Raw genomic sequence first — 912,093 nt, forward strand, 5'->3', positions numbered from 1 at the left:
CGATCTCGCCGAGAAACGGCGGATTGTTTCGTCTGCTGTTCGCTACGCCCGCCGGGAGCCGCGAGGTCTATGCGCGCACCGTAGTCCTGGCGACGGGCTCGGAAGGCGGGGGAGGGCACATCGTTCCGACCCTCATCGCCAATGCCGTACCGCCAGAGCAATTTGCCCATACCAACGACACGATCGACTTCGCGCCACTGGTCGGAAAACGCATCGGCATTCTGGGCGCCGGCGCCTCCGCCTTCGACACGGCGATTGCCGCCCTCGAGGCCGGTGCCGCATCGGTCGATCTCTGCTTCCGGCGCGAAAGCCTGCCGCAGGAAAACCCGCGCCGTTGGATGGAATCGTCCGGCTTCCTCGCCAGCTTCGGCGCGTTCTCCGACGAGTTGAAGTGGCGCTACATGCACCGGCTCTACACGATCGGCCAGCCGCCGCCTTTGCCGACGTTCGAGCGCGCCATGTCCTTCCCGACCTTTCGCATGCAGGCCGGCACGCCTTGGGATACATGCCGCACGCAAGACAAGGTGATCGAAGTCCGATCCGGCGACCGCACTTTCACATTCGACTTCGTCGTGGCTGGAACCGGCATCAGCGTCGACCTCGGCTTGCGACGGGAATTGGACGAGCTGCGCCCACAACTCGCCCTGTGGCAGGATCGTTTCATGCCTCCCGCCGATCTTCGTCACGGCACGCTTTCGAGCTTTCCCTATCTCGGCCGGCACGGCGAATTCACGGAAAGAGAGCAGGGCGCAGCACCCTACCTCCAGCGGATCTGCTTTCTCGCCCGTCCCGCGACCCTCAGTCTGGGGCCGGTCGCCGCCAGCAATTCCGCGCTCAAATATGTTGGCCCGCGCGTCATTCGTCACATCGTCCAAACACTCTCGCTCGATCAGACCGAAGCCGATTGGCAGCACTTCATGTCGATCAAGCACTTCGAGCGCCCCGTCGAAACGAAGACTTTCACAAGGACTTCCAAATGACATCCGAACGGACATTACGCCCACAGCTCATCTCGGCCGAAGCCTTCGCGCCTTTCGGGGATCTCATTCCTCCCACGGCAGATGGCATCCTCTTTGGACCGCAGGATGCGCGCCTGGATATCGCAGGCGGCATACCCCGCCTCTATATCATGCGTCTGGAACCGCGTGAGTTGCGGTTCAAACGCATTACGCGCCATGCTCAGGTCACGCAATGTCTGGCCGCCCTGGGCGGACGCGAATGGCTCATCGCCGTCGCGCCGCCCATCGCATCTGCCGATCGCAGTTTGATGCCGGATCCGTCCTCCATCCAGGCCTTCAAAATCCCGGGTGATCACGCCATCAAGCTACACAAAGGCTGCTGGCACGCGGGTCCTTTTTTCGAAGGCGCGGACGTCGATTTCATCAATCTCGAACTGTCCGACACCAACGAAGTCGATCACATCAATTGCGCCTTGGACAAAGAGTTCGGCGTCACCATGCGCTTCGAGGTCTAAATGGATTTCGAATGGCACCTTTTTGTCGACTCTTTACCGAGTCTACTCTACGGCGCGCGAACGACGGTCGCGCTTGCCTCCGCCGCTGCCGTCTTCGGCCTGATCATTGGCGTGAGCCTTGCATTGCTGCATGCAACTGCATTCCCACCCCTCGTATGGCTCGTTACAGGCTGGACCACTTTGATGCGCAGCCTGCCTCTGCTCGTCACTCTGTTGTTTCTGTACTACGGGTTGCCATCGATTGGCATCCTTCTGAGCGCCGTTACGGTGGCGATCATCGCGATGTCGATCACCACCGGCGCCTTCGTCACGGAAATCATGCGTGCCGGAATCGAAAGCATCGATCGCGGGCAGATCCGCGCGGCCAAATCACTGGGCATGTCATGGGTACAATCCATGCGTCTGGTGATACTGCCGCAAGCCTTTCGCCGGGTGTTGCCGCCATTGACCAATGAGGCCATCACACTCCTTAAAAACACCGCACTGGTCTCCGTCATCGCCATTCCCGATCTGCTGCGCGCCGGCACCGACATCATGACCTGGAAGGCCAATACCTTCAGTCCTTTTGCCGGCGTCGCGCTCGTCTATCTCTGCCTGACGCTGCCGCTCGTTGCCCTCAACGCCTACCTCGAACAGGGCATCAAGAGGAGCCAGCGATGAGAACCATCTTCATAAACGCCACGCTGTTGCCGGGGCGCGACGATTGGCAGGCCCGCGAAGGGCAGGACGTTCTGATATCGGACGGAAAAATTTCGGCGATCGGACGCAATCTCTCCAGTCCCGACGGCACGCATGTCGTCGATGCCTCATCTCTTCTGCTGATGCCAGGCTTCGACAATGCCCACACGCACTCACCGGAAATGCTCGGTCGCGGTCTCGCGCCCATGGCCGAGCTGAACGAATGGCTCGGCCATGCCTATGGCGGTGGTCGGGACAGTCTGGATGATACCGACATCGCCCGGGCCATTCATCTCTGCGCCAAGGACATCGTGCGGGGCGGGGGCATTTCAGTCACCGACCATGTCCGTCAGGTTCCGCTGCGGCCGGATGCCATACGCGCCGCCGCACGGGCCTGGGCAAAAACGAAGCTGAAGGCACGAATTGCCGTCAACATTCGTGATCGCGCTACGGCCGGCGGTGGTCAGACCACCCAGGAGATTCTCACTCAAACCGAGGCCCTGCTCGACGACGATCTGCCCGTCGCCGTCATTCCAGGTCCGTCCGCGCCGCAGCGCGTGACGGATGAACTGCTGATCGAAACCGCCGCGTTTGCCAAAGCGCGCGGCCTGTCCCTGCACATGCACAACTGCGAAAGCCGCGAGGACGCCCGCACATGCCGTGAACTCTACGGCGAAAGCGCGATCGCCCATCTCGATCGTCTCGGCGTGCTCGGACCCAATGTCGAGCTGGTGCATTCGGTGCATATCGACGACGACGATATCGCGCGGCTTGCGGCCAGCGGCGCTCGGATCATTCATAGCCCGATTGCCAACCTGCGCCTGGGATCCGGCGTCGCGCCGATCGCTCGCGCGCTGAGGCAGAACGTCGACGTCCGCCTCTCGACCGATGGCGCCGGCAGCAACGACAGCCAGAGCATGCTGGAGGCGGCGAAATTCGCCTTGTTGGCGCCGCGCGCCGCCATGCCGTCCAGCGAATGGCTGACGCCTGAACAAGTGCTGCGCATGGCAACTGGCAGCGCCAAATTGGAGACGGGGGCTTCCGCCGATCTCATTGCCTTCGAACTCACCGCCTCGGCCTTCGTCAACGCACGGGACAATCTCGCCTCCAACGTCGTGCTGGCCGCCCGTGACGGCGATCTCATGCACGTCATGGCCGGCGGCGCGTTTCTCATGCGGGAAAGGAACGTACAGCTCCCATGACCGATACTATGACCGACACCCCCATCAAGATCAGGAATCTCTACAAAAGCTATGGCTCCAACGAAGTGCTGCGCGGCATCGATCTCGACGTCCAGCGTGGCGAGGTCGTCTGCGTCATCGGCCCGTCCGGCTCCGGCAAGTCGACGCTTCTCCACTGCATCAACGGCCTGGAAGCTTTCGATTCCGGCGAAGTGCTTTTCTGCTCCGAATATATCGGCTGGGGGCCTGAGAGCGGCGGCGGCCGGACGCGCGTCTCTGAACGCACGATGACGAAGCTGCGTCAGCGCATCGGCATGGTGTTCCAGCAGTTCAACCTGTTCCCGCACATGACGGTGCTCGACAACATCACCGTAGCGCCCATCCAGGTGTTGGGCGAAGCGCGCGACGGCGCGATCGAACGTGCCCGTGCGCTTTTAAGCAAGGTGGGCCTCGCGCACAAAGCCGATGCCTTTCCAAGCCAATTGTCGGGCGGCCAGCAGCAACGCGTCGCTATCGCCCGTGCGCTGGCCATGCAGCCCGAAGCCATGCTGTTCGACGAAGCCACCTCGGCCTTGGACCCAGAGCTTGTCGGCGAAGTGTTGGGCGTCATGCGCCGTCTCGCCGACGAAGGCATGACCATGGTCGTCGTGACCCATGAGATCGGCTTCGCGCGGGATGTCGCGGACCGCATCGTCTTCATGGACCAGGGCGTCGTCGTGGAGCAGGGGCCGCCCAACGACATCCTGACCATGCCCACCAATCCCAGGACACGCGAATTCCTCACGCGCAGCCTCGGTGCCTGAAACTCGAATGACATAAGGAGATGATGATGATGAAATCGATAATTGCCTATTCGCGGCGCGCGGTTCTGTTCGCCGGCTGTCTGGCCATGTTGGCCTGTGGTCCGGTGCTAGCGCAAGGCAGCGATACGCTAGCCAAGATCCGCGCCAAGGGAACGATCGTCATTGGCAATGGCGGCGCCTTCCCGCCTTTCGAATTTATGGAAAACGGCCAGCTCACCGGTTTCGATCGTGATCTTGGCGAGGAAATCGCCAAACGCCTCGGGGTCCGAGCCGAATGGATCGTGTCCGATTTCGCCGGGCTCATTCCAGGCCTGACGTCCGGCCGGACGGACGTGATCATCTCGGCCTTGACCCGCACACCCGAGCGCGAGCAGCGCATTGCCTTCTCCCGCGCCTATTACCAGACCGGCATCGCCGCCGCCTATCGCGCCGACGTCAGTGTCGCCAATCCGGACGATCTCGCTGGCAAAATCGTCGGCCTGCAAACCGGCACCGCCGGCGAGAAATTCACCCGGGATTCCTATGCCAACAAGGTCAAGGAACTGAAGACCTATCCGGAATTTCCTTTGGCCTTACGGGACCTGGAAATCGGCCGCGTCCAGGTGGTCGTCAACACGATGCCGGTGCTGCGTTACAACCTGGCGCGCAGCAATCGCGCCGGCCTCAAACTGTCGAATGTCTGGGACGCGCGCGACATCGGCATCAACACGCGTCCCGCCGATACCAATCTGATGGCCGAGATCAACAAACTGCTGGGCGACATGAGCAGTGATGGCTTCCTGAAGTCGCTTGAAAGCAAATGGTTCGGCACGAACTAGAACGATCGGCACGGGCGGCCGGTTCGGCAAAAGGAATCGGCTGCCAGATCAAACGGTACCTCAAGCAAAGGCGCTAACTCATAGAGCTTTCAGGCAAATTGAAAGGTTTCGAGGGTCACATTTATGTTCCATAATATAGATTATGCGAATCATTTAGATCCGATCCAGACAGGCTGTCCCGGATGGATTTTCGACCCTCCTTCCGCCTAGCGTTACAGCCCGCGAGTCGCCTTTGCGCTCGTCTTTGGCCGGCCCGGACACTCGCTCGATCGGAAGGAAAACGACGAATGGCGCATGACGATCGGGCGAAGATGATCCCCAGGAGAACGCCGGAATCGGCGGCCATGTCGGCGAACGTCAAGCGCGCGATGACGATCACCGCCGTGCTCAATCGCCTGACCTATAACGATGCCGATGAGGTCCGGGCCTTATTCAGCGAACTCATCGGCAAAAAGGTCGACGACAGCTTTCTCCTGATCCCGCCTTTTTACACCACCGGCGGGCCGGACATCACCATCGGCCGGAATGTCTTCGTCAATCAGAACTGCACCTTCTACGACCTCGGCGGGCTCGACATCGCCGACGATGTGATGATCGGCCCGAACGTCAGCCTGATCACGAGCGGCCATCCGGTCGAACCTTCGCAGCGCCGCGCCGGGGTCACGGCCAAACCGATCGTGATCGAGCGGAACGTCTGGATCGCGGCCGGCGCGATCATCATCGGCGGCGTCACGGTGGGCGAAAATTCGGTCGTCGCGGCCGGCTCGGTCGTCACCAAAACCGTGCCGCCGAATACCCTCGTCGGCGGCAATCCGGCACGGATCATCCGGTCGATCGCCGACTGAGCGGGCGCCTAGCGTATCACCTGCCCAGCCGCGCCGCGCGGCCCCAGAAGCAGGAGCAGAATGAAGCCGACCAAGGTCGCTGAAATGACCGAGAACATGGTCAGCGAGCCCCAGGTCTTGAGCAGAGGCACCAGAAGCAAGGGCGCCAGTGACGCTCCGATGCCCCTCGCCGCCCAGGCCCAAGACGTGGCGCGCGCTCGTTGAGCTGTCGGCACGATCTCGGCCGCGTATAAAACCAGAACCGGCACGAAGATCGCGCTGAGCAGATTGAAAGCGATGCCGGCGGAAACGAGAACGCCCGCATTGTTCTGCAGCCCAAACAGCATACCCAATGCCATCAGCAGCAAGGCACACAAAATCAGGACGGTCTTTCGTTCGACCTTGTCGACCCCGAAGCCGACCGCCAAGGCGCCCAGAACCGGCCCGAGGTTCGAGAGGCCGACGAAGAGTAATGATTTTTCGACGGTAAATCCCTTCTCCACCAGAACCACGCCCAGCAGCAGCGGAAAGCCGAGGGTCGACCAGGGCGTGAAGAAAAACAGCAGCACCAGGAAGACCAGCCGCCGCACCAGCAGGTCTTGCCCCTGTGCGGGAGGCATGGAAGCGGCTTGAGCGGTGGAAGTCTCCTGCGGCGCATCGACAGCCGCCGGATCGAGGACGCGAAGAGCCGCCCTCGCCTCGTCCATTCGGCCATTCGCCGCAAGCCAGCGTGGCGACTCCACCAGTTTCGCGAACATGTAAAGGCAGGGGATTCCAACCACGACGCCGATGATAAAGGCCCAACGCCAGGCTTCAATGCCGAGGGGTTGAAGGGGCGCCAGCCAGGAGACCGCAAAAGTCATGGCAAATGGCCCAAGAGCAGCAACGGCGACTGTCGTCATCATGGCAGGTCCCCGCGCATGCGCGGGAAGAACGTCGGCCAGATAAGTCGTCATGAGCGGCGGATAGGCACCGAGCGCCAAGCCGGAGAGCAGACGTATGACGATGAGAGATTCGATATTCGGGCTGACCGCCGCCACCCCCGAGGTGATCACGATGACGGAAAGGATCAGCAGCAAGACGCGGCGTCGGCCATATCTGTCAGCCAGCCAGCCGGAAAAAGCAGCGCCAAAAATCGCACCGATGAAAACCGACGACAGAAGCCAAGACAATTTACCCGGCTCCACCGAATAAGGCGGCGCCGCAAAGATCGTCGACATGATGGCGCCGATGGCAAACTCCGCCATATCGAAGCTGAAGCCGAAAGCACAGGCAGCGATCGTAAAATAGTGCATCGGCCGCAGTTTTGCGGCCTCAAACTCGTCCGCGCTCTCTTTCATCGTCAGATCGCCCCTGCCCCTTAGTCGCGACCGAAACATGATCCGCCGCGAAGCCCCACGAAGGGAGTATCAAGTGTCGCGATCCAGCGAAAGGGTTCGCCGGACGTGGCCTGCTTCTTGCTCGCTGGCAAGCATCTGAATCGGCTGCTCGAGGAACCGCCGCGTGACCACGATCCCCGTCATCGACATGAGCGACATCACCACTGAGGCCGGCGCGAAGCGACTGGCGGCCGAACTAGGGCAGGCTTGTCGCGAGGTCGGCTTTTTCTACCTCACCGGGCATGGGCTGACGGAAGCCGATATCGATCTATTGTTCGCGGAATCGCGCCGCTTCTTCGCCTTGCCCGAAAGCACGAAAAAGGCGATCGCCATTTCCGCTTCATCGGCCAACCGCGGCTATGTCGGCCTGCGCACCGAAGCGCTCGATCCCGACAAGAATATCGACGACAAGGAAGCCTTCAATATCGGCGTCGAAGGCATGGCCGCCGCCAATCTCTGGCCCGACCTGCCCGATTTTCGCGAGCGGATGCTGGCCTATTTCGCGCGCGTGCAGGGTCTGGGTGTCGCCTTGCACCGGCCGATCGCGCGTGATCTCGGCCTCGCTCCCCATTTCTTCGACGACAAGCTCGACCGCCCCATGGCCACCCTACGCCTGCTGCACTATCCGCCGGCCACTGCGCGCGCCAATGGCCAATATGGGGCCGGTGAGCATACGGACTACGGCAATCTGACCCTTCTCCTCACCGACGATGCCGGCGGCCTCGAAGTGCGCGATCGTGACGGCAACTGGATCGCCGCGCCCTATCTGGCCGGTGCCTTCGTCTGCAACATCGGCGACTGCCTGATGCGCTGGACCAATGACGTCTACAAATCGACGCCGCACCGGGTCACCAATCCGCGGGGCCGCGATCGCTATTCGATCGCCTTCTTCCTTGACGCCAACGACACGGCGCGCGTCTCAACCATTCCAAGCTGCGTCACCGCCGGGCGCCCTGCCCGCTATCCCGACATCACCGCCGGCGCCTATCTGCGCGAACGCCTGAGCGCGACCTACGGTTTCAAACCGGCCGAGGCGAGTTAGCGCAACCTAAAACCGGCCGATCGCACCATAGTCCGGCACGATATAAGGACGCGCATTCGCCTCGGACTGGAGAACCGTCAGATCGATGTCGAACGTCTCCCGCATCGTTGTGGGCGTGATGGCCTCGGACGGGCGTGCGCTCTGTTGTACCCGTCCATTTTTCATCATGACGATTTTATCGGCGCAGGCGGCGGCCAGATTGACGTCGTGCAGCACCGCGCAGACGGCCACGCCCTCGCGACAGAGCGCGCGGGCCGCGCTCATGATCATGATCTGATGTTTAAGATCGAGGTTCGACGTGGGCTCGTCCAGCAACAGCGCCTGGTCGATCCCCTCTTGCCGGCAGGCGATGATTTGACAGACCGCCCGGGCGAATTGCACGCGCTGCTGTTCGCCGCCCGACAGGGTTTGATAGTTTCGGTCGATCAGATGACGCACATCGGCGAGGTCGATCGCCCGTTCGACGGCCGTCGCGGTTTGCGGCGCCAATTGATTAGCCGCATGCAGACCGAAACCGATGACCTCCAAAACGCTATACGGAAACATCAGGTGCGAGGCCTGCGTCATCACCGAACGCCGGCGCGCCAATTCGATCGGCGCGATCGTGTCGATCGAGGTGCCCGACAGGCGGGCGACACCGAACGTCGGTTTATATTCCCCCGTCAACATCCGCAGCAGCGTGGTTTTTCCGGCCCCATTGGGGCCGAGAACGACGACCAGTTCGCCCCTGTCGATCGACAGCGAGACATTCTCGACGATCGTCTTGCCGCGTACCGAGTAGCAGAGCCGTTCTGCCTCGATGATCATGGTCAGATCGCTCTTTCGCGGCGCAGAAGCAGCCAGAGGAAGAAGGGCGCGCCCACCAAAGCGGTGAGAATGCCGATGGGTAGATCCGCCGGTGCGACGATCGTCCGCGCGCAGGCATCGGCTGCGACCAGCAGACTGGCGCCGAGCAGTGCCGAAATCGGCAACAGGCTGCGATAGTCGGGACCGATCGCCAGGCGCACGAGATGCGGCACGACAATGCCGACGAAGCTGATCACCCCCGCGGCAGCGACACCGACCCCTGTCGTGAGCCCAATCAGGATGATCGACGCCACTTTGATCAGTTGAACGCGGTGGCCGATGTGAAAGGCGGCGGCCTCGCCTAAAGCCAGTGCGTTCAAGCCGTTGGCGAGAAATTTCGAGGCGCCGAGCAGAACGATGATGACCGGGACGGCGATCGACACTTTCCACCAGTTGGCGCCACCGAGACTGCCCATGGTCCAGAACGTGATGTCGCGGAGCTGTCGGTCGTCGCTGATGTAGATGAGCAGGCCGATGCCCGATGCGGCAAGGGCCGAAACCGCGATGCCTGCCAGCAACATGGTCGTCGTCGACGTCTGCCCGTCGCGGGTCGATATGACATAGAGCGCGGCGGCAACCAGAAGGCTGCCGAGAAAGGCCGCGAACGGCAGAACGAAGCCCTGCATCACCATGGGTGAAAGCGGCAGCAGACGGTCGCCCAGGACGATCGTCGCGGCGGCGGCAAAAGCCGCGCCGCTGGAAACGCCGACGATGGCGGGATCGGCGAGCGGATTGCGGAAGAGCCCCTGCATGATGGCCCCGGCCACTGACAAACCGCCGCCCAGCAGGAGCCCCAACAGCACGCGCGGCAGACGAATGTTCATCAGCACGAGCCAATCGCGCGCCATGGATGCGTCGGTTTCGCCCGTCATCCAAGAGACCGCGAGCGTCAGCAGTCTGCCGACTGGGATGGCGACCGGCCCCGTTGCCAGCGCCACGACAACCGAGAGAACCAGAAGCACCGCCGCAAGCCCCCGCCATACGTGACGCGGCGGGCGCGGCGCTGGTGGAGGGGAGCGATTTCAGTCACGGCGGCATAAGCCGTCATTTCGCAACCGTCCCGTCCCCATAGATCTGTCGCATCAAATCCTTTGCCGCATCGGGCGCGCTCGGACCAAATCCCAAGAGATAGACCGCGTCCATGTGAACGATGGCCTTGGTCGTAGCGGCCGGCGTGGTGGCGAAAGCCGGCAGCGCGAAGACATCTTTCACCACGTCTTCGCCGGGCCGATGCGCCCAGATGATGACGTCGGGCGCAGCAGCGACGATGGCTTCGTCGCTCATCGGCTTGTAGCCGTCCATGCCGCCGCCGGCGTTCACCGCGCCGGCAAGATGGATCATCGCATCGGCGGCGGTCTTCTGGCCAGCCACCATCGCCCGCCCGCTCTGCATGCCCAAAACCAGAAGAACGCGTTTGCGATTGGCAATTTTCGCGACGCTCGCCGTCAGGCTTTCGAAACGCTGGGCGACATCGGCATGCAGGCGCTGCGCGGCGCTCTCCCGCTCGATCAATTGTCCGATGGCATCGATCCTGTGAAGCAACGACTCGGCGCTCGCCACATCATCCAGATTGACGATCTTGATACCGGCCCGGCGCAGATTCTCCAGAACCTCCGGCGGCCCCGCCCCCGCCGAGGTCAGCACCATATCCGGACGAAGCGCCATCAAACCTTCGGCCGAGAGTGCCCTGAGATAGCCGACATTGGCTTTGGTCGCGAGCGCTTGCGGCGGCAGCAGGCTGGTGGAATCGACACCCACCACCGCGTCAGCGGCTTCGAGCGCGTAGATGATCTCCGTGTTCGAACTGCCGAGTGAAACCAATCGCGTTGGCCGCTCGGCGTAAGCGAGCACACTGGCGTTCAGAAATACGAGGGCGGCGAGCGCGCCTTTGATTGCACTGAGCTTCATAAGTCCTGTCCGCAAAATCCCCGTCGCTACCCTCTCCGTTCCTTTAGGAAATCCACGCCAAGAATACCAGCGAGCTTTCTCAGTTTAGAATTATTGAAATCAAATATACGGCTTATTATAATTCGTATAAATTCAATGTTTTCAGGATTTATTGACTCAAAATACTTGTTCTGATCTTGAGGCCCAAGGCTGACATTTCGCGAGCAATGCGCTGCTCGCCGTTTCCGGCAAGGGGCTAGAGGTATGAAGAGAGAGACGGGAAGATGGCTTGTGGCCGTGGCGACCTGTCTGTCCGCGACATCGGTCGCGGCACAATCGCAAAACACTGGAGCACCGCTCACCGAACTCGATGAGATCACCGTCTCGGCGGAACGCGGTCCAACCAAGATCTATGATACGCCGGCCACCGTGTCGGTTCGCGAACGCACCGAATTGGATCAGAAGAACATTCAGTCGCCGCGCGATCTCGTGCGCGACGAACCGGGCATTTCCGTCGGTAATCAGCCGTCACGGACTGGCTCGACGAACTACGTCATTCGCGGCATTGGCGAGAACCGTGTCCGCCTGCAGGTCGACGGCATCAAGGTTCCCGATTATCCAAGCTCCAACTATGGCGCTGGCACCTATACGCGCGACTTCGTCGATTTCGACACGCTCAAACAGGTGGAAATCATCCGCGGTCCCGCGTCCGCTCTCTATGGAAGCGACGCCATCGGCGGCGTCGTCTCCTATGTGACCAAAGACCCGGCCGATTATCTGTTGTTCAGCCCGCGCAACTGGTTCGTCAGCGGCAAGGTGGCTTATGATTCCACCGACCGTTCGTTCGCTCAAACCGTGACCGGCGCCGGCAAGGTTGGCCAGCTCGAAACCTTGCTGATCTACACCCATCGCAACGGTCACGAAGTCACGCCGAACACCTATCGCAAGGCCAATCCGCAGAATTACACGGCCCATAGCGTGCTCGGAAAGATGGTCTATGACGCGGGCGAATGGGGACGGTTCCGTCTGACGGCCGAACTGACCCATAAGACGCTCGACACCAATCTTCTCACCGAACTCAGCTCGGCGGTCTTGGGCTCACGCGGCGAAGATCGCACCATCCGTCCACGTATCAGCTTTGATTGGTCTCTGCCCGTCACCTGGGGCATCGCCGATTCGATCAAGACCATGGTCTATTACACCGAGGTCGATCGGCAGGAGCTGACGCGCCAGGGCCGCGTCACCGGCGCGCCCTCGACGATCCCCAACCGCTACCGCTTCTCGGACTTCGACTTCAAACAGAAGATCTACGGCGCCGAAGTGCAACTGGAGGCGCAACGCAACTGGGGCGACTGGAACCACAAGTTCATCTACGGCGCCTCCATCGACTATACGACGACCGCCCGCCCGCGCGACCGCACGGAAACCAACCTCTTGACCGGTGCGACGACACGCTTCGTCGGCCTCGAAACGTTTCCGAACAAGAATTTTCCCGACACAGAAACCTTGCAGATGGCAGCCTATCTTCAGGACACCATCTCATGGGGCCGCTGGCGCTTCATTCCCGCTTTGCGCGCCGACTATTTGAAGCTGACGCCGAAACCCGATCAGGCTTTCGCCAATTCCAACCTGGCCAACTTCCAGGTCGACAGGCTCAATACCGTCGCGATCTCACCAAAATTTGGCATCACCTACGATCTGACGGACCAGTATCGGCTCTATGGCCAGTATGCGCGAGGCTTCCGCGCACCGCCCTATGACAATGCGAATTTCGCCTATTCGAATCCGGCCTTCGGCTACCAAATCCTGCCGAACTTCTCGCTGAAGCCCGAAACCAGCGACGGGTTCGAGGCTGGTCTGCGGGGCCGCTTCGACAATGGATCGAGCTTCCAGGTCAACGCCTTCTACAACGTCTATCAGAACTTCATCGAATCCGTCCTGCTCGGCATCTCCCCTGGCGGCTTGCAGCAGTTCCAGTATCGGAACCTGCCGCGCGTCACCATCTGGGGCTTTGAAGGCAAGGGCACGCTGAAGGTCTCGACCGATTGGTCGCTGTTCGCCAATGTGGCGTTCCAGCAAGGCCGCGATACGTCGACCGGCATGCCGATCGACTCCGTAGATCCGATCACGGGTCTTGTCGGCGTCCGCTATGAGCCTTCGACGCTCTGGGGCGCCGAGGTTCGCCAGCGCTTCGCCGGCGCCAAGAACCGGGTGAGCGCAGCCGCGATCTACAAGCCGCAGGGTTGGACGACCACTGACTTCACGTTATTCTACAACCCGACGCCGAATATTTCGTTCAACTTCAACGTCTACAATATCTTCAACCAGAGATATTTCGTGGCGCAGGACGTCCGTGGATTGTTGGCGACCAACCCCATCCTCGAACTCTACCGCGCGCCGGGCCGCACATTCGCTCTCAATGCGACTGTTCGCTGGTAATACAAATAAGGGAGAAAAACATGTTCGTTGCCATGAACAGATTCCGCGTCATTCCGGAGCGCGCGAACGATTTTGAAGCGACCTGGCTGAAGCGGGAATCCTATCTCCATGAGATGGAAGGTTTCATGACCTTTCAGCTCCTGCGTGGCGCTGAGAAGCCGGACCACGTTCTGTTCTCGTCCTATACGCTTTGGCGGACCCGGCAGCATTTCGACGCCTGGGTGCAATCGGCTCAGTTTGCGGCCTCCCACAAGCGGGCGGGCAACAGCCAGCCGACGATCATCGGCCATCCGGAATTCGAAGGCTTCGATGTCATCCAGCAACTGGAAGCCCACGCGAAGCAACCCGAGAGCGTGCGATGACCGCCACGCTCTCTTTATCGATCGCTGAAGAGCAGGCACGACGTGTCAAAGATGCCATCGCGGCCCGACCGGATGGCGTTCTCGAGAGCGTTGCGGAGTCCTGCGGCGTCACCATGCGAACCGTTCTGGAAGCTTTACCGAAGGAACAGGTTGCTTTCGCGCCGGGCGAGGGTTTCGAGGACGTGTGGTCGCATCTCAGCGCATTCGGCCCGATCGTATTCATCGTCCATTCCGCTGACGGCGTCTTCGAGACGAAAGGCACCCTGCCCCCCGGCAGCAGCGGACGCGGCTATTTCAACGTTCACGGCCAGTCGCCCATCAGCGGACATATTCGCGCCGACCGTTGCAAAGCCATTGCCTTCGTCGACCGGCTTTTCTTCGGGCGACGTTCGCTCTCGGTCCAGTTTCTGAACCTCGATGGCCATGTGATGTTCAAAGTCTTCATGGGCCGGGATGAGAGCCGCGAACTCTTGGCCGACCAGATTCAAAAATTCGAAGAGCTGCGCGGCCGCTTCATCATGTGAAGTCGCGCGCTTCGGCTGTGAAGGCGAACACCGCGTTGCTCCTATGCGCGGTGCCGCCGCCATCGCCGAAATCCGGCCCCGGATATTCCGCCAACAGACGCAGCCGCGTCTGCGGCAGAAAGGCCCGCCAGGGATCGCCGATCAGCACGTCGATACCAGCGCCCAGACATCGATCGAGAAAGGCCGTGACACGCCGCGCCAGGTCGCGCTCGTAGAACAGATCGCCGACGAGAACGGTCTCGACGTCAGGCGGAGCGCCAGCCGTCAGATCGCCTAAAACTGTCGCAACGTGTACGCCGTTGATAGCGGCGTTCAACTGCGTCATCGCCACGGCATAGGTATCCGTGTCGGCACAGGTTACTGTCCGCGCGCCTGCCTTGGCGGCCGCGATGCCGACCAAGCCGGATCCGGCCCCCAGATCCAACAAGGAGCGACCGGAGACGATCTCGGAATGATCGAGAACGTAGCGCGCGAGAGCCAGGCCCCCGCCCCAGTGGTGCGCCCAATAGGGCGTGCCAAACTTCCGGTCCATCTCGGCCAAACGCCACAAGCCGCTCTTCGGCCCAGCCTTGTGCAGGCTGATCTCCGGCACGGTTGGCACCGGCATCACCGGAAAATGCGCCTGAATGAAGTCCAGCGCCTGGGGCGGCGGATCAGCGTCGATGGTGGTGCTCCGAGGTCTAGCGTCACGGAGCTTATACGCTCAGGATTCGGCGAAAACATCCTCCCGCTTACGACGCATCCGGGGCGACAGCACGACGATCAGCAGGACGAGCGCCACGGCGAGCACGCAGGCGGAAATCGGCTGGGTGACGAATATGCTCAAATTGCCCCGCGAAATTTGCATCGAGCGGCGGAAGTTTTCTTCCAGCATCGGCCCCAGAACGAAGCCCAGCAGCAGCGGCGCCATTTCGCATTTCAGGCGTGCCAGGAAATAGCCGGCCACCCCGAGCCCGGCGGCGACGAAAATCTGGAAGGTCTGGTTGTCGATGCTGAAAATACCGATGACGCAGAAGACCAGAATGGCCGGATAGAGATAGCGATAGGGAATCGAGATCAGCTTCACCCACAGCCCGACCATCGGCAGGTTGAGCACGATCAGCATGAAATTGCCGATCCACATCGAAGTGACGAGCGCCCAGAACAATTGCGTGTTCTGGGTCAGGATCTGCGGCCCCGGCGCGATATTGTGGATCATCATGGCGCCCATCATCAGCGCCATCACGCCATTGGCCGGGATGCCCAGGGTCAGCATTGGAATGAACGAGGTCTGCGCGGCGGCATTGTTGGCCGCCTCAGGGCCGGCCACGCCCTCGATGGCGCCCTGCCCAAACTCCTGCGGCCGCTTGGACGCGCGCTTCTCCACCGAATAGGCGGAGAAGGAGGCCAGCGTTGCCCCGCCGCCCGGCATCAGACCCAGGAGCGATCCCAACAGCGTGCCACGAACCGCCGCCGGCGCCGAACGTTTCACGTCCTGCCGGGTCGGCCAAAGGCTCGTTACCTCATAAAGCTTGGGGCTTCCCGTGGTCTTGTCGCGAACATGGGCGATGATTTCAGCGAAAGCGAAAATGCCCATGGAGATGGCGACGAAATCGATACCGGAACTCAATTCCAATGCACCGAAGGTGAAACGCGCCACGCCGGAATTCACGTCGACACCGATACACCCGAGCAACAGACCGATCAGCACCATGGCGATGGCGCGCAGGATCGGCCCATGCGCCAGGATGACGGCGGCGATCAGCCCCAAGATCATCAGCGAGAAATATTCGGGCGAGCGGAACGACAGAGCGAGCGACGCCAGTATGGGCGAAAAACCGGCGATGACCGCTGTCGAAATGGTGCCCGCAAAAAGCGAGGCCAGCGCCGCCACGGCCAGTGCGACACCCGCCCGGCCCTGCTGTGCCATCTTATGGCCGTCGATGGCGGTCACCACCGCCGAGGCTTCGCCCGGCAGATTGATCAGGATGGCGGTCGTTGATCCGCCATACTGGGCGCCATAATAAATACCGGCGAGCATGATGAGCGCGGTGATCGGATCGAGCGCATAGGTCATCGGCAGCAGCATGGCGATCGTCGCCATCGGCCCAAGACCGGGCAATACGCCGATCGCCGTGCCCAGCAGAACGCCGACGAAGCAATAGAACAGATTGCCGAGGCTGAGGGAGACGCCGAAACCGAGTTCGAGATTGGCAAGCAGGTCCATGTCTCACCACCACACGAGCGGAATTTGCATGTTCAGCCCCCAGACGAACACGCCATAGGCGAGCGCCGTCAGCACCACCGTCGTGACCAGCAAGGGCAGCCATTTGACGCTGGGCGAGGCGAAAGCGGAGATGATGACCAGTGCTGGGATGGCGACCAGGAGCCCTGCCTGGAGCAGGAGCAGAGCCGATACCACGACGGCCAAAGTGATCACGACCAAAGCCCGAACCGATACCGGCTCGGCGATCACGTCGTCGGAGCGCAGCGATCCAGCCAGACTGATCAATCCGACGACGATCAGCATGACGCCGAGACACAGCGGAAAGAACCCCGGTCCCATGCGGGCCAGCGTTCCGATCGGATATTGCGACGCGCCGACGACGGCGATGATGCCGACGGCCATGAAGACCAATCCCGATTGACCGTCAGTGGTGCGCAAAGCCCGCGCTAGAATATTTGACATGATCGGCTCGCTCCCCGGCAGCCCTGCCCGGTTGCGAGCAGCTTTTGATGATTTTGGGGCGACGAAGGCGGATCAATCCGCCTTGATGTTCGCCTCGCGCACGACTCGCGCCCAAAGAGCGACCTCGTTGGCATAGGCTTCCGAGAACCTGGCGCGGTCCAATTTGCTCGGCCGGGCACTGCGCTCACGGATGTAACGCTGCATCTCTTCCGATTGCACGGCGTTGATGAAAGCCTTTTCGAGAAGCGCCGCCACGTCAGCCGGCACCTTCTTTGGGCGGAACACGGCGAACCAACTGGTGATGTCGAAGTCGGGCATGCCCAATTCGCTGACGGTTGGAATATCCGGGAAACCTTCGACGCGTGTATCGCCGGTGACGGCCAGTCCCTTCACGCCGCCGGAGGTGATGTGCTGGGAAAGATTGGCGAGGTCGAGGACGATGAAGTCGCTCTCGCCGCTGATCACCGCCGTCGCGGCGGGCGCCGCGCCCTGATAGGAGATCACCTGGAAATCGATGCCGGTTTTCAAGCCGAACAGCGCCACAGCGAGCTGGGAAGACGTGCCGGACGAAGCCGCGTTGAGCTTGCCCGGGTTTTTCTTGGCGTAGGCGACGAGGTCTTGCAGGCTGTTCAACCCGAGCTTCGGGTTGACGCCGACGGTGAAGGGCATGCTCATGATCTGCCCGACTGGTTCGAGATCGGCCAAGGGATCATAGGGCGCCTTGCGCAAGCTCGGATTCATGACGAGGCCCTGCGCGTCGATGAGCAGCGTATAACCGTCGGGCGTGGCTTTCGCGACGCTCTCTGCCGCGATCATGCCAAAGCCGCCCGGCTTGTTTTCGACCACGACCGGCTTGCCCAATTGCGAGGCCAGGGATTTGGCGATCATGCGTCCGGAAATATCGACCACGCCGCCGGCGGCGAACGGCACCACCAGCTTGATCGGGCGATCCGGAAAATTCTGCGCCTGGGCCGACAGCGGCAGACAGAGGGCGGCGGATAGGATGGCGGCACAGACGGCGTGAATGAACTTCATTGGGGGCTCCTCCCTGTAAGGCGCCCCGGTCTGCTAGCTCACCAAACTGATAAAATCAATAACCCATATCTTTAGCTTATACGAATTCCAACCGCAAAAATCCGCTATTTTTCAAGATATTCGGCCCTCGCAATGACTTAGCACCTTCACGGCAAGTCCGATTCGACGGCGACGCCCTTAGGTCAGATCAATGACAGGGGAATGATGGTCGGACGGCAATTGGCCTCTAAGTTAGGTAACAAACGGACCTCAGGACCACGGCTCCATGTTTGGCTGTGTCGATCCCAACATTCATCAACGATACGAATTGTGCCGCACACGCAGGCTTCTATCAGACAGCCTTGCATCTTTCGTCGGAGAGATTCCCCGGAATGCGAATATTTTGTGTCGCGGAACTGCGTAGAGCAAAATAATTATTGTGGACAGATGGCGGAATCCAAAGGGGCCTGCTACACTCATGTTTCGTAGGCGCGGCAGGTCCGGTTTTGACAACACATTTTCGCGGTCACTTCGTTGACCCGCATGATGCAGAACCAGCGGTTCGAAACACCCGTTTCGACCGAGCGTCGGCTCGCGCGCTTACGAAATTACAGGCTGGCGGCCTGTTTGGCGGAGACTGACGAGAACACGATGAGCAAAGGTAAGGATTTTAGACCCAGGCGGCGGGGCTTTGACGATGACGGACCGATGGATTTTCCGCCGATGCGTCAGCCGAGATCACAGTTCGGCGGCGGCTCGCCGTTCCCGCCCCCGGACTTCGGTGGCGTAGCTCCCCCGACAGTCGACGCCACTGTGAAATGGTTCAAGGGCGACAAGGGCTTTGGTTTCGTCGAGCTCGGCAACGGGTCCGGCGATGCGTTTCTGCATATCGGCCAGCTCCAACAGGCCGGTTATGAGACCGTGCCTCCGGGCGCCAAGCTGAAAGTAACGACCGCGCAAGGCGCCAAGGGCATGCAAGTGACCCGCGTACTTGAGGTCGATCTGTCCACCGCGGATACGTCCCCGCGTCCGGCCCGTTCGTTCGACGGTCCGCGTGGCGGTGGCGGAGACCGTGGCGGCGGTGGTGGTGGCTTCGGCGGCCAACGCCGCGGTCCCGATCCGTCGACGGCAGTGGAACTCGGCGGCAAGGTCAAGTGGTTCGACATGACCAAGGGCTTCGGCTTCGTCGCCAGTGATGACGGCGGCAAGGATGTGTTCGTTCACATCTCGACCCTGCGTCCGGCCGGCATCACCCAGTTGGTCGAAGGCCAGGCGGTGACCATGCGTGTGGTCGAAACGCCGAAGGGCCGTGAAGCTGTGTCGATCGGTCTCGCCTGATCACTTGAGGCTTCGATTAAATTCAACGCGCCGCACTTGCCCTGCGGCGCGTTTTGCTTTGAGAAGAGCGCACGGTCAAAGCACAAGTGCCTCGCATGAAACCCTCGCGTGACATCGCCGATCTCCTTGCCATCATGGCGCAGCTCCGCAATCCCGATGGCGGCTGCCCTTGGGATCTGGAACAAGACTTCGCCTCGATCGCGCCCTACACGATCGAGGAAGCCTATGAAGTCGCCGACGCGATCGAACGCGGCGACCTCGCAGATCTGAAGGACGAACTCGGCGACTTGCTGCTGCAGGTGGTGTTCCACGCCCGCATGGCCGAAGAACGCGGCGCCTTCGACTTTCCCGCCGTGGTCGAAGCCATCACCGCCAAAATGATCCGCCGCCATCCGCATGTCTTCGGCGCCGCGCGCGACCTGCCGCCCGACGAAGTCAAGAAACTTTGGTCGGAGATCAAGGCCGAGGAAAAAGCTCTGCGGGCGCGCGAACGCGCCGCCGCCGGTCTTGCGTCGGAGGTTAAACCGGCCAGCGTTCTCGACGGCGTACCGACACCCCTGCCCGCGCTGACCCGCGCGCTCAAATTACAACAGAAGGCCGGTGCCGTCGGCTTCGATTGGAACGACGCGCGCCAGGTGCTCGCCAAGATCCGCGAGGAATGCGACGAGATCGACGCCGAGCTAGATGGTGGCGACGCCTCTGCGATTGCGGCTGAGATCGGCGATCTTCTGTTCGCCGTCGTCAATCTGGCCCACCACGCCGATGCCGACCCGGAAGCGTCGCTGCGGACGACCAACGCCAAATTCGCCCGCCGCTTCGCTTTCATCGAAGCCGCCTTGCACGATCAAGGGCGCAAGCCCACCGATGCCACGCTCGAAGAAATGGACGCGCTCTGGAATGCCGCCAAGGCCGCCGAGCGGGCGGGTTCGTGAGCCGTAGTATCAAGTCCACCGATCAAACCGGCCGCTTTTGGTTCGGCCTCTACATCGCCACCATGATCGCGATCGGAATTCTCTTCGGCCTTCTCTGGTACATGTCCCCCTTCGCGCTCGGGTTCGCGCAATGGCCCGCTGACCCGCTGAAAAAACGTTGGGCCATGCTGCTGTACCAGGCGTCCTTTTACGCCGGCATTCCGATGCTTCTGCTCGCGCCCCTTGTGGCAATGGGGCTGAATGCCAAGGGCTTTCGCCGAACCGCCATCGTTCTTCCGCTGGCATCGCTCCTCGTCTTTTCCGCTTCCGCAATGCTCGTTCTGAGTTTGCTCAATCCCGCCTGAGCGAAGGCTCCAGGCCGCTCCATAAACGTACTCGTTGACTAGTTCGTTCGAACGAACTAGTAGTCAGGCATGAGCAAGACGCCCCAAAAGCCGAAACAGCCTCTCCCCGCCCCAACGAACGATCGACTGTTGGAGACGGCCGTTGATCTTTTCGGTCGGAAGGGCCTCGAAGGGGTCAGCACCCGCGCCTTGGCCGCAGTTGCGGGCACCGCCATGTCGTCGATCACCTATCACTATGGCGGCAAGGAAGGGCTCTATCTCGCCACCGCCCGGCACATTGCCGAAAAGATCGAGAGCGGTCTGGGTCCGGCCCTCGCTCTCCTTCCCTCGATCGACAAGATCAAGCCCGAAGAAGCCCTCCCCCATATCCTCACCGTGGTCGACGGCATGCTCGGCCTGATGCTCAACCCACAGAGCGCGGCCTGGGCGCGCTTCATCGTGCGCGAGCAGATGGAGCCGACCGAAGCCTTTCAAATTCTCTATCGGCACATCTTCGATCGGGTCGCTGGCCGTGTGATCGCGCTTGTCGAGCACTACGGCAATGGCCGCTGGAGCCGGGAAGACGCGCGTCTCAAGGTGGTCAGCATTCTCGGTCAGATCGTTGTCTTCCGCGTCGCGCGCGCCACCGCGCTGCGCTTCATGGAATGGGACGACATTGATCCTGTTCACGCTGCGAAAATCCGCCGCGCGGTTCATGCCCACTGCCGGGCAATCCTCTCCTGCAACATCGCGGACCTGCCATGAGGACCTTGCCATGAGAACACGGCTCATCATCCTCGTGCTGCTCGCGGCGCTGGCCATCGCCGCCTATGTCACCCACGGGTTCGGCTTCCTGGCGCCGCAGGCAGGCGGTCCTCTTACCCTTTACGGCAATGTCGATATCCGCTCCGTCGATCTCGGCTTCCGCGTGCCCGGCCGCATCGCCGCCATGCCGGTGGAGGAAGGCGCGCATGTGGAAGCGGGAACCGTTCTGGCGCAACTCGATCCCAAGCCGCTGACCGATGCGCTGAATGCCGCGCAAGCGCAGGTCGATGTCGCCGGTGCCGAACGCGACAAGCGCCGCGCCGGTAATCGGCCGCAGGACATCGCCCAGGCGGAAGCGAGCGTCGCCGAACGACGTGCTTCGCTGGTGCAGACCCGCCAGGATTTCGAACGCCGCTCGCAGCTCTTCAAGACAGGCACGGTCAGCCAGGCGCAATACGATCTCTCGGAAGCGCAATTCAAAGCCGACCAAGCCCGCCTAGCCGCCGCCGAACAGTCGCTGTCGCTGATGCGCGCTGGTTTCCGGAAGGAAGATGTCGCTTCGGCAGAGGCGCAATATGCCGCCGCCGTCGCACAGCGCGACAAGGCGCAGACCGATCTCGCCGATACGACACTCAAGGCTCCGTCCTCAGGCACGATCCTGACGCGGGCGCGCGAACCGGGCGCCATCGTTCAGATGGGCGAATCCGTTTTCACCCTCACCATCGATCGGCCATTGCGCGTGCGCGCCTATGTGTCGGAACCCGATCTCGGCCGCATCTCACCCGGCATGGAGGCGCGGGTGAAAAGCGATAGCAATCCGAAGCTCTATCGCGGCACCATCGGCTTCATCTCGCCGACGGCGGAGTTCACACCGAAATCGGTGCAGACCGAAAGCCTGCGCACCGACCTTGTCTACCGCCTGCGCATCATCATCACCGATCCCGACGATGCCCTGCGCCAGGGCCAACCCGTCACCGTCACCATTCCGGATGCGCGGCCGGCAGGTCGGTAAGATGGAGGCCCATGACATGGACGGCCCGGTCGCCACCGCACATGAAGTCACCAAACGCTTCGCCAAGGACGGCCCTCCTGCCCTCGACACTGTTTCCATCGACATCGTCGCCGGGCGCATGACCGGGCTCGTCGGCCCCGATGGCGCCGGCAAGACGACGTTGATCCGATTACTCGCCGGCCTGCTCGACCCCGATGGCGGTACGGTCGAAGTGCAGAACCTGCCGGCCGTCGATGCCGACCATGCCGCCATCGGCTATATGCCGCAGCGCTTCGGCCTCTACGAGGATTTGAGCGTCATCGAAAACCTCTCGCTCTATGCCAATCTCAGAGGATTGCCGGCGAGCGAAAGAGACGCGCGCTTTCGCGAACTGCTCGCCTTCACCGATCTCGAGCGGTTCCGCGCGCGGCTTGCCGGCAAGCTCTCGGGCGGCATGAAACAGAAGCTCGGTCTCGCCTGCGCCATGGTGAAAGCGCCGAAACTGCTTTTGCTTGACGAGCCCGGCGTCGGTGTCGATCCGGTCTCGCGGCGCGAACTTTGGGCCATGGTGCGCAATCTCGCCGGCGAAGGCATCGGCGTGCTCTGGTCGACCGCCTATCTCGACGAAGCCGAAAAATGCGACACGGTGTTTCTGCTCAACGAAGGAAAACTGCTCTATGCGGGCGAGCCGGCGCGCCTCACCGGCCGCATCGAAGGGCGCGTCTATGGCGTCTTCGCGGGTGCTGATGGACGTCGCAAGCTGCTGGAGCGCGCGCTCAACGACAAGGACGTCACCGACGGCACGATCCAGGGCGCATCCCTGCGGCTGGTGATGAAGCCCGATGTCGGCGCGCCTACGCCTACAGCCATCGGCGCTGCCGCTGATTGCCGGATCGAAACGACGACGCCGCGTTTTGAAGATGCCTTCGTCGACATTTTAGGCGGCGGACCGCCGGGCACCAGCGCACTGGCCCAGGCCTATCGCAGTATTCCCGAAACGCAGGAACCGGCGATCGTCGCCGAGCGCCTGACCAAGCAATTCGGCGCCTTCACCGCCGCCAGCAACATCAGCTTTTCGGTGCCGCGCGGCCAGATCTTCGGTTTGCTCGGCCCCAACGGCGCCGGCAAGTCGACCACGTTCAAAATGCTCTGCGGTCTGCTGACGCCAACCTCCGGCGGCGGCCAAGTGGCAGGCCATGATCTGCGCAAGGCACGCGCCGAGGCGCGTCAATCGCTGGGCTATATGGCGCAGAAATTCTCGCTCTACGGCGACCTCAGCGTTCAGCAGAACCTCAATTTCTTTTCCGGCGTCTATGGCCTCACTGGCACACGGCAGCGCGAGGCGATCGAACGGGTCGTCGAGATTTTTCATCTCAAGGACTATCTCTCGGTCAACAGCGGCACCATGCCGTTGGGTTTCAAACAGCGCTTGGCGCTGGCCTGCGCCGTCATGCATCAGCCGCCGGTCCTTTTTCTCGACGAGCCGACATCGGGCGTCGACCCGATCGTGCGGCGCGAATTCTGGACCCATATCAACGGCCTCGTCGAACATGGTGTCACCGTCCTCGTCACCACCCATTTCATGGACGAGGCGGAATATTGCGACCGCATCGCCTTGATCTATCGCGGCGAGGAAATCGCCATCGGCACGCCCGACGACCTCAAGACGCAGGCGACGGAAAAGGCCGGGCTTGACGATCCGACCCTGGAAGACGCGTTCATCACCTTGATCGAAGAATCCGACAAGCAACGGGAGGCCGCCTGATGAGCGCCTTCAACCGGCAACGCTTCATCGCGCTCCTCGTCAAGGAAACGCTGCAGATCGTACGCGATCCCTCGACCTTTCTCATCGCCTTCGTGTTGCCGATGATCCTGCTGTTTCTTTTCGGCTACGGCGTCTCGCTCGATACCACGCGGATCAAGATCGGTCTTGCCTTGCAGGATACCGGCGCCCAGGCCCGCAGCCTCGCCACCGCTTATGAACGTTCCACCTGGTTCGATGTTACAGGCAGTCGCGATGTCACCTCGCTGAAGGCCGATCTTGTCGCCGGCAACATTCGCGGCATCATCGTCATTCCGCCCGACTTTGGCCGCCGCCTCGACAGTCGCGGCGATCCAGCCTCGATCCAGGTCATCACCGACGGCTCGATGCCGAATACCGCGGGCTTCGTCGCCGCTTATGCCGAGGGCATCCGCGCCAGTTGGGCAGCGGGCCTTGCGGACGAACGCGGCGTGCAGCCGCTCCCGCCGATCAGCCTCGCCCAGCGCTTCTGGTTCAACCCGGAATTAACCAGCCGCTATTTCCTGGTGCCGGGCTCGATCGCCATCGTCATGACGATGATCGGCACGCTGCTGACCGCCCTGGTCGTCGCGCGCGAATGGGAACGCGGCACGATGGAGGCACTCCTGGCGACTCCCATCGGCATGGCCGAGTTTCTGGCCACCAAGGTCATTCCCTATTTCATTCTCGGTCTGTGCTCGATGACCATCTGCACGCTGATCGCGATCTTCATTTTCGGCGTACCGTTTCTCGGCTCTGCTCTGGCCTTGCTCGCCATCGCCTCAGCCTTTCTGGTGCCGGCACTCGGCCAAGGGCTGCTCATTTCCGCCGTCACCAAGAACCAGTTCGTCGCCAGTCAGGTCGCGCTTCTCTCGGCCTTCCTGCCGGCCATGCTGCTGTCGGGTTTCCTGTTCGAAATCTCGTCTATGCCGCGCATCATCCAGTTCATCACCTATGTCGTGCCGGCGCGCTATGTCATTCCGCCCTTGCAGACGGTGTTCGCGGTCGGCGATCTCTGGGGGCTGTTCCTGCGCAATATCGCGGTCCTGCTCGGCTTCGGGGCTTTCTTCTTCCTGCTCGCCATCCGCGCGACCCGCCGGAGGATTGCCTGATGTGGGGCCGCATTTATGCGCTCATCGTCAAGGAAATGTGGGCGATCCTGCGCGATCCCAGAGCCCGCGTCATTCTGGTGGTGCCACCGCTCGTGCAATTATTTGTTCTCGGCTTCGCCACCACGCTGGAAGTCAAGAACATCGACGTTGGCGTCTACAATCGCGACAGCGGTGCATGGAGTACGGAATTCGTACAGCGGCTCTCTGGCAGCCCCAACATTCGCGGCCTCGTCTGGATCCGCTCGCCGAAAGAATTGCGGAGCGCCATCGACAATCAGCGCGTCATCGTCGCCGTCTCGATCGATCAACGGTTCAGCGCCGATATCGAAGCCGGCCGTCCTGTGACCATTCAAGCCATTTTCGACGGCCGTCGCTCCAATGCCGCGCAGATCGTCTCCGGTTATATCGAGCGCATCGCCGGCGAAATGGGCGCTTCGCTGGCGCCAGCCACCGCCAGCCGACGTTCACAGTCCGTCCTCACCAACTGGTTCAATCCGAACCTCGACTATCTATGGTTCACCATGCCGGCGCTGATCGTCATCATCAGCACCGTCTCCGGTCTTGGCATCACGGCGCTATCTGTGGCGCGCGAGCGGGAACTCGGCACGTTCGACCAGCTCATGGTTTCGCCGTTGCGTGTCCATGAAATCCTGATCGGCAAAATGGTGCCGCCATTCCTCGTCGGCCTGTTCAACGCCTCGCTTTATCTGATCCTGATCCCCTTTGCCTTCGGCGTGCCGCTGACAGGCTCGATCACTTTGTTCTATCTGGCGCTCACCTTTTATCTGCTGGCACTTGTCGGCGTCGGCATGTTGGTCTCGTCTTTGGCGCAGACGCAGCAGCAGGCTTTTCTCGGCGTATTCCTGGTGACGGTGCCGGCGACTTTGCTGTCGGGCTATGCCAGCCCGGTCGACAACATGCCGGGCTGGTTGCAGATCTTGGCACAGGCCAATCCGCCGAAACATTTTCTCATCGTCAGTGAAGGCGTTTTTCTCAAAGCCATGCCGGCATTGGATGTCCTGTCCAATACCTGGCCATTGGTCATCATCGCCTCGGTGACTTTAACCGCTTCGGCCATTCTGTTCCGGGCGCGGATGGAGTGAATTATTCGGCGGCCGGTCGACGACGGCTTTGCTTGGCCGTTTGGGCCACCCGGCGCGCCTGCGGCAAGCGACGCTCCAATCGCTCGATCATGTCAGGCGCCACGCGCAATCTGAAATGCACGCCGCCGTCCTCGTCCGTATCGCGCGACAGCACTTGCATATTGTCGTAGAGCCAGCCGAGCTGATCTTGTTCCTGCGGCCCAAGGCGCAATTCGAAGGTGACATGATCGCGCGACAACCGCGCCTCGATGCCACTCAAGAGATCCTCGACCCCTTCCCCGGTTAGAGCCGAGACCACGAAGGGCCGCTCCTCCACGGGGCGACGCGAGACGCTGGTGCGCAGAGCCTCCGCCTGCGAGGGATCGAGCAGATCGATCTTGTTCCAGACCTCTACGAAATGGCCGTCGTTGGGATCGATACCCAGGTCGCGCAACACCTGTTCCACGTCGCCGCTCTGCGCCTCGGTGTCTTCGTGAGAAAGGTCGCGCACATGCAACACCAGATCGGCTTCCACCACTTCTTCGAGCGTGGCGCGGAAGGCGGTGACGAGCTGCGTCGGCAGATCGGAAATGAAACCGACCGTGTCGGACAGCATGATCTTCTCGCCATGCGGCAAGGCAACAGCCCGCAAGGTCGGATCGAGCGTCGCAAACAGCATGTCCTTGGCGAGCACTTCGGCCCGCGTCAGGCGATTGAACAGGGTCGATTTGCCGGCATTGGTATAGCCGACGAGCGCCACCACCGGATAAGGCACGGCCTGACGCTTGGCGCGATGCAGGCCGCGCGTCTTCTTCACGCCTTCGAGATCGCGTTCGATCTTGAGGATGCGTTCCTGGATGAGCCGACGGTCGGCCTCGATCTGGGTTTCGCCGGGACCGCCGAGGAAGCCGAAGCCGCCGCGCTGACGTTCCAAGTGGGTCCAGGACCGCACCAGGCGAGAGCGTTGATAGGCGAGATGCGCCAACTCGACCTGCAACGCGCCTTCGCGCGTGCGGGCCCGGCGGCCAAAGATTTCCAGGATCAGACCCGTCCGGTCGATGACCTTGGCGTGCAGTTCCTTTTCGAGGTTGCGCTGCTGCACCGGCGACAAGGCGCAGTCGACGATGACGATCTCGACATCCTGGTCTTTGACCAGCGCCGCGAATTCCTCGACCTTGCCAACACCGATATAAGTGGCCGGACGCAGCTTCGACAGCATGGCGATTTCGGCCGCGACCACATCAAGGTCGATGGCGCGCGCAAGACCGGCCGCCTCGTCCAAACGCGCCGCCGGCGACCGCCCGGAAGGCGGCCGCACGCCAGTCGCTGGATCGAAGGCGACTTTTCGCTCGGTCAGGTAAGGGCCGATCACCAGGGCGCGGGTTGGCGCGTCGGGATCTCGGTGCTTGGTCTCGACGTTCGTATTGGACCCGAACGTGACCCTTTGTAACTCCGATTGAACTCGCTTCAGGACTAACCGCCCCCTTCCTCGCCCTGCTCGAACATCTGGATCGGTGCGCCGGGCATGATGGTCGAAATCGCATGCTTGTAGACCAGCTGCGAATGGCCATCGCGGCGCAGCAGCAGGCAGAAATTATCGAACCAACTGACGACCCCTTGAAGTTTCACACCGTTGACCAGGAAAATCGTCAACGGCACTTTGTTCTTGCGGACATAGTTTAGGAACGTGTCTTGCAGGTTTTGTGCGCGTTCTCCCGCCATTGTATATCCTTCGCTCCTGCTCTCTCATGATATGTCGCCCCACGATCAACCGCTGAATCGTGTCGACGCCATTCCCCGTCTGTTCGAGTTAAGGCCCAGCCTGTTTCACAACGCAAGTTCTCTTTGGACGGAATTCCCGCCGAAAAAGCTCCACCAAAAGCATTGTCCGCGGCTGTGCCCGACGATTGTTTCTGGATGCAATCTAGTTATTTCAGCCACTTGGTATACAGCTTAACCATCATTCGATTGCCAATGATTTCAATTTACGGTGTAGCGCCGAGCGTTCCATCCCTATGAACTCTGCTGTGCGTGAAATGTTGCCGCCGAACCGGTTGATCTGGGCCACCAGATATTCGCGTTCGAACACTTCACGTGCATCGCGCAGCGGCAGGCCCATCAGCTTCTCACCACCCGCCCCGTTCGGGGTCGAGGGCACCAGGGCGCCGATCTCGGCCGGCAGCATATCGGCGGTGATTTCGTCCTCCGGCCGGCCGGTGGCCAGGATCATCAGCCGCTCCACATTGTTGCGGAGCTGCCGGATATTCCCCGGCCAGTCGTGGGACTGGAGAATGGCCATGGCATCGGCGCCGATCCGCCGGCGCGGCATGCCGGTGGTGATGGCCAATTGCTCGAGAAAATACTCGACCAGTTCGCCGATGTCTTCGCGCCGTTCGCTGAGCGAGGGCACCCGCAGCGGCACCACCGCCAGCCGGTGGAACAGATCCTCGCGGAACGAGCCCTGGGCGATGGCAAGGCTCAGATCGCGGCTCGTCGAGGACACGATGCGCACATCCACATGGACGCGGGTGGAACCGCCGACGCGCTGAAAATTCTGATCGATCAGCACACGCAGGATCTTGCCCTGCGTCTCGCGCGGCATGTCGCCGATCTCGTCGATATAGAGCGTGCCGCCATGCGCCTCTTCCAAGGCGCCGATCTTGCGGCTGCGGCCATCGCCACCCTCGATGCCGAACAATTCCGTCTCCATGGAGTCCGGCATGATATTGGCGGCATTGATGGCGACGAACGGCCCCGACGAACGATTGGAGGCTTCGTGGATGACGCGGGCCGCCAGTTCCTTACCGGTGCCTGGCGCGCCGGTGACGAGAATACGAGAATTGGCGGCGGCGACCCGCTCGATCTGCTGACGCAGTTGGTTCATCACCGACGACTTGCCGACGACCCGATTGGTGGCGCCGGCGCGGGCGCGCAAATCCGTCAACTCGCGCTTCAGACGCGAATTCTCCAGCGCGCGATCGGCGATCAGCACCAGCCGATCGGCTTTGAACGGCTTCTCGATGAAATCGTAAGCGCCGAGCTTGATCGCCGACACCGCGGTCTCGATATTGCCGTGGCCGGAAATCATCACCACCGGCAAACTCGGGTGCTGCTCCTTGATCACCTGCAGCAACTGCAGGCCATCCAGGCGCGATCCCTGCATCCAGATATCCAGAAAAATAAGCTGCGGCCGGCGCGCCTCGATCGCCTCGAGCGCCTCGTCGGAATTACGAGCTGAGCGCGTGCCATGTCCTTCGTCTTCCAGGATGCCGGACACACCGTCACGGATGTCGGCCTCGTCATCGACGATCAAAATGTCAGCGGGCATAATCGTTCCGTCCGTTTTGAAAATGCTGTGTCATGGTGCGGCCTGAGTCTTTTCACGCGTCGCGCCTGAATCTTCTGATTTCGCCGCAGCCTCCCCTTCACGGAAATACAGGCGCACCCAGGCGCCCTGGCCATCGAGTGCATCGAGCAATTCGATGCCGCCGCCATGGTCTTCCATGATTTTGCCGACGATCGGCAGGCCAAGGCCGGTGCCTTCGGCGCGCGTCGTCATGTAGGGCTCCAGCAGCCGCTGGCGATTTTCTCGCGGGAAGCCCTTGCCGTTGTCGATCACGTCGATGGAGATGACATCGTCGGCATCGCGCGTCAGACGGACGAGAATGCGCGGCTTCTCCGGTTTGTTCTCTTCCATCGCGGCGATACCTTCGGTGGCATTCTTGACGATATTGGTGAGCGCTTGCGACAGCAGCCGGCGATCGAAATGGACGCTCAAGGGCTGAGCTGGCAGTTCCTCGACCAGATCCACATCGGGATTGCCGACGCGCATCAGGAACAGAACCTGGCGTACGCATTCGCCCAAATCGTCCACTTGTAAACGTGCCTTCGGCATGCGGGCGAAGGATGAAAACTCGTCGACCATACGTTTGATATCGTCGACCTGGCGGACGATCGTCGCCGTGCATTGATCGAACACGGCGCGGTCCTCGACGATCACCTTGCCGTATTTGCGTTGCAGACGTTCCGCCGAAAGCTGAATGGGCGTCAGCGGATTCTTGATCTCGTGAGCGATGCGGCGTGCCACGTCAGCCCAGGCGGAGGTGCGCTGCGCCGTGACCAGATCGGTAATGTCGTCGAGCGTGATGACGTGATTGCCGCCGCCTTCCTGCTTCTGTTCGGACGTCACCCGCACGTTGATCGTACGCTCACGACCGCGCCGGCTGATCGCGATCTGGCCTTGATAATTGCGCAGCGGACTGTTCAGCGCCGCATTCACCAGATCGGCCAGCTCGGGGACGACCTGAGCGATCGGTTGGCCGACCATCTCAGCGGGATCGCCCTCATGACCATCGCCGATGAAGCGCATGGCATAGGAGTTCAGCACCAGGATGTTGCCGGCTGCATCGACACCGATGACGCCTGCGGGAACGCCCGATAGCACCGCCTCCGTGAAGACGCGCCGTTCGTCATTCAGCTTGCTGGCCGCGATGAGGCTGTTCTGCTGCAAGCGCAGTTCGGACGTCATCTTATTGAAGGTCTCGCCCAAATGGCCGAGGTCGCCGTCGCGCGAATTGACCGGCACCTGGACATAGAGATTGCCTTCCGACACCTGGTCGGTGGCGGTGATCAGCCGGCGGATCGGCATCACCAGCCGGTTGGCGAAAGACAGGCCGAGCCATGTGGCGGATAGCAGAGTGATCAACGCCACCGTGACGAACATGGCGGCGAAAGCGATCTGAATGTTGCGGCGATGGCCGTCGTAGGCGTTGTAGAGCGTGTTCAGATTGTTCGCCTGCGCCGGGAATTCATTGGCCAGCGGATCGATGCCACGCGCCACGTAGATAAAGCTGTCGGGAAAGCTCTCCATCTTGCGCAGCGCCACGAAGGTCTTGCCTTCGTCGAGGATCAGACAGAGCGGCTCGTCTTTGGCCGCGTCGTCGAAATCGGTCGGCTCGGGCGTCACGACGCGGGAATCCGGCGCGGTGCCATATTCAGTGACGGTGCCGTCCCGGCGCATCATCACCGCCGTCGAGAACCCCAGCGTGCGGGCGCGCGCCGAGAAGAAATCGTGAAACAGCGCCTTGTTGCTCTGGTAGAGCGGATTGACCCGGTCGAGATCGCTCGCCGTCAAGCTAGCTTCCTGAAGCAGCGAACGGCACTGCGCCTCGCGGAACACCCGCGCCACTTCCGAGGTGTTCTGAATGAAGCCGCGCACGTCCTGCAGGAAGGCCGGATTAAGCGTCCGGTCCAAGGTTACCGAGCCGACGAAGGCGATCAAAATCGCCGGGAAGGCGGCGATGCAGGAGAACAGCGCCACCATACGGATGTGGACGCCGGAACCAGCAGCTTGAGCGCGCCGGGCGGCGATCAACCGCCAGAATTCGGCCAACAGCAGCAGAATGAGGATGAAAACCAGCGCCGCATTGGTCAAAAGCAGCGTGACGACCACCTCGCTGGTCGGCGAAATCGGTGTGTAATCGGCGAAAATCAGCAGCGTCGCCAGGGCGCAGATCAGCGCCAGCGAAACCGCCACGGCACCAAGCCGGCTCACGATCCGTCGATCGTGGCGCTCAGGGCCGATCACCTGTTCTGTTTCCCGCTGCACCGTCATTAATCAGCAAAATCTCAAAGGCAAGAATCCACCAGCGGGGAGCCGGCGGCGAAGAATCACAGCCTTCCAACGAGCGGATCAAATCGCGCTCGTTGCAATAATGCAACGGTGTTGCTGGATTGCGACAAAATCAGGGCTGCGGGGCGACCAAATCGGGCCGCCCACGCATTTCCACTGATTGTTGCTTTACTACCGCGAAGCCCGCAGCAGTCGGATATCGAGATCGCGGATTTTCTTGCGCAAAGTATTGCGATTGAGGCCGAGAAGATCGGCGGCCTTGATCTGGTTGCCGCGGGTGGCGGCGAGCGCCGCGGTGAGCAGCGGCACCTCGATTTCACGCAGAATCCGATGGTAGAGCCCGGCCGGCGGCAGGCTGTCGCCATGCTGCTTGAACAGATCGGCCAGATAATGTTCGGCGGCGATAGAGAGACGCTGACCGCGTTCCGGTTCCCGATCAGGCGCGGAAGCCGGCGTGGGCGCGGCCGAATTGGCCGGCGCGCCCCGTTCCATCGGCACGGCGTCGACGGCGAGTTCCGCCTCAACCAACTGCTCGCCGATCACCTCCTGCGGATAAAGCGCGGTGAGACGGCGGATCAGATTTTCCAGTTCGCGGATATTGCCCGGCCAGCGATGGCGCTTCAGCCGTTCGATGGCCGCATTATCAACCGACTTCAGTGGCAGCCCCTGCGCCGCGGCAAGCTTGAAGAAGTGGCGCACCAGATCGGGAATGTCCTCGGACCGCTCGCGCAACGGCGGCAGGCGCAGCGGCACCACGTTCAGGCGGAAGAACAGATCCTCGCGGAACAAGCCCTGCTGAATGAGCACGCGCAGGTCTTTGTTGGTGGCCGCGACGATGCGGACATTGGTCTTGATCGGCGTGCGTCCGCCCACTGTCGTATATTCGCCCTGCTGCAAGACACGCAGCAGGCGCGTCTGCGCTTCCATCGGCATGTCGCCGATTTCGTCGAGAAACAGCGTGCCGCCTTCGGCCTGTTCGAAACGCCCGACAGACCGAGCATTAGCGCCAGTGAACGCCCCGCGCTCGTGACCGAACAATTCGCTTTCGATCAGGTCACGAGGGATCGCCGCCATATTGATGGCGACGAACGGTCCGTTGCGACGTTTGCCATAGTCGTGCAGCGCGCGCGCGACGAGTTCCTTGCCGGTGCCGGACTCGCCATTGATCATCACTGTCAGGTCGGTCTGCATCAGACGGGCCAGGGTGCGATAGATTTCCTGCATGGCGGGCGAGCGGCCCACCAGCGGCATGCCTTCCATCTCTTCCGGCGCATCGCGCGTCGGCTTCGCCTTCGGCTCGTTCATCGCCCGTCCGACGATGGCGACGAGATCCTTGAGATCAAAAGGCTTGGGCAGATAGTCGTAAGCGCCGCGCTCGGAGGCGCGGATCGCGGTCATAAAAGTATTCTGCGCGCTCATCACGATGATCGGCAGCTCGGGGCGCATCTTCTTGATACGCGGCAGGAGATCGAAAGCGTTCTCGTCAGGCATCACCACGTCGGTGATGACGAGATCGCCCTCGCCCGCCTGCACCCAGCGCCATAACGTCGACGCGTTACCCGTTACCCGCACCTCATATCCGGCGCGTGAAAGGGCCTGGCTCAACACCGTCCGGATGGCGGTGTCGTCGTCTGCTACAAGGATATTCCCGGTCGCCATGAAGGCCTTGTCCTCATAAGTCCGGGCCCCGCAACTAAGGCTCGGATTGTCGCCCGTCCTGCTGCACGTACACTGGCATCAGGACTCTGAAGGTCGTCCGGCGCGGCTGCGGATCGCATTCGACGATCCCGCCGTGATCCCGAACGATTTTCGCTACCAGTGCAAGACCGAGGCCAGTTCCCGAGGCCTTGTTGGTCACGAAGGGATCGAACAGGTGTTCGGAAATTTCCGGAGCGATTCCAGGGCCATTGTCCCGAACGCAGAATTCCAGCGGCAGCGCCACGCTCGTCCCCGCGCCCTGGCCGCGGATGCGCACTCCCGGTCGGTAAGCCGACATCAGCTCGATCTCACCATCGATAGCGTGTTCGCCAATCGCTTCGGCGGCATTCTTCACCAGATTCAGGAAAACCTGGATCAATTGATCGCGATTGGCGAAAACCGGCGGCAACGAGGGGTCGAATGTCTCGACAAAGCGGATGTGACGGGCAAAACCGGCCTGCGCCACCTGTTTCACATGGTCGAAGACCATATGAATATTGACCGCTTCCCGCTCGATCGGCCGGCCGTCTGAAAACGCTTCCATCCGGTCCACGAGCTTCACGATCCGGTCGGTTTCGTCGCAGATCAGCCGAGTCAACGCCCGATCCTGGTCCTCCAGATCGACTTCGAGGAGCTGCGCCGCACCACGAATGCCTGAAAGGGGGTTTTTGATCTCGTGGGCAAGCATGGCGCCCAGCGCCGTGATCGATCGGGCGGCGCCGCGATGGGTCATCTGACGGTCCATCTTGTCGGCGATTGTCCGTTCTTGCAGCATAATGACTATTTTTTCATCATCGTCGCTCAGCGGACCGGCGTGAATATCGACAATCCGCTCATTCCCGAGGCGCGGGTTCCCGATCTCGACCCGATATTCGTTCACCACTGAACCGCGCCGCCGCACGTCGTCAATGAGAGCCAGGACTGGCGAGCGCGGTGGCAGCAGATCGGCAATCTTGCTGCGCAGAAGGTGCGACGCGCCCAGCTCGAAGAACTGTTCCGCCGCATTATTGAGGTCGAGCACCTCCCCGGCCCGGTTGATGCACAGCACCGGGTAAGGCAAGGCGTTCAGGATCAGTTCGGAGAAGGCCCCGGCCCGCCCCGATCCCCTCTCGGCCATCATATTATCGTCCATCGCTCATCCGTAGGGTGGTCATTCACGCGGCCGCGGCGACGAGAGGCGTCTCGAACGCGCGCGACAAAAGCTGTTCCGCCTCGGCGGCATTGTCGGTGGTCACCAGTTGCAGCCGCAGCGCTTCGGGCGCGCCGGCATGCTGGGCATAGGCCGAGAGATGTTTGCGGGCATGACGCAGACCGGTCGTCGGCCCCATGGTCGCCAGCAAAGTCTGCAAATGTTCCACAGCCGCGGCGGCTTTCGCCTCGGCCGAGATCGCCGGCGATTCCCGGCCAGCGAGGCCAGCAGCGATTTCGCCGACCAGCCACGGACGGCCGACCGCACTGCGACCAACCATGATCGCATCGGCACCGGAGGCAGCAAGCATCGCGCGCGCATCGGCCAGATTCTCGCAATCGCCATTGGCGACGAGCGGCAGCGAGATGGCTTCCCGCACCCGTGCGATGGCCGACCAATCGGCGCGGCCCTTATAGAACTGCTGCCGGGTGCGGCCGTGCACCGTGATCAGTTTCACCCCTGCGGCTTCGGCACGGCGGGCGAGTTCCGGCGCGTTCAGGCTGTCGGCGTCCCAGCCCAGGCGCATCTTCAAAGTGACGGGAATGGTGACGGCCCCGACCGTCGCCTCGACCAAAGCGAGGGCGAGATCGAGATCGCGCATCAAAGCCGAACCGGCATAGCCACCGGTCACCCGCTTGGCCGGGCAGCCCATATTGATGTCGACGGCCTCAGCCCCCGAGGCCTCGGCCAGCCGCGCCGCCTCTCCCATCCAATAGGGCTGGCATCCGGCGATCTGAACGATATGGGGTTTGACCCCCTCACCCTCGGCGCGCAGCCGACTCTCCTCATCGCCCCGCACATAGTCATCGGAGGCGACCATTTCGGAGACGACAGCGCTGGCGCCGAAGCGCATGGCGACGCGCCGCATCCCCACATCCGTGACACCGGACATAGGCGCGAGCAGCGCGCGGCCGCCGAGAAGCAGGCTTCCGACGTGAAAGGAGGAATTGCACAAATTCTGTGCATCGAGGTTCATGCCCACATTATAACCAAGTCAGCCGCCCTGACCAAGCGACAATCTGCATTGACGACAGCGGTTAAACACCGCAGATCGACAATCCGAGGTGACGTGATGGTGGCGACAAAAGCGGCAGTGGTTCTGGTGGCGGCGGGGCGCGGTACGCGCGCCGGCTTCGATCTGCCTAAACAATACCTGCCGCTCGCCGGCCTGCCCGTCGCCACCCGCACCCTGAATGCGGTGGCCGACACCTTGCCGGACGCCGAAATCTACCCGGTCATCCACCCCGACGATGCGGCTCTTTTCGACGCCGCCGCGCGGCTGTCACATGCCAAACACCTGCATGCCCCTGTTACCGGCGGCGCCACGCGCCAGCAAAGCGTCCTAGCCGGGCTTAAAGCGATAAATGAAGAAAATATAGATAAAATAACTGTTTTTATTCATGATATAGCGAGACCGTTCTTAAGTAAAAGATTAATATCCTCATCTATCACTTCAATTGAAAAAAGCGGTGCTACAATACCAGCTTTGACCATTGCCGACGCGCTCCGCGGTGTCGATGCCGATGATCAAATCACGGCTTCCATCGACCGGGCGACCGTACGGGCGGTCCAGACCCCGCAGGTGTTCGACCTAAAGCTTATCCGTGCCGCTCACCTCAAAGCGGAAGCCACCGGCATCACAGACCTCGCCGACGACGCCGCCGTGGCGCTCTGGGCCGGCCACCAAGTCTCGACCTTTCCCGGCGATCCCGCCAACATCAAGCTCACCACCAAAGAGGATTTCATCCTGGCCGAAGCTCGCCTGCTCGCTGCCCTGCCCGACATCCGCACCGGCATTGGTTTTGACGTTCATGCCTTTGGCCCCGGTGACCACGTCACCCTCGGCGGCCTCGCCCTCCCGCACAGCCAGGGGCTGACCGGCCATTCCGATGCCGATGTGCTGCTGCATGCCCTGACCGACGCTCTGCTCGGCGCCCTGGCCGACGGCGACATCGGCTCGCATTTTCCGCCGTCCGATCCGCAATGGCGCGGCGCCGCCTCGCGCATATTCCTCGAACATGCGGTCGGCCTGGTACGCCAGCGCGGCGGCATGATCGCCCATCTCGACGCGACCGTTATCTGCGAAGCGCCAAAGATCGGTCCGCATCGCGACGCCCTGCGCCGTTCCATCGCCGAGATCTGCAGCCTGGAAATCGACCGCGTCTCGGTGAAGGCGACCACCACCGAGCAATTGGGCTTCACCGGCCGCCGCGAAGGCATCGCCGCTCAGGCCTCGGCCACCATTCGGCTACCCTGATACCGAGACGGCATCGGCAGAGAAAAACTGATATCTTCCTAGCGCGATCCGCCTTGATACCCTGCCGTCATTGATCAAGGGAGGATCGAGCGTGGCAATCAGCGCCTTCGAAATCACGACGAAGACCGGAACCAAGCTCGCCGGACGTCGGGCGCGGTCGACAAAACCCGCAGCGACGTCACGGCCGGTTATCATAGCCATTCACGGCGGCACCTATACAAGCGCTTATTTCGACGTTCCGAACTATTCCCTCCTCGATCAAGCGCTCGCCAAGGGATTCGACATCATCGCCGTCGATCGACCAGGCTACGGCCATTCGACACCGCTCAATGACGCACCCGATCTCATCCATAAGAACGCCGAATATCTCAATTCCTGCGTTCCCGAGTTGTTGAACGATCTTGGCCGACCGAACGCGCCCGCATTTCTCATCGGGCATTCCATTGGCGGAACGATCACTGTGACGATGGCAGCGCTCCAACCGTCTTGGACATTGACCGGAATTGCTATTTCAGGTGTCGGCCTCAAAACACCGCCGGATCACGCGGAAAACTATGCGCATCTTCCGCAGCAGTACTTCGTCGAACTACCCACACCGATGAAGGATCAGGTGATGTTCGGCCCAGCAGGCACTTTCGCCGACGATATGCCGATAGCCAGTTACATCGCCAATACAACGGTACCTCGCTCCGAACTGACCGATATCACCGGCGGGTGGCAGCTACGTCTGCCGTTTCTGGCTCCCAAGGTCCGCGTGCCAGTCCACTATCGGCAAGGCGAGCACGAAAAGCTCTGGCTGCTGGATCAGGCCATGATCGACGGTTTCGCCGCCCTGTTCACAGCGGCCGGCCGTGTCGACGCGGCGATCACCACTGATGCCGGACATTGCATCGACTACCACCTCTGCGGCGCCAATTTTCAGCGCGAACAGCTCGATTTCGCGACCGGATAGGCCCAATAATTTCCATCATTGGCAGGCTCTGCTAAAGCTTTTCAACGCGTGATAAGGAGCCAGCATGTCGGAACAGCCGTTTTCACAAAAGCGCATGGAGCGCGCAGCGGCCCTGCTCGACACCTTGCGCGCGCTCAAATTGCAGGTGGTCACGGCTGAATCCTGCACCGGCGGCCTGATCGCAGGTCTGCTCACGGAAATCCCCGGTTCCTCCGACGTGGTCGAACGCGGCTTCGTCACTTATTCCAACGCCGGCAAGAGCGAGATGATCGGCGTATCAGCTGATCTGATCGCGAAACACGGCGCGGTCAGCAAGCCCGTCGCCATCGCCATGGCGGAAGGCGCTCTCGCCCATTCGAAGGCCGACATTTCCGTTGCCGTCACCGGCGTCGCCGGTCCTGGCGGCGGCACCGTCGAAAAGCCGGTCGGCCTCGTCCATTTCGCCACCGCTCGACGCAATGGCGAAACCTTTCATTCCGAGCAACACTTCGGCGAACTGAGCCGCAGAGCCATCCGCCTCGCCGCCGTCGACTTCGCTTTCAGTTTGCTCGAACGGCAGGCGGGAACCGTCACCGCGCCGCGCTGACACTTATGGATCGCGCCACGCACTCCGCTTACGACGACGATGCTGCGTCCTTTGCGCAGGATTGGCATGATCAGCCGCCACCGGCCGATCTGCATGCGATCGTCCAAAACTATTTTCTCAAGGGAACGACCGCCGATATCGGCTGCGGCTCCGGTCGCGACACGGCCTGGCTCACCGCCAATGGCTTTCCAGCTCACGGCTTCGATGCGTCGGAAGGTTTGTTAGCGGAAGCGCGGCATCGCTATCCGCAACTCACCTTCAGCCATGCCGAACTGCCAGACCTGGCGGAGATCGCCCCAGCCAGTTTCGACAACGTGCTGTGCGAAACCGTGATCATGCATCTCGATCGCACTGAAATCGCACCGTCCGTCCGGCGTTTGCTCGATATTTTGCGCCCTGGCGGCATTCTTTATCTGAGTTGGCGCGTTACGCCGGCGGCCGACGTGCGCGACCCGCATGGCCGGCTCTACGCTGCTTTCGATGCCGCTCTGGTGCGCGAAGCGCTCTCGGGCACGGCTTTCTTGCTAGATGAAGAAGTGGTCAGCGCCTCGTCCGGCAAGACCATCCACCGGCTGGTTGCAAAAAAGCCCGGCTGATAAGCCGGGCTTCAAATGACTAGGCGTGTTTGATTAGGCGCGCTCGAAAACCACCGTCTCGGGCTTTTCGGTGCCGATCACCGACCAGACGTTGCACGGCCCCGCGCTGTTGTTGCGGAACCAGTGGCGCCGGCCCGCCGGATTGAGGACGAGATCGCGCGGCCCGAGTTCCACCTCGGTCTTCACGCCATTCTCTTCCCACCCGACCGTCAGGCTGCCGTCGACCACGAGGAACGCGTCCTCCACGTCACGCTCGTAGGGCTTTACGCCAACGCCGACCGGAATGCCGAGCATTTCCTTGCGGCAGGTATCGGACTGAACGCCACCCGGCCCGACATAAACCTTGCGGGTGAAGCCCGCCGGATCCCACTGCGTCGGCTGCTCGCTGTAGCGGATGACATATTGCGCCATCTGCTTCTGCAACGGATGCGAACCGGCCACATCGAACGGCAGGGTCTTGCCCGGCGCGGCGCCGAAGCTGCGCGCCAGTTCCGGCGCCGTGTTCTTCGGGTGATAGAGGTAGCGCGGAGGCAGTGGTTTGCCGACGTCGACGCTGATCGACATCAGCACCGGCTCGACGCCGTCGTTGCGGAAACCATGGCCGACATCGCGCGCGTTGAGGATCATGTCCTTCGGGCCGAGGCGAACTTCGACCACTTCGCCATCGCGTTCCCAGCCGACGGTCAGCACACCGTCGAGGATCAGGAAGCTCTCTTCGATTTCGTGGGCATGGCAGGCGGCATATTTGCCGACCGGCTTATAGATGAGGCTGACAGTGAAATGTTCGGGCTTCAGGGTCGAGGTATCGCCGACCTTCGGTGAGCCGCCGGCGCCGATGTAGCGCATCTGCGCCCGCAGCAGATCGGGAAAGCCGCTATTGCTGGGAAAGGCATCCCAGTCGAACACTTTGGCGACATGCCGGCCGACATTGCGCCGTAGCTCGGCTTCCAGCGAGGTGGGGTTCGGGACCATGATGTTCATTGGTGTCTCCGCTGATGCTGAATGACCTCTACCCAAAAATCGTTTTATATGCGATATAGCGTTTTATGGGCAAACACCCCGATGATACGGCCGATCTCACCCGGCTGCTGAGCGAACAAACCGACCGCTATATCGTGCCAGGCCTGGTGCGCGGCCTGGCCGTTCTGCTGGCTTTTTCGCCGGAACGGCCGCGCCTGACCCAGCGTGAACTGGCCGATGCAGTCGGCGTCACCCGTTCGGCCGTGTTCCGCATCGCTTATACCCTGACCGAACTCGGCTTTCTCAACCATCAGCCCGAAACGCGCAGCTACACACTTGGCCCTTCGGTGCTGCGGCTCGGCTACGGCTATCTGGCCTCGCGCGATCTCGTCCAGGTGGCACTGCCACATCTCGAAGTGCTGCGCGATCGCACGGGCTGGTCGGCCCATCTCGGCGTGCTCGAGGGCAAGGACGTCGTCTATCTGTTGCGTGTGCCGACCCGGCAAGGACTTGCGAGCATCGTGCATGTCGGTAGCCGCCTTCCAGCCTATGCCACCACCATGGGCCGCATCTTACTCGCACATCTGAGCGAAGACGAGGTCATCGCGCTTTATCGCGATACGCCGCTCAACGCGGCGGGCCCACGAACCATTTCGGATCTGCCAGCGCTGCTCGAGCAGCTACGACAAGATCGCGCGCGCGGTTATGTCGTCCATATCGGCGGTTTTCAGGCCGGTGTCGCCAGCGCCGCCGCGGCCCTGCGCGATGTCAGCGGCAATGTCGTCGCCTCGATCAATGTTTCGGCCGCCTCGACGCTGACCGATCAAAGCGAGATCGACGACAAGATCGTGCCGCAACTGCTCTCGGCCGCCGAACTTCTATCCCAGGCACTAGGCTACGCGGCGCCACCCGCCGGCTAAAGCCCACGATGGCTTTTCTGCACCTGCGCCCAAAACGCTTCCGCCACATCGGCCATACGAGCGCGCGGCCGAAAGAGCGCGATCTTAACCGGCACAGACCATTGATCGGCACCAGCTAGGATCAGCCGGCCAGTTTCGCCCAATTCGTTACGCGCCAGGCTTTGCGGAATCCACGCCACACCTTTGCCGTCGACGGCCAGCGCCTTCAGCACCATGGCGAGATGCGAAGTAAAACCCGTTGTCAGATGCAATAGATCAGTGTGCTGAAACAGATTGGACGCCAGGATGCGCCCCATGCCCGATGTCTCTTCAAAGGCGAGATGCGGAACCGGCGCGTCGCGCGAACCCGGCAGTTGATAAAGCGGCAGCCTCGCATCGCTCCTAGCGCTAACCGGAACAAGTTGATCGGTCGCCAGCTCGACATGCAGGAAATGGGACGGATCGAGACCGATCATGCTGTCAGGATGGTAATGGCAGAGCAGGAACTGCGCCCGCCCCTCGACCATCAGCCTCTCGCACTCTTTCATATTGTCGGACAGCAAGCGCATCGGCATGGCCAGCGCATCGCTACCGATCTGCCGCACCCACTCGGGAAAGAAGATGAAGGAAAGCGCGTGGGTCGCCGCGAAGGTCAAAGTGGCGGTACTGGCGCGCAGATGTTCGAGCTCGCTTTTCGCCCGCTCCAGCCGACGGGTTACGTCCTTCGCCGCCTCCAGCATGATCGCACCGGCAGGCGTGAAACTGAGCCGATGGGTCGTGCGATCGACCAAGTCCATCCCGCACCAGGCTTCCAGCGCCTTGATGCGCCGGCCGAATGCCGGTTGCGTCACGTTCCGCCGCTCTGCCGCCCGCGAAAAGTTCAGCGTCTCCGCCAGGGCCTGGAGGTCGGCGAGCCAGGTACTGTCCAGGCTGGTAGTGTTCATTGAGCAGGACCGAAGTGAGCTTCTAGGCTATTATACAGCCATATAGAATAATCACCTATGCCAAAACGGCACTAAAATAGCCCGGACCGGCATTGGACTTGGCGGCCCACTTCCCCCAAAGCTGGCTCATCGCCAAATCAGGCAAACGGGAGATGAGAATGCGCATCGTTGATGTGTGCGAAGTGACGAAGCCGATCGCCTCGCCCATTCGCAATGCCTATATCGACTTCAGTAAAATGACCGCGAGCTTGGTGGCGGTGGTCACCGACGTCGTCCGCGATGGTCGCCGTGTCGTCGGTTATGGCTTCAACTCCAACGGCCGCTATGGCCAGGGCGGCCTCATCCGCGAACGCTTCAGGGATCGCATCCTGCAAGCCGCGCCCGAAAGCCTGTTGAACGATGCCGGGACCAATCTCGATCCGTTCAAGATCTGGGCGACCCTAATGACCAATGAAAAGCCGGGCGGCCACGGCGAACGCTCCGTCGCCGTCGGCACGCTCGACATGGCGGTCTGGGACGCGGTCGCCAAGATCGAAGGCAAACCGCTGTTCCGGCTGCTCGCCGACATGAAGGGTAAAGACGCCAATCCCAAAGTCTTCGTCTATGCCGCCGGCGGTTACTACTATCCGGGCAAGGACAACAGCGCCCTTCAGGCCGAAATGCGTAGCTATGTCGATCGCGGCTACACCGTCGTCAAAATGAAGATCGGCGGCGCGTCTATTAACGAGGATCGGGCACGGATCGAAGCGGTCTTGAAAGAGATTGGTTCGCAAGCGCAGCTCGCCGTCGATGCCAACGGCCGTTTCGATCTGGAGACCGGCATCGCCTATGCCAAGATGCTGCGCGACTATCCACTGTTCTGGTACGAAGAGATCGGCGATCCGCTCGACTATGCGCTGCAAGCCGCCATCTCGGAATTTTACGACGCACCGATGGCGACCGGCGAAAACCTATTCTCCCATCAGGATGCGCGCAACCTGCTCCGCTATGGCGGCATGCGCGCCGATCGCGACTATCTGCAATTCGATTGCGCCCTCTCCTATGGCTTGGTCGAATATCTGCGGACGCTCGACGTGCTGCGCCAGCTCGGCTGGTCGCCATCGCGCTGCATTCCCCATGGCGGTCATCAGATGTCGCTCAACATCGCCGCCGGCCTCGGCCTCGGCGGCAATGAAAGCTATCCCGACCTGTTCCAGCCCTATGGCGGTTTCCCCGACGGCGTGAAGGTCGAAGACGGCCACATCACGATGCCGGATTTGCCGGGCATCGGTTTCGAAGGCAAATCCGATCTGATCAAGGTCATGCGCGAGCTGGCAGAGTGACGATCAAAGCGGCTTGATGCCGGCAGCCTCAGTAGCGCGTTTCCATTTCTGGATTTCAACGCGCTGCTTCTCGCGCGCCTCCCTGGACCCGCCCTTCAGCGGCGTGCCGGCATTGGGTTCGAGAAACGCCCGCGTCTCATCCTGCGCCATGATCTTGCCGAACCAGCCTTCGAGCTTATCGACGATCTCGCGCGGCGTATCTTTCGGCGCCCAGGCTGCCCACCATGAAGTGAATTCAAAATCCTTCACCCCGGCTTCCGCCATGGTGGGAACATTCGGAAAGGTTGGATGGCGTGTCACCGCCGTGACCGCCAGCGGCTTCAATTTTCCGGCCTTCACCTGCCCCGACCCAAACGTGCCGTCGATGATCATGAAATCGATACCGCCGTTGGCGAGATCGCCCATCGCATCCACGGCGGTACGATAGGCCACCGGAACGGCTTTGATGCCTGTCAGCGACATATAATATTCGGTGCCGATATGTGCCGTTTGGTTCGTATAGCCGTATTTGTTCTTGTCCTGCTGGCCGAGCAGATGTTTGGTCAGTTGTTCGACCGTATTGAATGGTGAGTTTGGCGCCACCACCAGAAAGAAAGTCGTCTGCGACAGCAGGGCCAGGGGTACAAAATCCTTTTCCACGTCGAAGGAGAGATCCTTGAACATGAACGGATTGCCCGCCATGTTCGAATTCGCCGAATAGACGATCGTATAACCGTCGGGCTTGGCATTGGCGGCCAGCGAGAGCGCGATATTGCTCGTTGCCCCAGGCCTGTTCTCGATCAGTACGGGGCGCCCACACAAATCAGACAGCTTCTTGCTGTAGAAGCGTGCCAGGATATCGGCACCGCTGCCAGCCGCGAAGCCGACCAAGGCCTTGATCGGTTGTGTCGGATAATCGCTTTCGGCACGAACTCCCTCAAAGCCGGTCGTTGCGTAAGCGATCGGCGCTGCGCCGAGCAGTCCTAGAACATGCCGTCGATCCATATTGTCCTCCCACTTGGCCGCTTATTGCGGCTCGATCCCGGCGGCTTTGACCGCCTTGGCCCAATCTTCAATCTCCGTACGCAAACGCTGACTCAAAACCGTGTCGTCCTGAAAACGCACATTGCTGCCGGTGATCGCATGATGCTGACGTGCCGCGTCGGACGTGTAGATCTCCCGCAACCAGCCTTGCAGTTTCTTGACGATGTCGTCGGGCGTACCGCGCGGCGCATAGACCGCCCAGAATGGCGCGAAGACAAAATCCTTCACGCCCGCCTCCGCCATGGTCGGGACTTGCGGCAGGCTCACCGAACGCTCCGCCGTCGTCACCGCCAGAGCCTTGATCTTGTTGTTGCGCACCACACCGGCGGCGAAACCGCCGTCCAGCACCATGAACTCCAGCGTGCCGCTCGCCACATCGGCCACCGCATCCGCGGCAGTGCGATAGGATACCGGCTCGGCGCTCGCGCCAACCTGCGCGAGATAATAAGCGGCCGCCAGTTGACCCGTCTGATTGGTGTAGCCGTGGCGGTTGCGTGTCTTGCTCTTGAGCCGCTCGGTCAATGCCGAAACGCTCTGCAACGGCGAATCCGGCGCGACGGTGATGACGAAGGCGGCGTCGAAGAGAACGGCTATGGGCGCAAACTCTTTTTCCGTGTCGATCTTGAGGTCGCCATAGAGAAAACGGCTGCCCGCCATGGCGGAACTCGCCGCCAGCAACAACGTATAGCCATCTGGCTTGGCCTTCGCGGCAAGGCCGATGGCGATATTGCTGCCGGCTCCCGGCCTGTTCTCGATGATGACCGGCTGCCCCGCGCGCTTCTGCAATTCAGACGAGACGAAACGCGCGCCGATGTCAGCGCCGCTGCCGGCGGCAAAGCCGAGCAGAATATGGATGGGTCGAGAAGGATAATTCTGTTGTGCGAACGCCTGTTCCGGGAACTGCACGCACAACACAATAAAGGCCATCAACAAGCCAAATACGGCCCCTCCCGTGCGGACCATCATCTTCCTCCCCCGCGTCGGCGCTGCTGTCGGCGCCATTGCGCTTAAGCTGCCGCTTCTTGGACGCGTAGGCAAGATAGCAATCGCGACCCGCACGATTATTTCGTCGCGAGGATAAGGGACCCTGTCTTATATTCTGGCGCGATCAGGCCAAAGCGGTCGCATCGACCTTGTTAATTGCCCTCCACCGCAATGCGCTGTTCCGCGACGATGCGGCGCCAGCGCGCAGTCTCCGCGACCATTTCTTTGCCGAGTGCGTCGGAGGCCAGATACGCGGTTGCCGTGCCTTGGGCCGTCGCGGCCGTCGCCATTTCCGGCTGATCCAGCACTGTCTTGATCGCGGCAGTGAGTTTGCCCACCACGTCAGCCGGTGTACCAGGAGGCGCGAGCACAAACAGACGCGGCGCCACATTGAAGCCCGGCAAGGCATCCGCGAGAGGCGCGACGCTTTCCGCCCCTTCGACGCGCCCCGGATTCATGAGTGCGAGCGCGCGCAACTCACCCGCGTTGGCCTGGGCAACCGCGGACGTCACGCTGACGACACCCAGCGGCACTTGCCCACTGGCTACGTCGGTGACGATCTGCGCTGCGCCACGATAGGGCACATGCACGACGACGGCGCCCGTCGCCGCCTTGAGAACTTCGAAGCCGAGATGCTGCACCGTGCCCACGCCCGAAGACGCATAGGAGTAACGGCCCGGGTTGGCCTTCAGGTGCTGCACGAGTTCAGCCGGCGTCTTGGCCGGAAAGGTGTTGCCGGCGATGATCACCAGCGGCGAGACGAAGACACCCGCCACGGGACTGAAACTCGTCAGCGGATCAAGCGCCGTCTTGGGTTGCAATATTTTGGCGATCAACATGGCGCTTTCGCCCATCATCAACGTGTAGCCATCGGGCGGTGCCTTGGCCACGGCATCTGCCGCGATCTGGCCTGAAGCACCCACCCGGTTCTCGACCACGATCTGCTGCCCCAGCACCGTGGAGAGTCGGGCGGCCAGCAGCCGCGCCGCCAGGTCCACGCCCCCGCCGGCCGAATAGCCGACCAGCAAGCGCAGCGGACGGTTCGGATAATCGCTTTGAGTCTGGCCGATCGCTGGCACAGCCAGAGTGGCACCTGCAGCGAATGCAAAAGCAAGCAACGCGCGGCGGTGCATCACGTTCAGGATTGAAGCAGAGGTTTTCATGCTTTGCCCTTTCCGCGCGATAATGGCCGACGCGCGATGTCCTTCACACGGTCGACATTCGGTTCGAAGCCAAGGCCCGGTCTTTCGGGCAAGGTCAGCCAGCCGTCCTCGGGCTCCGGCAGGCCGTCGTAGATCTGGCGCAGCAGCGCAACGGCGACATAGTGGTATTCGACGAGACCGCCATTCGCGACGCCGGCATGCAGATGCATGTTATGGAAAGGCCAGGCGCCGCCATTGTCGATCGGCACATTGAACGCCTGGGCCATGCCGGCGATCTTCAGACATTGCGAATAGCCGCCCGTAATAGCGACATTGGGTTGCAGAACGTCCGCCGCCTGCTGCACGAGCAGATCGCGAAAGCGGAAAGCCAGACCTTCATTCTGGCCACAGGCCAGCGGGATGCGCGTGCGGCGACGCAGTTCGGCCATCTGGCGCACGTCGTTTTGCGTCAGCGGCTCCTCAAAGAAGGTGATCCCATAGGGTTCGATCCGCTGCGCGAGTTCGGTCGCGTGGAACAGATCGAGGCCGCAATTGGCATCAACATAGAGATTGACGTCCGCGCCCACGGCTTCGCGCACGGCGGCAACGCGACGCTCGTCCTCGGCGATGACCTTATCGATCGGCCGTGGCTCGTCACGCCGCGCCAGCGCATGATCTCCGACCGTCATCTTCAGACGCCGAAAACCTTGCGACACAAACAGCTTCGCCGCCTCGGCAAGCTGGTCGCGATCGAAGAAGCCAAAGCCGAATGTGGCGTAGACCGGCACGCGCGAGCGCGCCCCACCCAGCAGGCGCCATAGCGGCAGGCCAAGCGCTTTGGCCTTGAGGTCCCACAGCGCGATATCGAGCGCTGCGATCGCATGGCTCGCATAGCCCGTCTGGCCGCGCGGTGAGAGCAGCCAATAAAGCTTGTTCCACAGCCGCTCGGAGGCCAGCGGATCCTCGCCAATCAGGGCCGGACCGGCGACTTCACGCACGGCCGTGGCGATGACCTCTTCCTCGGTGATAGCGGTCATGCCGTGACCAATGAGACCGGTGTCGGTCTCGATCTCGGTCAGGCACAGCGAAAGCGAGGTTTCCTTGTGTAAGCCAAGCAAATCGATGACGACAGGCACGTTGAGCGGCGTGGCGCCGACACGAACAATCTTCAAAGCGTTTCCCCTCTCCAGACGCCGCGAGTGTGGTGCGCCGTCCGGCGGGGAACAATTCGTTTCTGACAGGCCCCAGGTTTCGCGGGAGACGAAGGCTCAACGCCTCACGTTATCGCCGCGCGCAGGTGTTGCAGCAGAGCGCTCGCGGCGACCGACAGTCCGTTGAGCCATCGCACACCCAGCACGTGTTGGCGCGAAGCCCAAGGCGCATCGAGCGTGAGACAGCGCAGCTTGGCCGATGCGGACTCTTGCAGAACGACAGCGCGCGGCACTACGCCGATCCCCACCCCTTCCTCGACCATCCGGCAAACCATGTCGAAACTGCCGACCTGCATACGCACCTGCAGCGGGCGTTGCGCCTCCTGCGCGGCGGCCTGCAACGCGCGATGAACGGCCGTTCCTTCGCGCACGATCACATGTTCGCAGTCCAGAACCTCCGCCAAGCCGACACGACGCCGGCGCGCCAGCGGATGGCCTGCCGCGACCACCACGGAGAGTTCGTCGCGCGCGAAGGGAAGGCAGTCGAGGTCCGGCGCCGGCGTGCTGGCTTCGAACACGCCGATGTCGGCCAGACCGCCCTGCACGGCTTTCACCACCTCGGCGCTCGATCGCTCCTGCAAATCGACGCGCAGCATCGGATGCGTACGTAAAAACGAACCGATCGGCACGGGCAGGAACTGGGCGATGGCCGAGGCATTGGCGCTGACCCGCACGACGCCGGCGACGCCACGCTGAAAATCGTCGAGCTCGGCGCCGAGCTTATCCATGGCCGAGAGCACGGTGCGCGCATGCACCAGCAGCGCATGCCCCGCTGGTGTCAGCACGACACCACGCGCGTGACGCACGAACAACGGCAGGCGAGTGCGTTCCTCCAGATCGGCAATACGTTTGCTGGCCGCGGCGAGCGCCAGATGGCAGCGCTTGGCGCCCTCGCTGATACTGCCCAGATCGGCCACGGCAACGAACAGACGCAGCGATTTCAGATCGACCGCCATTCAGCACGGCCTTCCGTCGCCATCGCAGAGCATCGCATTCCCTCCCCCATCCAGCGCTAAGTCGGCGTAGGATTGCTGGAGCTTAAGCTGCCGATTCTAGCGGGAAGAGGCAAGACAATAGGTTTAGGTGGGCGCCGTTATTTTCGTTTCGATAATAAGGTTTCTTGTCATCGCATTTCAACAAAATGCGATGACTTTTCTGCCGATCCGGAGATATCCAATTTCCCGATACCCATCGGCCGGCACCCGACCAGATTGGCCCTATGGCTCGGACAAAGCAGCCGCCTCGGCCGCGCAATGGGGTGCTGGACCGGATCGCTTCGCCAGCGCCGCCTTCACTTCCGCCTTCGCCGCTTTGAGATCAGCCAGGAAAGCCGCATTGGTCTGCAACCGCGAAACGGTCGCCGCGCCCATGATGCGCCCCGCGTCGACATCGCTTTGCCAATGAGCATCGCAGATCACACGGCTCTGGCCGAAAGCGATACCGCGCTGGAACAGTTCATTCGCGCGCGCCGGATTGATCTGGGCGAAGACAAGAGCCCATCCCCAGCCCGCGGCCGTATGGCCGGACGGATAGGAACCGTCTCCCCGCAGGATCGCCTCCTGATCCGCCCTGCATGTCGCTTCGTTGTGAACGACGAAAGGGCGAACGCGATTGTACTTGTTCTTCACGCCATAGGTCGACAGGCCGAAATCCGATAGCATTTTCTGCATCATCGCATAGAGCCGAGGGGTCTGCTTTTCGTCGATATTGATACCCATCGCGCACGAGAAATTATCGGCCGCCTGCGGAAAGGCAAGATCGGCATCGGTGGTGGCGAGCTTCCAGCGGGCGGTGCCGCGCAGCGGGATCGTCGTTGTGCGTGCCTCCTCGTCCCGGGCCAGCGCGGCAGAGCCTGCCTCGGGCGGAGCGCCCAACAGGAGTAAGCTGTTTGGAAGATCGGATTGCTTCAGATAGCCCGGCGCGATCTTGAAATGCGGATCGGTCACATTCGGCTGGGCCCCACCCGATTGCGCGAAGACCTGTCCACAGATCGCGAGCAGCGCAAACACGGAAACACCTGCGGTCCGAGCTGCATTCGTAATCATAGACATCCCCATTCCTTTCAACATCGCTGAAGCCATAAATGGCCTGGTCAGAACCGATACGTCGCAGCAACGGCCGGGCCGTGCTGAGTGACGTCGTAAGAGAAACCGCGACGACGAAAGTCGACATGAAGCGCCCGGTAGCCAGCCTTTAATGTCAAATGGTCGTTCCAGGCGTAGTTGACGCTGCCCAAAGCCTGCCAGGTCAGGCGCGAACCAACGCCGAAGCCGCCGGCATCGCCCGCCAGCGTCAAGCTCCATGGGCCGCTGAGCTTGATGCCAAGTCGGGCACCGACGATGGGATCGACCCAGGTCTGGGATACGCGATGATCGATGCGAAGATTTGCGAGCCCGGGCAGAATCTGGAGCCTGTTGTTCAGATTCCAGAACCGAACGCCGCTACCCGCATCCAAGGAAATGACTGCATTCTCGTAAACGCGATAAAAGGCGGAACCGTGGATGGTCGTGCTTTGCGAGCGCACCTTCAAAGAAGAAAAGAAGGGGCCGGGCAGACTACCGCCAGACGTCACCTGCGAGAACTGACCGTCCACCAGAAAGCTCCACCGGTCGACCCGCATCTCGGCGGAGCCCATTATCGCGCCGTTGAGCTCCTTGAGCACGTCGCGAAAGCGCAAGCTGATGTCGGCGGCGGGAAGCGGCGGAAAGGTCGCGCTCTTCCCGTCGATGGCAGTCGCCCAGATATAACTCGTGATGGAAAAGCTGGGGCCTGATATGACGACAGGCGCGCGCGGCGAGCCGGGCCGTGGGAGATCGGATGCCCAAGCGGGCGTGTGCAATGCTGCCGCCATCAATCCGATTGCGAAATAGCGCACTGTTTCTCCTTGAATCACACTGCGGTCCCACAGCCGCCAGCATGTTCCGCTCCGCTTTCGAGCGAGACGGAACGCAACTGGCTTCTCCCTAGAACAATCGCTTGAGGTTCAGTTTGCGGGATTGGCCTCGGGAAACTTCCACTTGCCGCTGACAATGGATTGCTCAGGGCGATAAAGCCGCGCGGTGTAATTCCAGCCCTCGACGATCGGCAAGCAGTTCGGAATTTTGCCGTCACAACCGCCGAATTGGAGTGTCACCGAGCCGTCCGCATTCTTCTTCGCGGTCAGGTTGTTGATCGAATAGGCGTCGTAGGCGTTTTTCTCGAAGAAGCCCTTTGCGTTGTAGACGCTGACCGACCAGAACGCCTTCACCGGCACATTCGTCGGCAGGGTGAGGGTGTGAACTGTACGGCCGTCGTTCTTCGCGGGCGTGAAGCTCAGGTAGGTAGCGTCCTTCTCCGGAATTCCGCCCCATCCGGAGGCCGTGCCCATGAGGTGCTGGATCGGATCGACTTGACCACGCGCACCAAAAGCGCCACGAAAAGACGTCTGATGTTTTGCCAATGCGAGCAGCGCATTGCGGATATCCGTGAGACTGCCTTCGTCCCAGTTTGGAAGCTCGAGCTTCCCTGTCTCCTTCTGGCTGACCTTGATGGCATCCTGAAGCCTGTGGACCTCCTCGATATCCTTCGGATCGTTCGGATTAACCAACGTCCGGACAGCTACGAAGACATACCTGGTGCCAGCCGATTTCTGCGTCAATGTTACCGGCTTGGTCCCGTAGGCGACGACCGGTAGATAGTGGTCCTGGTCGACGACCATCATCGACATATAGCGCTTGCCGGTGTCCGGCATCGTGAGCGTGACCGGGCTGGCGGCAAGATCAAACACGGCAAACGAGTAAAGCGTATCTCGGTTCATACGGATGACCGTTTGCTTATCGATCGCCGTTGGCTCCCGGGAGTGCTGAAACTTACCCAGTCCGCCTACCGTCTTTGCATTCGCCGCAAAGTAATTGTCAGTCTCGGCGCGGACGAAATTATCAACGGTGACCCGCGTTTTACCGCTCGGCGCCTGGGCAAATGCTCCCCCGGCCAGAGCAACGGAAGCAAATGCGAGACTGATCCCAACCAAGCGGAACATAAACCGACCTCTTCATTCAAGGACGCCGTGAGACGAACTTTGTCTGGATCATTTCGTGCATAGGCAGAGCGTCCGTCTTGCCATTTCGCGCCAAGCACGGCTTGCCGGTAGCGAATCCTTGAAACTTCCGGGTAGAAAGCGTCAGCACATGATCGCGGCGGGATCCAATGGCCAGCATTCCTTTGACGCGCGCCCAGTTTCTTCTGCCTTTCGTCGGAATTCTTGACGATATCGGTGCGCCGACGGAGGCGCTTCTGGAAAAGTGCCGGCTCCCCTCGGCTCTCCAGGACAAGAGCAATCTTTACATTCCTCTCCTGCCGGCCCTCCATTTCGTGGAAACCACGCAGAGGACCCAGGGTATTGAAGATTTCGGCTTTCTCGCCAGCCAGCGGTTGCATTACGCCCATATGCGAGAAAAGACGCGGCTTCTCATCGCTCACTCCCCGACCCTGCTTGTTGCATTGCGACATGCCTGCCACTGGGCATCGCGGGAAGATACGATCCTAAGCATGTGGATCGAATACGATTATGACCACGTGCGGATTTGCAGCAGGCTCGCCAGGACGCACGGGGTCCTGCACCTGGAACATGCGCAATGGATTCAGAACATCTTCTCAATATACATCGTTCGGCAATTCGCGGGGCTCCACTGGATGCCGACGGCGATTGCTTTTGAAGGTCGTTACCGACCGAGTCTGACGACACAGTATGCGTGGCCCAATGTGCGGTTCCTGTCAGACCAGCACTCCGCCTGGATCAGTCTGCCGATCTCCCTCCTCGCCCTCTCCAACCGTTCGACCGAATTAAGCCCTCCGCCGCCCGATGACGACGATGGCGCTTCTGGCTATGGCATCGTCGAACTCCTTAAACTGATGTTGCCGTCCTATCTGGACGCAGGAATTCCAGGTCTTGCGGACGTCGCGGAGATGGCGGGTGTCAGCGCTCGAACTTTCCAACGCAAGCTCGCGCATGTGGGTCTCACATATTCAGATGTCCTCGATACCGTCAGATACGAAAGTGCGAGCAAGCTTTTGCGTGACACGGATTGCAAGATTATCGAGGTTGCCTTCTCTGCCGGCTATACGGATCCAGCGCACTTCAGTCGTGCCTTCCGCCGCATTTCTGGCGTTACACCAAGCCGGTTTCGCGAGCAGTCACGGCTGCGAAAATCCGGGGGATTTTAGGTAGCGGGCGCGGAACGGCGCGAGGCGACACCATAGACAAGGTCGGCGCGCCGCTCGAAGGCTTCAGCGAAGCGGCGAAAAGCCGTGTCGAACAGACCGCCCATCACGATGCCGAGCATGCGGCTGCGAAATTCATAGTCGATGGAGAAATCGACGTCGGACGTGCTGCCGTCGGCGCCCACATCGCGAAAAGTCCAGACGTTTTCCAGGCGGCTGAACGGCCCGTCGATATATTCGACCAGAACCCGCTGGCCCGGCCGGTCGAGCGTCACCTTGCTGGTGAAGGATTCGCGGATCGCCTTGTAACCGACCGACATTTCCGCGACGAGCACGTCGTTGCCCTTGGCGTCGGTCTGCCGGCGCCTGATGCGCAGCCCCGTGCACATGGGCACGAACAGCGGATATTTCTCCACATCGGCGACAAGGGCGAACATATCGGCAGCGGAATGGCGAACGCGCCGCGTGGTCTGGAATTGAGGCATGGCTTACCGACGTGCCGACTCACAATCTGGCGTCGCGCGATGAGGCGACGCCAGCCTATACCACGGATGGCCGAATCATGCCGGCGCCATCACGCCGCGGCAGTGGCCCGGGCCGGGCGGACGATCACGCGCGAACCAACAGGAACGCGGTTGTAGAGATCGATGATGTCCTGGTTGAGGAAACGGATGCAACCCGATGAAACCATGGTGCCAATGCTGTAGGGCTCCGTGGTGCCATGGAGGCGATAGAAGGTGTCGCTGCCGTTGCGATAGAGATAGAGCGCGCGGGCGCCGAGCGGATTGTCCTCGCCACCCTGCATGCCGGCGGCCACCGGACCATAGCGTTCCGGCTCGCGAGCGACCATTTTGGCGGTCGGCGTCCAGTGCGGCCATTCGGCCTTGCGGCCGATCGTGGCAACGCCGTTGAAATTGAAAGCCTCTGTCTTGCCGACGCCGACGCCGTAGCGAATGGCCTTGCCACCGCCGAGCACCAGATAGGCGTAGCGCGCGTTCGGATCGACGATCACCGTTCCGGCAGGCTCTGGCGTCGGAAAATTGACTTCGCGGCGCAGGAAACGTTCGTCGATCTGCGTCAGATCCACCGCATCCACCGGATGCTTTTCGTCCGGCATGTCGTCGTACATGGCACGATAATGTGGATCGATGGTCGGACCAGGTTGAGCGACGATCATCTCTCTCTGAGAGGCACAGCCGGCAACCGCCAGCGGCGCGCCAATCACAAAAGCCCGTCTATCAATCCGCATTTCAATAGCCTCACTCAATATCAAATGAACCGGCGGAAGCGCCTGCCTCACCGCGCAGTGCAAAGTTGGTCCCCCGGCCCACTCAATCACGCAACGCAACAACTGCGCCTATATGCGCAAGCGCCGGTTCGCAGTCAAATCAACCGTCTGTCAGACGATTATGCCGAAAGTCATCAAAAGCGCGCTGAATTTCCTCGGCTGTGGTCATCACAAATGGGCCATACGCGACCACCGGCTCGTCGATCGGTGGGCCGGCGAACAGCAGTAATCGGAGGGAACTCGACGCTGTTATGGTCATGTTAGCGACCGCCTCGGGCGCGTCGGACGAGGGTTCGAACCAGACCATATCCGGCGCCATGACCTTGATTTCATTGCGTCCTGCCAAGCCCTCGCCGTCGACGACATAAAGGAACCCGCGCCAGGAAGCCGGCACTTCAGCACGATAGATCGCCCCACGATCGAGCTGGATATCGAGGAAGATCAGCGGCCAGTCGCTGCCATGCTGATGCTCCGCCTCGCCGGCCCGACCGGCGAAAACCTTGACCTCGACACCAGGCTCACGATGCACAGGCACACCACTAAAAGGTTGGTCAGTGTAGCGCGCGGGCAACATCTTGAGACGGGACGGCAGGTTGAGCCAGAGCTGGAGTGTGTGGACCGGATTCGCTCCCCAGGGCTTCTCGCTGTGCAGGACACCGCGCCCGGCCGTCATCCATTGCACGTCGCCGGCCTGGAGCACGCCCTCCCCGCCCGTATGGTCACGGTGATGCAAGGCTCCTTCAAGCACCAGCGTAACCGTCTGCATGCCGCGATGCGGATGGGTGTCGAAACCGCCAGGCGCCTGGAACCAATCTTCCGAGAAGCGCAGAAACGGCGAGATGGAAGCGAAATCCGCCGTCGAAATCAGCACGCGCTTGGCATCGACCTGCCCGTTACCGCCATGAACGGGCGCACGCTCGACGCGATCGATGGCAATCTCCATGTTTCCTCCCGCCAAATGATCCAATCATCGTCAGATCTGTCGCATTCGCCGATTACGTCCTTAATGTCACCTGTATCTTCGGCTTCTCATAGAAACCGCAAGGCGCGTGACTATTGTTTCATTTTGTCAGGGAGAGTTCGGATGCCCACGAAAGTAACGGTGATGATGGACGGCGATACCCTGGCCTCCACCGTGGGCGTGGTGAATCAGGATGCCGATCTCTTGCGCCTCATCTCCGAAGCGATCGACGAAGCCCGAAAGGCCATTCCCGAGGAACTCCACGATTTCGTCATCGCCGTCGAACGGGCGTAAAATATTCATCGTGGATCGACCAGTGCCCGGCATCCGTCGGATCGGACTGCGCTACCCGGCGGTTGACCTTTTTAAAAACCAGGCTGAGCCCCTGGCACGGTTGGAAAATTTTCGCTCACGCACTCGAAATGGGGAGTCCGTTAGAATAAGAGCGACTTCATGCTGCGCCCTTGTTATGGCTGGACCGACAAATAAGGAGGTAACGTGCTCAATTCCATGGCGTGTAAATATGGGGATTTCGCTCAAGCTTGGTATCGCGACCAGGAAGACAAACTGAAGATTCGCGAAATCTTCCATGACCATTCCGCCGCGCAAGTTGAATTCATTAATCGCAAGTTTTGGGAATGGTGCGTCATCGCTCAGGCATTGGAGGAGCGCGGTAAACTAAGGCCTGGCATGCGCGGCCTTGGTTTTGCGGTCGGCACCGAGCCGCTAACATCTTATTTTGCCAGTCGTGGATGTGACGTGCTGGCAACGGATTTGGCGGCAGAAGCTTCTGTCAGCGGCTGGCTCGACACGAACCAGCATGCAGCTTCGAAAAACGCCTTGTTCTACCCGCCCCTGGTTGCACAGGACGCGTTCGACGCACGTGTCGTTTTCCAACCGGCCGATATGCGAACGCTGAAAGGAATTTCCGGTCAATTCGATTTTCTATGGAGTTCTTGCGCCTTCGAACATTTGGGATCGCTACAACACGGCATCGATTTCGTTCTCAACTCGACACGCTATCTGCGTTCGGGGGGTATTGCGGTCCACACAACCGAAATGAACGTCAACTCCGACACCGACACATTAACGACGGGACCAAGCGTCATCTATCGACGCAAAGACTTCGTTGAACTGGCGCAAGCTCTAAAGGCGCGTGGCTTGCGGCTGTCCCGCCTCGATTTCGATACTGGGAACCATCCCTTCGATCTGGCCTGTGACACCGAACCCTACATGCAGCCAGGCGTGCGACACTTAAAGCTCGACATCGGCGGCTACGCCAGCACGTCGTTTCTTCTGATCATTGAGAAACCTCGCGCGGTCGACAGATTGCGGGGATTTTTGGGCCTGGACCGAGCACGGACATGATGTCGAGGGCGACGAAAATCTGAGGGGCTAACAAAGCCCAGCCATTGGCGCGAACTAAAGAGCTTCAGGCCCGTCCAACCTCCCATCCGTTTCCTCGAAGAAATGCCGTCATTCGAGACCAGATAGCACGCGCTTGCGTCCCTGCCCGCCCCAGTGTCATTCTCACGTCATGGCCGCGCTAGACGGCCAGACGCTCCGGAGGAAACGCCATGTTCGCCCGCATCGCAGCCGCCTGCCTGTCCACCGCTGTCCTCCTTGCCTCGGCCGCGCCCGCGGCCGCCGCCTATCCCGATCGGCCGGTGCGCATAATGCTCGGCTTCGCGGCCGGCGGTGGCGCCGACATCATGGCGCGCTGGTATGCGGAGAAGCTCGGCCAGCTTTCCGGCGGCACGTTTCTGGTCGAGAACCGGGTCGGCGCCTCGGGCAATCTGTCGCTTGACGCCGCCGGACACGCCAAGCCGGACGGACTGACGCTGCTGTTCTCCGCCACCGTCGGCACGGCCGGCAATGCCGCTTTGTTCCGCAAAATGCCGATCGACGTCGAAAAGGACATCGTGCCCATCGTCGGTTTCGCCGAAACGCCCTTCGTCATGGTCGTTGCGCCCGATGCCGGCATCAACACGGTCGCCGACCTCACCGCCTTCATCAAGGCGAAAGGCGCCCGCGCCACCTATGGCGCGGCGACCGGCAGCGGCGTGGCCTCATCGGCGCTGTATCTCAACGCCATCGGCGCCGAGGCCACCTATGTCGGCTACAAAGCGACCGCCAATGCGGTGCAGGACGTGACCGGCCGGCAGATCGACTTCGCCTTCGCCGATGTCGTCTACGCCACCGGCCAGGCACGGCAGGGCCGCATCAAAATGCTCGCCATTTCCTCAAACGAACGGTCGCCCACCCTGCCCGATGTGCCAACGTTGAAGGAAACCACCGGCGCGAAGACCGGCGACATCGTCGCCGTCTGGGGCGTCTGGGCGCCCACCGGCACGCCGCCCGATATCCTGCGCCAGCTTGAGCGCTGGACTCTGGACATCACCAACATGCCCGACACGCAGAAGTTTCTCGGCGATCAGGGTGCCACGCCACTTCCGCTGAATACGGCGGATTACAAGGCGAGCTTCGAACGGGCACTCGGCGCGTGGAAGGAAGCGGTGCGGATTGGGAAGATCGAGATTCAGTGATCTGCGGCAGTAGCTGCGACTACAAGCCATCTATGTAGAGAGTTGTTGTGGATGCTTCCGACCCGCTTGTCCTACCTTGCGTGTTTGATTTCCTTTGATTTAATTCAAGCAATCGATCGACGCCTTACATCGATAGGACATAATGCTTCCCACAATAGCCACAATACTTTCGAGCGGTGTAGTTGCAGCTCTAGTGAGTTATATCCTTTCCCTGAACAAGGAGCACTTCGCTTTCAGGCAGAAAAAGGCTGAAGAATTATATCTCGCAGCAGATCGATACATAAAAGATATTTATTCTATCTATCTTTATTACTACCCATACATGAAAGGTGAACGAACCTATGATCAAGTCGTAAAAGATATTGCCGAATTAAAATCGGCACCTAATACATCTCACCCTACGCTTCAGATGCTGACGAAATTTTATTTTCCTGAGATCCTGCCAGCTCTCCAAAAACTAGACGAGGAACGAACGAGGATGAACTTGCTAGTCCATCCGCGGTCGGGGAAAGACTATGACGCCTTTCACAGCGCGATGAAGGCTCTTGGAGAGGCGAGCGACGAGTTGCTACAGGCAATCATTCTCCAAGGTCAACAATTTGCCGGTCTACCGAATCCTCGCGTCCTCTTCGATGCGTGGTTTCGCAAAGGCATAAAATCCAAAACCTGACGTCATCAGAAATCATCCGATATTCACGCAAAATAACTTCACACGCATCACCTACCACCTCTGAGACATCTTCACATTCGCCACCAGAAAATCCAGAAACGCCCGCACGCGCGCCGGCAGGTGTTTGCCTTGGCCAACATAGACGGCATGCACCGCCTCCTCATCGCCGGGGTTAAAATCTTCCAGTAGAGGCACGAGCCTGCCGGCTGCGATATCGGGCGCGGAGTGCCAGCACGACAGGCGGCCGATGCCGGCGCCAGCCAAAAGCATCAGCCGCATCTGTTCGCCGTCGCTGACCAGCGATCCTTCCGGCACGACATTGACGATCTTGCCCTTGCCGTCGCGGAACGGCCAGCCTTCGCTGGTGCGGCGGAAGCAGAAGCCGAGCAGATGATGTTTGGCGAGATCGGCCGGCGTCTTCGGAATGCCATGCGCTTCCACATAGGCGGGCGACGCCACCATCACCATACGGCTCTGGCCCAGGCGACGGGCGATGAGGCCCGGCGAGGTGAGCTGGCCGGCGCGGATGGCGAGATCGGCGCGCTCCTCCATCAGGTCGACCACTTTGTCAGTGAGCGTCAGCTCGACGATGATCTCGGGATTGGCGTCAAGGAAGCGCGGGATCAGCGGAATAAGGTGATGCTGGCCGAACGGCACCAGGCAATTGATGCGCAGTCGGCCGCGCGGCGTGGCGCCAAGCGAGGCCTCGCGCTCGGCCGCTGAAATGTCGGCGAGGATGCGCAGGCCGCTTTCGTAGAAAGCCGACCCCTCCGGCGTCACCTGCAATTTGCGGGTCGAGCGGCGGATCAGGCGGGCGCCGAGCCGGTCTTCCAGCCGGGCGATCAGCTTGCTCACCGCCGAGGGTGTCATGCGCAGGCTGCGCGCCGCCGCCGAAAAGCTTTCCGCCTCGACGACACGGACAAAAACTTCGATTTCGCCGGAGCGGTTGATATCGGATCGGGCCATTGTGAATTCAATTCACAAAAACTGTGCCGAAATCAAGACTGGTTCACAGGCACCCTGCCCCTATTTGTGAAGCTCAACCCGCTTCAGATTCGGGAAAAATCATGCCTGTCGCTCTTTATGCCCTCACCGCCGGTGCCTTTGGCATCGGCGTCACCGAATTCGTCATCATGGGCCTGCTGCTCGACGTCAGCGCCGACCTCCATGTCTCGATTTCCGCCGCCGGCCTTCTCATCTCCGGCTATGCGCTCGGCGTCGTGATCGGCGCGCCGATCCTCGGCGCCATCACCGGCCGGATGACCCACAAGTCCCTGCTCATGGCTCTGATGGTGGTCTTCACCATTGGCAACATCGCCTGTGCCCTGGCGCCCGGCTATTGGAGCCTGATGGCGGCACGTGTTCTCACCGCCTTCGCCCACGCCTCCTTCTTCGGCATCGGCTCGGTCGTCGCCACCGGTCTCGTCCCGCAAGATCGCAAGGCCTCGGCCATCGCCATCATGTTCACCGGCCTGACCGTCGCCAATATTCTGGGCGTGCCCTTCGGCACCTGGCTCGGCCAGCATTTCGGCTGGCGCTCGACCTTCTGGGCCGTCTCCCTCGTCGGCGTCATCGCCTGGGCGGTGATCGCGCTCTTCGTGCCGCAGGATGAGAAGAAGCCGGCTGGCGAAGAAGAAGGTTCGGAAAATCTGCTTGCTGTGCTCGGCCGCGTGCCGGTTCTACTCGGCCTGTTGACCACCGTGCTGTCGTGGATCGGCGTCTTTGCGGCATTCACCTATATCGCGCCGATCCTCACCCGCATCACCGGCTTTTCCGATGCGGCGGTGTCGCCGATCCTTTTGGTCTTCGGCGGCGGCCTGATCGTCGGCAATCTGCTGGGCGGCCGCTTGGCTGACAAGCGTCTGGTGCCGGCACTGCTCGGCAGCCTGCTCGCCTTGTCGGTCGTGCTGATCGCCATGAGCTTCACCCTGCACAATCAGGTGCTGACGGTGATCGCCATCGGCCTGCTCGGCGCCGCCGGTTTCGCCACCGTGCCGCCGCTGCAAACCTGGGTGCTGGAAAAGGCCGAAGGCGCAGGCCAGAGCCTGGCCTCGGGCTTCAACATCGCCGCCTTCAATCTCGGCAATGCCATCGGCGCGTGGCTCGGCGGCTTTGTCATCGATCGCGGTCCGGGCCTTGGCTCAGTGACTTTGGTCGCGGGTTTCGTGCCGCTGCTGGCGCTCGCCGTCGCGCTTTTCTCCTTGCGGCTGGAACGCCGCAAGACCTATCGCGAAGCTGCGGTCGTTTGCCCCGGTGAATGAGAAGGCGACATGATCGCAAGCAGCGCATCAAGCGCCGCCTTGAGGCCCCGATTGAGGCGCTTGTCGCGACGAACCACTACCGCCAATTGTCGATGAAGACGCGGCGAAAGCGGTCGGATCACCAGATCCGACCGCTTTTCCTTGGGCACCGCCATCTCAGGCAGAATGGCGCAGCCAAGGCCTGCGCCAACCATCGCCTTGATGGCTTCGACGCTGCCAAGCGACATCACCGGATTTAATGTCACGCCACTTTTGGCGAACCAGCGATCGACGATCAGCCGCGTATTACCGCCGGGCTCGAACAACAGCAGTGGCAAGGTCGCCATCGCCACCGCCGTCACTTTCTCCGGCAAAGCCGTGCCGCGCGGCGCGATGGCGACGAACGCATCGTCCATCACCGGCGTGATCTCCAGCATGCGGCCGGACGCCGGCAGGGTCACCAAAGCAATGTCGAGCAGATTGTCCTCGACCGCTTTAACGATCTCAGCCGTATTGCCGGTGGCGACGGTGATCTCGAGCCCCGGATGTTTCTGCCGCAGCGCGCCGAGCAGCGGCGGCAGCAGAAAGATGCAGGCCGTGGCACCGGTGCCGAGGCGCACCCGCCCCAAACTGCCGCTGGCATGACGCGCCACCGCCTCAACGGCCGAGGAAACGGCGACCTCGATCTGGCCGGCATGTGCCAGCAGTTCGGCGCCCGCCGCCGTCGGCCGCGCCTTGCGCCCGACGCGCTCGACCAGCGCTGTTCCCAATCGCTGTTCCAACTGCCGGATTTGCAGGCTCACCGCCGGCTGACTGAGCCCGAGCCGCTCGGCCGCAGCCGAAAAACTGCCCTGTTCGATCACCGTGACAAAGGTCGAAAGCGTCGTGAGATTGAGGGTCTTCATCCAAAGATTTTCTCATGATCCGTATAATCATCCAAAGCTTCTTTTATGCTTCGCCATCGGTCATGATCCCGCGCTAAAGAGTTCCGCCAGCGAGCGGAATCGTATGTTTGAGATCGATAGGCCATGGAAAACGACGACTTGACTGAAAATACCCCCAAAACCCGCCCGCTCGTCCGCGATGCCCAGGAAGCGGACATGAGCGCAGTACAAGCGATTTACGCCCACCATGTCCTGCATGGCCTCGCCACGTTCGAGGAAGTGCCGCCGACCGTCGCGGAGATGCTGGCCCGCCGCGCCGCCGTCCTGGATTCGGGCCTGCCCTATCTTGTCGCCGAACGCGACGGCCAAGTGGTCGGCTATTGCTATGGCGCTACCTACCGGCCCCGCCCCGCCTACCGCTATGCGGTCGAGGATTCGATCTATATCGCCCACGGCCTCGACGGACGCGGCATCGGCACGGCGCTGCTCGGCGAACTTATCGCCCGCTGCGAGCGCGGCCCCTGGCGGCAGATGCTGGCGGTCATCGGCAATAGCGGCAATGTCGGCTCCATCGCTCTGCATCGCCGGTTCGGTTTTGAGCATACGGGTACATCCGTCTCGGTCGGCTTCAAGCTCGGCCAATGGGTCGATACGGTGCTGATGCAGCGTGCGCTCGGTGAAGGCGACCGCACCAAGCCGGAATAGGCGGCGATGATCGCGCGCAAGACGGTCCTCTGCCTGGCGATCTCTCAACTCGTCGCCTGGGGCATCTCCTATTATCTCATCGGCGTCTTCGGCGGTCTGATCGCCGCCGATTTCGGCTGGAGCAGCGAGATCGTCTATGGCGGCTTCGCCGCCGCGCTCTTGGTGATGGGCCTGACCTCGCCGCTGATCGGCCGGCTCATCGATCGCAATGGCGGCCGGCCAGTGATGATCGTCGGCGCTCTCCTAAATGCCATCGGCTGCATCGGGCTGGCGCTGAGTGGCGGGCTAATCAGCTATTACGCCGCCTGGATCTGCCTCGGCATCGCCATGCGGCTGACGCTCTATGATGCGGCTTTCGCGGCTCTGGCACGGATCGGCGGCGCTGAAGCGCGGCGGCCGATTTCACAGATCACCCTGCTCGGCGGTCTCGCCTCCACTGTGCTCTGGCCGGTCGGCCACGCGCTTGCCGAACAGTTCGGCTGGCGTGGCGCAGTCGTCGCCTATGCAGGCTTCGCTTTGCTGACCATCCCGCTCTATCTGACGATCCCAACCGCCAGTGCCAAGCCGACCGACGTCATCAAGACTGTTTCGCTCGCACCGCCGCTGGCGAAAAACCCGCGCGATGTCATGATTCTTGGCGCGCTCTACGCCGTCATTGCAAGCATGGCCAATTTTCTTAATGCCGGCATGTCGGCGCATATGGTCGGCGTCCTCACGGGCGTGGGGCTGACCGCCGCGACCGCCGTCTGGGTCTCCGCTCTGCGCGGCGTCGGCCAATCCCTGTCGCGCTTCTGCGAAGTCTTGTTCGGTGGTCGGATCGATCCACTCAAACTCAATCTGCTGGCAACGCTGGTGCTGCCGATCGCTTTCGCCGCCGGATTATTTTCCGGCACATCTCTTACCGCCGCCATCGTCTTCGCGTCTCTCTATGGCGCCGGCAACGGGCTCCTCACCATCACACGCGGCACCATGCCTCTCGTGCTGTTCGATCCGCGCAGCTACGGCACGCTGGTTGGCCGCCTGATCGCCCCAAGCTTCATCTTCTCGGCTGCCGCACCGGTCGTCTATGCCTTCGTCATCGAACGTTTCGGCAACAGCGGCGCGCTCTATCTGTCGCAAGCCGCCGCCGCCATCGCCTTGCTGGCAGGTGTGCTCCTGCTCACCTTGTGTCGGTCGAGACGGCCCGTCTAATGCACCCAGAAAAGACTTGGCGCATTGCCGGCGAGCCGTTCGATTTCGGCCACGTCGTCTTGGCTCAACTGCCCATTGACCGCATCGGCATTCTGCAGCACCTGCTCCGGCGTTGAAGCGCCCGCGATGACGCTCGGCACCGCGCGGCGCGACAGCAGCCAACGGAAAGCCAATTGCAGCATGGTGATGCCGCGCGCCGTGCAGAATTCATCGAGCCGCTCGACGATTTCATAGTTGCGGTCGCGCAGAAAAATATCGGCGAGCATTTCGCTCTTGGTCAAACGGCCTTCTGGCAACGGCAGGTTGCGGCGATATTTGCCGGAGAGGAAACCGCTGGCGAGCGGGAAGAACGGCAACAAGCCAAGTCCATGATGTTCGAGCGCCGGCAGCAGCTCCGCCTCAACGTCACGCGCCAGCAGGCTGTATTGGTTCTGGCTCGAAATGAAGCGTTCGGCATTGAGCTTGTCGGAGGCATGCAGGGCATCGACAAGCTGCCAGGTCGGCATGTTGGACATACCGATGTAGCGCACCTTGCCTTGGCGAACGAGATCGTCGAGCCCGCGCAGGGTTTCCTCGATCGGCGTCACATGGTCGGGGAAATGCAATTGATAGAGATCGATCCACTCGGTGCCGAGGCGTTTCAAGCTCGCTTCGACGGCCGAGATCATATAACGGCGCGAGCCATTGGAATGATGGCTGCTGCGATCGAGAGGCAGACCGAATTTCGTGGCAATGACCGTATCGGCCCGGCGCGCCCCGAGCGCACGACCCAGAATCTCCTCAGAGGCGCCCGAACGATTCATCGGATAGACATCGGCCGTATCGAAGAAATTGACGCCCGCATCGAGCGCCGCATGAATGACCTTGCGCGAAGCCTCCTCATCGAGACGGCCGCCGAAATTGTTGCAGCCGACGCCCAGCGTTGAAACACGCAGGCCCGATCGGCCAACCGTCCGAAACTCCATGGTCTTCTTCCTCTCCCTCGACGTGCTCGATGGCACTTGCCCGCGTGCATAACCTTTACCATCCGACGCGGTCAACGCTTCGGCAAGGAAGCGTAGCTAGACATGAGCAGAGCCTTATCTTACTCTTTGCGACATCGGAGGAAATACGTCACATGAAGCATCGCGTCGAAAAGCTCGCCTGTGTGGCGATGGCTCTCGGTTTGTCTGCCTGTGCGACAGTCGAAAACCTGACACCGACGGCGGCCCGCGCGCCGGCCTCGGGTTCCTACGAAACGCTGCCCGCCGACAGACTAATCGGCAAATGGGGCATGGCCTCCTATCGCGAAGAAAAGGATCGTGCACGCACGGAGCGCATCGCGCGCCAGTGCCGCCAACCCTATGTCATCGCCAAAGGACCGACCGATGGCGTGATGATGCATGTCGCCGACGACTCGCAACAATATGAACTCGCGCTGAAACGCGCGCGCGATGGCAAGACCTATCTCGGCTTCGCCACGCCACCGGGCGACCCGCAGGATCGCGAGATCGTCTCCATGACCGATAAGGAGATGATCATGCGTTTCGTCGATCCGGATGCCAATACGCGTTACGGAACCTTCATCTATGTGCGGTGCTGAGAGAGCTACGATGACCACGCAAGACACGATTTCGACGCGCAGATCGATGCGTCCCTGGCTGGCAGCCGCGATGGTCGCCACCGTGACTTTGCTCGCGCCCTCGTTCGCGCAGGCACAGGCGGCATCTGCCGCCGCCCAGCGCGAGACCATGAACGTCGGCGACGAACCGGGCCGCATCTCCACCGAGGAAACCATCATCCGTGATGGCCCCTATGCACGCCAGCTCGTCTTCTTCCGCTCCAACGAACCACCCGGCACGCTGGTGATCCACACGTCCGAGCGCTTCATCTATTACGTCCTCGGCAACAACCGCGCCTTGCGCTACGGCATCGGTGTCGGCCGCGAAGGCTTTCAATGGTCGGGCCTCGTCAAGGTCAGTCGCAAGGCGGAATGGCCCGACTGGACGCCGCCACCCGAAATGATCACGCGCCAGCCCTATCTGCCGCGCTTCATGGCTGGCGGCCCCGGCAATCCGATGGGCGCGCGCGCCATGTATCTCGGCTCGACCGTCTATCGCATTCACGGCACCAACCAGCCCGAGACCATTGGTCAATCGATTTCGTCTGGCTGTTTCCGTCTCGCCAATGGCGACGTGATCGATCTTTTCTCTCGCACCAATGTCGGTGCGAAAGTCATCATCCGCCATTCCGCGCAGCTCTAATCCGATCGCAAGGACAATCCATGCTCGATCCAATTCGCACTACAGGTCTGGCGCTGGGGCTCACTCTCGCCACGGTCACCCTGCCCGTTCATGCCGGAACCCTCGACGACGTCAAACAGCGCGGCACGCTCTCGTGCGGAGTCAGCACCGGCCTCGGCGGCTTTTCCGAGCGCGACGACAAGGGGCAATGGAGCGGCTTCGACGTCGACTTCTGTCGTGCCATCGCCGCTGCTATTTTTAACGATCCCTCGAAAGTGAGCTACGTACCGCTCAATGCCGCCGATCGTTTCGAAGCCCTGCGCGCTAAACGCATCGACGTGCTGTCACGCAACTCATCGTGGACCTTTGAACGCGAGGCGAGCCTCGGCCTGCTCTTTGCCGGCATCACATATCACGACGGCCAGGGCTTCCTTGTGGCGCGTAAGCCGCAAGTGATCTCGGCCCTCGAACTCAACGACACCTCGGTGTGCGTACAGGATGGCACGACCACCCGCGCCAATCTCGGCGATTTCTTCAAGGCCAATTCCATGACCTATCGCGAAGTGCTCGTCGCTTCGCCGGGCGATGCGATCAAGGCGCTTGAGAAAGGCGAATGCGACGTGTTCACCGCCGACCAGTCGGCGCTCTACGGCGAGCGCCTGAAACTGTCGCAACCCGGCAGCGCCATCGTGCTGCCCGACGTCGTCTCGAAAGAGCCGCTCGGCCCCGCGGTGCGTGGCGACGACGTCGCCTGGTTCAACCTGATCAAATGGACGAATTTCGCCCTCATCAATGCCGAGGATCTCGGCATCGGCACGGCTACGCTCGACGAAGCTTTGAAATCGAGCAAACCGGACGTGCGCCGCTTCACCGGTGCCGAAGGTGGCTTCGGCGCGCAATTGAAGCTCGAGCCTGATTGGGCAGTGCGCGCGGTGCGCGCCGTCGGCAATTACGGCGAGATGTTCGAACGCAATGTCGGCGCAGCGTCCAAACTCGGCATTCCCCGCGGTTTGAACCAGTTGTGGTCGAACGGCGGCATTCTCTACGCGCCGCCGCTGCGTTAGGGCACACAAACGTTACAAATAACTGCCAAGCTATCCACACCCATCGCCGCGATCGTTCAAATTGTAACGATCGCGGCGATCTTTCTTTAGCGTTATTGATTTCAAATCTTCCGAATTGATTGTTCAACGATAAACCGCTCAAGGGCGCGACAGTTTAACGCCAATGACCATTCATCTTGACCACGATTTGCCCCACCTCGCCTCGCGACACCAAGATCTCCTCGGCCAACTAGCCAACGATCCCAGCCACTATATCGAGGAAATCCCGCATCCCACGCAACCGCGCCTGGTTCTCAAAAGCGCCGCCGACGCCGTCGTCGACGAGACGCCAATGAGTCTCGACGCCTTGCAAGCGCTGATCGACCTCATGACCATCGGTGCGCTCGAACGCTGCTATTTCCCCGGCGAGGACCGGCGCGTCGCTTATCGTCTGGCCGGCCGCAAAGCGGCGGCACAGCGCTTGCCGGAGGAACAGCGGCGGATCGCGTGAAGCGCTCGGATGGAACGCGACATCAGATTGTAGAAAACCAAATCTACGCCTCTCGCCGTTGACCTTTGCTCTCGCCCGGTGTTCGTTCGCCGGCAGACCAACAGTGAAGAGGTTGCGCCATGTATGTCGCCATGAACCGTTTCCAAGTCCGCCCCGAGGCGGCGACGGCCTTCGAACAGATGTGGCTGAAGCGCGAAACGCGGCTGCCGGAAGTTCCAGGCTTCCTGTCGTTCCACATGCTGCGCGGGCCACAGCGTGAGGATCACATCCTGTTCTCCTCCTACACGCTGTGGGCTTCACGCGACGCCTTCGAGGCCTGGACGAAATCACCGCAATTCGCTTCCGCCCATAAAGCGGCGGCGAGCAAGACGGGCAGCGATCAGAAGTCCGAGCAGCAGCCCATGACGATTGGCCCGTCGCAGTTCGAAGGGTTCGAAGTGCTGCAGGTGATCGACGGCAAGTCCGTGTCTTCGGGACAGGCTGCGTAAACCCGACGAAACATAGGCGGCAACAAGCCGCCTATTCGTTATCCGCTTATCGATTGAAGCGGATCGGCACGGCCAGCGAAATCGTCCGGCCGCCAATGTTTTCGGGTGGTTGCGGCACCGGGCTCGCCCGCCGCATCATCGCCACCGCCTCGCCGTCCAGCGCCGCATCGCCAGAGCTGCGCACCAGGCTCGACGATAGTACGCGCCCCGACCGATCGATGGTGAAAGCGACGGAGGCAGAGCCGGCGCTATTCGCGCCCGCCGGGAAGCGCTTGTAACGATTAAGATGCGCAATCAGGCTGCCGCGCCAGGAGGCCATCGAGGCTCCCGAAACGGGCGCCGACGCCGCCACCGGCGCCGCGGCACCGGTTTGAGCTGAAAGACGCGAGGCGGCGGCAGCGCGCGGCGGTGCGACACGCTCCGGCTTATGCGTATCCACCTTGGCATGCCGCACTTCGCGCTTCGGTTCCTTCGGCTTCACCTCGCGCACCGGCTTCGGCACGACCTTCGGCATCGGCTTAGGCTCGATCTTGGGCTCGATTTTCGGCTTGGGCGTTTCCATCACCACGTCGCTGTCTTCGACCTTTGGCAAGGGCGCGACCACGGCTTGTTCCGGAGCCGCTTGTTCGGGCACCTGCGGCTCCGCCACTTCAGGTTGAGACGTTTCTTCGGGCGGCGTCGGTTCCGTCTTCACCATGTCTGGCGACGGCGGAATATCGACGTCCGCCAGCTCAGGATCGACCGCCAAAGCGGCGAGTTCGATGACCATGCCTTGCGCCGGTTCGGCGGCTTCCGCCGGCGCCGGCCGCCAGCTAACGGCAAGCCAGACCACCGCTCCGTGCGCCAACGTCACCAGCAATCCGGCTGTCGCCCAGCGCAGGCGCAAGCCCCAGATGTTCTGCCCATCTGCGGGCTGTCCAAAAACGTAGCTGTCCATGGCGATCTCATTCGACGGGCGGCAAGCGAATTCACGCGAAGGCCGGCATCGATCCGTCTATAGCCAAGTATTTCCTTGGCGCAACAAATGTATTTTTTAAATATTATAAGTTTTATCCGTCACAATTGCTTCGACACACTGCGCCGATCCAAGCAGGTACGAGCTACAGGTCTGAAGGACGAAGGTCAGTAAAACCCGTGATTCTACGGAGTGTTTTGACGCCATTTGCGGGAAGACGCCGAGAATAGCCATATCCGGTCTCCACAGCCCCAAAATGCCACGCCGCTTCAGGGAAGCCACTGACTCTTTTCAGGAATATGGCCAAGCTATCTCTGTAAGAATTACAATCTATATATATTCAAAATATATAGTATATGCTTCCGCTATATTCTGCTTGATCCGAACTATATTGTTAATCTAAGGCGCCACACCAAAGAATGGGGGCGCTTTTATGAATTCTAAATGGAATATTCCGGTCATTATACTGACCGCGGCATCCGCTTTCACAACTAGCGCGGCTGCCCAACAATCCACAAACACGACGCCTGAATCGGCTATCGACCTCGACCAGATCACGGTGACGGCGACCCGCAGTCCGCAGCAGGTCCTCGACGTTCCGGCCACCGTGAGCGTCATCACCCGCCAGGAAATCGAAGACCACGGCATCCGCGACATGCAGGATCTCGTGCGTTATCAGCCGGGCGTCAGCGTCAATCGGCAGACGTCGGGCACCGATCCTTTCGGCAATTTCGGCGGCTTCACCATCCGCGGCGTCGGTGGCAACCGGGTGCAGATGCGGGTGGATGGCGTGCGCGTCATCGAGCGCATCACCGACGGCACGCGCGACTTCGTCGGTATGCCCTTCATGAAGAGCGTCGAAATCCTGCGCGGTCCGGGCACCGTGCTGTGGGGCGCCGACGCCTTGGGCGGCATCGTCGCCTACCGCACGCTCGACCCGTCCGACCTGTTGCGCGACCCGGCCAAATCCTACGGCGGTAAGCTCGACACGGCCTTTGACAGTTTCGACCGTTCCTTCGTCAAGACTGCCATCGCGGCGGTACGCATCAATCCCTCGCTCGAAGCCCTCTTCGGCATCAGCCACCGCAGCAACAACGAGGCGCGGCTGAGCCAGGCCCGGGCCGACGGCGGCATCTACGGTTGCCCGGTTCCTTCGCTACGCTACCTGCCCTGCAATCAGCTCAACCCGGTCTCGCAATCGACCCTGAACGGCTTCGCCAAACTGGTCTACCGGCCAACGACCGATCACGAGTTCAAGCTCTCGGGCGAATGGTACGATCGCGATGGCACGGTCAATCAGATCTATGATTACAACGTCGTCAGTCTTGGCATTCGCAACGGGCCTTACCTGCGCAATCAGGTATTGACGCGCAAAACCATATCGCTCGAACACGAATGGAATGTCGGCGCACCTTATCTGGACAGCATCCGCTGGCAGATCTCGCATTCGGAGCAACAGCGCAAGTTCATCAGCGATCGTATCCAACAACTCGCCAACAATCAGCTCCGCTACACCCACGGCTATCTGAGCTATCTGGAAAAATTCACGCAGCTCGACATCCAGGCCAAATCAACTTTCGTACTGGGGCCAAGCCGCCACAAGCTGACCTACGGTTTCCAGGGCGATCTCATGCAGGCCGACTACAATCGGCGTGACGATATCCGCAATCTCACCACCAATGTGCTGACGACCACCATCGCCGGTGGCTTCAATTTCGCCAACTCAACCACCAAGCGTTACGACTTCTTCCTGCAGGACGAGATCGAGCTGTTCGGCGACCGCTGGACGGTGACACCGGGCATTCGTTACGCCAACTACGAGATCAATCCGAAGCCGGGTCCGGGCTATATCTACATTCCCGGTAAGCTGCCGCGCGATCTCGCTGCGCACCGCTTCGTGCCGCAGCTCAGCACCATATTCAAGCTGAACGATACTTACTCGGTCTACGCACGCTATTCCGAAGGCTTCAAAATGCCGACGGCGCAGCAGCTCTTCACCTCCCTGCCCGCCGGCAATCAGGTCGTGATCCCCAATCCGGATCTGCGTCCCGAACAGGCGCAATCCTATGAAGCGGGTATCCGCGGCAAGTTCGCCCAGGGCTGGTTCTCGATCGGCGTCTTCCACACCCGCTACAAGGACTTCATCCAGGAACTCTATCAGGTCAACGCCAGCGACATCACCTCGCGCAATCTGTCGTCGGTGACGATTTCCGGCGTCGAAGCGTCCGCTGAATGGCGCTTCCACGAGCGCTGGCTGGCCAATCTCTCGGTCAGCTATCAATATGGCAACCAACGCGCGACGCCCGGCGCGGCGCAGACGCCTTATACGGACATCAGCCCGCTGACCGCTGTTACCGGTCTCAAATATCAGATGCCCGAACATGGTCTCGAAGCCGAATTCGTCGCGACTTTCGCTTCGGCCGTGACGCGTGCTGCCACATCGACCACGTTCAAGCCGCCGGGTTACAGCGTGTTCGACGCCTATCTCAACTGGAAGCCATTGCCGAATGTGACTTTGCGCGCCGGCATCCAAAACATGTTCGACCGGCGTTATTTCTCGAACGTCTTCCGCTACGACATCGCACCATCAGCCAGTGTGCGTGCCGTCAATCCGCTTGAACTGCAGACCGCACCGGGCCGTACGTTCAAGATCGGCGCGACGATCGATTTTTAAGAAGCCGTACATGCGAACGGTGCCGGCCTCGCGCCTGGCACCGTTCCGCCGTTCAGGAGTAGCCTTATGTTAGATCAAACCGCCGACCGCGAAATCCTCGATGTTGCGGTAGAAACCATTCTCGCCCTTTTGCCCCAGATGGGACGCATCATGCTCGGCACACAGGCCGGCGGCGCCACCCACGAGAGAATAGGCGAAGTTGCATCCATCACCATCGACAATGGAACGGCGCGACTGTCGGGACCATGCCACGACAGCCAGATCGATCTCGCTCGGATCGCGGCGGTCATCGCCGATCGCTCCGGACGGATGCGTGAACGCATTTTGCCGAAACTCGAAATGCAGGACCGCGACGGCGTCACTTTATTCAGCCTGCATGCACTCGACGGCCCCGAGCCTTTCGACAAAGCATTAGCGCCCTTCGGTCCCGGCCGCCCCGTCGCCCCACCCGAGAAAAAAACCTCATCTCCAGCGCAGGACGTGTCGGCCGACGATTTGGCAATCGTCACCTTCCAGGCGGCGCGCGAAAGCGGTGAGCCCATCACCATCGAAATGCACCGCCCGGGCCTCATCCAGGCTTGGACCGGCGAAGTGCCCGAACCGAAGCCGGCCATGGGCTTCATCAACGTCATGACCAAGGATTTTCACCTGCACCTGATGGTCGGCGCGGTCGCGCGCTGGCGCAAACTCAGCGACGGGAAGGACATTGAGCTACATGCTGAAACGGCCGATGGGGCGCTGACCGGCCTGGTGCTGCGCGGCACACCGCAGGCCTTCGTCCATCTGACGGAAACGATCCATCATGGTTGAAGCGATACCTGCATCGATCCCGCACCATCGCGCCCGCTGGATCGACCCGCAAACCCGCCGTGAAATCGCCCAAAGCGAGCTGATGGCGCGCATGGCCGCGCAACAGGTCATTTTGCTCGGCGAAACCCACGACATCGCCGAAATCCACCGCTGGCAATTGCAGGTCTTGACCTGCCTGCATCTGCTGCGTCCACGCATGGTCGTCGGTTTCGAAATGTTTCCGCGCCGCGTGCAGCCCGTCCTCGATGCCTGGGTGGCGCAGGAGCTGACGACAGATGAATTCATCGAACGTAGCGAATGGGCAAAGGTGTGGGGTTTCGATCCGGCCATCTATCTGCCGCTGTTCTATTTCTGCCGGCAGCAGAACGTGCCGATGCGAGCGCTGAACTGCACACGCTCGCTGGTAACCCGCGTCGGCCAGCTCGGCTGGGACGCCATTCCCGTCGAGGAACGCGACAGCGTCACCCCTTCGGCCCCGGCGACACAAGCCTATCGCGACTACCTGCTGAGATTGATGGCTGGCGTCACGGCCCGCGATGCCTCCTTCGCCGCGCCGGAACGGTTCGATCGTTTCGTGCGGGCGCAACAGGTCTGGGACCGCTCCTTCGCCTGTGCCATCGCCGATTGCCTGGAAGGGCAGCCAGACGATCCCCTTGTCGTCGGCATCATCGGACGCGGCCATCTCGAATATGGCCATGGCACGCCCTATCAGTTGCGCGATCTCGGCATCAACCGGATCGGCATTCTGCTGCCGACCGACAACGACAGCCATGATGTGAACGCCCTCTCCGGCCTTGCCGACGGCCTCTTCCGGCTCGCCTATCCGGAACCGCCGGCCGACCGGCGGCCTGTCGCGCCGAGGGCCAGCGCATGAGCACCCTCGCCAGCCAGTTCATCCGCCTCACCCGCCTTTGCATCGCCGGCGAAGGCGGCCCGATCGGCCTGTTCTACGTCTTCATCCTGTTCGCGCTCGGTCTTGGCGGTATCTGGATCACGGTGCAGATCATCGGCTGGACCGCCGTCTTCTACAACGCCTTGCAAAAGCTCGATGTCGACACCGCGATCTGGCAGATCGGCGTGTTCTTCTGCCTGATCGGCGCCAGCGCCGCCATGTTCTTGACGGCCACTTATCTGCGTAAAATGCTGATCATCCGCTGGCGGCGGACATTGACCGAGGCCGTGCTCGACCGCTGGCTCACCGGCAAGGCCTATTGGCATCTGCGCGACCGCAAGGATGGCGGCATCGACAATCCCGATCAGCGCATCGCCGAAGATTGCCGCATCTATGTCGACAAGCTCACCGGCGAAGCCGTCGAACTGATGGTCAATATCGTCGCGATCGTCTGGTATGTCAGCATCGTCTGGGGCCTCTCGACCTTTCCGCTTTCCATTACGCTGTTCGGGCTGAGCATTGAAATCCCGCGTTACATGGTCTGGGCCGCCCCGATCTATGTGGTGATCGCCAGTACGGCCACTCATCTACTCGGCGCACCGCTCAAGAACATCAATTTCGAGCAACAGCGCCGCGAAGGCGATTTCCGTTTCGCGCTGTCGCGCTTTCGCGAGCATGTCGAGGCGGTGGCGCTCGCCAATGGCGAGGAGGCCGAGCGCCGCCTGTTGCGCGATCGCTTCCGCGCCGTGCTCGACAATTGGCGCCTGCTGGCCCGGCGCGATTTGATCCTCGGCTGTTTCACCCGGCCCTACATGCAGACGGTGCTGCGCATTCCGCTGTTCCTGGCACTGCCGGCCTTTCTCGCCGGCAAGATCACGTTCGGCGGCTTGATGCAGATCAGCTCCGCCTTTTCCAATGTCGTCACCACGCTTTCGTGGTTCATCTTCTCCTATCGCGACCTGGCGGAACTGGCGGCAGCCGCCAATCGCCTCGCCTTCTTCCTCGATGCCGCGGAAAACGCCGGGCGGCAGATCGCGCAGCCGCAGATCGCCACGGCCTCGGACAGTCGCTTGACGATCGATGATGTGCGTCTCTCGACACCGTCAGGCAAAATGCTGCCGCCATTCGAACGTCTCGACCTGCAAGCCGGCACATCCTATTGGCTGTCGGGTCCATCCGGTCGCGGCAAAAGCACGTTGACCAAGGCGATCGCCGGCCTGTGGCCGCATGCACAAGGCCGCATCGACAAACCGGAAGCCGACATCGCTTTCATGCCGCAGCAAGCCTATCTGCCGCTTGGCAGCCTGCATGCCGCTCTGGCCTATCCGCTCGATCCGCATGAAATCACCGAAGAGCGTTTCCTCGAAGCCCTGAAACTGGTCGGGCTCGAGCGCCTGAGCGGTCTGGAAGGCACGGCCTGGGAGGAGACACGGCGCGGCCTGTCCGGCGGCGAACGTCAACGGCTAGCGCTTGCCCGATTGATTCTGCAACAACCGGATTGGGCTTTCCTCGACGAAGCTACCAGCGCGCTCGATCAAGAGAGCGAAACCACGCTGTTGCAGAACCTGCGAACGACGCTTCCGCACACAACATTCGTCTTCATCGCCCATCGCCCGCCACAAGGCGCCGGACGGTTCGAGAAGATCGACCTCTAAGACAACTCGTTCACATTCAGCACGATACACCTCGCCACATCGCATCGTCTTTCGATCGATGCGATGTGCATTCAAAAACTGCAAAATATTGCAGCTTAAGCGCGTCTTTTCCCGCTTGATCCCGAACCCTATTCGGATCACCCTGCTCACAAATATACTGACGCACAATTACGGTGCGCGGTGATGGGATGATCCGAACCAAGGGAGGCTTACATGGCCAATGCTCGGGGCAGTTCGCGTCGTGTCTTCTTGAAAACTGTCGTTGCTGCCGGAGCGACCGGAACGGTGGCCGGCGCGCAAGTCGCCAATGCTGCGGCACCGGCCGAACATCTCGACCTCCCTCCCCCTAAGCCCAGCGCCCTGCCGCCGAATGCCCAGGTCGCCGCCGCCGAAGTGGGACAGGTGCCGAACGCACCGGAAGAAAGCCGCAAGCCCGGCTCCGATTTCATGGTCGATGTCATGAAGTCCCTCAACTTCGACTACCTACTGACCAATCCGGCCTCGAGCGTTCGCAGTTTTCATGAGTCGCTGATCAACTATGGCGGCAACAAGATGCCGGAGATGCTGACTTGCATGCACGAAGAGTCGGCGATCGGCATGGCGCACGGCTATTTCAAGATCACCGGCAAGCCGATCCCCGTTTTGGTGCACGGGACGGTCGGATTGCAGCATGCAACCATGGGGATTTTCAACGCCTGGTGCGATCGCGTTCCCATCATCGTCATCGGCGGCAATCATCTCGATGCCGCGACGCGGCCGCCCGGCGTGCCGACATTCCATGCCGCACAAGACCCCAATGCGATCATCCGCGATTTCACCAAATGGGATGACCAGCCGGTTTCGCTGAACCACTTCGCGCAATCGATGGTGCGGGCTTATCGCATCGCGATGACGCCGCCCTACGAACCGGTGGCGATCTCCCTCGATGCGGGTTTACAGGAAGTCCCTTATCCGAAGGGCGAAAAACTCCAGATTCCAAAATACGTCGCCAGCGCACCACCGCAGGCCGATGCGGCGGCGCTGCGCGAAGCGGCCAAACTGCTCGCCGAGGCGGAAAATCCGGTGATCATCGCCGACCGCGCGGCACGTACGCTCGCCGGTATGCGCCTTGTCACCGAACTCGCAGAAACCTTGCAGGCGCCGGTGATCGATCAACTCGGCCGGCTCAATATCGCGACCAATCACTATCTCAATCAATCCGCCCGCGGTCGCGCGCTGATCGCGCAAGCCGACGTCATACTTGGTCTGGAACTGTCGGATTTCTGGGGCACGGTGAACGGCTACATCGACAACGAGGACAATCACGGCCACGGTTTGCAGGAGCGTGGAACCAAGCCATCAGCTAAGCTGATCTCGATTTCCGCGACGGAACTGTTGAGCAAGTCCAACTTCCAGGATTTCCAGCGCTTCCAGCCGGTCGATATCGGCATGGCCGGGGATGCCGAGGCTTCGCTTCCCTTGCTCATCGAATATATCAAATCGGCTCTGCCGGCGGGCAAGAAGGATGCGCTCAGCCAGCGCGCCGAACGCATGAAGAAGGCCTGGGCGGAAAACCGCGCCCGTTCCATTGCCGCGGCCGGCATCGCCTGGGACGCCCAGCCGATCAGCACGGCGCGGCTCTGCGCCGAAATCTGGAATCAGATCAAAGGCGAAGACTGGTCCATGGTCAGCCGCGATTCCTTCCATAGCTCCTGGCCGACACGGCTCTGGCCTTTCGACAAGTATTATCAATTCATCGGCGCTTCGGGCGGATACGGCGTCGGCTACGGCGCACCGGCCGCCGTTGGCGCGGCGCTTGCCAACCGGGCCTTCGGCCGTTTCTCGCTCAACATCCAGTCGGACGGCGATCTGATGTATGCGCCCGGCGTGTTGTGGACCGCCGCGCATCACAAGATCCCGCTCTTGAACGTGATGCACAACAACCGTGGCTATCACCAGGAGGTGATGCACGTGCAACGCATGTCGAACCGGCATGATCGCGTCGCCAATCTCGGCGGCGGCTCGGTGCCCGTCGGCACCGGCATCGAAAATCCCAACATCGACTACGCCCGGCTGGCATCTTCACTGGGCATGTGGTCAGCCGGGCCGATCACCGATCCAAAAGATCTGGCGCCGGCGCTCAAGCGGGCCGTCGAAGTCGTCAAAAGTGGCGAGCCGGCGCTCGTCGATGTCGTGTGCCAGCCGAGGTAAGCTGATGACCAGAAGCTTTTTGCAATTCGCGTCCCTCAGCTTTGCCGTCCTCGTCGGCTCGTCTTTGCAAGCCACTGCGGCTGATGACACCGGCCATGCGCAGTTTCTGAAATATGGCTGCTGGCAATGTCACGGAACCGAGGGCCAAGGCACTTCGGCCGGCCCGAAACTCGCTCCGGAGCCGCTGCCTTACGAAGCTTTCTCGGCTTTCGTCAGAAGCAGTTCGCGGCAGATGCCGCCGTTCCGTGAGCAGGTTCTCCCTGACCAGGATTTGCAGGCGATCCACGCCTACCTGTCGTCGCGGCCGCCGGCCGTCGACGTGAAGAAATTCATCGACCCTTAGAAAAAAGGGCCGCCACTCATCCGAGCGGCGGCCCTTTCATTTTAGGCCGAAATGGCACCGAAGCGGCCACTCTGGAAGTCGGTGATCGCCTGCACGATCTCGTCCTTGGTGTTCATCACGAACGGGCCGTGCATGACCACCGGCTCGTCGATCGGCTCACCGGCCAGAACCAGCAGACGAACGTTGCCATTGGCTTCGATCGTCACTTCGCTGCCCTTCTGATCGAGCAGGACGAATTCAGCCTCGCGCGCAATGGCCTCGCCGTTCACTTCGACCGTGCCTTCCAGCACGACCACAGCGGCGGTGTGACCCTCCGGCACTGGCAGACGCGCCGTCGCGCCCGGCTTCAACGCCACATCCCACACCTCAATCGGCGTGAAAGTGTGTGCGGGGCCGCGCTTACCTTCGAACTCGCCAGCGATTACCCGCAATGTGCCTGCCCCTTCGGACAGATCGACGGCGGGAATATCGGCGTCGAGCAGGCTCTGATAACCGGGCTCGGCATTCTTGTCCTTCTTCGGCAGATTGACCCAGAGCTGCACCATCTGCAGCGTGCCGCCCTTGGCGGTGAACGCCCTGGAATGGAATTCCTCATGCAGGATGCCGCCGGCGGCTGTCATCCACTGCACGTCACCCGGTCCGATCACGCCGCCACGGCCCGTCGAGTCCCGATGCTCGACCTCGCCCTTGTAGACGATGGTCACGGTCTCGAAGCCGCGATGCGGATGGGTGCCGACACCACGCGGCGTCTTGGCCGGCGTGAAGTCGGCCGGGCCGGCATAGTCGAGCAGCAGAAACGGGCTGATATGCTGGCCGTGGCTGCCATGGGAAAACAGCGAGCGGACGGGAAAGCCGTCACCGACCCAATGCGGCCGCGGGCTGCTGTAAGTTCCGAGAACTTTTTTCATCTCACACTCCTTGTCGCGACGCCCATAGCGTTTCTGTGTTTGATGGAGCCATCAAACGCCAAGAAGACGCGTCAAAATAAGGACGCCGACGTTGGCAAAGAGATAAATCCGCACCAAAAATCCTGTAGAGGGCGATTTTGCGCTAGACTGTCCTAAGGATAGGACAATTCATGAAAGATCTAAACGACTTCAGGCTCTTCGTCGATGTAGTTGAGCAAAAAGGCTTTTCCGCTGCCGCGCGAAAGCTCGGCATGCCCCGTTCGCGGCTCAGCCGACGCATCGGCCTGCTCGAGGAAAGCCTGGGCGTCCGCCTGATCCAGCGTTCGACCCGGCAATTCGCCGTTACTGACGTCGGTCACGAATTCTATCGCCACTGCCTGGCCATGGTGGTGGAAGCGGAAGCGGCGACCGAAGCCGTCCAACGCATGCATGGCGAACCGCGCGGTCTCGTGCGGGTGAGCTGCCCGGCGTCGATGATCTACTTTCAGGTCGGCGCGATGATCGCCCGCTTCATGGCCGCCTGCCCGCATGTCGAAATCATGCTGGACAGCACCAATCGTCGGGTCGATGTCATCAGCGAAGGCTTCGATCTTGCCATCCGCGTGCGCTTTCCGCCGCTCGACGACAGCGATCTGGTCATCCGCAAACTCGCCGACAGCACCCAAAGGCTGGTGGCGAGCCCGGTCCTCGTCAAAGACCTCTCACACCAGCTCGTCCCAGCCGACCTCACCACCCTGCCGAGCCTCGCCTGGGGGCCGGCGAACAGCGAGCACGAATGGTGCCTCGACGGCCCCGATGGCGCGACGGCGAAAATCCCGCACCGGCCGCGGCTTTTGACCGAGGACATGGTGGCGCTGCGCGAAGCAGCTCTCGCCGGCATCGGCGTCTGCCAATTTCCGACCCTGGTGGTGCATGACGATCTCAAAGCTGGTCGCCTGGTCGACATTCTGCCGGGCTGGGCGCCGCGCACAGGCATCATCCATGCTGCTTTTCCATCCCGACGCGGCCTTCTGCCTTCGGTGCGCGCGCTGATGGATTTTCTTGCCGCCGAATATGCCGAACTCAGCCGTATCGAAGCGCGGGACAGCCGGGGATCTTAAATGGCGCGGCAATTGCAGCCAAAGTACACGATCCAGTGTACGGTCATGTACAAGGTCAAAAACCCGTCGCCGCATCCATGCTATGCGGCCGCACCCGTATTGGAACATATCTCGTGACTGCCCCAGCAACGACCCCCGTCAAAACCGGCCTGCCCAAAACCTCCTTCGCCGCCATGCGGCACCCCGCCTACCGCCTGCAATTCGTCTCCTATGTCGTCGCCATGATGGCCGACAATATAGAGCACGTGATCAGCTACTGGTTCATCTATCAAAAATTCCATTCGCCGGCGCTTGGCGGCTTCGCCATCCTGTCCCATTGGCTGCCTTTCCTCTTATTCTCCGTCTCCGTCGGCGGCCTCGCCGATCGCATGGACCGGCGCCGCATCATCCAGTGCGGCATGCTGTTGTTCATCATCGCCTCGGCCGGCTGGGCCTTCTTCTTCGTCACCGATACTTTGACGATGTGGAGCGCCATGCTGATCCTGATCATCCATGGCTGCGCTGGCGTGCTGTGGCAGACGCCGAACCAGCTCCTGCTCTATGACATGGTCGGCCCCAACGACCTGCAATCGGCGGTGCGCCTGAATGCCATGGCGCGCTATCTCGGCGTCTTGGTCGGCCCAGCCGTCGGCGGACTGATCATGTACACGCTGGGGCCCATCAAGGGCATCATGCTGAACACCTTGTTCTACCTGCCGATGCTGTTGTGGCTGTTCTGGGCGCCGGGCAAGGCGGCGCAGCCGCTGGCCCGCGCCGTGCGCGGCTTCGGCGACATCATCCAGACCATGCGCGACATCAGGCCGAACACGATACTGACTTCAATGACGTTGCTGGCGGGCCTCACCTCCTTCCTGGTCGGCAATGCCTACAGCGCGCAGATGCCCGGCTTCGCCCAAGATCTCGGCCATGGCGATCCCGGCATTTCCTACAGCCTGTTGTTGGCGGCCGACGCCGCCGGCGCGGTGCTGGCCGGCATTCTGCTGGAAGGCTGGAACGTCATCCGTTCCACCGCCAAGGCCGCGATGATCCTGGCGGGAGTATGGGCGTGTGCGTTGCTGGGCTTTGCCAGCTCCGGCAGCTTCGCACTGGCGATTGTGCTACTGATGATCGCCGGCTTCTGCGAACTGTCGTTCAACACCATCGCACAGGCCTTGGTGCAGTTGAACGCGCCGCCCGAGAGCCGCGGTCGGGTCGTCGGCCTCTACAACATGGCTGGGCTCGGCATGCGCGCCTTCAGTGGCCTATCGGTGGGCCTGCTCGGCGCCTGGATCGGCATCCACTGGTCGCTCGGCCTCTCCGCCTTCGGCGTTCTTTTCCTACTTCTCATCGTCTATCACTTCACCGTCGGCAAGGCGCCGGCGAAGAGCCAAGCGTGAAAGACCCGTGAAGGAGACAAGGATTTGAACACCGGTGCCCTCGTTCTGTTCTCCGGTGGACAGGACTCCGCCACCTGCCTCGCCTGGGCGCTCGATCGCTTCGACCGAGTCGAAACCATCGGTTTCGACTACGGCCAGCGCCATCGCATCGAACTCGATTGCCGCGACAGCATTCGCAAAGGCCTGGCCGCACTCAATCCGCGCTGGGCGCAGCGGCTTGGCGACGACCACACGATTGACCTTGCCGTGCTCGGGCAGATCTCCGATACGGCGCTAACGCGCGATGTCGGCATTGAAATGACCGAAGCGGGTCTGCCCAACACCTTCGTACCGGGCCGCAATCTGGTGTTTCTCACCTTCGCCACCACATTGGCCTATCGGCGCGGCCTCAAACATGTCGTCGGCGGCATGTGCGAAACCGACTACAGCGGCTACCCCGACTGCCGCGACGATACAATCAAGGCGCTTCAGGTGGCCCTCAATCTCGGCATGGACAAGCGCTTCGTGCTAGAAACGCCACTGATGTGGATCGACAAGGCCGAGACTTGGCGCCTGGCGGAACGGCTCGGCGGCCAGGCGCTGGTCGATCTCATTCTCGAGGAAAGCCACACCTGCTATCTCGGCGAACGCGGCACGCGCCACCCCTGGGGTTTCGGTTGCGGCACCTGCCCAGCCTGCGAACTGCGGGCCGACGGCTATCGTCGCTACAAGGCGAGTTAGAGCAAATCACGTTTCGCTATAAACGTCAGACTGCTCCGACGCTGTCCTCTGGAGCATCCGGCGCGAAGGGCCGAAAGCGCAGCACGAACTCCGTGCCGCGCGGCGAGCGGCGATGCACCTCGATCTCGCCGCCATGCGCCGCCATGATCCGCTGCACGATGGCAAGACCGAGGCCAACGCTGTTGGTGCCGCGCCGCCGGTCCCGTCGCCAGAACCGCTGGAAGAGCAACTGCTTGTCGTCATCGCTGATGCCCGCACCTTCGTCGGTGATGCGCAGCGCCCCAGCCTGATCGACGATGACCTCGATTTCGCTGCCCTCCGGCGAATATTTCGCGGCATTCTCGACGAGATTGCGCAGGGCCCGCGCGATCATCTCCACGTTGCCATTCACCGGCACCGGCCCATCCACCCCCGAGACGGACACCGACCGCCCTTCGCCGAAAATCAACGGCGCGAGAAAAGACACCACATCGACCGCGACCGCATGCAAATCAGCCTGCTCTTCAGGACCGACGACGAAAATCTCCGATTCCGCCATTTCGAGGAGCTGATTAACCGTGTGCGACATGCGCTCAACGTCGCTGCGCAATTGCCGCGACACTTCGCGATCCGCCATCGTGTCGATGCGGGTACGCAGGATCGCCAAAGGCGTGCGCAATTCATGCGCCGCATCCGCCGCGAACTCATGCTGCTGCCTGTAGCCCGCCTCCAGACGTTCAAGCGCATTGTTGATCGCCAGAACCAGCGGCCGAATTTCGCCGGGCAGTTCGGCGCTCGGCAGGCGCACGCCCGGCTGCGACGGTCGGATGGCTTCCGCCTCTTCAGAAGCGCGGATGACCGGCCGGAAAACGGTACGCACGATGGCGATGTCGAGGCCCAGCAAAAGCAGCAACAGCGGCAGCGTCACCCAGGCAACGCGTTGCAGAAACCGGCCCAGAATATCGTCGATGATGACGTCGCGGTGAGACAGGTCTTCGCCCACCTCGACCCAGAACGGCTCGCCGTCGATCGTCTCGGGAATACGCGCGCCTTGAACCGTCAGGCCGCTATCGCGGCGCTCAAGATATTGCGTTTCATCGGTCAGCACGCCATCGGGAAAGACGGCGGATTTGTCGGCCAGCGAGGAGAACAGCACTTTCCCCTGCGCATTGAGAATAGCGTAGCGATAGCGTCCGTAAGCTTCGGAATAAATGTCCTGGATGCCCTCGGGCAGATCCAGATGCCAGGCCCCATTGTCATCGCGCGTCAGATATTTGCCGATCTGGTTGACCTGGCTGGTGATGAACTGACGCTGGATCTCGTTGGTTTCCGACGCCAGCAGGAAGTACAGCGCCACCGGCATGAAGATCGAGACACTGCCGACCACCAGAATGTGCAGCCAGACGATACGCGCGACAATCGAATTGCGGCCTATACGGCGTATCACGCGTTGGCCTCAGAGATCAGATAACCCACCCCGCGCACCGTATGCACCTTCACCGTGGCGCCGTGGTCGACGAGCTGCTTACGCAGCCGGTAGATATAGACCTCGACCGCATTAGGCGAGCCATCGCCCGACAGGCCAAAGAGCTGGTCCTCGAAAACCTGTTTCGGCACCACCCGGCCCTTGCGCCGGAGCAGCAATTCGAGCACGGAGATTTCGCGCGCATTGAGAGTAATCGGCTCCTGATCGACGAAAGCCTGGCGATTGGGCACGTCGAGCTTGAGATTGGCGATGGACAGCATCGTATCGGCCAATTGCCGCGGCCGCCGCTGCAGCGCTTCGATGCGGGCCAGCAATTCCTCGAAGGCGAAAGGCTTGGCGAGATAATCGTCTGCCCCCGCTCGCAACCCCTCGACCCGATCGGAAACACCGGAGCGGGCCGTGAGGATCAACACCGGCACCGCGTCATTGGCCTGGCGCAACTCACGCAGCAAGGTCAGGCCGTCGGCATCCGGCAGGCCCAGATCGAGGACCAGCAGCGAATATTGGCCCAGACGAAGCGCATGGCGGCCATCGGCGGCGCTGGCCATATGATCGGCCAGATAGCCCGACGATCGCAGACCGGACATGATCAACGCGGCAAGTTCGGAATTGTCCTCCACCAGCAAAATGCGCAAACCGGCCACGTCGTCCGTTCTCCCGTGAGTCTCGCGGCCAGTCTATGCCAGAGGCGCTACGGTTCCAATGAGGGTAAAAGACCTGTTCGGGTCACGAGATGTCAGGGCTTGGCCAACTCTTGATTTTTCTCGATAGGCCGCAAGCGGCCGACATCGCCGATGCGGATATAAAGTTCGAGCAAGGGCGGCACCATTTTCTGTGTCGCCGCGGCGACCTCCGACTGGTAGGCCGCCACCTCGGCATCGCTCTCGATTTTCTTCCCCGCATTAGCAAAGATCACCTGGATCATGCCATTCAGAGCCGCGTTCAATTCAGAAGCCGCCTTGGGTCCCGCCTCAGTATTGAACATCGGCAGAAGCGAAAGGTTTTGGGCACTGATCCGTGCCGTCAGCTCCTGCAGTTTGAAAACATCCGTACGAATGTCCTCTCCGGCCGCGAGCCTTTGCGTCACGACGGCATAGAGGCCCTGGAACTCCTCCATTTTCGTCCGCAGGTCGCCATAGTTCCTGATGACGAAATCGGATTTGATTTTCTGTTCTTCAAACTGGGCGTTCACCCGGGGCGCCAGAAAATAGGTGCCACCCGCGCCCAGCAGCAGCACGAAGAGGGAAAACCACATCGGCGTGCGGTCGCCGATCAGGAAAGTCTTGACCGCCTCGCGGCGGCGCCCTTTCGTCGAACCGCCCTCCGTCGCTTCGCTCACCCCTGTCTCCCAACCAGACTTTAGCTCTTTTGAGCGAAGGAGAAACCATCGGTCCCGACCCAGCCGTGTTCCGAGATGTCGAAGATGACGCCGTCGGGATCCTTGAACTTGCGTTCGAAGTTGCCTTTCTGCTCTTCGCCGAAATCGAAGAAGAACGTGCCGCCGGCTGCTTCGATGCGCTGTTGCGCGTCGACGAGATCATCGACCTGGAAGCCGAAATGGTGCGGGCCGGCGAAGCTCTTGGCGTCTTTCAGGCCGGAGCCGCGCTCGCCGTTGAAGCTCAACAGCGCCAGATTGACCACACCGTCGCTCAGATAAATGCCCGAACCGATCTCGTTGCTCTCGCGGCCGACTTCCTTGAGTTCGAAAACCTGCGAATAGAAGCGTGCCGACGCTTCCAGATCCTTCACGCTGATCGCGAAATGCCTCAGTCGCGCCATTGGCCGTCTCCTTCGTTATGCCCGCGAACGTCACCTACGCTTTAGCACGTCGGGCCATCAACTGCCGCTCGGCAATAAATAATCATAAAAATCGATCATTATGATAAAAACAATCCGTTAGACAGATTGATTAGATCGGCGCATCAAGGCGGCGGAGATCGATATGACCCTTGAACAATTGCGGATTTTCGTCGCCGTCGCGGAGCGGGAACATATGACCAAGGCGGCCCAGGCCCTCAACGTCACCCAATCCGCGGCCAGCGCGGCGATCGCCGCCCTGGAGGCCCAGCATGGCATCGCCCTCTTCCACCGGGTCGGCCGCCGCATCGAACTGACCGAGCCCGGACGGCTGTTTCTGGAGGAAGCCCGCGCCGTTCTCGGCCGCGCCGCCAGCGCCGAACTGGCCCTGGCTGAATTCGGCGGCCTCAAGCGCGGTACCCTCAAACTCGTCGCCAGCCAGACCATCGCCGGCTACTGGCTGCCCCGCCATCTCGCCGCCTTCCGCCAGCGCTATCCCGACGTGGCAGTCGATCTCGACATCGCCAATACCGGGGGCGCCGCCGAGCGCGTCCGCGACGGCGCGGCGGAACTGGGCTTCGTCGAAGGACCGATCGACGAACCGGCGCTCGTCAGTTGGGAGGTGGCGCAGGATCAGATGACCCTGGTCGCGGCGCCCGGCACGACCGCACGCACGATCGACAAAGCCTGGCTGCAACAGGCGCGCTGGATCATGCGCGAACAGGGCTCCGGCACGCGATCGAGCTTCGAGGACGTCTTGCGGGCGCGCGGCATCGACCCAGCCCAGCTCGACATCGCGCTGACCCTGCCCTCCAACGAAGCCGTGCGCACCGCCGTCGAAGCTGGCGCCGGCATCGCCGCTTTGTCCTCGCTCGTCGTTTTGCGGGCCGTGCGCGCCGGCATGCTGACGGAACTGAAATTCGATCTGCCGCGCCGGCCCTTCTTCGGCCTGCGCCACAAGGAACGCTACAGCAGCCGCGCTGCCCAGGCCCTGCTCGACCTTATCAAGGAGAACGACTGATGGCGCCCCAGAGCCGAACGCAAACGCCCGCGCGGATCATCCGCGTGCTGAACGGCCTGAGCCCTTTGGCCGCTCTCGATCATCCACGCGAAGTCATCCGCCAGTTCACGCCCAATTGGTTCGCCGCCACCATGGGCACCGGCATACTGGCCTTGGCACTGCCGCAAGTGCCGCGCATCGGCCCGTCGCTGCAAGGCCTTGGCGAAGCCCTGTGGCTCGTCAACATCGTGCTGTTCCTGTTGTTCAGCGCGCTTTACGGCGCCCGCTGGCTGTTGTTCGGCCATGAGGCCAAACGCATCTTCGGGCACAATTCGGTATCGATGTTCATCGGCACGATTCCGATGGGCCTTGCCACCATCGTCAACGGCTTTCTCACCTTCGGCATTCCTCGGTTCGGCACGGTCGCTATCGGTATTGCCGAAGTTTTATGGTGGCTCGATTGCGTCTTGTCGATCCTCTGTGGCGTGCTGATCCCCTATCTGATGTTCACGCGCCAGGAGCATCGCATCGATCAGATGACCGCGATCTGGCTGCTGCCCGTGGTGGCGGCGGAAGTCGCCGCCGTCAGCGGTGGCCTGTTGGCGCCGCACCTGACTGACCCGACGGCGCAATATGCGACGCTCGTCACCAGCTATGTGTTGTGGGCCTATTCGGTGCCCGCCGCCTTCGCCATCCTCGCCATTCTGATGCTGCGCATGGCGCTCCATAAACTGCCACATGAGAGTATGGCCGCTTCGAGCTGGCTGGCGCTTGGCCCCATCGGCACCGGCGCTCTTGGCCTCCTCGTCCTGGGCAGTGATGCGCCCGCGATCTTCGCCGCCCATGACATGGCAGGCGCCGGCGAGGTCGCCCAAGGCATCGGCACCGTCGCGGGCCTCGCCTTGTGGGGCTTCGGCCTGTGGTGGCTTTTCCTCGCCGCCTTGATCACACGCCGCTATCTGCGCTCCGGGATTCCGTTCAATCTCGGCTGGTGGGGCTACACCTTCCCGATCGGCGTCTATGCCGTCGCAACCTTCAAGCTGGGCACGACGTTGAATCTCTCTTTCTTCGGCATCGTGGGCAGTTTGCTCACGCTCGTCCTGGCCATCATGTGGGCTGTGGTCGCAACGCGCACGATTGCCGGCGCCTGGCGCGGCCATCTGTTCGTCTCGCCCTGCATCGCCGATCTGTGCCGGCCAACTCACAATCTGCGGCCTGCGCCTTAAGTCTAATCGGCAAAGCCATGTCAGCACGGCGGGCCAGCCCCTCGCCCCTGGTCTGGCCCTGCGGGCAAAACTGTCGTTAATTAGGTGCCGGACCACAAGAGGCGGTACTGCCGATAACGACGGTTGTTGCCATGAACACTCTATTGCAGCGCACGCTCGAGCGCGTGATACGAAACGGAAATCTCCTGATCACCGACCCTGAGGGCAAGGTGAACACATTCGGTGACGGCAACGGGCCGCCGGCGCATATCGTCATTCACACCAGCCATGCGGAATGGGCGATCACGCGCGATCCTATGCTGGCCTTCCCCGAATCCTACATGAGCGGCGAGGTCGATTTCCTCGAAGGCGATGTGCTGCGGCTCTTGTCGGTCGTGTATAAAAACGTAGGTTTGAGCGTCCACGGCAACGTGCTGACGCGCATCATCGAAGGCACGCGCAACCTTTTCAAACGCCTGCAGCAGCTCAACACGGCGAACCGGGCGAAGGAAAACGTCCACCGGCACTACGATCTCTCCGGCGAGCTCTACAAACTCTTCCTCGATGAGGACATGCAATATTCCTGCGCCTATTTCGAACGTCCCGACATGACGTTAGAAGAAGCGCAGCTCGCCAAAAAGCGCCATCTCGCCGCCAAACTGCTGATCAAGCCTGGCCAGCGCGTGCTCGACATCGGTTCGGGCTGGGGCGGGCTCGGCCTCTATCTGGCACGCCAGTGCGAAGCCGACGTGCTCGGCATCACTTTGTCGACGGAACAGCACGGCGTGGCGGAGGAGCGCGCCCGCGCGGCTGGCCTCGACAAGCGCGTGCGCTTCGAACTGACCGACTATCGCGACCTGACTGAGCCCTTCGACCGGATCGTCTCGGTCGGCATGTTCGAACATGTCGGCGTCAATCACTTCCGCACCTTCTTCGAGCAGTCGGCGAAGCTGCTCAAGAAGGACGGCATCATGGTGCTGCATTCGATCGGCCGCAACGGACCGCCGATCGCCACCGGCGCCTTCATCCGCAAATATATCTTCCCAGGCGGCTATATCCCCTCGCTGTCGGAGGTCCTGCCGGTGATCGAAAGCGCCGGATTGATGGTCAACGACATCGAAATCCTGCGCTTCCATTATGCCGACACACTGAAAGCCTGGCAGGAGCGCTTCCAGGCGCATCGCGATCGCGCCAAGGAAATCTACGACGAACGCTTCTGCCGCATGTGGGAATTCTATCTGGCCGCATCGGAAGCCGCCTTCCGCTGGCAGGAGCTGATGGTCTTCCAGATTCAGCTCACCCATCGCAACGACGTGGTGCCGCTGACCCGCGGCTACATCGACCAGTTCGCGCCCAGCCGATCAGCGGTACCGTCACGCGCCCCCGCCGCGGTCAACAGCCCGTGACAGAGGATCACCGCGCCGCCAGCCTTTGATCAGCCCATAGATCGCCGCTTGCTGTTCGAGCCTACCATGTTGGCCGACGATCCCGGCGCTCTCGAACTGTCGCTGCGGACACATCTGTTCGGCCGGACGGTCGTCATCGCGTCGCGGCATGGACAGCAGCAATATCGACGCGACCGCCGCCATGTGCTCGGCGGAATGGATCAGTATTTCATTCGCCTGATGCTGACCGGCGAGCATAACGGCGTCTGCGGAGAACGCACGACGCCGACCGCCGCTGGCGATATCATCGTCTTCGATCTCAGCCGTACGTTCAACGGCGAGGTCGGAAATGGCTCCATATTATCATTGATGTTGCCACGAGCCGCCGTCGACAAAGTGACTGGCGGACGCGACCTGCATGGCCTCGTTTTCAAGAAGAGCGAGCCGACGACGCGATTCTTGACTGAGTTCATGATCAGTTTCGCGACGCTTTCAACAACCTCCGATGGACAGGACCTGCAAGCCATCGAGGACGCCGCCATAGACCTCATCGGCGCATGCCTGGCTCGCCAGGCGCCGCTGCCACAAGATCCGGCTCTGGCCCATGTGTTGCGCCACCGCCTGCTTCATTTTATCGACACCCACCTCGCCGATCCCGCCCTTGGACCGGCTCTACTTATGCAGCGTTTCCAGGTCTCGCGCGCTCACCTCTATCGGATGTTCGAGGCTGAGGGCGGCGTCGCGACGATCATCCGTGAAAAGCGGCTCGATGCAGCGTTTCATGCTTTGGCTTCGTCCGACGGGAAAAACCATTCGGTGACACAGATCGCCCATGACTTCGGCTTTTCCAGCTCCACGCAATTCCACCGCGCCTTCCGGACGCGCTTTTCCTTAACCCCTAATCAAGCGCGCGGTGAACTTTCAACGGCGCCTAATCAACGCTTCAAACCGCTCAATGGGCTTTTTGACAAATATGTGCGTCAACTCAATTTTGGCGCTTCCCGCCCACATCTGACGAGCGAGCCTTAGGCTTGCATCACACAGAAAAATAAGAACAATCGCGCTTAAACGTTCCTCAACGGCTCCTCTGATTATGTGCGTGTTCATTCTTAAGGGGGCTATTCATGTGCGATCAGTGTTCCTCGCCAAACCCGAGCAATAGATTAAGGTTCTCTCGTCGCCATCTGCTGGGGGCCAGCGCGGCGCTCGCCACAGCTTCCACGGCACCATTTCAGGCGGCATTGGCGCAGCCGGCGACACCACAGAATGCCATTTCTCCCGATGACGCCCTGAAGCGCATCATGGACGGCAATGCGCGCTACACCACCAATACATCCGCCAATCAGGACTATTCCGTCGGCCGCGCCGCCCGTGCCGCGGCGCAACATCCGATCGCCGCGATCCTGAGCTGCGCCGACTCGCGCGTCGCGCCAGAACTTGCTTTCGATCAAGCGCCCGGCGATCTCTTCGTCGTTCGCCTCGCCGGCAATTTCGTCAATGACGACGGTCTGGCCAGTCTCGAATATGCGGTGAAGATTCTCAACGTGCCCTTGATCATGGTGCTCGGCCATTCCAACTGCGGCGCGGTTGATGCCGCCATCAAAGTCCTCAACGACGGCGCCACCCTGCCCGGCCATTTGCAGCAGTTGGTGCGCGACATCAAACCGGCGGTCGCTGCAGCGCAGAAAGATAAACCAACCAATCTGCTCGCAGCGTCCATCACCCAAAATATTCGCAATGGCGTTCGCCGGCTTGAGACAGCCAAGCCTATCCTTGCCGACTTCGTGCAGGCGAAGAAGATAAAAGTGGTTGGCGCACAGTATGATCTGGCAACGGGAAAGATCGCTCTCGTCTGACCTGACATCGCCAACAGCTAGACGAAAGCCGCCCTTTAATTTGGGCGGCTTTTCTATTTTCGCACCGCAAACACGCCAAGCCCCCTCTTGACGAGATCCAGAATGACGGCGCATGATCCAAATAATAAAACGTCGTTTTGAATAATGAAACAACTGAGCGCCACGAGGGAACCGCATGGGCAAGGCGGAGAGCGTCAACACCGAGCCAGGGACGAGCACGCTCGATCTCGCGCTGCGGATTGTCGAACATCTCGCCTATCAAAGCGGACCGACGCCGCTTGGCGCCATCGCCGCAGCCTTCGACGCATCCAAATCGACCGTCTATCGTCACCTGCAAACGCTGCTGCGCCACGGCTTCGTGCGCCACGACCCGGCCACCGGTAGCTACGACATCGGCGTCAAGATGATGGTGCTGGGCGAGGCCTCGCGCAGCCGTTTCGACATCGTCACGACAGCACGGCCCGAACTGCTCGCCTTGCGCGATGCGACCGGCCAGGCCGTGACGATATGCACGCTGATCGATGACGAGGTCGTCGTTCTAGAACTGATGCAAGGGCGCACCGTCATCGAATTCGCCACCCGTCCCGGCACGCGCATGGCCCTGCACGCCAGCGCTCACGGCAAGGTGTGGCTCGCCTTCGGTCCCGACCGTCTGCTCGCTGACATAACGAGCGCCCCGCTGCAATCCTGGACGCCGGACACGATCACCGATCCCAAGAAACTCGCCCGCGACGTCAAAGAAGCCCGCGCGCGCGGTTGGGCGACGGCTCCCGACGAGGTGATCAGCGGCGTCAACACCTTGGCGGCACCGGTGCGCAACCATCACGGCACGCTCGTCGCCTCCATCGCTATCGTCGGCGCCAAACAATTCATTCCGGCGACACCCGAGCCCGCCCAGATCACCGCGACGCTCGAGACCGCCGCCCGCATTTCTGGAACATTAGGTTGGAGATCGTAACGCCATGACCTATTCGCTCGCTGTCGATATCGGCGGAACCTTCACGGACATCGTTTTACGCAACGATGCCGGCGCGCTGACGGTCGACAAGACGCTCACCACCCATCACGACCTGCTGGAGGGCTTCTTTCACGGCGTCCATTCCGTGCTCTCGAAGGCCGCCATCGACGCCAATAATGTCGACGGTGTCGTCGTCCACGCCACCACGGTCGTCACCAATGCTTTAATCGAGCGCAAAGGCCAGCCGACCGCCATGGTGACGACGGAAGGTTTTCGTGACGTGCTCTTCATCCGCAACGAGCACCGCTACGAAATGTACGATCCGCAGATCGAGTTTCCCGAACCCTTGGTGCCGCAGGAACTCACCTTTTCCATCGCCGAGCGCACCCTGGCCGACGGGCAGATCCTGGCGAAGCCGGCGGAAAAGGACATCGCCAGCCTCGTCAGCCAGTTGAAAGCCAGCGGCGCCAAGGCCGTCGCCATCTGTTTCCTCAACAGCTTCGCCAATCCGGAAAACGAGCGGCAAGTGGCCGCAGCCCTACGCCAGGCCCTGCCCGATCTCTTCATCTGCACGTCGTCGGACGTCGCGCCACAGATCCGCGAATATCCGCGCGCCTCCACCACCACGGTCAACGCCTATACGATGCCGATCTCGCAGCCCTATCTGAAGCGGCTGAGCGAACGGCTTGAAACTGAGGGCTTCGCCAATACGCCACTAATCATGCTGTCGTCCGGCGGTGTGGTCGGCGCCGAAACCGCCGGCCGCAATCCGGTGCGGATGATCGAGAGCGGACCGGCCGCCGGTGCGCTCGCCGCCTGCCATTATGCCGAACTGCTCAAGATCGACCGGCTGATGTCCTTCGACATGGGCGGCACCACCGCCAAGGCCTGCCTCATCGAAAACCGCGTGCCCCTCGTCACCGGTCTGTTCGAGGTCGACCGGCGCTACCGCTTCAAGGATGGCAGCGGCCTGCCGGTGACGGTGCCCTCGATCGATATGATCGAGATCGGTGCCGGTGGCGGCTCGATCGCCCATGTCGATGATCTGGGTCTCTTGAAAGTCGGCCCGGAAAGTGCCGGCTCCATGCCAGGGCCGGCCTGCTATGGCCGTGGCGGCACCAATCCCACCGTCACCGACGCTGATCTGATGCTCGGCCTGATCGATGCGGATAACTTCCTGGGCGGCGACATGAAGCTCGACAGCCCGGCCATGCGGAAAGCCTTCGATCGCCTGGCTGGCGAATTGAAACTATCACCTGTCGAGGCGGCGCGCGGCATCTATCGTGTCGTCACCGAAGCCATGGCTTCCGCCGCCCGCGCCCATGCCACCGATCGCGGCATCGACTATCGCGGCCTGCCGCTCTTCGCCTTCGGCGGCGCCGGCCCGCTGCATGCCTGCGGCGTCGCTGCGCTCTTGCAAAGCGCCTCGGTGATCGTGCCGCCGCAATCGAGCGTGCTGTCGGCCTTCGGCACCCTGGTGACGCCGGTGCGTCTCGATCTGGTGCGCAGCGATCTCGGCCGCCTCAACGATCTCGATTGGAAGCGTGTCAACCATATCCTCGGCGAATTGACGAAGGAAGCGACCGAGGCGCTGGCAGAAGCCGGCTGCACGCCGCAGGACGTGCGCTTCGAATTCGGCGCCGACATGCGCTACGTCGGCCAGCAGCATGAGGTGCCCGTCACTTTCGAGGCCGACCCGCGCAGCAACCACGATATTTCCGGCATCGCCAACCGCTTTGAGACCGCCTATCGCACGCTTTACGGCGTCACCCCCTCCCATGTCGGCATCGAGATCGTCACCTGGCGCGTGACCGCGCGGGGACCACTCGTTCCCTTCAAAGCTCCAGCCAACGCGGCCGGCAAAGCGGCTGCGCCAAAACGGCATCGCACGGTGCATGCCTGGGAAGACAATCAGCAGGTCGCCGTTTATGCCCGCGCCGATCTCGCCGTCGGCCAGAAGATCGAAGGCCCCGCCATCATCGAAGAACGCGAGACAACGACAGCGCTGCCGCCGGGCTGGAGCGCCGTCATCGATAGCTACGGCTGCATCGTCGCCACAAAAGGATAACGTCATGGATCCCGTCGAACTCGAAATCCTGTGGTCTAATCTCATCGGCATCGTCACCGAACGGTCGAAAGCCCTGCAACGCATCGCCTTCAGCCCGATCGTGCGCGAAGCGGGCGACCTCGCTTGCGCTCTGTTCGATCGGCGCGGCCGCATGGTGGCGCAGGCCAATACCGGCACGCCAGGCCACATCAATTCGCTCGCCTTCGCCGGCGCTCATCTGGTCAAATTGTTCGACGGCAAATGCGAGCCGGGCGACGTCTTGATCACCAACGATCCCTGGCTCTCGGCCGGCCATTTCTTCGACATCACTTTGCTGACGCCGATCTACGACGGCGACAAGATTCTCGCTTATATCGGCTCGACCATCCATCACACCGACATCGGCGGTTATGGCATCGGCGCCGGCGCGCGTGATGTGCACGAGGAAGGCCTGTGGATTCCGCCGCTGAAATTCTATGAGCGCGGCGTCCCTAATGCGGTGCTGCATGCCATGATCGGCCGTAATGTCCGCACGCCCGATGCCGTGTTCGGCGATCTCGCGGCCCAAGTGTCCAGCGGCCATGCCGCCGCCGATCATCTGATCGCGCTGTGCCGTCGCCACGGCCTCGAGGATATCGAAACCCTGTCGGACGAGATCATCGCCCGTTCCGAGGAAGCGACGCGGGCAGCCATCCGCAAGCTCAAGCCCGGCGTCTATCACGGCGAAAGCCAGTTCGATGTGCCGGGCGGTGAGATCATCACGCTGAAAACCGCCCTCACCGTCGATACCGACAAAGGCAGCATCACCGTCGATTTCGACGGCTCCTCGATGCAGACTTCGACCGGTATCAACGTGGTGCTGAACTACACCCACGCGTATTCGACGTTCGCCATCCGCAGTTGCCTGAACCCGGAACTGCCCAACAATACCGGCAGCCTGGCGCCCATCGAGATCAAGGCGCCCGAAGGTTCGATCGTGAACTGCCGCTATCCGGCGCCAGTCAATGCCCGCCACGTTGTCGGCATGTATGTGCCGATGCCGATCCTCAAAGCGCTCTATCAGGTGATGCCCGAGCGCGTGTTGGCGGAAGGCTCCGGCGCGGTGTGGACCATGCAGATCCAGGGCAAGAAGGCCGACGGCAACGCCTTCACCTCGTCCATGTTCAATTATTCCGGCGGCATGGGTGCACGCGCCACCAAGCCTGGCCCCAGCGCCACCTGCTATCCCACGGGCGTTGCTGCCGTGCCGATCGAAATCCTCGAAGCGGCCATGCCGATCGTCTTCGACCGCAAGGAATTGCGCCGCGGTTCGGGTGGTCAGGGCCGCACGGCGGGCGGCGACGGCCAGATCATCCAGTTCCATATGCTCACCCAAGACCCCTGGCTGCTCAACGCCGTGCCAAGCCGTCTCGGCCACGGTCCCGATGGTATCGGTGGCGGCACGGCCGGCCAGAAAGGCGTGTTTCAAGTCAATGGCCGCGATGTCAGCGAACCACGTAAGCTGACCATGCAGCCGAATGATGTGGTGCTTTTGGAAACGCCCGGAGGGGGCGGATTCGGATCGTCCAACTATTAATCGACGCGTAAACAGGAGAGGGAGAAAGAATATGCAAGGGAGACACTACGCGGCTTTTGCTGCCGCCGGCTTTGCTGCCGTCCTCACCGCCTCTGGCGCCACCGCGCAGGAAACCTATAAGATCGGCATTTCCGCCGGCCTCACCGGCTATGCCGCGACCGTCGATCGCGCCTGGCGCGATGGTGTCGAGCTGGCCGCTGCCGCTATCAATGCGAAGGGCGGCGTGATGGGCCGCAAGCTGGAAGTGATCGTCGAGGACAATCGCTCCGAACCGCAGGAAGCGGTGACGGTCTATCGCAAGATGCTGACCTCCGACAGAGTCAACATCTTCATCTCGGGCTGCGTCTCGGCCGGCAATTTCGCCGCCGCCGGCCTCGTCGTGCGTGCGCAAGTGCCGATGGTGCTCTGCTCCATCCTGCCGCAGCAGCCCGACCAGGTGAAATGGGCGTTCTCAACCCTGCCGCCGGCCGGGTTCGAAATCACCAAGCGCTACGAATATCTCAAGAACAAGACCAACATCCGCAAGGTCGGCGTGCTGCACGACCCCACCCCCTATGCCAATCTGCAGAAGGGCGTGGCGGAGAAAGCGGCGGCCGAATATGGCATCGAGGTCGTCGGCGTCGAACAATACAAGCAGGACGATGCGGACCTTTCGGTGCAGATCGCCAAGATGCAGGCGGCGGGCGCCGGCGCGATCCTGAAGATCGGCCTCGGCGGTACCACGCTGACGGCGGCCAAGAACATCAAGCAGCTCGGCTCCAACCTGTTGCTGCTGACCAGCCTCGAGGACATTGCCGTCTTCAAGCCGGTGGCCGATGTGCTCGGCGACAAGTTCTTCTTCGTCGCCTCGCCGTCGCAGGTCTTCGACGCCCTGCCCGATGGCGCACTGAAAACCGAGATCGGCCGCTTCCTCAAGCCCTGGCACGCCAAGTTCACGGACCGCGATCCGAACTGGGCCTCGCGCGGCTGGGACGGCGTGATGCTGACGGTCGCCGCCATCGAGAAGGCGAAATCCTTCGATGGTCCGGCGGTGCGTGACGCGCTCGAACAATTGACCGGCTTCCAGGGCACGACGGGCGTCTACAATATGAGCGCCACCGTGCATCAGGGCCTCACGGTCAATCCGTTCTTCATCGCCACCATTGCCAACGGTCAGCCCAAGGTCGTGGAATGACAGCCGCCCCCGCGCGGATACTGGAGACGCAGGCGCTGACCGCACGCTATGGTCATGTGCAGGCGCTCTCCGCCGCCGACATCCATGTCTGTGCCGGAGAGCTTGTCGCCGTGCTCGGCCCCAACGGGGCCGGCAAGTCGACCTTGCTGCGCGCCATTCTTGGTCTTGCCTCGACGACGGGCACGGCCAGTTTCCATGGCACGCCCCTGCCCCGGCAAGATCCGGTGGCGGTCAGTTCGCGCGGCGTGGTGCTGGTGCCCGAAGGGCGCGGCATTTTCGGGCCGATGACCGTCTCCGAAAATCTTCAGCTCGGTGCCTATCGCTTGCGTAGCGACAAGGCCGAATATGAGCGCCGGCTCACGCGCGTGCTGGCGCTGTTTCCGCGTCTTGGCGAGCGTCTGTCGCAAACCGCAGGCTCCATGTCCGGCGGCGAACAGCAGATGCTGGCCATCGGCCGCGCCTTAATGAGCGACCCGAAAATCCTTCTGCTCGACGAACCCTCGCTCGGCCTGGCGCCGCGTGTCATCGCCGAGATCATGGAAAAGCTGGCGCTTCTACGCGATGAAGGCCTGCCGATCCTGCTCGTCGAGCAGAAAGCACCGGCGGCGTTGAAGCTGGCGCAGCGCGCCTATGTGCTCGTCCTCGGCCGCATCGTGGCCTGTCTCGATCCCCGTGACCTGAGCTCGCATGATGACCTTGCCAAATACTACTTCCACTGAGCGCGCCGGCCTGCTGCCGCGCGCTCGGCCTTTGCAGCTCCTGCCCTGGGCGGTGTCAGCCGCCATCGTCGGCTATGCCTTCGTCGTCGGCGGCTATATCGCGACGGTGATCGCCTTCGCCCTCGTCTATGTGGTTTTCGTCACCGGGCTGAACCTGTTCATGGGCTTCGCCAATCAGGTGTCCTTCGGCCAGAACGCCTTCGCCGGGCTCGGCGGTTATGCCTCGGCCATTTTGACGACCACCTACAACTGGCCCGTGTTGCCGGCGATGATCGCCGGCATCCTGCTGGCCGTCGTGATCGCACTCATCATCGGCTATCCGACTTTGCGCCTGAAAGGCCACTATCTCGCCATGGCGACATTGGCCATCGGCCTCATCACCTATGAAATCGCCGTCGAATGGCAGTCGATGACGCAAGGCTATCTCGGCATCTCCGGCATTCCGCCTTTGGGCATCGGCTCCTATGAGATCATTTCCGACCGTGGCCAGCTTGCCATCCTATCCATCGTCGCGCTGCTGGCCGTCTTCATCGCCGCGCGCATCAAATCATCGCGCATGGGCCGCGCCTTTCTGGCGCTGGGCGCTTCGGAGAATGCGGCGCTGGCGCTCGGCATCAACGTGTCGCGCACCAAGTTGATCGCCTTTCTCACCGCCGCCGCTTTCGCCGCGCTGGCCGGTGCGCTGTTCGTCCATGTGGTCGGCTATGTCAGCCCGGAAGTCTTCGGCCTGCACATGGTCATCCTCGGCTTCACCATGCTTTATGTCGGCGGCATCGGCAGCATTGCCGGTCCCTTGATCGGCGCGCTGCTGATCAGCCTGCTGCCGGAAGTGCTGCGCGGCTTCAAGGACTATCAGGACCTGTTCTATGGCGCGGCACTGATCCTGCTGTTGATCTACGCGCCACGCGGCCTCGCGGCTTTCTTCGAACGCCGCGAACGAACCGGGAGCGCGTCATGACCACGCGCCTGTCGATCGACAATCTGACCAAGCGCTTCGGCGGCCTCGTGGCCGTGGGCGAGGTCAGTTTCGATGTTCCCGTTGACGGTGTAACGGCGGTCATCGGCCCGAACGGCGCCGGCAAGACGACCCTGTTCAGCCTCATCTCCGGTTTCCTGCCGCCCACCGAAGGCACGATCCGTTTCGAGGGTGACGATATCGTCGGCCTGACGCCGGACAAGCTCGCCGCGCGCGGCCTCGTCCGGACGTTTCAGCTCGTACAGCTCTTTCCCGAAATGAGTGTGCTCGACAATGTGAAGGTCGGCCAGCATCTGCATACGACAAGCGGCCTGCTTGCCGCCGTACTGCGGCCCCGCGCGACACGCGAGGAAGAAAAGCAAATCGAAACCAAAGCGCGCGAACTACTCGATCTGGCCCGGTTGACACCTCTCGCCGACCAACCCGCCAAAATTCTGTCCTACGGCCAGCAGCGTCTACTCGAACTGGTGCGCGCCTTGGCAGCCCAGCCGCGCCTGATCCTGCTGGACGAACCGGCGGCCGGGCTCGACGCCAACGAATCCAAGCATCTCGCCGCGATGATCCGCCAGATCGCCGCCAGCGGCGTCACCGTTCTCCTCATCGAACACGACATGTCGCTCGTCATGTCGGTAGCCGATCGGGTGATCGTGCTCGATTTCGGCCGCAAGATCGCCGAAGGCACACCGGCGGAAGTGCGGGCGCATCCGGCGGTTCTCGAAGCCTATCTCGGTGGCGTGGAGATCGCCGATGTCTGACTTCACCTATTTCGCGCAAGTTCTGGTCAGCGGTCTCGGCACCGGCTGCATCTACGGCCTGATCGGCATCGGCTTCTGCGTCATCTACAACGCCAGCGGCATCGTCAATTTCGCCCAGGGCGCCTTCGTCATGCTGGGCGGCATGATCACGCAAGTGGCGCTGACCCGGTTGGGCCTACCGCTTCCCATCGCCGCCATCATCGCCATTCTTTTAGTGGCAATTTCGGGCACGGTATTGGAACGGGTCGTCGTGCGTCCCCTATGGGATCGCAACGCCACCATGTTCGTCATGATCCTGGCGACATTGGCGGCGCAGATCGTCGTCGAGCGCGCGACTTTGCTCGCCGTCGGCGACCAGCCCCGCACCCTGCCCGTTTTCACCGATCTGCCGCCGTTGAAATTCGGCGGCGTCGCGGTGAGCCTGCAACTGATCTGGATTCTCGTTACCTCCTGCCTAATCGTTGCCGGCCTCGCCGTCTTCTTTCAGAAGACCAAGACCGGGAAGGCGATGCGCGCCTGCGCCATCGACCGCGAGGCGGCGGCGCTGCAAGGCATTCCGGTCAAGCGCATGCTGGCGCTCTCTTTCGCGCTCAGCGCCGGCCTCGGCGCGCTCGCCGGCGTCTTGATCACGCCGACGCAATACACCGCCTTCAATGTCGGCGTGCCCTTCGCCATTTCCGGCTTCATCGCTGCCATTGTCGGCGGTTTCGGCAAACCGTCCGGTGCTTTTCTCGGCGGTCTGCTGCTGGGCGTCGTACAAGCCGCCGCCATCGCCGGATTCGGTTCCGGGCTCAAAAATGTCGCGGCCCTGTCGATGCTGTTGATTTTCCTGTTCCTGCGCCCCGGCGGCATCGTCGGCGCCAGCAAGTGACCAGCAAGTGATATGATCTACGAGACCTGAAGAAAGGATACGCCATGGACATCGCCAAAATCGATTGGAGCAAGACGGATTGGACGCATGTGCGCACCGGCGTCGACCGCAAGGGCTTTTCCGGCACCGGCGCCACCATCGCCATCAATCGGCTGATGCCCGGCCACGAACCGCGGCCGCATTCGCATCCGCACGAACAGATCGCCTATATCATCAGCGGCAAGATCAAATTCGTCGTCGGCGGCGAGGAACATATCCTCGGGCCCGGCAGCGTTCTCGTCGTGCCGCCGAATGTCGAACATTGGGGCGAAGTGATCGGCGACGAGCCGGTGATGAATCTCGACGTCTTCACCCCGACCCGGCCGGAATACTCCTCCTAAGCGCTACTCACCTTTCACGGTCGCGCGCAGCGGAATTTCCTTCAGGGCGAGGAAGCAGAGCGCCGCCAGCGCCGAGATGACCGCACCGGCCAGGAAGATGTCGCGGAACGCGCTTGCAGTCGCGAGTTCCACGGCGGCATCGCCCGTGGTGCCCTCGCGCAAGCCTGGCAGGCCGCTCGCCAATGCGATGGCACCGACGGCCGCCACACCGAGCGCGCTGCCCAGATTGCGCATGAAGCTCAACACGGCGGTGGCGACGCCCAAATGGCGATAATCGACAGCGTTCTGAACCGTGACGGTGCCGATCGGGAACATCGAGCCCATGCCGAAACCGGCAACGAAGAGGAGCGTTTCCGTCAGCAACAGAGAAGCCGTGGTAGATTGCAGCGCCAGCACGGTCAGGCAGACGGCGGCGAGCGCATAGCCGCCGACGGCAAGATATTTGTAGCGCGGCACATGCTGCACCATCTTGCCGATGACGGCGCTGCCGACGGTCGTCCCCATGATATAGGCGACCAGCGCCACGCCGGATGCCGCTACCGACAGGCCGAGATGCGACTGCAAATAGATCGGCACGTAAACGGCAATGGCCAGACTGCCGCCCATGCCGAAGAAACAAGCCAGGGTAGCCGCCGCGACGATGGGGTTGCGCAGCACTTCGAGCGGGATCAACGGCTCTTCCACCCGATTAAGCCAGAACACGAACAGCAGCCAGAGAATGAACGACGCGCCGAGCAGAGATAGAATGACAGGCGAAAGCCATGGATAAATGCCGCCGCCCCAGGTCAGCGCCAGCATCAAGGTCGTCGTGGCGGCGAGCGTCAGCAGGCCGCCGACGAAATCGAGACGATGGCGATGCGTCGGCACCGCCAGCTTCTTCAGCGGTCCGGCCAGAATGAACAGAGCGCCGATGCCAAGGGGAATATTGACCCAGAAGATCAGCGACCAATGCCAGCGCTCGGCGAAGAAACCGCCGAGCAGCGGTCCGGCCAGGCTGGCAATCGCCCAGGTCGCCGAAATATAGCCGGCATAAGCGGCCCGTTCGCGCGGCGGCACCGTATCGCCGATGACCGTTTGCGCCAGAACGAGCAAGCCACCACCGCCCAGCCCCTGCACGGCGCGGCCGACGATCAGAGTGAGCATGGTCGGCGATAGCGCCGAGATCACCGAACCCAGGAGAAAGATGACGACCGCGGCGGCGATCACCGGCCGCCGGCCGTAGCTGTCGGAAATCTTGCCATAGAGCGGCGCCGAAGCGGTGGCGGTCAACAGATAGGCCGTGATGATCCAGGGCAGATATTCGCTATCGCCAAGCGCGCTGCCAATGGTCGGCATGGCTGGCGTGACGATGGTCTGATCGATCGCCGCCAACAGCATGACGACGAGAACGCCGATCACGATTGCCTGTTTTTCGCTACGGCCGAGCCTCTCGTCCGGGCGAAGGTCGTTATTGTCTTGAACGTTCATAGGGTCAGCTTTGACAAGAGAAGCGGATGCATCGGCATAAGCGATGCCCTGTCCTGGATCCGCTCTATAGCGTTTTGCAGTTTGACGTAGTCAAACGTCACAAAGACGCGTCAAAAGCATGGGCAAAATCGCATTTCTTCGAAATGCGATTTGCTCGGGTCGAGAATGCTTCCTCTTGGAAGCGGCCGGGCTAACCATCCGACCAGCTCTCGTTTCGGGCCGCTCCTTCTATCCCTGGGCTTGTCACGAGGTCAATGCCAAGGCGATGCTAAAGGCCGGCGTTTAACCCGTGAAATTTGCGGATGCCATCAAAGGCCAACGCTCAAGCAGATGATAAGTGCCAAGCCGACCGAGCCAGCGCTCGTTGTGAACGAGGCAGAACTCTTTCACCACGAAACGGATCGGCTCGATCGCGCGCAGGCGAACCATCCCAGGGCCATAGGACAAGGTCATATGGGGCAAAAAAGCACCAGAAGTTTGCAACTTCAGCCCGTTTTCAGTCATGGCTAAACCAAGCTGACGTTGCAAATCAGATAGTAGCTGACCTTCAGCTCGTAGAACGAGTGGGTGCCAATTTGGGCGCCCTTCATGAAATGTCTCGATGGCTGATAGGCTCACTTCAAATGGAGGAATGGCTATCCTATTGCCGGCCCGTTGCGCGGCATAAAGGAACTTGCTCCGCACCCGTCTATAGTCGGCTATGTGTTGTAAAGAGATATGCAGCCGTTCGGTCAGCAACGGCGATCCAATCAAGCGATGCGTTTTCCGAAAAAGCCGTCCGAACTCTTCCGCTTTAACTGCTGTTTCAGCGTCAGGAAATAACGCATAGAAAATGCGGTCAGGACGACTCGGCCGGCCCGGAAAGTCCCAATAAAAATCGAACGCATCCTGCATGACGCTAACTCCACGCCGCGTGCAGGTCCCCTTAAACCCAGATTAGAACAAAACAGGAACATAACGCAAGTCGTTCCCGCTCAGCAGTGCTAAACTCCCGCCATGGCGATTCACTCTGGCTCCTGTCACTGCGGCGCGGTTCGCTTCGAGGTCGAGGCTAAAATCGATCATGTACGCGCCTGCGATTGCTCGATCTGCCGGCGGCGGGGCGCGCTGACGTTTCGCGTGCCCGAGACGGCACTGCGCCTGTTGACGCCGCGCGAGAACATGACGGTCTATCGGTGGGGAAGCGAAACGGCGGAAGACTATTTCTGCAAGACGTGCGGCATCCTGCCGTTCCGCAAACCGAGCGCACCGACTGCGGCCGAACGAGCGGCAAGCGTCGAACCATTCAAAGGCTGGGCAATCAACGTGCGCTGCCTGGACGATGTCGATCTGGAAAGCCTGCCGCGCGTCAAAATCGCAGGCAGCAAGCTCGTCCTCTGAAGACGGCGCTCAAGCCACTTTGCGCGTCAGCTTACAGTTGAACTCGCGCTCGATATAGATTTCGACGAAGCCCGGCAGCCAGCCCTGGCGCACCATATCCTTGAACGGCTCGGTATAGCGCTCGTCATATTTCTCGGTGAGAACGACGATGCGCCAGAGATTCAGCGGATCGTTATCGTCGCCGGCAGCGGCATGTTCGACATGAAAGAGAGGCTGAAAGTCGCCCGCCTTTAAAGGCTGGCCAGCCTCATCGGGAAACTGCGCGCGGCCCATGAAGAAAATTCGCTGCGTCTCGTTGTCGATCAGCACCTCTTCCAGCACCGTGCCGCGCACGTTCGGATCGATCCAGCCGACCTGTTCGGAAGAGCGGAAGAACCGTTCGGCTCCATCAGCCAATTGATGCCGGCCCCAGGATTTCCCCGTCGACACCACATAAGGAATGAAGCTTGCGGGGTCCCAGGCTTTCCGGCACTCCATGTCCCAGAGCTTGGCGCGCGACATCCGCGCTGGCGGCGTCACCGTATATTTCTCGCGCAGCTTGCTGTTGACCGCGACCGCCGGCAGCTCGAAGCGGCTGTGGCTGGGGTCATTCCACGCCGCCTCGAATTCGTCGGCAACCGCTTTGAACGAGACATCGGAGCCCATGTGCCCTCTCCTTAAGTCTATAACCGCAAAGTCTATGAGTAACTATCTTGAGATTAAGATAATTGACCTTAAGATAAAAGAGTCAAGACCGTTGGCGATCAATAATCGCTTGGTCCGACATCTCAGGGAGGCTTTCATGTTCAGATCGTGGCGCATTTTGCCCCTGGCTGTTGCCATCGTCGCTTCCGCTTACACCGTTGCAGCACGAGCGCAATCGACTATCACCACCCGCAACGACATCACCTTCGCCGAACATGATCAGGTGAAACTCGTCGGCGATCTCTATATGCCGCAAGGCGTTCAGAAAGCGCCGATCCTGATCGCCGTTCATGGCGGCGGCTGGCAGGTCGGCGACCGTAAAATCTATCAAAATCTTGGCCCTTATCTGGCAAAGAACGGTTATGCGGTCTTCGCCATCGAATACCGGCTCAACAAGCCGCAAGCGCGGAGCTATCCCGGCGCGATCTACGACACCAAGGCCGCCATTCAATATGTCCGCGCCAATGCTGCAAGCCTCGGCATCGATCCCGACCGCATCGGCCTGATCGGCGACAGCGCCGGCGGCCATCTGTCAGCTCTCGTCGCGCTAGCCGGCGAGGAGCCGCTCTACTCCACTGACTATCGCTCCGATCCGAACGCCAGCGTTTCAGCCAAGGTCAAAGCGGTCGTAGGCTTCTATGGTGTCTATGACATGCAGGCGCAGTGGCAGCATGACCTCGTCACCCGCCCGCGCGACAATATCGCCGAAAAATTTCTCGGCGCCGCGCCCTATGCCAACCGAAAAGTCTACTTCGACTCCTCGCCCATCAACTATGCCATGGTCGACAAGAACGGCGTCCGCTTCCTGCTGATCCACGGCACCGACGACGATATCGTCGATCCCGCCACCCAATCGACGGCTTTTCTCTTGGCGCTGAAACAAGCCGGCTTCTACGTCCGCACCGTGGTCGTCCCCGGGGCCGGCCATTTCTTCGTCACCGATCCCGTCGATGACACCAGTTTCGGCGGCTTCGCCGGACCGAAGATCGTCCGCTTCCTCGCCGAGATAAACTTCTAAGTGTTGGCGTCATCCCGGATCGCATGCGGCGCCGGGATGACGCGGACTTCTCACGCCGGCTGCAATTGCCGCCGCACGATCGGCGGAAAAGCCAGCCCAATCCCCACGGCTCCCAATCCGACCAGAGCGGAGCCGATGTAGAGCCACATATAGCTGGCGTAAGTATCGAAGATGAGGCCGCCAGCCACCGGACCAAACGCCATCCCGATGCTCGACAACAGAGTCGCCGCGCCAAATACCGTACCGATGATCTGCTGGCCGAAATATTCCCGCGCCAGCACCGCATAGAGCGGCATCACCCCGCCGTAGATCGTGCCGAAAACCGCGGCGAGCAGATAGAATTCGCCAAGCCGGCTGACGAACAGATAGGCGGCGATGGCGACGGCCTGAAGTGTGAGCCCGGTCAACAGCACGCGTTTGACACCCACCCGATCGGCCAGCACGCCGAACAGGACGCGTCCAAACAGACCAGCAAGCCCTTCCACACTGTAGATGCTGACAGCCGCCATCGGCGCGATGCCGCAGAGCGTCGCATAACTGATCATGTGGAAGATCGGCCCCGCATGAGCGGCACAACAGGCAAAGAACGTCAGCCCCAAGACCCAGAATTGTTGCGAACGCAGGGCGTCTTTCACCGACATGCCGGTGCTAACCGCCTGAGGCCCGCCCGAAGCCGCAACGGCTGGCGGTCGACGCACCAGAGAAGCGGCCGGAATTAAAAGCACCCAGGCCACCACGCCGATGACGAACATCGCCGTGCGCCAGTCGTAAGCCGAGATGAGCCAGCGCGCGAAGGGCGAGATCGTCATCGGTGCCACGCCCATGCCGGCCGAGACGAGCGAAACCGCCAGGCTGCGATTGGTCTCGAACCAGCCGGTGGTGGTGGCGATCATCGGCGCGAAGAAGGCACTGGCGGCGGCCCCGACCAGAATGCCGTAGATCAACTGGAACGTGGTCAGCGTTTCCGCCCGGCTCGCCAGAACCAGCGCCAGGCCGAGCAGGACCGCGCCGCTCAGCACCACGATACGCGGACCGAACCGATCGGTCATCGCACCCCAGGCGAAGCCGCCAAAGCCCATGACCAGGAAATTCAACGTCATGGCGCTCGATATGCCGGCCCGCGACCAATGGGTGTCGGTTGCAACCGGTTCAAGAAAAATGGCCAGCGAAAACATCGCGCCCAGCGCGACACAGGTCATCAGCGCGCCCGCGCCGACGATCACCCAACGATAAGAGCTCATGTCCGGCTATCCTCAGGTTCTGAAGAGACTAAACCAAGGACGCGCCAACCTAGGCCATTCCGACATGGGGCGAGAAATTATTCGCAACCATCATCGGCCGCGGGTCAGGAGGTCTCCTGATACCCGCGACCGGAAACGATCAGTGCGTCGCCTTGATATGGGCCACCATCTGATCGACCACCGTCGACCAGCCATCGTAAAAGCCCATGTCCTCATGGGTTTTGCGGCTGGCGGCGTCGCCGTGGACGGCAATCGCCGTGTAACGCGTGCCCTTGCCGTTCGGCTCAAGAAACAGACCGGCCGTGAAGAAAGGCTTAGGCGCAGGACGGAAGCCGGGCAGCAGCGTATCGGTGAAAATCAGTCGCTTCATCGGCACGATCTCCAGATAGCAGCCGAGGTTCGGAAACTCCTGCCCCTCGGGCGAACGCATCACCGAGCGAAAGCCACCGCCGACTCGTAGATCGATTTCGCATTCCGTGACCGTCCACGGTTTTGGAACGAACCAGTGCTTGATGCTTTCCGGATCCGTCCAGGCTTGCCAGACCCATTCGACGGGCACGTCGATCTCCCGTTCCAATACAAGATCCAGCGTCGGATCAGGCTTTCCCAAAGGCAGCATCATTCAGGCTTCTCCTTCTTTTTGAGTGACAAAAGGTAAGCGTCGAGGCGATTGAGCCGGCCCTCCCACATGGAGCGTTGGCGGCTGAGCCAATCTCGCGGAATGTCGAATTGTTCGGGCACGAGTGCGTAGGTTCGCACCCGACCGACCTTAGCGGAGCGGACGAGCCCTGCCCCTTCGAGCATTTTCAAATGTTCGACGAAGGATGGCAGCGCCATGTCATAGGACGCCGCCAATTCGCTGACCGATGAAGGCTTGGCGCTCAACCGTTCCACGACATCGCGTCGGGTCGGATCGGCCAGAGCGCGAAAGATGCCGTCGATCAGCGCCGGCTCAGCGGACATGCCCTGCATCATCACCTGCAATTCCCCTTCGATTGATCCGTGCCCGATCGCGACGGCGCCTCCTCTCAGGCTGGTCAGGTAGCGTGGAAAAATACTAAGGTCAATCCCTAAGTATACAGAGATGGATTGACTATGACTGATAGTCAGTCATATTTGGAACAACGAGACCCAAAGGAGTCTGCGATGAATGGACAATTGTTGGCACTGGCCGGACCGCTCAAAACCCGCGTCGCCATCAGCACCGCCATCGGCCTGCTGATCACCGCTTGCTATGTGCTGCAGGGCCTCTTCCTGGCGCAGGCGCTGGCCGCCCTCTTTACTGGCGCCGCAATGGCCGACGTCATGCGCTGGATCATCGCCTTTGCCGGCATCGTTATCCTGCGCGGCTTCCTGCTGTGGTGCGCCGAAATGGCGGCGCAGACCACGGCGCAACAAACCAAGGAACATCTGCGCGCCCGCCTGCTCGCGCATCTTGCGGCTCTTGGCCCCGGCGTCACCTTGCGCCAGCAGACCGGCGATCTGCAGGCCGTGCTCGTGGCCGGCGTCGAAGCATTGGAGAGCTATTACAGCCGCTATATGCCGGCGATCTTCATCGCCATTCTCGGCTGCGCCGGCGTATTGGCCGTCCTCGCCTGGATCGATCGGCCCTCCGCTTTGCTGCTCGGCGCCTTCGTCATCGCCTTCCCGATCGCCGACCGGCTGTGGCTGCGCTGGCGCATGCCCAAAAGCTCCGGCGTCTTTGCTGCCATGGGCGCTTTCGGCGCCTATCTACTCGACAGCCTGCAAGGCATCGTCACCCTCAAGGCGTTCGACGCCACCGCCGCGCGACGCAAGGAATTGGCGTTGCGCGCCGCCAACCTGCGCCAGGAAGCCATGAACACCCTGGCCGTGACCTTGATGCGCACCGGCCTCACCGGCTTCATCACCTTGATCGGCATGGCGTTGGTTTTGTCCTTCAACAGTTGGCGCACCGCAGCCGGCATTCTGGCACCTGTCGCCTTGTTCACGACCTTGTTCCTCATGCGCGAAGCCTTTCGGCCGCTCGACCGGCTGGAAAAGGAATTCCACACCGCCTGGGCCGCCAGCGGCGCGGCAACCTCCGTATCGGACTTCCTGGCCTTGCAGCCCAATATCGAAGAGCCGGCGACAAGCGCCGCCAAACCGATCGCGCATGACATCGCCTTCGACGATGTGAGCTTCGCTTACGACACGAACGACACCAAGGCCTTGTCGTCGGTCTCCTTCTCCATCAAGGAGAAAGAATTCGTCGCTCTGGTCGGCCCCTCGGGCGCCGGCAAATCGACGGTCATTTCGCTGCTGTTGCGGTTCTTCGATCCGACCTCCGGCCATATCCGCATCGGCGGCACCAACATCAGCGATCTCTCGCTCGAAAACCTGCGCTCGCTCGTCAGCGTCGTCTCGCAGGACACCTATTTGTTCCATGGAACGATCGAAGACAATCTGCGCATCGCCAAGCCGGACGCGACGAAGGATGAAATCCACGCCGCGGCCATCGCCGCCCATATCGATGAATTCATCTTCAACCTGCCGCAGGGCTATACCACCGAAATCGGTGAGCGCGGCGCCCATCTCTCCGGTGGCCAACGCCAGCGGCTCTCGATCGCCCGCGCCCTTCTAAAGAATGCGCCGATCCTGATCCTCGACGAAGCGACGTCCAACGTCGATCCGCGCAGCGAAAGCGCCATCCAGGATGCGCTCGATGGCCTGGTCGGACGGCGTACCACTCTGGTGATCGCCCATCGCCTATCCACCATTCGCAAGGCCGATCGCATTCTGGTGCTCGAAAACGGCCGCATCGTCGAGGAAGGCAATCACCAAAGCCTCGAACAAAGCGGCCAGATTTATTCCCGCCTGATGGCGGCGCAAGGAGAAGCAGCATGACCGACGCAACCTTGCCCTTGCCTTCCACAAGCGCGCAAAAATCCGCTGGCATTTTCGGGCTCATTCCCCTGCTGAAAAGCCGCCGCCTTGTGCTAGCCCTGACCATTCTGTCAGGCATTCTCGCGCAGGCGGGTACTTTGGCGAGCCTCGCCATCGGCGCCTGGCTCGCCGGCAAGGCCGTGACGGGTGCCGCGCCTGCAAGCCTCATCCCGGGTTTTGTCGCACTCGGTCTCGTTGCCCTCCTCGCCGCCATCGCCCGCTGGTGGCAGGCCTATATTTCGCACGACCTCGCTTTCGCTCTGATCGAGACATTGCAGGTTGGCATCTACGATGGGTTGGAGCGGGCCGCGCCCGGTTATGTTCTGGGACAGCGCACCGGTGAACTGGCTTCCGTCGCCACGGCCGACGCGGACCTGATGGAGCATTTCTATGCGCACACCGTCGCCGATTATGTCGGCGCCGTCGTGGTGCCGCTGGGCGCGCTGATCGTCATCTTCCTGCTTTCGCCGCTGGCCGCCCTGGCGCTGCTGCCCTTCCTGCCGCTCGTTGCTTCGGTGCCTTTCTGGCTCGCCCGCCGCGCCGGCGAACAGGGACGTCAGGTCATGCATGAACTCGGCGCCCTCAACGCCCAGAACGTGGAAATGATTCAAGGTCAGCGCGAACTGGCGATCTTTGGCCGCACGCGTGACATGCTTGATCGTCTCATCGGGCAGACGCGCCATCTCGCCGCCGCGCAAAAGCGCTATGGCTCACGGGCCGGTCTCGAACATGCCGCCATCGACGGTCTCGTTGCGCTGGCCGTCTTAACCGCCGCGATCGTAGGCCTGTGGCTTGTGGCGCGCGGCGCTCTCGACCGCGCCCATTTCCCGCTGCTCATCGTTCTTGCTGGTGCAGCCTTGAGTCCGATCGTCGAAGTCACGCAAACCGCCCGCAAGCTCGGCGAGCTGCGGGCGGGCGCGCAGCGCATCCTGACCATTTTTCATCAACAGCCGGCCGTGCCAGACACCGGCCGCGAAGGCCCCACGCCCGATACGACCGTGCGTTTCGAGCAGGTGCGTTTTGGCTATGGCAATAAGGAGCGCGGCGCCGTGCTGAACGGCGTCAGTTTCACCGTCCGCCCCGGCGAGTCCGTGGCTCTCGTCGGCCGTTCGGGCGCCGGCAAAAGCACATGCAGCAATCTGTTGCTGCGATTCTGGGACGTGGACGAAGGGCGTATCGCCATCGGCGATTGCGACATTCGCGACCGGCCGATCGGCGCGCTACGCAAGCTCGTCGCCTATGTGCCGCAGGACATCCATCTCTTCAACGAGACCATTGCTGACAATATTCGACTGGGGATGCCCAATGCTTCGCCCCTGGCGGTCGAACGCGCCGCTCGCCTGGCGCAAGCGCATGACTTCATCGCCGAACTGCCACAGGGCTATGACACGGTCTGCGGCGAACGTGGCGCCCGCCTCTCCGGTGGCCAGCGCCAGCGCATCGCCATCGCCCGAGCGCTTCTGCTCGATGCACCCATCCTTCTCCTGGATGAAGCCTCTTCGAGTCTCGACAGCGAGAATGAAAAGGCTCTGCAAAAGGCAATGGACGACATCCGCCGCAATCGAACGGTCATCGTCATCGCCCATCGGCTGTCGACCATCCGCAGCGCCGATCGCATTCTCGTACTGGAAAATGGCCGTATCGTCGAAGACGGACAGCATGCCGATCTCGTGCAGAAAGGTGGCGCCTATACCCGCCTGATCACATCCGTGGAAACGTTCGCATAGTGGTGATCGCAGGACATCGTTTAAACCTTTCAATTCAGGCTGATCTGCGTTAGTTTTGAATCCATCGCAAACGCCATGCGGATCAGCCTGAACAATGACCGAAATCACCGCCAAACGGCCGCGCACCAAGCCTGCGGAAATACGCCGCGAAGAGCTGATGGATGCTGCCCAGGCGCTCTTTCTCGAAAAGGGATTTTCGGCCGCCAGCGTCGATGAAATCGTCAAGGTCGCCGACGTCGCCAAGGGCACGTTCTATCTGCATTTCAAGACCAAGGATGACGTGCTTCTGGCGTTGCAGGCCCGCTTCATCGAGGATTTCCGTCAAAGCCTCGAGGATGCTCTTAAACCTTTTGCGCCTGACGATTGGGATCAGCGGTTCGACGCCTGGATCGAAGCGGCCATGCGCGGCTATTTCGATCAAGTGCCGCTGCACGATCTGGTCTTCCATGAATCCGTCCCGATTCATCATCGCATCCAGCACGACAATCCCATCATTCTGCAGCTAGCAACCTTGCTGCAGGACGGCGCGCGCAAAGGCGCCTGGGCGGTGAAGGATGGGCGGCTGACCGCGACCATGCTGTTCTACGCGCTGCACGGCGCAGTCGACGATACCGTTTCGAACAATTCCAAGATGAGCCGCAAGGCCCTTGTGGCCACCACGCTCGCCTTCTGCCGACAGGCGATCGGATTGAAACCGTCCAAGCCGCCGAAATAGCGTCGATCTATAGCACTACACAGTTAGGCGAAATCTCGCAGCTCCGTCATTGCGAGGAGCGGAGCGACGAAGCAATCCAGGGACGCGTGTGGTTGCGTCAGAAACACCTGCGGTGCACGTTCATTTGTGTTCAAGGCCCTTCACCCTGACTCTTGGATTGCTTCGCTCCGCTCGCAATGACGGATATCCCACTTTGAAGCACTTAACTCAGCGCCATCAAACTGGCATTGCCACCCGCCGCCGCCGTGTTTATCGACGTGGCCGTCTCCTCGACCAGCCAATGCAGGCAATAGGCCTTCGGGCCGGCCTGAATTTCCTCGGACGTCGCCGCCTGGACGATGGGGATCGGGCCAGGTAAAGCGGCGATTTTCGCGTTAATAGCACGCACCATGTCCGCTTCGCCCTCGATGAGCGCCGCTGCGAATGGTCCGTCGCTTCCCCATTGGCTCGACCAGGACAAACGGCTGGCAACCACCGCCGGCAAGTTCGCAAGCCTCTCTTGCAAGCCCGATTGCCTATCGATGACGGCGTCATTACCTGTCGCCAGCACGGCGCCGATCTGACACAGCAAGCCCAGCTCGGTTTGGGGAACCACCAAGACACGACCGCGTGATCGCAGACTGTAAAGATTGTTTTCGCCAACCGGCCCCTTCAACGATTGCGTGAAACCCAAAGGCGAGCGATCTACGAAATCTCCGACGATCCTTGCAGCACGGATCAATCTCATGCGTTCGAGCCATGACACGAATTGATGCAAAACCTCATTCGGCAGCGCCGTGACAAGCTTCGGCAAGACGCCGGCTTGGGAAACCAGACGATGCAGATAAAGAGGGCCGCCGGCCTTCGGCCCCGTGCCCGACAATCCTCTCCCCCCGAAGGGCTGCACCCCGACCACGGCACCGATGATGTTGCGGTTCACGTAGATATTTCCGGCCTCGACACGTTCCGACACATGAGCGACGGTATCGTCGATGCGTGTGTGCAGACCGAAAGTCAGCCCATACCCCGTCTCGTTGATCCGCCTGATCAAAGCGTCGAGGTCATCGCGATGATAGCGCACCACATGCAGCACCGGGCCGAACACCTCACGCTGCAATTCCTCGATGTCGTCGATCTCGATGACGGTCGGCGGCACATAGGTTCCGTTTTCGGTCGATGGATCGAGCCCGGCCTGACGGACTTCGTGACCACGAGCCCCCATCCGGATGATATGATTGCCGATCGTCTGCGCGGCTTCCTCAGTGATGACGGGACCGACATCGCTGGCAAGCCGCTCCGTCGTACCGACATCGAGCTCCTGCAAAGCGCCATGCAACATGTCCATCGTTTTCTCGGCCACATCGTTCTGCAAGCAGAGCACACGCAGCGCCGAACAGCGCTGCCCGGCGCTGTCGAAAGCCGATGACAGGACGTCGGCGACGACCTGTTCCGGCAGGGCCGAGGAATCGACGATCATCGCATTCTGGCCGCCGGTCTCGGCGATCAACGGAATGATACGGCCTTCTGGCGAAAGCCGGCTGGTCAATTGCGCCTGGATGAGTTTGGCGACTTCGGTGGAGCCGGTGAAGACGACACCGGCAATCTGCGGCGCCGCCACCAGGGCTGCGCCGATGGTCCCATCGCCCGGGATGAATTGCAGGCCGTCCCGGCTCACCCCCGCCTCGTGCAAAAGCCCGACACAGGCCGCGGCAATCAAAGGGGTTTCTTCGGCCGGCTTTGCCAGCACCGCGTTGCCGGCGACGAGCGCCGCCGCGATCTGGCCTGTAAAAATGGACAGCGGAAAATTCCATGGACTGATACAGACCACCGGCCCAAGCGGCTTGCTCCCAGTTTGCAAAGTCGCCTCAGCCTGCTCCGCATAATAGCGCAGGAAATCGACCGCCTCACGCACTTCCGACACCGCATTGGCCGCTGATTTTCCCGCCTCGCGCATGATCAGCGGTATCAACTCCAGGCGCCGTTGTTCCAAGAGATCGGCGCCGCGCCGAAGACATAAGGCCCGCTGCGCCAAGGGCACCGACGGCCATGTACTCTCAACCGCGGATTTCGCCGCCAGCCGCGCGTCTTCTTCCAGCGCATCGATGATCCAGCCCACGTGATCCGCCCGATTGCCAGGATTGAGGATCGGGCGCGCCGTCTCGGCGACGATATCCCGCACCAGCAAAGGACGAGCGTCCCAACGGGTCTGCCGGCTCATCTGCAAGGCATCCGAAAGCGATGCCAGGACATCTTCGTTCGCCAGATCGAGGCCATGCGAATTGCGGCGCGTCTTTCCGTAGAGATCGGGCGGCAGCGCGATAGCCGGATGCCCCTCGCCTGGCCTCTCTTCGTTTTGCACGATGGCGACCGGATCGCGGATCAAATCCTCTATCGCCACATGCTCGTCGTAGATTTGATGGACGAAAGACGAATTGGCGCCATTCTCCAGCAGGCGGCGCACGAGATAAGCCAGCAAGGTCTCATGCGTCCCCACCGGCGCATAGATGCGGCAAGGCCGGTTCAATTTGTCCGGCCCGACGATGTCCGAATAAAGCGGCTCGCCCATGCCATGCAGGCACTGGAATTCATATTTGCCGATATGAAACTCGGGCCCGGCCAGATGGAAGATCGTCGCCAATGTCTGCGCATTGTGAGTGGCGAATTGCGGAAAGACCCAATCGACCGCATCCAAAAGCTTGCGGGCGCAGGCGATATAGGAAATGTCCGTATGGGCTTTGCGGGTAAAGACCGGAAAGTCTTCAAGCCCATCCACCTGCGCGCGCTTGATCTCCGCGTCCCAATAGGCGCCCTTGACCAAGCGCACCATGAGGCGGCGATGACTGCGCCGCGCCAGATCGATGACGAAATCGACGACATAAGGGCAACGCTTGCCATAGGCCTGGACGACGAAGCCCAGGCCGTTCCAGCCGCCAAGCTCCGCATCCGTCGCAAGATTTTCAAGCAGATCGAGCGACAGCTCCAACCGGTCGGCCTCCTCGGCATCGACATTCAGACCGATGTCATAGCTTTTCGCCAGCACGGCCAGCGCCTTCACATGCGGCAACAGTTCGCGCATCACACGTCCGGCCTGCGAACGTTGATAGCGTGGATGCAACGCCGAAAGCTTGATCGAAATTCCGGGTCCCGCATAGACGCCACGATGCGCCGCCGCCTTGCCGATGGCGTGGATGGCCTGCTCGTAACTCCTGAAATAGCGCGCGGCATCGGCCGCCGTCAAAGCCGCCTCGCCCAGCATGTCATAGGAATATTGAAACCCCACGCTTTCCTGCTGACGTGCGCGATGCAGCGCGGCCGTGATGGTTTCGCCGATGACGAACTGCTCGCCCATCATCTTCATCGCCACATCGACGCCACCCCGGATGACCGGCTCACCCAAGCGATGAATCAAGCGCCGCAGCGACGCTGACAGGCCCGTGGCGTTGACCGTGGCGGTGAGCCTGCCGGTGACGAGAAGCCCCCAGGTCGCCGCATTGACGAACAACGAACGATTGTGGCCAAGATGGGCGTGCCAATCGCCGGTCGAAATCTTGTCGCGGATCAAGGCATCGCGCGTTTCGTCATCGGGAATGCGCAACAGAGCTTCCGCCAAACACATGAGGGCGACGCCCTCCTCGCTCGACAACGAATATTCCTGGATCAGCTCGCCGACGCTGAAGGCCTTCGGCTTGCCGCGCACCGCGACGACCAGCCGACGCGCTAGATCGGCGATCTCAGCCTGCGTCCCAGCATCGAAAGTGGCGCGCTGGAGAAGCGTCGCGAGGCAATCGGCTTCGGGCGCACGCGTATGCGCGGTAATCGCCTCTCGCAAGGCATTGCGCGGCGCGATCGGTGGCGCGAATGGCGGAAAAACCTGTTCGGCGGGAAGCGGCTTCTCGACTTCGGCGCTTGTCATCACGTCAACCCGCGAGGAATGGAAAAGACGATTTCGGAACCTGATCGGATATTAATTTCGCTGCGCGGGCAACATGATGGCTCTCCTGCGACATCAGTGCAGCATAGCACTTATTTGTTTCCGAATTCTCCTTTTCGCAACGCATGCGTCCAAAGCGCCGTTGACAACCGTAACGCCATGAATGAATAAGCAATCCAACACGGGGACACGCGGGGATGGCTTGACGCGCGCGGAGGCCACAAGCGGCTATCGCGGCGGCCTGGATTCCAGCCGGCTCCTAATCAACGACATGATTGAACAGACTTGGCTGAACAGATGGCACGCCGCTTTATCGATCTTTCCGTCACTCTCGAAGACAAGCCGACCTCGCCGCCCCACCATCGGCCGAAAATCCATTATGTCGATCACGATCAATCGTTCGATCTGTTCTCGAAACTTTTTGACGGGATCGGCCCGCAGGATCTGCCGGAAGGCAAGGCCTGGGCTGTCGAACAGATGGAACTGTCGACCCATGCCGGCACGCATATGGACGCGCCGTGGCACTACCACCCGACGACCGATCATGCCCTTGTTGCCGGCGGCCGTCCGGCGCCTGGCATCGACGAAGTGCCGCTTGACTGGTGTCAGCGGCCCGGCGTCAAGCTGGACTTCCGCCATTTCGACGCCGGCTATGTGGTGACATCAGCCGATATCGAGGCTGAACTCAAGCGCATCGGCTACGCCCTGCAGCCGCTCGACATCGTTCTTGCCAACACCCGCGCCGGCGCCCGCCAGGGCCTGGAAGACTATTGGGAAAGCGCCTGCGGCTTTGGCCGCGACGCGACCTTGTGGCTCACGGAACGGGGCGTGCGCGTGGTCGGCACGGATTCCTACAGCTGGGATCCGGCCTTCAAATTCGTGGTCGAACGCTATCGGCGCGACCATGATCCGGCGATCATCTGGGAAGGCCACAAGGCCGGTCGCGACATCGGCTATTTCCAGATGGAAAAACTGACCAATCTGGACCAACTGCCGCCGCACGGTTTCACCGTGAGCTGCTTCCCCATCAAAATCAAAAACGGATCGGCGGCCTGGTGCCGTGCGGTCGCCATTCTGGAAGGCTGAAGCCCGTGTCTCATAAGTTTTCGATCACCCGTCGCCGCGCCGCAGCTCTCGCCTTGTCCGGCCTCGGCACCGCCCTTTTGCCACAGTCCGTCGCGGCACAGACCTATCCGGAGCGGATGATCCGCGTGATCGTGCCCTTCCCGGCCGGCGGGATCGTCGACAACACCACCCGCGCGTTGACGGCCCGGCTCTCCACCGCCTTCAATCAGCAGTTCCTCATCGAGAACAAGGGCGGCGCTGGCGGCACCGTCGGCACGGTCGAAGTCGTCCGTGCCGCCCCCGACGGCTATACGCTCCTGACCACGTTCGACACGCATGCCGTCAGCGACCAGCTCTATAAACTCTCCTACAACCCGCATAAAGATCTGGCGCCGGTCGCCTTGATCGCGACATCGCCGCTCGCGCTGGTCGTGCACCCGTCGGTCCCCGCCAATTCGGTCGCCGAACTGGTCGCGCTGGCGAAGGCCAAGCCCGACGCTTTGAACTATGCCTCGACTGGCATCGGCAGCTCCAACCAGCTCACCACCGAACTGTTCAATACGATCGCCGGCATCAAGATCACCCACGTGCCCTATCGTGGTGGCGCACCCGCGATCGCCGATATCGTCGCCGGTCAGGTGCAGGTGATGTTCGTCAGCGTGCCGTCGGTGCTGGAACATATCCGCGCCGGCAAGCTGAAGGCGCTGGCTGTCACCACGGCGCAGCGCATTCCGGTCCTGCCCGATGTGCCGACCATTGCCACCACCTACCCGGGCTTCGAGGTGCAATCCTGGGTCGGCATGCTGGCGCCGGCCGCCACGCCGCGCCCGATCGTCGAAAAGCTCAACGCCTCCGTTCGCGCCGCGCTGAAGACGCCCGATCTAAAGTCGTGGCTCGACGCACAGTCGCTCGTGCCCGTCGACGAGCCGCCCGAGGCTTTCGGCCGCTTCCTGGAGAATGAAGGTCGCAAATGGAGCGACGTCATTCAAAAGAACAACATCCGGCTCAACTAGCCGCTCACGCGCCGGGCAACTCTATTGCCCGGCGCTCCCACGGCGCTTGGCGCTCATCGCCTGCAACATCTCCGCCATCGCGTCACGCGCCGCCAAATTGAACGCGGCGATTTCCTTCAACCGCTGTTTGATCTTCTTCGACCGGCTCATCTGCGCCCCTGCCAGCAATTGATTGGCCAGCGCTTCCAGAAGACGGCTTTGCTGGGTCAGCATTTCCTCGTAATTTTCCGAGACTTCGTAGAGGATACGCTTGCTGCCGCGTACGCGCAGACGATGCGCCAGCGTGTATTGCTCCAGGAGCCGCGCGGCGACGCTGGCGCTGCTCTTGCTGATTTCAAGATCGCGCGCGATTTCATCCAGATCAGCCGGCTGCGGACAGAGTAGCAGATAGCCATACAGACTGGCGGCGGTCTGCGGCACGCCCCACGGCACGAACAGACGAGCGATCCCGTCGATAAAACGTCGTTGATCCGGCTCTATATTTGACATATTCGGCATATATCGAATATACTAAATTATATCAGAATGTCCACTGCGCTTTCGGCTCGCGTTTGGACTTCGCCTCGCTCCAGCGGCCGATCCGAGCACAGACTAAAAGGAGCGATCCATGATCCGCTATTTCCTGCAGTTGATCGTCTGGACGGTCTTCATGGCGGCGTTGCTGTTCTGGCCCGCCGGCACATTCGCTTATCCCGGCGCCTGGGTGATGTTGGTCTTGTTCGCAGGCGGCGGTTTGGCAATGGTTCTCTGGCTGTCGAAGCGCAGCCCGCAATTGCTGCGCGAACGCATGGGTTCGCCGATCCAGCGCGGTCAGGCGACCTGGGATAAGATCTTCCTCAGTCTGTTCGTGGTCCTCTTCTTCGGCTGGCTCGCCTTCATGGCATGGGATGCGGCGCGTTCTGGCTTCTCGGCTGTCCCCATGTGGCTCCAAGCTATAGGTACGCTGCTCATCTTGCTGGAATTCGCCGGCGTTACCTGGACGTTCAATGCCAACACCTTCGCCGCGCCAGTGGTAAAGATTCAGGAAGGTCAGAAAGTCGTCGACACCGGCCCCTACGCTCTGGTGCGCCATCCGATGTACACGAGCGCGTTGCTGTTTTTCTTCGGCCTGCCGCTTCTCCTCGGCTCCTGGCACGGCTTGTGGCTTTCCGTTCTGCTCAGCCTAGCTCTCGCCTGGCGATCGGTCGGAGAGGAGGAAACCCTGCGCCGGCAATTCACCGATTACGATACATATCGTCAGCGAGTGAAATACCGGCTGGTGCCGGGCGTGTGGTAAGACTGTCAGCGTCGCATATAGGCGACGAGATTATCGAGCGTCTGCGATGTGCCCTTGTCGATGCCCATCTTCAGATACTGCTCCAGTTGCTCGGCGGAGCGACACTCAATTTCGACCACCATGTGGGTTCCGCCAGTTAGGTTCTGCAGAATGACGCGACCTAAAGCGCCCATCGCCTCGAATATCAGCCGATCGGGCGGCGCGATCTCGCGATAGGTCCCCGTGAAGGGTATCTCGGGATGGCCCTTGGTGGAAAACTTAAAGGCACCACCGGGCCGCAGGTCGATCTCGCAGACGGTCAGTGGTTGGCCAGCTGGATCCCACCACGCGGTCACCTGCTCCGGCTGGGTCCATGCTTCGAAGATTTGCTCTCGCGGCGCCTTGAAGGCACGCGTCAGCCTGATCGTATGGGTGGAGCGATCAATCTCAAGATCCATCCCTGCTTGGATTTGTGTCTGAGCTGGCATGTTACTTCTCCTGCTTTTTTCTCTTAGCGAGATGAGCCTCCAGATGGTTGAACCGCGCCTCCCACTGCGCCCGGAAAGGCTCGATCCACTCGGCGATTTCCTTCATGGCGAGGGGCGCGAGCCGGCGCGGACGCCGTTGCGCATCCCGACCGCCTTCGATCAAGCCAGCAGTCTCAAGAACCTTCAGATGTTTCGAAATCGTCGGCTGACTCAGCGCGAACGGCTCCATCAGTTCAGAAACTGTCGCCTCACCGGAAGCGAGACGTGAAAGGATGGCCCGCCGCGTCGGATCGCTCAGGGCGTAAAACGTTTGGTCGAGCCGTTCCGTCGGCCTGCTTAAAATTGCCATTTAGCTATATAGCCAAATAGCAATATAAAAGTCAAGACCGAACACCGCAATCGTAGCAAAACGCTGGAGACCGATGATCTCACGGCTTTTTCAGCGCTCTGTTTTCCCTGTGGTCTGTCTTGCAAGCCTGATGATGCCCCCTACGATGCGCGTATGAGTCCTCCTGCTTCTGCTTTGCCGGATACGCCGCCGCCGCCCAAATCCGTCCTGCGCATGGGCGCCCTCTTCAAGCTGCGCCCTTCCCCGCCCCGTTGGCCGGCGGCTTTGCGAGCCGCGCTGAGCATGGGCCTGCCGGTCGCCGCCGGCTGGCTCGCCGGCGATGTGCCGGCCGGCATGCTCGCCACGATCGGCGCCTTCACCGCGCTCTATGCCACCGACCGGCCTTATCAAAACCGCGCGGCCGTCGTGGCCTGGATCGCGGTGGCCTTCAGTCTCGTCGTCAGCCTCGGCGCCTGGGCCCAGGCCGAGCCCTGGCTCGTGGTGCCTCTGGTCGTGGTGCTCTCGGTCGCCGCCACGTTCATCTGCAATGCTTTCCGGATCGGTCCGCCCGGCGCCTATATGTTCGTGCTTGCTTGCGCTGCGGGCACCGCTTTGCCGGCGCCCCATATCGCCGTCTGGCAGATCGGCCTGCTCGTCTTGGCGGGCGGCACGCTATCGTGGATCCTGCACATGGCCGGCGCCCTGTTTTCGCCGCGCGGACCAGAAAAGGCGGCCGTCGCCAATGCCGCCAAAGCCGTCGCCCTCTTTGCCCAAGCCACCGGTACCGCCGGACAAGACAACGCCCGTCATGGCGCAGCCTTCGCGCTGCATGAGGCCTGGGCCGTGCTCGTCAGCTTGCAGCCGCCCAAGCCGCGCCCCAATGGCGCTTTGGCCCACTTGCGGGATTTGAATCGCGAACTGCATCTGCTGTTCGCCGCCTGCATCAATGCCGCCGGCCAGCCAAGAGAGAAACTCGATGCTGTCGCGAGCCGCGCCCGCGAGATCGGTACGGCCGCCAGATCCTTGCGTGCCGATCGCGAACGCACCGAGCCGCCGCAAGTGCCCCTCGGCCGCCCTGGTCTCAAGGGATTGCTGCGTGAAAATCTCAGTCCGCGGTCGCCTGCCCTACGCAGCGCCCTGCGCGTCGGCCTTGCGGTTGCGGTGGCCGGTGTAGTTGGTGCGGCCTTCAGTCTCGAACATGCTTATTGGGTGATGGCCTCTGCCGTCTTGATGCTGCATCAGGGGCTGGACTGGATCCGCACATTGCAGCGTGGCCTCGAACGCATGAGCGGCACGCTCGTCGGCCTATGCCTCGCCGCCGCCATTCTGACGCTGCACCCGACAGGCCTCTGGCTCGTGGCGACCATGATGCTGTTGCAATACATCATCGAGGTCACGGTGACGCGCAACTATGCCCTGGCCGTGGTTTTCATCACCGCGATCGCGCTTTTGATCGCCTCCGGCGGCCGACCCATGGCAGACGACAGTCACCTGCTGTGGGCGCGCGGCATCGATACGCTCGTTGGCTGTTTGATCGCGCTGATCGTCCATGCCCTTACGGCCCCCCGCAGCCCCGCCGCCTCCATTCGCCAGGAGATCGCCGAAACCCTGAAAGCCCTGCAGGACGTTCTTCAACATGTCGCCACCGGCCAGGTGACGACGCCGGCGGCGCGGCGTGCCCGTAGCACGCTCCAGCACGAAGTCTTCGTCCTGGTCACATCGACCGAGACCGAAATGGGCGGCCTGTCGCGGCAGCAGGACGCGGCGGAAGATCTATGGCCGACGGTCGTTGCCACGCAGCGCCTCGCCTATCGAACGCTTGCCGCCTGTTGGGCCATCGAACAGGCGGCCGAACAGGGCAAGGCCGAAAAGCCGCCGCTCACACAAGCCGAATTGACGGCAACGACCGCCGCCCTCGGGCAACTCAGCGCAGCGGTGCACTCCGGCCGGGGGCCGCTCACGTTCAATGAACTCCCTGATTTTCTGTCGGGTGAAATCCAAAACGTCGGCAAATCCCTCGTCGCGCAAGCGGCATGAGAACGATCTTTATCGCGCACTCGTCGTTTTCTTACGCCCTTTGCGCGGCGCCGGCGCTTTGTCTTGTTTGCCACTTTGCGCCGCGAGCCAGGCCCGCGTGTCGGCGAGGATTTCATCCGACAAGACGGGATCGTCGCTGGCACGCGCCAGGATAAGTGCACCGACCATCGTCGACCAATTGACGACGGCGGCGTTACGCTTCTGGGCCGCCGTGCGACCGGAAGCGATGCGGCTCAATCGCTCGATCTGCTGTTCGAGGGCCTGCGTCATCACGCTGCGCGCGCTGTCTTTTTGACGGATCGTGTCGGCGGCAAGCGCCGCCGTCGCGCAACCACAAGCGCGATCGTCGCGATGACCTGGCGACAGATAGCTGGCCGCATAGCCGGCAAGATCATCGGCGCGAATGGAGGAATTCGCCAGAGCCTCGGCGAGGGCTTGGGCGATGAGATCGTCCTTGGAGGTGAAATAGCCGTAGAAGCCGCCATGGGTCAGCCCAGCCGCCTGCATGATTTCGGCAACCGTCACGGCTTCAAAGCCCCGTTCCCGAAACAGCCGGCCGGCCGCGTCCAAAATCATCCGCCGGTTTTCCGCCACCTGTTCACGACTGACTTTCATTTTTCTCTCCGGCTTTCGCCCTGATCACCCCTTGACTCCAAACATGATCATTATCATGTTTAATTTATATGATGATCATCATCAATAAAGCAAGCAGGAGCTTATCCATGAGCCAGAAGCCAACCGTTCTAGTCACAGGTGCCTCGACGGGCCTGGGCGCCATTTATGCCGACCGTTTCGCCCGCCGCGGTCATGATCTCGTCCTGGTGGCTCGAGATGCCGCCCGTATGCAGGAGCTTGCCAAGCGCCTGCGCACTGAGGCCGGCGTCAAAATCGATATTCTGCAAGCCGATCTGACGAAGGATACCGATCTCGCCAAGGTCGAAACCCGCCTGCGCGACGACAAGCACATCGGCATACTCGTCAACAACGCGGGCGCCGCCGCGCACGGCAATTTCCTGCAGCAGACCGGCGATGAGCTGGCGAATCTGGTCGCTCTGAACGTGACCGCCCTCACCCGGCTCGCCAATGCAGTCGCACCGCGTTTCGCCCAGGCAGGCGAAGGCGCGATCATCAATATCACCTCGGTCGTCGCGCTCGCGCCGGAACTCGGCCTCACCGTCTATGGCGCGACCAAGGCGTTCGTATTGTTTCTCACCCAGGGTCTCCATCTCGAACTCGGCCCCAAGGGCGTTTACGTACAGGCCGTTCTGCCCGCCGCCACCCGCACCGAAATCTGGGAACGCTCCGGCCGCGATGTGAATACCCTCACCGGCGTCATGGAAGCAGATGAGCTGGTGGATGCGGCGTTGGTCGGTTTCGACCGCCGCGAACTCATCACGATCCCGCCGCTACCCAATGCCGATCAGTGGAATACCTTGGAAGCCGCCCGCCAAGCCATGCTGCCAAATCTCGCGCAAAGCCACGCCGCCGAACGCTACCGCGCCAAGGCGGCCTAAAGCGAACGGCTATCCCGCCACCGCCCGCGCAATCATCAATGCCCCTGCCCCGATGGCAAGGGCGCCGGTCGCGTGGGCGATGCGCATGCCCGCCGGCACGACGCGTTCAGCGGTAACGGCAGCTGTCACGGCCACCATTGTCCGCAGATCCATCATACCGAAGACAAGAAGAACCGTTGTCAGACCGGCGCAACTGCAACAGCAATGGCTGCCGAGCGATAAGCCCTGACGAAAAGCCGGCGCACTTCGCAGCACCTGACTACAATCGGCGAGAAAATGCACCTTCAAGACGCTGAATTGAAAGATACCTGCCAGCAGGACGGACACGCCAGCCGCAAATGGCATGAATTGCGCGAAGGCTGACAGTCGCATCGCGACCGCAACCAGTCCGGCGCCAACCATGAAGACTGTCAGTCCGAGGAAAGCCCAAACGGAAAAATACCCCAAGCACAGCAGAGCTAAATCAATGGCGTCCAGTTCTGCGTGCCACGATGTCCAAGCCAAAGACGGCAACATCATCGCCATCATCATGACGATCCACATGGCGACGAAGGACGCAGCCGCATCGAGCCACGTCTGCCCGCACATCGGTATCCACATCATCGACACAGCCCAATCGCCCGGCATGGGTATGACACCCATACCGGACATCGACGAGCACCAAACGACCATCAAAGCGACATTGGCGATAAACAGCAGCGCGAAGACAACAAGGAATATCCATCGCCACGACGGCGCGTCGCAGTCCTTGTCGTCAGGACGACGAACGAGGGCCATCGCGCCCTCAGACCGAGGCATATTCATCGTGGCGCCGCCACCATACACCCGGCTCGTTGCGCCCCTTGGGCGCACGATCAAGCCAAGAATACATGCCCCACACGCCATCAACGCCGCGCGCATAGGCGGAATAGGTGTGATAGACGACCTCGTCCTCCCGCACGAAAGCACTGAGGCCCGGCCGTTCGCGATGATAGGTCGGCACGTCGACGCCGCACATCGACGCGAACTGGGATTCGGCACCGCCGACATTACGCCAATCCCGTATCCCTTGCCGTCGATAGTTATATTCGACACCTTGCCGCTGCTGCTCCTCGGTGAAGGAGACGTCGAAATCGAAGTTGAAACTGGTGTCGGATGAGGAAGCCCAGGGAAACGTCCAGCCCATGCGCTGCTTATAGTCTTGCAGCTTGGCGAGCGGCGCCCGCGACACGGCCCAGAGCATCACGTCATGGTTGGCAAGATGCACCGCGATGCCATTGAATCCGTCGGCGATTGCCGAACAGGATGGGCAACCGGCTTTGTAATCGGGCCCGAACATAAAGTGATAGACGAGCAGTTGCGAGCGGCCCTGGAACAGATCCGCCAGCGAAGCACTGCCGGCCTCCGTCTCGAAGCGATAATCCTTGTCGAGGCGCACCCATGGCAATTCCTGCCGGCGCCGCGCGAGCTCATCGCCACGACGCGAAAACTCCTTCTCGGCTTCCAGCAAATCCACCCGCGCTTTCAGCCACTCTTGACGTGTTCCGGTTCTGCGTGTCGTCATCGCTGTCTCCTCTTGTCAGGAACCCTGCTGGCGCTTGAACCAGCATCCTGAAAGGGTGGTAGTCCCGAAGCGGCGACCGGTGGGAGTGACAAGTTTGGCGGGATTTCTGCGACAAGCGGGACTGGAACCTGAATGGACTCGCTGATCACGGCGGCGGCACGGGCTCTGGCCGCCGGCGATCCGCTTGGCGCGCTCAAACGCGTGGCGCTGCGCGAGGATGCCCCAGCTCTGGCACTGCGCGGCATCGCCATGGCGCAACTTGGCGACCTGCCCCGCGCCAAGGCGCTGGTGCGCCGGGCTGCCCGCGCCTTCGGCCAACGCGAGGCAATGGCCCGCGCCCGCTGCATCGTCGCCGAAGCGGAGATCGCGCTTGCCGCGCGCGATCTCTCCTGGCCGGTCAAGGCGCTCGATAGCGCGCACGCCACGCTTGAAGCGCATGACGATCCTATTAATGCCGCCCATGCGCGACTGCTGACCCTGCGCCGGCTGCTGCTCCTCGGCCGGCTGGACGAGGCCGAACGGGCGCTTAAAGATCTCGATCCTAAACCCTTGCAGCCGGCGCTGCGCGCCACCTATGAACTGGTCGCCGCCGGCATCGCCATGCGGCGGCTCAACACCAAAGCGGCCCGCACCGCCCTCGCCTCCGCCGAACAAGCAACGCGGCGAGCGCATATTCCGGCTTTAACGGCGGAGGTCGAAAGCGCTACGCGCCTGTTGAACGCGCCCGCTGCGCGATTGATCGCCGATGGCGAGGAACGCCCGCTCCTGCTCGACGATGTCGAAGCGCTCTTTGCCTCAAAAGCCTGTGTCGTCGATGCCTGCCGCCACGCGGTGCGCAGCGGCGACATCATCGTCTCGCTCGCCACGCGCCCGGTTCTTTTCGCACTTGTGCGCGCTCTGGCCCAAGCCTGGCCGGCGGATGTCTCGCGCGATGCACTCGTCGCCCAAGCTTTCCGCGCCAAGGAGGCCGATGAATCGCATCGCGCGCGCCTGCGTGTCGAGATCGGTCGGCTGCGGCGCCTGCTCAAACCGCTCGCCGATATCAACGCGACGGCAAGCGGTTTCAAATTACAGACACGACGTCACCTGAAGGTCGTCGTCCTGGCGCGGCCCGTCGAGGAAACCCATGCGGCCGTGCTGGCTTTCCTAGCCGATGGCGAATCCTGGTCGAGCTCCGCGCTTGCCTTGGCGCTCGGCGTCAGCCAGCGCAATGTACAGCGCGCGCTCGATGCGCTGGCCGCCACCGACAAAGTGCAATTCTTCGGGCGCGGCCGCGCCCGTCGCTGGCTCACGCCGCCTGTGCCCGGTTTCACGACAACCTTGTTACTCCCAGCCCCACTGCCAGGCGACTAAAACAGAAACCAGCGAAGGATTGGCCTTCGCCTCATCAACACAAGGGAGCTGGAGCTGATTCCGAAACGATTGGATGCAAACAGCCCAGGATCACGCATGAAAAGATCAGCCGCCGAAATCCTCCGCGAATACGGGCCTTTTCCCGGCTTCGACAAAGTGCATGGCGTATCGTTCGATGGCCGTCATGTCTGGATCGCCTTGGGCGATGCATTGAACGCACTCGATCCCGACAGTGGCAAGATGGTGCGCACGTTCGCCATTCCAGCCCATGCCGGCACCGCATTCGACGGCCGGCATCTGTATCAGATCGCCGAGAGCCACATTCAGAAGGTCGATCCGCAAACCGGCGAAGTGCTTGCCACCATCCCGGCGCCGGGCGGCGGGAACGACTCCGGCCTCACCTGGGCGGAAGGCTCGCTCTGGGTCGGCCAATATCGCGACCGCAAGATTCATGAGATCGATCCCGAGACCGGCGCCATCCGGCGCACAATCGAAACCAGCCGCTTCGTCACTGGCGTCACCTGGGTCGACAGCGAACTCTGGCACGGCACATGGGAGGGCGACGAATGCGCGCTATGCCGTATCGATCCCAAAAGTGGCAACATGATCGAGCAGATCGACCTGCCGGAAGGCATAGGCATGTCCGGCCTCGAATCCGACGGCGAGGGCCGCTTCTTCTGCGGTGGCGGCACCACCGGCAAGGTACGGGTCGTGCGTCGTCCACGTGCCGCGAAATAGCCGGGAGGTGGCCATGAACAAAAGCTATTCCGGCGGCTGCGCCTGCGGCGGGCTGCGCTATGAAACCCGCAGCGAACCGATCTTCCAGAACCACTGCCAATGCCACGATTGCCAGCAACGCAGCGGCACCGGCCATGGCTCCTATCTGACGTTTCCTGATCGCTCCGGCGTCACCATCACCGGGGAAGCTAAGACCTGGCGGATGACCGCCGACAGCGGCAACGACAAGTTCCAAGCCTTCTGTCCGACATGCGGCACGCCAGTTTATCTGACCTTCGCCGCCATGCCATTCGTGGCCATCAACGCGGCCAGCCTCGACGACGCAAGCCAGTTCAAGCCGCAGGCGGTCACCTACGCCGTCAGGGCCCAGGCCTGGGACAGGGTCGATCCCGCTTTGCAGGCTTTCGAACGCATGCCGCAAGGATGAATTGCAAAACGGCGGCGAGACAAAATCTCGCCGCCAAACTCGAGCAATCCGCCTGGGCAGTCACTGGGCAAGCTCCGGACATCCACCAGTCAGCCGACGCACCAGGATTAACGCGCATTAACCTAACGTCGTAAATACGTGACAATGCCAAAGCAGACCAAGCGCCCTCCTCACAATTAGAACAGCAATCGCAATGGGATATTAAGGGATTCCGGATCAGATGACGCAGGGGTGCGGCCAATCTCTTGATGTCAGTGTCGCCTTGCTCAGACTTTTGAGACCACCTGGCATGTCAGCCGGAACTGCTTGGCTCAACAAAACTCAATAAGCGTGATCCTCGCATGATGACTGTTCTTTCATGCATCACCGAAAGCCATAACGTCTGGCTGGTTCTCATTGCCGCCGCCATCTGCGTCGTCGGCTCCTGGGTGATGATCCGTCTGTTTCACCGCGCGGCCACCTCGAGCGGCAAGCAGAGGCTGGGTTGGCATGTCCTCACCGCCGTCTCGCTCGGCGCCACCATCTGGTGCACGCATTTCATCGCCATGCTCGGCTTCGATCCGGGCGTGCCCATCGGCTTCGATCCGGTCCTGACGATCGTCTCCTTGCTCGTCGCCATCATCGGCGGCGCCATCGGCCTCGTAGCCTCCACCAGCAACGTCGTCAGAGCCGCGCCGACTTTGGGCGGCGCCTTCATCGGCCTCGCCATCGTCGCCATGCACTATACCGGCATGATGGGCTATCGCGTTCAGGGCCTCGTTTCCTGGAACATGCCTTATCTGATCGTGTCCATCGTTCTGTCGGTCGTCTTCGCCAGCCTGGCACTGCGCGTCGCCATGAATAAGATCACGCCCAGCGGCCAGTTTCTCGCTGCCGGCATTCTGGTGGCCGCCATCGTCAGCCTGCATTTCACCGCGATGACGGCCTTTCAGGTCTATCCGCTGTTGATCGACGGCGATTATTCCAACCCCGATGCCATGCAGGCGCTGGCGCTCGCCATTGCCGGCGTCGCCATCGTCATTCTGGGCGCAGGCATCACCAGCTATTTCATCGACGACAGCCTGCGGGCTGAATCCTACGAACGCCTGCGCCAGATGGCCATGGTCGACAGCCTGACCAACCTGCCCAATCGCGTGAGTTTCAACACGAGGCTCGAACAGGAAATCGAACATATCGACAGCAGCGGCGGCAAACTGGCACTCGTCGGCATCGACCTCAACCGCTTCAAGGACATCAACGACCAGCGCGGCCACAGCACTGGCGATCAGGTGCTTAAGATTCTCGGCCAGCGGATGAACGAGCTGTTGCGCGAGGGCGAATTCGTTGCCCGGCTCGGCGGCGATGAATTCGCCGCCGTGCAGCGCATCCGCAACGACGGCACCCTCACCCATTTCCTCGCCCGGTTGCAGACGGCTCTGTTCGAGGCCATTTCCATTGACGGCTATCAAGTGGTCACCGGTGCCAGCATCGGCGTCGCGCTTTATCCCGACAATGCAGCCAATCAGGCGGCGCTGATCAACAATGCCGATCTCGCCATGTATCGCGCCAAGGCCGATCTCGGCAAAGTGATCTGCTTCTACGACCAGTCGATGGACGAAACCGCCCGCGCGCGGCGCGCCCTGGCCGACGATCTGCACAAGGCGATCAAGACCGGCCAACTCAGTCTCCACTACCAGGTGCAGACCTCGATCCCCACTGGCCAGATCCTCGGCTTCGAGGCGCTGGCCCGTTGGAAACACCCGAAGCGCGGCGACATTTCGCCGGCCGAATTCATTCCAATCGCCGAGGACAACGGTCTCATCCTGCAGATCGGCGAGTGGGTGCTGCGCACCGCCTGCACCCAGGCCGCCACCTGGGCCCAGCCTTATAAGATCGCGGTCAACATTTCGCCCGCCCAATTCACCCATGCCGATCTGCCGAAACTGGTGGCCGACGTGCTCGCCGAAACCGGCCTAGCACCCGACCGCCTCGAACTGGAGCTGACCGAGTCGACCATCTTCGCCGACAAGGAGCGCGCACTGCGCATGCTGCACCAGATCAAGGCCCTCGGCGTCGCCATGGCGCTCGACGATTTCGGCACCGGCTATTCTTCCCTCGACACGCTGCGCACCTTCACCTTCGACAAGATCAAACTCGACCGCTCCTTTGTCAGCGAAGTCGAGTCGAGCCCGCAGGCCCGGGCCATCGTCCGCGCCGTCATGGCGCTCGGCAAAAGCCTCGACATTTCGGTGCTCGCCGAAGGTATCGAAACCGACGGCCAGCTCGCGCTGCTCTCCAACGAAGGCTGCGATGAAGCACAAGGCTATCTGCTCGGCCGTCCCGCGCCCCTCGCCGATCTCGTCGCCAAGGGCCAGCTCACGCTGATCACGCCGGAAGCGTTGAAAGAGGTGGCCGCGAAGATGAAAGCGGCAGATAAAGCCGCCACGAACGTAGCGATCGGCTCGGCGGCTTGAGACGATCATCCAAACCCGGCGCGTCCTTGACGGTCAGCCTGCCAGCCGATCGATCAAGGCCAGCATGGTTCGGAAATCCGGCATGGGCGTCGACGAGTCGATGTGCGGCAGGATGCGGTCGCCGATCAGTTGATTGTCCAACTCACCGGACGTGCCGAGTGGACCACGGAAACCGTGAATGTTCCAGGCGATCTCCTGGGCCCGAGGGGTCATCAGCGCTTCGATCAAGACTTCGGCCTTCTCGTCCACGGCGATCAGCGGATGCGCGGAAAAAACGGTCGGCTGCGGGTAGAGGATGACGGGTTTCGCGGGCGCCGTCGCATCGAGCCGCCGCCAGCGTGCGGCATCCTCCAACACCCATTCGATCAACTGGTTTTCATAGCCGACCACCAAAGGCTGAGCGCCAGGACCGCCGGCGAGGTAATCTTCGAACATCTTGCCCGAAGAACTCGGTTTATAACCCATGCAGGCGAATATGGTTTCGACTTGGCTTCCGACCTTGCCAAGAGAAGTCAAAGTCGCGACTTCGCCACCCAAGAGATTGGCCGCGAGGCCGGCGAACATGAAACCGGAATTGGATCGATTGGGATTCGTCGAAAGGAGGCGCGCGCTGCCATAGAGATCGGACACGCCGATGCTCGACCAGCTTTTGTTCTGGAGAACTGCGTCGAGCAGTTTGGCGAGGTCGAGACGAAAACGGGCTGGGCCATCAGCCTGCGCAAAACCCGCCGAGACCAATCCCTTTGCGATTCTATCCCAGGAGTAGACGACAATAGGCGAATTGAGGATCACCTGGTCGCGCGCGATCTTCACGCCGCTGGAACGGGCGAGGTCCACCAGGACCGATGATGAAGGCCAGAGAAATTGCGGCTTCTGAGCCAGCAGCGCCGCCTCGCGTGCCATCTCGATACTGCCAGACGATCGAGGCCTTCGAGATCGGCAATGAACTCGATCTCCATTGCAACAATGCCAACAGCCCGACGAGCGCCGAATGGGCCAAGCATCACTGGCAATGGTTCTTGAGCCCTATGCAGGTACAGACCTTCGTCAACGGCTACGGCCCGTTCCTCGCCACGGCGGCCGCCGCTATTCGCAGCGCTTTTCCGCAGGCTCAGATCATTACCTACGGCAATTCCCTGCCCGCCGCGACGCCGCTCATCGCGGCGTTGGCGGAGGCGCGCGATGTCAATGGCAAGAGCATCGACTATACCCAATGGGTCGACGGCTATGGCACCCATCTCTATCCCGTGGCCGACACGACGTTCGACATGATCGCGGACGCCACCGGCATGCTGCGCAACGCCGCCGCGCATTTCCCGCATCTCGACAAAAAAACCTTCTGGATCACCGAATGGAATCCGTCGAGTTCGAGCTGGTGGAACGGTAAGCGCCGGTACTTTCAATATGACGCGCAGGGCCAGAGCGCCGGCGATCTCAACAAGGCCGACGCGCGCGGCCGCACGCCAGCCATGAACCGCGCCGGCGCCATCCAAGCCTTCAATCGCGACGTGGTGGCGACACTGCGCACGGCGCAGAAGCCCGTGAACATCAGCCACGTCTTCTTTTACGCCTACGACAGCGCCGGCCCGTCGCCGAAATGCAGCGGCGTAAAATATAGCTGGGCCAAGAACGGCCAAGCGCTGCAAAACCTCTGCGTCGACGGTGTGATCGATCCCACAACCGGTGCTCTCCTGGCCGATGTCGCGGCGGCGGTGGCGGGCACCGGCGCGAAATAGAACGCCAGAAGGCAGCGCCGGTCCGGCTCGATCTCCGCTCCCGAAATGCAGAGGAAATGCGCCTTGCATGGGGTTGTTCCTCAGTTTCGCCCGCCACCCCTCCCCAGCCCCTGCTGGAGAAGATCATGAGGGTGGCGATCGCCCCGCCGGCGCTTCATGCCGCAGGTTCGTCCTCGCCGAGAAAATACGAAGGAAGGGTGGCGATTTTTTGTTCTTGATTTGTTCTATTCATTTCTGAGCAGCCAGGGCCCGGCAAGCAGCCCGCCATAGCAGCAACCTGCTCCCCACCCGGCCTCACTGCATCGAGCGGCAGCTGCACCCGCTCGACGGTCGGCCCCTGCCCGGCAGCCGCCGCCGTTGCCATGACCTACCGAAATTCTTCTCATTCGTAGACTTCGACCGTCTGCATCATGCCCATCTCCTCATGGTTCATCATGTGGCAATGGACCATGAAGATGCCGGTAAAATCGACAAAGCGCGAGCGCAACACGACCTCGCCACTTTTGCGCTCGACGATCACCGTATCGCGCCATTGCGGCACGGCGAGCGGCTTGCCGTTGATCGACACCACTTCGAACGGGTTGGTGTGGATGTGAAAGACATGATCGTCATGCTCATGCGTATTGACAATCGTCCACTCCTCGACCGCACTGAGCTTGACCCGATGATCGATGCGGCGCGGATCGAACTTCTTGCCATCTATGAAGAATTCGAATTCCTGCCAATGGCCGGCGGCATCCGCCTCCGGCGCTGTGGCTGAAAAGGTCACCGTGCGACGGTTGGTGATTTCGGAAGCCTTGATGCTTTCCAACGGCTGTTTCGGCAAGGCACCCGGCAGTTTCATGGTCATCGGCGCGCCCGAGACCACCACCCGGGCGAGAGACCCCGTCGGCGAAGGATGACCCTGATCGTAAGGCATGGCCTCCAGCGCATAAGTGCCAGCGGGACCGGCCTGCACCAAAACATCGGCGCGCTGGCCCGGCGCGATCAGCAATTGCTTGAGGGGTTGCACCGCGCCCAGTTGAATGCCGTCATAAGCGATCACATGCAGGTCGTGCTTTTCCAGATCGAGCAGCATGTCGTCTTGATAGCCCGCGTTGAGAATACGCCAGCGCTGCACTTCGCCAGGCCGCATGGCAATCGTCGGCCGCCGTTGTCCGTTAATCGCCAGAAAGCGTGTCGCGGTTTCTGGAAACAGCGTCTCGAAATTCTCGATCATGCCATGCGCGTCGTGCACCACCTGGGTCATCACCAGCAGGCGTTCTTGGGCCGCCGATATCTCCGGCACATCGGCGAAATCGCCCTCGATGATGAGAGCGCCAACCATGCCACTCGACATCTGCACATCGGCGCTGCCATGGTGGTGCGGGTGATACCAATAGGTGCCCTTGGTGTGATCCTTCGGCACTTTGATTTCGATGTCGTAGCTATAGCCCGGCGCCATAGATCGCATGACATTGTCGGCGATGCCGCTCGGGCTGACATGGCCGCCATGAAAGTGGAAATTGGTGTTGTTGAACTGATGCGGCCGGCTCATGTCGGCTGGCATCGCATCGCGATTCGGCGGCAAATCGTTGATCAGCTTGATGCGCAAGGTTTCGCCGGGCTTCATGCGCAAGGTCGGCCCCGGACTGCCGCCCTCATAAGACCTCACATAAAGCCTGACGCCGCCAATGTGCCGATAGGCATAAGCAACGCGCAAGGTCGTGCTCAGCACCCCATTGACGGAGCGGCGCACCTGCGGCTCAACCAGCGGCTGATCCAAGGTGCGCACCACTGTATCCGCCACCCGGCCCAGCGCCGGCGACATGTCCATTTGCCCTCGAGTGCCATGGTCGGCGTGACCGGCGTGTTGCGCACGGGCCACGCCGGCCGTCAGCAACAGTGCACCGGCCCCGACACTGCCCTTGAGCCATTGGCGCCGTGACAGCTTATTGATGCGCGCAGCGATGGCGACGGCATCGTATTCGTTCGAATTTCCCAGCACAGCATCCCCCACACCCGATCCCTCATCCCTATACCGCGCGGGTAAATTCAGCATGAAAGCGGCGGAGAGCCGCCGCCACCGACACCGGAATTCTCGAACGTAACGTGCGCGTCAGTCGCCCGAGAAGGACAGCCCCGCGAGAAGCGGCGCGTAGGCGGCGAGCCTGCCGGAGACGAACTCCGTGAAGAGCCGCACGCGTTTCGTCTTGCGGCTCTCCCCCTGGGTGAGAAGCCAGAGCGTTCCATACATGTGCAGCTCGGTGCCCGGCACCCGCACCAATAGAGGGTCGGCGTCGCCGACGAAGCACGGCAGCGTCGTGATCCCGAGCCCTTGCCTTATGGCAACGATCTGCGCCTCGGCGTCCGTGACCCTGAACGGAACCCCCGTGGTGCGGACATCACCCGCGCTGGCCCAATCGGGAATGCCATGCATGCTGATGACGATCCACCGGATGGGATCAGGCGCGCCCGCACGCCACGCGACGAGCCGGTCGCGGGACATGTAGACACCGCCGAACAGCTCCGGTCCTTTCAGGCCGTGCAGATTGAGCGGCAGGGTTTTGCGGTCGTAGACGACGCGGATCGCCACGTCGGCCTCGCGGTTGGTCAGATTGACCAGCTCGCCCGACGACAAAATGTCCATCTCGATGTCGGGATGCAGCCGCGCGAACTCGGCGAAATCAGGCATCAGCAGATGGGTCGCGAGCGGCGGCGCCAGTGTCACCCGCAGAAGCCCGCGCACGCCCTGGTCGCGGCCGAAGACGCGCGTCTCCAGCTGGTGTGACGAGGCTTCCATCTGCTCCGCGAGTTCGAGGACCTCCTCGCCGGCGGCCGTCAGGCGGTAGCCCGAAGGCAGCTTTTCGAACATCTGCGCCCCGAGCCGTTCCTCCAGTTGGGCGATCCGTCGGAGCACGGTCGAGTGGTTCACCCCCAGGCGTTCGGCGGCAGCCCGCACCGAGCCTGCGCGCGCGACGGCAAGAAAATAGCGAACGTCGTCCCAGTCAATCATGCCAGTCGATCATGGTGCAATCCGGCACCGCATGGCGCGCCTGCCAAAGCCTGTTTCTATCACATCGAATAGCAGTACGGCGATCGTCGCAGCTCGGGCCGGATCGATTTCGCACCACCGCTGTGCGCGCTTCCACACTCCACGCCCGACACCGGCGGACCCATCTCGCAGTTCTCGGGCCGCCCCGAAGGCCGGCAAATCAATATCAACACGGATCGGAGAAACATGATGAGCACCGCCATTATCGGCTTCGGCAAGGTCGGCCAGGCCCTCGCCCACGCCTTTGCCCGCAAGAACATCGAGGTCACAGTCGCAAGTCGCCAGCCGGCCGAGGCGTTGGCGCCGCAGGCGCGGGCGATCGGCCCCACGGTCACAGCCAAACCGCTGCGGGATGCGCTTGCGGCCGACACGATTATCCTGGCGGTGCCGTTCGGCGAGCATCGCGAGATTGCGAAGGCCCTGCCGAGTTGGAAAGGCAAGACGATCATCGACGCGATGAATTCGCTGGCGCCCCTTGAGGAACAGGACGGCCTGCTGTCCTCTGCCTTCGTCGCGAAAGCGTTCACCGGCGCCAGGCTCGTGAAAGGCTTCAATCACCTAATCGCAGCCACCCTCGCGGCCGATCCGATCGTCGAGGGCGGCCACCGCGTCGTCTTTCTGTCTTCTGACGACGAGGACGCGGTCGCCCCCGTGGCGACCCTCGCCAAACAACTCGGCTTCGCCCCCATCAAGCTCGGAAAGCTCGACGAGGGTGGCGCATTGATACACGCCCGCGGCCGCATCTGGGGCCCGCTCATCTTCCAGGATGTGTTCAAGAAGGAGCCGTGATCGCCCTTCCTTAAAACACCCCCTGCGGCTGCAGGCCCAATTGCTGCGTGCCGTAAAGCGCCGACAGCGCGTCCCAGTCGAGACTGGCGTGCTGGGCGGCGACGGTGGCATCGCGCCAAAAACGCTGAACGCGGTTCTTCTCGTCGGCCGCCGAGGCGCCCGACTTGGTGAAAATGTCGCTCGCCACCTCGGCTGCGGTGCGGCCGGCAAATCCATGGTTGCGGCGGATGCGCACGCGCTGCTCGATCTCGAGCGTCCCGCCGCGCCTGACCACCTCCTGGCCCTCCGTGAGGCTGGTCACCATTAATGTACGTGCGGCGTCGAGGCGCGCGGCGCAGCGGCCGATCAGGCTCTGGGTCATCGGCTGGTCGGCGACCTTCTCGAACACGCCGGGCCGCGTCATCCGCTTGGCGTCACGCGCATTCTCTGTGAAGGCATCGAGCGCGCCTTGCGCCATGCCGACGATGGGCGCGACCAGAGCGGTCGGGCCAAAGGTCGGATAGCCGAAGCGCGCCTGCGCATTGTCGGGCACGGCAAGGCCCGGCACCTGGCCGGAGAAGACGACGCTCAGCGGCAGCACGCGGTGCTGCGGCACAAACACCGGCTCGGTGATGTGTACGGTCTTCGACCCCGTACCGCGCAGGCCGCTGACATTCCAACTCTCGTGATCGATGGTGACGTCGCCGATGGGCACGAGGCACCAGGCGATGGCCGGCGGCCCCTCCCGGTTCGGGATCAAGGCGGCCAGGATGAGCCAGGCGGCGCTGTCGACGCTGCTCGCCCAGGGCCAACTGCCCGAAACCCTGAGGCCGCCGTCAACCACTTCGACCGTCGGCGAAGGCGTGTAGGAGACGGCGAGCAGATTGTCGGCGTTGTCCCAGACCTCCTGCTGCGCTTCGAGCGGAAAGAAGGCGGTCATCCAGCCGAAGCACACCGCGAGCGTGCCGCACCAGCCGGTGCTGCCGCAGGTGCGGCCGAGCTCGAAGCCGATCTGCGCCAGCTCGGCGGGACCATATTCGTAGCCGCCGAAGCGCTTGGGCTGCATGGTACGAAATACGTTTGCGTCGCGCAGCGCCTCCATGGTCTCCGCCGGAACGCGCTTGGCTTTCTCCGTGCTCAACGCCCGCGCGTCGATCTCCGGCGCGAGCTTTCGGATGCGGGCGATGATGTCGGAAAAGTCAGGCCGCGTGGCCAGCGGCTGAACGGCGACGACGCGTGTCGCTTCCTGTTGCATGTCGGCTCCCTCCCAAAAGCGTAACGTCCGTTACGGTACGTAGTGTGCCATCTTCGAAAATTTTTACAATGGCGATTATGCGCGGGAGATTTTTCGCATCGCGGAGCGCGGGCGCGCGCGACTGCACCGGCCGCAACGACCGGGCTTGCAGCGCTGCAACGATCGATTTTTCAGGCAGATATAAGCGGTGCGACAGGCCGCGCTTTAGGCAGCGCTCAGGCGCTTTTCGCCCGCGGCGCTTTCGCTTTTGCCGACGCCGCCCGTGTTCCGGCTTCCGTTGCGCAGCCGCCGATAAAAACCGAAACGGCAAGCTCGACCGTCTGATCGATCCGCTTGGCCCGGTCCTTCTGGCTGGCGGCGGCGGTGAGCCAGCTCAGCATCTGTTCGCCGATCAGCATGTCGTGAAACAAGATGGCCAGGCGGCGCGCATCCGCATCGGCGCGGATATTACCCTTCGCCTGATGCAGCGCGATCCACTGCGCGAAGATGCGATACATCGTCTCCGGGCCGGTCTGATAGAACAGCCGGCCAACCTCCGGAAAGGCCCGCCCGATCGACGTCACCAGCCGATGAAAGGCCATGATTTGCGGCGTCAGCACGATGGCGACGAAGGAGCGGGCCAGGCGCGTCGCCTGCTCCTCCAGCGTCCCCTCGGGACGTGTATCGATGTGAATGGTGACGTCGGAACAGAGCTGGCGCACGACGGCTTCGAACAGTTGCGCCTTGTTGCCGAAATTCGAATAGATGGTTTCCTTCGAGCCGCCGACGACCGCGATGATTTCGTTGATGGACACGCTGTCATAGCCGCGCTCCAAAAACAGCTTTGCGGCGGAGCGTACGATTTTCTCGCGCTTGATCTCGGTGCGTGTGCGCGTGCCAGCACCGCGCCGAGTGCTAGGCGCCGCAGGCCGCGCCGTTGATTTCTTACGTGATTCCATAGCCCAAGCTAAGCCAGCTCATCGCTCGAGGCCAGCGCAAAACTTTTAGCTGGCCACCCAGCGGCATTTACCGTAACGTTCGTTACGGTACATAAATCCAGGGAGGCTACCCATGATCGAAGTGTCGAAACGTATCCCGGTCAACGCGCCTGGCCACCCCACCCTGACGCGCGGCGACGTCTGGCAGGGCCTTGTCCTGAAGGCCAACAATGCCCTGCCCTTCGTGCCGGCGATGACCCATTGCAAGGTGCTCACCCGTGAAGACGACAATGTCTTCGTGCGCGAGATCGAGTTTCGCGGCGAGCGCTGCCGCGAGCGCATCACCATGACGCCGCAACGGCAGGTGGAATTCGTGCGGCTCGACGGCTCGGTGCTGGGCACCATTCTCAACCTCATCGAAGAGGACGACGATGGCCTCGGCCTGCGCTTCAGCTTCAAGTTGCAGCTTGCCGGCGTTGCCGACGGCAGCGCGGAAGAAATCGCCTACGGCAAAATCGTCGAGCAGGATTATCTGAAGGCCGTCGATGCGACGCTCGCCGCGATCCGCAAAGCCAAGACCGCCCGCGACACGCTGATCAAGCGCTATTACGACGCGGTCGACGCGATGGATCTCGAAACCTTCAAGTCCCTGCACAGCCAGAGCGCGCGGATGACCTTCGCGAATTTCCCGGCCGCCGTTGGCCCCGACCAAATCGCCGGCGCCATCGGCCAGTTCTGGTCGACCATCGGCGGCCTCAAACACACCTTCCTCAACCGCTGGGACCACCCGGATGAATCCATCCTCGAAGCGGCCGTGACCTACACCCGCCAGGACGGCCAGACCCTGACGCTACCCAGCGTCGCCATCCTGAAGCCGGACGGAGATAAGGTGGGCGAACTGCGGGTGTTCATGGATGTCGCGCCGATCTATGCGGAGCAGGAGAGGCAGAGGGTGCCGGTTTGATAAGGGCTGTGCACGCTGGGCGAATGTGATCGCCCAGCTCAAAGAAGGTCTTTCCAGGGCGCTATGGCTTCGACGCTTGAGGCGGCGGCGCCGCCTGCACAGGCGCCAAACGTGGCGGGAAGCCGTCCTTGAGCCAGCTCACGGTCAAGCTGACCACGACTGCCAATGCAATTACCGCGATGACGCGATAATAGGTCTGTTCCTTTTCAGCGGCATGAATGCGGTCGCCGAGCACCTTCTCAACGTCCTTTATCTTCTTGGACAGACTCGCGAAGGATTGCAGTTCGCCAGCAACGGAGGTTACCACTTCGGGATCGATACCCCTATGGATTGCGCCGTCTTTCTTTAAGGCAGTCTCGCAGTCGAGGCTCGCATACCAGATCAGGAAAATCGCCTGTCCGCGTTTAAGGTGGATGGGCACAGGACCGGCATTGAGGACCGCGAACGTCAACTGTCCGCGATAACCAGGATCGACGTGAAAGCCAGAGACGTTGAGCAAGCCGCGGAACTTAGTCTTCGCGCGGATCGAGATGAAGGCCAAGGCATCCGCAGGGACCGAGACGACTTCCTCGGTCAGCAGAAAGGCAAGCTGGCCAGGCGGAATGGTGAAAGCCTCTCCGTCGTTGAGCTTGCGGACCGTGACTGTGGTCGGATCAACGGTCTGATCGTTCGGCGAGACATAGACTTCCGATCCAACTGATAGCGTATAGGCGGCGCAATCCACTCGGTCGTCCGCGAACGGGTCGATTAGTGTCTTGAGCCGCTCGCCCAGCGTTTCCCCGCTCCAAAACATCGCCAATGGTTTGGTCATCGCCAATTTACCCTGCCCTTTAGCCCTGAGCTACGTCATTGCTGTTCGAAACGATGTTCAATGCAATTTGTCGGTGAAAAACTAGCAATTATCCACCGATTCTACCTCGGCCCCGCAAGAATCAAGTAAACATTCCGCATCGTATGCTAAACTTTTTGCTGTTTGCGACCGCGACCGCAGAATCACAGAAAAGACAGCTGATGCGCCTAATTGCGAACGACCGAGAGAATCGGACACTCGACCTTTTCGGCCAAGCGTCGATCATGCCGAAGCTTCCTGAGCCTCGTGCTCAACGATATATCATGATAGCTGGCAAGCGAATTAAGATTACACCAGTTTTTGAAGCCTACTGGTACTTCGCAGCTGAACGCCAAAAGATTTTCTTCCGCCGATTGCGAAGATTAAACGGCCCTCATCTGACCGAAGACCCGATCCTCGCCTCCTATCGATTTACTAACAGCTACCGCGCATCAGATCGCGTGAGCCAGTATTTAATTAGCGAAGTGATATACGGGCCAGCCGCATCTAGTGATTCAGACAATTTATTTTTCCGCATTTTGCTTTTCAAGCTTTTCAATAAGATCGAAACATGGGAGGCAATTGAAAAAGCTTTCGGCACCATCAACCTTGATAGCTTTGATTTCGAGTTAGCCGGTGCCCTCCTCTCGAAACGCCAAAATTCCGGCATGCGGAACTATTCAGCCGCTTATATCATGCCGTCCTGCGCAAGCATGTTTGACGAGCAAGCCAAACATATGGGGCACTTAAAACTTCTCCAATGGATGCTAGCTCAGAATTATCCAGCCCGTCTGAAAGACTGCCGCAACATGGAAGACGCTTTTGCACTACTGCGTAGCGTCCCATCCATTGGCGCGTTTCTAGCTTATCAGTTTGTCACCGATCTAAATTATAGCCCACTGACTAATTTTTCCGAGATGGAATTCGTTATGGCTGGGCCAGGGGCTCTCGATGGCATTTCTAAGTGCTTCGATGGTCTCGACGACGTGACACCGGCTGATGTAATCAAGCACATGGCTGAACATCAAGAGCAATATCTAAATGAAATCGTTGGCACGTTTGACGATCTTTGGGGACGACCGCTTCAGCTCATCGACTGCCAGAACGTCTTTTGCGAGATTTCAAAATATTCTCGAGTGGCTTATCCTGCCATTGGTGGCCTATCGGGACGCACTCGGATTAAGCAAAAGTACCGCCTTACCGGCTCAATAAGCACGCCATTTTATCCCCCAGATTGGGGGCTCAATCAAAGAATATCGGAAGACATAGAATCTTCCTAGATTATTGGCTCAGATATATGCACTTAATACCATCTCACGGTCATGCATGCGAAAGCAGATGCATTGAAAAGTTTTAGGCGAGACTAAGCCTTGGCAGAATAACGCATGCGGATCATCTTTAGCCGCAAGGGCTTCGACACAGGATCAGGAGGTGCTCCCTCACCGATCATCAATGGCAAACCGATTTCGCTGCCTATCCCGACGAAGGGACGCTCCACCACAACTTATCGCGATCTCGGACTCGGAGATATGGTCGAACGGGTGACACGCGGGAAGATAGATGCTGACCATCTCTGCCACGAGGATCCAATGTTCTTCGACGGCTATTGCCTGTTCGGGCAGTGCGATGCCGCTCAATCGCACCTCAAACGTCAAGGTGTAGATATAGGGGATGTATTCCTCTTCTTCGGCTTGTTCGCCGATCGATATTTCCGTGATCGCCATCATCGTCTCTATGGCTACATGCGGGTAGATCAAATGATCGAAGGCGACGAACTTCACTCTGAGCACAGACTTATTAAAAAGGCACTACGACCGCACCCTCACACAATCGGCAACTGGAATACAACGAACTGCATATATGCGGGGCCAGGCAAACGCGCCCAAACTGCAGATCCGCTACTACGTCTTACAACAGAAGGTGGGCCTCTTCAGTTATGGGATGTTCCTGCATGGCTGGCCAAAACGGGATTGAGCTATCACAACCGAAAGGATCGCTGGCTCCCCGGTAATCAGCTACAGATTGTATCTCGCGGACAAGAATTCGTCACCAATATTGGCGAGAGAAGAAAACCGCGAAGATGGTTAGAAGATATTATGAAAGCGATAGAGCGATAGGACCATCACCAATACCGGCGAGCGACACTTCATCGTATGCCATAGTGAATGGCTCGTAAGGTGCAATCCAAGCGTATGTGAATCTTGGTGTTGGGTGCCGAAACTACAACGAACATCCATTAAACTTCAGTATCATAATCGATATTATTGTCCTCAGGGAAATTTCTGAATGAAATTTTTTTGCCAACCATATCTACAGCAATGATACCACCATTCGCATCTCGAAGCTTGTGGTAGCAATCATAACCCTCACGGATCGCACTCTCCCAATCCTGCTTCGGATTGCCATAGACTTCATGGCCCTTACAAAGTTCGTGAAGACGACGCAGAAATTCAAAACTGAGTGCATTAGGATATGCGTAAGGTGACCCTTGAATTGATATTCCAGCTTCCTGGAAAAAGGTCTCAAATAATTCGGCCTGAAGGTGGACCTCCAAGATGACCGCCTCTTCGAGGATTTTGGCCCTACCGCCATCTTCTATTTCATCAAGCTTTGGAGAAGACTTTCTTTTCAGCTTCATGAACGCTCGAAGGTTTGGAGACCATCCCAGAAAAACCGCAAACGACACATGCATAACATCGTGAAATCTATAGCCGTCGCCTTTATGATCATTATCTGTCAGAGGCGCACCCAGTTTTGCCTTGCAACTCCCATTTTCAACCCAAAACATTTCGGTCTGCGCTTTACCGTTATCGCGGAAATGAACTTCGAACTTATCTGGAAAACGCTCTCCGTCTATCTTACTATCATGTCTAGGACCGGGCTCATTTGCGGGGTTACGAAACTTTGCTTTTTCCTGTGTCAGCGCAATGATCTTCGAAAGCTTTAAATCATAGACACTCGCAAGCGCGGAGAGATGCCATATTATTTCTCCTAGCGCATCGACAGGATCCTTTGGGCGAACCTCATGATTGAGGGCCATCTCCATATTCGGCAAGAAATCTCGGCTAATCTGTGCTGCTAGTTGTTGGAGAACGGCTGCACAGACATTGCGGAGCTCGTCGCCTTCCGTTCGCCTAGTGATGAATGCGGTGCTCTGGTATAGATCGATCGGCTGATTGGAATGCTCAAGATAGACGCTTGCAGCCGCAAGAAATGCGTCTCGCTTTTCCGTTCCTAATTCTTCTTGAACCCGCTTATCGTTACGCGCCCGGCCGCTCAATTGCCTGTGCAGCATTTCAATGTCGGATTTAAAAATATTGGCAGCACGCGGATCATCCAGGCATTGCGCAAGCATCACCGCATACCAGATTGAATCGCCCAGCTGTTCTTTCAGTTCGCCCCTGATCAAATACCAACCAGCGTCATCCCGTTTAGGTTTGGATAAAATGTCCTTCTTCAGAGCTGAAAGAACAGAACCAATCTCAGAGACAAGCCCCAGTGTCGCGATGCGTTCGCGTTGATCGTTCGCCATGGACACGGAGACGTCGCTCTGACTGACAAATGCATAAAGATCAGACACCCTCATGATTGGTTATCCATTGAAGTAACGCGGATTGTCCCAGTCGGCAGGGTCTTCTACGATTGGCCGAGGATTATTTATATCAATGAGCTCGTGCAGCTCGGCCAATAGCTGCTCATTTTTTGGACATTTTTGCCCACGAGGATTTGGAAACAAGCTCATAAGATGAGCGGGCACTTCAGGCCCTGATTTTCCCCAGTAAGAGAAACTTTTGCCTAGCAAGACCCGGTCTACCTTCGTATCTGTATTGACATGGCCGCCGTTGCGCTGACTAGCGCCTGGCAAATAGTGCATTGAGGTTTCAAAATACCAATCGTTGTTGCCGGATTCATGCCTATAGGTACGGTCGCCGACCATACGTAGTTTGGGACCTGGGATCTGAGGCCTCTTATTAACAAATCGATCGTCGTGCCAATATTGATCAAACGTCAGCGTTTCATCGACGCGCATCCAATAGATAACGCGCGGATGATAGCGTCCCAAGCCTCGCTTTCCTGATCCGGCGATGCCGACAATAATGTCGCCTAGGTTCGCATACTTCCGAATCTGGGGCATGCAGCAAGCAAGCGTACACCAGCCAAAGAACGGATTAGGAGCAAAGCCAAGGTCATGATCCAGACGATACGTCCGAGTGACCAAGCTACGCTCCTAGCATTTAACTTGACTAGCATTCGGCCTACTAACTGGCGTGCCAGCCCCGCTTCGCGGCTCGTCGGCCTTGCCCGATATGCAGACCTTCAACTGCTCAGCAGACCAACCGCACTGAGTACCGTATTTTTTCGCAATCGGATGAAGATCTTCATAGGGAAAACTTTTACCAAACAGGACAACAACTCGTCCGCCTGCCTGTCCGCTATATCGGCCCGCTTCCTCCAATTCGAGAAGATCGGACGTTCCCGTATCGACGGGAATAATGACGGAAGCGTCGCTAATCTCGACGCATTTATCGACTTCGCCAGGTAGCAGGAATATTACCAATGAAGGGTCAATTCCCATCTCACCTAGAAGACCAAGAATTTCTTCTTTGGTTATCTTACACGCCGGATGGAGCACGACAAACACGCGCCCATTTTTGCCAACTATAACGTCATACCCCTCCGCCATAGGTATACCCTTCCATGCGAGCTTTTTAATAAAGCTTTACATAGGAATATAACCTCGATTCCAACAATAACAATAATCGCTACTTAAAATTATTGGAGTTGCCGTCGATCTTAAAGTCCCCCCCCCTCACTCCCACTCAATCGTCCCCGGCGGCTTGCTCGTCACGTCATAGACCACCCGGTTAATCCCCTTCACCTCATTAATAATCCGCGTGGCACACCGGCCCAGCACGTTCATGTCGAACGGGAAGAAATCCGCCGTCATGCCGTCGACGGATGTCACGGCGCGTAGCGCGCAGACGTGGTCATACGTCCGCCCGTCGCCCATCACGCCGACGGTGCGCACAGGCAGCAGCACGGCGAAGGCCTGCCAGATATTGTCGTAGAGGCCGCTTTTGCGGATTTCGTCGAGATAGATCGCGTCGGCCTTGCGGAGGATGTCGAGCTTCTCTCTGGTGATCGCGCCGGGGATGCGGATGGCGAGGCCGGGGCCTGGGAAGGGGTGGCGGTCGACGAAGGCTTTGGTCAGGCCAAGCTCGCGGCCGAGCGCGCGCACTTCGTCCTTGAAGAGTTCGCGCAAGGGTTCGACCAGCTTCATGTTCATGCGTTCGGGCAGGCCGCCGACATTGTGGTGGCTCTTGATCGTCACCGAGGGGCCGCCGGTGAAGGAGACGCTTTCGATCACGTCCGGATAGAGCGTGCCTTGCGCCAGAAATTGCGGCGCGCCGCGCCCGTCGGCGGCGATCTTCTTGGCTTCCGCGTCGAACACGTCGATGAACAATTTGCCGATGGTCTTGCGCTTCACTTCCGGATCGGTGACGCCGTCGAGCGCGCCAAGGAACATGGCGCTCGCGTCCACATGGACGAGCGGGATGTTGTAATGGTCGCGGAACAGGCTCACCACCTGCTCGGCCTCGCCCTGGCGCATCAGACCATGGTCGACGAAGACGCAGGTGAGCCGGTCGCCGATCGCTTCATGGATCAGCACGGCGGCGACCGAAGAGTCGACACCGCCCGAGAGACCGCAGAGCACCCGGCCCTCGCCCACTTGCGCGCGGATCGATTTCACCGCTTCGCCGCGGAAGGCGGCCATGGTCCAGTCGCTCTTCAGCCCGGCGATCTTATGGACGAAGTTGGCGATCAGTTTTGCGCCGTCGGGGGTGTGCACCACCTCCGGGTGGAACATGGTGGTGTAGATGCGGCGCTTCTCGTCGGTGGCGATGGCGAAGGGCGCGTTCTCGCTGACGGCCTTGACGGAGAAACCTTCCGGTAACCGCGTCACGCGATCGCCGTGGCTCATCCACACCGGGTAGCGGCCGCCGACATCCCACAATCCATCGAACAGCGCGCTCTTTTCCTTGATCTCGATATCGGCCCGGCCGAACTCGGCCGCGTGCCCGCCTTCCACCACACCGCCAAGCTGCACGGCGGTGGTCTGCTGGCCATAGCAGATGGAGAGGATCGGAATGCCGGCGTCGAAAACCGCCTGGGGCGCCCGGGGCGAGCCCTCGTCGGTCACCGAGCACGGCCCGCCCGAGAGGATAACCGCCTTTGGATTCAGCTCCTTGAAAGCGGCTTCGGCATTCTGGAACGGCGCCAGCTCGCAATAAACCCCGGCCTCGCGGACGCGGCGGGCGATGAGCTGCGTCACCTGCGAGCCGAAGTCGATGATCAGCACTTTGTCGTGGTTGGCGATGATGTCTGTATGGGCGGCGGTCATGAAATTTCGGGTCTCCGGCTAAGGAAATCGATTACGGCACCCCCCGAAAAGGTGCAACGGGACAAGCCTTATAAAGCCCGCCGCAGCCCTCATGGTGAACCGGTTTTAACCGGGTTTTGAACGATTTGCTTACGCCCGCCGCAACGCCCGCCCGGTAAGCCCTGTGAGCAACCGGGGTCGGATGTGCCGAACCGGCAGGGACAGGTTATGCTGAATTATCGAATCGCGCAGTTTGGGACACTCTTTTCGGATGGATCCGACTGGGGCACCGACATGACCCGCACGGAGCGACGCAAATACCGCGAGCGGATGTTCCGCGAGACGGTTTTCGCGCGCTTTGCCAGGGTTGGCGCCGATGTCGGCTATCTGCTGCGCCATATCCGCGACCTGCCCCAGACCGCCGATTTCTTCCTGCGCGCCCCCTTTCTCGGCCATACCGGCCTGCCGGCGCTGGAAGAGGTGCGCCGCCGGCCAGACGGCATCGCCGGCGTGATCGACGACGTCACCCCCATGGCCATTGCGGGGGGCTATGCGGTCGGCTTCTTTCCGCGCTGGATTTTGGGCAAGGCGACCTGGTGGTCGCCCCAGGCACGCATGGTGCGCAAGCCCGCCGCCACCAAGGCCGTGGCCGCCGCCGGCCTTGTCTTCGAACTCGACCAGAACTTTGAGCAGGTGGCCGCCGCCTGCGCCGCCGCCGCCACCCGCGCTGGCGAAGGCTTCGGCCTGAGCCCGGCGGCCCTACAAGTGTTCGCCAATCTGTTCGACCAGGGTTTCGTCCATTGCTTCGCCGTGCGCGATACAGCGGGCGATCTTGTCGCCGGCGGCTTCGGCATGGCCTCGGGCCGCGTCTTTGTCACCGAAAGCCTGTTCGAAAAACGCCAGGGCGCCATCGCCTTCGCGCTGGCTTCGCTCGATGCCCAGCTCGCGCAATGGGATTTTCAGCTGCACGATCTGCGCAGCAGCCGCGCCGCCGAATTCGGCTTCCGGCCGATGCAGCGCGAAGCCTTCCTGCTGCTCAATATCGCCTGCCAGAACGGCGGCCGCCCTGGCCGCTGGTGCCCGGCGAGCTTGAAGCCGATCACACGCGCAGCATAACAGCGATGTAGAACCCATCCGTGCCAGCACTGGCCGGCGAGAGCCTTAAGCCCGCGCCATGCGGCGAGGCATGATCCGCCAGGGCCTCGATGCCGACGCCGCGCGCCACATGCGCTGCATCGAGCGGCAGGAAGCCGTCGGAGTTTTCGAGGAAGGCCGCGATGCGCGCCTCGTTCTCCTCGCGCAGCACCGAACAGGTGACATAGACGAGCCGGCCGCCGGCTTTCACATAGCGCGCCGCCTGTTGCAGCACTTCGTCCTGCTGCTTCTGGCGCTGTTCCAGCGCGCCGGGCCGCGTGCGCCATTTGGCATCCGGGTTGCGCCGCCAGGTGCCCGTGCCCGTGCAGGGCGCATCGACGAAGACCAGATCGCAGCGCTCTTCGAGATCGGCGAGATCCATCTTGCCGGCCTTGGGCGCGCGCACCTGCACATTGCGGGCGCCTGCCCGTTCCAGCCGGTCGTAGATCGGCATCAGCCGGCGGCCGTCGCTGTCGGTGGCGAAGACCTGGCCCTTGTTCTCCATCATGGCGGCGAGCGCCAGGGATTTGCCGCCGGCCCCAGCGCACAGGTCCAGCACCTGCCAGCCGGGCTTGGCGCCGGCGATCAGGGCCGCAAGCTGCGAGGCTTCGTCCTGCACCTCCACCTGCCCTTTGGCATAGGCGGGCTCGGCCGAGAGCGCCGGGCCGCGACCGTCGGCGCCGACAGCAATGCGCAGGCCCCAGGGCGAGAGCGCGGTTGCCTGCGCGTTGAGATGCGCCAGGGTGGCGAGCGCCTTGTCGCGACTGGTCTTCAGCAGATTGGCGCGCAGATCAACCGGCGCGCGTTCCGCCAGCGCCCGCCCCTCGGCCACGGCCTGGTCGCCGAAAGCGGCTTCAAAGGCTTCCGCCAGCCATTCCGGATAATCGCCCTGCACATGATCGGGTGCGCCCGTGAGGTCATCGGCATCGAGGCGCTGGCGCTCGGCCTCGGTCAGTTCGGGCGGCGCATGGGGGCCGGCGCCGCAGAGCGCGGCGATGGCCTGCGTCTCCATCCCGCGCCCGCGTTTCAGGGCGCCGAGCATGATCGCGCGAGGTGTGTCCTCCCCCATGATCCAGGCGGCGGAGGCGCGCACGCGCAAGGCATCGTAGACCAGACTGGCGATGGCCGAGCGGTCCTTCGAACCGGCGAAACGGTGGCTAAGGCCCCAATCCTTCAGGGCTTCGGCGGCGGGGCGGCGGCGGGTTTCGATGTCCTCGAGAACTTCGATGGCGGCGGCGATGCGGGCTGCGGGTGTCATGGGCCTGTTGTGGTGATCCCGGCCCAAAAGTCCAGCTAAACCGCCAGAAGAATCTGCACGGCGAAGATGATCCACATCACCATCAGCACGACCACGCCGATGAAATAGGCCGAGAGGCGCGGCACCATGCTGTTGGAGGTGGTGTGAATGAAAGCGTGGACATAGCGCGAAATCACGAAGACCCAGGACAGGACCACGAACAGCAGGTCCGCCTTGCGCGTGAACATGGCAAAGGCCACCAGCGCCAGGAACAGCACCGGAATTTCGAACTGATTGCGGAAATCGTTCGACACCTGGGTGACCCGATCGGGCCAGGCGTTTTCCCGCAAGGAGGCGTCCTTGCCCACCTCGCCGGCCTTCACGGCCTGCCCGCGCCGCCGGCCCAGTTCGATCAAGATGATCAGCACCAGCAGGACATAGGCGAAGACGGGAAGCAGAATGGCCTGGACCGACATGAGCGCACCTTTGCCGCAGCGAGCCATCGCCCTGTGTCATGGGGCGATAGCACCTATGATCGTTACTACGTCGCGTCTCCTTCAACGGATCACGACACGTAACGTTGCATCGCTCGCCGTGGATGCCCGCTCACGCTTCGCGTGTCGGGCATGCCACGAGAGTGGCTAGCCGCCACCCATCGGATAGTTCGGGCTTTCGCGCACGATCGACACGTCATGCACGTGGCTTTCGCGCAGGCCGGCGCTGGAGATGCGCACGAAGCGCGCGCGCTTCTGGAATTCGGTGATGCTGGGCGCGCCGACATAGCCCATGGCCGCACGCAAACCACCGGCAAGCTGATGCACGACGGCGCCGACCGGCCCCTTGTAAGGCACCTGGCCCTCAATGCCTTCCGGCACCAGTTTCAGCGTGTCCTTGATGTCCTGCTGGAAGTAGCGGTCGGCCGAGCCGCGCGCCATGGCACCCACCGAGCCCATGCCGCGATAGGATTTGAACGAGCGGCCCTGATAGAGAAACACTTCGCCGGGGCTCTCGTCGGTGCCCGCCAGCAGCGAACCGATCATCACGCATTCGGCGCCGGCGGCGATTGCCTTGGCGAGATCGCCGGAGAATTTGATGCCGCCGTCGCCGATGACCGGAATGTCCTTCTTACGCGCTTCCTCGGCGGATTCGAGAATGGCGGTGAGCTGCGGCACGCCGACACCGGCGACGATCCGCGTCGTGCAGATTGAGCCCGGACCGATGCCGACCTTGATCGCATCGGCACCCGCGTCAATCAGAGCCTTGGTGCCTTCCGCCGTCGCCACATTGCCGGCGATAATGGCGACCTTGTTGGAGACGCGCTTGATGCGCGTCACCTGGTCCAGCACGTTCTGCGAATGGCCGTGGGCGGTGTCGACGACGACGCAATCGACGCCGGCATCGATGAGCAGCATGGCGCGCTCATAGCCCTTGTCGCCAATGGTGGAGGCGGCGGCGACGCGCAGACGCCCCTGCTCGTCCTTGCAGGCGTTAGGATGCAGGGTCGCCTTCTCGATGTCCTTGACGGTCATCAGGCCGACGCAGCGCCCTTCGTCATCGACGACGACAAGCTTTTCGATGCGGTGTTGATGCAGCAGGCGGCGCGCTTCGTCCTGCGTCACGCCTTCGCGCACCGTGACGACCTTCTTGGTCATCAGTTCGGACACCGGCTGCGCCGGATCGGCGGCGAAGCGCACATCGCGATGGGTGAGAATGCCCACAAGCTTCGACGGCTTGCCGGGATTGCCGCGCTCGACCACCGGAATGCCGGAGATCGCATTCATCTTCATCAGTTCCAGCGCATCGGCCAGCGGTTGGTCCGGATAGACGGTGATCGGGTTGATGACCGTGCCGCTCTCATAGCGCTTCACGCGCCGCACTTCCTCGGCCTGCGCTTCCGGGTCGAGATTGCGGTGGATGACGCCGATGCCGCCGGCCTGGGCCATGGCGATGGCGAGACGCGCCTCCGTCACCGTATCCATGGCGGAGGAGATGATCGGCAGGTTGAGGCTGATGGAGCGCGTCAGCCGGGTGCGCAGATCGACGCCCGAAGGCATCACTTCCGAATGGCCGGGCTTCAGCAGAACGTCGTCGAACGTCAGCGCGGTTTCGAAGGTCGGACGTTCAATGGTGGCCATCTGCCAAACTCCTGGAATATGTTTCGGATACGAAACGGGTACGAGGCCGCCGGGCGACTCGTTTCCGCTTGATCATGGGGAACAGGGTTGGCAGCGGCTCATAGCATGCATGCGACGATGCGCAACTAAATATCGCGTGCGATCGTTTCAAGACCACAACAACATGGCTATGGGCCGGACCTGCAAACCCACGGCAACCTGTGCTATAATCATAAATAATCATTATAATTCATTTAGTTATGTCAATTTCTCGATCCAAGGGGAGAGGCCGAAATGAACAAGGTGGTGTGGGGCGCCCTGGGCCTCGGGGTGCTGGCAGCCCTGGGCGGCGGCGCCTGGCTGCTCTCCCTGCCGCCCGCGCCAGCCGCAACCGTTCCTGCGCCGATCGCCCAGGCGGAAACCGCCGCCATGATCGCCGCCCTGAAACCGAAGCGCCCTCGCCCGCTCATCGCCATCGTCGGCGTCAATGAGGGCACGGAGGTCACCGACTATCTGATGCCCTATGGCATTCTGAAGCGCGCCGACATCGCCGATGTGGTGGCGCTCGCCACCAAGCCCGGCCCGATGACGCTTTATCCGACGCTGAAGATCGAACCAGAGGCGACGATAGCCGATTTCGACGCGCGCCATTCCGGCGGCGCGGACTACGTCATCGTTCCCGCCATGGTTCGCGACGACGATCCCGGCATCATGGCATGGCTGAAAAGCCAGGCAGACAAAGGCGCTATTATCGTCAGCGTCTGTGCCGGCGCCAAGGTCGTCGCCAGCGCAGGCCTGCTCGATGGCAAGCGCGCGACGACGCACTGGTACTATCTGAAAGAACTGCGCGGCAAACATCCAAGCATCACTTACGTGGCCAACCGGCGAATGGTGATCGACAACGGCGTTGCAACGACAACCGGCATCACCGCCTCCATGCCGATGATGCTGACATTGATCGAAGCCATCGCCGGCCGCGCCAAGGCTGAGAGTGTCGCGCAAGGTCTCGGCCTCGCCGATTGGGATGCGCGCCACGACAGCGCAGCCTTCACGTTCACCCGCCCCTTCGCACTCACCGCGATCAGCAACACGCTCGCTTTCTGGAACCGTGAAGAGTTGGGGTTGGAGCTCACGGAGGGTATGGACGAAGTTTCGCTCGCGCTGGTCACCGATGCCTGGTCGCGGACCTATCACTCGCAGGCTTACACCTATGCGGCTTCGCCGGAAGCGCGCGAGAGCCGCAACGGACTGCGCATTCTGCCCGATCGGATCACGACGCGCTGGCCAGCGGAGCGACAACTGACCACCTTCACTGACGTGCCGCCCGCGCTGGCTTTGGATCAGAACCTGGCCGGCATAGCGAGCCGCTACGACAAGCCCACCGCCGATTTCGTCGCCATGCAGCTTGAATACCCGCAGCCGAAAAGTAGAAATTGACAAGCGCTAGCAATTTTAGCGACCTCTATTATCCAAAAAAGATGCTGAACAAATCTTTCCTTTCCCCGATGGCTTCTCCGCCTCAGCCTTAGATTTTTGCAAGCCTTTTCAGGCTATCCTGTCTAGCGAGGAGCCAACTATGTCCCGCTGGGCGAAACTTTGTTTCTTTCTGACCGCCGCCTTCTATCTGGTCGCGTTGTCCCTATCGGTGCTGCTTCCAATAATGGTCCAGATTCCCGTTTTAAGGGAAACGGTCAAGATGTTGGGGTCTCTCTTCTTCTATGTTCAAATATTCGCATTCATTTCCCCGACCATCTTCTGGAACCTTGCCTTCGTAATCGTTGCAGTAGACGTGCTAACGGGAAGATCTGCCAAACGCCTGATGATCCTGCCCGTGCTCTGGTTTGGTGGATATGCGGCTGCCGTGTTGCTCAGCGAACGGGAAGCTGATCGCTTTAATCACGCATTGACGGCACAAAGAGAAAACAACCGAGTGGCCTTCGATCCTGCGACGCAGGATGTATTGGTGGAAGCGAACGAGCCCGGTCCGGGGCGCAGAGCTGGTGGGCAACTGTCAGCGCGCTACACAATGGTTCAAACTCTTGGACTGACAACAGCCTATGAGCTTACAAAACAGGCTCCCGAGGAGATTAAAAAAATCGAGCTTCAGCCAACGAAATGTTCTGGCTCAGGGTCTATGCCGGTCGATCCTGGCTTCCGCGAAGGCCGGCGTTTCAGCAGCGCGCATAACATGTGCATTACGGAGACGCTCGAACGGCCATTGAAGCCAGTCCTTCGGATCGTCGGTGGAAAAAGGGATGACCGCGAGGGCCTGACAACCGTTACGACCCGTGACTTCCAGATTGTAATGCCCAATGGAGAAATCAAGAAAATCCGGACCGGAGGCGCGTATCCACTGTCATGGCGGCCTCAATTGGCGTTTAATTGCCGGTTCGGAGCTATACATTGCCCAATACATTTTGAGTTCAGAACTAGGCCCGAGGTTTTCAATCCCAACAACGTTCCCAACGTTATTGGCCACGCCCTTGGCCTCGAAAACATTTCATTGCGTGATCGATACCCCCAAGGTCAGTGGCAATAAATAGCCGCGTCCCCGCTGCAACTCGAATATGCGTGGCAACCAACGCAGAGCACATCGATCAGCAAAAGTACGCAGTAATCCCTACGGCGACAGAGATGACGCATTGCGCCGCAGGCCGCGTTCTTTTCCATTCGCAGCAGATATGATAGCTTGATCGCATCATGTTGCCGCGCGCCGAGACATAATCCGAAATCTCATGCCGGACGAAGGCGATAGTACCAGCGAAAGTTCTGGCCGACCTACGCGGGCTTTGCATTGGCAGAGCCTGTTCGATCATGTGCGCCCTCTCCATCGCCTTCAATACGCTTCTCGTCTGAAAGCGTTCATCCCCTTCCCTTATCCTGCAACAGGACCCAATCCATGGAATTCCTCGCAGATCCAAACATCTGGATCGGCCTTCTCACGCTCGTTGTCCTGGAAGTCGTCCTTGGCATAGACAATCTCGTTTTCATCGCGATCCTGGCGGACAAGCTGCCGCCGCATCAGCGCAACAAGGCCCGCGTGATCGGCCTGGCGCTGGCGCTCGTCATGCGGATCGCGCTGCTGTTTTCGATTTCATGGATCGTGACGCTGACGCGGCCGCTTTTTTCGGTCGCCGGCTTCTCTTTCTCCGGCCGCGATCTCATCCTGATCTTCGGCGGCATCTTTCTGTTGGCGAAAGGAACGATCGAACTGCACGAGCGCCTCGAAGGCGCGCATAAGCAGAAGACAGGACGTGTCGTTCACGCCCTCTTCTGGCAGGTGATCGTTCAAATCGTCATTCTAGACGCCGTGTTTTCGCTCGACAGCGTCATCACGGCCGTCGGCATGGTCGATCAGCTCTGGGTGATGGTCACCGCCGTCTGCGTGGCCATGGTCGTCATGATGGCCGCCTCGCGTCCGCTGATGGCTTTCGTGGCGAAACATCCGACCGTCGTCATTCTCTGTCTCGGCTTCCTGCTGATGATCGGCTTCAGCCTGGTGGTCGAAGGCTTCGGTTTCCATATTCCCAAGGGCTATCTCTACGCCGCCATCGGCTTCTCGGTTCTAATCGAGGCGGCCAATCAATTGGGACGCCGCAACCGCGAGCGAACCATCACGACGGGCGATTTGCGCGACCGGATGTCGGAAGCGGTTCTGCGCATGCTGGGCGGCCGTTCGGGCGAAGGCTCGCTGGGCGAAACCGTCGATGTCATCGCCGAACACGCCGCCCAGGGCGCGATCTTCAAGCCCGAAGAACAGGAGATGATCCGCGGCGTGCTCGACTTGAGCGAACGTCCCGTCAGCTCGATCATGTCGCCGCGCAACGAAATCGAATGGCTCGATCTCAATAAAAGCCCGGACGAATTGCACGCCGCCATCCGCAAGCTGACCCACAGCAAAGTCGTCATCGCCCGTGACGATGTCGACGAATTCATGGGCGTCGCGATCACCCGCGAATTGCTCGACGCATTGATCGCCGGACAGACGATCGACTGGACCCGGTTCACGCGCCAGCCGACGATCGTCCACGAGACGACCGACGTCCTGAAAATCATCGAACAACTGCGCCGCTCGCCGGTCCAGACGGCGATGGTCGTCGACGAACACGGATCGCTGGTCGGCATAGCGACACCGACGGACATCCTCGAGGCCATCGCCGGCGAGTTCCCCGATATCGACGAGGAAGCGGCATCGCTGGAACGATTGGAGGATGGGTCGTGGCTGGTCGACGGCTTTATCGACGTGCGCCAATTGAGCGGTGCCATCGGCCGCGACCTCGTCGACGACGCCAACCGCTATTCGACGCTGGGCGGTTATATCCTGACGCAACTCGGTCATCTGCCGACCGTCGGTCAAGTCCTTGATGCGGCCGGATTGCGGTTCGAAATTCTGTCGCTCGACAAACGCAGCATCGGCAGGGTTCGGATCACCGAAGCCGAACCCCCTCCGCCTTAAAACCGGCCCGTATGACGGCACAGATGACGACGTGACCGGAAGGCGATATCAATGGATCGCCGCGCCGTCGGCGAACAATAAACGGGAGGAAAAATGGCTCACAACCCGGGCTTTGACACGCTTTCGGCCACCCGGGAGGGAGCGCCCGCCTCGGCCGGCCACCCGTCGACCAAGCGCTGGACTGAACAGCGCTGGCTTCTCGATAACATCATCCAGGCCAACGGCATCGATTGGGATCAGCCGCGCTCGATTTATCTCTCGGCGCCGTGCGGCCCGGAGGCCAATGCAGATTTCGCCGCCGCGCGCCTGCGCATCCGCAAATATGCCGACGCGGCGCCCGCCTTCGAGGCTTTGGCCAAGCGGCGACAGGCCCGCGCCGAAGCGGCGGAGGCCGCAGGCGAACTCGTCACCGCGCGTGACAATTATTTCATCGCCGCTATCCATTGGGGCGCGGCGCAATGGCCGATCGACGCGGCCGACGCCACCAACCTGCGCTACAATGCCTCGAAACGCGCCTGCTATCGCAAATATGCCGATCTCGCCGATCATCAGGTCGAGGAGGTCTGGATTCCCCTGGGCGACAAGAAACTGCCGGCTTGGCTGCATCTGCCCTATGGCTATGCGGGGGGACCCGTGCCGGCCATCATCTCCGTGCCCGGCATGGACAGTTTCAAGGAATGCGGCGTTTCCCTTTACGGCGACCGCTGGCTCAATCGCGGCATCGCCGTTCTCGCCATCGACGGTCCCGGCCAATATGAAAGCCCCCTGCTCGGCATCTATGTGACGCCGGAAGCCTGGGCCGCCACAGGCACCGCCTGCGTCGATTGGCTGACCATGCGACCCGAGATCGACGGCAACAAGATCGGCCTGTCCGGCACCAGTTTCGGCACGTTCTTTTCGACGCTCGCCGGTGCCAACGAACCGCGCATCAAGGCCATCGCGCTCAATGCGCCCTGTCTCGAACCCGGCTGCCACACGATCTTCGAGGAGGCATCGCCGACCTTCAAAATGCGCTTCATGTTCATGGCAAACTATACTGACGAAGCCGCCTTCGATCGCTTCGCGCAAAGCCTCACGTGGCGCGGCCATGCCGAAAAGATCGAGGCGCCCCTGCTCTGCCTCACCGGCGAATCCGACGAACTGAGCCCGCTGCATTTCGCTGAAGAAATGATGAGCCAGGTGCGCGGCCCGCGCCAGCTCGTCATCTATCAGGATTCCCGCCACGCCATCGGCACGGTGCCATCGGCAACATTGGGGCCGTTCGCAACGACCCTGGTCGCCGACTGGATGCAGGCCCGCCTGACCGGCAAGCCCATGACCACGAGCGAACGCTGGTATGTCGATGCGACAGGCAAAATCGACCGGACATATTTGACGTAAACCTGCAACCCAATGAAGGGCAGAAAACTTTAATGAAGCCGACCAAACAATTGCGAACTTTGATCGATGCGCCTGACATTTGCGCGATGCCGGGTGTCTACGATGCTCTGTCGGCGCGCATCGCCGAACAGGCCGGGCATCGCGCCGCTTTTCTCGGTGGTTTCGCCGCCACCGGCGCGACTTTGGCCGAACCTGACTCCTCGCAATTGTCCCTGACCGAAATGGCCGATCACACCGCACGCATCTGCGATGCGGTGTCGATCCCCATTCTCGCCGATGCGGATACTGGCTTCGGCAATGTCACCAATGTGCGCCGCACGGTCAAACAGTTCGAACGCGCCGGCGCCGGTGGTATTTTGATCGAAGATCAGGTGTTTCCGAAGCGCTGCGGCCATACGCCGGGCAAGGCGATCATCTCGGTCGAAGACATGGTCGCCAAAGTGAAAGCCGCCGTCGATGCCCGCGAAGACGGCGATTTCATCATTCTCGCCCGCACCGATGCCATCGCGGTCGAAGGCATCGAGGCGGCGATCGAACGCGCCAATCTGTTCCGCGAGGCCGGCGCCGATCTGCTTTTCATCGAAGCGCCGCGCACCCTGGCACAGATGCGCCGCATCTGCGGCGAGGTCGAAGGCAAGCATCTCGCCAATATGGTCGATTTCGGCATGACCCCGGAACTCACCGCGCGCGAATTGCAGGACATCGGTTTCAGCGCTGCCATCTGGCCGGTCTCGGCGCTGCTGGCCGTCACCCGCACCCTGCAGGATTTCATGCGGGCATTGGCGACCGAAGGCAGCAGCAAAAGCCAGCAGGATCGCATGGTGACGTTCGATGCCTTCACAAGTCTGGTCGGTCTGCCTGACCTGCGCACCCGCGAACAAGCCGATCTCGATGCGGCGGCAAGCTTGATAGGTGCCCATAAAAAGCACTGAACCAACATAAGGGAGGACAAGATGAAAAATTATCAGGACGGCGGCGAGGCCATTGTCGAGGCCTTTCGCAATCTCGGTGTCGATTACATCATGTCTTCCCCCGGCTCCGAATGGAGCCCGGTCTGGGAGGCCATGTCGCGCCAGACGGTCGAAAAGAACGCCGGGCCGAAATTCATCGACTGCTGGCACGAAACCGTCGCCATCGACATGGCGCTCGGCTACACCGCCGTCACCGGCCGCATGCAGGCGGTATTGATCCACGCCGGCGTCGGCCTGATGCATGGGTCGATGGCCATGCTCTCAGCCACCAAGGCGGAAATGCCGATGGTGGTGATGTCGGGTGAATCCTTCACCTTCGGCGCCGATCCAGAGGTCGAAGTGGAACCGCAATGGTATGGCGGCGTCAGCGAAGGCGGCACGCAGCGCTATGTCGCGCCGCTGGTCAAATGGTCGACCCAGATCACCAGCCACGCCACCGTCTACCACACGATCACCCGCGCCGGCGAAATGGCGCAGCGCGTGCCGCAAGGCCCGGTCTATCTCAATTGCGCCCTCGAAGCGATGTTGCACGAGTGGAAGAAGCCAGACGATCTCAAACCCGTGCCGCCGGCGCCAAAGACGCAGCCGCTGGCGCAGGACGTGAAGGAGGTCGCCGATCTCATCGCCAAGGCGAAAAACCCCGTCATCGTCACCGAGACATCAGGCCGCGATCCCAACGCCTTTCGCGCGCTTGTCGACCTCGCCACACATCTCGCCATTCCGGTGATCTCGGGCCGTGGCAGCACCTACACCAATTTCCCCAAATCCAATCCGATGTGGATGGGCTATGGCACGCTCGGCCTGCTCGACGACGCCGATCTCATTCTCGTCGTTGCCGGCAAGGCGCCCTGGTATCCGCCGACCAAGCGTCCTGGCAGAGGCCGTATCGTCGCCATCAGCGACAATCCGCTGAAAGCCCACCTCGCTTATCAAGTGCTCTTCGCCGATCAATATCTCGAAGGCGATACGGCGCTGGCGCTGCGTGCTTTGGTCGAGGCGACGAAATCTCTTTCAGGCGCCGCTGTCGACGAACGCCGCAAACGCTGGACCGGCGAACACGAGAAACTGCTCGCGGCGCTGAAGACGGCGGAGGACAAGTCGCTTGCCGCCGGCGCGCTCGATGCCGTCGCCGTCGCGGCCGTGGCCAATAGCGCCCTGCCCGACGACACGATCATCTGCGATGAAACCATCACGCATATGCCGCTGATGCGCTCGCATCTCAATTTCAACCGGCCGCAGAGCTTCTTCCGTGTCACCGGCGGCGCCTTGGGCCAGGGCATCGGCGCGGCGCTCGGCGTCAAGCTCGCCTCCCCCGACCGGCCGGTGGTGCTCTTCGTCGGCGACGGCTCGTTCCTCTACAATCCCGTCATCCAGGCGCTCGGCGCCTCCAAGACCTACGGCCTGCCTGTTATCATCGTCGTCTGCAACAACGCCAAATACGAAGCCATGCGCAAGGGCCATGTGATCTACTACGAAGGCGGCGCGGCAGCCTCGACCACCCATCACCACGGCGTCCATATCGCAGGCCCCGAATATCACGAACTGGGCCACCATTACGGCTTCTTTGGCGCCAAAGTCTCGACGCCCGATGAGCTGAAGAAAGGCTTCGCCGATGCGCTCGCCGCAACGAAGAAAGGCCAGACGGCCATTCTGAACGTGGTGATGACAAAGTAGGCCGAGCGCTGCCTATCTACACATAAAAAGACGATCGGGAGGATTTCATGATCAATGTGCGCCGCCTCGGCCACGCCACTTTGACGACGCCCAATCTCAATCGGGCGATCGAATATTATAACGAAGTGATCGGTCTCAATGTGGTGGCCCGCGACAGAAAGAGTGCGATCCTGGCCACCAAAGTGGGCCTCGAAGCCATTGCCCTCGTCGAGGGCGATCAGGCGGAACTGGCGCGCCTCTCCTTCCAGGTCGCGCCCGGCACCGATCTCAACGACTGTATCAAGGCCCTCGCCAAACATGGCGTGAAGGCTGAGCGGCGCAGCGAAATTTCGCCCGGCGTGAAGGAGGCCATCACCTTCAAGGACAACAAGGGCACCGCCATCGATGTCTACGCCGAATATGAATTCGCCAAGGACATGGAAAAGCCCATCGGCATCATGCCCCTCAAACTCGGCCACGTCGCCTATCGCTGCGAAGACATCAAGCCGGTGATGCAGTTTTATATGGATGTGCTCGGCTTCCGGCTGTCGGACATTCGCGGCGATTTCTTTTGTTTCCTGCGCTGTAATTCCGATCACCACGCCGTCAACTTCGTCAACGATCCGAAGGCGCAACTGCATCACATCGCCTTCGAGGTCAAAGACTGGCCGGAAATCCACCGCGCCTGCGACTATCTCGCCAAGAACAATTTGCTGCTCGTCTGGGGTCCGGGGCGCCACATCATCGGCCACAACATCGCCGCATACCATCGCAACCACGATGGCGTGCGCGTCGAACTCTATACGGAAATGGATCAGATGAAGGACGAGGCGCTCGGCTATTTCGATCCACGCCCATGGCATCAGGAGACGCCGCTGCGGCCGAAACAGCATGGCCCCGAGACCTTGCGCAACTATTGGGGTTTTGGCTCGGGCTCGACCGCCAACATGCCGGGCTATCCGTAGTTTGTATCATCAGTTTGGCCAGCGGGAGGGACGCATGGCGAAATTGCTTGTGTTGAGCACCGCACTGTTTGCGAGCTTTCTCACCACCGCAAGCCACGCGGAGGAACCAAGCTTCGCGGGAAAGACCATATCGATCTACGCCTCCGGCGGCGGATATGCGCTCTACGCGCGCGCTCTCGCAATTCATATCGGCAAACGCCTGCCGGGAACGCCAACCATCATCATCCGGGAGCTGCCGGGCGCCGGCACGCTCATGTCAGCGAATTACATTGCCGAAGCAGCGCGCAAGGACGGCACCGAGATTGGCGCGGTCGGCGGATCGGTCGCCACCGTGCAACTCTACAAAGTGCCGAACGTGCGCTTCGATCCACGCCGCCTGATCTGGCTCGCCAGCCTGGCCAGCGAAGCGGGCGTGGTGGCCGTCACCGCGAAGTCCGGCGTCTCCTCCATTCGGGATGCCTTTACCCACAAAATCCTGGTCGGCGGCGGCGGGCCGACATCGGGCAATATCGTCTTCCCCTCGATCTTGAACGGCCTGCTCGGCACCAAGTTCGACATCGTACGCGGTTACAAATCCTCCGAGGACATCGCTCTGGCGATGGAGCGCGGCGAGGTCGAAGGCGTCGCCAGTTGGAATTGGTCGAGCATCAAGGCGGCGCGTCTCGATTGGGTCAAAAGCGGGCAGATCAAGATCCTGCTGCAACTGGCGCTGACGGGCCATCCCGACCTTGAAGGCATTCCGCTCGTCACCGATCTGGCCAAGACCGACGAACAGCGCGCCGCGATCCAATTGGTGTTCTCGTCGCAGGACATCGCCCGGCCCTATATCGCACCGCCCGGCACCCCGCCGCAGATCGTCGATCTGTGGCGTCGGGCTTTCCAGGAGACCATGACCGATCCGGCTTTCCAGGCGGACCTGGGCAAGATGAATCTCGATTCCGCCGGGGCGAAAAGCGGCGGCGAGGTGGAGGCGCTGATCGAGCGGTTATACGCCACCTCGCCGGACGTGTTGAGCAAGGTCAACCGCTGGATGGACTTGAAATAGGACGTCGGCGTCACCGGCGTCCGGGTGAAAATCGCCAAATTTCACACTCACATACCCATGATTTGCAAAAGCCGTCCCCATCCACAAAAGACCGGTAAATTCGCTAAAATCTTAATGAATTGAGCAAGGTACGATTTACCTGAATCGGTAAACCTGCCCCTCAATCGCAGTTGCGTCGTTCTCGCGATTCGGACTATCCACCCCGCGAAAAGTGGCAGTAATGATAACGAAATCAATGGTTGCGCTTGTCGTCGAAGACGATTCAAGCTTCCGCGAAGTCATGGCTTTCATGCTCCGGCGAATGGGCTTCAAGCGCGTTTCCCTGGCCTCCGATGTGGAAATGGCCTGGGATATTTTAACCAAGTCCCGGGTCGACATCGTCATCTCGGACTGGAACATGGAGCCCGCCATGGGCATCGACCTGTTGCGCTCGGTGCGGGCCGATCGGGTGCTGGCCAAAAAACCCTTCATCATGATGACGGCCAACATGTCGCTCGACTATTGGCAGACGGCCATCACGGCGGGGGCCAGCGACTTCCTGTGCAAACCGTTCAACCTTAAACAATTGCAGGACACGGTCACGCTTGTCCTGGCGCAGGAGCGGCGCGCCAAAGCCAAACGCGAAACCACCGAGGCACCGCCACCCCGACCTCTGCAAAAACCGCATTTCTCGCCGTCCTGATACGCGGTTAACGCTTTGGACGTGGGCAGCACAGCGGTCTAATGTGCCGGCGCATTACAGTGCCGACATTGAGGATTCTCCGTTTTGGACCGCAGCCTACTCACCGCGCTTATCGTGGCCTCGGCGCTGCTCATGGAGAATCTCGACAGCACGGTCATCTCAACGTCCTTGCCGCTGATCGCCGCCGATCTGGGGACCAGCCCCCTGTCCCTGAAGCTGGCGATGACGTCCTACATGCTGTCCCTGGCGGTGTTCATTCCAGCCAGCGGCTGGGTTGCCGATCGTTTCGGCGCCCGCAACGTCTTCCGGGTCGCGCTCGTCATTTTCATCGTCGGTTCGATCCTGTCCGGGCTGTCGCAATCGCTGGAGCAATTGGTCGTATGCCGCGTCATCCAGGGGATAGGCGGCTCGATGATGACGCCTGTGGGACGGCTCATCGTGCTGCGCTCGGTGCCGCGCTCACAGATGATCGAGGCGTTCACCTGGCTGACCTTTCCCGCCATGGTCGGGCCGATGCTCGGGCCCCCGGTCGGCGGCTTCATCTCCACTTATTTCCACTGGCGCTGGATTTTCTTCATCAACGTTCCCATCGCCATCCTCGGGGCGATCCTGGTGACGAAGTACATCGCCGACGTGCGCGAGGAGAAGCCCGGCGATTTCGACTTCAAGGGCTTCATTCTCACCGGATTGGGCTTCACTGGCGTCGTCTTCGGCTTCTCGCTCGCCGGCGGCCATTTCATCTCCGCCGGTCCCAACATCCTGCTGGTGCTGGCCGGCCTCGGCTTTCTTGGCCTTTACGTCCGCCACGCCCGCACCCATCCCAATCCACTGCTCGACCTCAGCCTGTTCCAACTGGTCACGTTTCGCCGCGCCATCCTCGGCGGCACTATTTTCCGCCTCTGCATGGGCGCGGTGCCCTTCCTCCTGCCGCTGATGCTGCAACTGGGCTTTGGCCTGTCGCCGTTTCATTCCGGCCTGCTGACTTTCGTCAGCGCCATCGGCGCCCTGTTCATGAAGGTCGCCTCGGGCTGGGTGCTGCGCACCTTCGGCTTCCGCAACACGCTCATCGTCAACGGCATCGTCTGCGCCGCCACATTCGCCGTCAACGCGCTGTTCACCCCGGCGACGCCGCATGTGATCCTGCTGTCGATTTTCCTTGTCGGCGGTTTCTTCCGATCCCTGCAGTTCACCACGCTCAACGGCCTGGTTTTCTCCGACGTCGATAGCGCCCGCATGAGCAATGCCACCGGCATCAACGCCACCAGCCAGCAGATCGCCGCCTCCGGCGGGATCGCACTTGGCGCCATCTTCGTGGAAATGACCCAGTTCGCCCGCGGCGAAAGCGCCCTCACCCCGGATATTTTCGCCCCCGCCTTCCTGGGGTTGGGTGTGCTGATGCTGTTGTCGATCGTGATCTACCTGCGGCTGCCGCCCGATGCCGGCGAGGGCCTCGCCGGCCCCTCGAAACGGCACCTCCCCGCCGACCGGGATCAGCCGGCGGCGCAGGCGCCGAACCCCGCGCCAACGCCAGCATCGACCCCTGCCCCCACCCCGGCCTGAGCCGCGCCAACACCATTGCACTCGGGCCTTTTGCCGCCTAAACACCCGCATTCGCGCGCTAATCTTTGAAAGTGAGCGCCAAAGAGGTTCCCATGTCCGCCGAATTCCGCCCGAAATCCGATTTTCTCTCCGTTCTGCTGGAGCGCGGCTACGTGCACCAGTGCTCGGATTTCGCGGGCGTCGACGAAAAGGCGAAGGCAGGCGAACTCATCACCTATGTCGGCTATGACTGCACGGCCCCCTCCCTGCACATCGGCCATCTGCTGCCGACCATGATGATGCACTGGTTGCAGAAGACCGGCGCCGGCAAGCCGATCCCCTTGATGGGCGGCGGCACCACCCGCGTCGGCGACCCCTCGGGCAAGGACGAAAGCCGCAAGCTTCTGCCGATCGAGACCATCGACGCCAACAAGGCCGAGATCCGCAAGACCTTCTCCCGTTTCCTGACCTTCGGCGAGGGCAAGACCGACGCCTACATGTCCGACAATGCGGAATGGCTGACGGCGCTCAACTACATCGACTTCCTGCGCGATGTCGGTCGCCACTTCTCGGTCAACCGCATGCTGTCGATGGATTCCGTCGCCATGCGCCTCGAACGCGACCAGGAACTGTCGTTCATCGAATTCAACTACATGTGCCTGCAAGCCTATGACTTCGTCGAACTGAACCGGCGCTACGGCTGCATCCTGCAGATGGGCGGTTCGGACCAGTGGGGCAATATCGTCACCGGCATCGATCTCGGCCGCCGCATGGGCACGCCGCAGCTCTATGCGCTCACCGCGCCGCTTCTGACCACGGCGTCGGGCGCCAAAATGGGCAAGACCGCTTCTGGCGCCGTCTGGCTCAACGGCGACATGCTGAGCCCCTATGACTACTGGCAATACTGGCGCAACACCGAAGACGGCGACGTCGGCCGCTTCATGCGCCTGTTCACCGACCTGCCGCTCGACGAGATCGCGCGCCTCGAAAAACTCGGGGGCGCCGAGATCAACGAGGCCAAGAAAATCCTCGCCAACGAAGCGACCGCCTTGATGCACGGCCGCGACGCCGCCGAACAGGCAGCCGAGACGGCACGCAAGACGTTTGAAGAAGGCGTCGCCGCCGATACGCTGCCGACTGTCACGATCTCTGCGGCAGAGTTCGACGCGGGCGTTGGTGTGCTGACAGCTTTCGTGAAGGCCGGCCTCGTCGCCTCCACCGGCGAAGCGCGCCGCCAGATCAAGGCGGGCGGCCTGCGCGTCAACGACGTGGCCGTCAGCGATGAACGCGCGGTCCTGACGCGCGATCAGCTCGTCAACGGCGCCGTCAAACTGTCGCTCGGCAAGAAGAAGCACGTCCTGCTGCGGCCGGAGTAAACACGCCCGTCACTGCCCGGGCGTGATCGACATCGGCATGGACGGCTGGCGCGAACGCTGCGGCACAGCGGCTGGCGGTGCCGGCGTCTGCGATCCCTCGATGGCGCCGAAGATCTTGCGGATGAACCCGGGCGCGATTGCCGACAGCGGATTGATGTTGAGGGTCGGCGCGCTGGCCGGCCCCGACACGCGAAAGTTGACGCCGAACAGACCTTCGTTCGTGCCGCCGCCGAGCAGCGGTCCGAACAGCGGCACTTTCGAGAACAGATTGTTGACGCCATAGGCCGGCACGAACGTGCCGCTCATGTTCACGCGATTACGCGGATAGTCGATCATGCCTTCCAGCGTCATGCCGATCGAGGGACCGTTGATAATCGCTTCGCGAACGTCGATGCGCCCGTCGTTCTTGCGGAAGGTGACAGCGAGGCGGTTGAAGCCGACGGCACTCGCATCGAGCTGCGCCGCCCGTTCCTCACCGCGCTGCGGCACGCCTTCCTGCAACAGGCGGCCGAGAGCCGGTTCGTTGCGCAGAACGAAATCGCGCACCGACAGCGCCCCGGCGACATTCTCGCCAAAACCTTGCGTGACGAGCGTGAGCTGACCGCCCTCCATGCGCTTGTAGTAGTCGAAGAAGGACAGCAAGGAGCCACCGTCATTGGTCCGCACGGTCACCTGCGGCTCGCCTTCGTCGCGGCTCATGCCGACCGTCACGGGCGCGCGGCCGGAGCGGGCCGTCATCTTGAGATCGCGCAGCGTGTTGCCCTTGCGGATCAGCCGCAGATCGACATTGGCGAGCGACTGACCGTTATAGCCGGTCACCAGCCCTGCCTTGAGATCGAGATCGACGCCGCCGCTGCTGCGCCCCTGCCCTTCGTTGGCCTGCTGCAATAAGGGCCGTGCATCGAAGACATTGCCACGCGCGACGATCTTGAGACCGTCGTCACCAAGCTGAATGTCGGCGCGCATGTCATCGCCCGGCGAAAGCTTGATCTGGCTCAGGCGGGCACCCTGGAAGCTGCCGCCGCCATCGAGATCGATCTGGCCTTGCGCCGAGAACGTGCCGCCATCGAAGGCCAGTTGCTGCAGTTGAATCTTGTCCTGATCGCCCGTGAGCGTGAAGGTCGCCTTGGAGGCACGCCCCGCCGGCTTGCCGACACCGGGGATCGGCAGATTGATCGCGGTCTTCTGCAAGTCGAGTTCGACGCTGCCGCGTTGCTTGTCGCTTTGACCGAGCAAGGCGGTCAAACGCACACCCACAGGCCCCGAGAGATAGGCATCGGTGGACCATCCCTGCTTGGCCCGGGCAGCGTCGTCGAGCACGAAGGACACCGTCGCTTCCGCTGCTCCGCGATTGGCCTGGCGCATATCGATCTTCGCGGTCGTGCCGAAGAGGCGGCCTTGTCCGGAAGCCGTCATGCCCTTGCTGTCGGCCGTGACCGTCAGCGTGCCTTGATCCAGCCGCTCTTTGCCAACGAACTTATCGATAGTGAGATTGCTGACCTGTTGCCAGACGCGGATCTCAGGATCGCCGCCTGGCGCCTCGTGCCCCAGGCGCATGTCGATCACCGCCTTGCCATCGACTTGTCCCTTGATCGTGGCGGGATCGATCGGCACGCCACCGTAGGATTTCAGCGCATCGCGCGAAATGAAATCCATGACGGCATCGACGGTGCCGCTATATTGCAGGTTCACCGAGGCGGGAAAAACCCATTTGGTCTGATCGGGAATCTCGAACTTCGCCGAATTGAGTGTCAGCTTGCGGCCCTGCGCCAGATCGACCTGTCCCTGGTTCGCGGCGAACGACGTGCTCTTGCCGGTGACGCGGCCGCTTCCCACGAGGCGCGACAACGGCGGTGCGCCAGTCAGATAATCGAACACGCCGTCGGAGACGGTGAACTCGACGTTCAAGGCCTGTTCGGGCACGGGATGGCCGGCACGCAAGGCTTCCATCGCATCCGGATCGAGATTGACGCGCACCGAACCCGTATCGAGTTGGCCGCCGATTAAATGTTGCAGCAGAAAGGTGCGCGTTTCCGGCGCCGCGAACGTCGGCCACAGCCGCATGACCGTGCGCACCGGCGTCTTCTGCATGTCGGCGGAGAGCGCCAGCCGATGCTCGCCTTCCCGCCAGCCCCCCTGGGCGGTGAGCACCATCGAGAGCGCCGGCCCGGAGACATTGAACTGATCGATCGACCATGTCTGCGCGGCTGGATTGACGGTGAGCGCCAACTGGCCCCGCTCAATGACGATGTCGGTTTCCTTCGGCCGCTCGGGACCGAACTGGCCGGGCGCAATGTCGACATTGGCGCGCCAAGCGTCTTCGCCGGGCTTCGGCGGGAAGACCGTTCCGGAGAAGCCCAGTTTGGTGCCGCCAGCGAGAAAGCGCGTGCCGGTCAAGGCAAAGTTCTGTTGATCCGGCTGCCAGGCGAAGGATCCATTGATCGCGCTCACCGGGATCGGCTCATGATCGGGGTGCTGCAGCACGAAGAAGCCGCCGCCGGTCTGATATTCACCCGTCGCCTCGTAAAGCGCGCCATCCTTGCCGATGGCGAAACGCGCCTTGCCCGAAAGCGGCATGTCGAAATCGAAAGGCAGATCGCGCAGGCCCGCAGCTAAAGCGATGTCATCGAGCGAGATATCGCGCATCGCCATCTCGAGGCGCGCGGCCCCATCGACACCGTCGCCGCTGAAGCCGGCGGCCTTGATGCGCACTTCGCGCTGCCGCGGCCCGTCTTCAGCGCTGACTTGCAGATCGGCACCTTCGCTCGACTTATCAAAAGACAAGGAGAGGTTGTTGAATCGATTCTTCACGCCGGTGCGCTGATCTTCGAAGACCATGTGACCGCCAACGATGCCGGCATGTTCGAGATCGCCCAACGGCGAGGCGCCGGCCGTCGCCGCCGCGATGATATGCGCGACGACCGAAACCAGACGCGCCTGCGGCGTCGTCAGGGCCGGATCGTCCATGGTCGGCGGTTTCGCCGGCAGGACGATTTCCTTCTCGCCGGCCGACAGCGCCACCGTGCCATCGCTGAGCACGGCCAAGCGCAGATTGAGGTCATAGAGATCGAGGCGGCGCGGCCGCGCTTCGCCGCTGGCCAGTCGTAGCGGGTCGATCGACACCGTGGCGCGTGGCGCACTCACCGCCAGGCCGCCATCCGGGCCACGCAATTCCAGGCGATTGACCGAGAGGACCGGCCCGGTGTCGCTGCTCTCGATGACCGTATTGCCGAGTTCGACGGCATAGCCGGCCGGCAGCCGCGCATTCATCTCATCTTGAATGCGCCCCGCCAGCCACTCGACCTGGATCGGGCCCTGGCTCAGCCGCCAGTAGAAATAGCCGCCCGCGCCCAGAACGAGAACGACGAGCAAGGTGACCAAACCGGCACAGAACACCACGCAGCGCCGCGCCAGACTCGGCCGCGCGCAGCGCACCGGGTTCGCAGGAGCGACATCGCTGGCAGTGGCGGTGTTCGCCTGTTCAGACAATAGCTCTCGTCTCTCGGTTGCGGCTTACTGCGAAGATAAAGGAATTCGCCACGATTCGTACCCTGATCCTGCATTTGTCTGGCATGGACCTGACACGAGGGGTTCGCTAGCTTCCCGCCCATGTGCAAGCTCAGTTGAGCGAAAGGATGGCGAAATGACAGCAGCATTACAGGAGGGCGACAAAGCCCCGGCTTTCAACCTGGCCAGCGACGGTGGCGGCAAGGTCTCGCTCAAGTCCCTCGCCGGCAAGAAGGTCGTGCTCTATTTCTATCCCAAGGACGACACCAGCGGCTGCACCCGCGAGGCGATCGATTTCTCCGGCATGAAGAAGGACTTCGCCAAGGCCGACGCCGAAGTGATCGGCGTGTCCCCCGATTCGGTGAAGAGCCACGACAAGTTCAAGGCCAAGCATGATCTTGGCATTGTGCTCTTGTCCGACGAGGACAAGACCATGCTCGAAGCCTACGGCGTGTGGACGGAAAAGAGCATGTACGGCCGCAAATATATGGGCGTCGAACGTTCCACCTTTTTGATTGATAGTAAGGGCAAGATCGCCCGCATCTGGCGGAAAGTGAAAGTAGATGGTCATGCCAAGGAGGTGCTAACCGCCGCCAAGGCGCTCGGCTAAGAGCACCCGTCCGGAGGTTTGGCATGAATGCGTAGCTCTCGCTACAACATGCAGTAAACGCTTCATCTATTTGTTTTTACTTGCTTATTTTGCGTTCGAGGCGTAGGCCTCGACGCATCATGTTGCAGACAGCCCTCCTCGCTTTCAGCCTCTCCACGGACGCTTTCGCCGCCTCGGTCGCCAACGGCGCGCGCGCGCCGAAAATGTCGATCGTACGCACCACCGGCATCGCCGCGAGCTTCGGCGTGCTCGAAGCGCTGGCGCCGCTCATCGGCTATCTGCTTGGCCGCCAGTTCGCCGGCACCATCGAAAGCATCGACCACTGGATCGCCTTCGGCATTCTCGGCGTCCTGGGCCTGCGCATGATCTGGATGAGCTTCAAGCCCGAAACCCCGACCAGTGTCGCGGTGCCCCTGTCGGTCGCCGCCGTCTTCGCGACCGCGCTCGGCACCAGCGTCGACGCCACCGCCGTCGGCGTTACCTTGGCTTTGGTCGAGACCAATATCGCCTTGACCTTGCTCGCGATCGGCTTCGTCACCTTCGCCATGACCTGGATCGGCCTGCATCTCGGCCGTGAGATCGGTCGCCGCGCCGGCGCCTGGGCCGAACGCCTGGGCGGTTTCGGCCTGATCGCCATCGGCGGCAACATCCTGTTCACCCACCTGATGGCCTAAACGATCTAGGCCCCTCGCTAATCCCTTGTTTTAGGCCCGTTTCTCAAAAATTAACCCTAACAATGTCTAATCAAACTCGCTGATCGCGCTTTGTTGAGCGCCGGAGTTTGGTTGATGTCTTTGCGCGAAACGTTCCCCAAGACGGCTCCTAAGACTGCCCCGCCCAAGCCTCGTCTATCCTCCCGCTACTTCCTGACACTGGCGCGCGGGGACGACATCAAATGCGTCGCCGTGCGGCCGTGGGCTCTCTATTTCGTCGGCGGGATCGTCCCATTGGTCGCCCTTCTGACCATCGGCTCCGCCGCCTATTCCATTTTCCATGACCGCATGTTGCAGGCACTGATGACCCGTCAGGCCGAAATGCAGGCGGCTTATGAGGATCGGCTCGCCGCCATGCGCGCCCATGTCGACCGCATGGCCTCGCGGCAATTGCTCGATCAGGATTCGATCGAGAATCGCGTACATGAACTCGTCGCCCGCCAGTCGCAGCTCGAAAACCGCGCCGTGGTCGTCGCCAATCTGGCCGAAAGCGCCGGCATCGAAGCGAGCGCGACCGCCAGCCTGCCCCTGCCGTCGATCGGCCGTTCGACCAATGGCAAGAACCGACAGGCCGTGGGCGGCGGCTTCGTTCAGGCACCGGCTTTCGCGCCACTCGAAACTCGCGACGCGCCAGCCCTGCAGGCGCTTGAGCGGTCCATCGCCCCGCAGAAGCCCAGACCAGAACCCGTTGCTGACGAGATGCCGCTACGCTCCGGCAAGACCTCCGATGCCTCCGACATCCTGCGCCCGAGCGACCGTTCGGCTGTCCCCTTGGCGCTGCATCTCGCCGAAATCACCGCCAAGCTCGATCGTGTCGAGCATTTGCAAATCCGCTCCGTCGGCCAGATCGCCTCGAGCGCGCAGCGAAAGACGACGCAGTTGCGCACGGCCCTCACCTCGGCCGGCGTCTCGCTCGATCGCTTTGCCCCGCCACGGAAAATGGCCGCCAACGAAGCTCCCGCCGTCGGCGGCCCCTTCGTGCCGCTGAAGGCCGATAGCAACGGCTCGCCCTTCGAGCGCGAAGTCGCTCGCCTGCAAGATCAAGTTCTGCTCGCCGAGCGCCTGCGCCAGGCCCTGCCCTATATTCCACTGCGCAAGCCGCTGTCTTCCGTCACCGATGTCACCTCCAATTTCGGCGCCCGCAGCGATCCCTTCCTGGGCCGTGCCGCCATGCACACCGGCGTCGACCTGCGCGAACCCTATGGCTCGCCCGTGGTCGCCACCGCCGCCGGCAAAGTCACCAATGCCGCCTGGACCGGCGGCTATGGCAATATGGTCGAGATCGATCACGGCCATGGAGTGACAACCCGTTACGCCCATATGTCGACGATCCTCGTATCCGAAGGCCAGCAAATCGCGGCTGGCGCCGTCGTCGGCCGGCTCGGCTCCACCGGCCGCTCGACCGGTGCGCATCTCCATTATGAAGTGCGCATCGACGACGAACCCGTCGATCCCGTCCGTTTTCTCAAGGCCGGGGCGCAATTCTTTGCACAGCGTTGAAACAAAGCGACGTTGAGGGGTCCTGCTCTGCGGTAAACCCCGCCCTGCGATCAGCCTCATTGCTCCCTGCCTAAAAACCACGCATGGATCAGGCGAGGAGATGCCATGACTGCCCAGACCGATCCTTCGCCAGACGTTGCGGCGCCCAGCCTGTGGTGGCGCATCGTCACGAGCCCCTATCTGTACCTGGCGATCGCGGGCCTGTTCTGGAGCGGCAATCACATCGCCGGCAAAGCCGGTGCCGGCCATATTCCACCGGTGACGATGGCCAGCGGCCGCTGGCTGCTCGGCGCTCTGATCCTGTGGCCGTTCGTCGGCAAGCAGGTCATCGCTGATTGGCCGATGCTCAAGAAGAGCTGGAAGGTCGTCGTGCCGCTCTGCGTGTTTGGCGGCGGCGTATTCTCGACGCTGCAATATGTGGCGCTCAACTACACCTCGGCGCTCAACGCCTCGATCTTCAATTCCTTCGCGCCGCCGATGATCGCGGCGGCTGGCGCCGTCTTGTTCCGCGACCGTCTGGCCGCCATCAACTATGCCGGCATCGTCGTCTCTTTCATCGGCGTGATGCTCATCGTCAGCCGCGGCAGTCTTGAAGTGCTGCAATCGGTCGAGTTCAACTGGGGTGACGTCATCCTGGTGGCGAACATGGGTATCTGGGCCGCCTATTGCACGTGCCTGCGCTTGCGCCCGCCCGTGCATCCGATGACCTTCGTCTTCTGCGTCGCGCTGCTTGGCGGTCTGTCGATGGCGCCCTTCGCCATCTGGGAACATGTGCGCGGCCTGGAAATCCAGTTCACCTGGCTGACCTTCAGCGTGATGGCCTATGTCACGCTGTTCTCGGGCACCTTGGCTTACGTCTTCTGGAACCGCGGCCAGGAAGCGATCGGCGCTTCACGCGCCGCCGTCTTCTTGCACCTCATCCCCTTTTACGGCGCGGTGCTGGCGACGAGCATTCTCGGCGAACATCTGCGCTGGTTCCACATCATCGGCTGCGCTTTGATTCTCGCCGGCGTGTGGATCGCCTCGCGCGACAGCAAGGCGCGCTGAAGCGCCTCGCGCGTCATCGCACCAGTGAACATTCCGGATTGGGGGGACCAAAGGCCTGTTCGCCTGGAATGGTCGTCAGCACCTTATAATAATCCCACGGATATTTGCTTTCGGCCGGCGACTTGACCTGCACCAGCACGAGATCGTGCACCATGAGATTGTCGGCGCGCAGCTTGCCGTGGCGCGCGAAAGCGTCTTCGATCGGCGCCTCACGCATTTTCGCTGTGATCTTCAAAGCCTCATCGGAGCCCGTGGCCTGAACCGCGTTGAGATAGTGCATGGTGGCCGAATACACGCCGGCCTGCCACATGGTCGGCATCTGCTTCATCTTGGCGAAATAGCGCTTCGACCATTCCCGCGTCTTGTCGTCCATGTCCCAGTAGAACGACGTCGTCAGCAACAGCCCCTGCGCTGCCTGAAGGCCCAACGCATGAACATCCGTGATCAAAACCAAAAGGCCCGCAAGGGATTGCCCGCCCTGGAAAACGCCAAACTCGCTCGCTGCCTTAATCTCATTGATGTTGTTGGGCGGACCACCGGCAATGCCGATGATCTTTGCCTTGGACGCCTGCGCCTGCAAGATGAAGGATGAGGGATCGGAGGTCGCGAACGGCGGACGAACGGACCCTAAAACTTTGCCGCCGTTCTTGACGATCACCTCGGAAGCATCGCGCTCCAGCGAATGGCCGAAGGCATAGTCATCGGTGATGAAAAACCACGTATCGCCGCCGCGCTTGACCACTTCCTGTGCCGTGCCGACGGCGAGCGCATGCGTGTCAAACACCCATTGGATCGCATAAGGCGAACAGTATTTTCCGTGAAAATCCGCGGTGCCTGTCGCATGCGTGATGAAGAGTTTCTTCTTGTCGTTGGCGATGTTCTGCACCGCCAGTCCGACCGCCGAGACGGGCACGTCGAGGATCACATCGACTTGCTCGGTATCGTACCAACGCCGTGCAATGCCGGCGCCAATGTCGGGCTTGTTCTGTGTATCGCCGGTGATGAGAGCGATCGGCTTGCCAAGCACCTTGCCACCGAAATCGTCGATGGCCATCTGTGCCGCGGCCGCCGAGCCCGGTCCATTCGCGCTGGCCGACGGTCCCGTCATGTCGGTCAATACGCCGATCTTCACGATGTCATCGGAGACCTGCGCGGAGACTTGGGCAGCCTGCGACATCAGCGCCGCGACACAGGCCCCGCAAAACAACAGATGCTTTGAAAAGAGATGCTTTGCCAACATTCGATCCTCCCAACCGAAATGGCTCAAGAGGATTTCCGCACAATTGCGGAGCAGCGTCAACGCCGCGAATCTAAATCGCGTTCCGATAGAAGGGATGTTGAGAACGGATATGGCGCCGCGACAATCGCGACGCCATTCAACATCTTCATCGATCAGCTTATAGCGTTTTGCAGTTTGACGGAATCGGCAAACGCCACAAAGACGCGTTAAAACAAAGAGCCTAGGCAAAATTGCGTTTCTATCGAAACGCAATTTGCTCTAGTCGACGTCGGCCACTTCGTCCGGACCGCCGCCATAGACGCGCTGCGCCAAGGAGGCTTCCATGAAGTCGTCGAGGTCGCCGTCGAGCACGTCGTCGGGCGTGCCCGAGACATGGCCGGTGCGCAGGTCCTTCACCATCTGATAGGGCTGCAACACATAGCTGCGGATCTGATGGCCCCAGCCGATATCGGTCTTGGCCGATTCCTGCGCATTGGCAGCGGCTTCGCGGATTTCCAGCTCGCGCTCATAGAGGCGCGCGCGCAGCATGTTCCAAGCCGTGGCGCGGTTCTTGTGCTGCGAACGCTCCATCTGACAGGCCACGACGATACCCGTCGGAATATGCGTGATGCGCACCGCCGAGTCGGTCGTGTTGACGTGCTGACCGCCGGCGCCCGACGAACGATAGGTGTCGATGCGGCAATCGCTTTCGTTCACCTGAATGTCGATCTTGTCGTCGATGACCGGATAGACCCAGGCGGAGGCGAAACTCGTGTGCCGGCGCGCGTTGGAATCGAACGGCGAAATGCGTACGAGACGATGCACACCCGATTCCGTCTTCAGCCAGCCATGGGCATTGTGGCCCTTGATCAGCAAGGTCGCCGACTTGATGCCGGCCTCGTCGCCCGGCGTCTCTTCGATCAGCTCGACCTTGTATTTCCGCCGCTCAGCCCAGCGCGTGTACATGCGCAACAGCATGCGCGCCCAGTCGCAGCTCTCCGTACCACCAGCGCCCGAATGGATTTCGAGATAGCTGTCGTTGGCATCGGCCTCGCCTGACAGCAGGGTCTCGATCTGCCGCCGCTCGGCCTCCGCCAGCAGCGCCTTCAAGCTGACGACACCCTCTTTCTCGGTGTCGGCGTCATTCTCGGATTCGCCGAGTTCGACGAGCGTGATGGCATCTTCGAGATCGCGTTCGAACCGCGACAGCGCATTCAGGCGCTCCTCGAGTTCGGTGCGCTCGCGCATGATCTTCTGCGCCGCATCCGGATCGTTCCAGAGCGACGGGTCTTCAACCTTTGCATTCAGTTCCGCGAGGCGGCGCGTGGCTGTCTCGACGTCAAAGATGCCTCCTCAGCAGTCCCACCGACTGCTTGATCTGTTCAACGAGGGCTTCCGCCTCCGCGCGCATGAAAGTGCTCTCAATTACGAGTGAAAAACTGCGGTCGTCATATCGACGACCGCCGCAAGTGTAAACCTACGGCAAATCGCGTTTCACTAGAAACGCGACTTTGCCGCGCCGTTCGCGCTGATAGACGTGGGTCAGTAAAGGCCGCCCGTGCCCGAGCCGATCGAGCGGTCCGAAGCCGGCGAGGTCGAGGCGCGCGAGATGCCGTCGCCCGCGATATAGTCCGGCGGCGCGGTGCCCGGCTTGAAGCCTTCGAGGATCGAGCCGGCCCCCGACGAACGCAGGCCCGAGCGCGGATCGATGGAGATCAGCTTGATACCCGGCGGCACGCGGAACGGAATGTCCGGCTTGCCCTTGAGCGCCTGCGCCATGAAATCCCGGAAGATCGGCACCGCATATTGGCCGGCGGTCGCCGAATTGCCGAGCGAGCGCGGCCGGTCGTAACCCATGTAGACGCCCACCGCGAGATCCGGCGAGAAGCCGACGAACCACACGTCCTTCGCATCGTTGGTCGTACCGGTCTTGCCGGCAAAGCGGCGGCCAAGGGCCTTCAGGATTTGCGCGGTACCGCGCTGCACGACGCCTTCCATCATCGAGGTGATCTGATAGGCGGTCAGCGGATCGAGCACCTGCTCGCGCTTGTCGATCAGGCGCGGCTCAGCTTGATTGTCCCAGCCTTCGGCGTCGCAGCCCTGGCAGACACGCTGGTCGTGACGATAGATCGTGCGGCCCCAGCGATCCTGAATGCGGTCGATCAGCGATGCGCGGATGCGTTTGCCGCCGTTGGCGAACATCGAATAGGCGGTGACCATGCGCAGCACGGTGGTTTCACCGGCGCCCAGCGACATGGCGAGCACCGGCAGCATGTCGTCATAGACGCCGAACCGCTTGGCATATTCGGCGATCAGCGGCATGCCGACGTCGCGCGCCAGACGCACGGTCATCAGATTGCGCGAATGTTCGATGCCGTAGCGCAGGGTGTGCGGGCCGTAGTTGGTCGAGCCGCCGTAGTTTTCCGGCCGCCACACTTCACCATTGCCCTGATCGATTTCGATCGGCGCGTCCTGAATGATCGACGAAGGCGTATAGCCGTTGTCGAGCGCCGTCGAATAGACGAACGGCTTGAACGACGAGCCCGGTTGGCGATAGGCCTGCGACGCGCGGTTGAATTCCGACTGATCGTAAGAGAAGCCGCCCACCATGGCGAGCACACGGCCCGTGTAGGGATCCATGGCCACCATGGCACCGGAGACATCCGGAATCTGGCGCAGGCGGAACTGCCCCGGACGATCGCTCATCGGCTCGGCATAAATCACGTCGCCCGGCGACAGCGCGGCGCGCACGCTGCTGCGGCGCGTCCACTTGACGCCGTCGTTGGTGATCAAACCCGTCTCGCGGGTGCGGCTGACTTCGCCCGAAGACTCGCGCGGCGGCTGCAGACCGATGCGGGCGGAACCATCGGACACGTCGAGCACGACGGCCAGGCGCCAGGGCTTGATATCACCCAACGCCGGAATTTCTGCCAGCGCCGGACCCCAGTCGCCCGTGTTGACGCTGATGACGCGCATGGCGCCGCGATAGCCCTGGGCTTCGTCGAAGCGCACAAGACCGTCGGTCAAAGCTTTACGCGCCTGTACCTGCATCTGCGGGTCGAGCGTGGTGCGGACCGAGAGGCCGCCCTCGTAGAGTTTCTTTTCGCCGTAGCGATCGAGCAGTTCGCGCCGCACGTCTTCGGCGAAGAAGCCGGCGACATAATGATTCGGCGACAGGAAGCGCGGATTGACGTTGAGCGGCTCCTTACGCGCCTTCTCCGCATCGGCCGGTTTGACCATGCCGTCGGCGGCCATACGGTCGAGCACGTAATTGCGGCGCGCGATCGCCGCGTCGCGATTGCGGAATGGATGCAGCGTGCTGGGTGCCTTCGGCAGCGCCGCGAGATAAGCGGCTTCCGACAGCGTCAGTTCGTTGACCGACTTGCCATAGTAGTTCAGCGCCGCGGCGGCGACGCCGTAGTTACCCAGGCCGAGATAGATCTGATTGAGGTAGAGCTCGAGGATCTTGTCCTTCGAATAAGCCGCCTCGATCCGGAACGAGAGCAGCATTTCGCGGATCTTACGCTCGAACGTGCGCTCGTTGGTCAAAAGGAAGTTCTTGGCGACCTGCTGCGTGATGGTCGAGGCGCCCTGCACGCTGCGATTGCCCTGAATCAGGATGACGGCGGCGCGGACGATACCTTCAGGATCGATACCTGAGTGGCTGTAGAAATTCTTGTCTTCGGCCGCGATGAAAGCGTTCTTGACCAGCGGCGGGATCGCCTGGATCGGCAGGAACAGACGGCGCTCGCGCGAATATTCGGCCAAGATACTGCCGTCGCCCGCATGCACGCGGGTCATCACCGGGGGTTCGTAATTACGCAGTTGGGTGTAGTCCGGCAGGTCCTTCTCGTACCCCCAGATCAACATGCCAGCCGCAGCCGCGCCCAGCACGAATAGAATCGCGCCGGTGGCAAACAGAAACCCGAAAAACCTGCCAATACCGCGCATCCTGATCGTCGCTCCGCAACCGCTTTCGGAAATCAGCCGGCTTCGCCGGGCCAGCGGGACTCTATGCCTTCACCATGACCTTAACTCAAACAAGGCCTTCTCGGCCAAAGGTCATCCGCGAGACCACCCGCGGCAAGACATCCGCCGGAAGACCACTCGCGTCATTTTGTGTTCATTTGGCGGCGAGGCCGCAAAAAACCAAAGGGCAAACGCAATACAATACCGCTTATTACATCACTTATCGGCCGCTGCAACGGGCGCCGCCACAGCATTCTCGTCTCTTGCCTGTTCCGCTTGCGGAACTGCACTGGCGGTGCGCCCGCGCAACCGTGGCTCGAAAAACGAATCGATCGAGCGCGCGACGGCGCTGGCCGCCTTTTCCCGCCACTCGGGCGTACGCATCTGCGCCGCATCATGGGCGCTCGACAGATAGCCGATTTCGAGCAGAACGGAAGGCACATCCGGGGCTTTCAGCACGTGGAAGCCGGCCGAACGCATCGGATTCTTGTTGAGATTGCCCGCCTCCTTCCACACCGACATCAAGGTGCGGGCGAACAGATGGCTATAGGCCCGCGTTTCGCGCCGCGTCAGATCGAACAGAATGTCGGTGACGCCGCTGGTTTCATCGCCTTTGACGTCAAAGCCGGCAATCTGGTCGGCCAGGTTCTCCTGTTCCGCGAGCTTCGCCGCATAACGGTCTGATGCCCTTTCAGAAACCGTATAGACGGTGGCGCCGGAAACGCCCGGCGCCCGCATCGTATCGGCATGCACCGAAACCAAAAGCTGCGCTTGCGCCATCTGGGCAATGCGCACCCGCTCGCCCAGCGGCACGAAAATATCCTCGTCGCGGGTCAAAACCACCTGATAACGCTCGGTCTTGCGCAGTTGCTCGGCCAGCGTCCGCGAGAAATCGAGAACCAGGTCTTTTTCGATAGGCACCCCCGGCCGGATAGCGCCGGTGTCGATACCGCCATGTCCCGGATCGATCACCACCACCGGTTTGGCGCCGGCGGCAATCTGCTTGGCGGCATCGGTTTCCACGCGCAATGGCTGCGGCGCCGCCACATCCTGCACCGAATCGCGCGCCGCCTGGGCGAAGCTTTCCGCGTCGGTGCGTGCCAGCTCGACCACCAACCGCTGGCCGCCTTCGTCATAAGCCTCTGTTTCGGCCCGCACAATCCGCGCCGGATCGGTCAAATCGATGATCACCCGCGCCTTGCCCGCTGCCAATCGGCCAAAGCGAAACGACGAAACCAGCCCATGGCTTCCCGGTCGGCCACGACTGGTTTTGAGCTGCCCAACCGACGGGTCGATCTGAAAAGCGACCTCCGGAAGATCGAGAATCACCCGGTTTGGCCCGCTCATGACGAAGGCACGGGGCGTAACCGGCTCGGAAATATCGAAAACCAACCGTGTCAGGTCGTCCTGGCGCACGATCCGCGCCGCCGTGACAATGGGCGTTCCCACAGGCTTGACCGTGGCTGTGGAGAGGTTTCGGGGCGTTTCGCTCCCCTGCTGCCCCGCCGCCGGATAAAGACAGCCCGCGAACAGGGTCAACGCCAGGACCGCGGACCGGCTGGCCCGACGGGAACCTTCATGAAAAAATGCAGTGCTGGAACGCATTTGGCCCGGAATCCGCCAAGTGTGACCGGTATTAATCTCTTGTAAGCCATAGTCGCGCAGGGGTTAACGCCCGGTAACGAGGACGCACGCGGTTACCAAACTCTGTGGCTCTTTCGCCACAGTCGTCAGGAAACTTGTCAGACTCTCACAACCGTCATATGTATCAATTGCCTGCCGGACGCGGGCCAGCCTGACGGCGCACCCAGGAGGGGCGTCGCGGTCCAGTCGAAGTGCCTCCCGAGTTTTACGGGGTTTGCATGAGACGGTTTCAACTCCGGCGCGGCTGCCACTTGAATGGTCATGTGGCCCGCGGTCAGGCATTCCGGCCCATCCGGCGCCGGCGCACGCTGATGTGCACAGGTGAGTAGGCAATGATCCGTCACGCGAAGGGCGAGAGGCCCGGACAGCGCAGACGAAACATCCAGGCAACGACCTTTCCCCGGAGAGGCGATCCCGGTCGCGTCATTAGACGCGCCGCTCCCTCCCCCATGAATTCGCTCCGTCCCGTCACCGACCGGCCATCGCCGGCCTCGCTGCGGAACGCGATCGACCTTGTCCCGACATTAACAGCTTTTTCCATCCATCCGGCTCCGACGCCCTCGCCCCGCCTCGCGGCGGAGCGCGCATCAGCACGCGGATTTTCCGCGTCGCCGCCGTCGCGGGCCCCTCAAGACAGAGTCACAAGAGACCCCTATGGCCAACAAGATGCTTATAGATGCATCGCACCCGGAGGAGACCCGGGTTGTGGTGCTGCGTGGTAACCGCATCGAGGATTTCGATTTCGAGGCAGCCAATAAGAAACCGCTCAGAGGCAATATCTATCTCGCCAAGGTGACACGGGTCGAACCGTCCCTACAGGCGGCCTTTGTCGAATATGGCGGCAACCGCCATGGCTTCCTCGCCTTTTCGGAAATCCATCCGGACTATTATCAAATCCCCGTCGCCGATCGGCAGGCGCTCCTCGAAGAGGAAGCCCGCCAGCACAGCGAAGAGGAAGACGAAGAACCCCGCTCCAACCGCCGCAGCCGCCGCAACCGGCGTGGCCGCGATCGCTCGGAACGTCGCGCCGCCCATGGCGACGAGACCGTGTCCGGCGAACTGCAAGAGAACGAACTGCAAGACGGCGCATTGCAAGCCAATGGCGAGAACGGTGAGGCCGCTCTCGACATTCCGGCCGAACAGCCCGACGCGGACTTCCTGCCCCATCACGGCGAGGACGAGCACCAGGCTGCCGTCGTCGAAGAGCCGGCGCGCCTGATCGAAGGATCGGAAGTCAGCGCACCTGAACCGATCGAAGCCCTGCAGGCCGCCGAGAAAACGGCCGAGCCGCAGGCTGAGCAGGCTCCGGCCGCGACGGAAGCCGCCCATGATGGTACGCCCGACGGCGAGGCGGTCGAAGCCCGCCGAGGCGACGCCGACGAAAGCCAGAGCGACCAAGATCAGGTCGGTGAAGATCAAGACGGCGACCATGCCGAAGGCGCCTCCGACGACGAGGATGAGGACGACGAGGACGGCGCCGGCGAGGACGAAGAAGAAGAGCATGTCGAAATGCTCGGCGGCGATGCGCTGGAAGAAATGCCGCGCCGGGCCGCCCGCAGCCGTCGCCAGTACAAGATTCAGGAAGTCATCCGCCGCCGCCAGGTTCTGCTCGTCCAGGTCGTCAAGGAAGAGCGCGGCAACAAGGGCGCGGCCCTGACCACGTATCTGTCGCTCGCCGGCCGCTATTCGGTGCTGATGCCGAACACGGCACGCGGTGGCGGCATCTCCCGCAAGATCACCGACGGCGAAGATCGCAAGCGCCTCAAGGAAATCGCCCAAGAACTCGACGTGCCGGAAGGCATGGGCGTGATCCTGCGCACGGCTGGCGCCTCGCGCACCAAGCAGGAAGTGCGCCGCGACTTCGAATATCTGCTGCGCATGTGGGAATCGGTGCGCGAACTGACGCTCGAATCCACGGCCCCCAGCCTCGTCTACGAGGAAGGCTCGCTGATCAAGCGTTCGATCCGCGACCTCTTCAATAAAGACATAGACGACATCACCGTCTCGGGCGACGCCGGCTTCGAGGAAGCGCGCAGCTTCATGGGCATGTTGATGCCAAGCCACGTGCGCAACGTGCGCCTGTGGAACGAGCCGCAGCCCCTCTTCGCCAAATATGGCGTCGAACAGCAGCTCGATGGCATGTTCTCGACCCAGGTCACCCTGAAGTCAGGCGGCTATATCGTCATCAATTCGACCGAAGCGCTCGTCGCCATCGACGTGAACTCGGGCCGCTCCACCCGCGAGCACAATATCGAGGACACGGCGCTTCGCACCAATGTCGAAGCAGCCGACGAAGTGGCGCGGCAACTGCGTCTGCGCGACCTTGCCGGGCTCATCGTCGTCGACTTCATCGACATGGAGGAGCACCGCAACAACCGCACCGTCGAACGGCGTCTGAAGGAAGCGCTGAAGGCCGACCGTGCCCGCATCCAGGTTGGCCGCATCTCGCATTTCGGCCTGTTGGAAATGTCGCGCCAGCGCATGCGCCCTGGCGTGCTCGAAGGCTCCAGCGTCGTCTGCCCGCATTGCGCCGGCGCCGGCACGGTGCGCTCGACCTCGTCGATCGCCCTACACGTGCTGCGCGTTCTGGAAGATGCGCTGATCCGCAACGCCTCCCACAATATGACGGTGAAGACGCGCAGCGTCGTCGCCCTCTACATCCTCAACCAGAAGCGCGCCCATCTGCGCGAGCTGGAAGAGCGTTTCGGCGTCGCGATCACCGTACTCGCCGACGACACCCTGTCGGGTTCGGTCTATCACGCGCTCGAACGCGGCGAGCCGGCAACGGCCACGCCCGTGCCCGCCGCGCCACGCCAACTGGTGCGCGTCGACTCGATCTCGCCCTATGATGTCGAAGGCGAGGAGATTGAAGAAGACGAAAGCGACGAGCAGAGCGAGAGCCCGCAGGAAGCCCGTTCGGACGGCGAACAGGAAGGCGGCCGTCGCCGTCGCCGCCGCCGTCGTGGCCGCAACCGCGAATCCTCCGGCATCGATCCGTCCGCACCACAGCCTTCCGACGAAGGCCTGGCCGCCGCGGCGGGCTTCGAAGCGCCCTTCAATGGCGAAACGGAGGCCGAGGCCGCCGATGAAAACGGCGAAACCGTCAATGGCGAGGAGCGCGAGGGCCGCGAGAATCGCGAAGGACGTGGACGCCGCCGGACGCGCCGGAACAATCGCCGTGGCCCCTATGGCCTGCCGCGCAACAACGACGGCGACGAGTACGAACCGCGCCGTGCCCAGGAAGGCTCGTGGGTGAAAACCGACGATGGCCAGCCCGAGCCCGAATTCGCGCCCTATGCCGCGGGCGAGACCGAGACGCATCATCTCGAAGCCGTGCATGATGTAAGCCCGGCTTCGCTGGCCCCGACCGAGCCGGTGCACACCCATCACGAGGCGGAACAGCCGTCGGCCCCGATCGCCGTCAAGGAAGTCGCTGCCGAAGAGATTGCGCCGGAAGAAGCCAAGCCGGCGCATCGCGAAGTCGAATTGCTGCCCGAGGCCCCCGCCCCGCAACAAAAGCGCGGCGGCTGGTGGCAGCGCGCCAAGTCGACCCTGAGCGGCAGCTAGGGCAAATCGCGAAGGCGATTTCGCCCAATCGCTTCAACTATTAGAAAAGCCGGGCTCACGCCCGGCTTTGTCTTTTCATGACGTCGGCAACCAGCGCTGCAAGCGCTCAAGCGCTTCGACGATATCGTCATGCGCGCCGGCGAAGGAAAAGCGCACGGCGCTTGATCCATGCTCGCGGTCGAAATCAACGCCCGGCGTCGCCGCCACGCCCGCTTCGCTGAGCATCCGCTTGCAGAAATCAAGCGAGTCATTGGTGAAGCGGCTGACGTTGCAATAGAGATAGAAGGCGCCGTCGGCGGGATGGAAATCGCCGAGGCCGATGCGCGGCAATTCCCTGATCAGCAAGGCGCGGTTGCGGGCATAGCCGGCCTTGACGGTTTCGAGATCCTCGAGCGCGTCGAAAGCTTTCTCAGCGGCGATCTGACTCAAGGTCGGCGGCGAAATGGCGAAGCTCTGCGACAACCGTTCGACCGAACGGATCAGCCAGTCCGGCAATACCAGCCAGCCGATGCGCCAGCCGGTCATGCAATAATATTTGGAGAAAGAATTGACGATGACGGCCTGATCGGAGAAGGCGAGCGCCGTCTGCGCCGTCCTCTCGTAGGTCAGGCCGTGGTAGATTTCATCGGAAACGAAGGCGATGCCGAGCCGCTGGCAGGTGGCGCTGATCTCGGCCAACGCCGCATCGCTCATCATCGTGCCCGTCGGATTGGCCGGGCTCATCAGCAGCACGCCATCGAGCGGCCGCTGCGCATGCGCCGCCTCGATCATGGCCGCCGTCACCACGTGACGGTCCCGCGCCGTGGTTTCGAGCGTCACCACCTCGACATCGATGGCTTCCAGAATATTGCGATAGGCCGGATAGCCGGGCGCGGCAACGGCCACACGCGCGCCGGCATCGAACAGTGACAAAAACGCCAGAATGAAACCACCGGAAGAGCCCGTCGTCACCGCCACCCGCTCCATAGGCACGTGAACGCCATAGGCCTCCTGGTAATGCCGGGCGATGCGGGCGCGCAGCGACGGCAGGCCCAGCGATTGCGTATAGCCGATGCGGCCATTTTGCAGCGCCTGGATCGCCGCCTCGCGGACCATGCGGGGCGCCGGGGCCGACGGCTCGCCCGTCTCCATCCGGATGATACGCCGCCCGGCACTTTCGAGGGCTGCGGCCTCCTTGAACACTTCCATCGCCAGAAACGGCGCCACCCGGCTGCGCAACGCAGCTTCATTCCGCATCCCAGACCGCTCTTGTCCCTGCCGCCGTTCTGTCGCCATACTACCTTGCCTTAGCTAAACCGAAATACGTCCCAGAATTGCCCAAGAGCTGCCAATGACCCGCCTGCCGGACCAACCAAATCCGGACGTGCCGATGCCAAACCCATCGAAATCACCCGCGCGGCGCAGCCCTAGCGCGTATCGCGCGAGGCGCCTAGCGCTGATCGGTTGCGCCTTGATCATGGCAGGCCAGACGATCGGCCGGCCGGCACTGGCGCAAAGTTCCAGCCAGATCATCGTGCGCGACGCCGAAACCGAGCAATTGATGCGCGACTATGCCACGCCGATCTTCAAGGCGGCCGGCGTCAATGCGGGCGCGACGCGGATCATCCTGGTGCAGGACCGTGCCTTCAACGCTTTCGTCGCCAACGGCCGCAAGATTTTCATCAATCTCGGCACGATCATGGAAGCCAAGACGCCGAGCGAGCTGATCGGCGTGATTGCCCATGAGACCGGCCATATCGCCGGTGGCCATCTGGTGCGCCAGCGCCTCGAATTGGCCAATGCGCAGATCTATGCGGTGGCCGGCATGCTGCTCGGCGCCGGCGCCGTGGTCGGCACGGCGCGCAACCGCCAGGTTGGCGTCGACTCCGGCGGCGCCATGGGCGCCATTCTCGGCCCCCAGGAAATGGTGCGCCGCGCCCTGCTCTCCTATCAGCGCGGCGAGGAACAGGCGGCCGACATCGCCGCCGTCAAATATCTCAACGCCAGTGGCCAATCGCCGAAGGGCCTGCTGACGACCTTGGAGCGCTTTCAAAACGAAATGCTGTTCAAGTCACAGGCGCTCGATCCCTATCTGCTGTCGCATCCGCTGCCGGCCGAGCGCATTTCCAATTTGCAGGAACAAGCGCGCCGCAGCCCCAATTTCGACAAGCCGGAAAATCCGGCCCTGCAGGCCCGGCATGATCTGGTGCGCGCCAAGGTCATCGCCTTCGTCGGCAATACGGCCGAGACCGGCCGGCGCTATCCTTTGAGCGATACGTCGCTGGCCGCCCGCTATGCCCGCGCCGTCGCCGCCTATCGCAACGGCCGCCTGCCCGATGCGCTGGCGCAGATCGACGCTTTGATCGCGACCCAGCCAAACAATGCTTACTTTCACGAATTGAAAGGCCAGACCCTGCTCGAGGCCGGGCGCGCCGGCCAGGCGATCGAGCCGCTGCGCAGAGCCGCAGCGCTGGCGCCGCGCGGCGTGTCGATCCGCGTCATGCTCGGCCATGCCTATGTGGCGACCAACAATCCGACCTACGCCAATGATGCGATCAAGATTCTCACCCGCGTCACCCAGGAGGAAGACGACAACGCCGACGCCTTCCAATTCCTCTCCATGGCTTATGAGCGCAAGGGCGACCAGGCCAATGCCATGCTGAGCGCCGCCCAAGGCCTGTTCCTGGCCGGCAAATTCGTCGAGGCCCGCACCCAGGCCGATCGAGCCAAACGGCAGTTCAAGGAGAATTCGCCCGGCTGGCTGAAGGCCGACGACATCCTCGAATATCGCCCGCCGAAGGATTGAAGCCGCCCGAATTGCGGCAATTCACGCCAAAGTGTCTCGCCGGCGTTCGCGATTCAGCCGCTTTCGGCCTATAGCTTAAGGTCAAAGCCCTCTTTCTGGATGTGGACATGCGTTTTCTCGATTCGACCGCCGGTAAGATCGCCGCCTTCGCGGTCGTCGCCCTGCTTGCCTTCGGCGTCGGCATTCTCGCCCGCAGCCCCAGCGTCGTCACGCCGACGACTGAACGGGCGCAGGTCGAGGCCATCATCAAGGACTACCTGCTGAAAAACCCGGATGTGATGCGCCTGGCGCTCGAGGAAATGGAGCGGCACACCCAGGCGCAGGAAGAGACCCGCAAGCAGGAATCGGTCGCCAAGCTCAGCCCGCAGATTTTCCAGTCCAAGTATCAAACCGTGCTGGGCAATCCGGACGGTAAGATCCAGCTCGTGGAATTCTTCGATTACAATTGCGGCTACTGCAAACGCGCCCTCAACGATCTCTCGCAATTGATGAAGGATAACCCGGATCTACGTATTATCCTTAAAGAATTTCCGGTTCTTGGACCTGGCTCCGTCGAGGCCGCCCAGGTTGCCATGGCCCTCAAGAAACAGATCGATCCCGCCAAATATTGGGAGTTCCACCAGAAACTTCTCGGTGGCAGCCGTGGCCCGGTCGGCAAGGCGCAGGCGCTCGCCGTCGCCGAGGAGGCCGGTGCCGATCTCGACAAACTGCAAGCCGACATGGCTGGCGCGGACGTCCGGGCCGGCCTCGGCGAAGTCATGAACATCGCCGAGACCCTCGGCCTCAACGGGACGCCGTCCTATATCGTCGGCTCGGAAATCGTCGTCGGCGCCGTCGGTGCCGAAAAGCTGCAGGACAAGATCAGCAACCTGCGCAAATGCGGCAAGACCGACTGCATCTGATCGGCCCAGCGACGAGCCGAATTCCATGTCCCCGGAGCCCTGCTCCGGGGATTGTCATTTTTGAGGTTTGATCAGCGGCGCGATCAGCTCGATTTCATTGGTCATGACGCCGCCGGAATAGCGCTTCGGCAGAGCGAGCGCTTGTTCTTTTGTGTCGATGCCGGTCGAATAATCGCCGCCGTGATAGGGGCCGATCAGGAAGACCGCACTGTTCACACTGGCCATGCGATTGAGAAAGCGGTCCGGCCAGCCCCACAGCCAAGGCGCCCAGTTGGCCGGCACGAAGACAATCATGTCGGTGCAGCTCTTCGGCACGATGCCGGTCCAGCCATAGGCGAGATAAGAATAGAGACAGCTCTTCAAAGCGGCCCGCGACAGCGTTTTGGTGTCGGGCATGAGCTGCCGGAACGTGGCGATCGGCTGATCGCCGCCATAGACCATCAACGAGCTCCGCTCGCCCGGCGCCAGACCTTTCAGCACCTCGGCGAGCAATTCGCCTTCCTTCGGATCGTTACTCTTGATGTTGATCAGGAAGGCGCGACCGGGAAAAGCCGATAGCACCTCCTGCAAACTCGGCATCATGCCGACGAACTTGCCGCGAAACGGAAAAGTCTGTCCACCGTCAGCCGTATAGCCGTAGCCGATGTCGAGGCGCTTCAATTCCGCCATCGACTTCTCGCGCGTGACACCCTGACCGTCGGTGCGGCAATCGATGGTCCAATCGTGGAAGACGGCGAATTGCCCGTCGGTCGTTGGATGAACATCGAGTTCGACGATATCGGCCCCGGCAGCGAAACTCGCCTGCATGGAGGCAATCGTATTTTCCAGAAATGCATGGGTCGGCGGCAGCATGCGGCTCGCCGTACAGGTATCGCGCCCTACTCCACGTCGATCGAACTGTTGGGAAATGCCGCGATGGGCGAGCAGCACCGGATCACCGGACGGCCGCGAAGCCAAAAGCGAGCTATTATTGAGATAAAGCAGCGTTCCAACGATAACGCCTGCGATTGCCCAACGCCCAATTTTCCGCATCGACTCGTGACCACGTGACAGGGACCACGCAGATGCCCGAGCGATGCGGCAATATTAAGAGAAAGCCCTACGGCTTTTCGGCCTCGTAGCAAACGAAAGCGAGCTTGTTGCCATCAGGATCGCGGACTAAGCAGCATAGAAGGTCTCGCTATACTGCGGCCGAAATCCCGGCCCACCTTCGTCCGATCCGCCATGGCGCATCGCCAATGCATAGAGCCGATCGATAGCGGCGGCACCTGCGGCAAGAAATGCCGTCATGCCGCCGTTGCCGACTGTCGCTTCCCGGCCATCGAACGGATAGCCGACGAAGAAACGCGGGACGGACTCATCCGCAGTGTCGCCCCACGCGGCTGTCTGCTCGTCCCGCCAACACGGCTCCAAGCCCATTTCAGCGAAGACGGGGTCGTAGAAGCGCAGAGCTCTCGCCAAGTCCTTGGTGCCGACCATCGTGTAACCAATCATCGGCTTCACTCCTCAAGAGACTTGGAAATCAAGAGACTTGGAAACCCCAGCCTTACCGGGCCGCCGCCTGCTGCGGCGCGGCGGTGGCATTGTCGGCGCTGCTCGCCGGATGCCAGCCCTCGTCGTTGCGCGCCACCGTGCCGACACGCACCTGGGCCGTCACCGTCAGCTCGGTGCCGGAGTCAAAACGCACGGTATAGCGCAATCGATCCTGGCCCTCGAAGCCAGCCTTGGGCTGATAGACGATATGGCTGCCGAAGCCGGTCTGACCGTTGCACTTGGCGAAATCGCCGCGATTGCCGGAGAGGAAACGCGGTCCCTCATTGACCGTCACCGTGCCATTGCCCGGCTGCTGCACGATGGTCACCACCGGCGCCTTGGTCGAGCAGTCCGGCCGCATCGACGAATGGCTCCATACGTCCACAGCCTTCCCAGCATCGGTCGAGCGCCGCACCACGGTTTCCTTGGCCACCGCCGTACCCGCGACCAAAGCCAATCCCACAGCCAGAACGATCGTCTTCGTCACCATCGCCAACTCCCAACTTGGCGCCGCCCATGCGGCGATCCGGCGTGATGCTGCCAGAAGCGCAATCCTATTGCACGAAGAATTTTCATGTTTTGTTCTTTTTTGTTCTCTTTTGTTCTCAGGCAACCAGAATCCCAGCCCGCCTTTCGGTGCGCAAAGCCGGTCCGGATCGTGCAAACCCTTCCATCCCAAGGACAACCGGGCTATGAGGCACCCCGGCGGGCGCGCTCCCGCACCGCGTTCGCGTGGGTTGTTCCTCCGTTTCCGAGCCGTTCCCCAACCGTCCTGTCGAGCCGCCGATGCAAGCCATCCATGTCCTCAACGGACCCAACCTCAATCTGCTCGGCACGCGCGAGCCGCAGATCTATGGCTCGGAGACCTTGGCCGACATCGAGACGCGGCTTGTTGCCAAGGCCAAGGCCCTCGGCCTGACCTTGGAATGCCGCCAGTCGAACCATGAAGGTGATCTGGTCGACTGGATTCAGGAAGCCGGCCGCGCCGATGCGGGCGTCATTCTCAATGCCGGTGCGTATACCCACACCTCCGTCGCGCTGCGCGATGCCATTTCCGGCTCGGGCGCCCATGTGATCGAGGTTCATCTCTCCAACGTCCATGCCCGGGAAAGCTTCCGCCACCGCTCACTGATTTCGCCAGTGGCACGGGGCGTCATCCTTGGGTTTGGATCCCTGTCCTATGACCTGGCCGTCGATGCGCTGGTGGCGCTCGCGGCAAAGAAGAAGAGCTAAGAACGTATGACCAAGAAGCCCGAAGACGACAAACCCCGGTTCGATACCTCGCTGGTCGAGGAACTGGGCGCGATCCTGGGGCGTCTCGATCTGTCCGAGATCGAGGTCGAACATAACGACATGCGCGTGCGCGTCTCGCGCCAGCCCGCCACCGTGATCGCCGCGGCTCCGGCCGTAACCTCGGTCGTCGCGCCGCCGCCGACACTGATCGCCACGCCCGCCGCTGCGACGCCGGCTTCGGCTCCCGTCGAACATCCCGGCACCGTGAAGTCGCCGATGGTCGGCACCGCCTATCGCCGCCCCAGCCCCGATTCAAAGCCCTTCGTCGAAATCGGCAGCGTCGTGAAGGAAGGCGAGAAGATCCTGCTCGTCGAGGCCATGAAGACTTTTAACGAAATCGTCGCGCCGCGCGCCGGCACGATCACCGCGCTCTTCGTCGACGACGGCCAGCCGGTTGAATATGGCGCGCCGTTGCTCGTGATCGAATAGACAGGCGGCCCAGCCGATGTTCGATAAGATTCTCATTGCCAACCGTGGCGAAATCGCCCTGCGGATTCTGCGCGCGGCGAAGGAACTGGGTATCGCCACCGTCGCGGTTCACTCCACCGCCGATGCCGATGCCATGCACGTCAAGCTGGCCGATGAATCGGTGTGTATCGGCCCGCCGACCGCCCGCGACAGCTATCTCAACATTCCGGCCCTGCTGGCCGCCTGCGAGATCACCGGCGCCGATGCGCTGCATCCAGGCTATGGCTTCCTGTCGGAGAACGCCCGTTTCGCCGACATCTGCGCCGATCACGGCATCACCTTCATCGGCCCCAAGGCGGAACATATCCGCACCATGGGCGATAAGATCGAAGCCAAGAAGACGGCGCGCCGTCTCGGCATTCCCTGCGTGCCGGGCTCCGAAGGCGGTGTCACCGACGACGTCGAGGCGATGAAGGTCGCCAAGGAGATCGGCTTCCCCGTGCTCGTCAAAGCCGCTGCCGGCGGCGGCGGCCGCGGCATGAAGGTGGCGCGCACCGAAGACGATCTCGTCGATGCGCTGGCCACCGCACGCACCGAGGCGAAAGCCGCTTTCGGCGACGATGCGGTTTACCTGGAAAAATATCTCGAGAAGCCGCGCCACATCGAAATCCAGGTGCTCGGCGACGGCCAAGGCAATGCCATTCATCTGGGCGAACGCGATTGCTCCTTGCAGCGCCGTCACCAGAAGGTCTGGGAAGAAGGCCCCTCGCCGGCGCTCAACGTCGAGGAACGCGAAAAGATCGGCGAGATCGTCGCCAAGGCGATGCGCGAGATGGCCTATCTTGGCGTCGGCACTATCGAATTCCTCTACGAGGATGGCGAGTTCTATTTCATCGAAATGAACACGCGCATTCAGGTCGAACATCCGGTGACCGAAATGATCACCGGCATCGACCTCGTCAACGAGCAGATCAAGATCGCCGCCGGCGCGCCGCTGACGATCACGCAGGACGACGTGCGCATCTCCGGCCATGCCATCGAATGCCGCATCAATGCCGAACATCACGCGACGTTCCGCCCCTCGCCCGGCCGCATCAGCTATTTCCACCCGCCGGGTGGCCTGGGCGTGCGCGTCGATTCAGCCGTCTACCAGGGCTATTCGATCCCGCCCTATTATGACTCGCTGGTCGGCAAGCTGATCGTCCACGGCCGCAGCCGCAACGAGGCGCTGCTGCGCCTGCGCCGCGCTCTCGACGAATTCATCGTCGATGGTGTCGAGACGACGCTGCCGCTGTTCCGCACCTTGGTGCGCAACGCCGACATGCAGAACGGTGAATACGACATTCACTGGCTGGAAAAATTTCTGGCGACCGGCGGAATGGATCCATCCCGCTAAAGCAGCGTCGGGTCGCGAGCAGAAGGGTCACACCGCATGTCTCGTCCAGAACTCGACGCCGCCATACCGATCTTGCGCATCTATGACATCGCGAAAGCCAAGGAATTCTATATCGACTTCCTTGGCTTCAAGATCGATTGGGAACATCGTTTCGACGACAATGCGCCGCTCTACATGCAGGTGTCGCGCTCCGGCGTAAAACTGCACCTGAGCGAACATTACGGCGACGGCACGCCTGGCAGCGCCGTCTATATACGCGGTCATGACGTTCCAGCCTTCGCGGCGGAATTGCACGCCAAGAACGCCCGCTTCGCCCGGCCTAGCCCGACCGCCAAGGACATGAACCTCACCGATCCGTTCGGCAACGTGCTGCGCTTCGACGACGCGACGAACCGGCATTGAACACGCGCGATCAGGAATTCGCTGCATCCTCTCGACGCCAGTGCGTCGGAGACCGTCCAACCATTCTTTGAAATGCGCGCGCGAATTGGCTTCCGTTCAGATAGCCAACGCGCTTGGCGATGCTGTCGATACTGAGCGATGCGTCGCGCAGAAGCCACATGGCGCGTCTGATGCGTTGATGCGTGACATAGGCATAGGGCGCCTCACCGGTGCTCGTCTTGAAGCGCCGGCTGAATTCGGCCGTACTCAGCCCCGTGATGGAGGCCAAAGCCGGCAGGGAGATGTCATCCGACAAATGTTCGGCGATGAAATCACAAACATGATTCAATTGCCGCGACGACAGTGCACCCTCGTTGTTCTTGCGTGGCATCGAGGTGAGCCGCAACACCAGCAGTGTCAAAGCGTGTTCGATGAAGAGCGTCGACAACGCATGTGTTTCGGCTTCGGCTGCCATGGCGACCAGAAGCTGCTCAAGCAAAGGGTCTTGATAGAAACGCGAGTAGTCGATCGAACCGGCGCTGCCTTGCCGATGCAGATCGGCCATGATGGCAGCGAGCTTGTTGCTTGATATGCCCAGGCTCAGGAGGCTCATCGACGGCCAGGAACCGACGACGCGCGCATCGGGACCGGCCAGCGCGACAATGCCCGGCCGCATTTGTCCATCGAGCCGGTTGCGATCCGTGCTTCTGTAGAGATGGCCGCCGCCATCACGGCAGAGATGAATCCATGTATCGGAACGCTTCGCGAACTCGCCTTCTTTTGCCGGATAGGCCGTCACGCAGAGCAACTATTTGACAGTAGAATAGTCGATGCGCGCAGGATGTGACTGGCATGCGCAGGATATGCACGGCGCCACGTTTGACCAAATTGTCGATGGCCCGCTAGCCGTGATCAATACCTTAGCGGGAGAATTTAATGACGTTCCGAATGCAGAGCATCCTTATGCTGACAACGGCTTATGCCACGCTCGCCTTCGGCATCGACCGGGTTTCCGCACAATCGACCAATGGCGCCAGCAGTTTGCCCGCCGTCACCGTCGATGCACCGGTGCAAAGGCGGATTGCGCCGCGCGCCCCACGGCACACACAACAAGCCAACGTTTCACGGCCGCGAGCCGAACGGCGCGCAAACGCCGGTGAACGCGCCCGCCCTCGCCCTGTCGTTCAGGCCGCGACACCGGTCCCCGCCGAACTTTCGCGGAACGCGACCACCTTCGAGCAAGGCAACGGTCCCATCAACGGCTATGTCGCCGGCCGCAGCCTCGCCGGCACCAAGACCAACACGCCCTTGCTGGAAACGCCGCAAGCCATCTCCGTCGTGGGGCGCGATCAGATGCGCGACCAGAACGCTCAAACCGTGATCGAGGCTCTGCGCTATACAGCCGGTGTCTCAGTCAATTCCAATCCGAACGATACGCGCTTCGAGACGATCCGCATTCGCGGCTTCGAATCGGTCATTTATCTCGACGGCATGCTGCTGCCCTTTGGTGCCGGCCAGTTCGGGCGACCAAAGGTCGATCCGGCCATTCTGGAACGGGTTGAAGTGTTACGTGGACCATCGTCTTCGCTCTATGGCCAGATCGCGCCCGGCGGCTTGATCAACCTCGTCAGCCTGCTGCCGCCGTCCACCCCGATCCGCTCCGTCGAGGTTCAAGCCAATACCTTTGGCCGCGGCCAGGCAGCCTTCGACATCGGTGGCCCCGTCGGTCCCACCGGCGAATTTCTCTATCGTGTCACTGGATGATCCATGCTGGCGGCACGCAAATCGACCACGTCGACGATTTCCGGGGCGTGATCGCGCCGTCGATGACATCTTCGTCTAAGCGTTGGCCGCTCAAGCGCATCTTCGGCACGCCGGCGATCGTCGGCGGCGTGGTCACTTTCGGATTGCTGTCGGCGCTGCTCGGCGACGGATTTTGGGATATGCTGTCCTGGCTCGCGCTGGCGCTGCCGATCCTGCTTATCGCCTATTATGCGCTGATCAAGTCATGACGACGCGCTCCGCCCCTATTGGAATATCTCATTGAACTTCTTCTTCACGATCGGCCCCTGCTTGCGCAGGAAGGCATAGTCGACGCCGATCACCTTTATGTCCTTGATGGCGGGACTGCCAGCCGGGGGCGGCATGTCGATGCGCGCCGAATAGGCGCCCTCCTCGGGGAAGAGTTTTTGAACTTCGTCGCTGATCATGAATTCGGCCAGGAGCTTGCCGGCATTGGGATTGGGTGAGCCCTTGACCACGGAGGTTGGCGACGGGATCACATAAGTGCCATCGGTCGGATAGATCGTCTCGATCGGATGGCCGTCCCTGCGGTCTTCGGCGGCGTAGGAATCAAGCGCGCCGGCGGCGATGACGCGTTCGCCGCGCTTGATCATGTCCGAGACCTGCTGGTTGCTCTGCACGATCATAATGTCGTTCTGGCGCAGCTTCTCATAATATCCCCACCCTTTCTCCTTCGCGTTCATGCCGACCACCGTCAGCTGCAGCGACGTGAAGGAAGGATCGGTCATCACCTGCAACCCCTTATATTTGGGATCGAGCAAGGCATCCCAGGTGCGTGGCGCCATCGCCGCCGGCATCTTGTCGCTGCGCACATAGATCGTGATGATATTGAGCCGCTGAGCAATGAAATTGCCGTTGGCATCCTTCGCGCTGTCGGGGATCTTATCGAAATTGACGGGTTTGAACGGGACGAACATGCCCTGATCGCCCAGTTCGGCGGCAGCTGCCGGATCCGATGTCGTGAGGAGATCGGCGTTGATGCGCTTGGCCTGCGCCTCCTGCAGGAAACGGCGCAGGATCGCCGAGCCGCCCGAGCGGAAGATCTCCACCTTTACGCCATATTTTGCCTCGAACATTTTCGCGATCTTCTGGCCGGTCTCGACCGGCGTCGACGTGTACCAGACGACTTTGCCTTCCTTTTTGGCGGCAGCCAGGTCGGCCCTGTCCTGCGCCAGCGTGACGCTGACCGCGCCCAGCGATATCACGGTGCCCATCGCGATCGTGTAAGCCAGTCTGCGCATGCGATCCTCCCTGGTTCGTTGATATCAATTCCTTGGCAGTGGCCGGCCTTGCGAGTTCATTCACCGCGATAGAGCGGCTCCGGCTGTTCGAAGAAACTCCTCAAGATGTGATAAACCAGCTTGTAGTTTTTCTGCTGAAACGAGGCATGCGAGATACCAGGCATGACGATGAATTGCTTGTCGGCATTCGGCAGCCGCGCATAGAAAGCCATCAAATCCTCGAAGCTGGCGATGCCATCATATTCGCCCCGCATGATGATCGTCGGCACGGTAATCTTGGCCGGGTCGGTCAGCGGCAGGCGCGAGCACATGTCGACATAGGTGCCCGTCGGCATGGAATCGTCGAGCGCCAGGATCGCGTCGGCGAAGGCCTCGATCGTCGCGTGGTCGGCTGTTCCGGGATGGTCTCGCTCAAAGATCGAATGCACGAAGGCGCGGTCGATCGGTCGGCGTTTCATCGCCTGGAATTGCGGTAGCTTCTTCTTGCGCTCTTCCAGCGTCGGACTCCCCTCGCCGGTCCACACAAAAGCGTCGAGCGCCAGCCGGCGTACCCGCTCGGGATGACGCTCGGCGAAGCTCGCGGCGCGCAGCGCGCCCGAAGAAATCCCATAGATCAGGAAAGGACGGTTGCCGCGCAGTTTCATAATGTATTGGGAGGCTGCCGCCAGATCGTCGGCGCCATCAGCGATGTTGCTGGTGATATCGCGGGTCTTGGTTGAACGACCATAGCCTTCCATATCGACACACCAGGTATCGTAGCCCTGCTTGGCGAACCATTCCATCACCGAGGAATCCGGTCGGCCAGGAACATTGAGATCGAAGGTCGGTTGCGAGGCCATCGACGAACCATGCACGAACAAGATCGTGCCTTTGTCGTCGCTGGGATGGTTCAGATACTTTTCGAATAGAAAGAGATCGACATCGCCCTTCTTGGTCCAGTGCTCCTCGCTCTTGATGGCGCCTTGCACGGTTGCATGCTGATTCATCTCAGTCTCCGTCTCTGATGGTTTCATGCGGCCGAAGCGACGGCATCCGGCTCACGCGCGAACAGGCTGCACTGGCTTGGGTCGATGGTGATGCCTACATTTTGGCCGATAGAGAATTGCTGCAAGGGATGGGTCTGAACGCGCAGCGCCCGTCCGCCCGCGATGACGACAACATATTCGCAGAGATTGCCGAGGAAGGTTCGCTCGCTGACGACGCCGGCAAAGGTTTCGGGCGTGGCGCTCAATCGGATATTCTCCGGGCGGATCGCGATCTCGATCTCCATACCCAGCGCCATCTCGGGCGGCCGTGGCGCCACCAGGACCAATCCACCGTCGGCCTCGATTTGGGCCATATCGCCGCTGATCGAGCGGATGCGGCCTGGAACCAAATTCACGAGCCCCATGAAGTCGGCGACGACGCGGTTCGCCGGCGTGGTATAGACATCGAAGGGCGAGCCGAATTGCTGTAACCGCCCGGCATGCATCACGGCAATCTGGTCGGAGAGCGCCAACGCTTCGGCCTGATCATGGGTGACATAGATGAAGGTGATGCCCGTGCGCCGCTGCAATTGCTTGAGTTCGCCGCGCATCTTCTCCCGCAATTTGGCGTCGAGGTTCGAGAGAGGTTCATCCAACAATAGAATGTCGGGCTCGACCACGAGCGAGCGCGCCAGCGCGACGCGCTGCTGTTGACCACCGGAAAGCTCATTGGGGAAACGCTCCGCGAGCCCCTTCAGATTAACCAGGTCGAGCGCCCCCTCAACCTTGTCACGGACCTGTGTCGAGGAGAGCTTCCGAAGTTTCAGGCCGAAGGCGATGTTCTCGTAGACCGTCTTGTGCGGCCAGACCGCATAGTTCTGAAAGACCATGCCCATGCCGCGCCGTTCAGGCGGGACCACGCCTGATGGCGCCGAGACCAACCTGTCGCCGACATGGATGGAACCGGTATCGGGCGTGACATAGCCCGCGATCAGCCGCAGCGTCGTCGTCTTGCCGCAGCCCGAGGGACCGAGCAGCGTGATAAACTGGTTGTCCTGGATCGCCAGGTCGAGATCCTGCACAGCCGTCAGCCGCAGATGACGCCCACCATAGCTTTTGGAGAGCGATGAGATCGTGATACCGGCCATCAGGCGGTTCCTCCCTGCGTAGTGAGGTTTTTATCGGACTCTCTGCCGATGCCATCGCCCGCGATCTTGCGCGCCAGTGCGATGGCCACGACGATGATCGCCATATTGATCATGGCAAGCGCTGCGACAGGCTCGGTATAGCCGGTTTCGTAGAGGTTGTAGATCGCCACCGCCAAAGTCATCGAACTCGACGAGAACAGCAGGATCGAGGCGCTGAGTTCCTGGATGACCGGCACGAAGACGAGCAGCCAACCCGCAAAGAGACCAGGCCGCATCAGCGGCAAGGTGATCTCCTTAAGCGTATGGCCCCAGCTTGCGCCGAGGATGCGAGCGCTTTCCTCGAGCGTCGGGTCAATCTGGCGCAGCGATGTGTTGGCGGCGCGCACGCCCAGTGGAATATAGCGGCCGACATAGGCAAGCAGCAGGATCGCCAGCGTGCCGTAAAGCGCTATAGGCATCGACAGCCAAAACTGGATCAGTGCCACCGCCATGACGATCCCCGGCAAGCCGAGCGGTACCAAGGCGGCATAATCGAGGAATTTGCGGCCAGGGAGATGCGTGCGGATATCGATCCAGCCGATGATCGCGCCAAGAAAAACAGCGACGGTCGCGGCCACAGTCGCCAACCCGAGCGAATTGCGGATGGCGCGTTGCGTCACATCATAGTCGAACAGCACGAAGCGGTAATGTTCGAACGTCAGTCCCTTCCAGAAAGCCAGCCCCCAGGACTTCGAGAGCGAAACCGCGATCAAGGTCATGTAGGGCAGCACGATGGCGATGAAAAAGACCAGGAGGCAAAAACCAAAAAGCGGCCACTTGGCCCAGCCAAGATCCATCAGTTGCGGCCTCGCGCCTTTGCCGCCCAAGGTCACGAAGGAGCGCTTGGCCAGATAGGCACGTTGCAGATAGAGCGCCGCGATCGTGATGAAGACGAAGAGCAACGATAAAGCCGAAGCCAGCCCATACTGCGGCGGATAATCGAACAGCGAATAGATGCGCGTCGGCAGGGTCACGATGCGGCCAGGCAAGCCAATGATCGCCTGCGAGCCGAACAAGGCAATGGCGTTGACGAAGGCGAGGAGAACGCCCGACAGGATGGCCGGCATCACCAGCGGCGTCGTGATCAGCAGCGCGGTACGCCATTTGCTGGCCCCCAAGATTTGAGCCGCCTCCTCATAGGACGCATCGACCGACTGCAATGCGCTCGATGCAAGCAGATAAACATAAGGAAACGTGTGCAGCACCGTGACGAGGACGAGGCCCGACATCGAGAAAATGTTGAAGCCGAGCCAAGGCAGACCGAGGACGTCGCGAGAGAACGCGTTGATCAGGCCAGCGTTGGGGCCGAACAGATTGACGAAGGCGATCGCGGTCAGAAAAGGCGGCGAGAGATAGGATAGATTGGCAGTCAGGGTGATGAGCGGCTTGCCCGGTATGTTCGTACGCGCGACCGCCCAGGCCAGTGGCAGTCCGAGCAGCAGGCTGAACAATCCCGTCCAAGCGCCCAAAATCAGCGAGTTGAGCAGCGCCTGAACATAAAGCCGGCCAGAGAAAGCCTCGGTGAAATATTCGAGGGTGAAGCCGTTCTCCCCCCAGATACTCCCGATCAGCAAAAAGCAGAGCGGTAAGACCACAAGCACGAACAGGGCGACGATCGCGCCGCCCATGACGAGATATTCCAGGCTGAAGAGACGCGTGAAGCGCGATGGTGGCCGTTGCTTCGTCAGGCCGAGGGGAACTTGGCGACCGAGGTTGATACTCCCAACCGTCGCCCCCGTCACGATAGCGCCCTAGAGCAAATTGCGTTTCGATAGAAACGCAATTTTGCCTTGGGATCTTTGTTTTGACGCGTCTTTGTGGCGTTTGACGATTCCGTCAAACTGCAAAACGCTATAACACCAAAAACGCGCGAGCGACGCGGCGCTTCAATCATCGGACCTCCCCAAGCGGGTTCTATTCGTTATAAGACAGGAGACTGACGATTGGTTTCCAAGCTGTCAACCAATTACCGCGACACGCATCGCAAGATCGTCGCCGCGTCCACCATGCAAGATGTTGCACCCAGCGACTTCGCGCTCGTCTTTCTTTTCAAGATGAAGCGGCTCGCTCTGCCGTTGTCCGCTCATCCTGGAGCTAAACAACGACATGAAAACCGCCACATCGCTCGACAACGCGCGGCGCTTCGGCGACGCAACAATCGGCGCTGATCAGCCTGCAACCTTGATCATGCTATAGGCGTCGGTGACATAAGGCGTTGTCACGACATCGTGACCTTTCAACTCCGGTGTCGCTTCGATCAAGGCTCTGACATCGGCCACCACTTTGGCTTCTTCATCTTTCGGCAGCGCGGCGATGAAGCTCGTCGAGCGCACGCGGTTGACGATGACGTCTTCTGGCGCACCGGTATGACCGTAACGGAAATGCTCCGTCTGCATCGGCCCAAAACCGGCGAAGGGAAACGCTTTCCGCCAATCGCCATTGGCATAACGCGGCGTGTTGCCTTCGTAGCGATCGACGATCGCGTTGAGCTGTTTAACCCAGCCGATGGATGTGTCGCGCATGTTCCAAATCAAGCCGAGGCGGCCACCCGGCTTCAAGACGCGGCAGATCTCCGCCAAGGCGCCGGCATGCGCGAACCAATGAAACGCCTGCGCGCAGACCACAGCGTCCACAGACGCGTCGGGAAGCGGAATGGCGTCGGCAGTACCAAGGTGGCTGATAACATCGGGCCACGCCTGCGACAGCTTCTCCAGCATCTGCGGCACGGGTTCCACCGCGATCACCGAAGCACCGGTCCGCACCAGATAGCCGGTGAACTTGCCGGAGCCGGCGCCGAGGTCAACCACCATTCGCCCCGGCTGCAAGCTAAGGCTGTCGCGCAACCAGTCCGACACTTCGCCTGGATATTCCGGCCGCCCCTTCGTGTAGAAATCGGCCCCGACCGCATAGCCGCCTGCCGCTGTCTGATGGATTGAAGATGAGACGTTTGTCATGGAACTGCGCTGCTCCTCGCTGCGGCCGCTCTCTCGAAAAATCGTGCTTCGATAGGGCCGATTTGACTTAAGGCCTGCATTTTACCGCGTCTTGACGGGGCGAGATGAGCAAACATTGCAATGCAGCCCGGCAAAGGTCATGCCTGGGCAGCCGCAAAACCGGCGGGGAACGGCCGGCGACCACTTGACGATGACGAACAGCGAACCCACCCTTTGCCCGTGTGTGAGGCATCATGAGCGAAGCCGGACAGGTTTTTGAGATCACGCCGCAGCTTCTGCTGCGCGCCTATTCGGTCGGCATGTTCCCCATGGCCGAAAGCGCCGATGATCCGTCGATCTTCTGGGTCGATCCGGAGCAGCGCGGCATCTTCCCGCTCGACGGCCTCGCCATCTCACGCTCGCTCGCCAAAGTGGTGCGCTCGGATCGTTTCGACATCCAGATCGATCGCGATTTCGATGCCGTGATCGACGGCTGTTCCGGCGCCGGCATGGGCCTCTCCCGTCCAAGCACCTGGATCAACGCGCGCATCCGGAAGCTCTATCGCGATCTCTTCGATCAGGGCCACGTCCATACGGTCGAAGCCTATAACGCCGCCGGCGATCTCGTCGGCGGACTGTATGGCGTCAGCATCGGCGGGGCGTTCTTCGGCGAGAGCATGTTTCACCACGAGACCGACGCGTCGAAAGTGGCGCTGGTGCATCTGGTGGCGCGGCTCAACAAAGGCGGCTTCGAACTGCTCGACACGCAATTCGTCACGCCGCATCTGATCACGCTCGGCGCCATCGAAATTCCGCGCGCCGAATACCACGCCCGTCTCGACGAAGCGATCGGCCGTCCAGCCCAGTTCTATGGCTGGCCGAAGGGACAAGCAGTGTCAGGCTGCGAAGCCCTGGCCGTGCTCGGACGTTAGAGCAAATCACGTTTCGGTAGAAACGTGATTTTGCTTAGATACTCTTATTTGGACGCGTCTTCATGGCGCTCGACGAAGTCGAGCTGTGAAACGCTATTGAACGCTCAGCGCCGGTTGTCGAAAGGAATGTCGCCCGGCGGCACGAGGCCCGGCGGACCGCTGCGCGAGGGACGCGGCGGCGCCAGAACCTGCGGTTCCGACAAAGTCTCCTGCCCCGGCGGCAAGCTCGGGCGCACTTCACGCGTCGGCGGTGCGGTCTCGCGACGGCGCGGCCGCGGCTGGGTGCCGGGCTTGGGCGGCGGCGGTGCGATCGTCGCGCCTGGATCGTCGAGCCTGGCCGGCGTCGGATCGGGAATGACTTCCTTGCCGCCCTTACAGTCGGTCAGCCAGGCGTCGTAGACAGGATGTTCGATGCCGTGCAGACCAGGGCTCGCGGCGAACATCCAGCCGGCGAACAGTTTCTTGGTCTCCGTCGGCGTGATCATTTCTTCCGCCTCGACGAAGCCGTCGGTCAGCGGCGCTTCCGTCGCCGGGCGCGTGTAGCAGGCGCGCGGCGTGATCTGCAGGGTGCCGAACTGCACCGTCTCGTCGATCGCCACGTCGAAGGAAATGATCCGGCCGGTGATCTTATCGAGACCAGCGAAAACAGCGGTCGGATGCTTGATCCGGTCAGCCGCTGCGGGTGAAGCGGCCAAAGCCGTCAAAGCGCCGGCCAGAAGGACCGCCGCTGCATTTTCGATCTTGATGGGCCTACGTCTCATATCGCTTCCGCCGACGCTGCCTGGGGCGCCTTGTGATTCAAGCCACGATTCGCCGCAAATTGCAGCAACGGTATGGCGTTCGGCGCCAAGTATTAAGTACCAAGTCTCAGGTGCCTGGCGTCCAGGCCTTGTAATCGCCGGTGGCGGGCGGACGCACGCCCGTGCTCAAGGTCGAGCCCGGCGGACGATAGGCTTCCGGCGTGCCGGTCATATTGGGCTTATGGGGCAGCTGCCAGTCGCGCGGCTTATAGGTCTCGCGGGTCGGCGGCTCCTTCACCGTGTGATGCAGCCAGCCATACCAGCCCGGCGGTACGTTCGAGGCCTCGCTGATATGCGGATAAATGACCCAGCGCCGCTCGAAACCGAGCGCCGGATCGAGCCGGCCGCCCTTAGTCCGGAAATAGCGGTTGCCGAATTCGTCCTCGCCGACGAGTTCGCCGGTCCGCCACGTATTGAACTTGGTGTTGAGCGTCTGCCCATGCCACCAGGTAAAAAATTGCAGAAGCCACTTCATCGGCTGAATCCAAGAGAATTTGGTGCTGATTTGGCGCGGACTATGGCGATGCCCAAGCGCGATGTCCAGCGACGATATCCCGCCGCGCCGGCCCGAAAGCGGCAATCCGCTGCCAGCCTCCCGCCCCTCACAGGAATATTATCGCCAATAGGATCGCCTCGCTGCCCAAATCGGCTCCAAATTTGTCACAAATGACGCGGCACAAAGGGACCCGAGGGATTTTACCCGGCCAAGAGGCGCAGATGAAAGCCAGCGACATCAAGAAAAACGCCTATTCCATGCCTCTGACGAGCCCGGCCTTCCCCAAAGGGCCCTACCGGTTCTTCAATCGCGAATTCCTCATAATCGCCTACCGAACCGATCCGGACCGACTGCGGGCCGTCATCCCCGAGCCGCTCGAAATGGCCGACCCGATCGTCAAGTTCGAGTTCATCCGCATGCCCGATTCGACCGGCTTCGGCAGTTACACCGAATCCGGCCAGGTCATTCCGGTGCGCTTCAACGGCAAGCCGGGAAACTACACCCACGCCATGTACCTCAACGACGGGCCGCCGATCTTCGGCGGTCGCGAACTCTGGGGCTTCCCCAAGAAATACGCCCAGCCCACCCTCGCCGTGCACCGCGACACCCTGGTCGGCACCCTCGACTACGGCCCGGTGCGGATTGCCACCGGCACGATGGGCTACAAGCACACCACCGCCGACACCGACGATGTCCGCAAATCGCTGCTCGTGCCCAATTATCTCCTCAAGATCATCCCCCATGTCGATGCCACGCCGCGCATCTGCGAGCTGGTGACGTTCGATCTCGTCGATGTCGCGGTGAAAGGCGCCTGGCATGGGCCGGCGGCGCTCGAACTCTTCGCCCATGCCCTCGCGCCGGTGTCGGAACTGCCGGTGCTGGAAGTGCTGTCGGCCACCCACCTTGTCGCCGATCTCACCCTGGGCCTGGGCAAGGTCGTCCATGATTATCTGGCGTGAGGCATGATGTTGATTGAAGACGACCAGACGAACCTTAGGCCAAGGCGTCATTGCTTCTGAGCCTCCGTCAGAATCGACGGATCAATTAACCTGGCGAGTTGCGCCCGATCGCGGGGCGGACGCTTGTCCTGCGCTGCTAGCCATTTCTCCTCCTCGGCCAGCACATCCGCAAAATCGGTCGGCAAGTTGCAGGCCCAACGGTGATGGGGCCACGCGGCTTCGATCAGTTTGAAATCATAGCCGGTGTTTTTGGCAATCAGCTCCTGCGCACGTGCCGGCCTGTAGGTGGCATCGTGACAGGAGGTCAACAACGCACGGACATAGGAGACAATCTGCTTGCGCTTGACGGGATCAGCGAGCGTGGCAGCGGTCGCGTTAAGATTGTACAATTCGCGATAGGCTCCGAATTCAAATAGTTCGATCGCGTTGTCGCCAAGCGCCTGACGCGCGCGTTCGGGCTCAGGTTCCCACAGAGCCAGCGCATCGATTCCACCGTCTATCAACATATCCCCGCCCTTTTTTAGCTGTGCGGGAGCGAAGCTCACGATAGTCACGTCAGTTGCGGTGAGGTCGGCGCGGGCAAGCATCTTGTGCAGGTAGTAAGCCGCCGAAGTTGAAGCCGAGGTAGCAATCCGCTTTCCTTTGAGATCCGCCAAATTCCGGATATCCGACCACCTGCGCGCCATCATGCGGTAATTCCCTTCGGTGACCGTCAGGATGATGCGAAGGTCCGTATGTTGCACCGACTGTAGCAAGGCCTGCGTTTCAGCATTGCCGGCGACATCCGCCACTGTCCCTTTTGGGCCTGTTGCTGTGGCAGCGGTCTCGACCGCATCTGGCCAGAGACTGGCAATGCCTCCGTGTGAAACGGTCACCAATCCGGGCATCGCCTCGGCTGCGGTCAGTAAGGGCGCCATTTCCATGACCCTGAAGGAGCCGACAACCTTGAGCGGTTCATCTGCCCGGGCCGGCGCCGCGATCAATGCCGCGACCATTCCCAACCCACTGACCTTGGACCAGAATGTGCGATTTTTGCTCACGCGCCCTGCCTCCCCGCTCGATTATCCGCTGTCTTTTGACAGCTGCCTGGACTGTCCCAGCGCGGAACTTGCGAAAGCCTAATCCACTTGCGAGGACGGCAAGTTCAGCAGTGGCCACGTCATTGTAACGGCATCAGCTACCGCTTTGCCGGCGGGCCCGGACACTGCAAAATTCGAGTATTCCGCCCAATGGAATATCCGAGGACAAATGGATTGGCGCGGAATGGCAAGACTCGCCGACTGATCTCGCTACTGCAGGAAGCTAAGCAAACTGGCGCGAACTGTGCCGGCCGCAGCGGCGCATGCCTTGGTGGGGCGCACGCATCGGGCGGACTGTTTCGCCGCTGCCTTTAGGCGCGTTGAGAAAGACTGGCCCTTGTTCATCATCTTCGGAAGCTATTTTGTCCTGGTCTGGCTCATATTTTCCAAGCTCAAGCTGCTTCGGCTGACGTGGTTGAGCGGAAGCGTGGCCGCAGTGATCGGCATCTTCATCGTTGCCGTTTTCGCAGCGCTCTTGAATTCGCTTACGCCGACAGGTCCCATCGTTGTCGGATCGCGCGTGGTCGAGGTGACACCGAACGTCAGCGGCGAAGTCATCGCGGTCCCGGTCAAACCCAACATGTCCGTCAAGGCCGGCACTGTCCTTTTCCAGATTGACCCGGCTCCTTTTCAATACAAGGTCCGGCAGCTCGAGGCGGCGCTCGTCGCCGCGCAGCATCAGACCGACGTCCTTCAGGCCAACCTCGATCAGGCGAGTGCGAATGTTGCGGGGCTTGAGAAACAGGTCGCCTTCCAGCAACAGCGGCTGGCGGACATCGCGAAGCTGACGAAGAGCGGATCGGCAACAGCGTTCCGCGAGCAGGAAACGCTCCAACAGCTCGACGTCGCCACGGCGCAGTTGCAGGCCGCGAAGGCCCAGCAACAGAGCGCGCGCGCAGCGCTCGATTCCTCCATCAATGGCACCAACACGACCGTCCTTCAGACGCGCGCCCAGCTTGATGAGGTCAAATGGGAGCTTGAGCAGACGACAGTCAGGGCGCCATCGGATGGCTATGTGAGCACCATGGCTCTCGCGGTCGGGGCTCGGGCCCTGCAGGCCCGCGCGGCGATGTCCTTCATCGTCGCGTCCGATATCACGATCGTCGGCACGTTCTTACAGAATGGGTTCCGCACCATTCAGCCGGGCGCAACCGTGCGACTGTTCTTCGATGCCGAGCCCGGCCGCACCTATGAGGCGACGATTCTGGCCATTCCAAAGGGGGTCGGCCAGGGCGAAATCGCGGTTTCAGGGACGCTGGCGCGGGTCGGATCGATCGGCGGTACGGGCGCCTACCCCGCTGTCATCTCGATCCCGCCGGATGCCCATCCAGACGTGCTTCGTCTTGGAACGTCGGGCACGGCGACCGTATTCTCCGATACGGCCGGCGTCATTGGGCTGATCTCGCGCATCCTGCTCTGGGCTAAGTCCTATGCGGCTTACCTGTAAGTTTTGCCTGTAAGTTTTCGACTGGCCACCACCGGAAATAGCGACATCCACGGTCGGGCGATCGACCGTGGCTCCACATATGTCCTGATCAGCTAAATATTTTGCCCAAAACCGCAAAAACCGCGACGGGCATGGAACAACTGCCACACAGCCCTGGGCAGAAAGGAGACCCGTAACGACGGAGACGGTCATGAAAGCCAGCGACGTGAGAAAAAATGCCTATTCCATGCCCCTGACAAATCCGGCTTTCCCGAAAGGCCCCTATCGCTTTGTGAATCGCGAATACCTGATCATCACCTACCGGACCGACCCGGAAAAGCTGCGCGCCGTCATCCCCGAACCGCTGGAAATGGCCGAACCGGTGGTCAAATTCGAATTCATTCGCATGCCCGATTCCACCGGCTTCGGCGATTACACCGAGGCCGGCCAAGTGATTCCGGTCCGGTTCGAGGGCAAGGCCGGCAACTATACCCATGCCATGTACCTCAATGACGGCCCGCCGATCTTCGGCGGCCGCGAGATCTGGGGCTTCCCTAAGAAATACGCCCACCCGACGCTCGCCGTGCATCGCGACACCCTGGTCGGCACCCTCGACTATGGCCCGGTGCGGGTCGCCACCGGCACGATGGGTTTCAAACATGTGGAAGCCGATCGCGGCGCCATCGAGGATTCTCTCGCTCTGCCGAACTACTTGTTGAAGATCATCCCGCATGTGGATGGCAGCACCCGCATCTGCGAACTGGTCAGCTTCGACCTGCAGGACGTGGTGCTGAAAGGCGCCTGGAACGGCCCGGCCGCCCTCGATCTGCACGCCCACGCCTTGGCGCCGGTGGCCGATCTGCCGGTGCTCGAAGTCCTCTCGGCCACCCACATCCTCGCCGACCTCACCTTGGGCATGGGCCAGGTCGTTCATGACTATCTGGATGGCCTCCTGGTGTGGCCCGAGGGGCTGCGCCCGGCGCGCAATACAGAGGACATGGGCGCGCCGATCGATCCGTAAAATTTTTTCTTTCTCCGGACGGACGGTCTCCACAGCCCGCCTGGACCGCGCAGCGACCTTGGCCGTACGATTCTCGGCCAAGGTTTTGAATTTCCGGCAGCTCTCCGAAACCAGTCCCAAACTACCCAGGGGCCGGCTCATGACACGCCCTGTCATCAACCTGTGGTTGATGGGGACGATCAACAGGATGGTGAATCGATCGTAACCAGTATGACCGACTGATTCTCCCACAGGACCGGTATTGGCCCATTGCAGAATTTCGCGACTCGTCAGAGACTTGGGCTGCGGCCGGGACGAATCCCCGCTCTTCACAGGCGCCCCACTACATTTTGGGTTAAGCCGTCAACCCCACCACTAATCCTTGACGTTGCCACGACAGAGGCGCATTTTTCTGTTCAATGGATCGCACGACACGGACGCCTTGAAGCGCCGGAGAGCCTGATCCGTTGCGTGCAGACGGAACCGCACAGCGGACCGCCAGTTTCGGGGACCAAGTCAGACAGAACACAGGGGCCACGCGTGGCCTCAGCGGGCGTGTTTTGCCCGCGCATACCGGGGGACTAAAATGCGGATCGAACGTCGTTACACCAAAGCCCATCAGTCGCCATACGCGGAGATCGAATTCCGCAAGGCCAAGAGTGAAATCCGCAACCCGGATGGCTCGGTCGTCTTCTCGCTCGACGGTATCGACGTACCTGCCGATTGGAGCCAGGTGGCGTGCGACGTCATCGCGCAAAAATATTTCCGCAAGGCCGGGGTCCCCGCCCGCCTGAAGAAGGTTGAAGAGAACGACGTCCCCTCGTTCCTGTGGCGCTCGGTCGCCGACGAAGAAGCCCTCGCCGATCTGCCCAAGGACGCCCGCTATGGCGGTGAAATGACCTCGACCCAGGTCTTCGACCGTCTCGCCGGCACCTGGGCCTATTGGGGCTGGAAGGGCAAATATTTCGACAGTGAAGACGACGCGCAGGCGTTCTACGACGAAATGCGCTTCATGCTGGCGAGCCAGATGGCCGCGCCGAATTCGCCGCAATGGTTCAACACCGGCCTGCACTGGGCCTATGGCATCGACGGCCCGGGCCAGGGCCATCACTATGTCGACCCGTTCACCGGCAAGCTCACCAAGTCGAAGAGCGCCTACGAACATCCCCAGCCCCACGCCTGCTTCATTCAGTCCGTCGCCGACGATCTCGTCAACGAAGGCGGCATCATGGACCTGTGGGTGCGCGAAGCGCGCCTGTTCAAATATGGCTCGGGCACCGGCTCGAACTTCTCGCGCCTGCGCGGCGAAAACGAAAAGCTCTCGGGCGGCGGCAAGTCCTCCGGCCTGATGAGCTTCCTCAAGATCGGCGATCGCGCCGCCGGCGCCATCAAGTCGGGCGGCACGACGCGCCGCGCCGCCAAGATGGTCGTGGTCGATGCCGACCATCCTGATATCGAGGCCTATATCGATTGGAAGGTGAAGGAAGAGGAGAAGGTCGCTTCCCTCGTCACCGGCTCGAAGATCGTCAAGAAGCACATGACCGCGGTCATGAAGGCCTGCGTCAATTGCGAAGGCCCGGGCGACGATTGCTTCAACCCCGAAAAGAACCCGGCGTTGAAGAAGGCCGTAAAGCTCGCCCGCCGCGACGCCGTGCCCGACAGCTATATCAAGCGCGTCATCCAGTTCGCGCGTCAGGGCTATACCGACATCGCCTTCGACACCTATGACACCGATTGGGATTCGGAAGCCTATCTGACGGTTGCCGGCCAGAACTCGAACAATTCGGTCCGTGTCACCGACGAATTCCTGCGCGCGGTCGAGAAGGACGGTGACTGGAACCTGACGCGCCGCACCGACGGCAAGCTGCACAAGACCCTCAAGGCGAAAGACCTGTGGGAGAAGATCGGCTATGCCGCCTGGGCCTCCGCCGATCCGGGCATTCAATATCACACCACCATCAATGACTGGCACACCTGCCCGGCCTCGGGTCCGATCATCGCGTCGAACCCCTGCTCCGAATATATGTTCCTCGACGACACGGCCTGTAACCTCGCCTCGCTGAACCTGCTGCAGTTCCGCAATCCGGAGACCGGCGCGTTCGACGTCGGCGGCTACGAACACACCGTGCGGCTGTGGACCATCGTGCTGGAAATCGCCGTCATGATGGCGCAGTTCCCGTCCAAGGAAATCGCCCGCCTCTCCTACGACTACCGCACGCTTGGTCTGGGCTACGCCAATGTCGGCGGTCTCCTGATGTCGTCGGGCCTCGGCTATGACAGCGACGAAGGCCGCGCCATCGTCGGTGCGCTCTCGGCCATCATGACCGGCGTCTGCTACGAAACCTCGGCCGAAATGGCCAAGGAACTCGGCACCTTCCCCGGCCACAAGCCGAACGCCGACCACATGCTGCGCGTCATCCGCAACCATCGCCGCGCCGCCCATGGCGAAGCGGCTGGCTACGAAAATGTCGCCGTCGCGCCGGTGCCGCTGGACCATGCCTCGCTGATCAAGCTCGGCTCCAACTGGAGCGCGCTCTCGCACAGCGCCAAGTCGGCCTGGGACCGCGCGCTCGCCAAGGGCGAACAGCACGGCTATCGCAACGCCCAGACCACCGTCGTCGCCCCCACCGGCACGATCGGCCTGGTCATGGATTGCGACACCACCGGCATCGAGCCTGACTTCGCGCTCGTGAAATTCAAGAAGCTCGCCGGCGGCGGCTATTTCAAGATCATCAACCGCGCCGTGCCGGAAGCCCTGCGCGTGCTCGGCTACTCGCCCTCGCAGATCGCCGAGATCGAAGCCTATGCGGTGGGCCACGCCTCGCTCGCCCAGGCGCCCGCCATCAACAATGCGACGTTGAAGGCACGCGGCTTCACCGACGAAAAGCTCGACGTGCTGGCGAAGTCGCTGAAAGGCGCTTTCGACATCAAGTTCGTCTTCAACAAGTGGACCTTGGGTGCCGACTTCCTCGTAGGCGCGCTGAAAGTGCCGGCGGAAAAGCTCGACGATCCGTCGTTCGAACTGCTGGCGTTCCTCGGCTTCTCGCGCGCCGAGATCGAGGCCTGCAACACTCATGTGTGCGGCGCCATGACTTTGGAAGGCGCGCCCTTCCTGAAGACCGAGCACTACAACGTGTTCGACTGCGCCAATCCGTGCGGCCGCACCGGCAAGCGTTACCTGTCGGTGGAAAGCCACATCCGCATGATGGCGGCGGCGCAGCCCTTCATCACGGGCGCCATCTCCAAGACGATCAACATGCCGAATGACGCGACCGTGGAGGATTGCAAGGAATCCTACATGCTGTCGTGGCGCCTCGGCCTCAAGGCCAATGCGCTCTATCGCGATGGCTCGAAACTGTCGCAGCCGCTCAACTCGCAGCTCATCGCCGACGACAGCGACGACGAAGAGGATGCGGTCGAGCAGCTCGTGCAGCTGCCGAACGCGGCGCGCGCCGCGCAGGTCGCCGAGAAGATCGTCGAGCGCATCGTCGAGCGGGTCGAGCGCACCCGCGAACGCGAACGCCTGCCCGATCGCCGCAAGGGCTACACCCAGAAGGCCGTTGTCGGCGGCCACAAGGTCTATCTGCGTACCGGCGAATATGCCGACGGCCGCATCGGCGAAATCTTCATCGACATGCACAAGGAAGGCGCCGCCTTCCGCTCGCTGATGAACAACTTCGCCATCGCCATCTCGGTCGGCCTGCAATATGGCGTGCCGCTGGAGGAATATGTCGACGCCTTCACCTTCACCCGCTTCGAACCGGCGGGCTTCGTGCAGGGCAATGACGCGATCAAGAACGCCACGTCGATCCTCGACTACGTGTTCCGCGAACTCGCCATTTCCTACCTGAACCGCAACGACCTCGCCCATGTCGAACCCTCCGACATCGGCTCGACCGTCATCGGTGGCGGCGAAGACCAGGGCCGCAATCAGGCGGCGCCGCTCGTCTCCTCGGGCTTCGTGCGCGGCAAGCAGGACCGCCTGATGCTGGTGAAGACCGGCACCGGCAAGGACGACTACGCCGACCAGCCCGCCGCCCGCGCCCACAACGCGGAAGCAACGACGGCACTGCGCGACACGGCTGAAGTGATCGAAACGCTGAACTGGCAAGCGCCATCAGCAGCGAACTCCACCACGGCCGCCGCTCCCTCGGTCGCCGACCGCCGCGCCGAAGCACGCATGAAAGGCTACGTCGGAGAAGCCTGCCCCGAGTGCCAGAACTTTACGCTGGTACGGAACGGCACGTGTCTGAAGTGCGACACGTGCGGCAGCACGACGGGATGTTCGTGAGCTTTAGGCTCAGTCATTAAGAACAAAAGGGCGCGTGCAGACGCGCCCTTTTTTATTGGCCGCAGTCTCCATGCCACTCCCGACGCGCCGCAGGCCGCGAACGGAAGTCCAGAGGCAAATGGTAAAACGCCAAAAGTCGTACTCGATCCATTCGCTCCCGTATTGCACGTCTTAGCTCAAACTAGACAACGTCCGAGATGCGCAATTGTTTTCTTTCCATCGAGATTGCTAATGTAAACGGAAAGCATTGATCCGCGAGATCAAAATGGGATTCAGGTTCCGCCAGTCCGTTCGTCTTTTTCCCGGTGTTAGGGTGAATTTCAGCCTCAGCGGCATGTCGGTAAGCGCGGGCATTCCCGGCATGAGATTGAACGTCGGCACTCGACGCTCAACTCTGACAATGGGAATCCCTGGCACGGGACTGTCTTATGTCCACAGTCTTTCCAGTGGAACGAGGCATCAAGACGAAGCCACGACCGAGCCACGCTTAGAACATCAGCCAGAGGCTCCGCCCTCTACTCCTAGCCCTGCGAAAGAATCTCTTCAGGGGGAAATCCGTAGCGCTGAAATCGCCACACTCACAAGCCCAGATTTGGCAGGCCTCAAGCAACTCATCAATGAAGCTGCAAGTCAAAAAAGAATGTTGGAACCGGACTGGAACAACGCATTAAAGGAACGTCTCAAGACTTGGAAAAAGTTACGCCGACGAGAACAATTCCCATTGAGTGTCTTTGCTGGTTGGACCGTACCAAAAGCACAAACAGCGTTCGCGGTCGCAGACGAAGAAGCCCTGAAAGTCGCAAGCGCTCTCGCAGCCTCTGAAATCAAGATAAGCGTCGAATTTGACGAGCAAACCTGGGCTGCATGGGAGCGGGTCGTTACCGCTCATCGCGCGATGTCGTTATCAACGCGCACATGGGATGTCACTTCGTCCGTGGCCACAGATCAAATTAAGGAGCGGACGATCGCGTCAAATGCGATCTCTCGCACTCTTGTCGCGTTACGGCCCACGCGCGATGCCATCGTATCCACGAACCATGGCGGCTTGTGCTTTGAAAATGCGAATGGCGGTGACCTAAATCTCTTTCCCGGCTTTCTCTTGATCAGGGAGAAATCTGCGTCAGATTACGCTCTTGTCGATATGCGAGAGATCAACGTCCAAGCCATGACGATAAAATTTATAGAAAACGAGGATCTCCCTTTAGATGCCAAAATCGTTGGCAGCACATGGGCAAAAGCAAATAAGGACGGCTCGCCCGATCGTCGCTTCAAGGAAAACCATCAAATTCCGATCGTGTCTTATGGGAAAATCTACTTCACATCCTCGAGCGGCATCTTCGAGGGTTATCTGCTAAGCCGCAGCGACGCAGCCTTAGAGTTCGGCTTTGCGATGCAAGCGTTTCAGATGGCAATGCGAGGTCAAGCATCAAATCCGAAAGACGTATTTGCTGCCGACGATGAATCCAACCAGATTGATCCAGCACAGAGACTTCCACAGCTTCCAGAGGTCAGGGGAGCCTATGAAACAATCGTCATTCCGGTTGCTATGGCGGCAGGCTTTTCATTCTTTCAACCTCTTGCCCAACAGGCTGAGATGAGCTCGCCTACGAATAATGCCGCTCATCAAACGGCCGCAACAAACAGCACGAAATTCATTCCGGCACAGAAAATCGATGTGGCTAGCTCACAGCCGACATCCGAACCGCAACAGATCGTTCGCAGTTTAGCCGCCCAGACAGCATTAGAGCGCATGGTTACCGTCTCTGGAGCAAACCTGCGAAGCGGTCCCGATCGAAACGCTCCGTCTTTACGAGTTATCAAAGCCGGTACGATCTTGGTCATTCTCGACCGAAACGGATCATGGGCGAGGGTTGGAGATGGCCAGTCTGAACCTTGGGGCTGGGTTCACATGAGTTTGCTAAAGAAGCAGATGTAAGACAAAAGCGGCTTCATCAGGCCGTCTTTTTCATGTCAAGCCGGTTTTCACGAACTCCATCACCAGAACCGCCACCACGGTTTAGTAGCGGACTGACGTTTCTCGCCGCCGAGTTCTTCCGTGATGTCGCGCCAGACAAAAGTTGTCGGTCGAGATTTCCCTTCAGCAAAGTCGCGCAAGATCAGCTTAACGCTTTCATTCGAAAGCCGCTCGTTCGCCCTGATCGAAAAATGTGTGCCGTTCCCAGGAATGGTGATGTTTGTATCGGAACCCGGCCCTGGCCTGCCAGCGACCCAATGCTGAAAGCCCGTGTTCGAATGCTGCCGCCATTCGACCGTGCAAGTGCCCTTGCCGCCACCAACCTGGGCATAGTCTCCCGTCTGGTTCTGCAGAACGAGAAACCCGGGGCCACCGGATGGATTGAGCCAATCAACCGCCGCCTCGATCAAGGCCACTGACGGCGATACGAAAGCCCGTTGCCCTTCGAGGGTCAGCGTGAGGCCGGACATCGCCGTTGTATCAAGGGCATCGGCTGGCGGGAACCAGATCTCGCCGTCGTCGACGCTGGCATTGAAGAAACCGACACCATGCCTGACCGCCAAAGCGCGCACGGCAGCATAGGCGCTTTCCGCCTCCGACCAACGAAAGCCAGCGTAGATGACCGACTGACCGATGGAATAATCAGTAACGCGCGGATTGTCCTCGTCATCGGCGATTTCGTAAGCGCCAGGACCATTCATATTCGGGAAATCGCGCCGCATGTCGGCATACCATGCCGCCAATGGCGCCGTGGTCACGACAGGATCGTTATAGGCATGGCCTTCCGACCACTCGGTTTGCACCCGATACCACTCAAGAAACGCGCTTCGTTCGCGCGGCGCGACATGGGGATCGAACACCATCAAGTCATAGCTCACGGGGCGAAACTCCCAACCCGCGCATAGCGCCCCGGCGGCTGTCCCACATGGCGGCTGAAGGCGGTACTAAAGGTGCTTGCCGAGCCATAGCCGATACGCCGCGCCACTTCATCGAGCGCCATGTCCGTGCCCCGCAAAAGATCCTTGGCGACCGCCATGCGCCACGTCAGCAGATATTCCATCGGCCGCAGGCCGACGGTTCGGGTGAAGCGGTCGAAGAAAGCCGAGCGCGACATGCCGGCCTCTTCGGCAAGCTTCTCCACCGTCCAAGCCTGCTCGGGATCGCCATGCATCCGCCTGATCGCGATGGCGATCCGCGCATCGGCAAGGCCGCGCAGCAGCCCGGGCGGGGCCTTCTTGCCTTGGGTGGCGCGCAGGGCTTCGACCAGCAGCACTTCGACGAGACGGGTCAGCACGAGATTGCGGCCGGCCTGTTGCGCGGCCGCCTCCTCGCCGACGAGGCGCACCAGCACCGAGAGCCGCTGCGCGTCGCGCACATGAACGATCACCGGCAGCAACGACACCAAAAGCGCTGCATCGGGAGAGTCGAAAACGAAATAGCCACCGAGCAGACGCACGTCGGGCGGCCCGTCAGGCCGGCCATGGCGCACTTCCTCCGTCGGTGCCGGCGCGACCTTGGGGTCGATGGATCGCGGCGACACAGTGTCGAAGCTCGACATGGTGAAGGCAGGTGTCGCCGGCAGCAGCACGAAGTCGCCCGCCTCCAGGCTGATCGGCTCCTCGCCATCGACGGCCAGGCGGCAGCGCCCCTCGATCACCGCGCAAAAGCCCGGCTGATCGAACGCCGAATAGCGCACGCCCCAGCGCCCGGCGCCGCTGATCCCTTTTGAGAAGACCGCGCGGGGCCGCAGCAGTTCGATGACTTGAGACAGCGGATCGGTCATTTCAGGACTATTGCCAATTAAATTTGGACTTCTGATTGATGATAGTCCTGATCTTGAAGGTTATTTCCCCCTCGTCAACCCCAGAGAGGAGCTTTCCTATGAAGACCGTTTTGATCACCGGCTGTTCGTCCGGCTACGGCCTCGCGACCGCCCGCCACTTCCGTGCCCAGGGGTGGAAGGTGATCGCCACCATGCGCACCCCGCGGGAGGACATTCTGCCTGCCTCAGAACGCCTGCTGGTGCTGCCGCTCGACGTCACCAAGCCCGAGAGCATAGCGGCGACGCTCGAGCGCAGCGGGCCGATCGACGTGCTCGTCAACAATGCCGGCATCGGCGTGGTCGGCGCTTTCGAGGCGACGCCAATGGCCCATGTGCGCAAAGTGTTCGAGACCAACACGTTTGGCGTGATGGCGATGACCCAGGCGGTGATCCCGCAGTTTCGCGCCCGCAGATCGGGCGTGATCGTCAACGTCACCTCCAGCGTCACGCTCACGCCGATGCCGCTGGCAGCCGCCTACACGGCCAGCAAAATGGCCATCGAAGGTTTCACCGGCTCGCTCGCCCACGAGCTTCAAGCCTTCGGTGTCAGCGTCAAACTGGTGGAGCCTGGTTACGCACCGACCACCCGCTTCGCTGAGAATACCGACGTGCGCGTCGAGGACCTGATCCCCGAGGCCTATGCGGCCTTCGCGCAACCGATCTTCGCCGGATTTGCGAAGCCGGCGCTGGTGACGAAGGAAACGGACGTTGCTGAGGCCGTGTGGGAGGCCGCCAATGATGTCTCAGGACAATTGCGTTTCCCGGCCGGCGCCGACGCCGTGGCCTTGGCACGCGCCGGCTGAGAGCGGAAGCAAATTACGCAGCAAAATCAAACGAGCGGCGCCCACAAGCGCCGTTCGCTTTGCTATTGGCACTCTGGGGAATTTTTCTTTCTTTAGGCATTTAATTGATATATTATTTCCAAAGAAAGGATTTATCCATGCCTGCCCCTGACCTCTCGCCCTCCGCATCGCCAAAAGCCGGCGGCGTCATCACCCGGGCCGTCGTCCGGGCGGCGGATCAACTGGATGTCACCGCCCGTGTCCTGGCGCTCGTCATCGGTGTCAGCGAGGCGACGGTGTCGCGCATGAAACGGGGCGAGTTCGGGCTTGAACCCGGCACGAAACCCTTCGAGCTGGCCGTCCTCTTCGTGCGCCTGTTTCGTTCGCTCGATTCCATCGTCGGCGGCGACACGCAGGTGGCCGCGCGCTGGCTGGCCAATCCCAACACCGCGCTCGACGCCCGGCCGATCGACAAAGTGCAAACCATCAGCGGACTCCTCGATGTCATCGCCTATCTGGACGCGCGTCGCGCTCTCGTCTGAGTTTCGCAGCTTCGACGGTGTATGCTGGCGGCTTGTCGAGGCGCAGCACCGCGTCTCCACGCTGAAGCTGACCGATACGCTTGCCGAGCAGGCTCTGCTTGAGGATTTGATCGAAGCGACCAAGCCGGCAATCCCGCCGGAATGCCGGCACCTCGACTTCCTGTTGGCGACACCCTTCCGCTATGGCGCCCTCTATCCCCGCGGCTCGCGCTTCCGGCGCGCCGGGCGCACGCCCGGCCTTTATTATGCATCCGAAAGCGCCACGACGGCGGTTGCCGAGATGGCTTTCTACCGCCTCCTGTTCTTCGCCGAGTCGCCGGCCACGCCCTGGCCCTCCAATGCCGCCGAATACACCGCGTTTTCCGCCGGCATCTCAACGGCCCGTCTTCTCGATCTCACCAGCGCGCCGCTGTCGGCCGACGCTGCGATCTGGATCGATCCCATCGATTACGCTGGCTGTCAGGCCTTCGCCGATGCCGCGAGAACAGCCGATGCGGATGTGATCCGCTACCAGTCGGTGCGCGATCCCGCCCGAGGTTCCAATCTGGCGATCCTGACGTGCCGGACATTTTCTCAAACCGCGCCGGTCAGCCGCCAGACTTGGCGGATTCGTCTGAACACATCAGGCATCCAAGCTCTGTGCGAGTTTCCGCAACAGGCGCTGGAATTTCCGCGCGACGCCTTCGCGGCCGATCGACGGATTGCCACTCTGAATTGGGAGCGCAAACGCGCTTAAGCAAGATCACGTTTCTTCCGAAACGTGATCTTGCAAAGGCTCATGCGTGGCATTGCACCTCTGGCATCAAGCTTGTTGCGGCTGCGCCATCGATCTGCGCACCCCCAGCGCCAGCCACACGCCGAGCGTCGCCGCCAGACCGCCGATCAAGAACACGCTCGAATAACCGGAATAATCCGCCAGCACGCCCACCACCGGCCCGGTCGCACCATAGGCAAGATCCTGGAAGGCGGCGAAGCCACCGACCGCCGTGCCGCGCAGATGCGGCGGCACTTGCTTGACGACTTCCGAGCCCATCGACGGAAACACCATCGAACAGCCAAGCCCAGTCAGCAGGGCACCGACGAGCGCCAGCTCCGGCCCAGGCGCCAGCCACAGCAGATACTGGCCGCAGGCTTCCACCGCGAGCGAGACGGCGGCGACGCGGGTGCCGCCGATGCGATCGGGCAAGTGGCCCCAGAGCAAACGCATGCCGACGAAACCGACGCCGAAAAAGGTGAGGCCGAGCCCGGCATAAGGCCAGCCGTGGCTCATCACATAGAGCGCGAAGAACGCGCCGAGTGCCGCGAAGCCGACGCCTTGCAGGCCAACGGCGGCACCGGCGCGCCAGATGCGGCCGATGATCCGCCAGAAGGGTTCGCGCTGGCCCGCTTGCAGCGCCACCGCCGGCAGCCAATGGATGCCGATCAGCCCGACCAGCGGCAGAGCCGTGCACACCATCATGAGACCGGAAAAACCGATGTGGTCAAGCAAAGCCAGGCCCAGTGGGCCACCAGCCGCGAAGGCGCCATACATGCCCATGCCGACGAGCGAGAGCACCTGGCCCGAGCGCCCATGACCCATGAGACCGATGGCCCAACCGACCATGGCCACCATGGCGAAGCTTTCACCCAGGCCCAGCAGCAGCCGCCCAGCGATCAGCACCGCGTAACGACCGGCGACCGGCAGTTGCGGCAAGCCGGCGAGCAAGCAGATCAGGCCGGCGATCGCATAGAGGACGAGGCCGCGCTGCATGACGAGCTTGCCGCCGAGTTTGTCAGTGAACGCGCCGGCCTGGCCGCGCGTGACGATCGTCGAGAGAAAGGCAATGCCGACCGCGAGGCCGCCATAGGCATTGCTCAGATTGAGATCGTTGACGACGTAGAGCGACACCGCCGGCAGCGACATCGCCACCGCTAGGTAAGAGAGAAACAACGCCCCCGTCAGAACGAGAACGTGACGATAGGCAAGATCAGGATGAACAATCGCAGACATGTCTGCACACTCCAGATGGACATCGATGGAGTGCGCCGGATGCAAGCCAACGCACTGCCGAACGAGGTCGGTCAATGCGTTGGTTGACGTGAACGCTTACGGCTGCGGGGCAGCGGTGAACTTGTGAGAGGCGATCAGCCGAGCCGAGATCAACCAAGCCGCATGGACAGCTCGACATCCCCGCCAAAAGCCGTCGACATATAGCCCCTGCCGGGCGCACGCACGTGCTTGAGATAATCGGGACAATAGTCGGCATTGTCGGCGACGATGAAGGCGCCGGGCCTGAGGCGGCTTTCCACCAGGCTCAACACATCGGGATAAAGCGCCTTGGCGCCATCGAGCAGCAGGAGGTCGATCGTCGCGGGGAGATCGACACTCAGCGTTTGCAGCGCATCGCCTTCACGGATTTCGACCAGATCGATGAGGCCGCCGGCGCTGAGATTGTCGCGCGCGCGGGCGATCTTCGAGGGTTCGAACTCGCTGGTGATCAGGCGGCCACCACCGTTGTCGCGCAGCGCCGCCGCCAGATGCAGAGTCGAAATGCCAAACGACGTGCCGAATTCGACGATCGAACGCGCCCGCGCGCCACGGGCCAGCATGTAGAGCAGCGCGCCCGTCTCGCGCGACACCGGCAGCGGCAAGTCCTTCAGCCGGCCGTAAAGATCGAGATAGTCGGTTTTGCTGCGCATGAGGCGCGCCCGCTCTTCCGACGAAAGGTCGCTCACGAAGGCGCTCATCGCCGGCTGCGCTGCGTCAGCTTCGCTGAACAGCCGGTCGAGCAGCGGGGCCAGCGGCGTGGTGGTCAGGGTGGTCATAAGAAGGTCTCCGGGGCGGCCCGAACAGGGCCTTGCGTCGACGAAGAAAATACGAATAATCCTTCAGGTTTTCCATTCGCATTGCCGCGCCCGTCCCATGACCGACCGCCCAAGCACTTCTATTTCCTCGCGAAAATCACCCAAGCAGGCCCGCTCGGCCGATCTCATCTCCGCCGTTCTCGAAGCGGCTGTTCAGGTTTTGACGAGCGAAGGCGCGCAGCGTTTCACCACCACCCGCGTGGCCGAAAAGGCCGGCGTCAGCGTCGGCTCGCTCTACCAATATTTCCCCAACAAGGCGGCGATCCTCTTCCGCCTGCAAAGCGACGAATGGCGCCAGACCAGCGACCTGCTGCGCGCGATTCTCGAAGACACCGGCAAGCCGCCACCGGCGCGGCTGCGCGCCCTCGTCCATGCCTTCATCCGCTCGGAATGCGAAGAGGCCGCCATCCGCGGCGCGCTCGATGATGCCGCACCGCTCTATCGCGACGCGCCGGAAGCGCGCGAAGCCAAGGAGAGAGGCGCGCGCACGATGCAAGATTTCATGCGCGAAGCCCTGCCCCAACAGCCGGACGCCAAACGCATTCTCGTCGCCGACGTGATCACCACGACATTGAGCGCGGTGGGCAAGCAATTCTCCTCAAGCCCGCGCGCGGCTGAGGAAATCGAAACCTACGCCGAGGCGGTGGCCGATATGCTGTGTGCTTATCTCAAGGATCTCGGGTGATCACGCCTGCCTGGTCTTGCGCGGCGAGCCTATCGATAGTCTCAGTCAACATTCAACCGGACGATATTGAAAGCGACGACAGATGGACGGTGTTCGAAACTACGAGCAACTCTACGCTTCTCTCGATCAAGAAAATGACCTGTCCAAACTCGTTTTTTTGAAAATCCTGTTGCAGAGAGCGTCGCTCCTCATTGAGCACTCTGGGGACGATGACGCGAAACGTTGCATTCGAACGTACAACCTATTCTTGCAAAAGCAGCTTCTATCACCGGCAGATTTGGATGAGGCAAAAGAGAATTTTCTAAACTATGGAGATGAGGACAGTTTGCAGCCACCGCATCTGGAATATTATTATGCGATGCCGCTCCTCTTGGCTGCAGGTGACGTCTGCGCTTCTCGACACGAAAAACCTCTATGAGATTGACGTCCGCGAAGTCTCCGAACATCTGACGTCCCATGCCGCCAGCAACACGCCGTTTCGTCTGCTGTCCGAACTTCTCCATGGCCCAGCATGGCCCAAGGCTTATCGCTGAAGTTAATCGCCGCAGCCGGACCGCTATCACACTCGCCCGATCTTGTGCCTATTGACGAGAGACGCCGCCAGTTCCTCGAACAGCAGATCGAGCTGCCCCGCCAGCATATCCATGCCGCCGATATTGCGCAGCCCGCGCGCCGCAGCGCGTTGTTGCAAACGAGACGGCGACGGTTCGGCGATTACATCGGCGACGAAAGCGTCGGCATTCGCCTGCGCCAGATCGAACGGCGATAGATCGTCTTCGTTGAGGCCCAGCGCCGTCGCATTGATGAGAAGGTCATAGTCGCCAAGCGTGCCGGGCGGCCTGCGTAGGGCCATGGTGCCGGTGCGAACGGCAAGATCGATGGCTTTCTCATAAGCCGGATCGTAGATGTCGAGCGCGGCGATGCCCGCAGCCGAAAGCGCCGCCGCAATGCCTTTGCCAGCGCCGCCGGCCCCCGCCATGAAGCCGCGCCGTCCTTTTGGATCGAAGCCGGCCACGTGCATCGCGCGCACCATGCCGACGCCATCGGTCATCGCACCACGCCACTGGCCGTCGTCACCGCGCGTAACGAGATTGGCCGCGCCGGCGATTTCAGCCTGCGCGTCGAGATAAGCGCAATGTTTGATCGCTTGCGCCTTGAAGGGAACCGTGACGATCACGCCGGCCACGTCATCGCGGCCGAGCAGTGCCGAAAAGGTGGCGTCGAAATCATCCAACGGCAGTTCGACGGGAACCACTTCAAGATCGATGCCCGCCGCCGCATAGCGCGGATTGAGCAAAGCCGGCGCCTTCACCTGCACGACCGGATTGCCGACGATGGGCGCCAACATGAGGTTCTCCATTCGAGCCGCCCTCGCGGCTTCCCCTGCATGTGCGCCTTTACAGTATACCCGTCAACAACACGTCTTCATGCGCGCCAAGAATGCCGGACCGATGCGCGACACCGCGCATCGATCCGATCGGATGAATTATTTGTAGGTCATCGTGCTGACGGCGCAGACGTCGACATTCTTGTTGATGACTTCATCGCCATCCGAGAACACGGCCTTGAAGTCGAATCGGCAACCGCCGCTGCCATCGTCGATATCGACAGGCTGCGTTTCGCCGGGCTCCACTGAATCACCGCCGAGGATGTTTTCTTCCCAGCTGTTCTTGTTCACACGCGATGCATAGAACTCTTTCAGCGTCTTCTTCGTGTTGTTGATGATGTCGACATTCCGGTCAGCGGCGGCAGCCGGAAGCGAAGTCATAAAAAGGCCGGCCACAAGGCCAGCCATGAGAGCAGTACGTACGATCATAGTCTTTCCCAGCCCACTATAGTTCGAGAAGCGACACACCGATTTAAGATGTGGCGCGACTCCGCTGGTAGCAGAAGCGCTTGCACGAACAAGCGACATCCGCTCTTCGTGAACAGAAGTCGCGACGAAGCGATGAAAAAAGAAACGCCCGTCGCAAAACGACTGAAAACAGCCCGCAACTTGTCGTGCCACGTATCAACTCAATCGAAGAAAATTTATCGAGCGACGAGCGATCGTCCTATCGAAGAAGCACACGCCGAACGGAAATTGAGATGATATGTCTCGCTGTCCCGTTCGCGGCTTCCTCAGCGATACACACCGGCGATCGCCAGGAAATCTTTCGCCAGAAGACTGGCGCCGCCGATGAGCGCGCCGTCGACATTCTTCACCGCCATCAGCTCGGCGGCGTTCGCAGGCTTCACCGAACCACCATAGAGAATGCGCACGGCCTCCCCCTGCTCGCGCAGCGCCGCGATCAACCGTTCGCGAATGAAGCCATGCACCTCGGCCACATCGTGCGGCGTCGGCGTCAGGCCGCTGCCGATGGCCCAGACGGGCTCATAGGCGATGACGAGAGTGGCGGCGGTCGCACCATCAGGCAGGGAGCCGGCAAGCTGCGTGCCGACCACATCAAGCGTCTTGCCCGCTTCGCGCTCGGCCTGGGTCTCGCCGACGCAGACGATGGCGGTGAGGCCGGCCCGCAGCGCCGCTTCGGCCTTGGCCTTCACCACCGCATCGCTCTCGCCATGGTCGGCGCGACGCTCGGAATGGCCGACGATCACATGATCGGCGCCGGCATCCCGTAACATTTCGGCGGAAATGTCTCCTGTATGGGCGCCCGAGGGCGCCCAATGGCAATCCTGGCCGCCGATTCTCAAGGGAGACCCCGCCGTCTGGGCCACGGCGGCGGCCACCAGGGTTGCCGGCGGGCAGATCAGCAGCTCGGCTCCGGCTGTCTCGGAACCCGTTGCAATGGCAGCGATTTCGGCCAGGGACGCCCGCAGACCGTTCATTTTCCAGTTTCCCGCGACGAGCGGGCGGCGGCTGTGGCGCATTGACACTCCCAGTTACACGCAATTCCCCTTTATCTGCCGGGGTTAGCAGAGCCTCCAAGCTATGCAAAGCGCGCCGGGGCAGGTATGTGAACCGCTGCCCCGAAGCAAATCACCTTCGCCAGAAACGTGATTTGCCCTCGGTCTTTGTTTGGACGCGTCTTTGCGCTTTGCAAAACGCTCTGGCGCCGCGACAGGAGGCGGCGCCCGTTGGTCTGGAAGGGTGACAATGCTCGAAGGTATGCGGCGGATGACCCAGAATTGGGTCGGCAAAGCCATCATGACGTTGATGTTCGGCATTCTGATCATCAGCTTCGCCATTTGGGGCATTGCCGACATTTTCAAAGGATTCGGCCAGAACCGCGTCGCTCAGGTCGGCAGCCAGGAAATCAGCCTGGACGCCTATCGCTCCGCTTATCAGACCCAGCTCACCAATCTGCAGCGCCAGACACGCCAGTCGATCACCAGCGACCAGGCCCGCGCCGCGGGCCTCGACCGGCTCGTGCTGCAACGGCTGATCGCCGAAGCGGCGCTCGACCAGAAAGCCAAGTCGATGGGCCTGGCGCTCGCCGACAGCGACATCGCCGCCTCGATCGTCGGCGATCCGAACTTTGTCGGCCCCACCGGCAAGTTCGACCGCGCCCGTTTCAACGACGCCTTGCGTGAAGCCGGCTATCCCAACGAGCAGCGCTTCATTCAAGAGCAGGCCCGCGTCTATCTGCGCCAGCAGATCGCCGACTCCCTGACTGCCAATCTGAAACTGCCGAAGGCGATGCGCGAAGCCATCCATCGCTATCGCGCCGAAACGCGCAGCGTCGAATATTTCCGCCTGCCGGAAAAAGCCGCCGGCGAGATCAAGGCACCGACCGACGAGCAGTTGCAGAGCTTCTATGACGCGCGCAAGCTTGCCTTCCGCGCTCCCGAATATCGCTCCTTCACCGTGCTCGCGATCACGCCGTCGAGCGTCGCCGATGCGTCGAAAATCTCCGATGCCGACGCGACCGCCTATTACGACCGCATTAAGGCCGAACGCTACACCACCGCCGAGACCCGCGAAGTGCAGCAGATCGTCTTCCCCGACGAGAAGGCGGCGCAGGAAGCCAGCGACAAGATCAAGGCCGGCACGACCTTCGATGCGATCGCCCAGGAACGCAAACTGTCCGACAAGGACATTGCGCTCGGCACCCTGACGCAACGAGATTTCGTCGACGCGGCCGTCGGCAAGGCCGCCTATGCCCTGCCGGAAGGCGGCGTGAGCGAGCCGATCAAGGGCGATTTCGGCGCCGTGCTCGTGCGCGTCGTCAAGATCAACGCCCAGGCGGTGAAGCCCTTCGCCGAAGTGGCCGAGGAAGTGAAGAACCAGCTCGCCGCCACACGCGCCCGTGACGAAGTCTCGAGCCTGCGCGACAAGATCGAGGATGAACGCACCGCCGGTAAGTCGATCGGCGATGCTGCCCAGGCATTGAAGCTGAAGGCCATCACCGTCGATGCGGTTGATGCCAACGGGCGCGGCCGCGACGGCCAGCCGATCACCGACATTCCCGAGCGCGATCAGGTGCTGCGCGCCGTCTTCGCTTCCGACATCGGCATGGACAACGACGTGCTGACCACCAAGGACAATGGCTATGTCTGGTTCGAGGTGAAGGCGATCGATCCGGCGCGCGAGCGCACGCTGGCCGAAGTGCGCGAACAGGTGACCAAAAGCTGGCGCGAGGACGAAATCGTCCGCATCCTGCAGGAAAAAGCCGGTGAGATCGTCAAGCGCCTGCAAGGCGGCGCGAGCTTCGAAGCTGAGGCCAAGGAACTCGGCGTCCCCGACGAACTCGCCAATGACGTGAAGCGCACCGGCTCGGAGAAACTGTCGCCGGCCGTGGTGGCGCGCGTCTTCTCCGTCGCCAACGGCTCAATCGCCTCGGTCGCCGATGGTCTCGATCGCGTCATCTTCAAGGTCGTTGATTCCATCACGCCGCCGCTCGATGCCGACGACGACAACATCAAGGCGGTCGAGGACAGGCTGAAGCCGGCGCTCGCCGAAGACATCCTGGCGCAATATGTGACGCGACTGCAAAGCGACATGGGTGTTTCGATCAACGAAGCGGCCGTTCGCATGGCGGTTGGCGGCGGCGACAACAACTAAGCGGCACACTCATGTCGGCGATCACCTACGAGGATTTCGCGCAGGCGTTTGGCGCCGGAAAGAGCGTTTTGGTCGCGACCACGTTGATCGCCGACCTGGAAACGCCGGTCTCGGCCTTCCTGAAGCTGACGGCTGGCCGCGACGGCAATGTCTTCCTGCTCGAATCCGTCGAAGGCGGCGCCTCGCGCGGCCGCTATTCGATGATCGGCCTCGATCCCGACATCATCTGGCGGGCGCAGGGCGATGCCTGCGAGATCAATCGCCGCGCGCTTTCCGATCGCGACCACTTCGAGCCGATGCAGCAGAAGCCGCTCGACGGCCTGCGCGCGCTGATCGCGGAATCGCAGATCGATCTGCCGGGCGACCTCCCGCCGATGGCCGCCGGCGTCTTCGGCTATCTCGGCTATGACATGGTGCGGCAGATGGAGCGGCTGGCGCCGGCCAAGCCCGATCCGATCGGCGTGCCAGACGCGGTGATGATCCGCCCTACTTTGATGGTGGTGTTCGACACGGTGCGCGACGAAATCTCCATCGTCACGCCGGTGCGCCCGCAACAGGGCGTCAACGCCCGCGCCGCCTGGGAAAGCGCGCAGACCCGGCTCGACAGCGTGGTGGCGCTGCTCGAAGGCCCCCTCACCCACGCACCGCCAGCGGCCGATCCGCATCTCCTGGCGCAGCCCGCCACCTCCAACACGCCGGAAGCGCGCTATCTCGAAATGGTCGAGCGCGCCAAGGAATATATCCGCGCCGGCGACATCTTTCAGGTGGTGCTGTCGCAACGCTTCACCGGCCCGTTCGAACTGCCGGCCTTCTCGCTCTATCGCGCGTTGCGCCGCGTCAATCCGGCGCCCTTCCTCTGCTATCTCGATTTCGGCGGCTTCCAGATCGTCTGCTCGAGTCCGGAAATCCTGGTGCGCGTGCGCGACGGCAAGGTGACCATTCGCCCGATCGCCGGCACCCGCTGGCGCGGCAAGACGCCGGCTGAGGATGAGGCTCTGGCGCAGGAACTCTTGGCCGATCCGAAGGAACGCGCCGAACATCTCATGCTGCTCGATCTCGGCCGCAACGATGTCGGCCGCGTCTCGCAGATCGGCACCGTCGAAGTCACCGACCGTTTCTTCGTCGAACGCTACAGCCATGTCATGCACATCGTGTCCAATGTCGAGGGCAAGCTCGACCCGCAGCACGACATCATCACAGCGCTCTCCGCCGGCTTCCCGGCCGGCACCGTCTCCGGTGCGCCAAAGGTGCGCGCCATGGAAATCATCGACGAGCTGGAAGTCGACAAGCGCGGCATCTATGCCGGCTGCATCGGCTATTTCGGTGCATCGGGCGAGATGGACACCTGCATCGTGCTGCGCACGGCCGTCATCAAGGATGGCCAGATGCACGCGCAATCAGGCGCCGGCATCGTCTATGACTCGGTGGCGGCGAGCGAGCACCGCGAATGCATCAACAAGGCGCAGGCCTTGTTTCGCGCGGCGGAAGAAGCCGTGCGCTTCGCGACCAGTGCGCGGCGCGGGCAGTAGTCCTGATAAAATTTCATGAGAACCACGGACTGAACGCTGACAAATAATAGGGGCGAAAGCTATGGCTCAAAACCAGCAGGCAGCTCCCCGTGTATCCGCCCTAATAATGGCAGCATTCAACCAAAGCTATCATCTACACCAAGATGTGCTCAAAGCTTGGATAGACATTTCATTCTCTATAGGCGGCACGTTACCAAGATCGTCTCTAACGATGACGATTCAAAGACTTGGCCGCCTTGATACTCTTATTAGAGCGATCGAAGATGAGAGATATGAAGATCCATGGATGGCAGAGCCTCACACTTCATTAGCGGAACAGTGGATAGGTGACGCTTACGCCGTAACTCACACTATTAAGTCAAAGAAGCTCAATCTTCAGCCAGAAGGCTTTTCGGAGCTTGCCCATGATCTCCGCATACTCCGTGTTCAACTAGAGAAGCATGAAATAGCAACCGGAGCAGCAACCAAACAACCAATCGAACTTGAGATTATTGGATCAAATGAACAAGAAATTTACGACGCCTCAGATCCAGACCGAAAGCATGCAATCATAACCGCTCACGGACTAACCAAACGACATTCAATTTGTTGGCTTGTTATAGACGCCGCTTCTACAGAATCATCGCGCTGGATTGAACGACGCGAATTATCTGAGCGTTTCCTTCGTCTCTGGAAAAAAAATTAGCCGTGCGAGACAGGCGCTTCCGACAGGGCACGCTCGACAAACACCATATCGTCGACGCGCCGGCCATATTCGTCACACGCCTCGACATCGATCCGCTGCGGCGCCAGGCCTGCACCAAAAGGCAGTCGCGCATGCCACAGGTGTTCGCAAGGCTCGGCCTTAACCCAGGAATGTTTGTCGACATGCGGATCGGCGAATAAAGCTTCGACGAAGGGATCGGCACGGCGCACTTTTGTCATTTCAACCCGCGTCGCGCCGCTCACCGCCAGCATGGTTGAACGCGGGCCACCGTCGAACAGATTGGCGAAAACATCGACATAGTCGTCCATAACGGCCGCGTGTATGCGCAACCGCTCTTCGGCCGCCGGCGCATGAAACGTCGTCGCATAATCGTTCTCGCTGACCGAAAGCCGATGATAACCGGCGGGGCAGCCATCGCAGCCCATGGCGAGCGGCGTACCACGGAAATCGTTCGGCCCGCTCCACCACGAGCCCGAGACCGCCGCCAGCACGTGATGATGATGCGATGCGCCGGAAAATTGCGGCAGATAGCCATGCTCGGTCGTGTGCATATGGCCGGAAAAACTGACGGCATTGCGACCGTCGAGCAGGCGCAGCAGATCCAGTGCATCGGCTGTGTTGTCGCGAATGCTCGACGGGTTCCAGGCGGTGGCCAGCGGGATATGCATGCTGAAAACAACAAGCCGTTCGCGCGGCCAGTGCTGCAGAAGATTGCGCACGAAAGCGAGCTGCCGCGACCCGATCGCGCCACGATAACCGCCCGCCGAACCATCAGGCCGCGCGCCCTCGTATTCGACATTGTCGAGCACCACAAACAGCGCCGGGCCATAGTGAAACGCGTAATGGCTCGGCCCATATTTCTGCCGGAACGTGCGCCGCGCGCCGACTGCCGTCGTCGCGTCGTAATCGAGATCGTGATTGCCGCCAGCATTCCACCAGGTCACGCCCACCTGCCCGATGGTGCGGTTCAGACGGTCGAGCAGGCTGAGATTGTCGCCGCAGATGTCGCCGAGCGTCAGACCGAAAGCCGGCCGATGCCGTGCCGCGTCACGCACCGCGCCGTCACGGATATGATCGATGTGGCGATGGCTCTCCGGCTGGGGATCGGCAAATAGAGCGACATCGAACCGCTGCGGCTCTTCCCAGGCCCGCAGCCTGAAATCGGTGCGCCCAACTGAAGCGCTATAGGGGCGATAGTGTTGCGGCAGGCCGGTCACGGGATCGCGCGCCACCTGATAATGCGCCGGCTTGATGACGAAGAGCGTGCCGTCGTCGGCCTCGGGCAGGACATAGCGGCCGTCCGGGTCGGTGGCGACGATATCGACGCCGTTCGAGACCAAAACCCCAGCCAGACCCAGATTGCGATCGCCGTCGAGCACCCGCCCGCTGGCCCAATGGCCCGCGGCCGCCGCCACTTGAACCGTCCCCACTTGGGCCGGCGCCGCGCCAGACAGGGCCGATGCGCTGGCCAAGGCCGCGCTCGAAAGGAGGAGGTCGCGCCGCGTCGTCACGAAAAGTCCGGTCCGGTCGAACATGGCGGTGGCATGCGCCGATTCGCTGACAGCCGATTGACGGAGCGTTGACGGGCCAGCGACAGCCAGATCACAGGAGAATGACGGCTAAACCACCCTGCCCGCGCCAAAAAAGGCCAGATGGGCGTTTCAAACGGCCGGCTTGACCTTGCCCCTGCCAAAGTCGAAAAGAACGCCGGAAACAGGGGCCGACATGCCTTCCGTCACGCTGATCGACAATTACGACAGTTTCACCTGGAACCTGGTGCATTACCTGGGCTCCCTCGGCGCGTCCGTGACCGTTCATCGCAACGATCAGGTCTCCGTCGCCGCCGTCATGGCGGCCCACCCCGACGCATTAGTCCTGTCACCCGGCCCCTGCACGCCGCGCGAGGCCGGCATCTGCCTCGATCTGGTGGCGGCCGCGGCTGAAACCGTGCCGTTGCTCGGCGTCTGCCTCGGCCATCAGAGCATCGGCGAAGCCTTCGGCGGCGACGTCGTGCGCGCGCCGATCCCGATCCACGGCAAGCTGTCGCAGGTCACCCATGGCGGCACCGGCCTGTTTCGCGGCATCAACGGGCCCTTCCAGGCGACGCGCTATCATTCGCTGGTGGTGCAGGCCGATACCCTGCCCGACGTCCTCGAAGCCACCGCCTGGACCGACAATCTGATCATGGCGCTGCAACACCGCAGCCTGCCGATCCATGGTGTGCAATTTCATCCGGAGAGCATTCTCTCCGACCATGGTCATCTCATCTTGAAGAATTTTCTCGACATGGCGCACGACTGGAATGCGCGCCGCGCGGCGGGGGCCGCGACGAAACGGACAAGCGGAGCTGCGTGAATGGAGTCCTTCAAGCCGATCCTCGCCAAAGTGGCTGCGGGCGCCAGCCTGACAAGGCCGGAAGCCGAGGCTGCCTTCGACAATCTGCTGTCGGGAGAAGTCACGCCGGCGCAGATGGGCGCATTCCTGATGGCTTTGCGCGTACGTGGCGAGACCGTCGATGAATTCACCGGCGCGACGGCAGCGATGCGCAGCAAGATGCTGCGCGTGAGCGCGCCCGAGGGCGCCATCGATATCGTCGGCACCGGCGGCGACGGCTCGGGCTCCTACAATGTTTCGACGCTGGCCTCGCTCATCGTCGCCGCCTGCGGCATACCGGTCGCCAAGCACGGCAACCGTGCGCTGTCCTCGCGCTCGGGCGCCAGCGACGTGCTCGGCGCGCTCGGCGTCGCCGTCGGCCAGAAGCCGGAGCAGATCGAAGCGTCGCTCCAGAGTGTCGGCATCGGCTTCATGATGGCCCCAAGCCACCATGCCGCCACGCGCCATGTCGCGCCCGTGCGCGTTGAACTCGGCACCCGCACGATCTTCAACATTCTCGGCCCGCTCTCCAATCCAGCCTCGGTCAAGCGGCAGCTCGTCGGCGCTTTCTCCGTCGATCTGTTGCGGCCGATGGCGGAAGTGTTGCGCAATCTCGGCTCCGACAGCGCTTGGTTCGTCCATGGCTCCGACGGTCTCGACGAAATCACCACCACCGGCCCAACCCGCGTCGTGGCGCTTGCCAACGGCAAGATCGAGAGCTTCGACATCGCGCCAGAGGATGCCGGCCTGAAACGTGCCAATCCTGCCGATCTCAAGGGCGGCGATCCCGAACACAATGCCCAGGCGCTGCGTGACGTGCTTGACGGCAAGGCCTCGGCCTATCGCGATATCGCGCTGATGAATGCCGCTGCCGCCCTGATCGTTGCCGGAAAAGCCAAGGAACTCAAGGAAGGCGTCGCCATTGCCAGCAAAGCCATCGCCGATGGCAGGGCGAAGGCCACGCTTGCCAAACTGATCGAAGTGACCAATCGTCCAGTATAGTGGGAGCAGGAAGCGCGCGAATGTCCGACATTCTGCAGAAGATCGAAGCCTATAAGCGTCGCGAAATCGCCGAGGCGAAGGTCCGCATGCCGCTGCCCGCTCTGGAGCGGATCATCGAGCAGCGCTCCCCGACGCGTGGCTTCGTCCATGCGCTCGAAACCAAGATCAGCGCCGGCGATTTCGGCCTGATCGCCGAAGTGAAAAAGGCGAGCCCGTCGAAGGGGCTCATTCGCGCCGATTTCGATCCGCCGAAGCTCGCCAAGGCTTACGAGCATGGCGGCGCTGCCTGTCTCTCGGTGCTCACCGACGAACCCTCGTTCCAGGGCAAGCCTGAATTCCTCACCGCCGCGCGCGATGCGACTTTGCTACCGGCGTTGCGCAAGGATTTCCTCTACGATCCCTATCAGGTCTATGAAGCGCGCGCCTGGGGCGCCGACTGCATCTTGATCATCATGGCGGGTGTCGACGACGAAACCGCTAAGGCGCTCAACAAGGCCGCTCACGATCTGCATCTCGACGTCCTGATCGAAGTGCACAGCGAGGAAGAGCTGCGCCGTGCCCTGCCGCTGGAAACGCGCCTCATCGGCATCAACAATCGCGATCTGCACAGTTTCAAGACGACGTTGGAAGTCAGCGAGAAGCTGGCGCCCTTCGTGCCGAAGGATCGCATCATCGTCGGCGAAAGCGGCATCGGCTCGCATGAAGACTGCGTGCGCCTGAGCCAAGCCGGCATCAACGCCTTCCTCGTCGGCGAAAGCCTGATGCGCCACGCCGACGTCAGCAAGGCCACGCACGATCTGCTGCATGGCGAACTGGTGCGTCGCCCCGCATGAGCAAGCTCACCCATATCGCCGCTTCCGGCGAAGCGCATATGGTCGATGTGTCCGATAAAGACGCGACACACCGTGTCGCGGTGGCCGAAGGCCGTGTGGTGATGAAGCCGGAAACCCTGGCCCTAGTCATCGCCGGCGATGCCAAGAAAGGCGACGTGCTCGGCACCGCGCGTATCGCGGGCATCATGGCCGCCAAGCGCACCCATGAATTGATCCCGCTCTGCCACCCCCTGAACCTCACCAGCATCAAGGTCGATCTGACGACCGACGAGAGCCTGCCGGGCGTGCGCGTACGCGCCACGGCGAAGGTCAGCGGCCAGACCGGCGTTGAAATGGAAGCGCTGACCGCCGTCAGCGTCGCCTGCCTCACGGTCTATGATATGGTGAAGGCCGTCGATCGCTTCATGCGCATCGAAGGCATCGGCATGGTCGAGAAATCCGGCGGCAAATCCGGCCATTGGAAACGCGAGGCATAAAGTGGCGAAGGAACCGATGCTGTCGGTCGACGAAGCGCTGGGGCGTCTGCTGGCGAGCGCGGAACGGCCGCGCCTCAGCGAAACGGTTCCCCTCGCCCAAGCACATGGTCGCCGGCTCGCCCATCCCCTCGCCGCCCGCCGCACCCAGCCGCCCGCCAATCTCTCCGCCATGGACGGCTATGCGGTGCGCGCCGCCGACATCGCCACAATCCCCTCGAAGCTGAAACTGATCGGCACCAGCTCCGCCGGCCACGGCTTCGACGGTGCCATCGCCCCCGGCGAAACCGTGCGCATCTTCACCGGCGCGCGCGTGCCTGAAGGTGCCGACACCATCCTCATCCAGGAGGATGCGGAGGCTGACGGCGACACCGTCACCGCGAAATTCAGCGAGCCGCTCGGCCGCCATGTGCGCGGCGCCGGCCTCGACTTCAAGGAAGGCGACGTTCTGCTCGAAGCCGGCCGCCTGATGGGCCCGGCCGAACTGGCGCTCGCCGCCGCCATGAACCATGCGAGCCTTGATGTCGTGCGCAAGCCGCTCGTCGCCATTCTGGCGACTGGCGATGAATTGCTGCCGCCCGGCAGCGCGCCCGGCCCGGACCAAATCATCGCCTCCAACAATTTCGCCGTCGGCGCCTATCTGCGCCAGGCCGGCGCCGATGTGCTCGATCTCGGCATCGCCGGTGATAATTTCACCGCGCTTGAAGCCGCCATCCGCCGCGCCCGCGATGCCAAGGCCGACGTGCTCGTCACCCTGGGCGGCGCCTCCGTCGGCGATCACGATCTGGTGCAATCGGCGCTGAAGCGCGAGGGCATGGAACTCGGCTTTTGGCGCATCGCCATGCGTCCCGGCAAGCCCTTCATGCATGGCCGCATCGACGACATGCTGATCGCCGGCCTGCCCGGCAATCCCGTGTCAGCCATCGTCTGCTGCGTGCTCTTCGTGCTGCCGATGATCCGCGCGCTCTGCGGTGACAGCACGGCCGGACATGATCCCACCATCGCTGCCGTGCTCGGCGAAGACGTGCCGGCCAATGACGTGCGCCAGGACTATCTGCGCGCCCGCCTGCGCCACGACAGCGACGGCCTGCCCGTCGCCACGTCGTTCAAACGGCAAGACTCCTCCATGCTCGGCATTCTCGCAGAGGCGCAAGGCCTGATCGTCCGCCTGCCCCATGCGCCGCCGGCCAAGAAGGGCGATCCCTGCCGCGTCGTGCCATTAGATCAATATGGGTTTGGCCGCGCCAGCATCCTAGCGGGCTAAAAGCGTTACGCGGCGCGGGCCTGTACGACCTGCGTCAGCACATCCATGAAATGCTGCTGAAATGGCGTCGGCAACCATGATGCCCGGCTGGTCAGGCCGACATAGCGCGGCTCATGCGGCACCGGCAAACCATCCAATGCTTGAAGGTCGGCTGACTCGTCGGACTCGATATGCCAGCGGGACAGCACCGCGAGCCGGTCGCTCGAACGCACCATGGCGACGACCGTCGGTAGCCAATTACTATAAATCTGCGATGGCGGCGACAGTTTCCAGCGTTGCACAAGAGCGTCCAGCACTTCGCGGCGCAGGCCTTCTGTCGGAAATATGAAATCGCATTTCGACAGGTCCTTCGCCTTGATGCGCTTCAAGGGGGCGAGCGGATGGCCGCGACGACAGACGACGATGTAGGGGTCCTTCTGCAAGGGCATTTCAGCGAGATCGGCAAACGGCGGCGGCGCCCGCAAGGCGCCGAAAATGACATCGATGGAGCCATTGCGAAGCCGTACCACCAGTTCCTCATAGGAACCTTCGACGATCTCAACCGTCTGCCGAGGCGCGAAGCGTAGCGCTTCATCGAGCGCCTCGGCGAGGATCAGCCGCGGCGACAGGACGAGCGCACCGATCCGCAAGTTTCGCTGTCCTGTCGGCCCGCGCCCGATCTCTTCCAGCGCCGATCCGATTTCCTGTCCCGCCAACACCAGATGACGCGCGAACTCATGTCCGGCTTCGGTGAAGATGACACGGCCCCCGAGCGGCCGGACCAATTTGGTGGCCAGCAGTTTCTCCAATTCGCGCACGGGCCGCAGCAGGGATTGCTGCGACACGTCGAGCGAACGGCTCGCCGCCATGCTGTCCCCCTCATGCCAGAGCGCCAGGATGGCGCGATATTGCGTGCCGCTCATCTTCGACACGATGGCCTGCCTGCGCCGTGTCGACGTGCCGTCGGCGAGCAGGCTTTCGACAGCCTCACTGATTTTTTCCAGACAGCGTTCGGCACGCTTGGCGAAAATGGAACCGGTCCCGGTCAACGCCGTGCCCGTCGTTCCCCGCACCACCAGCTTGATGCCGAGATCGGCCTCGAGCTGGTTGATCAGATAGGTCATCGCCGGCTGGCTGATGCGCAAGGTCGTCGCCGCCATGACAAGCGACCCCGAACGGGCCACCTCGTGAAAGGCCCGCAGACGCCGAAGGTCCGGAATATGTTCCAAGAGATCGTCCAATTCGAAATTATGTGGCGTATTTTTTATATCGGAAATAATGCTTTTGATAAGCGTTTCAGCACATATTGGCGCAATGTCCTCTCCCATGGCCCAAGGTCGATAGCTGAAATTATAGGGCCTAATGGAGCTAGGGAGACCCATATGACGCTGCTCGCCAGCACCCTCCGGACGGCACTCGGCACGAGCCTTCTCGTCAGCCTCGCGGCCGCTTCAGCCTCGGCACAGCCGGCGAGCCAGTTCTTTCAAGGCAAGACGATCACCATCGCAGTGGGTGCCGCCGCAGGCGGCGGGCTCGACACTTATGCGCGTCTTCTGGCGCGCCATCTCACCGCGCGCATTCCCGGCGCCGCCAATGTGGTGGTCTCGAACATGCCTGGCGCCGGTGGCCAGATCGTGGCCCGTCATTTGATGTTTCGCGCGCCCAAGGACGGCACGACGATCGGCACCTTCTTTCCCAGCGTTCTCATCGATGCGCTGCTGGCACCTGGCGCCAACGCCCTCGATGCCAGCAAGTTCAGCTTCATCGGCAACGCCAAGGTCGAAGCCTCCGTCTGTATGCTGCGCAAAGATGCCAGCGTGAAGACCATCGAGGACCTGCTGACCCAGGAACTGACCATCGGCGGCACCACACGTGGCAGCCAGGTGGTGGATTTCCCCACCGTTGAGCGCAATCTTCTCGGCGTGAAATTCAAACTCATTCCCGGCTATCAAGGCACGCGCGAAGTCGGCGGCGCCATCGAGAAGAATGAGGTGCAAGGCATCTGCGGCATCGGCTGGTCGACGCTGAAGGTGCAATATCCCGGCCTGCTGACCGGCGACAGCTTCGCGCGCATCTTCGTGCAGGAAGACATGAAGGGTGATCCTGAATTGAACGCTGTCGGCGTTCCCCTCATGTCAGCCCTCGCCAAGACCGATATCCAGCGCCAGGTGCTGACCATCCTCTATGCGCAGAACGATCTGAGCCGCCCTTATGTGGCGCCCCCGGAAGTGCCCGCCGACCGGCTCGAAATTCTGCAGAAGGCGTTTCTCGATGCGCTGGCCAGCCCCGAATTGAAGGCCGACGCCGACAAGATGCGCATCGACGTTTCCGGCATGTCGGGCGCCGACATGCGCGCCTATGTCCAGCGCCTCTATGCTGCGCCCCCGGAAGTCCTCAAGGCGCTCGGCAGCGCCTTCGGCCAATAGCCCCTCAGACGTAAGAGGTTCGATATGAAATTTCGCAGCGCATTTCTGGCGACGATGCTGTGCTTGACCGGCACGGCCTCCCAAGCGGCCGATCCCATCGCTTTGCGCGACATGGGTTCCTTCCATGTCGGCGGACGGATCGCCGAACTCTCCGGCCTGCCCGTGCAGGACATCGTTCGTGTTCCCGGCGGCCCGACCTCCAAGCTCGACCCGAACGGCCGCTACCCGGTCGAGCAGATGTATGTGCAATATTTCCTGGTGCAGAACCGCAAGGGCAAATGGCCGTTGCTGATGTGGCACGGCGGCGGGCTCACCGGCGTCACCTATGAGACGACGCCCGACGGCCGCGAAGGCTGGCGCGACATGTTCATCCGCAAGGGCTGGGACGTTTATATCAGCGATGCCGTGGAGCGCGGCCGCTCCAGCTTCGCCTCCCCAGATATCTGGAAATCACAACCCGTCTTCCTCACCCAGACCGATCCGTGGGAGCGCTTCCGCATCGGCCCCGGCGCCGGCTCCTTCGATGCCGATCCGGCCAAGCGCAAACTGCTGCCCGGCAACCAGTTCCCGATCGAAGCCTTTGATGCTTTCACCAAACAGATCGTGCCGCGCTGGCTTTCGACCGACGATGCGGTTCTGGCCGGCTATGTCGCCTTGATCGACAAGGTCTGCCCCTGTGTTCTCCTCACCCACAGCCAGGGCGGCATGTTCGGCTTTAAGGCGGCGGAAGCGCGTCCCGACAAGATCAAGGGCATCGTCTCCGTTGAGGCAGCCAGTGCCGGCAATCTCGACAAGGCGCCGCTCCTGAAATCAATCCCGATCCTCGGCGTCTTCGGCGACTATATCGAGCAGGATTCGCGCTGGGTCGCCTATCGCAAAAGCGACTTCGCCTATTTCGATGCGATCAAGGCAGCCGGCGGCAGCGTCGATCTCATCGATCTCCCGAAAATCGGCATCACGGGCAATTCCCACATGATGATGATGGATAAGAACAATCGCGAGATTGCCGAACAGATATCGAAATGGCTAATCAGCAAGGAACTCGCCGATCCATGATTTGCTCGGCCCGCCCATAAATGGAATCCGCCATGACGGTTGCACAGCCCTTCGTCGACTGCCACGCGCATGTCTATACGAGATCAATGCCAGTGAGCGCCACGGCCTGGCATATCCCGCCAGCCGATGCGCCGATCGAAGACTATATCGCGACGCTTGATCGCCATGGCGTGCATTTCGCCGTGCTCGCCGCCGCCAGCATCTATGGCGACTATAACGATTATCAACTGGACGCCGTGCGCCACTACAAGCGTCTGCGCACCACGGTGATCGTTTCGCCCGATATCGATCTTTATGCCATGCGGCGGATGAAGGAGGATGGCGTCGTCGGCATCCGCCTTCAGTTCCGCAACGTCAAAACGCCGCCTGATCTGACGAGCTACGAATATCGCCGGCTGATGCGCCGCGTCGCCGATCTCGACTGGCATATTCAACTGCACGACGAAGGCGCGCGCCTGCCCGATCACATCGCCAAGATCGAGGCCTCCGGCGCCAAGCTGGTCATCGATCATTTTGGCCGCCCGACCCCTAGCCTTGGCATCAATTCGGCGGGCTTTCAGGCCGTCCTGCGGTCGCTGGAGAGCGGCAACACCTGGGTGAAGGTCTCCGCCGCCTTCCGCGTCGAGCCTCCGCAGGATTGCCCGCTGTTTGCGTCCACCCTGCTCCAACATGCCGGCCCCGAACGCCTGCTGTGGGGCAGCGATTGGCCGTTCGCCGCCTTCGAGGACAAGGTGACCTACGCCCAAACCCTCGAACGCTATGCAGCCCATTTCCCCGATGAAGCAGTCCGGCGCGCCATGGACCTGACCGCACTAAAACTCTTCTTCAATTGATCAGAGGACCCAGGTGACGCGCATCCATCGTCGAGACATCACGGTAAAGACCATGGACCAGGTCACGATCGCTGTGCGTGAAGTCCGTGGCGAGGAAACCAGAGACACCCCGATCCTGCTGATGCACGGAACCCGCGTGCCGGGGATAAGCGAATTCGATCTTCCCGTCGAAAACGGATCGGTGGCCGAGGCATTGGCGCGCGCCGGACACGACAGTTTTATTCCGGATGCCCGTGGTTTTGGCCGTTCCGATCGCCCAGCCGCCATGGCACAACCATCAAGCGCCTCACGCCCGCTGGCGCGCTGCCTTGAAATCACCCGCGACGTCGATGCCACGGTCAATGCCATGCGCGAAACTTGCGGCGTCGAGAAGGTCGCTTTGCTCGGCTGGGGCGTCGGCGCGACGCTCATCCTCATGTATGCCGCACTTTGGCCCGAAAAGGTCAGCCATCTCATTCTCTATAATCCGCTCTATGGCGGCTCGTCCGAACATGCGCGCTATCGCGGCGCGCAGCTCGCCGATCCCGCCAATCCCCGGCGTTTCCATGCGGAAAAATTCGGCGGCTACAATTTCAACACGCTCGATCACCTGCTCGAGAAATGGGACACGTCCATCCCGATCGCCAATAAGGACGACTGGCGTGACCCGGCTGTCGCCAAGGCTTTCGTGCAAGCCCTCAGCGATGGCGACCCCACGACATTAAGCCGCGATCCGCCGACGTTCCGCAGTCCCAACGGCATGCTGGAAGACAGTTTCTATATCGGCATCGGCGAAAAGCTCGTTCACGCCAATCAGGTCTTCTGCAAAGTCCTGATCATTCGCGGCGAGCTGGACTATTTTTCCCGTGTCGAGGATGTGGAGGAATTGCAGCGCGATCTTGTCAATGCGCAAGAAGTTCGCCGCTGGGAACCGAAGAACGCGACACATTATGTGCTGCTCGATCGACCGGAGCGCGGCCGCGATGCCACGCTTGCGCAGATCGTCGATTTCTTGAAACAATGAAGCGGACGGCAACATGTGCCGTCCGCCGAAATCAAAGGTTAAGCCGTCTAGTCGATGATCTCCACCACACGGCGGGTGCGCGGATCGACGAGGACGACGTGATCGTTCACGACGGTGTAGCGATAGTCCCGCACGCCATATTCAGGCGGCACATCATAATATTCGATGCCTTCGGAAGGCAGCACGACGCCATCGCGCAACTCCTCACGATAGACATAAGACGGCCGCCTTTGCGTGACCACATATTCACGGAAGCGCGGACGCTGATCGCCATTGATTAAGCCGGCGACACCACCTGCAACGCCGCCGACCACACCACCAACAACCGCGCCCACCGGGCCTGCGGCTCTATCGCCTTGACGGGCACCGCTTTCCGCGCCGCCGACAACGCCTTGCGCATTGGCAACGACAGGAAAGGCAAGCGCCACAAGGACAACTGTTGCCACTAGATGCTTCGTATTCATGGTCGTTCTCTCACGTTGCCGCAAACCATATGTCTGCGGTTGAGCGCCCCGGCATGAAACCAACGTCGCGCGTCGGGATGGGTTCCCAGCACTTTTACCCGGTTAAGTTGCAGTGGGTGGCGGCTGTTCCGGCGGTGCCGGTGGCGGTGGTTGCACGGGTGGTGATGGCGGTTCCGTATCGGGCTCGCGCCGTCCCGGCTGAATGCGATCGGGATCCGTCAGCGGTCTTTCAATAGGCGATGGAACCGGCGTCATCGGCGGAACCTCCTGCGGTGGTGGCTCAGGCGGTTGCGGTTTACCCGGTTCGTTCGATAGCCGACCATTGGTGAACATCATCTACATCTCTCATCGGTTGACCCTTATTGTTCAAACCGACCTGGATGTGATGCGTTCCATCATGAAGAGCCTCGGTGTCATTCCCGACACGCCGAAGGCGTGAGCGGGAATCCAGAGCAAACGCCTCTGTGTAAAAGGAACAGCGCGTCTTTTTAAGCTCTACCACATGCTCTGGATCCCCGCTCGCCTGCTACGCAGGCGTCGGGGATGACAGCTCAGCTGGCTTTGCGCCGTGTGGTTGCCGGCTTGCCGGACGCCTTCTTTGGCTCCGCCGTGCTTTCTGCAGCAGCCGCCTTGCCTTTGCCGCTGCCGGCGATCGGCAACAGCAACTCGCGCTGGCCGGGGGCCGCCTTGCTCCGCTTGCCGGCCTTCTTCGCCGGCGCCTTCTTGGCCGCGGGCTTCGCCGCCTCCGCTTTCGCGCTGTCCTTTTCCGACTGACCGAGGCTGCGCCGCAAGGCCTGCATCAGATCGATGACATTGTTCGGCGCCGAGGCCGGGCGATCCTTCGGGATCGGCGCGCCAGCCTGTTTCTTTTTCAGCATTTCGACGACAGCTTCTTCATACTCGTCACGAAAGTCCTTCGGGTTGAAGTCGCCCGTCTTCGACGCCACGATATGCTGCGCCAGATCGAGCATCTCCTTCTTGATCTTGATGTCGGAGATGTCGTCGAAATATTCGTCCGCATTGCGGATCTCATAGTCATAGCGCAGGGTCTCGCCCAAAATGCCCTTGCCCCACGGCTGCAACATGATGACACGTTCGCGCTTGGCGAGAACCACGCGCCCAAGCGCCACCATATCCTTGACGCGCATGGCCTCGCGGATCACCGCAAAAGCCTCCTGCCCCACTTTATCGTTGGGCACGATGTAATAGGGACTGTCGAGATAGCGCTCGTCGATCTGCGCACGCGGCACAAAGCGATCGACACCGATCATATGACTGCTTTCGATGGCGATCGCCTCAAGCTCCTCATCCTCGACCTGAAGATAGACGCCCTTGGCATATTCATAGCCCCGGCCCTTGTCCTCAGTGCCGACGGGCTTTTGCGTCACTTCATCGATGAGCTGCTGGCGCAGCCGGTTGCCGGTCTGCTTGTTGATCTGCCGGAACGCCACCCGCTCCGATGACGAGGCCGCCGTGTAGAGCGAAATCGGGCACGAAACGAGCGAGAGCTGAAGATAGCCCTTCCAATAGGGACGAGCGGGTGCAGCCACGACGAACTCCTACGCAACGCGGACACGAAGGCGACATTCAAAGGTAGATCGCCAAGCTCAGCCGATCAACCTTAAGGGAATATGACTGCCATCGGTCCCGAGGCGATCGGCGGCCGGTCCCAACGGCAAAACGGCCCGATTGGGGCCGTTTCCCGCGGAACACGGTTATCAAAACGTAGCGATAAACCCAGAACAAACCGTGAAATCTCAGCCCGCGCCGAGCCTCACCGCGACATTGTAGACGATCAGGCTCGCCACATAGGCGAGCACCAGCATGTAGAAGAAGGTGATCGCCATCCATTTCCAGCTCCCCGTTTCGCGACGGATGACCGCCAGGGTCGAGGCGCATTGCGGCGCGAAAATATACCAGGCGAGCAGCGACAGAGCGGTGGCGAGGCTCCACTGGGTCGACAGAACCTGACCGATCTGTTCGGCCGCCTCCTTGCCACCCTCGATCGCATAGACCGTGCCGAGCGCGGCGACAGCCACTTCGCGCGCCGCCATGCCGGGGATCAAAGCGACGGCGATCTGCCAGTTGAAGCCGATCGGCGCAAGCAGCGGCTCGATCGCCTTGCCGATCATTGCCGCCAGGCTGTAGTCGATCGCGGGCTCCGTGGCACCCACCGGCGGCTGCGGAAACGAAGCCAGGAACCAGATCAGCACCATCATCGCGAAGATGGTCGTGCCGGCGCGTTGCAGAAACGCTTTGGCGCGCGTGTAGACGCCGATCAAAATGCTGCGCAGGCGCGGCATCTTATAATCGGGCAGTTCCAGCATGAACGGCGCCGGCGCGTAATCGCGCAGCATGAAGAATTTGACCAGGAACGACACGCAGAGCGCGCTCGCAATCCCCGCTGCGTAGAGGCCGAACATCACCAGCCCTTGCAGATTGATCCAGCCCCAGATCATCTTCGCCGGGATGAACGCCGAGATGATCAGCGTATAGACCGGAATGCGCGCCGAGCAAGTCATCAAAGGCGCGATCAGGATCGTCGTCAGCCGATCGCGACGGTTGTCGATCACCCGCGTCGCCATGATGCCGGGAATGGCGCAGGCAAAACTCGACAGCAGCGGAATGAAGGCGCGACCGTGCAGGCCGGCGCCGCCCATGATGCGATCCATCAGAAAGGCCGCGCGTGCCATATAGCCGAAATCTTCCAAGAGCAGGATGAACAGGAAGATGATGATGATCTGCGGCAGGAAGACGATGACGCTGCCGACGCCGGAAATCACACCGTTCTGCAAAAAGCTTTGCAGCAGGCCCTGCGGCAATGTCTCCTGAATGAATTGCCCGATCGCATCGAAACTCGATGACAGCAATTCCATCAACGGCTGCGCCCAGGCGAACACCGCCTGGAACATCACGAACAGGATCAGCGCCAGGATCAACAGGCCCGCGACCGGATGCAGAACGACGGAGTCGATGCGCGCGGTCCAGGTGTCGGGTCGCGCCGGCTGGCTGATCGTCGCGGCAATGATGCGGTCGGCATCGCGTTGCAACGCGCGCAATTGCGCGACGGTCTGCGGCTGCCAGACATTGTCGCGCGCCCCTGCCCCGGCTTGCGCCAGGAGATCGTCGGTCAACCGCAGCAGATCGGCCGTGCCGCCCTTGCGGATGGCGATCGAGGTGACGACCGGCACGCCGAGCATTTCCGACAACAGCGGCACGTTCACCGACACGCCCCGGCGCGTCGCGATGTCGAACATGTTCAATACGAGCGCCAACGGCCGGCCGGCACTCTTCAATTCGAGCAGCAGCCGGATCGTCAGCCGCAGATTGGTGGAATCGGCCACGCACAGGACAAGATCAGGCAGGGACTCGCCGTTGACGCGACCAAGCACGAAATCGCGGGTGATCTCCTCGTCAGGGCTGCGGCCACGCAGCGAATAGGTGCCCGGCAGATCGACCAGCGACACCTGCTGGCCCGTGGGGGTGACGAACGAGCCCTCTTTGCGCTCCACCGTCACGCCAGGATAATTGGCGACCTTCTGCCGGCTGCCCGTCAGCGCATTGAACAAAGACGTCTTGCCGCTGTTCGGCGTGCCCACCAAGGCCAGATGCATCAACGGCGGTTCCATGGCTCATAATCCCGTCAGATCAGAAACGATGATGGCCATGGCTTCACGCCGACGAACGGCGATCGTGACATTGTCGACGCGAACGGCGATGGGATCGCGTCCGACGATCCCCTCGTGCAGAATTTCCACCTTGGCGCCTTCGACGAAACCGAGTTCGAGCAGCCGGCTTTCGAGCTCAAGGCCCGAGAGCGCTGAGCCCACGTCCGTCGTGTTCAGGTGCTGAATGACGCCGCGATAGCCACGCCGGGCCAGCCCCAACGGCATATGCCGACGCGTATCGATCTCTTCGTTCATAGTCATCATAGTGGCCGCAGCGCCGCACCATCGGCGCCGAATGCGCCGTGATAACCCCGCCCCAGCGCCTCAGCAACGCCTCGGGAAGCGCCGGCACAAATAATTGATACTAAAAACGCTTCTACATTGTATACGTTCTAATCTAGAGCTCCCTTTCGACCCGTCGTCGCTGTCAGGTCCCTGTCACCACCATTGATCTTGCTCAAATGCCGAGGATTGTGGCCGTGCGAGTGCCTCATGCAGAACCTGGAAGACCCGAGGCCTCCCATGTCATCGCCACCAACTGACCCTTCCGAGCTAAAAACTCCGATCCCGACCTTTTGGGAACAATTCCGCGAGCATCCCCTTTCCAGGGTCGGGCCTGGTCTTATTACCGGAGTGGCCGATGACGATCCGAGCGGGATCGCCACCTATTCGCAAGCCGGCGCGCAATTCGGCTTCAATATGCTTTGGACCATGCCGCTGGTATTTCCTCTTATGGCGGCCATTCAGTCCATGTGCGCACGCATCGGCCGCGTCACCGGACAGGGGCTTGCGGCCAACATCAAGACGGCCTTTCCACCGGTCGTACTGCGTATCGTGGTCGCACTCCTGTTGATTGCCAATACTCTCAATATCGCTGCGGACATTGCAGCCATGGGCGAAGTGGCGGAGCTGGTAACGCCCCTTAACCGCAACGTGGCAACGCCCTGTTTCGTCATCGGAACTCTGCTCCTGCAAATATTCATCCCCTACCACCGCTATGTCTTCTTTTTGAAATGGCTGACGCTTTCCCTGCTGGCATATGTGGCTGTTCTTTTCGCAGTCCATGTACCTTGGGGAGAAGTATGGCGAAGAACCGTCTGGCCGACATTCAATCTGAATGCCGATGCCGCGGCAATGATCGTCGGTATATTTGGCACGACGATCAGTCCCTACCTGTTCTTCTGGCAGGCTTCGGAAGAAATCGAAGACATGAAGCTGACGAATAGCCAACCCTTGCTCAATGACACGCAAAGCGCGGGCAAGGAACTTCTCCGTATCCAATGGGACACGTGGAGCGGAATGTTATATTCCGACCTGACCGCGTATTTCATCATTCTGGCGACAGCAGTCACCCTTTACGCGCAAGGCATCACCAACATCGAAACCGCTGCCCAAGCCGCCAGCGCACTCAAGCCGATCGCTGGCGACTTCGCTTTTATCGTTTTTGCCTTGGGCATCCTTGGCGTTGGATTGATTGGCGTACCTGTCCTTGCTGGGTCGGCGGCTTATGCCGTCGCGGAAGCGATGAACTGGGACTGGGGCCTGGACAAACGCGCCAGTGACGCACGTGGCTTCTATGGCGTAATCGCACTCAGCGTTCTTGCAGCCCTCGCGATTCAATATTCACCGATAAGCCCGATGAAAGCCCTTTTCTGGGCGGCAATCATCAATGGAATTGTTGCCGTCCCATTGATGATCGTAGTGATTCTTCTTGTGTCAAAGAGATCGGTCATGGGCGCCTATACGGCTGGCTATTGCACCCGCATTCTCGGCTGGATCGGCGTAGCGATCATGGGCCTATCCGCCATCAGAATGTTCCTGCCCTGACGTCACGACAGGCTTGATACAGATCAAACCCAATGCCGGCCTGGCGCGTACTCTATAGCGACTAAGTGCGAAGGAGTTACGGCGATGCGTGCGCGACAAATCATGACCCACGGTGTCATTACGGTTGGCCCCGATACGCCGATCATGGAAGCTGCCAAGCTAATGCTGGATAAGCACATTAGCGGCCTTCCGGTCGTCAAAGCTGATGGACAGCTGATCGGCATTGTTTCGGAAGGCGATTTTCTGCGTCGCGCGGAAATCGGAACGCAACGAAAGCACAGCCGTTGGCTGCAATTCTTTCTCGGCGGCGGGCGAGCAGCTTTGGATTTCGTTCACGAGCAAGGACGTAAAATCTCCGAAATTATGACGGACGATCCCTATACGATCAGCGAGGATACGGAGCTGGAAGAAATTGTTCGCCTGATGGAAAGCAAACACGTCAAGCGATTGCCCGTCGTCAGGGAAAATCAAGTCATCGGCATCGTAACACGTTCAAATCTGCTGCAAGCTGTCGCCAATTTTGCGCGAGATATGCCCGCAACGAATCCGAACGACATCGCGATCGGGAATAATATCGTCATGGCAATGGAGGGCAAGGATTGGCGACCGATAGGACTCAATTTGTCCGTGCGAAATGGTGTCGTCCATCTCTATGGCAGCATAACGGATGATCGCTGTCGACAAGCGGCCATCGTCGCAACGGAGAATGTAGCCGGCGTTCATGAGGTTCACGATCATCTCTGCTGGATCGAGCCCATGTCGGGCATGTATATGGGATCGCCGGAGGACGAGAAGCAAGTTTCGGCACCGCATGGTCTCCGCTTATAGATGGCAAAATCACTTCGCGGCGACGCCTTTGCGGTAGGTCAATGAGGCGCATCGGAAGGACGCTATAAATTATCTTTGTTCAACTGTGGAGGTCGGCCATGGATAACAAAGGTCTCCGTCAATCGGTCATCGATGAGCTCGGCTTTGAACCAAGCGTCAAAGCTGAAAATATTGCCGTGACAACAGCCAACGGAATAGTGACCCTCAGCGGACACGTTCGCTCTTATGCGGAAAAGATCGCCGCCGAGAAAGCGACTTTGCGCGTGCAAGGTGTAAAAGCCGTCGTCCAGGCGCTAGAAGTGCATTCGAATCCCAACGATTTGACGCCCGATGAACAACTGGCCGTGCGAGTCGCGAATGTCATTGCCTGGAATTCGCTCATACCCAAAACAGTTCGAGCCACGGTCCAGAAGGGATGGATTACCCTTACGGGTGATGTCGATTGGCATTATGAGCGTCAAGCAGCTGAGAATGCCGTCAATCGCATGGCAGGCGTTGTCGGTGTCACCAACGGAATTCATATCAAGCTGCATGCAAATACCAGCGACGTTAAAAAGAGCATTGTCGACGCTTTACAGCGCAGTGCAGAAATCGAAGCATCGGCCATCAAGGTCCGCGTCAATGACGACAAGGTGACGCTCGAAGGAACGGTTCACAACTATGCCGAGCGCGCTGCAGTCGAACGCGCCGCCTGGTCCGTCGCCGGTGTCCGCGCCGTCCAGGACCTGCTGATCGTTGCATAGGTAAGATTTCCAAACACGCCTAAATCACGGTTTGGACAGCCGATCGGCGGCCTTCGCGATCATCGCAGCCGCCGCTTCCGGCGTGGTTTCACTGGTATCGATCGTCACGTCCGCCTCCGGCATCGCGGCCATGCAGGAGGCGAAGTCCGCTTTGAGCTGACGGAAGAGCTCGAGCGATCGCAGCTTGCCGAATTCGGCCCGGCTTGCCGCGACGAGCCGCTGCTCCAGGGTTTCAGCCGGCGCAGTCAACGCGACAAAGACCACCTGCCCGCCAGCCGCCTTCACCCGTTCCGCAATCCGCTGTGGCAAGTCGGGTGCAACGCTCGATTCCGGATTGAAGGTGAAGATCAGTGACCGGCCTGACTGCGCGGCAGCCTCAATGGTCTCAAGCCAGAACTGCTCCCGCAGACGAACGAATTCTTCCGAGCCGAAGGGAAAGACCGCCAATACGGCATCGACGATGAGATGATTGTGAAACAGCGGCAGCCCGGTTTGCTGCGCCAGCGCCCGTGCGACCGTGAGCTTGCCGACGGCCGGCTCGCCGTAGATGAAAATCAGCCGCATGCCCCTGCTCGCTCTCTGCCTCTTGCCAAAGAGCTATAAAACAAAAAGCCCGCTGGAAAATCCAGCGGGCTGATGGCTCGGATCACATCAAGATCACGCCCGCGCTTTTCTCCAGGCATCGACGCTCAGAGGTCCAGGCCCGGCAACAACGAGATAGAGAAAGCCGAAGCAGAACAGAATGGCGGCCACGCCACCGTTTTGCGACGGAAAGAAACTGTTGGGCGCGTGGCCGATGAAATAAGCGCACGCCATCAAGCCGGACAGAATGAAGGCGGCGGGACGGCTGAGAAATCCAATCAGCAAAAAGAAACCGACCACCAGTTCGAGCACACCGGCGATCCAAGAGAGCGACCACGCTTCAGGCACGCGCGCGGCAAAAGGAAAGCCCAGAATTTTCTGCGTTCCAAAACTGAAAAGGACAAGCGCGAAAACAATACGCAAAACACTCAGCACATAAGGGCTGACAGCATTCAGATTATTCAACGTTCCATCTCCAAAATTGCGCACACCACACTTTCCCCAATGTACGAAGTTGATTTCCGTCGCAAATAAAACCCGAAACACATTGATGTGATGGAACTCGAACCCTTCTGAGATCGCGGCATGATGTCGGCTTGAATCAAGCTCTTCTCGTTGTTGATTTTATCAAATCGCAAAACGCCATGAAAAAACCCGCCGGAAAAATCCGGCGGGTCGAAAAGCTTGCAAAGAACGATCGTTCAAATCATTGCGGCTGAATGTTCGCCGCTTTGAAGATTGGTCCCCACAATTCGATGTCTGCCAAGAGCCGCGCATTGGCTTCCTTCGGCGTGTCGTGATGCGGAACCGCACCGACCGATTCAAGAAACTTCGCGGTCTCAGGCTCTTTCGCGATCTGAAGAATCCAGGCGGAAAATTTATCGACGATCGGCTGCGGCGTGCCCTTCGGGAAGTAAGCGCCCCACCACGGCGACAGATCGAAATTCTTCAAGCCGGCTTCCTGCATGGTCTGGACGCCGGGGAAGGAATCGCTGCGGTGTCCGGTGGTGACCGCGATGCACTTCAAGCGGCCGGCGCGAACCTGCGCCGCCGCAAAGGTGCCGTCCATGATCATGAAATCGAGCGTGCCATTGGTGACGTCAGGCAGCGCTTCCGGCGCGGTGCGATAGGAAACGCCCTCGGCCTTCGAATTCGTCATCGACTTATAGAGTTCGGCGCACAGGATACCCATCTGATTGGTGTAGCCATATTTGGCGCGATCGGTCGTCTTCAGGAAAGCCGTGAGATCGGCGATCGAATTGATCTTGGAGTCCGGCGCCACGACGACGACGAACACGATCTGCGCGAATGTGCCGGCCGGCACGAAATCCTGCACCGTGTCGAAGGGCAGCGATTTGAACAGATAGCGCGAACCGGCCATGTTCGAATTGGCCGAGAACAGGATCGAATAGCCATCGGGCTTCGCTTTGGCGACGAGGCCCAGCGCGATATTGCTGTTGGCGCCCGGCCGGTTCTCGACGACAATCGTCTTGCCGGTGATCTGGCCGAGCCGGTTGGTGAAATAGCGGCCGAGAATGTCGGCGCCGCTGCCGGCCGGAAAGCCGATATAGATATGCATCGGCTGCGCCGGATAATTTTCCGCCTGCGCGAAGGCCCCTGCGGGCACCGTCAGCGTCAGCGCGCCAGCACCCATCCCCTTGATGACGTCCCTACGGTCCATTTCTTTTCTCCTCTGGCACCCGATGCGGTAGCCGCCGCCCGAGCGAATGGGGTCATAAAGCAGAGGGTCGTAGCCCGCGCAAGCGTATTTTCCCCTGAAAACAAGGGTCTGATAGGATTTTGAAGGCTCCTTGACACTATTGCGGCGTCAATCCCGCCGCCGCCGCCAATTTATCCCAGCGCGCCTTGTCGGCATCGAGCTTGGAGAGCACGTATTCGGCATCGCCAATCACCGGCATGGCCACCATGTCGCCGAGAAACTTGACGGTTTCCGGCATCTTGCAGATGCGTTGCACCAATTCGCCAAGCTTGGCATTGGCCTCCTGCGGCGATCCCTTGGGCAGCCAGACCGCCCACCAGGGGCTGAAGAAGAAATCAGGGATGCCCTGCTCCTGCATGGTCGGCACGTCAGGTAGCACATTGATGCGCTGTTCCATCGTGGCACCGAGAATGCGCAGACGGCCCGCCTTAAGCTGGCCAGCGGCATAGGTGCCGTCCATGATCATGTAGTCGAGAGTGGCGCTCTCCAGATCGCCCACCGCATCGGCGGTGGTGCGATAGGAAACGGCTTCGGCCTGCACGCCCGCATAGGCCTTCAAGGCAAAGCCCGCCACCATGGCGGCCGGATTGGTGTAGCCGTAACGGTTCTGCGGCTTGGATTTCAGCAGGTCCAACAGTTCCTTGGCGCTATTGGCCTTGGACTTGGTGCCGACGACGAGCACGAACGGCGTCTCGACCAGACCGCAGACGCAATCGAGATCCTTGCGATAGTCGACCGAGAAATCCTTCAGAAGATGCCGGCCGCCAGCGATCAGAGTATTGCCGGTGAACAGGATATTGGTGCCGTCGGGCTTGGACTTGGCGGCCACATTGATGGCGATCGAGCCGACGGCGCCGGGGCGATTTTCCATCACCACCGTCTGGCCGCTGATCTCCTGCATTTTGGAGGTGAACCAGCGACAGAGAATGTCGGCGCCGCTGCCGGCGGCAAAGCCGATATAGACATGCAGCGGCTTGTCCGGCCACCCCTGAGCCAGAGCCGGCACACCGGCGGTCGAAAGCGCGGCGGCGCCCGCGCCGACAATCACGTCGCGACGATTGATCAAGCTGTCCTCCCTCCCCCTCAAGCCGAGGCTTTCCGCCATGGCTTTGAAGGCAGTAGGCCGCAAGTCTGATCACCGGGCAAGAGCAGAGCCATTTCCAGGCGGCATTGCGGATTTGCGCGCAGCGGCCTACTCAAAGGCAAATTCCATCTTGTGGTGATGATTTATGGCCAAAACGTCGAAAAAGCGCGCTTCTGAACCCCTGTCCCTCGGCCTGCTCGGCCGCCCCGCGACCATGCCCGACCATCCCGATGCCGCCATTCTGGAGCGGGTTCCCAATCCGCAGGCCGGAGAGATTTACGTGACGCGTTTCACCGCGCCGGAATTCACCTCGCTCTGCCCGGTCACCGGCCAGCCCGACTTCGCCCATCTGGTCATCGATTTCGTGCCCGGCCCCTGGCTGGTCGAGTCCAAATCGCTGAAGTTCTATCTTGGCAGTTTCCGCAATCACGGCGCCTTCCACGAGGATTGCACCGTGCGCATCGGCAAGGATATCGCGGGCCTGATCAAGCCGCGCTGGCTGCGCATCGGCGGCTATTGGTATCCGCGCGGCGGCATTCCCATTGATGTGTTCTGGCAAACCGGCAAACTGCCTCCTGGCACCTGGGCGCCCGACCAGAACGTGCCGAACTACCGAGGCCGTGGTTGAGGATCGGATAACCAAGATCGTGTTTCGATCCATTCGATTCACCAGCCCCTAACCTCGACGGCGCCATGCTCAATCAAAGCCAGGAAATGGCGGCGAGGGTGGCATGGTTCCGGTCAGTTTCGAGGGATGTTCAGGTAGTTTTCATCGCGCGCGCGGCACGCGTGGCATCGTCATCTGCTCAAGCTTCGGCTTCGAAGACATTTGCGCGCGCAAGTCGCTCGTGCTTTTGGCGCATGACCTGGCGGCACGTGGCGTCAACGTGCTGCGGTTCGATTACTTCGGCACCGGCGATGCGCTCGGCGGCCCCCTGCATCCGCAGCAGGTCGAAACCTGGATCGCCAATATCCGTGCCGCGGCCGACTGGCTGAAGGTCAACGCCCATGTCACCGACGTCTCGCTTGTCGGCCTGCGCCTCGGCGCGCTGCTGGCGGCAAAGGCCGCGCCGGCCATCGACGACCTCAGCCAATTGACGCTGATCGCACCGCCACTCAGCGGCAAAGCCTGGCTGCGTGAGGCACAAGCCTTTTCGGCGATGATCGCGCCGCCTCTCGGCGAGACCGAAGCGCGCTCCAGCGCAAACAATGAGATTGCCCTCGCCGGCTATCGCATGACCGGCGAAACCGCCGCTGGTATCAAAGCGCTCGCCTGGCCGTCGTTCGATACGCTGCCCGCCTCGGTGCTGATCCTGTCGCGCGAACAGACGCAGGAAGCCGAGGCCGTGGCTGAGCGCATCGGCGGTAAGGCGGACGTGCTACCCTTCACCGGCTATGGTGCGATGATGTGCGACGTCACCGCCAGCGAACCGCCGCTCGCCACCTTGGCTTCGCTTGCCGAACGTCTCGCGCGCGGCAACAGCTTGCGCGACCATGAGCCCACCGCCCCGCCCTGCCTGCCGCTTAACGGCCCGGACTTTGTCGAAACGCCCGTTCATATTGGCGGCGACGGACCGATCAACGGCATTTTCTGCCGGCCGGCTGGAGGCGAGAAGCGTCGCAACATCATCGTGCTGTGCAATGCCGGCGGCATTCCGCGCAGCGGCTGGGGCCGCATGCATGTCGATCTCGCCCGCAAGTTGGCGCGCTTCGGCACATCGTCGCTGCGCATCGATCTGCCGGGGCTTGCCGACAGCGCCTGGCCTGGCGGCCCGTCGACCGTCGCGACCATCTCCCAGGATCTCTCGACACGCATTTCCGCCGTCATCGACTGGCTGAAGGAACGCGGCTTTTCCGAAATCTCCATCGCCGGTGCTTGCAGCGGCGCCTATCACGCCTTCCGCACGGCGCTCGTCGACCCTCGCATCGATCGGCTGGTGCTGCTCAATCAAGTATCCTTCGCCTGGAGCGCCACCCATGCGATGAAGCTTTCGGCCTGGCAGAAGTCGAAGGCGCGCGAAATGCAGACCAAGATGTCGGCGCTCGACAGCGACGAACAGGCGGCGAGCGAAGCCGCCAAACTGATGGCGCGCCTCTTTCCTATCGCCAAGAGCCTGGCGCGCAGCACGTTGGAAGCGCTGATGTCACTGTCCGCCAAGGCCAACAGCGTGCTGGCGCAGCAGAACCCGGTCGAAGCGGCTTTCCATGCCATCGCCGGGCGCGGCACCAAAATCCTGCTCGTCTACAGCGAGAATGACGCCGGCCTCGCCGAACTCGAACGCCACATGAGCGCGTATCTCGAAGGCGACGGCATCAATGCGGCCGCTCTGCCCAGCGTCTCGAAGCATATTCTGCGCGGCGCCGACCACATGCTGACCCAGCCACAGGCGCGCGAGGAATTCAGCGATCTCGTCTGTCGTTTCGTCGACCAGCGCAGCACCGTGCGCACGGACGAGATGGAGCGGGCGTTCCGTGCCGGGCAAGCCGCCTGAACCTCACACGTTGACGACGATGACAGCCGTCTTCGGATTGTGCCGCTCGCTATAGGCGGCGAAGCGGCGCGCTTCGGTCGCATCGCGGAAGGCAAAATACAGCGTGCCCGCGTAGCCGCTTTCAAAGGCACCGCAAGCCTTGGCAAAGGATTCCGTTTCGTCCTGCCTGAACCGGCCGGCGAGATGCACCCGCCACGTTGCCTCCACCGCCTTCTGCGCCGCCATCACCGTCTCCTGACATAGCCTGAACACTAAAATGTAGCATAGGCTACATTCGGGCCAGAGTCCAGCCACCGGAACAGGCGTCATCCGCGCCTGCTCCGATGGCGGTGGAAATCTGGTTCCTATGTTCAGGCGTTGCCGGTTCCGGCGGGCTCGGTTGCGCGCACCGGAGCGTCGACCGGCTGCAATTCACGCGGCCACAATAGAATGGTGGTCTCGGTCATGCGCGCGAGGCGGCCGTCCGCCCCCAATGCGTAGAGCTGCGTCGCGCGCTGGCCAAGGCGGCTCGTCTCGAGCTGCCAATGGGTTTCACCTGGTGCGCCCGGCTCCGGACTGACGCTCAAGACCAGTTCCGCCGCGCCCAAACTAGTTTCTGCATCGAGCGCCGCGATGGTGCCTGCCCCATGCCGACCGGCCAGCAGCGGCACGACGCTGAGCGCCATATGCTCGCTTGGCGGACGTGGCGCGCCTTGCAGATGCGACTGGCTTTCGTGGCCGTCGACCGCCTTGAACGTCAGCGCATAGCCGTCGCCCACATGTTCGACATGCGCCTGTTCGACGCCGGCAAAGGTTTCAAGCTCGTAGTCGGCCGTGCGCAAGTTCAGATCGGCATCGACGACGATCTGCGAACTGCGCCGCATTGCATGCCGGCGTGGTTCGGCGCCGGCATGGCGCTCCTCGATCCGCCAGCCGCCCTCGGGTAGCCGCGTATGGCGATAGGTGACGCGGCCGAACTCCGCACCGCAGATGCGCTCGCGCCACACGCCCTCATCCGTCACGTCGCCATTGCCGGACGCTGCCGGCAAATCCGTGCCGGCGACCGGCGGTGCGCCCTGCACCAGTTCGGCCCGTTGGCGCAGCAGATCGTCGAGATTGCTCTTTTTGAGATGATAGCCATTGACGAAGACGGCTTCGATGTTGCGGGTGGCGCGCACGTCCTGCAGGGGATCGGCATTGATGAGGATCAGATCGGCGCGCTTGCCGACGCCGATCGTGCCCCATTCGCTCTCCTCATTCATGAAGCGCGCCGCCTCGCTCGTCGAACAGCGCAGAGCTTCATAGGCGGACAGGCCGGCGGAGGCGAAATTCTCGATCTCCTGATGCAGCGTGTCGCCTTGCACATTGTAAGGGTTGACGCCGTCCGTGCAGGTGAGCTGCGGCGCGCCTTCCTCATGAAAAATGCCGATGACCTTGTGGAAGGCGATGGCCCGCTCGCGCGCCAGCCGCCGCCATTCCTCCGCATTAACGCGGCCGCGATGGCCCCAACGCACGATGGTCGTCTCCCAATCGTTGATCGTCGAACGCGGCACGTAGCGTAGGCTTGGATGAGCCAAGGAGACTTCCACCGGCTGGCTGGCGCGCTGATGGAAAGCCACCGTCGGCAGGTTCCACGCCTGATGCTTCGCCAGAAAGCCACCCAAGCGACGGATTTTCTCGAAATCGAGTTTTGTGCCCGGCGCCGGATCGAACCTGTCCCAATAGGTCTGGCCCGCGAATTGATCGCCCATGTGGTCGCGCGCGATCAGATGCAATTGCTGGAAGCCGGACATGCCGGCGGCCACCGCCTCTTCCCACGACACCGCATTGGGGCAATTGCCGACGACGCGCAGGCCCCGCTCCGCCGCCGCGCGGCCGACGGCCGCCAGGCATTCCGGCGTCAACAGCGAAAATGGCATGATCTGGTGATAGCCGCGATCGGCATATTTCTTCACCAAGGCTGCCGCATCTTCCGGCCGCGTCAACGGCACGCCATGGGGCATGTCGGTGCGCCCGGTAGGGCCGATACCGTCGAAGCCCGGCGTCACCGTGATGACGCGCGGGCTCGGAAATTCGGCCCGTTCCGCCGACCATTCCATCGCAAGCTGAAACGGATTGCCACTGGTGCGCGCCGTCGTGATGCCATGGGCGAGATAGAGCGGCGCTTCGGCGGGCTCACGATAGTGGGTGTACATATCGGCAAGCCCGGGCATCAGATAGCGGCCGGCGCCATCGACGACGCTCACCTCGGGCCGCGCCGAAAGATCCATCGCCGAGGACGGCGCGATGGCAACGATGCGGCCGTTCTCGATCAGCACCGTATGATCCTCAAGCCGCCGGTTGGCATCCATCGGAATGACCGTGACATGCGCAATGGCGAGCGGCCCCGGCGACCGCGCCGGAAATTTGAACGGCATGAATTCACTACGCACGATGCGGCTCCAACACTGAAAGATGAAATCAGACAGACAAGCCAGGCGGGCCGGCCTGCCCTATGTCCACTATTCGGCCGCGTCGCGCTTAAAGCTGTTGGGGCCGTAGCGATCGGTCATCGTCTTTTCGTAGACGTCGAGCCAATCGGTGCCCTTCGGCGCCAGCACGTCGCCGGCGGCCGTAACGCGCGCCAGCGACGGATTGTCCCGCACCTCCGGCAAACGTCCGGTCTCGCGGTACTTGACAGCCGCATCGAGCAGACGGCGGCGCGTGATCATCACCATGCGATCACTGGACGCGAGATGTTCCATGGTGCGATCGACGATCGGATCCATCGCTTCCTGGATCGCCTGATCCTGCAAGGGAATGCCGCGAATGCCGGAATAGCTGCCGCCGCTGCGCTGCCATTCGCGATCGATGCCATAGTCGTTGGAACGGTTCGCGGCCGCGCGCCAGCGCCCCTGCCAGTCGCTGGTCGTCGGCAGATAGTCAAGCGGTCGCGCCAGTCCCTCTACCGGCGTACCGTCCTTATAGCGCAGCACCTCGCCCCCCGGCAGGCCACGCAGGCGATCGATATTGAAGATCATCGTATTGGTATCGTCGATCGGCACCCAGCCATTTAGCGTGACGCTATCCTTCAACTGCGATCCACCGGGATACGTGACCCAGAAGGGAAAGATGAAACAGGCGAAGCGGTGATGTTCCAGGCCGGGATCGGCGTCCCGCGAGGCGGAGTACATCGTGCCGTAAGAAGTTTCCGTGACGTTGATCTCGGGCGCTTTGTTGATGATCGTATAGCGGTTCGGATTCGTCTCCTCGATGGCATGACCGTCGATGCCGCCGACATGCAGGAAACCGAGATGCGACGTATCGACATCGCCTTCCAGCGCCTGCATCCAATTGCACTCGCGATGCGACAAGGCGATCGTGCCTTCGCGATGCTCGCCGAAGATCGCCTCGATCTCCGGGAACGGCGGCGCCTCGCGCTTGCCCATATAGACGAAGACGAGCCCGGCGCGTTCGATCACCTTATAGGCGATGGCCGGCGTGCCGGCCGGATATTTGGTCTTGTCGGTCAGATTGGGCTGATCGAGGCATTTGCCGTCGACGTCGAATTTCCAGCCGTGGTAGACGCAGCGGATACCGCCCTCCTCGTTCCGGCCGAAAAACAGCGAGGCACAGCGATGCGGGCAACGGTGATCGAACACACCGACCCGGCCATGCGTGTCGCGAAAAGCGATCAGCTTTTCGCCAAACAGCATCAGCCGCATCGGATCGCCATCGGCCTTGAGTTCGGATGACAGGCAAGCGGGCGTCCAGAATTCCCGCAGAAAATCGCCCATCACCGTGCCACGACCGACGCGGCACATCATTTCGTTCTGTTCCTGCGAGATCATGTTCAATCTCCAAATTATGTTTTGATGTTCGTGACCCGGCACCTCCAGGGCGCCGGGATTTCACCGTACGCTCAGGTGCCGGGCACGAATTCGTTCGTGTAGACCTTGGTCAGATCGATATTGCCCTTGAGATCGAAATAGTTGCGCAGGATATCGAGGGTCTTGTCCCAGTCCTCGCGCGCCATCCAGCCGAACGGCCGCCCCTTGCTCTGCGCCGTCGTCAGATAGGGTGGAAACAGTTTCAGCATTTCGAGCGAGACTTCCTTATCGACCTGCGGACGTGCCGCCACCAAAGCGTCATTCGCCTCGACCGGATTCTTCAAACCCTCTTCGAAGGATTTGGCGGTCGCGGCCATGAAGCGCTTCAGCACGTCTTTCTTGCTCGCCGCCGTATCCTGCCGCACGACGAAACCCGCGCCGAGCAAGGTGATGCCGTAATCGGCGATCATCATCGGCTCTTCGATCGGCTTCATCTTCGCCATCGCCACACCTTGGGTGAACGCCCAGCCGGTGGTGAAATCGACCTGCCCCTGCAGCAGCGCTGTCTGGGTTGCCGCCGGCGTCATTTGAATGAGCTTGATCTTGCTCATGTCGACACCGGTGGCGGCGGCGAACGCCGGGAACATTTTGAAAATGGCCGACGTCGGCGGAATGCTCATCGTCTTGCCTTCCATGTCCTTCGGCTTGACGATGCCCGAACCTTTCAGCGCGATGATCGAGTCCGGAACGCGCTGGATCAGACCACCGATGGCGACCAGCGGAATGCCTTCCGACACCGATTGCAGCATCGTCGAGTAATTGGCGATGACGATCATGTCATTGCCGGCGGCCGCCGCTTGCAGCGACGCATTGCTGCCCTTGCCGTCACCGATCTGCAACGTAATGCCCTGCTGCTCGTAGAAGCCTTTGGCCAGGCCATAGAAGAGCGGCGCATGATAGCCTTGCGGCAGAAAATCCAGACGCAGGGTCACCGTATCGGCCGCCTGCACGGCGAGCGGCGCGGCGCACCCCAAGGCCAATACGAAAGCCCCCATTACCCTGCCAGCTAGTCGACCCATCATGGCGTGTCTCCGTCTTAGATGGAATACCAATTGCATACCGTTGGCACAGTGACGTAGCAAAAGGCGTGCCGACGCTGATGAGGACGGCTCAAGAACCTCGCGAAGCCCGTTAGCGGACCGCTGGAATACCAAGTTCAAAGGGTAATGGACGTAAGGATCGAAGATGGACGCGCCAGCAATTAATAGCCGAACAAAAGCCAGCCATTCACGAACGCCCAAAATTCAGCTAGAGCGGAAAAAATTTAAGCAGACTGTTTCAGGCGAAGCAGCGTCGGGAACGGATCCGGAGAAGCGATCGATGGCTAAGGCCTTGCACTTGATGTTCGATGACGGCACGCAGGACGAGCAGGACAGCGGCAGCCGCAGCTTGAGCGAAGTCGCCTATGAGCAATTGCTCGACATGCTGCTGTCGGGCGACCTCATCGCCGGCTCCGTGCTGCAAGAACGACGCCTGGCGGAAGCGCTCAACATCTCAAGAACGCCTGTGCGCGAGGCGCTGACGCAACTTGAAGCCGAGGGCCTAGTGACGCGCGGCGCCGGCCGCCTGATGACCGTTCGACGCATCAGCGTACAGGCCTATATCGAGATTCTTCAGGTCCGTAAGTTGCTTGAAGGCGAAGCAGCGGCGGCCGCCGCCGGCCGCATTCCGAAAGCCAAGGCGGATGCCATTCGCAAGGCGATCCGCGCCCTGATCGCCAAGGGAAACCCGACCCCCAACGAACATTGGGCGGTGGACGATCTACTGCACAGCACGATCGCGGAAGCCGCCGAGAACAAGCTGATGGCCGACATCATTCGCGATCTCAGACGCCGCACGCATATCTTCAATACCAAGCGCATTCCTGGCCGCTTGAAGCCAGGCGCTCAGGAACATCTGGCCATTCTCGAAGCGGTCGTCGCGGGCGATGCCACTAAAGCGCGGACCTTGATGATGAACCACATCGACAATGCCCGCATGGCGATCCTCAATCAGCTCGTCAGTATGGGCGGAGGCGACGGCCGCAAGACGCCGCCGTCGCGTTCAGGTTATTGAAGCGGCGAGAATTTCATCGCCACGAAAAGCTCGGATTGCAGCGAGGTGATGTGATCCGAACCGCCCGGCGGCGGCCAGATGCCCTCCTTGCTGGCGGCGGTTCGCGCGGCGGTGCGTTCATCGAGCGTCTTATAGGGCCAGATGTGAACCATGCGGGTGGCGCCCGGCTCGATCGAACTCATCACCATCAGCAGCGGCGACAATTCCTTGCGCCGGGGCACCACTTTCGACCAGGCCTCGCTCGTCACGCCCAGGCCACCGGGACCAATGCCATAGGTGCGAATTTCATAGAACGGACCATAAGAACCGGCTTCGAAATCAGCCATAAAAGGCAGTTTCTGATAAGCGCCGCGCTCGAAACTGCCGAGATATTCGGCAATGCCATAAGCATTGTCGCTGCCGCTGATGCCGCGGCGATCTTCATGCATCGCTTTGACGTCTTCGTAGGCAGTTAGCACAGCAACGCGATTCAAAACGCCGAATTCGCACATAAAACAGCCAAGCAGCTTGCCGTTCGCCACCGAAGCCGGAACCGTTTCCGGCAGGCGAGCCATGACCGGCCCAAGGGTGTTCGGCCGAAGCCCCAAGATAGCGAGGTCATAGATCATAGCAGCACGCACCTTTCCTTGTTTTGAGGCAGCGCAAGCCTTTGCGCCTCTCGCGTGCTCAGCAATTTGTATACCAACGGTCGACCAATTCGCATATTTATTTCGGATGCGTTTCAGTTTTCGTCAGAATTCCGTTGGCGCGGGGCGAAGATGGCACGGGATGTGCTGAGGCTCCTTGACGCTGCCGCTGGGCAGCGCCCGTCGAAGGAGCTTGCTGGTGACGTCCTATGATCTGCTGATCCGCGGTAATGTCGTGAAGCCCGATGGCGTGCTGCCTGACTCTTGGGTGGCGGTGCGTGGCGAAACGATCGCCGCCGTCGGCAGTGGCGCCGAACCGCCGGCTGTCAGCCGCTATGACGCAGGCCAGGCCTTCGTCATGCCGGGGCTGATCGACGGCCAGACCCATGCCGGCAGCCAGTTCGGCTTTCCCGGCCTTGAACCCACCACGCGCTCGGCCGTCGCCGGCGGCATCACCACCATCGTCGACATGCCCTATGACGAACCGCGCCCGGTCGATGCGGTCGACGTGCTCGACGAGAAGGTCGGCGTGATCAACACCCGCACCTATTGCAACGTCGCCCTCTATGCCACCGTGAGCAGCACGCCCAATATCGATGACGTGCGCGCGCTGGTCGATGCCGGTGTGGCCGCCTTCAAAATCTCATCCTTCGAAAACCACCCCACCCGCTTCCCGCGCATCACCAACGAACATGCCTTCGCCTTGCTCTCGGCATTGGCCGACACGGATGTTCCCACCGGCCTGCACAACGAGGACCAGGAGATCATCAAGGCGCAGATCGCCCGCTTCGAAACGCAGGGCCGCACCCGGCCGGAGGATCACGATCCGAGCCGGCCTGAGGTCGCCGAAGTGCTCGCCACCGCTTCTTTCCTGGAACTTGGCGCCGCCACCGGCGCGCATGTCCATATCGTCCACATTTCAACGCCGCGCGGTTTCGAACTGGTGCAGCGCTATCGCGACGAAGGCTTCCGCGCCACGGCGGAAATGTGCGTTCATTATCTGCATTTCGATGCTGCCACCGATATGCCGCGCCTCGGCGGCCTGCTGAAGGTCAATCCGCCAATCCGCGGCAATGTCCGCAAGGAACTCTGGGACGAGATGTTGACAGGCGGTGTCGAATTCGTCTCCTCCGATCACAGCGCCTGGCCGCTGGCGCGCAAAAAAGCCGATTCCATCTTCAAAGTCGCCGCCGGCATTCCCGGTCTTGAAACCCTCGTGCCGGCTTTCTTCACCGGCGCCAGCGCCCATGTGGAAGATCCCGCCAGTTTCACCGCGCGCTATCTGTCGGAACGTCCGGCCCGCTTCTTCGGCTTGTGGCCACGCAAAGGCGCCATCGCGCCCGGCGCCGATGCCGACATCACCATCCTCGAACCGCAGGCATTCACCTTCGCGGCTGCGAACGCGCTCGACGGTCTGGGCTGGAGCCCGTTCGACGGCGAGACTTTCAAGGTCAAGCCGTCGGCCACGTTCGTGCGCGGACAACAGGTATGGAACGGCCAGGCGATCGTCGCCAGTCCCGGCGTCGGCCGTTACGAGAAGCGTATCGCCGCCTGATCGGCATGTGGATTGCTTAGTTTGGGAGCGACAGAGATCATCATGGCTGGAGTTCAAGTGGCGGATCACCATATCGAGCCTGCTCCGCGACGGTTTCTCGACGGCATGACGGGTGCCAGCGCCGCCACGAAAACCATCGTGCCCACGACAAGCCCCAGCGATGCCTATATCTCCATCCAGGGGCTCTCCAAGACCTTCGCCGGACGCAACGGCACGGTGCAGGCGCTCACCGACATCAATCTCGACATCGCCGATGGCGAATTCGTCTCGGTGATTGGACCAAGCGGTTGCGGCAAGAGCACCTTGCTGATGCTGCTCGCCGGCCTCGAACCCAAGACCGGCGGTTCGCTGGCGATCGGCGGCCGCCCCGTCACCACGCCCGATCCGGAACTGGGGGTCGTCTTTCAGCAGGACGTTTTGCTCGAATGGCGCAGCGCGCTGGAAAACATCGTGCTGCAAGCCGAAATCCGCGGCCTCGACAAGAAGGCGGCGACACAACGCGCCAAGGAACTGCTCGCGATGGTCGATCTCGCCCGCTTCGCCGATGCTTACCCTTATGAGTTGTCCGGCGGCATGCGCCAGCGCGTCTCCATCTGCCGCGCCTTGCTGCATGAGCCGCGTCTACTGCTGATGGACGAACCGTTCGGCGCGCTCGACGCTCTCACCCGCGATCAATTGCAGATCGATCTCCTGCGCCTGTGGTCGCGCCGCAAGATGACGGTTCTCTTCATCACCCATTCGATCTCGGAAGCGGTCTTTCTCAGCGACCGGATCGTCGTCATGTCGCCGCGTCCGGGGCGGATCGAAAAGATCATCACCGTCGATCTGCCGCGCCCGCGCCGGCTCGCCATGCGCGAGAGCGAAGCCTTTCTGAAATTCAATCATGAAGTGACCGATGTGTTCCGGTCGCTCGGCGTCCTGCGCGATGATCCCGAGGAGGCGATGTGATGGTTGATATCACGGCAGTTGAAGCAGCGACCACGGCGTCGGCTCCCCGGCGCGATGTCAAAGTGCCTTATGCTCTGATCACCCTGGCCGGCCTGCTTCTCGTTTGGGAGCTGGCTGCGCGGATATTCGGCCTCCCCGCTTATATTCTGCCATCGCCCAGCGCGATCTTCGCTCAGCTTGCCATCGACTGGCGCATGCTGGCGCCCCACACAGGTATCACCGTCTTCGAAGTCCTCGCCGGCTTCCTGCTCAGCGTCCTCATCGGCGTGCCCATCGCCATCGGCATTACCTATTCGCGCGCTTTCGACGAAGCGGTCTATCCCTTGATCGTCGGCTCGCAGACGGTGCCGAAAGTGGCGCTCGCCCCGCTGCTCCTTGCCTGGTTCGGCTATGGCATGATGCCGAAAGTGCTCATCGTCTTCCTGGTGGCCTTCTTCCCCATCGTCATCAATTCGGTGGTCGGCCTGCGCAGCGCACCGCCGCAGATGATCCATCTCGCCAAATCCATGGGCGCTTCGGCCGCCCAGGTATTCTGGCGCTTTCGCCTGCCTCAGGCGCTGCCCAGCATTTTCGCCGGCATGAAACTCGCCATCGTTCTGGCCGTCATCGGCGCCATCGTCGCCGAATTCGTCGGCGCCGACAGCGGTCTCGGCTATATCATCATGATCGCCGGCGCGAATTTTCAGATCGCGCGTCAGTTCGGCGCCATCATCGCGCTCACCATCGTCGGCATGCTGCTGTTCTGGGCGATGACCTATATCGAGCGCCGCAGCTTGCCCTGGCACATCTCGGTGCGTGCCCTGCAAAAATAAATCTCCATCGGCGTGAGTGCGGCACAGCCTTTCTCAGGCCTCGCGCTCGCACGCTCCCCTTAAGGATGAACCGCAATGACTCGTCTCAACGAACAAGCCACCGGCGTCTATGTGATCGCCGCAACCCCCTTCACCGATACCGGCGCGCTCGACTTCGACAGTATCGACCGCCTGGTGGAATTCTATCTGTCATGCGGTGTCGCCGGCATCACCATTTTGGGGATGATGGGCGAGGCCGCCAAACTCTCCTCGGAAGAAAGCGATCAGGCCTTGCGCCGCTTCCTGGCCCAGGTGAACGGCCGCGTGCCCGTCGTCGTCGGGGTCAGCAATCCCGGCACCGGTCCGCTCGTGCGGCTCGCCCATGAAGCCATGGCGCTAGGCGCCGCCGGCGTGATGATCGCGCCGCTGCCGTCGCATCAGACGGAAGAGCAGCTCCACAATTATTTTTTAGCCACGTGCAACGCTCTTGGCGCCGACGTGCCGATCGTTCTGCAGGATTATCCGGTGGCGACCACCGCCTATATGTCGGTCGCGACCATCGAGAAACTGATCGATGCCCTGCCCCAGCTCGTCATGCTGAAACATGAGGATAGCCCCGGCCATAACAAATTGAGCCGGCTGCGGCGCAATGCCGAGCAGAACCAGCATCGGCGCGTCAGCATCCTCGTCGGCAATGGCGGCCTCTATCTGCCGCAGGAACTGGCGCGCGGCGCAGACGGCGCGATGACCGGCTTTGCCTATCCAGAAATGCTGGTCGATGTCTGTGCCCTCTATGCGCAGGGCAAGAGTGAGGCTGGCGAAGATCTGTTCGACGCCTATCTGCCGTTGCTACGCCATGAGGCGCAGATCAGTCTCGGCATGGCGCTACGCAAGGAAGTGCTGCGCCGGCGCGGCGCCATCGCCAGCGCCTTTGTCCGCGCCCCTGGCCCTTCCCTTACCCGCGACGATCATGCTGAACTCGACCGGCTGATCGCCCGCCTCGAGCGGCGTACCGGCCGCCCGCAATTGCAAGCCAGTTGAGAGACCAAGCCAGTGAGACCAATAAGCGCTGAAGCCCGACTAACCGAACTCGGCATCATTCTGCCGGAGGTGCGCGCGCCGCTCGCCTCCTATGTCCAGTACAAGATCTCCGGCAACATGCTCTATCTCGCCGGCCAGGGTCCACGTGCGCCCGAGGGGCATCTGGTGGCTGGCAAGCTCGGCCAGGATATGACGATCGAGCAAGGCATCGCCGCCGCGCGGCTGTGCGGCCTCACTTTGCTCGCCACGGTGCGCCACGCACTGGGTTCGCTCGACCGCGTCGATCAGGTGGTGAAAATGCTTTGCCTGGTCAATGCGACGCCAGATTTCACGCAACATCCGACAGTCGCCAATGGCATGTCCGACCTGATGGCCGAAGTGTTCGGCGAAAGGGGCCGGCATGCCCGCTCGGCCATCGGCGTGCCATCCCTGCCGCACGGCATGGCCATCGAGATCGAAGGTATTTTCTCGATCGTCGGTTGAGCCGTTTAAGCTTTCGCCAGTTGATCGAAGGCGATCAGCCGCTTGAGCAGGCCTTCCAGCTCGCCGAGCGGCACCTGGTTCGGTCCGTCGGAAAAGGCATTGGCCGGATCGTCGTGGGTTTCGATGAAGACACCCGCGACGCCGACCGCCACCGCCGCCTTCGCCAGCACCGGCACGAACTGGCGCTCGCCACCTGAAGTCGTGCCCTGCCCGCCCGGCTGCTGCACCGAATGGGTGGCATCGAAAATCACCGGCGCGCCGGTTTGCTCGGCCATAATCGGCAGCGAGCGCATGTCGGACACCAAGGTGTTGTAGCCGAAGCTCGCGCCACGCTCGGTGACGAGCACGTTGGGATTGCCGGCGCTGGTGATCTTGGCGGCGACATTCTTCATGTCCCACGGCGCCAGGAACTGGCCTTTCTTGACGTTCACCGCCAGACCGGTCTTCGCCGCCGCCAGCAGAAGGTCGGTCTGCCGGCAGAGGAATGCCGGGATCTGCAACACGTCGACGACCGGCGCGACGATGGCGCACTGCTCGTTTTCATGGACGTCGGTGAGAATGGGAAAGCCGAAGCGCTCCTTGATCTCGGCGAAGATCGGCAGGGACTCGTGAATACCCATGCCGCGCTTGCTCGAGGACGAGGTGCGATTGGCCTTGTCGAAAGAGGATTTGTAGACGATGCCGACGCCGAGCCGGTCGGCGATGTCGCGCAAGGCCCCGGCCATGCGCAGGGCGTGGTCGCGACTCTCCAGCGCGCAAGGCCCGGCGATGAAGGACAGCGGCCGCTGGTTGCCGAAAACCACCGATTTCGCGCCTGTGCCGATCCGTACTTCGCTGTTGGCCTGCATGATCACTCCGGTTTTAACGCCGGAGACCTAAGCCGCTGGGCGGCTGACCGCAAGTCTTGCGGAAATCAGTCCCGCGCGACGAAACAGCCGGCCCGGTTTGCCCGCAGCGAGGCGCAGATGGCATCCGCCTCGTCGCGGGAGATTTCCGTCAGCCGCAGCCGGTAGACGATCCGATCACGCGGCTTGGCCGGAATGATCTCCAGCGGGCGGCCGTCCAGCTCGTAGGCAAAGCGATGCTGAAGCTTGTCAGCCAGGGCACGGGCCTCATCTTCGGTGCTGGCGGCGGCAAGTTGGATCGAAACCCCGCCGGAACGGCCAAAACGCGCACTTTCAACCACATTGGCCGGGGCGCGCTGTTCCGGAGCGGCAGCCGCCACTTGCTGCGGCGGTGCAGCCGGCGACTTCTCGACGACACTGACATAGCTCATGTTCAGGGGCGCATCCGGCGGCATCGGCACGCGCACGGCCTGTGTCCCTGGCGCGGTGGGGGGCGTCGCACTCGCAGGGCTAATGGCTTCCGCCCGCGCCACCACCTTGGCCGCTTCCGGCTTCGGAGTCGCCGGCGTGGGAGCGGCCACGGCCGCCACGCTGGGCGTAGCTGCGAGCGCCGGGGCCGGCCGGACGGTCCCGGTCGGCGTCGGATCGACAATGCGGCCGCGCGAATCGGTCATGACCGACTTCACCGCCTTCGGTTCCGGGAAATAGACATTGCTCGCCGCCTGGACCGGCCCAGGTGCCGTCATCGCCGTTGCCCCCACCGGGCCGGCGACCGTTTCCATCCGCGGCTTCGTCGCAGTCTGCTGAATCGGTGGCGTTGCTCCGGTCTGGGCGACCTGCATTTTATAAGCCTGCGTCGGCGCGGCGATGGTCGGCGGTTCGCGCACGACCTCCGGCCGGTCGGTCGAAGCCAGGAATTTGGCGCCAACCACCGCGCCGAGCGCGATCAAAAGCGCGCCCATCGAGGGATGCGCCAGAACCGATTTGCGACGTTCGGCGGCCGGTTCGGCCGCTGACGTCTCTTCGACTTTGGCTTCGACTGCGGCCGCACCGGCCGGGGCCGGCAAGGCAAGCAGTGCTGGGGCGCCGAAACGGGAGCGCAAATAACGAACTTGCTGACTGAACGGGCTCATCTCGTCTTCCAATGGCGGCCGGCAAATTCACGCGCGGGACTCGCATGCGATGAGCGTCAACGAATATGGTAAACAAAACCTCAAAATCCGACGACTGGGCCGGTTCAAGCACTACATGAAGCAAGCACCAGAACCCCGGCTCGATACATCAGAAAGAGGAATTATCCGGCTAATATAATTGACGATTTTAGGAAATAACCTGGCGCCATTGCTCCGGACCGTCGCCCGGATCGCGATAAAGCGGCGTCACCGTCCAGCCACGCGAAGAGTTAACCGGCATGATCGCCACCATGCCCGGAATAAACTTGCCCTGCCGGTCGGCGATGGTCGAACGCGAAGCCACGACACAACGCCCCTGGCCGTGATTGCGTTCGCAAGCGGCGGCGGTCTCATAGGCCGGAGCCGTATTGGCATGCTGGACGAGCCCCTGCCGCCAAAGTTCGCGACATTCGTCGAGGCCGACCGAACCAAAGGAGGCGCATTCCTCGGGGCTGGTCAGCACCTTGTTCTCGATCGACTGGGTCGAGAACAAGGTCATATAGGTCCAGCCGACCAGAAGCAGCGCCACGGCGGCACCGCCGAAAATGAACAAGCGGCTGCGATTTTGCTCCTCGAAGACCTCGGTCATGCTGGCGCCGATCCGCGCGCCACTGCTTTTGCTGACCGCGCGCGGCGCGGCAGCGCCCCCTGGCCTGCGATTGCCGAACTCTTTTGCACCCTGTGCTAGCGCCACGACCCCGGCCCTTCATGCTCCCGGACCGTTCGTCCGGCATGCTTCATTTCTAAGGGAACTAAAGTTAAAGGACCGATACCTAGGCCGAAACAATACGAACGATTTCAAGGAACAAGCCGCCGCGACAAGGACCGCGCGGAAGCGGCATTCCTATTTCGGCCCCGCCATGCTATCCGCCCGCCTGTATCTCCGGCCGGACGGTAAGCTTGACGGAAAACTTGGACTTTTCGCAGATTACGACCGGTTTCCCCGTCACGGCCCCTGTTGAAGCGAGGAAATGACAATGAGGTTTTGCATTAGCGGCAACGGCGCGATGGCGGTCGCTCACCTGAAAGCCATCAAGGCGATCGAGGGTTCGGACGTGACGGTGTTGCAGAGCCGTACCCAGGAAGGCGCCGACAAGGTTGCCGGAGAATATAATGTGCCGAACGCCCTCACCTCGTTCGAAGAGGCGGTGAACCGCAAGGACGTCGACGCCGTCATCATCACCGGCCCGACCCAGATCCATGCCGACCAGGCCGAGACCGCCATGCGCGCCGGCAAGCATGTGCTGATCGAAATCCCGATGTGCGATTCCGTCGCCGACGCCGAGCGCATCGTCCGCGTCCAGAAAGAAACCGGCGTCACCGCCATGGCCGGCCACGTCCGCCGCTTCAACCCGAGCCATCAGCTGATGCATAAGAAACTGCGCGAGGAAGGCGTCTTCCTGCAGCAGATGCAGGCCCACACCCACTTCTTCCGCCGCACTAACATGAACGCGCTCGGCCAGGCCCGCTCCTGGGTCGACCACCTGCTGTGGCACCACGCCTGCCACACCGTCGATCTGTTCTCCTACCAGACCGGCGAACAGGTCTCGGAAGCCTATGCGGTCCAGGGCCCGTACCATCCGGAACTGAAGATCGCCATGGACATGGGCATCATCATGAAGACGCCGAAGGGCTCGGTCTGCGTGCTGTCGCTCTCCTTTAACGACGAAGGCCCGATCGGCTCGCCCTACCGCTATATGTGCGACAAGGGCACCTGGGTCTCCTTCTACGACGACCTGACCGACGGCTTCGGCAAGAAGATCGATCTGGCCGGCGTCGCCCCCTCGATGAACGGTTTCGAGAACCAGGACCGCGAATTCATTGCCGCGATCCAGGAAAAGCGCACGCCGAACTGCTCGGTCGCCGAAGCCCTCGCCACCATGAAGACCCTCGGCAAGCTCGAGGATCAGCTTATCAAGATGAACGGCAAGCCCTAATCCCTTGCCGTAACGCCTGCTACTAACGTCGCCGTTATGCCCGGCTCCGCACCGGCTACAACGGCGGCATCACGATGGCTCGCGCCCGGAGGCAATCTCATTTTGGGCACGGGTCCTGCATATGGAAGCATTATGAATATTGAAGCCATCGCCATCGGCAAAAATCCGCCCCACGACGTCAATGTGGTCATCGAAGTCCCCATCGGCGGCGAACCGATCAAATATGAAATGGACAAGGACTCCGGCGCCCTCGTCGTCGATCGCTTCCTCTATACGGCCATGCGCTATCCGGGGAATTACGGCTTCATCCCGCACACCCTGTCGGAAGACGGCGACCCCTGCGACGTGATCGTTGCCAACACCCGCGCCATCGTCCCCGGCGCCGTGATGAGCTGCCGCGTCGTCGGCGTGCTGATGATGGAAGACGAGGCCGGCGGCGACGAAAAGATCATCGCCGTACCCTCCGACAAGCTGACCCAGCGTTACAAGGGCGTGAAGAACTACACCGACCTGCCGGAGATCACCCTGCAGCAGATCGAGCATTTCTTCCTGCACTACAAGGATCTCGAACCCGGCAAATGGGTGAAGACCAAAGGCTGGGGCGATGCGGACGCCGCCCGCAAGCTCATCGTCGAGGCGATCGAGCGGGCCAAGAAGGCGAAGGCCAAAAAGTAATTTTCTAAAGCCCGGTCTGTTTTCAGCAGGACCGGGCTTTATGCCGTTTCATCCTCCGCCAGACCTAGCTCCTTCTTCATCTGCTCGCGCATGATGAATTTCTGCACCTTTCCGGTGACGGTCATCGGGAAGGCTTCGACGAAGCGCAGATAGCGCGGAATCTTGTAGTGGGCGATCTGCCCCTGGCAGAAGTCGCGCACGTCCTGGTCGATCAAGGTGACGCCATCGCGCACGATGATCCAGGCGCACAACTCCTCGCCATATTTGCGATCGGGAACGCCGATCACCTGCACATCCCTGATCTTGGGATGGCGATAGAGAAATTCCTCGATCTCCCGCGGATAGATGTTCTCGCCGCCCCGGATCACCAGATCCTTGATACGCCCCACAATGTTGCAATAGCCCTCGTCGTCGATGACGGCGAGGTCGCCGCTGTGCATCCAACCATCGCTGTCGATCGCCTTGGCGGTCTGCTCGGCATCGTCCCAATAGCCCCGCATGACGAGATAGCCGCGCGCGCATAATTCGCCCGAGACGCCGCACGGCACGGTGTTGCCGTCCACATCGACGATCTTGACCTCCCCATGCGGCTGGATGCGCCCGACGGTGGAGACGCGCCGCTCCAGCGGATCGTCGACGCCGCTCTGAAAAGAGACGGGCGAGGTCTCCGTCATGCCGTAAGCGATGGTCACCTGCGGCATATGCAGCTCGCTGATGACGCGTTTCATCACCTCGATCGGGCAAGGGCTGCCCGCCATGATCCCCGTGCGCAGACTGGAGACATCGAACGTGGCGAAATCCGGGTGATCGAGCACACCGATGAACATGGTGGGAACGCCGTAAAGCGCCGTGCAGCGTTCTTGCGCCACCGTCTCCAGAACGGCACGCGGCTCAAACGCTTCCGCCGGATAGATCATGGTCGCGCCATGGGTGAGGCAACCGAGATTGCCCATCACCATGCCGAAGCAATGGTAGAGCGGCACGGGAATGCACAGGCGATCACCGGGAGCGAGACGGATCGCATCGCCGACGAAGCGGCCATTGTTGAGGATGTTGCGATGGCTCAGTGTCGCGCCCTTCGGCGCCCCCGTCGTGCCGGAGGTGAATTGAATGTTGATGGGCTCTTGCGCGCTGAGTTCGCGGCCACGGGCTTGAAGCGCCGCCAACTCGGCCTCGCTCGGCGCAACGAGCAGATCGTCGAAATTCGCCATGCCTGGCGTGTGCTCGGTGCCGAGACGAAACACCCATTTGAGGCTTGGAAACCGCGCCGCCTGCAAAGCGCCGGGCGGACAGTCCCGCAACTCCGGCGCAAGATCGCCCAACATGGCCAGATAGTCGCTCGTCTTGAAGGACGCGGCCAAGACGATGCCACGGCAGCCGACCTTGTTGATCGCATAGTCCAACTCGGCCCGGCGATAGGCTGGATTGATGTTGACCAGAATGAGCCCGGCCTTCGCCGTCGCGAACTGCGTCAACGCCCATTCGACATTGTTCTGCGACCAGATCGCCAGCCGATCGCCTTTGGCAAAGCCCAGGCGCATGAACGAACAGGCCAGCGCATCGACCTTGGCGCGTAGCTCGCCATAGGTGAGCCGGATGTTCTGATGGCGCGAGACCAGAGCTTCGCGATCGGCATGGTGGGCACAGACCTCGTCGAAATAGCGCCCAATCGTTTCCTCGATCAGTGGCCCATCGGTCGCGCCCGTCACGAAACTGAGGTTCGCCATCGCCCTCTCCGGCTCGTCGTCCTACCCTGATCGGCGATTGTTCTGCACGGATCGGTGATGGACAAGCGCCTAGATGGTTTTCCGGTTGACCGATGGCAGGAAGCCTGTGATCCTTCCCAAAATCCTGGGAGGGGACAATGAGATTTGCACGCATCGTGGCGGTCGTCGCGGCCATGGCCGCCGGCCTGACAGCACAAATGACGTCGACGCAGGCGCAAGACAACTATCCCGACAAGCCCGTGCGCATCATGCTTGGCTTCGCCGCTGGATCGGGTGCCGACATTCCCGCCCGCTTCCTGCTCGAACAGCTTCGCCAGATCACCAACGGCGCCACTTTCATCGTCGACAACCGGCCCGGCGCCTCCGGCAATATCGCCGTTGATGCCGGCGCCAAGGCCAAGCCAGACGGCTACACCCTGCTGCTCGCCTCCACCGCCACCACGGCCGGCAATGCGGCGCTCTATAAGCCCGTTCCCTTCGACGTGAAGAAGGAACTGGTACCAATAGCCGCTCTGCACGAAAACGGTTTCGCTCTGGCGATCGGCCCGGACAATCCCTCGAAAAATGTCGCCGAGTTGACCCAATATCTCAAAGCCAAAGGCAAGCGCGCCACCTATGGCTGGGCGACCACCGTCGGGCTCGCCGCCTCCGTCGCCTATACCTCCGGCGCCAGCCTCGACATGACGCCCGTCGCCTACAAGATCACGCCCGATGCGGTGCGCGATCTGTCCGCCGGCCAGCTCGATTTCGTCTTCGTCGACACGCTCTATGCCAGCGGCCAGGAGCGGCAAGGCAAGGTGAAACTGCTCGCGGTGACGACGGCCGCCGCCAATCCTGCCATGCCGAACGTGCCGACCATGGACTCGCTCGGCTACCGCACCTCCGACACGACGCCGATCTGGGCCATGTGGGCACCGACCGGCACGCCGAAGCCGATCCTCGACAAACTGGCCAACTGGTTCATGCAGGCGGCCGGCTCGAAAGCCTATGCCGACTTCCTGCTCAACAACGGCGGCGTGCCGGTGAAGGGCGATGCGGCCTTCATGACGAAGAAACTCGACGAAGCCATCGTCGCCTGGAACAAGGTGGCGGAAGTGGCGAAGATCGATATCAAGTAAAGCAACGCGGCACTCTTGGTGTCATCCCCCGACACCTGCGCAGCAGGTGATCGGGGATCCAGGAGCGTGCGATAAAACGATTTAGACAGAAGCGGTTGCCCCTGGGTACCGGATCACGCCGTTGGCGTGTCCGGTATGACACCAGGCGCTTGGCTCACGCCGCCTTCTTGTCTTCCTTCGCCATTACAAAATCATAGGTGATGGTGACGAAGGGCTCGTTCATCACCTTGCCGTCGGGCGCTTTGCCCGGCGGATGTTCCTTGTATTCGCGGATCAGCGATTCCTTGACGCCGAACACCGCATCGGAATCGATGTATTTGTCGGTCGGGTCGAAGATATGCGTCACCAGCCGGCGATGGCCTGCGGCCGTGAAGATGAAATGCAGATGCGCAGGCCGCATCGGATGACGGCCCTGCGCGCGCAGCATTTCACCAACCGGACCATCGGTCGGCACCGGATAGCAGGTCGGCTTGATCGACCAGAAGAAATAGCGGCCTTCGCTATCGGTCTTGAAGCGACCGCGACCGCCCGGCCCGCCCAGCTTTTCCATCTGCTGCACGTCATAGAAACCGTCGTCGTCGGAATGCCAAACGTCCATCTGCGCATTGGCGAGCGGCGTGCCATCCTCCGAGCGCAACGTGCCGTAGATATAGGCCGGCTCGCCCTTCATATTGCCGTGGATGTCGTCGCCCATCTTGCAGTCAGGCATCTGCGCCGTCCAGAACGGCCCCAGCACCGTCGACTGGGTGATGTCGCCATGCACCGGATGGTTGATGGAATCGACCAGGGTCGACACACCAAGCGTATCGGAGAGCAACACGAATTCCTGCCGCACGTCGTCACAGATCTGGCCCGTGCGCGTCAGGAAGTCGATGGCGAAACCCCATTCTTCCTCCGTCGGGCGCACGTCGCGCACGAAGTCGTGCAGATGCTTCACCAATGAGGTGCAAACTTCTTTCACCCGCGCATTCGGCGCATTGGCGAAGCGCTCAATCACCGCCGGCGTAATGCTGTTTTCGTCGAGCTCGCGCATACTATCCCCTCAAAGAAACGTGATCTCTTTCGTGTTCTGATTAGTCGGGCCCAATCAATCGTGGCCCCAAGACAGGGGCTTGCCGGCCAGCCATTCTTCGCCCGCTGCATAAAGCGCCTCGACGCGCTCGCCCTTCAGCCCCGGCATGTTGGTCTTCACCGGGAAACCAATCTTCGACTGGATGTAGGCGAGATGGCGATAGCCCTCGGGGAAGGAGTTGAGCAGTTTTTCGTCGAGCGGCACTTTCTCGCCGGCCCGCACCGGGTCCATGCGATCCTTCTCATAGATCGGCTGGCGCAGCACGAAGCCCCATTTGCCGTCGCGCTTCTCCAGGAAATCGTAGAAGCGGCCGACGCAGACCACGTCGACGAGAATGTCGTGCACGGTGTCGCGCTGAGAAATATGCATCTTGGTTTCGGCGATGGCGCGATTGCCACGGATCTCCGACGTATGCGCGCCCTGCGAATGCAGAATGCTCACGCCAGCAGCCCAGGCCTTCTTGTTCATGGCGATGAATTCATCGCCGGTGCCCTGCGTCCAAGTGGCGAACATCTTGCCATCCGGATGCCAGACCGTGCGGAACTTCTCCCAATAGCCGGCATCGCGCCACAGCACCCAATTGTCGACAAGCTGGCGCACGGCGATACGGTCGAGCACGTCCTGATCCATTTCCACAGCCACTCCTTTGCATTCCTCGTGTTCTAAAACGTCGTCAGAGACGCGCCGCCTTGGCGATCACGTCGGCCGATACCTTTGGATGCGTCAGCGCCACCACATGGTCATGCGGCAGGCGCTCGACGAAAGCGAATTGCGGGTCTTTGCTGGCGCGCGCGTAGAAGGGCGCGAACGACGAAGCCGGATTGGCTCCGCACCAGACATAGACGTAGTTCACCCCTTGCGGACGTTCGCGGAAGCCCTTGACGGGTTCGGTCATGGTCTTGGCCGGATGCGGTCCGATGCGCGTCGCGCACAAAGCCAACAAGGTTTCGTCGGTCACGCTCCAGCGCTGCGCCAGATCGGGCGGCGGCACGGGCTGCCCCGCCTTGTCCAAGTCGTGCGCAAGCTGGTTGTTCACAAGATCGGCGAGCGACTCCCCATCCTTCGGATCGAAGGCGTCGAAATAGACTAAAGTCCGAATGCGGTCCTTGACGCGCGTCAAAACGCCATTGGCGACCATGCCGCCATAGCTCCAGCCGACCAAGGTCACGTCGCGCAGGTCTTCCATTTCGATGTGATTGACGATGTCCACGATGTGGGTCGACAGATCGATGTCGGGAGCAAGTTGATGCCGGCGTTCGCCAAGCCCGCTCATCGTCGGCGTGGTGACGTCAAACCCTTCCGCGCGCAGCAGCCGCGCCACATCGCGCCATACCCAGCCGCCGAACCACGCGCCGTGCACCAGTACGATCGTGCCTTTGCCGTCCGTCAATCGTCCCTCCTCGATTTGCCCCATAGCGTTTTGCGGTTTGACATCGTCAAAACCGTAAAGACGCGTCAAGCGCGTCATGGCGGTCTCTCTCGTCCCTGTTGCGCGGTCAAGAGGTTGCAAGCCTTTGCATGAGAACGTCTCCGCCTTCCGCCCGTCATGGCCGCCAGCTAAGGTGGGCGGCTTCCACAGGCCCGGCCGGATGGCGATTGACGCGCGCCATCTGTTCTATAAAAAGAACAAAGCGTCCTGTTTTATGAAATCCCCGCGAGGTGCCATGACCGATACGCCTGCCCCTGGTTTCTCCACCCTCGCCGTCCATGCCGGCGCCCAGCCCGATCCGGCCACCGGCGCGCGCGCCACCCCAATTTATCAGACGACGTCGTTCGTCTTCGACGATGTCGATCACGCCGCCTCGCTGTTCGGCCTGCAGGCGTTCGGCAACATCTATACGCGCATCACCAACCCGACCAACGCGGTGTTGGAAGAGCGGGTGGCAGCGCTGGAAGGCGGCACGGCGGCACTCGCCGTCGCCTCAGGGCACGCCGCCGAATTCCTCGCCTTTCATGCGCTGATGCAACCGGGCGACGAAGTGATCGCCGCGAATAAGCTCTATGGCGGCTCGATCAACCAGTTCAACCACTCGTGGAAAAACTTCGGCTGGAACGTCAAATGGGCCGATCCCGATGATCTCGCCTCGTTCGAAGCCGCCGTCAGCCCGCGCACCAAGGCGATCTTCATCGAATCCATCGCCAATCCCGGCGGCGTCATCGTCGACATCGAAGCGATTTCCAAGATCGCCAAGCGCGCCCGCGTGCCGCTGATCGTCGACAACACGCTGGCGACCCCCTATCTGCTCCGTCCCTTCGAACACGGCGCCGACATCGTCATCCATTCGGCGACGAAATTCATGGGCGGCCACGGCAATTCCATCGCGGGCGTCATCGTCGACGGCGGCACGTTCGATTGGCTCGCCGACAAGCGCTATCCGATGATCTCGGCACCGCGTCCGGAATATAACGGCATGACTTTAGGTGAGACGTTCGGCAATTTCGCCTTCGCCATCGCCTGCCGCGTGCTCAGCCTGCGCGATCTCGGCCCCGCATTGTCGCCGTTCAATGCCTTCATGGTGCTGACCGGCATCGAGACCCTGCCACTGCGCATGCAGCGCCATTCCGACAATGCCTTGAAGGTAGCGGAATTTCTCTCCGGCCATCCGGCGGTGAAATGGGTTTCCTATCCGGGCCTGAAGGGCGACCGCTATTACAATCTGGCGCAGAAATATTGTCCGAAGGGCGCCGGCGCTGTGTTCACCTTCGGCCTCAAGGGCGGCTATGACGCGGGCATCGCGCTGGTGAAAAACCTGCAGCTCTTCTCGCATCTCGCCAATGTCGGCGACACGCGGTCGCTGGTCATCCACCCGGCCTCGACCACCCATCGCCAGTTGAGCGACGATCAGAAGGTCGCTGCCGGCGCGGGACCGGACGTGGTGCGCCTGTCGATCGGCATCGAAGACGCGGCCGACATCATCGCCGACCTTGAACAGGGCCTTGCCGCGACCTAAACTCCGGCGAAACAGCGCGGTTGCCGGTTGATCCGGCAATCGCCGACGATTTCAGGAAGACGAACCGGCGACGACAGGCGTCGTAAATCACTGTAGGTCCCGCATGTTCGTCGCCTTTCATCAGTTGCCGTTGATCGTGATGTTTTTCGTCGTCCTGGCGATTAGCATCATCATCTGCGGGCTTTTGATCGCTCTCGTTCGTTTCCTCATCCCCCGGCTCGGTTACGCGCTTGGCGAACCCCTACCGATCCGGGATTCCCTGATCAATGCCTGCGGCGGTCTCTTTGCTCTGATCGTCGCGTTTTCAGCAGCCGGCATATGGAACGATGCGCTTTCGGCGCGCAACGCCGTGCAACGCGAGGCCGACTCGATCGAGAACGCGATGGTTCTTCTGGTCAGTCTCCCCGACGATGTGCAGTCGAAGCTGAAAGGCGATTTGCAAGCCTATCTGAAGGATGTCGTCGCGATCGATTGGCCCGCCATGGCCAAAGCCATGCCGCTCGACGATGCTGTCTTCGACCAGTCGGAAAAGCATTTGCTGGACGCGATCGGCTCTCTCTCGCAACAGCACGTGTCACTGGCTCGTTTGGCGACCTACACACCGTTGCTCAACCAGCTTCTCGATATCCGCCACGCCCGCCTGGCCCGCCTCGCCGCCTCCAATGCCGGCATCACATGGGCACAATGGATCGCCATGTGGCTGATCTCGACCTCCACACTTCTCGCCATCATTGTCTGCAACAGTCACGCCTTCCGTATGCAGATCGTCGCCTCGTATATTTATGTCCTGGTCGCATCGGCTGCCTATTTCGTCATCCTGGCGCATGATCGGCCCTTCGTCGGCCGGATATCGATCCCGCCAACCGCGATGCAAAGCCTGCTTCTTCCACGATAGAACCTATAGAGGTGATGACATGGCAATCCTGATCCTCGGCCTCATCATCTTTCTCGGCGCCCATACGCTGACGACTTTGCGCGAAACCCGCGCCGGGCTGATCGCGCGCTTTGGCGAGAACGGCTACAAGGGCCTCTATTCCCTCGTCTCGGCCGTCGGCCTGATCCTCATGGTCTATGGTTTCGGCAGCTATCGCGCTGCCGGCTATATTCCCATCTGGGATCCGCCGGTCTGGACGCGGCATCTGGCGATCCCCCTCGTCTGGCTCGCCTTCATCGCCATCATCGCGACCTATGCGCCGCCGGGCAAGATCAAGGGGTGGCTGCATCACCCCATGCTCGTCGCCATCAAGATCTGGGCCTTCGCGCATCTGCTCGCCAATGGCGATCTCGGCGGCATCCTCCTGTTCGGCTCGCTGCTCGCCTGGGCGGTGTGGGATCGCATCGCCGTGAAGAAGCGTGGCGACCTCGGCGCGCCGGCCAGCGCCAGTTTCACCAAGGGCGACGCCATAGCCGTCATCGCGGGCACGATCGCCGCCGGGGCGATGGTCGCCATCCACCCTTATGTGATCGGCGTGCCGGTCGTGTGAAGCGCCCCATTCCAGCAAGCAGGAAAAATGAACGAAGCCCTCCATTTCCCTTTCAAACCTTTTCGTATGTCTCTTTGGCTTTTGCTGTTTCTGGTTCTCGCCGGCGGTTTCGCCTGGATGGCCTGGCTGTCGCTCAACCCGCATTTCTATGATCATCCGCACGGGCGCCATGCCTGGTTCGGCGAGCTGATGCACGACTTTCCGGTGTCGGTGCGCGTTGGCTTCTGGGCTCTGCTGGCCGCGGTGACGGCTTTCGGCGGCGGCATTTTTCTGCGCCGCTGGCTCAGCGGTTTGTCGCCGCTCAGCCTGTCGGCGCAGGGCATTACCGGTTTCAGCAAGGGCGTCGGCCTCAAGCAGATGACGATCCCCTGGCAGGAGATCGGCAATGTCAGCGTGATGAAGTCCAACCTCAGCATCGCCGGCACGGCCGTCGACACAGGCGGCATCCGCAAGCCAAAGCCGCCGGCAATCACCGTCAACACGTCGATGATCGGCCAGAAGCCGGACAAGCTGCTGGAACGTATCGCCGCTTATCGCAATGGCCTGCAGGGCGCCGATTGAATCAAAATCTCAACGCGAGCCGCTAAACGACTCTGGCAATTCAGGATTTCGCCACCGCCAACCGCCGCCAATGTACGGTGGCGACGATCAGCACGCACATGGCAAAACCCTGATGCGCCAACGCCCAGCCGATGGGGATACGGCCTTCAGGAAACACCAGCAGCAGAGTGGCGATGCCCAATCCCGCCTGGACGATAACCATGCCCAGCAACAGCCAGGCGCGGCCGGCGGCGAGCGTGGCGCGCAGGCTGAAGGCATGCCAGAGCGCGATGGCGAGCAGCGCATAGGCCCACATGCGATGCTGGAATTGCACGATGGTGACGTTCTCGAAGAAATTGCGCCAAGTCGGCTCGAGATCGGTGCGGAACATGAAGTTTGGCACGAAGGAACCGTCCATCAATGGCCAGCTATTGTAGGACAGACCGGCCCGCGAACCGGCCACCAGCGCGCCGAGCGCGATCTGCAATAGAACGGCGATGAGCAAGATCAAGCCACCGCGTTTGGCCCTCGCATCCCGGTCGCTCTTGCCCGACAGGCCGACGGCGATGGCAACCAGGGCCACGAGGGTGATCGAGGCGAGGATCAGATGGATCATCAGCCGTTCGGGCGCCACTTCCGTGCGGCCCGCGAGGCCGGAGGCCACCATCCACCAGCCGACAGCCCCTTGCAAACCGCCGAGCGCCAGCACCGCCGGGAGTTGCCAGCGCAGCTTGCCCTTCACCTGCCCACGCAGCCAGAACCAGAGAAGCGGCAGCGCGAAGGCGATGCCGATCAGGCGGCCGAGCAGCCGGTGCGACCATTCCCAGTAATAGATGAACTTGAAGTCGCTCAGCGCCATCGTGGGAAACATCTGAGAATATTGCGGAATCTGCTTGTATCGCTCGAATTCTGCCAGCCACGCCGCTTCCGACAACGGCGGAATGGCGCCCAGCACCGGCTTCCATTCGGTGATCGACAGGCCGGATTCCGTCAGCCGCGTCGCGCCGCCGACCAGAACCATGGCGAACACCAGCAGCGCGACGCCCCACAGCCAGACCCGCATGGCGGTCTGCCCGCCCGAAACGTCGGTTGTGGAATGAAGAGGCGAAGCGACCGTCTGCGAGGTCATGGTTGAATTCCGCGCTGGGTGCGTTTTGCCGCATGGCCTGCCTGGCCGCTGCAAAGGCGCATCAAAACAAAGACATACGAAAGAGCAAAATGCATTTCTATCGAGACGCGTTTTGCTTTAAAGCGCCCGGAGAGATAAGCCCTTGGCGCGCGGGCGTCCACGGACGTCACGTCGCACCTCAATTGGACAGCAGTGGATCATGAAACGGCGGACGCGGAAACTGATCGGCGCGGCGGTGGTTTTGGCCTTCGTGGTCGTCTATGCGCTCGTCGCCATGGCGCTGGCGCAAGCCCGCGTGTTCCAGGAAGCCCATGCGGTGCTGCGCGGCATCGGCTTCGCCTTGCTCGGCATCGGCTGGATCATCCCGATGTTCCCCTTCATCAAGTGGATGGAAGGCGGCGGCGAGTGAAAGCGCCCTGAGGCGACCCGACGACGCCTCATGCTTCTGCATGAGCTATCAGTTGATTACGGAGCCGCCGTTTCGATGACCACCGCATTATATTTTGCGGATCGGCTCCCACTTTCAAATAGCACTGTGTAGGCGGCAATCAGTACAGCGACGAATAAAACCCAAGCGGTCAAACTCATACTGAAAACTCCTTTTCCTCCCCAAAAGGCGCGGACTGTATACAGTATTTGGTTGGCAGCTCAAAGCCCTTCCGCTTGCAACTTTGGATTGCTAACGTGGCCGGCGACGAGGGCTGACGATGCACGACAATCCATTGCCGTCTTACATCCGTCGAACAGCGCAGAATGCCGCCTCCCTGAACATGCGCAAATTCAGGCGCGATCAGTGGAATGAAGCCGATTGGGCGGTGCTGATCGAAACGAAAGAAAAGCTCATTCGCTCCCATTACAGCCGCTTGGGAGAGGCCATCGATTCAGAAAATCCCTTTCAGCGCTTTCAGATGATCGACATCTTGGAGCGCAACGGGCACCTTCACGGACCGATCTCCGACATCAAAAGCAAGATCGCCATTTATCTCGAGAAGCACGGGTGATCTTGGTTTGATCAAAGGGCAGTGAGACCCTTGATCGTCAGCATCCCGCTCGGCAGCGGATGGACGTCACCTTTTGCTGACTCACCTCTTCGTCTTGCGTCACGATCTCGACCAACGTATCGCCGCGTCGCCAGACATAAAGACAATGCCCAAGACCAGTGCCTGAACAAGCCCAGGTTTCAGGCCGGCCTTTGCAGCGGCCATCATCACTCAAACAGGTCTCGGGCTTCTCGGGCGGCGCGGGCTTCCAGCCCAGCACCTGCAAGCTATCGCGCGCATCGGCATAAATCGTTCCGCTCGGAAAACTCACCGGCGGTCGGCCACCAGTCGAAGATGACAGATTGCGCCGCTCGCCAATCTTCCAGGCGCAGACGCGCGCCGTTGCATTGCTCCAGCATGCTCCTGAAGCCTGCAATTGTCCGAGATTGTAATGGGCGTGGCGCGCGCCAGCCTCGCCGTTCCAATAGCCTTGCGCGACGTTGCGCTCACTCACCTGGACCTGCGCAAACCATTCGATGTTTTGCCCCCGCTTCGCCGAGATTTGAAACGAGCCATCTGGCATGGCGGTGAAATCGCAGGCGCCATCGATGACGCGCCGCCCCTGCACCTCCAGCAAACAATCCGCCGGCCTGGCGTCGGCCGTCGAGATGAAGCCCAGCAAAAGGCTGACGAAGAGAACCAACCGCATATCCCGCTCCTCTGTCGTTCGCGTTTACTCTAGCGCCGGCTTCTGACGACAATGCATCAAATGACGCGCTTCGACGCGGCGAAAACCTAAGCCTCGAACCGCAATTTGCTGACCCGTTCGCGATTGGCGTCCTGAACCTGGCGGCCTTGTTCGAGGAAGCGGTGGATCGTCTGCAATTCCGCCACCGAATAATCGGCGAAGAACTGATCGGCCTCCCGGATATAAACGCCCCAGATCGCATCGAGGGCCTCGCGCCCCTTCTCGGTCAGTTCCATCAGCACGCCACGCCGGTCGGCGGGATCGGGCTTGCGGCGGGCATAACCGGCCCGCTCGATCCGATCGAGCGCGGTGGTCATGGCCCCGCGCGTCAGCCCGGTAAGTTTGGCGACATCGCCGGCCGCAACCGGCCCGTGCCGGACGATGATGTTGACGCATTTGAGATCGGTTCGATTGAGGCCGAGCGCCGCCGCCGCCGTATCGTCGAAGGCATCCGTCGCCTCCTGAAACAGCTCCATCGCCGTACCGATAGCCTGAATGGTTTCCGCGCGCATTTTGCTTGACACTCTAATAGTTTGATTATCTAATTATAAGATATTCAGCATACCTCGTCCACCGCACAACCGCCAGTTGCTTCTTCGGAGCCCAAAATGCCCTCTTTTCACAAAAGCTTACCCCCAAACCATGTCCTGATCGTCGGCGGCGGTATCGCCGGGCCGGCGCTGGCCCTCTTCCTCGACAAGGCCGGCATCCGCTCGACGATTTATGAGGCCCATGCCGAATTGGCCAATATTGGCGGCGCCATCTGCATCGCCCCCAACGGTATGAACGTGTTGGCTGAGATCGGGCTCGCCGATCGGGTTGCCGACGCCGGCACGCCTATCACGAGCATGGCCTTTCATACGCCGAAGGGTCGCCTGCTCGGCACCATGGCCTACGGCCAGACCGCCGGTGCCGGCCGTCCCGCTATCGCTTTATCCCGCGCGGTCTTTCACGCGATGCTGCTAGAGGCGGCCGCCGCGCGGGGCATCGCCATTCATTACGGCAAGCGTCTCGCCGCGATCGACGACGATGGCACGCGTGTGAGCGCAAAATTCGAAGATGGCAGCGCGGCGCAAGGCGACATCCTGATTGGCGCCGACGGCATCCGCTCGCGCGTGCGCCGCTGCATTCTACCTGACGCGCCGGAGCCTGCCTTCACCGGCCTCGTCGGTGCCGGCGGTTTCCTGCCCAATAGCGCCGTGCCGAATGTCGAACCCAACGGCGAACATGTGATGCATCTCGTCTATGGCACCAAAGCCTTCATCGGCTATGCCTTTGGTGATCGCGGCACCTCTGACGGCGCTTTCTGGTGGTATGCGCTTGCCCGCGACACGCCGCTCGATGCCGCAAGCCGCGCAGCGCTCATCGGTGATGCCGGCATGCAGGCGCTGCTGGCGGCGGGCAACAACTGGTCGCCCGACATTCGCGCCATGCTCGCCAAAACCACCCGCGTGATCCCGCCGCTCGATATTTTCGACATGCCCTCGCTGGCGACCTGGTCGTCGGGCCGGATCGCCTTGATCGGCGATGCCGCCCATGCGGTCAGCCCGCATTCGGGCCAAGGGGTCTCGATGGCGCTTGAAGATGCCCTCGTCATGGCGCGCGAGCTGCGCGACGCGCCAACCACTGAGATGGCCTTCGCAACCTTCCTCGAAAAGCGCCGCGAACGCACCGAAAAGGTGATCGCCTTCGGCCGCCACAGCGGCAACAGCAAACGGCATGGCCCGGTGATCAGCTTCATCCAGAGTTTACTGATGCCACTCTTCCTGCGTTTCGCGCCGAGCTTCGCCTGGGTCTATGACCATCGCGAGGAATGGGAGCGGCCCGAAGAAGCGAAGCGTGCAGCGTGATGCATAAAAAGGAAAGCCCGGTCTGACCGGGCTTTCTCATTCCTAGATCACGCTTCACTTGGTCAGCGGACACCCGCTTTCCGCCGCGCTCGGATAGGCCTGATCGCCCGGCACCGTGGCGAGCAGTTTGTAATAGTCCCACGGCCTCTTCGACTCCGCCGGCTTCTTGACCTCGAACAGATAGACGTCATGCACCATGCGACCATTGGCCAGCACCTTGCCACCGTTGAACACATCGTCATCGACGGGCATCTCCCGCAGCTTCTTCGCCACGACCTCGCTGTCCTTGCTGTTGGCCGCCTTGACTGCCTTCAGATATTGCAAGGTCGCCGAATAGGTGCCGGCTTGGATCATGCTCGGCATGCGGCCGGTGCGTTTGAAATAGCGCTCGGCGAAGGCGCGCGATCTGTCATCGCGGTCCCAGTAATAGGATTCTGTCAGCACCAGGCCCTGCGCCGCCTGGAGGCCGAGGCCATGCACTTCCGCCAGGGTCATCAGCAAGCCTGCCATTTTCTGGCCGCCGGCGACGATGCCGAATTCCGACGCCTGCTTGATCGAATTGATCGTATCAAGACCGGCATTGGCGAGACCGATGACCTTCGCCTTCGAACTTTGCGCCTGCAACAGGAAGGACGAGAAGTCGGACGAATTCAGCGGATGGCGCACCGAGCCCAGCACTTTGCCGCCCTTGGCTTTGACAATAGCCGAAGTGTCTTCTTCCAGCGAATAGCCGAAGGCATAGTCGGCTGTCAGGAAGAACCAGGTGTTGCCGCCCTGTTCGGTCAAGGCACCTCCCGTGCCCACCGCCAATGAGCGGGTGTCGAAAGACCAATGGAACCCATAGGGCGAACAGGCATCGCCACTGATGCGCGAGGTCGCCGCGCCGATGACGATGTCGATCTTCTTCATCTGCTTGGTCAAATCTTGGACAGCCAAGGCGACCGAGGACGTCGTCAATTCGGTGATCATGTCGACGCCATCGACATCATACCATTTGCGGGCGATGCTGACGGCCAGATCCGGCTTGTTCTGGTGGTCGGCGGTCACGAGGTCCACCTTCTGCCCAAGAACTGAGCCGCCGAAATCCTCGATCGCCATTCGGGCCGCTTCCACCGACCATTTGCCGCCATAATCGGCATAGACGCCGGACTGGTCGTTAAGGATGCCGATTTTGACGCCTTGCGCCCAGGCGGAACCACCCAGCAACAGGCTGCAGGCGGCGACAGCCGACAAAAGTCTTCCGGTCATAGAGCCCTCCACACGTTCTCAGAGCCGCCGACAGCCCGATGGGAACCAACGAACGATCCGACCCAAAAGCTTTGTCAGGTTCAATCAGACTATTTGCCAATTCGCAGGCCGCCAAAGACCGGCTTACCAAGGCTGGGCACGCCCTCACCCGCGTGGGTCGGGAACCCAGGACCCGGAACCTTGGAGACGCCTTGCACTGATGAGTTTCGTCATCCACACTGCCAACGGTTCACGACGAGGCAGGACAAAGCCCTAAGCGCCGATGGCGCTGGTGTAGTGGTCTCAGAGCAGGCCATTTTAAAAAAGCAGAACGAATAGCTTGCCAGATGGTGTTGCGGCCGAGAGGGAGACGAAGGGCGGCGTTAGCAGCAACCGACATCAAACGTGCTGGGGAAGGCACATGCGATGTCGCGATGACGTTGCCTCTCCGATGCCGAGCGGTGGTTGGGAGAGATGTGATTGGCAGAAGACTACATTCTTGAAACCCAAGGGCTGACCAAGGAGTTTGCCGGTTTCGTCGCGGTTCATGACGTGAACCTGCGTATCAAGCGAGGCAGCGTTCATGCCCTGATCGGCCCCAACGGCGCCGGCAAGACCACGTGTTTCAACCTGCTGACGAAGTTCCTCACTCCGACGCGCGGTCAGATTCTTTATAAGGGGCAAGACATCACGGCCATGAAACCGGCCGATGTCGCCCGGCTCGGCCTCGTGCGTTCCTTCCAGATCTCAGCCGTCTTCCCTCACCTGACCGCGCTTGAGAACGTGCGCGTGGCCTTGCAACGCCAGCACGGCGACTCGTTCGACTTCTGGCGCTCGAAGAGCGTGCTGAACCGATTCAACGATCGTGCCAAGGAATTGCTGAACGACGTCGGCTTGAGCGCCTTCGCCGAGACGCAGGCGGTCGAAATGTCATACGGCCGCAAACGCGCGTTGGAGATCGCCACCACCTTGGCGCTCGATCCCGAGATGATGCTGCTCGACGAGCCGATGGCCGGCATGGGCCATGAGGATATCGACAAGATCGCCGCCCTCATCAAGCGCATCTCCGCCAAATATACGATCGTCATGGTTGAACATAATCTCAGCGTCGTCGCCAATCTCTCCGATCGGATCACCGTTCTGGCGCGCGGCCGTGTGTTGGCGGAAGGCAATTATGCCGAACTGACCAAGGACGAACGCGTCAAGGAAGCCTATCTGGGAGCCGGCCATGCTTGAGACCGCGACGCCTGTTTCCGGTCTGGATGCGACCGATAACGCCAATCTCGTTCTGTCGGTGCGCAATCTCGAAGCCTGGTATGGCGAATCCCACGTTTTGCACGGCATCGATTTCGACGTGCGCGAGGGCGAGGTGGTGACCTTGCTCGGACGCAACGGCGCCGGCAAGACCACGACCTTGAAATCGATCATGGGGATCATCGGCAAGCGCACGGGCTCCGTCCGCTTTCGCGGCAAGGACATCGTGCGCACCGCCTCCGACAAGATCGCCCGACAAGGCATCGCCATCTGCCCGGAAGAACGCGGCATCTTCGCCAGCCTCGACGTGCGCGAAAACCTCATGCTGCCGCCGATGGTGCAGCCCGGCGGCTTGACGCTCGATCAGATTTTCGAACTGTTCCCCAATTTGAAGGAGCGGCTGAACAGCCAGGGCACGAAACTGTCCGGCGGCGAACAGCAGATGCTGGCTATCGCCCGCATCCTGCGCACCGGCGCGCGCTTCCTCATGCTGGACGAACCGACCGAAGGCCTGGCGCCCGTCATCATTCAGCAGATCGGCAACACCATCGCGCGGCTCAAGTCGCAGGGCTTCACCATCCTGCTGGTCGAACAGAATTTCCGTTGGGCCTCGACCGTTGCCGATCGCTTCTATGTCGTCGAGCACGGCAAGGTGATCGACCATTTCAGCAACGCCAAGCTGCAAGACAATATGGAGAAATTGCACGTCTATCTCGGCGTCTAAAAGACGGAGAGCGGACGCGCCTCAGGGAGTGGTTGAAGGAGTAGACCATGATCAAAGCATTTTCAGCCTTGCTTTTCACGACCGCCCTCGCCTGCGCCGGCAGCGCCGCGCTGGCTCAAGACAAGACCGTCAAGATCGGCGCGCTCAGCGACCAATCCGGCCTCTATGCCGATCTCGGCGGCCCGGGCTCGACGCTCGCCGCCCAGATGGCGGCGGAGGATTCAGGCCTGACGCAGAAAGGCTGGAAGATCGACATCATTTCTGCCGATCATCAGAACAAGCCTGACATCGGCAGCAATATCGCGCGCCAATGGTTCGACGTCGAGAAGGTCGACATCATCGTCGACGTGCCGAATTCCGGCGTCGCGCTGGCCGTCAACAATATCGTGCGCGAGAAGAACGGCGTTTACATCAATTCCGGCGCCGCAGCGTCCGATCTGACCAATTCGCAGTGCTCGCCCAATACGGTGCACTGGACCTATGACACCTATATGCTGGCGCACGGCACTGGCGGCGCGCTGGTGAAAGCCGGCGGCGATAGCTGGTTCTTCATCACCGCCGACTATGCCTTCGGCGCGGCGCTCGAACGCGACACCACCGCCGTGGTGAAAGCCGGTGGCGGCAGAGTGCTCGGCAGCGTCAAACATCCGCTGAACTCCTCGGACTTCTCGTCCTTCCTGCTGCAGGCCCAGGCCTCCAAGGCCAAGATCATCGGCCTCGCCAATGCCGGTGGCGACACCACCAATACGATCAAGCAGGCCGCTGAATTCGGCATCGTCAGCGGTGGCCAGAAACTCGCCGCGCTCCTCCTCTTCCTCAGCGACGTGCATTCGCTCGGCCTGAACGTGGCGCAAGGGCTGAACTTCACCGAATCCTTCTATTGGGACACCAACGATCAGACCCGCGCCTTCGCCAAGAAATTCCAGGAGCGCATGCGCAACAAGCAGATGCCGACCATGGTTCACGCCGGCGTCTATGCGGGCGTGCTGCATTATCTCAAGGCGCTCGAAGCCATGGGTGGTAATTCTCACGATGGCGCCAAGATCGTCGCCAAGATGAAGGAAATGCCGACCGACGATCCGCTGTTCGGCAAGGGCAAGATCGAAGCGAACGGCCGCAAGATTCACCCGGCCTATCTCTTCGAAGTGAAGAAGCCGTCGGAATCCAAGGGCCCGTGGGACTACTACAAGCTCGTCTCCACCATTCCGGCCGAGCAGGCTTTCACGCCGCTGTCGGAAAGCACCTGCGCTCTCCTGAAGAAATAAGATCGGCGGCCCGGCGGCACCCACCGCCGGGCACCATCCTCCGATCCAGAGCCTGAAAGACCGATCGCGATGCAAGCCCTTTACGCCCAACTTCTGGTGGGTCTGATCAACGGCTCCTTCTATGCGCTTTTGAGCCTGGGGCTCGCCGTCATTTTCGGCATGCTCAACATCATCAATTTCGCCCACGGCGCTCTCTATATGATGGGCGCCTTCGTCGCCTATTTCTTCCTCGAATATACTGGGCTCGGCTACTGGTGGTCACTGCTGCTGGCGCCCATCGTCATCGGCCTGTTCGGCATGGTGCTCGAACGCACCATGCTGCATCGCCTGCAAGGCCTCGATCATCTTTATGGATTGCTGCTGACCTTCGGCCTCGCGCTCATCATCCAGGGCCTGTTCCAGAATTATTTCGGTTCCTCCGGCCTGCCCTATGCCATCCCTGAGCAATTGCGCGGCGGCATCAACCTCGGCTTCATGTTCCTGCCCATCTATCGCGCCTGGGTGGTGGTCTTCTCTCTCGTCGTCTGTTTCGCCACCTGGTTCCTCATCGAGCGCACGAGGCTCGGTGCCTATCTGCGCGCGGCGACGGAAAACCCCACTCTTGTGCAAGCCTTCGGCATCAACGTTCCCCGTATGATCACTCTCACCTACGGTCTCGGCGTCGGTCTCGCGGCGCTGGCCGGCGTCCTCTCCGCGCCGATCAATCAGGTCCGCCCCTTGATGGGCGCGGATCTGATCATCGTCGTCTTCGCTGTGGTGGTAATCGGCGGCATGGGCTCGATCATGGGTTCGATCATCACCGGCTTCGCGCTCGGCGTGATCGAGGGACTGACGAAATATTTTTATCCCGAAGCCTCCAACACCGTCGTCTTCGTTCTGATGGTGCTGGTGCTACTGGTGAAGCCGACGGGACTGACGGGACGGGCCAACTGACATGACATCGATTACCGCGAGCACCAACCCGGCCAACAACACCCGCGACGAAAGCATCGTCTTCGTCGTCATGGCCGTGATCCTGGCCGTCGTCCCCTTCACCGGGCTCTATCCCTATTTCGTCATGCAGGCACTGTGCTTTTCCTTATTCGCCTGCGCCTTCAATCTGCTGATCGGCTATGGCGGTCTTTTGTCGTTCGGCCATGCCATGTTCCTGGGCACGGCCGGCTATGTCACCGCTCATGCCTTGAAGGTCTGGGGTTTCGAGCCGGCGCTGGGCATTCTCCTGGGCGTCGCCGCCTCCGCCGCACTCGCGGTGCTGACCGGCCTCATCGCCATTCGCCGACAGGGCATCTATTTCGCCATGATCACCTTGGCGCTGTCGCAGCTCCTCTATTTCATCTATCTGCAAACACCGTTCACCCATGGCGAGGACGGCATCCAGGGCGTGCCGCAGGGCCGGCTGTTCGGCTTCATCGATCTCTCCCGCCCCCTCACCCTCTATTATTTCGTTCTCATCGTTTTCCTGCTCGCCTTCCTGCTCATCTTCCGCATCATCAATTCGCCGTTCGGCGAAGTCTTGAAATCGATCCGCGAGAACGAACAGCGGGCGATCTCGCTTGGCTATCGCGCCGATCAGTACAAGCTCATGGCCTATATTCTGTCCGGCGCGCTCGCCGGCCTCGCCGGTTCCCTGAAAGTGCTGGTCGCGCAGAATGCGGGTCTAACCGATGTGCACTGGTCGATGTCCGGTGAAGTGGTTTTGATGACTTTGCTTGGCGGCCTCGGCACGATCTTCGGTCCGATCGTCGGCGCCTTCATCATCATCACCATGCAGCAATATCTCGCCCAGTTCGGCCAATGGGTGATCGTGATGCAGGGCGTGATCTTCGTGGTCTGCGTGCTCACCTTCCGCCGTGGCATCGTCGGCGAGATCGCGCACTATTTTAAGCGCTCGCTTTAAAGGGTAAGAGACGCAGCAGCGACATCATCACCGTCACGGTGATGATGAGCAAAGCCCCGCTGAAACGCCACGGCAAAGCCAGAAATTCGCTCAACAGCTCGCCCCCGACGCAGACGACCAGTTCCAACAGACAGAGCAACACCCACGGCGCCGCCCGAACCGCGTACCCAGGCGCCGCATCGGCGCGCATCGACTGGCGCATATAGGCAAAGACGAAGAGCCCGATCAGCGGCACGAGCAGGATCAGTTGGATGATCGCGAGCGCCCGCGGCGACAGCGAAAAGACGAGATAGAAGAAGGCGGCAATATAACCCGCTACGACATTGGCCAGCAAAGGCGGCCAGATCAGCGCTTGTATCGCGATCGGCGCAACCCCGTAGTCCCCCCGCGCGACAACTCTGTTCGCCAGGACGACAGCGGCGCTCGCCAGCAGGATATAAGCCAAACCGATCAACACGCCGCCCAGACCCAAAGCACCGACTTGCATCGCCGTGATCACGGTCGCGGCCAACGCGGCAAAACCGCCAAGAAAGGGCGCGATCCAAACCAACCAGAAGCCATTGCCGATGCCAGGCAGATCGATGCGATCGGCCAGCCAGACCAGCAGCAGCGTGCCGCCCACCAAGGCGGCGATCACGGCGAGCATGGTCGTATTGTCGTCCGCCTGCAAAAGCCCCGCTCCCGCCAAAGCGGAAACCACGCCATAGGCCTGCATTGTCGCAAGAACGACGACGAAAATAAGCAGCAGACGGTAGGCCATTGCAGGAGAACGGGCCTGCCACTGCGCGAAGGGCGGGATCGCCAGTTTGGCGATCTCGAAAAAGATCAGCACGCTCAGAAACGGCATCAGCCCCAAGGCCATGACCGACAGACGGCTCATGGCACCTTGCATGGGCATGGCGGCGAGCCGCTCGACATCAAGGCCCGGCAACGGGATCTTGCTGCCCAGCGCATAAACAACCAGCACACCAGCAACGACCGCCAGAGGTCGCCAGGATCGTTCCGTCCGCGCCGGTTCCATCATCTACCGCTTCCCGATTCCTCGTCGGAAGATCGTAGTCGCGGTACCGGGTGAAGGCTACAGCTAAGCTGCGTTCACTCGCCGGCCCCTGTTCCACAGGGCGAAGGGCGCGCCCGACAGCAGCACTTCAAGAAAGGCCCGGTCCTGCCAATGGCCGTTCACCGAGAGGCGCGGCAATGCGGTTAGGTGCTTAGCGTGCTCGGGGAACACCATGCCGGGCCGGGTCGTCACCGCGCTGGCGAAACCGAGTTCCTCAGCCAGCGCGAATTCACGCGGTCCCGCCGAGGTCGGATCGCCGACGGGAAATGCCAGATGGCGCGCCGGCTGGCCGATCTCGCGTTCGATGATCGCGCGGCTCTCCGCCAGTTCACGCCGCGCGAAAGCCTCATCATGCTTGGCGAGCATCGGATGGGTCAGCGTATGCACGCCGATGGTGCACAGCGGATCGCGCGCGATCTGGCGCAGGCCATCCCAATCGAGGCACAACCGCTCGACGAGTTTCACGGGCGCGACACCGGCTTGCCGCGCGAGACCGGCAATGCGATCGAGCAAATCCTGTTCGGAACCAGCGCGCAACGGCCAATAGAGCGCCCGGAAGGCCTCGGCTTTTTCCGTGTCGTTGCGGCAATCAAGCATGAACCGCGTGCCGCCGATCTCAATCTCGATCTGGTCGAGGGCGCGGATCGCCTCTTCAAGCTCCACCCACCAGAGCCTTGCCGTACGCCCGGCGAAGCCAGTCGTCACATAGAGGGTGAACGGCGCCTCGTGGCGGCGCAGGATCGGCAGGGCATATTCGAGATTGTCCTTATAGCCATCGTCGAAGGTCAGCACGGCAAAGGGCTTTTCCCCGCGCTGCCCCAGCCGTTCGACGGCCTGATCGAGGCTGACGATCTGGAAGCCCTCGCCGCGCAAAGTGTCGATCACCGTCTCCAGAAAATCCGGCGTGATCTCCAGAAGCCGGTTCGGCGCAAAACCTTGCCCCGCCCACGGCCGCACGTGATGGAACATCAGAATCACGCCCGCGCCACGGGCAAAGCGCGCCGCCCGGTGCAGCCCCGTGGCCCGGAACACCGCGAAACCGGCCGCGATGGCCTTTTCCTTGACGCTCGCGCGCATGGCAGATTCACAACCTCGGATAAGTCCGCATTGACAATTGCAAGCTATTTTAACAGTCCATCATAGACGGCAGTTACGAACAAATCGTCGCGACGCCCCTGTCGCGCAAACCATGGCCGAGAGCGTGAGCATACTTCCTCGCATCGAGATTCACGACGATCCGGCCGGCGTCCTCGACGCCTGGGCCGAACTGGAGGCGATCGCGCCGGCTTCCGTGTATCAGACACGGCGCTGGTTGCTGCCGTGGATCGAGACCGTCTGCCCGGCCGCCGGCATCCGCCCGCTCCTGATCCTCACCCGCGATCCGGGCAGCGGCGCACCGCAAATGCTGCTGCCTTTCGGCATCCAGACGGCGGGCGGCCTGCGGCTGGCCCAGTTCCTCGGCGGCCGCGACTCCAACGCCAATCTCGGCCTGTATCGGCCGGGCAGCGAGCCGCCCCGCAACATTCTCGTGGCCATTCTGATGCAGGTGGCCCAGGCCAGCGCGCTGAAGCCGGACGCCTATGTGCTGGCCAACCAGCCTCTTACTTGGGAAGGCCGTCCCAATCCTTTCGCTGCGCTCGGCCGCCAGGACAGTCCGAGCTTTTGCTATTCGACCACGCTCACCGCCGATTTCGAAGCGCTCGCCAAGGAGCGATTGTCGGCCGATACCCGTAAGAAACTGCGCTACAAGGCGCGTAAACTCGAAGAACAGGGCCCGGTCGCCTACCACAAGGCCATGACCGCCGAAGAGATCGAGGCGACGATCGACACTTATCTGGCGCAGAAGCGTGAGCGCTTCGCCCAGATGAACATCACTTCCGACATGCGCAACGATGTGGCGCTGGCTTATTTTCGCCGTTCCTGCCTGCCGCGTGACGGAGAAGCACCCGCGATCGAACTGCACACGCTGGCGATGGGCACCCGCATCATTGCCATTTATGGCGGCGGCATCCATCGCGGCCGCTTCCATGGCATGATCAATTCCTTCGACATGGATCCGATGATCGCCCGTTTCAGCCCCGGCGATCTGCTGCTGCAACGCTTGATCGAAGCCAAATGCCAGGACGGTCTGACGCGCTTCGATCTCGGCATCGGCGAAGGCCGCTACAAGAACACCTGGTGCAACGAGGCCGAGCCGCTGTTCGACACGTTGATCGGCCAAAGCGGCGCCGGCAAGGCTTTCGTGGCGATGGAAAAGACCCGCCGCCGCGCCAAGCGCCTCATCAAGCAAAGCGAATGGGCCTGGCCAATGGCGAAGCGCCTGCGCGCCAGCCTCGGCTTTCTGCGTCGAAATTAAATCAAGCCGCGTCGCTAACCACCGGCCGACGGCTCGGCCGCGGCATTTCCGGCGCCGGCGAGGTTTGCATGACGACGGCTTCGCCAGCGCCGGCTTCCACCAGCGATGAACCAAGCGCCGTTGCCACTGGTCCCATCGCGGGCGAAACCACACAGACGCAATCGGCGGCTGGCGCCAGCCCCTTGGTGATTCCATCATCCGCCACCGGCGGCATCGACAGAACGAGGAATTCATAGGTCTGCGACAGGGCGTCGATGATCGCTTCCAGGTCTTCGCCGATCAGCACGCTGCCCTCGCCCGCCTCGAGCACATGCAGGCGCGAACCGCGATCGCGATGGATCACCTCTTCGAACGAGGCGTCACCGGTCAACAGATCCGACAGCCCTTCCCGATGTTCGCGCAGTGGCGAACGGCGGAAATCGAGCAGAATCGTCCGGGCTTCATTGGCAAGTTCCCGCGCCAAGGGATAGGCCGTCTCGCGGCTGTCGAGCGCCGCATCGGTCGGCACCGTCATGACCCGCGTGGCATATTCGATTTCGGCCGTGTCGAGCAGACGGCGTGCGACGGTGGCAACCGACAGGCGCGTATCAGCAGGCACATCGCTTGGCGCGTCCGCGTCAGCCACAGGTTCCGCCAACGGCATGGGCACGGATTCGGGCACCGCGGGCATGTCGGATTCGGATTCCGGTTCGGGCTTGGCGTCCTCGATTTTGCTCCTGCGCCAGCCAGCGAGCAAAGAAGCCAAGGCCGGCAAGGCAAACAAGCTGCGAGTCGGACGCGGATCAGGCCGCGGTTCGACGCGCACGTCAGGCGTCACGGGGCGATCGGCAGGCGACGCCTCGACGACATCCATCGTGCGGCCCGGGCGCGGATCGGGATCATGCCGCGGCGACGGCGGCGCATAGGTGCCTTGCGGGCCATTCGGCACGAAGCTGTTGCCGGTGAGGAATTCGCGCATCAGGACGGCGCCGATCGACAGGACAAGACCTGCCAGCGTCGCCATCACGATGATCGGCAGCTTTTTCGGGAACGACGGCAGTTGCGGCGCCACGGCACGCGAAATCACACGCGCATCGCCGGGGGTCGAGGCCGATTCCTGGCGCGCCGTCGCTTCCTGATATTTGGTGATGTTGGATTCGAGCTGATCCTTTTGCAGCTTCACGTCGCGTTCGAGTTCGCGCAGCCGCACTTCGTCACCGCTGGCATTGCCGACAGTGCGCCGCTGCTGATCGACGGCGGCGATAAGATTGTCGACGCGCGCGCCGGCGATCTTGGCATCGTTCTCCAAGGCGCGCGCCGAGCGTTCGGCGGCCGTGCGCAGATCGGCATCGAGCGTCGCAAGCTGCGCCATCAAATCCTTGATGCGCGGATGCTGCGGTCCCAACGTGCGCGATTCCAGCGCTAGTTGCGCCCGCAGATTGATGCGCTGTTCGGAAATGCGGCGGATCAGATCATCCTTGGCGATATCCGGCATATCGGTGAGGCGGCCGCTGCGAATGGCATCGCGCAGCAGTTTCGCCTTGGCCTGCGCCTCGGCTTGGGCCGAGCGCGCCGTGGCGAGCTGACCGTTGATATCGGAGAGCGCCTGCGTCGGCAGCGTCATATTGTTGGCGCCGAGCATCAGGCCGGTCGAGGCGCGAAACGCTTCGAGCTTGGCTTCCGACTGCGCCACTTGCTTGCGCAGTTCGCCCACCAACGTGCCCAGCGATTCCGCGGCCGCCTTGGCACGCTCGCGCTTCGCTTGCGACTGCATGTCGATATAAAGATCGGCGATCGTGTTGGCGCCCTTGGCGGCGAGATCGGGATCGGGCGCCTTGAACTCGATCTGCAACACGCGCGACTTCGGCACCGGGAACACCGCCAGCGCATCGAAGTAGTTGTCGAGAATGCGATCTTCCGGATTAGCCGGCGTGCGGCTGACGCCAAGCAGCGACAATAGATTGCCGAGCAGGCTGCCGCCAGCCAGCGGATCGTAATAGGAATTGCCCCGCAGCCCCAGCGCGCGGATCGCCTCACGGCCGAGATCGCGCGACGTCACCACCTGCACCTGGCTCGCGACCGCCTCCTGGTCGGGGGCCTGGCCCGACGACTCAGTCTGCACCCGCTCCGGCCGCGTGAAATAGTTTTCCTGATTCTCGATCAGTACCTTGGCCTCGCCGGTGTAGCGCGGCTTGACGACCAGCACGAAAGCGGTAGCGAGCGCGAAGCAAAGAGCCGTCGTTCCCAAGATAACGTTGCGCTTACGCCAGACCGTCCGCCAGATACCCGGCAGATCGAGGTCCAGCGTGCGGCCGTCGTATCTTTGATCGTTAGAATCGGTCGCCTGGGAACTCATGAAACGCCCTTTCGGAAACTGGGCGGATTAGAGCGCCTTATGGTTGAGGGCTGGTTAACCCGCCAATCCCACGGCACTGAGTTGCTTAGGCTTTATTAACCATACCACCCTAAGACTTAAGCCGTGATCCCGCCGATGGCCGGAGGGAAAAGTCTCGTGTGGTTGCAGCATGATACGGCGTTCGTTCATCGCGGCCCTGGCCCTCGCGGCGATCGCGTTGCAGGGCTGTGCCAGGACCCATTATCAAAACGAGCTCCTCGAGGCGAACGCGGCGGCCCCTTACCTTCTGGCCTCCGGCGATCGTCTCCGCATCATCGTTTTCGGCCAGGATTCGCTCTCGAACTCCTATGCCGTCGACGGAGCCGGCCGCATTTCCATGCCGCTGATCGGCCCGATCGACGCCTTCGGCCATTCCACCACTCAGCTTGAACGCATCATCGAAGGCAAACTGCGTGGCGGCTATCTGCGCGAGCCGAAAGTCTCTGTCGAAGTCGAGGCTTACCGTCCCTTCTTCATCCTCGGGGAAGTGATCACCGCCGGCCAGTACCCATTCATTAACGGCATGACGGTACAAAATGCCGTCGCGGTGGCCGGAGGTTTCGGGCCACGCGCGTCGAGATCGAGCGCCGATCTGACGCGAGTCATCAACGGCGCTCCCGTCACGGGATCAGTGCCGCTGACCTATCCGGTCCTGCCGGGCGACACGATCACAGTCCGGGAGCGCTTCTTCTAGGACAGGCGCTAAAGGCATGTGTCATGTTGGAAGCGCCGCCCTCGGATGACCGTCTCAAAATAATCCACGTCTTCCGCGCTCCGCTCGGCGGCCTTTTTCGGCATGTCCTGGATCTCACCCGCGCGCAGATCGAACGCGGCCATCACGTCGGCATCATCTGCGATTCTCTGACGGGCGGAGACCGGACCGACTCGGTGCTGGCGGAACTCGCCCCTCGTCTTGACCTTGGCCTTGTTCGCCTCCCCATGCGGCGCAACCCGCATCCCACCGACATCGGCAATCTGGCACGAATCCGCAAATTGATGCGGCATTTGCAGCCGGACGTGATTCACGGCCACGGGTCCAAGGGCGGCCTTTACGCCCGCTTGCCGGGGTTCCTGCCCGGCGCCGCGCCGGCGATTCGCGCCTACACGCCCCATGGCGGCAGTTTCAATTATCGCCCCGGCAGCTATCTGCACCGAATCTATATGGCGACCGAATCGGTGTTGGCCCGGGCCACCGACATTTTTCTGTTCGAAAGCGCCTTCATCCAGAGCTGCTTCATCCGCTACGTCCATGCGCCCGGCGCCTTCACCCGGGTGATTCCCAATGGAATCAGCGAGGCGGAATACGTGCCCGTGACCGCCAATGCGGATGCCGCCGACTTTCTCTATGTCGGCGAACTGCGCTCGGCCAAGGGCATCGACACCCTGCTCGACGCTCATCTGGAGTTCGAACTGCGCACCCACCGGCGCATCCGAACGGTGCTCGTCGGTTCCGGCCCGGACAAGGAGGAGCTGCAGGCGCAGGCCTTGCGCAACGGGCTCAACGGGCGTGTCACCTTCCCCGGCCCGATGCCGGCACGCGAGGCCTTCCGTCTCGGCCACACTCTCATCGTCCCGTCCCGCGCCGAATCGCTGCCCTATATCGTGCTCGAGGCGGCCGCCGCCCGCCTGCCGATGATTTCGACCTCGGTCGGCGGCATTCCGGAAATCTTCGGCCCCTATGCCGGCCGGCTGATTCCCAGCAACGAGCCCTCCACCCTGGCCTCGGCCATGATCGATCAGGCTGGCAAATCGGACGGCGCCATCGCCCGCGAGGCGGGCCTGCTGGCCGACTACGTCGCCTCTCGATTCACCATTCATCAAATGGTCGACGCGGTGATCGAAGGCTACCGGGCCGCCTTGGCCAGAAAATTGCCCAGCATGGGAGATAATGGCCGAACCACGGCCTTGGCGTTCTAATATCGTACCGCAGAACAGTTGAACCGACCGGTCATGAACACGTTCACCGTCGACGATATGAAACGGGTTGAACAGACGCCCCCGCTGACGCCTGAACAGCAGGCGCAGCAGGAGGAGCGTCGCGTCCGCATGGCGCGGCTCGCCGAAACCCTGGCCGGCAGCGACACGCGGCCAGCCTGGTCTCCCATTGTCCTGATCGGCCTGGTACGCCTGTTCGATTTCCTGGTGATCTGCGTCGCCGGCTTTGCCGTCCACGCCGTCTATGTACAGCCGGTGCGCGGCCTCGAAAGCTATTACGTTGCCGCGATTCCCACCGTCGCCTTTTTCGCCCTGATCCTGTTTCAGGCCTTCGAACTAAACACGATCGCCGCTTTCCGCGCGCCGATCGGCCGGGGCCTGCGCCTCGCCTGCGCCTGGCTTCTGGTTTTCCTCGCCGCCCTGTCCGTCACCTTCCTGTTCAAGCTCGAAGGCGCCTTCTCGCGCGTCTGGGCGGCCGGCTTCTTCGTCCTCGGCCTCGCTTTGCTCATCGCCGGCCGCATCCTCGTCGCCGTCGGTGTGCGCTGGCTGACCCGGCGCGGCCAGCTCGACCGCCGCACCGTCATCGTCGGTGGCGGCGAAGCCGGCGCCGAACTGCTGACCGCCCTGTCCCAGCAAAGGGATACGGGCCTGCGCATTTACGGCGTCTTCGACGATCGCGCCGATGACCGCACGCCCGATGTGGTGGCCGGCTATCCCAAGCTCGGCACCGTCGACGACCTGCCCGAATTCGCCCGCCACGCCAAGGTCGATCTCGTCATCCTGTCTCTGCCGATCACCGCCGAACAACGCGTCCTGCAGATGCTGCGCAAGCTGTGGGTGCTGCCGATCGACATCCGCCTGGCCGCCCATGCCAGCAAATTGCGGCTGCGTCCCCGCTCCTATTCCTGGATCGGCGACGTGCCCGTGCTCGATGTCTTCGACCGGCCGATCGTCGATTGGGATCTGGTGCTGAAGTCGGCGTTTGACCGCATCGTCGGCGCCCTGTGCCTCCTCGTCCTGTCGCCGGTGATGCTGGCCATCGCCGTCGCCATCAAGCTCGATTCACGCGGCTCGGTGCTGTTCCGCCAGCAGCGCTATGGCTTCAACAACGAACTCATCGAAGTGTTCAAATTCCGCTCGATGTATTCCGACCAGCTCGACCCGACGATGAAGAAGATGGTGACGCGCGGAGATCCACGCGTGACCCGCGTCGGCCGCTTCATCCGCCGCACCTCGCTCGACGAACTGCCGCAACTGTTCAACGTCGTGCTCAAGGGCAATCTGTCCCTCGTCGGCCCCCGCCCCCATGCGGTGACCGCCAAGGCCGCCGACCGCGAATATGAGAAAGTGGTCGACGGCTATTTCGCCCGCCACCGTATGCGGCCGGGGATCACCGGCTGGGCGCAGGTGAACGGCCTGCGCGGCGAAACCGATACCCAGGACAAGATTCAGCGCCGCGTCGAATATGACCTGTTCTACATCGAGAACTGGTCGATCCTGTTCGACATGTACATCCTCGCGGTCACGCCCTTCGCGCTGCTGAAGGCGGAGAACGCCTATTGAGCCCGCATGCGCTTAAATTCCGGGCGTTAGCCATGATGGCCGCAATCGGTGCCAGCCTGCCGGCATGGGCCGATGCGCCGCGGGTCAAGCTGACCCTGGCCGACGACACGCAGATCATGTTCGATCCAAAGCGCGATGCCTGCGACGGCCACGACGTGCCCGACGTCAACGCCCGCGCCTTTCGCGATGCCGACAACAAAGTCGTGATGTTCGCTTTGCACGACGTCAACCGTCCGCTGCGCGGCCAGGACCTTTCCCACCTCAAGCTCGATTGCAAGGTTGCCTTCAAGGCCGCGTTCAGCGCCGATCCCGCCGCCTACGATCATCAGAGCTGGATCGCCGCCACTTGGACCGACAACGGCAAGGACATCGCCGCCGTGGTCCATCACGAATTTCATGGCGATCGTAACGGCCAATGCAACGTGCCGAAGGACAAGGCGACACTTGGCTGCTGGTTCAACACGCTGATCGGTGCGGCCTCCCATGATGGCGGCGCGACTTTCACCAAACAGACGCCCCCGGTGATCGCCTCGGCGCCCTTCCGCCAGGATGTCGAACAAGGCCGCCATCGCGGCTTCTTCAATCCCTCGAACATCATCGCCTTGAACGGCAATCATTATTTCTTCAGCAATACCACCGGCTGGGCTGGTCAGCGTTACGGCGCGTGCCTGTTTCGCAGTGCCGAGCCGCTGAAAGCCGGCTCCTGGCGCGCCTATGACGGCAAGGGTTTCACCATCCGCTACGCCGATCCTTATGGCCCGAAACAGCCCGCGCCCGCCCAATGTCAGCCCATCGCGCCCTTCCCCGTGGCGCCCGGCGCCATCGTGCGCCAACGCTCCAGCGGCGCCTGGATTGCCGTCGTGCAGGCATGGAAGGACGACAAGAGCTATCCGGTGCCCGGCTTCTATTACGCCACCTCGCGCGACCTGATCGCCTGGAGCGAGCCGCGCCTGCTGTTTGCCACCAAGACCTTGTTCGACAACGCCTGCGGCGCGGGCCGCCTCAACTCTTATCCATCGCTGCTTGACGAACAGGCGCAGACGCGCAATTTCGACGATGTCGGCGACGAAGCCTGGCTCTACTATGCCTCGATGCGCGTCGACGGCTGTTCCCATACATCCGACCGCGTGCTGGTGCGCCGCAAGGTCACGATCAAACCGGAGGCCGCGGCCCGATGAGCGACACCGCGACCTATCCGCAAAGCACCGGCGCCACGCCGCCGACCATGCGACGCAAGGTCGATCTCGAAAAAATCCTGCGTGTCGTCTTCGCACTCTTCGTCGCCGCCGGCAGCATTTCCATCATCGAACCCTCGCCGTTCGACTATCTGTCGTTCATCGTTCTTCCGCTCTGGCTGCTGCGCGGCTTCCGGCTCAATGTCGTGCTGATGCCGATGATCTTCCTGTGGGTGATCTACGACATCGCCGGCTTCGTCGCACTGATGCCCCATTGGAACGAGCCTGATCCACGGCTGTTTCAATTCCAGTCGCTCTATCTCGTCATCATGGGCATTTTCTTTGCCATGTTCTTTTCGGAGGAGACCGAAGAGAGACTGGAGCTCGGCCTGAAAGCCTTCACCTTCGGCTGTCTGGTCAGCTCCATTCTCGGCATTCTCGGCTATCTTGGCCTGTTCGGTCTCGCCGAATATACGACCATGTACGAAGGCCGCGTCAGCGGCACGTTCAAAGACCCGAACGTGTTCGGCTCCTACATGATCCTCGGCCTCGTCTATCTCGGCCATGGCATGATCACCGGCCGCATGCGCAACACATTGCTGGTCATGCTCGGCTTCGGCATCATCGCCGCCGGCGTGTTCCTGTCGTTCTCGCGCGGCTCCTGGGGCGCATCCGCCGTCGCTTTGCTGACGATGTTCGTCGCAACCTTTCTCACGGCAGAACAAGCTTCCGTCCGACGCCGCATGCTGCTATGGGCCGCTGCGGCATTCGCCATCATCTTCGTCGCCGTGATCGCCGTGCTCTCGATCGACACCGCACGTGAACTGTTTTTGCAGCGCGCCACCGTCACACAGGACTATGACGAAGGCCTCACCGGCCGCTTCGGCAATCAGCTTCGCTCTCTGCCGATGCTGCTCGATCTCCCGAACGGCTTCGGACCGCTCCGTTTCCGCTTGGAATTCTTCCTCGATCCGCACAATTCCTACATCAACGCCTTCGCCTCCTACGGCTGGATCGGCGGTTTCGCCTGGTTGATCTTGATCGCATCGACCTTCTTCATCGGCTTCCGCATGATGATCGTCAAATCACCGTATCGCAGCCTTGCCCACGTCTGCTGGCCCGCGCTCATGGTGTTGCTGCTGCAAGGCTTCCAGATCGATATCGATCACTGGCGCTGGGTCTTCCTCGGTTTCGGCATGGTGTGGGGGCTCGAAGCCGCTCGTGTCCGTTGGCAATGGCAACAGCGTCGCCCAACCGCCATCAGATCCATTCCAAATAATCCACCTCAAAAATAGCGCGGGATCTTCCCATTGTGCGGGGTCTGATCCGGCAGGTCGATGAAGGTTTCGTCGACATAGCACCAGCCCCACCCTTCCGGCGGGTCGTAGCCTTCGATGATTGGATGACCAGTGGCCTTAAAATGGCCGGTCGCGTGCTTGTTCGGCGACTGATCGCAGCAGCCGACGTGGCCGCAGGCGCGGCACACACGCAGATGCACCCACCAACTCCCGGTCTTTAAACATTCCTCGCAGCCCAGGGCGCTGGGCTTGACGGTCTTGATGCTGTCAGTGTGACGGCATTGAGCTGACATGAAACCTCCAAACAATCACAACTTTTGCATCATGGCCCGCCGCTCCCGCGCCGTCACGCCGAAGCGACGACGAAAGGCACGGCTGAAATAAGACAGATCGCCGAAGCCGACAGAATAGGCGAGTTCCGTCAACGAGCGGCGATACCCCGCCGTCAATTGCCTATCGGCCAGCAGCAGCCGCTGTTCCAGCACATAGTCGCTGAACGTCGTGCCCTCACCGCGGAATAAAGTCTGTAGCGTGCGCGGCGCCAGGCCTGCCGCCTGCGCCACGTCGTTCAAGGACAATGCGGGATCTGAAAGGCGAGCGCGGATGTGCTGACAGACGTGTTGGAAACGCGCCTGCCGCACGCTCTCACGCAAACCTTCGCCGCGTGTCGCGCCGAGCGCCAAGGCCAGCAGATCGACAAAGATTTCACTGGCCTGCGCCACCTCCGCCGGGCTCAATCGATCCGCCGTCGCGGCCAATGTCCTGGCGAAGGCGGTGAACAGAGCCCCCGCCCCGCTGTGCGACAGCGGCAAGGCCACGGCATCAACCGCGTCGGCGGCGCGCGCCAGGATCATCGCCCGTGGCACAATGAAACTGGTCAACGACATTGCCGTCGGAAAATTCAGATCGAACGGCCGCGTACTGTCGAAGAACAGGCACTCGCCGATGGCGGGCTGCTGCTGCCTGTCGCCTTGAGTCAGAACGCACGCGCCACCCATATGCAGATTGACGTGGAAATGGTCACTGTTGTCGGCGCTCACCGAAGCGCGACTGCGACGCACCACATGGGTCTGCGACGTCACGTGATTGACGAGGAGCGGACCGGCCGCGACGCTGCTGATGCGTCCTTCAAACCCATCGGGCTCGTGACATTCCGTCCGCACTTTCAGGAAGGCATCGCAGACCGCGTCGTTCCAGAAGGAGAAGCGCTCCCTGCCCCTGACATCGTCGGTCGACCAAACCCGCATGACGATCTCCCATCGGCCACGGCGGCGGGCAGCTTAGCCCGGTCGGCGCGAGGGGCAAAGGCAAGGATCCGGCGCCTGCGTCCAAAACCGGCAGCGCCTCTGTCCAAGTCGCCACGCACCGATCATGCTAGAGCCGGGAGCGGAGAGGGAGAATACCGATGACACATTTCGTTCTGATTCACGGCGCCTGGCATACAGGCGAACATTGGGCGCCGGTCGCCAAACGGCTCGAACAACTCGGCCACAAGGTCACCGCGCCAACGGTGCTGGGCCATGGCAAAGGGGTCAACAAAAACGTCACCCACGCCCAGCAGATCGACGATCTGGTCGCCCAGATCAGCAAGGCGGATCTGAAGGACTTCGCGCTGGTCGGCCATTCCTATGGCGGCACGATCATCTCGCGGCTGGCGGAAGAAATTCCTGATCGCATCCGCCGGCTAGTATTTTGGAATGCCTTCGTGCCCCTGCCCGGCAACAGCCTCGACGATGAAACCCCGCCGCATTATCGCGCGCTGTTCAAGCAGCTCTCGGACGCCTCGGCCGATCGCACGGTGACGATGCCGTTTCCGATCTGGCGCGAAGCCTTCGTCAACGATGCCGACGAAGCCCTCGCCAAATCGTCTTACGAAACGCTGTCGTCGGAACCCTATCAGCCGCTGATCGACAAACTCGATCTCAAACGCTTCTACGAAACGAAAATCCCGAAAAGCTATCTGAACTGCACCGAGGACATCGCACTCCCCCCCGGCGAATGGGGCTGGCACCCCCGCATGTCGAGCCGCCTCGGCCTCTATCGGCTGGTGCAGATGCCCGGCAGCCACGAAGTCATCTTCACCAATCCGGTCGGTCTCGCCGACAAGCTGGTCGAAGCGGGCCGCGATTAAGCCAGCGCCTGCCGATAGATCGCCTCGATGGCGTCGAGGTGCCTATCCAAGGTCAGCGGCCGCGCCCAATAGCGCTCATAAGCGGCGCGCGACATGCGCGCCGCTTCGCCCTCATCGCTCAGGCGTCGCAGCGCCTCAGCCAAAGACTGCGCATCGCCGGACTTGAACCACAGGCCGTTGACGCCATCCTCCACCGCCTCGCGGCCGGCACAGACATCCGAAACGATGACCGGCGTGCCCAGCGCCAAGGCTTCATAGACGGTGAGCGGCTGGCCTTCGTACCAGACCGAGGGAAACACCAGCGCCCGCGCCGCCCGCATATGGGCGCGCACAGCCTCCGACTTTTGCCAACCGAGGAAATTGGCCTGCGGATAGCGCGCCTTCAGTTCGTCCATCAGCGGTCCGTCACCGGCGATCACCGGCGCCACGCCGGCAAGGTCTGCGGCGGCACAGAAATGTTCGATCCCCTTCTCCCGCGACAACCGGCCGGCATAGAGAAAGCCTGTGCCCGGCTTCTCCTTGGGGCCGAGATCCTGCGCTTCGATCGGATTGTCGACCCGATGATAGACCGGATGCTTGGGCATATAGGGCCCCGACACCTCGTCTTGCAGCGCGCTGATGGTGATGACGTGGCCGATGGCCTCCTTCAGGCCGCTGTGATCGAGCACCACTTGCCGGCCGACCCGCACCAGTTTGCGGGCATAATTGCGCGAGTCGCAATTGGTGCCGATGCAGGACAGCGACAGCGGCACCCGGTGGCAGGTCACGGCTCTGGGATAGTCGTAAAAGCCGCCGTTCGGGCAGACCAGGAAGAATTCGTGCATGGTGTAGACGCACGGCAGCCCGGACCGTTTCAACGCCGCGCCGATCGAAGGCGACAACGCCTTCGGCCAAGCATGGACATGCACCACGGTTTCATGCCGGTCGAGCCCCGCCAGCGCCGCCTCCAGCCGCCGCTCGGCCGGCCGGTTCCAGATGATCTGAGTGAGGAAGCCGAGTTTTGATGGCGTCGTATCGATGTCAAACTGATCGAGGCAGATGACCGCGATGCCGGCCTGCTCCAGGCGCGGGTCGACCGGCCCGACGGCGGCGAAATAGGTCACCTTGCGGCCACGCGCCGCAAGCCCGAGCGCGCTTTCGATGGCGACTTTCGATTGGCCGCCATTGATATAGGCGTGATCGGCGAGGATGAAGATATGCATATAAGTCCAGACGAGGCGCACGGTCAGCGTAGCGCCTGTACCCTGCGCCGGAAATCTTGATTCAAGATTGAGGCCGCCGCCCCAATCGGTCTTTGCTCAATCCAGGGAAATAACAATGGCGTCATCCAGCCGCTTTTTCGTCCTGCTTGCCGGTCTGATGGGCGCCGCCGGCGTGGCTTTGGCCGCTGCCGCGACTCACACCGGCGCGCCGGAACTGCTCAATCCGGCCTCCAACATGCTGCTTTTCCACGCCGCCGCGCTACTGGCCCTGGCGTTGGGCGGCGGCTCGTCGCTCATGCTGCTGGCCGGCGGCGGCACACTTTTGCTCGGAACTGTGCTGTTTTCGGGCGATCTGGCCATGCGGGCGCTGGCTGGCGTGCGGGCTTTTCCCATGGCGGCGCCCGCCGGCGGGGTGCTGATGATCCTCGGCTGGCTGGTTACGGGGCTTTGCGGGCTTTTCCACCGTCGTTGAGCACGGCTGGCGCAAACATTGCCTTATCGTAACTCGAAGCATCCTCAACTTTATGTAATCTAGGTGCATTCGCCCCCGGCGTGATATAAAGAGCGGCGGGGGAGTGAAACTTCAGACATGGGCGAGACGGCAAACGTCCGCCGGAGGGAGACTACGTTCTATGAAAAGGCCCAGCGTCGCGACGACGCTCACCGGTGTGGCCGTCGCCGTGATCGCGTCCGCGGTCATCTGGCCGGGCGCCGCCAACACGATCTTCCCAGGGGCGGGTGATCGCGGTAATGCCGCACGCGCCTATCTGCCGTCCATTCTTGTCGGAATTTTGCCGGCCTACGCGCCAAACGCCAATGGCGGCGCCATCGGCCAGGCCCAGGCGCAAGCGCCGGCCGCCGCACCGAACGCGCCAGCCGGCTCCCCCGGCGCCCGCCCCCCCGTTCCCGTGGTCACGGGCAAGGCCTCGCGTGGCTCCTTGCCGCTGGTGATCAATTCGCTGGGCACCGCCCAACCGATGGCCACCGTGGCGCTGAAGACCCGCGTCGATGCCCAGGTCGACAAGATCGGCGTCGCCGAAGGCAGCCTCGTCCAGGCCGGCACGGTCATCGCGCAGCTCGACTCCCGTCAGGTCGAAGCACAGATCAAACAGGCCGAGGCCACCCTCGCCCGCGATGTCGCCGCCCTCGAACAGGCCAATCGCGACGTCGCCCGCTACGCCGAACTTCTGTCGAAGAACGCCGGCACCAAGATCAATCTCGACAATGCCCGGACGGCAGCGGCGACCGCCACCGCCAATATCGCCGGCGACAAGGCGCAGATCGAAAACCTGAAGGTGCAGCTCGGCTGGTACACGATTTCAGCCCCGATCACCGGACGGGTCGGCATGATCAGCGCCAAGGCCGGCAATATCGTGCGCTCCGGCGACAACACCGCCACCGGCACGCTCGCCACCATCGTCCAGACAGCGCCGATCTACGTCGCCTTCTCGCTCGCGCAATATCTGCTGCCGGACCTGCGCGATTCCATCGGCGCGACTGGCGCCGAAGTGCAGGCGACGCCGCAGGGCTCGCAGCGCACCATCAAGGGCAAGATCGCTTTCGTCGACAATATGATCGATCCCTCGACGGGCACCGTCAGCGTGCGCGCCGTTTTTGACAATGCCGACGAAGGGCTTTGGCCCGGGCAATTGTGCAATCTGCGCATCGTTCTGCGCATCGAGCAGGATGTGGTGAGCATTCCGCGCGAAGCCACCCAATCCGGCCAGGAAGGCAATTTCGTCTACGTGGTCGAGAATGGCGTGGCCCGCCTGCGCACGGTCAAAGTGGCGCGGACACAAGACGGTCGTGACATCATTTCGGAAGGCTTGAAGGGCGACGAGACCGTCGTGGTCGAGGGCGCCTTGGCGCTGGCCAATGGCGCGCGCATCGTCATCCGCAATGAGACGAGCAAAACGGACAGTTGATATCTGAGTAACGGGCGGCTGGACTAAAAGGGCTGGAAGGTCGGGTGATGAACATCTCGGAGCTATGTATTCGCCGTCCTGTGATGACGACATTGCTGATGATGTCGTTCATCGTCTTCGGCCTGTTCGGCTATTCGAAACTGCCGGTGGCCGCGCTGCCCCGGGTCGACTTCCCGACGATCAGCGTGTCCGCCACCCTGCCCGGCGCCAATCCGGAGACCATGGCTTCGTCGATCGCCGCACCGCTCGAGCGCGCTTTCGCCACCATTCCCGGCATTACGCAGATGACCTCGCGGTCGTCGAACGGCCAGACGAACATCATCATCCAGTTCGATCTCGACCGAAACATCGACGGCGCGGCCCTCGACGTGCAGTCGCAAATCTCGGGCACCTTGCGGCGCCTGCCGCCGGAATTGCCGGCGCCGCCGAGCTTCCGCAAGGTCAATCCGGCCGACGCGCCGATTCTGTTCCTCAGCCTCAAGTCGCCGGTACTGCCGCTCTCGGCCACCAACGACTACGCCGAATTCACCTTCGCCCAGCAAATCTCGCAGATCCCGGGCGTTGCCCAGGTGCTGATTTTCGGCCAGCAGAAATTCGCCGTTCGCATCGAAGCCGATCCCGATGCCGCCGCGGCGCGCGGCCTGACCTTGAACGAAATCCGCACCGCCGTCGCCGCCGCCAATTCCTCGGCGCCGGTCGGCGGCCTGCGCGGCGAGAACAAGGATGCGGTACTGAAAGCCACCGGCCAGATCGAAAAGGCGGCTGGCTATAAAGACATTGTCGTCGCCTGGCGTAACGGCTCGCCGGTGCGCCTGTCCGAAATCGCCAATGTCTATGACTCGGTCGAGAACGATCGCACGGCCGCCTGGTTCGGCAACGACCGCTCGATCCAATTGGCGATCTTCCGTCAGTCGGATGCCAACACGGTCGCCGTCGTCGACGCGATCAAGGAAAAGCTCCCGCAGATGCAGGCGCAATTGCCGCCGTCTGTCGAAGCCCGCGTGCTCTTGGACCGTTCGGAATCGATCCGTGAATCTGTCCACGACGTGCAGTTCACCCTGCTTCTCTCCGTCGCCCTGGTGGTTCTCGTCATCTTCCTGTTCCTGAAAACGATGACGGCGACGCTCATTCCGGCGCTCGCTTTGCCCGTGTCGCTGATCGGCACCTGCGCCTTCATGTATATGTTTGGCTATTCGATCGACAACATCTCGCTGCTGGCGATCACTCTGGCCGTCGGATTCGTGGTCGACGACGCCATCGTCATGCTCGAAAACATCATGCGTCATATCGAGGAGGGCATGCGTCCCTTCGAGGCGGCGCTGAAGGGCTCGCGCGAAATCGGCTTCACCATTCTGTCGATCACCTTCTCGCTCGTCGCCGTTTTCATTCCGGTTCTCCTCATGGGCGGTGTGGTCGGGCGCGTGTTCCGCGAATTCGCGGTGGTGATCTCCTGCTCCATTCTGGTTTCGGGCTTCGTGTCGTTGACACTGACGCCCATGCTCTGCGCTCGCATTCTCAAGCCGATCGACCATCACGCCAAGCCGAACGGTTTCACGCGCAGCGTCGACTGGTTCATCGACGGCATGAACTCGCTCTACCGCGTCACGCTCGACGCGGTGCTGCGCGCACGCCTGCTGATGCTCGGCATCACCTTCCTGACCATCGGCGTCAGCATCGCCATGTTCATGTGGATGCCGAAGGGCTTCTTCCCAACCGAGGATACGGGCTTCCTGTCCGGCTCGACGGAAGTCTCGCCGGACACCGCCTTTCCGCTGCAATCCAATCTCAACCAGAAAGTGGTCGACATCGTCCTGAAGGATCCGGCGGTCGAATATGTCGCCTCGAACGTTGGCTTCCTCGGCGCCGCCAACCAAGGCAGCGTCTTCGTCGCGCTGAAACCCAAGGCGGAGCGCGGCAACATTCAAGACGTCATCGCCCGCCTGCGCCGCTCCACCGCCGCCGTGCCCGGCATCAACACCGTGTTCAATCCGGTGCAGAACATGAATCTGTCCGGCGGCCGCCAGTCGCGCGGGCAATATCAATTCACCCTGCAATCCGGCGACCTCAAGGCCCTCTATGCCAAGGGTCCGGAAATGCTCGACCGCATGCGCGAGCTGTCCAGCCTGCGCGACGTGACGAGCGATTTGCAGATTCGCAATCCGGAACTCAACGTCGACATCGACCGCGAAAAGGCCGCCGCCTATGGCCTGACCGCCGACCAGATCCGCACAGCGCTGTTCAACACTTATGGCGCCCGGCAGATCTCGACCATCTTCACGCAGATCGCCGACTATCAGGTCATCCTGCTCGCCAACCGCCGCTTCCAGGACGATCCGTCAGCCCTGAGCCGCATCTATATCCGCGCCCAGCCAGGCGCCGGCGGCACGGTCGTGGCGCCGGTGGCGCCGACGACAGGCGCGGGATCGACCAGCAGCGCCGCCACGGCGGCGACACCTGCGCCGACGGCCAATATCTTCAACTTCCCGATTGTTCCGCTCGACCAGGTGGCGACGATCCGCCGCTCCGTCGGCCCGCTCACCATCAACCGTCAGTCGCTGCAACCAGCCGTGACGCTGTCGTACAATGTCGCGCCGGGCGTCGCCTTGTCGGAGGCCAACGAAGCGATCCGTCGCATCGCCAAGGAAATCGAACTGCCGGCGACGATCTCGACCAATTTCTCGGGCGCCGCCGCGCTGTTCGAAGAAGCGCAGAAGGGTCAGGTGCCGCTGATCATCGCCGCCATTCTGACGATCTACATCCTGCTCGGCGTGCTCTACGAGAGCTACATTCACCCGATCACCATTCTGTCGGGCCTGCCCTCGGCCGGCATCGGCGCCCTGCTGGCACTGCATCTGTTCGGCATGGACCTCTCGGTCATCGCCATCATCGGCGTGCTGTTGCTTGTCGGCATCGTCAAGAAGAACGCCATCATGATGGTCGACTTCGCACTCGAACGACGGCGCGATGGCATCGACGCCCTGCCCGCGATCCGCGAAGCCGCGCTGATCCGTTTCCGCCCGATCATGATGACGACGCTGGCCGCGATCTTTGGCGCCATCCCGATCGCCATTGGCGCCGGCGCCGGCGCCGAACTGCGTCAGCCGCTCGGCATCGCCATCGTCGGCGGCCTGTGCGTGTCACAATTGCTGACGCTCTACATCACGCCGGTGATCTACTACTACCTCGACAAGGTCGACAGCTACATTTCCGGCGGCGCCTCGCAACAGGTCGAGGCCGAACCAGCTCTCGAGCCGGTTCCGGTGCGCCACGCCGCCGAATAAACGCCACTGCCAAGTGAGAGATTGAGGGGCCTGCGCCAACCGCGCGGGCCCTTTTCATTTTTCACCGTCTTCGAGGGTTCCCATGCCCGCCTATCTGATTTCCGACGTGACCGCCAAGGATGCCGCCGCTTTCGAAACCTATCGGACGCGCGCCACTGCTTCGATTGCCCGCTATGGCGGACGCTATCTGGTGCGCGGCGGGCCGATTGAAGCTTTGGAAGGTCAGTGGACGCCGCGCATGATCGTCGTCGTCGAATTTCCCACTCTCGACCAGGCCAGGCTCTGGTATCGCTCGCCCGAATATGCCCAGGCGCTGGCGGTTCGCGACGAGGCTTTGAGCCGTCATCTCATTCTCGTCGACGGGATCAGCGAAAGCTGAGCGGCGGAGGCCGATGGACGCTTGCCACATTGTTCATCTTTGAGTAACCATGAAACATAGAGGCCACTGATTATTTGAGAGTTTCCCCGCGTCCCGATGGAGTGGCTGATGTCGCGCGTTGCAAATTCCTCCGCCAGCGATCAGCCGGCGCCTCGCAGCATTCCCCGACGCAACATCCCCCGTCGTACTTGGATCGCCTTCGGCGCCGCTGCCTGCCTCGTCACCGTCACCGCCGTTCTCTTCGGACCATCGCTGCGCACTTTCGCGCAAAGCGATGAGAGCACGGCCGCCTATTGGCGGGCGGAACGTGCCCGTCATGCGCCGGCGCGCGTTCAACCCGTTTATGTCACCGCCTACGCCCCGGCGCAGCCTTCCGTGCTCTCCCGCCTGCCGCGCAATTTGCGCGCCGGCCTGCCCGGTCCTTTGGACAATCTCTCCGGCTTGGCGCCCGAAACGCGGCTGCAACCGCAACGGCTGCAGCCGCAGCGTCAGCCGACGGTAGCGCGCCAGACCGCACCGACGATCGTTCCTGTCGTCCACTCGAAAACCGTGGCTATGTGCGTGCGCCTCTGTGACGGCTTTCATTTCCCGGCGAGCAATCAAGCTCTCGGACCGGCGCAACTCGAAGCCGATTGCAACAGCCTGTGCCCCAACGCGCCGACGCGCGTCTACTACAGCCGCTCGGAGAAGATCGACGATGCCGTGGCGGCCCGCACCGGCCGCACTTATCGCACCTTGCCCGTGGCCAGCCGCTATGCCTCCACCCGCGACAACACCTGCACCTGCCGAAGCGACGGCCTGCCCGGTTTGCAGACGGCCGACATCTACCGCGACCGCACCCTGCGGCGCGGCGATCCGGTGATGACCGAAGCCGGCTTCCGCATCTTCAAGGGTTCGGAGCGTTGGCCCTATCGCTCGCGCGATTTCGCCGGCCTGCACGAGGCGGGGCGCCTGCCCGTCACCTCGCGGGCCGTGGACCCGTCCGGATGATCGGCCCCCAGGCCTTCTACACCCGCTGATCCCGCCGTCAGCCTTACCTTGGCTATTCTTCCGGCCCTATATTTGCTTGGGGATGGCTTGGAAAATCCCCTTCGCCGCCATGGATTTGCTCAACTTTTCTTTTCTAAGCTGATCAGGTCATGATGGCGGCTGCCAATGGCATGTACCATTTGCTTGCACCCTCACTCGAACCATTCCTTTGCCCAACCAACCGTCCGCGATGAACCGAAGCCTGAAATGGGGACTTGGCCTGCTGCTGCTGCTTGGCGCGGCCGGGGCGTTTTTTCCCATCAGCGCCTTTGAGGCGGCGCTGCGCCGGCAAATCGCCGAACAGGTGCGCCAGGTGAGCGGGCTCGACACCGACATCAAAGGCCGGCTGTCCTTCTCCCTCCTGCCGCGCCCGCAGATCAGGGCCGAGAATGTCGCCATCGGCACGCAACCGTCCATGGCGCTGCATACGCCTTTCGTGCGCGGCAATATCCGCCTGTTGCCGCTGCTCGGCGGACGCATCGAACTCGAACGGCTGACCTTGATCGGACCGCAGCTCTCGCTGCATACGGCGACCAGCAGTCTGACACGCCCCTCCGCGCAATTGCTCGGCGAACTGTCGAAACTTGGCCCCCTCACCATCGCCGGCGGCTCGCTCGACCTGCAAATCGATGGCCGTCCGCCGGTTCAGATTTCCCAGGTCGACGGCATTCTCGATCCGCGCGGCCTGCCCGGCCCTCTCTCTTTCGCCGGCCGCTTCTTCTGGAACGATGTGAACGGCGAGGCCGAAGTCCTGCTCGCCCGCCTCTCCGATCTCTTCGATAAAGGCGCGACGCCCTTCACCGCCAAACTGCGTTCGCCCATCGCCGACGCGGCTTTCGACGGCATCCTGCAAGGTGGTTCGCGCTGGCAGTTCGACGGCCATTTCGCCGGCACCGCCGCGAAGCCGCGCACCTTGATGCAGGTATTGAGTTTCGCGCCCGCTTTGCCGGGTCCTTTGGCGACGGTCTCCGCCAACGGCACCTTGCGCATCACGCAGCAGGCGCTCGCTCTGTCGGATGCCAGCATCACGCTTGATGCCAATGTCTTCCGCGGTTCCGTCGGCGTGCGTCTTGAAGGCGAGCGTCCGCTGATTTCAGCGACACTCGCCACGCCGTCGCTGATGCTGCCCAGCACCGAGCTCATACCGACGCTACGCAATGAACGGCAGTGGAGCCGCGAGCCGCTGTCTCTGGCCGCGCTCGGCCGCACCGACATGGATCTGCGCCTCTCGGCGCAACGCGCCATCCTCGGCAAATTGACGATGACCGCCACCGGTCTCTCCGTCCTCGCCAACGACGGCAAATTGGAAGTGCTGCTGGCCGGCGCCCAGGCCTATGGCGGACGCATGAAAGGGCAGATGACGGTAACGCCGATCGGCGACGACGGCGACTTCAAGGGCACTTTGGCGCTCACCAATGTCGATGCCGGCGCCATGTTGAAAGATGTCGTCCGCCATCCGCGCCTGACCGGCATCGTCACCGGCGAGATCAATCTGCAGAGCCGGGGCGATAGTGTTGGCGAACATATGGGAAGCCTGTCGGGCCAATTGCGGCTCTCGGCCAGAAACGGCGAACTCGCCGGCCTCGATGCGGAACAGGCCTTGCGCCGGTCGGAAAAGCGGCCCCTGTCGGTGCCAGGCGAAGTGCGCGCCGGCAGCACCGGCTTCACCGCGGCCGAATTCAGCGGCACCATCAACAAAGGCACCCTGTCGCTGGAACGCGGCCAGATCACAGGCCCCGGGGCATCGATCAATGTCTCCGGCGCCATCAACGGACCTGACCAGACGCTGCGCCTCGATGTCGGCGTCTCGCCGCCGCGCCGGCCGGAAGCCATGCCGGCCAATCCGACCGCGCCGATGCAGTTGAACTTCAACGTCCAGGGTCCCTGGGAAGCGCCCGCCTTCTCCATCGACACCGACAGTCTGATCCGCAGATCGGAAGCCGCCGCCGGCCTGTTGCGCGCGGTGATCCGCCCGCCGGATCTGCCTGAGCCGCTGCCGCCGGCTTTCACTTCAAATCGCTAGAGCACTTAGCCATTTGCCAAGTCATTCGGGACGGCGAATGATGCGCACGACTCGTGTGCAGACCATTCTTCAGAAGGCTGATCAATGAGTGAGCTTGCCATGCCCGACGTCGAAGGCATCGTGAAAACGATTCAATCGGCGTTGACGCCGGTTTTCCTGCTGGCCGGCACCGCTGGATTCTTGAACGTGTTCGCATCGCGGCTGGCGCGGGTCTCGGATCGTATCAACGCGATCGTCGACGAGATGGACGGCGATGGCGTGACGCGAGACGTCCGCAATGCGCAACTGAGGGTTCTCAGGCGCAGAACCATTGCGCTGGAAATCGCCGTCATCTTCGGCGCCCTGACCGGCGTCTTCGTCTGCGCCGCCATTCTCGGCCTGTTCGTCGGCCAGATCGAACGGGCGATCAAGGAAGACTGGCTCTATTGGAATTTCGGCATGGGCCTGCTGTGTCTCTCCGTGTCGCTCTGGGCCTTCATCGTGGAGATGCTGCTGGCGACCGGCAGCATGATCCGCCAGATCGCGAGAGCGCGCAGAGATTAAGGCACACAGGGATTAATCGCGCAGGCTTTCAAACTTCGCGCTGTCGCCGAACATCACCGTCGCCAGACGCGCGGCCGCCGTATTGAAAGCCTCGGCGCGATCGGGATGGATCAGCGCCGCGACAGCCAGCGCGCCGAGAATGCGGTTCAGCGACGGCGGCTTCTCGATAATGCCATAGGGCGCACCGCGATCGACGAAGAAACGCGTGCCGGCCGGCAAGCTCGTCCGCAAGGCACTGCCCGGCTGCACCGCCGCGGCATCCGCGACGATGACCATGCGTGGCGTCAATTGCACCACATCCGCCACCGTCAGACCGATGAAAGCGCCCCGCGCCGACGGCACCACGTTGCGGCCGCCGGCCAGCTCGATCGCCTCACCGACGCTGGAACCGGCGCGCACGCCCTGCAAGCCATCGCCGCCGCGGGCATAGTAGAATGGCAGGCGCTGGTCCGCCGCAGCCGTGCCCGCGCCATCGATCAGCGCAAGCGCGCTTTGAACGGCGCCCGCCAATTCCTGCCCGCGGTCCGGTCGTCCGATCGCCTCGCCCAGTCGGCGCAGCACCAGTGGCGCTTCTCGCAACTTGCCGTCGATCAAGACATAAGGCACGCCGAGCGACGCCTGAATGCGGTCCGCCAGAGCCACGTAATTCGGATTGATGTCGCCATAGTCGACGACGAGATCGGCCTTGAGCTGCCGCAGCTTTTCGAGATCTTCGGAACTGAGATTGTGCGACGTCAGGCGCGGCACGCCAGGCAGGGCCTGAAACCGCTGTGAGAGGGCCTGTTTGACATCATCATTCCACGGCTCGACCAAGCCGACCAGCAGATCGGGCGCCAGCGCATAAAGCAGCACGTCGGCCGGCGGCCCGGCCGGCAGCAGACGGCCAACCTTATCGGGCAGGTTGACCTTGCGTCCGGCGGAATCGGTGAACTCCGCCGCATGAACTGTCGCGGCGGCGACAAGCGCCGCCACGATCGTCAGTGTTAGAGCGCGAAGACGCATCAGCATCAGTCGACCGCCACCATGACGTCAGAGGCCTTCACCACCGCGTAAGCGCTCTTGCCCTTTTCGAGCTTCAGAGCATCGACCGCTTCATTGGTGATGGAGGCCGTGACAATCGCGCCGTTGACGTCGATCTTCACATGGGACGTCGTGGCGCCTTTCGTGACTTCCACGACGGTGCCCTTGAGGACGTTACGCGCGCTGATCTTCATGACAATCTTCGCCTATTTTTTGAGTACGGTGAAACCCTGCTTTTCGAAGATCGGCTTGGCAGCGTCCGAACGCAGGAAATCCAGAAATTTGGCCGCTGCCGGATTCTTGCTCGTGGCGGTCAAGGCGAAAGGATAGATGATCGGCGCATGCGAGTCGGCTGGGAAAGTGGCGATCACTTTCACATTGGCGTCAGCCGCCGCGTCGGTCGCATAGACGATGCCGAGCGGCGCCTCGTCACGAGCGACGAAACTCATCGCCGCGCGGACGTTGTCGGACATGGCAAGACGCGGTTCGACGTCGCGCCACAGGCCGAGCTTCTCCAGCGCCGATTTGGCGTAACGCCCCACCGGCACGGTGTTGACCTCGCCGGTCGACAGGCGGCCGCTGCCAAGCGCCGTCTTGAACGCATCCGGCGTGAACGCCAGCGACTGCACCTTGCTGTTCTTCGACGCGATGACGACGAGCTTGTTCTGCAGCAGATCGAAGCGGCTTTCGGGCCTGATGCTGTTCTTGCTCGCCGCGTAGTTCATCGACTCCTGGTCGGCGGAGGCGAAAATATCGGCCGGGGCGCCCTGCTCGAGCTGGCGCGCCAGAGCCAGCGAGCCGGCATAGCTGAACTTCACGTCGACGCCGCCGGCGCCTTTGAACGTGTTGGCCGCGTCATCCAGCGCATCCTTGAGGCTGGCGGCGGCGAAAACGACCAACGGCTGTTGGGTGCTCTCTTGGGCGCGCACCGGCGCGGAAAGGGCCGTGAAGCCGATGGCAAAGGCAGTCAGAAACGTCCGGATATGCGCGCGCAAAGGCGTCCTCCTGAAAGGGAAAAGCAGGGAGAACGATCGCTTCGGGAACCCACGTTCCCGAACGCTCCCAGGGCGCGCAGCACGGGAGCGGATCGATATATTTTGCAGAATATAGCGACCGAAGGCGCCTTTCAAGCGCGTCCGACGGCCCGGCCACCACCTCGGAAAGCCCGGCTCAAGGCGAAACCGAACAGCACCAGAGCCAGCACCGTGCCAATCATCAGGGTGGAAATCGCGTTGATCTCTGGCGTCACGCCCAGCCGAACTTGGCTGTAGATCCGCATCGGCAGGGTTGTCGCCCCCGGCCCCGTGGTGAAGCTGGCGATGACGAAATCGTCGAGCGAAATCGTGAAGGCGAGCAGAAAGCCGGCAATCACCGATGGCGCGATGATCGGCAGGGTCACCTGAAAGAACGCCCCGATGGGTGACGCACCAAGATCGCGCGCCGCCTCCTCCAGACTGCGATCGAAGCCCGCCAGTTTCGCATTGACCACGATGGTGACGAAACACAGGCCGAACGTCGTATGCGCGATCAACAGAGTCCAGAAACCCCGGTCCATGTCGAGCGCCACGAACAGCAGGAGCAGCGACAGCCCCATGATCACTTCCGGCATGACCAGCGGCGCATAGATCAACGACGAAAAAACCAACCGCCCTCGGAAACGCCCGTAGCGCGACATGACGAGGGCGGCCATCGTGCCGAGAATGGTCGAAAGAACGCCGGAGAGAAAAGCCACCTTCAGGCTGAGCCAGGCGGCATCGAGCACCTGGGTATTGTCCAGAAGCGAGCCATACCAGCGCGTCGACCAGCCGCCCCAGACGGTGACGAGCTTCGAGGCGTTGAAGCTATAGATGATCACCAGCGCAATCGGCACGTAGAGGAAGGCGAAGCCGATCAGCAGGATCGCCACGTCGCGCTTGCGCCAAGAACGCGTCATCGCGCCGGTCATCGCCGCGTCTCCGATATCCGCATTTCATTGCGCTCATAAAGCAAGAGCGGCACGAGCAGCACCAGCAGCATGACGACAGCGACGGCGGAGGCCGTCGGCCAGTCGCGGTTGGCGAAAAATTCGTTCCACAAGGTCCGGCCGATCATCAGCGTGTCGGAACCACCAAGCAGATCGGGCACGACGAATTCGCCGACCGCTGGAATGAACATCAAAAGCGCACCGGCAAAAACGCCAGGCAGAGACAAAGGAAAGGTAATGCGCCAGAAAGCCGACAGGCCGGTGGCACCCAGATCGCGCCCCGCCTCGACGAGCTGCGGCTCCTGCCGGTCAATGGCATTGTAGATCGGCAGGATCAGGAACGGCATATAGGAATAGACGATGCCGATCAGCACCGCCCAATCCGTCGCATAGATCTGCAAGGGCTGATCGATCAATCGCAACGACAGCAGCAGATGATTGAGCAGGCCCTCGTCCTTGAGGATGACGATCCAGGCATAAACGCGGATGAGGAAGCTGGTCCAGAACGGTGCGATGGCGAGCACAATCAAGGCCGGCCGCCAGGAGCGCGGCGCACGCGCCATCGCCAAGGCGATGGGATAGGCAACGCACAGACCGATGAGCGTCGCCAACGCCGCCAATTTCAGCGATCCGAGATAGGAGGCGAGATAGAGATCGTCCTCGAACAGCAGGCCATAGGCTGAGAGCGACAACTGGCCGAGTTTCTCGACGAAGACGTTCCAGCTTTCGCTCCAGGCAAAGACGGGCTCATAAGGCGGACGTTGCGCCACCGCCTGCGACAGCGAGATTTTCGCGACGAACAGGAACGGCGCGGCGAAGAACAGCAACAGCCACAGGAACGGCACGGCCAGCAGCACGCGCTGCCCCAGAGCGAGCTTGCGCCGATGCGGTTTGGGCTTGCCCGCGCTCATCGCGGCAAAATCCGGATGTCGCTTTCAGCGAACGTAAGATGCACCCGCTCGCCGCGCCGAATGTCTTCCGATCCGTTACCGCTGTTGACAGCGCTAACGCGTAGAAGACCGCCATCATCCGTGCGCACGCGCCAGACTTTCACATCGCCGAGATAGACACTGTCCATCACCTGACCGGACAGAGCGACCTCGCCGCCGGCCGGTTCTCCTCGCGTCAATCGAATGCGCTCAGGCCGCACCGCCAGCGACACAGCCGTGCCCGCGGCCATCGGCTCCGGCAGGCGACAGGTGAAAGCCGGCGCCGCGCAGCGCACAACTTGGCCACGTTCTACGGTCGCCGCGAACAGATTGATCTCGCCGATGAACTGCGCCACGAACGTCGTCGCCGGTGTCTCGTAGATTTCGCGTGCGCCACCCAATTGCTCGATCTGCCCGGCCCGCATCACCGCGATGCGCTGTGCCATCGCCATGGCCTCATCCTGATCGTGGGTCACGACCATGAAGGCGATCTTCAGATCGCGCTGCAATTGCATCAGCTCGAACTGCGTTTCCTCGCGCAGCTTGCGATCGAGCGCCGCCAGCGGCTCGTCGAGCAGCAGCAGTTTCGGCCGCCGGGCAATGGCCCGCGCCAAAGCCACACGCTGACGCTGACCGCCGGAAAGCTGATCGGGCTTGCGGCCACCGAGCTTTTCGAGCTGCACGAGTTTCAAAAGATCGGCAACGCGCGTCGCGATGTCCGCCTTGCCCATGCCCGCCTGTTTCAGCCCGAAGCCGATATTGGCGGCGACGCTCATATGCGGGAACAGCGCATAAGACTGAAACATCATATTGACCGGCCGCCGATTGGGCGGCACGCCAGCCATATCGACGCCGTCGATCACGATACTACCGCTGTCGGGCGTCTCGAAGCCGGCGACCAGACGCATCAGCGTGGTCTTGCCGCACCCCGAAGGGCCGAGCAACGCGAAGAACTCACCGGCACCGATGTCGAGCGACACGTTGTCGACAGCGGTTGTTTCCCCGAAATGTTTGCTGACGCCGTCGATGCGGACGAGAGACTGCTGCATGATAATGCAGGTCAGCCTTCGTTGCGCATGGCTTCGGCGAGGCGCGCCTCAAGAACCTTGGGTTTAAGGAGGACGAGACCTCCGCGCGACTTCTCGACCAGATGTTCGTTGTCGAGGGCCGACAATTCCCGCGTTATCTGTTCGCGCCGGCAACCGATGCGGGCGGCGAGCACATGATGGAACGGCGGCGGGCTGACGATACGCTGGCCGTCATGGCCGGTGCGCGGAGCAGAGATACGCAGCAATTCAGCATAGAGCCTGTGTTTGAGGTCGAAGACCGAATATTCCGTGAGGCGCGCATTGCTTTCGCGGATGCGGCCGGTGAGCAGACGCAGCACCTTCTCACAAATCGAGCGGGAACTGAACAGCAGTTCCCGGAACACCGCCGCCGGCATAATGCACAGTTCGCTGCGCGTCAGCGCCGTCACATTGGCGGAGCGCGCGACAGTGTCGATCGCCGACATCTCGCCGAAGAACTGCCCCGCCTTCATTTCCGCCAGGATCACTTCCTTGCCCGCGGCCGTGCGGATCAGGACGCGCACATCGCCCGAGAGGATGAAATAGACGTCGGACGAACGGTCCTCGAAGTCGACGACGATCTCGTTCTGATCGTACCGCTTCCAAGTGCACCGCCGGTCGAAGGCCGTCAGATCGATGTCCGACGTGTCCTTGAAGAAAGGTATGCGCGCCAAAGTCTGCATAACGGGTCCCTGCCGCTGCTACGCGTTTTGCGGCCCGGCGAACTCGCCGAACGCTGCAAGACGCATCAAAACAAAGATCGAAGGCAAAACAGCATTTCGGGTCGAAACGCGCTCTGCTCGAGGCCCCAACACACACGTTTTCCGGCAATCTAGCACGAACCGCCAGCGGGGCTACCCTATACTGCCGCCCCGCCTGCCCTCGCGGCGTGCGGCTTAACACATGCCGGTTACGAGGCGGCGCGCGTCGCCGCCGTCAGGGTGTTGCGCATCAGCATCGCAATGGTCATTGGGCCGACGCCGCCCGGCACGGGGGTGATCGCGCCGGCGCGCGCCGCCGCGGCCGCATAGGCGACGTCACCGACCAGCCGCGTCTTCGGCTTGCCGTCCTTGGTCAGCCCTTCCCCCGGCACACGGTTAATGCCGACGTCGATGACGATGGCGCCCGGCTTGATCCATTCGCCCTTGATCATCTCCGGCCGGCCGACGGCGGCCACCAGAACGTCGGCACGCGCCACCGTCGCGGCCAGATCGCGCGTACGAGAGTGCGCGATCGTCACCGTGCAGTTCTGCGCCAGCAGCAGTTGCGCCATCGGCTTGCCGACGATGTTGGAACGGCCGACGACGACCGCGTCGAGGCCCGCCAGACCCACACCCAGCGCCTTCACCGCCTCATCGATGAGCACCATGGAACCCGCCGGCGTGCACGGCACCAGCGCCCGCGCGGCATCACCGATCGACAACAGGCCGGCGTTGACCGGATGGAACCCATCAACATCCTTGGCCGGCAGGATCAGTTCGAGCACACGGGTGGCGTTGATATGCGCCGGCAGCGGCAGTTGCACGAGAATGCCGTGAATGGCCGGATCGGCATTGAGCGCGGCGACCAGGGCCAGAAGATCGGCTTCGCTCGTGTCCGCCGGCAAGGTGTGCTGCACCGAATGGAACCCGCAGCTCTCGGCCGCCCTGCCCTTCGACTTCACATAGACCTGGCTCGCCGGATCTTCGCCAACCAGCACGACCGCCAGCCCCGGCTTCAGGCCGCGATGCGCGGTCTCGGCCGCAACCTCTTGCAGCACGCGCTGCGACACAGCCTTGCCGTCGATGATGAAGGCCGGCTTGGACGCGGCGGAAGGAGCGTTGGACGATAAAGTGTCGGACATAGCGGCGGCCTCAGCTTCAGGGCGGTGAAATCTGGACGCGCCCTCTTCGCAGAGATGGCGGCCGATGCCAAGGGTTATCGACGCCGCGCAGCGAGCCATGGATCAGATGCGCAGAACCCACATTTTGTGGGCGAATCCCACGATCTCCATAAGGTCTTGGAATGTGAGCTGATGCACGTCCAGACAGTGATCGAGCCCATCGCCACCGCGTCAATACGGCGCGCCTTCCGGAGCTGGATGCCAAGCGTAAGTGGCAGCATGGCGGCCCGCCTCGCCCGACTGCAGCAGAATCATCGACGGCTTGTCCGCGAGCTCGCCTTCGAACCCTTCCGGGTCGCCATGGCCGCTCCACGATTCGATCGACAGAAACGGCGCCCCCGGCCGCGCCCACAAGGCCCAATGGGGAAAGCCCTCGGTGGCGATCGAGAGACGCTCTCCATCGGGCGCGATGAAAGCGAGGGACGGGCTGTTGGCGTCGAGGAAACACAGCGCCTCAGTGGCGAAGAGTTCCGCCTTCAGCGGCAGATCACGGCCATGAAGCGGGATCGCGCGCCGGCGCGCGCTGAAGAGCCCGCCCGGCGCGATGACCGGCACCTCCGGCACTTCGGCCTCGGCAAAGCGGATCAGATAGCCTTGCGGATCACCGTCTGCGAAGGGCCAGCGAAAGCCCGGATGCAGCCCGCAGGCATAAGGCATGATCGCCTCGCCCGTATTGGCGATCTCCAGATCGATCCGCAGCGCCGTGCGCGACAGGCGATAGGTGATGCGCAAGCAAAAATTGAAGGGGTAATGGCCTGAAGTCCGCGCGTCATCGCGCAAGACCAGCGTCACCTCATCCGATCGCTGCGTTTCGACGGTGAAGAGCGAAGCGGCGGCGAAGCCATGAACGCCGATTGCATAGCGCTGATCGCCGACACGGATTGCTCCGTCACGCGCCCAACCAACGATGGGGAACAGCAGTGGCGCAGTCGCATTCCAGATGGCCGGATCCGGCTTCCAGATCAGATCACGCTTGCCCGCCCGCCATGTCCGCAACTCGGCACCCAGAGGCGCGATGCTGGCGCGCGCATCGGCGCTGTTGAGTTCGATCATCGTCAAGAGTTATCGCCGTCGCCCTTCCAGCGTTTGACGATACCAGCATCGAGACCGAAGAGATCGACGATCCGTCCGACACTGTGATCGATGATATCATCGACCGACTGCGGCTTGTTGTAGAAAGCCGGCATCAGCGGCGAGATGATCGCGCCCATCTCCGACAATTGCAGCATGGTGCGCAGATGGCCCGAATGCAGCGGCGTCTCGCGCACCGCCAGCACCAGCCGGCGCCGCTCCTTCAGCACCACATCGGCCGCACGGCTGATCAGCGTCGACGTGACGCCGGTGGCGATCTCGCTCATGGTGCGGATCGAACAGGGAATGATCACCATGCCCATGGTGCGAAAGGAGCCTGACGATATCGAGGCGCCGATGTCGGCGATCGGATGGGCGACGTCAGCCATGTCGCGCACGTCCTTGGCCTTGAGATCGGACTCATAGCCGAGCGTCATTTCCGCCGCCTTGGTCATCACCAGATGGGTCTCGACACCGGCCTTGCGCAGCACTTCGAGCATGCGCACGCCATAGACGATGCCCGAGGCCCCGCTGATGCCGACGATAATCCGCTGCCTGTCTCCGCTTGCCACGTTTCACTCCTTGATTGGCTCCGAAGTGCCTGCTTGCACGCTCCCCGTCAAGCTCACGTGGTCGAAAGACTGGCCAAACGATCCAAAAGCACCTGGACCGGCGCCGGCGGAAAAGAAACGCCGAGATGGGCGGCATAGGCCGCGACATGACCGGCAGCGGCGGCCGCATCACCCGCCTGCCCCCAAGCCGCCATGGGCCGCAGGGCAAACAGCGCCTTCTGCTCCAGCCGCTCCGCTTCAAGCTCGACGGCCTTGATCCGCTCGCGCAAAGCTTCCGCCTGGGCGGCATCGATGGCGGCCGGTGGCGTGCGCAGGACGCGGCGAACCGCGCGCAACGGCGCGACGGTTTCGCGCCGCCAGTCGGCCATCGCCACGTCGATCGCAGCCACGTCGGCTTGCGTCAGGCTTCGCCCTTGCGTTGCGACGAACAGAAGAAAGAGCAGCACGTTCACATCGACGCCCTGCTCGTCCTGCAAAGCAAGGCAAGCCGGCGCTACGCCGTCGAGGCGATAGAAGCGCAACGAGAACGTCCAGAAAGGTGAAGATGTCGGCGTACCGGTCACAAGCTGTGGTCCCCTGATCGATGAAGCGATAGCGATGATCGTTCAAACGGACAAGCTACTCCGGACAAGCGCACGAAATCGCCCACGCGCGAGCTGCGCATGGGCGACCAGATCAATTCACGGCAAATGGCGCGTTGTAAACGCACGGCCGATCGCGCGTCTTTAAAAGCCGCGGAGCGTCATGCGTAGCGAAAGCGCCCGTCGGTCGGCGCTATTCGTTATCTGCCGCCCGCGCCAAACCACCCTTACGTCCGGCGGCTGAAGCCAACGCAGGATCGCGCGTGAAAGCGCGGTTCTGCGGGCCAACGGAGGAGCCACCCTTACGCCCCGCCTTAACCGCCAGCTTCTTGTCTTTTGAGAAAGCGCGATTCTCAGGCTTCACCGAAAGGCCGCCCATACGAGCGATCTCTTGGCGTTTTTCCAAGCTCATGGACGCAAAGCCACGCTTGGATTTTCCAGCGGTGTTCATTGTCATTGCCCTTCCACTCGAACGAAGTCGTTTTTTTATTGTTATTGCGGCCCTGCTGAGCCGAATGCTCTGAAGCGAGTCCTTTCTTCACATTGGCCCAGCTGCGTCATCCCTGAACTGGCGGCACCGCTCCCCTATGCATTGTGCGCCAGTGGTTTCAGCGATTTCCTCAGCCGAACGTGACAAATCCTACAATAGCTAAGTCACGAGCTCAACTGTGATTTGTACGAGGGGTGATACGAGAAGCGCCAGTCCTGCAACGGTTTTGTGTACAGGTCGTACGCGAAAAGCCTGACTCAGATGGTCGGAGTTGAGACCGCGCATGGGCAGAAATGGGGCAGAAATTTCAGGCCGGGCGAAACGCCGCTCGCAAGCGCTGCATCCAGGACGGCCGCATTTGCACTCGCTGGGGTACATTGCGCCCGGTGATGAAATTGATGGCGAATGCGCGCGGTCAGATCGCCGCTTTCAGATGATCAAATGCTTCCTGAACATAGGGCGCGAGCGGCGGCCGGCAGTCTTCCTGAAGCCATTTGTCGACCGCCAGGCGCAGGGCGCCAGCCGATACCATGGCGACGACACGCAAGCGGTCGCGCACGTCCTGCGCCGGCCACAACTCGCATAGGGCTTCGAAGACGATCTGCTCCTGCCCTGGGCGATCTCCATACCGGCGACCGCGTGCAGCATCCATTTCGTGAATGAGCCGCGCGACGGCCACCGTCTGCGCCGACTGAAAACGGACGGCAATTTTCAGCAGTGCTTCGCGGACAACGTCCAGCGGCCCACCCGCCGAGGCGCTTTCCAAAATCGTTGTCTTGAGCGCGTCGCGATAGACACCGAGATGAGCGACCAGAATGTCGTCTTTGCTGGCGAAATAGTGGAAAAACGTCCGCCGCGATATTCCGGCCGCTTCCGCAATTTCATCGACCGTCGTCGCCTCGTATCCCTTAGCGAGAAACAATTTCATGCCGGCTTCGACGATGCTCTGATGCGTTTGCCGCCGATTGCGCTCGCGCAGGGTTTCAGATTTTCCAACAGCGTTCGGCATCGACCATTTCTCTCACAAATTTGCGCCCGCGCACAAAGACGGACGCCCGGCTTTTCCGCAACTATCGGCCCGCTATCGCCTCCTTCCGCGAGGGCAATCACAAAGCTGCCATAATAAAAATACATCAAGTGCAATAAATGCATTTAGTGCATTTATTTTCACTCAAGGCGCAGCCGCAGGATAGTTCGATGTCGCCACCCTCCAGCATAAACCCAATAGAACCCTTTTATATCAATCGTATAATCCAGAAAATCGGCGGCCCCTTCGGCGTTTTCACAACCCTAGCCGCGCTCAAACTTCTGTTGGCGGGTTGCGCCACCGCCCCCTTAGACGAAGCTGGAACGCTGCAATCCTATGCCGGCCTCCAACAATCGGATGGCTTTTTCACGCGCTCACGCATCAGTGTGAGCAGAGACGACGTGCTCGCCGCGAAAACCATCAAAATCATCCCGACCGTCTTTTCTGCGCCCGCGCAACGCACGCCCTTCACGGCCGCGCAGCGCAATCTCGTCACCAATGCGGTCGATCGGGCTCTCTGTGCCGGATTGAGCGAGCGCCTGCAGGTCGTCGGCCCGTCAGAACCAGCCGACCTCGTCGTCCAAGCCGTCGTCACCAATGTCGCGGCAACGGATCCGATTGCTGTCGGCGTGTCGAAGAGCGCGTCGATCGCCAAATCCGTCCTGCTTCCTGGCGTGCCCGTCCCCGTACCCCGTCTCCCGCTGGGTCTGGGCAGTTTGTCGCTGGAAGCCGAGGCCCGCGACCCGCAGGGACGTCAAAAGGCGGCGATGATTTGGGGACGCGGCGCCAATGCCCTGCTGGGTCAAGGTCGGGTCGCCTCCGAAGCGGATGCTTACAGCCTGGCAGCCTCCTTTGGCGGGGATTTCAGCACGCTGCTGGTGACCGGGAAAACGCCTTTTGGTGGCGGCCTGCCTTCGCTGCCTTCCATGGAGCGGATCGGCTTTCTTCTCGGCGGCACGCCCAAATATCCCGCCTGCGAAACCTTCGGCAGATCGGACGGGGTCGTCGGTTTCCTTGGGGCGGCGGTCGGCGTGCCGCCAAACTGGACCGACAACGGCGCCGCCGCGCCGCGCTGACATCTTTGCCGGGAATCGCCGGAAATGATCGCCGCTTGCGGCCGGCCTGGAACCGGAACGCAATTCGACGCGCAAAATGATGCTAAATAACTGATTGTAAAGTGGTCGGAGTGGCGGGATTCGAACCCACGACCCCCTGTCCCCCAGACAGGTGCGCTAACCAGGCTGCGCTACACTCCGACGGCGCCACCTATAGACAAAGGGTTGGGCGGTCGCAACAGCGAGACGGACGATCCCAACAATATGTGTTGGTCTAGCCTTCGGCCGCTTCCAGCACGCCGATACAGCCGTCGATCACGGTCAACAGCGCCCGTAGATCCTGGAGCGAGGCGCCCGGAGGGCTTGCCGGCCGGGCGAGCGCCGGGGCCGGCGCCGCCAGCTCATAGGCCATCGGCTCATCGGTTTCGTCATCGTCGAGGATGTCAGGATGCAGACGTCCGACGGGAACCGGCATGGCCTGCGGAACGTGCGCTTCCCCGCCGCCTTCCTTCTGGCCCAGCGCAATAACCGCCTTGGCGCCCTGCTCTTTCAAGATCCGCTGAACGCCCTTGATCGTATAGCCGTCGTCGTAGAGCAGCCGCTGAATGGCGGCCAGCAGGAGCACGTCATCGGGTCGATAATAGCGCCGGCCACCGCCGCGCTTCAGTGGCTTGATCTGCGGAAAGCGTGTCTCCCAGAAGCGCAGAACATGCTGCGGCAATCCGAGCGTGTCCGCTGCCTCGCTGATGGTTCGAAATGCGTCCGCCTGTTTGTCCATCGCCGAAACCCGTCGCGTCGGAAAACGAGACCGTCAGTTTAACGCGTGGAGCCGATTCGCGACAGTTTGCAACTTGGGTCGCAGCAAGCGGTATACCGCTTTATTCGTCCTCGTCGGCGACTGTCTCGCCATTGACGCGCGCCTTCAGAATGTTCGACGGCTTGAACACCATCACCTGCCGCGGCGTGATCGGCACTTCGACACCCGTCTTCGGATTGCGGCCGATGCGCTGGCCTTTCGAGCGCACGAGGAACGAACCGAAGGACGACAACTTCACATTGTTGCCGCGCACGAGTTCATCGCAAATCTCATTGATCACGAGTTCCACCAGCTCAGCCGACTCCACACGGGAAAGTCCGACACGCCGATAGACAGCCTCGGCGAGATCGGCCCGGGTAATATTAGTCGGGCTCTTTCCATTGCTGTTAGTCATCGAAACATCCAAAAAAATTTATCAAAAACAAACTACGGTCTCTAAAAGAATCGCCCCAATGTCAAGAGCGTAACTCCAAACTGAAAATGTATACAAGGACTTACCAGCGAATTATGGCGGAACCCCAAGTAAAGCCGCCGCCCATGGCCTCGATCATGACCAGGTCGCCGGGCTTGATGCGTCCATCGGTCACCCCAGCATTCAGCGCGAGCGGAATGGAAGCAGCGGACGTATTGCCGTGCAGAGAAACCGTCTTGATGATCTTCTCGCGGGCGATGCCCATCTTGTCGGCGGAAGCGTCGATGATCCGTTCATTGGCCTGATGCGGCACGAACCAGTTGAGTTGCTCGGCGGTGAGACCCGTTGCTTTGAACGCATCGTCCATCACATCCGCCACCATGCCGACCGCATGACGAAAAACTTCGCGACCCGCCATCCGCAAATGACCGACAGTGCCCGTCGATGAAGGCCCGCCGTCGACATAAAGCTTTTCGCGATGCCGGCCGTCGGAGCGCAGATGCGAGGTCAAGACGCCGCGATCTTCCGTTGTGCCGCTGCCCTGCTGACGACCGAGCACGATGGCGCCTGCGCCATCGCCGAAGAGCACGCAGGTGGTGCGATCGTTCCAATCGAGCAGACGCGAAAATGTTTCCGCACCGATGACGAGCGCGCGTTCGCTCGCACCCGTGGTCAGGAACTTGTCGGCAACGCTGACCGCATAGACGAATCCCGAACACACCGCCTGCAGATCGAATGCGGCGCCACGTGTGATGCCGAGCGCGGCTTGCACCTGCGTTGCCGTCGCCGGAAACGTGTAGTCGGGCGTTGACGTCGCCACGATGACAAGATCGATGTCATCGGCCGTGCAGCCGGCGGCCATCATCGCTTTGTGCGCGGCCTTGGTCGCCAACACCGACGTGGTCTCGCCGTCAGCCGCCATATGCCGTTCGTGAATACCGGTCCGCTGCACGATCCAATCGCTCGTCGTATCGACGATCTTCTCCAGATCAGCATTTGTCATCACGCGCTCGGGCAGGAAAGCGCCAATGCCTTCGACAACGGAACGCCAAGTCTTGTGAGAAGCTGTCTTATGAGAAGTTTCGACCATTTTATCCGACTAGAGAGTTGCGTCGTCGCTGGCGACAGACGCTTCAGTTTCAGCGGCCGCTGACCGCGTTTCGGCTGTGCGCAGATCTTGCGACAGCGAGACGAGATCGCGAATGCGGCTCATCAAATCATGACGCACGACGTCATAGGCGATTTCAACGGCGCCGCAGTAGCCCAATCCATCCGTGGAGCCATGGCTCTTGATGACCAGTCCATCGAGACCGAGGAAGACACCGCCGTTGACCCGCCGCGGATCCATCTTCTCGCGCAGCGCCGCGAAAGCGTGGCGGGCGAACAGATAACCGATTTTCGACATCAGGCTCGCGCCCATGGCCTCGCGCAGATAGCGCGCGATCTGTCGCGCCGTGCCTTCCGCCGTCTTCAACGCGATATTGCCGGTGAAGCCTTCGGTCACCACCACGTCGGTGGTGCCGGCGCCCAGATCATCGCCCTCGACGAAGCCGTGATAGCTCAGATGCGGCAGATCGACGGTGCGCAAAATGCGATTGGCCGCCTTGACCTCTTCGATGCCTTTGATTTCCTCGACACCGACATTGAGCAGACCGACGGTCGGCTTCTCGATGTCGAGCACGATGCGCGCCATCGCCGCGCCCATCACCGCGAGATCGACGAGATGCTGCGCATCGGCACCGATCGAGGCACCCAGATCGAGCACCACCGATTCGCCACGCACCGTCGGCCACAGCGCCGCCAGCGCCGGGCGATCGATCTGCGCCATCGTGTGCAGGCAGACTTTCGCCATCGCCATCAGCGCGCCGGTATTGCCCGCTGAGACGGCGACATCGGCCTCGCCGCGCTTCACCGCATCGATCGCCATCCACATGGAGGAAACGCGTCGGCCACGGCGCAACGCCTGGCTCGGCTTGTCGTCCATCCGCACGGCAACGGCCGCGTGAATCAGCTTCGTATTGGCCGCCAGTTTCGGCTGCTTGGCCAGCAGCGGCGCGATCTGCGCTTCATCGCCATAGATGAGGAATTCGGTATCGGGGCGGCGCTCATGCGCCAACGCCGCGCCTTCGACGACGACAGAGGGTCCGTGATCGCCACCCATACCGTCCAGAGAAATCCTGACCGGTTTCGCCATCCAGTAAACGCTCCCGCCCTGCACGACCAAACCGGCGGGCCAAATTCAGGCGCGGACAATAGCCGTTTGCATCGGGAAGGCAATCCCGAAGCGATCCGCGCATCGACAAGAAATCTTACGATTTTTTTCCATTCGGCCCGTTCTTGAGACCGCCAAGGACGGAAAATGGCGATTCCTCCTCGTCGTCCTCGGTGATCGCCTCGAAACTCACCCCCGGTTTGCGCGGATAGGGGTCGAGCGCCAAGGTCAGGAACTCCGCCGCCAGCGCTCCCAGGTCGATCTTGCCGTCGACGATCGCCTCCGCTTCGTCCTCGTCCATGGACATAGGCTCCGCCGCCGGCGCGGGCCGCCGCTCGTCCTTGTCGCCCTTCTCACCCTTCCTGGCCGCTTTGGCGGCGCGCATTGCCGGCCCCGTCGGCTCCTCGAAGAAGCGGGCGTCGATATCCTCGGAAATCTCGCTCTCGAACGGCTCGAGGGTGACGACGCACTGCTGCGTCAGCCGGCTCGTCAGCTCGCCGGTGATGCGGATGAACTTGCCCGCCTTCACCGCCTGAAAGGAGGCCTTGAGGCTAGCGATGTCTTCCAGCCCGTTCAGCGCGGCGAGCGCCGCCCGTTCGTCCGCATCGGCCTCGATGTCGAAACGGCGCGTGGAATCGCGCAGCAGATCGGTCACGAGCGTCGGGCGAGAAAAAGCCGGCGCGGTGTGGCTGTCCTTGGTCATGGGAGTCCCCGGAAAATGCGATCAGGACCGCATTCGGTCACGATCAGATATAGGAAATCAGATCACCGTGGCGGCATCGACCACCGGCAGCGGCGACGACCATGCCCGTTCCAGGTCGAGCCCGCTATAGCCGGCATTGAGGCGCTCGGTATAACGCGCCAGGCGCAGACAGGCGGAATCCCCTGCCCGGCCCTCGTCGCCATAGACGTTGCGGGCCAAAGCCAGGGCCAGCGCCGCTGTGTCGCCGCTCTGCAGTGCGTCCCGATAGGCCAAGGTGCGCCCGAGATAGCCCTGAGCCATGGATTTCATCCGTTTCGACATGGAGGCATCGCCAATGCCAATCTCACGCAAGGCCGTGTCGATATTATGGAACACGGCGTCCGTGAGATCCTGAGCCAGATCCGGCCCCGGCGCCGGCAAGGTCTCGATCCGCCAAACGGCGAGCCCGGTGTGCAGGACGAGCAGTTCAAAACGGCCCGCCACCGTGTCGGCCACTCCATAATCGAGGAAAAACGCCGGCTGACGCGAAGCCGCCATGATCTCGCCCTGAAGGCGTTCGATCACTGGCAGGTTGCGGGAGCGGCGGAACAAGCTGAATGCCATGGGCTTTTTCTGTCTGCACCGTAGTGTTTCGGAATTTGGCTTCACCAAATTCCGGGCGCCAAGTCGATATCAAGGTAAATGCATTTCTTGCATTTCGCGCCTCCGGGGGTTAGGCATCGCCGGTCGCTGATGCAAGAAAAATCACGCAGATGCGGCAGTTGCGCGCGCTCCGGCGGCGGATCGGCGGGCGCAGAGGGGAATGAAAAGATGAAGTTCAAGGTCGGGACAAGATCGGTAGGCCTGGCGCTGGCAGCGGCCCTCGCGGTGTCGCTTGGCGGCTGCCTCGGGTATGACGGCGACGTCTACCGCGGCTACGTGATCAACGAAAACACCATGAACCAGGTGAAGATGGGCAATTCGGCCGAACAGACCCTGGTGTTGCTCGGCACCCCCTCCACCACCTCTACCATCGGTGGCGACGCCTGGTACTACATCAGCCAGAAGGTCGAGCGGCCGGTCGCCTTCATGCAGCAGAAGGTCACCGACCAGCGCATTTTCGCGGTCTATTTCGACAAGAACAAGCGCGTCCAGCGCATCGCCAATTACGGTCTGGAAGATGGCCAGATCATCGATTTCAACAGCCGCACCACCCCGACGGCGGGCGCGGAATCGTCGTTCCTGCGTAACATGATGCAGAACCTGCTGCGCTTCAGCTAAGATCTGCAAAAGCCCGATCCAAAGCTTCAAAGGCGCGGCCAACCCGCGCCTTTTTCATTTCATGTCCCGCCGGAAGAACTCGATTCAAAATCTGATCAAATCAGCACAAGTCATTCTATAAATTATCTTTTTTATTTCCGATCGCGCCGCGACGGCGCATGAACCAAACGGTCAGCCCGGCCGCCAGGACACAAAGCCCGAGCCCATACCAGGTACCACCGGGCGTATCCTTGAATGGCAGATCGGCGGTGTTCATGCCGAAAAAGCCGGTCACCAGCACGGCTGGCGCCAGCACAGAATTGAGGATGGTCAGCACGTAGAGATGGGCATTGGCCGAACTCTGGAGCTGGTTCGACACCTCGTCCTGCAACAGCCGCGTCCGCTCCACCAGCGCATGGGATTCGTGATGCAGGGTCTCGAACCGATGGCTGACGCGGATCACCGCCGCATGGACGGCGGAACTGAGGCTCTCGGGCCTCGCCCCTTCGAGGCGGCGCAAGATCGAATGGACGCCGGCGAGCTTGCGCTCGATCCGCACCCCTTGGCGGCGCAAGAGGCCGAGCGCCCGTGCCTCCTTGGAACTGTCGTCGGCAAGGATACGGTCCTCGCATGCGTCCAGCTCGTCGGCCATCCGCGTCACCGCGCCATCGAGCCCGTCGGCGATATGGTCGGCCAGGGTTTCGAACAGAGTGACCGGCGCATCGACGCTGGCCCCGGCCTCGATCGTTCGGCGCAGGGTCTCGATCGCATGGGCGGCGTGATGGCGGCCGCTCACCAGCCAACGGTCGGACAGAAGGAAGCGCAGATGAGCGAAATCGTCCCGGACGCCGTCGAAATCCTGGGCGAGATCGGGAAAGACGCCCCAGAGCACGCCCGCCTCGTGATGCATCTGCTGATGATCGCTGGAGCGCAGCATCGCCTGCAAGGCGGCCGCCGGCACGTCCTCCAGATCAGAAAGGAATTGCCGCGCCCGCACGTCAGCGAGGTTGAGATGAACCCAGATGAAACCGCGCGCCGAGGAGGACAGTTCGACGGCTGTGCAGCCGGTCAACGCACTGGCGCGGCCGCTCTCGTCGAAACGATAGGCGAAGACAACGGCTTCGCGATCGGGAGTGGAGATCTTGTCGTGCATGGGAGAACACCAGCGCGGACGGCTGAACCGCCCGCGCCGGCTTGTCGACTAGAAGATATGCGAGAACAGGTAATACAGGCTCGCCGAGAGCAGGATCGCCACCGGCAAGGTCAGCACCCAGGCGAGGACCAGATTGCGCACGGTCGACATCTGCAACCCGGATTTATTCGCCGCCATCGTGCCCGCCACGCCTGACGACAAGACATGCGTGGTCGAAACCGGCAGGCCGTAGTTGTCGGCGGCAAAAATCGTAGCCATCGCCACCAGTTCGGCCGAAGCACCCTGCGCGTAAGTCAGATGCGTCTTGCCGATCTTTTCGCCGACGGTGACCACGATCCGCTTCCAGCCGATCATCGTGCCGAGGCCAAGCGCGATGGCGATCGCCACTTTCACCCAGGTCGGGATGAAGCGCGTCGCCGCGTCGAGCGAGTCCTTGTACTCCTTGAGGACTTTGACATCGGCGGCGTTGAGGTCGTTTTCCTTATCCTTCATCAGGAAACGGATCGCCTCGGAGGCCAGATACATGTCGTTACGCGTATTGCCGACCGCGGCCGCCGGAATCTTGTTCATCGTGCCGTGGTCGTTGATCTGCTTCGAAATGTCCTGCAGCAGCACGGCCAGCGACGGATAAGTGCCTTCGCTGATCTTGTGCTGGGAGACATAGGCGGTCACCGCCGGACGCGGATCGCCGATGATCGCATGGCCAAAGCCCTTCTCCTGCACCAGTTTCGCCGCCACTTCCGAACGGGTGTGGAAGGCCGCCAGTTCGTGTTCCGGCAATGAGCGGTTCAGCGCATAGGCCGTCGGCACCGTGCCGATGAGGATCAGCATGATCAGGCCCATGCCCTTCTGACCATCGTTCGAGCCATGGGCGAAGGACACGCCGGTGCAGGTGAAGATCAGCAAGCCGCGGATCCACCACGGCGGCGGCTGATTGCCCTTCGGCGCTTCATAAAGCGCCTCGTTCTTGATCAGCACTTTCATGGCGATCAGCAAAGCCGCGGCGAGGCAGAAGCCGACCAGCGGCGACAGCAGCAGCGCATAGCCGATCTCGGTCGCCTTCGACCAATCGACACCGGACGTGCCATCGCGTCCGCGCATCATCGCATTGGCGACGCCAACACCGATGATCGAGCCGATCAGCGTATGCGAAGACGAAGCCGGCAGGCCGAACCACCAGGTGCCAAGGTTCCAGGCGATGGCGGCGACGAGCAGCGCGAACACCATGGCGAAGCCGGCACTGCTGCCGACCTGGAGGATCAGTTCGACCGGCAGCAGCGAGACGATGCCGAAGGCCACGGCGCCTGTCGACATCAACACGCCGAGGAAGTTGAAGAAGCCCGACCACATGACCGCGAAATTGGCGGGCAGCGAATGGGTGTAGATCACCGTCGCCACCGCATTGGCGGTATCGTGGAAGCCGTTGACGAATTCGAAGCCAAGCGCGATCAGCAGCGCCACGCCGAGCAACAGGAACGGCGCCCAGGTGGTCGCCGGCACGCCCGCGTCGATGACGTCGGTGCGGATGCTCCAAGCCACATAGAAAAGACCGACCGCGATGACGCTGAACAGAATGAGCAGCGTCAGCGGATTGATCCCCGTATCGAGCGACGGCCGTTTATGTTCCGGCTGTTCCGTCGCCATGCCTCCCGGCATCGTAATATTCGTCATAGCCCGCCTCCGTGGAGTTACGGAAGCAAAACTAGACTGCCTGGAGCACAGCTTTATGAACCTGAGAGTCGCCCTGTTAATCTTTGAATAACCAAAGAAAAAGGCGGGGTCGCCCCCGCCTTTCCCGTGCGTTTCGCACCCGTTTCGTACGTTATCCGTGCGCCAGGATGGCGAGCAGCAGCAGCGCGACGATATTGGTGATCTTGATCGCCGGATTGACGGCGGGACCCGCCGTGTCCTTGTAGGGGTCGCCGACGGTATCGCCGGTGACGGAAGCCTTGTGCGCTTCGCTGCCCTTAAGATGCTTCACGCCATCTTTGTCGATGAAGCCATCCTCGAAGCTCTTCTTGGCATTGTCCCAAGCGCCACCACCCGAGGTCATCGAAATGGCGACGAAGAGGCCGTTGACGATGACGCCGAGCAACGAGGCGCCGAGGGCCGCGAAGGCATTGGCCTTGGAGCCGGAGATCCACAGCACGCCAAAGTAAGCGACGAGTGGCGCCAGCACCGGCAGCAGCGACGGAATGATCATTTCCTTGATCGCTGCCTTGGTCAGCATGTCGACGGCGCGACCATAGTCGGGACGCTGCGTACCCTGCATGATGCCGGGCATTTCCTTGAACTGCCGCCGTACTTCCTCGACGACCGAACCCGCCGCGCGGCCCACCGCCGTCATGGCGATGCCACCGAACAGATACGGGATCAGGCCGCCGAAGATCAGACCGGCGACGACATAGGGGTTGGACAGGTCGAAGGAGACCGCGCCGACATCCTTGAAGTAAGGCCTGCCCTCGCTGATGAAGGCTTGCAGATCGTTCGTATAAGCGGCGAACAGCACCAGCGCGCCAAGACCCGCCGAACCGATGGCATAGCCCTTGGTGACGGCCTTGGTGGTGTTGCCGACCGCATCGAGCGCATCGGTCGACTGACGCACTTCCTTCGGCAGGCCGGCCATTTCGGCAATGCCGCCGGCATTGTCGGTGACCGGGCCGAAGGCGTCGAGCGCCACGATCATGCCGGCGAGGCCGAGCATGGTGGTGACGGCGATCGCCGTGCCGAAGAGACCGGCAAGCTGGTAGGTGGCAATGATGCCACCGACGATGACGAGCGCCGGCAGCGCCGTCGATTCCAGCGAGACGGCGAGACCCTGGATGACGTTGGTGCCGTGACCGGTCACCGACGACTGCGCGATCGACACGACCGGACGCTTGCCCGTGCCGGTATAGTATTCGGTGATCCAGACGATGAGGCCCGTCACCACCAGGCCGACGAGGCCACAGAGGAACAGGTTCGTGCCGGTGACCGACAAAGTGCCGACCTTGCCGAGTTCGCCCCAGCCGACGAGCCAATGCGTCGCCAGCGCGAGACCGCCGATCGACAGCACGCCGGTGACGATGAGACCCTTGTAGAGCGCCCCCATGATCGAATTGTTGGCACCGAGCTTGACGAAATAGGTGCCGATGATCGAGGTGACGATACAGGTGGCGCAGATCGCCAGCGGATAGAGCAGCGCCGCGTTGAGGCCCGCCTGTTTGGCGAAGAAGATCGCCGCGAGCACCATGGTGGCGACGACGGTCACCGCATAGGTCTCGAACAAGTCGGCGGCCATGCCGGCGCAATCGCCGACGTTGTCACCGACGTTGTCGGCGATGGTCGCCGGGTTGCGCGGATCGTCTTCCGGAATGCCCGCTTCGACTTTACCGACGAGGTCGGCGCCGACGTCGGCACCCTTGGTGAAGATACCACCGCCAAGACGGGCGAAGATCGAGATGAGCGAGGCGCCAAAGCCGAGCGCCACCAGAGAATCGATGACGACACGATCAGCGACCGCATGGCCGAGCGGACCGGTCAGAATCCAGTAGTAGACGGAGACGCCGAGCAGCGCGAGGCCGGCGACGAGCATGCCGGTCACCGCGCCCGCCTTGAAGGCGACGTCGAGACCGCCGGCCAGCGACTTGGTCGCCGCCTGGGCCGTGCGCACGTTGGCACGCACCGACACGTTCATGCCGATAAAGCCGGCGGCACCCGACAGCACGGCACCGATGAGGAAGCCAATGCCGACCAGCCAGCCGAGCCAATAACCGAGGGCGAGAAAGATGACGATACCGACGATGGAGATCGACAGGTATTGGCGCTTCAGATAGGCCTGCGCGCCTTCAGCCACTGCACCAGAGATTTCCTGCATGCGCTGTGAGCCAGCATCGGCTTTCATCAACGCAGAAACGGTGACAACGCCATACACGACGGACAACAGGCCGCCGATAATAATCCATAGAATTGGACTCATTTAGCTCCGCCCTCTCCATTCACGAGGCGGACAGAAGACGCCCGCCCATTCGTGCGGCCTATCGTATTTATGTCAGCATGGTGGCCGCCAACCCCAATCGCCTATGCCAGAAAGATGCCCTAACGGCAATGATAGGCAATGGTGAAGGTGGAGAACCGCCGCTTGTTCACTGCTTTCTGGCCAAGAGGAACAGGAACCTCGCTTTGGAACCCATCCAATCTTGGGTGGGGAATCCGCCCCACCGCGGACAGCGGCGCTGCGCGATAAGAACGTTAAAATCCATTAAAATACAGATATTTACAGGAAAGGCATCGCTCCACGATTTTAGAGCGCCTGTGCATGCGCCCTGACCGTTTCGATGAAAGCCGTGGCGGCGGGCGAGAGCGACCTGTCCTTCGACGTAATCACCGACACGATGTGATGGGCTTGCGGCTGCACCAGCGGGCGCAGCTCAAGCTGAAACGATTTCGCCAGTGGCGCTGCCCAGGACGGCCAGATCGATATGCCGAGGTTCGCGGCGACCATGCCAAGAATGGTCACCATGTTGCGTACCTCGAAGCGCGGTTTCACGGCCAGTCCGGCGACCTCGAATTGACGATCCAATCTGCGGCGGGCCGCATTGTCCTGCCGAACGGCAATCAGCGGATGCCCGGCCAGATCCTTCCAGCCCACCTTTTTCTGGGCAGCCAGCGGGTGGGACGGCGCGCAAAGCAACATCAAATGCCCCTGGATGATAGGCGCCGAGATCAGCCCATCGTCCTGCGCGTCGAAAACGCCAAAGCCGCAATCGCACAGCGACTGCGCGACATGCGTTGAAATCTGGTGAGGGGGAAATTCGGTCACCGTGACGTGGATTCCCGGATAGGCATCCTGGAACCGGGCGATCGCCGGCGGCAGCAGCGCGACAGCCACCAGCGGCGAGGCGATGACGTTGATTTGCCCCCTGCGGCGCAGGTCGACCTCACGCGCCGCCTCTATGCCTTCGTCCAGCACCATCAGAAGACGTTCGGCATAGGGAAGAAACTCTCGGCCCGCCTCGGTCAGGGCGACCATGCGCGTCGTGCGCTTGAGAAGACGGGTTTGCAGCTCCGCCTCGAGTTCGCTGATGAGAACCGACAGCGACGATTGCGGCACGTTCAGCCGTTCGCTGGCGCGCGTGAAGCTCCTGAGACTGGCGATCTCCAAGAAGGCCCGAACTTGTCTAAGCGTCACGTTCACCTTCGCCTCCCATCGCGCCGAAGTTTAGAGAACCCGCCTTATGGGATTCAACCTCGCCGCACGTACAAGCCCATTTATTCGAATTCCCGATAAGTTGTTCCAGACAAAATCCTTGAGCGGCGACCGTCAGGAGACAAAGTGGGTAGGACAGTCCTGTCGATGGAAGACGCCGGAACATGCGATCATGAGAGCGCGGCTGATCTGTTCGTGTCATGGCCAATGGGCCTTGCACGCGCCTGCTGACGCGGCTGGGGTCGCACCGGCGCGCGACACAAGCGAGCGCCTGCCGGCGCGCGGCGAATATCTCATCCGCGGCGCCCATGTCTTGACGATGGATGACGCCATCGCCGACCTCCCCAAGGGCGATATCCAGATCCGCGACGGCGCCATCGTCGCCATCGGCGACAGGCTCGACGCGCCGGCCGCTGAACGGATCGACGGGAACGGCATGATCGCCCTGCCCGGCTTCGTCGATACGCACTGGCATTTGTGGAACAGCGCGCTGCGCGCCCTCGTGCGGGCCGACGACAAAGCCGACGGCTATTTTCCGGTCACGCTCCGCCTCGGACCACTCTGCACGCCGGAGGACGCGCGCCGCTCCGTCCGCTTGGGTCTCGCCGAAGCCTTGGTGTCCGGCATCACCACCGTGCATGACTGGTCGCATAATATCCGCACACCGGATCATGCCGATGCGGAAATCGGGGCCTTACGTTCGACGGGCCTGCGCGCGCATTTCTCCTATGGATGGGGACAGGACCTCCCCCTGACGGCGCCGATGAACACCGCCGATCTCGCGCGCGTGGCACGAGACTGGTCGGACGAAAATGGCCTTCTTTCCCTCGGCGCGGCGGTTCGCACACCCGTTGCCAATCCACGGGGCATCGTGCCTGTCGATATTCTGCGCGGCGAATATGACGCCATACGCGCGCTGGGCCTGCCGATCACCATGCACGCGCGACCCGGCGTGGTCTCGGTCCTCGATGACAACGGCCTGCTTGGCAAGGACGTGCAGCTCGTCCACCCGCAAGGCCTGTCGATACCGGAACGCAAACGCGTGGCCGAAACGGGCACACGCTTCTCCTGCTCGCCCGTCATCGAAATGCATTACGCCCAGGCGACGCGCGGCGAAATCCAGTTTCAGGAACTGGAAGAAGACGGCATCCAGCAAAGCCTCTCGGTCGACTCCTCGGCCGCCTCAGCCAACGCCGACTTCTTTGCCTGCATGCGTGCGCTGCTGTGGTCGCACAAGCAACGTTTCGGCACCACCAAACCGCTGACGCCAAGGCGCCTGCTGGCGCTTGCCACCATTGACGGCGCGCGCGACCTCGGCCTCGCCGACAAGATCGGTTCGCTGACACCAGGCAAGCGCGCCGATCTCATTCTCGTGCGCACGGGCGACGTCAACATGGCACCCGTCATCAATCCCTATTTCGCGCTCGTCTATTCGGCTCAACCCGCCAATATCGACACCGTCATGGTCGATGGACGCATTCTGCGCCGCAAGGGAGAATTCACAGCGCTCGATCAAGACCAGGTCGTCCGCGAAGCCACCGACAGCATCACCCAATTAAGAGCGCGCGCATCCCGCGCATAATCCCAAGGGAGGGAATGAATGATCCTGCGAAAATTATGGCTTTCCGCTTTCGTCGTTCTTGCCTCGTCGAGCCTGACGGCGGCGCAGACCTATCCGACCAAACTCGTGCGCATCATCGTGCCTTACGCGCCGGGCGGTGGCATTGATGCCTTTGCTCGCGCCATCGCCGAAGGTCTGTCGCCCAAATGGGGACAGTCGGTCATTGTCGAAAACAAGCCGGGGGCCTCGACCTTTCTTGGCACCACGCAAGTCGCCAAAGCGGCGCCCGATGGACACACGCTGCTCCTGACCAGCGAGTCGACAATCACCAGCAATCCATTTCTTTTCGCCAGCCTGCCTTATGATATAAGCCGTGAACTGACACCGATCAGCCAGCTCGTCAGCCTGCCGCAAATGGTCGTGGCGAATACGAGCGTCGCGGCGGCTTCGATCAAGGAGCTGGTGGAGCAAGCGCGCAAGGATTCAAGCAGGCTCAATTATGCATCCTATGGATCCGGCAGCCTGCCGCATTTGTTCTTCGAAGGTCTCAACAAGACGACTGGCGCCAGCATCGCTCAGGCGCCCTACAAGGGCATCATTCCCGCGGTCGCCGCGACGGCAGGCGGCGAAGTTCAATTGACGCTGGTCGGCACCGCCCTGGCACAGCCGCAGATGCAGGCCGGGCGCATCAAGCCTTTGGCGGTCGTGGGCGACAGACGCCTGCCGGAACTGCCGCAGGTGATGACATTGACGGAGGCCGGCCTTGGCGAGATCGATCCCGGCGTCTCCTGGTTCGGTCTCTTCATGACCGGCGGATCACCTGCCGGCCTGCCGGAGAAAATCGCCAAGGATGTCGCCGATCTCTTCGCCGATCCCGCCGTGCGCGACAAATATGTCACCGCGCGCGCCATGACGCCGATCTTCTCAACGCCTCAAGCCTTCAGCGAGTTGATCATCACCGACATGCAGCGGATGGAACGGCTGATCAAGCTTACCGGCGCGAAAGGCGAGCAATAGCCGTCAAGCCGCCCGCTCCCGGCGCTTGAAGGCGCCGGTGGCGATCAACAGCAGCAGTGCGGCCACGATCGGCGGGAACACCACCCAATTGACCAGCGCCCATCCGGAATGGGCCAGCATCTGGCCCGACGAGAACGAGGCGATGGCCATGAAGCCGAAGACGAGGAAGTCGTTGAACGACTGCACCTTGTTGCGCTCTTCCGGCCGATGGGTCTCGACCACCATGGCCGAAGCGCCGACGAAGCTAAAGTTCCAGCCGACCCCGAGGAAAATGAGGCCGACCCAGAAATGCGCGACGGTGATGCCGAGCAGGCCGGCAATCGCCGCGATGATGGTGAAGACGAACCCCACCGTCACCACCTGCGGCGCGCCATAACGGGCGATCAGACTGCCGGTGAAGAAGCTCGGTGCGAACATGCCCAGCACATGCCACTGAATGCCCCAGTTCGCATCCGACAGCGGCAGGCCACACATTTTCATCGCCAGGGGCGCCGAGGTCATCACCAGATTCATCAGCGCATAGGCGACCATGCCGCAAGCCGCCGCCGTGATGAATCGCGGCTGCAAGGCGATTTCCTTGAGCGGTCGCCCGGCGGCCCGTGCCACCGCGGCGGCCGGCCTTGGGATATCGATGGTGCTGAGAATGCCCATGCACAACAGAGCAACAACCGACTGACCGATGAAACTGGCCAGGAACAGATAGGGCGTCGCCCAATCCATGGTGATGTTGACGAGCTGCGGTCCAAGCACGCCTGAGAAAACACCACCTGTCATCACCCAGGAAATTGCCTTGGGGCGCAGCGACGGGCTCGCCACATCGGTCGCGGCGAAACGGAAGGAATGGGCCACAGCCTGATAAGCGCCGCCGATGAACGTGCCGAAGCAGAACAGTGCGAAGGAACCGAGATAGATGGCCAGCGCCGCGATGAGGCCGATGAGAACGCCGCATCCGGAGCCGACGAGGAAAGACGCCCGCCGGCCATAGTGCCGCGCGATCCATCCGGCCGGAATCGTCGCCAGCGCCGTGCCGATGACGAAAGTGGTTACGGGCAAGGTGGCGAAATCGGCGCGCGGCGCCAGCATCGAGCCGACGATGCCGCCCGTCGTCATCACCACGGTGGAATTGGCGCCCGCCAGAGCCTGCGCCACGGCCAGCCTCAGGATGGCGTTCTTGGCCGTACGATCGTCGATGTCGGCCGCAGCCGCCGCTGTTGTTGTCATTATGCGAGCCGGTCTTTGCAAAAAACGCGGCGACACCTTAGGACCTTGAGCAGCGGATTGCCAAGCTCACAAAGCGCTAGATCACTGATTTTGAAGAGTTTTACAGACCACAGTCGGCAATGATATGAACTACAGCAAAGACCTGTGTGAGGATTCTCAGGAGGTAGGTTCCCTTGGATATTGACGCCCGGGCCATCGCCGCGCGCTGCGGTGCCCTGCTCGACCAGATGCGGGCCGCCCGCCCCCTGGTCCAGAACATCACCAACTACGTGTCCATGGACATCGCCGCCAACGCCCTGCTGGCTGTCGGCGCCTCGCCGGCCATGGTCCATGCTCCTGAAGAATCGCCGCAATTCGTAGCGCTCGCCGGGGCACTCGTCGTCAACATCGGCACTTTGTCGGCCGACACAGCCCACGCGGCCCAGATAGCGACGACGGCGGCGCGACAGCTCGGCCGGCCCTGGCTGTTCGATCCGGTCGGCGTCGGTGCCACCGACTATCGCAACGATGTCGCTACGGAACTGATGGAGAACCGGCCAACCATTCTGCGCGGCAACGCCTCGGAGGTGATGGCGATTGCCCGGCTCGCCGGCCTGACGACGACCAGCGCCGCCCCGCGCGGCGTCGACAGCGCCAATACGACGACCGAGGCCGAACAGCTTTGTGTCGAACTCGCCCAGCGGGCCGGCTGCGTCGTCGTTGCCACCGGCGAAATCGACATTGCGACCGACGGCAAGCAGATCGTGCGGCTCGCCAACGGTTCGCCACTGATGACCCGCGTCACCGCGCTCGGCTGTTCGCTGTCGAGCGTCATGGGCGCCTTCATGGCGATCGCGCCGCCGCTCGACGCCGCCGTCGCGGCGCTTGCCGTCTATGGCGTCGCCGGCGACATGGCGGCTGAGATAGCCCAACGTCCCGGCAGCTTCCGCGTCGCCTTCCTCGATGCGCTCGATGCCATCACCGCCGCTGACATCAACGCACGCCTGCATGTGAAATTGTGAAAGTCATCTCATGAGTTTCGATCCGAAAATCTGGCGCCTCTGCCTTGTCACCGATCGCGATCTGTCGCGCGGCCGCAGCCTCGTCGATGTGGTCGGCGCGGCGGTCGCCGGCGGCGTCACCATGGTGCAATTGCGCGAGAAAAATGCCACCACCCGGCAATTCCTCGAGGAAGCGCGCGCCCTCAAAGCGCTGCTGCAGCCCCTGCACGTGCCGCTGATCATCAACGACCGTGTCGACATCGCGCTTGCCGTCGATGCGGAGGGCGTTCATGTCGGCCAGACCGACATGCCGGTGGCCTTGGTGCGCCAATTGATCGGGCCGCAGAAAATCATCGGCCTGTCGATCACCAATCGCACGCAGATCGAGCGCGAAGATGCAAAACAGGCCGACTATCTCGGTATTGGCCCGCTCTATGCGCAAACGACGAAAGCCGACGCCTCGACGCCACTCGGCGTCGAAGGGTTCGCGGCTCTACGGGCGCTGACCCCAAAACCCGTCATGGCCATCGGCGGTCTCAAGGCCGGCAATTCCGCCGATGTGCTGAAGGCCGGCGCCAACGGCCTCGCCATCGTCTCGGCCATCGTCGGCGCCGACGATCCGAAGGCCGCGGCGCAGGACGTGATGCGATTGTTTTGAGTGGAGACCGCGATGACGGATACGCCGGCTGAATTGAAGACCTTGCGCGACAGCATCGACAATCTCGATGCGGCGCTGATCCATATCCTCGCGGAACGCTTCAAATGCACGCAGCGGGTGGGCGAATTGAAGGCCCGGCTGCAATTGCCCTCATCGGATCCTAATCGCGAGAAGCTGCAAATCGAGAGATTGCGCGCCCTGGCTCAAGGCGCGCATCTCGACCCCGATTTCGCGGAGAAGTTCCTGGCATTCGTCATCAAGGAAGTCATCCGCCATCATGAATTGGCGAAGGCTCCCAATTGATCAAGCGGCCTTGTCGCTCTTCAACACACCGCGCCTGATCTGATCTTCCTCGATCGATTCAAACAGCGCGCGGAAGTTACCTTCGCCAAAGCCTTCATCACCCTTGCGCTGGATGAACTCGAAGAATATCGGTCCAATCACCGTCTTCGAGAAAATCTGCAACAGGATGCGCGTCGTGCCGCCATCGACCACGCCTTCGCCGTCGATGAGGATGCCGTGCTTCTTCATCCGATCCATCGGCTCGTCATGGCCATGCACGCGGTCGTGTGACTTTTCATAATAGGTGTCGGGCGGACCGGGCATGAACTTCAGCCCGTTATCGGCCAGCTTGTCGGTCGCGTCATAGATGCCGTCGGTGCCGACAGCGATATGCTGGATGCCCTCACCCTTATACTTCTTCAGGAACTCGACGATCTGGCTGGTCTCGTCCTTCGACTCGTTCAGCGGAATGCGGATCTTGCCGCAGGGCGATGTGATGGCGCGCGACACGAGGCCCGTGATGCGCCCGTCGATGTCGAAATAGTGGATCTGCTTGAAACCGAATTTCTCGCGATAGAAATCCCACCACGTGTCCATATTGCCACGAAAGACATTGTGCGTGAGATGATCGAGATAATAGAAGCCGACGCCGACGGGACGCGGATCGCGCGCGCCTAGCCAATCGAACTCAGCCTCATAGGCCGATCCCTCGGCGCCATATTTTTCGATGAAATAGAGCAGCGACCCGCCGATGCCGACAATGGCGGGGGCATCCAGCGCCTTGTCCTGGCCTTTGTAAGGCGTCGCGCCCTGTTTGACCGCATGATCGAAAGCGTGTTTGGCGTCGACCACGCGCCAGGCCATGGCCGAAGCGCACGGGCCGTGCTCGTCGGCAAACTTCATCGCATGCGAGCCGGGCTCGGCATTGATCACATAATTGATGTCGCCCTGGCGCCAGACCGTAATGTTCTTGGTCTTGTGCTTGGCCACGGCCGCATAGCCCATGCGGGCGAACAAGGCCTCCAGCTTCTCAGGCTCCGGATGAGCGAATTCGACGAATTCGAAACCGTCGGTTCCGGCCGGGTTCTCAACGCTGATGGCAGCGGGCGGCGCATTGTGCGGAAACGGTCCCATGAACATCCTCCTGTCGAGCAGTGACTGCATGCAAAATTACGCCGAAAAACGCGCATTGAGCTTGCATTCTGACGCCCATAATGGGAAATTAACGCATATATTGTGCGTAAAAGGCTATTTTCATGAATGAAAATGAGCACGTAGATGAATTCGACCGCAAGATCCTCGCGGCACTCCAGGCCGACTCGCGCCTCACCAACAATGACCTCGCCGAACGGGTGAACCTCTCGGCCTCGCAATGTTCACGCCGGCGCCAGCGGCTCGATGAGGATGGTTTTATCGACGGCTACCGGGCCGTCCTTAATCGCGATCGCCTCGGCTTCGGTCTCGTCAACATGATCACGGTGACCTTGGCCACCCACAATCGCGACAACGCGCGGCGCTTCGCCGAACTCGTCTCGCGGCTGCCCGAAGTGCAGGAAGCCCACGCACTCACTGGCGAGATGGACTACATCCTCAAGGTCGTCACCCGCGACCTCAAGGCGCTCTCGCAATTCGTCAACGATGTGCTGCTGCCACACGACTCCGTACAGCACGTGAAAACCGCCATTGTGCTGGCGACGCTGAAGGAGACGAACGCCCTACCGCTGTAGTATCGCCAAAGCCTTGGTGTCATCCCGGATCGCGCCGATGGCACGTCCGGGATGACACCACGGTCGAAGCGCTCAAAAATGGCTGTACGAGCCCTTCGCAAACGTGCGCGCTGCCCCTGTCGCATCGACGAACCGCGGCAAGCCATCCACCTCATCAGTCACGACACCAATGGCCGTCACCGGCACGCCCGTGCCCTTCGCCGCCTGTTCGAAAGCAACAACATTCTGCGGCGCCACCGTGCAGAGGATTTCGTAATCGTCGCCGCCCGTGACGGCGACATCGAGCAATGCGCCATCAAGCGCCACGGCCTCGCGCGCGGCTTGCGATAACGGCACGTCGGCCAAGCGCACCTCGCCGCCAGCGTTGGACACGCGCAGCATTTTCGCCAGATCGCCGGCCAGGCCATCGCTGACATCCATGGCGCCATGCGCATAGGCGCGCACCACATGCGCCAAGGCGAGACGCGGCGCCGGCAGCAGATAACGGCGCAACAGATGCGCCTGCGATGAGACACTCAATCGCCCAGCCCATCCCGCATCGCGCTCGCCCTTCAGGCGCAGGCGCAGACCGAGCGTCGAGTCGCCGATCGTGCCGCTCACATAGATGATGTCGCCGGCCTTGGCGCCGGTGCGCAAAGCCATGCGGCCGCGCGGCACGGTGCCGAGCGCCGTCACGGAAATGACGAGCGGACCGCTCGTGCGCACCGTATCGCCGCCGATGAGCGGGCAATGATAGAGCGTCGCATCTTCGCGCAGCCCTTGCACGAACGCCGTCATCCACTGCCGGTCAATATTCTCGGTCAAAGCGATCGACAGAAGAAAGCCGATGGGATCGGAGCCCTTGGCGGCCAGATCGGAAACATTCACCCTCAGCGCCTTGCGCGCGATGTCATCTGGCGCATCGTCGGCGAAGAAATGCACGCCCGCCACCAAAGCATCCTTGGTGGCCACCACCTGCATGCCCTCGGGCAAATCGATCAAGGCTGCATCGTCACGCAACCCAAGACCAGCACGGCCGGCGAGAGGCGCGAGCAAGCTCGCGATCAGATCGTCTTCCGAAAAATCGGCAGCCAATCTCCCCTCCCTGATGGGTTAAGCGCGCGTCAGAAACTCATCGGCGCGCAACTGCCGCGCCAAACGATCGAGCACGGCATTGGTCATGCCGACTTCATTGTCAGCGAGAAAGGCAGCGGCGACATCGACATATTCGGTGATGATCACGCGGGCCGGCACATCGGCGCGGCTCTTCAATTCATAGACCCCGGCGCGCAGCACGGCCCGCAGCACCGCTTCGATGCGACGCAACGGCCAGCCTTCCTGCAACACTTTGTCGGCCGCCTGGTCGATGGCACGTTGATCCTTCAGCACGCCCTGCACGATGTCGCGAAACAGATCGACATCGGCCTCTTCATACTGAACGCCTTCGATCTCGCCACCGATCCAGAAGGTCTCGAACTCGGCGAGGATTTCATTGAGCCCCTTGCCGGTGACTTCCATCTGATAGAGCGCCTGGACGGAGGCGAGCCGCGCGGCGGCGCGTTGACGACGAACGGTCATGAGCGCACCACGCTGCGTTTGAGCTGATAGAGCGAGAGCGCCGCGCGTGCCGCATCACCACCCTTGTCGCCCTGTTTTGGATCGGCGCGCACGATGGCCTGCTCCTCGTTCTCGACCGTGAGAATGCCATTGCCGATCGGCAACTGCTGCGCCACCGACAGGTCCATCAGCCCGCGCGAGCTTTCATTGGCGACGATCTCGAAATGATAGGTCTCGCCGCGAATAACGCAGCCGAGTGCCAAAGCACCGGCATAGGCGCCATCCGCCGTGGCGATGCGCACCGCCGCCGGAATTTCCAGCGAACCGGGCACGCCGATAATATCCCAGCTTGCCCCGGCCGCCTGCAACGCCGCCTTGGCGCCATTCAGCAGCATGTCGCCGATCGCGTCGTAATAACGCGCTTCGACGATGAGAAAACGGGCTCCATCGGCGCGCGGCAGCGGCTGCGACGTGGAGCGGCGGGGTTCGGCCATGGTAAACTCTTGAAATCAGGTCTTGTGCCGGCGGCACCCAGCGGCGCAGCCTAGCACGAACTTGCGAGAGAGTTTCCTTAAAGACCGGAGCCACTTGGCGCAAGCGCGGCCAGAAGCCGCTGTGGAGGCTTACGAAATATGCTCGTAGCGGCGCAGCCGATCGACGCCGGAAAAACCGTCCTCGACCAAGCGATAGTGCCGGCCGTCTTCGAGTTCTCTCCGGGCTGTTTCGCTCAACGAGGCAACACCCTCGCGGGCGAACGGTTTGGGGGCGGTCAGCAAAATGCACTCATCGGCCAGGCCCAGGCCGATCAGCCGCCCGGCCACCTGTGGCCCGCCCTCGCTGAACACCCGAGTCACGCCCCGGCCGGCCAGCACATGCAACGCCGCCGCAAGGTCAAGATGGCCGTCGTCGTCACGCGCCACGCGCACGACCGCGATTCCAGCCTGCGCCAAGGCGGCCTCGGCCGTCGCATCCGCATCGGCAGCGCAAATCACCAGCACCGGCACTTCCGCCGCTGTTGTCACCAGCCGGGAGCGCAAGGGCAGTTGCAGGTTGGAGTCGAGGACAACCCGCAATGGCTGGCGATCGTCGAGCCCGGGCAGACGCACGGTGAGCAAAGGATCGTCGGCCAAAACCGTGCCGATGCCGACCATGATCGCATCATGGGTGGCCCGCAGCATTTGCACGTAATTGTTGGCGGCGATGCCGGTGATGTGCAGGCGCCGATCATGCGGGCCGCCGGCGGCAAAACCATCGGCGGTCTCCGCCAATTTCAACGTCACCTGCGGGCGGCCTTCCGTGACACGCAGGATATGACCGAGATGGGCGCGCCGCGCTTGCGCCGCGCCGACACCGACGACCACTTCGACGCCAGCCTCGCGCATCATGCGATGCCCCTGCCCGGCGACGCGCGGATCTGGATCTTCGAGCGCCGAGACGACGCGTGCGATACCAGCCGTGATGGTGGCTTGGGCACAAGGCGGCGTGACGCCGAAATGAGCGCAGGGCTCAAGGCTGACATAAAGCGTGGCACCGCGCGCCAGCTCGCCGGCCTGCGCGAGCGCTTCGGTCTCCGCATGCGGACGCCCGCCTTTGCGCGTCGCGCCGCGCCCGACGATGACGCCGTCGCGCACCACCAGCGCACCGACCGCCGGATTGGGGGCGGTCAGACCATGCTGCCGCCGGCCCAGCGCGATGGTGGCCGCCATCAAATGTTCGTCGCGATCGGCAGCCACATCCTGCGGCTGTGCGGCCGTCAGCATGTTCACTCACCGCTCGCCACGGGCTTGAGGTTGTCGTCCGGGCCTTCTTCGTTCAACTCGTCGATGAGCGTGCCGAAGTCGCGCGCTTCGCGGAAATTGCGATAGACCGAGGCGAAGCGCACATAAGCGACGCTGTCGAGAGATTTCAGTCCCTCCATCACCAGTTCGCCGATCTTGCCGCTGTCGATCTCGGACTCGCCCGAGCTTTCAAGCTGACGCACGATGCCGTTGACCATGCGCTCGACACGCTCGGGTGCCACTGCCCGCTTGCGCAAAGCCGTCTCGAACGAACGCGCCAGCTTGTCGCGATCGAACGGCACGCGCCGGCCCGACTTCTTGAGCACGGTGAGCTCGCGCAATTGCACGCGCTCGAACGTGGTGAAGCGGCCGTTGCAATCGGGACAGACACGACGGCGACGGATGGCCGACGAGTCATCCGTCGGCCGGGAGTCCTTCACCTGCGTATCGAGCGTGCCGCAATACGGACAGCGCATCCTGTCTCCTTTTCAGCCGGCCTCAGCCGTAGATCGGGAACCGCTTCGTCAAATCGCTGACGCGACCCTTCACACCAGCCTCGACCGCGCCATTGTTGGCTTCGCCATTGGCGACGAGACCGTTCAGGATTTCGACGATCAGATCGCCGACCTGACGGAATTCCTGCGCGCCGAAGCCACGCGACGTGGCGGCCGGCGAACCCAACCGCACACCCGACGTCACGAACGGCTTTTCCGGATCGAACGGCACGCCGTTCTTGTTGCAGGTGATATGAGCCCGGCCCAGCGCCGCCTCGACGGCCTTGCCGGTGAGCTTGCGCGAACGCAGATCGAGCAGCAGCAGATGATTGTCGGTGCCGCCGGTGACGAGGTCATAGCCACCGCTCTTGATCGCATCGCCCATGGCCTTGGCATTGGTGACGACCTGCTGCGCGTAGAGCGCGAAATCAGGACGCAGCGCCTCGCCGAAGGACACGGCCTTGGCGGCGATGACATGCATCAGCGGGCCGCCCTGAAGGCCGGGGAAGATCGCTGAATTGATCTTCTTGGCGATGTCCTCATCATTGGTGAGGATCAGACCGCCGCGCGGACCGCGCAGAGTCTTGTGGGTGGTCGAGGTCACCACATGGGCGTGCGGAAACGGCGAGGGATGCGCGCCGCCGGCCACCAGACCGGCGAAATGCGCCATGTCGACCATGAAGACCGCGCCGACTTCATCGGCGATCTCGCGGAACTTGGCGAAATCCCAATGGCGCGCATAGGCCGAGCCGCCGGCGATGATCAGCTTCGGCTTGTGCTGGCGGGCGATCTTGGCCACCTCATCCATGTCGATGCGGTGCGTCTCACGATCGACGCCATAGGGCACCGGCTTGAACCAGCGGCCGGACATGTTGACCGGCGAACCGTGGGTGAGATGGCCACCGGCGGCGAGGTCGAGGCCGAGGAAGGTATCGCCCGGCTGGAGCAGCGCCAGGAAAACAGCCTGGTTGGCCTGCGAGCCGGAATTGGCCTGCACATTGGCGTAACGGCAGCCGAACAGGCGCGTAACGCGCTCGATGGCCAGGGATTCGGCAATATCGACGAACTGGCAACCGCCGTAATAGCGCCGGCCCGGATAGCCCTCCGCATATTTATTGGTCATCACCGAGCCCTGCGCCTCGAGGACGGCGCGGGAGACGATATTTTCCGAAGCGATCAGCTCGATTTCGTCGCGCTGGCGACCCAATTCAAGCTCGACGGCCCGAGCGATTTCGGGGTCGGCTTCGGCAAGCCCGGCGGAAAAGAAAGAGTTCGACCTAGCCTGACCGGCCACGGCTGCTGACGACTGGCTCATCTGATTTTTTCCTGATCCCGCGTCTGGCGCGGATTCGATCCTGGGTCCGCCCAGCCAATAGAGAAAATGGCCGTCCGCGTCCAGATATAGTGTCATTTGAACTGCACAATAGGCAGGAATGGGGACGAGAACCGCTCAGCCCACCTGCGGAGGGTTCTGCCACGGGTTGATGACGGCAACTCCTGCAGCTTCAAAGGGTCCGGTATCGCGGGTCGCCACCGCGAAGCCATGGGCCGCAGCCGTCGCAGCGATATACCCATCAGCCGCGGCAATGGCTTTCCCGGCGGTTTTAGAATGGGCACGGATCGTCGCGTAGGCTTCGGCTGCCGCCGCATCGAAGGGCAGCACACGCTGGCCCAACAATAAGATGACGCGATCCAGGGCCGCATTGAGCCCCTCCTTGCGCCGCCCAGAAGGCAGAGCCGCAACACCATAGCGGAGTTCCGCCAAACTGATTGTCGAGAGAAAAAGCGTCTCGATGGCTTGTTGGTCGAGCCACGCAAGAACAGCCGCCTCTGGCGCCGGCCGGAGCGGCTCGGACACGACATTGGTGTCGAGAATGATCATCGAGAACGGATCACTTGAACGTCACGGTGCCGGCCGGCCTTTTGTCGCGCTCAATATCAAGCTCCACCCCGCCGAACTCCCGGCCAATCGCCGCCAGTTCAGAGCCAAGCTTGACGCGCTTCGGCGGGCGCACCGCCTTTTCGATGATTTCGCGGATTTCCGCCTCCGTGCTCCGACCATTGCGCGCTGCGCGCTCCTTAAGGGCGCGATGCGTCTCTTCGGGCAAGTTCCGAATGGTCACGGCTGCCATGACAGGCCTCCTTGAATGATATCAATAATGAAAATATGATATCATTCTCCATTTTTCAATACCTGCGCCAGAACAACGGGACTGGATGACCGTTGCCCCCGGTGGCGGCCACACCTGCTAAATCCGCTGAATATTGGCCTCGGCGACAACCTTCGTCCATTTGGCGACGTCGTCGGCGACCCGGGCTTTGAAGCCTTCCGGCGTCGTCGCCATGGCCTCGCTGCCGAAGCTCTGCAGCCGTTCGACCACGGCCGGATCCGCCAGGATCGCCTTGATGTCGGCATTGAGCTTGGCCACGAGCGGCGCCGGCAGTCCTGGAGGGCCGGCCAATCCCAGCCAAGACGTGACCGAATATCCCGGCACCGCAGCTTCCGCGACAGAAGGCACATTCGGCAAAGCAAAGAAACGTCGCGGGCCCGTCACGCCAATGGCGCGCAATTTTCCGTCATTGATAAAAGGCAGCAGCGCCGTCGGCGTATCCATCTGGAAGTCGAAGCGTTCCGCCATCAGATCGGTGATCGCCTGCGGCGAGCCACGATAGGGCACGTGCTGGATTTTCGCTTTCGCCATCGAGATGAACAGTTCGAGAGCGAGATGCATGCCCGTTCCATTGCCGGCGGTGGCGCAGATCAGCTTGCCGGGGTCGGCTTGCGCCATGGCGATCACGTCAGCGATGGTCTTCGCCGGATGGTTGGGATGGGTCACCAGGATGAACGGAAAGTCCGTGAGCATGCTGATGAAGCTGAAATCCTCAGCGGTGTTATAGGGCAATTGTTTATAGATCGCCGCCGAGACCGCATGACCGCCGGGCAACACCGTCAACGTGGTGCCATCGGGCGCGGCGCGTGCCACCGCCGCCGCCGAGATCGTGCCGCCTGCGCCTGGGCGCGGTTCGACCACGATCGATTGATCGAGCTTCCGGCTCAACTGATCAGCGATAAGCCGCGCCACCAGATCGACATTCGCGCCCGCCGTAAAACCGTGCAGCATGGTGATCGGCCGGCCGCTTTGCGCCAGCGCGGGCACAGCCGCCAAAGCCGACAATCCCCCAACAACGGCACGGCGTGTGAAGTGCGTCATGATCGCCTCCCCTATGGCAATGCTTCGGTCACGTGATAGCCGCCTTCGCGCATGATCCGCGCCCCGGATTCCGTGAGTTCTTCGACCCGCCGTGCCAGCATATCGGCTGGGAAGGTGAGCTTGCCGTTCTGCTTGCGCACGATCCCGTCGATCAGAACGGTGTCGACATTCCCCGCCCCGGCAATCTCGACGATCGAATAGATCGGATCGTGGATCGGAACCATGTTGATGTCGTTGGCGCGCAGCATGACGACATCCGCCTTCTTGCCGGGCGACAGCGTGCCGATCTTGTCATCCATGCGGAAGGCTTTGGCGCCGCCAATGGTCGCCCATTCCAACGCCTCGCGCGAGCGCACCGGCATCTGCTTGAACGGCGAGTTGCCGCGCAGGGCATTGCTGCGGATCTCGCGGCCGCGCGTGAACAGCAATCCCGCCTGCATTTCGCGGAACATGTGGCCCGACGTGAACGGTTCGACGTCGATGCCGAGCGACGGCAAGCCGCCGGCCTCCCGGAACGCCGCGACTTGGGGATCGCCGATATGATGATGCAGTTCGACCAGCACGGTCGATGTCAGCGAGGCGCCGTTGTCCACGATGACCTGGATATCGTGCCTGTCGTAGCTGGTGCCGTGAACAAGATTGTGGTCGGGACCAAGCAGACCGGCTTTCGCCATGCGATGATAGCCATCCGGCACCACGCAATCCTCGCGCCGCCGGGTGTGCGAGGATGAGACGAGGCCGAACTCACGTGCCATGCGGATATCGTGTTCGACGACCTCCCACGCGCCCCAGTCCGGACCAAGGATCGCCATCGCCAGCGTGACAAGGTTGTCGTCGCTGGTGAGCCGTCCTTTGCGCAACGCTTCGATGCGCTCGCGCGGATGGGGAACATGCGTGAAAGGCACCGCGCCTTCCTTGGTCGGCGGTTTCGCCGTGCCATGGGCGAACACCGCCCGAATGCCACTGTCGATCAGGCCATCCACCGCACGCTCCGCCATGTCGAGGCTGGTGATGTTGTGACACCAGTCGACCAAGGTCGTGACGCCAGCATCGATCTGGCCAAGCGCGCCGACGAGGTTGCCGAGATAATTGTCTTCGGCCGTGTAGCGGGTGGCGAGATTGAGATGGATGGTGCGCAGATAATCAGGCGTCATCCATTCGGCGCCGATGCCGCGCAGCGCCGTCTCCCAAGTGTGCATATGCGCATTGACGAGACCCGGCATCACGATCTTGTCGGACGCATCGATGATTTCGTCCGCCGTCGCGCCGAGATTGCGACCAACGGCCTCGATGCGATTGCCCACAAGCAGCAATTCGCCGGACCGGAAGTCACCAATGTTCGGATCGAGCGTTACCAACCAACCACAACGGATCAGCACGCGCTTCATGGGCAATGTTCATCCTCCCCAACGCGGATGTTCTGCGAAGCGTGAGTGAGCACTGGCGGTGCCAGTGGCGTCAATCGGAATCTTTGCAAGAATTTGCGTCTACCGCGTGGGAACATTCCACGTCAGAGCGCACGTGAGCGAGCTCTGAAAGACCACAGCGCTGATGGATGATATCATGTTCAACATCGACTGACCGTTGAACGTGAAGCGCGACACGATTACAGCCTAAATGCACGCTGATGAAGGAAGTCTATGTCCAGTTGGCTCTCGATCCTGCTTGGTCTGATCGCCGGTTTGGTCCTTATATGCGGCGCCCTCTACTGGGCCTTTCGACCGCGAGATCACAAACCGAAATTGATCTTCCCGCCGGAATCCCTGCATCGTCAGGAGATCAGCCGCAACGACGGCGGGGCATGGCCGTCATCCCACGACTGAGCAGGCTCAAGGGCGGAGCAATAAACCTTCCATCAGCGCCTTGAACGCCGGAATGGCGCTCGCCAAGGCCGCTTGCGGATTCTCCGCATTGCCGATCCAACTTGCCGCATAGGTCGAGGCGCCGCATATCAGGCGGGCCACCGCCTCCGCATCGACATTGGCAACCACGCCCTCTGCCTTCAGGCGCTCGACACTGGCAGTGATGGTGGTGATACAGCCCATCGTTTCCGGCCACAGCGACGGATCGCCCAGCACCGCCGGACCATCGCGCAGGACGATGCGCTGAATTTCCGGGTCCAATGCCATTTCGAGATAACCGAGGTTTTCATCGAGAAAGCCTTGCCAGCGCGTGGGCGCCTTGGCCGAAATGGCATGGAGCTGCTCGTTCATTTCGCCGTCGATCTGCATGACGACGGCGGCGAACAGGCCCTTTTTGTCGCCGAAATGATGATAGAGCGCCCCGCGCGTCAGCCCCGCCTCGGCGGTGAAATCATCCATCGAGGCTTCAGCATAACCTTTTTCGGCAAACGCCTTACGAGCCGCCGCGATCAGCTTGGCGCGCGTCTCGGCGATCATTTCCTTGCGCGGTTTATGCGCCATTTCAGCTCCAGTCACAGGCCTGTCGCAAGCAGTTGACATACGCGACGTATGTTATTATCTCACTAACATACGCAACGTATGTAAACTTTCCAAGGGCTCTCGCAAGGGTTCTGGAAACCAAGGAGCAAGGGCTATGCCCAATCCCTATGCCGAAATCTTCCGCGCGCCGGGCGCCAAGGGCTTTGCCGCCGCCGGTTTCGTCGCCCGCCTGCCCATCGCCATGGAAGCCATCGGCATCGTCGCCATGCTCTCCCAGACGCACGGCGAATATTGGCTGGCGGGCGCTGTCTCGGCCACCTTCGCTTTGACCAACGCATTGATCGCGCCGCAGATTTCCCGCCTTGTCGACCGTTACGGCCAGACCCGGCTTTTGGTGCCGGCGACCCTCATTTCGGTCCTCGCCTTTACCACCCTGATGCTCGCCACGCACCTGCGCTGGCCCACCTGGACCTTGTTCGTCGCCGCGCTCTTTGCCGCCACCATGCCCAGCATGCCGGCCATGGTGCGGGCGCGCTGGACCGAGATTTTTCGCGGTCGTCCAGAGCTCAACACCGCTTTCGCTTTTGAGTCGGTGGCCGATGAACTCGTCTATATCGCCGGTGCATCGCTGTCGGTCGGCTTGAGCGTCTCGCTCTTTCCGGAAGCCGGCGTTCTCGTCTCCACCCTCTGCCTGGCCCTGGGCTCAGCCGCCTTCATTCTGCAACGTTCGACCGAACCGAAAGTGCGGCCGATCGAACATGGCGAACGGCAGTCGGCCATTCTGCTGCGGCCGGTGCAGATCATCACCTTCGCCTTGATCTTCATCGGCGCGATTTTTGCCACCGCCGAAGTGACGACGGTCGCCCTCACCAAGCAATTGGGCCAGCCGGGCGCGGCAAGCCTCGCCATCGGTGTCTACGCGGTCGGGTCCTTCCTCGTCGGCATCATCGTCGGCGCGCTGAACCTGCAAGCACCGCTGCAACGGCAATTGGCGGTCGCGGTGACCGTCATCGTCGTGACGACGCTGCCGCTACTCATCGCCGACACGGTGCCTGTGTTGGCGCTGGCGCTTTTCGTCAGCGGCGTCGCGGTCTCGCCGACCTTCATCACCTCATTCGGTCTGATCGAACGGCGCGTGCCGCCTGCCCTCCTCACCGAAGGCATCACCTGGGTGATGACCGGCATCGGCATCGGCATGGCGCTCGGCGCCTTCGTCACCGGCTGGGTGGTCGATACATTCGGTGCGCAGAACGGTTTCTGGGTGTCGGTCGCCGCCAGCCTCATCGCGCTGACGACGGTGCTGCTCGGTCAACGCGTCCTGGGCGGCAACAATGCCGAGTGCGATATGGCTTCCGCCGTTTGCGAGCCTGCCGAATAACCAGGTTGCGGCCAAGGCATTATGCCTTGGCCGTCTCCCGTCCCGGCAGCAGCACGTTCAGCATGCAGGCCACGATGATATTCGCCGCCAGCGCCAACAGCCCGATATAGACCGTCACCGGCGCGCCGCCGAGGCTCACCGCATGCAGCGGTTTCAAGCCGGCATCCCAGGCGAGATAAGTGCCCCCGAAGAAGCCGACGAACCAACCGGCAAGCAGGCTCGGCGCCCGGAACCAGTTGGAATAGAGGCCGAACACCAAAGCCGGCAGGGTCTGCAGGATCCACACGCCACCGAGCAATTGCAGATCGAGCGCGAACTGCGTCGGCAGGAACAAGATCACCAGCAGCGCCCCCACCTTGATGACCAGTGACGTTATCTTCGCCACGCTGGCTTCGCCAGCTTCGCTCACCGCCGGATTGACATAAGCCTTCCAGAAATTGCGCGTGAACAGATTGGCCGCACCTATGCTCATGACCGCCGCCGGCACCAAGGCGCCGATGGCGATGGCGGCGAAGGCGAAACCAGCGAACCAACTCGGGAACAGCGTCTTGAACAGTTCGGGCACCACATCGTTGGGGCTCGACAGTTTCAAGCCGGCGGCATGGCCCATGTAGCCGAGCAGCGCGAGCAGACCCAGCAACAGCGTATAGGCCGGCAGCAGCACCGCGTTCTTGCGAATGGTATTGCCGCTCTTCGACGCGAAAATGCCGGTCAATGTGTGCGGATACATAAAGGCCGCCAATGCCGAACCCAACGCGAGAGTGGCATAAGCGACATATTGATTGCCCTCAAGCAGCAGGTTTCCTGCCCCCTTGGCCTTGAAGGCCGCATCGGCGGCTTCGAACACATGCCCGTAACCGCCGAGCCGCGACGGGATCAGCAGCACCGCGGCGATCACCGCGATATAGATCATGATGTCCTTGACGAAAGCGATCAGAGCCGGCGCGCGCAGGCCGGCCGAATAGGTGTAGAGCGCCAACACGATGAAGGCGAGCGCCAGCGGGATTTCACCATGCAGGCCCAGCGCCTTCAAAGCCGCCGTCATGCCGACGAGCTGCAAGGCGATATAGGGCATGGTGGCAATCACGCCCGTCGCGGCGACGGCGAGCTCCAGCGCCCGCGAGCCATATTGCCCATGCACCACGTCGGCCGCGGTGATGTAATTCCTATCCCGCGCCCGCTTCCACAGAACCGGCATGACGAGAAAGACGAAGGGATAGACAATGATCGTATAGGGCAAGGCGAAGAAACCATAAGCACCCACCACATAGACGAGCGCTGGCACGGCGATCACCGTATAGGCGGTATAGAAATCACCGCCGACGAGAAACCAGGTGATCCAGGTGCCGAAGGAGCGGCCGCCCAATCCCCATTCGTCGATCCGCGCCAAGGTCTGCGGCCGGCGCCAGCGCGCCGCGACAAACCCCATGACGGTGACGAGCAGGAAGAAGAAAACGAAGACCGCGAGGGCCGTGGTATCGACTTCAGTCGTCATGGTTCATGCTCCTGTAGACGATCCACGTCAGGAGCGCCGAGAGCGGAACCCAAGCGAGCTGATACCAATAGAAGAATGGAAAGCCGAACAGCACGGGATCATGCCGATTGTAGAACGGCACCCACAGCAGACCGATATAGGGAAGTATAAGCAGCCAACGGATGGCCTTGGGCATCGGGATCCTCCCGCGCAAATGTCGGCACATCGACTCACGACGTGTCTACCGCATCGATGGGGCAATTTTGCGCCGGGTGTATTTGAACTGAAAAGGCCGCTGGCCGAAGATGAGCCATGCCCGTAGCGCATTGACCAAAGGCCCGGGACCAATGCCTTCGGAGGACAAAGCTTGTCAGGGTCACGCATAACGTGATCGGGATTTTCCCGCCGCCCGCAGTCTTGCTCCAATCCTATGTTAGCCCTTGATCTTCAGGTCATGGAGCGACCGGAGAATGATCATGTTGAGACCTGTCTCGTTTCTCCTTCTCATGCTTCTCGTGCTTTGTCCTTCGCTGGCGGAGGCCCGAGGTGGCGGGCATATGGGCGGTGGTTTTCACGGCGCCTATGGCGGCCTTCATGGCGTTTATGGTCGCCACGGCCTGCACGTCCCCGGCGAACGACGCCGTTCCGCCATCGCCATCAGCACCTGTGCCGCCATCGAGATGACGACCGCGACGGATGCCGCCGCCCTTCCCGGCCTGACCACGAAACTGACCGACAGCTTGCCCGCCTTCAACGGCCGCCTCGTCTCCCATGACACGAGCCCCAGCGCCGTGGATGGCGTACCGCCGACGACATTCTTCCTGATCGCCTTCAACACCACTCAGGAAGCCGACGGTTGGCGCGCCTCGCAACCGTTCAAAGATTTCGAAGCCGATGCGCAAAAGGCCGGGGCCCGCATCTTCACCGTCAATGCTTTGCCCATCATGCAGGAGCCAACGCAGACAAGCGCGGCCCGGCGCGAAGAGGACCGCGCCTATCAGAAACTGATCAACAGCGGCGACCATACACTTAAAAAGATTCAGGACATTTGCCGCGGCTGCTAGCCTTCACAATCCCGGCTGCATGCGCATGTCCATGAGATTGCCCGGCACCATCATGTTGGCGTTGAGGTGATACATGATCCACAGCGAGCCGGCGATGACGATACCGACGATCAGAACACCGAAAGCCAGCGCGATGACGTTATTGGTGTTGTCGGGGCCTGTCGTGATGTGCAGGAAGAACGCCAGATGCACGCCCATCTGGCCGATGGCGAGAGCCGCCAGCGCCATCGGCACGCCAGGCGTATAGAGAAAGCTCGTTCCGCTCGCGACCCAGAATGAACCCGCCGTCAGGCCGGCCGCCAGGACGAAACCGATCAGATAATTGCGGACAGCGCCCGCAACATCTCGATGGTCTCCCTCTTGATCGCCAGGCGCCGTATCCGTGTGCCAATCGGCGTGATCGTGATGGTGGCTCATGGGCTTGTTCCCAGAAGATAGACATTGGTGAAAATGCCGACCCAGATGATGTCGAGCGCGTGCCAGAACAGCGCAAAGCTCAAACCGCGCCGCATGATGTCAGGCCTGAACCCCTTGGCCCAGAACTGCGCCATCATCGTGCCGAGCCACAACAGGCCGACGGTCACATGAGCGCCGTGCAATCCGACGAGCGCGAAGAAAGACGACAGGAACGCGCTGCGGCTTGGCCCGTTTCCTTGCGCCAGCATATGCGCGAACTCGCTGAATTCCAGATAGAGAAAGCCGAGGCCGAGCAGACCTGTGATCAGATAGAAAACCTGCGTCCAAAGCATATTGCGGCCATTGCTGGCGATCGTCGCCATGCCGCAGGTGAAACTCGACACCAGCAGGAAGGCCGTTTCGAACGCCACGATCCTTAAATCGAAAAGATCCTTCGGGCCTGGCCCTCCGGCGGTCGCGTGCGACAACACAGCATAGGCGGCATAGAACCCCGAGAACATGACGAAATCGGACAGCAGGAAAATCCAGAAGCCATAGGCGCTGATGATCCGCTTTGACGCCGGCCCTCGATATTCCTCATTGACGCCGGGCCACAGGCTCAGTTGATTGGGATCGCGCTCCCTTTCGTCGGGAGGCGCGATCGGCATTATTCCGGGTTCGCGGCCCTCGACCATGGCGACGCGCGCCTGACGCCGCTCGTGATCGCTCCGCGCCACCTGCTCGGCCGGCAGTTCATACTCCGAACGGTCGCGCCAGGCGAAGACGACGAAGACGGCGAACGCGCCCAGAAGACCAGCCAGAACCATCCACCAGATGTGCCAGATCAAGGCGAAGCCGGTGACCACGGCGAAGAAGGAAGCCACGAAGCCTGTCGGGCTGTTGCGCGGCAGTTCAATCTCCGTGTAGTCGGGCAGATCGGTGAGCCGATGCTGCTCAAGCGCAACCTGCTTGATCCCCCAATAGGCCTCTTCCTCCATCACATTGGGCAGAACCGCGAAATTATAGGCCGGTGGCGGCGAGGCCGTGATCCACTCCAGCGTCCGCCCGTCCCAGGGATCGCCCGTGGTATCGCGCAAAGCGCCACGGTGCTTGATCGAGTAAACGAGCTGGCCGATCTGACAGAGAATCCCACATAGAATGAGGACGGCACCGCCCGCGGCCACGATCAGCCATGGCTGCCAGCCCGCGACATCATAACTCTGCATGCGCCGCGTCATACCTTCGAGGCCGAGGACATAAAGCGGCATGAACGCCACATAGAAGCCGATGAGCCAGAACCAGAAGGCCGCCTGCCCCCACCGTTCATCGAGCTTGAAGCCAAAGGCTTTCGGAAACCAATAGGTATAGCCGGCGAAACAGCCAAACAGCATGCCGCCGATCAAAACGTTGTGGAAATGCGCGACGAGAAACAGCGAATTATGCAAGACGAAATCGGCGGGCGGAATGGAGAGCAGCACGCCGGTCATGCCGCCGATCGTGAACGTCACCATGAAGGCGATCGTCCAGAGAAGCGGCGTGTAGAAGCGAAGCCGGCCGCCCCACATGGTGAACAGCCAGTTGAAAATCTTCACGCCGGTGGGCACGGCGATGATCATCGTGGCGACGCCGAAGAAACCGTTGACGTCAGCGCCGGCGCCCATGGTGAAAAAGTGGTGCAGCCACACCATGAAGGAGAGCACGCAGATCGCCATCGTCGCGGCGATCATCGAGCGATAGCCGAACAAAGGCTTGCCGGAGAAGGTCGAAACCACTTCGGAGAAAACGCCGAAGGCCGGCAGAATGAGGATATAGACTTCCGGATGTCCCCAGGCCCAGATGAGGTTGATATACATCATCGGATTGCCACCGGCTTCCACCGTGAAGAAGTGGAAGCCGAGATAGCGATCGAGCAAGAGCATGCCGAGCGTCGCCGTCAGAATGGGAAAGGCGGCGACGATGAGCAGGCTCGCGGCAAGCGCCGTCCAGCAAAAGATCGGCATGCGCGTCAAGGTCATGCCCGGCGCGCGCACTTTCAGAATCGTGGTGACGAAATTGATGCCGGTCAGAAGCGTTCCGACGCCTGATATTTGAATGGCCCAGAGGTAGTAATCGACGCCGACGCCCGGCGAGAATTTCAGTTCCGACAGCGGCGGATAGACGAGCCAGCCGGCCTGCGCGAACTCGCCGATCAGCAACGACATGTTGACGAGCAGCGCCGCCGACGCGGTCAACCAGAAACTGACCGAATTGAAAGTGGGAAACGCCACGTCGCGGACGCCGAGCTGCAAGGGCACGACGAAATTCATGAGCCCTATGATGAAAGGCATGGCGACCAGAAAAATCATGATCGTGCCATGGGCGGAGAATATCTGATTGAAATGATCCGCTGGCAGATAGCCTTGCGAGGCATAGGCTATGGCCTGCTGCGAGCGCATCATCAGCGCGTCGATAAACCCGCGCAGCAGCATGACCAGCGCCAGCAGGCAATACATGACGCCGATCCGCTTGTGATCGACCGACGTAATCCACTCATGCCACAGATAAGACCAATGGCCTTTGACGGTGATCCATCCCAGCACCGCCAGAATGACGACGACCACACCGAGGGATGCCAGCATCGGGATCGGCTGATCGAGCGGAATGGATGACCAACTGAGCTTACCCAGCATCACGGCTTCCTTTCCATCGATCGGGAAGCCCCATGCCCCATGCCGCTCTCGACGACGGATGAGGAACCGGCCACGATCCAGTCGAAGAGACCGGGTTCGACAGCGCTGTAGGTGCTGGGCGCAACGTTCCTGCTGGGCTTGGCCAGATCGGCGTAGGCCGCCTGATCGAGACGAGGCTCTGTCGCTTTCGTGCGGGCGATCCAGGCCGCGTAATCATCCGCCGCCAGAGCACGCGTCTCGAACCGCATGCCGGCGAAGCCCTCGCCACTGAACTGTGCCGAAAGCCCCTCATAGGTTCCCACGCGATCGGCCTGCAGATGAAGCTGCGAGGTCATGCCGGCCATCGTGTAGATCTGGCTGCCGAGCTGCGGCACGAAGAAGCTGTTCATCACACCCGAGGATGTCAGGCGGAAGTGGACGGGCTTGCCGACCGGAATGACCAGTTTGTTGACGCTAGCTATGCCATCGTCCGGATAGATGAAAAGCCATTTCCAATCGAGCGAGACCACTTCGACTTCGACCGGCTTCTCGTTCGACGACAGCGGGCGATAGGGATCGAGCGCGTGCGAGCCGAACCAGGCAATGCCGCCAAGAAAGATGACGACCAGAGCCGGGATCGCCCAGACGATCAATTCCAACGTACCGGAGAACGCCCAATAAGGCCGATATTGCGCGCGGCTGTTGGAAGCGCGGAACCACCAGGCGAAGGCCAGCGTCGCCAGGATCGTCGGCACGACGATCACCAGCATGATCGCAAGCGCATTGTAGAGGATGAGTTTTTCGGCTGCCCCGACGGGACCCTGCGGATCGAGCACGGCACTGCATCCCGCGAGGGGGAGAGCTCCTATGGCGATGCGCGCTGATCTTGCGAGCAATGGCATATCCTCAGGGAAGCAGGCCGTCAGCCTATTCAACCCGCAAGGGCTTCGCAATGAATTTACGGACGTAATAATACGATCGTCATGCGATTTTTATGAGCCCGCGAGAACGCGCGAACAAAAAGCCCCGGACCTCTCGGTCCGGGGCTTCGTCGTTTCAAATCAAAGAAAGCTTAGCGAATCGGCGGCAGCAGATCCTCGTCAGCCGCATTGGCATTGTTGATCGGGGCGCTCTGCGCCACCGCACCGCCGCCGAAACCGTCGCGGCGATAGATGTCGTCGCGGAACTGAACGAGATTCTCGTTCGCCCAGGCGGTGACATAGACCCAATAAACGTTGACCGCCGGCGTCAGGCGCACGTCGATGCGCTGGCCCGAACGGATCGCTTCGTCGATCTTGTCACGATCCCAGCCCGGATTGTCCTTGAGCAGCCAAGCGACATAGTCGCGCACGTTCTGCACGCGCACGCAGCCCGAGGAGACGAAACGATAGTCGTCGCCGAAAATGCCCTTGGCCGGCGTGTCGTGCATGTAGACGCCATGCGGATTGGCGATGTCGATGCGCACGAAGCCGAGCGAATTGATTTCGCCACCAGGATCCTGGCGGAACATGTAATTCGTGGCTTCGTTGGAGTTCCAGTTGACCTGCGCGGGCTGCAGTTCCTGGCCTTGGCGGGTGAAGATGCGGATCTTGTTCTCGGTGAGATAGTTCGGATCCTGCTGCATCTTGGGGATCAGATCCTTACGGATGATCGAGGCAGGAACCGTCCAGAACGGGTTGAAGTTAACCGACAGCGCACGCGCCTGCATGACCGGCGACTGACGATCGATCTTGCCGACACCGGCCTGGTGATGGGTGGCGATCTGACCGTTCTCGACCGTCTCGACGGCGGCGGCGGGAATGTTGAGGGTGACGAAGCGGCTGCCGAGATTGCCGGAGAAAGCACGCAAACGCACCAGATTGATCTCGAGCTGGCGAATGCGGGTCTGGATCGGCACGTTCATTTCGGTGAACGTCTGCTTGGCGACGACGCCGGTCTGGCCGATGCCATGGCGCGCCTGGAAGCGACGCACGCCGGCTTCCACATAGGAGTCGAACACCGGAGAATCGCCGGCCTGCCGGTCGAGGTCGCCGGTGATGATCAGGCGCTGGCGCAGGGCCACGACGGCCGGGCCGCGCGAACCAATCTTGAGCGTGGCATTGGACGGCACCGTCTGCCAGCCGCCGCGCGAAGCGAGCTGCTGGTACTGGGCAATGGCCTGTTCGGTGCCGGACATCGTCTGCTGCGACAGCAACGGGGTCTCGGACCGCGGCACGCGCAGGCGCGCATCGCCATCGAATTTCTGCTGCCATTCGGCCTGGCCCGTATCGAAACCGTCGGAAGCCGCGAAGGCGGAAGCCAGGGGGAGCCCCAGCGCCGCGCCTGTAAAGCCCAAATTGAAGGCGCGCCGCGAAATTGATTTCATGTTGTCACCCAAAGCCTTGCTCCAGAAACTTGAATCACCGTTATAAAAAACGCTCGCGAAAAGCGGGCGCGATTACACGGGAACTGAACCTCGTACCGGTACGTCTGCCGTGCGTTCAACACTCCGGCGACCTGCAAAACCGCCGCGAACAACGGTGATGTACCCTGATATGCTTAAAAAGGAACGAACAGTCGGGCCAAATTAGGGCGGCCGCGCCGCATATGCGGAACACAAGCTTGTGAAAGACCGTTAAAGATCAACGGTGTGATCAATGTCACACAGGAAAGGCCCAGGATAGTCAGTTTCACCTGACCTATCCAGATGTTTTTGCCAGACGTTTTTGGAAGCGCGACTTAAGCCGCTTCCGAAACCGAGCCGGCTTTGGAAGCACCCCGGCGGCGCAGCAGCAGCGACGTCTCGGCCAAGAGCTGGCCGTCGTCGAGCCGGGCGCGGGCCCGCATATGTTTGAAGAGATGATCCATGACGCCGGCGAGCCGGGCGTCACCTTGTCCCTCGGCCAAGCGGGTGGCGGCAGTCCGGACGGCTTCCGCTTCCACGGTGAAATTTTCTTCGGCCGAATTCAGACGCTGCGACAATTGCACCAGTCGGGTAATGCGGTCGTTCATATGAGCCTCCGCCTCTCCGTGACGCGTTCTGCCGGTTTTGGATATGGCTCTTGATGGCCAGCCCTGGCGATCCCTGCATTCAACGCGCAATTCAAGCGCGCGTTGCAGGCACCATCAACTAAAAAGTTGGAAATCTGATGACAGTCATCGCTCGTGTTGAACTCAAATAAGCGCGAAAAAACCATATGAAATAAGAGCTTTCGCGGCTGCCGATATCAGGCAGCCTGCGCGTGATCGCCGCGCATCTTCTCGGCGCGCAGAATGAAAGCGGCTTCGGCTAGTGCCTGCCCCTCTTCCATCTTGCCCTGGGCACAGAGCCGGCGCACCAGCACGTCCACCTTGACGGCGAGCCACACGTCGCAGCGGTCGCGCGCCAACTTTTCGGCGGCGTCGCGCGCAACACCAGCATATTTGCGGTCGTCGCCGCCGGCCTCCCAGAGCCGGTCGGCGATCCGATTGAGATCGTCACTTCGGGTCATGCAGCACTCCCTTATCTTGAGACAGAGCATGACAGGAGGGCAAAAAGATGTGCCGTTTGTCACAAAACTGCAGCAGCCAACCCCTGCCCTCACTGACCTCAACGCCGGCTAAGCGGCTGATCCGGCAGGCCGAGCGTGCGGCCGGGATAGCCGGCGGCATCGAAATAGCGGGTCGTGCCGACAACCTGCATCGCCACTTTCGTGACCTGGCCACGGGCATCCGGCGCCGAAACCTGCACGGTCGACTGCCATTTCGGCATGCCGCCATTCGGCATCGCCTCGCTGGTGACGCGACCGACGAGCTTGCCCACATCCTTGATATGAAGCCCCAGAATGCGCGCCATGGTCTTGCCGATGTCCGCATTGCTGACGGGCGCCGGATCGACGAAGGCCTTGCGGAAATCCGGCCCCAGGGCGCCGCCGATAATGGCCGTATCCGAGCGGCTGAAACTGCCGTGCATGCCCTGCCCCTGCTGCAGCACCGTATCGGCCACTTCCACGCCGCAGGTCAGCGGATCGGCGCAGCCGGTCGAGAAACTGCGGAAGTTGACGACGATCGAGGGAATCGGCGTGACGGCCGAGCCTTTTAGATCGATGGCGGAAATCGGCAAGGTGCCGGGAATGGGGCCGAGATCGTCGGAAACGAACAGGCCGCTGACGTAATCCTGCGCCGACAGAATATCGACGACCTGGCGCGCCAGATTGCGATCACCATCGGGAATGTAAACGAGATCCGAGCCGCCATTGGCCGCGACCACCACTTTCGGATGCGCCTGATCGCCACCGATCAAGGCATTGCCCTTCGAAGGATGGGCGCCTGTGGCAATCGACACATATTTGGCATCGGGGTCGAGCACCGGCATGTCGAGCCCGTGAGCGAGATCGATAGCCAGGAAGCCGATCGGCAGGAAGTCGGGGAGCACATCCTTATAGCCCTGCGTCGCGGCAAAGCTGGTCGCGCTCTCCTTCGAAATGGTCGAGAAGCCGTGGTCCGCCGTGATGATGACATCGGTCGTCTCGTCCAGACCGAGCGTCTTGAGCGTCGCCAGCAGTTCCGCCAGATCATGATCGGCATTGCGGATGGCGGCAAGCGATGTCGGGCCATTGATGCCGGGGATCAGCCGGTTGAGGCTGTCGCCCTGATTGTGCTGAGTGCCATCGGGATCGCGCGACCAGAACACCAGCATGAACGGCTTGGCCCGCACCTTGAACAGCGGCAGCACCACTTTCGTCGCCGCATTGAGGAAATAGTCCTGCTGCGTGACATTGGCCTGCAAGGTGCCAGGCTTCTGCATGTCGCCGACCTGGCCATTGTCGCCACGGCCCGGCGCTTCGAGCGCAAGACCGGCCGTCTTCAACCGCTGCTGCACCTCGGCGCTCAGCGGCACGCCGCCCGCCCGGCCGGTCATGTCGTCGATGGTGACGGTCTGTCCGCCGGACCGTTCAGTGTGATCGAAGATCAAGGCCGGGCCGAGCTTGCCGACGGTCGCCGTGCTGATGCCGGCCTGACGCGCCGCCTTCATCACGGTTTCTTGATTGAGATAATCGCCGGCAAAATGCTCATCGACATCGGCCAGCACCGGATCGCTTTCGAGGAACGGCGTCAGGCTAGTGCCCGCACCGGGCACCTGAAAGCCCGCATCGATCGTATTGCTGAAATCGCCGGTGTCGCCGAGCTTGTGACCGGTCGCCATGGCCGAGGCATTGGCGGTGGTGAATGTCGGAAACATCGAATGCGTGTTGGTGAAATGCACGCCCTGCTTCCACAGCGCGGCGATGGCCGGCGCGGTCTTCTCATTCACCATGCCGGGTCGCAGACCATCGGCGACGAAGAGCACGACATTGTGCGGACGATCGGCTGCAACGGCGGCTTGCGCAAGGGCGCACAGCGCCCCCAGAGTGAGAACTGAGCGACGCATGAGAAACTCCGTTAGGAGACAGAGTTTGTCCCCCGTAGCGGTCGTCTGTGACAGTTTTATTGCAGAGTTGACGCCAGCCGTGCGGCGATCAGCCTCTCCATTCAGTGCGCGCCAGCGGCTTTCAAGGCCCGCAGCTTCAAGCTCGTCAAAATCCGCAGGCCGTCCTGATGGCGAACCGCGCCAGTCTCGCAGGATTTGCAGATGGTGCCGACATAGAGACCGTTCACGACGGTTTCGGCGAAGAAGCCGGATTTATAATTGTGGCGCGCATCGGTCTCGACCCGATACCAATCCCGCTCGCCGATCTTGACGAGCTCCAGCGGCTTCAAAATCTCAGCATCGCGGCGCGTATTCCGCAGCACGGCGCGCAGCCGCAAATAGCGTTGGAAAGGCGATTCATAAAGCGCACGCACTTTGGCCGCATCGTCATCACCTTCGATCGGCTTGCGACGCATCAGCACCGTGCAGGTCTCCTGGGTCTTCTCACAAGCCTCGGTGGCGCAAATCAATTGCACGCGCCGCAGTCCATCGGTGCCGAGCTTACCCTGCTCGGGGCCATCGACACGCCATCCCTCCGGCAGATCAATCATCAAATCGTAAGGCAGTGACACGGTCTCGGCATGCGCCACCGGCAAGACAAGCAAGACACCAGCAATGGCACGTGCGACGACAAGGGCGAGAGTCCTCATGCCGTTTCCCCTATCTTGTTGCCGGCCGTCTCGATGTGATCTTTGACCAGCCGCTCGAAAATCGCCAGACGATCGCCATCCAACGCACGCATCGGCACGGTCAGCGGCTCGCCCAGGCGCAAGCGAAGCAGAAAATAATCATCCTTGCGTTCAAGGCCGTCGAAAGCGGCCCAACGAAAGCGATTGTGCAGGCCGTCCTGCAGCGTGTCGAGATGATCGACATAGAAACGGAATTCCGTCTCGTAGTATCGCAAGCGCTTATGCAGCTGCTTGCTGATCTGACGGGCATGCGATCGCCTCATCCAGGGATGAAGCAGGACGATCACGCCGATGATGGCCCAGAAGCCGAGAATCCATTTCCAGAAATCGGTGACGAACATTTCGGCAAAGAGCGGTACCGTATAACGAAGCGGGACGCGCTGCGGATCCAGCAGCCAGGCGAAGACAATCAGCAGAGGCGGAATCGCCGCGGCGACAAGGAATGCCATCGCGAAACCACGCCAGCGTCGCCGTCGCATTCCGGGTCGTTCCTGCTGCCACGTCAGCGTCGCGGCGCGATCGGCTTCCGTCGGCACGAAACGGATCGTCAGGTTCGGTTCGCCGGATGTCTCACTTTCAGGGGCCGGCAACGTCGTGCCTGGACCGTCCACATGGCAGAGCGATGCCCAGGCCTTCAGCTTCTCCACCTGATCCGGCGAGAGCTGCGGCTTCGGCAAAACGATCACGTCCTCAATGTCTTTGAGTTGGATGAAGACATGGCCAGCGGTTTCCGCGATGCCACCAAGACGCCGGCAAGCAGTCACGCTGGTCTGATCGGCAGTCGCCGAAACAAGACCGCCGGCCTCGAATCGATAGTGTCCCGTGAAAGGTTGATCGAGCTTCTCGTCGCGATACCAAAGCCGCAACCGACGGCGAACGATAGCAGGCTGAAGAAGATAGTAGATCGCCGCCGGCACCAGGATAAGCGGCAGCGGCAAGCCGGGGATGCCGGTCAGATCGGAAAAGAATCGTGTGGCGAAGGCTTGCAAACCGTCCTTGCCGCTTCCCTCCCAGGCTTGAAAACCCATGACGAAGAGCAGGACGATCACGATCCAAGCCAGAACCATCAGCCAGCGGCGCCGCGCGGTGGCAAAGAGATCGCGATAGAGAAAAAGCGCCGCTGCGATCCGGTCTTCGAGCGTGATCGTGGCATCGATGGCGAAAGGTTCCGGCGAAGCGGCTTCACTCGGTCGAGGAACGGCCGGTAAAATACCCATTCTGCGCTATCTTGCCTTCATCCTGCCGCACGCATGCTTTGCGCGCGGCTTCACGTCGAACCTATCAGTCCTGACATTGACGTTGCAATGTGCGTTCGAGACGACATCGCCGAGACAAAACAGTTACACCAACATTTCAAAGGCATAGACTGTGCGATTGGCTCACAGCGACAAAGTCAATTTGCCCTGTCGTGCTCGCGAGCAACAAGCCATCATACGGCGATTCTCTGACCGCTCGACGCGTGTCAGCACCATATCGCGATGATCGACATCGCCCTCGATGACACCGACTTCGCATGAGCCGCACAAACCCTCCTCGCAATCGCAGGCGACATCGACACCGGCGGCATGCAGCGCACGCAGCAAGGTTTGATCTGGCGCCACGTGCAACGTGCGGCCGGAATCGCGCAGTTCGACTTCAAAGGAAATCTCCTTCGACGGATCGAGCAGCAGGCCCGATCCGCTGAAATGTTCCACATGCAGACGGCCATCGGGCCAGCCTTCGGCCAATGTCTCGATCTCGCTGAGCAGACGTTCGGGACCGCAAGCATAGACCTGCCAGCCCGGTGCCAGAGCGTTCATGACGGCTGCAAGGTCGAGCCGGCGCCCTTGCGACTTGCAATACTGATGCAGGCGCGCGCCATGATCGCGCAGGACGCGTTCGCTCAAAGCCATCTCGTCCGGCGAACGTCCCGCATAATGAAGTTCATAAGGCTTGCCGAGCGCCTTCAAACGGTCGGCCATCGCAATGATAGGCGTGATGCCGATACCGGCCGCGATCAGCACGGCACCCTCAGCCGTTTCATCGAGACGGAAACGGTTCGACGGCCCGCGCGTGCGCAGGATCATCCCTTCCTTGACCTGATCGTGAATGAACTTCGACCCGCCGCGTCCGCTCTCCTCGCGCAAAACGGCGATCTCATAGGTTGGAGATGCCGGGTCGCCGCACAGCGAATATTGCCGGTCGAGACCATCGACGACCACATCGATATGGGAACCCGCGGTCCAGTTCGGCAGATCGCGCCCATGCGGGTCTTCCAGCACCAGCCGTATTACCTGATCCGTCTCGTGATGGATCTGTTTGACACACAAGGGCCGCGCGATCTCGCGCTTCGACGGCGCGCCGATCTTGAAATCCTGATGCCGGCCCAACAACGCTGGATCGCGACGCTCCGGATTTTCCTTCGGATCCCACGTCACCCACAAATGTTTGGGGCCCCGGAAAGACGTGTTCGGCAGAAACTCGAATGTCTGCGGCTCCATCCGCATATGCGGCAGCCGCTTGATGAACTCTTCGAGGAAGATGCGGATTTCCATGCGGGCAATATTCTTGCCCATGCATTGATGGCTGCCATAGCCGAAAGAAAGATGATCGATCGCATTGCCGCGATGCAGATCGAGACTGAAGGGATTTTCGAACTGCCGCTCGTCATGATTAGCCGAGGCCATGACGATGAGCAGCTTCGAACCCTTCGGAATATCGACGCCGCCGACTTTCGTATCCGCCGTTACCAGGCGCCGCCAGGCGACGATGGAACCGGCGCGGCGTAGGCATTCCTCCACCGCATTGGGAATGAGACCCGGATTTTCGCACAGCTCGTTCCAGGCATTGCGATCCGACAGCAACAGGCGAAAGGCATTGGTCGCGGCATAGGACGTGGTTTCATGCGCCGCGACGAGGATCGCCATCATCATCGAGCGCAGATAGGATTCCGTCACCACATCGGGATGTTTGTGGTGCTGACGGATGGAGAAATGCATCCAGCCGGTGCCAGAGGGATCGCGCATCATCTCGTCGAGAATGCGATTGGCCGCCTGCCAGAAACGGCCCACCGTATCGGCGACGCCCAATTGCTCCTCGCGCGTCGGCCGCCCCCAGGTGTTGACCGTATGCGCGACGGAAAACTGCCGCAGCTCGTCGATGCCGTCCTGCGGCACGCCGAGGAAGTGCAGCGCGACGGTCAGCGGTATTTCGCGAAAAATATCGTCGACGAGATCGGCGCGGCCCTTGTCGATGAAGCGATCCATATATTCGCGGGTCAGGCGGCGGATGTCCGCTTCCTGCTTCTTCAATTCGTCCGGCGCGAAGGATTCGATGAGCAGGCGGCGACGCTGCATATGCGCCGGCTCGTCCTCGTTCACCATCGTGCGGTCCATGGCATAGCCATATTGCGCCAGGATGGTCTGCGCCTCCGGCGGCGCCGGCGTGATCTTCTCCAGCACGATCGACGGCGAGAACAGAATGTTGTCGCGGAAAATGTCCTTCACGTCCTGATAGCGCGTCACCACCCAGTAGCCGAGCTTCGGACTGTAGAAGACCGGCTCGCTCTCCTGCGCCCAGCGCAGCGCCTCCGCCGGATCGATTTGATACGGCCCCTCGAAGGCATCGAAAGCGGCGGCGTGATGGGACACCGGACAGCCGGTCGGCGATATCTCACCGGAAAACGGACAAGAGGCCGTGGCAGTTTGCGTCATGGCGGCGTTCCCTACCCTCGTTTTGCCGGCCATTTTCCGCCGGACTGGACAGAGGTCAATTTACGATATACGTAATCAATTACGATTTTATCGGGAAGTCAACAGATGCCGCCGCATGGCGTCTGGCTCAGGGAGGGAAGACACCATGAAGTTCCAGCGCTCGTTTTCGTTTTGGCTCGGTCTGGCCGGAACGGCTTTCGCCTCCGCCGCGGGCGCCCAGGACTATCCGCGCAAGCCGATCATTCTCGTGGTGCCCTATGCCGCCGGCGGCCCCGCCGACACCGCGGCGCGCCTGTTGGCGGAACCTTTCGGCAAGGAGATCGGTGAGCGGGTTCTCATCGAGAACAAGGTTGGCGGCGGCGGCACTTTGGCCGCGACCTCGGTCAAAGGCGGAACGCCCGACGGCTACACGCTGTTGATGGCCGGCGAAGGCCCGATGTCGATCAATCCGCATATTCAAAGGAACATCCCCTACAATCCCGCGACCGATTTCGTGCCCGCCGCCATCTTCGCCGCCGGCGGTTGCAACGTCCTCGTCGTCAATCCGAAATTCTCCGCCGCCACGTTGAAGGACTTCGTCGCCCTCGCCCGCAGCAAGAGCGGCGAGATCATGTATGGTGGCTCGGGCCTCGGCACGCCGGCGGAAACCGTCGCTATCGAGTTTCAGGCGAGCGCCGGTGCCAAGATGCAGAAAGTGCCCTACAGCGGCTCGGGCCCGGCTTTTCAAGATGTGATCAGCGGCCACCTCGACGCGCTGTTCGTCTCGGCCGTCTCCGCCGTCGGCGCCATCGAAGCAGGCACCGTGCGCGCGCTCGGCGTCTCCACCGCCAAGCGTTGCGATGTCCTGCCCAATGTGCCGACCTTCCGCGAAGGCGGCGTCGATCTCGACACCGGCTATTACTGGTTCGGCATTTTCGCCCGCTCCGGCACGCCGCAGGAGATCATCGACAAGCTCAACGGCGCCATCAACCGTGCCACAGCCTCGCCGGGCTTCGCGGATAATCTGAAAGTGCATTCGCTGGCGCCGCAATCCCTTTCGGTCGCCGACAGCGCCGCCTATGTCCGCCGCGACATGGACGAATGGGCGAAGAAGATCGAACGCCTGCCCCAGATCAAGCAGTAAGACCGACCATGCCTGCCAACCGCAAGAACATCCTGTTCATCACCACCGACCAGCATCGTGTCGATCATCTCGGCTGCTATGGCAATCCGGTGATCGCCACGCCGCATATCGATGCGCTGGCGGCACGCGGACGGCGCTTCACGCGCAATTATGTCGCCTCGCCGATCTGCATGCCCAACCGCGCCACGATGATGACCGGCCGCATGCCTTCGGTGCACGGCCTGCATTGCAACGGCGTGCCGTTGGCGCTGCGCAGCAACACCTTTGGCGATCTGCTACGCGCTTCCGGCTATCGCACCGGGCTCGTCGGCAAGTCGCATCTGCAGAACATGACTGGCCTGCCGCCTGCAACCGTGACGCCGCAGACCGATCGAACGCTGACGCCACCGCCCGTCGCCCTCGGCGAAACCGAAAAGGCGATGTGGAGCGACGGCCGTTACGACGAGGAAAGCCTGAAACGCTGGCAGAGCGATCCGAAGCCGATCCCAGGCCCCTACTACGGTTTCGATCAGATCGAACTGTGCACGATGCACGGCGACATGGTGCATGGCGACTATGACGGCTGGCTGAAGCAGCGCCTGCCCAATGCAGACGTCGCGCGCGGCCCCGCCAACGCCTTACCGGACGATCGCTATACGGTGCCGCAGGCCTATCGCACGCGCGTGCCCGAAGAGTTTTACCCGACGCGCTACATCCAGGAGCGCACCATCGCCCGCATCGAAAGCCTGGCGCAGGACGATGCCCCCTTCTTCCTGCACTGCTCCTTTCCCGATCCGCATCACCCGTTCACGCCGCCTGGCCGCTATTGGGACATGTACGATCCCGCGAACGTGCCGCTGTCGCCGATCTCCGGCCATCCAGCCGATCATCCCATCATCACGCGCCTGCGCGAATTGCGGGAAGCCGGCAAGGCCAAGACCTTGGGTACCGTGCCTTTCGTCGTCGATGTCGAGGAAACCCGCCAGGCCATTGCCTTGACCTATGGCATGATCACCATGATCGACGATGCGGTCGGCGCCATCGTCGCCACCTTGGAGCGGCTTGGTCTCGCCGACACCACCACCGTCATCTTCACCAGCGACCACGGCGACTTCATGGGCGACCACGGCCTGATGCTGAAATCATCGCTGCACTACGATGGCCTGGTGCGCGTGCCATTGATCTGGTGCGATCCCGACGAAAAGAACGGGGGCGCGGCCATCGATGCGCTGACCAGCACCATCGATCTGGCGCCCTCCTTCCTCGACACGTCAGGGCTTGCGCCCTTCCACGGCATGCAAGGCCGCAGCCTGCGCCCACTGCTGCGCGATCCAAAAGCCGATTGGCGCAAAGCGGTGCTGATCGAGGAAGACGGCCACGAAGCCTTTCCCGGCATCGAGGGCCCGCTGCGCACGCGCTCCATCGTCACGCAACGCTATCGCATGAGCATTTACGACAAGCTGCCGCTCGTCGAACTCTACGATCTCCGCAACGATCCCTTGGAGCAGACCAATCTCGCCGACACGCCTGAGGGCGCACGAATCCGCGCTGATCTGTTTGAAGAGATGTCGCGCACCATGATGGAAATGTGCGACTGGAGCCCCTTCCCCACCGGCCGGGCCTGAAACTCGGCCGCTTCACACTTTGAAGCTACCAAGCCGCACAGAGAGATCGCGCGCCACGTCGAGCACGGCAAGCGCGGTTGGGCCATCGAGGCGATCGTCGAAACTGCCCGTGGGGCCAAGCGTCGTCAGCGCGCAAGCGAGATCGCCCTCGGCGTTGAACACCGGCGCGCTGAACGACTGAATGCCGATCAACCTCGCACCATCGACAAAGCCGATGCCACGCTGGCGCACGCCCTCGAACAGCCGATAGGCCGCCTGTTGCGTGGTCGCCAATGCCGGCGGCGAGCCTTCGCGCGCCCGCGCCAGTTCGGTGGTCAGCACCGGCTCCACTGCGTCCTTCGGCAGGAAAGCGCCGAACACCAGTCCCGTCGCCGATCGCAACAGCGGCAGCACCGAACCGATCCGCGCATTGACCGTCACCGGCTGGCTGGCATCGACGCGTCGCACCACCGTCGCGCCATGGGCGCCCCACACCGCAAGCAGCACCGTCTCGTCGATGCGATCGCGCAGCCGATAGAGCGCGTTGGTCGCCTCCTCCATCATGTCGAGGCGGCCGATCGCCACCAGCCCGACGCGGATCGCCTGCGGCCCCAGCGTATAACGCTCGGACCGCTGATCCTGTTCGACGAAACCGGCCCGCACGAGGCTGACGAGATAGCGATGCGCCTTGGCCGGCGCCATCTGCGCATGCGCGGATAACGCCGACAAGGTCAGGTCGCCGCCATTCTCGGCCAGAGTGACGAGCAGATTGAGGCCGACCTCGGCCGATTGCACGCTGCCTTTATCGGTTTTGGTGGTGAGCGAGGTCGCGCTCACCTGGCGCCGTGCGGCGGGTTTACCCTTGGTCGGTGTGCTCAATGTCGGGCCTGATCGCGAAAGCCATGCATGGTGAGGACACTAGCATGGCCGCTCGCAAATCGCATAACCCATTCACATGTCAGCCGGCTTTGCGCAGCGTCACCGGCGCACCCTCGACCCGGGTCAGACATTCGTCCGCCGTCATCACATGAGCGGTGGAGAAGGCGAGGATGGTGAGCGTCGCACGATGCACGTCGGCAGCCGTCATCGCGCCCTGCCCAACGTCGGGATAGTCGAACGTGCCGGTGCAGTCGGACAGGAAGACCACTTTGTAATTGTGGAACATGGCATCACGCGCCGTCGCGTGGCAGCAATTTTCCGTCGTCGTGCCGGTGACGATGACGGTCTCAATGCCCCATTCACGCAGGATGATGTCGAGATCGGTGCCGAAGAAGCCGCTGTAGCGGTGCTTCTTGATGATGTGCTCGCCCGCCGCCGGAGCCAGATCGTTGTAAATCTCCGCGCCAGTGGAGCCGTCGACCAGCGAGGAGCGGTCGGCGATCGGCCCATAAAGATCGTCGTAGAGGCCCATGTCGCTGCCATCCTTGCGATGCACATGCGCCGTATAGATGATGCGGATGCCCTTCTCGCGATAAGCCTTCAACGTCTGCGCCAGTTTCGGCACCATGTCATGGGCCTGTTTCGATTGCAGTTTGGCGCCGTCGGCGACGAAATCGTTCTGCATGTCGACGACGATGCAAACGGTCTTGGCCGGATCGAGACTATTGACCTGATAAGGCATGAAAACCTCCCGCTTTGATGCTCTTGCCTAGCACCGCGCGCCGCGAGCGCGCTTGCCTGCCACGGCCAGTTTTTGGTCTCTGCGTGCCAAAGATCGCCTCGCCCACGATGGCATCAGCTCAGTTGAAGATGCAGAAGCCCTTGTGTCGCTTGGCTCAACGCAAAGGAACGTGATCTCGGGCATGCCCTTGACAGGGACTTGCATGGGGTCGTTCCTCAGAATTCCGCTGCCCCCCTCCCCTTTGCGCCACGGCGGCCCGCGCCTCACTCACTCCGGCTTAATATAGGCAGGGAGGGCGGCGGATTTATGGAAGGCCGCGGCCTCTGTGTCATCCCGGACGCGCTGAAAGCGCGATCCGGGACCCAGGGGCGTGCGGTAGAATGCAAGCAGCGATGCGGTCACGACGCAAGGTTTCACCGTTTGCCCCTGGATCCCGGATCGCACCTGCGGTGCGTCCGGGATGACACCAAGGCTGCGAAATCACCCAAATGCGTTTGGCCGGAATCTTGCCAGAGCCCGGCATCGCGGGCTTAATGCACCCCGTTCACGCGTCGGAGAACGCCCATGTCGGCTCACATCCTGGATGTCACCGCCGTCAAACCCAGCGACGGTTTCGATCACTGGCATCAAGTGACCTGCCGCGATTTCTCGCGCACCGAATGCCGCCGCACGCCGCAGGCCTTTCGCGCGCGCATCGCCATCCGCCGCTTCGGCGCGCTGCATATCAACGACATCTGGTCGGCGACACCAGACAGCGAGCGCATCCACGTCACCCGCAGCCCGCAGGACATCAGCAAGGACCCCAGAGACTATTTCATGCTGTGGCTGTCGCTCGGCGGCGAAACGATCTTGAGCCAATGCGGCCGCGCGGCGCCGCTGCACCCCGGCGACATGGTGCTACACGACCAGTCGCAGCCGTTCGCTTTAGAATTCGGGCCGCGCGCCCGCGCCATGATGGTCTCGATCCCAAGGCCTCTGCTCACCGCGCGCCTGTCAAACGCCGAGACATTGGCGGCGCGCGCCATTCCGCGCGCGTCGAAACTCGGCGCCCTCTGCGGCAGCTTCATTCGCCATATGACGGATATCGACGATGTCGCCGACACGGTGGTGGAGCGACTGAGCCAGTCGGCCCTCGACATGTTCGCCACCACATTGGAAAGCGAACTCGTCGCCGAGGCGCCACGCGGCGACCCGCGCCTCGAACGCGCCAAAACCTACATCTGCGCCCACCTGCACGATCCCGACCTCGATCTGGAAACCATCGCCAAAGCCCAGAACATGGCGCCGCGCACCTTGAACCGCCTGTTCGCGGCGGAAGCGACGACGCCGATCCGCTGGCTCTGGCAGCAACGTCTCACCTTGAGCTATCGCGCACTCAGCGAAGGCAAGGTGCAGCAGGTAACGGACGCGGCGCTGACCTATGGCTTCAGCGATCTCTCCCACTTTAGCCGCGCGTTCAAGGCGGCGTTCGGGAAGACGCCGCATGAGGTGAAGCGGAGATAGCGGAACAACCGTCATTGCGAGCGAAGCGAAGCAATCCAGAAGTCAAAGGCTCGCCCTTCGGCATCGCAGGCATTCTCGTTCTAGCACACGCCCCTGGATTGCTTCGTCGCTACGCTTCTCGCAATGACGGTTATCCCGTCACTTCTTCCCTACCCGCTTCGCAATAAAAAATTCCTTCAACCGATCCGTCTCCACCGGCGACCAATAGTCAATATTGGCCACTTCCTTCCAGGCATCGATATAATTCTCCGCCGCATAGACATGGCCGAATCCAACAGGCGCGGTCGTCGCCACGGCGAGATCGAGCGCCAGTTGCAGGAAGGTGACGACCGGATACCAGCGCAGCTCCGGCGAGACATCGGGGCCGCGTGGCGTCTTCATCCAGTCGGGCTGGCGATAGAAGGAGGCGGGATCGAAGAAGGTGATGGGGTCGCTGGCATATTGCAGATAGACGACGCGCAACGGCCCCCAATGGGCATCCTGGATTTCCAGCGCGTTCTCCTGCGCGGTGAAGCGCACATAAGAACCGTCGCGGAATTGCGGCAGCCATTCGGGCGTGCCGGGATTGCGGCGATTGGTGATCGAACGCCAGATGCGGCTGGCGAAGGGCGGCCCGGCCAGAAGCTCGCCCTGATAGGGCTCGCCTAAAACTTCGAACAGATCGTTGGAGAGTTCGGTCGACAGCGAGCCGAGGCTCAGTCCGAACAGATAAAGGTTGGGCCTGCCGTCGCGCGGCAGGTTGCGCCAATAGCCATAGATTTCGCTGAACAGAGCGCGCGATTGTTCGGCGCCATAGCCGGGCTCGACGAGAAGCGACATCCAGCTCGCGAGATAGGAATATTGCGCGGCGACGCTGGCGATATCGCCATGGTGCAGATATTCGATCGGATCGATCGCCTGTTCGTCGACCCAGCCGGTGCCGGTGGGCGTGATGATGACAAGCGTCTTGCGATTGAAGCCCCCCGCCCGCTTCAACTCCTCCAGCGCCAGGCGCGCCCGCTCCTGCGGCGTCGCGCCGGATTCAAGCCCGACATAGACGCGCACCGGCTGTTTCGCCGGCTCCTTGGTGAAGGCATTGATATCGGCGGCGCTCGGCCCTGTTGCGATATAGGAGCGGCCCATGCGGCCGAGATCCTTCCAGCGCACCAGCGATGCGGCGCTGCCGGTCTTCGTCGGATCGGTCGGCGCCTGCATGTCGGGCGGCATTAAGGCATCGAGCCGCTGAAACGAACTGTCGAGCACGCGCAGCGCATAACGGAAGATGACGCCATTGGCGGCCGACCAGAACAAAAGAACGGCGATCGCCGTGCCCACCACATAGGACATACGTTTCGGCACGACGCGATTGAGCTGGCCGGAAATGAAATAGAGCAGAAGATTGAACAACCGCGCCAGCGCGATCACCACGATGAAGGTGAGAAGCGCGATCGCGCCGACCTCGAAGGGATGGGCCGTGTCCACCGGGTCGAGATGCATCAGCCGGCGGATCGAATTCTGCCATTCGGCCGCCTGCCACAGAAAGGCCAGGCCGATGAGGCCGCAGACGACCGAGGCGACGATTTTCGAAATATATTGGGTGCGCGCGTTAAATTCCGGCAGTTCCAGATAGCGCCAAAGCCAGCGCAGGAAAAAGCCCAGACCATAACCGGCGGCGGCGGCCACACCGGAGAGCACGCCTTGCGTGAGATAGTTGCGGGGGATCAGGGTCGGCGTGAGGGACGCCGCGAAGAACAGCGTCGCCAGCAGCAGACCGGTCATCGAAAAGGAAGACCAGAAACGAACGAGCCAATTCGGCATTCACCCCGCCCCTTCAATCATTGGCCCTGGCAGAGCCGGCGTCACTCCATCTATCGAGGATCGCAGAAAGAAACGGGTGCGTCACCGCACAAACGAAATGTAAAGCACGCCGCCAATCATCGCGCCGAACGCAGCGATGACGACGACCCCAGCCATCAGGCCAGCAAGACGCCCAGAGAGACTGTTCGGGTCGACGTGACGCTCGTCCTTTGCGATGGACTCCGCAGCCCTAACGCCGAGAAGGACGAACAATTCGCCAAGGAGATTGAAGAGAAACTCCATCACTCCCCCTTCTCGCAAAAACAGCCCCTCAAGGGGGCTGCTTTCACGGGGAACTCTTTTATTTTCTACAGACGGTAACGGATCTGATCGGTCCAGAAGCGCTCGAGGCGCACCAGGGCCTGGTTCATGCGGACGAAATCTTCCGCCTGAATGCCGCCAATCTGCTCGACTGTCAGGACATGCTTTTCATAGAGTGCGGCGACGACGTCGTGCACTTCCTTGCCCTTGTCGGTGAGGCTGATGCGCACCGAGCGGCGATCCACGCGGGAACGGGCGTGGTGCAGATAGTTCATCTCGACCAGTTTCTTGACGTTGTAGGAGACGTTGGAGCCGAGATAGTAGCCACGCGTGCGCAGTTCGCCCGCCGTCAGTTCGCTGCCGCCGATGTTATAGAGCAGCAGCGCCTGCACCGCGTTGATGTCGCTGCGGCCACGACGGTCGAATTCATCCTTGATGACATCGAGCAGGCGGCGATGCAGCCGTTCCACCAGCGTCAGGGATTCCAGATAGGCGGGGCGCACCTGCGCGGTGCGCTCGGCCCGGTTCTGGGACTGTTCAGACTTCAAAGCCGTACTCATTTTCATCACCCCGTTAACACCTTGCCCGGCCGGTCTCTGCCGGCTCGTTGGTAAGGAACATAGGTTGAGCGAATGAAGACGAGTTTAAATAACAGAATGAATCCCAGATTTACCCTTTGGGCTTCCGCGATGCTTAACTAACCGCCTGTTTTTTGAGTAAAAATTACCTAACTTCCCGAGCGTTTGAAGCGTCCCATAAGCGGTCTGGGACGGCCTCCATAACGTGCCTCGGTTTCCCGAGAAGCCAGATAAGTCAGTAGGAAATAGACAAAAATCAGGGGCGCATAGAGGGCCATCAGCAGGCCCCCGGCGTTGGGGAAATCGGGCACGAAAAGCGCTGCCAGCGCCTCCCCCAAAGCCACCACCAGCCACAGAACCCCACCCCAGGGATTAGCCAACCAGAGGCCGGCGGCCGCCACGACATCCACGACGGCCAGAACGGCGATGGTGGTATTTAAGCTTTCCGGCAGGGTTGCAGTGCCTCCGGCCGGGAAAAGTAACTTCATCCAGTTAATGAGGCCGAGAACCATCCACAGGGCGGCCAGGGCCCGCATGTAAACCACCAGCATGATGGCCCAGCGCAGCGAGGCGCGGCGGCGGCGTTCCGCCTCCGGCCCGACCTGGATGGCCTCGCGGTCGTCGAATGGGTCTGATCGGTCCGCCTGGACGATCGGCATGCGCAAACTCCGGACGCACCATATGAATCGGTGCGGAAGGGGGATTTCCGGATAGAACCGACGGTTCCCCGCGTCAACGCGTCGGTTTTGCCAACCTGGGCAACATGATATTGCCTGCGGTTAAAGCAGCGATTTCCAACTGGAAAATGGCGACCGAATGGCCGGCAACCGGCAAGGAGCATGAAATGGCGTCGAAAACAGGCCGGAAAGCCCCCGTCAGCAAAATCGGCCAGGATGCGCCCCGCCTCGATCTGACCCACCGCCCCCGCCGCCTGCGCCGCACCGACTGGACCCGCCGGTTGACCCGCGAAAATGTCGTCACGGTCGACGACCTGATCTGGCCGATTTTCATCGTCGACGGTTCCCGCCAGCGGATTCCCGTGGAATCCATGCCGCTGGTCGAACGTTACTCGGTGGACGAGGCGGTGCGCGAAGCCGAACGAGCCGCCAAACTCGGCATCCCCGCCATCGCCCTCTTTCCCAATACGGACCCGAAACTGCGCGACGAGGACGGCAGCGAGGCTTTGAACGACGACAATCTGATCTGCCGCGCCTGCCGCGCCATCAAGAAGTCGGTTCCCGAAATCGGCCTGCTCACCGACGTGGCGCTCGACCCCTACACCAGCCACGGCCAGGACGGGCTGATGCGCGGCGATGAAATCCTCAACGACGAAACCGTCGAAGTGCTCGTCGGCCAGGCGCTGACGCAGGCGCGCGCCGGCGCCGACATCATCGCCCCCTCCGACATGATGGACGGACGCGTCGGCGCCATCCGCCGAGGGCTCGACGCGGAAAATTTCCAGCATGTGCAGATCATGGCCTATGCGGCGAAATATGCCTCGGCCTTCTACGGCCCGTTCCGCGACGCGGTGGGCTCCGGCGGCCTGCTGAAGGGCGACAAGCGCACCTATCAGCTCGATCCCGCCAACTCGGACGAAGCCCTGCGCGAAGTCGAGCTCGATCTCGACGAAGGCGCCGACATGGTGATGGTGAAACCCGGCCTGCCCTATCTCGACATCATCCGCCGCGTCCACGAAACGTTCGGCGTACCGACCTACGCCTATCAAGTGTCCGGCGAATATTCGATGATCATGGCGGCGGTGGAACGCGGCTGGCTCGACCACGAAAAAGCCATGGCCGAGAGCCTCATTGCCTTCAAGCGCGCCGGCGCGAAAGGCGTGCTGACCTATTTCGCGCCGTTTATCGCCGAGAAGCTAGTGAAGGGGCTCTGATTTAGAGCCTCGTGTCATCCCGGACACGCGAAGCGTGATCCGGGATCCAGGGGCAACAGGCCTAAATCCAATTATCTCGGCGAGTCAGTCGTCGACATGTTTTTCGTCGGCGTCCGCGGGCCAGGCACGCTGATCGGCGCCCGCGAGTTGTTACGCGCTCCCGCATCGGACGTGGACATATCCTTCGGCGGGCTCATGCGGCCAGGTGCACTCATCGGCGCCCTTGAATTGGTGGCTGCCCCCGCATCGGAATTCGTCATATCCTTGCGCCCCATCGCGCGGTTGCCGCGCATGGGGGTGCGCCGCATCGACCGATGGCCGCGCATCATGTGATGTTTCTTCATCGCACGACGATGCATCATCCGCTCATGGCGCGTCATCGCCGCCGGAACGATCTCGACGTCCCCTTGCGTCGCCATCGGCGCGAAGCTGAATGGGGCCGCTGATGCAATGGACGGCAACAGCGAAGCTGAGCTTAGAAAAGCAGCCACGAACGCGAATTTGGAGATGGTCTTCATGGTGAACGCTCCCTCTGGGTCGGCCGGTGTGACCGAATCCCATTACGGTGCGCCTACCCCGGTAGATCAGCAGGGCGACCCTCACTCTATCGTGATGGCTACTTCAGCGGTTTTAGGGAACCAAAGCCGCGCTTCTTCATTTACGCCCGAAATTCCATTCCGGACGCGCGCTGCGCACCATCATCATTTCCAGAACGTTCTGCGTCGTCAGCATACCCACCGCACGGCCTTGTTCGTCGATGACGCTGATTGCCGGTGCGCCGGTCGCGTTCAGCGTGCGCAGAGCGCTGTCGAGACTGTCGCGTGGGTGAACGCTCGGCGCACCGGCGTTGATCGCCTCGCTCACCGGCGCATCCGGCGTCTTGGTCTTCAAGGCCGAGAGCAGATCGTCACGAGTCAGCACGCCGATCGGCTTGCCGAAACCATCGACCACCGGAAATTCATGCTGCGATGACGACAGCAAGGTCTCGACCGCATGGCCGAGATCGGCCTCGACCGGAATGGTGAGAAACTTCGTCTCCATCGCATCGGCAACGGAAAGACCGGACGTCGTGTTCTGCAACGTACTGCCCTGCGCCTCGGCCGCGGCGGCCATGTAAATGAAGATGGCGATGAAGACGAGCAGCGGATTGCCGAAGAGGCCGAGAAATCCCAAGAGCAACGCAAAGCCTTGACCGATGCGCGCTGAAATCTGCACGGCGCGGCGCGGGTCCATGCGCATGGCAAGGATAGCATTGAGCACGCGCCCGCCATCCATCGGAAAAGCGGGAATGAGATTGAAGATGGCGAGGAACAGATTGGCGCTGGCGAGCCGCGCGATCAGATTATGCCGCCCATCCTCGATCTGCGCTAGTTGCTGCACGTCGGTCGTCGCGCCCAAAGCGAAGATCAGCACCAAAGCGATGACCACGTTCACGGCCGGCCCGGCGATGGCCACCCAAAGCTGTTCCATCGGCTTTTCGGGCATGCGCTCAAGCTGCGCCACGCCACCAATCGGCAGCAGGGTCACATCGGGCGTCGCGATGCCGAAACGGCGCGCCATGAAGATGTGGCCGAATTCATGCGCCAGCACGCAAGCAAACAGCAGCACCATGAAAGCGACACCATTCCACGCCGCATCGGAACCGCCCGTGCGCCACGAGGCGAAGCCGATCCACAACAAGAACAGCAGGAATGTGATGTGAATGCGCACCGCCGTTCCGGCGATGCGCCCGATCATGACCGACCAACCCATGGCACGCCTCGTTGCTTACGCGGCCATTATGGCGCGCGAGAAACGCTCGAGGCAATTGGTCGGGAAGAGTTTATCCCTCACTCCGCCAAACGCCGAACGCTCTGGCGCACGCCATCGACGGTCTTTTCGAATTGATCCCAATTGACCAGCCGGCTTTCCGGGCCGCCGGAGCCCGTATGGTCGATGACCCAGGCTACACCGATGGTCAGGGCAATGCCGAAAATGAGGCCGATGAGAAAACGCATGGCAGTCTTCCTAAAAACGATCTAGGAAGCCAACGGCCTTCTTATTCATTTGGTTGCATCAGGCCCCTGGGCCAATATGTCCCAGGAAGGCATAGCCGCGATAGGGTCGTTCGAACTTCGACACACGGCCACGCGCCACGGCCTGCCGGCCAAGCTCGTCTTCCAGATCGAGGCGCGGCGTCACCGAAAAGGCGGCCAGCCATCGATAAAGCGCCGCCCGGAAGGTCTTGGGCAGACCGCTCTGATCGCCGAAGTCGGCGACGAACAGCTCCCCCTCCGGCGCCAGCACGTCGCAGCCCCGCGCCAGGGCTTCCCGCCACGGTGGGATCATCGACAAGGTATAAGACATGAAGACGCGATCGAAACTGCCGCGCCCAAACACCTGCTGCGGATCGAACAGGGCCGCGTCGGCCGGCGCCAGCATGATGCGTTTGTCGAGGCCGGCATCGCGAACGGCGCGCCGCGCATTGGTCAGCATCACCGACGAAATGTCGAAGCCGTAGAAGCGCGCGCGTGGCCAACGCCGCGCCGCGGCAATGAGATTGCGTCCAGTGCCGCAACCGATCTCCAGCACCGTTCCGCCGGGCGGCGGATCGAGCGCCGCGATCAATCTGTCGCGGCCGAGCAGATAAGGCTTGCGCGTCAGGTCGTAGATCGGCGCCTGCCAACGATAGATGCGATCCATATGTTCGGCGGCGCCGGACATCTCACGCAGCCCGCAAGGTATAGAGATGGAACGCGCCATAGATCGACGAGCGATCGCGGGCGCCCAGCACGCGGCTGCGGCTCTTTTCATAGGTCCAGCGCGACAGGAGGCGCTCGGGGATACGGCCCGGCAGCAGACGCTCGTCGGCAGCGGTGCGGAAGATGACTCGCGCGCCCGGCCGCGCCGTGCGGGTGATCTCTTCCCACAGTTCGGTGAGATCGACATCGCTCATCCAATCCTGCGCATCGAGCAGCACGTAGCAATCGGCGCTGGCGCCGGGGCTCGTGTGCAGGAAGCGCGTCATCGATTGATGGCGCACGTCGACGCGGCTCGCTCGCGTCCGCACCGTTTCGAAATGGCGCTGCTGTAGATAAGGCGGCAGGCTCGGATTGCTGCCGGTGTCATAGCGACGGCCGAAGGCCTGCCAGGCAAAGTAATTGTCGGCGATGTCGAAGTCGCAGCACAAAGTCTCGAGCCGCTTCTTCAAGACAACAGGCATGCCTTCTTCGCCGGCCAACGCACGGTATTGCGCCGGCGGAATGCCAAGGCCGTAAAGCGAAGCCGGATTGGCGACGATGCGACGCAATAGGAAGCTGTCGAACACAGGCGCATAATGTTTCTCGAAAATCTCCCGCTGCTCCTCGCGCGTGGTCGCTTTCAGGATGCGCTTGGGATCGCAGCCATGCAGGCGCGCCACCAGATGAGCGGCCCCGATGAAGGAGCCGAGCAGACCCGTACGGTAGAAGCCGCGCGAGAAGGCACCGATGCGGCGACGGCCGGACAGACCGCGCTTTTCCCAATAGCGCTGCGACGTCTCGTCGAGCTCCGATCGAATATGCTGTTCATAGAGACCAACATTGTCGCGACGATCGGCACTGCCGAAGAAGCGGTAGAATTCCTTATGGCCTGGCAGCGTGCGCACCGCCGTCAGCTTCAGCCGATTAAGCGCAATATGCGCGCCATTGAGATCGAGCGCGGTAATCTTGGCGGGCCCGGCCACGAGATAGCTCATCACATTGCAACCGCCCGAGGCGATCGTCACCACATGATCGGTGGGGCGGATCGCCAGCGCGTCCATGTCGACCACTGGATCTTCCCAGATCTGCGGATAGACCAGACCGCGAAAGGCGAATGTGAACAGCCGTTCCATCGCTCCTTCGCGCGACAACGTACCGTTGCGATGCACGGCCTGTTTGAGATTGCTCGTGGTGTGGCGGCGAACCGCGGCGGCGACGTCGGACAAGGGCTGGCTCCCGAACTGACGGAGCCTGCGCCCCGCTCATTGTGCGAGCCGGTTATGCGAGTCGCATGACGCTCACGCGTCGCCCGTGTGACAGGAGCATGTCGCGCGTCACCGGACTGAAGCGACCCACAGGGAACATTTGTTCACCCAGATCGTTATCTTCGGGGATTTTTGATCATGCGAAATTTATTTTCTTTTATTGTTCTGATCCTTACGGCAGGCGCCTCTTTTGAAGCAGCCGCACAAACCAAGCTGCTCACCCTCAAAGGCTCCTGCCAGCATCTCTCAGGCCCTGGGCTGAAAAGCGGCACATGTCACGATACGCTGATGAACACGTCCTATCCCGATGGCCGTTCAGGCCTTTATTTCGTCAGCCACGACAAGCAGATCGTCACCTTCAGCGGAATGGGAAAAAATCAGATCAAACAAGGTGAGGATGCCGTCGTGCAACCGATCGACCTGATCGTTTTCGGAAACAAGGGCAACACCCGACGGCTGCAAGCCGTAGGCTCCTGCCGTTTTACCAACCCCTATACAGGCAGAGCCACGGTGGAATGCGAAGCCACGGCGCAGACCGGTCAATATCGCGCGTCATTCATCTCCGACGGCAGCACGCCGACCGTCCTCGACCGATGAGCGGGTCCCGTCAGCGCGGCTGGGCACCCGACATGAACAAAGCCCATGCCTTTTCGAAATAAGCATCCTGATCGGCGGTCGATGCATAAGTCGATCGGCCGAGCATCGCTTCATTGGTCGGACCAACAACGACGGCATTGATCAGCTGCATGGCGATGAACGTCGGATCTCCGGCCTGCAAAATGCCGGCGGCTTGAGACGCGGCGACGATATCCACCAGACGCTGGAAGATCGGATCGCCCGCCGCCGGCGATGACGATTCCGTTTTGAGGCCGGCCTCCGTGAAGGCGATACGCCGCAAAGCGACAAGCTCCGGATCGAGATTGATCGTTAGAAACCAGCGCGCGATCCGCTCTAGCTGGGTCCTGGGCTCACCCTTTTCGGCCAAAACCACATCGTCCAATCGCTCCAGCACCTTGATCCGCAGACGCTCGACGACGGCGTCGAACAACGCCCGCTTCGACGGATAGCGACGATAGATCGTGTCCTTGCCGGCCGCACAGGCCAGGGCGACTTGTTCGACCGAGGTGGCGGCATAACCCTGGTTCGCAAACATCGCCCCGGCGGTCGCCAGAATCTGATCGGAGATTTCGCCCTCCCGGGCTTTGGTGGGGCGCCCGCCCTTACCGACGCGTTTCGGAGGGCGCTTGTTCTTAACCGCAGCTTTCATCTTCGTTCCTGATCGATGGCCCTGAGAGATGAGCCAAGACACCTACATAATTCAAATAATTCTAAATAAGAACATGAAATTACTCATTAATTAACTGGACAGTATCGTCCCGTTTCGTTTATGGGCTCTCCCCGTGGGCTATAGCGGGACGAGAGACGGCATGGCAATTCGGAAGTCGGTTCGAAAGTTGAACGCAGGACTCGCGGCGATCGCCGCCACACCTGCCCTTCTGGGCACGATCGCTGTCGCGCAGGACCGCGCGGATGGCAGTTCGATCACCCTCGACACCATCACCGTTGATGGTCAGCGCACCGACGGGCGGGACACATATCTCCGGCCAAATTCCGGTTCGGCGACAAAGACACAAACGCCCGTTCTCGAAACGCCACAATCGATCACGGTCATCACGCGCCGGCAGCTGGACGATCAAAATCCGCAAACCGTCGGCAATGCCTTGCGCTACACGGCCGGCGTTCTGTCGGAAATTGACGCCACGACGCGCTACGACAGCTTGTTCATTCGAGGCTTCGGCGGCTTCGGAACGTCGACCGATTATGTAAGCTTCCTCGACGGCCTCAAACTGCCGCGCGGGCAAGGTTTTGCGACACAGCAGATAGATCCGTTTCTTCTCGACCGCGTCGAGGTGATCAAGGGCCCCTCGGCGCTTCTCTACGGACAGATCAGCCCCGGCGGCCTGGTCAATCAGGTCAGCCGGCAGCCAAGCACCATCCCCTACAACGAATGGCGCGTCGAAGCCGGCAGCTACGGCCGCGTGCAATCGGGCGTGACGAGCCAGGGTGCGATCGATAAAGACGGACGCTGGAGCTATAGCCTCAGCGCCATCGGGCGCCTCTCGGGCACGCGCTACAACGGCGTCGACGAGCAACGCATTGGCGTCGCGCCTGCCCTGACCTGGCGGCCCACCGCCGACACAAGGCTCACGCTCTCAGGCTATTATCAGCGCGATCCGGAAGGCGGCTATTTCAACTCGCTCTATGCGCTCTCCCTCGCGCCGACCTTCGCATCACTTCTCAACCGAAAGCTGAATGTCGGCGATCCGACATTCGATCATTTCAAGCGCGAGCAATACGGCATCGGCTATAGCTTCGAACACCGCTTCAATCCTTTTGTCAGCGTTCATTCGAGCCTGCGTTATTCGGGCATCGAGACCGACATGCAGTCTCTGCAAATGTCCGGTCTGGCGATCACGCCAGCCGGACTGCTGCCGCGACATGCCGTCGGCTCCATAGAGAATGCCAGCGGCCTGTCCACTGACAATCACGCCAAGTTCGATTTCCAGACCTGGGGGATCGGACACACCGTTCTGGCCGGCATCGACTATCAGAACAGCCGCAGTTCATGGAACTACAGATACGGTGCCGCCAGTTCACTCAACCTCTTGGCTCCGGTTTACGGATTGCCGGTCGGCCCGTTCATGACATTGATCAACAATCGGCAGACCCTGTCGCAAACCGGCATTTATCTGCAAGACCAGGTGCGCTTCGGCGGCTTCCACCTGACGCTTGGCGTCCGTCACGATTGGACTGAGCAGAAGACCGACAATCACCTCACCGTCAGTTCCCAGTCGCAGTCGAGCCAGAAGACCAGTTATCGCGCCGGCCTGCTCTATCTGTTCGACAATGGCTTGGCGCCATATGCCAGCTATTCGACCTCCTTCGAACCGGTCGTCGGTGTGGATGCGAATGGAGCGGCCTTCAAGCCGAAGGATGCCGAGCAATTCGAGGTCGGTGTCAAATATCAACCTACATTCATCAACGCTCTCTTCACGCTGTCGGCCTTCGACATCCGCCAGAAAAATGTTCTGACTCCAGGCGCCGTTCCCGGTTTCAATGTACAGCAAGGCGAAATTCGATCGCGCGGCCTCGAATTCGAAGCGCGCGGCCAGGTCATCGACAACCTCGAGGTCATCGGCGCTCTGACGCTCCTCGATACCACCGTCACCCGCTCGACAAACCTCTCCATCATCGGCAATCGGCCACAAGCCGTCCCGACCTATTTCGGCTCTCTGTGGGCCAATTACAAAGTGACATCCGGCGCCTTCAACGGTCTGACGATCGGCGGCGGCATCCGCTTCGTCGGCGCCAGCTTTGCCGATGATGCCAATACGATCAAATCGGCGGCCTACACCGTTGTCGACGCCGCGCTACGCTTCGATCTCGCAGCGCTTCATCCGACACTTAAGGGCGCCGAAGCGACGTTGAATGTGACCAATCTGTTCGACAAGGATTATTACACGAGCTGTAGCTACAATTTATATTGTCAGTTCGGCTCTGGCCGGCAGATCCTCGCCGGTCTGCGCTATCGCTGGTGAGCGCCATGGCACGCCTGCGTCGTCGTCAATTCCTCGGTTTGGCAGGCGCGCTCGTCGCAGCGCCCGCCATTCTCCGCGCAGCCCCGGCCATCGTGGTGACCGACATGCTGGGACGCACCGTTACCTTGAAGGATGCGCCGCAGCGGATCGTGCTCCTCGAAGCCCGCGACGTCATCACCATGGCGGTGCTACATCCAAATCCCGCCAAACTCATCGTCGGCTGGGCCGCCGCCGATCGCTTCGACAGCAACGCGGTCCAGGCTGCCTATGTGGCCTCCGCCGGCCGAAAGATCGCCATCGTCGGAAAACAGGCCTCCGACACGATCTCGCTGGAAGGCCTGGCCGCCGTGCAGCCCGACCTGGTCGTGACAACGCCCTTCATGCAGGCCAGCGCCAACATGGCGCTCATGATCGAACGGCTCGGCCAATTCGGTATTCCCGTCCTGTTCAGCAGTTCTGCGAGCAATGATAACGGCAGCCTGCGATCGTCTCCGATCGATGAACTGCCGCTTTTGATGAGGATGTGGGGTGCCGTCCTAGACCAGCGCGAGAAAGCTGAGGCGTTTATCGCCTTCTCGTCCAGTCGCTATGAGCGCGTGGCGCAGCGGCTCGGCGTTCTCACGCCGCTCAAGACTTACTTTGAAGTCATGTCGACTTATGACGATTGCTGCTGGGCCGCTGGCACGCGCGTCTGGGGGCAGTTGTTGGCAGCCGCGGGCGGCCGCTCGCTCGATGGCATCTCCGCGCCTTGGACGGCTCAGATCTCGCTCGAGCATCTCCTGGCCGAACAGCCCGAGGTCTATATTGCCACCGGCGGCGGCTATGCCGGTGGCACGCGGCCGGCCATCGGTCCGGGTCTCGATCTTCAAAACGCGCGCAACGGCCTGGAGCGCCTGACGCGACGGGTCGGCTTTGAAACGCTGCCCGCTGTTCGCAATCGTCGCGTGCATGGCATTTGGAGCGGGCTCATCAGCACGCCGCCCCTCAATCCAGTCTTTGTCGAGGTCGCCGCAACGTGGCTGCATCCCGAACAATGCCGCGATCTCGATCCTGCGGCGACCCTCGCGGACATCAACCGCAACTTTCTCTCCACCCCCATCGCCGGCCCGCTTTGGGCAAGCATCTAAAATGGCGCATGGCAAAGCGGAGCTGACAATGACCTCGCAGCCACTGCGGGCAAACGCCAAGATCGCATTCTCCCGTGTTGACGACTTCCTCGACGACATCCTCGCCTCGATCGCCTCCCATGATATGACGGTGTCGCGTGAAGGAACGTCGTTTTCGATCTCGGCACCATTTGGCACGGCCCGGCTCGTTCCAGCCCACGACGAACTGCAATTGAGCGTCGAAGCGAATGAGCATTCGGCATTGAACCGCCTGAAACACGCTCTCGCCGGCCCCATCACCTTCATCGCCCGCAGCGAAAATCTAGACATCGTGTGGGACGGCGATCGCACGGGCCCGGTTCTTCCCAGCGATCTGCGCGTCCTTCGGGTCGCCCATATCGATGACCTCACACCGCGCACACGCCGGATCACCTTTACAGGTGAGAATCTCGAACGCTATGCCGCCGATGATCAGATTCACTGCCGTCTGCTGTTCCAGCCGCATGGCAACACGGCCCCGCAATGGCCCCTGCTCAACGACGACGGGAAAATTGTCTGGCCGAAATCCGGCCAGATTCCCACGCGCGTCTATACGATCCGTCGTATCGATGCGGCAGCGGGAGAAATCGAGATCGAATTCACGCTGCATCAGGCCGCGGGGCCGGCCACGCGCTGGGCGCAGGCCGCGCGTGTCGGTGATCAAGTCGGCATTCTAGGGCCGGCCGCCTACGGACCGAAACCGGCAAGCTGGTACGTCCTTGCCGGAGACGAAACCGGGCTGCCAGGCATTGCGCGAATCCTCGCAGGCCTGCCGCGCGCTGCGCGCGGTATCGCATTTATCGAGATCGATCACCCGGATGAGGAACAGAACCTCATCAAGCCGGAAGAGTTCATCCTGCATTGGCTGCATCGGGACGGCGCGGCCCCTGGCACCACGACGCTGCTGCGCGATGCGATCAGGACATGCGAATGGCCTGACGATCTTGCCACCGCCTTCTTTTGGGGCGGCTTCGAATATCAGACTTTCAAGGACATTCACCAATTCCTGCGCCAGGAGATAGGCCTGCCGGCTGGCCGCCGCATTCTCCATTCGCATTGGCGTCGTGGGATGAGCGAGGAAGACATCGTCGCCGTGGGTGGCGACGCCATTTCACCATGAAGGAGGCTGTCGCCTACCGCCCTGCCGTGATCGGCACGTCATGTGCTGGCTGCCGGCCAGCGGGCGGATAGGAATAGTGCCACCACTCGCGGTGATAGTTCTTGAAGCCGCGCGCCTCCATGAGCGAGCGCAACACGGCGCGGTTGGCACGCGCCGCTGCTGGCACCGCGGTGGATGCGGTCGACGACATCGGGTCTGAGAGATCATAGGACGAACCGAAGTCGAGCACCCGTCCATCAGCCGTCGCCAGGCCGAGATCGACGGCCGTGCCCGTCGAATGCGAAGAGTTTTTGGCGATATAGCCGGCGGCGAACAAGGCGCTCTTGTCGATGTTGGGATAATAGCGCGCCTTGGTCGCCTGATCGTTGGGATCGGCGGCCCAGCGCACGAAAGCATCCGTCGCCCGCTGCGGCCGATAGCAATCCCACAACACGAGCCGCAGGCCGCGCGCCCGCGCATCGGCCTCCACCCGCCCCAGCGCGTCGGCCACCGGCTTCAGCAGCCAACATTCGGCCGCACCATAGCCCGGCACCGGCCGGCCATAGAAATTGTCGCTGCCGGCATAACGCACGTCTTGCAGAATGCCCGGCACCACATCGGCAACCCGCGCGAAACCCGGCGGAAGTCCTTGGGCGGAGGCCGGCAAAACGGCGGCGGCCGACAGGGAAACCGCAATGACGGCCCGTCTGAGATGACGCTTCATCTGGCATTTTCTCCGGATCGTCCGAATCCACTCAGCCGATAACACAGCCAAGGTGATCCAAGCGCAATTGTCGCGGGCAATCGTCGCGGAAATGCGAGCCATTGAGCGGCCTGTTGGATTGACTCCTTTTAAAATATATAATCTCTATAGAAATTATATATTAATAGCGGAGCATTCGATGCCGACGACATTCACGACCGGGCTCAAGGTTCTCGTTGCCGCGTTCTCGCTGGCGGTCGCGGGCGCGGCCCAAGCCCAGATCGCACAGCCCATACGCATCATTTTCCCCTTCGCGCCCGGCGGCGGCGGTGATGGTCTCGCCCGCCTGATCGCGGAAGCCATCCGCAAGGACAGCGGCGAACAGGTCATCGTCGAAAACCGCGTCGGCGCCGATGGCCGTATCGGCGTGCGTGCCGGCATCACCGCCGCCGCCGACGGTCGAACCCTGCTGTTCAGCCCGATCGCGCCGATCGTCATCCATCCGTCCATCTATCCGGACCTGCAATACAATCCGCTCACCGATCTCAAACCGATCTCGCTCGTCGCGCGTTTCGAATATGCGCTGTCGACCGGCCCGCTGACCTCGACCAAGGAATTGCCGGATACGGTGGCCTGGCTGCGGCAACATCCCAAGAATGGCGCCTTCGGCTCACCGGGCAATGGCGGCATCCCGCAGTTTCTCGGCATCCTGTTTGGCCAACAGGCCAAACTCGACATTCGTCACGTGCCCTATCGCGGCAGCATGCCTATTCTCAACGATGTCGCCGCCGGCCAGGTCGCTTTGGGCGTGACGCCGACATCGGATGCGGTGGCGCTGCACGAAGGCAATAAAATCCGTATCGTCGCGACATCAGGCACGAAGCGCTCCACCCTCCTCCCCGATGTTCCCACCTTCAGCGAGCTTGGATACAAGCTCACGGGCGACGGCTGGTATTCGCTCTATGCGCCGCAAGGCACACCTGAAGACATCGTCCAGAAATATTCAGCGCTCGTCGCGGCGGCAGTCAAAACCCCTGAGGCGAAGAATTCCTTCGGCCGTCTCGGCTTTGATCTGGTCGGCTCGACATCGCAGGAATTGAGCGACATTCAGAAGGCGGCGTTCGAACAATGGGAAGCGCCCGCCAAACAGTTTCGCATCGAATAGAAGGCTTCGCATAAGCGCGTCATCCGCACGCGCTTATGCTTTCCTTTCGGTTAGTCCACGGCAGCGAGTTGCGGCTGCGCTTCGTCCAGCAAGCGCAGTTTTGGCGCCACGTTCTGCATGAAGGCGCGCATCGATCGCGCGCGTTTTTCCGGCGTCGCCCAGGACTTGCCCGCAACGATGAGCAAAGTGCCGAAGCCGCCGCACTGGCGATAGAAATCTTCCAACTGCCGCGTAACCTCTTCCGCCGTTCCCAGCACATACAGGCCGCTGCCGGCGAGGACGTCGATGGCACTGCGATCGTTGGGAACGTCGATATTGTAGTTGCGCTTCAACATCGCCAGGAAGCCGCGCTGCGCCTGCACGCCCACTTCATAGGCCACCGCATCGCGCAGATCCTCGATCGCCTGTTCGCGACTGTCCGCGATATAGACCAGGCGCGACACCGTGACATTCTTGCGCGACCGTGGCCGACCGGACGCCGCGGCGAAATCATTATATTTCTCGACACGTGCATGGATGAGCTGCGGCTGATCGAGAAAGGCAAACAGCAAGGTGTAATCGCGCTCGCCGGCAATTTTCAGCATGGCATCGCTATGGGTCGCGGTCGCCATCGGCGGGCCTTCGGCCGCGAGCGGCTTCGGCAAGGCGAGAATGCCTTTACCCTTCCAGAATCGGCCATCGACATCGAACGGCTGTTCGGTCTGCCAACACCGTTGGATGATCTCCAGCGATTCCAACAGACGCGCCTGCCGATCATCGAACGACAAGCCACGTTCCTCGGAAAAGCGCGGCGCCGAAAAGCCGGTGCCGAAACCAAAGATGTAACGGCCCGGGCCAAGCAGATGATCGGTCACCGCCGCCTGGATGGCGACATCGACCGGATGCTGCAAATGAATGAGCTTCACCGCCGATCCCATGCGGATGTTTCGCGTCAGTCCGGCGGCCTTGCAGATCATGAGATCGGGCACCGGAATCGTATCGACCTTGCCGATATGCGGCGGCTCGCCATGATGTTCGCTGATATAGGCGTCGCGAAAACCAAGCTCATCCGCCAACACGATCTCGCGAATGTCTTCGGCATAGCTTTCGGCCGCGGTCGAATGGGGGCGAAAGCCATTTGAGAATATTCCGAACTCCACGGCTGCAACCTTTCATGGTTTTTCTCGATGGACAGCTCTAGCCCGCCGTCATGGCGACCGAAGCGAAGCAACCCATGGGCCAAGCTCAGGGCTTTTTGAACACGCCTTCGCTGACGAAATGGCCGATCGGATGCCGCGTCGTCGGCGCTTCGCGCGCTTGCAGGTCGGGCGGCAACATCGTCTTGTCGCCCTGTTTGCCGATCGCAACGGCGATATTGATGTGATAGTCGTCCGATATGTCGAGTTTCTGCCGCGCGGCCTCGTGATCGAAGCCACCGATCGCATGAGCGACCCAGCCCAGAATGCTCGATTGCAGCGCCAGATAGGCCCAAGCCGCGCCGGCATCGAAAGCGTGATTGCGATTGGGCGACGGCACGCTTTCGCCCTGAACGATCCGCTCTTTCTTCGACAGGATGAACGCCAGCACCGAAGCCCGTTCCGCCCAGCGCGCGTTGCGCGGATAGATGACGTCGAGAAAGCGCGCGAATTCTGGTGTGTCCTGACGCGCGAAGAGAATGTGCCACGGCTGAATGTTCGTCGCCGAGGGCGCCCAGCGCGACGCTTCGAAAATCGTGTGCAGCACGTCGTCCGGAATGGCCTCGGGGGCAAAGGCACGCGGCGACCAGCGTTCGAGGAAAATGCCGCTCACCGGATGATCGGCTTGCCGACCGTTGATTGTTGGAAACATGGAGAAGTCCTGTGCAAGGCGATACAGCGGCCTCATCTCAAGCCAATGCATCGGATTTAATATATTTAAACTATAGACTTAATATATAATGTCAACGCAGCCGCGCTTAAGGCAGCATTTCGCGTCCGACCGCAATGTCCCTATACATCCATCAGAAACGCGGACCGGGGATTCCGATGATCGCGAAATTCGTGCGTTTTGCAGTCGTTGCGCTGGTCGTCGTCCTCGCCTTCCTTTACGGAGCCGTGCGCGATCATCAGGGACAGTGGCCAGCCAATCCCATCCGGCGTTTCGAAGCCGAATGGCGGACGCCCGCTGAACGGCGCGTCGAGATCGATAACTTGGGCCGGCTCGTTGTCTATCCAGGCAAGTCCGACGTCGCCTGTCCCGCCGCCGGTCCTCGCACGGCCGTGATCCTGGCGATCGGTCAATCGAATGCCTCCAACGAGGCCGGCGAACGCGGCAAGTCGCACCATGGCGCCAACATCGTTTCGTGGTTCGAAGGCAAATGTCAGATCGCGGAATCGCCCCTGCTCGGCACCAGCGGCGAGCGCGGCGAGAGCTGGACGACCTTGGCCAACAAGCTCATCGAGGCTGGCGCCTACGACAAGGTCGTCATCGTGCCCTTGGCGATCGGCGGCACCAAGGTCGAACGCTGGGCGCCCGGCGGCAATCTCTTCGCCATGCTCATGCAGCAGTTGGACAAACTGACGCCGACCTTCCAACCCACGCATATCGTCTGGGTGCAAGGTGAAGATGATCGCAGCCAAGGCACGGACACGGCCGCCTATCGCCAACGGTTTCTCGCACTGGTCGATGGCCTGCGCGGCAAGGGCCTTCGCGCACCGATTTTCGTGACGCGCGCCACGTTTTGCGAACCGGACAGTCCGTGGGTCCGCGAAAATCCGGTCGGCATCGCCTTGGATCAGATGCCCGATCCCGCCAAGGGCATTTACGCCGGAGTCGATACGGATCGCTTGATCTCAGCCGAGGACCGCATGGACGGCTGCCATTTCGGCGGACGCGGCGTGGCCACTTTCACCGATGCCATGCGGGACGTGATCGTCGCCTGGGACGGCGCCAATCGGGAGCGAAAAGGCCAGTAAACGGCAAAAATCCCTGAAATCGCCCCTCGCTCACAATAAATCACAGGCCTCGGGCACGCCGGCGCCGTTTGAACCTTGCGCGCCGCCCGGCGTTCCCCAAATGATAGGCGTAGCGTTTCAGACGCTTAGAGAGGACCAAGATGAGCTATTCCGGCCCCAACAACCCGTCCCCGGTGATCCTGGAAAACGATCTGCCGGCCGCAGCCCTTGAGGGCGTGCGGACGCGCCGGGTCATCGCCGTGTGCCTGGACCTGATCCTCGTCACCATTCTGGTCACCATCGCTTTCATGGTGCTGGGCATTCTCGGCGTCGTCACCTTTGGCCTCGCCTGGCTGCCGATCCCCTTCCTGTTTCCGCTGGTCGCTTTTTTCTACAACGGCTTGACGGTTTCCGGCTGGCGTCACGGCACCCCCGGCATGCGCTTCATGGATCTCGAAGCAAGCCTCACCGATGGGCATGCGGTGCCGTTCATCAACGCCGCCGCCCACGCGGTGCTGTTCTATCTGAGCTTCACGATCCTGACGCCCTTCTCGCTGCTGGTGTGTCTGTTCACCCGCAACAAGCGCTGCCTGCACGACATCCTGTCGGACGTGATCATCACCCGCCGGCGCGACTAGCGCGTAAAGACAAGTCGCGATTGTCCGAAACGGCGCCCGTGACAAAATCCATCACGGCGCGCACGGCCGGAGCCTTGCGCAAATCGCGATGAACCGCGAGCCAGACATCGCGCGAAAACGGCGGGACGTCTTGATCGATGCGCACGAGATCGCGCTCCCGCTCACCGAGAAAACACGGCAGCCCCGCCACACCGGCGCCCGCACGCGCGGCAATGAGATGTTCGCTGATCAGGTTCAATTCGCAGGCCACCGGCCGCCTGCCGGCAATGCCGAGCAGCCAAACCTGTTGCGGCATGTCGGCATAGCTCTCGTCGAAGGCAATGAACTGCCACTTCTCCGGCGTCGCCAGATGAACATAGGCCCGGTGCGCATAAAGGCCGAAGGCCATCGTTCCGATCTTGCGCGCGACACTGCTCGCTTCGTCAGGCCGCCTCATGCGGAGCACCACATCGGCTTCCCGACGGCTCAGCGAAATGCGCTGGCCCTCTGAGGAGAGCGACAGACGGATATCCGGATATTCGGCGCGGAAGCGCGTCAGGTGCTCCGCCAGCAAATGCGTCACCAGAACCGGCGCCGCGCTCAGCGCGACCTTATCGACCAGCGGCGCATGGGCGGCCTTCGCCAATCGGGCGATGCCATGGGCGCCGGCTTCCATCTCCATGGCGCGCTCGAATACCTGTCGGCCGACCGTGGTGAGCCGGCAGGAGCGCGGCAGGCGATCGACGAGGCGAACATCGAGTGCCGCCTCAAGAGCGGCAAGCCTCCGGCTCACGGTCGCATGATCGACTTTCAGGGCCCGGGCGGCGCCGGACAGCGTCCCGCTTTGCGCCACGGCCAGGAAATGGCGGATGTCTTCCCAATCGACCATTTGCCAATCGACCATCTGTGCGAAATCTCAAGGATCGCTCGCAAATATACCGAATTTTCGCAGGGAAGGCATGGGCCTATTTCGAGGCAAACCCAATGCTTCGTTTGGATCCGTCCCGATGTCCTCCCCTATGTCCCGTCCACTGCTCACGCTCGTTGGCGCTGCCCTCGGCTTCGTCGTCGTTGTCGTCGATGTCAGCGTCGTCAATGTCGCGCTCGACGCCTTCCAATCCGATTTCGCGACCAACATCGCCGGCCTCGAATGGGTGGTGAACGCCTATACGCTGATCTTCGCCGCTCTGTTGCTCACGGCAGGCACGCTCGGCGATCGCTTCGGCGCGCGCAAGATCTTCCTTGCCGGCTTCCTGCTATTCACGGCCGCTTCGGTCGCCTGCGGCCTCGCCCCGACGCTACCGGCACTGGTGGTGGCGCGTCTCATCCAGGGCGCCGGCGCGGCTCTCCTCATTCCCAATTCTTTGTCGCTCGTTCAGCAGGCCTATCCGGTTGAAGCTGCGCGGCACCGTGCCGTGGGCTGGTGGAGCGCGGCCGGCGGTATGGCGCTGGCGGCAGGCCCTGTCATCGGCGGTTTTCTCGTCGCCCATTTCGGCTGGCGCAGCATCTTTCTCATCAATCTGCCGATCGGCCTGATCGGCGTGGCGATCACCTTGCGCCACGCGCCGCCAAGCCCGGTCAACGCGCATCGCTCCCTCGATTGGCCCGGTCAAATCATCGCCGTCATCGCGCTGGCCGCCTTGGCCCTGGCGCTGATCGAAGCCGGTCAACTCGGCTGGACGCATCCGGCGATCCTCATCGCCCTGTCGGTCGCCATCATCGCCAGCGCCGCCTTCCTCGCGATCGAAGCCAAAACCGCCGTGCCGATGTTGCCGCTAAAACTCTTTCGGTCGCGGGCTTTCGCCATCGCCTCCATCAGCGGCGCGCTGTTGAATTTCGCTTATTACGGGCTGATCTTCGTGTTCAGCCTGTACTTCCAGGGGCAGCAGAAATTCTCGCCGCAAGAGACCGGCCTGGCCTTTCTGCCGATGACCATCGTGCTGATGGTCGCCAATATCATCAGCGGTTACCTGATCGCCCGACTGGGTGCGCGGCGCCTGATGGTGCTGGGGCAAGTGCTGGCGGCCAGCGGCTATCTGCTGCTCCTGGTGGCCGTGACGACGGGCTCTTATGCGATGCTGATCGTGCCGATGCTGATGGCGGCCGGCGGCCTCGCTCTGGTGGTGCCGACCATCACCAATGTGACGCTCTCCGCCGTCGATGCCTCGCGCGCCGGCCTGGCCTCGGGCGTCCTCAACACCGCCCGGCAAATCGGCGGCATGTTGGGGGTGGCAGTCTGCGGTTATCTGGTGCGCGATATCGCCGAGGCGGCCTTCATGCATGGCATGCTGCTCTCCCTCGCCTTGGCTGTCGTTCTTCTCTTCGCCAGCGCGCTGCTGACGCTTCTCGGCCTCGATCGCCCGGTCGCGAAACCTACGGCCGACAGGCCAGAACACCGCTGCCCGGCTTAGTCGCCAAACACGACCCGTGCCATCAAACGCCCGGGAATGAACGTGAACAAGCCGGCGATGACCAGCGCGCCGAGGAAGATCCCAGTCATCGCCCGCTGATGCGTACGCACTTTGTGTTTATGCGCCGCATAAACCGCGAGCGGCAACGTCACCAAAGTGAAGATCGACAGAAAGTGGATCGGGCTCCACGGTCCAAACAGCCGCAGCTCGTGAATCCAGAACGACGATAGCGCCACCGCCAGCATCAGCCCCACCCAGAGCCAACCGATCGTTCGATGCGGCAACGTGCCCTTCGGCGCGGCGAACTGCACCACGCCCAGCGCGAAGGCGCTCGTCGCCGCGAAAGCGTGAATCTGAATGGCAAGCGGCGCGGCCAGCAGCGGCGCAAGCGACATGGTTCTCTCCTATCCGGAGCGTCCGAACCAGATCGCGGGAACCGGCTTGCGACAGTGAAGCCGCCAGCCTGTGCGTTGACCTGATTCTGCTAATGTTAATATAATTTACATCGCCATTCAAGATCGTCGCGAGACACCGTCGGCCCGGTGTCGTCACGATCAACCGACGCTGCGCCCTATTGTCCTAATGCGGTAACAGGAGGCGCCTTACACTCAATATTGAGTATCTACGGCCAAGATGTTCTGGCTTTCGCAGGCCTTTTTGCTAACCTCATGACAATGATGCACGTCGGAGTCTTCGGAGCGTGACGAGCGAACCGCGCGACGCCCCGCAATTCTACCTCACCTCCCCTTCGCCCTGCCCTTATCTGCCCGGGCGGGAGGAACGGAAGGTGTTCACCCATCTGGTGGGCCGCAAGGCTGTGGCGCTCAACAACGCCCTGACCGAAAGCGGTTTCCGTCGCTCGCAGACAATAGCCTATCGCCCCGCTTGCGAGGACTGCCGCGCTTGTGTCTCCGTGCGCGTCCGCGTCGACGAGTTCCAGCCGACCCGCAACATGCGCCGCGTGATCGACGCCAACAGCGACCTCATCGGCGCCTCCCTGCCCGCCCGGCCAACCTCGGAACAATATTCGCTGTTCCGTGGCTATCTCGACGCGCGCCATGGCGATGGCGGCATGGCCGACATGAACGTGCTCGACTATACGATGATGATCGAGGACACCCATGTCGAAACCCGGCTGGTCGAATATCGCCGCCGTGGTCCCGACAGCTCTATCAACGGCCGCGGCACCGGCCCGCTCATCGCCGTCTGCCTGACCGACGTGCTCTCCGATGGCCTGTCGATGGTCTATTCGTTTTACGATACCGACGAGGCCGCCCGCTCGCTCGGCACGTTCATGATCCTGGACCACGTCGAGCGCACCCGCCGCCTCGGCCTGCCCCATCTCTATCTCGGCTATTGGGTCGATGGCTCGCGCAAGATGGCCTACAAGGCGCGCTTCCTGCCGCAGGAACGGCTTGGCATGGACGGCTGGGAAGTGTTCGACTGAACCTTTCGGTGCTTGCGGTGTGTCCGCGCACATCCCTCGACAATGAGACAGGCATAGGCTGACCATGGACACCCATGGAGCTGGGCCGTGGAACTCAATGTCAACGACCGCATCATCGCCAAACCCGCGCTCAACGACATCACGGCCGCGATCGACGCCGCGCCTTATCCGGCCGGCTGGTACATCAATCTTGAGGCCGATGACGGCACCTATATCGAAGCCTTCCCCGAAGACCGCGCCTTCCGCCTCCACTGCGAACGCAAGGACCAGCGCTGGCGCTCGGTCGACACGGTCGATGCGGCGCAACTGAAAGACATTCTCGGGCTCTATCTGCGCCGCGATCCGTCCTGGCATCGGGCTTGTGAATGGAAGAGCGAGGACGACGGCGGCGCGCCCGCCGCTGGCGTCAGCAGCCGGTCGGAGCCGCCCGCCTGGGCCATCGCCGTTTTCGTCGGCATCCTCGCCACCTTCTTCATCGGCTTCAATCTGTTGGATGCCATCAGCGATAGCTGGCGCGACGCCTTGCCCGGCTCGGACTATTTCTGGATCGGCCTGATCTTCGCGCCTATGGTCCTGCTTCTCATCCTGGCTCTCGCAGTCAAACTGATCGCGGTGCGCAAGGCCGCGCAATGGCCAAGCGCCATGGGCCGCGTCACCCGTTCCGCTATCAGAGCGCGCCGCAGCAAGGGCACAAGCGACACGGTTCAAGTCTACAACGAGCCTGCCATCGCTTATGAGTTCACCGCGCTGGGGCGCAAATGGACCGGCCAGCGCATCAGCCTCGGCGACGACACCGGCGGCGCCAATACCGAAGCGACGTTGCAGCGCTATCCGGTCGGTACGGTCGTCAAAGTGTTCTACAATCCTAAAGACCCGAAGGACTGCGTATTGGAGCGCGATCCACCGGCCGGCCTCGGCAAAGGCTGCCTGATCGGGCTTGCCGCGCTCGTCCTGTTCGGCATTGTCGTCTGGTATCTCGTCAGCAACGCGACGAGCCTTCTCGGGCAATATCTGCCGAAGGGCAATCCGCCCCTGACGGTCTTCGCCACCTGCTTCGGCTTGCTTCTGCTCCTGATCTCTATCACCGGCCGACGCGCCTCACGCATCGCCGCCAATTGGCCCACGGTACAAGGCCGTATCGTCGTCAGCGAAGTGAAGACCGTCAACAATGCGCCAGAGGGACATTCGCGCACCCGCTATACGCCGGCAGTCGAATATGTCTATCAAGTGAATGGACACGACTATCACGGCCGCCAGATCAACTACGGCATCACCACGTCTGGCTCACGTAAATCCGCCGAGAAGACGACTGCGCGCTATCCAATCGGCAAGGTTATCGCGGTTCATTACGATCCAGCCAATCCCACGAACGCCACCTTGGAACATTCGACCGGCTTCTACTGGTTCATGCTGGCGATCGCAGCCGCCTGTTTTCTGCTCGCTATTCATACGAGCGGGCTGCTCGGGTAGATGTGGGTAACGCGGAAGAGCCCGCAATCTTGCCGTTTTTATAACCAAGATCGGCGCCTTCCGCTCGCCATCCCGAGACTGAAATGACTCAAATGACGAACCGCCGCCGAGCCTTCATGCTCGGTCTGACTGGACTTGGCACCGCGATCGCCACGCGCGCCATGGCCGGAGACGCCAGCTCGAAGCCGATCGCAGCCGACGAGCCGCGCTTCATCGTACCGCCTCTGGCGCCGATCAAGCTCAGTGCCGATCGCATCACGCGCATCACCGTCTGCATGCGTCCGTTCCGCGCCGCCGGTCCACGGCTCGAAGTCGAGACCGTCGGCCATAAGCGCGTCGTGCATAACTATGGCCATGGTGGCAGCGGCTGGTCGCTCTCCTGGGGATCGAGCACGATCGCCGCCCGCTATGCGCTGGAAGGCGGCAAGCGCGACATCGCCGTCATCGGTTGCGGTGCCCTGGGCCTGACATCGGCGCTGTTGCTGCGGCGTGCCGGCGCGAAAGTCATCATCTATGCCAAGGAGCGCCCACAGCAAGCGCGATCCTTCCGCGCCACCGGCACATGGTCGCCGGACTCGCGGATCGCCGATGCCGACAAAGTGGCGTCGAGCTTCCCTGCTTTATGGGAGGACATGGCGCGCACCTCCTATGCCACCTACCAGACTCTGCTGGGCCTGCCGGGCGAACCTGTCGCCTGGACGGATCGCTATGCGCTCTCCGACGATGCGCCGAAACCGCGCGCCATTGGCGCCATTCATTTCGCCGAATATGAGAAGAAACAGCTCGCCGATATCACGCCACCGTTTCGTCTGCTGACACCTGGGACTCATCCTTTCCCGGTGAACTATGTCAGGCATGGCACCAGCATGCAGTTCAACGTCACCGAACTGTCGCGCCTGCTGCTCGAAGATTTTCTGCGCGAAGGCGGCCAGATCGAAACCATGACGTTCAACACACCGGCCGATCTTGCACGCCTGAAGCAATCCGTCATCGTCAACTGCACCGGCTATGGTGCGCGGGCCTTATGGAAAGACGAGAGCATCATTCCGGTACGCGGCCAGATCGCCTGGCTGCCGGCGCAACCGGAGGCGCGTTACGGCGTTTACTACAAGAACGTCGTGGCGCTCCCGCGCCCCGATGGCATCGTCGTGCAACAGGCCGGCGAGAACGACATGTGGGGCTATGGCATCGACAACGAGACGGCCGACCATGCTGAATCCGAAGCGGCGATCGCCACATTCGCCGGCATTTTCGATCGCAAGGCCAGTCCACGGCCTTAAAGCGAAATCCTTAGCCTCATCCCGCTCGACGTCGTATAGTCATTGCGCTGGACAGCCAGCGCTCGATCGCGCTTACGCCAACTGGGGAGAATGAGCATGAAAGATCATGTCTATAAAGTTCTCGAACTTGTTGGGTCCTCGGAAGATTCAATCGAGGAAGCGATCGAGAACGCCATCGCGCGCGCCGGCAAAACCATTCGCAACATGCGCTGGTTCGAAGTGACCAATACGCGCGGCTATATCGATAACGACAAGGTCGCGCATTATCAGGTGACGCTGCGTGTCGGCTTCACGCTCGAAGAATGACGATCCGCCACAAGGCCCTTCCAGCGTCGCCTGACGATCGCAGTTGCCAGGCGACGCATGTCGTCAAATCCATTTCGGACAACAGAATTTCCGCACCTAGCATAACGATTTGTCTTTAAGGCACAGCCATTTCCATGACCGAACCGATCACCTCATCTCCGTCCCAGGCGCAAAGCCGCAGCGTTACGTTCCAACTTGACCCGGAAGACTATGTCACCGCCAACCAGTTGCATGTGCGCAAACAATATCGAAGGCCACTTTTTGTTGTCTTCTCCGCCTGCGTCATTCTTGCCTATCTCGTCTTTTTCGTCATGACGCGGCATCGCCCACCCCCTGAACTGATCGGCATCATTGTTCATGGCGCGTTCTGGGTTGGTGTTGCCAGCTTGTTTGTCGCTTATTTCTTCACCATGCCGCGGCAAACGCGCAAAGTCTTTCACGAGCAGAAAGGCTTTCAATACCCGCTCACCCTGAGCTGGTCCGAAGACGGCATCGAGGTGCAGAACCAGCAGGGACGCGCCACCCTGCCCTGGGGCGATCTCTTCCGATGGGCCGAGGATCGACAGATGATCCTCTTCTATCACTCGTCGCGCATCTTCCACATGCTGCCGCGCCGCGTGCTCAACGAAGCGCAAGTCGACGATCTGCATCGCTGCATCAAGACACCGAAGATCAAGTGAGAGGTGGCGACGAGCCTGGCGCGACGCTCACCATCACGATCAGGGCTCCTGCTGATGGTTAACGCCATTTCCTTCGGATTTCAGCATCTTACACGGCGATACAAGCTCTGGAACATGTGAACATCTTGTCGGAGGCCGGTTTCTCCTCGGCTGGAAATCGTCCATAACGCCTCGGTCATGCCTGCTTTTCGCTCGACACACGATCTGGAACAGTCGCTTTGGGCCGCCGGTCTCGGCGCCGAAAGCCGCGACATCGCCGCGACGGTCCGTCCCTCGATCCTGTTCGTGCGCCAGCAGCAACCCGACGATCCTCTGCCTGTCGGTCAGAGCAAGATCGGCGGCAACCCCGATCTGCCCAAGGATTTCGTCTGGCCGGAACGCGCGGCTTTTCCTGACGCAGCGAAACGCGCCGAAGCACTCCACCAGCGCGGCGCCACCATCCGTGACGGGCTCGAGCAATTACAGCGCGATCATCCTGACACGCACATTCCGCCCGAACATCTCGACGGCGTGGTGGCCCGCCACAAAGGCATGGCCGCTTATATGTATGTGCCGATGCCGCTTGCTTTCGTTGCGCAGATCAATCTGTCGACGCTCGTCCACGAAGCCGGCTTCCCGCCGGATTTTCCCGACACCGGCCTTATCAGCATTTTCAACGATATCACCGGCGATCAGCTCTCCGTTCACTGGCATCCTGATGTCGCCACTCTGGAACGCCGCGAGTGGCCGCATCGGCTCATCGACTATTCCGATCGCTTCGGCCAGGGCGCCGAACGCAAGGACGGCAGCTGGCAATGGGAGCGCCTGACCCAGGCCGAAGTGCTCTTTCCCTTCTCGGCGCTGACCGTGCCGCACCATTGGAAATATGCCTTCGCGCGCGGCAGCGCCAAATGGAACAAGATCTGGGATTGGTTTCAGGACGGCGCTTATAAATTCGCCTTTCATCCGGGCGCCGATCTCGTCGACGGCGACGATACCGTCACCGCCAATTTCGGCGATCGCCTCGGTGGCTGGCCCTCCGACATTCAAGGCAACGCGGAAGAGGAAATCGACGGCAGCGAAATCGCCTGGCCCGGCCTCACACCGTGGCGCCATCTCTTTTCCTGGGGCGCCGAGTTCTACAGCGGCACGCGGATGATGCCCCACGACATGACCGGCGACGGCAACACGTTTCTGCTCATGCACGAAGACGATCTTGCAGCAAGGCGCTTCGATCGCGTGAAGAGTACGTATCAGCAGACGTAAAAAGAAAAAGGCCGCTGTACACTACAGCGGCCTTGCACTTACCCAAACTTGTTCGTCTTCGGGAAGCCCTTGGGCGGCAGGCGGCCGGCTTCGGCGCGGGCACCGATCCATTCCTTCAGCTCGCCGCGCTCGACGGTGAAGGTGCGGCCGGCGCTGTCCTTCCAGGTCAGGCCCTCAGACAGTTTGAACACCTTCGCATCGGCGATGCCACCGTCCTTGTAGCGTTGCAGGCGCACGCCCTTGCCGCGCGCCATCTCAGGCACTTCGTCGAGCTTGAAGATGAGCATCTTGCGGTTTTCGCCGATGGTGGCGACATGATCGCCCACCGCTTCGACGATGACGACGGCCTTTTCGCCCGCGTCGACATTGAGCAGCGACTTGCCTTTGCGCGTATTGCCGATCATCTCATCCTGTGGCGCGACGAAGCCGCGACCATCGGAAGAAGCCACCAGCATTTTGGTGCCGGCCGTATAGGGGAAGAGCGCCGTCACATCGGCGCCTTCCTCGATATCGACCATCAGGCGCACCGGTTCGCCGAAGCCGCGGCCACCTGGCAGTTTCGATGCATCGAGCGTGAACACTTTGCCGTTGGTGGCGAGCAGCAGGATTTTCTGCGTCGTCTCGGTGAAGAAAGCGGTCTTTAGGTAATCGTCGCCCTTGAAGGCGAGCGACGACAGATCGGCCTGATGGCCGCGCAGGGTGCGCACCCAGCCCTTTTCGGAGAGTACGACGGTGACCGGCTCGCGTTCGATCAGCGCCTCGGTCAGATCGATATCGGCGGTGGCCGGCGGCGTCTCGAAGGTCGTGCGGCGCTTGCCGAGCTTCGCATCGGCCGCGAACTTCTTCTTCATCTCGCGGATCTGCCAGGTGACGGCCTTCCACTGCTTGGCCTCATCCGCCAGCAGCTCTTCGATGCCACCCTTCTCCGCTGTCAGCTCCTCATGCTCTTTCTTGAGCTGCATCTCTTCCAAGCGGCGCAGAGAACGCAGCCGCGTGTCGAGAATATAGTTGGCCTGCACATCCGAGAGTTCGAAGCGCGTCTTCAGCGCTTCCTTCGGCTCGTCTTCCTCACGGATGATGCGGATCACCTCATCGAGATTGAGGTAGACGATGATCATACCGGCCAAGACTTCCAACCGGTGATCGATCTGGCCAAGGCGATAGCGCGAGCGGCGCACCAGCACGGTGCGGCGGTGATCGAGCCATTGCTTCAACGCTTCCGACAGCGACACCACTTTCGGGATCACGCCGTCGACCAGCACGTTCATGTTGAGCGGGAAACGGCTCTCAAGCTCCGTCAGCCGGAACAACGTCTCCATCATCACCGCCGGATCGACCGTGCGCGAACGCGGCTCGATGACGATGCGCACGTCCTCGGCCGATTCATCGCGAATGTCGGCGACCAGAGGCAGCTTCTTGTCGTTGATCAGTTCGGCCAGCTTTTCGATGAGCCGGCTCTTCTGCACCATATAGGGAATTTCGGTGACGACGATATTCCAGGTGCCGCGCGCGCCCTCTTCCTTGCTCCAGCGTGAGCGGATGCGGAACGAGCCGCGGCCGCTGCGATAGGCTTCCTGGATCTGTTCCGGCGTGTCGACAATGATGCCGCCCGTCGGAAAGTCCGGCCCCTGCACGAAGGCGCTCAACTGATCCGAATTGGCCTTCGGATGGTTCACCAGATAGAGGGCGGCATCGCACAATTCGCCGATGTTGTGCGGCGGGATCGATGTGGCCATGCCGACCGCGATGCCCTGCGCGCCGTTGGCGAGCAGGTTAGGGAAAGCCGCCGGCAGAACGATCGGCTCTTTCTGATCGCCCGAATAATTCTCGCGGAAGTCGATGGCGTCTTCGTCGATGCCTTCGAGCAGCATGCGCGCCACTTCGGTCATGCGCGCTTCGGTGTAACGATAGGCGGCGGGGCTGTCGCCGTCGACGTTGCCGAAATTGCCCTGCCCCTCGATCAACGGATAGCGCGAGGAGAAATCCTGGGCGAGACGCACGAGCGCATCGTAGATCGCCTGGTCGCCGTGCGGATGGAACGAGCCCATCACGTCGCCGACGATCTTCGCGCATTTCTTGAAGGCGGTGCCGGGATCGAGCTTGAGAATCTGCATGCCGTAGAGAATGCGGCGATGCACCGGCTTCAGCCCGTCGCGTGCATCCGGCAGCGCGCGCCCCATGATGGTGGAGAGCGCATAGGCGAGGTAGCGCTCCTCGAGCGCATCCTTCAGCGAAACAATATCCGCGCCGGAACCACCCGACGCGCTTGGCGGCGTCACATTTTTACTCATGGCCGCACGGGTAAAGGAAGGGCCGAGTCGGGGCAATGAGGATCGCTCATGTTACCCATGAGAATCGCTTATTTCTGCCCTGCGCCGGCCCTTCCCCATCAGTAGCCGACGGTGAACCGCTGGCGAGAATGTCTTGGCGATTCAAGCTCATCGGCCAAGGCGATGGCATAATCCTCGAAGGAAATGCTGCTGCCCTTGTCGTTGGTGAGCAAGGCGTTCTTGCCGAGGCGGAACTTGCCGGTCCGCTCGCCCGGAACGAACATCGCCGACGGCGACAGGAAGGTCCAATCCAGCTCTTTTTCCCCGTAAAGCAGGTCGAGGAAAACGTTGCCGCCCGAGGCTTCGGCCTTATAAATCGCTGGAAATTCAGGCGTATCGATGAGTTTCACACCAGGCGCCACTTCCAGGCTGCCGGCGCCGCCGACCACCAGATAGCGCTTCACACCCGAGGCCCGCACGGCTTCGATCAGCTTGCGCGGATCGCTGGCGGTGAAGTGGACCGATGAGATCACCGCGTCATGGCCGGCCAGCAGCTTGGCGAGGCCCGCCTGATCATAGACATCGCCCTTCACGGCGGTGACGCCGGGCAGCGCCGGCACCGCCTCGGGCTTGCGGACAATGGCCGTAACCTGATGACCGCGTTGGGAAAGTTCGGAGAGAATGCGCGAGCCGGCATTGCCGGTAGCGCCAATGAGAGCGATTTTCATCGGAGGGATCCTTTGATAGTTTCCAATGGATACCAGATGCGCTATGGATATCTTACTGTAAAGAAGGCACCGCTATGCGCTCAAGTCACCTGTCCGAAACCACATCCGGCAGCGTCCTGCCCCCCAATCCCTATTCGGCCCTTTGTCCGACCCGGATGGTCCTCGACCGGATCGCCGACAAATGGGCGGTGCTGATCCTCGGCCTTCTCGACGGCGGGCCGCAACGCTTTAATCAACTCCGCCGCGAGATCGGCGGCCTGTCGCAGAAAATGGCCTCGCACACGTTGAAGAGCCTGGAACGCGACGGGCTCGTCACCCGCACCGCCATCGCCACCGTTCCCGTCACGGTCGAATATGCGATCACGCCGCTCGGCCGCACCCTGGCGCAGGCCGTCGACAGCTTGCGTCTGTGGGCAGAGAACAATTTCGATGCCGTGCTCACCGCCCAGCAAAGTTACGACCAACGATCGAACGAACTCGGCGCCTGACTCATCGCTGGAAAAGCTGATTCGACTGGCCTTTCGAAATGTTGAGCTCTCCGATTGCCATTGACGGGGAGAGCCCCCAGATTATCGGCCATCCATCCCCTGAGCGGAGCCGATCATGGCCGATACAGCCGAATACACACCCCCGAAAGTCTGGACCTGGAACAAGGGCAACGGCGGGCAATTCGCCAATATCAACCGACCCATCGCCGGGCCAACGCACCAGAAAGAACTGCCGATCGGCAAACATCCCCTCCAGCTCTATTCGCTCGGCACGCCCAATGGCGTGAAGGTGACGATCATGCTGGAGGAGCTGCTGGCCGCCGGCCACAAGGGCGCCGAATATGACGCCTGGCTGATCAAAATCGGCGAAGGCGATCAGTTCGGCAGCGGCTTCGTCGACATCAATCCGAATTCGAAAATCCCAGCGCTGGTCGATCGCAGCGGCAAGACGCCGATCCGTGTGTTCGAGTCCGGCGCGATCCTCGTTCATCTCGCCGAGAAATTCGGCGCCTTCCTGCCGACGGAGCAGCCGGCACGTGCCGAGACTCTCTCCTGGCTCTTCTGGCAGATGGGCGCGACGCCTTTCGTCGGCGGCGGCCTCGGCCATTTCTACGCCTATGCACCGATCAAAATCGAATATGCCATCGACCGTTATGCGATGGAGACCAAACGCCAGCTCGACGTGCTCGACCGTCAACTGGCTGAAACCGAATATGTCGCCGGCAGCGAATACACCATCGCCGATATGGCGATCTGGCCCTGGTACGGCGGCCTGGCGAAGGGCTGGAACTATGGCGCCGGCGAATTCCTCGCCGTGCAAGACTACAAGAACCTGCAACGCTGGGCCGACCAGATCTATTCACGCCCCGCCGTGAAGCGCGGCCGCATGGTCAATCGCACCAGCGGCGACCCGGAAACGCAATTGCACGAACGCCACGACGCCAGCGACTTCGACACCAAGACGCAGGACAAATTGGCGAAGGCGTAACGCTTCAACATTGCAGATGACACGAAGGGGCGGTGGCGCAATCCACCGCCCCTTCTCGTTTGATCAGGTCAACCGCGTCCCGCCGCTCACCTCGATGATCTCGGCGGTAACATAGCGAGCCGCTTTCGAGACGAGAAACAACACCGGCCCGGCGATATCCTCGGGCTCACCGATGCGGCCGAGCGGAATACGGCCGATCAGATGCGGATATTTCGCCTTCGGATCGCTGTCATGGAACGGACTGTCGACCAGGCCCGGCGCCACGCCGTTGACGCGAATGCCATCGGCCGCCAGCTCCTTGGCGAGCGCCCGCGTCAACACGTCGACACCACCCTTGGCCGTCGCATAGGCGCCGCCACCCGGAACGCCGCCCGAGCGCGTGACGCAGGAGGTGACATTGACGATGGAGGCGTCTGGCTGCGCTTTCAGCAGCGGCAGCATCGCCTGCGTCGTCAGAAACATCGACTTCAGATTCTTGTCGATCACATGATCCCAGGCGCTTTCCTCCATCGTTGCGAACATGGCCTTGCGCGGCGAACCGCCGGCGCAGTTCACGAGGATCGAAAGACCGCCCATCTGCGTGCCGATCGTGTCCGCAAGGCTCGCGACCTTCGCCGCATCGGTCAGATCGCCATCGACTGCGATCGCCCGACGTCCCATGGCCTTGATCTCCTCGACGAGCGCGCCACTCGCCTGAGCCTGATCGAACCCATGCACGACGATATCGGCACCGGCTTGAGCCAGAAGACGCGCGATGGCGCTGCCGATGCCGGAGGCACTTCCGGTGACAAGCGCGGTCTGCCCGGTCAGATCAAAAAGGTCCACAGCCATGCGATCTCCATTTCAAGGTTGCAAATGTTCGACGAACCAGTCGAGCGCCGCACCGGCGGCCTGCGGTAGCGCCGCGCCATAAGGCTCGAAATGACCGCCGGGAACCAGCACGAGTTTCTTCGGTTCGCGCGCCGTCTCGAAAGCCGACAGAGCCAGATCGGTCGGCGTGACGAAATCCTCGCGCGCGACGATCATCAATAGAGGCCGCGGACTGATGAACGAGACATAGGCGCCGGGCTCGTAAGCGCGCGAATATTCCACGGAACGCAAAGTCGCCTGATTGACCCAACCGCCACCGGCACCCGCCTCCACATACCATTGCACCGCATCGGGCGCCGAATAGATCGCACCCACATCATGGGGCGTAGCGGCAACGAGCGGACGCACCTCCGGCGCGCCACCCTTGAGCCGCCCCAGACGATCGGCGTTGATATCCGCATTGAGTTTCGCCAAAGCATCCGCCGTGCCAAAGCGCCGCTTGCCGACCGCATGGCCGCTGATGGTCGGAACCTGCGCGACGACGCATTTCACCCGCGCATCTGTCGCGCCGACAACGAGCACATGGCCGCCGCTATAGCTCGTGCCCCAGATGCCGATACGGCCGGCATCGACACCGGGCTGATCCGACAGCCAGGTGATGGCATTGCGATAATCCTCGATCTGCGTCGCCGGATCGATTTCCTGACGGGGCTCTCCGCCGCTTTCGCCCAGACAGCGATAATCGAAGACAACGACCGCGAAGCCCGCCGCTGCGAAGCGCGTGGCGAAGCTGTCGAGACGCATGGTCTTCGTCGCCCCAAACCCATGCGCCATGACGATGCCCGGCGCCGGCCCCGAGCCTGTTTTCGCCGGTTCGTAGAACCAGGCACTGATCCGATCTCCCTCGGACTGAAAAGTCACGTCTCGCCGCATGATCCGTTCCGCCATTTTCGCCCCAGCTTATATATGTAATATTTGACATATGAAAGAATGTTCGTTAAGTACGCTCATCTGCGCCAGGGACCTCAGCAAGACAAGCACCCGGCATCCGAGGGGAGAACAATGGCCCAAAGAGAACGGCTTCCCGATCATTCCATCACCGGCGACGGCGATATCACGGTCTATCTCCTGCATGGCGGCTATGGCTCCAAGGACTACTGGCGCTACGAAATCGCCGAACTGGTCCGCGCCGGCTATCGCGTCGTGGCGTGGGATGCGCCAGGCTATGGCCTCAGCCCGCTGCCCGACCTGCCGGCCGGCGACTACAGCATCGATTATCTGGCCCGCAGCTTCGGCCTGCTGCTGAAGGCAACTGCGGGGCGCACCAACATCCTGTTCGGTCACAGCCTCGGCGGCATCATCGCGCCGCGCGCGGCTCTGCTCTTTCCCGATCTTGTGCACGGCGTGATCGTCTCCGCCACCGTCGGCTCGTTCGCGACGCGCAGCGCCGAGGACCAGAAGGATTATGTCGCCAAGCGGCTGGCACCCCTCGACCAGGGCAAGACGCTGGCGGAATCCGCCATGCCGCTCATCAAATCGATGTTCGGTCCAGGCGCCAGCGGCCCGATGGTCGATCTCGTCGCCGAAGTCGCAGGCTCCACCAAGGCCGACACGTTCCGCGCCTCGATCCTCGCCATCATGGCCTACGACGGCCGCGAAACCCTTAAGCAATTGCGTGTGCCCACCCTGCTCGTCGCGGGCGAATGCGACAGTGTCGGCCGGCCGGAGGGCATGAAAGCCGCCGCCGCTTTGGTGCCCGACGCTGAATTCGCCGTCATTCCTGGCGCCGGCCATTACGGCTGGGCCGAGAACCAGCCCGAATTCAATCGCGTGCTGTTCGACTTCATTCAACGCCGCGTCGCCAGAGCCAAGGAAAACGCCCATGCTTGAAATCGTCAATCAGATCAAGCTCACCATCGCCGGCGACAACGATCATCCCTTTCTCAACGGGCCATTCACGCCCAACGACAAGGAATATACGGCCAGCACGCCTGACCTGAAGGTGATCGGCGAGATCCCGCGCGATCTCAATGGCATCTATGTGCGCAACACCCACAATCAGGTGCATGAATCGATCGGCATGTATCACCCCTATGACGGGGACGGCATGCTGCATGCCATGCATTTCGAGGACGGCAAGGCGACCTATCGCAATCGCTTCGTGCGCACCACCGGCTTCCTCGCCGAACAGGGCGCCGGCAAATCGCTCTGGCCCGGCATTCTCGCGCCGCAGCTTTACGAGCGCCGCGGCTGGGGCTCCATGGGCGCCATGAAGGACAATGCCGGCACGGACGTGATCTGCCACGCCGGCAAGCTCATCGCTTCCATGTCGCAAGGCAGCGAGCCCTGGCGCCTCGATCCCGTGACCTTGGAGACTTTGGGCGCCGATCCGTCCTGGGCGCGCAAGGTCGTGCATGGCCTTGCCTCCCACTACAAGGTGGACTGGGAAACCGGGGAGATGATGTTCTTCAACTACCCGGAAGTCGCGCCGTTCATGAATTACGGCGTCATCGACCGGGACAACCAACTCGTCCACTACGTGCCGATCGAACTGCCCGGACCGCGCTGGCCGCACGATCTCGGCATCACCAAGAACTATACCGTGCTGCACGATCTGCCCTTCTTCTTCGACCATGAACTGTTGAAGAAGGGTCAGCGCAAACTGGCCTTCCACCGCGATATTCCGGCCCGCTTCGGCGTCATCCCGCGTCGTGGCGACAATGCGCAGGTGCGTTGGTTCGAGGCAAAACCCTGTTTCATCCTGCATCTGACCAATTGCTATGAAGATGGCGACGAAGTGGTCATGGACGGCTGCATCCAGAACAATCCGCATAAGCCGCGTGTCGGCGAAGGCGGCAGCAAACAGGAACAATATGAGCGCATCCGCGCCCATCTCGACAAGCACAACAACCCGACCCTGATGTATCGCTGGCGCTTCAATCTGCGCACCGGCCAGACGACCGAGCACCAGATCGACGACGAGATCACCGAGTTCCCGGTGTGCAGCAACGACTATGTCGGCCGGCCCTATCGGTTCAGCTACAACGTGCTGTATCAGCCCGGCGAATGGCTGTTCCGCGGCCTCAAGCGCTACGATCTCGTCCGCGACACCACGGAGCGGATGGAATTCGGCGAGGGACGCTATGGCAGCGAACCACAGATCGCCCGCCGCCTCAACGCCAAGAGCGAGGATGACGGCTATCTGCTGACTTATATCACCGACATGAAGGCCAATCAGTCGGAGTGTCTCATTCTCGATGCGGCCAATATCGCCGCCGAGCCGATCGCTCGCATCATCCTGCCCCACCGCATTTCCGCCGGCACCCACGCCTGCTGGGTGGAGGGTGATCGCATCACCACCGAAAGCCGCTCCACCACGATCTGATCGGCACGCATGCGGGAGGAAGGCCATGAGCGCGGATTTGGCAGCCGGCGGCGAAGACACACGATTGCAGCATGATCTCAGTCGCGAGCAGGTCCGCGTCATGGGTCTGGCGACCCTAGGCGGGATGCTCGAATATTATGAATTCGTCGTCTTCATCTATCTGACGCCGATCCTGAGCCGACTTTTCTTCCCCGCCGACATGCCGCCGTGGATGGCACAACTTCAGGTTCTGGCGATCTTCTCGGTCGGCTATTTCGTCCGTCCGATCGGCGGCATCATCCTGGCGGTGCTCGGCGATCTCTTCGGCCGCAAACGATTGTTTGCCGTCAGCCTCATTCTGATGGCCGTGCCGACCTTCCTCATTGGCGTCCTGCCGACCTATGCGCAGGTTGGTATCCTCGCCCCGCTTCTGCTGCTCTTTTGCCGGTTGTTTCAAGGCATCGCCATCGGCGGCGAGATTCCCGGCGCTCTGGTGTTCATGTCGGAACATCTGCATGAGCGCCGGCTCGGCATCGCCTGCGGCCTGATGGGCTCGGGTCTGGCCATCGGCGGCATTCTCGCCTCCGGCTTCGTCGCTTTGATCATCGCTTTGCCCATGCAGGATCAGCTTTCCTACGGCTGGCGCCTGCCCTTCATCCTAGGTGGCATCTTCGGCCTGATCTCGGCTTATCTACGGCGCTATGTACGCGAGACGCCGGTGTTCGAGGAAATGCGCCGGCATAAGGAAAAAGCCAGCACGATGCCGCTGAGGGATCTGCTACGCTTTTATCCCAGAGAAACCCTCGGCTGTTTTGTCGTCGCGACGGTGCCTGCTGCCATCGTCGCCGGCGGCCTGCTCTATCCGGTCACCTATCTGCAGACATTCATGCATATCGACCGGCATGTCATCCATGACGCCGCACCCTGGGCGTCCGCTGGTCTCGCCATCGGCACATTCGTCTGCGGCCTTTTGGTCGATCGGTTTGGCGCCGTGCGCACGATCATGAGTGTCGCCGCAGCCGCCATTGTCGCCGTCTATGCCTTCTACCTGAACGTCTCGAATTCCTTGGCGACAACCTCTACCTACTTTTTCTTCTTCGGCCTGCTGATCGGCTTTCAGACCATGCTTTACGTGGTGATGATCCGCAGCTTCCCGGCGCCCGTTCGCTATACCGGCATCGCCGTCGGTTACAATCTGGCGGCGGCCCTCGTCGGTGGCCTTTCACCCGTCATCCTCGGTGCATTGGCGCCGATCGTGCCGATCACCCCGGCCCATTATGTGGCTTTCTTTGCGCTGGTCGCCATTGTCGCGACACCGATCATCTGGCGCTGGCGTTACCCGCTGGCGACATAACAATCCGGGAGGCGATGCGATGAACAAGACCAATCTCCCGGCCTGGGCCCATAAGAGCGCGATGCGCCGCCGCAAGGCCGAACATCCCCATGCCGATCTCGATCCGAGGAAGACGGCTCTGGTCGTCATCGATCTGCAGAACGCCTTCATGGTGAAGGAACACGCGGTCTCGCTGATCCCCACGGCGCTCTCGATTGTCGATAATGTCAATCGCCTGGCAACGGCGGTGCGTACCGGCGGCGGAAAGGTGTACTGGATTCAGAATACGTTCACGCCAGAGACCGTCGAATCCTGGTCGAACTGGTTCGCCATGAACCTGCCCGAAGCCACCGCTCTGTCGCTCGAAACGCAAAAGCCTGGATCGCCGGGCCATGCGCTCTATGCCGGACTCGATGTTCGCCCGGAAGACGATTGCGTGGAAAAGACACGCTTCAGCGCCTTTATCGACGGCGCCTCCAATCTGCCGGCGCGGCTGCGTGCCGGCGGCTACAACACGGTGATCATCGTTGGCACGGTCACCAATGTCTGTTGTGAATCCTCGGCCCGCGATGCCGCCATGCTGAATTTCAAGACCGTCATGGTGAGCGATGCCAATGCCACCTATGACGATGACGCCCATAACGCAGCGCTCGGCACGTTCTACGCTCTGTTTGGCGATGTTGCCTCCACAGACGAGGTGATCGCCTGGATCGAGAAAAACGCTGCTATGGCGAAGAAAACGCCTGCCAAAACAAACGCAGAGGTATGAGGGGAGGAAAAACAAGACCGCCGTTTAAGGCGGCTTACACAACGACTGGGAGGGATTTGTCATGATGCCACGCCGCCTATTGCCATTGATTGGTGCCGCCATCGTCGCGGCACTGCCTGCCGCCGCCATGGCAGACGAAACCTGGCCAACCAAAACGCTGACCGTCATCGTACCGTATCCGCCCGGCGGATTGACCGACGTGGTCACCCGCCCTATGGCGACCAAGCTCAGCAAGATTCTCGGCAAGCCGGTTATCGTCGTCAATCAGCCAGGAGCCGGCGGCAAGGTTGGCCTGCAAGCCATGCTGAAAGCGCCGCACGATGGCCACACCATCGGTACGGTCGTTCCGGCCACCATGGTCTCGCTACCCTTGACCGACAAGAGCTACGGCATCGATCCGCTGAAGGACTTCACGCCGCTGACCATAGCTGTCGACACGTTCATGCTGCTGATGGCCAATGCCGAAGCCGGAAAGACGCTCAAAGATTTTACCGCCAATGCCCGCGCCAATCCGGGCAAGTTCAACTACGGCACGCTCGGCGCCGGCACGTCCTATCATTTCTACAGCGTCATTCTCGGCAAGGAGCTTGGGATCGATACGGTACATGTCGTCTATAAAGGCGACAGCAATGCCTTGAACGATCTCGCCGGCGGCCAGATTCAATTTCTGCTGACCAGCGCGGCGGCTGGTCGCGCCTATCTCACCTCGGGCAAGACCGTACCGCTCGGCGTCACCGGCAGCGAGCGCAGCGCCTCCCTGCCCGACATTCCGACCTTGCGCGAACAAGGCGTCGATCTCGTCACCGAAGGCTGGGTCGGCTATGTCGTGCCCTCAGGCGTGCCGGCGCCCATCGCCCGTAAACTTGAAGCGGCGATGCGCGAAGCGATTCACGATCCCGATGTCAGCAAGGTCTACACCAACATCGGCTATACGGTACGCGGCACCACCGGCGCAGAATTTCGCAGCACTGTGGAGGCCAATCTCAAACGCTTCGACAAGCTCATCAAGGACGGCGACATCCAGCTCGCCGAATAAACATCAACACACGTCTGAGGATCCGCCTGTGTCCAAACCATCCCTCGTCCTTCTGCCCGGTCTCAACAACACGCGTGCTGTCTTCGCGGACATGGGGCGGCTGCTCGCCGACGATGCCGATGTAGTCGCCATGGAATATCCGCCGCTCGACACGCTCGACGCCATCGCCACCGATGTGTTGGCCCAATGCCCGGAACGTTTCAGCCTCTGCGCCTTCTCTTTCGGCGGCTATGTCGCCGCCGCCATGCTCGAACAAGTGCCGGAACGGATCGAACGGCTCGCCTTCATCGGCTCAGGCCCCGGCGCCGACAAGCCCGAACGGCGCGGCGCCCGCGAGGCCGCCATCGCACGGGCGCAAGCTGGCGACTATGAAGCCATGGTGAAAGCCAATGCCAATTCGGCCTTTCACGCCGACAGTCTGGCGAATGCCGATCTGATGACGCGGCGTGATGCGATGGTGAAGGATTATGGCGCAGAGCGGTATGTCGCCCACAGCCGCGCCGCCCTCGATCGGCCGGCGCGCTATCATCTCCTCGCCAACCTGCAACGCGAAATGCTAGTAATGGCCGGCGAAAGCGACACGCTGGTGCCGCTTCCTGATATGCAGCGCACGGCCTCCGCCGCGCCAAACGCCCGCGTTGTCGTCATCCCCGGCGCCGGCCATCTGCTGCCGATGGAAAAGCCGGCGGCGGCCGCAGCCGAACTGCGCCGCTGGCTGGCGTTTTAATCAGCCAGCGAGATAGCAGACCGCGTTCGGATTGATACGTGGCCACACCTGCGTGCCCGGCACAAACCGACTTGCGCCAGACCCCGTATTCGTGTCGCGCACCATGAGAGTTTCGCCCGACGCCAGAGCGATCGTATAGCTCGATGCCAAGCCGTGATAAATCATATCGGTCACCACCGCTGGCGCGAGCGTATCGTCGGGCATGGCGCCAAGCTCGATCCGATCGGGCCGCAGTGCCAGCTTGACGCGCTGACCTTCCGCATAATCAGCCGAAGGCCCAGCAAAGACGAGCCCGGCGACGGCAAGCTGCGTGCTTTCCGTGCCCGACTTCAAGACTTTCGCCTCGAGGAAATTGGAAATGCCCATGAAATCGGCGACGAAACGCGTGCGTGGCGCTTCGAAAATCTCGCCCGCGCGACCAAGCTGCTCGACCCGGCCGCCGTTCATCACCGCGATCCAATCGCTGAGCATCAGTGCCTCTTCCTGATCATGGGTCACGAACAAAGTGGTGATCTTCAATTCGCGGGTGATCCGATGCAATTCCCGCTGCATGGTTTCGCGCAATTTGCGGTCGAGCGCCGCGAAAGGCTCGTCAAGAATGAGCACGCTCGGCTCGATCACCAAGGCCCGCGCCAGAGCGACGCGCTGCTGCTGTCCACCCGACATCTGGCGCGGATAACGATTGGCGAGATGCGACAGATGGACGAGTTCCAAAGCCTTGGCGACCCGCTGCTTCTTCTCCTCGCCCGTAACGCCGCGCATCTTTAAGCCGAAACCGACATTGTCGGCCGCCGTCATATGCGGGAACAAAGCGAGGCTTTGGAAAACCATGCCGATCCGCCGCTGCGCCGCCGACAGCGGCGTTACATCCTGACCGTCGAACAACACCTGGCCGCCATCGGGCGCTGCGTCAACCCGGCCAAAATCCGCAGTGTCGTGCTCTTGCCGCAACCGCTTGGCCCCAACAATGTCAGGAATTCACCGGCGCCAACGGCAACCGACACATCGTCGACCGCCACGGCACCTTCATAGCGCTTGGCGATATTCTGAAGTTGAATGGCGACCATCAGGAGGCTCCAAGGACACGCCGCAGGCCGAACAGCCGTTCGAGCACCACGGTCAGCAGAAGAGTGGCAAGGATCAGCATCGACGACAAAGCCGTCACGGAGGGATCGACGCTATATTCGATGTGCGACATGATCGCGATCGGCAGGGTCGTCGTATCGACATCGATGAGAAACAGCGACACCGCAGCCTCGTCGAACGAGAGGATAAAACCGAAGATGGCGCCGGCCATGATCCCTTGCGCGATCGACGGCAGAGTGACATGCACCAGAGTCTGCCAGCGCGAGGCGCCAAACAATGCCGCCGCCTCCTCCAGGGATGGGTCGAGCCGCACCAAGGCGGCGAGTGTGGTCCGCGTCGAATAAGGCAGGATCACCAACACATGGCCGAACAGCAGTCGCTGCCAGGCGGTGCCAAAATCAATCGCCGAAAAGGCGACCAGCAAGGCGATGCCGATGACGATGCCCGGCACCAGCAGCGGCGCCAACAGCAAGGCTTGCAAGGCATTGCGGCCGGGAAAACGGCCACGGTGAATGCCAAAGGCAGCAGCCGCACCGAGCGGCGTGGCGATCAACGTCGCCAGGGCCGCGATGGTGAGGCTGGTGCGCAAGCCTGCCATGAAGCTCGGTTCGCTCAGCGCCTTCCAATACCAGATGAGCGAAAAATCCTTTGGCGGAAAGCTCTCCACCGCATCGGAGCCGAAAGAGGTGAGGACGACCATCAGCAACGGTGCGACGAGAAAGAGATAGAGAAGCACCACCAGCACTTTGAAGCCAATCGCGCCGAAATCGGTCTTCATGCGCCCTCCCCCCAGCGACGGCTGAGCCGAGCCACCGCCGTCAACATGAACAGAATGGTCAACAGCGAGGTGGCGAGCAGGATTGCCACCAGAACGGCGCCGAAGTGCCAATTGAAGTTCATGACGAACTGCTGATAGACGACGGTCGCCAAGACATAGGAATTGGCCGCGCCCATCATCGCCGGTGTGACATAAGAGGACATGGCCAGACTGAAGACGATGGTCGCGCCCGCCACGACACCGGGCATGGCGAGCGGCAGGATGATCTCGCGCACCGTGGTCGCGCCGCTGGCGCCCAGCGTCTTGGCCGCTTCCGCCAGGAGCGGATCGATCCGATCGAGCGAAGCCATGATGGTCAGGACCACATAGGGAATGAAGACATGGACCAGGCCAATGATGACGGCCGTATCCGTGTACATGATCTGCATCGGCGCGATGCCGACGGCTTCCAGCGCCCGATTGAACAAACCCTTGTTGCCCAGAATGATGATCCAGCCGAAGGTACGCGCCACGATGCTGACCAAGAGCGGCGCCAATACCACCACGGTCAACAAGCCGCGCCATTTCGGCGACGTCTGCCAGAGCGAGACGGCGAGAATGAAACCGAGCGCGCTGGCGATCACGGTCGTCGCCGCCGCCACCCACAAGGTGCGCCCGAGAATGCTCCAATAATAGCCGTCACCGACGAGCTTGAGATAATTGGCGAAGGTTACCTGCGGCACGAGTTCGATCACGCCAAGCTGCGCCGGATTGAAGCTCAGAAGCAGCAGATAGCCGACCGGAAGAACCAGACCGAAGAACACGATCGCCGCCGCCGGAATGGAAATCGTCAGACCCGATTTGGGAAACAGATCGACGATCTGAGCGAACAATCCTCGCAGCGTCATCGGCGCACCACGATTAAGGGAAATATCGCTCACGCGGCCGTCTCCATCCGCTTGTCGGACGACCAGACGTCGAGGATCCGCTGCGCCGGAACGACCATGCCGAAACAGCCGGCAATCTCGGCCAGCGCGTTCTCGTGTCGCGCCCGAGCGCTATCGCGTGTGCCGACGCCATCCTGCGCCACCACCACATAAAAATCGCGCATGGAGGCATCGCGGGCTGTCGATTCGACACAGACATTGGTGGCGAAACCGACGAGAACGACGGTGCGGATGCCGCGCCGGCGCAACATGACCTCGAGCCCCGTATCGACGAAGGCACTGTAGCGGTGCTTGCGCAGCACGATCTCGCCAGGCTGCACATCCACGTCTGTGAACTGCTCGCCCCAACTGCCCGGTAGACAAACCTCTACCTCGTCGTCGGGCAAAAGCGCCCCGTTGACGCCGAATTCAGATGCCGAGGCCGTCCACACCACTTCGCTCGGTTTTGCGCCGGGATAGCGATAGGGATGGCCCGGCGCGCGAAACATCGGCCCATATTCGGCTTGAATGTGAACGATCATAGAGCCCGCCGCGCGCGCACCCGCCAACAGCATCTTAATATTCAGCAGAGCGGCATCGACGATGGAAAAGGTTTCAGCCTCGTCGCGCTTCAGACGGCAGAAATCATTCTGCACATCGATCAACACAAAAGCCGTGTGAGCTGGATCCACCCGCTCCCGCAGGGTCGGCAGCAGCGTGGCGGCTTTGATATGTTTCTGCCAACTGCGCTCCCGCGACGGATCGGCGGCAAGCTGTTCGGCCAACGCATCGACCGTGCAGCACGACGGTGCTCGATCAGCAAACAGGAGGCGCGCAAGCTTCTCCGCCTCGCCGATCTCCGCTTTCGGCAGGAGCAAGACCGGCTCATAGCCGCGCACCAGCGCCTCACCGGCCTCGAGCATCATCGGACCGAACGATTTTCCGACCAATAGCACCGTGGCGATCGCATTGCTCCGCAACAGCAAGTCGAGTTCGCTGCCGTGAAAGGCATGATCCGAATGCAGAGTGAAAATGCGCTCATTCATCGTCTCGCCGCCACGAGCCGTGCCCGCCGGCTGCGCGACAAGGCACAGCAATTCGGCCGTGCGGGCCAGCGCCAAGGCCGCTTCGGCCTCCGGCCCCGTGCGATCGAGGACGACGAGCGCCGCAGTCCTCAAGGATATCGCCTTCACGCGACGACCTCGCGGTTCCATCTTTCACTCAATTCCGGCATGCGCGGTGCCAGCGCCTTCCAGTCGAACACGACGAGCCGATCGAGCGGTGGCACGCGCTCCTTCGCCTTGCCGATCAGTTCGGCGCCTTTGATCACCGGACCGGCGATCAGTTTGCTGCAGAAATTGACCTGCTGCTCTTTCGCCAGCGCGAAATTGATGAACTCCATCGCCGCCGCTTTATTGGCGGCGTTCTTGGCCACATGGTAGGAGACCATACCGACCATCGAGCCCTCCTCCAAGACGAGGAAGTCGACCGGCCGTCCCGCATCCTGCAGCGCATAGGGCGTGGTATTAGTCGACATCGCCACGGCAACCACTTCGCCCGCTTCCAGAAGCTGCGCGTGTTCGTTGCCGCCACCGATGAATTTCTTGATGTTGGGGCGCAGCCGCTTCAGCGCCTGAAAACCCGGCTCCAGATTCTTTTCATCGCCGCCATGCAGTTTGGAAGCCATCACCAATAGCTCCCAGGCGCCCGCCTGCGTGATCGCCGGCACCGCCAGTTTCTGCTCGAAAGCCGGATCCCAAAGGTCCTTCCAGGACTTCAGCGGCTTCGGCAACAGATCCATGCGCGCCGAAATGCCATAGGCGACATAGTCGAGCCCGACGGCCGTGCCGTCATACTGGTCGATCCAGACGCGCTCCACATTGGCGAGATTGGGAATGTCCTTTTCGCTCAGCGACACGCTGAGATCCTGCATCACTGCCTGAATGCTTTGCGGATAGGGCAGCATCAGAACATCGATGTCAGGCCGCCGGCGCGTCACGATGCCATTGGTCAGCCATTCAGCCGGCGCACCCATCTTCAGTTTCACTGTCGTGCCGGTGGCTTTCTGAAACGGATCGAGGATCGTCTCTTTATAAGCCGTGCCCCAGACACCGCCAAAGCTCGTCGTCGCCATTTCCTTGGCTTGCGCGAAGACCGGATGCGTCACCGCCATCGTGATGGCACCGCTTCCCGCCAGAAAATGACGTCGTGACAGACGAGGGCTCGGAAAGCGTTTGGTGATCATGGCTCCTGCTCCGCATTTTTAGCTCTACTGAATTTGGAGCAAGGAGCGTGCCAATCATTTTTATGCGGATATCGAGGAAACCTCCGATTTCTAAACACTACCTGCTTAAATGTTCGGCAGATTTTTTAATTCGTAGTGAAAAATTGAGCGACGTTTTATCGTCTCATCCGTTCTGATAAACCGACTTATCCCAATCATCGCGACCAAGATTGAACCACAGCGCCTTCGCCGGCGCCGTGCCGAAATTCCAAATCCTGTGCAGTCGCGTCGATTGCAACGAGATCAAATCGCCAGTCCTCAGCACATGATGAACGCCGTCGATGATCACGGTCAGCACCCCTTCCAGAACGAAACCGTATTCGTGACCGGAGTGACGAAGACCATTGGGAGAATTGCCGACGCCTGGAGGATATTCGTTGACCGTCACGTCGACGCGGCGAAGCTGATCTTCCCGCAGAACCCAGCGCCGTACCCTGTCGGGCGTTTCGACAACAGGCTGTTCGGAAAGGCGACTGACGGGCTCATCATCGTCTGAAGAGCGCCCGGCGATCAGATCCGTCAGCGAGATGCCGAAGCCATGTGCCATAGCGGCAAGCGACGTCAAGGACGGAGAAACCAGGCCCCGCTCCACCAGGCTGAGCATGGCGGGGCTCAGACCGACGGTCTGTGCCAGATGCTGCAAGGTCATGTTGCGCTGCTGACGCAACTGGCGAATGCGCCGGCCGACATCGATCAGTGTTTTGGCCGCATCGTCGGACGCAGCCGCCTGCAAGGGTTCGGCGGTATTTGATTGATTCTTTGACACGTGAAGGTCCTTCCCTGTCACCGCGCATCTGGCAAGGAGCATGCCAGCGCCGAGGGAACAGACACGTCAGTCCTTCATCCGCTCCCGCAACATCACGATCACCGAGCGGCACCAGTTGGCTTCGTGGCGATTGCTTTCGAGGCGGCGCAGCACCAGAAGGTAGCGGGAAAAATGCCAGTTCGACATGTCCTGGATTTCTTGCGGGAATTTGGCGCGCAACTCCGCGGCTGAGCGCTCGAAACTCTCGACCAGCTTGTCGAAATAGAGGAGCCGGCGCTCGAACATGGCGACAACCTCGGTCGGCTTCTTCATCCACGACGAATAGATCATGGTGAGGAAATCGTCGCGCTGAGTCGGTGGCTCGGGCTCGGTGCCGACCCAGCTCAGCAAGCTCGCCTTGCCGGTTTCCGTCACCGAATAGACGCGCTTGTTCGGCCGGCCCTTCTGATCGACGTCGACGGAGGTGACGAACCCCTCCTCCTCCAGCTCGGCCAAGGTCGGATAGACTTGGCTGGTCTTGGCCGGCCGGAAACTGTGCAGCTCCTTGACGATGTCATACCCCGAGCGCGGCTCGCGCAGCAGCACGCCCAGGATTTGATAGGACAGGTTGCTGAGCCGCGACGGCGACGCCCCGTCGCGATCGGCCGCCCGACGTTTCTTCGTTGCCACCAATTGTGCCTCGCTCGGTGAACGGTGCTGTTGCGAATCCTCTGCTACCATATCGCAGCAACCGAAAGGCAATGAATACGCCATCACTTGAGACCCTTAGATCTCGGTGTGCGCAAACGCCTCCCTCCAAGCTTGAACATGATTATACGGGCGAGCGTCGTTCTCCGATGAGGAGAGCGGGTGTCGCCTGATTATTCCAAGTTCTTTATTGACATATCTATCGCTCCTCCTATTATCCAAGCAAATATTTGGAAAATAGAGACTGGCGATGATCCGGCGATTGATAGTGGTGATGGCCCTCCTTCTTGTGGCCTTTGTCGGGCTTTTTCTCTGGAAACAGACCAGGGAATCCCTGGCTGCCAGCGCCTCGGCAACCGCCACGCCTGCACCGATGCCGGTTGCAACCGCGGTCGTCGAAGCCGATCCAGAACCGGTGCGCCTGCCCTCTGTCGGCAGCCTGGAAGCCGTGCGTCAGGTCACGCTTGCGCCCGAGGTCTCCGGCCGCGTCGTCCGCATTGCCTTCACGCCAGGCGCGAGCGTGCGCGAGGGCGATCCGCTTGTGCAATTGTTCGATGCGCCCGAACGCGCCGATCTCGTCAGCCTGCAAGCCAAGGCGAAATTCGCGCAATCGCAGCTCGGACGTTCGGAAAGCCTGGTGCCCACTGGCGCGCAGACCCGCGTCACCCTCGATCAGCGCAAGTCCGAATTCGAACAGGCCTCCGCCGACATCCAGCGTACCCAGGCTTTGATCGCCCAGAAAACCGTGCGCGCGCCCTTCTCCGGCGAACTCGGCCTGCGGCGCATCAATGTCGGCCAATATCTCAATGCTGGCGATCCCATCGCCACTTTGACCGATCTGTCGGAAATCCACGTCAACTTCGCTCTGCCGCAACAGACACTTGGCAAATTGCGCCTGGGACAGACCGTCGAGGTGAAAACCGACGTCTTCCCGGACAAGATTTTTACCGCACGGGTCACTGCCATCGAACCGCAGATCGGCAACGACACACGCAACGTCACTTTGCAGGCGACTTTGGCCAATCCCGATCGCCTGCTGCGCCCCGGCATGTATGTGCAGACCGAACTTGTGCTCTCGTCGGAACCGCAGCTCCCCACCGTTCCCGATACAGCCGTTCTCGCCTCTGCGGCCGGACCAAGCGTCGTACTGGTGCGCGACATCCAGGGCAATGTCGGAACCGCCGAACACCGGCAGGTTCAAACAGGTCGTCAAGTCGGCGAGCGTATCGCCATCGTGGAAGGACTTGCCGCAGGTGATGTGGTGATCACGTCGGGCCAGTTGCGCATCATGCCCGGCGCGAAGGTGCTGGTGCGCAACCAGAAGACCGTCCGGGCAACGTCGCGCGGCGGGAGCCTGCAATGAGTGAGCCAAGCCACGCGAACCAAAACGCCCGCTTCACCGATATTTTCGTGCGCCGTCCGGTGCTGTCGCTCGTCGTCAGCCTGCTCATCCTGCTGATCGGCGCCCGCGCGCTCTTCTCCCTGCCCGTGCGCCAATATCCGGTGCTTGAGAGCGCGACGATCAGCGTCGAAACCCTCTATCCCGGCGCCTCGCAAGATCTCATGCAAGGTTTCGTGACGACGCCGATCGCGCAGTCGATCGCGACCGCCGACGGTATCGAGTATCTCACGTCCGTCTCCTCGCAAGGCCGCAGCGTGGTGAAGGCGCGCCTGCGCCTCAACGCCAATGCCGATCGCGCCATGACCGAGGTGATGGCGAAGGTGCAGCAGGTCCGCTACAAGCTGCCGGCCGAGAGCTATGATCCGGTCATCACCAAACTGACCGACGAGCCGACGGCGGTGATCTATCTGGCTTTCGCCAGCGATCGTCTCTCGATCCCCGAAATCACCGATTACGTGGTGCGCGTGGCGCAGCCTTTGGTGACGACCGTGCCCGGCGTCGCCTCCGCCGACATACTCGGCGGGCAGAACCTCGCCATGCGCGTCTGGCTCGATCCGACGCGCCTGGCCGCCCATGGCCTCTCCGCCGCCGACGTGGCAACCGCCATTCGCGCCAACAATGTGCAGGCCGCACCCGGTCAGGTGAAGGGCTCGCTCACAATAGCCAATATCGCCGCTGATACCGATCTGGTCAGAGTCGACGCCTTCCGCGCCATGGTGGTGAAGGCCGGCAGCGAAGGGCGCGGGCTGGTGCGGCTGGGCGATGTCGCGACCATCGACATCGGCGGCCAGAATTATGAGTCGAGCGCCATGATGAACGGCCGCCGCGCCGTCTATATCGCCGTCAACGCCACGCCATCGGGCAATCCGATTGATATCGTGCGCGGCGTCACCGATCTCATTCCGGCGATGGAGCGCAGCAAGCCGGGCGATCTCGAAATCGCCAATAATTTCGATGTCGCCCGCTTCGTCACGGAATCGATCGACGAAGTGCGCAAGACGCTGATCGAGGCAATTGCCATCGTCGTGGTGGTGATCTTCCTGTTTCTCGGCTCGCTGCGTGCCGTGATCATCCCCGTCATCGTCATACCCTTGGCCTTGGTCGGCTCGGCGGCGCTGATGCTGGCGGCTGGCTTTTCCCTCAATCTCCTCACTCTACTTGCCATGGTGCTGGCCATCGGCCTCGTGGTCGATGATGCCATCGTCGTCGTCGAGAACATCCATCGCCATATCGAGGAAGGCGCGCCGCCGGCACGCGCCGCCTTGATGGGCGCGCGCGAAATCGCCGCCCCTGTCATCACCATGACCATCACCCTTGTCGCGGTCTATGCACCGATCGGCCTCATGGGCGGTCTCACCGGCGCGCTGTTCCGCGAATTCGCTTTCACTCTCGCGGGCTCGGTGATCGTGTCGGGTATCGTGGCCCTCACCTTGTCACCGATGATGGGTTCCCTGCTCCTCAGTCCCAATGTGTCGGAAGGCCGTTTCGCCAAGGCCATCGAACATGTCTTCGCCCGCGTCACCAGCGCCTATGAAGGCGCGCTTGGCGCCACCCTTGCCTCATCGCCCGCCGTGCTGCTCTTCGCCGCCGGGGTCATGCTCGGCCTCGTCTTTCTGTTCTCCGGCGCCAAGCGCGAACTAGCGCCGCCGGAAGATCAGGGCTCGATCATGGCCGTGGTCAAAGGCCCGCAATATGCCAATCTCGATTACACCGAACGTTACGCGCCGCAGATCGAACAGGTGTTTCGCACTTTGCCGGAAGCGGAGATGAGCTTCATCATCAACGGCACCGATGGCCCCAATGCCGGTTTCGCCGGCGTCAATCTGGTCGACTGGGCCAAGCGCAAGCGCGATGTCGCCACCTTGCAGGGGCTCGTCCAGGCCGGCGTCAATGCGATCGAAGGCGAAAGCATTTTCACCTTCCTGCTGCCGCCCTTGCCGGCTTCAAGCTCCGGCCTGCCGGTGCAGATGGCGCTGCGCGCGCCCGCCGACTTCACCGACATCTACAAGACGATGGAAACTCTGAAGGCCAATGCGATGAAGAGCGGCCTGTTCGCCGTCGTCGACAGCAACCTCACATTCGACAGCCGCTCCGTGCAAATCCGCATCGATCGCGGCAAAGCCAATACGCTTGGCGTAACGATGAAGGACATCGCCGACACATTGGCGGTCCTCGTCGGCGAAAATTACGTCAACCGCTTCAATCTCAGCGGCCGCTCCTACGACGTCATCACCCAGGTGGCGCGCGCCGACCGGCTGTCACCGGAAACTCTGGGCCGCTATTACGTCAAAACCGGTTCGGGACAATTGATCCCCCTGTCCACCGTCGTCGCCGTGACATCAGGCAGCCAGGCCAACCGGCTGAGCCAGTTCAATCAGATGAATGCGGTGACCTTTTCCGCCGTGCCGCTCCCCGGCGTCACCATGGGCGATGCGGTCGCCTTCTTGCAGAAACAGCCTCTACCATCAGGCTATTCGATCGATTGGCTCGGCGAGTCCCGTCAATATGTGCTGGAAGGCGATCGTCTCACCATCACCTTCATCTTCGCGCTCGTCGTCATCTTCCTCGTGCTGGCCGCTCAGTTCGAGAGCTTGCGCGATCCTCTCGTCATTCTCGTCTCGGTGCCGCTGTCGGTCTGCGGCGCGCTCATTCCGCTCTATCTCGGATTTGCGACGCTCAATATCTATACGCAGATTGGCCTCGTCACCCTGATCGGGCTGATTTCCAAGCACGGCATTCTGATGGTCTCCTTCGCCAACGATCTGCAACGCGACGAGGGGCTCGATCGGCGCGCCGCGATCCTGCGCTCCGCCGCCGTGCGCCTGCGGCCGATCCTGATGACCACGGCCGCCATGGTCGCAGGCCTCGTGCCGCTCGTTCTCGCCAGCGGCGCCGGAGCCGCTAGCCGCTTCGCGATCGGCATCACGGTGTCGACCGGCATGCTCATCGGCACCCTCTTCACGCTCTTCGTGCTGCCCACCGTCTACGCCCTGATCGCCCTCGACCACCGCGCCGCCGCCCGGACGGAACGGGCCCGGGTTCTCGCCGCTGTGGATTAAAATTCTCAGGAAAAACACAATGAAAACAGGCCCATCAAAACCGACGCCAAACTGTTGCAGACTTGCACTAGATAGCGCTGCGGCGGGAGGTTACACGGCCTCCCCCGGCACCGTGCGATTCGACACATCGCTCCGGTCGCACGAGGGCTAGTTTCACACCACTGGATCAAAGCTGTTTGTCGCCACAGGCATGACCATGACCCGCTTCGTCACTTTCACGCTCAGCCTCGCCCTTCTCGCCAGCTTCACGCTGATCGCCTTGACGCCGCCCTCGGCGCAGCTCAAAGCGCGCGAGAACAGCGACTGCCGTCAGGTCGAAGTGCAGCTCGACGAAGGCTACGGCATTTCCGGGACGGTGGTGCAGCAGGTCTGCCCGCGCTGATCGCGCATCCCATTCCCTAAGCTGCTGAACGCAATCAGACCGACCAGCCCCGCAGCGAACGCCAACGCTTGAGTACGGTTGTGTCCTTGCCAAGCGTGTAAAAGCCGCGCACCATCCGGCCATGGACGCATCCTTGGTCGACACACTCACCGCTTGGCGTCGTCATCTGCACGCCCATCCCGGTCTTTCCCTGCATGAGGGCGAGACCGCAGGCTTTGTCGTCGAAAAACTCAAACAGCTCGGCGTGGAAGAGATTGCCGAGGGCATCGGCGGCCATGGCGTCGTTGCCACCTTGCGGCGCGACGGCAATCGATCCGTCGGCCTGCGCGCCGACATGGATGCGTTGCCGATCGAAGAGGCAACCGAGGATCTGCCGTGGCGCTCACGCAACTCTGGCGTCATGCATGCCTGCGGCCATGACGGTCACACCGTCGCCCTGCTTGGTGCGGCGGCGCTGCTAAAGAACGATCCCGACTGGTCGGGCACCGTGCATCTGGTGTTCCAGCCAGCGGAAGAAGGCGCCGGCGGCGCGAAATCCATGATTAAGGACGGATTGTTTCAACGCTTCCCGATGGAGCGCATTTTCGGCTGGCACAACTGGCCGGGCCTGCCGGCCGGTACGATTGCCGTGCATGACGGCCCGGTGATGGCGGCCGGCGCCCGTTTCGATATCCATTTCGATGGCCATGGCGGCCATGCCGCTCTGCCCCATCTCACCCGCGATCCGGTGATCGCCGCCGGCCACGCCATCGTCGCCGTGCAATCGGTGATATCGCGCAATCTCGATCCGGTGGCCGGCGGGGGCGTCGTCTCCATCACCAAGATGGAAGCCGGCACGGCGATGAACCAGGTTCCGGCCAGCGCCGTCCTGCGCGGCACGGCCCGCTGGCTGCGCCAGGAAGACGGCGACATCATCGAGAGCGCCTTGCAGCGCATCGTGCAAGGCATCGGCGCGACATTCGACGTGGCGGGGCAACTGGAGTTTCGCCGTATCATTCCGCCGACCATCAATCATGCGGCAGAAGCCGATCTCGCCGCCGCGGCCGCCGCAGCCGGCGGCGCTCTGCGCCGCGACGTGCCACCCGCCATGACGGGCGAAGATTTTTCGTGCTTTCTAAACGAAGTGCCCGGCGCGTTCGTATGGATCGGCAATGGCCCCACCGACGGCGGGCGCGAATTGCACAGCCCGCATTACGACTTCAATGACGCCATTCTGCCGCGCGCCTCCGGCTATCTCGTCGAAGTGGCAAAGCGCGCGCTGGTAGCAGGCTGATCGGCAAGATCTCGTTTCTACTCCAACGCCCCCATGCCGCGATCTTGTGGATCGCGGCACGATGATGCCATCAAAGATGCCGTTGCCGAGTGAACGTCGAAGCGTCCTCTTCAGGCTTCCTTGTATCGCGGCAAAAGCAGCGTCGAGAGAGCCAATATAACGGAAAGGGCGCACAGGACCAAAAGCCCCGGCTGATAGCTGCCGAACGTCGCCGCCGCCCAACCGATGGCAAACGGGCCGAACGATGCACCCAAAGTATGCAGAGCAAACAAGAACGCAAACAAAGTGGCAAATGCCGCTCGGGCGAAATAGCGGCTCACGAGGAAAGCGAGAAAGTCCATTTCGGCTCCGATGGCCAAGCCGATCCCGAACGCGGACAGCGCATAGGCAATGGGCGAATTCGCAAAGTACATAGATAGAAAGCCCACCGCGGTGACGCACAGGACGGCCAACATGACCCTGGGCGCGAATATGTGGTCGATCAACCCGCCAACGATGATGCGCCCTGCAACCAGAGCCACGCCAAGGATGGACTGATAGGCGGCTGCCTGCGCCACCGTCATGCCCTGCGCCTGAAGCATGGGGACAAAATTGGTGATGCTGGCAATGAGGATGGCCCCCATCATGAAGGCAAAGAAAGCCAACACCCATGTCGTTCGAACCGCCGCAGCCGATTTAATCAGATCGAAACGCGGCACGGCGTTGGCTGGCCCTCGATCGGCGGCAGCGGCGGGATTTGGCTTCAAAGCAGCCATCATCAAAGGCACGCAGAAAAACGCGATCGCGATGCCAAATATCAGAAACGTGTTCCGCCAACCTAGATTGGAAAGAAGAGCCGCCGACAATGGCGGCATCGCCGCCGCGCCCGCGCCGACGCCCATCATCGTCAGGCCCAATGCCAGGCCTCGTCTGCGATTGAACCATCCAACCACGATGGTCGCGTAGGAAGCCGGTAGCGTTCCGCTGCCGAGAACCCCCATCGCGGCGAACGCGATATAAATATCGAGAGCATTTCCGGGGATGACCGACATCAGACAAAACGAAATCGCCAGCAACATCGATGAAACGATGGTGATCGACCGTCCGCCAAATCTATCCGTCAGAACGCCCCAGATGGGGCCGGCCACCACGACCGTCAAGCTGAAGACCATGAAGATCGAGGAAATCTGGGTGGCGTTGAAGCCAAGATCTTTCGCCATAGCCGACCCAAGAACGCCATAGGAATACACGACCAAGACGCCCATGCTGAAGAACAGGCCCATGAAAGCAGCCGCGACGACGAGCCATCCGCGTCGCGAATCGACGAGATCATCCGAGAGTGATTTTGGCGGCACAACGATCGCCTGCGCTCCCTGATGGTGCGCATCGAGCTCGGCATTTGCCATTAGCGTTCCCCTTTCGCCTGGATTGTGAGCGAGCTTCGCCACGATCGTGCTGCTCGCATCGTTCTGATTTATTCGACCCGAACAGCGTCCCTTACGATGTTCGGTCCCGTCCCGGCTCGTTCCGTTTGATCGGCATATTTTTCGCCTCGAAAATCGAGCAGGCGCGCAATTCATTCGAAATGAGAATGTGCCCGTCAATCCTGGATTCGAAACTTTTTAAGGTCGGCATGAGGCGATTGATTCAGAAGCTCATTTGAATACGACGCTCACCTATGATATCATTTTGATATCACTATTGAGGACACTATGAAGCTGAATCAACTTCGAGATGTGGTGGCCATAGCCGAGTTTGGAGCGATCCGCCCGGCCGCCAGACATCTGACAATCCCTCAACCGCTCCTGAGCCGAAACCTGAGCAATCTGGAGAAGGAGCTCGGAAAAAAGATCTTCGAACGCCGATCGGAAGGCATGCAGCCGACGGTTTTTGGCAGCATCGTCATTGATGGCGCGCGAAAAATCCTCGGCGAAGTCGAACAATTGAACGATGCGATATCCGAACATCACTACAGCCAATCTGCTAGGCGCAAGAAACCCGAACTCAAGAAGCGTTCGATAGTCCCAGGCGGCAGGGATCGAGCGAGCCATATCTTCATCGACCTGGTGTTCGAGATTTTTCGATCTTACGGGCGAATCATGAAAGTTGGCGACGTTATGGGGCAGCCGATCGGCCTCACCAGTTCCCGTTGGCAGGTCATGGGTTCTCTCAAGCACAACAAGGCGAGCGTTTCGGACATCGCCCGTTATATGGGGCTCCAACGACAAAGCATTCAAAGGACCATAGATCTGCTACGTCGGGAAGGCCTGGTGGAGCTGATCGATAATCCGAAGCATCGACGTTCGAAGCTGGTCGCCCTCACACCAAGTGGTTGGAAAACCATCGGGGAAGCCGACAATATCCGCGATGATTGGATCAAGAGATCGACAGTTGGCATTTCCACATCGGAACTTGAATCCGCATACACATTTCTACGCCGCGTCAGGAAGCGGCTCGGCGATCGTCTGGAGTAACGCGGCCTCTATTGACAGCAGACTGACAAATTATTAGATTACTAATAATGAGATGATCGAGCGCCTCGATGCGCCGAACACATCCAGGGAGGTCAGCGATGATTTACTCCGATCTATACGTCAATGAATCGATCGAGAAGATCGCGGAGGATTGGGACTATCTCAACGAGCGAGTGATCAAGCGTTTCTTCGGCTTCAAAGCCGTCGGCGATAACGTCGTCGGCATTCGAACGGTGATGCCAGGCTCCGTCACCGAGCTGAACGGTTCAGCCCCACCCGTTGCGCTTGTCTCCGTTCGCAAGAACTTCGAGATCGGCCCTCAGGGTGTTGTCGAAGTCCCCCGCATACCATTTTCTCTGCATGTCACGCGGGCGGGAACACCGCACCGCACGGAACATGTGTTCGGCTATTGGCACATCAACGACAAGGATGAGATCATCATCACCTTGCCGCCCGACGACGATGAACCCGGAAAAATCATTATCGTCATGGGAATGCCAACGGGCGAGGAAACCGATCGCTTCGCTTGGTACTGCGAGAAATGCGTGACGTTGTTGTTCATGCGCGAACTCGTCAGCGGCAGAGACTTCAGAAAGTTCTGGGCAGCGGAATTGGCGGCGGTCAGGGAATACAACGCCGATCCCAAGCACCAAATGTGTCCGAGCTGCGGCCATAAAAACCAGATGGCTTATTCCGGCATGCAAGCCTCGGACAAATCCGAAGAACGCCAGGCGAGGATGGTATGGTAAACCTCGGCTACGTTCCCTCGGAAAGGCGAATCCCTGCCCCCGATATGTCCTTCGCACGCCTGTTCAAGCAGCATCGAAGCAAATGGGAGGTCCGCGGACAGTATGCGATATGGACGGGATCACGCTCGTCCGACGAAGCCAAATATCGTTTGCTGGAGCGTTTGGATCGAAATGTCGTCCGTGTCGAACAGGCGAATGGTCGACAACTCATGCACCGGATCACCGCCGGAACCGAGTTTACCATCGAGAATCTGGCGGGATATTGGCTCACTTTCGACGTGGATTCGATCTGGATCGACGTGTCGTCGGCCGCTACTCAACATTGCGTTCTCCTTGTCGGGGGATCCACTGAAGCGGAGGGCAATGCAAGCGTCGGCTGGCTCTGTCCAAAGTGCGGCGCCTCCGTCTCCTCCAAGAGATTCCAGCATATCCTGCGGGACCTCCCATCGTTCTTAAACGCTGCCGACAAGCTGGTCGAAGCTTTCAACGCTGATGCGGCTGTTAGAACCTGCGAGGAATGCGGCATCACCCATCCACCCAGCCATGGCATGACGCAGGACGAGCCCCTCGTCTCAACTCTTTGAACGGAGCTCTTCGGTGTCACACGTTGGCGAAACAACATCCGTTCTCGCTCTCCTATGCGCTGAAGCGGACATTCCAGGAGACGGAGCAATATTTTCTCGCGTCGTGAACGGGAAGAATATTGCTTTGGCGCGCAACCCGAACGCCCAAACGGGTGTCGTCGCCTTCTCAGCCCAATGTCCCCATATGCAAGCGCCATTCCGCTTCGGGCGCGTCGTCAATGGCGAGGTGATCTGCCCTTGGCACTTCTTCAGATTCGACACCGAAACCGGAAGCACGGTTCAGTGCGAAAGCATCATGAAGCTCGATACCTACCCCGTGCGGATCGCCGACGGGAACGTCTACGTCGAAGTTCGAAAGCAGGAGCAGTAAATGTCGGTTACCAGTCTAGGCCCGCGTCTCGATTTCAAAATTGTAGCCGATTGGGGAAATGCAAATTTTCACACCATCGCCGGCTGGATTCTAGCACATCTGCGTTGGCAATCGGCTCCGCAATCAGAGTTCTGGATCAAGACCGGTACCGGCTACGGCGACAATCTTGAAGCCTTGACTTCGAAGGAGGTTGACTTGGCGATCACGACCCCCTTCGACGTGGCGCCCGAGTGGGCCATGGCGGGGAGCCACTTCTTTCAAGGCAAGCCGGCGCCTTTTCTGCGTAGCCTCGGTTATCTGCCTCAAAACGACCGATTGGTCTTTGCCATTCGCGAGGACACGGGCATCACTTCGTTCAAGGATCTCCGCGAGAAGAAATTCCCGCTCAGGCTCGCCACGACCACGCGCACGCCCGACAATCTGATGACCTGGATCGCCGAACGCGTCTTGGAATTGCATGGCATCAAGATCGAAGAATGGGGCGGCGAGTGGCTTGGGCACGACTATCCGAGGATTTGTATTCCGCAGGTCATCGACGGCAAGGCCAACGCGGTGATGAATGAAGCGATCGTCGTTCCGCAATGGCGCGAACTCGTTGCTAAAATTCCCATGCGCTTCCTGGCGTTCGAGGAAGACGTTCTCCAAACCTTGGAGAACGACTATGGACTGAGACGGGCCACGCTTTCAGCCGGCACCCTTCGCGCTCCCATGGATATTCCGTGTATCGATTTCTCGAACTGGGCGATTTTGGTGCGCGACGATATGGACGAAGATCTCGCCTATCGCATTACCGGCATTATGGTGGAGCAAAGAGCGGAGCTGGAAGGCCGCTACAAGCACCTGCCGTCTGAAATTGCGCCCATGACCTATCCCATCGATCCCTATACGATGTGGAAGGGCGTCGGCGCCCCGCTGCATCCAGGCGCGCAACGCTACTATCGGGAACATGGCTATATGGCATAGCCATTTGAGTTGACGTCTCGTCGTGCCGCCTCTGGCGGCACGATCAATATTTCCAACGTTCAAGTCCGATCCCCCGCCTGCCGGAACGTCAGATTGTAACGCACCGCACCGGTCATCGGATGATCGCCGTCGCGCAAGGTGTCGACGCCATGAAAGGTCATGCGCGCCGGCCCGCCCCAGACCACCACGTCGCCGTGAACGAGGCGGAGACGCCGTGGCTTGTCGGCGCGGGCGAGACCGCCCCATAGAAAGGTCGCTGGCAGACCAAGCGACGCGGACACGATCGGGGCCTCGAGCCGACGCTCGTTGCGATCCTGGTGCAAGGTGAGCCGTGCGCCTGGCACGTAGCGATTGACAAGGCAGGCATCGGGCGTGAAATCGGCGAAGCCCGCCCGTGCTGCCGCCCGTTGCGCCAGATCGAGAAAAGACGGCGGCATCGCCGGCCACGGCTGGCCTGACTCGGGATCAAGGCGGTCATAGCGATAGCCGCTGCGATCGCTGACCCAGCCGAGCGCACCGCAATTGGTCATCGCCACGGACATCGTCCAGCCACCGGGCGTGACCAGATGCCGGAACGGCGCCGCCCGGGCAATCGCCGCGACATCCTGCAACAGACTCTCCGCCTCGGCACGGGCAAAGCCTGCGAGCAGCATGGCGCCGGGATCGAGGGCAATATCCTCTGGCGCCGTCTCGAATAGATCGCTGGCAAAAAGATCGCTCATGATCATGTCGCATCGTGAAAGATCACGCCCAGCGTATGGCGGTGGCCCTGCCGCAGCTTGCTGACACCATGGCGCAAGGCGACACGATAGTCGCCGCGTGTGCCTTTGTGCGGGCGGCTGTTGACCGCGAAGATCGCCGCATCGCCCTTGTTCAGCGGCACCACAGCCGGCCGCGTCTGCATGCGCGGGCGCTGTTCGGTGAGGACCAACTCGCCACCCTCGAAATCGGCGCCGGGCTGGGAGAGCAGCACCACGAGCTGCAGCGGAAACACGTGCTCGCCGTAAAGATCCTGATGCAGGCAGTTATAGTCGCCCGATCCGTATTGAAGCAGCAAAGGCGTCGGCCGCTTCTGTCCCGCCTGATGGCAGCGCTCCAGAAAGGCGGCGTGATCCCCAGGAAAGCGCACCGGCATGCCCATGCGCGCATGCCATGTATTGGCGATCGGCACCAGATGCGGATAGACCGCCGTGCGCAAATCCTGGATCAATTTCGGCAAGGGATAGGCGAAATAGCGATATTCGCCTTGGCCAAATCCATGCCGTGCCATGACGACCCGGCTACGGAATGTCTCGCCGCCATGGCCATAGAGCCCGGCGATGCCGTCGCATTCCTCATCGCGCAGCAGTTTCGGCAGGACCGTCCAGCCTTGCGCATCGAGATCGGCGGCGGCCGCCGCCCAATCGACAGCGGCGACGCGCTTTTCCACCGAGCGATCAGTCACGCGACGGCCTCCCGTTCGGCCCGAAACAGCAATAGACACGATCCGTATCGGATAGATATCGATACCAATCGTTTGTATTGTGGGGAGGCGGCGAAATGTTCAGCCGAGCCCCATCATGGCCGCGAAAAGGTTGCGAAATCGTTCGTTCCTTCAAAAACATTCCTGGATCGCTTGAGTTGCGGGCCGGCCCACGGCCAGCGCCTATTCCCGCCTATCTGAGGGCTCGCCTCTCGCGAAAACCACCCGATTCCGACGAAACGAGCCGCTCGATCGCCTCTCATACGAAAGGCCTTAACGCGCTCATCACGGTTCGGCCTATAAATGTGGGAAGCCGCAGACGCAGGACGAGGACGAGACGATGACGACGGAACAAGGCGTCCTGCGCTTCTCCATCATCATGACCTTCGTCCTGGCCGGATTCGGCATTCTGTTCGGCCTTTTGTCGGGCTCGTTCTCGATCGTCTTCGACGGCCTCTATGCCCTCACCGACGCCAGCATGACCGTCCTCTCCCTGCTGGTGACCAATCTTATCGCCGCCTCGACAGCCGGCGGCCCAAAGAAGAGCAAGCTCGTCGCCAATTTCACCATGGGCTTCTGGCATCTCGAGCCGATGGTGCTGGGCCTCAACGGCACCTTGCTGATCGGCGCCTCGATTTACGCGCTAATCAATGCCGTTGGCAGCCTGATGTCAGGCGGGCGCGTGCTGAATTTCGATCTCGCCATCGTCTATGCCGTGGTCACGGTGGCCCTATCCGTCGGCATGGCCCTCTATGGCATGAAGGCGAACAAGACCATCCGCTCCGATTTTCTCGCCATGGATGCCAAGGCCTGGGTGATGTCGGCCGCCCTCACCGCCGCCCTCCTCGTCGCCTTCATCTTCGGCTATTTCATTCAGGGCACGCGCCTACAATGGATGTCGCCCTATGTCGACCCGGCGATCCTCGCCCTCGTCTGCCTAGTCGTAATCCCCATTCCCTTCGGTACGGTGCGCCGGGCATTGGCTGACATCCTGCTCGTCACCCCCGCCGAACTCAAACAGCATGTCGACGAAGTGGCCGAGGTCATCGTCGCCCGCTACGGCTTTCTCTCCTACCGCTCTTATGTCGCCCGGGTCGGGCGCGGTCGCCAGATCGAGCTTTATTTCATCGTCCCCACCGGCTGGCCGGCGAAGCGGCTGGAGGAATGGGATCGGATCCGCGATGAAATCAGTGAGGCCATCGGCGGCGATACGGCCGATCGCTGGCTCACCATCGTCTTCACCACCGATGAGGAATGGGCTGACGGCACGCCCCGCGAAGTGATTGAATAGATCAGCTTTTGCCGCCGGCAGGATCGATCATCGCAAGACCGGCCGCCGTCAGATAGCTGCGGCGCGTCAGCCTCTCAGCCCCGCCGCGCGGCTGCAGCACATCGCGGTCGAGAAAGTACCCGGTCAAGCGGAAACCATCGGCGATCTCGGCCCTGTCCGGCACGCCCTGCCACGACAGCCCCCGCAGGAAGGCCGGCAGTGGCAGCAGCCGATCCTTGTAAGGCTCGCCGGCTGCGGCACTCACCGCCCGCCCCGTCTTGGGTGAAACATAGATCAGCTCATCATTCCTCCCGGTGGCGGCGCATTGCGACAGATCGAGACGGAAACCCAGCTCCGACAGCACTTCCAGCTCGAAGCGCACCATCAGCGCCGGCCCCAGCTCCGGCTCGCCCAGATGGTCCGCCATGGTCGTGGCCATATCGTAGAGCGTTTCGTGCGGATCGCGCTCCGGTAGCAGCCGCAGCAATTCGCCCATCAGATTGATGCCGGCGAGCGCCAGCGGCGAACTCATGATCTCGGCGGCGCGCACCTTCCCCACTTCCAGGGTGAACAGACCGAGATGCTCCTCCAGCCTTGCCCGCCACGTCACCTCCGCGCTGTTGCCCTGCTGCAAGGTCGGCTGCATGCGCCGGGAGCGACCGCCCTTGACGATGCCCATGTGGCGGCCATGGGCGCGCGTCATCAGTTCGACGATGAGGCTGGTCTCGCCGTGCTTGCGCAACCCAATGATGATGCCCTCATCGCGCCATTCCATGCGCGCCTCACTGTGACGGCGCGCGACGCGCCAGAAGCACACCGGCGATCAATGTGCCGGTCATCAGCAGCCCAGAGAACAACGCCACGCCCGACCAGCCAGCACTACTCCAGAACAGGCCACCCGCCGAGCCGGCGATGCCGCCGCCGATATAGTAGAATAGCAGATAGAGCGAGGACGCCTGCGCCTTATCCTGTTCGGCCAAGGCCGGCGCATAACCGCTGCAAATCGCATGCGCGCCAAAGAATCCGAACGTCATGATGGCGAGGCCAATGACAATGCTGATCAGATAGTCCGGCGTCATCAGGATCAGCCCGACGATCATGATCAGAATCGACGCCACAAGCACCCGCCCGCGCCCGAAACGAGCCGCCAGATTGCCCATGGTCGCCGAGCCGAGGCTGCCGATCGGATAACAGGCGAAAACCAGGCCGGCGAGGCTCTGGCTGAAATTGAACGGCGGCGCTTGCAGGCGAAAGCCGACGTAATTGTAGAGCACCATGAAACCGCCGAGCAGCAGAAAGCCCTCGTAGACCAGAAGCACCATGCCGGGATTGCGAAAATGCCGGAACAGCGAAGCAGCAAGCCCGCTGAAATGCAGCCCACGCGGCACGAAATGCTGCGACGGCATCAACGCCCGCCAGAAAATCACTGCCGAGACCAGCCCCGTCGCGGCGATGAAAGCCATGGCGATACGCCAGGAACCGTAATCGGCGAGCACGGCGACGAAGAGCCGGCCCGACATGCCACCCAGAGCGCCGCCGCCGATATAGAGGCCGACGGCCGGCGCCACGGCCTGCGGCTCCATCTCTTCGCCGAGATAGGCCAGTGCCACGGCCGGCATACCGCTGAGTGCCACACCGGCCAGCGCCCGCAACCACAGGATCTGGTTCCACTGGGTCGCCACCGACAATAGCAGCGTCAAAACGGAGGCCGCGACGAGCGCACCCAGCATCAGCGGCTTGCGCCCAAAGGCTTCGGCGAAGGAACTCGCGAACACCATCGCCACGGCCAGCGTGATCGTCGTCAACGACAGAGCAAGAGAGCTTTGTGCCGGCGAGACATGAAATTCATCGACGAACAGCGGCAGGATCGGCTGCGTGCAATAGAGCAGTGCGAAGATCGAAAAGCCGCAGGAAAAAATCGCCAGCGAGGTACGCCGATATTGCGGCGTGCCCTTGGCGATGCGCCCTGCCCCGGCCGTTTCCCCCACGATTATTCCTTGGGAAATTCGAGACCCATTTCGCGATAGCGATCCGGATCGTCGAGCCAGCGCTCACGCACTTTCACGAACAGGAACAGATGCACTTTCTGTTCGGCCGCCTCGGCGATGTCCTTGCGCGCGGCGCTGCCGACCGCCTTGAGCGTGCGGCCACCTTCGCCGATGACGATTTTCTTATGCGCGTCGCGCGTCACATAGATCGTCTGCTCGATGCGCGCCGAACCATCGGGCAGATCCTTCCACTGCTCGGTCTCGACGGTGAGATTGTAGGGCAGTTCGTCGTGCAGCCGCTCGAACAGTTTCTCGCGCGTGATCTCGGCAGCGAAGACGCGCATCGGCGCTTCGGTGATCTGGTCTTCCGGGAACAGCCACGGACCGGGCTTCATCTTGCCCGCCAGTCGCGCCAGCATCGTATCGACGCCATAGCCCTTGAGCGCCGATACCATGAACGTCTCGTCGAAGGCACACAGTTCATTGACGGACTTGGCGAGGCCAAGCAGCGTCGTATTCTCCACCGTGTCGATCTTGTTGAGCACGAGGGCCTTCGGCAGCGCCACGTCTTTCAGCCTGGCGAGGATTTCACGCGCTTCGTCATCCAGCCCCTTGCGCGCATCGATCAGCAGACACACCGCATCGGCATCGATGGCGCCGCCCCAGGCACTCGTCACCATGGCGCGGTCGAGCCGGCGCTTGGGCTGAAAAATGCCGGGCGTATCGACGAAGATGATCTGCGTCTTGTCGTGCACGGCGATGGCGCGCACCTGCGCCCGCGTCGTCTGCACCTTGCGCGAGACGATCGACACTTTCGCGCCCACCAAAGTGTTGAGCAGCGTCGATTTGCCGGCATTCGGTGCCCCGATCAGGGCGACGAAGCCGCAGCGCGTTTCCGTATCAGTGGTCAATTTATACCTTGTCCTTGCGGTCGCGAACTTTTTCGCGGGTCATGAAAGCACGCGCCGCCGCCTGTTCGGCCACCCGCTTCGACGTGCCCTCGGCCTCCGCCGGCGGATAGCCTGTCACTTCGACGGCAATTGTAAAGTGCGGCGCGTGGTCGGGGCCGGAGCGGCCGGTTTCGCGGTAATGCGGCGGCTCCTTGCCGCGCGCCTGCGCCCATTCCTGCAGGACGGTTTTGGGATCGCGCAGCGGGTTTTTCGGCGCCATCATCCGCGGCGACCAGTTGCGGCGCACCAGATCGCGCGCCGCGTCATAGCCGGCGTCGAGAAACACCGCGCCGATGATGGATTCGCAGACGTCCGAGAGAATGGCCTTCTTCTGCGAACCGCCGGTCTTCACCTCGCCACCGCCCAGCCGCAGCCAGTCGCTGGCGCCCCATTGGGTGGCCACGTCGGCACAGGCTTCCCGCCGCACGAGGTCGGTGAGACGTTGCGACATCTCCCCTTCGGTCGCCTTCGGAAAAGTCTCGAACAGCATCTCGGCCACGGCGAGCCCCAAAACACGGTCGCCGAGAAATTCAAGCCGCTGATAGGACTGGGCCCGTTTCGCCGTGGTCACCGCGCTGACATGCGTCAGCGCCGCCTCCAGTAAATCGCGGTTGGTGAATTGATGTCCGATGCGCTCTTCTAACGGTCCGAATTCGGGCCGGGTTTTTCGCGCCATCCGCTCACCGCACAGGCGTGAAGATGCGATCCCAGCGGACGCTCCAGGGCCACCGCCACACTTGCCACGCGGGCTCGCCTTCATCGACCGAGAAGAAGATCACTTCGGCGCGGCCAACGAAATTCTCGAACGGCACATAGCCGACGCCACCGTCATTGGCCGGGACGCGCGAATCCGTCGAATTGTCGCGGTTGTCGCCCATCATGAAATAATTGCCCGGCGGCACCGTGTAGACATTGGTGTTGTCGTAGAAGCCGGTGTCGCCATCGCGCTCGATCACGGTGTAGCTGACGCCGTTGGGCAGGGTTTCCTTATAGGTCGGCACTTCGCTATCGCGGCCGAAGGCATCGCGGGTGCGGATCTTGGCGATCGGCATGCGCGGCACGAGCTGGCCGTTGATGAAGAGCTTGCCCTCGATCATCTGCACCCGGTCGCCCGGCAAGCCGATGACGCGCTTGATATAATCGGTTGAGCCGTCGCGCGGCAGTTTGAACACGGCGACATCGCCCCGCTTCGGCTCGGAGGCCAGTACGCGGCCGGAGAAGACATCCGGGCTGAACGGCAGCGAATGCTTGGAATAACCGTAGGAATATTTCGAGACGAACAGATAATCGCCGATGAGGAGCGTCGGGATCATCGAGCCCGACGGGATGTTGAACGGCTGGAACAGCAGCGTCCGCACCACGATGGCTATGAGAAGGGCTTCGATGACGACCTTGATGGTCTCGCCTATGCCGCCTTCGGCCTTTTTTGCCACCCGCTCCACCTTCCGGTCCGACATGCCGCTATCCGTCTGTTCGCGCCGCTGACGCGGGCTGTTGCGCCGAGCACGAGCGGACGGCCAACCATCCGTCCGTATAGTCCTGGAACCCGGGTCCGCCAAGGCTCATCCTTGGCAAAATCCCCGATATCGCCCGCGAATGCACGGCGATTTGATCCCAAAATCAGGCTCTTGTAGGGCGCGGTGGAAAGGCCCGGAAACAGTGGGAGAGCCGCCCGGGGCCCTCATCTGCGACACCCCACCCGACCGCAAACAAACTGCGGCCACCTGATTCCACGGGTGATTCTCAGGGCCGGAAGGCCTCGATCACCACGAAAGCTTGAGCATAAGGGTAATCATCGGTGATGGTCACGTGGATCAGCGCCGTCTGGCCGATGGGGGTCAGCTCCTGCAGACGCATGGCAGACTTGCCGGCCAGCACCATGGTCGGCCGCCCGCCCGGCATGTTGACCACCCCCATGTCCTTCCAGGCGATGCCCATGCGGATGCCGGTGCCCAGAGCCTTGGCACAGGCCTCCTTGGCGGCGAAGCGCTTGGCATAGGAAGCCGCCCGCTCCGCCCGCTTGTCCGAGCGGGCGCGCTCGATATCGGTGAAACAGCGGCGGGTGAACCGCTCGCCGAACCGCTCGAGGGTGTCCTCGATGCGCCTGATGTCGACGAGATCGGAACCGATGCCCAAAATCATATCTTGCTCATCTCTTGCTCTCGCCTGCGGCGCGGCCTTCCTGCATTGCCTTGCGCATCTGCGCGATGGCGGCGGGCAGACCGATGAAAATCGCCTCGCCAACGAGAAAATGGCCGATGTTGAGTTCGACGATTTCGGGCAGCGCCGAGATCGTGCGGGCGGTGTCGAAGTCGAGCCCGTGGCCGGCATGGCACTCGATGCCGAGTTCGCGCGTGAAAGCCGCCGCGGTGCGGATGCGTTCGAATTCGGCGTCGGCCCGTTCGCTCTCGCCATGGGCCAGCGCATCGCACCAGGCGCCCGTGTGCAATTCAATCACCGGCGCACCGATCGAATGCGACGCTTCCAGCGCCTCGCGCGACGGCTCGATGAACAGCGACACGCGAATGCCGGCCCGCTTCAACTCGGTGGTGACGACCTTGAGGTGATCATGACCGCCGACCACGTCGAGGCCACCTTCCGTCGTGCGTTCGCTGCGCTTCTCCGGCACCAGGCAGGAGGCATGTGGACGCGTCGCCAACGCAATCGCGACCATGTCGTCGGTCGCCGCCATTTCGAAGTTGAGCGGTTTGGAGATTCCGCGCTTCAATCGCGCCATGTCCTCGTCGCGGATATGGCGCCGGTCCTCGCGCAGATGCGCAGTGATGCCGTCGGCCCCGGCCGCGATGGCAACCAGCGCGGCGCGCACCGGATCGGGCAAGGCCCCGCCCCTTGCATTGCGCACCGTTGCCACGTGATCAATGTTCACCCCAAGGCGCACTTGCCCCATCACGCTCAATCCTCGTCTATTCCGCGGCCGCTGCGATCTCACCCGAACGCATCTGCGTTTCCAGCAATTGCCGGTAGATACCGTCCGGCCGGGCCATCAGCTCCGCATGCGTTCCATCTTCCACGATTTTGCCCTCGTCGAAAACCAGGATGCGATCCATGCGCCGGATGGTCGACAGCCGATGGGCGATCACCAAAGTGGTGCGTCCCTTCGACAGCCGGTCGATGGCCTCACGGATATAGAGTTCCGACACCGAGTCCAGGCTCGATGTCGCCTCGTCGAGAATGAGCACCGGCGTTGCCGCCAGGATGGCGCGGGCAATGGCGACCCGCTGCCGCTCGCCACCGGACAATTTGATGCCGCGTTCGCCGACCAGGGTTTCGTAGCCGTTCGGCAGTCCGCCGACGAAACGGTCGACATGGGCGAGCTTGGCCGCTTGCTCGATTTCGCCACGGCTCGCCTGCGGACGGCCATAAGCGATGTTCGTCGCCAGCGAGCGATGAAAGAGCATCGGCTCCTGCGGCACCAGGCCGATGCCGGCGCGCAGCGAGTCCTGTGTCACCTCGGCGATGTTTTGACCATCGATCAAAATGCTGCCGGCCTGTACGTCATAGAGGCGCTGCACCAGTTTGACGAAGGTCGACTTGCCCGCACCGGAATGGCCGACGAGCCCCACGCGTTGGCCGGGCTCGATAACGAGCGAGAGGTCGCGGAATAAGGTTCGCCCGGCGCCCGCATAGGCAAAGGTCACATGATCGAATTCGATCTTGCCGCGCATGATGGCCAGCGGCCGCGCATTGGGCGCATCGGCAATCTCCTGCTCCGCGTCACGGAACTCGAGCACGTCGTCCATGTCGTTGACGGCCCGTTGGATGGTGCGCACATGCTGGCCGACATCGCGCAGATAGCCGTTGAGCAGCACCTGCGTGGTGATCAGCATCGTGATGTCGCCCGGCGTCGCTTGACCGTCGATCCACAATTTCAGGCCCGTACCAAGCATGGCGATCTGCAGGAACACCAGCAGGACGGACTGAATCATACCGCTGAGGACGCCGCGATCCCAGGAGCGGATCGCCCGCCACTCCCAATTGCCGGCGACATCGGCGAAAAGCTTGTCTTCGCGCTCCTCGGCGGCAAAAGTCTTCACCGCCTGATTGGAGGTGATCGAATCCGCCAGGGCGCCGCTCATGCGCGAATCCCATTCGCGCGCCGCCACATTGGCCGGCTGCACATATTTGACCGAAATGGTGATGACGACAGCCAGGAAGATGACAATCGAACTGGCGAGGATCAACCCCAGGACCGGCCAACGCCAAGCGAAAATAGCGCTGACACCGAGAATGACGATCAGCGCCGGCAACAGACCGAAGATGACCGTGTCGGTGAACGTGTCATAGGCACTCATGCCGCGCGTGATCTTGCGCACGGTGGAGCCGGCGAAAGAATTGGCGTGCCATTCCGAGGAGAACCGTTGCACTTTGGCGAAGGCATCGCGACCAATGGCGGTGATCGAGCGGGCGCTCAACCGGTTCAATAGAAAGCCGACGATCTGCCGCGACAGCGCGAACAGCGCGCCGAGGCCAATGAAGATCATCAGCGCATGCAGCACAGGCGCTGGATTGTCCCGCGAACCGGAAACGATGGCATCGACCAGATGGCCCGACGCCTGCGGCACGCTCACGTCAACGAGGGTCGAGCCGATGCGCGCCGCCAGAATGCCGGCCAGCAGGCCGGGCCAGCGCAGCCAGTAATGGGTGACGAACGTGAGGACGCGCCGATAAGACGCGCGCGTCGGCGCAGGCGCCTCCGCTGCGTCCTCGTTCGCGCTCATCAGCCATTCACCCGCTCGACGCGCGAGACGACGGTCTGAGCTTTCAATTGCGCGATCAGCGCATTGAGATGTTTCAGGTCGTGCACTTCGATATCCAGCAGTAGGTCGCGTACATCGTCGGAATGCTTGGCGATGTCGACGGAATCGATGTTGGCGCCAGTTTCGCCAATGACTGTGGCGACATTACCGAGCGCCCCTGGCTCATTGAGGACCGAAACAAGGAGACGGACGGGGAACAGGCTGCCCGAAGCGCTCTCGACATCCCATCGCACGTCGAGCCAGCGCTCCGGCTGATCGTCGAACTGGGTCAGCGCCGGCGACTGGATCGGGTAGATGACGACCCCCTCGCCCGGCGTCAGAATGCCGACGATGCGATCGCCCGGCACCGCGCCGCCATTGGGCGCGAAACTCACCGGCAGATCGCCACGCAGACCACGGATGGGAATACCTGTCGCCGACTCGACGGCTCCTGCGGCTGGCGTTGCCCCATTGGCCGTCTTCTTCGCCTTCGCCGACTGCTTTCCGGTGCGCGCGGCCGGACGATCCAGCGCGATGTCTGGATAGACCGCTTTCACCACGTCACCGGAATACATCTCGCCACGGCCGACCGCCGCCAGCACGTCCTCGACGCTCTGACGCGCCAGGCGCGGCAGCGCTCCTTTGAGCCGGTCGTCCGAATAGGTCTTGCCGCTGCGCTCGAAAGCGCGGGTGACGATCTGGCGACCGAGGCCGGAATATTGTTCGCGCACCGCATCGCGCGTGGCGCGGCGAATGGAAGCGCGCGCCTTGCCGGTGACGACGAGGGATTCCCAGGCCGGCGGCGGCGTCTGGCCCTCCGCCGTCACGATCTGCACTTCATCGCCGTTCTGCAATTCCGACAACAACGGCGCGATGTGGCCGTTGATGCGCGCGCCCACCGCGTGATTGCCGACATCGGTATGAACAGCATAGGCGAAGTCGATCGGTGTCGCGCCGCGCGGCAGCGCGATGAGGCGCCCCTTCGGCGTGAAGCAGAAAACCTGATCGTGGAACAGTTCGAGCTTGGTATGCTCGAGAAAGTCTTCCGGCGTATCGCCCTGGTTGAGGGCATCGATGGTGCGCCGCAGCCACGCATAGGCGCGGCTCTCGCCCGACAGCCGCTCTGTGTCGACCGTATGGCCGTCCTTGTAGAGCGCGTGCGCGGCAATGCCGTTATCGGCGACCTCGTTCATTTCGCGCGTGCGCACTTGCAGCTCGACGCGCTGGCTGCCGGGGCCGACCACGGTGGTGTGGACCGAGCGATAGTCGTTCTGCTTCGGCGTCGAGATATAGTCCTTGAACCGCCCCGGCACATTCGGCCAGCGCGTATGAACGACGCCGATGACGCGATAACAATCCTCGATCGTCGGCACGACGATGCGGAAACCGAAGATATCCGACAATTGTTCGAAGCCGATCGACTTGCGCTCCATCTTGCGCCAGATCGAATACGGCGTTTTCTCGCGCCCCTTTACTTCCGCCGTGATGCCGCGATCACTCAGCGCGTCGGAGAGTTCCTTCTCAATGCGCTTGATCAATTCGCCGTTGGAGCGCCGTAGCACGTCGAGCCGCTCGTCGATCATGGCGGCCGCTTCCGGCATCAACGTGCGAAACGATAGATTCTCCAACTCGTCGCGCATCGCCTGCATACCCATGCGGCCGGCGAGCGGCGCATAGATGTCGAGCGTCTCCTGGGCAATGCGCCGACGCTTTTCCGGCGGCACATATTGCAACGTGCGCATGTTGTGCAGGCGATCGGCTAATTTCACCAACAGCACGCGAATGTCGTCAGCCACCGCCAGCAACATGCGGCGGAAATTCTCCGCCTGCTCCGCCTGTTTGGAAACCAGATCGAGCCGCTTCAGCTTGGTCAGGCCATCGACGAGCCGACCGATCTCTTCGCCGAAAATCTGATCGATCTCTTCGCGCGTAGAGGCCGTGTCTTCGATCGTATCGTGCAGAACCGCCGCGACGATGGTCGCGTCGTCCAGGCGCAGGCCCGTCAGAATGGCGGCGACTTCGAGGGGATGCGAGAAATAGGGATCGCCGGACGCGCGTTTCTGCGCACCATGCGCTTTCATCGCATAGACATATGCCCGGTTAAGCAGATCCTCGTCGGCCTGCGGATTATACTTCCGCACACGGTCGACGAGTTCGTATTGCCTCATCATTGGTATCGAGCCAGCAGTCAGACGCGCTCACAGGCGCGCCTCAACCACATATCGGGGCATTTGCCGGTGCTGGCAAGCCAAACACGGACTTGGCGCAGCGTAAGCCGATGAAAAAACGCTTATTCGGCGTCTTCTTCAGTTTCAGCCGGGGGCACCAGGCCTTCGAGACCGCGCAACAGGTCTTCTTCGGTCATGCGGTCGAACTGAACGTCGCCAGCCGCATCGCTCTGCTCACCAGCAGGCGCCAGCGCCGGCACCACTTCGGCCTCCGGCTCGTCGACCTCGACATGCTTCTGCAGCGAGTGAATCAGATCCTCTCGGAGATCGTCGGGCTGCAGCGTGCCATCGGCGATTTCACGCAGAGCGACGACCGGGTTTTTATCGCGGTCGCGATCAACGGTGATCGGCTGGCCGGACGCGATCATGCGGGCGCGATGGCTGGCGACGAGCACCAGGTCAAAGCGGTTTTCAACCTTGTCGATACAATCTTCGACGGTGACGCGGGCCATGAGAGCCTCCAAAAACGGGCGAACGAGCGCCAAAAATGCTGAGATTCCAGTTCGGGTACACGTTGGGCGCCGCGAAAGCAACCCTAAAGCGCCGAGGCGATCTTCTAAAGCTTGAGTAAATTTGACCGGCGCGATCAATTTTCGCTTGCAGTAATCATGGCGGCAATTATCTTGCCCATCGGAGTCGGTTGGAAATTTACCCGCGCGGCCAATAACATACGAATTTACGGCGTGCCGGCAAATGGTATGGGGATAAGCGGCTCGGCGAATACCTTCCAGTACGACGCAAAATATTGCCGCGAATGTCGTGTATGCAGTTAGTGAGGCCGCATATTGCACGTTGGCTGCGATTGTTTGTAGGCGAGCGGCTTTTCGCCTGACCAAAGTTTTTAAGTAACTGTAACTACTCGATAATTCCGAGAAATGCGGATATAGTACGATGGCAAACGACGAACGGATTGCACTATTCATTGATGGCGCAAATCTCTACGCGACCGCGAAAACGCTCGGCTTCGATATCGATTACAAGAAGTTGCTGAAAGAATTTCAAACGCGCGGCCGGTTGATCCGCGCGTTCTATTACACCGCGCTGGTCGAGGATCAGGAATATTCCTCGATCCGCCCGCTCATCGACTGGCTCGATTACAACGGCTTTTCGGTCGTCACCAAGCCGACGAAGGAATTCGTCGATTCCCTCGGCCGTCGTAAGGTCAAGGGCAACATGGATATCGAGCTGGCTGTCGATGCCATGGAGATGGCCGGCTTCATCGATCACATGATTCTGTTTTCCGGCGACGGTGATTTCCGTTCCCTGGTCGAAGCCGTGCAGCGCCGTGGCGTGCGTGTCTCGGTGGTTTCCACCGTGACCACCCACCCACCCATGGTGGCGGACGAGTTGCGCCGTCAGGCCGATGAGTTCATCGACCTCCTCGCTCTCGCCCAGAAGGTGGGACGCGAGCAGACCGAACGTTCGCAACGGCCGATGGGCGAACGCCGGCCGATGCCGGTCGGGCCGGCGAGTCATCCGCTGGACGACCCCGACAACTGATCGTTCGCCATGGCGAGAGCTGCGGCTGCGGCCTCAAGCACCGGCCCTGGGCGGGATTGTCCGCTCTGCCCTCGGCTGATGGAATTTCGCCTCGACGCGCGGGCGAAAGAGCCCTTGTGGCATAACGCGCCGGTGCCGAGCTTCGGCCCCGCCGATGCACGACTCTTGATCGTCGGCCTGGCGCCAGGCCTGCGCGGCGCCAATCGCACAGGCCGCCCCTTCACCGGCGACTATGCCGGCGATCTGCTTTACGCCACGCTGTGTGACTATGGCTTCGCCGAGGGCGTCTACGAACAACGTCCTGACGACAGCCTGAAGCTCATCGACTGCCGGATCACCAATGCGGTGCGATGCGTGCCGCCGCAGAACAAGCCGACACCCGCCGAGATCAACACCTGTCGGCGTTTTCTCAACACCACCATCGCTGACGATCCGCGCCTCGAGGCCATCGTCGCGCTCGGCCGCATCGCCCATGAAAGCTTGTTGCGCGCGGTGGGCGCCAAGCTCTCGGCGCATCCCTTCGGCCATGGCGCACAGCACGACTTGCGATTGGCGAACGGACGCAGCGTGCGCCTGTACGACAGCTATCATTGCTCGCGCTACAACACGAATACCGGCGTGCTGACACCAAAAATGTTTCAGCAGGTCTTCGCCGCCGTGCGTGCCGCCCTGCCCCGATAACCCTGTTTATCAGGAAGACTTGAGGAAGCGCGGCACCTTCTCCTCCAGGATCCGCACCAATGCCGGCTCCATGTAGGCGAAGTCGTCGGGGATATCCAAGCAGATGATCCGTGCCCGCTTCAGGTCGGCTTTAAAGCGACGTTGCAGTTTGCTGCGATGCGCCTTCTCCATGACGAAGATGATGTCGGCCCAGCGCACCAGTTCGGCATCCAACGGGGTTTCAGCATCGTTGTTCGTGCCGGCTGACATCACTTCGATATCTGGATAATTGGCGAACACCTGTTCGGCCGTCGGGCTGCGCAATCGGTTCTGACTGCAGACGAACAAGACGTTCTTCATTCACGATCCACGCGGCGAATATTTTCACTCGGTGAGCAGCATATACGAAAAAGCCCCGGCCAAATGCCGGGGCTCAAGATCCGCCCGATCCTAGTTGTCCCAGATCTATTGCTCAGAGGGAGCGGATTGAAATGGAGGCCAATTTCAATCTCACTGGTTAGCCCAGGTTCACGAGGTGCGGTGTGTCCGGCCGGGGTATTGCGCCCCCCGGCCGAAACTTTTGTTGATTAGAAGGTGCGCTCGACGCGAACGCGACCCGTCCAGTTGCTCGGATTGACATTGGCGAGAACGCCGAGGCCAGCCGGAACCGACAGAGGCAGGCTCTGGTTCAGACGGGCGTAGGACAGTTCGACACCGATGTCGAAGTTACGCACCGGCGACCAGATGATGTCGCCCATGACGTTCCAAGCCGTGGCATTCGACAGACCGCCGTTGGCCCAAGCCGTGTTGCGGGTGACGTTGCCCGGCATGACGCGCGCGTAAGAAGCCAACAGGTTCGAACGCAGCGACGGGGTCCAGTAGTGGGTCAAGATACCGGCGATCGACCAGGCCTTCGTCTGTTCCGAACCACCGATCGTGCAGGCCGCGTTCACGCAGAACAGCGTGACGTTGCGGTCAGAACGCAGGAAGCCGCCCAGGAAGTTACCCGTAGTGGCGGTCGAACCGGCGTTCATGCCCGGGCCGACGACATAGTCGAGAGCGCCGACGCCATAGCCAGCCCAAACCTGGATGCTGTCACCAGCAGCGATCATCGGCAGGTTGACCTTCAGGCCACCGCTAACCGCCCAGCCGGTGCTGCGCACGAGCGGACCGGCATTGCCGACAACCGCGAGGTTGGCATTGCCGAAGGTCGCGGTGTTTTCGAGCACGACACCCGACAACATCGCAGAACCCCACGACTGGTCGACGCGAACGTTACCGACGAGAGCCGGCAGGCGCTGCGCGATCGGGCCAGCGGTCGCCGCCGTGGCGGTGAACGGATTGGCGCCGAGCGTGTTGACGGCCATCGACATCGGCAGATCGCCACGGTTTTCAAGCGCGACGGTCGCCGAGAAGCCACCACCGAAGGTCGCCGTATAAGCGAGCTGACGGATGCCGCTCGGGAACGACGAGTTCCACATCGAGTGGTAGTTGAACGACGGCAGGAAGGTGAAGTTCGACGACGCCTGACCGACGGTGAAGCCGGCGAAACGGATGTAGGCCGCTTCAACGGTGGTGGAGTTGGCATTGCCGCCAGCGAAGCTGCCGCTGGTGTAGTTGCCGGTCGACAGACCGCTGCCGGCGTGGAGACGCAGGCTCATGACCGTCTGCACGGTGCCCCAAGCGGACTGGGTGCGGGCGTCCATCTGCACGATACCGCGTGCGTACCAGCCGTACTGGTCAACGCCGTTCGAAGAGATGAATGTGCCGGAATTGCCGGTCGAACGATGTCCAACCGCGTTCTTCGCCGGGGTGTACCACATATCGACACGGACGCGGCCGCCGACCTTCAAGCAGGTGTCGGTGCCCGGAATCCAATAGAAGCCTGCGCCATAAGCGTCGCAAACCCGCACGTATTCGACAGGAGCCGCCTTGCGCGAGGGCAGATCCGCCGCCTGCGCACCGGCCACGGCGAGCAGAGCCGCCGATGAACCGAGCAATAGGCTCTTGGTGAATGTCATTACTAAACCTCCAGAGTGGAATAAATGCAGGAGGCCCGGTTCACGGATGTCTCTCCTGCACACCGCGCGGGTACGGGGCCCACACAACGGTTTTGTGAAGGTTTTTTAGCGTGGGCGATTTGTTCGCATCCCGCACCAAGTTCGTCGGGAGGTGTGGTCATAAGGCCACACAAAATTGCCACGATTGTCCACAGCAGCCACCAAAATGCCGCCGTTGCACGACGAATCCTCCGCACGACGACGGATGCCAAACCATGCAAAATAATGCTGGTCTTCGACCACGTGCCGTTGCGCGGGGCGGAAATAAAGCAATATATTGCATAACTGCCAGCTAAAGCGGCACGGGGCCTGCTGCGCTCCGAGGTGAGGAAACAGGACGGACGTCGCCGTTTGACGCGCAAAATCTTCCGGGAGCTTCCCTTATGAGAGTCAATGACGGACGCAAGTTCGGTTTGTCACGCCATGTGAGCGCCACGATTCTGATCGTAACAGCGAGCGTCAGCCAAGCCGCAACACCCACCCCAGACCGATCGGCGCTCGCGCAAGCCTGTCCGAACCTGCAGAGCAAGACGGTGGAAGCCGGCCGCGTCGGCCTTCCCAGCGGCACGGCCACCATCACCGCAGCGAAGCTCATCGCCGCTGTCACGACGGCACCGGCCTTCGCCGAATATTGCCAAGTGCTCGGCACCATCGCACCGCTGACGGCAGGTGCCGATCCCATCCGGTTCCAGATCAACCTGCCGACGACCTGGAACGGCAAAGCCGTGATGATCGGCGGCGGCGGCTTCAACGGCACACTGACCGATGCGGCAGCGCCTCTGCGCGACGCGGCATCCGGCCAGCCGCAGCCCATCACCCAGGGCTTTGCCACGTTCGGTACCGATTCCGGGCATGATGCCAGCAGCTATGTGAACACCGATCCGGCGAAGTTCGCGCTCAACGATGAGATGTTTCTCAACTTCGCCCACCAGGCCTACAAGAAGGTGCGCGACGTGGCCCAAGAGGTCATGCTCGCCTACTACCTCAGCAAACCGACCAAGCAATATTTCTACGGAGGCTCGGAAGGCGGCCGCGAAGGCCTGACCATGGCGCAGCGCTATCCCGACGATTTCGATGGCATCGTTTCGGTCGTGCCAGTCATTTATTGGACCGGCCTCTTCAACGGCTTCGTCAACTACACCCTGCCGCAGTTCAACGGCGGCGCACTGAACGCCGCCAAGATCAATCTTCTCGCTCGGACGATCAACAGCGCCTGCGACGGTTTGGACGGGATCGCCGACGGCGTTGTCAGCAACTATCTCGCCTGCCCCGCCAAGATCGATCTGCAATCGCTGCGCTGTGCCGCTGGCGCCGATACGGGCGACACCTGCCTGTCGGACGCGCAGCTTACGACTTTGAAAGCCGCTTACGATCCGACGGTGATGCCCTTCGCGCTGGCCAATGGACTGACGACTTATCCTGGCCGCCTCTACGGCGGCGAGATTCAATTGGGCGGCGAAGGTGTCGCCCGATGGATCAGCAATGGCACCATGCCATCGCCGCTGCCGACCGCCAATGATGGTCGCGGTGTCATCTATGGCAGCAGCTATGTCCGCTACGTCATCGCGCGCGACGCCAATTTCGACATCCGCACCTATAATCCCTCTAAGTTCCAACAGCGCATTCAAGACGTGTCGGCGCTGATGGATTCAAGCAATCCCGATCTCTCCGCTTTCCTCAAGCGCGGCGGCAAATTGATCATCAAGGAGAATACGGGTGATTGGGCGCAGAGCCCGTTGGCCGGCATTCAATATTACCAGAACGTGGTGGCACGTATGGGACAGAGCGATGTGGACACGTTCCTGCGGCTCTACGTCTCGTCCGCTTCTTCTCACGCGGGTGGCGCGGCCAGCCTCACCACCGGAACGGAAGTGCCCACCCATCATGATCTGCTTACGACGCTCGACGCCTGGGCCAGCACCGATACGCCACCACCGGATGCTTTGATCCAAGTCCGCAACGACAAGACGACACCTTTCGCCAAGCGCGCCGCAAGACCAATGTGCCGCTATCCGTCTTATCCGCACTATGCCGGCGGTGATCCCCTGCAAGCGACAAGCTACCGCTGCGAAGTCTCCGCGCCTTAAAGCAAGGTGCTCTCCACACCGGACATGAAAAAGCCCCGGCTTGACGCCGGGGCTTTAGAGCGGCCCGTTTCCTCGTGGTCCCAGATCTCTGCTCAGAGGGAGCGGATTGAAATGGAGGTTGAACTTCAATCTCACCAACGTCCGGGTGTCACGAAGCGCGGCCATTCCGGCCGGGGTATTGCGCGCCCCGGCCGAAACTCAGTTGATTAGAACGTACGCTCGACGCGGACGCGACCCGTCCAGTTGCTCGGGCTGACGTTGGCGAGTGTGCCAAGGCCCGCCGGAACCGAGAGCGGCAGCGACTGCTTCAGCTTCGCGTAGGACAGTTCGACACCGATGTCGAAGTTACGCACCGGCGACCAGATCAACTGGCCAGCGACCTGCCACAGATCAGCCTTCGACAGGCCACCCTGCGCCCAAGCCGTGTTCTGCGTGACGCTGCCCGGAGTGATGCGCGTATACGCACCCATCAAGGTCGAACGCAGCGACGGGGTCCAGTAGTGGACGAACATCGCGACGATGTTGAGCGCCTTGGTCTGTTCCGCGCCGCCGACGGTGCAAGCCGCATTGACGCAGTACAAGGTCATATTGCGGTCGACACGCAGGAAGCCACCAAGCCAGCTACCCGTATTCAGGAAGTTGGCGTTGGCACCGATACCCGTGACGTAGTCAAGAGCGCCGACACCGTAGGCCACCGTGGCCAGGAAGTGGTCGCCTTGGGCCAGCATCGGCAGGTTGATGCGGACGTTACCGCTCACCGCCCAGCCAGTACGATTGATCGACGGGCCAGCGTTGCCGACCACCGCAAGCGGGGCGTTGCCGAACGTCGCATTGTTCTGCAACACCACGCCGGACACCATGACCGTGCCCCAAGCCTGATCGACCCGCAGGTTACCGACGAGAGCCGGCAAGCGCTGGGCCATGGGACCCGCCGTCGCCGCCGTGGCGGTGAACGGGTTGGCGCCGAGCGTATTGGCCGAGGTCGAGAGATTCAGCTCACCCCGGTTTTCCAAAGCGAGGGTTGCCGAGAAGCCACCACCGAAGGTCGCCGTATAAGCGAGCTGGCGGATGCCGTTCGGGAAACCGCCGTACATCGGCGAGTGATAGATGTAGCCCGGCATGAACACGAAGTTCGAGGCCGCCTGACCAACGGTGAAGCCAGCGAAACGGATATAGGCCGCTTCGATGGTCGCCGTATTGGCATTACCGGCCGAGAACACGCCGGTCGAATAGCCCGGCGGGCTATTGGCGAGGCCCGAAGCCGCAGCCAAGCGCAGCGAGAAGACGGTCTGCACCGTGCCCCAGGCGGATTGGGTCCGCGCGTCCATATTGACGACGCCGCGCGCGTACCAGCCGTTCTGGTCAACGCCATTCGAGCTGATGAACGTGCCGGTGCCGCCACCGGTCGAACGATGCGAAACCGCGTTCTTCGCCGGCGTGTACCACATATCGACACGGATACGGCCACCGACCTTCAAGCAGGTGTCGGTGCCCGGAATCCAATAGAAGCCTGCGCCATAAGCGTCGCAGACCCTCACATATTCGACAGGCGCAGCTTTGCGTGATGGCAAATCTGCGGCCTGCGCCCCGGCGCCGACGAGCAGCGCCGCCGAGGTGCCAAGCAGAAGGCTCTTGGTGAGCGTCATTCGGTTCTCTCCGTAAAACTTCTAAAACACTGATTTTCAAGGCCACTTGGGAAAGCGGTTGGAACCTGAGCAACCGGCGGGCCCACTTCCCCCAGACCTGAATCCTCTTTGACCCCCGCGATTCCGATCGCCATCAACATAACCGAATATTGCCCACTATTCGCCCAAAACGGCCCTTCACAAGTATTTGAACGGTCGATTATTCAAAATTGTGGCCAGAACGACACACAGAAAGCAATATATACTATATAATACTTATATTTACTTAGATTTTTAAAAATATTCAGACCAATACTTCAAATATGACAAGCTCGACTGCCAAGCTCGTAGTTCTACCAATGCCAAATTGTCGCGCTAGTCTCGAAACAACGTGATCGAGGGGGAGGACTGGCAGCGCCTGGAAGCGCGATCCCAGTACAACGGCCCTAACGGCCATGCTTGCATGAGCCGCGGCAAGAACATCAATTGAACTCTCCGGTGTAGAAAAAGGCACGAAAAAGCCCCGGCGTCGACGACGCCGGGGCCCGAGGCCTTAATCCCCATGATCCGGATCTGCTGCTCAGAGGGAGCGAATTGAAACGGAGGTTGTTTTCAATCTAGCCGCCCGGGATTCGGGGCGTGCAGGCCATTCCGGCCGGGGTATTGCGCCCCCCGGCCGAAACGTCAGTCGATTAGAAGCTGCGCTCGACGCGCATACGGCCCGACCAGTTGTTCGGGTTGACGTTGGCGAGAACGCCAAGGCCAGCCGGAACCGACAGCGGCAGGCTCTGGTTCAGACGGGCGTAGGACAGTTCGACACCGATGTCGAAGTTACGCACCGGCGACCAGATCAGGCTGCCCATGACGCCCCACACGTTGGCCTTGGACAGACCGCCCTGCGACCAAGCGGTGTTCTTGGTGACGCTGCCCGGATCGATCTGCGTATAGGTGCCGATCAAATTCGAACGCAGCGACGGGGTCCAGTAGTGGGTGAAGATACCCGTCACGTTGAACGCACGGGTCTGCTCCGAACCACCGGCCGTGCAGGCCGCATTGACGCAGAACAGCGTCATGTTGCGATCCATGCGCAGGAAGCCGCCGAGATAGTTGGCAGCGATCGCCGTGTTCGAGTTCACGCCAGCCGACGTGACGTAGTCGAGCGCGCCGACACCATAAGCAGCCCACACCTGGACGTGATCGCCAGCGGCGAGCATCGGCAGGTTGACCTTCAGGCCACCGCTGACCGCCCAGCCCGTGCGACGGACCTGCGGACCGGCGTTGCCAACGACCGCGAGAGCGGCGTTGCCGAACGTGGCAGTGTTTTCAAGCACCGCGCCCGACACCATGGCCGAACCCCAGGCCTGGTCGATACGCAGGTTGGCGACAACAGCCGGCAAACGCTGCGCGATCGGGCCAGCGGTCGCCGCCGTGGCGGTGAACGGGTTGGCGCCGAGCGTGTTGACCGCGTTCGAGTTGGTCAGCTCACCCCGGTTTTCCAGAGCGATGGTCGCCGAAAAGCCGCCACCGAAGGTCGCCGTGTAGGCGAGCTGACGGATGCCGTTCGGGAAACCCGCGTTCCAGATCGAGCCGTAGTGGTAGGCCGGCAGGAACGTGAAGTTCGAGGCGGCCTGACCGACGGTGAAGCCGGCGAAACGGATATAGGCCGCTTCGATGGCCGTCGAGTTGGCGTTACCAGCCGCGAAGACGCCGCCGGAATAGCCCGGACCCGTGGTGGCGAGGCCGGAAGTCGCGGCCAGGCGCAGGGCGAACACGGTCTGCACCGTGCCCCAAGCGGACTGGGTGCGGGCGTCCATGTTGACGATGCCGCGAGCGTACCAGCCGTACTGGTCAACCGCGTTCGACGAGATGAACGTGCCGGCGCCGCCGCCGGTCGAACGATGCGAAACCGCATTCTTCGACGGGGTGAACCACATGTCGACACGGACACGACCGCCAACCTTCAAGCAGGTGTCGGTGCCCGGGATCCAATAGAAGCCCGCGCCGTAAGCGTCGCAGACTCGCACATATTCAACAGGAGCCGCCTTGCGCGACGGGAGATCCGCCGCCTGGGCGCCGGCCACGGCGAGCAGAGCCGCCGATGATCCGAGCAGTAGGCTCTTGGTAAGCGTCATTTTATTCAGCCTCCATAAATACGAAACGCCGGCCTCTGATTCCGGCGCTACCTGCCAAGCTTTAGCTTAAAGCCTCCGCTTTGTGCAATGTTTGTGACAAAGCCTAGGCAGTGTGACCGAAAAGTGGCGAAAGCGTCGCAATTGGATGCTCTCGGGAGCCGAACATGTCGTTTCCCGAATTGTGTTGTCAGGAGGTCACAATTTTACGGCCGCGACTGCCCCACAGCGGCTCCAGCGCCAAGCGAATGATGGGTGGTAATTCTACGATCGCGATAGTCGCAGCGATTCAACCGCCCTGCTCCACCGTCATAAAACAGTCGCTCGACGGCTGAAAATCGTGGCGATCCCGTGAATCATGACGTCAATTGCCTGTGGACAAGGGCACAAAGCCCGGCGGATCAGCGCCCAGGCGCCACATTTGGGCTCACGGCGTTTTTGCCGGGCGTGAACCAGCCCTCGACGCGCACGCGGCCACCGACCTTGATACAGGTATCCGAGCCCTGAACACGCACGAAGCCCGGCCCGTAGGCATCGCAATTCATGGTTCTCTGGGCCGCGGGGGCCTTGCGCGACGGTTGCGGCCCCGCTGCTTGCGCACCGGATCCGGCGAACAGCAAACACGTCACGATGCCCAGACAACTCCTGCTCACCCGCATGCGACCCCTCTCGAACCTCATCGATTTCAAGCAGAGGAATTTGACGGCAACAAGCCTGCTGAAAATGACCCGCTTGCCCGAAAATGAAAAAGCCCCGGCGCTCAGCGCCAGGGCCGAAGTCCGCCCGGTTCTCCATAATCCCGGATCTGTTGCTCAGAGGGAGCGGATTGAAACGGAGGCCAATTTCAATCTTGCCGATTGTCCAGGTTTTACGGAGTGCGGTCGTTCCGGCCGGGGTATTGCGCCCCCCGGCCGAAACCTTATGCGATTTTAGAACGTGCGCTCGACGCGAACACGACCCGTCCAGTTGCTCGGGCTGACCTGAGCCAGCGTGCCGAGACCGACCGGAACCGAAAGCGGCAGGCTCTGGTTCAGGCGGGCGTAGGACAGTTCGACACCGATGTCGAAGTTACGCACCGGCGACCAGATCAGGCTGCCCATGATGCCCCACACGTTGGCATCCGACAGACCGCCCTGAGCCCAAGCGGTGTTCTTGGTGACATTGCCGCGCATGATGCGAGCGTACGAACCGATGAGGTGCGAACGCAGCGACGGGGTCCAGTAGTGGGTGAAGATCGCCGCGGCGCTGAACGCCTTGGTCTGCTCCGAACCACCGATCGTGCAAGCCGCGTTGACGCAGTACAGCGTCACGTTGCGGTCGGCACGCAGGAAGCCGCCCAAGTAGTTACCCGAAACCGGCGGGTTGGTGTTGATGCCGGAGTTGGTCACGTAGTCGAGCGCGCCGACGCCGTAGGCCACCCAAGCCTGGATGCTGTCGCCCTGGGCGAGCATCGGCAGGTTGATGCGCAGACCACCGCTGACCGCCCAGCCCGTGCTACGGACCTGCGGACCGGCGTTGCCAACGACCGCGAGAGCGGCGTTGCCGAACGTGGCGGTGTTTTCGAGCACCGCGCCGGACAGCATCGCGGAACCCCACGGCTGATCGATGCGGATGTTACCGACGAGGGCCGGCAGACGCTGCGCGATCGGGCCAGCGGTCGCCGCCGTGGCGGTGAACGGGTTGGCGCCGAGCGTGTTGACCGCGTTCGAGTTGGTCAGCTCACCGCGGTTTTCCAGGGCGATGGTCGCCGAGAAGCCGCCGCCGAAGGTCGCCGTGTAAGCGAGCTGACGGATGCCGTTCGGGAAGCCCGAAGTGAACATCGTGTGATACTGGAACGGCGGCAGGAACGTGAAGTTCGAAGCCGCCTGACCGACGGTGAAGCCGGCGAAACGGATGTAGGCCGCTTCGATCGACGCGTTCGAGGCGTTACCAGCCGCGAACACGTTGTTGGTGTAGCCCGGCGGCGTGTTGGCGAGGCCGGAGGCCGACATCAAGCGCAGGGTGAAAACCGTCTGTACGGTGCCCCAGGCGGACTGGGTGCGGGCGTCCATGTTGACGATGCCGCGAGCATACCAGCCGTTCTGGTCGACGCCGTTCGACGAGATGAACGTGCCGGGCGCAGCAGTGCCGGTCGAACGATGCGTAACCGCATTCTTCGCCGGAGTGTACCACATGTCGACACGGACGCGGCCACCGACCTTCAAGCAGGTGTCGGTGCCCGGAATCCAGTAGAAGCCCGCGCCGTAGGCGTCGCAGACTCGCACGTATTCGACAGGCGCGGCCTTGCGCGATGGCAGGTCCGCCGCCTGGGCCGCCGCGACGGACAGGATACCTGCCGCGCTGCTCGCCAGTAGCATCTTAAATTGTTTCACTCTTGCTCTCCTCTGAGACACGCCCCCGTCTGTGTCGGTCGGCATATTCACAGTCATGCCCCGCCCGATCCGAGAGAGATCGAGTCGCAGCCAGAGAGACTTTGACGGGATTGTGACGGGCGACTATAGGCTACACGCCCGCGCGCAGTAGTTTGTAACGGTGAAAATATATTAATTACAGATAGATAAGCATAACAATATCGAGGCTTTTTCGAACCTTGAACGCGTTCTAATTCGGGCGGAAATTGCCACAATTGATAATTGCAACAAATCAGGTCAGCCGGCCACCCGCCGGATTCAATTGCTGAGGAAAACAATCTAATATATTGTTCTATATGCTTATTTCTAAATCACGAATCTCCACAACCCGCTTCCCGCCGCGTTGCAAGCGACCCGGCGCCCAAACCCGGCAATCACACGCCGAAGAGAGCCTCCTGGGCCCCTCCTCCGGCATCGCGTTTTTTCGCTGGCCGAAACTCGTCATCACGGCACGCACGGCCGCCAACTTTCATGCAAGTATCGGTGTTGGATTCCAGTAATACCCGGTGCCATAGGCGTCACAAATAGGTACATATTGAATAGGAATGGCTTGGCGGAAGATAAATTCGCCGCCTGGCCCAGAGTGTGCATCGCAACAGGCTGCATGCTACTGACCAAAACTACCCTGAGACGTTTAATATTGCTTTGCTCTGCTTTATGGCGAGGCGAGCAATCGAGAAAAATTTTGCACGAAATGCTTCAACCCACTATAAAACCGATGCCTGTTGTCCAGGCACTTTTTCAGGAGGCTGCTCTCTTCCTGCTCATCGACCGTAAAAGAACGATCATAATTATAAATAGAACGATCAGGGACTAGGTTTGGAAACACCCAGGACACCGTGTGCGGACACGGTAACGTATTGTCTGGAAAAGATTTTACAGGATCCAACGTTCGCCACGTCGGATCGCCTGTCGGCGTTTTTGCGCTATATCGTCACTGAAACCCTGGCCGATCGCGGCAGCCGACTGAAGGGTTACAATGTCGCTCTCAGCGTATTTTCGCGCGGCGAAAAGTTCGATCCGCAAACCAATTCTGTCGTCCGAGTCGAAGCGACTCGCCTGCGCAAGCAGCTCGCTGCCTATTATGCCGGCCCCGGCGCCGATGATCCGCTCGAAATCCGGGTCAATCGCGGCAGTTACGTGCCCGAGTTCATCGAGCGGGCCGGATCGGCGTCCTCTACTGCGGTGGATACGGACGCCCCCGCCCTCGAACCCTCCGCCGTAGAACAGCCGATCGCCCCCTCGGCAAGAACGCCCTGGCTGTTGGCCGCCGCGACGCTCGTCGCCTTGTTCGTCGCGATCGCGGCCCTCGCCTATCGGGTCGGTCAGGCCTCCTATGTCGAAGAAACCCCTATCGCCATTGGGCCGATCTGGTCTCAGCCCCCATCGCTGGCCGTGGCGCAACTGGAATTGCCGCCTGAAAGCGGCATTTCGCAATTCCAGGCCAACGCTTTGGCCCGCGAAGTGGCGGCGGGGCTCGGCCGGTTTGAAATCATCCGCGTCCGCGAAGTCGATCCCGACGCGACGGCCGCGCCCGGCACGGAATATGTGCTGGCGGGCGGTGTCGGCCGCGCCGGCGGCGAACGTCACAACGTTTCGTTCCGTCTGATCCGGGCCGCTGACAACCAGATCATCTGGAGCAAAACCTACGATCATCTGCCCAGCGATTTGACCGCCGACCACCGGCTGAAGATCGTCGCCGATCTCGCCAACACGCTCGCGCGCACGCACGGCGTCATCTTCGTCGATCGCTATCGGCAGACACCCGATCTCGGCCCCAACTCGAAGGGGTTCGAATGCGTGGTCTACGGCTCGCGCTATTTCAACGCGCCGACACGACAGTCCTTCGATGATGCCACCGCCTGCCTGGAGCGCACCGTCAAGGCCGATCCGAAATCCAGTATCGGCCATGCCATGCTGGCGATCATGCTCATCGATGGCTATGTCAAAGGCTATCGAACCGAGGCCGACGAGCCGGTCACGCATGCCGCCGTCGCCGCGAACGAAGCGGTCGATCTGGCGCCGCAATCGGCCCGCGCGCATCTGGCACTTTTCCTCACGCGCTTTCATGAGCGGCGTTTCGCCGACGCCTACGAGTCGGCGCGACGCGCACTATCCCTCAATCCCTTCTCGACCGAGATCAAAGCCCGCCTCGGCAGCGCCTATGCGCTGCGCGGCGAACATGTTCTCAGCCAGAATCTGCTGAACGAAGTGCTGGCGAGCACCGAGAACGCCGCCAACTGGCTGCAGTTCTACCTGTTTCTGAATGCCTATATGGCCAACGATGACGAACTGGCCACGCGCTATGTGATGCGCACCCAGACCACCCGCACGCCGCTCGGTCTGATCGCCCGCATCATCATGGCGAACCACAACAAGAACGCGCATCTGGTCGCCAAATGGAAGTCGCATCTGACGCAACACTTCCCACGTTTCGCCAGCGATATCCCCGGAGCCTTGGCGCGGCTGGAAATGGCGAAGCCCATTCGCGAGCGCATTCTCGCCGATCTCATGGCCGCCGATGCGTTCGCACAAGCCGCGCAGCCCAACGCTCAATGAAATAGGGATAGTTTAACCGCGATCGCGCAGCAGGCGCGCTTTCTCGCGGCCCCAGTCGCGCTGCTTCTCGGTCTCGCGCTTGTCGTGCAGTTTCTTGCCGCGCCCCAGGGCGATTTCCAATTTCGCCCGACCCCGCTCGTTGAAGTAAAGCTTCAACGGCACGATGGTCATGCCTTCGCGCTCGATACCCTGAGCCAGCTTGGCGATTTCGCGTTGCTTGAGCAGCAAGGTGCGCGGCCGCTTCGGTTCGTGATTGAAACGGTTGGCCTGCAGATATTCGGGAATGTTGGCGTTGATAAGCTGCACTTCGCCGGCCTTGGTGACGCCGACATAGCTTTCGGCGATCGTCGCCTTGCCAGTGCGCAAGGATTTCACTTCGGTGCCGGTGAGAACCAAGCCCGCTTCAAGCTTTTCGCCGATCTCAAATTCATACCGCGCCTTGCGGTTTTCCGCCGCGATCTTGAACCGCGGCTCCGGCTTCTGCGCCAAAACTCAAACTCCTGAAGGCTGCACCACGAGATGCAGCCAGACCTATGCATCATACATAGGCAACGTAAGCCGTCACTGCGAGCCCTATTCGGCGGCCCGCGATGCGGCGGCAGCGATCAGGCCCGCATGGACCATGGCTTCGCGCAGTTTCGCCTTGTTGGTTTCCACCATCGGCACCAGCGGCAGGCGGACGTCCTCGGTCATACGGCCGAGCACCGACAGGCCATGCTTGGCGCCGGTGACACCGGCTTCCAGGAAGGTCGCCAGATGCAGCGGCGTCAGCCGGTCCTGAATGGCGAGCGCTTGCTTGGCATCGCCGCGATCCCAGGCTTCCTGCAATTGCGAACAGGGCTTGGGCGCGATGTTCGACACCACCGAGATGCATCCATGCGCACCGGCGGCCAGGCACGACAGCGCCGTGATGTCATCGCCGGAGAACTGGATGAAATCCGGTCCCATGGCGGCGCGCTGCATGGAAATGCGGCCGACATTGCCGGTCGCGTCCTTCACACCGGCGATGTTCTTGAGCTCGAACAGCCGCGTCATCGTCTCCACCGACAGGTCGACCACCGAGCGCGGCGGAATGTTGTAGATGATGATCGGCAGACCGATCGCATCGTTCACCGCCTTGAAGTGGCGATACATGCCTTCCTGGTTCGGCTTGTTGTAATAGGGCGTCACCACCAGCACGGCGCTGGCGCCCGCCTTCTCGGCATGGCGGGCCAGCTCCACCGCCTCGGCGGTATTGTTGGAGCCGGCACCGGCGATCACCGGCACCCGGCCCTTGGCCTCGGCGATGCAGATTTCGACGACCTTGCGGTGCTCGTCATGGGACAGGGTCGGGCTCTCGCCGGTCGTGCCCACGGGCACGAGGCCATGGATGCCCTCCGTGATCTGCCAGTCGACCAGTTTACGGAAGGCGGCCTCGTCAACCTTGCCGTCACGGAACGGCGTCACGAGAGCTGTCATCCATCCCTTGAGCGGGGCCTTGGTCATCACCGGAATTCCCTTGCTGTACGGACGGCAGGGGCCGCCGCACGGTCGCCGCATTCGCAGGCGACTCTGAAACTGAATTGATAGCCCTTTGCCTCCTTGGTGGAAAGAGGCTGCGGATTGCCCCTGGTGCCCCGATTCCGGTTGCCAGGGTATTTCGGTGCGTATTTCAGCGGCTTTTCAGCCGGCTGGACCTGCCGGGCGCGTCAGCCGGCACTGCGTGGTTAAGCATTGGTAAAGAACCGTCGGGCACGCTGGCCTGACGCGAACTGCCATCGGACGACACGATTAGGACCAACGACCTGAGTTTTTGCCCCAGGAAGCTTCGCCTTTGCGCTTGAGATTATCCCGATCCCTTTATGCCATAGCTCCGGCCGCCATCTTCGCTTTGGTGCCGACGGTGACAGGCATCGTACCGCCTCTGTCGGACGGCCAGCGCACGGGCTCGGTCGCGCCTCTCCTGCCCGCCTCTATTATTGCCAAGCTGAACACCGGCCTTCTGGATGCCGGCCAACCCGATCCGGCTATCGGCTTCGGCGCTCATCTCGATGCCCATCGGGCCTTGTCGCCCAGTTCGGCGGTCGCCGCGATCGACGCCTTGACCGCGCCTGCCCCGGGTCCCGCGGCCGCGCCGACCGTGACCGCCTATGCCCCCGAAGCGGCGAGCCCGGCGGCACCGACAACCGACATTCCTGCTGCTCCCCCGGTCGTCGTCGCCTTCCCGCCCCATCCGGAAGGTGCCGCCATCCGCAACGCCCTCGACGCTTATCGCAAAGGCGATCTGGCGGCGGGTGATCTAGCCGCGAAAAATGTCTCCGATCCACTGGTACGCCAGGCCCTCGAATGGAGTGCGCTGCGCCTGCAAGCCCGCCTCGCCGGCCCGGCGCGGTTGGCGGCCTTCGCCGATGGCAATCCGCAATGGCGCTCGCAGACCTTCCTGCGCGCCCGCACCGAGGACGCGCTTTACGGCGACAAGAACCTCGCCGCCGTGCGTCGCTATTTCGCCAGCCACGAACCGGTCTCCTCCTCCGGCCGCCTTGCCCAGGCGCGCCTGCTGCTGGCCGAGAAACACGTGAAGGAGGCGACCGCTCTCGTCTCGCGCGTCTGGCGCCAGGACGACATCGGCACTTGGACGGAGAATGCCTTGCAAAAGGAGTTCGGCCAGCTCCTCACCGAACAGGATCATCGCTTCCGCTCCGATCGGCTGTTCTACAAGGAGAAGCTCGCCGCCTCGATGCGCGTCGCGGCCCTCGTCTCGCCCGCCTATGTGAAGCTGGCCCAGGCGCGCAATGCGGTCGCCAACGAAGCCAGTGCCGACAAGCTGATGAATGCCGTGCCGCAACCCTTGCGCAGCGACGCCACCTATCAGTTCGCCCGTCTCCAACAATTCCGCCGCGCCGGCAAGCTCACGGAAGCCGCCGCCGTGCTCGACTCCATTCCCGACGATCCGAACGTCGTCGTCAGCGGAGATGATTGGTGGACCGAGCGACGCCTCTTGGCGCGCAAGCTGCTCGATGCCGGCGATGCCGAAACCGCTTTCCGTGTCGCCGCCAAACATAATGCGGAATCCGGCGAAGCGCGCATCGAAGCCGAATTCCATGCTGGCTGGATTGCGCTGCGCTTCCTCAACGATCCGACACGCGCGCTCGGCCATTTCGCCGCCGCGCTGGAAATCGCACAGACGCCGATCTCGCGCGCCAGAGCCGCCTATTGGCAGGCCCGCGCCGCCGAGAAGGGCGAGGAGCCGGAAGACGCCGGCCGGCTCTATGCCATCGCAGCCGAACAATCGAGCACCTACTATGGCCAATTGGCCCGCGCCCGCCTCGGCCTGCCCGACGCGCCGGTGCGCGTCGCCGATACGGTGGCGCAGGGCGACGCCCGAGACGAGCCGATCCGCGCCGTCGAAATGTTCCTGTCGATCGGCGAGAAGGATCTCGCCTTCCGCCTGACCATGGAATTGGCGCGCACCTTGGAAGACAAGGCGCAGATCGCCGCGCTCGCCGACGTGACGCGCCGCGGCGACGATGCGCGCGCCACCTTGATCGTCGGCAAGCTGGCCTCGCAACGCGGCGTGGCGCTTGACGACATCGCTTTCCCGACCTTCGGCGTACCAACCTTCACGCCCCTCGCCCGCTCAGCCGAACTGCCCATCGTCTATTCGATCGCCCGCCAGGAAAGCGCCTTCCAGGGCAATGCCCTGTCCCATGCCGGCGCCAAGGGATTAATGCAGATGATGACGCCGACGGCGCGGCGCACGGCGCAACGCGCCGGTGTCGATTTCGATGAGAGCCGCCTGCTCGGCGACGTCGCCTTCAACGCCCAGCTCGGCGCCGCCCATCTCGCCGACCTGATGGACGACTATAACAAGTCACTTATTCTGACCTTCGCCGCCTATAATGCCGGCGGCAAGCGCGTGCGCGAATGGATCGCCGCCTATGGCGATCCACGCAAGGACGGCGTCGATCCGATCGATTGGGTCGAGCGCATTCCGATCACCGAGACGCGCAATTACGTGCAGCGTGTCGTCGAAAACCTCGGCATGTATCGCGTGCGCTTGAACAGCGCGACGCCGATGCCCCGCCCGGTCGATACGGATCTGCGCGCCCGCGAAGCGCGGCTATAGGCGGGCGTTCTCGTCCGCGCTAACATGCAGTCCTCACGAGGCTCCTTCCCGCATGACTGAGTTGATCACCGGCGCAAGCCGCTTCTATACGGCGCGCGACGGCCTGCGCTTGCATCTGCTCGATTTCGGCCCGCGCCTGACGACGGCGATTCCTGTCGTCTGCCTGCCGGGCCTTGCCCGCACCGCTTCCGATTTCGAACGCCTCGCTATGGCGCTGGCGGACGGCGCCGCCGGCAAGCCGCGTCGCGTCGTCGCCTTGGACTATCGCGGCCGTGGCGCATCCGAGCGCGACAAGACCTGGCAGAACTATGATCTGCGCGTGGAGAATGACGACGTTCTCGACATGCTGACGGCGGCCGGCGTCGAACGCGCCATTTTCATCGGCACCTCGCGCGGCGGCCTGCACATCATGCTCACCGCTGCCATGCGCCCCACTCTGCTGCACGGCGCCGTCCTCAACGACATCGGCCCCGTAATCGAGACCAAGGGCCTGGCGCGCTTGCGCGGCTATATCGGCAAACTGCCCGAACCGCGCCATTGGAGCGATGCGGTCGACATCGCCAAAAGCCTGATGAGTGCCCAGTTCACCGATCTGTCCGATGCCGATTGGGACGCCTTCGCACGGCTCACCTTCGAGGAGAAGAACGGCCGGCTCGTGCCGCGCTACGACACAGCGCTTTTCCGCACGCTCGAAAGCATCGACCTGGAAAAGCCGCTGCCGACCGCCTGGCCGCAATTCGAGGGCCTGCGTCCCATCCCCACCCTGGTGCTGCGCGGCGCCAATTCCGACCTGCTCTCAGCCGAGACGGTCACCGAGATGCAGAAGCGCCATGGGCTCTGCCAGGCGCATGTGGTCGAAAACCAAGGCCACGCGCCGCTGCTGCTCGATGCGCCGACCATCGCCCGCGTCGCCCGATTCGTCGCCGAGGCCGATCCGGCCTGAGCGCGCAGGCATCGCGCGAGCCCGCCAATCCACGGAAACAACCTCCGTTACTCGCCCCGCGCGGCCGGCCACGCCCGGCTTTCGCCGTCAAGAATCAAGGATTTATGGAACCTCGGCCGGCCCGCGCCAGATGCCCCCAGAAAATCCGGTCGCAAGGCGCAATTTGGGACCGCAACCGTCCTCCTGCGCCTTGCAAAGGCCGGCCCCCTCGGGCATATGCTTCCCCGCCGGATCGGTCCTGCCGATCCGTCCCGCGCCAAATATTGCGCCGGAAGCCGGAGACGTGGCCGAGAGGCTGAAGGCGGCGGTTTGCTAAACCGTTATAGGGTTGTAAAGCCCTATCGAGGGTTCGAATCCCTCCGTCTCCGCCATCCTACTTCTCTTCGAGCTTCGCAGGATTGGCAGATCCCTGCACGAAGCCAAACTGCACGTTTCTCCCAGAGCAGATCCGTGCGGACGACCACTGCGGGCATTACGGATTGTCCGCTTACGTGCCGCGTCTTACGACCCCGTCGAACATCACCGTCCCGCAACCTGAGGTCAGCATGATTACCGGGCATGTCTTCATCGCCACCAGCCTGGATGGCTTCATCGCCAGGAGAGATGGGAGTATCGACTGGCTGCTCAGCCGCGATGATCCCAATGAAAACCACGGCTATCAAGATTTCATCAAGGACATCGACGGTCTTGTGATGGGGCGCGGCAGCTTCGAAGGAATAGCAGCTAGTGAACCTTGGCCTTATGACAGGCCCGTGGTGGTCCTCTCGAAAACCTTGGCTTCCTCTCCGGTGCCGAGCCATCTGACGGATCGCGTTCGCTTCGTGGACATGACTCCCAAGGCGGCGATGGAGATGCTGGCGATGGAAGGCTGGCGGCGCGTCTATGTCGATGGCGGCCAGATCGTGCAATCCTTCATTCGCGAGCGTTTGATTGCAGATATGGTGGTGACGCAGATTCCAGTCCTTATTGGCGAAGGCCGCCAGCTCTTCGGCCCCATCGATAGCGACATCCCGCTAATCCACGTGACGACAAAGGCATTCCCATCCGGGCTGGTGCAATCCGTCTATCGAATAGAAGCCTGATCTCTCTTGCGCGACCAGATGCAAATATCTTGCGCCGACATGATTTAGCGCTAACACTTGAGCGTCGATTGGGGACACGGGGGCATTCATGCGAATGATTGGCGCGTTGGTGATCTTGGTCGTTTCGGCAGCGCCTGCTCTGGCACTCACCTGTCGAACGGATAAGCTAGGGACCACGCGGTGTAGCGATAACACCACCTATCGCACCAACAAACTCGGCGTCACGCGCGACAATCGCGGTAACACCTGGAGAACCGACAAGCTGGGCACGACGCGGAGCAGCGATGGCACCACCTATCGCACCAACAAGCTCGGCGTCACACGCGACAATCGCGGCAACACCTGGCGAACCGATAAGCTGGGTACGACGCGGGGCAGCAACGGCATAACATGCCGAACGGATAAATTGCGGACAACGCGCTGCAACTGATCTGAAACAAGCTGCGGTTCGACAGAGACGCGGTTTCGCCCAGGAACTGCGTTTGCTTTTCTGATCTTAATTTCGAGCGGGAGAACTGAGGTTCACACCCGATCGCGCTTGCAGCGCGACCGGGCTTGATCTTCAAGCGCTCAATTGATCGGCTTGATGCTGGCGAAAATGCCGTCGATCGCCTTGCCGTGCTTCTCGCGCTCTTCGTCATTGCCCGAAACGGTGATCATGATCACGCGCTCGTTGCCGGCCGGCATCAGGATGAACTCGACGGTCGTCGGACCATTGGCATCGGTCGTGCGGAATTGGAAAACGGTTGAGGAAATCCCGTTGATCGGCATCTCCGCCTTGATGGGCTTCACCTGCTTGATCTCGTTTTCCTTCATCCAGGCTTCATTGTTCGCCATCATCTTGTCGATGTTGCGCGCGCTGGCAAACTCGACGGAGAAGAAGACCGCTTCATCCGACGGCCTAGCGGAATAGCCGTATTCGATTTCCTCGGTCTTCCAATTATCCGGAATGGTGAGGGTGATGGCCGGGTTCTTGTCGGGAACCGCGAAATTCTTGGCAGCGGCCGGCATGATATGGAGGAATGCGACGAATGTCGCAAACAAGATACGAATGTGCATTTGAAAGCCCCAGCGATCAGATGACAACGGTCATCTGCAGCGCATTCCGTCTACGACGCCGAATGCACTGATACAATGCCGATCGGCTATGCGTTCAGAAATGAGCATCGCGCCAAGCCTTCGCCATCGCCGGCAGCTTCACCCTTCAGCACTTCTCGCCCTATGGCACAGATAAACACCGCTTGAACATCTCTTCCACGCACGGTTATTGTCGCACAGCGAGTTAAAAACGAACCGCATCTGGGAGGAGACATGATCCGTAACGGCATCGGCCGCGTGGCCACATTCGTCATCGCCGCTTTTGCAGCCGCGATCTTCATCAACGGATCGACCCAAGCGCAGACTTTTCCCAACAGAACCGTCATCATCGTCGTGCCCTTCGCGGCTGGCGGCAGCGGCGATATTCTGGCGCGGCTGGTCGGCGCCAAGCTCGAAACGAAATGGGGTCAGCCGGTCGTGGTCGAGAACCGCGCCGGCGCCGGCGGCAATATCGGCGCGACCGCCGTCGCGCGCGCCGCGCCTGACGGTTACACTTTGTTGCTGGGCGCCAGTCCGCAATTCACGGTCAACGTCACCCTCTACAAGAACCTGCCCTACGATCCCGAAAAGGAACTGACGCCGCTGGCCATGGCCGCGGCAACGCCGTTCGTTCTGGTCGTCAATCCATCGGTGCCGGCCAAGACGGTGAAGGAATTCATCGACTATGCCAAGGCCAGCCCGCAACCGCTGAGCTATGCGACGGCCGGTTATGGCGTGCCGCATCATCTCTACATGGAATTGCTCAAGAGCATGACCGGCGTGCAGATGAATCCAGTGCCCTATCGCGGCAGCGTGCCCTCGCTCACCGATGTGGTCGCCGGCCATGTGCCGGTAATGTTCGTCGATCTCGGCCCGGGCCTCGGCCAGATGCAATCGGGCGCTGTCCGCTCGCTTGGCGTCTCGCTCGCCAAGCGGCTCGACGTGCTGCCCAACGTGCCTCCCATCAACGACACCCTGCCCGGTTTCGATGTCGCCTCCTGGCAGATGTTCGCCGCCCCTTCCGGCACGCCCCGGCCCATTCTCGACAAGATCAGCGCGGATATCCGCTCGGTCCTCGAAATGCCCGACATCGCCGAAGCCATCAGCAAGGCCGGCATGTTGCTGCTACCGCAGCGTGATATCGACGAGCTGAAAAAATTCGTGAAGACGGAGCTCACCCGCTGGGGCGACGTCGTGCGCAAGGCCGGCATCGAAGGCTCGCAATAAATCTCGAGCGCGCCCGCAAAATCTGCCTCGTCGCCACCAGTGTCCTGAGACAAGGCGGCGACGAGACGACGAGTCCGAGCCTTGGGGGTTCCATACTCGCCGTCCGTGTGGTCAGACACGGATATAAAACAAATGCGTCAATAGATCGATCGTTCCCGCCTCAGTCTCTTTTGATTGATGCGCAAAGAAGCCGCATTTCTCACGATTTCCAGCGCGTTTCGTCGGCAGCGAATTCCCGCACCGATCCATCGGCATTGTCGACGATCATCTGCAAATCGAAATAGCTAATGGTGGGCGGCGCGCCCGTTCGCTTCGCAACACCATCGCGCCATGCGGCATCATGCGCCTGTTCCGCATCTTCCTTGGTCGGCCAGATGTAGAAAGCGCCGGCCATGTCGTCATCGCCGATGATGTAATGCTTACGGATCAGCTTTGCATTGGCCTGCCATTTCGCAACAGTCGTCCGGGCATCCGCCAGCACCTGCTCTCGAGACTGACCTTTCGGATGTCGGAACCGCACGAATTCAACGATCATAACGAACCTCCTCAATGAAGTCGGCGCCAGCCTAGCAGGCCGCTCGCAACATGTCGTGTTTCGCTTCATCGTGGTGACCAATCGACATCACGCTTGGATAGATCGCATATGGTCATAAATCCTTGCGCTGGAGGGATATCTTCATTCAGCTTTGGTTAAGCTGCGCGGCGCAAATTTCTGTCTCGGGCGTGGGGCATGGACGTTAGGAGATCGATATGAATCCTAAAAGCCTGATCGCCGCGACGCTCTTCGGCGGCATTGCAACAGTTTCGGTAACGGCGGCTTCCGCCATGCCGATGAGTCCCAAACCCGAGATCGCCAGTGCGACCACGCTGGTCGACTGGCAATGCGGTCCCGGCCGGCACATCACCCCATGGGGACAATGTGCCGTGAATATGTGGGTCGCACCAGTTCCGGTGATGCGCCCTTATGGCTGGTATGCGCCACGCCCCTTCTACCGCCCGTACGGTTGGTATGGGCCGCGCTTCCATCGCTGGTGAATGGCACAGATCACGCCAAAGATCGCAGCGCCTACGCCCGATCGCGCCGAGCATTACTCGACGCGATCCATGGCCCGCTTCATGACCTCAGAGTTCCAGCCCCCACGATCTTGTTGCGTTAATCATGATCGGGCGGCTCGCATCCCGTCGACCCACTAGCCATAGCGTACCCGACCAGTTCGAGAATTCCGTGTTCAAATGAGATTGATTGACTGCTAAGCTCGGCCACCGTCCCGGGGGGCAAGGAGGACGGCACTTGCGCGTTTGAACGCCCTCGGCGAGATGGCAATGCATGACACCGCTTTAAAATTGGGTCGGCTGTTTTTCGAACACTATGCGACAGCCGGAGCCACCATCGTGGACATCGGTTCGTTTGACGTGAACGGATCTTTGCGATCGGTTGCGCCCCCGCAAACATTCTACCTGGGGATCGATTGTGAGCACGGCAAAGGCGTCGATCTGGCCGTCCCCGTGGGCACCACCTTACCCATTAGGAATGATTTCGCCGGGATCGTCGTTTCGTCCTCGCAGGCCGAGCATGACGATTTTTTCTGGGAAACTTTTCTGGACATGTGCCGTATCACAAAGCCTGAAGGGTTCATTTATTTGAACGTTCCTTCCAATGGCTCTTTTCATCGCTACCCGCAGGATTGTTGGCGGTTTTATCCAGACAGCGGAGCCGTGCTGGCCAAATGGGCTAGAAAGAACAAGCAGAATGTCTACCTGGTTGAGTCGTTCATCGCCTATCGCGAGAAAGACCAATGGAACGATTTCGTCGCCGTTTTTAAGAAAGGCGAAATAGCAGCCGACACCCCGCTCATTTCGGACAAAATCCCGCACATGAACTCTCGCACGTTCCGAGACGACAAGGTCGGCAATCTCGTCGCGACCAGCGAGGACATGAAGATCATCGCCGAACTGCGCAAACGCGTCGCTGAGTCGGACAAACGCGTTGCCGAATTGGAGAAGCAATTGCAAGCGGCACAAATGCCGAAGGTTCTCGAAGCCACGACAGAAAGCAGCAACAAGACGGACGTCGCGCAGCCAGTTGAACCGGCATCAGCAAGCTAAGCGTAAGTTACGGCAACCTCAAATTTCCGATGACAAAAGCAATCCCGCCGCCCTTTCGGGCGGCGGGATGCATCATCGTTAACCTTGCTTAGGCCGTCAGGTCGAAGCGATCGAGGTTCATGACCTTAGTCCAGGCCTTGGCGAAATCCTTCACGAATTTCTCCTGGCCATCGGAGCTCGCATAAACCTCCGCCAGCGCGCGCAACTGCGAGTGCGATCCAAAGATCAGATCGACGCGTGTGCCGGTCCACTTCACCGCATTGGTCTTGCGGTCGCGCCCTTCATAGACATTCTCTTGCTTGGACGGTTCCCACTTGGTGCTCATCTCGAGCAGATTGACGAAGAAGTCGTTCGTCAAAGTCCCGGGACGCTTGGTGAAGACACCATGGGCTGACTTGTCGGCATTGGTGCCAAGCACGCGCAGGCCACCGACCAGCGCAGTCATCTCCGGCGCCGTCAGCGTCAGAAGCTGTGCCCGGTCGACCAGCAGCTCTTCCGGCGTCAGACGCGCTTTGCCGCGCGAATAGTTACGGAAACCGTCGGCGATCGGTTCCAGCGGTGCAAAGGAATGCGTGTCCGTGTCTTCCTGGGTCGCATCCATGCGTCCCGGCGTGAACGGCACGCTGACGGAATGACCGCCATCCTTGGCCGCTTTCTCGATGGCCGCGCTGCCGCCGAGTACGATGAGGTCGGCGAGCGAGACCTTCTTCTTGCCGCCGCCCGCATTGAACGCCTTCTGAATCGCTTCGAGCTTCTGAAGCACCGTGGCGAGCTCAGCCGGCTGGTTGACCGCCCAATCCTTCTGCGGTGCCAGGCGCACGCGCGCGCCATTGGCGCCACCGCGCTTGTCCGAACCGCGGAAGGTCGAGGCCGAAGCCCAGGCCGCCGACACCAGTTGCGAAACGGTGAGGCCGCTCGCCAGGATCTTCTCCTTCAGATCGGCGATGTCCTTATCGCCGATCACTTCATGATCGAGCGCCGGGATCGGATCCTGCCAGATCAGCTTCTCCTTCGGCACGAGCGGGCCGAGGTAGCGCACGATCGGACCCATGTCGCGGTGGGTCAGCTTGAACCACGCACGCGCGAAGGCATCAGCGAACTGATCCGGATGTTCGAAGAACCGCCGCGAGATTTTCTCGTAGGCCGGATCGAACCGCAGGGACAGGTCGGTGGTCAGCATGGTTGGTGCATGCTTCTTCGCCGGGTCGAAAGCATCCGGGATCGTGCCGGCGCCAGCGCCGTTCTTCGCCGTCCATTGATGGGCGCCGGCCGGGCTCTTGGTCAACTCCCACTCGTAACCAAAGAGGTTCTCGAAGAAGTTGTTGCTCCATTTCGTCGGCGTCTTCGTCCAGATCACTTCCAGACCGCTGCCGATCGCATCGCCGGCCGCACCGCTGCCGTAGGAGTTCTTCCAGCCCAGGCCCTGCTCTTCGATTGAAGCGCCTTCCGGCTCGGGCCCGACATATTTGCCGGGATCGGCCGCGCCATGGGTTTTGCCGAACGTGTGGCCGCCAGCGATGAGCGCCACCGTCTCCTCGTCATCCATGGCCATGCGCGCGAAGGTTTCGCGAATGTCGCGGGCCGCCGCGATCGGATCGGGATTGCCGTTCGGGCCTTCCGGGTTGACGTAGATCAGACCCATCTGCACGGCGGCGAGCGGGTTCGCCAGATCGCGATCGCCGGAATAGCGCTCGTCCGCCAGCCATGTGCCTTCCGGACCCCAGTAAATATCCTGCTCCGGCTCCCACACGTCGGCGCGGCCGCCGCCGAAGCCGAAGGTTTTGAAGCCCATGGATTCCAGCGCGACATTGCCGGCCAGGATCATGAGATCGGCCCAAGAGAGTTTTTGACCGTATTTCTGCTTGATCGGCCACAGCAGGCGCCGCGCTTTGTCGAGATTGACGTTGTCGGGCCAGCTGTTGAGCGGCGCGAAACGCTGCGTGCCGGATCCGGCACCGCCGCGACCATCGCCGATACGATAGGTGCCAGCGCTGTGCCAGGCCATGCGGATAAAGAAGCCGCCATAGTGACCGAAATCCGCCGGCCACCATTCCTGCGAATCCGTCATCAGGGCATGCAGATCCTTGATGACCGCGTTCAGATCGAGCGTCTTGAATTCCTTGGCGTAGTCGAAAGACTCGCTGAGCGGGGTGGACAGGCTGGAATTCTGGTGGAGAACCTGAACATCCAATTGGTTCGGCCACCAATCCCGATTAATTCGCGCCATCACGGAATGCGCGACGGGACATTTACCTGCACTGTCTTCAGTTTTCGCGTCCATGTTTCTCTCCACCAAATGTCTTGTCTGCTTCACCGCAGAACTCAGGTCATGATCATGGCCTGAACTGCGGCGACAAGTTGATCTTCGTCTCGATTTGCAAAGCAGAAACGCCTCGTCCTGCTTCCGCGATGGGCTTGGCCTTGAGTGCCCTCCTCCGATGGCCTTCGGCGCCCTGTATAAAGATCGATTGTGTAGGCATGATCACCGGACCGATCCGATGGGCATGACCCTCTTGAACCCTCCTGGCTTCAGCACGGCATCGGCCTTGTTTAGAACCGAGCGAATGTTGCGCTGGTTTCGGCCGGCGGTCAAATCGATCAAATCGAAATTATTGATCGGAAATGTCTATGATTTTAAGTGCGCAGACACGTATCAGCGTGACTGGCTAAGAGCGTGCCGCAGGCCGATTGGTCAATGCGGTCAACGCTTTTTCCAGGGCGCATCGCCGGAAGCGGCGGCCGCGGCGAAGACACCCTGCTCATAGTCGATAAAGGCCCGTACCATCGCACGATAAGCCGCTTCCGCCACTTTCGGCGACAGGCCGTTCTGCTCGGCCAGCGACATCGCCTTGCGCACCACGGCCTCGGCCCGCTCCGGCGCCTCGACTTGCGCCGGGTTTTCCTTGAAACGGGCGGCTTCGTGGACATATCGGCCGCGCTCGGCCATCAAGCGCACAATCTCCCGATCCAGGCGATCGATATTGTCGCGCACCTCGCCCAGCGTTTTGCAGCAGGCGCCGTCGTCGACCGTCGGACTGCCCCACAAGGCCGGTTTGCTGATCGAAGGTTCTTCCGCGCCGGCCGCGCCCGCAGCCAAGACAAACATCACAACCATGATCGTCCGCATGGGCACTCCTATTTTGGCTTCTTCTCGGACTTCTTGTCCTCCGCTTCCTCGCTCTCCACGTGGCGCTGATCGGCGGGCTGACGCGTCACGGTGGGCGGATCGCTGGCCGGAAAAGATTGCTTTAACTCCTCGGTCAGCTCTTTATCTTCCTTACGCTTCTGCGACTTTTTCTTGGTGTCATCGATCATAGGAACTCCATTGTTTGCGAGATGCTGGGGATCATCGTCTCCGCATCAATCGACCTCGTCGCGCGCTTCGCCGCCGACCGTCGCCATGTAACTGGCCGTGAATGCACCGATCAGCAAAGCGACGAAAACCCAGAGCGATGCATACATTGCAAGTTTGCGGGTCGCTTCGAGGGCGGACTTGGCACGATCAGCCGTTTGCGCAAGCCGCTGCTCCGCATCGGTCTGGCTGATGCCGGTCTGCCGGGCGATCAATTGCGCGGCATAACTGCGATCGTTGTCGGTGACTTCGGAATTGTCGAGCATGCGCCCGAAAATGAGCCCGATCTCCTTGCGCGCCGCATCGGGATCTCCACTCTGCTTATCGCTCCGCAGCAAGGAATCGACAAAATACTGCGCACCGTTCGTAGCGACGGATGACGCCGTAGATGCCGTTACGGATATCGCGCTCGACAGGATGGTGGCAGCCAAACAGGCGGACACGATGGTCCCGACACACCAGACCAGCAATCCATGCGCGGTATCGCGGAAATAGGATTCATTGCGATCGACCGTCAGCCACCGCGTGCGCAAGCGCCCGGCGATATAGCCGCCGAGACCAAAAGCGAAGAGTTGCACGGCCAGGAGCCAGGCAACGGCCAGATAGCCGAGCGTTGAACCTTTGACCGAACCGCCCCAAGGCGAAACCGCCGACAGGCCAAGACCGGTCCCCAGCGTCAGAAGAACCAAAGCAAAAGCTGTCGCGGCGGCGGCACCCGCGAACACGGCCGGCCAAGATACCGCCGATGCCGATATGGTTCTTTGCGAAACGACCTCGCTCATGATGCCCTCCTTAGCGGCCAAGAAGAGCCAGCAGAATGATGATTGGAATTGGAACGCCCAACAGCCAGAGCAATATCCCGCGACCCATGATGTCCTCCACTGTTGCTGGTTGCGATTTATCGACGTGACATCGAGATGCCAGCCCCTCAGGCCGACAGCTCGATGGCGCGCCAAGCGTGTTTGCTATCAGACCAGACCTGCTCCATGACTTCGTCCGGTTCAGGCGAATGAAACAGCCGGATCATCTGATTATCGGCCCAGAGCTCGCCGCTCCCTCCAATGAGATGGAGAAGATTTTTGGCGACGGATGCCGCGTTCTCATCATTGGATGCCGAGATCATGATCCCGGGGCGATCGACGTTGCTGAACTGATCGGCCGGAAAAAATCGATAGATCGGAGGCAATTCACGCATTGCGGTGTCTCCTTGCGTTCTTTTTAATTGAGTATGCCGCCGCTGATATCGCTGACTGCATGTTGAACGATTGCATCGTCCTGCCTTGTAAACTCGGGCAAATACCGAAAGGTTCCATTCAAGATCGGCGGCAAATCCATCAACAAAAAACGCCGGCAATGGCTTGCCGGCGGGAAAATCAAACCTTCGTTTCGAACGCAATTCAGAACGCCATATTACGATTTTGGTTCCGACTATTTCGCGAATAAACTAATCGTCCGACGTCGGTCCACACCAGCCCGGCAGGTAGACCGCCTTCTGGCTCTTGGCCGCTTCCAGTGCTTTCTCGAGCGCCTTATCGAAATTATCGTTCACCAGTTTGCGCGACATCTGCCGGCGCAGAAAATCCGCCCATAGAAACTCGCTGAATGGCGTCGTGTCCTTGGCGAAGCCGCCAGCGCGCCGCAGCTCACCGGCAAGGCTGCGGAACGGATCGTCCTTGAGATCGGCGACCGACTTCGGCAAATCCTTGAACGGCCGGCGTTCGCCCTTGACGTCGTAAGGATAGGCCCAGCGCTTATTATCCATGACGCCCCAGAAAGCATCTTTTTCGACCATGGAAAGATCGCCAATGATCGTCACGAGGATATGCTTGACGCCTTCGTCATGCAGCGAAAGCGAGAGATGATGATGATCGACGATATAGTAGCGCCCATCGGGGCCCAGAACGACCGGGATCATGTGCTTACCCAGCAGTTCTTCCTGTTTCTTCTTTGACGCATGCTCGCGCCAGCGTTTGCGCTTCTCCTTCACCTCACGCATGCCGACCGTCATTTGTGTCGGCCGCAGATCCAGGATCGGGACGGGATGAATTCTCGGCTCTCTCGTATTCGCCATGATCGAGGACTCCTGATGAGGGCAAATCACATTTCGTTCGCGTGCCACAACTCGCGCGCCGAAGGTGGTTCTTCAAATCACCTTCCAGCGATCAAAATAAATCCGGTTACGATCTATTCCGTTAGATCTCACGCGTCTGCGCCAACCAGAACGACAATTGCGCCAGAAGTCCAGCCGACAGCAAGACAATGCCAACGGCCAGCGCCGGATTGCCGCCCACCCCACTCAGCGCCGCGCAAACCGCGCCGATGCTCATCTGCGTGAAGCCATAGAGGCCGGACGCAGAGCCCGCGACCGCCGGATTGATCCCGAGCGCTTCCGACAAAGCTGTTGGTCCGGCGACACCTGCGCCATAGCTCAAGAGCAGCATCGGGATCACCGTCGACATGACGCCCAAAGCACCGGCCAAGACAAAAGACAGAAAAGCGATCGCGCCGATGCAGCTCACCAGATTGCCGATCACCATCAGACGCCCTGTCGACACGCCGCCGATCAAACGGTTCACCGTCAGACTGCCAAACCAAGCCCCCAGAATATTGATCGCCAGATAGATGCCCACTTCATGCGCCGGTCGATGAAGCTGATCAACGAAGATGAAGGGAGCGGCACCGATGAACGCATAGATCGACGTGGTCGCGCAACCACCACCAAGCGTATAGCCGAGAAAGCCGCGCGATTTCACAAGCCGGCGATAGTTACGCAGCACCATGCCCACGTCATGTCCCTGCCCGCCCGTCGTTTCGGGCAGCAGCCGCCAGATCAAAAAGAGATTGACCAGGCCAAGGACACATAAGGCGGCGAAGATCGACCGCCATCCCGTCACTGCGGCAAGCAGTGAGCCGACGAGTGGCGACAGGCCTGGCCCCGCCATGACCATCAGGTTCATCAACGATAAGCGCTTGGCCGCATCACTGCCGGAAACGCTGTCGCGCACAATGGCACGCCCAAGCACCAGACCCGCACAGCCCCCGAGTGCCTGGAAAAACCGGGTCACGATCAACGCCTGCACCGTCGGCGCCAGCAGAGCCGCGAGACTGGCGATGACATAGATGACGATGCCGACGATCAGCACTGGCCGACGGCCGAAACGATCGGAGATCGGCCCATAGGTAAGCTGGCCGATCGAAAGCCCGATGATATAGGCACTCAGGGTCAATTGCATGGCGCCGGTGCTGGCCTGCAGATCCTGCCCGGCGAGCGGCAAGGCCGGCACGAAAATATGCATCGCCAGCGTGCCGCTCAAAGTGATGAGAGCGAGAAGCCAGAGCGGCGCCTGTACGACAGGCTTCTTGGCGCGCGTAACTGGCGTGTCATTTCCGGCATCAAGCGTCATTCGCGACGCCCCTTGACGTTGAAATGAAGCAATTGATCGCAGATCCGTTCCAACAAGCGTTTTGCCGCCGCCACATCGCCAGGCTCGAAACCGGCCAGCAGTTCCCGCTCCAAATCTTCGGAGAGACGGACGAGCTTGCGGGCCAGGGCACGCCCGGCACTCGTGATGATGATCGCCTTGGCCCGCCGATCCTCTTCATCCTCGCCGCGCTCGATCAGCCCCGCCGCTTCCAGCGTATTGAGCACTCGCACGACCGAAGAACTGTCGAGCGCCAGCGCTGCCGCGAGATCTTTCTGACGCATCGGCTCTTTCGACCGCGCCAGATGGATAAGCGGCATCCATGTCGCTTCCGTCAGGTCAAACGGCTGCAGTCGCAGATCAACCGCGCGCCGCCATTGCCGCGCAGCCAGACCGATCAGACTGCCGAGCCGTTTCGGCGGCTCGTCTTGCAATGACATTCCCGGTTCCCATTTAGTTTGCATGTCATGTAATTGGATGACATGCAAACTAATTCAGGGCAAGGGCTCGTCGGGGGCTAATCACGCGCGCGATGCGACAACAGGCGCAAGGCATTGGCCGTCACCAACACCGTCGCACCGGTATCGGCGAGGATCGCCATCCAGAGCGTGGTCACGCCGAATAAGGTCGTGGCCAGGAAGACCGCCTTGAGACCGAGCGCAATGGTGATGTTCTGCCAAATATTGCCCAGCGTCGCGCGAGACAGAGCGATCAGTTCGGCCACGCCGGTCACGCGGTTTTTGAGCAGCGCCGCATCGGCGGTTTCCAAGGCCACATCGGTGCCGCCGCCCATGGCGATGCCGACCGAGGAAGCCGCCAGCGCCGGCGCATCATTGATGCCGTCGCCGACCATGGCGATCGGACCTGCCTGTTTAAGCGTGCCTATTTCGGCGAGCTTGGCATCCGGCAACAGCTCGGCGCGCGCTTCAAGACCAAGCTGGCCCGCGATCGCCTGGGCCGTGCGCGCATTGTCGCCAGTCAGCACGATCGCCTTGATGCCTTGATCGGTCAGACGTTTCACACCTTCCGCGGCATCCTCACGCGGCTCGTCGCGCAGCGCGATCAATCCTTCGACGGTTTTGCCTGAGAGCAGCACCACGACCGTCTTGCCTTCGCCCTCCAGCGCGGTGATGGTCTCGGCGATTTTCGCATCCAAGCCCGTCTGTTCGGCCGCGTAGCGCGGCGAACCCACCGAAGCAAAACCACCTTTCAAGCGCGCGGTCACCGCCTTGCCGGGGGTTGCGATGCCGCCGCCAAAGGTCGCTGGCAGTTCGAGGCCGCGCGCCTGCGCGGCTTCCACGATGGCGATGCCGAGGGGATGGCTGGTGTTACGCTCAACCGCCGCCGCGCGCGCCAAAACCTCATTCTCCGCACCAACCCTGGCAACGACATCCGTCACGCGGGGGCGTCCCAGCGTCAGCGTGCCCGTCTTGTCGAAGGCCACCGCGGTCACTTTGCCCAGCGTCTCCAAAGCCGCCCCGCCCTTGATGAGCAGCCCTTGCCGGGCGGCAGCCGCCAAGCCAGACGTGATCGCGGCCGGCGTGGAAATGACGAGCGCGCACGGACACGCGATCAGCAATGTTGCCAACCCGCGATAAATCCACGTGCTCCAATCGCCGCCGAAGGCGAGCGGCGGAACGAGGACGACCAAGAGCGCGACGATCATGGCGCCGGGCGTATACCAGCGGCTGAAGCGATCGATCATCCGCGCCATCGGCGCCTTGGCTTCCTGCGCTTCCTCGACGAGGTGAATGATCCGGGCGATCGTATTGTCGGCGGCAACATGCGTGATCTCGACCCGCAATTCACCGTTGGCATTGATGCTGCCGGCGTAGACTTTCGCGCCCATCTCCTTGAGCACGGGAACGGATTCGCCCGTAACAGGCGCTTCGTCGACCTCGGACGAACCGCTGATCACCTTTCCATCCGACGGCACCCGATCGCCCGGACGGACCACAACCACGTCGCCGATAACAAGCGCGTCGACGGATATCTCCTCGATGTCGAATGCGTCGTTGCGCTGGCGCCTGGCCGTGCGCGGCACGAGATCGATCAGGGCTTCAATCCCTGCGCGCGCTCGACCGGCCGCCACGGTTTCCAGCAATTCGCCAATCGCAAACAGAAAGATGACGACAGCCGCCTCTTCCGCCTCGCCGATCGCCACCGCGCCGACCGCGGCAGCCGTCATCAGCGTTTCGATGGTGAAAGGCGAGCCGGACAAAGCCCCAGCCAGTGCACGCCGAGCAAAGGGGAGGACGCCGGCCAGCGCCGCCGCCGAATAAAGCCACCGCTCCCAGTCCGGCAGAAAACGCGCCAGGACGAAAGCCAGGACGAACAGCGCGCCCGTGATGAGGACGAGTTGCCCCTTGACATCGCCCCACCAAGGCAGTCGCTCTCGCTTGCGCGGTATTCCCGCCTCCGCTGCCGCGCCAATCGGGGTGTAGCCAAGCGCCTTGACGTTCTCCTCGATGACCCGCTGCGGCGTGCGGTCCTCGTCGAGCTGCAGGGCGAGCGTTCCTGCCGCATAGCTGACGTTGATGTCGGTGACACCCGGAAGCCGCCGCATGGCATTTTCGATTTTCAGGGCACAGGAGGCGCAATCCATGCCCTCGATGCGCAATTTATACGGACTCTCGGCGGCCATCACGTCACCTCGACGATTTCGATCTGGCTCCCTATATGCACCCTGTAGCAACTACAGGGTCAAGGCCATGAAAGGCACAAATCTGGCGATCGGCGAGTTGGGACGGCGGACGGGAACCAAGGTCGAGACCATTCGCTATTATGAGCGGATCGGCCTCCTGGCCGCGCCACAACGCACGACGAGCAATTATCGCGCTTACGGCGCCGAACATTTGAATCGGCTGAGCTTCATCCGCCGCTCGCGCGATCTCGGCTTCTCGCTCGATCAGGTGCGGGCCCTTCTCGATCTGTCCGACGATCGGCAACGCCCCTGCGAGGCGGTCGACGCGATAGCCCAAGAGCATCTTACGGAAATCGACCGCAAGATCGCCGACTTGCAGGCCCTGCGTCGAGAACTCCACAGCATCGTCAGCCAATGCCACGCCGGCACGGTCGCCGAATGCCGGATCATCGAGGCGCTGTCGCCGTAAGCTCCACGCGCCGCGTAACGCCGATCGCCGTCAGAAAAGCCTCGTCGTGGCTGACGACCAGCAGCGCGCCGTCATAGGCGCGCAGCCCCGCCTCGATCGCCTCAAGGGAGTCGATATCAAGATGATTGGTCGGCTCGTCGAGGATCAGGAGCGGCGGTGGCTTCGCTCCACCGAGAACGCAGGCCAAGCCCGCCCGCAACACCTGCCCGCCGCTGAGCGCGTCCACGCGCTGCAACGCGGCACCAGCCCTGAACATGAAGCGCGCAAGCGCGGCACGGCACGCGTTCTCGTCAGCCTGCGGATTGAGGCGGCGGAAATTGTCCCTGATCGATGCTGATGAATCCAGCAGACTGACCCGCTGATCCAGCATGGCGAAGGCGCTCATCACCTGCACGGTGCCGGCTTGCGGCGTGAGTTGCCCGGTCACCAGGGCAAGCAAGGTGCTCTTTCCGGAGCCGTTCGGCCCCGTTATGGCGACGCGCTCCGGTCCCGTGATGGCGAATGACAAGTCACGAATGACGGGATGGCCGGGCAAGTAACCAGCCGCGACCGCTTCCAGGCGCAGCACCTCCCTGCTGTTCGGCAGACCAGTCGATGGCAACACGACCGACAAAGGCTGCAACACTTCGAGACGTTCGCGCGCCCCCGCGACCGCCTCCGCGGCCTGGCTGCGGCGCGCATCGGCCAGACGCGCATCACTGCCGCCGCTATTCTCGCTACGCTCTTTCAAGCCACCCAAAACGATCCGTGGCGTCCCACCCTTCGCGCCTTTCTTGCGCCCCGCGCCATCCCGGCGCGCTTGACGCTCGACGGCGATCTGCGCCTTGCGTTCGATATCCGCCGCTCGCTTCTCCGCTTCGGCCAGATCGTGCTGCGCCGCCGCCAATTGCAGCGCCTTCTGTTCGCGGTAGAAACGCCAATTGCCGCCATAGCACATCGCGCCGAGCGAAGTTAGCTCGACGATGCAATCCATGATGTCGAGCAGTTCGCGATCATGGCTGACGACGATGGCACCTGCCCGCCAGCCGCTGAGCCATTCGTAGAGAGTCTGACGTCCCACCCGATCGAGATTGTTGGTCGGCTCATCCAGCAGCAGGAAATCGGGCTCCGTGAAAATCAAGGCGGCAAGGCCGGCACGGGTACTCTGCCCGCCCGACAGTTTGGTCAAAGGCGTCTCAGGCGACATATCGAGCCCGACGCGGGCCAGCGCCGCTTCAATGCGGGCTTCAAGCGTCCAGTCGGCTTCGGCCAGTTCGTCCACGGTCGCTTCGCCGCGTTCCGCCCGGCGCAACAGCGCAAGCGCCTGCCGCGCGCCAAATACATCGACCAGCGCTTCATCGGCATTCGTTTGAACGGTCTGACGAAACAGCCCCAGCGTACCGTTGACGGAAACGGCGCCGGACCTTGGTGCCGCCTCGCCGGCGATCACCGCGAGAAGCGTCGTCTTGCCGATGCCATTACGTCCGACGAGACCCGTGCGTTCGGATCCGAAACGTAAATCTAAGTCGGCAAGAAGGGAGCGCCCGTCAGGAGCGCACAGAGTGAGCTGGGAGAGAGAAATAGATGCAGGCATGGATATGGATGTCCCCGGTGGCAAGGCGAATGGGCTTTGCGGTCGGGTTGAAATCCATCGTTGCGAACATCCTCTGCGTTGACGGGCGCCTACCTAAGCGGTCAGCGTGGCAAGATCAAGGCTGGCCTCACGAGGCCACCCGGCTGCGCACCACCCGCTCGATGATCTCCTCTCGCGCCTGGCGCGAAGGCGCGAGCTTGCTCTTCGTCATCGCGAGGATGGCCGGCGGCGCTTCGTCGGGTGTGCCGGCCTGGAACGGCGGCGCGGGCGCATATTCCATCGCGAGCTGGATCGACTCGGCCGCTTCCCGGCCGAACAATTCCGCCACCACGACGAGGCCGAAATCGATGCCGCTGGTCACGCCACCGGCGGTGATCAACGATCCATCGCGCACGACACGGCCCTGGGTCGGGATCGCGCCGAAATGCGCCAGAAGATCATGGGCGTTCCAGTGGCTCGTCGCCTTGCGACCCACGAGCAATCCGGCCGCGCCGAGCACCAACGAGCCCGTGCACACCGAGGTCAGATAGCGCACCTCGCCGGCGCGCCGCCGCAGGAAGTCGAGAACGACGGCATCTTCCATCAAGGGATTCACGCCGCCACCGCCCGGCACGCACAGCACGTCCAATGGCGGGCAATCGTCCAATGTCGCGGTCGGAGTTAGCATCAGTCCTGTCGATGAGCGCAGCGGTGCCAAATCCTTCCAGATGAGATGCACCTCGGCGTCGCGCACGGCGGAGAAGACCTCGTAAGGCCCGGTCAGATCGAGCTGCTGCACATTGGGGAAGACAAGAATTCCGAACCGGGTCGTCATCGCAATTTCCTTTTTCGCGTCTTGACGAGCGGATCATAACCGATCAGGCTTTGGCGAGATTGCCAAAAATCCCTCGTTTCATGCCAAACACACCACGCCGTATCGCCATCCTCTCTTTTCCCGATGTCCAGCTTCTGGACATCACGGGCCCGTTGCAGGCTTTTGCCTCCGCCAATGACATCGCGGGCGCTGCCACGCGCGAGCGGCCTTACGAAACCCTGGTGTTGGCGCGAGAGCCACGCGTGCGGACCACGGCGGGGCTCGTGCTGGAAACGGCGCCCCTGCCCGCCCGCCCGGCACCTTTCGACACGCTGCTGCTGCCGGGCGGACAAGGCGTCAACACGGCTTGCACGGACATCGATCTGGTTCGATGGATCAAGGCGCGCGCCCGCACGACGCGTCGCCTCGCTTCGGTATGCAGCGGCGCCTTTCTCTTGGCCGCGACCGGCCTGCTCGACGGCCGCCGCGCCGTTACCCATTGGCGCCGCTGCCCGGAGTTCGCCCGCGCTTATCCGCAAGTGAAGCTCGATCCCAATCCGATCTTCATCCGCGACGGCAATATCTGGACCTCCGCCGGCATTACGGCCGGCATCGACCTCGCCCTGGCGCTGATCGAGGACGATCTCGGCCGCGACATGGCGCTCGCCGTCGCGCGCCAGCTCGTCGTCTTCCTCAAACGGCCGGGCGATCAGGCGCAGTTCAGCACCACCCTGGCGCTGCAGGAGAGCGACGGCCGCTTCGACCGCCTGCATGCCTGGATCGTCGAGAACCTGCGCGGCGATCTTTCCCTGCCGACCTTGGCCTCGCGAGCGCATATGAGCCCGCGCAGCTTCTCCCGCCATTACGCGAGCGCCACCGGCCGCACCCCGGCCCGCGCCATCGAGCAGATCCGCGTCGAGGCCGCTCAGCGCATGCTGGAAGAACGCGCCAGCGTCGCGCAGACGGCGAAGCGCTGCGGCTTTGGGTCAGAGGAAACCATGCGGCGCAGCTTCCTGCGCCAACTCAGCGTCAGCCCGCAGAGCTATCGCGAACGGTTCTGACATGTGACCGAGCGGCAACAGCGCCAGAATGTTGCCCGCACCCCTGGCAAATGACGGTAGCCGATTTGGCTCGATCGACGAGCTTTAGGTCGACGAACGGTTGTGTTGGGGAATCACATATGCGGTTGGGAAATCAGGGTGCTCGGAATGCCGGTGTCTTCGCCATCAGGCATTTGACGGACAGTGGCGTGCGGCGTGCCGCCCTTCTCTCGGCCGCCACAGCGGCGCTCTGGATTGCCGCTCCTTCTCAAAGCTGGGCACTCGTCTGCGGATTGAGCGCGGACGGCAGCTCTCCAACCGCCGGCTTTGCCAATGGCAGCGGAAACCTTGCAAACGCAACCGCATGCGGCGTCAATTCTGATGCATCGGTAGCCGCGGGTGGCAGCAATTCAGCCTTTGGATACAACGCAAACGCTTCGTCCGCTGCTGGCATCTCCGGCAATACGGCCGTTGGTGGGTCCGCTGACGCACGCGGCGATGGAGCCGCCAACACGGCGATCGGATATGAAGCGAGCGCCCAAGGCAGCGGCAATAGCGCGGCAGGACCTTTCGATCCACCTGATCGGGGCAACACCGCGGTCGGTGCGTCGAACATCTGAGGCCTTTGCTCCACGAATTCACGACCGGCGATATGTGGAAATCCTGCCACAGCGCCAACCGCATGATCGAGGCGCGCCCTGCCGAGTTTGTGGAGGTCGATCACTTTCTCACCGAGGATGAAATCCAACAGGACCCGATCCGCGTTCGCCTGCGCGCGTTCGGCCTGGAAAGCGGGCTTTGCGCGGTTATCCCGATGCCGGGCGGAGACGTGGTGACGTTCATCCATATGAAAGCGGCAACGAAGATCGCCTATCGGCCACCAGAGGTCGAGGCAATGAACGCCTTGCGCCCCCACCTGGGACGTGCCGCCTTGCTTGCCGGACGCCTGGGACTGGAGCAGGCACAGAATACCGTCCACGTGATGGAAAAGCTGGGCCTGCCCGCTGCCGTTCTGACGGCGCGGGGACGCGTGCTCGCCGTCAATGCTCTGCTGGAACGCCTGCCAAAACTCTTCATTCCGCGCGCCCATGGCGGCCTGTCGCTGGCCACGAGCAAAGCCGACGCCTTGCTCCAGACCGCGCTCGCCGAACTCTCCGACGAAGCCCATACGGCCGTGCGCTCGATTCCCATTCCGGCGGGCGAGGATCATCCTGCCATGGTGGTTCACCTGCTGCCGCTGCGGCGCACCGCGCGCGATATTTTTACGCGTGCCGATGTATTGATTGCCGCCACTGAAATGCGCCTGAACGGCCTTGGTCCACCGACCGAACTGCTGATGGGTCTGTTCGACCTGACGCCGGCGGAAGCCCGTCTCGCCGCGACATTGACATCAGGCAAGTCGCTCCAGACCGCCGCAAAGGAACAGGGCATCCAGTTCTCGACGTCGCGCGCCTATCTCTCGCAAATCTTCCGCAAGACAGGCACGCATCAGCAGAGCCAGCTCGTGGCCCTGTTACGTGGCGCGCAGCCTTTACGCGGCTAGGTGCTCAGCGCACGACGCTGACGCCGCTGCGTTCCAGCACTTTCTCGACGCCGGCACGCACGCGGCCCATGGTCTCGGTCGCATCGGCCATGATCTTCGCCGTGTCGATATGCTGCAGCCGGCCGCCGCGCTTCAGAATGCGCCCGTCGATGAAAACCGTGTCCACATTGGCCGGCTGCGCCGCCTGCACGATCATGCGCACGCCATCTGTGAACGGCGCCATGTTGAGATCGTCCATGCGCACCAGAACGATGTCGGCCCGCTTGCCCGGCGTGAGCGTGCCGACGCGATCCTCGATGCCGAGCGCACGGGCACCGTCGATCGTCGCCATTTCCAACACGCGCCGCGGCGAAAGCGCAAACTCGCTCTGCTTGGCGCCATTGGCGACATTTTGCATCGCCTTCATGATGGCGAACATATCGCAATTGCCTGCCAACACAGTCGTATCGACCGACAGGCAGATGTTGATGCCCTTATCCAGCATCGGCTGGATCGGCGGGAAACCGAAGCCGGTGCGCATCTCCGTATAGGGGCTCATCGAAATATGCGTGCCGGTCTTGGCCAACGGCTCAAGATCCTCGGGCAGATAATTCGTATCGTGGACGAGGATCACGTCCGGTCCAAGCAGGCCCGCCTCCGCCAAGGCCTTCACGCCCTGGCTCTGCTTCACCCGCGCCATACCCGTGCCGATATGGGTCGAGATGCGCAGGCCGAGCTGGCGCGCCGTATCCCATTCGCGTTTGCAGATTTCAGCCGAATTGCTTTCCGGCCCGCGCGAGGCAATGCCCAGCGTCAACAAGCCCGACCGATCGCTGAACCACTGTTTTTGCACGCGCGGCAGATCGGCGAGATTGATCGGCTGGTTGGTCATGCCGACACCCGCATAGCCGTAGCCGTAAAGCGCGCGGCCGCCGAAATCGACATGCGCCTGCAGTTCCGCATCGGCAAATTCGGGCCTGGGCAGATTATGCGCCCAGTTATGAACGGTGGTGATGCCGGAATGGATGGCTTCCGCCAACGATAGGCGCACGCCACGCGCATTGTCCTCGGGCGTGAACACATCGCCCACCGCGCGCGCGAACAGGAAATAGCCGGTCTTAGAATCCTCGCCCGCCATGTTACGCGCCACCGAGCCCCACATATGCCAATGGGTATCGATGAGGCCTGGCAGCGCGATCATATTGGTGGCATCGATCACCGTGGCGCCTGCGGCCTGCAAAGACGGGCCGACCGCGACGATAGCGCCATCGCGCACGTGAATGTCACCCTTCGGCAGGTCGCCGAGCTTGGCATCCATCGTCAGCACGAGGGCGTTGCGGATGAGATATTCGCCACGTGCCGGCAGCGCCGTTGTCGCAGGCGGCGATGCCGGCGCCTGTGCCAGAACGCGGCTTGGAACAGCGGCAAGAGCGGCCGAAGCCACCGCCATATGTTGCAACATGGCGCGCCGGCTGATGGCACGCCGCATCGGATCGAATGCACTCATCCTTTCCTCCCATGCTCGGGGCGCTCGTGACGGCGCCTCATTCAAGCTCTACGCAAGCGTTACGCTTGCGGCGCATCTCAGTTCCAGGGACCGAGATAGACCTCGCCGTTGAAACTATCACTTTGCGCCGCCAAAACCTCAGGCCAATTGTCGTTGTCGATCTTACGACGCTGATCCGTTGGCTTTGGCCGGCCATCCCAGCCGATCTGTTCCATGTGATGATAGATCTGGATGGCATGCCCGTCCGGATCGATGACGAAGGCACTGTAGTCGATGCCGGGGAAAAGCTCCTGTGGCAACTTCCGCACGGTGACGCCCTGCCCTTGCATGAAATCGACCGCCGCGCGCAATTGCGTGTAGTCGCCAAGCTGGAAACCGCAGGAGAACAACGACGTGTGTGCGCTCAACCCCAATTCCTCGCGCAAGGCCGCCGGATAGATCGCCAGCGAATGATGCTCCGTATTGGCGCGCAGGAAAGAGCAGCGATGGCCGTTCCAGTCGATCTCCTCGGTCAGCCGCAAGCCCATCGTCTCGCGATAGAAAGCCGTGACGGCCGCCACGTCTTCAACGAAGATACGGATCGGCCCGATCTTCGCCACCTTGAACGGCCGCCCGAGCAAGATGCCGCCGACGTCGTATGTCTCCTCCAGCGGTTCCTTGAAACGATGGCCATCCTCAACGGCGATCTTGGCCGCCAATCCCTCTTCGACCTCGGCGAATTCGGAACGGTGCGGCAAAGCCGGCACGTCATGATAATCGCGCCGGTGCATGCCCTTGGGCTTGCTGAAGCCATCCCAACCGATCTGCTCGATGCCATAATAGATTTCATTGATGTGCCCTTCCGGATCGATCGGATAGGCATGCCAGTTGGAGCCGGGATTATCGCGACCCGAGCGCGCGATGCGGATGCCCGACCCCTTCAGCCAGTTCGAACCGTCGACCACCTCACGCAAGCTGCCGACCTGCCAGGTGATCTGGTTGATCGTCATATGCGGCGGAATGTGCTTGAGCAGGATACGGCGCACGCGCCGTGGAAACAGCACGAAGGAATGATGATCGGTGCCATGGCGCATGAAATAGCCGATGCCCGAGCCATGCTTGCCTTGTTCTTCAACAGGCAGGCGGGCGCCGAAATCGATCGGGTCCGAAATCTTCAGCCCGAACATGCGCGTATAGAAATCGACGCAACGATCGATGTCGTCGACATCAAGGCCGAAATGGCCGAGACGACGGATCGCATAGGGGCGCTCGAGCAGCACGCCGCCGACCGGAAACAACTCGCTCTTGCTCTTGACATCCTCGGGCATGGATCACCTTTTCAAATCCTGGGGTACGATCGCCGCTCAGGTCTCATTCCAACTGAATGCCCTGCTCCTTGATGATCGGCGCCCATTGATCCCGGCTCGTCTTGATCAACTGCGTCATCTCGGCCGGCGTTCCCTCCAGCGGCTCGGTCTGCAGGTTCGCCGTCTTCTCCTGGAACTCCGGCGAGCGGGTCGCCTCGGAAATGAGCTTTGACAATTTGCTGACAATCTCCGGCGGCGTGCCATTCGGCGCGGAGATGGCCATCCACGTATCGGAGACAAAGCCCGGAATGGTTTCCGAAATCCTTGCCACATTGGGATAGGCAGCGACGCGGCGCGTTCCACCGACCGCGATGAGCTTCAAATTGCCCGTATCGATATTCGAGGCCGTCGGCAGCAGATTGTCGGCCAGAAGATCGACCTGTCCGCTGAGGAGATCGGTGATTGCCGGTGCGCTGCCGCGATACGGCACATGCACCAGCTCGATGCCGGCCGTTTTGGCCAACAGGGCGAACGTCAGATGCCCCACCTGGCCGATGCCTTGTGACGCATAGGTGAGCTTGCCTGGCGACTTCTTGGCATAAGCGATCAACTCGCTCAGCGTGTTCGGCTCGAACGTGCGACGCGCGACGATGACGTTGGGATAGCGCGCCAGCACCGCCACGGGTTCAAGCTTCAGCGGGTCGAAATTCAAGGTTTTGTAGATCAGATCGGCGGCGCTGTAGTTCAACTGCGGCGCACAGAGCAGCGTATAGCCGTCGGGCTTGGCGTTGGCGACGAGGGCGGCACCCAGATTGCCGCCGGCCCCCGGCCGGTTTTCGATGATGATCGCTTGACCGAGAGCCGGTCGCAATTTTTCGGCAACGAGACGCGGCAGCAGATCAGCCGTTCCGCCCGCCGCAAAGGGCACGATGATCGTGATCGGACGCTCCGGATAATCCGCCTTCGCCACACCGGAAACGAGCGCCATCACCACGGCGGCGATCTGCAATTTCAGCTTCAACGATAATCCTCCCCATAAAGCTTTTCTTGCAGGAAACATAATTTTATGCATAAATCAAGCGCCATGGACAAATCAGATATCGTCACGCGCAATAGCCCCCTCGCCTCCCAGGCTTACGAAACGCTGCGTGCGTCCATCATCGCTTGCGAGATTTCGCCCGGCGAAAAGCTCAAGATCGATGCGCTTCAGAAGGTCCATAAATTTTCGAGCAGCCCGCTGCGCGAAGCGTTGAACCGCCTCGTCGCCGAAGGGCTCGTGACATCAGATGATCGGCGCGGCTTCCGCACCGCGCCCATGACATCGGCTGATCTGAACGATCTCACGCGCTGCCGAACCATTCAGGAAGCCGCCGCCTTCGAACTGGCGATCCAACATGGCGACGATGCCTGGGAAGCCAGTGTCGTCGCGGCCTTTCATCAGTTGGAGAAGGTCGAGCGGCAGATCAATCGCGGCGAAGCACAGCGCGACGATCGATGGACGCATCTCCACAAAACCTTTCACATCGCTTTGATCTCAGCCTGCCAATCGGAACGGCTGATCAGCGCCTGCGAAAACCATTTCGATCAATCGGAGCGCTATCGCCGCCTCTCAGCCAGCGTGCGCAGCAAATCGCGCAATACGGTCGCCGAACATAAGGCGCTCGTTGACTGCGCGTTGCGGCGCGATGCCGCGAAAGCCAGGACACTGATCGTCGACCACATCGAAAAAACCGCGGCCAATGTGGCAAGATATCTGAAGGAAAAAGGGCTTTAGGCGTTTCATCGCGACCCGACACAGGCGGGCCTATAAAATTAAACTCACAAGTGTAAAATAAGCCTCGCGGCACATAAGGCCTCTCGCTACAATCGAGGAGCCAAAACTGAAATCAGGGAGGAAACCATGCGTCTTCATGGATCGCATGCGCGCCAATTTTTGATTGGCCTGTTGGTGCTTGTGCCCGTTTTTGCCTTCGCTGAAGAGTCCCCCAAAGAGCCGGCACCCGAGCGCTCGCCCGCGCGCATCGTGCAAATCCGCATGAGCGACGGCGCCATCATTTCAGCCGCGCTTTATATGCCGAAAACCCCAGGCCCCGCGCCCACCCTGCTCGCCGCTTCGCCCTATCGTTTCGACAATGATGGCTTGCCGGCGGTTTCGATCTATCCGATCCAGGAACTCGGCCCCATCGGCTATTACAACCAACACGGCTATGCCTATCTGCATATGGACGTACGCGGCACTGGCCGCTCTGGCGGCGAATATCAATATCAAAGCCGGCGCGAACAGCGCGATCTCTATGAAGTGACCGAGTGGATCGCCAAACAGCCCTGGTCGAACGGCAAGGTTGGCGGCATCGGCCAATCCTATTACGCGCGCTCGCAGTGGTTCGCGGCCACGCAGACGCCGCCGCATCTGGCCTGCATCGCCCCTTACGACGGACATATCGATACCTATCGGCAATCGGCCTATACGGGTGGCATTCCCGGCGCCTATCCGGAATATTGGTGGAGCACGGTCCGCAACTACAATCAGCGCCCGCAGGTCGGTCCAGCGAAAGAAGTGCCGTGGGACTATTCGCTGAACACGCGGCGCCATCCGACTTACGATGCCTTCTGGCACGAGCGCTCAGCGGCGGAGAATCTGCATCGGGTCAAAATCCCCGTCTATTCGATCGGCGTCTGGGGCAAGGTCGACCTGCACCTCAACGGCAATATTCTCGGCTTCCAGCGGGTCGCCGGCCCCAAGAAACTTCTGGTTCTGGGTGGCGCCGACGTGAACGAGGCCGTCGCCGAATTCGCCAGCATCAAATTCCACGAAAGATATCTGCTGCCGTTCTATGATTGGTGCCTGAAAGGCCACCAGACCGCCTATCAGAGCGAACCGACCGTTCGCTATGCCGTCGTCAACGGCAATCGCATGGACACGGCGGATGCCTGGCCGCCGAAAGCCGTGAGCTACCGCACCTATTATCTGGCGGATGGCCCGAGCGGCAGTGTGACGTCGCTGAACGACGGCCTCCTGAAATCCGATCCCGCAGACGATGCCGGCAAGACCGCCTACACCTATCCGGATCCCGGCTGGCGAAACGGTGTCGTCGGTCCAGGCCCCGATGGGCGTCCCGATCCGGCCCGCCGCGTATTGACCTTCGTGACGCAGCCGTTCGATCGCGACACGCAGGTGACGGGGCCTCTCAAACTCGTTCTCTACGCGGCCTCGACCCAGCCGGACACGCAGTTCATCGTCAAAATCTCCGATCAGTCGACGCAAGCCGATGATGAACGCGGCCGTGGCGTGCAACCGCGCAGCCGGATCGTCACCAAGGGATGGCTGCTCGCCTCCCATCGCGCGATCGATCCCAAGCAATCCCTGGAAAACGCGCCTTACTACACCCACGAGAACCCGCAGCCGATCGAGCCCGGCAAGGTCTACAAATATGAGATCGCCGTCATGCCCACCGCCTACCTCTTCAAAAAGGGCAGCCGTCTGCGCCTTGAAGTCAGCAACGGCGATTCATCGGTAACGGACGCGATCTTCACTCATCCTTACAGCGCCCGGCAAAACGGCACGGACACGTTCTTCCACAGCAAGGACTATCCGTCGCAGCTCATCGTGCCGGTTCTGGATGCGGAGCGGTCGGCGCAAGCCACACCGCAAAAGTAAGACGATTGCCGGCGGTTCAGGGAGAGCCGCCGGCCGATTGGGAGGGGACCATGATGGGCAAACTTTGCAAGGCAATCGGGATCCTCCCGGTTGCCGGCCTCGTCGTCGCGATCAGCACGATGAGCGCCAGCGCCGATATGACCAGCGACCTTTACGAGAAAGCGAAGATTGAAGGCGCCCTCACCCTTTACACCGGCGGCCCCGTCGCGCCCTATCAAGGCATCGTCGCCGAATTCGAACAGAAGTTTCCTGGCATCAAGGTCAGCGTCACCGGGGGCTTCAGCAATGTGCTGAACGAGAAGATCGAACAGCAGCTCAAGGCCGGGAAACTGGAAGCCGACATGGCCCTCTTCCAGACCGCTCAGGATTTCGTCGCCTGGAAGAGGCGCAATCTCCTGCTCAATTTCCAGGTCGAAGGCCATGAAAACATCGCCTCGGTCTTCAAGGATCCCGACGGCGCCTTCACCACGGCACGCGTCAATGCGATCGCTTATGCCTATAACAAGAATGCCGTGGCCGCCGGCGATGTTCCCAAATCGGCGCTGGATTTCCTCAAGCCGGAATTTTCGGGCAAGATCATCACCTGCTATCCGGCAGACGATGACGCGACGCTCTATGTCTTCTACACCATCGTCCAGAAATATGGCTGGTCCTATATGGATCGCTTCATGGCCAATAAACCGAGCTTCATCCAGGGCCATCTCGGCGTCATCCGAACCGTTGCCTCAGGCGAACGCCCTGTGACTTTCGATGCGACAACCTCAACCGCCGGCTCCCTGAAGCAGACGGGGGCACCCATCGAGCTTGTCATTCCACAGGAAGACCCCATCGTCGTCTTCACGCTCACGGCCGGCATTTTCAAGGATGCGCCGCATCCCAACGCCGCCAAGCTGTTTCTCAACTGGTATATGCAGCCCGAACAGCAGCGCCGTTCCGGCGTCTTCTCCGCCCGCACCGATGTGCCGCCGCCCGCCGGCTTCAAACCGCTGACATCGGCGAATGCGGCGCTCGACTACAATCAGTTCGTCTCGAACGAACCGCTGATCACTGATCTGCGTAAACGCTTCGAAGCCTATACCGGCCCTGTGGTCAATAAGGGTGGCGTGCAGTAGACGACAATCGTCCAACCAGAAACGACACCGCATCCGCGAGCCGCTCACCTTCCAGCTCGCGGTGCGGCCCCGGATAGACCACCATCCGCTTGTCCGCCGCGCCGATGGCATCGAAGAGTTCGGCCGTGCCCTGCCGATCGAAGAACTCATCATGCCATTGCTGCGTGAACCACGTCGCACATTCAATGCGCCGCGCATAAGCCGCAAGATGTTCGCTCGCCGGATAGGTCGTTCCCCACAGACCGATGGCCGCGGCCTGGATGCGGCGGTCTTCCGCCAGCAACGGAAGGCCATAGGCCGTGCCCATCGAAACGCCGATATAGCCGATCGGCAGATCGGCATGATCTGTCTCGGCGAGCAACACATCGAGCGCGGCGCTCATATCGCGCGCCATATCGAGACGGCCAAGACCGGCGCGCCAAGCTGCCCGGAAACTGGTTCGTGCCGTCTCGGGACTGAGATCGCCATCGCTGCGGCGGTCGCCATGAACCGGCCCGTCGATCGCCAACACAGAAAAGCCCTGGCTCAGAAAGGCCTGCGCGATCGCCAGAATAGCCGGCGAACATTTATGGCCGCTGCCACCATGGCAAGCCAGAATGATGCCCCGGCTCGGTTGAGCAGGCGACCAGACGACCGCCGGCACATCCACCTCCGCGCGCCGCACGGAAAGCGGTCTCGGTGACGAACTGGTCATGCGGAGCGTTTCCCTTCGATCTATGTTGGCGATCTTTGCCGGCAATCCGGCTGGAATGCTCGTTCCTATGCCAATTCCCGCACGAGCCGCCATCGTCGTCACGCTATACCGGCATGGTCGATCAGCCATGTCAGGCTTCAACCTTCCGTCATGACCGACAACCCCGCCGATCGCTTCTTGCCGATCATCCGCATGGTGCTGCGCAGCCACTTATGCCCGGCATCCTGATGCAGACGATCATGCCAGAGCATGCTGACGTCCGCTTTGGCCACTTGGAAAGGCAACGGGAAAATCTGGATCGGCAAGGTCTGGCGGCTCGTCAAAGCCAAAGGCTCGGGGATGATGGCCAGAAGATCCGATTTCGCCACCACTTCGCCAAGCAGCATCACGCTTGAGACGCGCAAAGCCACCTGCCGTGTCAAATTGGATTTCTCCAAGGCCTCATCGACCATCACTTCCAGGGTCGGATAAGGCACGGGCGGCGCCCCCCAGACCGCGTGGGACAGCGCCCCGAATTGTTTCAGCGTCAATCGTCCCTTGAGGACGGGATGTCCCTGCCGGGCGATGCAGACCAGCCTTTGCGGATAGAGCTGCGTCTGGTGCAGCTCTTGGGCCGGTTGGCGCAGAAAAGCGACCACCAAATCGAAATCTCCATCGCGCAAATATTCGGCGGTGCGACGCACGTCGCCAGGGTGAACCATGAACTGAACGCGCGGCGCGGTGTCCTTGGCGAGCCGCATCAATTCCGGCAAAATGATCCGCGCAATCCCGTCCGATGCCATGATGCGAAAGCGGCGTTCGCTGGTGAGCGGATTGAAACGCGCATCGGTGGCGCCACGCCCTTCCAGCAGATCGATCATGTCGCGAATGCGATGGGTCAGTTCCAGGGCGCGTGGCGTCGGCTCCATGCCATTCCTGGTTTTGACCAGCAGAGGATCCTTGAAGAGCTTGCGCAGCTTGGCGAGCGAACTCGACATGGTCGGCTGGCCTATGCCGATGCGCTCCGCCGCCCGCGTCACATGGCGCTCGTGAACAAGGGCTTCCAAATGGACCAGATGCTGGATTGAAATTTTGTTGATGGTCGACATGAACCGCGATGCTCACATGAAGCCAGGCCGGGCGATATCCCGCCATCATTGATATTTACCAATGATGGCATTGGCAAAAAGCTATGGCAAATCCGCATCCCCTCACCTTCTATGGGCGCCGGAGGAGTTCACGATGACAGACAAGACCCCGACGCAGGGTGCAGCCGAAAATCTGGCCGTGATGAGCCAGGCGGCCATGCTCGACCGCCTTGCCGCCTTTCCCCATTATCGTGCCGCTGCCGAGGCCCCGGCGCTGCGCCATGCAGCACAGGTGCAAAAGCTTTGGGGCGGTACGCTGCGGCCGATGATGGCGAGCCGCGAGACAAAGGGACGTTTCGCTCAAGCTGCGCTCGATTGCCCACCGACGGCCTGCACCGGCTATCTGGAAATCGCCCCGCACGGCCAGTCCCAGGGCTGGCGCAACCCAGACGCGATCGAAAACATCGTCTGCCTCGAAGGACGGCTTGAGGTGCGCCATGGCCCGTCGCTGGATGAACATGTGAGCCTCGGCGATTTCGACATGGTGTCAGTGCCACCCCATCTGCGCCATCAGCTCGTCAATGCGGGCGATACGCCTGTGCGCCTGCTGTCGATCCTCAGCATCGAACCCGGCGGAACCTATGACGCGATTTTCACACCCGACGTCCAGGCGCTTCTCAGTGCAGACGCACAGCGGGATCTTGGTCTGCGTCTCGATGATGACCCTGGCCTATCCATCGACGCGGCAACGATGGCCGCCCGCGTCACCCGCGCCAAGGAGCTGGTGCCTTATAAGGCCGCGCTCAGCAAGACGGCAGCGATCCCGCCGCAGGCCACCGAAATGCTGTCCGCCGGCTCGGTCTATCCGCTGATCGTGCCGGAAGGTCATATTGGCCGCTCACGCACGGCGCCGATCTATGGCTTTCAGGGCCTCTATATCTCCATCGCCGAATGCGCACCCGGCGATGGCGATGGCCCGCCGCCCCATGCCCATTCGGACACCCAAGAGTCCTTTCTCGTCTTGAACGGCACCTGGGACATTTTCACCGGGTTCGACAATGAATCCGTCATTCATGCGCGCCCCTTCGATATCGTCGCCATGCCCAACAAGGTGATGCGCAGTTTCGCCAACACCAGCGACGCGCCGGCCCGCCTTCTCGTCATCATCCAGGGGCCGGACCGCATGCACGATACGGTCTCCTTCTCGCGCAAGATCGGCGCGGAGGTCGAACGCCGCTTCGGCAAGGAGACGATTGCCGCTTATGAAAAAATCAGAATGACATTCGATGCCGAGGATCGACTGCAGGCATAAGCCTGCTGTCGATTTAAAAAGCCGAAGGGAGGAACGGCATGAAGATCATCAAAGGGAGCGTGCTGTGCGCGGCTCTGCTCACCATAACCATGCCGGCCGCCGAGGCGCAGACCTATCCCAGTCAGCCGATCCGGCTCATCGTGCCCGCAGCCGCGGGCGGCAGCACCGATATCGGCGCGCGCCTCATCGCGCGTTTGATGGGCCAGGAGCTGAACGGAAGCGTTTTCGTCGAAAACCGGGGCGGCGGTGGCGGCCGTGTCGGCGCCACCGATGCGGCGCGCGCGCAGCCCGACGGCTATACGTTGATCTACGCCAATTCGATCACCCACGCTTTGCTGCCAGCGGTCGCCAAATCGCTCAGCTACGATCCGATCAAGGACTTCGTGCCGATCGGTGGCATGTTCTGGTATTCGACCTTGATCGTCTGCAATCCGAAAACGCCGTTCAAGGATCTGGCCGGCCTGATCCAATATGCCAAGGAGAAGCCGGGCAAACTGACGGTCGCCACGGCCGGCCCCGGCAGCGGCAATCACTTCAGCAGCGAACTGCTCTCATCGATGGCCGGCATTTCGGTCACGCACATTCATTACAAGGGCAATTCGCCAGCAACGCTGGATGTCGTGTCGGGCTTCGTCGATTGCATCCACATCGGCGAGGCCAAACCTTTTCTTGATGCGGGCGATCTGAAAGCCATCGCGACGACCGGCCAAAAACGAGACCCGCGTTTCCCCGATGTTCCAACGGTCGAAGAAGCGGGACTTGAGGGCTACGACGTCACCTGGTGGCAAGGCGTGTTCGCGCCCGTGGGAACACCGCCCGAGATCGTCGCGAAACTCGCCAGTGCCGCGCAGAAAGCCCTGGCCGATCCCTCCGTCAAACCGACCATGTGGGATGTCGGTTTCGTGCCGCAATATGTCCCACCGGCGGATCTGATCCAGCGCATGCGCCGCGACGCCGACAAATTCCACGCCATCGCGGTCGCCGCCAAACTCGACATCAATTAAGGCGAGGCTTTCATCTGCCATCGCGAAATGGCACATTGCCGGGCGATGTCAGAGCCCGAATCCCTTCCCCGCATCATCATCGATGCGGATGCCTGCCCGGTGAAAGACGAAATCTATCGTGTTGCCGCACGGCATAAGCTGCACGTTCTGGTCGTCGCCAACAGCTATATGATGGTGCCGAAGGATCCGATGATCGAACGGATCGTCGTGCCCTCCGGCCTGGATGCCGCCGACAATTGGATCGCCGAACACGCCACCGCGCGGGATGTGGTCGTCACCGCCGATGTGCCGCTTGCCGCCCGCTGCGTTAAAGTCGGCGCCGCTGTGCTGGCACCGACTGGCCGCGAATTCACGCCCAGTTCAATCGGCATGGCCCTGGCGACCCGCAATCTGATGCAGGACATGCGCGATGCCGGCGCCGTCACCCGTGGCCCCAAGCCTTACAGCCCGCGCGATCGGTCGACGTTTCTCTCGACGCTCGACACCATCCTGGTGCGGTTGAAGAAGCACGCTGTGTCCCGAACCTAGGCCGACCTTGACGGTTGATCTCCAAGATATGGCTAAACCCGCCAAACTGCCCATTTCATAGGCATATCATCCACCAAATCCCTCAAATCACTGATGAATGATGTGGTTTTAGAGTTTAAAAACCATGAGTTCCGCAACTTTTTGCGATGCGATGATTTTTCTCCCACAGGTCATCGGTCCGATTTAAGGACTTTTAAACGGCCAGATTTATTACCGCGTTGCACAATTGATGAATTGGAAGACAGATGATTATCGAGTTCACTGATTTCATGTGGATGGCCAGCGTGGGCTGCCTGCTGTTCCTCGGCATTGCCGCCGCCGCTCTCTATGCGGTGCGCTTGCGTTTGACCTCGGACAAGGGAGACCGCCAGGATCTCTCGACCAACCGGCCCTCGCAACAATCTTCGCTCTGATCCCGCTTTCACTTTCTCAAGAAAATGCCGCAGCCCAAAGCTGCGGCATTTTCATTGGCGGATCGAGGGAGATCAGAAAGGCCAGTACGACGGGGCTTTGTGTGTCCCGTGAATGCCCGGTTCCGGCCCATGATCCGCCCAGCCCAAATGTTCGGTTTGCGCGAATGTCGGCGCGCCTTCGAGCTGTTGTCGCGTCAGACCCACCACATAGCCACCCTGCCGCGTATCGTATTTGAGGCTGTTCCAGGGCAGCGGATGATAGCGTTCGCCGATCGATAAAAAGCCACCGAACGACATCACCGCATAAGCAATCTTGCCCGACTGCTTGTCGATCATGAGGTCGTAAATCTCACCGAGCGCTTCACCATCGGTGTTGAAGACGCGCGTGCCGGTGACTTTGCCCGCCGCGATCAGCGAAGTGGTTTCGTCGAGAGCAACCATTTCATCCTCCTGCGTTGACTGTGAACGGTTCAGGCGCAGGCGCCTGTCACTCACAACGCACGAAGGTGGGGTGGAGTTGCGTGGCCGCAGCCCGCAAGCTCCGGCGGCGTTTTATTGCCGGTTCAATTTCAGGTTGTCGAGAATCTGCCGGGCCAGCGCATAGCCGGTGGTCAACGAGGTTTTCGGATTGTCCGGCGACGGCCGGCCCTCGATCCGCAGTTCGAAATCGACGCTTTTCGAACGCACGGAAATCTCATGGATATTCCGGCTGACCGTGGGATCAGCGATCAGGCGCACCCGCGTCGCGTCAAAACCCGCGCCGATCAGCGCCACGGTGGCTGCCACGTTGGCGTTTTGCGGATAGTCCCGCGCTGCGGCCGCGGCCGCCCCTTCATAAAACACGTGAGCAGCGGTCAACGCGGCAAGGTCGACCGCCTTTTCGGCCGGCGTTCCCATCCAGGCCTTGGGCGGCTTGCGCGACGTATAGACCACCTCGTCGAGGCCCGAGAGCTTAGCAGCGGCGAGCAGATCGAGCCCGCCAACGGCACCCGGACACAAATGATAGGAAGCGCCGGAGCTTTGCGCCGCGGCATCGAGCTGTCCGCGCAATTCACCATCCGCCAGAGCGCCAACCGACGTGACGATCAGGTCGGCGCCGCCTTGCAGCACTTCGGCGCCATACATTTTCAGCGCGCCGTGGCCAGCGGCTTCAGCCACCAGCAACGGTTGCAACTGCGCCAACTCCGCCGCCGAGCCGACCACATGGCGCTGACGCGCCAATTTATTGCCGAAACTCTCGAGCAGGTCGCGAGCGCGATTGGCGCCCTTCTCCCGCGCGAGGCAGATCACGGCATCCAACGGCGACGGCAGATCGTCCGCTATGGCGCCGAGCGCCTGGCGGGCGATGCTGCCATATCCGATCAGGGCAAGGCGCATCAGCGCGCACCACCCGCGGCACCCGCCGGCGGACCACCGAAGGCTTCCGCATAGGGGCCGATGGCGACCATATCGACTTCGAGCATGATCGGGCCACGCTCGGCCAAGGCCTTGTCGAAGGCCGGCTCGAAATCGTCGATCTTGCTGATGCGCACATGCGGCAGGCCCATGGCCTTGGCCAGCAAGCCAAAGTCCGGCGTATGCAGGTGGCAATAGGCGTGGCGATTGCCGTATTGCGCGTCCTGAATGTTGGCGATGACGCCATAGGCCTTGTCGTTCATCATCACGATGACGGTGTCGCAGGCATTTTCCACCACCGTGGCCAGTTCGCCAATATTGACCATCGAACCGCCATCGCCGACCAGCGACACTGTCTTCTTGCCATTGGCCGCGAAGGCCGCGCCGACAGTCATGGCAATGCCTTGGCCGATGCCGCCGCCCAGCGCATGGACGCCCAGATGCGGCGCCGCGAGACGGACGTAGCGGTTGCCAAAGGTCGAATTGCCGATCGTTACGTCGCGCACGAAGGGCAACGCCTGACCATGCACGCGGTCGCGCAGCACGTCCGCCAGCTTCTTATAGACGCCAAGGACGCGTCCCACGCCCTCTTCGCCCTTGATGCGGGCGGCGAGAACGGCCGCTTCGAAATCCTTGTCACCGCCGACCTTTGCCGGCAGACGCGCAAGCAAGCCTTCCAGCGCCAAGCGGGCATCGCCGTGGACGAAGAGATCGACCGGATAATTGCGGCCGCCCTGGCTCGCATCGGCATCAATCTGGATCAGCGGCTTGCCGAGGCGCAGCATGTTATTGCGCGTCTCGTTGCCGCGCAGGCGTGAGCCGACGACGATCATCAGGTCGCAGCGATCATAGATATCCTGCGCTTGCGGCGTCATGTTGAAGGCGCCGATATTGCGCGGATGATCCTCCGGCACGCTGGCGCGACCATTGGTGCTGGTCGCGGCGCAGAATCCGCGCTCGACCAGCGCTGTCGCCGCCGCTTCGGCGCCACGGGCACCGCCACCAAGATAGAGCATCGGCCGCTTGGCCTTCTTGATCATGTCGGCCAGCACATCGAGATGCTCGGCATCGGGTTCGACACGCACGACGACCGGCTTGCCGATGCGCGGCGGAATGATCGCCGGCATGCGCTGCACGTCGACGGGAATTTCCAGGCTCACCGGCCCGGTCGGCGCGCTCAAGGCGGCCGAGATCGCCGCATGCACCACCGGCACGACGCCATTGCCGTCCCACAGACGGAAATAAGCCTTCGACACGGCTTTCAGCATGTCGGGCTGGCGCGGCACGTCGTGAATGGCGGCGCGGTCGCGGTCCATCCAGGGTGTATCGATCTGCGTCGTGATGTGCAGCACAGGCGAACCGGCGGTCAACGCCTCGACCTGCGAACCGGCGGCATTGCCCGCCGCCGTGCCGGTGCTGGTGATGACGACGCCGACCGAACGCGAGACGCGCGCATAGGCGTCGGCCATGTTCATGGCGCCGGCTTCGCCACGCGCCGGCACGAAGGTGATGCGGCCCTGACGGAAGATCGCGTCCAGGATCGGCATGTTGTGGATGGAGATCACGCCAAACACATGCGTGACGCCAGCTTCGGCCAGCGTGCGGGCGATCAGATCACCGACCGGCTCGTCACGGGTCGTCAGGGAAGATGTCGCGGTTGCGATGTTCATCGCGTCCTCTCAGATGTAGCGGGAAATTCCGCCGGAAATTTCAAGGGAAGCACCGGTCACATAGCTGGCTGCCGGTGAGGCGAGAAAAACAATGGCGCGCGCCACTTCATCGGGCAGGCCGAGGCGTGCGAAGGGAATGTGCTTGGTCTTGGTCAATTCGACCATCCATTCGTCGCGCGTCTGCGCCTTGTTCTCGCGCGCCTGGAAACGCCGCTCCCACTGGCCTGAATCGATCAGGCCGAGCATGACGGAATTGACGCGAATGCGCGGCGCGAACTCTGTCGCCAAGGATTTGACGAGGCTCTGCACACCGGCACGCGCCGCCGACGTGCAAACCATATAGGGCTCGGGCTGGTAGGCGAGCAGCGAATTGACGGCGAGAATGGCCGCCGCAGTGCTCTTTTCCAACAGCGGCTGGAACGCCCGCACCGGATGGATCTGGCTGAAGAACTTGAGATCGAGCTCGGCGCGCCACTGCTCGTCGGTGGTCGTGGCGAAGGTCGACATACGCCCCTGCCCGGCATTGTTGATGAGAATGTCGGCACCGCCAGCCCATTTTTGCACGGCGGCAGCGAACGCCTCGACGTCTTCCTTCTTCGTCACATCGCAGCGATGCGCCATCACCTTGCCGGCGAACCGCGCTTCGAGATCGGCCGACGCCTTCGCCAGCCGTGCCTCATCGCGTCCGCAGATCGCAACCTTCGCACCCTCGTTCAAGAATAGACCAGCTGTCGCCAGGCCAATGCCCGACGTGCCGCCCGTTACCACGATAGTGCGCCCCGCAAGCCCCAAATCCATACGCTTCTCCTGACCGCTCAGGCTTCGTTACGTTGATGCTGTCTTGAAATCTGCTGGGTCCTGTCGAGCGACTCTCCCAGCATCTCGCCGCCAAAAAGCATCACGCCGTCGCGCTCTGTCGCAGGCGATATGTTCGCCTCGGCGTGCTGATTCATGACGCAATCTCCTTGCTTTCTGCCGCTCTCGCGGTCACCGCCTGCCCGTTTCAAAAGCATCGGCACAGACGCTGCCTTCGTTCCGCCAACCACCGGAATTTTATTTTGACAAAGACTACACGACGTTCTAGCTTGTTGCAAATATGAAATGATGTTTCTCTAATGAAACGCACTCTTCCACTGTCACCGAACAGGGATGCCATGGCGAACGAGGGGCCCGGTACGACGAGCGAGACGGCATCGGAAACGATGCTCATGACGGTGTTTCTCCGTCATGACCAATCCAACAATCTCGATGTCGTGCAGACGAAACTGAAAGATGCCGACTGGTGGGAACGCTTTCCGCCGGCAGGCGTGGAAGTCGTCAATTGGGTCGTCGCCATGGGCTTCGGGCAGATCGTCACGCTACGCCTGCCGCCATCAAAAATTCCGCTCGTCAATGTCGAACTCGAACGTTCGGCTTGGGGCGTTTTTACAACCGAATGCTATCCGGCTTACGATTTCGTGCCGGTACGCGAAATGATCAAAGAACGTGTGCGTAAAGGAGGCAAATGATGGATCAGTATCTGAATCCCCATCAGACCCGAGACCACGAGCCGACCGATTATGAAAATCTCCTCGGTGACGGCATCGAGAAGGCCTATGCTGCCGGCATTCATGATCTGCCGAGCATCTGCAAATCGCTGAACGACGATTGCGTCCCCTCGCCCAACGGCCAGCCGTGGACGCCTGAATTGTTCCAGCAGGAAATGAAGCGCCTCGGCGCGTAAGTAGGAGAGTGAAATGGCTGCCGTTTCCGATACCGCCGTTGAAAAGCTTCTCTCCGTCGGCCCTCGCAACCAGTGGTATGCGATCTGCCCGACGCATTTCGTCACCGAAAAGCCTTTGTCCCTGCGCCGCTGCGGCTATCGCATGGTTTTGTGGCGCGGCCTTGACGGCACGCCCTATGCGCTTGAAGACCGCTGCCCGCATCGCGGCGTGCCGCTCTCCTGCGGCATCCTGATGGGCGATCGCATCGCATGCGGCTATCACGGTGTGCAGGTGAACAAGGACGGCATCGCCGTCGTCGTCCCCGGCGCTCCCGGCAGCAAGCTCGAAGGTTCGAAGGCGACCAAGTCCTTCCCGCTGCAGGAACGCGCCGGCGTCATCTTCGCTTATGTCGGCGATGAACTGCATCTGGACCCGCCGGAACTGGTCCTGCCGGAAGAACTGACCTCGCCCGAGTTCAGCGCCTTCCTGTGCTATGCCGAGTGGAACGGCGACTATCGCTATGTCATCGACAATGTGATGGACCCGATGCACGGCACCTTCCTGCATAAGCAGTCCCATTCCATGTCGTTTGGCGAAACCCAAGCCAACTTCCGCATCCGCGACACCGAGAGCGGTTTCGTCTTCGAGAAGGAAGGCCAGCGCAACATCAACTTCGACTGGACCGAATATGGCCAGACCGGCACGATGTGGCTGCGCCTGGAAATCCCCTATCCCAAGACCGGCGGCCCGGGCGGCAATTTCCACATCATCGGTTCCTACACGCCGATTTCCGACGGCAAGGCCGTGGTCATCCACTGGCGTTGCCGCAAGGTCGACGGTTGGCAGCGCGACACCTGGCGCTTCCTCTACAAGAACCGCCTCGAGGCGCGCCACTGGCACGTGCTCGAACAGGACCGCACCATGCTCGAAGCCTGCGATCCCGATGCCAACAAGCACGAGAACCTTTATTCCCACGACATGGGTCTCGTGCGCTTGCGTCGCGTCATGAAGAACCAAGCCATCCAGCAGCTCAACGCGCTGGCTGACGCCGGCCGACAAGTCGCCTGACCTGACGCTTGAGGCGGCGCCTCAGTGCCGCCTCGCCCAGCCCGAACATCTGGAGTTGATCGTGAGCATTTCTGGCATCGACCGCGTGACGTATGGCGTTGAAGACATCGCGCTGTGCCGTCGCTTCTTCCTCGACTGGGGTCTGTCGCTCGTCCGCGATTCCGACACGGCGCTCGATTTCGAAACCCTCAACGGTTGCGAAGTGTTCGTCCGCCTGCACGACGACCCCTCGCTGCCGCCGGCGATCGAAGCCGGCCCCACCGTGCGCGAAGTGATCTGGAGCGCCGAAAACGACGCCGACATCGCGGCCAGCCGCGAAAAGATGCGCAATGCGCCGGGCTTCCGCGAAGCGGACGGCACTTTGTTCTGCACCGATCCCAACGGCCTGGCCGTCGGCGTGCGCGTCACCCGCAAGCGCGCCATCGAGGTGCATGGCGGCCAGACCAACACCTGGGACAAGGCCTCGCGTGTCAACGCGCCCAGCGCCAGCTATGACCACGCGACGCCGATCGAAGTCGGCCATGTCGTGTTCTTCACCAAGCAGCTCGACGAGACGACCAAGTTCTACGAGAACATCGGTTTCTGCCTGTCGGACCGCTATCCTGGCCGTGGCCACTTCCTGCGCACCGCACCGCGCGGCGGCCACCACGACATGTTCCTGTTGCAGACGCCGGAAGGCAAGCCCGGCCTCAACCACGTCGCCTTCGCCGTGCGCGACATCCATGAGGTCTTCGGCGGCGGCATGCATATGTCGCGTCTCGGCTGGGACACGCAGCTTGGACCGGGCAAGCACCCGATCTCCTCGGCCTTCTTCTGGTACTTCCAAAATCCGGCGGGCGCCCTCATCGAATATTACGCCGACGAGGACGTACTGACCGAAGAGTGGAAGACCCGCGACTTCGTGCCCGGCCCTGACCTCTTCGCCGAATGGGCGATCTCCGGTGGCATCGACGGCAAGACCCGCCGTCAGAAGAGCGCCGGCGCCCCCGCGCCCGACGGTAAATTCATCACCGAGAAGCGGAGCTGAAACCGATGGCGCAGATCCGCCTCGAATGCCGCAACGTTGCCAAACGCTTTGGCGCAATCACCGCCGTGCAGAACCTCAACTTCAAGATCGCCGACGGTGAAGTGGTCTCGCTGATCGGCCCATCCGGTTGCGGCAAGAGCACGCTCCTGAACATGGGCTCGGGCCTTGATCCGGCCAGCGAAGGCGAAGTGCTCGTCGACGGCGAGAAAGTGACGAAGCCGAACGAACATGTCGCCTTCATGCTGCAGAAGGATCTGCTGCTGCCCTGGCGCACCATTCGTCAGAATGTCGAATTCGGCCTGGAAATCCGCGGCGTTCCGGCTTCGGAGCGCAAGGCGATCTCGCTCGAACTGCTGCGCAAGTGCCGCCTGCCGGACTTCGCCGAAAGCTATCCGCACCAGCTCTCCGGCGGCATGCGCCAGCGCGCCGCGCTCGCCCGTACGCTCGCCGTCGATCCCGCCGTTCTCCTGATGGACGAACCGTTCTCGGCGCTCGACGCACAGACCAAAATGGTATTGCAGCAGGATCTCGGCCGCACCTTGGCCGAGACTGGCAAGACGACCTTGTTCGTCACGCATGATCTCGTCGAAGCGATCGCTTTGTCGGATCGTGTTCTGGTCATGAGCCAGCGCCCCGGCACGATCATCGAGGAAATCGTCATCGATATTCCTGGCCGGGAAAACCCGATGGAACGCCGTAAGAGCCCGAAAACGGGCCCGTATATTGCACAACTGATGAGTCTTCTGCACATCGGCGAAGAAGTTCATTGAAAACGCAAAAAAGGAGAAGGGTCATGAATTCGCGTCGCAAGCTGCTTGCACTAACATTCGCCGGCTTGGCCGGTTCCTTCGGTTTCGCTGGCATTCAGGGCGCCCAAGCGCAGGCGCCACTTCAGGACATCACCTATCTCCTGCCCGCACCGGGCTCCCTGCCGGCTTTCGGCCCGTGGATGGTCGCCAAGCAGCGCGGCTATTTCACCGCTGAAGGTCTCAACGTGAACTTCCAGGTAGCGCGCGGCGGCGTCGACGTCGCCAAGCAGGTCGGGGCCGGCAATGCGGTCGTCGGCGGCGCCATCGGCGACACGCCGATCATCGTGCGCAGCAATGGCGTGCCGGTGAAGGCGATCGCGGTGATCGGCGGCCGTGCGCTCATGCAGCTCGCCGTCAACAAGGACAAGGGCATCAACTCGGTCAAGGATCTGAAGGGCAAGACGATCACCGTTCTCGCTTATCAGGACACGACCTTCTTCGCGCTGCTCGGCATGCTCGCCACCCAGGGCATGACCAAGAACGACGTCAACGCCCAGGCCGTCGGCCCGGTCAACATCTGGAAGCTTTTCGCCGCCGGCCAGTCCGACGCGATGGCGGGCACGCCGGAATGGACCATCCAGGCGCGCAAGGAATCGCCGAAGATGAACATCGAGGCCATCCCGTCCGACACCGTGTTCAAGAGCATGGCGCAGGCCATCGTCGCCTCCGATGAAACCATCCAGAAGAATCCGGAACTGCTGCGCAAGATCGTGCGCGCCACCCTCAAGGGCATGAAGGCGCTCATGGACGATCCGGCGGCGGCGGCGGTCGATTATGCCAAGGCGGTGCCGGAGTTCACCGGCAAGGAAGCCGATCTGACCGAGATCTTCAAGGCCTACAACACCCTGGTCTATCCGGGCCAGAAGGTGCTCGGCGAAATGGACGAGTCCCGCCTGTCGGCGCTTCAGGATTTCTACCTGAAGGAAGGCATCATCGAGAAGACGACGCCGGTGAAGGAACTCTACACCAACCAGTTCTTGCAGTAACAAAAAGGCCGGTGGGGTCAAAAGATGAGTAGCGAACTCAGCAATCCTTCCACGCAGCGGATGGTGCTTGCCAGTCTTGCACTGGCGGTCATCTCTCTTGCCGCCTGGGAATGGGGCCCGCGCGCGCTGGGCATTCCGCAATTCATCATCCCACCGGCTTCACAAGTCTGGGAAGAATTCCTCAAGATGCTGACGCGTGACCGCCTGATGTATCACACGGGCATCACCGCCATGCAGGTCGTCGTCGGTTTCGTACTCGGCATGATCCTCGGCATGGCCGTCGGCTTCATCCTTGGCATGTCGCCGACGGCGGAATTCGTGCTTTCGCCTTATATTCTCGCCCTCCAGATCGCGCCGAAGGTCGCCTTCGCGCCGCTCTTCGTCATCTGGTTCGGCTACACGGTCTATCCGAAGATTTTAGTGGCCATATTGATCGTGTTCTTTCCAATCATGATCAATGTGCTCGGCGCCGTGCGCGCCATCGACCCCGACATCGTCCGCCTGGCCCGCTCGTTCAACGCCAGCAAGGTGCAGATTTTCCGCAAGATCGAATTCCCGGCCTCGCTGCCGCCGTTCTTCGCCGGCCTGCGCATCGCCGCCACGCTCGCGGTCATCGGCGTCCTCGTCGGCGAACTCGTCGGCGGCAACCAGGGTCTCGGCTATCTCTTGACCTTCGGCGAAGGCGCCGGCAACACGCCGATGGTCTTCGTCACCATCATCATGCTCACGATCATCGGCATTCTGCTCTATGGCGCGATCGTGCTGATCGAAAACCGCGTGCTGCATTGGCTGCCCGGCCGCGCCCGTCGCGCGTCGTAGGAGAGGCCTAAAATGGAGCTGACTGGACGCCGTATCGTCGTCACCGGCGCTGGACGCGGCCTCGGCCGCGCCTTCGCCGAAGCCTGTGTCGACGCTGGCGCTGAAAGCATCATCGTCGCCGACATCGATGTGAAGCTGGGCGAAGCCTGCGCCGCCGATCTGCGCCAGCGCGGCGCCGACGCCCATTTCATCGCCTATGATCAGTCGCAGCCGCAATCGATCGAGGCCTTCGGCAAGGCTTTGGCTGAGCGCTTCGACCGGATCGACGGCCTGGTCAACAACGCGGCGCTCGCCACCGGCATCGGCGGCGTGCCCTATGACGAGATCGAGATTGCCACCTTCGATCGCGTCATGGCGATCAACGTGCGCGGCGTCTGGCTGGTCATCAAGGCGCTCGCGCCCCTCTTGAAGAAATCGACGGTTGGCGGGCGCATCGTCAATGTCGCCTCCGACACCGCCATGTGGGGCGCGCCTAGGCTTCTGCATTATGTGGCGAGCAAAGGCGCCATCATTTCGATGACCCGCTCGCTGTCACGCGAACTCGGCCCCGACGGCATCTCCGTCAACGCCATCGCGCCCGGCATCGTCATCAGCGAATCCACCGAATATGTGCCGCAGGAGCGGCATGATCTCTACGTCAACAATCGCGCCATCCCGCGCCAGCAGATGCCCGAAGACGTCACCGGCCCGGTGATCTATCTGCTCGGCCCCGGCGCCGGCTTCGTCACCGGCCAGTTGGTTCCGGTGAACGGCGGCTTTGTGATGAACTGAAGTAAGAGCCATGCAGGACACGCAAGAAAAGATCGTCTGGCAGGAAAACGGCTCCGGCACGCCGCTGGTGCTGCTGCACGGCATCGGCTCCTCGGCCGCCTCCTGGGCCGCGCAGCTCGCCCATTTCGGCCAACGTTATCGCACCGTCGCCTGGAATGCGCCCGGCTATGGCGGCTCGACGCCCCTGCCCGAGGAAGCGCCTGAGGTTTCCGCTTATGCGCAAGCGCTGGCTGGCTTGCTCGACCGGTTGCAGATCGCCAAAGCCCATGTGATCGGCCATTCGCTCGGGTCGCTGATGGCTGCGCGCTTCGCCGCACAATATCCTGAGCGCATCCTCACCCTCACGCTCGCCTCCTGCGCCATCGGCCACGCCAAACTGCCGGCCGAGGAGCGCGCCCGCATGCTCAACAGCCGCATCGACGATGTGGCAGCTCTTGGCCCGCGCGGCATGGCCGAAAAGCGCGGACCGCGCCTGCTCGGCCCCCGTGCCAGCGAAGCCTCGATCCGCAAGGTCGTTGACGTGATGGCGAGCGTCGATCCGCAGGGTTATGCCCAGGCGGCGCGCGCCTTGTCGCAAGGCAATATGCTCGACGACGTCGCCGCTTTGCCCGCCACCATGCCGGTGCAGGTGGTTTACGGCACCGCCGACGTGATCACGCCGCCAGCGGCCAATGAGCGGGTCGCCGCCGCCCGTCCCGGCACGCCGATCACCGCCATCCCCGACGGCGGTCATGCCGTCTATGTGGAAATGCCGGACGCCTTCGACGCCGCCATCGATTCATTTCTGGAGGGACATGATGAACGGCCCTGACATGATGCCGGAGGGCAAATATATTGTCCCGGCGCTGACACAAGGGTTGTCCGTCCTCGGCCTGTTCTCGCGTGAACGCCCGGTTCTTGCGCCGCCCGACATCGCCCGCGAACTCAATCTGTCGCGTGCCACCGTCTTTCGTCTGCTGCACACGCTCGAAACCATGGGCTACCTGCAACGCGACATCAACGATCGGCAATATCGCCTGGGGCCGGCCGTGCTCGGGCGCGGCTTCGCCTATCTCGCCTCCCTCGATCTCGTCGAAGTGGCGCAGCCGGCCTTGCGCAAGCTGCGCGACGACACCGGCATGTCGTCCCATCTGGTGATGCGCGATCGTCGCGAGGTGGTTTATCTCGCCCGCTTCCCGGCCCATTCGGCGCTCGCCAGCAGCGTGCAGGTCGGCACGCGTTTTCCGGTTCACGGCACCATTTTGGGCCGCATGCTGATCTGCGAACTCGACGACACGGAACTGCGGGAACTCTTCCCCGAGCCGAATCTGCCGCGTTTCAGCGAACAGACGCCGAAGACGCTGCCGGCCCTGAAGAAGTTGCTCAAGGAAGATCGCGATCGCGGTTATGCGGTCAGCCAGTCGTTCTTCGAACGCGGCATCAGCGCCATCGCCGCGCCGTTGCGCGACAACAACGGCCGCATCGTCGCCGCGATCAACGTCACCGCCGTCGACACCACGGTGGCGGCGGAGGAGATGGCCGGACGCCTGAAGGATCTGGTGCTGGCCGCCGCGCGCACCATCTCAAGCCACATCTCCAGCGAGCAAGCCCTCGCCCGCACCCTGGCGAGCGCCGGCAAATAAGAGGAGCCTTGGCTCCGGCACTGGTCACATTCGCGTGACGCTCATGTCACCGTGGCCATGCTTGCAACGCGCCTCCCCCTCGTCCTAGCTTGCCTGTAACGGCGTCAGCCGACAGGGAGGATGGAATGAGGAAGGCGAGCTTTATCGCTGTCGCGACGCTTTTGGCCGCGATGACAAGTGCTCAGGTCACAACCGCGCAAGCACAAACACAAGCACCAGGTTCCATCCTCACCCTGATCGTCGGCTTCGCGGCGGGCGGCTCGGCCGATTCCATCGCGCGGGTGGTCGGCACCCGGCTGGGAGAGAAATACCAGCGCAAGGTCGTCGTCGAGAACCGTCCCGGCGCCGGCGCCAATATTGCCACGAAAGCCGTCATCGGCGCGGCACCTGACGGCGCCACTTTACTCGTCTCGACCGCGGCCCTTGCCATCAACGAGACGCTCTACCGCAACAAGGGCTTCACCGCCGACGAATTGAAGACCATCGCCATCGTCGCGACCACGCCGGAAGTCTTCGCCATCAACCCCGGCAGTTCGGCGCAATCGCTCAGCGATTTCGTCGCCCAGAACAAGGGCAAGGAAATCGCCTTCGCCACGGCGGGTATCGGCACGAGCTCGCATATCGCGGCGGAGTATTTCTTCCGTGAGCTGGCCAAGACCGACGCCAAGCACGTGCCGTTCCGTGGTGGGCCGGACGCGACCAACGCGGTGCTGGGCGGCCATGTGCCACTCGTCGTCTCGTCCTTGTCGGGCTTCGCCGCCCAGGTCGCCGGCGGCCAGTTGCGCGGCCTGGCGGTGGCCTCGCCGCAGCGCATCGCGGTGATCGACAAAGTGCCGACCTTCAACGAGAGCGGCTACAAGGACTTCACCGCCCAATCCTGGGTCGGCTTCTTCGCCCCCTCCGCAACCCAATCGGCAGAGATCGACACGCTCAACAAGCAGATCGACGACATCATCCGCGAACCGGCGATCCGCGAACGACTGGTCGCCATCGGTTTCGACCCGATGAACGCCAGCCGACAGGAAGCCGAAGACTATTTCCGGCGCGAAATTGCCCGCTGGCGCACCATGGTGCAAAGCCTCGGCCTGAGTGTCGAATAAACGCGAACGCGCTCTACGGCCAAATTAAAGGCTTTACGATCACGTCTCGCGTCACCTCTTGGCTTTATCCGGCCCATCGCCGAAGCCAAGCGGCGAGACGTGGCCATAGGTGCTGTCGTAATCGCGCTGCGCCTCTTGCGGCAGATATTTGGCTTCGAGATCGCGGACGCCGGTATAGCCGGTCATCTCGGCAAACTCGAGCGCGCCGAAGGGATGGCTGGCGATGCTCTTGCGCCAATCGGTGAGCGCCGCGACACCGCGCTTGTTGAAGTCGGCCAGCACGTGCCAGGCCGCCTGCATACCAGCGGATGCCGCCAAGGTCGGATAGAGCGCGATGCGCAGGCCCGTCATCTCCAGTTCCGCAAAGTCTGGCCCCGGCGGCGGACCGCCCCAGATCATCAGCACGGGCGCCGGCACTGCCTGGCAGACCTCCTGCAATTGCTCCAGCGACTTCGCCGAGTTGAGCCAGACAAGATCGGCCCCGCCGTCACGCGCATAAGCGACGCAGCGCTCGATCGCGTCTTGCGGGCTCGACCCTTCCGCGCCAATGGCATCGCAGCGCGCGCAGATGACGAAATCAGGATCGATGGCATCGCGCGCCGCCACGGCAGCTTTGAGTTTGCCGACCATCTCCCCCTTCGAGATCACCCGGCGGCCGGCGCTGGTGCCGGATTTCTTCGGCGCTTCCTGGTCCTCGATCGACATGCCGGCAACGCCGGCGCGGACGATCTCCTGTACGCTGAAATGCACGTTGACCGCATTGCCGAAGCCGGTATCCGCATCGAGCAGGATCGGAATATCCGAACGCGCCGCGACATGGCGGGCATGGTCGCAGATATCGCGCAGACCGATCACACCCGTATCGGGAACGCCAAGCAGAAAGGCCGACATCTGCGATCCGGCGACGAAGAAACATTCAAATCCCGCCCTGGCGGCAATCTTGGCATACATCGGGCTGAATCCGCCCGGCATCACCGTCAGCCCGTCCTTGGCCAAAAGCGCGCGAAACGCCAAGCGTTTGCGCTTTTCGGGATGGATGAATGGGTCCGTCATATCGTTTCCTCCAGCAAAAATTCGCCGGCCCACGCCTGCCAGGACACGTTCGCCATGCAGGCCTGCTTTGCCACTCAAAGGCCTTCACATCCAGGGAAAAAGATGGAAGCTTACCGCCCGGCGAGGGAGGCCACAGGGCCGCCAGGGAGGACACCTGATGATCAAGGTGCAGGATATCGTCTATGTCGTGTATCGGGCGCCCGATCTCGACAAGATGGAACAGTTTCTGACCGATTTCGGCATGTATCGCGCGAAGCGAGAGCCCGACAAGCTCTATATGCGCGGAGCCGGCGACTACCCCTACATCCACGTGACGGAAAAGGGCGAGCCGGGTTTCGCCGCCGTCGGCATGCTGGCTGGCTCGGAAGCAGAACTCGATGAAGCCGCGCGCCTGCCCGGCTCTTCCGCCATCGAGACGATCGATGCGCCGGGCGGCGGCAAGCGCGTGCGCATGCAGGGCCCGGACAACTATCGGATCGATCTGGTACATGGCATCAAACCCGTCGAACGGCTCGACATCCGCGATCCGCTGGCGATCAACTTCGGCTATGAGAAGAACCGCCTGTTCGAATTGCAGCGGCCGAAGAACGAATCCGCCAAGATCATTCGGCTCGGCCATTGCGTGCTGAAATTCACCGACGGCAGCGCTGCACGCGACTGGTTCATCAACACGCTCGGCATGCTGGTGACCGACCGGCTGCATGTGCCTGACGATCCCAAGGTGACATTAGGCACGTTCATGCGTTGCAACCGGGGCGATAAACCGGCCGACCACCACACCATCTTCGCCCTGCATGCGCCCGGCGACATCAACGTCCACCACGTCTCCTTCGAGGTGCAGGATCCCGACGCGGTTCAGATCGGCCACTATTGGCTGCAAGGCAAAGGATGGAAGCAGGAATGGGGCGTCGGCCGCCATCTCCTCGGCAGCCAGGTGTTCGACTATTGGCGCAGCCCCTGGGGCCATATTTTCGAACACTACGCCGATGGCGACTTGCTCAATGCCAGCGTACCACCAGGCGATTATCCGGCGACCGCAGAAAATCTGGCGCAATGGGGACCGGAACTATCGCCGCGCTTCTTCGAATCCGTAGTGACGTAGACTGTACCTTCGTGTCATCCCGGACACCGCAGCGTGATCCGGGATGACACCGAGGTTGCGGCAAACCCGCCGCTATTGCTTCTCGATCTTCGCCGCCTCGACGATCTTCTTCCAGTTCTCGAACTCAGCTTTGACGATCTGCGCCATGTCCTCGGGCGATTGCGAGATGCGCTGATCGGCACCGACATCGAACAGGAATTTCTTCGTCTCCGGCCGTTTGACGATCTCGTTCAGCCGGCCGTGCATCTGGTTGACGATCGGATCGGGCGTGTCCTTGGGAAACCAGGCGGCCCAGATCACCGAATAAGAGAAATCCGGCACGCCAGCCTGCTGCATGGTCTGCAGATTGGGCGCCGCCGACACCGGATTGGCGGGTGTCGAAGCCAGCAGGCGCAGCCGCCCCTGCGAGGCCTGGGCCATGGCCAATGTGATGTCGGGGAAGAAGAAATCGATCAAGCCGGCGGTCGTGTCGGCGGCGGCATCGCCGGCGCTCTTGTAGTTCACCTGCGTGGCCGTCGCGCCGATCTTTTGCAGATAGAGACTGGCGGCAACCATGGCGCTCGAAGTCTGCGCGCCGTAGCGCGCCCGGCCGTTCTTATCCTTGATGAACTTGGTCAGATCGGCGACCGAATGAACGTCGAGCTTGGGATTGACGGCCAGGGCCAGCCCCAGCTCGTTCAAGGTGGCGACCGCCTTGAGCGCAGTGTTCGGATCGTAATCGGCGCTCTTCATGAACAGCGGATTGCCGACATAGGCGGACGCGCCGGTGATCAGCAGCGTATAGCCGTCGGGCTTGGCGTCCATCGCCGCCTGATTGCCGACATGGCCATTGGCGCCGACACGGTTCTCCACGATGACCGGCTGGCCCGCCAGTTCGCTGAGCGCCCGCGCATAGTAGCGCACCATCAGATCGCCGCCGGCCCCCGCCACATAGGTGCAGATCACCTTGATCGGATGATCGGGATAAGCTGCCAGCGCCAGGCGCGGCACCAGGGTTAATGCAACGGCCGCGATCCAAATCTGCAAACATCTCACGCGCATCACCAGCCCTCCCCTCCGCTGATCCGCCCCGCCTGAGTTTAGCCCCAGACTTCTTGGGCGACCTCGCCAATGCGTTCGAGCTTGCGACGCTGATCGTCGAAACTCATATGCGCCCCATCACGGGTCGCCGCGCCCTGGAAACCGCATTGGCTGCTGATGGCGAGCCGTTCGACCGGACAATGCTGGGTGGCGCTTTCGATGCGACGCAGCAATTCATCACGGGTTTCGAGCCGAGGATTGGTGCTGCTGACGAGACCCAGCACCGCCACCTTGCCTTTGGGCAGATGCCGCAGCGGCTCGAAACCGCCCACCTTGTCGCTGTCGTATTCGAGCAGATAGCGATCGACGTGCAGCCGGTCGAACAGACGCTCGGCCAGCCAGTCATAGCCGCCCTTGCCGCGCATAAAGCCGGAACGGCTGCCCCGGCACAGATGCATCGCCAGGGTCAGGCCCGGCCGGCGCACCGCGTCATAGCAGGCGTTTTCCAGCGCGATGTCCTCCTCCAGCGCCTGATCGGCATCGAGCCCCTCCTCGGTCATGACCGTGAGGCGCGCGGGGTCGGCATAGATGGTGAACCCTTCATCGAGCTGGATATAGGCGCAGCCCTCCCCGACCAGCGCCTTCATCTCGCCGGTGACGATGCCGCCGATATCGGAGCGCAGATCGTTGGCGTCGGGATAGGCTTTATCGGTGTCGCCCCGCCGATAGCTTTGCCGGGCGATCATCGCCGGGCTCGGCATGGTGATCTTGAATGGCCCTGGCGCATGCTGACTCAGAAATGCCGCATCGACATCGGCCAGACGCTTCTTCTGCCGCACTTGGCCGGTGATCGCCTTGGTGTGCATTTGCAGGCGCGCCACGCTGCCATCCGGCCGTTTGAACTCGCGCACAGGATAGTTTTCCTCGAACCCGTCGACCGCCTCGCTGAACACGGTCTGCCAGGAATCCCGTCGCATCTCGCCGTCGGTGAAGATCGCCATGCCGGCATCTTTCTGCACCTGCAAGACGTCCAGCACGGCCTTGTCTTCCGCCGCGCGCAATGCGGCCCGATCGATCCGCCCGGCCTTGAAATCATCGCGCGCATCGAGAAGATGTGGCGGTCGCAAAAGGCTGCCGACCTGATCGCACCGATAATCCGACGCCATGCTTGCGGTCTTGACATCAGCCACCATCTCGCCGCCCTCCTTCTCGGTCGCGGGATTCAGCGCAGTGCGTTCGGTTGGCGTTGATACGGCGCTCTCCCAACAGCGGATTTGCCACCCGCTTGTCCGAGGATCGTACTCCGGCGTTTAAAGGGTGCAAGTGCTACTAGTGGCCTGCAATGCGAGACACGTCGCAGGCACGATCCGAACGGAACCGTGAAGTCGGGCGGAATAAGATATTCGCATGAAGCCGCCGTACACCTTCGGCCCTTGCATGTGGCGCCATCCTGTGCCCTGAAAGACCCATGAAGGGAAACGCAAGCAGCCGGTGGTGGCTGGTGTACAGACCCCGCGCGATTTGCCCGCTTGTCCTGTCGATCGGATCAGCGCTTGCGGTGTTCGCGGTGGCGCCCGCGCTCGGCCAAGGCGCCCGTACGACGCTGCCGGCCGAAGTTCCGCTGCCGCCACGACGCCCGCAGACACTCGATCAGCCCGTCTCGCCCAGCGAACAACCGCCCCCTTCCGCCCAGCCCGAAACGCAAACGGCCCGCCCACCGCTCAGTCGCGAAGCGCTGCGTTATTGCGCCGCCCGCTGGCAGGCGATGAAGCTCGATGGAACGGCAAGCGGGCGCCTCTGGCGCGACTTCGCCCAGGACTGCGCCGAGCAATACCGGCGCGACAAACGCTGAACGCCCGTCCGGACGGACCGCGAAAGACAGGCCTCAAACGGCCCCCTGAAAACAATTGTCCCCCGCATGTTGCCATGCGAGGGACGAGATGAAGATGAGACCTGAACGAAACGATCTGTTAATTGTCTAGACTGTTTGAAGGCAAAAACCTGGCAAACGGACCGACCAAAACATTTCGCTTATGTCTCCGAACCGCTGAAGTCTGGTCAGCGCTTCGAGCCTGACCAGCCTAAGCCGGTCCGCCCGAAAGCCCCTTACTTCTTCTTAGAAGCTTTCTTCTTGGCGGTCTTCTTCTTGGCAACCTTCTTCTTGGCGGTCGCCTTCTTCACTGCTTTCTTCGCGGCCTTCTTGGCCGGTTTACGCTTAGCTGCCTTAGCCATCTGAGGTCCCCTCTAAGTTGACAGCCGACGAGCTTCCGTCGGCATCAGGCAGACATAAGTTAGCGAGGTTAACTAGTTGTGCAAGTCATCCGTGTGCCGGAGAGCGCGTTGCGATGCCTTTCGACGCCTCGGCGACACCTCTTCCAACACATCCAAAGACACGCGCGCGGCATCGACTCGTCGATCAAGATTCAACAACGCCAACCCACCATCGGCATCGACCTTCATCCCCTCTCGGCCCGCTCTCCTTATACATGGGCACAACGCCCAAGCGACGCGCGCGAAGATCATCGATCGCCGGCATAGCTGATCGACTCAATAAGAAAACTCATTGATTCTCCTGAAAAACTGAATTGACGACGAAAAGCGTCCCACCCGCCGATCATGATCGGCGCAAGACGATGCTTCGCAATCGCATCGCCATTCATCGCATCGGGACCGGCGCATCATGCATGAGGTTAAAGGCGCCGAGTCGCGGGATGTCGGCACATGGTTTTCGGTCAACGCATAACCATGCCGAAAGGTGTCGCCGACACGTCGGCAACACCTCAAAAAAAATTTTGGGAACAGAGAAAATTTTGGCGCTTGCGATCGCCTTCGAAACCCAAAATCGCGCAACTGCCCCGAATCGGGGCAGCTTGATTCGAACGATTCAGAGTCCGAGTTTGCTCTTCAAAAGGTCGTTCACGACCTGCGGATTGGCCTTGCCGCCGCTCTGCTTCATGACCTGTCCGACGAACCATCCAAGCATCGTCGGCTTCGCCTGAACCTGCGCGACCTTGTCCGCATTGGCGGCGACGACGGCATCGATCACCGCCTCAATCGCGCCCGTATCGGTGACCTGCTTCATCCCTCGTGCTTCGACGATGGCATGCGGGTCGCCGCCTTCTTTCCAGACGATCTCGAACACATCCTTGGCGATCTTGCCGGAGATGGTGGAGGCCGCCATCAGGTCGAGGATGGCGCCAAGCTGCTCAGCCGACACCGGCGAAGCGGTGATCTCGATCCCTTCCCGGTTCAGCCGCCCGAAGAGTTCGTTGATCACCCAGTTGGCCGCCGTCTTGGCATCCCGTCCGCGCGCGACGGCTTCGAAATATTCAGCCGACTCCCGTTCGCTGGCCAGCACGTTGGCGTCATAAGCCTGCAGGCCATAGTCGCTCGTGAAGCGGGCGATCTTCGCATCCGGCAGTTCGGGCAAGTCCGCCGCCAGCGCATCGACGAATGCCTGATCGAATTCGAGCGGCAGTAGATCCGGATCGGGGAAATAACGGTAGTCGTGCGCCTCTTCCTTGGAACGCATGGAGCGCGTTTCGCCGCGTGCCGGATCGAAGAGCCGCGTCTCCTGTTCGATGCTTCCGCCGTCTTCCAGAATTTCGATCTGGCGGCGTGCTTCCACATCCACGGCCTGGCCGATGAAGCGGATCGAATTGACGTTCTTGATCTCGCAGCGCGTGCCGAACGGTTCGCCTGGACGGCGGACCGAGACGTTCACGTCGGCGCGCAGGTTGCCCTTCTCCATATCGCCATCGCAGGTGCCGATGTAGCGCAGGATGGTGCGCATCTTGGAGACATAGGCGCGCGCCTCATCGGCCGAGCGGATGTCCGGTTTTGAAACGATTTCCATCAACGCGACGCCGGAACGATTGAGATCGACCAGGCTGGCGTCAGGTGATTGGTCATGCACCGACTTGCCGGCATCCTGTTCCAGGTGCAGGCGCTCGATGCCCACACGGATCTGTTCGGTCGGCGATACATCGACGATGACTTCGCCTTCGCCGACGATGGGGCTCTTGTACTGGCTGATCTGATAGCCCTGCGGCAGATCAGGATAAAAATAATTCTTGCGATCGAAGACCGAGCGCAGGTTGATCTGCGCCTTCAAGCCGAGGCCCGTGCGCACCGCTTGCTTGACACATTCCTCGTTGATGACCGGAAGCATGCCCGGCATGGCCGCATCGACCAGAGAGACATGGGTATTGGCCTCGCCGCCGAACGCGGTGGAAGCGCCGGAGAACAGTTTGGCGCGGGAGTTCACCTGCGCATGGATCTCCATGCCGACGACGATTTCCCAATCGCCCGTGGCGCCCTTGACGAGCTTGGATGGTTTGGCTGCGGATGCGCTCATGACTGACTTCCAGAGTTCTCGATAGCATTTTCAAGCGAAGTGGATCCCGGTTCGCTTGAAGAAAATGCGTCAAAACAAAAGAACTAGGATCCGGCTCAGAACCGGATCCTAAGACCACCACGCTTCGGGCAGGCTGATCCGACCTGCCGCCCGTTCGATCGCCTCGGCCAAGGTGAACAGGGTTTGCTCCTCGAACGGCTTGCCGATCAGTTGCAGACCAAGCGGCAGGCCTTCGCGCGACAGACCGGCGGGCACAGCAATGCCCGGCAGGCCGGCCATGTTCACCGTGACCGTGAAAATGTCGTTCAGGTACATCTCGATCGGATCGGCGGAGCCCTTCTCGCCAATGCCGAAAGCAGCCGACGGCGTCGCCGGCGTCAGAATGGCATCGACGCCATCGGCGAAGACGGTTTCGAAGTCGCGCTTGATCAAAGTGCGGATCTTCTGCGCCTTGACGTAATAGGCGTCGTAATAGCCAGCCGACAGCACATAGGTGCCGATCATCACGCGCCGGCGCACTTCCTTGCCAAAGCCTTCGGCGCGCGTGTTCTCGTACATGCCGATGATGTCTTTGCCCGGCACGCGCAGACCGTACCGCACGCCATCATAGCGCGCGAGGTTCGACGAGGCTTCCGCCGGCGCGACGATGTAATAGGCCGGCAGAGCATAGCGCGTGTGCGGCAGGCTGATGTCGACGATTTCAGCGCCGGCTTCCTTCAGCCAGGCGATGCCCTGCTGCCACAGCGCCTCGATCTCTTCGGGCATGCCGTCGAGACGATATTCCTTCGGGATACCGATGCGCATGCCGCGCACGGAACCGCCGACGGCTTTCTCATAGTCAGGCACCGGCAGATCGGCGCTGGTCGAATCCTTCACGTCGTAGCCCGCCATCGACTGCAACAGGATGGCGCAGTCGCGCACCGAGCGCGCGATCGGTCCCGCCTGATCGAGCGACGAGGCGAAGGCCACCATGCCCCAGCGCGAGCACCGGCCATAGGTGGGCTTGATGCCAACCGTGCCGGTGAAGGCCGCCGGCTGGCGGATCGAGCCGCCCGTGTCCGAAGCGGTCGCGGCCAGGCACAAACGTGCCGCGACAGCGGATGCCGAACCACCCGACGAACCGCCGGGCACGAGCAGGCCCTGCTTGTCGCCGGCGAGCGCTGCCCTGCCCTGATCCACCGTCCAGTTCGGCGGCAACCATGGCGAAGCGACCGGACCATAGAAAGAGGTCTCGTTCGACGAGCCCATGGCGAACTCATCCATGTTGAGCTTGCCGAGCATCACCGCGCCGTCACGCCAGAGCTGTGCCGTGACTGTCGATTCATAGACCGGCTTGAAGCCGTCGAGGATGTGGCTGCACGCCTGCGTATGCACGCCCTTGGTGGCGTAAAGATCCTTGACGCCGATCGGCAGGCCTTCGAGCGGGCCCGCCTCGCCGCGTGCGATCTTTTCGTCCGAAGCCTTCGCCATCGCCAACGCCTGCTCCGGCGTCTCGACGATGAAAGCGTTCAAGGCGCGCGCGCCGGCGATGGCATCGAGATGCGCTTGCGTCAGTTCGGTCGCGGAGACGCTGCGCTTGGTCAGCGCATCGCGGGCCTCGGCGAGGGTGAGGTCGGTCAGCTGGCTCATTCGACCACCTTCGGCACGACAAAGAAATGCTCTTCGCTGCGCGGTGCGTTGGCGACGACCGCATCGGCGCCGGCCTGATCGGTGACCACGTCGGCGCGCATGCGCATGTGCATCGGAATGACCGACGTCATCGGTTCGACGCCCCCGACATCGACCTTGTCGAGTTCGGCAACGAAGGACAGAATGGCGTTGAGTTCGCCGGCAAGATGCGGCACCTCTTCTTCAGTGACGGCGATCCGCGCCAGATGCGCAATACGCCGCACGGTCGCGTGATCGACCGACATGAAATCCCCATATGGTTGAAAGCTGCGCGGCTATAGCATTTGCGCCACCCACCGGGCAAATTTAAGCCGAATCGGGCCGAATATGCATTTCGGGCCGGATTCCGGCGCGGGATCAGCAAGACAGGCTGGCGCGGTCGTGATAAGGGCGGCTCGATGACCGTCGAAATCGTCACGCCCGACACCCTTCTGCCACGTCTGCACGCGCGATCGCGCCTCATGGGCATCGATCTGGGCACGAAAACCATCGGCCTGGCGATTTCCGACGTGGAGCGGCGCATCGCCACGCCGCTCGAGACGATCCGACGGGTCAAATTCAGCAAGGACGCCGCGCGGCTGCTGGAGCTCGCCGCCACCTACGAGATCGCCGCCTTCATCATCGGGCTGCCGCTCAACATGGACGGCAGCGAAGGCCCGCGTGTCCAATCGACACGCGCCTTCATCCGCAGCCTCGCGGCACTCGATCAAAGACCCTTCGTCTTGCAGGACGAGCGCCTTTCGACCGCCGCCGTCACCCGCCAATTGATCGAACAGGATGTCTCGCGCGCCAAACGCGCCGAGGTCGTCGATCGCATGGCTGCGGCTTATATTCTGCAGGGCGTGCTCGACCGCCTACAGCACCTCAGCCAAGGCTGAACGACGGAACGAAAACGCCGCGGCCCATCAAGGCCGCGGCGCCAAATCTGTATGCTCGAAAGCGAAGCCGGCTTAACGCACGGTCATCGTCGTTGCCCCACCAAGCGGCGGTGCGGCACCACCGACGAAACCGCCGCCGCCACCGCCGAGACCCTGCGGCCGCACGATGCCGCTGCCGCCGAAGCCCGGATTCGGGCGAACGACGCCGCCGCCAAAACCCGGATTCGGACGAACGAAACCACCGCCGATTGGTGCAGTGACCGGACCGCCAATCGGCCGGCCGCCATAGATCGGGCCACCCGGATTGGGATAGACCGGCGGGCGATGAACGTGACGGTAGCGATAGCGCGGCCCGTAATAAGCGGCCGGCGGATAATATCCGTAGTTATAGCCATAGTCGTAGTAGCCCGGGCCGTAACCATAGCCGTAGCCACCCGGCCCATAGTAATAACCGTCGTTGTAGCGATCAGCCGCGATAGCCGCACCGATGCCAGCGGCAACTGCGCCAAAGGCGGCTGCCGGGCCGACGCCACGACGCACATAACGGCGCGCGCCCTTCTTGCGCACCACGTGCCGCTTCGCGACGTGCTTCTTTTTCGCGACATAGCGAACGTCCTGCACCATCGGCGAAGCTTCAGTAGCTGCCTTGCGCAAAGACGAATCCACCGGCAAGGCCGAAGCCTGACCGATCAGTCCAACAGCGAAGGCTGCGCCGGCCAAGACCGGCAGTACCTTCATCGGTTTGCTCGAAAACATGACGCAGTCCCCTTTATGAAGAGGTCGGCTCGTACGGCCGCCCATTTGGGCCTGAACGTATCGGCATCAACCTGAATGTAGGTTGAACGGTTCGCCAAACAAGGCGTTGCGGCACTTTTTCCGCAATCTCAGGTTGTAATCGAGGAAAAAGCTCTACGGCATCAGGGTGATGCGATTGCCACCCTGCCGGCCAATAGCGCCTTGCAGATCGAGCTCGAGGATCGCCGCCTGCACTTCCGCCACCGGACGACCCGTGGCGCGCACGAGATCGTCGATCGATACCGGCGATGGCCCGAGCAAAGCGCGCAGACGTTCGACGAAATCTTGTGGCGCGACAGTCGCGGCAAATGCAGGCGCAATCGGTCGAAGAACCGCAGCCTCGCTCGCTTCATCCGGTTGTGCGACGGCCTCGAAGAGATCGGGCTCATGATCGGATGTTAGTGTCGCGCTCTGATGTTGCGGTCCCCGCGCGATCACGGAGGCCAAAGCTTCGATCACATCGGCGCTGCGCGTGCACAGCGTCGCGCCCTGGCGCAGAAGATCGTTGGTGCCTTCAGCGCGCGGATCGAATGGCGAGCCAGGAACGGCGAACACCTCCCGCCCCTGTTCATTGGCATAACGCGCGGTGATCAACGAACCGGAGCGACGCGCCGCCTCGACAACCACCGTGCCATAAGCGAGCCCGGAAACGATACGGTTGCGCCGTGGAAAATCGCGGCCGCGCGGCACCCATCCGATCGGCATTTCCGAAATCAGCGCGCCGCACTCGCATAGCGCCTCCGCCAGCGGCACATTCTCGGAAGGATAAATCTTGTCGAGCCCGCCGGCGAGCACTGCGACGGTGCCGGTCGCCAATGACGCGCGATGCGCGCTCTCATCGATGCCGCGCGCCAGACCGGAGGCGATGACGAAACCGGCTTCGCCCAATTCCTGCGCCACCGTCGCGGCGAATTTCGCGCCATAGGCTGAGGCGTTGCGCGAACCGACGATGGCTACCATCGACCGTACCAGAACATCGAGACGCCCGCGCACCGCGATCACGGGCGGCGGCGCATCGATGGCGCGCAGCGTTAGCGGATAGTCGGCATCGTCGAGCGTCAGGAATTGCCCACCCTGCCGGCGCAACGCCTCCCATTCGCGTTCGCAATCCTCGCGCGCCGCAAGGCGAATAGCGCGGCCACCGCTTTGCTTGGCGATGAGACGCGGCAGAGCTTTGAGCGCGGCGCCAGCGCTGCCGTGATACTCCAACAGCCTTTGAAAGGTGCGCGGGCCGATATTGTCGCTGCGCGCGAGCTGCAGCCAATCCAAAAGCTGCGCGTCGGAAAGACGAAGGGGTCTTTCGCCGCGCCGATCGTTCACGGCTTGCTGCCGATCTTGGTTTCGGTGCCTTCCATCAGCCGAGAAATATTCGGCCAATGCTTGAACCACAGCAAAGCCGCCAAGGCGATGAAGAGCTCAGCCGCCGCGCCATTGCCCATCAACCACAGCGCCAACGGCGTCGCCAGGCTCGCCGCCAGCGCGGCAACCGACGAATAGCGCGTGGCGGCGGCAACGCCGAGCCAGACGACAGCGAAGACAAGCGCGCCGGGCCAGGCGAGACCAAGGGCGCAACCCAGGAAGGTCGCGACGCCCTTGCCACCCTTGAACTTGAGCCAGACTGGATAGAGATGGCCAAGAAACGCGCCGAGACCGGCAATGACAGCCTGATGTTCGCCAAGCTGCGCGCCGATCAAGACCGCGACCGTGCCCTTCAGCGCATCGAGCAGCAAAGTCGCCGCCGCGAGCCCCTTATGCCCGGTGCGCAGCACATTGGTCGCGCCGATATTGCCGGAACCGATCGAGCGCAGGTCTTCGGTGCCGGCGAGCTTCGTCAGCACCAGCCCGAACGGGATCGAACCCAGAAGATAACCGATGGCCAGCGCGATCAGGTTTTGCGGCAAGTCCGGGAAAATCATAGTTTCGTGGTCCAAAGCCAAAAAACAAAGGTGACATTAACGCGCTTCGCCAAGAGAGCAAATCGAGGGAGCAAATGGAGGGAGCAAATCGCGTCACAAGATCGTGCCGGCCACCATTGTCAGCTTGACGACCCCTTCCATGCGGGCTTCGTCAAAAGGTGTGTTTTTCGAGCGCGACTGCAGGCGCGACGGATCGACCACGTAAGGCTCATCGGGATCGAAACGGATCAGATCGGCCGGCGCGCCCTTCTGCAAACGCCCTTGCGGCAGGCCGAGGATCTCAGCCGGCCGCACCGTCATGGCGTTGATGAGGCGGCCAAGCGACACCTGCCCCGAACGCACCAGACGCAGGCCCGCCGACAGCATGGTCTCCAGACCGATGGCACCATATTCGGCTTCCGAGAACGGCACGCGTTTGGCTTCAACGTCCTGCGGGTTGTGGTCGGAGATGATCACGTCGATGAGACCGCCGGCCAGCGCCTCGACCAGCGCGACGCGTTCTTCCTCGGCGCGCAGCGGCGGCGACAGTTTCAGAAAAGTGCGATACTGGCCGATGTCGCTTTCATTGAGCGTCAGATGATTGATCGACGTGGCGCAGCTCACCGGCAGGCCAGCGGCTTTCGCCTTGGCGATGATCTCGAGCGACAAAGTCGTCGTCACCATCTGCGCATGATAATGACCGCCTTGCTGCCCCTCGCCGAAGGTCAAAGCCACAAGCCGCATGTCGCGATCGAGCATGATCGCTTCCGCCTCGCGCGGAATGCCCGGCAAGCCAAGACGGCTGGCGAATTCGCCCTCATTCATCACGCCCATGCGCGCCAATTCCGGATCCTCGGCGCGATGAATGACGATCGCGTCGAAGTCGCGCGCATAGATCATGGCGCGCCGCATCACTTGCGACGACACCACCGATGTCGGGCCATTGGAGAAGGCGACCGCGCCGGCTTCCTTGAGCAGGCCGATCTCGGCGATCTCCGTGCCGGCCAGTCCCTTGGTCAGAGCGGCGCAGGGCAGAACGCGCACCTTGGCATTGTCGCGGGCGCGCCGCATCAGATAGTCGACGCTGGCGGAGCCATCGATCGGCGGATTGGTGTTGGGCGCGGCGACAATCGTCGTCACGCCGCCGGCGGCCGCCGCGCGGCTCGCGGTGGCAATGGTCTCGCGATGGCTCGCGCCCGGCTCGCCGATGAAGGCGCACATATCGATGAGGCCCGGCGTGACGATATCGCCGGCACAATCGACAACCTGCGTGCGTTCGCCCGCATTCGCCTTCGTCACCTTGGCGCCGATGTCGACGATCAATCCATTATCGATCATCACGCCGCCCGGCGTCTCCGTGCCGGTGGCAGGATCGAGCAGGCGCGCGTTGATGAGAGCGACGGGCGAGGAGGTCATTGCATCAGCCATTGGGCAAGTTCTGCGACAGAGCTTCGAGCACGGCCATGCGCACGGCAACACCCATCTCGACCTGTTCGGTGATCAAGGAGCGCGGCCCGTCGGCAACGGCCGAGTCGATCTCGACGCCGCGGTTCATCGGCCCCGGATGCATGACCAGCGCGTCGGGCTTGGCCCATTTCAGCTTGTCCTCATCAAGACCATAGAAGCGCGCGAATTCCTTCAGCGAGGGAATGAACGCGCCTTGCATACGCTCACGTTGCAGTCTCAGCATCATGACAATGTCGGCATCGCGAATGCCCGTTTCCATCGAGCGATGCACTTCGACGCCCATGCGCTCGATGCCGGCCGGCAGCAAGGTCGAGGGACCAACGACGCGCACGCGCGCGCCCAGATGCGTGAGCAGGATGATGTTGGAGCGTGCCACCCGCGAATGGGCGACATCACCGCAGATCGCCACGGTGAGCCCTTCGATCCGGCCCTTGTTGCGCCGGATGGTCAGAGCATCAAGCAGCGCCTGTGTCGGATGTTCGTGGCTGCCGTCTCCCGCATTGATGACCGAGCATGACACCTTTTGCGACAGGAGTTGCACGGCGCCAGAGTGCTGGTGGCGCACGACGATGAGATCGGGCCGCATCGCGTTCAAGGTGGCAGCCGTATCGATCAGGGTCTCGCCCTTGTTCACCGACGATGTGGCGACCGACATATTCATAACGTCGGCACCGAGCCGCTTGCCGGCCAGTTCGAACGACGACTGTGTGCGCGTCGAAGCTTCGAAGAACAGATTGATTAACGTGCGGCCGCTGAGAACGGCGCGTTTTTTCTCGACCTGCCGGGAAACTTTGACAGCTTCCTCCGCCATGTCGAGCAAAGTTTCGATATCCGGCCGGGAAAGTCCCTCGATGCCGAGCAGGTGCCGATGGGGAAAGACGGGAGCGCGGGCGGTCATATCGGCTGGTCTATAGGCCAAGCTGCGGAATCCGCAAGACATCCTCAGCACTTGCGCACCGTCTTCGACGGGTTTTGGCGCCCAAAATCATTACCTTAGCAGGACAACATCGAAGCTACCCTGAGAAGGAATATGAAATACCATAAAAATCAATAAATTAGAGAGGCTTAAAAAGCCGCTAAACTGGCCCCAAACGGGGTGCCGGCCGCCTCGCCTATTTGACACTTGGCGGACCCTACACCATGTTCCCGGCCGATCGAATGTCTGTTCGGACCGGTTCCGGGCGTCTTTGGCCCGGTCCTCTTCGAATAGATACTTTCAATATATTTCAATGATTTAGCCTGCGAGGCGTTCCCCGCAATGAGTGCTGTCGTCATCGTCGAATCGCCGGCAAAGGCCAAGACGATCAACAAATATCTGGGCAAGGACTACGAGGTCCTGGCCTCGTTCGGTCACGTCCGCGATCTGCCGGCCAAGGATGGCTCGGTCGATCCCGAGGACGACTTTGCCATGCGCTGGGAAGTCGACAGCAAGGCGGCCAAGCGCCTGTCCGATATCGCCAAGGCGGTCAAAGAGTCCGACAAAGTCATTCTCGCGACCGACCCTGACCGCGAAGGTGAAGCCATTTCCTGGCACGTGCTGGAAGTGCTCAAGGGTAAGCATGTCCTGAAGGACAAGACGGTCGAGCGCGTCGTTTTCAACGCCATTACCAAGAACGCCATTCTCGACGCCATGCGCCATCCGCGCAAAGTCGATGAGGCGCTGGTCGATGCCTATATGGCGCGCCGCGCCCTCGACTATCTCGTCGGCTTCAACCTGTCGCCGGTGCTGTGGCGCAAGCTGCCGGGCGCCCGTTCGGCCGGCCGCGTGCAGTCGGTGGCTCTGCGTCTGGTCTGCGACCGCGAACTCGAAATCGAGAAATTCGTCAGCCGCGAATACTGGTCGATCGCCGCGCATCTGAAAACCAAGGATGGCGCGCCGTTCATCGCCCGCCTCGTCGGCGCCGACGGCAAGAAGATCCAGCGTCTCGACATCGGTTCGGGTAAGGAAGCCGAAGATTTCAAGGCGGCCCTGGAAAACGCCAAGTTCACCATCGCTTCGGTGGAGGCCAAGCCCGCCCGCCGCAATCCTTGGGCGCCCTTCACCACCTCGACCCTGCAGCAGGAAGCCTCGCGCAAGCTTGGCTTTGCGCCGGCGATCACCATGCGTCTCGCCCAGCGTCTTTATGAGGGTGTCGATCTCGGCGGCGAGACCGTCGGTCTCATTACATATATGCGTACCGACGGCGTCGATGTGGCGCCGGAGGCGATCGCCGCTGCCCGCAAGGTGATCGAAAAGGAATATGGCGCGAAATACGTGCCGGAAATTCCCCGCAAATACGCGACCAAGCAGAAGAATGCGCAGGAAGCCCACGAAGCCATCCGCCCGACCGACCTCACCCGTCTGCCGCGCCAGCTCGCCAAGGTGCTCGATAAGGATCAGCTGCGTCTCTACGAACTGATCTGGAACCGCACCATCGCCAGCCAGATGGAATCGGCGGAACTCGAGCGCACCACGGTCGAAATTCTGGCGGAAGCCGGCTCGCGCAAGATCGATCTGCGCGCCACCGGCCAGGTCGTCCGCTTCGACGGCTTCCTCACTCTCTACCAAGAGGGCAAGGACGACGAGGACGATGAGGAAGGTGGCCGCCTGCCGCCGATGACGGCGGGCGATCCGGCGACGAAAGAAAAGATCGAAGCCAGCCAGCATTTCACCGAGCCGCCGCCGCGTTTCTCCGAGGCGACCTTGGTCAAGCGCATGGAAGAGCTCGGCATCGGCCGTCCCTCGACTTATGCTTCGACTTTGGCCGTGTTGCGCGATCGCGAATATGTCCGCCTCGACAAGAAGCGTCTGATCCCCGAGGACAAGGGCCGCCTGGTCGTCGCCTTCCTCGAAAGCTTCTTCAGCCGTTACGTGGAATATGATTTCACGGCCGGTCTGGAAGAACAGCTCGATCGCATTTCCAACGCGGAGATCGATTGGAAGCAGGTTCTGCGCGATTTCTGGAAAGACTTTTCCACCGCGATTGCCGGCACGAAGGATCTGCGCACCACCGAGGTGCTCGACAATCTCAATGATCTGCTCGGGCCACACATCTTTCCGGCCAAGGCCGATGGCGGTGACCCGCGTGGGTGCCCGTCCTGTGGCAACGGCCAGCTCTCGCTGAAGCTCGGCAAGTTTGGCGCCTTCATCGGCTGCTCGAACTATCCGGAATGCCGCTACACCCGCACCTTGACGCCGCCGAACGGCGAACAGGGAGAAGGCGAGGATGCAGCGCGTCCTGGCGTCCGCGTGCTCGGCACCGATCCTGTGACCAGCGACGAGATCACCCTGCGCGACGGCCGTTTCGGCCCCTATGTGCAGCAAGGCGAAGGCGAGAAACCGAAACGTTCCTCCCTGCCCCGTGGCTTGTCGAAAGACGAGGTCACCTTGGAGAAGGCGCTTGGTCTTCTGTCGCTGCCGCGCGAAGTCGCCAAACATCCGACCAGCGGCGAGCCCATCGTCGCCGGCATCGGCCGCTTCGGGCCTTACGTGCAGCACGGCAAGATGTATGCGAGCCTGACGCGTGACGACGACGTGTTGGAGATCGGCGCCAATCGCGCCATCGACCTCATCGTCACCAAGGAGCAAGGCGGCGGCCGCGGCCGTTTCGGCAATGCCGCGCCGGCACGCAATCTCGGCGATCACCCGCAAGGTGGCGCCATCAGCGTCAAGGCCGGCCGCTATGGTCCCTATGTGAGCTGGGGCAAGGTCAACGCCACCCTGCCGAAGGATTCCGATCCCGAGAAGGTGACGCTGGAAGAAGCCGTCGCCCTCATTGCCGCCAAGCAATCGGGCCAGGGCGATGGTGACGGACGTGTGCTCGGCGAACATCCGCAGGGCGGCACGATCGTCGCGCGCAAGGGCCGCTTCGGTCCCTATGTCAGCGTCGGCAAGGTCAATGCGACGATCTCCAAATCGTCTTCGCTCGAGGACATCACCCTTGAGGAAGCGATCGAACTGATCGACGAAAAGGGTGGACCGGCGCCGAAGAAGGCCGCCAAGAAGAGCGGTGGCAAGACCGCGAAGAAGGCGCCCGCCAAGACGACGGCGAAGAAGAAAGTCGCTGTTGAGGACTCCGACGAGGCCCCCTTCGGCGACGATGAACCGGCCCCCAAGACTGCCACCAAGAAGGCCCCCGCCAAAAAGGCGGCCGCCAAGAAAGCCCCGGCTAAAAAGGCGCCAGCCAAGAAAGCGGCTTCTAAAAAATAACGCTCTGCGTTTCCACAGAATCGCGTCTGTCAAGCCTTTGACGGACGCGGTCTGTTCTTCCTAGATGCATCAGGCAAAAGCGTTTCTGCCGAAACGCGGTTTGCTCTAGGCTGCGGCCCAGCCCTGCATCAGGAAGACAGATGAAATCGATCGACGCGCGCATTGCAGAAGAACTCGGGGTCAAGGAAAGCCAGGTCACGGCGGCAGTCGGACTGCTCGATGAGGGCGCGACCGTCCCCTTCGTCGCCCGCTACCGCAAGGAAGTCACCGGCGGCCTCGACGACACGCAGTTGCGCACCTTGGACGAACGTCTGCGCTACCTGCGCGAGATGGAAGATCGTCGCAAGGCGATCCTTGAAAGCATCGACAGTCAGGGCAAGCTCGACGACCCGCTGCGTCGCCTGATCATGGAAGCCGACAGCAAGGCCCGCCTCGAAGACATTTACCTGCCCTTCAAACCCAAGCGCCGCACCAAGGCACAGATCGCCATCGAGGCCGGCCTTGCGCCCTTGGCCGACAAGCTGCTCGCCGAGCCGCAGAACACGCCGCGCGATGTCGCGGAAGCCTTCATCGACGCGACCAAGGGCATCGAGACAGTGGAAGCCGCGCTTGATGGCGCCAAGGCCATTTTGACGGAACGCTTCTCTGAAAACGCCGAACTGATCGGCGACCTCAGAGAGACCTTCTGGAACGAAGGTCAGCTCGTCTCGAAGGTGAAAGCGGGCAAGGAAACCGCCGGCGCCAAATTCGCCGACTATTTCGATCTTTCACAGAAGATGGACAAGATGCCGTCGCATCGCCTGATGGCGCTGTTCCGCGGCGAGAAGGAAGAATTTCTCGATCTCACCTTCGATCCTGAACCCGGCCGCACGGACCTCACGACACCTGGCCTCTACGAACGCAAGATCGCCGCGCGCTTCAACATCCAGCCCAGCGGCCGCCCTGGCGACAAATGGCTGAGCGACACGGTGCGCGCCGCCTGGCGCTTCCGTCTGTCGTCGAGCCTCGCCGTCGACCTGCGTCTGCGCCTGTGGCAGCAGGCCGAAGACGACGCGGTGAAAGTCTTCGCCGGCAATCTGCGCGATCTCTTGCTGGCTGCCCCCGCCGGCACCCGCGCCACCATGGGCCTTGATCCTGGCTTCCGCACCGGTGTGAAAGTCGCCGTGGTCGATGCCACGGGCAAAGTGGTCGATACGGCCAACATCTATCCGCACGAGCCGCAACGGCGCTGGGATGAAGCGATCTCTATCCTTGCGGCGCTTTGCATGCGCCACAAGGTCGATCTCGTCGCCATCGGCAACGGCACTGCTTCACGCGAAACCGAGAAGCTCGCCGTCGAAATGCTGCGCAAGTTTCCCGAGTTGAAACTGACCAAAGCCGTGGTCTCGGAAGCCGGCGCTTCGGTCTATTCGGCTTCGGCCTTTGCCTCGCAGGAACTGCCCGGCCTCGACGTCACCTTGCGCGGCGCCGTCTCCATCGCCCGCCGCTTGCAGGACCCGCTCGCCGAACTCGTCAAGATCGATCCGAAGTCGATCGGCGTCGGCCAGTATCAGCACGACATCGCCGAATTCAAACTGTCGCGTTCGCTCGATGCGGTGGTGGAAGATTGCGTGAACGCGGTCGGTGTCGACGTCAACACCGCCTCCGCGCCCCTGCTCGCTCGCGTGTCGGGGATCGGCGAAGGCTTGGCGCAGAACATCGTCATGCATCGCGATGCCAATGGCCCCTTCGCCACGCGTGCCGACATCAAGAAAGTGCCGCGCCTCGGCCCCAAGGCTTTCGAACAATCAGCCGGCTTCCTGCGCATTCTCGGTGGCGACGATCCGCTCGATGCCTCGGGCGTGCATCCGGAAGCCTATCCGGTGGTGCGCCGGATCATCGAAGCGACCAAGTCGGACATCAAGGTTCTCGTCGGCAATGCCAAGACACTGCGCGGTCTCGACCCGCGCAAGTTCACCGACGAGACCTTCGGCGTGCCGACCGTGTCCGACATTCTGAAGGAGTTGGAGAAGCCCGGTCGCGATCCGCGTCCCGCCTTCAAGACCGCGGAATTCCAGGAAGGCGTAGAAACGCTCGACGACCTCAAGCCCGGCATGGTGCTGGAAGGCGCCGTGACCAATGTCGCCGCCTTCGGCGCCTTCGTCGACATCGGCGTGCATCAGGACGGCTTGGTCCACATCTCGGCCTTGTCGAAAACCTTCGTCAAGGATCCACGCGACGTGGTGAAGCCCGGCCAGATCGTTCGCGTGAAGGTGCTGGAAGTCGACAAGCCGCGCAAGCGCATCTCGCTGACCATGCGTCTCGACGACGAACTCCCCGCTGGCGGCCCAGCGGCCAACCGCCCACAAGGCGGCCCACGTCCCGCCGCGAAAAACTTCTCATCGGGCAAGGAGAGCAGCGGTGGCGGCGCGCTGGCGGATGCGTTGCGACGCGCCGGAGCAGCACGACCGCGCTGATCCAGTCAAAGCCAACAGAACACCGGCCGCATCGCTGCGGCCGGTTTTTTTTATGTAAAAGCCTCAGCGCAGTTTGGCGTCGAGCGACCAGCGACCGGCGCCGTAAAGAACGACGAACAGCAGACCCCCGGCGATGGCCAGATTCTTCTGGAACTGCACGAACTGGCCGGCATCGCCAAAATTGCGATGGAAGAAATAGGCGGCCAGCAGCGTGAAACCGGCCAGCAGAAGGGCGACGATCCGGGTCAGAAAGCCGGTCAAAAGCAGCAGGCCGCCGCCCAGTTCGACCGCGATGACGACCGGCAGCAGATAGCCCGGAACACCGGCTTTCTGCATATAGGCCACCGTTCCCGCATAGCCCATCAGCTTGTTGTAGCCGGCCAGAATGAAGATGAAACTGATCAGGGCGCGGCCCGCCAGCGGAAAAAGATTGTCAAAAACCGAGCGCAATTTGCTCTCCATACCCCATGAAAAGATTCGCGCCTTACTATATATGGGGAAGATCGGACCGGAAAATGACCGATCTGCCCGCCCTTATGGAAACCAATAAGCATTGACGAAAAAGCCCGACAAGAAATCCCCCCTGCCGACACGCGAGGACATTATCGCGTTCATTCACCGTGAGAACGACGCGGCGACCAAGGCGGGCAAGGTCACATCGGGCAAGATCGGCAAACGCGAGATCGCCCGCGCCTTCGACATTAAGGGCTCCGACCGCATCGCGCTCAAGAAACTGCTCAAGGAACTCGAGTCCGATGGCGTGGTCGAACGGCGTCACGGCCGCATCGTCGAACATGGCCGCCTGCCCTCCGTCGTCGTGGCCGACATCATCACCCGCGACAGCGATGGCGAACTCGTCGCCACACCGGTCGAATGGGATGAAGCGGCAGGCCCGCTGCCGCGCATCGCCATTCACATGCCGCGCAAGCGCCGGCCTGGCGATCCGGTGCCGGGCGTCGGTGACCGCGCACTGATCCGCGCCGAGCGCGATCCCGATGCCGGCAAGAAGGAGCCGCCCTATCGCGGCCGGGTCATCAAATTGCTGTCGCGCTCGCGCGCACAACTCATCGGCGTCTATCGTGCGCTGCCCGGCGGTGGCGGCCGGCTCGTGCCCGTCGACAAGAAGGCACGCGGCAAGGAATGGGCGATCCCCGAAGGCGCCCAGGGCGAAGCACGTGACGGCGATCTCGTGGCCGTCGAAGCTGGACGTGAAGGCCGCTTCGGTCTGCCGCAAGCGCGTGTGCGCGAACGGCTCGGCGCCATCGACAACGAACGCGCCATCACCACCATCGCGCTGCATGCCCATGGCATCCCGCATGTCTTCCGTCCCGAGACCTTGAAAGAGGCGGAAGCCGCGCAGCCAGCGACACTGGCCGGCCGCGAGGATTGGCGCAAGCTGCCGCTCGTTACCATCGATCCTGCCGATGCCAAGGATCACGATGACGCCGTGCATGCAGTGGCCGATGATGATCCCGCCAACAGCGGCGGCTTCATCCTCACCGTCGCCATCGCCGATGTCGCCGCTTATGTGCGGCCCGGTTCATCGCTCGATCGCGAAGCCTTGGAACGCGGCAACTCGGTCTACTTCCCCGATCGTGTCGTGCCGATGCTGCCGGAGCGCATCTCCAACGATCTCTGCTCGCTGCGCCCGCATGAGGATCGCCCCGCTCTGGCGGTGCGCATGATCATCGCCAAAGATGGCCGCAAGCTGCGCCACACCTTCCATCGCGTGCTCATGCGCTCGGCCGCAAAGCTCGCCTATCCGCAAGCGCAAGCCGCCATCGACGGCACGCCCGATGACACCACCGGCCCCTTGCTCGATAAGGTTCTCAAGCCGCTTTGGGCGGCTTGGCGCGCCCTCGATGAAGCGCGCGCCAAGCGCAGCCCGCTCGATCTCAATCTGCCCGAACGCAAACTGCTGCTGACGGCCGACGGCCGCATCGACCGCGTCATTATTCCGCCGCGTCTCGAAGCGCATCGGCTGATCGAGGAATATATGATCCTCGCCAATGTCGCCGCCGCCGAGACCCTGGAAGCGCAAGGACAACAACTCGTCTATCGTACCCATGACGAACCGTCCGTCGAGAAGATGCATGGCCTGGGCGAATTCCTCGCCACCATTGGCGTCAAACTCGCCAAAGGCCAGGTGCTGCGGCCGCAGCAGTTCAACGGCATTTTGGAACGGGTGAAAGGCAGTGAGCATGAGAACGCTGTCAACGAAGTGGTGCTGCGCACGCAGGCGCAAGCCGAATACTCATCCGACAACTACGGCCACTTCGGTCTCAACCTGCGCCGCTACGCGCATTTCACCTCGCCCATCCGTCGCTATGCCGATCTGATCGTGCACCGCGCTTTGATCCGTGCCTTGAAGCTTGGACCGGATGGCCTGCCGAATATGGAACCCGACGAACTCGCCGAAATCGCCGCACGCATCTCGGCCTCCGAGCGTCGCGCCATGGCGGCCGAGCGTGAAACGACCGAACGTCTCATCGCTAGTTTCTTATCGACGCAGATCGGCGCGACGTTTGAAGGACGCATCTCCGGCGTCACGCGCGCCGGCCTGTTCGTCAAACTGCTCGACACGGGCGCCGATGGCTTCGTGCCAGCCGCCACCATCGGCACCGACTACTATCGCTATGTCGAAAACCTGCATGCGCTCGTTGGCAATCGCACGGGTGAAACCTTCAGGCTTGGCGATCACATCGAAGTGAAATTGGTTGAAGCCGCCCCCTTGGCTGGCGCCTTACGGTTTGAAATCCTCAGCAAAGGTCACGTTAGAGGTTCACGCGCGACAAAAGCGCACGCAACCCCCAGGCGCGACAAGAAGCCTCCTTCCCGAAAGAAGCCACAAGCCTCACATAAACGACGGTCCGGTCGATAACTGAAAGACAGGACCCAGGAGGCTGAGATGGGTGTTTCTTTTGACACGGCCTTGGAAGCGCCACGCGATTGGTGGTTGGCGATGAAGCGCGGCATGCGCTTGCGCTGCCCGCACTGTGGCGAAGGCAAAATGTTTCGCGCCTATCTCAAGCCCAATGATGCTTGCCCGAACTGCGGCGAGGAACTGCATCATCATCGCGCCGATGACGCGCCGCCCTATGTGACCATCGTCATCGTCGGCCATATCGTCGTCGGTCTGCTCATGGTCGTCGACCAGCGCTATCCGGAACTCTCCATGTGGGTTCACATGGCGATGTGGACGACGCTGTCGGTCGTGCTCAGTCTGATCATGCTGCCCTCCGTCAAAGGTGCCTTGATCGGTCTGCAATGGGCGCTCAAAATGCACGGATTCGGGACCGCCATGCCGGCCCGACGTCCGGGGCAGATGTGACACGTATTCTCGATAGCAATTCCGACCTCACCGCCGTTCTCAACGAAGAGATTTGGTCCCGCCTGCAGCGCCAGCCACCGACTGGCGCCAAGCCGCGGCTTGCTTCCACCCTGATGCTGCTCGATCGCAGCGGCCCCGAACCCAAGATCCTGATGGGCCGCCGCAATCCGGCCAGCAAATTCATGCCGGGGAAATTCGTCTTTCCCGGCGGACGCATCGAGCCCGGCGACCGCAAGATGAATGCCGCCGGCGCCCTGCCCCTGCCGGTCGAGGAACGGCTCGCCCGCATCGACCCGAAATCCCATTCCTTGCCCCGTGCCCTGGCGCTCGGCGCCATCCGCGAGACGTTCGAGGAAACCGGCATCGTGCTCGGCGCCGCCGACATGGGCGCCCCTGAAACCGCACCGGCGGGCGAATGGCAGAGATTTGCCGGCCACGGTTTCTATCCCCTGATCGACAACATCCATTTCATCGCCCGGGCAACGACGCCGCCGCGTCAGGCGCGCCGCTTCGACACGATTTTCCTGGCCGCCGAAACCAGCGATATCGCCACGACCATCGAAGGCGCCATCGGCCCGGATCGCGAACTGGTGGAACTCGTCTGGGTGCCGCTCTCCCAGGCCCATGATCTCGAACTGCCGCTGATCACCAGCGTCGTCCTGTGCGAGCTGGACCGACGCATCGCTGCCGGCATGGGCCACCACCTGCCCGCGCCCTGGTATCGCGTCGGCCCCAAGGGCTGGCTGCGGACCGAGCTTTAGCAAGCTATTCGTTGTTCTAGCCCGCCCGCGCCAAAGGCGCCGCCTCTTCCTCTTCGATCTTACCGCGCAGAATGCGCCGCGCCGATTGACCTGCCTTGTCGAAGGCGAAAGCGATCAGCGGCGCGCCGCTCGTATCGGACGCGATATAGCGCTGCTGCTGCTCAGCGATGGCCTTGTCCTCGTTGAAGGCCTCGACCGTCATGTTGAAATAGATTGCATCGACCTTTGGATCGTCGAGCGCCCAGTTGCGCGCCGTCGACCAGAAATAATGGGTGGTCGCATCGGTCTCCGGCGTCAGCGCGTTGAGCACGCGATGCACCGGCGTGCCGTAGGGCAGATCGGTGCCCGCCGCCCGTGCGCCCAGTGTCAGCTTGATGTAGGACGGCGCACGCCATTCGAAAATCTGCCAACGGTCGATCTTGCTGTCGAGCCCGCGCGCCGCCTTGTAGATCGGCGCCGTGTCGACATTCTTCATAAAGCGCTCGGCCCGCACCACGTCGCCATCGACGGTCACGTCGAGCGGCGTATCGGTCACCTGGCTGCCCCCCAAGGTCGTCTTGTGCACATAGACCACATGGGTGAGATCGAGCAGATTGTCGGCCAGCAATTGGTAGTTGCAGGCGACCGGCAGCATGTCGCGCACGGCCACCCAACCGGGCTTCTCGTTTTCGCTGAAATCGGGAATGAGCGCTGCATCGGCTTTGGCCGGATCACCCATCCAGATAAAAATGAAACCGTGCATCTGCTGCGCCGGAAAAGCACGCACGGCGAACGTGCTGCCGAACGACAGGCCGCCAGGCACATGGACACAGCGCCCCTGCCCGTCGAAGCGGATGCCATGATAGCCGCAGGTGATTTCGCCCTTCTCGATGAAACCCGACGACAGCGGCGCCTTGCGGTGCGGGCAGCGATCGGAAACGGCCCTCACCGCTCCGTCCTGATCGCGAAAGAAGAGAATCGGTTCGTTGCAGATGGTACGAACCAAGGGGCGTTCCGTGATTTCGTTCGCCCACCCGGCGACATACCAGCAGTTGCGCAGGAAACTCGCTGCCATCTTTGCCTCCCTCATCGATGACAATTGGTCTGTTTTACAGCATTCGCTGCCGGTTCCGGCTTTGGAACGGCAGAACACAGTCAAGCTTAAGAGCAAACTCTAAACTGATCGGGGCAGATTGGCAGAATTTATCGGCCGTTCCTTGACTTCGTACCGCCAATCCGTATTTTGCCGGCAAATTTCAATTCAGGATTTACGCCACATGGCCAAGGCCGCCTCGATCAAGATCAAGCTTCTGTCGACCGCTGACACCGGTTTCTTCTATGTCACGTCGAAGAACGCCCGTACCAAGACGGAAAAGCTCTCCTACCGGAAATACGATCCGGTGGCGAAGAAGCACGTCGAATTCAAAGAAACCAAGATCAAGTAAGATCTTCCGGTTCGAACGAAAAACGGGGCGCTTGGCGCCCCGTTTTTGTTTGCCCCGCAGACAAACCTCAATCTGAGTAGAAATTCACTGATTTTGCAATAGCTTGCTCAGAGTTTCGGATTCAGAATCCAAGCCGCCTTGCGGCCATTGTCTGAATCACCGTTTGAAGATGTTGAATCAATGTCTCAACTTGATGACAATTGGCGCACCCTCTTCCCAGGTCAAATTTATCAAGCTATTCCATACTCTTAGCTTGATGATCGGAATCAGTTTCGCAGGCCGGCCGCGCAGGTGATTCTGAACGCTTGTCATTCGGTGACAGCCTTCCGATCTTTCAGGGAAGGCACGGCGCCCCCAGCATGAGAGTATGAGATTTTGGCCTCCTCCGATCAGAAGCCTGTCGTTCCCGGCGCGGCCAGCGGCACGGTCGACGCCTTCCTCGACCAGGTGAATCGCCTGCCCGGCGCCCATGCGGGCGCCGAGCGCGGCCGACTGATCTTCGCCCTCGATGCCACCATGAGCCGCCAGCCGACCTGGGATCTCGCCCAGAGCCTGCAGGGACGGATGTTCCAGACCGCCTCCAACCTCGGCGGGCTCGACGTGCAGCTCCTCTATTTTCGCGGCTTCGCCGAATGCCGCGCCTCGCGCTTCATCGCCAATGGCGTCGGCCTCGCCGAACTGATGGCGAAAATCTCCGTTGCCGGCGGCAATACGCAGATCGCCAAAGTGCTGCGCCATGTCCGCGAAGAGACCAACCGCAAACGCGTGGCGGCGCTGATCTATGTCGGCGATGCGATGGAGGAGAATGCCGACGAACTCTGCCAGCTTGCCGGCGAACTCGGCCTCCTCGGCGTCAAGGCCTTCATGTTCCACGAAGGCAACGAGCCGACGTCCGCCGCCACCTTTCGCGAAATCGCCCGGCTCACCGGCGGCGCCTATGCGCATTTCGACGCTTCGGCGCCCCATCGTCTCGGCGAAATGCTGGCGGCAGCCGCCGCCTATGCGGCCGGCGGACGCAAGGCGCTCGAACAGATCGCCAGCCAAGGCAGCCAGAGCGCGCAAGCGCTTCTGCGACAGATGAAGTAAGCTGCCGCGATGAATCTCCCTTTTGTCTTTATCGTCCTCGCGGGCATTCTCGGCGGTCTCTGGTTGCTGCGCAGCTTCGCCAACGCCAAACCCGCCGATATCAAGAAAACCGTCAAACAGGTCGGCGGCATCGGATCCTTGGCCATCGCCGCGTTCTTGATCATGCGCGGCCGCTGGGATGTCGGTGTTGCCGTCGGCGGAGTCGGTCTGTGGCTGATGGGCTGGGCGCAGGCGCCGGACTGGGCCAAGAATATCGGCAGGTCGGGAAAGACAGCGGAACAATCGACAAGCCAGACGTCGAACGTCACGTCGGCGACGATCGCCATGCAGCTCGATCACGACACCGGCGCGATCGACGGATCGGTGATTGCCGGCCCCTATGCCGGACGACGGCTCGCCGATCTGTCACGCGGCGATGCGGAGGCGTTGTTTCGCCTCTGCCTGCAAAGCGATCCCGATGGCGCGCGTTTACTTGAAGCGTATTTCGATCGCCGGTTTCCCGGCTGGCGTGACGCAATTCACGCTGATGGCAACCGGAGCACCGGCGGGGTCCGGCCGGCTGCGATGACCGAGGATGAAGCCTACGAAGTCCTTGGGCTTCAAAAGGGAGCGAGCGCCGAAGACATTTCGCGGGCGCATCGCAACCTGATGAAGAAGCTCCACCCCGATCAGGGGGGCACCACGTCCCTTGCTGCTCGTGTCAATGAGGCCAAGGATGTTCTGGTCCGCCGTCATACACAAACTCCGTAACCCAACGTTACGCTCAAATTGGTTAAGCTAATCTCAGTTGCGCGTGGTGAAACAGGCGAAGCCTGACCGCTTCAGCGTCTTGCAAGCGGCTTCCGCGCCATCTTCGGACAATCCAGCAAAGCGTGCGCGCCACAGCGTGTCCTTGCCCCGTTGCACTTTCTCGGTGAACGGTTGCGCGGCACCGAGCACCGAGCGTCCCTGCGCCCTGGCGCGGCTCAGCAGCTCCTGCGCTTTGTTCTGATCGTCCGTTGCGCCGATCTGAATCATCAGACCCTTCGTCGCGACCGGACGAGACGCCGTTTCACGCGCCGTGGGGATCGCCGCCGGCGGTGTGAACTTGGCGACTTTGGTTTCCGCCTTCGTATCGTTCGGCTTCACCGGCGCCACGAAAGCAGCTTTCGTCCGCGCATCGGTTTCGACGCCACGAGGGCCGGCGATCCAGCGCAAGTTGGAAGGCGTTGCCGCGGATGCGACGACCTGACGCGACGACGTCGATCCATCGAGCACGGTCGGCGAGCCACCGCGAATGGTTGCCGTCGCCACCCGCTCATCGGTCTTGACGCCGGAAGAAATCACGGCCGGACGCGGCTTCTCATCGGCCGCGTAAGCGGCGGCGACGAGCGCGACCGGACGCGGCGCCGGCGCTTCGGCGCGCATCGGCGGCAAGATGGAAACCGGCGCCGACGGGGCCGCAGCCGGCTCAGGACGCGGCGGCGGCATGGCGGCAACGGCGATCACGCCGGAGTCGCGCTCGGTCGGACGCTCCGCGATCATCGGTGCGCTACGCGAGCGCGAACCGCTGTCGATATAATCCTCGACCAGACCAGCCATCACGCGGTCGCGCGCGCCGGCCGACTTGCCGCCGAGCACCACGGCGATAATGCGATGGCCATCGCGCTTGACCGACGTCAGCAGATTGAAGCCCGACGCCCGGGTGTAGCCGGTCTTGATGCCGTCGACGCCCTCGACATTGCCCAGCAGACGGTTGTGGTTCCGGATCGCCTGGCGGCCATAATAGAAAGTGTGGGTCTGGAAATAGCCGTAGTAGCGCGGGAAGCGTTCCTGGATCGCCCGGCCCAAAATGCTCAGGTCGGCGGCGGTGGTCACCTGCGCGTCATCGGGAAGACCGGAGGCATTGACGAAACGGGTCCGGCTCATGCCCAGCGACCGCGCCTTGCGGGTCATCAGATCGGAAAAGGTCTCTTCGTCGCCGCCGATCGCCTCACCGATCGCCGTGGCGATGTCATTGGCCGAACGGGTCACGACCGCCTTGATGGCATTGTCGACGGTGATCGTCTGCCCAGGGCGAAGGCCAAGCTTGGTCGGCGGCCGCGAGGCGGCATAAGCGGAAATCGGAATTTCGCTGTCCAGGCGATATTTGCCGCGCTCAAGCTGTTCGAACAGCATGTAGAGCGTCATCACCTTGGTGAGCGAGGCAGGATGCCGCAGCGCGTTTTCGTTCGTCGCATGCAGCACCCGGCCGCTATTGGCATCGACCACGATCGCCGCGTAGGGCGGCGAATAGGTCGAGACCGCGGCGGCATGCCGGCGATGCCGGGGCCTGGCTTCCGCGGTCGAAATGAGGCTGCCGGCGATTGTCACAATTCCAAGGCCGATAGCGAGATGAAGAGCGGGCTTTGTCAAAAAAACGCTACGCAATGCCATCACAATGTCCCACTACCTACCGGCGCCGCCGCTTTTGGAGGCAGCTCGCCGTGTTGCCGCCGCACAACAGAAGGCGAAGGTAATGGAATGCGGTTACGCGCCGGTTAATCACTTCCTGATGCCGGTGGCCGCATTTGAGGCGCTTTTGAATACAAAGCTTGGCATTGAGGCGGCGGCGGCGCGAAAAATTTTTGCGCTGCACCATTTTTTCGTTGACTTTTATTGTGCATTGCACATATAAGAGGCTGCACGCCAGCAAAACCCGGCCGCCCGCGAACAGCGTCGCATGACGGCCCAAATTTCATGGGGCAAACATGTTCAAGAGTGTGGAAGACTTCCAGTCGTTCGGCAAAGATCAGTTCGAAGCCGCTTCGGCCGCCAGCTCGGCGATGTCGAAGGGGTTCCAGCAGATCGCTGCTGAAGTCACCGATTATTCCAAGAAGTCGCTCGAAGCTGCCACCGCGGCTTTCGAAAAGGTCATCAGCGCAAAGTCGGTTGACGCTGCGTTCCAGGCCCAGAGCGAATATGCCAAGTCGGCTTATGAGTCTTTCGTCGCCCAGTCGACGAAGATGGGCGAACTTTACACAGCCCTCGCCAAGGACGCTTTCAAGCCGGTTGAAACCGCGGTCGCCAAAGTTCAGGCCGCCGCCAAGTAAGCGCCTGACGTAAGCGCCACTACCAAGGTAGTAGCGCAGTCGACATCGCGCCCTTGAGTGGCGAGATGAGTGCTTGAGTTGTTAATATCTGCGTCAAGGTCCGGCCATCAGCCGGACCTTTTTTCATTCTTATTCCAGTCTGCTTATCCAGCCCGGACATGACGCGGCGCAATTCGCCGCGGCGAGAAGCCCGCGAATGGGGCGGATTTGTGAACCGCAACCTTAATAGTGCGGATAACATCTCCCCCACTGGCGCAACTCCTGCATCGCTCCTACATTACTCGGGTGGAACATCGAATAACTGTTGTAGACGACCCTGAGATTGAAGGTAGACTTTCAGGGTCGAATCCCTTGGAGGGCTTCTTGCGTTTTCCGGCGAGGCAGATATCGGCAACCCGCGCTTCCGCGATCGACGGCGAAACCGTCGACCCGCACGCCGGTCGCCTGGCTTACAGCCAGGGTCGCGCCATTCCGGTTCGGGCCTCGGACGAGGCTGACAAAAGCAACGGGAACGGCGCGAACAATAACGGCACCGGCACGGCGGTCATCACCCGCACCCGTACCCAGACACGTAAACCCAGCATGTATCGCGTGCTGCTGCTCAATGACGACTACACGCCCATGGAGTTCGTCGTCACTGTGCTGCGCCGCTATTTCAACAAGAGCAATGATGAGGCAACCCGCATCATGCTGCACGTCCATCAACACGGCGTCGGCGAATGCGGCATCTATACCTACGAGGTTGCCGAAACGAAGGTCACGCAAGTGATGGATTTCGCCCGCAAGCATCAGCATCCGCTGCAATGCATTATGGAAAAGAAGTAAAGGAGCGCCAATGCCGTCGTTCTCTAGAAATCTCGAACAGACGTTGCACCGGGCGCTGGCGACGGCCAACGAACGTCGTCATGAATACGCCACGCTGGAACATCTGCTGCTCAGCCTGATCGAGGACTCCGACGCCTCAGCCGTCATGCGTGCCTGCTCGGTCGATCTCGAAGCGCTGCGCAAGAGCCTGGTCAATTACATCGATCATGAGCTCGCCAATCTCGCCACCAACGGGCGTGGCGACGAAGCCAAGCCGACAGCCGGCTTCCAGCGCGTCATTCAGCGTGCCGTCATTCACGTGCAGTCTTCCGGTCGCGAAGAAGTGACCGGCGCCAACGTGCTCGTCGCCATCTTCGCCGAGCGCGAAAGCCACGCCGCCTATTTCCTGCAGGAGCAGGACATGACGCGCTACGACGCCGTCAACTACATCAGCCATGGCATCGCCAAGCGCCCCGGTATGTCCGACACCTCCAAGGCGCCGCGCGGTGCCGACGAGGAAGAGGGCCAGCGCGAGCGCGGCGAAGCCCGCGACCAGGGCGACAGCAAGAAGAAGGAAGGCGCGCTCGAAGCCTATTGCGTCAACCTCAATAAGAAGGCCCGCGACGGCCGCATCGATCCGCTCATCGGCCGCGAAGCCGAAGTGCAGCGCACGATCCAGATTCTCTGCCGCCGGCAGAAGAACAATCCCTTGCTCGTCGGCGATCCCGGCGTCGGCAAGACGGCGATCGCCGAAGGTTTGGCGCGCAAGATCATCAAGGGCGAAGTGCCCGAAGTGCTGGCGCGCGCCACCGTCTTCGCGCTCGACATGGGCACCCTGCTCGCCGGCACGCGCTATCGCGGCGATTTCGAAGAACGCCTCAAGCAGGTGATCAAGGAAATCGAGCAGCACAAGAACGCCATCCTGTTCATCGACGAGATCCACACCGTCATCGGTGCCGGTGCCACCTCGGGCGGTGCGATGGATGCCTCGAACCTCTTGAAGCCTGCCCTGGCGCAGGGCGCGCTGCGCTGCATCGGCTCGACCACCTACAAGGAATATCGCCAGTATTTCGAGAAGGATCGCGCCTTGGTGCGTCGCTTCCAGAAGATCGACGTCAACGAACCGTCGATCCCAGATTCGATCGAAATCATGAAGGGCCTCAAGCCCTATTTCGAGGAATTCCATCGCGTCCGTTACACCAACGATGCGATCAAGACCGCCGTCGAACTGTCGGCGCGCTACATCCATGACCGCAAGCTGCCGGATAAGGCGATCGACGTGATCGACGAAACCGGCGCGAGCCAGATGCTGCTGCCGGAAAACAAGCGCAAGAAGACCATCGGCACGAAGGAGGTGGAAGCCACCATCGCGACCATGGCGCGCATCCCGGCCAAGACCGTGTCGAAGGACGATGCGGAAGTGCTGCAGCATCTGGAAGAGACGCTCAAGCGCGTCGTCTACGGCCAGGACAAGTCGATCGAAGCCTTGTCGGCGGCGATCAAGCTGGCGCGTGCCGGCCTGCGCGACGGCGAGAAGCCGATCGGCAGCTATCTGTTCTCGGGCCCCACCGGCGTCGGCAAGACCGAAGTGGCACGCCAGCTCTCTGTCGCCCTTGGCGTCGAACTCGTCCGCTTCGACATGTCCGAATATATGGAGCGCCACACGGTCAGCCGTCTGATCGGAGCCCCTCCGGGCTATGTCGGCTTCGACCAGGGTGGCTTGCTGACCGATGCGGTCGACCAGCATCCCTATTGCGTGCTGCTGCTCGATGAGATCGAAAAGGCCCATCCGGACCTGTTCAACATCCTGCTGCAGATCATGGATCACGGTAAGTTGACCGACCACCATGGCAAGCAGATCGACTTCCGCAACGTCATCTTGATCATGACGACGAATGCCGGTGCTGCCGACATGGCGCGCGCCGCCTTCGGCTTCAACAGCAGCAAGCGGGAAGGCGAGGATTTGGAAGCGATCAACCGGTTATTCGCGCCGGAGTTCCGCAACCGTCTCGACGCGATCGTGCAGTTCGGTCATCTGCCGCGCACCGTCATCGCGCAGGTGGTGGACAAGTTCATCGCCCAGCTCGAGACCCAGCTCGGCGACCGCAACGTCACGATCGAACTGTCCGACGAAGCCCGCAACTGGCTCATCGACAACGGCTACGACCAAGCGATGGGCGCCCGGCCGATGGGACGCGTCATCCAGCAGCACATCAAGACGCCGCTGGCCGATGAAGTGCTCTTCGGTCGCCTGAAGGGCGGCGGCACGGTGCAGGTCGTCGTGCAGGACGACGAGAACGGCAAGAAGAAGCTGGCCTTCATCTATCCGGAAGGCCCGGTTCTGCCCAAGCCCGACCGCGAAGTGGTCGAGGCCAGCCGCAAGAAGCGTACCCCGCGCGAGGAACCGGAAGTGCGCCGCGCCAAGCAGCGCGCCACCAACAACGACGAGCCCGACGTCACCCCGCCGGAACCGCTCAAGAGCTAGAGCTTTTCGGTTCTGATCAAAGATCAGAACCGAAAATGTTTCGCGATGTCGTCATCGCGAGCGTAGCGAAGCAATCCAGTGGCGCAGGCAGAAAATGCCTGCGCCACTTGCGTTTTCAGCCTCGCTCCGGCTTCAACGCCGACGCGTCTGTTTCTCGGGCCCGCTTGATGAAGGCGATGGTTCGATCAGTGGCCTCAGCCGACAGGCCGATATATTTCTTGGGATCGAGACGCTCCTCCAGCTTCATATCCTTGGCGACGCCCGCGAGCTGCGGCCGCGCGTTGATCTCCTCGATCAAGGTCGTACCCTTCTCCCAGGCCGCCCGCGCCGCCAGCCGCACTTCCTCATGCGCCGTATGCTTGCCGATCTTCTCGCCGAGAATGAACATCGCCTCTTCGGCCATGATCAGCCCGCGGGTACGATCGATATTACGGGCCATGTTTTCGGGGTGAACTTTCAGCACCGCGACCATGCGCGCCGCAGCCTTGGTCGAGCGTTCCATCGCGATGGAAATATCGCCCAGCGTATCGGCATTGGAAATCTGGTCCCGCTCATAGATGGTCATCATCCAGTCGAGCAGGATTTGCGCCTGCGCCGGCACCACGCGCGCCATCTGCACCACCGTGCGCGAATAGCTCGGATTGACCTTATGCGGCATGGTCGATGAGCCGACGTTTTCCGTCGGCTCTTCCAGCTCGTTGAAATCATCACCGAGCAGCAGGAACACTTCCTGCCCCATGCGCCCCAGCGAACGCGCGGTGATCGCCAGCAGCTCGCCATATTCGGCATGCATGTCACGCGCCCCCTTCCAGTCAGCGGTAAAAGGCGTGCCGGCCCCAAGCTCCTTGGCGACCTCCGCCTCGACGGCGAAGGCATCGGGCCCCAAAGCCGCATAGCTGCCGACGGCGCCGGACAACATCGCCGTATTCGACCGTTCGATCCAGCCTTTCAGGCGCTCGATATTGCGTCGGTTCTCGGACAACCAGCTCCCGACCTTTACGCCAAACGTCAAAGGCAGTGCATGGCGACCCACCGTGCGGCCGATCATCGGCGTGGCGCGATGTTCCTGCGCCAGGTTCAAGAGCCCCTCTTCCACCCGCCGCAAATCGGCGATGAACAACCGCGCCGCCTCGCGGCACTGCGCCAATTGCACGGTGTCGTAAATGTCCTGCGTCGTCGCCCCATAATGAATGTATTCGCCCGCATCGCCTTGCGTGACTTTCGCCCAAACATTGATGAGAGCGACGAGCGGATGGCCGACGCGGCGCTGCTCTTCCGCCACCCGTTGCGGCAAAACGAAATCGATGCTGGCCGTCCGCTCGATCTCATCGGCCGCGGCTTTCGGAATGATGCCACGGCGCGCCTGCACGCGCGCCAGCGCCACTTCCATCCGCATCAGCATCTGCTGGGTGTTCGCCCGGCTGAACAGCTCCGTCGTCGATTGCGCCTCAGCGGCGCCATGTCCCCCGATCACGGCCAACGCGAAGCCGAATGCGACTGTCCACGTTCGGAGCGGTGAAAAAATGCATACGGAAATCATCGGCGAACCTCCCTCTTCGTCCATTCTCTGTTGCTTGACGATGGACTGACTTTACATGACGCGACGCTTATGCACCTAACACGGTATGTCGGTACAGGAGAGCGAAACCCCAGGAACCCAAGGCCGGGCCTATTGGCTGCGCCGGGGCATCATGGTCGCCGCCCGCCTGCCGATCTTCGTCATGGCCTTCACCTTTCTCGGCATCGGCGGCCTGGCCCGCGAAGCCGGCGTTCCCCTTGGCGCGGCGCTGCTGTCCACGGTGACGATCTGGGCCGGACCGGCGCAGGTGATCTATTTCGGCGCTTTGATCAATGGCGTCGCTTTGCCCGCGATTGCTTTATCGATCTCGCTGTCATCGATCCGTCTGCTGCCGATGTGCGTGTCTTTGCTGCCCGTGCTGCGCCAGTCGGCCGGATCGCGCCTCACCTTGCTTTACGCCATGCATCAGGTGGCGGTGACGGTCTGGGCGGAATCGATTCAAGCCATTCGCCAGATTCCACCGCACGGTCGCATGCCCTGGTTCATGGGTCTGGCGCATAGCCTGGTCGTTGCCGCTCTGATCGCCACCTGGATCGGCTACACGCTCGCTGCCACCCTGCCGCATGCTTTCGCCGCCGGCCTGCTGTTCATCACGCCGATCTATTTTACCTCGACCCTGGCGCGCAATGCCCGCGAACCGATCGATTGGATCGCCTTGTCGTCTGGCTTCGTGCTGGCGCCGTCGCTCAAGGGCATCGTCAGCGCCGGTTTCGATCTGATGATCATCGGCCTCGTCGGCGGCACCGCCGCCTGGCTATGGCAAAAGCGCATTCGCCGGCACGGAGCCCATCTATGACACCCGAAGCCTGGAGCGGCGGCCTGTGGCCCTATTTCGCTTTGATCCTCTTCGGCTTCCTGCCAAGTGAGATCTGGCGCATGCTCTCGGTCATCGTCGGCCGCGGCATCGACGAGAAATCGGAACTGCTGGAATGGGTGCGCGCGGTGGCGACAGCCCTGCTCGCCGGTGTCGTCGCCAACATTCTGCTGACACCGTCTGGCGCGCTCGCCACCGTGCCGCTCTTGGCGCGTGCTGGCGCGATGGTCATCGGTCTTGGCGTCTTCGCCCTCACCCGCCGATCCGTCATCGCCGGCGTGGCAGCCGGAGAAGCAGCGATCGTCGGCGCGGCCTGGTGGTTTGCCGGTTAAAGAGCCGCGCGAATGCGCTCGGCGTTTTGACGCAACACATCGGGCTTTTCCATCTCGCCCGTGTGCGGACGCAATCGGATGCCTTCCCAGCGCGGGATGACATGGAAGTGCAGATGGAACACCACCTGGCCGCCAGCCGTCTCGTTGAACTGCTGCAGTGTCAGGCCTTCTGCATCCATCCCCTTCACCACGGCGGCGCTGACACGCTGCACCCGCTCCATGAACGGACCAAGTGCCGCGGCAGGCATATCGAGGAGGCCGCGCGCTTCGACCTTGGGAATGATCAGCGTGTGGCCATCGCCGCGCGGCATGATGTCCATGAACGCAAAGGCGACGTCGTCCTCGAATACCTTATGACACGGCATTTCGCCGCGCAGGATCTTCGCAAAGATATTATCGGGTTGATATTCAAGACGGTAAGGCATGCTGGCATCTCCGCGCGCAGCAAAAACCTGCCGTTTCACGCCCGTCAAGGGAATGGCTGCCATTCGACTTTTGGCACTCACGGGAGAGCGCTGCTAACAAACTGTTTTCACGTGGATTTTATTAATATTTAACTTTGTTGTGACAGAGTCGGCCCTATCATCTTCACCTCGGCCTTATCGCGGAGGACCTGATGGCATCTCGTGATTTTGTACGTCAGCTTGCTGGCTACGGTCTGACGACGGCGGAAATCCTGTACCGCATGCCGGACCACCCGGCGATCCTGCAAAGCTATATCTGGCAGGACTACGATCTGCACCCGCGCTTTCCGGAACTGACGCGTTTCCTGGAATTCTGGACGACCAAGCTCGACGGTAGCCTCTATTCGGTGAGAATAGCCCATGCCCGGCTGATCAAGCCGGCAGAGCTGCGCATGTGCGATCAAGAGTTCCTGCTGAACTGAAGCCCTGGCTTACATCACTGGGGCATTTCGGTGGGGATCACCGTCATGACGCTGAAGAGGATGCCCAGCTCGACGAGTTGACGCGCCAAAGCCGGTGGTAGCGCATAAGAAACCGTGGCGAAGCCAGGGTTTGGAAAAAGCGCCACGTCCAATGTCACCGTGGCGCCTTCAAGCTTCAGAATCTTCGTGAGATCGTCGCGCGCGTGCTCAATCGCCCCAACGAGAAGATCAAGCCCGTCCTGCACGGAGAGCTCATCCTCGTCACCGATGGAACTCATGTAATAAACGTGGCGAAACCCACTCACCACTTCCTCTTTGTAGAGGGCGAAGTCCGCTATCTCATGCACCGGGGCATCGACAGGCAAATTGACGATGATATTGGCGCTGATCAGATCGGCGCTTTGGCTCGGTTGCATGTCAGACATGATGTATCCCCGATCAGGCGAACTCACTCCAGCTCCCGCTCCAGATCGCGGCGGAATGGCACGTGCTCGCCATAAATTTCGATCGACTGGCTAATCGCTTCCCGTTCCTGCTGCAAGAAACCATCGACGGCACGGGCCAGCCGTGGGTCCTCGAACATGTGCAGCGAATAGGTCTCGACCGGGCCGTAGCCACGCGCCAGTTTATGTTCGCCCTGTGCGCCAGCCTCAACACGCGACAGCTTGCGTGCAATGGCGAATTCGATCGCCTGATAGTAGCAGACCTCGAAATGCAGGAAGGGATGCTCCTCGATCGCGCCCCAGTTGCGGCCATAAAGCGCGTCGTCGCCGATGAAATTGATCGCGCCAGCGATATAGCGGCCGTTCCGCTTGGCCATCACCAGCAGGATGCGATCCGCCATCGCTTCGCCAACCTGCGAATAATAGCTGCGTGTCAGATAAGGCCGGCCCCATTTGCGTGAGCCGGTGTCCATGTAGAAAGCAAAGAAGGCATCCCAATGCGCTTCGGTAATGTCGCGGCCCGTCACCCATTCGATCTCGATGCCGTGCGCCAGAGCTTCCACCCGCTCCTTGCGGATGTTCTTGCGCTTGCGCGAAGCAAGATCGGCAAGGAACCCGTCGAAATCGTCATAGCCGCGATTGAAGAAATGGAACTGCTTGCCGGTACGGCGCAGAAAGCCGTTCTGTCCGAGCGCATCCCATTCCTGCTTCAACGGAAAGGTGATGTGCGTCGAGGAAGCTCCGGTGCGTGCCTGCAAGGCGCGAAAGCCTTCGACCAGCGCCGCTTGCGCCGCCGCCACATTCGTGCCCGGCGCCACCAGCAGACGCCGACCCTGAGCGGGTGTGAACGGCACGCTGACTTGCAGCTTGGGATAATAGTGACCGCCGGCCCGCTCGAACGCATCGGCCCAGGCATAATCGAAAACATATTCGCCCTGCGAATGGGTCTTCAGATAGCAGGGCGCGCAAGCCAGGATCGCACCACCCTTGTTCTCGACCACCAGATGCACGGGCGACCAGCCGGTGCGCGACGTGGCCGAACCGGAGGTCTCCAGCGTGTTGAGAAAGGCATGGGTCAAAAACGGATTGAACCGTTCCCGCTGCGGATCGGCTGGATCGCAGTCGATGTCGGGCGGGTTGGCGCACGCGTTCCAGCCGGCCGCATCGATATCGGCCATGGAGCGGGCAATTCGAATCTGGAAGGCGGACTCGGACATCAGCGAGGAATATAGAACCGGCGGGCGGCCACGCCCAGGGCGGGCCATGCCTAAAATGTAGTGCTGGAAATGTAGTACCGGGCTGGGTTTACGCAAGCCGGAACCGCGCCGAAAGCCGCATTGACCCCACTGTCGCCCCTATGAGACTCTAAGATCACAATGGCTTGAGGAGGGTGTCATGTTTTTCGGTCGCCCCTGGAGCGAATGGATCGCCGAGTATGAAACGAGCCATCGCGATCCCCGCAACCGGATCTGCCACACGTTCGGCATTCCGATGATCGTCGTCGCCATCGTCCTGTTCGTCTTTTCGCCCTTCGTCACCCATCTGTGGATCTGGGCCGCGGCGCTCTTCCTCCTCGGCTGGGTCTTGCAGTTCGTCGGCCATCTCTACGAACACAAGCCGCCGGAATTCTTCCACGACTGGCGTTTTCTCTTCGTCGGCCTGCGGTGGTGGTTGGCGAAAATGCGCGGCGCCGTGTGATCAGATGCCAACTGAAGCCTGCGTGTCATCCCCGACGCCTGCGTAGCAGGCGAGCGGGGATCCAGGGGCAAGCGGTAGAGCGCTGTTCGAGACTGTCGTGCGCGCTACGATATGCAGCGTTTTACCACTCGCTCCTGGATTCCCGCTCGCGCTTCGCGCGTCGGGAATGACACGGAGAGTTTTTCAACCGCCTGCTACGCGATATCTCCCTCGAAGACGATCTGATCGGCCCACTGCGCCGCCGCCTGTTTCTGCGCCGGCGTGCGCACCGTCCATGTCATCACCGGCAGCCCCAACGCGCGGCGCAAGAGATGCGGCACCGCATGGGGAAAATCGTTGACGTAATAGGACAGGAAATCCGGCCGCGTCGCATCCCAATGCAGGAAATTGCTGAGCGTCCGCTTGTCCGTATCGGAGAGAAAGCTCCATTCCGCATCATCATAATGCGCTTCCGCAACCATGCCGAGCGGCACATTCGGAATGCCGAGCGCATCCTTATTGGCGCGCAGATGCGTCATCACCTGTGGATCGAAACTCTTCAAGGCCACCTGTCCGCCATGGCGCGCGACGACCCGCGCCGTCTGCTCGGCCAAGCGCATGTCGCCGTCGAAGGCACTCTTGATCTCGATCACCAGCGTATGCTCGGCGCCCATGACATCGAGCAGAGCCGCGAGCGTCGGCACTTTGTCGTTGCTGCCCCGCAGGGACATTTGCGTGAGGTCAGCCGAAGCTATGTCGGCCACCCGGCCCTCCCGACCGATCAAACGATCAAGCGTGAAATCATGAAACACGACGACCTCGCCATCGGCTGTCAGTTGGACGTCGCATTCCATTGCATAACGGCCGGCCACGGCGCGCCATGCCGCCGACAATGAGTTCTCGATCACGCCGGCGGTGCGATCATGCAAACCCCGGTGAGCGATCGGGCGAGCGACGAGCCAGGATGGAGCCGGCATTTCAGGCCGCGATCTCGAATGCCGCTTCCACTTCGACGGCGGCATTGAGGGGCAGTTGCGCCACGCCGACCGTCGAACGGGCGTGCCGGCCGGCCTCACCCAAAGCCGTCACCATCAAATCGGAGGCACCGTTCATGATGGCAGGCAGAGCGAAGAAATTCGGCGCGGCGACGATGAAACCGCCGAGCCGCTGACACTGCTTGACCCGTTCGAAGGAGCCAAGCGCCGCACGCACCTGCGCCAACACGTTGACGGCGCATTGCTGGGCGGCGGCCCGGCCATTTTCCTCCGAAACCTCGCCCGCCACGCGGCCGAGAAACTGCGGCGGCAGCTTGCCGTCCACACCAAAGGGCAATTGGCCGGAAATCGTCAAAATCGAGCCGCAGATGGTCCAAGGCACATAATTGGCGACCGGTGCCGCCGGCGACGGCAGCTCAATTCCCAATGCTTTCAGACGCCCTTCAACCGTGGACATGGACGGACCTCGTAAAACGAAATTTTGGACGACCGCCGCGTTCAGCCCACAGCACGTCGATTTGATGATTATGCCGGTTGCAGCCCCCTGCCGAAACCCTAATTTCGCCACGAGAGCCGCCTATCCGGCATCGATTCTGCTTAGAGGCCTTTCATGACACAGCGTTGCGCCGTCCGCATGTCCCAGCGCGCCACTCTGGCCGGCGTCGCGGTTTTGTTGCAAGCCAGTGTCGGCATGGCCGCCGAGCCGGTGCATCTGTCACCCCATCGCGCGGTTTATGAACTGTCGCTGCTGCGCGGCACCGGCAGCGCGGCGCCGGTCGCCGTGCGCGGCCGCATTGTCTATGAGTTCAGCGGTTCGGCCTGCAAAGGCTACGAAGTGTCGTTCCGCCAGATCACCGAGATCACGCCGTCGGAAGGCGAGCCCCGCATGACCGACACACGCTCCACCACTTTTGAGAGCGGCGACGGCAAAACGTTGAACTTCCGCATCGAGAACATGATCGCCGATCGCGTGGTCAGCACCAACGAAGGCGAGGCCACCCGCTCCGACGACGGCGCGCTGTCGATCAACGTCAAGCAGCCGATGCCGAAACGCTCCGATGCGGACGTGGAAGTTACCTTCCCGACGATGCAGATGGTGCGCTCCATCGCGGCGGCGCGCGCCGGCGAGACGGCGATGGAAATGAAAATCTACGACGGCACGGATGGCGGCGATAAAATCTATCACACGCTCAACATTTTCGGTCACCGCTCGCAAGATCCGCTCGACGATCCGACGAAGGATGTCGAAGCGATGAAGGGCATGGCGCGCTGGCGCGTCAATGTCAGCTATTTCGACAATGCCAAGGCCGACGCCAATCCGAATTACAAAATGGCCTTCCAGATGTGGGACAATGGCATTTCCAGCGATCTCACGCTCGACTACGGCGACTTCGCGCTGAAGGGCAAGATGTCGAAGCTGGAAATGCTGCCGGCGAGCCCCTGCCCTTAATCTCTTGCCCTTAATCTGTCAGGGGCAGCGAACTGCCCCTGACAAGGCTCTTCAGGCTTCCTTGGTTTGCACGCGGACCGCGACCAGCACGGCCGCGCCAAGCAGAGCAAGACCGCCCACCAGAAACACACCCCGCACGCCGTTCAGATCAAAGATCGCCCCGCCACCGGCGGCGCCAGCGGCGATCCCAACAAAGATCAAGGCAACGAGCAGCCCCGTGGCGCTCTCGACCTCGTCTGGCACCGCGCGCGTGATCCACGTGGTAAAGGCCACGGGCACGGCGCCAAAGAGAACGCCCCAGATCACGATGAGAGCCGTATCGAAAGCGAGCGCACCACCGAATGCGGCGAGCAGCAGACCAAGCACCCCCATGCCCAACGCCGCCACGATCAACGTGCCTTTGAGACTGCGCTCAACCGCCGCGCCGCTCACAAACGTTCCGACATAGCTGCCAACACCGAAGACGAAGAGGATCATCGCCATCGTGCCAACGTTCACGGTGGTCACGGTTTCAAGATAAGGGCGGATATAGGTGAAATAACCGAAGTGCCCGGTGAAGACCAAGATCGCCGCCGCAAATCCAAAACCGATTCCCGGCCGCGAAATGATGTCGCCGAGCACCGCAAGACTGGCATGTCCTTTGGGCGCGACACGCGGCAGAAACAACATCTGCAACACCAGCACCAAGGCACCCAGAGCCGCTGCCAAAGCGAAAATGACCCGCCAATTGACGAGATCGCTCAAATAACCGCCGACAGGAATGGCGATGATCATCGCAGCCGGTATGCCGCTCATGACGATCGCTATGGCACGGGCCGCCATCGCTTCGGGCACCATGCGGATCGTCGTCGCCGCCGCCATGGTCCAGAAGCCGCCGATGGCCAGGCCGAGCACGATGCGCGCCGCCAGCAGAAGCTCGATATTCGGCGCGACCGCCGCCAGAAGGTTCGACACGATCAGGAGCAGCGAGAACGCCAGCAGAACTGGCTTGCGGTTGAAGCGGCGCGTCACCGTGGCGCTCAGCAGCGCCCCGATCAGGCCGGCAAACGCGGTTGCCGTCACCGCCTGGCCCGCCACCCCTGTGGTCACGCCCAAGCCTTGCGCCATCGGCGTCAGAACGCTCGCCGGCAACAATTCCGCCGTCAGCAGGGCCGTGACGCCCAGCATCATGGCGACCACACCGGCCCATAAAGCTGGCTTGGGCACAGCCGTAAAAGGCTCTATATTGATATCTATGTCCGTATTCGCACTCATGTCGCGACCAGCTCCTTTGCGCTGCGTTGCAACATAAATAGGATCGACAATCCGGACGATATATGCCATAAAATCTCGAACTATTGATCATTCGTCCGGAGACACTGTGAACACCGCCCATGACTTGGTGAGCGAGATCATGCTGGGCATGCGGCTCCTGGGCGTCACCTATCGGCGCACCCAGGTGACCAAGCCCTTCGGTTTGCGCTTCGACACCCACGCCGGACGGGCGCAGTTTCACTTCGTGGCGGAGGGCACGCTGTTTCTGCGCGGTTATGGGGCGGACCCGATCGTTCTGCGCAGCGGCGACGCCCTGCTCATGCCGCGCGGCGGCCCTCATGACCTGGTTTCGGCGCCCGACGAACCGAGCCGCCCTGTCGAGAGCTTCGCCACCAAACCGCTGTGCGAAAACATCAGCGTCACGTCTGCCTGCGTTGACGAGACCGGCCAGCATCGCGATGCGCTGATCTTCAGCGCCTGCATGGATTTCGATCTCGGCGGCATGCGCCCCCTCATCGATCAAATGCCCGACGTGATGCAAGTCGACGACCTGCTGAACCGGCAACCTGAAATCAGGCCCATGCTCCACGCGATGGAACGGGAAACCTGTCAGCCGCGTGCCGGTTCGGTGGGCATCACCGCGCGTCTCGCCGATGTGGTCGCCGCCTCGATCGTGCGCGATTGGATCGAATGCAACTGCCGCGACGGCACCGGCTGGTTTGTCGCGCTGCATGACCCGCGCCTTGGTCGCGCCATCGCGGCGCTTCATCGCGATCCCAGCCGCGACTGGACCGTGGCCGATCTCGCGACGGAAGCCGGCACCTCACGCTCGGTCTTCGCCGACCGCTTCCAGGCCATCGTCGGACAACCGCCCTTGCGTTACGCCACGGACCTGCGCATGCGCCTTGCCGCGCAATGGCTCGAGCGTGATCGCATGTCGATCGATAAGGTCGCCGAGCGGCTTGGCTATGCTTCGCAGGCCGCCTTCAGCCGGGCCTTCAAACGTTCGACCGGGCAATCCCCTGGCGCGCGGCGCGGCAAAAACGCGGCGAGCGTCTAACGTTTGCCGAAGACGATGCCTTTGGTGATCGCGCTCCGGCCGAATTTCTCGCGCAGACTATCGATGGCGGTTTCGGTCGCCTTCTCCCGCACCACGCGCGTATCGGCGAGATCGCCGTGATCGGCCTGCGCCGCCTCGACCAGATTTGAAATACCCACGCCGATCAAACGATAGCGCCGGCCGTTCCCTTCCTTGGCAAGAAGATCGCGCGCCGCCTCGAAAATGCGGCTGGCAAGCTGCGTCGGCTCAGACAGCATGCGCGCGCGCGTCAGAATACGGAAATCCGCCGTCTTCAATTTCAACGTCAGACTGTCGCCGGAAATGCCTTGCGCCTTCAGGCGCGACGATACTTTCTCGCTGAGCAGGAACAGTTTTTGCGACAGGACGGTGAGATCGGAGATATCTTCCTCGAATGTGGTTTCCGCCGACACGCTCTTGCGTTCACGCTCCGGCGAAACGGTGCGATCGTCGAGCCCATGCGAAAGACGCCACAACCGCCGTCCTTCGGGGCCGAAGCGACGGAACATCTCGATTTCCTCGAGCGCCTGGATGTCGCTGATCATGCGCAGACCTTCGCGCTCGAAACGCTCCTGCGCCACCTTGCCGACGCCCCAGATGGCCGACACTGGCCGCGCGCCCAGGAACGCCTTGGCTTCCGCTTGCCCGATGACGGCGAAGCCACGCGGCTTGTCGAGATCGGACGCCATCTTCGCCAGGAATTTGCAGTAGGACAGACCAACCGACACGGTGATGCCCAGCTCCCGTTCGATCCGGCTGGCGAACCGCGCCAGTACGGCGGCAGCACTCGCCTGATGCAGACGCTCGGTGCCGCCGAGATCGAGAAACGCCTCGTCGATCGACAGCGGCTCGACCAGCGGCGTCAATTCCAGCATCAGCTCGCGCACCTGATGGCCGACGGTGACATATTTCTGCATGTCGGGGCGCACGACCTTCGCCTGCGGACAGAGTGCCAGCGCTTTGAACATCGGCATCGCCGAACGCACGCCATAGGTGCGCGCGATATAGCAGCAGGTGGAGACCACGCCGCGCTTGCCGCCCCCGACGATCAGCGGCTCATCCCGCAAGGCCGGATTGTCGCGTTTCTCGATCGCCGCGTAAAAAGCATCGCAATCGATATGCGCGACGCTGAGCTGATCCAGTTCGTCGTGGCTGACGATTCTCGGCGACCCACAGGCTGCGCAGCGCCGCCCGCCCGCCGGGCTTCGCGCAAGACAGTCGCGGCACAGGATCATCTTATCCATGCCGCAAACATTGGCGGACAAAGCGAGAACCGGCAAGAACGCACCGGCACATATCCCCCGTGCCCCTATGCCGGGGCGCAGCCTTTTGCCGGATCCTGACAAAAAGTCCGGGACCGTGTCGGGCTTCGGCCAGGCAAACGAAAAGCCCCGCCGCCGGAAGCACCGGACAGCGGGGCTCAAACTCAGGGCGGCCACACCGCAGCCGCAAGATATCAACCCTTGCTCAACCCTTGCGGCGTTCTTTCTTGGCGGCCTTGCGTTCCGCATAGCGCCGATCGCGAGCAGCCTTCTGCTCGGCCTTCAGCGCGGCATCCGCGGCTTCCAGTTCGGCTTTCAGCTGTTCCTCTTCGGCCTTGGCTTTCGCCTCGGCCTGCTTGGCCAGTTCGAGATCGCGAGCAGCCTGGGCAGCAAGCTCAGCCTCGCGGACTTTCTTAGCGGCCTCTCGTTCGGCTTCGCGCGCCATACGGGCTTTGACGATCGCCTCGCGTTCAGCGCGGCGCGCCTCAAGTGCGGGATCGTTGGCTAAGGCACGAATTTTATCCAGCGTCGCCTTTTTCGCTGCAGCGGCCGCGTCCCGGCGCTGTCTCAGATTTGGTTCTAAAAAATTACTCACTTGTTCTCCAATAAGCGCGGTCTCCACCACCGCCTCAACGACGCGGAGCTAATCCACGCTGTCTGATTTTTCAACACAGGCGGCGGGCAGACCACCGTTTTCGCCCCGCACACCGCCCGAAAGCTGGCCCGAACGACCAGGACGGTATCCAAGAATATGCGGGGATTTCCAAAAGCTATCAGATGAATGCGACGAAATCTGGATTCAGGCCTTCAACAAGCCGATTAGCTCCATTCCGGCGACTTCCCGCCCATCGCCATTAAGGCCTTGTTAACGTCACCAGGGTCGCGCCCCACCTGTTCGGCGAACATCAGGAGCAGGCGCTCGTCCCCCGCCAGATAGTCCAGAACCGCCGCAAGAAAGCCCGGATCGGCGGCTGCTTGCCGGATATTGGCCGGATCGATGCCGCTCAAGGCCAGGAAGCGGGACAGCCGCTCCTCGTCCGCCGCCAAGAAAGCCAGTGCTTCTATGGCTAAGGATTCAGCAGCTTGATGATTGATTTGACGACTCATTTGCCCCGGCATTTGTTGGTTGGATTCTCTTTTCGTAAATGTTCATGGGATACAAGACGACAAGGGGTGCTCAAGCCTCGCGATCTGGCGAGCCGGCACCGGGGACACGCATCCGATATGGCAAAAACGGTTTTGATCGTAGAAGACAATGAGCTGAATATGAAGCTCTTCAACGATCTGCTCGAAGCCCACGGCTATCAGACTGTTCAGACGCGCAACGGCGTGGAAGCCGTTGAATTGGCGCGTAAACACCATCCAGACCTGATTCTCATGGACATCCAGCTGCCGGAAGTGTCCGGGCTGCAGGTGACACAGTGGATCAAGGACGACGAAACCCTGCGCGACATTCCCGTGATCGCCGTGACGGCTTTCGCCATGAAAGGCGACGAGGAGAAGATTCGCCAGGGCGGCTGCGAGGCTTATCTGTCGAAGCCGATTTCTGTCGTGAAATTTTTGGAAACCATCCGCAACTATACGGGCGACAAGTAAGGGGCCCGGCATGACTGCGCGCGTTCTCGTTGTCGACGACATTCTCGCCAACACCAAATTGTTGGAAGCCCGGCTGACGGCCGAATATTTCGACGTCACCACGGCCACCAACGGGCTGGACGCCCTGGCCCTATGCGCCAGCGGCCAGTGCGACATCGTTCTGCTCGATGTCATGATGCCCGAAATGGACGGTTTCGAAGTCTGCCGCCGTCTGAAGAGCGATCCGGCGACCGCGCACATTCCCGTCATCATGGTGACCGCGCTGGACCAACCCTCCGACCGGGTGAAGGGCCTGGACATGGGCGCCGACGACTTCCTCACCAAGCCGGTGGACGAAGTGGCGCTGATCGCGCGCGTCCGCTCCCTGGCGCGCTTGAAAGTCACGCTCGACGAATTGCGCAATCGCGCCCGCACTGCCGCCAGCATGGGCGCCAACACCGGCCTGTCGGCCGCCATCGCCGACCAAGGCACCGCCGCCCGCATCCTCGTGGTCGATGACCGGGCCAGTTCGTCGGAACGCATCCTGCGCTCGTTCGAAAAGATCCATTACGTCGAACTCGAACACGAGCCGCAGAACGCCCTCTTTCGTGCCGCCGAAGGCAATTTCGAACTGGTCGTCGTCAGCCTGTCGCTGAAGGATTTCGACGGCCTGCGCCTGTGCAGCCAGCTTCGCTCGCTGGAACGCACGCGCCATCTGCCGATCCTGCTGGTGGCAGACCTCGACGATCGCACGAAAGTGCTGCGTGGCCTCGATCTCGGCGTCAACGACTACATCAGCCGCCCGGTCGACCAGAACGAACTCATCGCCCGCTCACGCACCCAGGTGCGCCGCAAGCGCTATACCGATGCGCTCAACAACAATGTCCAGGCCTCCATCGAGCTCGCCCTGGTCGATGCCCTCACCGGCCTCTACAACCGCCGCTATCTCGAAATGCATCTGGCTGAGATGCTCGACCAGGCAACGGCCCGCAGCCGCCCCTTGTCGCTGATGATCCTCGACATCGACCATTTCAAAGCCGTCAACGATACCCACGGCCATGATGCCGGCGATGACGTACTCAAGGGCTTCGCGCATCGCGTGAAGAACGTCATCCGCAGCGCCGATCTCATTTGCCGGCTCGGCGGCGAGGAATTCGTGGTCATTATGCCCGATACCGGCATGACCGTCGCGCACCGGATCGCCGAACGCGTCCGCTGCGCCGTGGAAGAAAGCATGTTCGGCATCGGCGAAGGCGCCAAGCTGATCCCGATCACCGTCTCGATCGGCCTTGCCCTGTCCATAGACGATACCGACCCCGACGTGCTGTTCCGCCGGGCCGACAGAGCGCTTTATCGCTCCAAAAACGAAGGTCGGAATCGCGTCACGGCGGACGCCGCCTGAGCGGTAAACCCAAGCTCAAGGCTTGGGCGTTAACCGCATTCCTTTAGGTAAACAGTCGTTTAACAGAGGACGGGAACTTTGAGCGATTGCGCTCGACCCGGCTGTCACGATAACGTCCTCTCCGTCAGCGATGAGTCTGACACCGCAGCTTTCAAACACCCTACGGGTTGCTCAGGTCCGCCGCATCTCCTGGGTCCGTGGGGCAGGCCGGCCGGTCGTGGTTCAGGAGTGGCCTCCTCGGAATTGCGCCGGCCGGCCACCTGCCGCCGACTTCAGCCAAAAATCCAAAAATTAATGTCTTTTCAGCGATTCGCGGCGAGTTCGCTTACCACTCCTTTATCAGGTTCCCGTACACAACAGGCTCCTCCCGTTCGACTTGGGTCTGGAGCTGCCATCTATGCGTAAGACTGAACTCAGGGGCCGATTTCTCAGCCCCCTCGCCGCATGGACGGCCCTTTTCAAACGTGATCGTTCCGGCACCGTCGCCACGGCCTTCGCGCTGGCCGCCGTCCCTCTGGTGATCGCCACGGGCGTTGCCGTCGAATACAGCTCCAGCCTCGCCGCCCAAGCCAGTCTGCAGAACGCGCTCGACAGCGCGACGATGCAAGTCGCGCAAACCAGCGGCGATGCCACGACGATTGGCACGGCTTCGCTGAACGCCGCAGCCGCCAGCAACCGGTTCTCCATCCTCTCAGGGTCATGGAGCCGGGGCTCCGACGGCACGACCACGGGTTCGGCGACCGCTCAGATCAGCACCACGTTCCTGAGCTTCATCAACCGCGCCAATCTGACGATTTCGGTCGCCTCGAAAGTCGCCACCAGAGGCTCCGCCGCCAACAATGTCTGCATTCTGGTGCTCGACCCGACGTCCAGCCAATCGTTGCTGGTCAACAGCGGCGTCACCCTCAATGCACCGACCTGCGAAATCGACGTCGCCTCAAAAGGCGCCCCTGCGGCGATTTTCAATTCGGGCGGAAATTTCCAGGTTTCGAAAATCTGCGTCGCCGGCACGAACGTGATCCAGAACGGCGGCGCCGTCGCCGCGCTTTCCACCGGCTGTACGACCGCCAGCGATCCCTTCGCCGGCACCCTGCCCACCCCGGCTTCGGCCACCTGCACGGTCAGCAATCAGAACTACAGCGGCACCAACACACTGTCGCCTGGCGTCTATTGCGGCAATTTCAACTTCAACGGTTCCGGCACGCTGAACCTGCAGCCCGGCGTCTACGTGTTCAAAAACACGCGCTGGAATCTCAACAGCGGCTGGACAGTGAACGGCACCGGCGTCACCTTCTATTTCGTCGACTCCAATTCCTACATTCAGGTCAACAGCGGCGTCGCCATCAACATCTCCGCGCCGACCAGCGGCACCTATGCCAATCTGCTGATGTATGAAGCGGCCAATCTGTCGAAGTCGAGTTTCTCGATCAATGGCTCGGCCGGCCACACCTTCACCGGTCTCATCTATCTGCCGAGCCGCAACATCACCTTCAATTCGGTCTCCAACGTCTCGTCCGAGAACATCACCATCGTCGTCAATCAGCTCATCCTGAACACGCTCAATTGGACGTTCGCCAGTTCGGCCAAGACGATCAGCGCCGCCGGTTCGAGCGGTGCCCTGAGCTATTATTTCATCAGATAAGCGAGTCGTCGCGACACGGAAAAACCCTCGGTTCCCGCGAACCGAGGGTTTGCTTTTTGCCGAACCCGATGAGGCTAATGAGCCGCTTCGCCACGCTTGACCTGCTGATCGAACGCCGCCCACACGCCATCCTCACCGTCCCAGGCACCGCGCGTCGCACCCTTCGAATATTCGGTGGCCCGCTGTTCGAAGAAATTGGCGTGCTCGACGCCGTTCAAGCTTTCAACGAGCCAGGGCAGCGGATGCGGCTTGACCTGCTTATGGCCGGTGGCCGTCTCCGTGTAATAGCCGTAGACGCCGGGCAGATGCAGCTGCGACAACCGCCAATCGGCGATGTAGCGCACATAGGATTTGATGTCTTCCGGCGTCATGCCATCGATATCGCCAAGACCGAAGGCGAGATCGATGAAACGCTCCTCAAGCCCGACCATGGTGCGCGCCACATCGACAATGTCGTCACGCACGGCCGGCGTCACCGCACCGGTTTCGCGGTTCCATTCGTGATAGAGCTTGATCACGCCTTCGCAATGCAAGCTCTCATCGCGCACCGACCAACTGACGATCTGGCCCATGCCGTTCATCTTGTTGTGGCGCGGGAAGTTGAGCAGCATGGCGAAACTGGCGAACAGCGCCATGCCCTCGGTGAAAGCCCCGAACATGGCAAGCGTGCGCGCTACATCCGAGACGGTGCCGACGCCGAACGTGTGCATGTAATCGGCCTTGTCACGCATCGCCGCATAGTCGCGGAAGGCGGCGAACTCGGTGTTCGGCATGCCCAGCGTCTTCAAGAGCAGCGCATAGGCATCGATATGCACCGTCTCCATGTTGGAAAAGGCCGCCATCATCATTTGCACTTCGAGCGGCTGGAAGATCGGGATGTAGCGCTTCAGATAATTGTCGCCGACCTCCACATCCGACTGGGTGAAGAAGCGAAAAATCTGCGTCAGCAGATTGCGCTCGCCTTCCGTCACCCGGTCGGACGCCCAATCCTTGATGTCGGCGCCCAAAGGCACTTCCTCGCCCATCCAATGGGTCTGTTGCTGGCGCTTCCAGAACTCATAGGCCCAGGGGTAGCGATCGACATTATAGGTGCCGGTCGCCGTCAGCAGTCCGACCTGACCGGTGCCGATCAGATCGCGCGGATCGGTTTTGCCGAGATCGAGCAGACGGGGCGCAAGATCGATCACTGACATGCCAGGCACTCCTCATAGTCGGTTCTGGCGGACGTGGTGAACGCAGCCTTCTGCTGACCATCGCCGGCGAAAGCGGCGCGGCTGATCGACTTCGAGCGGCAGTAGTACAGGCTCTTCATGCCGCGCTTCCAGGCCGTCCAGTGCAGCATGTGCAGATCCCATTTATCGATATCGGCCGGCAGATAGAGATTGATCGACTGGCTCTGACAGACATAGGGCGCGCGATCGGCGGCCAGATCGACGACCCAGCGCTGATCGATCTCGAAGGCCGTGCGGAACACCGCCTTTTCATCGTCGGTCAAGAAGTCGAGATGCTGCACAGACCCTTCCTGCGCGACGATCGACTGCCAGGTGTCGGTGGTGTTGACGCCCTTTTCCTCGAATAGCTTTTCGAGATGGATGTTGCGCACCGCAAAGGCGCCCGACAAGGTCTTGTGCATATAGATATTGGCCGGGATCGGCTCGATACAGGCGCTGGTGCCGCCGGCAATGATGCTGATCGACGCCGTCGGCGCGATGGCGATCTTGTGGCTGAAGCGCGCCCGCATGCCGCGCTCCTGCGCGTCCGGACAAGCACCGCGCTCGTTGGCCAGAAGCACCGAGGCGGAATCCGCCTCGCGGCGGATTTTCTTGAAGATGCGCAGGTTCCACGATTTCGCGAGCGCGCTCTCCATCGGAATGCGCCGCGATTGCAGGAACGAATGGAAGCCCATGACGCCGAGGCCGACGGAACGCTCGCGCAAGGCCGAATAGCGGGCGCGCGACATGCTGTCGGGCGCGCTCTCGATGAACGAGGTCAGCACATTGTCGAGCATGCGCAGCACGTCCTCGACCAGGCCCGGATCGTCGCCCCATTGATCCCAGGTCTCGATGTTGAGCGAGGCCAGGCAGCACACCGCCGTGCGATCCTCGCCGTTATGGTCCCTGCCCGTCGGCAGCGTGATCTCGCTGCACAGATTGGAGGTCGAGACTTTCAGGCCGAGATCGCGCTGATGCTTCGGCAAGGCACGGTTCACCGCATCGATGAACAAGAGATACGGCTCGCCGGTCTGCATGCGCGTTTCGAGAATGCGTTGCCAGAGCTGGCGCGCATCCACATGGCGCATCACCTTGCCGTCCTTCGGGCTCTTCAGCGCGAATTTGGCGCCGGCCTGCACCGCTTCCATGAACTCGTCGGTAACATTGATGCCGTGATGGAGGTTAAGCCCCTTGCGGTTGAAATCGCCGGAGGATTTACGGATTTCGAGAAATTCCTCGATCTCCGGATGGTGGATGTCGAGATAGACGGCGGCCGAACCGCGCCGCAGCGACCCCTGGCTGATCGCCAAGGTGAGACCGTCCATCACATGGATGAACGGAATGATGCCCGAAGTGGCGCCATTGCCTTTTACCGGTTCGCCTATCGAGCGCACCTTCCCCCAATAGGTGCCGATGCCGCCGCCGTTGGAGGCCAGCGCCACGTTCTCGTTCCAGGTCGCGACAATGCCGTCGAGCGAGTCGGGAACGGTGTTGAGGAAGCAGGAAATCGGCAGGCCGCGGGTCGTGCCGCCGTTCGACAGGATCGGCGTCGAGGGCATGAACCACAGGCGCGACATCGCATCATAAAGACGCTGGGCATGGGCGACATCGTCGGCATAGGCGCAGGACACGCGGGCGAACATGTCCTGATAGCTCTCGCCCGGCATCAGATAGCGGTCATCGAGGGTCGCTTTGCCGAAGGCCGTCAGCAGGCCATCGCGCGACCGATCGAGTTGGAGGTCCGCCGGCTTCGGCTTTGGCGCCAGCGGATAAGGCGGCGGGGCATGCAGTTCACGCGGACGCTCAACCGTACGCACGGTCTCGCGCAGGATGGTGCGCTGAACGGGCTCCGGAAGCGGAACCAGATGGCCGTGTTTGTCGAAGTCGAATGCTGCTTGCCCCATGCGAAAATCCCGCTGTTCGATCTGGGATGAACGCTGGCGCAACGACGCACCGACAAGACCTTAAGGCCTTCGGCACTTCGCAACGGCCAACGCGGCACCCCGCCCGTGGTCGATCCATGTTCCCGGCAGGTCTTCTGGCTCGTGGGTCGCTGCTTCCTCCGGCCTTCCCAACGCCTTTTGGCGTCAGTGGCATAGTCGGATGAAGCTTCACCACTTACAGCTGCGGGGGCAGCCCCGGATTTGCACCGGGTTCCCTTTTCACCGCAGACGAATCTGCGGACCGTGAACACCATATGTTGTGTTTATAAGGCCAAGATTGTCAACGAATGGTTGGCGTTCTGACACAAATATTCGTGCACAGCCGCCATGCGGGGAGCCCCGATTGCCTGCCATCCAACCGCATGTGAGAAGGCGCGCGGAGGCTGACGAATGGCATTTGAACCGGGTCGAATATTTGCGCTGGCGCTTGCCTCCATCGGCCTGCTGACGCCCTTCGCCATCCACCTTTTTCTGCCGGTCACCCCGGTCCTTAAAGGTGCCTTCGGCATTTCCGATGCCTTGGCGCAGATCAGCTTCAGCCTGCCGCTCTTGGTGATGGCCTTCGCCAATCTGGTCTATGGGGCGCTGGCTGACCGCTACGGCCGCCGGCCGGTGCTGCTCTCAGGTCTCGCTCTCTTCCTCTTCGGCAGCCTGCTCGGCATGCTGGCTGACACGATCACCACCCTGATCATCGCCCGCGTCGTCCAGGCGATCGGCGCCGGCTGCGGCACCACCCTGGTGCGCGCCATCGCGCGCGACGCCTATGGCCCGGAGAAACTGGTCAAGGTGATCAGCTATCTCACAATGTTCTACACACTAGGACCGATGGTCTCGCCGACCGTCGCGGGCCTGCTGCTCGATCATTTCACCTGGCGGGCGGTGATGATCTTCTCCTTCGCCTCCGGCGCCATCATCATGCTCGGCACTTATTTCTTCGTGCCGGAAACCCGGCCGGGCGTGAAGCTGGAAGCCGGGCAAAGCGTGCTCGGCAATTATCGCGAACTGTTCTCGCACCCGCGCTTCATCGCTTATGCCCTGCAACCCGGCTTCAGCACCGCCGTCTTCTTCTCGATCGCCGCCGCATCGGCCTATGTGATGAAGGACATGCTGCACCGGCCCTCGACCGAGTTCGGCCTGTATTTCTTTCTCTTCCCCTTGGGCTTCTTCAGCGGCAATTTCATTTCCAGCCGCATCGGCAATCGCGTGCCTCATGAAATCATGGTGCTCGCCGGCTCGCTGATCCTGACCGCCTCCGTCGCCACGATTCTGACGCTACTGATGCTCGGCTATGTGCATCCGCTGGCAATATTTCTGCCCGGCTTCTTCAATCCTTTCGCCCAAGGCATTTCCATGCCCTATGCGCAGAGCGCCGCCATGCAGATCGTGCCGCGTCTCGCCGGCACAGCCGCAGGCGTCGCCATTTTCTCTCAGAGTTTTTTCGGCGCCGTCTTCACGCAGATCTACGGCACCATGGCCGATGGCACCATCAAGCCAATGATCATCGTCACCGGCGTCGGCGCGGCGCTGTGCCTGTTTTTCGGCTCGATCCCGTTCGTCCTGCGAATGCGGGAGCGCGCGAAGGCCTAGTCGCCGTTGGCCCGCGCCCATTCCAGGGCTTGAATCGTCATCTGCGGGTTCTTCAGTTTGCCGATGCGTCGCAGCTCTTTATCCTTGAACGGATTGCCGCCGATCCGCAGGCCGAAGGGACCGCCGCGCGCCTTCTCCTCCAGGATCGTCAACGCGCCGAGACTTTTCGGCAAACTCTTCAACTGGCAGTTGGTGAGATTGAGGATCATCAGTTTGCGCAACTGACCGATTTCAGCCGGCAGCACTTCCAACGGATTTTCCTCGAAATCGAGCTGGATCAGCTCCGGCAGTGCGAAGACGTCAGGCGGAATCGCATCGCGAAAGGAGGAATTCAGCAAGAGCGTGTGCAGGTTGGGAAACTGGCGCAGGAAGCCGTCGGGAATATCCAGCCATTCGGTACGGTCGAGCCCGAGAATTTTGAGTTGGGATGCCGGGCGATCGAGCTGCGGCAAATCTACCAAAGCGCTGCGTCCGAGATAAAGATCGGTCAGCCCCTTCATATGAAACAGCGCGGCGGGAACGTTGCGCAAGGGATTGCCGAACAGATGCAGGCTGATGCAGCGAAACGTCTCGGCGAAAGCAGCCGGAATGGTTTCGATGCGATTGCCCATGAGAAAGAGATAGTCGAGCCCCTCTTGCGTCGCGATCTCTTCAGGAATGGCGCGCAGTTTTAGCGCGTTGAGATCGAGCGTATCCGGCGTGTGGCGGCCGGCCACGTAGAAATCGATCTGATCATCATCCGACCATTCGTCCATGTCGGCTGGATCGGGTCGCCCCGCTGCGCGCCAGGCGATGCGGTCACGCGCAAGCTGGAGCCCCTGTTCCACTGTCAGATCGTTCGGGAGATCGATAATCCAAGGCGCGAGACGCTGATCAGGCATTCGCTGTTCTCAATCCGCTTAAAGCAATCCAAGTTCGCGCAATTCGCGGCGCAGCTCTTCCGGCATTTGCGCCAATTCGCCGAAGCCGGCCGTCACGTCCTCCGGCTTCTCATTGTCCTTGAGATAGCGCCAGCCCTGAAACGGCCGGCACGGACGCGGCATGATCGGTATGACATCGGGCTCCATCACGATGAAGCAGCGCGAGATGCCCTGATCGTCGGTGAAGGGCCTGACATCAATGAGTTTCTGACGCGCCGAGACCTGACCCTTGATGACCCAGTACATCGAGCCGCCGTCGAGCAATTCCGCGACGCGCTTGGGAACCATGCGAGTGCGATGCGTGTGTTCCTGCGGCTCGCCAGCTTTTTTCTTGGCGGCCATCCGTTGCTGAACCCACTCTTCGTGGTCGCGGATCGACTCCGCCCCCACCGACAATTTGATCAAATGCAGTGCCATGGAGCCATTTTGGCGCCCCTGCCGACGCGGAACAAGCCAGGCGCCGCGCGATCTCGGGCCGCGCTGTGCCGACCCGGCTTCCGGCCTACGATTTGACCAGCAGAATCAACAGGCTTTCGGGTATCCCGAGCCGGCTTTATTTGCCGGCGGGGCTGTTGATAGCGTTCATCAGACAGCTCGTCGTGCGGAACTGCTGTTCGGCCAATTGCGCCGCGATCGCCAATGTCTTGCCCCGCTCGAAATTGAACCCGCAGGCAGCCGACGAGGCCGGCGTCATCACTTCCACCACCGGCGGCGCGGCACCTTTCAGCATCTGCACGGTTTCGATGCGCGCATAGCTATTGGCGCCGTCGCGGCGCACGTTCAGCACGCGCCCGGTGATCACGAGCGAGGCCTGTTGCGCCGCCTGTTCGCGCGATTGCTTGACGCAGGAACAAGCCGAAGCCTGCCCCACCGCCAGAAGCGACAGGCAGACCACGCCTGTCGCGACGAGAGAAGCCCGGATCATCCGCGGCCCTCGAAGGGCATTTTCGTGGCCTTGATGGTCATGAACAAAACATTGGTCTCCAGCGGCAGATTGGCCATGGCGGCGATGGCGCGGCCGACATGATCGAGCGCCATCGTCGCTTCCGGCCGGATCGATCCGTCCGGCTGCGGCACGCCTTTCTTCATCTTGTCGGCCATGCTGCTCTCCGCATTACCGATGTCTATCTGACCGACGGCTATGTCATATTTGCGGCCGTCCAGCGCCGCCGTCTTGGTGATGCCGGTCACCGCATGTTTCGTCGCCGTATAGGCGATCGAATTCGGGCGCGGCGTATGCGCCGAGATCGAGCCATTGTTGATGATGCGGCCGCCCTGCGGCTTCTGATCCTTCATGATGCGGAAGGCCGCCTGGGTGCACAGGAACACGCCGTTGAGATTGACGTTCACCACGTCTTGCCATCTCTCGAACGGCAGATCTTCCAACAGCGACGGCGCGCCGCCCATGCCGGCATTGTTGAAGAGCAGATCGAGGCGGCCGAATTCGGACTTGATCTTGCCGAACAGCGCATCCACCTGTTTGGGGTCGCCGACATTGCACGCCACCGCGATGGCTTTGCCGCCGGCCTTCTTGATCGCCGCGACCGCTTCGTCCAACGGCTCCTGCCGCCGTCCCGCGAGCACCAGCGTATAGCCGATACCAGCCAGCGCCAGCGCCGCCGCGCGGCCAATGCCCGTGCCGCCGCCGGTCACCAAAGCGATTTTCTGATCTGACATTCAGGCGTCTCCCGTTTCTGTTTCGATTGTCAGCAAAGCGGCATTCTGCGCCACCTGCTGGCCTGCATGAACGCTCATCGGACCCATACGGCCCGCCACCGGCGCCATCAGCACATGCTCCATTTTCATCGCCTCGACAATGGCCAGGCGCTGGCCCTTCTCCACCGCCTCGCCAGCCGCGACGAAGACCGCGACCAGCTTGCCATGCATCGGCGAGCGCACCACATTGCCATCGCTGCCGGACGCTTCATCCGCATGATCAAGCGCGTCGAACAAGGCGATGTGAACCTGCCGCCCCTCGCGCAGAACGAATACGCCGTGATCTCCGGCATAGGCACTGAGCAGCGGATCGGACGCGCTCCAGCGACCATTCTCGTATCGCACGACCTGTTGCATCTGCGCATAAGTCGCCACCATCTCGCCGGCACGCCATTCGATATCAGCCGTTGCGCGTTCTCCCTCAATCGCAATGGCGATCTTCTGCCGGCGTACGGCGCCAAGTTGAAACGCATCGCCACGCCCCCACGGGTCGGTAAAGCGAGCGGCCGGCGATTGTCCGGCGCAAGCCAGCGCGACCGCCGCGCCGAAGGCCACGGCGCCTTCATCATAAGGCTGCGGCACAGCCCCGAGATCGGCAAGGTGCCGCTCGATGAAACCGGTGTCGTAGTGATTGCTGGCGAATTTCGGCCGTGTCACGAGCCGATGCAGGAAGCCGGCATTCGATCGTGGACCAAAGACTTTCGTCGCCGCCAGAGCATCGGCCAGCCGTTTGATCGCCTCTTCACGCGTCGGCGCATGGGCGATGACCTTGGCGATCATCGGATCATAGAACGGTGTCACGTCATTGCCGGCGGCGACACCCGCATCGACACGCACGCCCTCTCCCGAAGGTAGATCGAGCGCCAGAATGCGTCCCGTCGACGGCAGGAAGCCACTGTTCGGGTCTTCGGCATAGAGCCGTGTTTCGATGGCGTGGCCTGAAAGTCTGATGTCGGCCTGCTGCAGCCCAAGACGGCCGCCGGCGGCGACGCGAAACTGCATCTCCACCAGATCAAGTCCCGTCACGGCTTCCGTCACCGGATGTTCCACCTGCAACCGCGTGTTCATTTCCATGAACCAGAAACTGTCAGGCGACAGCGGCCGCGATCCATCGGCGATGAATTCCACCGTGCCGGCGCCGACATAACCCACCGCGCGGGCGGCAGCCACCGCGGCCTCGCCCATGGCGCTGCGGGTTTCATCGTTCATGCCGGGCGCCGGCGCTTCCTCGATCACCTTCTGATGCCGGCGCTGCAGGGTGCAATCGCGCTCGAACAGATGCAGCGCATGGCCATGACTGTCGGCGAACATTTGAATCTCGATATGGCGCGGCGCGCTGACATATTTTTCGATCAGCACGCGCGGATTGCCAAAGGACGACTGCGCCTCGCGCTGCGCCGAGGCCAAAGCATCGGCGAAATCAGCCGCGCGCTCCACCTTGCGCATGCCCTTGCCGCCACCGCCAGCCACCGCCTTGACGAGAACGGGATAGCCGATGCGCCCGGCCTCATCCGCCAGTTGCTTCGCCGCCTGCTCCGCCCCGTCATAGCCCGGCACCACCGGCACGCCGGATTTGCGCATCAGCGCCTTGGCCTCGTCCTTCAGGCCCATGGCACGAATGGCTGAAGGCGGCGGCCCGACGAAAACGACACCCGCTGCGGCGCAGGCTTCGGCGAACTCGGCATTCTCCGACAGAAAGCCATAGCCCGGATGCAGACAGGCCGCCTTGGTGGCACGCGCCACGTCAAGAATGACATCGCCGCGCAGATAGGACTGCGCCGCCGGCGCCGGGCCAATCTCATGCGCTTCATCGGCGAGGCGCACGTGCAAAGCGTTCCTGTCCGCCTGCGAATAGACGGCGATGGTGCGCAGGCCCAAGCGCCGCGCGGAGCGGATGATCCGGCAGGCAATTTCACCGCGATTGGCAATCAGAACGGAGTTGAACATGGTGACGCTCCGCTACATCCTGAAGACGCCGAACTTGGTCGCCTCGGCCGGCGCGTTCAGCGTGGCCGACAGCGCCAATGCCAGCACCTGCCGGGTTTCCGAAGGCAGAATGATGCCATCGTCCCACAGCCGCGCCGTCGCATAATAGGGCGAGCCCTCTTCTTCATATTTGGCGCGGATCGGCGCCTTGAAGGCGTCTTCCTCGGCAGCGCTCCATTGTTTGCCCTCGGCTTCGATATTATCGCGCCGCACGGTCGCCAACACGCTGGCCGCCTGTTCGCCCCCCATGACGCTGATGCGCGCATTGGGCCAGGTGAAGAGAAAGCGCGGACCATAGGCCCGTCCGCACATGCCGTAATTGCCGGCGCCGAACGAACCGCCAACGATCACGGTGATCTTCGGCACGCGCGCGCAGGCCACCGCCGTCACCAATTTGGCGCCATCCTTGGCGATGCCGCCGGTCTCATACTCGCGGCCCACCATGAAGCCTGAGATGTTTTGCAGAAACAGCAGCGGTATGCCGCGCTGACAGCACAGTTCGACGAAATGCGCGCCCTTCAACGCGCTTTCGGAAAACAGAATGCCGTTGTTGGCGATGATGCCGACGGGCAATCCTTCGATGTGGGCGAAGCCGCAAATGAGCGTCGTGCCATAGCGCGCCTTGAACTCATCGAAGTCGGAGCCATCGACGAGACGCGCGATCACTTCGCGAATGTCATATTGCTTGCGCAGGTCCGTCGGCACGATGGCATCGAGTTCGGCGACATCATGCAGAGGCGGCGTCGGCGCCCGCGACGCCGGCGGCGCACGCTTGGCCGTGTTGAGATTGCGGATGGCGCGGCGCGCCAGCGCCAAAGCATGCTCGTCGTTCTGCGCCAGATGATCGGCGACGCCGGAGATACGCGTATGCACGTCGGCCCCGCCAAGATCCTCGGCCGAGACGATTTCGCCGGTCGCGGCCTTCACCAGCGGCGGCCCGGCGAGAAAGATCGTGCCCTGCCCTTTGACGATGATCGTCTCATCCGACATCGCCGGCACATAAGCGCCGCCGGCCGTGCAGGAGCCCATCACCACCGCGACCTGCGCCAGGCCGCGCGACGACATATTCGCCTGGTTAAAGAAGATGCGGCCGAAATGCTCGCGATCGGGAAACACCTCGGTCTGATGCGGCAGGTTGGCGCCGCCGGAATCAACCAAGTAGACGCAAGGCAGATGGTTCTCCTGCGCGATCTCCTGCGCGCGCAGATGTTTCTTCACGGTGATCGGATAATAGGTGCCGCCCTTGATCGTCGCATCGTTGCAGACGATCATCACCTCGCGCCCTTCGACGCGGCCGATGCCGGCGATCATGCCGGCGCCATGGATATCGCCCTCATACATGCCGAAGGCCGCGAGGCCGCCGATTTCAAGGAACGGCGAGCCTGGATCGATCAGGCCCAGCACACGATCGCGCGGCAACAGCTTGCCGCGATCGACATGGCGCTGGCGGGCCCGCTCCGGGCCGCCGAGAGCCGCCGTGGCGCGGCGCTCCTGCAATTGCGTGACGAGCTGCGCCCAGGATTGACGATTGGCGGTGGCATCGGGCCCGACCGGATCGAAGTTCGATTTCAGGACCGCCACGTGTCTCGCCCCCGTCTACCGTTTCGGCGACTATGGCGCGAAATACCGCTGAATCAAGCCGGCCGTTAGGCGGAAAGGATCATATCGCGTCATAAACCTCGTGGGTTTGCTTTTCGGCGAAAGCATCCTTGATCCAGGCCTGCCACGCCGGCAGCGCCATGATCGTGTCCATATAGGCCCGCGTCTCTTTTTTCACCTTCACATCATAGATATGCAGACGGTTGACCACCGGCGCGAACATGGCGTCCGCCGCGCTGAATTTGCCGAACAGGAACGGCCCGCCCTTGCCGAATTTGCGGCGTGCGCCGGCCCATGCCGCTTCCATCCGCGCCACGTCCGCCTGAACTTCCGGCGTCAGTTCGCGCAGACGCACCTCGCGGCGGAAATTGGTCGGCAGATGCCGGCGCATCGCCATGAAGCCGGCGTGCATTTCCGCCACCAGCGCCCGCGCCTCGGCGCGCGCCGCCCGGGTCTTCGGCCAGATGCCCTTGGCCGGATATTTTTCCGCCAGATACTCGAAGATCGCGACGGATTCCCAAACCTCGATCTCGCCGTCGATCAAGAGCGGCACTTTCCCCGTCGGCGACAGCCGCTTCAGCTTCTTCTTGCCCGGCTCGTCATAGAGATTGACCTGCTTCTCCTCGAACGGAATGTGCAGGGTCGCGAGCAAAATCCACGGCCGCAGCGACCAGGAGGAATAGGCCTTGTTACCGATAACGAGGGTCAGCATGAGTCAAAGGGCCTTGCGATAGACGATGAAGGAGGAGCGGTTGACCAGCGTGTCATAGAGCGAGCGCGCCGGCGCGTTGAATTCCTGCGTGTGCCAATAGAGCCGGAAGGCGCCGGCCTTTTTCGCCACCGTTTCAACCGCCAGGATCAGCGCCTTGCCGGCCCCCGAACCGCGCGCCTGCGGGTCGACGAACAGGTCTTCCAGATAGCAGCTCGGTTTCAGGCTCCAGGTGGAGGGATGAAACAGAAATGTGGCGAAGCCGACCAGGCCGTCATCTCCCACCGCGACGAGCCCGCGCACCGGGCCTTCCCCGCGCACCAGTTGCGCCCAAAGGTCGGCCGTAACCACCTCGGGCACCTCGCCCCGATAAAAGGCAACATAGCCGGCCCAAAGCTCGCGCCAGCGCGCCTCATCCTGCGGAATGGGGGGACGAATCTGCATCTGAATCCGACGTTCGTGGAGTTTATGTCTAGCAAACGGTCGACAAAGACGAGACTGGCACATTCCCGCCGTCCTGCAAGCGTTATAGACTTGCCCCATGTCCGGATTCGTTCTTGCCGACCTGATCGCCATCTGCCTCTTCGCGGCGGCCTGGGTGATTTATCACCACATGCTCCGGACCCATGCCCGCACGGCGCTGAACGCGCAGATGTCCTACTATCGCCTGCGCTGGATGCAGGAGATGGCCAACCGCGATGTCCGCATCGTCGATTCCGCCATCATCGCCACTTTGCAGAACGGCACCGCCTTTTTCGCCTCCACCTCGTTGCTGGCGCTCGGCGGCACCGCCGCCCTGCTGCGCTCCAGCGACGACATGATGCGCGTCGCCACCGACCTGCCCTTCGGCTTCGTGCCGACCCGCGCCATGTTCGAGATCAAGGTCGTCGGCCTGCTGATCCTGTTTGGCTACGCCTTTTTCAAATTCGCCTGGGCCTACCGGCTGTTCAACTATTGCGCCATCCTGATCGGCGCCACGCCGCCGGCCAAATCGGAGAATGACGACGAGCGCCGCCGCATCGCCACCTATGCCGGCCGCATGAACATCGCCGCCGCGCGGCAGTTCACCCGCGGCCAGCGCGCCTTCTTCTTCGCCCTCGCCTATCTCGGCTGGTTCCTCGGCCCCTATGTTCTGATGATCACGACGGCGATCGTGCTGTTCTTCATGTGGTCGCGCCAATACCGCTCGGAAGCGCATGACGCGATCGATCCGACCAAACACATGTCCGATTCCGATGCCTCGTAAACCGCCTTCCAAACGGCCCGAAGCCAAACGGACAGACGCCAAGCGGCTTGACGCGAAACGCTCCGCGCCGCATAGGCCCCGGATGAACGAGGTTATGGTCGCCGAAGATTCGGCCCCCAATAAAACGCTGGAAGCCACGATCGTCGACCTTTGCGTCGAAGCCGGCCCCGGCAAGACGATCTGCCCGACGGATGCCGCCAAATCCATCGCCGCCGCCAAAGGTGGCGACGATCTCGCCTGGCGCTCCTGGCTCACCCGCGTGCGCGCCGCCGCCATCGGCATGGCCCGCAAGGGCGATCTGGTGATCTACCGCAAGGGCAAGCCGGCCGACCCGGACGATTTCCGGGGCGTCTATCGCCTCGGCCTGCCGCGCAGCGAATAATCAGTCACGGACCCGGAAACAGCGCCTCGCTCTTGCCCGACAAGTAGTAAGCAAAGAGCCCGATATATTCGCGCACGGCGCGATCGGTGCGGCGCAGGCCAAGCGACGTCTCGGCCGAAGGCCGGATGAAATCATACCAGGTGCCGCGCGTCGCATAATCGACCGGCGCCGGCACGACCGGAAAACCCGCCTTGCGGAACAGCCCCATGGAACGGGGCATGTGATAGGCGGAGGTGACGAGCACCCAGACCTCGCCCGGTTTCGGCTTGATGAGATCGCGCGTGAACACCGCGTTTTCCCAGGTGTTGCGCGATTCCTCCTCGAAGGTCATGCGCTCAGGTGAAATGCCGAGGCTGGTATAGATGCGCCGCGCCACCTCCGCCTCGCTCACGTCGCCGCCCAGGATGCGCCCGGAACCGCCGGTGAAGACGATCCGCGCATTCGGATAGCGATAGGCCAAGGCGGCCGAGGCGGTCATGCGCGTGCCGGCCTCCGACAGCTCCGCCGATCCGCGCGCCGTGCTCACCACTTCATCGACCCCACCACCCAGCACGATGAAGCCGGTGGGCGCGGGAAAATCAGCCGGCAGTTGCGGAAAGCGGTTTTCCAGCGGCGACAGCAAAACCTGCCCGCCCGGCCCGAGCCCGAAAAAGACCGCGAAGATAACCACCATCCAAAGCAAGCCGCGCGAGATGCGGCGAAAGCCGAAATAAAGCGCCAGCAAAGCCAGGCCCGTCGCCACCACCATCAGATTCGATGGCGCGGCGAAGAACCACAATATTTTGGACAGGTAGAAGAACATCCCAGGCTAGCTCAGCGGCAGGATCAGCACCTTACTGCTCCACGGCCGCTCGCAGATCGCCTTGTACCAGCGCTCCAGATGCGGTCGCGGCTGCCGCTCGATCGGCAGATGCATCCAGCGGTGGACGACGGTGGCGATCACACAATCGGCCATGCCGAACGTGCCGCCGGAAACCCACGGGCGTTCCGACAACAAGGCATCGAGCACGGCCGCATTGCCTTCCGCCGTCTTGATCCCCGCCTCGATCACTTCCGGCTTCGCTTCCACATCCTTGCGGACCAACGGCCGGAAAATCGCATTGATCGGATCGAGCAGCGTCGTCTGCTGCCAATCCATCCAGCGATCGGCATCGGCACGACGGCGCGCGTCGAGCGGCCACAGCTTGCCTTCCGAATAGCGCGCGCACAGATAGCGGACGATGGCATTGGACTCCCACAAGGTGAATCCCATGTCGTCGATGGTGGGCACCCGGCCGTTCGGGTTGATCGCCCGATATTCCGCCGTATTGACGACGCCAAAATGCAGGCCCGCATCGGTACGCTCGTAAGGCAGGCCGATCTCTTCCAGGGTCAGGATCACCTTCTGGACGTTGAGCGAATTGTTGCGGCCCCAGACCTTGATCATCATCATGCTCCTTGGATGAGGCAGAGGTATTGGCCCCTTCGCAAAAGGTCAATCGTAAGGAAATAGGCTGGGGTTTAGCCCGTTTTCATGAACAATTCCCGGCCGATCAGCATCCGGCGGATTTCACTGGTTCCGGCGCCGATTTCATAGAGTTTCGCATCGCGCAGCAGCCGCCCGGTCGGATAATCGTTGATATAGCCGTTGCCCCCGAGGAGCTGGATCGCATCGAGCGCGATCCTAGTCGCCTTTTCCGCCGCATAGAGAATGGCGCCGGCGGCATCCTCGCGCGTCGTCTCGCCACGGTCGCAGGCCTTCGCCACCGCATAGACATAGGCGCGGCAGGCATTCATGCCGACATACATGTCGGCGATCTTGCCTTGCACCAGTTGGAACTCGCCGATCGGCTGATTGAACTGCTTGCGGTCATGGACATAGGGCATGACCACATCCATCGCTGCCTGCATGATGCCGAGCGGCCCGGCCGCCAAAACGGCGCGCTCGTAGTCCAGCCCCGACATCAAAACGTTGACGCCCTTGCCGAGGCTGCCGAGCACATTCTCCTCCGGCACTTCACAGTCTTCGAACACCAGTTCGCAGGTGTCGGATCCCCGCATGCCGAGCTTGTCGAGTTTCTGTGCCGTACCAAACCCTTTCATGCCTTTCTCGACGATGAAAGCGGTGATACCGCGCGGCCCGGCCGATGGATCGCTCTTGGCGTAGACGATCAAGGTTTCAGCCACCGGCCCATTGGTGATCCACATCTTGTTGCCGTTGAGAACGAAGCGATCGCCGCGCTTGTCGGCCCGCGTCTTCATCGACACGACATCGGAACCCGCGCCCGGCTCCGACATGGCGAGCGCGCCGACATGCTCACCGGAAATCAGCTTGCCGAGATAACGCCGCTTCTGGTCGTCCGTGCCGTTGCGGCGCAATTGGTTGACGCAGAGATTGGAGTGCGCGCCATAGCTGAGGCCGACACTGGCGGACGCGCGGCTGACCTCTTCCATCGCCACGCAATGTTCGAGATAGCCAAGCCCCGACCCGCCATAGTCCTCCTCCACCGTGATGCCATGCAGGCCTAGCGCACCCATCTTCGGCCACAGATCGCGCGGGAAGGTATTCGTGCGATCGATCTCCTCGGCGCGCGGTGCAATCTCGTCCTGGGCAAAATCGCGGGTGGTGGCGCGGATCATATCGGCGGTTTCGCCGAGATCGAAATTGAAGCTTGGACCTTGGTTGGCGATCATTCATTCCTCCACCACCCACATACGCGCCCGGTTGTCTGCCTCGGCGCGGACTGCCATTGTGGCACGCGTCCAGCCCACGTTGAACCGCCCTCCCCATGAAATCCATGCAACCAAATGACGATATGCCCCGCCAGCGCCTGCTGCCGCCCAAGATTTTCGGCGGCGCCCTCATCATCGCGCTGATCCTGAAACTGATCATACCGATGCGCTTCCTGGGCGCCGGCACCGGACGCGAGATGGGATCTCTCCTGGGTTGGCTGATCGTTCTGGCCAGCCTGGCGCTCGCGGCTTGGGCCGCCCTGGCCTTGAAGATGGCGGACACACCGATCAGTCCCGACGAACCCGCGCGCACCCTCGTGACCGGCGGCCCCTATCGTTTTTCACGCAATCCAATCTATCTGAGCGCGGCGCTGATCTTCTTGGGCGTTGGCTTCATCGCCGATTCCCTGTGGCTGTTTCTCGCCATCCCGGTCGTCATGTTCGCCGTGAAAAAATTCGCCATCACGCCGGAAGAGGCTCAATTGACTGAAAAATTTGGCGACGCCTATCGCGAATACAGCGCGGCGGTCCGCCGCTGGTTCTAAATTTTCCGCCACAAACTTTACGCCTCCCGTCGTTTGCCCGACAATGCTTCATCTTGGCATCTGATCGGAGGAGATGACATGACGCGTCGCGCGCATTTGTGGACCGCCCTTTCGCTTTTGCTGTGCCTTCCGATCAGCCAGGCGGCCTGGGCCCAGTCATCGCCGAAGGAAGGCGGCGCGACCGCTTCCACACCCGCGCCATCCGAGAATGCCGCCGAGATCGCCTTCTGGAACAGCGTCAAGGATTCCAAGAATCCGGCCGAGCTGCGCGCCTATCTGCAAGCCTTTCCCACTGGCGTCTTCGCGCCACTCGCCAAGGTCCGGATCGAAGGCCTGGAGAAAGCCGCCGCATCCTCTCCTGCATCAACCCCCGCGCCTGTCATTCCGCAACAGACGCGCGCCTTCGATCTTTCCAATCCAGCGCAGATCCGCGAACTGCAGAACAAGCTCTATAGTCTCAATTACCGTGTGACACGTCGCGATGGCGTCTTCGATTCCTCCACCCAGAATGCCATTCGCGACTGGCAGAAAACGGTCGGCCTGCCAACCACCGGCCAGATCAACGACGAGCAGTGGAGACGCTTGAACGGCGCCAAACTTTCGACGGTCTGGGGCGCCATCGCCTATACGGCGCGAGGCGCCTATGGCTCGACGTTCAATCGGGCAAGCCGCGAAGAAGCGGAACAAGAAGCTTTGCGCGAATGCCAGCGGCGCGCCGGCCGCCGCGCCGATTGCCGTCTGATGGCCGGCGCTGATGCAAGCTGCATGGCGATGGCGAGCTATCGCACCGAGAACCGCCGCCGCGTCTATTTCGGCTCCATGGTGGCGCTGCGACCGCAACTGTCAGATGCGATCAGCGAAGCCTTGCGTCAATGCAATGACGAACCCAATGCGGAGCGCGGCTGCTCGGCACGCACGACGCTTTGCGCCGACGGCAGTCACAAGCGCTGACAACGTCGAGGCCGTTCGTCGCATATGACCAAAGGCATCTAGCTGCGTTCAGTGCGTGAAGCGTATCCCCGCCGCATCGGTTCGATCGGTTAAGGGCTGCGGGGCGCAGATATGCGAAAATTAGAGAAGCCTGGCGTGACCGTCACACCAGGCGAGTGGCGCAATGCGCTTGAAGCACTCGACATATTGGACATCATCGCCCGCAAGCTCGGTGACAGGTTTGACGCCACGATGATCGGGATCGAAACCGAACTCGCTCTGCGCATTCACCTCTGCTCGGCGTTTCGGCAGCACATCCTCAGCCTTCGAGAGGCCAAGGATCGCAGCCGAATTTGATCAATACGGTTTACCGGCCAGCCACGCCCGCCATTGCGATTCACTGCCCGCGAAAGCGTTCTTGTCGACCTTGCCGCGAATGCCCGGCACATAACCATCGGACTGATATTGCCAGAACACCCAGCGCCGGCTGCCGTAGGGCACGTGCGGCGGATGTTTGGTCGAACGCACCCACATCGGATAGTCGCTGAACTCGCCATCCGACAGAATGGCCTGATAGAAATCGACCGTCACATAGATGACCGGCCGCTTGCCATAGTGCCGCTCCATGTCGACGAGCATCTCGCGCATTTCACGCACGACCTCATCCTTATAGAGCGTGCGCTTGCAGGTGCGCGACGTCGGCGTCGCCTCTACGTCGAGCACGGGCGGCAGCGCCTCGGGATCGACAGGGACGGTGTTCTTGAACCAGCCGATCTCCTCGTGATGCGGCCGGCACCAATAGACGAAATGATAGGCGCCACGCGGCACGCCAGCGGCTTTCGCCCCAGCCCAGTTTTGCTGGAACTTGGAATCGGCATGGTCAGCGCCCTCGGTCGCCTTGATCCAGGCGAATTTGACGCCCGAGGCACGCACCGCCTGCCAGTCGATGTCGCCCTGGTATTTGGAAACGTCGATCCCGTGGATGCTGAAATTGTTCGGATGCAGGCCGACGAAATGCTCATTGCCGGCACCGGCACGACCGCCCTCGCCCGCCCCGTCGAGCAGCGGGATGGCCGAGCCACCACCGCCGCCGCAAGCGGCAAGCATCAAAGCGGCGGCCAAAGCCGCCACCGGTAGAACGGCCTTGAGGCCCAACTGATCAAAATTAATTCGCATGCGCGTTAAATAAATCACAGCTTGGTAACGTCTCGTAAACGACGCGCATTTTTAGCAATCAAGGTGAATCAGGGCGACCCAAAATCAACGGTCTCGTAAGGGGCCCCCCGCAGAGCCGATCCGGATCGCAAAAAAGATTTGGTCGATCAAGGCCATGGGGCGGAGACCGTAGGTCTCCGCCAGTATCTCCGCGACAAGCTATTTAGCCTTGTCGATCTTCGTGACCGTGATGCGGCCGTTCACCCGGTCGGCCTCGAAGGTCACTTTGTCGCCGACCTTGAGCTTCTTCAAAGCGGCCGGGTCGGCGACGGCGAAGGCCATCGTCATTCCGTCCATGTCGAGGTTCTTGATCGGCCCGTGCTTCAGGGTGATCTTGGCCTGCGCCTCGTCGATCTTCGTCACCTCGCCCGAAACCCGGGCGCTTTGCGCCAGCGCGATGGTGGCCACGAGGGAAACCGTGGCGGCGGCAATCCATTTACGCATGTTCTTCTCCTATACTGATGTAAATCTGCTTCGCGTTGCGACCGTTTCCGGACGCGATCACTTCACGACGATGGTGCCAAACATCCCGGACTCGCGATGGCCCGGGATCAGGCAAGAGAAGTCGAACTCCCCTGCCTTCGTGAACTTCCAAACGATTTGACCGGACTTTCTCGGCGCCAGGCGTTTGGCGTTCGGATCGTCGTGCTCCATGTCCGGATTCTTCTGCATCTCGATGGCGTGCTTGAGGTTCTCCTCAAGCGTGCCGATGACGATCTCATGGTCCGTGTTGCCGTTATTTTGCAGCAGGAACCTGATCTGCTCTCCTTTCTTGACTTCGATACGACCTGGAATGAATTCCATCTTGCCCCCAGCGTCGCGCATGAGAACTTGCACCACACGTGCCGGCTTTTTGGGATCACCCGGCTCGCCATAGGCACGGACATCACCATGCGAATGGCCCGGATCGGCCAGAGCCGCCGTAGCCAAAGGCAACGCCACAAGCGCGCCGATCAAAATTTTGAATGCCATGGATATCTCCTTCAGTGGTTGCCATGTTTCGAATTCGCGCGCGGCTTCACCACGTTGACCTCGGTGGTTGTCGATGGGTCGATTGTCGGCTGTGGTGCGCGTTCGGCCTTCCTGGCCTCGCCCTTCCACTCGAAAGCCACCGTGCCTTCGGGATGTTTGTACCAGCCAGGGTCTTTGTAATCGCCGGAGGCCAGGCCCTCGCGCACTTTGACGACCGAGAACATGCCGCCCATTTCGACCGCGCCGAATTGCGCCCAGCCGGTCATCATCGGCAGCGTATTTTCCGGCAGCGGCATTTCCATCTCGCCCATGTCGGCCATGCCGGCCGTACCCATCGGCATATAGCCGGGCACCAGCCGTTTGATCTTTTGCGACACTTTCTTCTTGTCGACGCCGATGAAGTTGCTGACGTCATGACCCATCGCATTCATCGTGTGATGCGACTTATGGCAATGGATCGCCCAATCGCCCGGCTTATCGGCAACGAAATCGAAAGCGCGCATTTGCCCGACCGCGCAATCAATCGTCACTTCCGGCCACGCAGCTTGCTCGGGCACCCAGCCGCCATCGGTGCATGACACTTTGAAATCGTAGCCGTGCATATGGATCGGATGATTGGTCATGGTGAGATTGCCGAAGCGGATACGCACCTTGTCGCCTTTGGCCGCGACGATATGGTCGATGCCGGGAAACACGCGCGTGTTCCACGTCCACATATTGAAGTCCGTCATCTCGGCGACGCGCGGCACATAGGTGCCGGGCTCGATGTCGTAAGCCGCCATCAGGAAGACGAAATCGCGATCGACGCGGCGGAAAGCCGGGTCCTTGGGATGCACGACGAAGAACCCCATCATGCCCATGGCCATCTGCACCATTTCGTCGGCATGCGGGTGATACATGAACGTGCCGCTCTTCTGCAGCTGGAACTCGTAGACGAAGGTCTTGCCGACGGGGATATGCGGCTGCGTGAGTCCACCGACACCATCCATGCCGCAGGGCAGAAGCTGACCGTGCCAATGAATTGTCGTGTGTTCCGGCAGTTTGTTGGTGACGAACAAGCGCACCTTGTCGCCTTCCACCGCCTCGATGGTCGGCCCTGGCGACTGGCCGTTATAGCCCCATAGATGCCCAATCATACCGGGCGCGAATTCGCGCAGCACCGGTTCGGCGACGAGATGAAACTCCTTCCATTCGCCGTTCATGCGCCATGGCAACGTCCAGCCATTGAGCGTGACCACCGGATTGTAGTCAGGCCCGGTTTTGGGCACGAGCGGCGGCTGCATATCGGCACTCTTCATGATCGGCGCTTCCGGCACCGAGGCGAAGGCCGTTCGCCCCGACACGGCGCTGGCGCTCGCGAGCGTCATGCCGCCAGCGGCACCGAGAAAATTGCGACGTGATACTGACATGATCTTCTCCCGATTATTCGCTGGCGCCTGAGGCGACGCGAGCTGCTGCACCCGCCCCCGAACCGCCGCCCTGGATGGCTGCGTCGAAATCGACACGCGCGATGAAGAAATCCCGTTGCGCTGTGATCGCCGCGAGATTGCTGTCGATGCCCTCGCGGAACGTCGTCAACAACACGAAGGCGTCGATGAGCATGCCGTTGTATTCGAGCAGGGACTGCTCGTTGACGGTGCGCCGCAGCGGCACGATCTTGTTGCGATAGGCCCGCGCGATGTCATAGGCGGCGCGATAGGTGAGATAGGCGGCGCGTGCTTCGGAGCGGATATTCACCGCCTGTTCGGCAAAGCGGTTGACCGCCTGCATATAGGTTTCAGCCGCACGCCGTCGCGTCGTCTCACCGAAATCGAAGATCGGGATTTCGATCACCAGATCCAGCGCATTACCCGCCGATCTCGTCTTCTCGACGATACCGTCGTTTTTGCTACGCTCAAATCTCGAGAAGCCCGCCAGTTCGAAGGCCGAGACATAGCGCGTCGCCTCATAGAGACGCAGCGACGTCGCCAGCGCATCGAGATCGAAACGAGAGGCGATGAGATCGACGCGCTTGCGAATGGCCTCGGTTTCGACGAGCTGTTTCGAAGCAAGCTGCCCGGGCAGAGCCGGCATCTGGCCGGGCAATTTATAATTGATGTCGCCACCCCACAGGCCGAGGCTGCGCGTCAAGGCTTCCCGCGTCGTGCCCACTTCCAGGCGCGCCCCCGCCAGTTGATTGGAGACTTCCGCATAAAAGGCAGCCGTGCGCGCTTGATCGAGTTTTTTGGCCGCGCCCGTCTCGCCGAGACTGCGCATGAGGTCGGCGGCGGCATCGGCACTCGAGCGCGCCTGCTCGAGATAGGCCACCTTCTGTCGCGCGGCGACCGCCGCATAATAGGCTTTGCGCGCCGTGGCGGCGGTGCGGAACGTCGCATCGATAGCCCGATAGCGCGCCGCCTCGAACTGCCGTTCGCCGATCGCGCGTCGCGTCGGCTGCGTCAGTAGCGCCAGAAGGCTGCCGACAACACGCCGCTCGATTTCAAGCGCGCCATTCGTCACCGTGCGGCTCAAGGCGACGGCCGGATTGGGCGGCAGGCTCGCTTCGACGAAATCGGCTTCCGACAGGCCGAGCGCATTATATTCTGCCTGCAGCCCGCGATTGCTGAGCAGAGCGATCTGGACCGCGCTATTGGCGGTCAACGGCTTGGCGAGCAGCGCCTTGACGCGCCCCGTAGCCATCATCGTCTCATCCTGCGAGGCGATCTTGACCGCATCGGCACTGATCGTCGCCGAGACCTGGGTGGCGACGGCTTGCATGCCGCCGTCGGGCGTGAAGGTCGCGCAACCGCCCAGAGCAAGCGTGGCGAGTGCGACGGCAGCGAGCCGCCGGCCCGGCCGGGAAAGCAAGGACACGGCCATCATTGCCCCCTGCCCTTGGGTGCGACACGCTGATTGCTGTCGATCCACGATTTCGGCTGAACCGGTCGATAATCGACCGTGCCCGTCATGACCGATTGATAGGATTGGCGGGGAACCTTCGCTGTGGGATCAGCGGGATCGCGCACCGTGTCGAGATTGGGCCAAGCGGCGCACCCGGCAAGGGTGGCAGCGATGGCGCCCAGAACGGCGAATTTCATCATCTTCCTCGGATTAGGCCAGACGGCCTCGGCGGCATTGCCGCGTGTCGTCGAACGTGCCCATGCCGCGAGATTTCAAGCGGCAGGGATCGCCGGCGCGAACCCGAGAAGAAAATGGGATACGGACATCACTGCCCGCTCAAGGGTCTCGCCAGCGGTTAAGCGACGAGCAATCTTGGCGGACGTTCGAGACGCGGACCGATCGTGCCCTCGACATCCGTTTCGAGCGGCAGGGGATTGACGGCCTCAATGGCAACGGCCGAAGCGTCCAGGCTTATCTGCGGCAACACCGCCATATGGCAGGTCATCGCCGCGCAGCACGTGCCGCCCATGTGATCGGGCATATCGCCGCCACAGGGCGAAGACGTATCGAGACACAGTTTGGTCTGGACCGCCTGGTGCTGATGACGCCCGCTGTGGTCGCCGCCCTGGTCGACCTTGGCTGCATGATGATGGTCCATGCCCTGCGTCTGGGGCGCATGGACTTTGCCTTGATGCGCATTGGCAACATCCCACATGCCGCCGGCCGAGAGACCAAGCAGTGCCAGGAACATCACCAGTGAGCGAAAAAGACGCATCATAATGGCCGCGAGAATAGGGAGGAATCGCGAAAAGACAAGACGCCTCCGATCAGCGCGCAAAGTTTCCGGCATTGTCAAAGACTTGGCCCCAACAGCCGCAAGATGCGGCGGCATACAGCCATGCTTTCCGGTTTTCCAAAAGGTTAAAACGGCCCCCCGGATTCTCCGGAATGAGGGAAACCGATCCTTCGGAGTTTCCGATTATTGAAGACAAATCGACAATTCGAGAACTTCACCATGTCGTCATCCGCTTTTCCTTTTTCGGGTTCTTTCAAGTCATTCATGGAAGATCGGCGCGGCAGCGTCGCTGCCATATGGGCGATGGTCACCCTGTCAACGATCATCACGATCGGCGGCGCGATTGATTACAGCGTCACATTGACCGGCCGTGGCCTGTTGCAGAATGCTCTCGACTCCGCTGTTTTATCGGCCGTGCAAACGACCAGCGGAAGCGCCGCGCAAACCAACGTTCTGGTTAGCCGCTTCCGGGCTATTCTCACCGGGCACACGGTCTTGGGCGACACGTCCAACCTCACCCCGACGCTCACCACCAATGCCGACGGCAGCATTACGGCGACAGTCACCGCCTCCGTGCCGACCCAGTTCATGAAAGCGGCCGGTATTTCATCCGTGCCGGTCACCGTCAGCAGTCAGTCCCTTCTCGTGCCGACACCGACGCCGACCACCGCGACCTTCACCATGCGCGTGGCCAAAGGTTGGTATTGGAAGCGCCTGACCCTCTATGTCGTCGACGCGAGTGGCAAGACGAACAATCTCGCGCAATGGGTCTATCAACCCTTCAATCAGAACTATGCCTTCACCAGCACGCAAGTGAGCAACTTGTCCTGGCCCATGACCAACACCTTCTATTCGAAGGGCAACTCCGGCAACGGCGTCGGCACGCTCACCGGTCCAAGCGGCTCCATCACGCTGGGCAGAAATTACAAAGATGCTTATCTGACCATGGAAGTCGATACGGACGGCTGCCCTCTCGATCAGGTCGTCGATACGAGCAAAGCATCCAGTTCAGGCGGGAATAATCCGCTGTATTGCAAGAACTCGACCGCGAAAGCGCCGTCGTGGACCTTCGTTACCAATACGAAGGACGGCATCATGCATATGGTCAAGTACGGCAAGAAAGCCGACGGCAGTCCGGACGGCAACAATCGGACGCTCTTTGCCGACAAGCAATCCTTCCAGGTCATCGTGCCCTGCAGCACTCCGGCCACGACCACTTATTATGGCTGGGAAGATTCTGCGGGATCCCCTCCCAGCAATCTGAACGACTCCAGCAGCGCATGGCTCACGCAGGATTTCATGTTCTCGATCACCGCGGATAGCTGCGATCCCAACGTGAACATGGTCGGCACGCGCCTGACGCAATGAGGCCGTCAAACTCGGGCTGACGCGCCACAACGACGCGTCAGTCCAAGCGATAGGAAAACGAAGCGAATGCCGCGCCCGAGAGCCAGCGGCCCAGGAACCTTATCGGCCCGCACCTGTTGAACTTGAGCCAGAACAGGAAACCCAAGTCGGCGCTCGCCGGCTGTGCAAATTCTTTTGCTTGGGAGAGAGACAATGGCTCGAGCGCTCTACGATATCGTTCGCAACGCCGATGGCTGGGGCGTCCGCCATGATGGCGAAACATCAGGCAAATATGTCAGCAAGGAAGCGGCTTTCGAGGCGGCGATGCCGGCCGCATCCGTGGCCATAAAGCACGGCCATGAGGTTGTCGTCCGGGTGGCCGAGCAACATTTGGGCGAATCGCCCGATGGCCTGTCGGCTGAGCCGGAACATCCGGAATTGACCCGGATTTGGAACATGAAGCGGGTTCGGCGCTGAACCTGATGGCGGCTTTTTTGCCGGCCCATCGCCCAGGGATTTTTTCCCGCCGGAACCATCAATCTTGGCTATAGCCAAGCTGATGCCGCATTGACGGGCAAAACCAGCTTCAAACGATGGGGCAAGAATAAATCTACCCACAAAATCAATATCTTGCCGAAGCAAGATAGTGATTGGTGCGGCCAAGAGGACTCGAACCTCCACGGGTCTCCCCACTAGCACCTCAAGCTAGCGCGTCTACCAATTCCGCCATGGCCGCTGGTAGAAAAACCGGGCGCAGACCCGGTGGCTGCGCCGCCGGGATGCGGGGGCGCGAGACAGGCAGCCGTCTAACAAATCAATCGGCGGGTGACAAGCGCAGGTTGGGGGTAAATCACGGTTCTGAGAGCCCTTATTGCTGTTCTGGCAGACGACCGGCATCCGTGGCAAAATAGAACCATGCAAAATAGCGTTTTGGATGCCCCCGCCGCTCCCGCCTGCCCCGTGGCGCAAGATTCCGAGGCCCCCCAGCGCGGCAGTCTCTCCCACCTGATGCAGGCCCCCGCCAATGCCCCGCCGGTCGAATGGATCGTCGCCGACGGGCTCACCGCTTATGACGACGTCGTCGCCTTCATGGAACAGCGGGCCGATGCCATCGCCGCCGGCACAGCGCGCGAATGCGTCTGGCTGGTCGAACACCCGCCCCTCTACACGGCCGGGACATCGGCCAAGGACGGCGATCTGCTCGACGCCCGTTTCCCGGTCCACCGGACGGGGCGCGGCGGTCAGTACACCTATCATGGGCCGGGCCAGCGCGTCGGCTATGTGATGCTCGATCTGCGCCGCCGCCGGCCGGATGTCCGCGCCTTTGTCTGCGCGCTGGAGGATTGGATTATCGGCACGCTCGCCGCCTACAACATCCGTGGCGAACGGCGCGCCGATCGCGTCGGCGTGTGGGTGCAGCGCCCCGATAAGCCGCGTGGTTTCGACGGTGCGATGGCCGAAGACAAAATCGCCGCCATCGGCATTCGCGTACGCCGCTGGGTAACCTTCCACGGCATTTCATTGAACGTCGAACCCGATCTGTCCCACTTCGCCGGCATCGTGCCCTGCGGCATTTCCAACGCCCATTTCGGCGTGACGAGCCTCGTCGATCTCGGCATCCCGGTGACCATGCCGGAGGTCGACGGCGTCATGCGCCATACGTTCGAGACGGTATTCGGGCCGACAGCGTGAATCAGCGCCGATCGTGCGGCGTGGCGAAGCGCGGCCGCACTTTCGGCGCCACCGTCGGTTGGACAAAGCCCGGGCTCGTCGCCTGCCCCGTGCCCGGCGTCAGAGCCGACAGTTCGCGCAGGTAATTTTCCGGCAGCTGCCAGGATTTCGCGGCCGACATCACCGCTTCCATATAGCCGTCGAGCGGACGACCACCGCCCTTGCCGCGCCCGACATAGACGAGCGCCCGCACCGACGCGCCTTCGGTACGCAACACGGGCTGAGAAATCTTCGTGTAGAGACCCGTGCCGATGCTCTCATAGGCATCGAGTGCCCGCACATCGCCGAGCGCCACGTCCCACAGCACCCCATGCACGCTGCGCGTGCCATCGCGCAGCACCGAGGCATAGCCCTCGGCCATGATCACGAAACGATGACGCGGCAGAATGGCCCGGCCCACCGGCCGGGAACGCGGACAGCGCTGCTGCATGGCAGCCACGTCCATGTTCGAGCCATAGGCGAAATAAAGCGGCATAAGGATTCCGATTTCTAAACGACGATCGCCGTCAGGCAAATTCCATGATCACGGCATCGACCGCCAGCGAGTCGCCGGCCTTGGCCAACAGCTTGCGCACGGTGACATCGCGTTCGGCCCGCAGCACGTTTTCCATCTTCATCGCCTCGACGATGCAGAGCGGTTCGCCGGCGCTGACCTGCTGCCCTTCCGTGACGAACAAGGTCTTCATCAATCCGGGCATCGGGCAGATCAAAGCCTTCGACGTATCAGCCTGTTTCTTCTCCGGCATGATCGCCGCGAGATCCGCCTCGCGTCGCGTATAGACATGAATGGTCGCGGCGGTGCCGCGACTGGTCAGCGCCATGCCATTGAGCACGGGACGAACCTGCGCCGCATAGTGCGTATCGTCGATCAGCCCATGCCACACCAATTCGCCCGGCACCCAATCGGACTGCACGCGCAGCGCCCGCGCCGACGCATCGTCGATGCGCACCAGCAGGCCATCGTCCGCCTCGTCGACGACGATATTGATGCGTTCGCCATGCAGAATGACGGAACGTTCGCGCAGGAACACCACCGGATTTTGCGTCTGCATCTGTCCCGAAATACGCCGCTTGCGTTCATTGGCGACATGATCGGCATGAGCCGCGATGGCCGTCAGCGCGAAGCGGGTTTCACCCTCCGGCATCGGCATGGCGAAACCATGCGGATATTCCTCCGCGATGAAGCCGGTCGACAGACGTCCCTCGCGCCAGCGCTTGTGCTGCATCAGCGAGGACAAGAAAGGAATATTGTGACGGATGCCGTCGATGACGAAAGCATCGAGCGCCTGAGCCTGCGCATCGATCGCCGTCTCGCGATCTCCCGCATGGGTGACGAGCTTGGCGATCATCGGATCGTAGTAGATCGAAATCTCGCCGCCTTCCTGCACGCCCGTGTCATTGCGTACGGTGACGCCATCGAAGTGGCCTTCCGCCGGCGGCCGATATTTCACCAGCCGCCCGGTTGACGGCAGGAAGCCGCGCACCGGATCTTCCGCATAGACGCGGCTTTCCACCGCCCATCCCCGCAGATGAACGTCGCTCTGGCGGATCGCCAGTTTCTCGCCGGCCGCGACGCGGATCATCTGCTCCACCAGATCGATGCCCGTAACAAGTTCGGTCACCGGATGCTCGACCTGCAGACGCGTGTTCATCTCCAGGAAGTAGAAGCTACGGTCCTGGCCGGCGACGAATTCAACGGTGCCGGCGGAATCGTAGTCGACCGCCTTGGCCAAGGCCACGGCCTGCGCGCCCATGGCGCGGCGCGTTGCTTCATCGAGCAATGGCGACGGCGCTTCCTCGATCACCTTCTGGTTGCGGCGCTGGATCGAGCACTCGCGCTCGCCGAGATAGATGACATTGCCGTGCTTGTCGCCGAGCACCTGAATTTCGATGTGGCGTGGATTGACGATGAACTTTTCGATGAAGACGCGATCGTCGCCAAAGGACGACAAGGCTTCGGACTTGGCGCGCTCGAACCCTTCCGCCACTTCATCGCGCGCATGGGCGATGCGCATACCTTTGCCGCCGCCGCCGGCCGACGCCTTGATCATCACCGGATAGCCGATCTCGTCGGCGATCTTCACCGCATGTTCGGGGCTATCGATGACGCCGAGATAGCCCGGCACGGTCGAGACTTTGGCGGCATTGGCGAATTTCTTCGACTCAATCTTGTCGCCCATCGCCGCGATGGCGCGCGGATTGGGGCCGATGAAGGTAATGCCAGCTTTCTTCAGCGCCTCGGCGAAGGCCTCACGCTCCGAGAGAAAGCCATAACCCGGATGAACCGCTTCGGCCCCGGTCTGCTGACAGGCGGCCACGATCCGATCGATGACGAGATAGGATTCCGCGGCGGGCGCCGGGCCGATATGGACGGCCTCATCGGCCATCGCCACATGCAAGGCGTCGCGATCAGCGTCCGAATAGACCGCCACCGTGGCAATTCCCATGCGGCGAGCGGTTTTGATGACACGGCAGGCGATCTCGCCCCGATTGGCGATGAGGATCTTTTTGAACATTCGGGCCCCGACGGCCGGCGAAGGAGAGCGCCGACCCTATCCAACTGTTCTAAAAGGGGGAGACACAGCCGTCTAGAGTCTTTCGCCGTTTCACCGAAACGGTGAAAAGACTTCAGGCTCTTGTTTTAACGCGTTTTCTTCACGCGAACCGGTGTCCACTTCGCTCGAAAACGCCCCAAGGTCTATTTTGCCGAAAATGCGGTTCAAGCCGCCTTCCGGACCGCCTCTTCCAGGACATTTCCCAGTCCCTGCCAACCGGCGCCCGCGCGGCCACGAACCGCCGCCGGCAACCAGGCCGGAACCCGATGCGCCTCGGCCAACACATTGACCAGAACCGCGAACGTGTTGAGCGTGCGCGTTTGATCGGCCTGCTGGATCAGCCATTCCGCTTGCGGCGTGTTGACGACACCCGTCGGGCGCGCCTGCCACACGATATGATCGGTGATCGCCTCGACGAAGAACGCCGTCCATTCCGGACATTTCAGCGCGTCGGAACGCTCCAGATGAAACAAAGCTTCAGCCTCGTCGCGGCCGACGCTGGTTTGCGAGAAGATCAGCCGGCGCAACCGTACCACGTCTTCCGTCGTGATTTCGTTGGCATTGGTCAAGGACACGACGGCGGCGCGGCCGCGATCGAGATGTTCACCAAAACCCGTCCTGTTCATATCCATTTGCTCAACCCCGCTCCTGCGGCTTCTTGAACGACGCCGTCTTGATGGCGTTAACCTCTAAGTCATGGCCGTTGCCATCCGGTGAACGCGACCACGGCTTCGCGGCACAGGGTTAAGCGCCGGGCAACAGGCTTGGTTGCCGATTCCATAACCTGGGTTCCATCGCGCGCCGGCCCCTCGAAAAGGATCGTAACGTCTTGTTTAGGTAAACGAACTGAATCCACGATCGCTACAATGCAAAGAGCCCTGATTTATAAGTCCGTTAAGCCCCGATACCGCCTCTAGGAAGCGCGGTGTCAGAGAAGCCGGCGCAACGCGTCGGCATCGGGAATTGGGTATGCATTCAGGTTCGAAGGCTGATCAGCGACGGCTTGGAAAAAGCGCGGTGCCGTTCGCGGGCTATGCCACCGTTCTGCTGGCCACCACCTTGCCGCTGAATATGGCCCGGGCCGACTGCGTGCTGTCGGGCAACGGCACGTTGGAATGTAGCGGCGCGATCAGCCCCAATGGTGTCGACAACGCCGGTCTCATTGGCGACGTCCACATTCAATATGGCACCACCGTCGTCGGCGGCACCGCGAGCACCAACGCCGGCGTGTCCATGGGCCCGTCAGGCACGTTGATGAACGACGGTTCCATCACTGGCAACGCCAGCGGCGTCACCAGCGAAGGCCTGCTGACCCTGAACAACAATGGCGTCATTCGCGGCGCGGGCATAAGTGGCATCGCCAGCCAGGGTGCCGTCAATGGCACCAACAACGGCCTGATCCAGGGGCAAACCTTCGGCATTTCCGCGTCCTCATCCCTGCAACTGGAAAACAACGGCCGCATCACCGGTGGCATCGGCACGCAGTCGCAATCGCTCGACCTGAAAAACAACGGCACCATCGATGCCCTTAATGTCGGCGTCGACGTGACCAGTGCCGCTTCGGGCAACGCCAAGATCGTCAACGACGGCACGATTTCCGTCGGCAATGCATCGGGGCTCGCCGTCCGCGCCGCCGGTAATCTCGAGCTTACCAACCGCGCCCGTATCGTCGGCGGCATCAGCGCCTTCGGCATCAACGGCACCAACACCGGCACGATCGATGGACAGGCCGGCACGGCTTTCTACAGCATCGGCCCTTTCAACCTGTCCAACAACGGCACGGTGACCGGGCGCACGGGCGCCATTGCGGTCGACGGCTCCGCCGCCATCAACAACGGTGGCGCGATCACATCGACCGGTGACGGCAGCACGGCGATTTCCGCGACCAATCTGTCGCTTACCAACAACAGCCAGGTCTCGGCCAGCGGCGATGGCTCAACCGGCATTCGCACCGCCAACGATGCAGCCATCACCAACAATGGATTGATCTCGGCGGCCAAGAACGGCGTGGCCGTGAACGTCGGCCGCAATGCCACGATTTCCAACACCGGCCAGATTTCGGCCGATGTCTCGACGAATGCGGCGACGCCCTCGATTGGCGTCGCCATCGGCAACAGCGCTTCGATCACCAATTCAGGCGTGATCGAAGCCGGCGGCGCGGGCAGCGGTGCCGCCTATGGCGTCTACAGCACCGGCGACAGCACGGTCACCAACAAAGGCCGCATCTCCGTCAACGGCAGCGGCGCGGCCGCAGTGACGGGCGCCGCCAATATGAGCTTGATCAACACCGGCGCGGTGCTGGCCAATGGCGCCGGCTCCATCGGCTTCTTCGCGGGTCAGACCGCCACGCTCAACAACAGCGGCCAGGTCTCCGGTACGGCGGCGGGCGTCGCTGCCAGCGGTTCCGTCAACATCACCAACACCGGCTCCATTTCGGGTGCGACCGGCATTCAGGTGAACGCTGCATCGACACCGGCCGCAGGCTCCGTCATCAACAACAACGGCACGATCGTCGGCACGTCGGGCACCGCCATTCAGCTCACGGGCGCAGCCGATACGCTGACCATCGGCCGCAATTCGCGCATCAGCGGTCTCATTGCTATCGGTGGCGGCGGCGATACGATCAATCTCGACGCCGGCGGCCATCGCTCGCAGGTTCTGGCCTTCGACACGCTGCAGGGCGCGCAGGTCAATGTCAGCAATGCACCGGTGTGGCAGCGTCTCGGCAATGCCATCGTCGTGGTCGACACGACGACGCAACAAATGGCCGATCGCGGCGTCGCCGATGTCACCGATGCGGTGCGCGACATTACGCTTGGCCGTATCAGCCAGCCGGTCAACCGCCAGCAAAGCAATACGGGTTTCTATATCGAGCCCTTCGGCGGTACGCGCCGGCAAAGCGAAACCAGCCGGACCGCCGCTTATACGGCAACCAATGCCGGCGCGGTGATCGGTGTCGAGAGCGCCGAAATGGCGCCCATGCGCATCGGCGCCTTCGTCGGCGGTGCCATGGGCAATTCGAAAGCCAACACCGGCGATCCGCTTTCGCATCAGGCCACCTATGGCATTGCCGGCGTCTATGGCCGTTATTCGCACGACATCTTCTTCGTCGAGGCGGCGGTCACTGGCGGCATCACCTCAGGCCAGGGCACGCGCACGGTCGTCAGCAACTTGCTGCCCAACGGTCAGACGAGCGTCACCGGCCACACCAGCGGCAAGTTCTTGAGCCCCGAGATCGGCGCCGGTGTCGACATCGCCATCGACAATACGACGAGCATCAGACCATCAGTCCATTACCGCTATACGGTGACGGGCTGGAACGGCATGAACGAGAACGATCCGACCGTCGGCCTCGCCTATGGCGGCCGCAGCACGCGCACCAGCGAGTTCCGCGCCGAAGTCACCGGCAGCCATACCTATCGCTATCTCGACGGCACGCTGCACGTGTACGAAACCTTGGGCGTCATTTCTCGTCGGATAAACGGCTCAAATGTGCTGGCGCAACTGGCTGGCTCGGCCGTGAACATCGATCCCACGGGGCCGCGCACGACGGTCGGCCTCTTCGCCGTCGCGGGCCTGGAATGGCGCGGACAAGGCGCCTACAGCCTGTTCGCCAATCTCAGAGGCGAGTGGCACAACGACAAGAATGCCATTTTTGCCATGCGCGGCGGCGCGATAATGCGGTTCTAGCAGGGTACGGAGAAACTCTCCGTGTCATTCCCGACGCGCGAAGCGCGAGCGGGAATCCAGAGCAAGCGGTAAAGCGTATCGAGAAGCATTCTACCAGTTACTCTGGATTCCCGCTCAGCCGCTATGCGGCTGTCGGGAATGACACCAATCAGCCAAATGCGATTACGCCGATCAAAGCGGAATATTGTCGTGCTTCTTCCAAGGATTTTCCAGATCCTTGTGACGCAGCATGGCGAGCGCCCGCGCAATGCGCTTGCGCGTCGCGTGCGGCATGATCACTTCGTCGATATATCCGCGCTCGGCGGCGACGAAGGGTGACAAGAAACGATCCTCGTATTCCTTGGTGCGCGCGGCGATCTTCTCGGCATCCTTGATGTCGGCTCGGAATATGATTTCGACCGCGCCCTTGGCGCCCATCACCGCGATCTGCGCCGACGGCCAGGCATAATTGAAATCGCCGCGCAGATGTTTCGAGGCCATCACATCATAAGCACCGCCAAACGCCTTGCGGGTGATGACGGTCACCTTCGGCACCGTCGCCTCCGCATAGGCGAATAGCAGCTTCGCGCCATGCTTGATCAGGCCGCCATATTCCTGCGCCGTCCCCGGCAGGAAGCCCGGCACGTCGACGAAGGTGACGATGGGAATGTTGAACGCATCGCAGAAGCGCACGAAGCGCGCCGCCTTGCGCGAGGCATCGCTGTCGAGCACACCAGCCAGCACCATCGGCTGATTGGCGACGAAGCCGACCGTGCGCCCTTCGATGCGCCCGAAGCCGGTGACGATATTGCGCGCATGCGCTTCCTGGATTTCGAAAAAATCGCTCTCGTCGGCGACTTTCGAAATCAGCTCTCTGATGTCGTAAGGCTTGTTCGGATTGTCGGGAACGAGCGTATCGAGCGACATGTCGAAGCGGTCAGCGGCGTCGAATGTCGGCCATTCCGGCACATCGTCGCGGTTCGACGACGGCAGGAAGTCGATCAGCCGGCGCATCTGCAAGAGCGCCTCGACATCGTTGTCATAGGCATGATCGGCGACGGACGACTTGGTCGTGTGCACCGAGGCGCCGCCGAGCTCTTCGGCCGTCACCGTCTCGTTGGTGACGGTCTTCACCACGTCGGGACCGGTGACGAACATATAGCTCGTATCGCGCACCATGAAGATGAAATCGGTCATCGCCGGTGAGTAGACGTCACCACCAGCGCATGGCCCCATGATCACCGAGATCTGCGGAATGACGCCAGAGGCCAGCGCGTTGCGCTGGAAGACTTCCGCATAGCCACCAAGCGCCGCCACGCCTTCCTGAATGCGCGCGCCGCCGGCATCGAAAAGACCGATGATCGGCGCGCGGTTCTTCAGCGCCATATCCTGGATCTTCATGATCTTCTGCGCATGGGTTTCCGACAGCGAACCGCCGAAGACCGTAAAATCCTTCGCATAGACGAAGACGGTGCGGCCGTTCACCGTGCCCCAGCCGGTGACGACGCCGTCGCCTGGAATCTTTTCGGCCTTGTCCATGCCGAAGTCGGTCGAGCGGTGCTGCACGAACATGTCGAATTCCTCGAAGGAATCGTGATCGAGCAGCAGGTCGATCCGTTCGCGCGCCGTCAGCTTGCCGCGTTTGTGTTGCGCATCGATACGCGCCTGGCCGCCGCCGAGAGCCGCCTTGGTCCGCCGCTGTTCCAGATCAGCAATGATATGTTTCACGAACGTTCCTCCGGCTCATCTGCTTACGACAGTGCCGCCAAAACGGCGGCCGCCGCATCCATCTCGACCTTGCGCCGCGCCTGACGCTCCATCGCCTCTGCATCGGCACCCCACACGCGCGCCTGATGATCTTCATCCACATGCGCTGCCGCCCAGGCCTCGTCAGCCGCCAGCTTACCTGAAGCGAGCGCCAGCGCCAGCAGCGCCGAACCGGTCAAGGTCGTCACGGTGCTCAGCGCCGCCGCCTTCAGCGGCGCCGCCGCGCCCTCGCCGGTCAAGGCATTCACGGCTTTGCGCACGGCCGCGATCGTCTCGTCGGGCTGCGCCGCATGCATCACGCCTTCCGCCAGCACGAAATGAGCATCATGCGCTTCGCGCATCCAGGCGATGATCGGATCCCAGGCCTTGCGCTGTTCGGCCACCAGGGCTTCCGGTTCGCCCGCGCGATAGCAGAGCAGATCGGAGCCCGCATATTTGACCACTTCAGCGCGCACGGCCTCGATATCACGGGCCACGCCATCCAGCGCCGAATTGACGATGCGCGTCACAGGCATGGCGGAGGGATCGATGACTTCCTGCTGCGCTTCCCATTCATCGACCAGCAGTTGCGCAAGCTTGGCGCTCGGCACGGCGAGCGGATTGCGCGCCGGAGTCAACGCCGGCCGCCCATCGAGCAGCAGAGCAAACTGACCGTTCTCGTCCCGCGTTGAAGCACTCTTGTAGAAACGGCGCGGCAAAGCCTTGCGCTGATCGCGACGCGCCATTTCCACCGGATCGATTTTCTCCCCGGTGGACGGCAGCAGGTCGCGCAAAAGATCGCGCTCGGGATCTTGCTTGGAATCCTCGCCCATCGTCATTCCGGAAAGCGCGGCAACGGCGTTTCGCCGGCAGGCGGCGCGACCCGCGCCACGTTCATCGTCATCGCCAGCAGCGAATAATAGCCGACGAGGCCGCAGAGCTCGACCACGCCGGTCTCGCCGAATTGCGCCTTGGCCCGATCATAAGTCGGATCGCTGACGCGGCGCGTCGCCAGCAGTTCGGAAACGAAGTCCCAGATGATCTCTTCTTCGGGGATCAGCGGCGACGGGCGACGGCCGTCGCGAATGGCCGCCACCGTTGCCTCAGTCACGCCGGCCGCCAGCGCATGTTTGCGATGGGCGCCCCATTCGAAATCCTGCGTCCAGTGGCGCGCCACCATGAGAATGGTGAACTCGCTGAGCCGGCCCGACAGCGAGCAGCGATAACGCAGGAATTCACCGACCCGGTGCGTGCGCGTCAGCAGTTCCGGCGAACGAACGAACACATGCCACGGCCCGGAAAACCCGACCTTGCGCTCGGCGACGAATTCGTCATGCGCCTGCTTCTGTTCAGGCGTGAATTGGTTTTCAGCGAGAGGGGGCAGACGGCATTCGCTCACGAACTACTCCTGTGGGGCATCTTCGATCGGATCGTATTGCTTCACATCGAAGCCGAACAGATCGAACGTCTTTTGCATATGCGGCGGCAACGGCGCGGTGACGTCGAGCGTGCCGCCACGCGGATGCGGCAGAACAAGACGCCGCGCCATCAGATGCAGCTTGCGTTCGATCTCCGCTGGAATGGCGCGCATCGGATCGGTGCGGCGCGGATCGTTGCTCTTCAGATCGAGTCCGTATTTCGGATCGCCGATAATCGGATGACCGATCGCTTCCGCATGGGCACGCAACTGATGCGTGCGGCCGGTGATCGGCTTCATCGACAGCCAGGCGAGACGCGGCGCCACTTTGTCGACGGTCGCATAAAAGGTCACCGAATGCTGCGCATCCTCTTCGCCATGCTTGGCGACGCGCATTTTCTCGGGGTCGACACGCGAAGAGCTGGGCGCCCGTTCGCCGCGCTTGTCGCCCATGCCCGCGCCCTTGGCGAGGAACAGCGAGATGCGGCCCTGGAACGGTTTGGGCACGCCCTCGACGACAGCCCAATAGATTTTGCGCGTCTGCCGCGAGCGGAAAATCTCGCCGAGATCGGAAGCGATCTTGCGCGACTTGGCGATGAGCAGCACGCCCGACGTGTCACGATCGAGGCGATGGACAAGCACCGGCCGTTCGCCCTTCTCGTTCGCCATGGCCATCAACATGCCGTCGATGTGCCGCGTCGTGCCCGAGCCGCCCTGCACCGCAAGCCCATAGGGCTTGTTGATCGCCATCAGATATTTGTCCTCGAACAGGACAAGCTCTTTCAGCATGCGCACGTCATCGGGCGAGGCCGGCCGTGCCTTCTTCACCGCCGGCGCGGCGGGCGCCTCAAGCTTCAGCGGCGGCACACGGATGGCATTGCCTTCAGCGATGCGTGTGGAGGTTTCCGCCCGCTTGCCGTCCACCCGCACCTCGCCCTTGCGCACGATGCGGTTGAGATGGGCCAGCGACAGCGCGGGAAAGCGCCGACGAAACCAGCGGTCGAGCCGCATGCCGTCTTCATCGGCACTCACGGTCAATGTCTGGACCGACGTGCCTTGCGTGTTCGTGCCTTGCGTGTTCGTACCCTGCGCACTCATGACAACCACCTGATGAGCGACAGGCCAGCGGCCAGCGCCAGCACCGACGCGACGACCGAACTCAGCACGTAGAGCGCACCCGTGGTGATCGCGCCCCGCTCCCACAAGAGCATGGTGTCGAGCGAGAAAGCCGAAAAGGTGGTGAAACCGCCGAGAATGCCCGTGGTCAGAAACAGGCGCGTGTGCTGTGTCCAGCTTTCACCGGCCCGAAAGGCCAGCCAGGCCGCGAAAACGCCCATGATGAAGGAGCCGACCACATTGACGGTCAGCGTGCCCCAGGGGAAATCGGTGCCGCACAGGCGCGCGCAGCCCACATTCACCCCATGCCGGAGCGCGCCGCCAATGCCGGCGCCCAAAAATACGATCAAAAAACCCGTCATGCCCCCTCTATAGAGGGCGGAACCGGCCCCGTCATCACCCCAACCCAGGACAAATCGAAGCCAAAACACCCATCTATGCCGGAGACACGAGAGGTTTTGCTTCCTTCACGGGTAGACCGCTTTGGGAAGCCAGGAAGTCGATAAAGGTGCGAACCTTCGCGGACAAGTATTTGCGACTGGGATAGACCGCATGCAGCGTCGTGCTGAACTTCGCCGCATCGGGCAGCACCGTTTCCAAGCGTACCGCCGCAATGTCGGACTGGACCATCCAGACGGGCAGGAAAACAAGGCCCATGCCTTCGAGAGCGGCCAGATGCAGCAGGGTCTCGTTCTCACTTTGCATCACCGCCCGGAACTTCACCGTCTCGGGTCCGTCCTCGCCCGCGAGAACAAGGCTGCCGCTGGCATTCATGCCTCTGTAGAGCAGCAAGGCGTGACCGTTCAGGTCGGCTATTTTCGTTGGGTGGCCCGTGCGCGCGAGATAGGCCGGCGCGCCCATGAGGCAAAACTCGATCTGCGCCAAGGGACGGGCAATAAGACTGGCATCAAGCCGGTCTGGCGCCGTGGCACGCAAGGCGAGATCGAACCCCTCGTCCACCAGATTCACGATCCGCCCGCTCAGATCCATATCGAGGCAGACGTCCGGAAAGCGCTGGTGGTAGTCGGCCAACATCCGGACGATCGGGCTACTTGCGATCCATACGGGCGCGCTGAGCTTCAGCGTGCCGCGCGGTGAGACCGCGACATTGGAGAGCGCCGCCTCTACCTCATCCAACCCATCGAGCATCTGCCTGGCCTGGGTGAGATAGAGCGCGCCAGCCTCCGTGAGGCTGACATGGCGGCTGGTGCGATTGAGCAACCGGATGCCGAGCCGGTCCTCCAAGTGCATCACATGCTTGCTGGTCATCGCCGCCGATAAGCCGAGACGGCCGGCCGCGGCCGTGAAGCTTTCCAGCTCGGCCACCGTGCAAAACACCCGCAAACTCGTCAGCGTATCCATGGATTATCAACATACAGGAAACGCTGGCTCAATACGAGGCCGATTGATGCGCCCTCCAGAAACAATCATGTCTAGGGCGAACCGCCTCCAACCGCCTGCCCACGGCCAGTTCGGCCCGGCTTAAACGGTATGACGCAAGGGATACGTATCATGACCGACGTTCGCCTCCCGACCTATTTCATCAGCCACGGTGGTGGCCCCTGGCCGTATATGACCGGCGAGTTCCGCCGCAACTTCGACAGACTGGAACAGTCGCTCGTCGAGATGCGGGCCGAGCTTCATGATCTGCCCAAGGCCGTGCTCGTCGTCTCGGGCCATTGGGAGGAGCAGGGTTTCGCCATCTCCTCCGGCGCCAGGCCCGGCATGGTCTACGACTATTACGGCTTTCCCGAATATCTATACCGCATCAGCTATGGCGCGCCGGGCTCGCCGGAACTCGCGCGCCATGTGCAGGACGTGCTGCGCACCGCTGACATCGCGACAAAGCTGGATCCTACCCGTGGCTTCGATCACGGCACCTTCAGCATCATGAAGCCGCTCTATCCCGGCGAGGACATCCCGCTCGTCCAGCTCTCGCTCGATGCAGGGCTCGATCCTGCACTCCATCTCGCGCTCGGACGGGCATTGGCACCGCTGCGCGACGAAGGCGTGCTGATCATCGGCAGCGGCCTCAGCTATCACAATCTCGGCGCTATGCGCGGCACCGGCGGATACGAACCCTCGCGCCAGTTCGATGCCTGGCTGCAACAGACGCTGATCCACGCATCGCCCAAGGAACGCGCCGAGCGTCTGATCCAATGGGAACAGGCGCCCTTGGCCCGGGCCGCACACCCGCGCGAGGACCATCTCATCCCGCTCATGGTGGCTGTCGGTGCGGCGGAGAACGAGCCCGGCGCGGTCACCTATCACCAGACCGATTTCGCCGGCGGACTCACCGCATCGAGTTTCCGCTTCGGCAATCCGCCCACGGCCTAAAGGCTGCTTCGCTGCCTGACCGCTCATCTCATCATCCAGGAGAAAATAACATGCTGAACACATCCATTTGGGCACCGCGCGTCTTGGCCGTTCTGCGGGTCGTCACCGCGCTCTTGTTCCTTGAACACGCGACGATGAAATTCCTGCAATTCCCGGCCGCCATTCCTGGCGTCGCCTATCCGCTGCCCGCCATCATGCTGGTCGCCGGTGCTATCGAGGTCGTGGCCTCGGCTTTGATTGCCGTGGGGCTCTACACCCGCGTCGCCGCCTTCATTGCCGCCGGCGAAATGGCGGCCGCCTATTGGATGGCCCATGCGCCCATGAGCTTCTGGCCGGCGCTCAACATGGGCGAACCCGCCATCCTGCTCTGCTTCATCTTCCTCTATCTGGCCTTTGCGGGCGGTGGCGCCTGGGCGCTCGACAACCTGCGGCGGCCGGCATCGCAACAGGCCGCGCTCGCCTAACCAGGTTCTAGGCTTCGCCGCGCTCCTGGCGCAGCTTGGCCCAGTATTCCAGCCGCTTGCGCACTTCACGCTCGAAACCGCGCTCCACCGGCTCGTAGAGGCTGCGGCGGCCGAGCTTCTCGGGCCAGTAGTTCTGGCCCGAAAAGGCATCGGGCTCGTCATGGTCATAGCGATAGCCGGCGCCATAGCCCTCTTCCTTCATCAGCTTCGTCGGCGCATTCAGGATGGTGTGAGGCGGCATCAGCGAGCCATAGCTCTTGGCCAGCGCCATGGCCTTGTTCCAGGCCATATAGGCGGCATTGGATTTCGGCGCCGAAGCGACATACAGCACCGCATTGGCCAGGGCCAATTCGCCTTCCGGCGTGCCGAGAAAGTCATAGGCGTCCTTGGCTGCATTGGCGACGAGCAGCGCCTGCGGATCGGCCAGGCCGATATCCTCGATGGCCATGCGCACCACGCGCCGCGCGATGAACAAGGGGTCCTCACCCGCGTCGAGCATGCGCGCCAGATAATAGAGCGCCGCATCGGGATCGGAGCCGCGCACGCATTTGTGCAGGGCGCTGATCAGATTGTAGTGCCCCTCCTGACCCTTATCGTAGATCGGCGCACGACGTTGCACGATCTCGCCCAGATGTTCCGTATCGAAGATTTCGCCTTCGCCGGCGGCCCGCCAAATCTCCTCCGCCAGAGTGAGCGCGGCGCGGCCGTCGCCATCGGCCATGCGCACGAGGCTGGCGCGCGCGCCCTCATCGAGCGGCAGCGACTTGCCTTCCAGCGTCTCGGCGCGCACCAGCAATTTGCCGATCGCTTCTTCGTCGAGTGATCGAAAGGTCATCACCCGGGCGCGCGACAGCAGAGCCGCATTGAGTTCGAAGGATGGATTCTCGGTCGTCGCGCCGATCAAAGTGATCGTACCGTCTTCCATGACAGGCAGAAACGAATCCTGCTGGGCGCGATTGAAGCGATGGATCTCATCGACGAACAACAAGGTCGTGCGCCCGGCAGCATGGGAACGGCGCGCCGCCTCGAACACTTTCTTCAAATCGGCGACGCCGGAGAAGATGGCGGAGATCTGCACGAAGTCGGCGCGGGTCTCCTGCGCCAGCAATCGCGCCACCGTCGTCTTGCCGGTGCCCGGTGGTCCCCAGAAGATCAATGACCCCAAAGAGCCCGAGCGAATCAGTCGCGTCAGCGCGCCATCGGCTCCCAGAAGGTGATCCTGCCCTGCAACCTCGTCCAACTTCTTTGGCCGCATGCGATCAGCAAGTGGCCGTGGCGCAAGGCTTTCCGGCGTTGGTTCCGCGAACAAATCAGACATAGCTTGACCGGTGCTGGCTCATTTTGCGACAAACTGTTAACGTTTCAGTTAGATTCTTTAATCAAGTTAACCATATTTCCTTCGCACTGGACGCGATCGAAAATGAGGGGCGCCGTCTCCCAGGGACCTAGCGCCATAAGGGATGTCAGGAAACAGGGGACATAATATGCGAATTATTGCTTTGGTCACCCAAAAGGGCGGTTCGGGTAAGAGTACCATTGCTTCGTCTCTCGCAGTCGCGGCGGCGGAAACCGGCGAAAGAGTCATCGTCGTCGACATGGATCCGCAGGCCTCGCTCACCCGCTGGGCCAAGGTTCGCGAAGAAAAGAACATCGGCGTCACCACATTCACGCCCGGCAAGCTGGCGAGCGCCGTTGCCGCCATGGAAAAGGCCGGCGTCACCACCGTCATCATCGATACGCCCGGCACCGATTCGCCTGCCTCCCAGGCGGCGATGAAAGTCGCCGACATCTGCATCATTCCGGCTCGTCCCAATGTCTTCGACCTGTGGGCCAGCGAAACGACCCGCAAGCAGCTGCGTGCGCTGCGCCGGGAATATGCCTTCCTGCTCAATCAATGTCCGCCGGCCCAGCAGAGCGCCCGTGTCGAACAGGGTGCCAAGGCGCTGGAAGCCATGGGCGGCCTGCTCAATCCGATGATCGCCTCGCGCGTCGACTATCAGGAAGCTTCGCGCCTCGGTCTCGGTGTCACCGAATTGCATCCCTCCAGCGAAGCGGCTGAAGAGATCCGCAAGCTCTGGTCGTCGCTCAAGCGCCGCGTCGGCAAGAGCACGCCCGCGCGTCGCGCGGCTTAACCGAGATCCCCTCAAGAACGGCAAAGCCCGGGCCACGGCCCGGGCTTTTTTTCGTTTATAGCGGCTTTTTTTTTGCGAACTGGGTGCTGGAAATCTTTCACCGTTTCCAAGAAACGGTGAAAGACCCTAACCACCGTTGATAACGGTGGTGAAGAGCTGGCCGCCACGGCCAATCGTAATCTGCCAGAACAGACGCCGCTGCGACGTGGCGCTCTGCATGTCCTTGGTGCGCAGCATCTTCACATCGTTGATCGAAACGACGACATCGCCCTTCTGCAAGCCGAGCGATTGCGCGTTGGAGCCGTCCTCGACATCGATGACGACCACACCTTCACGCACGCCATGGACGGAGAATTCCTCGCCGATCGCCGGCGAATAATTGACCAGCGTCGCACCGACGAACGGCGACCGGCCGGGGCCGATCTTGACCTCTTCGCGCGGCGGATCTTCCGGCGCGACCTGCAATTTCAGCGGCAGGACGAGCGGCTTGCCGCCGCGCAGAATGCTCAAGGAGGCCGTACCGCCCACGCTCTTGGTGCCGAGGCGGAAGCCCAGGCTTTCGGGATCGACCACCGGCTGATTGTCGAGCGAAACGATCACATCGCCACGCTTCAAGCCGGCAGCTTCAGCCGCGCTCTTGCCGATGACATCGGCGACGAGCGCACCCGTGGGCCTGTCGAGGCCAATAGATTCGGCGATCTCGCGCGATACGCTCTGCAAGGTGGCGCCGAGCCACGGGCGGCGCACCTGCCGCCCGCCACCCTTTGCCGTCGCCAGGACGACCTTCACCATGTTCACGGGAATCGCGAAGCCGATGCCGACCGAACCGCCGGAGCGCGAATAGATCGCCGAATTGATGCCTACGAGTCGCCCTTCCATATCGACCAGCGCACCGCCGGAATTGCCCGGATTGATCGCCGCGTCGGTCTGGATGAAGAAGCCGTAGTCGGTGATGCCGACCTGAGTGCGCGCCAGCCCCGAGACGATGCCCTGCGTCACCGTCTGGCCAACGGCGAAGGGATTGCCGACGGCCAGCACCACGTCGCCCACTTCGAGCGCGTCGGAATCGCCCATGTCGAGGGCGGGGAAATCCTTGCCGCTCTTCAGCCGCAGGATCGCCAGGTCGGTGCGCGGATCACGCAGCACGATTTCGGCGTCGATCTCGCGCCGGTCAGACAAAGCCACCTTCACATCCGTCATGCCTTCGATGACGTGGTTGTTGGTGACGACCAGACCTTCCTGATCGACGATCACGCCGGAGCCGAGCGACTGCTGGGTTTGCGGCCGGCCGCCCTGCCCAAAGAACTGGCGGAAGAACGGATCGTCGAACAGCGGATTGGACGACGGCTTCTCGGTGCGCGACGCATAAACGTTCACAACCGCTGGCACCGTGCGCTTCACGATCGGCGCATAGGACAGCACCAGTTGCTGCCGGCTTTCGGGAACCTGCCGTGTCGGAGCCGGCACCGGGGCTTGGGCCAGGGCAGGCACCACAATCAACGGCAGCGAAAGGAGGACGGCGAGACGCAACAGCATGAGCGGTTTCCCAAAAGATCGATTCGAAAAATATAGGTTTGAACCCCTGCCCGCTCAATCGCGCGAGCCAAAAATACATTCCGTCAGGCCCCCTGACAGGCGGCTATTTGCCGCCGGCGGCCACCAGCAGTTGTGCCACGGCCGACTGCCCCCGACGGCGGGCGTGGGCCAAGGGCGTCACCCCATCGCGGTCGGCCAGATTGACGTTGGCGCCGGCCGCGAGCACCAGCCGCGTCGCCTCCACATGCCGGGGCCCGCCATCGCCCAGAATCACGATCTCGAGCAGGCAGGTCCAGCCCAGATTGTTGACCAGATTGACGTCGATGCCCGACTTGGTCGTCAGCAGACGGATGGTTTCCACATGGCCGCGCTCACAGGCCGGAATCAGGGCGCTGCCGCCAAAGCGGTTGCGCAGCGACAGATCCGGCTTGTGCGACAGCATGAGTTCCAGAATGGCTGTGCGCCCCAAAGCGCCCGCCAGCAGCCAAGGCGTATCGTGATTGACCGCTTGCGCATTGACGCTGGCGCCCCGCTGCAACAGCAGGCGCGCGACTTCCGTCTGTCCGGCGGTGACAGCCAACAGCAAGGCCGTCTGGCCGCTGCGATCGGTTGCATCCACAGGCGTGCCGCCATCAAGCGCGGCGGCGATTGCCTTCGTGTCGCCGCGGGTCGCGGCCTCATGCAAACGCTGGGGCGAAACAGGTTGCGCCATCACCACCTGCGCAAAAAGAAACGATAGGACAACGATCGCAAACTTCATGGCTCCCTCTCGGCCATGATCATCGCATTGCGATCCACTCTTCACAACGCGCGGAACATCACAAACGCGTCGACAAAACCGTGAACGGGATGGGCAAAGGCGCCTGGCAAACGGCCGACGGTCTCGAAACCCATCGCCTGCCACAGACGCACGGCACCTGCATTGGTGCTGACGACGCAATTGAACTGCATGGCACGAAAATCAAGCTCGCGCGCCTGCTGCAAGGAATGCGTGCACATGCGGCGCGCAATCCCCCGCCCTGTCGCTTCCGCCGCCGTCACATAACCGCAGTTGGCGACATGGGCGCCGCCGCCCATCTGATTGGCGCGCAGATAATAAGTGCCAAGAACGACGCCATCCTCTTCCGCAACGAAGGTCTTGCGATCATCGCCGAGCCAATAAGCCAGAGCACCGTCTTCGCTCATGTCGCGCGGCAGTGCGTAGGTCTCGCCGGCGCGGATCACCGGTTCTAGGATGCGCCAGATGTCGGCGCGATCACGGGCCTGCGCACTTCTGATCTGCATCAAAGTCTCCACAAAAGAAAAGAGCGGCCAGTGGCCGCTCTCTCAATTCTTGATACCGACTGAGATCAGGCAGCGGCGGCGGCGTTTTCACGCTCGCTTTCGACCGGGCCGGAATCCTTGCCGCGCGCATCGGGATCGCGATCGACGAATTCGATCACGGCCATCGCGGCATTGTCGCCATAGCGGAAGCCAGCCTTCAGGACGCGCGTATAACCGCCGTTGCGGGTCTTGTAGCGCGGGCCGAGCACGTCGAAGAGCTTCTTGACGAGATCGACGTCCTTGATCTGCGAGATCGCCTGACGGCGGGCGTGCAGGTCGCCGCGCTTGCCCAGCGTCACCAGCTTCTCGACGACCGGACGCAGGTCCTTGGCCTTCGGCAGCGTGGTCACGATCTGCTCGTGTTTGATGAGCGCCTGACACATGTTGGCGAACATCGCCTTGCGGTGTTCGGCCGTCCGATTGAAACGGCGCTTAGCGCGTCCGTGATACATGGCTCTACTCCTTCGTTTTTACGGCCGCCGTGCCAAGGGTCGGCCGTTCCTTATGCTCCCCGCCCTATGCGGGGAGAGGGATCAGTAATGTTCCTCGAAGCGCTTGGCCAGCTCTTCGATGTTTTCCGGCGGCCAGCCCGGCACTTCCATGCCGAGATGCAGGCCCATCTGCGCCAGCACTTCCTTGATCTCGTTGAGCGACTTGCGGCCGAAGTTCGGCGTGCGCAGCATTTCGCCTTCCGACTTCTGGATGAGGTCGCCGATGTAGACGATGTTGTCGTTCTTGAGACAGTTGGCCGAACGCACCGAAAGCTCGAGCTCGTCGACCTTCTTGAGCAGCGCCGGATTGAACGCCAGTTCCGGAATCGACGGGGCAGCTTCTTCGCGCTTCGGTTCGTCGAAGTTCACGAAGACATTGAGCTGGTCCTGCAGGATGCGCGCGGCATAGGCCAGAGCATCTTCCGGGTTGATGGCGCCGTTGGTCTCGATCGTCATCGTCAGCTTGTCGTAGTCGAGGATCTGACCTTCGCGGGTGTTCTCGACGCGATAGCTGACCTTGCGCACCGGCGAGAACAGGCTGTCGACCGGGATGAGGCCGATCGGCGAATCTTCAGCGCGGTTGCGGTCGGCCGGCACATAGCCCTTGCCGCCGGTGATGGTGAATTCCATGCGGATTTCCGCACCCTCGTCGAGGTTGCAGATCACCAGCTCGGGATTGAGCACCTGCACGTCGCCGGTCAGCGTGATGTCGCCAGCGGTCACGGCGCCCGGACCCTGCTTCTTCAGGATCATGCGCTTGGGCCCATCGGCCTGCATCTTGACGGCGATGTCCTTGATGTTGAGGACGATGTCGGTCACGTCCTCACGCACGCCGGGGATCGAGGAGAACTCGTGCAGCACGCCGTCGATATGGACGGAGCTGATCGCAGCGCCCTGGAGCGACGACAACAGAATGCGACGCAGGGCGTTGCCGAGCGTCAAACCGAAACCGCGCTCCAGCGGCTCGGCCACGACCGTCGCGAAACGCTTCGGATCGTCGCCAAGCGTCACGTCGAGCTTGGTCGGCTTGATGAGTTCTTGCCAGTTCTTCTGAATCACGACTGCGCCTTTCTATGGCCCGTGGGCATATCGGTCCGTCGACCATGGCCTCACGGTGTCGGGCATAAAGACCGCGCCACCCGTCGATGGCGCAGCCAAATGGAAATCAAACGCGGCGGCGCTTGCGCGGGCGGCAGCCGTTGTGCGGGATCGGCGTCACGTCGCGGATCGAGGTGACGGTGAAGCCGGCGGCCTGCAAAGCGCGCAGAGCCGATTCACGGCCGGAGCCCGGACCCGAAACTTCAACTTCCACGGTGCGCACGCCATGTTCCGAGGCCTTGCGCGCCACGTCTTCCGCCGCCATCTGCGCGGCATAGGGGGTCGACTTACGCGAACCCTTGAAGCCCATCGTGCCGGCCGACGACCAGGCAATCGTATTGCCCTGCGCGTCCGAAATGGTGATCATGGTGTTGTTGAACGTGGAGTTCACGTGAGCGACGCCCGACGCGATGTTCTTGCGTTCACGACGACGAACGCGCTGTGCTTCTTTAGCCATTGATACTCTCTGTCCTTCTGGCGCGCCCGTCATTCCAGGCGCTAGGGCTCACTGTTGGCCGGCTAAGCCGGCAAAAAGCGGCGCCTTCGAAAAGGCGCCGCCGAACGGAATTACTTCTTCTTGCCGGCGATCGGCTTCGCCTTGCCCTTGCGGGTGCGGGCGTTGGTGTGCGTGCGCTGGCCGCGAACCGGCAGCTGACGACGATGACGCAGACCGCGATAGCAACCAAGGTCCATCAGACGCTTGATGTTGACGGCCACTTCACGACGCAGGTCACCTTCGACCATGTAATCGCGGTCGATGGTTTCACGGATCTGCAGCACTTCCGCGTCGGTCAATTGCGACACGCGACGCTCGGCCGGAATGCCGACCTTCTCGCAGATCTCACCGGCGTTCTTCGCGCCAATGCCGTGAATGTACTGCAGCGCGATGACAACGCGCTTGTTCGTGGGAATATTTACACCGGCAATACGTGCCATTGCTCTCTCCATGTCGGCCAGCCGTGGCTGGCACTGGGTGATCCTGCGTCCGGTGGAGGCCGGCCCTTGCAGGGGATTTTCAACGTGCAAACAGTCCCGCAGCCTCATGCCAGAGGCCACCGGACCATTCGGTTTCGATGATGGCGCTCATATAGGGATTATGAGCGCCCTCGTCAACGCAAAAAGCCGCCTGTCAAGCCCGAAAACGGGAGTTTGCCAGGCCGCTTTGCGAGTTCCTTACGCCTTGGCCGACAGGGCCTCGTCGATCGCTTGCGACACACTGTCGATGGCGGCCATGCCGTCGACAGCCTTCAGGGCGCCGTGGCTGGCATAATAGGCAGAAACCGGCGCCGTCATGGCGCGATAGTCCTGCAGGCGCTTTTTGAAGGCCTCGGCATTATCGTCCGCCCGCACCGTCCCGCCGGCCGCCACGGTTTCCCGGGCCCGCTTCTCGATTCGGGCCAGCAGAGCCGTTTCATCGACCTTCAGCTCGACAATACCGTCGAGCGCCATGTCCTTTTGCGCCAGCATTTTGTCCAGCGCCTCGGCCTGCGCCACCGTGCGCGGAAAGCCGTCGAGAATGAAGCCGTTATGGGCATCGTCCTCGTTCAGCCGGTCGGCGATGATACCGACCACCACGTCGTCGGGGACCAGGCTGCCGGCATCCATCAAGGCTTTGGCCTTGAGACCGACCGGCGTGCCCGCCTTCACGGCAGCCCGCAGCATGTCCCCCGTCGAGAGCTGCGGTATCCCGTGCTTCTTCATCAACCGCTCAGCCTGCGTGCCCTTACCGGCTCCAGGCGGACCAAGCAGAATCAATCTCATCGCCTTCTTCCCCGCAGCTTCGCCTTCTTCACCAGACCCTCATATTGCTGGGCCTGCAAATGACCGTGGATATGCGCCACTGTATCCATCGTCACGCTGACGACAATCAGGAGCGACGTACCACCGAAATAGAACGGCAGCGCTGCGTAGGAAATAAGCATTTCTGGTAACAGACAGATCGCCGCAAGATAGGCAGCACCGATCACCGTAATGCGCGTCAGCACTTCGTCGATATATTGCGCCGTGCGCTCGCCCGGGCGGATGCCGGGGATGAAGCCGCCGTGCTTCTTCAGATTGTCCGCCGTCTCGGTCGGGTTGAACACGACCGCCGTATAGAAGAAGGCGAAGAAGACGATCAGCCCGATGTAGCACAGCATGTAGAGCGGCCGGCCATGGGCGAAATAAGCGTTGATCGTCGCCAGCCAGCCGGTCGCCTCCGGCGCCGAGAAATTCGCCAAAGTCGTCGGCAGCAGCAGCAGCGACGAGGCGAAGATCGGAGGAATGACGCCGGCAGTGTTGATCTTCAACGGCAGGAACGAGGTCTGGCCTTCGTACATGCGATTGCCGACCTGGCGCTTCGGATAGGTGATCAGCAGACGGCGCTGCGCGCGCTCCATGAACACGATGAAGGCGGTGACGAACAGCGCCATGATGATCACGAAGATGATCAGGCCGGTGTTGAGCGCGCCCTGCCGTCCCAGTTCCAAGGTCGAGACGATGGCCGATGGGAAGGCTGCCACGATGCCCGCGAAGATGATCAGCGAAGAACCGTTGCCAATGCCGCGCGCGGTGATCTGCTCACCGAGCCACATTAGGAACATGGTGCCGCCGACCAGCGAGATCACCGTCGAAATCTGGAAGAACAGGCCCGGATTGGCGACCACGCCCTCCTGCCCCTGCAAGCCGATGGAAATGCCCCAGGCTTGGAAAATCGCCAGCACCACCGTCAGGTAGCGCGTGTATTGGTTGATGACCTTGCGGCCCTGCTCGCCTTCCTTCTTCAGCGCTTCGAAGGACGGAACGACTGACGTCAAAAGCTGCAGAATGATCGATGCCGAAATGTAAGGCATGATGTTGAGGGCGAAGATCGCCATGCGCTGCACGGCGCCGCCGGCGAACATGTTGAACAGTTCCAGCACACCCTGCTGACGGCCGGTGAAGCTCTGTTCAAAGGCCACCGGGTCGATGCCCGGCAGCGGAATATAGGTGCCGAGCCGATAGATGATCAGCGCGCCGAGGGTGAACCAAATTCGCTTCTTCAGTTCCTCGGCCTTGCCGATGGCCGAAAAGTTGATGGAGGCTGCGAGCTGCTCGGCTGCCGATGCCATATTTCCGCTCCGATGGCGCCGGACCGGCGCCGAAATGCAATGTGTCGCTATAGCGTTTCAAAGTTTGGCGGAACCGCCAAACGCCTTGAAGACGCGTCAAACCCAAGATTCCCGGCAATCGCGTTTCGATGAAAGCATGATTGCCTTAGAACACGGGAACGGGGCGAAAGGCCTCAACCTTACGCCCCGTCCGAACTCATATGGCGGTTCCGGGCTTGATTGAAAAGCCCGCAAAACTGCGGATCAAGCGCCTTCGGCCGGGGCTGCGTTCAACAATTTGACGCTACCGCCAGCCTTTTCGATGGCAGCGATGGCCGACTTCGAGGCGGCGGCCACTTCGAAGGCCACTTTCGCCTTCAATTCGCCGCTGCCGAGCAGCTTGACGCCGTCACGCGCCTTCGAGCATACGCCCGCCGCGATCAGCGCTTCCAAAGTCACTGTCTTGGCGCCGTCGAGCTTGCCGGCTTCGATCGCCTGCTGCACGCGGCCGAGATTGACCTCGTTGTAGTCGGTGCTGAACGGCGCATTGAAGCCGCGCTTCGGCAGGCGACGATGCAGCGGCATCTGACCGCCTTCGAAGCCCTTGATGCGCACGCCCGAACGCGCGGTCTGGCCCTTGCCGCCGCGGCCCGACTGCTTGCCCTTGCCAGAGCCGATACCACGGCCGACGCGGGTACGTTCCTTGGAGGAACCGGGATTGTCCCTGATGTCGTTGAGTTTCATCGCCCGGACTCCTTACTTGCCGTCGACGACGCGCACGAGGTGCGCAACTTTTGCGACCATGCCGCGAACCGCCGGCGTGTCCTCAACCGAGGAACGGCGACCGATCTTGTTCAGGCCGAGACCCTTCAAGGTCGCGCGCTGTTCGAGCGGACGGCCAATCGGGCTCTTGGTCTGTTCGAGCGTGATCTGCTTGTTGGAAGACTTTGCCATGGGACTGCCCTCCTCACGCGTCGGTCGCGTCTGCATCGACGCCCTGACGGCGCGACTGCAAGACCGAAACCTTGAGGTTGCGGCGCGCGGCAACCGTGCGCGGCGAATCCTCATGCTTCAATGCGTCGAACGTGGCGCGCACCATGTTGTAGGGGTTGGACGACCCCTGCGACTTGGCGACGACGTCATGAACGCCGAGCGTTTCGAAAACGGCGCGCATCGGACCGCCGGCGATGATGCCGGTACCGGCCGGAGCGGCACGCACGACGACGCGGCCCGAACCGTGACGGCCACGCACGTCATGATGCAACGTGCGGCCTTCGCGCAGCGGCACGCGGATCAGACCACGCTTGGCGGCTTCCGTCGCCTTGCGGATCGCTTCCGGCACTTCACGCGCCTTGCCGTGGCCGAAACCGACGCGGCCCTTCTGGTCGCCGACGACGACGAGAGCAGCGAAGCCGAAACGACGGCCGCCCTTCACCACCTTGGCAACGCGGTTGATGTGAACCAAACGGTCGACGAACTCGCTATCGCGCTCTTCGCGATCGCGGCGGCCACCGCCTTCAGAATCTCTTGCCATATTCTCTTTCCGTCACTTGCGCGGTTCGGTCTGAACCGCTCGCTGGGATCGCCCGCACCGTTCCGGCGCGGGAAACACTTAGAAGTTAAGGCCGCCTTCGCGGGCGCCTTCGGCCAGCGCCTTGACGCGGCCGTGATACATGTAGGAGCCGCGATCGAACACGACGTCCTTGATGCCAGCCTTGGCGGCACGTTCGGCAATCAGCTTGCCGATCGCCTTGGCGGCATCCACATTGGCGCCGGTCTTGAGAGCCGAGCGCTGATCCTTTTCGAGCGAAGAGGCGGCGACGAGCGTCGCACCCTTCTCGTCGTCGATGATCTGCGCGTAGATCTGCTTGGACGTGCGGTGCACGGACAAGCGCGGCTTGCCATAAGCCCGGGCACGGATTGAGCGGCGGACGCGCGCCTTGCGGCGGGCGGTGGCCGTAGCATTGTTCGCCATCGCTGCGTCTCCTTACTTCTTCTTGCCTTCCTTGCGGAAGATGAACTCGCCGGCATACTTGATGCCCTTGCCCTTATAGGGCTCGGGACCACGCAGCGAGCGGATTTCGGCGGCAACCTGGCCAACCTGACGACGATCGATACCCGTGATCGTCACTTCCGTCGGGCGCGGCGTCACAATCGCGATGCCAGCCGGGATCGGATAGTTGATGTCGTGGCTGTAACCAAGCGACAGCTGCAGGTTCTTGCCAACCACGGCCGCCTTGTAACCGACGCCGGTGATCTCGAGCTTCTTTTCGAAGCCGTTGGTCACACCGGTCACCAGATTGGCGATCATGGCGCGCGACATGCCCCACATGGCACGGTCACGCTTGGAATTGCCACGCGGATCAACCTTGATCGCGCCGCCATCGAGGGCGACGGAGATCTCTTGGGGAACCGCGAACTTCAGTTCGCCCTTGGCGCCTTTTACGGCGACATTCTGGCCATCGACCTTGGCGGTCACGCCGGTGGGGATGGCGACGGGCTTCTTGCCGACACGAGACATAATGATCTGTCCTCGCTCAGAAGACCCGGCAGAGCACTTCACCGCCGACATTCTGCTCACGCGCAGAATGGTCGGCCATGACGCCCTTCGGAGTCGAAACAATGGTGATACCGAGGCCGTTGGCGACACGCGGCATCTGCGAAACGGCGGCGTAAACACGCCGGCCGGGCTTGGAGACGCGCTGGATCTGACGGATCACCGGCTCGCCTTCATAATACTTCAGCTCGATTTCGAACTCCGAACGGCCATTGCCGTAGTCGGTGGTCGAATAGCCACGGATGTAGCCTTCGTCCCGCAGGACTTCGAGCACGTTGGCGCGCAGGCGCGAACCCGGCGTGTTGACCGAGCTCTTGCGGCGCATCTGCGCGTTACGGATACGGGTGAGCATATCGCCCAAAGGATCATTCATGATCGCGCTCCCTTACCAGCTTGACTTGACCAAGCCAGGGATCAGGCCCTTCGAGCCCAATTCCCGGACGGCGATACGCGACATCTTCATCTTGCGATGGAACGCGCGCGGACGGCCCGTCACTTCGCAGCGATTGCGCAAGCGCGTCGCCGACGAATTGCGCGGCACCTGCGCCAGCTTCAGGGATGCCTCGAACCGCTCTTCCATGCTGAGGGATTCGTCATTCACGATTTCCTTCAGACGCGCGCGGCGACCGGCGAACTTCTTCACCAGCTTTTCCTTGCGCTTCTGATTCTGTACTGCGCTCTTCTTTGCCATGAGCCTACCTCTTGATTCCGCGTTTGAGACCCGAAAGGGATTTCCCAGGCCTCACTGCCGGAACGGGAAGTTAAATGCGCGCAACAGGGCGCGCGCCTCGTCGTCGGTCTTGGCGGTCGTGCACACGATCACGTCCATACCAATCACCGAATCGATCTTGTCGTAGTCGATCTCCGGGAACACCAGGTGTTCCTTGATGCCCATGGCATAGTTGCCATTGCCATCGAACGACTTCGGATTCAGGCCGCGGAAGTCACGAATGCGCGGCAGCGCGATCGTCACCAGACGGTCCAGAAACTCGTACATACGCGTCTTGCGCAAAGTCACCTTGGCGCCGATCGGCATGTTCTCGCGCACCTTGAAGGTCGAGATCGCCTTGCGGGCCCGGGTCACAACCGGCTTCTGGCCGGAAATGAGGGCCAGGTCGCCAGCCGCGGTCGTCACCTTCTTGGTGTCGTTGACGGCATCGCCAACGCCCATGTTGATGACGATCTTCTCGATCGTCGGCACTTCGAGCGCGTTCTTGTAACCGAACTGCTCTATCATCTGCTGACGCACGACTTCGTCGTAGTGCTTGCGCATGCGCGGCGTATAGCCTTTCGGCACCGCCAGCGATTCAGCCGTCGCAACATTGGCGGGAGCCGCGGCCTCGCCGCGCTTCGCCTTACCCTTTGCGGGCTTTTCGGTCGTAGCTTCAGCCATCGATCGTTTCTCCGGAACGCTTGGCGACACGAACCTTGCGGCCGTCGTCGAGAATCTTGAACGCAACGCGCGTCGGCTTGCCATCCTTCGGATCGGCGACGGCGAGATTGGACAGATGGACGGAGGCTTCCTTGGAAATGATGCCACCTTCCTGGGTCTGGGTCTGGCGCTGGTGACGGCGGACCATGTTGACGCCGCGCACGATGGCGCGTTCTTCGGTCGGCATCACGCGCACGACTTCGCCCGAACGGCCCTTGTCGCGACCTGTGAGGAGAACGACCTTGTCGCCCTTCTTGATCTTCGCGGCCATCACAGCACCTCCGGCGCGAGCGAAATGATCTTCATGTGGTTCTTGGCGCGCAGCTCGCGCGGAACCGGCCCGAAGATACGGGTGCCGACCGGCTCGCTCTGATTGTTGATCAGAACGGCGGCATTGGAATCGAAGCGGATCACCGAACCGTCGGCGCGCTTGATGTCCTTGGCGGTGCGCACGACAACGGCCTTCATCACGTCGCCCTTCTTCACGCGACCGCGCGGAATGGCTTCCTTGATGGAGACGACGATGATGTCACCCACACCGGCGTAACGGCGCTTTGAGCCGCCGAGCACCTTGATGCACATTACACGTCGTGCACCCGAATTATCCGCCACATCGAGGGCGGTCTGCATCTGAATCATGGCTTCAAGCCTTCCTTCTCAGATCGGTTTCCGGACCGGCTACCCGCCCCGGACTACGCCTGAAGGGAGCCGGGGCTCCCTTGACCACTCTTTAAGCTTTGGTTTCCGCCTCGACGACGGTCCAACGCTTCAGCTTCGAGATCGGCTTCGACTCCACGATGGAGACGGTATCGCCAACCTTGTAAGCCTTGTTCTCATCGTGCGCATGGTAGTGCTTGCTACGACGCACGGTCTTCTTGAGCAGCGGGTGCGTGAAACGGCGTTCAACCTTGACGACGATCGTCTTGGCCTGCTTGTCGCTCACGACGACGCCCTGGAGAATTCGCTTCGGCATCTCGTTTGTCCTTACTTTCCGCTGCGCTTCTGCGCCGCCAGCGTCTTGGCGCGGGCGATGTCACGACGCACGACGCGGACGCGCGACGTGTTGTCGAGCTGGCCGGTAGCGCGCTGAAAGCGCAGGTTGAACTGCTCCTTCTTCAGCTTCAGCACTTCGTCCACGAGCTGATCTTCCGTCATGGCGCGAAGATCGGAGACGCGTTGGTTGGATTTCATCTCGTCCCCCTTACTCAGCGATGCGCTGCACGAAGCGCGTCTTGATCGGCAGCTTGGCCGCCGCAAGAGTCATCGCTTCACGAGCGAGCTCAACGGGCACGCCGTCGATCTCGAACATGATACGGCCCGGCGCGACGCGCGCGGCCCAGAATTCCGGCGCGCCCTTGCCTTTACCCATGCGCACTTCGGTCGGCTTCTTCGACACCGGCACGTCCGGGAAAATGCGGATCCACACGCGGCCAGCACGGCGCATGTGGCGGGTCATCGCGCGGCGGGCCGCCTCGATCTGACGCGCGGTGATACGCTCCGGCTCAAGAGCCTTCAAGCCGAATTGGCCGAAGTTGAGCTCGAAGCCACCCTTGGCATTGCCATGGATGCGGCCTTTGAAGGCCTTTCTAAATTTGGTGCGCTTGGGTTGCAACATGACTTAAGCTCTCAGTATCCGCTTCGCGCTCACGCAGCGTCGCGGTTATGGCGGCCTTCGCGGCCTTCACGACCTTCCCGGCGCGGACGGCGTTCGCCGCCACCACCACCGGCATCCAGTTCGCTCTGGCGCTTGTCCTGCGCCATCGGATCATGCTCGAGGATCTCGCCCTTGAAGATCCACACCTTGATGCCGCACGTGCCATAAGCCGTGTGCGCGGTGGCAACGCCGTAATCGACGTCCGCGCGCAGCGTATGCAGCGGAACGCGACCTTCGCGATACCACTCCAGACGGGCGATTTCGGCGCCGCCGAGACGGCCCGAGCAGTTGATACGAATGCCTTGGGCACCCAGACGCATGGCCGACTGCACGGCACGCTTCATGGCGCGACGGAAGGCGACGCGGCGCTCGAGCTGCTGAGCGATCGAATCGGCGACCAGGGTCGCGTCGATTTCAGGCTTGCGCACTTCGACGATGTTGATGACGACTTCCGAGTCGGTCAGCTTCGACACCATCTTGCGGATCTTGTCGATGTCCGCGCCCTTCTTGCCGATCACAACGCCCGGACGAGCCGAGTGGATCGTCACGCGGCACTTCTTGTGCGGGCGTTCGATGATGATCTTCGACACCGCCGCCTGCTTGAGCGCCTTCATCAGCGTCTCGCGGATGGCGAGGTCTTCGTGCAGCAGCTTGGCATATTCGCCACGGCCCGCGAACCAACGCGAATCCCAGGTGCGGTTGATGCCGAGGCGCAGGCCGACCGGATTGACTTTCTGACCCATCGTTCTCTCCTCAGGCCTTCGCTTCGCTGGGGACTTCGCGAACCACGATCGTCAGGTTCGAAAAGGCCTTTTCGATGCTGCCGGCGCGGCCGCGAGCACGGGCATGAAAACGCTTCATGACCATGGCCTTGCCAACATGCGCTTCGGCGACGACCAGATCGTCCACATCGAGCGAGTGATTGTTTTCGGCGTTAGCGATGGCGCTCTGCAGCGCCTTACGCACTTCGCCCGAAATCCGCTTGCGCGAGAACTCGAGATCGGCGAGCGCCGTCTCAACCTTCTTGCCGCGGATCAGCTGGGCAACGAGGTTCAGCTTCTGCGGGCTGACGCGCAGCATGCGCGCCACCGCTTTGGCCTCGTTCTCGCCGAGCTTACGTTCCAGTTTCGGCTTCGACATATCAGCCTCTCTTCGCCTTCTTATCGGCGGCGTGGCCATGGAAAGTACGGGTCGGCGCGAACTCGCCGAACTTATGGCCGATCATGTCCTCGTTGACGTTCACGGGGATATGCTTGTGGCCGTTGTGCACGCCGAACGTCAGACCGACGAACTGCGGCAGGATCGTGGAGCGGCGGCTCCAGATCTTGATGACTTCGGAGCGGCCGGAGGCGCGCGACGTTTCTGCCTTCTTGAGCAGATAGCCGTCGACGAACGGACCTTTCCAGATCGAACGCGTCATGGCTTAGCCCTTCTTCTTGCTCTTGTGACGCGAGGTCACGATGAACTTATCCGTCGACTTGTTCGAACGGGTCTTCTTGCCCTTGGTGGGCTTGCCCCACGGGGTCACCGGATGGCGACCACCCGAGGTGCGGCCTTCACCACCGCCGTGCGGATGGTCGACCGGGTTCATGACGACACCGCGGTTGTGCGGACGCTGGCCGAGCCAGCGGTTACGACCCGCCTTGCCGAGGTTGATGTTCATGTGGTCCGGGTTCGACACCGCACCGATCGTCGCGAAGCACTGGCCGTGGACCAGACGCTGCTCGCCCGAGTTCAGGCGCATGATCACCATGCCCTGGTCGCGACCGACGATCTGGGCGTAGGTGCCGGCCGAACGGGCCAGAACGCCACCCTTGCCGATCTTCATCTCGATGTTGTGCACGATCGTGCCCACCGGGATGTTCGACAGCGGCATCGCATTGCCCGGCTTCACGTCGACCTGGTTGCCGGAGACGACGGTGTCGCCCGGCGACAGGCGCTGCGGCGCCAGGATGTAGGACAGCTCGCCGTCCGCATACTTGATCAGCGCGATGAACGCCGTGCGGTTCGGGTCATATTCCAGACGCTCGACCGTCGCCGTGACATCAAGCTTGCGACGCTTGAAGTCGACCAGACGGTACGACTGCTTGTGACCACCGCCACGGAAGCGCACGGTGATGCGGCCGTGGTTGTTACGACCACCCTTCTGCGACTTGCCTTCCGTCAGCGTCTTGACCGGCTTGCCCTTCCACAGGTCAGAGCGGTCAACGATCACCAGCTGGCGCAGGCTAGGCGTGACGGGCTTGAATGATTTCAGTGCCATCGATCCAATCCTTTTCCGCTCACAGACCGGTCGTCACGTCGATCCGGTGGCCCTCGGCGAGGGTCACGACGGCACGCTTGACGTCGCCCTGAATGCCGCGGCGGCCGCGGAACACGCGGTTTTTGCCTTTGCGGACATTGGTGTTCACGCTCTCGACCTTGACGTCGAAGAGCCGCTCGACCGCGAGCTTGATTTCGGTCTTCGTGGCTTCCTTGCGGACCTTGAAGACCACTTTGTTCTGCTCCGACGCCATCGTCGCCTTTTCGGTGATCACCGGCGAAACGATTACGTCATAGTGACGAGCATCGGCGAAACGGGCTGCCTGGCTCATTTGAATCGCGCCTCCAGCGCCTCGATCGCCGCCTTGGTCAGCACGAGCTTCTCACGGCGGAAAATGTCGTAGACGTTGATGCCCTGCACGGGCAGTACGTCGATGTTCGGGATGTTGCGGGCCGCCAGGCAGAAGTTCTGCTGCGGCTCGACGCCATCGATGATCAGAGCGGAGTTGAGACCGGCCTTGGCGAAGGAGGCGGCGAGCGCCTTGGTCTTCGCTTCGGTGATATCGGCCGACTGCCACACCACGAGGCCGCCGTCGCGCATCTTCTGCGACAGGGCATGGCGCAGCGCCAGGGCACGCACCTTCTTGGGCAGATCATGCGCATGGCTGCGAACGACCGGACCGAAGGCGCGACCACCGCCACGGAACTGCGGCACACGCATCGAGCCGTGACGAGCGCCGCCCGTGCCCTTCTGCTTGTACATCTTCTTGGTCGTGCGGTTGATGTCCGCGCGATTCTTCACCGCATGCGTGCCGGCGCGACGCGCCGCCAGCTGGTAGCGGATCATGCGCGCGATCAGATCGGCACGCGGCTCGAGACCGAAAATCTCGTCGTTGAGTTCGATCGAGCCCGACTGAGCGCCGTCGATGGACAGAATGTCGATTTTCACGGCTCAGCCCTCCTTCTTTTCTTCGCTGGGGGCTGCTGCTTCCGGCAGTTTGAACTTGCCCGGTTGCGGCGCATCCTTCGGCAGCGGCTTCTTCACCGCGTCGCGCACGTAGATGTAGCCGCCGGCATGACCCGGAACGGCGCCTTCCACGAGCACGAGGCCGCGGGCGACGTCCGTCTGGACAACGCGCAGGTTCTGCGTCGTGACGCGCTCGGCACCGAGGTGACCGGCCATCTTCTTCTGCTTGAAGGTCTTGCCCGGATCCTGGCGCTGACCGGTCGAACCGTGCGAACGGTGCGAGACGGACACGCCGTGGGTGGCACGCAGACCGCCGAAGTTCCAACGCTTCATCGGACCGGCAAAGCCCTTACCGATGGTCGTGCCGCTGACGTCCACATACTGGCCGGCAACGAAATGATCGGCGGTGATCTCAGCACCGACCGGGATCAGCTGCTCTTCCGGCACGCGGAATTCGGCGAGCTTCATCTTCGGCTCGACCTGCGCGCGCGCAAAACGCTCGCGCTCCGCCTTCGGAACATTCTTCACCTTGGCGCGGCCGAAACCGAGCTGCACGGCGGTATAGCCGTTCTGATCCTTGGTCCGATGCGCAACGACCTGACAGCCGTCGAGCTTGAGAACCGTGACCGGCACATGTTCGCCAGCGTCTGTGAAGACGCGGGTCATGCCGACCTTCTGTGCAATGACACCTGAACGCATTGTTCTCGTCCTTAAGGGCACATTTCTTGAAGAGGTGCCCGGTTCAACCTTAGAGCTTGATCTCGACGTCCACACCGGCCGCGAGATCGAGTTTCATCAGAGCATCGACCGTCTGCGGCGTCGGATCGACAATGTCGAGGACGCGCTTGTGGGTACGAATTTCGAACTGTTCGCGCGACTTCTTGTCGACGTGCGGCGAACGGTTCACCGTGAACTTCTCGATCTGCGTCGGCAGCGGAATCGGGCCGCGCACCTGCGCGCCGGTCCGCTTCGCCGTCGAAACGATTTCTTTCGTCGACGTATCGAGGATCCGGTGGTCAAACGCCTTGAGGCGTATGCGGATATTCTGGCCGTTCATCTTCTCATTCCCTTGCAGCCGTCGGTCTCGGCGCTTCTCTCAAAACAACCGGGACATAGGCCCCCGGAACTCCCCGCGGCGCCTTGCGACGCCGCGGCGAAAACCTTTTGTTACTCGACGATCGAAGCGACGACGCCGGCGCCGACGGTGCGGCCGCCTTCACGGATGGCGAAGCGCAGCTTCTCTTCCATCGCGATCGGAACGATCAGCGCCACGTCCATCGTCACGTTGTCGCCCGGCATCACCATTTCCGTGCCTTCCGGCAAGGTCACGATGCCCGTCACGTCCGTCGTGCGGAAGTAGAACTGCGGACGGTAGTTCGTGAAGAACGGCGTATGGCGGCCACCTTCATCCTTCGTCAGGATGTAGGCTTCGGCCTTGAACTTCGTGTGCGGCTTCACCGAACCCGGCTTGCACAGCACCTGGCCGCGCTCGACGTCTTCGCGCTTCGTGCCGCGCAGCAGGCAGCCCACGTTGTCGCCAGCCTGCCCCGAGTCGAGCAGCTTGCGGAACATTTCAACGCCCGTCACCGTCGTCTTCACCGTCGCCTTCAGGCCGACGATCTCGACTTCTTCACCGACCTTGACGATGCCGCGCTCGACGCGACCCGTCACCACCGTGCCGCGACCCGAGATCGAGAACACGTCTTCGACCGGCATCAGGAACGGCTGGTCAACCGGACGCTCCGGCTGCGGGATGTATTCGTCGACCGTCTGCATCAACTTCAGAACGGCGTCATGGCCGATTTTCGGGTTGGTGTTGTCGAGCGCGCACTTCGCCGAACCCTTGGTGATCGGAATGTCGTCGCCCGGGAAGTCGTACTTCGACAAGAGCTCGCGCACTTCCATCTCGACCAGGTCGATCAGTTCCGGGTCATCGACCAGGTCGACCTTGTTCATGAACACCACCAGCGCGGGAACGCCGACCTGGCGCGCCAGCAGGATGTGCTCGCGCGTCTGCGGCATCGGGCCGTCGGCCGCCGACACAACCAGGATCGCGCCGTCCATCTGCGCCGCGCCCGTGATCATGTTCTTCACATAGTCCGCGTGGCCGGGGCAATCGACGTGCGCATAGTGGCGGTTCTTCGTCTCGTATTCGACGTGCGCCGTCGAGATCGTGATGCCACGCGCCTTTTCTTCCGGCGCCTTGTCGATCTGGTCATACGCCGTGAACGTCGCGCCGCCCGTCTCGGCCAGGATCTTCGTGATCGCTGCCGTCAAAGACGTCTTGCCGTGGTCAACGTGACCGATCGTGCCGATGTTGCAATGCGGCTTGTTCCGTTCAAACTTTTCCTTCGCCATTGCGGAGCTCCTTAAAACCTATCGACTGTTTCTATTAGGCGTATTTCGCCTGGATCTTTTCGGCTTCGTTACGCGGCACTTCCGCGTAATGATCAAACTGCATCGTGTAGCTGGCGCGGCCTTGCGTGCCCGAACGCAGGTTCGAGACGTAACCGAACATGTTGGCGAGCGGCACCATGGCGTTCACCACAACCGCGTTGCCGCGCATGTCCTGGCCCTGGATCTGACCACGACGGGAGTTCAGGTCGCCGATGACGTAACCGGTGTGTTCTTCCGGCGTCACCACTTCCACCTTCATGATCGGCTCGAGCAGCACGCAGCCCGCCTTCTGCAGCGCTTCGCGCGTACCCTGACGAGCGGCGATTTCGAAGGCCAGAACCGACGAGTCAACGTCGTGGTAGGCGCCGTCGACCAGCGACATCTTGACGTCGACGACCGGGAAGCCCGCAACCACGCCCGAACCGAGAACGGACTTGAAGCCCTTTTCGACACCCGGGATGAATTCCTTCGGCACCGCGCCGCCGATGATCTTCGATTCGAACTCCGCGCCCTTGCCCACTTCATTGGGGCCAAGCACGAACTTGATGCGCGCGAACTGACCGGAACCACCCGACTGCTTCTTGTGGGTATAGTCATACTCGACGTCGCGGGTCGCCTTCTCGCGATAAGCTACCTGCGGCGCGCCGACATTCACTTCCACCTTGTGGGTGCGCTTGAGAATGTCGACCTTAATGTCGAGATGCAGTTCGCCCATGCCCTTGATGATCGTCTGGCCGGACTCCTGATCGGTGGTCACCCGGAACGACGGATCTTCGTTGGCGAGCTTGAGGAGCGCCGTGGTCATCTTTTCCTGGTCGGCCTTCGTCTTCGGCTCAACAGCCTGCTCGATGACCGGGTCCGGGAATTCCATCTTCTCAAGGATGACGGCCTTGTTGGGATCGCACAGGGTCTCACCCGTACGCGTATCCTTGAGGCCGACCAGCGCGACGATGTCGCCGGCATAAGCCTCGGCGATTTCCTCGCGGTTGTTGGCATGCATGAGCACCATGCGGCCGACACGCTCGTTCTTGTCACGCGACGAGTTGAGCAGCGCCTGGCCCTTGCTCAGGGTGCCCGAATAGACGCGCGCGAAGGTCAGGATGCCGTAGGGGTCATCCATGATCTTGAACGCCAGAACCGACAACGGCTGGTCGTCGCTCGGCTTGCGGTCGGTCTCTTCGCCGGTCTTGTAGTCGATGCCCTTGATCGCGCCGCGATCAATCGGCGACGGCAGGTAGTCGACAACGGCGTCGAGCAGCGGCTGCACGCCCTTGTTCTTGAACGCCGAGCCGCACAGCACCGGATAGAAGGCGCCGGTGATCACGGCCTTACGGAGCAGCTTCTTCAGCGTCGCTTCGTCCGGCTCCTTGCCTTCGAGGTAAGCTTCCATGGCCGCATCGTCGAGCTCGACGGCGGCTTCGATCATGGCCGTGCGATATTCCTGCGCCTGATCGGCGAGGTCAGCCGGAATTTCAACGTCGTTGAACTTGGCGCCGAGGGATTCTTCTTCCCAGATCACGGCGCGCATGCGCACCAGATCGACTAAACCCTTGAAGTTCGATTCCGCGCCGATCGGCAGTTGGATGGCGATCGGGCGCGCACCGAGGCGCACCTTGATGTCTTCGAGGCAACGGAAGAAGTCGGCGCCCGTCTTGTCCATCTTGTTGGCGAAGACGATACGCGGCACTTTGTACTTGTCGCCCTGGCGCCACACGGTTTCCGTCTGCGGCTCCACACCCTGGTTCGAGTCCAGCACGCAGACCGCGCCGTCGAGCACGCGCAGCGAACGCTCGACTTCGATGGTGAAGTCGACGTGGCCGGGGGTGTCGATGATGTTCAGGCGCTTGCCGTTCCAGATCGCGGTCGTCGCGGCGGACGTGATCGTGATGCCACGCTCCTGCTCCTGCTCCATGAAATCCATGGTCGCAGCGCCATCGTGCACTTCGCCGATCTTATGGCTCTTGCCGGTGTAGTACAGAATCCGCTCTGTCGTCGTCGTCTTACCGGCATCAATGTGAGCCATGATGCCGAAGTTACGGTAATCTTCCAGAGGATATTGGCGGGGCATTGTCTTGTCCTCGTCGGCGCGAGCCGTTCAAACTACCAGCGATAATGAGCGAAGGCGCGGTTGGCTTCCGCCATCCGGTGCGTGTCTTCACGCTTCTTGACCGCGTTGCCGCGGTTGTTGGCGGCGTCCATCAGCTCGGCCGAGAGGCGATCTTCCATCGTCTTGTCGTTACGATCGCGCGCCGCCGAAATGATCCAGCGAATGGCGAGAGCCTGGCGACGCTCCGGGCGCACTTCGACGGGCACCTGGTAGGTGGCACCACCGACGCGGCGCGAGCGCACTTCGATCGCCGGCGCAACATTGTCGAGCGCCGAACGGAACACGCCGAGCGGATCGGACTTGGCTTTGGCCTGAATCTGATCGAAAGCGCCATAGACGATGGCTTCCGCCACCGACTTCTTGCCTTCGTACATGATCGAATTCATGAATTTGGCGAGAACAATATCGCCAAATTTGGCATCCGGGATAACTTCCCGCTTCTCGGCGCTGTGACGACGCGACATCGTAAATCCCTCTTACTTCGGACGCTTCGCGCCGTACTTCGAACGGCGTTGCTTGCGGTCCTTGACGCCCTGCGTGTCGAGCACGCCGCGCAGAATGTGATAACGGACGCCCGGAAGGTCCTTGACGCGGCCACCGCGGATCATGACGACCGAGTGCTCCTGCAGGTTATGTCCCTCACCCGGGATGTAACCGATGACCTCGAAGCCGTTCGTCAAACGCACCTTGGCGACTTTGCGCAGGGCGGAGTTCGGCTTCTTCGGGGTCGTCGTATAGACGCGCGTGCACACGCCACGCTTCTGCGGGCACTGCGCCAGATGGCGGGCCTTTTCCCGGTACACTTTCTGTTGCCGCGGTTTGCGGATCAACTGGCTGATCGTCGGCATCCTTCGCCTTTCCAGACAAGCGAAAATTGAACCAAAACATTGACGAGAAAGAGCTTTTTCGGTTCTCAATCCCGCCTTCCGCACGGCCGAAACCGTGCGCAAAACGAATTCGCGCCTTCAGCTCTCACGAGCTTCTGGCGCGCCATTCCGCAGAGGACCCAGGAAAACCCGGATCGTGCCTCGTGAATCCATCCCCTCGAAAAACGAGATTCAGGAAGTGACTTTAAAGGTCGCGGTAGAGGCCAACAGCGTTTAGTTTCAATGTGTTATGAACGAGGCGTTCTTAACTGTGCAAAACTACTGCCTGTCGAAAGTGGGCGGAAACTAATCTCAACCGACGAATCCGTCAACCCCTTCAAAGCTAAAAAGTGATTGAATCGACTCGTGTTTTCACCGCGGCGCGATGATCGATGTTGCAACTGCTAACACCCTGATTCAAATGAAAGGGCCGCCCGGAGGCGGCCCTTTGATCTTGGCTTTCGACGATGAACCGCTTACTCGGCGGCCGGCAATTGCGCCGGTTCGCCTTCCGAGGTCTGCGCCTTCTGCTGCAGAATCATCTCGTCGCGATTCGTCGCGATCGTGCGCAGCTTGGACATCGCGGCGCCCGTACCGGCCGGAATGAGTCGGCCGACGATGACGTTCTCCTTGAGGCCTTCCAGCGTATCCATCTTGCCGTTGACGGCGGCCTCGGTGAGGACGCGCGTCGTCTCCTGGAAGGAGGCGGCCGAGATGAACGAGCGGGTCTGCAAGCTCGCCTTGGTGATGCCGAGCAGAACCGGCACGCCGGTGGCAATCTTCTTGCCCTCGCCCGCGGCCTTCTCGTTGGCTTCGTCGAACTCGAGCCGATCGACCTGGTCGCCCGGCAGGAAGTCCGTCTCGCCGGCATCGGTGACGTCGACCTTCTGCAGCATCTGGCGAACGATCACCTCGATGTGCTTGTCGTTGATCATCACGCCCTGCAGCCGGTAGACCTCCTGGATTTCGTTGACGAGGAAGGCTGCAAGCTCTTCCACGCCCTTGATCGCCAGAATGTCGTGCGGCGCCGGGTTGCCGTCGACGATGTAGTCGCCCTTTTCCACGACGTCGCCATCCTGCAGATGGATGTGCTTGCCCTTGGGGATCAGGTATTCGACCGGCTCAGCGCCCTCCTCGGTCGGAACGATCGAGATGCGCTGCTTGTTCTTGTAGTCACGGCCGAACTGCACCGTACCCGAGATCTCCGCGATGATCGCGTGATCCTTCGGACGACGGGCCTCGAACAATTCCGCAACACGCGGCAGACCGCCGGTGATGTCGCGGGTCTTGGCCGAGTCGAGCGAGATACGCGCCACGATGTCGCCAGCCTTGATCGTCGAGCCGGGATCGACAGCGATGATCGAGTCGACGGGCAGCAAGTAACGGGCATCGCCACCGCGCGTCAGCTTGGCAACCTTGCCGTCCTTGGCCTTGATCACGATCGCCGGCTTAAGCGTGGACGAGCGCTGGTTGAGGCGCCAATCCATGACCATGCGCTTGGAGATACCGGTCGATTCGTCCGCCGTTTCCGACATGGACATGCCTTCGACTAGATCTTCGAAGCCAACTTCGCCATCCACTTCCGTGAGGATCGGACGGGTGTAGGGATCCCATTCGGCAATGCGCTGGCCGCGCTTGACCGTATCACCCTCGTCGACCTTGAGCCGCGCGCCATACTGGACGCGGTGAACGGCACGCTCCGTGCCATCCGGACCGACGATGGCAATGGCGACGTTACGCGCCATGACCATCAGATCGCCATCGCTGTTGCGAGCCAGATGGCGGTTGCGCACGCGCACCGTGCCATCGAAGTTCGATTCGATGAACGACTGATCGGCGATCTGCGCCGCGCCACCGATGTGGAACGTACGCATCGTCAACTGCGTGCCAGGCTCACCGATCGACTGCGCCGCGATGACGCCGACCGCTTCACCCATGTTGACCGGCGTGCCACGTGCCAGATCGCGGCCGTAGCACTTGCCACAGACGCCATTGGTCATTTCGCACGTCAGCACCGAGCGGATCTTCACCTCCTGAATACCGGCGGCGTTGATACGATCGATATGCCACTCCTGAATCATCTCGCCGGCAGGCACGATGACCTTGCCATCGAGCTCCTTCAGATCCTCGGCGGTGGTGCGGCCCAGAATACGCGTCGCGAGCGACGCAACGATCTGGCCGGCATCGATGATCGCGCGCATGCGAATGCCGTTCGTCGAACCGCAATCGTAGGACGTGATGATCGAATCCTGCGCCACGTCGACGAGACGACGGGTCAGGTAACCGGAGTTCGCCGTCTTCAACGCCGTATCGGCGAGACCCTTACGGGCGCCGTGGGTGGAGTTGAAGTATTCAAGAACGGTCAGACCTTCCTTGAAGTTCGAGATGATCGGGCTCTCGATGATCTCGCCCGAAGGCTTGGCCATCAGACCGCGCATGGCGGCGAGCTGCTTCATCTGCTGCGGCGAACCGCGCGCACCCGAATGCGACATCATGAAGATCGAGTTGATCGGCTTGTCGCGCCCCTTATCGTCCTTCTGGACGGTCGAGATGCGCGCCATCATCTCTTCGGCGAGCTTGTCGGTGCACTTCGCCCAGGCATCGACGACCTTGTTGTACTTCTCACCCTGGGTGATCAGGCCGTCGTTGTACTGCTGCTCGTACTCCTTCGCCAAAGCCGACGTGTCGGCAATGATCTTCGGCTTCGTCTCCGGCACGACCATGTCGTCCTTGCCGAAGGAAATGCCCGCCTTGAAGGCTTCGCGGAAGCCCAGCGCCATGATGCGATCGCAGAAGATCACCGTCTCCTTCTGACCGCAGTTGCGGTAGACGGTGTCGATCATCCCCGAGATTTCTTTCTTCGTCATCAGCTTGTTGGCGACGTCGAAAGGCACCTTGACGTGGTCGGGCAGCAACTGGCCGAGGATCATGCGGCCCGGCGTCGTGTCGAACACCTTCGAGACGCGCTGACCGTTGGCATCGTAGGTCCAGGCACGGCCCTTGATCTTGGTGTGCAGCGTGATCGCCTTGGTGGCCAGCGCATGTTCGATTTCGGCCATGTTGCCGAACGCCATGCCCTGCCCGACGTCGCCGTCGCGCATCAAGGTCAGATAGTAGAGACCGAGAACGATATCCTGCGACGGCACGATGATCGGCTGACCATTGGCCGGATGCAGGATGTTGTTGGTCGACATCATCAGCACGCGCGCTTCGAGCTGCGCTTCCAGCGACAGCGGAACGTGCACGGCCATCTGGTCGCCGTCGAAGTCGGCGTTGAAGGCGGCGCAGACCAGCGGATGAAGCTGGATTGCCTTGCCTTCGATCAGCACCGGCTCGAACGCCTGAATGCCCAAGCGATGCAGGGTCGGCGCGCGGTTCAAGAGCACCGGATGTTCGCGGATGACCTCATCGAGGATATCCCAAACTTCCGGCTTTTCCTTTTCGACGAGCTTCTTCGCCTGCTTCACGGTCGCCGAGAACCCTTTCGCGTCGAGGCGCGAATAGATGAACGGCTTGAACAGTTCGAGCGCCATCTTCTTGGGCAAGCCGCATTGATGCAGCTTGAGCTCCGGACCGACGACGATGACGGAGCGGCCGGAATAGTCGACGCGCTTGCCGAGCAGGTTCTGGCGGAACCGGCCCTGCTTGCCCTTCAACATGTCGGCGAGCGACTTCAGCGGACGCTTGTTGGCGCCGGTGATGACGCGGCCGCGGCGGCCGTTGTCGAACAGCGCATCGACCGCTTCCTGCAGCATGCGCTTTTCGTTGCGGATGATGATATCCGGCGCGCGCAGTTCGATCAGCCGCTTCAAGCGATTGTTGCGGTTGATGACGCGGCGATAGAGATCGTTCAGATCGGACGTGGCGAAGCGGCCGCCATCGAGCGGCACGAGCGGACGCAGATCCGGCGGGATGACCGGCACTTCCGTCAGCACCATCCACTCCGGCTTGTTGCCGGACTGCATGAAGGCTTCGATGATCTTCAGGCGCTTGGCCAGCTTCTTCGGCTTCAGTTCCGTCGTCGCTTCGGCGATCTCGACGCGCAGCTGCGCGGCGATCTTCTCCAGGTCCATCGCCTTGAGCATCGAGCGGATGGCTTCGGCGCCGATCGAGGCGGTGAAGTTATCCTGGCCGTATTCGTCCTGCGCCCGCAGATATTCATCTTCGGACAGGAGCTGACGGTCCTTGAGCGGCGTCAGGCCCGCATCGAGAACGATGTAGGATTCAAAATAGAGAATGCGCTCCAGTTCCTTGAGCGTCATATCCATCAGCAAGCCGATGCGCGAGGGCAGCGACTTCAGGAACCAGATGTGCGCGACGGGAGCCGCCAGCGAGATGTGGCCCATGCGCTCACGACGCACGCGCGACAGCGTCACCTCGACGCCGCACTTCTCACAGATGACGCCCTTGTACTTCATGCGCTTGTACTTGCCGCACAAGCATTCGTAGTCCTTGATCGGCCCGAAGATACGCGCACAGAACAGACCGTCACGCTCCGGTTTGAACGTGCGGTAGTTGATGGTCTCCGGCTTCTTGATCTCGCCGAACGACCAGGACAGAATCTTCTCGGGGCTCGCAATAGAAATCTGGATCTGGTCGAAAGCCTGCGGCTGAGCGACCGGACTGAAGAGATTCATGACCTCTTGATTCATTGCCTGTCTCCTGACTTGCGACCCACCATGACCTCGCGGCGATCGCAGCACATTGCGTATTGAAAGGTGGCGGCCAATGCCGCCACCGGTTCGGGTCCGTTATTCCGCGGCTTCCGCCGTCGTCGAACCCTCGATCTTCTTCGTCGCGGCCAGTTCCACGTTGAGGCCGAGCGAGCGCATTTCCTTGACGAGCACGTTGAAGCTCTCCGGAATGCCGCTCTCGAACGCGTCATCGCCGCGCACGATCGCCTCGTAGACCTTGGTACGGCCGGCGACGTCGTCGGACTTCACCGTCAGCATTTCCTGCAAGGTGTAAGCCGCGCCGTAAGCCTCGAGCGCCCACACCTCCATTTCGCCGAAGCGCTGGCCACCGAACTGCGCCTTGCCGCCCAGCGGCTGCTGGGTAACGAGCGAGTACGGGCCGATCGAACGGGCATGGATCTTGTCGTCGACAAGGTGATGCAGCTTCAGCATGTAGATGTAGCCGACAGTCACCTGACGATCGAAAGCCTCACCGGTGCGGCCGTCGAACAGCGTCACCTGCCCCGACGAAGCCAAACCGGCCTGGCCGAGCATCTCGACAATGTCCTTCTCGCGCGCGCCGTCGAAGACGGGCGTGGCGATCGGAACACCGCGACGCAGGTTCTGGCCGAGTTCGACCAGCGACTTGTCGTCGAGCGACTTGACGGTCTCATCCTTGCCGTAGATCTCGCCGAGCTTGTCGCGCAGCGGCTTGACGTTGCCATCGCGGAGATAGGCATTCACCGTCTCGCCGACCTGCTTGCCGAGACCGGCGCAAGCCCAACCCAGATGGGTTTCGAGAATCTGACCGACGTTCATGCGGCTCGGCACGCCGAGCGGGTTCAGCACGATGTCGACGGCGGTGCCATCGGGCAGGAACGGCATGTCCTCGGTCGGAACGATCTTGGACACGACACCCTTGTTGCCGTGGCGGCCGGCCATCTTGTCGCCCGGCTGGATCTTGCGCTTCACGGCGACGAAGACCTTGACCATCTTCATCACGCCCGGCGGCAGTTCGTCACCGCGCTGCAGCTTCTCGACCTTGTCGAGGAAGCGGCTTTCCAGCCCCTTCTTCGCCTCGTCGTACTGCTTGCGCATCGCCTCGATCTCACCCATCAGGTGATCGTCTTCGACGGCGAACGTCCACCATTGCGAACGCGGATACTCCTCGAAGGTCTCGCGCGTCAGCACGCTGTCCTTCTTGAAGCCCTTCGGGCCGCTGATCGCCTTCTTGCCACCCAGCATTTCCGACAGGCGGCCATAGACGTTACGGTCGAGGATCGCCTGTTCGTCGTCGCGGTCCTTGGCGAGACGTTCGATCTCTTCGCGCTCGATCGCCTGCGCACGCTCGTCCTTGTCGACGCCGTGGCGGTTGAACACGCGCACTTCGACGATCGTGCCCTGCACGCCCGGCGGCACCCGCAGCGAGGTGTCGCGCACGTCCGAAGCCTTCTCGCCGAAGATGGCGCGCAGAAGCTTTTCTTCCGGCGTCATCGGGCTTTCGCCCTTCGGCGTGATCTTGCCGACGAGGATGTCACCCGCCTGCACTTCCGCGCCGATGTAGACGATACCGGCTTCGTCGAGATTCTTCAGCGCTTCTTCCGAAACGTTCGGAATGTCGCGGGTGATTTCCTCGGGACCAAGCTTGGTGTCGCGGGCCATGACTTCGAATTCGTCGATGTGGATCGACGTGAACACGTCGTCCTTGACGATGCGCTCGTTGAGCAGGATCGAGTCTTCGAAGTTGTAACCGTTCCACGGCATGAACGCGACGAGCACGTTGCGGCCGAGCGCCAGATCGCCGAGATCGGTCGAGGGACCGTCGGCAATGATGTCGCCCTTGCGCACGAAGTCGCCCACCTTCACCAGAGGCTTCTGGTTGATACAGGTCGACTGGTTCGAACGCTGGAACTTCATCAGGCGGTAGATGTCGACGCCGGGACGAGCCGCATCGAGATCTTCGGTCGCGCGGATAACGATACGCGTCGCATCGATCTGATCGATGAAGCCCGTACGGCGAGCCGCGATCGCGGCGCCCGAGTCGCGCGCCACGACGCTTTCCATGCCGGTGCCGACGAGCGGCGCGTCGGTACGCACCAGCGGCACGGCCTGACGCTGCATGTTCGAGCCCATGAGCGCGCGGTTGGCGTCGTCGTTCTCAAGGAACGGGATCAGCGCCGCGGCGACCGAAACGAGCTGCTTGGGCGACACGTCCATGTAGTCGACGCGATCGCGCGGCACCATGATGACGTCACCCGCATGGCGGCAGACGATCAGGTCTTCCGTCAGCTGGCCCTTGGCGTCGACGACGACATTGGCCTGCGCGACGTAGTGCTTCTGCTCTTCCATCGCCGACAGATAGGCCACATCCTCGGTCACGTGACCGTCGTGGACCTTGCGATACGGCGCTTCGATGAAGCCATACTTGTTGACGCGCGCGAACGTCGCCAGCGAGTTGATCAGACCGATGTTCGGGCCTTCCGGCGTCTCAATCGGGCAGATACGGCCATAGTGCGTCGGATGCACGTCGCGCACTTCGAAGCCGGCGCGCTCGCGCGTCAGACCGCCCGGGCCAAGCGCCGAGAGGCGGCGCTTGTGGGTGATTTCCGACAGCGGGTTCGTCTGGTCCATGAACTGCGAGAGCTGCGAGGAACCGAAGAACTCGCGCACGGCGGCAGCCGCCGGCTTGGCGTTGATCAGATCCTGCGGCATCACGGTATCGATATCGATCGACGACATGCGCTCCTTGATGGCGCGTTCCATGCGCAGCAGGCCGAGACGATACTGATTCTCCATCAGCTCGCCGACCGAACGCACGCGACGGTTGCCGAGATGGTCGATGTCGTCGATTTCGCCGCGACCATCGCGCAGGTCGACCAGCGCGCGCACGACGGCGATGATGTCTTCCTTGCGCAGGATACGCACGGTGTCCTCGGCATCGAGGTCCATGCGCATGTTCATCTTCACGCGACCGACGGCCGAGAGGTCGTAGCGCTCCGGATCGAAGAACAGCGAATGGAACATCGCTTCCGCCGATTCGATGGTCGGCGGTTCACCCGGACGCATCACGCGATAGATGTCGAACAGCGCTTCTTCGCGGTTCGAGTTCTTGTCGACCGCGAGCGTGTTGCGGATGTAGGGACCGATGTTGATGTGGTCGATGTCGAGCAGCACCAATTCGTTGCCGGCATGCTCGATGAGCAGCGGCAGCGTCTTGGCGGTGATCTCGTCGCCCGCTTCGGCGAAAATTTCACCGGTGCTGGGGTCGTAGATGTCTTCGGCGAGGTATTGACCGAACAGATCTTCGTCCTGCTGGCGCAGAGCCTTCACGCCCTTCTCGGCGAGCTGGCGCGCGGCGCGCACGGTGATCTTCTTGCCGGCCTCGATGACGACTTCGCCGGTGTCGGCGTCGATCATATCGACCGTCGCCTTCACGCCCTTCATGCGCTCGGCATCGTAAGGCACGCGCCAGTACTGTTCCTTGGTCTTCTTGTCGAGGACGCGCGTGTAGGTCACCTTCTTGTAGAAGGTGTTCAGCACTTCCTCGCCGTCCATGCCGAGCGCAAACAGCAGCGACGTCACCGGAATCTTACGGCGGCGGTCGATACGCGCATAGACGATGTCCTTGGCGTCGAACTCGATGTCGAGCCACGAACCGCGATAGGGAATGATGCGCGCGGCAAACAAGAGCTTGCCCGACGAATGGGTCTTGCCCTTGTCGTGATCGAAGAACACGCCGGGCGAACGGTGCATCTGCGAGACGATGACGCGCTCGGTGCCGTTGACGATGAACGTACCGTTCAAGGTCATGAACGGCATGTCGCCCATGTAAACGTCCTGCTCCTTGATGTCGCGAACGGAACGCGCGTTGGTGTCGGGATCGACATCGAACACGATCAGGCGCAGTTTCACCTTCAGCGGCGCGGCAAAGGTCATGCCCCGCTGGCGGCATTCATCGACGTCATATTTCGGCGCTTCGAATTCGTAACGCACGAACTCCAGAAGCGCAGTCTGCGAGAAATCCGAAATCGGGAAAACCGACTTGAACACGGCCTGCAGGCCCTCATCGGCGCGGCCGCCCTTCGGCTCGTCCACCATGAGGAACTGGTCATAGGAAGCCTTTTGGACTTCGATCAGGTTCGGCATTTCCGCCACTTCGCGGATGTGCCCGAAAAACTTGCGGATACGCTTGCGGCCAGTGAAGGATTGCTGAGTTGCTTGAGCCGACGCTTGAGCCATATCGCTCCTCGTACCTCGTCTGTTGGCAGCCAGGGAGAGGCCGCGCACATCCCGTATGCCAGATGCACACGGCTGGGGCCGAAACCCCGGGAATCACCGCTCTAAAGCGGTCTTTTAGCTCTGGATAGGCCGGGAATGAGGCGTTTTCCAGAAAGGATTGACGGCCCCGGCGGCAAGCCCCGGGACCGTCGACGTTCAGAAGAGATCGTGGAAGGCAAACCTCTCGGCCACCTGGACGATCCCCATCGAATTACTTGAGCTCGACCTTGGCGCCAGCCTTCTCGAGCTGAGCCTTGAGCTTGGCGGCATCGTCCTTGGAGACGCCTTCCTTGACCGGCTTCGGAGCGCCTTCGACCAGGTCCTTGGCTTCCTTGAGGCCGAGACCGGTGATGGCGCGGACTTCCTTAATGACTTCGATCTTCTTGTCGCCGGCCGAAGCCAGGACAACGGTGAACTCGGTCTGCTCTTCAGCAGCGGCAGCGGCGCCGCCGCCAGCGCCCGGAGCCGCCGCAACGGCCACAGCCGCCGCAGCCGAAACGCCCCACTTCTCTTCGAGCATCTTGGCGAGTTCAGCCGCCTCGAGGACGGTCAGGCTCGACAGGTCTTCGACGATCTTTTCGAGATTAGCCATAATATTTCAGTTCCTTGACTAGATTGGTTCAAACCATTGATGAATAGGCGATGGCCTCGTTAGGCCGCGTCTTTTTTGGCATAGGCCCCGAACACGCGTGCCAGCTTGGCGGCAGGCGCAGTGGAGAGCTGGGCGATCTTCGTCGCCGGGGCATTGATAAGCCCGACGATCTTGGCGCGCAGTTCATCCAGGGACGGCATCGTCGCGAGCGACTTCACGCCATCCGGGTTCAGGGCGGTCGTTCCCATAGCGCCGCCGAGGATCACGAGCTTGTCGAAATCCTTGGCGAAGGCCACGGCGACCTTCGGCGCCGCCACCGGATCGTCCGAATAGGCGATCAGGGTCGGTCCCTTCAGAAGGGGCCCGATGGAGGCGACGTCAGTGCCATCAAGGGCGATCTTGGCGAGGCGGTTCTTGGCGACCTGCACCGAGGCGCCAGCATCACGCATCCGCTTACGCAGATCCTGAAGCTGGGCGACGGTCAGGCCGGAGTAGTGCGCCACGACGACGACGGATGTCTTCTTGAAGACATCGCCGAGTTCCGCGACGAGCTCTCTCTTACCCGCTCTGTCCACTCTGCTCTCTCCGGTTGGCGGGGCAAAACCCCGCCGGTTGCACGAACCGCACGATCCGCAAGGCGGATCAGCGGCATCTGATGCCTGTCCCCGGAGCGATGGTCTCGCCACCGGACAGAAGGTTCGAACCAAATCCCATCGACTGCGTTGAACACGCAGCCCAAAAATCCGGTCTTCCCCGTCTATGCAGGCCTCACCGTTCGCCGGAAAATCCGGGAAACCGTCGTGAAATTAAGCGGTTAGGTAAACCTCACCGCGCCGGCAGTCTCGGACAGGACATGGCCGAACATGATGCCAAGCTCTTCGCCTGGTATCCGCCGGCCTATCCACCGCGCGCACGAACCTGTCCTCTGGAAAGGCGCGAACGCACGGAAGCTGAATCTGAAAAGGGGCCGCAAATCGCGATCGGCCCCGGATTGCCTATCTAGACCTAATCCGGCGCCTCCACAAGGGGGTGCGCCGGAAAAGATTCGAGGCCAAAGATCAAGCGCCGACGGCACCCTGGGTCTGGACCGTCGTCGGATCGATCTTCACGCCCGGGCCCTGAGTCGAGGACACCGCAACGCGTTGAATATAGGTGCCTTTGGCACCCGCCGGCTTGGCACGAGCGACCGCATCCACGAACGCCTTGACGTTCTCGGACAGCTTGTCGGCACCGAACGAGACCTTGCCGACCGTGCCCTGCACGATGCCGGCCTTCTCGACACGGAACTCGACCGCGCCACCCTTCGACGCCTTGACGGCGGCGGCGACGTCCATGGTCACCGTGCCGACGCGCGGATTCGGCATCAGGCCGCGCGGGCCCAGCACCTTACCGAGACGGCCGACCAGGCCCATCATGTCTGGGGTGGCGATGCAGCGATCGAAATCGATCGTGCCGCCGTTGACCGTGTTGACCAGCTCTTCGGCGCCGACGATGTCGGCACCCGCCGCCTTGGCTTCATCGGCCTTGGCGCCACGGGCGAACACCGCCACGCGGACGGTGCGGCCGGTACCATTCGGCAGATTGACCACGCCGCGGACCATCTGGTCGGCATGCTTGGGATCGACGCCGAGGTTCATCGCGATTTCGACGGTTTCGTCGAACTTGGCGGTGGCCCGATCCTTGATCAGCTTGATCGCCTCGTCGAGAGGATAGAGCTTGACGCGATCGATACCTTCGCGCGCCTTCTTGATGCGCTTTCCATCAGCCATCGTCTTACTCCACCACCTGCAGGCCCATGGCCCGCGCCGAACCTTCGATCATCGACATCGCCGCTTCGATCGTGTGACAGTTGAGGTCAACGATCTTCTTCTCGGCGATTTCGCGCACCTGGGCCTTCGTCACCTTGCCGACGAAACCGCGGCCGGGTGTCTTCGAGCCCGAAGCCGGCTTCTTGCCCAGCTTCAGGTTGGCTGCCTTCTTGAGGAAGAAGGTAACCGGCGGCTGCTTCATTTCGAAAGTGAAGGAGCGATCCTGATAGGCGGTGATCACCACCGGAATCGGCGCACCCTTCTCCATCTGCGCGGTCTTTGCGTTAAAGGCCTTGCAGAACTCCATGATGTTCAGGCCGCGCTGACCCAGCGCGGGGCCGATCGGCGGCGACGGATTGGCCGCCCCGGCCGGCACCTGAAGCTTCACGTAACCCGCGATCTTCTTTGCCATAATAGTCTCCACACGATGTCGTCACGGCCATCCTTGGCCGCGCGACGGTTGAAGTCCGTGGTCTGACATGAACTCCCGGATGGCCTCCGGGCATGCCCGCCACGTTTGCCCTGCCCGATCGGGCAGAGTTTTCCCTCAGGTCTTCTCGACCTGAGTGAATTCCAGTTCGACCGGCGTCGCACGGCCGAAGATCGACACCGCGACCTTGACCCGCGAGCGGCCTTCGTCGACTTCCTCGACGATGCCGTTGAACGAGGCGAACGGACCGTCCGACACCCGCACGGTTTCGCCGACTTCGAAGGAAATCGACGGCTTCGGGTGCTCCACACCCTCTTGAACCTGACCCTTGATCCGATCCGCCTCGGCATCCGAGATCGGCATCGGCTTATTATCGGCGCCCAGGAAGCCTGTCACCTTCGGCGTGTTCTTGATCAGATGGAACACATTGTCCGTCAGATCGCACTTCACCAGGACGTAGCCCGGGAAGAACTTGCGCTCGGCGTTGACCTTACGGCCGCGGCGCACTTCCACCACGTTCTCGGTCGGAACGAGGATTTCCTCGAACTTGTCCGCGAGGCCGCGCTGCGCGGCGAATTCGCGAATGGATTCGGCGACCTTCTTCTCGAAGTTCGAATAGGCGTGAACGATGTACCAGCGCATCGGCATCGGCTAAATCCCGCTCACTTGCCAAGAGTGAGAATAAAGCCAAGAATCAGGCGGATGCTCTGATCCACGGCGACGAAAAACAAACTCGACGCGACCACCAGCAGGATCACGAGACCCGTCGTGATCAGCGTCTCCCGGCGCGTCGGCCAAGTGACCTTGGACGCTTCCGAGCGGACCTGCTGAAGAAATTCGAACGGATTAGCCATTGCTCAACTCTGCTGCGGAAAATCGCCGACTTCTGAAGAAGCCGACCGACTCCCGAAAATGATCGCGGCGCGGGACCGGGAGGTCGCGCGCCACAATGGCGGGCTTATAGCGGCACTTGCGCCCGACGCCAAGCGTTTTCTGAGACGCCCTCCAGCGCCGATCAACCCGGATCAATGCCGGTCGGACGCGGTCCAGATCTCCTGCCCGGTCGTGTCGTCACCCAGGGTCGACCAGATGCCGCTGCGGATCTGGTCGTTATCGATCTGAAACACGGCGATTCCAGGCCGCCCCGCCGCCCGGCCGGGAATGATCGACTGGAACACCACCGAAAATACATTGTCGATCACCACGCCCGTGCCGATCTGGCGCAACTCGCCGATCCGCCAGATCACGGCGAAGGTCTGGCCAGTCTGCTTGATCTGCGCCTCGCCCGTATAGGTGCTGCCCTGGGAGGGGTTTTTACCCTCAACCCGATACGTGCCCTCGATGGCGCCCGCCCGAACCGGCGCGGCAGCCATAAGCACGGCCGCGGCAACGGCGGCAATTCTCGGCAGCGTCATGTCGCAACCTCGTTTCTTTGGGGCGCGCGCCAGACTCAGGCAACGCCTGCCCCTCAACATCATGTGGCCCCAAAAGCTAAGCATGCAACATGCCGGGTGGCCGTCATCCCCTGACATTCATCACGATTGCGAGACGCCAACCAAAGCGTTTTCAAGCGAAGTGGATGCCGGTTCGTGTGAAGAAAACGCGCCAAAACAAGAACCTGAAGTCTTTCACCGTCTCCTGAAGCGGCGAAAGGCTTCAGCCAGTCGTCGAAATCGGCGGCGAAATGTGGAAGCATGCATCGCCAGACCGACGGAGGGCGCATGGCCAAGCAGCATGACATCAGCATCGATTACGGCGAGACACGATTGAAAGGCATCAGCCGCGAAGAATGGGTGACCCGCGTTCAGCTTGCCGCCTGCTACCGCATCTTCGCTCATCTGGGCTGGACCGAGCTGATCTACAACCACATCACGTTGCGCGTGCCAGGGCCCGAGCGGCATTTCCTCATCAATCCGTTCGGCCTGCACTATTCCGAGGTTCAAGCGTCGAACCTGATCAAGATCGATCTCGACGGCAACAAGCTCTCGGACTCGAACTATCCGGTCAATCCGGCGGGACTCGCGCCCCACTCGACCATTCACCGCAATATCGAGACGGCCCATTGCGTGATGCATACCCACACGACCTCGGGCCTGGCGGTTGCCTGCCTCAGAGACGGCCTGTCGATGACCAATTTCTATTCGGCGCAACTCAACGGCCGTATCGCCTATCACGACTTCGAAGGCATCACGGTCAACGCCGACGAAGGGCCGCGCATGCTGGCCAGTCTTGACGGCAGACCCGTCATGATCTTGCGCAATCACGGTCTGCTCGCCTGGGGCGAAACACTGCCGCAGGCCTTCGCCTATCTGTGGACGTTGCAACGCGCCTGCGACATCCAGGTCGCGGCGCAATCGCTGGGTCCTCTCATTCCCATCCCCGAACCCGTTCTCGAACAGTGCACGCGGATTTCCCTGCAATTCAACCCGGACTATGGCGCGGGCGTTGACGTGTTCAACGCGCTCGTGCGCCAGATCGACAAGGTCGATCAGAGCTATCGTCAATAAATTCGCGTTCTCGCTTCGCATGAAAGTATGGCTATGAAGATCATGATTGTCGGCGCGGGCGCCATCGGCGGCTGGCTGGCCGCCGTCCTCGCGCGCGGCGGCGCCGAGGTGTCGCTGCTGGCGCGCGGCGCCACGCTCGAGGCCGTACGCCAACAGGGCCTGATCCTGCAGGACGGCGAAACCACGTCGGCTTTCCCGTTGCCTGCGGCCTCCGATCCCACCGATCTGCCCGTCCCCGATCTGATCGTCTTCAGCGTCAAAACCCACGCGCTCGCGGAAGCCGCCCGTGGCCTCGCACCGGTCCTCGCCAAAGGACCGGCGGTCATGACGGCGATGAACGGCCTGCCCTGGTGGTTTCTTGAAGGCGGTCCGCTGGCCGGCACAGCGCTGCACAGTCTCGACCCCGACGGCACCATCGCCAATGCTTTCGCGCCCTGCCGACCGATCGGCGGCGTCGTTCACGCCTCGACACGGGTCGAACGGCCCGGCACCATTCGCGTCGTCAAGATCGACCGGCTGATCGTCGGCGATGCGGCGCGCGAAACCTCGGCACTGACGCGCAGCTTCGCCGATATCGTCGAGCGCGGCGGCGCGCACTGCCCTGTTACCGACGACATCCGCTCCGAAATCTGGATGAAGCTCGCCGGCAATTCCAACACCAATCCGCTCAGCGCCCTGACGCGCCTGTCGGCGACGCCGCTGCTCGAAACGCCGCTCCTGCGCGATCTGTTGCTGGCGATGATGGCCGAGTTCGAAGCCGTCGGCCGCCGCCTCGACATGACAGCGCAAATGCCGGCCGACAAACGGCTCGTCATCACCGCCAAGCTCGGCAACTTCCGCACCTCCATGCTGGAAGATGCCGATGCCGGCCGACGGCTGGAGATCGACGGTCTCCTCGGCTGCATCGTCGAGATCGCCGACCGATTGAACGAGCCGGTGCCGGTCAGTCGAACGGTCTATGCCCTAGGCAAGGGGCTCGATCTGTCGGCAGCGCTGGCTGCGCGGTAGAGCGAGAGCATAATTCCGCCGCTCTCCCTTTGTATTTTGAGCATGGTTCCACTGCGGCGGCGGCGCAGGCTGGAGGTGTCTGGAGGGGGGGCTCGCGCGATTCTGAGGAACAACCCCATGCAAGGGAAACTTTCTCACCTCCGACGTCTTGCTTTGCTCTAGCTCCGGCGAGCCCCGCCAGCGCTCATCTCCGCCCAATCCAGCTCTTCTTCGAGGATATGATAGGCATCGTCGCCGATCACCCCTTGGCGGCGCAGCTCAATGGCGCGCTGGCGCGCAGCGGCGATCGCTTCCCGGCGCAACGGGCCGCCTGGCGTATCGCCCGTCGGCGCGCCATCGCTTTCATTGAGCTCGACGGCGGCGTTGTATTCCTTGCGCAGGATGATGCCATGCAAGGTCGTATCTTTTTCGATGGTGGCCAGCGCTGCGCGATAAGCCTGCGTGCGCGCCAGCTTCACCTCGTGGCCCACCGGATCATCATCCGTGAGACCGAGCCAACGGATCAAAGGCTTCAACGTCAGCCCCTGAATGACGAGCGTCCCCAGCACGACCGCGAAAGCAGTGAGCAGGATCAGATCACGATAGGGAAACGGCGCGCCGTTCGGCAGTGTTTCAGGGATCGCGAAAGCCGCCGCCAAAGTCACGATGCCACGCATGCCGGCCCAGGAAATGGCCACCGCGCCACCCACCGTCGGCTGCGCCATCGGCCGGCGCGGATGAAAGCCGTGGCGCGCGATGCGCACCCGAATGAGCTTGTTGTAGCTCATCACCCAGGCAAAGCGGATGAGAATGGTGACGAGAAGAACGGTTGCTGCCGTCACCAGATATTCAAAACGCAGATCCGCCGAAAGCCGCTCCCAAATGGGCCGCAACTGCATGCCGATCAGCACAAAGGCAAAAGCGTTGAGAATGAAGACGACCGTTTCCCAAACGGCGTAAACCGGCACGCGCTGCCGCGCCGGCATGCGCACGCCCCCGGTCCGCGCAATCGTCATCGCATAAACGACGATGGTGAGAATGCCGGAAAGGCCAATCCGTTCGGCAAAAATCCAGATGCCGAACGTGGTGACGAATTGCACGATCAAGGCCGTCGACACGTCTTCGAGCCGCCCCATCAACGGTCGCAAGACAAGAGCGCAAAGAAAGCCGGCGGCAACGCTGCCCAGTAGCGTGAGAAGCAGGACAGGCGTAAAACTGTTGGGCGACAGACCACCGGCGACGACCGCCATCAACGCCAGTTTGTAGATCAGCAGCGCGCTCGCATCGTTGAGCAGGCTTTCGCCTTCGAGAATTTTCAAAAGGCGATGCGGTAGGCCGACCTGGCGCATGATGGCGGCCGCGGCCGCCGCATCCGGCGGCGCGACGATCGCCCCCAGCGCGATCGCCACAGGCCACGACACGCCGGGCACCAGCCAACGCACCGTGACGGCCACGCAAATCGTCGTCAAAATAACCGCCATGACCACCAGCCCGGCGACCGGCAGCCAGTTGTCACGCAGATCGCGCACGGATGTATCGTAGGCAGCATCAAGCAGCACCGGCGCCACGAACAGCGCCAGCGCCAGATGCGGATCAAGCGTCCACTGCGGGCTGTCCGGCACCAGAGCGATCAGCACCCCGCCGATCGCCAGAAAGGTCGGATAAGGCGCGCCCAGCCGACGCGCCAACATCGTCAGCAGGGCCGCGCCCAGCAGCAGGATGATGATCCACTCGAAAGTTTCCATATGCCCCGCGCGATTCCTTCTGCCGCCAAGAACGCCGCAATGAACGCCGCGATGAAACACGGCGGTTGCGACGCCTCTGCGTCGATCATGGCAGATGGAAAGGATTTCAGCGACGGAGCGGGCCGGTCAAGCCGCGCCGTGTCAGTTCAGCACGCAGAAGCCGCCGACGAGCCGCCCCGGCGGGCATTGGTAAGACGCCTTCTGCGGACGTGGCATCGGCGTAGATTGCTCGTGGGGCGACGCACTGCGCGCGGCTTCAGCGGCCGCGGCCTTAAACCAATCCGGCGTGGCCTGCTGGCGGGCTTCCGGCACCTGCCAGTCCGATTGCAGCCCGCGACGCTGATCGAGCGACGAGGCCGAAGCCCGGCTCGCCCCCACCCCGGCGCCCGGTATGATGAAAACCCCACCCGAGGAGGTCGCGCGCTGCGGCACGGGCATCGGCTGGGACGCCGACAGAGGTCGACCCCCAGGCATGGTCTGAGACACCGGCTTGGGCGTCGGCGCCGTCGCATAGGCCTTGGGGCCGCCAATGCGGATGCGCAACCCCTTGGCCTCGGCAGCGGTGGCGGACACAAGGGCAGCGGCGGTAGCGAGCAGGATCAGCGATTTCATGGAGAAACTCCGTCGTCCGCCTACCCTGCCGCAAAACCCCTCAACGCCCGGAAATCGAAATCACTAAAATTGTTGGCTTTCGCGCTTTGCGACCGACGACTGCTCGGTCGGACACACAATTGCCAAGAAAACCGTAGTTCAAGAGGGGCATTGTTACGGGCGCCCTGCTGATTTCGATTCGCGACCGCGCACCCTGATTCAAGCCCATTTCCGAGTTCGAGTGGTCGTAGTGGAAGAAGCATTGATGTTCGTGTGCACAAGCATCGGCATATTGGGCCTGCTTGTGACTTTCTTCTTTGTTCTGTTTGTCGGCTTCCGTGGGCTCGTTCGGCGCGTGCGTGGGGAAGAGCGCGACTGAATCAAATCGGCTTTCGCAAATTCTTTTGTGACGTTCGAAACTGCAAAACAATGTAACAAGAGTCAGCCTGCGGTCAGCAAAGTGACATCGTGCTGCCCCAGTGGCCTCTTACAGATTCGCCGTGTACTGCTTCTCACGCGCAGCTTCTCACGCGAACGTGCCTTAGAGGTTCTCGATGAAAATTTTCGCTCCTGCTTTGATCGCGGTTCTTATCGGCGCAGTGCAACCGGCGTCCGCTCAATGGCTGCCGGAAGAAAGCGATGGATTTTCGGCTGGATATTTTTGGGCACTGCGCAACCACGTGACGGAAGCTTATCGCTGCGACAGGTTTTACGATGCCTTCCGCGCCGGCTGTAACGCTTACACGCAAGGCTTCGGCGATATGAATGACGAAGACGAGGACGACGAAGATTAACGGCGCGATTGGCGCGCGAGCTAGTGCGTCGCAGCCCCGCTCGCCACTTTGCAATGGACTGAACCGTTGTAGAGCTGCATTTGGTTCCCGCCCATATCGACCAGGATCTGACCGTCATAGGTTCCCCTGGTCTTGTTCAATTGGGCCGAGATGACGATCCGCACGCGGGACGGTTCGGATTCATCCATCGCCACCAACAACAAATTGCCGTCGCGCAAACTGAACTGACTGGCCTTCGCCGGATAATCGAAATCGATCGCCGGCATGTCGCCGAATTTCGCGGGCACGTCGAACTGCAATCCTGATTTCAAATACGGACACGTGACGACCCGCTGAGCTGAGCCGGCCGCAAAACTCCCCGACATAAGCACCAGTCCGGCGAGGCAGCCGAAGATCGAAATCAGCTTTGCTGGAATGCGCGTTGCACTCATGATCTTGATCCTCTTCTGATCAAGGAGCCGTGCGAGAGCCCGCAGAGGACGGCTCAGTCTAGCCGGCACGAAGCATTTTGTCGCCGCGTCGATCTGAATCGGCTGGACGGCGCGATCACGCGGGATCATCCTCTCGGCGGACCGAATTGACGCCTGAGGACGCTGCCATGTCGCTGATCAAATCCGCCGTGCTTGTCGTTTCGGTCGTAGGCGGCGCGATCTCCCTTGCAGGCTGCATGCCGGTGGGGCCTGGCGATTATCCGACCTACGCCTATTACGGCTCCTCGCCCGTGGTCTTCCCGAACCACCGCTATCAATATCGCTACGGCTATTATGGCGGCTACCACCCGATCTATCGGCCCTACCGTGTCTACGAACGGCCCCGTGCCAGCGGCTGGCGCAGCGGCGCGACTTCGCCGCTTCCCGCCCTGCCGGCACGCCACGCGTTCAGCGGTCGGCCACCAAAACACCGGTAAACGGCAACTCAGAGCCAACCGGCCTAAAGCTTTGAAAATGTGGCGAAAAAATACAGATGGCAGGAGTGGAGGGAATCGAACCCGCAACCTCCGGTTTTGGAGACCGGCGCTCTAACCTAGTTGAGCTACACTCCTGTATGCCGTCAGGCGGCTTCTCTTGCCGTATTCGCCGCCGGATTGCAACGGGGACGACGGGCGCTTTTGTGTATTTTCAGAGACAAAAACGCCGAAAATGCAGTCGGCTCAAGCCGTCCGCACCACCCGCGCGAACAGCGTGTAGCGGGGATCGAACAGAAAATCGACGAAAAGCCGGGTCCAGGAGGTGTGGACAGCCAGATTGTCGTAAAATTCCGGCGCCATCGCCCGCAGTTCCGGCAGCCGATTCCAGGGCACACGCGGGAAATCGTGGTGCTCGTTGTGGTAGCCGATATTCAGCGCCACTTTGTTGATCGGGCCATAATAGCTCGACGTGTCCTGATCGGGATCGAGCGTGTAATGCTCGGAAATCCAGCGGGCGCCCAGCGGATGCAGCCCGGTTGAGAACCAAAAACAGGCGAACAGATAGACGACGCCGTTGAGGCCAAAGACGTACCAGATCGCCCCGGCATAGGCGGCACAGGCGACATAATTGGCGATGGCCCAACCACTGAACAGGTTGACCGGCGGCACACGATGCACGCGCGAAATCTGCAGGAAGGGGAAGCAGAACAGCCAGATCGCCTTGCGCCACCAGATGTTCTTGACCAGCCGCGCTTCCCATTCGTTCGGCAGATCCGGATCACCGTCATAGCGGCTGCGGCCGGAATGATGATGCAGATGGTAACCACGAAACCCCATGGCGCCCGGCACCACATTGGGCAGATCGGCAACGACCAGCACCACCCGGTTGAGGAAACGGCTGCGAAAAACCGTTTCGTGGGTCGCGTCGTGGATCACCACATAGAGCGCATGATTGGCGAACACGCCGATGCTGATCGCCACCAGCACAGCCAGCCACCAATAGGACAGGCCCAATGTGCCGAGATAGCAGGCGATGACCGTCTGTGCGGCGACGATCCCCAGCGTGATTGCCGCCGTCCAGGGATTGCGGCCGAATAGAGAACGCACCTCGGGATGCGCCGCCAGAATGGCGCGCGCACGCGCCTTATGCGGGTCCTGGCCGGGCATGCGGAAGAAATCGGTCTGCATCGGTCTCGCGATCAAAGGTGCCTGCGATCGAAAAGCTGTGTGCATTGCACACGGGTGGCATCTCTACCCCAGTCACCCAGTCCAGTCACCCCTTGCCCGTCCACCCCGCCGGGGTTCCCCTTATCAAGCGGGTTCCACCCGCACCGCCGTGCCATAGGCCAACACTTCGGTGATCCCGTCCATGATCTCATTGGCATCGTAACGCATGCCAATAATGGCATTGGCACCGCCCTGGGTTGCATGTTCGACCATATGGTCGAAAGCCTCCTGCCGGGCGGTCTCGGCCAGGTTCACATAGACCGACAGTTTGCCGCCGAACATCGACTGCACGCCACCGACGAAATTGCCGACGACGGAACGCGACCGCACGGTGATCCCGCGCACGACACCGAGATGCTGGACAACCTTGTAACCGGAAATGTCATTGGTGGTGGAAACGATCATTGCGAACTCCTGCACGTCAGCCCTCACCGCCCCATTCAACGCCAAAACAAACAAAAAGGGGAGCCGGAGGCTCCCCTTTAATCCGCGATAATGCGGCAATCTTGCGTCGAAATTATTCGACGATGCGATTACTCGACGATCGAAGCGACGACGCCGGCGCCGACGGTGCGGCCGCCTTCACGGATGGCGAAGCGCAGCTTCTCTTCCATCGCGATCGGAACGATCAGCGCCACGTCCATCGTCACGTTGTCGCCCGGCATCACCATTTCCGTGCCTTCCGGCAAGGTCACGATGCCCGTCACGTCCGTCGTGCGGAAGTAGAACTGCGGACGGTAGTTCGTGAAGAACGGCGTATGGCGGCCACCTTCATCCTTCGTCAGGATGTAGGCTTCGGCCTTGAACTTCGTGTGCGGCTTCACCGAACCCGGCTTGCACAGCACCTGGCCGCGCTCGACGTCTTCGCGCTTCGTGCCGCGCAGCAGGCAGCCCACGTTGTCGCCAGCCTGCCCCGAGTCGAGCAGCTTGCGGAACATTTCAACGCCCGTCACCGTCGTCTTCACCGTCGCCTTCAGGCCGACGATCTCGACTTCTTCACCGACCTTGACGATGCCGCGCTCGACGCGACCCGTCACCACCGTGCCGCGACCCGAGATCGAGAACACGTCTTCGACCGGCATCAGGAACGGCTGGTCAACCGGACGCTCCGGCTGCGGGATGTATTCGTCGACCGTCTGCATCAACTTCAGAACGGCGTCATGGCCGATTTTCGGGTTGGTGTTGTCGAGCGCGCACTTCGCCGAACCCTTGGTGATCGGAATGTCGTCGCCCGGGAAGTCGTACTTCGACAAGAGCTCGCGCACTTCCATCTCGACCAGGTCGATCAGTTCCGGGTCATCGACCAGGTCGACCTTGTTCATGAACACCACCAGCGCGGGAACGCCGACCTGGCGCGCCAGCAGGATGTGCTCGCGCGTCTGCGGCATCGGGCCGTCGGCCGCCGACACAACCAGGATCGCGCCGTCCATCTGCGCCGCGCCCGTGATCATGTTCTTCACATAGTCCGCGTGGCCGGGGCAATCGACGTGCGCATAGTGGCGGTTCTTCGTCTCGTATTCGACGTGCGCCGTCGAGATCGTGATGCCACGCGCCTTTTCTTCCGGCGCCTTGTCGATCTGGTCATACGCCGTGAACGTCGCGCCGCCCGTCTCGGCCAGGATCTTCGTGATCGCTGCCGTCAAAGACGTCTTGCCGTGGTCAACGTGACCGATCGTGCCGATATTGCAATGCGGCTTGTTCCGTTCAAACTTTTCCTTCGCCATGGTACTTTCCGGTGTTCCCAAAAGTTAGAATCCGCCATGGGACGCACGTCGACACGGGCGCGGCGGAAAGGCGGCGGTTCGATAGGCAGTTTTCGCGCGGATCGCAAGGAAAATGATTATTTCCGCCCAGCCCGTACCACCGAGAAACGGGCAATCCACGCGTTCTGCGACATTTACATGACCGCACCGATCATCGCCCGATAGTCGTCGAGCGTCGGTTTGCGGGCCGCAGTACGGTTAAAATGGGTATCCAGAGCCGCTTGGGCAACCTCTCCCAGATCGCGCACGCGATAGCCGGCGGCGCTCAGGGTGAGCGGCAGGCCAATGTCCTGGGAAAGGGAAATCACCCCGTCTTTTAGGGAAACGCCGTCGGCGAGCCCCATGGCATGAGCCATGCGCTGGGCCCGTTCCGGAGCGTGAGTCGCGACGAAATCGAGGCTAGCGACCACGCCGATATTGCTCAGGACGCCATGGTTGACGTCCTGGTCGCCGCAGGCGATGGCGATCGCATGGGCCGGCCCCAATCCCTTGTGGATGGCGACACCGCCCATGAAAGCGGCGGCCATGATTTGCAGCCGCGCTTCGGGATCCCGTCCATTTTCGACCGCCCGGCGCAGAAACCCGCTCACCCGACGGATGCCGTCGTAAGCCATCGCTTCGGCCATCGGGTTTTCAGGCGCTGCGAACACCGCCTCAATGCAATGCGACAGCGCATCCATGCCGGTCGCCGCCGTCAGCCGCCGTGGCAAGGTATAGGTGAGTTCCGGGTCACAGATCGCCACTTTCGGCACTAGCAGCAGCGAGGCGACGCCAAGGCCCCGTTCGCTGGGTGTCGGGTGAATGCTTGAGGCCGGCGAGGCTTCGCTGCCCGTGCCCGCCGTCGTCGGCAGAACGATCAGCGGCGCCACGGCTTTCACCTTGTCCGGCGCGCCCAGGTAATCGTCCGGCATGCCGCCCTGAACCGCCAAAATGGCCAGCATTTTGCCGCTGTCGATCACCGAGCCACCGCCGATCGCGACGACGCCATCGCATTTGCTTTCGCGATAGGTGGCAAACGCTTCAAGGACGCCGGCGGATGTCGGGTTTTCCGGAATGGCATCGAAGACGGCGTAATCGCTTTTGCCCTTCAGCGCGCCCTCGACCTGCCCGAGAACACCGCAAGCAGCCAGATTGCGGTCGCTGACCAGCAGCGGCCGACGGACGCCGAGTTCGCTCAAGACTTGCGGCAAAGCTTGGATGGCGCCAGCGGCCAGAAACAGCCGGGGCAGCGATAGAACTGGGGTCACGACATCCTCCCGATTTGTCTTGCCCGATTTGTCTTGGGTGATAGCCCTCCCGCCAAGCTTCGTCCATGGGCGCGTCCACAGAGAACCGATGTCGTTTGGAGCCTATTTGACAAAATGGGATCCCATTGCCTAGGGTCGCGGCACCTGAGGGATGGGGCCTGGAGGGAGCGCCATGACGCAGCAGTCCCAAGCGGTGATGAAAATCCGCGAAATGATTCTGCAAGGGCAGCTCGCGCCCGGCGAACGCCTCGCCGAGGCCGGTGTCGCCGACATGCTCGGCCTGTCACGCACCCCGGTTCGCCAAGCCCTGCCTGTCCTGGCCGAGGAAGGCCTGCTGGTTCCCGCCGGCGCGCGCGGCTATTCGGTGCGCGCCTTCACCACTCTCGAAATTCTCGAAGCCGTGGAAGTGCGCGGCGCCCTGGAGGGCCTTGCCGCCCGCATCGTCGCCGAACGCGGCGCCCCACGCGCCCTGATGCGCACCTTGCGTGACAGCCTCGCCGAAGGCGACGAGATCTTTGCCAAGCGGCATTTGGTGGAAGCCGACGAGGCGACCTACAGCCGCGTCAATCTGAAATTCCACCGCTCCATCACCGACGCCGCCGAACATGGCTTCGCACGCGACACGCTGGAGCGCATCGACCGTATTCCTTTTGCCTCCCCCGCCGCCATTGCCTTCGATCGACACGGCTTGCCGGAAATGTTCGATGCCCTCTGGCATGCCCATCGCCAGCATCACGCCATCGTCGATGCCATCGACAACGGCGAAGGCAGCCGCGCCGAAGCGCTGTTTCGCGAGCACATCTATTCGCAGAAGCGCAGCATGCGCTTGACGCGCGATCAGACCGCCCACAGCGCCGAGCCCCGCCGTCAGCTCGAAGAAGACTGACCAGCGCACTCAAGCCCCCCCATTTCCCATCCACACGCTCTCACAAGAAGGAAGTCATATGTCTCAAGGTCCATTCCGCGCCGATCATGTCGGCAGCCTGTTACGGCCGCCGGCCGTGAAGGAAGCCCGTGTCAAAAAAGCCCGCGGCGAGATCGATGCCGAAGCGCTGCGCGCCGTCGAAGACGACGCCATCCGCGATGCGGTGAAACTCCAGGAAGCCGCCGGCATGCACGCCATCACCGACGGTGAAATCCGCCGCGCCATCTGGCACGTCGACTTCCTCACCGGTTTCGATGGCATCGAAGCGACCAAGAGCGATTATGCCGTCAGCTTCAAAGGCACGGGCGGCGAGACCGAGAGCACCAGCTCGATGATTGCCGTGACCGGCAAGGTCGGCCGTTCCAAGCCGATCATGGTCGATCATTTCAAATTTCTGAAATCGGTGACGAGCAAGACGCCGAAATTCTGCATCCCCTCGCCGACCTATATGCATATGCGCGGTGGCAAGAAGGTGATCGCCGATGCGGCCTATCCGAACCAGGATGAATTCTGGGCCGATATGACCAAGGCCTATCGCGCTGAAGTGGCCGATCTCGTCGCCGCCGGCTGCACCTATCTGCAGCTCGACGACGTCTCCTTCGCCACCATGTGCGATGCCGGCGTGCGCAAGCAGATGCAATCAGACGGGCTCGATCCGGACAAACTGCCGGAGACCTATGCGCGCATCATCAACGGCCTGATCGCCGGCCGCGACGACAAGTTAACGGTGACGCTGCACACCTGCCGCGGCAATCACAACAGCATGTGGATGGCGGAAGGCGGTTATGATTCCGTCGCCGACGCTCTGTTCAACGTCACCGAAGTCGACGGTTTCTTCCTGGAATACGACACAGAACGCGCCGGTGGTTTCGGCCCACTGCGCTTCTTCCCCAAGGGCAAGAAGAAGCTGGTTCTCGGCCTGATCAGCTCGAAGGAAGCAGCGCTCGAGTCGAAGGATGTCCTGAAGAAGCGCATCGACGAAGCCTCGAAATATGTCGCGCTCGATCAGCTCTGCCTCAGCCCGCAGTGCGGCTTCGCCTCGAGCGTGCCGGGCAATCGCCTCACCGAAGAGATCGAGAAGAAGAAGCTCGAACTCGTCGCCGAAGTGGCGCAGGACGTGTGGGGCACCACGGCGCATTGAAAATGAAGATCGCGGCGGGGTTAAACTCCGCCGCCATTTTATCGAGACTCAGAATTTCTCCACCCAGGGCCGCAATTCGATTTCCCATGTCCAGGCGCTGCGCGGCTGGCGGATGACCTGCAGATAGGTCTCAGCGATCGCATCCGGATCGAGCAGAGCATCGGGCGCTTCGGATGGCGGCGCGCGGCCTTCACGGGCGATGCCGCCATCAATGACGAAATGCGCCACGTGAATGCCTTTGGGCGCCAGTTCGCGCGCCATGCTCTGCGCCAATCCCCGTAAAGCGAACTTGCCCATGGCGAAGGCGGCTGATTGCGGGAACCCTTTCACGCTGGCCGAAGCCCCCGTGAACAGGATCGCGCCCTGCCCCTGCCGCAACATGCGCCGCGCCGCCTGCTGTCCGACGAGGAAGCCGGCGAAAGCCGACACGTCGATCGCGTGGCGCACATCCTCCGGTGCAAGCTCCCCAATCGGTCCGCGTGCCCGCGCGCTGGCATTGTAGACGACCACATCGGGCGCACCGAGGGCGGCCTCGACATCTTCAAACAATTTGGCGATCGCCGCCGGGTCCGCCGCATTACAGCTCCACGCCTTCGCGCCTGTCTCGGCGCAGAGCGCCGACAATTTGTCCGCATTGCGCGCCGCGAGACCAACGGCCCAGCCTTCGCGGGCCAAGAGCCGCGCCAGCGAGGCGCTGAGCCCGCTGCCCGCCCCGACGATAAGAGCCGATTTCCGCTCCGCCATATGAACGATCCTTCAACTGCGATCAGACAGGGAGACGCGCCCGATCATGATGTGCCGCATAATCCACCGGCGTCCCCTTCGGAATGATGCCGCTCGGATTGAGCCGCGCGATGGAATAGTAATTGGCGATATAGTGACGCGGCTTCACCGTCGCCATGATCCCCGGATATTGGCAAAGTTCGCGCATATAGTTCGACAGGTTGCGATAGTCGGCGATGCGCTGACGATTGCATTTGAACAAGGGAAAATAGGCGACATCGAAGCGCACCAGCGTCGGCAGCAGCCGCCAGTCCGCTTCGGTGATCTGCGTGCCGCAGAGATAGCGCTGCTTGTCCAGCAAGGCTTCCAATTCGTCGAGCACGCGGAACACGTCGTCGAACGCTTGCTCGTAGGCCTGCTGCGATTGTGCGAAGCCGCAGCGGTAAACGCCGTTGTTGACGTTGGCATAGACCTTGGCGTTCATGCGGTCGATTTCATCGCGCAGATGCACCGGATAGAAATCCGTCTCGTTGCCGGCGATGCCACGGAATTCCGCATTGAACATGCGGATGATTTCCGAGGATTCATTGTTGACGATCTGCTTCGTCTGCTTATCCCACAGGGTTGGCACCGTCACCTTGCCGGTATAGCCGGGCTTCGCCGCCGCATAAGCCTGATGCAGATAGGTGAAGCCATTCACCTCGTCGCCATTGCATTCGGGCCATTGCGGGCGCCGGCCGAGCGTCCAGCCATAGGTGCGCTCATCCGGCAGGCCCCAGCTTACGCTAATCGCTTCGTCGAGCCCTTTCGCCGCCCGATAGATCAAGGTGCGATGCGCCCACGGGCAGCCATAGGTCACGTAAAGATGATAGCGTCCTGGTTCGGCCTGAAAGCCCGAACGGCCGTCGGCGCTGATCCGATCGCGGAACGCGCTGTCCGCGCGCAGGAATTCGCCGGACTTGCCCGTCTCCTGCGCCAAGCGCTCATCGCTCCATACGCCGTTGATTAAGATGCCCATTGGTGTGGTCCTTGCGTGTCCTCGTTCTTACCCCTGTTCTCGCAAATCCCTCCGGCCCCGCCAATCCAAAGGCTTTGCAGAGCAGGGTTGAAAGCTGGAGGATTATAGTCAAGGTAATGCTTAATAGCGCCTATAGGCGCCGCGATATGGCTCATTCTCACGGTTTCGGTTTGAGGTAGGGCCAAGGCGCCATTCTGCGCCGGCTTCAATCAGGTCGCATTCCCATGCTGATGCATCGACTTCTGAGCGATGTCGCTCAACGCACCCCCGACAAACTAGCCCTGCGCTGGGTCGATCGCGACAAGTTCCTCACCTATGCGCAAGCCGTCGAGCAGATGGACCGTATGGCCGGCCTGCTGCACGATTGCGGCGTGCGCAAGGGCGATCGTGTCGGCGTCTTCGCCCACAATGGCATGGATTATCTTCTCGCCATGCTCGGCGCCTGGCGTATCGGCGCCATCGCCGCGCTGGTGAACGTCAAATTCGCCGACGACCTCGAATATTACTGGGCCGATCACGAACCGTCGGTCGTCATCTACACCCACGATTTGCACGACGTGGTGCTGCGCGCCCAGCGTGCCGTGCCATCGGTCAAAACACTCATCTGCATGGACGGCCCGCAGCCTGGCGCCCTGTCCCTGCCCGAACTGATGAATGCCGGTTTCGCACCGCCGCCCGATCCAGGCGATGAAAGTGCTATCGCGCATCTGTCCTACACGTCAGGCACCACCGGCAAGCCGAAGGGCGCCTGCCTTGCGCATGAACCGACGGTGCGGGCCACCCGCTGCATCGCCGAGCGCCTGCAAATCCGCGCCCACGATATTTCGTTCGGCCCGACTGCCCTGTCGAGTTCCTATCAGCTCGTCGGCAATCTGTTGCCACCGCTTTCGGCCGGCGCCAGCATTCATGTGATGGGCAAATGGACGCAATCGACCGGCTGGGACGCCATCGAAGCCGCCGCCGCCACAGTCTTGATCGGCAATCCGACCTTGCTCGACGAAGTGCTGCGGGAATCGGAAACGCGCGGACGCTCGCCCGGCAAGCTGCGCATGGCGCTCACCGGCGGCGGTCCGCTGCCGCCGACCCTCAAGGCCGCCTGGCGCGACAAGCTCTCCCTGCCGATCGTCGAAAGCTACGGCCAGAGCGAACTCGGCGGCTTCGTCGCGCTCGGCTATCCCGAACTCGTGCCCGAGGGTGCCGATCTCGTGCGCATCGGCCCGCCCCTGCCCGATAAGGAAGTCCGCATTTTCGGCGCCGATGACAAACCGGTGCCGACAGGCGAAATCGGTGACATCGCTCTGACCGGCGGCTTCATGAAAGGATATTGGGGCAAGCCGGAAAAGACGGCGGAAGCCACCCGTGGCGGCTGGCTGCGCACCGGCGATCTCGGCGTTATCGATGCCGACGGTTACATCACCCTGCGCAGCCGCCGCGCCGAACTCATCACCGTCGATGGCATCGCCTGGTATCCACGCGACGTCGAGGAAGCCTTGTGCGAACAGGCAGGCGTGCGCCAGGCTGCGCTCATCGGTCTGCCCAATGGCGGCAGCGGTCAATTGCCCACCGCCTTCGTGACATTGATCGACGGCGCCACGGCTGACGGCGAGAGCCTGAAAGCGGCGATCACAGGCAGAGTCGGCTATGACCTCGCGCCGCTCGCCATCCGTATCGTCGATGAACTGCCGATGACGCCAACCGGCAAGATTTCCAAGGCCGATCTGCAAGCCCTCGTCGCCGCGGGAGCCATGGCATGAACAAGCCATTGGGGCAAAAACTGCCCTCGCACTGGTGGTGGGATCTCTCCACACGCGATTTCGCCAGCCTCGACATGAGCCGCATCGTCGCCGTCCTCCCGGTCGGCGCCGTCGAACAGCACGGCCCGCATCTGCCAGTGCGCGTCGATGCCGCCATCATCAATGCGGTGGTCGCGCGCACCGTGACCAAGATGAGCGAAACAACGCCTGTTTTGGTGCTACCAGCGCTCAACGTTGGCCTGTCGCAAGAACACACGGCCTTTCCGGGCACCCTCACCTTCACCCGCGAAACCCTCGCCAACATGTGGCTTGAGATCGGCGCTTCCGTCCGCCGCGCCGGCATCGAGCGGTTGCTGATTGTCAATGCCCATGGCGGCCAGCCGCAACTCGTCGAAATGGTTTGCCGCGAATTGCGTATTCGCCACACCATGCTGGCCGTCGGCACGATGTGGGGGCGGATCACGCAAGAGGACGACCTGTTCGACAAGCATGAACGCACGCACGGCATTCACGGCGGCGAAATCGAAACCAGCGTCATGCTCGCCATCCATCCCGATCTGGTGCGGATGGAATATGCGAAGAATTTCGTCCCGCTCTCGGTCGACCTGGAAAAAGCCGGCGGCCTGCTGACGCCAGAAGGTAAGGTCGGCTTTGGCTGGCAGGCGCAGGATCTCTGCCGGGAAGGCGCCTGTGGCGATGCCACCGCGGCGGATGCGCTACGCGGCGAAATCCTCATGGATCGCGCGTCCGACGCGCTCCTCAAATTATGCGAGGAAATCGCAGGCTTCCCCATGGAACGCCTGCGCAAGGCGCCGGCCTACGCGGCGCCGGTCCGAAGCTGAAGCGTTATCAGGGACAGCTATAGCCGGTCGGATCAGGCAGGCAGCGCGCGCCTGTCTTCAAGACCAGAGCACCGCTGCGGTCGCGGTTCACCCGATCGCCATTCGGCAGGTTGAAGCCGCCGCTGGCATCGGGCGTCACGCGCGCACCGTCAGGCAGAACGAGCTGCCCGCCATCACGCATGATCCGTTTGGCTTGTCCTTGGACCGGCGCGGACGCCGGCGGCGGAGGCGAGGAAGCGCACCCACTCAGCACGAGCGCGATGACGCCGACGGTGATCGAGAGCTTAATCATAGTGCCATTCTGCCGCATCGGCGCTGACGTGCAAGTCTCTTTTAGCCAAGTTCGCCTTCTTCCCAGCATTTTTCGACAGACCAATTTCATGATCCTCCCCATGACCTTCGGCACTGTTCGATCGCAATCGATCAAAAGAAACTCAAAGGCCATCTTGCGCGTTGGGAAGACGCGAATGCATTTCTCGGCTGAAACAGACTTTGCGATCTACCTGTTTTCGTTCCTGTTCATCGGCGGAGCAACGGCGGTCGCCATCCTTCTCGCCTACCACCGCATTAAAGAATGAAGGTTTGAAAACGACGCTTCGATCACCCAGCTTTGACACAGGTCGAGCATGGGTATTTATCTGGTCATCATAAATTCAGTCCCACTTTGACTGAACCTTCGCCACGGAGGTCTCCATGTCACTCATCAAATCCCTCGCCGTTATTTCCACCGTCGCCATCGGCGGCTTTACGCTGGCCGGCTGCGCGCCCGCTGGGCCGAACTACGGATACGGCTATTACGGCCCCTCGGCCGCGGTCTATCCAAGCTACGGATACGGGTATGGCTACGGCGGCTATTATACCGGATACCGCCCAGCCTATCGCTCCTATGGTGTCTATGGCCGATCCTATGGTGGCTGGCGTGGCGGTGGTTGGCGCGGTGGCGGCGGATGGCATGGAGGCGGTGGATGGGCCGGACGTGGCGCCGCCATGCCGTCCCGCGGTGCCTTCACTGGCCGGCCCCTCGGACACCGCTAGATCTAATGATTTGAACGACACAAACCCGGCCCGAGCGCCGGGTTTAAGCGATGGACAAGCCCGAGAAGGACGCCAAGACCAAAGCCAGGAAGGGCATACGCCCATGACCGTCTTCACCAATGGCTTCATATTCGTTGAAGCCGTGACGCATAGGAGATTCCGTTCGCCTTAGCCGTCCTGGAGGTGATTACGGCGGCCCGGCGTCTGGATCGCTAAACTCATCTCGTAATAATGTATTGCGGAATCTGTGACACCTATCGGCGCAAACCTATAGTACCGAATGCTCCGGTAAGAGATGTACCAATCCGGTAGGCACGAGAGGACTTCAATTCCGCGATCTGCGACCGGAAATTGCTGCAATCCATCTCCAGGCCTGCCTTTTGCGCTTCCAGTGCACTTACCAGTTCCTTGAATTGAATCGTTTCCCTAACCAATTCATCTGCCCGAGCCTCAAGCTCCTTCACCTGCGCTCGCATGAAATCCATTTCGATGATGGCAGGCGGAGGATTCTGGTCGTTGTAAACATCGATGCAACTTCCAAAGAACTCTCGATCCGCGAACGCGAATGTTCCCGCAAATTCCTGCCGCATGTATGCGCGATACATGGCCGCCGATTCCGGGAAGGCCAGAAGGAGCTTGTTCGGGATGAGCAACATGGGCCGAAGCCTTCCGCCTTCGGCTAGATATCGAACCAATCCGCTGATGACGCCGGACCAATGCGGATTAAAGATGTCGTCGAGCGCTACAATCCCCTGCTTACAAATCGACTGTTCGGCCAGCTTCAAATCATGAACCGTCGTTCGTTCATCGTGGCCGCCATCGATGGAAAAGAACCTGACCAGGCCATGGTTCGCTATGGTCTCGCTCGTCATCTGAAGCGAGTTTCCTTCGATGACGGTCAAATGATCTCTGCCCCAAAAGCTATCAACGTTTTGAAGAAACTTCTCCTTGTCGCCCTGTCCCGAATTGTCGATGTTCTGATCTTGGTGGCCGAATAAATCGATCGCGACGCCTTGTTCGTTTCCTGCCAAGGCAAGCGCCAGCGCCAGGAAATAACGCCCATGATGGATTCCGACCTCGCAGGCATTGCCCGAAATCCCTTGCTGCGTCTGAAACTTCATCAGCGAATGTGAATAGGTTGCTGTGCTATTCACGAGCCAGCCTTCCACCTGTTCGATCCGGCCCATGTAGGTGTCAAACGACATAGCAACCCTCGTTATGCCCAGTCAGCTCCAAAGAGTTCCGTTCTTAATAAGACGAAGAAGCCGGACCCGATATATGCGGCCGGCGATGCTCCCGATCAACCCGCGCTGTAAATCTTCAAACGGGCAAATGAATCTAAATAGCTGAAATCATTGGAGCGGGTGAAGGGAATCGAACCCTCGTATTCAGCTTGGAAGGCACATATTCTTCTATTTCTGACGTTTACCTAACGTTCCTCTGGATGTCCAAACAATTGTTTTCATAGCCGTTTAATTGAGTTCACATTCCGTTCTTTTCTTGTATATTCCTTTGCCGTGCCTCCCCAGTGCCACCCCGGGATCTGTTGAGAAAGACCGTCAAATGCCCAAGGCCCGACTATCGAAGCGGGTTGCCGACAGCGCCCAAACAGCCGCTACCGAGTACATAATCACAGACACGGAACTTCCAGGTTTTGGGCTTCGCGTCAGGCCCTCCGGTCATAAGTCCTGGATTGTTGCCTATCGCGCACCTCCCGGGGGCCGCACTGCACCTAAGCGTAAAATGGTGCTTGGCGTCGACACCGCCATCACCGCGGATGAGGCACGCCGGCGCGCGAAGCAAATCCTCGCATCCGTGCGCTTGGGAAGCGACCCGGCGAAAGCAAGAGACGAAGCCCGCGCAATGCCAACCTTCGGCGAGTTTGCGGAGCAGTTCATAACCGACGTCTGCGCCCCGCCCCATTCGCTGCTCAAGCCATCAACAGCCAGGCTTTACACCGACAACCTTCGACGCCTGGCAATTCCCCAGCTTGGAAAGCTGAAGATCGACGCCATCACCCGCGGCGACGTCTCGCGTATGCATAGGAAGATCGGCGCCTCACACCCGACCAGCGCGAACAATGTCCTGGTGACGATCGCGGCCATGTACAAGCAGGCCGTTGTCGAAGGGCTAGTACCAGAAGGAACGAACCCAGCCCGCGGCGTCGAGCGATATAAGACCAAGGCGAAAGAGCGATTCCTCACCACCGTGGAGCTCGCGCGACTTGGCGAGGCCATCCGCACGGCCGAGACTGCCGGCCTGCCTTGGGCGCTCAACGATCTCAAGGACCCGACCAAAGCCAAACACCGCCCCAAGCAGTTCGAGAATACGATCGTCGTCGTGCCACGCGACGTCACCGCCGCGCTCCGACTGCTGATATTCACCGGCTGCCGAAAAATGGAAATCCTAGGCCTGCGGTGGAGCGAGGTCGATTTCGAGCGCGGGATATTGCTTCTTGCTGAGACCAAAACCGGTCGACGCACCGTAGTGCTCAATGCGCCGGCGCTGGCCATCCTCAGCGAGCAGGATCGATCGAGCGAATACGTGTTTCCTGGTGAAGATGTCACCGACCATCGCCAAGACATCACCGGCTATTGGTATCGGATCAGGCAACATGCTGGTCTGAATGGAGCAGACGGTAGCGAGCCGGTACGCCTGCACGATCTTCGCCACTCCTTCGCATCGTTCGGCGTGTCAGGTGGCATGGGGCTGCCTATCGTAGGCAAGCTGCTCGGCCACAGCCAGGCCGCCACGACGAGCCGGTATGCACATCTCGACGCCGATCCGGTGCGGCGCGCATCCGAGCGTATCGGCGCGCGGATAGCTGCGGCGATGTCACCTGAATTATCCGAAAGTGAAAATGTAGTGCGGCTGAAAAATTGAACCATCATCATGCACAGCCAACAAAAAAGAATTCAAAGCGGCTGTTGCAAACGGCGACAATTTGAGCCCTATGGAGAGCACCCTAAATTACGAATGGGTGCAGTATGCAAGCCAATGCCAATGCTATCAAGCTTCTAAGACGTGCCGAAGCTGCTGACTATCTTGAAAAGACGCACGGCCAGCCGTGTAACAAACAATACCTAGCAAAACTCGCCGTCACCGGCGGCGGTCCTGCCTTCCGCAAAGCAGGAAAATTCCCGCTCTACTCCCCCGCCGACCTTGATGCATGGGCCCTCGCCCGGCTCTCTCCGCCAGTGCATTCCACGGCGGAACTGCCACGGCGCGGAGCCTAAGCCATGGCAGCAATCGTCCCGTTTCCATCGAGCCGGCGCGTTGCGATGGTGCAACGCCTCGCGCGTCAGATGCTCAGCTATAAGCAGGCCAGCGCCGACAAACTGCTGGCGTCTCGACTCAAGAAGATGGCTGAGACACTGTCCGCGCATGGCGTCCCTGACGAGCTTGCCAGTGCTGATGTCGACGCCTTCCATGCGGCTGTGCAAGCCGAGCTATGGCGGCAGACATTTACGCCTGAGCGCCCACATGGCGGTGCTGCATGAGAGGGCGGCACGACGCGACCGGCCGATCTACCGGAAAGCCAGCTGACAAACGTGATAGGAAACTCAATAGCCCGCCCAAGGGCAGCAAATGGACTTGGTTCACCGTTGAAATGATGGTCTCGCCTGCGTGGCGCGAACTCAGCATCAATGGACATCGCGTTCTTCAGAGGATCTGCATAGAGCATGCAGAACATGGCGGTAAAGCCAATGGGACGCTGCCCGTCACCTACCGGGATTTCATTGAACACGGTGTGACAGGGAAGCATCTGCATCACGCCATTGTCGAGGTCGAAGCCCTGGGATTCGCCGTTCGCGTCTCGCGCGGACACCGCGCCTATGGAGCCGAGAGCGGCGTCCCGTCTCTCTATCGGCTTACATTTGTCGGTGTTTCTACTGAGACCGATCGCTGGCCGGCGACCAACGATTGGCGGCGAATAAAAGATGCTTCCGCGGCGAAGCAAGCCGTAAGGCAGGCACAGCAAATAGCCGACGAGCAGGCCCGCGAAGATCGCGCCAGGCGCAATCCGCCAACGCCGGCCAAGTCGCCGATGGGTCTTCAGGAGGCGCTTTCATGACCCTCCCAAAAGAATTTCCCCAGATGGACAAAAGTCCATTGGTCCCGATGAACAAAAGTCCACTACAGGGAAAGTCCCTAAATGCAAAAAGCTCAACAAAACCCAGATGGACAAAAGTCCACTACTATATAGATTCTGGTTGTGAGCGCCGCGAGTGCGCCACGATCGGCGGTGCAGCATGACCCGCCACTCTCCCCGCGAACCTTTCGACGTCTACGCCGGCCGCGTCCGTGTCGGCCGCCTTGAGCCGACCGAGTCCGGCGTCCAGGCCTATGTCGTCGATGATACCGACGGCGGGCTCCGGTTCGTTGGCACAGCTCCAACCGCCAAGGAGGCCCAGGGACTGATCACGGCGGCACGCGCAGGCGCGTCCGCCCGTTCGGAGGAGGCAATAGCGCCATGATCATGATTTCCGCCATCGGCAGTCAGGGGCCGGTAGCGATCGTCGCCACTGACAATCAGCAGCAGCATTCGGTCCATGCGATCAGCCGCGCGCCCGAATACGAGGGGCTGCACCAGGCCCTGGCCGCTATCGACCCTGGTATATGGGAGAACCTTCAGACGCTGCTGCGCAACCATCCCGCAGGCATAACTTTCACCCTGCTCGACGAAGTCGGTAGACGGCGCATAGCCGACGCTATCCGGCTTGAGAGAGCCCGGCGTGCCTTTGAGGCGGCCCGGAGGGCGCCAGATGCCTGAGGACGATCACCGGATATCTCTGCCCGCACCAGAGTGCGACGTCCTCATCGGCTTAGCCAGGATAGCTGCTTGGCTCGGTCTAAGCGCCGGCCAATGCCGGCAGCGGATAGAGAACGGATTGATCCCAACATTTCGCGTCGATCGAAAGCCCACGGTTTATGCTTTGAAGAGCGAGATCAATGCAACTGCACGAGAGGCCCGGGATCGAGCAAAATTGGGGGCAAGCTCAGTTTTGGGCGGACGCGAACCAATCAGCCAGGACAGCGGCGGCCGCGGATCGGACAAGAAGGGCTTTGCCAGGGGGTAATTGTCAGAATACACCCCGAAAGGGGCTATTCTCACAAAAGGGGGCGAAATGAATCGGCAGAGATTGAATAGAAACGATCGTCTTTTGCTTGCTGTCTTTGGCAGCATGCTGTTCGCGCTCATTTTGATCGCGTTTGCGCCCATCGGGGATGAGGCATCGCTGAATGTGCGGGTTTGGGCCGCTGTTGCCTCTCCGATTTTCATCGCTACCGCAAGTACCTTCATCGCTGCATTTGCCGGCACGTGGGGCGCGCAGCTATTGGCCGAGCGAACCGCTAATCGCCGGCTGATGCTATCAGAAATGCGCGGGGTTAATGCTGCTCTTGGTTTGGCTTTTAATATAACAAACACGTACATAGTTTTAAAAAAACAGTATGTGAATCCATTGGTGGAGGCCTATGAATCTCAGAATGTCGCCAGAAAGGCTCACCCAAAAGGAGAGCCTTTCCATTATCGCCTAGACCTATTGAACCTAACCCCACCGTTTTCACCGATCGACGAACTGCGCCAGATTTTGGGAGAGAAAATCACGCCTGACGGTAAGGCTCTCGTTTTACTAACTCCGTTGGTCCAAAGCATCCAGGGAGTCGCGGACACGCTGACACGCCGAGACGCTTGGATTGCCGAAATCAAGAAGCTGCCCGATAGCTCGGATAAACTCAAAGCGGCAATGTTCTTCGGCCTTCCGCAGGAGGGAGGCCTTATAGATGACCGCTATCCCACTTTTGTGAAGGGCCTTAAGGACCAAACGGACGACTGCATTGCTTTCAGCATTCTTCTAGCAGAAGCATTGCTAAAATACGGAGAACGCCTCGCCATGTTATACGGCGAAGGTGCGCCTAAGATATCGAAAGCACACTATGGCAAAGCGAAGAGCCTCTTACCGGATATGACATTGTATCAAGACTGGATCGCTAATTGAGTTTATTTCTCCCTGGAAGCCAGAGGCTTTCGCTCACTTAAAAAGATGGCGAGTTCGGACCGCTGATCTTTTCATTCGAAACTCAAGACTTTTGCATAAACCCTTGACGCTCGGCTTATCAACGCATTAGCTCATGCATAAGATACTTGCATAAGTGGAGTGCCAGATGGCGACCTATGGCTATGCGCGAGTTTCAACAGACGGTCAGACGCTCGACGCGCAGTGTGACGCATTGCTGGCGGCCGGTGCTCAACGTCTCTTTCAGGAGAAAGTCAGCGGCGCAAAAGCCGATCGGAAGGAGCTTGCGCGCGCCATACGGATACTCGATCAAGGCGATCTTCTTGTCGTCACGCGGCTCGATCGATTGGCTCGATCCACCCGAGATTTGCTCAATGTTCTGGCCACAATCGCAGAGAAAGGCGCCGGTTTCCGCTCATTGGCAGATCCATGGGCAGATACGACAACGCCTCATGGTCGCTTGATGCTGACCGTTCTTGGCGGCCTGGCCGAATTTGAGCGAGAGCTCATAAAATCACGCACGTCAGAGGGGCGATTGAGGGCGGCTGAGCGCGGCGTGCACATGGGGCGGCCGGGCAAGCTATCTCGACATCAGCGTGAAGAAGCTCGCCAAGCCCTGGTCAATGGCGGGGCCACACAAGCCGATCTGGCAAGGCGTTTCAATGTCAGCCAAGCAACGATTTCGCGCCTAGCCATGACGGCGTAATATCAGCGAAGTTGCTTGATAGACGGCAGCTATCGGCGCCATTTCAGGCGACAATCGCCATTAGCCCAAAATATTTTTCAGCACTCCTCAGCGCGCATTAGCGCTCCTCAGCAGCGCTCAGCATGAGGGAGCGTCGCGCAGGCGGTGACGGGCCTTGTCGACGTGCGCAGGCATGGCATTTTCGTAGCCATGCAACACGCTCGCACCAACACCGCGTCGGCAATCGCCACCACTCGCTCCAAGGTCAGCAACGGAACGCGGCTGCTTGAAAACGTCGATGGTCGGTCGAGCTTAGCCCGACGCTTCCGCGATCTCTATCGTGCTTACGAGGCGGAGATCGGCGGTGCCCTGAACGAGATCGATCGCGGTCTGATCCGCCAGGCCGCCAGTCTCAGCCTACGGGCGGAGCGGATGCAGGCTGCCGTCGTGCGCGGCGAGGAAGTCGATAACGACGCGCTGATCCGACTGTCTGGCGAGAGCCGACGTATCATGGCTTCGCTCAGGACGAAGGCCACCAAGCGCAGGCCCTCGGGCCCGCCGTCGGTCGACGACTATCTGCGGAACCGCCAGGAGGCGCTGGCGTGAAACCTCGCGTTACCATGCGGGAAGCCCTGGCTGATCCGAACTTGTTGGGGGCTGCCATTCCCGGCGATTCTTGGAAGGTCTGGCGCACGCTGCTGATCGCCATGATGGGCGAGGCCTTGACCGATGACGAGCGCGTGATCTTCGAAGCGGTCACCGGCCGGCCCCATGAGCCCGGACAGCCCGTTGATGAATTCTGGGCCATTGTCGGGCGCCGCGCCGGCAAGACCCGTGCAGCGGGCGTTCTGGCGGCTTACGTCTCGACATTGTGCGATCACAGCGGCTTGGCTCCGGGAGAGCGTGGCGTCCTGCCGATCATGGCCGCGACCACGGAACAGGCCGATCGCGCATTTCAGCATGTGACGGGCGTCATCAGTCAGGGAAAGGTCATTGCAGGTTCAATCCTGAGCCAGACGGCCGATCTCGTTCGCCTCAACACCGGCATCGATATTCAGATCAGGCCGGCAAATTATCGAACCATTCGCGGCGTGACGAGCGTGGCCGCCATCGCGGACGAGGTCGCCTTCTGGGCGATCGAGGGGAGTGCTAATCCAGATGCCGCGATTTTGGCAGCGGTGCGCCCCTCTCTGGCAACCACCGGCGGCCCGCTGTTCGTGATTTCCTCGCCGTACGCCCGCCGCGGCGAGCTATGGTCGACCTACCGTCGTGATTATGGCGTGGATGGCGATCGGCTCATTTTGGTTGCCAAGGGAACGTCGCGCTTCTTCAACTCGACCCTGCCTCAGGCGACAATTGACCGGGCCTATGCGCGCGATCCGCAGGCCGCAGCGGCCGAATATGGCGGCGAGTTCCGATCGGACGTCGAGGCATTCGTTACGGCTGAGGCGATCGATGCCGTCGTTTCCCGCAGCGTCCGGCAACGAGGCTTCCTTCACAGCACGAAATACTTTGGCTTCGCGGATCCGAGCGGCGGCAGCCGAGATGCATTCACCATGGCGATTGCCCATGCGGAAGGCGATAAGGCTGTGCTCGACGTGGTGCGCGAGCGCCGGCCGCCGTTCTCACCAGAGGGCGTGGTCGAGGACTTCGCCAAAACCTTCAAAAGCTATGGGATCACATCGATTGTCGGTGATCGCTACTCCGGCGAGTTCGTCAGAGAACTCTTCCGGAAGCAGGGCATCAGCTACGAGGTTTCCGAAAAGAACAAGAGCGAGATTTACAGTGAACTGCTGCCTGCCATCAATTCGCAGCACGTCGATCTGCTCGATAACGAGCGAATGACAGGCCAGCTTGTCCAACTAGAGCGCCGCACCTCCCGGACAGGCAAAGATTCCATCGATCATCCGCCTGGCGGGCACGATGACCTGATCAACGCCGCAGCCGGCGCTTTGGTCAAGGCGTCTCCGCTCGGCCGCCCGCAATACCGCATGCTGGAGGTCGTATGAGACCATGTCCGGTCATGCCGATGATCCGATTGTCGCGCGTCGGGATGCGCGTCGGCGATCGTAGGTCCGCGCGTTGTGCTTTTCCTGCGGGCTCTAGCGATCGAGGGCGGTCCGCTGCTCTCGATCGCACCCAATTCGCCAGCCAGACGGCTGCAGACCGATCTCATTTCCCACGAGGCCCAGAATGCTCGACAAAGTGAACCGGCGTCCAAGCGCCACTTTACCGCTCGACGAACGGATCGTCCTCGCTTTCGAAGGCGATGACCTGACCGTCGACGCTCTTACAGACCTGCTCGCCGAGGTCGATGCCGAATCCAAGATGGCGGCTGAGGCCTGCGAGAAGGCCAAGGAAGCGCTGCTGTCACCGACGTTGCGCCCGGCCGCCCTCGACGATGCCAAGCGGTTTGCGGAGGCCGCTGAGACTCGCCGCGATCGCCTTGCTCTTGCCGCCTCACGGCTGCCCGATCGTCTCGCCGACGCCCGCCGGCGCGAGCAGCGTGCACGGATCGCGGCTGAGCATGAGGCCGCGAGAGCGGAACGGGACGCGCTCGCCGCGGAACTCGCCAGCACGTATCCCGACCTGGCGCGCACCATGGTGGACTTGCTGTCTCGCCTGGCGGCCAACAATCAGCGCATCGCTGCCATCCAGCGTTCCGGATACATGCTCGAGCCGCTGCGCTCGGCAGAGGCTGTGGCCCGCAGTCTGCCGGCTAACTGGGAGGTTCGACCGGCTTCCGGCTTGGCCTCCCTTCTTCTCTGCCACCTTCCTGCATTCACCCCCGACGCGCCGCAATGGCCGCCGCAATCTGGGAGATTTTGATCATGAGTACGCAACGATATGCCGTCGGCCGCAACGGAACCAAGCGCATCCTGCGCGATGGCGAGGTGCTGCGCGACGGGGAGTCCGTCCTGGTGAGCATGCTTGCCAAGGATGGCGCGATCCGCAAGCCATTAGCGATGATGACGGATGCCGAGCGCCAGACGATGCGCGATTCCGTCAAAGGAATGCCGCTGTCCCAAGCTGCGGCTCTGCCGATTTACGATGCTGTGCGCGGGGGCGTCATGAGCGGACGCTCGGCGCCGGAGCATTATGCGCTGATCGACGGCGCCCAGCCGGATCGAACTGCCGCGCAAGACCGGGCCGATGCCTATCGTGATGGCTATGTCGATCGGCTCAGCATGGCATGGAGGGCTTGAACCATGCGCGTCATGAACATCAGCTCGGGCCCGCGCGGCCTCAATGGGGTGGCCGGCACAGTTTTGCTGCAGCCCGGTGAAAGCCAGGACATCGAAATGACCGAGATCGAGGAACGCAGCGCCCGTAGGACGGGCAATTTCCATTTCGGCACCGGAAAACCTCCGGCCTCGACGGAAGCGGAACTGCGCGAACGCTTCGCCGGGATCTCCTCCCAGCAACAAGCCCAACGATGGCCCATTGAAGAGGTTAAGCGCCGGCTTCAAGAAAGGGGCATGCTATGGTGACGTCAACGTGGCCGAACCGCATGCAGGCCTTCGAAGCCGGCCTGCAGCATCTGTTGCTCGTCGAGCCTCCTCCCACAAGCGATCGTCTGCGCGCGCTCGTCGAGCAGCATGAAGCTGATTTCACTCAGATGCATTCGGCGGTGAACCGAATGCTCGATCGAGCGGCGACCTCGCCCCTCATGGGCGCCCTCGTCGATGGCGGCGCCAGCATGATCGCCGAGAAGATGGACAAGCTGCGGACGCTTTTCGAACAGGTGAAGGCGCGGGTCGACGGCAATTCAACAGAAGGAAATGCATAATGGCTGAAAAACGAATTGGTCAGTTCGTCTATCGCTGCGAACCTCTCATGGGGCGAGAACCGTGGGCCTTGCTCCTTGACGTCAAAAAAGTGCTCGCCCCGATGGGTGGCATTCTCGGCGCTTCTTCCGCCGATGGCTTAATGGACGCCACGCGCCTCATGGCCGGCGAATTGTTCAACGCGCTTGGCGCCGTCGATGATCAGGCCGTCCTCGACCTCATGGAGCGTCTTGTCGGCATGTGCAAGGTCGATGGTGCCCCATGTGTTTGGGGCGTCAAACCTCAGAACATGAGCGATACCTTCGAAGTCGTTCTCTTCGTGCTGAAGGTGAACTTTGAAAGTTTTTTCAGCGAAGGCCCGGTCGCCAAGTATCTGAAGGCGGTCGCGGCCTGATCTCGGATGAGGACTATGTGCGTATCGCTCCCGATCTCGTTGACTACCCACTCATCTGGCGCCCGATCCTCGCCGATCCGCCAATCTACAGCCTTGCGGAGTTCCAGCGCATGACTGTGGAAGAAGTGCTCATCGCGAACCAGATCCTCGATCTTCGCAACGAGATGCACGCGCGCGCCCTCGCCGAGGCCGAGCGGGAAGCCCGAAACAACCAACAGGCAGGCCGATGATCAAGGTCACCACCAAAATTGAGCGCAAGGGTAATTCGAAAGAGGCGTTCGATAAGATTGTGAAAGCTCTCACGACTGGCCCCAAGGGCGTGAAAGTCGGCTTTCCGGCAGGCACAACTGACAGCAGGATCGTCGCCTACGCGACTTATAATCACGAAGGTACGAACCGCGCCAAAGGTGATGTGTTTTTCAAAGGTGGCAAGTTCGGTATCTCAGGACCAACTCCGCCGCGCCCTTTCATTACGCAGGCGATGTTTAAGGGGCGCCATGCAATTCGGCAAAGAATGCGCAATGGCGCGCGTGACATTTTGAATGGCACGAAGACGCTTCAAGGCGTCCTTTCCGAAGTCGGAGAGCTTGGCCAAGGCCTGATCCAGAAGCAAATCGCGATGGGGATGGGGCCGCCAAATTCACCGATGACGATTGAATTGAAGGGTAAGGGTAAAAAGCCCCTGACCGATCAGGGGATGATGCGCAGTTCTGTTCATTGGGAATTCGAGAAATAGGGCTAGCCGATGATCATTGATGAACTGATCTCCAAAATCTCATTTCAGATTAGCAGCCTTACCCCACTACGGCAGGCAAACTCAGCGCTCGATCAACTGCAGCGGCGTATGGCCCATGTAATGAGAGTCGGCGGCCCGTTTGAGCGGGCTTTGACCGGTAATATAGGTGGGGCTGCTTTCTGGCTTACCCGTGGCGTGATGAATCTTGCCGGCAGCTTTCGAAACGCTGCCATTGGCGCCGGTCTGCTAAAGGCTGGCATTGGCGCGTCCGCTGTAGCATTCGGCTATTTCGTCACCAAAGTGGCGGCAGCCCGTCGAGAATTGCAGATCTTTGGCCGAGCCAACCGCACGACGCCGGGCAATGTCGAAACCATGGAAGGGACGTTCCGGGCGCTCGGCGTTCCGGCAGATCAGGCCAAAAGCGGTATTGCGGCCATCGCCGGCCAAGTAAACGACAGCATCGCCGACGGCAAAGGTGGCAAACTCGATTGGGGCAAGAAATTCGGCATCTCGACCATCCGAGATAATGGCGTCCGACGCGATCCCGCGGTCATCTTTGATGAGGCGGCGAGGTCTTATCTGGCGCGACATCTGCGCGCGGAAGGCCTCCGCAAGTCCGAAAGCGATGCCAAACTGGCTCTCACGAACGAGCAGAATCCGTCGAAGCGCGCAGCACTCCTGCGTCGCCAGCGCGGTGCCGCCGGCGAAGCGAACAAGCTCGAGGTACAGAACACCGAACTCGCCAAGGGCGCCGGATTCACGCAAGAGCTGATCGGAACGCTTCGTGGTCTCAAATCCATGGGCGATTACATCGGCGCTCAGATCCAGGCCAAACAGGACCGGCCAGGCCGCACCGCGGTCGACGAGGCCAACTTCGCCAAGTTGGCAAGGGCCATGGATGACGCCACCACCAAGGCCGGCACGCTGGCCGAAGCGATGGCGAGCTCCGCAGCCCCGGCGATCACGACGTTCATGAACGGCGTCAACGGCTTCCTCGACGACATGATCGCGAAGGGCAAATATCTTGGCCTGATCCGCAATACCCCGTTCGACGAAGAGCAGCGGCGCGCCCAGAACCGTGCCGCCAACTCGGTCAACGATCGTGCCCGCCAGGACCCGGCCACGATGCGCGCGGCAGCTGCGGCCCAACAACTGAAGGAACAGGGATACGGCGGATCGATCCTGTCGCAACTCCTACCGTCGGCGAAGGATATTCTGGTCACGGCTCTCGACCGTTGGAGCAAAGCGCAGGAGTTGGTCCAGAAAGCCGCGACCGATCCCGCTGCGGGGCCGGATGGTCTGAAACAGGCAGCAGAGATTCTGAAATCTGCTGGCGAGGAATTGAAGAAAGCCTATGCCGAGGTCGAGCGTCAGGGGCCGAACAAATCCGGCCGGAACACGATCGAGCAAATCGGTGACCTGATCCGTAAGATTGATCAGCCTAATCAAGGGGCAATCCAGTCAATCATCAAAATGCTCGGCTCGGAGGCGGCGCGCAGGCCGGACATCTCCAACTCGGGCAACGATCAGCGCACCTTCGGATCAATCACGATCCATCAGACGGTGACCGGCGCAACAGCCCCTGGAGCGGCAGCATCCGCGGTCCGCGGCGCTCAGAACGCGCTGGGACCAACGGCTGCGAAGCTAGGAAGCACGACGGGTGCTCCGAACGGGTTGTAGCCTTAACCAGTTTGTCTCGCTATCCTGCCGCCAAATAGAGGGGCTAATCGTGAAACGCTGGCAATGGGGCTTGATCGCGGCGGCAGCGGCCGCAGTGCTATTTGTTAAGGTAGACGCTGCGGCGCCAAACGGCGTTGATACAAAGATTCAGGTCGCCATGCCTTGGCGCGTACCGATCGATAGTCTGCCAGCCTATGCTATTCGCAATGGCAGCTTGAACATGCAGAACGCGGATACGGCTAAATGGCTCAGTGAGAGAAATGAAGCAGTGACGATCATCGGTTTGCTGCCTTCCTCCGAGGGCCTCTACAACTTCAGCATCTGGCTTTCGTCGCTCGGACGCGACCATCTGCAGGCGGCAACCATTGCGCGGCAAGCTAAGGAGTACGAAGCAGCTAAATGGGCGAAGATCATGTCAATTCCACCCGCGCCGACGGAAAAGTCATATTGACATTAGCGCTTACCTAAGCCTAGCAGTTTGTCGATTTTGTTTTCGGCATTGTCATCTAGATCGGAAAATGCGGCGTCCAATACGTATCGATCCCAGATGCGGCGCCCGCCTATCTTTTTTGGCTTAGGCATCTGCCCACTTTCCACCATCTGATCGAATTTTGTGGTGCTTACACCGATCCAGCGAGCTGCGCCTTCACGGGATAAACCACGAGGCGGATAGGCGACAGGATCAGGCCGCATGTTCGAGCGCATTGCTAATTCTTGACGCAAGCGTTCGGCGATTGGTTCGAAAACGGGTCCGCGCCGCTCAATCAGTTGTTCAACATAATCCAGCGCGCGCTCTATGCGCTCTCTCGGTACTTCTGAACTTGCGGCCGGCCTCATGAGAAGCATCATGCCCGGTGGAGTTGTTGCTAATGAGGCGACACAAAAAATGCCAATGGCTAGATTCGTCTAACTGATCACATGAATTGAGGCGTCGGGTGGAACCTTAGGTATTTCAATGCACTTGTTGCTTCCGGTCGCTGAGTACCACGAAGCTTCGTGAAGCATAAGTCGATTTTAGCGACCCGTCCTGGGCAGATCGAAGAACTCGATCAGTATCTGTCTTAAATCCGTTGGATCTCTTGTTTGGCACTGCCATATGATGAGTGTCCGCCAGCCGCTTATTTCGAGTTCTCGGATCGCGCGCTCATCTCGTTCGACATTGAGTTTGAATTTCGTCTGCCAGAACTCCTCGTGGGATTTAGGCATCGTTGCCTTCTTGCAACCCTTGTGTCGATGCCAAAAGCATCCATGGACGAAAATAGCGGCAGACCTCCGTGGAAACACGAGATCCGGTGTGCCGGGCAAGTTTTTGACATGCAGACGAAATCTTAGGCCCAAGGAATGGGCGATGCGTCTAACTCTAAGCTCCGGCGTAGTGTCGCGTGCTTTAATGCGCGACATCAGCCAAGATCTTCTCTCGATACTTAGGCGATCAACCATACGCTATTCGGCTGCAATTCCTATCGCTGCGTCAAGGCCTAATTTTTTCCGTATCGCCAGGAAGACTGCTTCGGCGACGATCGGCGAAACACTATTCCCTATCATCCGAAAGCTATGCCAGATCGTTGGATGAAACATGTGGCGATCCGGAAATCCTTGAAGTCGCGCAGCCTCGCGAACTGTTATTACACGTGGCTCTTCCGGATGAAGCGGACGAACGGCTTGGCGCGAGCCTTTGTCGGCACCTGTGCCGGCGCGCAAGGTCGGGCATTGGCCGTCCCATGTCAGTCGTGGATGACGCCCGATAGGATCAGTGGAACCTGGAACCACGGATGCGAAACGTCGAGCGACTTCTGCTTTATGCTCGACAATTCTATGGCCGGCGAAGCGACCGTCGTCACTGCGGAGAAGGCGTGCATACTCTGAAGGGCGCCCGCGCTTGGTAATGCGCCAATAGTCGAATTCATCTTCCAAGATGCCGAGGGGCTCCGCTTCGAGAAGATCGGCAATCGCCGATTTGACGGTCGCTGCGGGTCGCTCGAATGCACGAATATCAGCCAACTCCAAGGGAGACTTCGCTTCCTTATCTGTGCCGATAATGAACACTCGACGTCGACGCGTAGCCGCTCCGAAGTCGGCCGCATCCAAAATCACAGGACCTAAAATGTCATATTGGTCAGCGACCTGTTCGACAGCAGTATCTAGAACTTTCCGGGATTCGTCGGAAACCAGTCCTCGTACATTCTCCATAACGAAGAACGTTGGTTCCAACTCGGATACGATTCGAAAAAAATGAGACAATAGCTTTCGGCGGGGATCGCGTATGTCTCGCCGACCTATGTCACTGAAGCCTTGGCATGGCGGGCCCCCGAACACGCCAGTGATCGGACTGCCGACTAGTTTGGTGATTTGGGTCCCTTTTAGTCTTCCTATGTCGCGTAGATGGAGGCTAGTTTTTGGGAAGTTCACAGGAAACGAGGACGTAAGCGTCGCGTCGATGTCGAAAGCGGCGGCGACATCGAACCCTGCATTGTGTGCTCCTAGGGAAAATCCTCCACATCCGCAAAAGAGATCGATCAGTTTCATATATCGTGCCTATCACCCGAGGAATTCAGCAGATTGTATAGCATTCCTGGAATCGGATGGCGATCGCTAAGTTATTATCTGCGCAAAGGCCGGATAGTATCGATAGTAGTTAGTGAAGGCCTCCAGCTTCTCTTCCTCCAGATCGAAGCCCAATGCCTGAACTTCAGCGCGAGTCAGCGGAATACCGCTCGGCAGTTTGCTCTGGAGCGCTCCCGCTTCACGAACCGTAAGCAAAGGTGCAATTACCGGTGCGGGTGGCCTGCAAGGCCAATCTACCGCATCAATTACTTGCCTGGCCGTGGTGACGGCTCCTCGAGTTGGTAAAATTCCGCCAACTGTTACCATTGGCGAGTTGTCTCTGTATATGATCCTGAAGGCTCGAAGAAAGCCGCCCGGCCTTGCAAGATCATTCGCTGTAGATTGCATATAATCGAGTGTAAAGTTAGCAAGGGTCTCCTGCATCCTTGCATCTTTGCATTCAGCCTTTGTGAGCTCTTGCGGTACGGACGAGCCGAACAGGTCTCTTAACCGACCTGGCCTATCGCCGGCGGCCCCGTATTTCATTTCGTGCCCATTAAAGGTCACGAGGATAATGCTGCATGGCGGAGCGTTCTCAATGGCCGATCTGATGTCATCCTTGAGAGCTTCATTGAATTCGTAGTCGTAATCCAGCCAGATTACCCAAGGTCGATTTGAAATCGATTCATCGGCGTATAGCTCTGAAAGAACAATCGAAGATAGGCCGTGCTTAACTCGGACGGTTGCGAAAGGAGAGTTAAACTGTGCTCGCTTATAGCCAACATCGTTAGCTTCGATTGAATACATATCGTTTATTCGAAGCATCTTGTGCGCTAAGATGAAATCGGTAAACCATATCGAACCGAAGCCAACATATACGGCGTTATCCAACTCGAGCTGCGCTTTCAGTTTTTGAATGCCATCAAATACGAGTTGGCGCTGAATAGCTTTGCTGGGGCGAAGGCTATAGTTTACTACATCGAAAGATGCCATTATTCGACTCCGACTAAATCGTCATAGGCATAGTCGAAGGATTTTAGGCCAACATCTCGGTAGGTCATATTGATGTTGCCAAACTCTTGCGCCAGTTTTCGCAGTCGTTGCGCTGATACACTGTAGCCAATGTTAGCCATCTTTTCCGATGTTCGCGTTTGAAATGTTGGAAGATTGACAGATTTCCGCGCGGCGACCGAAGCAATGGGCACGGCCACGGCTTCGCTTTCCTTTTGCTTCGCTTCTTGCAGGGCCTGTTTGCGTTGGTTGGTATACGCGATCCATTCTTTGGATACCTGTCGCATCTTTGGTCGCGCACGCCTGAATACCTCAGAGGATGTGTCGACGCTTCGCTTCGTGGTAGTCAATGGCAATGCCGCGGCATTGGCGGCGGTAAACAGAATGATCCCGATGAAGCCGGCGTACTGATAATGCCATTGTGGCCAGTCATCTGTTCCCCATCCGGTAATCGATGACTTATCGGCTGCCAATACGATTCTTCCGTTACATACGACGTACCAGCCAAATCTTCGGTCGCCTTCGTTACTTTCGTCAGGCTCAATATCTTCTGGTGGAGGGGCCGCCATGCCTCCAATGATTTCAATCGATACAGCGTCTCCATTCACTTCGTCTTCATAGAGCTCTCTCATAGGCTGATATTCATCGCTTTGGCGCAATTCGATCGCCCATCCGGAAATCCATTCTCCGTTGAGCGATATTTTCAAGCCGCGCTGCAAATGAAGCGAATAGTCCCGAGCGATAGTTCGGCGAAGGTTCTGCAGAAATGCCGGACTGCTTAGGGAGCTTTCTGAGCTTGCGGAAAGCTCAGTCACACTTATTTCGACGCCGTCCTCTTCGAGGCGATCATCTTCAATAATGTCGAAATCCCAAGGTGGATCGTTGTTTTCAAGCCATTGATTTACGTCGATTGGAACGGCAAAGGCTAATCTATTCCCATTGGTCTCTTTGAAGGTGCTCCTAACTTTAATGTTGGCGCCGAGCTTGAACACGGCTCGCTTCATTCCGATTCCGTAGACGCCGATACTGTAGTGCTCCTGGTCTGCAGTTGCATTGCGACCAAAACTGAATGCGTGATCGGCAGCTGTATCTAATGACATGCCACCGCAATTGTCTCGAATGACAAAGCGCTCTGATGATGCCTCGATAGATATTTTGTAGCCCGAAAGGTTCGTATTATCCGTTAGCATCATGGGATGACTGCCTTCTCTGCTCCAGGCGCTGTCGATGCTGTTATCGATCAAATCCAGAACGCAGTCTTCAAGGCTAATGTCTCGCGTAATCATGCGAACAAAGAACGCCTTTGTTGGATAAGCGTGCGCAGTCACTTTCTCAATGGTCATCTTTATCCTCGCCCATTGCGTCGTGTTTTGTAGGTATTGCTGCACGCAAGTTAGTTCTTCCCATGGGGTGGGACCACATTTCCAGAAGTCATTGCGGCGCGAATTCTTTCGGCGATAGCCCACGCTATCACCATGACCAATGTGCTATTCATTTTGGTCTCCCCCGAGCCCAAGAGGGAATATTTGCCTAAAATCTTATCGGCAGCAAGCCTGGCGATATCCGACTATTTGCCATCTTCCGGTACTTCGATCACGATCCGTCCCGGCCGTGGACCAGGGCGTCGTCGCGGCTGCATATTCGGCATTGCAGACTTTTCTCGGACTGCTCGTAGAGCGGGATTAATCTCCGGCTCTGCGCGTTCAATAATGGACGGAGGCGGCGGGAACACTGCGCGCTCAACTTCGTCGACGTTGTAGAGGACTGGGCCCAAAAAGTTTGAGGGTCGTATCTTTCCGGCTTGCACAGCCCTTTCTATCGTCGCCGGCGACACGTCGAAGAGGAATGCGAGCGTTTCGATGCGCGCCGCGATCCGGCGATCAGGTCTGACGATAGAGTTGGCAGCTTTTGTCATAACCTAGCGCTAGCCCATCAACACGTGCCTTATAGGAGGAATGCCATCATGAAAGGCACAAGTACAGATGAGCCCATGGTACAGATTACAATCGACCGCAAAGGCAATGTGATCCGTCGAGAGCGCATCGGCCGGCCCTCAACGCCGGAAGAAATAGCAGCAGTGCGAGAACAGCTACTTAACTTAGCCAGAAGCATCGGCCGCCAACTGGCCCGAGAAGATCACGAAAAGGAGATGGCGAAGATCGCTGCAAGGAATGATGTGAAAATGTCAGATGCTGGGTCGTCAGACTAGCCAATGCGTTCAAACATCATCTTCGCCTACAATCCCACCCTGGTTCTCCAGCTTGTCGATCCGCTTGACCTCTGAGCCGTTGAACTTCAGTCAGACACCGGAGCCGGTCGCTTACGCGTAACGGTGCGTTGACGGTCCTTTTGCATATTCATGACCCCCAATACGCAAGGATCGATTTCATCTGACTGTCGTTCTGCAAGAATCTTTGCCTCGATCGAGGGCCAGTGCCAGCGCAGGATTTGGCCCCGATTTATGTGCGGAGCGGGGATAAACCCCGTCTTTCTCCATTCATCGAACGTGAATATGCTGATTTCCAGGCGAGCGGCGGCGGTCTCTTTCGAGACGAAAACGGCTTCGGTCGCGCGCTCCGCCCTTCTCGCCATCATCAGCCTCCGAGTGCTCGGACAGGCCGGCTTGAGAATAATTCCGCGAACATGCTGAGACCACCCGGGACAAAAGCCAAGACTAGCAGTGCGAAAACGAACAGGGACAGGATCGCGTAGAACACGAATGCGGGGAGCCTGTTCTTTATCGGGTCATCCATTATGGTGCTACCGATGAGGTCCTAACGACCTCAAGCTCAGATTCTAAGGCATCCGCGACAGCCTGGAAGGGGGCGGTAAATTCGATGATATAGCCGTCTTTACCTTCGTATAAATCGACAACAGTTCCCAGCGATCCAGCAGGGATTATGCGGTCGGACCCGCCAAATTCAGTCTTCTCGACCTTGAGCCGGACAACAGCAAACAGAGGAATGCCCATCACGAGTTGTCCTTCTGCCGCTTCTTTTGCTTCAGGTTCCGCAGGTCAGCCTCAGCCTTACCGCGACGTAGCTTTGCCATTCCGCTCGCGGGCGAGGCGCCGTCAGGGATTTGCTCTGAAGCACGCTCTTTGGCGTCTGCAATTCTTGCGTCCAGGCTTGCTCCTTTCTTCAGCCGTACACCCGGTCCCTCGCCATTCTCGGCTACGAAGATCACGCCGGCAGCTTCTAGGGCGCGCTGGAGATCGCTAAGGGTCCGAGAATACGGCGCGCGCTTGCCTGCCTCGAAGTTTGCAATCGTCGCCTTAGCGACGCCTGATGCATCGGCGAGTTGGTCCTGAGACCACCCAACCATAGCCCGAGCCCCCCGGCATTGCGCAGCAGAGATATCCACTTTATAGCAACCTTGCATTTTTGATGTTGACTACATCATCCGTATAAGTCTATACCATTAATGTAGTCTTACATCAAAGCGAGATTGCTTATGCCGAACTCCACCGTTCCGGCAGCCGCTACCGGCTTGCCTAAATCCACCCGCCGCCGCGTCATCGCTGGGCTGGCGGCCGCGCCGGCGCTTGCCGCTCCGGCTCACGCCATCCCTGGAGATGCCGATGCCGCGCTCCTGGCCCTTTACGATCGCTGGTGCGCAGCGCGTCGCTCGTATGCGCAAGTCCTTTACGCGTTGGGGAGCGCGCAAGAGCAGATGAAAGCCGCAGGAGCGATCCCTGATGCGGCTCAGTTCCAAAATCAGCCCCGTCGGGCCATTCGCACCTCAGCAGACTGTGGCGATGATTTCTGGCAGGAGCTTCGCGACTTAGCGAACCGTTCTGGCCCGAACGGAACATATCGTTTTCGTCCGGAATCTTATGCCGAGATGGCAGCCCGAGTGGATATCAACGAGTGGGTGCCGTTCGATGCCAGCGAGTGGATCGGCGGTCGCATCCTGATGCAGGATAGCAACTGGATCGCTCCATATAGCCCGCCCTTGAGGGCGCGCGTTCGCGAGATCTTGCAGACTTATCTACCTTGGAAAGCCGAATACGACCGCCTAGCTGCGGCGTTAGGCTTGGACGAGAAGCGAGCCGCGGTGAGGGCTGCATCAAAAGCGGAGAAAAACCTGGCGCTGGAAATATCCGCATTGCACGCGGCAACCCTGGACGGCCTGAGAGCCAAGGCAACGATCGCCGGCTGTGACTACTACGATCGAGAAACGGCCGTTGCTTCGCTGGAAGAGCATATCAAGGCCCGAGAAGAAGATGCCTTCATGCTTTCAGTCATCATCGATCTGGCCGATTGGAATTTCATCAGCGCCGAGGCCCGCATTTTGAAGGGCGAACAGGAAGGCACGTCATGAGCAACCTTCCCGTTTCCGTTGATCTGCTACGCGCCCTTGAAGTCATGGACGTCGTCCCGGCCGGATGCGTCGGCATTCCCGTGCGCGATCATTCGTTCTCGCCGCATCTGAAACCGGGCGAGATAGCCATCGTCGACACGACCGACAAGTCGCCAGCCTATGGCGAGTTGTTCGTGCTCACGTTCATGAGCGGCCGCGGTCCTATCCGCCAGATCGTCCAACTTCGGCGCAGCGGCTTCGCCGGCTCTGATTCCGAGCAGGTTGGCTACTGGTATGCGTTCGCGTTCCGTGGGCAGGAAAAGCCCAATGCGGTGATGATGGACGGACCGCTTAGGCACGACTGTTGGCCGGCGAAATGCGTGGGGCGCGTCATCGGCGTCATTGTCGGCGGTGCGGTCCAATGACCCGCCGTTACGAGCCATCTGAGGCCGACATTTACGATGGCCGGCGCTGGATTGGCCGTGTCTGCACCAAGGCAGATGGATCCGCGGAGGCCTATGTGGTCGAGCCGGACGGTGAAACGCTGCGCTATGTGGCGAAGGCGCAGACGACACAAGAAGCAGCCAAGATCGTGCGGACAGCCGCTGCAAAACCTGAGGCAGTCAAACGCGCATCGTAGTGGCTACTGGATCCAGCCCTGTTGCGTGTGAACGCGCCAGCCTCCCTCCGAGCGTTCTTCAGCAATCAGGGCATCGCACTTCGCACATATCCATTGATCGCCACGTCTGTGTGCTTTGATCTCCATAGCGTCGCTCAGAACCGGCGTGCCGTCGCGGACATTTTCACGGAAGTAGCCGGCGCAATGTCCCGAGCAGCAGGTGATCTGTTTGCCGTGCGCGGCCTTCATGTGGGCTTCCTCGATCGAGTTCCTGTGGATCGTACCGCAGGTTGCTCCGCGCCAGCCATAGACTCCCGCGCGCGGCTGACTCGCCGAGCTTGAATGGGTTGCTGACGAGAAGCGTGCCACCCCGGTGCCGCCCAGCCCCAGAAGCATATCGTGGAGCGCCTGAGCGCTGGCTTATTTATTCATATAAAACAATTAGATAAATTGGAGCGGGTGAAGGGAATCGAACCCTCGTATTCAGCTTGGAAGGCTGCTGCTCTACCATTGAGCTACACCCGCATCTGCCTGAGCAGAATTCGGCTTATAGGCGGGCAATGATTCACGTTCAAGCCAGGAACGGACAATCCAACAGGCAATAAGAACAACGTTCCAACAGGAGCAAATCCCCTGGAGCAACGCCTCAGCATGTATTATAATACATCAAGACCGCGGTTGCTGCGGAACTCTGTATGTATTATTTTTCCAAGCACATGAGCTCTCCCTCGTCCCCCTCCTCCGCGCCGCCCAAACCGGCTCCCACCCGGTCCCACGCCTCTGGCAAATCAGAGGAAACGCCGCCGCTGTCGACGGCCGCTTCCGCTGTTTTGAGCGTCGCGACGGTGCCGGATGCGACCTATCTCAACGATCTCGGCCAGCGCGTCCGGCGCATCCGCGCCATTCGCGGCATGTCGCGCAAGGTGCTGGCCAAGACGTCGGGCATTTCGGAGCGCTATATCGCCCAGCTTGAAGGCGGCACGGGCAATGTGTCGATCGTCCTGCTGCGCCGGATCGCCCGTACGCTCGGCATGCCGGTCGAAGACCTCGTGATGGACGCACCGGCCGACTGGCTTGCCGTGCGCGAACTGCTGCGCACTGCCGCACCCGAACGTGTCGCCCGCGCCCGCTCCATCCTCGCCGGCCAGGGCCTGCCGCTCAACATGCAGGCCGACAAACTGCCGTCCGATCGCATCGCTTTGATCGGCCTGCGCGGCGCCGGCAAGAGCACGCTCGGCGAAGTGGTGGCGCGCAAGCTCGGCTGGAAATTCGTCGAACTCAACAAGGTGATCGAGCGATCGCTTGGCCTCACCATCACCGAAATCTATCGGCTCTACAGCCAGGACGGCTATCGTCGCGCCGAACTCGCGGCGCTGCGCGAGTTGATCAACACCAACGAGCCGATGATTTTAGCCACCGGCGGCGGCATCGTCGCCGAGCCTCTGTCCTTCGAACTCCTGTTGTCGTCCTTCTATACGATATGGGTCAAAACCACTCCCGAGGAGCATATGAAACGCGTGCGTGACCAAGGTGATTTGCGACCAACAGCCAGTGACCGCAACGATCGCACCGCCATGCAGGAGCTGATCGCCATCCTGACCAATCGCGAACCGCTCTACGCCCGCGCCAATGCGACGATCGACACGGCCGGCGCCACCCTTGAACGCAGCACCGGCGATCTGATGGCCGCAATCGCACGAGCCGGCCAGTGACTTCACCTGTTTCCGTGAGCCTGCGCGACCGCATCGCGATCGCGACCATCGACAATCCGCCCGTCAACGCCGCCTCGCAGGCCGTGCGCGCCGGATTGAAAGAAACCATCGAACGCCTCGGCGCCGATCCCGCCGTGGACGCCATCGTCATCGCCTGCGCCGGCCGCACTTTTGTCGCCGGCGCCGATATCAGAGAATTTGGCAAGGTACCGATGCTGCCGATTCTGTTCGAGGTCACCGCAGCGATCGAAGCCTGCCCGAAGCCGGTGGTCGCCGCCGTCCACGGCACCGCACTCGGCGGCGGCTGCGAGATCGCGCTTGCCGCGCACGCGCGCGTGCTGCGCAAGGATGCCAAGCTCGGCCTGCCAGAAGTCAAACTGGGTCTCGTGCCTGGCGCCGGCGGCACGCAGCGCCTGCCGCGCTTCACCGGCATCGAGAAGGCCATGGAGATCGTCTCCAGCGGCCGCATGATCGACGCGCAGGAAGCCCAGACCTATGGCCTCGTCGACGTCTTGACCGATGGCGATGTGATTGAAGCTGCCGCCGCGCTCGCCAAGAGCCGTATCGGCACACCGCTCACCCGAACCGCCGATCGCCCGGTGCCAGCCTTCGATGCTGAGGCCGCCAAGCGCCAGCTCGCCGAGATCGACCGCAAGGCGCGCGGCCAAATTTCACCGAAGGAAGCCGCCAACCTCGTTCTCGCCGCACCGCTCGTCTCGGTGACCGACGGCATCAAGCTGGAGCGCGAAGCTTTCCTGCGGCTCACCCATTCCGAACAAGGCATGGCGCTGCGGCACATCTTCTTCGCCGAACGCGATGCCGCCAAGGTCGATGGCCTTGATGGTGTGGCGCCCCTGCCCGTGACCACCGTCGGCATCGCTGGCGCTGGCACGATGGGGGCCGGCATCGCCGTCGCCTTCACCGATGCCGGCTATAAGGTGATCGTCGCCGAGCGCGACAGCGCTGCCGCCACCGCCGGCAAGGGCCGTATCGACGCCATCTATGCCCGCACCGTGAAATCCGGCCGGTTGAGCGAATCCGCAGCCACCGAACGCCTGTCGCGCATCGACGTGCGCGACACGCTGGAAGCGCTGGCGCCGAGCGATCTGATCGTTGAAGCCGTGTTCGACGATCTCGAGGTCAAGCGCACGCTGTTCCAAACCCTGGCGAAGATCGTGCGGCCCGATGCGATCCTCGCCACCAACACCAGCTATCTCGATCCCGAATTGATCGCCGATGTCACGCCGGGCCCCGATCGCGTCGTCGGCATGCATTTCTTCGCGCCGCCCAACATCATGCGCCTGCTGGAAGTCGTGCGCTGTGCCCGTACGCGACCGGACGTTCTGGCGACGGCGCTCGCGCTCGGCAAGAAGCTGCGCAAACTGCCGATTGTCTCCGGCGTCTGCCCGGGCTTCATCGGCAATCGCATCTACGCCATGTATCGCCGCCAGTGCGAATATATGCTGGAGGAAGGTGCAACGCCGCGCCAGATCGACGAAGCCATGGAAAGCTTCGGCCTGCCAATGGGGCCGTTCCGTGTCTTCGACATGTCCGGCCTCGACATCTCCTGGGCACAGCGCAAGCGGCTTGCGCCGACGCGCGATCCCAAAGAACGCTACGTCAGCATTGCCGACCGCATTTGCGAGGCCGGCCATTTCGGCCAGAAGACCGGCGCCGGCTGGTACGCTTACGAGAACGGCGAACGCAAGGAGCATGCCTTCGTGCGCGGCCTGATCGATGAAGCCGCCAAAGCGAGGGGCCTGCCGCAGCGCAACCTCTCGCCGGAAGACATCCGCATCCGCCTCGTCGCCGCCATGGCGAAAGAAGGCGCGCAGGTGCTGCGCGAAGGCATCGCCCAGCGCGCCTCCGATATCGATCTCGTCTTCGTCAATGGCTATGGCTGGCCGAATTGGCTGGGCGGACCGATGTTCCAGGCCGACCTCATCGGCGCGCCCCGCATCCTCGCAGAAATCGAGGCCATGCAGACGCGCGACGGGCCAGGCTGGGAAGCCGATGCGGCGATCACCGATGCTGTTCGCAACGGCACGCCGATGTTTTCAACCGAATAGTCAGCCGCGCTTGTATTTCGTGGCCGTCGCGTAGACACCCTGCGCGAACAGGCTGATGTCCGTGTTGACGGCGACGAAGAGCGCACCGAGATCGAGACAGCGCTGGGCAAAGGCCTCGTCGGCCATCAATATGCCCGGCGCCTTACCCACGGTGGCGATGCGCTTGATGCAATCCTCGATGGTCGAGCGCACTTCGGGATGGGTGGGATTGCCGAGATGGCCGAGCGCCGCTGAAAGATCGGCCGGGCCGATGAACACGCCGTCGACGCCATCGACCGCCGCGATCTCATTGAGATTGTCGAGGCCCTTACGGGTTTCGACCTGCACCAGCAGACAGACTTCGTCATTGGCGCGTTTGAGATAGTCGGGCACCTTGCCGAAATAGGTGGCGCGGGTGAGCCCGGCGACACCCCGTACGCCCAGCGGCGGATAGCGCACGGCGGCGACGAGCTGCTGCGCCTGTTCCACCGTCTCGACGATCGGTATCAGCACTGTCTGCGCGCCGATGTCGAGCACCTGTTTGATGAGCGACGTCTCGCCGACCGGCGGCCTAACAATGGCCTGCGACGGCGATCCCTTCATCGCTTGCAACTGCGCCATGATCGAGGGAATGTCGTTGGGCGCATGCTCGCCGTCGATGACGAGAAAATCAAACCCGGCCCCGGCGCAGAGCTCCGTCGTATAGGGGCTTGCCAAGGACTGCCAGAGACCGATCTGCGCCTGTTTCGCCTTGATCGCGGCTTTGAAAGTATTGGTCATCGACGGCATGGGATCCTCAAGCGAAATGGCAGCTCACGGTCCCCCAGGGACCGTAATCGGCATGGAACGTATCACCTTTACGCGCTTCGATGGGCCGGATGAAGGAGCCGGCCAGCACCACATCGCCCGCTTCCAGCGCCCCGCCCCGCTCGGCCATGCGATTGGCGAGCCAGGCAACGCCCATGGCCGGATGATTCAGCACGCCGGCCGCAAGGCCCGTCTCCTCGACCTGGGCATTTCTGAAAACGATGGCGCCCACCCAGCGCATATCCGCCTCGGTCGGCTTGAACGGCCGGCCGCCCAACACGATACCGGCGTTGGCCGCATTGTCGGCGATCGTATCGAAGACCGTGCGCGTCACCTTGGTCTGCGGATCGACGCGCAGAATACGGGTGTCGAGAATCTCCAGCGCCGGCGTGACGAAATCGGTCGCGTTGATAACGTCGTAGAGCGTGCAATTCGGACCCGCGAGCCGCGATTTCAGCACGAACGCGAGTTCGGCCTCAATGCGCGTAGCGATGAAGCGATCCGTCGGGATATCGCCCGCATCCTGAAAGAACATATCGTCGAGCAGCACACCTGAATCCGGCATGTCGATATTCAAAGCCGATTGCATGGCCTTGGACGTCAAACCGATTTTATGTCCCTTGATCGTGCGCCCTTGCGCCTTCTTCATCTCGATCCAGGCTTGCTGCACGGCATAGGCATCGGCCATATCCATGCCAGGGTGATCGAGGCTGATCATCCGGATCTGCTGACGCGTTTTTTCCGCCTGTTCCAAGCGCTCGGCGGCGGCTTTGGCTTGCTCTCGCGTCAACATCATCGATCCCTCACACCGCTTCGTCCTCGATGCCATTGCGCAGGACACCGATGCCCTCGGCCTCGACTTCGACGACGTCACCAGGCTTCAGCCAGATCGGCGGCGAGAAGCGTGCGCCCGCACCCGTCGGCGTTCCGGTGACGATCAGATCGCCGGGCACCAAAGTGGTGAATGTTGACACATAAGAGATGAGATAGCGGAAATCGTAGATCATCCGCGATGTGCGATCATCCTGGCGGATTTCGCCATTCACACGGGTCGTCAGCCTGATATCGCCGATCTGATCCTCGCCGGAAAAAGGAACGACCCACGGGCCAAGACTTCCGCTGCGATCGAAATTCTTGCCCTGCGTGACATTGAAACGGGCATGTCGCAGCCAATCACGCAATGTGCCTTCATTGCATAACGTCACAGCAGCGACGTGATCGAGAGCCTGGGCGCGGTCGATGCGACGCCCCGCCTTGCCGATGACCAGCGTTATTTCGCCTTCGTAATCGAGCTGCTCCGATTCCGGCGGCCGTATCAGATTTTGGCCATGGCCAACGAAGGAATTGGGGAAACGCAGGAAGATGCTGGGATAGGTCGCGGCCGTCTGGCCGTCCTTATATTCCTCGTTGCGATCGGGATAATTGACGCCGATGCAGATGATCTTCTGCGGCGCAACGATCGGCGGCAGATAAGTAAGCGCCGACAAGGGGTAGTCGGCGGATGTCTTGAGACCGGCATCCACCGCCTTCTGCAAGGCCTCCGCTTCGATCACGTCCTTCAGGGATCGGTAGCGGTCTTCCAGGCGCGCGCCAAGATTGACGAAACCATCGTCGCGCACCAATCCCCATGTGGTTGTGCCGTCGATACGGCACGTCGCCAGCCTTGCGCCTTGTTGCGACATTCCCCACCCTTGCTTTGCCCTGCCCTGCCTCCGCCCAAACGGACCGACAGGACAGGTCTAGCAAGTCAGTGGTCGACTTCCAAGCCTGTCGGGACCGGCACGCCTTCGCTCTTCAGCGCGACACCGGAGGCAAGCGCCTGGGTCTCCAGAAGTGTGGCGAAATCCATATCGAGATAGGCCTTCGGATCGGGCTTCAAGGTCGCCACGCCGAAATGCGACTGGATCGCCTCGCGGGTCGCTGCCGTCACCGGCATCGGCACATCGAACTTGCGCGCCGCCGTCAGACCGAGGTCCATGTCCTTGCGCAGCAATTCCATGGTGAAGGTCGTCGTCCAATCGAGATTGACGAGAGCATTGCTCTTGTAGCGGGTGAAGGTCGAGCCCATGACGCTGTTGTTCATGAAGTCGAGAAAGGCGTGGCGCGGCACGCCGTGCTTCTGCGCCAGAATGGTGATCTCAGCCAGGTTCTGGATGACCACGCCGAGCATGACGTTATGGGCAATCTTGCAGATACGCGCCAGTTCGCCCTCGCCCACATAGGACAGGCCGGCACGCGCGAAAGCCTCGATATAAGGCTTGGCGGCATCGAAGGCCGCGCGCGGCCCGGACGCCACGGCCGACAATTTGCCAGCCTTCACGCATTTGCCATTGCCAGAGACGGGCACCGCGAGAAACTGCGCCCCCATTTCGCCAAGCCGTGCCGAAATCTTGGCGGAATCTTCCACGCCGATCGACGAGCAATCGACGAAAATCTTCGGCAACGCATTCTTGCCACGGCTGGCGACACCACCTTCGCCGAAATAGACCTGTTCGAGATCCTTGCCGGTCGAGACCATGGTGAACAGAATGTCGGTGCCGGACAAATCCGCAGGCTGATCCACCAGCTTGGCGCCCTTGGCGGCAAGCGGTTCGGCCTTCGACTTGGTGCGGTTCCACAATTGCACATCGTGACCGGCCTTCAGCAGCAATTCTGCCATCGGCGTTCCCATGCGGCCCATGCCGATCCAGCCCAGACGATGTTTACTTGCAATCATATTTCCCTCCATTGGGATTCCTGACATCGGAATTTTTGCCCTTAAAAATCAGCGCTCCAATCGCGCGTCTCGACGATGGTCTTCACCGCGTTCAAGAACGAAGCCGAATAGGCGCCGTCAAAAGCGCGATGATCGAAGCTTTGCGCCAGCATGCCGACGGGGCGCGCGACAATGGCATCACCATACTCGGTCTCGACCACCACGGGCCGTTTGCGGATCGCATCGGTCGAGAGAATGGCAACCTGCGGCGCATTGATAATCGGCGCCGTAAACAGCGTGCCGAAACTGCCGTTGTTCGAAATCGAATAGGTGCCACCCTCAAGATCATCAGGCCGCAACTTGCCCGCGCGTGCCGTCTCGACGAGACGTGCGATCCCGGTCGCAAGGCCAGCCACGTTCAACCGATCCGCATTCTTCAGCACCGGAACGACGAGGCCTTCGTGGCCAAGATCGACGGCGATACCAAGATTGATCTCCTGCGCCACCAAAAGCTCATTGCCATCGATCGACGCATTGACCTTCGGCCATTGCCGGATCGCCAGACAGATGGCGCGCGCGATAAATGGCAGGAAGCTCAGGCCTGTTCCATGCTGCTGCTCGAAATGACGCTTGCGGGCTGCGCGCACAGCGCTTACCGCGCCAAAATCGGCCTCCACCGTCTGCAGCACATGGGGGATGCTCTGCCACGCACGCGTCAGATGTTTCGCCGTCTGCTGGCGGACTTTGTTGAGCGGCTGGCGGTCGCGCGGCCCGGTGATCGGCAGCGGCGGGAAAGCCGTCGCTGGCGCGAAGCCGTTCGCCGTACCTGTCTGCAAGGCCGACTGCACATCGGCGGCGGCGATGCGTGTGCCGCCGCGCTGGCGCACCTGGGCAGCGACCTGCGCCGTATCGAGCCCGTTCTGCGCCATCAGGCGACGCGCGAGCGGCGTCGCACGCAAACCGGGCACGACTTGCGCCTTGCCATAGTTGCGCGTCGGCGTGAACACCTCGTTGAAGGGCGAGAAGCCACGTGAAGCAAGGTCGCCCGTCGTAACCGCTTGCGTAGCTGCGGGAGCAGATGCCCGAGCTGGAACAGGTGCCGGAGCGGCTTTCTTGGCAGGCGGCGTCGGTTCGGCTTTCGCCTTGCTGCGCTTACTCGCCCCTGTCGCCACGCCATCGCCGATCACGGCCACCGTCGCTCCCACCGGCACGGTTTCACCGGCGGCATAGACGATCTCCGACAGAATGCCGGATTCGATGGCCTCCACTTCCATCGACACCTTGTCGGTCTCGATCTCGAACAGATTGTCACCGGCAGCGACTTGATCGCCCACCGCCTTGAACCATGACGAGATCTTGCCCTCGCGCACGGTCTCGCCCAACTGCGGCATCAGAACGTCCATCGAACCTGCCCTGTCTCTCTGATCACCAGGCAACGGAGATGTATTGCGTCTCCAGAAATTCCATCAGGCCTTCGTGCGCACCCTCACGCCCGATGCCCGATTGCTTCATGCCGCCGAACGGCGCGGCCGGATCGGAGACAAGGCCACGGTTCAAGCCAACCATGCCGAAATCGAGCTTTTCGCTCAGCGCCAGTCCGCGCTTCAGATCGGCGGTGTAGAGATAGGCGACGAGACCATATTCGGTGTCGTTGGCCCGCCGCACCACCTCGTCTTCCGAGGTGAAACGCTGCAACACAGCCACCGGCCCAAAGATTTCGTCACGCAGACATTCCGCCGTATCGGGTACATCGACCAGCACGGTCGGCGGATAGAAATAACCCTTGCCGGGATGCACCTCTCCGCCGGTGACAATCTCTGCGCCCTTGGCGACGGCATCGGCGACGAAATGCTCGACCTTGTTGCGCGTCTCCGCATTGACCAGCGCCCCGACCTCGACGCCGTCCTCGAGGCCGTTGCCGACCTTCATCTTGCGCATGCGCTCGGCGAGTTTCGCCGCAAAAGTGTCGTGGACATCGTGATGGACATAGAAGCGATTGGCCGCCGTGCACGCCTCGCCCATATTGCGCATCTTCGCGATCAGAGCGCCCTCAACTGCTGCATCGATATCCGCATCGGCGCAAACGATGAACGGTGCGTTGCCACCCAGTTCCATGGCGCTGTTGACCACATTGTCGGCCGCCGCATGAAGCAGCGTGCGACCAACGCCGGTCGAACCGGTGAAGGAAACGATGCGCACGCGCGGGTCATGCAGCAGCTTGTCGACCAGCGGACCGGAGCGCCGCGACGGCAACACGTTGACCACGCCAGCCGGCACACCCGCCTTTTCCAGAATAGGCATCAGGGCCAGCATGGTAAGCGGCGTATCGGACGCAGGCTTGACGATCACTGGACAGCCGGCGGCAAGCGCCGGGCCGATCTTACGCGTCGCCATGGCCGCCGGAAAATTCCATGGCGTCACCAGAACGGCGATACCCACGGGCTTATGCTGCACCAGGATCCGCGCGCCGCTCGCTGGCGCCCGCATCACCTCGCCGATATTGCGCACGGCCTCTTCCGCATACCAGCGGAAGAATTCCGCCGCATAGGCGATCTCGCCGCGTGCGTCCGGCAATGCCTTGCCGTTTTCAAGTGTAATAATCCGCGCCAACCGCTCCTGATCGGCGATGATGAGTTCATAGGCCTTGCGCAACACTTCCGCGCGCACACGCGGCGTCTGCTTGGCCCAGTCGGCGAAAGCCGCTTCGGCCGCATCGAGCGCTTTCAGGCCGTCTTCGACGGTGGCGCTGGCGACGGAAGTCAGAACCTGTTCGGTCGCCGGATTGATGACGTCGAAACGGCCGCCGTCGGACGCATCAACGAACTTGCCGCCGATGAACAGGCCGGTCGGTACATCCATGATCGGTTTTGCATCCATGGGGTCCTCGCTTTCAATTCATCGCGCGAACGATTTTTTCGACGATGCGCGCCGGTGTCGGCAGCACGATATCTTCTAGATTGTCGGCCGCCGGCAGCGGAATATGCGGCGTCGTGATCCGCACGATCGGTCCGTCAAGATCATAAAAGGTCTCATCGGCCGCAATTGAGGCGATCTCCGCACCCCAGCCCAGAAGACGCGGATTTTCCTCAACCGTGAACAGACGGCCGGTCTTGACGATGGAACCCAGGATGGTCTGCGTGTCGAGCGGTACCAGCGAGCGCACATCGATCACTTCGCAGTCGATACCGTGATCGCGCGCCAGAATTTCCGCCGCCTCGAGCGCGCGCGGCACCATCAGCGCCAGCGCGACGATGGTCGCGTCACGGCCCGGACGTAGGATTTTGGCCGTGCCCAGCGTATCGAGAATCTCGCCATCCGGCACTTCGCCCTTAACCGCATAAAGCGACTTATGCTCGTAGAAGATCACCGGATTGGGATCGCGGACGGCCGCCGCCAGAAGCCCAACCACATCAGCGGGGCTTGATGGCGCCACCACTTTCAGGCCAGGAATCATCATCGACCAGTTTTCGACCGACTGGGAGTGCTGGGCGCCGAAGCGTGATCCCGCGCCATTGCCGGTGCGCACCACCAGCGGACAGCCGAGCTGGCCGTTGGTCATGTAGCGCACTTTCGGAAATTCATTGGCGATGAAGTCGTAACAAACGGCCAAAAAATCGGAGAACATGATTTCGGCGATTGGGCGCAGACCCGTCATGGCCGCGCCCATGGCGGCGCCAAGAATGGCCTGTTCGGAAATCGGCGTGTCGCGCACGCGCTTGGGGCCAAAACGATCATAAAGTCCCACAGTCGCCTTGAACACACCGCCCGCTTTGGCAACGTCTTCGCCGAGGAAGACAACGCGCTCGTCACGCTCCATTTCCTGGGCGATGCCGCGGGCAACCGCCTCGCGATAGCTCAGTTCCGCCACGCCCAGCCTCCATCAGCATAAACATCGGTGCAAAGGATCGATTCCGGCGGCAGACCAGCTGCTTTGCACGCTTCCGTTGCCTCATCGACCTGCTTGGCAACTGCCGTATCGATCGCGGCGATCTCGGCTTCGGCCACACCGAACTCACTAAGCCGTTTGCGATAGAGCTTGATCGGATCGTGCTGAAGCCATTTTTCCAGCTCGCCCTTAGGGCGATAAGCCCCGGGATCGGCGCGCGAATGGCCGGAATGGCGATAGGTCATGCATTCGATCAGCGACGGCCCCTTGCCAGCGCGCGCTTTCGCGAAGGCCGTCTGCGCGATGCGATAGATCGCATCCGCATCATTGCCGTCGACGATGATCCTTTCAAGCCCGTAAGCCGCGGCGCGATCAGCGGCCGGATGCTCGACAGCGGTAACATCGCCAATCGGCGTATATTCCATATAAAGGTTGTTCTCGCAGACGAAGACGACAGGCAGCTCCCACACCTTGGCGAAATTCACCGCTTCGTGGAACGCGCCGATATTGGTCGTGCCATCGCCGAAAAAGCAGACCGTCACATCGTCCTGGCCGAGATACTGCGCTCGCCACGCCGCCCCGCAGGCGATCGGCAGGTGGGCACCGATGATGGCATAGGAGCCCATGACGCCATGTTCGGCCGAGGTCAGATGCATCGAGCCGCCTTTGCCGCGCATCAGGCCATTGTCGCGCTGCATCAGCTCGCCGAGCACTTTCTCCATCGAAACGCCGCGCGCCAGGGTGTGGGCATGACCGCGATAGGTGCAGAAGGACAAGTCGCCCTTCTTCATGGCGCCAGCAAAGCCGGCGGCAATCGCCTCCTGGCCGAGAGACAGATGGCTCGTGCCCTTCACCAGATTCTGCAGAAACAGGTCATAGGCCCGTTTCTCGAACAGACGAATTTCGAGCTGCGAACGATAAAGCTCTCGGCGCTTGTCGATGCCGATATCGTCATTGACGATGGCTTCTGCGACAGTCATGCGGCGCACCTCCCGAGTTTTTCAGTAGCGATTGGCGATCGGCAATTCTTCGGCCGGGAACAGACTGATCACCTGACAGCCGCGATCGGTCACGACCACCTCTTCCTCGATACGGGCGGCCGAGAAGCCATCCGCCGCCGGGCAATAGGTTTCGAGCGCGAAGACCATGCCGGTCTTGATCTCCATCGGATTGTCGAGGGAGACCAGCCGCGAGATGATCGGACGCTCATGCAGCGCCAGACCAAGGCCATGGCCGAATTGCAGGCCGAAAGCCGCCAGCTCGTTCGGGAAGCCAAACTCTTCCGCCTTCGGCCAGACCTTCGCCACCGTGTCTGTGGACACGCCCGGCTTGATCAGCGCAATGGCATTGTCCAGCCATTCGCGGCACTTCTTATAGGCGTCGCGCTGCACGTCATTGGCGCGGCCCACATTGAACGTCCGGTAATAGCAGGTGCGATAGCCCTGATAGGACTGCAGGATGTCGAAAAAGGCCTGATCGCCCGGCCGGATGATGCGGTCGGTGAAATTGTGCGGATGCGGATTGCAGCGCTCGCCGGAAATGGCGTTGATCGCCTCGACGTCATCCGAACCCATTTCGTAGAGCATCTTATTGGCCAGTGCGACGATGTCGTTCTCGCGCACGCCCGGCTTCAGCTCCTCATGGATCATGTGATAGACGCCGTCGACCATGGCGGCCGCCTGGTTCAACAGCACGATCTCGTCGATATTCTTGATTTCGCGAGCATCGAGCATGATCTGCTGGCCATCGACGACCTTCATGCCGACCTTCTGCAGTTCAAAGAACATAGCCGTCTCGGCCAGATCGACGCCCACCTGCATGTCGGCGACGCCGGCCTGGCGCAGCAGGTCCATGACCTCTTCAGCATGGAATTTCATCAAGCCGACGGACGGCGGCACCGTGCCGCGCATGCCCAGCATGCCGGCGCGCCAGCTCGCCTCAGGCAGCCAGTCGCAATAGACCTTATGATGGACGGCGGCGGAACCGAAATCCCAGACGATCGGCTCGTTGTCGCCCGCCAACAAAGCGAAGCGACAGAGCTTGTCACGCTCCCATTCGCCGATCTTGGTGCCGCTGACATAACGGATGTTGTTGACGTCGAAGAGCAGCAGCGCGCCGCATTGGGAGTTCTTCAGCGCCTGCCGCGCACGCCCGAGGCGGTATTTACGAAGGCGGTCGTGATCGACGCGGCGCTCGAAATCGACCGAGGTGTGGCCATAGGCCGGGATGGCGCGCTCCCAGCGCCAGTTCGGCGACAGATCCTCGGGTTTCAGGATATTGGGCCGTAGCGCGTTCGCAATGTTCATAGCCGCCTCTCCTCCGCCACGGCGATGCTACGCCGAGCTTGGCTTGATCGACAACGCGATCTCTTGTGCAATCGTTTGCATATTTTTGATGCCTATTCCTCACCTGTCAATAGGTATCTTTTTGTGTGCGATGCAAAAATAACAAAGGGACTTGGCAAACGTTTGCACGCGCGCTTATTCTGACCTCCCAGGCATGACAGGACTCCCAAGACAGGATTCAAATGCTGAAACGCCGGCGTGCAACCCTGAAGGACGTGGCCGAAAGTGTCGGCGTCCATGTGTCGACGGTCTCCCGCGCGCTCAATCCTGAGACGCGCCATCTCATCACCTCGGACATCGTCCGCAAGATCGCGGCCGCCAGCCGCGCCTTGGGCTATATCCCCAACACCGCCGCATACAGCCTGCGCACCACGCGCACCAAGATCGTTGGCGTTGTCGTACCCGACATCACAAATTCGATCTTTCCACCGATCATTCGCGGCGTCGAAGATGCATTGATGGAACACGGCTATGCCACCGTGCTCGTCAACACCGATGGTGGCATGGAACGCGAAGCCGCGATGATCGAAGCGCTGGCGGCGCGTGGCGTCGACGGATTGGTGATCGCCAGCGTGCATCGCGACGATGGCCGCATTCGCGATCTCGCCACGCAAGGCACGCCCGTCATCACCGTCAACCGCCGCATGGACGATCCGACGATTCCTTCCGTCACCAGCGATGAAGAAGATGGCGTGCGGCGCATGCTTACCCATCTTGCGGCTCTCGGCCATAAGAACATCTGCACTATCGCCGGCGATCAAACGATCTCCACGGGCCAACGGCGACATGATGCCTTCATGCAGATCGCACCAGAACTCGGCATCGAACCAGATCCCGCCAACGTCGTGTTCGCCAGCGACTTCAACGAAAGTTCGGGCGAACGTTGTATGGAGGAATTGTTGGCGCGCGGCGTCGAATTCACCGCCGTACATTGCTCCAACGATCGTCTCGCCATTGGCGCCATATCGGCGCTGCGGCGCCGCGGCCTCTCCTGTCCCGCCGATGTTTCCGTCACCGGCTTCAACGACATGCCGATGGTCGATCGCATCGATCCACCGCTGACGACGATCCGCATTCAGCAACACAAGGTCGGCTATGTCGCCGCAGAACTGCTCTATGAGCAGATGCGCGAACTTTCGAGCCGCCCGGTACCGCAGCATATCGTTTTGCCGGTCGATCTCGTGGTGCGCAGCTCCACCGCGCCGCCTCCCGCCATCGCCAGCAAAACGGTTCGCCGCACGGTCAAAGATCGGACCTGAGTTTCAACTCTCAATATCTCGCCAAAGGATAGCGATCCATGATGCCTGTCCTGTCTGAACACCTGCGCGCCTTGCTTGAAACCGATTATCCTCGCTTCTCGGACGGCGAGATGCAGCGCCGCCGGACGGCGGTTGCCACGACGATGGCCGAGAACAATGTCGACCATCTGATTTTCTACGGCGCCCACCGCGCTGGGTCCGCTGTGCAATGGCTGACTCAATGGATGGTCACCAACGAAGCCGCCGGCATCTTCACGCCCGGTGAGCGCGACACGGTCTTCATCCACTACTTCAATCATCTGCCGCTGGCACGCCGCATGGCACTCGATGCGGACATGCGCTGGGCTGGCGAGAACACCGCCGCCAATCTCATCGAGGAGCTGATCAAACGCGGCGCCAAGCCCGGCCGCATCGGCATCATCGGCCCCTTGGGCTTCGATGCCCATGCCGCGCTCAGCACACGCTTTGGCCCGCTGGTCAATCTCAACCGCGCTTATGTCAATCTGCGCCTTGTCAAATCGGCAGAGGAACGCGACTGGTTCAGGATCGGCGCTTACTTTTCCGATCTCGGCATGGCAGCCCTGCGCGATACGGCGCAACCGGGCGTCAACGAACGCGAACTCGCCAATGCGATCGAGCGTGCTTACGTCGGCCTCGGTGGGCAAACAGTCATCCACTATATTGGCACCACGTCGATGCACGATCCACAAGTGGCCGTTCCCAGACAATATTGCTCCACGCGCCGCTTGCAGAAAGGCGATATCGTTTTCTCTGAGATCACCGCCACCTTCTGGGATCACTCCGGCCAAATTCTACGCTCGTTCACGATCGATGAAGAGCCGACACCTCTTTATCGCGAGCTTTATGCGGTAGCGGATAAAGCCTTCGACGCGATGGCCGGCGTCCTGCGCGCAGGCGCCCTCCCCGCCGATGTGGTCAAGGCTTCCGGCGTGATCGAGGATGCCGGCTTCACCGTGATCGACGACATTCTGCACGGCTATGGCGGGGGCTATTTCCCACCGATCCTCGGCGCCCGCTCCCGCTCCAATGGCCCGATTCCCGAACAGCCTTTCGTGGCGGGACAATTGGTCGTGGTGCAACCCAACGTGGTGACGCTGGACGGCAAGGCCGGCGTACAAAGTGGCGAAATGGTGTTGATCACAGAAACCGGCATCGAGCGCATGCAACAGCTACCACGCGGTTTCATCAGGCTTTAATCGGCTCCACTCATCGTAAGGCCACGCCAGCACAATCCCCTCTATTGATCTTACCCGGCACTTCCTATTTCAATCGCTTTAGCCAGCGAAGCGAGGTCCGGGAACTCATGTCTTTGCCTCTCCTCTATCGATTGAGCGCGGCCGCCACTCTGCTGCTTCTGCCGACGACGGCGGAAGCGAAACTGGCCCGCTGCTTCACGACGAGCGATGGATATTATGACTGCGACTTCCGCTCCACCGACAAGGACGGCAGTTTCGAGATCAGCGCGAACAAGAAGCCACGCTATATCCTGGTGATGGAAGAGCCCGGCATCGCCTCGGCCTTCGTCAATGTCGGTACGGGACGAAACGTCGCTCTCCCCGGCAAGTTCAAACGCAACAGACAAGACCTCGCCTGCTGGTTCAACACCGACAGCCAGACCCGCATTTGCGCTTGGTAGCTTGGCCCTTTCGCTCTCTGCACCGCATGGCGGACTTCTAGACAGATGCCGGCCCCCCTGCATAATCGCGCCGATTTTAAACGGGCCGACATGAGGGAGACAGGGTTTTGAGGAAGATCGCGCTCGAAGAACATTGCATGGTTCCAGGCCTCGCCTCCTATTGGGAAGGTACGATGGCCGACGTACCCAAGGAGATCTACGATCGCATTCGCGCGCGCCTGTTCGACTATGGCGAGATGCGCCTGCGTGAAATGGACGAAGCGGGAATCGGCAAATCGATTCTGTCCGTCGCGGGGCCTGGCGTTCAGGTTGAGCCCAGTACGGCGACCGCTCTGAAAACCGCTTCGGAAGCCAACGATCATCTGGCCGCGCAGATCGCTCCCAACAAGGATCGCCTCTACGCGTTCGCGCATATCGCCTTGCAGGATGCCAATGCCGCCGCCAAGGAGCTGGAACGCTGCGTCAAGCAGCTCGGCTTCAAGGGCGCTCTGATCAACGGCCACAGCCTCGGCCACTATCTCGACGAGCGCCAGTTCGATCCGTTCTGGGCCAAGGCCGAGGAATTGCAGGTGCCGGTCTATCTGCATCCGGCCGATCCGCCGGAGCAATACAAATCCTTCGATGGCTATGACGCCTTGCGCCGCGCCACCTGGGGCTGGACGGTGGAAACCGGCACCCATGTGCTGCGCATGGTGTTCGGTGGCGTGTTCGATCGCTTCCCCAAGGCCATTCTGGCCGTCGGGCATCTCGGCGAGACCATGCCCTTCCTGCTGTGGCGGCTCGACAGCCGCGCCAAGCTTTATGGCGTGAAGCTGAAACGCGAACCCTCCGACTACATCCGCGAGAACATGTATGTCACGCTCTCGGGCATGTATTCGGCCGAACCGTTGAATTGCTCCATCGCGGCACTCGGCCAATCGCGCGTCATGTTCTCGGCCGACTATCCGTTCGAGAACTGGGTGACCGCCGGCAAGTTCATGGACGACGTTGCGGTACCCGAAAACGTGCGCGCCGATGTTGGCTGGAACAACGCCGCAAAGCTCTTCCACCTCGCATAAAAAGCAAACGCCGGCCGGAAAATCCGGCCGGCGCTTTTGTTTTCCACCAAAACGTCGACTTAGAGCTTGAACACCTTGGTCGCGTTGTCCGACAGAATCGTCTTCTTGTCGGCTTCGCTCAGCCAGTCGAACTTCTTGATGATCGGCACGATATCGTCCCAGGTGCTGCCGGTCTTCGGGTTGAGGCCCGAGCCGACGCCCGGGCATTCCGCGCCGTAAATGCAGCGGTCCACACCCACCGTCTCGATCAGCAGGCGCAAGCCCGCTTCCGTGTAAAGCACGGTGTCGTAATAGAGATTGCGCATGCCTTCGAGGAAGTCAGGGGTGCGCATGAAGCGGCCGATCTGATAGGGAATCGCGCCACCACCGTGCGAAACGACGATCTTCAGCTTCGGGAAATCCTTGAACACGTTGGATTTCGCAAGGTTGTAAACCGCGATCGATTCTTCGTTGATGAAATGCAGCGTGTAAGGCGTGCGCTCGGACTTCGAGCCGGTCGCATGGATATGCGCGGGCACATCCAGTTCACACAGCTTTTCATAGAGCGGATACCAATAGCGCTCGCCCAGGCCCGGTGCTTCCTGGCCACCGTTCTCATAAGGATCGGGGTTGAGCAGGCAGCCCTTGAAACCAAGCTTGGTGATGCAACGTTCGAGCTCCGGCAGTACCGTCTCGATCGCCGCACCGGCGGACTGCGGCAGGCCGCAAACGCCGAAGAACTTGTCCGGAAACAGTTGCACGGAACGGGCAATGATATTGTTCGTCTCTTCCGTGAACCAATGCACGATCCGCTGCGGCTCGAAGCTGTGCATCATCTGGAACGGTCGCGGCGAGATAAGCTGCTTGTCGATGCCGTTCTTTTCCATCATCGGGATATGACCGACCGGACCCATTTCCTTTTTGAAATAGGCGGCCTTGATCTCATCGTCGGTGACTTCGACTTTGCCGCGTCCGTGCGCACCACGATGCGACAGGATCGAAGCTTTATACGCCCAGAGAGCCGTGGGTGCGCTCACATGGGCATGGCAGTCAATAATCATGCGTTTCCTCCGTTGACGGCAAAGCTAAAGCTAGACAATATTTGAGCCAGGAAGCAGTAGAGCCTGCCCGTTCAGGGCGCTAGGTTGATCCCCTTCCAATTTGGGCAACACACCTGCCCCAGCTTGAAAAGGTTTCCGATGTCTCAGTCCGAAGTTGCGACGCCCGATGCGGTCTGGCCCTGCCCCTTTGCAGTGGGCGAGACGTTCGACAGCGATGTCGTCTTTGATGCCGCGGGCATCCGCAGCTTCGCCACCTTGGTCGGCGACACCAATCCGCTGCATCACGACGAGGCCTTCGCGCGGCAAAGCCGTTTCGGCAAATTGATCGCCTGTGGCGCCCACACGTCGAGCATCATGATCGGCCGCACCGCCGGCATCGTCACCGAGCGGACCGCCAGCCTGGGTATGGACATGTCCTACCGCTTTCGTCGCGCGGTTCTCGCCGACGAGCCGATGCGCATCCGCTGGACTGTGGCGTCGGTCACGCCGAAGCCGAGCCACAAGGGCTATGTCGTCATGTTCGAAGGAGAATTGCAGAATGCGGCTGGCGAGGTCGCCGTGTCCGCCTCCGCCACGAGCCTCGTATTTCCGGGCATGATCTGACGTCACGGCCGACATTCCGTCGACCGCCGGACGTCAAAATTTCCGGAATTTTCGCGCGCAGTGGCTTTGCGGCCGCGACCCATCCCTGCCCCTTCCCTCGCCCGTCCGCGCGACGATGTTCATCGCCGGCAGCTTAATTGGCTAATCATATGCTAATTAAACCAAAACGCGTGATGTTCCAACCCCGAACCGCGGTTTTCTAAATAGCTCAGAAAATCGAGCTATTTCAGCAGAATGCCAGCGAAGACCGATGATTAGGGCCGCACCGCTGGCGATTCCATCGCCATGCCCTGCGCACGCTCCATCAGGAACAGCTCCAGTGCGATGAATTCCGGCGACCCGTAGGAAAACGGTTCGGCGCGCATACCGATCATGCAGTTGCGCAAGCGGCGTTGCAGCGAACCCATCGCCTGCCACTCAAGCCGATAGAGCGGATAGCCGTTGGGATGTCCCTGCGGAATCGATGTGCCGCCGAGCTTCTGACCCCAATTGTCATCGTGGCAGATCGCGCAGGACAGATTGAGCTGGCCCATGCGTTCGTTGAACAGCTTGCGCCCTTGCGTCAGAGCGGTGGCGTTGCGCGCATCATTGGCGGTCGCGATGGGCTGGCCGCGCGACTGGCGCGCGACAAAGGCCGAGAGTGCCAGAAGGTCGCGGCTTTCATAAGCCAGCTCCGGCGCCTTTTGATGATCGCGCCGGCACAGATTGATCCGCTGTTCGAGATCGACGACTTTCCCCGCCGTTATATCGAAGGTTGGATAACGCGCCGCGACGCCCTTCATGCTCTGGCTGGCATCGCCATGACAGGACGCGCACGCCTTCTTGTCCGCCCCCTCCGGCCGCTCCCACAGTGCCCCGCCATCGAGGACATTAAGCATGCCCGGATTTGATGTGTCGTCCGTCTGCATGGCTTGCGTATCACGCCCCATGAATTCGAACCCGGACTTGCGATCAGCCGGCGCGATCTCCGCAGCGAGCCCCGCGGTCACCGAAAGCAAAAGAACAAGGGCGCCGCCGATTTTCATGCAACCTGGATATGAACGGTTTCTGACGCTTCAAAGCCGTTGTCTCCCCGCCAGGTGAGAACGATGTCGCCGCTCTTCGTCGCTCGCGTGAAGAAAGAAATAAAGGGATTGGCCGCGATCGCTGGGGAATAGTCAGCCTTGAAGATGTCCTCACCGTCATAGGTGCAGGTGAATGTCTGCACGATGTCGCGGGGAATGAGCTGGCCATTATGGCCGACGCGAAAGCCCGTTTCCATCGGATGCGAGATCAAGGCCTTGATCTCGATGACCTCACCGGGCTTAGCCTGCTGCGGAACGTTGATCAGCGCGCGGGCCATCAGAGAATATCCTCCAGGCAGGCGGCGAGTGTCACAATGACATTGGCCGAGTCCATCCAGAGCGTCCCGTCGCTCATTTCCACGATGGCCGTCACCGTTTGAGCATCGGCCAATTTGATGCGGGTCGAGAACGCGGCCCGGCCGGCGCGTGGGCCGAGGTGGCAGACAATGACATGCGGTTGTGGATTCTTCTCGTTCACCACATGGATTGTCTTCACATAATCGCGTTCGCTCATCGGGCTGTCGACCGTCACCGTCATCGGCACCGCATTACCATTGTCGATCAACGGCGGCAGATCGAGCGTGACTTTGCCCTTCTTGATCTCCCGTCCGGCCGCGATTTCCGCGATCAATGCGGCCATCGCTTGCGGTGTCGCCAGGCTCGGTGCGCCCGAAAGCGCGCCACCGGCCAAGGCCAGAAAGCCCGCCGAACGAACCAGGAATATGCGCCGTGTCTCAATCATTCTATCGGTCTCAATCACGCAACGTGGAGAGAAAGGCTACGACATCTTCAATCTGCGCCGCATTCAAAATGGTCTTGGCGGCGAAACTCGGCGCCACGCGAACCGCGCCATCCAGCACATAATAGGATGGCATGATCGTGTCCGGGTTCAAACGCCGCCCATCGACAAGCCGCAACCGCAACTGGCCAGCGGTCCAGCGCGCGCCAGCCCCTGCCAGACTGGGCGCCAGCGTGCCCTGAAACCGCTCATCCGGAAACGGACCCGAATGACACAACAGGCACAAGCCGCTCTGCCGGCTGATGACGATGCGGCGTCCTTCCGCCGGATCGCCAGGCTGACCGGTCAGAGACTGCTGGATCGCATCTCCTTCAACCTTGAACGGTACGAGCGCTTCCTGTGCCGATGCGGCGCCAAAAACCGTCGCCAGCGCACCCATCGAAATGATCGCAAGCCTAGCCAAAGACTTCCGCCGTAATCGTTCTGAACCAGCCCGATGCGTAGTCAGCCTCCTGCTTGCGAAAATCCGCAGGCGCATCAAGCGGGCTCGTCCCGCCTGCCCCTGGAATATCGAGAAGCTGACCGTTGGTCGGCTTATACACGCCGGCAACGGTGATGCCGTAATCCGGCGCAACTAGGCTATAACAGGTGTTGATCAGGCGCGGCTCGATCGGTGGCTTATCCGCCAGCATCATGGCCACTGCGACGGCACAAGCTTTCGCCTGCGCATTGGCCGCGAAGGCAGACTTCGGCATGGCCCCCGCAATCGCTGCATCGCCGACCACGTGGATGCCAGGACGCAAGCGGGATTCGAACGAGACCGGATCGATCGGACACCAGCCGCTGCGATCCGTCACACCCGCCACTTCGGCGATATGTCCGGCCTTCTGCGGCGGAATGACATTGGCGACATTCGCTTTATGGGTCGCGAAATCGGTCCTCAAAACCATCGATTGCGGATCGACCGAAGTCACCTTGCCGCCGGAGGACAACGACACCCACTCCAGTAGATCGCCATAGAGTTCTTTCCAGGCATTCAGGAACAGACGCTGCTTGGAGAACACGTCCTTGGAATCGAGCAGCAGCAGTTTAGATTTTGGCTTCTTGGTTTTCAGATAATTCGCGATGAGGCTGGCACGTTCATAGGGGCCCGGCGGACAGCGGAAAGGATTCTCCGGTGAGGTCATGACGACGACGCCACCGTCCTCCATCGCCTCCAGCTGTTGACGCAACAGGATCGTTTGCGGCCCAGCTTTCCACGCATGGGGCATGATGTCGGCGGCGGCTTCATTATATCCGGGCAAGCCGTCCCAGCGGATGTCGATGCCGGGCGCGACGATCAGCCGATCGTAAGTGAGTGACGTGCCGTCCGACAGCGTAACCTGCTTTTTATCGGCATCCACGCCAGACGCACTGGCGTGGACGACTTTGACGCCACGAAAGGCAAGCTGTTCGTATCCGAATTCCTGTTGGTGAATGTCGCGTAGTCCCGCGATCACCAGATTGCTGAACGGACAAGCCGTGTAAGTCTCGTTCGGCTCGATCAAGGTCACTTTCAGATTGCCAGGCACGCTGCTGAGTACGCGGGCACAGGTGGAGCCGGCAAAACCGCCGCCGATGATCACCACATTGCCGCTGACGCCCTGGGCGATGGCCGGACGCGCCAGCACAGCGGCTGAAGCGCCAGCCGCGGCGCCCGCGACGAAGGTTCGCCTGTCGATCTTGCGTTTCATGCGTCGCTCATTCCTTCCGCTTCGCATACCAGGCGGCGATGGCGCGGATTTCCTCGTCGGTAAACCCCTTGGCGATCCGGTCCATCACGGTTGCCGGCATTTTGCCGGCTTTGAACGCAAGGACGGCATCGGTGATTTGCTCGGCATCGCGCCCGTCAAGGCGGGTGACGGGACTGTTCACCTTGGGATCGATCGGGTGACAGCCCGTGCAGGACAAAGCCCCCGGCGGCGGCACCAGAGATTGAGCCGCCGCCGGGAGACTGATCACCGTCGCGGCACCCATGAAAAGCGCCAGCAACGAACCAAGTGCTGCATATCGAAAAAGGCGGACCATGGGTCTGCCTCCTGTGACTTATGTGTTCTTCAAACTATGCTTCACCAGCGGCATGTCGCGAACGCGCTTGCCGGTCGCCCTGGCGATACCATTCAGAACGGCCGGTGCCGCGACAGCAATGGTCGGTTCACCGACGCCACCCCAGAAGCCGCCACTCGGCACGATCACGCTTTCAACCCTCGGCATTTCATCGATGCGCATCAGTGTGTAGCTGTCGAGATTCTGCTGCTCGACCGCTCCATCCTTGATGGTGATTTCGCCGTACAGCGACGCCGACAAGCCGTAGACGAAGGAGCCGGCGATCTGGCGCTCGATCTGCGCCGGATTGACCGCATAGCCGCAGTCCGTCGCACCGACGATGCGATGGATCTTGAGCTGACCGCCGTCGCTGACCGATACATCGGCAACGGCGGCGACATAGCTGCCATAGCCCATGATCTGCGCCACGCCTTGGAAGATACCCTTCGACGCATTGCCATAATTCGCCTTGGCCGCCGCGGCATCGAGCACGGCCCGATGTTTCGGCTTCAGCATCTTGCGCCGGAACTCCAACGGATCCTGCCCTGCTTCCTTCGCCAGTTCGTCGATGAAGGATTCCAGGTAAAGCGCATTCTGGTTGAGGTTCACGCCACGCCAGAAGCCGGCGAGGATGTGCGTGTTACGCATCGCGTGATCGATCAGAACATTCGGGATGTCGTAACCCAGATGCCCTTCCGGACTGCTCGGTGTCAGTCCCTGGAAGACGATCGGATCCATGCCGTTCTGCAGCGCCTGCGGCAGCAGCGAAGCCAGGATCGATTGCCCGGAGATGCGCATCTGCAGGCCCGTCACCTTGCCGTCCGCATCGAGGCCAGCCGTGAGCTTGCACTGCGTGATCGGATGATAGGCGCAATGGGCCATATCCTCTTCGCGCGTCCAGATGAGCTTCACCGGCGTACCGGGCATCTGTTTGGCGATACGCACCGCCTGGGTCACATAGTCGGTGCGCCCGCGCCGGCCGAAACCGCCGCCGAGGTGGACTTTGTACACGTCACATTGGCTGACCGGCAGACCAGAAGCTTCCGCCACCGCGGCCAGCGCGCCCTCGCCATTTTGCGTCGGACACCAGACCTCGCATTTTTCCGGCGTGTACCGCGCCGTGGCGTTCATCGGCTCCATCGTCACATGGTGCTGATAGGGGAAGGAGTAGACGGCCTCCACCTTTTTGGCGGCGCCGGCAATCGCACCCGCCGCATCGCCTTGCCTGTTGCCGATATAGGTTTGCTCGGCTGAAAGCCCTTCCTTCAACATGTCGGCGATGGAAGCGCTTGAGACTTTCGCATTCTCGCCCATATCCCAAACCATCGGCAGGGCATCGAGCGCGGTCTTTGCGTTCCAGAACGTATCGGCGACAACGGCAACGCTGCTATCCGACACACGCAGCACCGCCTTGACGCCGCGCATGCCTTTCACTTTGTCGGCATCAAAGGACGTCAGCTTGCCGCCATTCACCGGACAATCCTTGATCGTCGCGATGAGCATGTTCGGCAGGCGAAGGTCGATGCTATAAACCTGCTTGCCGATCAGCTTGTCATAGGTGTCGAGACGCTTGACGCCCTTGCCGATCAGCTTCCAGTCCTTCGGATCCTTAAGCACCACATCCTTCGGCGGCTCGAGTTTCGCAGCGGCGGCAGCCACTTTGCCGAAGCTCGTCTTTCGACCGCTTTTCTGGTGGGTGATGATGCTGTTGGCCGCGCTACATTCGGCTGCCGCCACTTTCCAATTGTTGGCCGCAGCCTGGATGAGCATTTCGCGCGCCGCCGCACCGCCTTTGCGCACATAGTCCTGCGATTGGCGAATGCTTTGGCTACCGGTGGAGTTGTAATTGCCCCATATCCGCTTGCGCGCCGTGTTCTGGCCTGGCGTCGGATATTCCCATGTCACCTTCGACCAATCGCATTCCAATTCCTCGGCCACCATTTGCGCGAGGCCGGTGAGGGAGCCCTGCCCCATTTCCGAGCGGGCAATACGAATGACGACGGTATCGTTCGGTTTCACGACGACCCAGGCATTGACTTCTGGTGTCGCATCGGCGGCCTGCGCACCGTTGGTACTGAAGCCGAGGGAGAAACCGCCAGAAGCAGCGGCAGCGCCGACCAGAAAGGCGCGACGGTCGAATCTGAGCATCTCGTTCATGCCCGCCTCCTCACGCTTTCGCCGCTGCATGGATCGCTTCGCGCACCTGCTGATAGGTGCCGCAGCGACAGATATTGGTGAGCGTTGCATCGATATCGGCGTCGGTGGGCTTCGGCTTTTCCTTCAGCAGAGCCGTGACCGCCATGATCATACCGCTCTGACAATAGCCACACTGCGGAACTTCATTGTCGAGCCAGGCCTTCTGCACCTTCGTCAACACGCCCTTGACGGCGAGACCTTCGATAGTGGTGACCTTTTTACCCTCGGCCATATTCACAGGAACGGAGCACGAGCGCATCGCCTCGCCATCGATATGGACCGTGCAGGCGCCACATTGGGCAACGCCGCAGCCATATTTGGTGCCGGTCAATCCAAGCGAGTCGCGCAAAACCCACAGAAGCGGCGTATCTGGATCAACGTCCGCGGTATAGGACTTTCCGTTGACATTCAGCCTCGCCATGCCGGTCTCTCCCTGGATCACGCGCCGCCAGGGATCTGGTCGACGCTTTCTAGAATGAGACTAACCGGAATGAAGAACCGCGTGAAATCGTAATTTTGTGAACTACGGCAGGTGCAAAATATTGCGATGACGGCGTTTCAACGTTTGACAGGTTTATCAAACGCACTGAAGACCCGTCAGAAATAAGGGCTTCCCGACAAAAGTACGTTTTACGGAAACACCCTTCGCCCTAGTTGTTGGGCAGCAACGCGTCGACGATTTTACGGACTTCCTCGGTCCGGTCGCGCGGCACGACGAGCACGCCGTTGGGCGTGGCCACCACCACCAATCCCTCGACGCCGATGACGCCGACGGGAATGCCTTCGGCGAAAATCAGATTGTTGCGGCTGTCGGACGCCACAGCCGCTCCATGCAGGCTGTTGTTTTCACCGTCACGGGGAGATTGCTCCCAGATCGATCCCCAGGATCCAAGGTCGCTCCAGGCGAAATCGACCGGAACCACCGCGACATTGGCGGCCTTTTCCATCACCGCATAGTCGATGGAAATCGACCGGCACTTGCTGAACTGGTCGAGAGGCAAGCGAACATGCCGGCCTTTCGGCTTGGCGGCCGCATAAGCCACCTGTGCTTGTGCGAGAAGATCCGGCGCATGATCCTTCAATGCCGCCAGCATCGCCGACGCTTTGAACAGAAACATGCCCGCGTTCCAGAGATAATCGCCAGCGGCAAGATAGCCCTCCGCCGTTTCGCGATCCGGCTTCTCGACGAAACGTTTCACTTTCGCCGCATGCGCATCGAGCCTCTCACCCGCATTGATATAACCATAACCGGTCTCGGGGCCGGTGGGGCGAATGCCCAGCGTCACGATAAAATCCCGTTGCGCCGCAGCAATGCCATGGAAAATGCTGTCCCGAAACTGCTGCGGGTCGGGAATAGCGTGATCCGACGGCAGAATAAGGAGGATCGCTTCGGGATCCGTCGCCTGAGCATGCAGGCTGGCAATCGCAATGGCCGGCGCGCTGTTGCGCCCCGTTGGCTCAGTGATCACCGTGCCGGTCGTAATCGACGCTTCCTCGAGCTGTTCGATGACATAGTCCTCGTGGCGCGCATTGCAGATGACCACCGGGCTACCGAAACGACCATCGACCTGCGGCGATACCCGCAAACACGTCTGCTGAAACATCGTGTTGTCGTCGATGAGCCGATGAAATTGCTTGGGCTTTTGCGTGGTCGAGAGCGGCCAAAGCCGTGTGCCGCTGCCGCCGCTCAGGATAACCGGAATGATCTGGGCGGCATTCGTCACAGGTATCTCCACGAAATCGGTCAGCGGTGGCCACAATAAGCCATGCGCCTCTGGCGGCCTATATCCGCCACTTAATGAAAATCGCGTTCCAATAGAAACGCGATTTTGGCTGGAAGTTTTGTTTTGAGGCGTCTTTTGCGGCGTTTAATCCGTCAAACGCTAGCGGAAAGCAGGCTCCACCAGTTTGAGGGGAGCTTTCGCTTCCGTCCCCTGACGAGCGACGTCCAGATCGCTGCGTGACAGCTCCGCGATGGCATGGACGATATGGTAGAACGAACTGGCAGGAACCGGCTCGTCGACGAAAGACCCGTCCTGCAACAGCTTGTCACGCCAAAGCCCCTTCGGGACCCCCGTAAAATAAAGGCCAAGCCCCGCTACGGCTTCGCGCGCCTGTGCCAAGTGGATATTCCGATCGGCCCCCGTCGACATCTGCGCCAGCGCGACAGCCGCTTTCAGCCGTTCGGTCTGAGGCCAAAGGCGGGCCTGCCCCTGCTTCCATGTCAGGTCACGCCGCAGCTCATCAATGGCGACGCCGCGTTGCGGACACACGCCGTGTTGCTCGCCGATCTCGAAAAGGGTTCGATAAACGGACGCGTCGACCTCGCCAACCAGCGCTTCATAACGGGTCAGCAGCCAGCACCACTCAAACTGATGCCCCGGTTCGATATAGGCCAGCGAACCCACATCAATGGGCGACCAATCAGCGTTGAAATATTCCAACAACGCCCCGATCCGGCGATCGATCAAACGATTTTGGCACAGTTCGGCGATTTCTGTAGCGAGCTCTCGCCAGGCGTCCGCATCGCTAATCTCAACCCAAGCCAAGGCGGCTTCGAGCAGGTGCATGTGCGGATTGGCGCGCAACCGGTCCCGGTTAACCGGCGTATCCAGAAAACCGCCTAACGGATGACTGAAATCGCGGCGCAAATTCTGCAGCAGATCGAGCGCCAGTCGCCGATATTTCGGCGCACCCGTCACCCGGTAGCTGTGAGCCAAGGCCAGCAAATAAAAGGCCTGATCATAGAGATCCGGCGGCGTTTCAACGGGACGGCCATCAACGTCGATCAAACCACGCAAATAACCACGATCGTCGAGGCCATGCCGGGCTATATAGTCAAGACCGTGATTAACCTGGGTCTGCCAGTCGCCTTGCCAGCCCAAGTCTCCCGCTTGCGCAAAACAAAAAATCTGACGAGCCTGGACGCGCACGCGACGCGCATCGGCGGTCGGCTGACCAGACAGGTCGAGCCGTTCGAAAAAGCCACCGTTGGGATCACGACCAGCATTGGACCAGACGTCAAACGCGTAATCTTGGAGCCAAGGAAGGGCGTGCGACAGCTTGAAGGGGATATCCCCTGCCTCTGTCCGCTGGACGTGTGCGGCTGGTCTCTTCACCCAGACCCCTTTTAAACACTAGAAATTCACTGCCGGAGCAGCCCTTAGAATGGGCCATCTCCGCCAATTTTCGTTACCAAAAGATTAGCGAATGGTCCAGATAACGCCCTGAGGAGCCGGCAAGTTATCGCTTTCACGACCATCAAAAATCATGACCATAGTTTACTTCCATATACGTCCTAATCTCCGGTCGCCAATCTCTTGATTCTATGGCTATTTATTGACATTGTTCTGATTCCCCGCGCCAAAGATCGCCCTTGCCCTCGCCCTTTCACGTCACCTTCGACATCACGCACTTGGTTTCGCGCCTCACGGTGCCGACACCAACCGGCATTGATCGCATTGATCTGGCTTTCGCACGCCATTTCGGCGCCGAACACGTGCCGGGCCGGCAGGCCAAGGTCGTTGGCGGGTTGCATTATGGGCTGTTTGGCCCTTTCCACCGCCATTCTCTGCGCCGAACCAGCCGCCTCGTCGAACTCGCGGAACATTTTTGGCAGGAAAAGCCCGGGGCCGGCGACGAGACGACGCTTCGGGCCCTCACGGAATGGCTGGCGACCAAACCCGGCGCGCCGCTGAGCATCCCCCAGGGCGAGCCGCCCCGTCAGTCCACTCTGCGCAAGCATCAGCGCTCGGCCCTGATGACCCTGAACCGCATCGCTCACAATCCTTCAGTCGAGCTGCCGCAGGGCACGGTCTATCTCAACATCGCCCAGCACATTCTCGAAAAGCCCGCCAAGCTGCGCTGGCTCGACAGCCGACCGGACCTGAAGAAGGTTTTCTACATCTACGATCTGCTCTCGATCGACTATCCGGAATATTTCCGCGCCGGGAATCTCGAACTGTTTCGGCGGCGTCTTCAAACCGCATCCCATCACGCCAACGCCTTTCTCGTATCGGCGGAAACGGTCAAGGTGCGCCTGCAAGAAGAACTCAAGCGCATGGGCGCGCCGCAACGGCCCATTCATGTCGGGCACTTCCCCTCGCCCCTTGAAACCGCCGCTCTGCAAAGCACCACGGCGACCGCCGGTGGCCATCCCTATTTCGTCATCGTCGGCACCGTCGAGCCGCGTAAGAACCATCTGCTGCTGCTGCAAATCTGGCGCGAGATGGTCGCTCAAAATCCCAATGCGCCGCGTTTGCTCATCGTCGGCGGCCGTGGATGGGAATGTGAACAGGTGGTCGACATGCTCGAGCGCGCGCCGGCGCTGAAGACCCATGTGGCCGAAGTTTCCGGCGTTCCGTCGGTCCACCTGCAACAGCTCGTCCGCAATGCCCGCGCCTTGCTGATGCCGACTTTCGGCGAAGGCTATGGCCTGCCGGTCGTCGAAGCGCTCTCCGTCGGCACGCCGGCCGTTGCGTCGGACATTCCCGTCTTCCAGGAAATCGCCCACGATTGCGCGACGCTGCTTTCGCCTTTGGATGCGCCGGCCTGGCAAAGAGCCATTCTCGAACTGGCGGACGAAAATTCAGGTGCCTTCCAGGCCGGTAAGGCACGCGCCGGCCGCTTCGTCGCGCCGACCTGGTCGAATTACTTCGCCGACATCGAAGCGTTTCTCGCCGAGCTATAGCTCAACCATAACAAGGAACGTGTCGCTGGAAATGCCCCTTGCATGGGGTTGTTCCTCAGAATCTCGCGACACCCCCTCCCCGCTACGCTACCTACGGGCGGCGGCACCAGCCGCCATGGAACCCTGTCTGAAAGTACCAAGAGCGAGCGGCGGAATTATGCTCATGACACATTGCGTTTCCAGCGCGACGCAATGTTCTCTAGGCGGCCCCAGCCGCGCGTCGCCGCTCCTCATCGCTCACGTCATCGGCCAAGGCGGCGACCTCGCTCAGCACCGAACCGATCATCACGATCACCGGGCCGTCAGCTTCCAAGGCTTCCAACTGCTCGGGTAACGTCGCGATCGTTGCGATGACATGATGACTGTTTTCGCGCGTGGCGGAGAACACGGCGGCCGCGGGCGTATCGGGCGACAGACCCGCCTGCAAAGCGGCATCCCGCAAGCCGCCCAAAGTCTTGCGCGGCATGTAGACGATCGTCGTCGCCGCACCGTCCGCGATGGCTTCCCAGCGAATCGACTCCGGCAACGCACCGCTGCGCGCATGGCCGGTAACGAACTGCACCCGCTGCGCATGATCGCGATGGGTGAGCGAAATCCCGAGCTCGGCTGCAGCACCCTGCGCCGTCGTAATGCCGGGCACGATCTCGACGGCTATCCCGGCCGCGCGGCAGGCAGCGATTTCTTCGCCGGCCCGCCCAAAAATGCCGGGATCGCCGCCCTTCAGCCGCACCACATGACGGCCCTCTCGCGCCAGCGCCACCATCATACGATTGATGTCGTCCTGCTTGCACGACGGCCCATAGCCGGTCTTGCCGACCAGCATGCGCTTGGCCTCGCGGCGCGCGAAATCGAGGATCTCTTGCGAGACCAGGTGATCGTAGAGGATCACATCGGCGGCCTGCAGCAAGCGCACGGCCTTCAAGGTGAGCAGTTCCGGATTGCCGGGACCGGCACCGACCAGACTGACCTTGCCCGCTTTGCTGCCGCCGATGAGAGCCTGAGACAACAACGCCTCCCGATCCTCCTCCGACGGTGCCACCTGCGGGCGCGCGAATGCAAGCCGCGCATAAGCGCTCCAGAAATTGCGGCGGAGCGTGGCACTCGCATCACGAAGGGCCGGCAGCGTGCGCCAGGTTTTGGCCGTGCCGACCCAGTCGGCGAAACCTTTCGGCAGCAAGCCTTCGATCCGCGACCGCAAAGCCTGCGCGAACACCGGCGCCGCACCATCGGTAGAAATGGCGACGACCAGCGGCGAACGATTGACCAGCGCGCCGAACTGGAAATCGCAGAACTCCGGCCGATCGACGACATTCACCGGAATGTTCCGTGCCCGTGCCGCATCGGAAAAGGCCTTGGCGTCGGCGATCGCCTCGAAAGCGCCAATCGCCAACCGCACGCCGGAGAAATCAGCCGGCGACCAGGCATGCGGGCGCAATTCGATCTGGCCGTCCGCACCTTCCGCCAGCACCGGCGCGGTGAATGGCCGATCCGTGACGACGATCACATGTGCACCGGCAGCGGCGAGCAGTTCCGCCTTCCAGATGAGCGCTTCGCCCCGCCCGGCCAGCAGAACAGGCGCGCCGTGCAGTTTGTGGAACAGCGGCAGGCTGCTCAGCGCATCGATGCGCCGGCCCTGTTCCGCAATATCCGTCCACTGGCTCATCGCTTTCACCTAAATCCCGTCGCCGTCCACGTTGCCGCTCGGGAGGTCAGTCAAATCAGTGACTTCCTGCCCGGCCCCGGCCACGTAAAAAGCAAGCAAGCTACGTGCCACGACATCGATCACGGCCACGCCAATGGCCACGCCGGCAGCGCCGCTCAAGCCATAGACCACCGCCCCGATGAGGGCGGACAGCGGCGCGTGCGCGACGAGCGAACGCCGGATCAGATCACGACGGTTCTGGCTGCGCAGCGGCAGCGGCACGTTGAAGGTGCGCGCCAGCCATGACGCAGGCGCGACCGCCGCCTGTTCGCCACCAGCAACCACCGTTTCCGGCCGAAGCCCGGAATCGACCAGGCCGAGTGCCATCGTCTCATTGGTCCAACGATCGATGAGGATGAAGCCACCCAGTTCGCGATCCGCGCTGTAATCGTCGGCGACGATCGGACGGTCGAGGGTGATCTGGGCAATCCCGATCTCGTTCATGTTGAGACGCTGGGCGGCGGTCTCCTCATAGGTATGGATGTCGACGGCACGCGAGACATTCACTTTGGCTTGCGCCGTTGTGGTGCCGACTTTCAGCAGATAGGTCGAACCATCAGCCAGCGGCCGCGACGACATCCACAAAAGCTTGGCACTCACCTCAGAACGTGCCTTGCCCGCGTAAGCTGCTGAGACAAGGACATCGCCACGCGAAACATCGATTTCATCAGCCAGAGTCAGCGTGACCGCTTGGCCCGCCACCGCCACCGGCAAATCGCCATCGGCGGTGACAATCCGCTGCACGCGGCTGCGACGGCCGCTCGGCAGCGCGACGATCTCATCGCCGGCCGCCACCTGCCCGCGCGTCAACCAGCCGGCGAAACCACGAAAATCGAGATTGGGCCGGCTGACCCACTGCACCGGAAAGGCAAAACCGTCATCGCGCGCAGCTGCGGTCCGCGGCACCACCGTTTCCAGATGGCCGAGCAGCGTCACGCCGCGATACCAGGGCATCGCCTGCGAAGCGGCGGCGACATTGTCGCCTTCCAAAGCCGACACCGGAATGAACACGACATTGGCGAAGCCGAGATGTGTCGCCATCTCACGATAATCGGCGACGATCAGGTCATAGACCTCCTGGCTCCACGCCACGAGATCCATCTTGTTGATCGCGACGACGATCTCGCGAACGCCCAGCATCGAGACGATGAAGGAATGGCGCCGCGTTTGCGGCAGCACGCCCTTGCGTGCATCGATCAGAATGATGGCCAGTTCGGCGGTCGAAGCACCTGTCGCCATATTGCGCGTATATTGCTCATGGCCCGGCGTGTCGGCGACGATGAAGGAACGGCGCGGCGTCGAGAAATAACGGTAGGCAACGTCGATCGTAATGCCCTGCTCGCGCTCGGCCGACAGGCCATCGACCAGCAGAGCGAAATCGATACGCGTCCCTTGGGTGCCAAACTTGCGGGAATCGTTTTCCAGGGTTTCGAGCTGATCGTCGAACACGCCGCCGGTATCGTGCAAAATGCGCCCGATCAAGGTCGATTTGCCATCGTCCACGGATCCGCAGGTGATGAAGCGCAGCAGAGACTTCTGCGCCGGCTGCTCCAGAACCGCTGAAAGCGCCTTGTTGTCGTCCTGAGGACGCACTTCGGTCATCGCGTCCATCAGAAATAACCTTCCTGCTTCTTCTGCTCCATCGAGCCATTGCCGTCATGATCGATGATGCGGCCCTGCCGCTCCGACGAACGCGACAACTGCATCTCTTCGATCACTTCATCGAGGGTTTCCGCTTCGCTCTCGAAGGCGCCCGTCAGCGGGTAGCAGCCGAGCGTCCGGAAGCGAACCTTCATATTCTCGACGACCTCACCCGGGCGCAGTTTCATGCGTTCGTCGTCGCGCATGATGAGCGCGCCGTCGCGGCGCACGATCGGCCGTTCCTTGGCGAAATAGAGCGGCACCACCGGAATATTCTCCAGCGCCACATAGGCCCACACATCCGCCTCGGTCCAATTGGACAGCGGAAAGACCCGGAAACTCTCGCCGGGGCGCTTGCGGGTATTATAGAGCCGCCACGGTTCCGGACGCTGGTTCTTCGGATCCCAACGATGCTCGGCCGACCGCAGCGAAAACACCCGTTCCTTGGCGCGCGACTTTTCCTCGTCACGACGCGCGCCGCCGAAGGCCGCGTCGAAACCGTACTTATCAAGCGCCTGCTTCAGGCCCTGCGTCTTCATCACATCGGTATGCAGACGCGAACCGGAATCGAACGGATTGACGCCGGCCTTCACGCCCTCTTCGTTGATATGGACGATCAGGTCGACACCCAGTTCCTTGGCGCGCTGGTCGCGGAATTCGATCATCTCCCGGAACTTCCAGGTGGTGTCGACGTGCAGCAGCGGAAACGGCAGCTTGCCCGGATAAAAGGCCTTCATCGCCAGATGCAGCATCACGGCGGAATCCTTGCCGATCGAATACAGCATCACCGGCTTTTCGCATTCGGCCGCGACTTCCCGGATGATGTGAATCGATTCAGCTTCCAGCTTCTGCAAATGCGTTAATTGAATCATCTGAATGGTCCTTCGGCCACGGCGGGCGCCTTGGCGCGCACCAGCCGGCCGCTTTCATCGACATGAAGACCGCATTCCTTCTGGTCTTCGTTTTCCCACCACCAGCGCCCGGCGCGCTCGGACTCGCCCGGCGCCACCGCGCGCGTACAGGGCGCGCAGCCGATCGACGGAAATCCCTGGGCATGCAGCGCGTTCACCGGAACATGATTTTCGGCGATGAAGTCGGTCAGCCGCTCACGTTCCCAATCGAGCAAGGGATTGGCCTTCAACACACCATGGCCGCTGTCGAAAGCGACGAAGCCAACAGCACTGCGCCCCGCTGATTGCCCGGCGCGCAGACCGGTAATCCACACACTCGCGCCTTCAAGCGCCCGTTTCAGCGGTTCGACCTTGCGCACGTCGCAGCACGCATGGCGTGCCGCGACCGAGTCATAGAAACCGTCAATCCCTTGGTGAGCAACCAGCTTTTCCAGCGCGTCATGACGCGGATAATAGGCGCGGATGCGTCGACCGTAGCGCGCCTCGGTTTCGGTCCAGACCTTGTAGGTCTCCGTGAACAGCCGGCCGGTATCGAGGGTAACGACTTCGATCGGCAGATCATTCGCCAGGATCAGGTGAGTCAGAGCCTGATCCTCGATGCCGAGACTGGATGTAAAAACGATCCGGCCCCCGACTTCATCGCACAGCAGCCGCAGCCGCTCGAGGGTGTCGAGCGCGCGAAAGCTTTCATCGAGATGCGCGGCCAGCGTGATGCGAGGATTAGACATGGCTCGCCTCCTTGCTCTCCCCTTGGGCGGCCTTGGCCGCCCGCGCAGCTCGACGCTGGTCCAGAATATTGGCCGCGCCGTCGTAGCCGCGCTGATAGACGTTGGTGATCCGCGTGAGAGCCGCCAGCCATTGTTCGATCGGCTGACGCGCGAAAACTTCATCCGCCGGCTCGACCTCGTCGAAGCCGCAAGCCAAGGCATAGGCAAACTGATCGGTGATCAGCTTGCCCTGGGCACGCAAGACACCGCGATAGCCGCGATCCCGCAATTGCTTGGCAAGGCTGAAACCACGACCATCGGCGAAAGACGGGAACGGCACCGAGATCAGATCGAGCTTGTCCGCCAGCGGCAGAATCTCGTCGATCGAGATATTGTTGGGAATATCGACACCAAGACGATGATTGCCGGCACCCGCGTCCAAAACGGCCTGCACATTCGCCCATGGCACGATGATGTCACCCGCCGCATCGTCGAGATTCTCGGCGCGCGCGAATGTTTCCACCTTCAGTCCGGAGCGATCAAGCAGCGGCATGTTCGGCCTCCTGGGTCTTGGAGGAATCCTTGGCCAGGAACGCATCCTTGAACGGCGCCACGCCGACACGACGCACGGTATCGATGAACGGCTCATCCTTGAGGCGCTGGCTCAGATAGACCTCCACCAGACGCTCGATCGCATCCGGCACTTCATCTGCATCGATGCCCGGTCCCAACCGATCGCCGATGGCAGCGTTTTCCGTCGCATCGCCACCCAAGGTGATCTGATAGTTTTCGACGCCGTTCTTCTCGAGGCCGAGAATGCCGATATTGCCGACGTGATGATGGCCGCAGGCATTGATGCAGCCCGAGATCTTGATCCCGAGCGGCCCAATGTCACGCTGCCGCTGCTGATCCTGGAAGCGCTTGGCAATGGCCTGCGCGATCGGAATCGACCGCGCCGTCGCCAGCGCGCAATAATCGAGGCCGGGGCACGCGATGATGTCGGTGACGAGACCGACATTGGCCTCCGCCAAGCCCGCTTCACGCAGCGCGTTCCAGATGGCGAACAGATCGGACTGCTTCACATGCGGCAGAACCACATTCTGCATATGCGTCACGCGCAGCTCGTCGAACGAATACTTTTCGGCCAGATCGGCCACGGCCCGCATCTGCGCCGACGTGATATCGCCGGGCGCTTCGCCGATCGTCTTGAGCGAAATGGTCAGCGCCGCATAGCCAGGAACCCGATGTTTGAAAACGCTGGCATCGGCCCATTGGGCGAAGGCGGTATTGGCCGCGCGCTGCGCCACATAGGCTTTGGAGTCACCGGGCAGCTTGTCATAGGTCGGCGGCGCGAAATAAGCGGCAATCCGCTCCACTTCAGCCGGATCGGCATTGATCGACGGGCCGTTGAGCTTGGCGTATTCCTCTTCAACGCGCTTGCGGAATTCCTCGACGCCTATCTCGTGCACGAGGATCTTGACCCGCGCCTTATACTTATTGTCACGGCGGCCTTCGAGATTATAGACGCGCATCGCCGCTTCGAGATAGGCGAGCAGTTCATCCTTCGGCAGGAACTCACGGATCACTTTGCCGATGAGCGGCGTGCGGCCAAGGCCGCCACCAACGATCACCTCATAGCCGATTTCGCCGGTCTGCGGATGTTTGAGAATGCGCAGGCCGATATCGTGCACCTTCACAGCGGCGCGATCATGTTCGGCGCCCGTCACCGCGATCTTGAACTTGCGTGGCAGATAGCTGAATTCCGGATGCAGGCTTGACCACTGGCGAATGAGTTCGGCGGTCGGACGCGGATCTTCCAGCTCGTCGGCGGCGACGCCAGCGAAATGATCGGCGGTGACATTGCGAATGCAATTGCCCGAGGTCTGAATGCAATGCATCTCGACGTCGGCGAGAAGGCCCAGAATATCGGGCACATCCCGCAGCTTCGGCCAGTTGAACTGCATGTTCTGGCGCGTGGTGAAATGGCCATAGCCGCGATCGTAGCGATCGGCGATCAGCGCGAGCTGGCGCAACTGCCGCGAGGCCAGCGTGCCATAGGGAACGGCGATCCGCAGCATATAGGCGTGCAGTTGGAGATAGACGCCGTTCTTCAGCCGCAGCGGCTTGAATTCATCGTCGCTCAGCGATCCGTCGAGCCGGCGTGCGACCTGATCGCGAAATTGCGCGACACGTTCGCGGACAAACCGTTCATCGAACTCATCATAGCGGTACATTTTTCAATCCTTGCGATCGACGCAGTGGGCAAACGGGCGTTACCGGTAAGCGGCCTGTTTGCCGAGATCGGGCCGGTTGCTCGGCCCCAATGTCTTGAAACGTTCGCGGAAATGGCGCGGCGTCGGCCGCCCCTGCGCATCGAGGGCGACATCGACGAGATAGGCATCGACCACCTGCTGTGCGGCAAAAGCCGCTTTGGCATGCGCCTCCAGCTGGTCGGCGGTCGGATCGTCGTAGGCGATGACTGCTTCCGACGGATCGCGCGTCCAGCCGTCACCGGTGCTGAAAACGACATCGCCGTCCAGCAGATCGTTGGCCAGAAGGATAGCCGGAAGCGGCACGCGCTTCGGAGTTGACATAGTCGAGGGCTCCGGACTGAGGAACACCATATTCCAGAGACAGCCTGGAATTGTTCCATCCATCTAAGCACCGACGACTATAACGTCAATTCACTTCTCTGTTTAGGGGAAAATATATTAATACGTTTTTATTTTGTTATTTACCTTTTCCCGAGCAAATTCTGCCGCTAAACCACGATCTTGATCATCACGCCCTTCGGAAAGAGATCTTCCGGCTTCACGTGTTTGTGCGCGATCCCCTGCTGATAGGTGTAGAGCAGCATCTGCTCGAAAGTCGGCCGATTGGCTTCGATTCCAAAAGGAAACAGGTCGCCCCCGAACATGTCGCGCATTTTGCGCCCATAGGTCGGCAGCCAGGCCAGCGGATAGCGCGACACCGCCGGATCAAGCAGGCGCTCGACGCTGCGCCGTTTTGATTCCTCGAACGCATTCACCAGATTGCGCGCAACCCACGGATTTTCATCGATAATATGTTTCTGCACAGCAATGATGTGCATGATCGGCCACACCTTGGTGCGCTGATAATACTCCTCCTCCATGCCGAGATAGTCCGGATAGAGCCGCTCCACGTCCGGATGGCCCTCCAGGAAACAGGTCGGCGGGCGGGCGATGATGGCGCAGTCGATCTCGCCGGAGGCCAGCATTTCGGAAAGCGACTTATCGGCCACGCGGGTGATTTCCACCCCCGGCGGCAGATTGAGTTCCACTTTTTCCACCCGGCCCGGCGCATTGGCGCCGGCCTGAACCCAATGCACGTCCGGCAGTTTCACCCCGGCCTCATTGTGCATCCATCCCCGCATGTAGACGGCCGCCGAATGCGCCCATTCCGGCGAGCCCACCCGTTTGCCCTTCAAATCCTGCACGGTTTTGATGCCGCTCTTCTTGTTGACGTAGAACGAGCTGAAGCGGAACAGCCGCGAGCAGATGATCGGCAGGCCGACGATGTCGCTGTCCTCACGCGTTATCTGTGTCATGAATTTGGCGAAGCTCAGCTCCGAGACATCCCATTCCCGGTTGAGCGTGAAGCGCGCGAAGACTTCGTGGTGGCCCAACGTCAGCCACGTGTGATCGATGCCTTCCGCCTGCACCGCGCCAGTGCGGAAATCCCGGAAATGATCATAGTCCGTCGTCGCAATCGTCAGTTTCAGCCGTCGCATGAAGCCTGCCTCGTTCGGTTTCCTCGTGAGTCTGTTTATCGACCCGTCGGCGCCTTCTAACCTGCCGATTGCCGCTTGGGAAATCCGTGTCGGCGTCGCAATATCGTTTCGCTCAGCGACAGGATTCCCCATGCCGTCCTTCATCTGCGTCACCTGCGGCACCGGCTTTCCGCCCAGCGACCGGGAACCGGCCAACTGCCCGATCTGCGAGGACGAGCGGCAATATGTGCCCCTCGCCGGCCAACAGTGGACGGTGATGGAGACGATCGGCCGTCGTCACATGAACGCCTTTCGCCGGCTCGAAGACGGGGTGCTCGGCCTCGCCATGGCGCCTGCTTTCGCCATCGGCCAACGCGCCCTCATCCTGCGAACATCGATCGGTAACGTTCTTTGGGAATGCGTGCCCCTGCTCGACCAGGCGACGATCGACATCGTCAACGGTCTCGGCGGCCTGGCGGCCATAGTCGTTTCCCACCCGCATTATTATTCGACCATGGTGGACTGGAGCCACGCCTTCAACGCGCCGGTCCATCTTCACGAAGCGGACCAACAGTGGGTGATGCGGCCGGATCCGACTATCCATTTTTGGAAAGGCGAAACGCTGGCCTTGGCCGACGGCGTGACCTTGGTTCACTGCGGCGGCCACTTCGCCGGCGGCACCGTGTTGCATTGGAGCCATGGAGGCGCCGGACGCGGCGCGCTGGCGACCGGCGACATCGCTCAGGTGGCGGCTGACCACAAACATGTGGCCTTCATGCGCAGCTATCCCAATTATCTGCCGCTCTCCGCCCCCTCCGTCGAGCGGATCGGCCGCGCCCTCGAACCCTTCGCCTTCGATGTCATCTACGGCGCCTTCTTCGAGCGCGACATCAAACAGGACGGCAAGGGCGCTGTGCGCCGCTCTGTTGCTCGCTATATCAAAGCGGTCCGCGATGATGGCAGCGCGGACCGCCAGTAGCTTCTAAAACTTCACCTGATCGGCGCCCTTGAGGCCAAGCATGGCGCGCGCCTCCGTCGGGCTGGCGACTTCATAGCCCAGCTCTTCGATAATGTGGCGGATCTTCTTCACCTGCTCCGCATTGGACGTCGCGAGCTTGCCGCGCCCAATGAACAGCGAATCTTCCAGGCCGACGCGCACATTGCCGCCCATCATCGCCGCTTGCGTGGCAAACGGCATCTGGAAACGGCCGGCCGCCAGAACGGACCAGCGATATTCATCGCCGAACAACCGATCCGCCGTCTGTTTCATGAAGATCAGATTTTCGGGATCGGTGCCGATGCCGCCAAGAATGCCGAAGATCAATTGCAGGAACACCGGCGGCTTGAACAGGCCGGCATCCAGGCAATAGGCCAGATTGTAGAGATGGCCGACGTCATAGCATTCATGCTCGAACTTCGTGCCATGGCCCTCGCCAAGCAGCCGATAGATCTTCTCGATATCATCGAACGTATTGCGGAAAATGCCGCCCTTGGTCGAGCGCAGATAGGCCTCTTCCCAGGGATGTTTCCAGTTCTTGTAGCGATCCGCCAAGGGATGAATGGCGAAGTTCATCGAGCCCATGTTGAGCGAGCACATTTCCGGCGAGGCTTGCAGCGGCGCGGCAAGACGCTCTTCCACCGTCATCTGCAAACCGCCGCCGGTGGTGATGTTCACCACCGCATCGGTGCTCTGCTTGATGCGCGGCAGGAACTGCATGAACACCTTCGGATCCGGCGTCGGCCGGCCATCGTTGGGATCGCGCGCATGCAGATGCAGGATGGAGGCGCCCGCCTCCGCGGCGGCGATCGCCTGTTCGGCAATCTCGTTCGGCGTGACGGGCAGATATTCAGACATGGTCGGCGTGTGAATGCCGCCCGTGACCGCGCAGGTGATGATGACTTTATTGCTGGATGGCTTTTTCGCCATGTCACGCTCCTTTTGAAGTTGCGGCAGATGCGGATGTATCAAGAACCAAGCGGCGGCCAACCGGGAAAAGCTGCCAGCCGAAGCGATCGGCGACGAGCCCCCACAGGCCCTTCGGCGCGAACAGCATCACGCCGACGGCGACAGCACCGAGGATGATGAGATAGGTCGGGCCGAGATCGGCCAGGAGACCGCGCAGCAGGAAGTAAACGAAGGTGCCGACGATCGGCCCCTCGATCCGGCCGATGCCGCCGATCACCGTGATGAAGATGACGAAGGCCGTCCAATCATTGACGCTGAACGCCGCCGAAGGCGAGATTCTGAGCTTGGCGAGGAAGATCAGCGCGCCGATCATCGCACCGCCCGCCCCAGCCACCACATAGAGCAGCCGCTTGGCCGTCGCGACGCTGACGCCCGATGTTTCCGCCGCCAGTTCGCCATCGCGGATCGCCTGCAAGGCCAGGCCCCAGCGGGTGCGCAGCAACAGATAGATACCGATGAGGATCGCCACGGCAACGCCGAGCGTCGACCAATAGACCGCCATGTCGCGCCCATCGCGGCTCTCAGCGATAGCGCGCACCACCGAGATCGGCAGGCTGATGCCCGAACCGCCGCCGAGCACCGAAATCTGCGCCGCCAGCAACAGAAACACTTCCGCGACAACCCAAGTGCCGATGGCGAAATAAGCGCCCTTCAAGCGGAAGACGAGCAGCGACACTGGCAGCGCGACGATGGCGCCCGCCACGCCGGCAAAAGGAATGGCGAGTAGCGGCGGCAGCCCGAACAGGATGGCCCAGGCAAACAGAAAATAACCGCCGAGGCCCACATAGGCTTGCTGGCCGACGGAAACCAAGCCGGCATAGCCGGCCAACAGGTTCCACATGCTGGCGAGACTGAGATAGATCAGGAATTCGCCGACGATGCGCATGCCGTTGCGATCGATCCAATACGGACCGGCCACCAAAGCGACGAGTGCGAGAAGGCCGATGACCAGAGCGAAACGGCTTTCCGGCGTCGAACGGGCGATGTGAAAGGACGGCGCGCTCATCCATCCACCTTTGGAAACAGACCTTCCGGCCGGAAAGCCAGGACGGCGAGAAAAACCAGATGGCCGGCCAGCAATTGCCAGCCCGGATCGATCTTGGCGCCGATGGCCTGGGCAACGCCCAGAATGACACCACCAGCCAGCGTGCCCCACAGATTACCGAGACCACCGATGATGACGGCCTCGAAGCCATAGATCAGCCGCGACGGCCCAAGCGCCGGATCGAAATTGGCCCGGACGGCGAGAAAGACGCCAGCCACGGCGACGACCGCCAGCGAGAGCGCCATGGCCACGCCGAAGAGATGGCGATTGTCATAGCCCATCAACCGCGCCACCTCCGGATCGTCCGACGTGGCACGCAACGCCCGGCCGATCGGCAGCGAATAGAACATGAATTGCAAGGCGGCGATGATCGCGACGGCGGCGACGAACATCAGCAGCGGCAGCACGCCAACCGCCAGACCATCCGCAATCGGCAGGGTCGCCGTCTCGATGGCGCCGGCGCTGAGCTTGCGACTATCGGCGGTGAAAATCTGCAACAGAACGTTCTGGATGATCACCGACAGGCCGAAGCTGACGAGAAGCGGCGGCAGCAGATCGGCACCGAGCGTGCGGTTGAACAAAATCCTCTGCAAGCCGTAGCCAGCAACCGCCATCACGGGCGCGACCAGAAAAATGGCGAGCAGAGGATGAATGGATGTCTGCGTCACGCACAGCAGTGCCACATAGGCCGCGAGCACGATCAGATCGCCATGGGCGATATTGACCAGCCGCATGACGCCGAAGATCAGAGACAAGCCCGTGGCAAAAAGCGCATAGAGCCCGCCGACGAGAATGCCCTGCAAGATCACATTGGCCCATTCCATCATCACACTCCGAAATAGGCCGCCGAAATGGCATCGCGCGTCAGGGAAGCCGGCGTTCCCTCCAGCGTGATGCGCCCGCCGCGCAGGCAATAAACCCGATTGGCCACCGCCAGCGCCTGCGACGTGTCCTGTTCGACGATGATGGCCGAGGTCCCCGCCGCCGTGACGCGCGGCAAAGCCGCGTAGATATCGCGAATGACGATCGGCGCGAGGCCGAGGCTCAATTCATCGATCAGCACCAGATCCGGATTTGCCATCAGCGCCCGCCCGATGGCGACCATCTGCTGCTGGCCGCCGGACAAAGAAGTCGACGGCTGATGCCGCTTCTCCCTGAGCACAGGGAAAAGATCGTAGACGTTCGCGAGCGACCACGGCCCCGGCCGGTGCAGATGGCCACCAACCAGAAGGTTTTCCTCGACCGAAAGCGAACGGAAAAGCCGGCGCCCCTCCGGCACCAAGGCTATGCCCTCACGCACGATCTGCTGTGTCGGCCGGCCCGCGAGTTCACCCCCGGCAAAACGGATTTCCGCATTGCGAGTCGTCACCAGCCCGACGATGGCCTTCATCAGGGTCGATTTGCCGGCGCTATTGGCGCCGATGATCGCCAGCGTTTCGCCTCGTTCGGCATACAGGCTGATGCCGAACAGAGCCTGGAAGGCTCCATAGAATGCATCGAGATTTCGGATATCGAGCAATCTCTTCTCAGGCATCCGCCTCGACCCCAAGATAGATTTCCCGCACCTCGCGCGTTGCCATCACGGTTTTAGGATCGCCGTCCATCAGCTTGCGCCCCTGATGCAGCACCATCAGGCGATCGATGGTGGCGAGCAGCGCATGCACCACATGTTCGATCCAGATGATGGCCACGCCGGTCTGTCGCACTTTGAGAATGGCAGCCACCAGCTCCTCGCATTCGTGCGGGGTGAGCCCGCCGGCGATTTCATCGAGCAGCAATAGTTTTGGATTGCCAGCAAGCGCCCGCGCCAGCTCCAGGCGCTTGCGCTCGAGCAAAGTGAGGGAAGACGCCACCGCATTGGCCTTGGACAGCAGGCCCGTCAGCTCCAGCACTTCGACGCAGCGCTGTGCCACATCGATGTTCGAGCGCGTATTGCCGAAAAAGCCCGGCACGCACAGGTTCTCGAACACGGTCAGCCCCGAGAACGGCTGCGGAATCTGAAACGATCGGCCAATGCCGATGCGGCACCGCTGCGAAGGCGACAGCGCCGTGATCTCTCGTTCCTCGAACAGGATGCGGCCACTGTTGGGCTTGATGGCGCCGGCAATCATATTGAACAAGGATGTCTTGCCGGCGCCGTTAGGCCCGATGATCCCGAGCGCTTCGCCCGGGACCAAAGTCAGATCGAGAGCATCCGCCACGGTGACGGCGCCAAAGCGCTTGCTCAGCTTTTCCAGCGTGAGAATAGCCGTCATGACGACGTCACCGCTCTCGTATCAGGCCAGAGGCTTCAATTTGCCGCCGACCGGAATATCCGGCGCCGGCTTATTGGTGGTGATCACCAGATCAAAGCCATTCGGCCCCTTGACCCACTGGCCGGCGACGAGTTCCGTCTTGGTGACATTCTTCACCGGTCCATTGCCCCACTTCACCGGACCAACGATCGTGCCGATATTGGTCTCGGCAATTGCAGAGACAATCGACTTCGGGCTCTTCAGGTCCTTGGCGCGCTTCAGCACATCGAGCGTCACTTCGAACAGCGAATGGGTGAAACCGATGGGCTGCGTCCAGGGCCGCTTGGTGGCGGCCATATAGGCATCGGTCATTTCCTTGGCCGATTGCCCGGTGAGGCTCGACTTGAACGGATGGGTCGGCCCCCACCAGATTTCCGTCGACAGACCATCGCCACGGTCGCCCAAGCTGTTGATGACCGAGGGGAACAGCAGTGCCTTGCCGATCGTGACGATCTTCGGCTTGAAACCTTGCTGCGCGCATTGCGCCCAGAAGGTCGCGAAATCCGGCGGGATCATATTGCCGGTGACGATCTCACAGCCGGCCTGCTTATAGGCCGAAATCTGCGCGGTGAAATCGTTCGACATCGGCGTGTAACGGCCCGTGTCGATCAGCTTGTAACCCGCCTTGGCCAATGCCGGCGGCAGACCGAGCTTGGGATCGCCCCAGGCATTGCCATCCGCATCATTGGGGAAAATACCGCCGACGACCTTATTGGTCGGCATGCCGTCCCACATGCTCAGGAAGGCGGCGATGACATCTTCCAGGCCCCAGAAGAAATGATAGGTCCAGTCGAAGCCTTTCTTCGGATCGCCATTGCGGCCGAAGAAATAAGGCTGCCACGGACAGTTCGTGGTGATGCAGGGAATTTCATTGGCTTCCGCCTGGTCAGCCACCGGATTGGTCGTCTCCGGCGCGGCGATGGCAGTGATGATATCGACCTTATCGCCGTTGATCAGTTCGGCCGCGACCTCAGCCGCGCGGTTGGGATTGGACTGGCTGTCCTTGACGATGATCTCGACCGGATAGCGCACGCCATTGTTGGTAATGCCCTGGCCGATCACCTGACGCACCTGCGACAGGATGAAATCGTCCGCCTCGGCAAAGCCGGCGAGCGGGCCGCTGCGCGGCGACACGAAGCCGATTTTCAGCGTCCGGCTCTGGGCATGAGCCGGAATGACCCTGAGGATCGCCGGCGCCGCAAGGGCCGCTGCACCCGCGCGCACGACCTGACGGCGCGTCGAACCGCTTGTCTTGATCATCTTATCGCTCTCCCTCATCACACCCTCCTGTGACACGTTACGTCTTGCGATTAAGTTTTGGCGTTGCGCTCCTTCGCGTCCATCTCCATCAGATGATCGAGCACTTTCTTGCGCAGCGCATTTTGTTCGGCCTCGCTCCACGAGCGGAATCCCTCGCCGCTCTTGAAACCAAGCTGACCGTTCTTGACTTTCTGCTCGAGCAGCGGCGACGGCGCGGACCGGCTGTCGATATAAGGCAAGACCTGCTGATGGATCGCCAGGGTGAGATCGGTGCCGACCATATCGGCATTCTCGATCGGCCCCAGCACCGGCAGGCGGCGGCCAAAACTCGCCTTCACCACTTGATCGACCATGGCCGCATCGCAAATGCCTTCCTCGATGATGGCAATCGCTTCACGCCACAACGCATGCTGCAATCTGTTGCCGACGAAACCCGGCACATCCTTCTTCACTTCGACCGGCGTTTTACCGACCGACGCCAGCAGCGCGATCATCTCCGACACGACGGCATCCGACACATCGACGGTGCGCACCACTTCAACCAACGGCACCAGATAAGGCGGATTCCACCAATGAGTGCCCAAGGCGCGCGACTTATCGCGAATATTGGTCATGATCGCCGTGATCGGCATCACCGACGTATTCGACGCCAGAATCGCATAAGCGGGCGCTGCCGCCTCGATCTCGGCGAAGAGCTTCTGCTTCAGCTCCATGTTTTCGAGCGCCGCCTCGAAGACGACGTCGGCGCCTGCAACGGCTTCCGCCAGCGACGCATGCAAGGACACATGCGCGACGGCAGCCGGATCAAGCTGCATGTCCTTCAGGTTGCGGACGATCTTTTCCGGCGCCGCCTGCAAGGCCGCCGGCACCGGATCGGTGATGGCGACATCATGCCCGGCAACCGCGAACACCTGAGCGATGCCATGCCCCATGAGGCCGGCACCGATCACGGCGATCTTCTGTTTCCCCTCCCGCTTGGCTGCCATCGCCTACCCCGCCGTATAACCGCCATCGGCGTAAAGGATGTGCCCGGTATAGAAATCCGAAGCTCTCGACGCCAGGAACAACAACGGACCAGCCAGATCTTCCGGCTCGCCAAGGCGCCCCTTGGGCACGCGGGTAAGAAAGCCGCCACGCACCGCCTTGGCATTGTCGTTGTCTTCAAACATCCAGGCCGTCAGCGGCGAACGGAACACCGTCGGCGCAATCGCATTGACGGTGATGCCGGTCGGTCCCAACTCGCAGCCCAGCGCCTTGGTGATGCCATCGACCGCCGACTTGGAGGCGCAATAGGCCGTATAGCCCGCCGGATGGCCGAGCAGCCCGCGTGCCGAGGACATCAGCACGATCTTGCCGCCCTGCCCCTGTGCCAGCATCTGCTTGGAACAAGCTTTCGCCATCAGCCAGGATTGGGTGACATTGGCATCCATCACATCGAGAAAACGCTCGGGCGCCATGTCGACGATCTTCGCCACGTCGTTCTTGCCCGAGGCAACAACCAGGATATCGACCTGGCCGAAACGCTTGACCGCGGCGGCGACGATGCCTTCACAGGCTGCCTCGCTCGACGGCCGCACGTTCAGCGCCTCGACTTCGGCCCCGGCCGCGATGCAATCCTTGGTGATCGCATCGAGGTCGGCCTTCTTGCCGGCGGTCAACACCAGCTTGCAGCCGGCATTGGCCAGGATTTGCGCGGCCAAAGCCCCGAAAGCGCCGGACGCACCGGTAATGACGGCAACCTTGCCCTTCACGTCGAAGAGCGACAGCGGGTTTTTCAGATAGTCACTCATGCTTGTGCCCCGGCGGATAGGGAATGACGACCATCATCACGCAGACGTGGTTCGAGCGGTTGACGATCTCGCGCACCTCATTGGGCGCGATGGTGCAGGAGTCGAATTTCTTCAACACCGTTTCCTGGCCGCCAACGATCACCGTCATTTCACCTTCGATGACCACATAGATCTTCTCGAACGGCGTCGAATCCGGCCCGGCGCCGCCACCAGGAAGAAAGTGGGACATGCCGACCCATTGATTGGTCGGCCCGCCCTTCTCGAACCCCTGCAAGCGCAGGCCTTTCACCTCGCGGTGATTGGCCGCCTCATAGGGTTTGGCATCCTGATAGCGCTTGACCAGCATCAGAACGCCTCCCCCTTTTCGATCCGATAGGCCTGGCTCGGATCGGTGATGGCGACGAGACGGATGATGCAGCCATCGCCGCGATCCCAGTTCCACGGAAAGAAGGCGAAGGTGACGCGCTTGCCGGTGACAGCGTCAAGATCGCCACCAACGTTCTCGATGCCGAGAATGCCGTTCTTGAACAGGATGCGATGCACCGGCTCCCATTCCGGGAAGTCATCCTTCCAATCGCGGCCGCCGGACCATTCCTTGTACTCTTCGGCGAGGTGCGGCAGCAGCGGACCATTGCGATGCGGACCGATGGCGGTTGCCAGCGGATGATCGTTGGCCTGCGTATCATGGCCGACGACTTTCACCTTCTTCTCAACGAACCAATGTCCGGCCGAGGAAACGAAGCCTGGTGCGCGCGCAAAGTAATCTTCGTTATCTTCGTAGATGTGGTGCCAGCCCGTATTAACGATCACCACGTCGCCCGGGCGCACGATCTTGCCAGCGGCCTTTTCGAGATCGTCATAGGTGATCGATTCCCACTTCTTCTTCGGCAGCGAAATGACGATGCCCGAGCCGAAGAAATGCGGCAACGGCACTTCATCGATGAAGGGCGTGCCCGCCACCACATGCGCCGGCGCATCGATATGCGTCGTGTTGTGCATGCTGGTGGTGATGCGCTGCGACAGCACACCAGATTTCGCCATGTAGTGAATGCGCTCGATCTTCACGTCTTCGAAATACGGCCAGTTCGGCGACTGATACCCGAAGCGATGCGACAGGTTGTAAAACTTCAAGCCCATCGGATTGTCGAGATTGCTGTCGAACTTAATGCCGCGAACCGTGATCGACATCGATCAGTCCTCCCTCTCTGCACGGCGCCCCCAATGGCGCGAAATGAAAAATGCAGTTGGCGTTTAGCCGATTTTCATAATACGATACAAGTGTATCATATAGCGGTCAATGACCACGAAGCGATCCAGGAAGATTTATCGGCTCGCTATGCGGTACATGAGCTCGACAACCCACAATGCGATATGACTGAGGAACAGGATGCCTACTGTGTCTTTTGGCCGAACAAGCCCAGCGACGACGCGACGTTCGCATGGCGGCATTCAAGTCATCGCACGCGCGGCCAACGTGTTGCGCTCGCTCGAAGACAAGCCTGACGGTTTGAGCTTGGGACAAATCGCCAAACGCGTCAGCCTTGCCCGCTCCACGGTACAGCGCATCGTCGGTGCGCTGGCCGCCGAAGGTTTCGTCTCGACAAGCAGCGGCGGCACGGGCGTGCGCATTGGTCCGGGCCTCGTTCGCCTGGCTGCGACCGCCGGCTCGACGACGACGGAAATCATCGCACCGCACTTGCGCGCACTCGGCGATGAAGTCGGTGAAACCGTCGATCTGTCGGTTCTCTCGGGTGCGTCAGCGATGTTCGTCGACCAGGTGCAAGGCAAGCAACGCCTCGTCGCGCTCTCGGCTGTCGGCGAGCGCTTTCCCCTGCACTGCACGTCCAACGGCAAAGCGATCCTCTCCTGCTTCGCCGGAGAGGATATGAACGATCTGATCGACCGCAGCGTCGCCGAACACGTCAACTACGCCCTTGCCGATCGCAAGGCGCTACTGCGCGAACTGGACCGCGCCCGCAAAAGCCATCTCGCCTATGATCTTGGCGAGCATGGCGAAGGCATCAACGCGGTCGGCACCGCCTTGCTCGACAGCTATGGGCGGCCGGTGGCGATCTCGATCCCCGTACCCGAGCAGCGGTTTGCTCAGCAGCGCCCCATTCTCGAAAAGGCGCTGCTGAATTTCCGCGAACGGATGAAGAAACTGCTCGTCAAATGATCAGCCGAGTTCCGTAATCCTCTCAGGGAACTTGTGCAGACGCTCGACGCCCTTGTCCGTGATCAGAAAGTTGTCGCAAGCCCAGCTATAGGTCGTCGACGTCACATAGGTCGGATGGACCGACACCACCATGTTGGCTTCGATCGTCATGGTCTCGTCGAAGCGCACCAACGGCCGCTCCACCATGTCATAGCCCTGGCTGTGACAGTAGAGCCGCTCCTCCGGCGGCCGTCCGTTCTTCGTCATGAACGCATTATGCGCGTCCCAAATGTCCTTGCAGGAGGCTCCGGGCTTCAGGAGATCAAGCGTGTGCTGGCGCGCCTCGAGCACGAAGGCGAATTCGCCCTTCATCTCTTGCGAGGCTTTGCCGAGCACGCAGGTGCGGCCCAGCTCGGTATAGTAACCACCGGCGCCGCTGTTCTCGATCAGGATCGTATATTGATCGCCAGTATTGATGATGCGGTTCTGCAGATGCGGCGGCCCCATGACGGCCGCCTTCCCCACCGGTCCTGACGCGCTCATATACCAGCCCTGTTCGCTGCCGACGCAGGTTCCCGCATGACGGGCCGCCGACATCACCTCGATGTCTCTTTTGCCCGGCGCGACGGCCTTGAAGGCGGCTTCCATCTGCATGTCCTGCATGGCGCAGGTCGCCCGCATGATGGCGATTTCCTCCGCGCTCTTGATGGCACGGATCTCGTCGATGAGATCGGTCGCATCGACAAAGGCGGAATTGGAGAGCTTGCCGCTCTTGAGATAGTCAACGAAGGCGTAAGGCATCGACGACGTACCCACCAGTCCGATCGTCGCACGCGTATGGGCTGAGAGCGCCTTTTCCGCCAATTCCGCATCGTAATGCTTGCAATAGGAGGCGCTCGCATAACCCGGCACGCCCATGACGCGCTTGACCCCGCGATAAAGCGGATCGCCCGATGCGATGGCCTGATCCATGCCGAAGGGCCCCTGCCCAATCATCGTCATCTCATCGTCGCGCGGGAAAATGACGGTGAGCGGATAGCCGTTCGTTGCCGGAAGGTCGGTGAGATATTTGACGTAGCCGCCCATGAAATCATTGTTGTTCTGCATCACCAGAACATCGACGTTGCGCGCCTTCATCGCCGCGCGCACGAGCTTCCAACGTCTTTCCAGCTCTCCAGTCGAAATAGGCGCAACAATCCGCTCGACGATAGCGTTCATAACCTCTCCCTTCCATCCCCTGATGTCGATCAAACCCTCTGCACTTGATCGAACCCTGTCGGCGGTTCTTGCCATGCAGCCCCAAAACCGTCTAGCGGCCCACAAGGTGGAACATCTATCGTCTCAGCCATGCATTTTCGCGGCCGCCGATGATCGACAGAAGGCGTTGAAATCAGATGGACATATGCCTAATTTGGCGCCGGCTGAAATCAGATAAAAACGAGGAAACGTTCATGGGACGCCTGCAGGACAAAGTCGTTATCATCACCGGTGGCGCGCGCGGTATTGGCGCCGCCTTCAGCAAAGCGGTTGCCGCCGAAGGCGCCATCGTCATCGTCTCCGACGTGCGGGACGGGGCCGCCACGGTGCAGGAGATAGAGGCGGATCGAGGACGGGCGGCTTTCATCGCTTGCGACGTCAGCTCGGCTCAGTCCACCACGGATCTCGTCAACGAGGTCGTCAAGCGGCATGGCCGTATCGATGCTGTCGTCAATAATGCCGCCATTTTCGCCAATCTGAAACGGCAGGCCTTTTTCGACATCGACGAAAAAGAATGGGACGACGTGATGGCCGTGAATGTGCGCGGCCCCTTCCTCCTCACCAAGGCGGTAGCGCCCGTCATGATGCGCCAAAAATCCGGCAAGATCGTCAACATCGCATCCGGCACGGTTTTCAAGGGCCAAACCGGCATCACCCATTATGTCGCCTCGAAGGGCGCCATCGTCGCGTTCACGCGCTGCGTTGCCCGCGAACTCGGCGACTACAACGTCAACGTCAATGCCATCGCCCCGGGTCTCACCATGAGCGAAGGCGTGATCGCCAATCCGGACATGAGCGGCGGCGGCTCCAGCGCCACCATGAACTCACGCGCCTTCAAGCGCGAACAGAAGCCGCAGGATCTCACCGGCACGCTGGTTTTCCTTTGCTCCTCTGACAGCGATTTCATGACGGGTCAGACCCTGGTCGTCGATGGCGGCAGCGTCACGCACTAATCGCCCTTCTTTCCGTTTCAAAATTCAGGACACCCAATGAGCAAACTGTTCGATCTCACCGGCAAAACCGCTTTCGTGACCGGAGCCGGCAGCGGCCTCGGCTATGCCATGGCTGAGGGGTTTGCCGAACACGGCGCCCTCGTCACTTTGGCCGATGCGGATCGTGCTGGCCTCGATCGTGCGCTGGCCAAATTCAATGCCGCCGGCCATCAGGCCACAGCGGTCGAGCTCGATGTTCGCGAGCCCGCCGCCATCCGCGCCGCGGTGAAGAACGCCGCCAGCCACTATGGCAAACTCGACATCGTCGTCGCCAATGCCGGCATTACCGGCGGCGCCCCGATCAGCGAGGAAGCCGGCTATATCGAGAATATCGATCTCGATGTCTGGAACAATGTGGTGAAGGTCAACCAGACGGGGGTTTTCGCCACGTTGCAGGCGGCGGCCGCGATCATGAAACCGCAGCGCAGCGGCCGCATCATCGTCACCGCCTCCATCTCGGGCCTGCGGATATCGGAAGTCTCGGGCTATCCCTATACGGTCACCAAGGCGGCGGTGATCCATCTGGTTCACCTGGCGGCGATCGAACTGGCGCCCTTCAACATTCATGTGAATGGGGTCGCCCCCGGCCCGTTCATGACGAATATCGCCGGCGGCCGGCTGTTTCGCGAACCCGAACGCGCCAAGGCCATGGGCGATGCGGTGCCAATGAAACGCATGGCCGATCCATCGGAGATCAAAGGGCTCGCTCTTCTGCTCGCCTCCGGCGCCGGCAGCTTCATCACCGGACAGGTCATCCCCATCGACGGCGGCGCCACCGCGCGCTGAACGCGCGGTGGCTCCTGCTCCAAGTTTATTTCTTGGCCTACTTCTTGACGTCCATCTCGCTGGACGAATTGATCAGGCTGTGAATGTTGCGCGCGAAATCCACCGCCTTGGCGGTGTCGATGGTCATCGCGCCATGGGCATATTCCTTGACCGCGAGGACGGCCGGCCGCGGCGCCTTCATCAAGCGCTCGATCAGCGCATTGGCCGTCTTCTCGAGATCGGCGCGCGGCACCACATCGCTGACGGCGCCAATGCGCTGCGCTTCGTGGGCCGAGATCACCTTGCTCGTCCACACCAGATACATCAGCGACTTCAAGGGCACCCGATCGACGAGCGACGACATGACCATCGTTGGCATGATGTTATGCGTGAATTCGGGGATGGCGAAGGACGCATTCTCCGCCGCGATCGTCATATCGGATACGCAGGCGAGCGCGCAGCCGAAACCCAGCGCCCGTCCCTGCACCACGGTCAGAACCGGTGCCTTTGATGCGCGCACCGCGCCGTAGCATCGAAACACGATGTCGCTCATCTTGCGCAGCGCCAAGGCCTCGGGACGCGTTTGCGGGCGCGTGCCCATTCCCGCCCGACCGATACAAAAATCGTCGCCATTGGCGCGCAGGACGATCAGGCGCACCTTGTCGTGTTCGTTGATGAACGTATCCCCCAGAAAAACGATCTGCTCATCGGAGAGGCCGTTGCCCCGCTCCGGATTATTGAGTGTGATTTCCAGAAGATCGTCCGACTTCTTGACGATAATGCCATCCGCCATCGTGTTTCCTCGCCATTCCCTCCGGCCCCAGGCCGTTGTCTTGTGAACCCTAAGGCTCTTGCGCCACCGGCGGCGGCGCTGTCAATTGGCGGATATTGCCTAATTTTTGCGGCCACGCTACCGCTGTCCCATCGGGTTAGCGGGAATTGGAGGAGGCAGCGATGACCTTGGCCCAACAGGAAACGGCCGCCACGGCGGGCCGCATGAGCTTCAGCCATCTCGGCATCTACGTGACCGACCTACCGATGATGGAAGAATTCTACACCCGGATGCTCGGCTTCATCGTCACCGATCGGGGCGAAGCGCGCGGCAACCCCATCGTTTTCCTGAGCGGCGACCCCCGCGAACATCATCAGCTCGTCCTGGTCGGTGGACGGCCGAAAGAGTCCTTTTCGCAGATCAACCAGATCTCCTTCCGCGTTCCGGCACTGGAAGACGTTCAGGCCGCCTGGCGCCGGGCCAAGGATGCGCCGGGCGTCGGGCGCATCTACGCGACCAATCACGGCAACGCCTGGTCGGTTTACTTCTTCGATCCGGAGGGCAATCGGGTCGAGGTTTTCGCCGATTCCGAATGGTACATTCCGCAGCCACGGGTCGACGAGCTCGATCTGTCAAAGCCGGCGGCGGAGATACGCACGGAGTCCGAACAGTTTTGCCGCTCCTGCGAAGGCTATATGCCGCTGGCCGAATACCAACAGAAAATCGCCGATCGGATCGCCGCCGCCCGTTCGAAATAATCGGCTCGCAGCTAGGATTGTTGCGCCAACGCCGCTGCACGCTTGGCGAAATTGATGGCAAGATGCGCGACGTCGGCGGCATTCTCGCCCGCCGCATTGCCGGCCTTGGCGCGGGCGGCCACGCCTTCGAAGATCACCGCGAAGCGGAACAAGGCGAAGACCATGTGGAAGGGCACGAAGCCAACCTGCCGCTGCGCCGCCGCCTCATAGGTCGCAAGAAATTCCTGAAAATCAGGCAGGCCTAGATCGACAAGATTCTCGCCCAGCAAGCCGCCATATTCCTCCGGCGCGCTGTACCACATCATGCCGAAATGAGCGATGTCGGCGGCAGGATCACCCAGAGTCGCCAGCTCCCAATCGAGAACGGCAATCACTTTGGGCTCATGCCGATGAAACATGAGATTGCCGATCCGATAGTCGCCATGGACGATCGTTGATGGCCCGGCGGTCGGCATATGCGCCGGCAACCATTGCTGCAGAAAATCAATTTCGGGAATGTCGCGTGTGCGAGACAGTTGCCACTGTTTCGACCAGCGCGCGACCTGCCTTTCGAAATAGCCTTCCGGCCGGCCAAAATCGCCAAGGCCGGCGGCGCGCCAATCAATGGTATGGAGGCGTGCCAGCGTTACCGCCGCCGATTTATACATCGTTCGCCGCTCGTCCGGAGAACTCTCCGGCAGGCGGCAGTCATGGATGACGCGCCCATCGAGCCGCTCCATGACGTAAAACGGCGTCCCGATGACATCCCGGTCGGTACAGAAGTGCAGCATGCGTGGGACGGTAAAACCGCACTCGGCCAGCGCTTTCTGAACGCGATACTCCCGATCGATCGCATGGGCAGATGGCAGCAAAGGCCCGTCCGGCTGCTTGCGCAAAACGACCGACTTTTCGAGGCCCGTAACAAAATAGGTCGGATTGGATTGGCCGCCCGCAATCGATTGAAGTTGCAGAGGGCCACGCAGTCCAATGGCCTCTTCGAGATAGGATTGCAGACGCTCCCCGTTCAATGCTCCCCCGCCCTGCATTCTCTCCCCCGATCAGCTGGAAGCAAATAACTGACACGGCACCTCGAGAGAGTCGAGTGAGCCCCGGCTCGGCCAAAGCCCGACACGCGCATCAACCTGGCTATTGAGCCGGCGTAACAGCGGACGACAGCGTGAAAACCTTATCCATGAAATCATCCGTCACCTCGTCCCAGGATCGGGACTTGAACCGGCGACGCACATCCTCGGTCCAGGCCGCGAGGTCTTGACGATCCGAAAGGGTCGCATCGATCACGCGATAGGCTTCATCGACATTCTTGGGATCGAAATAGCGTACGAGATCGCCGCCGACTTCCGGAATCGAACTCGAATTCGAGGCCAGACATGGTTTGCCGAAATAAAGGCTCTCGCCCACCGGAAGCCCCCAGCCTTCGGCGAAGCTCGGAAAAACGGTAAACAGACAATGGCGATAGAGATATTGCAGCTCACTATCGGAAAGCCCTTCCAGCACGACGATCTTGCCATGGACATTGTTGGCCGCCGCGAGATTCTCGCGAAAGGACTCGATGCGCCACCCCCACTTGCCGATGATCAGAAGCGACGGCGCCTTCTCTCCATAGCGATCATAGAGTCGCTTCCAAACTTCAAGGAGAAGCGCATGGTTCTTACGCGGCTCGATCGTACCGACGCAAAGAACGTATTCCTGCGGCAGCGATTGGAGAAAAACCTCGGACACAGGCTGTTCGCCACCCGAGGCAGGAATATCGTGTGCGAGAGGAATTGCCGCAACAGGCACATCCTTGCGCGCCAGCGATGCCAGCAGCGTGCGCAATTCATTCGCTACAAAAGTCGAGTTCGTACAGGCATAGTCGATGCTGGCGAGAGCTTCCTCCAGCTTTTCCGTGAAGTCACGTTGAGTCGCCACATCCACATATTCTGGATTGGTGTAGGGAATGAGATCGAAAAAATTGATACCAACCAACGCACCGTCATGTCTCAAATCATTGAGACGCGACAGATAGTCTTTGCCGAACCAAAATGCGCCGAGTACGAGATAGAAGTCGCCGCTTCTGCACTTCAGAGTCTCGGCACCTCCGAAGATCTGACCAAGGATGGCGCCAAGATGCTCTATCGTAACGCCATCGGAATTCGATGCATCGACAAGTTCGCAAGCCAACAAAGTGCGAGCAACTTTATATTGCCGCTCGGCGTCGCTAAAGAAAACGAAAGCGATGTCCCCTTCCACATTCCGTTCGATGAGTGAAGTCAAAATCTCAGCCTGCACCCTCTGCATGCCGGTCCGCCGAACATTTGTTCGAAAGAACGCAAACATATCAGTAACATCGAGCAAAAGACGGCGACCGCTCTCAACAGCCAGGCCGAGCACCATTTCACGTTCAAATGTCTCAAATGGAATCGTCGCATCTATGCGTCGCGCTCGCGCAAGGCAGGCGCGTGCCGTCAAAAGATAGTTTCGACGCGCATATCGGCGACCAAGTGCGACGAGCATGACGGCATCGTCGGATTCTTGACGAAGAAGTTGGCGAAGGCAAAACAGTTCGCCCTTCAAATCCCCCATGTGAACGGCACAGTCGGCAGCTCTAAGCCAAACCTTTTCATCAAATGGATGCGAGAACAAATGCGTTCGATAGGCGCGATAGGCACGCTGCCAATCGCCAGATTCATAGCGCGTATCACCACGCTCAACGCCTTCGCCGAAGACTTTGAAAACATGATGCGCAAGCCGATCACCGAATACCCGCAAATGCCTTTTGATATTAGAAGTCTTCATTCAGTAGAACGTCCGTCGCCGATGGAATTTGCTCCCCCATCCCCCCGCGCGATGTGAATCTGACACTAAGCTCGCTTATTCTCCTGTTCAGCTTCGAACGCTATGGCACATAAGCCCAAGTAGAGCGAACGACCGGGATCCGACTGAACATAGTTTGCATCAATACGTTCCAGGCTCAGTACGAGCTTTTGTACTTCGTTGACGATCGCTGTCATCTCCACCCAAACCGATTTATCGGCCGGAACTATGGCGCAATTCACAACACCGGTTTGAAGGTCCTTCAGGCCGATCTGCCCCTCTCGTTTCGGGGGCGCCCCCAAGATTAGAAAGCGGACAATCACCCGAGATCCAGCGGCCAGTTTCGTCGCAATGGATATCTGAGCCGTGGGTTTTGAGGACCACACCCCCCAGTTTTCAATGCCGTGCCAGCCGTCCTGGAAGATAAATTTGTGCGGCCGATTCCGCCAATTCGCCGCCGAGCCCTCAACAGTACGATCAAAATGATAGATCATTCCCGCGGCTAGCGCCTCGGGCTCGTTCATTGGCTGCGGCTTGGCGGACTGGGCACAATGGTCGACCTGGACAAGGAAATTGTCGACGACATCGCCCCAAGTCCGAGGTTGAAAAGTCGATACAATCTTTGCCCGCCAGTCAGCGAGCTCCTGCCGATCCACGAGAAGCTTTTCGATAACGGAATAAGCCGCCGCTGGATCGAATGGATCAATATAGCGAACGAGGTCGCCGCCCACTTCCGGAATCGAGGTCGCATTCGAAGCGATGCATGGCGTGCCGCAAGCGAGGCTTTCTCCTACCGGCAAGCCCCAGCCTTCGGCAAAACTCGGAAAAACGGTGAACAGGCAATGACGATAGAGATAGTCGATCTTTGCGTCCGACAGATTGCCGAGAACGATAATCTTACCTGATAACGACTGTGTCTCCTCAAGACGCTGTTTGAATGCTTCGCTGCGCCATCCCCATCTGCCAACAACGATCAAAGGGGGCGTCGCATCACCAAATTTTGCCAAAAGACGTGTCCAGACGTCGAAAAGCAGCAAATGGTTCTTACGGCCCTCGATCGTGCAGATACACAGAACATATTCGGGCGGAAGCGCCTTCAGAAATGCCGGCTCGATCTGACCATCGCCGCTTGGGGGAGGATCATGCGCCAAAGGCACCGCGGCCACGGGAATAGAACGACCGAGACGATCGCGAAGAATTTCCCGCACCTCCGTCGCAACGAATTCAGAGATCGTGCAAACGAAATCGATCTGGGAAAACACGTCGCCGAACCGATCCAAAACACTATTCAGGTCGGATTGATTCACAAACTCGGGATGCGTCACGGGAATGAGATCGTAGATATAGGCACCAACGAGGACGCCGCGCGATCGCAAATCGACGAGCGACCGCAGATAGTCAATCGATATCCAGAAAGCTCCCATAATGACGAATGCATCGCCCGGCTGGAATTCGACAAGCCGCGATTCCGCATAGATTTTGTCGATATAGGGTTGGTAGACTTTAACAGTCGCCGCAGGGTCTTCGGTAGCTTGAACCAAGGCTGCCAACTGTTCCTCAGCGATTTGAAAAATCTGGCTACGACCGTCGCGGCAGAAGACGAACGCCACATCTTGACGACGGAACTTCCGAAACCAAGCGGAGACCATCGAGAGCAAAACCCGCTGAATTCCGGTACCGTGATTGTTGTGCCGCAGGTAACGTAGGATATCGGTGATATCCAAAAAAATGCGACGGCCAGCGATAGAATGGTCTGACCCGATTCCATCCAGATAGGCATTGCCAAGGAACGCTCGATCCCGCGCTTCCAGATCAAGCGTCGGCGCCGCGAGTAGAGCGCCCCGATAATAGGCGAAGGCACTCAGCGGACGGCCATTCGCTGCCTGCTGGCGCGCCAGAGTCAAAAAATCATTTGCGGACCGCGGCGATATAGCCTGCGCACGCTCATAGGCAAGCAATGCCTGCGCCTTCCGGCCGACGAATGATTCACAGAACCCCAGATCCAGCCAGGACGCATAATCATCCGGATGCTGTGAAAGATGCAGACGATAGCAAGTCGCCGCTTTGGCAAATTGCTGGGTGTGCCAAAATCCGCTCGCTTGCCGCCCGAAATCGGCATGCCTGCCGAGCCCCAGCCGAAATGCCAGATTTCGCCAAGCGTCATATGCATCAAACATCTGAAACAACACCCAAATCGTCAAAAATGCCGTGCGCAGAAATAGACAAAAACCAGCCTATGGTCTACCAACACACCAGCTAAGGTTGGTTCTCAGCATTCCTGATGGAAGATTGTGGATTTTAGTCGTAGCGAACAAGGCGGATTTCAGGTCGAACGAAGCCCTTCGCTCTTTTCAACCTTTCCTCGCGAAAGCCAGAATGCTGGAGCCCGACATATTCCTCCCGCCCCAGAGATCAGTTATGGGACCTTCGGCGTTTTCATCGATCGTAAAATTGTAACGAGGCAGCTCTCTCCATGGCTAAACGCGCACTTATTACCGGCATTACAGGACAGGACGGCGCCTACCTGTCGCAATTCCTGCTCGGGAAAGGTTACGAGGTCTTCGGTGTCATTCGCCGCTCGTCCCATCGTGGCGTTGAAGACCATCGTTTGCGTTGGCTCGGTGTTGCCGATCAGGTCACTTTGCTGGACGGCGATCTTGCCGATCTGTCGAGCATCGTTCGCATCATGCAACAGGTGAAGCCAGACGAAATTTACAATCTGGCTGCCCAGTCTTTCGTTGCTTCGTCCTGGCAACAACCGCTGCTGACCGCCAATATCACGGCCGTTGCGGTCACCACCATGCTGGAAGCCATGCGCATTGTGAAGCCCGAAGCGCACTTCTACCAGGCCTCCTCATCCGAAATGTTCGGCCTGATTCAAGAGGAAATGCAGAGCGAGAAAACGCCGTTCTATCCGCGCTCCCCTTATGCGGTGGCGAAGCTCTATGGCCACTGGATCACTGTCAATTATCGAGAAAGCTTTGGCTTTCATGCTTCATCCGGCATCCTGTTCAACCACGAAAGTCCGCTGCGCGGCACGGAATTCGTGACCCGCAAAGTGACCGATGGCGTTGCCCGAATTAAACTTGGCAAAGCTCATGAATTGCGGCTCGGCAATATCGACGCCAAACGCGATTGGGGCCACGCCCGCGACTATGTGCGGGCGATGTGGCTTATGCTGCAGCAGGAAAAGGCCGACGACTATGTGGTCGCCACGGGCCGCACCACAACCGTGCGCGACATGTGCCGGATCGCCTTCGAGCATGTCGGGCTCGACATGGACAAACATGTAGTCATCGATCCAGCCTTCTATCGTCCGGCTGAAGTCGATGTCCTGCTGGGCAATCCTGCCAAGGCCCATCAAAAGCTGGGATGGACTGCGGAAATCTCTCTCGAAGAGATGATCAAGGAAATGGTCGACGCCGATCTGCAACGCTGGCGCACGGCTGTAGACGGCTAGATCAATGTCCCGAAGCGCTCCGCAGGCCGTCAGCTATCGTCGCATCCTCGTCACCGGCGGAACTGGCTTCGTCGGTGGATGGCTCACCCCACGCCTCGCGCAGCGATGGCCAGATGCTCAATTGTTTCTGTTGCGCCGATCCGCTGATCTGGTGGAGCGAGAAGGTTGGACACCTGTTGTCGGCGACCTCAACGATCGTGACAGTCTCGACCACGCCCTGGCTCAAACGCGTCCTGATCTCATCATTCATCTGGGCGCCCAAGCCTCGGTTGGATCGTCATTTCAGCAAACCGCAGCTACGTGGGATGCCAATCTCGGAGGCTCCATCAGCCTGGCGGTGGCGTGCGCGCTTCACGCGCCGGAGGCCGTCTTTCTGAACATCAGCACCTCCGAAGTATATGGCGCGAGCTTCCGCGACGGCCCCGCCTCGGAAGACACGCTGCCGCGCCCGATGAGCGCCTATGGCCGTTCAAAGCTTACCGCGGAAATGGCGCTTCTTGATATCTTGCCGCCGACGGTGAAACTGATCACCGTTCGCCCATTCAACCATACAGGCCCCGGACAAGATCGGAGATTTGTCCTTCCGGCCTTCGCAGCCCAGATTGCCGCCATCGAACAGGGGCGCCAACCGGCGATCCTTCAGGTCGGCAATCTATCGGCCGTGCGTGAATTTCTCGATGTCCGAGATGTCGTCGAAGCCTATGTCGCTATTCTCGACCATCCTGCGGCCTTTGCCCCTGGCGACATTCTGAATGTCTCTTCGGAAGCCCCTCTCGCGATCGAAGAAGCTTTGGCTTTGTTGCGACAAGCCGCCCGTTGCCCTTTGAATATCCAGATGGATCCAAACCGCTTGCGTCCGTCCGACATTCCAAAGGCAAGCGGAAGCTCACGCAAATTGCGCGAAATGACCGGGTGGAAACCAGTCATTCCCCTGCCCCAGACGCTCGATAATCTTCTCGACTACTGGCGCACTGTCGAGGCCCACTGATCAGTGGGCTTACAGCGTGTGATAGATGCTGATCGCGAAATCAACGTCATCAAAAACACGGCTGCGCCCACCTTTGAGAACCACGGCGCGGTCGCAGAATTTTTTCAAGATCGCAACGTCATGACTTACCAGAATCATCGCGGTATCGGCCCGCTTGACGAACAATTCGTCATAACATTTCTGATGAAAGCGCTGATCACCGACCGACAAAACTTCGTCAATCAAAAAACACTCAAAATCAATCGCCAGCGTCAACCCGAACGCTAGGCGCATGTTCATACCCGACGAATAGTGTTTGACCGGCACGAACAACTGCTTGCCCAGCTCGGCAAAGTTATCAACGAATTCGACGACGTCCTGAACCGGTCGATCATAGACACGCGCAATAAACCGAATGTTGTCGATGCCGGTCATGTGGCCTTCAAGACCGCCGCTGAAAGCCAACGGCCACGACATGAAAAGACCTTTGTAAATATCACCCGAAGTTGGCGGCTCAACACCACCAATCAGCTTGACCAAAGTCGACTTACCAGCGCCGTTGCGTCCGAGGACAGCAACCTTCTCGCCCGGAGCGACCTCAAAGTTAACATTGTCAAGCACCCGGCGCAGACCAATGGGGGTGTGGTATTCCTTTACGATATTGGTCAGCCTGATCGTACGGTCTCTGGGCTTCAACGCATTCGCCTGCTCCTCGCGACGTTTGCGCATCGCATAGCCGGCGGCTTCAATTTCGCTCTCAGCCCATTCATACATCCGCAGGCCACGGCGAATAGCCTGCGGCATCAACCGATCACGAACACGTCCAATCATGCTCACGCCGAATGCTCCATTGCGATCTGAGTGATCGAGCGGATGATGAGGAAGATCAGACCGCAGACAGCGATCACTCCCAAAAGATATAGAAGGCGGCGAGGATAAGTGTACTGGTCGGGCAAATTGGGCTCGACGATGGTTTGCAGATAGAGCTGCTGGCGCTCCGCATCTTGACGAGCTTTCAGATAGTTCAAGTCCGCAGCGCCCATTGCCTTGGCGGCAATCTCGCGCTCAACGACGAACTGCTCGTACATGGCAAGCTTGTTGGCGACCGAAGTATCATTGCCAACGACATCTCGCTTGAGCCGATCAATCGCACTCCGGTTTGACAACACCCGTTCGCGTAACGCCGGAATGGAAGGATTGGCCGGCGTCAAAGCAATCGTCTGAGCCAGCGTCGCTTCCATCGCCGCCAACTCCGTCGTCATTTTGCCGATCTGTTCAAGCGCCGCGAGCGATTCTTTGCCGGGGTCGACAGTACCCGACTTATTTCGCCATTCGGCGATACGGCCCTCAAGTCTGGTAAAATCCGCTCTGGCGTCATCGACGATGCTCTTGGCATAGCGAAGCGCGTCGCGATGCGCGCGTTCGTTCAATCGATTGATAAGCTCCTCGGCATATTTTAGCAGAGCCTTCGCCATCATCTGTGCATCGTCGGGGCGAAAAGCCGTAACCTCCAGCGTACTAATACCAGTCGCCCCTTCGATATCGGCGCTTACCATGTGCTCATATTGACGATAGAGCTTGGTTTTGGTGTCTCGCGTGAAAAAATTTGGGAAGCGATTGAAAATATCGGCTTCCGGCCGCGCCAATATGTCTCGCAGTCCGTTGTTCGCTATCAGAAGATCAGCCGCGTCGCGGGACATGATATATTCGTTGACGGCAAAGGTTTCATCGTTGGCGCGAGACATACCCTGCGTCGAAACCAGGGATGCCAGCCCTTCAAGCCCGGAGCCGCCAGCCGAAGTCCGAACGATAAAGCGCGCTTCCGAAACATAGCGATCGGACGCGATGAAGAACAAATAGACGAACGCCAGGAAGACCGGCACGACCATCGTCAGCAGAACGAGAGCATGACGGCGGAAGAATGATTGCCGCTTGGGCTCAACCCAAACCTCATCGACGGGCGTCAGATAACCTCGCGACTCCAAGGGACGCAGTTCAATCTGACGAACGACAAAAGGAGTATCGGTCTTTGTGTCAGTCATAAGGATCAAAGCTCGACATGCCGTTGCGCATACAGCATCAACGGAAAACCAATCCCCGTCGTCAGCAAGGCGCACAACGCCAGAAAATAAGGATCGTAGTGGGTCACAACGCTCGGCGGGAACACTCCGGCTCGAAACATTTCAATTCCATGCACGAGTGGAGACATCAAAAGATACTTTTGAATCTTCAGCGGCATCCAATCAACCATGTAAAACGCCCCGGTCAGCGGTAGCGTTAAATACATCACCGGATGGATGAAACGTTCCAGAACGTCGCTGAGCTCAGTTAGTGCGGCGATAAGCAGACCAAATCCTGCGCAAAACCACGCCATGAGCAGCCAGCCGCCGAACAATAGAAGCGGATCGTTGGGCAGCGGCAAAGCACCGAGGAGGTACAAAGGCAAATAGGCGACCACGAACGCCGCCATAATGCCAACGGTTTCCAACAATGAACGCGCCAGCAGAATGTCGAGATATTTGACGTTGGCATGGAATGTCAGGGCGGCGCCATATCGCATACCATGCAAGGAGCGGAAAACGATCTGACGCCAAAGCGTCAACATCGAATAGCCCGTCAATGCAAAGGGCACGACACCGACCGACGCATCATGAGAAACATGGGTGAAGCTCCACAGCGCCATGACGCCGGTCGTCAGCAGCAGCGGCTCACCAATAACCCAGAAGAAACCCAGATTTTCATGGCCGTAACGACCCACGGCTTCGCGGATCATCAGTGCCGAAACAATGCGAGCTTGTACCTTGGCCCCAGTCAGAAAATTGGACCTTCGAGAGCGCTTGTCGAAAGCAGAAAACACATCCGAGAACATTAGTTTGCGTGCTCCTGCGTACCAGCGTTCAGCAACCACAAGATTGCGCCCAGCATGCACGAAACGACCAGATAAGTCAGGATCATCCGTATCCGCTCCGGCTCGGTCGATTGGTCCGGCAGATTGGGAGAAACGATCTGTTCGACGTAGATTTGCTGTCGCCTAGCCTCCTGCCGAGCGGTCTCCAACGAATTACTCGCCGTCGCCAAACCTTTTTCGGCGATGTCCCGCGCGGCGGCCAGCTGTTCGTAGCCCTCGATTTTCTTGGCCATCGCCGCATCGCTACCAGCAAGCTTTTCACGTTCTTCCGTTATACGCGCTCGCAAGGCATCCGCCCGGGCCTGACGCGCCGCAATGGCAGGATTGTTCGGAGCCAATCTGGTCATTTCCTGCACTTGCGCTTGCGTCTGCGTATATTCGGTCGCCAGCGACGTGATCGTATCAAGGACCGATTGGGACGTCTTTGACGGATCGACAATCAATTCGCGATTACGATATCTGGTCAGTTCCTTTTGCGCTTCAATCAGTCGATTGCCCGCGTCATCAACGCTTAACTGCGCCGATTTGACGGTATCCGCCTGCGCCCGCACATTCATGCGGTTGACCATTTCCTCCGAGATTTTGAGCAGTTCTTGGGTAATGCGCAAAGCATCTTCAGGACGGAAGGCGACCGCTCTTACCGTGGTAATACCCTTCGACGGATCCTGAATGACCGTCACGCGATCGAGATAATATTCATAAAGCCGCTCAAAGGCGTCGTTCTTCCACAGCCAGAAACGTGGAAACCGCGTAAAAATATCGGCATTGGAATTGGAGAAGATTTCTCGCAACGGAAGCCGGCTTTCCAAGGCGCGCACGGCATCGCGCGACAGCATGAAGTTCTGAACGGCATTGGTGTCGTCGACGGCTCGCGAGATACCAAACGTCTGAAGCACCATGTCCAGACCACCGGCCGCACGCTTGCTCGAGACGCTCCGGACGATGATATTCGCCTCCGAAACATAACGGTCCGCCGCGAACAAACCGTAGTAGAAGACTGCAAAGATCGGCGGAACGATCATCACCGCCAAAATGAGCTTCTTGATCAAGCGAGCCCGACGCTCGGCTTTATCCAAGATGTGGTTGACCGAACCAGGCGCAAGCACTGCCTTTGGCCGCGAAAAGCCGGCAACAACATCGGGCAAATTCAGGCTCATTCAATCGGCTTTCTTTGGAGGCGTGCAAGCGGCAGCGCGCAACTCTTGGCGACCACACCGCGCCGCCAAACAGCTATTGCTCCAGAATAGTTGTCGCAAGGTTTTGATACGCTTTCTTTTACCTTCAATTAGGGCAAAATTCCATCCAAGCAGCCGAAGTGGCCAAGTCCAGGTTCTACGCCACGATATCAATGAGATAGCTGCGATTAGTGAACCCATTTCGGACATACTGCTATATGAAGCTACCAAGCTCGTTCGCGGACAGTTGAGACCGGGGACTGATCGGGATCGCATTTGACGCAAGTAAAATCATATAGTTATGCGATTCGCAGAATGTAAGGATAATATTCCTATGCTCTTAAGCGTTTGTGGCACGATGTCGCCGATATCCCAGGCGACACGCGAGCTGATCAGTCTCATCGCGACTGAAACCATCGGCGCGCCGACGCAAATATATGCTGTCACCGTCGAGCAGCTACGCGACGCTTGGAAAAGTATTTCTCAGGAAAAACGCAAATCAGTTCTTTTATACAGCGACGCACCGCAAACAAATCTGATCCAATTGATAATTGATTCAGACATCCCAACCGTCATAAGCGTCGACGATTTCGAGGAAATATTTGCTTTCAACGTGGTAAATGCCGGAAAGGATATTCTGGCTGCTCTGCGGCAATCAACTCATACTGCCGTGCAGATATCCCAGCTGATAAATACCAGCAGAAACCTGATCCTAGGGCCGGATCGATACGATATGTCGGTGATCGATCTCGCTCAGGACATCATGCACTTTTTCAGTATTGAGCCTAGCGACCAGCAACTCGAAAAACTTCGGACGAAGCTCGGCGATACGACGACGCTACGTGATTTCATGGCAGCGACCTTTCCACAATGGCAACCAACCACGGACTTCAGGGAATCGCTTCCGCGTGAGGATCAAGATGCGCTGGAAAGCGTCATCCATGGCTATGATCCCTTAACCAGGCGCCGTCCCTTCGAAGTCGTACATTGGTCTCCTCGCTGGTTTCAGGATGGCGACGCTCCAGATCGACAATTGACGGGCCCAAAACTCCTGGCTGGTCCCGCTCGAACAATCTTTTTCGGCCCTTATATATATCTGCCCGTTGGGCAATGGGATTGCGAGATCCACGTCGAGTTCAACGATTGTCGTAGCGATACGATGGCGCTGCTGGACATCTTTAACGGCTCGGTCCTCGCAGCCGTAACCATGCGTCTGCCGCGCCATGGCATTTACGCCATCGATATCTCCTTCCAAAACCAGAAACCTGATGCGCACCTGGAATTTCGTTTGCAAATTCTGAAAGGCGCGATCGAGGGCGAACTGCGACTGCTTGGCGTGAAAGTGAAACGCGCGGCACCGGTTGAAGCCGAGGAAAATCTTCGCCTAACCCACGCGCCTCACTGATCACATCAGCAATCACCCCATCGGCAGCGCCAGCGTGCTCTTCGCCTGTTTCAGCGCGAAGCTCGATTCGATTGAGCGCACGCCCTCCACGCGGGTCAGCTTGTCGCGCAGAAAGGCCTCATAGGCTGGCAGATCGGCGACCACCACGCGCAGCAGGTAGTCGCAAACGCCGGTCATGAGATAGGCCTCGACCACTTCGGGAAAGCGTTCCAGCGCCCGGTCGAAGCGCTGCAGCTCTTCCTCGCGCTGACGCTCGAGCTTCACCTGCACGAAAACGCTGATCGGCAGGCCGATGCTGGCTTGATCGACGACCGCGCAATAGCCGCGGATGACGCCGGCTTCTTCGAGCATGCGCACCCGCCGCAGACAGGGCGAAAGGGTCAGCCCGACGCGGGCCGCCAGATCCTGCACGGTCAGGCGACCGTCACGCTGGAGATTCGCGAGAATCTTGCGGTCGATGTCGTCTAACCGCTTTTTGGATTTTTCCACCATCTAGATGAGAATAAATGAATTAAGCTATCAAACAAGAAGGGAATTTAGCTCATTTTGGTAAGTATCGCTCCTCAGTTCGGCGTTTCATCGTTTCCTCAGTGAGGAACGCCCAATGCCGAAAAAAGCCGACAGCCGCCTGCCCTTTCTCGATGCCATCGCGCGCAAGGCGCTGTGGCTGTCGACCTGGATGATTCACAACGCCAATCACCTGCGTCCGAACGAAGACGGGCTCAAGGTCGGCGGCCATCAGGCGTCCTCGGCCTCTTCCGCCGCCATCCTCACCGCCCTCTACGGCGCGGTGCTGCGTCCTCATGATCGCGTCGCCGTCAAACCCCATGCCAGCCCGGCCTTCCACGCGCTGAACTACCTCTTTGGCTTGATCGACCGCGACAAGCTCGAAAACTTCCGCGGCTATGGCGGCGCGCAATCCTATCCCTCACGCACCAAGGACACCGACGACGTCGACTTTTCGACGGGCTCCGTCGGCCTTGGTGTCGCCCAGACGATCTTTGCCAGTCTGGCGCAGGACTATGTCCGCAGCCACGGCGCAGCAGGCGCATCGCCCGGCCGCATGGTCGCCTTGCTTGGCGATGCCGAAATGGACGAAGGCAATATTTTCGAAGCCTTGCTCGAAGGCTGGAAACATGACGTGCGCAACGTCTGGTGGGTGATCGATTATAATCGCCAAAGCCTCGATGCCGTCATTCACGAGGGATTGTTCTCTCGCTTCGAAGACATTTTCCGTGCCTTCGGCTGGGACGTGGTCGTCCTGCGCCACGGCGTTCTGCAACAGGCCGCGTTTGCCGAACCCGGCGGCGACAAATTGCGCGCCTGGATCGAAAATGCGCCCAACCAGCTCTATTCCGCCCTCACCTTTCAGGGCGGTGCCGCATGGCGCAAGCGCCTCAACGATGAGATCGGCGATCAAGGCGATGTCACCCGCTTGATCGAGCGCCGCACCGACGAAGAACTCGCGCGTTTGATGACCAATCTCGGCGGCCACGATCTGCCGAGCCTCGTCGAAGCGTTCGAGCGCATCGATCATGATCGCCCGACCGTCTTCATCGCTTATACGATCAAGGGCTTTGGCCTGCCGCTCGCAGGCCACAAGGACAATCACGCCGGCATGCTGACGCCAACCCAGATGGCGAGCTTCAGAACCGAAGCCGGCATCCGCGAGGGGCATGAGTGGGAAAAGTTTGAAGGCCTGGACCTGGACTCCACGGCGCTGACGCGCTTTCTGAAAAATGTGCCTTTCAATGCTGGCAAAAGCCGGCGACATGCAGCGCCCGCCATCGCCATTCCGGAAACGCTGCCACCCCTCACCCAAGCCGAATTGTCGACCCAGCAGGGTTTCGGGCTTCTGCTCAATGAATTGGCGCGCGGCAGCGATGCGCTCGCGGCCAGCATCGTCACCACCTCTCCCGATGTGACCGTCTCGACCAATCTCGGTCCCTGGGTGAATCGACGGGGCCTGTTCGCCCAAAAGGAAATGGCCGACACTTTCCGAACCGAGCGCATTCCCTCGACGTTCAATTGGCATTTCTCCGAAAAGGGCCAGCATCTCGAACTCGGCATCGCCGAGATGAACCTGTTCCTTGCGCTCTCCGCCTTCGGTCTCTCGCACTCGTTGTTCGGCGAGCGCTTGATGCCGATCGGAACGCTCTACGATCCGTTCATTCAGCGCGGCCTCGATGCGCTGAACTACGCCTGCTATCAGGATGCGCGCTTCATGCTCGTGGCGACACCGTCGGGAATTACGCTGGCCGGCGAAGGCGGCGCTCATCAATCGATCTCGACGCCGCTCATCGGCATGGCTCAGGATGGCCTGGCCAGTTACGAGCCGGCTTTCGTGGACGAACTGTCGGCAATCATGCGGTTCGGTTTCCACTATCTCCAATGGGAAGCTCTGACATCCGATCAACGGGCAAGCGTGCGGCCAACCTGGCTCAAAGACGACAAGGGCGGCGCGCTCTATCTGCGCCTGTCGACACGCACGCTCGAACAGCCAACCCGCAAGCTCGACGCACAGAAAACAGCCGACATCATCGAAGGCGCTTATTGGATGCGCGAGCCCGGCCCCAATGCCGAAGTCGTCATCGCCTATTGCGGCACCGTCGCGCCGGAAGCGATCGCCGCCGTCGGTCGCTTGGCGGAAGACCGGCGTGATGTCGGGCTTCTCGCCGTCACCTCTCCCTGTCGCTTGAACGCCGGCTGGACCGAGGCCGCGAAGGCGCGGGAGGATGGCGATATGGGCGCGATGTCACATATCGAATGTCTGTTGGCCCAAGTGCCGTCGCACTGTCCCATCATCACGGTTCTCGATGGGCACCCTGCCACTCTGGCATGGTTGGGCGCGGTCAGAGGTCACCGCACGCGCGCCCTCGGCGTCGATCGGTTTGGACAAACTGGGTCGATCGACCAGCTCTATCGCCATTTCGGCATCGACACGCGCGGCATCATCGCCGCCGCCCAATCGATGAGCATAGGCCGGCCTATCCGCTATCTCCTGGCCAGTTGAGCCTTGCCATTTTTGCAAACGGTTGGATATTCGCGCCCCCTCTCGCCCGTCCAACTTGACAACGCCGCCCGTATCATCGCCCCTGCCGGTCATAACTTTAATGACCGGTAGGAAGCCCCGATGAATGGTGCAGATGTCGTTGCCGAAATCCTCAAGCGCGAAGGAACGGATTTCCTCGCCTGCTATCCCCGTAACCCGCTGATCGAAGCCTGCGCCGATATCAATATCCGCCCGATCCTTTGCCGGCAGGAGCGGATGGGCGTCGCCATGGCCGACGGATACAGCCGCGTGCGTCGCGGCCGTCAGAACGGTGTGTTCGCGGCCCAGCATGGCCCAGGCATCGAAAATGCCTTCCCCGGCATGGCGCAGGCTTTCTCCGAAAATGTTCCGGTGTTGGTCATCCCCGCTGCATCGAGCCTCGATCGGCAGTATACGCGCCCGACCTTCCGCGCCGCCGATGTGTTCGCGCCCGTCAGCAAATGGTCGGCGCTCGCCCATGATGTCAGAGAATTGCCTGATCTGTTGCGCCGCGCTTTCCAAGCCATGCGCTCGGGCAAGCCGGGTCCGGTGCTGCTCGAAATTCCCAACGAGGTTTTCGCCGCCGAATTCACCGGCACGATTGACTATCAACCCGTGCCCATTCTGCGCTCGGCACCCGATCCGGATGCGGTGAAAGCGGCGGCCCGCATGCTGCTCGCCGCCAAGTCGCCGCTGATCTGGGCTGGTCAGGGCATCCATTATGCCGATGCCGGCGAATTGCTGACGCAACTGGCGGAACTGCTGCCCGCTCCTGTCGCCGCCACCAATCCGGGCAAGAGCGCTATCGCCGAAAGCCATCCGCTGGCGCTTGGCGCATCGACGGCGTCGCGGCCGAAAATGTATGCGGATTGCATGAACGCCGCCGATGTGGTGTTCGCCATCGGCTCGAGCCTGACGCGCACGCCCTTCGGTCCTGCCTTGCCCGTCGGCAAGACAATCATTCATGCCACCAATGATGCCGGCGATATCAACAAGGACATCCGCGCCGATCTCGGCCTCGTCGGCGATGCCGCGCTCATCATCGCGGCCTTGATCGAGGAAATCGGCCGGCAGCGGGCCAAGCCCGATGCCACGCGGTTGGAAAATCTCAAGGCGACCATTGCGGCCTCGAAAAAGGCCTGGCGCGCCGACTGGGAGAAGCAGCTCAATTCCGACGAGACGCCGATCAACCAGTATCGCGTCATCAACGAGATGATGAAGGCAGCCGATCGCGACAATGTCATCATCACCCATGAGGCCGGCAGCCCGCGTGAACAATTGCTGCCGATGTGGGAATCGACCAAGCCCTTCGGCTATCTCGGTTGGGGCAAGTCGACCCAGCTCGGTTACGGCCTCGGCCTCGCCATGGGCGCCAAGCTCGCCGCGCCGGAGAAGCTCTGCATCAACGTGATGGGCGATGCTTCGTTCGGCATGAGCGGCATGGACATCGAAACCGCCGCCCGCAACGACATCGGCATTATGACGGTCGTGTTCAACAACGCGATGATGGCGTGCGAGCGCGTTTCGCTGCCGAAATCGGCAGCCAAATATGACGCGCTCGACATCGGCGGCAATTATATGAAACTGGCGGAATCCCTCAACGTCGCCTCCTATCGCGTCGAGAAGCCGTCGGAGATCGCGCCGAAGATCAAGGAAGCCATTGAGGTGACGCAGAAGGGCAAGCCCTTCCTGCTCGAGATCGCCGCCAAGGAAGGCTACGACTTCTCCCGCTATAACTGAGCGACGAACAAGCCGGCGGTACTATAGCAATTTGCTCTGGCCGCCGGCTCACGCCTTGCGATCGCCACCGCCGCCGACGCCCACCAGCTCGGCCAACAGATGCGGCGCATCCAGCAAAGCGCGGCTCGGCCCGCGATGAACGATGCGTCCGCGATCGAGCGCGATGCAATCCTGCGCGAACTCCAGCGCCAGGCGTGCGTGCTGCTCGACCAGGATCATCGCCAGATCGTCTTCGCGCTTGAGCCGATCAAGACCGGCTAAAACCGCATCGACGATGACGGGGGCCAAGCCCTCCATCGGCTCGTCCATCAACAAACAGGTCGGATTGCCCATCAGCGCGCGGCCGATCGCCAGCATCTGCTGCTCGCCGCCCGACAGTTGATCGCCGCGGTTGCGACGGCGCGAGGCCAGCGAGGGAAAGAACTCATAGACCCGCGCCAAGGTCCAGCGTCCGGGCCGTGCCGCCACAATGAGATTCTCCTCAACCGTCAGCGAACGGAAAATCTCGCGCTCCTGCGGCACCAGGGCCAGCCCGATCGCCGAACGGCGATAGATGGGATAGGACGAGATGTCGGCGCCGTCGAAATGAATATGTCCGCCATGACGCGCCGTGTGGCCCATGATCGTTGCCAGCAAGGTCGTCTTGCCCACGCCATTGCGTCCCAGCACCGCCAAGGTCGCGCCAGGCTTCAGATCAAAGTCGATCCCCTCGATCACCACGGTCTCGCCATAGCCGGCTTTGACCCCCCGCAGATGCAAACCCTTATCGTGTTCGGAAAGTGCGTCGCTCAATGCCGCCCCTCCCCCAGATAGACTTCGCGCACCCGCGGATCGGCGGCGATTTCAGCCGGCGTGCCCTCGACCAGAACCGCGCCTTGCACCAGAACGGTGATGCGCTGCGCGACACGGAACACCAGTTCCATGTCATGTTCGATGAACAGAACGGCGATCCGCTCCGGTAGCCGTTCGATGGCCTCGATGATCGTGACGCTTTCGCTTTCCGGCACGCCAGCGGCTGGCTCGTCCAACAGCAAAACCGATGGTTTCAGCGCCAAGGCCAAAGCGATCTCGACCATGCGCTGGCGGCCGTAGGCCAGCTCGGTGATCGGCCGCAGGGCATCTTCCGCAAGCCCCATCACTTCCAGAATATCGTAGGCTTCCTCGATCGCGGCACGATGCCAGCCCGCCGGCCGCAGGAAATCGCCGCCGATCCCGTCCCGTTCCGAAATAGCGAGGACGACATTTTCGAGAACGCAGAGCTTGCGAAACAGGGCCGTGATCTGGAAGGTGCGCACCAGCCCGCGCTTGACGCGCTGGGCTTGCGGCAGGGCCGTGATGTCCTCGCCGTCGAGCAGCAATTGGCCTGACGAGGGCCGCAGCACGCCGGTGACGAGATTGACGAATGTGGTCTTGCCGGCACCGTTCGGGCCGATCAGTGCGTGGCGCGCGCCAGCCTGCAAACGGAAGTCGATATTGTTCGAGACCGTGAGCGCGCCGAAATTCTTGCACAGTGCAATGGTCTGAAGGCCCGTTGCGCTCATCGTTTGCGGCTCCGCGCCAGAAGCCGTTCGACGACACCGAAAATGCCGCCGCGCAGGAAAACGACGATGAACACCATGGCCAGGCCGATCCAGAAATACCAATAGGTCGGATCGGCTTCGGCGAAGCGGTCTTGCGCAATCATGTAAAGCGGCACGCCGATGAAGGCGCCGTAGAGCTGGCCAATCCCCCCGATGATCAGCATCACCAGAATGGTACCGGAGCGTTCAAGGTTGAGCACGTTGAGGCCGACGAATTGCGCGGTCTGCGCCGTCAATGCTCCGGCGACGCCCGCCAGTGCCGCCGACAGGGCGTAGACGATCAGCCGACGCTGCGCCACCGGCGCACCGATCGCATGCATGCGTCCGACGTTTTCGCGGATGCCGGTCAACGAGCGGCCGAAGGACGAATTGACCGTATTGCGGACCACGAGCCAGCCGATGAACAGCACGATCAGGCAATAAAAATACGCGGTATTGCCGAACATATCGAAGCGGAACATGCCGAAGATCGGCCAGACCGACATGCCTTGCAGACCGTCAGCACCGCCGGTGAACCGGTAGGCTTTGTTGGCCAGCTCATAGAGCATGGCCGCGACCACGAGGGTCTGCATCAGCAAGGTCAGCCCGGTGGTGCGCAGAATGATCCAACCGGACGCGAGACCGATACAGGCAGCGGCAATCGCCGCCGCCAGCAGGCCGCTGATCGGTTCGCCCCAGCCGTTGGCGGCCAGAATACCCGCTGTATAGGCACCGACACCGAAGAACGCCGCGTGCCCCAATGTCACGATGCCGGCATAGCCCAGAACCAGATCGACCGACAAAGCGAAGAGAATGATCGCCAGGATCTGCGATCCCAACGCCAGATAGTTGGGAAAGGCGAAATAGGCGGCAACGGCGATCAGCCAAGGCAGGGCCTCGAACCAATGGAAGCGATGCCGCCGCGAAAAGGCGGCGATATCGGCTGCGCGTCGATCAGCGGAAGGCGTGAGATGCGACATCAGGTTCGCCCAAACAGGCCACGGGGAAACCACAGCAGGAGCACCATGGTCAGCGCATAAATGAAGAAAGCGCCGAATTCGGGCGCGATATATTTGAAGGCCGTGTCGGAAATGCCGACCAGCAGGGCGGCCACGAAGGGCCCGCGAATACTGCCGAGACCGCCGACCGCCACGACGATGAGGAAATAGACCAGGTTCTCGAGCGCGTAGAACGTCGTGATCGGCAGAATTTCCGCACCCAAGCCGCCACCGAGCGCCGCAAGGCCGCTCCCTAACGCGAACGTCGCCGCGAACAAACGCGACGTATTGATCCCGATCGTTTGCGCCATGCGCAGATTGTCGACGGCGGCGCGGACCTGCGCGCCAAAGCGCGTGCGTTCCAGCGCCAGCCACAGCAAGGTAACGAGAATGGCACCGCAGACGATCAGAAAGGTGCGATAGGTCGGAAACGAGCGGAAACCGAGATCGATCTGTCCGCTGAGCGCCGCTGGCGGGCGCATCGGCTGCGTCACCGGCCCCCAGATATAGGTGACGGAGGCGATGGTGATGAAGATCAGGCCCATGGTCATCAGGACTTGATCGAGTTCATCGCCACCGTAAAAACGCCGATACAACAGACGTTCAAGGATGATGCTGATCAGCACCACGCCGATCACCGCGCCGGCCAGCGCCAGGCCGAACGGCACATCATAGCGGCTCATCAGCCACGTCATCAGGTAACCGCCGAGCATGGCGAAGGCGCCATGGGCAAGATTGATGAACCCCATCAACCCCATGGTGACCGAAAGGCCGACGGAGATCAGATAGAGCACCATGGCCAGAGCGAGGCCATGGAAGCCAACGCTGATGATCGATGAAAAAATATCAGCCATTCAAGGGACGCTATGCACCGGTTCGCGGATCGCAAACCGGCGGGCCACCATGGACCCGCCGGCTCACGTGCAAAGTCACTTCGGCGGATTGAGCTCTTTCCACGGATCCTTGACCGCCTTGATGGTCTCGATATCCGTGTTCACCAGCTTGCCGTTCTTCATTTCGCTACGCCGGATATAGATGTCCTGGATCATGTCGCGCGTCGCCGGATCGATCGAGATCGGACCACGCGGACTGTCAGGATCTTTCCAGGCGGCGAAAAACTTCATCGCTTCGTCGCCGGTAAACTTGCCTTTGGTCGTCTTGATCAGCTCGAAAATGGCATGCGCGGCATCCCAGGCGGCCACCGAGGTAAAATTCGGAATAGCCTTGCCTTTGTATTCCTCATCCCAGGCTTTCAGGAACGCCGTATTGGCGGGCCGAACACCGGTGGTCGAATAATTGCCGGCAGTTACGATATCGGCGCCGAAGGCACCGATATTCGGCAATTCTTCGTCCGGCAGCAGATCATGCGCGGAGACGATATTGATCCCCGCCTCGCGCAGGCCCAGATCCTTGATCGCCTTCATGATCGCGGTGGCCGCCGGCCCCGCCGGTACCCAGACGAAAGCCACGTCGGGCTTGGCGTCCTTGATGCGCTGCATGAACGGCGCGTAATCGGCGGACGCGGGCGGGAAGCGGACCGAGCCCAGCATCTGACCGCCGGCATCGGTGAAGCCCTTGATGAAAGCGCCTTCCGCGTCATGACCGGGAATGAAATCGGCGACGGCGGAGAAGCCACGCTTCCATCCCTGTTTCACCGACCACGTGCCGATCGGCAGAGCGGTTTGCCAGAGCGTGAAGGAGAAGCGCGTCACATAAGGCGAGATACGCGGGATCGCGACGCCACCCGCATTGGTGATGACGAAGGGAATTTTCGCTTCCGCCGTCAGCGGCGCGATCGCCGCCGCCACCGGCGAAGCGACGACGCCCATCAGCATCTGCACGCGCTCGCGCGTGATCAATTCCTGTGCGACGCGCTTGCCGACCTCAGGCGCGCCCGTGTCGTCGCGACGAACGAACTCCACCTTGACGCCGGGCGGCAGGTCTTTGGTATGCAATTTGACGTAAAGGTTCAGGCCCTTTTCCATCTGATCGCCGGCCTGGGCGAGAAAGCCTGAATAGCTATTGACCCAGCCGATCTTGATGGTTTGCGCCGACGCAGTCGTCACGGACCCGAGCGTCGCCACCGACGCCAGGGCAAATAACAATTTTCCTGATACCATGCGCTTCTCCCATAAGAGCGTTCCGCGCAGACAGCGGTTTCCCGACGCTCTCCCTTTCAAGCCACGCCCGCGTGACTTGCCCTCATCGGTATGCTGGCACTTTTTCGGGAGGAGCCGCAAGGCGGAATTTGCCGATTGTCCGCAAGGCGGAACGTGCCACCTCCCGTCCGATCAGGATCATGCGGCACCTCGCCCGCCCTGCGGGACAGTCGCCGATCGGCAGCTTCAAGATGATTTGATCGACCTTGAAACTCTTCAGCCCGCACCAGCAACGGCTGCGGCCGCACGGCCTGGATTGACAGCTCCACCCTGGGGAGCTTGGCTAATGACCAAACCTCCAGATTCTCACGGTGAATTCCCATGGCAGACAAGAAAATGCTGCGGCTCGGCGCCTTCATGCGCCCGGCCAGCATCCACACCGGCGCCTGGCGCTATCCCGGCGGCTGGCCTGACGCCAATTTCAACTTCGCCAAGATCAAGCAGATGGCGCAAAGATTGGAACAGGCCAAATTCGACGCCTTCTTCATGGCCGACCATATGGCCGTGCTGAACATGCCGGCCAAGGCGCTGAAGCGCAGCCATACGGCAACATCCTTCGAGCCGTTCACGCTGCTATCAGCGCTCTCGCAAGCCACCGAACGCCTGGGCCTTGCGGCGACCGCCTCCACCACCTTCGATACGCCCTATCATATCGCACGGCGCTTCGCCTCGCTCGATCACATCAGCGGCGGCCGCGCGGCCTGGAATGTCGTCACCACCTCCAATCCGGACGCGGCTTTGAATTTCGGCCTGGACGAACATATGGAACACGGTGCGCGCTATCGCCGCGCCCGCGAATTCTTCGATGTCGTCACCGGCCTGTGGGATAGCTGGGCCGACGATGCTTTCGTGCGCGACGTCGAGAACGGCATTTTCTTCGATCCCGACAAGATGCATGTGCTCGACCACAAGGGCGAATTCCTCTCCGTGCGCGGGCCACTGAACATCGCCCGGCCGATCCAGGGCTGGCCGGTCATCGTCCAGGCTGGCTCCTCGGAGCCCGGCCGTCAGCTTGCTGCCGAAACCGCCGAAGCGGTCTTCACCGCCCAATCGAACCTCGCCGTCGGCCAGGCCTTCTACAAGGACGTGAAGGGCCGTATGGCCAAACTCGGCCGCTCGCCCGATCACATGAAAATCCTCCCCGCCGCTTTCGTTATGGTCGGCGAGACGCTCGATGAAGCCGAACGCAAGCGCGCCCTGCTTGATAGCCTCGTCCATGACGACAGCGGCCTCGCCTCGCTCTCGATCGCGCTAGGCATGGATGCCTCCGGCTTCGACCTCGACGGACCGCTGCCCGACATTCCCGACACCAATGCCAGCAAGAGCGGCCGCGAACGCACCATCGAACTCGCCCGCCGCGAAAATCTCACCGTACGCCAGCTCGCCCAGCGCATCGGCGGCCACACCGGCCTGCAATTCATCGGCACGGCCAAGACGATCGCCGACCAGATGGAGGAATGGCTGGTCACCGAGGGGTCCGACGGCTTTACCGTGCAATTCCCCTATCTGCCCGGCGGCCTGGAAGACTTCGTCACCCTCGTCGTTCCGGAACTGCAGCGGCGCGGCATTTTCCGCACGGAATATGAAGGCAAGACCCTGCGCGAAAACCTCGATCTGCCGCGCCCGTCAAATCGCTTTTTTGCCGAAAAAGAGGCATAACGTTCTCTGCGGAGAACGAATTTGGACGATCTGGTCGAGGACAGAAGCAAAGACAGAGAGAAGCTGGCGCTATGGCAGGGCTTTGACCCGACCGGCCATGGTGGCGGCTTGTCCTTGCGCAAAAGCCCGGCGCAGCGTTCCGCTCTGCGGCACATCAAGCAATGGACCCGCGAGCGCTTCCAACTGGGCGAGGATGAAACCATCCTCGTCGCCGAACTCGCCTGCGGCCTGCCCGGCTGCCCGCCGCTGGAAACCGTCATCGCCTTCTGGACGAACGATGGCGCCGATCGCCATCATATCAAGATTTTCAAGCCAGCGATCGAGGTAAGCGAAGACGATCTGCCGCCGCGATGGATGAAGAAAGCGCTCATCATCCACGACAGTTTCGGCTGCGACTGCTGTTGAAGGCTCTTAAGCTTCCGGCTTGGCATCGCGATAATAGGGAACCACCTTGCCCGTCAGCTTGATGGTCATCGGATTGCCGTAGCGGTCCCGGGCCTTGCCGGCGGAAACGCGGATCCAGCCCTCGCTGATGCAATATTCTTCAACATTGTTCTTCTCGACGCCGTTGAAGCGGATGCCCACGTCACGCGACAGAATGGCCTCGTTGTAAAACGGGCTCTGCGGATTGGTGGACAGGCGATCAGGAAATTCTTCAGACATCGGGATTCCATGCAAATCAGGTCAGCGGGGTCCTAGCATGAACTGCCATGGCGGCAAAACCACCGCGGGAACCCCTTTCCCCATGGCCATGTTTCCCATAAAACACCGGCGACACAGCAAAAACAGACAAATGGAGCGAAACGTCACATGAGCGGCCCCCAACTCAAGACCGTCACCCGCACGCAAGGCAACAATGCCGCCGTCAAAAACGGCACGGTGAAGCCGAAGACCTTTGAATTCGACTTCGTCGAAGTGGAACCGCTGATCGCCGGCTTCCGCCGCATGGTGCGCGCCTCCGAATTCGACATCTGCGAGATGGCGATCACCACCTATATCTGCGCCAAGGCGCACGGGAAGAAGATAACCGCCGTGGCGACGCCGCTGGTGCGCGCCTTCCACCACGGCGCCATCCTCGTCAACGCCAAGGCCGGCATCAAGACGCCGAAGGATCTCGAAGGCAAGAAGGTCGGCGTCAACCGCGGCTATACGGTGACCACCGGCGTGTGGGCCCGTGCGATCCTGCAAGAAGAACATGGCGTCGACCTGTCGAAGATCACCTGGGTTCTCTCCGGCGACGAGCATGTCGCCGAATATGTGCCGCCGGCCAATGTGGTGCCGATCGAAGCCGGCAAGAAGATGGAAGACCTGCTGATCTCCGGCGAACTCGTCGCCGCGATCGGTGTCGACGTCAAACATCCCGACATCCAGCCGCTTATTCCCAATGCATTGGAAGCGGGCCTGAAGGCTCTGCGCGAGCGTGGCCATTATCCGATCAATCATCTCGTCGTCATCAAGGACGAGCTGCTGGAACAACATCCCGATCTCGCCGCCGACGTGTTCAACGCCTTCGCCGAGTCGAAACGGCTTTATGTCGAGAAGCTGAAAGCCGGCCAGATCGATAAAATGACCGATGTCGACGAAGTCCATAAACACGTCCTCGACATCACCGGCGAGCCCCTGCCCTATGGCGTCGAGCCTAATCGCAAGGTCATCGAAAACCTCATCGACCATGCGCTGACACAGGGTATCATCAAGCAGAAGGTCAAAGTCGAGGATCTGTTCGCCAAGGGCACCACGGGGCTCGTCGGCTGATGGTCGATATCGTCCCCACCCACCGCCTCACCCACGAAGCGACCATGAAAATGCTCGCTGCCGGCGTCGCGAAGGCGGACGAGATCGGCGTCAAGATCGCGCTCGCGGTGTGCGATCAGAGCTGCCAGCTTCTCGGCTATCTGGTGATGGACGGCGCGCGCTTCTTTGCCGCCCGCACCACCACCAAGAAAGCCATGACAGCCGCCTCGCAGAGACTGCCGACCGGCTATGCGGCACCGGAGCAGGTGCTGAGCATGCAGATCCGCATGGATGGCGATTTCACCAACATGCCCGGCGGTTTCCCGATCGTCTATGATGGCCAGGTGATCGGCGGCATCGGCGCCGGCGGGGCCAAGCAGGAAGAAGATGTCATCGTCGCCAAGGCGGCTCTTGCCGCTTTGGGATTGCCGGAGACGAAGGCTTAAAACTTCTTGAGAAAATCGAGCAGAACCGGATTGGTCGCCGCTTCGGTCTGCTCAGACACTGGCACGTTCCAGAATTCCGACTTCGGCAGGCATTCGTGCAGATACCACGCTGCCGAAGTCGCATGGGACGCATCATTGCCGGGCACGACCAACGCGGGCACCTGACAGGCCAACATTTCTTCCGGCTCGGCACCAGGTGCCGTATCGCGATCATACATGGTGCGGCCGAACGCCTCGACGATCAGAGCATAGCGCCCGACATCCTGCTGCACATAGTCGGCCGCGAATTTGGCATCATGCTTGATCACCGAAGCCCACGGACCGCCACGTGAATCGGCATTGAAGGCCTTGCCCTCGGCCTTCACCAGATCGACCACTGCCTGCAAGCCGTTGGCACGCACGAAACCCAAATGCTCGGCGAAACGCTGCAAGCTCGCCAGACGGTATTTCGCCCCGCCCACCGGCCAGAACAGCACCATGCTGCGCACGCGCTCAGGATGCATGACGCCGAAAGCCGCCACCGGACAGCAGCCCATGCAGCCGCCCATGAGATACGCCTTGTCGATCTTCAGATGATCGAGCAGGCCGATGCCTTGCTGCACATAATCAGAGAAGCCGACCTTCTCGACGCGACCGCCCGAGTGGCCGCATTCACGCCGGTCGAAGATGATGCAGGAATAATGGCGCGACAGATGATCGACCGGTTTGATCTTCGCATAAACGCCTTGGGTCGACCATTTTTCCAAGGTCGCATCGAAACCACCGGGCGCATACATCAACAGCGGATCACCGGAGCCGATGACCTGATAGCGCGTTGCGATGCCGTCGATATCCACGATGTCCATTCATTCAACCCCTGCATTCAACCCTTGATCTGCTTGCCCGCTCTCGCATCGGCGACCAGCGCCGCGAAAGCATCCACCGTGCCCTGCGCCGTGTTGAAATAGGTCTCGGTTTTCGAGGTCAGCCACTTCTCGCCATAGCCGAGAACCGTCTGCGCCAACCGCACGCGACCGTCGAGCCACGGGCCGCCACCGAACCCGCCAATCACCGGGATATCAACGGCCTCCACCACGGCTTTGCCGGCGACCGGGCCTGAATTGGTGAAGTCGAGCAGAGCCGCACCGGCATCTTCCAGCATCTTCGCTTCTTCGACCAGACGCTCGGCGGCTTCCGCGCTCGCCTGCGCGCCGGCCGAATTCTGCGCGCTATAGGGGATGCCGAACTTCATCGCCGTCTGCGGCGTCAAACCAAATTGCGCGAACACCGGAATGCCGGCACGCGTCAAAGCCTCGACGGCTTCCGGATAATCGGCCGAGCCGTCGAGCTTGATCATGTCGGCACCGCCTTCCTTGACGATGCGCACCGCAGCCTTGAGGGCGCTGTCGATCCCCTCCTGCAATGGCCCATAAGGCATGTCGCAGGAGACCAGTACCCGCGTCGCGGCCCGCCGCACGGCCTTGCAGCAGATGAGGATTTCATCGAGCGTCACCTGCAGCGGATTGCTGTGGCCCCACAGATTGGCGCCAACGGAATCGCCAATCGAAATGAAATCGACGCCAGCGCGTTCCGCGAAGCGCGTCGTCGGATAGTCCCAGGCGACGACGCCAATGCTCTTTTTGCCGTCGCGTTTCATCTGCTGCAGCATCGGAATGGTGACGGGCTCGGACATGGTTCTTCCCAATCAAGCAGAATTTGAGCGCAGTCTCGGTCGCTCCTGCATGGAGCGACCGAGACGAGGATAATAGCGTCAGCCGATCACATCCACGGCATCAGCGAAGCGTGGATCACATCCTTTACGGCGCCGTCCTTGTTGCCCACCGACCTGATGGCGAGATCGACATCCTTCAAGCCGAACTTGTGCGTGGTCACCAGTTCCAGCGGGAAGCGCTTGGACGCAAGCTGTTCCAGCGCCAGTTCGCAGGCGCGGTAGCTGTGGCCGCGTGCGCTACGCAGGGTGATGTATTTCGTCGTCATCTTGCCGATCGGGAAGTTCGGAAACTCCGGCATTTCCCCTTGCACGACCATGACGCCGGCCTTGCGCTTCAGCGCTTCGATGCCGAGCAGGATCGGTACGGTGCCCGCCCCCGCCGTGCAGTCGAGGACCACGTCGACGCCCTTGCCCTCGGTATATTGCATGATCTTTTCGAGCGGATCTTCCTTCTGCACGTCGATCGTGTGATCGGCGCCGAGTTTCTTCGCCACTTCCAGCCGCGCGCCATCCTTCGACGTGCCGGTGATGATGATGTTCTTGGCGCCCGCCTGTTTGCAGATCACCGTCTGCGACAGACCCTGCTGGCCAGGCCCCTGAATCAAGACGGTTGAATTGTAGCCAACCCCGCCTTCGAACAACGACCACTCGATCCCATTCGCCATCGGCGTCACGAGGCCCGCAAGTTCCGGCGACACGCCCTTGGGCACATGGTGAACGACGGCATTCCACGGCAGATAGACATATTGCGAGAAGCCGCCCCACAGATGCGGCGCCTTCTCGGCCGACGTATAGCCATAGCGGATGCTGTCAGGATTGTTGCGCCAGTCTGTGTTTTCGCAATGGCGATATTCGCCGCGATGGCACCATTCGCATTTGCCGCACATGACGTAGTGCTCGACGAAAACCAGATCGCCTTCCTTGAAGCCTTTGCGCTTGGTGAATTCGCGCCCAGCCTTGGCGATATAGCCGATGTTTTCGTGGCCCATGATCACCGGCGCCTTGGTCGGCGGATGGGCGTAAAGCTTGACGTCGGTGCCGCAGATACCGGCCACTTCCATCTTCATCAACGCGCCATCGACGGGCACGTCGGGCATCGGATATTCGAGAATCTCGGTCTTGCTCGGCGCAGTTCTAACGGCTGCGAGAACCTTCTCCACCACGGCGTATTCCTCCGACCTTAGTTTTGCGACACCTGTATTGCTGGCGCCGTTCTAGGACAGATGCCGTAGCGGTCAAGGGTGAACTATATGTCCGTTATTTCGGCCGGCTTTATTGTGGCCGCCTTTATCGAGGTCGTTTTGGCACGATGAGTTTCGCCGTCATCACCTGAACGGTCTCGCCTTTCTGGTTCTTCGTCTCGTTGCGCATCAACACCATGCCGCGATCAGGGCGCGATTTTGATGGCGTGACCTCCACGACATGGCTTTCGACGGTCAGCACGTCGCCAGGGCGTGTCGGGCGCGGCCAAGTCACTTCTCCACCCGCACCGATAATGCCGCCGGCGAGTCGCGCGCCGGATTCGACCAGCAGCTTCATGGTGATGCCCATCGTATGCCAGCCGCTGGCCGCCAGGCCGCCAAACAGACTGTCTTTCGCCGCCTCTTCATCGAGATGGAAGGGCTGCGGATCGAACTGAACCGCAAAAGCTTTGATCTGCGCTGCATCGAGCGCATGGCTCCCGGTGGTGAAATGCTGCCCAGCCTGAAGATCGTCCAGATAGTACAGCGCGCGGTCGTCCGACTTGCCACTCGACATGGCCTCACCCTTTCGTTACTTGCATCATGATAGTTACTGGCGTATCAGATCTCATGCAACACAAAAGCTTTGCCGGGATGTCGTGCCCCATCGCCCGTGGCCTGGAACATGTGGGCGAATGGTGGAGCATGCTGGTCATGCGCGACACCCTCAATGGCTTGCGCCGCTTCGACGATTTACAGCGCAGCCTGGGCATTGCCCCCAACATGCTGACCCGCCGTCTCAATGCTCTGGTCGACGCCGGCCTACTGGAACGCCGGCTCTATTCGGAACGCCCGCCCCGCCACGAATATGTGCCGACCCAGCGCGGCCGCGATTTCCGCCCCGTCCTTCTCGCCTTGATGTCCTGGGGCAATCGTCATTTCGCACCGGAAGGCCCGAACGTGACCGTCATCGATACACGGACCGGCCAACCGGTCGACCCGATTCTTGTCGACCCGGCCACCGGCGAGCCGATCCGGGCACCCCATTATCTCGTCAAGAACATGAAAACCGGCGAGATCAGACGCCCTCCCGTCGACAAGCGACCCTCAGCATGACCGCCCACCCCCGCGACATCACGGCCGCAGGCCCGAACGCTCGGCCCATGGATGCCCGTACCCAGCGGCTGCTGCACGGCCCTATTCTGCCGACGCTGCTGGCGATGGCCGGCCCCAATCTCGTGGTCATGATCGCCCAGGCGGCCACGGGCCTGATCGAAACCTGGTTTATTGCCAAGCTCGGCACCGATGCCCTGGCCGGCATGGCCCTTGTTTTTCCCGGCGTCATGCTCACCCAAATGATCTCGGGCGGCGCCATGGGCGGCGGCATTTCCTCCGCCATCGCCCGCGCGCTCGGCGCCGGCCGTCGCGACGATGCCGATGCCCTCGTCCTGCATGCCTTGTTCATCAACGGCGCCATCGGCCTGTTCTTCACCGTGACGATGCTGTCGTTCGGCCGCGACATCTATCGCCTCCTCGGCGGTTCGGGCGCCGAACTCGATGCGGCACTGGCTTATTCCAACGTCATTTTCGCCGGCAATATTCTCCTGTGGCTCACCAATGGATTGGCCAGCGTCATTCGCGGCACCGGCAATATGCTGATGCCCGCCATGGTGACGGGCTTCGGCGTGATCGTGCTCGTGCCGCTGTCGCCGGCGCTGATTTTCGGCTTCGGTCCCATTCCCGCTTTTGGCGTCGCCGGCGGCGGCCTTGCATTCACATTGTACTATGTCGGAGCTGTCATAGCCCTCGGTTGGTATGTCCTGTCGGGTCGCAATCCCGCGCGCTTCCGCTGGACGCGTCTGCGCTGGCCGATGCTGAAGAACATTCTTTCGGTCGGTGCCGTCGCCTCGATCACATCGCTGCAGACCAATGTCATCATCGCCCTGACCACAGCGCTCGCCGCCAGCACGGCCGGCGCTGCGGCCGCCGCCGGCTATGGCACGGGCGCGCGTCTCGAATATTTGCTCGTGCCCCTCGCTTTCGGCCTCGGCGCACCGCTTGTCGCCATGGTCGGCGTCAACATCGGCGCCGGGCAGAAGGAACGCGCTCTGCGCATCGCCTATATCGGCGGCGCCATTACATTTTTAGCCACCGAACTCGTCGGCCTCACGGCAGCGATCTGGCCCCACGCGTGGATGTCACAATTCAGCAGCGATCCTCATGTCATCGAGACAGGCGCGACTTACCTGCGCATCGTCGGCCCCGCCTTTGGATTTTTCGGCCTAGCCATGGGCCTTTATTTCGCCTCCCAGGGCGCCGGCCGGCTGCTGTGGCCTCTGGCGGCGGGATTCTTCCGTCTCGGAATCGCGGTCATCGGCGGCTGGGCCGCTCTCTATCTGACAGGCTCACTGACGTGGCTGTTTGTCGCGATTGCCATTGGTTTTGTCGTCCACGGCCTGTCTCTCTTGACCGCCATTCGCCTGGGGGCATGGTTTAAACGTCACACCACCTGATCGAGCGACGAAAAGCCTTGTACCATCAGGCCCGCTCGCCTTAACTGCCTCCGCAGCCGCTGGTAGCGGCGCGTGAGGAGACCATGGCGAACAACATTTCCGACGATCTGCGCACCGGCGCGCTCGTCTATCACCGCTATCCGAAACCCGGAAAACTCGAAGTCCAAGCCACCAAGCCCCTGGGCAACCAGCGCGATCTGGCCCTGGCCTATTCTCCCGGCGTCGCCGTCGCCTGCGAAGCCATCGTCGCCGATGAGTCGGAAGCCGCCAATCTCACCGCCCGCCAGAATCTCGTCGCCGTGGTCAGCAACGGCACGGCCGTGCTTGGCCTGGGCGATATCGGCCCCCTCGCCTCCAAGCCCGTCATGGAAGGCAAGGCCGTTCTGTTCAAGAAATTTGCCGGCATCGATGTATTCGACATCGAAGTGGCGGAAAAAAATGTCGACAAACTCGTCGATGTGGTCGCGGCCCTGGAGCCGACGTTCGGCGGCATCAACCTTGAGGACATCAAGGGACCGGAATGTTTCGAGATCGAGGAGAAGCTGCGGGCGCGCATGGCGATCCCGGTCTTCCACGACGATCAGCACGGCACCGCCATCATCGTCGCTGCCGCCGTCCGCAATGCGCTGGAACTGGCCGGCAAGAAAATCGCCGACGTGAAAATCGTCTGCTCCGGCGCCGGCGCCGCGGCGCTCGCCTGCCTCAACCTTCTCGTCGCGCTGGGTGCCAAGCGCAGCAATATTTTCGTCAGCGATATCGACGGCGTCGTCTACAAAGGTCGCAACACGCTTATGGACCGCTGGAAAGAGGTCTATGCGCAGGACACCAAGGCGCGCACCCTCGCCGACGTCATTCCTGGCGCCGACGTTTTCCTCGGCCTGTCCGCCGCCGGCGTGTTGAAGCCCGAGATGGTCAAGACCATGGGCGAAAAGCCCTTGATCATGGCGCTCGCCAATCCGACACCCGAGATCATGCCGGAGGTCGCCAAGGAAGCGCGCCCCGATGCGATGATCTGCACCGGGCGCTCCGACTATCCCAATCAGGTCAACAACGTCCTGTGCTTCCCCTACATCTTCCGTGGCGCGCTTGATGTGTCGGCCTCGGCGATCAACGAGGAAATGAAGCTCGCCGCTGTCGAAGCCATCGCCCAACTCGCCCGCGAAGCGCCTTCCGACATCGTCGCCAAAGCCTACGGCGGTTCCGCACCCCTGTTCGGCTCGGCCTCGCTGATCCCCTCGCCCTTCGATCCGCGCCTGATCCTGCGCATCGCCCCGGCCGTCGCCAGGGCGGCCATGGCCAGCGGCGTGGCGCGCAAGCCAATCACCGACTTCAACGCCTACGAAGACAGCCTCAACCGTTTCGTCTTCCGCTCCGGCTTCATCATGAAGCCGATCTTCGCCCAGGCGAAGGAAGATCCGCGCCGCATCATCTATTGCGACGGCGAGGACGAGCGCGTGTTGCGCGCCACCCAGGCGGTTCTCGAAGAACGCATGGCCGTGCCGATCCTGGTCGGCCGCCCGCCGGTGATCGAAAGCCGCATCAAGCGCTTCGGCCTGTCCATCGTTGCCGGCCGCGATTTCGAGGTAATCAACCCGGAAGACGACCACCGCTATCGCGACTATGTGCAAACCCTGCAGCAGATTGCCGGCCGCAAGGGCATCACGCCCGATGCGGCGCGCAACATGGTGCGCACCAATATGACCGTCATCGGCGCGCTCGCGGTGCAGCGTGGCGATGCCGACGCGATGCTCTGCGGCCTCGAAGGCCGCTTCGACACGCGTTTGCGCTTGATCCGCGACATCATCGGCCTGGCGCCCGGCGCCCGCGCCATGACCGCCTTGTCGCTGCTCATCACCTCGCGTGGCCATTTCTTCTTCGCCGACACCCATGTCACCGCCAATCCGTCGGCAAGCGACATCGCCGCCATGGCGATCCAGGTCGCCGAACATGTGAAGCGCTTCGGCCTGAAACCGAAAATGGCTTTGCTCTCCGATAGCGATTTCGGCGGCCTGAACTCGGCCGGCGCGCTGAAAATGCGCGAGGCCCTCGCCATGATCCGCCATGACACGCCCGAATTGGAAATAGACGGCGAAATGCAGGCGGACAGTGCACTGTCGCAAGCGATCCGCGATCGTGTCCTGCCAAACTCGCGCCTGAAGGGCGAGGCCAATGTCCTGCTGTTCCCCTCGCTTGAGGCCGCCAACATCGGCTTTCAATTGGTGAAAGTGCTGGCGGATGCTTTACCCGTCGGCCCGATCCTGATGGGCGCGGCGAAGCCCGCTCATATCCTGACGCCCTCGGTCACCGTGCGTGGCATCGTCAACATGACGGCGATCGCCGTCGGCGAAGCCCAGGCACATGACCGTTGGGACCCGGCCTGACGCAGGAGGACACCAGCATGTCGAAAGCCGCCGCCAAGATCGCCGATCGGATCCGTGTCAAACCCGGCACCAAGCCGGTGTTGAAGAAGATCGACCAACGCGACGTCGACTTTCTCGGACCGGAAAAGGACGTCCGGGCGGCTTTCGACGAAGACGTCGTCGCCATCGACAAGCTGCAAGATCATATGTTCTCGGACGGCACCAAGTCGCTCCTCGTCATCCTGCAAGGGATGGACACGAGCGGCAAGGACGGAACGATCCGCGGCGTGTTCTCGAAGACCAGCCCGCTCGGCATGTCGGTCAATGGTTTCAAAAAGCCAAGCGAGGTCGAGCTGGCGCACGATTTCCTGTGGCGCATTCACGCGGTGTGCCCGCGCCACGGCTCGATCGGTATTTTCAACCGCTCCCACTACGAGGACGTGCTGGTTGGAAAAGTGCGCAAGCTGGCGCCGAAAGACGTGATCGAGCAGCGCTACGAGCAGATCAACGATTTCGAGAAGCTGCTGGTGCAGAGCGGCACGACGATCCTGAAATTCATGCTGCACATTTCCAAGAAGGAACAGGGCGAGCGCCTGCAAGAACGGCTGGACGATCCAAACAAGAACTGGAAGTTCAACCCGTCCGATCTCGAGGACCGCGGTCTCTGGGATGATTTTCAGGCGGCCTATGAAGTGGCGCTGGCGCGCTGCTCGACCGATCACGCACCCTGGTACATCGTCCCGGCGGATCGCAAATGGGCACGCAATGCGATCATTGCCGCCATCGTCCGCGATACGCTCGACAATATGGGGCTGAAATATCCGAAAATGCCGTGGAAGCCGTCAGACTTTAAAATCGACTGACGGCTCCCTTTACTCTTAATGCGCCGGCGCGGGCTCCGCGATCGGGCCCTTGTCCAGCTCTTCCTTCGGCAATTCGCGGGCGATGAACGTATAGAACATCGGCACCACGAACAGGGTGAAGATCGTGCCTATCGACATGCCCGCCGCAATCACCAGGCCCATAGAGAAACGCGCCGCAGCGCCAGCGCCAGAGGCATAGATCAGCGGCGCGACGCCCAGCACCATGGCCGCCGTCGTCATCAAGATCGGCCGCAGACGCACGCGCGCCGCTTCCTGAATCGCCTGCATGTTCGACACACGATGCTTGTGCTTGAACTCGTTCGCGAACTCCACCAGCAGAATACCGTGCTTGGTGATGAGGCCCACGAGCGTGATCAGGCCGACCTGCGTGTAGATGTTCAGCGTCGCAAGCCCAAGGTTGAGGAAGACCATCGCGCCGAACACCGACAACGGCACCGACATCATGATGATGAACGGGTCGCGGAAGCTTTCGAACTGGGCCGCCAGCACCAGATAGATGATGATGATGGCGAGTGCGAAGGTGACGAGCAGCGAGCTGCCTTCCTGCACTTCCAGACGCGACTGGCCGGCATAATCCTCATAGAAGCCGGTCGGCATGATCTCGCGGGCGATTTTCTGCAACGTCGCCAAACCTTCGGAGGTCGTCAAACCAGGCAGCGGCAGGGCCGAGATCGTCGCCGAATTGAGCTGGTTGAACTGCTCGATCGCCGCCGGTGAAGCCCCTGTCTGTACCGTGATCAGCGCCGACAGCGGCACCATCGTGCCGTTGGCCGCACGGACGTAATAGGAGCCGAGCAGTTCCGGATTGAGACGATCGATCTGCTCGACCTGGGTCACCACGTCGTAGCTGCGGTTGTCGCGGTCGAAGCGTGCGGTCAGCACGTTGCCGACCAGAGCGTTGATCGTATTGCCGATTTCGCGCACCTGTACGCCGAGTGCCGCCGCACGATCGCGATCGACGACGATGCGGGCGCGTGGCGTCTGATAGGTGACCGAATTCTGCACGACGATGAACTTGCCCGTCGCCATCGCCTTCACTTTCACCTGCTCGGCCACTTCATAGGCCTGCGCCGGATCGCTGGTGGTGCGCAGCACATATTGGATCGGCAGACCGCCGCTCGAACCTGGCAAGGATGGCGGCGCGAAGACAAACGCCTGAATGCCGGCGTTCTCATTCAGCATCGTCTGAATGTCCTGCTTGATCGCCGGGCCTTTACGCTTGCGCTCGCTCCATTCCTTCAGCTTGTAGCCGATGAAGCCGCCGCCATCGCCGTTGATGCCGGAGATCAGGAAGCTCGCATCGATTTCGGGAATGCGCTCGAATGGCGTCAGCACCTTCTCGGCAAAGGCGGCCGTATAATTGACCGTCGCATAGGGCGGCGTGAGCGCGAGACCGAAATAAGCGCCTTGATCTTCTTCAGGCGCCAATTCGGACGGCGTTTTCATGAACAGGAAGGCGGTCGTGCCCAACAGCATCACGACCATCGCCAATGTCACCCAGCGATAAACCAGCGAACCGGAGAGGCGACGCGCATACCAATTTTCAATCTTGGTAAAATAGCGATCCACCGCGCCGGCAAAGCCAGTCTGCCCGCCGGCGCCATGCGGCTTGAGCAGTCGCGACGACATCATCGGCGACAGCGTGACGGCGATGATACCGGAAATGATCACCGCGCCGGCCAAAGTGAAGGCGAACTCTCGGAAGAGCGAACCCGTCAAGCCTTGCACGAAGCCGATGGGCGCATAGACCGCCGCCAGCGTGATCGTCATCGAGACGATCGGCACGAAGATCTCCTTCATGCCGACGATCGCCGCATCGACCGGACTGAGCCCTTCCTCGATATGGCGATGGATGTTCTCGACCACGACGATCGAATCGTCGACGACGAGACCGATCGCCAGCACCATCGCCAGCAGGGTCAGCAGGTTGATCGAATAGCCCAGTGCGAACAGCACGAAACAGACACCGACCAGCGACAGCGGGATGGTGACGATCGGGATCAAGACTGAACGGAACGACCCCAGGAACAGCAGAATGACGAACACGACGATGAGCGCCGCTTCGCCGATGGTCTTGAACACTTCATAGATCGAAGCCGAAATGAAGCTCGACGCATCATAGACGATTTCGACCGACATGCCTTTCGGCAGGGTGTTCTTGATCTCGTTGATCGAGCGGGTGACCTCTTTTGCCACGTCAAGCGGATTGGCCGACGGAGACGGCACGATACCGATGAACGTGCCTTCCTTGCCGTTGAAGGCAACACGCACATCGATGCTACGCGGTCCCAGGGAGACGTCCGCTACGTCACGCAAACGGATCACTTTGTCGCCATCGGAGCGCACCGGCAGCGATCCGAACGCCTCCGGTGTCTGGAAGGTCGACTGCATTTGCAGTGCGTAAGCGACATATTCGTTCTGCGTTTTGCCCGGCGCGGCAAGAAAGTTGCTCGTATTGATCGCCGAGACCACGTCGGTCGCGGTGACGCCTAGCGACGCAAGGCGCACCGGATCGACCCAAACGCGCATGGAAAAGTCGCGACCGCCGAGGATATCGGCGGAACCGACGCCTTGCAGGGTGGCGAAGCGCGGCTGCACCACGCGCGTCAGATATTCCGACACTTCTTCCGGATTCATTTCCGTCGAAGCGAAGGTCAGATACATCAGCGCGAAAGTTTGGCCCGTGCCCTTCACCACCACCGGATCGAGCGCATCGGGCGGCAGCAAGGCGCGCACCTGCTGCACCTTGGCGATCACTTCCGTCAGCGCCGCATTGGGATCGGTGTTCAAGCGCATACGTACCGACACCGTGCTGGTGCCGAGCCGGCTGAGCGATGTGACATAATCGACGCCTTCGGCGCTCGACACGGCCTTGGCGATCGGATTGCTGATGAAGCCTTGCATCAGGTCCGCGCTGGCGCCCACGTAGGACGTGGTGATGGTGACCGTCGTTTCCTTGATTTCAGGATACTGACGGATCTGCACGCTCTTCAGTCCCTGCGCACCCAAGAGCAGGATCAGGAGGCTGACGACCGTCGCCAGAACCGGACGACGAATAAAAAGTTCGATCGGGCTCATATGCTGGGCCTACTTTGCCGACTGCAGGGCGTCAGGATTGAACTTCGTCACATCGACGGAATTGTCGATCTTGATCGGCGAGCCCGACTGGATCTTGTTCTGGCCGGAGACGACGACCTGCTGTCCCGGTTCGACACCGGACAGGATTTCGATCGAGCCACGCTGACGCCGCCCGGTCTTCACGAACATCTGCCGTGCCGTCATCTGCTTCTGGCCATTCTTATCCTCTTCGACGACGGCAAAGACATAATCGCCGTAGAGCGAAGTCACGACCGCCGTCTGCGGCGCGGTCAGAACATTGGGTTGTTCGGGTAGCACCACTTCGACCTGCAGGAACTGGCCCGGCAGGATGCCGATCTTGCGGTTGTCTTCGATCAGCGACTGAACCGAAACGAGCCGCGTTTTCGGATCGACCTTCGGATCGATACCGATGATCTTTGACGTATAGGGAAGATTGCCTTCCTTGGTGCCGACACGCACCTCCTGCCCGAGCTTCACCTGATCGGCCGACTGTTCGGGCACCGTGAAGTCGATCCTCATCGAGTCGAGGTTCTGGAAAGTGGCGACACTCGTGCCGGCTTGCAGATATTGCCCCTCATCGACGCGCGAAATGCCGATCACGCCGGGGAACGGCGCCTTCAGGGCTTTCAGATCGATCACGGCGCGAGCGCGGGCTTCCTGGGCGCGGGCGGTCGCAAGCTGCGAGGCGACCTGATCCAGGGTCGCATCCGAGGCAAAGCCGCGATTGGCCAGCGTCTTCGAACGCTCGTAATTGGCCTCATACAGCTTCACGGAAGCCAGCGCATTGGCCAGGTCCGCCTGATCGACCGTATCGTCGATCTGCAACAACAGGTCGCCCTGGTTGTAGCGCTGGTTCGGCTTGAAATTGATCTTCTTGAGAACGCCGGCCACCTGCACGGCAAGGTCGACACCGTTCCAGGCGCGGCCGGTGCCAATGGCCGGAATGACGGGATTCCAGGCCCTGCGCTCCACCGGAGCCGCTGACACCACTTGAGCCGGCGGCTGCATATTGGCGAAGAACTGGGCAATCATCTTCTCTTTGAAGAAGTTGAACCAGATCAGCCCACCGCAGATCAGCGCGACGAGAAGGAAAACTGCGGATACAACGAGACGCCGCTTCATAGCCGTCGCAACTCCAGATGTAGCGTTGATGTGAACAGGAACGTTATTGACCCAGCACCGAGCGCTTCCTATACCGACTGGACGGTAAAGTCACAAGAGATCGATGTCAGCAATCCCCACCGCTAAGCGCATCAATTCGCGCACAAAAATACTCGATGCCGCCGCCCAGATCATCCGGGAGGTCGGCGCCAGCCGTCTCACCCTCGACGCTGTTGCCCAGCGCGCGGGGATTAGCAAAGGCGGTCTCTTGTATAATTTCCCCTCCAAGGATGCCCTGCTCCAGGGCATGATCCAGCGAATCGTCGATGAAGTCGCAATCCGAAAAGATCACCTGCGAACTACCTTGAAATCTGGGCCAAATCTTGAAGCGCGCGTCATCACCACCGTGCTTTTAGAGATGCGGGAGCCGGAGGCCGAGGATCTGGCCCTGGGGATCCTGTCGGCTTTCGGCGAGAACCGCGAACTTCTCTCCCCCGTCCGCCACATTATCGATGAGGCTTACACCCAGCTCTTGGCCGATGCGGAAAACCCCAAGGCCGCCCTTCTGGCCTGGCTGGCCGTCGAGGGCCTGCGTGGTCTTGAAATGCATGGGCTGAGTCCGCTATCGGAAGCGGATCGAAAGGACTTCGCCTCGACCATCAAGGAATTGCTCGAGCAGCCTACGGCACTGGTTTTGCCAGGAACCAGCTCGCGGAATTGACCCCTAGGTCTTGGTAAGAATTCGTTTTCGATGTTCGTAGGTAATTGATTCTATTTAACCTGAACGACCTAGCGATTGTTTTAGGTTGACCTTTCTGGGGTCTGCCGATGGAACGTCTCTCGAGATTTCGCAAAACAGCGCTGCTCATCGGAGCGGTGCTTTTGCTGTTTGCGAGCTTCGTCGGGCTGATCGGCCTGATCCTCGTGCAGGAACGCTCCGACGCCATCGACCGCGCCAAACTGCATTTGGGCAATCTGCGCTCGACCGCCGAAAGCAGCCTGGACAGCATCATTCATTCTTTCGAACTGTCGCTCGATGCGGTCGTCTTCGGCCTCGAGAAATTCGACGTCACGAGCTATCCGCCCGCCGTACAACGGGCGATCCTGTTCGACCGTTCCGTCTTCGCACCGCAGTTCAGCGGCATCAACATCATCGATGCCACCGGCCGTGTCATCATGAATTCGCGCGACGAAACATTGGGACTGCGTGAAGGAGACATCGCCACCACGACCCTGCAGGATCGCAGCTTCTTCGATGTTCACGCCAAACGCGATGATGTCGGCCTCTATGTCAGCGAGCCGTTCAAGCGACGCCAGACCGGCGAATGGGTGATCGTCTTCTCGCGCCGCTTCGCCGCTGCGGACGGCGGGTTTGGTGGCGTCGTCGCCGGCGCGCTACGCGTCTCCTATCTCCAAGCGCTTCTCGACCGGCTCGATCTGGGCCGACGCGGCAGCGCCTCTCTCGTGCGAACCGACGGGACGCTTCTGGTCCGTTCGCCAAGTACCTCCGATCCGACGATGGGTCTCCCCGTCAAAGATCTGTTGCAGGTCGTCGATCGCGAAACACGTGGCGTCTTCGAAGCCAAGTCGAACGCGGAGGAACGCCTCTACGCCTACGCGCGGCTTGAAAAACTTCCGATCGTCCTCTCCATTTCCGAGTCGAAGGCGGAAATCCTCGCCGACTGGAAATGGCGCGCCATGATCATTGTCCTGGCGATGATCTTGCTGCTGACGCTGGCGGCCATCCTGCTGCTGCGCTTCTCCAGCGAGCTCGACCGGCGCCGGGAAGCCGAACTGGCCTTACAGAAGGCCGCACGCCAACTCGAACATCTCTCGCTGACGGACAGCCTGACCGGCCTCGCCAACCGCCGCAGCTTCGATATCGCCTTCGAACGGGAATGGGCCCGCCACCATCGCGAGCGCGCGCCCCTCTCGCTTCTGCTGATCGATATCGATCACTTCAAGGCCTACAACGACCATTACGGCCATCCCGCCGGCGACGGCACGCTCTCGCTCGTTGCCCGCATCATCGAAACCGAAGCGCGGCGCCAGATCGACGTCGCCGCACGCTACGGCGGCGAGGAATTCGCGCTCATCTTGCCGGACACCGATGCCGATGGCGCTCTCGCCGTGGCCGAACGCATTCGCGTCACCCTCGCCCAACAGGAGATTCTGCACAGCCACGGCATCAATGGCATGCTGACCATGAGCATTGGCGTGGCGACGGCCGGCAGAGCCGACACCGATTGGGACGCGCGCAAACTGCTCGAAGCGGCCGACCACAGCCTGTACGAGGCCAAACACGCGGGCCGCAACTGCATCGCCGCCCGGCAAAGCCACGGCGTCACCGCGATCGCCGTCGTTTAAAGCAAATCACGTTTCGATAGAAACGTGATTTGCTTTAGTCTCCTGTTTTGACGCGTCTTCTTTGCTTTCGATGATTCCATCAAAAGCAGAAACGCTAAAGGGTCTATGCGTCGAGATGAAATTCGACCGTGATCTGGCCGCTGCCGCTGGACGGGAAATAGGGGCATAATTCTTCAGCCCGGCCGGCATATTTGTCCCATCCCAACATGCCAAACAGCATGTGCGTATCGACCATCAACCCCTCGCCATTGCACTTGGTCGAATAATCGGGAAGCATCCGACAGAACTCGGCATAGCGGCGTTCGCGCCACAGATCGAGCACGCGCAGATCGACCTGACGATTGAACTCGCTGCCAACCACGTCCCATTGATCGTCGCCCACTTGTTCATTGCTGACCAGCTTGTGCGAGAGCGAACCGCTGGCGAGCACCGCGACCCGATAGGGAGAAGCCTCGATCGCCCGCCGCACGGCGATGCCGAATTTCCGGTTTTCCTGCCAGGTGGCGAAGATCGGCGCGGCCACCGAGATCACTTTGAAATGCCCGTCCTCGTTCATGTAGTGCATCGGGACGATCGTGCCATATTCGAGCGGCAGGGTCGGCACCTGATGGGCCATGACATCGAGCCCGTCTTTCTTTGCTTCCACTGCGATGGCTTCACCGAGATCCGGATTGCCCGGATAGTCGTAAGCCATGTCCTGAATCATGTGCGGCGCCTCGTGCGAGGTGTAAGTGCCGACATGCCGGGCATTGGCGTTCATGTGACAACCGAAATTCGAAATCCAATGCACGTCGAAGATCACGAACGTGTCGGCTTGGCGCGCGCGGGCGCGCTGACCGAGTTCGCGCAAGGATTGGATCGCTTCAGCGCGCTGGCCAAACAACGGCCCCGGCCGTTCGGAAATCAGGATTGAAGGTACGTGCGTGATCTTTGCCGCAAGAACAACCTGACCCATCGACGCCCACCCTCCATGTGCATCAACGGCACTATGCAGTTGGGTCCCGCGACTGGCAATTCACAGTAACAGGTGACAGACCGCCCGGCCTGCTCGATCAGATCTTCTGGCGGGCCGAGGAGCCGTCTTTCTCGCGGGCCCGGAAGCGCAGCACGGTTCCCGTCACGGGGGCCCGTTTGCTGATCCGGCTGCGGCCTGTGCTGGTCAGCACGAAGCGGCCCCGATCGCCATCCCAGCGCATCAGGTCGTTCTGTACGGCGAGCTGACGGATCACCATCGTGGTCGGGTCCTGAACATGGGGAGGCGCAACGTCACCGTGCGCATCGACCTGTTTCAGCGCCTCGATCAGTTTCAGTTCAGGGAGATTGCTCATGCTCCTATACATGCGCCTGCACGGCCGATTCAGCAAGTCCCAATGCCACCACCCGGACCGTCCACAACGGCGCCGCACAAAAGAAAATAAATATCTGAAATATATAGATATTTATGCCTCATCAAGCTTCGCCGTCATGCGTGGCCGGCGGCGAGAGCCATCACAGATTGGCGAACGAGCTCTCGCATCTGCACAATAGAATACCGGATCGCCTTGCCCCCAGGCTGGGAGAGGCCTACACCACAGCCGGCGGCGCGAGCGCCTTCCTTTTAGACCCAGCACGGCACAACTCCCGCAGCCGTCGTTTTTCGGAAGCTCTACCTTGGCCAGCAAAAACAAAAAATCCAGCGAGAGCGAATTCGTGCTGTTTGACGTCGTCTACGAGGATGGCGCCATTCGTTCCAATCGGCGCGTTCCCGCCTCCGCCGTGGGTGGCCTGGATGGCGATGCTCCGGCCAAGGCGATCATCGAGGCGCAGGACCGCGACATCGCCGTCCAATCCGGCCAGCCGCCGCGCGTCATCAAATCGATCAAGCGATCCGGCAAGAAGTGAGTTGAAGCTGCACCTTCATTAGCAGCATTCCTTCCATCGACATCGCGCACGTTGATGCATCGTGCGCGCTCCACCGACACAAGCATGCGCGTGTGGGCCACCGCCAATTGTGCGCATGACATAACCTGCTAGGCTCCCGCGCAAGCAGAGGCTGACAACATAGTCGGCACGTCATAGGGAGTAAGCGCCGATGGGCCATGATGTCCTTCTCGTGGGCAGCGTTCCGTTCGACACCGTCGAAGATGTGATGCGCAACTGCAGCGGCGCCCTCGGATCGCATCTTGCGGCCCTCCCTGATGGCGAAGTCGGCGAACGTCGCTCGTGGGTGCTGCGTCTCTCCTATCAAGTCTTCAACGGCCACATCGATCTCGAAACCATCAAACGTCCCGAGCGGGTCAATGGCGTCGAACAATTGATGCCGCGCAGCCGCGAGGACGTATGGTTGTTTCGCGTCAAGCCCGGTGTCGACATGGTTCGCTTCGGCAACCCAGGCTATCGCCTCGGCTATGCCAAGGATGCGGTGAATTCGTACTTCGTCTTCAAAACCCTGCGCGAGAAGGGGATCATACCTCAAGGCATGCGCTTTCAAATTTCCATGCCGATGGTCAACAGCGTCGTCCGGCCGCTGACTTTTCCCGAAGCCGCCGATCTCGCCCGCATCCGACCGGGCTACGAAGAGGCCATCGCCGCGGAACTCGATGCCATTCTCGCCGCCATTCCCCATGACGATCTCGCCATCCAATGGGACTGCGCCTGGGAGGTCTCAGCCGTCTACAATCCGCCGGACGGTTATCCGGGCGAAGGCGATATCGAAACGCACACGGCCCCGATCGGCCGGCTGTCGCGACGGCTGCCGGAGGCGGTGGCCCTCGGCTTTCACTTCTGCTTCGGCACGTTCGGCGGCTGGCCGCGCTTCGCGCCCGACGATCTCGATCGCGCGGTAGCTCTCGTCAATGCGGCTGTCAAAGCCACCGGCCGGCGCGTCGATTGGGTTCACATCCCCGCTCTCGATCGAACGGACGATGCGTTCTACGCGCCTCTTGCGGATCTCGACGTCGGCGAGGCCCGCGTCTATCTCGGTCTCATCCACAGCATGGACAGCTTCGCCCAGCGCCTCCAAGCAGCCCGCAAATTCCTGCCCGACTTCGGCATCGCGGCCTATTGCGGCTTCGGACGCATCGCGCCCGATGAAATTCCCGCCATTCTGCAAGACCATAAAACAGCATTGGAGATCGCCGGCCTGTCGAGCTGACGACATCTGGGAGGGAAGGATATATGCGTCGATCGATATCCCGTTTCGCCTGCGCCCTGACGGCTCTGACCGCGACCATGACCGCCGCCGCGGCTCAATATCCCAATCAGATCATCAAAATCGTCTCGCCCGCGCCCCCCGGCGGCAGCACCGATATCGTCGCGCGCCTGATCCAGCCCGGATTACAGGAAACACTCAAACAGACGGTCATCGTGGAATCGCGCGGCGGTGCCGGCGGTTATCTCGGCTCGGAATATGTCTCGCGCGCGGCGCCTGACGGCTACACGCTGCTGCTCGGCGGCGCTTTCGTCACCATCACCGCCACATTGCAGAAAAAACCAAGCTACAACCCGCGCACCGACCTCATTCCCGTCGCCATCTTCGCCAGCGTTCCCAACATGCTGGTGGCCGGCCCCCGCCTGAAAGCCAACAGTGTTGCCGAGGTCATCGCCGAGGCGAAAGCCAGTCCTGGCAAGCTCAACATCGGCTCCAACGGCACCGGCACGACCCTGCATTTGTCGGGGGAATTGTTCAAGCTGCGCACCGGCACGTCGATCGTTCATATCGCCTATCGCGGCTGGGCCGATTGTGTCGCGGGAACCGTCAATGGCGAAGTCGACATGATGTTCGACAATCTCTCGACCGCCCTGCCCAATATCGCCGCCGGCAAGCTCCGCCCCCTCGCGGTCGCCGCACCGACACGGCACAGGTCCCTGCCCGACGTGCCGACCTTGAGCGAACTCGGCGTCAAGGACGCGGAGGTCATCTCCTGGTTCGGCATCATGGCGCCGGCCAAGACACCCCAGAGCGTCATCGACACATTGAACAAGAGCTTCAAGACGATTTCGGAAAATCCGGACTTCCAGCGGCTGGTCAACCAGCAGGGCATGGATGCCACCTTCTACAACGAAGCCGAGGCACAGAAGTTTTGGAACAGCGAAATCGACAAGTGGGACAACGTGATCAAGGCCGCCGGCATCGCGGCGCAATGAAGCACTAGCGAAAGAAGATCACCGTCAACACGGCGAAGATCGGCAACAGCAGGCAGCCCGACCACAGCATATAGCCGAAGAAACTCGGCATCGTTATGCCACGGCTCTCGGCGATGGATTTGACGAGGAAATTGGGCGCGTTGCCGATGTAGCTGTTGGCGCCCATGAAGACGGCCCCGGCCGAAATCGCCGTGAGCGTCGAAGCCAACGGCCCCATGAGTTGCTGTGCGTCGCCACCAGCCGCATTGAAAAACACCAGATAGGTCGGCGCATTGTCGAGAAAGCTCGACAAGCCACCTGTCAGCCAAAAATACATGCTGTTGATCGGCTGACCCTCGGGCGTCGTAACCAACGCGATGACGGAAGCCAAAGCCCCGTCCCGGCCGGCTTTCAACATGGCGATGACCGGCACGATGGTGATGAAAATGGCCGCGAACAATTTCGCCACTTCGATCACCGGCTCGAAATTGAAGCCATTGGCCAGACGAGTTCCATGCGGCGTGGTCGTAAAGGAAACATAGGCGATCAACAGCAGCAGCAGATCGCGCAGGATGTTTTGAACCTCCAAGGTCAGCGACAGAACATGGATCTCGCCCAGTTTGAAACTGCCGCTGGCCAGAACGACCACGAGAATGGCGGGGATCAGCAATAGATTGCGAGCGCCTTCGATCGACACTTTGCTGTCGGGCGTCGGATCCGGCCGGCGCCGGCCCTCTTTCCGATAGAGATGGAAATCGAGCGCGAAGAAGATTGCCAGCAGGATGACCGACGTCAGCAGCATCGGCGCCAGGAGATGACTGAGCGTCCAGGAAAAGCTGACGCCCTGAAGAAAGCCAAGAAACAGCGGCGGATCGCCCAGCGGCGTCAACGACCCACCGATATTGGCGACAAGGAAAATGAAGAAGATGATCACGTGCACGTTGTAACGGCGATCGTCATTGGCGCGGATCAGCGGGCGGATCAGCAACATGGCCGCCCCCGTGGTGCCCATGATGCTCGCCAGCCCCGTTCCCAGCGCCAGAAGGCCCGTGTTCAACCCCGGCGATCCGTGCAGATTGCCCCGAATGTAAATGTGCCCGGTGACGCAGTAGAGCGCGCCGATGAGGATGAGGAACGGAATATATTCGAGCGCCAGCACGTGAAGCAGCTCATGGCCGGTCGAAGGCACTCCAAACAGAAAAGTCGCCGGCAGCAGAAAGGCCAGAGCCCAGAAGGCCGACACCTTGCCGTAATGACGATGCCAGAAAACGGGGAGCAGCAAAGGCATCAAGGCGATCGACAGCAGCATGCCGGCGAAAGGAAGAACCCAAATGGCGCCCAGCGCCCGCCCGTCGAGCTGCGACTCGGCCGCGAAGGCCGGCGTGCAGTTCAATCCAAGGGCTAAGATCAAAACCAGCCGGCGGGTAAAAACCTCAATAATTCCCAACACACTATGCCCCGACCAACTCGCTCCACAGATCACATCCGGCAATTAAGCGGAAATTCCGCCCCGGCGCAAAAAAGAGCGATCCCCGCCTAGGTTGCCAAAGTCGTCGGGAGACGGGAACATGGCTTTTCAGCCTGGGAGGGCCAGACAGAACCATGACTCGCGTTTATATCGTCGGCGTCGGCATGACGCCTCTCGGCAAGCATCTCGATAAATCGGTCAAACAGCTCACCGCCATGGCCGTGAATGCCGCCCTTGCCGATGCCGGCGCCCGACAGAATCAGATCGAAGCCGCCTGGTTTTCCAACACGCGCCAGGGCGTCATGGAAGGGCAGCACGGTATTCGCGGCCAATGCGCGCTGCGTGCCATGGGTTTCGAGGAAATCCCGATCGTCAATTGCGACAATGCCTGCGCCAGTTCTTCCACGGGCGTCAATCAGGCTTACGCAGCCATCCGCGCCGGCCTCTACGAGGTGGCGCTCGTGGTCGGCACGGAGAAAATGAACTATCCGGAAAAGCGCGAGCTGATGTTCGAAGCCTTCCTCGGCGGCATGGACCGCGAGATAGCCGGCGATCAGATCAAACAGCTCCTGGCCCTATCCACCGATCTGCCCTGCGCGCCGCCGCCCTTGGCCAATACCGGCGATCACAGCGTCTTCATGGACAGCTACGCCGCCATGGCGCGCCATCACATGAAACTCTATGGCACCAGTCCAGAGCAGATCGCGGCGGTCGCCGCCAAGAACCACTGGGTTTCGCAGTTCAATCCACTCGCACAATATCGCCATCCGATGACGCCAGACGAAGTGCTCGCCGATCGGATGGTGAGTTGGCCCCTGACCCGCGCCATGTGCGCGCCGATTTCCGATGGCTCTGGCGCCATCATTCTCTGCTCCGAGAGCGCCCTCGATCGGTTCGATCGCACGCGCGCCATCGAGGTCCTGGCGACCCAACTCGCCAGCGGCCGCAAACGCGCGCCCGAGGATTATGAGAACCATGTCGGGCGCATCGCCGCCCGCAAAGCCTACGAACAAGCCGGCATCGGTCCCGCCGATATCTCGGTCGCGGAAGTTCATGATGCGACCTCCTTTGCAGAAATCCGCCACGTGGAAAATCTCGGCCTGTGCGAAATCGGCGATGGCGCCAGATGCGCCGAACGCGGCGAGACCCGGTTGGGCGGCCGCGTGCCCGTCAACACCTCCGGCGGGCTGATCTGTAAAGGCCATCCGATCGGCGCCACCGGCGCCATCCAACTGCACGAATTGGTGACGCAATTGCGCGGCGAAGCTGACAAGCGCCAGGTGCCGAACGCCCGCATCGCCATCGCCGAAAACGGTGGCGGCTTCTACGATGGCGAGGAAGCTGTCGCCGCCGTCACCATTCTGGGGCGCGCGTGAGGGCCACACGATGAATTGGGGCACGATCCGCAGCGCCGGAACACTGGGCGAACTCATCGTCAACAGCATCGAGCGCTATCCCGAGCGCACCGCTTTCATCCAGGATGAGCGCTCCATCACCTATCGCGCCTTGGGCGCCCAGATCGCTCAAGCCATCGGGCTGTTCCGTCAACGCGGCCTGCAGCCGGGCGATGCCGTGGCACAACTTTCCGGCAATCGGCCAGAAGTTTTCACCATCATCGCCGCCGCCTACATCTTCGGGCTGCGCTCGGTCACCCTCCATGCCACCGCTGGCCTCAGCGATCACGTACACGTCCTCGCCGATTGCAGCCCGAAACTGTTTGTCGGCGAGAAATATCATACCGAACGCGTGAGCGATCTGCGTGCGCAAAGCCCGCAGATTCCGCATTGGTATTCGCATGACGAAGACGACGCGGTGCCGGGTTTCTGGCAGGAAGCCTCCCAGTGCGCGATCGAACCTTTGGCTGCCCGCACATCCTGCGAAGATATTATCCGTCTGGCCTATACGGGCGGCACGACAGGCCGGGCCAAAGGTGTCATGCTGTCAGATCGCACTTTGATGACCAATACGATGGCCTGGCTCGCCGGCATCCCCTTGCCCGACGGCGTGCGTTACCTCTGTCCCGCGCCGATTTCCCATGGCGCCGGATCGCTGATGTTTCCAACCCTGGCGCGTGGCGGCTGCGCCATCCTGCTGCGGGGCTTCAACGTCGAGAACTTTGTCGATGCCGCCCAAAAGCACCAGGCGGAGCTGACCTGGCTGGTGCCGACCATGATCTACGACCTGCTCGACAAGGCGAAACACCGCGCCCGCGATCTCGCCAGCCTTCGCGCCTTGGTCTATAGCGGCGCGCCTGCCGCGCCCGCGCGCCTGCGCGAAGCCCTCGATATGCTGGGGCCAGTTCTGATTCAGTCTTACGGCCAGACCGAGGCCCCCAATACGGTGCTGATGCTCAACCAGAGCGATCACATCAGCGGCGATGACAAGCGCCTCAGCTCGGCAGGACGTCCCTATCCGGGCGTCCAAGTCGCTTTGCTCGGCGACGACGGCCAACCGGTGGCGGCTGGCGAAGCCGGCGAGATCTGCGTGCGGGGACCGCTGGTGATGAGCGGCTATTGGCAGCAACCCGAGCAAACAGCCGAAACCCTTAAGGGCGATTGGCTGCACACCGGCGATGTCGGCTACCGCGACAGCGAGGGCTATTACTTCATCGTCGACCGCAAGAAGGACATGATCATTTCCGGCGGCTTCAATGTCTATCCGCGCGAGATCGAGGACGTACTGACCCAGCACCCCGATGTCGCCGCTGCGGCCGTTTACGGCATTCCCGATCCGAAATGGGGCGAAGCGGTCACGGCCTGCGTCCGGCTGCATGCCGGCGCCAAAGTCTCGACCGCCGATCTGATCGCCCTGGTGCGCCAACATAAAGGGCCGGTACATGCGCCCAAGTCCTTGGCCTTCGTCGACCAGATTCCGCTGACGCCTCTCGGCAAGCCGGACAAACGCGCCCTGAGGCAAGCGCATATGAGATAGAATGCATCATACAGGGAGGGAAACATGACATTCGATCGCCGCTTGGCATTGCGCCTGTTGCGCACCATGACGCTTGGCCTCGCATTCGCTTCGATCACCCAGGGCAACACGGCCCTGGCGCAGGATTGGCCAAGCCAGCCCATCCGTATGATCATCGGCTTCATTCCCGGCACCAGTCCCGATATCGTCGGCCGTATCGTCGCCGACAAACTCGGGCCTCGTCTCGGCCAGCGCATCGTCGTCGAATCCGTACCCGCCGGCGGCGGCACCGTCGCCAATGACATGGTCGCCAAGGCGCCGGCCAATAGCCACATGCTGCTGATGCTGACCGCTTCTCATCCCGGTACCGTCGCCACGCGCAAATCCCTGCCCTACGATCCGGTCAAAGACTTTGCCATGGTCACCAAGGTCGTCGCTTATCCGATGGTGCTGCTGACCAAGCCGGACTCGCCGATCACCTCTTTCGGCGATCTTGTCGCGCGTGCCAAGGCCGCACCCGACAAACTGTCCTGGGGCACCAACACCGTCGGCAGCATCCACTATCTGCTGGCGCAATTGATCAGCCACGAAGCGGGCATATCGATCGTTTCCGTCCCCTATCCAGGCAGCCCGCCATCGATCCTCGATTTGATGGGAGGCCGGATCGACGCCATGTTCGACACGGCGACATCCTCGTTCGAACGCATTCGCTCCGGCGAAATGCGCGCGCTCGCCGTCTCCTCGCCCAAGCGCTATGGCCTGGCGCCGGAGATTCCGACCATGAGCGAGACCCTGCCTGGCGTCGAAGCCATGTCGTGGCTCGGCTTCACCATGTCTCCGGGAACTTCACGCTCGATCGTCGATCGCGTCAACCGCGAGACCCGGGCCGTCCTCGCCATGCCCGAGATCGAAGCGCAGCTCAATCGCCTGGGCGTGATGCCCGATCCTTCGACACCGGAGGAAATGCGGCTGCAGATCGAGCAGGAAATTGCTTTGTGGACCAAGACCGCCGAACAGCGACAGATCGAAAAGCGCTGACGGCAAACATCTTTCAAATACTTGACAAGGCCGGTCGTTATTGAATCGGATAGATGTAGAGAATGGAGATAAAAGTCAGCGCAAAGCCGCCCATCACAACGACCGAGAGCCACATCAATTTCTGGTCGCTCAGATTTCTCATGGCTGATCCTCATCACACTAGGACGAGCACGTGAAGCATCATCATCGCGAGATATAGAGCCAGCACTTTAACCGAAAGTGAAAATCCCGATCAGGGGCCAATCACGACGGTACTTTCGACGCTGTATATCTGCGAAAATCCCTATTTCACGCGCCAGTTGACGATGACAAGTATCGAACCGCGCACCGCGCTACTCGCGAAGTGACTCTATTTGCGCCAGAATCTTGCCTGAATGATCTCTTGGCAGGGCGACCTTACATGAACATTACATGACGCCTGGAGCAGCCGTGACTTTAGTCACATCCGACACATAAAGTGCGATTGATCCACACAGAAAATCAAACCTCTTCGACAGGGGCGGATATGGCAATCTCCTGCCCTTCAAGCGCTGCTTGGAGTTGTCGAGAGAATGCATCGCCCTCTTCGATCATTGATCTTGAAGCTTCGGCGATGGGGTCCCGGCCCTCCATGCCCTCTGGAATAAAAATCACACGACCAGGATCGATGGACAAAGAGTGGCATTCTTGATCGCGGACAACAGACGGACTATGCGCCAAAATGCATTTTGCTTCACGAGCAAGGAGACAAGCATTGAGCACGGCTTGGTGTTCAAAATCTCGCGCCGGAAGAATGCCCAGATAGGACCGGAGGGACTCGTGCGCCAACGCAACGATAGAAAAACCCTCGTCACGCAACACCGGGCCTTCCCATCCCCATAGCGGCACGAAAACAGCGGCAACAGATTTGCGCGTTGACAACTCCCGCACGGCGGCCGCCAAGCCTAATACGCGATTTCGAATGAAATTCGGAATCTCCGCGCCATGGGAAGACGAAAGAGACGCCTCTGAAGGCGGAGCAATGCGATGCATCCAAACACCGCCTTCGAAATCAACCGTGGAGCTTTCACCGGCACTGACAAAAACATGCGTTTCGTGTCCCAGCTTCGACAGCGCCGACGCGACCTCCATGGATTTTCGATCTGCCCGCCCATTTTCCGCGGCGGCAGACACGAAGCAAAACACGCGGCGGGCGCCAGCGGGCTCGAAAGTCTTGAAAGGTAAGAACGGCATCTGAAGCTTTTCGAACTCGGCCTTCGATCGCAATTTTCGATGCCCGGCCAACCCGGCTGACAAGCCATCGCGCCAAGCTCGCTCGATATGCTCGTTGAAACGATTACGCTCGGATTCATCGACCAGCCCTGCCGAAATCGCCCAATCGATCTGACCGCTAAATTGCCGAATGAATGAAAGAGTGTCTTCGAAAACGACCGAGAGCGGATAATGGCCCCGGTTGTTGACCAAGGAGAAGTAAATCTTGCTCTTGATGATCGGATACCAGTCTCTGATGATCCGCGCTTCATCTCTGATATGGCTCGGCCGAAATTTGTGATGGACACAAGCTCCGTCCAGTTGCGCGACATGCCCCCCATGATCGACGAGACGACAGCATAGATCGGTTTCATCGAGATAGTATTCGTAAGTTTCATCGAACCCACCAATCTCGATGACCGGCGCGCGACGAGCGGAGCTGTTGGCCCCGAGAAGAGACGGGAAGCTGGCACTGAGCGGAAAGTTGAATTCAGGTGCAGCGCCTTGCCATGCAACATTGGCCCGGCCAAGACGATCGATCGTGCCAAAGCGCCATTGGTAACTGACGCCATCTGGATTGTAGGCAAATCCGCCGGCGGCGGTCACATGGTCTTCCTGATAGGCTTCGTTGAGCCGCATCAGCCAATCGCTTTCGGGAATGGCATCATCATCGAGGAAGGCCACGATCTCACCGGCTGCGAGCCCTATGCCCAGATTGCGGGAGATTGAGATATTGCGAACCGGACACGACAAGATTTTTATCTTGTCACGCCACATCTCCAAAAGCTCCAAGGTGCCATCGCGCGTGGGTCCTACGACCACGCAAACCTCGAAATTAGGGTAATCGAGATGCCGTAGGCTCTCCAAAGTCTGCGCAAGGCTCTCTCTGCGACCATCGGTGGAGATCACGACGGAGAACGATCGATGACGGGACACGGAGCGCTTATCTCTCGTTCGAAGGTTGAGCGGAGCGCGGGCGTTCCGAAACCGTTTCGGCGATCGCAGCCGGCTTTGCCAGTTTCACGACTGAGCCACCGTCCAACCGCAGCAATTGTTCAGCCAAGGCAGGCACCGTCGCAGCAGCATTGAGCAATTGCGGCATAGGTGCTTGAAGCGCACTGATTTCGCTCTTGAGGTTTTGAATGACCGCTTCGGCTTCCGCAGCAAGCGCCTGAGATTGCGCGACCTGTTCGCGTAATGCGCGGACTTCATCCTTGAGAAGAGTGATCTCGGCATTGAACCCAGCCGCAAGATGATTCACTCTTGTCGAGATGTGCGCCTGCGCGACCAAAAGATCGGCACGGTGCTGCCCGCCCAAAAAACGCTGAAAGAAATTCATGGGACGCGAATGCCCTTGTGCCCAGCTAAAGAGCGTAGAACCGTAATCGTTGATACGCCTGATGGAAAAAGCCTAAATTCTTCGGATCGATTCTACACGCCCGATTTCAGCGGGACAACGCCAGGCTCATCTCGCGCATGCTTGTTCAACAGCCAATGTTTTACCACCACCAACCAGCCAGTACGTTGCCGTACGAGATCGGTGAAAACCAAGCCGACGGTTCGCGGATCGGCCTCGGACAGAATGGCTTTTTGAGTTACGGCCCCTACATCAATTTACAAGCCGGCCGCTATTTCGCGGGCTTCGAACTCGAGAAACTGGCCACATTCTGTGGCTCAGCGACTGCAAAGCTCGAGATAGCCGCTCAGCAGGGACGTATCATTCTCGCAACGCGAACCATTCGCGATCCAGATTTGATTACTGGCATTCCCGCCCTTTTAACGCTCAACCTTAAGCTGGAGCAGTCGACGTCGGGCGTCGAGGTCCGCCTCCTCTGCAACGGCCAGCCAAGTTTGAAAGTCAGCCATCTGACCATCTTCGAGCCGAGCACGGGTGGCTGAGCTCGGGCCAGGCCTCTGGCCTTAAACATCGCGCAGGATCACCGGAAAACGACACATCATGACGTCCCAACAATCGCCGCAGGTGAATGGCCTTCAACGTGCCAAGCACTTTTGGCGGAACTTCAGTCGCCGGCTTCCTCGGCTGCGACCACCTGAATTCGCCACGTTCTGGAACGGGCCGCTCGACTCCCTGACCTATAGTTGCCTGGCCTCTTTTCCTTATTACGGCGCGCGCCTGCGGCTCTACACCTATGCAGCAGATATCGACGTTCCTGATGGTGTGGAGATCGCGGACGCCCGATCGATCTGCCGGGATGAAACACTCGTCGGCCGCTATATCGCGGACGGACGTGTGTCCGATGCAAAATTTTCGAATCTGTTTCGCTATGAGATGATCCAACAAACTGGATCATGCTGGGTCGATACGGATATCATTTGTCTGCGCAAGCCAGACTTTTCCAATGAGGCTTTTGTCTTTGGTCGCCAACTCGACCCATCCGACGCTTCATCGATCAACAATGCCGTCCTGAAACTTCCGAAAGATCATCGCATCGTCGCCGACCTCGTCGATCGCGCCAAAGCATCGGTCGACCTCGATCAGCTCTGGGGCGTTATTGGGCCGACGTTGCTGACGGAAATGACCAAGGTCCATGGTCTCGACGCGCAGGCGCGCGATATCCCGCATTTTTATCCAATCGTCTTCGACCATTTCTGGAAGCCTCTGCTGCCGGATTATCGACGTGCCGTCGATAAAGCCACGCACGACGCGACCTTTCTGCACCTCTGGCACGAGTTCTTTCGTCGATCGAGCTACGACAAAAGCGCTTGTGCGCCGGTGGGCTCATTTTTTCATGATATGTGCCGACGCGTCGGCACGTTCGATCGGTTTAGCCACGTCTATGAAGCAGGCGAATTGCGCACCGTTCTCAGCGGCTGGATCCGGGATGACGCCGACCGGGAAACGGATACAGGCGTTACGGATCTAAAGTAAAAGCAAGTATAGATACGACGAAAATGCCCATTCGGCACTTTCGATTACTGATCCTATTCCTCGTGAAGGGGGGCAGCGTCCCCGTTGTCCCCCCACACCTTTTTATCAAGCATTGGCAAGCAGATGCTCAGTTGCAACCGCAACCATGACCGCCGCCACCGCCGGACAGAAGACCCCGCGTCAGGATGCTGTTCCTAGACACATTGAGCGAGATCGGCACGGCCACGGTCGTACCATTGAGGATAGGGGAGTTGTTCAACACGCGAACACCGTTGAGCGTGTTGGACACGTTGGCCACCGACACCACCGAAGTAACGCCACCAACAACGCCGGTGACACCACCGATAACACCGGTGAGCAACCCACCACCACCTCGACCGCCGGCCAGAGCCGGAGACGCAGCGAGAAGAGCAGTGGCAGTCGCGAATGCTATAATCTTCATAACATTTCTCCCACAAATTACCCCATCTCGTGAGGCGTTTTATTTTAAATACGATCTATATTTTAATTTCAAACAGAACACTCTTTAATAATAAATCATTAACCTTAAAGGACTAGTATTTCTAACGTGAACATTTGAAATAACTGGCTTGGGGAAAGCATGCGTAGGCTGATAATCTTGGCCGTCATCGCTGCCGTTCCAGCACATGCCGAGGAAAAGAAAAACAGCGCCGATATCACAGCGGCGGCAACAATCGGATTGCGCGGCGGTTTCGATACGAACCCCATCGATATCCTGGATGGACAGGCGAGCCCATTCGCTGGTCAGACATTGTCCTTTGAAATGCTGCGCGCGACTTCGGATTCAACGCTTTCGATCAAGGCGGATTCCGGAGCGAATGTTTACTCGATGACGGTTTCGCCGCCGCAGTCCGCGCACAGCATGACGGTGGAAGGGCGTGTCGCGCTCAAAGACGATTTCGGACTTCGCGGCACGATGAGCGCCAACACGGAAACAGGCTTCTCGCGCCAATCCACCAATGCGCTCGCGCGCCTGCGCGCGGACTATGACACCAAGGATTTCCGCGCGTTCTCCAGCATCGAAACCAAGATCACGTCGCTGAACGAAAGAAACATATTCGCGCTTGGCGGCTTTTTGCCGGACCCGGAAGTGTTCGCAACATTCAGCTCTTTGACTGGCGGCGCCGTCAAAACCAAGTTCGGCGAGTTCGGGCTTTCGCTTCTGCTGTCGCATGTTCGTTACGCGCGGCTCGATTATATCGGCCTGCAGCGCAATCATAATCGCATCCAGCCGAATTTCTTCTTCAACAGTCAGCTCGGCCCCGTGAGCCTGGAAGGGTCGCTGTCCTATTTCAATGCGCGCTTCGCTTCGACCTGGGACTTCGCCAATATCCAGAAAGTGCTCTACACCGGACGGGCCAAGCTGCCGATTGGTGATTTCTCATTCGAAGCCGTCGCCTCGCGCACCATGCTCGACACTACGTTGCCGTTCTCGGCGCTCGTGATGTCCACGGCCTACGATCTGCGCGGCACCTACAAGCTTTCGCCCACCAGTGCGATTGGCGCCTTCGCCCGCTGGAAGCAGGATGACTATTTGGGACTGGATGCCGTCACGACCGCTTATCTCTTCGGCGTGGAGTATGGCTACCGCCTCCCGATGGATTTGGTCGGTAGCCTGACGGTCGCAGCCCGCCACACCAAATATCAGGGCCAGCCGAGTTTCTGGTCGGGCCAAGTGCAAGTCGGACTGCAACGCCGGTTCGATCTGATGGGCGCGTCGGAGAAGTCGGCTGTCGCGACAGCGGCCCCCACCCTGCCCTCCATCACCATGCCAACACTCTCCAGCAGCAGGCGCGCGCCAGACGCATCTTAACCGGTGCGGGAGTGTTCCCGCATCACCGTCAGCCTAGATTTCTGAGGGTTGCGGTCTCTTTCGCCGTGGCTGGGCTTCACGGTAATACGTCCCCAACGACAGACCCGCGAGCAAGAGACAGAACCCGAGCGCCAAGGGAGAATAGAACGCTTCCTCTTGCAGAACGGCATTGGCCGAGAGCGTGATCACGCTGACAAAGGCGAAGAGGAATTCGGGGTTTCGCGTCGTCAACAAAAGCCGTCGCGCGACAAAGGCGATGGCCATGAGGAAGCCGAAGAAAACGAAGCTGCCGATCCCCATCTGATAAAGCATCACGCCAACAGCGCTTTCGACAGGAAGCGACGCGGCACCGGCTGCTTGAGCCTGGTCCCAGCTCAGATTGAAACTCGTGGTCGACAAATTGCCACCAAGGCCCAGCCCCTGTCCAAAGGGATTGGCGAGAAACGCACGGATGCCTGCGATGAGTCCCAAGACGTGGTAGTCACCATAGGTCATGCCGTAGAGCACGGCGGCCAAGGACCAGGCCACGGAGATGAGAACCACGCCGGCGAGCGTGAAATTGGCCAAGGCCGGTCGATAGATGAGACGCGCGCCGAGCGCCACGAGCAACATGAACATCGCGCCTTTGGAGCCGATGACCAGAAGCAACGGCAGCGCCGCGAGGGGCAGAAGCCAGTGGCCGCGAAAGAGAAGCCACGCCGACATGATGCTGAGAGCATAAGCAAAACTGATCGGATGGAAATTAGGACCGCCGACACGAAAGACCTTCGGTAAGGCATCGCCGAAAAACGATGTATTGAAAAAATTTGCGATCATCACGTCCTGAAGGCCGAGGAAAACGTAACCCGTATCCCTGAGCGCCTTCTCCCATACGCCCGTCTCGATTTGCCGTGTGATACCCCGCTCGATGTAAAGATCGCCGTGGAAGAGACCGAGGAAGTTCATCGTGAACGTCAGCTCGGCATAGCCATAAACGATCACCAAGGCAGCGAGCCAACGCAAGCTCCGCCTGATATCTATGCGATAGAGGCTCGCGGCAATCAGGGCGATATAGAAACAGGCAAGCGGTATGATCGTGTTACGAAAATAGACAACCGCATCTCTCGGATCGCCCCGCACAACCCCGATCAGAAGATAAAAGCCGATCACGCCACCAAGTGCGATACTGAGAAAAAACCATGGTCTAAGTTCGATGATCGCGCGAGCCCGTTGCTGCAAGGAAGCAAAAAAGAACAGCGCGAACGCCGTCATCAAGATAACGAAGTTGGATCCTCTGAGGGCATCGAACGTCTCATTGCTGGAGACATAGGGCGTCAGCCAGGCAACGATGAGATTTTGGTAGAGAAAAGCACAAATGACGATGACCGGAACGCTCGTCGGGATGACGACCACAACAACCAAGGTCAGGATGAATGTCGCCAAAATGCCGAACGGCGGCCAGATCGCGATAGCCACGATCGAGGCCATCGTTACGACGATCGCGATACATATGTCGAGGAGCGCCTCGATTTGAGACGAGCTCAAGCGGCGCCGACGTGCCTCGATCGACGATGTTGCACTTGAGCTGCTCATTGCCGAACCGCCTTAGCTCGCCGCTTCTACTTGCCTAAAAGCGCTGTGATCATTGATGTGTCGAATACCGCCGTGCTCTGGCGGCTGCGAATGAAACCAAAACCCTGATCGAGCTCCCAATAAGTCCAGCCGATCCGATTGGCCTCCGCCGCCTGGCGGACGCTGCGCACCCACGTCGTTCGACTCTTGGCATCGACACAAAAGTTGAGCACGCCAAATTCGTTGACGATGACCGGACATGCCGTCTTGGCGGACCAGCGCTGAAGCGCCTTGAAGTCCGAGGAAATCCGATCGGTTGTCCAGGGCACCGCCAGCTCTTTTTCGATCAGGTCCGCGGCTTCGACATCTCCCGCCGCGCGGCGCGCGGCAATGAGCTGCTGAATTTGCGGAAGCGTCTTCGTCGCCGGAAATGGCAGATTGGAGATACGGGCCAGGGGCGACATCTCCCAGGTCTGGCATTGATGCGTGAAGGCCAGCGGCGCGTAATAGTGAATGGCGGCGATTTGATTTTGATCCGCCAGCGGCGGCGTATGTTCAATTTCCCAAGTCCCTTGAAAGCGCGCCGGTCCCCAAATCAGCGTGTGAAGCGGACATTTCGCCCGCACGCTCTCGGCAAGCCTGTCGCGCAGTCCCAGCCAAGCCGTCCGTTCCATGGGAGGCTCATTCAGCAATTCAGGATAAACGGTTGCTGTCGGTAGATCGGCGATGACGGCGCGAAGAATGGCCCACGCCTGCTCGACTCTGACGGCCGCCGCGGTTGCATCCTTCTGAAAGGCGCCATGAAGATTGGCTGATGGATGCATGTCGACCATCACCGCGAAACCAAGCTTCGTCAGCTCGGCAATCGCTTCGTGAAGGCGGCGGGGAAACGCCTTGCTGTCGGCAATAATCAAGTCGCCATCCACCGGAAGCCGGACGGTCTCAAAGCCGGTTTGACGGAGTTTTTCCAAAACATCGCGCCCTGGCGCAAGCCCTTGCGCTTTGTCGACCCAGCCCGGAAGATTGAAACCGCGCGATGGCATCGGACGCGCGGGCGCGGCGCTGGCATGTCCGGAGGCAGAAAGAGCAAGCGCGCCGAGCAGGGTTTCTCGCCGCGATAAGGCCGTTCCTCGCCGAGGGACATTCGCAGGTCGGCCGGCAGATCGCCCTTTCATGGCCAGCCCCGCTTCCTCATTTCTGCTTTAGAGGCCCGAGCATCAGGGCCAGGCCCGATCCGAAAATGAGACCGAGCAATGCGCTGGCCGGAAGGATCAGCGACGGCCTCGGCCAAGTCGGACGTGCCGGCGCCGTAGCAGTCGCGATAACCCGCGCCTCGGAAGGTTGCAGCCCCTGCATCTGCAACGTCTCTTGCGCGCGCTTCAGAAAATCATCCAGGACCACGCGAGCCGCCTGCGCCCGGGCTTCCAATTGCCGAAGCTGCACTTGCGCGATGTCGGAGCTCTTGGACTGATTTCTGAGATCATCGAGCTTCGACTGCAGCTTCTTGGCGGTTTGCACGGCAAGATTATATTCGGACTTGCGCTCCTGTTGTATTCTCCCAGCCTCCGCCGCCATCAGCCATCTCACGCGCTCCAATTCGGATTGCTGGCGCTCGATGACGGGATGGCGAGGACCATAGACCATCGCCGAATTGGCAAGTGCTGTCGCGCGCTGATTGTAATCGTCGCGCAGACGATCGATGGCGCCGCTCGAAACAACCCGCGAGAGCCGCGCCAGGCCATTGACAGATGTGCCCGCCGCTTGCGCCAGATTGTATTTATCCTGCGCCTGATCGACATCGTTCTGTGCGGTGATGAGCTGCGTCGTCAGTTGATCGATCTGAGATTGCAGCGTGCCACCGGCCGTACCGGTCAGAATATTATGCTCGACTTTAAAGTCTTCGATCGCACGATCGGCATCGCTGACGCTTTTCTGCAGGCTGCCTATTCTTTCGGTCAGAAGCGTATTTGCATCGTTATTGGCAAGCTCTCTCTCCTTCGACAGGCTCGCTTTGTAATGATTGACGATGGCATTGGCGATCCGAGCCGCTTTGTCGGACGATTCAGACGCGAAGTTGACGTTGACGACATAGGTCAGTCCCTTGCGCTCGACCGAGACTTTGTCCTGAAAGCGCTTAAAGGCCGCCTCTGAACTATCCTCCGAACCGAACAGCGAGAACAGACGCGCCAGGAGGCCCCGATCAGCGAATTCGGGATCCTTGTCCATGCCCTGGGTCTTGAAAACGTCGATCAGCAGGTTCCTCGATTCAATGACGAAAACCTGGCTGGCGATGGCGGCGCTGTCCGCGCCGATCCCGGGAAGGACACTGCTCAGATTGGTGGCGCGTGAATCGCGTGGATCGATCAGGACGGAAGCCGTCGCCGTATATCGAGGCTTGGTCACGGCGAGATAGAGAAGGGCCGCGAGCAGAGCGATGACCATCGTTGCCAATACGGCCCTGCGGCGCGCCCAGAGGATATGCCAGGTCGCATGGAAGTCGAACAGCGGCGGCAGCGCGTGCTCGTCCGAATTGGCCGATGTCATCCGTTTTCCCCGACGCGCGCGCAAACTCCCGATTTCAGGCTACCGCAGTATACCGAGCTAAGATTAGCCGTTCGTTAAGGTTACCCGTCGGCATGCGAAAGGAGAATATATGCGCTTTATCAAATGAATGGCGGGAACACAGGCCAGCTCAGAAGCTTTAACATGACAAGAGGGACTGCAGCCTCTTTCCTGAAGGGGATGGCCTACGAAGCGGGCTCCGATCGGCTTTTGGAACGACCTCGGATCAGGCGTCCGGCGACGGCTCTGCTCAGCGGCAGCTTGTCGATCACCAGCTGTGTCGCGCCGCCCAGGAAGCTGCCGATCTGATGAACCTGCCACATCGGCGATGCCAGCCCGCCAAACTTGCGCTTATAGGGCTCGTCGCCAATCGTGAAATCGAGGTAGGCCTCGCCGCGTCTGATGCAATCTTCTGCGATCTTCTCGAACAGCAAACTGCCGATCGACTGCTTGGCGTAGGTCGCCGCATCGAAGCCGACCAGGATGACGAGAAAGGCGTTTCGATGCGCCAGTCCAAGCGCGCCGGCGATCGGCCGACCATCCATCCAAATGGCATAGGTGCGGGCGAAACGGCCCAGTCCCTCCGTGGCCACCGCCGCGTAGAACGCGTAGTAGGATGGCAATTGAAGAAGATCTGCGGGCCCCCTGCTCCCGTCGAAACGCTTGCCCCGATAAACCCTCAAAGCCTCGCATATCGTTTGGATCGCCGCTGGCTTCTCGACGCTGGAAAACGATACGTCCCCCATGCGGTGAAGCTGCCGCGATTTCTTGTCCAACCGTTTTCGATAGGATCGACTGAGACGCGCCTCTCGCCAGGCCGCGAAGCTGGATTCCAATTTACTGGCATAGGCACTCACGTTCATGCTGGCGCGCCCATTGACGTTAAATAGACGCTCCAATGGCAGAAACGGGTCGACGATCTTGCCGATACGCAGAATATCGTAGGGCTTGATGCAATTGCGGATCGCGGCAGTCACGGCCGCATCTTCGATGATACGCTGAAAAGTCGCATGGTCGACGACCGGCGAGATGTAATCGCAGACGTCCATGTCGGCGAAACCGACAATTTTAAGCACGGCGTATCGGCGTTTCACCATGGGGAGTACCATGGCGAGGCGGGCACCGGACCGCTCCCGCACGGCGATAACGAGCGGCTCGACATCGCCACGCGCTATGATCTTCTCGTAAAGATTGGTGAGCCAAATGGGATGCTGAAACGCCGTTGCCGCCGAATTCGAGAAGAGAGCCGCATATTCCTTCGATCGGAAATCGAATGAATTCTCGATCGTAACCTCGAACATGTGATCTAAACCGCTGCGAGAGCTATTGTTAGACACGACGGCCGACGAGTTTCTCGAGGATGGGGAAGAAGCCCCAAACGAGCAGGCGGTCACGGTCAGAGGCTGCGCTTAAGAAATGTGGCCGTGACGATAGACGCCTTGCCTGTACGGTAAAGGCAGGACGTTAAATCATTGAATATGAGGATAGCCCGTTTTTCGGCAAATGAAACGGGATCGCCGGAACAGCAACGATCTTGGCCGACTTAGAAAGCCACCGGCTTGTCGATAGGCTTGCCCGCCTGATGCAGATAGTCCGCAGCAATGCTCAGATCGTATTTGGCGAATTCCTGCTTGAAAAGCAGAGCATCAGCCTCTTCCAAAAACCAGACATGCGCCTGGCCTTCGGAACGGGCGAGAGCACCGAGAAAATCGTGCGTCGCAACCTTTTGCCGTTCGGCGACGAAAGTCATGACGTCGTAGTCGAGAGCAACGCGAAGCGGAACCGCTACGGTCTGGCGCGCACGGAGCCTCAGCAACCAATGACGAATATTCGATTGAATACCGACGCCATGCGGAAGGATGTAAGAGAATAGATGTTTGAAGACGGACATCGAAACGATCTGCAAAACGTGGAATTGCGCCGGGTTCCGCTAGCCGAGAAATCTGGCCAAACTATTGCAACAACGAGTGGCTAGAAGCGAGCCGCACAGGTTTGAAGCATAGAACCGTCGTGGGGGTCAAGTATCCCAGAGTTTTCAGATACATCCGCTATAATTGAATACCTCGGTATTCCGTCAAGGACCGAACAAAACAAGCTCCGTAAACGTCAAATCCCCCAGGGGCGGAGGATTTGGCCCTTTGACATACTTAACGCCCCGATCGTCGAAATAGCGCCCGACGAGATTGGGCACCGATGCAACGGCATCGACAAGTGTGATGAACATTCCTTTCCGCAGAAGGAACCGCCCAAGCGCGCCGGCACAGCGGCTCAGCTCCGTCATATCGCGGCAATAGATGACCTGGCACGTCGGCACCAGGCCGCCCCAACTTTTGCGCGACATCAATACGAACGGATAGGCCGCTTCCTGGTCCACGCAGAGCAAAGACCAGCATCCCAAGGCTGCATGTTCGAGAAGCATGCGCCTCTCGCTCTCAGGCAGCATCGCCAGCTCCGGCAAGTCCGGCTTGACCTCCAAGACGCGATAGGACGAGCGCATCGAATTCAACACCGGAAGGAAAGCGAACTGCCCTTTGGAAAAGAGACGAAAGCCGAGTGCTTCGTTGACCTTTCTCGTATCGGGCGCCGGCGAGACATTGATGAAGGTCACGGTCCTCTGCCGCAAAAGCACCGCGATCATTTTGCTCGCGTAGGGACGATAGTCGACATCCACGTACCAGCTCGAAAGATTGCAGCGAACATGCTCTCCTTCCGGCCCCTGGTGAAGAACATAGATCGTCAGAACGACGCCGACGACCTTGCCCTCGATCTCCAAGACGAAACCATAGCGGGGAAAGTCGGCCACCGCCGGCATCTGCGACTGCCGGGAAAGCGCTTGCGCCCAGTAGCCGCGATCGCGCTGAGGAAATCCCCGGCACAGGCAGCTCATGACCTCCTCCCAATCGGCTTCAGCGATCGGGCGGCAATTCAGACCAACCGGTATCTTGCCAAGCACTGCCATGGTCACCTCTGGAGCGACACGTTCCTTGGTGACTGATCATGATACAGTTTGGCTTCTAACGAATTCTTGCCGCCGAGAACCGTGGCCGCTCGAACATTAGCCATTGGTAAAACAATCCCGGAGTAACCTTTGCGGCGAAGCGGGTCCTGGCCACCAAGCTGCGGGCGGAGCTATGCCGGCCATTGATGTCATCGTTCCGCCGATCGCGCCGCGTGGCTGGCAGAAGCTTCTCATCGAGCGCCTTCAGGCGGAAGGACATGATGTCGCCGTCCTGCATCAGCCCGAAGCGGCGCGCTGGCCCCTCACCACGACCTCCATCCTAGCCCTGGAACGACGTCTCTTCCGCCGAAAAGCCTTCAGCCTGGCTGCGCCAACCCCGCAAATCCCGCAAGCACTGCGGCCTCGGCGCCCCAGCCTGCGCCTCGACCTCACGGGATCGGCGGCTCCCACCGAAACGCCAACCATCTCTTTCACGTTCAACGGACATGATCTGGATACGTCCGTCGCGACGACGGCGGCGGCGGGCACCATGCCCGTTGTCGAGGCCCGTCTGGATCGAACGACCGTCATCGGCCGCGCGCGGCCAATGATCGACAGACGGGAATCGACGGCCTTGGCGGCGGAAGACATCTTTGCGCGCGCGGTCACCCTCGCCGTTTCCGTCGTTCACAGCTTCTTTGACGGCCGGATCGGCACTCAGGCTCAACTGGGCGAAGGCTTTGACGGGGGCGACGCCTCGCCGTTCCTGCGCTCGTATCTGACCCAAGCCCTGCCCCGCCTGACACGCGAAGCCATCCGTCGCCTATCCTATCGTCATGCTCACTGGCACGTCGGCTATCGTTTCGACGCCGTTGCCAGCGTTGCGGAGGACGGCAAGCTCGGAACGGGATGGTCGGTTCTGCCAAGCCCCGCCGATCATTTCTATGCCGACCCTTTCGCCTTTCAGTGGCAGGGGCAGGACTTCCTCTTCGTCGAGGATTATCCCCACGCGACAGGCAAGGCGGTCATCTCCGTCGTTCCGTTCGACTCCCGTCAAACGCCACAACAACCTCAAATCGTCCTGGAGGAGCCGCATCATCTCTCCTATCCGCAGGTGTTTGAACGTGACGGCGTGATCTGGATGCTGCCCGAGGCCAGCGCCAGCGGACGGCTGACGCTCTACCGCGCCGTTGAATTTCCGTACCGTTGGACGCCGGACACGATCCTGCTGGAGGGCGAGATCTCCGACGCCACCCTGCTCGATCACAACGGCCTCCTCTGGCTGTTTGCCACCCTGCGCGACGGATATGGCAGCACGTCCGATACGCTCGCGGTGTTCTACGCATCTCAACTCCGGGGCCCGTGGAAACAGCATGCCCTCAATCCGATCGTCATCGACCACCGCATGGCGCGCCCCGGCGGAGCCTTCGTGCGCACCCGATCCGGGCGCCTCGTTCTTCCCCTGCAAGACGGATCGCTTGGCTATGGCGGCGGTCTTGGTCTGGCCGAACTCGTGCATCTCGACCGGGAGAAAATGCGCCTCTCTTCACCGCAACCGATCGCGACGGAGGGCGATTGGCTCTACCTGCAAATCCACACGCTGAATCGGAGCGGCCAGCTGGAGGTCATCGACGGCATCGGCGCCATGCGCAAAAGCTCACGCACGAAGTAGCGCCTCATAGCCGGCGCACATCCGCGATACCGAATATTTTTGCTTGAGTTGCAAACCGGCCGATGAAAGAGCGGCGGCCATTTGCGGCTGCGCTTTCAGTTCGGCAAGTCCGCGGGCCATATCTTGCGCATTGGCTTCCACGAACAAGGCGGCCGATCGTCCGTCTTGCGTCGTCAGAACCTCGCGAAGAACATCGAGATTATTGGCTACGATCGGCAATCCAGCCATGGCGGCCTCAACGGCGGCCAGGCCAAACGTCTCGGTCAAAGAGGGAAATGCATAGGCGTCCCCTGTCGCCAGAAACTCGAACATCTGCTCCGGCGGCACCTCCCCCACCAGATGCACCCGATCCAGAACACCGTGTCTTCCAGCGCAATCCACAAGCGCCTCCTGTTCCGGCCCGACACCGGCCAGCGCCATATGAACGTCTGGAAGAGATTCGAGCGCCGCCACCAGAACGAGATGGTTCTTCGATTTTACAATTCTGCCCGATGTCACGACCAGCCAGACGTGCTGCGGCAATCCAAACTTGGCTCTTGCCTCCGCCTTATCGAAACGGGTCGATGAGATCGGAACACCATGATTGATATGCGAGATGATCTTTTGATAGCCGTAAGGGTAGTGATCGAACTGCGCCTTGGTCCATTCCGAATTGACGACGTTGGCCTGATAGAGACCGACGGAGCCGATGACCTTGTCGATCGAGGCCAATATTCCCATGGTCTGCGGCGCGCCGCTTTGATTGGCGACGACCCTGCGGACGCCAGCCCAACGCGCCGCGACAGCGCCAATGATATTGCCATAGTGCTGAAAGGTGATGACCGCATCGGGACGCGCTCGACTGAGATATCGGGCCAATCCAAAAGCAGCGCGTGTGCGTCCCAACACTCCGCGCGGTTCCTCCCGCAAGATGAAGTCGGCATAGGGATCGAGATCGAAGGCGTGGGTCTTCCGATACATGAAGACCGTCCTGACCTCATGCCCGCGTTCCCGCAGGCCATGGCCGACCATGTCGGAGATGCGTTGGGCGCCAGCCGCTTCCGCCTGAGTTTGGACTTGGACGATTTTCACGTGCGAGCCCTGGGAAACAGACGATTGGAAAACAGACGAACAGAAAATCCATCCTTATGTCCGAAGAGGCCGAGAATGGAGGGATCGACGCCGATCTTCCGTTTGGCGATCGATACGGCGATCAAACACCAAACGATGACCGTGCCAGCAATCCCCATCGCGGCCCCCACGGGGCCCAGGGCATAAGTCGCAGCAGCCGTCACGCACAGCCCGACGACATTGACGGCCACCAGCAATTTGAACAACGCATGCTGCAGGCCGGTCATTTGCAAGAGAATTTCGGTTGGGCCGCAAGCCGTTCCAATCGTCGCTCCAAGGCAGAAGATGACCAGCGTCGTATGCATGGTGGGCGTCGCATAAGCCGGATTGAAGATCGCGAAAATGGCTTCGCCGAAGATCCAGAACGTGGCGAGTACGAAAAGCGCGATGACAAAGCCGCCAAGCGCGGCAAGACTGGTGATGCGCTGCACGTGAGGCACGTCGCCGGTGTAGAAGGCACCGGAGATCTGCGGCGCCAGCGCCTGATTGATGCCGTTCAGCGCCAGCACGACGAGCCGCGTGGTTCTGTCGGCAACGAAAACGGCACCGGCCATTTCCGGTCCCAGGATCGCCGCGACGAGCAGAGTGCTCACTTGCGCCAGCGCCGGCGGGATCGACGTCACGCCCCAAATGCCAAGAGTGACGCGCTGGAAGTCTGCTTTTTGCCGGGCCGTAAGCGGGCTCGGGGCCGCACGCCATGTATCGCGCAGCAGAAGAAAGGTTTGAGGAATGACCGCCACGATCAGCAAGGCGGCGGTGACATAGACGGCCGTAACGGCATCGATCTTGGAATGGAGAAGGTAGATCGCGCCGAAGGCAATGATGGAGATGACGCGCCATACGATGTCGCGCGGAAGAAGGCCGAAAAGAAGCAAGCCTTTCGCCCTGAAAGCGCCACACGTGAATTCCGACCAGCCAAGAGCAAATGCAAGAAGCGCCGTCGCCGTGCACAGCGCACGCCACTCGGGAACGTCTCGGCTCGCGATCGGTAGAATGCCGATCACCAGAATGAGAAGGCTGAAGAGTATCAGGCCGGACAAAGCCACGGTAATTGCCCGCAACATGATGCCATGCGCGGAACTCAAATCGTTGTTTCCGGCATATTGAGGCCAAAACCGCAGAACCGTCCCTTGCTGCCCGACCGAAGCAAAGAAAGAAACCAAACTGGCACCCGCATAGGCGGCGCTGTAGAGGCCGAATTGGCGCTCATCTGTCACCATCGCGACAGCGACGAACAAGACAAACGAAAGCGCCGCGCTGGCAAGCTTGATCAACGTGGCAGATGCACCATCCTTAGCAAGCGCAATGAGCGACGCACGCACGCGGCTGGCAGCCGCATGGTGATCGATCGGAGCTTCATGCTTACTTGCATCGTCAGCCAATGGAATAATCCTTCGGCAAAGAACGCGGTTACCGCTCACGTTCGAAGGGGCTCTATTCCTTGCTCAAGTGATAGATACAAATGTACGGATTAACCAGCGCGAGCCTTGCGCATGGTTACTTCAGCGCTCGACGATCACGACAAAGCGCAGTGTTGCGCCTGCAGCGCACGCTTCAGAAGTCTCTACGGCCGATATGCTTAAACGAGCCAGATACCAGCTATTTAAAACACTCTTGAGGAAGTTCATTAGCACGTCGGTAATCATGACTGTTTACTACCCGGACAGATAGACCACCCGCTCACCGCCAAAAAAGATAATGATACCAATTAGGTTGGATTAGGCGGAACGTTTGAAATGGTTAATTTCATACGGCTTTTTCAACGTAAGATTGGCGGACGGGATCTGGTTGTCAGCGGACCTAACGAGCTTTGCCCGAAGCAAGGCTCGGCTTCTTTCGCATTCGTGGCAACCGATACATTTGCGAAGCGAGACCAGGCGGATCTCGACTCCGCTGGCTCGTTTCCCACGATCTTACTTGGTGGCATGCCGATCACAGTGATGGATCGCAAGAACGCGGCATCTTTTATGATCGACGTGGGGCGAAGGCCTCGCTCGGGTCGCTTGCCCTATTATTCCACCTCCGCCAACGGCGAGGTGATCGCGCGAGCACATACGAGCAAGGAAATCGCCGCGCTCTTTCGAGACGCCGATCACATCTTGGCGGACGGGCAACCGCTTGTCATTGCCTCGCGCTGGCTGTGCAGCATGCCCTTGCCGGAACGCGTCGCGACGACGGATCTTTTTCACGATGTCGCGAGCCTCGCCGAAAGCGAAGGCGTCAGCTTCTATTTTCTGGGAGCGAGCGAGAGCGAAAACAAGAAGGCCGTCGAGACGGTCAAAGCCCGTTATCCTGGCTTGCGCATTGCCGGTCACTGCCATGGCTACCTCATCGGCGACGCGCTTAAGGCGAAACTCGCGGAGATCGACGCGCTGGCACCCGATATCCTATGGCTCGGTCTCGGTGTCCCAAGAGAGCAGGTTTTCGTGCGCGCCTTCGCCCCCCAGCTCACCAATGTGGGCCTCATTAAAACCTCAGGCGGACTTTTCGATCACTTGGCCGGCAAGACCTTGCGCGCGCCGCTGTGGATGCAGAAGGCTGGCTTCGAATGGTTTTGGCGCATGCTCATGGAGCCGCGCCGCCTTTTCTGGCGCTACGCGCTGACGAACCCTCTCGGGCTCTACGTCATCCTGAGATATTCGAAATAGCGCTTCGATCCGCCGGGCTCGAAGCTAAAGAGTTCTCAAGCTCTAAAAGAGAATGGTGGGGGAAGCAGGACTCGAACCTGCGAAGGCATAGCCAGCGGATTTACAGTCCGCCCCCTTTGCCGCTCGGGACATTCCCCCGGAGCCATCCTGTCCCGAGGGGACTGGCATGCCGGCCGGGGCCGGCTGGACGGACCCCGCGAACGGGGCGTCTCCGTGAGCGCCGCTTATGGAAAGCCGCTCCGCCCCTGTCAACCCCTTGCGCGCCTTCATTTGCCTATCTGGGCCACCCGTGAGAAGAGACCCACCGAATTCATGGGGTGAGAGCGTTTTGGCCAAACATTTCAGCGGCAATAAAGGCGGGCAAAAGGGCGGGGAAAACCGGCGCGGCCAACAGTCCGACGGCCGCCCCCACCCCGCTCGCCAAGGGCGATTCCACGCCGAGCGCGGCAGCCGGTCGCACCAGCCGAGCCATCGGCCGGATCCCGACATCGTCCAGATTTTCGGATTTCACGCCGCGACCGAAGCCCTGAAGGCCGAACGACGGAAAATCGTCCGCGTCTATGCGACGCCGGCGGCGGCGCAACGCCTCGAACAGGAATTGGCGGCGCGCAAAATTTCCCCGCTCGTCGTCGAGACCGAGGAGATCGCCCAGCGCCTGCCGCCCGATGCCGTGCATCAAGGCATATTGGTCGAGGCTCGCCCCCTCGAAACCCTCGACATCACCGATCTGGCGCCGGAAGGCGTCGTGCTCGTGCTCGATCAGGTCACCGATCCGCACAATGTCGGCGCCATCCTGCGCACCGCCGCCGCCTTCGGCGTCAAGGCCCTGATCACCACCGAACGGCACTCGCCGGCTATGACCGGCATTCTCGCCAAGGCCGCTTCCGGCGCCCTCGAACATGTTCCCATCATCAGCGTGGTCAATCTGGCACGGGCGATGGAATATCTCGGTCGCGAAGGCTTTTTGCGGGTCGGCCTTGATTCCGATGGACCCGCCTCGCTCGAAGCGACAGTGCTGCATGCGCCGCTCGCACTGGCGCTCGGGGCCGAAGGCAAAGGACTTCGCCGTCTCACGCGCGAGAATTGCGATGTGCTCGCACGGCTCGACATGCCAGGCCCGATCCGCAGCCTGAATGTCTCCAATGCCTGCGCCGTAGCGCTCACTTTGGTGCGCGCCAGCCTCGCCCGTCAGTAGCGCGTCCGCTTCTTGTTGCGGCGCGGCTCAGCCGGCCGCAAATCCGCACGCTTCTGATAGACGACCTGCGGCGTGGTGCAGCCACCGTTTGCGGTCGGCGGTGTCACCGCGCCCTTCATGCCACTACCGATGATAATGATGGTTGGCGGCACGCAAGGCGTCGGCGGGCGATAATAGCCGCCATAGGGCGCCTCATAGATTGCGTTGAGCGGCTCAGAGGATTGGGTCAGCGGCTCTGCCCATCCCATCGAATAAGCGGAAAACGGCACACCGGGAACGACGCTGGTGAAGCGGCGCCCTGGCCATCCCGGATGATGATGGGGCGGGCGCATTTGCCCCTGCATCCCCGGCGTCGGGTGCCCCGGCTGTGCGATTGGCCCAGATGGATTTGGTCGAGGCGCAATCGGTCGCTGCACGACAGGTGCCGGCGCAGGCCGACCGACAGCAACGGCTGGTGCCGCCATGGCACCGGACTTCGCTGCGATGGGATAGGCGCCCGTGAGAACGGTCGCGCAGGCGCCCACCGCAAGGACCATCTTGAGAGAAGAGGATCGCATTGAAAAACTCCGACGCGAGGTGGCCTCCTCACCGCCATCTTAACGCGATCGGCCGTCACAAAGCCAAACAATCTTTGCCATCCACGCCATACGATCGCGCGATCACACCACCGTCGAACTACTGATAGTTGTCTTGAGCCTTAGACTTTAGGCGAACGATCAAAGACTAAGGCTCTACTTTCATCCCCAATAGTAGGGCCTGCTTCCATCGACACTCGACAAAAGTCGAGTAAGCAAGAAAAAGCCCTGCGCCGCAGGCACAAATATCTCTTTCCGCACCGCCCGATATACTCGCATTAGACGAAGTATTTAACCTTGATGCATGGACTCCCAACAGCCCAGTCGTAAAGCAGATGACGTTCGGCACCATAAGGCCGGATTGAATCGAAGCTCCGGGGCGCCAATGCCGTCCCGGCTTCGCTTCAGGCCGCATGGCTCGTGCCGGCGACCAAATTCAAACGGAGGGCCCGCACGCGACACCTGCGCCGTAACCCGAGCCAGTATCGCCTGCGAAAAAGTGGAGCTGAAAATGAGCACAGCGAGCATCGCGGCCGATGGAAAGGCGCGGCCGATGACCAAGGAGGAGCGCAAGGTCATCGTCGCCTCCTCCGCCGGTACGGTCTTTGAATGGTATGACTTCTATCTGGCAGGTTCGCTTGCGGCGAATATCGCGGCGACCTTCGTGCCCGGCACCAACGACACCGCGAAATTCATCTTCGTGCTGTTCGGCTTCGCGGCGGGCTTCGCCGTTCGCCCCTTCGGCGCTCTGTTCTTCGGCCGTCTCGGTGACTTGATCGGTCGCAAATATACCTTCCTCGTCACCATGACGATCATGGGTATTGCCACCTTCGTCATCGGCCTGCTGCCTGGCTTTGATACGATCGGTTATCTGGCGCCCGCAGCCTTCATCATCTGCCGCCTGCTGCAAGGTCTGGCCCTTGGTGGCGAATATGGCGGCGCGGCTACTTACGTCGCCGAACATGCCCCGCAAGATCGCCGTGGCTTCTACACATCGTGGATTCAGACAACGGCCACCGTCGGCCTGTTCCTGTCGCTGATCGTTATTCTGACGCTGCGTCTCAGCATGTCGCCGGAAGCGTTCAACGCTTGGGGCTGGCGCATTCCGTTCCTGGTCTCGATCCTGCTGCTCGCCGTGTCGATCTGGATCCGGTTGCAGCTTGCTGAATCGCCGGCCTTCCAGAAGATGAAAGCCGAAGGCACCGCCTCCAAGGCGCCGCTGACGGAAGCTTTTGGTCGCTGGGACAACGCCAAGATCGCGCTCATCGCGCTGCTCGGTGGCACCGCCGGTCAGGCCGTGGTCTGGTACACGGGCCAGTTCTACGCCCTGTTCTTCCTCACACAAACGTTGAAGGTCGACGGCACGACAGCCAATCTACTGATCGCGGTTTCCCTGTTGATCGGTACGCCGTTCTTCATCTTCTTCGGCTGGCTGTCGGACAAGATCGGCCGCAAGTCGATTCTGCTGGCAGGCTGCCTCATCGCGGCGCTGACCTACTTCCCGCTGTTCACCATGTTGGCCAAGACGGCCAATCCCAAGCTGATCAACGCGACGGAGACGGTCAAACTCACCCTTACCGCCGATCCCGCCGAGTGTAGTGTGCTCTTCGACCCGGTGGGCGTGCGCACCTTCACCAAGCCGTGTGACGTGATCCGTCGGACACTGGCCACAAGCTCGATCCATTATGATCTTGTGCCCGGTCCCGCTGGCTCACCGCTGAAGGCCACGATCAATGGTGCCGATGCACCGTCGGTCCCGGCTGAACTGGTCGGCGCGGCCATCAAGGCCGGCTACCCAGCGCCCAATGACGCGACCATCCTCAAGACGCCGTCCGTCGGCGAGGTACTCAGCAATAGCCGCTCGCTCACAGCCATCGGCATTCTGTTCATCCTCGTCATCTTCGTGACGATGGTCTACGGGCCGATCGCAGCCTTGCTGGTCGAACTCTTCCCGACCCGCATCCGCTACTCCGGCATGTCGCTGCCCTATCACATCGGCAACGGCTGGTTTGGTGGCTTCCTGCCACCCACAGCCTTCGCCATCGTGGCAGCCAGCGGCAATATCTTCGCCGGTCTCTGGTATCCGATCATCGTCGCGCTGATGACCTTCGTGATCGGTCTGCTCCTGCTGCCGGAAACGAAGAACCGCGACATCTACGCCGACGACAGCAAGTAGTCTTCGCGAGACCTTGAGACAGAAGCCCCGCGGGAAACCGCGGGGCTTTTTCGTTGCTCTTCGCCTCGTGCGCGGCCGCACAGCCGTCCTCGCGCACGCCGCCTATCCTGCAATCATCGGCGCTCGGGAATGATCTCAACGCCAGGACTTGTGGGAGAGCATCATGAACGCGATTTCGAAGAAGACCTTCACCGCCACCCTGGGCGCCCTCGCTTTGGTTGCGACCTTCGCGGTTTCCTCCACGCCTGCCTCGGCCGGCTGGAAGCATCATCACCATGGCGGCCTCGCCGTCGGCCTGCTCGGCGCGGCCATCGTCGGTGGCGCCATCGCCGCCTCGCAATCGAGCTACGCCGCTCCGGCCTATGGCTATGGCTGCGAACTGCGCCAGCGTCCGATCTACAATGCCTGGGGTGATGTGGTCGGTTACCGCCGCCCGGTGCGTGTCTGCTACTGATTTCGCACCGGCGGGCTAGACTGCCCTCTCCGCCCGCTTGGCGAAGGACCCTCCGGCTGCACTCCAGCCGGAGGGTTTCATGTTTCGCCGATGGAATTGGCCTGAAAAATTGCCTTGGCCCGATTGCACCGGCGCCCTCACGCTGCTAGCTGATCGGCACCGGCAGCCGGATTAGCTCAGCGGTAGAGCAGCGGTTTTGTAAACCGAAGGTCGGGGGTTCAATCCCCTCATCCGGCACCGGCCAGCCCCTAGATGCCAGAAAAAACAACGCGCCCTCCGCCGGAAGCGAAGCGCGCGTCTGTTGGTCGAACTACCCCGTTTTTCGTCTGGTCCTCAAACCAGGAACGCGGCAATACCCAGGATAACAATGGCCACGGTCATGGCACCGAGAAACCGCATCACATATGCGGTCGCCAGATCGTGGTGTGGTGTCTCCGGTTCGGCCGTCGCCTTCTGCGACAACGCCCGCGTTCGACGTTGAGGGAGAACAGCAGCCAATCCTGCTATCGTCATCTTCGTCTCCTGTCTGCCAGCCAAAGCTGCTTGCGCGCTTTTGTTCTAGGACGATCCGTGATCGCCTGTGAGCCCCTGTTCAAAAGACAAAACGCGTGAAGAATGAAGGAGTTCCAGCCTCTTGGCGAAAATCTCCTAAACGCCTGATTAACATATATGAACCGGAGTTGAATGGGGAATTCAACCCCTATTCAGTCGATGTCCGACATTCTTCCTGTACGGTGTATATACCGAACGCAGAATCAAGGAGTTGGCAGAATGGGTATCGGATTGCGCAAACTGGCTCTGGTTGGCGCCGCCCTCCTGGCGGGCGGTTTTGCCGTGGCTGGCGATGCCCTTGCCCAGGGCGGTCCCACGACTCAGAGCTTCCCTACCACCCGGCCCCTGGGGCACCCGGGCGCCCGGCCGCCAGCTGTTCGTCCCCCTGGTGTTCGCCCGCCGGTTGCCCGGCCGCCGATCACCAATCCCGGCTTTCCTGGCCGTCCCCCAGGCTGGCAACGGCCGCCGCACGGCGGACATTGGGGCCACCGTCCGCCGCACTATCGGCCGCCAATGGTTCGCCCGCGCCCGCACTGCGTGGTCCAATATCGCATTGTGCCGTCGCCCTATGGGCCGGTGCGCCGCCCGGTTCGCGTCTGCTACTGACGCGATCGCAAGCTGACATTCACGACGCCGGCGCCTCGCGCCGGCGTTTTCGTTTGCCGCTTGAACAAAAGCCCGGCTCCGATTCTCGCAAAACGAAAATTCAGGCGCCGCCGATCAATATGCCGACCAGCAATACGATGATACCGCCGAGCACCACCTGGAAAGCGGCCTGCAGGAAATGCGTGTCCATGAACCGCGATCTGATCCAGGCGATCACCCAGAGTTCGATCAGGACAATGAAACTGGCGATGCCGGTGGCGATCCAAAACGCATTCTGCCAACTGTCCGGCACCAGATAAGGCAACGTATGGCCGAGGCCGCCCAAAGCGGTCATCAAGCCGCAAATGCCGCCGCGCAGCCAGGGCGAGCCGCGCCCGGTGATCGAGCCATCGTCGGACAGCGCCTCGGCAAAGCCCATGCTGATGCCGGCGCCAATGGAAGCGGCCAGACCGACAAGAAAGGTCTGCCAATTGCTGTGCGTGGCGAAGGCGGCCGCGAACAGCGGCGCCAATGTCGAGACCGATCCGTCCATCAGGCCGGCGAGGCCTGGCTGGACATATTGCAGAACGAACATCCGCCGCTTGGTGTTGTCCTCCCGGGCGACTGCCGCTTCGGTGAGATGCGCCCGCTCGAGCCGGCTGGCCGTCTGACGATGCTCCTTCTCGACCTGCGCCAGGTCGCCAAGCAACTTACGGATCCCGACATCGGTCGTCTGCTCGGCGGCGCGGGTATAGAAGCGCGACGCTTGAACTTCCATCGTTTCGGCTTCCTTGCGCACGGTCTCGATCGGCAGGTTCTTGCTGAACCAGACCGGCCGGCGTTTGAGGAAGCCTTTCACATCCTCGCGCCGGATCGGCGGCAGGTGCTGGCCGAAGCGGTCTTCATAGATGTCGAGGAGCTGGCGGCGATGCTGATTCTCCTCCTCCGCCATCTCGGTGAAGACCTGGGCCGTCGCCGGATAGCGGTCCTGCAAATCCTCGGCAAAGGACATGTAGATCCGGCTGTCCTCCTCCTCGGAGGAAATCGCCACCGCAAGCAATTCGCGCTCGCTCAATTCGGCAAAGGATTTCAAAATCAGTCTCCAACTCGCGACAGTGCAGCCGAAAACGCCAACACGCCGCCACCATTTAATTTAGAATAGTTCTAATTTAAATCTAAGACCAATGCCACAGCTTTTGCAGCGAGATGGCTGGTTGCCTTGATTCAAGATGGAAGCAAGGGCTTGCTCTCGCCGCAAATCTCAGGCGGATGAGAGGGAAACCCGCCTGGCAGCCTGAATCATGTTCTTGAAGAATCGCCTCAACAGCCTGAGAAATCGACTCTTTCATCTTTATTTCCGGCTCGCCCGCCCGATCACCCTGGGCGTGCGCGGCGCGGTGATCGACAGGGAGGGCCGCATTTTCCTGGTCCGCCACTCCTATGTTCCCGGCTGGCACATGCCCGGCGGCGGCGTCGAAGCGGGCGAAACAGCCCTGGAGGCCCTCGGCCGCGAACTGCTGGAGGAAGGCCATATCCAGGTCGGCCGCGCCCCCGTCCTGCACGGCATTTTCTTCAACCACCGCGCCTCGCGCCGCGATCATGTGCTGCTCTATATCGTGCGCGATTTCACCGTGACCGGCCCCCGCTTGGCCGATGCGGAAATCCTCGAAGCCCGCTTTTTCGCCCTCGATAGCCTACCCGACACGACCACCCGCGGCACCCGCGAACGTTTGGACGAGATTTTCCAAAACAAGCCCCCGGCCGCGCATTGGTGAAGGTTTCCGATCCCTACCGAAATAGTCTATGGGAACCGCATGTCCGACCCCGGCTCCCCCCCTTCCGTTCCGCCCCCTGATCTCGCCGCCCTCGATCTGCGGCCCATGCGCCCCGCCGATCTGCCGCTGATCGAGCGGCTCGACGAACGCGTCTTCGGTCCCGGCCGGTTCTCGCGCTCCGCCTATCGTCTGCGCGAAGGCGTGGCGCCCGATTTCAACCTTTCGCGGGTCGCCTATGTCGGCTCGCTCCTGATCGGTGCCAATCTGATGACCCTGGCGCGCTGCGGCGAGCAGGAGCTGGTTCTGCTCGGGCCGCTGACGGTCGAACCCGCCTATCGCTCACGCGGCATCGGCGAAGCTCTGGCTCTGGCCTCGATCGAAGCTTCTCGCGCCGCCGGCCACGGCGTCGTCATCCTGGTCGGCGACCTGCCCTATTACGCCCGGCTTGGCTTCAAGCCAGTGCCCATGGGCAAACTCACCCTGCCCGGCCCAGTCGATCCGGCCCGCCTGCTCCATTGCGAATTGCGGCCAGGCGCTTTCGAAACCCTCAATGGCCGGATCGGGCGGGCGTTCTAGGATTTTCGCTCGTCGGCCGCGCGCTGTTTCTTGCCGCGCGCAATCTCCGTCGACAGCGCCGACAGATGGCGCGTCCAGAAATGCCGGAACTGGTTGAGCCACGCATCGACCTGTTGCAACGGTGCGGGATCGACGGAATAGACGCGCCGCGCCCCCTCCGGCCGCGAGACGGCAAAGCCGCTCTCGCGCAACACGCGTAGATGTTGAGAGACCGCCGCCTGAGTGATGCCAAATTCCTTCTGAATGACCGTCACGATCGCACCGGAGGTCAATTCTCCTGTTGAAAGAAGCTCCAGGATGCGCCGGCGCGCCGGATCACCCAGGACGTCGAATGCGTGCATGGATCGTCTTTATCCTTCGCCCGTATAGAAAGCGGTCGTCGCCTTCGCCATCGCTTCCGCTGCCTCGCGTGAGATACCGGAAGCCAGGGCCGCGTCGCGCCAGGCGAGACTGCTCGCCGTCATGTAGGCCTTGCCCTCGTCCGCCGCCATCCAGGCATGCGCAGCGGCTGAATCGACGGCGACCTTGGTGACAAGATATTTGGCCAGCGCGCTCAAGGCGAGATCCCAGCCGACGCCAACGGCACCCGGTCCATATTTGCTCCAAAATTCCGCTGCATCTCCCGTCGCCTCGGCGACATGTTCGAGACGAAGCGAAGCGCGCCCATCGCCCAAAGCGGCAAGGTCGACCGTCACCCAGCTCACGCCGCCGCCAAACTCCCAGGTCAGCGCCAGCCGCTTCGGTGCCTCGCATTCGGTGATCGTGCCACCGGCATTGCCCTGCAATTGATAGCGGCCTCCCAGGCGCAGCTCTCCCGTGACAGGCAGAAACCAGCGCGGAATACGTTCGGCGTTGGTAACCGCATCCCAAAGATCTTCCAGATCGGCGTCATAGGTGACGGTCGCGATGACCACGTTGGCCGGTTTACCTTGGTGCTCGCGCTTCACCACCGTGCGCACCTCGGCACCCAACAAATGGGCAACTTCAAACATCACAGATCCCTCTTTAAAAGCCAACGCTAATATAAGTCACAACTTATATTTAAGTCAAACAGCCGTCGACTAGCACGCAATCGAGGGCGACGTTCTGAAATCAGGAAACCTATTGGATGACGATCAGGCCTCGCCGCGCCGACGGCTTTCCCACAGCCAGCCGACCAGCACGCTGCCGAGCAGCGCCAGCAATCCGAGGAATCCGATGGCGAGCGGCGCGACGCCGATACCGGTGACGACGCTGGCGCCCGTACGCCGGATCGCCACGTAATCCGACCCACCATAGAGCGGACTGTCCCGCATCGCCGTGAAGCGCGGCAGACTGATGGCATCGCCGCTGCCGGCCGAGATGCGCCGCACCGTGCCGCCCGTCGCCTCGACCAATGGCCGCAGCTTGTCCAAGGTCGAAACCACTTCACGGAATTCGACCGGATTCTCTGCGCCGACATTGACCAGCGCGGTCAGTTCGCCATCGGTGAGCCGATAGAGACCGGGCTCGCTGACGCGCACCTGCGCCCGCGAGATGCCGGGGTCGGCTTCCTTCAAGGAGACGATCTGCGAATTGCCGGATGGAGACGTCACCGTCACCGGATCGATTGCGTCTTTGAGGCTCTGCCGCTCGATGGAAATCTCACGCCCGCGCGCCGTCGCACGCAAAGCTTCTTCCTCGAGTTCCGGCTCCTTCATCAGCCAGTGCGCCAGCCGGCGCAGCAATTCGAGATGCGGGCCGCCGTTCTGATAATTGCGCGCCCACAGCCAGATCTGATCGCTGAGCAACAGGCCGACACGCCCCTTCTCTTCGCGCGACAGCAACAGCAACGGCTTGTTGTCGATGCCCGACATCACCGGCGTGCCGCGCAGAGGCTCCGCATCGACTTGCCGGAACCATTCGCTCCAGGCCGGCGGCGTCTGATCGGCACCCGGCAAACCGCGCGTCACCGGATGCCGGTTGCCCATGGTGGTGATCTGCGCGCGGAAGGCTTTCTCGATCACATCGCCGCTCGGCCGTGCCGGTGCGATCTTGCCCAGCGGCGAGAAGAACAGACCGTCACGCCCGGAATAGTCCGGCCCGGCGGCGATCAACAGCGCGCCGCCCTCGCGCACGAAGCGGACGATATTCTCGAAATAGACGGGCGGCAGCACCGTCTGGTTCGAATAGCGATCGAAAATGATCAGATCGAATTCGCGGATCTTGCGGCCGAACAGATCGGCCGTCGGAAAGGCGATGAGGGACAGTTCCGAAATCGGCGTGCCATCGAGGCCTGATTTCTCCGGCGGGCGCAGAATGGTGAAATGGACGAGATCGACATTGGCGTCCGACTTCAAGAGATTGCGCCAGGTGCGCTCGCCCGCATGCGGTTCGCCGGAGACCAGCAGCACTTTCAGCTTGTCGCGCACGCCTTCGATGAGAACCACGGCCTTGTTGTTGAGCGCCGTCAGCTCATCGTCCAAAGCCGCCACTTCCAGCTCGACCACATTCGGGCCACCGTGCTCGACGCGGACATTGACGCGCACGGTCGCGCCCGTGCGCACGCGCTGCCGCGAGATTTCAGCACCGTCGCGACGCACCACCAATTCGACCGGCTCGCCGCGATCGGCGGAATCGAGAATGCGCGCCGTGATCGTCTGATCCTTACCGACGAGACCGAAGCGCGGCGCCTCGACCAGTTCGATACGCCGGTCGCGTTCACCTTCATGACCAGTGATCAAGGCATGAACAGGCGCCTTGAAGCCGAGCAGATCGGGATGCGCCGGAATATCGTGGACGACGCCATCGGTGACGATGAAGGCGCCCCCCACCCGCTCCGGCGGCACGTCGGCCAAGGCTGAAGACAAGGCCGAGAACAAACGCGTGCCATCGGCATCCGCATCGCCGCCGCCCGCTTCAACGACGCGGGTTTCGACATTGCCGAGCGCGGCCAGCGATTTCTCGATCTGTTCCTTCGCCTGGTCGGTCTGCGCCGTGCGCTCGCCGATCGACTGGCTGGCGCTGCGATCGAGAACGACCGCGACCACATCCTTCAAGGGATCGCGGTCTTCGCGCACCAGCGAGGGATCAGCCAGCGAAAACAAGATCAGCCCAAGGCCGAGCGCGCGCAGCCACGCGCCCTTGCGCCGCGCCCAAAAGCTCAGCGCGATGACGATGATCGCGCCCAGCGCCAGCAGCGCCAGAACGAGGCTCGGAACGAGAGGCGAAAGGGCGATGTTGAACTGGGTCATGTCTAGTGTCCCAGCCGCTCGAGCAGGTCACGCACATGCACCTGATCGGATTTGTAATTGCCGGTCAGCGTATACATGACGAGATTAACGCCGCCACGGATCGCCATTTCCCGCTGCCGATTGGTGCCCGGGATCAGCGGATAGAGCGGCTGACCGCTGGTATCGATCGCCCAAGCGGCCGCCAGATCGTTCGACGTGATGATGATGGGCGACACGCTGTCGCCGGCACGCGCCGGACGCTGCGCCGGATCTTCCGTCGGCGGCGGCAGAGCTTCGATCCAGGTCTGCCCAACGGTCGTGCGACCGACGAAATTGTCGAGCAGATAAAATGTCTTCGTCACCACATGATCGCGCGGCACCACTTCCAGCTCCGGCACATCGACGCCGGCGAGCAGCGTGCGCAGCCATTGCGTCTCCGGCGTCGGCGCCTCACCGGGCCGGCTCGTCATCGCATCGCGCGTATCGAAGACGATCGTGCCGCCCTGTTTCATGAAGTTGGAGATACGCGCCACCGCATCGGGCGACGGCTGCGGCGCCGAAGCAACGATGGGCCAATAGATCAACGGGAAGAAGGTCAGTTCATCCTTGGCCGGATTGACGCCCATCGGATCGCCCGGCGTCAAAGCCGTGCGCGCCGCCAAGGCCCGCGACAGTGCCAACAAACCAACGCGGCTCGCCTCATCCACGCGCGCATCGCCGGTAACCGCATAAGCCAGACGCGTGACCAAAGCCGGATGAATGTCACCCAAGGTGGCCGGCGCCTGCACCCGCCCGGGAAACCGGAAATCGGGCTGGCGCGGAAACGGCGACGGGCTGTACTGCGCCTGCGCCGAGGCCGGCAGGCTCTGCACAATTTGTCCGACCGCGAACGCCATCAGCAACAAGCCGCCAGCGACCGCGGCACCGCCGACCTTACGGCCACGCCGCCACGCCGCCAGACCGCCGCCGAGCCAAATCGAAGCCAAGGCATCCGCCAGATAAAGGGCAAAGGCCAAAGCAATCAGCCAGGGCCGCAGATCGATCGGATCGGCCGGCCGCAAGGCTTGGCTCTCCAGCCGCAGGCCGCTGAAATTGGCAGCCTCCAACTTATCCTGCGGCGACAACGTGTTCACCGCGATCAAAGCCGTCAGCGGACCATAGAAGCCCGGCGGATGATCGGCACTGCCGATGCCGTCGTGATCCAATTGAATGGGCTTAGCCGTCACGGGCGGCGTGCCGAGCACACCAAAACCATCGAGCGTGCGCGTGGGAGCTGCCGTCTCGGTACGGTTCACCTGTCCTTCTCCTGAAGCCGTTCCGCTTTCACTGCCTGTCGCGCTTTCACCCGACATGGCAACGATCCGGCGCAGCATGTCGACGAACAGACCCGACAGCGGCAGGTTCGACCATGTGGTGTCGGCGGTCACATGCACCAGAACCATCATGCCCTTGCCGCTGCGCATCGCCGTTACCATCGGCGTGCCGTCTTCCAGCGCAGCCCAGGTCTTGCCCGGCAGGCCGGCTTCCGGCTCGGCCAGCACTTGCCGCGTCACCGCCACTTCCTCGCTGACCGGCAGGCCATAGAACGGCGACTCGCGATCGAACGGCGCCAGCCGGCGCGGCGTATCCCAGGACAATGAGCCACCCAGCACGCGCCCGCCACGGCGCAGACGCACCGGCACGAATTCATCGGTCGATGCGGCGAGCCGGCTGCCGGCGAAACGCAGCAGCACGCCCCCCTCATCGATAAACTGACGCAGTTTCTCCTGCGCCGGACCGCTCACCACACCGACATCGGCCAGGACCAACACCGACGGATGATCGTCCAGCGCCGCGCTCACCGGATCGCGCGTGCCGGCACGCGGCTCGCGCACGTCGGCATAAGGACCAAGCGCCCGCGTCACATAGTACGAAGGCGATAGCAGTGGTTGCGCCACATCGGCCGTCACACCCGTGACAATGGCGACACGCCGCCGCTTGGCACGCGAGTCGAGCAAGGTCACCGCACCAGCCGAATGCTCCTGATCGATTTCGATGCGGGCGATTTCATTGCGCAACTCGACCGGCAGTTCGAAGCGCGCACTGGTTTCATTATTACCGCTGGTAAACGCAAAACGCGTTTCACCGATCAGCAGGCCTTTGAGGTCATAAGCGCGCAACTGGCCTTGCGCCATACCGCCAGGCCCGGCGCGCAACACCCGCACGTCGAGCGCGCCGGCGGCATTTTGCGCGCCGCCCAACGCCAAGGGCGTTTGCGACGCGGTGAGCACGCGCACGCTGGCGGTATCGCCGGCCGCGTCAATCAACCCTTCGGCAAAGCCCCGCGCATTGCCAGCAGCAACGCCATCGGCGATCCACAGAACATCGCTCTGCGGATTGGCGGCGAGGAATTTTCGAACGGCCGTAAGCGCCGCTGGCCGTTCCGGCGTATAAGGAACCGGCTTCATCGCGCGCAGCCGTTCGGTCGCCTTCGCCGGATCGCTGATGGCAATGTCGCGCACCCCTTCCGACACGGCGGCAACGGCGCTCGCGCGACCCTGACGCGCGGCCGAGGCAATCGCCTCGCTCGCGGCCGACACGCGCAAATTCCATTGCACCGCCGCCGGCCAACCGTCATCGACGATCACCAGCAACGGCCCCTTGCCGGTCTCGGTCACCGGGCGCGGATTCCATACCGGCCCCGCCATCGCCAGAATGATGGCAGCGGCCAGCAGCAAGCGCATCAGCAAGAGCCACCAGGGCGTCCGAGCCGGCGTGTCTTCCTTCGGTTGCAGATCGAGGATCAGCTTCAACGGCGGAAAGGCGATGGGCTTCGGCCGTGGCGGCGTGATGCGCAGCAAATACCAGAGCAGCGGCAGCAGCGCGAGCGAGGCCAGAACCAGCGGTGCGGTGAAGGCGAGCGGAAGGCCGAGCATCAAGTGCCTCCCTGTGCTGCTTCAACGCGCAGCCGCAGCGCAAGCAAAGCCTGCGACGCTGGCACGTCGGTGCGATGAATGGCGAAACTCCATCCCCGCGAGACGCAGATGGCCCGCACCCGGTCGCGATGGGCGGCCAGACGCGCCACATATTCAGCCTTGAACGATTGCGCCTCGCCGACGCGCAGCCGCGCGGAACTGTCGACATCGAGAAATTCGACATGCCCGGCGAACGGAAAAGTCTCCTCCACCGGATCGGCGATCATCACCACATGGCCCATGGCGCCACGAGCCGCCATGCCATGAACAGTCGTTTCGATCTCCGCCGGATCCGACAGCATATCGCTGATAACGATCGCCTGCGAACGCGGTGCCAACGCTTCTCGCGGCGGCAGTTCGGCGGCGACGTAGCTGTTGCGCTTTTCTTCCTCGATCAGCACTTCGGCAAAACGATCGACAACGTTACGGGCCGCGACAGGCCGCATGAGGCCGGGAATGCCGACGCGCTCGCCTCCGCGCACCAGAAGATCGGCGGCGGCAAGACCGAGCACGACCGCACGATCGATCTTCGATTGCGCCGCCAGCGTCGAGACATAGGCCATGGACGGCGAACGATCGACCCAGACCCACACCGTATGCGCCGCTTCCCACTCGCGTTCGCGCACATAAATCCGATCGTCTCGCGCCGAGCGGCGCCAATCGATCCGCGTGGTCGACTCGCCCCAGACGAAAGGACGGAATTGCCAGAACGTCTCACCTATGCCGGCCCGACGACGCCCATGGACGCCGTGCATGACCGTGGCAGCCACCTGTTTGGCGGCTACGACAAGACTGGGCAGACGCCGCGCCAGGGACAGCGCGTCGTGGCTGTGCGTAGCACCGAGCGCGCTCTCCTGCTTGTCGAGGAGACGGGCATCGACCATCCGTCAGCCAATCCTTTCCACGAGACGCTGGATGACCCCTGCGACCGTTTCACCCTCCGCGCGCGCGGCGAAGGTTAGCGCCATGCGATGCTTCAGCACCGGCTCAGCCAGCGCCTTGATATCGTCAAGCGACGGCGCCAAACGGCCACCGACCAAAGCGCGGGCACGCGACGCCAGCATCAGCGCCTGCGCGGCGCGAGGTCCCGGCCCCCAGGCGATATGCTGCGTGATCTCCTTGTCGCCTTCGCCCGGGCGAGCGGTGCGCACCACATCGAGAATGGCTTCGACGACACGATCGCCGACCGGCAGACGGCGCACGAGTCGCTGCGTCGCCATCAGATCCTCGGCGGTCATGGCCGCACGCGGTGTCGCTTCACTCTCGCCAGTGGTCTCGATCAAAATGCGGCGCTCGGCGGCGCGATCGGGATAGGACACGTCGATCTGCATCAGGAAGCGGTCGAGCTGCGCTTCCGGCAGCGGATATGTGCCTTCCTGTTCCAGCGGGTTCTGCGTCGCCAGCACATGGAAGGGCCGCGGCAGATCGTGCCGCTCACCGGCCACCGTCACATGATATTCCTGCATCGACTGCAAAAGCGCCGATTGGGTACGCGGGCTGGCGCGATTGATTTCGTCGGCCATCAGCAATTGCGCGAAGATCGGTCCGCGCACGAAGCGGAAGGCGCGCTTGCCGTCGGCCGCCTCTTCCATGATTTCGGAGCCCAGAATATCGGCCGGCATCAGATCGGGCGTAAACTGCACCCGTCGCGCGTCGAGGCCGAGAACCGTGCCCAGCGTTTCCACCAGTTTGGTCTTGGCAAGACCGGGCACGCCGACCAGCAGACCATGGCCACCGGCGATCAGGGTCACCAGGGTCTCCTCGACCACCTGGGTCTGACCGAAAATGACCGTCCCAATGGCGGCGCGGGCGGCGGCAACCTTTTCCAGGGCCTGTTCGGCCTGTCGAACCGCTGCCTCCTCGATGGAGACCGGCTGCTGTTCCGTCACCGCACTCATTGTGCCTCCTTCAGGCAGCGCGAACCGTTCCTGATCCGCCGGATACGAAATTTAGGCCAGTTTAGAGGCCCCTCGCCGGTTGTCGATGACCGGGTCTTCACAATCCCGGCAGTTCGGGCGCCCAGCCACCGGGCTGGCGCCCTTTGCCACAGGAAAATGCGCCGGATCGAATTCCCGGCATATTCTGCTAGCAAGATTGGTTCCCAATCGGGCATCCACAACCCAAATCATCCGTGATTCATTTGGCAGTGTTCACCGAAAGCGCGCGGGAATATGGCGGCAAAGGCGACAACAGGCGGCGAAACGGCGGCGGAATTGAACAATCTGGCCTCGGCCGCTCGCGTGGCCGGCGAACGCGGTCTGCCGCCCGTCCACCTGTGGAACCCGCCCTATTGCGGCGATATCGGCCTGCGCATCGCCCGCGACGGCACCTGGTTCTACCAGAATTCGCCGATCGGCCGCCTGCCTCTCGTGAAACTCTTCGCGTCGATCCTGCGCAAGGACCCCGAGGGCCACATGCTGGTCACGCCGGTCGAAAAAGTCTCGGTGGCGGTCGAGGACGCGCCCTTCCTGGCAGTCGAATGTCTCGAGAAGGACGGCACGCTGACCTTCCGCACCAATGTGGACGACCATGTCAGCGCCGACGCGGACCATCCGCTGCGCTTCGAACCGGGACCTTCGGAGGGCCTCAAGCCCTATATCCGCGTGCGCGGTGACCTCTGGGCGCTGGTCACCCGGCCGATTTTCTATGATCTTGTCGAACGCGGCGAGACCCGCGATATCGATGGCCGGACCATGTTCGGCATCGCCTCGGCCGGTTCCTTCTTTCCCATGGCGCCGGCTGACGAGATCGAGGGTTTGGTGTGAGCGAAGGCTGGATGGACGACCGCATCGACAAGGCTCAATCGCCGACCGCCGCCTTTACCGCGGCGGAGGTCGAGACGCGCGGACGTGACAAGCTGAGCCTCGAACTGCCACAGGATGCCTTCACACGCATCCTGCCGCGACGCGGCGACCACAATCTCAACCGCGAACGCTTTACCTATGACGGCCTAGGCAAGCCGGCCGCCGTCCTCGTGCCCGTGGTTGCCCATCCCCAGGGCGCGACCATGCTGCTCACCCAACGCACGAGCAAGCTGCGCGCCCATGCCGGCCAGGTCGCCTTTCCCGGTGGCCGCATGGATCCGGAGGATGCCACCCCCATCGATACGGCTCTGCGCGAAGCCTATGAAGAGGTCGGCCTGCAACCGGCCGATGCATTGCCCGTCGGCTATCTCGATCCCTATCAGACCGGCACCGGCTATCGCATTATCCCGGTGGTCGCCATCATCAAGCCGGACCTCGTCTACACTCTTAATCCCGATGAAGTGGATGCCGCCTTCGAAGTGCCCCTCGCCTTCCTGATGGAGCCCGGCAATCGCCATCTGCATCATCGCGAATTCGAAGGCATCATGCGCTCTTTCTACGCCATCCCCTTCGGCGACCATTACATTTGGGGCGCTACCGCCGGCATTCTCTATAATTTCTACGAAAGGCTTTACGCGTGAACGCGCGGATCATCGACGGCCGGATCGAAGGCGCCGGCTTTCTCAACGATCCGAAACTGCGGCTCCTGCTCGACGTCTTGAATGGCGATGGCGAGGAAACGCGCGTCGTCGGTGGAGCGGTCCGCAACGCCCTCCTCGGTCAGTCGGTGCATGAAGTCGATCTCGCGACCACCGCCTTGCCGGCCGTCGTGCAGGAGCGATGCCAGGCCGCCCGGTTGCGCACCATCCCAACCGGCATCGAACACGGCACGGTCACCGTGCTTGTCGACGGCACGACGTTCGAAGTGACGAGCCTGCGCGAGGATATTGCAACGGATGGTCGCCATGCAGTCGTGCGTTTCGGCCGCGATTTCCGCGCCGATGCGCTGCGCCGCGACTTCACCATCAATGCTTTGTCCGTCGATGCCTCGGGTAAACTCTACGACTATACCGATGGCATAAACGACGTTGCCGCCCGCCATGTGCGCTTCATCGGCGAAGCGCGCCAGCGCATTCGCGAAGATTATCTGCGCATCCTGCGGCTGTTCCGCTTTCACGCCGCCTATGGCGAAGGACCGCCAGACCAAGAGGCCGTCGAGGCCGCCATCGCCGAGCGCCATGGCTTGGAACGCCTGTCGCGCGAACGCATCCAAGCCGAAGTGCTGAAACTGCTGCTCGCCCGCCGCGCCGCAGATGTCGTCGCCGACATGACCCAGGCAGGTCTTCTGGGGCCGCTGATCGCCGGGGTCGTCAATGCCGCGCCGCTGGCCCGCTTCATCGCCATCGAACAGATGCATGACCTGCCCGGAGACGCCGTTCTGCGGCTTGCTGCCGCCTGCGTCCTGGTGGAGGAGGATGGAGCACGTCTGCGCGAACGCCTTCGGCTATCGAATCAGCAGGAACAGCGTTTGATCCAAGCGGCGGCGGCGGCCACCGCCCTGCACGGACGCAACATGCCGCCGCCGCATGGTGAATTGAGCGCTTTTCTTTATGTCCACGGACGACGCGCCGCGCTCGATGGCCTTCTGTTGGCGCAAGCGGCGAGTACCGCCCCCGCCGACGATCCGGCATGGCGATCGGCCTTTCATTTCCTGCGCGACACGCCGGAAATCCGCCTGCCGGTCACCGGCGCCGATATTCTGGCGCGCGGTATCGACGCAGGACCGGCCATCGGCGCCACTTTGAAACGGTTGCAAGCCCTTTGGATTCGCGCCGGTTTTCCGCAGGACCCCGAGACATTGGCCCGTTTGATCGACGAATCGATCACTGATTCGCGCCGCTGAACCGCCGTCACGCCCTGGTCGCATCGATTTCGCACGCTTCCCCCGACTCGCAACAACCGCGGAGGCACGCTATGTTTGCGACGTTGAACGCGGAGTTGAGTATGCGGGTGCAGCGAAAGTCGCCGGGCGAAATAGCCCAGGCGCTAGGCGAACGGACGAAAAGCGCTGGCGGTTGGCGCCGCGAGACCTTCACCATGGCGCGCCCCGCCGCGCGCGCCAAGGCGCGCGAATGGTTCGACCGCTTCCCCAAGGCTGCCTATATGACCGAAATCGAATTCTGGCGTGAGCTGGAGGACGGCCGCATCGAATTCACCATCCGGCGGTTGCCGACGGCGGACTGAGCGGATGTTCCGCGACGCGCAAGGTCTCGAACTCACCTGTGCTTCGGCCACGGCCGCCGCCGCCTATGATCACACCATCGACGGCTATTTGCTCAACCGTTTCAATGTCTCGCAACGGTTGAAATCCTGCCTCGCCGAAGATCCCGACTTCTGCATGGCGCATGTCTTGCGCAGCGCCTTTTCGATGATGTCGTTCAACGAGACCAATGTGGACTTCGCCCGCACGTCGCTGGCGAAGGCTCAGACACTCGCGCCACGCACCAGCCCGCGTGAACAGGCCCATGTCGCGGCTCTCAGCCATTGGATATCAGGCGAGCATGACCGCACGCTCGCCGCCTGGAGCGCCATCGCAACGCAATGGCCGCACGACATCCTCGCTTTCCGCATGCACCATTTGCTGGGCTTCTGGTGCGGCCGGCCGGAACTGTTGTTCGCGCAAGCGGAAACAACCTTATCGCATTACGGTCGGGAGCTTCCCGCCTACGGCACGGTGCTGGCTTGCCGCGCGTTCGCCCATGAGGAGTGCGGCAGCTATCTGATCGCCGAGAATTGCGCCCGCGAAGCCATCGCCATCGACGCAACCGACGTGTGGGCCACCCATGCCCTCGCCCATGTCTTCGAAATGCAGGGGCGCCGCGCGGAAGGTATCGCTTTTCTCTCGGCGATGGAGCCGCATTGGGAAGGCGGCAACAATCTGCTCCATCATTTGTGGTGGCACCGCGCGCTCTATCATATCGAACGCGCGGAATTCGATGAGACACTACGCCTTTACGATGATCGCTTCCGCGATCTCAATTCGATCACCACCACCGCCATGCCCGATCTCTACATCGACATTCAGAATGCCGCCTCGGCGCTCTGGCGCTTAGAACGGCAGGGCATCGATGTCGGCGACCGCTGGCAGGAAATCGCGGCGAAAGCGCAACCGCGCATCGGCGATTGCCGCAATCCTTTCACCCTGCCCCATTGGGTACTGGCGCTGGCCCGCGCCGGCCATCATGCCGAGGCGGTCCATTTCATCAAAGGCATGGAGGATTTCGTGCTGCGCAATGTCGGCGACCTCTCGCCGCTCGTGCGCACCATCGCGCTGCCGCTCTGCAAAGCCATCCTTGCCCAGGCAGACGGACGATCGAGAGAAGCGATCGACTTGATGCGCCCGGTACTGCCCACCATGCACCGCCTTGGCGGCAGTCACGCGCAGCAGGATCTCCTGGAACAGATGTTCCTCAGCTTCGCCGAGAGCGCCGGCTCGGATGCGGATCAGACGCTGATCCTGGAACGGATTCGCGGCCGCCGCGCACTGCCGCCTGAACGCAGCATCGGCTGGCGCGAGGCCGCGCGCTCGCACTAGAGTCTTTCACCGTTTCTTTGAAACGGTGAAAGACTTCAGGCTCTTGTTTTGACGCGTTTTCTTCACGCGAACCGGTATCCACTTCGCTCGAAAACGCTTTAAAGATCGTTGGTCACGTCAGGCGTTTTCCAGGCGATGTGCTGGCCGCCGTCAACGGCGATCATCTGGCCGGTCACGCTGCGCGCCCGCGCCAGATAGGCCACCGCATCCGCCACATCTTCCGCCGCGACCGCCTGTTCAAGCGGAATGTTGGCCGCCTCGCGCTCGAAACCGTCGGTGCCGTCCATGACGTTGGGAAAGACTGGACCCGGCCCCACCGCATTGACGCGCAGGCGCGGCGCGAAAGCCTGCGCCATGGTCTGCGTCGCCGTCCACAGCGCCGCCTTGGTCAGTGTGTAACTGAAGAAATGCGGATTGAGACGCCAGACGCGTTGATCGGCGATGTTGACGATCGCGCCGGTCGCACCTTCAGGCAAAGCCTGCGCCATCAGCGCCGCCAGCGCACACGGTGCGCGCAGGTTGACCGCCATCGCTCGATCGAAAAAGTCCGTATCGAAAGTCGCCGGCGTATCTTGTTCGAACAAAGAGGCATTGTTGATGAGCAGCGTCACGCCGCCAAAAGTGCGGGCTGCTTGCTCGAAGACCAGAGCCGGCGCCGGCGTCTCCATCAGATCGGCCACGATGACATGGGCACGCCCACCCGCCTGTACGATGTCACGCGCCAATAGCTCCGCCTCGGCATACGAGCGCTCCGAGGCATGCAGTGCCAGGGCATAGCCCTCCTGCGCCAACCGTTTCGAAATGGCCCGGCCGATTCGCCGCGCCGCGCCTGTCACGAGCGCAACGCCCGCCCCCGTCGTCTGCTCCACTGTCACCATCTATCCGCCGCCTGCGGCGCCTTTCCCATCTTCTGCCATCACCGGGCCACAATAGCGGCAAGTACCACGAATTCGACAGCGAAGATGGGCGGGATTTCACAGCAGCGGGATTTTTCCCGTCCGCAGGGGCCACAAACGGCAGGCGCGCCGGCCTCATCCAAGGCAGAGACGGCACGAAATCTCCCCGAACCTGCACGATTACGACCGATTCAGCGACACATTCCACTGGCCAAGTGACGATCGTCATCCGGTGCCGCGAGCGGGCCTGATGCGGATTCGGAATTGGAGAGACGGAATGAAAAAGTATTCGGTTGCGACGGCCGCGGTCGCGCTTGTGATGATAAGCGGAGCTGCGCTGGCGGCCGACCTGCCCCGCCGTGTTGAACCCGCTCCGCCGCCGGCCCCCATCTTCACCCAGCCCGCTTTCACCTGGACAGGTTTCTACGCCGGTCTTTCCGGCGGCGGCGCTTTCGGCCGTCTCGGCCGCGGCTCGAACGATTTCGGCTCCGCCAGTGGCGGCATGGTCGGCGGTACGCTTGGCTACAACTATCAGGTCAACAACATGTTCGTCGTCGGTCTTGAAGGCGACATGAGCTGGGCCGGCATGACCGCCAACCGCACCCTGCCCGGACCGATCTTCATGCGTGCCAAGATGAACAGCTTCGCCACAATCCGCGCGCGCGCCGGCGTCGTCGCCTTCGATCGCACGTTGCTCTACATCACCGGCGGTTACGCAGGCGGCAACATCAACTCGACGATCACCGACACCACCGTTCCGGCGGTTTACTCGGCCAATTCCTGGCGTAACGGCTGGGTGATCGGCGGTGGCGTCGAATATGCGATCAACCGCAACATCTCCGCCAAAGCCGAATATCTCTACACCCAGGTCGGCAACAACAATAACGGTGGCGTGGTCCCGATCGTCAGCAACTCGGGCTATCGCGGCTCGATCATCCGCGCTGGTCTGAACTACCGCTTCTAGGAAGCCAACGCCCAACAAAGAACCGGCGACTTCGATCGCCGGTTCTTTTGTATTTACGCCGTCTCAGCCACCGCCCAACGACACGTCCAGCGCGCGCGGCCCTGCGCCATCACCTGCGCGAACCATGGCGCCAGGGTTTCGATCTCCGCCGGCAAAGTATGCGGCGGGTTGATGATCGCCAGCCCACACCCCGACAGTTTCGTCGAGGTTTCATCACGGCGGCCGACATCGAGTTCGGCGCGCAACAAACGCGTCACACCTGCCTCAGCCAAGCCCTCATAAAAATCGTCGACGACATCGGCATCCTTCACCGGATACCAGAGCGCATAGGTGCCCGTCGGCCATTTTTGCCAAGCCGCGGCCACAGCATCGCCCATGCGCCTGAATTCATCGGCGGCCTCGAACGGCGGATCGATCAAAACCAGTCCGCGCCGTTCGACCGGCGGCACATAGGCTTTCAGCGCCGTATAGCCGTCGATGCCAATCACCTTCAGCCGCCGATCACGCCCGAGTTTGCGTGCCAGGGTACGGACGTCCTCGTCGTGCAGATCGCAGACCGTCAACCGATCCTGCGTGCGCAGCATCCGCTGCGCCACCGCGGGCGATCCGGGATAAACAGCGGGGCGCCCTTCTTTGTCACCAGCGCCGACAACCGCAAGCCAATCTGCCAGCAAAGCCTCGATTTCGGGCGGCCGCGATGCTGTGAGGATACGGGCAATGCCGCCGCGCCATTCGCCCGTGCGCACCGCCCGCTCGTCGCCCAGATCGTAAAGGCCCGTGCCGCCATGGGTATCGATGTAACGCAGCGGCGTTTCCTTGCGCATCAAATACAGAAGGATGCGCGCGACGATGGCGTGTTTGAAAACATCGGCGAAATTGCCGGCATGGAAAGCGTGGCGATAGTTCATAGCGGATAGCTAACGGACCGGCGGCACATTGATCTGCTGCGAGCGGCAAGCCTGACGCGTCACTTCCGGACACGGCCTGAAGTCGCGCAAATCCTTGCTCAGGCAAATGCGCACTTCCTGCAACATGCCACGCTGGCACGCCACCGCCATCATGCCAGGCCGCAAACCGCGATTGGCATCGATGAAAGCGCGCTGAATATCGAGCGGCGATACGCGCTGGGCGGAACGCGGCTGCTGCAATTCCTGCGGAATCTCGACTTTGTTGCGGGCCCGCCGAACGTCAGCGAAATATTCGCTCGGCGACCGGCCGGAACAGGTGCCGTGCTTGCGCCATTCGTAACGGGCAAGGCCGAGATCGGGAAACACACCCTCCGCATCGCGCATGGCGCTCGCCGGAGGATTGCGGATCGGGCTCGGACAATCCGACGGAAAGCCCCGTTCATACTGCGGCCACAAGCCATGAACGACGAAACCATGGTTCGAACCGATCTGGCATTGATCGCGATCGTCATTGTTGCCGGACGCGCAGAAACTCGACGACCAGCTCAAGGCCAGCACGTAGAAATCGAACGGCCCCGGCGCGACTGATGTCGCCTGATCGCGACGCGGACCGCCAAACCAACCACCCCGATTGTTGTCCTGGCTCCGATCGTCCCGATTGGAAGGCTGCCGACGATCCTGATTGCGGTCGCTATTGCCCTGGCGATCCTCGCAGCGATCGAGAACGCAATCGTTGTTACCGCCGCGATATTGCGCCACCGCCGGCAAACTGAAGACCGCCAGCAGCAAGATCAGGAGAGATCGGATCGGCATGGGCGTCCCGTCAGCGGCGCGCCGCCCGGCAAGCCGGCCCGTAGGCATAGTTGCGGTCGACGCCGGCAACGCACCATTCGACGCCCCACCCCCAGCCGATGAAGCCGAGGTTTTCGCCGACCCAATAGGTCACCTGGCGCCAGCGCCCATCATTCATATAGGCGCGTGCCGTGCAGTAACGGCGCGGGATGTAGTCGGAGCCATTGGAGCGGAAGCCGGTCTCGTGGATGCGATCGTAGGCCACGATCTGCAAAGCCGAGTTCCAGTATTCCGACTCCTTGGATGCGAAGCGGCTCTGGATGGTGCCCAGCACGCTATTGTCCCAGCAGGCCGGCAGCGAGCCCGTATAGGGCTGATAGCGGTACTCGGCCGGCAACTGCGGCCGCGCCAGGGTCGGCTGGATGGCGCCCAGAAGCGCCAGCGCGGCACCCGTCATCGCGAATTTTCCGGCTAATTTTCCGATTCTGGATGCCATCACGAACCCCCTGCGCAAACCGCTGAAATTGCGCCCGACGATGCCGCTTCTGCCGGCCGCCGGTCAAGAGAAACGCCGCCGTTTTTCCCCTCGAGACAGTCCTCCAGGGCGCAGCCTTTGCAGCCTCCCGTACAAACCCGGTGAAAGCAGGTCCGATCGTGTCAGGACGGGGCGCCGGTGTACCATTTTGAGGCAGGCATCGGTGGCCACGCAGGATTATGTGACATATCCCCGAAAGACGGGATCGCTCGTCCGCTGGCGTGGCACGGCCACGTCCGTCGTCTCTCCGGCCGTGGTGCGAATCGTTTTCTCCATTATCGCCGCCACCTGCGATGCCCTCGCCATTCTGGCCAGCGCCGTCATCACCTGGTTCGTCTATCACTACCTCGCCTATCCCCACGCCCCCGCGTTCCAGCCGATCGGCACCCAGGGCTATTTGATGGCGGCCCTGTTCATCGTGCCGAACATGATGCGGCGCGAGTATATGTTCCCCAACTACCTGACCTTCCGCAGCCACATGCGCCGCACCGTCGTGCTCTGGAATGTCGCCTTCGCCAGCACGATCATGTTGGCCTTCCTGGCCAAAACCAGCGCTGAATTCTCGCGGGGCGCCATGGTCTTCTTTTACGTCGGCGGCCTCGGCTCGGTGCTGCTGATGCGTCTGGCTCTGGTGCGCATCGTCGCCGACCGTTCGGGCAACGGCAGTGTCGCCCAGAAGCGCATCTATCTCGTCGGCTTCGAGGAGGAAATCCAGCGCTTCATCGATACCTACAAGCCGTGGGACATCGGCATGCGCGTCGTCGCCGCTTCGGTCCTGCGTGGGCCCGACAGCCTTCGCGACGATCTGGCGCTCGCCGCCGCTTCGGCCCGCGTGCTGCGCCCGGAGGAAGTGTTCATCCTCGTGCCCTGGTCGAACCAGGAAACGATCGAAGCCTCTATCAGCGCCTTCCTGCGCGTGCCCGCCGCTATTCATCTCGGCCCGGAGCGTGTGCTCGACCGCTTCCGCGACGTTCACATCGAACGAATTGGCAATATCTCGACCCTGCACCTGGTGCGCCGGCCGCTATCGACCTTGGAAGTCGTCACCAAGCGCGCATTCGATATCGTCATCGGTTCACTGGCCCTCATTCTGCTGAGCCCGCTGTTGCTGCTCACCGGCCTGGCGATCCGGCTGGATTCAAAAGGCCCGGCCCTGTTCCAGCAACGCCGCTACGGCTTCAATCAGGTGCCGTTCAACATCATCAAGTTCCGCTCCATGACGACCATGGACAATGGCCGCACCATTCAGCAGGCGACCGCCAACGACAAGCGGATCACTCGCCTCGGCCGTATCCTGCGCCGCTGCAACATCGATGAACTACCGCAACTGATCAATGTCGTGCGGGGCGACATGTCGCTCGTCGGCCCGCGCCCACATGCCATGGCGCACGATCAGCACTACATGCACAACATCGCGCTCTATGCCCGCCGCCATAACGTCAAGCCGGGGATCACCGGCTGGGCGCAGGTCAACGGCTATCGCGGCGAAACCGATACGGAAGAGAAAATGCGAGCGCGCGTCGAGCACGATCTGACTTACATCGACAACTGGTCGCTCTGGTTCGACATTAAGATCATGCTGCTGACCGTCTTCTCGCAGAAGGCCTATACCAACGCCGGCTAGAGTAAATCGCGACGATCAGTTGCGGTTATAAATGTCTTCGATGCGGACGATGTCATCTTCGCCGAGATAACCGCCGGTCTGAACCTCGATGATTTCGAGATCGATCTCGCCAGGATTGGCAAGGCGGTGAATGCAGCCGATCGGCAGATAGATCGACTCGTTCTCTTTCAACAGAGAGATCGTGCCGTCGAGCGTCACTTCGGCGATGCCTTTGACCACCACCCAGTGCTCGGCGCGGTGGAAATGTTTCTGCAACGACAGCTTGCCGCCCGGCTTGACGCTAATGCGTTTGACCTGATGGCGCGCGCCATGATCGACGCTCTGATAATAGCCCCACGGACGATAGATGCGTTTGTGTTCCAGCGGCTCACGCCGGCCGGCCCGTTTCATCTGATCGACGAGATCGCGAATCTTGCCCGCTTGTTCGGCATTAGCCACGAGAACCGCGTCGCCAGTTGAAACCACCACCACATTGTCGACGCCGATGACCGCGGTCAGCCCTTCTTCCGACCGGATGAAGACATTCGATGCATCGAGCACGATACCGTCACCGCGCACGCTATTGCCGCGTTCGTCACGCGGCGAAAGTGCGTGAACGGCCGGCCAATTACCCGTATCCGCCCAGCCGAATTCGCCGACGATCATCGCCGCGCGGGCGGATTTACGCACCACGGCCGTGTCGATCGACTGAGCGGGCGTTGCCTCGAACGGCGCGGCGGGCAAAACCAGAAACTGCAGATCGGGCTTCGCCTGATCGAGCGAGGCGCGTGCGGCGGCCGCGAGTTCCGGCCCATGGGTCGCGATCTCGCCGGCCATCACATCGGCACGGAAAAACAGATCGCCGGAATTCCACAGATAGCCTTCGTCGATCAGACGGGCGGCCGTTGCCGCATCGGGCTTTTCGACAAAAGCGCCGATCTTGGAAAGGCCGGAAGCAAGCGCGCCAGTCGGTTGCATATAGCCATATTCCGTCGCCGGATAAGCGGGCTTTACGGCGAGGCCAACGAGTTCGCCCTGCGATGCGGCCGCAGCCGCCCGCCGACACAACGTCTCGAAAGCTACCGCATCGGCAATCGCATGATCAGCGGCAAAAACGCCGACGATCGTATCTGGCGATCGGCGCAGCGCCAGTTCGGTGGCGACCGCGACACTGGCAGCGGTGTCGCGCGGCGCGGTTTCGAGAATGATCTCGCCCTCGACTCCTGCCTCGGCCATCTGCTCGGCGACCAGGAAACGATAATCATGATTGGAGATGACGACCGGTGGCGCGAAAGCCGCGTCGGACGCCAGGATCGACAGCAAGGTCTTGAAGGTCGATTGCGAGCCGACCAATGGCAGAAACTGCTTGGGCAAGCTTTCGCGCGACAGGGGCCAGATGCGCGTACCAGAACCGCCACACACCACGACGGGTAAAATTTGAGTCATGCCCCCTCCGCCCGGTCTTATGCAGCTTTCTTCTGATAGTCCTTAATGTCCGAAAAAGCGATCTTCGGCCATTTCTCCTGCTCGTAATTCAGTGCCCAGGCGGAAGCTGCCATAAAGACCGGCGCGCCATCGAGATCGGCGGCCATGGACGAGGGGAAAGCACGCAGGAATTTGTCGAGTTCGGCGCGATCATCGCTTGAAACCCAGCGACACAATTCAAACCGGCTGTTCTCGAAACTCACAGGCAGGCCATATTCGGCGGCCAGCCGCTCTTTCAGCACGTCGAGCTGCAGCGCGCCGACGACGCCGACGAGCGCGCCCGATCCGTCGTTTGGCAGGAAGAGCTGCACGACGCCCTCCTCGGCCATCTGCTGCAAGGCCTCAAGCAGTTTGCGCGCCTTCATCGCATCGCCAATTTTGACGCGGCGCAAAATTTCCGGCGCGAAACTCGGCACGCCGCGAAACACGATGTCCTCGCCCTCGGTCAGCGTGTCGCCGATGCGCAGCACACCATGGTTGGGAATGCCCACCACGTCGCCGGCATAGGCCTCGTCGGCGATGGCACGTTCCTGGGCAAAGAAGAACTGCGGCGAATTGAGTGCCATCGGCTTGCCGGTGCGCACGATCTTGGCCTTCATGCCGCGCGCCAGCTTGCCCGAACACACCCGCATGAAGGCGATGCGGTCGCGATGATTCGGATCCATATTCGCCTGGATCTTGAAGACGAAACCGCTCATCTTCGGCTCGCGCGGCGCGACCAGACGCGTCGCCGATTCCTGGCCACGCGGCGGCGGCGCAAAAGCCGCCATCGCATCGATCAGATCCTTGACGCCGAAGGTGCGCAACGCCGAGCCGAAATAAACCGGCGTCAGATGGCCTTCGAGAAAAGCCTGTTTGTCGAACGGCTTGAGGCCCTCGACCGCCAGCATCAGCTCTTCAGCGAAAGCTTCACGCTCATGTTCAGGCAGCATTTCCGCGATCGAGGGATCTTCCGGTCCGTTGACCGGCCGCAGCTCCTGCTCACCTTCGACCGGCCGCACGGCACTCGCCTGAATATCGTAGGTGCCGGCGAAGGAGCGACCACGCCCGATCGGCCAGGTCATCGGCGCCACGTCGAGCGCCAGGGTCTTCTCGATCTCGTCGAGCAAATCGAAGGGATCGCGCGTTTCGCGGTCGAGCTTGTTGATAAAGGTGACGATGGGAATGTCGCGGAGGCGACAAACCTCGAACAATTTGCGCGTCCGATCCTCGATGCCCTTGGCAGCGTCGATGACCATGACGGCCGAATCCACAGCCGTCAGCGTGCGATAGGTATCTTCGGAGAAGTCTTCGTGACCCGGCGTATCGAGCAGATTGAAGACGCAGTCGCCATATTCGAACGTCATCACCGAAGTGACGACCGAGATGCCACGCTCACGCTCGATCCCCATCCAGTCGGAGCGCGTCTGCCGGCGGTTCGCCTTGGCGCGCACCTCACCGGCGAGCTGAATGGCACCGCCGAACAGCAGCAATTTCTCGGTCAGAGTGGTCTTACCGGCGTCGGGATGGGAAATGATGGCGAAGGTGCGCCGGCGGCTGACGGGATCGGTCATAACAAAAGCTTGAAAGGGAACGGGAAAAGGAGCCGGACGGCCACCTGGGAGGCGCTTGCCATATCGCATCCGCGAACGAAAGCCAATTTCCACGATGAGGGCCTCTCGCAGCGGATGAGATCCACACCCGGTCCCGCACTTTGGAATAGCTCTAAACTTCTGGAAACACAGGCGTAAAATTACCGATAAGTTATTTGCGCGGACCTCTCCGCTCTGGCATCCAAGGAGACCGAGCTGGAGGTTGTGATGTCGAAAGCCCTGTTGTTGCGTCTGCACCGCTGGATCGCGGTGATTTTCGCCATTCCCCTGGCGATCATCATCGTGACCGGGTTGCTGCTGTCGCTACAGCCCCTCCTCCAGGCTGGCTCCATCAAACCGGCCTCGCTCACGCAGGACAAGATCGAAAGCTGGATCCAGAAATACGATCCCGACAACAAGGTCCGGGCCCTATCCGTCGACACCTATGCAGGCACCTTCACCCTGGGCGGTGGCCGGGGCGAGCGTGGCACCGTGATCGATACGCAGACCGGCGCCGAAACGACGGATCGGAACATGCTGAGCCAGGTCATCCGGTCCTCCCGCGGCCTGCACGAACATTTTCTGTTCGACCTGCGTTGGGTCGTGACCTGGTCGACGGTGGCAATGCTGTTCATCATCGCGATGGGCATTTTCATGGGCCTGCCGCGCCTGGCTAACACTATGTCAGGCTGGCATAAAATCACCGCCTGGACTCTGTTGCCGCTGCTTTTCCTCAGCGCCCTTTCCGGATTGTTCATGGCGCTCGGCGTCACCTTTTCCGATCCCGCGCCGCGCGGCAAACCGGTGCCGATCCGCGAAGCCGTGCGCATGCTCGCCGCCCAACACGATCTTTCGGGCCTCGAATTCATTCGTGAGCGCGGCGGCCGCCAGATGGCACGGATCAACGACGGCACGACCCAGCGCACCTATCTGGTGACGCCGGAAGGATTGAAGCCCGCTCCCCTCAATCTGCCGCGCACGTTCCACGAAGGCGTTTTCTTCGGCATCTGGGGTGGCGTCGTGAATCTGATTCTGTCGCTGGCCTTCGCACTGCTGCTGACCACCGGGCTGATCATCTGGGGCCGGCGCACATTCCGCCGCCGTCGGCGCACGCGGCGCCCGGAAGTGGCCGGCGCGGCCGCCGAATAATCTCCTCGCACTACTGCTCTTAGTCTAGGCGACCTGGCTAATGCGCGGGCACGAGCGCCCGCGCACTGGTCAAATTGCGGATATTGCGCTCACGCGCTGCTGGTACGATGATTGCTCCGGCCGAACCAACCGGCCACGGGGGTCTCCAGCGCGCATGAGCAAGACCAGATTTTTTGACGAGATGAATGGATATGGCGAGACGACTCGCGCGCTTTACGCAGGCGTCGCCGACTGGCTGAAGAAAACCCCTTCCGACATTTTGGCGACCCGCCGCGCCCAGGCCGAATTGATGTTCCGCCGCATCGGCATCACCTTCGCCGTTTACGGCGGCAATGACGACACCGAGCGCCTCATCCCCTTCGACATCATTCCGCGCATCGTCAGCCAATCGGAATGGTCGGCCCTTGAGATTGGCCTCGTCCAGCGCGTCAACGCGCTCAATATGTTCCTGTCCGACATTTATGGCGCCCGCGAAATTCTGAAAGCTGGCGTTCTGCCCCCCGACATCATCTATCGCAACGCCTACTTCCGTCCGGAAATGGCGGGACGGCGTGTGCCGCACAACGTCTGGGTGCACATCGCCGGTATCGATCTGGTGCGCACCGGCGAAGGCGAATTCTTCGTGCTGGAAGACAATGCTCGAACGCCCTCCGGCGTCTCCTATATGCTGGAGAACCGCGAAGTGATGATGCGATTGATGCCGGATCTCTTTTCCGCCTATCGCATCGCCCCCGTCGACAATTATGCCGACGCTCTGCTCGCGGCACTTCGCTCCGTCACCCCCTCCTCCGCCCGCGGCGAACCGACAGTGGTTCTACTGACACCAGGCCAGTACAATTCCGCCTATTACGAGCATTCCTTCCTGGCCGACCGCCTCGGTATCGAACTGGTCGAAGGCCACGATCTCTCGGTGCGCGAAGAGGTCGTCTATATGAAGACGACCGAAGGACCGAAACGTGTCGACGTCATCTATCGACGGGTCGACGACGACTGGATCGATCCGCTTTCGTTCAATCCGGATTCGGCGCTCGGCGTGCCCGGACTGATGAACGCCTACTACGCCGGCAACGTGACTATCACCAATGCGGTCGGCACCGGCGTTGCCGACGACAAGGCGATCTATTCCTACATGCCCGAGATCGTGAAATTTTATACGGGACAGGAGGCGAAGCTCGGCAACGTGCAGACGTGGCGCTGCCGAGAGCCCGACGCCTATAAATATGTGCGCGAGCATCTCGACGAACTGGTCGTCAAGGAGGTCAACGGCTCCGGCGGTTACGGCATGCTGGTCGGCCCGCACGCCACCCGAGCCGACATCGACGAATTCGCCAAACGGCTCGATGCCGATCCCGCCAACTACATCGCCCAGCCGACCCTGGCGCTCTCCACCTGCCCGGCTTTCGTCGACGATTCCATCGCGCCGCGTCACGTCGACCTCAGGCCTTTCGTGCTCACGGGCGCCAATGGCGTACACGTGGTGCCGGGCGGTTTGACCCGCGTGGCGATGCGCGCCGGTTCGCTCGTCGTCAACTCGAGCCAGGGCGGTGGCACCAAGGATACCTGGATCATCGAAGACGCAAACCCGAGCCAGGGAGCTTGATCCTTTGCTCGCCCGCACCGCAGAAAATCTCTATTGGCTCGCGCGCTATATCGAACGCGCCGATTTCACCGCCCGCATCATCGAGGTGACAGCGCGTCTCGCTGCTTTGCCACGGAACTATCGCCGCTCGGGAAGCGAATGGGAAAGCGCGCTCGCGGCCGTTGGCGCTCTGAACAGCTTCAAGGCCAGTTTCTCGGAAGTGACGGAAAGTAACGTCGTTTTCTTTCTGACCTTCGACGAAGCCAATCCGTCATCGATCCGCCGTTGTCTCGAACAGGCCCGCATCAATGCGCGGACCATCCGCACGGCGCTGACCGCGGAAATGTGGCAATCGATCAATGCCGGCTGGCTCGAACTCAAAGCCATGGAGGAAAAGCGGCGTGGCGGCGAATATTCGGGCGCCGACAGCATTCAGCCGTTCCTCGAATTCGTCAAAGCCGTTTCGCTCGATTTCGACGGCTCTTCCTACCGCACCATGCTGCGCAACGACGCTTATTGGTTCAATCGCATCGGCCTCTATTGCGAGCGTGCCGACAATACCGCGCGGTTGATGGACGTGAAATATAACGTCCTCCTACCGAAGACCGAGGAAGTCGGTGGCTCCCTCGACTATTTCCAGTGGACGGCGATCCTGCGTGCCGTCTCGGCCCAGACCGCCTATCACTGGGTCTATCGCGAGAGCGTCAAACCCTGGCTCATCGCCGACCTTCTTATCCTGCGCAAGGAAATGCCGCGCTCGCTCGCCTATTGCTATGACGGCCTGACCCGCTTCCTCGACAGTCTCGGCAAGGCTTACGGCAAGCAGGGTATTGCCCAGCGCCATGCACGCAACATCCTGCGCCGTATCGACAGCGCTTCGATGGAAAGCATCTTCCAGCAAGGCCTGCATGAGTTCGTCACCAAATTCATCGAAGACAACAACCGTCTCGGTGCCTTGATCGCCGAACAATATCTCCATCATTGAGCCGCCATGCGCATCCGCATCCAATACGAAACCGTCTACACCTATGCGACGCCGCCACGTTCGGTGATTCAAGTGCTGCGGATGACGCCGCGCAATCATGAGGGACAGCACGTCATCGACTGGCGGCTCGATATCGATGCCAATTGCGTCCTGAAATCGTCCGAGGATGGCTTCGGCAACCTCGTTCACACCTTTACGGCCATGGGCCCCATCCCTCAGCTCATCGTCAGCGCCGAGGGCGAGGTGGAGACCTTCGACACGTCCGGTTTCGTCCGCAATGCGGTTGAACGCTTTCCGCCCGAACTTTATTTGCGCCAATCGCCCCTTGCCATCGCCGACGAACGCCTGAAGGCTCTGGCCGCCTCCATGGAGGGGGACAGCGATCACGCACGCCTGCACACCCTCCTCGACACTCTGCACGAAAAGCTCGATTTCGACACTGACCCGACCCACGGCGTCACCACCGCCGCCCGCGCCTATGCCGCCGGCGCGGCCGTAGCCGCCGATTTCGCCCACATCTTCATCGCCTGCGCCCGGGAGATGAATGTGCCCGCGCGCTTCGTCAGCGGCCATATCGCTTTGCCCGAGGACAGCAGCGTTCGGCACGCTGCCCATGCCTGGGCCGAAGCCTATATTCCGGACTATGGCTGGATCGGTTTTGATCCAGCCCTGGGCAAATGCCCGGAAGAGAGTCATGTGCGTGTCGCCTGCGCCCTGGATCATCTGGGCGCCGCCCCGGTGCGTGGTGCCCAGACTGGCGGCGACGGCGAGGCTCTTGACGTACGCATCAACGTCGTCGATAGCCAAAACCAGTAATTACAGGCGCGTTCGCGGACCGGAGGTTTCGCCCATGACCTATTGCTGCGGCGTGCTCGTGCGCGAAGGTCTCGTGATGATTGCCGATACCCGCACCAACGCGGGCATCGACAACATTTCGACCTTCCGCAAGCTGCATATTTTCCAGAAGCCCGGCGAAAAGGTGATGCTGCTGTCCACCGCCGGCAACCTGTCGCTGACCCAGACGGTGGTGAACTACATCACCGAGGGCATGGAGAATCCGGAAACCAAAGAGATCGAGCGGTTGCTCGATTGCACCAGCATGTTCGCGGCCGCCGAGTTGATCGGCCGAGCCGTCCGCCGGGTACGCGCGGTGAACGGCGAAATGCTCGAGCAGGAAAATGTCTCGTCGAGCACCACGTTCCTGTTCGGCGGTCAGATGAAAGGCCGCCGCCTGCGGCTCTTCATGATCTATTCCGCCGGCAATTTCATCGAGGCGACCGCCGACACACCCTTCTTGCAAATCGGTGAGTTGAAATACGGCAAGCCGGTGCTCGATCGCGCCGTCAGCTACGACACCAATGTCAGCGACGCTCTCAAGCTCAGCCTCATTTCGATGGATTCGACCATGCGCTCTAATCTCAGCGTCGGCCTACCCATCGACATGGCTGTGTTGAAGCGTGACGCGATCGAACTGGCACTCGACGGTCGCATCGACAACACGGATCCCTACTTCCATGATTTGCGCGATCGCTGGTCGACAGCTTTGCGACAGGCGCACCTCAACATCCCGGCGCCGCCCTACGGACGCCTGAAACCTTAATCCGACATCACGGTCACGCGGTTTGCGACCATGCCCTCGCCATTGCGCACGGCCTGCACGCGGACTTTGAGACCGGGTTTCAACATCGATCGCTCGACCTGATCGATCCGCGTCACCGGCACACCGGGATCAAGCACCAGTTCGGACTCTCCACCGGGAAAGCGCACCTTCATCGTATTGCTGCCGTTGGCGAGAACCGTACCGGTGACAGTGGCGTTGGTCATCGTCTGTCCGGCGGATGCGCCGCTCATCGGCCGTTGTCCCTCGCCAAGCCCACGCAAGGCTTCCGGGAAGATGCGCAGTTCGGTCGAGTGCAGTTTGCCATCGTCCTTCACGACAGCGGCCGAGGCGACAAAATCGTTCGGCTTGATGTCGTTCAATGTCGCGACTTTGTTTTGCAACACGACGAGACTGGGCGCGAGCGCAAAAGTCTCCGTATTGGCGTCGGTCTTCACGACAACCGAAGCCGAATCAAGCCGCTCGATCGTACCCACCGCGTTATAGGTGCCGGGCGCCTGCGCCACGGCTGAAGCAGCCGTCAAAAACAACGCTACGCCCGAAAACAAGATACTCTTCATGGGATGAACCTTTGGATTTCCCGCGCGCCACAGCCCGTCGTTGCGGGCATGGAAACACTGCGATCAAAACGGCGCAATCGGCTGGAAATCACAATCCCGCCATCGCCCGACCACCGCAGTTCCATCGGCATCCGGTCGATCACATGCGAACCAAGGCTTTTGCCTTTTTTCGAACGGTTCAAAGCAAACTTGCCGTTCCTTCCCTTTCGCGCTAGCTTTCGGACAGCCAGGGGTGCTGCCGGATTGTCCGGCAGCTGAGATCACACCCTTAGAACCTGATCTGGTTTGCACCAGCGGAGGGACGGCGAGCAGGCAAAGCCTATTTGCGGGCGTGGCCTATTCTTTCCTCCGGGTTCGTCGAGAACGATAGACGCTTGTGGTCTGGCGTCACGGAGACGCCGCATGAATATCCAGCCCAAACCCAGTTCGCTCATTCCCGAAACCGTCACCACCGGCTCCCTGACTGGCTCGCGCAAGGTCTATCACACGCCCCAGGGCCATCCCGACGTGCATGTGCCGTTCCGCGAAATCACTCTCACGGATCCGAACGAACCTGCCCTGCGCGTCTATGATGCGTCCGGCCCCTATACCGAAGTCGATCCCGGCATCGACCTGTCGAAAGGCTTGAAGAAAATCCGCCAACCGTGGGTCGAGCGCCGCGGCTTCTCGGCCTATCAAGGCCGCGCGGTTCTGGACGTCGACAACGGCGGCGTGAGTGGCGACAAGCTGGTGCCGGCCTGCCCCGCCAACACCCAGCCGCTTTCCGGCGAAGGCGCCAAATACGTCACACAATATGAATTCGCGCGCGCCGGCATCATCACCGAGGAAATGGTCTATGTGGCGCATCGTGAGAATCTCGGCCGCGAGAAAATGCTGGCCGGCGCGCAGGAGAAGCTTGCCGACGGCGAGAGCTTCGGCGCCGCCATTCCAGCCTTCGTGACGCCGGAATTCGTCCGCGAAGAAATCGCCCGCGGCCGCGCCATCATTCCCGCCAATATCAACCATCAGGAACTCGAGCCGATGATCATCGGCCGCAACTTCCTGGTAAAGGTCAATTCCAACATCGGCAATTCCGCCGTCACCTCTTCGGTGGCGGAAGAAGTCGAGAAAATGGTGTGGTCGATCCGTTGGGGCGCCGACACGGTGATGGACCTCTCCACCGGCCGCAACATCCACAACATCCGCGATTGGATCATCCGCAATTCTCCGGTGCCGATCGGTACGGTGCCGATCTACCAAGCGCTGGAAAAGGTCGGCGGAGACCCGCTGAAGCTTGATTGGGAAGTGTTCAAGGACACTCTGATAGAACAGGCCGAACAAGGTGTCGATTACTTCACGATCCACGCCGGCGTGCGTCTCAAGTATGTGCCGCTGACCGCCCGCCGCGTCACCGGCATCGTCTCGCGTGGTGGCTCGATCATGGCGCGCTGGTGTCTCGCGGGCCACCGCGAGAGCTTCCTCTACGAGCACTTCGGCGACATTTGCGACATCATGCGCAAATACGACGTGTCGTTCTCGCTGGGCGATGGCCTGCGCCCTGGTTCCATCGCCGATGCCAACGATGCCGCCCAATTCGGCGAGTTGGAAACCCTGGGCGAACTCACCAAGATCGCCTGGGAAAAGGGCTGTCAGGTGATGATCGAGGGCCCCGGCCATGTGCCGATGCATAAGATCAAGATCAACATGGAGAAGCAGCTCAAGGAGTGCCACGAAGCGCCCTTCTACACGCTTGGACCGCTGACGACAGACATTGCACCGGGCTACGATCACATCACCTCCGGCATCGGCGCGGCGATGATCGGCTGGTTCGGCACGGCCATGCTCTGCTACGTCACGCCGAAGGAACATCTCGGCCTGCCCGATCGCGACGACGTAAAAACCGGCGTGATCACCTATCGTATCGCCGCCCATGCGGCCGATCTCGCCAAAGGCCATCCGGCGGCGCAGATCCGCGACGATGCGATGAGCAAGGCGCGCTTCGAATTCCGCTGGGAAGACCAGTTCAACATCGGTCTCGACCCCGATACCGCGCGCGCCTATCACGACGAAACCTTGCCGAAGGACGCCCATAAGACGGCGCACTTCTGCTCGATGTGCGGACCGAAATTCTGCTCGATGAAAATCACGCAGGATCTGCGAGTGGAAGCGGCGGCCATGCTCGACAATGAGAAAGCAGCCCTAGAAGGGATGGCCGAAAAAAGCCGCGAATTCCTTGAGGGCGGCGGCAAGCTCTACGTCAAGCAATAAAGCTCGCTATAAAACGATTGCATGCCCGGCTCCGAACGGGCATGCACGACATCAAGATCAAGATTGACCCGCCTGACACTCATCAGGCGGAAGGGAGAATGCACGGATGAACCCGACACGACGGCGTATCTTGGCCGGCACCGCTGTCCTGCCGCTGGCGGCACCAGCCGTTGCCCGTGCCCAAACGCCGATTGTCTGGCGCATGGCCACCTCCTGGACCAAGGGCCTGCCCGGTCCCGGCGTTTCCGCCGATCGATTGGCTGAGCGCATCACGACCATGAGCGGCGGCCGGCTGCGCGTCGATGTCTTTCCAGCCGGCGCCGTCGTTCCCGCCTTCGGCGTTTTCGATGGTGTTGCTTCCGGCGCCGTCGAAATGGGCCATACCGCTTCGTTCTTCTGGGATGGCACGTTGCCCGGCGCCGCCTTCTTCACCACCGCCCCGTTCGGTCTGGGGCCGCTCGCCCATCAAACCTGGATCGAACATCGCGGCGGCCAGCAGCTTTGGGACGAACTCTACCGGCCGCGTGGCGTGCGGGGTCTGCTGGCCGGCAATACGGGGCCATCGATGGGTGGCTGGTTCCGCAAACCGATCGAAAGCAGCCGCGATGTCTCCGGCATGCGCATCCGCGTCTCCGGCATGGGAGGCGACGTTTACGCCGCCATGGGCGCGACCCCGCAGAATATCCCGCCCGGTGACATTTATACGGCCCTGGAAAAGGGTTCCATCGACGCGGTGGAGATTCTCTCGCCCGCCAACGATCTGCCCCTCGGCCTCTACCGCATCGCGCCCTTTTACTACATGCCAGGCTTCAACAAGCCGAATGGCGCGGGCGAAGCGCTGATCTCCCTCGCCGCCTTCGCCAAGCTGCCGGCCGATCTACAACGCATCATCGAAACCGCCTGCTCGGCCGAACATTCAGCCGGCCTTGCCGAAGCCGAACAGATGAACGCCGGCGCGATCATCGAACTCGCCAAGCTCGGCACGAAAATCACGCCCTTCCCGGCCGACTTCATCAAAGAAGCGCGGGAGAAGGCCGCGGCCGTCATCGAGAACAAGGCCAAGACCAGTCCGCTGACTGCGAAAATCGTCGCCTCCTATCGCGATGCGCTAGGCACCGGCAACACCTGGTCGCGCATCGGGACTTATATGGAACAGGCGCTCCGCGCCCCATAAAAAAACGCCGGGCGATGCCCGGCGTTCCTGTCTGGATCGACGCTCTGATCGAAATCAGAACTTCATCGTCGCGGTCACCGTCATCAGGCGGCCCGGCGCCATATAGGTGAACGGCGTGTTGCTGCGATAGAAGGCATCGTAGATGCGCGTGTTGAAGATATTGTAGACGGCAAACTTCAGAGCGAACATCTTGTTGATGTGCACGTCGGCAAAGGCATCGAAACGCCAGGACGACGGCAGCACGTTGCCGGTCGTGGCCGCCAGCGTTCCACCATACTGCTTGGAGGTGTAGGTCGCCTGACCACCAACCTCGAAGTACTGGTTGATGCGATATTTGCTCATCAGATTGAAGGACTGATGCGCCACGTTGGCGAGCTGCCGGCCCACGTTCGCGGCGATGGCCGTCTTCGTCACCTTTGAGTCCATCAACACCAAGCCACCGTAGACACTCCAATTGTCGGTGATCTTGCCATTGAGGCCGAATTCGACACCCCGCACGCGGTAAGCGCCCGAACCCACAACGACCGTGCCAATCTGCTCGCGCGCATTGTCTTTCGTCGTTTGGAACAAAGCGGCCGTGGCCAGAAGCTTCTGGTTGAAGAACTCCCACTTGGTACCGACTTCGATAGCCGTGTTACGTTCGGGACCAGCCGCCACATTGCCGGCGACGAGCCCGCCGTAATCCGACGCGCCACCGTCGACATCCGCGCCGACCGGGTTGGATGAGGTCGCGATCGCCGCATAGATGCTGGCGTTCGGCAGCGGCTTGATGGTCAGGCCGGCGTTATAGTTGAAGAGGCCATCCGAACGGCTCAACCGCGGGCTCGCCGGCGTCGGCGCGAACGGACGTAGCGCGATATTGTAGTGGTCGTAGCGGATACCGCCGTTGAAGATGATGAAGTCGTTATAGTTGGCGTTATGAATGAGGTACGCCGCCTGGGTATCGATATTGATGACCGTCGGCTGGAAGTTGCGCCGCGGCTCATTCGGGAAAGCCGCGTCGTTGAACGGGTTCCAGAGATTGAATGTATAGGAGCCGCTAGCGGTCGTCGGCGACGGGAAGGCTTCCGACGCCAAGCCTACATAGCTCTCGCGTGATGTCCGTTCACGCGAGAATTCAACGCCAGCGACCGTGGTGTTCTGCACCAGGCCGGTATTGTACTTGAGCGTTACGTCGGTCTGGTTCGTATAGAAACTCGTGACCTGATAACGGCTCTTCGGATTGCCTTGGGTCGTCCACAAGAGCGGATTCGGATTGGTGGTGTTGACCGATTCCGGCGGCGTCGCCACATAATCGAGGATCGACTTGCCCGCCCGGAAGCGTGAATTCAGCGTGATCCAATCGGTTAGCTTGGCTTCCATGGCGAAGGAGCCGGCGGACGTGCCGTAACGCTGGAAGTCGCGGTTGACGAGACCGTAGTAGTTGCTGCGGCGAACGCCCAATTCCGTCCACGGCTTCAGCAAAGTGCGGTTATAGGGCACGCCCCAATCCGGCAGCCCATCAAACTTGATGTAGGTATAGTCAGCGACAAACTTCAGCCGATCGCTCGGCTTGAAAGTCGTCGAGAGCGCCACGCCGTAACGATTGTCCTCGACCCGGTCACGCTCGGCGACGCCGGACTTCTGGCCCATCACGTTCATACGCACAGCCCATTCGGGTGTGATCACTTGATTGATGTCGATCGTGCCGCGCTTGGTGCGCGCGTTGCCCAAGGTCACATCGACACGACGGAAGCTTTCGTCGGTCGCCTTCTTGGTCACCAGGTTGATCGCACCGCCGGTGGTGCCACGACCCGCGAAGCTCGAATTCGGGCCTTTCAGAATTTCAACCTGCTCGATGTTGAAGTTCTCGCGGATACCGACGCTCGGATCGCGCACGCCGTCGATGAAGATATCGGAACGGGCATCGAAGCCACGGATCAAAATACGGTCGCCGAACGCATTGCCGCCTTCGCCCGTGCCCAGCGTCAGGCCCGGCGTCGTGCGCACCAATTCACGCAGCGAAGTCGCGCCCTTGTCTTCCATGACCTCCTTGGGGATCACGACGACGGTGCGCGGCTGATTGATGATCGGATCGACGAATTTCTGCGATGCCAGCCGGTTCACCTTGTAGGGCACGCCGGGCTGGGCGTAGGGATTGGCGTCGGCCTCAACGGGAACCGTGGGAACGCCGGCGCCGGCGGGATTTGGCGCGGCGATGACCGGAGCAGCCGGAGCAGCGGCGCGAACCGCGCGACGGCGGGGTGCGGCGGCAGCACGCGTCGGGCGCTGGGTGGCGCGCACGGCGGCCGGACGGGCCTTCTGCTGGGGCGCATCGACGGTGACCGACGGCAAAGCCGAGCTTCCGCTTTGCGCGAGCGCCGGCGCAACGGGCGCGACGGCAATGATCGCCGCTGCCGTCATGGCCCGCGCGGGCACATCCATTTTCCGCTTGGATTTAACGCCGGCAACCTGCGGAATTGGACGTAATGACACGGGGATGGACGGGGCGCTCATCGTTTTTCATGCCTCCAGACTTTAGAATCGAAACAAAAACACTAGGGTTTTCGTAATTTTGACGTAATTCGACCTAGTTTGAGTCAGGTTTTACTGTCAATCGAGCGGCATGCGATCAGATTTATTCTTGTTCTAAATTAGAATGTGTTGGAAATAAGCTTTTTATAATTCTTCTAAATAGAATCCGAGATTTAGGCCCCTGCGAAACAAGGACATTCTCCAGCCAGGCACGGCGCCACGGGCGCACCGCAGACTTACCGAGGGGCTTGCCGGGGCACGGTGCCCCGAAAAATCCCCTGTTCCGTGTGGCGGGAATGTCACAATTGTGATCTGGAAGACGCGATGTGGTCGATCGGGTCGTGGATGACCAACTTGTAACTTGTCGGCGGACGAAGCTCCGATCAGTTTCCCGTCATGTTCGCTTCCGTTAAATATGAAATCGCTGCACCCGGAATCGAACAGGGCGTTCGACGCAGGCATAGACGGTCCAAGACAACAGGTTAGGCCAAGACGGCAGGTTAGCGTGGTGTGGCGATTCATTAGTTCCTTGACCCAACGGCGCGTGCGCCCCGCGGGGACGATCATGCTGGCGGCATCTTTGGTTTCCGGCTGTGCGCTCGATTCGGAACGCATCGGCGCCGCAGGGCCCGAGCTTGCGGGGCGCTATCGTGAAGCCCCGGGCCGATCCGCCAAAGCCGTCAGCCAGGATTGGCTCGCCGCCTTCGGCTCGAGGGAACTGACCGAACTTGGTTCCATGACTTTGGACGGCAATCTCGATCTCGGCGCCGCCCTCGCCCGCTTCGCGCAGGCGGAAGCCCAGATGATGATCGCTGGCGCCGCTCTTTATCCGCAGATCAATGCCAGCCAGAGCGCCTCACGCAGCCGCTCGCCCGGCACTTTGGGCGCCTCCTCCGGCCCCTTCACGCCCAACTACAACAGCAATTTCAACATCGGCCTTTCAGCCAGCTATGTGATCGATTTTTGGGGACGCAACGCCTCTCTGGCCGAGGCCGGACGCATCGGCGCGGTCGCAAGCCGCTTCGACTATGACACTTTGGTCGTGACGACCCTCGCCACCTTGGCCAATGCCTATTTCCAGGTTCTCGTCGCGCAAGACCGTTTGCTTTATGCGCGCGATAATATCCGCGCCGCCGAGCGGGTGCTCAACGCCATTCGCGCCCGGGTCGATGTCGGCACCGGGACAGCACTCGACGTCGCGCAACAGGAAAGCGTGCTAGCCAATCTGCGCGTCAACATTCCGGTGCTGGAGCGCCAGGCCCAACAGCAGAAGAATGTCGTTGCGGCTTTGCTCGGCCGCACGCCCAAAAGCATCACCGTCAAAGGCGGCCGGCTCAGCGCCTTGGCCCTGCCCCAGGTGAAGCCCGGGCTGCCCTCCCAATTGCTGCTGCGCCGACCCGACATTGCCGCCTCCGAGGCGCGCCTTCTGGCGGGAGAAGCCAATATCGTCGCCGCTCGCGCTGCCTTCCTGCCGACGATCACTTTGACGGGCAACGCCAGCCTTGCCAGTGCCGCGCTCAAAAATTTGCTGCGCGCCGATGCCCTCGCCTTGTCGGTTGCCGACAGCCTGACCCAACCGATCTTCGATGGCTACAATCTGCAAGGCCAGCTCGACGCGCGACGGGGCCAACGCAACGAATTGCTGGCCAACTATCGCAAGGCTATCGTCAGCGCGCTGACCGACGTCGAAAACGCCCTGATCGCCGTGCGCAAATATGCCGAGCAGGAACGTCTGCAGGCCATGGCGGTAACCGCGGCCCGACGCGCTTATGACATCAGCCAACAGCGCTTGAACGAAGGTGTCATCGACATCGTGATCTTGCTCAACACTCAGACCAATCTGTTCTCGGCCCAAGATGCTCTAACCTTGGTACGCTATCAGCGCCTCCTCGCCATCGTCAGCCTCTATCAGGCCCTTGGCGGCGGCTTCACCCGTGAATATGTCGATCCCATGCTTGCCGCGGATCCTGCGATCACCGTCCCTGCCTCGCTTCCGGCGGAGGCCACGCCATGAAACGGCTGATTGTCATCGCGGTCGCCCTCCTTGCCGTGCTCGTCTACGCCCATTTCACCCGCTGGATCCAATTGCCGTCGCCACTCGGCGGCTGGCTCCCCCAGCGCGCGCAGCAGGCCGCCAATAGCGGACGCGGCGGTTGGGGCGGCCAGAGTGGCCAGCCGATCCCGGTCCTCGTCACCCGCGTGAAAACCGACGATGTTCCGGTCACGGCCGACGCGGTCGGCACCGTGCAGGCGCTCAACACCGTCACCGTGCGGGCGCAGGTCGACGGACAACTCACCGAAATCGCCTTCCGCGAAGGCCAGGATGTGAAAGCCGGCGATGTGATCGCTCGCATCGATCCGCGCACCTATCAGGCGCAATACGACCAGGCCGTCGCCAAGAAAGCGCAGGACGAAGCGCAGCTCGCCAATGCCCGCCTCGATCTCGAACGCTACACACGGCTGGCGCAGACCAATTTCGGCTCGAAACAGCAAGCCGACACGCAACGCGCCCTCGTCGCCCAGCTGGAAGCGCAGGTGCGGGTCGACCAGGCTCTCATCGACAGCGCCAAAATCACCCTCGATTACACGACCATTCGCGCCCCGGTTGACGGGCGCACGGGTATTCGCCTGGTCGACGTCGGCAATATCGTCCGCTCGTCGGACCAGACCGGCGTCGTCACGCTGACGCAACTGCGCCCGCTGAGCATTTTCTTCAATCTGCCGCAGCAGCAGTTGCGGGCCCTGAATGCCGCCCAGGCCCGTGCCAAGATCGTCCTGCAAGCGCTCGAGCCCGACAATACGACGGTGATCGAAACCGGCACCGTGGAAGTGATCGACAATCAGGTCGATCAAGCCACCGGCACCGTGCGCATCAAGTCGCAATTCGCCAATCCGACCCTGCGCCTTTGGCCGGGCCAGTTCGTCAACGTTCGCGCCTTCATCGACGTGCTGCGCGGCGTGACGGTCGCCCCTTCCGCCGCCATTCAGCGTGGCCCCCGCGGCGCCTATGTCTATGTGCTGCGCGACGACAGCACCGTGAAAATGACCGACGTAACCGTTACGCGGCAGGACGAAAAGCTGGCGGTGATCGAAAAAGGCGTCGAGCCGGGGGCACGTATCGTCATCACCGGCTTCGGCCGATTGACCGACGAGGCGAAAGTTTCAGCTACCGCCGACGATGAGGTGCAGCCGGCACCGGCAGCTGAGGAGAGTCAAAATCAACAACGGCGTCGCGGCGGCCGCCGCGGCTAACGGTTTCAACACAGAGCAACGCCTTAAGGGCAACAGCACCATGATGGTGAGATGAACATATCGGCACCATTCATTCTGCGCCCGGTCGCCACCGGCCTGATGGCTGTGGCCATTCTCCTGTGTGGCCTGCTCGGCTACACGCGCCTGCCGGTGTCCTCACTGCCGCAGGTCGATTTCCCGACCATTCTCGTCAAGACACAGTTGCCGGGCGCCAATCCGGAAACGATGGCCTCGACCGTGACGGCACCGCTCGAACGATTGTTCGGACAGATCCCGTCGCTGGTGTCGATGTCGTCTCAATCGTCCTTCGGCTACAGCCAGATCACCCTGCAGTTCGACCTCGACCGCGACATCGAAGCCGCCTCGCAGGACGTGCAGGCGGCGATCTCCGCCTCCTCCGCCCTGCTGCCGAGAACCCTGCCCTATCCACCGATCTACTCGAAAGTGAACCCGGCCGACGCGCCGATCGTCTCAATCGCTCTGGTATCTGACAGCGTCGAGCTGCGCGTGATGAGCGACCTGGCCGATACGCTGATTTCGCCGCGCCTGTCGGAAATCAGTGGCGTCGGCCTCGTTTCCGTTCAAGGCGGCGTGCGCCCGGCCGTGCGCATTCGCGCCGACCTCGCCCGGCTCGCGGCCTATAAGATTGGCATCGACGATTTGCGCCAGGCCATCGCCAACGCCAATGTCGCCGGATCGAAGGGCACGCTCGACGGCGCCTCGCAATCCTGGATCATTTCCGCCAACGACCAGATCGCCACTGCCGAGGCTTATCGCAACATCGTCGTCGCCTCGCGCAACAATGTCTCGATCATCTTGCGCGACGTTGCCCAGGTGGTCGACGGCCTGGAAAATGTCCGCGTCGGCGGCTGGTTCAACGGCCGCCAGGCGGTCATTCTCGACGTGCAGAAACAGCCCGGCGCCAATATCATTGAAACCGCCGACCGCATCACCCATGAACTGCCGCGCCTGCAACGGCTGATCCCGGCTGGCGTTGAAATCGCAGTGGTTCAGGACCGCACCAGAACCATTCGCGCCTCGGTCCACGAAGTGCAGTTCACCCTCATTCTCAGCATCAGCCTGGTCGTTCTGGTGGTGCTCCTCTTCCTGCGGTCGATGCGCGCCACCATCGTCGCAGGCATCACCCTGCCACTGTCGATCGTCGCCAGCTTTGGCGTGATGTATCTGGCCGGCTTCAGTCTCGACAACCTGTCCCTGATGGCGCTGACCATCGGCACCGGTTTCGTCGTCGACGATGCCATCGTCATGATCGAAAACATCGTCCGCAATCTCGAACAAGGCAAGAATCGGCTCGACGCCGCTCTGGACGGCGCCCGTGAGATCGGCTTCACGGTCGTGTCGCTGACCTTCTCGCTCATCGCGGTTTTCATTCCGCTCTTGTTCATGACCGGCCTCGTCGGCCGCATGTTCCGCGAATTCGCCTTGACGCTGACCATCGCCGTCGTCGTCTCAGCCATCATCTCTCTGACCATCACGCCGATGTTGTCGGCCAAACTCCTGAAGGCGGAGGGCCATGACGAAAAGCACAACGCCTTCGTGCGCCTGGTCGAAGCACCCTTGGAGTGGATGGCGAATGTTTACGAGCGCACCCTCGACCGCGCGCTGCACCATCAGCCGCTGATCATCCTGATCACGTTGGCGACCCTGGCGCTCACCGTCTATCTCTACGCGGCGATGCCGAAGGGCTTCATTCCGACCCAGGATACCGGCCTGATCAGCGCCGTGCTGGAAGCCGCCCCCGACGCCTCCTTCCGCGAGATGACCGACCTGCAGACCAACGTCGCCCGCCGGCTGCGCGATGATAAGGACGTCGCCGATGTCGTCTCAGTGCTCGGCATCGGCCCGCTGAACGCCACGGGGAACACTGGCCGGCTGACCATCGTGCTCCACCCGAAGGACGAGCGAACAAGTACGGCGGCCGAAATCGCCGCGCGTCTGCGCGCTGCCGTCACCGAAGTGCCCGGCGCCAATATCTATCTCGAGCCGGTGCAGGACATTCAGATTTCGACCCGCAGCAGCCGCTCGCAATATCAATATACATTGTCCGGCGCCGATCCGGTCGAGGTCGACCGCTGGAGCCAGCGCCTGCTCGCCGAACTGCGCAACGATCCGATCATCCGCAACCCCGCCAATGAAAGTCAGGATGGCGGCTTGCGGGCGTTCGTCGACATCGATCGCGAGAAGGCCGGCCGTCTTGGCATTTCCATCCAATCGATCGCCGACACCTTGAACAGCGCCTTCGGCCAGCGGCAGATTTCAACGATCTATGGCCAGGCCAACCAATATCGCGTCATTCTTGAAGCCGCTCCGGCGTATCAGGACGACCCCTCTTCGCTGTCGCGCCTCTATGTCGCCGGCGTCGGCGGCGTGCAGGTGCCGCTCGACAGCTTCACCCGGATCGTGCGTACCACGGCTCCGCTGCTGATCGCCCATCAGGATCAATTCCCGGCGTCCACCCTCAGTTTCAACCTGCGTCCAGGCGCCTCGCTCGGGGATGCGGTCAATGCGGTGGAACGGGCCCAACGCGCCATCGACCTGCCGACGAATATTTCGGCGAGCTTCCATGCCGACGCGGCCGAATTCCAGCGCGCGCTCTCCAACCAACCGTGGCTGATCCTCGCGGCGGTGATCTCGATCTACATCGTGCTCGGCGTGCTCTACGAAAGCCTGGCGCATCCCTTCACGATTTTGACGACCCTGCCCTCGGCCGGTGTCGGTGCCTTGCTGGCGCTGAACCTGATGGGACACGACCTTTCGGTGATCGCCTTGATCGGCATCGTGCTGCTGATGGGCATCGTCAAGAAAAACGCGATCATGATGATCGACTTCGCCATCTCGGCCGAGCGCGAACAAGGGATGTCGCCGACCGAAGCGATCGTGCGCGCCTGCAAGCTGCGTTTTCGCCCGATCATGATGACCACTTTGGCCGCTTTGCTCGGCGCCATACCGCTGGCCATCGACACGGGTATCGGCAGCGAATTGCGCGTGCCACTCGGCGTTTCCATTATCGGCGGCCTGCTGCTCAGCCAATTGCTGACGCTTTACACCACGCCCGTGGTTTATCTGGCGGTGGAGCGCCTGCGTCTGCGCCTCGGCGGCAGCCGCAAGATCAGTGCCGAGACGGCGCTGGCGGAAGCGCGCAAGGGCGAGGCCGCACCATGAGCTCTCTCAACCCGTCGGCCCTGTTCATCGCCCGCCCCATCGGAACATCGCTGCTCGCGGCTGCCGTGATGATCGCCGGCCTCGTCGCTTATGCCTTTCTGCCGGTCGCCAGTCTGCCGTCGATCGAATTTCCCACCGTCGTCGTCTCCGCCAGCCGGCCGGGTGCCGATCCCGAAACCATGGCCTCCTCGGTCGCGGCACCCTTGGAGCGTGCCCTGGGCTCGATCGCAGGCGTCAGCGAGATCACCTCGACCAGCGCGCTTGGTTCCTCCAACGTCATCATTCAGTTCGATCTCAACCGGAAGATCGAGAGCGCCGCGCGCGACGTGCAGGCGGCACTCAATGCCGCCGCGACCAATCTGCCATCCGATCTGCCGGCCTTCCCGCGCATGCGCAAGTTCAACCCGGCATCTCGGCCAGTGCTGATCCTGGCGATGACCTCAAGCAATTTGCCCTCGTCAGCGCTGTATGACGTCGCCGACACATTGGTCGCCCAGCGCATCGCGCAGGTGCGCGGCGTCGGCGAAGTCACGGTCAGCGGCGCTGAACAACCGGCGATCCGTGTCCGCGCCGACCCTGCCCGCCTCGCCGCCATGGGAATCGGGCTCGACGATATCCGTACCGCCATCGTCAGCGCCTCCGTCACTTCCCCGCTTGGCGCTTTCGACAGCGAAGGCCGGGCGGAAACATTGGGGATGGCCGGTCAGCTCGAGACGAGCGAGGAATATGCCCGCATCCCCATCCGTTCGCAGAACGGCCGCATGGTGATGGTCGGCGATGTCGCCACCGTAACCCCCGGCGTTCGTAACAGCCGCACCGCCGGCTGGTACAACGGCCAGCCGGCGGTCATCATCAATGTCACCAAGGAAGCGACCGCCAACATCATCGATACGATCGACGGCGTGAAGGAGGTTCTGCCGGAACTGCGCAAATGGATGCCGGCGGGCGTCAATTTCTCGATCATGTCGGATCGTTCGACCACCATTCGAGCATCGATCCTCGATTTGCAGATGACATTGGCCATCTCCATCGGGCTGGTGATGATGGTGGTGTTCCTGTTTCTGCGGCGCGTATCCTCCACCGCTGCGGCCGCCGTGGCCGTGCCGCTGTCGCTCGCAGGCACTTTCGGCGCCATGTGGTTCTGCGGCTTTTCCGTCGACAACCTGTCCTTGATGGCGATCACAGTGGCGGTTGGTTTCGTCGTCGACGATGCCATCGTCATGATCGAGAACATCCATCGCAATATGGAAGCCGGGATGGGGCGGCTCCAGGCGGCTCTCGCCGGCACCGGACAGATCGGCTTCACCATCGTCTCGATCAGCCTGTCGCTGATCGCCGCGTTCATCCCCCTCCTGTTCATGGGCGGAATTCCCGGCCGCCTGTTCCGCGAATTCTCGCTGACCCTGACCTTCGCCATCATCGTTTCGATGATCGTGTCGCTGACGGTCACGCCCATGCTCTGCGCCCATACCATGCCGCCGGTCCATGGTCAGCGCGGACGCATCGATCAGGCCATGGAAGACTTCTTCGCCTGGATCCTGCGGGCCTACGAACGCAGCCTGCGCTTCGCCCTGGGCTATCCGATCACTGGACTGCTGATTTTCCTGGCGGTGATCGTTCTCACCGTCGATCTCTATCGTACGACACCCAAAGGCTGGTTCGCGCAGGATGACACAGGCTTGCTCGCCGGTTGGACCAGCGCGTCGGACGATTCGTCCTTCGAGGCGACGCTCGCCTTGCAACAACGGGTCACGGACATCATCCGCGCCGATCCCGCCGTTGAGGCCGTTGCGTCCTTCATCGGCACCGGCAGTTCGGTCAGCTCCGGTCGCATGAATATTTCGGTGCGCACGAGCGGACCCAACAGCGCCTCGTCGCAAGCGGTGATCGCCCGACTGCGCCCGCAACTCGCGCGGGTCGTCGGCATGCAAACCTTCCTCGTCGCCCAGCAGGACGTGCGCATGGGCGGGCGGCAAGGACGCTCGACCTATCAATTCACATTATGGAGCAGCGATCTTTCTGGGCTTGATCGCGCCGCCGAACAGGTGCTGGAGAAATTGCGCCGCACACCGCAATTGGTCGATGTCGAAAGCGACCGCGACGATGGCGGCTTACAGGCGAATATCGTCGTCGACCGGACGGCGGCTTCGCGCCTGGGCGTCAACATTCAAAGCATCACGGCCGCCCTGTCCAATGCCTTCAGCCAGCGCCAGATCGCGACGATCTACACCGAGCGCAACCAATATAAGGTCATCCTGGAGGTCACGCCGACACGGCAACGCGACCCCACCGACATCACGGGCATCTATGTGCCCGGCGCCAACAACACCCAGGTGCCACTCTCGGCGGTCGCCAGCATCCAGCGGGGCGAGACGGCACTTTCCGTCAATCATCAAGGCCCCTTCCCGGCGATCACCATCACCTATGACCTGGCCTCTGGCATAACACTGGATGAGGGCACTCGCGTGCTGCGCCAAGCGGTCGCCGATCTCCACCTGCCCGACACGATCACCGCCGATTTCGCCGGCGATGCGAAAGCCTTCCGCGAAAATCAGCAAAGCCAGATCTGGCTCATCGTCGCCGCTTTGATCTGCGTCTACATCGTGCTGGGCATTCTCTACGAAAGCCTCATTCACCCACTGACCATCATTTCCACCCTACCGTCGGCGGGGCTTGGCGCCCTGCTGGCGCTGAACGTGACGAAGACGGAGCTGTCACTCGTCGCCTTCATCGCCATCATCATGCTCATCGGCATCGTCAAGAAGAACGGCATCATGATGGTTGATTTCGCCATCGCCGCACGCCGCGCGCGCGATCTCACACCCGCCGAAGCCGTCATCGAAGCCTGTCGGGAGCGTTTCCGCCCCATTCTCATGACCACGATGGCCGCCATGCTCGGCGCTCTGCCGTTGGCCCTCGGCCATGGTCCCGGTTCTGAGCTGCGCCGGCCACTCGGCATCGCCATCGTAGGCGGCCTGCTCGTCTCGCAACTGCTGACGCTCTATTCGACCCCCTTGATCTATATGCTGATGAGCCGTTTCGAACGCGGCAATCGCGAAAGCTTGCTGCAAAAGGCCGCCTTGTCCGATCGGCCCGCAACATAAGATCGTTAACGTCACCGGCGCGCGATTTGCTCGGTGCGAGGAACGGCGGTTGGCATTTCTGAACGGGCACATCTGTCTGTGCCAATTCAGAACATTCGCTATGTCGCCGAACGGAACTGGACCGATGCGAAACATGAAGCCCCTGTCACGCCGCATGTTGCTGGCTTCAGCAGCCGGGGCGGCTTGCGTCGGCACTTTGCCATTCATCGGCATCGGGACACCCGTATCGTCGGCCCCTGCGGCTGCACCGCGCCTGCGCCGCGGCGGATCGATCCATACGATGATGAACTGGGCCGACGTCGAGCCCAATAATGCGCAGCGCTATGCCTGGCCGCCCTTCGGCGCCAGCCATTTCAACACCAGCCCGGAACTGCTGCGCGCCTTCCGCCAAAGCGGCCTCGATCATATCCGCTTGACCGTCGACCCCGGCCCTTTTCTGCAGGCTGATCCGGCGCAGTTGCGACAGGTGAACCAGATCCTGCTGCAACGGTGCAAACAAATCCTGGCCGAGGATCTGCAAGTGGTCGTCGACTTTCATCCCACCCAGCAGGTCGAACGTTTCGCGCCCGAACGTATCGTCGGCAACGAAACCAGCGCCTTGTTCAAGGCCTATGTCGCGGTCCTCGCTTCCGTGGCGGACGCCATGCGGGAGCTCGATCCGAGCCGCGTTGCCCTCGAAGTGATGAACGAACCGCCTTATGGCTATGACGGTTTCACCGCAGCTCGCTGGCGGCGCATGCTCGGTGCGATGCACAGCGCCGTCCGCCAGGCCAATCCGGCCCTTCCCCTAGTGCTCTCCGGCGCCGCCGGCGGCGGCATCACGGGGCTCCTGTCGCTGGAGCCGGCCAGCTTCAACGACACCAACCTGTTCTGGAGCTTCCACTACTACGACCCGCATGTGTTCACTCACCAGGGCGTCGTGACCTCTCAGTCCAACATGCTTTACTTCCGCTATCTCTCCGGCCTCGCATGGCCGGCGGAGCGCACCAACGTTCAGGCGGTCACTGCCTTGATCGCCGCCAAAATCGACGTCGATCCGAATCCGCCCATCGCCGACCGTGAACTCTTGAAGAAGCAGGCGATCGAGGCAGTCGAACAATACGACAAATCGAAATTCTCCGAGGAACGCATCAAAACCGATTTCGGCAAGGTCGAGGCCTGGGCAAGCGAAAACAGCGTGCCGCCTGAGCGCATCTATCTTGGCGAATTCGGCATCATGCGCGAAACGGTCGATCAACCTGGCGCTAAGGCCTATGATCGTGAAGCCTGGATGCGCTCGATTCGAATCTCCGCGGAACGCCGTGGGTTTGGCTGGGCCCTATGGGATATCAATGACACGCAGATGGGCCTCGTCGAGCGGCGCAATGCCCTGCCCTTGCATGACGGCACGCTCAATGCGCTCGGCTTGACCGTGCGACCGCGGCCTCAAACCACGCCGTAGCGCCGATAGATCGCCAGGATGGCATTGACGAAAACAGGCACGGTGAAGCGTTCTTCATAAAGCTTCCGCGACTGCTCCTGCATGCCAGCAAGTGTCATCGGCTCCTGCGTGAGCTGTTTGATCACCGCCACGATGGCGGCTGGATCATGCGGCACCAGGAAGCCGTTGACGCCCTCGTGAACCACTTCCGCCACCGCGCCGATCTTCGTTGCGATCAAAGCGTTGCCGGCGCAAGCGCCCTCGATGAGAGACAAAGGCAAAGCCTCGGCCCGAGACGGCAGAATGACCACGTCCGCCTGCTGCATCAACTGATGCACCTCCGGCAGGCTCAACCATCCCCTTATATCCAGGCGTTCGCTGATCCCAGCTTCGGCAATGGCGGCCTCATAGGGCTGCATCGATCCATTGCCGGCAATCGTGCACTCCCAATCGTCGGATTTGAGTTGCGCCAGCGCCGAAATGAGAAGGTCCACCCCCTTGCGATTGCCGATCTCGCCACAGAACAACAGAGACAAGACCCCATCGTAGAGACGTGGAATTGTCGCATCGGCACGAATGTCGGGCACGCCATTATAGATGACTTCGATGCGGCTGTTCTCGACCCGCAGTGCATCCCTGAACGGTTTACGGAACGCCTCGCCCAGCACGATGACGCTATCGGAACCTCGCGCCAGACGACCAAGAGCCCGCAACCACAGCGGGTTCCGCGCGATCGTTTCATCGCTGATCATGCCATGGAAATGAATGACATAGGGCACACCGAGCAACCGTGCCACAGCCCCGAACGCCTGTTTGCGTAACGCGCTGCCGTCGGTCGAAACATGAATGTGAACGAGGCCGTAGCTACGCGTCGCCAGCAGCCAAGTGAAACGTACCAGCGCCAAAACGAAATGCGGCACCCAGCGCCATCCCTTCGCCTCACCGCGCGCGCCGATGAGGTCGAAGATCATAGGCTGACCTCTCTCGCGCAGATCGTCGAGAAAATAGAACAACAGGCGATCGATCCCGCCCTGCCCAAAAAGGCCAACGGGCGAGATGATAAGCAGGCGCTTCTGCGAAACGGATCCGGTTTCGGTCATGAATTCTCAGTCGCGGCAAATGAAACGGCGATCATACATCCCTCTTCGCCGATGTCACCGGCCAGCACAATACGTTGCGTTTCCCGCAATACACCGAATTGCGGCGCATAGGTTCCCTGCTCCACACGAGCGGTTAACGACGCCGGCAAGCGGATCGATGCAAGAGGACGTCCCTCGCGCGACAACACCACGGCCGCATCGACGATTTTCGCCGCGACATCTTCGGCAAGCAGGAAGTTCCACGTAGCGGCGAGCGGCGTCCGCGCACCGATCAACCGATCCTGAATGACGAAACCAGCGTCGTTGCGGGCGATCCGCCGCGCGTGACGCACGCCAAAGGCGCTCAGATAGCCGTCATGCGCGCCTTCCACCGCCCAGGCTTGCGGCGACGTGAACAGGACTTCGGTCTTGGCGATATTTTTCCACGAGAACGCACTCGAAGGCTCGCTCTGCGACCGGCCTTGTATGGACAATGTATTGTGCGCCAGGGAGCGTCGCAGCTCATGCCGCGTCTCGCGTCCGGAATGATAGAGCCAGGTGCCGGCATCGATGAACAACGGCTGGCCATCGACATTGAGCCAAAGCGCCAGCGCATCGGCGTGGCCATGAGCAGCGAGCGACAGATAGCCGAGCGGCCCGCGATCGAAGATCAGGTGATATCGATGATCCACCGCTTCGTCGCGAACGACGGCATAGCCGCCCGCCGCAAAGTCCTTGAACGAGCGGCGCGATGCCCGCGCCACGGCATCAGGCGCACCGAACAGGGCTTCGCGCAGATAGCCCGGCGCCACGCATGACGAACTCGCCTCCCCGAGCAGCCCGGCCATCGCATGAACGATCGAAGCCACATAAAGCGGCTCCGGCACCCCTGAGCAGGTTACGACCCGGCCTTCATCGTCATCGCCGATCGCCGGTACCTGCCCGACATCGTCCTGCAAGGCGGCCAGAAAAGCCGCACCGCGCCGCAGCCGTTCGTCGACACCGGCCAGCGGCCGGCTAAGCGCGCGTGCCACGAGCTGACCCAGCGCCAGCATTTCCATGGTGAAGCCTTGATAGGTCGGCGATTGTTCGGCGCCGACGCCATCCGGCAGGATCTGCAGTTCGGCTTCCGTCTCCAGAATGTGCCGGCCTTCCCGCGTATAGGCTCTCGCCTGCTGGGACCCGGGCAAAACCAAACCCGCCAAGAGCAGGCCAAGCCCTTCGGCCACCCGATGATTGTTGGCCGAGGAATAGAGCGAGGGAAAGCGCGCCAGCCAGATGGCATGCGCCGTCAGGAAGCGCAGCAGCTCCGAACGATATTCGGGCCGTGCGGCCGCGGCGCCATCACTGGCGATCAACAAAGTGACCGAGACGATGCGCAGCGCGATCTCGATACCCGATGTCCAGTGGACGCCCCGCCACGGCGGATTAGCCGCCATCCAGGAGCGCACCCAGGCCATCCCGTCTTCGAACGCGCCGGCCTCGCCATGAGCCGCCCGCACCGCCAGCCAATGCAAGGCCTGGAGCCGCGCCGGCTCCCAGACGAATTTAACGTCACCGTAGCGGCGCTGCTCGTCGGGGACGGCGCTGGTAGAGCGCACGTCGATGTCAAAAGCCGCCTGCTCCGCCCCGGGCCAGGACCGTTCCGATATGGGATCGAAAAACCATAGGTTTTCGCGCGGACGCGCGCCGTCAAAGTGAGCAGAGGGCCAGCGGCGCCCCAAGGCCTGCGCCGGATCGAAGCCAGCGCCGCACGACAAAGGAACCCGACGCAGCCGCGCCCGCAGGTCACTCAGATCAGCGAAGGCGCCGGAAAAATCAGCGGAAATCGCCTCCCAGCCACGCTTTTCAGCCCGAAATCGCGATTTCCGGCCCAATTCCACGACGCGATGGCCGATCTCCGGCACACTCATCGTCGACAGACGCGCGCCATACCAACGCAACCGCTCCAACATCGGCCCCAGTCCTCACCCCAAGTCCTCATCAGGGCCAGAAAGGGCCTGCTTTCTGAGATCGTAGAAGCATTCTGTAAATGAGAGGTATGGCACAACACTTGGAATAAAAAATGTGGTCATCACGCCGTGTCCCATTTTGGGACAAGGTCTCTGGAACAGGGTGTGCGCAAAGACGAAGGTAGATGGATCTACCAACGCCGATCGACCATGCCTCAGCCAAAGAAGCCGAGTACGGGCAAGTACGGGATATAGGCATGTGTGGAATTGCGGGATTGGCGCTGCGCAAACCGGATTCGGGGCTACGCGACAAATTTGTCCGCCTGTCTCTCGAACATCTGGCGCTGCGCGGCCCTGACGCGCACGGACATGAGACCTATCACCCGTTACCGGACGTCGCGGTCGATCTGATCCACACGCGCCTCTCCATCATCGATCTTTCCGGCGGCGCTCAGCCGATGGCGGATGCCCAAGGCGCGATCGTCTTCAATGGCGAGATTTACAATTTCCGTGAGCAGCGCGATCCAGCCTTCAGCTATCGCACCACGTCGGATACGGAAGTCCTGCTGCATGCGCTCGGTGCCGGTGGCCTGCCGGCGCTCAACCGCATGGAAGGCATGTTTGCCTTCGGCTATCTCGATCAAACCCGCAAACGCCTCATCATCGCCCGCGACGAATTCGGCATCAAGCCGGTTTATTTCTACAAGGACGACGAACGTTTCGCCTTCGCCTCGACCCTGCCGCCGCTGATGGCGCTGTCGAAGAAGGAGATCAATCCGGATTCGCTCGTCGAATATTACACTTCGCGCGGCATGCGTTCGTCGCACACCATTTTCAAGGATGTAATCGAGGTCGCCCCCGGCTACGCCTTCGTGCTCGATCTCGAAACCTGGACGTTGGAAAGCCTGAAATGGGCCGAGCCGCGCCGCCTCGATCCGGTGCGCGGCACCGAGACCGAACTGCTTGACCAGCTCGAACAGATCCTCGACGCGTCGGTGAAACGCCACCTGATTTCTGACGTGCCGGTCGCGGCCCTGCTTTCCGGCGGCATCGATTCCAGCCTGATGACCGCTTTCGCCGCGCGCCATACCGATCATCTCGCCGCCTTCACCATCGGTTTTCGCGACAAGACCTATGACGAAAGCCAGCACGCCGCCGCCGTGGCACAGCGCTACGGTCTGCGCCACCACGTCATGTATTGCGAGGATGACGAATTCATCGGTTTGATCGCCGACTGGCCGCTCATCATGGATGATGCGGTCGCCAATCCCTCCACCGTCCTGCTCTATGCCCTGTCGCGCTTTGCCCGCGAGGCTGGCTACAAGGTTCTATTGGCCGGCGAAGGCGCCGACGAGTTTTTCGGCGGCTATCATCAGCAATGGCGTTTCGCCATGGCACGCAAGCTCAATCCGGCGGCACGCCACTTCCCGGTCATCGCCCAGGGCTTGGAAAAACTCGCGCCCCATCGCACGCGCCTCGTCCATGCGGCACGGCTCGCCACCGGCGACTGCGCCTTCCACGGCACCAGCATGATCGTCGAGCCTTGGCTGGCGCCAGAACTGTTCGCGGTTCCCGTGGGCGAAGCACCCTTCGCCAAATCCCTGAGCGAAGCTCTGCTGCTCGACCAAGGCTATCGTTTGCCCGACGACATGCTCACCGCCGCCGATCGCGCCACCATGCATGCGTCGGTCGAAGCACGGGTGCCCTTCGTCACCCGCACGGTCGCCAATTTCGCCGCCGGCCTCGAAGATCGCCACCTGATCAATGGCTTCTCGCAAAAGGTCATCCTGAAGAAGCTGGCCCGCCGCCACATCCCCGCCTCCTGCATCGATCGGCGCAAGGTCGGCTTCGACTTGCCGCTGTCACGCTGGTTCCGCACGTCGCTGAAGGAGCGGCTGCTGGACGCTCTCGCCAGCACGTGGCAGCGTGACTATTTCCGCCCCGGTGCCCTCGACAAAATGATCGATTGGCATCTCAGCGGCCGCACCAATATTCCGGACAAATTGTGGGCTTTCTATCTGCTCGAACATAACGTCCGCGCTTTGCGGGCCATCTCGTGAGCGACATGAGCATTATCGACACGCTGAAACATACAGCGCTTACCGACCGGCTCCTGCGCCGCCCGCCAGGTCTCTATGACTATGCGCGCCGCACCATCGCGCGTGTGTCCGCCCTCGCACCGGACGAACTCGCGACCTGGCGCGAAACCCGCCTGGCTGCCATTCTGTCCCGCGCACATTCTTTGCCTGGCTATGCGCAAGCACCGGCCAGCACCCGCCTGTCGGATTGGCCGATCCTGACCAAACCGCAACTCATCGGCCGCGAAAAGCTCTTCGCCACCCGTGGCGTCCTGCCCCGAGCCGCCGGTGCGACGGGCGGCACCACCGGCCAGCCCATGCAGGTCACGCGCACCGCCGCTGGCGTTGTCTTTGAACAAGCGACCATCGACAGGCTATGCCGTGAGGCCGGTGCCGAGTGCGCACTCTCGCGGGTGGCTGTCCTGCGTGGCGATTCCATCAAAGATCCCGCCGACATGTCGCCGCCTTTCTGGGTTGATGAAGGCCGCCGCAAACGGCTTTTCTCGGCGCATCATCTCAATCGGGAGAACATCAGCGCTTATGTGAAGGCGCTGCATGATTTCGCGCCCGATATTCTCTTCTGCTATCCGTCTTCTCTCGGTGCGCTGCTGCATGCGCTACCGATCGATGCGGGCCTGCATATTCCGGTCATCTTCGTCTCCTCGGAAACGCTTTCGCCAGCCACCGCCGAATTGGCGCGTGAAATGCTCGGCGCCCGCATCGTCAACTACTACGGCCATGCCGAGCGTATCGTCGCAGCCGCCGACATCGACAACCAGGGCTGCCGCTTCCTGTCCTTCTACGGTCATGTCGAACTGATCCCGGATGGCGAAGGCCTGGCGCGCATCATCGCCACCTCGCTGTGGGATCATGGTCAGATTTTCATCCGCTATGACACGGGCGACCGCGTCCGCGTGCCAAGCCACGATCCCGACGTACTCGGGCAGATCGCCACCGGACAGCAAGCCTTCGATGGGATCGATGGACGCAGCAGCGAATATATCGACCTGCCGAACGGCCGGCGCATCATCGGCCTCAACCATATTCAACGCGGCGTACGTGGCGCCGCCTCGATCCAGCTTCACTATGTCCAGGACGAAGGTCTGACCCTCTATATCGCGCCGACCGAGGGCTATGGCCCCGCCACCATCTCCGCGATCAAGGGCAATCTCTCCTTGAAACTACCCCCCGAGATTCCGGCACGTTTTGTGCTGGTTAATGGGCCTGTACGAGAGCCCAACGGAAAAGCACCCCTGCTGCTGCGCCGCCCCGTTATCCAAAATGGTCAGTGCCAGGGACCGGAGTTGATCTAAATGAATGCCAGTTCCGCTGATATCTATGCGATTTCTGCCGAAGAGTGGGAACGCATCGAGCGCGAAGAGCATGACCGTGTCTATGACGGCATGATGCCCTTCGGCCTCCGCACGCGCCGGATCGATCCAGCCCATGTGCTGAAATGGGAAGACTATTGTTTCAAACCGGGCGCCCGTCCCGATCGTGGTCATCGCACGCGCCGCGTGTTCGAGCTGATGGACATCGATCATCTCAAGGGCAAGAAGGTTCTCGATGTCGGCTGCGGCATCGGTCAGTATGGCGTGTTCTTCGCGCTGAAGGGCGCCGAGGTGCGCGGCTTTGACCTCTCTCCCGTTGGCGTCGAAGCCGGCAATGCGCTCGCGCGCGAGAACGGCGTCGCCGACACCTGCCAGTTCCAGGTCGCGAATGCCACGGCCATGCCCTATGCGGACGAAGAATTCGACATCGTCCTTTTCCACGAAGTGCTGCACCACGCCATCAAATATCCCGGCGTGCGCGAGGAAGCCCTGCGCGTGCTGAAGCCCGGCGGCAAAGTGATCATCAGCGAGACGCTGCGCGGCAATGCCGTGCTCGACCTGTTGCGCAAGATCAGCATGCGCGGCGAGGAAGCCAAGGGCGACGTCATTCTCGAGCCGGCCGATATTGCCGGCTTCGCCCAAGGTTTCCGCAATTATCGCCTCGAACAGATGTCGCTTCTGTTCATGGGCAAGCGCATCGTTCAGGCCCACACCGGCAATCCGGTGGTGCGCGCCGGCTTGCGTGCCTTGAAGGGGACTGACGATGTTCTGCTCGGCGCCTTTCCTGGCCTGCGCCAGTACTGCGGCGAATGCGTCGCGGTGATGGAGAAATAGGATATGCGCACCACGGTTCTCAATTGTCCGGTCGATATCCTGACCCTGGACGAGACGGTCAACGTCGCAACGGCGGCCATGCGCGAACGCAAGCCCATGCAGCACGTGGCGCTGAACGTCGCCAAACTCGTCTCGGCCCGGACCAACGAGGAACTCGATCGCGACGTGCGCCAAGCCGATCTGATCGGCATTGACGGCGCCGGCATCGCGCTTGCGCTCCGGCTCGCCGGCCATCGCAACGTCCCGCGCGTCACCGGCGTCGATCTCTTCGACCATCTGATGGCGACCTGCGCCGCGCAGGGTTTCCGTCCCTATCTGCTCGGCGCGACCGAGGAAGTGCTCTCCGAAGCCTGCCGCCGCATCGAAGCCCTCCACCCCGGCTTGCAGATCGCCGGTCGTCAAAATGGCTATTTCAAAGGCCGGGAACGCGAAATCGTCGATGCGATCAAGGCAGCCAAGCCCGACTGCCTGTTTCTGGCCATGCCAACCCCGATGAAGGAACGTTTCATGGCCGCTTATCGGGCCGAACTGAACGTGCCTTTCGTCATGGGTATTGGCGGCACCCTCGATGTGGCCGCGGGTTTCGTCCAGCGTGCGCCCATGGCCTGGCAGAAGTCCGGCTTCGAATGGCTTTACCGGCTCCTGCAGGAGCCAAGACGCATGTGGAAACGTTACCTCAGCACCAATACGATCTTCGCTGGCCTGCTCTTGAAGGATATGATCAGGCGCATGCTGGCGCGGTCCCGCTCCGGCCCCACCTTGCCGAATGTAGGAGGCAAGCCCGCCCCGCGTGGCTGACCATGACAATGGCGCTTACCTCAGGCCGCCAAAGTTTGTTCGAACGCATCGAACGCGTTCAATACCTGTTCACGCTGTCAGGCAGCGTGAGCTCGCGGCTGGCTACGCTCGCGGTTCTCATTCTGCTGCCCTCCTATATCGGCCTGCACAATTACGGTCTGTTCGCCCTCGTCATCACGCTGGGTGAAATCATCGAAATGACGGCCGCGAACTGGTTCCGGCTGCTGCTCATCCGCCAGTCCGTCCAAAGCGCCCCCGCCGCTCCAGCGATCCCAACGACCCGCTTCAGCTTCTCGGCCCTGGCCATCGGCACGACCCTACTCAGCATCATTGCCGCTTGCATCATCTCACCCTTCATGCCGGACGCGCCGGATTTCGAACTGAGCGTGGCAGTCTCGGTCTATGTGGTGAATTTCGCCATTCTGCGCCTGGTGCTTACCCTCCTGCAGGCGCTCAACCGGCAGGGGCTGTTTGGCCTCGTCGAAAGCATTCGTGGCGTGGCCATGCTGATTCTGGTGTTCGGCACCGTTCTCGGCGGCTGGGGCAATTTCTTCCACACCGCCCTCGCCTTTTCCTTCGCCGCCGGGCTTTCGATTCTGATCTCCCTGCCGGTGCTCGGCGGTAGTTTCGATCAGATCCTCTCGAAACATCTCGCCGCCGGCACATTCAAAGCCATCGCCATCCCCACCATTCTCGTCACCGCACTGACCTTCCAGTTCGGCTGGGTCGATCGCCTGATCCTGCAAACCTGGCTTGGCCCGACCATGGTCGGCCTCTATGTGGCGGCGACCGCCGTGGCGCGCCAGCCGGTCGACCTCGTGCTGTTCGCGCTCAATCAGCAGGCCTTCCCCGCGCTCCTGTCACAAGACCGTGGTGGCGAAGGCGACCGCAAGATCGCCGGCTATCTGGTTGCCAGTTGCATCCTCGGTTTCGGCGCGGCCGGCGCTTGTATCGTACTGGCGCGGCCCATCGTCGAATGCGTGCTCCCGAGCTTCGATCATATCCTGGCCGCGCAACTCATCGGCCCCATTGCCATCGGCGCCGTGGCATTGGGCATCAAACACGTGGTCTTCGACAATATTTTCCACGCCTATGGCCGCAACTGGCTCCTGCTCGCCTATCTGGCCGGCGTCTCGCTCGCAACGCTCGCCCTGTCGATCACTTTGGTAAAACTTTACGGCCCTGCCGGCGCCGCCATTTCGTTCATGATCGGCAGTTGCGCCGCGGCCCTGGTCTCGGCTCTCGTCTCGCGCGCCTTGTGGCCATTCAAAATCCCGGTGCAATCGATCCTGCGCGTCCTCGCCTGTGCTTTCCTCGCCGCCGCCATCGTGACCGCGGCGCTTTCGCTGCTGCCGCACAATGCCTGGCTCCAACTCATTGCCGGCGGCGTCATTTACGGCGGCACGTATTTCGCTCTGCTGGTGGCCATCGTCCGCTTTGATTTGCGCCGTTTCATCAACGCGCCATGGGAACAGCACCTGTTCGCCGGACAGCAGCCATGAGGCCGGCGCTCGCCGAAAATCGCCCTGCCGCCATCAGCCTATCGAAGTCCGACACGCGGCAGCTCATTCTCATCAATCATCTTGTCGAACCGGCGGGCCAGATCACCGGCATCACCCGCTATGCCTTCGGGTTGATCGAAGCTCTGCTCGATCGCGGCACCTATCGTTACGCACTGGCTTCCGCTTTCACTGCCGAACAATTGCCGGCACCGATCGCATCACGCCTGGAACGGATTCTAACGTTTCCCCATGTGGCAGCGACGCCGCTCAATTACATCCGCCAACGCACCGTGTTGCGTGAAGCCGTAACGACGACACGAGCGAGCCTCGTCTATGCGATGAATCCGATGTGCCCACCGGCCTCGGTTCCGACAGTCATCACCGCGCACGATCTCTACATGAAGACCCTGCCGCACATGTACGAGCGGCGCCACCGCCTGTGGTGGTCCCTCTTCTTCGGTCTGGCCACCCGAGGTGCCGCCGCAGTCGCCTGCGTGTCGCGCAACACCGAGAATGACGTCTGCCGGTTTCATCCCAACGCGGCTAACAAGACACGGCTGGTCCCCGGGGCCGGCGTGATGGCACATTTCAGCCCGCAGGCGCCGCTGCCGCCCAACCTCCAGCAGCCCTATGTGCTCCTGCTCGGCAATCTCTCGCCCAACAAGAACGCCGGTATGCTGCTCGCCGCTTTGCAGCAGCTCCGCCAGCGCGGCCAACCCGTTGCCGCCTATCATGTCGGCCGCGACCCTGATCAGGTCCTGGCCAAGGCGCTTGATCTGATCATCCCTCTCGGCGCGGTCGGCGACGCGGAGCTCGATGCCATCCTGACCGGGGCCAGCGCTTTGGTGTCCTGTTCCAGCTACGAGGGCTTTGGCCTCCCCCTGATCGAAGCGCAAGACCGTGGCACCCCGGTCGTCGCGACGAGCATTCCAGCGTTTCGCGAGGTCGCCCCGGAAGGGACGCTTTTCGTCGATTTGGAAGACATCAGCGGCCTGGCCGATGCGATTGGCGCCGTCATAGGCGACGAAGCCCTGCGGAACCGCCTTTCGGCCGCCGGCCGGCAAAATGCTGCCCGTTTTTCCTGGCCCCGCTCGGCGCAAGCCGCAGAAACTGTCATGGCTGAGCTACTCGGCGCAACCGCCCGCCCTGCCGCCGACGCAATTCAAAAATAAAAATTAACCTTTCGGGAATATTAACAACCCATCCCCTGGGCACGCGTAACCATTGGCGTTTCCTCGATAATCGCGGACATCGGCTTCGACCATGGATGACAGATACGGGCCGGCCTATCTGGGTGCGAAGGATTGGTTTCGCACCACTCCGGCCAATGGCGCGTCCATGCGAGCGGTCGCCGCGCCGGCACCTGCACCGGTCTTCGAATTGCGTGAACTGCTCGCCATCCTACGGCAGCGCTGGACGCTGATCGCCTTCTGCGTCGCCGCTCTCGCCATCGCCGCCGGCATTTACGGTCTGACCGCTCAAAAGCGTTACGTCGCCACGACGCAATTGCTGATCGATACACGCGGCCTCAAAGTGGTCGAAGGCGACGTCAACCAGCGCTTCGAGAATGCCGAAACGTTGAATGCGGATCTGGAAAGCCAGATGCGTATTCTCATGTCCACTTCGGTGCTGCGCGCGGTCGTCGATCGCGAACATCTCACCAATGATCCCGATTTCGTCCCGCGTCCGGGCCTGCTCGGTCGTCTGCGGGCCATGGTTCTCGGCCGGCCCGCGGGCTCCGCCGAACCGGAAGCCACGGCTGCTGGCGTTCTCGAACGGGCGCTGACTGTCCGACGTTCCGAACGCAGCTTCGTCGTCGATATTTCCGTTGCCGCCAGCACGCCGGCGAAAGCGGCGCGCCTCGCACAAGCCGTGGCAGAGGGCTATATCGACGAACAGGCCAATACCCGCCAACTCATCACTAAGCGCATCGGCGAGGAAGTGGCAGCCCGCCTGAAGGATCTGCGCACGCAAGTGGAAGCCGCCGAAAAGCGCGTCGAAGATTACAAGGCCAGGAACAATCTCTCGTTCGCCAATGGCAAGCTGACCCTCGATCAGGACGCGACCGAACTCACCACGCAGCTCAACCTCGCGCGTGCTCGCACCGCACGGGCCCGGGCGCGCGTCGATCAGATCCGCGCACTCGGCAATCGGCCGATGCAGGAGTCCGCCGCCGAAGTGCTCGATTCCCCAGCCATCGTGCAATTGCGCCTGCGCCTGGCCGAAGCGCAGCGCCAGGAACAGGAACTGCGCCAGAGTCTTGGCCCACGGCATCCGGAACTGGTAGCGGCGGCGGCCCGCGTCGCCGAAGCCCGGCGCGCCATCGATCAGGAAGTGGCCCGCCGCAAACAGGCCGCCGAACTCGAACTCGCCCAAGCGCTCAACAGCGAAAAGGCGATCAACGTGCAACTCGACAGGACTCGGAAGGAAACCACCGACGCCGGCCAGTCCCTCATCGGCATCCGCGAACTCGAACGCGCCGCCGATGCCAACCGCCGCGTCTACGAACAGTTCCTCGTCCGCGCGCGTGAAATCACCGAACAATCGGGCTTCCAGCCCAATCAGACGCGCATCATTTCCCCCGCCAATGAGCCAGTGTCGCCGACCGGCCTGTCCGTGCCCGTGCTCACCATTCTCGGTGGCATCGCTGGCCTGCCCCTCGGCATCGGCCTCGCTCTGCTAGGCCACTTCTTTGGCCCCGGCGCAACAGGCCCTGCCAGTCCCCGTCCTGCGACGCGGCGCACGGCACCAACCCTTCGTACGTCCGTTCCGACATTCGCCGACATCAACCGCTCGTTCGTGCACAACTATGTAGCGACGCGGAAATTCCAGCGCGCTCTGTCACCGCCGCCGGCCGTGAGCGAGGTTGCCGGTCGTATTCAACGCCTCGCCCCCGACGATCCGCTCCGCATCATCCTTGTTTGCTCGGTGGAAGATGCCGAGATCGGCAGCGAATTCGCTCTGGCGCTGGCCAGCAGTTTCGCGTGGGAAGGGCTCGATGTGATCGCCGTCGATGGCGACGCCACGACCATGGGCCTGTCGCAGCTCAGTGGCATTGTCGGTCAGCCGGGCCTCTACGATCGACTTGAACAAGGCAAGTCCATCGAGGACAGCGTTGAGTGGAAGCGCAACGGCTTACCCCATCTCCTGCCCGCGACCATGGCCGGCGGCAAACCGGTCTCCCGTGACGCGCGGCGCGAACTGGTCGATCGGCTCGAACGGCTCTGCGCCAACGTCAACATGCTGATCGTCGACGCCGGCATCGCTGCGGCGAATCCGTTCATCGGGCTGCTGGCGGAAGCCGCTTCCGACTGTATCGTCGCCGCTGACGTGAACGTCACGAATGCCGAGAAGATCGCCGCCACCTACGACGCCGTCAGCCGTGCCGGCACGTTGAGCCCGCAGTTGGTTTCGGTCTCCGGCGAAAAGCCGAGCACGCCGCCGTCAGCTGAGCTCCCCGCCGTCAGCGCGCAGGTGGACAGCCCGAACACCGATGAGCATGACAAGCATCGCAAAAAGCGATGGTACTTTGGTCGCCAGCGTATTGTTGGTGAGGGCAAGCCCGAGAAAACATAACGTCGCCAGCGGCAAAAGAATGTGCGAGCGCCGGCTCAGCACATAGAGTAGCCAGCCGAACAGCGCCGCAAAAATGATGAAGCCGATCAGGCCGAAATCAAACACGAAGAAGACGATCGCGCTCTCGATGAACTGAATACCCAGCTTGTCGTTGACGATACGCTTCAGCTCAAGAAGGTCGCTGCCAAGCAAGATTTCGCGCCAACTGACATAGTCGAACACACGGTAGATCTCGATGCGCGTTTGGGCGCTGTCGTCGATATAACCACCCTGGAAGCGCGCCAGGAAACCAAGCTCGTTAGCGACGATAAAAATCAACGGCCCGGCAATGATCGCCACCAGCAGGATCGCAATCATCGTCACGCCGGGGCTCATGCCGGAGCGACGCTGCCATGCCGCAAGAACCAGCGAGATCGGGACGACTAGGCTTGTCGCCAGCATGGCCGTGCGCGCGCCCGCGATGAGAATGCCTAAAGCCAAAAGCCCCACGCTGCCGGCTTTGACGAATGAATTGATCGGCAACGAAATGATCAGGACCGCCGTCGCCAGATTGAGCACACCCACCGTCAGCGGCGTGCCGAGAAAGCCCGCCGGGCGAAACTCCGCCGCTTCCAGCGCGGCTGGCACCAACGTTCGCCCCAAACCGAATTCCACCATCATGAAGGCCGAATTGAAGACGATGGCGCCGATGACCAGAAACCCGACCGTCTCGCGCCAACTATGCGGCATGGCATAGAGCAAAACGCCGATCAGCAGGGTCGTGATATAGCTGTCGATGACGTAGCCCGCCGAAGAACCGCGACCGACCAGAATATTGATCGCGCCGATAAGAGCCAGAAAGCCCGCTAACATCAAAAGCGCGCGCACTTCCGAGCGCTCCTGCGGCAGGAAACGCAATCCCACCGAGGCATAGATGACGAAGCCGCACAGGAACATCACATAGACGGCAGGATGGATCTTCTCGATCAGGCTGCCACCCTCGCTGGTGTAGCGCTCGACCAGGTTGAGAATGCCGTCGCCGATCATCACCCGCAAAACGATGGCGACGCAGAAGACAACGAAGGCCCATCGCGCCAGACCGAAAAATCGCGGCAGCTCGCCTTCACGTACTTCGGGCGCAGACCAGTCCGCCGCGCGGCCATGGGCCACGGCTGGTTGTTCCAGCGCTGCGCGTTCAGTCCTCATGTCAAACGTCCTTCCGGGAACGAATCTACCTCTGATTCGCTCCCGGAAACAGTCATGGGAGACGATCAGAAGGCGGCGCGCGGGTCGTGGCGAGCCAGCCGCTGCAGCAGATAGTCGACCTCCGCCCGCGCCTGGGCGGTCAACGCGCTGCCGGGTTTGCGCTGAGCATCGGAAGCGATGGCGCCTCGCTTCATCAGCACATATTTGCGCACCGCCAGGCCCACGCCTTGCTGCTGCTCGTAACGCACCAGCGGCAAATGGGCATCAAAGAGATCATGCGCCTTGTCGCGCTCGCCGGCACGAGCTAGGCGCACCACGTCGACCAGCATGTCGGGAAAGCAATAGCCGGTCATCGCCCCATCGGCCCCGCGATCCATCTCGAAATCGAGGAACAGACCGCCGTTGCCGCACAGGATCGGCGTCCGCCGCATGGAACCATCTTTTTCGAAGCCGCGCAGCGCGCTGATCTTCTCCAACCCTGGCCAATCCTCATGTTTGAGCATGCGGCAGGAGGGATGATCCATGATGATCTGGCGGATGACCTTGGGGGGCATCACCACGCTGAGCAGCAGCGGGTAGTCCTGGATCACGAAAGGCACGTCGGAACCAATCGCCTCCACCGCCTGGCGATAATAGGTGACGATCTGATCGTCGGTCCGCAAATGCGACGGCGGAGCGATCATCACGCCGGCCGCGCCCGCGTCCATCGAGGAACGTGCCAGAGCCCGCATGGCCGCAAAGCCCGGCGCCGAAACGCCGACGATCACCGGAATAGCACCCGCACGCCCGATAACGCCCTTCACCACTGCCATGGATTCGTCGGGATCGAGCTTCGGCGCTTCGCCCATAATGCCGAGAATGGTCAGGCCGGATACGCCGCAGCGCAGATAGAAATCTGTCATCGTGTCGACTGAGGCAAGATCAAGCCGGCCATCGGAGTGAAAGGGCGTCGCCGCGATCGCGTAGACACCATGCGCATTTTGATCAAAAGACATCGAACAAACCTTTGAGACTAAACATTCTGAGACTTCTTCCAGGCGTCATAACGCGCCTTGGTTTCGGCATTCATCGGATAGAGGCCCGGCAGCGTTTCGCCGCGCTCAACCTCGCGCATGATCCACGCCTCCATCCGCTCCTGCTCCGGCCCCGTATCGAGGACGTGGTCGATGAAAGCTTTCGGAATGACCACCGCTCCATCCTTGTCGGCGACGATCACATCGCCCGGAAAAATGGCGACGCCGCCACATCCAATCGGTTCGTTCCAATTGACAAAGGTCAGCCCCTGCACCGAGGACGGCGCTGCCCAACCCTGCGACCAGACCGGCAATCCCGTGCCGTTGACGCCTTCAATGTCGCGGACGACGCCGTCGGTCACCAAGGCAGCAACCTTGCGCTTGGCCATGCGGGCAATGAGGATGTCGCCATAGCAGCCGGCATCGGTCACGCCCAGCGCGTCGATGACGGCAATGTCCCCTTCCTCCATCGCCTCGACCGCGGTCCGCGTCGAAATCGGATTGCCCCAGGATTCGGGGGTCGCCAGGTCCTCCCGCGCCGGGATGAAGCGCAGGGTAAAGGCAGGCCCGACCAACCGTTCCTGATCGGGTTTCAAAGGCTTGGCGCCGCGTATCCAAAGATTCCGCAGGCCTTTTTTCAGCATCACGGTTGTGATGGTCGCGGTCGAAACGCCCTTCAATGTCTTCACGATTTGCGGGTCGAGAGCCATGGGAACTCCGGTGGATCGAACTTCCCCCTCCCATGCGCCATTCAGCCGGGAATGTGAAGGGCATGTGGTAGCGGAGGAGCGCTACCAAACCCTCACCGGCCCGAAGTGCCGTGAAGACGACATAATGTCCGATCCATGATTGAATGCGTCAGCCCGCCAGCGTGGCCTCGCCTGACCGACCTGTGCACATGACAACGTCGCTGGCGACGCCGCTCACGGGAGAGCGTCGATGTTGCTTTCGTTCGCCGATGTTCTGCGTTTACTCGCCGACCATGAGGGCAACTTCCTCATGCTCGACGAGAACATCGTCTCCGTCTGCGCCACCGACTGGTCGCCCATCCTCATCAACGGTACGGTGGTCTATGTGGCCGCCGACATCTTCGACGACTTGCTGCGCTGGGACTATATCGTCGAAGACATTTCGCAAGTGCGCATCGGCCTTTCCGTCTTCCGCCTCACCGAGATCGGACGCGAAGAGGCCGAACGGTAGCGCGCAGTCAAGCCGTTGGACGCATAAGCCCGCGCATCGCCAGCAAGACCAGAATGGCCAACACGGCCGGCACGATCGCCGTCAGAATGATATCGCGCGGCGCCCAGCCAAGCGACATCATCAAGCCACCGAGCGCCGGACCGAAGATCGACCCGACGCGGCCGGCGGCCGAAGCCCAACCGACACCGGTCGTGCGCAAAGCGGATGGATAAAGCGAAACCGCGAGCGCCGCCTGACCGACACAACAGCAGATGAAGCCAGCCCCAAGCCCGGCGATCAAAGGCAAGACCATCGATGGCGTCGCGCCTTTGCTCAAAGCGACGATACAGGCGATGGCGAACACGGAGATGGCGATCAGCAAAGCCTTGATGCCAAACCGCGCCACCAGCAGCATCAAGATCACATTGCCAACCAGGCCGCCCGTACCGAAGGCCGCGGTCGCCAGCGGCGCGAGCGCCGGCTCGAAGCCGAAATCGACCAGCAGGGTGGGAATCCAGAACATCAACGCATAGGCATCGATGAAGACCAGAAAGGCGAACGTCCAGAGCAGGATCGTCGACGTGGCGAGACCATCGCCGAACAGCGCTGCCACCGGATTGCCGGTCTTCGCGCCCTGCGCTTCTTTGGGCAAAACCCAAATGAACAATGGCAGGATCAGCAAGGGCGCAATGCCACCGATGATGAAGATCGACGTCCAGCCATGATCGCGGATCAACGGCAAAGCGATCAAACCGCCGATCACCGAACCCGCCGACAGGCCGGTCGCGACCAGCATGGCCGCCGTCTCCTTGTAGCGCGGCGGCATGATATCGGCGCCGGCGGCCACCGCGATGGGCAGACAACCGCCCAAGCCGACGGCGGTGATCAGACGAATGATCGAAATGGTGACGATGTCGTACGCTAACACTGTCGCCAACGTGCCAAATCCAAAAATCAACACGCTCCATAGCGCCGCTTGGCGCTTACCCCAGCGAGCAGCAACGGGGCCGCTCAACATATAGCCGATCACCGCGCCAACGCTGGTAGCCACGAAAGCTGGCGTGAACGCGGCTGGCGTGAGATTCCAGGCTCGCGACAACACCGGCGCCACGAAGGCGATGGAAGTGGTATCGAGACCATCGAGCGTGACGATGGTGAAACAGACCGCCAATGTCGCAATCTTTTGCGCCTGTGAGGCGGCTTCACCGGTGGGATGTGCAATTGTCTGTTCGGTCATCGATGCCCCTTCCCCTCGCAAATATCAGTTCACGCCGCGTACGGCGTCGCGGCGATCAGCCGGTCGAAATGCATGATGTTTCCTGCCTCGCCATATACTGGCCAAGCGGGCCGATCGGCCGCATCGGGAACGCCTGTTTTGGCAAAATGCGTTAGCGCATCTTGAAAAGCCGCGCTAACGGCTCGCATTTCCTCAAGCGTCGCACCTTTCAGCATCCGAGCATCCCAGCGGCCGAAGTCGCCGAACAGGAAAGGCAGATCGATGCAATGGCAGGCCTCGACGCCGCTCTGCGGTGCCGACCAGTCGAATTGGTAGACGTAGGCTGCCCGCCCTTGACGACGACGGGCGTCAGCCGTGGCCAGGCTCGGCCCGATGAACATATCGGACGCACGAAGATCGCCGAGTGCCGCCAACGAGGAGGCGGGCGCCCGGCTGTTCAAGCGCCGCTGGTAGAGGGTCGCGCCCCGGTCACCAAAGCGCTGCTTAAAGGCCGCACGAACGATCTCATCCACTTCAGCTTTTGGCCTCGGATCGTCGACATAGAAAGCCGCCATTTCCTCGCGCGTCCAGCCGATCATCATATCGCACCACTGGCCAGCGCCTTCGAGCAGCGCCGGCAGCGGATCGCGCGGCATCACATCAGCATCGATGATCGGCACGAAAGGCGGCGAGACATCGCCCGCCGAGCTCGCCGGGCGTCGCAATAAATCGATTTGCGCCTTCAAAATCTCGTCGATCGGCACGTCGCGTAGTTTGGCACCATCGTTCTCGTCCAATCCCAGAGCCTGCAGAAAGGCGCGCCGCAGAGCGGCTACTTTGTCGCCGTCCGGCGCCATCAGCCCGAGCGGCCCGCTCATCACGATGCTTCGCTTGAACAGCTTCTGTCCGGACGCCATCAGAGCCGCGATGCTGTAGGCGCCCGCCGACTGACCGGCCACCGTCACGCAGTCTGGATCGCCACCGAAGGAAGCGATCGCCTGTTGGACCCAACGCAGCGCCGCGATCTGATCGCGCAGACCAAGATTGGTCGGGGCACCCGGCTCCATCGGCAGGAAGCCCAAGGCACCAAGACGATAGGTGATGGTGACGACGATGACGCCGGTGCGCGCCGCCAAAGCCGCGCCATCGTAACAAGAAAGCGAACCCCCTCCCGTCATGAAGGCGCCACCGTGGATGAAAACCAAGACCGCCGCCTTCTGCGGGCGCGACGCCGGCACCCAGATGTCGAGATGCAAACAATCCTCGTCCTGCGCCGCCGGATAATCGCCCATGACTTTAGCTAGCCGCGAGGGGCTCTGCGGCGGAATAGGTCCAGGCGCCGTGCAGTCGAGAACACCAGTCCAAGTGACAGGCTGCCCGGGCAAGGCAAATCGCGCGGCACCGGTCGGCGCCGGCGCATAGCGAACACGCCGGAAGGCGATGGCCTCACCGCTCTTCACTCCCTTCACCGCACCAAACGGCGTTTCAACGATCGTCGGTTCCACCCACGCTGCTCCCAATTCGTCAGATCGGCTTTGATGAAGGGAGCGTAACATTGATGTTTCTGGCCGATCGGCCTAATTTCGGGACGATTTTGAACCAAAAATGGGACCAATCATGCGCGGCTTGGACGACCTCTATCTGTTCAAATCCGTTGTCGATCACGGTGGCTTCGCAGCCGTCAGCCGCCGCCTCCATCAGCCGAAGTCGACGGTCGCGCGCCGTATCAGCGAACTCGAGCGGCGACTTGGCTCACCCCTCCTGCACCGTGGCAGCCGCCGCTTCGCCCTCACCGCGTTCGGCCAGGAATGTTACGCCCATTGCATCAAACTGGCCGAGCAAGCCGACGGCATTTTCGCGCTGGCGGATCGCAACGCCGCAGAGGCATCCGGTTCTTTGCATGTCATCTGCCCGCCGATGCTCGGCCATATGTTCATCGAACAATGGGCAGTCGAATTTTCGGAGATCGCGCCGAAGGTGCATCTGCATCTGGATGCGACCACGGCGATCTTCGACCCTCGTGCCGTCTCCGCCGACATGATCATCTATGGCGCCTTGACCGGCCTTCCCGACTCCGACCTGACCGCCAAAAGATTGCTCACGACGCCCTATGGTCTGGTCGCCAGTCCCGAATGCATGGCCCGGCAGCCTCCCATCACCGGCCCCCAGGCGCTGGCGAAATGCGATTGTCTCGGCTTCGGCAGCAAGACGATGGACTGGCGCTGGACGTTGACGAAAGGCCGCAAGACCGAAAACGTGCGTTTTGAGCCGCGCTTTTCCAGCACCCAACTCTCAGCGCTGCATACGGCCGCCGTTGCCGGCCTCGGCATCGTCGCCCTGCCCCTTCCCGGCTGCGAGGCACAGTTTGCCAACGGGCAATTGGTCCGCGTATTGCCGGATTGGAGCCCCCCAGATGCGAACATCTTCGCACTGTTTCCAAGCCGGCGTGCGCTAAGCGCCGCCGCCAGCCAATTCCTCGACTTCATCACCATGCGGTTGCGCGCATTGGACGGCAAAGCCGGGCGAAGCCCGGCTTCTTCCCATCGGCCGACGGAAGCGGGTCGACGCTAATCCCTCTTCTTTTTCTTTTCCTGTTTTTCGCTCTCCACGTGCTGCCGATCGAGCGGTTGGCGCGTGATCGTCGGCGGATCGCTGGCCGGAAAAGTCTGCTTCAATTCGTCGGTCAGTTCCTGATCGACTTCGGCCTTGTCAGCCTTACGCTTGTCGTCATTGATCATGACTCATTTCCTCTCGATCAGCGGGACAGGAGCCGGACCAGATCCGACACTGGATGGCTGACATAATCCTTCGCCACCTGCGCCACACAACGATCCATCAGCTCCTTCGATGCGATCTGACGGATGACCGCCAGTGATTTCGGCGGCGCCGCGATGATCACTTGCTTGACTTTATGCGCGCGGCAATAGGTCTCGAATTCGGCCACCGCATTTTTCACAAATGCTTCCTCTTCGAGGGCCTGTAAATCTGTCGGCTCCATGGCGCTCTTTGGTCCCGCCGGCGTGCTCATCCGCCCGGGCCGATCGCTGGCCAACGCTCCCGTGCGCGCCGTCTCGCCGCGCAGCTCGCGCTCGACACTGAGCTGCGGCCGCAGCGCACTGCCATCATTGCGCAAGAACAGGGCTTTGGCGCCATCGCAGACCAGAAGATGAGCCTTATGGGGGAGATCGACATTCGTCATTGGTCCTCCATTCTGTCACTGCTGACGTCCTGCACGATTACGCCGGTCTAGCTGCGGCGATAATGTGACCGCCCATGTGCGAACGGCCCCAGGACAGCGGACGCCAGGGTCCGCCATCCTGAGGCCAATCAAAAGCGGCCGCAACCGGGCTAAAAGAATGAATTTTACGGAACTTTTTCCAGCTCCCGTGTCGCCGCTTGATTGAGGAAGCGCCGCAACCGCACCAGACCGGCATCGTGCGAATAAAGCGTTTCGTGCTGGCGCGCGGCGGGCACCAACCCTTCCAGCACTTCCCTGTCCTGCTCAAGCACGTTCCAATGTTTGAGCTCCAGCCGCGTGCGATACAGGAAGCGCCATGCCGCACGCTGCCATCCCATCACCCGCCGTAGCCGCCAAAAGAACACCTGGCAGGTTTCCTCATCGATCGGCACCACGTTACCGACGATCCAAAACGGACCGCCCGGACCAGCCTCAGGCCCATAAGGAACTGTCGTGCGCATCCAGTGCGCATCGAGGTCCATGAATTCCACCCAATCGAAATTCAGGTCGGCCTGATCGGTTTTGCGGAACAGGAAACCATCTGGTGTATCCGCTACTTCCATCCGCGCTTGCTTCTCGCCACCCGACATCGAATGAGAAACCGCATGCAGATAGGCGCCATGCATCAGGTCCATCAGATTGTCATGGGCATAGCGGTAGTTGCAGCGCCAGACGGCCGTGCACAGAAAGCCCGAGAACTCATCCGAGGTCAGTTGTTCGGGGAGACGCAACGGCGGTGGCTCGCCCTCACCGAACCACAGAAAGATCGCGCCATGGGCTTCCTGTGCCGGATAGGATCGCAGAATCTTCTTGCCGCGCATGGCTGATTGATCGGTCGCCGGCACATCGGTGACGACGCCCCCCGCATCGACCTCAACCCCGTGATACCAACAGGCCAGCTTATCGCCACGCGAACAGCCCATCGACAGTCGCGCGCCACGGTGCGGACAGCGGTCTTCGATCGCGCGAACGCCGCCTGCCTCATCGCGCCAGACCGCGATGTTTTGGCCGAGGCGTTGAATGCCGCGCGGCTCCCGGCCCAATTGCCAGCTCGCCAACACAGGATACCAGAGCTGCTGCAAGCCGAGATTGACGCGCGCTTCTCGCGCATCCGGCGAAATATGAACGCTCACGCCAGCCCTCCATGCTGTTCGAGAAAGCGGACGAGTTCGGTCTCATCCCAAGGTCTGCCGTAAGGCGACGCAACAGCCGCGGCGTTCAGATGCGCGACCAGCCCCGACAGGCTGGTCGCGCCTTCGCGGAAAGCCTTTTCAAGCCCCATGGCCAGCGCCATTTCGGCAGCACTTGGCGGACCGGAGCGCGTCTGCTGAACGACATTGTCGATCACGCCAAACTTTTCATAGCTGCCGTTCGGGCGGTCCTTCGCAGGACGTTGCAGATCGGGATTATACTGTGGCACGGGTTGCTCCACGAAGATTGTCCGGCTCAGACTGTGCCGGAAACAATCGCCCGTGCTTTCACGAAATCGACGCCGCTTACGGAAAAACGACTTCGTCGACGTTTTACCGCCGCGCCAAACGATATTGGCTTGGCGTCAAGCCAAATTCGGCGCGAAAGGCCGCGGAAAAATGGCTTGAGCTGGCAAAGCCGGTTTCCATAGCGATCTGCGTGAGGGAATGATCCGTGGTGCGAAGCAAAGATCCCGCTGCAGCCAGCCGGCGCGTGAGCAGATATTGATGGGGCGTGACGCCATAAGTCCGCCGGAAGGCACGGATGAATCCATCAGGCGACATATCGAGCTCGCTCGCCAGATCGCTCACCGTCACTGTTCCAGGCGTCTGCGCATCGACATAGCGCTTGATCCGCTCGATCCGGCTCTTGCCCAACGGGCCGTCGGTCGGATCGGCGGGAGCCGCCGCATCGTCGTCCTCATCGAGAAGAATAAGCGTCACGAGGCTTTGCAGATAAGGCGCGAGATAATCCGATCCGCGCGCCATGAACATTTGCGCCCGCCGTGCCAGCGGCACCAGTTCGAAGGCATTGGTGCGCATGTAAGGGCGATTGAGCAACGTCGAAAGAGAAAGGCCGCCGGCCAGTTGATAGTCATCCCGCAGATACAGGATCAGCCACGAACACCGGGTTGCCGGCTCACTCCAGCCATCCAGGCGTTCGCCCGCCGGCAGGGCCATCACATAACCGCCCAGAGCGCGATGGGACGACTGAAAGTGGCGCGTCCTGGTCTCGCCACCACGCCGCTCGCCTGACAGGCCGATGGCGATCAGCGCCCGATCTCCCTCATAAAAGAAGCGGTGACGGTTGAGAGACTTGGCGGTGACCAGCTCGACCGCACAGGTCTCCAAATCGAGCCGCCGAGACTCGGCTCTCCACGTGGACGAAAACGATCCGGGCATTACAGATTCCTGATCCTTGCCTTCCTAGACTAGACCAATTCCCCACGCCGGTCAGGCCACCCCAGTCTGCAATCGCCTCCAGACAATCGCCGTAAGACGGCCAATGCGCTAGAAGGCTCATGGACGACCACCAGCGGAGCTAGGCATGAAAGCGGACACATCCTGGATCATATGGGCCCTTTTGTCGGCCGGCTTCGCAGCACTCACGGCCATCTTCGCCAAAGTCGGCATCCAAAACGTCAATTCCGATTTCGCCACCTTCATCCGCACTTTGGTGATCATCGGCGTGCTCGCCGTCATCCTGGCGGCCACAGGCAACTGGCAGTCGCCGACATCCATTTCCGGTCGAACCTATGTCTTTCTCATCCTATCGGGCCTAGCCACCGGCGCCTCGTGGATCTGCTATTTCCGCGCCCTGCAACTGGGCGACGCCGCGCGCGTAGCTCCGATCGACAAGATGAGCGTGCTGCTGGTGGCAGTCTTTGCGGTCGTCTTCCTTGGCGAACGCCTTTCGGCCATCAACTGGCTCGGGGTAACCTTGATCGCCGGCGGTACGGTTCTGGTCGCGCTCAAGGCCTGAACAACCGGTTTCAAAAAAGCCATATTGGCCGCTACACTGAAGAAAGGTTCGCACTGCCGCTGATCGCCCCCAGCTGATCGCCCCTATGTGAGGCCCAATGCGCTATTCCTCCCGTAAACGGACGGCCCGCCCTTTCAGGCTTTCCCGGTCCCTGGTTCTGCTCTTGGCCACCATCATTGCCGTTGCAGCTCTAGCCGGCGCAATCCCTTACTGGATGGACAACGGGGATGACGGCTCGGCCATCGAAACCACGGAGTGATCCACTCAATCTTCGGTCATGAAGCGCCGAATCTGCGCGATGATTTCGGCCGGCCGGTAGGGCTTGGGAAAGAAAACGGCACCGGATGGAAGGACCACATCGCGCCGTATCACATGCCCCGACGTGAGGATGATATGGATTGGTGGCCATCGATCACGGATACGTGAAGCGAGCTGCATGCCGTCCATCCCATTGGGCATATCGACATCGGTGAAAACCAAGCGAATGTCGCGACGGCTTTCCAGGATGCGTTCAGCCTCTCTCGCATCCGCGGCTTCGGCTGCGACGAAGCCCGCATCCTCGACCATGTCGACAGCCATCATCCGCTGCAAGGGCTCGTCCTCGACGACGAGGACGACAGGATTCGTCTGAGAACCGACGGGCGAATGCCCCGCTTCCAGCCGTCTATCCGCACTGTGCTCGACCCGCTTATCCATGACGCGACCGCGCTCTTACGCTCCGGTTCCCCTCTGGCCTGGTTCCCGATGACCCTGCCCTCTCAGCCGGATAACGAACAAATGCGCACCCGGTTCCAGAAGCCTATTAGACAGGCATATGGAACCAGAAACATCTCGCGGATCCCTTGCGATTGGTTCACCCTGAGCCGGCCTCCGTTCAAGACGCGCCCCCGCCGTCCGGTCCTCCAAATTGCAGCCAGCCCGGTTCCGCCTGGGCCGCAGTGCTTTTCTTAAGTCCCTCATTCCAACGAAAAAATGGCCCGCTACCGGAAACCGGTAGCGGGCCATTTGCAGGTCAGCAGTACGTTCTAGGCGATGGCGTCCTTACGACTTTGTTCCCCCTCCGCCTGCTTGGCCGGGCGATCACGTCCCGAGATCAGGCTGTAGAAGAGCGGGATGAAGAAGATGGCGATAAACGTCGCAGCCAGCATTCCGCCGATAACCCCGGTGCCGATCGAATGACGACTCGCGGCGCCAGCGCCGGTCGAGATCGCCAACGGCACGCAGCCCAGGATGAAAGCCAGGGACGTCATGACGATAGGCCGGAAGCGCAAGGTCGCGGCCGCCAGCGCCGCCTCCTTGATGCTGAGCCCTTCCTGCCGCTTCAACACGGCAAATTCCACGATCAAAATGGCGTTCTTCGATGCCAAACCAATCAAGGTCACGAGACCGATCTGGAAATAGACGTCGTTGTTCAGCCCCCGCAGCCAGATGGCGACCAGCGCCCCGAAAAGAGCAAAGGGCACCGCGAGAATGACCGCCAACGGCAAGGACCAACGCTCATACTGCGCGGCCAAAATCAGGAACACCATGATGAGGCCGAAGATAAGCGCCTGACTGCCCGTACCGCCAGTCGCGATTTCCTGATAGGCCGAGCCCGTCCAGGCCAACTGGAAACCAGCCGGCAATTCGCTGGAGATCTCGCGCATGGCATTGATAGCCTGACCAGACGAGAAGCCCGGAGCCGGATTGCCCATGACCTTGGCCGATGCGAAAGCATTGAAGCGGTCGACCTGATCCGGCCCGATGATGCGTTCAACGCGCAGCAGCGTATCGATCGGAATCATGCTGCCCGACGTTGACCGGACAAAGACCTGCTTCAAATCTTCCGGCCGTTCGCGGAAGTCGGACTCCGCTTGCAGATTGACTTGATAGTTACGTCCAAACAGCGTGAAGTCGTTGACGTAGAGACTGCCGAACGTACTCTGCATCGTCTCGAAGATTGAGGAGATCGGCACGCCAAGCGCCTTCGCCTTTTCACGATCCAGCAGCACGCGATACTGCGGGACGTCGGTCAGAAAAGTCGTGCGTACGCCAGCCAATTCCGGCCGCTTCGCTGCAGCTTCCACAAGCCTCTGCGCCGCCGCGGCGAGTGCCTGCGAGCCGCCGCCATTGCGATCCTGAACGAAAGCCTCAAAACCACCGGTGTTGCTCATGCCCATGATCGGCGGCGGCGTGAATGCCAAAATGTTGGCATCCTTGATCGGACCGTTGAAGGCAAAGAAGCTGCGCGCCAATGCCGCGGCGCTGTCTGCCGCGCCCGGCCGCTCCTTCCAATCCTTCAATTGCACGAAGGAAACGCCGGCGCTGGGCTTCTGCACCCCGGCCAGAAGATCAAAGCCCGAGAAGGAGATCACGTCGGCCACCGCCGATTTATCCATGATCCCTTTGTTCAACGTGTCCATGGCGGTTTGCGTACGCGACAACGATGCCGCCGATGGCAAGATCGCCACCGAGAAAACACTGCCCTGATCCTCATCCGGCACCAGCGCACCGGGCAAGCGCATGAACAGATAACCCGTTCCACCAAGCAGCATGGCGAACAACAGGAAAGCCAACATGGCACGCTTCAGGAAAAAGCGAACCCCTGCGGTATAGCCGCTCGTCAACGCATCGAAGGCCCGATTGAACCAGCGGAACGGTGCCAGCGGCTCATGATGACCGGGTTTGAGAATGAGCGCGCAAAGCGCTGGCGTCAGCGTGAGCGCAACGATCCCTGAGATCGTCACCGAAATCGCGATCGTCACCGCGAATTGGCGATACATTTCGCCCGCCAAACCACCCATGAAAGCAACCGGCACGAATACAGCGCAAAGCACCAAAACAATGGCGATGACCGGGCCTGTCACTTCCGACATAGCCTTGATCGCCGCTTCCCTCGGCGGCAACCTCTCTTGGGTCATGATACGTTCGACATTCTCGAGAACGACGATCGCATCGTCGACGACGATGCCGATGGCAAGCACCAGTCCGAACAAGGTCAAAAGATTGATTGAAAAGCCGAGCGCATACATGCCGGCAAATGTACCGATGATCGAGACCGGCACCGCCAGGATCGGAATGAGAGTCGCGCGCCAATTCTGCAAGAAGACGAAGACGACAACGATGACCAGCACCATCGCCTCAACGAAGGTTTTGACAACCTCTTCGATCGAAACGCGAACGAAGCGCGTCGTGTCGAAGGGAATTGCGTAATCTATGCCGGCCGGAAAGGTTTTCTGCAGCTCAGCCATCCGGGTTTGAATGGCCTCGTAGGTGCCCAGCGCATTGGCGCCTGGCTGCAAGTAAATACCGATTGGCACGGTCGGCGTGCCGTTGTGGGTAGCATTGAAGGCATAGTTCTGCGCACCAAGTTCAAGACGGGCAATATCCTTGAGGCGCAATGTCCCGGCGTTTTCGTCAGACCGGATAATGATCTCTTCAAAGGCCTTGGCGTCCGGAAGCCGGCCTTCGGTGTTCACCGAGTAGGTGAAAGCCAGATCATTCTGCACCGGTTCTTCACCGAAACGGCCGGCGGCGAATTGGGCATTTTGCTCGCGAATGGCAGCGGCCACGTCACCTGGCGTCAAATTATACTGCGCCAGCTTGTCCGGCCGCAGCCAGATGCGCATGGAATAATTTTTGGCACCGAAAAGCGAGGCGTCACCGACACCCGGCACGCGCTTGAGCTCATCGATAACATTGAGCAGCGCATAATTGCTGACGAAGATGGAATCGTAACGCTTGTCCGTCGCCGACATGGTCACGAGTGCCAAAATGGAACTTGACTGCTTGTTGACGATCAGGCCCTGGCGCGTGACTTCAGCCGGCAGGATCGAGACAGCACGCTGCACGCGATTGTTCACGTTGATGGTGGCTTGGTCCGGATTGGTGCCAATCCGGAACGTCACCGTCAGTCGCATCGTTCCTGCACTGGAATTGGTCGACTGCATATACAGCATGTTCTCGACACCGTTGATCTGCTGTTCCAGCGGCGCAGCGACCACCTGCGCCACCGTTTCAGCACTCGCGCCGGGATAGGTCGCTTGCACGACCACCTGCGGCGGCACGATCTGCGGATATTGCTCGACCGCCAGAACGCGCATGGCAACAAGGCCTGCGAGCACAAAAACAACGGAGATCACCGCCGCGAAAACCGGGCGGTTGATGAACGGATTGATCGTCATCAGCGCGTGACCTTTGACGGATCGCTGCTCTCAGCCTTCATCACCGTGGCCGTGACCGGCGAACCCGGCCGCACTTTAATAATGCCTTCCGTCACGACACGATCGCCGGATTTGAGACCCTGCTCAACGATCCAGCCACCCGCCACGTCACGTCCGATCGAAACCGGACGGATCGAGGCAAGATTCTTATCATCGATCGTATAGACGAACTGGCCCTGGGGCCCTTGCATCACGGCGGCTTGCGGAATGACAACCGAGTCCTTGCGCGTCACTCCTTCGACCAGAATGCGTACGAATTGACCCGGCCGCAGCTTCAGATCTGGATTGGGAACGAGCGCGCGGCCGCGTACCGTGCCTGTTTGCAGATCGATACTGCTGTCGGTGAAGTCGACATAGCCCTGATGCTCGTAGCGCGTACCGTCGCTCAGCATGATCGTCGCCAGCAATCGGCCTCCCGCAGGGCCTCTGGCCTCGCCACTCTCAATCAAACGGCGGATTTCTGCCAATTCGGTTTCTGGAAACGAGAAGTGGACATAGACCCTGTCGATCTCGCTCATGCGGGTCAGCAGACTGTCATTCTGACCTGTGCCAACGAGACTGCCTTCCGCCAGAATACGTAGACTGGTCACACCGGAAATCGGCGCCATGACCGTGGTATAACCAAGATTGATCTCGGCAGCACGCAATTGGGCCTGGGCCCCGGCCAAGGCAGCCTGCGCCTGCTCATAAGCCGACAATGCGTCATCACGTGTTTTCAACGTTCCGACTTGCCGATCATAAAGGGTCTTGGCTCGTTCGGCGTCGCGTTGAGTGCGCGAAACTTGCGCTTGCGCATCCATCAATTGCGCCTTGGCCCGCGCCACCTCGGTTTCGAAGGATACGGGATCGATCCGGAACAACACGTCGCCGGCCTTCACGGTCGAACCTTCTACGAAGGTCTTTTCCTTCAACACGCCAGAAACCCGCGCCCGAACCTCCACTTCGCGGAAGGCAGCCACGCGCCCGGCGTATTGGAAATGCAGCGGCACTTCACGCGGCTTGATTTCCGTGACTGACACACTGGGCGGCGGGGGAGCTGCCGGCGGTGTCGTCGCGTTGTTACAGGCTGCCAGCACAAGCGTGACAGTTAGTGCGGAGACAATACGAAATACGTCAGCTTTCGAGCTCATGGCATCGCCGGTCATAATGTTTTTTGGGGGTTTTATAGTCGCAGCGGATTATATATACATACATGAACGTATGTAAAGAGGCAGACTGAATGGCGCGCCGCACTAAGGCCGAAGCTGAAGAAACCAAAAACAGAATCCTCGACGCCGCCGAGAAACTGTTTTTCGAGCACGGTGTCACCCAGACGTCGCTTGAGCGCATCGCCGAAGAGGCCGCCGTGACGCGTGGCGCAATCTATTGGCACTTTGCCGACAAGATCGAACTCTTCCAGGCCATGCATCAACGCATCCGTCTGCCCCAAGAAGACATCATTCTAAATGCCTCCACCGCAGGGCACCCAGATCCGCTCCGCTTCCTAGAAGACGTAGCCGTCGATTGCATGCGCACGCTCGCAAGCGACGCGCGCATGCAGCGGGTCTACACGATTTTGCTCATGCGCTGCGAATACGTCGGAGATATGGCGCTTGCCCTCAGGCGCCAGAAAGAGGCCGACAGAGAGATGCGCTCCCACATCGCCAAGCTTTTCCGCATGGCCCATGCCAAGCAACCTTTGGCACCAAGCTGGACCCCCGAAACCGCCGCTCGCGTCTTCGGCGCGATGATGCACGGTCTTTGGACCGACTGGCTGATTTTTGGCAAAGAATTCGATCTTATCGACGTCAGCATTTGCTCAATCACCGAGCTCTTCGCCTCAATGAAGAACAAGCCGGCTACGTCGGAGAGCTCCACTTCACGCTAGCATTCACCGGCATTCAAAGTTTCCTTTGATGAGACGGAACCGATGCCAGCGCTGTCCATTGAAAACATGTCGGACACATCAACTGCGTCTCTGAATGGAACTCCAAGTTCCCGTTCACCCGAGTGAGGAGTGGCGACATGAAAGCCAACAAATTGATGACACGCGACGTTCACGTCGTGAGCCCGGATCAATCGATCAGGGAAGTCGCACTGGCAATGGCGAAACTCGATGCGGGGTCCATGCCCGTCGGCGAGAAAGACCGCCTCGTCGGAATGATCACCGATCGCGACATTGTGTTGCGCGCAGTCGCTGAGGGATTACCTCCGAACACACCTGTGCGCGATGTTATGACCCAGGAGGTCAAATACTGTTTCGACGATGAGGAAATTGAAGATATATGCCAAAACATGGGTGACGCTCAAATTCGCCGGTTACCTGTCGTCAATCGCGATAAGCGCCTGGTTGGCATTCTTTCTTTGGGCGATATTGCTCTATCGAGCACGGCAAGCAAGGCCGGCAACGCCTTGAAAGGCATTTCCCAACCGACACATTGATTGGTTGCGTTTCCCCGCCCAGTATCAGCTAAATCGAACGGCTGTTGAGCCCTCATACAGGCCCGCCTCACTCATCGGGGCGGTTTTTTTTCATAATTGATTGATGCATCAAGCCCCCTCCAATCCCATTACGACAACCCAATACTTAAGCTCATTTGGAAGTAGGTAACCAAAGAAAGGGTTAGCCGCCATTACTCTGGCCTTAGCAAGGGTTTGTACCGAATATGCCGGCTATCCCTGTCGCCGATATTTCTTTCACTGCCTTTTGCGTATTGCCGATGAAATTTGATTTCCATTCTGTGATGAGATCGCTTCTCTCCCAGGTCACTCTCCGGCCCCGTCGAAAGCAGCGCAGCCTCGACCGGATAGTATTGACTGGCGTCGGCCTGGCATTGTTCAGCTGATCTGCCTCGCCGTCGTGATTGTTTCTCGCAGCTATCTCGACTTCTCACAGATGCAGCGCAATCACGATCATCTACGCGCTTATATTCTTATCCTAGAAGCCGCCAACGTTATCTCAGCCGAACGCGGCCCTGCCAATACAAGCATGTCTGTCACCCCTGGCGATCCAACAGCAGCACAAAATCTCACAGCCATCAGGGCCCGAAGCGATCAAGCCCTCGCAAACGTCGCAGCTTTATCTGGCGACTACGCGATACTTGCCGCAGCCTTGGACGAAACACGGGCTTTGCTTGTCGCCGGACGGAAAGCCGTTGATCAGGTTTCAGCAACGCCGCCTCAGAACCGCACTCTGATTGCCATAAAGCACGCCGTCGATCGCATGTTTGCAGTCATAGATCGGCTTGGGGCGGTCCGCGACCAATACGCCGAACAGATGATTCGGCAGGACGCGCGCCTTGCTGGCCCCAGCATCATCGGTCGAAATCTTGGGGAAATGCGCGAATATGCTGGCCGTCTTGGTTCACTCCTGCACACGCCAATGGCCGCCGGGGTATCCGTTCCCAACCAAACCATCGCCGATATCTATCGTACAGAAGGACGGATAACGGCTTTGTGGCAGACCATCGACGCCCTACCGGCTCTGGCTCAGTCACAATTTCAGCCTGATAAACTGGACGTCGATCAACGTTTCTTAAAAGACGCTTTCACCTTGATTCACACTCTGATCGCAGAGGGTGAGCACGGTGCCTATCCAATCACATCACCAGAATTTACCGCGCGCTATGTTCCCACAATGCGCTCATTGGAAACGCTTCGCGCCAACTATCTTGAGGATGCCCTCCTCCAGGCAGCCCAAGCGAGAAATCATGTGTTATCCACGCTTCTGACGGGTATCCTGACAACATCTCTTATCATTGCCCTATTGATCGGAATTATCATCACCATCCGCCGGCAGGTCTTCGATCCATTGATGCAGGCTCAGCAAGCCGTTTTCCGTCTGGCGGAAGACAAACTCGAGACGGCTTCGTTTTCCAAACAGCATACACGAGAGATGGCTCAGCTTTTCATCGCAATCAATCGATTGCGAGCAAAGCTCATTGAACGCAAGATGCTAACACAACAGCTGCAACAATTGGCCGAAACGGACAGCCTTACCGGTCTAGCCAACCGCCGCCTTCTCGATCTGATCGGCCAAGGCCTAGACGATCGCTACTTCACCGGCACGAAGATCGGGTTGATCCTTCTCGACATAGATCACTTCAAGGCGGTCAACGACACCTATGGTCATATGATGGGAGACCAAGTGCTTGTCGAAATGGCCGGCCTGCTGCGCACGTTTCTGCGATCGGATGATCTGGTTGCACGTTACGGCGGCGAAGAATTCGCTATTCTCGTACGGGGCACGAATATGCCAGACCTGCTGGCCCTCGCACGTAAAATCAGATTGGTTGTTCAAACACATTTATTCGGAACGATCGACGAGACCCCCCTGCACCTGACTGTCAGCTGTGGCATCGCCCATGGTGAGCGAACGACCGCCGGCTGGAGCGACCTCGTCCAGAATGCGGACACTGCGCTCTATCGCGCGAAAGCCGAAGGACGAAACAACGTCCGCTATACATCAGAAGGTGAGACACACGCCTCAATCGAGAGTACCCCGAAAACCCCGCAAGATGCTTCAAAGTAAATCAACTTGTGTGTGCTTCTTGGGCAACACCGCCGTTTAGCTCAAACGCTTTTAACGATGCATCTGTTTGAAAATAATAATTTAACCCATCTGTAGAATTTTAGACATATCGTTAGCCGCCTTAACTTTCATCAAAGTGTCACGCATGCTACAGTTTAAGCGGTCTAATCTCGTCAACAGCAGAAATGGGGACTGATTGATGTTGAAAAAGCTTTTAATTGGTACGGCGCTCGCCGCGGTCGCATCGAGCGCGACGCTGGCGGCTGATCTTCCGCGCCGCGCCGCTCCTCCCGCTCCGGTCTACGTCGCTCCGATCTTCACCTGGACCGGTTTCTATGTCGGTCTTAATGCTGGCTATGGGTTCAGCGGCGATCGCACTGTGAACATCTCCGGTTCGCCTCTGATCACCAATGGTCAGATCGCTGGCCAGGCGCCATTCTCCCTGTCGCCGAAGCGCGACGGCTTCATCGGTGGCGGCCAAATTGGTTACAATGTCCAGTCGGGCAGCTTCGTCTATGGTGTCGAAGTTGACTTCCAGGGCGCCGATATCAAGGGCTCCGCCAATGCCTGCGCCATCGCCGGAGGCTGTGCTGCGGTTATCACATCCGCGACCAACAAGCTTGAATGGCTGGGCACGCTTCGCGGCCGCGTCGGTGTCTCGTTCGATCGCGCCCTGATCTATGCTACCGGTGGTCTCGCTCTGGGCGGCGTGCGCAACAGCGTTCATCTCAACGAGTTTGCCGGTGCCGGTCGCCAGTTTCTGGCTCGTTCCAACAGCACCCGTGCGGGTTGGACACTGGGCGCCGGTGTCGAATACGCCATCTCCAACAACTGGTCGGCCAAGCTCGAATATCTGTACTATGATCTTGGTAGCCGCTCCGCGGTCGGTGGCCAGTTCAACCCGGTCGGGGCTGAATTCCTGACCGCAAAATTCAAGAACAATGGTCATATCGTGCGCGCCGGCATCAACTATCGCTTCGGTGGCCCCGCCGGCCCGGTTGTCGCCAGCTACTAAACGCTGACGTCAAGCGCCCAAACAAAAAGAACCCCGCCATCGGCTTTACCGATGGCGGGGTTTCTCTTTTCAGACCGCAATATCTCGAAGTCCTTCCAGGAGCTGCTTTCTACCCTCGTCGGCGTTCGCGAGCACGCCAGCCATGCTCATAGCTCGCCTCCTCCCGTAGATGCGCCAGAATTCCCTCCACAGCATCCACGATCCTGATCTCGCGCTGCGCCCCCAAATCGATCAACTTAACAAAGTCCTCAGACCGTTGGGCAATGCGGGTCAGCGCTTGCACCGCCTCACGCATGAGAGCGATCTCTGAAAAATTGGAGCCAAAAACGGTCTCTTGCTTCTCTTTCCTCTCGCTCGGCTGCTTATGATATCCCCAGAACACAGCCAACGAGGTCGCGATAAAAATCGCCACATAGACGGCAACCTGCATCAACCAGGGCAACTTCTCGACGATAGTGGGATCAAATGGCTGCATCCGCAGTGCTCCGATCTACTTCGCCAGCATCCCGCCACGCCTCTTTTACATTGATGATCTCAAGAACGAGCAGGCCGGGATAGACCAAAAGGCCGAGGGTCGATATTTCAAGACTAAACATATCAATGGATATTGCAGTCCAAATATAACAGCTTACGAAGGCAAGCGATCCTCGCACATGCGGCGACCAATGACCGTACCAAGTTTGTGCGAAAGTCCCGTTTATGGCGAGAGCAAGCAGGCGCAGTAGCCCGATACTCAAACAGCCCCAAGCCCAGATCCGCTCCGCTATAAATCCTTCAAACATTCCGAGCCGCGATACGGCTGACGTCGGCAAACGCAAAGGTTCCAACGCCAGACCGATTCCAACCAATATAATCGCTAAAACCCATTCTGAGCGACGCATTGCAAAATGATCGCGAATACCACGTAATATACGTCGGTCGGCCATGGCAGCCTCCATCATACATTAAGCCCGGAAGCGATCTCGAATACTGACAATAGTCGCATAAGCTTTCTGAGCTGCTTCCAAGACACCGGCAGCATCGCTTGGCCGATGGGTACAAAGATCGTCGAGAAAGACGACAGCTTGAGCCTGCGCATCGATATAAGTCTGCGGAATACGCTGGCCTGCAAAAAGGCATTTGCTGGACCACGTGCTGGATGACCTCCTTAGGCTTGGTGCCCTTGGGGAAGGTTTTCGACACGGCGCCTTTGTTCACGCCCTTGTCGCCATCGCCGAAGGAGATCTGCGAGGAAATGTCGGGCGAGGATTTGTCGTGCTCGACATCGCGAATGTCGGCCTCCACCAGAACGGCCATGCCGCCGTCCTCGTAGCCGACTTCGAGGGTGAGCTTCTTAAATTCCTCCCCCAGTTTCTCACGGTTCGACTTGGTGAGATTCCAGATCGTCACCGTGCCGCTGTTTTGCTTGGAGCCTAAGGTTTTCTTGACATTGAAATCGATCTTGAAACCATCCTCCGGCGCCTGCGAGCCTTCAAACACGGCGCCGCCACCGGCGCCCGAGATCGTCAGGCGCACCTTGCGTTTCCATTTGAGCATAAAACCCCGCGTGTGTCGGAAAGGCGGGCAAGGTTCGTCGCAGAGTGCTGAAAACTCTCCGTGTCATTCCCGACACGCCACAGGCGCGAGCGGAAATCCAGAGCGAGCGGTAAAGCACTGCATGATAACCATGCGTCAGCCGCCGAATAGTCTACCACTCGCACTAGATTCCCGCTCAGCCGCTACGCGGCTGTCGGGGATGACTGAAGACCTTTCAGCGCCCGCGGCCTGCCGCTACACCATCGAAATTAAACGGAAGGTGCCCGAGGGCAGATCCGCCCGGCCGGGATTGCCGCTCCGGCCCGCCCAGTCGACCAGCACCAGCCGGCCAATGCCGAGATTGAAGCCGGCCACCAGATCAGTGCCCGGCACCAGACGCAAGCCGGCGACGCGCGTTTCATCGTCGATCTCGACATCGAGCGACCAACGGCCGAGCCAGTCATTCCAGTTCAACGACAGCGCCACGTCGACGCCATTGAGAAAGGTTTTCAGGCGCTGATAGGGAACATCGATGATCGGTATCTCGTAAATAGCCATAGCTCCCCCGCGAAATACAAATCCAGATTATTGTTCTTGAGGAGGCACTGCGAAGTCTATTTCAAGTCGGCTAAAACCGCGCCAGCAATCTTCTGAACGAGCTCGTGACCGTCTTTCGTTTGTGCGATCCAACTTGCAAGGCAGACTGCTTGGCGCTCAGGCGTCGCCTGCCTTGAACAATAATTTAGATCAGTCCACGATGATTTGAAATATTTCGCGAGACCATCATAGCCTGGAAGCAAATTTGGAAATTGTGCGCTGATATTTGGAGCGTCGATAGCCGAACGGAAAGTATCAATTGCCTCCACCACAGCCTTGTATGGCCCCTGCGCGCGCGCCACCCATTGCTTTAAACACTCAGCCTGCTCATCAACAGATTTTTTAACGCTACATGTAATTGCAGATCGTCTGTCGCCCTTAATTGTGTCCGACATCAATGTAACGGCCTGCGCAACCACCTGCATCGTGTCCTTGGACAAAGGCCCCTGAGCTTCAGCCACTCCGACACAAAGGAGCATCAAAATAAAAGCAGCAGAGATACGCATTGTTTTGCTCCCCAGCAAAAGCATAAAATCCCGTCAGCCAACACCCCAAGTAAATCAGCTATGGTCCTTACTACGCTGTCATATACTGCGAGCCACCAGCCGTCTGTGACACACCCGTCATATCCAGCGCCTGCACTTGGCCACGAGTGTTCTGGCGCTGGCCGCGCGGATCGCTGCCAGGCCCTGGGGTGCCGCTGCGTTTGCTGCCGCCACCGCTTGCCTGGGTCCGTTGCGAGGAAACGCGGATCACTTCCTTCAGGGAACAGGTGAACTTGAGCACCTGCCCCGTAGCCGGCTCGCGTTCGGGCACCAGCTTTTCGATCAGCATATTGTCGAGAACAGTGAAGCCGGTGACGATGGAAAACGGCTCGGCTTCTTTCATCACGGCGAAAAGAGCCTCATAGGTGCCCATCACGTCGAGGCTGACACATTCCAGGCTCGCCGAAGTCGGCGTTCGCCAAGCATGATCGGCGATCTTGGTGCCGCTCTCGACCGGATGGGTGGGCACTTCCATGGCCGCCTCGATGCTCTCTTTCAGCACGACATCGACCACGACGCCGCCAATGTCACGCAAGATGACGCAAGGCATGGGGAACCTCTTGGATGGCCACTTGGGCGTTCCGACTGCGGGAAGAAAATAACTATGCGAAACGCTCGAATCTCAGTACCCGAAGCATAGTAAGCGGTTGAGCATGAGAAAGTATTGTCCAAATTCCTACCGCGCATCGCGTGCACAACAAGGCCAACGAATCTTTCCTAACGACGACTTCTCTCACCCGACCCACGCGATGAGCTACCGATGTAGGGGGTCTTAACCGAAATCTGAAATCGATCGCCAAGGAAGAAAGTGGAAATCATTAGGCCAGGAGGCTTAGGTGGAAGCACCTCATTATTGAATATAGCCAAGACATAGTTCGCAAGCGGGGATATATCATCTCCCCCCGCAGCCACCCCGATCAATGCCAGAATGGCTTTCAATGGAAATCTGTCGTCCTCGGGCTTTCCCAGATCCATCCCTTGATCATGGAAAAATTGTATCATCGCTCCCGCGACTTTTCCCTCGGGGGATACCTCAAATTCCCAGGCAATTAAGTACTTGCCTGGGCCACGCCCCGCGAACTCGCAGTCCTGTCCAGGATGGGCAAGCCCCGGCTTGCAACCCCGCGATCTCAGCTCATCGTCAGTCAGTTCCTTGACGATCCTTTTCGCCTGATCGACGGTCAGGCCAAAATCATCTCGCGCTTCGGCCAGACCAATCCAGCACGTGACTAATGCTCCAATCACCAGCGCCACTAATGTTCTCATGTCAGCCCTCCCATCTATGAGAACATAACGCGAACTTAATTGAATAGAAAGAGCTTTTTTACCTAGTGGTTTCTGGCTAAATGGATGGCCGGCAACTTCGGCGTCTAATTATTAGTCCATCGACAATCTTGTTCCGACGAACCATCAGTTACAGCGACTTAAACACATCAGGCAGTGACGCTGTTCGATCCTTTGATCCATCCAACCACCATGCGGTTCCTATTGTCGACAGCCGTAGCTACCTGAGACACTGATGGAACCGTAACCGCAAACAGAGCCAGCTTTTGATACAACTGTGTTGCAGCCTGATTGACACGTTCTGCCAGTGCCTCATCCTCTGACGATCAGATAGTTCTCAACGGCCGCCGATACGTCGTCCTCGGTCATCGATCTTTTCTCCGATGGCGCGGGTGAAGCCGCCCTCGTGGCGCGGCAGGCTCTGAATGATGCGGTAGCGATCACCCTGTTCGGTAATCACGATGTCGGCGGCGCGGGCACTACCGTCGTCGCTGGTGCGCAACTCGGCCTCGCTCCAGATGACGCGGTAGATTTCGGCGCGCTCGCCTTCCGGCAGTTGCGACAGGTCTTTGTCGTTGGTGCTTTGCAGGACGACCCGGATCGGCTCGCGCAGCGGAATACCCTCGGTCCAGCGTCCCCCTTGCCAGGAGCCGTCGATACGCTCGCGCGTCACCGGCCGGGCGTAGAAGCGCAGCGCCAGGGCCGATAGAGCGGTGGCGCTCATGATTTGTCCTCCGGCTCGATCTGCCAGGTCATGGCCGCGGCGATGGCCGGAGCATCGGCCACTTTCTCGGCAGCGATACGATCCTGGATCATCTGCTGCGCCGCCTCGCCCAGCTTGGGGAGAGCATCGGCCAGCGTTGTATCACCCGCCAGGATGGACCTGCCTTGTTGTTGCAGACGCGCTTTCAGAGCCGGTCGGCCGTCGAACATCGCCTTGCTGATAAAAGGCCGTGGCGGATTGTCTGCGCCCCTGCCCTCATGCAGGCGTTGCGCCGCCGCCATCACTGCGGGCGGTGCATCGATGAGGCCGACCTTGACAGTCGAAGACCCTTCCAGCGCCGCTCGCAGCCGCTTCAGCACCTTGTCGGCATCGCCACGGCGCTGGATTTTGGTGGTGATCGAAATCATGCGACCAGCACCGCCGGCTGCGAGCGACGCAGCAGCTCGAGGTAGTATCGGCCATAGACAGTGGCTTCGAAGCCGCTGCCGGCGGCGGCTGCGGATCCCAGAATCGCGGTGCCATTCCCGTCGGCGAATTTCACCTTGGTGTCGCCAACTTCAACCATCTCCACCGGCCCCGAGACGTTCATCGTCTCATCGCCGATGGGAACGGTATGACCGCTCTCTCCCAGGCCGCCATCATGCCCTTCCAGCGCCAACCGATGCGCCGCATAGGCCAACAGTGCCGACTTCTGATCAGCGACAATCCAACGATCGTCGACAGCCGAACGAGCTTCATCCAGCACCAGCGTAACCAGACCCAAGTCGACGCTAGCAAAAGCCGGATAACGCACCGCCAGATCGACGGCGGTCACAGTGGGCAACGGCATGAAGGGACTCCTGCGATAATACCACCCGGAAGACCGCGTTTCGCATTGTCACGCCCTCGCCACCTGTGCTTGAGTGGAAAGGGGACGAAATTTCTTGTTGGGGGGTTAAGGTGACGGATAGCACTGAAGTGGCCGACGCGTCGGTCAAGCCGAGAACATGGGCTTTGATCGTCTGGGGCCTGTATCTCGCCTCTTATGTGACGTTTTTTCTGACCTATCTGGTTGGACTGGTCATCGCCTATATGAAGCGCGGCGATTTGGCGGGCACACCGTTTGAATCGCACATGCGGTCCGCAATCAACACATTTTGGATCAGCCTTGGTGTTGCCGTCGTCGGCGTCATCACCGCACTCGCTTTGATTGGCTATGTCATCTTGTTTTTGCTGGCGCTTTGGCACTTGTATCGCGTCATCCGCGGACTGGTACGCGCCGCCGACGGCAAACCCTACTAAGAACTGGGGCTACCTCTGCGACCCTGCAGACGGTTATCGTTCGTCACGGCACCCAATGTCTGAGTCTCAAACTGAAACCAGCCTGTCGCCTTGGCAACCTTGAGCTCCACCGCCGACAGCGCGACTTCTCGCCGTTCGCCCGGCTCCAGCAACACCAACTCATCCCGCGCGTAAAACCCGCGCGGGCCATTCTGCAGGTTCGTCACAAGCATGGCACGCCCTCAAATGCCGTCGAGATAGCGCACAGATTTCGGCCGGCGAATATCGACGCCGCCCAGGCGGAAAATGCCCGGCACCTCGAACAGCATCGGCCCCGCCTGCCAAGCCGGCAGGAAGCGGAAGGGCATCGGCATGTGCAGCTTTACCACTTCCGGCGAGCGGCGATAAGCGACCATACGCTTGGTGCTGCCGGCCCCGGCCGTATCGAGAAAGCTGAACATGCCACGCACCGTGAGCGGCTGACCGGTCGAGCGCGTATAAATATTGTTGCGCTCGATCCAATCGAGAATGGTCGTCGGACTCACCGTGTCAAGCCGGCGCGTCGAAAGATCGAGCAGCACCGTATAGGGCAGAAGCAGCGTATCAGCCATGTCCCGGCCCAGCGTACCACTGGCAATGCCAGTAAGCTGGGCATTGATATCGCGCAGAATCTTATCAGGATCCTTGGACGCGAATGTCGTCGCCGACCCCGTACCATCGGCCGGCGGGGTGGTTGCCGTCGGCGTCGTAGCATTGACGAGGCCAGTGAACCCCTTAGCCGTATCGCCAGCGAAAGCCACCTGTTCGATCTTCTCCTCCGCGACACGGCGAGCGAGATTTGCCTTGTCGGCTGAGAGATTCATGCCCAGCAGTTGCGCCTTGCCCAGTTCGTCGAGGTCATAGCGGTAGCCGATGGCGGCCATGGCTACCGTCGTCTCGAACTTCTCGCGCGTCAGTTCCACATGCGCGACATCCTGCGCCTTGCCGGAAAACCAATCCGCCTTGCCCACACCGTCCATGGAGAAATAAGTGACGGAATTGATCCACTCAGGCGCGGAGATGTCGACGGGGATCAAGGCCGGATACTGGATATAGATAAGTCGCACCGACATCGCGGCTCTTCTCAACAAGGCCTTCCTCTCCCATCTGGATGCGCGCTAGCATCCAGACAACAATTTCGCGTTGCTTTGGCCAGAGTTTTAGGCGCACATAGGCGCCGTCACGACTCCCAATTAATCGAGGATCGTAGGTCCAAATCCAATGATCGAACCAATGCAGAATATTGGTTCGACAAATATCTATCTCTGTCTGCCAACCATTCCGCTGCTTCTCGGTTAGTCTACGCGCCCTCTCCGCTTTCACCGCGGTCATCAAAACCGTCGAGGAGGGTAACGCCATCTTCAGAGCCCTGGACGAGCGACCCAAAGAGCTGCTCGAGCGCCGCGAGCTGTTCCTCCGTCGCATGGCTCAAATCCAGAGTTTGGATCGGCTCGTCACCGGCTTCTGAGGGCCGCAGCGATGCCAACTTGGGGTGCACATAAGGTGCAACATCCTTGGCAAGCGATGCTGCGGCATCCCAGTTGCCACCGGCAGCCTGTTCGCGCATGGCCCGTAACATGACATCAAGCGGGCTGAGATTTTTAATCTCCAGGTCAAGTGGCGCTCGGCTTTGCGACGGCGCAGATGCGATGGGAGCGCTTTTACGCGGCATTGAGCGGAGCGATTTCAAAATCGCCACACCAATCGGATTGATGGACGCTAGGCCACTGGGCCTGATAGCTGCTCTCGCTGGGAGCTGGATAGTAATCGTCCAGCTCATCCGTGTTCGTACCGGCAGCCGCATATTGCGCTACAGAAATATGCCCCAACATATCAGCAATATGTTCAGCAACGAGTGAAGATGGCTGTGGGCTACGGCGTCGGCACGAACCATCGGCATCGTTCTCACGGAAACGACGCCAGAACCGACAAGAAGCACATTCCTCTTTCATAGGCACCTCTGATTGAATTTCAGCCGTGCCGAGCAGAAAGCGCAGTTCGCCTCTCACTCACGCACGTATAGCACTCCATCCCGGTCCATCGTCAATGTTTTAGCAAAGGCTCGTCGTGCCACATTGCTCCGATGAAACTTGCGGTACCGGGTATGATCCCCTTATGGCGCAGGCACTTCCACCACTATCGTATTCTAAAAACTGAGCGATCGGAGCTGTCTCTGGGCTGCTATCAGCAATCAATGCAGACCATGATGGTCGCATTGAGGCTGTTGAACCGATGGCATGGCAGCTAGATTGCAAACGGCCCAGCAGACCAATTGCGTTGGGCTATTGCCGGATATCGGATGCGAAATGAAGGTGGGCTCGAAAATCGTCGCCGGCCTCGTTCATGCAGACGCAGCTCGCCTCTCACCCACGCACGTATAGCATTCCAACCCGGTCCATCGTCAACGCCACGACTGTTGGCCTGCGGCTCCTATTGCTCCAAAAGGCCAACACAAAGAACGCCAGCATGACCGACGACACAGCGGTTTAGCGCTTTATCGGCCATGTAGAACTGAGCTAACCAATCGGCTCCGCTTTCCAGCCAGGCTGCCGACAGCAGCTCCCCAGAGGCCACCCTCCTCATAGTCCGGGTCGCTTTCGTAGGCGCGAATATATTCGTGTTCCGATAAGGCTGCCCATTGACGGTTAACCCAGCTTCCTGCACTTTCCTGGCTCTCATTATGGCCATCGGCAACAGCGCGATCGCAGCAGGAGAATCCCGTGTCCGCGCGTCTTGTCTTCAATGTCCTGGCCGTTGGTGGCATATGCATGTTCACGGGCATCATGGCCCATATCGGCTTTTCCTTTGGCGCCTATTGGCAAAGCATGCCGCCAACAACCTTTCTCGAATGGTTTTCCGCCAATGCTCCCTTGGTCGGACGCACGATCCCGCTTTTTGTCATCGTTAGTTTCATCGGCCTCGCAGGTTCGCTCTGGTATGACTGGAACGATCCATGGCGTCGGGGATTGTGGCTTGCGATTTACGCCTGCTTGGTCGCCATCTTCATCGTCACCTTCGCCTGGCATCTTCCTGTCAATAGCCAGCTCTTGGCCCGTACCATAACACCAGATCAGGTCCCGACCCTGCTCGATACGTGGCTCAATTTGCATTGGCTTCGTGTCGCCATTGCACTCCTGGCCTCGGTTCTTAGTGTTATCGCTATAAGTCGAAGCGACGCGCCGGCACCTAACGAGGATGTGGGAGACTTCTGGCGCTAACGGACGTTCACTCGCTTCTTGCTCGCAAGCTGCTTGGCCCGATGGTAAGTCAACGCCATCGACAGGCATATTTGGAGCGGGATACGCGGCAGAGCCCGACCCGGATCCAAAATGATCGCTCGATCGCTGGCCAGAATTAGCTCATCGGCAAATTGCGCCCGAAAACTATCCAACAAGGTGGTCTGGCAATTGAAGTAGATGGCACACAGGTCAGGCTGCCCTGAAACGCAACCGAGGCGTATCGTACTACCGCTCTTTGATATCTCCGTGAGATAAGCTGGCTCACCCCATTTCAGGGTTTCGGAAAGGGGACCAACTCCTTCCGTCGAGGCCGCCACGGAAAAAATCAATTGCCGAACCTCGATCAAACACGTTTTGATCGGTGTCGAATAATTTCGAAAAACGGCTGCGACTTCAGCGGGTATCGGCGGGCTTTTCATAGGTTTCGAGGGTGCGCTTAAGCTGAGGCGAAATAGCTGGTCTAATCTACCGCTAAACTCACCAGCAGACAAAGCCCACCCTCCGGAGGCGCCTCCTTAAAACACACTGATCCCACGCCGGTTCAACATGGCGGCGCAGGCCTTCAATCCGCTCTCCCGGCGGGCATAGAAAGAGCTTTTCGCCATTCCCATCTCTTTGGATTTTCTAGCAACAGACTGACCGAAAGCGCTCGCCAAGGCCCAGCGAGCGAGAACCAAAGCGCCAAGTTCATCCTGATCGCGAAAACTGCGCAGGAATTCATTGCACATATCCATGCGCTGGATGTCCAGCGCAGAGGGCTGAGAGCGATCACGATTCTGCTCCGCCTGATGTTCTTTCAAAATTTCGGGGTCTTCCACTTGAGCCAAGCGGTCAGCCCAATCGTGCATATAGGCTGGACCATGATTGCCCGGTGTACGCGGCCCTTTCACCCGAGGCAAACGGCGTAGAACAGTAAACGCTTCGACGAGCCGCCGCGATAAATGGTCAGGTGTCCACAATTCCGGAATTGGCTCATTCTGCGCGAGATATGGACGCTCAAGACTGTTAATGCGAAGACTTTCCGGTTCGACCTTAGAATAGGCACGCATATCGTCTCCTCAATTCTGATCGTCGAGCACATTTTCGAGCAAAGCGCCATCGCGGCCAAGGATCTCGACTGTGCGACGGATCAATTCAGTATGGGTTATCCCTCGACGAGCAGCGGCCACGTCAAATGTACCAAGCGCCGATCTGGAGGCATTGAAGCGAATGTCCCCATTGGCAACATCTCGAATACGCACACCGAGCCGATTCAGTTGACGGCGCACCGACGCGGCTGAAGATTGAATCCAAGGATCCGCGGCGATCGCCTCGTAAGAAACACCTTGCCCACAAAGAAAGCTCGCCCAGGCGATACGTCGCGCAGGCCAGCGCCGAGACATGAGGCCATCCACAATGCCGCCTGGCGCCATATCCGGCTGCGATGTTTGCTGATCCATCCCACTGCTCATCATCTTTTGTTGCTCCAAAGTGCGCGCGGTCGCGTGCGCAATAAATGCATCACGTCCTTCGCGAGAGGCCCGTGGGATCGTCGCGCGGATATTGATATCGGGACGAGAGGTTCGGCCTCCTGTTTTGCTTCGCATGGAATGGCCCTCTTCTCGACGCGGACCATCATCCATCGTCCGTCTCGCATCACCGGCTGCACAGAGAAAGACGTACGTTTGAATGGAACTTTGTACGGGGGCCGATCGAAGTGCTCACTCACGCGGCACCTCCACGTCGATATGCCGATGTCCGCTTGAGACGTGCCAATACCTGGTCGGGTGTACACCACATGCGTGATCGGCATGCTGGACAATAGGAAGAGCCCTGCTCCGCCACATTGCCGCAAACAAGACGATCGAAGACGTCTTCCTCTTCGCCAATAATGTTGCGACATTGGCCTGGCGTCATATCGGCCCAGCGTGTTGTCGCCGCTTTTGCCTCAGTCACGGGCGGGGCAACAACAACGTCGTCCACGCGACGTGGCTTGACGATGACGATAGGGATGCGTGGTCGCGTCTGAACGTTCTCGTTCGGTCCCGGCGCCGCGCTGATCCTGTTCAAAGCCCGGCGCGCTGGAAGAGCGAGCCGATTGGCTCGACCGATCACCGCATTGCGGCTGCAACCGAGCCGTAATGCGATATCTGCCGTCGGTACATGCTCTGCCCAAAGCGAACACAGAACAGCATCGTCCTCGGCCCTCCAGCGGGCGCTGATCGGCGCACTCATGGAGTCACCCGGCGCGGAGAGGTACCTGCAGAACTAGCTTGGGGGACGCCCGCCGGCGCGCAAGCCGCAGTCCAAAAGAACAAGCCTCGGGCAAAGCGGCTTGTCATCCGCATCACTTTGTAACGTAGGCCAGGACCATCGTTGGCGATCAGAAGATAATCGCCGGGGCGAATATCTTCGCCGCAGCCCCAGCCACTGACGGTGACAAGATCGCCATCGCCTGCTCGGGCCCGATCTGGGTCGTGATAGGCGTCTTCATAGCGCAGATCGTGGGTAAACATGCTGCCTCCACTCACCGGGCAAAGCCGGTCCGCGCGCCGCTTGCGCGTCGCTGTTGTCGTTGCTTGTTAGGTGGTCGTCGGGCGGACCGCCGCTGAAGGTCGGGCCTTGTCGAGGAAGATTCGCGTCGCTATCCGTCCATAACCACATTCAAGCTGAACTTGATTCGAAAGTCAAGAATAACTTGCTTTTCTTTTTCAAGTTACGCTTTACAATCGCGACTATGAATGCGAGTCATTTTTCCGCTCATTTGAGACGCCTGCGCAAGGATCGAGGCCTTGTTCAGAAGGATGTTGCCGAAGCGCTGGCTGTTTCAGTGCAAGCGGTTTCGCAATGGGAGAAAGGGGAAACCACTCCCGAATATCCTAAGGTGATGAAACTCGCGGAATTTTTGGGGGTCTCCCTCGACGAGCTGTCGTGGGATGATGCGGAAACGCGTCACGATCCCACGCCCCCATCCAAAACCGTCGTGCGGGTCGCCGGCCTTGTCGGTGCAGGCGCCGAAATCATGCCAGACTATGAGCAGATACCGGACGGGCTTTACGATATTGATGTCTTGGTGCCTGTGCCCGAAGGAGCCGTTGCGCTCCAGGTCGAGGGGGACAGCATGTTTCCGCGCTATGATGCGGGCGACGTGGTGATCTGCTGGGGCGAACCCTCGAGCATGACCGAGATCGTCGGTTGGGAAGCCGCGGTACGTACGTCCGACGGCAAGCGCTATCTCAAGCGCATCCTGCAAGGGCAGAAGAAAGGCACGTTCGACCTTGAAAGTTACAATGCTCCGCCTATCCGCGGCGTCAAACTCGAATGGGTCTCACGTGTCCATCTCGTCGTCCGTGCCGGCCATTGGCAACGGCTTTCCCCGCGCGAGAAAATCCGCCTGATCAAGAAGGCAACGGGTGCCTCCTTGAAGCGACGCTAGCAGGCATCGGCTACCAGGACCAATCCATCTTCGGCTGAGGCTCGTCACCATCGTAGTGAACATTGACGATGGATTCGAATATGGCGGGATGCCCGCGCACGCCTTCAATCGTATATTCGGTTGGCTTGTAATCATCGTGCGTGGAGCGCCAGGCTTCCGCGCTGTCCCATTTCGCAATATTGATGAACTGAAATGTCTGATTGCCGACGCCTGTATTGCGATGCAGGTGCGTTTCGATAAAGCCCTTTTTCTTGCGAAAGGTCTCCGTGGTCCTGCGCCAATGTTGCAGGAACTCTTCTTCCTTGTGTTCAGGAACGATGAACACGTTAAGCAACGTGACCGGCATTACCCCCTCCATTCTCTCAGCGGGCAGCCCCCTCCAACCCGACGAGAACAAAAGTAAACTATATAGTTTATAATGACAATATCCACGCCGCGGCTTTGCCGCCTCGGTCCCCCGCATGAGCGCGACAAGATCAATCCTGAAAGCTATACCGATGGGCGATGACCGTCCCGATTGATCGCCCAGCACGCGACCTAGCCGCCAATCTCATCCGTCGCTTCCGTGACGGCGAAATCAGCAACGACCAATTCGAAGATCAATGGCCGAATGGATCCGAGGACCCGGCGCTATCCGCTCTGAAGGGCATGATCCGGCAGTTTTACGATGACCGCTACGAACATACGCTGACATGGCGCCACGCGTTGAAACCGGAGGGCCACGAGGCATTTAGCCGTTTTGCGCTCTTCGCCGACAACGATCTACCTTACCAGTGGCCACCTCACGACTTCATTGGCGCGGGTGGCCTCGGCTGCTTCGTCATCACCGTTGGCATTCTCGCCGCCTTGATCGCATTTTTTAAGTTCGGCTGGATGGCGGCCGTCCCAGTCGTCATCCTTCTTCTATGGCTTGATTGGCGCATTCATGCACGTAACGATCGCGCGCAAAGGACGCTCGAGGCCGCGGGAGATTTCACCGTCTGGCCATTTATTCAAACGACGGACTATGAAATAGCCCAAAAATCCAAGCGGCCTGAGACAATCAACGACCAGCTCAGGCCATAATGTGGTCATTCCGCCGGTGCGGCCACCGCCTTGGGAGCAAGGCTCATCCACGCAAGCGCGAGAGTGCCCAGCGCACACAGTGCGATCGCCGCCACCATGGCCAATGCGGTACCGTTGAAGAACAGGCTGACGCACACGATCACGAGTGCCGCAATGACCATCTGCAAGGTGCCAGCAAGAGCTGATGCCATGCCTGCAATCGGACCATGAGGATCGAGCGACATCACCATGCTGGCCGGAATGACCAAACCAAGAAAGGCGAAGGTCAAAAACAGCATGACGATGAGCACCACCACATTGTCGATGCCCGTTAGAACGAGCAGAAGATGCACCATCGCCATCGCGGCAAACGCACTGACAGCACCAAGAATGACACGTCCCATGCCGAAACGCTGGCCTAGCAAAGCGCTGAATTGAGAGGCGCCGATGAAACCTATGGCATTAAGCGAGAATGTCAGGCTGTAGAGCATCGGCGTCAGGCCGAAGTGATCGATATAAATGAAAGACGATGTCGCCAGAAAAACCATGAAGCTGGAAATGCCCAGCGCACCGATAATCGTCAGGCTCATGAAGTGCCAATCCCACAGCAACGATCCATAGCTCGACAACACTGGACCAATGCCACCTTTAACCCGTTCACTCGGCGGCCGTGTCTCGGGCAAGGAAAAGGCAACGAGAGCGAGGCCGATCACCGCTGTAACCGCCACCGCATAGAAAACGGCCCGCCAGCCAAATGGCACGATCAAAGCGCTGCCGGCCAGAGGCGCAAGAATAGGCGACACACTGAAGACCAACATGACAAGCGACATCAGCCGCGCCGCCGCCACCCCCGTATGCAAATCGCGGATAACGGCCCGCGGAATCACCATCGCGGCAGCAGCACCAATGCCTTGAACAACGCGGAAAACGATCAGCCATTCGATCGAGGTCGCCAGTGCCGCCCCCAATGTGGCCACCGCAAACACGGCAAGACCGAAGTAGAGCGGTGGCTTGCGGCCGACCATGTCCGACACCGGACCGTAAATGATCTGGGTGAAGCCGAAACCCACGAAATAGGCCATCAGCGTCATCTGCACGCCAAAGGTGCTCGCGTTCAGATCAGCCCCCAGCGTCGGCAAGGCAGGCAGATACATATCGATCGCAAATGGACCAATGGCCGAAAGGAGACCCAGAGTCAGGGCGTTGCGAGCAAAATGAGTGCGCATGGATGGTCCCAAGGGTCCGATTGAAAGCGACAAAGGCAGCCCTCGCCTCGCATACCCACGAGACGGGACAGGTTAGGCAAAACGGCGATGTGTGGTGTCGGCGCGCAACGAGCGCCGATTCTCGATAGCAACTAATATTGTCCGAATTTTGCACTGCACAAGATGGTTCTGATCTGCCCCTGCATGCAAAATTCGCAATGCTCGAACAGCCCGCCACCTCTGGAACGAACGAACCAGGTCGGCAGTTGTCCTTTCCGGATCCAGCGGCGGACCCAACGACCTATCCGGTTCAACTGACTATTTCCGGCAGCAGCGACGGAGCTCCCTTCACGGTGACTTGATTGCGAGCAACTGCCTCCGACTTGAATTGACCATAAGTGCCTTCCATCCAACGCACAGCGCGACGTAAGCGTGAACCCAGCGGAGACCATCGATGAACAATGCCGGATTGCTGCTCGGGCGCCTGCTGCTGGGCGTACCCTTCATCATTTGGGGCGCGCTCAAATTGACCGGTGCCGCCGCCTTTTCCGGCAATCTCGCCAAAATGGGGCTGCCATCGCCATTGGCCCTCGCCTATCTCGTCGGCTTCTGTGAAGTCATTGGCGGCCTGGCGGTTGTCGGAGGTTTTGCCCTGCGTTCCGCGAGCATTCTGCTGGCGCTCTGGTGTCTGGCGACGGACTATCTCGTCCACTTCGGAAACAGAACCGCCTTCTTCGACCATCTGGTGATGGCGGGCGGTTTCTTCGTTCTCGCCGCCGTCGGCGCCGGCGCCTGGTCGCTCGCCAAGGACCGCACGCTAGGCCTTCCGTAGACACCTCGCTAGACGATCTCTTTCCGAAACCGTACGGGACTTCTGATGTACCGCAATAGAAAAACGCGTCTTCGCTTCGCCATCGCCATCGGCGCATGGATCGGGACCGCAACGGTCTCAGTTTTCGCCGATCCCCTGTCTCTGTCAGTCACGAAAGCGCAAGCGACCATCGATCCTGGAACCGGGCTACCGGTGCTCAATCTTGAACTGACCCCAGATAGCCGGACAGCCTTTGGCGTGTGGACGAAGGATCTTGTCGGCAAACAGATCACCGTCAACATTGACGGCATCCCCGTCATCAGCCCCGTCGTTCGGGAACCCATCCTCGCAGGCAAACTGCAGATCAGCGGCGACTCCAGCATGAAACAGCTACAGGACTGGGCGCAGCGCATCGCTGCCGGCCAGTCGAAAATCGCAGTCGATTTAAAAAAGGACTAGTCGAGCCAACCTCGCTCTGTCGCAAAACCGCCGTTTTGCTCAGGTGAGTCACTGCGGACTGGGCCTAAGGAGGTGCCGGTGCGGGAGATGACGCAGGATCGGCGAATCCTCTGGAGCGGGTTGGCTTCCCTCTCGCTGCACGCGGCAGCCGGATTGACTCTCATCTTCTTTTCCACAATTCGGCAATTGCAGCCCAACATCGATCATAGCATCGACGTCGAAATTCTGACGATGCCGTCCCCACCTCAGACGTCGGCGCTCCTTCTGGGCACAAATCCACACGCGGAAATATCGTCTCCCGCAACAAGCGCTCCGCCACAACAACCGACTCAAGAAAACGTGACGAGACATGACGCCCCATCAGATGCCGCAGCGATGATACGACCAAGCCACATGCTTTCCGATCATATTCTCGCCGATCCCCGCAGTCGCAAAGCACGCGCCACGCTTCCAAAATTGGAAACTGAAGAACGGATGGTACAAATCTGCTCGCTTGAGGCCATGGCGCAGATCGAGGCTTGGCAAAAGACCTATCAGCCCGACAGTCTCGTAGCTTATGCGATGGCTGACACGAAGGTTGAGGGTAACACTCTCGTCGCGGACGGGGCAGCCTTCCACAGTAAGCACCAGTGGTACAATACGAAATTCACGTGCGATGTGACACCTGACCACATGAAGGTTCTGGCTTTCGCTTTCCGTGTCGGCGATATCATTCCTCAGAGCGAATGGGAGCGACATGACCTGCCGGCAGATGGCAAGCATCTCGACTGACAGCGTCACGGACTGCGTTAATTGGTCAAGACCCTCTGCTCTAATGCGGACGGGAGAACGACGTTCAGGCAGGCCCCTCCGTTTGGAGCATTCGCTGCCGAAACATGGCCCCCATGCAGATGCACGATTTCCCGCACCAGATTGAGCCCCAGACCAGCGCCCTTGCCATCGTGACGTAGACGATGAAAAGGCTCAAAAATCCGCTCGGCTTCTCCGGGCGGGATGCCTTCGCCTTCGTCGCAAACCTCGACTTCAGATGCCCCTGAAAGAGCTTTCCCGACGCGCACTGTGATCGTTCCACGCCGACCGCCATGCTGAATGGCGTTCTGCACCAAATTAGTCAAAGCCCGCTCCAACGCCGTCTGATCTCCCCAAATATGGATCACACTTTCATGGGCCCGAAAATCTATCTCATAGCCGGCGGCAAAGGCCAGCGGCGCCAAGTCGACAACCACCCGCTGCGCCATGGCTGTAAGATCAAGCCGAACGAAATCATCCGCCTTCTGACCCAATCGCTGCAAATCCAACAGCTGACCTGTCAGAACCGACAGACGTGTCGCATCCTCCAAGAGTTGTGCCTTTTGTGGGCCGGACGGAAGCGATGCAATGCGCGTGCTGAGAATGGCGATAGGCGTCCGTAGCTCATGTGCCGCGTCAGCGAGAAAGCGTTGGTGCCGTTCATAACCCTTATCAAGCCTTCCCAGAGCGTCGTTGACAGCCTTCACCAGCGGTTCGATTTCGCTTGGGATTTGATCGACAGATAACTGCACGCCACGCTGATCGATATCAACACGTTCCGCTTGCGCGGCTACAAGATTGAGGCCCGCCATCGCCTTGCGCACCACGAAAGGTGTCGCCAAGACGGTCGCCAGGGTCATAAGAGCGAGCACTGGCAAGCCAATATATAGCGAACTGATGGAAACGCCGGCGATAAGACGGCTCAAGGACATGCGGCCCTGCGTTCCTGTCATAATCTGAACCTTGCCGGCCGCGCTCTCAGTCCATTTGACGAGGCCGTCCGGTCGGCCAGAATTGCCTGGCTTCCAGGTCAATCGCGCCTGTGCGATATGATCGAGCTCCTGAGCCAATGGAAAGAATTCCGACGGCACATCGCCTTCTGCGAGCCTGTTGCCCGTTTCATCGCGGATCAGAAACCATAGACCCTTTGCCTCAGTTCGCAGTAGCTCGAGGTCCGAAGTCGAACGTAGGGCTAGGCCACCGCCTGCGTCACGCACCAATGCATCTCGCAATACATCCAGGGAGCCATCCTCATAGCCATCGATGATCCGCACCGTGGTCCAGACAGCACCGACGGCAAGGATGACAATCGCGGTTAGCATGATCGTTTGAAAAACAACCAGACGAACGACCAGACGCCATTTGAGAGAGCGCGGACTGCGCCAGGCAAATGTCATGCTATTTCTATCGGCGTTTCACGCAAGAGATAGCCGACCCCCCGAATTCCATTGATGGTAACTCCCGCACCGGCGTCGGCAAGCTTCCGTCGCAAACGGGAAACGTGCGTGTCCAACGCGTTCGACTGAATTTCATCGTCAAGCCCGAACACCGCTTCCATCAGGAAATTGCGGACCACCATACGTCCCGTGCGGCGCATGAGAGCTTCGAGGACTAGAAGTTCACGACGGGGCATATCAAGCGGATGGCCATCGACACTAGCTTCGCGATGGACGAAATCAAACGCCAGACGGCCGGCACGCACAATATCCGATTGCAAATGGGCCGGCCGCCGTAGCAGCGCCCGCAAACGCGCCAACAGTTCTTCGAACGCGAAAGGCTTACCAAGATAATCGTCTGCGCCGCTATCCAAACCCGCAACCCGATCCACCAGATCGCCGCGTGCCGTGAGCACCAAAACCGGCACTCGGTTTCCCCCTGCCCGCAACGTCGGGATCAGCGATAAACCGTCTCCGTCGGGTAGTTGCCGATCGAGCAGAACCACGTCGTGAACGCCCTCAGCCAGGCTCATCTCCGCCTCGATCAAATTAGGCGCATGATCAACCACCATGTCATGGCGGGTTAATGCCGCGCGCAATGCGGACACCATTTCTGGCTCATCCTCTACCAGCAACACGCGCATCGATTACGGTCCTACATTGAGCCACCCAGATCAGATTCGGCCAATCTGATGCCGCTGCATTGCGCGAACATTGCGTCAACATTGCAATACTCGAGTAAATATCTTTCAAAATCAATATGTAAGAGCCACTTCATGACATGCTCACGCAACCCAAGAGCCGCCATTTGAAACGCTATCAGTTTATCGGTTCATCCTGGATGGTTGCGTTTGCCCGCTCTCTTTCGCCGCCTCGCTCGCCATAAAGCGCTTCTACTCCCTTTTACCTGTTGCCTGATCCTCGCCGCCTGTGCAGGACCGGACGTGCGTGTGACCAATGCGCCGCTCTCGCTGACCACTGGCTCCCTTACGCCGGATCGCTCCACTGCAACGATGACTGAAACGGGGGAAGCCGCGATTGTATTGGTCTTTTCCGGTGGCGGCGCCCGCTCGGCCGCCTTCGGCTATGGCGTTCTCTCGGAGCTTGCACGTCAAACTTCATCCGACAAAGGACATACGCTGGCCGATGATGTCGCGGTGGTCGCAGGCGTCTCCGGTGGAGCGGTGCTCGCGGCTCACTTTGCCCTTTACGGGCGGGATGGCCTGTCTGCTTTCCGGCAGAGCTTTCTTGACCAGGATATAGAGGGCGAACTGCATACTTCCCTAACGCCAAGCAATCTATTGCGAGGCTATCAAGGTGGCGTGAATGATCTCTCAGGCTTCCCCTCGTGGCTTGATCGCCATCTCTTCCATGGCGCAACCCTCGGCGCACTGAACCATCCGGATCGTCCCCGCCTCATTATCCATGCGACCGATCTTTACAATCGCACGCCGTTCATTTTCGACCGTCGCTCTTTCTCCGCAATCTGCAGTCAGTACGATGACTATCCCCTTGCTTACGCGGTTGCTGCTTCCGCCGCTGTTCCAGTCATGTTTGCCCCAATAACCCTGCGCAACTACAACGCGGCCTGTCCCGTCGAAACAGAGAAAAAATCTCCATCTCGCCGTTACATTCGTCCGGCGCTCACCGAACAATACTATCGCGATTCCGTCGAACGTTATCGTTCCGCAACGGATCTGAATTATCTCAAACTCTATGATGGAGGCCTCGTCGATGGCATCGGCACGCAAAGCCTGCTGCATCTGATGAACCGCCCATCACCAGCACCTCTCCCTGAGGCGAAAGCACGACGCATCAAACACCTACTCTTTGTCGTGGCTGATGCATCGACCCGGATTGGTGGCGGCATTTCACAAACCGAAGCGGCACCTGATGCCAAAGAGGCTGTCGTCGGTGCGATCGACGCGATGATCAACATTCCGAGTTTGCAAAGCTATGACATACTACGTCGACGACTGCCGAGCTGGCGCGACGAAATCGTACGGTGGCGGTGCCAAGGCAGCGCGCGCTGTCAAGAACTCGACATTGGAATTGTCCGCATCGCTCTTGCCGACATCGCCGAACCGACGGCAGCCCGACGTATTCTCACCCTGCACAATCGACTAACCCTGCCGCCCCAAGACATCGACTTCCTTTCTGCCCTAGGCGGTCGTCTGCTGCGCGAACAGCCCGATTATCGACGGTTTCTCAAGCGTTTGCACGGTGATATCCGGCGCGGAGAGACATAACTTTCCGGCCATAGCGGAAACACAGGCTTGCGCTTCAGCCTGTGGAATGTCATATGAACCCACCATGATTTTTGCGCGCCAGGCAAACCTTCGACTTCTAGGCCCGACCTTCTGAGGAAGGCGGGATTTTCGTCGTTTGATTTGTTTATGCTGGTGCTGTCATGGTTTCTCCCATTGGATTGACATCTACTGATCGCCATCGCCTGAGGGCCCTGGCGCTTTGCAAGAGCCTGCGACTTATCGGCGGCCGTCGGGACTGACGGCAGCCCGGCGGCTGTATCCGCGCCGTATTCGTACTTCCCGAATACTCGCACACGGCTTTGCATCATGTTGACCAATCCAGAATCCAAATATCGGCCTATCATCGCGCCAGTTCTTTTGCCCGACAGGCAATGGCCATCGAAAACCATGACCGCGGCTCCCCGCTGGGTCTCGACCGACCTGCGCGACGGAAATCAAGCCCTCGCCGATCCGATGAATGTCGAGAAAAAGCTGCGCTTTTTTCACATGCTGCTCGAAATCGGCTTTAAAGAGATGGAGATCGGCTTCCCCTCCGCTTCGCAGACCGAATTTGATTTTGTCCGCAGTCTGATCGACGGAAACCTCATTCCCAACGACGTAACCGTTCAGGTCCTCACGCAATCGCGAGAAGACCTGATCGCGCGCACCTTCGAGTCGTTGCAAGGGGCTCGTCAAGCCATCGTCCACCTCTATAATGCGACCGCGCCATTATTCCGACGGGTTGTTTTCCAAATGGACAAGTCGGAAGTCATCGCCTTGGCCGTTTCCGGGGCGCAGGCCATGGCGCGAGAAGCTGCCAAACAGCCTCGAACCCGATGGACGTTCGAATATTCACCCGAAACCTTCTGTTTCACCGAACCGGAATTCGCGCTCGAAATTTGTGAGCGCGTGCTCGATGTCTGGCAACCGACGCCCGAACATCCGGCGATTCTCAATCTGCCGGCAACGGTCGAAGTGACCATGCCCAATGTTTATGCCGATCAGATCGAGTGGTTCTGCCGGCATATCTCACGGCGAGATAGCGTGATCATCAGTGTGCATCCACATAACGATCGCGGCACCGGAGTCGCAGCGACCGAACTCGCCGTGCTCGCTGGCGCGGACCGCGTGGAGGGCTGTCTGTTCGGCAATGGCGAACGCACGGGCAATGTCGATCTGGTCACTCTGGCGCTCAATCTCTACACCCAGGGCATCGATCCAAAGCTGCGTTTTGACGATATGCGCTCGATCGTGCGCACCGTCGAACATTGCAATGCCCTGCCCGTCCACCCGCGCCATCCTTACGCCGGCGAGTTGGTCTTCACCGCCTTTTCAGGATCTCACCAGGACGCTATTCGTAAAGGTTTCGCCGCCCACGAGACGCGCAACGATGGTTACTGGGAAATGCCTTATCTGCCGCTCGATCCCGCCGACGTGGGAGGCACGTATGAGGCCGTCATTCGCGTCAACAGCCAATCGGGCAAGGGCGGCATCGCTTGGATTCTCGAACAGGATCGCGGCCTGCAATTGCCACGGCGCCTGCAGATGGATTTCAGCCGCAAAGTGCAGGCCATAGCTGACAGCACCGGTAAGGAGATGAGTGCCGCAGATATCTGGAGTAATTTCGAAAAAGCCTATCACTTGAGAGGTCGGCAACGATTTGAGCTCGTTGACTACGACGACGGAGGCAAACGAAGTGGCTCTTCACGCGCCTTCACCGGCCGTATCCGCGTCGATGGCCGCGAGATCGCAGTCAACGGCCGCGGCAACGGCCTTATTTCCAGTGCGGTCTCGGCGTTGAATAACGGGTTGCAAATGGACGTCGAGATTGTCGATTACCACGAACATGCGCTGCGACGTGGCTCGGACGCGCAAGCCGCCGCCTATGTCGAATGCCGTATGCCAGACGATCGCCGCGTCTTTGGCGTTGGCATCGACGACGATGTAGCCACGGCTTCGGTCAAGGCACTGCTCAGTGCCTTCAATGCGATTTGAACTGTGGTGCGGGGCTTAGGCTCCGCACCCTTCCACTTGGCGCCTCAGCCCCTCTTGACGCGGACTGCCCATAAGGAAATTCTCTCGCAATAGAAAGAACAGGGGGCGGCTCATGCGGTGGTTAAATACAGCGACGATCGTCATTCTTGTCGTAGCCATTTTGATTTTCGCGTTCCAGAACCTGGAGAACGTCACCCTATCTTTCCTTGGTTTCCGGATCACCGCCCCATTGGCGCTACAGATTGTCATCGTCTATCTACTTGGCATGGCAACAGGAGGCAGCGCACTGGCCCTCGTTCGCTGGGCTTGGCGAGGCCCTAAAGAGCCCAATTAAGTGGTGCATGGTTGCCGCCCCTCAAATTGAAGTGAAGCGATAGACCAACCCACACACCCGCTGCTACACCCCGCTGCAGGACGAACGCGATCAACGTCCCAAATGAAGGAGTACGCGGTATGAAACTTTATTATAGTCCCGGGGCCTGCAGCCTTGCGGACCACATAGCCCTCCAAGAAGCAGGTCTCCCGTTCGAGAGCGAACGCGTCGATCTCCGCGCCAAAAAGACCGCCTCAGGTGCTGATTTCAACGCTATTTCACCGAAAGGCTATGTGCCGGCGCTCGTCCTGGGCAACGGTGAATTGCTGACCGAGAATGCCGCGATCCTCGACTACGTCGCCAATAAAGCGCCTGCGCTCGGTCTTGAAGGATCCCTCGGTCGTACGCGCCTACTTGAGGCACTCGCCTTCATCGGCAGCGAAGTCCATAAGAACTTCAAACCCTTCTTCGCCGGTGGAAGCGACGACGAAAAAGCCAAGGCAGCAGAGAACATCACGCGGCGCACCAAATATCTCGCTGACAGTTTCAAGGGAAACTATCTATTTGGCGACAAGCTGAGCGTGGCGGATTGCTACCTGTTCGTCATGACACTCTGGGCGCAGAAAGTGGGCGTGCAATTGCCTGCCGCGCTCGACGCTTTCCGCGATCGTATGAAGCAACGTCCCGCCGTTCAGACCGTGATGAAGGCCGAGGGACTCATTTAAAGCGAAAGAATGGCGCAATCTTTGCGCCATCCCCTCTCAAATTCGACTTTCTGCCTGCGCGGCATCCGCTTTGGTAGGATGTGATGGGACTGCACGCGCCAAATGGGTCTCGCCCCATTCATAGAGGGCACGCATGACGTGTCCGAGACTGCGCCCATGTTCCGTCAACGCATATTCAACCCGGGGCGGCACCTCCGGAAAGACGGTGCGGCTGATAATCCCTTCGCTTTCGAGTTCCCGCAATTGCACCGTCAGCATGTGCTGACTGACACCCGGGATGGCGCGGCGCATTTCATTGAAGCGGCAGGTACGCCGAAAGAGCTGCCAAAGAATCAGCATTTTCCACTTGCCATCGAGCACGGCGAGCGTAGCCGCGATCTCAGGCGGCGGCTCCTGCAAGCATTCCACGTGGCTGCAATCCGGCTGGGTAGTCATCTTTTCCATACTACACCATATTTTCCATACTACAGCAGAAAATCCATCCTACTTGTAATTGCATACTAACATCGACATTTCGACTGGCACTTTCAACCCCGAAGAAAAAACGTGCCACGGGTGTCATCATGTCCGTCTCGGCCACTACCGCAAAACCCATCTACCGCTATCGCTGGAAAAACATTGTTTTCTGGGCACTTGGCATCGCTCTGGCGCTCCTTTTCGTGGGCGCGGGCCTGGCCAAGCTCTACGGCACCCCCGACATGGTGCAATTGTTCACCGCGATCGGGATCGGCCAATGGCTGCGCTATTTCACCGGCGTAATCGAGATCGTCATCGGGCTGACCCTGCTCTATCCCGCGACGGTCGGTCTCGGCGCCCTTCTCGGCGCCATCACCATGGCCTTTGCGACCCTCGCCAATTTCGCCATCGGCCACGACATGATCCACTCGACGGTCATTGCCGTCGCCTTTCTGGCCATCGCATGGGAGCGGCGCAACCAGCTCTTCGCTTTGGCGGACGGCGTCTGAGTGGAGCGACACGCATGTCATTGCCTGTCGCCTCGCCCTCGCCTACCGGTCGCTGGAAGACGATTACCCTCCGCCTCATCGAGCTTGCCCTGGCTTTTTGGCTGACCGCTGACGGCATAGGGAAACTTTATGGCGCCGGCCAGACAATCGAGATCTTCAACGCGATTGGCGCTGGACAATGGTTTCGCGTTCTGACCGGTCTCATTCAGATGGCCGCCGCTGCTTTACTCGTCACCCGTGGCATGGCCGCATTCGGTGCCATCCTGGCTGCGGCCATTATGATCGGGGCGACCTCCGCCAATCTGACGGTTCTCGATCGCGACGCCGTCCATGCGCTCGTTCCTGCTCTGATATTTCTCGCAATTGCCTGGATCAAACGCGGCGAATTGTTCTCGGTCTTTTCTCACGCCTGACCATCGGCGTGATCCAAGTTGGTTGCGTTATCTCGGCTGTCGCGCCGACGCATTGTGGATCCGACGCCGCTTCCAGATTGTCCTGATGGAAGCTCCCCGCCAGGCAGTCGCTCCACGGCGTCGCGTATCGGCACCGAGCATTGCGTGACCTGGCGGGTGAGCGGTTGAGAGGCCGCTCACCTGCCGACTTATTCTAGATTCCGAAGGTCACATGCCCCTGCGCATCGATCGTCCAGGCCGGATTAAAAGCGATCTCCCAAGCATGATCATCAGGGTCAGCCACATAGCCGCGAAAGCCACCATGCAAAGGCGCATCCGCCGGCCTTACAATGCGGCCGCCCGCCTGCGCCAATCGGTTCATGACGGCGATAACCGCCGCTTCGCTCTCCACATTGTGAGCTAGGGAATAGGCGCCAGCGACGGCCAGAAGCGGCCGCCCCATGTCCGCTTCCAGCGACGGTTTGAGGAAACAGCCAAGCATCAGGCCGTTCATTTGGAAGAAGAAGATTTCTGCATTCTCAAACACTGGCGACCAGCCGAAGCCTTCGCCGTAAAAATGCTTCGACCGAGCAAGATCGGCAACGCCGATGGTAATGATTGAGATTTGCTGTTGCATGCCCAAACCTTTCATACGCCGGCACCCCATGCGCCAGCGGGAAAGTCTTGGGACTCGACGCCGAAAGCGACGGCCAGGACCCACTTGCGTGGGGATCGGGCTAACCGCACCGATCTCTCCTTTTTCGACCGTCGTCTTTTACTGAAACGTCGCAAATACCGCAACGGACCAGTTGAAATGATCCTGGCGACCCAGCTAAAACGGTTCACGCATCAAGAGTTGGGGCGAGACCCAACGCCAACCTGCTGACCGAGCAAGGTGGCCTCTCTGAAGGGAGGATGTGGCCGAACCGGCAACCAAACGGATCCAGCCACCGCGTCTGTCTCGCCCGGAGTGAAGGACGCACGCGGAAATGCCGATCAAAATTCCCGATGACCTGCCTGCTTATGACACCCTCAATGCCGAGGGCGTCATGGTCATGCGCGAAACAGACGCAATCCGCCAGGACATCCGCCCGATGCGGATCGGTTTGCTCAATCTGATGCCCAACAAAATCCGCACGGAAACACAGATTGCGCGTCTGCTTGCCGCCACCCCCCTGCAGGTCGAACTGACCCTGGTACGTATGACCGACCATATCGCCCGCAACACCCCAGCCGATCACATGCGTGCTTTCTACCGCCCATGGGCGGACATGCAGTCTGATCGTTTCGACGGCTTTCTCATCACGGGCGCTCCCGTCGAGCGGATGCCGTTCGAGGAAGTTGGCTATTGGGACGAGCTACAGCGCGTACTCGACTGGACGCAAACGCACGTGCATCGCACCTTTACCATCTGTTGGGGCGCGCAAGCCGCCACGCATCATTTCCACGGCATGCCGAAACATGCACTCGCGCAGAAAGCATTTGGCGTCTATCGACAGCGCAATCTCGTGCCATCATCGCCTTTCATGCGCGGCTTTTCAGACGATTTCTCCGTCCCCGTATCTCGTTGGACGGAAACGCGAGGCAGCGATATTCCGCGTGGCAGTAATCTCACCGTATTGGCCGACAGCGATGAAACGGGCCTCTGTCTAGTAGACGATCCGCAACACCGCACCCTGCATATGTTCAATCACATCGAATACGATTCGACTTCTTTGGCCGAAGAATATGTGCGGGACATCGAGAATGGCATGCAACTGCCAAGCAATTATTTTCCCGCCGATGACCCGCAGCATCAGCCGAAGAACCGCTGGCGCAGCCATGCTCATCTCCTCTTCGGAAACTGGATCAATGAGATTTACCAGACGACACCTTTCGATGTGGAACGTATCGGCAGCGCATCCTATTTCTAGGTTTTCCGCATTGATGATCTGGAACCATCGGGCACCGTGAAGTGGTGATAGCTTGCTGGTTTATGGCCGCTTGGTGAAACAATCTTAATGTTGGGGGATTTGCCCCAGATTTGTCCCAGTAGCGAGGCACGTTTACATCGCAATAGCCGCCAGAACGGCCTCCAAGCCTCGCGGCGACGTAAGGCGATCATGATGCAAAATACGCGCCCTCTCCCCAATCCATCCCGGCCATTCACTTCATCCGATACGTCAAGCCGACGCGACTTCCTTTATATCGCCACGGCTGCCATGGCTGGCGTCGGAACGAGCGCCGTTCTCTGGCCTCTGATCAATCAGATGCA

At 61.2% G+C, this 912,093-nt stretch carries 895 protein-coding genes, 7 tRNA genes, 3 pseudogenes and 3 riboswitches (2 of these 908 cut by a window edge); of the genes and pseudogenes, 412 read left to right on the forward strand and 493 right to left on the reverse strand.

The window, feature by feature from the left end; translation table 11 throughout:
• From OIM99_RS15350 to OIM99_RS15380, 7 genes are all read left to right on the forward strand, one after another.
• Positions 1–980, forward strand: the 3' portion of a protein-coding gene (locus OIM99_RS15350) for an NAD(P)/FAD-dependent oxidoreductase (RefSeq protein WP_311851297.1). 460 nt of this gene lie to the left of the window's left edge; 980 of the gene's 1,440 nt are visible here — the last part of the coding sequence; the start codon falls outside the window, past its left edge; it ends in the stop codon at positions 978–980.
• The gene (locus OIM99_RS15355; protein WP_311851298.1) at positions 977–1,474 is read left to right on the forward strand and encodes an ureidoglycolate lyase; all 498 of its coding nucleotides are present in this window, start codon (positions 977–979) and stop codon (positions 1,472–1,474) included. The genes OIM99_RS15350 and OIM99_RS15355 overlap by 4 nt, the downstream gene beginning before the upstream one ends.
• Positions 1,475–2,134, forward strand: a complete 660-nt coding sequence (locus OIM99_RS15360) for an amino acid ABC transporter permease (RefSeq protein ID WP_311851299.1) — start codon at positions 1,475–1,477, stop codon at positions 2,132–2,134.
• Positions 2,131–3,354, forward strand: a complete 1,224-nt coding sequence (locus OIM99_RS15365; RefSeq protein WP_311851300.1) for an amidohydrolase family protein — start codon at positions 2,131–2,133, stop codon at positions 3,352–3,354. Before OIM99_RS15360 ends, OIM99_RS15365 begins: the two co-directional genes overlap by 4 nt.
• Entirely contained in the window at positions 3,351–4,136 is a 786-nt protein-coding gene (locus OIM99_RS15370) for an amino acid ABC transporter ATP-binding protein (protein ID WP_311851301.1), read from the forward strand. Before OIM99_RS15365 ends, OIM99_RS15370 begins: the two co-directional genes overlap by 4 nt.
• 29 nt (positions 4,137–4,165) lie before the next feature.
• On the forward strand, positions 4,166–4,954 hold the full coding sequence (locus OIM99_RS15375; RefSeq protein WP_311851302.1) for an ABC transporter substrate-binding protein: 789 nt from the start codon (positions 4,166–4,168) through the stop codon (positions 4,952–4,954).
• Positions 4,955–5,241: 287 nt separating this feature from the next.
• A complete protein-coding gene (locus tag OIM99_RS15380) occupies positions 5,242–5,799 on the forward strand; it encodes a DapH/DapD/GlmU-related protein (protein ID WP_311851303.1) in 558 nt (185 codons plus the stop codon).
• A gap of 8 nt (positions 5,800–5,807) precedes the next feature.
• Here the strand turns inward: OIM99_RS15380 and OIM99_RS15385 are convergent, their stop codons facing one another.
• The gene (locus tag OIM99_RS15385) at positions 5,808–7,118 is read right to left on the reverse strand and encodes an MFS transporter (RefSeq protein WP_311851304.1); all 1,311 of its coding nucleotides are present in this window, start codon (positions 7,116–7,118) and stop codon (positions 5,808–5,810) included.
• 163 nt (positions 7,119–7,281) lie between these two features.
• On the opposite strand from OIM99_RS15385, the gene OIM99_RS15390 reads away from it, so the two are divergent.
• On the forward strand, positions 7,282–8,199 hold the full coding sequence (locus OIM99_RS15390; RefSeq protein WP_311851305.1) for a 2-oxoglutarate and iron-dependent oxygenase domain-containing protein: 918 nt from the start codon (positions 7,282–7,284) through the stop codon (positions 8,197–8,199).
• Between the two features lie 6 nt (positions 8,200–8,205).
• On the opposite strand, the gene OIM99_RS15395 is transcribed toward OIM99_RS15390, so the two are convergent.
• From OIM99_RS15395 to OIM99_RS15405, 3 genes are all read right to left on the reverse strand, one after another.
• The gene (locus tag OIM99_RS15395; RefSeq protein WP_311851306.1) at positions 8,206–9,006 is read right to left on the reverse strand and encodes a heme ABC transporter ATP-binding protein; all 801 of its coding nucleotides are present in this window, start codon (positions 9,004–9,006) and stop codon (positions 8,206–8,208) included.
• 2 nt (positions 9,007–9,008) lie between these two features.
• Positions 9,009–10,007, reverse strand: coding sequence for an iron ABC transporter permease (locus OIM99_RS15400; protein WP_311851307.1), 999 nt, complete (start codon positions 10,005–10,007; stop codon positions 9,009–9,011).
• An 82-nt stretch (positions 10,008–10,089) separates the two neighbouring features.
• Positions 10,090–10,953 carry an ABC transporter substrate-binding protein gene (locus OIM99_RS15405; RefSeq protein ID WP_311851308.1) on the reverse strand — a complete coding sequence of 288 codons (864 nt, stop codon included), beginning with the start codon at positions 10,951–10,953 and terminating at the stop codon, positions 10,090–10,092.
• A gap of 270 nt (positions 10,954–11,223) precedes the next feature.
• On the opposite strand from OIM99_RS15405, the gene OIM99_RS15410 reads away from it, so the two are divergent.
• From OIM99_RS15410 to hutX, 3 genes are read left to right on the forward strand one after another with little or no spacing between them, the layout of a single operon-like run.
• Positions 11,224–13,371, forward strand: coding sequence for a TonB-dependent hemoglobin/transferrin/lactoferrin family receptor (locus OIM99_RS15410; protein ID WP_311851309.1), 2,148 nt, complete (start codon positions 11,224–11,226; stop codon positions 13,369–13,371).
• Positions 13,372–13,391: 20 nt separating this feature from the next.
• Positions 13,392–13,733 (forward strand): antibiotic biosynthesis monooxygenase, encoded by a 342-nt coding sequence (locus OIM99_RS15415; RefSeq protein WP_311851310.1) that lies wholly within the window; start codon positions 13,392–13,394, stop codon positions 13,731–13,733.
• Positions 13,730–14,257 carry a heme utilization cystosolic carrier protein HutX gene (hutX, locus tag OIM99_RS15420; protein WP_311851311.1) on the forward strand — a complete coding sequence of 176 codons (528 nt, stop codon included), beginning with the start codon at positions 13,730–13,732 and terminating at the stop codon, positions 14,255–14,257. Before OIM99_RS15415 ends, hutX begins: the two co-directional genes overlap by 4 nt.
• Here hutX and OIM99_RS15425 read toward each other — a convergent pair.
• The 4 genes from OIM99_RS15425 to OIM99_RS15440 all read right to left on the reverse strand — a co-directional run bounded on the left by OIM99_RS15425 (position 14,250) and on the right by OIM99_RS15440 (position 17,960).
• Complete coding sequence (locus tag OIM99_RS15425; RefSeq protein WP_311851313.1) at positions 14,250–14,864, reverse strand: 50S ribosomal protein L11 methyltransferase; 615 nt, start codon at positions 14,862–14,864, stop codon at positions 14,250–14,252. The genes hutX and OIM99_RS15425 overlap by 8 nt on opposite strands.
• Positions 14,865–14,960: 96 nt before the next feature.
• Positions 14,961–16,463, reverse strand: a complete 1,503-nt coding sequence (locus tag OIM99_RS15430; RefSeq protein WP_311851314.1) for a tripartite tricarboxylate transporter permease — start codon at positions 16,461–16,463, stop codon at positions 14,961–14,963.
• Between the two features lie 3 nt (positions 16,464–16,466).
• Complete coding sequence (locus tag OIM99_RS15435; RefSeq protein ID WP_311851315.1) at positions 16,467–16,925, reverse strand: tripartite tricarboxylate transporter TctB family protein; 459 nt, start codon at positions 16,923–16,925, stop codon at positions 16,467–16,469.
• A gap of 72 nt (positions 16,926–16,997) precedes the next feature.
• The gene (locus tag OIM99_RS15440; protein ID WP_311851316.1) at positions 16,998–17,960 is read right to left on the reverse strand and encodes a tripartite tricarboxylate transporter substrate binding protein; all 963 of its coding nucleotides are present in this window, start codon (positions 17,958–17,960) and stop codon (positions 16,998–17,000) included.
• A 630-nt stretch (positions 17,961–18,590) separates the two neighbouring features.
• Here OIM99_RS15440 and OIM99_RS15445 point away from each other — a divergent pair.
• From OIM99_RS15445 to OIM99_RS15480, 8 genes are all read left to right on the forward strand, one after another.
• Complete coding sequence (locus tag OIM99_RS15445) at positions 18,591–19,277, forward strand: cold shock domain-containing protein (protein WP_311851317.1); 687 nt, start codon at positions 18,591–18,593, stop codon at positions 19,275–19,277.
• Between the two features lie 95 nt (positions 19,278–19,372).
• Complete coding sequence (gene mazG / locus OIM99_RS15450) at positions 19,373–20,209, forward strand: nucleoside triphosphate pyrophosphohydrolase (protein WP_311851318.1); 837 nt, start codon at positions 19,373–19,375, stop codon at positions 20,207–20,209.
• Positions 20,206–20,553: a hypothetical protein gene (locus OIM99_RS15455; protein ID WP_311851319.1), complete on the forward strand. Its 348-nt coding sequence runs from the start codon at positions 20,206–20,208 to the stop codon at positions 20,551–20,553. The genes mazG and OIM99_RS15455 overlap by 4 nt, the downstream gene beginning before the upstream one ends.
• 69 nt (positions 20,554–20,622) lie before the next feature.
• The gene (locus OIM99_RS15460; protein ID WP_311851320.1) at positions 20,623–21,297 is read left to right on the forward strand and encodes a CerR family C-terminal domain-containing protein; all 675 of its coding nucleotides are present in this window, start codon (positions 20,623–20,625) and stop codon (positions 21,295–21,297) included.
• Positions 21,298–21,307: 10 nt separating this feature from the next.
• Complete coding sequence (hlyD, locus tag OIM99_RS15465; protein ID WP_311851321.1) at positions 21,308–22,309, forward strand: secretion protein HlyD; 1,002 nt, start codon at positions 21,308–21,310, stop codon at positions 22,307–22,309.
• A 16-nt stretch (positions 22,310–22,325) separates the two neighbouring features.
• Positions 22,326–24,053 carry an ATP-binding cassette domain-containing protein gene (locus OIM99_RS15470; protein ID WP_311851322.1) on the forward strand — a complete coding sequence of 576 codons (1,728 nt, stop codon included), beginning with the start codon at positions 22,326–22,328 and terminating at the stop codon, positions 24,051–24,053.
• Positions 24,053–25,180, forward strand: coding sequence for an ABC transporter permease (locus tag OIM99_RS15475; RefSeq protein WP_311851323.1), 1,128 nt, complete (start codon positions 24,053–24,055; stop codon positions 25,178–25,180). The genes OIM99_RS15470 and OIM99_RS15475 overlap by 1 nt, the downstream gene beginning before the upstream one ends.
• Complete coding sequence (locus OIM99_RS15480; protein ID WP_311852269.1) at positions 25,177–26,283, forward strand: ABC transporter permease; 1,107 nt, start codon at positions 25,177–25,179, stop codon at positions 26,281–26,283. The genes OIM99_RS15475 and OIM99_RS15480 overlap by 4 nt, the downstream gene beginning before the upstream one ends.
• 1 nt (position 26,284) lies before the next feature.
• Here the strand turns inward: OIM99_RS15480 and hflX are convergent, their stop codons facing one another.
• The 7 genes from hflX to dusB all read right to left on the reverse strand — a co-directional run bounded on the left by hflX (position 26,285) and on the right by dusB (position 35,757).
• Complete coding sequence (hflX, locus tag OIM99_RS15485; protein ID WP_409371536.1) at positions 26,285–27,637, reverse strand: GTPase HflX; 1,353 nt, start codon at positions 27,635–27,637, stop codon at positions 26,285–26,287.
• A gap of 98 nt (positions 27,638–27,735) precedes the next feature.
• The gene (hfq, locus tag OIM99_RS15490) at positions 27,736–27,984 is read right to left on the reverse strand and encodes an RNA chaperone Hfq (RefSeq protein WP_311851324.1); all 249 of its coding nucleotides are present in this window, start codon (positions 27,982–27,984) and stop codon (positions 27,736–27,738) included.
• Between the two features lie 238 nt (positions 27,985–28,222).
• Entirely contained in the window at positions 28,223–29,590 is a 1,368-nt protein-coding gene (locus OIM99_RS15495) for a sigma-54 dependent transcriptional regulator (protein WP_311851325.1), read from the reverse strand.
• A gap of 30 nt (positions 29,591–29,620) precedes the next feature.
• Positions 29,621–31,876 carry a PAS domain-containing sensor histidine kinase gene (locus OIM99_RS15500; protein WP_311851326.1) on the reverse strand — a complete coding sequence of 752 codons (2,256 nt, stop codon included), beginning with the start codon at positions 31,874–31,876 and terminating at the stop codon, positions 29,621–29,623.
• Between the two features lie 189 nt (positions 31,877–32,065).
• Positions 32,066–33,553 (reverse strand): nitrogen regulation protein NR(I), encoded by a 1,488-nt coding sequence (gene ntrC / locus OIM99_RS15505; RefSeq protein ID WP_311851327.1) that lies wholly within the window; start codon positions 33,551–33,553, stop codon positions 32,066–32,068.
• Between the two features lie 34 nt (positions 33,554–33,587).
• On the reverse strand, positions 33,588–34,724 hold the full coding sequence (locus OIM99_RS15510) for an ATP-binding protein (RefSeq protein WP_311851328.1): 1,137 nt from the start codon (positions 34,722–34,724) through the stop codon (positions 33,588–33,590).
• 22 nt (positions 34,725–34,746) lie between these two features.
• Complete coding sequence (gene dusB / locus OIM99_RS15515; protein WP_311851329.1) at positions 34,747–35,757, reverse strand: tRNA dihydrouridine synthase DusB; 1,011 nt, start codon at positions 35,755–35,757, stop codon at positions 34,747–34,749.
• Between dusB and OIM99_RS15520 the strand changes: the two genes are divergently transcribed.
• From OIM99_RS15520 to OIM99_RS15535, 4 genes are all read left to right on the forward strand, one after another.
• A complete protein-coding gene (locus OIM99_RS15520; protein ID WP_311851330.1) occupies positions 35,716–37,038 on the forward strand; it encodes a bifunctional 2-C-methyl-D-erythritol 4-phosphate cytidylyltransferase/2-C-methyl-D-erythritol 2,4-cyclodiphosphate synthase in 1,323 nt (440 codons plus the stop codon). The two genes, dusB and OIM99_RS15520, sit on opposite strands and share 42 nt — an antisense overlap.
• A 91-nt stretch (positions 37,039–37,129) precedes the next feature.
• Positions 37,130–37,990, forward strand: coding sequence for an alpha/beta fold hydrolase (locus OIM99_RS15525; protein ID WP_311851331.1), 861 nt, complete (start codon positions 37,130–37,132; stop codon positions 37,988–37,990).
• Positions 37,991–38,054: 64 nt separating this feature from the next.
• Positions 38,055–38,576 (forward strand): CinA family protein, encoded by a 522-nt coding sequence (locus OIM99_RS15530; protein ID WP_409371519.1) that lies wholly within the window; start codon positions 38,055–38,057, stop codon positions 38,574–38,576.
• Between the two features lie 5 nt (positions 38,577–38,581).
• Positions 38,582–39,172, forward strand: a complete 591-nt coding sequence (locus tag OIM99_RS15535; protein WP_311851332.1) for a class I SAM-dependent methyltransferase — start codon at positions 38,582–38,584, stop codon at positions 39,170–39,172.
• A gap of 33 nt (positions 39,173–39,205) precedes the next feature.
• Here OIM99_RS15535 and OIM99_RS15540 read toward each other — a convergent pair whose 3' ends face one another.
• Positions 39,206–40,153: a cupin domain-containing protein gene (locus OIM99_RS15540; protein WP_311851333.1), complete on the reverse strand. Its 948-nt coding sequence runs from the start codon at positions 40,151–40,153 to the stop codon at positions 39,206–39,208.
• A 65-nt stretch (positions 40,154–40,218) separates the two neighbouring features.
• On the opposite strand from OIM99_RS15540, the gene OIM99_RS15545 reads away from it, so the two are divergent.
• The gene (locus OIM99_RS15545; RefSeq protein ID WP_311851334.1) at positions 40,219–41,052 is read left to right on the forward strand and encodes an IclR family transcriptional regulator C-terminal domain-containing protein; all 834 of its coding nucleotides are present in this window, start codon (positions 40,219–40,221) and stop codon (positions 41,050–41,052) included.
• On the opposite strand, the gene OIM99_RS15550 is transcribed toward OIM99_RS15545, so the two are convergent.
• A complete protein-coding gene (locus tag OIM99_RS15550; protein WP_409371520.1) occupies positions 41,049–41,975 on the reverse strand; it encodes a LysR family transcriptional regulator in 927 nt (308 codons plus the stop codon). The two genes, OIM99_RS15545 and OIM99_RS15550, sit on opposite strands and share 4 nt — an antisense overlap.
• A gap of 158 nt (positions 41,976–42,133) precedes the next feature.
• Here OIM99_RS15550 and OIM99_RS15555 point away from each other — a divergent pair, with 158 nt between their 5' ends.
• On the forward strand, positions 42,134–43,297 hold the full coding sequence (locus tag OIM99_RS15555; RefSeq protein WP_311851335.1) for a mandelate racemase/muconate lactonizing enzyme family protein: 1,164 nt from the start codon (positions 42,134–42,136) through the stop codon (positions 43,295–43,297).
• Between the two features lie 3 nt (positions 43,298–43,300).
• Here the strand turns inward: OIM99_RS15555 and OIM99_RS15560 are convergent, their stop codons facing one another.
• The 8 genes from OIM99_RS15560 to OIM99_RS15595 form a co-directional block, all read right to left on the reverse strand.
• Complete coding sequence (locus OIM99_RS15560; protein WP_311851336.1) at positions 43,301–44,281, reverse strand: tripartite tricarboxylate transporter substrate binding protein; 981 nt, start codon at positions 44,279–44,281, stop codon at positions 43,301–43,303.
• Between the two features lie 21 nt (positions 44,282–44,302).
• Positions 44,303–45,283, reverse strand: coding sequence for a tripartite tricarboxylate transporter substrate binding protein (locus OIM99_RS15565; RefSeq protein ID WP_311851337.1), 981 nt, complete (start codon positions 45,281–45,283; stop codon positions 44,303–44,305).
• A 173-nt stretch (positions 45,284–45,456) separates the two neighbouring features.
• Positions 45,457–46,467: a tripartite tricarboxylate transporter substrate binding protein gene (locus tag OIM99_RS15570; protein WP_311851338.1), complete on the reverse strand. Its 1,011-nt coding sequence runs from the start codon at positions 46,465–46,467 to the stop codon at positions 45,457–45,459.
• Complete coding sequence (locus OIM99_RS15575) at positions 46,464–47,618, reverse strand: mandelate racemase/muconate lactonizing enzyme family protein (protein WP_311851339.1); 1,155 nt, start codon at positions 47,616–47,618, stop codon at positions 46,464–46,466. Before OIM99_RS15575 ends, OIM99_RS15570 begins: the two co-directional genes overlap by 4 nt.
• Before the next feature lie 104 nt (positions 47,619–47,722).
• Positions 47,723–48,613 (reverse strand): LysR substrate-binding domain-containing protein, encoded by an 891-nt coding sequence (locus OIM99_RS15580; protein ID WP_311851341.1) that lies wholly within the window; start codon positions 48,611–48,613, stop codon positions 47,723–47,725.
• Positions 48,614–48,874: 261 nt separating this feature from the next.
• Complete coding sequence (locus OIM99_RS15585) at positions 48,875–49,666, reverse strand: phosphatase PAP2 family protein (RefSeq protein ID WP_311851342.1); 792 nt, start codon at positions 49,664–49,666, stop codon at positions 48,875–48,877.
• Positions 49,667–49,749: 83 nt separating this feature from the next.
• Positions 49,750–50,550 carry a hypothetical protein gene (locus OIM99_RS15590; RefSeq protein WP_311851343.1) on the reverse strand — a complete coding sequence of 267 codons (801 nt, stop codon included), beginning with the start codon at positions 50,548–50,550 and terminating at the stop codon, positions 49,750–49,752.
• Positions 50,551–50,640: 90 nt separating this feature from the next.
• On the reverse strand, positions 50,641–51,675 hold the full coding sequence (locus tag OIM99_RS15595) for a DUF1254 domain-containing protein (protein WP_311851344.1): 1,035 nt from the start codon (positions 51,673–51,675) through the stop codon (positions 50,641–50,643).
• 167 nt (positions 51,676–51,842) lie between these two features.
• Here OIM99_RS15595 and OIM99_RS15600 point away from each other — a divergent pair, with 167 nt between their 5' ends.
• Complete coding sequence (locus OIM99_RS15600) at positions 51,843–52,859, forward strand: helix-turn-helix transcriptional regulator (RefSeq protein WP_311851345.1); 1,017 nt, start codon at positions 51,843–51,845, stop codon at positions 52,857–52,859.
• Here the strand turns inward: OIM99_RS15600 and OIM99_RS15605 are convergent.
• The 3 genes from OIM99_RS15605 to OIM99_RS15615 all read right to left on the reverse strand — a co-directional run bounded on the left by OIM99_RS15605 (position 52,856) and on the right by OIM99_RS15615 (position 55,087).
• On the reverse strand, positions 52,856–53,341 hold the full coding sequence (locus tag OIM99_RS15605) for a type II toxin-antitoxin system RatA family toxin (RefSeq protein WP_311851346.1): 486 nt from the start codon (positions 53,339–53,341) through the stop codon (positions 52,856–52,858). The genes OIM99_RS15600 and OIM99_RS15605 overlap by 4 nt on opposite strands.
• 89 nt (positions 53,342–53,430) lie before the next feature.
• A complete protein-coding gene (locus tag OIM99_RS15610; RefSeq protein WP_311851347.1) occupies positions 53,431–54,105 on the reverse strand; it encodes a L,D-transpeptidase in 675 nt (224 codons plus the stop codon).
• A 139-nt stretch (positions 54,106–54,244) separates the two neighbouring features.
• Positions 54,245–55,087: a pirin family protein gene (locus OIM99_RS15615; RefSeq protein WP_311851348.1), complete on the reverse strand. Its 843-nt coding sequence runs from the start codon at positions 55,085–55,087 to the stop codon at positions 54,245–54,247.
• Positions 55,088–55,228: 141 nt separating this feature from the next.
• Between OIM99_RS15615 and OIM99_RS15620 the strand changes: the two genes are divergently transcribed.
• The 4 genes from OIM99_RS15620 (at position 55,229) to OIM99_RS15635 (ending at position 58,321) form a co-directional block, all read left to right on the forward strand.
• Complete coding sequence (locus OIM99_RS15620) at positions 55,229–55,399, forward strand: hypothetical protein (protein ID WP_311851349.1); 171 nt, start codon at positions 55,229–55,231, stop codon at positions 55,397–55,399.
• A 204-nt stretch (positions 55,400–55,603) separates the two neighbouring features.
• A complete protein-coding gene (locus OIM99_RS15625) occupies positions 55,604–56,473 on the forward strand; it encodes a methyltransferase domain-containing protein (RefSeq protein WP_311851350.1) in 870 nt (289 codons plus the stop codon).
• Between the two features lie 209 nt (positions 56,474–56,682).
• Complete coding sequence (locus OIM99_RS15630; protein WP_311851352.1) at positions 56,683–57,651, forward strand: tripartite tricarboxylate transporter substrate binding protein; 969 nt, start codon at positions 56,683–56,685, stop codon at positions 57,649–57,651.
• A gap of 193 nt (positions 57,652–57,844) precedes the next feature.
• Positions 57,845–58,321, forward strand: a complete 477-nt coding sequence (locus OIM99_RS15635; RefSeq protein ID WP_311851353.1) for a hypothetical protein — start codon at positions 57,845–57,847, stop codon at positions 58,319–58,321.
• Between the two features lie 51 nt (positions 58,322–58,372).
• On the opposite strand, the gene OIM99_RS15640 is transcribed toward OIM99_RS15635, so the two are convergent.
• On the reverse strand, positions 58,373–59,287 hold the full coding sequence (locus tag OIM99_RS15640; RefSeq protein WP_311851354.1) for a LysR family transcriptional regulator: 915 nt from the start codon (positions 59,285–59,287) through the stop codon (positions 58,373–58,375).
• Between the two features lie 101 nt (positions 59,288–59,388).
• On the opposite strand from OIM99_RS15640, the gene OIM99_RS15645 reads away from it, so the two are divergent.
• A complete protein-coding gene (locus tag OIM99_RS15645) occupies positions 59,389–60,582 on the forward strand; it encodes an MFS transporter (protein WP_311851355.1) in 1,194 nt (397 codons plus the stop codon).
• On the opposite strand, the gene OIM99_RS15650 is transcribed toward OIM99_RS15645, so the two are convergent.
• The gene (locus OIM99_RS15650; protein WP_311851356.1) at positions 60,546–61,466 is read right to left on the reverse strand and encodes a LysR family transcriptional regulator; all 921 of its coding nucleotides are present in this window, start codon (positions 61,464–61,466) and stop codon (positions 60,546–60,548) included. The genes OIM99_RS15645 and OIM99_RS15650 overlap by 37 nt on opposite strands.
• A gap of 123 nt (positions 61,467–61,589) precedes the next feature.
• Here OIM99_RS15650 and OIM99_RS15655 point away from each other — a divergent pair, with 123 nt between their 5' ends.
• Entirely contained in the window at positions 61,590–62,150 is a 561-nt protein-coding gene (locus OIM99_RS15655; protein ID WP_311851357.1) for an N-acetyltransferase family protein, read from the forward strand.
• Between the two features lie 6 nt (positions 62,151–62,156).
• The gene (locus OIM99_RS15660; protein ID WP_311851358.1) at positions 62,157–63,341 is read left to right on the forward strand and encodes an MFS transporter; all 1,185 of its coding nucleotides are present in this window, start codon (positions 62,157–62,159) and stop codon (positions 63,339–63,341) included.
• Here the strand turns inward: OIM99_RS15660 and OIM99_RS15665 are convergent.
• Entirely contained in the window at positions 63,338–64,306 is a 969-nt protein-coding gene (locus tag OIM99_RS15665; RefSeq protein WP_311851359.1) for an aldo/keto reductase, read from the reverse strand. The genes OIM99_RS15660 and OIM99_RS15665 overlap by 4 nt on opposite strands.
• 152 nt (positions 64,307–64,458) lie before the next feature.
• On the opposite strand from OIM99_RS15665, the gene OIM99_RS15670 reads away from it, so the two are divergent.
• The 5 genes from OIM99_RS15670 (at position 64,459) to OIM99_RS15690 (ending at position 67,605) form a co-directional block, all read left to right on the forward strand.
• On the forward strand, positions 64,459–64,923 hold the full coding sequence (locus OIM99_RS15670) for a hypothetical protein (RefSeq protein ID WP_311851360.1): 465 nt from the start codon (positions 64,459–64,461) through the stop codon (positions 64,921–64,923).
• A 10-nt stretch (positions 64,924–64,933) separates the two neighbouring features.
• Positions 64,934–65,584: a L,D-transpeptidase gene (locus OIM99_RS15675; protein ID WP_311851361.1), complete on the forward strand. Its 651-nt coding sequence runs from the start codon at positions 64,934–64,936 to the stop codon at positions 65,582–65,584.
• 20 nt (positions 65,585–65,604) lie between these two features.
• On the forward strand, positions 65,605–66,627 hold the full coding sequence (locus tag OIM99_RS15680; protein WP_311851362.1) for an amino acid ABC transporter substrate-binding protein: 1,023 nt from the start codon (positions 65,605–65,607) through the stop codon (positions 66,625–66,627).
• 163 nt (positions 66,628–66,790) lie between these two features.
• Positions 66,791–67,117 (forward strand): hypothetical protein, encoded by a 327-nt coding sequence (locus OIM99_RS15685; RefSeq protein WP_311851363.1) that lies wholly within the window; start codon positions 66,791–66,793, stop codon positions 67,115–67,117.
• A 119-nt stretch (positions 67,118–67,236) separates the two neighbouring features.
• Positions 67,237–67,605, forward strand: coding sequence for an antibiotic biosynthesis monooxygenase (locus tag OIM99_RS15690; RefSeq protein ID WP_311851364.1), 369 nt, complete (start codon positions 67,237–67,239; stop codon positions 67,603–67,605).
• 46 nt (positions 67,606–67,651) lie between these two features.
• On the opposite strand, the gene OIM99_RS15695 is transcribed toward OIM99_RS15690, so the two are convergent.
• Complete coding sequence (locus OIM99_RS15695) at positions 67,652–68,542, reverse strand: TonB family protein (protein WP_311851365.1); 891 nt, start codon at positions 68,540–68,542, stop codon at positions 67,652–67,654.
• A 451-nt stretch (positions 68,543–68,993) separates the two neighbouring features.
• Here OIM99_RS15695 and OIM99_RS15700 point away from each other — a divergent pair, with 451 nt between their 5' ends.
• The 6 genes from OIM99_RS15700 to OIM99_RS15725 all read left to right on the forward strand — a co-directional run bounded on the left by OIM99_RS15700 (position 68,994) and on the right by OIM99_RS15725 (position 77,124).
• Positions 68,994–71,234 (forward strand): TonB-dependent hemoglobin/transferrin/lactoferrin family receptor, encoded by a 2,241-nt coding sequence (locus OIM99_RS15700; protein WP_311851366.1) that lies wholly within the window; start codon positions 68,994–68,996, stop codon positions 71,232–71,234.
• 66 nt (positions 71,235–71,300) lie between these two features.
• Entirely contained in the window at positions 71,301–72,044 is a 744-nt protein-coding gene (locus OIM99_RS15705) for a hypothetical protein (protein WP_311851367.1), read from the forward strand.
• Positions 72,037–72,918: a ChaN family lipoprotein gene (locus OIM99_RS15710; protein ID WP_311851368.1), complete on the forward strand. Its 882-nt coding sequence runs from the start codon at positions 72,037–72,039 to the stop codon at positions 72,916–72,918. The genes OIM99_RS15705 and OIM99_RS15710 overlap by 8 nt, the downstream gene beginning before the upstream one ends.
• A complete protein-coding gene (locus tag OIM99_RS15715; RefSeq protein ID WP_311851369.1) occupies positions 72,915–74,591 on the forward strand; it encodes an ABC transporter ATP-binding protein/permease in 1,677 nt (558 codons plus the stop codon). Before OIM99_RS15710 ends, OIM99_RS15715 begins: the two co-directional genes overlap by 4 nt.
• A gap of 213 nt (positions 74,592–74,804) precedes the next feature.
• Positions 74,805–76,781: a thiamine pyrophosphate-dependent enzyme gene (locus OIM99_RS15720; RefSeq protein ID WP_311851371.1), complete on the forward strand. Its 1,977-nt coding sequence runs from the start codon at positions 74,805–74,807 to the stop codon at positions 76,779–76,781.
• A 4-nt stretch (positions 76,782–76,785) separates the two neighbouring features.
• Complete coding sequence (locus OIM99_RS15725; RefSeq protein WP_311851373.1) at positions 76,786–77,124, forward strand: cytochrome c; 339 nt, start codon at positions 76,786–76,788, stop codon at positions 77,122–77,124.
• Between the two features lie 41 nt (positions 77,125–77,165).
• Here OIM99_RS15725 and OIM99_RS15730 read toward each other — a convergent pair whose 3' ends face one another.
• Complete coding sequence (locus OIM99_RS15730; RefSeq protein ID WP_311851374.1) at positions 77,166–78,032, reverse strand: pirin family protein; 867 nt, start codon at positions 78,030–78,032, stop codon at positions 77,166–77,168.
• Positions 78,033–78,202: 170 nt separating this feature from the next.
• Between OIM99_RS15730 and OIM99_RS15735 the strand changes: the two genes are divergently transcribed.
• The 3 genes from OIM99_RS15735 to queC all read left to right on the forward strand — a co-directional run bounded on the left by OIM99_RS15735 (position 78,203) and on the right by queC (position 81,228).
• Positions 78,203–79,132 carry a LysR family transcriptional regulator gene (locus tag OIM99_RS15735; protein ID WP_311851375.1) on the forward strand — a complete coding sequence of 310 codons (930 nt, stop codon included), beginning with the start codon at positions 78,203–78,205 and terminating at the stop codon, positions 79,130–79,132.
• Between the two features lie 113 nt (positions 79,133–79,245).
• Positions 79,246–80,508: an MFS transporter gene (locus OIM99_RS15740; protein ID WP_311851376.1), complete on the forward strand. Its 1,263-nt coding sequence runs from the start codon at positions 79,246–79,248 to the stop codon at positions 80,506–80,508.
• Positions 80,509–80,532: 24 nt separating this feature from the next.
• Positions 80,533–81,228, forward strand: coding sequence for a 7-cyano-7-deazaguanine synthase QueC (gene queC / locus OIM99_RS15745; RefSeq protein ID WP_311851377.1), 696 nt, complete (start codon positions 80,533–80,535; stop codon positions 81,226–81,228).
• 25 nt (positions 81,229–81,253) lie between these two features.
• Here queC and OIM99_RS15750 read toward each other — a convergent pair whose 3' ends face one another.
• From OIM99_RS15750 to OIM99_RS15765, 4 genes are all read right to left on the reverse strand, one after another.
• A complete protein-coding gene (locus OIM99_RS15750; protein ID WP_311851378.1) occupies positions 81,254–82,654 on the reverse strand; it encodes an ATP-binding protein in 1,401 nt (466 codons plus the stop codon).
• The gene (locus tag OIM99_RS15755; protein WP_311852273.1) at positions 82,651–83,328 is read right to left on the reverse strand and encodes a response regulator transcription factor; all 678 of its coding nucleotides are present in this window, start codon (positions 83,326–83,328) and stop codon (positions 82,651–82,653) included. Before OIM99_RS15755 ends, OIM99_RS15750 begins: the two co-directional genes overlap by 4 nt.
• A 101-nt stretch (positions 83,329–83,429) precedes the next feature.
• Positions 83,430–84,032 carry a hypothetical protein gene (locus tag OIM99_RS15760; protein WP_311851380.1) on the reverse strand — a complete coding sequence of 201 codons (603 nt, stop codon included), beginning with the start codon at positions 84,030–84,032 and terminating at the stop codon, positions 83,430–83,432.
• A 20-nt stretch (positions 84,033–84,052) separates the two neighbouring features.
• Positions 84,053–84,472 (reverse strand): VOC family protein, encoded by a 420-nt coding sequence (locus OIM99_RS15765; protein ID WP_311851381.1) that lies wholly within the window; start codon positions 84,470–84,472, stop codon positions 84,053–84,055.
• 163 nt (positions 84,473–84,635) lie between these two features.
• Between OIM99_RS15765 and OIM99_RS15770 the strand changes: the two genes are divergently transcribed.
• The 14 genes from OIM99_RS15770 (at position 84,636) to OIM99_RS15835 (ending at position 99,392) form a co-directional block, all read left to right on the forward strand.
• On the forward strand, positions 84,636–85,511 hold the full coding sequence (locus OIM99_RS15770; RefSeq protein ID WP_311851382.1) for a LysR substrate-binding domain-containing protein: 876 nt from the start codon (positions 84,636–84,638) through the stop codon (positions 85,509–85,511).
• Positions 85,511–86,716 (forward strand): TDT family transporter, encoded by a 1,206-nt coding sequence (locus tag OIM99_RS15775; RefSeq protein WP_311851383.1) that lies wholly within the window; start codon positions 85,511–85,513, stop codon positions 86,714–86,716. Before OIM99_RS15770 ends, OIM99_RS15775 begins: the two co-directional genes overlap by 1 nt.
• 131 nt (positions 86,717–86,847) lie before the next feature.
• On the forward strand, positions 86,848–88,101 hold the full coding sequence (locus OIM99_RS15780; RefSeq protein ID WP_311851385.1) for a cyclopropane-fatty-acyl-phospholipid synthase family protein: 1,254 nt from the start codon (positions 86,848–86,850) through the stop codon (positions 88,099–88,101).
• 66 nt (positions 88,102–88,167) lie between these two features.
• Complete coding sequence (locus tag OIM99_RS15785) at positions 88,168–89,109, forward strand: helix-turn-helix domain-containing protein (RefSeq protein ID WP_311851386.1); 942 nt, start codon at positions 88,168–88,170, stop codon at positions 89,107–89,109.
• Positions 89,110–89,204: 95 nt separating this feature from the next.
• Entirely contained in the window at positions 89,205–89,936 is a 732-nt protein-coding gene (locus OIM99_RS15790; protein WP_311851387.1) for a carbonic anhydrase, read from the forward strand.
• Between the two features lie 175 nt (positions 89,937–90,111).
• Positions 90,112–90,894 carry an IclR family transcriptional regulator gene (locus OIM99_RS15795; RefSeq protein WP_311851388.1) on the forward strand — a complete coding sequence of 261 codons (783 nt, stop codon included), beginning with the start codon at positions 90,112–90,114 and terminating at the stop codon, positions 90,892–90,894.
• Between the two features lie 4 nt (positions 90,895–90,898).
• A complete protein-coding gene (locus tag OIM99_RS15800; RefSeq protein ID WP_311851389.1) occupies positions 90,899–92,962 on the forward strand; it encodes a hydantoinase/oxoprolinase family protein in 2,064 nt (687 codons plus the stop codon).
• 4 nt (positions 92,963–92,966) lie between these two features.
• Positions 92,967–94,517 (forward strand): hydantoinase B/oxoprolinase family protein, encoded by a 1,551-nt coding sequence (locus OIM99_RS15805; protein ID WP_311851390.1) that lies wholly within the window; start codon positions 92,967–92,969, stop codon positions 94,515–94,517.
• A gap of 31 nt (positions 94,518–94,548) precedes the next feature.
• A complete protein-coding gene (locus OIM99_RS15810; RefSeq protein ID WP_311851391.1) occupies positions 94,549–95,691 on the forward strand; it encodes an ABC transporter substrate-binding protein in 1,143 nt (380 codons plus the stop codon).
• Positions 95,688–96,410 (forward strand): ABC transporter ATP-binding protein, encoded by a 723-nt coding sequence (locus tag OIM99_RS15815; RefSeq protein WP_311851392.1) that lies wholly within the window; start codon positions 95,688–95,690, stop codon positions 96,408–96,410. Before OIM99_RS15810 ends, OIM99_RS15815 begins: the two co-directional genes overlap by 4 nt.
• Positions 96,382–97,368 carry a branched-chain amino acid ABC transporter permease gene (locus OIM99_RS15820; protein WP_311851393.1) on the forward strand — a complete coding sequence of 329 codons (987 nt, stop codon included), beginning with the start codon at positions 96,382–96,384 and terminating at the stop codon, positions 97,366–97,368. Before OIM99_RS15815 ends, OIM99_RS15820 begins: the two co-directional genes overlap by 29 nt.
• Complete coding sequence (locus OIM99_RS15825; RefSeq protein WP_311851394.1) at positions 97,365–98,141, forward strand: ABC transporter ATP-binding protein; 777 nt, start codon at positions 97,365–97,367, stop codon at positions 98,139–98,141. The genes OIM99_RS15820 and OIM99_RS15825 overlap by 4 nt, the downstream gene beginning before the upstream one ends.
• Positions 98,134–99,012 carry a branched-chain amino acid ABC transporter permease gene (locus OIM99_RS15830; RefSeq protein WP_311851395.1) on the forward strand — a complete coding sequence of 293 codons (879 nt, stop codon included), beginning with the start codon at positions 98,134–98,136 and terminating at the stop codon, positions 99,010–99,012. The genes OIM99_RS15825 and OIM99_RS15830 overlap by 8 nt, the downstream gene beginning before the upstream one ends.
• 44 nt (positions 99,013–99,056) lie before the next feature.
• Positions 99,057–99,392 (forward strand): cupin domain-containing protein, encoded by a 336-nt coding sequence (locus OIM99_RS15835; RefSeq protein ID WP_311851396.1) that lies wholly within the window; start codon positions 99,057–99,059, stop codon positions 99,390–99,392.
• 3 nt (positions 99,393–99,395) lie between these two features.
• Here OIM99_RS15835 and OIM99_RS15840 read toward each other — a convergent pair whose 3' ends face one another.
• Together OIM99_RS15840 and OIM99_RS15845 are read right to left on the reverse strand one after the other, a co-directional pair.
• Positions 99,396–100,859 carry an MDR family MFS transporter gene (locus OIM99_RS15840; protein WP_311851397.1) on the reverse strand — a complete coding sequence of 488 codons (1,464 nt, stop codon included), beginning with the start codon at positions 100,857–100,859 and terminating at the stop codon, positions 99,396–99,398.
• A gap of 282 nt (positions 100,860–101,141) precedes the next feature.
• The gene (locus OIM99_RS15845; RefSeq protein WP_311851398.1) at positions 101,142–101,753 is read right to left on the reverse strand and encodes a 2'-5' RNA ligase family protein; all 612 of its coding nucleotides are present in this window, start codon (positions 101,751–101,753) and stop codon (positions 101,142–101,144) included.
• Between the two features lie 102 nt (positions 101,754–101,855).
• On the opposite strand from OIM99_RS15845, the gene OIM99_RS15850 reads away from it, so the two are divergent.
• Positions 101,856–102,239 carry a GFA family protein gene (locus OIM99_RS15850; protein ID WP_311851399.1) on the forward strand — a complete coding sequence of 128 codons (384 nt, stop codon included), beginning with the start codon at positions 101,856–101,858 and terminating at the stop codon, positions 102,237–102,239.
• A 9-nt stretch (positions 102,240–102,248) separates the two neighbouring features.
• Here OIM99_RS15850 and OIM99_RS15855 read toward each other — a convergent pair whose 3' ends face one another.
• Positions 102,249–102,884, reverse strand: coding sequence for a hypothetical protein (locus tag OIM99_RS15855; RefSeq protein WP_311851400.1), 636 nt, complete (start codon positions 102,882–102,884; stop codon positions 102,249–102,251).
• 136 nt (positions 102,885–103,020) lie between these two features.
• Between OIM99_RS15855 and OIM99_RS15860 the strand changes: the two genes are divergently transcribed.
• Entirely contained in the window at positions 103,021–103,941 is a 921-nt protein-coding gene (locus tag OIM99_RS15860) for an alpha/beta hydrolase (protein ID WP_311851401.1), read from the forward strand.
• A 50-nt stretch (positions 103,942–103,991) separates the two neighbouring features.
• Here OIM99_RS15860 and OIM99_RS15865 read toward each other — a convergent pair whose 3' ends face one another.
• The 3 genes from OIM99_RS15865 to OIM99_RS15875 all read right to left on the reverse strand — a co-directional run bounded on the left by OIM99_RS15865 (position 103,992) and on the right by OIM99_RS15875 (position 106,145).
• A complete protein-coding gene (locus OIM99_RS15865) occupies positions 103,992–105,182 on the reverse strand; it encodes an MFS transporter (RefSeq protein ID WP_311851402.1) in 1,191 nt (396 codons plus the stop codon).
• A gap of 139 nt (positions 105,183–105,321) precedes the next feature.
• On the reverse strand, positions 105,322–105,804 hold the full coding sequence (locus OIM99_RS15870) for an SRPBCC family protein (RefSeq protein WP_311851403.1): 483 nt from the start codon (positions 105,802–105,804) through the stop codon (positions 105,322–105,324).
• On the reverse strand, positions 105,801–106,145 hold the full coding sequence (locus OIM99_RS15875) for a metalloregulator ArsR/SmtB family transcription factor (RefSeq protein ID WP_311851404.1): 345 nt from the start codon (positions 106,143–106,145) through the stop codon (positions 105,801–105,803). The genes OIM99_RS15870 and OIM99_RS15875 overlap by 4 nt, the downstream gene beginning before the upstream one ends.
• Before the next feature lie 183 nt (positions 106,146–106,328).
• Between OIM99_RS15875 and OIM99_RS15880 the strand changes: the two genes are divergently transcribed.
• The 3 genes from OIM99_RS15880 (at position 106,329) to OIM99_RS15890 (ending at position 110,528) form a co-directional block, all read left to right on the forward strand.
• Positions 106,329–108,047: an ABC transporter ATP-binding protein gene (locus OIM99_RS15880; protein WP_311851405.1), complete on the forward strand. Its 1,719-nt coding sequence runs from the start codon at positions 106,329–106,331 to the stop codon at positions 108,045–108,047.
• Positions 108,044–109,813: a thiol reductant ABC exporter subunit CydC gene (cydC, locus tag OIM99_RS15885; protein WP_311851406.1), complete on the forward strand. Its 1,770-nt coding sequence runs from the start codon at positions 108,044–108,046 to the stop codon at positions 109,811–109,813. The genes OIM99_RS15880 and cydC overlap by 4 nt, the downstream gene beginning before the upstream one ends.
• Before the next feature lie 94 nt (positions 109,814–109,907).
• A complete protein-coding gene (locus tag OIM99_RS15890; RefSeq protein WP_311851407.1) occupies positions 109,908–110,528 on the forward strand; it encodes a TetR/AcrR family transcriptional regulator in 621 nt (206 codons plus the stop codon).
• A 202-nt stretch (positions 110,529–110,730) separates the two neighbouring features.
• On the opposite strand, the gene putA is transcribed toward OIM99_RS15890, so the two are convergent.
• Positions 110,731–114,420: a trifunctional transcriptional regulator/proline dehydrogenase/L-glutamate gamma-semialdehyde dehydrogenase gene (putA, locus tag OIM99_RS15895; RefSeq protein WP_311851408.1), complete on the reverse strand. Its 3,690-nt coding sequence runs from the start codon at positions 114,418–114,420 to the stop codon at positions 110,731–110,733.
• A 315-nt stretch (positions 114,421–114,735) separates the two neighbouring features.
• Here putA and OIM99_RS15900 point away from each other — a divergent pair, with 315 nt between their 5' ends.
• Both OIM99_RS15900 and OIM99_RS15905 read left to right on the forward strand, forming a co-directional pair.
• Positions 114,736–115,524 carry a cyclase family protein gene (locus OIM99_RS15900; protein WP_311851409.1) on the forward strand — a complete coding sequence of 263 codons (789 nt, stop codon included), beginning with the start codon at positions 114,736–114,738 and terminating at the stop codon, positions 115,522–115,524.
• 5 nt (positions 115,525–115,529) lie between these two features.
• A complete protein-coding gene (locus OIM99_RS15905; protein WP_311851410.1) occupies positions 115,530–116,516 on the forward strand; it encodes a tripartite tricarboxylate transporter substrate binding protein in 987 nt (328 codons plus the stop codon).
• 21 nt (positions 116,517–116,537) lie between these two features.
• Here OIM99_RS15905 and OIM99_RS15910 read toward each other — a convergent pair whose 3' ends face one another.
• Positions 116,538–117,005: a hypothetical protein gene (locus tag OIM99_RS15910; protein WP_311851411.1), complete on the reverse strand. Its 468-nt coding sequence runs from the start codon at positions 117,003–117,005 to the stop codon at positions 116,538–116,540.
• Positions 117,006–117,123: 118 nt separating this feature from the next.
• Here OIM99_RS15910 and OIM99_RS15915 point away from each other — a divergent pair, with 118 nt between their 5' ends.
• Positions 117,124–117,792: an isoprenylcysteine carboxylmethyltransferase family protein gene (locus OIM99_RS15915; protein ID WP_311851412.1), complete on the forward strand. Its 669-nt coding sequence runs from the start codon at positions 117,124–117,126 to the stop codon at positions 117,790–117,792.
• A 5-nt stretch (positions 117,793–117,797) separates the two neighbouring features.
• Here OIM99_RS15915 and OIM99_RS15920 read toward each other — a convergent pair whose 3' ends face one another.
• Both OIM99_RS15920 and OIM99_RS15925 read right to left on the reverse strand, forming a co-directional pair.
• Positions 117,798–118,259 (reverse strand): SRPBCC domain-containing protein, encoded by a 462-nt coding sequence (locus OIM99_RS15920; RefSeq protein WP_311851413.1) that lies wholly within the window; start codon positions 118,257–118,259, stop codon positions 117,798–117,800.
• A gap of 1 nt (position 118,260) precedes the next feature.
• The gene (locus OIM99_RS15925; RefSeq protein WP_311851414.1) at positions 118,261–118,608 is read right to left on the reverse strand and encodes a metalloregulator ArsR/SmtB family transcription factor; all 348 of its coding nucleotides are present in this window, start codon (positions 118,606–118,608) and stop codon (positions 118,261–118,263) included.
• A 153-nt stretch (positions 118,609–118,761) separates the two neighbouring features.
• Between OIM99_RS15925 and OIM99_RS15930 the strand changes: the two genes are divergently transcribed.
• Positions 118,762–120,624 (forward strand): FUSC family protein, encoded by a 1,863-nt coding sequence (locus OIM99_RS15930; RefSeq protein ID WP_311851415.1) that lies wholly within the window; start codon positions 118,762–118,764, stop codon positions 120,622–120,624.
• A gap of 9 nt (positions 120,625–120,633) precedes the next feature.
• On the opposite strand, the gene OIM99_RS15935 is transcribed toward OIM99_RS15930, so the two are convergent.
• Positions 120,634–121,239, reverse strand: coding sequence for a helix-turn-helix domain-containing protein (locus OIM99_RS15935; RefSeq protein WP_311851416.1), 606 nt, complete (start codon positions 121,237–121,239; stop codon positions 120,634–120,636).
• A 107-nt stretch (positions 121,240–121,346) separates the two neighbouring features.
• Here OIM99_RS15935 and OIM99_RS15940 point away from each other — a divergent pair, with 107 nt between their 5' ends.
• Positions 121,347–122,138, forward strand: coding sequence for an SDR family oxidoreductase (locus OIM99_RS15940; RefSeq protein WP_311851417.1), 792 nt, complete (start codon positions 121,347–121,349; stop codon positions 122,136–122,138).
• A gap of 9 nt (positions 122,139–122,147) precedes the next feature.
• On the opposite strand, the gene OIM99_RS15945 is transcribed toward OIM99_RS15940, so the two are convergent.
• On the reverse strand, positions 122,148–122,915 hold the full coding sequence (locus OIM99_RS15945; RefSeq protein ID WP_311851418.1) for a DUF2182 domain-containing protein: 768 nt from the start codon (positions 122,913–122,915) through the stop codon (positions 122,148–122,150).
• Between the two features lie 7 nt (positions 122,916–122,922).
• Complete coding sequence (locus tag OIM99_RS15950) at positions 122,923–123,681, reverse strand: DUF899 domain-containing protein (RefSeq protein ID WP_311851419.1); 759 nt, start codon at positions 123,679–123,681, stop codon at positions 122,923–122,925.
• 132 nt (positions 123,682–123,813) lie between these two features.
• Here OIM99_RS15950 and OIM99_RS15955 point away from each other — a divergent pair, with 132 nt between their 5' ends.
• From OIM99_RS15955 to OIM99_RS15970, 4 genes are all read left to right on the forward strand, one after another.
• Positions 123,814–125,034, forward strand: a complete 1,221-nt coding sequence (locus OIM99_RS15955) for a helix-turn-helix domain-containing protein (RefSeq protein ID WP_311851420.1) — start codon at positions 123,814–123,816, stop codon at positions 125,032–125,034.
• Positions 125,035–125,130: 96 nt separating this feature from the next.
• The gene (locus OIM99_RS15960) at positions 125,131–125,772 is read left to right on the forward strand and encodes a DUF5074 domain-containing protein (protein ID WP_311851421.1); all 642 of its coding nucleotides are present in this window, start codon (positions 125,131–125,133) and stop codon (positions 125,770–125,772) included.
• Positions 125,773–125,785: 13 nt separating this feature from the next.
• A complete protein-coding gene (locus OIM99_RS15965; protein ID WP_311851422.1) occupies positions 125,786–126,199 on the forward strand; it encodes a GFA family protein in 414 nt (137 codons plus the stop codon).
• Between the two features lie 341 nt (positions 126,200–126,540).
• Positions 126,541–128,652 carry an EAL domain-containing protein gene (locus OIM99_RS15970; protein ID WP_311851423.1) on the forward strand — a complete coding sequence of 704 codons (2,112 nt, stop codon included), beginning with the start codon at positions 126,541–126,543 and terminating at the stop codon, positions 128,650–128,652.
• Positions 128,653–128,685: 33 nt separating this feature from the next.
• Here OIM99_RS15970 and OIM99_RS15975 read toward each other — a convergent pair whose 3' ends face one another.
• Positions 128,686–129,555: a hypothetical protein gene (locus tag OIM99_RS15975; RefSeq protein WP_311851424.1), complete on the reverse strand. Its 870-nt coding sequence runs from the start codon at positions 129,553–129,555 to the stop codon at positions 128,686–128,688.
• Between OIM99_RS15975 and OIM99_RS15980 the strand changes: the two genes are divergently transcribed.
• Positions 129,549–130,388 carry a hypothetical protein gene (locus tag OIM99_RS15980; RefSeq protein ID WP_311851425.1) on the forward strand — a complete coding sequence of 280 codons (840 nt, stop codon included), beginning with the start codon at positions 129,549–129,551 and terminating at the stop codon, positions 130,386–130,388. The genes OIM99_RS15975 and OIM99_RS15980 overlap by 7 nt on opposite strands.
• 382 nt (positions 130,389–130,770) lie before the next feature.
• Here OIM99_RS15980 and OIM99_RS15985 read toward each other — a convergent pair whose 3' ends face one another.
• Both OIM99_RS15985 and OIM99_RS15990 read right to left on the reverse strand, forming a co-directional pair.
• Positions 130,771–132,375, reverse strand: coding sequence for a multicopper oxidase family protein (locus OIM99_RS15985; protein WP_311851426.1), 1,605 nt, complete (start codon positions 132,373–132,375; stop codon positions 130,771–130,773).
• A gap of 111 nt (positions 132,376–132,486) precedes the next feature.
• Positions 132,487–133,383, reverse strand: a complete 897-nt coding sequence (locus tag OIM99_RS15990) for a LysR family transcriptional regulator (protein ID WP_311851427.1) — start codon at positions 133,381–133,383, stop codon at positions 132,487–132,489.
• A gap of 228 nt (positions 133,384–133,611) precedes the next feature.
• Between OIM99_RS15990 and OIM99_RS15995 the strand changes: the two genes are divergently transcribed.
• Entirely contained in the window at positions 133,612–134,211 is a 600-nt protein-coding gene (locus tag OIM99_RS15995; protein ID WP_409371521.1) for an NADPH-dependent F420 reductase, read from the forward strand.
• Between the two features lie 10 nt (positions 134,212–134,221).
• Here the strand turns inward: OIM99_RS15995 and OIM99_RS16000 are convergent, their stop codons facing one another.
• Both OIM99_RS16000 and OIM99_RS16005 read right to left on the reverse strand, forming a co-directional pair.
• Positions 134,222–135,445 carry an acyl-CoA dehydrogenase family protein gene (locus tag OIM99_RS16000; protein WP_311851429.1) on the reverse strand — a complete coding sequence of 408 codons (1,224 nt, stop codon included), beginning with the start codon at positions 135,443–135,445 and terminating at the stop codon, positions 134,222–134,224.
• Between the two features lie 215 nt (positions 135,446–135,660).
• Positions 135,661–136,383: a TetR/AcrR family transcriptional regulator gene (locus OIM99_RS16005; RefSeq protein WP_311851430.1), complete on the reverse strand. Its 723-nt coding sequence runs from the start codon at positions 136,381–136,383 to the stop codon at positions 135,661–135,663.
• Between the two features lie 112 nt (positions 136,384–136,495).
• Here OIM99_RS16005 and OIM99_RS16010 point away from each other — a divergent pair, with 112 nt between their 5' ends.
• Positions 136,496–137,326, forward strand: coding sequence for an AtaL-like protein (locus OIM99_RS16010; protein ID WP_311851431.1), 831 nt, complete (start codon positions 136,496–136,498; stop codon positions 137,324–137,326).
• A 61-nt stretch (positions 137,327–137,387) separates the two neighbouring features.
• On the opposite strand, the gene OIM99_RS16015 is transcribed toward OIM99_RS16010, so the two are convergent.
• Positions 137,388–138,137 carry a dCTP deaminase domain-containing protein gene (locus OIM99_RS16015; protein WP_311851432.1) on the reverse strand — a complete coding sequence of 250 codons (750 nt, stop codon included), beginning with the start codon at positions 138,135–138,137 and terminating at the stop codon, positions 137,388–137,390.
• Positions 138,138–138,400: 263 nt separating this feature from the next.
• Here OIM99_RS16015 and OIM99_RS16020 point away from each other — a divergent pair, with 263 nt between their 5' ends.
• On the forward strand, positions 138,401–139,435 hold the full coding sequence (locus OIM99_RS16020; protein ID WP_311851433.1) for a nucleotide kinase domain-containing protein: 1,035 nt from the start codon (positions 138,401–138,403) through the stop codon (positions 139,433–139,435).
• A gap of 105 nt (positions 139,436–139,540) precedes the next feature.
• On the forward strand, positions 139,541–140,272 hold the full coding sequence (locus OIM99_RS16025; RefSeq protein WP_311851434.1) for a hypothetical protein: 732 nt from the start codon (positions 139,541–139,543) through the stop codon (positions 140,270–140,272).
• 119 nt (positions 140,273–140,391) lie between these two features.
• On the opposite strand, the gene OIM99_RS16030 is transcribed toward OIM99_RS16025, so the two are convergent.
• The 4 genes from OIM99_RS16030 to guaA all read right to left on the reverse strand — a co-directional run bounded on the left by OIM99_RS16030 (position 140,392) and on the right by guaA (position 144,558).
• The gene (locus OIM99_RS16030; RefSeq protein WP_311851435.1) at positions 140,392–141,741 is read right to left on the reverse strand and encodes a hypothetical protein; all 1,350 of its coding nucleotides are present in this window, start codon (positions 141,739–141,741) and stop codon (positions 140,392–140,394) included.
• A gap of 6 nt (positions 141,742–141,747) precedes the next feature.
• Entirely contained in the window at positions 141,748–142,374 is a 627-nt protein-coding gene (locus OIM99_RS16035) for a hypothetical protein (protein WP_311851436.1), read from the reverse strand.
• Between the two features lie 9 nt (positions 142,375–142,383).
• Positions 142,384–142,839, reverse strand: a complete 456-nt coding sequence (locus OIM99_RS16040; RefSeq protein ID WP_311851437.1) for a hypothetical protein — start codon at positions 142,837–142,839, stop codon at positions 142,384–142,386.
• Between the two features lie 126 nt (positions 142,840–142,965).
• Positions 142,966–144,558: a glutamine-hydrolyzing GMP synthase gene (gene guaA, locus OIM99_RS16045; RefSeq protein WP_311851438.1), complete on the reverse strand. Its 1,593-nt coding sequence runs from the start codon at positions 144,556–144,558 to the stop codon at positions 142,966–142,968.
• Positions 144,559–144,765: 207 nt separating this feature from the next.
• Between guaA and OIM99_RS16050 the strand changes: the two genes are divergently transcribed.
• On the forward strand, positions 144,766–145,653 hold the full coding sequence (locus OIM99_RS16050; RefSeq protein WP_311851439.1) for a hypothetical protein: 888 nt from the start codon (positions 144,766–144,768) through the stop codon (positions 145,651–145,653).
• Here the strand turns inward: OIM99_RS16050 and OIM99_RS16055 are convergent.
• The 3 genes from OIM99_RS16055 to guaB all read right to left on the reverse strand — a co-directional run bounded on the left by OIM99_RS16055 (position 145,637) and on the right by guaB (position 149,043).
• Entirely contained in the window at positions 145,637–146,929 is a 1,293-nt protein-coding gene (locus OIM99_RS16055) for an RsmB/NOP family class I SAM-dependent RNA methyltransferase (RefSeq protein WP_311851440.1), read from the reverse strand. The genes OIM99_RS16050 and OIM99_RS16055 overlap by 17 nt on opposite strands.
• A gap of 35 nt (positions 146,930–146,964) precedes the next feature.
• Complete coding sequence (locus tag OIM99_RS16060) at positions 146,965–147,384, reverse strand: MAPEG family protein (RefSeq protein ID WP_311851441.1); 420 nt, start codon at positions 147,382–147,384, stop codon at positions 146,965–146,967.
• A 165-nt stretch (positions 147,385–147,549) separates the two neighbouring features.
• Positions 147,550–149,043 (reverse strand): IMP dehydrogenase, encoded by a 1,494-nt coding sequence (gene guaB / locus OIM99_RS16065; protein ID WP_311851442.1) that lies wholly within the window; start codon positions 149,041–149,043, stop codon positions 147,550–147,552.
• A 273-nt stretch (positions 149,044–149,316) separates the two neighbouring features.
• Here guaB and OIM99_RS16070 point away from each other — a divergent pair, with 273 nt between their 5' ends.
• The 11 genes from OIM99_RS16070 to tyrS all read left to right on the forward strand — a co-directional run bounded on the left by OIM99_RS16070 (position 149,317) and on the right by tyrS (position 163,089).
• Positions 149,317–150,459, forward strand: coding sequence for a DJ-1/PfpI family protein (locus OIM99_RS16070; RefSeq protein ID WP_311851443.1), 1,143 nt, complete (start codon positions 149,317–149,319; stop codon positions 150,457–150,459).
• Positions 150,460–150,598: 139 nt separating this feature from the next.
• Entirely contained in the window at positions 150,599–151,561 is a 963-nt protein-coding gene (locus OIM99_RS16075; RefSeq protein ID WP_311851445.1) for a hypothetical protein, read from the forward strand.
• Between the two features lie 360 nt (positions 151,562–151,921).
• On the forward strand, positions 151,922–153,478 hold the full coding sequence (locus tag OIM99_RS16080) for a TerC family protein (RefSeq protein WP_311851446.1): 1,557 nt from the start codon (positions 151,922–151,924) through the stop codon (positions 153,476–153,478).
• 93 nt (positions 153,479–153,571) lie between these two features.
• Complete coding sequence (locus OIM99_RS16085) at positions 153,572–154,858, forward strand: alpha/beta hydrolase (RefSeq protein ID WP_311851447.1); 1,287 nt, start codon at positions 153,572–153,574, stop codon at positions 154,856–154,858.
• A 32-nt stretch (positions 154,859–154,890) separates the two neighbouring features.
• Positions 154,891–155,790: an oxaloacetate decarboxylase gene (locus tag OIM99_RS16090; RefSeq protein ID WP_311851449.1), complete on the forward strand. Its 900-nt coding sequence runs from the start codon at positions 154,891–154,893 to the stop codon at positions 155,788–155,790.
• A gap of 21 nt (positions 155,791–155,811) precedes the next feature.
• A complete protein-coding gene (locus tag OIM99_RS16095) occupies positions 155,812–157,503 on the forward strand; it encodes a thiamine pyrophosphate-binding protein (RefSeq protein ID WP_311851450.1) in 1,692 nt (563 codons plus the stop codon).
• A gap of 47 nt (positions 157,504–157,550) precedes the next feature.
• Positions 157,551–158,447 carry a VOC family protein gene (locus OIM99_RS16100; RefSeq protein ID WP_311851451.1) on the forward strand — a complete coding sequence of 299 codons (897 nt, stop codon included), beginning with the start codon at positions 157,551–157,553 and terminating at the stop codon, positions 158,445–158,447.
• A gap of 34 nt (positions 158,448–158,481) precedes the next feature.
• A complete protein-coding gene (locus OIM99_RS16105; RefSeq protein WP_311851452.1) occupies positions 158,482–159,492 on the forward strand; it encodes a tripartite tricarboxylate transporter substrate-binding protein in 1,011 nt (336 codons plus the stop codon).
• Between the two features lie 235 nt (positions 159,493–159,727).
• Entirely contained in the window at positions 159,728–160,174 is a 447-nt protein-coding gene (locus tag OIM99_RS16110) for a response regulator (RefSeq protein ID WP_311851453.1), read from the forward strand.
• Positions 160,175–160,258: 84 nt separating this feature from the next.
• Complete coding sequence (locus OIM99_RS16115; RefSeq protein ID WP_311851454.1) at positions 160,259–161,734, forward strand: DHA2 family efflux MFS transporter permease subunit; 1,476 nt, start codon at positions 160,259–160,261, stop codon at positions 161,732–161,734.
• Between the two features lie 92 nt (positions 161,735–161,826).
• Positions 161,827–163,089 carry a tyrosine--tRNA ligase gene (gene tyrS / locus OIM99_RS16120; protein WP_311851456.1) on the forward strand — a complete coding sequence of 421 codons (1,263 nt, stop codon included), beginning with the start codon at positions 161,827–161,829 and terminating at the stop codon, positions 163,087–163,089.
• Positions 163,090–163,098: 9 nt separating this feature from the next.
• Here tyrS and OIM99_RS16125 read toward each other — a convergent pair whose 3' ends face one another.
• On the reverse strand, positions 163,099–166,578 hold the full coding sequence (locus tag OIM99_RS16125; RefSeq protein ID WP_311851457.1) for a DUF3971 domain-containing protein: 3,480 nt from the start codon (positions 166,576–166,578) through the stop codon (positions 163,099–163,101).
• Between the two features lie 154 nt (positions 166,579–166,732).
• Here OIM99_RS16125 and bcp point away from each other — a divergent pair, with 154 nt between their 5' ends.
• The 4 genes from bcp to OIM99_RS16145 all read left to right on the forward strand — a co-directional run bounded on the left by bcp (position 166,733) and on the right by OIM99_RS16145 (position 170,466).
• Positions 166,733–167,206 (forward strand): thioredoxin-dependent thiol peroxidase, encoded by a 474-nt coding sequence (gene bcp / locus OIM99_RS16130; RefSeq protein ID WP_311851458.1) that lies wholly within the window; start codon positions 166,733–166,735, stop codon positions 167,204–167,206.
• Positions 167,207–167,325: 119 nt separating this feature from the next.
• A complete protein-coding gene (locus tag OIM99_RS16135) occupies positions 167,326–167,880 on the forward strand; it encodes a manganese efflux pump MntP family protein (RefSeq protein WP_311851459.1) in 555 nt (184 codons plus the stop codon).
• Positions 167,881–167,994: 114 nt separating this feature from the next.
• Positions 167,995–169,419 carry a peptidoglycan DD-metalloendopeptidase family protein gene (locus OIM99_RS16140; protein ID WP_311851460.1) on the forward strand — a complete coding sequence of 475 codons (1,425 nt, stop codon included), beginning with the start codon at positions 167,995–167,997 and terminating at the stop codon, positions 169,417–169,419.
• Between the two features lie 105 nt (positions 169,420–169,524).
• Positions 169,525–170,466, forward strand: coding sequence for a DMT family transporter (locus OIM99_RS16145; RefSeq protein ID WP_311851461.1), 942 nt, complete (start codon positions 169,525–169,527; stop codon positions 170,464–170,466).
• 13 nt (positions 170,467–170,479) lie between these two features.
• Here the strand turns inward: OIM99_RS16145 and OIM99_RS16150 are convergent, their stop codons facing one another.
• From OIM99_RS16150 to OIM99_RS16165, 4 genes are all read right to left on the reverse strand, one after another.
• Positions 170,480–171,706, reverse strand: a complete 1,227-nt coding sequence (locus OIM99_RS16150) for an ABC transporter substrate-binding protein (RefSeq protein WP_311851462.1) — start codon at positions 171,704–171,706, stop codon at positions 170,480–170,482.
• Between the two features lie 258 nt (positions 171,707–171,964).
• Positions 171,965–173,096, reverse strand: a protein-coding gene (gene prfB, locus OIM99_RS16155) for a peptide chain release factor 2 (RefSeq protein WP_311851463.1) whose coding sequence is annotated in 2 segments (ribosomal slippage) — positions 171,965–173,026 and positions 173,028–173,096 — 1,131 coding nt in all. Because the reading frame shifts where the segments join, the coding sequence is not laid out codon by codon here.
• 131 nt (positions 173,097–173,227) lie between these two features.
• A complete protein-coding gene (locus OIM99_RS16160; protein WP_311851464.1) occupies positions 173,228–175,636 on the reverse strand; it encodes a penicillin-binding protein 1A in 2,409 nt (802 codons plus the stop codon).
• 234 nt (positions 175,637–175,870) lie between these two features.
• Complete coding sequence (locus OIM99_RS16165) at positions 175,871–177,103, reverse strand: N-acetylmuramoyl-L-alanine amidase (RefSeq protein ID WP_311851465.1); 1,233 nt, start codon at positions 177,101–177,103, stop codon at positions 175,871–175,873.
• An 849-nt stretch (positions 177,104–177,952) separates the two neighbouring features.
• Here OIM99_RS16165 and OIM99_RS16170 point away from each other — a divergent pair.
• Positions 177,953–180,865, forward strand: a complete 2,913-nt coding sequence (locus OIM99_RS16170) for an Rne/Rng family ribonuclease (protein WP_311851466.1) — start codon at positions 177,953–177,955, stop codon at positions 180,863–180,865.
• 75 nt (positions 180,866–180,940) lie between these two features.
• On the opposite strand, the gene OIM99_RS16175 is transcribed toward OIM99_RS16170, so the two are convergent.
• Positions 180,941–182,101 carry an aminotransferase class I/II-fold pyridoxal phosphate-dependent enzyme gene (locus OIM99_RS16175; RefSeq protein WP_311851467.1) on the reverse strand — a complete coding sequence of 387 codons (1,161 nt, stop codon included), beginning with the start codon at positions 182,099–182,101 and terminating at the stop codon, positions 180,941–180,943.
• 220 nt (positions 182,102–182,321) lie between these two features.
• Here OIM99_RS16175 and OIM99_RS16180 point away from each other — a divergent pair, with 220 nt between their 5' ends.
• A complete protein-coding gene (locus OIM99_RS16180) occupies positions 182,322–183,650 on the forward strand; it encodes a M48 family metalloprotease (protein ID WP_311851468.1) in 1,329 nt (442 codons plus the stop codon).
• Between the two features lie 107 nt (positions 183,651–183,757).
• A complete protein-coding gene (locus tag OIM99_RS16185; RefSeq protein WP_311851469.1) occupies positions 183,758–184,552 on the forward strand; it encodes a DsbA family protein in 795 nt (264 codons plus the stop codon).
• A 54-nt stretch (positions 184,553–184,606) separates the two neighbouring features.
• On the opposite strand, the gene OIM99_RS16190 is transcribed toward OIM99_RS16185, so the two are convergent.
• The 3 genes from OIM99_RS16190 to OIM99_RS16200 form a co-directional block, all read right to left on the reverse strand.
• The gene (locus OIM99_RS16190; RefSeq protein WP_311851470.1) at positions 184,607–185,584 is read right to left on the reverse strand and encodes a glycerophosphodiester phosphodiesterase family protein; all 978 of its coding nucleotides are present in this window, start codon (positions 185,582–185,584) and stop codon (positions 184,607–184,609) included.
• A 126-nt stretch (positions 185,585–185,710) separates the two neighbouring features.
• Positions 185,711–186,046, reverse strand: coding sequence for a VOC family protein (locus tag OIM99_RS16195; protein ID WP_311851471.1), 336 nt, complete (start codon positions 186,044–186,046; stop codon positions 185,711–185,713).
• A gap of 52 nt (positions 186,047–186,098) precedes the next feature.
• The gene (locus OIM99_RS16200; protein WP_311851472.1) at positions 186,099–186,575 is read right to left on the reverse strand and encodes an Ig-like domain-containing protein; all 477 of its coding nucleotides are present in this window, start codon (positions 186,573–186,575) and stop codon (positions 186,099–186,101) included.
• Positions 186,576–186,871: 296 nt separating this feature from the next.
• On the opposite strand from OIM99_RS16200, the gene aroQ reads away from it, so the two are divergent.
• The 4 genes from aroQ to OIM99_RS16220 are packed head-to-tail and all read left to right on the forward strand — an operon-like array spanning position 186,872 to position 189,584.
• The gene (gene aroQ, locus OIM99_RS16205; RefSeq protein ID WP_311851473.1) at positions 186,872–187,318 is read left to right on the forward strand and encodes a type II 3-dehydroquinate dehydratase; all 447 of its coding nucleotides are present in this window, start codon (positions 186,872–186,874) and stop codon (positions 187,316–187,318) included.
• Positions 187,319–187,324: 6 nt separating this feature from the next.
• Positions 187,325–187,807, forward strand: coding sequence for an acetyl-CoA carboxylase biotin carboxyl carrier protein (gene accB, locus OIM99_RS16210; RefSeq protein ID WP_311851474.1), 483 nt, complete (start codon positions 187,325–187,327; stop codon positions 187,805–187,807).
• Between the two features lie 16 nt (positions 187,808–187,823).
• Positions 187,824–189,182: an acetyl-CoA carboxylase biotin carboxylase subunit gene (accC, locus tag OIM99_RS16215; protein ID WP_311851475.1), complete on the forward strand. Its 1,359-nt coding sequence runs from the start codon at positions 187,824–187,826 to the stop codon at positions 189,180–189,182.
• Positions 189,183–189,218: 36 nt separating this feature from the next.
• A complete protein-coding gene (locus OIM99_RS16220; RefSeq protein WP_311851476.1) occupies positions 189,219–189,584 on the forward strand; it encodes a glyoxalase superfamily protein in 366 nt (121 codons plus the stop codon).
• A 10-nt stretch (positions 189,585–189,594) separates the two neighbouring features.
• Here OIM99_RS16220 and OIM99_RS16225 read toward each other — a convergent pair whose 3' ends face one another.
• Positions 189,595–190,128, reverse strand: coding sequence for an AraC family transcriptional regulator (locus OIM99_RS16225; protein WP_311851477.1), 534 nt, complete (start codon positions 190,126–190,128; stop codon positions 189,595–189,597).
• Positions 190,129–190,499: 371 nt separating this feature from the next.
• Between OIM99_RS16225 and OIM99_RS16230 the strand changes: the two genes are divergently transcribed.
• On the forward strand, positions 190,500–191,327 hold the full coding sequence (locus tag OIM99_RS16230; RefSeq protein ID WP_311851478.1) for a TonB-dependent receptor plug domain-containing protein: 828 nt from the start codon (positions 190,500–190,502) through the stop codon (positions 191,325–191,327).
• A 62-nt stretch (positions 191,328–191,389) separates the two neighbouring features.
• Positions 191,390–191,575, forward strand: coding sequence for a hypothetical protein (locus OIM99_RS16235; protein ID WP_311851479.1), 186 nt, complete (start codon positions 191,390–191,392; stop codon positions 191,573–191,575).
• Between the two features lie 15 nt (positions 191,576–191,590).
• On the opposite strand, the gene OIM99_RS16240 is transcribed toward OIM99_RS16235, so the two are convergent.
• The 4 genes from OIM99_RS16240 to OIM99_RS16255 are packed head-to-tail and all read right to left on the reverse strand — an operon-like array spanning position 191,591 to position 196,501.
• The gene (locus OIM99_RS16240) at positions 191,591–192,607 is read right to left on the reverse strand and encodes an extracellular solute-binding protein (RefSeq protein ID WP_311851480.1); all 1,017 of its coding nucleotides are present in this window, start codon (positions 192,605–192,607) and stop codon (positions 191,591–191,593) included.
• A 56-nt stretch (positions 192,608–192,663) separates the two neighbouring features.
• Positions 192,664–193,593 carry an alpha/beta hydrolase gene (locus OIM99_RS16245; RefSeq protein ID WP_311851482.1) on the reverse strand — a complete coding sequence of 310 codons (930 nt, stop codon included), beginning with the start codon at positions 193,591–193,593 and terminating at the stop codon, positions 192,664–192,666.
• A 23-nt stretch (positions 193,594–193,616) separates the two neighbouring features.
• The gene (locus tag OIM99_RS16250; protein ID WP_311851483.1) at positions 193,617–194,720 is read right to left on the reverse strand and encodes an ABC transporter ATP-binding protein; all 1,104 of its coding nucleotides are present in this window, start codon (positions 194,718–194,720) and stop codon (positions 193,617–193,619) included.
• Positions 194,720–196,501: an iron ABC transporter permease gene (locus OIM99_RS16255; RefSeq protein WP_311851484.1), complete on the reverse strand. Its 1,782-nt coding sequence runs from the start codon at positions 196,499–196,501 to the stop codon at positions 194,720–194,722. Before OIM99_RS16255 ends, OIM99_RS16250 begins: the two co-directional genes overlap by 1 nt.
• 201 nt (positions 196,502–196,702) lie before the next feature.
• On the opposite strand from OIM99_RS16255, the gene OIM99_RS16260 reads away from it, so the two are divergent.
• Positions 196,703–196,927, forward strand: a complete 225-nt coding sequence (locus OIM99_RS16260; RefSeq protein ID WP_311851485.1) for a hypothetical protein — start codon at positions 196,703–196,705, stop codon at positions 196,925–196,927.
• On the opposite strand, the gene OIM99_RS16265 is transcribed toward OIM99_RS16260, so the two are convergent.
• The gene (locus tag OIM99_RS16265) at positions 196,928–197,713 is read right to left on the reverse strand and encodes a methyltransferase domain-containing protein (protein ID WP_311851486.1); all 786 of its coding nucleotides are present in this window, start codon (positions 197,711–197,713) and stop codon (positions 196,928–196,930) included.
• Between the two features lie 233 nt (positions 197,714–197,946).
• Between OIM99_RS16265 and aat the strand changes: the two genes are divergently transcribed.
• Complete coding sequence (gene aat / locus OIM99_RS16270) at positions 197,947–198,624, forward strand: leucyl/phenylalanyl-tRNA--protein transferase (protein ID WP_311851487.1); 678 nt, start codon at positions 197,947–197,949, stop codon at positions 198,622–198,624.
• A 104-nt stretch (positions 198,625–198,728) separates the two neighbouring features.
• Here the strand turns inward: aat and OIM99_RS16275 are convergent, their stop codons facing one another.
• Positions 198,729–199,385: a DUF2155 domain-containing protein gene (locus OIM99_RS16275; protein ID WP_311851488.1), complete on the reverse strand. Its 657-nt coding sequence runs from the start codon at positions 199,383–199,385 to the stop codon at positions 198,729–198,731.
• 106 nt (positions 199,386–199,491) lie between these two features.
• The gene (locus OIM99_RS16280) at positions 199,492–199,899 is read right to left on the reverse strand and encodes an NADH:ubiquinone oxidoreductase subunit NDUFA12 (RefSeq protein ID WP_311851489.1); all 408 of its coding nucleotides are present in this window, start codon (positions 199,897–199,899) and stop codon (positions 199,492–199,494) included.
• Positions 199,900–200,141: 242 nt separating this feature from the next.
• On the opposite strand from OIM99_RS16280, the gene OIM99_RS16285 reads away from it, so the two are divergent.
• Positions 200,142–200,879 carry an acetoacetate decarboxylase gene (locus OIM99_RS16285; protein WP_311851490.1) on the forward strand — a complete coding sequence of 246 codons (738 nt, stop codon included), beginning with the start codon at positions 200,142–200,144 and terminating at the stop codon, positions 200,877–200,879.
• A 47-nt stretch (positions 200,880–200,926) separates the two neighbouring features.
• Here OIM99_RS16285 and OIM99_RS16290 read toward each other — a convergent pair whose 3' ends face one another.
• Positions 200,927–201,919 (reverse strand): ABC transporter substrate-binding protein, encoded by a 993-nt coding sequence (locus OIM99_RS16290; protein ID WP_311851491.1) that lies wholly within the window; start codon positions 201,917–201,919, stop codon positions 200,927–200,929.
• A 376-nt stretch (positions 201,920–202,295) separates the two neighbouring features.
• Between OIM99_RS16290 and OIM99_RS16295 the strand changes: the two genes are divergently transcribed.
• The 4 genes from OIM99_RS16295 to OIM99_RS16310 all read left to right on the forward strand — a co-directional run bounded on the left by OIM99_RS16295 (position 202,296) and on the right by OIM99_RS16310 (position 210,611).
• Positions 202,296–203,405 (forward strand): biotin/lipoyl-binding protein, encoded by a 1,110-nt coding sequence (locus OIM99_RS16295; protein WP_311851492.1) that lies wholly within the window; start codon positions 202,296–202,298, stop codon positions 203,403–203,405.
• 190 nt (positions 203,406–203,595) lie between these two features.
• Positions 203,596–204,405, forward strand: a complete 810-nt coding sequence (locus OIM99_RS16300) for an acetoacetate decarboxylase (RefSeq protein WP_311851493.1) — start codon at positions 203,596–203,598, stop codon at positions 204,403–204,405.
• A 565-nt stretch (positions 204,406–204,970) separates the two neighbouring features.
• Positions 204,971–208,675: a vitamin B12-dependent ribonucleotide reductase gene (locus OIM99_RS16305; protein ID WP_311851494.1), complete on the forward strand. Its 3,705-nt coding sequence runs from the start codon at positions 204,971–204,973 to the stop codon at positions 208,673–208,675.
• 247 nt (positions 208,676–208,922) lie between these two features.
• Positions 208,923–210,611, forward strand: coding sequence for a DUF4236 domain-containing protein (locus tag OIM99_RS16310; protein ID WP_311851495.1), 1,689 nt, complete (start codon positions 208,923–208,925; stop codon positions 210,609–210,611).
• A gap of 59 nt (positions 210,612–210,670) precedes the next feature.
• On the opposite strand, the gene OIM99_RS16315 is transcribed toward OIM99_RS16310, so the two are convergent.
• Both OIM99_RS16315 and OIM99_RS16320 read right to left on the reverse strand, forming a co-directional pair.
• Positions 210,671–211,528 (reverse strand): hypothetical protein, encoded by an 858-nt coding sequence (locus OIM99_RS16315; protein ID WP_311851496.1) that lies wholly within the window; start codon positions 211,526–211,528, stop codon positions 210,671–210,673.
• Positions 211,525–212,433 carry an AraC family transcriptional regulator gene (locus OIM99_RS16320; RefSeq protein WP_311851497.1) on the reverse strand — a complete coding sequence of 303 codons (909 nt, stop codon included), beginning with the start codon at positions 212,431–212,433 and terminating at the stop codon, positions 211,525–211,527. Before OIM99_RS16320 ends, OIM99_RS16315 begins: the two co-directional genes overlap by 4 nt.
• Positions 212,434–212,531: 98 nt before the next feature.
• Between OIM99_RS16320 and OIM99_RS16325 the strand changes: the two genes are divergently transcribed.
• From OIM99_RS16325 to OIM99_RS16335, 3 genes are all read left to right on the forward strand, one after another.
• Entirely contained in the window at positions 212,532–213,275 is a 744-nt protein-coding gene (locus tag OIM99_RS16325; protein ID WP_311851498.1) for an SDR family oxidoreductase, read from the forward strand.
• Between the two features lie 137 nt (positions 213,276–213,412).
• The gene (locus OIM99_RS16330) at positions 213,413–213,796 is read left to right on the forward strand and encodes an MbcA/ParS/Xre antitoxin family protein (protein WP_311851499.1); all 384 of its coding nucleotides are present in this window, start codon (positions 213,413–213,415) and stop codon (positions 213,794–213,796) included.
• Entirely contained in the window at positions 213,756–214,532 is a 777-nt protein-coding gene (locus OIM99_RS16335) for an RES family NAD+ phosphorylase (protein WP_311851500.1), read from the forward strand. Before OIM99_RS16330 ends, OIM99_RS16335 begins: the two co-directional genes overlap by 41 nt.
• A 66-nt stretch (positions 214,533–214,598) precedes the next feature.
• Here the strand turns inward: OIM99_RS16335 and OIM99_RS16340 are convergent, their stop codons facing one another.
• Positions 214,599–215,786 carry an MFS transporter gene (locus tag OIM99_RS16340; protein ID WP_311851501.1) on the reverse strand — a complete coding sequence of 396 codons (1,188 nt, stop codon included), beginning with the start codon at positions 215,784–215,786 and terminating at the stop codon, positions 214,599–214,601.
• A gap of 149 nt (positions 215,787–215,935) precedes the next feature.
• Positions 215,936–216,601 (reverse strand): class I SAM-dependent methyltransferase, encoded by a 666-nt coding sequence (locus OIM99_RS16345; RefSeq protein WP_311851502.1) that lies wholly within the window; start codon positions 216,599–216,601, stop codon positions 215,936–215,938.
• A gap of 97 nt (positions 216,602–216,698) precedes the next feature.
• Between OIM99_RS16345 and OIM99_RS16350 the strand changes: the two genes are divergently transcribed.
• Both OIM99_RS16350 and OIM99_RS16355 read left to right on the forward strand, forming a co-directional pair.
• The gene (locus tag OIM99_RS16350) at positions 216,699–217,325 is read left to right on the forward strand and encodes a TetR family transcriptional regulator (RefSeq protein ID WP_311851503.1); all 627 of its coding nucleotides are present in this window, start codon (positions 216,699–216,701) and stop codon (positions 217,323–217,325) included.
• An 82-nt stretch (positions 217,326–217,407) separates the two neighbouring features.
• Positions 217,408–217,743: a hypothetical protein gene (locus tag OIM99_RS16355; RefSeq protein ID WP_311851504.1), complete on the forward strand. Its 336-nt coding sequence runs from the start codon at positions 217,408–217,410 to the stop codon at positions 217,741–217,743.
• A gap of 141 nt (positions 217,744–217,884) precedes the next feature.
• On the opposite strand, the gene OIM99_RS16360 is transcribed toward OIM99_RS16355, so the two are convergent.
• From OIM99_RS16360 to tpiA, 3 genes are all read right to left on the reverse strand, one after another.
• Positions 217,885–218,673, reverse strand: coding sequence for a hypothetical protein (locus OIM99_RS16360; protein ID WP_311851505.1), 789 nt, complete (start codon positions 218,671–218,673; stop codon positions 217,885–217,887).
• Between the two features lie 138 nt (positions 218,674–218,811).
• Complete coding sequence (locus OIM99_RS16365; RefSeq protein ID WP_311851506.1) at positions 218,812–219,333, reverse strand: hypothetical protein; 522 nt, start codon at positions 219,331–219,333, stop codon at positions 218,812–218,814.
• A gap of 113 nt (positions 219,334–219,446) precedes the next feature.
• Positions 219,447–220,196: a triose-phosphate isomerase gene (tpiA, locus tag OIM99_RS16370; protein ID WP_311851507.1), complete on the reverse strand. Its 750-nt coding sequence runs from the start codon at positions 220,194–220,196 to the stop codon at positions 219,447–219,449.
• 226 nt (positions 220,197–220,422) lie between these two features.
• Here tpiA and OIM99_RS16375 point away from each other — a divergent pair, with 226 nt between their 5' ends.
• From OIM99_RS16375 to OIM99_RS16385, 3 genes are all read left to right on the forward strand, one after another.
• Positions 220,423–222,330: a SurA N-terminal domain-containing protein gene (locus tag OIM99_RS16375; RefSeq protein ID WP_311851508.1), complete on the forward strand. Its 1,908-nt coding sequence runs from the start codon at positions 220,423–220,425 to the stop codon at positions 222,328–222,330.
• 11 nt (positions 222,331–222,341) lie between these two features.
• Entirely contained in the window at positions 222,342–223,859 is a 1,518-nt protein-coding gene (trpE, locus tag OIM99_RS16380) for an anthranilate synthase component I (protein WP_311851509.1), read from the forward strand.
• Between the two features lie 61 nt (positions 223,860–223,920).
• Entirely contained in the window at positions 223,921–224,544 is a 624-nt protein-coding gene (locus OIM99_RS16385; RefSeq protein ID WP_311851510.1) for a hypothetical protein, read from the forward strand.
• Here the strand turns inward: OIM99_RS16385 and OIM99_RS16390 are convergent.
• Entirely contained in the window at positions 224,541–226,100 is a 1,560-nt protein-coding gene (locus OIM99_RS16390; RefSeq protein WP_311851511.1) for a calcineurin-like phosphoesterase family protein, read from the reverse strand. The two genes, OIM99_RS16385 and OIM99_RS16390, sit on opposite strands and share 4 nt — an antisense overlap.
• A 190-nt stretch (positions 226,101–226,290) precedes the next feature.
• Between OIM99_RS16390 and OIM99_RS16395 the strand changes: the two genes are divergently transcribed.
• From OIM99_RS16395 to glp, 5 genes are read left to right on the forward strand one after another with little or no spacing between them, the layout of a single operon-like run.
• A complete protein-coding gene (locus tag OIM99_RS16395) occupies positions 226,291–226,920 on the forward strand; it encodes an aminodeoxychorismate/anthranilate synthase component II (RefSeq protein ID WP_311851512.1) in 630 nt (209 codons plus the stop codon).
• Positions 226,921–227,940, forward strand: a complete 1,020-nt coding sequence (gene trpD / locus OIM99_RS16400; protein WP_311851513.1) for an anthranilate phosphoribosyltransferase — start codon at positions 226,921–226,923, stop codon at positions 227,938–227,940.
• A 20-nt stretch (positions 227,941–227,960) separates the two neighbouring features.
• Positions 227,961–228,773, forward strand: a complete 813-nt coding sequence (gene trpC, locus OIM99_RS16405) for an indole-3-glycerol phosphate synthase TrpC (protein ID WP_311851514.1) — start codon at positions 227,961–227,963, stop codon at positions 228,771–228,773.
• Positions 228,770–229,249, forward strand: a complete 480-nt coding sequence (gene moaC, locus OIM99_RS16410) for a cyclic pyranopterin monophosphate synthase MoaC (RefSeq protein WP_311851515.1) — start codon at positions 228,770–228,772, stop codon at positions 229,247–229,249. The genes trpC and moaC overlap by 4 nt, the downstream gene beginning before the upstream one ends.
• 16 nt (positions 229,250–229,265) lie before the next feature.
• Positions 229,266–230,510 (forward strand): gephyrin-like molybdotransferase Glp, encoded by a 1,245-nt coding sequence (gene glp, locus OIM99_RS16415; RefSeq protein ID WP_311852274.1) that lies wholly within the window; start codon positions 229,266–229,268, stop codon positions 230,508–230,510.
• Between the two features lie 5 nt (positions 230,511–230,515).
• Here glp and OIM99_RS16420 read toward each other — a convergent pair whose 3' ends face one another.
• A complete protein-coding gene (locus tag OIM99_RS16420; RefSeq protein WP_311851516.1) occupies positions 230,516–231,718 on the reverse strand; it encodes a LysR substrate-binding domain-containing protein in 1,203 nt (400 codons plus the stop codon).
• A 153-nt stretch (positions 231,719–231,871) separates the two neighbouring features.
• Here OIM99_RS16420 and OIM99_RS16425 point away from each other — a divergent pair, with 153 nt between their 5' ends.
• From OIM99_RS16425 to OIM99_RS16440, 4 genes are read left to right on the forward strand one after another with little or no spacing between them, the layout of a single operon-like run.
• Positions 231,872–232,915 carry a tripartite tricarboxylate transporter substrate-binding protein gene (locus tag OIM99_RS16425; protein ID WP_311851517.1) on the forward strand — a complete coding sequence of 348 codons (1,044 nt, stop codon included), beginning with the start codon at positions 231,872–231,874 and terminating at the stop codon, positions 232,913–232,915.
• Between the two features lie 24 nt (positions 232,916–232,939).
• Positions 232,940–233,971 carry an esterase gene (locus OIM99_RS16430; RefSeq protein WP_311851518.1) on the forward strand — a complete coding sequence of 344 codons (1,032 nt, stop codon included), beginning with the start codon at positions 232,940–232,942 and terminating at the stop codon, positions 233,969–233,971.
• 32 nt (positions 233,972–234,003) lie between these two features.
• Positions 234,004–234,804: an amidohydrolase family protein gene (locus OIM99_RS16435; RefSeq protein WP_311851519.1), complete on the forward strand. Its 801-nt coding sequence runs from the start codon at positions 234,004–234,006 to the stop codon at positions 234,802–234,804.
• Positions 234,805–234,856: 52 nt separating this feature from the next.
• Positions 234,857–235,807 (forward strand): alpha/beta hydrolase, encoded by a 951-nt coding sequence (locus OIM99_RS16440; protein WP_311851520.1) that lies wholly within the window; start codon positions 234,857–234,859, stop codon positions 235,805–235,807.
• Between the two features lie 47 nt (positions 235,808–235,854).
• Here OIM99_RS16440 and OIM99_RS16445 read toward each other — a convergent pair whose 3' ends face one another.
• The 4 genes from OIM99_RS16445 to OIM99_RS16460 form a co-directional block, all read right to left on the reverse strand.
• On the reverse strand, positions 235,855–236,271 hold the full coding sequence (locus OIM99_RS16445; RefSeq protein ID WP_311851522.1) for a DUF1236 domain-containing protein: 417 nt from the start codon (positions 236,269–236,271) through the stop codon (positions 235,855–235,857).
• Positions 236,272–236,822: 551 nt separating this feature from the next.
• On the reverse strand, positions 236,823–237,821 hold the full coding sequence (locus OIM99_RS16450) for a Ku protein (RefSeq protein ID WP_311851523.1): 999 nt from the start codon (positions 237,819–237,821) through the stop codon (positions 236,823–236,825).
• Positions 237,822–238,028: 207 nt separating this feature from the next.
• Positions 238,029–239,900, reverse strand: coding sequence for a ferrous iron transporter B (locus OIM99_RS16455; protein ID WP_311851524.1), 1,872 nt, complete (start codon positions 239,898–239,900; stop codon positions 238,029–238,031).
• A 3-nt stretch (positions 239,901–239,903) separates the two neighbouring features.
• Positions 239,904–240,194, reverse strand: coding sequence for a FeoA domain-containing protein (locus tag OIM99_RS16460; RefSeq protein WP_311852275.1), 291 nt, complete (start codon positions 240,192–240,194; stop codon positions 239,904–239,906).
• Between the two features lie 237 nt (positions 240,195–240,431).
• Between OIM99_RS16460 and OIM99_RS16465 the strand changes: the two genes are divergently transcribed.
• The 3 genes from OIM99_RS16465 (at position 240,432) to OIM99_RS16475 (ending at position 243,337) form a co-directional block, all read left to right on the forward strand.
• Positions 240,432–241,766, forward strand: coding sequence for a divalent metal cation transporter (locus OIM99_RS16465; RefSeq protein WP_311851525.1), 1,335 nt, complete (start codon positions 240,432–240,434; stop codon positions 241,764–241,766).
• 84 nt (positions 241,767–241,850) lie between these two features.
• A complete protein-coding gene (locus OIM99_RS16470; RefSeq protein ID WP_311851526.1) occupies positions 241,851–242,594 on the forward strand; it encodes a CBS domain-containing protein in 744 nt (247 codons plus the stop codon).
• 98 nt (positions 242,595–242,692) lie between these two features.
• Positions 242,693–243,337: a BON domain-containing protein gene (locus OIM99_RS16475; RefSeq protein WP_311851527.1), complete on the forward strand. Its 645-nt coding sequence runs from the start codon at positions 242,693–242,695 to the stop codon at positions 243,335–243,337.
• 24 nt (positions 243,338–243,361) lie between these two features.
• Here OIM99_RS16475 and OIM99_RS16480 read toward each other — a convergent pair whose 3' ends face one another.
• The 4 genes from OIM99_RS16480 to OIM99_RS16495 all read right to left on the reverse strand — a co-directional run bounded on the left by OIM99_RS16480 (position 243,362) and on the right by OIM99_RS16495 (position 246,705).
• On the reverse strand, positions 243,362–243,901 hold the full coding sequence (locus OIM99_RS16480) for a phosphotransferase-like protein (protein ID WP_311851528.1): 540 nt from the start codon (positions 243,899–243,901) through the stop codon (positions 243,362–243,364).
• A gap of 93 nt (positions 243,902–243,994) precedes the next feature.
• Complete coding sequence (locus tag OIM99_RS16485; protein WP_311852276.1) at positions 243,995–244,384, reverse strand: DoxX family protein; 390 nt, start codon at positions 244,382–244,384, stop codon at positions 243,995–243,997.
• 241 nt (positions 244,385–244,625) lie between these two features.
• A complete protein-coding gene (locus OIM99_RS16490) occupies positions 244,626–245,600 on the reverse strand; it encodes a tripartite tricarboxylate transporter substrate binding protein (RefSeq protein ID WP_311851529.1) in 975 nt (324 codons plus the stop codon).
• Positions 245,601–245,736: 136 nt separating this feature from the next.
• Complete coding sequence (locus OIM99_RS16495) at positions 245,737–246,705, reverse strand: tripartite tricarboxylate transporter substrate binding protein (RefSeq protein WP_311851530.1); 969 nt, start codon at positions 246,703–246,705, stop codon at positions 245,737–245,739.
• A gap of 163 nt (positions 246,706–246,868) precedes the next feature.
• Here OIM99_RS16495 and queF point away from each other — a divergent pair, with 163 nt between their 5' ends.
• Together queF and OIM99_RS16505 are read left to right on the forward strand one after the other, a co-directional pair.
• The gene (gene queF / locus OIM99_RS16500) at positions 246,869–247,351 is read left to right on the forward strand and encodes a preQ(1) synthase (RefSeq protein WP_311851531.1); all 483 of its coding nucleotides are present in this window, start codon (positions 246,869–246,871) and stop codon (positions 247,349–247,351) included.
• A 103-nt stretch (positions 247,352–247,454) separates the two neighbouring features.
• The gene (locus tag OIM99_RS16505) at positions 247,455–249,215 is read left to right on the forward strand and encodes an alpha/beta fold hydrolase (RefSeq protein ID WP_311851532.1); all 1,761 of its coding nucleotides are present in this window, start codon (positions 247,455–247,457) and stop codon (positions 249,213–249,215) included.
• A 3-nt stretch (positions 249,216–249,218) separates the two neighbouring features.
• Here the strand turns inward: OIM99_RS16505 and OIM99_RS16510 are convergent, their stop codons facing one another.
• The 4 genes from OIM99_RS16510 to OIM99_RS16525 all read right to left on the reverse strand — a co-directional run bounded on the left by OIM99_RS16510 (position 249,219) and on the right by OIM99_RS16525 (position 254,085).
• On the reverse strand, positions 249,219–249,440 hold the full coding sequence (locus OIM99_RS16510) for a hypothetical protein (RefSeq protein WP_311851533.1): 222 nt from the start codon (positions 249,438–249,440) through the stop codon (positions 249,219–249,221).
• 125 nt (positions 249,441–249,565) lie between these two features.
• Complete coding sequence (locus OIM99_RS16515; protein ID WP_311851534.1) at positions 249,566–251,626, reverse strand: amidohydrolase family protein; 2,061 nt, start codon at positions 251,624–251,626, stop codon at positions 249,566–249,568.
• A 69-nt stretch (positions 251,627–251,695) separates the two neighbouring features.
• A complete protein-coding gene (locus OIM99_RS16520; RefSeq protein WP_311851535.1) occupies positions 251,696–253,024 on the reverse strand; it encodes a Rieske 2Fe-2S domain-containing protein in 1,329 nt (442 codons plus the stop codon).
• Between the two features lie 71 nt (positions 253,025–253,095).
• A complete protein-coding gene (locus tag OIM99_RS16525) occupies positions 253,096–254,085 on the reverse strand; it encodes an ABC transporter substrate-binding protein (RefSeq protein ID WP_311851536.1) in 990 nt (329 codons plus the stop codon).
• 298 nt (positions 254,086–254,383) lie between these two features.
• On the opposite strand from OIM99_RS16525, the gene OIM99_RS16530 reads away from it, so the two are divergent.
• Positions 254,384–255,118: a GntR family transcriptional regulator gene (locus OIM99_RS16530; RefSeq protein ID WP_311851537.1), complete on the forward strand. Its 735-nt coding sequence runs from the start codon at positions 254,384–254,386 to the stop codon at positions 255,116–255,118.
• Here the strand turns inward: OIM99_RS16530 and OIM99_RS16535 are convergent.
• On the reverse strand, positions 255,112–255,726 hold the full coding sequence (locus OIM99_RS16535; RefSeq protein ID WP_311851538.1) for an NIPSNAP family protein: 615 nt from the start codon (positions 255,724–255,726) through the stop codon (positions 255,112–255,114). The two genes, OIM99_RS16530 and OIM99_RS16535, sit on opposite strands and share 7 nt — an antisense overlap.
• A gap of 217 nt (positions 255,727–255,943) precedes the next feature.
• Between OIM99_RS16535 and OIM99_RS16540 the strand changes: the two genes are divergently transcribed.
• The 5 genes from OIM99_RS16540 to OIM99_RS16560 all read left to right on the forward strand — a co-directional run bounded on the left by OIM99_RS16540 (position 255,944) and on the right by OIM99_RS16560 (position 260,562).
• Complete coding sequence (locus tag OIM99_RS16540) at positions 255,944–257,299, forward strand: amidohydrolase family protein (protein WP_311851539.1); 1,356 nt, start codon at positions 255,944–255,946, stop codon at positions 257,297–257,299.
• Positions 257,300–257,341: 42 nt separating this feature from the next.
• Positions 257,342–258,247 carry an ABC transporter ATP-binding protein gene (locus tag OIM99_RS16545; RefSeq protein ID WP_311851540.1) on the forward strand — a complete coding sequence of 302 codons (906 nt, stop codon included), beginning with the start codon at positions 257,342–257,344 and terminating at the stop codon, positions 258,245–258,247.
• Positions 258,247–259,059 (forward strand): ABC transporter permease, encoded by an 813-nt coding sequence (locus OIM99_RS16550; protein ID WP_311851541.1) that lies wholly within the window; start codon positions 258,247–258,249, stop codon positions 259,057–259,059. Before OIM99_RS16545 ends, OIM99_RS16550 begins: the two co-directional genes overlap by 1 nt.
• Before the next feature lie 75 nt (positions 259,060–259,134).
• Positions 259,135–260,079 carry a dihydrodipicolinate synthase family protein gene (locus tag OIM99_RS16555; protein ID WP_311851542.1) on the forward strand — a complete coding sequence of 315 codons (945 nt, stop codon included), beginning with the start codon at positions 259,135–259,137 and terminating at the stop codon, positions 260,077–260,079.
• 12 nt (positions 260,080–260,091) lie between these two features.
• On the forward strand, positions 260,092–260,562 hold the full coding sequence (locus tag OIM99_RS16560) for a RidA family protein (protein ID WP_311851543.1): 471 nt from the start codon (positions 260,092–260,094) through the stop codon (positions 260,560–260,562).
• A 5-nt stretch (positions 260,563–260,567) separates the two neighbouring features.
• On the opposite strand, the gene kdsA is transcribed toward OIM99_RS16560, so the two are convergent.
• The 3 genes from kdsA to OIM99_RS16575 form a co-directional block, all read right to left on the reverse strand.
• On the reverse strand, positions 260,568–261,410 hold the full coding sequence (gene kdsA, locus OIM99_RS16565; RefSeq protein ID WP_311851544.1) for a 3-deoxy-8-phosphooctulonate synthase: 843 nt from the start codon (positions 261,408–261,410) through the stop codon (positions 260,568–260,570).
• A 65-nt stretch (positions 261,411–261,475) separates the two neighbouring features.
• Positions 261,476–262,540 (reverse strand): SPOR domain-containing protein, encoded by a 1,065-nt coding sequence (locus OIM99_RS16570; protein ID WP_311851545.1) that lies wholly within the window; start codon positions 262,538–262,540, stop codon positions 261,476–261,478.
• 187 nt (positions 262,541–262,727) lie between these two features.
• A complete protein-coding gene (locus tag OIM99_RS16575; RefSeq protein WP_311851546.1) occupies positions 262,728–263,168 on the reverse strand; it encodes a DUF1190 domain-containing protein in 441 nt (146 codons plus the stop codon).
• A gap of 388 nt (positions 263,169–263,556) precedes the next feature.
• Here OIM99_RS16575 and OIM99_RS16580 point away from each other — a divergent pair, with 388 nt between their 5' ends.
• Together OIM99_RS16580 and ppa are read left to right on the forward strand one after the other, a co-directional pair.
• Positions 263,557–264,516: a Gfo/Idh/MocA family oxidoreductase gene (locus OIM99_RS16580; protein ID WP_311851547.1), complete on the forward strand. Its 960-nt coding sequence runs from the start codon at positions 263,557–263,559 to the stop codon at positions 264,514–264,516.
• 132 nt (positions 264,517–264,648) lie between these two features.
• Positions 264,649–265,191, forward strand: coding sequence for an inorganic diphosphatase (gene ppa, locus OIM99_RS16585; RefSeq protein ID WP_311851548.1), 543 nt, complete (start codon positions 264,649–264,651; stop codon positions 265,189–265,191).
• A 38-nt stretch (positions 265,192–265,229) separates the two neighbouring features.
• Here the strand turns inward: ppa and OIM99_RS16590 are convergent, their stop codons facing one another.
• Positions 265,230–266,918: an AMP-binding protein gene (locus OIM99_RS16590; protein ID WP_311851549.1), complete on the reverse strand. Its 1,689-nt coding sequence runs from the start codon at positions 266,916–266,918 to the stop codon at positions 265,230–265,232.
• A gap of 137 nt (positions 266,919–267,055) precedes the next feature.
• On the opposite strand from OIM99_RS16590, the gene OIM99_RS16595 reads away from it, so the two are divergent.
• On the forward strand, positions 267,056–268,036 hold the full coding sequence (locus OIM99_RS16595) for a tripartite tricarboxylate transporter substrate binding protein (RefSeq protein WP_311851550.1): 981 nt from the start codon (positions 267,056–267,058) through the stop codon (positions 268,034–268,036).
• A gap of 154 nt (positions 268,037–268,190) precedes the next feature.
• Here the strand turns inward: OIM99_RS16595 and OIM99_RS16600 are convergent, their stop codons facing one another.
• Genes OIM99_RS16600 through OIM99_RS16610 form a run of 3 tightly spaced genes read right to left on the reverse strand, consistent with a single transcriptional unit; the run spans position 268,191 to position 270,576 of the window.
• A complete protein-coding gene (locus OIM99_RS16600; RefSeq protein ID WP_311851551.1) occupies positions 268,191–269,069 on the reverse strand; it encodes an intradiol ring-cleavage dioxygenase in 879 nt (292 codons plus the stop codon).
• A 54-nt stretch (positions 269,070–269,123) separates the two neighbouring features.
• Positions 269,124–269,738 carry a nuclear transport factor 2 family protein gene (locus tag OIM99_RS16605; RefSeq protein WP_311852277.1) on the reverse strand — a complete coding sequence of 205 codons (615 nt, stop codon included), beginning with the start codon at positions 269,736–269,738 and terminating at the stop codon, positions 269,124–269,126.
• 43 nt (positions 269,739–269,781) lie between these two features.
• Entirely contained in the window at positions 269,782–270,576 is a 795-nt protein-coding gene (locus tag OIM99_RS16610) for an alpha/beta hydrolase (RefSeq protein WP_311851552.1), read from the reverse strand.
• A gap of 196 nt (positions 270,577–270,772) precedes the next feature.
• Between OIM99_RS16610 and OIM99_RS16615 the strand changes: the two genes are divergently transcribed.
• From OIM99_RS16615 to OIM99_RS16630, 4 genes are all read left to right on the forward strand, one after another.
• Positions 270,773–272,059, forward strand: coding sequence for an O-acetylhomoserine aminocarboxypropyltransferase (locus tag OIM99_RS16615; RefSeq protein ID WP_311851553.1), 1,287 nt, complete (start codon positions 270,773–270,775; stop codon positions 272,057–272,059).
• Positions 272,060–272,162: 103 nt separating this feature from the next.
• Positions 272,163–272,954: a hypothetical protein gene (locus tag OIM99_RS16620; protein ID WP_311851554.1), complete on the forward strand. Its 792-nt coding sequence runs from the start codon at positions 272,163–272,165 to the stop codon at positions 272,952–272,954.
• Positions 272,955–272,973: 19 nt separating this feature from the next.
• Entirely contained in the window at positions 272,974–273,543 is a 570-nt protein-coding gene (locus tag OIM99_RS16625) for an NnrU family protein (protein ID WP_311851555.1), read from the forward strand.
• Positions 273,544–273,609: 66 nt separating this feature from the next.
• Positions 273,610–274,104 (forward strand): hypothetical protein, encoded by a 495-nt coding sequence (locus OIM99_RS16630; RefSeq protein WP_311851556.1) that lies wholly within the window; start codon positions 273,610–273,612, stop codon positions 274,102–274,104.
• 40 nt (positions 274,105–274,144) lie between these two features.
• Here the strand turns inward: OIM99_RS16630 and OIM99_RS16635 are convergent, their stop codons facing one another.
• The gene (locus OIM99_RS16635) at positions 274,145–275,212 is read right to left on the reverse strand and encodes a COX15/CtaA family protein (protein WP_311851557.1); all 1,068 of its coding nucleotides are present in this window, start codon (positions 275,210–275,212) and stop codon (positions 274,145–274,147) included.
• A gap of 199 nt (positions 275,213–275,411) precedes the next feature.
• On the opposite strand from OIM99_RS16635, the gene OIM99_RS16640 reads away from it, so the two are divergent.
• Complete coding sequence (locus OIM99_RS16640) at positions 275,412–275,621, forward strand: DUF2842 domain-containing protein (RefSeq protein ID WP_311851558.1); 210 nt, start codon at positions 275,412–275,414, stop codon at positions 275,619–275,621.
• Between the two features lie 298 nt (positions 275,622–275,919).
• The gene (locus OIM99_RS16645) at positions 275,920–276,213 is read left to right on the forward strand and encodes a hypothetical protein (protein ID WP_311851559.1); all 294 of its coding nucleotides are present in this window, start codon (positions 275,920–275,922) and stop codon (positions 276,211–276,213) included.
• 37 nt (positions 276,214–276,250) lie between these two features.
• Here OIM99_RS16645 and OIM99_RS16650 read toward each other — a convergent pair whose 3' ends face one another.
• Positions 276,251–276,901, reverse strand: coding sequence for a hypothetical protein (locus OIM99_RS16650; RefSeq protein WP_311851560.1), 651 nt, complete (start codon positions 276,899–276,901; stop codon positions 276,251–276,253).
• 86 nt (positions 276,902–276,987) lie between these two features.
• Positions 276,988–277,452, reverse strand: a complete 465-nt coding sequence (locus tag OIM99_RS16655) for a MarR family transcriptional regulator (RefSeq protein WP_311851561.1) — start codon at positions 277,450–277,452, stop codon at positions 276,988–276,990.
• A gap of 96 nt (positions 277,453–277,548) precedes the next feature.
• Here OIM99_RS16655 and OIM99_RS16660 point away from each other — a divergent pair, with 96 nt between their 5' ends.
• Complete coding sequence (locus OIM99_RS16660) at positions 277,549–278,790, forward strand: FAD-dependent monooxygenase (RefSeq protein WP_311851562.1); 1,242 nt, start codon at positions 277,549–277,551, stop codon at positions 278,788–278,790.
• 54 nt (positions 278,791–278,844) lie between these two features.
• On the opposite strand, the gene OIM99_RS16665 is transcribed toward OIM99_RS16660, so the two are convergent.
• Complete coding sequence (locus tag OIM99_RS16665) at positions 278,845–280,038, reverse strand: ABC transporter substrate-binding protein (protein WP_311851563.1); 1,194 nt, start codon at positions 280,036–280,038, stop codon at positions 278,845–278,847.
• Between the two features lie 459 nt (positions 280,039–280,497).
• Here OIM99_RS16665 and OIM99_RS16670 point away from each other — a divergent pair, with 459 nt between their 5' ends.
• The 5 genes from OIM99_RS16670 to OIM99_RS16690 all read left to right on the forward strand — a co-directional run bounded on the left by OIM99_RS16670 (position 280,498) and on the right by OIM99_RS16690 (position 285,157).
• A complete protein-coding gene (locus OIM99_RS16670) occupies positions 280,498–281,253 on the forward strand; it encodes an ABC transporter ATP-binding protein (protein ID WP_311851564.1) in 756 nt (251 codons plus the stop codon).
• A complete protein-coding gene (locus tag OIM99_RS16675; protein WP_311851565.1) occupies positions 281,246–281,995 on the forward strand; it encodes an ABC transporter ATP-binding protein in 750 nt (249 codons plus the stop codon). The genes OIM99_RS16670 and OIM99_RS16675 overlap by 8 nt, the downstream gene beginning before the upstream one ends.
• 47 nt (positions 281,996–282,042) lie before the next feature.
• The gene (locus tag OIM99_RS16680; protein WP_311851566.1) at positions 282,043–283,260 is read left to right on the forward strand and encodes an ABC transporter substrate-binding protein; all 1,218 of its coding nucleotides are present in this window, start codon (positions 282,043–282,045) and stop codon (positions 283,258–283,260) included.
• Positions 283,261–283,329: 69 nt separating this feature from the next.
• Positions 283,330–284,193, forward strand: coding sequence for a branched-chain amino acid ABC transporter permease (locus OIM99_RS16685; RefSeq protein WP_311851567.1), 864 nt, complete (start codon positions 283,330–283,332; stop codon positions 284,191–284,193).
• 1 nt (position 284,194) lies between these two features.
• On the forward strand, positions 284,195–285,157 hold the full coding sequence (locus OIM99_RS16690; protein ID WP_311851568.1) for a branched-chain amino acid ABC transporter permease: 963 nt from the start codon (positions 284,195–284,197) through the stop codon (positions 285,155–285,157).
• Here OIM99_RS16690 and OIM99_RS16695 read toward each other — a convergent pair.
• Positions 285,141–286,181 carry a hypothetical protein gene (locus tag OIM99_RS16695; protein ID WP_311851569.1) on the reverse strand — a complete coding sequence of 347 codons (1,041 nt, stop codon included), beginning with the start codon at positions 286,179–286,181 and terminating at the stop codon, positions 285,141–285,143. The genes OIM99_RS16690 and OIM99_RS16695 overlap by 17 nt on opposite strands.
• 60 nt (positions 286,182–286,241) lie before the next feature.
• Complete coding sequence (locus OIM99_RS16700; RefSeq protein WP_311851571.1) at positions 286,242–287,294, reverse strand: polysaccharide deacetylase family protein; 1,053 nt, start codon at positions 287,292–287,294, stop codon at positions 286,242–286,244.
• 124 nt (positions 287,295–287,418) lie between these two features.
• Here OIM99_RS16700 and OIM99_RS16705 point away from each other — a divergent pair, with 124 nt between their 5' ends.
• The gene (locus OIM99_RS16705) at positions 287,419–288,573 is read left to right on the forward strand and encodes a GNAT family N-acetyltransferase (RefSeq protein ID WP_311851572.1); all 1,155 of its coding nucleotides are present in this window, start codon (positions 287,419–287,421) and stop codon (positions 288,571–288,573) included.
• A gap of 1 nt (position 288,574) precedes the next feature.
• On the opposite strand, the gene OIM99_RS16710 is transcribed toward OIM99_RS16705, so the two are convergent.
• On the reverse strand, positions 288,575–290,908 hold the full coding sequence (locus tag OIM99_RS16710; RefSeq protein WP_311851573.1) for an exopolysaccharide transport family protein: 2,334 nt from the start codon (positions 290,906–290,908) through the stop codon (positions 288,575–288,577).
• Between the two features lie 169 nt (positions 290,909–291,077).
• Between OIM99_RS16710 and OIM99_RS16715 the strand changes: the two genes are divergently transcribed.
• From OIM99_RS16715 to OIM99_RS16735, 5 genes are read left to right on the forward strand one after another with little or no spacing between them, the layout of a single operon-like run.
• Positions 291,078–291,641, forward strand: coding sequence for a polysaccharide biosynthesis/export family protein (locus OIM99_RS16715; protein WP_311851574.1), 564 nt, complete (start codon positions 291,078–291,080; stop codon positions 291,639–291,641).
• A 23-nt stretch (positions 291,642–291,664) separates the two neighbouring features.
• Positions 291,665–292,864, forward strand: a complete 1,200-nt coding sequence (locus OIM99_RS16720) for a glycosyltransferase family 4 protein (RefSeq protein ID WP_311851575.1) — start codon at positions 291,665–291,667, stop codon at positions 292,862–292,864.
• 33 nt (positions 292,865–292,897) lie between these two features.
• The gene (locus OIM99_RS16725; protein ID WP_311851576.1) at positions 292,898–294,445 is read left to right on the forward strand and encodes an undecaprenyl-phosphate glucose phosphotransferase; all 1,548 of its coding nucleotides are present in this window, start codon (positions 292,898–292,900) and stop codon (positions 294,443–294,445) included.
• Positions 294,446–294,477: 32 nt separating this feature from the next.
• Positions 294,478–295,623, forward strand: a complete 1,146-nt coding sequence (locus OIM99_RS16730) for a hypothetical protein (protein WP_311851577.1) — start codon at positions 294,478–294,480, stop codon at positions 295,621–295,623.
• The gene (locus OIM99_RS16735; protein ID WP_311851578.1) at positions 295,620–296,915 is read left to right on the forward strand and encodes an O-antigen ligase family protein; all 1,296 of its coding nucleotides are present in this window, start codon (positions 295,620–295,622) and stop codon (positions 296,913–296,915) included. The genes OIM99_RS16730 and OIM99_RS16735 overlap by 4 nt, the downstream gene beginning before the upstream one ends.
• Here the strand turns inward: OIM99_RS16735 and OIM99_RS16740 are convergent.
• Both OIM99_RS16740 and OIM99_RS16745 read right to left on the reverse strand, forming a co-directional pair.
• On the reverse strand, positions 296,906–297,211 hold the full coding sequence (locus tag OIM99_RS16740) for a UBP-type zinc finger domain-containing protein (protein ID WP_311851579.1): 306 nt from the start codon (positions 297,209–297,211) through the stop codon (positions 296,906–296,908). The genes OIM99_RS16735 and OIM99_RS16740 overlap by 10 nt on opposite strands.
• Positions 297,212–297,226: 15 nt before the next feature.
• On the reverse strand, positions 297,227–298,165 hold the full coding sequence (locus OIM99_RS16745; protein ID WP_311851580.1) for a helix-turn-helix domain-containing protein: 939 nt from the start codon (positions 298,163–298,165) through the stop codon (positions 297,227–297,229).
• Positions 298,166–298,323: 158 nt separating this feature from the next.
• Between OIM99_RS16745 and OIM99_RS16750 the strand changes: the two genes are divergently transcribed.
• Positions 298,324–299,049, forward strand: coding sequence for an alpha/beta hydrolase (locus tag OIM99_RS16750; RefSeq protein ID WP_311851581.1), 726 nt, complete (start codon positions 298,324–298,326; stop codon positions 299,047–299,049).
• On the opposite strand, the gene OIM99_RS16755 is transcribed toward OIM99_RS16750, so the two are convergent.
• Positions 299,046–300,251 (reverse strand): glycosyltransferase family 4 protein, encoded by a 1,206-nt coding sequence (locus tag OIM99_RS16755; protein WP_311851582.1) that lies wholly within the window; start codon positions 300,249–300,251, stop codon positions 299,046–299,048. The two genes, OIM99_RS16750 and OIM99_RS16755, sit on opposite strands and share 4 nt — an antisense overlap.
• Positions 300,252–300,366: 115 nt before the next feature.
• Between OIM99_RS16755 and OIM99_RS16760 the strand changes: the two genes are divergently transcribed.
• From OIM99_RS16760 to OIM99_RS16790, 7 genes are all read left to right on the forward strand, one after another.
• The gene (locus OIM99_RS16760) at positions 300,367–300,723 is read left to right on the forward strand and encodes a DUF423 domain-containing protein (RefSeq protein ID WP_311851583.1); all 357 of its coding nucleotides are present in this window, start codon (positions 300,367–300,369) and stop codon (positions 300,721–300,723) included.
• A 160-nt stretch (positions 300,724–300,883) separates the two neighbouring features.
• Positions 300,884–302,176 carry an efflux RND transporter periplasmic adaptor subunit gene (locus OIM99_RS16765; protein ID WP_311851584.1) on the forward strand — a complete coding sequence of 431 codons (1,293 nt, stop codon included), beginning with the start codon at positions 300,884–300,886 and terminating at the stop codon, positions 302,174–302,176.
• 47 nt (positions 302,177–302,223) lie between these two features.
• A complete protein-coding gene (locus tag OIM99_RS16770; RefSeq protein ID WP_311851585.1) occupies positions 302,224–305,457 on the forward strand; it encodes an efflux RND transporter permease subunit in 3,234 nt (1,077 codons plus the stop codon).
• Positions 305,458–305,539: 82 nt separating this feature from the next.
• A complete protein-coding gene (locus OIM99_RS16775; RefSeq protein ID WP_311851586.1) occupies positions 305,540–305,836 on the forward strand; it encodes a DUF1330 domain-containing protein in 297 nt (98 codons plus the stop codon).
• A 108-nt stretch (positions 305,837–305,944) separates the two neighbouring features.
• Positions 305,945–306,826, forward strand: coding sequence for a DUF2865 domain-containing protein (locus OIM99_RS16780; protein WP_311851587.1), 882 nt, complete (start codon positions 305,945–305,947; stop codon positions 306,824–306,826).
• A 229-nt stretch (positions 306,827–307,055) separates the two neighbouring features.
• Entirely contained in the window at positions 307,056–308,888 is a 1,833-nt protein-coding gene (locus tag OIM99_RS16785; protein ID WP_311851588.1) for an AsmA family protein, read from the forward strand.
• Between the two features lie 84 nt (positions 308,889–308,972).
• The gene (locus OIM99_RS16790; protein ID WP_311851589.1) at positions 308,973–309,431 is read left to right on the forward strand and encodes a DUF2721 domain-containing protein; all 459 of its coding nucleotides are present in this window, start codon (positions 308,973–308,975) and stop codon (positions 309,429–309,431) included.
• Between the two features lie 12 nt (positions 309,432–309,443).
• On the opposite strand, the gene OIM99_RS16795 is transcribed toward OIM99_RS16790, so the two are convergent.
• From OIM99_RS16795 to OIM99_RS16855, 13 genes are all read right to left on the reverse strand, one after another.
• Complete coding sequence (locus tag OIM99_RS16795; protein ID WP_311851590.1) at positions 309,444–310,439, reverse strand: hypothetical protein; 996 nt, start codon at positions 310,437–310,439, stop codon at positions 309,444–309,446.
• Positions 310,439–310,645, reverse strand: a complete 207-nt coding sequence (locus OIM99_RS16800; protein WP_311851591.1) for a TOBE domain-containing protein — start codon at positions 310,643–310,645, stop codon at positions 310,439–310,441. The genes OIM99_RS16795 and OIM99_RS16800 overlap by 1 nt, the downstream gene beginning before the upstream one ends.
• Positions 310,646–310,657: 12 nt before the next feature.
• A complete protein-coding gene (gene modA / locus OIM99_RS16805; protein WP_311851592.1) occupies positions 310,658–311,446 on the reverse strand; it encodes a molybdate ABC transporter substrate-binding protein in 789 nt (262 codons plus the stop codon).
• A gap of 131 nt (positions 311,447–311,577) precedes the next feature.
• A complete protein-coding gene (locus OIM99_RS16810) occupies positions 311,578–312,384 on the reverse strand; it encodes an ABC transporter permease (RefSeq protein ID WP_409371537.1) in 807 nt (268 codons plus the stop codon).
• An 8-nt stretch (positions 312,385–312,392) separates the two neighbouring features.
• Positions 312,393–313,325: an ABC transporter permease subunit gene (locus OIM99_RS16815; RefSeq protein WP_311851594.1), complete on the reverse strand. Its 933-nt coding sequence runs from the start codon at positions 313,323–313,325 to the stop codon at positions 312,393–312,395.
• Entirely contained in the window at positions 313,322–314,392 is a 1,071-nt protein-coding gene (locus tag OIM99_RS16820; RefSeq protein ID WP_311851595.1) for an ABC transporter ATP-binding protein, read from the reverse strand. The genes OIM99_RS16815 and OIM99_RS16820 overlap by 4 nt, the downstream gene beginning before the upstream one ends.
• 11 nt (positions 314,393–314,403) lie before the next feature.
• Positions 314,404–315,093, reverse strand: a complete 690-nt coding sequence (locus tag OIM99_RS16825; RefSeq protein ID WP_311851596.1) for a Crp/Fnr family transcriptional regulator — start codon at positions 315,091–315,093, stop codon at positions 314,404–314,406.
• A gap of 227 nt (positions 315,094–315,320) precedes the next feature.
• Entirely contained in the window at positions 315,321–316,253 is a 933-nt protein-coding gene (locus tag OIM99_RS16830) for a bifunctional methylenetetrahydrofolate dehydrogenase/methenyltetrahydrofolate cyclohydrolase FolD (RefSeq protein ID WP_311851597.1), read from the reverse strand.
• A 210-nt stretch (positions 316,254–316,463) separates the two neighbouring features.
• On the reverse strand, positions 316,464–317,345 hold the full coding sequence (locus OIM99_RS16835) for an aldose 1-epimerase family protein (RefSeq protein WP_311852278.1): 882 nt from the start codon (positions 317,343–317,345) through the stop codon (positions 316,464–316,466).
• 2 nt (positions 317,346–317,347) lie between these two features.
• Positions 317,348–317,935, reverse strand: coding sequence for a UbiX family flavin prenyltransferase (locus tag OIM99_RS16840; protein ID WP_311851599.1), 588 nt, complete (start codon positions 317,933–317,935; stop codon positions 317,348–317,350).
• Positions 317,936–317,988: 53 nt separating this feature from the next.
• A complete protein-coding gene (locus OIM99_RS16845; protein ID WP_311851600.1) occupies positions 317,989–318,498 on the reverse strand; it encodes a TIGR02444 family protein in 510 nt (169 codons plus the stop codon).
• A gap of 211 nt (positions 318,499–318,709) precedes the next feature.
• Positions 318,710–318,973 carry a KGG domain-containing protein gene (locus tag OIM99_RS16850; protein ID WP_311851601.1) on the reverse strand — a complete coding sequence of 88 codons (264 nt, stop codon included), beginning with the start codon at positions 318,971–318,973 and terminating at the stop codon, positions 318,710–318,712.
• A gap of 448 nt (positions 318,974–319,421) precedes the next feature.
• Complete coding sequence (locus OIM99_RS16855; RefSeq protein ID WP_311851602.1) at positions 319,422–320,015, reverse strand: helix-turn-helix domain-containing protein; 594 nt, start codon at positions 320,013–320,015, stop codon at positions 319,422–319,424.
• A 302-nt stretch (positions 320,016–320,317) separates the two neighbouring features.
• Here OIM99_RS16855 and OIM99_RS16860 point away from each other — a divergent pair, with 302 nt between their 5' ends.
• Positions 320,318–321,109, forward strand: a complete 792-nt coding sequence (locus OIM99_RS16860; RefSeq protein ID WP_311851603.1) for a DUF3313 domain-containing protein — start codon at positions 320,318–320,320, stop codon at positions 321,107–321,109.
• A 102-nt stretch (positions 321,110–321,211) separates the two neighbouring features.
• Here OIM99_RS16860 and OIM99_RS16865 read toward each other — a convergent pair.
• The 7 genes from OIM99_RS16865 to OIM99_RS16895 all read right to left on the reverse strand — a co-directional run bounded on the left by OIM99_RS16865 (position 321,212) and on the right by OIM99_RS16895 (position 325,835).
• Positions 321,212–321,289 (reverse strand) — tRNA-Pro (locus tag OIM99_RS16865).
• A gap of 73 nt (positions 321,290–321,362) precedes the next feature.
• Positions 321,363–321,866 (reverse strand): MerR family transcriptional regulator, encoded by a 504-nt coding sequence (locus OIM99_RS16870; RefSeq protein WP_311851604.1) that lies wholly within the window; start codon positions 321,864–321,866, stop codon positions 321,363–321,365.
• A 100-nt stretch (positions 321,867–321,966) separates the two neighbouring features.
• The gene (locus OIM99_RS16875) at positions 321,967–322,299 is read right to left on the reverse strand and encodes an integration host factor subunit alpha (protein ID WP_311851605.1); all 333 of its coding nucleotides are present in this window, start codon (positions 322,297–322,299) and stop codon (positions 321,967–321,969) included.
• A 100-nt stretch (positions 322,300–322,399) separates the two neighbouring features.
• Positions 322,400–323,407: a beta-ketoacyl-ACP synthase III gene (locus OIM99_RS16880; protein WP_311851606.1), complete on the reverse strand. Its 1,008-nt coding sequence runs from the start codon at positions 323,405–323,407 to the stop codon at positions 322,400–322,402.
• A 9-nt stretch (positions 323,408–323,416) separates the two neighbouring features.
• A complete protein-coding gene (gene plsX / locus OIM99_RS16885) occupies positions 323,417–324,511 on the reverse strand; it encodes a phosphate acyltransferase PlsX (protein ID WP_311851607.1) in 1,095 nt (364 codons plus the stop codon).
• Positions 324,512–324,626: 115 nt separating this feature from the next.
• Positions 324,627–325,232, reverse strand: a complete 606-nt coding sequence (locus tag OIM99_RS16890; RefSeq protein WP_311851608.1) for a DUF177 domain-containing protein — start codon at positions 325,230–325,232, stop codon at positions 324,627–324,629.
• A 57-nt stretch (positions 325,233–325,289) separates the two neighbouring features.
• Positions 325,290–325,835 carry a ubiquinol-cytochrome C chaperone family protein gene (locus OIM99_RS16895; protein ID WP_311851609.1) on the reverse strand — a complete coding sequence of 182 codons (546 nt, stop codon included), beginning with the start codon at positions 325,833–325,835 and terminating at the stop codon, positions 325,290–325,292.
• 207 nt (positions 325,836–326,042) lie between these two features.
• Between OIM99_RS16895 and OIM99_RS16900 the strand changes: the two genes are divergently transcribed.
• Entirely contained in the window at positions 326,043–326,492 is a 450-nt protein-coding gene (locus OIM99_RS16900; RefSeq protein WP_311851610.1) for an outer membrane protein assembly factor BamE, read from the forward strand.
• 115 nt (positions 326,493–326,607) lie between these two features.
• Here OIM99_RS16900 and OIM99_RS16905 read toward each other — a convergent pair whose 3' ends face one another.
• The 4 genes from OIM99_RS16905 to OIM99_RS16920 form a co-directional block, all read right to left on the reverse strand.
• Entirely contained in the window at positions 326,608–327,624 is a 1,017-nt protein-coding gene (locus OIM99_RS16905) for a CorA family divalent cation transporter (RefSeq protein ID WP_311851611.1), read from the reverse strand.
• 48 nt (positions 327,625–327,672) lie between these two features.
• The gene (locus tag OIM99_RS16910; RefSeq protein ID WP_311851612.1) at positions 327,673–329,295 is read right to left on the reverse strand and encodes an inorganic phosphate transporter; all 1,623 of its coding nucleotides are present in this window, start codon (positions 329,293–329,295) and stop codon (positions 327,673–327,675) included.
• 151 nt (positions 329,296–329,446) lie between these two features.
• A complete protein-coding gene (locus OIM99_RS16915; protein WP_311851613.1) occupies positions 329,447–331,582 on the reverse strand; it encodes a sodium-translocating pyrophosphatase in 2,136 nt (711 codons plus the stop codon).
• 324 nt (positions 331,583–331,906) lie between these two features.
• Entirely contained in the window at positions 331,907–332,800 is an 894-nt protein-coding gene (locus OIM99_RS16920; protein ID WP_311851614.1) for a LysR family transcriptional regulator, read from the reverse strand.
• A gap of 184 nt (positions 332,801–332,984) precedes the next feature.
• On the opposite strand from OIM99_RS16920, the gene OIM99_RS16925 reads away from it, so the two are divergent.
• Both OIM99_RS16925 and OIM99_RS16930 read left to right on the forward strand, forming a co-directional pair.
• Entirely contained in the window at positions 332,985–334,394 is a 1,410-nt protein-coding gene (locus tag OIM99_RS16925) for an amidohydrolase family protein (protein WP_311851615.1), read from the forward strand.
• A gap of 18 nt (positions 334,395–334,412) precedes the next feature.
• Entirely contained in the window at positions 334,413–335,390 is a 978-nt protein-coding gene (locus OIM99_RS16930) for a tripartite tricarboxylate transporter substrate-binding protein (protein WP_311851616.1), read from the forward strand.
• A 3-nt stretch (positions 335,391–335,393) separates the two neighbouring features.
• On the opposite strand, the gene OIM99_RS16935 is transcribed toward OIM99_RS16930, so the two are convergent.
• A complete protein-coding gene (locus OIM99_RS16935) occupies positions 335,394–336,611 on the reverse strand; it encodes an MFS transporter (protein ID WP_311851617.1) in 1,218 nt (405 codons plus the stop codon).
• A gap of 173 nt (positions 336,612–336,784) precedes the next feature.
• On the opposite strand from OIM99_RS16935, the gene thiM reads away from it, so the two are divergent.
• From thiM to OIM99_RS16950, 3 genes are read left to right on the forward strand one after another with little or no spacing between them, the layout of a single operon-like run.
• Positions 336,785–337,612 carry a hydroxyethylthiazole kinase gene (gene thiM, locus OIM99_RS16940; RefSeq protein ID WP_311851618.1) on the forward strand — a complete coding sequence of 276 codons (828 nt, stop codon included), beginning with the start codon at positions 336,785–336,787 and terminating at the stop codon, positions 337,610–337,612.
• A gap of 10 nt (positions 337,613–337,622) precedes the next feature.
• The gene (gene thiE / locus OIM99_RS16945) at positions 337,623–338,249 is read left to right on the forward strand and encodes a thiamine phosphate synthase (protein ID WP_311851619.1); all 627 of its coding nucleotides are present in this window, start codon (positions 337,623–337,625) and stop codon (positions 338,247–338,249) included.
• Between the two features lie 12 nt (positions 338,250–338,261).
• Positions 338,262–338,552: a chorismate mutase gene (locus tag OIM99_RS16950; RefSeq protein ID WP_311851620.1), complete on the forward strand. Its 291-nt coding sequence runs from the start codon at positions 338,262–338,264 to the stop codon at positions 338,550–338,552.
• Here the strand turns inward: OIM99_RS16950 and hppD are convergent, their stop codons facing one another.
• Positions 338,553–339,665, reverse strand: coding sequence for a 4-hydroxyphenylpyruvate dioxygenase (gene hppD / locus OIM99_RS16955; protein WP_311851621.1), 1,113 nt, complete (start codon positions 339,663–339,665; stop codon positions 338,553–338,555).
• Between the two features lie 122 nt (positions 339,666–339,787).
• On the opposite strand from hppD, the gene OIM99_RS16960 reads away from it, so the two are divergent.
• Positions 339,788–340,258, forward strand: a complete 471-nt coding sequence (locus OIM99_RS16960; RefSeq protein WP_311851622.1) for an Lrp/AsnC family transcriptional regulator — start codon at positions 339,788–339,790, stop codon at positions 340,256–340,258.
• A gap of 72 nt (positions 340,259–340,330) precedes the next feature.
• Here OIM99_RS16960 and thiL read toward each other — a convergent pair whose 3' ends face one another.
• The 11 genes from thiL to OIM99_RS17015 form a co-directional block, all read right to left on the reverse strand.
• Positions 340,331–341,332, reverse strand: a complete 1,002-nt coding sequence (gene thiL / locus OIM99_RS16965; RefSeq protein WP_311851623.1) for a thiamine-phosphate kinase — start codon at positions 341,330–341,332, stop codon at positions 340,331–340,333.
• An 18-nt stretch (positions 341,333–341,350) separates the two neighbouring features.
• Entirely contained in the window at positions 341,351–341,815 is a 465-nt protein-coding gene (nusB, locus tag OIM99_RS16970) for a transcription antitermination factor NusB (protein WP_311851624.1), read from the reverse strand.
• Positions 341,812–342,288 carry a 6,7-dimethyl-8-ribityllumazine synthase gene (ribH, locus tag OIM99_RS16975; protein WP_311851625.1) on the reverse strand — a complete coding sequence of 159 codons (477 nt, stop codon included), beginning with the start codon at positions 342,286–342,288 and terminating at the stop codon, positions 341,812–341,814. Before ribH ends, nusB begins: the two co-directional genes overlap by 4 nt.
• A 129-nt stretch (positions 342,289–342,417) precedes the next feature.
• Entirely contained in the window at positions 342,418–343,554 is a 1,137-nt protein-coding gene (ribD, locus tag OIM99_RS16980) for a bifunctional diaminohydroxyphosphoribosylaminopyrimidine deaminase/5-amino-6-(5-phosphoribosylamino)uracil reductase RibD (RefSeq protein WP_311852279.1), read from the reverse strand.
• A gap of 2 nt (positions 343,555–343,556) precedes the next feature.
• Positions 343,557–344,048 (reverse strand): transcriptional regulator NrdR, encoded by a 492-nt coding sequence (gene nrdR / locus OIM99_RS16985; protein WP_311851626.1) that lies wholly within the window; start codon positions 344,046–344,048, stop codon positions 343,557–343,559.
• A 22-nt stretch (positions 344,049–344,070) separates the two neighbouring features.
• Positions 344,071–345,381, reverse strand: coding sequence for a serine hydroxymethyltransferase (gene glyA / locus OIM99_RS16990; RefSeq protein ID WP_311851628.1), 1,311 nt, complete (start codon positions 345,379–345,381; stop codon positions 344,071–344,073).
• Between the two features lie 135 nt (positions 345,382–345,516).
• A complete protein-coding gene (locus OIM99_RS16995; protein WP_311851629.1) occupies positions 345,517–345,948 on the reverse strand; it encodes a type II toxin-antitoxin system VapC family toxin in 432 nt (143 codons plus the stop codon).
• A gap of 10 nt (positions 345,949–345,958) precedes the next feature.
• Positions 345,959–346,198 carry a FitA-like ribbon-helix-helix domain-containing protein gene (locus OIM99_RS17000; protein ID WP_311851630.1) on the reverse strand — a complete coding sequence of 80 codons (240 nt, stop codon included), beginning with the start codon at positions 346,196–346,198 and terminating at the stop codon, positions 345,959–345,961.
• A gap of 117 nt (positions 346,199–346,315) precedes the next feature.
• The gene (locus tag OIM99_RS17005) at positions 346,316–347,278 is read right to left on the reverse strand and encodes a tripartite tricarboxylate transporter substrate binding protein (protein ID WP_311851631.1); all 963 of its coding nucleotides are present in this window, start codon (positions 347,276–347,278) and stop codon (positions 346,316–346,318) included.
• 11 nt (positions 347,279–347,289) lie between these two features.
• Positions 347,290–348,666 (reverse strand): amidohydrolase family protein, encoded by a 1,377-nt coding sequence (locus OIM99_RS17010; protein ID WP_311851632.1) that lies wholly within the window; start codon positions 348,664–348,666, stop codon positions 347,290–347,292.
• Between the two features lie 441 nt (positions 348,667–349,107).
• The gene (locus OIM99_RS17015; protein WP_311851633.1) at positions 349,108–349,701 is read right to left on the reverse strand and encodes a TetR/AcrR family transcriptional regulator; all 594 of its coding nucleotides are present in this window, start codon (positions 349,699–349,701) and stop codon (positions 349,108–349,110) included.
• A 133-nt stretch (positions 349,702–349,834) separates the two neighbouring features.
• Here OIM99_RS17015 and OIM99_RS17020 point away from each other — a divergent pair, with 133 nt between their 5' ends.
• Positions 349,835–351,058, forward strand: a complete 1,224-nt coding sequence (locus OIM99_RS17020) for an MFS transporter (protein WP_311851634.1) — start codon at positions 349,835–349,837, stop codon at positions 351,056–351,058.
• Positions 351,059–351,077: 19 nt separating this feature from the next.
• Here the strand turns inward: OIM99_RS17020 and mctP are convergent, their stop codons facing one another.
• A complete protein-coding gene (gene mctP / locus OIM99_RS17025; RefSeq protein WP_311851635.1) occupies positions 351,078–352,553 on the reverse strand; it encodes a monocarboxylate uptake permease MctP in 1,476 nt (491 codons plus the stop codon).
• Entirely contained in the window at positions 352,543–352,728 is a 186-nt protein-coding gene (locus tag OIM99_RS17030) for a DUF3311 domain-containing protein (protein WP_311851636.1), read from the reverse strand. The genes mctP and OIM99_RS17030 overlap by 11 nt, the downstream gene beginning before the upstream one ends.
• Positions 352,729–353,008: 280 nt before the next feature.
• On the opposite strand from OIM99_RS17030, the gene OIM99_RS17035 reads away from it, so the two are divergent.
• Positions 353,009–353,596 carry a DUF1330 domain-containing protein gene (locus OIM99_RS17035; RefSeq protein WP_311851637.1) on the forward strand — a complete coding sequence of 196 codons (588 nt, stop codon included), beginning with the start codon at positions 353,009–353,011 and terminating at the stop codon, positions 353,594–353,596.
• Between the two features lie 3 nt (positions 353,597–353,599).
• On the opposite strand, the gene cyoD is transcribed toward OIM99_RS17035, so the two are convergent.
• The 10 genes and pseudogenes from cyoD to OIM99_RS17085 form a co-directional block, all read right to left on the reverse strand.
• A complete protein-coding gene (cyoD, locus tag OIM99_RS17040; protein ID WP_311851638.1) occupies positions 353,600–354,013 on the reverse strand; it encodes a cytochrome o ubiquinol oxidase subunit IV in 414 nt (137 codons plus the stop codon).
• Between the two features lie 671 nt (positions 354,014–354,684).
• A pseudogene (cyoB, locus tag OIM99_RS17045) lies at positions 354,685–356,661 on the reverse strand (cytochrome o ubiquinol oxidase subunit I); the annotation flags it as partial.
• On the reverse strand, positions 356,661–357,542 hold the full coding sequence (gene cyoA / locus OIM99_RS17050) for a ubiquinol oxidase subunit II (protein ID WP_311851639.1): 882 nt from the start codon (positions 357,540–357,542) through the stop codon (positions 356,661–356,663). The pseudogene cyoB and the gene cyoA, both read right to left, overlap by 1 nt.
• Before the next feature lie 170 nt (positions 357,543–357,712).
• Complete coding sequence (locus OIM99_RS17055) at positions 357,713–359,005, reverse strand: L,D-transpeptidase family protein (RefSeq protein WP_311851640.1); 1,293 nt, start codon at positions 359,003–359,005, stop codon at positions 357,713–357,715.
• A 353-nt stretch (positions 359,006–359,358) separates the two neighbouring features.
• Entirely contained in the window at positions 359,359–359,631 is a 273-nt protein-coding gene (locus tag OIM99_RS17060) for a hypothetical protein (RefSeq protein WP_311851641.1), read from the reverse strand.
• A 215-nt stretch (positions 359,632–359,846) separates the two neighbouring features.
• Positions 359,847–360,110, reverse strand: a complete 264-nt coding sequence (locus OIM99_RS17065) for a hypothetical protein (protein WP_311851642.1) — start codon at positions 360,108–360,110, stop codon at positions 359,847–359,849.
• A gap of 98 nt (positions 360,111–360,208) precedes the next feature.
• Positions 360,209–362,029, reverse strand: a complete 1,821-nt coding sequence (locus OIM99_RS17070) for an alkaline phosphatase family protein (RefSeq protein WP_311851643.1) — start codon at positions 362,027–362,029, stop codon at positions 360,209–360,211.
• A gap of 101 nt (positions 362,030–362,130) precedes the next feature.
• The gene (locus OIM99_RS17075; RefSeq protein ID WP_311851644.1) at positions 362,131–362,718 is read right to left on the reverse strand and encodes a hypothetical protein; all 588 of its coding nucleotides are present in this window, start codon (positions 362,716–362,718) and stop codon (positions 362,131–362,133) included.
• A complete protein-coding gene (locus tag OIM99_RS17080; RefSeq protein WP_311851645.1) occupies positions 362,715–363,974 on the reverse strand; it encodes a YcxB family protein in 1,260 nt (419 codons plus the stop codon). The genes OIM99_RS17075 and OIM99_RS17080 overlap by 4 nt, the downstream gene beginning before the upstream one ends.
• 162 nt (positions 363,975–364,136) lie before the next feature.
• Entirely contained in the window at positions 364,137–366,449 is a 2,313-nt protein-coding gene (locus tag OIM99_RS17085) for a cytochrome P450/oxidoreductase (protein ID WP_311851646.1), read from the reverse strand.
• 145 nt (positions 366,450–366,594) lie between these two features.
• Between OIM99_RS17085 and OIM99_RS17090 the strand changes: the two genes are divergently transcribed.
• A complete protein-coding gene (locus tag OIM99_RS17090; protein ID WP_311851647.1) occupies positions 366,595–367,572 on the forward strand; it encodes a tripartite tricarboxylate transporter substrate binding protein in 978 nt (325 codons plus the stop codon).
• A gap of 8 nt (positions 367,573–367,580) precedes the next feature.
• Positions 367,581–369,176, forward strand: coding sequence for a sulfatase-like hydrolase/transferase (locus OIM99_RS17095; RefSeq protein WP_311851648.1), 1,596 nt, complete (start codon positions 367,581–367,583; stop codon positions 369,174–369,176).
• 12 nt (positions 369,177–369,188) lie between these two features.
• On the opposite strand, the gene OIM99_RS17100 is transcribed toward OIM99_RS17095, so the two are convergent.
• Positions 369,189–370,034: an IclR family transcriptional regulator gene (locus OIM99_RS17100; RefSeq protein WP_311851649.1), complete on the reverse strand. Its 846-nt coding sequence runs from the start codon at positions 370,032–370,034 to the stop codon at positions 369,189–369,191.
• Positions 370,035–370,113: 79 nt separating this feature from the next.
• Positions 370,114–370,776, reverse strand: a complete 663-nt coding sequence (locus tag OIM99_RS17105; RefSeq protein WP_311851650.1) for an isochorismatase family cysteine hydrolase — start codon at positions 370,774–370,776, stop codon at positions 370,114–370,116.
• A gap of 564 nt (positions 370,777–371,340) precedes the next feature.
• Here OIM99_RS17105 and OIM99_RS17110 point away from each other — a divergent pair.
• Entirely contained in the window at positions 371,341–372,279 is a 939-nt protein-coding gene (locus OIM99_RS17110) for a helix-turn-helix domain-containing protein (RefSeq protein ID WP_311851651.1), read from the forward strand.
• A 138-nt stretch (positions 372,280–372,417) separates the two neighbouring features.
• On the opposite strand, the gene OIM99_RS17115 is transcribed toward OIM99_RS17110, so the two are convergent.
• From OIM99_RS17115 to OIM99_RS17130, 4 genes are all read right to left on the reverse strand, one after another.
• On the reverse strand, positions 372,418–374,076 hold the full coding sequence (locus OIM99_RS17115; RefSeq protein ID WP_311851652.1) for an alpha/beta-hydrolase family protein: 1,659 nt from the start codon (positions 374,074–374,076) through the stop codon (positions 372,418–372,420).
• A gap of 81 nt (positions 374,077–374,157) precedes the next feature.
• The gene (locus OIM99_RS17120) at positions 374,158–374,358 is read right to left on the reverse strand and encodes a hypothetical protein (RefSeq protein WP_311851653.1); all 201 of its coding nucleotides are present in this window, start codon (positions 374,356–374,358) and stop codon (positions 374,158–374,160) included.
• A gap of 65 nt (positions 374,359–374,423) precedes the next feature.
• A complete protein-coding gene (gene ldtR, locus OIM99_RS17125) occupies positions 374,424–374,936 on the reverse strand; it encodes a transcriptional regulator LdtR (RefSeq protein WP_311851654.1) in 513 nt (170 codons plus the stop codon).
• A gap of 167 nt (positions 374,937–375,103) precedes the next feature.
• The gene (locus tag OIM99_RS17130) at positions 375,104–375,613 is read right to left on the reverse strand and encodes a DUF6163 family protein (RefSeq protein WP_311851655.1); all 510 of its coding nucleotides are present in this window, start codon (positions 375,611–375,613) and stop codon (positions 375,104–375,106) included.
• Positions 375,614–375,798: 185 nt separating this feature from the next.
• Here OIM99_RS17130 and hemB point away from each other — a divergent pair, with 185 nt between their 5' ends.
• A complete protein-coding gene (gene hemB, locus OIM99_RS17135; protein ID WP_311851656.1) occupies positions 375,799–376,845 on the forward strand; it encodes a porphobilinogen synthase in 1,047 nt (348 codons plus the stop codon).
• A gap of 71 nt (positions 376,846–376,916) precedes the next feature.
• Here hemB and OIM99_RS17140 read toward each other — a convergent pair whose 3' ends face one another.
• The 5 genes from OIM99_RS17140 to OIM99_RS17160 all read right to left on the reverse strand — a co-directional run bounded on the left by OIM99_RS17140 (position 376,917) and on the right by OIM99_RS17160 (position 380,791).
• Complete coding sequence (locus OIM99_RS17140) at positions 376,917–377,363, reverse strand: hypothetical protein (RefSeq protein ID WP_311851657.1); 447 nt, start codon at positions 377,361–377,363, stop codon at positions 376,917–376,919.
• Between the two features lie 136 nt (positions 377,364–377,499).
• Positions 377,500–378,597, reverse strand: a complete 1,098-nt coding sequence (locus OIM99_RS17145) for a site-2 protease family protein (RefSeq protein WP_311851658.1) — start codon at positions 378,595–378,597, stop codon at positions 377,500–377,502.
• Positions 378,598–378,674: 77 nt separating this feature from the next.
• Complete coding sequence (locus OIM99_RS17150) at positions 378,675–378,842, reverse strand: hypothetical protein (RefSeq protein ID WP_311851659.1); 168 nt, start codon at positions 378,840–378,842, stop codon at positions 378,675–378,677.
• Between the two features lie 58 nt (positions 378,843–378,900).
• Positions 378,901–379,548 (reverse strand): class I SAM-dependent methyltransferase, encoded by a 648-nt coding sequence (locus tag OIM99_RS17155; protein ID WP_311851660.1) that lies wholly within the window; start codon positions 379,546–379,548, stop codon positions 378,901–378,903.
• A 1-nt stretch (position 379,549) separates the two neighbouring features.
• Positions 379,550–380,791 (reverse strand): DUF3419 family protein, encoded by a 1,242-nt coding sequence (locus tag OIM99_RS17160; RefSeq protein WP_311851661.1) that lies wholly within the window; start codon positions 380,789–380,791, stop codon positions 379,550–379,552.
• A 177-nt stretch (positions 380,792–380,968) separates the two neighbouring features.
• Here OIM99_RS17160 and OIM99_RS17165 point away from each other — a divergent pair, with 177 nt between their 5' ends.
• The gene (locus OIM99_RS17165) at positions 380,969–381,427 is read left to right on the forward strand and encodes a hypothetical protein (protein ID WP_311851662.1); all 459 of its coding nucleotides are present in this window, start codon (positions 380,969–380,971) and stop codon (positions 381,425–381,427) included.
• A 10-nt stretch (positions 381,428–381,437) separates the two neighbouring features.
• Here the strand turns inward: OIM99_RS17165 and OIM99_RS17170 are convergent, their stop codons facing one another.
• On the reverse strand, positions 381,438–382,097 hold the full coding sequence (locus tag OIM99_RS17170) for a TetR/AcrR family transcriptional regulator (protein WP_311851663.1): 660 nt from the start codon (positions 382,095–382,097) through the stop codon (positions 381,438–381,440).
• Positions 382,098–382,257: 160 nt separating this feature from the next.
• On the opposite strand from OIM99_RS17170, the gene OIM99_RS17175 reads away from it, so the two are divergent.
• The 3 genes from OIM99_RS17175 to OIM99_RS17185 are packed head-to-tail and all read left to right on the forward strand — an operon-like array spanning position 382,258 to position 386,694.
• Entirely contained in the window at positions 382,258–384,429 is a 2,172-nt protein-coding gene (locus tag OIM99_RS17175) for a TonB-dependent siderophore receptor (RefSeq protein WP_311851664.1), read from the forward strand.
• Between the two features lie 5 nt (positions 384,430–384,434).
• Entirely contained in the window at positions 384,435–385,556 is a 1,122-nt protein-coding gene (locus OIM99_RS17180) for an ABC transporter substrate-binding protein (protein WP_311851665.1), read from the forward strand.
• Between the two features lie 28 nt (positions 385,557–385,584).
• The gene (locus tag OIM99_RS17185) at positions 385,585–386,694 is read left to right on the forward strand and encodes a siderophore-interacting protein (protein ID WP_311851666.1); all 1,110 of its coding nucleotides are present in this window, start codon (positions 385,585–385,587) and stop codon (positions 386,692–386,694) included.
• 13 nt (positions 386,695–386,707) lie between these two features.
• On the opposite strand, the gene OIM99_RS17190 is transcribed toward OIM99_RS17185, so the two are convergent.
• A complete protein-coding gene (locus tag OIM99_RS17190; RefSeq protein ID WP_311851667.1) occupies positions 386,708–387,397 on the reverse strand; it encodes a M15 family metallopeptidase in 690 nt (229 codons plus the stop codon).
• A gap of 178 nt (positions 387,398–387,575) precedes the next feature.
• Between OIM99_RS17190 and OIM99_RS17195 the strand changes: the two genes are divergently transcribed.
• Positions 387,576–388,541, forward strand: a complete 966-nt coding sequence (locus tag OIM99_RS17195) for a tripartite tricarboxylate transporter substrate-binding protein (protein ID WP_311851668.1) — start codon at positions 387,576–387,578, stop codon at positions 388,539–388,541.
• A 50-nt stretch (positions 388,542–388,591) separates the two neighbouring features.
• On the opposite strand, the gene OIM99_RS17200 is transcribed toward OIM99_RS17195, so the two are convergent.
• Positions 388,592–389,680, reverse strand: coding sequence for an LLM class flavin-dependent oxidoreductase (locus OIM99_RS17200; protein WP_311851669.1), 1,089 nt, complete (start codon positions 389,678–389,680; stop codon positions 388,592–388,594).
• Positions 389,681–389,765: 85 nt separating this feature from the next.
• Complete coding sequence (locus tag OIM99_RS17205; protein WP_311851670.1) at positions 389,766–390,368, reverse strand: nitroreductase family protein; 603 nt, start codon at positions 390,366–390,368, stop codon at positions 389,766–389,768.
• Between the two features lie 176 nt (positions 390,369–390,544).
• Here OIM99_RS17205 and OIM99_RS17210 point away from each other — a divergent pair, with 176 nt between their 5' ends.
• Both OIM99_RS17210 and OIM99_RS17215 read left to right on the forward strand, forming a co-directional pair.
• Entirely contained in the window at positions 390,545–391,474 is a 930-nt protein-coding gene (locus tag OIM99_RS17210) for a sialate O-acetylesterase (protein ID WP_311851671.1), read from the forward strand.
• Between the two features lie 140 nt (positions 391,475–391,614).
• Positions 391,615–392,091 carry an RDD family protein gene (locus OIM99_RS17215; RefSeq protein WP_311851672.1) on the forward strand — a complete coding sequence of 159 codons (477 nt, stop codon included), beginning with the start codon at positions 391,615–391,617 and terminating at the stop codon, positions 392,089–392,091.
• Here OIM99_RS17215 and OIM99_RS17220 read toward each other — a convergent pair.
• Positions 392,072–392,974: a LysR family transcriptional regulator gene (locus OIM99_RS17220; RefSeq protein WP_311851673.1), complete on the reverse strand. Its 903-nt coding sequence runs from the start codon at positions 392,972–392,974 to the stop codon at positions 392,072–392,074. The genes OIM99_RS17215 and OIM99_RS17220 overlap by 20 nt on opposite strands.
• A 115-nt stretch (positions 392,975–393,089) precedes the next feature.
• Between OIM99_RS17220 and OIM99_RS17225 the strand changes: the two genes are divergently transcribed.
• Positions 393,090–394,481 carry an MFS transporter gene (locus OIM99_RS17225; protein ID WP_311851674.1) on the forward strand — a complete coding sequence of 464 codons (1,392 nt, stop codon included), beginning with the start codon at positions 393,090–393,092 and terminating at the stop codon, positions 394,479–394,481.
• Here the strand turns inward: OIM99_RS17225 and OIM99_RS17230 are convergent.
• The gene (locus OIM99_RS17230; RefSeq protein WP_311851675.1) at positions 394,478–394,876 is read right to left on the reverse strand and encodes a DUF2306 domain-containing protein; all 399 of its coding nucleotides are present in this window, start codon (positions 394,874–394,876) and stop codon (positions 394,478–394,480) included. The genes OIM99_RS17225 and OIM99_RS17230 overlap by 4 nt on opposite strands.
• Before the next feature lie 305 nt (positions 394,877–395,181).
• Here OIM99_RS17230 and OIM99_RS17235 point away from each other — a divergent pair, with 305 nt between their 5' ends.
• From OIM99_RS17235 to OIM99_RS17260, 6 genes are all read left to right on the forward strand, one after another.
• The gene (locus OIM99_RS17235) at positions 395,182–395,928 is read left to right on the forward strand and encodes an arginyltransferase (RefSeq protein ID WP_311851676.1); all 747 of its coding nucleotides are present in this window, start codon (positions 395,182–395,184) and stop codon (positions 395,926–395,928) included.
• 87 nt (positions 395,929–396,015) lie between these two features.
• Complete coding sequence (locus OIM99_RS17240; protein WP_311851677.1) at positions 396,016–397,398, forward strand: DUF3592 domain-containing protein; 1,383 nt, start codon at positions 396,016–396,018, stop codon at positions 397,396–397,398.
• Between the two features lie 83 nt (positions 397,399–397,481).
• Complete coding sequence (locus tag OIM99_RS17245; RefSeq protein ID WP_311851678.1) at positions 397,482–398,678, forward strand: FAD-dependent oxidoreductase; 1,197 nt, start codon at positions 397,482–397,484, stop codon at positions 398,676–398,678.
• 96 nt (positions 398,679–398,774) lie between these two features.
• Positions 398,775–398,984 (forward strand): dodecin, encoded by a 210-nt coding sequence (locus OIM99_RS17250; RefSeq protein WP_311851679.1) that lies wholly within the window; start codon positions 398,775–398,777, stop codon positions 398,982–398,984.
• Between the two features lie 134 nt (positions 398,985–399,118).
• On the forward strand, positions 399,119–399,664 hold the full coding sequence (locus OIM99_RS17255; protein ID WP_311851680.1) for a YcxB family protein: 546 nt from the start codon (positions 399,119–399,121) through the stop codon (positions 399,662–399,664).
• 177 nt (positions 399,665–399,841) lie between these two features.
• On the forward strand, positions 399,842–400,909 hold the full coding sequence (locus tag OIM99_RS17260) for a DUF1963 domain-containing protein (RefSeq protein ID WP_311851681.1): 1,068 nt from the start codon (positions 399,842–399,844) through the stop codon (positions 400,907–400,909).
• Positions 400,910–400,947: 38 nt separating this feature from the next.
• Here the strand turns inward: OIM99_RS17260 and parC are convergent, their stop codons facing one another.
• Positions 400,948–403,200 (reverse strand): DNA topoisomerase IV subunit A, encoded by a 2,253-nt coding sequence (gene parC, locus OIM99_RS17265; RefSeq protein WP_311851682.1) that lies wholly within the window; start codon positions 403,198–403,200, stop codon positions 400,948–400,950.
• A 98-nt stretch (positions 403,201–403,298) separates the two neighbouring features.
• The gene (locus tag OIM99_RS17270) at positions 403,299–403,907 is read right to left on the reverse strand and encodes an NAD(P)-dependent oxidoreductase (RefSeq protein ID WP_311851684.1); all 609 of its coding nucleotides are present in this window, start codon (positions 403,905–403,907) and stop codon (positions 403,299–403,301) included.
• Positions 403,908–403,981: 74 nt separating this feature from the next.
• On the opposite strand from OIM99_RS17270, the gene OIM99_RS17275 reads away from it, so the two are divergent.
• Positions 403,982–404,395: a helix-turn-helix domain-containing protein gene (locus tag OIM99_RS17275; protein WP_311851685.1), complete on the forward strand. Its 414-nt coding sequence runs from the start codon at positions 403,982–403,984 to the stop codon at positions 404,393–404,395.
• A 115-nt stretch (positions 404,396–404,510) separates the two neighbouring features.
• Positions 404,511–405,383: a glutathione-dependent disulfide-bond oxidoreductase gene (gene yghU, locus OIM99_RS17280; RefSeq protein ID WP_311851686.1), complete on the forward strand. Its 873-nt coding sequence runs from the start codon at positions 404,511–404,513 to the stop codon at positions 405,381–405,383.
• 63 nt (positions 405,384–405,446) lie between these two features.
• Here yghU and OIM99_RS17285 read toward each other — a convergent pair whose 3' ends face one another.
• Together OIM99_RS17285 and OIM99_RS17290 are read right to left on the reverse strand one after the other, a co-directional pair.
• Positions 405,447–406,214 carry an SDR family NAD(P)-dependent oxidoreductase gene (locus OIM99_RS17285; protein ID WP_311851687.1) on the reverse strand — a complete coding sequence of 256 codons (768 nt, stop codon included), beginning with the start codon at positions 406,212–406,214 and terminating at the stop codon, positions 405,447–405,449.
• 12 nt (positions 406,215–406,226) lie between these two features.
• Positions 406,227–407,141 (reverse strand): alpha/beta hydrolase, encoded by a 915-nt coding sequence (locus OIM99_RS17290; RefSeq protein WP_311851688.1) that lies wholly within the window; start codon positions 407,139–407,141, stop codon positions 406,227–406,229.
• 114 nt (positions 407,142–407,255) lie between these two features.
• Between OIM99_RS17290 and OIM99_RS17295 the strand changes: the two genes are divergently transcribed.
• From OIM99_RS17295 to OIM99_RS17320, 6 genes are all read left to right on the forward strand, one after another.
• Positions 407,256–408,083 carry an alpha/beta hydrolase gene (locus OIM99_RS17295; RefSeq protein WP_311851689.1) on the forward strand — a complete coding sequence of 276 codons (828 nt, stop codon included), beginning with the start codon at positions 407,256–407,258 and terminating at the stop codon, positions 408,081–408,083.
• Positions 408,076–409,578, forward strand: coding sequence for a carotenoid oxygenase family protein (locus OIM99_RS17300; protein WP_311851690.1), 1,503 nt, complete (start codon positions 408,076–408,078; stop codon positions 409,576–409,578). Before OIM99_RS17295 ends, OIM99_RS17300 begins: the two co-directional genes overlap by 8 nt.
• A gap of 25 nt (positions 409,579–409,603) precedes the next feature.
• Positions 409,604–410,911: an MFS transporter gene (locus OIM99_RS17305; protein ID WP_311851691.1), complete on the forward strand. Its 1,308-nt coding sequence runs from the start codon at positions 409,604–409,606 to the stop codon at positions 410,909–410,911.
• A 19-nt stretch (positions 410,912–410,930) separates the two neighbouring features.
• Complete coding sequence (locus tag OIM99_RS17310; protein ID WP_311851692.1) at positions 410,931–411,659, forward strand: cysteine hydrolase; 729 nt, start codon at positions 410,931–410,933, stop codon at positions 411,657–411,659.
• Between the two features lie 61 nt (positions 411,660–411,720).
• Positions 411,721–412,695: a tripartite tricarboxylate transporter substrate binding protein gene (locus OIM99_RS17315; protein WP_311851693.1), complete on the forward strand. Its 975-nt coding sequence runs from the start codon at positions 411,721–411,723 to the stop codon at positions 412,693–412,695.
• A gap of 28 nt (positions 412,696–412,723) precedes the next feature.
• Positions 412,724–413,422, forward strand: coding sequence for an alpha/beta fold hydrolase (locus OIM99_RS17320; RefSeq protein ID WP_311851694.1), 699 nt, complete (start codon positions 412,724–412,726; stop codon positions 413,420–413,422).
• Here OIM99_RS17320 and OIM99_RS17325 read toward each other — a convergent pair whose 3' ends face one another.
• From OIM99_RS17325 to OIM99_RS17360, 8 genes are all read right to left on the reverse strand, one after another.
• Complete coding sequence (locus OIM99_RS17325) at positions 413,423–414,310, reverse strand: ABC transporter ATP-binding protein (protein WP_311851695.1); 888 nt, start codon at positions 414,308–414,310, stop codon at positions 413,423–413,425.
• Positions 414,286–414,489: an ATP-binding cassette domain-containing protein gene (locus tag OIM99_RS17330; protein ID WP_311851696.1), complete on the reverse strand. Its 204-nt coding sequence runs from the start codon at positions 414,487–414,489 to the stop codon at positions 414,286–414,288. The genes OIM99_RS17325 and OIM99_RS17330 overlap by 25 nt, the downstream gene beginning before the upstream one ends.
• The gene (locus tag OIM99_RS17335) at positions 414,489–415,286 is read right to left on the reverse strand and encodes an ABC transporter permease (RefSeq protein WP_311851697.1); all 798 of its coding nucleotides are present in this window, start codon (positions 415,284–415,286) and stop codon (positions 414,489–414,491) included. The genes OIM99_RS17330 and OIM99_RS17335 overlap by 1 nt, the downstream gene beginning before the upstream one ends.
• On the reverse strand, positions 415,283–416,206 hold the full coding sequence (locus OIM99_RS17340) for an ABC transporter permease (protein WP_311851698.1): 924 nt from the start codon (positions 416,204–416,206) through the stop codon (positions 415,283–415,285). The genes OIM99_RS17335 and OIM99_RS17340 overlap by 4 nt, the downstream gene beginning before the upstream one ends.
• Complete coding sequence (locus OIM99_RS17345) at positions 416,203–417,369, reverse strand: isochorismatase family cysteine hydrolase (RefSeq protein ID WP_311851699.1); 1,167 nt, start codon at positions 417,367–417,369, stop codon at positions 416,203–416,205. The genes OIM99_RS17340 and OIM99_RS17345 overlap by 4 nt, the downstream gene beginning before the upstream one ends.
• A gap of 11 nt (positions 417,370–417,380) precedes the next feature.
• Positions 417,381–418,436, reverse strand: coding sequence for an extracellular solute-binding protein (locus OIM99_RS17350; RefSeq protein WP_311851700.1), 1,056 nt, complete (start codon positions 418,434–418,436; stop codon positions 417,381–417,383).
• Between the two features lie 163 nt (positions 418,437–418,599).
• Positions 418,600–419,241: a cupin domain-containing protein gene (locus tag OIM99_RS17355; protein ID WP_311851701.1), complete on the reverse strand. Its 642-nt coding sequence runs from the start codon at positions 419,239–419,241 to the stop codon at positions 418,600–418,602.
• 66 nt (positions 419,242–419,307) lie between these two features.
• Positions 419,308–419,910, reverse strand: coding sequence for a PadR family transcriptional regulator (locus OIM99_RS17360; RefSeq protein WP_311851702.1), 603 nt, complete (start codon positions 419,908–419,910; stop codon positions 419,308–419,310).
• A 292-nt stretch (positions 419,911–420,202) separates the two neighbouring features.
• Between OIM99_RS17360 and OIM99_RS17365 the strand changes: the two genes are divergently transcribed.
• From OIM99_RS17365 to OIM99_RS17380, 4 genes are all read left to right on the forward strand, one after another.
• A complete protein-coding gene (locus OIM99_RS17365; protein WP_311851703.1) occupies positions 420,203–421,291 on the forward strand; it encodes an efflux RND transporter periplasmic adaptor subunit in 1,089 nt (362 codons plus the stop codon).
• Positions 421,288–424,389 (forward strand): efflux RND transporter permease subunit, encoded by a 3,102-nt coding sequence (locus OIM99_RS17370; protein ID WP_311851704.1) that lies wholly within the window; start codon positions 421,288–421,290, stop codon positions 424,387–424,389. Before OIM99_RS17365 ends, OIM99_RS17370 begins: the two co-directional genes overlap by 4 nt.
• Positions 424,390–424,585: 196 nt before the next feature.
• A complete protein-coding gene (locus tag OIM99_RS17375; protein WP_311851705.1) occupies positions 424,586–424,771 on the forward strand; it encodes a hypothetical protein in 186 nt (61 codons plus the stop codon).
• Between the two features lie 133 nt (positions 424,772–424,904).
• A complete protein-coding gene (locus OIM99_RS17380) occupies positions 424,905–426,044 on the forward strand; it encodes an amidohydrolase (protein WP_311851707.1) in 1,140 nt (379 codons plus the stop codon).
• A 110-nt stretch (positions 426,045–426,154) separates the two neighbouring features.
• Here the strand turns inward: OIM99_RS17380 and OIM99_RS17385 are convergent, their stop codons facing one another.
• Complete coding sequence (locus tag OIM99_RS17385) at positions 426,155–427,429, reverse strand: MFS transporter (protein ID WP_311851709.1); 1,275 nt, start codon at positions 427,427–427,429, stop codon at positions 426,155–426,157.
• A gap of 306 nt (positions 427,430–427,735) precedes the next feature.
• Between OIM99_RS17385 and OIM99_RS17390 the strand changes: the two genes are divergently transcribed.
• The 5 genes from OIM99_RS17390 to OIM99_RS17410 all read left to right on the forward strand — a co-directional run bounded on the left by OIM99_RS17390 (position 427,736) and on the right by OIM99_RS17410 (position 431,163).
• Positions 427,736–428,497 carry a LysR family transcriptional regulator gene (locus tag OIM99_RS17390; protein WP_311851711.1) on the forward strand — a complete coding sequence of 254 codons (762 nt, stop codon included), beginning with the start codon at positions 427,736–427,738 and terminating at the stop codon, positions 428,495–428,497.
• A 98-nt stretch (positions 428,498–428,595) separates the two neighbouring features.
• Positions 428,596–429,246, forward strand: coding sequence for a hypothetical protein (locus tag OIM99_RS17395; RefSeq protein ID WP_311851712.1), 651 nt, complete (start codon positions 428,596–428,598; stop codon positions 429,244–429,246).
• A complete protein-coding gene (locus tag OIM99_RS17400) occupies positions 429,240–429,830 on the forward strand; it encodes a hypothetical protein (protein WP_311851713.1) in 591 nt (196 codons plus the stop codon). The genes OIM99_RS17395 and OIM99_RS17400 overlap by 7 nt, the downstream gene beginning before the upstream one ends.
• 13 nt (positions 429,831–429,843) lie before the next feature.
• Entirely contained in the window at positions 429,844–430,200 is a 357-nt protein-coding gene (locus OIM99_RS17405; RefSeq protein ID WP_311851714.1) for a Rieske 2Fe-2S domain-containing protein, read from the forward strand.
• A complete protein-coding gene (locus OIM99_RS17410) occupies positions 430,201–431,163 on the forward strand; it encodes a TAXI family TRAP transporter solute-binding subunit (protein WP_311851716.1) in 963 nt (320 codons plus the stop codon).
• A 59-nt stretch (positions 431,164–431,222) separates the two neighbouring features.
• Here OIM99_RS17410 and alkB read toward each other — a convergent pair whose 3' ends face one another.
• Both alkB and OIM99_RS17420 read right to left on the reverse strand, forming a co-directional pair.
• Positions 431,223–431,885, reverse strand: coding sequence for a DNA oxidative demethylase AlkB (gene alkB, locus OIM99_RS17415; RefSeq protein WP_311851717.1), 663 nt, complete (start codon positions 431,883–431,885; stop codon positions 431,223–431,225).
• A gap of 2 nt (positions 431,886–431,887) precedes the next feature.
• Positions 431,888–432,607: a 2OG-Fe(II) oxygenase gene (locus OIM99_RS17420; protein ID WP_311851718.1), complete on the reverse strand. Its 720-nt coding sequence runs from the start codon at positions 432,605–432,607 to the stop codon at positions 431,888–431,890.
• A 358-nt stretch (positions 432,608–432,965) separates the two neighbouring features.
• On the opposite strand from OIM99_RS17420, the gene OIM99_RS17425 reads away from it, so the two are divergent.
• Positions 432,966–433,916: a cation transporter gene (locus OIM99_RS17425; protein WP_311851720.1), complete on the forward strand. Its 951-nt coding sequence runs from the start codon at positions 432,966–432,968 to the stop codon at positions 433,914–433,916.
• A 1-nt stretch (position 433,917) separates the two neighbouring features.
• Here the strand turns inward: OIM99_RS17425 and recO are convergent, their stop codons facing one another.
• The 10 genes from recO to rpoZ form a co-directional block, all read right to left on the reverse strand.
• A complete protein-coding gene (gene recO / locus OIM99_RS17430; RefSeq protein WP_311851722.1) occupies positions 433,918–434,670 on the reverse strand; it encodes a DNA repair protein RecO in 753 nt (250 codons plus the stop codon).
• Positions 434,671–434,677: 7 nt separating this feature from the next.
• Positions 434,678–435,883: an MFS transporter gene (locus tag OIM99_RS17435; RefSeq protein WP_311851723.1), complete on the reverse strand. Its 1,206-nt coding sequence runs from the start codon at positions 435,881–435,883 to the stop codon at positions 434,678–434,680.
• 2 nt (positions 435,884–435,885) lie between these two features.
• The gene (era, locus tag OIM99_RS17440; RefSeq protein WP_311851725.1) at positions 435,886–436,794 is read right to left on the reverse strand and encodes a GTPase Era; all 909 of its coding nucleotides are present in this window, start codon (positions 436,792–436,794) and stop codon (positions 435,886–435,888) included.
• Position 436,795: 1 nt separating this feature from the next.
• Positions 436,796–437,509, reverse strand: coding sequence for a ribonuclease III (gene rnc / locus OIM99_RS17445; protein ID WP_311851726.1), 714 nt, complete (start codon positions 437,507–437,509; stop codon positions 436,796–436,798).
• Positions 437,510–437,513: 4 nt separating this feature from the next.
• Complete coding sequence (gene lepB / locus OIM99_RS17450; RefSeq protein WP_311851727.1) at positions 437,514–438,290, reverse strand: signal peptidase I; 777 nt, start codon at positions 438,288–438,290, stop codon at positions 437,514–437,516.
• 286 nt (positions 438,291–438,576) lie between these two features.
• On the reverse strand, positions 438,577–438,975 hold the full coding sequence (gene acpS, locus OIM99_RS17455) for a holo-ACP synthase (RefSeq protein WP_311851728.1): 399 nt from the start codon (positions 438,973–438,975) through the stop codon (positions 438,577–438,579).
• A gap of 7 nt (positions 438,976–438,982) precedes the next feature.
• A complete protein-coding gene (locus OIM99_RS17460) occupies positions 438,983–439,741 on the reverse strand; it encodes a pyridoxine 5'-phosphate synthase (RefSeq protein ID WP_311851729.1) in 759 nt (252 codons plus the stop codon).
• Between the two features lie 16 nt (positions 439,742–439,757).
• Positions 439,758–441,572 carry an ABC transporter ATP-binding protein gene (locus tag OIM99_RS17465; protein ID WP_311851730.1) on the reverse strand — a complete coding sequence of 605 codons (1,815 nt, stop codon included), beginning with the start codon at positions 441,570–441,572 and terminating at the stop codon, positions 439,758–439,760.
• On the reverse strand, positions 441,572–443,761 hold the full coding sequence (locus tag OIM99_RS17470) for a bifunctional (p)ppGpp synthetase/guanosine-3',5'-bis(diphosphate) 3'-pyrophosphohydrolase (RefSeq protein ID WP_311851731.1): 2,190 nt from the start codon (positions 443,759–443,761) through the stop codon (positions 441,572–441,574). The genes OIM99_RS17465 and OIM99_RS17470 overlap by 1 nt, the downstream gene beginning before the upstream one ends.
• Positions 443,762–443,880: 119 nt before the next feature.
• The gene (rpoZ, locus tag OIM99_RS17475; RefSeq protein WP_311851732.1) at positions 443,881–444,270 is read right to left on the reverse strand and encodes a DNA-directed RNA polymerase subunit omega; all 390 of its coding nucleotides are present in this window, start codon (positions 444,268–444,270) and stop codon (positions 443,881–443,883) included.
• A 439-nt stretch (positions 444,271–444,709) separates the two neighbouring features.
• Between rpoZ and OIM99_RS17480 the strand changes: the two genes are divergently transcribed.
• Positions 444,710–445,318, forward strand: a complete 609-nt coding sequence (locus OIM99_RS17480) for an NYN domain-containing protein (protein WP_311851733.1) — start codon at positions 444,710–444,712, stop codon at positions 445,316–445,318.
• A 9-nt stretch (positions 445,319–445,327) separates the two neighbouring features.
• Complete coding sequence (locus OIM99_RS17485; protein ID WP_311851734.1) at positions 445,328–445,999, forward strand: uracil-DNA glycosylase; 672 nt, start codon at positions 445,328–445,330, stop codon at positions 445,997–445,999.
• Between the two features lie 9 nt (positions 446,000–446,008).
• On the opposite strand, the gene OIM99_RS17490 is transcribed toward OIM99_RS17485, so the two are convergent.
• Entirely contained in the window at positions 446,009–446,338 is a 330-nt protein-coding gene (locus tag OIM99_RS17490; RefSeq protein ID WP_311851735.1) for a low molecular weight protein tyrosine phosphatase family protein, read from the reverse strand.
• Positions 446,339–446,565: 227 nt separating this feature from the next.
• Positions 446,566–447,999: a porin gene (locus OIM99_RS17495; RefSeq protein ID WP_311851736.1), complete on the reverse strand. Its 1,434-nt coding sequence runs from the start codon at positions 447,997–447,999 to the stop codon at positions 446,566–446,568.
• A 422-nt stretch (positions 448,000–448,421) separates the two neighbouring features.
• Between OIM99_RS17495 and OIM99_RS17500 the strand changes: the two genes are divergently transcribed.
• Positions 448,422–450,125: a tannase/feruloyl esterase family alpha/beta hydrolase gene (locus OIM99_RS17500; RefSeq protein ID WP_311851737.1), complete on the forward strand. Its 1,704-nt coding sequence runs from the start codon at positions 448,422–448,424 to the stop codon at positions 450,123–450,125.
• 206 nt (positions 450,126–450,331) lie between these two features.
• Here the strand turns inward: OIM99_RS17500 and OIM99_RS17505 are convergent, their stop codons facing one another.
• The 4 genes from OIM99_RS17505 to OIM99_RS17520 all read right to left on the reverse strand — a co-directional run bounded on the left by OIM99_RS17505 (position 450,332) and on the right by OIM99_RS17520 (position 456,251).
• Positions 450,332–451,771 carry a porin gene (locus OIM99_RS17505; protein WP_311851738.1) on the reverse strand — a complete coding sequence of 480 codons (1,440 nt, stop codon included), beginning with the start codon at positions 451,769–451,771 and terminating at the stop codon, positions 450,332–450,334.
• Between the two features lie 671 nt (positions 451,772–452,442).
• Positions 452,443–453,882: a porin gene (locus OIM99_RS17510; protein WP_311851739.1), complete on the reverse strand. Its 1,440-nt coding sequence runs from the start codon at positions 453,880–453,882 to the stop codon at positions 452,443–452,445.
• Positions 453,883–454,280: 398 nt separating this feature from the next.
• Positions 454,281–454,424 carry a porin gene (locus OIM99_RS17515; RefSeq protein WP_311851740.1) on the reverse strand — a complete coding sequence of 48 codons (144 nt, stop codon included), beginning with the start codon at positions 454,422–454,424 and terminating at the stop codon, positions 454,281–454,283.
• Between the two features lie 384 nt (positions 454,425–454,808).
• Positions 454,809–456,251 carry a porin gene (locus OIM99_RS17520; protein WP_311851741.1) on the reverse strand — a complete coding sequence of 481 codons (1,443 nt, stop codon included), beginning with the start codon at positions 456,249–456,251 and terminating at the stop codon, positions 454,809–454,811.
• Positions 456,252–457,211: 960 nt separating this feature from the next.
• Between OIM99_RS17520 and OIM99_RS17525 the strand changes: the two genes are divergently transcribed.
• On the forward strand, positions 457,212–458,849 hold the full coding sequence (locus tag OIM99_RS17525) for a hypothetical protein (protein WP_311851742.1): 1,638 nt from the start codon (positions 457,212–457,214) through the stop codon (positions 458,847–458,849).
• Between the two features lie 12 nt (positions 458,850–458,861).
• On the opposite strand, the gene smpB is transcribed toward OIM99_RS17525, so the two are convergent.
• Together smpB and dapA are read right to left on the reverse strand one after the other, a co-directional pair.
• Entirely contained in the window at positions 458,862–459,338 is a 477-nt protein-coding gene (smpB, locus tag OIM99_RS17530; RefSeq protein ID WP_311851743.1) for an SsrA-binding protein SmpB, read from the reverse strand.
• A gap of 84 nt (positions 459,339–459,422) precedes the next feature.
• Entirely contained in the window at positions 459,423–460,334 is a 912-nt protein-coding gene (gene dapA, locus OIM99_RS17535) for a 4-hydroxy-tetrahydrodipicolinate synthase (protein WP_311851744.1), read from the reverse strand.
• A gap of 328 nt (positions 460,335–460,662) precedes the next feature.
• On the opposite strand from dapA, the gene OIM99_RS17540 reads away from it, so the two are divergent.
• The 5 genes from OIM99_RS17540 to OIM99_RS17560 all read left to right on the forward strand — a co-directional run bounded on the left by OIM99_RS17540 (position 460,663) and on the right by OIM99_RS17560 (position 465,409).
• The gene (locus OIM99_RS17540; RefSeq protein ID WP_311851745.1) at positions 460,663–462,954 is read left to right on the forward strand and encodes a transglycosylase SLT domain-containing protein; all 2,292 of its coding nucleotides are present in this window, start codon (positions 460,663–460,665) and stop codon (positions 462,952–462,954) included.
• Positions 462,955–463,006: 52 nt separating this feature from the next.
• Positions 463,007–463,897, forward strand: coding sequence for an alpha/beta hydrolase (locus OIM99_RS17545; RefSeq protein ID WP_311851746.1), 891 nt, complete (start codon positions 463,007–463,009; stop codon positions 463,895–463,897).
• Positions 463,898–464,174: 277 nt separating this feature from the next.
• Positions 464,175–464,268: transfer RNA gene (locus OIM99_RS17550), tRNA-Ser, on the forward strand.
• Positions 464,269–464,442: 174 nt separating this feature from the next.
• The gene (locus OIM99_RS17555; RefSeq protein WP_311851747.1) at positions 464,443–464,979 is read left to right on the forward strand and encodes a dihydrofolate reductase family protein; all 537 of its coding nucleotides are present in this window, start codon (positions 464,443–464,445) and stop codon (positions 464,977–464,979) included.
• A gap of 88 nt (positions 464,980–465,067) precedes the next feature.
• Positions 465,068–465,409 (forward strand): hypothetical protein, encoded by a 342-nt coding sequence (locus OIM99_RS17560; RefSeq protein WP_311851748.1) that lies wholly within the window; start codon positions 465,068–465,070, stop codon positions 465,407–465,409.
• A 140-nt stretch (positions 465,410–465,549) separates the two neighbouring features.
• On the opposite strand, the gene OIM99_RS17565 is transcribed toward OIM99_RS17560, so the two are convergent.
• Positions 465,550–466,038 (reverse strand): hypothetical protein, encoded by a 489-nt coding sequence (locus OIM99_RS17565; protein ID WP_311851749.1) that lies wholly within the window; start codon positions 466,036–466,038, stop codon positions 465,550–465,552.
• A 252-nt stretch (positions 466,039–466,290) separates the two neighbouring features.
• Between OIM99_RS17565 and OIM99_RS17570 the strand changes: the two genes are divergently transcribed.
• Positions 466,291–467,283: a tripartite tricarboxylate transporter substrate binding protein gene (locus OIM99_RS17570; protein WP_311851750.1), complete on the forward strand. Its 993-nt coding sequence runs from the start codon at positions 466,291–466,293 to the stop codon at positions 467,281–467,283.
• A 199-nt stretch (positions 467,284–467,482) separates the two neighbouring features.
• Here the strand turns inward: OIM99_RS17570 and OIM99_RS17575 are convergent, their stop codons facing one another.
• Complete coding sequence (locus OIM99_RS17575; RefSeq protein WP_311851751.1) at positions 467,483–467,818, reverse strand: hypothetical protein; 336 nt, start codon at positions 467,816–467,818, stop codon at positions 467,483–467,485.
• A gap of 215 nt (positions 467,819–468,033) precedes the next feature.
• On the opposite strand from OIM99_RS17575, the gene OIM99_RS17580 reads away from it, so the two are divergent.
• The gene (locus OIM99_RS17580; protein WP_311851752.1) at positions 468,034–468,318 is read left to right on the forward strand and encodes a GCG_CRPN prefix-to-repeats domain-containing protein; all 285 of its coding nucleotides are present in this window, start codon (positions 468,034–468,036) and stop codon (positions 468,316–468,318) included.
• Between the two features lie 288 nt (positions 468,319–468,606).
• The gene (locus OIM99_RS17585) at positions 468,607–469,389 is read left to right on the forward strand and encodes a methyltransferase type 11 (protein ID WP_311851753.1); all 783 of its coding nucleotides are present in this window, start codon (positions 468,607–468,609) and stop codon (positions 469,387–469,389) included.
• A gap of 88 nt (positions 469,390–469,477) precedes the next feature.
• On the opposite strand, the gene katG is transcribed toward OIM99_RS17585, so the two are convergent.
• The 9 genes from katG to OIM99_RS17630 all read right to left on the reverse strand — a co-directional run bounded on the left by katG (position 469,478) and on the right by OIM99_RS17630 (position 478,807).
• A complete protein-coding gene (katG, locus tag OIM99_RS17590) occupies positions 469,478–471,670 on the reverse strand; it encodes a catalase/peroxidase HPI (protein WP_311851754.1) in 2,193 nt (730 codons plus the stop codon).
• A 420-nt stretch (positions 471,671–472,090) separates the two neighbouring features.
• The gene (locus tag OIM99_RS17595; RefSeq protein ID WP_311851755.1) at positions 472,091–472,516 is read right to left on the reverse strand and encodes a chorismate mutase; all 426 of its coding nucleotides are present in this window, start codon (positions 472,514–472,516) and stop codon (positions 472,091–472,093) included.
• A gap of 8 nt (positions 472,517–472,524) precedes the next feature.
• Complete coding sequence (locus tag OIM99_RS17600) at positions 472,525–472,704, reverse strand: hypothetical protein (RefSeq protein WP_311851756.1); 180 nt, start codon at positions 472,702–472,704, stop codon at positions 472,525–472,527.
• 45 nt (positions 472,705–472,749) lie between these two features.
• Positions 472,750–473,523 (reverse strand): hypothetical protein, encoded by a 774-nt coding sequence (locus tag OIM99_RS17605; RefSeq protein WP_311851757.1) that lies wholly within the window; start codon positions 473,521–473,523, stop codon positions 472,750–472,752.
• A 146-nt stretch (positions 473,524–473,669) separates the two neighbouring features.
• On the reverse strand, positions 473,670–474,137 hold the full coding sequence (locus tag OIM99_RS17610; RefSeq protein WP_311851758.1) for a hypothetical protein: 468 nt from the start codon (positions 474,135–474,137) through the stop codon (positions 473,670–473,672).
• Positions 474,138–474,185: 48 nt separating this feature from the next.
• The gene (locus OIM99_RS17615) at positions 474,186–474,812 is read right to left on the reverse strand and encodes a ParB-like protein (RefSeq protein WP_311851759.1); all 627 of its coding nucleotides are present in this window, start codon (positions 474,810–474,812) and stop codon (positions 474,186–474,188) included.
• 121 nt (positions 474,813–474,933) lie between these two features.
• Positions 474,934–476,145: a multidrug effflux MFS transporter gene (locus OIM99_RS17620; RefSeq protein WP_311851760.1), complete on the reverse strand. Its 1,212-nt coding sequence runs from the start codon at positions 476,143–476,145 to the stop codon at positions 474,934–474,936.
• On the reverse strand, positions 476,142–476,603 hold the full coding sequence (locus tag OIM99_RS17625) for a MarR family transcriptional regulator (RefSeq protein WP_311851761.1): 462 nt from the start codon (positions 476,601–476,603) through the stop codon (positions 476,142–476,144). Before OIM99_RS17625 ends, OIM99_RS17620 begins: the two co-directional genes overlap by 4 nt.
• 77 nt (positions 476,604–476,680) lie before the next feature.
• Positions 476,681–478,807: a heavy metal translocating P-type ATPase gene (locus OIM99_RS17630; protein WP_311851762.1), complete on the reverse strand. Its 2,127-nt coding sequence runs from the start codon at positions 478,805–478,807 to the stop codon at positions 476,681–476,683.
• 67 nt (positions 478,808–478,874) lie between these two features.
• On the opposite strand from OIM99_RS17630, the gene OIM99_RS17635 reads away from it, so the two are divergent.
• Positions 478,875–479,276, forward strand: coding sequence for a helix-turn-helix domain-containing protein (locus OIM99_RS17635; RefSeq protein WP_311851763.1), 402 nt, complete (start codon positions 478,875–478,877; stop codon positions 479,274–479,276).
• Here OIM99_RS17635 and OIM99_RS17640 read toward each other — a convergent pair.
• A complete protein-coding gene (locus OIM99_RS17640; RefSeq protein ID WP_311851764.1) occupies positions 479,254–480,849 on the reverse strand; it encodes an ABC-F family ATP-binding cassette domain-containing protein in 1,596 nt (531 codons plus the stop codon). The genes OIM99_RS17635 and OIM99_RS17640 overlap by 23 nt on opposite strands.
• A gap of 127 nt (positions 480,850–480,976) precedes the next feature.
• On the reverse strand, positions 480,977–481,663 hold the full coding sequence (locus tag OIM99_RS17645; protein WP_311851765.1) for a DJ-1/PfpI family protein: 687 nt from the start codon (positions 481,661–481,663) through the stop codon (positions 480,977–480,979).
• A gap of 80 nt (positions 481,664–481,743) precedes the next feature.
• Between OIM99_RS17645 and OIM99_RS17650 the strand changes: the two genes are divergently transcribed.
• Both OIM99_RS17650 and OIM99_RS17655 read left to right on the forward strand, forming a co-directional pair.
• Positions 481,744–482,703, forward strand: coding sequence for a GlxA family transcriptional regulator (locus tag OIM99_RS17650; protein WP_311851766.1), 960 nt, complete (start codon positions 481,744–481,746; stop codon positions 482,701–482,703).
• A gap of 604 nt (positions 482,704–483,307) precedes the next feature.
• Positions 483,308–484,225, forward strand: a complete 918-nt coding sequence (locus tag OIM99_RS17655) for a helix-turn-helix transcriptional regulator (RefSeq protein ID WP_311851767.1) — start codon at positions 483,308–483,310, stop codon at positions 484,223–484,225.
• 4 nt (positions 484,226–484,229) lie between these two features.
• Here OIM99_RS17655 and OIM99_RS17660 read toward each other — a convergent pair whose 3' ends face one another.
• The 3 genes from OIM99_RS17660 to OIM99_RS17670 all read right to left on the reverse strand — a co-directional run bounded on the left by OIM99_RS17660 (position 484,230) and on the right by OIM99_RS17670 (position 488,018).
• Positions 484,230–485,711: an amidohydrolase family protein gene (locus tag OIM99_RS17660; RefSeq protein ID WP_311851768.1), complete on the reverse strand. Its 1,482-nt coding sequence runs from the start codon at positions 485,709–485,711 to the stop codon at positions 484,230–484,232.
• Positions 485,712–485,788: 77 nt separating this feature from the next.
• Entirely contained in the window at positions 485,789–487,018 is a 1,230-nt protein-coding gene (locus OIM99_RS17665; RefSeq protein ID WP_311851769.1) for a VOC family protein, read from the reverse strand.
• Positions 487,019–487,061: 43 nt separating this feature from the next.
• Complete coding sequence (locus tag OIM99_RS17670) at positions 487,062–488,018, reverse strand: tripartite tricarboxylate transporter substrate binding protein (protein ID WP_311851770.1); 957 nt, start codon at positions 488,016–488,018, stop codon at positions 487,062–487,064.
• 45 nt (positions 488,019–488,063) lie between these two features.
• Between OIM99_RS17670 and OIM99_RS17675 the strand changes: the two genes are divergently transcribed.
• From OIM99_RS17675 to OIM99_RS17685, 3 genes are all read left to right on the forward strand, one after another.
• Positions 488,064–488,771, forward strand: coding sequence for an FCD domain-containing protein (locus tag OIM99_RS17675; protein WP_311851771.1), 708 nt, complete (start codon positions 488,064–488,066; stop codon positions 488,769–488,771).
• Positions 488,772–488,897: 126 nt separating this feature from the next.
• Positions 488,898–490,655 (forward strand): CocE/NonD family hydrolase, encoded by a 1,758-nt coding sequence (locus OIM99_RS17680; protein WP_311851772.1) that lies wholly within the window; start codon positions 488,898–488,900, stop codon positions 490,653–490,655.
• Positions 490,656–490,705: 50 nt separating this feature from the next.
• Positions 490,706–491,767 carry an extracellular solute-binding protein gene (locus OIM99_RS17685; RefSeq protein ID WP_311851773.1) on the forward strand — a complete coding sequence of 354 codons (1,062 nt, stop codon included), beginning with the start codon at positions 490,706–490,708 and terminating at the stop codon, positions 491,765–491,767.
• On the opposite strand, the gene OIM99_RS17690 is transcribed toward OIM99_RS17685, so the two are convergent.
• Together OIM99_RS17690 and OIM99_RS17695 are read right to left on the reverse strand one after the other, a co-directional pair.
• On the reverse strand, positions 491,745–492,461 hold the full coding sequence (locus OIM99_RS17690; protein ID WP_311851774.1) for a hypothetical protein: 717 nt from the start codon (positions 492,459–492,461) through the stop codon (positions 491,745–491,747). The genes OIM99_RS17685 and OIM99_RS17690 overlap by 23 nt on opposite strands.
• Before the next feature lie 137 nt (positions 492,462–492,598).
• Positions 492,599–493,549: a LysR family transcriptional regulator gene (locus OIM99_RS17695; RefSeq protein ID WP_311851775.1), complete on the reverse strand. Its 951-nt coding sequence runs from the start codon at positions 493,547–493,549 to the stop codon at positions 492,599–492,601.
• Between the two features lie 133 nt (positions 493,550–493,682).
• On the opposite strand from OIM99_RS17695, the gene OIM99_RS17700 reads away from it, so the two are divergent.
• From OIM99_RS17700 to OIM99_RS17715, 4 genes are all read left to right on the forward strand, one after another.
• Positions 493,683–494,840, forward strand: a complete 1,158-nt coding sequence (locus OIM99_RS17700; RefSeq protein WP_311851776.1) for a cupin domain-containing protein — start codon at positions 493,683–493,685, stop codon at positions 494,838–494,840.
• Between the two features lie 38 nt (positions 494,841–494,878).
• Positions 494,879–495,844: a tripartite tricarboxylate transporter substrate binding protein gene (locus tag OIM99_RS17705; protein ID WP_311851777.1), complete on the forward strand. Its 966-nt coding sequence runs from the start codon at positions 494,879–494,881 to the stop codon at positions 495,842–495,844.
• Positions 495,845–495,889: 45 nt separating this feature from the next.
• The gene (locus OIM99_RS17710) at positions 495,890–496,372 is read left to right on the forward strand and encodes a YaiI/YqxD family protein (protein ID WP_311851778.1); all 483 of its coding nucleotides are present in this window, start codon (positions 495,890–495,892) and stop codon (positions 496,370–496,372) included.
• Positions 496,373–496,617: 245 nt separating this feature from the next.
• The gene (locus OIM99_RS17715) at positions 496,618–496,785 is read left to right on the forward strand and encodes a hypothetical protein (protein WP_311851779.1); all 168 of its coding nucleotides are present in this window, start codon (positions 496,618–496,620) and stop codon (positions 496,783–496,785) included.
• Between the two features lie 72 nt (positions 496,786–496,857).
• Here the strand turns inward: OIM99_RS17715 and OIM99_RS17720 are convergent, their stop codons facing one another.
• The 5 genes from OIM99_RS17720 to OIM99_RS17740 form a co-directional block, all read right to left on the reverse strand.
• Positions 496,858–497,226, reverse strand: coding sequence for a PRC-barrel domain-containing protein (locus OIM99_RS17720; RefSeq protein ID WP_311851780.1), 369 nt, complete (start codon positions 497,224–497,226; stop codon positions 496,858–496,860).
• Between the two features lie 111 nt (positions 497,227–497,337).
• The gene (locus tag OIM99_RS17725; protein WP_311851781.1) at positions 497,338–498,162 is read right to left on the reverse strand and encodes an aspartate dehydrogenase; all 825 of its coding nucleotides are present in this window, start codon (positions 498,160–498,162) and stop codon (positions 497,338–497,340) included.
• Positions 498,162–499,850 (reverse strand): thiamine pyrophosphate-binding protein, encoded by a 1,689-nt coding sequence (locus OIM99_RS17730; RefSeq protein WP_311851782.1) that lies wholly within the window; start codon positions 499,848–499,850, stop codon positions 498,162–498,164. The genes OIM99_RS17725 and OIM99_RS17730 overlap by 1 nt, the downstream gene beginning before the upstream one ends.
• A gap of 9 nt (positions 499,851–499,859) precedes the next feature.
• Positions 499,860–500,648, reverse strand: a complete 789-nt coding sequence (locus tag OIM99_RS17735) for an SDR family oxidoreductase (RefSeq protein ID WP_311851783.1) — start codon at positions 500,646–500,648, stop codon at positions 499,860–499,862.
• A 17-nt stretch (positions 500,649–500,665) separates the two neighbouring features.
• Entirely contained in the window at positions 500,666–500,803 is a 138-nt protein-coding gene (locus OIM99_RS17740) for a hypothetical protein (protein ID WP_311851784.1), read from the reverse strand.
• 255 nt (positions 500,804–501,058) lie between these two features.
• Between OIM99_RS17740 and OIM99_RS17745 the strand changes: the two genes are divergently transcribed.
• From OIM99_RS17745 to OIM99_RS17795, 11 genes are all read left to right on the forward strand, one after another.
• Positions 501,059–501,358, forward strand: a complete 300-nt coding sequence (locus OIM99_RS17745; RefSeq protein WP_311851785.1) for a hypothetical protein — start codon at positions 501,059–501,061, stop codon at positions 501,356–501,358.
• Entirely contained in the window at positions 501,358–501,573 is a 216-nt protein-coding gene (locus OIM99_RS17750) for a recombinase-like helix-turn-helix domain-containing protein (protein ID WP_311851786.1), read from the forward strand. The genes OIM99_RS17745 and OIM99_RS17750 overlap by 1 nt, the downstream gene beginning before the upstream one ends.
• A gap of 13 nt (positions 501,574–501,586) precedes the next feature.
• Positions 501,587–502,621, forward strand: coding sequence for an aromatic ring-hydroxylating dioxygenase subunit alpha (locus tag OIM99_RS17755; RefSeq protein ID WP_311851787.1), 1,035 nt, complete (start codon positions 501,587–501,589; stop codon positions 502,619–502,621).
• A gap of 61 nt (positions 502,622–502,682) precedes the next feature.
• Positions 502,683–503,648, forward strand: coding sequence for a VOC family protein (locus tag OIM99_RS17760; RefSeq protein WP_311851788.1), 966 nt, complete (start codon positions 502,683–502,685; stop codon positions 503,646–503,648).
• A 5-nt stretch (positions 503,649–503,653) separates the two neighbouring features.
• Positions 503,654–504,418 (forward strand): ABC transporter ATP-binding protein, encoded by a 765-nt coding sequence (locus OIM99_RS17765; RefSeq protein WP_311851789.1) that lies wholly within the window; start codon positions 503,654–503,656, stop codon positions 504,416–504,418.
• A 23-nt stretch (positions 504,419–504,441) separates the two neighbouring features.
• Complete coding sequence (locus tag OIM99_RS17770; protein ID WP_311851790.1) at positions 504,442–505,443, forward strand: ABC transporter substrate-binding protein; 1,002 nt, start codon at positions 504,442–504,444, stop codon at positions 505,441–505,443.
• Positions 505,444–505,467: 24 nt separating this feature from the next.
• Complete coding sequence (locus OIM99_RS17775; protein ID WP_311851791.1) at positions 505,468–506,262, forward strand: ABC transporter permease; 795 nt, start codon at positions 505,468–505,470, stop codon at positions 506,260–506,262.
• A 12-nt stretch (positions 506,263–506,274) separates the two neighbouring features.
• Positions 506,275–507,033: an SDR family oxidoreductase gene (locus OIM99_RS17780; RefSeq protein WP_311851792.1), complete on the forward strand. Its 759-nt coding sequence runs from the start codon at positions 506,275–506,277 to the stop codon at positions 507,031–507,033.
• Positions 507,034–507,043: 10 nt separating this feature from the next.
• A complete protein-coding gene (locus OIM99_RS17785) occupies positions 507,044–507,844 on the forward strand; it encodes an alpha/beta hydrolase (RefSeq protein WP_311851793.1) in 801 nt (266 codons plus the stop codon).
• Positions 507,831–508,655, forward strand: coding sequence for an IclR family transcriptional regulator (locus OIM99_RS17790; RefSeq protein WP_311851794.1), 825 nt, complete (start codon positions 507,831–507,833; stop codon positions 508,653–508,655). Before OIM99_RS17785 ends, OIM99_RS17790 begins: the two co-directional genes overlap by 14 nt.
• Before the next feature lie 125 nt (positions 508,656–508,780).
• Positions 508,781–509,755 carry a tripartite tricarboxylate transporter substrate-binding protein gene (locus OIM99_RS17795; RefSeq protein ID WP_311851795.1) on the forward strand — a complete coding sequence of 325 codons (975 nt, stop codon included), beginning with the start codon at positions 508,781–508,783 and terminating at the stop codon, positions 509,753–509,755.
• A 51-nt stretch (positions 509,756–509,806) separates the two neighbouring features.
• Here the strand turns inward: OIM99_RS17795 and OIM99_RS17800 are convergent, their stop codons facing one another.
• Complete coding sequence (locus OIM99_RS17800) at positions 509,807–510,808, reverse strand: isocitrate lyase/PEP mutase family protein (RefSeq protein ID WP_311851796.1); 1,002 nt, start codon at positions 510,806–510,808, stop codon at positions 509,807–509,809.
• A gap of 157 nt (positions 510,809–510,965) precedes the next feature.
• On the opposite strand from OIM99_RS17800, the gene OIM99_RS17805 reads away from it, so the two are divergent.
• Complete coding sequence (locus tag OIM99_RS17805; protein WP_311851797.1) at positions 510,966–511,910, forward strand: VOC family protein; 945 nt, start codon at positions 510,966–510,968, stop codon at positions 511,908–511,910.
• A 72-nt stretch (positions 511,911–511,982) separates the two neighbouring features.
• On the opposite strand, the gene OIM99_RS17810 is transcribed toward OIM99_RS17805, so the two are convergent.
• Entirely contained in the window at positions 511,983–512,951 is a 969-nt protein-coding gene (locus OIM99_RS17810; RefSeq protein ID WP_311851798.1) for a tripartite tricarboxylate transporter substrate binding protein, read from the reverse strand.
• Positions 512,952–512,989: 38 nt separating this feature from the next.
• Positions 512,990–514,123, reverse strand: coding sequence for a cobalamin-independent methionine synthase II family protein (locus tag OIM99_RS17815; RefSeq protein WP_311851799.1), 1,134 nt, complete (start codon positions 514,121–514,123; stop codon positions 512,990–512,992).
• 308 nt (positions 514,124–514,431) lie between these two features.
• Between OIM99_RS17815 and OIM99_RS17820 the strand changes: the two genes are divergently transcribed.
• Entirely contained in the window at positions 514,432–514,782 is a 351-nt protein-coding gene (locus OIM99_RS17820; protein ID WP_311851800.1) for a hypothetical protein, read from the forward strand.
• A 254-nt stretch (positions 514,783–515,036) separates the two neighbouring features.
• Here the strand turns inward: OIM99_RS17820 and OIM99_RS17825 are convergent, their stop codons facing one another.
• The 4 genes from OIM99_RS17825 to gatC all read right to left on the reverse strand — a co-directional run bounded on the left by OIM99_RS17825 (position 515,037) and on the right by gatC (position 519,200).
• Positions 515,037–515,162: a hypothetical protein gene (locus OIM99_RS17825; RefSeq protein WP_311851801.1), complete on the reverse strand. Its 126-nt coding sequence runs from the start codon at positions 515,160–515,162 to the stop codon at positions 515,037–515,039.
• Between the two features lie 652 nt (positions 515,163–515,814).
• Positions 515,815–517,287 carry an Asp-tRNA(Asn)/Glu-tRNA(Gln) amidotransferase subunit GatB gene (gene gatB, locus OIM99_RS17830; protein ID WP_311851802.1) on the reverse strand — a complete coding sequence of 491 codons (1,473 nt, stop codon included), beginning with the start codon at positions 517,285–517,287 and terminating at the stop codon, positions 515,815–515,817.
• Between the two features lie 108 nt (positions 517,288–517,395).
• Positions 517,396–518,916 carry an Asp-tRNA(Asn)/Glu-tRNA(Gln) amidotransferase subunit GatA gene (gene gatA, locus OIM99_RS17835; RefSeq protein WP_311851803.1) on the reverse strand — a complete coding sequence of 507 codons (1,521 nt, stop codon included), beginning with the start codon at positions 518,914–518,916 and terminating at the stop codon, positions 517,396–517,398.
• Positions 518,913–519,200 (reverse strand): Asp-tRNA(Asn)/Glu-tRNA(Gln) amidotransferase subunit GatC, encoded by a 288-nt coding sequence (gene gatC, locus OIM99_RS17840; RefSeq protein ID WP_311851804.1) that lies wholly within the window; start codon positions 519,198–519,200, stop codon positions 518,913–518,915. The genes gatA and gatC overlap by 4 nt, the downstream gene beginning before the upstream one ends.
• Positions 519,201–519,353: 153 nt before the next feature.
• Here gatC and ruvX point away from each other — a divergent pair, with 153 nt between their 5' ends.
• Entirely contained in the window at positions 519,354–519,833 is a 480-nt protein-coding gene (gene ruvX / locus OIM99_RS17845) for a Holliday junction resolvase RuvX (RefSeq protein ID WP_311851805.1), read from the forward strand.
• A 72-nt stretch (positions 519,834–519,905) separates the two neighbouring features.
• On the opposite strand, the gene OIM99_RS17850 is transcribed toward ruvX, so the two are convergent.
• The 5 genes from OIM99_RS17850 to OIM99_RS17870 form a co-directional block, all read right to left on the reverse strand.
• Positions 519,906–520,589, reverse strand: coding sequence for a hypothetical protein (locus tag OIM99_RS17850; RefSeq protein WP_311851806.1), 684 nt, complete (start codon positions 520,587–520,589; stop codon positions 519,906–519,908).
• 153 nt (positions 520,590–520,742) lie between these two features.
• Entirely contained in the window at positions 520,743–521,948 is a 1,206-nt protein-coding gene (gene dprA, locus OIM99_RS17855; protein ID WP_311851807.1) for a DNA-processing protein DprA, read from the reverse strand.
• Positions 521,945–522,544: a glycerol-3-phosphate 1-O-acyltransferase PlsY gene (gene plsY / locus OIM99_RS17860; RefSeq protein WP_311851808.1), complete on the reverse strand. Its 600-nt coding sequence runs from the start codon at positions 522,542–522,544 to the stop codon at positions 521,945–521,947. Before plsY ends, dprA begins: the two co-directional genes overlap by 4 nt.
• A gap of 93 nt (positions 522,545–522,637) precedes the next feature.
• A complete protein-coding gene (gene pyrC, locus OIM99_RS17865; protein ID WP_311851809.1) occupies positions 522,638–523,939 on the reverse strand; it encodes a dihydroorotase in 1,302 nt (433 codons plus the stop codon).
• Positions 523,940–523,943: 4 nt separating this feature from the next.
• Positions 523,944–524,888 (reverse strand): aspartate carbamoyltransferase catalytic subunit, encoded by a 945-nt coding sequence (locus tag OIM99_RS17870; RefSeq protein ID WP_311851810.1) that lies wholly within the window; start codon positions 524,886–524,888, stop codon positions 523,944–523,946.
• A 360-nt stretch (positions 524,889–525,248) separates the two neighbouring features.
• Here OIM99_RS17870 and topA point away from each other — a divergent pair, with 360 nt between their 5' ends.
• Positions 525,249–528,179, forward strand: coding sequence for a type I DNA topoisomerase (gene topA / locus OIM99_RS17875; RefSeq protein WP_311851811.1), 2,931 nt, complete (start codon positions 525,249–525,251; stop codon positions 528,177–528,179).
• A 140-nt stretch (positions 528,180–528,319) separates the two neighbouring features.
• Positions 528,320–530,635, forward strand: coding sequence for a Tex family protein (locus OIM99_RS17880; RefSeq protein ID WP_311851812.1), 2,316 nt, complete (start codon positions 528,320–528,322; stop codon positions 530,633–530,635).
• 63 nt (positions 530,636–530,698) lie between these two features.
• Here OIM99_RS17880 and OIM99_RS17885 read toward each other — a convergent pair whose 3' ends face one another.
• A complete protein-coding gene (locus OIM99_RS17885; protein WP_311851813.1) occupies positions 530,699–531,085 on the reverse strand; it encodes a DoxX family protein in 387 nt (128 codons plus the stop codon).
• Between the two features lie 103 nt (positions 531,086–531,188).
• Here OIM99_RS17885 and rnr point away from each other — a divergent pair, with 103 nt between their 5' ends.
• Genes rnr through OIM99_RS17900 form a run of 3 tightly spaced genes read left to right on the forward strand, consistent with a single transcriptional unit; the run spans position 531,189 to position 534,727 of the window.
• Positions 531,189–533,516, forward strand: a complete 2,328-nt coding sequence (rnr, locus tag OIM99_RS17890) for a ribonuclease R (RefSeq protein ID WP_409371523.1) — start codon at positions 531,189–531,191, stop codon at positions 533,514–533,516.
• 27 nt (positions 533,517–533,543) lie between these two features.
• Entirely contained in the window at positions 533,544–533,966 is a 423-nt protein-coding gene (locus tag OIM99_RS17895; protein ID WP_311851814.1) for a DUF983 domain-containing protein, read from the forward strand.
• Positions 533,963–534,727: an NUDIX hydrolase gene (locus OIM99_RS17900; RefSeq protein ID WP_311851815.1), complete on the forward strand. Its 765-nt coding sequence runs from the start codon at positions 533,963–533,965 to the stop codon at positions 534,725–534,727. Before OIM99_RS17895 ends, OIM99_RS17900 begins: the two co-directional genes overlap by 4 nt.
• Before the next feature lie 16 nt (positions 534,728–534,743).
• Here the strand turns inward: OIM99_RS17900 and OIM99_RS17905 are convergent, their stop codons facing one another.
• Entirely contained in the window at positions 534,744–535,781 is a 1,038-nt protein-coding gene (locus tag OIM99_RS17905) for an aromatic ring-hydroxylating dioxygenase subunit alpha (RefSeq protein WP_311851816.1), read from the reverse strand.
• Positions 535,782–535,983: 202 nt separating this feature from the next.
• On the opposite strand from OIM99_RS17905, the gene rpmG reads away from it, so the two are divergent.
• The 3 genes from rpmG (at position 535,984) to OIM99_RS17920 (ending at position 537,987) form a co-directional block, all read left to right on the forward strand.
• Positions 535,984–536,151, forward strand: coding sequence for a 50S ribosomal protein L33 (gene rpmG / locus OIM99_RS17910; RefSeq protein ID WP_090697745.1), 168 nt, complete (start codon positions 535,984–535,986; stop codon positions 536,149–536,151).
• Between the two features lie 375 nt (positions 536,152–536,526).
• Entirely contained in the window at positions 536,527–537,237 is a 711-nt protein-coding gene (locus OIM99_RS17915) for a VWA domain-containing protein (protein WP_311851817.1), read from the forward strand.
• 9 nt (positions 537,238–537,246) lie between these two features.
• The gene (locus tag OIM99_RS17920; RefSeq protein ID WP_311851818.1) at positions 537,247–537,987 is read left to right on the forward strand and encodes a DnaJ domain-containing protein; all 741 of its coding nucleotides are present in this window, start codon (positions 537,247–537,249) and stop codon (positions 537,985–537,987) included.
• A gap of 33 nt (positions 537,988–538,020) precedes the next feature.
• Here the strand turns inward: OIM99_RS17920 and OIM99_RS17925 are convergent, their stop codons facing one another.
• Positions 538,021–539,652, reverse strand: a complete 1,632-nt coding sequence (locus tag OIM99_RS17925) for a D-alanyl-D-alanine carboxypeptidase (RefSeq protein WP_311851819.1) — start codon at positions 539,650–539,652, stop codon at positions 538,021–538,023.
• A 4-nt stretch (positions 539,653–539,656) separates the two neighbouring features.
• Here OIM99_RS17925 and OIM99_RS17930 point away from each other — a divergent pair, with 4 nt between their 5' ends.
• From OIM99_RS17930 to clpA, 4 genes are all read left to right on the forward strand, one after another.
• On the forward strand, positions 539,657–539,893 hold the full coding sequence (locus tag OIM99_RS17930; protein ID WP_311851820.1) for a hypothetical protein: 237 nt from the start codon (positions 539,657–539,659) through the stop codon (positions 539,891–539,893).
• Positions 539,894–539,966: 73 nt separating this feature from the next.
• Positions 539,967–540,308, forward strand: a complete 342-nt coding sequence (locus tag OIM99_RS17935) for a phasin family protein (RefSeq protein ID WP_311851821.1) — start codon at positions 539,967–539,969, stop codon at positions 540,306–540,308.
• Between the two features lie 468 nt (positions 540,309–540,776).
• Positions 540,777–541,133, forward strand: coding sequence for an ATP-dependent Clp protease adapter ClpS (gene clpS / locus OIM99_RS17940; RefSeq protein ID WP_311852281.1), 357 nt, complete (start codon positions 540,777–540,779; stop codon positions 541,131–541,133).
• A gap of 10 nt (positions 541,134–541,143) precedes the next feature.
• Positions 541,144–543,597 carry an ATP-dependent Clp protease ATP-binding subunit ClpA gene (gene clpA / locus OIM99_RS17945; protein WP_311851822.1) on the forward strand — a complete coding sequence of 818 codons (2,454 nt, stop codon included), beginning with the start codon at positions 541,144–541,146 and terminating at the stop codon, positions 543,595–543,597.
• Positions 543,598–543,712: 115 nt separating this feature from the next.
• On the opposite strand, the gene OIM99_RS17950 is transcribed toward clpA, so the two are convergent.
• Complete coding sequence (locus tag OIM99_RS17950) at positions 543,713–545,071, reverse strand: lyase family protein (protein WP_311851823.1); 1,359 nt, start codon at positions 545,069–545,071, stop codon at positions 543,713–543,715.
• 151 nt (positions 545,072–545,222) lie between these two features.
• On the opposite strand from OIM99_RS17950, the gene OIM99_RS17955 reads away from it, so the two are divergent.
• Both OIM99_RS17955 and OIM99_RS17960 read left to right on the forward strand, forming a co-directional pair.
• Positions 545,223–545,972 carry an AzlC family ABC transporter permease gene (locus tag OIM99_RS17955; protein WP_311851824.1) on the forward strand — a complete coding sequence of 250 codons (750 nt, stop codon included), beginning with the start codon at positions 545,223–545,225 and terminating at the stop codon, positions 545,970–545,972.
• Positions 545,969–546,322: an AzlD domain-containing protein gene (locus tag OIM99_RS17960; protein WP_311851825.1), complete on the forward strand. Its 354-nt coding sequence runs from the start codon at positions 545,969–545,971 to the stop codon at positions 546,320–546,322. The genes OIM99_RS17955 and OIM99_RS17960 overlap by 4 nt, the downstream gene beginning before the upstream one ends.
• Here OIM99_RS17960 and OIM99_RS17965 read toward each other — a convergent pair.
• On the reverse strand, positions 546,319–546,747 hold the full coding sequence (locus tag OIM99_RS17965; RefSeq protein WP_311851826.1) for an HIT family protein: 429 nt from the start codon (positions 546,745–546,747) through the stop codon (positions 546,319–546,321). The two genes, OIM99_RS17960 and OIM99_RS17965, sit on opposite strands and share 4 nt — an antisense overlap.
• A gap of 191 nt (positions 546,748–546,938) precedes the next feature.
• On the opposite strand from OIM99_RS17965, the gene OIM99_RS17970 reads away from it, so the two are divergent.
• Complete coding sequence (locus OIM99_RS17970) at positions 546,939–547,208, forward strand: usg protein (RefSeq protein ID WP_311851827.1); 270 nt, start codon at positions 546,939–546,941, stop codon at positions 547,206–547,208.
• Between the two features lie 14 nt (positions 547,209–547,222).
• Here OIM99_RS17970 and OIM99_RS17975 read toward each other — a convergent pair whose 3' ends face one another.
• Entirely contained in the window at positions 547,223–547,633 is a 411-nt protein-coding gene (locus OIM99_RS17975) for a hypothetical protein (protein ID WP_311851828.1), read from the reverse strand.
• Between the two features lie 23 nt (positions 547,634–547,656).
• Complete coding sequence (locus OIM99_RS17980; RefSeq protein ID WP_311851829.1) at positions 547,657–548,829, reverse strand: GNAT family N-acetyltransferase; 1,173 nt, start codon at positions 548,827–548,829, stop codon at positions 547,657–547,659.
• A 217-nt stretch (positions 548,830–549,046) separates the two neighbouring features.
• On the opposite strand from OIM99_RS17980, the gene OIM99_RS17985 reads away from it, so the two are divergent.
• Positions 549,047–549,349 carry an Mpo1-like protein gene (locus tag OIM99_RS17985; RefSeq protein WP_311851830.1) on the forward strand — a complete coding sequence of 101 codons (303 nt, stop codon included), beginning with the start codon at positions 549,047–549,049 and terminating at the stop codon, positions 549,347–549,349.
• Positions 549,350–549,543: 194 nt separating this feature from the next.
• Here the strand turns inward: OIM99_RS17985 and OIM99_RS17990 are convergent, their stop codons facing one another.
• Positions 549,544–550,305 (reverse strand): glycerophosphodiester phosphodiesterase family protein, encoded by a 762-nt coding sequence (locus tag OIM99_RS17990; RefSeq protein ID WP_311851831.1) that lies wholly within the window; start codon positions 550,303–550,305, stop codon positions 549,544–549,546.
• A 1-nt stretch (position 550,306) separates the two neighbouring features.
• Positions 550,307–550,780: a RidA family protein gene (locus OIM99_RS17995; RefSeq protein ID WP_311851832.1), complete on the reverse strand. Its 474-nt coding sequence runs from the start codon at positions 550,778–550,780 to the stop codon at positions 550,307–550,309.
• Between the two features lie 153 nt (positions 550,781–550,933).
• On the opposite strand from OIM99_RS17995, the gene OIM99_RS18000 reads away from it, so the two are divergent.
• Positions 550,934–551,773 carry a cell envelope integrity EipB family protein gene (locus OIM99_RS18000; protein ID WP_311851833.1) on the forward strand — a complete coding sequence of 280 codons (840 nt, stop codon included), beginning with the start codon at positions 550,934–550,936 and terminating at the stop codon, positions 551,771–551,773.
• 51 nt (positions 551,774–551,824) lie between these two features.
• Here the strand turns inward: OIM99_RS18000 and OIM99_RS18005 are convergent, their stop codons facing one another.
• On the reverse strand, positions 551,825–553,027 hold the full coding sequence (locus tag OIM99_RS18005) for an MFS transporter (RefSeq protein WP_311851834.1): 1,203 nt from the start codon (positions 553,025–553,027) through the stop codon (positions 551,825–551,827).
• A gap of 106 nt (positions 553,028–553,133) precedes the next feature.
• On the opposite strand from OIM99_RS18005, the gene OIM99_RS18010 reads away from it, so the two are divergent.
• Positions 553,134–554,087 carry an AraC family transcriptional regulator gene (locus OIM99_RS18010; RefSeq protein ID WP_311851835.1) on the forward strand — a complete coding sequence of 318 codons (954 nt, stop codon included), beginning with the start codon at positions 553,134–553,136 and terminating at the stop codon, positions 554,085–554,087.
• On the opposite strand, the gene OIM99_RS18015 is transcribed toward OIM99_RS18010, so the two are convergent.
• The 3 genes from OIM99_RS18015 to OIM99_RS18025 all read right to left on the reverse strand — a co-directional run bounded on the left by OIM99_RS18015 (position 554,084) and on the right by OIM99_RS18025 (position 556,474).
• Positions 554,084–555,349 (reverse strand): DNA polymerase IV, encoded by a 1,266-nt coding sequence (locus tag OIM99_RS18015; RefSeq protein ID WP_311851836.1) that lies wholly within the window; start codon positions 555,347–555,349, stop codon positions 554,084–554,086. The two genes, OIM99_RS18010 and OIM99_RS18015, sit on opposite strands and share 4 nt — an antisense overlap.
• 223 nt (positions 555,350–555,572) lie before the next feature.
• Positions 555,573–555,989 carry a DUF6481 family protein gene (locus OIM99_RS18020; RefSeq protein ID WP_311851837.1) on the reverse strand — a complete coding sequence of 139 codons (417 nt, stop codon included), beginning with the start codon at positions 555,987–555,989 and terminating at the stop codon, positions 555,573–555,575.
• A gap of 197 nt (positions 555,990–556,186) precedes the next feature.
• Positions 556,187–556,474, reverse strand: a complete 288-nt coding sequence (locus OIM99_RS18025) for a DUF3572 domain-containing protein (RefSeq protein ID WP_311851838.1) — start codon at positions 556,472–556,474, stop codon at positions 556,187–556,189.
• A gap of 117 nt (positions 556,475–556,591) precedes the next feature.
• On the opposite strand from OIM99_RS18025, the gene OIM99_RS18030 reads away from it, so the two are divergent.
• The 3 genes from OIM99_RS18030 to OIM99_RS18040 all read left to right on the forward strand — a co-directional run bounded on the left by OIM99_RS18030 (position 556,592) and on the right by OIM99_RS18040 (position 559,986).
• Complete coding sequence (locus OIM99_RS18030) at positions 556,592–556,963, forward strand: response regulator (RefSeq protein WP_311852282.1); 372 nt, start codon at positions 556,592–556,594, stop codon at positions 556,961–556,963.
• A 10-nt stretch (positions 556,964–556,973) separates the two neighbouring features.
• Complete coding sequence (locus OIM99_RS18035; RefSeq protein WP_311851839.1) at positions 556,974–558,344, forward strand: PleD family two-component system response regulator; 1,371 nt, start codon at positions 556,974–556,976, stop codon at positions 558,342–558,344.
• A gap of 397 nt (positions 558,345–558,741) precedes the next feature.
• Positions 558,742–559,986: a TadE/TadG family type IV pilus assembly protein gene (locus OIM99_RS18040; protein ID WP_311851840.1), complete on the forward strand. Its 1,245-nt coding sequence runs from the start codon at positions 558,742–558,744 to the stop codon at positions 559,984–559,986.
• A gap of 74 nt (positions 559,987–560,060) precedes the next feature.
• Here OIM99_RS18040 and OIM99_RS18045 read toward each other — a convergent pair whose 3' ends face one another.
• Positions 560,061–561,179, reverse strand: a complete 1,119-nt coding sequence (locus OIM99_RS18045; protein ID WP_311851841.1) for a ribonucleotide-diphosphate reductase subunit beta — start codon at positions 561,177–561,179, stop codon at positions 560,061–560,063.
• On the reverse strand, positions 561,170–563,101 hold the full coding sequence (locus OIM99_RS18050) for a ribonucleoside-diphosphate reductase subunit alpha (RefSeq protein WP_311851842.1): 1,932 nt from the start codon (positions 563,099–563,101) through the stop codon (positions 561,170–561,172). The genes OIM99_RS18045 and OIM99_RS18050 overlap by 10 nt, the downstream gene beginning before the upstream one ends.
• A 106-nt stretch (positions 563,102–563,207) precedes the next feature.
• A riboswitch (cobalamin riboswitch) is annotated at positions 563,208–563,401 on the reverse strand.
• 129 nt (positions 563,402–563,530) lie between these two features.
• Between OIM99_RS18050 and OIM99_RS18055 the strand changes: the two genes are divergently transcribed.
• Positions 563,531–564,727, forward strand: a complete 1,197-nt coding sequence (locus OIM99_RS18055) for a multidrug effflux MFS transporter (protein ID WP_311851843.1) — start codon at positions 563,531–563,533, stop codon at positions 564,725–564,727.
• Here OIM99_RS18055 and OIM99_RS18060 read toward each other — a convergent pair.
• The 8 genes from OIM99_RS18060 to OIM99_RS18095 form a co-directional block, all read right to left on the reverse strand.
• Positions 564,724–565,608 carry a leucine-rich repeat domain-containing protein gene (locus OIM99_RS18060; protein ID WP_311851844.1) on the reverse strand — a complete coding sequence of 295 codons (885 nt, stop codon included), beginning with the start codon at positions 565,606–565,608 and terminating at the stop codon, positions 564,724–564,726. The two genes, OIM99_RS18055 and OIM99_RS18060, sit on opposite strands and share 4 nt — an antisense overlap.
• An 18-nt stretch (positions 565,609–565,626) precedes the next feature.
• Positions 565,627–566,064: a DUF1489 family protein gene (locus OIM99_RS18065; RefSeq protein ID WP_311851845.1), complete on the reverse strand. Its 438-nt coding sequence runs from the start codon at positions 566,062–566,064 to the stop codon at positions 565,627–565,629.
• 136 nt (positions 566,065–566,200) lie between these two features.
• Positions 566,201–566,572: a hypothetical protein gene (locus OIM99_RS18070; protein ID WP_311851846.1), complete on the reverse strand. Its 372-nt coding sequence runs from the start codon at positions 566,570–566,572 to the stop codon at positions 566,201–566,203.
• Complete coding sequence (locus tag OIM99_RS18075; RefSeq protein ID WP_311851847.1) at positions 566,569–567,324, reverse strand: SDR family oxidoreductase; 756 nt, start codon at positions 567,322–567,324, stop codon at positions 566,569–566,571. The genes OIM99_RS18070 and OIM99_RS18075 overlap by 4 nt, the downstream gene beginning before the upstream one ends.
• On the reverse strand, positions 567,325–569,310 hold the full coding sequence (locus OIM99_RS18080) for an acetyl-CoA carboxylase biotin carboxylase subunit (RefSeq protein ID WP_311851848.1): 1,986 nt from the start codon (positions 569,308–569,310) through the stop codon (positions 567,325–567,327).
• A 12-nt stretch (positions 569,311–569,322) separates the two neighbouring features.
• Entirely contained in the window at positions 569,323–570,930 is a 1,608-nt protein-coding gene (locus tag OIM99_RS18085) for a carboxyl transferase domain-containing protein (protein ID WP_311851849.1), read from the reverse strand.
• Positions 570,931–571,009: 79 nt separating this feature from the next.
• Positions 571,010–571,660 (reverse strand): glutathione S-transferase family protein, encoded by a 651-nt coding sequence (locus OIM99_RS18090; protein WP_311851850.1) that lies wholly within the window; start codon positions 571,658–571,660, stop codon positions 571,010–571,012.
• Positions 571,661–571,663: 3 nt separating this feature from the next.
• Positions 571,664–572,101 carry a GNAT family N-acetyltransferase gene (locus OIM99_RS18095; RefSeq protein WP_311851851.1) on the reverse strand — a complete coding sequence of 146 codons (438 nt, stop codon included), beginning with the start codon at positions 572,099–572,101 and terminating at the stop codon, positions 571,664–571,666.
• 97 nt (positions 572,102–572,198) lie between these two features.
• Here OIM99_RS18095 and OIM99_RS18100 point away from each other — a divergent pair, with 97 nt between their 5' ends.
• On the forward strand, positions 572,199–572,903 hold the full coding sequence (locus OIM99_RS18100; RefSeq protein ID WP_311851852.1) for a DUF599 family protein: 705 nt from the start codon (positions 572,199–572,201) through the stop codon (positions 572,901–572,903).
• Positions 572,904–572,997: 94 nt separating this feature from the next.
• Positions 572,998–573,285: a DUF3253 domain-containing protein gene (locus OIM99_RS18105; RefSeq protein ID WP_311851853.1), complete on the forward strand. Its 288-nt coding sequence runs from the start codon at positions 572,998–573,000 to the stop codon at positions 573,283–573,285.
• Between the two features lie 4 nt (positions 573,286–573,289).
• On the opposite strand, the gene OIM99_RS18110 is transcribed toward OIM99_RS18105, so the two are convergent.
• From OIM99_RS18110 to OIM99_RS18120, 3 genes are all read right to left on the reverse strand, one after another.
• The gene (locus OIM99_RS18110; RefSeq protein ID WP_311851854.1) at positions 573,290–574,087 is read right to left on the reverse strand and encodes a YdcF family protein; all 798 of its coding nucleotides are present in this window, start codon (positions 574,085–574,087) and stop codon (positions 573,290–573,292) included.
• A 6-nt stretch (positions 574,088–574,093) separates the two neighbouring features.
• The gene (locus OIM99_RS18115; RefSeq protein ID WP_311851855.1) at positions 574,094–574,711 is read right to left on the reverse strand and encodes a glutathione S-transferase family protein; all 618 of its coding nucleotides are present in this window, start codon (positions 574,709–574,711) and stop codon (positions 574,094–574,096) included.
• A 74-nt stretch (positions 574,712–574,785) separates the two neighbouring features.
• Positions 574,786–575,958 (reverse strand): isovaleryl-CoA dehydrogenase, encoded by a 1,173-nt coding sequence (locus OIM99_RS18120; RefSeq protein WP_311851856.1) that lies wholly within the window; start codon positions 575,956–575,958, stop codon positions 574,786–574,788.
• 122 nt (positions 575,959–576,080) lie between these two features.
• On the opposite strand from OIM99_RS18120, the gene OIM99_RS18125 reads away from it, so the two are divergent.
• From OIM99_RS18125 to OIM99_RS18135, 3 genes are all read left to right on the forward strand, one after another.
• Positions 576,081–576,542 carry an isoprenylcysteine carboxylmethyltransferase family protein gene (locus OIM99_RS18125; protein ID WP_311851857.1) on the forward strand — a complete coding sequence of 154 codons (462 nt, stop codon included), beginning with the start codon at positions 576,081–576,083 and terminating at the stop codon, positions 576,540–576,542.
• 78 nt (positions 576,543–576,620) lie between these two features.
• Positions 576,621–577,493, forward strand: coding sequence for a DUF4189 domain-containing protein (locus tag OIM99_RS18130; RefSeq protein WP_311851858.1), 873 nt, complete (start codon positions 576,621–576,623; stop codon positions 577,491–577,493).
• Positions 577,494–577,628: 135 nt separating this feature from the next.
• The gene (locus tag OIM99_RS18135) at positions 577,629–577,829 is read left to right on the forward strand and encodes a hypothetical protein (protein WP_311851859.1); all 201 of its coding nucleotides are present in this window, start codon (positions 577,629–577,631) and stop codon (positions 577,827–577,829) included.
• Here the strand turns inward: OIM99_RS18135 and OIM99_RS18140 are convergent, their stop codons facing one another.
• The 7 genes from OIM99_RS18140 to OIM99_RS18170 form a co-directional block, all read right to left on the reverse strand.
• A complete protein-coding gene (locus tag OIM99_RS18140) occupies positions 577,830–578,648 on the reverse strand; it encodes a GH25 family lysozyme (RefSeq protein ID WP_311851860.1) in 819 nt (272 codons plus the stop codon).
• 198 nt (positions 578,649–578,846) lie between these two features.
• Positions 578,847–579,131 (reverse strand): copper-binding protein, encoded by a 285-nt coding sequence (locus OIM99_RS18145; protein WP_311851861.1) that lies wholly within the window; start codon positions 579,129–579,131, stop codon positions 578,847–578,849.
• A gap of 57 nt (positions 579,132–579,188) precedes the next feature.
• Positions 579,189–579,659 carry a cupredoxin family protein gene (locus OIM99_RS18150; protein ID WP_311851862.1) on the reverse strand — a complete coding sequence of 157 codons (471 nt, stop codon included), beginning with the start codon at positions 579,657–579,659 and terminating at the stop codon, positions 579,189–579,191.
• An 11-nt stretch (positions 579,660–579,670) separates the two neighbouring features.
• A complete protein-coding gene (locus tag OIM99_RS18155; RefSeq protein WP_311851863.1) occupies positions 579,671–581,068 on the reverse strand; it encodes a copper oxidase in 1,398 nt (465 codons plus the stop codon).
• Positions 581,069–581,081: 13 nt separating this feature from the next.
• Positions 581,082–582,518, reverse strand: a complete 1,437-nt coding sequence (locus OIM99_RS18160) for a TolC family protein (protein WP_311851864.1) — start codon at positions 582,516–582,518, stop codon at positions 581,082–581,084.
• A complete protein-coding gene (locus OIM99_RS18165; protein WP_311851865.1) occupies positions 582,518–582,736 on the reverse strand; it encodes a hypothetical protein in 219 nt (72 codons plus the stop codon). Before OIM99_RS18165 ends, OIM99_RS18160 begins: the two co-directional genes overlap by 1 nt.
• A 158-nt stretch (positions 582,737–582,894) precedes the next feature.
• The gene (locus OIM99_RS18170) at positions 582,895–583,314 is read right to left on the reverse strand and encodes a hypothetical protein (protein ID WP_311851866.1); all 420 of its coding nucleotides are present in this window, start codon (positions 583,312–583,314) and stop codon (positions 582,895–582,897) included.
• A gap of 240 nt (positions 583,315–583,554) precedes the next feature.
• Here OIM99_RS18170 and OIM99_RS18175 point away from each other — a divergent pair, with 240 nt between their 5' ends.
• Together OIM99_RS18175 and OIM99_RS18180 are read left to right on the forward strand one after the other, a co-directional pair.
• Positions 583,555–584,703, forward strand: coding sequence for a pilus assembly protein TadG-related protein (locus tag OIM99_RS18175; protein ID WP_311851867.1), 1,149 nt, complete (start codon positions 583,555–583,557; stop codon positions 584,701–584,703).
• Between the two features lie 192 nt (positions 584,704–584,895).
• Complete coding sequence (locus OIM99_RS18180) at positions 584,896–585,159, forward strand: hypothetical protein (protein WP_311851868.1); 264 nt, start codon at positions 584,896–584,898, stop codon at positions 585,157–585,159.
• A gap of 174 nt (positions 585,160–585,333) precedes the next feature.
• Here OIM99_RS18180 and OIM99_RS18185 read toward each other — a convergent pair.
• Positions 585,334–585,418: transfer RNA gene (locus tag OIM99_RS18185), tRNA-Leu, on the reverse strand.
• A gap of 272 nt (positions 585,419–585,690) precedes the next feature.
• Here OIM99_RS18185 and lipB point away from each other — a divergent pair.
• Entirely contained in the window at positions 585,691–586,374 is a 684-nt protein-coding gene (gene lipB, locus OIM99_RS18190; protein ID WP_311852283.1) for a lipoyl(octanoyl) transferase LipB, read from the forward strand.
• A 1-nt stretch (position 586,375) separates the two neighbouring features.
• On the opposite strand, the gene OIM99_RS18195 is transcribed toward lipB, so the two are convergent.
• The 3 genes from OIM99_RS18195 to OIM99_RS18205 all read right to left on the reverse strand — a co-directional run bounded on the left by OIM99_RS18195 (position 586,376) and on the right by OIM99_RS18205 (position 589,600).
• Positions 586,376–586,888 carry a gamma-glutamylcyclotransferase family protein gene (locus OIM99_RS18195; RefSeq protein ID WP_311851869.1) on the reverse strand — a complete coding sequence of 171 codons (513 nt, stop codon included), beginning with the start codon at positions 586,886–586,888 and terminating at the stop codon, positions 586,376–586,378.
• A 31-nt stretch (positions 586,889–586,919) separates the two neighbouring features.
• Positions 586,920–588,929 (reverse strand): acetyl/propionyl/methylcrotonyl-CoA carboxylase subunit alpha, encoded by a 2,010-nt coding sequence (locus OIM99_RS18200; RefSeq protein WP_311851870.1) that lies wholly within the window; start codon positions 588,927–588,929, stop codon positions 586,920–586,922.
• A gap of 203 nt (positions 588,930–589,132) precedes the next feature.
• Positions 589,133–589,600, reverse strand: a complete 468-nt coding sequence (locus tag OIM99_RS18205) for a hypothetical protein (RefSeq protein WP_311851871.1) — start codon at positions 589,598–589,600, stop codon at positions 589,133–589,135.
• 337 nt (positions 589,601–589,937) lie between these two features.
• On the opposite strand from OIM99_RS18205, the gene OIM99_RS18210 reads away from it, so the two are divergent.
• Positions 589,938–592,658, forward strand: a complete 2,721-nt coding sequence (locus tag OIM99_RS18210) for an autotransporter domain-containing protein (RefSeq protein WP_311851872.1) — start codon at positions 589,938–589,940, stop codon at positions 592,656–592,658.
• A 171-nt stretch (positions 592,659–592,829) separates the two neighbouring features.
• Here OIM99_RS18210 and OIM99_RS18215 read toward each other — a convergent pair whose 3' ends face one another.
• The 6 genes from OIM99_RS18215 to OIM99_RS18240 all read right to left on the reverse strand — a co-directional run bounded on the left by OIM99_RS18215 (position 592,830) and on the right by OIM99_RS18240 (position 598,278).
• Positions 592,830–594,365, reverse strand: a complete 1,536-nt coding sequence (locus OIM99_RS18215; RefSeq protein ID WP_311851873.1) for an acyl-CoA carboxylase subunit beta — start codon at positions 594,363–594,365, stop codon at positions 592,830–592,832.
• A gap of 23 nt (positions 594,366–594,388) precedes the next feature.
• Positions 594,389–595,216 carry an ATP12 family protein gene (locus tag OIM99_RS18220; RefSeq protein WP_311851874.1) on the reverse strand — a complete coding sequence of 276 codons (828 nt, stop codon included), beginning with the start codon at positions 595,214–595,216 and terminating at the stop codon, positions 594,389–594,391.
• Positions 595,217–595,218: 2 nt separating this feature from the next.
• Positions 595,219–595,782 carry a carboxymuconolactone decarboxylase family protein gene (locus tag OIM99_RS18225; protein WP_311851875.1) on the reverse strand — a complete coding sequence of 188 codons (564 nt, stop codon included), beginning with the start codon at positions 595,780–595,782 and terminating at the stop codon, positions 595,219–595,221.
• Between the two features lie 3 nt (positions 595,783–595,785).
• Positions 595,786–596,898, reverse strand: coding sequence for an RluA family pseudouridine synthase (locus OIM99_RS18230; RefSeq protein WP_311851876.1), 1,113 nt, complete (start codon positions 596,896–596,898; stop codon positions 595,786–595,788).
• Complete coding sequence (gene crcB / locus OIM99_RS18235) at positions 596,895–597,278, reverse strand: fluoride efflux transporter CrcB (RefSeq protein ID WP_311851877.1); 384 nt, start codon at positions 597,276–597,278, stop codon at positions 596,895–596,897. The genes OIM99_RS18230 and crcB overlap by 4 nt, the downstream gene beginning before the upstream one ends.
• Before the next feature lie 73 nt (positions 597,279–597,351).
• Positions 597,352–598,278, reverse strand: coding sequence for a LysR family transcriptional regulator (locus OIM99_RS18240; protein WP_311851878.1), 927 nt, complete (start codon positions 598,276–598,278; stop codon positions 597,352–597,354).
• A gap of 150 nt (positions 598,279–598,428) precedes the next feature.
• Here OIM99_RS18240 and OIM99_RS18245 point away from each other — a divergent pair, with 150 nt between their 5' ends.
• Both OIM99_RS18245 and OIM99_RS18250 read left to right on the forward strand, forming a co-directional pair.
• Positions 598,429–599,253 carry a class III extradiol ring-cleavage dioxygenase gene (locus tag OIM99_RS18245; RefSeq protein ID WP_311851879.1) on the forward strand — a complete coding sequence of 275 codons (825 nt, stop codon included), beginning with the start codon at positions 598,429–598,431 and terminating at the stop codon, positions 599,251–599,253.
• A gap of 50 nt (positions 599,254–599,303) precedes the next feature.
• Positions 599,304–599,717, forward strand: a complete 414-nt coding sequence (locus OIM99_RS18250; RefSeq protein WP_311851880.1) for a DoxX family protein — start codon at positions 599,304–599,306, stop codon at positions 599,715–599,717.
• 7 nt (positions 599,718–599,724) lie between these two features.
• On the opposite strand, the gene OIM99_RS18255 is transcribed toward OIM99_RS18250, so the two are convergent.
• Complete coding sequence (locus OIM99_RS18255; protein ID WP_311851881.1) at positions 599,725–601,035, reverse strand: replication-associated recombination protein A; 1,311 nt, start codon at positions 601,033–601,035, stop codon at positions 599,725–599,727.
• 166 nt (positions 601,036–601,201) lie between these two features.
• Between OIM99_RS18255 and OIM99_RS18260 the strand changes: the two genes are divergently transcribed.
• Complete coding sequence (locus tag OIM99_RS18260; protein ID WP_311851882.1) at positions 601,202–601,849, forward strand: ParA family protein; 648 nt, start codon at positions 601,202–601,204, stop codon at positions 601,847–601,849.
• A 126-nt stretch (positions 601,850–601,975) separates the two neighbouring features.
• On the opposite strand, the gene OIM99_RS18265 is transcribed toward OIM99_RS18260, so the two are convergent.
• The 43 genes from OIM99_RS18265 to OIM99_RS18475 form a co-directional block, all read right to left on the reverse strand.
• The gene (locus OIM99_RS18265) at positions 601,976–603,385 is read right to left on the reverse strand and encodes a DegQ family serine endoprotease (RefSeq protein ID WP_311851883.1); all 1,410 of its coding nucleotides are present in this window, start codon (positions 603,383–603,385) and stop codon (positions 601,976–601,978) included.
• Between the two features lie 103 nt (positions 603,386–603,488).
• Complete coding sequence (locus tag OIM99_RS18270; protein WP_311851884.1) at positions 603,489–604,145, reverse strand: ankyrin repeat domain-containing protein; 657 nt, start codon at positions 604,143–604,145, stop codon at positions 603,489–603,491.
• A gap of 41 nt (positions 604,146–604,186) precedes the next feature.
• The gene (locus OIM99_RS18275) at positions 604,187–604,669 is read right to left on the reverse strand and encodes a GNAT family N-acetyltransferase (RefSeq protein WP_311851885.1); all 483 of its coding nucleotides are present in this window, start codon (positions 604,667–604,669) and stop codon (positions 604,187–604,189) included.
• A 65-nt stretch (positions 604,670–604,734) separates the two neighbouring features.
• Positions 604,735–605,160 (reverse strand): 50S ribosomal protein L17, encoded by a 426-nt coding sequence (gene rplQ / locus OIM99_RS18280; RefSeq protein WP_311851886.1) that lies wholly within the window; start codon positions 605,158–605,160, stop codon positions 604,735–604,737.
• A gap of 81 nt (positions 605,161–605,241) precedes the next feature.
• The gene (locus OIM99_RS18285; RefSeq protein ID WP_311851887.1) at positions 605,242–606,258 is read right to left on the reverse strand and encodes a DNA-directed RNA polymerase subunit alpha; all 1,017 of its coding nucleotides are present in this window, start codon (positions 606,256–606,258) and stop codon (positions 605,242–605,244) included.
• A gap of 106 nt (positions 606,259–606,364) precedes the next feature.
• Positions 606,365–606,754: a 30S ribosomal protein S11 gene (gene rpsK, locus OIM99_RS18290; RefSeq protein WP_311851888.1), complete on the reverse strand. Its 390-nt coding sequence runs from the start codon at positions 606,752–606,754 to the stop codon at positions 606,365–606,367.
• A gap of 110 nt (positions 606,755–606,864) precedes the next feature.
• Positions 606,865–607,233: a 30S ribosomal protein S13 gene (gene rpsM / locus OIM99_RS18295; RefSeq protein WP_311851889.1), complete on the reverse strand. Its 369-nt coding sequence runs from the start codon at positions 607,231–607,233 to the stop codon at positions 606,865–606,867.
• 237 nt (positions 607,234–607,470) lie between these two features.
• On the reverse strand, positions 607,471–608,058 hold the full coding sequence (locus OIM99_RS18300; RefSeq protein ID WP_311851890.1) for an adenylate kinase: 588 nt from the start codon (positions 608,056–608,058) through the stop codon (positions 607,471–607,473).
• Positions 608,055–609,386, reverse strand: a complete 1,332-nt coding sequence (secY, locus tag OIM99_RS18305; RefSeq protein WP_311851891.1) for a preprotein translocase subunit SecY — start codon at positions 609,384–609,386, stop codon at positions 608,055–608,057. Before secY ends, OIM99_RS18300 begins: the two co-directional genes overlap by 4 nt.
• A gap of 243 nt (positions 609,387–609,629) precedes the next feature.
• Positions 609,630–610,109 carry a 50S ribosomal protein L15 gene (gene rplO, locus OIM99_RS18310; protein WP_311851892.1) on the reverse strand — a complete coding sequence of 160 codons (480 nt, stop codon included), beginning with the start codon at positions 610,107–610,109 and terminating at the stop codon, positions 609,630–609,632.
• 12 nt (positions 610,110–610,121) lie between these two features.
• Entirely contained in the window at positions 610,122–610,319 is a 198-nt protein-coding gene (rpmD, locus tag OIM99_RS18315; RefSeq protein ID WP_311851893.1) for a 50S ribosomal protein L30, read from the reverse strand.
• A 13-nt stretch (positions 610,320–610,332) separates the two neighbouring features.
• Positions 610,333–610,899 carry a 30S ribosomal protein S5 gene (gene rpsE / locus OIM99_RS18320; protein ID WP_311851894.1) on the reverse strand — a complete coding sequence of 189 codons (567 nt, stop codon included), beginning with the start codon at positions 610,897–610,899 and terminating at the stop codon, positions 610,333–610,335.
• 78 nt (positions 610,900–610,977) lie between these two features.
• The gene (gene rplR, locus OIM99_RS18325) at positions 610,978–611,340 is read right to left on the reverse strand and encodes a 50S ribosomal protein L18 (RefSeq protein WP_311851895.1); all 363 of its coding nucleotides are present in this window, start codon (positions 611,338–611,340) and stop codon (positions 610,978–610,980) included.
• Positions 611,341–611,352: 12 nt separating this feature from the next.
• The gene (rplF, locus tag OIM99_RS18330; protein WP_311851896.1) at positions 611,353–611,886 is read right to left on the reverse strand and encodes a 50S ribosomal protein L6; all 534 of its coding nucleotides are present in this window, start codon (positions 611,884–611,886) and stop codon (positions 611,353–611,355) included.
• A gap of 16 nt (positions 611,887–611,902) precedes the next feature.
• On the reverse strand, positions 611,903–612,295 hold the full coding sequence (rpsH, locus tag OIM99_RS18335; protein WP_311851897.1) for a 30S ribosomal protein S8: 393 nt from the start codon (positions 612,293–612,295) through the stop codon (positions 611,903–611,905).
• 12 nt (positions 612,296–612,307) lie between these two features.
• A complete protein-coding gene (rpsN, locus tag OIM99_RS18340) occupies positions 612,308–612,613 on the reverse strand; it encodes a 30S ribosomal protein S14 (RefSeq protein WP_311851898.1) in 306 nt (101 codons plus the stop codon).
• Positions 612,614–612,664: 51 nt separating this feature from the next.
• On the reverse strand, positions 612,665–613,315 hold the full coding sequence (rplE, locus tag OIM99_RS18345; RefSeq protein ID WP_311851899.1) for a 50S ribosomal protein L5: 651 nt from the start codon (positions 613,313–613,315) through the stop codon (positions 612,665–612,667).
• Positions 613,308–613,625, reverse strand: a complete 318-nt coding sequence (gene rplX / locus OIM99_RS18350) for a 50S ribosomal protein L24 (protein WP_311851900.1) — start codon at positions 613,623–613,625, stop codon at positions 613,308–613,310. The genes rplE and rplX overlap by 8 nt, the downstream gene beginning before the upstream one ends.
• Positions 613,625–613,993 carry a 50S ribosomal protein L14 gene (gene rplN, locus OIM99_RS18355; protein ID WP_090697438.1) on the reverse strand — a complete coding sequence of 123 codons (369 nt, stop codon included), beginning with the start codon at positions 613,991–613,993 and terminating at the stop codon, positions 613,625–613,627. The genes rplX and rplN overlap by 1 nt, the downstream gene beginning before the upstream one ends.
• A gap of 91 nt (positions 613,994–614,084) precedes the next feature.
• Complete coding sequence (gene rpsQ / locus OIM99_RS18360; protein ID WP_311851901.1) at positions 614,085–614,327, reverse strand: 30S ribosomal protein S17; 243 nt, start codon at positions 614,325–614,327, stop codon at positions 614,085–614,087.
• An 11-nt stretch (positions 614,328–614,338) separates the two neighbouring features.
• Positions 614,339–614,545, reverse strand: coding sequence for a 50S ribosomal protein L29 (gene rpmC, locus OIM99_RS18365; protein WP_311851902.1), 207 nt, complete (start codon positions 614,543–614,545; stop codon positions 614,339–614,341).
• A gap of 10 nt (positions 614,546–614,555) precedes the next feature.
• Positions 614,556–614,969: a 50S ribosomal protein L16 gene (gene rplP, locus OIM99_RS18370; protein ID WP_311851903.1), complete on the reverse strand. Its 414-nt coding sequence runs from the start codon at positions 614,967–614,969 to the stop codon at positions 614,556–614,558.
• A 29-nt stretch (positions 614,970–614,998) separates the two neighbouring features.
• Positions 614,999–615,751 (reverse strand): 30S ribosomal protein S3, encoded by a 753-nt coding sequence (rpsC, locus tag OIM99_RS18375; protein ID WP_311851904.1) that lies wholly within the window; start codon positions 615,749–615,751, stop codon positions 614,999–615,001.
• 10 nt (positions 615,752–615,761) lie between these two features.
• On the reverse strand, positions 615,762–616,148 hold the full coding sequence (gene rplV, locus OIM99_RS18380; RefSeq protein WP_311851905.1) for a 50S ribosomal protein L22: 387 nt from the start codon (positions 616,146–616,148) through the stop codon (positions 615,762–615,764).
• Position 616,149: 1 nt separating this feature from the next.
• Positions 616,150–616,428: a 30S ribosomal protein S19 gene (gene rpsS, locus OIM99_RS18385; RefSeq protein WP_311851906.1), complete on the reverse strand. Its 279-nt coding sequence runs from the start codon at positions 616,426–616,428 to the stop codon at positions 616,150–616,152.
• A gap of 3 nt (positions 616,429–616,431) precedes the next feature.
• Positions 616,432–617,271, reverse strand: coding sequence for a 50S ribosomal protein L2 (gene rplB, locus OIM99_RS18390; protein WP_311851907.1), 840 nt, complete (start codon positions 617,269–617,271; stop codon positions 616,432–616,434).
• A 19-nt stretch (positions 617,272–617,290) separates the two neighbouring features.
• Positions 617,291–617,602, reverse strand: coding sequence for a 50S ribosomal protein L23 (locus OIM99_RS18395; protein ID WP_311851908.1), 312 nt, complete (start codon positions 617,600–617,602; stop codon positions 617,291–617,293).
• Complete coding sequence (gene rplD / locus OIM99_RS18400; RefSeq protein ID WP_311851909.1) at positions 617,599–618,219, reverse strand: 50S ribosomal protein L4; 621 nt, start codon at positions 618,217–618,219, stop codon at positions 617,599–617,601. The genes OIM99_RS18395 and rplD overlap by 4 nt, the downstream gene beginning before the upstream one ends.
• Before the next feature lie 3 nt (positions 618,220–618,222).
• Complete coding sequence (rplC, locus tag OIM99_RS18405; RefSeq protein ID WP_311851910.1) at positions 618,223–618,936, reverse strand: 50S ribosomal protein L3; 714 nt, start codon at positions 618,934–618,936, stop codon at positions 618,223–618,225.
• Positions 618,937–618,985: 49 nt separating this feature from the next.
• Positions 618,986–619,294, reverse strand: coding sequence for a 30S ribosomal protein S10 (gene rpsJ / locus OIM99_RS18410; RefSeq protein WP_090697401.1), 309 nt, complete (start codon positions 619,292–619,294; stop codon positions 618,986–618,988).
• A 110-nt stretch (positions 619,295–619,404) separates the two neighbouring features.
• Entirely contained in the window at positions 619,405–620,595 is a 1,191-nt protein-coding gene (tuf, locus tag OIM99_RS18415; protein WP_311851911.1) for an elongation factor Tu, read from the reverse strand.
• 34 nt (positions 620,596–620,629) lie between these two features.
• Positions 620,630–622,702, reverse strand: a complete 2,073-nt coding sequence (gene fusA / locus OIM99_RS18420) for an elongation factor G (protein ID WP_311851912.1) — start codon at positions 622,700–622,702, stop codon at positions 620,630–620,632.
• Between the two features lie 32 nt (positions 622,703–622,734).
• On the reverse strand, positions 622,735–623,205 hold the full coding sequence (gene rpsG / locus OIM99_RS18425; RefSeq protein ID WP_311851913.1) for a 30S ribosomal protein S7: 471 nt from the start codon (positions 623,203–623,205) through the stop codon (positions 622,735–622,737).
• A gap of 12 nt (positions 623,206–623,217) precedes the next feature.
• A complete protein-coding gene (gene rpsL, locus OIM99_RS18430) occupies positions 623,218–623,589 on the reverse strand; it encodes a 30S ribosomal protein S12 (RefSeq protein WP_090697389.1) in 372 nt (123 codons plus the stop codon).
• A gap of 494 nt (positions 623,590–624,083) precedes the next feature.
• Complete coding sequence (rpoC, locus tag OIM99_RS18435) at positions 624,084–628,259, reverse strand: DNA-directed RNA polymerase subunit beta' (RefSeq protein ID WP_311851914.1); 4,176 nt, start codon at positions 628,257–628,259, stop codon at positions 624,084–624,086.
• 99 nt (positions 628,260–628,358) lie between these two features.
• Entirely contained in the window at positions 628,359–632,519 is a 4,161-nt protein-coding gene (rpoB, locus tag OIM99_RS18440; RefSeq protein WP_311851915.1) for a DNA-directed RNA polymerase subunit beta, read from the reverse strand.
• A gap of 250 nt (positions 632,520–632,769) precedes the next feature.
• Positions 632,770–633,150 carry a 50S ribosomal protein L7/L12 gene (gene rplL, locus OIM99_RS18445; RefSeq protein ID WP_311851916.1) on the reverse strand — a complete coding sequence of 127 codons (381 nt, stop codon included), beginning with the start codon at positions 633,148–633,150 and terminating at the stop codon, positions 632,770–632,772.
• A 59-nt stretch (positions 633,151–633,209) separates the two neighbouring features.
• Entirely contained in the window at positions 633,210–633,725 is a 516-nt protein-coding gene (gene rplJ, locus OIM99_RS18450; protein WP_311851917.1) for a 50S ribosomal protein L10, read from the reverse strand.
• 483 nt (positions 633,726–634,208) lie between these two features.
• Complete coding sequence (gene rplA, locus OIM99_RS18455) at positions 634,209–634,919, reverse strand: 50S ribosomal protein L1 (protein WP_311851918.1); 711 nt, start codon at positions 634,917–634,919, stop codon at positions 634,209–634,211.
• Between the two features lie 4 nt (positions 634,920–634,923).
• Positions 634,924–635,370 (reverse strand): 50S ribosomal protein L11, encoded by a 447-nt coding sequence (gene rplK / locus OIM99_RS18460; RefSeq protein WP_311851919.1) that lies wholly within the window; start codon positions 635,368–635,370, stop codon positions 634,924–634,926.
• A gap of 135 nt (positions 635,371–635,505) precedes the next feature.
• Positions 635,506–636,036: a transcription termination/antitermination protein NusG gene (gene nusG, locus OIM99_RS18465; protein ID WP_311851920.1), complete on the reverse strand. Its 531-nt coding sequence runs from the start codon at positions 636,034–636,036 to the stop codon at positions 635,506–635,508.
• Positions 636,037–636,050: 14 nt separating this feature from the next.
• Entirely contained in the window at positions 636,051–636,242 is a 192-nt protein-coding gene (secE, locus tag OIM99_RS18470; RefSeq protein ID WP_311851921.1) for a preprotein translocase subunit SecE, read from the reverse strand.
• Positions 636,243–636,413: 171 nt separating this feature from the next.
• The gene (locus OIM99_RS18475; protein WP_311851922.1) at positions 636,414–636,803 is read right to left on the reverse strand and encodes a hypothetical protein; all 390 of its coding nucleotides are present in this window, start codon (positions 636,801–636,803) and stop codon (positions 636,414–636,416) included.
• A gap of 306 nt (positions 636,804–637,109) precedes the next feature.
• Between OIM99_RS18475 and OIM99_RS18480 the strand changes: the two genes are divergently transcribed.
• Together OIM99_RS18480 and OIM99_RS18485 are read left to right on the forward strand one after the other, a co-directional pair.
• The gene (locus tag OIM99_RS18480; RefSeq protein ID WP_311851923.1) at positions 637,110–637,895 is read left to right on the forward strand and encodes a class II aldolase/adducin family protein; all 786 of its coding nucleotides are present in this window, start codon (positions 637,110–637,112) and stop codon (positions 637,893–637,895) included.
• A 27-nt stretch (positions 637,896–637,922) separates the two neighbouring features.
• On the forward strand, positions 637,923–638,903 hold the full coding sequence (locus OIM99_RS18485) for a 2-dehydropantoate 2-reductase (RefSeq protein ID WP_311851924.1): 981 nt from the start codon (positions 637,923–637,925) through the stop codon (positions 638,901–638,903).
• Between the two features lie 158 nt (positions 638,904–639,061).
• Here OIM99_RS18485 and OIM99_RS18490 read toward each other — a convergent pair whose 3' ends face one another.
• On the reverse strand, positions 639,062–640,627 hold the full coding sequence (locus OIM99_RS18490) for a Na+/H+ antiporter (RefSeq protein ID WP_311851925.1): 1,566 nt from the start codon (positions 640,625–640,627) through the stop codon (positions 639,062–639,064).
• Positions 640,628–640,768: 141 nt separating this feature from the next.
• Entirely contained in the window at positions 640,769–641,239 is a 471-nt protein-coding gene (locus OIM99_RS18495; RefSeq protein WP_311851926.1) for a hypothetical protein, read from the reverse strand.
• Between the two features lie 533 nt (positions 641,240–641,772).
• Here OIM99_RS18495 and OIM99_RS18500 point away from each other — a divergent pair.
• On the forward strand, positions 641,773–642,012 hold the full coding sequence (locus tag OIM99_RS18500) for a hypothetical protein (RefSeq protein WP_311851927.1): 240 nt from the start codon (positions 641,773–641,775) through the stop codon (positions 642,010–642,012).
• A gap of 20 nt (positions 642,013–642,032) precedes the next feature.
• Here the strand turns inward: OIM99_RS18500 and OIM99_RS18505 are convergent, their stop codons facing one another.
• On the reverse strand, positions 642,033–642,443 hold the full coding sequence (locus tag OIM99_RS18505) for a hypothetical protein (RefSeq protein ID WP_311851928.1): 411 nt from the start codon (positions 642,441–642,443) through the stop codon (positions 642,033–642,035).
• Between the two features lie 146 nt (positions 642,444–642,589).
• On the opposite strand from OIM99_RS18505, the gene OIM99_RS18510 reads away from it, so the two are divergent.
• Positions 642,590–642,919: a hypothetical protein gene (locus tag OIM99_RS18510; RefSeq protein WP_311851929.1), complete on the forward strand. Its 330-nt coding sequence runs from the start codon at positions 642,590–642,592 to the stop codon at positions 642,917–642,919.
• 57 nt (positions 642,920–642,976) lie between these two features.
• Here the strand turns inward: OIM99_RS18510 and OIM99_RS18515 are convergent.
• The 5 genes from OIM99_RS18515 to OIM99_RS18535 all read right to left on the reverse strand — a co-directional run bounded on the left by OIM99_RS18515 (position 642,977) and on the right by OIM99_RS18535 (position 647,156).
• A tRNA-Trp gene (locus OIM99_RS18515) sits at positions 642,977–643,054 on the reverse strand.
• 108 nt (positions 643,055–643,162) lie between these two features.
• Positions 643,163–644,107, reverse strand: coding sequence for a fatty acid desaturase (locus OIM99_RS18520; protein ID WP_311851930.1), 945 nt, complete (start codon positions 644,105–644,107; stop codon positions 643,163–643,165).
• 123 nt (positions 644,108–644,230) lie between these two features.
• Complete coding sequence (locus tag OIM99_RS18525; RefSeq protein ID WP_311851931.1) at positions 644,231–644,551, reverse strand: YbjQ family protein; 321 nt, start codon at positions 644,549–644,551, stop codon at positions 644,231–644,233.
• A 128-nt stretch (positions 644,552–644,679) separates the two neighbouring features.
• Positions 644,680–645,870, reverse strand: coding sequence for an elongation factor Tu (gene tuf / locus OIM99_RS18530; RefSeq protein ID WP_311851911.1), 1,191 nt, complete (start codon positions 645,868–645,870; stop codon positions 644,680–644,682).
• 173 nt (positions 645,871–646,043) lie between these two features.
• Positions 646,044–647,156 carry an iron-containing alcohol dehydrogenase gene (locus OIM99_RS18535; protein WP_311851932.1) on the reverse strand — a complete coding sequence of 371 codons (1,113 nt, stop codon included), beginning with the start codon at positions 647,154–647,156 and terminating at the stop codon, positions 646,044–646,046.
• 172 nt (positions 647,157–647,328) lie between these two features.
• On the opposite strand from OIM99_RS18535, the gene OIM99_RS18540 reads away from it, so the two are divergent.
• Together OIM99_RS18540 and OIM99_RS18545 are read left to right on the forward strand one after the other, a co-directional pair.
• Positions 647,329–648,042 carry a GntR family transcriptional regulator gene (locus OIM99_RS18540; RefSeq protein ID WP_311851933.1) on the forward strand — a complete coding sequence of 238 codons (714 nt, stop codon included), beginning with the start codon at positions 647,329–647,331 and terminating at the stop codon, positions 648,040–648,042.
• Positions 648,043–648,100: 58 nt separating this feature from the next.
• Positions 648,101–649,222: a 5-methyltetrahydropteroyltriglutamate--homocysteine S-methyltransferase gene (locus OIM99_RS18545; protein WP_311851934.1), complete on the forward strand. Its 1,122-nt coding sequence runs from the start codon at positions 648,101–648,103 to the stop codon at positions 649,220–649,222.
• A gap of 48 nt (positions 649,223–649,270) precedes the next feature.
• On the opposite strand, the gene OIM99_RS18550 is transcribed toward OIM99_RS18545, so the two are convergent.
• Together OIM99_RS18550 and OIM99_RS18555 are read right to left on the reverse strand one after the other, a co-directional pair.
• Complete coding sequence (locus tag OIM99_RS18550) at positions 649,271–649,966, reverse strand: SDR family NAD(P)-dependent oxidoreductase (protein WP_311851935.1); 696 nt, start codon at positions 649,964–649,966, stop codon at positions 649,271–649,273.
• 22 nt (positions 649,967–649,988) lie between these two features.
• Complete coding sequence (locus tag OIM99_RS18555; RefSeq protein ID WP_311851936.1) at positions 649,989–650,963, reverse strand: glutathione S-transferase family protein; 975 nt, start codon at positions 650,961–650,963, stop codon at positions 649,989–649,991.
• A gap of 224 nt (positions 650,964–651,187) precedes the next feature.
• On the opposite strand from OIM99_RS18555, the gene OIM99_RS18560 reads away from it, so the two are divergent.
• Positions 651,188–652,717: a class I adenylate-forming enzyme family protein gene (locus tag OIM99_RS18560; RefSeq protein WP_311851937.1), complete on the forward strand. Its 1,530-nt coding sequence runs from the start codon at positions 651,188–651,190 to the stop codon at positions 652,715–652,717.
• Positions 652,714–653,559, forward strand: a complete 846-nt coding sequence (locus tag OIM99_RS18565) for a creatininase family protein (protein WP_311851938.1) — start codon at positions 652,714–652,716, stop codon at positions 653,557–653,559. The genes OIM99_RS18560 and OIM99_RS18565 overlap by 4 nt, the downstream gene beginning before the upstream one ends.
• 7 nt (positions 653,560–653,566) lie before the next feature.
• On the opposite strand, the gene OIM99_RS18570 is transcribed toward OIM99_RS18565, so the two are convergent.
• Positions 653,567–653,740 (reverse strand): hypothetical protein, encoded by a 174-nt coding sequence (locus tag OIM99_RS18570; RefSeq protein WP_311851939.1) that lies wholly within the window; start codon positions 653,738–653,740, stop codon positions 653,567–653,569.
• Here OIM99_RS18570 and OIM99_RS18575 point away from each other — a divergent pair.
• Together OIM99_RS18575 and OIM99_RS18580 are read left to right on the forward strand one after the other, a co-directional pair.
• On the forward strand, positions 653,739–654,137 hold the full coding sequence (locus OIM99_RS18575) for a hypothetical protein (protein WP_311851940.1): 399 nt from the start codon (positions 653,739–653,741) through the stop codon (positions 654,135–654,137). The genes OIM99_RS18570 and OIM99_RS18575 overlap by 2 nt on opposite strands.
• Before the next feature lie 115 nt (positions 654,138–654,252).
• On the forward strand, positions 654,253–654,594 hold the full coding sequence (locus OIM99_RS18580) for a hypothetical protein (protein WP_311851941.1): 342 nt from the start codon (positions 654,253–654,255) through the stop codon (positions 654,592–654,594).
• A gap of 254 nt (positions 654,595–654,848) precedes the next feature.
• Here OIM99_RS18580 and OIM99_RS18585 read toward each other — a convergent pair whose 3' ends face one another.
• The gene (locus OIM99_RS18585; RefSeq protein ID WP_311851942.1) at positions 654,849–655,799 is read right to left on the reverse strand and encodes a class I SAM-dependent methyltransferase; all 951 of its coding nucleotides are present in this window, start codon (positions 655,797–655,799) and stop codon (positions 654,849–654,851) included.
• A 358-nt stretch (positions 655,800–656,157) separates the two neighbouring features.
• Between OIM99_RS18585 and OIM99_RS18590 the strand changes: the two genes are divergently transcribed.
• The 19 genes from OIM99_RS18590 to OIM99_RS18680 all read left to right on the forward strand — a co-directional run bounded on the left by OIM99_RS18590 (position 656,158) and on the right by OIM99_RS18680 (position 668,348).
• A complete protein-coding gene (locus OIM99_RS18590; protein ID WP_311851943.1) occupies positions 656,158–657,477 on the forward strand; it encodes a tyrosine-type recombinase/integrase in 1,320 nt (439 codons plus the stop codon).
• A 104-nt stretch (positions 657,478–657,581) separates the two neighbouring features.
• A complete protein-coding gene (locus OIM99_RS18595; protein ID WP_311851944.1) occupies positions 657,582–657,830 on the forward strand; it encodes a hypothetical protein in 249 nt (82 codons plus the stop codon).
• 3 nt (positions 657,831–657,833) lie between these two features.
• Positions 657,834–658,094, forward strand: coding sequence for a DUF6074 family protein (locus OIM99_RS18600; protein ID WP_311851945.1), 261 nt, complete (start codon positions 657,834–657,836; stop codon positions 658,092–658,094).
• A complete protein-coding gene (locus OIM99_RS18605; protein ID WP_311851946.1) occupies positions 658,091–658,669 on the forward strand; it encodes a hypothetical protein in 579 nt (192 codons plus the stop codon). Before OIM99_RS18600 ends, OIM99_RS18605 begins: the two co-directional genes overlap by 4 nt.
• 178 nt (positions 658,670–658,847) lie before the next feature.
• Complete coding sequence (locus OIM99_RS18610; protein WP_311851947.1) at positions 658,848–659,072, forward strand: hypothetical protein; 225 nt, start codon at positions 658,848–658,850, stop codon at positions 659,070–659,072.
• Positions 659,069–659,368: a hypothetical protein gene (locus OIM99_RS18615; RefSeq protein WP_311851948.1), complete on the forward strand. Its 300-nt coding sequence runs from the start codon at positions 659,069–659,071 to the stop codon at positions 659,366–659,368. Before OIM99_RS18610 ends, OIM99_RS18615 begins: the two co-directional genes overlap by 4 nt.
• Positions 659,369–659,723: 355 nt before the next feature.
• The gene (locus tag OIM99_RS18620) at positions 659,724–660,596 is read left to right on the forward strand and encodes a hypothetical protein (protein ID WP_311851949.1); all 873 of its coding nucleotides are present in this window, start codon (positions 659,724–659,726) and stop codon (positions 660,594–660,596) included.
• Between the two features lie 166 nt (positions 660,597–660,762).
• Positions 660,763–661,320 carry a recombinase family protein gene (locus OIM99_RS18625; RefSeq protein WP_311851950.1) on the forward strand — a complete coding sequence of 186 codons (558 nt, stop codon included), beginning with the start codon at positions 660,763–660,765 and terminating at the stop codon, positions 661,318–661,320.
• Between the two features lie 144 nt (positions 661,321–661,464).
• Entirely contained in the window at positions 661,465–661,905 is a 441-nt protein-coding gene (locus tag OIM99_RS18630; RefSeq protein ID WP_311851951.1) for a hypothetical protein, read from the forward strand.
• Complete coding sequence (locus OIM99_RS18635) at positions 661,902–663,308, forward strand: hypothetical protein (protein WP_311851952.1); 1,407 nt, start codon at positions 661,902–661,904, stop codon at positions 663,306–663,308. The genes OIM99_RS18630 and OIM99_RS18635 overlap by 4 nt, the downstream gene beginning before the upstream one ends.
• 184 nt (positions 663,309–663,492) lie before the next feature.
• Positions 663,493–664,128: a hypothetical protein gene (locus OIM99_RS18640; RefSeq protein ID WP_311851953.1), complete on the forward strand. Its 636-nt coding sequence runs from the start codon at positions 663,493–663,495 to the stop codon at positions 664,126–664,128.
• A 2-nt stretch (positions 664,129–664,130) separates the two neighbouring features.
• Positions 664,131–664,505, forward strand: coding sequence for a hypothetical protein (locus OIM99_RS18645; RefSeq protein WP_311851954.1), 375 nt, complete (start codon positions 664,131–664,133; stop codon positions 664,503–664,505).
• 3 nt (positions 664,506–664,508) lie between these two features.
• Positions 664,509–664,790: a hypothetical protein gene (locus OIM99_RS18650; protein WP_311851955.1), complete on the forward strand. Its 282-nt coding sequence runs from the start codon at positions 664,509–664,511 to the stop codon at positions 664,788–664,790.
• Positions 664,784–665,089 carry a hypothetical protein gene (locus tag OIM99_RS18655; protein ID WP_311851956.1) on the forward strand — a complete coding sequence of 102 codons (306 nt, stop codon included), beginning with the start codon at positions 664,784–664,786 and terminating at the stop codon, positions 665,087–665,089. Before OIM99_RS18650 ends, OIM99_RS18655 begins: the two co-directional genes overlap by 7 nt.
• Positions 665,089–665,481 carry a phage tail assembly chaperone gene (locus tag OIM99_RS18660; protein ID WP_311851957.1) on the forward strand — a complete coding sequence of 131 codons (393 nt, stop codon included), beginning with the start codon at positions 665,089–665,091 and terminating at the stop codon, positions 665,479–665,481. The genes OIM99_RS18655 and OIM99_RS18660 overlap by 1 nt, the downstream gene beginning before the upstream one ends.
• Before the next feature lie 17 nt (positions 665,482–665,498).
• Positions 665,499–665,711, forward strand: coding sequence for a hypothetical protein (locus tag OIM99_RS18665; protein WP_311851958.1), 213 nt, complete (start codon positions 665,499–665,501; stop codon positions 665,709–665,711).
• A complete protein-coding gene (locus OIM99_RS18670; RefSeq protein ID WP_311851959.1) occupies positions 665,708–666,217 on the forward strand; it encodes a hypothetical protein in 510 nt (169 codons plus the stop codon). The genes OIM99_RS18665 and OIM99_RS18670 overlap by 4 nt, the downstream gene beginning before the upstream one ends.
• A gap of 9 nt (positions 666,218–666,226) precedes the next feature.
• Positions 666,227–667,897: a hypothetical protein gene (locus tag OIM99_RS18675; protein WP_311851960.1), complete on the forward strand. Its 1,671-nt coding sequence runs from the start codon at positions 666,227–666,229 to the stop codon at positions 667,895–667,897.
• A 49-nt stretch (positions 667,898–667,946) separates the two neighbouring features.
• Positions 667,947–668,348 carry a hypothetical protein gene (locus OIM99_RS18680; RefSeq protein WP_311851961.1) on the forward strand — a complete coding sequence of 134 codons (402 nt, stop codon included), beginning with the start codon at positions 667,947–667,949 and terminating at the stop codon, positions 668,346–668,348.
• A gap of 2 nt (positions 668,349–668,350) precedes the next feature.
• Here OIM99_RS18680 and OIM99_RS27870 read toward each other — a convergent pair whose 3' ends face one another.
• The 5 genes from OIM99_RS27870 to OIM99_RS18705 all read right to left on the reverse strand — a co-directional run bounded on the left by OIM99_RS27870 (position 668,351) and on the right by OIM99_RS18705 (position 672,795).
• Positions 668,351–668,734, reverse strand: a complete 384-nt coding sequence (locus tag OIM99_RS27870) for a helix-turn-helix transcriptional regulator (RefSeq protein ID WP_409371524.1) — start codon at positions 668,732–668,734, stop codon at positions 668,351–668,353.
• A 177-nt stretch (positions 668,735–668,911) separates the two neighbouring features.
• On the reverse strand, positions 668,912–669,337 hold the full coding sequence (locus OIM99_RS18690; protein WP_311851962.1) for a DNA mismatch endonuclease Vsr: 426 nt from the start codon (positions 669,335–669,337) through the stop codon (positions 668,912–668,914).
• 3 nt (positions 669,338–669,340) lie between these two features.
• Positions 669,341–670,423 (reverse strand): DNA cytosine methyltransferase, encoded by a 1,083-nt coding sequence (locus tag OIM99_RS18695; RefSeq protein ID WP_311851963.1) that lies wholly within the window; start codon positions 670,421–670,423, stop codon positions 669,341–669,343.
• A 66-nt stretch (positions 670,424–670,489) separates the two neighbouring features.
• A complete protein-coding gene (locus tag OIM99_RS18700) occupies positions 670,490–671,434 on the reverse strand; it encodes an O-methyltransferase (protein ID WP_311851964.1) in 945 nt (314 codons plus the stop codon).
• Positions 671,434–672,795 carry an ATP-binding protein gene (locus tag OIM99_RS18705; protein WP_311851965.1) on the reverse strand — a complete coding sequence of 454 codons (1,362 nt, stop codon included), beginning with the start codon at positions 672,793–672,795 and terminating at the stop codon, positions 671,434–671,436. Before OIM99_RS18705 ends, OIM99_RS18700 begins: the two co-directional genes overlap by 1 nt.
• A 620-nt stretch (positions 672,796–673,415) precedes the next feature.
• On the opposite strand from OIM99_RS18705, the gene OIM99_RS18710 reads away from it, so the two are divergent.
• Entirely contained in the window at positions 673,416–673,661 is a 246-nt protein-coding gene (locus OIM99_RS18710) for a hypothetical protein (RefSeq protein ID WP_311851966.1), read from the forward strand.
• A gap of 86 nt (positions 673,662–673,747) precedes the next feature.
• Here the strand turns inward: OIM99_RS18710 and OIM99_RS18715 are convergent, their stop codons facing one another.
• The 3 genes and pseudogenes from OIM99_RS18715 to OIM99_RS18725 all read right to left on the reverse strand — a co-directional run.
• Positions 673,748–674,044, reverse strand: a complete 297-nt coding sequence (locus OIM99_RS18715; RefSeq protein WP_311851967.1) for a hypothetical protein — start codon at positions 674,042–674,044, stop codon at positions 673,748–673,750.
• Between the two features lie 160 nt (positions 674,045–674,204).
• A complete protein-coding gene (locus OIM99_RS18720) occupies positions 674,205–674,423 on the reverse strand; it encodes a hypothetical protein (RefSeq protein WP_311851968.1) in 219 nt (72 codons plus the stop codon).
• Positions 674,424–674,571: 148 nt separating this feature from the next.
• Positions 674,572–674,815, reverse strand: a pseudogene (locus OIM99_RS18725) (helix-turn-helix domain-containing protein); the annotation flags it as partial.
• A gap of 90 nt (positions 674,816–674,905) precedes the next feature.
• Here OIM99_RS18725 and OIM99_RS18730 point away from each other — a divergent pair.
• The 3 genes from OIM99_RS18730 to OIM99_RS18740 are packed head-to-tail and all read left to right on the forward strand — an operon-like array spanning position 674,906 to position 676,394.
• Complete coding sequence (locus tag OIM99_RS18730; RefSeq protein WP_311851969.1) at positions 674,906–675,775, forward strand: hypothetical protein; 870 nt, start codon at positions 674,906–674,908, stop codon at positions 675,773–675,775.
• Positions 675,772–676,179 carry a hypothetical protein gene (locus OIM99_RS18735; protein WP_311851970.1) on the forward strand — a complete coding sequence of 136 codons (408 nt, stop codon included), beginning with the start codon at positions 675,772–675,774 and terminating at the stop codon, positions 676,177–676,179. The genes OIM99_RS18730 and OIM99_RS18735 overlap by 4 nt, the downstream gene beginning before the upstream one ends.
• Positions 676,176–676,394, forward strand: a complete 219-nt coding sequence (locus OIM99_RS18740; RefSeq protein ID WP_311851971.1) for a hypothetical protein — start codon at positions 676,176–676,178, stop codon at positions 676,392–676,394. The genes OIM99_RS18735 and OIM99_RS18740 overlap by 4 nt, the downstream gene beginning before the upstream one ends.
• Positions 676,395–676,397: 3 nt before the next feature.
• On the opposite strand, the gene OIM99_RS18745 is transcribed toward OIM99_RS18740, so the two are convergent.
• Both OIM99_RS18745 and OIM99_RS18750 read right to left on the reverse strand, forming a co-directional pair.
• On the reverse strand, positions 676,398–676,622 hold the full coding sequence (locus OIM99_RS18745; protein WP_311851972.1) for a hypothetical protein: 225 nt from the start codon (positions 676,620–676,622) through the stop codon (positions 676,398–676,400).
• 202 nt (positions 676,623–676,824) lie between these two features.
• Positions 676,825–676,898 (reverse strand) — tRNA-Gly (locus tag OIM99_RS18750).
• Between the two features lie 305 nt (positions 676,899–677,203).
• Here OIM99_RS18750 and OIM99_RS18755 point away from each other — a divergent pair.
• Positions 677,204–678,085, forward strand: a complete 882-nt coding sequence (locus OIM99_RS18755; protein WP_409371538.1) for a helix-turn-helix transcriptional regulator — start codon at positions 677,204–677,206, stop codon at positions 678,083–678,085.
• Positions 678,082–680,154 carry a 3-hydroxyacyl-CoA dehydrogenase NAD-binding domain-containing protein gene (locus OIM99_RS18760; RefSeq protein ID WP_311851974.1) on the forward strand — a complete coding sequence of 691 codons (2,073 nt, stop codon included), beginning with the start codon at positions 678,082–678,084 and terminating at the stop codon, positions 680,152–680,154. Before OIM99_RS18755 ends, OIM99_RS18760 begins: the two co-directional genes overlap by 4 nt.
• Here the strand turns inward: OIM99_RS18760 and hpaI are convergent, their stop codons facing one another.
• From hpaI to OIM99_RS18805, 9 genes are all read right to left on the reverse strand, one after another.
• On the reverse strand, positions 680,155–680,922 hold the full coding sequence (hpaI, locus tag OIM99_RS18765; protein WP_311851975.1) for a 4-hydroxy-2-oxoheptanedioate aldolase: 768 nt from the start codon (positions 680,920–680,922) through the stop codon (positions 680,155–680,157).
• 7 nt (positions 680,923–680,929) lie between these two features.
• A complete protein-coding gene (gene hpaH, locus OIM99_RS18770) occupies positions 680,930–681,733 on the reverse strand; it encodes a 2-oxo-hept-4-ene-1,7-dioate hydratase (RefSeq protein ID WP_311852285.1) in 804 nt (267 codons plus the stop codon).
• Positions 681,734–681,743: 10 nt separating this feature from the next.
• Positions 681,744–682,622 (reverse strand): fumarylacetoacetate hydrolase family protein, encoded by an 879-nt coding sequence (locus OIM99_RS18775; RefSeq protein ID WP_311851976.1) that lies wholly within the window; start codon positions 682,620–682,622, stop codon positions 681,744–681,746.
• Positions 682,623–682,687: 65 nt separating this feature from the next.
• Positions 682,688–683,653, reverse strand: coding sequence for an NAD(P)-dependent oxidoreductase (locus OIM99_RS18780; RefSeq protein ID WP_311852286.1), 966 nt, complete (start codon positions 683,651–683,653; stop codon positions 682,688–682,690).
• A 44-nt stretch (positions 683,654–683,697) separates the two neighbouring features.
• Entirely contained in the window at positions 683,698–685,038 is a 1,341-nt protein-coding gene (locus OIM99_RS18785; protein ID WP_311851977.1) for a dihydrolipoamide acetyltransferase family protein, read from the reverse strand.
• Between the two features lie 22 nt (positions 685,039–685,060).
• A complete protein-coding gene (locus tag OIM99_RS18790; RefSeq protein ID WP_311851978.1) occupies positions 685,061–686,512 on the reverse strand; it encodes an NAD-dependent succinate-semialdehyde dehydrogenase in 1,452 nt (483 codons plus the stop codon).
• 13 nt (positions 686,513–686,525) lie between these two features.
• Positions 686,526–687,503 (reverse strand): alpha-ketoacid dehydrogenase subunit beta, encoded by a 978-nt coding sequence (locus tag OIM99_RS18795; RefSeq protein WP_311851979.1) that lies wholly within the window; start codon positions 687,501–687,503, stop codon positions 686,526–686,528.
• Positions 687,491–688,501 (reverse strand): thiamine pyrophosphate-dependent dehydrogenase E1 component subunit alpha, encoded by a 1,011-nt coding sequence (locus OIM99_RS18800; RefSeq protein ID WP_311851980.1) that lies wholly within the window; start codon positions 688,499–688,501, stop codon positions 687,491–687,493. The genes OIM99_RS18795 and OIM99_RS18800 overlap by 13 nt, the downstream gene beginning before the upstream one ends.
• A gap of 21 nt (positions 688,502–688,522) precedes the next feature.
• On the reverse strand, positions 688,523–689,827 hold the full coding sequence (locus OIM99_RS18805) for a Xaa-Pro peptidase family protein (protein ID WP_311851981.1): 1,305 nt from the start codon (positions 689,825–689,827) through the stop codon (positions 688,523–688,525).
• A 221-nt stretch (positions 689,828–690,048) separates the two neighbouring features.
• Here OIM99_RS18805 and OIM99_RS18810 point away from each other — a divergent pair, with 221 nt between their 5' ends.
• The 4 genes from OIM99_RS18810 (at position 690,049) to OIM99_RS18825 (ending at position 693,840) form a co-directional block, all read left to right on the forward strand.
• Complete coding sequence (locus tag OIM99_RS18810; RefSeq protein ID WP_311851982.1) at positions 690,049–691,125, forward strand: LacI family DNA-binding transcriptional regulator; 1,077 nt, start codon at positions 690,049–690,051, stop codon at positions 691,123–691,125.
• Between the two features lie 41 nt (positions 691,126–691,166).
• Positions 691,167–692,342, forward strand: coding sequence for a M24 family metallopeptidase (locus tag OIM99_RS18815; protein ID WP_311851983.1), 1,176 nt, complete (start codon positions 691,167–691,169; stop codon positions 692,340–692,342).
• Positions 692,343–692,449: 107 nt separating this feature from the next.
• Positions 692,450–692,782 (forward strand): hypothetical protein, encoded by a 333-nt coding sequence (locus tag OIM99_RS18820; protein WP_311851984.1) that lies wholly within the window; start codon positions 692,450–692,452, stop codon positions 692,780–692,782.
• A gap of 107 nt (positions 692,783–692,889) precedes the next feature.
• Positions 692,890–693,840: an amidohydrolase family protein gene (locus OIM99_RS18825; RefSeq protein WP_311851985.1), complete on the forward strand. Its 951-nt coding sequence runs from the start codon at positions 692,890–692,892 to the stop codon at positions 693,838–693,840.
• Between the two features lie 59 nt (positions 693,841–693,899).
• Here OIM99_RS18825 and OIM99_RS18830 read toward each other — a convergent pair whose 3' ends face one another.
• A complete protein-coding gene (locus OIM99_RS18830; RefSeq protein WP_311851986.1) occupies positions 693,900–694,880 on the reverse strand; it encodes an amidohydrolase family protein in 981 nt (326 codons plus the stop codon).
• Positions 694,881–695,018: 138 nt separating this feature from the next.
• Here OIM99_RS18830 and OIM99_RS18835 point away from each other — a divergent pair, with 138 nt between their 5' ends.
• Positions 695,019–695,483: a MaoC family dehydratase gene (locus tag OIM99_RS18835; RefSeq protein ID WP_311851987.1), complete on the forward strand. Its 465-nt coding sequence runs from the start codon at positions 695,019–695,021 to the stop codon at positions 695,481–695,483.
• Positions 695,484–695,737: 254 nt separating this feature from the next.
• Here the strand turns inward: OIM99_RS18835 and soxA are convergent, their stop codons facing one another.
• The 10 genes from soxA to OIM99_RS18885 form a co-directional block, all read right to left on the reverse strand.
• Positions 695,738–696,508, reverse strand: coding sequence for a sulfur oxidation c-type cytochrome SoxA (gene soxA, locus OIM99_RS18840; RefSeq protein ID WP_311851988.1), 771 nt, complete (start codon positions 696,506–696,508; stop codon positions 695,738–695,740).
• Positions 696,505–696,825, reverse strand: coding sequence for a thiosulfate oxidation carrier complex protein SoxZ (gene soxZ, locus OIM99_RS18845; protein ID WP_311851989.1), 321 nt, complete (start codon positions 696,823–696,825; stop codon positions 696,505–696,507). Before soxZ ends, soxA begins: the two co-directional genes overlap by 4 nt.
• Entirely contained in the window at positions 696,825–697,289 is a 465-nt protein-coding gene (locus OIM99_RS18850) for a SoxY-related AACIE arm protein (RefSeq protein WP_311851990.1), read from the reverse strand. Before OIM99_RS18850 ends, soxZ begins: the two co-directional genes overlap by 1 nt.
• A gap of 10 nt (positions 697,290–697,299) precedes the next feature.
• On the reverse strand, positions 697,300–697,725 hold the full coding sequence (soxX, locus tag OIM99_RS18855; protein ID WP_311851991.1) for a sulfur oxidation c-type cytochrome SoxX: 426 nt from the start codon (positions 697,723–697,725) through the stop codon (positions 697,300–697,302).
• Between the two features lie 16 nt (positions 697,726–697,741).
• Positions 697,742–699,019: an NAD(P)/FAD-dependent oxidoreductase gene (locus tag OIM99_RS18860; RefSeq protein ID WP_311851992.1), complete on the reverse strand. Its 1,278-nt coding sequence runs from the start codon at positions 699,017–699,019 to the stop codon at positions 697,742–697,744.
• Between the two features lie 7 nt (positions 699,020–699,026).
• Complete coding sequence (locus OIM99_RS18865; protein WP_311851993.1) at positions 699,027–699,353, reverse strand: cytochrome C; 327 nt, start codon at positions 699,351–699,353, stop codon at positions 699,027–699,029.
• An 18-nt stretch (positions 699,354–699,371) separates the two neighbouring features.
• Entirely contained in the window at positions 699,372–701,528 is a 2,157-nt protein-coding gene (locus OIM99_RS18870) for a molybdopterin cofactor-binding domain-containing protein (protein WP_311851994.1), read from the reverse strand.
• Positions 701,529–701,538: 10 nt separating this feature from the next.
• Positions 701,539–701,988 (reverse strand): 2Fe-2S iron-sulfur cluster-binding protein, encoded by a 450-nt coding sequence (locus OIM99_RS18875; RefSeq protein WP_311851995.1) that lies wholly within the window; start codon positions 701,986–701,988, stop codon positions 701,539–701,541.
• 229 nt (positions 701,989–702,217) lie between these two features.
• Positions 702,218–703,291, reverse strand: a complete 1,074-nt coding sequence (locus OIM99_RS18880; protein WP_311851996.1) for a mannose-1-phosphate guanylyltransferase/mannose-6-phosphate isomerase — start codon at positions 703,289–703,291, stop codon at positions 702,218–702,220.
• Between the two features lie 159 nt (positions 703,292–703,450).
• Positions 703,451–704,686 carry an AGE family epimerase/isomerase gene (locus OIM99_RS18885; protein WP_311851997.1) on the reverse strand — a complete coding sequence of 412 codons (1,236 nt, stop codon included), beginning with the start codon at positions 704,684–704,686 and terminating at the stop codon, positions 703,451–703,453.
• A gap of 257 nt (positions 704,687–704,943) precedes the next feature.
• Between OIM99_RS18885 and OIM99_RS18890 the strand changes: the two genes are divergently transcribed.
• Positions 704,944–706,257: a glycosyltransferase family 1 protein gene (locus OIM99_RS18890; RefSeq protein ID WP_311851998.1), complete on the forward strand. Its 1,314-nt coding sequence runs from the start codon at positions 704,944–704,946 to the stop codon at positions 706,255–706,257.
• 199 nt (positions 706,258–706,456) lie between these two features.
• Here the strand turns inward: OIM99_RS18890 and cysG are convergent, their stop codons facing one another.
• From cysG to OIM99_RS18930, 8 genes are all read right to left on the reverse strand, one after another.
• Positions 706,457–707,920 (reverse strand): siroheme synthase CysG, encoded by a 1,464-nt coding sequence (gene cysG / locus OIM99_RS18895; protein ID WP_311851999.1) that lies wholly within the window; start codon positions 707,918–707,920, stop codon positions 706,457–706,459.
• 9 nt (positions 707,921–707,929) lie between these two features.
• Positions 707,930–709,570, reverse strand: coding sequence for a sulfate adenylyltransferase subunit CysN (gene cysN / locus OIM99_RS18900; protein ID WP_311852000.1), 1,641 nt, complete (start codon positions 709,568–709,570; stop codon positions 707,930–707,932).
• Positions 709,570–710,472, reverse strand: a complete 903-nt coding sequence (gene cysD, locus OIM99_RS18905) for a sulfate adenylyltransferase subunit CysD (RefSeq protein ID WP_311852001.1) — start codon at positions 710,470–710,472, stop codon at positions 709,570–709,572. The genes cysN and cysD overlap by 1 nt, the downstream gene beginning before the upstream one ends.
• Positions 710,469–711,239: a phosphoadenylyl-sulfate reductase gene (locus OIM99_RS18910; protein WP_311852002.1), complete on the reverse strand. Its 771-nt coding sequence runs from the start codon at positions 711,237–711,239 to the stop codon at positions 710,469–710,471. Before OIM99_RS18910 ends, cysD begins: the two co-directional genes overlap by 4 nt.
• Positions 711,232–711,771 carry a DUF934 domain-containing protein gene (locus OIM99_RS18915; RefSeq protein ID WP_311852003.1) on the reverse strand — a complete coding sequence of 180 codons (540 nt, stop codon included), beginning with the start codon at positions 711,769–711,771 and terminating at the stop codon, positions 711,232–711,234. The genes OIM99_RS18910 and OIM99_RS18915 overlap by 8 nt, the downstream gene beginning before the upstream one ends.
• Entirely contained in the window at positions 711,758–713,452 is a 1,695-nt protein-coding gene (locus OIM99_RS18920) for a nitrite/sulfite reductase (RefSeq protein WP_311852004.1), read from the reverse strand. The genes OIM99_RS18915 and OIM99_RS18920 overlap by 14 nt, the downstream gene beginning before the upstream one ends.
• 39 nt (positions 713,453–713,491) lie before the next feature.
• Positions 713,492–713,812, reverse strand: a complete 321-nt coding sequence (locus OIM99_RS18925; protein WP_311852005.1) for a DUF2849 domain-containing protein — start codon at positions 713,810–713,812, stop codon at positions 713,492–713,494.
• 167 nt (positions 713,813–713,979) lie between these two features.
• A complete protein-coding gene (locus OIM99_RS18930; RefSeq protein ID WP_311852006.1) occupies positions 713,980–714,969 on the reverse strand; it encodes an ABC transporter substrate-binding protein in 990 nt (329 codons plus the stop codon).
• A gap of 130 nt (positions 714,970–715,099) precedes the next feature.
• Here OIM99_RS18930 and OIM99_RS18935 point away from each other — a divergent pair, with 130 nt between their 5' ends.
• Entirely contained in the window at positions 715,100–715,927 is an 828-nt protein-coding gene (locus tag OIM99_RS18935; RefSeq protein WP_311852007.1) for an MBL fold metallo-hydrolase, read from the forward strand.
• A 3-nt stretch (positions 715,928–715,930) separates the two neighbouring features.
• Here OIM99_RS18935 and OIM99_RS18940 read toward each other — a convergent pair whose 3' ends face one another.
• From OIM99_RS18940 to OIM99_RS18985, 10 genes are read right to left on the reverse strand one after another with little or no spacing between them, the layout of a single operon-like run.
• A complete protein-coding gene (locus OIM99_RS18940; RefSeq protein WP_311852008.1) occupies positions 715,931–716,875 on the reverse strand; it encodes a 3-keto-5-aminohexanoate cleavage protein in 945 nt (314 codons plus the stop codon).
• Between the two features lies 1 nt (position 716,876).
• Positions 716,877–717,920, reverse strand: a complete 1,044-nt coding sequence (locus OIM99_RS18945) for a branched-chain amino acid ABC transporter permease (protein ID WP_311852009.1) — start codon at positions 717,918–717,920, stop codon at positions 716,877–716,879.
• Positions 717,917–718,783: a branched-chain amino acid ABC transporter permease gene (locus tag OIM99_RS18950; RefSeq protein ID WP_311852010.1), complete on the reverse strand. Its 867-nt coding sequence runs from the start codon at positions 718,781–718,783 to the stop codon at positions 717,917–717,919. The genes OIM99_RS18945 and OIM99_RS18950 overlap by 4 nt, the downstream gene beginning before the upstream one ends.
• 2 nt (positions 718,784–718,785) lie before the next feature.
• Complete coding sequence (locus tag OIM99_RS18955) at positions 718,786–719,493, reverse strand: ABC transporter ATP-binding protein (RefSeq protein ID WP_311852011.1); 708 nt, start codon at positions 719,491–719,493, stop codon at positions 718,786–718,788.
• A complete protein-coding gene (locus tag OIM99_RS18960; protein ID WP_311852012.1) occupies positions 719,486–720,214 on the reverse strand; it encodes an ABC transporter ATP-binding protein in 729 nt (242 codons plus the stop codon). Before OIM99_RS18960 ends, OIM99_RS18955 begins: the two co-directional genes overlap by 8 nt.
• 21 nt (positions 720,215–720,235) lie before the next feature.
• Positions 720,236–721,531: an ABC transporter substrate-binding protein gene (locus tag OIM99_RS18965; RefSeq protein WP_311852013.1), complete on the reverse strand. Its 1,296-nt coding sequence runs from the start codon at positions 721,529–721,531 to the stop codon at positions 720,236–720,238.
• A gap of 32 nt (positions 721,532–721,563) precedes the next feature.
• Complete coding sequence (locus OIM99_RS18970) at positions 721,564–722,499, reverse strand: 3-hydroxyacyl-CoA dehydrogenase family protein (protein WP_311852014.1); 936 nt, start codon at positions 722,497–722,499, stop codon at positions 721,564–721,566.
• Positions 722,500–722,502: 3 nt separating this feature from the next.
• Positions 722,503–723,303: an SDR family oxidoreductase gene (locus tag OIM99_RS18975; protein ID WP_311852015.1), complete on the reverse strand. Its 801-nt coding sequence runs from the start codon at positions 723,301–723,303 to the stop codon at positions 722,503–722,505.
• Positions 723,296–723,649 (reverse strand): cupin domain-containing protein, encoded by a 354-nt coding sequence (locus tag OIM99_RS18980; RefSeq protein WP_311852016.1) that lies wholly within the window; start codon positions 723,647–723,649, stop codon positions 723,296–723,298. The genes OIM99_RS18975 and OIM99_RS18980 overlap by 8 nt, the downstream gene beginning before the upstream one ends.
• Positions 723,649–724,491, reverse strand: coding sequence for a cyclase family protein (locus tag OIM99_RS18985; protein WP_311852017.1), 843 nt, complete (start codon positions 724,489–724,491; stop codon positions 723,649–723,651). Before OIM99_RS18985 ends, OIM99_RS18980 begins: the two co-directional genes overlap by 1 nt.
• A 208-nt stretch (positions 724,492–724,699) precedes the next feature.
• Here OIM99_RS18985 and OIM99_RS18990 point away from each other — a divergent pair, with 208 nt between their 5' ends.
• Complete coding sequence (locus tag OIM99_RS18990; RefSeq protein WP_311852018.1) at positions 724,700–725,479, forward strand: IclR family transcriptional regulator; 780 nt, start codon at positions 724,700–724,702, stop codon at positions 725,477–725,479.
• Here the strand turns inward: OIM99_RS18990 and OIM99_RS18995 are convergent, their stop codons facing one another.
• The gene (locus tag OIM99_RS18995; protein WP_311852019.1) at positions 725,480–726,676 is read right to left on the reverse strand and encodes a M24 family metallopeptidase; all 1,197 of its coding nucleotides are present in this window, start codon (positions 726,674–726,676) and stop codon (positions 725,480–725,482) included.
• Positions 726,677–726,909: 233 nt separating this feature from the next.
• Between OIM99_RS18995 and OIM99_RS19000 the strand changes: the two genes are divergently transcribed.
• Positions 726,910–727,668 (forward strand): SDR family oxidoreductase, encoded by a 759-nt coding sequence (locus tag OIM99_RS19000; protein WP_311852020.1) that lies wholly within the window; start codon positions 726,910–726,912, stop codon positions 727,666–727,668.
• A 36-nt stretch (positions 727,669–727,704) separates the two neighbouring features.
• On the forward strand, positions 727,705–728,493 hold the full coding sequence (locus OIM99_RS19005) for an SDR family NAD(P)-dependent oxidoreductase (protein WP_311852021.1): 789 nt from the start codon (positions 727,705–727,707) through the stop codon (positions 728,491–728,493).
• Positions 728,494–728,530: 37 nt separating this feature from the next.
• On the opposite strand, the gene OIM99_RS19010 is transcribed toward OIM99_RS19005, so the two are convergent.
• A complete protein-coding gene (locus tag OIM99_RS19010; protein WP_311852022.1) occupies positions 728,531–729,265 on the reverse strand; it encodes an enoyl-CoA hydratase/isomerase family protein in 735 nt (244 codons plus the stop codon).
• A gap of 161 nt (positions 729,266–729,426) precedes the next feature.
• Here OIM99_RS19010 and OIM99_RS19015 point away from each other — a divergent pair, with 161 nt between their 5' ends.
• Entirely contained in the window at positions 729,427–730,002 is a 576-nt protein-coding gene (locus OIM99_RS19015; RefSeq protein WP_311852023.1) for a VOC family protein, read from the forward strand.
• A gap of 11 nt (positions 730,003–730,013) precedes the next feature.
• On the opposite strand, the gene OIM99_RS19020 is transcribed toward OIM99_RS19015, so the two are convergent.
• The 3 genes from OIM99_RS19020 to OIM99_RS19030 all read right to left on the reverse strand — a co-directional run bounded on the left by OIM99_RS19020 (position 730,014) and on the right by OIM99_RS19030 (position 734,972).
• Complete coding sequence (locus OIM99_RS19020) at positions 730,014–731,027, reverse strand: phosphotransferase family protein (protein ID WP_311852024.1); 1,014 nt, start codon at positions 731,025–731,027, stop codon at positions 730,014–730,016.
• A gap of 100 nt (positions 731,028–731,127) precedes the next feature.
• Complete coding sequence (locus tag OIM99_RS19025; protein ID WP_311852025.1) at positions 731,128–732,777, reverse strand: glycosyltransferase family 1 protein; 1,650 nt, start codon at positions 732,775–732,777, stop codon at positions 731,128–731,130.
• Between the two features lie 65 nt (positions 732,778–732,842).
• Positions 732,843–734,972, reverse strand: a complete 2,130-nt coding sequence (locus OIM99_RS19030; RefSeq protein WP_311852026.1) for a glycosyltransferase — start codon at positions 734,970–734,972, stop codon at positions 732,843–732,845.
• 296 nt (positions 734,973–735,268) lie between these two features.
• Here OIM99_RS19030 and gmd point away from each other — a divergent pair, with 296 nt between their 5' ends.
• A complete protein-coding gene (gene gmd, locus OIM99_RS19035; protein WP_311852027.1) occupies positions 735,269–736,255 on the forward strand; it encodes a GDP-mannose 4,6-dehydratase in 987 nt (328 codons plus the stop codon).
• Positions 736,256–736,259: 4 nt separating this feature from the next.
• Complete coding sequence (locus OIM99_RS19040) at positions 736,260–737,243, forward strand: GDP-mannose 4,6-dehydratase (protein WP_311852028.1); 984 nt, start codon at positions 736,260–736,262, stop codon at positions 737,241–737,243.
• Between the two features lie 9 nt (positions 737,244–737,252).
• Here the strand turns inward: OIM99_RS19040 and OIM99_RS19045 are convergent, their stop codons facing one another.
• The 4 genes from OIM99_RS19045 to OIM99_RS19060 are packed head-to-tail and all read right to left on the reverse strand — an operon-like array spanning position 737,253 to position 741,287.
• Positions 737,253–738,053 (reverse strand): ABC transporter ATP-binding protein, encoded by an 801-nt coding sequence (locus OIM99_RS19045; RefSeq protein WP_311852287.1) that lies wholly within the window; start codon positions 738,051–738,053, stop codon positions 737,253–737,255.
• A 2-nt stretch (positions 738,054–738,055) separates the two neighbouring features.
• Positions 738,056–739,264 carry a hypothetical protein gene (locus OIM99_RS19050; RefSeq protein ID WP_311852029.1) on the reverse strand — a complete coding sequence of 403 codons (1,209 nt, stop codon included), beginning with the start codon at positions 739,262–739,264 and terminating at the stop codon, positions 738,056–738,058.
• 5 nt (positions 739,265–739,269) lie between these two features.
• Positions 739,270–740,091, reverse strand: a complete 822-nt coding sequence (locus OIM99_RS19055) for an ABC transporter permease (protein WP_311852030.1) — start codon at positions 740,089–740,091, stop codon at positions 739,270–739,272.
• Positions 740,091–741,287 (reverse strand): capsule biosynthesis protein, encoded by a 1,197-nt coding sequence (locus OIM99_RS19060; protein WP_311852031.1) that lies wholly within the window; start codon positions 741,285–741,287, stop codon positions 740,091–740,093. The genes OIM99_RS19055 and OIM99_RS19060 overlap by 1 nt, the downstream gene beginning before the upstream one ends.
• Positions 741,288–741,639: 352 nt before the next feature.
• Between OIM99_RS19060 and OIM99_RS19065 the strand changes: the two genes are divergently transcribed.
• Positions 741,640–742,710: a hypothetical protein gene (locus OIM99_RS19065; RefSeq protein WP_311852032.1), complete on the forward strand. Its 1,071-nt coding sequence runs from the start codon at positions 741,640–741,642 to the stop codon at positions 742,708–742,710.
• Positions 742,711–742,722: 12 nt separating this feature from the next.
• Here OIM99_RS19065 and OIM99_RS19070 read toward each other — a convergent pair whose 3' ends face one another.
• On the reverse strand, positions 742,723–743,199 hold the full coding sequence (locus OIM99_RS19070; protein WP_311852033.1) for an Lrp/AsnC family transcriptional regulator: 477 nt from the start codon (positions 743,197–743,199) through the stop codon (positions 742,723–742,725).
• Between the two features lie 115 nt (positions 743,200–743,314).
• Between OIM99_RS19070 and OIM99_RS19075 the strand changes: the two genes are divergently transcribed.
• Positions 743,315–745,723, forward strand: a complete 2,409-nt coding sequence (locus tag OIM99_RS19075) for a transketolase-like TK C-terminal-containing protein (protein ID WP_311852034.1) — start codon at positions 743,315–743,317, stop codon at positions 745,721–745,723.
• 120 nt (positions 745,724–745,843) lie between these two features.
• Positions 745,844–747,481: a thiamine pyrophosphate-requiring protein gene (locus tag OIM99_RS19080; RefSeq protein WP_311852035.1), complete on the forward strand. Its 1,638-nt coding sequence runs from the start codon at positions 745,844–745,846 to the stop codon at positions 747,479–747,481.
• Positions 747,482–747,529: 48 nt separating this feature from the next.
• Here the strand turns inward: OIM99_RS19080 and OIM99_RS19085 are convergent, their stop codons facing one another.
• From OIM99_RS19085 to OIM99_RS19105, 5 genes are all read right to left on the reverse strand, one after another.
• Complete coding sequence (locus OIM99_RS19085; protein WP_311852036.1) at positions 747,530–748,273, reverse strand: ABC transporter ATP-binding protein; 744 nt, start codon at positions 748,271–748,273, stop codon at positions 747,530–747,532.
• Positions 748,270–749,022, reverse strand: a complete 753-nt coding sequence (locus OIM99_RS19090) for an ABC transporter ATP-binding protein (RefSeq protein WP_311852037.1) — start codon at positions 749,020–749,022, stop codon at positions 748,270–748,272. Before OIM99_RS19090 ends, OIM99_RS19085 begins: the two co-directional genes overlap by 4 nt.
• Positions 749,019–750,020 (reverse strand): branched-chain amino acid ABC transporter permease, encoded by a 1,002-nt coding sequence (locus OIM99_RS19095; protein WP_311852038.1) that lies wholly within the window; start codon positions 750,018–750,020, stop codon positions 749,019–749,021. Before OIM99_RS19095 ends, OIM99_RS19090 begins: the two co-directional genes overlap by 4 nt.
• Complete coding sequence (locus tag OIM99_RS19100) at positions 750,020–750,892, reverse strand: branched-chain amino acid ABC transporter permease (protein WP_311852039.1); 873 nt, start codon at positions 750,890–750,892, stop codon at positions 750,020–750,022. The genes OIM99_RS19095 and OIM99_RS19100 overlap by 1 nt, the downstream gene beginning before the upstream one ends.
• A 75-nt stretch (positions 750,893–750,967) precedes the next feature.
• On the reverse strand, positions 750,968–752,158 hold the full coding sequence (locus tag OIM99_RS19105) for an ABC transporter substrate-binding protein (RefSeq protein WP_311852040.1): 1,191 nt from the start codon (positions 752,156–752,158) through the stop codon (positions 750,968–750,970).
• 360 nt (positions 752,159–752,518) lie between these two features.
• On the opposite strand from OIM99_RS19105, the gene OIM99_RS19110 reads away from it, so the two are divergent.
• Together OIM99_RS19110 and OIM99_RS19115 are read left to right on the forward strand one after the other, a co-directional pair.
• Positions 752,519–753,856 (forward strand): LLM class flavin-dependent oxidoreductase, encoded by a 1,338-nt coding sequence (locus OIM99_RS19110; RefSeq protein WP_311852041.1) that lies wholly within the window; start codon positions 752,519–752,521, stop codon positions 753,854–753,856.
• Between the two features lie 21 nt (positions 753,857–753,877).
• Positions 753,878–754,261 (forward strand): hypothetical protein, encoded by a 384-nt coding sequence (locus OIM99_RS19115; RefSeq protein WP_311852042.1) that lies wholly within the window; start codon positions 753,878–753,880, stop codon positions 754,259–754,261.
• Positions 754,262–754,267: 6 nt separating this feature from the next.
• Here the strand turns inward: OIM99_RS19115 and OIM99_RS19120 are convergent, their stop codons facing one another.
• Positions 754,268–754,519, reverse strand: coding sequence for a DUF3297 family protein (locus OIM99_RS19120; protein WP_311852043.1), 252 nt, complete (start codon positions 754,517–754,519; stop codon positions 754,268–754,270).
• A 147-nt stretch (positions 754,520–754,666) separates the two neighbouring features.
• Between OIM99_RS19120 and OIM99_RS19125 the strand changes: the two genes are divergently transcribed.
• Positions 754,667–755,611, forward strand: a complete 945-nt coding sequence (locus OIM99_RS19125; RefSeq protein ID WP_311852044.1) for an ABC transporter substrate-binding protein — start codon at positions 754,667–754,669, stop codon at positions 755,609–755,611.
• The gene (locus OIM99_RS19130; protein WP_311852045.1) at positions 755,611–756,036 is read left to right on the forward strand and encodes a heme-binding protein; all 426 of its coding nucleotides are present in this window, start codon (positions 755,611–755,613) and stop codon (positions 756,034–756,036) included. The genes OIM99_RS19125 and OIM99_RS19130 overlap by 1 nt, the downstream gene beginning before the upstream one ends.
• On the opposite strand, the gene OIM99_RS19135 is transcribed toward OIM99_RS19130, so the two are convergent.
• The 4 genes from OIM99_RS19135 to OIM99_RS19150 all read right to left on the reverse strand — a co-directional run bounded on the left by OIM99_RS19135 (position 756,033) and on the right by OIM99_RS19150 (position 759,505).
• The gene (locus tag OIM99_RS19135) at positions 756,033–756,881 is read right to left on the reverse strand and encodes an alpha/beta hydrolase (RefSeq protein WP_311852046.1); all 849 of its coding nucleotides are present in this window, start codon (positions 756,879–756,881) and stop codon (positions 756,033–756,035) included. The two genes, OIM99_RS19130 and OIM99_RS19135, sit on opposite strands and share 4 nt — an antisense overlap.
• Positions 756,882–756,898: 17 nt before the next feature.
• A complete protein-coding gene (locus OIM99_RS19140) occupies positions 756,899–757,708 on the reverse strand; it encodes a 3-methyl-2-oxobutanoate hydroxymethyltransferase (RefSeq protein ID WP_311852047.1) in 810 nt (269 codons plus the stop codon).
• 86 nt (positions 757,709–757,794) lie between these two features.
• The gene (locus OIM99_RS19145; protein WP_311852048.1) at positions 757,795–758,910 is read right to left on the reverse strand and encodes a zinc-binding dehydrogenase; all 1,116 of its coding nucleotides are present in this window, start codon (positions 758,908–758,910) and stop codon (positions 757,795–757,797) included.
• A gap of 124 nt (positions 758,911–759,034) precedes the next feature.
• Positions 759,035–759,505 carry a MaoC family dehydratase gene (locus OIM99_RS19150; protein ID WP_311852049.1) on the reverse strand — a complete coding sequence of 157 codons (471 nt, stop codon included), beginning with the start codon at positions 759,503–759,505 and terminating at the stop codon, positions 759,035–759,037.
• 53 nt (positions 759,506–759,558) lie between these two features.
• Between OIM99_RS19150 and OIM99_RS19155 the strand changes: the two genes are divergently transcribed.
• The 4 genes from OIM99_RS19155 (at position 759,559) to OIM99_RS19170 (ending at position 764,664) form a co-directional block, all read left to right on the forward strand.
• Positions 759,559–760,044: a winged helix-turn-helix transcriptional regulator gene (locus OIM99_RS19155; RefSeq protein WP_311852050.1), complete on the forward strand. Its 486-nt coding sequence runs from the start codon at positions 759,559–759,561 to the stop codon at positions 760,042–760,044.
• Positions 760,041–761,441, forward strand: a complete 1,401-nt coding sequence (locus OIM99_RS19160; RefSeq protein ID WP_311852051.1) for an MATE family efflux transporter — start codon at positions 760,041–760,043, stop codon at positions 761,439–761,441. Before OIM99_RS19155 ends, OIM99_RS19160 begins: the two co-directional genes overlap by 4 nt.
• Positions 761,442–761,524: 83 nt before the next feature.
• Entirely contained in the window at positions 761,525–763,822 is a 2,298-nt protein-coding gene (locus tag OIM99_RS19165; RefSeq protein ID WP_311852052.1) for an NADP-dependent malic enzyme, read from the forward strand.
• 17 nt (positions 763,823–763,839) lie between these two features.
• Complete coding sequence (locus tag OIM99_RS19170) at positions 763,840–764,664, forward strand: PPK2 family polyphosphate kinase (protein WP_311852053.1); 825 nt, start codon at positions 763,840–763,842, stop codon at positions 764,662–764,664.
• A gap of 15 nt (positions 764,665–764,679) precedes the next feature.
• Here OIM99_RS19170 and OIM99_RS19175 read toward each other — a convergent pair whose 3' ends face one another.
• Both OIM99_RS19175 and OIM99_RS19180 read right to left on the reverse strand, forming a co-directional pair.
• Positions 764,680–767,763 (reverse strand): efflux RND transporter permease subunit, encoded by a 3,084-nt coding sequence (locus tag OIM99_RS19175; RefSeq protein ID WP_311852054.1) that lies wholly within the window; start codon positions 767,761–767,763, stop codon positions 764,680–764,682.
• 9 nt (positions 767,764–767,772) lie between these two features.
• Positions 767,773–768,906, reverse strand: a complete 1,134-nt coding sequence (locus OIM99_RS19180; RefSeq protein WP_311852055.1) for an efflux RND transporter periplasmic adaptor subunit — start codon at positions 768,904–768,906, stop codon at positions 767,773–767,775.
• Between the two features lie 103 nt (positions 768,907–769,009).
• Here OIM99_RS19180 and OIM99_RS19185 point away from each other — a divergent pair, with 103 nt between their 5' ends.
• The gene (locus OIM99_RS19185; RefSeq protein WP_311852056.1) at positions 769,010–769,606 is read left to right on the forward strand and encodes a TetR/AcrR family transcriptional regulator; all 597 of its coding nucleotides are present in this window, start codon (positions 769,010–769,012) and stop codon (positions 769,604–769,606) included.
• A 107-nt stretch (positions 769,607–769,713) separates the two neighbouring features.
• Positions 769,714–771,252, forward strand: a complete 1,539-nt coding sequence (locus OIM99_RS19190) for a sensor domain-containing diguanylate cyclase (protein WP_311852057.1) — start codon at positions 769,714–769,716, stop codon at positions 771,250–771,252.
• Positions 771,253–771,355: 103 nt separating this feature from the next.
• Here the strand turns inward: OIM99_RS19190 and hpaD are convergent, their stop codons facing one another.
• Together hpaD and OIM99_RS19200 are read right to left on the reverse strand one after the other, a co-directional pair.
• Entirely contained in the window at positions 771,356–772,207 is an 852-nt protein-coding gene (hpaD, locus tag OIM99_RS19195; RefSeq protein WP_311852058.1) for a 3,4-dihydroxyphenylacetate 2,3-dioxygenase, read from the reverse strand.
• Between the two features lie 97 nt (positions 772,208–772,304).
• On the reverse strand, positions 772,305–772,580 hold the full coding sequence (locus OIM99_RS19200; RefSeq protein ID WP_311852059.1) for a hypothetical protein: 276 nt from the start codon (positions 772,578–772,580) through the stop codon (positions 772,305–772,307).
• 322 nt (positions 772,581–772,902) lie between these two features.
• Here OIM99_RS19200 and OIM99_RS19205 point away from each other — a divergent pair, with 322 nt between their 5' ends.
• The 3 genes from OIM99_RS19205 (at position 772,903) to OIM99_RS19215 (ending at position 775,377) form a co-directional block, all read left to right on the forward strand.
• Entirely contained in the window at positions 772,903–773,133 is a 231-nt protein-coding gene (locus OIM99_RS19205) for a hypothetical protein (RefSeq protein ID WP_311852060.1), read from the forward strand.
• Positions 773,134–773,323: 190 nt separating this feature from the next.
• Entirely contained in the window at positions 773,324–774,385 is a 1,062-nt protein-coding gene (locus tag OIM99_RS19210; protein ID WP_311852061.1) for a hypothetical protein, read from the forward strand.
• Between the two features lie 23 nt (positions 774,386–774,408).
• Positions 774,409–775,377, forward strand: coding sequence for a tripartite tricarboxylate transporter substrate binding protein (locus tag OIM99_RS19215; protein WP_311852062.1), 969 nt, complete (start codon positions 774,409–774,411; stop codon positions 775,375–775,377).
• A 4-nt stretch (positions 775,378–775,381) separates the two neighbouring features.
• On the opposite strand, the gene OIM99_RS19220 is transcribed toward OIM99_RS19215, so the two are convergent.
• Complete coding sequence (locus OIM99_RS19220) at positions 775,382–776,806, reverse strand: sodium:proton antiporter (RefSeq protein ID WP_311852063.1); 1,425 nt, start codon at positions 776,804–776,806, stop codon at positions 775,382–775,384.
• A 152-nt stretch (positions 776,807–776,958) separates the two neighbouring features.
• Between OIM99_RS19220 and OIM99_RS19225 the strand changes: the two genes are divergently transcribed.
• The 3 genes from OIM99_RS19225 to OIM99_RS19235 are packed head-to-tail and all read left to right on the forward strand — an operon-like array spanning position 776,959 to position 780,772.
• The gene (locus OIM99_RS19225) at positions 776,959–778,200 is read left to right on the forward strand and encodes a thiolase family protein (protein WP_311852064.1); all 1,242 of its coding nucleotides are present in this window, start codon (positions 776,959–776,961) and stop codon (positions 778,198–778,200) included.
• On the forward strand, positions 778,154–779,755 hold the full coding sequence (locus OIM99_RS19230) for an AMP-binding protein (protein ID WP_311852065.1): 1,602 nt from the start codon (positions 778,154–778,156) through the stop codon (positions 779,753–779,755). The genes OIM99_RS19225 and OIM99_RS19230 overlap by 47 nt, the downstream gene beginning before the upstream one ends.
• A 24-nt stretch (positions 779,756–779,779) precedes the next feature.
• Positions 779,780–780,772, forward strand: a complete 993-nt coding sequence (locus OIM99_RS19235) for a tripartite tricarboxylate transporter substrate-binding protein (RefSeq protein ID WP_311852066.1) — start codon at positions 779,780–779,782, stop codon at positions 780,770–780,772.
• 480 nt (positions 780,773–781,252) lie between these two features.
• Here OIM99_RS19235 and OIM99_RS19240 read toward each other — a convergent pair whose 3' ends face one another.
• Both OIM99_RS19240 and OIM99_RS19245 read right to left on the reverse strand, forming a co-directional pair.
• Entirely contained in the window at positions 781,253–782,938 is a 1,686-nt protein-coding gene (locus OIM99_RS19240; RefSeq protein WP_311852067.1) for a glycosyltransferase, read from the reverse strand.
• Between the two features lie 7 nt (positions 782,939–782,945).
• Complete coding sequence (locus OIM99_RS19245) at positions 782,946–783,341, reverse strand: hypothetical protein (protein WP_311852068.1); 396 nt, start codon at positions 783,339–783,341, stop codon at positions 782,946–782,948.
• Between the two features lie 137 nt (positions 783,342–783,478).
• Between OIM99_RS19245 and OIM99_RS19250 the strand changes: the two genes are divergently transcribed.
• Positions 783,479–783,901: a hypothetical protein gene (locus tag OIM99_RS19250; protein ID WP_311852069.1), complete on the forward strand. Its 423-nt coding sequence runs from the start codon at positions 783,479–783,481 to the stop codon at positions 783,899–783,901.
• 58 nt (positions 783,902–783,959) lie between these two features.
• The gene (locus tag OIM99_RS19255) at positions 783,960–784,892 is read left to right on the forward strand and encodes a hypothetical protein (RefSeq protein WP_311852070.1); all 933 of its coding nucleotides are present in this window, start codon (positions 783,960–783,962) and stop codon (positions 784,890–784,892) included.
• A 127-nt stretch (positions 784,893–785,019) separates the two neighbouring features.
• Here OIM99_RS19255 and OIM99_RS19260 read toward each other — a convergent pair whose 3' ends face one another.
• Complete coding sequence (locus OIM99_RS19260) at positions 785,020–785,334, reverse strand: hypothetical protein (RefSeq protein ID WP_311852071.1); 315 nt, start codon at positions 785,332–785,334, stop codon at positions 785,020–785,022.
• Positions 785,335–785,511: 177 nt separating this feature from the next.
• On the opposite strand from OIM99_RS19260, the gene OIM99_RS19265 reads away from it, so the two are divergent.
• Positions 785,512–786,726, forward strand: coding sequence for a hypothetical protein (locus tag OIM99_RS19265; RefSeq protein WP_311852072.1), 1,215 nt, complete (start codon positions 785,512–785,514; stop codon positions 786,724–786,726).
• 33 nt (positions 786,727–786,759) lie between these two features.
• Here OIM99_RS19265 and OIM99_RS19270 read toward each other — a convergent pair whose 3' ends face one another.
• The 6 genes from OIM99_RS19270 to OIM99_RS19295 form a co-directional block, all read right to left on the reverse strand.
• A complete protein-coding gene (locus tag OIM99_RS19270; protein WP_311852073.1) occupies positions 786,760–788,298 on the reverse strand; it encodes a hypothetical protein in 1,539 nt (512 codons plus the stop codon).
• Between the two features lie 26 nt (positions 788,299–788,324).
• Complete coding sequence (locus OIM99_RS19275) at positions 788,325–789,452, reverse strand: cellulase family glycosylhydrolase (protein ID WP_311852074.1); 1,128 nt, start codon at positions 789,450–789,452, stop codon at positions 788,325–788,327.
• Between the two features lie 16 nt (positions 789,453–789,468).
• Positions 789,469–790,821: a GumC family protein gene (locus tag OIM99_RS19280; RefSeq protein WP_311852075.1), complete on the reverse strand. Its 1,353-nt coding sequence runs from the start codon at positions 790,819–790,821 to the stop codon at positions 789,469–789,471.
• Between the two features lie 203 nt (positions 790,822–791,024).
• Positions 791,025–792,233 carry a GNAT family N-acetyltransferase gene (locus OIM99_RS19285; RefSeq protein ID WP_311852076.1) on the reverse strand — a complete coding sequence of 403 codons (1,209 nt, stop codon included), beginning with the start codon at positions 792,231–792,233 and terminating at the stop codon, positions 791,025–791,027.
• 149 nt (positions 792,234–792,382) lie between these two features.
• Complete coding sequence (locus OIM99_RS19290) at positions 792,383–792,730, reverse strand: hypothetical protein (RefSeq protein ID WP_311852077.1); 348 nt, start codon at positions 792,728–792,730, stop codon at positions 792,383–792,385.
• Between the two features lie 183 nt (positions 792,731–792,913).
• The gene (locus OIM99_RS19295; protein WP_311852078.1) at positions 792,914–793,798 is read right to left on the reverse strand and encodes a hypothetical protein; all 885 of its coding nucleotides are present in this window, start codon (positions 793,796–793,798) and stop codon (positions 792,914–792,916) included.
• A 172-nt stretch (positions 793,799–793,970) separates the two neighbouring features.
• On the opposite strand from OIM99_RS19295, the gene OIM99_RS19300 reads away from it, so the two are divergent.
• A complete protein-coding gene (locus tag OIM99_RS19300; protein WP_311852079.1) occupies positions 793,971–795,449 on the forward strand; it encodes a hypothetical protein in 1,479 nt (492 codons plus the stop codon).
• On the opposite strand, the gene OIM99_RS19305 is transcribed toward OIM99_RS19300, so the two are convergent.
• Together OIM99_RS19305 and OIM99_RS19310 are read right to left on the reverse strand one after the other, a co-directional pair.
• The gene (locus OIM99_RS19305) at positions 795,435–796,520 is read right to left on the reverse strand and encodes a glycosyltransferase family 4 protein (protein ID WP_311852080.1); all 1,086 of its coding nucleotides are present in this window, start codon (positions 796,518–796,520) and stop codon (positions 795,435–795,437) included. The genes OIM99_RS19300 and OIM99_RS19305 overlap by 15 nt on opposite strands.
• The gene (locus OIM99_RS19310) at positions 796,517–797,941 is read right to left on the reverse strand and encodes a lipopolysaccharide biosynthesis protein (protein ID WP_311852081.1); all 1,425 of its coding nucleotides are present in this window, start codon (positions 797,939–797,941) and stop codon (positions 796,517–796,519) included. The genes OIM99_RS19305 and OIM99_RS19310 overlap by 4 nt, the downstream gene beginning before the upstream one ends.
• Positions 797,942–798,499: 558 nt before the next feature.
• On the opposite strand from OIM99_RS19310, the gene OIM99_RS19315 reads away from it, so the two are divergent.
• Positions 798,500–799,207, forward strand: coding sequence for a WecB/TagA/CpsF family glycosyltransferase (locus OIM99_RS19315; RefSeq protein ID WP_311852082.1), 708 nt, complete (start codon positions 798,500–798,502; stop codon positions 799,205–799,207).
• A gap of 53 nt (positions 799,208–799,260) precedes the next feature.
• Here the strand turns inward: OIM99_RS19315 and OIM99_RS19320 are convergent.
• Positions 799,261–799,345 (reverse strand) — tRNA-Tyr (locus OIM99_RS19320).
• A gap of 190 nt (positions 799,346–799,535) precedes the next feature.
• Here OIM99_RS19320 and rlmB point away from each other — a divergent pair.
• On the forward strand, positions 799,536–800,402 hold the full coding sequence (gene rlmB, locus OIM99_RS19325; protein WP_311852083.1) for a 23S rRNA (guanosine(2251)-2'-O)-methyltransferase RlmB: 867 nt from the start codon (positions 799,536–799,538) through the stop codon (positions 800,400–800,402).
• On the opposite strand, the gene OIM99_RS19330 is transcribed toward rlmB, so the two are convergent.
• Positions 800,396–800,734, reverse strand: coding sequence for a hypothetical protein (locus OIM99_RS19330; protein ID WP_311852084.1), 339 nt, complete (start codon positions 800,732–800,734; stop codon positions 800,396–800,398). The two genes, rlmB and OIM99_RS19330, sit on opposite strands and share 7 nt — an antisense overlap.
• A gap of 754 nt (positions 800,735–801,488) precedes the next feature.
• Here OIM99_RS19330 and OIM99_RS19335 point away from each other — a divergent pair.
• The 3 genes from OIM99_RS19335 (at position 801,489) to OIM99_RS19345 (ending at position 803,844) form a co-directional block, all read left to right on the forward strand.
• Entirely contained in the window at positions 801,489–803,153 is a 1,665-nt protein-coding gene (locus OIM99_RS19335) for an MFS transporter (RefSeq protein WP_311852085.1), read from the forward strand.
• Between the two features lie 163 nt (positions 803,154–803,316).
• The gene (locus OIM99_RS19340) at positions 803,317–803,607 is read left to right on the forward strand and encodes a hypothetical protein (RefSeq protein ID WP_311852086.1); all 291 of its coding nucleotides are present in this window, start codon (positions 803,317–803,319) and stop codon (positions 803,605–803,607) included.
• A gap of 165 nt (positions 803,608–803,772) precedes the next feature.
• Positions 803,773–803,844, forward strand: a tRNA-Thr gene (locus tag OIM99_RS19345).
• Positions 803,845–803,940: 96 nt separating this feature from the next.
• Here OIM99_RS19345 and OIM99_RS19350 read toward each other — a convergent pair.
• Complete coding sequence (locus OIM99_RS19350) at positions 803,941–804,120, reverse strand: hypothetical protein (RefSeq protein ID WP_311852087.1); 180 nt, start codon at positions 804,118–804,120, stop codon at positions 803,941–803,943.
• A gap of 258 nt (positions 804,121–804,378) precedes the next feature.
• Here OIM99_RS19350 and OIM99_RS19355 point away from each other — a divergent pair, with 258 nt between their 5' ends.
• Positions 804,379–804,765, forward strand: coding sequence for a hypothetical protein (locus OIM99_RS19355; protein WP_311852088.1), 387 nt, complete (start codon positions 804,379–804,381; stop codon positions 804,763–804,765).
• Positions 804,766–804,865: 100 nt separating this feature from the next.
• Here OIM99_RS19355 and mbfA read toward each other — a convergent pair whose 3' ends face one another.
• Entirely contained in the window at positions 804,866–805,837 is a 972-nt protein-coding gene (gene mbfA / locus OIM99_RS19360) for an iron exporter MbfA (protein WP_311852089.1), read from the reverse strand.
• Positions 805,838–806,045: 208 nt separating this feature from the next.
• Here mbfA and OIM99_RS19365 point away from each other — a divergent pair, with 208 nt between their 5' ends.
• On the forward strand, positions 806,046–806,519 hold the full coding sequence (locus OIM99_RS19365) for an NUDIX domain-containing protein (RefSeq protein WP_311852090.1): 474 nt from the start codon (positions 806,046–806,048) through the stop codon (positions 806,517–806,519).
• A gap of 39 nt (positions 806,520–806,558) precedes the next feature.
• Complete coding sequence (locus tag OIM99_RS19370) at positions 806,559–807,095, forward strand: GNAT family N-acetyltransferase (protein WP_409371525.1); 537 nt, start codon at positions 806,559–806,561, stop codon at positions 807,093–807,095.
• Here the strand turns inward: OIM99_RS19370 and OIM99_RS19375 are convergent.
• The 6 genes from OIM99_RS19375 to OIM99_RS19400 form a co-directional block, all read right to left on the reverse strand.
• A complete protein-coding gene (locus OIM99_RS19375; RefSeq protein WP_311852091.1) occupies positions 807,092–807,436 on the reverse strand; it encodes a metalloregulator ArsR/SmtB family transcription factor in 345 nt (114 codons plus the stop codon). The genes OIM99_RS19370 and OIM99_RS19375 overlap by 4 nt on opposite strands.
• Positions 807,437–807,445: 9 nt before the next feature.
• Positions 807,446–808,087 (reverse strand): SRPBCC family protein, encoded by a 642-nt coding sequence (locus tag OIM99_RS19380; protein ID WP_311852092.1) that lies wholly within the window; start codon positions 808,085–808,087, stop codon positions 807,446–807,448.
• Between the two features lie 123 nt (positions 808,088–808,210).
• Complete coding sequence (locus tag OIM99_RS19385) at positions 808,211–810,307, reverse strand: hypothetical protein (protein WP_311852093.1); 2,097 nt, start codon at positions 810,305–810,307, stop codon at positions 808,211–808,213.
• Positions 810,308–810,309: 2 nt separating this feature from the next.
• Complete coding sequence (locus tag OIM99_RS19390; RefSeq protein ID WP_311852094.1) at positions 810,310–813,201, reverse strand: DUF4159 domain-containing protein; 2,892 nt, start codon at positions 813,199–813,201, stop codon at positions 810,310–810,312.
• Positions 813,201–814,124 carry a DUF58 domain-containing protein gene (locus OIM99_RS19395; RefSeq protein WP_311852095.1) on the reverse strand — a complete coding sequence of 308 codons (924 nt, stop codon included), beginning with the start codon at positions 814,122–814,124 and terminating at the stop codon, positions 813,201–813,203. The genes OIM99_RS19390 and OIM99_RS19395 overlap by 1 nt, the downstream gene beginning before the upstream one ends.
• 3 nt (positions 814,125–814,127) lie before the next feature.
• Entirely contained in the window at positions 814,128–815,138 is a 1,011-nt protein-coding gene (locus tag OIM99_RS19400; protein ID WP_311852096.1) for a MoxR family ATPase, read from the reverse strand.
• Between the two features lie 273 nt (positions 815,139–815,411).
• On the opposite strand from OIM99_RS19400, the gene OIM99_RS19405 reads away from it, so the two are divergent.
• The 5 genes from OIM99_RS19405 to OIM99_RS19425 all read left to right on the forward strand — a co-directional run bounded on the left by OIM99_RS19405 (position 815,412) and on the right by OIM99_RS19425 (position 819,639).
• Positions 815,412–816,005, forward strand: coding sequence for a DUF1285 domain-containing protein (locus OIM99_RS19405; protein ID WP_311852097.1), 594 nt, complete (start codon positions 815,412–815,414; stop codon positions 816,003–816,005).
• On the forward strand, positions 816,002–816,685 hold the full coding sequence (locus OIM99_RS19410) for a CoA pyrophosphatase (protein WP_311852098.1): 684 nt from the start codon (positions 816,002–816,004) through the stop codon (positions 816,683–816,685). The genes OIM99_RS19405 and OIM99_RS19410 overlap by 4 nt, the downstream gene beginning before the upstream one ends.
• Positions 816,682–817,947, forward strand: a complete 1,266-nt coding sequence (locus tag OIM99_RS19415) for a CCA tRNA nucleotidyltransferase (RefSeq protein WP_311852099.1) — start codon at positions 816,682–816,684, stop codon at positions 817,945–817,947. Before OIM99_RS19410 ends, OIM99_RS19415 begins: the two co-directional genes overlap by 4 nt.
• Positions 817,948–818,048: 101 nt before the next feature.
• The gene (locus OIM99_RS19420; RefSeq protein WP_311852100.1) at positions 818,049–818,288 is read left to right on the forward strand and encodes a hypothetical protein; all 240 of its coding nucleotides are present in this window, start codon (positions 818,049–818,051) and stop codon (positions 818,286–818,288) included.
• Between the two features lie 4 nt (positions 818,289–818,292).
• Positions 818,293–819,639 (forward strand): tetratricopeptide repeat protein, encoded by a 1,347-nt coding sequence (locus OIM99_RS19425; protein ID WP_311852101.1) that lies wholly within the window; start codon positions 818,293–818,295, stop codon positions 819,637–819,639.
• A 98-nt stretch (positions 819,640–819,737) separates the two neighbouring features.
• Here the strand turns inward: OIM99_RS19425 and OIM99_RS19430 are convergent, their stop codons facing one another.
• On the reverse strand, positions 819,738–820,517 hold the full coding sequence (locus tag OIM99_RS19430) for an SDR family oxidoreductase (protein ID WP_311852102.1): 780 nt from the start codon (positions 820,515–820,517) through the stop codon (positions 819,738–819,740).
• A 295-nt stretch (positions 820,518–820,812) separates the two neighbouring features.
• Between OIM99_RS19430 and OIM99_RS19435 the strand changes: the two genes are divergently transcribed.
• On the forward strand, positions 820,813–821,499 hold the full coding sequence (locus OIM99_RS19435) for an outer membrane beta-barrel protein (RefSeq protein WP_311852103.1): 687 nt from the start codon (positions 820,813–820,815) through the stop codon (positions 821,497–821,499).
• A 53-nt stretch (positions 821,500–821,552) separates the two neighbouring features.
• On the opposite strand, the gene OIM99_RS19440 is transcribed toward OIM99_RS19435, so the two are convergent.
• From OIM99_RS19440 to OIM99_RS19450, 3 genes are read right to left on the reverse strand one after another with little or no spacing between them, the layout of a single operon-like run.
• Entirely contained in the window at positions 821,553–822,407 is an 855-nt protein-coding gene (locus OIM99_RS19440) for a 23S rRNA (adenine(2030)-N(6))-methyltransferase RlmJ (protein ID WP_311852104.1), read from the reverse strand.
• A 9-nt stretch (positions 822,408–822,416) separates the two neighbouring features.
• The gene (locus OIM99_RS19445) at positions 822,417–823,220 is read right to left on the reverse strand and encodes a ribonuclease T2 (RefSeq protein ID WP_311852105.1); all 804 of its coding nucleotides are present in this window, start codon (positions 823,218–823,220) and stop codon (positions 822,417–822,419) included.
• A 10-nt stretch (positions 823,221–823,230) separates the two neighbouring features.
• Positions 823,231–823,656 carry a hypothetical protein gene (locus tag OIM99_RS19450; RefSeq protein WP_311852106.1) on the reverse strand — a complete coding sequence of 142 codons (426 nt, stop codon included), beginning with the start codon at positions 823,654–823,656 and terminating at the stop codon, positions 823,231–823,233.
• A gap of 259 nt (positions 823,657–823,915) precedes the next feature.
• On the opposite strand from OIM99_RS19450, the gene OIM99_RS19455 reads away from it, so the two are divergent.
• On the forward strand, positions 823,916–825,358 hold the full coding sequence (locus OIM99_RS19455) for an undecaprenyl-phosphate glucose phosphotransferase (RefSeq protein ID WP_311852107.1): 1,443 nt from the start codon (positions 823,916–823,918) through the stop codon (positions 825,356–825,358).
• 15 nt (positions 825,359–825,373) lie between these two features.
• Here OIM99_RS19455 and OIM99_RS19460 read toward each other — a convergent pair whose 3' ends face one another.
• Positions 825,374–826,783, reverse strand: coding sequence for a mannose-1-phosphate guanylyltransferase/mannose-6-phosphate isomerase (locus tag OIM99_RS19460; RefSeq protein WP_311852108.1), 1,410 nt, complete (start codon positions 826,781–826,783; stop codon positions 825,374–825,376).
• Between the two features lie 17 nt (positions 826,784–826,800).
• Positions 826,801–828,375, reverse strand: coding sequence for a peptide chain release factor 3 (locus OIM99_RS19465; protein ID WP_311852109.1), 1,575 nt, complete (start codon positions 828,373–828,375; stop codon positions 826,801–826,803).
• 246 nt (positions 828,376–828,621) lie between these two features.
• Here OIM99_RS19465 and OIM99_RS19470 point away from each other — a divergent pair, with 246 nt between their 5' ends.
• The 5 genes from OIM99_RS19470 to OIM99_RS19490 all read left to right on the forward strand — a co-directional run bounded on the left by OIM99_RS19470 (position 828,622) and on the right by OIM99_RS19490 (position 833,706).
• Positions 828,622–829,542, forward strand: coding sequence for a PepSY-associated TM helix domain-containing protein (locus tag OIM99_RS19470; protein WP_311852110.1), 921 nt, complete (start codon positions 828,622–828,624; stop codon positions 829,540–829,542).
• A 154-nt stretch (positions 829,543–829,696) separates the two neighbouring features.
• Positions 829,697–831,142 (forward strand): circularly permuted type 2 ATP-grasp protein, encoded by a 1,446-nt coding sequence (locus OIM99_RS19475; protein WP_311852111.1) that lies wholly within the window; start codon positions 829,697–829,699, stop codon positions 831,140–831,142.
• A 4-nt stretch (positions 831,143–831,146) separates the two neighbouring features.
• A complete protein-coding gene (locus tag OIM99_RS19480; protein ID WP_311852112.1) occupies positions 831,147–832,106 on the forward strand; it encodes an alpha-E domain-containing protein in 960 nt (319 codons plus the stop codon).
• A 6-nt stretch (positions 832,107–832,112) separates the two neighbouring features.
• Positions 832,113–832,922 carry a transglutaminase family protein gene (locus OIM99_RS19485; protein ID WP_311852113.1) on the forward strand — a complete coding sequence of 270 codons (810 nt, stop codon included), beginning with the start codon at positions 832,113–832,115 and terminating at the stop codon, positions 832,920–832,922.
• A gap of 34 nt (positions 832,923–832,956) precedes the next feature.
• Entirely contained in the window at positions 832,957–833,706 is a 750-nt protein-coding gene (locus tag OIM99_RS19490) for a peptidase (protein ID WP_311852114.1), read from the forward strand.
• On the opposite strand, the gene OIM99_RS19495 is transcribed toward OIM99_RS19490, so the two are convergent.
• On the reverse strand, positions 833,703–834,284 hold the full coding sequence (locus OIM99_RS19495; RefSeq protein ID WP_311852115.1) for a hypothetical protein: 582 nt from the start codon (positions 834,282–834,284) through the stop codon (positions 833,703–833,705). The genes OIM99_RS19490 and OIM99_RS19495 overlap by 4 nt on opposite strands.
• Positions 834,285–834,502: 218 nt before the next feature.
• Positions 834,503–834,604: riboswitch (TPP riboswitch) on the forward strand.
• Between the two features lie 82 nt (positions 834,605–834,686).
• On the opposite strand from OIM99_RS19495, the gene thiC reads away from it, so the two are divergent.
• Positions 834,687–836,531 (forward strand): phosphomethylpyrimidine synthase ThiC, encoded by a 1,845-nt coding sequence (gene thiC, locus OIM99_RS19500; protein WP_311852116.1) that lies wholly within the window; start codon positions 834,687–834,689, stop codon positions 836,529–836,531.
• A 106-nt stretch (positions 836,532–836,637) separates the two neighbouring features.
• The gene (locus OIM99_RS19505) at positions 836,638–837,705 is read left to right on the forward strand and encodes a TRAP transporter substrate-binding protein (RefSeq protein ID WP_311852117.1); all 1,068 of its coding nucleotides are present in this window, start codon (positions 836,638–836,640) and stop codon (positions 837,703–837,705) included.
• Between the two features lie 54 nt (positions 837,706–837,759).
• Here OIM99_RS19505 and OIM99_RS19510 read toward each other — a convergent pair whose 3' ends face one another.
• Positions 837,760–840,129, reverse strand: a complete 2,370-nt coding sequence (locus OIM99_RS19510; RefSeq protein WP_409371526.1) for a TonB-dependent receptor — start codon at positions 840,127–840,129, stop codon at positions 837,760–837,762.
• Positions 840,130–840,784: 655 nt separating this feature from the next.
• Between OIM99_RS19510 and OIM99_RS19515 the strand changes: the two genes are divergently transcribed.
• The 5 genes from OIM99_RS19515 to OIM99_RS19535 all read left to right on the forward strand — a co-directional run bounded on the left by OIM99_RS19515 (position 840,785) and on the right by OIM99_RS19535 (position 851,199).
• Positions 840,785–842,233, forward strand: a complete 1,449-nt coding sequence (locus OIM99_RS19515) for an efflux transporter outer membrane subunit (protein WP_311852119.1) — start codon at positions 840,785–840,787, stop codon at positions 842,231–842,233.
• Positions 842,230–843,471 carry an efflux RND transporter periplasmic adaptor subunit gene (locus tag OIM99_RS19520; protein ID WP_311852120.1) on the forward strand — a complete coding sequence of 414 codons (1,242 nt, stop codon included), beginning with the start codon at positions 842,230–842,232 and terminating at the stop codon, positions 843,469–843,471. The genes OIM99_RS19515 and OIM99_RS19520 overlap by 4 nt, the downstream gene beginning before the upstream one ends.
• A 51-nt stretch (positions 843,472–843,522) precedes the next feature.
• Positions 843,523–846,654 carry an efflux RND transporter permease subunit gene (locus OIM99_RS19525; protein ID WP_311852121.1) on the forward strand — a complete coding sequence of 1,044 codons (3,132 nt, stop codon included), beginning with the start codon at positions 843,523–843,525 and terminating at the stop codon, positions 846,652–846,654.
• A complete protein-coding gene (locus OIM99_RS19530) occupies positions 846,651–849,758 on the forward strand; it encodes an efflux RND transporter permease subunit (RefSeq protein WP_311852122.1) in 3,108 nt (1,035 codons plus the stop codon). Before OIM99_RS19525 ends, OIM99_RS19530 begins: the two co-directional genes overlap by 4 nt.
• A gap of 133 nt (positions 849,759–849,891) precedes the next feature.
• Entirely contained in the window at positions 849,892–851,199 is a 1,308-nt protein-coding gene (locus OIM99_RS19535; RefSeq protein ID WP_311852123.1) for a cellulase family glycosylhydrolase, read from the forward strand.
• Here OIM99_RS19535 and OIM99_RS19540 read toward each other — a convergent pair.
• Both OIM99_RS19540 and OIM99_RS19545 read right to left on the reverse strand, forming a co-directional pair.
• Entirely contained in the window at positions 851,184–852,278 is a 1,095-nt protein-coding gene (locus tag OIM99_RS19540; protein WP_311852124.1) for a glycosyltransferase family 4 protein, read from the reverse strand. The two genes, OIM99_RS19535 and OIM99_RS19540, sit on opposite strands and share 16 nt — an antisense overlap.
• A complete protein-coding gene (locus OIM99_RS19545) occupies positions 852,275–854,212 on the reverse strand; it encodes an alginate lyase family protein (RefSeq protein WP_311852125.1) in 1,938 nt (645 codons plus the stop codon). The genes OIM99_RS19540 and OIM99_RS19545 overlap by 4 nt, the downstream gene beginning before the upstream one ends.
• Before the next feature lie 254 nt (positions 854,213–854,466).
• On the opposite strand from OIM99_RS19545, the gene asnB reads away from it, so the two are divergent.
• The 7 genes and pseudogenes from asnB to OIM99_RS19580 form a co-directional block, all read left to right on the forward strand.
• Positions 854,467–856,269 carry an asparagine synthase (glutamine-hydrolyzing) gene (gene asnB, locus OIM99_RS19550; RefSeq protein ID WP_311852126.1) on the forward strand — a complete coding sequence of 601 codons (1,803 nt, stop codon included), beginning with the start codon at positions 854,467–854,469 and terminating at the stop codon, positions 856,267–856,269.
• A 5-nt stretch (positions 856,270–856,274) separates the two neighbouring features.
• On the forward strand, positions 856,275–857,600 hold the full coding sequence (locus OIM99_RS19555; RefSeq protein ID WP_311852127.1) for a hypothetical protein: 1,326 nt from the start codon (positions 856,275–856,277) through the stop codon (positions 857,598–857,600).
• Positions 857,601–858,452 carry a methyltransferase domain-containing protein gene (locus OIM99_RS19560; RefSeq protein ID WP_311852128.1) on the forward strand — a complete coding sequence of 284 codons (852 nt, stop codon included), beginning with the start codon at positions 857,601–857,603 and terminating at the stop codon, positions 858,450–858,452.
• 3 nt (positions 858,453–858,455) lie between these two features.
• Positions 858,456–859,250, forward strand: coding sequence for a WecB/TagA/CpsF family glycosyltransferase (locus OIM99_RS19565; RefSeq protein ID WP_311852129.1), 795 nt, complete (start codon positions 858,456–858,458; stop codon positions 859,248–859,250).
• A gap of 2 nt (positions 859,251–859,252) precedes the next feature.
• Positions 859,253–860,752 carry a polysaccharide biosynthesis C-terminal domain-containing protein gene (locus tag OIM99_RS19570; RefSeq protein WP_311852130.1) on the forward strand — a complete coding sequence of 500 codons (1,500 nt, stop codon included), beginning with the start codon at positions 859,253–859,255 and terminating at the stop codon, positions 860,750–860,752.
• Entirely contained in the window at positions 860,749–861,924 is a 1,176-nt protein-coding gene (locus tag OIM99_RS19575) for a glycosyltransferase family 1 protein (protein WP_311852131.1), read from the forward strand. The genes OIM99_RS19570 and OIM99_RS19575 overlap by 4 nt, the downstream gene beginning before the upstream one ends.
• Before the next feature lie 166 nt (positions 861,925–862,090).
• Positions 862,091–862,387, forward strand: a pseudogene (locus OIM99_RS19580) (Wzz/FepE/Etk N-terminal domain-containing protein); the annotation flags it as partial.
• A gap of 1,809 nt (positions 862,388–864,196) precedes the next feature.
• On the opposite strand, the gene OIM99_RS19585 reads toward OIM99_RS19580, so the two are convergent.
• From OIM99_RS19585 to OIM99_RS19595, 3 genes are all read right to left on the reverse strand, one after another.
• Complete coding sequence (locus tag OIM99_RS19585) at positions 864,197–865,513, reverse strand: VpsF family polysaccharide biosynthesis protein (protein ID WP_311852132.1); 1,317 nt, start codon at positions 865,511–865,513, stop codon at positions 864,197–864,199.
• A 65-nt stretch (positions 865,514–865,578) separates the two neighbouring features.
• Positions 865,579–866,508: a dihydrodipicolinate synthase family protein gene (locus tag OIM99_RS19590; protein ID WP_311852133.1), complete on the reverse strand. Its 930-nt coding sequence runs from the start codon at positions 866,506–866,508 to the stop codon at positions 865,579–865,581.
• Positions 866,509–866,525: 17 nt separating this feature from the next.
• A complete protein-coding gene (locus OIM99_RS19595; RefSeq protein ID WP_311852134.1) occupies positions 866,526–867,236 on the reverse strand; it encodes a ribonuclease activity regulator RraA in 711 nt (236 codons plus the stop codon).
• A 229-nt stretch (positions 867,237–867,465) separates the two neighbouring features.
• On the opposite strand from OIM99_RS19595, the gene OIM99_RS19600 reads away from it, so the two are divergent.
• Positions 867,466–867,726, forward strand: coding sequence for a hypothetical protein (locus tag OIM99_RS19600; protein WP_311852135.1), 261 nt, complete (start codon positions 867,466–867,468; stop codon positions 867,724–867,726).
• A 7-nt stretch (positions 867,727–867,733) separates the two neighbouring features.
• Here OIM99_RS19600 and OIM99_RS19605 read toward each other — a convergent pair whose 3' ends face one another.
• Positions 867,734–868,942 carry an MFS transporter gene (locus tag OIM99_RS19605; RefSeq protein ID WP_311852136.1) on the reverse strand — a complete coding sequence of 403 codons (1,209 nt, stop codon included), beginning with the start codon at positions 868,940–868,942 and terminating at the stop codon, positions 867,734–867,736.
• Positions 868,943–868,971: 29 nt separating this feature from the next.
• A complete protein-coding gene (locus tag OIM99_RS19610; protein ID WP_311852137.1) occupies positions 868,972–870,426 on the reverse strand; it encodes a carboxylesterase family protein in 1,455 nt (484 codons plus the stop codon).
• A gap of 112 nt (positions 870,427–870,538) precedes the next feature.
• On the opposite strand from OIM99_RS19610, the gene OIM99_RS19615 reads away from it, so the two are divergent.
• Positions 870,539–871,492 carry a LysR substrate-binding domain-containing protein gene (locus OIM99_RS19615; RefSeq protein WP_311852138.1) on the forward strand — a complete coding sequence of 318 codons (954 nt, stop codon included), beginning with the start codon at positions 870,539–870,541 and terminating at the stop codon, positions 871,490–871,492.
• Here the strand turns inward: OIM99_RS19615 and OIM99_RS19620 are convergent.
• From OIM99_RS19620 to OIM99_RS19640, 5 genes are all read right to left on the reverse strand, one after another.
• On the reverse strand, positions 871,489–871,659 hold the full coding sequence (locus tag OIM99_RS19620) for a hypothetical protein (protein WP_311852139.1): 171 nt from the start codon (positions 871,657–871,659) through the stop codon (positions 871,489–871,491). The two genes, OIM99_RS19615 and OIM99_RS19620, sit on opposite strands and share 4 nt — an antisense overlap.
• Before the next feature lie 17 nt (positions 871,660–871,676).
• Positions 871,677–872,120, reverse strand: a complete 444-nt coding sequence (locus tag OIM99_RS19625) for a host attachment family protein (protein WP_311852140.1) — start codon at positions 872,118–872,120, stop codon at positions 871,677–871,679.
• Between the two features lie 164 nt (positions 872,121–872,284).
• Entirely contained in the window at positions 872,285–873,292 is a 1,008-nt protein-coding gene (locus tag OIM99_RS19630) for an aromatic ring-hydroxylating dioxygenase subunit alpha (protein WP_311852141.1), read from the reverse strand.
• On the reverse strand, positions 873,289–873,579 hold the full coding sequence (locus tag OIM99_RS19635; protein ID WP_311852142.1) for a recombinase-like helix-turn-helix domain-containing protein: 291 nt from the start codon (positions 873,577–873,579) through the stop codon (positions 873,289–873,291). The genes OIM99_RS19630 and OIM99_RS19635 overlap by 4 nt, the downstream gene beginning before the upstream one ends.
• A gap of 103 nt (positions 873,580–873,682) precedes the next feature.
• Entirely contained in the window at positions 873,683–874,480 is a 798-nt protein-coding gene (locus OIM99_RS19640) for an AraC family transcriptional regulator (protein WP_311852143.1), read from the reverse strand.
• Between the two features lie 196 nt (positions 874,481–874,676).
• Between OIM99_RS19640 and OIM99_RS19645 the strand changes: the two genes are divergently transcribed.
• On the forward strand, positions 874,677–875,111 hold the full coding sequence (locus tag OIM99_RS19645) for an EamA family transporter (protein ID WP_311852144.1): 435 nt from the start codon (positions 874,677–874,679) through the stop codon (positions 875,109–875,111).
• Between the two features lie 264 nt (positions 875,112–875,375).
• Here the strand turns inward: OIM99_RS19645 and OIM99_RS19650 are convergent, their stop codons facing one another.
• From OIM99_RS19650 to OIM99_RS19660, 3 genes are all read right to left on the reverse strand, one after another.
• A complete protein-coding gene (locus tag OIM99_RS19650) occupies positions 875,376–875,807 on the reverse strand; it encodes a response regulator (protein WP_311852145.1) in 432 nt (143 codons plus the stop codon).
• A gap of 329 nt (positions 875,808–876,136) precedes the next feature.
• Positions 876,137–879,274 carry an efflux RND transporter permease subunit gene (locus OIM99_RS19655; RefSeq protein WP_409371527.1) on the reverse strand — a complete coding sequence of 1,046 codons (3,138 nt, stop codon included), beginning with the start codon at positions 879,272–879,274 and terminating at the stop codon, positions 876,137–876,139.
• Positions 879,274–880,443, reverse strand: a complete 1,170-nt coding sequence (locus OIM99_RS19660) for an efflux RND transporter periplasmic adaptor subunit (RefSeq protein WP_311852146.1) — start codon at positions 880,441–880,443, stop codon at positions 879,274–879,276. Before OIM99_RS19660 ends, OIM99_RS19655 begins: the two co-directional genes overlap by 1 nt.
• Positions 880,444–880,532: 89 nt before the next feature.
• On the opposite strand from OIM99_RS19660, the gene OIM99_RS19665 reads away from it, so the two are divergent.
• From OIM99_RS19665 to OIM99_RS19680, 4 genes are all read left to right on the forward strand, one after another.
• A complete protein-coding gene (locus OIM99_RS19665; protein WP_311852147.1) occupies positions 880,533–881,180 on the forward strand; it encodes a TetR family transcriptional regulator in 648 nt (215 codons plus the stop codon).
• Between the two features lie 137 nt (positions 881,181–881,317).
• On the forward strand, positions 881,318–881,734 hold the full coding sequence (locus OIM99_RS19670; RefSeq protein ID WP_311852148.1) for a CBS domain-containing protein: 417 nt from the start codon (positions 881,318–881,320) through the stop codon (positions 881,732–881,734).
• 454 nt (positions 881,735–882,188) lie between these two features.
• Positions 882,189–883,823, forward strand: coding sequence for a GGDEF domain-containing protein (locus OIM99_RS19675; protein ID WP_311852149.1), 1,635 nt, complete (start codon positions 882,189–882,191; stop codon positions 883,821–883,823).
• A 199-nt stretch (positions 883,824–884,022) separates the two neighbouring features.
• Positions 884,023–884,838, forward strand: coding sequence for a porin family protein (locus tag OIM99_RS19680; protein ID WP_311852150.1), 816 nt, complete (start codon positions 884,023–884,025; stop codon positions 884,836–884,838).
• A 109-nt stretch (positions 884,839–884,947) separates the two neighbouring features.
• Here the strand turns inward: OIM99_RS19680 and OIM99_RS19685 are convergent, their stop codons facing one another.
• The 10 genes from OIM99_RS19685 to OIM99_RS19730 form a co-directional block, all read right to left on the reverse strand.
• On the reverse strand, positions 884,948–885,313 hold the full coding sequence (locus OIM99_RS19685; RefSeq protein WP_311852151.1) for a hypothetical protein: 366 nt from the start codon (positions 885,311–885,313) through the stop codon (positions 884,948–884,950).
• Positions 885,300–885,620 carry a hypothetical protein gene (locus tag OIM99_RS19690; protein WP_311852152.1) on the reverse strand — a complete coding sequence of 107 codons (321 nt, stop codon included), beginning with the start codon at positions 885,618–885,620 and terminating at the stop codon, positions 885,300–885,302. Before OIM99_RS19690 ends, OIM99_RS19685 begins: the two co-directional genes overlap by 14 nt.
• Positions 885,613–886,374, reverse strand: a complete 762-nt coding sequence (locus tag OIM99_RS19695) for a hypothetical protein (RefSeq protein WP_311852153.1) — start codon at positions 886,372–886,374, stop codon at positions 885,613–885,615. The genes OIM99_RS19690 and OIM99_RS19695 overlap by 8 nt, the downstream gene beginning before the upstream one ends.
• A gap of 234 nt (positions 886,375–886,608) precedes the next feature.
• A complete protein-coding gene (locus OIM99_RS19700) occupies positions 886,609–886,911 on the reverse strand; it encodes a phage baseplate plug protein (protein ID WP_311852154.1) in 303 nt (100 codons plus the stop codon).
• Between the two features lie 56 nt (positions 886,912–886,967).
• On the reverse strand, positions 886,968–887,456 hold the full coding sequence (locus OIM99_RS19705) for a hypothetical protein (RefSeq protein ID WP_311852155.1): 489 nt from the start codon (positions 887,454–887,456) through the stop codon (positions 886,968–886,970).
• A 70-nt stretch (positions 887,457–887,526) separates the two neighbouring features.
• Positions 887,527–888,045 (reverse strand): phage baseplate protein, encoded by a 519-nt coding sequence (locus OIM99_RS19710; protein WP_311852156.1) that lies wholly within the window; start codon positions 888,043–888,045, stop codon positions 887,527–887,529.
• A 167-nt stretch (positions 888,046–888,212) separates the two neighbouring features.
• A complete protein-coding gene (locus tag OIM99_RS19715) occupies positions 888,213–888,761 on the reverse strand; it encodes a hypothetical protein (RefSeq protein ID WP_311852157.1) in 549 nt (182 codons plus the stop codon).
• Between the two features lie 355 nt (positions 888,762–889,116).
• The gene (locus OIM99_RS19720; RefSeq protein ID WP_311852158.1) at positions 889,117–889,503 is read right to left on the reverse strand and encodes a hypothetical protein; all 387 of its coding nucleotides are present in this window, start codon (positions 889,501–889,503) and stop codon (positions 889,117–889,119) included.
• Entirely contained in the window at positions 889,500–889,910 is a 411-nt protein-coding gene (locus tag OIM99_RS19725) for a hypothetical protein (protein WP_311852159.1), read from the reverse strand. The genes OIM99_RS19720 and OIM99_RS19725 overlap by 4 nt, the downstream gene beginning before the upstream one ends.
• Positions 889,907–890,332 carry a DUF4054 domain-containing protein gene (locus OIM99_RS19730; protein ID WP_311852160.1) on the reverse strand — a complete coding sequence of 142 codons (426 nt, stop codon included), beginning with the start codon at positions 890,330–890,332 and terminating at the stop codon, positions 889,907–889,909. The genes OIM99_RS19725 and OIM99_RS19730 overlap by 4 nt, the downstream gene beginning before the upstream one ends.
• A gap of 110 nt (positions 890,333–890,442) precedes the next feature.
• On the opposite strand from OIM99_RS19730, the gene OIM99_RS19735 reads away from it, so the two are divergent.
• Complete coding sequence (locus OIM99_RS19735) at positions 890,443–890,784, forward strand: DUF4870 domain-containing protein (protein WP_311852161.1); 342 nt, start codon at positions 890,443–890,445, stop codon at positions 890,782–890,784.
• Between the two features lie 221 nt (positions 890,785–891,005).
• Here OIM99_RS19735 and OIM99_RS19740 read toward each other — a convergent pair whose 3' ends face one another.
• The 3 genes from OIM99_RS19740 to OIM99_RS19750 form a co-directional block, all read right to left on the reverse strand.
• Positions 891,006–891,875, reverse strand: coding sequence for a major capsid family protein (locus OIM99_RS19740; RefSeq protein WP_311852162.1), 870 nt, complete (start codon positions 891,873–891,875; stop codon positions 891,006–891,008).
• Positions 891,876–892,102: 227 nt separating this feature from the next.
• Positions 892,103–892,474: a hypothetical protein gene (locus tag OIM99_RS19745; protein ID WP_311852163.1), complete on the reverse strand. Its 372-nt coding sequence runs from the start codon at positions 892,472–892,474 to the stop codon at positions 892,103–892,105.
• Positions 892,464–892,811 carry a hypothetical protein gene (locus OIM99_RS19750; protein ID WP_311852164.1) on the reverse strand — a complete coding sequence of 116 codons (348 nt, stop codon included), beginning with the start codon at positions 892,809–892,811 and terminating at the stop codon, positions 892,464–892,466. Before OIM99_RS19750 ends, OIM99_RS19745 begins: the two co-directional genes overlap by 11 nt.
• A 711-nt stretch (positions 892,812–893,522) precedes the next feature.
• Here OIM99_RS19750 and OIM99_RS19755 point away from each other — a divergent pair.
• The gene (locus OIM99_RS19755; protein WP_311852165.1) at positions 893,523–894,020 is read left to right on the forward strand and encodes a DUF1772 domain-containing protein; all 498 of its coding nucleotides are present in this window, start codon (positions 893,523–893,525) and stop codon (positions 894,018–894,020) included.
• A gap of 536 nt (positions 894,021–894,556) precedes the next feature.
• Here the strand turns inward: OIM99_RS19755 and OIM99_RS19760 are convergent.
• The 4 genes from OIM99_RS19760 to OIM99_RS19770 form a co-directional block, all read right to left on the reverse strand.
• Complete coding sequence (locus tag OIM99_RS19760; protein ID WP_311852166.1) at positions 894,557–895,090, reverse strand: hypothetical protein; 534 nt, start codon at positions 895,088–895,090, stop codon at positions 894,557–894,559.
• Positions 895,091–895,099: 9 nt separating this feature from the next.
• Positions 895,100–895,663 carry a hypothetical protein gene (locus tag OIM99_RS19765; RefSeq protein WP_311852167.1) on the reverse strand — a complete coding sequence of 188 codons (564 nt, stop codon included), beginning with the start codon at positions 895,661–895,663 and terminating at the stop codon, positions 895,100–895,102.
• An 82-nt stretch (positions 895,664–895,745) separates the two neighbouring features.
• Positions 895,746–896,255: a GcrA family cell cycle regulator gene (locus OIM99_RS27875; RefSeq protein ID WP_409371528.1), complete on the reverse strand. Its 510-nt coding sequence runs from the start codon at positions 896,253–896,255 to the stop codon at positions 895,746–895,748.
• Positions 896,252–896,536, reverse strand: coding sequence for a hypothetical protein (locus OIM99_RS19770; protein WP_311852168.1), 285 nt, complete (start codon positions 896,534–896,536; stop codon positions 896,252–896,254). Before OIM99_RS19770 ends, OIM99_RS27875 begins: the two co-directional genes overlap by 4 nt.
• Before the next feature lie 182 nt (positions 896,537–896,718).
• Between OIM99_RS19770 and OIM99_RS19775 the strand changes: the two genes are divergently transcribed.
• Positions 896,719–897,456, forward strand: a complete 738-nt coding sequence (locus tag OIM99_RS19775) for a helix-turn-helix domain-containing protein (protein WP_311852169.1) — start codon at positions 896,719–896,721, stop codon at positions 897,454–897,456.
• Positions 897,457–897,466: 10 nt separating this feature from the next.
• On the opposite strand, the gene OIM99_RS19780 is transcribed toward OIM99_RS19775, so the two are convergent.
• Positions 897,467–897,802: an antibiotic biosynthesis monooxygenase family protein gene (locus tag OIM99_RS19780; protein WP_311852170.1), complete on the reverse strand. Its 336-nt coding sequence runs from the start codon at positions 897,800–897,802 to the stop codon at positions 897,467–897,469.
• 158 nt (positions 897,803–897,960) lie between these two features.
• Here OIM99_RS19780 and OIM99_RS19785 point away from each other — a divergent pair, with 158 nt between their 5' ends.
• Positions 897,961–898,521 (forward strand): hypothetical protein, encoded by a 561-nt coding sequence (locus OIM99_RS19785; RefSeq protein WP_311852171.1) that lies wholly within the window; start codon positions 897,961–897,963, stop codon positions 898,519–898,521.
• 5 nt (positions 898,522–898,526) lie between these two features.
• On the opposite strand, the gene OIM99_RS19790 is transcribed toward OIM99_RS19785, so the two are convergent.
• A complete protein-coding gene (locus tag OIM99_RS19790; RefSeq protein ID WP_311852172.1) occupies positions 898,527–899,726 on the reverse strand; it encodes a multidrug effflux MFS transporter in 1,200 nt (399 codons plus the stop codon).
• A gap of 433 nt (positions 899,727–900,159) precedes the next feature.
• Here OIM99_RS19790 and OIM99_RS19795 point away from each other — a divergent pair, with 433 nt between their 5' ends.
• The 3 genes from OIM99_RS19795 to OIM99_RS19805 all read left to right on the forward strand — a co-directional run bounded on the left by OIM99_RS19795 (position 900,160) and on the right by OIM99_RS19805 (position 901,746).
• On the forward strand, positions 900,160–900,537 hold the full coding sequence (locus OIM99_RS19795; RefSeq protein ID WP_311852173.1) for a DoxX family protein: 378 nt from the start codon (positions 900,160–900,162) through the stop codon (positions 900,535–900,537).
• Positions 900,538–900,582: 45 nt separating this feature from the next.
• Positions 900,583–900,975 carry a SecDF P1 head subdomain-containing protein gene (locus OIM99_RS19800; RefSeq protein WP_311852174.1) on the forward strand — a complete coding sequence of 131 codons (393 nt, stop codon included), beginning with the start codon at positions 900,583–900,585 and terminating at the stop codon, positions 900,973–900,975.
• 87 nt (positions 900,976–901,062) lie between these two features.
• Positions 901,063–901,746 carry a DUF930 domain-containing protein gene (locus tag OIM99_RS19805; RefSeq protein ID WP_311852175.1) on the forward strand — a complete coding sequence of 228 codons (684 nt, stop codon included), beginning with the start codon at positions 901,063–901,065 and terminating at the stop codon, positions 901,744–901,746.
• 17 nt (positions 901,747–901,763) lie between these two features.
• Here OIM99_RS19805 and OIM99_RS19810 read toward each other — a convergent pair whose 3' ends face one another.
• Positions 901,764–903,161 (reverse strand): HAMP domain-containing sensor histidine kinase, encoded by a 1,398-nt coding sequence (locus tag OIM99_RS19810; protein ID WP_311852176.1) that lies wholly within the window; start codon positions 903,159–903,161, stop codon positions 901,764–901,766.
• Positions 903,158–903,844 carry a response regulator transcription factor gene (locus tag OIM99_RS19815; protein ID WP_311852177.1) on the reverse strand — a complete coding sequence of 229 codons (687 nt, stop codon included), beginning with the start codon at positions 903,842–903,844 and terminating at the stop codon, positions 903,158–903,160. The genes OIM99_RS19810 and OIM99_RS19815 overlap by 4 nt, the downstream gene beginning before the upstream one ends.
• A gap of 306 nt (positions 903,845–904,150) precedes the next feature.
• Between OIM99_RS19815 and OIM99_RS19820 the strand changes: the two genes are divergently transcribed.
• From OIM99_RS19820 to OIM99_RS19835, 4 genes are all read left to right on the forward strand, one after another.
• The gene (locus OIM99_RS19820; protein ID WP_311852178.1) at positions 904,151–905,449 is read left to right on the forward strand and encodes a patatin-like phospholipase family protein; all 1,299 of its coding nucleotides are present in this window, start codon (positions 904,151–904,153) and stop codon (positions 905,447–905,449) included.
• Positions 905,450–905,776: 327 nt separating this feature from the next.
• Positions 905,777–907,444 carry a 2-isopropylmalate synthase gene (gene leuA, locus OIM99_RS19825; RefSeq protein WP_311852179.1) on the forward strand — a complete coding sequence of 556 codons (1,668 nt, stop codon included), beginning with the start codon at positions 905,777–905,779 and terminating at the stop codon, positions 907,442–907,444.
• 112 nt (positions 907,445–907,556) lie between these two features.
• Complete coding sequence (locus tag OIM99_RS19830) at positions 907,557–907,778, forward strand: hypothetical protein (RefSeq protein WP_311852180.1); 222 nt, start codon at positions 907,557–907,559, stop codon at positions 907,776–907,778.
• A gap of 119 nt (positions 907,779–907,897) precedes the next feature.
• Complete coding sequence (locus tag OIM99_RS19835) at positions 907,898–908,482, forward strand: glutathione S-transferase N-terminal domain-containing protein (protein WP_311852181.1); 585 nt, start codon at positions 907,898–907,900, stop codon at positions 908,480–908,482.
• A gap of 36 nt (positions 908,483–908,518) precedes the next feature.
• On the opposite strand, the gene OIM99_RS19840 is transcribed toward OIM99_RS19835, so the two are convergent.
• Entirely contained in the window at positions 908,519–908,926 is a 408-nt protein-coding gene (locus OIM99_RS19840; protein ID WP_311852182.1) for a helix-turn-helix domain-containing protein, read from the reverse strand.
• Positions 908,927–909,045: 119 nt separating this feature from the next.
• Between OIM99_RS19840 and OIM99_RS19845 the strand changes: the two genes are divergently transcribed.
• Complete coding sequence (locus tag OIM99_RS19845; protein ID WP_311852183.1) at positions 909,046–909,447, forward strand: DoxX family protein; 402 nt, start codon at positions 909,046–909,048, stop codon at positions 909,445–909,447.
• Positions 909,448–909,461: 14 nt separating this feature from the next.
• On the forward strand, positions 909,462–909,860 hold the full coding sequence (locus OIM99_RS19850; RefSeq protein WP_311852184.1) for a DoxX family protein: 399 nt from the start codon (positions 909,462–909,464) through the stop codon (positions 909,858–909,860).
• Between the two features lie 193 nt (positions 909,861–910,053).
• On the opposite strand, the gene OIM99_RS19855 is transcribed toward OIM99_RS19850, so the two are convergent.
• A complete protein-coding gene (locus tag OIM99_RS19855; RefSeq protein ID WP_311852185.1) occupies positions 910,054–910,476 on the reverse strand; it encodes a VOC family protein in 423 nt (140 codons plus the stop codon).
• Between the two features lie 204 nt (positions 910,477–910,680).
• Positions 910,681–910,786, forward strand: a riboswitch (SAM-I-IV-variant riboswitch).
• 42 nt (positions 910,787–910,828) lie between these two features.
• Between OIM99_RS19855 and metA the strand changes: the two genes are divergently transcribed.
• A complete protein-coding gene (gene metA, locus OIM99_RS19860; protein ID WP_311852186.1) occupies positions 910,829–911,752 on the forward strand; it encodes a homoserine O-succinyltransferase in 924 nt (307 codons plus the stop codon).
• A gap of 192 nt (positions 911,753–911,944) precedes the next feature.
• Positions 911,945–912,093 carry the beginning of a ubiquinol-cytochrome c reductase iron-sulfur subunit gene (gene petA, locus OIM99_RS19865; RefSeq protein WP_311852290.1) on the forward strand. It continues 472 nt past the right edge of the window, so only the first 149 of its 621 coding nucleotides appear in the window; the start codon lies at positions 911,945–911,947; its stop codon lies beyond the right edge, outside the window.

The organism is Methylocella sp. CPCC 101449 (assembly GCF_031921685.1).
Classification (GTDB): domain Bacteria; phylum Pseudomonadota; class Alphaproteobacteria; order Rhizobiales; family Beijerinckiaceae; genus Terripilifer.

Bases quoted from the DNA above. Each gene is read 5' to 3' on its own strand.
- OIM99_RS15355 (WP_311851298.1), top strand. From the start codon at position 977: ATGACATCCGAACGGACATTACGCCCACAGCTCATCTCGGCCGAAGCC.
- OIM99_RS15360 (WP_311851299.1), top strand. From the start codon at position 1,475: ATGGATTTCGAATGGCACCTTTTTGTCGACTCTTTACCGAGTCTACTC.
- OIM99_RS15365 (WP_311851300.1), top strand. From the start codon at position 2,131: ATGAGAACCATCTTCATAAACGCCACGCTGTTGCCGGGGCGCGACGAT.
- OIM99_RS15370 (WP_311851301.1), top strand. From the start codon at position 3,351: ATGACCGATACTATGACCGACACCCCCATCAAGATCAGGAATCTCTAC.
- OIM99_RS15375 (WP_311851302.1), top strand. From the start codon at position 4,166: ATGAAATCGATAATTGCCTATTCGCGGCGCGCGGTTCTGTTCGCCGGC.
- OIM99_RS15380 (WP_311851303.1), top strand. From the start codon at position 5,242: ATGGCGCATGACGATCGGGCGAAGATGATCCCCAGGAGAACGCCGGAA.
- OIM99_RS15385 (WP_311851304.1), bottom strand. From the start codon at position 7,118: ATGAAAGAGAGCGCGGACGAGTTTGAGGCCGCAAAACTGCGGCCGATG.
- OIM99_RS15395 (WP_311851306.1), bottom strand. From the start codon at position 9,006: ATGATCATCGAGGCAGAACGGCTCTGCTACTCGGTACGCGGCAAGACG.
- OIM99_RS15405 (WP_311851308.1), bottom strand. From the start codon at position 10,953: ATGAAGCTCAGTGCAATCAAAGGCGCGCTCGCCGCCCTCGTATTTCTG.
- OIM99_RS15415 (WP_311851310.1), top strand. From the start codon at position 13,392: ATGTTCGTTGCCATGAACAGATTCCGCGTCATTCCGGAGCGCGCGAAC.
- hutX (WP_311851311.1), top strand. From the start codon at position 13,730: ATGACCGCCACGCTCTCTTTATCGATCGCTGAAGAGCAGGCACGACGT.
- OIM99_RS15425 (WP_311851313.1), bottom strand. From the start codon at position 14,864: ATGCCGGTGCCAACCGTGCCGGAGATCAGCCTGCACAAGGCTGGGCCG.
- OIM99_RS15430 (WP_311851314.1), bottom strand. From the start codon at position 16,463: ATGGACCTGCTTGCCAATCTCGAACTCGGTTTCGGCGTCTCCCTCAGC.
- OIM99_RS15435 (WP_311851315.1), bottom strand. From the start codon at position 16,925: ATGTCAAATATTCTAGCGCGGGCTTTGCGCACCACTGACGGTCAATCG.
- OIM99_RS15440 (WP_311851316.1), bottom strand. From the start codon at position 17,960: ATGAAGTTCATTCACGCCGTCTGTGCCGCCATCCTATCCGCCGCCCTC.
- OIM99_RS15445 (WP_311851317.1), top strand. From the start codon at position 18,591: ATGAGCAAAGGTAAGGATTTTAGACCCAGGCGGCGGGGCTTTGACGAT.
- mazG (WP_311851318.1), top strand. From the start codon at position 19,373: ATGAAACCCTCGCGTGACATCGCCGATCTCCTTGCCATCATGGCGCAG.
- OIM99_RS15460 (WP_311851320.1), top strand. From the start codon at position 20,623: ATGAGCAAGACGCCCCAAAAGCCGAAACAGCCTCTCCCCGCCCCAACG.
- hlyD (WP_311851321.1), top strand. From the start codon at position 21,308: ATGAGAACACGGCTCATCATCCTCGTGCTGCTCGCGGCGCTGGCCATC.
- OIM99_RS15470 (WP_311851322.1), top strand. From the start codon at position 22,326: ATGGACGGCCCGGTCGCCACCGCACATGAAGTCACCAAACGCTTCGCC.
- OIM99_RS15475 (WP_311851323.1), top strand. From the start codon at position 24,053: ATGAGCGCCTTCAACCGGCAACGCTTCATCGCGCTCCTCGTCAAGGAA.
- hfq (WP_311851324.1), bottom strand. From the start codon at position 27,984: ATGGCGGGAGAACGCGCACAAAACCTGCAAGACACGTTCCTAAACTAT.
- OIM99_RS15495 (WP_311851325.1), bottom strand. From the start codon at position 29,590: ATGCCCGCTGACATTTTGATCGTCGATGACGAGGCCGACATCCGTGAC.
- OIM99_RS15500 (WP_311851326.1), bottom strand. From the start codon at position 31,876: ATGACGGTGCAGCGGGAAACAGAACAGGTGATCGGCCCTGAGCGCCAC.
- ntrC (WP_311851327.1), bottom strand. From the start codon at position 33,553: ATGGCGACCGGGAATATCCTTGTAGCAGACGACGACACCGCCATCCGG.
- OIM99_RS15510 (WP_311851328.1), bottom strand. From the start codon at position 34,724: ATGGACGATAATATGATGGCCGAGAGGGGATCGGGGCGGGCCGGGGCC.
- dusB (WP_311851329.1), bottom strand. From the start codon at position 35,757: ATGAACCTCGATGCACAGAATTTGTGCAATTCCTCCTTTCACGTCGGA.
- OIM99_RS15530 (WP_409371519.1), top strand. From the start codon at position 38,055: ATGTCGGAACAGCCGTTTTCACAAAAGCGCATGGAGCGCGCAGCGGCC.
- OIM99_RS15535 (WP_311851332.1), top strand. From the start codon at position 38,582: ATGGATCGCGCCACGCACTCCGCTTACGACGACGATGCTGCGTCCTTT.
- OIM99_RS15540 (WP_311851333.1), bottom strand. From the start codon at position 40,153: ATGAACATCATGGTCCCGAACCCCACCTCGCTGGAAGCCGAGCTACGG.
- OIM99_RS15545 (WP_311851334.1), top strand. From the start codon at position 40,219: ATGGGCAAACACCCCGATGATACGGCCGATCTCACCCGGCTGCTGAGC.
- OIM99_RS15550 (WP_409371520.1), bottom strand. From the start codon at position 41,975: ATGAACACTACCAGCCTGGACAGTACCTGGCTCGCCGACCTCCAGGCC.
- OIM99_RS15555 (WP_311851335.1), top strand. From the start codon at position 42,134: ATGCGCATCGTTGATGTGTGCGAAGTGACGAAGCCGATCGCCTCGCCC.
- OIM99_RS15560 (WP_311851336.1), bottom strand. From the start codon at position 44,281: ATGGATCGACGGCATGTTCTAGGACTGCTCGGCGCAGCGCCGATCGCT.
- OIM99_RS15565 (WP_311851337.1), bottom strand. From the start codon at position 45,283: ATGGTCCGCACGGGAGGGGCCGTATTTGGCTTGTTGATGGCCTTTATT.
- OIM99_RS15570 (WP_311851338.1), bottom strand. From the start codon at position 46,467: ATGAAAACCTCTGCTTCAATCCTGAACGTGATGCACCGCCGCGCGTTG.
- OIM99_RS15580 (WP_311851341.1), bottom strand. From the start codon at position 48,613: ATGGCGGTCGATCTGAAATCGCTGCGTCTGTTCGTTGCCGTGGCCGAT.
- OIM99_RS15595 (WP_311851344.1), bottom strand. From the start codon at position 51,675: ATGTTCCGCTTGGTTGGGATCAGTCTCGCATTTGCTTCCGTTGCTCTG.
- OIM99_RS15600 (WP_311851345.1), top strand. From the start codon at position 51,843: ATGGCCAGCATTCCTTTGACGCGCGCCCAGTTTCTTCTGCCTTTCGTC.
- OIM99_RS15605 (WP_311851346.1), bottom strand. From the start codon at position 53,341: ATGCCTCAATTCCAGACCACGCGGCGCGTTCGCCATTCCGCTGCCGAT.
- OIM99_RS15610 (WP_311851347.1), bottom strand. From the start codon at position 54,105: ATGCGGATTGATAGACGGGCTTTTGTGATTGGCGCGCCGCTGGCGGTT.
- OIM99_RS15615 (WP_311851348.1), bottom strand. From the start codon at position 55,087: ATGGAGATTGCCATCGATCGCGTCGAGCGTGCGCCCGTTCATGGCGGT.
- OIM99_RS15620 (WP_311851349.1), top strand. From the start codon at position 55,229: ATGCCCACGAAAGTAACGGTGATGATGGACGGCGATACCCTGGCCTCC.
- OIM99_RS15630 (WP_311851352.1), top strand. From the start codon at position 56,683: ATGTTCGCCCGCATCGCAGCCGCCTGCCTGTCCACCGCTGTCCTCCTT.
- OIM99_RS15640 (WP_311851354.1), bottom strand. From the start codon at position 59,287: ATGGCCCGATCCGATATCAACCGCTCCGGCGAAATCGAAGTTTTTGTC.
- OIM99_RS15645 (WP_311851355.1), top strand. From the start codon at position 59,389: ATGCCTGTCGCTCTTTATGCCCTCACCGCCGGTGCCTTTGGCATCGGC.
- OIM99_RS15650 (WP_311851356.1), bottom strand. From the start codon at position 61,466: ATGAAGACCCTCAATCTCACGACGCTTTCGACCTTTGTCACGGTGATC.
- OIM99_RS15655 (WP_311851357.1), top strand. From the start codon at position 61,590: ATGGAAAACGACGACTTGACTGAAAATACCCCCAAAACCCGCCCGCTC.
- OIM99_RS15660 (WP_311851358.1), top strand. From the start codon at position 62,157: ATGATCGCGCGCAAGACGGTCCTCTGCCTGGCGATCTCTCAACTCGTC.
- OIM99_RS15665 (WP_311851359.1), bottom strand. From the start codon at position 64,306: ATGGAGTTTCGGACGGTTGGCCGATCGGGCCTGCGTGTTTCAACGCTG.
- OIM99_RS15670 (WP_311851360.1), top strand. From the start codon at position 64,459: ATGAAGCATCGCGTCGAAAAGCTCGCCTGTGTGGCGATGGCTCTCGGT.
- OIM99_RS15675 (WP_311851361.1), top strand. From the start codon at position 64,934: ATGACCACGCAAGACACGATTTCGACGCGCAGATCGATGCGTCCCTGG.
- OIM99_RS15680 (WP_311851362.1), top strand. From the start codon at position 65,605: ATGCTCGATCCAATTCGCACTACAGGTCTGGCGCTGGGGCTCACTCTC.
- OIM99_RS15685 (WP_311851363.1), top strand. From the start codon at position 66,791: ATGACCATTCATCTTGACCACGATTTGCCCCACCTCGCCTCGCGACAC.
- OIM99_RS15690 (WP_311851364.1), top strand. From the start codon at position 67,237: ATGTATGTCGCCATGAACCGTTTCCAAGTCCGCCCCGAGGCGGCGACG.
- OIM99_RS15695 (WP_311851365.1), bottom strand. From the start codon at position 68,542: ATGGACAGCTACGTTTTTGGACAGCCCGCAGATGGGCAGAACATCTGG.
- OIM99_RS15700 (WP_311851366.1), top strand. From the start codon at position 68,994: ATGAATTCTAAATGGAATATTCCGGTCATTATACTGACCGCGGCATCC.
- OIM99_RS15705 (WP_311851367.1), top strand. From the start codon at position 71,301: ATGTTAGATCAAACCGCCGACCGCGAAATCCTCGATGTTGCGGTAGAA.
- OIM99_RS15710 (WP_311851368.1), top strand. From the start codon at position 72,037: ATGGTTGAAGCGATACCTGCATCGATCCCGCACCATCGCGCCCGCTGG.
- OIM99_RS15715 (WP_311851369.1), top strand. From the start codon at position 72,915: ATGAGCACCCTCGCCAGCCAGTTCATCCGCCTCACCCGCCTTTGCATC.
- OIM99_RS15720 (WP_311851371.1), top strand. From the start codon at position 74,805: ATGGCCAATGCTCGGGGCAGTTCGCGTCGTGTCTTCTTGAAAACTGTC.
- OIM99_RS15725 (WP_311851373.1), top strand. From the start codon at position 76,786: ATGACCAGAAGCTTTTTGCAATTCGCGTCCCTCAGCTTTGCCGTCCTC.
- OIM99_RS15730 (WP_311851374.1), bottom strand. From the start codon at position 78,032: ATGAAAAAAGTTCTCGGAACTTACAGCAGCCCGCGGCCGCATTGGGTC.
- OIM99_RS15735 (WP_311851375.1), top strand. From the start codon at position 78,203: ATGAAAGATCTAAACGACTTCAGGCTCTTCGTCGATGTAGTTGAGCAA.
- OIM99_RS15765 (WP_311851381.1), bottom strand. From the start codon at position 84,472: ATGGCGCGACTGAGGCATTTCGCGATCAGCGTGAAGGATCTGGAAGCG.
- OIM99_RS15770 (WP_311851382.1), top strand. From the start codon at position 84,636: ATGACCCTTGAACAATTGCGGATTTTCGTCGCCGTCGCGGAGCGGGAA.
- OIM99_RS15775 (WP_311851383.1), top strand. From the start codon at position 85,511: ATGGCGCCCCAGAGCCGAACGCAAACGCCCGCGCGGATCATCCGCGTG.
- OIM99_RS15780 (WP_311851385.1), top strand. From the start codon at position 86,848: ATGAACACTCTATTGCAGCGCACGCTCGAGCGCGTGATACGAAACGGA.
- OIM99_RS15785 (WP_311851386.1), top strand. From the start codon at position 88,168: ATGTTGGCCGACGATCCCGGCGCTCTCGAACTGTCGCTGCGGACACAT.
- OIM99_RS15790 (WP_311851387.1), top strand. From the start codon at position 89,205: ATGTGCGATCAGTGTTCCTCGCCAAACCCGAGCAATAGATTAAGGTTC.
- OIM99_RS15795 (WP_311851388.1), top strand. From the start codon at position 90,112: ATGGGCAAGGCGGAGAGCGTCAACACCGAGCCAGGGACGAGCACGCTC.
- OIM99_RS15800 (WP_311851389.1), top strand. From the start codon at position 90,899: ATGACCTATTCGCTCGCTGTCGATATCGGCGGAACCTTCACGGACATC.
- OIM99_RS15805 (WP_311851390.1), top strand. From the start codon at position 92,967: ATGGATCCCGTCGAACTCGAAATCCTGTGGTCTAATCTCATCGGCATC.
- OIM99_RS15810 (WP_311851391.1), top strand. From the start codon at position 94,549: ATGCAAGGGAGACACTACGCGGCTTTTGCTGCCGCCGGCTTTGCTGCC.
- OIM99_RS15815 (WP_311851392.1), top strand. From the start codon at position 95,688: ATGACAGCCGCCCCCGCGCGGATACTGGAGACGCAGGCGCTGACCGCA.
- OIM99_RS15820 (WP_311851393.1), top strand. From the start codon at position 96,382: ATGACCTTGCCAAATACTACTTCCACTGAGCGCGCCGGCCTGCTGCCG.
- OIM99_RS15825 (WP_311851394.1), top strand. From the start codon at position 97,365: ATGACCACGCGCCTGTCGATCGACAATCTGACCAAGCGCTTCGGCGGC.
- OIM99_RS15830 (WP_311851395.1), top strand. From the start codon at position 98,134: ATGTCTGACTTCACCTATTTCGCGCAAGTTCTGGTCAGCGGTCTCGGC.
- OIM99_RS15835 (WP_311851396.1), top strand. From the start codon at position 99,057: ATGGACATCGCCAAAATCGATTGGAGCAAGACGGATTGGACGCATGTG.
- OIM99_RS15840 (WP_311851397.1), bottom strand. From the start codon at position 100,859: ATGAACGTTCAAGACAATAACGACCTTCGCCCGGACGAGAGGCTCGGC.
- OIM99_RS15845 (WP_311851398.1), bottom strand. From the start codon at position 101,753: ATGCAGGATGCGTTCGATTTTTATTGGGACTTTCCGGGCCGGCCGAGT.
- OIM99_RS15850 (WP_311851399.1), top strand. From the start codon at position 101,856: ATGGCGATTCACTCTGGCTCCTGTCACTGCGGCGCGGTTCGCTTCGAG.
- OIM99_RS15855 (WP_311851400.1), bottom strand. From the start codon at position 102,884: ATGGGCTCCGATGTCTCGTTCAAAGCGGTTGCCGACGAATTCGAGGCG.
- OIM99_RS15860 (WP_311851401.1), top strand. From the start codon at position 103,021: ATGTTCAGATCGTGGCGCATTTTGCCCCTGGCTGTTGCCATCGTCGCT.
- OIM99_RS15865 (WP_311851402.1), bottom strand. From the start codon at position 105,182: ATGAGCTCTTATCGTTGGGTGATCGTCGGCGCGGGCGCGCTGATGACC.
- OIM99_RS15870 (WP_311851403.1), bottom strand. From the start codon at position 105,804: ATGATGCTGCCTTTGGGAAAGCCTGATCCGACGCTGGATCTTGTATTG.
- OIM99_RS15875 (WP_311851404.1), bottom strand. From the start codon at position 106,145: ATGTCCGCTGAGCCGGCGCTGATCGACGGCATCTTTCGCGCTCTGGCC.
- OIM99_RS15880 (WP_311851405.1), top strand. From the start codon at position 106,329: ATGAATGGACAATTGTTGGCACTGGCCGGACCGCTCAAAACCCGCGTC.
- cydC (WP_311851406.1), top strand. From the start codon at position 108,044: ATGACCGACGCAACCTTGCCCTTGCCTTCCACAAGCGCGCAAAAATCC.
- OIM99_RS15890 (WP_311851407.1), top strand. From the start codon at position 109,908: ATGACCGAAATCACCGCCAAACGGCCGCGCACCAAGCCTGCGGAAATA.
- putA (WP_311851408.1), bottom strand. From the start codon at position 114,420: ATGACAAGCGCCGAAGTCGAGAAGCCGCTTCCCGCCGAACAGGTTTTT.
- OIM99_RS15900 (WP_311851409.1), top strand. From the start codon at position 114,736: ATGGCACGCCGCTTTATCGATCTTTCCGTCACTCTCGAAGACAAGCCG.
- OIM99_RS15910 (WP_311851411.1), bottom strand. From the start codon at position 117,005: ATGTCAAATATAGAGCCGGATCAACGACGTTTTATCGACGGGATCGCT.
- OIM99_RS15915 (WP_311851412.1), top strand. From the start codon at position 117,124: ATGATCCGCTATTTCCTGCAGTTGATCGTCTGGACGGTCTTCATGGCG.
- OIM99_RS15920 (WP_311851413.1), bottom strand. From the start codon at position 118,259: ATGCCAGCTCAGACACAAATCCAAGCAGGGATGGATCTTGAGATTGAT.
- OIM99_RS15925 (WP_311851414.1), bottom strand. From the start codon at position 118,608: ATGGCAATTTTAAGCAGGCCGACGGAACGGCTCGACCAAACGTTTTAC.
- OIM99_RS15930 (WP_311851415.1), top strand. From the start codon at position 118,762: ATGAGTCCTCCTGCTTCTGCTTTGCCGGATACGCCGCCGCCGCCCAAA.
- OIM99_RS15935 (WP_311851416.1), bottom strand. From the start codon at position 121,239: ATGAAAGTCAGTCGTGAACAGGTGGCGGAAAACCGGCGGATGATTTTG.
- OIM99_RS15940 (WP_311851417.1), top strand. From the start codon at position 121,347: ATGAGCCAGAAGCCAACCGTTCTAGTCACAGGTGCCTCGACGGGCCTG.
- OIM99_RS15945 (WP_311851418.1), bottom strand. From the start codon at position 122,915: ATGGCCCTCGTTCGTCGTCCTGACGACAAGGACTGCGACGCGCCGTCG.
- OIM99_RS15950 (WP_311851419.1), bottom strand. From the start codon at position 123,681: ATGACGACACGCAGAACCGGAACACGTCAAGAGTGGCTGAAAGCGCGG.
- OIM99_RS15955 (WP_311851420.1), top strand. From the start codon at position 123,814: ATGGACTCGCTGATCACGGCGGCGGCACGGGCTCTGGCCGCCGGCGAT.
- OIM99_RS15960 (WP_311851421.1), top strand. From the start codon at position 125,131: ATGAAAAGATCAGCCGCCGAAATCCTCCGCGAATACGGGCCTTTTCCC.
- OIM99_RS15965 (WP_311851422.1), top strand. From the start codon at position 125,786: ATGAACAAAAGCTATTCCGGCGGCTGCGCCTGCGGCGGGCTGCGCTAT.
- OIM99_RS15970 (WP_311851423.1), top strand. From the start codon at position 126,541: ATGATGACTGTTCTTTCATGCATCACCGAAAGCCATAACGTCTGGCTG.
- OIM99_RS15975 (WP_311851424.1), bottom strand. From the start codon at position 129,555: ATGGCACGCGAGGCGGCGCTGCTGGCTCAGAAGCCGCAATTTCTCTGG.
- OIM99_RS15990 (WP_311851427.1), bottom strand. From the start codon at position 133,383: ATGATTGACTGGGACGACGTTCGCTATTTTCTTGCCGTCGCGCGCGCA.
- OIM99_RS15995 (WP_409371521.1), top strand. From the start codon at position 133,612: ATGAGCACCGCCATTATCGGCTTCGGCAAGGTCGGCCAGGCCCTCGCC.
- OIM99_RS16000 (WP_311851429.1), bottom strand. From the start codon at position 135,445: ATGCAACAGGAAGCGACACGCGTCGTCGCCGTTCAGCCGCTGGCCACG.
- OIM99_RS16005 (WP_311851430.1), bottom strand. From the start codon at position 136,383: ATGGAATCACGTAAGAAATCAACGGCGCGGCCTGCGGCGCCTAGCACT.
- OIM99_RS16010 (WP_311851431.1), top strand. From the start codon at position 136,496: ATGATCGAAGTGTCGAAACGTATCCCGGTCAACGCGCCTGGCCACCCC.
- OIM99_RS16015 (WP_311851432.1), bottom strand. From the start codon at position 138,137: ATGACCAAACCATTGGCGATGTTTTGGAGCGGGGAAACGCTGGGCGAG.
- OIM99_RS16020 (WP_311851433.1), top strand. From the start codon at position 138,401: ATGCCGAAGCTTCCTGAGCCTCGTGCTCAACGATATATCATGATAGCT.
- OIM99_RS16025 (WP_311851434.1), top strand. From the start codon at position 139,541: ATGCGGATCATCTTTAGCCGCAAGGGCTTCGACACAGGATCAGGAGGT.
- OIM99_RS16030 (WP_311851435.1), bottom strand. From the start codon at position 141,741: ATGAGGGTGTCTGATCTTTATGCATTTGTCAGTCAGAGCGACGTCTCC.
- OIM99_RS16040 (WP_311851437.1), bottom strand. From the start codon at position 142,839: ATGGCGGAGGGGTATGACGTTATAGTTGGCAAAAATGGGCGCGTGTTT.
- guaA (WP_311851438.1), bottom strand. From the start codon at position 144,558: ATGACCGCCGCCCATACAGACATCATCGCCAACCACGACAAAGTGCTG.
- OIM99_RS16050 (WP_311851439.1), top strand. From the start codon at position 144,766: ATGCTGAATTATCGAATCGCGCAGTTTGGGACACTCTTTTCGGATGGA.
- OIM99_RS16055 (WP_311851440.1), bottom strand. From the start codon at position 146,929: ATGACACCCGCAGCCCGCATCGCCGCCGCCATCGAAGTTCTCGAGGAC.
- OIM99_RS16060 (WP_311851441.1), bottom strand. From the start codon at position 147,384: ATGTCGGTCCAGGCCATTCTGCTTCCCGTCTTCGCCTATGTCCTGCTG.
- guaB (WP_311851442.1), bottom strand. From the start codon at position 149,043: ATGGCCACCATTGAACGTCCGACCTTCGAAACCGCGCTGACGTTCGAC.
- OIM99_RS16070 (WP_311851443.1), top strand. From the start codon at position 149,317: ATGAACAAGGTGGTGTGGGGCGCCCTGGGCCTCGGGGTGCTGGCAGCC.
- OIM99_RS16075 (WP_311851445.1), top strand. From the start codon at position 150,599: ATGTCCCGCTGGGCGAAACTTTGTTTCTTTCTGACCGCCGCCTTCTAT.
- OIM99_RS16080 (WP_311851446.1), top strand. From the start codon at position 151,922: ATGGAATTCCTCGCAGATCCAAACATCTGGATCGGCCTTCTCACGCTC.
- OIM99_RS16085 (WP_311851447.1), top strand. From the start codon at position 153,572: ATGGCTCACAACCCGGGCTTTGACACGCTTTCGGCCACCCGGGAGGGA.
- OIM99_RS16090 (WP_311851449.1), top strand. From the start codon at position 154,891: ATGAAGCCGACCAAACAATTGCGAACTTTGATCGATGCGCCTGACATT.
- OIM99_RS16095 (WP_311851450.1), top strand. From the start codon at position 155,812: ATGAAAAATTATCAGGACGGCGGCGAGGCCATTGTCGAGGCCTTTCGC.
- OIM99_RS16100 (WP_311851451.1), top strand. From the start codon at position 157,551: ATGATCAATGTGCGCCGCCTCGGCCACGCCACTTTGACGACGCCCAAT.
- OIM99_RS16105 (WP_311851452.1), top strand. From the start codon at position 158,482: ATGGCGAAATTGCTTGTGTTGAGCACCGCACTGTTTGCGAGCTTTCTC.
- OIM99_RS16110 (WP_311851453.1), top strand. From the start codon at position 159,728: ATGGTTGCGCTTGTCGTCGAAGACGATTCAAGCTTCCGCGAAGTCATG.
- tyrS (WP_311851456.1), top strand. From the start codon at position 161,827: ATGTCCGCCGAATTCCGCCCGAAATCCGATTTTCTCTCCGTTCTGCTG.
- bcp (WP_311851458.1), top strand. From the start codon at position 166,733: ATGACAGCAGCATTACAGGAGGGCGACAAAGCCCCGGCTTTCAACCTG.
- OIM99_RS16135 (WP_311851459.1), top strand. From the start codon at position 167,326: ATGTTGCAGACAGCCCTCCTCGCTTTCAGCCTCTCCACGGACGCTTTC.
- OIM99_RS16140 (WP_311851460.1), top strand. From the start codon at position 167,995: ATGTCTTTGCGCGAAACGTTCCCCAAGACGGCTCCTAAGACTGCCCCG.
- OIM99_RS16145 (WP_311851461.1), top strand. From the start codon at position 169,525: ATGACTGCCCAGACCGATCCTTCGCCAGACGTTGCGGCGCCCAGCCTG.
- OIM99_RS16150 (WP_311851462.1), bottom strand. From the start codon at position 171,706: ATGTTGGCAAAGCATCTCTTTTCAAAGCATCTGTTGTTTTGCGGGGCC.
- OIM99_RS16160 (WP_311851464.1), bottom strand. From the start codon at position 175,636: ATGCGCGGTATTGGCAGGTTTTTCGGGTTTCTGTTTGCCACCGGCGCG.
- OIM99_RS16170 (WP_311851466.1), top strand. From the start codon at position 177,953: ATGGCCAACAAGATGCTTATAGATGCATCGCACCCGGAGGAGACCCGG.
- OIM99_RS16175 (WP_311851467.1), bottom strand. From the start codon at position 182,101: ATGCGGAATGAAGCTGCGTTGCGCAGCCGGGTGGCGCCGTTTCTGGCG.
- OIM99_RS16180 (WP_311851468.1), top strand. From the start codon at position 182,322: ATGGCAGGCCAGACGATCGGCCGGCCGGCACTGGCGCAAAGTTCCAGC.
- OIM99_RS16185 (WP_311851469.1), top strand. From the start codon at position 183,758: ATGCGTTTTCTCGATTCGACCGCCGGTAAGATCGCCGCCTTCGCGGTC.
- OIM99_RS16190 (WP_311851470.1), bottom strand. From the start codon at position 185,584: ATGCGGAAAATTGGGCGTTGGGCAATCGCAGGCGTTATCGTTGGAACG.
- OIM99_RS16195 (WP_311851471.1), bottom strand. From the start codon at position 186,046: ATGATTGGTTACACGATGGTCGGCACCAAGGACTTGGCGAGAGCTCTG.
- OIM99_RS16200 (WP_311851472.1), bottom strand. From the start codon at position 186,575: ATGGTGACGAAGACGATCGTTCTGGCTGTGGGATTGGCTTTGGTCGCG.
- aroQ (WP_311851473.1), top strand. From the start codon at position 186,872: ATGCAAGCCATCCATGTCCTCAACGGACCCAACCTCAATCTGCTCGGC.
- accB (WP_311851474.1), top strand. From the start codon at position 187,325: ATGACCAAGAAGCCCGAAGACGACAAACCCCGGTTCGATACCTCGCTG.
- accC (WP_311851475.1), top strand. From the start codon at position 187,824: ATGTTCGATAAGATTCTCATTGCCAACCGTGGCGAAATCGCCCTGCGG.
- OIM99_RS16220 (WP_311851476.1), top strand. From the start codon at position 189,219: ATGTCTCGTCCAGAACTCGACGCCGCCATACCGATCTTGCGCATCTAT.
- OIM99_RS16225 (WP_311851477.1), bottom strand. From the start codon at position 190,128: ATGGCCGATCTGCATCGGCAAGGCAGCGCCGGTTCGATCGACTACTCG.
- OIM99_RS16230 (WP_311851478.1), top strand. From the start codon at position 190,500: ATGACGTTCCGAATGCAGAGCATCCTTATGCTGACAACGGCTTATGCC.
- OIM99_RS16235 (WP_311851479.1), top strand. From the start codon at position 191,390: ATGACATCTTCGTCTAAGCGTTGGCCGCTCAAGCGCATCTTCGGCACG.
- OIM99_RS16240 (WP_311851480.1), bottom strand. From the start codon at position 192,607: ATGCGCAGACTGGCTTACACGATCGCGATGGGCACCGTGATATCGCTG.
- OIM99_RS16245 (WP_311851482.1), bottom strand. From the start codon at position 193,593: ATGAATCAGCATGCAACCGTGCAAGGCGCCATCAAGAGCGAGGAGCAC.
- OIM99_RS16250 (WP_311851483.1), bottom strand. From the start codon at position 194,720: ATGGCCGGTATCACGATCTCATCGCTCTCCAAAAGCTATGGTGGGCGT.
- OIM99_RS16265 (WP_311851486.1), bottom strand. From the start codon at position 197,713: ATGACAAACGTCTCATCTTCAATCCATCAGACAGCGGCAGGCGGCTAT.
- aat (WP_311851487.1), top strand. From the start codon at position 197,947: ATGAGCGAAGCCGGACAGGTTTTTGAGATCACGCCGCAGCTTCTGCTG.
- OIM99_RS16275 (WP_311851488.1), bottom strand. From the start codon at position 199,385: ATGAGACGTAGGCCCATCAAGATCGAAAATGCAGCGGCGGTCCTTCTG.
- OIM99_RS16280 (WP_311851489.1), bottom strand. From the start codon at position 199,899: ATGAAGTGGCTTCTGCAATTTTTTACCTGGTGGCATGGGCAGACGCTC.
- OIM99_RS16285 (WP_311851490.1), top strand. From the start codon at position 200,142: ATGAAAGCCAGCGACATCAAGAAAAACGCCTATTCCATGCCTCTGACG.
- OIM99_RS16300 (WP_311851493.1), top strand. From the start codon at position 203,596: ATGAAAGCCAGCGACGTGAGAAAAAATGCCTATTCCATGCCCCTGACA.
- OIM99_RS16305 (WP_311851494.1), top strand. From the start codon at position 204,971: ATGCGGATCGAACGTCGTTACACCAAAGCCCATCAGTCGCCATACGCG.
- OIM99_RS16320 (WP_311851497.1), bottom strand. From the start codon at position 212,433: ATGACCGATCCGCTGTCTCAAGTCATCGAACTGCTGCGGCCCCGCGCG.
- OIM99_RS16325 (WP_311851498.1), top strand. From the start codon at position 212,532: ATGAAGACCGTTTTGATCACCGGCTGTTCGTCCGGCTACGGCCTCGCG.
- OIM99_RS16330 (WP_311851499.1), top strand. From the start codon at position 213,413: ATGCCTGCCCCTGACCTCTCGCCCTCCGCATCGCCAAAAGCCGGCGGC.
- OIM99_RS16335 (WP_311851500.1), top strand. From the start codon at position 213,756: ATGTCATCGCCTATCTGGACGCGCGTCGCGCTCTCGTCTGAGTTTCGC.
- OIM99_RS16340 (WP_311851501.1), bottom strand. From the start codon at position 215,786: ATGTCTGCGATTGTTCATCCTGATCTTGCCTATCGTCACGTTCTCGTT.
- OIM99_RS16345 (WP_311851502.1), bottom strand. From the start codon at position 216,601: ATGACCACCCTGACCACCACGCCGCTGGCCCCGCTGCTCGACCGGCTG.
- OIM99_RS16350 (WP_311851503.1), top strand. From the start codon at position 216,699: ATGACCGACCGCCCAAGCACTTCTATTTCCTCGCGAAAATCACCCAAG.
- OIM99_RS16355 (WP_311851504.1), top strand. From the start codon at position 217,408: ATGGACGGTGTTCGAAACTACGAGCAACTCTACGCTTCTCTCGATCAA.
- OIM99_RS16360 (WP_311851505.1), bottom strand. From the start codon at position 218,673: ATGTTGGCGCCCATCGTCGGCAATCCGGTCGTGCAGGTGAAGGCGCCG.
- tpiA (WP_311851507.1), bottom strand. From the start codon at position 220,196: ATGCGCCACAGCCGCCGCCCGCTCGTCGCGGGAAACTGGAAAATGAAC.
- OIM99_RS16375 (WP_311851508.1), top strand. From the start codon at position 220,423: ATGCTCGAAGGTATGCGGCGGATGACCCAGAATTGGGTCGGCAAAGCC.
- trpE (WP_311851509.1), top strand. From the start codon at position 222,342: ATGTCGGCGATCACCTACGAGGATTTCGCGCAGGCGTTTGGCGCCGGA.
- OIM99_RS16385 (WP_311851510.1), top strand. From the start codon at position 223,921: ATGGCTCAAAACCAGCAGGCAGCTCCCCGTGTATCCGCCCTAATAATG.
- OIM99_RS16390 (WP_311851511.1), bottom strand. From the start codon at position 226,100: ATGTTCGACCGGACCGGACTTTTCGTGACGACGCGGCGCGACCTCCTC.
- OIM99_RS16395 (WP_311851512.1), top strand. From the start codon at position 226,291: ATGCCTTCCGTCACGCTGATCGACAATTACGACAGTTTCACCTGGAAC.
- trpD (WP_311851513.1), top strand. From the start codon at position 226,921: ATGGAGTCCTTCAAGCCGATCCTCGCCAAAGTGGCTGCGGGCGCCAGC.
- trpC (WP_311851514.1), top strand. From the start codon at position 227,961: ATGTCCGACATTCTGCAGAAGATCGAAGCCTATAAGCGTCGCGAAATC.
- moaC (WP_311851515.1), top strand. From the start codon at position 228,770: ATGAGCAAGCTCACCCATATCGCCGCTTCCGGCGAAGCGCATATGGTC.
- glp (WP_311852274.1), top strand. From the start codon at position 229,266: ATGCTGTCGGTCGACGAAGCGCTGGGGCGTCTGCTGGCGAGCGCGGAA.
- OIM99_RS16425 (WP_311851517.1), top strand. From the start codon at position 231,872: ATGACGCTGCTCGCCAGCACCCTCCGGACGGCACTCGGCACGAGCCTT.
- OIM99_RS16430 (WP_311851518.1), top strand. From the start codon at position 232,940: ATGAAATTTCGCAGCGCATTTCTGGCGACGATGCTGTGCTTGACCGGC.
- OIM99_RS16435 (WP_311851519.1), top strand. From the start codon at position 234,004: ATGACGGTTGCACAGCCCTTCGTCGACTGCCACGCGCATGTCTATACG.
- OIM99_RS16440 (WP_311851520.1), top strand. From the start codon at position 234,857: ATGGACCAGGTCACGATCGCTGTGCGTGAAGTCCGTGGCGAGGAAACC.
- OIM99_RS16445 (WP_311851522.1), bottom strand. From the start codon at position 236,271: ATGAATACGAAGCATCTAGTGGCAACAGTTGTCCTTGTGGCGCTTGCC.
- OIM99_RS16455 (WP_311851524.1), bottom strand. From the start codon at position 239,900: ATGGAACCGCCGTTGATGCATCTGGCCTTGGTGGGCACGCCGAACAGC.
- OIM99_RS16460 (WP_311852275.1), bottom strand. From the start codon at position 240,194: ATGAACGAAGAGATCGATACGCGTCGGCATATGCCGTTGGGGCTGGCC.
- OIM99_RS16465 (WP_311851525.1), top strand. From the start codon at position 240,432: ATGCAGAACCTGGAAGACCCGAGGCCTCCCATGTCATCGCCACCAACT.
- OIM99_RS16470 (WP_311851526.1), top strand. From the start codon at position 241,851: ATGCGTGCGCGACAAATCATGACCCACGGTGTCATTACGGTTGGCCCC.
- OIM99_RS16475 (WP_311851527.1), top strand. From the start codon at position 242,693: ATGGATAACAAAGGTCTCCGTCAATCGGTCATCGATGAGCTCGGCTTT.
- OIM99_RS16480 (WP_311851528.1), bottom strand. From the start codon at position 243,901: ATGCGGCTGATTTTCATCTACGGCGAGCCGGCCGTCGGCAAGCTCACG.
- OIM99_RS16490 (WP_311851529.1), bottom strand. From the start codon at position 245,600: ATGGACCGTAGGGACGTCATCAAGGGGATGGGTGCTGGCGCGCTGACG.
- queF (WP_311851531.1), top strand. From the start codon at position 246,869: ATGGCCAAAACGTCGAAAAAGCGCGCTTCTGAACCCCTGTCCCTCGGC.
- OIM99_RS16505 (WP_311851532.1), top strand. From the start codon at position 247,455: ATGGTTCCGGTCAGTTTCGAGGGATGTTCAGGTAGTTTTCATCGCGCG.
- OIM99_RS16510 (WP_311851533.1), bottom strand. From the start codon at position 249,440: ATGGCGGCGCAGAAGGCGGTGGAGGCAACGTGGCGGGTGCATCTCGCC.
- OIM99_RS16520 (WP_311851535.1), bottom strand. From the start codon at position 253,024: ATGATCTCGCAGGAACAGAACGAAATGATGTGCCGCGTCGGTCGTGGC.
- OIM99_RS16525 (WP_311851536.1), bottom strand. From the start codon at position 254,085: ATGATGGGTCGACTAGCTGGCAGGGTAATGGGGGCTTTCGTATTGGCC.
- OIM99_RS16530 (WP_311851537.1), top strand. From the start codon at position 254,384: ATGGCTAAGGCCTTGCACTTGATGTTCGATGACGGCACGCAGGACGAG.
- OIM99_RS16535 (WP_311851538.1), bottom strand. From the start codon at position 255,726: ATGATCTATGACCTCGCTATCTTGGGGCTTCGGCCGAACACCCTTGGG.
- OIM99_RS16545 (WP_311851540.1), top strand. From the start codon at position 257,342: ATGGCTGGAGTTCAAGTGGCGGATCACCATATCGAGCCTGCTCCGCGA.
- OIM99_RS16550 (WP_311851541.1), top strand. From the start codon at position 258,247: ATGGTTGATATCACGGCAGTTGAAGCAGCGACCACGGCGTCGGCTCCC.
- OIM99_RS16555 (WP_311851542.1), top strand. From the start codon at position 259,135: ATGACTCGTCTCAACGAACAAGCCACCGGCGTCTATGTGATCGCCGCA.
- kdsA (WP_311851544.1), bottom strand. From the start codon at position 261,410: ATGCAGGCCAACAGCGAAGTACGGATCGGCACAGGCGCGAAATCGGTG.
- OIM99_RS16570 (WP_311851545.1), bottom strand. From the start codon at position 262,540: ATGAGCCCGTTCAGTCAGCAAGTTCGTTATTTGCGCTCCCGTTTCGGC.
- OIM99_RS16575 (WP_311851546.1), bottom strand. From the start codon at position 263,168: ATGACCGAGGTCTTCGAGGAGCAAAATCGCAGCCGCTTGTTCATTTTC.
- OIM99_RS16580 (WP_311851547.1), top strand. From the start codon at position 263,557: ATGAGGTTTTGCATTAGCGGCAACGGCGCGATGGCGGTCGCTCACCTG.
- ppa (WP_311851548.1), top strand. From the start codon at position 264,649: ATGAATATTGAAGCCATCGCCATCGGCAAAAATCCGCCCCACGACGTC.
- OIM99_RS16590 (WP_311851549.1), bottom strand. From the start codon at position 266,918: ATGGCGAACCTCAGTTTCGTGACGGGCGCGACCGATGGGCCACTGATC.
- OIM99_RS16595 (WP_311851550.1), top strand. From the start codon at position 267,056: ATGAGATTTGCACGCATCGTGGCGGTCGTCGCGGCCATGGCCGCCGGC.
- OIM99_RS16600 (WP_311851551.1), bottom strand. From the start codon at position 269,069: ATGCGCGAGCTCGACGAAAACAGCATTACGCCGGCGGTGATTGAGCGC.
- OIM99_RS16605 (WP_311852277.1), bottom strand. From the start codon at position 269,738: ATGGATCAGGACGTGCTCGACCGTATCGCCGTGCGCCAGCTTGTCGAC.
- OIM99_RS16610 (WP_311851552.1), bottom strand. From the start codon at position 270,576: ATGACGCGCTTGACGCGTCTTTACGGTTTTGACGATGTCAAACCGCAA.
- OIM99_RS16615 (WP_311851553.1), top strand. From the start codon at position 270,773: ATGACCGATACGCCTGCCCCTGGTTTCTCCACCCTCGCCGTCCATGCC.
- OIM99_RS16620 (WP_311851554.1), top strand. From the start codon at position 272,163: ATGTTCGTCGCCTTTCATCAGTTGCCGTTGATCGTGATGTTTTTCGTC.
- OIM99_RS16625 (WP_311851555.1), top strand. From the start codon at position 272,974: ATGGCAATCCTGATCCTCGGCCTCATCATCTTTCTCGGCGCCCATACG.
- OIM99_RS16630 (WP_311851556.1), top strand. From the start codon at position 273,610: ATGTCTCTTTGGCTTTTGCTGTTTCTGGTTCTCGCCGGCGGTTTCGCC.
- OIM99_RS16635 (WP_311851557.1), bottom strand. From the start codon at position 275,212: ATGACCTCGCAGACGGTCGCTTCGCCTCTTCATTCCACAACCGACGTT.
- OIM99_RS16640 (WP_311851558.1), top strand. From the start codon at position 275,412: ATGAAACGGCGGACGCGGAAACTGATCGGCGCGGCGGTGGTTTTGGCC.
- OIM99_RS16645 (WP_311851559.1), top strand. From the start codon at position 275,920: ATGCACGACAATCCATTGCCGTCTTACATCCGTCGAACAGCGCAGAAT.
- OIM99_RS16650 (WP_311851560.1), bottom strand. From the start codon at position 276,901: ATGCGGTTGGTTCTCTTCGTCAGCCTTTTGCTGGGCTTCATCTCGACG.
- OIM99_RS16655 (WP_311851561.1), bottom strand. From the start codon at position 277,452: ATGCGCGCGGAAACCATTCAGGCTATCGGTACGGCGATGGAGCTGTTT.
- OIM99_RS16660 (WP_311851562.1), top strand. From the start codon at position 277,549: ATGCCCTCTTTTCACAAAAGCTTACCCCCAAACCATGTCCTGATCGTC.
- OIM99_RS16665 (WP_311851563.1), bottom strand. From the start codon at position 280,038: ATGACCGGAAGACTTTTGTCGGCTGTCGCCGCCTGCAGCCTGTTGCTG.
- OIM99_RS16675 (WP_311851565.1), top strand. From the start codon at position 281,246: ATGCTTGAGACCGCGACGCCTGTTTCCGGTCTGGATGCGACCGATAAC.
- OIM99_RS16680 (WP_311851566.1), top strand. From the start codon at position 282,043: ATGATCAAAGCATTTTCAGCCTTGCTTTTCACGACCGCCCTCGCCTGC.
- OIM99_RS16685 (WP_311851567.1), top strand. From the start codon at position 283,330: ATGCAAGCCCTTTACGCCCAACTTCTGGTGGGTCTGATCAACGGCTCC.
- OIM99_RS16690 (WP_311851568.1), top strand. From the start codon at position 284,195: ATGACATCGATTACCGCGAGCACCAACCCGGCCAACAACACCCGCGAC.
- OIM99_RS16695 (WP_311851569.1), bottom strand. From the start codon at position 286,181: ATGATGGAACCGGCGCGGACGGAACGATCCTGGCGACCTCTGGCGGTC.
- OIM99_RS16700 (WP_311851571.1), bottom strand. From the start codon at position 287,294: ATGCGCGCGAGCGTCAAGGAAAAGGCCATCGCGGCCGGTTTCGCGGTG.
- OIM99_RS16710 (WP_311851573.1), bottom strand. From the start codon at position 290,908: ATGAGTTCCCAGGCGACCGATTCTAACGATCAAAGATACGACGGCCGC.
- OIM99_RS16715 (WP_311851574.1), top strand. From the start codon at position 291,078: ATGATACGGCGTTCGTTCATCGCGGCCCTGGCCCTCGCGGCGATCGCG.
- OIM99_RS16720 (WP_311851575.1), top strand. From the start codon at position 291,665: ATGTTGGAAGCGCCGCCCTCGGATGACCGTCTCAAAATAATCCACGTC.
- OIM99_RS16725 (WP_311851576.1), top strand. From the start codon at position 292,898: ATGAACACGTTCACCGTCGACGATATGAAACGGGTTGAACAGACGCCC.
- OIM99_RS16730 (WP_311851577.1), top strand. From the start codon at position 294,478: ATGATGGCCGCAATCGGTGCCAGCCTGCCGGCATGGGCCGATGCGCCG.
- OIM99_RS16735 (WP_311851578.1), top strand. From the start codon at position 295,620: ATGAGCGACACCGCGACCTATCCGCAAAGCACCGGCGCCACGCCGCCG.
- OIM99_RS16740 (WP_311851579.1), bottom strand. From the start codon at position 297,211: ATGTCAGCTCAATGCCGTCACACTGACAGCATCAAGACCGTCAAGCCC.
- OIM99_RS16745 (WP_311851580.1), bottom strand. From the start codon at position 298,165: ATGCGGGTTTGGTCGACCGACGATGTCAGGGGCAGGGAGCGCTTCTCC.
- OIM99_RS16750 (WP_311851581.1), top strand. From the start codon at position 298,324: ATGACACATTTCGTTCTGATTCACGGCGCCTGGCATACAGGCGAACAT.
- OIM99_RS16755 (WP_311851582.1), bottom strand. From the start codon at position 300,251: ATGCATATCTTCATCCTCGCCGATCACGCCTATATCAATGGCGGCCAA.
- OIM99_RS16760 (WP_311851583.1), top strand. From the start codon at position 300,367: ATGGCGTCATCCAGCCGCTTTTTCGTCCTGCTTGCCGGTCTGATGGGC.
- OIM99_RS16765 (WP_311851584.1), top strand. From the start codon at position 300,884: ATGAAAAGGCCCAGCGTCGCGACGACGCTCACCGGTGTGGCCGTCGCC.
- OIM99_RS16770 (WP_311851585.1), top strand. From the start codon at position 302,224: ATGAACATCTCGGAGCTATGTATTCGCCGTCCTGTGATGACGACATTG.
- OIM99_RS16775 (WP_311851586.1), top strand. From the start codon at position 305,540: ATGCCCGCCTATCTGATTTCCGACGTGACCGCCAAGGATGCCGCCGCT.
- OIM99_RS16780 (WP_311851587.1), top strand. From the start codon at position 305,945: ATGTCGCGCGTTGCAAATTCCTCCGCCAGCGATCAGCCGGCGCCTCGC.
- OIM99_RS16785 (WP_311851588.1), top strand. From the start codon at position 307,056: ATGAACCGAAGCCTGAAATGGGGACTTGGCCTGCTGCTGCTGCTTGGC.
- OIM99_RS16790 (WP_311851589.1), top strand. From the start codon at position 308,973: ATGAGTGAGCTTGCCATGCCCGACGTCGAAGGCATCGTGAAAACGATT.
- OIM99_RS16795 (WP_311851590.1), bottom strand. From the start codon at position 310,439: ATGCTGATGCGTCTTCGCGCTCTAACACTGACGATCGTGGCGGCGCTT.
- OIM99_RS16800 (WP_311851591.1), bottom strand. From the start codon at position 310,645: ATGAAGATCAGCGCGCGTAACGTCCTCAAGGGCACCGTCGTGGAAGTC.
- OIM99_RS16810 (WP_409371537.1), bottom strand. From the start codon at position 312,384: ATGACGCGTTCTTGGCGCAAGCGCGACGTGGCGATCCTGCTGATCGGC.
- OIM99_RS16815 (WP_311851594.1), bottom strand. From the start codon at position 313,325: ATGAGCGCGGGCAAGCCCAAACCGCATCGGCGCAAGCTCGCTCTGGGG.
- OIM99_RS16820 (WP_311851595.1), bottom strand. From the start codon at position 314,392: ATGCAGCAGTCTCTCGTCCGCATCGACGGCGTCAGCAAACATTTCGGG.
- OIM99_RS16825 (WP_311851596.1), bottom strand. From the start codon at position 315,093: ATGCAGACTTTGGCGCGCATACCTTTCTTCAAGGACACGTCGGACATC.
- OIM99_RS16830 (WP_311851597.1), bottom strand. From the start codon at position 316,253: ATGTCCGACACTTTATCGTCCAACGCTCCTTCCGCCGCGTCCAAGCCG.
- OIM99_RS16835 (WP_311852278.1), bottom strand. From the start codon at position 317,345: ATGATCGAACTCAACAGCGCCGATGCGCGCGCCAGCATCGCGCCTCTG.
- OIM99_RS16850 (WP_311851601.1), bottom strand. From the start codon at position 318,973: ATGACAATGAACACCGCTGGAAAATCCAAGCGTGGCTTTGCGTCCATG.
- OIM99_RS16855 (WP_311851602.1), bottom strand. From the start codon at position 320,015: ATGCCGAACGCTGTTGGAAAATCTGAAACCCTGCGCGAGCGCAATCGG.
- OIM99_RS16870 (WP_311851604.1), bottom strand. From the start codon at position 321,866: ATGGACAAACAGGCGGACGCATTTCGAACCATCAGCGAGGCAGCGGAC.
- OIM99_RS16875 (WP_311851605.1), bottom strand. From the start codon at position 322,299: ATGACTAACAGCAATGGAAAGAGCCCGACTAATATTACCCGGGCCGAT.
- OIM99_RS16880 (WP_311851606.1), bottom strand. From the start codon at position 323,407: ATGGTCGAAACTTCTCATAAGACAGCTTCTCACAAGACTTGGCGTTCC.
- plsX (WP_311851607.1), bottom strand. From the start codon at position 324,511: ATGGCGAAACCGGTCAGGATTTCTCTGGACGGTATGGGTGGCGATCAC.
- OIM99_RS16890 (WP_311851608.1), bottom strand. From the start codon at position 325,232: ATGACCAAGGACAGCCACACCGCGCCGGCTTTTTCTCGCCCGACGCTC.
- OIM99_RS16895 (WP_311851609.1), bottom strand. From the start codon at position 325,835: ATGGCATTCAGCTTGTTCCGCCGCTCCCGCAACCTGCCAGTGATCGAA.
- OIM99_RS16900 (WP_311851610.1), top strand. From the start codon at position 326,043: ATGAAGTTCAAGGTCGGGACAAGATCGGTAGGCCTGGCGCTGGCAGCG.
- OIM99_RS16905 (WP_311851611.1), bottom strand. From the start codon at position 327,624: ATGCACGACAAGATCTCCACTCCCGATCGCGAAGCCGTTGTCTTCGCC.
- OIM99_RS16910 (WP_311851612.1), bottom strand. From the start codon at position 329,295: ATGACGAATATTACGATGCCGGGAGGCATGGCGACGGAACAGCCGGAA.
- OIM99_RS16915 (WP_311851613.1), bottom strand. From the start codon at position 331,582: ATGAGTCCAATTCTATGGATTATTATCGGCGGCCTGTTGTCCGTCGTG.
- OIM99_RS16925 (WP_311851615.1), top strand. From the start codon at position 332,985: ATGAGAGCGCGGCTGATCTGTTCGTGTCATGGCCAATGGGCCTTGCAC.
- OIM99_RS16930 (WP_311851616.1), top strand. From the start codon at position 334,413: ATGATCCTGCGAAAATTATGGCTTTCCGCTTTCGTCGTTCTTGCCTCG.
- OIM99_RS16935 (WP_311851617.1), bottom strand. From the start codon at position 336,611: ATGACAACAACAGCGGCGGCTGCGGCCGACATCGACGATCGTACGGCC.
- thiE (WP_311851619.1), top strand. From the start codon at position 337,623: ATGAGTTTCGATCCGAAAATCTGGCGCCTCTGCCTTGTCACCGATCGC.
- OIM99_RS16950 (WP_311851620.1), top strand. From the start codon at position 338,262: ATGACGGATACGCCGGCTGAATTGAAGACCTTGCGCGACAGCATCGAC.
- hppD (WP_311851621.1), bottom strand. From the start codon at position 339,665: ATGGGACCGTTTCCGCACAATGCGCCGCCCGCTGCCATCAGCGTTGAG.
- OIM99_RS16960 (WP_311851622.1), top strand. From the start codon at position 339,788: ATGAATGAAAATGAGCACGTAGATGAATTCGACCGCAAGATCCTCGCG.
- nusB (WP_311851624.1), bottom strand. From the start codon at position 341,815: ATGACCGTTCGTCGTCAACGCGCCGCCGCGCGGCTCGCCTCCGTCCAG.
- ribH (WP_311851625.1), bottom strand. From the start codon at position 342,288: ATGGCCGAACCCCGCCGCTCCACGTCGCAGCCGCTGCCGCGCGCCGAT.
- ribD (WP_311852279.1), bottom strand. From the start codon at position 343,554: ATGCTGACGGCCGCACAGCCGCAGGATGTGGCTGCCGATCGCGACGAA.
- nrdR (WP_311851626.1), bottom strand. From the start codon at position 344,048: ATGCGCTGTCCGTATTGCGGCACGCTCGATACGCAGGTGAAGGACTCC.
- glyA (WP_311851628.1), bottom strand. From the start codon at position 345,381: ATGAGCCAGTCGTCAGCAGCCGTGGCCGGTCAGGCTAGGTCGAACTCT.
- OIM99_RS16995 (WP_311851629.1), bottom strand. From the start codon at position 345,948: ATGATCATTCTCGACACCAATGTCGTGTCCGAGCCGCTCCGGCCGGCG.
- OIM99_RS17000 (WP_311851630.1), bottom strand. From the start codon at position 346,198: ATGGCAGCCGTGACCATTCGGAACTTGCCCGAAGAGACGCATCGCGCC.
- OIM99_RS17005 (WP_311851631.1), bottom strand. From the start codon at position 347,278: ATGACGCACTTCACACGCCGTGCCGTTGTTGGGGGATTGTCGGCTTTG.
- OIM99_RS17010 (WP_311851632.1), bottom strand. From the start codon at position 348,666: ATGAAGCGCGTGCTGATCCGTTGTGGTTGGTTGGTAACGCTCGATCCG.
- OIM99_RS17015 (WP_311851633.1), bottom strand. From the start codon at position 349,701: ATGGCGCATAAACCGCGCAAGGAAATGATCGCCGAGACGCGCGCCAAG.
- OIM99_RS17020 (WP_311851634.1), top strand. From the start codon at position 349,835: ATGCCCAATCCCTATGCCGAAATCTTCCGCGCGCCGGGCGCCAAGGGC.
- mctP (WP_311851635.1), bottom strand. From the start codon at position 352,553: ATGACGACTGAAGTCGATACCACGGCCCTCGCGGTCTTCGTTTTCTTC.
- OIM99_RS17030 (WP_311851636.1), bottom strand. From the start codon at position 352,728: ATGCCCAAGGCCATCCGTTGGCTGCTTATACTTCCCTATATCGGTCTG.
- OIM99_RS17035 (WP_311851637.1), top strand. From the start codon at position 353,009: ATGTTGAGACCTGTCTCGTTTCTCCTTCTCATGCTTCTCGTGCTTTGT.
- cyoD (WP_311851638.1), bottom strand. From the start codon at position 354,013: ATGAGCCACCATCACGATCACGCCGATTGGCACACGGATACGGCGCCT.
- cyoA (WP_311851639.1), bottom strand. From the start codon at position 357,542: ATGCCATTGCTCGCAAGATCAGCGCGCATCGCCATAGGAGCTCTCCCC.
- OIM99_RS17055 (WP_311851640.1), bottom strand. From the start codon at position 359,005: ATGAAATCAATTTCGCGGCGCGCCTTCAATTTGGGCTTTACAGGCGCG.
- OIM99_RS17060 (WP_311851641.1), bottom strand. From the start codon at position 359,631: ATGAACGACCGCATTACCCGACTGGTGCAATTGTCGCAGCGTCTGAAT.
- OIM99_RS17065 (WP_311851642.1), bottom strand. From the start codon at position 360,110: ATGACCCGAAGTGACGATCTCAATCGGATCGCCGACCGGCTCTGGGAG.
- OIM99_RS17070 (WP_311851643.1), bottom strand. From the start codon at position 362,029: ATGCGTCGCTCAGTTCTCACTCTGGGGGCGCTGTGCGCCCTTGCGCAA.
- OIM99_RS17075 (WP_311851644.1), bottom strand. From the start codon at position 362,718: ATGAGGACTCTCGCCCTTGTCGTCGCACGTGCCATTGCTGGTGTCTTG.
- OIM99_RS17080 (WP_311851645.1), bottom strand. From the start codon at position 363,974: ATGGGTATTTTACCGGCCGTTCCTCGACCGAGTGAAGCCGCTTCGCCG.
- OIM99_RS17085 (WP_311851646.1), bottom strand. From the start codon at position 366,449: ATGACGCAAACTGCCACGGCCTCTTGTCCGTTTTCCGGTGAGATATCG.
- OIM99_RS17090 (WP_311851647.1), top strand. From the start codon at position 366,595: ATGAAGTTCCAGCGCTCGTTTTCGTTTTGGCTCGGTCTGGCCGGAACG.
- OIM99_RS17095 (WP_311851648.1), top strand. From the start codon at position 367,581: ATGCCTGCCAACCGCAAGAACATCCTGTTCATCACCACCGACCAGCAT.
- OIM99_RS17105 (WP_311851650.1), bottom strand. From the start codon at position 370,776: ATGCCTTATCAGGTCAATAGTCTCGATCCGGCCAAGACCGTTTGCATC.
- OIM99_RS17110 (WP_311851651.1), top strand. From the start codon at position 371,341: ATGTCGGCTCACATCCTGGATGTCACCGCCGTCAAACCCAGCGACGGT.
- OIM99_RS17115 (WP_311851652.1), bottom strand. From the start codon at position 374,076: ATGCCGAATTGGCTCGTTCGTTTCTGGTCTTCCTTTTCGATGACCGGT.
- OIM99_RS17120 (WP_311851653.1), bottom strand. From the start codon at position 374,358: ATGGAGTTTCTCTTCAATCTCCTTGGCGAATTGTTCGTCCTTCTCGGC.
- ldtR (WP_311851654.1), bottom strand. From the start codon at position 374,936: ATGAGTACGGCTTTGAAGTCTGAACAGTCCCAGAACCGGGCCGAGCGC.
- OIM99_RS17130 (WP_311851655.1), bottom strand. From the start codon at position 375,613: ATGCCGATCGTCCAGGCGGACCGATCAGACCCATTCGACGACCGCGAG.
- hemB (WP_311851656.1), top strand. From the start codon at position 375,799: ATGGCGTCGAAAACAGGCCGGAAAGCCCCCGTCAGCAAAATCGGCCAG.
- OIM99_RS17140 (WP_311851657.1), bottom strand. From the start codon at position 377,363: ATGAAGACCATCTCCAAATTCGCGTTCGTGGCTGCTTTTCTAAGCTCA.
- OIM99_RS17145 (WP_311851658.1), bottom strand. From the start codon at position 378,597: ATGGGTTGGTCGGTCATGATCGGGCGCATCGCCGGAACGGCGGTGCGC.
- OIM99_RS17150 (WP_311851659.1), bottom strand. From the start codon at position 378,842: ATGCGTTTTCTCATCGGCCTCATTTTCGGCATTGCCCTGACCATCGGT.
- OIM99_RS17155 (WP_311851660.1), bottom strand. From the start codon at position 379,548: ATGTCCGGCGCCGCCGAACATATGGATCGCATCTATCGTTGGCAGGCG.
- OIM99_RS17165 (WP_311851662.1), top strand. From the start codon at position 380,969: ATGCGAAATTTATTTTCTTTTATTGTTCTGATCCTTACGGCAGGCGCC.
- OIM99_RS17170 (WP_311851663.1), bottom strand. From the start codon at position 382,097: ATGAAAGCTGCGGTTAAGAACAAGCGCCCTCCGAAACGCGTCGGTAAG.
- OIM99_RS17175 (WP_311851664.1), top strand. From the start codon at position 382,258: ATGGCAATTCGGAAGTCGGTTCGAAAGTTGAACGCAGGACTCGCGGCG.
- OIM99_RS17180 (WP_311851665.1), top strand. From the start codon at position 384,435: ATGGCACGCCTGCGTCGTCGTCAATTCCTCGGTTTGGCAGGCGCGCTC.
- OIM99_RS17185 (WP_311851666.1), top strand. From the start codon at position 385,585: ATGACCTCGCAGCCACTGCGGGCAAACGCCAAGATCGCATTCTCCCGT.
- OIM99_RS17190 (WP_311851667.1), bottom strand. From the start codon at position 387,397: ATGAAGCGTCATCTCAGACGGGCCGTCATTGCGGTTTCCCTGTCGGCC.
- OIM99_RS17195 (WP_311851668.1), top strand. From the start codon at position 387,576: ATGCCGACGACATTCACGACCGGGCTCAAGGTTCTCGTTGCCGCGTTC.
- OIM99_RS17205 (WP_311851670.1), bottom strand. From the start codon at position 390,368: ATGTTTCCAACAATCAACGGTCGGCAAGCCGATCATCCGGTGAGCGGC.
- OIM99_RS17210 (WP_311851671.1), top strand. From the start codon at position 390,545: ATGATCGCGAAATTCGTGCGTTTTGCAGTCGTTGCGCTGGTCGTCGTC.
- OIM99_RS17215 (WP_311851672.1), top strand. From the start codon at position 391,615: ATGAGCTATTCCGGCCCCAACAACCCGTCCCCGGTGATCCTGGAAAAC.
- OIM99_RS17220 (WP_311851673.1), bottom strand. From the start codon at position 392,974: ATGGTCGATTGGCAAATGGTCGATTGGGAAGACATCCGCCATTTCCTG.
- OIM99_RS17225 (WP_311851674.1), top strand. From the start codon at position 393,090: ATGTCCCGTCCACTGCTCACGCTCGTTGGCGCTGCCCTCGGCTTCGTC.
- OIM99_RS17230 (WP_311851675.1), bottom strand. From the start codon at position 394,876: ATGTCGCTTGCGCCGCTGCTGGCCGCGCCGCTTGCCATTCAGATTCAC.
- OIM99_RS17245 (WP_311851678.1), top strand. From the start codon at position 397,482: ATGACTCAAATGACGAACCGCCGCCGAGCCTTCATGCTCGGTCTGACT.
- OIM99_RS17250 (WP_311851679.1), top strand. From the start codon at position 398,775: ATGAAAGATCATGTCTATAAAGTTCTCGAACTTGTTGGGTCCTCGGAA.
- OIM99_RS17255 (WP_311851680.1), top strand. From the start codon at position 399,119: ATGACCGAACCGATCACCTCATCTCCGTCCCAGGCGCAAAGCCGCAGC.
- OIM99_RS17260 (WP_311851681.1), top strand. From the start codon at position 399,842: ATGCCTGCTTTTCGCTCGACACACGATCTGGAACAGTCGCTTTGGGCC.
- parC (WP_311851682.1), bottom strand. From the start codon at position 403,200: ATGAGTAAAAATGTGACGCCGCCAAGCGCGTCGGGTGGTTCCGGCGCG.
- OIM99_RS17270 (WP_311851684.1), bottom strand. From the start codon at position 403,907: ATGAAAATCGCTCTCATTGGCGCTACCGGCAATGCCGGCTCGCGCATT.
- OIM99_RS17275 (WP_311851685.1), top strand. From the start codon at position 403,982: ATGCGCTCAAGTCACCTGTCCGAAACCACATCCGGCAGCGTCCTGCCC.
- yghU (WP_311851686.1), top strand. From the start codon at position 404,511: ATGGCCGATACAGCCGAATACACACCCCCGAAAGTCTGGACCTGGAAC.
- OIM99_RS17285 (WP_311851687.1), bottom strand. From the start codon at position 406,214: ATGGCTGTGGACCTTTTTGATCTGACCGGGCAGACCGCGCTTGTCACC.
- OIM99_RS17290 (WP_311851688.1), bottom strand. From the start codon at position 407,141: ATGGCGGAACGGATCATGCGGCGAGACGTGACTTTTCAGTCCGAGGGA.
- OIM99_RS17295 (WP_311851689.1), top strand. From the start codon at position 407,256: ATGGCCCAAAGAGAACGGCTTCCCGATCATTCCATCACCGGCGACGGC.
- OIM99_RS17300 (WP_311851690.1), top strand. From the start codon at position 408,076: ATGCTTGAAATCGTCAATCAGATCAAGCTCACCATCGCCGGCGACAAC.
- OIM99_RS17305 (WP_311851691.1), top strand. From the start codon at position 409,604: ATGAGCGCGGATTTGGCAGCCGGCGGCGAAGACACACGATTGCAGCAT.
- OIM99_RS17310 (WP_311851692.1), top strand. From the start codon at position 410,931: ATGAACAAGACCAATCTCCCGGCCTGGGCCCATAAGAGCGCGATGCGC.
- OIM99_RS17315 (WP_311851693.1), top strand. From the start codon at position 411,721: ATGATGCCACGCCGCCTATTGCCATTGATTGGTGCCGCCATCGTCGCG.
- OIM99_RS17330 (WP_311851696.1), bottom strand. From the start codon at position 414,489: ATGGTCGCCATTCAACTTCAGAATATCGCCAAGCGCTATGAAGGTGCC.
- OIM99_RS17335 (WP_311851697.1), bottom strand. From the start codon at position 415,286: ATGAAGACCGATTTCGGCGCGATTGGCTTCAAAGTGCTGGTGGTGCTT.
- OIM99_RS17350 (WP_311851700.1), bottom strand. From the start codon at position 418,436: ATGATCACCAAACGCTTTCCGAGCCCTCGTCTGTCACGACGTCATTTT.
- OIM99_RS17365 (WP_311851703.1), top strand. From the start codon at position 420,203: ATGGCCCTCCTTCTTGTGGCCTTTGTCGGGCTTTTTCTCTGGAAACAG.
- OIM99_RS17370 (WP_311851704.1), top strand. From the start codon at position 421,288: ATGAGTGAGCCAAGCCACGCGAACCAAAACGCCCGCTTCACCGATATT.
- OIM99_RS17375 (WP_311851705.1), top strand. From the start codon at position 424,586: ATGACCCGCTTCGTCACTTTCACGCTCAGCCTCGCCCTTCTCGCCAGC.
- OIM99_RS17385 (WP_311851709.1), bottom strand. From the start codon at position 427,429: ATGGCAAATGCCGAGCTCGATGCGCACCATCAGGGAGCGCAGGCGATC.
- OIM99_RS17390 (WP_311851711.1), top strand. From the start codon at position 427,736: ATGAAGCTGAATCAACTTCGAGATGTGGTGGCCATAGCCGAGTTTGGA.
- OIM99_RS17395 (WP_311851712.1), top strand. From the start codon at position 428,596: ATGATTTACTCCGATCTATACGTCAATGAATCGATCGAGAAGATCGCG.
- OIM99_RS17400 (WP_311851713.1), top strand. From the start codon at position 429,240: ATGGTAAACCTCGGCTACGTTCCCTCGGAAAGGCGAATCCCTGCCCCC.
- OIM99_RS17410 (WP_311851716.1), top strand. From the start codon at position 430,201: ATGTCGGTTACCAGTCTAGGCCCGCGTCTCGATTTCAAAATTGTAGCC.
- alkB (WP_311851717.1), bottom strand. From the start codon at position 431,885: ATGAGCGATCTTTTTGCCAGCGATCTATTCGAGACGGCGCCAGAGGAT.
- OIM99_RS17425 (WP_311851720.1), top strand. From the start codon at position 432,966: ATGACGACGGAACAAGGCGTCCTGCGCTTCTCCATCATCATGACCTTC.
- recO (WP_311851722.1), bottom strand. From the start codon at position 434,670: ATGGAATGGCGCGATGAGGGCATCATCATTGGGTTGCGCAAGCACGGC.
- rnc (WP_311851726.1), bottom strand. From the start codon at position 437,509: ATGGCGCGAAAAACCCGGCCCGAATTCGGACCGTTAGAAGAGCGCATC.
- lepB (WP_311851727.1), bottom strand. From the start codon at position 438,290: ATGTCGGACCGGAAGGTGGAGCGGGTGGCAAAAAAGGCCGAAGGCGGC.
- acpS (WP_311851728.1), bottom strand. From the start codon at position 438,975: ATGATTTTGGGCATCGGTTCCGATCTCGTCGACATCAGGCGCATCGAG.
- OIM99_RS17460 (WP_311851729.1), bottom strand. From the start codon at position 439,741: ATGGGGCAAGTGCGCCTTGGGGTGAACATTGATCACGTGGCAACGGTG.
- OIM99_RS17465 (WP_311851730.1), bottom strand. From the start codon at position 441,572: ATGAGCGCGAACGAGGACGCAGCGGAGGCGCCTGCGCCGACGCGCGCG.
- OIM99_RS17470 (WP_311851731.1), bottom strand. From the start codon at position 443,761: ATGATGAGGCAATACGAACTCGTCGACCGTGTGCGGAAGTATAATCCG.
- rpoZ (WP_311851732.1), bottom strand. From the start codon at position 444,270: ATGGCCCGCGTCACCGTCGAAGATTGTATCGACAAGGTTGAAAACCGC.
- OIM99_RS17480 (WP_311851733.1), top strand. From the start codon at position 444,710: ATGGCAAACGACGAACGGATTGCACTATTCATTGATGGCGCAAATCTC.
- OIM99_RS17485 (WP_311851734.1), top strand. From the start codon at position 445,328: ATGGCGAGAGCTGCGGCTGCGGCCTCAAGCACCGGCCCTGGGCGGGAT.
- OIM99_RS17490 (WP_311851735.1), bottom strand. From the start codon at position 446,338: ATGAAGAACGTCTTGTTCGTCTGCAGTCAGAACCGATTGCGCAGCCCG.
- OIM99_RS17495 (WP_311851736.1), bottom strand. From the start codon at position 447,999: ATGACATTCACCAAGAGCCTATTGCTCGGTTCATCGGCGGCTCTGCTC.
- OIM99_RS17500 (WP_311851737.1), top strand. From the start codon at position 448,422: ATGAGAGTCAATGACGGACGCAAGTTCGGTTTGTCACGCCATGTGAGC.
- OIM99_RS17505 (WP_311851738.1), bottom strand. From the start codon at position 451,771: ATGACGCTCACCAAGAGCCTTCTGCTTGGCACCTCGGCGGCGCTGCTC.
- OIM99_RS17510 (WP_311851739.1), bottom strand. From the start codon at position 453,882: ATGACGCTTACCAAGAGCCTACTGCTCGGATCATCGGCGGCTCTGCTC.
- OIM99_RS17515 (WP_311851740.1), bottom strand. From the start codon at position 454,424: ATGAATTGCGATGCCTACGGGCCGGGCTTCGTGCGTGTTCAGGGCTCG.
- dapA (WP_311851744.1), bottom strand. From the start codon at position 460,334: ATGACCAAGGCCCCGCTCAAGGGATGGATGACAGCTCTCGTGACGCCG.
- OIM99_RS17545 (WP_311851746.1), top strand. From the start codon at position 463,007: ATGACTGAGTTGATCACCGGCGCAAGCCGCTTCTATACGGCGCGCGAC.
- OIM99_RS17555 (WP_311851747.1), top strand. From the start codon at position 464,443: ATGATTACCGGGCATGTCTTCATCGCCACCAGCCTGGATGGCTTCATC.
- OIM99_RS17560 (WP_311851748.1), top strand. From the start codon at position 465,068: ATGCGAATGATTGGCGCGTTGGTGATCTTGGTCGTTTCGGCAGCGCCT.
- OIM99_RS17565 (WP_311851749.1), bottom strand. From the start codon at position 466,038: ATGCACATTCGTATCTTGTTTGCGACATTCGTCGCATTCCTCCATATC.
- OIM99_RS17570 (WP_311851750.1), top strand. From the start codon at position 466,291: ATGATCCGTAACGGCATCGGCCGCGTGGCCACATTCGTCATCGCCGCT.
- OIM99_RS17575 (WP_311851751.1), bottom strand. From the start codon at position 467,818: ATGATCGTTGAATTCGTGCGGTTCCGACATCCGAAAGGTCAGTCTCGA.
- OIM99_RS17580 (WP_311851752.1), top strand. From the start codon at position 468,034: ATGAATCCTAAAAGCCTGATCGCCGCGACGCTCTTCGGCGGCATTGCA.
- OIM99_RS17585 (WP_311851753.1), top strand. From the start codon at position 468,607: ATGCATGACACCGCTTTAAAATTGGGTCGGCTGTTTTTCGAACACTAT.
- katG (WP_311851754.1), bottom strand. From the start codon at position 471,670: ATGGACGCGAAAACTGAAGACAGTGCAGGTAAATGTCCCGTCGCGCAT.
- OIM99_RS17595 (WP_311851755.1), bottom strand. From the start codon at position 472,516: ATGCGGACGATCATGGTTGTGATGTTTGTCTTGGCTGCGGGCGCGGCC.
- OIM99_RS17600 (WP_311851756.1), bottom strand. From the start codon at position 472,704: ATGATCGATGACACCAAGAAAAAGTCGCAGAAGCGTAAGGAAGATAAA.
- OIM99_RS17605 (WP_311851757.1), bottom strand. From the start codon at position 473,523: ATGAGCGAGGTCGTTTCGCAAAGAACCATATCGGCATCGGCGGTATCT.
- OIM99_RS17615 (WP_311851759.1), bottom strand. From the start codon at position 474,812: ATGGCGAATACGAGAGAGCCGAGAATTCATCCCGTCCCGATCCTGGAT.
- OIM99_RS17620 (WP_311851760.1), bottom strand. From the start codon at position 476,145: ATGACGCTTGATGCCGGAAATGACACGCCAGTTACGCGCGCCAAGAAG.
- OIM99_RS17625 (WP_311851761.1), bottom strand. From the start codon at position 476,603: ATGTCATTGCAAGACGAGCCGCCGAAACGGCTCGGCAGTCTGATCGGT.
- OIM99_RS17630 (WP_311851762.1), bottom strand. From the start codon at position 478,807: ATGGCCGCCGAGAGTCCGTATAAATTGCGCATCGAGGGCATGGATTGC.
- OIM99_RS17635 (WP_311851763.1), top strand. From the start codon at position 478,875: ATGAAAGGCACAAATCTGGCGATCGGCGAGTTGGGACGGCGGACGGGA.
- OIM99_RS17640 (WP_311851764.1), bottom strand. From the start codon at position 480,849: ATGCCTGCATCTATTTCTCTCTCCCAGCTCACTCTGTGCGCTCCTGAC.
- OIM99_RS17645 (WP_311851765.1), bottom strand. From the start codon at position 481,663: ATGACGACCCGGTTCGGAATTCTTGTCTTCCCCAATGTGCAGCAGCTC.
- OIM99_RS17650 (WP_311851766.1), top strand. From the start codon at position 481,744: ATGCCAAACACACCACGCCGTATCGCCATCCTCTCTTTTCCCGATGTC.
- OIM99_RS17660 (WP_311851768.1), bottom strand. From the start codon at position 485,711: ATGAGTGCATTCGATCCGATGCGGCGTGCCATCAGCCGGCGCGCCATG.
- OIM99_RS17665 (WP_311851769.1), bottom strand. From the start codon at position 487,018: ATGCCCGAGGATGTCAAGAGCAAGAGCGAGTTGTTTCCGGTCGGCGGC.
- OIM99_RS17675 (WP_311851771.1), top strand. From the start codon at position 488,064: ATGCATAAATCAAGCGCCATGGACAAATCAGATATCGTCACGCGCAAT.
- OIM99_RS17680 (WP_311851772.1), top strand. From the start codon at position 488,898: ATGCGTCTTCATGGATCGCATGCGCGCCAATTTTTGATTGGCCTGTTG.
- OIM99_RS17685 (WP_311851773.1), top strand. From the start codon at position 490,706: ATGATGGGCAAACTTTGCAAGGCAATCGGGATCCTCCCGGTTGCCGGC.
- OIM99_RS17690 (WP_311851774.1), bottom strand. From the start codon at position 492,461: ATGACCAGTTCGTCACCGAGACCGCTTTCCGTGCGGCGCGCGGAGGTG.
- OIM99_RS17695 (WP_311851775.1), bottom strand. From the start codon at position 493,549: ATGTCGACCATCAACAAAATTTCAATCCAGCATCTGGTCCATTTGGAA.
- OIM99_RS17700 (WP_311851776.1), top strand. From the start codon at position 493,683: ATGACAGACAAGACCCCGACGCAGGGTGCAGCCGAAAATCTGGCCGTG.
- OIM99_RS17705 (WP_311851777.1), top strand. From the start codon at position 494,879: ATGAAGATCATCAAAGGGAGCGTGCTGTGCGCGGCTCTGCTCACCATA.
- OIM99_RS17710 (WP_311851778.1), top strand. From the start codon at position 495,890: ATGTCAGAGCCCGAATCCCTTCCCCGCATCATCATCGATGCGGATGCC.
- OIM99_RS17715 (WP_311851779.1), top strand. From the start codon at position 496,618: ATGATTATCGAGTTCACTGATTTCATGTGGATGGCCAGCGTGGGCTGC.
- OIM99_RS17720 (WP_311851780.1), bottom strand. From the start codon at position 497,226: ATGGTTGCTCTCGACGAAACCACTTCGCTGATCGCGGCGGGCAAAGTC.
- OIM99_RS17725 (WP_311851781.1), bottom strand. From the start codon at position 498,162: ATGCGCCTTGCCCTGATCGGATATGGCAGCATCGCCCGCCAGGCGCTC.
- OIM99_RS17730 (WP_311851782.1), bottom strand. From the start codon at position 499,850: ATGAACATCGCAACCGCGACATCTTCCCTGACGACCCGTGACGAGCCG.
- OIM99_RS17735 (WP_311851783.1), bottom strand. From the start codon at position 500,648: ATGGATTTGGGGCTTGCGGGGCGCACTATCGTGGTAACGGGCGGCACG.
- OIM99_RS17740 (WP_311851784.1), bottom strand. From the start codon at position 500,803: ATGAATCAGCACGCCGAGGCGAACATATCGCCTGCGACAGAGCGCGAC.
- OIM99_RS17745 (WP_311851785.1), top strand. From the start codon at position 501,059: ATGACGGTGTTTCTCCGTCATGACCAATCCAACAATCTCGATGTCGTG.
- OIM99_RS17750 (WP_311851786.1), top strand. From the start codon at position 501,358: ATGGATCAGTATCTGAATCCCCATCAGACCCGAGACCACGAGCCGACC.
- OIM99_RS17755 (WP_311851787.1), top strand. From the start codon at position 501,587: ATGGCTGCCGTTTCCGATACCGCCGTTGAAAAGCTTCTCTCCGTCGGC.
- OIM99_RS17765 (WP_311851789.1), top strand. From the start codon at position 503,654: ATGGCGCAGATCCGCCTCGAATGCCGCAACGTTGCCAAACGCTTTGGC.
- OIM99_RS17770 (WP_311851790.1), top strand. From the start codon at position 504,442: ATGAATTCGCGTCGCAAGCTGCTTGCACTAACATTCGCCGGCTTGGCC.
- OIM99_RS17775 (WP_311851791.1), top strand. From the start codon at position 505,468: ATGAGTAGCGAACTCAGCAATCCTTCCACGCAGCGGATGGTGCTTGCC.
- OIM99_RS17780 (WP_311851792.1), top strand. From the start codon at position 506,275: ATGGAGCTGACTGGACGCCGTATCGTCGTCACCGGCGCTGGACGCGGC.
- OIM99_RS17785 (WP_311851793.1), top strand. From the start codon at position 507,044: ATGCAGGACACGCAAGAAAAGATCGTCTGGCAGGAAAACGGCTCCGGC.
- OIM99_RS17790 (WP_311851794.1), top strand. From the start codon at position 507,831: ATGAACGGCCCTGACATGATGCCGGAGGGCAAATATATTGTCCCGGCG.
- OIM99_RS17795 (WP_311851795.1), top strand. From the start codon at position 508,781: ATGAGGAAGGCGAGCTTTATCGCTGTCGCGACGCTTTTGGCCGCGATG.
- OIM99_RS17800 (WP_311851796.1), bottom strand. From the start codon at position 510,808: ATGACGGACCCATTCATCCATCCCGAAAAGCGCAAACGCTTGGCGTTT.
- OIM99_RS17805 (WP_311851797.1), top strand. From the start codon at position 510,966: ATGATCAAGGTGCAGGATATCGTCTATGTCGTGTATCGGGCGCCCGAT.
- OIM99_RS17810 (WP_311851798.1), bottom strand. From the start codon at position 512,951: ATGCGCGTGAGATGTTTGCAGATTTGGATCGCGGCCGTTGCATTAACC.
- OIM99_RS17815 (WP_311851799.1), bottom strand. From the start codon at position 514,123: ATGGTGGCTGATGTCAAGACCGCAAGCATGGCGTCGGATTATCGGTGC.
- OIM99_RS17825 (WP_311851801.1), bottom strand. From the start codon at position 515,162: ATGGCTAAGGCAGCTAAGCGTAAACCGGCCAAGAAGGCCGCGAAGAAA.
- gatB (WP_311851802.1), bottom strand. From the start codon at position 517,287: ATGAGCGCATCCGCAGCCAAACCATCCAAGCTCGTCAAGGGCGCCACG.
- gatA (WP_311851803.1), bottom strand. From the start codon at position 518,916: ATGAGCCAGCTGACCGACCTCACCCTCGCCGAGGCCCGCGATGCGCTG.
- gatC (WP_311851804.1), bottom strand. From the start codon at position 519,200: ATGTCGGTCGATCACGCGACCGTGCGGCGTATTGCGCATCTGGCGCGG.
- ruvX (WP_311851805.1), top strand. From the start codon at position 519,354: ATGACCGTCGAAATCGTCACGCCCGACACCCTTCTGCCACGTCTGCAC.
- OIM99_RS17850 (WP_311851806.1), bottom strand. From the start codon at position 520,589: ATGTTTTCGAGCAAACCGATGAAGGTACTGCCGGTCTTGGCCGGCGCA.
- plsY (WP_311851808.1), bottom strand. From the start codon at position 522,544: ATGATTTTCCCGGACTTGCCGCAAAACCTGATCGCGCTGGCCATCGGT.
- pyrC (WP_311851809.1), bottom strand. From the start codon at position 523,939: ATGACCTCCTCGCCCGTCGCTCTCATCAACGCGCGCCTGCTCGATCCT.
- OIM99_RS17870 (WP_311851810.1), bottom strand. From the start codon at position 524,888: ATGACCGCCCGCGCTCCCGTCTTTCCCCATCGGCACCTGCTCGGCATC.
- topA (WP_311851811.1), top strand. From the start codon at position 525,249: ATGAGTGCTGTCGTCATCGTCGAATCGCCGGCAAAGGCCAAGACGATC.
- OIM99_RS17880 (WP_311851812.1), top strand. From the start codon at position 528,320: ATGAAATCGATCGACGCGCGCATTGCAGAAGAACTCGGGGTCAAGGAA.
- OIM99_RS17895 (WP_311851814.1), top strand. From the start codon at position 533,544: ATGGGTGTTTCTTTTGACACGGCCTTGGAAGCGCCACGCGATTGGTGG.
- OIM99_RS17905 (WP_311851816.1), bottom strand. From the start codon at position 535,781: ATGGCAGCGAGTTTCCTGCGCAACTGCTGGTATGTCGCCGGGTGGGCG.
- rpmG (WP_090697745.1), top strand. From the start codon at position 535,984: ATGGCCAAGGCCGCCTCGATCAAGATCAAGCTTCTGTCGACCGCTGAC.
- OIM99_RS17920 (WP_311851818.1), top strand. From the start codon at position 537,247: ATGAATCTCCCTTTTGTCTTTATCGTCCTCGCGGGCATTCTCGGCGGT.
- OIM99_RS17925 (WP_311851819.1), bottom strand. From the start codon at position 539,652: ATGGCATTGCGTAGCGTTTTTTTGACAAAGCCCGCTCTTCATCTCGCT.
- OIM99_RS17930 (WP_311851820.1), top strand. From the start codon at position 539,657: ATGTCCCACTACCTACCGGCGCCGCCGCTTTTGGAGGCAGCTCGCCGT.
- OIM99_RS17935 (WP_311851821.1), top strand. From the start codon at position 539,967: ATGTTCAAGAGTGTGGAAGACTTCCAGTCGTTCGGCAAAGATCAGTTC.
- clpA (WP_311851822.1), top strand. From the start codon at position 541,144: ATGCCGTCGTTCTCTAGAAATCTCGAACAGACGTTGCACCGGGCGCTG.
- OIM99_RS17955 (WP_311851824.1), top strand. From the start codon at position 545,223: ATGTCGGTACAGGAGAGCGAAACCCCAGGAACCCAAGGCCGGGCCTAT.
- OIM99_RS17960 (WP_311851825.1), top strand. From the start codon at position 545,969: ATGACACCCGAAGCCTGGAGCGGCGGCCTGTGGCCCTATTTCGCTTTG.
- OIM99_RS17965 (WP_311851826.1), bottom strand. From the start codon at position 546,747: ATGCCTTACCGTCTTGAATATCAACCCGATAATATCTTTGCGAAGATC.
- OIM99_RS17970 (WP_311851827.1), top strand. From the start codon at position 546,939: ATGGCATCTCGTGATTTTGTACGTCAGCTTGCTGGCTACGGTCTGACG.
- OIM99_RS17975 (WP_311851828.1), bottom strand. From the start codon at position 547,633: ATGTCTGACATGCAACCGAGCCAAAGCGCCGATCTGATCAGCGCCAAT.
- OIM99_RS17980 (WP_311851829.1), bottom strand. From the start codon at position 548,829: ATGGCCGATATCGATGCGGCCGGCTGGAACGCGTGCGCCAACCCGCCC.
- OIM99_RS17985 (WP_311851830.1), top strand. From the start codon at position 549,047: ATGTTTTTCGGTCGCCCCTGGAGCGAATGGATCGCCGAGTATGAAACG.
- OIM99_RS17990 (WP_311851831.1), bottom strand. From the start codon at position 550,305: ATGCCGGCTCCATCCTGGCTCGTCGCTCGCCCGATCGCTCACCGGGGT.
- OIM99_RS17995 (WP_311851832.1), bottom strand. From the start codon at position 550,780: ATGTCCACGGTTGAAGGGCGTCTGAAAGCATTGGGAATTGAGCTGCCG.
- OIM99_RS18000 (WP_311851833.1), top strand. From the start codon at position 550,934: ATGACACAGCGTTGCGCCGTCCGCATGTCCCAGCGCGCCACTCTGGCC.
- OIM99_RS18005 (WP_311851834.1), bottom strand. From the start codon at position 553,027: ATGAGTGCGAATACGGACATAGATATCAATATAGAGCCTTTTACGGCT.
- OIM99_RS18015 (WP_311851836.1), bottom strand. From the start codon at position 555,349: ATGGATAAGATGATCCTGTGCCGCGACTGTCTTGCGCGAAGCCCGGCG.
- OIM99_RS18025 (WP_311851838.1), bottom strand. From the start codon at position 556,474: ATGAGTCGTCAAATCAATCATCAAGCTGCTGAATCCTTAGCCATAGAA.
- OIM99_RS18030 (WP_311852282.1), top strand. From the start codon at position 556,592: ATGGCAAAAACGGTTTTGATCGTAGAAGACAATGAGCTGAATATGAAG.
- OIM99_RS18035 (WP_311851839.1), top strand. From the start codon at position 556,974: ATGACTGCGCGCGTTCTCGTTGTCGACGACATTCTCGCCAACACCAAA.
- OIM99_RS18040 (WP_311851840.1), top strand. From the start codon at position 558,742: ATGCGTAAGACTGAACTCAGGGGCCGATTTCTCAGCCCCCTCGCCGCA.
- OIM99_RS18045 (WP_311851841.1), bottom strand. From the start codon at position 561,179: ATGTCAGTGATCGATCTTGCGCCCCGTCTGCTCGATCTCGGCAAAACC.
- OIM99_RS18050 (WP_311851842.1), bottom strand. From the start codon at position 563,101: ATGGGGCAAGCAGCATTCGACTTCGACAAACACGGCCATCTGGTTCCG.
- OIM99_RS18055 (WP_311851843.1), top strand. From the start codon at position 563,531: ATGGCATTTGAACCGGGTCGAATATTTGCGCTGGCGCTTGCCTCCATC.
- OIM99_RS18060 (WP_311851844.1), bottom strand. From the start codon at position 565,608: ATGCCTGATCAGCGTCTCGCGCCTTGGATTATCGATCTCCCGAACGAT.
- OIM99_RS18065 (WP_311851845.1), bottom strand. From the start codon at position 566,064: ATGGCACTGCATTTGATCAAATTGTCGGTGGGGGCGGAGTCGATCCGC.
- OIM99_RS18070 (WP_311851846.1), bottom strand. From the start codon at position 566,572: ATGATCCGGGCTTCTCTCGTCGCGACAGGCGTGGTCTGCCTGTCGCTT.
- OIM99_RS18075 (WP_311851847.1), bottom strand. From the start codon at position 567,324: ATGTCAGATCAGAAAATCGCTTTGGTGACCGGCGGCGGCACGGGCATT.
- OIM99_RS18080 (WP_311851848.1), bottom strand. From the start codon at position 569,310: ATGTTCAACTCCGTTCTGATTGCCAATCGCGGTGAAATTGCCTGCCGG.
- OIM99_RS18090 (WP_311851850.1), bottom strand. From the start codon at position 571,660: ATGCTGACCCTCGTTATCGGTAACAAGGCCTATTCCTCCTGGTCGCTG.
- OIM99_RS18095 (WP_311851851.1), bottom strand. From the start codon at position 572,101: ATGCAGATTCGTCCCCCCATTCCGCAGGATGAGGCGCGCTGGCGCGAG.
- OIM99_RS18100 (WP_311851852.1), top strand. From the start codon at position 572,199: ATGTCCGGATTCGTTCTTGCCGACCTGATCGCCATCTGCCTCTTCGCG.
- OIM99_RS18105 (WP_311851853.1), top strand. From the start codon at position 572,998: ATGGTCGCCGAAGATTCGGCCCCCAATAAAACGCTGGAAGCCACGATC.
- OIM99_RS18110 (WP_311851854.1), bottom strand. From the start codon at position 574,087: ATGTTCTTCTACCTGTCCAAAATATTGTGGTTCTTCGCCGCGCCATCG.
- OIM99_RS18115 (WP_311851855.1), bottom strand. From the start codon at position 574,711: ATGATCAAGGTCTGGGGCCGCAACAATTCGCTCAACGTCCAGAAGGTG.
- OIM99_RS18120 (WP_311851856.1), bottom strand. From the start codon at position 575,958: ATGATCGCCAACCAAGGTCCAAGCTTCAATTTCGATCTCGGCGAAACC.
- OIM99_RS18125 (WP_311851857.1), top strand. From the start codon at position 576,081: ATGCCCCGCCAGCGCCTGCTGCCGCCCAAGATTTTCGGCGGCGCCCTC.
- OIM99_RS18130 (WP_311851858.1), top strand. From the start codon at position 576,621: ATGACGCGTCGCGCGCATTTGTGGACCGCCCTTTCGCTTTTGCTGTGC.
- OIM99_RS18140 (WP_311851860.1), bottom strand. From the start codon at position 578,648: ATGCGAATTAATTTTGATCAGTTGGGCCTCAAGGCCGTTCTACCGGTG.
- OIM99_RS18145 (WP_311851861.1), bottom strand. From the start codon at position 579,131: ATGCGTAAATGGATTGCCGCCGCCACGGTTTCCCTCGTGGCCACCATC.
- OIM99_RS18150 (WP_311851862.1), bottom strand. From the start codon at position 579,659: ATGGCATTCAAAATTTTGATCGGCGCGCTTGTGGCGTTGCCTTTGGCT.
- OIM99_RS18155 (WP_311851863.1), bottom strand. From the start codon at position 581,068: ATGTCAGTATCACGTCGCAATTTTCTCGGTGCCGCTGGCGGCATGACG.
- OIM99_RS18160 (WP_311851864.1), bottom strand. From the start codon at position 582,518: ATGGCCGTGTCCTTGCTTTCCCGGCCGGGCCGGCGGCTCGCTGCCGTC.
- OIM99_RS18165 (WP_311851865.1), bottom strand. From the start codon at position 582,736: ATGAAATTCGCCGTTCTGGGCGCCATCGCTGCCACCCTTGCCGGGTGC.
- OIM99_RS18170 (WP_311851866.1), bottom strand. From the start codon at position 583,314: ATGCGTCTTTTTCGCTCACTGGTGATGTTCCTGGCACTGCTTGGTCTC.
- OIM99_RS18175 (WP_311851867.1), top strand. From the start codon at position 583,555: ATGTCGTCATCCGCTTTTCCTTTTTCGGGTTCTTTCAAGTCATTCATG.
- OIM99_RS18180 (WP_311851868.1), top strand. From the start codon at position 584,896: ATGGCTCGAGCGCTCTACGATATCGTTCGCAACGCCGATGGCTGGGGC.
- lipB (WP_311852283.1), top strand. From the start codon at position 585,691: ATGCAGGCCCCCGCCAATGCCCCGCCGGTCGAATGGATCGTCGCCGAC.
- OIM99_RS18195 (WP_311851869.1), bottom strand. From the start codon at position 586,888: ATGCCGCTTTATTTCGCCTATGGCTCGAACATGGACGTGGCTGCCATG.
- OIM99_RS18200 (WP_311851870.1), bottom strand. From the start codon at position 588,929: ATGTTCAAAAAGATCCTCATCGCCAATCGGGGCGAGATCGCCTGCCGT.
- OIM99_RS18205 (WP_311851871.1), bottom strand. From the start codon at position 589,600: ATGGATATGAACAGGACGGGTTTTGGTGAACATCTCGATCGCGGCCGC.
- OIM99_RS18210 (WP_311851872.1), top strand. From the start codon at position 589,938: ATGCATTCAGGTTCGAAGGCTGATCAGCGACGGCTTGGAAAAAGCGCG.
- OIM99_RS18220 (WP_311851874.1), bottom strand. From the start codon at position 595,216: ATGGGCGAGGATTCCAAGCAAGATCCCGAGCGCGATCTTTTGCGCGAC.
- OIM99_RS18230 (WP_311851876.1), bottom strand. From the start codon at position 596,898: ATGAGTGCGCAGGGTACGAACACGCAAGGCACGAACACGCAAGGCACG.
- crcB (WP_311851877.1), bottom strand. From the start codon at position 597,278: ATGACGGGTTTTTTGATCGTATTTTTGGGCGCCGGCATTGGCGGCGCG.
- OIM99_RS18240 (WP_311851878.1), bottom strand. From the start codon at position 598,278: ATGGATACGCTGACGAGTTTGCGGGTGTTTTGCACGGTGGCCGAGCTG.
- OIM99_RS18245 (WP_311851879.1), top strand. From the start codon at position 598,429: ATGACCGACGTTCGCCTCCCGACCTATTTCATCAGCCACGGTGGTGGC.
- OIM99_RS18250 (WP_311851880.1), top strand. From the start codon at position 599,304: ATGCTGAACACATCCATTTGGGCACCGCGCGTCTTGGCCGTTCTGCGG.
- OIM99_RS18255 (WP_311851881.1), bottom strand. From the start codon at position 601,035: ATGTCTGATTTGTTCGCGGAACCAACGCCGGAAAGCCTTGCGCCACGG.
- OIM99_RS18260 (WP_311851882.1), top strand. From the start codon at position 601,202: ATGCGAATTATTGCTTTGGTCACCCAAAAGGGCGGTTCGGGTAAGAGT.
- OIM99_RS18265 (WP_311851883.1), bottom strand. From the start codon at position 603,385: ATGCTGTTGCGTCTCGCCGTCCTCCTTTCGCTGCCGTTGATTGTGGTG.
- OIM99_RS18270 (WP_311851884.1), bottom strand. From the start codon at position 604,145: ATGAAGTTTGCGATCGTTGTCCTATCGTTTCTTTTTGCGCAGGTGGTG.
- OIM99_RS18275 (WP_311851885.1), bottom strand. From the start codon at position 604,669: ATGCAGATCAGAAGTGCGCAGGCCCGTGATCGCGCCGACATCTGGCGC.
- rplQ (WP_311851886.1), bottom strand. From the start codon at position 605,160: ATGTATCACGGACGCGCTAAGCGCCGTTTCAATCGGACGGCCGAACAC.
- rpsK (WP_311851888.1), bottom strand. From the start codon at position 606,754: ATGGCTAAAGAAGCACAGCGCGTTCGTCGTCGTGAACGCAAGAACATC.
- rpsM (WP_311851889.1), bottom strand. From the start codon at position 607,233: ATGGCACGTATTGCCGGTGTAAATATTCCCACGAACAAGCGCGTTGTC.
- OIM99_RS18300 (WP_311851890.1), bottom strand. From the start codon at position 608,058: ATGAGATTGATTCTGCTTGGTCCGCCTGGAGCCGGTAAGGGCACGCAG.
- secY (WP_311851891.1), bottom strand. From the start codon at position 609,386: ATGGCATCGGCAGCCGAGCAGCTCGCAGCCTCCATCAACTTTTCGGCC.
- rplO (WP_311851892.1), bottom strand. From the start codon at position 610,109: ATGAAACTCAACGACATCAGGGACAATCCCGGTTCCTCCAAGGAACGT.
- rpmD (WP_311851893.1), bottom strand. From the start codon at position 610,319: ATGGCAAAGTCTTCCAACAAGCAGATCACGCTCGAACAGACCAAGAGC.
- rpsE (WP_311851894.1), bottom strand. From the start codon at position 610,899: ATGGCAAGAGATTCTGAAGGCGGTGGCCGCCGCGATCGCGAAGAGCGC.
- rplR (WP_311851895.1), bottom strand. From the start codon at position 611,340: ATGGCGAACAATGCTACGGCCACCGCCCGCCGCAAGGCGCGCGTCCGC.
- rplF (WP_311851896.1), bottom strand. From the start codon at position 611,886: ATGTCTCGTGTCGGCAAGAAGCCCGTCGCCATCCCCACCGGCGTGACC.
- rpsH (WP_311851897.1), bottom strand. From the start codon at position 612,295: ATGAATGATCCTTTGGGCGATATGCTCACCCGTATCCGTAACGCGCAG.
- rpsN (WP_311851898.1), bottom strand. From the start codon at position 612,613: ATGGCAAAGAAGAGCGCAGTACAGAATCAGAAGCGCAAGGAAAAGCTG.
- rplE (WP_311851899.1), bottom strand. From the start codon at position 613,315: ATGGCTGAAGCTACGACCGAAAAGCCCGCAAAGGGTAAGGCGAAGCGC.
- rplX (WP_311851900.1), bottom strand. From the start codon at position 613,625: ATGGCCGCGAAGATCAAGAAGGGCGACAAGGTCGTTCTCCTCACAGGT.
- rplN (WP_090697438.1), bottom strand. From the start codon at position 613,993: ATGATTCAGATGCAGACCGCCCTCGATGTGGCGGATAATTCGGGTGCA.
- rpsQ (WP_311851901.1), bottom strand. From the start codon at position 614,327: ATGCCGAAGCGAATTCTCCAGGGCGTCGTCGTGAGCGACAAGCAGGCC.
- rpmC (WP_311851902.1), bottom strand. From the start codon at position 614,545: ATGAAATCCAACCAACGCGTCTCCGATCTTCGCGCCATGACGGAAGAT.
- rplP (WP_311851903.1), bottom strand. From the start codon at position 614,969: ATGTTGCAACCCAAGCGCACCAAATTTAGAAAGGCCTTCAAAGGCCGC.
- rpsC (WP_311851904.1), bottom strand. From the start codon at position 615,751: ATGGGTCAGAAAGTCAATCCGGTCGGCCTGCGCCTCGGCATCAACCGC.
- rplV (WP_311851905.1), bottom strand. From the start codon at position 616,148: ATGTCGAAGCCGAAACTGGAACGTAAGCTCGGCGAGAACGAGGCCAAA.
- rpsS (WP_311851906.1), bottom strand. From the start codon at position 616,428: ATGACGCGTTCGATCTGGAAAGGTCCGTTCGTCGACGGCTATCTGCTC.
- rplB (WP_311851907.1), bottom strand. From the start codon at position 617,271: ATGGCACTGAAATCATTCAAGCCCGTCACGCCTAGCCTGCGCCAGCTG.
- OIM99_RS18395 (WP_311851908.1), bottom strand. From the start codon at position 617,602: ATGAGCCAGGCAGCCCGTTTCGCCGATGCTCGTCACTATGACGTAATC.
- rplC (WP_311851910.1), bottom strand. From the start codon at position 618,936: ATGCGTTCAGGTGTCATTGCACAGAAGGTCGGCATGACCCGCGTCTTC.
- rpsJ (WP_090697401.1), bottom strand. From the start codon at position 619,294: ATGAACGGCCAGAATATCCGCATACGCCTCAAGGCGTTTGACCACCGG.
- tuf (WP_311851911.1), bottom strand. From the start codon at position 620,595: ATGGCGAAGGAAAAGTTTGAACGGAACAAGCCGCATTGCAACATCGGC.
- fusA (WP_311851912.1), bottom strand. From the start codon at position 622,702: ATGCCCCGCCAATATCCTCTGGAAGATTACCGTAACTTCGGCATCATG.
- rpsG (WP_311851913.1), bottom strand. From the start codon at position 623,205: ATGTCGCGTCGTCACAGCGCCGAGAAGCGGGAAGTTATCCCGGATGCC.
- rpsL (WP_090697389.1), bottom strand. From the start codon at position 623,589: ATGCCGACGATCAGCCAGTTGATCCGCAAACCGCGGCAACAGAAAGTG.
- rpoC (WP_311851914.1), bottom strand. From the start codon at position 628,259: ATGAATCAAGAGGTCATGAATCTCTTCAGTCCGGTCGCTCAGCCGCAG.
- rpoB (WP_311851915.1), bottom strand. From the start codon at position 632,519: ATGGCTCAAGCGTCGGCTCAAGCAACTCAGCAATCCTTCACTGGCCGC.
- rplL (WP_311851916.1), bottom strand. From the start codon at position 633,150: ATGGCTAATCTCGAAAAGATCGTCGAAGACCTGTCGAGCCTGACCGTC.
- rplA (WP_311851918.1), bottom strand. From the start codon at position 634,919: ATGGCTGATGGAAAGCGCATCAAGAAGGCGCGCGAAGGTATCGATCGC.
- rplK (WP_311851919.1), bottom strand. From the start codon at position 635,370: ATGGCAAAGAAGATCGCGGGTTACGTGAAGCTTCAGGTGCCGGCCGGG.
- nusG (WP_311851920.1), bottom strand. From the start codon at position 636,036: ATGCCGATGCGCTGGTACATCGTTCACGCCTATTCGAACTTCGAGAAG.
- secE (WP_311851921.1), bottom strand. From the start codon at position 636,242: ATGGCTAATCCGTTCGAATTTCTTCAGCAGGTCCGCTCGGAAGCGTCC.
- OIM99_RS18475 (WP_311851922.1), bottom strand. From the start codon at position 636,803: ATGACGCTGCCGAGAATTGCCGCCGTTGCCGCGGCCGTGCTTATGGCT.
- OIM99_RS18480 (WP_311851923.1), top strand. From the start codon at position 637,110: ATGGCCAAGCAGCATGACATCAGCATCGATTACGGCGAGACACGATTG.
- OIM99_RS18485 (WP_311851924.1), top strand. From the start codon at position 637,923: ATGGCTATGAAGATCATGATTGTCGGCGCGGGCGCCATCGGCGGCTGG.
- OIM99_RS18490 (WP_311851925.1), bottom strand. From the start codon at position 640,627: ATGGAAACTTTCGAGTGGATCATCATCCTGCTGCTGGGCGCGGCCCTG.
- OIM99_RS18495 (WP_311851926.1), bottom strand. From the start codon at position 641,239: ATGAAATCGCTGATCCTGCTCGCTACCGCCGCTGCCCTTGTGTCCGCC.
- OIM99_RS18500 (WP_311851927.1), top strand. From the start codon at position 641,773: ATGAAAATTTTCGCTCCTGCTTTGATCGCGGTTCTTATCGGCGCAGTG.
- OIM99_RS18505 (WP_311851928.1), bottom strand. From the start codon at position 642,443: ATGAGTGCAACGCGCATTCCAGCAAAGCTGATTTCGATCTTCGGCTGC.
- OIM99_RS18520 (WP_311851930.1), bottom strand. From the start codon at position 644,107: ATGCAGACCGATTTCTTCCGCATGCCCGGCCAGGACCCGCATAAGGCG.
- OIM99_RS18525 (WP_311851931.1), bottom strand. From the start codon at position 644,551: ATGATCGTTTCCACCACCAATGACATTTCCGGTTACAAGGTTGTCCAG.
- tuf (WP_311851911.1), bottom strand. From the start codon at position 645,870: ATGGCGAAGGAAAAGTTTGAACGGAACAAGCCGCATTGCAATATCGGC.
- OIM99_RS18540 (WP_311851933.1), top strand. From the start codon at position 647,329: ATGACGCAGCAGTCCCAAGCGGTGATGAAAATCCGCGAAATGATTCTG.
- OIM99_RS18545 (WP_311851934.1), top strand. From the start codon at position 648,101: ATGTCTCAAGGTCCATTCCGCGCCGATCATGTCGGCAGCCTGTTACGG.
- OIM99_RS18550 (WP_311851935.1), bottom strand. From the start codon at position 649,966: ATGGCGGAGCGGAAATCGGCTCTTATCGTCGGGGCGGGCAGCGGGCTC.
- OIM99_RS18555 (WP_311851936.1), bottom strand. From the start codon at position 650,963: ATGGGCATCTTAATCAACGGCGTATGGAGCGATGAGCGCTTGGCGCAG.
- OIM99_RS18560 (WP_311851937.1), top strand. From the start codon at position 651,188: ATGCTGATGCATCGACTTCTGAGCGATGTCGCTCAACGCACCCCCGAC.
- OIM99_RS18565 (WP_311851938.1), top strand. From the start codon at position 652,714: ATGAACAAGCCATTGGGGCAAAAACTGCCCTCGCACTGGTGGTGGGAT.
- OIM99_RS18575 (WP_311851940.1), top strand. From the start codon at position 653,739: ATGATCCGTTTGGCTTGTCCTTGGACCGGCGCGGACGCCGGCGGCGGA.
- OIM99_RS18570 (WP_311851939.1), bottom strand. From the start codon at position 653,740: ATGCGTGATGGCGGGCAGCTCGTTCTGCCTGACGGTGCGCGCGTGACG.
- OIM99_RS18580 (WP_311851941.1), top strand. From the start codon at position 654,253: ATGTCACTCATCAAATCCCTCGCCGTTATTTCCACCGTCGCCATCGGC.
- OIM99_RS18585 (WP_311851942.1), bottom strand. From the start codon at position 655,799: ATGTCGTTTGACACCTACATGGGCCGGATCGAACAGGTGGAAGGCTGG.
- OIM99_RS18590 (WP_311851943.1), top strand. From the start codon at position 656,158: ATGCCCAAGGCCCGACTATCGAAGCGGGTTGCCGACAGCGCCCAAACA.
- OIM99_RS18595 (WP_311851944.1), top strand. From the start codon at position 657,582: ATGCAAGCCAATGCCAATGCTATCAAGCTTCTAAGACGTGCCGAAGCT.
- OIM99_RS18600 (WP_311851945.1), top strand. From the start codon at position 657,834: ATGGCAGCAATCGTCCCGTTTCCATCGAGCCGGCGCGTTGCGATGGTG.
- OIM99_RS18605 (WP_311851946.1), top strand. From the start codon at position 658,091: ATGAGAGGGCGGCACGACGCGACCGGCCGATCTACCGGAAAGCCAGCT.
- OIM99_RS18610 (WP_311851947.1), top strand. From the start codon at position 658,848: ATGACCCGCCACTCTCCCCGCGAACCTTTCGACGTCTACGCCGGCCGC.
- OIM99_RS18615 (WP_311851948.1), top strand. From the start codon at position 659,069: ATGATCATGATTTCCGCCATCGGCAGTCAGGGGCCGGTAGCGATCGTC.
- OIM99_RS18620 (WP_311851949.1), top strand. From the start codon at position 659,724: ATGAATCGGCAGAGATTGAATAGAAACGATCGTCTTTTGCTTGCTGTC.
- OIM99_RS18625 (WP_311851950.1), top strand. From the start codon at position 660,763: ATGGCGACCTATGGCTATGCGCGAGTTTCAACAGACGGTCAGACGCTC.
- OIM99_RS18640 (WP_311851953.1), top strand. From the start codon at position 663,493: ATGCTCGACAAAGTGAACCGGCGTCCAAGCGCCACTTTACCGCTCGAC.
- OIM99_RS18645 (WP_311851954.1), top strand. From the start codon at position 664,131: ATGAGTACGCAACGATATGCCGTCGGCCGCAACGGAACCAAGCGCATC.
- OIM99_RS18650 (WP_311851955.1), top strand. From the start codon at position 664,509: ATGCGCGTCATGAACATCAGCTCGGGCCCGCGCGGCCTCAATGGGGTG.
- OIM99_RS18655 (WP_311851956.1), top strand. From the start codon at position 664,784: ATGGTGACGTCAACGTGGCCGAACCGCATGCAGGCCTTCGAAGCCGGC.
- OIM99_RS18660 (WP_311851957.1), top strand. From the start codon at position 665,089: ATGGCTGAAAAACGAATTGGTCAGTTCGTCTATCGCTGCGAACCTCTC.
- OIM99_RS18670 (WP_311851959.1), top strand. From the start codon at position 665,708: ATGATCAAGGTCACCACCAAAATTGAGCGCAAGGGTAATTCGAAAGAG.
- OIM99_RS18675 (WP_311851960.1), top strand. From the start codon at position 666,227: ATGATCATTGATGAACTGATCTCCAAAATCTCATTTCAGATTAGCAGC.
- OIM99_RS27870 (WP_409371524.1), bottom strand. From the start codon at position 668,734: ATGAGGCCGGCCGCAAGTTCAGAAGTACCGAGAGAGCGCATAGAGCGC.
- OIM99_RS18690 (WP_311851962.1), bottom strand. From the start codon at position 669,337: ATGGTTGATCGCCTAAGTATCGAGAGAAGATCTTGGCTGATGTCGCGC.
- OIM99_RS18695 (WP_311851963.1), bottom strand. From the start codon at position 670,423: ATGAAACTGATCGATCTCTTTTGCGGATGTGGAGGATTTTCCCTAGGA.
- OIM99_RS18700 (WP_311851964.1), bottom strand. From the start codon at position 671,434: ATGGCATCTTTCGATGTAGTAAACTATAGCCTTCGCCCCAGCAAAGCT.
- OIM99_RS18705 (WP_311851965.1), bottom strand. From the start codon at position 672,795: ATGACCATTGAGAAAGTGACTGCGCACGCTTATCCAACAAAGGCGTTC.
- OIM99_RS18710 (WP_311851966.1), top strand. From the start codon at position 673,416: ATGAAAGGCACAAGTACAGATGAGCCCATGGTACAGATTACAATCGAC.
- OIM99_RS18715 (WP_311851967.1), bottom strand. From the start codon at position 674,044: ATGGCGAGAAGGGCGGAGCGCGCGACCGAAGCCGTTTTCGTCTCGAAA.
- OIM99_RS18720 (WP_311851968.1), bottom strand. From the start codon at position 674,423: ATGGGCATTCCTCTGTTTGCTGTTGTCCGGCTCAAGGTCGAGAAGACT.
- OIM99_RS18730 (WP_311851969.1), top strand. From the start codon at position 674,906: ATGCCGAACTCCACCGTTCCGGCAGCCGCTACCGGCTTGCCTAAATCC.
- OIM99_RS18735 (WP_311851970.1), top strand. From the start codon at position 675,772: ATGAGCAACCTTCCCGTTTCCGTTGATCTGCTACGCGCCCTTGAAGTC.
- OIM99_RS18740 (WP_311851971.1), top strand. From the start codon at position 676,176: ATGACCCGCCGTTACGAGCCATCTGAGGCCGACATTTACGATGGCCGG.
- OIM99_RS18745 (WP_311851972.1), bottom strand. From the start codon at position 676,622: ATGAAGGCCGCGCACGGCAAACAGATCACCTGCTGCTCGGGACATTGC.
- hpaI (WP_311851975.1), bottom strand. From the start codon at position 680,922: ATGCCGTCGATGACCAATACTTTCAAAGCCGCGATCAAGGCGAAACAG.
- hpaH (WP_311852285.1), bottom strand. From the start codon at position 681,733: ATGTTGACGCGAGAGCAAGCCAAAGCCGCCGCCGAGCGCTTGGAACAG.
- OIM99_RS18775 (WP_311851976.1), bottom strand. From the start codon at position 682,622: ATGTCGCAACAAGGCGCAAGGCTGGCGACGTGCCGTATCGACGGCACA.
- OIM99_RS18785 (WP_311851977.1), bottom strand. From the start codon at position 685,038: ATGGACGTTCTGATGCCGCAGTTGGGCGAGACCGTGCGCGAGGGCAAG.
- OIM99_RS18790 (WP_311851978.1), bottom strand. From the start codon at position 686,512: ATGGATGCAAAACCGATCATGGATGTACCGACCGGCCTGTTCATCGGC.
- OIM99_RS18800 (WP_311851980.1), bottom strand. From the start codon at position 688,501: ATGACTGTCGCAGAAGCCATCGTCAATGACGATATCGGCATCGACAAG.
- OIM99_RS18805 (WP_311851981.1), bottom strand. From the start codon at position 689,827: ATGAACATTGCGAACGCGCTACGGCCCAATATCCTGAAACCCGAGGAT.
- OIM99_RS18810 (WP_311851982.1), top strand. From the start codon at position 690,049: ATGCTGAAACGCCGGCGTGCAACCCTGAAGGACGTGGCCGAAAGTGTC.
- OIM99_RS18815 (WP_311851983.1), top strand. From the start codon at position 691,167: ATGCCTGTCCTGTCTGAACACCTGCGCGCCTTGCTTGAAACCGATTAT.
- OIM99_RS18820 (WP_311851984.1), top strand. From the start codon at position 692,450: ATGTCTTTGCCTCTCCTCTATCGATTGAGCGCGGCCGCCACTCTGCTG.
- OIM99_RS18830 (WP_311851986.1), bottom strand. From the start codon at position 694,880: ATGATTATTGACTGCCATGCCCATGTGAGCGCACCCACGGCTCTCTGG.
- OIM99_RS18835 (WP_311851987.1), top strand. From the start codon at position 695,019: ATGTCTCAGTCCGAAGTTGCGACGCCCGATGCGGTCTGGCCCTGCCCC.
- soxA (WP_311851988.1), bottom strand. From the start codon at position 696,508: ATGAAAATCGGCGGCGCCCTTGTTCTTTTGCTTTCGGTGACCGCGGGG.
- soxZ (WP_311851989.1), bottom strand. From the start codon at position 696,825: ATGGCCCGCGCGCTGATCAACGTTCCGCAGCAGGCTAAGCCCGGTGAG.
- OIM99_RS18850 (WP_311851990.1), bottom strand. From the start codon at position 697,289: ATGATTGAGACACGGCGCATATTCCTGGTTCGTTCGGCGGGCTTTCTG.
- soxX (WP_311851991.1), bottom strand. From the start codon at position 697,725: ATGGGTGCGCTGGCGACGGTTTTTGGCGCCGCATCGGCACAGGAAGCG.
- OIM99_RS18860 (WP_311851992.1), bottom strand. From the start codon at position 699,019: ATGAAACGCAAGATCGACAGGCGAACCTTCGTCGCGGGCGCCGCGGCT.
- OIM99_RS18865 (WP_311851993.1), bottom strand. From the start codon at position 699,353: ATGGTCCGCCTTTTTCGATATGCAGCACTTGGTTCGTTGCTGGCGCTT.
- OIM99_RS18870 (WP_311851994.1), bottom strand. From the start codon at position 701,528: ATGAACGAGATGCTCAGATTCGACCGTCGCGCCTTTCTGGTCGGCGCT.
- OIM99_RS18875 (WP_311851995.1), bottom strand. From the start codon at position 701,988: ATGGCGAGGCTGAATGTCAACGGAAAGTCCTATACCGCGGACGTTGAT.
- cysG (WP_311851999.1), bottom strand. From the start codon at position 707,920: ATGAGCCAGTGGACGGATATTGCGGAACAGGGCCGGCGCATCGATGCG.
- cysN (WP_311852000.1), bottom strand. From the start codon at position 709,570: ATGGACGCGATGACCGAAGTGCGTCCTCAGGACGACAACAAGGCGCTT.
- cysD (WP_311852001.1), bottom strand. From the start codon at position 710,472: ATGATTCAATTAACGCATTTGCAGAAGCTGGAAGCTGAATCGATTCAC.
- OIM99_RS18910 (WP_311852002.1), bottom strand. From the start codon at position 711,239: ATGTCTAATCCTCGCATCACGCTGGCCGCGCATCTCGATGAAAGCTTT.
- OIM99_RS18915 (WP_311852003.1), bottom strand. From the start codon at position 711,771: ATGCCGCTGCTTGATCGCTCCGGACTGAAGGTGGAAACATTCGCGCGC.
- OIM99_RS18920 (WP_311852004.1), bottom strand. From the start codon at position 713,452: ATGTACCGCTATGATGAGTTCGATGAACGGTTTGTCCGCGAACGTGTC.
- OIM99_RS18925 (WP_311852005.1), bottom strand. From the start codon at position 713,812: ATGTCAACTCCGAAGCGCGTGCCGCTTCCGGCTATCCTTCTGGCCAAC.
- OIM99_RS18930 (WP_311852006.1), bottom strand. From the start codon at position 714,969: ATGCGACGGCTGAAACTGACGATTGCGACGACGGACTATGATCATTTC.
- OIM99_RS18935 (WP_311852007.1), top strand. From the start codon at position 715,100: ATGCCGTCCTTCATCTGCGTCACCTGCGGCACCGGCTTTCCGCCCAGC.
- OIM99_RS18940 (WP_311852008.1), bottom strand. From the start codon at position 716,875: ATGGCGAAAAAGCCATCCAGCAATAAAGTCATCATCACCTGCGCGGTC.
- OIM99_RS18945 (WP_311852009.1), bottom strand. From the start codon at position 717,920: ATGAGCGCGCCGTCCTTTCACATCGCCCGTTCGACGCCGGAAAGCCGT.
- OIM99_RS18950 (WP_311852010.1), bottom strand. From the start codon at position 718,783: ATGGAATGGGCCAATGTGATCTTGCAGGGCATTCTCGTCGGCGGGCTC.
- OIM99_RS18955 (WP_311852011.1), bottom strand. From the start codon at position 719,493: ATGCCTGAGAAGAGATTGCTCGATATCCGAAATCTCGATGCATTCTAT.
- OIM99_RS18960 (WP_311852012.1), bottom strand. From the start codon at position 720,214: ATGACGGCTATTCTCACGCTGGAAAAGCTGAGCAAGCGCTTTGGCGCC.
- OIM99_RS18965 (WP_311852013.1), bottom strand. From the start codon at position 721,531: ATGAGGGAGAGCGATAAGATGATCAAGACAAGCGGTTCGACGCGCCGT.
- OIM99_RS18970 (WP_311852014.1), bottom strand. From the start codon at position 722,499: ATGGCAGCCAAGCGGGAGGGGAAACAGAAGATCGCCGTGATCGGTGCC.
- OIM99_RS18975 (WP_311852015.1), bottom strand. From the start codon at position 723,303: ATGAGTGACTATCTGAAAAACCCGCTGTCGCTCTTCGACGTGAAGGGC.
- OIM99_RS18980 (WP_311852016.1), bottom strand. From the start codon at position 723,649: ATGCTGGTCAAGCGCTATCAGGATGCCAAACCCTATGAGGCGGCCAAT.
- OIM99_RS18985 (WP_311852017.1), bottom strand. From the start codon at position 724,491: ATGTCGATCACGGTTCGCGGCATTAAGTTCGACAGCAATCTCGACAAT.
- OIM99_RS18995 (WP_311852019.1), bottom strand. From the start codon at position 726,676: ATGAACGCTATCGTCGAGCGGATTGTTGCGCCTATTTCGACTGGAGAG.
- OIM99_RS19000 (WP_311852020.1), top strand. From the start codon at position 726,910: ATGGGACGCCTGCAGGACAAAGTCGTTATCATCACCGGTGGCGCGCGC.
- OIM99_RS19005 (WP_311852021.1), top strand. From the start codon at position 727,705: ATGAGCAAACTGTTCGATCTCACCGGCAAAACCGCTTTCGTGACCGGA.
- OIM99_RS19010 (WP_311852022.1), bottom strand. From the start codon at position 729,265: ATGGCGGATGGCATTATCGTCAAGAAGTCGGACGATCTTCTGGAAATC.
- OIM99_RS19015 (WP_311852023.1), top strand. From the start codon at position 729,427: ATGACCTTGGCCCAACAGGAAACGGCCGCCACGGCGGGCCGCATGAGC.
- OIM99_RS19020 (WP_311852024.1), bottom strand. From the start codon at position 731,027: ATGCAGGGCGGGGGAGCATTGAACGGGGAGCGTCTGCAATCCTATCTC.
- OIM99_RS19025 (WP_311852025.1), bottom strand. From the start codon at position 732,777: ATGAAGACTTCTAATATCAAAAGGCATTTGCGGGTATTCGGTGATCGG.
- OIM99_RS19030 (WP_311852026.1), bottom strand. From the start codon at position 734,972: ATGTTTGATGCATATGACGCTTGGCGAAATCTGGCATTTCGGCTGGGG.
- gmd (WP_311852027.1), top strand. From the start codon at position 735,269: ATGGCTAAACGCGCACTTATTACCGGCATTACAGGACAGGACGGCGCC.
- OIM99_RS19040 (WP_311852028.1), top strand. From the start codon at position 736,260: ATGTCCCGAAGCGCTCCGCAGGCCGTCAGCTATCGTCGCATCCTCGTC.
- OIM99_RS19045 (WP_311852287.1), bottom strand. From the start codon at position 738,053: ATGATTGGACGTGTTCGTGATCGGTTGATGCCGCAGGCTATTCGCCGT.
- OIM99_RS19050 (WP_311852029.1), bottom strand. From the start codon at position 739,264: ATGACTGACACAAAGACCGATACTCCTTTTGTCGTTCGTCAGATTGAA.
- OIM99_RS19055 (WP_311852030.1), bottom strand. From the start codon at position 740,091: ATGTTCTCGGATGTGTTTTCTGCTTTCGACAAGCGCTCTCGAAGGTCC.
- OIM99_RS19060 (WP_311852031.1), bottom strand. From the start codon at position 741,287: ATGAGCCTGAATTTGCCCGATGTTGTTGCCGGCTTTTCGCGGCCAAAG.
- OIM99_RS19065 (WP_311852032.1), top strand. From the start codon at position 741,640: ATGCTCTTAAGCGTTTGTGGCACGATGTCGCCGATATCCCAGGCGACA.
- OIM99_RS19075 (WP_311852034.1), top strand. From the start codon at position 743,315: ATGCCGAAAAAAGCCGACAGCCGCCTGCCCTTTCTCGATGCCATCGCG.
- OIM99_RS19080 (WP_311852035.1), top strand. From the start codon at position 745,844: ATGAATGGTGCAGATGTCGTTGCCGAAATCCTCAAGCGCGAAGGAACG.
- OIM99_RS19090 (WP_311852037.1), bottom strand. From the start codon at position 749,022: ATGAGCGCAACGGGCCTTCAGACCATTGCACTGTGCAAGAATTTCGGC.
- OIM99_RS19095 (WP_311852038.1), bottom strand. From the start codon at position 750,020: ATGTCGCATCTCACGCCTTCCGCTGATCGACGCGCAGCCGATATCGCC.
- OIM99_RS19100 (WP_311852039.1), bottom strand. From the start codon at position 750,892: ATGGCTGATATTTTTTCATCGATCATCAGCGTTGGCTTCCATGGCCTC.
- OIM99_RS19105 (WP_311852040.1), bottom strand. From the start codon at position 752,158: ATGGTATCAGGAAAATTGTTATTTGCCCTGGCGTCGGTGGCGACGCTC.
- OIM99_RS19110 (WP_311852041.1), top strand. From the start codon at position 752,519: ATGGCAGACAAGAAAATGCTGCGGCTCGGCGCCTTCATGCGCCCGGCC.
- OIM99_RS19120 (WP_311852043.1), bottom strand. From the start codon at position 754,519: ATGTCTGAAGAATTTCCTGATCGCCTGTCCACCAATCCGCAGAGCCCG.
- OIM99_RS19125 (WP_311852044.1), top strand. From the start codon at position 754,667: ATGAGCGGCCCCCAACTCAAGACCGTCACCCGCACGCAAGGCAACAAT.
- OIM99_RS19130 (WP_311852045.1), top strand. From the start codon at position 755,611: ATGGTCGATATCGTCCCCACCCACCGCCTCACCCACGAAGCGACCATG.
- OIM99_RS19135 (WP_311852046.1), bottom strand. From the start codon at position 756,881: ATGGACATCGTGGATATCGACGGCATCGCAACGCGCTATCAGGTCATC.
- OIM99_RS19140 (WP_311852047.1), bottom strand. From the start codon at position 757,708: ATGTCCGAGCCCGTCACCATTCCGATGCTGCAGCAGATGAAACGCGAC.
- OIM99_RS19150 (WP_311852049.1), bottom strand. From the start codon at position 759,505: ATGTCGAGTGGCAAGTCGGACGACCGCGCGCTGTACTATCTGGACGAT.
- OIM99_RS19155 (WP_311852050.1), top strand. From the start codon at position 759,559: ATGCAACACAAAAGCTTTGCCGGGATGTCGTGCCCCATCGCCCGTGGC.
- OIM99_RS19160 (WP_311852051.1), top strand. From the start codon at position 760,041: ATGACCGCCCACCCCCGCGACATCACGGCCGCAGGCCCGAACGCTCGG.
- OIM99_RS19165 (WP_311852052.1), top strand. From the start codon at position 761,525: ATGGCGAACAACATTTCCGACGATCTGCGCACCGGCGCGCTCGTCTAT.
- OIM99_RS19170 (WP_311852053.1), top strand. From the start codon at position 763,840: ATGTCGAAAGCCGCCGCCAAGATCGCCGATCGGATCCGTGTCAAACCC.
- OIM99_RS19175 (WP_311852054.1), bottom strand. From the start codon at position 767,763: ATGAGCCCGATCGAACTTTTTATTCGTCGTCCGGTTCTGGCGACGGTC.
- OIM99_RS19180 (WP_311852055.1), bottom strand. From the start codon at position 768,906: ATGAAGCGGCGTCTCGTTGTATCCGCAGTTTTCCTTCTCGTCGCGCTG.
- OIM99_RS19185 (WP_311852056.1), top strand. From the start codon at position 769,010: ATGTCAGCAATCCCCACCGCTAAGCGCATCAATTCGCGCACAAAAATA.
- OIM99_RS19190 (WP_311852057.1), top strand. From the start codon at position 769,714: ATGGAACGTCTCTCGAGATTTCGCAAAACAGCGCTGCTCATCGGAGCG.
- hpaD (WP_311852058.1), bottom strand. From the start codon at position 772,207: ATGGGTCAGGTTGTTCTTGCGGCAAAGATCACGCACGTACCTTCAATC.
- OIM99_RS19200 (WP_311852059.1), bottom strand. From the start codon at position 772,580: ATGAGCAATCTCCCTGAACTGAAACTGATCGAGGCGCTGAAACAGGTC.
- OIM99_RS19210 (WP_311852061.1), top strand. From the start codon at position 773,324: ATGGGCCATGATGTCCTTCTCGTGGGCAGCGTTCCGTTCGACACCGTC.
- OIM99_RS19215 (WP_311852062.1), top strand. From the start codon at position 774,409: ATGCGTCGATCGATATCCCGTTTCGCCTGCGCCCTGACGGCTCTGACC.
- OIM99_RS19225 (WP_311852064.1), top strand. From the start codon at position 776,959: ATGACTCGCGTTTATATCGTCGGCGTCGGCATGACGCCTCTCGGCAAG.
- OIM99_RS19230 (WP_311852065.1), top strand. From the start codon at position 778,154: ATGGCGAGGAAGCTGTCGCCGCCGTCACCATTCTGGGGCGCGCGTGAG.
- OIM99_RS19235 (WP_311852066.1), top strand. From the start codon at position 779,780: ATGACATTCGATCGCCGCTTGGCATTGCGCCTGTTGCGCACCATGACG.
- OIM99_RS19245 (WP_311852068.1), bottom strand. From the start codon at position 783,341: ATGAATTTCTTTCAGCGTTTTTTGGGCGGGCAGCACCGTGCCGATCTT.
- OIM99_RS19250 (WP_311852069.1), top strand. From the start codon at position 783,479: ATGCTTGTTCAACAGCCAATGTTTTACCACCACCAACCAGCCAGTACG.
- OIM99_RS19255 (WP_311852070.1), top strand. From the start codon at position 783,960: ATGACGTCCCAACAATCGCCGCAGGTGAATGGCCTTCAACGTGCCAAG.
- OIM99_RS19260 (WP_311852071.1), bottom strand. From the start codon at position 785,334: ATGAAGATTATAGCATTCGCGACTGCCACTGCTCTTCTCGCTGCGTCT.
- OIM99_RS19270 (WP_311852073.1), bottom strand. From the start codon at position 788,298: ATGAGCAGCTCAAGTGCAACATCGTCGATCGAGGCACGTCGGCGCCGC.
- OIM99_RS19275 (WP_311852074.1), bottom strand. From the start codon at position 789,452: ATGAAAGGGCGATCTGCCGGCCGACCTGCGAATGTCCCTCGGCGAGGA.
- OIM99_RS19280 (WP_311852075.1), bottom strand. From the start codon at position 790,821: ATGACATCGGCCAATTCGGACGAGCACGCGCTGCCGCCGCTGTTCGAC.
- OIM99_RS19290 (WP_311852077.1), bottom strand. From the start codon at position 792,730: ATGTCCGTCTTCAAACATCTATTCTCTTACATCCTTCCGCATGGCGTC.
- OIM99_RS19295 (WP_311852078.1), bottom strand. From the start codon at position 793,798: ATGGCAGTGCTTGGCAAGATACCGGTTGGTCTGAATTGCCGCCCGATC.
- OIM99_RS19300 (WP_311852079.1), top strand. From the start codon at position 793,971: ATGCCGGCCATTGATGTCATCGTTCCGCCGATCGCGCCGCGTGGCTGG.
- OIM99_RS19315 (WP_311852082.1), top strand. From the start codon at position 798,500: ATGGATCGCAAGAACGCGGCATCTTTTATGATCGACGTGGGGCGAAGG.
- OIM99_RS19330 (WP_311852084.1), bottom strand. From the start codon at position 800,734: ATGCGCCCGCCCCATCATCATCCGGGATGGCCAGGGCGCCGCTTCACC.
- OIM99_RS19335 (WP_311852085.1), top strand. From the start codon at position 801,489: ATGAGCACAGCGAGCATCGCGGCCGATGGAAAGGCGCGGCCGATGACC.
- OIM99_RS19340 (WP_311852086.1), top strand. From the start codon at position 803,317: ATGAACGCGATTTCGAAGAAGACCTTCACCGCCACCCTGGGCGCCCTC.
- OIM99_RS19350 (WP_311852087.1), bottom strand. From the start codon at position 804,120: ATGACGATAGCAGGATTGGCTGCTGTTCTCCCTCAACGTCGAACGCGG.
- OIM99_RS19355 (WP_311852088.1), top strand. From the start codon at position 804,379: ATGGGTATCGGATTGCGCAAACTGGCTCTGGTTGGCGCCGCCCTCCTG.
- OIM99_RS19365 (WP_311852090.1), top strand. From the start codon at position 806,046: ATGTTCTTGAAGAATCGCCTCAACAGCCTGAGAAATCGACTCTTTCAT.
- OIM99_RS19370 (WP_409371525.1), top strand. From the start codon at position 806,559: ATGTCCGACCCCGGCTCCCCCCCTTCCGTTCCGCCCCCTGATCTCGCC.
- OIM99_RS19375 (WP_311852091.1), bottom strand. From the start codon at position 807,436: ATGCACGCATTCGACGTCCTGGGTGATCCGGCGCGCCGGCGCATCCTG.
- OIM99_RS19380 (WP_311852092.1), bottom strand. From the start codon at position 808,087: ATGTTTGAAGTTGCCCATTTGTTGGGTGCCGAGGTGCGCACGGTGGTG.
- OIM99_RS19385 (WP_311852093.1), bottom strand. From the start codon at position 810,307: ATGACCCAGTTCAACATCGCCCTTTCGCCTCTCGTTCCGAGCCTCGTT.
- OIM99_RS19390 (WP_311852094.1), bottom strand. From the start codon at position 813,201: ATGCTCGGCCTTCCGCTCGCCTTCACCGCACCGCTGGTTCTGGCCTCG.
- OIM99_RS19395 (WP_311852095.1), bottom strand. From the start codon at position 814,124: ATGGTCGATGCCCGTCTCCTCGACAAGCAGGAGAGCGCGCTCGGTGCT.
- OIM99_RS19400 (WP_311852096.1), bottom strand. From the start codon at position 815,138: ATGAGTGCGGTGACGGAACAGCAGCCGGTCTCCATCGAGGAGGCAGCG.
- OIM99_RS19405 (WP_311852097.1), top strand. From the start codon at position 815,412: ATGGCGGCAAAGGCGACAACAGGCGGCGAAACGGCGGCGGAATTGAAC.
- OIM99_RS19420 (WP_311852100.1), top strand. From the start codon at position 818,049: ATGCGGGTGCAGCGAAAGTCGCCGGGCGAAATAGCCCAGGCGCTAGGC.
- OIM99_RS19425 (WP_311852101.1), top strand. From the start codon at position 818,293: ATGTTCCGCGACGCGCAAGGTCTCGAACTCACCTGTGCTTCGGCCACG.
- OIM99_RS19430 (WP_311852102.1), bottom strand. From the start codon at position 820,517: ATGGTGACAGTGGAGCAGACGACGGGGGCGGGCGTTGCGCTCGTGACA.
- OIM99_RS19435 (WP_311852103.1), top strand. From the start codon at position 820,813: ATGAAAAAGTATTCGGTTGCGACGGCCGCGGTCGCGCTTGTGATGATA.
- OIM99_RS19440 (WP_311852104.1), bottom strand. From the start codon at position 822,407: ATGAACTATCGCCACGCTTTCCATGCCGGCAATTTCGCCGATGTTTTC.
- OIM99_RS19445 (WP_311852105.1), bottom strand. From the start codon at position 823,220: ATGCCGATCCGATCTCTCCTGATCTTGCTGCTGGCGGTCTTCAGTTTG.
- OIM99_RS19450 (WP_311852106.1), bottom strand. From the start codon at position 823,656: ATGACGGGTGCCGCGCTGGCGCTTCTGGGCGCCATCCAGCCGACCCTG.
- OIM99_RS19460 (WP_311852108.1), bottom strand. From the start codon at position 826,783: ATGACTCAAATTTTACCCGTCGTGGTGTGTGGCGGTTCTGGTACGCGC.
- OIM99_RS19465 (WP_311852109.1), bottom strand. From the start codon at position 828,375: ATGACCGATCCCGTCAGCCGCCGGCGCACCTTCGCCATCATTTCCCAT.
- OIM99_RS19470 (WP_311852110.1), top strand. From the start codon at position 828,622: ATGTCGAAAGCCCTGTTGTTGCGTCTGCACCGCTGGATCGCGGTGATT.
- OIM99_RS19475 (WP_311852111.1), top strand. From the start codon at position 829,697: ATGAGCAAGACCAGATTTTTTGACGAGATGAATGGATATGGCGAGACG.
- OIM99_RS19485 (WP_311852113.1), top strand. From the start codon at position 832,113: ATGCGCATCCGCATCCAATACGAAACCGTCTACACCTATGCGACGCCG.
- OIM99_RS19490 (WP_311852114.1), top strand. From the start codon at position 832,957: ATGACCTATTGCTGCGGCGTGCTCGTGCGCGAAGGTCTCGTGATGATT.
- OIM99_RS19495 (WP_311852115.1), bottom strand. From the start codon at position 834,284: ATGAAGAGTATCTTGTTTTCGGGCGTAGCGTTGTTTTTGACGGCTGCT.
- thiC (WP_311852116.1), top strand. From the start codon at position 834,687: ATGAATATCCAGCCCAAACCCAGTTCGCTCATTCCCGAAACCGTCACC.
- OIM99_RS19505 (WP_311852117.1), top strand. From the start codon at position 836,638: ATGAACCCGACACGACGGCGTATCTTGGCCGGCACCGCTGTCCTGCCG.
- OIM99_RS19510 (WP_409371526.1), bottom strand. From the start codon at position 840,129: ATGGATGTGCCCGCGCGGGCCATGACGGCAGCGGCGATCATTGCCGTC.
- OIM99_RS19515 (WP_311852119.1), top strand. From the start codon at position 840,785: ATGCTGGCGGCATCTTTGGTTTCCGGCTGTGCGCTCGATTCGGAACGC.
- OIM99_RS19520 (WP_311852120.1), top strand. From the start codon at position 842,230: ATGAAACGGCTGATTGTCATCGCGGTCGCCCTCCTTGCCGTGCTCGTC.
- OIM99_RS19525 (WP_311852121.1), top strand. From the start codon at position 843,523: ATGAACATATCGGCACCATTCATTCTGCGCCCGGTCGCCACCGGCCTG.
- OIM99_RS19530 (WP_311852122.1), top strand. From the start codon at position 846,651: ATGAGCTCTCTCAACCCGTCGGCCCTGTTCATCGCCCGCCCCATCGGA.
- OIM99_RS19535 (WP_311852123.1), top strand. From the start codon at position 849,892: ATGAAGCCCCTGTCACGCCGCATGTTGCTGGCTTCAGCAGCCGGGGCG.
- OIM99_RS19540 (WP_311852124.1), bottom strand. From the start codon at position 852,278: ATGACCGAAACCGGATCCGTTTCGCAGAAGCGCCTGCTTATCATCTCG.
- OIM99_RS19545 (WP_311852125.1), bottom strand. From the start codon at position 854,212: ATGTTGGAGCGGTTGCGTTGGTATGGCGCGCGTCTGTCGACGATGAGT.
- asnB (WP_311852126.1), top strand. From the start codon at position 854,467: ATGTGTGGAATTGCGGGATTGGCGCTGCGCAAACCGGATTCGGGGCTA.
- OIM99_RS19555 (WP_311852127.1), top strand. From the start codon at position 856,275: ATGAGCATTATCGACACGCTGAAACATACAGCGCTTACCGACCGGCTC.
- OIM99_RS19560 (WP_311852128.1), top strand. From the start codon at position 857,601: ATGAATGCCAGTTCCGCTGATATCTATGCGATTTCTGCCGAAGAGTGG.
- OIM99_RS19565 (WP_311852129.1), top strand. From the start codon at position 858,456: ATGCGCACCACGGTTCTCAATTGTCCGGTCGATATCCTGACCCTGGAC.
- OIM99_RS19570 (WP_311852130.1), top strand. From the start codon at position 859,253: ATGACAATGGCGCTTACCTCAGGCCGCCAAAGTTTGTTCGAACGCATC.
- OIM99_RS19575 (WP_311852131.1), top strand. From the start codon at position 860,749: ATGAGGCCGGCGCTCGCCGAAAATCGCCCTGCCGCCATCAGCCTATCG.
- OIM99_RS19585 (WP_311852132.1), bottom strand. From the start codon at position 865,513: ATGAGGACTGAACGCGCAGCGCTGGAACAACCAGCCGTGGCCCATGGC.
- OIM99_RS19590 (WP_311852133.1), bottom strand. From the start codon at position 866,508: ATGTCTTTTGATCAAAATGCGCATGGTGTCTACGCGATCGCGGCGACG.
- OIM99_RS19595 (WP_311852134.1), bottom strand. From the start codon at position 867,236: ATGGCTCTCGACCCGCAAATCGTGAAGACATTGAAGGGCGTTTCGACC.
- OIM99_RS19600 (WP_311852135.1), top strand. From the start codon at position 867,466: ATGTTGCTTTCGTTCGCCGATGTTCTGCGTTTACTCGCCGACCATGAG.
- OIM99_RS19605 (WP_311852136.1), bottom strand. From the start codon at position 868,942: ATGACCGAACAGACAATTGCACATCCCACCGGTGAAGCCGCCTCACAG.
- OIM99_RS19615 (WP_311852138.1), top strand. From the start codon at position 870,539: ATGCGCGGCTTGGACGACCTCTATCTGTTCAAATCCGTTGTCGATCAC.
- OIM99_RS19620 (WP_311852139.1), bottom strand. From the start codon at position 871,659: ATGATCAATGACGACAAGCGTAAGGCTGACAAGGCCGAAGTCGATCAG.
- OIM99_RS19625 (WP_311852140.1), bottom strand. From the start codon at position 872,120: ATGACGAATGTCGATCTCCCCCATAAGGCTCATCTTCTGGTCTGCGAT.
- OIM99_RS19645 (WP_311852144.1), top strand. From the start codon at position 874,677: ATGAAAGCGGACACATCCTGGATCATATGGGCCCTTTTGTCGGCCGGC.
- OIM99_RS19650 (WP_311852145.1), bottom strand. From the start codon at position 875,807: ATGGATAAGCGGGTCGAGCACAGTGCGGATAGACGGCTGGAAGCGGGG.
- OIM99_RS19655 (WP_409371527.1), bottom strand. From the start codon at position 879,274: ATGACGATCAATCCGTTCATCAACCGCCCGGTTTTCGCGGCGGTGATC.
- OIM99_RS19660 (WP_311852146.1), bottom strand. From the start codon at position 880,443: ATGAGCTCGAAAGCTGACGTATTTCGTATTGTCTCCGCACTAACTGTC.
- OIM99_RS19665 (WP_311852147.1), top strand. From the start codon at position 880,533: ATGGCGCGCCGCACTAAGGCCGAAGCTGAAGAAACCAAAAACAGAATC.
- OIM99_RS19670 (WP_311852148.1), top strand. From the start codon at position 881,318: ATGAAAGCCAACAAATTGATGACACGCGACGTTCACGTCGTGAGCCCG.
- OIM99_RS19675 (WP_311852149.1), top strand. From the start codon at position 882,189: ATGCAGCGCAATCACGATCATCTACGCGCTTATATTCTTATCCTAGAA.
- OIM99_RS19680 (WP_311852150.1), top strand. From the start codon at position 884,023: ATGTTGAAAAAGCTTTTAATTGGTACGGCGCTCGCCGCGGTCGCATCG.
- OIM99_RS19685 (WP_311852151.1), bottom strand. From the start codon at position 885,313: ATGCAGCCATTTGATCCCACTATCGTCGAGAAGTTGCCCTGGTTGATG.
- OIM99_RS19690 (WP_311852152.1), bottom strand. From the start codon at position 885,620: ATGTTTGAAGGATTTATAGCGGAGCGGATCTGGGCTTGGGGCTGTTTG.
- OIM99_RS19695 (WP_311852153.1), bottom strand. From the start codon at position 886,374: ATGCTCAAATGGAAACGCAAGGTGCGCCTGACGATCTCGGGCGCCGGT.
- OIM99_RS19700 (WP_311852154.1), bottom strand. From the start codon at position 886,911: ATGGCTATTTACGAGATACCGATCATCGATGTTCCCTATCAGCGCCTG.
- OIM99_RS19705 (WP_311852155.1), bottom strand. From the start codon at position 887,456: ATGCGTATCTCTGCTGCTTTTATTTTGATGCTCCTTTGTGTCGGAGTG.
- OIM99_RS19710 (WP_311852156.1), bottom strand. From the start codon at position 888,045: ATGCCTTGCGTCATCTTGCGTGACATTGGCGGCGTCGTGGTCGATGTC.
- OIM99_RS19715 (WP_311852157.1), bottom strand. From the start codon at position 888,761: ATGAGAACATTAGTGGCGCTGGTGATTGGAGCATTAGTCACGTGCTGG.
- OIM99_RS19720 (WP_311852158.1), bottom strand. From the start codon at position 889,503: ATGAGCGCCACCGCTCTATCGGCCCTGGCGCTGCGCTTCTACGCCCGG.
- OIM99_RS19725 (WP_311852159.1), bottom strand. From the start codon at position 889,910: ATGATTTCGATCACCACCAAAATCCAGCGCCGTGGCGATGCCGACAAG.
- OIM99_RS19730 (WP_311852160.1), bottom strand. From the start codon at position 890,332: ATGCCGTTGCCCACTGTGACCGCCGTCGATCTGGCGGTGCGTTATCCG.
- OIM99_RS19740 (WP_311852162.1), bottom strand. From the start codon at position 891,875: ATGTCGGTGCGACTTATCTATATCCAGTATCCGGCCTTGATCCCCGTC.
- OIM99_RS19745 (WP_311852163.1), bottom strand. From the start codon at position 892,474: ATGCCGCGTAAAAGCGCTCCCATCGCATCTGCGCCGTCGCAAAGCCGA.
- OIM99_RS19760 (WP_311852166.1), bottom strand. From the start codon at position 895,090: ATGCGTGCCTATTCTAAGGTCGAACCGGAAAGTCTTCGCATTAACAGT.
- OIM99_RS19765 (WP_311852167.1), bottom strand. From the start codon at position 895,663: ATGGATGATGGTCCGCGTCGAGAAGAGGGCCATTCCATGCGAAGCAAA.
- OIM99_RS27875 (WP_409371528.1), bottom strand. From the start codon at position 896,255: ATGAGTGCGCCGATCAGCGCCCGCTGGAGGGCCGAGGACGATGCTGTT.
- OIM99_RS19770 (WP_311852168.1), bottom strand. From the start codon at position 896,536: ATGTTTACCCACGATCTGCGCTATGAAGACGCCTATCACGACCCAGAT.
- OIM99_RS19780 (WP_311852170.1), bottom strand. From the start codon at position 897,802: ATGCCGGTCACGTTGCTTAACGTGTTCATCGTTCCTGAACACAAGGAA.
- OIM99_RS19785 (WP_311852171.1), top strand. From the start codon at position 897,961: ATGACCGTCCCGATTGATCGCCCAGCACGCGACCTAGCCGCCAATCTC.
- OIM99_RS19790 (WP_311852172.1), bottom strand. From the start codon at position 899,726: ATGCGCACTCATTTTGCTCGCAACGCCCTGACTCTGGGTCTCCTTTCG.
- OIM99_RS19795 (WP_311852173.1), top strand. From the start codon at position 900,160: ATGAACAATGCCGGATTGCTGCTCGGGCGCCTGCTGCTGGGCGTACCC.
- OIM99_RS19800 (WP_311852174.1), top strand. From the start codon at position 900,583: ATGTACCGCAATAGAAAAACGCGTCTTCGCTTCGCCATCGCCATCGGC.
- OIM99_RS19805 (WP_311852175.1), top strand. From the start codon at position 901,063: ATGACGCAGGATCGGCGAATCCTCTGGAGCGGGTTGGCTTCCCTCTCG.
- OIM99_RS19810 (WP_311852176.1), bottom strand. From the start codon at position 903,161: ATGACATTTGCCTGGCGCAGTCCGCGCTCTCTCAAATGGCGTCTGGTC.
- OIM99_RS19815 (WP_311852177.1), bottom strand. From the start codon at position 903,844: ATGCGCGTGTTGCTGGTAGAGGATGAGCCAGAAATGGTGTCCGCATTG.
- leuA (WP_311852179.1), top strand. From the start codon at position 905,777: ATGTTGACCAATCCAGAATCCAAATATCGGCCTATCATCGCGCCAGTT.
- OIM99_RS19830 (WP_311852180.1), top strand. From the start codon at position 907,557: ATGCGGTGGTTAAATACAGCGACGATCGTCATTCTTGTCGTAGCCATT.
- OIM99_RS19835 (WP_311852181.1), top strand. From the start codon at position 907,898: ATGAAACTTTATTATAGTCCCGGGGCCTGCAGCCTTGCGGACCACATA.
- OIM99_RS19840 (WP_311852182.1), bottom strand. From the start codon at position 908,926: ATGGAAAAGATGACTACCCAGCCGGATTGCAGCCACGTGGAATGCTTG.
- OIM99_RS19845 (WP_311852183.1), top strand. From the start codon at position 909,046: ATGTCCGTCTCGGCCACTACCGCAAAACCCATCTACCGCTATCGCTGG.
- OIM99_RS19850 (WP_311852184.1), top strand. From the start codon at position 909,462: ATGTCATTGCCTGTCGCCTCGCCCTCGCCTACCGGTCGCTGGAAGACG.
- OIM99_RS19855 (WP_311852185.1), bottom strand. From the start codon at position 910,476: ATGCAACAGCAAATCTCAATCATTACCATCGGCGTTGCCGATCTTGCT.
- metA (WP_311852186.1), top strand. From the start codon at position 910,829: ATGCCGATCAAAATTCCCGATGACCTGCCTGCTTATGACACCCTCAAT.